The 897,352-nt window shown below is 62.1% G+C and carries 872 protein-coding genes, 16 tRNA genes and 10 pseudogenes (2 of these 898 cut by a window edge); 427 read left to right on the top strand and 471 right to left on the bottom strand.

The annotated features are described in order from the left end of the window. The 3 genes from ACZ5WT_RS18750 to ACZ5WT_RS18740 all read left to right on the top strand — a co-directional run. A protein-coding gene (locus tag ACZ5WT_RS18750; protein ID WP_464285270.1) for a peptide chain release factor 3 crosses the window boundary here: on the top strand, positions 1-1,532 show its 3' portion. 70 nt of this gene lie to the left of the window's left edge; 1,532 of the gene's 1,602 nt are visible here — the last part of the coding sequence; its start codon lies off the left edge, out of view; the stop codon is at positions 1,530-1,532. Next, a complete protein-coding gene (locus ACZ5WT_RS18745; RefSeq protein ID WP_464285269.1) occupies positions 1,529-2,707 on the top strand; it encodes a class I SAM-dependent methyltransferase in 1,179 nt (392 codons plus the stop codon). The genes ACZ5WT_RS18750 and ACZ5WT_RS18745 overlap by 4 nt, the downstream gene beginning before the upstream one ends. Positions 2,708-2,822: 115 nt before the next feature. After that, a complete protein-coding gene (locus tag ACZ5WT_RS18740) occupies positions 2,823-3,143 on the top strand; it encodes a 2Fe-2S iron-sulfur cluster-binding protein (protein WP_464285268.1) in 321 nt (106 codons plus the stop codon). Positions 3,144-3,147: 4 nt separating this feature from the next. On the opposite strand, the gene ACZ5WT_RS18735 is transcribed toward ACZ5WT_RS18740, so the two are convergent. Beyond that, entirely contained in the window at positions 3,148-3,582 is a 435-nt protein-coding gene (locus ACZ5WT_RS18735) for a hypothetical protein (protein WP_464285267.1), read from the bottom strand. A 281-nt stretch (positions 3,583-3,863) separates the two neighbouring features. Between ACZ5WT_RS18735 and cysG the strand changes: the two genes are divergently transcribed. The 6 genes from cysG to ACZ5WT_RS18705 all read left to right on the top strand — a co-directional run bounded on the left by cysG (position 3,864) and on the right by ACZ5WT_RS18705 (position 10,019). Beyond that, entirely contained in the window at positions 3,864-5,255 is a 1,392-nt protein-coding gene (gene cysG / locus ACZ5WT_RS18730; protein WP_464285266.1) for a siroheme synthase CysG, read from the top strand. Between the two features lie 4 nt (positions 5,256-5,259). Further along, positions 5,260-5,583 (top strand): DUF2849 domain-containing protein, encoded by a 324-nt coding sequence (locus ACZ5WT_RS18725; RefSeq protein ID WP_464285265.1) that lies wholly within the window; start codon positions 5,260-5,262, stop codon positions 5,581-5,583. Beyond that, the gene (locus tag ACZ5WT_RS18720) at positions 5,570-7,228 is read left to right on the top strand and encodes a nitrite/sulfite reductase (RefSeq protein ID WP_464285264.1); all 1,659 of its coding nucleotides are present in this window, start codon (positions 5,570-5,572) and stop codon (positions 7,226-7,228) included. Before ACZ5WT_RS18725 ends, ACZ5WT_RS18720 begins: the two co-directional genes overlap by 14 nt. Continuing rightward, positions 7,215-8,489 (top strand): phosphoadenylyl-sulfate reductase, encoded by a 1,275-nt coding sequence (locus ACZ5WT_RS18715; RefSeq protein ID WP_464285263.1) that lies wholly within the window; start codon positions 7,215-7,217, stop codon positions 8,487-8,489. The genes ACZ5WT_RS18720 and ACZ5WT_RS18715 overlap by 14 nt, the downstream gene beginning before the upstream one ends. Positions 8,490-8,669: 180 nt before the next feature. Continuing rightward, positions 8,670-9,695 carry an NAD(P)/FAD-dependent oxidoreductase gene (locus ACZ5WT_RS18710; RefSeq protein WP_464285262.1) on the top strand — a complete coding sequence of 342 codons (1,026 nt, stop codon included), beginning with the start codon at positions 8,670-8,672 and terminating at the stop codon, positions 9,693-9,695. A gap of 3 nt (positions 9,696-9,698) precedes the next feature. Continuing rightward, complete coding sequence (locus ACZ5WT_RS18705) at positions 9,699-10,019, top strand: 2Fe-2S iron-sulfur cluster-binding protein (protein WP_464285261.1); 321 nt, start codon at positions 9,699-9,701, stop codon at positions 10,017-10,019. Positions 10,020-10,032: 13 nt separating this feature from the next. On the opposite strand, the gene ACZ5WT_RS18700 is transcribed toward ACZ5WT_RS18705, so the two are convergent. The 5 genes from ACZ5WT_RS18700 to ACZ5WT_RS18680 form a co-directional block, all read right to left on the bottom strand. Beyond that, positions 10,033-10,497: a MarR family winged helix-turn-helix transcriptional regulator gene (locus ACZ5WT_RS18700; protein WP_464285260.1), complete on the bottom strand. Its 465-nt coding sequence runs from the start codon at positions 10,495-10,497 to the stop codon at positions 10,033-10,035. Positions 10,498-10,505: 8 nt separating this feature from the next. Beyond that, positions 10,506-11,645, bottom strand: a complete 1,140-nt coding sequence (locus tag ACZ5WT_RS18695) for an Acg family FMN-binding oxidoreductase (RefSeq protein WP_464285259.1) — start codon at positions 11,643-11,645, stop codon at positions 10,506-10,508. 75 nt (positions 11,646-11,720) lie between these two features. Further along, positions 11,721-12,293 carry an NADPH-dependent FMN reductase gene (locus ACZ5WT_RS18690; RefSeq protein ID WP_464285258.1) on the bottom strand — a complete coding sequence of 191 codons (573 nt, stop codon included), beginning with the start codon at positions 12,291-12,293 and terminating at the stop codon, positions 11,721-11,723. Positions 12,294-12,378: 85 nt separating this feature from the next. Beyond that, complete coding sequence (locus tag ACZ5WT_RS18685; protein WP_464285257.1) at positions 12,379-13,392, bottom strand: YcjF family protein; 1,014 nt, start codon at positions 13,390-13,392, stop codon at positions 12,379-12,381. Continuing rightward, a complete protein-coding gene (locus ACZ5WT_RS18680) occupies positions 13,389-14,861 on the bottom strand; it encodes a YcjX family GTP-binding protein (RefSeq protein WP_464285256.1) in 1,473 nt (490 codons plus the stop codon). Before ACZ5WT_RS18680 ends, ACZ5WT_RS18685 begins: the two co-directional genes overlap by 4 nt. A gap of 113 nt (positions 14,862-14,974) precedes the next feature. On the opposite strand from ACZ5WT_RS18680, the gene ACZ5WT_RS18675 reads away from it, so the two are divergent. Further along, positions 14,975-15,412 carry an SRPBCC family protein gene (locus ACZ5WT_RS18675; protein WP_464285255.1) on the top strand — a complete coding sequence of 146 codons (438 nt, stop codon included), beginning with the start codon at positions 14,975-14,977 and terminating at the stop codon, positions 15,410-15,412. Between the two features lie 32 nt (positions 15,413-15,444). On the opposite strand, the gene ACZ5WT_RS18670 is transcribed toward ACZ5WT_RS18675, so the two are convergent. Beyond that, complete coding sequence (locus tag ACZ5WT_RS18670; RefSeq protein ID WP_464285254.1) at positions 15,445-16,356, bottom strand: homoserine O-succinyltransferase; 912 nt, start codon at positions 16,354-16,356, stop codon at positions 15,445-15,447. 67 nt (positions 16,357-16,423) lie between these two features. Next, positions 16,424-17,290 carry an ATPase gene (locus ACZ5WT_RS18665; RefSeq protein ID WP_464285253.1) on the bottom strand — a complete coding sequence of 289 codons (867 nt, stop codon included), beginning with the start codon at positions 17,288-17,290 and terminating at the stop codon, positions 16,424-16,426. Positions 17,291-17,518: 228 nt separating this feature from the next. On the opposite strand from ACZ5WT_RS18665, the gene ACZ5WT_RS18660 reads away from it, so the two are divergent. From ACZ5WT_RS18660 to ACZ5WT_RS18650, 3 genes are all read left to right on the top strand, one after another. After that, positions 17,519-19,267: a flagellar hook protein FlgE gene (locus tag ACZ5WT_RS18660; protein WP_464285252.1), complete on the top strand. Its 1,749-nt coding sequence runs from the start codon at positions 17,519-17,521 to the stop codon at positions 19,265-19,267. A gap of 70 nt (positions 19,268-19,337) precedes the next feature. Next, on the top strand, positions 19,338-21,179 hold the full coding sequence (gene flgK / locus ACZ5WT_RS18655) for a flagellar hook-associated protein FlgK (RefSeq protein WP_464285251.1): 1,842 nt from the start codon (positions 19,338-19,340) through the stop codon (positions 21,177-21,179). A 16-nt stretch (positions 21,180-21,195) separates the two neighbouring features. Further along, a complete protein-coding gene (locus ACZ5WT_RS18650) occupies positions 21,196-23,121 on the top strand; it encodes a hypothetical protein (protein ID WP_464285250.1) in 1,926 nt (641 codons plus the stop codon). Positions 23,122-23,233: 112 nt separating this feature from the next. Here the strand turns inward: ACZ5WT_RS18650 and flaF are convergent, their stop codons facing one another. The 8 genes from flaF to ACZ5WT_RS18610 all read right to left on the bottom strand — a co-directional run bounded on the left by flaF (position 23,234) and on the right by ACZ5WT_RS18610 (position 30,888). Then, the gene (gene flaF / locus ACZ5WT_RS18645) at positions 23,234-23,599 is read right to left on the bottom strand and encodes a flagellar biosynthesis regulator FlaF (protein ID WP_464285249.1); all 366 of its coding nucleotides are present in this window, start codon (positions 23,597-23,599) and stop codon (positions 23,234-23,236) included. Beyond that, positions 23,550-23,975, bottom strand: a complete 426-nt coding sequence (gene flbT / locus ACZ5WT_RS18640; protein WP_464285248.1) for a flagellar biosynthesis repressor FlbT — start codon at positions 23,973-23,975, stop codon at positions 23,550-23,552. Before flbT ends, flaF begins: the two co-directional genes overlap by 50 nt. Before the next feature lie 119 nt (positions 23,976-24,094). Beyond that, positions 24,095-25,987: a flagellin N-terminal helical domain-containing protein gene (locus ACZ5WT_RS18635; RefSeq protein WP_464285247.1), complete on the bottom strand. Its 1,893-nt coding sequence runs from the start codon at positions 25,985-25,987 to the stop codon at positions 24,095-24,097. Between the two features lie 378 nt (positions 25,988-26,365). After that, complete coding sequence (locus ACZ5WT_RS18630) at positions 26,366-28,267, bottom strand: flagellin N-terminal helical domain-containing protein (RefSeq protein ID WP_464285246.1); 1,902 nt, start codon at positions 28,265-28,267, stop codon at positions 26,366-26,368. A 301-nt stretch (positions 28,268-28,568) separates the two neighbouring features. Next, positions 28,569-28,925, bottom strand: coding sequence for a hypothetical protein (locus ACZ5WT_RS18625; protein ID WP_464285245.1), 357 nt, complete (start codon positions 28,923-28,925; stop codon positions 28,569-28,571). A 102-nt stretch (positions 28,926-29,027) separates the two neighbouring features. Then, complete coding sequence (locus ACZ5WT_RS18620) at positions 29,028-29,495, bottom strand: flagellar protein FlgN (RefSeq protein WP_464285244.1); 468 nt, start codon at positions 29,493-29,495, stop codon at positions 29,028-29,030. Then, positions 29,492-29,809: a rod-binding protein gene (locus ACZ5WT_RS18615; RefSeq protein WP_464285243.1), complete on the bottom strand. Its 318-nt coding sequence runs from the start codon at positions 29,807-29,809 to the stop codon at positions 29,492-29,494. Before ACZ5WT_RS18615 ends, ACZ5WT_RS18620 begins: the two co-directional genes overlap by 4 nt. Next, positions 29,809-30,888 (bottom strand): flagellar basal body P-ring protein FlgI, encoded by a 1,080-nt coding sequence (locus ACZ5WT_RS18610; protein ID WP_464287249.1) that lies wholly within the window; start codon positions 30,886-30,888, stop codon positions 29,809-29,811. Before ACZ5WT_RS18610 ends, ACZ5WT_RS18615 begins: the two co-directional genes overlap by 1 nt. A 294-nt stretch (positions 30,889-31,182) precedes the next feature. Between ACZ5WT_RS18610 and ACZ5WT_RS18605 the strand changes: the two genes are divergently transcribed. The 4 genes from ACZ5WT_RS18605 to pbpC all read left to right on the top strand — a co-directional run bounded on the left by ACZ5WT_RS18605 (position 31,183) and on the right by pbpC (position 40,071). After that, entirely contained in the window at positions 31,183-31,605 is a 423-nt protein-coding gene (locus ACZ5WT_RS18605) for a flagellar assembly protein FliX (protein ID WP_464285242.1), read from the top strand. A 151-nt stretch (positions 31,606-31,756) separates the two neighbouring features. After that, positions 31,757-32,176 carry an RNA polymerase-binding protein DksA gene (gene dksA / locus ACZ5WT_RS18600; protein WP_464287248.1) on the top strand — a complete coding sequence of 140 codons (420 nt, stop codon included), beginning with the start codon at positions 31,757-31,759 and terminating at the stop codon, positions 32,174-32,176. A 164-nt stretch (positions 32,177-32,340) separates the two neighbouring features. After that, on the top strand, positions 32,341-37,836 hold the full coding sequence (locus ACZ5WT_RS18595) for an alpha-2-macroglobulin family protein (RefSeq protein ID WP_464285241.1): 5,496 nt from the start codon (positions 32,341-32,343) through the stop codon (positions 37,834-37,836). Positions 37,837-37,944: 108 nt separating this feature from the next. Then, positions 37,945-40,071, top strand: a complete 2,127-nt coding sequence (pbpC, locus tag ACZ5WT_RS18590) for a penicillin-binding protein 1C (RefSeq protein WP_464285240.1) — start codon at positions 37,945-37,947, stop codon at positions 40,069-40,071. A 49-nt stretch (positions 40,072-40,120) separates the two neighbouring features. On the opposite strand, the gene ACZ5WT_RS18585 is transcribed toward pbpC, so the two are convergent. The 5 genes and pseudogenes from ACZ5WT_RS18585 to ACZ5WT_RS18565 form a co-directional block, all read right to left on the bottom strand. Continuing rightward, complete coding sequence (locus ACZ5WT_RS18585) at positions 40,121-40,540, bottom strand: curlin (protein WP_464285239.1); 420 nt, start codon at positions 40,538-40,540, stop codon at positions 40,121-40,123. A gap of 189 nt (positions 40,541-40,729) precedes the next feature. Then, positions 40,730-41,116, bottom strand: a complete 387-nt coding sequence (gene csgH / locus ACZ5WT_RS18580) for a curli-like amyloid fiber formation chaperone CsgH (protein WP_464285238.1) — start codon at positions 41,114-41,116, stop codon at positions 40,730-40,732. A 79-nt stretch (positions 41,117-41,195) separates the two neighbouring features. Beyond that, a complete protein-coding gene (locus tag ACZ5WT_RS18575; protein WP_464285237.1) occupies positions 41,196-41,630 on the bottom strand; it encodes a curlin in 435 nt (144 codons plus the stop codon). 112 nt (positions 41,631-41,742) lie between these two features. Continuing rightward, complete coding sequence (locus ACZ5WT_RS18570) at positions 41,743-43,368, bottom strand: ABC-F family ATP-binding cassette domain-containing protein (protein ID WP_464285236.1); 1,626 nt, start codon at positions 43,366-43,368, stop codon at positions 41,743-41,745. Positions 43,369-43,744: 376 nt separating this feature from the next. Further along, a pseudogene (locus ACZ5WT_RS18565) lies at positions 43,745-45,234 on the bottom strand (carboxypeptidase M32). Between the two features lie 196 nt (positions 45,235-45,430). On the opposite strand from ACZ5WT_RS18565, the gene ACZ5WT_RS18560 reads away from it, so the two are divergent. Then, entirely contained in the window at positions 45,431-47,320 is a 1,890-nt protein-coding gene (locus ACZ5WT_RS18560) for an FUSC family protein (protein ID WP_464285235.1), read from the top strand. A gap of 35 nt (positions 47,321-47,355) precedes the next feature. Here the strand turns inward: ACZ5WT_RS18560 and ACZ5WT_RS18555 are convergent, their stop codons facing one another. Genes ACZ5WT_RS18555 through ACZ5WT_RS18545 form a run of 3 tightly spaced genes read right to left on the bottom strand, consistent with a single transcriptional unit; the run spans position 47,356 to position 50,103 of the window. Beyond that, positions 47,356-47,940 carry an alpha/beta hydrolase gene (locus ACZ5WT_RS18555; protein ID WP_464285234.1) on the bottom strand — a complete coding sequence of 195 codons (585 nt, stop codon included), beginning with the start codon at positions 47,938-47,940 and terminating at the stop codon, positions 47,356-47,358. Then, positions 47,941-48,339 carry a hypothetical protein gene (locus ACZ5WT_RS18550; protein ID WP_464285233.1) on the bottom strand — a complete coding sequence of 133 codons (399 nt, stop codon included), beginning with the start codon at positions 48,337-48,339 and terminating at the stop codon, positions 47,941-47,943. A gap of 60 nt (positions 48,340-48,399) precedes the next feature. Next, positions 48,400-50,103 (bottom strand): FAD-dependent oxidoreductase, encoded by a 1,704-nt coding sequence (locus ACZ5WT_RS18545; protein WP_464285232.1) that lies wholly within the window; start codon positions 50,101-50,103, stop codon positions 48,400-48,402. A 148-nt stretch (positions 50,104-50,251) separates the two neighbouring features. Between ACZ5WT_RS18545 and ACZ5WT_RS18540 the strand changes: the two genes are divergently transcribed. Then, complete coding sequence (locus tag ACZ5WT_RS18540) at positions 50,252-50,749, top strand: MarR family winged helix-turn-helix transcriptional regulator (RefSeq protein WP_464285231.1); 498 nt, start codon at positions 50,252-50,254, stop codon at positions 50,747-50,749. 153 nt (positions 50,750-50,902) lie between these two features. Here the strand turns inward: ACZ5WT_RS18540 and flgH are convergent, their stop codons facing one another. Genes flgH through flgF form a run of 4 tightly spaced genes read right to left on the bottom strand, consistent with a single transcriptional unit; the run spans position 50,903 to position 54,159 of the window. After that, complete coding sequence (gene flgH / locus ACZ5WT_RS18535) at positions 50,903-51,640, bottom strand: flagellar basal body L-ring protein FlgH (protein ID WP_464285230.1); 738 nt, start codon at positions 51,638-51,640, stop codon at positions 50,903-50,905. A gap of 19 nt (positions 51,641-51,659) precedes the next feature. After that, on the bottom strand, positions 51,660-52,604 hold the full coding sequence (flgA, locus tag ACZ5WT_RS18530; RefSeq protein ID WP_464285229.1) for a flagellar basal body P-ring formation chaperone FlgA: 945 nt from the start codon (positions 52,602-52,604) through the stop codon (positions 51,660-51,662). 14 nt (positions 52,605-52,618) lie between these two features. Then, the gene (gene flgG / locus ACZ5WT_RS18525) at positions 52,619-53,404 is read right to left on the bottom strand and encodes a flagellar basal-body rod protein FlgG (RefSeq protein WP_464285228.1); all 786 of its coding nucleotides are present in this window, start codon (positions 53,402-53,404) and stop codon (positions 52,619-52,621) included. Between the two features lie 14 nt (positions 53,405-53,418). Beyond that, the gene (flgF, locus tag ACZ5WT_RS18520; protein ID WP_464285227.1) at positions 53,419-54,159 is read right to left on the bottom strand and encodes a flagellar basal-body rod protein FlgF; all 741 of its coding nucleotides are present in this window, start codon (positions 54,157-54,159) and stop codon (positions 53,419-53,421) included. Between the two features lie 284 nt (positions 54,160-54,443). Between flgF and ACZ5WT_RS18515 the strand changes: the two genes are divergently transcribed. The 5 genes from ACZ5WT_RS18515 (at position 54,444) to ACZ5WT_RS18495 (ending at position 61,106) form a co-directional block, all read left to right on the top strand. After that, a complete protein-coding gene (locus ACZ5WT_RS18515; RefSeq protein ID WP_464285226.1) occupies positions 54,444-54,923 on the top strand; it encodes a flagellar basal body-associated FliL family protein in 480 nt (159 codons plus the stop codon). Further along, the gene (gene fliM / locus ACZ5WT_RS18510; protein WP_464285225.1) at positions 54,923-56,104 is read left to right on the top strand and encodes a flagellar motor switch protein FliM; all 1,182 of its coding nucleotides are present in this window, start codon (positions 54,923-54,925) and stop codon (positions 56,102-56,104) included. The genes ACZ5WT_RS18515 and fliM overlap by 1 nt, the downstream gene beginning before the upstream one ends. Next, on the top strand, positions 56,104-56,532 hold the full coding sequence (locus tag ACZ5WT_RS18505; RefSeq protein ID WP_464285224.1) for a DUF6468 domain-containing protein: 429 nt from the start codon (positions 56,104-56,106) through the stop codon (positions 56,530-56,532). Before fliM ends, ACZ5WT_RS18505 begins: the two co-directional genes overlap by 1 nt. Next, positions 56,529-57,608 carry a MotE family protein gene (locus ACZ5WT_RS18500; RefSeq protein ID WP_464285223.1) on the top strand — a complete coding sequence of 360 codons (1,080 nt, stop codon included), beginning with the start codon at positions 56,529-56,531 and terminating at the stop codon, positions 57,606-57,608. Before ACZ5WT_RS18505 ends, ACZ5WT_RS18500 begins: the two co-directional genes overlap by 4 nt. A gap of 144 nt (positions 57,609-57,752) precedes the next feature. Beyond that, entirely contained in the window at positions 57,753-61,106 is a 3,354-nt protein-coding gene (locus ACZ5WT_RS18495) for a tetratricopeptide repeat protein (protein WP_464285222.1), read from the top strand. A gap of 12 nt (positions 61,107-61,118) precedes the next feature. On the opposite strand, the gene fliP is transcribed toward ACZ5WT_RS18495, so the two are convergent. Together fliP and ACZ5WT_RS18485 are read right to left on the bottom strand one after the other, a co-directional pair. After that, positions 61,119-61,862, bottom strand: coding sequence for a flagellar type III secretion system pore protein FliP (fliP, locus tag ACZ5WT_RS18490; protein WP_464285221.1), 744 nt, complete (start codon positions 61,860-61,862; stop codon positions 61,119-61,121). A gap of 16 nt (positions 61,863-61,878) precedes the next feature. Continuing rightward, the gene (locus tag ACZ5WT_RS18485; RefSeq protein ID WP_464285220.1) at positions 61,879-62,556 is read right to left on the bottom strand and encodes a flagellar biosynthetic protein FliO; all 678 of its coding nucleotides are present in this window, start codon (positions 62,554-62,556) and stop codon (positions 61,879-61,881) included. A gap of 183 nt (positions 62,557-62,739) precedes the next feature. Here ACZ5WT_RS18485 and flgB point away from each other — a divergent pair, with 183 nt between their 5' ends. The 6 genes from flgB (at position 62,740) to flhB (ending at position 66,178) form a co-directional block, all read left to right on the top strand. After that, positions 62,740-63,144, top strand: coding sequence for a flagellar basal body rod protein FlgB (gene flgB / locus ACZ5WT_RS18480; RefSeq protein WP_464285219.1), 405 nt, complete (start codon positions 62,740-62,742; stop codon positions 63,142-63,144). A gap of 13 nt (positions 63,145-63,157) precedes the next feature. After that, positions 63,158-63,568: a flagellar basal body rod protein FlgC gene (gene flgC / locus ACZ5WT_RS18475; RefSeq protein WP_464285218.1), complete on the top strand. Its 411-nt coding sequence runs from the start codon at positions 63,158-63,160 to the stop codon at positions 63,566-63,568. A gap of 17 nt (positions 63,569-63,585) precedes the next feature. Beyond that, positions 63,586-63,921 carry a flagellar hook-basal body complex protein FliE gene (locus ACZ5WT_RS18470; protein WP_464285217.1) on the top strand — a complete coding sequence of 112 codons (336 nt, stop codon included), beginning with the start codon at positions 63,586-63,588 and terminating at the stop codon, positions 63,919-63,921. Positions 63,922-64,062: 141 nt separating this feature from the next. Beyond that, positions 64,063-64,329 (top strand): flagellar biosynthesis protein FliQ, encoded by a 267-nt coding sequence (fliQ, locus tag ACZ5WT_RS18465; RefSeq protein ID WP_464285216.1) that lies wholly within the window; start codon positions 64,063-64,065, stop codon positions 64,327-64,329. A 1-nt stretch (position 64,330) separates the two neighbouring features. Then, the gene (gene fliR, locus ACZ5WT_RS18460) at positions 64,331-65,098 is read left to right on the top strand and encodes a flagellar biosynthetic protein FliR (protein ID WP_464285215.1); all 768 of its coding nucleotides are present in this window, start codon (positions 64,331-64,333) and stop codon (positions 65,096-65,098) included. Continuing rightward, positions 65,099-66,178 (top strand): flagellar biosynthesis protein FlhB, encoded by a 1,080-nt coding sequence (flhB, locus tag ACZ5WT_RS18455; RefSeq protein ID WP_464285214.1) that lies wholly within the window; start codon positions 65,099-65,101, stop codon positions 66,176-66,178. A gap of 194 nt (positions 66,179-66,372) precedes the next feature. Here flhB and ACZ5WT_RS18450 read toward each other — a convergent pair whose 3' ends face one another. Both ACZ5WT_RS18450 and ACZ5WT_RS18445 read right to left on the bottom strand, forming a co-directional pair. After that, positions 66,373-67,347 (bottom strand): aldo/keto reductase, encoded by a 975-nt coding sequence (locus ACZ5WT_RS18450; protein ID WP_464285213.1) that lies wholly within the window; start codon positions 67,345-67,347, stop codon positions 66,373-66,375. Between the two features lie 21 nt (positions 67,348-67,368). Beyond that, positions 67,369-67,518, bottom strand: a complete 150-nt coding sequence (locus ACZ5WT_RS18445; protein WP_464285212.1) for a YjiS-like domain-containing protein — start codon at positions 67,516-67,518, stop codon at positions 67,369-67,371. 189 nt (positions 67,519-67,707) lie between these two features. Between ACZ5WT_RS18445 and ACZ5WT_RS18440 the strand changes: the two genes are divergently transcribed. The 4 genes from ACZ5WT_RS18440 (at position 67,708) to ACZ5WT_RS18425 (ending at position 72,285) form a co-directional block, all read left to right on the top strand. Then, on the top strand, positions 67,708-68,583 hold the full coding sequence (locus ACZ5WT_RS18440; RefSeq protein ID WP_464285211.1) for a LysR family transcriptional regulator: 876 nt from the start codon (positions 67,708-67,710) through the stop codon (positions 68,581-68,583). Between the two features lie 73 nt (positions 68,584-68,656). Continuing rightward, the gene (locus ACZ5WT_RS18435) at positions 68,657-69,082 is read left to right on the top strand and encodes an OsmC family peroxiredoxin (protein WP_464285210.1); all 426 of its coding nucleotides are present in this window, start codon (positions 68,657-68,659) and stop codon (positions 69,080-69,082) included. A 243-nt stretch (positions 69,083-69,325) separates the two neighbouring features. Beyond that, positions 69,326-71,893, top strand: coding sequence for a cell cycle histidine kinase CckA (gene cckA / locus ACZ5WT_RS18430; RefSeq protein WP_464285209.1), 2,568 nt, complete (start codon positions 69,326-69,328; stop codon positions 71,891-71,893). Positions 71,894-71,895: 2 nt separating this feature from the next. Further along, positions 71,896-72,285 carry a DUF2237 family protein gene (locus tag ACZ5WT_RS18425; RefSeq protein ID WP_464287247.1) on the top strand — a complete coding sequence of 130 codons (390 nt, stop codon included), beginning with the start codon at positions 71,896-71,898 and terminating at the stop codon, positions 72,283-72,285. Between the two features lie 28 nt (positions 72,286-72,313). On the opposite strand, the gene ACZ5WT_RS18420 is transcribed toward ACZ5WT_RS18425, so the two are convergent. From ACZ5WT_RS18420 to ACZ5WT_RS18410, 3 genes are read right to left on the bottom strand one after another with little or no spacing between them, the layout of a single operon-like run. Beyond that, on the bottom strand, positions 72,314-72,805 hold the full coding sequence (locus ACZ5WT_RS18420; protein ID WP_464285208.1) for an SRPBCC family protein: 492 nt from the start codon (positions 72,803-72,805) through the stop codon (positions 72,314-72,316). A 10-nt stretch (positions 72,806-72,815) separates the two neighbouring features. Continuing rightward, entirely contained in the window at positions 72,816-73,169 is a 354-nt protein-coding gene (locus ACZ5WT_RS18415) for an ArsR/SmtB family transcription factor (RefSeq protein WP_464285207.1), read from the bottom strand. A gap of 52 nt (positions 73,170-73,221) precedes the next feature. After that, on the bottom strand, positions 73,222-74,241 hold the full coding sequence (locus ACZ5WT_RS18410) for an aldo/keto reductase (protein ID WP_464285206.1): 1,020 nt from the start codon (positions 74,239-74,241) through the stop codon (positions 73,222-73,224). 238 nt (positions 74,242-74,479) lie between these two features. On the opposite strand from ACZ5WT_RS18410, the gene ACZ5WT_RS18405 reads away from it, so the two are divergent. Next, positions 74,480-75,220 carry an ATP-binding cassette domain-containing protein gene (locus ACZ5WT_RS18405; protein ID WP_464285205.1) on the top strand — a complete coding sequence of 247 codons (741 nt, stop codon included), beginning with the start codon at positions 74,480-74,482 and terminating at the stop codon, positions 75,218-75,220. Here ACZ5WT_RS18405 and ACZ5WT_RS18400 read toward each other — a convergent pair. From ACZ5WT_RS18400 to ACZ5WT_RS18375, 6 genes are all read right to left on the bottom strand, one after another. Next, a complete protein-coding gene (locus ACZ5WT_RS18400) occupies positions 75,217-76,029 on the bottom strand; it encodes an ABC transporter permease (protein WP_464285204.1) in 813 nt (270 codons plus the stop codon). The genes ACZ5WT_RS18405 and ACZ5WT_RS18400 overlap by 4 nt on opposite strands. Further along, the gene (locus tag ACZ5WT_RS18395) at positions 76,020-77,180 is read right to left on the bottom strand and encodes an ABC transporter substrate-binding protein (protein WP_464285203.1); all 1,161 of its coding nucleotides are present in this window, start codon (positions 77,178-77,180) and stop codon (positions 76,020-76,022) included. The genes ACZ5WT_RS18400 and ACZ5WT_RS18395 overlap by 10 nt, the downstream gene beginning before the upstream one ends. Then, positions 77,173-78,147, bottom strand: a complete 975-nt coding sequence (locus ACZ5WT_RS18390) for a PQQ-dependent catabolism-associated beta-propeller protein (RefSeq protein ID WP_464285202.1) — start codon at positions 78,145-78,147, stop codon at positions 77,173-77,175. The genes ACZ5WT_RS18395 and ACZ5WT_RS18390 overlap by 8 nt, the downstream gene beginning before the upstream one ends. 4 nt (positions 78,148-78,151) lie before the next feature. After that, entirely contained in the window at positions 78,152-78,589 is a 438-nt protein-coding gene (locus tag ACZ5WT_RS18385; RefSeq protein WP_464285201.1) for a cupredoxin domain-containing protein, read from the bottom strand. Positions 78,590-78,706: 117 nt separating this feature from the next. Continuing rightward, positions 78,707-79,504 carry a pentapeptide repeat-containing protein gene (locus tag ACZ5WT_RS18380; protein ID WP_464285200.1) on the bottom strand — a complete coding sequence of 266 codons (798 nt, stop codon included), beginning with the start codon at positions 79,502-79,504 and terminating at the stop codon, positions 78,707-78,709. Then, positions 79,504-80,301, bottom strand: a complete 798-nt coding sequence (locus ACZ5WT_RS18375; protein WP_464285199.1) for a hypothetical protein — start codon at positions 80,299-80,301, stop codon at positions 79,504-79,506. The genes ACZ5WT_RS18380 and ACZ5WT_RS18375 overlap by 1 nt, the downstream gene beginning before the upstream one ends. Between ACZ5WT_RS18375 and ACZ5WT_RS18370 the strand changes: the two genes are divergently transcribed. Continuing rightward, positions 80,286-80,801 (top strand): thermonuclease family protein, encoded by a 516-nt coding sequence (locus ACZ5WT_RS18370; RefSeq protein WP_464285198.1) that lies wholly within the window; start codon positions 80,286-80,288, stop codon positions 80,799-80,801. The two genes, ACZ5WT_RS18375 and ACZ5WT_RS18370, sit on opposite strands and share 16 nt — an antisense overlap. Before the next feature lie 56 nt (positions 80,802-80,857). Here the strand turns inward: ACZ5WT_RS18370 and ACZ5WT_RS18365 are convergent, their stop codons facing one another. The 6 genes from ACZ5WT_RS18365 to ACZ5WT_RS18340 all read right to left on the bottom strand — a co-directional run bounded on the left by ACZ5WT_RS18365 (position 80,858) and on the right by ACZ5WT_RS18340 (position 88,260). Further along, positions 80,858-82,660 carry a PQQ-dependent dehydrogenase, methanol/ethanol family gene (locus ACZ5WT_RS18365; protein ID WP_464285197.1) on the bottom strand — a complete coding sequence of 601 codons (1,803 nt, stop codon included), beginning with the start codon at positions 82,658-82,660 and terminating at the stop codon, positions 80,858-80,860. A 26-nt stretch (positions 82,661-82,686) separates the two neighbouring features. Further along, positions 82,687-83,292 (bottom strand): QcrA and Rieske domain-containing protein, encoded by a 606-nt coding sequence (locus tag ACZ5WT_RS18360; protein ID WP_464285196.1) that lies wholly within the window; start codon positions 83,290-83,292, stop codon positions 82,687-82,689. Between the two features lie 38 nt (positions 83,293-83,330). Then, positions 83,331-83,729, bottom strand: coding sequence for a hypothetical protein (locus ACZ5WT_RS18355; RefSeq protein WP_464285195.1), 399 nt, complete (start codon positions 83,727-83,729; stop codon positions 83,331-83,333). Between the two features lie 112 nt (positions 83,730-83,841). Next, positions 83,842-84,906 (bottom strand): FAD:protein FMN transferase, encoded by a 1,065-nt coding sequence (locus tag ACZ5WT_RS18350; RefSeq protein WP_464285194.1) that lies wholly within the window; start codon positions 84,904-84,906, stop codon positions 83,842-83,844. 14 nt (positions 84,907-84,920) lie between these two features. Beyond that, a complete protein-coding gene (locus tag ACZ5WT_RS18345) occupies positions 84,921-87,002 on the bottom strand; it encodes a 4Fe-4S binding protein (protein ID WP_464285193.1) in 2,082 nt (693 codons plus the stop codon). Positions 87,003-87,270: 268 nt separating this feature from the next. After that, on the bottom strand, positions 87,271-88,260 hold the full coding sequence (locus tag ACZ5WT_RS18340) for an SMP-30/gluconolactonase/LRE family protein (RefSeq protein ID WP_464285192.1): 990 nt from the start codon (positions 88,258-88,260) through the stop codon (positions 87,271-87,273). 403 nt (positions 88,261-88,663) lie between these two features. On the opposite strand from ACZ5WT_RS18340, the gene recA reads away from it, so the two are divergent. Together recA and alaS are read left to right on the top strand one after the other, a co-directional pair. Beyond that, positions 88,664-89,737 (top strand): recombinase RecA, encoded by a 1,074-nt coding sequence (gene recA, locus ACZ5WT_RS18335; RefSeq protein WP_464285191.1) that lies wholly within the window; start codon positions 88,664-88,666, stop codon positions 89,735-89,737. Positions 89,738-89,911: 174 nt separating this feature from the next. Beyond that, positions 89,912-92,557 (top strand): alanine--tRNA ligase, encoded by a 2,646-nt coding sequence (alaS, locus tag ACZ5WT_RS18330; RefSeq protein ID WP_464285190.1) that lies wholly within the window; start codon positions 89,912-89,914, stop codon positions 92,555-92,557. Positions 92,558-92,615: 58 nt separating this feature from the next. Here alaS and ACZ5WT_RS18325 read toward each other — a convergent pair whose 3' ends face one another. The 3 genes from ACZ5WT_RS18325 to ACZ5WT_RS18315 all read right to left on the bottom strand — a co-directional run bounded on the left by ACZ5WT_RS18325 (position 92,616) and on the right by ACZ5WT_RS18315 (position 95,585). Further along, on the bottom strand, positions 92,616-93,500 hold the full coding sequence (locus tag ACZ5WT_RS18325; protein ID WP_464285189.1) for a DMT family transporter: 885 nt from the start codon (positions 93,498-93,500) through the stop codon (positions 92,616-92,618). A gap of 87 nt (positions 93,501-93,587) precedes the next feature. Then, positions 93,588-94,520: a DMT family transporter gene (locus tag ACZ5WT_RS18320; protein WP_464285188.1), complete on the bottom strand. Its 933-nt coding sequence runs from the start codon at positions 94,518-94,520 to the stop codon at positions 93,588-93,590. Positions 94,521-94,613: 93 nt separating this feature from the next. Further along, complete coding sequence (locus tag ACZ5WT_RS18315) at positions 94,614-95,585, bottom strand: glycerophosphodiester phosphodiesterase family protein (protein ID WP_464285187.1); 972 nt, start codon at positions 95,583-95,585, stop codon at positions 94,614-94,616. Positions 95,586-95,799: 214 nt separating this feature from the next. Between ACZ5WT_RS18315 and ACZ5WT_RS18310 the strand changes: the two genes are divergently transcribed. Next, entirely contained in the window at positions 95,800-97,479 is a 1,680-nt protein-coding gene (locus tag ACZ5WT_RS18310) for a vWA domain-containing protein (protein WP_464285186.1), read from the top strand. 37 nt (positions 97,480-97,516) lie between these two features. Here the strand turns inward: ACZ5WT_RS18310 and ACZ5WT_RS18305 are convergent, their stop codons facing one another. The 5 genes from ACZ5WT_RS18305 to ACZ5WT_RS18285 all read right to left on the bottom strand — a co-directional run bounded on the left by ACZ5WT_RS18305 (position 97,517) and on the right by ACZ5WT_RS18285 (position 100,963). Then, entirely contained in the window at positions 97,517-98,245 is a 729-nt protein-coding gene (locus tag ACZ5WT_RS18305; protein WP_464285185.1) for a head GIN domain-containing protein, read from the bottom strand. 95 nt (positions 98,246-98,340) lie between these two features. After that, positions 98,341-98,748 (bottom strand): DUF6855 family protein, encoded by a 408-nt coding sequence (locus ACZ5WT_RS18300; protein ID WP_464285184.1) that lies wholly within the window; start codon positions 98,746-98,748, stop codon positions 98,341-98,343. Between the two features lie 98 nt (positions 98,749-98,846). Beyond that, entirely contained in the window at positions 98,847-100,058 is a 1,212-nt protein-coding gene (locus ACZ5WT_RS18295) for an NADP-dependent isocitrate dehydrogenase (protein WP_464285183.1), read from the bottom strand. Positions 100,059-100,191: 133 nt separating this feature from the next. After that, positions 100,192-100,527 (bottom strand): TfoX/Sxy family protein, encoded by a 336-nt coding sequence (locus tag ACZ5WT_RS18290; RefSeq protein ID WP_464285182.1) that lies wholly within the window; start codon positions 100,525-100,527, stop codon positions 100,192-100,194. Further along, positions 100,511-100,963, bottom strand: a complete 453-nt coding sequence (locus tag ACZ5WT_RS18285; protein WP_464285181.1) for a GFA family protein — start codon at positions 100,961-100,963, stop codon at positions 100,511-100,513. Before ACZ5WT_RS18285 ends, ACZ5WT_RS18290 begins: the two co-directional genes overlap by 17 nt. Positions 100,964-101,058: 95 nt before the next feature. Here ACZ5WT_RS18285 and ACZ5WT_RS18280 point away from each other — a divergent pair, with 95 nt between their 5' ends. From ACZ5WT_RS18280 to rpsD, 5 genes are all read left to right on the top strand, one after another. Then, positions 101,059-101,667: a GNAT family N-acetyltransferase gene (locus tag ACZ5WT_RS18280; protein WP_464285180.1), complete on the top strand. Its 609-nt coding sequence runs from the start codon at positions 101,059-101,061 to the stop codon at positions 101,665-101,667. A gap of 87 nt (positions 101,668-101,754) precedes the next feature. Next, entirely contained in the window at positions 101,755-102,351 is a 597-nt protein-coding gene (locus tag ACZ5WT_RS18275; RefSeq protein ID WP_464285179.1) for a GNAT family N-acetyltransferase, read from the top strand. 57 nt (positions 102,352-102,408) lie between these two features. After that, positions 102,409-103,221: an RNA methyltransferase gene (locus ACZ5WT_RS18270; RefSeq protein ID WP_464285178.1), complete on the top strand. Its 813-nt coding sequence runs from the start codon at positions 102,409-102,411 to the stop codon at positions 103,219-103,221. 86 nt (positions 103,222-103,307) lie between these two features. After that, the gene (locus ACZ5WT_RS18265; protein WP_464285177.1) at positions 103,308-104,549 is read left to right on the top strand and encodes an MFS transporter; all 1,242 of its coding nucleotides are present in this window, start codon (positions 103,308-103,310) and stop codon (positions 104,547-104,549) included. A gap of 208 nt (positions 104,550-104,757) precedes the next feature. Continuing rightward, entirely contained in the window at positions 104,758-105,375 is a 618-nt protein-coding gene (gene rpsD, locus ACZ5WT_RS18260) for a 30S ribosomal protein S4 (protein WP_464285176.1), read from the top strand. Positions 105,376-105,667: 292 nt separating this feature from the next. Here the strand turns inward: rpsD and ACZ5WT_RS18255 are convergent, their stop codons facing one another. Continuing rightward, positions 105,668-107,059: an SbmA/BacA-like family transporter gene (locus ACZ5WT_RS18255; protein WP_464285175.1), complete on the bottom strand. Its 1,392-nt coding sequence runs from the start codon at positions 107,057-107,059 to the stop codon at positions 105,668-105,670. Positions 107,060-107,262: 203 nt separating this feature from the next. Here ACZ5WT_RS18255 and ttcA point away from each other — a divergent pair, with 203 nt between their 5' ends. The 5 genes from ttcA to ACZ5WT_RS18230 all read left to right on the top strand — a co-directional run bounded on the left by ttcA (position 107,263) and on the right by ACZ5WT_RS18230 (position 110,645). Next, positions 107,263-108,108: a tRNA 2-thiocytidine(32) synthetase TtcA gene (gene ttcA / locus ACZ5WT_RS18250; RefSeq protein WP_464287246.1), complete on the top strand. Its 846-nt coding sequence runs from the start codon at positions 107,263-107,265 to the stop codon at positions 108,106-108,108. 11 nt (positions 108,109-108,119) lie between these two features. After that, positions 108,120-108,923 carry an inositol monophosphatase family protein gene (locus ACZ5WT_RS18245; RefSeq protein ID WP_464287245.1) on the top strand — a complete coding sequence of 268 codons (804 nt, stop codon included), beginning with the start codon at positions 108,120-108,122 and terminating at the stop codon, positions 108,921-108,923. A gap of 403 nt (positions 108,924-109,326) precedes the next feature. Beyond that, positions 109,327-109,641, top strand: a complete 315-nt coding sequence (locus tag ACZ5WT_RS18240; protein ID WP_464285174.1) for an ArsR/SmtB family transcription factor — start codon at positions 109,327-109,329, stop codon at positions 109,639-109,641. Next, the gene (locus ACZ5WT_RS18235; RefSeq protein WP_464285173.1) at positions 109,638-109,982 is read left to right on the top strand and encodes an SRPBCC family protein; all 345 of its coding nucleotides are present in this window, start codon (positions 109,638-109,640) and stop codon (positions 109,980-109,982) included. The genes ACZ5WT_RS18240 and ACZ5WT_RS18235 overlap by 4 nt, the downstream gene beginning before the upstream one ends. 36 nt (positions 109,983-110,018) lie before the next feature. Then, a complete protein-coding gene (locus ACZ5WT_RS18230; protein WP_464285172.1) occupies positions 110,019-110,645 on the top strand; it encodes an ATP-dependent Clp protease proteolytic subunit in 627 nt (208 codons plus the stop codon). Here the strand turns inward: ACZ5WT_RS18230 and ACZ5WT_RS18225 are convergent. The 13 genes from ACZ5WT_RS18225 to purC all read right to left on the bottom strand — a co-directional run bounded on the left by ACZ5WT_RS18225 (position 110,639) and on the right by purC (position 121,912). Beyond that, a complete protein-coding gene (locus ACZ5WT_RS18225; RefSeq protein ID WP_464285171.1) occupies positions 110,639-111,892 on the bottom strand; it encodes a multidrug effflux MFS transporter in 1,254 nt (417 codons plus the stop codon). The genes ACZ5WT_RS18230 and ACZ5WT_RS18225 overlap by 7 nt on opposite strands. 117 nt (positions 111,893-112,009) lie before the next feature. Further along, the gene (locus ACZ5WT_RS18220) at positions 112,010-113,227 is read right to left on the bottom strand and encodes an MFS transporter (protein WP_464285170.1); all 1,218 of its coding nucleotides are present in this window, start codon (positions 113,225-113,227) and stop codon (positions 112,010-112,012) included. 162 nt (positions 113,228-113,389) lie between these two features. Further along, positions 113,390-113,725, bottom strand: coding sequence for a Grx4 family monothiol glutaredoxin (gene grxD, locus ACZ5WT_RS18215; protein WP_464285169.1), 336 nt, complete (start codon positions 113,723-113,725; stop codon positions 113,390-113,392). Between the two features lie 111 nt (positions 113,726-113,836). Then, a complete protein-coding gene (locus tag ACZ5WT_RS18210; protein WP_464285168.1) occupies positions 113,837-114,466 on the bottom strand; it encodes an HAD family hydrolase in 630 nt (209 codons plus the stop codon). Next, positions 114,463-114,783 (bottom strand): DUF6665 family protein, encoded by a 321-nt coding sequence (locus tag ACZ5WT_RS18205; protein ID WP_464285167.1) that lies wholly within the window; start codon positions 114,781-114,783, stop codon positions 114,463-114,465. Before ACZ5WT_RS18205 ends, ACZ5WT_RS18210 begins: the two co-directional genes overlap by 4 nt. Positions 114,784-114,789: 6 nt before the next feature. Then, positions 114,790-115,023 (bottom strand): BolA/IbaG family iron-sulfur metabolism protein, encoded by a 234-nt coding sequence (locus ACZ5WT_RS18200; protein WP_464285166.1) that lies wholly within the window; start codon positions 115,021-115,023, stop codon positions 114,790-114,792. Positions 115,024-115,114: 91 nt separating this feature from the next. Next, a complete protein-coding gene (locus ACZ5WT_RS18195; protein WP_464285165.1) occupies positions 115,115-115,678 on the bottom strand; it encodes a hypothetical protein in 564 nt (187 codons plus the stop codon). A gap of 78 nt (positions 115,679-115,756) precedes the next feature. Beyond that, a complete protein-coding gene (purL, locus tag ACZ5WT_RS18190) occupies positions 115,757-117,991 on the bottom strand; it encodes a phosphoribosylformylglycinamidine synthase subunit PurL (RefSeq protein WP_464285164.1) in 2,235 nt (744 codons plus the stop codon). After that, positions 117,988-118,647: a Pr6Pr family membrane protein gene (locus tag ACZ5WT_RS18185; RefSeq protein WP_464285163.1), complete on the bottom strand. Its 660-nt coding sequence runs from the start codon at positions 118,645-118,647 to the stop codon at positions 117,988-117,990. Before ACZ5WT_RS18185 ends, purL begins: the two co-directional genes overlap by 4 nt. Beyond that, entirely contained in the window at positions 118,647-119,315 is a 669-nt protein-coding gene (gene purQ / locus ACZ5WT_RS18180) for a phosphoribosylformylglycinamidine synthase subunit PurQ (protein ID WP_464285162.1), read from the bottom strand. Before purQ ends, ACZ5WT_RS18185 begins: the two co-directional genes overlap by 1 nt. Before the next feature lie 114 nt (positions 119,316-119,429). Beyond that, complete coding sequence (locus tag ACZ5WT_RS18175) at positions 119,430-120,512, bottom strand: acyltransferase family protein (protein WP_464285161.1); 1,083 nt, start codon at positions 120,510-120,512, stop codon at positions 119,430-119,432. 353 nt (positions 120,513-120,865) lie between these two features. Further along, a complete protein-coding gene (gene purS / locus ACZ5WT_RS18170; RefSeq protein WP_464285160.1) occupies positions 120,866-121,111 on the bottom strand; it encodes a phosphoribosylformylglycinamidine synthase subunit PurS in 246 nt (81 codons plus the stop codon). A 36-nt stretch (positions 121,112-121,147) separates the two neighbouring features. After that, positions 121,148-121,912, bottom strand: coding sequence for a phosphoribosylaminoimidazolesuccinocarboxamide synthase (gene purC / locus ACZ5WT_RS18165; protein WP_464285159.1), 765 nt, complete (start codon positions 121,910-121,912; stop codon positions 121,148-121,150). Positions 121,913-122,130: 218 nt separating this feature from the next. On the opposite strand from purC, the gene ACZ5WT_RS18160 reads away from it, so the two are divergent. Together ACZ5WT_RS18160 and ACZ5WT_RS18155 are read left to right on the top strand one after the other, a co-directional pair. Continuing rightward, positions 122,131-122,454, top strand: coding sequence for a DUF1476 domain-containing protein (locus ACZ5WT_RS18160; protein WP_464285158.1), 324 nt, complete (start codon positions 122,131-122,133; stop codon positions 122,452-122,454). A gap of 108 nt (positions 122,455-122,562) precedes the next feature. Beyond that, positions 122,563-123,045, top strand: a complete 483-nt coding sequence (locus ACZ5WT_RS18155) for a hypothetical protein (protein ID WP_464285157.1) — start codon at positions 122,563-122,565, stop codon at positions 123,043-123,045. Positions 123,046-123,130: 85 nt separating this feature from the next. Here ACZ5WT_RS18155 and ACZ5WT_RS18150 read toward each other — a convergent pair whose 3' ends face one another. From ACZ5WT_RS18150 to rpe, 5 genes are all read right to left on the bottom strand, one after another. Next, a complete protein-coding gene (locus ACZ5WT_RS18150) occupies positions 123,131-123,463 on the bottom strand; it encodes a DUF1344 domain-containing protein (RefSeq protein ID WP_464285156.1) in 333 nt (110 codons plus the stop codon). A gap of 145 nt (positions 123,464-123,608) precedes the next feature. Further along, on the bottom strand, positions 123,609-125,096 hold the full coding sequence (locus tag ACZ5WT_RS18145; RefSeq protein ID WP_464285155.1) for an O-acetylhomoserine aminocarboxypropyltransferase/cysteine synthase family protein: 1,488 nt from the start codon (positions 125,094-125,096) through the stop codon (positions 123,609-123,611). Positions 125,097-125,233: 137 nt separating this feature from the next. Then, positions 125,234-125,788, bottom strand: a complete 555-nt coding sequence (locus tag ACZ5WT_RS18140; protein WP_464285154.1) for an RBBP9/YdeN family alpha/beta hydrolase — start codon at positions 125,786-125,788, stop codon at positions 125,234-125,236. After that, positions 125,785-127,116 (bottom strand): adenylosuccinate lyase, encoded by a 1,332-nt coding sequence (gene purB / locus ACZ5WT_RS18135; protein ID WP_464285153.1) that lies wholly within the window; start codon positions 127,114-127,116, stop codon positions 125,785-125,787. The genes ACZ5WT_RS18140 and purB overlap by 4 nt, the downstream gene beginning before the upstream one ends. Before the next feature lie 30 nt (positions 127,117-127,146). Then, complete coding sequence (gene rpe / locus ACZ5WT_RS18130; RefSeq protein WP_464285152.1) at positions 127,147-127,827, bottom strand: ribulose-phosphate 3-epimerase; 681 nt, start codon at positions 127,825-127,827, stop codon at positions 127,147-127,149. Positions 127,828-128,044: 217 nt separating this feature from the next. Here rpe and ACZ5WT_RS18125 point away from each other — a divergent pair, with 217 nt between their 5' ends. Next, a complete protein-coding gene (locus ACZ5WT_RS18125) occupies positions 128,045-129,184 on the top strand; it encodes an NAD(P)/FAD-dependent oxidoreductase (RefSeq protein WP_464285151.1) in 1,140 nt (379 codons plus the stop codon). Between the two features lie 174 nt (positions 129,185-129,358). Then, positions 129,359-130,069 carry a DNA helicase gene (locus ACZ5WT_RS18120; protein ID WP_464285150.1) on the top strand — a complete coding sequence of 237 codons (711 nt, stop codon included), beginning with the start codon at positions 129,359-129,361 and terminating at the stop codon, positions 130,067-130,069. A gap of 50 nt (positions 130,070-130,119) precedes the next feature. Here ACZ5WT_RS18120 and ACZ5WT_RS18115 read toward each other — a convergent pair whose 3' ends face one another. Next, positions 130,120-131,046, bottom strand: coding sequence for an MYG1 family protein (locus ACZ5WT_RS18115; RefSeq protein WP_464285149.1), 927 nt, complete (start codon positions 131,044-131,046; stop codon positions 130,120-130,122). 234 nt (positions 131,047-131,280) lie between these two features. Between ACZ5WT_RS18115 and ACZ5WT_RS18110 the strand changes: the two genes are divergently transcribed. Then, positions 131,281-131,979: a cytochrome c biogenesis CcdA family protein gene (locus ACZ5WT_RS18110; protein WP_464287244.1), complete on the top strand. Its 699-nt coding sequence runs from the start codon at positions 131,281-131,283 to the stop codon at positions 131,977-131,979. A 117-nt stretch (positions 131,980-132,096) separates the two neighbouring features. After that, complete coding sequence (locus ACZ5WT_RS18105; RefSeq protein ID WP_464285148.1) at positions 132,097-133,341, top strand: GNAT family N-acetyltransferase; 1,245 nt, start codon at positions 132,097-132,099, stop codon at positions 133,339-133,341. Here the strand turns inward: ACZ5WT_RS18105 and radC are convergent. Both radC and map (ACZ5WT_RS18095) read right to left on the bottom strand, forming a co-directional pair. Then, on the bottom strand, positions 133,333-134,061 hold the full coding sequence (radC, locus tag ACZ5WT_RS18100) for a RadC family protein (protein ID WP_464285147.1): 729 nt from the start codon (positions 134,059-134,061) through the stop codon (positions 133,333-133,335). The genes ACZ5WT_RS18105 and radC overlap by 9 nt on opposite strands. Beyond that, positions 134,061-134,894, bottom strand: coding sequence for a type I methionyl aminopeptidase (gene map / locus ACZ5WT_RS18095; RefSeq protein ID WP_464285146.1), 834 nt, complete (start codon positions 134,892-134,894; stop codon positions 134,061-134,063). The genes radC and map (ACZ5WT_RS18095) overlap by 1 nt, the downstream gene beginning before the upstream one ends. A 126-nt stretch (positions 134,895-135,020) precedes the next feature. Here map (ACZ5WT_RS18095) and ACZ5WT_RS18090 point away from each other — a divergent pair, with 126 nt between their 5' ends. The 4 genes from ACZ5WT_RS18090 to ACZ5WT_RS18075 all read left to right on the top strand — a co-directional run bounded on the left by ACZ5WT_RS18090 (position 135,021) and on the right by ACZ5WT_RS18075 (position 138,602). Next, positions 135,021-135,791, top strand: a complete 771-nt coding sequence (locus ACZ5WT_RS18090) for a competence/damage-inducible protein A (protein WP_464285145.1) — start codon at positions 135,021-135,023, stop codon at positions 135,789-135,791. 131 nt (positions 135,792-135,922) lie between these two features. After that, positions 135,923-136,420: a xanthine phosphoribosyltransferase gene (gene gpt, locus ACZ5WT_RS18085; protein WP_464285144.1), complete on the top strand. Its 498-nt coding sequence runs from the start codon at positions 135,923-135,925 to the stop codon at positions 136,418-136,420. A gap of 59 nt (positions 136,421-136,479) precedes the next feature. Further along, a complete protein-coding gene (locus tag ACZ5WT_RS18080; protein ID WP_464285143.1) occupies positions 136,480-137,880 on the top strand; it encodes a phage minor head protein in 1,401 nt (466 codons plus the stop codon). A 215-nt stretch (positions 137,881-138,095) separates the two neighbouring features. Further along, on the top strand, positions 138,096-138,602 hold the full coding sequence (locus tag ACZ5WT_RS18075; RefSeq protein ID WP_464285142.1) for a hypothetical protein: 507 nt from the start codon (positions 138,096-138,098) through the stop codon (positions 138,600-138,602). Positions 138,603-138,607: 5 nt separating this feature from the next. Here the strand turns inward: ACZ5WT_RS18075 and ACZ5WT_RS18070 are convergent. Next, a tRNA-Leu gene (locus ACZ5WT_RS18070) sits at positions 138,608-138,691 on the bottom strand. Positions 138,692-138,767: 76 nt separating this feature from the next. On the opposite strand from ACZ5WT_RS18070, the gene ACZ5WT_RS18065 reads away from it, so the two are divergent. After that, complete coding sequence (locus tag ACZ5WT_RS18065; RefSeq protein WP_464285141.1) at positions 138,768-139,148, top strand: RidA family protein; 381 nt, start codon at positions 138,768-138,770, stop codon at positions 139,146-139,148. Next, on the top strand, positions 139,148-139,432 hold the full coding sequence (locus ACZ5WT_RS18060; protein ID WP_464285140.1) for an ASCH domain-containing protein: 285 nt from the start codon (positions 139,148-139,150) through the stop codon (positions 139,430-139,432). Before ACZ5WT_RS18065 ends, ACZ5WT_RS18060 begins: the two co-directional genes overlap by 1 nt. A gap of 3 nt (positions 139,433-139,435) precedes the next feature. Here the strand turns inward: ACZ5WT_RS18060 and ACZ5WT_RS18055 are convergent, their stop codons facing one another. After that, positions 139,436-140,095 (bottom strand): RluA family pseudouridine synthase, encoded by a 660-nt coding sequence (locus tag ACZ5WT_RS18055; RefSeq protein WP_464285139.1) that lies wholly within the window; start codon positions 140,093-140,095, stop codon positions 139,436-139,438. A 129-nt stretch (positions 140,096-140,224) separates the two neighbouring features. On the opposite strand from ACZ5WT_RS18055, the gene ACZ5WT_RS18050 reads away from it, so the two are divergent. Then, positions 140,225-140,407, top strand: coding sequence for a CsbD family protein (locus ACZ5WT_RS18050; protein ID WP_464285138.1), 183 nt, complete (start codon positions 140,225-140,227; stop codon positions 140,405-140,407). A gap of 54 nt (positions 140,408-140,461) precedes the next feature. Here the strand turns inward: ACZ5WT_RS18050 and ACZ5WT_RS18045 are convergent, their stop codons facing one another. Continuing rightward, positions 140,462-140,989: a dihydrofolate reductase family protein gene (locus ACZ5WT_RS18045; RefSeq protein WP_464285137.1), complete on the bottom strand. Its 528-nt coding sequence runs from the start codon at positions 140,987-140,989 to the stop codon at positions 140,462-140,464. Positions 140,990-141,098: 109 nt separating this feature from the next. On the opposite strand from ACZ5WT_RS18045, the gene ACZ5WT_RS18040 reads away from it, so the two are divergent. The 4 genes from ACZ5WT_RS18040 to ACZ5WT_RS18025 are packed head-to-tail and all read left to right on the top strand — an operon-like array spanning position 141,099 to position 143,987. Further along, positions 141,099-141,635 carry a methylated-DNA--[protein]-cysteine S-methyltransferase gene (locus ACZ5WT_RS18040; protein WP_464285136.1) on the top strand — a complete coding sequence of 179 codons (537 nt, stop codon included), beginning with the start codon at positions 141,099-141,101 and terminating at the stop codon, positions 141,633-141,635. 2 nt (positions 141,636-141,637) lie between these two features. Then, positions 141,638-142,519, top strand: a complete 882-nt coding sequence (locus tag ACZ5WT_RS18035; protein ID WP_464285135.1) for a CHAD domain-containing protein — start codon at positions 141,638-141,640, stop codon at positions 142,517-142,519. Positions 142,520-142,521: 2 nt separating this feature from the next. Continuing rightward, positions 142,522-142,992, top strand: a complete 471-nt coding sequence (locus tag ACZ5WT_RS18030) for a CYTH domain-containing protein (protein WP_464285134.1) — start codon at positions 142,522-142,524, stop codon at positions 142,990-142,992. Between the two features lie 56 nt (positions 142,993-143,048). Continuing rightward, positions 143,049-143,987, top strand: coding sequence for a DMT family transporter (locus tag ACZ5WT_RS18025; protein ID WP_464285133.1), 939 nt, complete (start codon positions 143,049-143,051; stop codon positions 143,985-143,987). Here ACZ5WT_RS18025 and ACZ5WT_RS18020 read toward each other — a convergent pair. Both ACZ5WT_RS18020 and ACZ5WT_RS18015 read right to left on the bottom strand, forming a co-directional pair. Continuing rightward, complete coding sequence (locus ACZ5WT_RS18020) at positions 143,971-144,513, bottom strand: gluconokinase (RefSeq protein WP_464285132.1); 543 nt, start codon at positions 144,511-144,513, stop codon at positions 143,971-143,973. The genes ACZ5WT_RS18025 and ACZ5WT_RS18020 overlap by 17 nt on opposite strands. A gap of 9 nt (positions 144,514-144,522) precedes the next feature. After that, a complete protein-coding gene (locus ACZ5WT_RS18015; protein ID WP_464285131.1) occupies positions 144,523-145,293 on the bottom strand; it encodes an SDR family oxidoreductase in 771 nt (256 codons plus the stop codon). A 193-nt stretch (positions 145,294-145,486) separates the two neighbouring features. On the opposite strand from ACZ5WT_RS18015, the gene gndA reads away from it, so the two are divergent. After that, on the top strand, positions 145,487-146,905 hold the full coding sequence (gene gndA, locus ACZ5WT_RS18010) for an NADP-dependent phosphogluconate dehydrogenase (protein ID WP_464285130.1): 1,419 nt from the start codon (positions 145,487-145,489) through the stop codon (positions 146,903-146,905). A 195-nt stretch (positions 146,906-147,100) separates the two neighbouring features. Here gndA and ACZ5WT_RS18005 read toward each other — a convergent pair whose 3' ends face one another. The 4 genes from ACZ5WT_RS18005 to ACZ5WT_RS17990 form a co-directional block, all read right to left on the bottom strand. Continuing rightward, complete coding sequence (locus tag ACZ5WT_RS18005; protein ID WP_464285129.1) at positions 147,101-147,595, bottom strand: N-acetyltransferase family protein; 495 nt, start codon at positions 147,593-147,595, stop codon at positions 147,101-147,103. Next, complete coding sequence (locus ACZ5WT_RS18000) at positions 147,555-148,904, bottom strand: TCR/Tet family MFS transporter (RefSeq protein WP_464285128.1); 1,350 nt, start codon at positions 148,902-148,904, stop codon at positions 147,555-147,557. The genes ACZ5WT_RS18005 and ACZ5WT_RS18000 overlap by 41 nt, the downstream gene beginning before the upstream one ends. 68 nt (positions 148,905-148,972) lie before the next feature. Further along, positions 148,973-150,217: an FAD-dependent monooxygenase gene (locus ACZ5WT_RS17995; RefSeq protein ID WP_464285127.1), complete on the bottom strand. Its 1,245-nt coding sequence runs from the start codon at positions 150,215-150,217 to the stop codon at positions 148,973-148,975. A gap of 9 nt (positions 150,218-150,226) precedes the next feature. Next, complete coding sequence (locus ACZ5WT_RS17990) at positions 150,227-150,472, bottom strand: zinc-finger domain-containing protein (protein WP_464285126.1); 246 nt, start codon at positions 150,470-150,472, stop codon at positions 150,227-150,229. Between the two features lie 132 nt (positions 150,473-150,604). Here ACZ5WT_RS17990 and ACZ5WT_RS17985 point away from each other — a divergent pair, with 132 nt between their 5' ends. The 3 genes from ACZ5WT_RS17985 (at position 150,605) to ACZ5WT_RS17975 (ending at position 152,710) form a co-directional block, all read left to right on the top strand. Then, positions 150,605-151,408, top strand: coding sequence for an alpha/beta fold hydrolase (locus ACZ5WT_RS17985; RefSeq protein WP_464287243.1), 804 nt, complete (start codon positions 150,605-150,607; stop codon positions 151,406-151,408). A gap of 106 nt (positions 151,409-151,514) precedes the next feature. After that, positions 151,515-152,351: a serine O-acetyltransferase gene (cysE, locus tag ACZ5WT_RS17980; protein ID WP_464285125.1), complete on the top strand. Its 837-nt coding sequence runs from the start codon at positions 151,515-151,517 to the stop codon at positions 152,349-152,351. Positions 152,352-152,491: 140 nt separating this feature from the next. Beyond that, the gene (locus tag ACZ5WT_RS17975) at positions 152,492-152,710 is read left to right on the top strand and encodes a DUF3126 family protein (protein ID WP_464285124.1); all 219 of its coding nucleotides are present in this window, start codon (positions 152,492-152,494) and stop codon (positions 152,708-152,710) included. A 6-nt stretch (positions 152,711-152,716) separates the two neighbouring features. On the opposite strand, the gene ACZ5WT_RS17970 is transcribed toward ACZ5WT_RS17975, so the two are convergent. Next, a complete protein-coding gene (locus ACZ5WT_RS17970; protein WP_464285123.1) occupies positions 152,717-153,394 on the bottom strand; it encodes a hypothetical protein in 678 nt (225 codons plus the stop codon). 101 nt (positions 153,395-153,495) lie between these two features. Here ACZ5WT_RS17970 and ACZ5WT_RS17965 point away from each other — a divergent pair, with 101 nt between their 5' ends. Further along, positions 153,496-153,816, top strand: coding sequence for a DUF6949 family protein (locus tag ACZ5WT_RS17965; RefSeq protein ID WP_464285122.1), 321 nt, complete (start codon positions 153,496-153,498; stop codon positions 153,814-153,816). Positions 153,817-153,956: 140 nt separating this feature from the next. On the opposite strand, the gene ACZ5WT_RS17960 is transcribed toward ACZ5WT_RS17965, so the two are convergent. The 4 genes from ACZ5WT_RS17960 to ACZ5WT_RS17945 all read right to left on the bottom strand — a co-directional run bounded on the left by ACZ5WT_RS17960 (position 153,957) and on the right by ACZ5WT_RS17945 (position 156,759). Continuing rightward, positions 153,957-154,589, bottom strand: coding sequence for a transglutaminase-like cysteine peptidase (locus ACZ5WT_RS17960; RefSeq protein WP_464285121.1), 633 nt, complete (start codon positions 154,587-154,589; stop codon positions 153,957-153,959). 141 nt (positions 154,590-154,730) lie between these two features. Then, the gene (locus ACZ5WT_RS17955) at positions 154,731-155,255 is read right to left on the bottom strand and encodes a hypothetical protein (protein ID WP_464285120.1); all 525 of its coding nucleotides are present in this window, start codon (positions 155,253-155,255) and stop codon (positions 154,731-154,733) included. A gap of 90 nt (positions 155,256-155,345) precedes the next feature. Next, positions 155,346-155,978, bottom strand: coding sequence for a PilZ domain-containing protein (locus tag ACZ5WT_RS17950; protein ID WP_464285119.1), 633 nt, complete (start codon positions 155,976-155,978; stop codon positions 155,346-155,348). A 127-nt stretch (positions 155,979-156,105) separates the two neighbouring features. Beyond that, positions 156,106-156,759, bottom strand: a complete 654-nt coding sequence (locus ACZ5WT_RS17945) for a PAS domain-containing protein (protein WP_464285118.1) — start codon at positions 156,757-156,759, stop codon at positions 156,106-156,108. A 179-nt stretch (positions 156,760-156,938) separates the two neighbouring features. Here ACZ5WT_RS17945 and ACZ5WT_RS17940 point away from each other — a divergent pair, with 179 nt between their 5' ends. Continuing rightward, the gene (locus ACZ5WT_RS17940; protein ID WP_464285117.1) at positions 156,939-157,673 is read left to right on the top strand and encodes a rhomboid family intramembrane serine protease; all 735 of its coding nucleotides are present in this window, start codon (positions 156,939-156,941) and stop codon (positions 157,671-157,673) included. 29 nt (positions 157,674-157,702) lie between these two features. Here ACZ5WT_RS17940 and hisI read toward each other — a convergent pair whose 3' ends face one another. Next, a complete protein-coding gene (gene hisI / locus ACZ5WT_RS17935) occupies positions 157,703-158,149 on the bottom strand; it encodes a phosphoribosyl-AMP cyclohydrolase (protein WP_464287242.1) in 447 nt (148 codons plus the stop codon). 54 nt (positions 158,150-158,203) lie between these two features. Next, the gene (folE, locus tag ACZ5WT_RS17930; protein WP_464285116.1) at positions 158,204-158,827 is read right to left on the bottom strand and encodes a GTP cyclohydrolase I FolE; all 624 of its coding nucleotides are present in this window, start codon (positions 158,825-158,827) and stop codon (positions 158,204-158,206) included. 146 nt (positions 158,828-158,973) lie between these two features. Here folE and ACZ5WT_RS17925 point away from each other — a divergent pair, with 146 nt between their 5' ends. Together ACZ5WT_RS17925 and yidD are read left to right on the top strand one after the other, a co-directional pair. After that, positions 158,974-159,426 carry an iron-sulfur cluster assembly scaffold protein gene (locus ACZ5WT_RS17925; protein WP_464285115.1) on the top strand — a complete coding sequence of 151 codons (453 nt, stop codon included), beginning with the start codon at positions 158,974-158,976 and terminating at the stop codon, positions 159,424-159,426. Continuing rightward, the gene (gene yidD, locus ACZ5WT_RS17920; RefSeq protein ID WP_464285114.1) at positions 159,426-159,737 is read left to right on the top strand and encodes a membrane protein insertion efficiency factor YidD; all 312 of its coding nucleotides are present in this window, start codon (positions 159,426-159,428) and stop codon (positions 159,735-159,737) included. Before ACZ5WT_RS17925 ends, yidD begins: the two co-directional genes overlap by 1 nt. Before the next feature lie 2 nt (positions 159,738-159,739). On the opposite strand, the gene ACZ5WT_RS17915 is transcribed toward yidD, so the two are convergent. Beyond that, positions 159,740-160,516: a lysostaphin resistance A-like protein gene (locus ACZ5WT_RS17915; protein WP_464285113.1), complete on the bottom strand. Its 777-nt coding sequence runs from the start codon at positions 160,514-160,516 to the stop codon at positions 159,740-159,742. 174 nt (positions 160,517-160,690) lie between these two features. On the opposite strand from ACZ5WT_RS17915, the gene thrS reads away from it, so the two are divergent. The 5 genes from thrS to ACZ5WT_RS17890 all read left to right on the top strand — a co-directional run bounded on the left by thrS (position 160,691) and on the right by ACZ5WT_RS17890 (position 165,816). Then, positions 160,691-162,676, top strand: a complete 1,986-nt coding sequence (gene thrS / locus ACZ5WT_RS17910) for a threonine--tRNA ligase (RefSeq protein WP_464285112.1) — start codon at positions 160,691-160,693, stop codon at positions 162,674-162,676. Further along, a complete protein-coding gene (locus ACZ5WT_RS17905; RefSeq protein ID WP_464285111.1) occupies positions 162,676-162,906 on the top strand; it encodes a hypothetical protein in 231 nt (76 codons plus the stop codon). The genes thrS and ACZ5WT_RS17905 overlap by 1 nt, the downstream gene beginning before the upstream one ends. A gap of 126 nt (positions 162,907-163,032) precedes the next feature. Then, positions 163,033-163,464, top strand: coding sequence for an alternative ribosome rescue aminoacyl-tRNA hydrolase ArfB (arfB, locus tag ACZ5WT_RS17900; RefSeq protein WP_464285110.1), 432 nt, complete (start codon positions 163,033-163,035; stop codon positions 163,462-163,464). A gap of 49 nt (positions 163,465-163,513) precedes the next feature. Then, positions 163,514-164,818 (top strand): UDP-glucose dehydrogenase family protein, encoded by a 1,305-nt coding sequence (locus ACZ5WT_RS17895; protein WP_464285109.1) that lies wholly within the window; start codon positions 163,514-163,516, stop codon positions 164,816-164,818. Further along, positions 164,815-165,816 carry an NAD-dependent epimerase/dehydratase family protein gene (locus tag ACZ5WT_RS17890; RefSeq protein ID WP_464285108.1) on the top strand — a complete coding sequence of 334 codons (1,002 nt, stop codon included), beginning with the start codon at positions 164,815-164,817 and terminating at the stop codon, positions 165,814-165,816. The genes ACZ5WT_RS17895 and ACZ5WT_RS17890 overlap by 4 nt, the downstream gene beginning before the upstream one ends. Positions 165,817-165,850: 34 nt before the next feature. Here ACZ5WT_RS17890 and ACZ5WT_RS17885 read toward each other — a convergent pair whose 3' ends face one another. After that, on the bottom strand, positions 165,851-167,641 hold the full coding sequence (locus tag ACZ5WT_RS17885; protein ID WP_464285107.1) for a hypothetical protein: 1,791 nt from the start codon (positions 167,639-167,641) through the stop codon (positions 165,851-165,853). Between the two features lie 49 nt (positions 167,642-167,690). Next, complete coding sequence (locus tag ACZ5WT_RS17880; protein WP_464285106.1) at positions 167,691-168,689, bottom strand: hypothetical protein; 999 nt, start codon at positions 168,687-168,689, stop codon at positions 167,691-167,693. A 191-nt stretch (positions 168,690-168,880) separates the two neighbouring features. Between ACZ5WT_RS17880 and ACZ5WT_RS17875 the strand changes: the two genes are divergently transcribed. From ACZ5WT_RS17875 to ACZ5WT_RS17860, 4 genes are all read left to right on the top strand, one after another. Then, positions 168,881-169,459, top strand: coding sequence for a nitroreductase family protein (locus tag ACZ5WT_RS17875; protein WP_464285105.1), 579 nt, complete (start codon positions 168,881-168,883; stop codon positions 169,457-169,459). A gap of 91 nt (positions 169,460-169,550) precedes the next feature. Further along, positions 169,551-170,354, top strand: a complete 804-nt coding sequence (locus tag ACZ5WT_RS17870) for a transglycosylase SLT domain-containing protein (protein ID WP_464285104.1) — start codon at positions 169,551-169,553, stop codon at positions 170,352-170,354. A gap of 176 nt (positions 170,355-170,530) precedes the next feature. Beyond that, the gene (locus tag ACZ5WT_RS17865; RefSeq protein WP_464285103.1) at positions 170,531-170,689 is read left to right on the top strand and encodes a hypothetical protein; all 159 of its coding nucleotides are present in this window, start codon (positions 170,531-170,533) and stop codon (positions 170,687-170,689) included. An 86-nt stretch (positions 170,690-170,775) separates the two neighbouring features. After that, positions 170,776-171,981 carry a DUF2336 domain-containing protein gene (locus ACZ5WT_RS17860; RefSeq protein WP_464285102.1) on the top strand — a complete coding sequence of 402 codons (1,206 nt, stop codon included), beginning with the start codon at positions 170,776-170,778 and terminating at the stop codon, positions 171,979-171,981. Between the two features lie 5 nt (positions 171,982-171,986). Here the strand turns inward: ACZ5WT_RS17860 and ACZ5WT_RS17855 are convergent, their stop codons facing one another. Then, positions 171,987-172,763 carry an NAD kinase gene (locus tag ACZ5WT_RS17855; RefSeq protein WP_464285101.1) on the bottom strand — a complete coding sequence of 259 codons (777 nt, stop codon included), beginning with the start codon at positions 172,761-172,763 and terminating at the stop codon, positions 171,987-171,989. A gap of 262 nt (positions 172,764-173,025) precedes the next feature. Between ACZ5WT_RS17855 and ACZ5WT_RS17850 the strand changes: the two genes are divergently transcribed. Beyond that, the gene (locus ACZ5WT_RS17850) at positions 173,026-173,721 is read left to right on the top strand and encodes a sugar transferase (RefSeq protein ID WP_464285100.1); all 696 of its coding nucleotides are present in this window, start codon (positions 173,026-173,028) and stop codon (positions 173,719-173,721) included. A 127-nt stretch (positions 173,722-173,848) separates the two neighbouring features. Continuing rightward, entirely contained in the window at positions 173,849-175,042 is a 1,194-nt protein-coding gene (locus ACZ5WT_RS17845; RefSeq protein ID WP_464285099.1) for a hypothetical protein, read from the top strand. Between the two features lie 16 nt (positions 175,043-175,058). Here the strand turns inward: ACZ5WT_RS17845 and ACZ5WT_RS17840 are convergent, their stop codons facing one another. Together ACZ5WT_RS17840 and ACZ5WT_RS17835 are read right to left on the bottom strand one after the other, a co-directional pair. Further along, positions 175,059-176,021, bottom strand: coding sequence for a phage head spike fiber domain-containing protein (locus ACZ5WT_RS17840; RefSeq protein WP_464285098.1), 963 nt, complete (start codon positions 176,019-176,021; stop codon positions 175,059-175,061). Next, the gene (locus ACZ5WT_RS17835; RefSeq protein ID WP_464285097.1) at positions 176,021-176,284 is read right to left on the bottom strand and encodes a spike base protein, RCAP_Rcc01079 family; all 264 of its coding nucleotides are present in this window, start codon (positions 176,282-176,284) and stop codon (positions 176,021-176,023) included. The genes ACZ5WT_RS17840 and ACZ5WT_RS17835 overlap by 1 nt, the downstream gene beginning before the upstream one ends. Before the next feature lie 282 nt (positions 176,285-176,566). Here ACZ5WT_RS17835 and ACZ5WT_RS17830 point away from each other — a divergent pair, with 282 nt between their 5' ends. The 3 genes from ACZ5WT_RS17830 to ACZ5WT_RS17820 are packed head-to-tail and all read left to right on the top strand — an operon-like array spanning position 176,567 to position 179,899. After that, the gene (locus ACZ5WT_RS17830) at positions 176,567-177,520 is read left to right on the top strand and encodes an NAD-dependent epimerase/dehydratase family protein (RefSeq protein ID WP_464285096.1); all 954 of its coding nucleotides are present in this window, start codon (positions 176,567-176,569) and stop codon (positions 177,518-177,520) included. A gap of 43 nt (positions 177,521-177,563) precedes the next feature. Continuing rightward, a complete protein-coding gene (locus tag ACZ5WT_RS17825; RefSeq protein ID WP_464285095.1) occupies positions 177,564-178,802 on the top strand; it encodes a glycosyltransferase family 4 protein in 1,239 nt (412 codons plus the stop codon). Beyond that, positions 178,799-179,899 (top strand): polysaccharide pyruvyl transferase family protein, encoded by a 1,101-nt coding sequence (locus tag ACZ5WT_RS17820; RefSeq protein ID WP_464285094.1) that lies wholly within the window; start codon positions 178,799-178,801, stop codon positions 179,897-179,899. Before ACZ5WT_RS17825 ends, ACZ5WT_RS17820 begins: the two co-directional genes overlap by 4 nt. On the opposite strand, the gene ACZ5WT_RS17815 is transcribed toward ACZ5WT_RS17820, so the two are convergent. The 3 genes from ACZ5WT_RS17815 to ACZ5WT_RS17805 are packed head-to-tail and all read right to left on the bottom strand — an operon-like array spanning position 179,896 to position 184,061. After that, a complete protein-coding gene (locus ACZ5WT_RS17815; RefSeq protein WP_464285093.1) occupies positions 179,896-181,164 on the bottom strand; it encodes a lipopolysaccharide biosynthesis protein in 1,269 nt (422 codons plus the stop codon). The two genes, ACZ5WT_RS17820 and ACZ5WT_RS17815, sit on opposite strands and share 4 nt — an antisense overlap. Next, positions 181,142-182,299 carry a glycosyltransferase family 4 protein gene (locus ACZ5WT_RS17810; protein WP_464285092.1) on the bottom strand — a complete coding sequence of 386 codons (1,158 nt, stop codon included), beginning with the start codon at positions 182,297-182,299 and terminating at the stop codon, positions 181,142-181,144. Before ACZ5WT_RS17810 ends, ACZ5WT_RS17815 begins: the two co-directional genes overlap by 23 nt. 10 nt (positions 182,300-182,309) lie before the next feature. Further along, positions 182,310-184,061, bottom strand: a complete 1,752-nt coding sequence (locus ACZ5WT_RS17805; RefSeq protein ID WP_464285091.1) for a Wzz/FepE/Etk N-terminal domain-containing protein — start codon at positions 184,059-184,061, stop codon at positions 182,310-182,312. A gap of 223 nt (positions 184,062-184,284) precedes the next feature. Here ACZ5WT_RS17805 and ACZ5WT_RS17800 point away from each other — a divergent pair. Then, positions 184,285-184,360: transfer RNA gene (locus ACZ5WT_RS17800), tRNA-Thr, on the top strand. Positions 184,361-184,833: 473 nt separating this feature from the next. On the opposite strand, the gene ACZ5WT_RS17795 is transcribed toward ACZ5WT_RS17800, so the two are convergent. Together ACZ5WT_RS17795 and ACZ5WT_RS17790 are read right to left on the bottom strand one after the other, a co-directional pair. Next, positions 184,834-185,208, bottom strand: coding sequence for a Rap1a/Tai family immunity protein (locus ACZ5WT_RS17795; protein WP_464285090.1), 375 nt, complete (start codon positions 185,206-185,208; stop codon positions 184,834-184,836). Positions 185,209-185,268: 60 nt separating this feature from the next. Beyond that, a complete protein-coding gene (locus tag ACZ5WT_RS17790; protein WP_464285089.1) occupies positions 185,269-185,574 on the bottom strand; it encodes a hypothetical protein in 306 nt (101 codons plus the stop codon). Positions 185,575-185,903: 329 nt separating this feature from the next. Between ACZ5WT_RS17790 and cysD the strand changes: the two genes are divergently transcribed. Further along, the gene (cysD, locus tag ACZ5WT_RS17785; RefSeq protein ID WP_464285088.1) at positions 185,904-186,812 is read left to right on the top strand and encodes a sulfate adenylyltransferase subunit CysD; all 909 of its coding nucleotides are present in this window, start codon (positions 185,904-185,906) and stop codon (positions 186,810-186,812) included. A gap of 2 nt (positions 186,813-186,814) precedes the next feature. Further along, positions 186,815-188,701 (top strand): sulfate adenylyltransferase subunit CysN, encoded by a 1,887-nt coding sequence (cysN, locus tag ACZ5WT_RS17780; RefSeq protein ID WP_464285087.1) that lies wholly within the window; start codon positions 186,815-186,817, stop codon positions 188,699-188,701. Here cysN and ACZ5WT_RS17775 read toward each other — a convergent pair. After that, positions 188,698-190,125 carry a mannose-1-phosphate guanylyltransferase/mannose-6-phosphate isomerase gene (locus tag ACZ5WT_RS17775; protein ID WP_464285086.1) on the bottom strand — a complete coding sequence of 476 codons (1,428 nt, stop codon included), beginning with the start codon at positions 190,123-190,125 and terminating at the stop codon, positions 188,698-188,700. The genes cysN and ACZ5WT_RS17775 overlap by 4 nt on opposite strands. Positions 190,126-190,359: 234 nt before the next feature. Between ACZ5WT_RS17775 and rfbC the strand changes: the two genes are divergently transcribed. The 4 genes from rfbC to rfbA are packed head-to-tail and all read left to right on the top strand — an operon-like array spanning position 190,360 to position 193,800. Beyond that, positions 190,360-190,929, top strand: a complete 570-nt coding sequence (rfbC, locus tag ACZ5WT_RS17770; protein ID WP_464285085.1) for a dTDP-4-dehydrorhamnose 3,5-epimerase — start codon at positions 190,360-190,362, stop codon at positions 190,927-190,929. A 1-nt stretch (position 190,930) separates the two neighbouring features. Further along, a complete protein-coding gene (gene rfbB / locus ACZ5WT_RS17765) occupies positions 190,931-191,998 on the top strand; it encodes a dTDP-glucose 4,6-dehydratase (protein WP_464285084.1) in 1,068 nt (355 codons plus the stop codon). Further along, positions 191,998-192,888, top strand: a complete 891-nt coding sequence (rfbD, locus tag ACZ5WT_RS17760) for a dTDP-4-dehydrorhamnose reductase (RefSeq protein ID WP_464285083.1) — start codon at positions 191,998-192,000, stop codon at positions 192,886-192,888. Before rfbB ends, rfbD begins: the two co-directional genes overlap by 1 nt. A gap of 36 nt (positions 192,889-192,924) precedes the next feature. After that, the gene (rfbA, locus tag ACZ5WT_RS17755) at positions 192,925-193,800 is read left to right on the top strand and encodes a glucose-1-phosphate thymidylyltransferase RfbA (RefSeq protein WP_464285082.1); all 876 of its coding nucleotides are present in this window, start codon (positions 192,925-192,927) and stop codon (positions 193,798-193,800) included. Between the two features lie 4 nt (positions 193,801-193,804). On the opposite strand, the gene ACZ5WT_RS17750 is transcribed toward rfbA, so the two are convergent. Next, positions 193,805-195,019, bottom strand: a complete 1,215-nt coding sequence (locus ACZ5WT_RS17750; protein ID WP_464285081.1) for an ROK family protein — start codon at positions 195,017-195,019, stop codon at positions 193,805-193,807. Positions 195,020-195,261: 242 nt separating this feature from the next. Between ACZ5WT_RS17750 and xylF the strand changes: the two genes are divergently transcribed. The 9 genes from xylF (at position 195,262) to ACZ5WT_RS17705 (ending at position 205,415) form a co-directional block, all read left to right on the top strand. Beyond that, positions 195,262-196,305: a D-xylose ABC transporter substrate-binding protein gene (xylF, locus tag ACZ5WT_RS17745; RefSeq protein ID WP_464285080.1), complete on the top strand. Its 1,044-nt coding sequence runs from the start codon at positions 195,262-195,264 to the stop codon at positions 196,303-196,305. A 127-nt stretch (positions 196,306-196,432) separates the two neighbouring features. Next, positions 196,433-197,734, top strand: coding sequence for a sugar ABC transporter permease (locus tag ACZ5WT_RS17740; protein ID WP_464287241.1), 1,302 nt, complete (start codon positions 196,433-196,435; stop codon positions 197,732-197,734). An 11-nt stretch (positions 197,735-197,745) separates the two neighbouring features. Next, entirely contained in the window at positions 197,746-198,528 is a 783-nt protein-coding gene (locus ACZ5WT_RS17735; RefSeq protein WP_464285079.1) for an ATP-binding cassette domain-containing protein, read from the top strand. Between the two features lie 65 nt (positions 198,529-198,593). Beyond that, entirely contained in the window at positions 198,594-199,235 is a 642-nt protein-coding gene (locus ACZ5WT_RS17730; protein WP_464285078.1) for a DUF1345 domain-containing protein, read from the top strand. A 71-nt stretch (positions 199,236-199,306) separates the two neighbouring features. Then, a complete protein-coding gene (locus ACZ5WT_RS17725) occupies positions 199,307-200,434 on the top strand; it encodes an S-(hydroxymethyl)glutathione dehydrogenase/class III alcohol dehydrogenase (RefSeq protein WP_464285077.1) in 1,128 nt (375 codons plus the stop codon). Between the two features lie 28 nt (positions 200,435-200,462). Continuing rightward, on the top strand, positions 200,463-201,410 hold the full coding sequence (locus ACZ5WT_RS17720; RefSeq protein WP_464285076.1) for an alpha/beta hydrolase family protein: 948 nt from the start codon (positions 200,463-200,465) through the stop codon (positions 201,408-201,410). A gap of 5 nt (positions 201,411-201,415) precedes the next feature. Next, complete coding sequence (locus ACZ5WT_RS17715; protein ID WP_464285075.1) at positions 201,416-201,880, top strand: YaiI/YqxD family protein; 465 nt, start codon at positions 201,416-201,418, stop codon at positions 201,878-201,880. Between the two features lie 105 nt (positions 201,881-201,985). Next, on the top strand, positions 201,986-202,843 hold the full coding sequence (locus ACZ5WT_RS17710; protein WP_464285074.1) for a polysaccharide deacetylase family protein: 858 nt from the start codon (positions 201,986-201,988) through the stop codon (positions 202,841-202,843). A 220-nt stretch (positions 202,844-203,063) separates the two neighbouring features. After that, the gene (locus ACZ5WT_RS17705; RefSeq protein WP_464285073.1) at positions 203,064-205,415 is read left to right on the top strand and encodes a heavy metal translocating P-type ATPase; all 2,352 of its coding nucleotides are present in this window, start codon (positions 203,064-203,066) and stop codon (positions 205,413-205,415) included. Between the two features lie 9 nt (positions 205,416-205,424). Here ACZ5WT_RS17705 and ACZ5WT_RS17700 read toward each other — a convergent pair whose 3' ends face one another. Then, the gene (locus ACZ5WT_RS17700; protein ID WP_464285072.1) at positions 205,425-205,598 is read right to left on the bottom strand and encodes a hypothetical protein; all 174 of its coding nucleotides are present in this window, start codon (positions 205,596-205,598) and stop codon (positions 205,425-205,427) included. A gap of 376 nt (positions 205,599-205,974) precedes the next feature. Between ACZ5WT_RS17700 and ACZ5WT_RS17695 the strand changes: the two genes are divergently transcribed. Together ACZ5WT_RS17695 and ACZ5WT_RS17690 are read left to right on the top strand one after the other, a co-directional pair. Further along, on the top strand, positions 205,975-207,345 hold the full coding sequence (locus tag ACZ5WT_RS17695) for an aminotransferase-like domain-containing protein (RefSeq protein ID WP_464285071.1): 1,371 nt from the start codon (positions 205,975-205,977) through the stop codon (positions 207,343-207,345). 93 nt (positions 207,346-207,438) lie between these two features. Then, on the top strand, positions 207,439-207,837 hold the full coding sequence (locus ACZ5WT_RS17690) for a DUF983 domain-containing protein (RefSeq protein WP_464285070.1): 399 nt from the start codon (positions 207,439-207,441) through the stop codon (positions 207,835-207,837). Positions 207,838-207,922: 85 nt separating this feature from the next. Here the strand turns inward: ACZ5WT_RS17690 and ACZ5WT_RS17685 are convergent, their stop codons facing one another. The 5 genes from ACZ5WT_RS17685 to ACZ5WT_RS17665 all read right to left on the bottom strand — a co-directional run bounded on the left by ACZ5WT_RS17685 (position 207,923) and on the right by ACZ5WT_RS17665 (position 210,734). Further along, positions 207,923-208,315, bottom strand: coding sequence for a hypothetical protein (locus ACZ5WT_RS17685; protein WP_464285069.1), 393 nt, complete (start codon positions 208,313-208,315; stop codon positions 207,923-207,925). Further along, the gene (gene rlmB, locus ACZ5WT_RS17680; RefSeq protein WP_464285068.1) at positions 208,315-209,067 is read right to left on the bottom strand and encodes a 23S rRNA (guanosine(2251)-2'-O)-methyltransferase RlmB; all 753 of its coding nucleotides are present in this window, start codon (positions 209,065-209,067) and stop codon (positions 208,315-208,317) included. Before rlmB ends, ACZ5WT_RS17685 begins: the two co-directional genes overlap by 1 nt. Positions 209,068-209,161: 94 nt before the next feature. Next, positions 209,162-210,070 carry a hypothetical protein gene (locus ACZ5WT_RS17675; protein WP_464285067.1) on the bottom strand — a complete coding sequence of 303 codons (909 nt, stop codon included), beginning with the start codon at positions 210,068-210,070 and terminating at the stop codon, positions 209,162-209,164. A gap of 162 nt (positions 210,071-210,232) precedes the next feature. Continuing rightward, positions 210,233-210,433 carry a hypothetical protein gene (locus ACZ5WT_RS17670; RefSeq protein ID WP_464285066.1) on the bottom strand — a complete coding sequence of 67 codons (201 nt, stop codon included), beginning with the start codon at positions 210,431-210,433 and terminating at the stop codon, positions 210,233-210,235. Positions 210,434-210,649: 216 nt separating this feature from the next. Beyond that, positions 210,650-210,734: transfer RNA gene (locus ACZ5WT_RS17665), tRNA-Tyr, on the bottom strand. 343 nt (positions 210,735-211,077) lie between these two features. Between ACZ5WT_RS17665 and ACZ5WT_RS17660 the strand changes: the two genes are divergently transcribed. The 3 genes from ACZ5WT_RS17660 to ACZ5WT_RS17650 all read left to right on the top strand — a co-directional run bounded on the left by ACZ5WT_RS17660 (position 211,078) and on the right by ACZ5WT_RS17650 (position 216,716). Next, a tRNA-Gly gene (locus tag ACZ5WT_RS17660) sits at positions 211,078-211,151 on the top strand. Positions 211,152-211,294: 143 nt separating this feature from the next. After that, positions 211,295-212,677, top strand: coding sequence for a DUF6538 domain-containing protein (locus ACZ5WT_RS17655; RefSeq protein ID WP_464285065.1), 1,383 nt, complete (start codon positions 211,295-211,297; stop codon positions 212,675-212,677). A gap of 319 nt (positions 212,678-212,996) precedes the next feature. Next, complete coding sequence (locus tag ACZ5WT_RS17650; RefSeq protein WP_464285064.1) at positions 212,997-216,716, top strand: SIR2 family protein; 3,720 nt, start codon at positions 212,997-212,999, stop codon at positions 216,714-216,716. A gap of 220 nt (positions 216,717-216,936) precedes the next feature. On the opposite strand, the pseudogene ACZ5WT_RS17645 reads toward ACZ5WT_RS17650, so the two are convergent. After that, a pseudogene (locus ACZ5WT_RS17645) lies at positions 216,937-217,154 on the bottom strand (integrase); the annotation flags it as partial. 273 nt (positions 217,155-217,427) lie between these two features. Beyond that, positions 217,428-218,138 (bottom strand): hypothetical protein, encoded by a 711-nt coding sequence (locus ACZ5WT_RS17640; RefSeq protein ID WP_464285063.1) that lies wholly within the window; start codon positions 218,136-218,138, stop codon positions 217,428-217,430. Between the two features lie 138 nt (positions 218,139-218,276). Between ACZ5WT_RS17640 and ACZ5WT_RS17635 the strand changes: the two genes are divergently transcribed. From ACZ5WT_RS17635 to ACZ5WT_RS17625, 3 genes are read left to right on the top strand one after another with little or no spacing between them, the layout of a single operon-like run. Then, a complete protein-coding gene (locus ACZ5WT_RS17635; protein WP_464285062.1) occupies positions 218,277-218,519 on the top strand; it encodes a hypothetical protein in 243 nt (80 codons plus the stop codon). Then, complete coding sequence (locus tag ACZ5WT_RS17630) at positions 218,512-219,315, top strand: hypothetical protein (RefSeq protein ID WP_464285061.1); 804 nt, start codon at positions 218,512-218,514, stop codon at positions 219,313-219,315. Before ACZ5WT_RS17635 ends, ACZ5WT_RS17630 begins: the two co-directional genes overlap by 8 nt. After that, a complete protein-coding gene (locus ACZ5WT_RS17625; protein ID WP_464285060.1) occupies positions 219,312-220,082 on the top strand; it encodes a hypothetical protein in 771 nt (256 codons plus the stop codon). Before ACZ5WT_RS17630 ends, ACZ5WT_RS17625 begins: the two co-directional genes overlap by 4 nt. A gap of 2 nt (positions 220,083-220,084) precedes the next feature. Here the strand turns inward: ACZ5WT_RS17625 and ACZ5WT_RS17620 are convergent, their stop codons facing one another. Then, complete coding sequence (locus tag ACZ5WT_RS17620) at positions 220,085-220,492, bottom strand: hypothetical protein (protein ID WP_464285059.1); 408 nt, start codon at positions 220,490-220,492, stop codon at positions 220,085-220,087. A gap of 166 nt (positions 220,493-220,658) precedes the next feature. Between ACZ5WT_RS17620 and ACZ5WT_RS17615 the strand changes: the two genes are divergently transcribed. Together ACZ5WT_RS17615 and mobF are read left to right on the top strand one after the other, a co-directional pair. After that, positions 220,659-220,937 carry a hypothetical protein gene (locus ACZ5WT_RS17615; protein ID WP_464285058.1) on the top strand — a complete coding sequence of 93 codons (279 nt, stop codon included), beginning with the start codon at positions 220,659-220,661 and terminating at the stop codon, positions 220,935-220,937. Between the two features lie 2 nt (positions 220,938-220,939). Further along, a complete protein-coding gene (mobF, locus tag ACZ5WT_RS17610) occupies positions 220,940-223,981 on the top strand; it encodes a MobF family relaxase (RefSeq protein ID WP_464285057.1) in 3,042 nt (1,013 codons plus the stop codon). A gap of 463 nt (positions 223,982-224,444) precedes the next feature. Here mobF and ACZ5WT_RS17605 read toward each other — a convergent pair whose 3' ends face one another. The 3 genes from ACZ5WT_RS17605 to ACZ5WT_RS17595 all read right to left on the bottom strand — a co-directional run bounded on the left by ACZ5WT_RS17605 (position 224,445) and on the right by ACZ5WT_RS17595 (position 228,594). Then, positions 224,445-225,932, bottom strand: a complete 1,488-nt coding sequence (locus ACZ5WT_RS17605) for a competence protein CoiA family protein (RefSeq protein ID WP_464285056.1) — start codon at positions 225,930-225,932, stop codon at positions 224,445-224,447. Between the two features lie 36 nt (positions 225,933-225,968). Further along, on the bottom strand, positions 225,969-227,018 hold the full coding sequence (locus tag ACZ5WT_RS17600; RefSeq protein WP_464285055.1) for an AAA family ATPase: 1,050 nt from the start codon (positions 227,016-227,018) through the stop codon (positions 225,969-225,971). 826 nt (positions 227,019-227,844) lie between these two features. Next, positions 227,845-228,594, bottom strand: coding sequence for a tyrosine-type recombinase/integrase (locus ACZ5WT_RS17595; protein ID WP_464287240.1), 750 nt, complete (start codon positions 228,592-228,594; stop codon positions 227,845-227,847). Positions 228,595-228,869: 275 nt separating this feature from the next. On the opposite strand from ACZ5WT_RS17595, the pseudogene istA reads away from it, so the two are divergent. Both istA and istB read left to right on the top strand, forming a co-directional pair. Beyond that, a pseudogene (gene istA, locus ACZ5WT_RS17590) lies at positions 228,870-230,395 on the top strand (IS21 family transposase). After that, positions 230,385-231,163, top strand: a pseudogene (istB, locus tag ACZ5WT_RS17585) (IS21-like element helper ATPase IstB). The pseudogenes istA and istB overlap by 11 nt, the downstream one beginning before the upstream one ends. Positions 231,164-231,207: 44 nt before the next feature. Here the strand turns inward: istB and ACZ5WT_RS17580 are convergent. The 6 genes from ACZ5WT_RS17580 to hutI all read right to left on the bottom strand — a co-directional run bounded on the left by ACZ5WT_RS17580 (position 231,208) and on the right by hutI (position 237,897). Further along, on the bottom strand, positions 231,208-231,954 hold the full coding sequence (locus tag ACZ5WT_RS17580; RefSeq protein ID WP_464287239.1) for an MFS transporter: 747 nt from the start codon (positions 231,952-231,954) through the stop codon (positions 231,208-231,210). 80 nt (positions 231,955-232,034) lie between these two features. Continuing rightward, complete coding sequence (locus tag ACZ5WT_RS17575; protein ID WP_464285054.1) at positions 232,035-232,616, bottom strand: HutD/Ves family protein; 582 nt, start codon at positions 232,614-232,616, stop codon at positions 232,035-232,037. 58 nt (positions 232,617-232,674) lie between these two features. Beyond that, complete coding sequence (gene hutU / locus ACZ5WT_RS17570; protein ID WP_464285053.1) at positions 232,675-234,345, bottom strand: urocanate hydratase; 1,671 nt, start codon at positions 234,343-234,345, stop codon at positions 232,675-232,677. Then, complete coding sequence (gene hutG, locus ACZ5WT_RS17565; RefSeq protein WP_464285052.1) at positions 234,342-235,154, bottom strand: N-formylglutamate deformylase; 813 nt, start codon at positions 235,152-235,154, stop codon at positions 234,342-234,344. The genes hutU and hutG overlap by 4 nt, the downstream gene beginning before the upstream one ends. After that, on the bottom strand, positions 235,151-236,686 hold the full coding sequence (hutH, locus tag ACZ5WT_RS17560; protein ID WP_464285051.1) for a histidine ammonia-lyase: 1,536 nt from the start codon (positions 236,684-236,686) through the stop codon (positions 235,151-235,153). Before hutH ends, hutG begins: the two co-directional genes overlap by 4 nt. Further along, complete coding sequence (gene hutI / locus ACZ5WT_RS17555) at positions 236,683-237,897, bottom strand: imidazolonepropionase (protein WP_464285050.1); 1,215 nt, start codon at positions 237,895-237,897, stop codon at positions 236,683-236,685. Before hutI ends, hutH begins: the two co-directional genes overlap by 4 nt. A gap of 102 nt (positions 237,898-237,999) precedes the next feature. Here hutI and ACZ5WT_RS17550 point away from each other — a divergent pair, with 102 nt between their 5' ends. Then, positions 238,000-239,346, top strand: coding sequence for a formimidoylglutamate deiminase (locus tag ACZ5WT_RS17550; protein ID WP_464285049.1), 1,347 nt, complete (start codon positions 238,000-238,002; stop codon positions 239,344-239,346). Positions 239,347-239,423: 77 nt separating this feature from the next. Further along, a complete protein-coding gene (hutC, locus tag ACZ5WT_RS17545; RefSeq protein WP_464285048.1) occupies positions 239,424-240,137 on the top strand; it encodes a histidine utilization repressor in 714 nt (237 codons plus the stop codon). Positions 240,138-240,146: 9 nt separating this feature from the next. Here the strand turns inward: hutC and ACZ5WT_RS17540 are convergent, their stop codons facing one another. Next, positions 240,147-241,037, bottom strand: coding sequence for a LysR family transcriptional regulator (locus ACZ5WT_RS17540; RefSeq protein WP_464285047.1), 891 nt, complete (start codon positions 241,035-241,037; stop codon positions 240,147-240,149). Positions 241,038-241,284: 247 nt separating this feature from the next. Here ACZ5WT_RS17540 and ACZ5WT_RS17535 point away from each other — a divergent pair, with 247 nt between their 5' ends. The 7 genes from ACZ5WT_RS17535 (at position 241,285) to ACZ5WT_RS17505 (ending at position 246,587) form a co-directional block, all read left to right on the top strand. Continuing rightward, positions 241,285-241,800: a cucumopine synthase-related protein gene (locus ACZ5WT_RS17535; RefSeq protein WP_464285046.1), complete on the top strand. Its 516-nt coding sequence runs from the start codon at positions 241,285-241,287 to the stop codon at positions 241,798-241,800. A gap of 27 nt (positions 241,801-241,827) precedes the next feature. Continuing rightward, positions 241,828-242,241, top strand: coding sequence for a hypothetical protein (locus tag ACZ5WT_RS17530; RefSeq protein WP_464285045.1), 414 nt, complete (start codon positions 241,828-241,830; stop codon positions 242,239-242,241). 125 nt (positions 242,242-242,366) lie between these two features. Beyond that, positions 242,367-243,221 (top strand): ectoine/hydroxyectoine ABC transporter substrate-binding protein EhuB, encoded by an 855-nt coding sequence (gene ehuB, locus ACZ5WT_RS17525; RefSeq protein ID WP_464285044.1) that lies wholly within the window; start codon positions 242,367-242,369, stop codon positions 243,219-243,221. A 107-nt stretch (positions 243,222-243,328) separates the two neighbouring features. Beyond that, a complete protein-coding gene (locus ACZ5WT_RS17520; RefSeq protein WP_464285043.1) occupies positions 243,329-244,045 on the top strand; it encodes an amino acid ABC transporter permease in 717 nt (238 codons plus the stop codon). Next, entirely contained in the window at positions 244,042-244,740 is a 699-nt protein-coding gene (gene ehuD / locus ACZ5WT_RS17515) for an ectoine/hydroxyectoine ABC transporter permease subunit EhuD (RefSeq protein ID WP_464285042.1), read from the top strand. Before ACZ5WT_RS17520 ends, ehuD begins: the two co-directional genes overlap by 4 nt. 4 nt (positions 244,741-244,744) lie before the next feature. Continuing rightward, positions 244,745-245,524, top strand: coding sequence for an ectoine/hydroxyectoine ABC transporter ATP-binding protein EhuA (gene ehuA / locus ACZ5WT_RS17510; protein WP_464285041.1), 780 nt, complete (start codon positions 244,745-244,747; stop codon positions 245,522-245,524). A gap of 112 nt (positions 245,525-245,636) precedes the next feature. After that, positions 245,637-246,587 (top strand): DMT family transporter, encoded by a 951-nt coding sequence (locus tag ACZ5WT_RS17505; protein ID WP_464285040.1) that lies wholly within the window; start codon positions 245,637-245,639, stop codon positions 246,585-246,587. A 401-nt stretch (positions 246,588-246,988) separates the two neighbouring features. Here ACZ5WT_RS17505 and ACZ5WT_RS17500 read toward each other — a convergent pair whose 3' ends face one another. The 7 genes from ACZ5WT_RS17500 to ACZ5WT_RS17470 form a co-directional block, all read right to left on the bottom strand. After that, positions 246,989-247,276, bottom strand: a complete 288-nt coding sequence (locus tag ACZ5WT_RS17500; RefSeq protein ID WP_464285039.1) for a PRC-barrel domain-containing protein — start codon at positions 247,274-247,276, stop codon at positions 246,989-246,991. Between the two features lie 419 nt (positions 247,277-247,695). After that, positions 247,696-247,956, bottom strand: a complete 261-nt coding sequence (locus ACZ5WT_RS17495) for a hypothetical protein (protein WP_464285038.1) — start codon at positions 247,954-247,956, stop codon at positions 247,696-247,698. 136 nt (positions 247,957-248,092) lie between these two features. Further along, positions 248,093-248,461 (bottom strand): hypothetical protein, encoded by a 369-nt coding sequence (locus ACZ5WT_RS17490; RefSeq protein WP_464285037.1) that lies wholly within the window; start codon positions 248,459-248,461, stop codon positions 248,093-248,095. Positions 248,462-248,758: 297 nt separating this feature from the next. After that, positions 248,759-248,971 (bottom strand): hypothetical protein, encoded by a 213-nt coding sequence (locus tag ACZ5WT_RS17485; protein WP_464285036.1) that lies wholly within the window; start codon positions 248,969-248,971, stop codon positions 248,759-248,761. Beyond that, positions 248,968-249,126, bottom strand: a complete 159-nt coding sequence (locus tag ACZ5WT_RS17480; protein WP_464285035.1) for a hypothetical protein — start codon at positions 249,124-249,126, stop codon at positions 248,968-248,970. Before ACZ5WT_RS17480 ends, ACZ5WT_RS17485 begins: the two co-directional genes overlap by 4 nt. Positions 249,127-249,146: 20 nt before the next feature. Further along, positions 249,147-249,503, bottom strand: coding sequence for a hypothetical protein (locus ACZ5WT_RS17475; RefSeq protein ID WP_464285034.1), 357 nt, complete (start codon positions 249,501-249,503; stop codon positions 249,147-249,149). A gap of 360 nt (positions 249,504-249,863) precedes the next feature. After that, positions 249,864-250,130: a hypothetical protein gene (locus ACZ5WT_RS17470; RefSeq protein WP_464285033.1), complete on the bottom strand. Its 267-nt coding sequence runs from the start codon at positions 250,128-250,130 to the stop codon at positions 249,864-249,866. Between the two features lie 240 nt (positions 250,131-250,370). Between ACZ5WT_RS17470 and ACZ5WT_RS17465 the strand changes: the two genes are divergently transcribed. Together ACZ5WT_RS17465 and ACZ5WT_RS17460 are read left to right on the top strand one after the other, a co-directional pair. Beyond that, the gene (locus ACZ5WT_RS17465; protein ID WP_464285032.1) at positions 250,371-250,724 is read left to right on the top strand and encodes a hypothetical protein; all 354 of its coding nucleotides are present in this window, start codon (positions 250,371-250,373) and stop codon (positions 250,722-250,724) included. Beyond that, complete coding sequence (locus ACZ5WT_RS17460) at positions 250,721-250,978, top strand: hypothetical protein (protein ID WP_464285031.1); 258 nt, start codon at positions 250,721-250,723, stop codon at positions 250,976-250,978. The genes ACZ5WT_RS17465 and ACZ5WT_RS17460 overlap by 4 nt, the downstream gene beginning before the upstream one ends. 455 nt (positions 250,979-251,433) lie before the next feature. On the opposite strand, the gene ACZ5WT_RS17455 is transcribed toward ACZ5WT_RS17460, so the two are convergent. Continuing rightward, entirely contained in the window at positions 251,434-251,634 is a 201-nt protein-coding gene (locus ACZ5WT_RS17455; protein WP_464284435.1) for a hypothetical protein, read from the bottom strand. 140 nt (positions 251,635-251,774) lie between these two features. On the opposite strand from ACZ5WT_RS17455, the gene ACZ5WT_RS17450 reads away from it, so the two are divergent. Continuing rightward, positions 251,775-252,266 carry a hypothetical protein gene (locus tag ACZ5WT_RS17450; RefSeq protein WP_464285030.1) on the top strand — a complete coding sequence of 164 codons (492 nt, stop codon included), beginning with the start codon at positions 251,775-251,777 and terminating at the stop codon, positions 252,264-252,266. Between the two features lie 19 nt (positions 252,267-252,285). On the opposite strand, the gene ACZ5WT_RS17445 is transcribed toward ACZ5WT_RS17450, so the two are convergent. After that, a complete protein-coding gene (locus ACZ5WT_RS17445) occupies positions 252,286-252,801 on the bottom strand; it encodes a hypothetical protein (protein WP_464285029.1) in 516 nt (171 codons plus the stop codon). Positions 252,802-253,167: 366 nt separating this feature from the next. Between ACZ5WT_RS17445 and ACZ5WT_RS17440 the strand changes: the two genes are divergently transcribed. Continuing rightward, a complete protein-coding gene (locus tag ACZ5WT_RS17440) occupies positions 253,168-253,353 on the top strand; it encodes a DUF3008 family protein (protein ID WP_464285028.1) in 186 nt (61 codons plus the stop codon). A gap of 191 nt (positions 253,354-253,544) precedes the next feature. Here the strand turns inward: ACZ5WT_RS17440 and ACZ5WT_RS17435 are convergent, their stop codons facing one another. Beyond that, the gene (locus ACZ5WT_RS17435) at positions 253,545-253,778 is read right to left on the bottom strand and encodes a hypothetical protein (protein ID WP_464285027.1); all 234 of its coding nucleotides are present in this window, start codon (positions 253,776-253,778) and stop codon (positions 253,545-253,547) included. A gap of 882 nt (positions 253,779-254,660) precedes the next feature. On the opposite strand from ACZ5WT_RS17435, the gene ACZ5WT_RS17430 reads away from it, so the two are divergent. After that, complete coding sequence (locus ACZ5WT_RS17430) at positions 254,661-256,658, top strand: BCCT family transporter (protein WP_464287238.1); 1,998 nt, start codon at positions 254,661-254,663, stop codon at positions 256,656-256,658. 212 nt (positions 256,659-256,870) lie between these two features. Here ACZ5WT_RS17430 and ACZ5WT_RS17425 read toward each other — a convergent pair whose 3' ends face one another. The 3 genes from ACZ5WT_RS17425 to ACZ5WT_RS17415 form a co-directional block, all read right to left on the bottom strand. Continuing rightward, positions 256,871-257,098, bottom strand: coding sequence for a hypothetical protein (locus tag ACZ5WT_RS17425; protein WP_464285026.1), 228 nt, complete (start codon positions 257,096-257,098; stop codon positions 256,871-256,873). 40 nt (positions 257,099-257,138) lie between these two features. Then, entirely contained in the window at positions 257,139-257,369 is a 231-nt protein-coding gene (locus ACZ5WT_RS17420) for a hypothetical protein (RefSeq protein ID WP_464285025.1), read from the bottom strand. A 338-nt stretch (positions 257,370-257,707) separates the two neighbouring features. Then, on the bottom strand, positions 257,708-258,169 hold the full coding sequence (locus ACZ5WT_RS17415; protein ID WP_464285024.1) for a hypothetical protein: 462 nt from the start codon (positions 258,167-258,169) through the stop codon (positions 257,708-257,710). A gap of 365 nt (positions 258,170-258,534) precedes the next feature. Between ACZ5WT_RS17415 and ACZ5WT_RS17410 the strand changes: the two genes are divergently transcribed. Together ACZ5WT_RS17410 and cfa are read left to right on the top strand one after the other, a co-directional pair. After that, the gene (locus ACZ5WT_RS17410; RefSeq protein WP_464285023.1) at positions 258,535-259,515 is read left to right on the top strand and encodes a sterol desaturase family protein; all 981 of its coding nucleotides are present in this window, start codon (positions 258,535-258,537) and stop codon (positions 259,513-259,515) included. A 1,090-nt stretch (positions 259,516-260,605) separates the two neighbouring features. Beyond that, positions 260,606-261,712: a cyclopropane fatty acyl phospholipid synthase gene (gene cfa / locus ACZ5WT_RS17405; protein ID WP_464285022.1), complete on the top strand. Its 1,107-nt coding sequence runs from the start codon at positions 260,606-260,608 to the stop codon at positions 261,710-261,712. A gap of 105 nt (positions 261,713-261,817) precedes the next feature. On the opposite strand, the gene ACZ5WT_RS17400 is transcribed toward cfa, so the two are convergent. Then, on the bottom strand, positions 261,818-262,498 hold the full coding sequence (locus ACZ5WT_RS17400; RefSeq protein ID WP_464285021.1) for a DUF1236 domain-containing protein: 681 nt from the start codon (positions 262,496-262,498) through the stop codon (positions 261,818-261,820). A gap of 477 nt (positions 262,499-262,975) precedes the next feature. On the opposite strand from ACZ5WT_RS17400, the gene ACZ5WT_RS17395 reads away from it, so the two are divergent. Then, the gene (locus ACZ5WT_RS17395; protein WP_464287237.1) at positions 262,976-263,599 is read left to right on the top strand and encodes a hypothetical protein; all 624 of its coding nucleotides are present in this window, start codon (positions 262,976-262,978) and stop codon (positions 263,597-263,599) included. Positions 263,600-263,919: 320 nt separating this feature from the next. On the opposite strand, the gene ACZ5WT_RS17390 is transcribed toward ACZ5WT_RS17395, so the two are convergent. The 3 genes from ACZ5WT_RS17390 to ACZ5WT_RS17380 form a co-directional block, all read right to left on the bottom strand. Beyond that, positions 263,920-264,411, bottom strand: coding sequence for a YciE/YciF ferroxidase family protein (locus tag ACZ5WT_RS17390; protein ID WP_464285020.1), 492 nt, complete (start codon positions 264,409-264,411; stop codon positions 263,920-263,922). 134 nt (positions 264,412-264,545) lie between these two features. Next, positions 264,546-265,328 (bottom strand): mechanosensitive ion channel family protein, encoded by a 783-nt coding sequence (locus ACZ5WT_RS17385; RefSeq protein WP_464285019.1) that lies wholly within the window; start codon positions 265,326-265,328, stop codon positions 264,546-264,548. A gap of 165 nt (positions 265,329-265,493) precedes the next feature. Continuing rightward, positions 265,494-265,988, bottom strand: coding sequence for a cytochrome b (locus tag ACZ5WT_RS17380; RefSeq protein WP_464285018.1), 495 nt, complete (start codon positions 265,986-265,988; stop codon positions 265,494-265,496). A 139-nt stretch (positions 265,989-266,127) separates the two neighbouring features. On the opposite strand from ACZ5WT_RS17380, the gene coxB reads away from it, so the two are divergent. Genes coxB through ACZ5WT_RS17355 form a run of 5 tightly spaced genes read left to right on the top strand, consistent with a single transcriptional unit; the run spans position 266,128 to position 271,634 of the window. After that, on the top strand, positions 266,128-267,084 hold the full coding sequence (coxB, locus tag ACZ5WT_RS17375) for a cytochrome c oxidase subunit II (protein WP_464285017.1): 957 nt from the start codon (positions 266,128-266,130) through the stop codon (positions 267,082-267,084). Next, positions 267,081-269,570, top strand: coding sequence for a cytochrome c oxidase subunit I (gene ctaD, locus ACZ5WT_RS17370; protein ID WP_464285016.1), 2,490 nt, complete (start codon positions 267,081-267,083; stop codon positions 269,568-269,570). The genes coxB and ctaD overlap by 4 nt, the downstream gene beginning before the upstream one ends. Continuing rightward, the gene (locus ACZ5WT_RS17365) at positions 269,567-269,974 is read left to right on the top strand and encodes a hypothetical protein (RefSeq protein WP_464285015.1); all 408 of its coding nucleotides are present in this window, start codon (positions 269,567-269,569) and stop codon (positions 269,972-269,974) included. The genes ctaD and ACZ5WT_RS17365 overlap by 4 nt, the downstream gene beginning before the upstream one ends. Then, entirely contained in the window at positions 269,971-270,597 is a 627-nt protein-coding gene (locus ACZ5WT_RS17360) for a cytochrome c oxidase assembly protein (protein ID WP_464285014.1), read from the top strand. The genes ACZ5WT_RS17365 and ACZ5WT_RS17360 overlap by 4 nt, the downstream gene beginning before the upstream one ends. Continuing rightward, a complete protein-coding gene (locus ACZ5WT_RS17355; protein ID WP_464285013.1) occupies positions 270,594-271,634 on the top strand; it encodes a c-type cytochrome in 1,041 nt (346 codons plus the stop codon). Before ACZ5WT_RS17360 ends, ACZ5WT_RS17355 begins: the two co-directional genes overlap by 4 nt. 53 nt (positions 271,635-271,687) lie before the next feature. Here ACZ5WT_RS17355 and ACZ5WT_RS17350 read toward each other — a convergent pair whose 3' ends face one another. The 7 genes from ACZ5WT_RS17350 to ACZ5WT_RS17320 all read right to left on the bottom strand — a co-directional run bounded on the left by ACZ5WT_RS17350 (position 271,688) and on the right by ACZ5WT_RS17320 (position 278,896). Continuing rightward, entirely contained in the window at positions 271,688-274,111 is a 2,424-nt protein-coding gene (locus ACZ5WT_RS17350) for a membrane-bound PQQ-dependent dehydrogenase, glucose/quinate/shikimate family (protein WP_464285012.1), read from the bottom strand. Positions 274,112-274,220: 109 nt separating this feature from the next. Next, positions 274,221-274,943: a DUF421 domain-containing protein gene (locus ACZ5WT_RS17345; protein ID WP_464285011.1), complete on the bottom strand. Its 723-nt coding sequence runs from the start codon at positions 274,941-274,943 to the stop codon at positions 274,221-274,223. A gap of 245 nt (positions 274,944-275,188) precedes the next feature. Then, positions 275,189-276,283, bottom strand: a complete 1,095-nt coding sequence (locus ACZ5WT_RS17340) for a YihY/virulence factor BrkB family protein (protein ID WP_464285010.1) — start codon at positions 276,281-276,283, stop codon at positions 275,189-275,191. A gap of 48 nt (positions 276,284-276,331) precedes the next feature. After that, a complete protein-coding gene (locus ACZ5WT_RS17335) occupies positions 276,332-277,345 on the bottom strand; it encodes a DUF3618 domain-containing protein (RefSeq protein WP_464285009.1) in 1,014 nt (337 codons plus the stop codon). Next, positions 277,345-277,761: a phage holin family protein gene (locus ACZ5WT_RS17330; RefSeq protein WP_464285008.1), complete on the bottom strand. Its 417-nt coding sequence runs from the start codon at positions 277,759-277,761 to the stop codon at positions 277,345-277,347. The genes ACZ5WT_RS17335 and ACZ5WT_RS17330 overlap by 1 nt, the downstream gene beginning before the upstream one ends. Beyond that, positions 277,761-278,372, bottom strand: a complete 612-nt coding sequence (locus ACZ5WT_RS17325; protein WP_464285007.1) for a nutrient deprivation-induced protein — start codon at positions 278,370-278,372, stop codon at positions 277,761-277,763. Before ACZ5WT_RS17325 ends, ACZ5WT_RS17330 begins: the two co-directional genes overlap by 1 nt. 347 nt (positions 278,373-278,719) lie before the next feature. Next, on the bottom strand, positions 278,720-278,896 hold the full coding sequence (locus ACZ5WT_RS17320; protein ID WP_464285006.1) for a hypothetical protein: 177 nt from the start codon (positions 278,894-278,896) through the stop codon (positions 278,720-278,722). Between the two features lie 145 nt (positions 278,897-279,041). On the opposite strand from ACZ5WT_RS17320, the gene ku (ACZ5WT_RS17315) reads away from it, so the two are divergent. Further along, a complete protein-coding gene (gene ku, locus ACZ5WT_RS17315; RefSeq protein WP_464285005.1) occupies positions 279,042-279,842 on the top strand; it encodes a non-homologous end joining protein Ku in 801 nt (266 codons plus the stop codon). Positions 279,843-279,873: 31 nt separating this feature from the next. On the opposite strand, the gene ligD (ACZ5WT_RS17310) is transcribed toward ku (ACZ5WT_RS17315), so the two are convergent. Next, a complete protein-coding gene (gene ligD / locus ACZ5WT_RS17310) occupies positions 279,874-282,423 on the bottom strand; it encodes a DNA ligase D (protein ID WP_464285004.1) in 2,550 nt (849 codons plus the stop codon). A gap of 2 nt (positions 282,424-282,425) precedes the next feature. Next, positions 282,426-283,262 carry a non-homologous end joining protein Ku gene (gene ku / locus ACZ5WT_RS17305; protein WP_464285003.1) on the bottom strand — a complete coding sequence of 279 codons (837 nt, stop codon included), beginning with the start codon at positions 283,260-283,262 and terminating at the stop codon, positions 282,426-282,428. Between the two features lie 150 nt (positions 283,263-283,412). On the opposite strand from ku (ACZ5WT_RS17305), the gene ACZ5WT_RS17300 reads away from it, so the two are divergent. Then, positions 283,413-283,898, top strand: coding sequence for a hypothetical protein (locus ACZ5WT_RS17300; protein ID WP_464285002.1), 486 nt, complete (start codon positions 283,413-283,415; stop codon positions 283,896-283,898). A gap of 696 nt (positions 283,899-284,594) precedes the next feature. Further along, on the top strand, positions 284,595-285,041 hold the full coding sequence (locus tag ACZ5WT_RS17295) for a hypothetical protein (RefSeq protein ID WP_464285001.1): 447 nt from the start codon (positions 284,595-284,597) through the stop codon (positions 285,039-285,041). Between the two features lie 701 nt (positions 285,042-285,742). On the opposite strand, the gene ACZ5WT_RS17290 is transcribed toward ACZ5WT_RS17295, so the two are convergent. After that, positions 285,743-286,120, bottom strand: a complete 378-nt coding sequence (locus ACZ5WT_RS17290; protein WP_464285000.1) for a hypothetical protein — start codon at positions 286,118-286,120, stop codon at positions 285,743-285,745. Positions 286,121-286,261: 141 nt separating this feature from the next. On the opposite strand from ACZ5WT_RS17290, the gene ACZ5WT_RS17285 reads away from it, so the two are divergent. Next, on the top strand, positions 286,262-286,663 hold the full coding sequence (locus ACZ5WT_RS17285; protein ID WP_464287236.1) for a low affinity iron permease family protein: 402 nt from the start codon (positions 286,262-286,264) through the stop codon (positions 286,661-286,663). Here ACZ5WT_RS17285 and ACZ5WT_RS17280 read toward each other — a convergent pair. From ACZ5WT_RS17280 to ACZ5WT_RS17260, 5 genes and pseudogenes are all read right to left on the bottom strand, one after another. After that, positions 286,582-286,779: pseudogene (locus ACZ5WT_RS17280) on the bottom strand (LLM class F420-dependent oxidoreductase); the annotation flags it as partial. The gene ACZ5WT_RS17285 and the pseudogene ACZ5WT_RS17280 sit on opposite strands and share 82 nt — an antisense overlap. Before the next feature lie 56 nt (positions 286,780-286,835). After that, a complete protein-coding gene (treZ, locus tag ACZ5WT_RS17275; RefSeq protein WP_464284999.1) occupies positions 286,836-288,638 on the bottom strand; it encodes a malto-oligosyltrehalose trehalohydrolase in 1,803 nt (600 codons plus the stop codon). Between the two features lie 47 nt (positions 288,639-288,685). After that, positions 288,686-289,345 carry a DUF6766 family protein gene (locus ACZ5WT_RS17270; protein ID WP_464284998.1) on the bottom strand — a complete coding sequence of 220 codons (660 nt, stop codon included), beginning with the start codon at positions 289,343-289,345 and terminating at the stop codon, positions 288,686-288,688. Between the two features lie 48 nt (positions 289,346-289,393). Then, complete coding sequence (locus tag ACZ5WT_RS17265) at positions 289,394-289,885, bottom strand: YciE/YciF ferroxidase family protein (protein WP_464284997.1); 492 nt, start codon at positions 289,883-289,885, stop codon at positions 289,394-289,396. A 212-nt stretch (positions 289,886-290,097) separates the two neighbouring features. Then, positions 290,098-290,331: a hypothetical protein gene (locus tag ACZ5WT_RS17260; protein WP_464284996.1), complete on the bottom strand. Its 234-nt coding sequence runs from the start codon at positions 290,329-290,331 to the stop codon at positions 290,098-290,100. An 840-nt stretch (positions 290,332-291,171) separates the two neighbouring features. Between ACZ5WT_RS17260 and ACZ5WT_RS17255 the strand changes: the two genes are divergently transcribed. After that, a complete protein-coding gene (locus ACZ5WT_RS17255; protein WP_464284995.1) occupies positions 291,172-291,924 on the top strand; it encodes an SDR family NAD(P)-dependent oxidoreductase in 753 nt (250 codons plus the stop codon). Between the two features lie 156 nt (positions 291,925-292,080). Here the strand turns inward: ACZ5WT_RS17255 and ACZ5WT_RS17250 are convergent, their stop codons facing one another. The 7 genes from ACZ5WT_RS17250 to ACZ5WT_RS17220 all read right to left on the bottom strand — a co-directional run bounded on the left by ACZ5WT_RS17250 (position 292,081) and on the right by ACZ5WT_RS17220 (position 299,464). Then, positions 292,081-292,962: a hypothetical protein gene (locus ACZ5WT_RS17250; protein ID WP_464284994.1), complete on the bottom strand. Its 882-nt coding sequence runs from the start codon at positions 292,960-292,962 to the stop codon at positions 292,081-292,083. Between the two features lie 239 nt (positions 292,963-293,201). Beyond that, positions 293,202-294,230: a sensor histidine kinase gene (locus ACZ5WT_RS17245; RefSeq protein ID WP_464284993.1), complete on the bottom strand. Its 1,029-nt coding sequence runs from the start codon at positions 294,228-294,230 to the stop codon at positions 293,202-293,204. Between the two features lie 109 nt (positions 294,231-294,339). After that, entirely contained in the window at positions 294,340-294,543 is a 204-nt protein-coding gene (locus ACZ5WT_RS17240; RefSeq protein WP_464284446.1) for a CsbD family protein, read from the bottom strand. Positions 294,544-294,642: 99 nt separating this feature from the next. Then, positions 294,643-295,536, bottom strand: coding sequence for an SDR family oxidoreductase (locus tag ACZ5WT_RS17235; protein ID WP_464284992.1), 894 nt, complete (start codon positions 295,534-295,536; stop codon positions 294,643-294,645). A 209-nt stretch (positions 295,537-295,745) separates the two neighbouring features. Beyond that, positions 295,746-296,789 (bottom strand): glutathione synthetase, encoded by a 1,044-nt coding sequence (locus tag ACZ5WT_RS17230; RefSeq protein ID WP_464284991.1) that lies wholly within the window; start codon positions 296,787-296,789, stop codon positions 295,746-295,748. A 15-nt stretch (positions 296,790-296,804) separates the two neighbouring features. Then, positions 296,805-298,649, bottom strand: a complete 1,845-nt coding sequence (locus tag ACZ5WT_RS17225) for a flavohemoglobin expression-modulating QEGLA motif protein (RefSeq protein WP_464284990.1) — start codon at positions 298,647-298,649, stop codon at positions 296,805-296,807. After that, on the bottom strand, positions 298,646-299,464 hold the full coding sequence (locus tag ACZ5WT_RS17220) for an N-formylglutamate amidohydrolase (protein WP_464284989.1): 819 nt from the start codon (positions 299,462-299,464) through the stop codon (positions 298,646-298,648). Before ACZ5WT_RS17220 ends, ACZ5WT_RS17225 begins: the two co-directional genes overlap by 4 nt. Before the next feature lie 199 nt (positions 299,465-299,663). Here ACZ5WT_RS17220 and ACZ5WT_RS17215 point away from each other — a divergent pair, with 199 nt between their 5' ends. Continuing rightward, entirely contained in the window at positions 299,664-300,110 is a 447-nt protein-coding gene (locus ACZ5WT_RS17215; RefSeq protein WP_464284988.1) for a hypothetical protein, read from the top strand. 99 nt (positions 300,111-300,209) lie between these two features. On the opposite strand, the gene ACZ5WT_RS17210 is transcribed toward ACZ5WT_RS17215, so the two are convergent. From ACZ5WT_RS17210 to ACZ5WT_RS17185, 6 genes are read right to left on the bottom strand one after another with little or no spacing between them, the layout of a single operon-like run. Next, complete coding sequence (locus ACZ5WT_RS17210) at positions 300,210-301,427, bottom strand: MFS transporter (protein WP_464284987.1); 1,218 nt, start codon at positions 301,425-301,427, stop codon at positions 300,210-300,212. Positions 301,428-301,432: 5 nt separating this feature from the next. Continuing rightward, positions 301,433-302,143, bottom strand: a complete 711-nt coding sequence (gene arsH / locus ACZ5WT_RS17205; RefSeq protein WP_464284986.1) for an arsenical resistance protein ArsH — start codon at positions 302,141-302,143, stop codon at positions 301,433-301,435. Next, on the bottom strand, positions 302,133-302,555 hold the full coding sequence (arsC, locus tag ACZ5WT_RS17200) for an arsenate reductase (glutaredoxin) (RefSeq protein ID WP_464284985.1): 423 nt from the start codon (positions 302,553-302,555) through the stop codon (positions 302,133-302,135). The genes arsH and arsC overlap by 11 nt, the downstream gene beginning before the upstream one ends. Then, the gene (gene arsB / locus ACZ5WT_RS17195) at positions 302,552-303,613 is read right to left on the bottom strand and encodes an ACR3 family arsenite efflux transporter (protein ID WP_464287235.1); all 1,062 of its coding nucleotides are present in this window, start codon (positions 303,611-303,613) and stop codon (positions 302,552-302,554) included. The genes arsC and arsB overlap by 4 nt, the downstream gene beginning before the upstream one ends. Then, positions 303,613-304,143 carry an arsenate reductase ArsC gene (locus ACZ5WT_RS17190; RefSeq protein ID WP_464284984.1) on the bottom strand — a complete coding sequence of 177 codons (531 nt, stop codon included), beginning with the start codon at positions 304,141-304,143 and terminating at the stop codon, positions 303,613-303,615. The genes arsB and ACZ5WT_RS17190 overlap by 1 nt, the downstream gene beginning before the upstream one ends. Further along, the gene (locus tag ACZ5WT_RS17185; RefSeq protein ID WP_464284983.1) at positions 304,133-304,498 is read right to left on the bottom strand and encodes an ArsR/SmtB family transcription factor; all 366 of its coding nucleotides are present in this window, start codon (positions 304,496-304,498) and stop codon (positions 304,133-304,135) included. Before ACZ5WT_RS17185 ends, ACZ5WT_RS17190 begins: the two co-directional genes overlap by 11 nt. Before the next feature lie 41 nt (positions 304,499-304,539). Between ACZ5WT_RS17185 and ACZ5WT_RS17180 the strand changes: the two genes are divergently transcribed. Then, positions 304,540-305,055: a DUF6428 family protein gene (locus ACZ5WT_RS17180; protein ID WP_464284982.1), complete on the top strand. Its 516-nt coding sequence runs from the start codon at positions 304,540-304,542 to the stop codon at positions 305,053-305,055. Between the two features lie 614 nt (positions 305,056-305,669). On the opposite strand, the gene ACZ5WT_RS17175 is transcribed toward ACZ5WT_RS17180, so the two are convergent. Beyond that, on the bottom strand, positions 305,670-306,725 hold the full coding sequence (locus ACZ5WT_RS17175) for a LysR family transcriptional regulator (RefSeq protein WP_464284981.1): 1,056 nt from the start codon (positions 306,723-306,725) through the stop codon (positions 305,670-305,672). 206 nt (positions 306,726-306,931) lie between these two features. Between ACZ5WT_RS17175 and ACZ5WT_RS17170 the strand changes: the two genes are divergently transcribed. The 5 genes from ACZ5WT_RS17170 (at position 306,932) to ACZ5WT_RS17150 (ending at position 312,855) form a co-directional block, all read left to right on the top strand. Next, positions 306,932-307,810 (top strand): ABC transporter permease, encoded by an 879-nt coding sequence (locus ACZ5WT_RS17170; RefSeq protein ID WP_464284980.1) that lies wholly within the window; start codon positions 306,932-306,934, stop codon positions 307,808-307,810. 2 nt (positions 307,811-307,812) lie between these two features. Beyond that, positions 307,813-308,643, top strand: a complete 831-nt coding sequence (locus ACZ5WT_RS17165) for an ABC transporter ATP-binding protein (RefSeq protein ID WP_464284979.1) — start codon at positions 307,813-307,815, stop codon at positions 308,641-308,643. 120 nt (positions 308,644-308,763) lie between these two features. Next, positions 308,764-310,488 carry a DUF1800 domain-containing protein gene (locus ACZ5WT_RS17160; RefSeq protein ID WP_464284978.1) on the top strand — a complete coding sequence of 575 codons (1,725 nt, stop codon included), beginning with the start codon at positions 308,764-308,766 and terminating at the stop codon, positions 310,486-310,488. Positions 310,489-310,501: 13 nt separating this feature from the next. Beyond that, on the top strand, positions 310,502-311,749 hold the full coding sequence (locus ACZ5WT_RS17155) for a DUF1501 domain-containing protein (RefSeq protein WP_464284977.1): 1,248 nt from the start codon (positions 310,502-310,504) through the stop codon (positions 311,747-311,749). Between the two features lie 44 nt (positions 311,750-311,793). Next, positions 311,794-312,855 (top strand): ABC transporter substrate-binding protein, encoded by a 1,062-nt coding sequence (locus ACZ5WT_RS17150; RefSeq protein WP_464284976.1) that lies wholly within the window; start codon positions 311,794-311,796, stop codon positions 312,853-312,855. A gap of 196 nt (positions 312,856-313,051) precedes the next feature. Here the strand turns inward: ACZ5WT_RS17150 and ACZ5WT_RS17145 are convergent, their stop codons facing one another. Further along, on the bottom strand, positions 313,052-313,300 hold the full coding sequence (locus ACZ5WT_RS17145) for a hypothetical protein (protein WP_464284975.1): 249 nt from the start codon (positions 313,298-313,300) through the stop codon (positions 313,052-313,054). 165 nt (positions 313,301-313,465) lie between these two features. Here ACZ5WT_RS17145 and ACZ5WT_RS17140 point away from each other — a divergent pair, with 165 nt between their 5' ends. Then, positions 313,466-314,134, top strand: a complete 669-nt coding sequence (locus ACZ5WT_RS17140; protein ID WP_464284974.1) for a response regulator transcription factor — start codon at positions 313,466-313,468, stop codon at positions 314,132-314,134. Beyond that, a complete protein-coding gene (locus ACZ5WT_RS17135) occupies positions 314,131-315,507 on the top strand; it encodes a sensor histidine kinase (protein ID WP_464284973.1) in 1,377 nt (458 codons plus the stop codon). Before ACZ5WT_RS17140 ends, ACZ5WT_RS17135 begins: the two co-directional genes overlap by 4 nt. 5 nt (positions 315,508-315,512) lie before the next feature. On the opposite strand, the gene ACZ5WT_RS17130 is transcribed toward ACZ5WT_RS17135, so the two are convergent. The 6 genes from ACZ5WT_RS17130 to ACZ5WT_RS17105 all read right to left on the bottom strand — a co-directional run bounded on the left by ACZ5WT_RS17130 (position 315,513) and on the right by ACZ5WT_RS17105 (position 321,273). Further along, a complete protein-coding gene (locus tag ACZ5WT_RS17130) occupies positions 315,513-316,304 on the bottom strand; it encodes a DUF1684 domain-containing protein (RefSeq protein ID WP_464284972.1) in 792 nt (263 codons plus the stop codon). 11 nt (positions 316,305-316,315) lie between these two features. Next, positions 316,316-317,062, bottom strand: coding sequence for an ABC transporter ATP-binding protein (locus ACZ5WT_RS17125; protein ID WP_464284971.1), 747 nt, complete (start codon positions 317,060-317,062; stop codon positions 316,316-316,318). Then, positions 317,059-317,868 (bottom strand): ATP-binding cassette domain-containing protein, encoded by an 810-nt coding sequence (locus ACZ5WT_RS17120; RefSeq protein WP_464284970.1) that lies wholly within the window; start codon positions 317,866-317,868, stop codon positions 317,059-317,061. The genes ACZ5WT_RS17125 and ACZ5WT_RS17120 overlap by 4 nt, the downstream gene beginning before the upstream one ends. After that, entirely contained in the window at positions 317,865-318,716 is an 852-nt protein-coding gene (locus ACZ5WT_RS17115; protein ID WP_464284969.1) for an ABC transporter permease, read from the bottom strand. The genes ACZ5WT_RS17120 and ACZ5WT_RS17115 overlap by 4 nt, the downstream gene beginning before the upstream one ends. Beyond that, entirely contained in the window at positions 318,713-319,657 is a 945-nt protein-coding gene (locus ACZ5WT_RS17110) for an ABC transporter permease (RefSeq protein ID WP_464287234.1), read from the bottom strand. The genes ACZ5WT_RS17115 and ACZ5WT_RS17110 overlap by 4 nt, the downstream gene beginning before the upstream one ends. A 122-nt stretch (positions 319,658-319,779) precedes the next feature. After that, positions 319,780-321,273, bottom strand: coding sequence for an ABC transporter substrate-binding protein (locus ACZ5WT_RS17105; RefSeq protein ID WP_464284968.1), 1,494 nt, complete (start codon positions 321,271-321,273; stop codon positions 319,780-319,782). 312 nt (positions 321,274-321,585) lie between these two features. Here ACZ5WT_RS17105 and ACZ5WT_RS17100 point away from each other — a divergent pair, with 312 nt between their 5' ends. The 3 genes from ACZ5WT_RS17100 (at position 321,586) to ACZ5WT_RS17090 (ending at position 325,199) form a co-directional block, all read left to right on the top strand. Beyond that, positions 321,586-322,143, top strand: a complete 558-nt coding sequence (locus ACZ5WT_RS17100; RefSeq protein ID WP_464284967.1) for a DUF308 domain-containing protein — start codon at positions 321,586-321,588, stop codon at positions 322,141-322,143. 24 nt (positions 322,144-322,167) lie between these two features. After that, positions 322,168-323,691, top strand: a complete 1,524-nt coding sequence (locus ACZ5WT_RS17095; RefSeq protein ID WP_464284966.1) for an alpha/beta hydrolase — start codon at positions 322,168-322,170, stop codon at positions 323,689-323,691. A gap of 125 nt (positions 323,692-323,816) precedes the next feature. Next, complete coding sequence (locus ACZ5WT_RS17090) at positions 323,817-325,199, top strand: alpha/beta hydrolase (protein ID WP_464284965.1); 1,383 nt, start codon at positions 323,817-323,819, stop codon at positions 325,197-325,199. 6 nt (positions 325,200-325,205) lie between these two features. On the opposite strand, the gene ACZ5WT_RS17085 is transcribed toward ACZ5WT_RS17090, so the two are convergent. The 12 genes from ACZ5WT_RS17085 to ACZ5WT_RS17030 form a co-directional block, all read right to left on the bottom strand. Next, complete coding sequence (locus ACZ5WT_RS17085; RefSeq protein ID WP_464284964.1) at positions 325,206-326,117, bottom strand: ABC transporter ATP-binding protein; 912 nt, start codon at positions 326,115-326,117, stop codon at positions 325,206-325,208. Continuing rightward, a complete protein-coding gene (locus tag ACZ5WT_RS17080; protein ID WP_464284963.1) occupies positions 326,114-326,932 on the bottom strand; it encodes an ABC transporter ATP-binding protein in 819 nt (272 codons plus the stop codon). The genes ACZ5WT_RS17085 and ACZ5WT_RS17080 overlap by 4 nt, the downstream gene beginning before the upstream one ends. Continuing rightward, entirely contained in the window at positions 326,929-327,807 is an 879-nt protein-coding gene (locus ACZ5WT_RS17075) for an ABC transporter permease (RefSeq protein ID WP_464287233.1), read from the bottom strand. The genes ACZ5WT_RS17080 and ACZ5WT_RS17075 overlap by 4 nt, the downstream gene beginning before the upstream one ends. A gap of 12 nt (positions 327,808-327,819) precedes the next feature. Beyond that, entirely contained in the window at positions 327,820-328,797 is a 978-nt protein-coding gene (locus ACZ5WT_RS17070) for an ABC transporter permease (protein WP_464284962.1), read from the bottom strand. 65 nt (positions 328,798-328,862) lie between these two features. Further along, entirely contained in the window at positions 328,863-330,527 is a 1,665-nt protein-coding gene (locus ACZ5WT_RS17065; RefSeq protein WP_464284961.1) for an ABC transporter substrate-binding protein, read from the bottom strand. Between the two features lie 28 nt (positions 330,528-330,555). After that, the gene (locus ACZ5WT_RS17060; RefSeq protein ID WP_464284960.1) at positions 330,556-331,581 is read right to left on the bottom strand and encodes a glycoside hydrolase family 3 N-terminal domain-containing protein; all 1,026 of its coding nucleotides are present in this window, start codon (positions 331,579-331,581) and stop codon (positions 330,556-330,558) included. A gap of 2 nt (positions 331,582-331,583) precedes the next feature. After that, on the bottom strand, positions 331,584-332,075 hold the full coding sequence (locus tag ACZ5WT_RS17055) for a GNAT family N-acetyltransferase (protein ID WP_464284959.1): 492 nt from the start codon (positions 332,073-332,075) through the stop codon (positions 331,584-331,586). Between the two features lie 291 nt (positions 332,076-332,366). After that, positions 332,367-333,503, bottom strand: coding sequence for an ABC transporter permease (locus tag ACZ5WT_RS17050; protein WP_464284958.1), 1,137 nt, complete (start codon positions 333,501-333,503; stop codon positions 332,367-332,369). After that, positions 333,500-334,447: an ABC transporter ATP-binding protein gene (locus ACZ5WT_RS17045; RefSeq protein WP_464284957.1), complete on the bottom strand. Its 948-nt coding sequence runs from the start codon at positions 334,445-334,447 to the stop codon at positions 333,500-333,502. The genes ACZ5WT_RS17050 and ACZ5WT_RS17045 overlap by 4 nt, the downstream gene beginning before the upstream one ends. Beyond that, on the bottom strand, positions 334,444-335,391 hold the full coding sequence (locus ACZ5WT_RS17040) for an HlyD family secretion protein (protein ID WP_464284956.1): 948 nt from the start codon (positions 335,389-335,391) through the stop codon (positions 334,444-334,446). The genes ACZ5WT_RS17045 and ACZ5WT_RS17040 overlap by 4 nt, the downstream gene beginning before the upstream one ends. Continuing rightward, the gene (locus ACZ5WT_RS17035) at positions 335,388-336,029 is read right to left on the bottom strand and encodes a TetR/AcrR family transcriptional regulator (protein ID WP_464284955.1); all 642 of its coding nucleotides are present in this window, start codon (positions 336,027-336,029) and stop codon (positions 335,388-335,390) included. Before ACZ5WT_RS17035 ends, ACZ5WT_RS17040 begins: the two co-directional genes overlap by 4 nt. 108 nt (positions 336,030-336,137) lie before the next feature. Further along, positions 336,138-337,973, bottom strand: coding sequence for a polysaccharide biosynthesis protein (locus ACZ5WT_RS17030; RefSeq protein ID WP_464284954.1), 1,836 nt, complete (start codon positions 337,971-337,973; stop codon positions 336,138-336,140). Between the two features lie 241 nt (positions 337,974-338,214). On the opposite strand from ACZ5WT_RS17030, the gene ACZ5WT_RS17025 reads away from it, so the two are divergent. Further along, the gene (locus tag ACZ5WT_RS17025) at positions 338,215-338,613 is read left to right on the top strand and encodes an MAPEG family protein (protein WP_464284953.1); all 399 of its coding nucleotides are present in this window, start codon (positions 338,215-338,217) and stop codon (positions 338,611-338,613) included. Between the two features lie 56 nt (positions 338,614-338,669). Next, positions 338,670-338,745: transfer RNA gene (locus ACZ5WT_RS17020), tRNA-Trp, on the top strand. A 64-nt stretch (positions 338,746-338,809) separates the two neighbouring features. Here ACZ5WT_RS17020 and ACZ5WT_RS17015 read toward each other — a convergent pair. Then, a complete protein-coding gene (locus ACZ5WT_RS17015; protein ID WP_464284952.1) occupies positions 338,810-339,097 on the bottom strand; it encodes a hypothetical protein in 288 nt (95 codons plus the stop codon). A 174-nt stretch (positions 339,098-339,271) separates the two neighbouring features. On the opposite strand from ACZ5WT_RS17015, the gene ACZ5WT_RS17010 reads away from it, so the two are divergent. Then, entirely contained in the window at positions 339,272-340,258 is a 987-nt protein-coding gene (locus tag ACZ5WT_RS17010) for a diaminopimelate dehydrogenase (RefSeq protein ID WP_464284951.1), read from the top strand. A 70-nt stretch (positions 340,259-340,328) separates the two neighbouring features. Here ACZ5WT_RS17010 and ACZ5WT_RS17005 read toward each other — a convergent pair whose 3' ends face one another. Further along, entirely contained in the window at positions 340,329-341,333 is a 1,005-nt protein-coding gene (locus tag ACZ5WT_RS17005; RefSeq protein ID WP_464284950.1) for a DUF4238 domain-containing protein, read from the bottom strand. Positions 341,334-341,516: 183 nt separating this feature from the next. Here ACZ5WT_RS17005 and ACZ5WT_RS17000 point away from each other — a divergent pair, with 183 nt between their 5' ends. Beyond that, positions 341,517-342,647 (top strand): GGDEF domain-containing protein, encoded by a 1,131-nt coding sequence (locus tag ACZ5WT_RS17000; RefSeq protein ID WP_464284949.1) that lies wholly within the window; start codon positions 341,517-341,519, stop codon positions 342,645-342,647. On the opposite strand, the gene ACZ5WT_RS16995 is transcribed toward ACZ5WT_RS17000, so the two are convergent. Both ACZ5WT_RS16995 and ACZ5WT_RS16990 read right to left on the bottom strand, forming a co-directional pair. After that, complete coding sequence (locus ACZ5WT_RS16995; RefSeq protein ID WP_464284948.1) at positions 342,637-343,677, bottom strand: glycosyl transferase family 90; 1,041 nt, start codon at positions 343,675-343,677, stop codon at positions 342,637-342,639. The two genes, ACZ5WT_RS17000 and ACZ5WT_RS16995, sit on opposite strands and share 11 nt — an antisense overlap. A 136-nt stretch (positions 343,678-343,813) precedes the next feature. Beyond that, on the bottom strand, positions 343,814-344,095 hold the full coding sequence (locus tag ACZ5WT_RS16990) for a hypothetical protein (protein ID WP_464284947.1): 282 nt from the start codon (positions 344,093-344,095) through the stop codon (positions 343,814-343,816). Positions 344,096-344,352: 257 nt separating this feature from the next. Here ACZ5WT_RS16990 and secE point away from each other — a divergent pair, with 257 nt between their 5' ends. From secE to ACZ5WT_RS16785, 41 genes are all read left to right on the top strand, one after another. Next, positions 344,353-344,547, top strand: a complete 195-nt coding sequence (gene secE / locus ACZ5WT_RS16985) for a preprotein translocase subunit SecE (RefSeq protein ID WP_464284946.1) — start codon at positions 344,353-344,355, stop codon at positions 344,545-344,547. A 41-nt stretch (positions 344,548-344,588) separates the two neighbouring features. Further along, the gene (nusG, locus tag ACZ5WT_RS16980; RefSeq protein WP_464284945.1) at positions 344,589-345,119 is read left to right on the top strand and encodes a transcription termination/antitermination protein NusG; all 531 of its coding nucleotides are present in this window, start codon (positions 344,589-344,591) and stop codon (positions 345,117-345,119) included. Positions 345,120-345,313: 194 nt separating this feature from the next. After that, positions 345,314-345,742: a 50S ribosomal protein L11 gene (rplK, locus tag ACZ5WT_RS16975; protein ID WP_464284944.1), complete on the top strand. Its 429-nt coding sequence runs from the start codon at positions 345,314-345,316 to the stop codon at positions 345,740-345,742. Positions 345,743-345,746: 4 nt separating this feature from the next. Further along, a complete protein-coding gene (gene rplA / locus ACZ5WT_RS16970; protein ID WP_464284943.1) occupies positions 345,747-346,439 on the top strand; it encodes a 50S ribosomal protein L1 in 693 nt (230 codons plus the stop codon). Between the two features lie 308 nt (positions 346,440-346,747). Beyond that, positions 346,748-347,269 carry a 50S ribosomal protein L10 gene (rplJ, locus tag ACZ5WT_RS16965; protein WP_464284942.1) on the top strand — a complete coding sequence of 174 codons (522 nt, stop codon included), beginning with the start codon at positions 346,748-346,750 and terminating at the stop codon, positions 347,267-347,269. Positions 347,270-347,335: 66 nt separating this feature from the next. Further along, entirely contained in the window at positions 347,336-347,707 is a 372-nt protein-coding gene (rplL, locus tag ACZ5WT_RS16960; RefSeq protein ID WP_464284941.1) for a 50S ribosomal protein L7/L12, read from the top strand. 348 nt (positions 347,708-348,055) lie between these two features. After that, a complete protein-coding gene (rpoB, locus tag ACZ5WT_RS16955; RefSeq protein ID WP_464284940.1) occupies positions 348,056-352,198 on the top strand; it encodes a DNA-directed RNA polymerase subunit beta in 4,143 nt (1,380 codons plus the stop codon). A gap of 79 nt (positions 352,199-352,277) precedes the next feature. Then, the gene (gene rpoC / locus ACZ5WT_RS16950; RefSeq protein WP_464284939.1) at positions 352,278-356,462 is read left to right on the top strand and encodes a DNA-directed RNA polymerase subunit beta'; all 4,185 of its coding nucleotides are present in this window, start codon (positions 352,278-352,280) and stop codon (positions 356,460-356,462) included. A 91-nt stretch (positions 356,463-356,553) separates the two neighbouring features. Beyond that, entirely contained in the window at positions 356,554-356,997 is a 444-nt protein-coding gene (locus ACZ5WT_RS16945; RefSeq protein ID WP_464284938.1) for a YdeI/OmpD-associated family protein, read from the top strand. 563 nt (positions 356,998-357,560) lie between these two features. Beyond that, on the top strand, positions 357,561-357,932 hold the full coding sequence (rpsL, locus tag ACZ5WT_RS16940) for a 30S ribosomal protein S12 (RefSeq protein WP_035080811.1): 372 nt from the start codon (positions 357,561-357,563) through the stop codon (positions 357,930-357,932). A gap of 12 nt (positions 357,933-357,944) precedes the next feature. After that, a complete protein-coding gene (gene rpsG, locus ACZ5WT_RS16935) occupies positions 357,945-358,415 on the top strand; it encodes a 30S ribosomal protein S7 (RefSeq protein ID WP_464284937.1) in 471 nt (156 codons plus the stop codon). Positions 358,416-358,427: 12 nt separating this feature from the next. Further along, positions 358,428-360,518: an elongation factor G gene (gene fusA / locus ACZ5WT_RS16930; RefSeq protein ID WP_464284936.1), complete on the top strand. Its 2,091-nt coding sequence runs from the start codon at positions 358,428-358,430 to the stop codon at positions 360,516-360,518. A gap of 53 nt (positions 360,519-360,571) precedes the next feature. Beyond that, positions 360,572-361,762: an elongation factor Tu gene (tuf, locus tag ACZ5WT_RS16925; protein ID WP_464284935.1), complete on the top strand. Its 1,191-nt coding sequence runs from the start codon at positions 360,572-360,574 to the stop codon at positions 361,760-361,762. 68 nt (positions 361,763-361,830) lie between these two features. Further along, entirely contained in the window at positions 361,831-362,139 is a 309-nt protein-coding gene (rpsJ, locus tag ACZ5WT_RS16920; RefSeq protein WP_035102617.1) for a 30S ribosomal protein S10, read from the top strand. 83 nt (positions 362,140-362,222) lie between these two features. Then, positions 362,223-362,924 carry a 50S ribosomal protein L3 gene (rplC, locus tag ACZ5WT_RS16915; RefSeq protein ID WP_464284934.1) on the top strand — a complete coding sequence of 234 codons (702 nt, stop codon included), beginning with the start codon at positions 362,223-362,225 and terminating at the stop codon, positions 362,922-362,924. Continuing rightward, on the top strand, positions 362,925-363,545 hold the full coding sequence (rplD, locus tag ACZ5WT_RS16910; protein ID WP_464284933.1) for a 50S ribosomal protein L4: 621 nt from the start codon (positions 362,925-362,927) through the stop codon (positions 363,543-363,545). After that, the gene (locus ACZ5WT_RS16905; RefSeq protein ID WP_464284932.1) at positions 363,542-363,835 is read left to right on the top strand and encodes a 50S ribosomal protein L23; all 294 of its coding nucleotides are present in this window, start codon (positions 363,542-363,544) and stop codon (positions 363,833-363,835) included. Before rplD ends, ACZ5WT_RS16905 begins: the two co-directional genes overlap by 4 nt. Positions 363,836-363,852: 17 nt before the next feature. After that, positions 363,853-364,692 carry a 50S ribosomal protein L2 gene (gene rplB, locus ACZ5WT_RS16900; protein WP_464284931.1) on the top strand — a complete coding sequence of 280 codons (840 nt, stop codon included), beginning with the start codon at positions 363,853-363,855 and terminating at the stop codon, positions 364,690-364,692. Positions 364,693-364,695: 3 nt separating this feature from the next. Then, positions 364,696-364,974, top strand: coding sequence for a 30S ribosomal protein S19 (gene rpsS / locus ACZ5WT_RS16895; RefSeq protein ID WP_240229335.1), 279 nt, complete (start codon positions 364,696-364,698; stop codon positions 364,972-364,974). Between the two features lies 1 nt (position 364,975). Next, the gene (gene rplV / locus ACZ5WT_RS16890; protein ID WP_464284930.1) at positions 364,976-365,356 is read left to right on the top strand and encodes a 50S ribosomal protein L22; all 381 of its coding nucleotides are present in this window, start codon (positions 364,976-364,978) and stop codon (positions 365,354-365,356) included. Next, positions 365,356-366,087 (top strand): 30S ribosomal protein S3, encoded by a 732-nt coding sequence (rpsC, locus tag ACZ5WT_RS16885; RefSeq protein ID WP_464284929.1) that lies wholly within the window; start codon positions 365,356-365,358, stop codon positions 366,085-366,087. The genes rplV and rpsC overlap by 1 nt, the downstream gene beginning before the upstream one ends. A 15-nt stretch (positions 366,088-366,102) precedes the next feature. Beyond that, positions 366,103-366,516, top strand: coding sequence for a 50S ribosomal protein L16 (rplP, locus tag ACZ5WT_RS16880; protein WP_464284928.1), 414 nt, complete (start codon positions 366,103-366,105; stop codon positions 366,514-366,516). A gap of 11 nt (positions 366,517-366,527) precedes the next feature. Then, entirely contained in the window at positions 366,528-366,722 is a 195-nt protein-coding gene (rpmC, locus tag ACZ5WT_RS16875; protein WP_201653369.1) for a 50S ribosomal protein L29, read from the top strand. Positions 366,723-366,734: 12 nt separating this feature from the next. Continuing rightward, positions 366,735-366,983, top strand: a complete 249-nt coding sequence (rpsQ, locus tag ACZ5WT_RS16870) for a 30S ribosomal protein S17 (protein ID WP_464284927.1) — start codon at positions 366,735-366,737, stop codon at positions 366,981-366,983. Between the two features lie 67 nt (positions 366,984-367,050). Continuing rightward, positions 367,051-367,419: a 50S ribosomal protein L14 gene (gene rplN, locus ACZ5WT_RS16865; protein ID WP_056251235.1), complete on the top strand. Its 369-nt coding sequence runs from the start codon at positions 367,051-367,053 to the stop codon at positions 367,417-367,419. Further along, complete coding sequence (gene rplX, locus ACZ5WT_RS16860; RefSeq protein ID WP_464284926.1) at positions 367,419-367,730, top strand: 50S ribosomal protein L24; 312 nt, start codon at positions 367,419-367,421, stop codon at positions 367,728-367,730. The genes rplN and rplX overlap by 1 nt, the downstream gene beginning before the upstream one ends. Beyond that, positions 367,723-368,280, top strand: coding sequence for a 50S ribosomal protein L5 (gene rplE / locus ACZ5WT_RS16855; protein ID WP_464284925.1), 558 nt, complete (start codon positions 367,723-367,725; stop codon positions 368,278-368,280). Before rplX ends, rplE begins: the two co-directional genes overlap by 8 nt. Before the next feature lie 30 nt (positions 368,281-368,310). Continuing rightward, complete coding sequence (gene rpsN, locus ACZ5WT_RS16850; protein ID WP_464284924.1) at positions 368,311-368,616, top strand: 30S ribosomal protein S14; 306 nt, start codon at positions 368,311-368,313, stop codon at positions 368,614-368,616. Between the two features lie 12 nt (positions 368,617-368,628). Next, positions 368,629-369,027, top strand: a complete 399-nt coding sequence (gene rpsH / locus ACZ5WT_RS16845) for a 30S ribosomal protein S8 (protein WP_464284923.1) — start codon at positions 368,629-368,631, stop codon at positions 369,025-369,027. Between the two features lie 48 nt (positions 369,028-369,075). Next, complete coding sequence (rplF, locus tag ACZ5WT_RS16840; RefSeq protein WP_464284922.1) at positions 369,076-369,609, top strand: 50S ribosomal protein L6; 534 nt, start codon at positions 369,076-369,078, stop codon at positions 369,607-369,609. Between the two features lie 12 nt (positions 369,610-369,621). After that, positions 369,622-369,984: a 50S ribosomal protein L18 gene (gene rplR, locus ACZ5WT_RS16835; protein ID WP_464284921.1), complete on the top strand. Its 363-nt coding sequence runs from the start codon at positions 369,622-369,624 to the stop codon at positions 369,982-369,984. A gap of 22 nt (positions 369,985-370,006) precedes the next feature. Next, complete coding sequence (gene rpsE / locus ACZ5WT_RS16830; protein ID WP_464284920.1) at positions 370,007-370,540, top strand: 30S ribosomal protein S5; 534 nt, start codon at positions 370,007-370,009, stop codon at positions 370,538-370,540. Between the two features lie 24 nt (positions 370,541-370,564). Continuing rightward, positions 370,565-370,753: a 50S ribosomal protein L30 gene (gene rpmD / locus ACZ5WT_RS16825; protein ID WP_464284919.1), complete on the top strand. Its 189-nt coding sequence runs from the start codon at positions 370,565-370,567 to the stop codon at positions 370,751-370,753. 17 nt (positions 370,754-370,770) lie between these two features. Then, complete coding sequence (rplO, locus tag ACZ5WT_RS16820; protein WP_464284918.1) at positions 370,771-371,271, top strand: 50S ribosomal protein L15; 501 nt, start codon at positions 370,771-370,773, stop codon at positions 371,269-371,271. 133 nt (positions 371,272-371,404) lie between these two features. Then, complete coding sequence (secY, locus tag ACZ5WT_RS16815) at positions 371,405-372,745, top strand: preprotein translocase subunit SecY (protein ID WP_464284917.1); 1,341 nt, start codon at positions 371,405-371,407, stop codon at positions 372,743-372,745. Further along, positions 372,742-373,311, top strand: coding sequence for an adenylate kinase (locus ACZ5WT_RS16810; RefSeq protein ID WP_464284916.1), 570 nt, complete (start codon positions 372,742-372,744; stop codon positions 373,309-373,311). The genes secY and ACZ5WT_RS16810 overlap by 4 nt, the downstream gene beginning before the upstream one ends. A gap of 175 nt (positions 373,312-373,486) precedes the next feature. Further along, complete coding sequence (gene rpsM / locus ACZ5WT_RS16805) at positions 373,487-373,855, top strand: 30S ribosomal protein S13 (RefSeq protein ID WP_464284915.1); 369 nt, start codon at positions 373,487-373,489, stop codon at positions 373,853-373,855. Between the two features lie 78 nt (positions 373,856-373,933). Continuing rightward, entirely contained in the window at positions 373,934-374,326 is a 393-nt protein-coding gene (gene rpsK, locus ACZ5WT_RS16800) for a 30S ribosomal protein S11 (protein ID WP_464284914.1), read from the top strand. A gap of 97 nt (positions 374,327-374,423) precedes the next feature. Continuing rightward, complete coding sequence (locus ACZ5WT_RS16795) at positions 374,424-375,449, top strand: DNA-directed RNA polymerase subunit alpha (RefSeq protein WP_464287232.1); 1,026 nt, start codon at positions 374,424-374,426, stop codon at positions 375,447-375,449. A 32-nt stretch (positions 375,450-375,481) separates the two neighbouring features. After that, positions 375,482-375,898, top strand: a complete 417-nt coding sequence (gene rplQ, locus ACZ5WT_RS16790; RefSeq protein WP_464284913.1) for a 50S ribosomal protein L17 — start codon at positions 375,482-375,484, stop codon at positions 375,896-375,898. Positions 375,899-376,570: 672 nt separating this feature from the next. Continuing rightward, on the top strand, positions 376,571-377,608 hold the full coding sequence (locus ACZ5WT_RS16785; RefSeq protein ID WP_464284912.1) for an NAD-dependent epimerase/dehydratase family protein: 1,038 nt from the start codon (positions 376,571-376,573) through the stop codon (positions 377,606-377,608). Here ACZ5WT_RS16785 and ACZ5WT_RS16780 read toward each other — a convergent pair. Together ACZ5WT_RS16780 and ACZ5WT_RS16775 are read right to left on the bottom strand one after the other, a co-directional pair. After that, the gene (locus ACZ5WT_RS16780) at positions 377,605-378,141 is read right to left on the bottom strand and encodes a P-loop NTPase family protein (protein WP_464284911.1); all 537 of its coding nucleotides are present in this window, start codon (positions 378,139-378,141) and stop codon (positions 377,605-377,607) included. The genes ACZ5WT_RS16785 and ACZ5WT_RS16780 overlap by 4 nt on opposite strands. Before the next feature lie 208 nt (positions 378,142-378,349). Further along, positions 378,350-379,423, bottom strand: a complete 1,074-nt coding sequence (locus ACZ5WT_RS16775) for a type III PLP-dependent enzyme domain-containing protein (RefSeq protein ID WP_464284910.1) — start codon at positions 379,421-379,423, stop codon at positions 378,350-378,352. Positions 379,424-379,696: 273 nt separating this feature from the next. Here ACZ5WT_RS16775 and ACZ5WT_RS16770 point away from each other — a divergent pair, with 273 nt between their 5' ends. Further along, positions 379,697-381,178: a Do family serine endopeptidase gene (locus ACZ5WT_RS16770; RefSeq protein WP_464284909.1), complete on the top strand. Its 1,482-nt coding sequence runs from the start codon at positions 379,697-379,699 to the stop codon at positions 381,176-381,178. A gap of 72 nt (positions 381,179-381,250) precedes the next feature. Beyond that, positions 381,251-382,561: a replication-associated recombination protein A gene (locus ACZ5WT_RS16765; RefSeq protein ID WP_464284908.1), complete on the top strand. Its 1,311-nt coding sequence runs from the start codon at positions 381,251-381,253 to the stop codon at positions 382,559-382,561. 3 nt (positions 382,562-382,564) lie between these two features. Here ACZ5WT_RS16765 and ACZ5WT_RS16760 read toward each other — a convergent pair whose 3' ends face one another. Further along, positions 382,565-383,614, bottom strand: a complete 1,050-nt coding sequence (locus ACZ5WT_RS16760; protein ID WP_464284907.1) for a patatin-like phospholipase family protein — start codon at positions 383,612-383,614, stop codon at positions 382,565-382,567. A 154-nt stretch (positions 383,615-383,768) separates the two neighbouring features. On the opposite strand from ACZ5WT_RS16760, the gene crcB reads away from it, so the two are divergent. Genes crcB through ACZ5WT_RS16740 form a run of 4 tightly spaced genes read left to right on the top strand, consistent with a single transcriptional unit; the run spans position 383,769 to position 386,593 of the window. After that, complete coding sequence (gene crcB, locus ACZ5WT_RS16755; RefSeq protein WP_464284906.1) at positions 383,769-384,167, top strand: fluoride efflux transporter CrcB; 399 nt, start codon at positions 383,769-383,771, stop codon at positions 384,165-384,167. Then, positions 384,164-385,150: an RluA family pseudouridine synthase gene (locus tag ACZ5WT_RS16750; RefSeq protein ID WP_464284905.1), complete on the top strand. Its 987-nt coding sequence runs from the start codon at positions 384,164-384,166 to the stop codon at positions 385,148-385,150. The genes crcB and ACZ5WT_RS16750 overlap by 4 nt, the downstream gene beginning before the upstream one ends. After that, a complete protein-coding gene (locus tag ACZ5WT_RS16745) occupies positions 385,147-385,809 on the top strand; it encodes an HAD-IA family hydrolase (protein ID WP_464284904.1) in 663 nt (220 codons plus the stop codon). The genes ACZ5WT_RS16750 and ACZ5WT_RS16745 overlap by 4 nt, the downstream gene beginning before the upstream one ends. 4 nt (positions 385,810-385,813) lie before the next feature. Further along, on the top strand, positions 385,814-386,593 hold the full coding sequence (locus tag ACZ5WT_RS16740; RefSeq protein WP_464284903.1) for an ATP12 family chaperone protein: 780 nt from the start codon (positions 385,814-385,816) through the stop codon (positions 386,591-386,593). Here the strand turns inward: ACZ5WT_RS16740 and folK are convergent. From folK to ACZ5WT_RS16720, 4 genes are read right to left on the bottom strand one after another with little or no spacing between them, the layout of a single operon-like run. Continuing rightward, positions 386,590-387,024 carry a 2-amino-4-hydroxy-6-hydroxymethyldihydropteridine diphosphokinase gene (gene folK, locus ACZ5WT_RS16735; protein WP_464284902.1) on the bottom strand — a complete coding sequence of 145 codons (435 nt, stop codon included), beginning with the start codon at positions 387,022-387,024 and terminating at the stop codon, positions 386,590-386,592. The two genes, ACZ5WT_RS16740 and folK, sit on opposite strands and share 4 nt — an antisense overlap. After that, positions 387,021-387,407, bottom strand: coding sequence for a dihydroneopterin aldolase (folB, locus tag ACZ5WT_RS16730; RefSeq protein WP_464284901.1), 387 nt, complete (start codon positions 387,405-387,407; stop codon positions 387,021-387,023). Before folB ends, folK begins: the two co-directional genes overlap by 4 nt. A gap of 4 nt (positions 387,408-387,411) precedes the next feature. Then, a complete protein-coding gene (folP, locus tag ACZ5WT_RS16725; protein WP_464284900.1) occupies positions 387,412-388,314 on the bottom strand; it encodes a dihydropteroate synthase in 903 nt (300 codons plus the stop codon). 39 nt (positions 388,315-388,353) lie between these two features. Continuing rightward, entirely contained in the window at positions 388,354-390,123 is a 1,770-nt protein-coding gene (locus tag ACZ5WT_RS16720) for an SLC13 family permease (RefSeq protein ID WP_464284899.1), read from the bottom strand. Positions 390,124-390,289: 166 nt separating this feature from the next. On the opposite strand from ACZ5WT_RS16720, the gene ACZ5WT_RS16715 reads away from it, so the two are divergent. Both ACZ5WT_RS16715 and ACZ5WT_RS16710 read left to right on the top strand, forming a co-directional pair. Beyond that, positions 390,290-390,910 (top strand): LysE family translocator, encoded by a 621-nt coding sequence (locus ACZ5WT_RS16715; protein WP_464284898.1) that lies wholly within the window; start codon positions 390,290-390,292, stop codon positions 390,908-390,910. Between the two features lie 331 nt (positions 390,911-391,241). Further along, positions 391,242-392,384 (top strand): HPP family protein, encoded by a 1,143-nt coding sequence (locus tag ACZ5WT_RS16710; protein ID WP_464284897.1) that lies wholly within the window; start codon positions 391,242-391,244, stop codon positions 392,382-392,384. Positions 392,385-392,392: 8 nt separating this feature from the next. On the opposite strand, the gene cysW is transcribed toward ACZ5WT_RS16710, so the two are convergent. The 4 genes from cysW to ACZ5WT_RS16690 form a co-directional block, all read right to left on the bottom strand. Then, positions 392,393-393,208 carry a sulfate ABC transporter permease subunit CysW gene (cysW, locus tag ACZ5WT_RS16705; protein WP_464284896.1) on the bottom strand — a complete coding sequence of 272 codons (816 nt, stop codon included), beginning with the start codon at positions 393,206-393,208 and terminating at the stop codon, positions 392,393-392,395. Then, on the bottom strand, positions 393,208-394,044 hold the full coding sequence (cysT, locus tag ACZ5WT_RS16700; protein WP_464284895.1) for a sulfate ABC transporter permease subunit CysT: 837 nt from the start codon (positions 394,042-394,044) through the stop codon (positions 393,208-393,210). Before cysT ends, cysW begins: the two co-directional genes overlap by 1 nt. A 92-nt stretch (positions 394,045-394,136) precedes the next feature. Then, on the bottom strand, positions 394,137-395,135 hold the full coding sequence (gene cysP, locus ACZ5WT_RS16695) for a thiosulfate ABC transporter substrate-binding protein CysP (RefSeq protein WP_464284894.1): 999 nt from the start codon (positions 395,133-395,135) through the stop codon (positions 394,137-394,139). Between the two features lie 201 nt (positions 395,136-395,336). Then, positions 395,337-395,588: a GlsB/YeaQ/YmgE family stress response membrane protein gene (locus ACZ5WT_RS16690; protein ID WP_464284893.1), complete on the bottom strand. Its 252-nt coding sequence runs from the start codon at positions 395,586-395,588 to the stop codon at positions 395,337-395,339. 296 nt (positions 395,589-395,884) lie between these two features. Here ACZ5WT_RS16690 and ACZ5WT_RS16685 point away from each other — a divergent pair, with 296 nt between their 5' ends. Continuing rightward, positions 395,885-397,621 (top strand): putative bifunctional diguanylate cyclase/phosphodiesterase, encoded by a 1,737-nt coding sequence (locus ACZ5WT_RS16685; RefSeq protein ID WP_464284892.1) that lies wholly within the window; start codon positions 395,885-395,887, stop codon positions 397,619-397,621. Between the two features lie 92 nt (positions 397,622-397,713). Here ACZ5WT_RS16685 and rimO read toward each other — a convergent pair whose 3' ends face one another. Next, a complete protein-coding gene (gene rimO, locus ACZ5WT_RS16680) occupies positions 397,714-399,045 on the bottom strand; it encodes a 30S ribosomal protein S12 methylthiotransferase RimO (RefSeq protein ID WP_464284891.1) in 1,332 nt (443 codons plus the stop codon). A 256-nt stretch (positions 399,046-399,301) separates the two neighbouring features. On the opposite strand from rimO, the gene ACZ5WT_RS16675 reads away from it, so the two are divergent. After that, entirely contained in the window at positions 399,302-399,676 is a 375-nt protein-coding gene (locus tag ACZ5WT_RS16675) for a DoxX family protein (protein ID WP_464284890.1), read from the top strand. Positions 399,677-399,751: 75 nt separating this feature from the next. On the opposite strand, the gene ACZ5WT_RS16670 is transcribed toward ACZ5WT_RS16675, so the two are convergent. Both ACZ5WT_RS16670 and lipB read right to left on the bottom strand, forming a co-directional pair. Further along, entirely contained in the window at positions 399,752-400,300 is a 549-nt protein-coding gene (locus ACZ5WT_RS16670; protein WP_464284889.1) for a DUF4282 domain-containing protein, read from the bottom strand. Positions 400,301-400,327: 27 nt separating this feature from the next. Next, positions 400,328-401,086, bottom strand: a complete 759-nt coding sequence (gene lipB, locus ACZ5WT_RS16665; protein ID WP_464284888.1) for a lipoyl(octanoyl) transferase LipB — start codon at positions 401,084-401,086, stop codon at positions 400,328-400,330. Here lipB and ACZ5WT_RS16660 point away from each other — a divergent pair. Both ACZ5WT_RS16660 and ACZ5WT_RS16655 read left to right on the top strand, forming a co-directional pair. Beyond that, complete coding sequence (locus ACZ5WT_RS16660) at positions 401,001-401,399, top strand: FliM/FliN family flagellar motor switch protein (RefSeq protein ID WP_464284887.1); 399 nt, start codon at positions 401,001-401,003, stop codon at positions 401,397-401,399. The two genes, lipB and ACZ5WT_RS16660, sit on opposite strands and share 86 nt — an antisense overlap. A 184-nt stretch (positions 401,400-401,583) precedes the next feature. After that, positions 401,584-401,668: transfer RNA gene (locus tag ACZ5WT_RS16655), tRNA-Leu, on the top strand. Between the two features lie 61 nt (positions 401,669-401,729). On the opposite strand, the gene ACZ5WT_RS16650 is transcribed toward ACZ5WT_RS16655, so the two are convergent. After that, positions 401,730-401,879, bottom strand: coding sequence for a hypothetical protein (locus tag ACZ5WT_RS16650; protein ID WP_464284886.1), 150 nt, complete (start codon positions 401,877-401,879; stop codon positions 401,730-401,732). Positions 401,880-402,082: 203 nt separating this feature from the next. On the opposite strand from ACZ5WT_RS16650, the gene ACZ5WT_RS16645 reads away from it, so the two are divergent. Further along, complete coding sequence (locus ACZ5WT_RS16645; protein WP_464284885.1) at positions 402,083-402,217, top strand: hypothetical protein; 135 nt, start codon at positions 402,083-402,085, stop codon at positions 402,215-402,217. Positions 402,218-402,279: 62 nt separating this feature from the next. Here the strand turns inward: ACZ5WT_RS16645 and ACZ5WT_RS16640 are convergent, their stop codons facing one another. After that, the gene (locus tag ACZ5WT_RS16640) at positions 402,280-402,648 is read right to left on the bottom strand and encodes an MmcQ/YjbR family DNA-binding protein (RefSeq protein ID WP_464284884.1); all 369 of its coding nucleotides are present in this window, start codon (positions 402,646-402,648) and stop codon (positions 402,280-402,282) included. Between the two features lie 102 nt (positions 402,649-402,750). Between ACZ5WT_RS16640 and mgtE the strand changes: the two genes are divergently transcribed. The 6 genes and pseudogenes from mgtE (at position 402,751) to ACZ5WT_RS16610 (ending at position 408,108) form a co-directional block, all read left to right on the top strand. Beyond that, positions 402,751-404,166: a magnesium transporter gene (gene mgtE, locus ACZ5WT_RS16635; RefSeq protein WP_464284883.1), complete on the top strand. Its 1,416-nt coding sequence runs from the start codon at positions 402,751-402,753 to the stop codon at positions 404,164-404,166. Between the two features lie 402 nt (positions 404,167-404,568). Next, positions 404,569-405,246 carry a glutathione S-transferase N-terminal domain-containing protein gene (locus tag ACZ5WT_RS16630; RefSeq protein ID WP_464284882.1) on the top strand — a complete coding sequence of 226 codons (678 nt, stop codon included), beginning with the start codon at positions 404,569-404,571 and terminating at the stop codon, positions 405,244-405,246. After that, positions 405,243-405,668, top strand: coding sequence for a DUF1489 family protein (locus tag ACZ5WT_RS16625; RefSeq protein WP_464284881.1), 426 nt, complete (start codon positions 405,243-405,245; stop codon positions 405,666-405,668). Before ACZ5WT_RS16630 ends, ACZ5WT_RS16625 begins: the two co-directional genes overlap by 4 nt. Before the next feature lie 70 nt (positions 405,669-405,738). Then, a pseudogene (locus tag ACZ5WT_RS16620) lies at positions 405,739-406,457 on the top strand (VWA domain-containing protein). Next, on the top strand, positions 406,454-407,152 hold the full coding sequence (locus tag ACZ5WT_RS16615) for a DnaJ domain-containing protein (RefSeq protein ID WP_464284880.1): 699 nt from the start codon (positions 406,454-406,456) through the stop codon (positions 407,150-407,152). Before ACZ5WT_RS16620 ends, ACZ5WT_RS16615 begins: the two are co-directional and overlap by 4 nt. A gap of 107 nt (positions 407,153-407,259) precedes the next feature. Then, positions 407,260-408,108, top strand: coding sequence for a division plane positioning ATPase MipZ (locus ACZ5WT_RS16610; protein WP_464284879.1), 849 nt, complete (start codon positions 407,260-407,262; stop codon positions 408,106-408,108). 50 nt (positions 408,109-408,158) lie between these two features. Here the strand turns inward: ACZ5WT_RS16610 and ACZ5WT_RS16605 are convergent, their stop codons facing one another. Further along, positions 408,159-408,428 (bottom strand): hypothetical protein, encoded by a 270-nt coding sequence (locus tag ACZ5WT_RS16605; RefSeq protein ID WP_464284878.1) that lies wholly within the window; start codon positions 408,426-408,428, stop codon positions 408,159-408,161. 85 nt (positions 408,429-408,513) lie between these two features. Then, positions 408,514-410,103 (bottom strand): serine hydrolase, encoded by a 1,590-nt coding sequence (locus ACZ5WT_RS16600; protein WP_464284877.1) that lies wholly within the window; start codon positions 410,101-410,103, stop codon positions 408,514-408,516. Positions 410,104-410,640: 537 nt separating this feature from the next. On the opposite strand from ACZ5WT_RS16600, the gene clpS reads away from it, so the two are divergent. Further along, entirely contained in the window at positions 410,641-411,060 is a 420-nt protein-coding gene (gene clpS, locus ACZ5WT_RS16595) for an ATP-dependent Clp protease adapter ClpS (protein ID WP_464284876.1), read from the top strand. 9 nt (positions 411,061-411,069) lie between these two features. Further along, positions 411,070-413,409: an ATP-dependent Clp protease ATP-binding subunit ClpA gene (gene clpA, locus ACZ5WT_RS16590; protein ID WP_464284875.1), complete on the top strand. Its 2,340-nt coding sequence runs from the start codon at positions 411,070-411,072 to the stop codon at positions 413,407-413,409. A 66-nt stretch (positions 413,410-413,475) separates the two neighbouring features. Here the strand turns inward: clpA and ACZ5WT_RS16585 are convergent, their stop codons facing one another. Next, positions 413,476-414,129, bottom strand: coding sequence for a YoaK family protein (locus ACZ5WT_RS16585; RefSeq protein WP_464284874.1), 654 nt, complete (start codon positions 414,127-414,129; stop codon positions 413,476-413,478). A 281-nt stretch (positions 414,130-414,410) separates the two neighbouring features. Here ACZ5WT_RS16585 and ACZ5WT_RS16580 point away from each other — a divergent pair, with 281 nt between their 5' ends. From ACZ5WT_RS16580 to ACZ5WT_RS16510, 15 genes are all read left to right on the top strand, one after another. Further along, complete coding sequence (locus tag ACZ5WT_RS16580; RefSeq protein WP_464284873.1) at positions 414,411-414,629, top strand: DUF2798 domain-containing protein; 219 nt, start codon at positions 414,411-414,413, stop codon at positions 414,627-414,629. Between the two features lie 427 nt (positions 414,630-415,056). Further along, entirely contained in the window at positions 415,057-418,512 is a 3,456-nt protein-coding gene (gene dnaE, locus ACZ5WT_RS16575) for a DNA polymerase III subunit alpha (protein WP_464284872.1), read from the top strand. Between the two features lie 31 nt (positions 418,513-418,543). Then, positions 418,544-419,053, top strand: a complete 510-nt coding sequence (locus ACZ5WT_RS16570) for a hypothetical protein (protein ID WP_464284871.1) — start codon at positions 418,544-418,546, stop codon at positions 419,051-419,053. A 334-nt stretch (positions 419,054-419,387) separates the two neighbouring features. Then, on the top strand, positions 419,388-420,158 hold the full coding sequence (rpsB, locus tag ACZ5WT_RS16565) for a 30S ribosomal protein S2 (RefSeq protein WP_464284870.1): 771 nt from the start codon (positions 419,388-419,390) through the stop codon (positions 420,156-420,158). Positions 420,159-420,226: 68 nt separating this feature from the next. Continuing rightward, positions 420,227-421,153: a translation elongation factor Ts gene (gene tsf / locus ACZ5WT_RS16560; protein WP_464284869.1), complete on the top strand. Its 927-nt coding sequence runs from the start codon at positions 420,227-420,229 to the stop codon at positions 421,151-421,153. A gap of 204 nt (positions 421,154-421,357) precedes the next feature. Continuing rightward, positions 421,358-422,071: a UMP kinase gene (gene pyrH / locus ACZ5WT_RS16555; RefSeq protein ID WP_464284868.1), complete on the top strand. Its 714-nt coding sequence runs from the start codon at positions 421,358-421,360 to the stop codon at positions 422,069-422,071. Positions 422,072-422,094: 23 nt separating this feature from the next. Further along, positions 422,095-422,652 carry a ribosome recycling factor gene (gene frr / locus ACZ5WT_RS16550; RefSeq protein WP_464284867.1) on the top strand — a complete coding sequence of 186 codons (558 nt, stop codon included), beginning with the start codon at positions 422,095-422,097 and terminating at the stop codon, positions 422,650-422,652. Positions 422,653-422,711: 59 nt separating this feature from the next. Then, on the top strand, positions 422,712-423,443 hold the full coding sequence (locus ACZ5WT_RS16545; RefSeq protein ID WP_464287231.1) for an isoprenyl transferase: 732 nt from the start codon (positions 422,712-422,714) through the stop codon (positions 423,441-423,443). 47 nt (positions 423,444-423,490) lie between these two features. Beyond that, the gene (locus ACZ5WT_RS16540) at positions 423,491-424,300 is read left to right on the top strand and encodes a phosphatidate cytidylyltransferase (RefSeq protein WP_464284866.1); all 810 of its coding nucleotides are present in this window, start codon (positions 423,491-423,493) and stop codon (positions 424,298-424,300) included. Between the two features lie 45 nt (positions 424,301-424,345). Then, positions 424,346-425,482 (top strand): RIP metalloprotease RseP, encoded by a 1,137-nt coding sequence (rseP, locus tag ACZ5WT_RS16535; RefSeq protein ID WP_464284865.1) that lies wholly within the window; start codon positions 424,346-424,348, stop codon positions 425,480-425,482. A gap of 184 nt (positions 425,483-425,666) precedes the next feature. After that, positions 425,667-427,790 carry an outer membrane protein assembly factor BamA gene (bamA, locus tag ACZ5WT_RS16530; protein ID WP_464284864.1) on the top strand — a complete coding sequence of 708 codons (2,124 nt, stop codon included), beginning with the start codon at positions 425,667-425,669 and terminating at the stop codon, positions 427,788-427,790. A gap of 75 nt (positions 427,791-427,865) precedes the next feature. Beyond that, complete coding sequence (lpxD, locus tag ACZ5WT_RS16525; protein ID WP_464284863.1) at positions 427,866-428,894, top strand: UDP-3-O-(3-hydroxymyristoyl)glucosamine N-acyltransferase; 1,029 nt, start codon at positions 427,866-427,868, stop codon at positions 428,892-428,894. Next, the gene (fabZ, locus tag ACZ5WT_RS16520; protein ID WP_464284862.1) at positions 428,891-429,370 is read left to right on the top strand and encodes a 3-hydroxyacyl-ACP dehydratase FabZ; all 480 of its coding nucleotides are present in this window, start codon (positions 428,891-428,893) and stop codon (positions 429,368-429,370) included. Before lpxD ends, fabZ begins: the two co-directional genes overlap by 4 nt. Further along, positions 429,367-430,176 carry an acyl-ACP--UDP-N-acetylglucosamine O-acyltransferase gene (gene lpxA, locus ACZ5WT_RS16515; protein WP_464284861.1) on the top strand — a complete coding sequence of 270 codons (810 nt, stop codon included), beginning with the start codon at positions 429,367-429,369 and terminating at the stop codon, positions 430,174-430,176. The genes fabZ and lpxA overlap by 4 nt, the downstream gene beginning before the upstream one ends. Next, the gene (locus tag ACZ5WT_RS16510; RefSeq protein WP_464284860.1) at positions 430,177-431,361 is read left to right on the top strand and encodes a lipid-A-disaccharide synthase; all 1,185 of its coding nucleotides are present in this window, start codon (positions 430,177-430,179) and stop codon (positions 431,359-431,361) included. It abuts the gene before it with no gap. On the opposite strand, the gene gltA is transcribed toward ACZ5WT_RS16510, so the two are convergent. Together gltA and gltX are read right to left on the bottom strand one after the other, a co-directional pair. Further along, positions 431,337-432,626: a citrate synthase gene (gltA, locus tag ACZ5WT_RS16505; protein WP_464284859.1), complete on the bottom strand. Its 1,290-nt coding sequence runs from the start codon at positions 432,624-432,626 to the stop codon at positions 431,337-431,339. The two genes, ACZ5WT_RS16510 and gltA, sit on opposite strands and share 25 nt — an antisense overlap. Before the next feature lie 148 nt (positions 432,627-432,774). After that, positions 432,775-434,193, bottom strand: a complete 1,419-nt coding sequence (gltX, locus tag ACZ5WT_RS16500) for a glutamate--tRNA ligase (protein ID WP_464284858.1) — start codon at positions 434,191-434,193, stop codon at positions 432,775-432,777. 233 nt (positions 434,194-434,426) lie between these two features. Here gltX and ACZ5WT_RS16495 point away from each other — a divergent pair, with 233 nt between their 5' ends. After that, positions 434,427-436,403, top strand: a complete 1,977-nt coding sequence (locus ACZ5WT_RS16495; protein WP_464284857.1) for a ComEC/Rec2 family competence protein — start codon at positions 434,427-434,429, stop codon at positions 436,401-436,403. Here the strand turns inward: ACZ5WT_RS16495 and ACZ5WT_RS16490 are convergent. The 4 genes from ACZ5WT_RS16490 to ACZ5WT_RS16475 are packed head-to-tail and all read right to left on the bottom strand — an operon-like array spanning position 436,372 to position 440,767. Beyond that, a complete protein-coding gene (locus ACZ5WT_RS16490; RefSeq protein ID WP_464284856.1) occupies positions 436,372-438,333 on the bottom strand; it encodes a beta-galactosidase in 1,962 nt (653 codons plus the stop codon). The two genes, ACZ5WT_RS16495 and ACZ5WT_RS16490, sit on opposite strands and share 32 nt — an antisense overlap. Before the next feature lie 11 nt (positions 438,334-438,344). Continuing rightward, positions 438,345-439,223: an SMP-30/gluconolactonase/LRE family protein gene (locus tag ACZ5WT_RS16485; RefSeq protein ID WP_464284855.1), complete on the bottom strand. Its 879-nt coding sequence runs from the start codon at positions 439,221-439,223 to the stop codon at positions 438,345-438,347. Further along, the gene (locus tag ACZ5WT_RS16480; protein WP_464284854.1) at positions 439,220-439,831 is read right to left on the bottom strand and encodes a 2-dehydro-3-deoxy-6-phosphogalactonate aldolase; all 612 of its coding nucleotides are present in this window, start codon (positions 439,829-439,831) and stop codon (positions 439,220-439,222) included. The genes ACZ5WT_RS16485 and ACZ5WT_RS16480 overlap by 4 nt, the downstream gene beginning before the upstream one ends. Positions 439,832-439,846: 15 nt before the next feature. Beyond that, the gene (locus ACZ5WT_RS16475; RefSeq protein ID WP_464284853.1) at positions 439,847-440,767 is read right to left on the bottom strand and encodes a 2-dehydro-3-deoxygalactonokinase; all 921 of its coding nucleotides are present in this window, start codon (positions 440,765-440,767) and stop codon (positions 439,847-439,849) included. Between the two features lie 298 nt (positions 440,768-441,065). Between ACZ5WT_RS16475 and ACZ5WT_RS16470 the strand changes: the two genes are divergently transcribed. Continuing rightward, a complete protein-coding gene (locus tag ACZ5WT_RS16470) occupies positions 441,066-442,871 on the top strand; it encodes an IlvD/Edd family dehydratase (RefSeq protein ID WP_464284852.1) in 1,806 nt (601 codons plus the stop codon). A 189-nt stretch (positions 442,872-443,060) separates the two neighbouring features. On the opposite strand, the gene ACZ5WT_RS16465 is transcribed toward ACZ5WT_RS16470, so the two are convergent. The 9 genes from ACZ5WT_RS16465 to ACZ5WT_RS16425 all read right to left on the bottom strand — a co-directional run bounded on the left by ACZ5WT_RS16465 (position 443,061) and on the right by ACZ5WT_RS16425 (position 452,320). Continuing rightward, entirely contained in the window at positions 443,061-443,273 is a 213-nt protein-coding gene (locus tag ACZ5WT_RS16465; RefSeq protein ID WP_056230464.1) for a cold-shock protein, read from the bottom strand. A 612-nt stretch (positions 443,274-443,885) separates the two neighbouring features. Further along, positions 443,886-444,599 (bottom strand): transcriptional repressor LexA, encoded by a 714-nt coding sequence (lexA, locus tag ACZ5WT_RS16460; RefSeq protein ID WP_464284851.1) that lies wholly within the window; start codon positions 444,597-444,599, stop codon positions 443,886-443,888. 113 nt (positions 444,600-444,712) lie between these two features. Beyond that, complete coding sequence (locus ACZ5WT_RS16455) at positions 444,713-445,915, bottom strand: molybdopterin molybdotransferase MoeA (protein ID WP_464284850.1); 1,203 nt, start codon at positions 445,913-445,915, stop codon at positions 444,713-444,715. After that, a complete protein-coding gene (gene moaC, locus ACZ5WT_RS16450; RefSeq protein WP_464284849.1) occupies positions 445,912-446,388 on the bottom strand; it encodes a cyclic pyranopterin monophosphate synthase MoaC in 477 nt (158 codons plus the stop codon). The genes ACZ5WT_RS16455 and moaC overlap by 4 nt, the downstream gene beginning before the upstream one ends. Further along, the gene (trpC, locus tag ACZ5WT_RS16445; RefSeq protein WP_464287230.1) at positions 446,388-447,203 is read right to left on the bottom strand and encodes an indole-3-glycerol phosphate synthase TrpC; all 816 of its coding nucleotides are present in this window, start codon (positions 447,201-447,203) and stop codon (positions 446,388-446,390) included. Before trpC ends, moaC begins: the two co-directional genes overlap by 1 nt. Further along, positions 447,200-448,219, bottom strand: coding sequence for an anthranilate phosphoribosyltransferase (gene trpD / locus ACZ5WT_RS16440; protein WP_464284848.1), 1,020 nt, complete (start codon positions 448,217-448,219; stop codon positions 447,200-447,202). The genes trpC and trpD overlap by 4 nt, the downstream gene beginning before the upstream one ends. Next, complete coding sequence (locus ACZ5WT_RS16435) at positions 448,216-448,815, bottom strand: anthranilate synthase component II (RefSeq protein WP_464284847.1); 600 nt, start codon at positions 448,813-448,815, stop codon at positions 448,216-448,218. The genes trpD and ACZ5WT_RS16435 overlap by 4 nt, the downstream gene beginning before the upstream one ends. An 85-nt stretch (positions 448,816-448,900) precedes the next feature. Next, positions 448,901-450,409 (bottom strand): anthranilate synthase component I, encoded by a 1,509-nt coding sequence (gene trpE / locus ACZ5WT_RS16430; RefSeq protein WP_464284846.1) that lies wholly within the window; start codon positions 450,407-450,409, stop codon positions 448,901-448,903. Positions 450,410-450,448: 39 nt separating this feature from the next. After that, positions 450,449-452,320, bottom strand: coding sequence for a peptidylprolyl isomerase (locus ACZ5WT_RS16425; protein ID WP_464284845.1), 1,872 nt, complete (start codon positions 452,318-452,320; stop codon positions 450,449-450,451). 124 nt (positions 452,321-452,444) lie between these two features. Here ACZ5WT_RS16425 and tpiA point away from each other — a divergent pair, with 124 nt between their 5' ends. The 5 genes from tpiA (at position 452,445) to ACZ5WT_RS16400 (ending at position 457,260) form a co-directional block, all read left to right on the top strand. After that, the gene (tpiA, locus tag ACZ5WT_RS16420) at positions 452,445-453,200 is read left to right on the top strand and encodes a triose-phosphate isomerase (RefSeq protein ID WP_464284844.1); all 756 of its coding nucleotides are present in this window, start codon (positions 452,445-452,447) and stop codon (positions 453,198-453,200) included. A 110-nt stretch (positions 453,201-453,310) separates the two neighbouring features. Beyond that, entirely contained in the window at positions 453,311-453,787 is a 477-nt protein-coding gene (gene secG / locus ACZ5WT_RS16415; RefSeq protein WP_464284843.1) for a preprotein translocase subunit SecG, read from the top strand. Between the two features lie 110 nt (positions 453,788-453,897). After that, entirely contained in the window at positions 453,898-455,526 is a 1,629-nt protein-coding gene (locus ACZ5WT_RS16410; RefSeq protein ID WP_464284842.1) for a CTP synthase, read from the top strand. A gap of 134 nt (positions 455,527-455,660) precedes the next feature. Further along, entirely contained in the window at positions 455,661-455,837 is a 177-nt protein-coding gene (locus ACZ5WT_RS16405) for a DUF4169 family protein (protein WP_464284841.1), read from the top strand. A gap of 133 nt (positions 455,838-455,970) precedes the next feature. Next, the gene (locus ACZ5WT_RS16400) at positions 455,971-457,260 is read left to right on the top strand and encodes an MFS transporter (RefSeq protein WP_464284840.1); all 1,290 of its coding nucleotides are present in this window, start codon (positions 455,971-455,973) and stop codon (positions 457,258-457,260) included. A gap of 41 nt (positions 457,261-457,301) precedes the next feature. Here ACZ5WT_RS16400 and ACZ5WT_RS16395 read toward each other — a convergent pair whose 3' ends face one another. Then, positions 457,302-457,733 carry a VOC family protein gene (locus ACZ5WT_RS16395; protein WP_464284839.1) on the bottom strand — a complete coding sequence of 144 codons (432 nt, stop codon included), beginning with the start codon at positions 457,731-457,733 and terminating at the stop codon, positions 457,302-457,304. A 177-nt stretch (positions 457,734-457,910) separates the two neighbouring features. Here ACZ5WT_RS16395 and eno point away from each other — a divergent pair, with 177 nt between their 5' ends. After that, positions 457,911-459,188 (top strand): phosphopyruvate hydratase, encoded by a 1,278-nt coding sequence (gene eno / locus ACZ5WT_RS16390; protein WP_464284838.1) that lies wholly within the window; start codon positions 457,911-457,913, stop codon positions 459,186-459,188. A gap of 17 nt (positions 459,189-459,205) precedes the next feature. Further along, positions 459,206-460,168, top strand: coding sequence for an NAD(P)-dependent alcohol dehydrogenase (locus ACZ5WT_RS16385; RefSeq protein WP_464284837.1), 963 nt, complete (start codon positions 459,206-459,208; stop codon positions 460,166-460,168). A 61-nt stretch (positions 460,169-460,229) separates the two neighbouring features. Here the strand turns inward: ACZ5WT_RS16385 and ACZ5WT_RS16380 are convergent, their stop codons facing one another. Both ACZ5WT_RS16380 and ACZ5WT_RS16375 read right to left on the bottom strand, forming a co-directional pair. Continuing rightward, positions 460,230-461,705, bottom strand: coding sequence for an AMP nucleosidase (locus ACZ5WT_RS16380; protein ID WP_464284836.1), 1,476 nt, complete (start codon positions 461,703-461,705; stop codon positions 460,230-460,232). A 340-nt stretch (positions 461,706-462,045) separates the two neighbouring features. Continuing rightward, on the bottom strand, positions 462,046-462,483 hold the full coding sequence (locus ACZ5WT_RS16375) for a DUF1801 domain-containing protein (RefSeq protein ID WP_464284835.1): 438 nt from the start codon (positions 462,481-462,483) through the stop codon (positions 462,046-462,048). A gap of 91 nt (positions 462,484-462,574) precedes the next feature. Here ACZ5WT_RS16375 and folD point away from each other — a divergent pair, with 91 nt between their 5' ends. Beyond that, positions 462,575-463,477 (top strand): bifunctional methylenetetrahydrofolate dehydrogenase/methenyltetrahydrofolate cyclohydrolase FolD, encoded by a 903-nt coding sequence (gene folD, locus ACZ5WT_RS16370; RefSeq protein ID WP_464284834.1) that lies wholly within the window; start codon positions 462,575-462,577, stop codon positions 463,475-463,477. Continuing rightward, positions 463,474-464,019 carry a DUF1643 domain-containing protein gene (locus ACZ5WT_RS16365; RefSeq protein ID WP_464284833.1) on the top strand — a complete coding sequence of 182 codons (546 nt, stop codon included), beginning with the start codon at positions 463,474-463,476 and terminating at the stop codon, positions 464,017-464,019. Before folD ends, ACZ5WT_RS16365 begins: the two co-directional genes overlap by 4 nt. A gap of 141 nt (positions 464,020-464,160) precedes the next feature. Here the strand turns inward: ACZ5WT_RS16365 and ACZ5WT_RS16360 are convergent, their stop codons facing one another. Both ACZ5WT_RS16360 and metH read right to left on the bottom strand, forming a co-directional pair. Next, positions 464,161-464,472, bottom strand: a complete 312-nt coding sequence (locus ACZ5WT_RS16360; RefSeq protein ID WP_464284832.1) for a hypothetical protein — start codon at positions 464,470-464,472, stop codon at positions 464,161-464,163. Between the two features lie 103 nt (positions 464,473-464,575). After that, on the bottom strand, positions 464,576-468,328 hold the full coding sequence (gene metH / locus ACZ5WT_RS16355; RefSeq protein ID WP_464284831.1) for a methionine synthase: 3,753 nt from the start codon (positions 468,326-468,328) through the stop codon (positions 464,576-464,578). A gap of 246 nt (positions 468,329-468,574) precedes the next feature. Between metH and ACZ5WT_RS16350 the strand changes: the two genes are divergently transcribed. The 7 genes from ACZ5WT_RS16350 to ACZ5WT_RS16320 all read left to right on the top strand — a co-directional run bounded on the left by ACZ5WT_RS16350 (position 468,575) and on the right by ACZ5WT_RS16320 (position 475,989). Continuing rightward, positions 468,575-469,624 (top strand): septal ring lytic transglycosylase RlpA family protein, encoded by a 1,050-nt coding sequence (locus ACZ5WT_RS16350; protein ID WP_464284830.1) that lies wholly within the window; start codon positions 468,575-468,577, stop codon positions 469,622-469,624. Between the two features lie 42 nt (positions 469,625-469,666). Continuing rightward, entirely contained in the window at positions 469,667-470,812 is a 1,146-nt protein-coding gene (locus ACZ5WT_RS16345; RefSeq protein ID WP_464284829.1) for a D-alanyl-D-alanine carboxypeptidase family protein, read from the top strand. 251 nt (positions 470,813-471,063) lie between these two features. Then, positions 471,064-471,801: a dTMP kinase gene (tmk, locus tag ACZ5WT_RS16340; protein ID WP_464284828.1), complete on the top strand. Its 738-nt coding sequence runs from the start codon at positions 471,064-471,066 to the stop codon at positions 471,799-471,801. Continuing rightward, positions 471,798-472,826, top strand: coding sequence for an AAA family ATPase (locus tag ACZ5WT_RS16335; protein ID WP_464284827.1), 1,029 nt, complete (start codon positions 471,798-471,800; stop codon positions 472,824-472,826). The genes tmk and ACZ5WT_RS16335 overlap by 4 nt, the downstream gene beginning before the upstream one ends. Further along, a complete protein-coding gene (gene metG / locus ACZ5WT_RS16330; RefSeq protein WP_464284826.1) occupies positions 472,823-474,373 on the top strand; it encodes a methionine--tRNA ligase in 1,551 nt (516 codons plus the stop codon). The genes ACZ5WT_RS16335 and metG overlap by 4 nt, the downstream gene beginning before the upstream one ends. Continuing rightward, on the top strand, positions 474,374-475,150 hold the full coding sequence (locus ACZ5WT_RS16325; protein ID WP_464284825.1) for a TatD family hydrolase: 777 nt from the start codon (positions 474,374-474,376) through the stop codon (positions 475,148-475,150). It begins immediately after the preceding gene. A gap of 2 nt (positions 475,151-475,152) precedes the next feature. Continuing rightward, positions 475,153-475,989 carry an MBL fold metallo-hydrolase gene (locus tag ACZ5WT_RS16320; RefSeq protein WP_464284824.1) on the top strand — a complete coding sequence of 279 codons (837 nt, stop codon included), beginning with the start codon at positions 475,153-475,155 and terminating at the stop codon, positions 475,987-475,989. Positions 475,990-475,992: 3 nt separating this feature from the next. Here the strand turns inward: ACZ5WT_RS16320 and ACZ5WT_RS16315 are convergent, their stop codons facing one another. From ACZ5WT_RS16315 to ACZ5WT_RS16275, 9 genes are all read right to left on the bottom strand, one after another. After that, positions 475,993-476,994 carry a TIGR03842 family LLM class F420-dependent oxidoreductase gene (locus ACZ5WT_RS16315; protein ID WP_464284823.1) on the bottom strand — a complete coding sequence of 334 codons (1,002 nt, stop codon included), beginning with the start codon at positions 476,992-476,994 and terminating at the stop codon, positions 475,993-475,995. Between the two features lie 103 nt (positions 476,995-477,097). Then, positions 477,098-477,883 (bottom strand): ABC transporter ATP-binding protein, encoded by a 786-nt coding sequence (locus ACZ5WT_RS16310; protein WP_464284822.1) that lies wholly within the window; start codon positions 477,881-477,883, stop codon positions 477,098-477,100. Further along, a complete protein-coding gene (locus ACZ5WT_RS16305; RefSeq protein ID WP_464284821.1) occupies positions 477,880-478,893 on the bottom strand; it encodes a putative F420-0 ABC transporter permease subunit in 1,014 nt (337 codons plus the stop codon). The genes ACZ5WT_RS16310 and ACZ5WT_RS16305 overlap by 4 nt, the downstream gene beginning before the upstream one ends. Then, positions 478,890-479,837 (bottom strand): putative F420-0 ABC transporter substrate-binding protein, encoded by a 948-nt coding sequence (locus tag ACZ5WT_RS16300; protein ID WP_464284820.1) that lies wholly within the window; start codon positions 479,835-479,837, stop codon positions 478,890-478,892. The genes ACZ5WT_RS16305 and ACZ5WT_RS16300 overlap by 4 nt, the downstream gene beginning before the upstream one ends. A gap of 4 nt (positions 479,838-479,841) precedes the next feature. After that, a complete protein-coding gene (gene cofE, locus ACZ5WT_RS16295) occupies positions 479,842-480,666 on the bottom strand; it encodes a coenzyme F420-0:L-glutamate ligase (protein WP_464284819.1) in 825 nt (274 codons plus the stop codon). Positions 480,667-480,681: 15 nt separating this feature from the next. Continuing rightward, positions 480,682-481,698, bottom strand: coding sequence for a glucose-6-phosphate dehydrogenase (coenzyme-F420) (fgd, locus tag ACZ5WT_RS16290; RefSeq protein WP_464284818.1), 1,017 nt, complete (start codon positions 481,696-481,698; stop codon positions 480,682-480,684). 131 nt (positions 481,699-481,829) lie between these two features. Next, the gene (locus ACZ5WT_RS16285; RefSeq protein ID WP_464284817.1) at positions 481,830-483,848 is read right to left on the bottom strand and encodes a TRAP transporter large permease; all 2,019 of its coding nucleotides are present in this window, start codon (positions 483,846-483,848) and stop codon (positions 481,830-481,832) included. A gap of 5 nt (positions 483,849-483,853) precedes the next feature. Continuing rightward, positions 483,854-485,068: a type 2 periplasmic-binding domain-containing protein gene (locus ACZ5WT_RS16280; RefSeq protein ID WP_464284816.1), complete on the bottom strand. Its 1,215-nt coding sequence runs from the start codon at positions 485,066-485,068 to the stop codon at positions 483,854-483,856. 301 nt (positions 485,069-485,369) lie between these two features. Beyond that, complete coding sequence (locus tag ACZ5WT_RS16275) at positions 485,370-486,026, bottom strand: TetR/AcrR family transcriptional regulator (RefSeq protein WP_464284815.1); 657 nt, start codon at positions 486,024-486,026, stop codon at positions 485,370-485,372. Here ACZ5WT_RS16275 and ACZ5WT_RS16270 point away from each other — a divergent pair. The 6 genes from ACZ5WT_RS16270 (at position 486,007) to mazG (ending at position 493,327) form a co-directional block, all read left to right on the top strand. Next, positions 486,007-488,484, top strand: a complete 2,478-nt coding sequence (locus ACZ5WT_RS16270) for a CaiB/BaiF CoA-transferase family protein (protein WP_464284814.1) — start codon at positions 486,007-486,009, stop codon at positions 488,482-488,484. The two genes, ACZ5WT_RS16275 and ACZ5WT_RS16270, sit on opposite strands and share 20 nt — an antisense overlap. A gap of 15 nt (positions 488,485-488,499) precedes the next feature. After that, positions 488,500-489,300 (top strand): crotonase/enoyl-CoA hydratase family protein, encoded by an 801-nt coding sequence (locus ACZ5WT_RS16265; RefSeq protein ID WP_464284813.1) that lies wholly within the window; start codon positions 488,500-488,502, stop codon positions 489,298-489,300. 10 nt (positions 489,301-489,310) lie between these two features. After that, positions 489,311-490,813, top strand: coding sequence for an acetyl-CoA acetyltransferase (locus ACZ5WT_RS16260; protein WP_464284812.1), 1,503 nt, complete (start codon positions 489,311-489,313; stop codon positions 490,811-490,813). A 111-nt stretch (positions 490,814-490,924) separates the two neighbouring features. Next, positions 490,925-491,965 carry an MBL fold metallo-hydrolase gene (locus ACZ5WT_RS16255; protein ID WP_464284811.1) on the top strand — a complete coding sequence of 347 codons (1,041 nt, stop codon included), beginning with the start codon at positions 490,925-490,927 and terminating at the stop codon, positions 491,963-491,965. A gap of 80 nt (positions 491,966-492,045) precedes the next feature. Then, positions 492,046-492,438 carry a GFA family protein gene (locus tag ACZ5WT_RS16250; protein WP_464284810.1) on the top strand — a complete coding sequence of 131 codons (393 nt, stop codon included), beginning with the start codon at positions 492,046-492,048 and terminating at the stop codon, positions 492,436-492,438. A gap of 79 nt (positions 492,439-492,517) precedes the next feature. Next, positions 492,518-493,327, top strand: a complete 810-nt coding sequence (gene mazG, locus ACZ5WT_RS16245; protein ID WP_464284809.1) for a nucleoside triphosphate pyrophosphohydrolase — start codon at positions 492,518-492,520, stop codon at positions 493,325-493,327. On the opposite strand, the pseudogene hflX reads toward mazG, so the two are convergent. The 4 genes and pseudogenes from hflX to ACZ5WT_RS16225 all read right to left on the bottom strand — a co-directional run bounded on the left by hflX (position 493,324) and on the right by ACZ5WT_RS16225 (position 498,830). Continuing rightward, positions 493,324-494,678 (bottom strand): annotated as a pseudogene (gene hflX / locus ACZ5WT_RS16240) (GTPase HflX). The gene mazG and the pseudogene hflX overlap by 4 nt on opposite strands. 9 nt (positions 494,679-494,687) lie before the next feature. Further along, the gene (hfq, locus tag ACZ5WT_RS16235; protein ID WP_323015511.1) at positions 494,688-494,939 is read right to left on the bottom strand and encodes an RNA chaperone Hfq; all 252 of its coding nucleotides are present in this window, start codon (positions 494,937-494,939) and stop codon (positions 494,688-494,690) included. 172 nt (positions 494,940-495,111) lie between these two features. Then, positions 495,112-496,494: a nitrogen assimilation response regulator NtrX gene (gene ntrX, locus ACZ5WT_RS16230; protein WP_464284808.1), complete on the bottom strand. Its 1,383-nt coding sequence runs from the start codon at positions 496,492-496,494 to the stop codon at positions 495,112-495,114. Next, positions 496,494-498,830, bottom strand: coding sequence for a sensor histidine kinase NtrY-like (locus ACZ5WT_RS16225; RefSeq protein ID WP_464284807.1), 2,337 nt, complete (start codon positions 498,828-498,830; stop codon positions 496,494-496,496). The genes ntrX and ACZ5WT_RS16225 overlap by 1 nt, the downstream gene beginning before the upstream one ends. Positions 498,831-499,032: 202 nt before the next feature. Here ACZ5WT_RS16225 and ACZ5WT_RS16220 point away from each other — a divergent pair, with 202 nt between their 5' ends. Beyond that, positions 499,033-499,935, top strand: a complete 903-nt coding sequence (locus ACZ5WT_RS16220; protein WP_464284806.1) for a DMT family transporter — start codon at positions 499,033-499,035, stop codon at positions 499,933-499,935. On the opposite strand, the gene ntrC is transcribed toward ACZ5WT_RS16220, so the two are convergent. The 3 genes from ntrC to dusB are packed head-to-tail and all read right to left on the bottom strand — an operon-like array spanning position 499,932 to position 503,511. Beyond that, the gene (ntrC, locus tag ACZ5WT_RS16215) at positions 499,932-501,380 is read right to left on the bottom strand and encodes a nitrogen regulation protein NR(I) (RefSeq protein ID WP_464284805.1); all 1,449 of its coding nucleotides are present in this window, start codon (positions 501,378-501,380) and stop codon (positions 499,932-499,934) included. The genes ACZ5WT_RS16220 and ntrC overlap by 4 nt on opposite strands. Beyond that, positions 501,377-502,513 carry a two-component system sensor histidine kinase NtrB gene (locus tag ACZ5WT_RS16210; protein ID WP_464284804.1) on the bottom strand — a complete coding sequence of 379 codons (1,137 nt, stop codon included), beginning with the start codon at positions 502,511-502,513 and terminating at the stop codon, positions 501,377-501,379. The genes ntrC and ACZ5WT_RS16210 overlap by 4 nt, the downstream gene beginning before the upstream one ends. Then, positions 502,510-503,511 (bottom strand): tRNA dihydrouridine synthase DusB, encoded by a 1,002-nt coding sequence (gene dusB, locus ACZ5WT_RS16205; RefSeq protein ID WP_464284803.1) that lies wholly within the window; start codon positions 503,509-503,511, stop codon positions 502,510-502,512. The genes ACZ5WT_RS16210 and dusB overlap by 4 nt, the downstream gene beginning before the upstream one ends. Before the next feature lie 178 nt (positions 503,512-503,689). Between dusB and ACZ5WT_RS16200 the strand changes: the two genes are divergently transcribed. Together ACZ5WT_RS16200 and ACZ5WT_RS16195 are read left to right on the top strand one after the other, a co-directional pair. After that, positions 503,690-504,880 carry a bifunctional 2-C-methyl-D-erythritol 4-phosphate cytidylyltransferase/2-C-methyl-D-erythritol 2,4-cyclodiphosphate synthase gene (locus ACZ5WT_RS16200; RefSeq protein ID WP_464284802.1) on the top strand — a complete coding sequence of 397 codons (1,191 nt, stop codon included), beginning with the start codon at positions 503,690-503,692 and terminating at the stop codon, positions 504,878-504,880. Further along, positions 504,881-505,384 (top strand): CinA family protein, encoded by a 504-nt coding sequence (locus ACZ5WT_RS16195; protein ID WP_464284801.1) that lies wholly within the window; start codon positions 504,881-504,883, stop codon positions 505,382-505,384. It abuts the gene before it with no gap. Positions 505,385-505,402: 18 nt separating this feature from the next. Here the strand turns inward: ACZ5WT_RS16195 and ACZ5WT_RS16190 are convergent, their stop codons facing one another. The 15 genes from ACZ5WT_RS16190 to aspS form a co-directional block, all read right to left on the bottom strand. After that, positions 505,403-505,846, bottom strand: coding sequence for a type II toxin-antitoxin system RatA family toxin (locus tag ACZ5WT_RS16190; RefSeq protein ID WP_464284800.1), 444 nt, complete (start codon positions 505,844-505,846; stop codon positions 505,403-505,405). Continuing rightward, complete coding sequence (gene lipA, locus ACZ5WT_RS16185) at positions 505,846-506,799, bottom strand: lipoyl synthase (protein WP_464284799.1); 954 nt, start codon at positions 506,797-506,799, stop codon at positions 505,846-505,848. Before lipA ends, ACZ5WT_RS16190 begins: the two co-directional genes overlap by 1 nt. Before the next feature lie 28 nt (positions 506,800-506,827). Beyond that, entirely contained in the window at positions 506,828-507,085 is a 258-nt protein-coding gene (locus ACZ5WT_RS16180) for a GlsB/YeaQ/YmgE family stress response membrane protein (protein WP_464287229.1), read from the bottom strand. 108 nt (positions 507,086-507,193) lie between these two features. Continuing rightward, on the bottom strand, positions 507,194-507,451 hold the full coding sequence (locus tag ACZ5WT_RS16175; RefSeq protein ID WP_464284798.1) for a GlsB/YeaQ/YmgE family stress response membrane protein: 258 nt from the start codon (positions 507,449-507,451) through the stop codon (positions 507,194-507,196). Continuing rightward, on the bottom strand, positions 507,448-508,488 hold the full coding sequence (locus ACZ5WT_RS16170) for a Gfo/Idh/MocA family protein (protein WP_464284797.1): 1,041 nt from the start codon (positions 508,486-508,488) through the stop codon (positions 507,448-507,450). The genes ACZ5WT_RS16175 and ACZ5WT_RS16170 overlap by 4 nt, the downstream gene beginning before the upstream one ends. An 89-nt stretch (positions 508,489-508,577) precedes the next feature. Continuing rightward, positions 508,578-510,017: a dihydrolipoyl dehydrogenase gene (gene lpdA / locus ACZ5WT_RS16165; protein ID WP_464284796.1), complete on the bottom strand. Its 1,440-nt coding sequence runs from the start codon at positions 510,015-510,017 to the stop codon at positions 508,578-508,580. Positions 510,018-510,047: 30 nt separating this feature from the next. Continuing rightward, positions 510,048-510,695 carry an SGNH/GDSL hydrolase family protein gene (locus ACZ5WT_RS16160; protein ID WP_464284795.1) on the bottom strand — a complete coding sequence of 216 codons (648 nt, stop codon included), beginning with the start codon at positions 510,693-510,695 and terminating at the stop codon, positions 510,048-510,050. A gap of 12 nt (positions 510,696-510,707) precedes the next feature. Beyond that, positions 510,708-512,036, bottom strand: coding sequence for a pyruvate dehydrogenase complex dihydrolipoamide acetyltransferase (locus ACZ5WT_RS16155; RefSeq protein ID WP_464284794.1), 1,329 nt, complete (start codon positions 512,034-512,036; stop codon positions 510,708-510,710). An 11-nt stretch (positions 512,037-512,047) separates the two neighbouring features. Next, positions 512,048-513,433 carry a pyruvate dehydrogenase complex E1 component subunit beta gene (locus tag ACZ5WT_RS16150; protein WP_464284793.1) on the bottom strand — a complete coding sequence of 462 codons (1,386 nt, stop codon included), beginning with the start codon at positions 513,431-513,433 and terminating at the stop codon, positions 512,048-512,050. Between the two features lie 88 nt (positions 513,434-513,521). Continuing rightward, on the bottom strand, positions 513,522-514,529 hold the full coding sequence (pdhA, locus tag ACZ5WT_RS16145; RefSeq protein WP_464284792.1) for a pyruvate dehydrogenase (acetyl-transferring) E1 component subunit alpha: 1,008 nt from the start codon (positions 514,527-514,529) through the stop codon (positions 513,522-513,524). Positions 514,530-514,643: 114 nt separating this feature from the next. Next, positions 514,644-515,042, bottom strand: coding sequence for an FtsB family cell division protein (locus ACZ5WT_RS16140; protein ID WP_464284791.1), 399 nt, complete (start codon positions 515,040-515,042; stop codon positions 514,644-514,646). Between the two features lie 59 nt (positions 515,043-515,101). Further along, complete coding sequence (locus ACZ5WT_RS16135) at positions 515,102-516,073, bottom strand: ribose-phosphate diphosphokinase (RefSeq protein ID WP_464284790.1); 972 nt, start codon at positions 516,071-516,073, stop codon at positions 515,102-515,104. 116 nt (positions 516,074-516,189) lie between these two features. Beyond that, entirely contained in the window at positions 516,190-518,475 is a 2,286-nt protein-coding gene (locus tag ACZ5WT_RS16130; protein WP_464284789.1) for an NADP-dependent malic enzyme, read from the bottom strand. Between the two features lie 116 nt (positions 518,476-518,591). Then, positions 518,592-520,193, bottom strand: a complete 1,602-nt coding sequence (locus ACZ5WT_RS16125) for an EAL domain-containing protein (RefSeq protein ID WP_464284788.1) — start codon at positions 520,191-520,193, stop codon at positions 518,592-518,594. 166 nt (positions 520,194-520,359) lie between these two features. After that, positions 520,360-522,147, bottom strand: a complete 1,788-nt coding sequence (gene aspS / locus ACZ5WT_RS16120) for an aspartate--tRNA ligase (protein WP_464284787.1) — start codon at positions 522,145-522,147, stop codon at positions 520,360-520,362. 200 nt (positions 522,148-522,347) lie between these two features. Here aspS and rnd point away from each other — a divergent pair, with 200 nt between their 5' ends. Next, positions 522,348-523,517 (top strand): ribonuclease D, encoded by a 1,170-nt coding sequence (gene rnd / locus ACZ5WT_RS16115; protein WP_464284786.1) that lies wholly within the window; start codon positions 522,348-522,350, stop codon positions 523,515-523,517. A 21-nt stretch (positions 523,518-523,538) separates the two neighbouring features. Here the strand turns inward: rnd and ACZ5WT_RS16110 are convergent, their stop codons facing one another. From ACZ5WT_RS16110 to ACZ5WT_RS16095, 4 genes are read right to left on the bottom strand one after another with little or no spacing between them, the layout of a single operon-like run. Continuing rightward, positions 523,539-525,074 carry a Ppx/GppA phosphatase family protein gene (locus ACZ5WT_RS16110; protein WP_464284785.1) on the bottom strand — a complete coding sequence of 512 codons (1,536 nt, stop codon included), beginning with the start codon at positions 525,072-525,074 and terminating at the stop codon, positions 523,539-523,541. Continuing rightward, a complete protein-coding gene (locus ACZ5WT_RS16105; protein ID WP_464284784.1) occupies positions 525,071-527,242 on the bottom strand; it encodes an RNA degradosome polyphosphate kinase in 2,172 nt (723 codons plus the stop codon). Before ACZ5WT_RS16105 ends, ACZ5WT_RS16110 begins: the two co-directional genes overlap by 4 nt. After that, positions 527,235-527,981: a P-loop NTPase family protein gene (locus ACZ5WT_RS16100; protein ID WP_464284783.1), complete on the bottom strand. Its 747-nt coding sequence runs from the start codon at positions 527,979-527,981 to the stop codon at positions 527,235-527,237. Before ACZ5WT_RS16100 ends, ACZ5WT_RS16105 begins: the two co-directional genes overlap by 8 nt. After that, on the bottom strand, positions 527,959-529,050 hold the full coding sequence (locus ACZ5WT_RS16095) for an AI-2E family transporter (RefSeq protein ID WP_464284782.1): 1,092 nt from the start codon (positions 529,048-529,050) through the stop codon (positions 527,959-527,961). Before ACZ5WT_RS16095 ends, ACZ5WT_RS16100 begins: the two co-directional genes overlap by 23 nt. Before the next feature lie 132 nt (positions 529,051-529,182). Between ACZ5WT_RS16095 and purM the strand changes: the two genes are divergently transcribed. From purM to ACZ5WT_RS16070, 5 genes are all read left to right on the top strand, one after another. Further along, complete coding sequence (gene purM, locus ACZ5WT_RS16090) at positions 529,183-530,259, top strand: phosphoribosylformylglycinamidine cyclo-ligase (protein WP_464284781.1); 1,077 nt, start codon at positions 529,183-529,185, stop codon at positions 530,257-530,259. Then, complete coding sequence (purN, locus tag ACZ5WT_RS16085) at positions 530,256-530,843, top strand: phosphoribosylglycinamide formyltransferase (protein ID WP_464284780.1); 588 nt, start codon at positions 530,256-530,258, stop codon at positions 530,841-530,843. Before purM ends, purN begins: the two co-directional genes overlap by 4 nt. 105 nt (positions 530,844-530,948) lie before the next feature. Next, positions 530,949-531,836, top strand: a complete 888-nt coding sequence (locus ACZ5WT_RS16080) for a DMT family transporter (RefSeq protein ID WP_464284779.1) — start codon at positions 530,949-530,951, stop codon at positions 531,834-531,836. Positions 531,837-531,938: 102 nt separating this feature from the next. Further along, positions 531,939-532,145: a hypothetical protein gene (locus ACZ5WT_RS16075; protein WP_464284778.1), complete on the top strand. Its 207-nt coding sequence runs from the start codon at positions 531,939-531,941 to the stop codon at positions 532,143-532,145. A gap of 60 nt (positions 532,146-532,205) precedes the next feature. Beyond that, positions 532,206-532,787, top strand: a complete 582-nt coding sequence (locus tag ACZ5WT_RS16070; RefSeq protein WP_464284777.1) for a carboxymuconolactone decarboxylase family protein — start codon at positions 532,206-532,208, stop codon at positions 532,785-532,787. Here the strand turns inward: ACZ5WT_RS16070 and ACZ5WT_RS16065 are convergent. From ACZ5WT_RS16065 to ACZ5WT_RS16045, 5 genes are all read right to left on the bottom strand, one after another. Further along, positions 532,784-533,335, bottom strand: coding sequence for a YqhA family protein (locus ACZ5WT_RS16065; RefSeq protein WP_464284776.1), 552 nt, complete (start codon positions 533,333-533,335; stop codon positions 532,784-532,786). The two genes, ACZ5WT_RS16070 and ACZ5WT_RS16065, sit on opposite strands and share 4 nt — an antisense overlap. Beyond that, the gene (gene gatB / locus ACZ5WT_RS16060; protein ID WP_464284775.1) at positions 533,332-534,831 is read right to left on the bottom strand and encodes an Asp-tRNA(Asn)/Glu-tRNA(Gln) amidotransferase subunit GatB; all 1,500 of its coding nucleotides are present in this window, start codon (positions 534,829-534,831) and stop codon (positions 533,332-533,334) included. The genes ACZ5WT_RS16065 and gatB overlap by 4 nt, the downstream gene beginning before the upstream one ends. 13 nt (positions 534,832-534,844) lie before the next feature. Next, positions 534,845-535,168 carry a GNAT family N-acetyltransferase gene (locus ACZ5WT_RS16055; protein ID WP_464284774.1) on the bottom strand — a complete coding sequence of 108 codons (324 nt, stop codon included), beginning with the start codon at positions 535,166-535,168 and terminating at the stop codon, positions 534,845-534,847. 180 nt (positions 535,169-535,348) lie between these two features. After that, positions 535,349-535,861, bottom strand: a complete 513-nt coding sequence (locus ACZ5WT_RS16050; RefSeq protein WP_464284773.1) for an N-acetyltransferase family protein — start codon at positions 535,859-535,861, stop codon at positions 535,349-535,351. A 17-nt stretch (positions 535,862-535,878) separates the two neighbouring features. Beyond that, complete coding sequence (locus ACZ5WT_RS16045) at positions 535,879-536,190, bottom strand: chorismate mutase (protein WP_464284772.1); 312 nt, start codon at positions 536,188-536,190, stop codon at positions 535,879-535,881. A gap of 269 nt (positions 536,191-536,459) precedes the next feature. Between ACZ5WT_RS16045 and ACZ5WT_RS16040 the strand changes: the two genes are divergently transcribed. Then, positions 536,460-536,708 carry a YjhX family toxin gene (locus ACZ5WT_RS16040; protein WP_464284771.1) on the top strand — a complete coding sequence of 83 codons (249 nt, stop codon included), beginning with the start codon at positions 536,460-536,462 and terminating at the stop codon, positions 536,706-536,708. A 55-nt stretch (positions 536,709-536,763) separates the two neighbouring features. On the opposite strand, the gene ACZ5WT_RS16035 is transcribed toward ACZ5WT_RS16040, so the two are convergent. The 6 genes from ACZ5WT_RS16035 to ACZ5WT_RS16010 form a co-directional block, all read right to left on the bottom strand. Further along, complete coding sequence (locus ACZ5WT_RS16035) at positions 536,764-537,081, bottom strand: hypothetical protein (protein ID WP_464284770.1); 318 nt, start codon at positions 537,079-537,081, stop codon at positions 536,764-536,766. A gap of 120 nt (positions 537,082-537,201) precedes the next feature. After that, positions 537,202-538,686 (bottom strand): Asp-tRNA(Asn)/Glu-tRNA(Gln) amidotransferase subunit GatA, encoded by a 1,485-nt coding sequence (gene gatA / locus ACZ5WT_RS16030; protein ID WP_464284769.1) that lies wholly within the window; start codon positions 538,684-538,686, stop codon positions 537,202-537,204. After that, positions 538,679-539,137 (bottom strand): hypothetical protein, encoded by a 459-nt coding sequence (locus ACZ5WT_RS16025; RefSeq protein ID WP_464284768.1) that lies wholly within the window; start codon positions 539,135-539,137, stop codon positions 538,679-538,681. Before ACZ5WT_RS16025 ends, gatA begins: the two co-directional genes overlap by 8 nt. Beyond that, positions 539,134-539,616, bottom strand: coding sequence for a GNAT family N-acetyltransferase (locus tag ACZ5WT_RS16020; protein ID WP_464284767.1), 483 nt, complete (start codon positions 539,614-539,616; stop codon positions 539,134-539,136). Before ACZ5WT_RS16020 ends, ACZ5WT_RS16025 begins: the two co-directional genes overlap by 4 nt. A 2-nt stretch (positions 539,617-539,618) precedes the next feature. Next, on the bottom strand, positions 539,619-539,906 hold the full coding sequence (gene gatC, locus ACZ5WT_RS16015; protein WP_464284766.1) for an Asp-tRNA(Asn)/Glu-tRNA(Gln) amidotransferase subunit GatC: 288 nt from the start codon (positions 539,904-539,906) through the stop codon (positions 539,619-539,621). Between the two features lie 88 nt (positions 539,907-539,994). Continuing rightward, positions 539,995-540,528: a hypothetical protein gene (locus tag ACZ5WT_RS16010; protein WP_464284765.1), complete on the bottom strand. Its 534-nt coding sequence runs from the start codon at positions 540,526-540,528 to the stop codon at positions 539,995-539,997. Positions 540,529-540,596: 68 nt separating this feature from the next. Between ACZ5WT_RS16010 and ruvX the strand changes: the two genes are divergently transcribed. Further along, a complete protein-coding gene (gene ruvX / locus ACZ5WT_RS16005; protein ID WP_464284764.1) occupies positions 540,597-541,058 on the top strand; it encodes a Holliday junction resolvase RuvX in 462 nt (153 codons plus the stop codon). Here the strand turns inward: ruvX and ACZ5WT_RS16000 are convergent. Beyond that, on the bottom strand, positions 541,044-542,003 hold the full coding sequence (locus ACZ5WT_RS16000; RefSeq protein WP_464284763.1) for an AraC family transcriptional regulator: 960 nt from the start codon (positions 542,001-542,003) through the stop codon (positions 541,044-541,046). The two genes, ruvX and ACZ5WT_RS16000, sit on opposite strands and share 15 nt — an antisense overlap. Positions 542,004-542,140: 137 nt before the next feature. Between ACZ5WT_RS16000 and ACZ5WT_RS15995 the strand changes: the two genes are divergently transcribed. The 6 genes from ACZ5WT_RS15995 (at position 542,141) to dprA (ending at position 547,717) form a co-directional block, all read left to right on the top strand. Then, positions 542,141-542,977: an SDR family oxidoreductase gene (locus tag ACZ5WT_RS15995; RefSeq protein ID WP_464284762.1), complete on the top strand. Its 837-nt coding sequence runs from the start codon at positions 542,141-542,143 to the stop codon at positions 542,975-542,977. A 51-nt stretch (positions 542,978-543,028) separates the two neighbouring features. After that, complete coding sequence (locus ACZ5WT_RS15990; protein WP_464284761.1) at positions 543,029-543,439, top strand: DUF4345 domain-containing protein; 411 nt, start codon at positions 543,029-543,031, stop codon at positions 543,437-543,439. Between the two features lie 102 nt (positions 543,440-543,541). Next, positions 543,542-544,528: an aspartate carbamoyltransferase catalytic subunit gene (locus ACZ5WT_RS15985; RefSeq protein WP_464284760.1), complete on the top strand. Its 987-nt coding sequence runs from the start codon at positions 543,542-543,544 to the stop codon at positions 544,526-544,528. Continuing rightward, on the top strand, positions 544,525-545,817 hold the full coding sequence (gene pyrC, locus ACZ5WT_RS15980) for a dihydroorotase (RefSeq protein WP_464284759.1): 1,293 nt from the start codon (positions 544,525-544,527) through the stop codon (positions 545,815-545,817). Before ACZ5WT_RS15985 ends, pyrC begins: the two co-directional genes overlap by 4 nt. A 178-nt stretch (positions 545,818-545,995) precedes the next feature. Beyond that, on the top strand, positions 545,996-546,595 hold the full coding sequence (gene plsY / locus ACZ5WT_RS15975; RefSeq protein WP_464284758.1) for a glycerol-3-phosphate 1-O-acyltransferase PlsY: 600 nt from the start codon (positions 545,996-545,998) through the stop codon (positions 546,593-546,595). 3 nt (positions 546,596-546,598) lie between these two features. Continuing rightward, positions 546,599-547,717 (top strand): DNA-processing protein DprA, encoded by a 1,119-nt coding sequence (gene dprA, locus ACZ5WT_RS15970; protein ID WP_464284757.1) that lies wholly within the window; start codon positions 546,599-546,601, stop codon positions 547,715-547,717. On the opposite strand, the gene ACZ5WT_RS15965 is transcribed toward dprA, so the two are convergent. The 4 genes and pseudogenes from ACZ5WT_RS15965 to ACZ5WT_RS15950 form a co-directional block, all read right to left on the bottom strand. Further along, on the bottom strand, positions 547,714-548,136 hold the full coding sequence (locus tag ACZ5WT_RS15965; RefSeq protein ID WP_464284756.1) for a TadE/TadG family type IV pilus assembly protein: 423 nt from the start codon (positions 548,134-548,136) through the stop codon (positions 547,714-547,716). The genes dprA and ACZ5WT_RS15965 overlap by 4 nt on opposite strands. After that, positions 548,133-548,315, bottom strand: a complete 183-nt coding sequence (locus tag ACZ5WT_RS15960) for a hypothetical protein (protein ID WP_464287252.1) — start codon at positions 548,313-548,315, stop codon at positions 548,133-548,135. The genes ACZ5WT_RS15965 and ACZ5WT_RS15960 overlap by 4 nt, the downstream gene beginning before the upstream one ends. 260 nt (positions 548,316-548,575) lie before the next feature. Then, positions 548,576-548,680: pseudogene (locus tag ACZ5WT_RS15955) on the bottom strand (TadE/TadG family type IV pilus assembly protein); the annotation flags it as partial. Then, on the bottom strand, positions 548,677-550,707 hold the full coding sequence (locus tag ACZ5WT_RS15950; protein WP_464284755.1) for a TadE/TadG family type IV pilus assembly protein: 2,031 nt from the start codon (positions 550,705-550,707) through the stop codon (positions 548,677-548,679). The pseudogene ACZ5WT_RS15955 and the gene ACZ5WT_RS15950, both read right to left, overlap by 4 nt. A gap of 312 nt (positions 550,708-551,019) precedes the next feature. Between ACZ5WT_RS15950 and topA the strand changes: the two genes are divergently transcribed. Next, positions 551,020-553,677, top strand: coding sequence for a type I DNA topoisomerase (topA, locus tag ACZ5WT_RS15945; RefSeq protein WP_464284754.1), 2,658 nt, complete (start codon positions 551,020-551,022; stop codon positions 553,675-553,677). A 598-nt stretch (positions 553,678-554,275) separates the two neighbouring features. Here the strand turns inward: topA and ACZ5WT_RS15940 are convergent. Next, complete coding sequence (locus tag ACZ5WT_RS15940; RefSeq protein ID WP_464284753.1) at positions 554,276-555,319, bottom strand: dipeptidase; 1,044 nt, start codon at positions 555,317-555,319, stop codon at positions 554,276-554,278. A gap of 383 nt (positions 555,320-555,702) precedes the next feature. Here ACZ5WT_RS15940 and rnr point away from each other — a divergent pair, with 383 nt between their 5' ends. The 3 genes from rnr (at position 555,703) to rpmG (ending at position 558,654) form a co-directional block, all read left to right on the top strand. Next, entirely contained in the window at positions 555,703-557,982 is a 2,280-nt protein-coding gene (gene rnr / locus ACZ5WT_RS15935) for a ribonuclease R (protein WP_464284752.1), read from the top strand. Between the two features lie 4 nt (positions 557,983-557,986). Continuing rightward, positions 557,987-558,391 (top strand): DUF983 domain-containing protein, encoded by a 405-nt coding sequence (locus ACZ5WT_RS15930; protein WP_464284751.1) that lies wholly within the window; start codon positions 557,987-557,989, stop codon positions 558,389-558,391. Between the two features lie 95 nt (positions 558,392-558,486). After that, complete coding sequence (gene rpmG, locus ACZ5WT_RS15925) at positions 558,487-558,654, top strand: 50S ribosomal protein L33 (RefSeq protein WP_056233989.1); 168 nt, start codon at positions 558,487-558,489, stop codon at positions 558,652-558,654. Between the two features lie 421 nt (positions 558,655-559,075). Here the strand turns inward: rpmG and ACZ5WT_RS15920 are convergent, their stop codons facing one another. Continuing rightward, positions 559,076-560,446 (bottom strand): PleD family two-component system response regulator, encoded by a 1,371-nt coding sequence (locus ACZ5WT_RS15920; protein ID WP_464284750.1) that lies wholly within the window; start codon positions 560,444-560,446, stop codon positions 559,076-559,078. A gap of 94 nt (positions 560,447-560,540) precedes the next feature. Beyond that, positions 560,541-560,912: a response regulator gene (locus tag ACZ5WT_RS15915; RefSeq protein WP_464284749.1), complete on the bottom strand. Its 372-nt coding sequence runs from the start codon at positions 560,910-560,912 to the stop codon at positions 560,541-560,543. Positions 560,913-561,013: 101 nt separating this feature from the next. Here ACZ5WT_RS15915 and ACZ5WT_RS15910 point away from each other — a divergent pair, with 101 nt between their 5' ends. The 7 genes from ACZ5WT_RS15910 to ACZ5WT_RS15880 all read left to right on the top strand — a co-directional run bounded on the left by ACZ5WT_RS15910 (position 561,014) and on the right by ACZ5WT_RS15880 (position 566,747). Then, positions 561,014-561,292, top strand: coding sequence for a DUF3572 family protein (locus tag ACZ5WT_RS15910; RefSeq protein ID WP_464284748.1), 279 nt, complete (start codon positions 561,014-561,016; stop codon positions 561,290-561,292). Between the two features lie 3 nt (positions 561,293-561,295). Beyond that, entirely contained in the window at positions 561,296-562,618 is a 1,323-nt protein-coding gene (locus ACZ5WT_RS15905) for a DNA polymerase IV (RefSeq protein WP_464284747.1), read from the top strand. Further along, positions 562,615-563,073, top strand: a complete 459-nt coding sequence (locus ACZ5WT_RS15900; RefSeq protein ID WP_464284746.1) for a RidA family protein — start codon at positions 562,615-562,617, stop codon at positions 563,071-563,073. Before ACZ5WT_RS15905 ends, ACZ5WT_RS15900 begins: the two co-directional genes overlap by 4 nt. Before the next feature lie 57 nt (positions 563,074-563,130). Continuing rightward, positions 563,131-563,892, top strand: coding sequence for a glycerophosphodiester phosphodiesterase family protein (locus ACZ5WT_RS15895; RefSeq protein ID WP_464284745.1), 762 nt, complete (start codon positions 563,131-563,133; stop codon positions 563,890-563,892). 77 nt (positions 563,893-563,969) lie between these two features. Beyond that, positions 563,970-565,148, top strand: a complete 1,179-nt coding sequence (locus ACZ5WT_RS15890) for a GNAT family N-acetyltransferase (RefSeq protein ID WP_464284744.1) — start codon at positions 563,970-563,972, stop codon at positions 565,146-565,148. Between the two features lie 55 nt (positions 565,149-565,203). Continuing rightward, positions 565,204-566,334: a hypothetical protein gene (locus tag ACZ5WT_RS15885; RefSeq protein ID WP_464284743.1), complete on the top strand. Its 1,131-nt coding sequence runs from the start codon at positions 565,204-565,206 to the stop codon at positions 566,332-566,334. After that, positions 566,331-566,747 carry an HIT family protein gene (locus tag ACZ5WT_RS15880; protein WP_464284742.1) on the top strand — a complete coding sequence of 139 codons (417 nt, stop codon included), beginning with the start codon at positions 566,331-566,333 and terminating at the stop codon, positions 566,745-566,747. The genes ACZ5WT_RS15885 and ACZ5WT_RS15880 overlap by 4 nt, the downstream gene beginning before the upstream one ends. A 133-nt stretch (positions 566,748-566,880) precedes the next feature. Here ACZ5WT_RS15880 and ACZ5WT_RS15875 read toward each other — a convergent pair whose 3' ends face one another. The 3 genes from ACZ5WT_RS15875 to proS are packed head-to-tail and all read right to left on the bottom strand — an operon-like array spanning position 566,881 to position 570,276. Continuing rightward, entirely contained in the window at positions 566,881-567,567 is a 687-nt protein-coding gene (locus ACZ5WT_RS15875; RefSeq protein WP_464284741.1) for an ABC transporter ATP-binding protein, read from the bottom strand. Next, positions 567,560-568,930 (bottom strand): ABC transporter permease, encoded by a 1,371-nt coding sequence (locus tag ACZ5WT_RS15870; protein WP_464284740.1) that lies wholly within the window; start codon positions 568,928-568,930, stop codon positions 567,560-567,562. The genes ACZ5WT_RS15875 and ACZ5WT_RS15870 overlap by 8 nt, the downstream gene beginning before the upstream one ends. Continuing rightward, positions 568,927-570,276 carry a proline--tRNA ligase gene (gene proS, locus ACZ5WT_RS15865; protein ID WP_464284739.1) on the bottom strand — a complete coding sequence of 450 codons (1,350 nt, stop codon included), beginning with the start codon at positions 570,274-570,276 and terminating at the stop codon, positions 568,927-568,929. Before proS ends, ACZ5WT_RS15870 begins: the two co-directional genes overlap by 4 nt. A 325-nt stretch (positions 570,277-570,601) precedes the next feature. Between proS and ACZ5WT_RS15860 the strand changes: the two genes are divergently transcribed. Further along, on the top strand, positions 570,602-570,922 hold the full coding sequence (locus ACZ5WT_RS15860) for an MmcQ/YjbR family DNA-binding protein (RefSeq protein WP_464284738.1): 321 nt from the start codon (positions 570,602-570,604) through the stop codon (positions 570,920-570,922). 3 nt (positions 570,923-570,925) lie between these two features. Here ACZ5WT_RS15860 and ACZ5WT_RS15855 read toward each other — a convergent pair whose 3' ends face one another. The 28 genes from ACZ5WT_RS15855 to ACZ5WT_RS15720 form a co-directional block, all read right to left on the bottom strand. Next, complete coding sequence (locus ACZ5WT_RS15855; protein ID WP_464284737.1) at positions 570,926-571,174, bottom strand: DUF1467 family protein; 249 nt, start codon at positions 571,172-571,174, stop codon at positions 570,926-570,928. Positions 571,175-571,259: 85 nt separating this feature from the next. Next, positions 571,260-572,933 (bottom strand): ribonuclease J, encoded by a 1,674-nt coding sequence (locus ACZ5WT_RS15850; RefSeq protein WP_464284736.1) that lies wholly within the window; start codon positions 572,931-572,933, stop codon positions 571,260-571,262. A gap of 73 nt (positions 572,934-573,006) precedes the next feature. Continuing rightward, entirely contained in the window at positions 573,007-573,837 is an 831-nt protein-coding gene (locus ACZ5WT_RS15845) for a biotin--[acetyl-CoA-carboxylase] ligase (protein WP_464284735.1), read from the bottom strand. Then, complete coding sequence (nuoN, locus tag ACZ5WT_RS15840; protein ID WP_464284734.1) at positions 573,838-575,283, bottom strand: NADH-quinone oxidoreductase subunit NuoN; 1,446 nt, start codon at positions 575,281-575,283, stop codon at positions 573,838-573,840. A gap of 9 nt (positions 575,284-575,292) precedes the next feature. Further along, a complete protein-coding gene (locus tag ACZ5WT_RS15835; protein ID WP_464284733.1) occupies positions 575,293-576,861 on the bottom strand; it encodes an NADH-quinone oxidoreductase subunit M in 1,569 nt (522 codons plus the stop codon). Further along, positions 576,861-578,906, bottom strand: a complete 2,046-nt coding sequence (gene nuoL, locus ACZ5WT_RS15830; protein WP_464284732.1) for an NADH-quinone oxidoreductase subunit L — start codon at positions 578,904-578,906, stop codon at positions 576,861-576,863. The genes ACZ5WT_RS15835 and nuoL overlap by 1 nt, the downstream gene beginning before the upstream one ends. An 11-nt stretch (positions 578,907-578,917) precedes the next feature. Continuing rightward, complete coding sequence (gene nuoK / locus ACZ5WT_RS15825) at positions 578,918-579,226, bottom strand: NADH-quinone oxidoreductase subunit NuoK (protein ID WP_464287228.1); 309 nt, start codon at positions 579,224-579,226, stop codon at positions 578,918-578,920. A 15-nt stretch (positions 579,227-579,241) separates the two neighbouring features. Continuing rightward, positions 579,242-579,850 (bottom strand): NADH-quinone oxidoreductase subunit J, encoded by a 609-nt coding sequence (locus ACZ5WT_RS15820; RefSeq protein WP_464284731.1) that lies wholly within the window; start codon positions 579,848-579,850, stop codon positions 579,242-579,244. 11 nt (positions 579,851-579,861) lie between these two features. After that, positions 579,862-580,350 (bottom strand): NADH-quinone oxidoreductase subunit NuoI, encoded by a 489-nt coding sequence (gene nuoI, locus ACZ5WT_RS15815; protein ID WP_046170135.1) that lies wholly within the window; start codon positions 580,348-580,350, stop codon positions 579,862-579,864. After that, entirely contained in the window at positions 580,350-581,387 is a 1,038-nt protein-coding gene (gene nuoH, locus ACZ5WT_RS15810) for an NADH-quinone oxidoreductase subunit NuoH (protein WP_464287227.1), read from the bottom strand. The genes nuoI and nuoH overlap by 1 nt, the downstream gene beginning before the upstream one ends. A gap of 69 nt (positions 581,388-581,456) precedes the next feature. After that, positions 581,457-583,562 carry an NADH-quinone oxidoreductase subunit NuoG gene (gene nuoG / locus ACZ5WT_RS15805; RefSeq protein WP_464284730.1) on the bottom strand — a complete coding sequence of 702 codons (2,106 nt, stop codon included), beginning with the start codon at positions 583,560-583,562 and terminating at the stop codon, positions 581,457-581,459. A gap of 4 nt (positions 583,563-583,566) precedes the next feature. Beyond that, positions 583,567-584,874 (bottom strand): NADH-quinone oxidoreductase subunit NuoF, encoded by a 1,308-nt coding sequence (gene nuoF, locus ACZ5WT_RS15800; RefSeq protein WP_464284729.1) that lies wholly within the window; start codon positions 584,872-584,874, stop codon positions 583,567-583,569. A 9-nt stretch (positions 584,875-584,883) separates the two neighbouring features. Beyond that, positions 584,884-586,131: an NADH-quinone oxidoreductase subunit NuoE gene (nuoE, locus tag ACZ5WT_RS15795; RefSeq protein WP_464284728.1), complete on the bottom strand. Its 1,248-nt coding sequence runs from the start codon at positions 586,129-586,131 to the stop codon at positions 584,884-584,886. Then, positions 586,131-587,324, bottom strand: a complete 1,194-nt coding sequence (locus tag ACZ5WT_RS15790) for an NADH-quinone oxidoreductase subunit D (RefSeq protein WP_464284727.1) — start codon at positions 587,322-587,324, stop codon at positions 586,131-586,133. Before ACZ5WT_RS15790 ends, nuoE begins: the two co-directional genes overlap by 1 nt. Next, the gene (locus ACZ5WT_RS15785; RefSeq protein ID WP_464284726.1) at positions 587,321-587,932 is read right to left on the bottom strand and encodes an NADH-quinone oxidoreductase subunit C; all 612 of its coding nucleotides are present in this window, start codon (positions 587,930-587,932) and stop codon (positions 587,321-587,323) included. Before ACZ5WT_RS15785 ends, ACZ5WT_RS15790 begins: the two co-directional genes overlap by 4 nt. Before the next feature lie 9 nt (positions 587,933-587,941). After that, a complete protein-coding gene (locus ACZ5WT_RS15780) occupies positions 587,942-588,523 on the bottom strand; it encodes a NuoB/complex I 20 kDa subunit family protein (RefSeq protein WP_464284725.1) in 582 nt (193 codons plus the stop codon). After that, the gene (locus ACZ5WT_RS15775) at positions 588,514-588,879 is read right to left on the bottom strand and encodes an NADH-quinone oxidoreductase subunit A (protein ID WP_464284724.1); all 366 of its coding nucleotides are present in this window, start codon (positions 588,877-588,879) and stop codon (positions 588,514-588,516) included. Before ACZ5WT_RS15775 ends, ACZ5WT_RS15780 begins: the two co-directional genes overlap by 10 nt. A gap of 431 nt (positions 588,880-589,310) precedes the next feature. Continuing rightward, positions 589,311-589,889 (bottom strand): outer membrane protein, encoded by a 579-nt coding sequence (locus tag ACZ5WT_RS15770; RefSeq protein ID WP_464284723.1) that lies wholly within the window; start codon positions 589,887-589,889, stop codon positions 589,311-589,313. A gap of 304 nt (positions 589,890-590,193) precedes the next feature. Beyond that, entirely contained in the window at positions 590,194-590,742 is a 549-nt protein-coding gene (locus ACZ5WT_RS15765; RefSeq protein WP_464284722.1) for an outer membrane protein, read from the bottom strand. 196 nt (positions 590,743-590,938) lie between these two features. Further along, entirely contained in the window at positions 590,939-591,667 is a 729-nt protein-coding gene (gene msrA / locus ACZ5WT_RS15760; RefSeq protein WP_464284721.1) for a peptide-methionine (S)-S-oxide reductase MsrA, read from the bottom strand. A 161-nt stretch (positions 591,668-591,828) separates the two neighbouring features. Further along, a tRNA-Asp gene (locus tag ACZ5WT_RS15755) sits at positions 591,829-591,905 on the bottom strand. Between the two features lie 63 nt (positions 591,906-591,968). Further along, positions 591,969-592,045 (bottom strand) — tRNA-Asp (locus tag ACZ5WT_RS15750). A 226-nt stretch (positions 592,046-592,271) separates the two neighbouring features. Further along, positions 592,272-592,347, bottom strand: a tRNA-Val gene (locus ACZ5WT_RS15745). A 125-nt stretch (positions 592,348-592,472) separates the two neighbouring features. Further along, complete coding sequence (locus ACZ5WT_RS15740) at positions 592,473-592,745, bottom strand: HU family DNA-binding protein (protein WP_300281988.1); 273 nt, start codon at positions 592,743-592,745, stop codon at positions 592,473-592,475. Between the two features lie 206 nt (positions 592,746-592,951). Next, positions 592,952-594,151 carry a Tet(A)/Tet(B)/Tet(C) family tetracycline efflux MFS transporter gene (gene tet, locus ACZ5WT_RS15735; protein WP_464284720.1) on the bottom strand — a complete coding sequence of 400 codons (1,200 nt, stop codon included), beginning with the start codon at positions 594,149-594,151 and terminating at the stop codon, positions 592,952-592,954. A 182-nt stretch (positions 594,152-594,333) separates the two neighbouring features. Then, positions 594,334-596,766 carry an endopeptidase La gene (gene lon, locus ACZ5WT_RS15730; RefSeq protein WP_464284719.1) on the bottom strand — a complete coding sequence of 811 codons (2,433 nt, stop codon included), beginning with the start codon at positions 596,764-596,766 and terminating at the stop codon, positions 594,334-594,336. Positions 596,767-596,974: 208 nt separating this feature from the next. Beyond that, entirely contained in the window at positions 596,975-598,120 is a 1,146-nt protein-coding gene (locus tag ACZ5WT_RS15725; RefSeq protein ID WP_464284718.1) for a helix-turn-helix transcriptional regulator, read from the bottom strand. A gap of 39 nt (positions 598,121-598,159) precedes the next feature. Next, positions 598,160-598,591: an Lrp/AsnC family transcriptional regulator gene (locus ACZ5WT_RS15720; RefSeq protein WP_464284717.1), complete on the bottom strand. Its 432-nt coding sequence runs from the start codon at positions 598,589-598,591 to the stop codon at positions 598,160-598,162. 112 nt (positions 598,592-598,703) lie between these two features. Here ACZ5WT_RS15720 and rocF point away from each other — a divergent pair, with 112 nt between their 5' ends. Both rocF and ACZ5WT_RS15710 read left to right on the top strand, forming a co-directional pair. Beyond that, entirely contained in the window at positions 598,704-599,678 is a 975-nt protein-coding gene (rocF, locus tag ACZ5WT_RS15715) for an arginase (protein WP_464284716.1), read from the top strand. A gap of 19 nt (positions 599,679-599,697) precedes the next feature. Next, positions 599,698-600,741 (top strand): ornithine cyclodeaminase, encoded by a 1,044-nt coding sequence (locus tag ACZ5WT_RS15710; protein ID WP_464284715.1) that lies wholly within the window; start codon positions 599,698-599,700, stop codon positions 600,739-600,741. Here ACZ5WT_RS15710 and ACZ5WT_RS15705 read toward each other — a convergent pair. Next, entirely contained in the window at positions 600,738-601,862 is a 1,125-nt protein-coding gene (locus ACZ5WT_RS15705; protein ID WP_464284714.1) for a citrate synthase, read from the bottom strand. The genes ACZ5WT_RS15710 and ACZ5WT_RS15705 overlap by 4 nt on opposite strands. Positions 601,863-601,944: 82 nt before the next feature. On the opposite strand from ACZ5WT_RS15705, the gene ACZ5WT_RS15700 reads away from it, so the two are divergent. After that, a complete protein-coding gene (locus tag ACZ5WT_RS15700) occupies positions 601,945-603,027 on the top strand; it encodes a citrate synthase/methylcitrate synthase (protein ID WP_464284713.1) in 1,083 nt (360 codons plus the stop codon). A 49-nt stretch (positions 603,028-603,076) separates the two neighbouring features. On the opposite strand, the gene clpX is transcribed toward ACZ5WT_RS15700, so the two are convergent. The 6 genes from clpX to ACZ5WT_RS15670 form a co-directional block, all read right to left on the bottom strand. Next, entirely contained in the window at positions 603,077-604,354 is a 1,278-nt protein-coding gene (gene clpX, locus ACZ5WT_RS15695) for an ATP-dependent Clp protease ATP-binding subunit ClpX (RefSeq protein WP_464284712.1), read from the bottom strand. Positions 604,355-604,530: 176 nt separating this feature from the next. After that, positions 604,531-605,160, bottom strand: a complete 630-nt coding sequence (locus ACZ5WT_RS15690) for an ATP-dependent Clp protease proteolytic subunit (protein ID WP_464284711.1) — start codon at positions 605,158-605,160, stop codon at positions 604,531-604,533. A 242-nt stretch (positions 605,161-605,402) separates the two neighbouring features. Next, positions 605,403-605,633, bottom strand: a complete 231-nt coding sequence (locus ACZ5WT_RS15685) for a hypothetical protein (protein WP_464284710.1) — start codon at positions 605,631-605,633, stop codon at positions 605,403-605,405. Between the two features lie 119 nt (positions 605,634-605,752). Then, complete coding sequence (locus tag ACZ5WT_RS15680; RefSeq protein WP_464284709.1) at positions 605,753-607,228, bottom strand: NAD(P)H-hydrate epimerase; 1,476 nt, start codon at positions 607,226-607,228, stop codon at positions 605,753-605,755. Between the two features lie 115 nt (positions 607,229-607,343). Continuing rightward, positions 607,344-608,723, bottom strand: coding sequence for a trigger factor (tig, locus tag ACZ5WT_RS15675; protein WP_464284708.1), 1,380 nt, complete (start codon positions 608,721-608,723; stop codon positions 607,344-607,346). 44 nt (positions 608,724-608,767) lie between these two features. Then, positions 608,768-608,852 (bottom strand) — tRNA-Leu (locus tag ACZ5WT_RS15670). 348 nt (positions 608,853-609,200) lie between these two features. Between ACZ5WT_RS15670 and ACZ5WT_RS15665 the strand changes: the two genes are divergently transcribed. Then, complete coding sequence (locus tag ACZ5WT_RS15665) at positions 609,201-609,539, top strand: P-II family nitrogen regulator (RefSeq protein WP_035079039.1); 339 nt, start codon at positions 609,201-609,203, stop codon at positions 609,537-609,539. Positions 609,540-609,609: 70 nt separating this feature from the next. Beyond that, complete coding sequence (gene glnA, locus ACZ5WT_RS15660; protein WP_464284707.1) at positions 609,610-611,019, top strand: type I glutamate--ammonia ligase; 1,410 nt, start codon at positions 609,610-609,612, stop codon at positions 611,017-611,019. Between the two features lie 51 nt (positions 611,020-611,070). Here the strand turns inward: glnA and ACZ5WT_RS15655 are convergent, their stop codons facing one another. From ACZ5WT_RS15655 to ACZ5WT_RS15645, 3 genes are all read right to left on the bottom strand, one after another. Next, positions 611,071-611,718: a PilZ domain-containing protein gene (locus ACZ5WT_RS15655; protein WP_464284706.1), complete on the bottom strand. Its 648-nt coding sequence runs from the start codon at positions 611,716-611,718 to the stop codon at positions 611,071-611,073. 96 nt (positions 611,719-611,814) lie between these two features. Continuing rightward, a complete protein-coding gene (locus tag ACZ5WT_RS15650) occupies positions 611,815-613,335 on the bottom strand; it encodes an ABC-F family ATP-binding cassette domain-containing protein (RefSeq protein WP_464284705.1) in 1,521 nt (506 codons plus the stop codon). 568 nt (positions 613,336-613,903) lie between these two features. Next, on the bottom strand, positions 613,904-614,227 hold the full coding sequence (locus tag ACZ5WT_RS15645; RefSeq protein ID WP_464284704.1) for a hypothetical protein: 324 nt from the start codon (positions 614,225-614,227) through the stop codon (positions 613,904-613,906). 192 nt (positions 614,228-614,419) lie between these two features. Between ACZ5WT_RS15645 and parE the strand changes: the two genes are divergently transcribed. From parE to ACZ5WT_RS15625, 4 genes are all read left to right on the top strand, one after another. Next, positions 614,420-616,441 (top strand): DNA topoisomerase IV subunit B, encoded by a 2,022-nt coding sequence (parE, locus tag ACZ5WT_RS15640; RefSeq protein ID WP_464284703.1) that lies wholly within the window; start codon positions 614,420-614,422, stop codon positions 616,439-616,441. A 2-nt stretch (positions 616,442-616,443) separates the two neighbouring features. After that, positions 616,444-616,872, top strand: coding sequence for a GFA family protein (locus ACZ5WT_RS15635; protein ID WP_464284702.1), 429 nt, complete (start codon positions 616,444-616,446; stop codon positions 616,870-616,872). Positions 616,873-617,225: 353 nt separating this feature from the next. Beyond that, positions 617,226-618,704, top strand: a complete 1,479-nt coding sequence (locus ACZ5WT_RS15630; RefSeq protein ID WP_464284701.1) for a DEAD/DEAH box helicase — start codon at positions 617,226-617,228, stop codon at positions 618,702-618,704. 141 nt (positions 618,705-618,845) lie between these two features. Next, positions 618,846-619,916: a GGDEF domain-containing protein gene (locus ACZ5WT_RS15625; RefSeq protein ID WP_464284700.1), complete on the top strand. Its 1,071-nt coding sequence runs from the start codon at positions 618,846-618,848 to the stop codon at positions 619,914-619,916. Here the strand turns inward: ACZ5WT_RS15625 and ACZ5WT_RS15620 are convergent. The 10 genes from ACZ5WT_RS15620 to ACZ5WT_RS15575 form a co-directional block, all read right to left on the bottom strand. Continuing rightward, entirely contained in the window at positions 619,913-621,184 is a 1,272-nt protein-coding gene (locus ACZ5WT_RS15620) for a 3-phosphoshikimate 1-carboxyvinyltransferase (RefSeq protein WP_464284699.1), read from the bottom strand. The two genes, ACZ5WT_RS15625 and ACZ5WT_RS15620, sit on opposite strands and share 4 nt — an antisense overlap. Positions 621,185-621,265: 81 nt before the next feature. After that, positions 621,266-621,646 carry a HesB/IscA family protein gene (locus ACZ5WT_RS15615; RefSeq protein ID WP_464284698.1) on the bottom strand — a complete coding sequence of 127 codons (381 nt, stop codon included), beginning with the start codon at positions 621,644-621,646 and terminating at the stop codon, positions 621,266-621,268. 14 nt (positions 621,647-621,660) lie between these two features. Next, entirely contained in the window at positions 621,661-622,086 is a 426-nt protein-coding gene (locus ACZ5WT_RS15610; protein WP_464284697.1) for a VOC family protein, read from the bottom strand. Next, complete coding sequence (locus ACZ5WT_RS15605; RefSeq protein WP_464284696.1) at positions 622,083-622,460, bottom strand: SUF system Fe-S cluster assembly protein; 378 nt, start codon at positions 622,458-622,460, stop codon at positions 622,083-622,085. Before ACZ5WT_RS15605 ends, ACZ5WT_RS15610 begins: the two co-directional genes overlap by 4 nt. Positions 622,461-622,475: 15 nt before the next feature. Next, on the bottom strand, positions 622,476-623,696 hold the full coding sequence (locus ACZ5WT_RS15600) for a cysteine desulfurase (RefSeq protein ID WP_464284695.1): 1,221 nt from the start codon (positions 623,694-623,696) through the stop codon (positions 622,476-622,478). Between the two features lie 139 nt (positions 623,697-623,835). Next, positions 623,836-625,047, bottom strand: a complete 1,212-nt coding sequence (gene sufD / locus ACZ5WT_RS15595; RefSeq protein WP_464284694.1) for a Fe-S cluster assembly protein SufD — start codon at positions 625,045-625,047, stop codon at positions 623,836-623,838. 2 nt (positions 625,048-625,049) lie between these two features. Continuing rightward, the gene (gene sufC, locus ACZ5WT_RS15590) at positions 625,050-625,799 is read right to left on the bottom strand and encodes a Fe-S cluster assembly ATPase SufC (protein ID WP_464287226.1); all 750 of its coding nucleotides are present in this window, start codon (positions 625,797-625,799) and stop codon (positions 625,050-625,052) included. A 49-nt stretch (positions 625,800-625,848) separates the two neighbouring features. Continuing rightward, on the bottom strand, positions 625,849-626,349 hold the full coding sequence (locus tag ACZ5WT_RS15585) for a cupin domain-containing protein (protein ID WP_464284693.1): 501 nt from the start codon (positions 626,347-626,349) through the stop codon (positions 625,849-625,851). Beyond that, positions 626,349-627,851, bottom strand: a complete 1,503-nt coding sequence (gene sufB, locus ACZ5WT_RS15580) for a Fe-S cluster assembly protein SufB (RefSeq protein ID WP_464284692.1) — start codon at positions 627,849-627,851, stop codon at positions 626,349-626,351. The genes ACZ5WT_RS15585 and sufB overlap by 1 nt, the downstream gene beginning before the upstream one ends. Positions 627,852-627,917: 66 nt before the next feature. Further along, positions 627,918-629,048, bottom strand: a complete 1,131-nt coding sequence (locus tag ACZ5WT_RS15575) for a cysteine desulfurase family protein (RefSeq protein ID WP_464284691.1) — start codon at positions 629,046-629,048, stop codon at positions 627,918-627,920. A 285-nt stretch (positions 629,049-629,333) separates the two neighbouring features. Between ACZ5WT_RS15575 and ACZ5WT_RS15570 the strand changes: the two genes are divergently transcribed. Next, a complete protein-coding gene (locus tag ACZ5WT_RS15570) occupies positions 629,334-629,996 on the top strand; it encodes an alpha/beta hydrolase (RefSeq protein ID WP_464284690.1) in 663 nt (220 codons plus the stop codon). 133 nt (positions 629,997-630,129) lie between these two features. Continuing rightward, positions 630,130-631,374 (top strand): tyrosine--tRNA ligase, encoded by a 1,245-nt coding sequence (gene tyrS / locus ACZ5WT_RS15565; protein ID WP_464284689.1) that lies wholly within the window; start codon positions 630,130-630,132, stop codon positions 631,372-631,374. Positions 631,375-631,591: 217 nt separating this feature from the next. Here tyrS and ACZ5WT_RS15560 read toward each other — a convergent pair whose 3' ends face one another. Then, positions 631,592-635,080 (bottom strand): hypothetical protein, encoded by a 3,489-nt coding sequence (locus tag ACZ5WT_RS15560; RefSeq protein ID WP_464284688.1) that lies wholly within the window; start codon positions 635,078-635,080, stop codon positions 631,592-631,594. Positions 635,081-635,206: 126 nt separating this feature from the next. Here ACZ5WT_RS15560 and ACZ5WT_RS15555 point away from each other — a divergent pair, with 126 nt between their 5' ends. The 3 genes from ACZ5WT_RS15555 (at position 635,207) to ACZ5WT_RS15545 (ending at position 638,191) form a co-directional block, all read left to right on the top strand. Then, on the top strand, positions 635,207-635,695 hold the full coding sequence (locus ACZ5WT_RS15555; protein WP_464284687.1) for a peroxiredoxin: 489 nt from the start codon (positions 635,207-635,209) through the stop codon (positions 635,693-635,695). Positions 635,696-635,761: 66 nt separating this feature from the next. Then, positions 635,762-636,910: a M23 family metallopeptidase gene (locus ACZ5WT_RS15550; protein ID WP_464284686.1), complete on the top strand. Its 1,149-nt coding sequence runs from the start codon at positions 635,762-635,764 to the stop codon at positions 636,908-636,910. Between the two features lie 108 nt (positions 636,911-637,018). Next, on the top strand, positions 637,019-638,191 hold the full coding sequence (locus ACZ5WT_RS15545; protein ID WP_464284685.1) for a GGDEF domain-containing protein: 1,173 nt from the start codon (positions 637,019-637,021) through the stop codon (positions 638,189-638,191). A gap of 15 nt (positions 638,192-638,206) precedes the next feature. Here the strand turns inward: ACZ5WT_RS15545 and ACZ5WT_RS15540 are convergent, their stop codons facing one another. Together ACZ5WT_RS15540 and prfB are read right to left on the bottom strand one after the other, a co-directional pair. Next, positions 638,207-638,920: an outer membrane beta-barrel protein gene (locus ACZ5WT_RS15540; RefSeq protein ID WP_464284684.1), complete on the bottom strand. Its 714-nt coding sequence runs from the start codon at positions 638,918-638,920 to the stop codon at positions 638,207-638,209. 148 nt (positions 638,921-639,068) lie between these two features. After that, positions 639,069-640,191, bottom strand: a protein-coding gene (prfB, locus tag ACZ5WT_RS15535; protein ID WP_464284683.1) for a peptide chain release factor 2 whose coding sequence is annotated in 2 segments (ribosomal slippage) — positions 639,069-640,121 and positions 640,123-640,191 — 1,122 coding nt in all. Because the reading frame shifts where the segments join, the coding sequence is not laid out codon by codon here. Between the two features lie 130 nt (positions 640,192-640,321). Between prfB and ACZ5WT_RS15530 the strand changes: the two genes are divergently transcribed. Beyond that, on the top strand, positions 640,322-640,792 hold the full coding sequence (locus ACZ5WT_RS15530) for a hypothetical protein (protein ID WP_464284682.1): 471 nt from the start codon (positions 640,322-640,324) through the stop codon (positions 640,790-640,792). 20 nt (positions 640,793-640,812) lie between these two features. On the opposite strand, the gene ACZ5WT_RS15525 is transcribed toward ACZ5WT_RS15530, so the two are convergent. From ACZ5WT_RS15525 to ACZ5WT_RS15515, 3 genes are all read right to left on the bottom strand, one after another. Further along, the gene (locus ACZ5WT_RS15525) at positions 640,813-641,307 is read right to left on the bottom strand and encodes a peptide deformylase (protein ID WP_464284681.1); all 495 of its coding nucleotides are present in this window, start codon (positions 641,305-641,307) and stop codon (positions 640,813-640,815) included. Further along, a complete protein-coding gene (locus ACZ5WT_RS15520) occupies positions 641,307-643,814 on the bottom strand; it encodes a penicillin-binding protein 1A (RefSeq protein WP_464284680.1) in 2,508 nt (835 codons plus the stop codon). Before ACZ5WT_RS15520 ends, ACZ5WT_RS15525 begins: the two co-directional genes overlap by 1 nt. 188 nt (positions 643,815-644,002) lie before the next feature. Beyond that, positions 644,003-645,154, bottom strand: a complete 1,152-nt coding sequence (locus ACZ5WT_RS15515) for an N-acetylmuramoyl-L-alanine amidase (protein WP_464284679.1) — start codon at positions 645,152-645,154, stop codon at positions 644,003-644,005. A gap of 699 nt (positions 645,155-645,853) precedes the next feature. Between ACZ5WT_RS15515 and ACZ5WT_RS15510 the strand changes: the two genes are divergently transcribed. After that, positions 645,854-648,568, top strand: a complete 2,715-nt coding sequence (locus ACZ5WT_RS15510) for an Rne/Rng family ribonuclease (protein ID WP_464284678.1) — start codon at positions 645,854-645,856, stop codon at positions 648,566-648,568. A gap of 42 nt (positions 648,569-648,610) precedes the next feature. Here ACZ5WT_RS15510 and ACZ5WT_RS15505 read toward each other — a convergent pair whose 3' ends face one another. From ACZ5WT_RS15505 to ACZ5WT_RS15495, 3 genes are all read right to left on the bottom strand, one after another. Beyond that, entirely contained in the window at positions 648,611-649,270 is a 660-nt protein-coding gene (locus tag ACZ5WT_RS15505; RefSeq protein ID WP_464284677.1) for a DUF4386 domain-containing protein, read from the bottom strand. Between the two features lie 4 nt (positions 649,271-649,274). Continuing rightward, positions 649,275-649,871 carry a TetR/AcrR family transcriptional regulator gene (locus ACZ5WT_RS15500; RefSeq protein WP_464284676.1) on the bottom strand — a complete coding sequence of 199 codons (597 nt, stop codon included), beginning with the start codon at positions 649,869-649,871 and terminating at the stop codon, positions 649,275-649,277. 196 nt (positions 649,872-650,067) lie between these two features. After that, on the bottom strand, positions 650,068-651,213 hold the full coding sequence (locus ACZ5WT_RS15495; RefSeq protein ID WP_464284675.1) for a pyridoxal phosphate-dependent aminotransferase: 1,146 nt from the start codon (positions 651,211-651,213) through the stop codon (positions 650,068-650,070). Positions 651,214-651,371: 158 nt separating this feature from the next. Between ACZ5WT_RS15495 and ACZ5WT_RS15490 the strand changes: the two genes are divergently transcribed. The 5 genes from ACZ5WT_RS15490 (at position 651,372) to aat (ending at position 655,340) form a co-directional block, all read left to right on the top strand. Further along, a complete protein-coding gene (locus ACZ5WT_RS15490; protein ID WP_464284674.1) occupies positions 651,372-652,241 on the top strand; it encodes a DsbA family protein in 870 nt (289 codons plus the stop codon). Positions 652,242-652,333: 92 nt separating this feature from the next. Further along, entirely contained in the window at positions 652,334-652,771 is a 438-nt protein-coding gene (aroQ, locus tag ACZ5WT_RS15485; protein ID WP_464284673.1) for a type II 3-dehydroquinate dehydratase, read from the top strand. Positions 652,772-652,805: 34 nt separating this feature from the next. Beyond that, positions 652,806-653,294, top strand: coding sequence for an acetyl-CoA carboxylase biotin carboxyl carrier protein (gene accB / locus ACZ5WT_RS15480; protein WP_464284672.1), 489 nt, complete (start codon positions 652,806-652,808; stop codon positions 653,292-653,294). A 10-nt stretch (positions 653,295-653,304) separates the two neighbouring features. Continuing rightward, a complete protein-coding gene (accC, locus tag ACZ5WT_RS15475) occupies positions 653,305-654,651 on the top strand; it encodes an acetyl-CoA carboxylase biotin carboxylase subunit (RefSeq protein ID WP_464284671.1) in 1,347 nt (448 codons plus the stop codon). Positions 654,652-654,701: 50 nt separating this feature from the next. After that, entirely contained in the window at positions 654,702-655,340 is a 639-nt protein-coding gene (gene aat, locus ACZ5WT_RS15470; protein ID WP_464284670.1) for a leucyl/phenylalanyl-tRNA--protein transferase, read from the top strand. On the opposite strand, the gene ACZ5WT_RS15465 is transcribed toward aat, so the two are convergent. From ACZ5WT_RS15465 to ACZ5WT_RS15450, 4 genes are all read right to left on the bottom strand, one after another. After that, on the bottom strand, positions 655,324-655,818 hold the full coding sequence (locus ACZ5WT_RS15465; RefSeq protein WP_464284669.1) for a GyrI-like domain-containing protein: 495 nt from the start codon (positions 655,816-655,818) through the stop codon (positions 655,324-655,326). The genes aat and ACZ5WT_RS15465 overlap by 17 nt on opposite strands. A 24-nt stretch (positions 655,819-655,842) precedes the next feature. After that, the gene (locus tag ACZ5WT_RS15460; RefSeq protein ID WP_464284668.1) at positions 655,843-656,628 is read right to left on the bottom strand and encodes an SDR family NAD(P)-dependent oxidoreductase; all 786 of its coding nucleotides are present in this window, start codon (positions 656,626-656,628) and stop codon (positions 655,843-655,845) included. 104 nt (positions 656,629-656,732) lie between these two features. Next, a complete protein-coding gene (locus ACZ5WT_RS15455; RefSeq protein WP_464287225.1) occupies positions 656,733-657,113 on the bottom strand; it encodes a DUF2155 domain-containing protein in 381 nt (126 codons plus the stop codon). Positions 657,114-657,177: 64 nt separating this feature from the next. Continuing rightward, positions 657,178-657,576: an NADH:ubiquinone oxidoreductase subunit NDUFA12 gene (locus ACZ5WT_RS15450; protein WP_464284667.1), complete on the bottom strand. Its 399-nt coding sequence runs from the start codon at positions 657,574-657,576 to the stop codon at positions 657,178-657,180. A 126-nt stretch (positions 657,577-657,702) separates the two neighbouring features. Here ACZ5WT_RS15450 and ACZ5WT_RS15445 point away from each other — a divergent pair, with 126 nt between their 5' ends. The 8 genes from ACZ5WT_RS15445 (at position 657,703) to ACZ5WT_RS15410 (ending at position 669,078) form a co-directional block, all read left to right on the top strand. Next, the gene (locus tag ACZ5WT_RS15445) at positions 657,703-658,902 is read left to right on the top strand and encodes an MFS transporter (protein WP_464284666.1); all 1,200 of its coding nucleotides are present in this window, start codon (positions 657,703-657,705) and stop codon (positions 658,900-658,902) included. Positions 658,903-659,466: 564 nt separating this feature from the next. Beyond that, positions 659,467-663,177 (top strand): vitamin B12-dependent ribonucleotide reductase, encoded by a 3,711-nt coding sequence (locus ACZ5WT_RS15440; protein ID WP_464284665.1) that lies wholly within the window; start codon positions 659,467-659,469, stop codon positions 663,175-663,177. 232 nt (positions 663,178-663,409) lie between these two features. After that, complete coding sequence (locus ACZ5WT_RS15435; protein ID WP_464284664.1) at positions 663,410-664,366, top strand: LysR family transcriptional regulator; 957 nt, start codon at positions 663,410-663,412, stop codon at positions 664,364-664,366. Positions 664,367-664,502: 136 nt separating this feature from the next. Beyond that, positions 664,503-665,534 (top strand): extracellular solute-binding protein, encoded by a 1,032-nt coding sequence (locus ACZ5WT_RS15430; protein ID WP_464284663.1) that lies wholly within the window; start codon positions 664,503-664,505, stop codon positions 665,532-665,534. Positions 665,535-665,562: 28 nt separating this feature from the next. Next, positions 665,563-666,429: an ABC transporter permease gene (locus ACZ5WT_RS15425; RefSeq protein ID WP_464284662.1), complete on the top strand. Its 867-nt coding sequence runs from the start codon at positions 665,563-665,565 to the stop codon at positions 666,427-666,429. After that, entirely contained in the window at positions 666,426-667,217 is a 792-nt protein-coding gene (locus tag ACZ5WT_RS15420; RefSeq protein ID WP_464284661.1) for an ABC transporter permease, read from the top strand. Before ACZ5WT_RS15425 ends, ACZ5WT_RS15420 begins: the two co-directional genes overlap by 4 nt. Then, complete coding sequence (locus ACZ5WT_RS15415) at positions 667,217-668,314, top strand: ABC transporter ATP-binding protein (RefSeq protein WP_464284660.1); 1,098 nt, start codon at positions 667,217-667,219, stop codon at positions 668,312-668,314. The genes ACZ5WT_RS15420 and ACZ5WT_RS15415 overlap by 1 nt, the downstream gene beginning before the upstream one ends. Positions 668,315-668,328: 14 nt before the next feature. After that, positions 668,329-669,078, top strand: coding sequence for a 5-formyltetrahydrofolate cyclo-ligase (locus ACZ5WT_RS15410; protein WP_464284659.1), 750 nt, complete (start codon positions 668,329-668,331; stop codon positions 669,076-669,078). 101 nt (positions 669,079-669,179) lie between these two features. Here ACZ5WT_RS15410 and ACZ5WT_RS15405 read toward each other — a convergent pair whose 3' ends face one another. The 12 genes from ACZ5WT_RS15405 to ACZ5WT_RS15350 form a co-directional block, all read right to left on the bottom strand. Beyond that, positions 669,180-670,136: a MarR family winged helix-turn-helix transcriptional regulator gene (locus ACZ5WT_RS15405; RefSeq protein ID WP_464284658.1), complete on the bottom strand. Its 957-nt coding sequence runs from the start codon at positions 670,134-670,136 to the stop codon at positions 669,180-669,182. Positions 670,137-670,273: 137 nt separating this feature from the next. Beyond that, positions 670,274-670,771, bottom strand: coding sequence for a TIGR02444 family protein (locus tag ACZ5WT_RS15400; protein ID WP_464284657.1), 498 nt, complete (start codon positions 670,769-670,771; stop codon positions 670,274-670,276). 9 nt (positions 670,772-670,780) lie between these two features. Next, complete coding sequence (locus ACZ5WT_RS15395; protein WP_464284656.1) at positions 670,781-672,235, bottom strand: UbiD family decarboxylase; 1,455 nt, start codon at positions 672,233-672,235, stop codon at positions 670,781-670,783. 3 nt (positions 672,236-672,238) lie between these two features. Beyond that, positions 672,239-673,486, bottom strand: a complete 1,248-nt coding sequence (locus ACZ5WT_RS15390) for a flavin-dependent oxidoreductase (RefSeq protein ID WP_464284655.1) — start codon at positions 673,484-673,486, stop codon at positions 672,239-672,241. Between the two features lie 88 nt (positions 673,487-673,574). Beyond that, on the bottom strand, positions 673,575-674,168 hold the full coding sequence (locus tag ACZ5WT_RS15385) for a UbiX family flavin prenyltransferase (protein WP_464284654.1): 594 nt from the start codon (positions 674,166-674,168) through the stop codon (positions 673,575-673,577). Positions 674,169-674,248: 80 nt separating this feature from the next. Next, positions 674,249-675,088, bottom strand: a complete 840-nt coding sequence (locus tag ACZ5WT_RS15380) for an ABC transporter permease (protein WP_464284653.1) — start codon at positions 675,086-675,088, stop codon at positions 674,249-674,251. After that, positions 675,085-675,834 carry an ABC transporter ATP-binding protein gene (locus tag ACZ5WT_RS15375; RefSeq protein ID WP_464284652.1) on the bottom strand — a complete coding sequence of 250 codons (750 nt, stop codon included), beginning with the start codon at positions 675,832-675,834 and terminating at the stop codon, positions 675,085-675,087. Before ACZ5WT_RS15375 ends, ACZ5WT_RS15380 begins: the two co-directional genes overlap by 4 nt. An 89-nt stretch (positions 675,835-675,923) precedes the next feature. Next, positions 675,924-676,940: an ABC transporter substrate-binding protein gene (locus ACZ5WT_RS15370; protein WP_464284651.1), complete on the bottom strand. Its 1,017-nt coding sequence runs from the start codon at positions 676,938-676,940 to the stop codon at positions 675,924-675,926. A 315-nt stretch (positions 676,941-677,255) separates the two neighbouring features. After that, the gene (maiA, locus tag ACZ5WT_RS15365) at positions 677,256-677,903 is read right to left on the bottom strand and encodes a maleylacetoacetate isomerase (RefSeq protein ID WP_464284650.1); all 648 of its coding nucleotides are present in this window, start codon (positions 677,901-677,903) and stop codon (positions 677,256-677,258) included. After that, on the bottom strand, positions 677,900-678,598 hold the full coding sequence (locus ACZ5WT_RS15360) for a fumarylacetoacetate hydrolase family protein (protein WP_464284649.1): 699 nt from the start codon (positions 678,596-678,598) through the stop codon (positions 677,900-677,902). The genes maiA and ACZ5WT_RS15360 overlap by 4 nt, the downstream gene beginning before the upstream one ends. A gap of 24 nt (positions 678,599-678,622) precedes the next feature. Next, a complete protein-coding gene (locus ACZ5WT_RS15355; protein WP_464284648.1) occupies positions 678,623-679,411 on the bottom strand; it encodes a maleylpyruvate isomerase family mycothiol-dependent enzyme in 789 nt (262 codons plus the stop codon). Between the two features lie 13 nt (positions 679,412-679,424). After that, positions 679,425-680,528, bottom strand: a complete 1,104-nt coding sequence (locus ACZ5WT_RS15350) for a cupin domain-containing protein (RefSeq protein ID WP_464284647.1) — start codon at positions 680,526-680,528, stop codon at positions 679,425-679,427. A 293-nt stretch (positions 680,529-680,821) separates the two neighbouring features. On the opposite strand from ACZ5WT_RS15350, the gene ACZ5WT_RS15345 reads away from it, so the two are divergent. Together ACZ5WT_RS15345 and ACZ5WT_RS15340 are read left to right on the top strand one after the other, a co-directional pair. Continuing rightward, positions 680,822-681,877, top strand: coding sequence for an LLM class flavin-dependent oxidoreductase (locus ACZ5WT_RS15345; protein WP_464284646.1), 1,056 nt, complete (start codon positions 680,822-680,824; stop codon positions 681,875-681,877). Beyond that, positions 681,867-682,526 (top strand): NADPH-dependent F420 reductase, encoded by a 660-nt coding sequence (locus ACZ5WT_RS15340; protein ID WP_464284645.1) that lies wholly within the window; start codon positions 681,867-681,869, stop codon positions 682,524-682,526. The genes ACZ5WT_RS15345 and ACZ5WT_RS15340 overlap by 11 nt, the downstream gene beginning before the upstream one ends. A 57-nt stretch (positions 682,527-682,583) precedes the next feature. On the opposite strand, the gene ACZ5WT_RS15335 is transcribed toward ACZ5WT_RS15340, so the two are convergent. From ACZ5WT_RS15335 to ACZ5WT_RS15310, 6 genes are all read right to left on the bottom strand, one after another. After that, positions 682,584-683,048, bottom strand: a complete 465-nt coding sequence (locus ACZ5WT_RS15335; RefSeq protein WP_464284644.1) for a YybH family protein — start codon at positions 683,046-683,048, stop codon at positions 682,584-682,586. Between the two features lie 371 nt (positions 683,049-683,419). Then, positions 683,420-684,172, bottom strand: coding sequence for a F0F1 ATP synthase subunit A (locus tag ACZ5WT_RS15330; protein ID WP_464284643.1), 753 nt, complete (start codon positions 684,170-684,172; stop codon positions 683,420-683,422). Between the two features lie 26 nt (positions 684,173-684,198). Then, the gene (locus ACZ5WT_RS15325) at positions 684,199-684,375 is read right to left on the bottom strand and encodes a hypothetical protein (protein WP_464284642.1); all 177 of its coding nucleotides are present in this window, start codon (positions 684,373-684,375) and stop codon (positions 684,199-684,201) included. Positions 684,376-684,451: 76 nt separating this feature from the next. Beyond that, on the bottom strand, positions 684,452-685,534 hold the full coding sequence (locus tag ACZ5WT_RS15320) for a calcium:cation antiporter (RefSeq protein WP_464284641.1): 1,083 nt from the start codon (positions 685,532-685,534) through the stop codon (positions 684,452-684,454). Between the two features lie 253 nt (positions 685,535-685,787). After that, entirely contained in the window at positions 685,788-687,032 is a 1,245-nt protein-coding gene (locus ACZ5WT_RS15315) for a cyanate transporter (protein WP_464284640.1), read from the bottom strand. A 1-nt stretch (position 687,033) separates the two neighbouring features. Then, on the bottom strand, positions 687,034-687,522 hold the full coding sequence (locus ACZ5WT_RS15310; protein WP_464284639.1) for a nucleoside deaminase: 489 nt from the start codon (positions 687,520-687,522) through the stop codon (positions 687,034-687,036). Positions 687,523-687,682: 160 nt separating this feature from the next. On the opposite strand from ACZ5WT_RS15310, the gene ACZ5WT_RS15305 reads away from it, so the two are divergent. Then, a complete protein-coding gene (locus ACZ5WT_RS15305) occupies positions 687,683-688,549 on the top strand; it encodes a LysR family transcriptional regulator (RefSeq protein ID WP_464284638.1) in 867 nt (288 codons plus the stop codon). On the opposite strand, the gene ACZ5WT_RS15300 is transcribed toward ACZ5WT_RS15305, so the two are convergent. Then, positions 688,538-689,719, bottom strand: coding sequence for an acyltransferase family protein (locus tag ACZ5WT_RS15300; protein WP_464284637.1), 1,182 nt, complete (start codon positions 689,717-689,719; stop codon positions 688,538-688,540). The two genes, ACZ5WT_RS15305 and ACZ5WT_RS15300, sit on opposite strands and share 12 nt — an antisense overlap. A 291-nt stretch (positions 689,720-690,010) precedes the next feature. On the opposite strand from ACZ5WT_RS15300, the gene ACZ5WT_RS15295 reads away from it, so the two are divergent. The 7 genes and pseudogenes from ACZ5WT_RS15295 (at position 690,011) to ACZ5WT_RS15265 (ending at position 698,965) form a co-directional block, all read left to right on the top strand. After that, positions 690,011-690,133 carry a potassium-transporting ATPase subunit F gene (locus ACZ5WT_RS15295; protein WP_464284636.1) on the top strand — a complete coding sequence of 41 codons (123 nt, stop codon included), beginning with the start codon at positions 690,011-690,013 and terminating at the stop codon, positions 690,131-690,133. Between the two features lie 16 nt (positions 690,134-690,149). Then, entirely contained in the window at positions 690,150-691,859 is a 1,710-nt protein-coding gene (gene kdpA / locus ACZ5WT_RS15290; protein WP_464284635.1) for a potassium-transporting ATPase subunit KdpA, read from the top strand. Positions 691,860-691,870: 11 nt separating this feature from the next. Then, positions 691,871-693,924: pseudogene (gene kdpB / locus ACZ5WT_RS15285) on the top strand (potassium-transporting ATPase subunit KdpB). 11 nt (positions 693,925-693,935) lie between these two features. Further along, positions 693,936-694,520, top strand: a complete 585-nt coding sequence (gene kdpC / locus ACZ5WT_RS15280) for a potassium-transporting ATPase subunit KdpC (protein WP_464284634.1) — start codon at positions 693,936-693,938, stop codon at positions 694,518-694,520. Then, on the top strand, positions 694,504-697,170 hold the full coding sequence (locus tag ACZ5WT_RS15275; RefSeq protein ID WP_464284633.1) for a DUF4118 domain-containing protein: 2,667 nt from the start codon (positions 694,504-694,506) through the stop codon (positions 697,168-697,170). Before kdpC ends, ACZ5WT_RS15275 begins: the two co-directional genes overlap by 17 nt. Then, entirely contained in the window at positions 697,170-697,850 is a 681-nt protein-coding gene (locus ACZ5WT_RS15270; RefSeq protein WP_464284632.1) for a response regulator, read from the top strand. Before ACZ5WT_RS15275 ends, ACZ5WT_RS15270 begins: the two co-directional genes overlap by 1 nt. A 95-nt stretch (positions 697,851-697,945) precedes the next feature. Continuing rightward, a complete protein-coding gene (locus tag ACZ5WT_RS15265) occupies positions 697,946-698,965 on the top strand; it encodes a LacI family DNA-binding transcriptional regulator (RefSeq protein WP_464284631.1) in 1,020 nt (339 codons plus the stop codon). On the opposite strand, the gene ACZ5WT_RS15260 is transcribed toward ACZ5WT_RS15265, so the two are convergent. The 7 genes from ACZ5WT_RS15260 to ACZ5WT_RS15230 all read right to left on the bottom strand — a co-directional run bounded on the left by ACZ5WT_RS15260 (position 698,929) and on the right by ACZ5WT_RS15230 (position 707,405). Next, entirely contained in the window at positions 698,929-700,602 is a 1,674-nt protein-coding gene (locus ACZ5WT_RS15260) for a metallophosphoesterase family protein (protein WP_464284630.1), read from the bottom strand. The two genes, ACZ5WT_RS15265 and ACZ5WT_RS15260, sit on opposite strands and share 37 nt — an antisense overlap. A 13-nt stretch (positions 700,603-700,615) precedes the next feature. Next, positions 700,616-701,254: a dual specificity protein phosphatase family protein gene (locus tag ACZ5WT_RS15255; RefSeq protein ID WP_464284629.1), complete on the bottom strand. Its 639-nt coding sequence runs from the start codon at positions 701,252-701,254 to the stop codon at positions 700,616-700,618. Between the two features lie 55 nt (positions 701,255-701,309). Then, positions 701,310-702,152 carry an inositol monophosphatase family protein gene (locus tag ACZ5WT_RS15250; RefSeq protein WP_464284628.1) on the bottom strand — a complete coding sequence of 281 codons (843 nt, stop codon included), beginning with the start codon at positions 702,150-702,152 and terminating at the stop codon, positions 701,310-701,312. A 72-nt stretch (positions 702,153-702,224) separates the two neighbouring features. After that, positions 702,225-703,097, bottom strand: coding sequence for an inositol monophosphatase family protein (locus ACZ5WT_RS15245; RefSeq protein ID WP_464287224.1), 873 nt, complete (start codon positions 703,095-703,097; stop codon positions 702,225-702,227). A 96-nt stretch (positions 703,098-703,193) separates the two neighbouring features. Further along, on the bottom strand, positions 703,194-704,318 hold the full coding sequence (locus tag ACZ5WT_RS15240; RefSeq protein WP_464284627.1) for an ABC transporter substrate-binding protein: 1,125 nt from the start codon (positions 704,316-704,318) through the stop codon (positions 703,194-703,196). 107 nt (positions 704,319-704,425) lie between these two features. Continuing rightward, entirely contained in the window at positions 704,426-705,556 is a 1,131-nt protein-coding gene (locus ACZ5WT_RS15235) for an ABC transporter ATP-binding protein (RefSeq protein WP_464284626.1), read from the bottom strand. A 1-nt stretch (position 705,557) separates the two neighbouring features. Further along, on the bottom strand, positions 705,558-707,405 hold the full coding sequence (locus tag ACZ5WT_RS15230; protein ID WP_464284625.1) for an ABC transporter permease: 1,848 nt from the start codon (positions 707,403-707,405) through the stop codon (positions 705,558-705,560). Positions 707,406-707,871: 466 nt separating this feature from the next. On the opposite strand from ACZ5WT_RS15230, the gene ACZ5WT_RS15225 reads away from it, so the two are divergent. The 12 genes from ACZ5WT_RS15225 (at position 707,872) to ACZ5WT_RS15170 (ending at position 720,232) form a co-directional block, all read left to right on the top strand. After that, a complete protein-coding gene (locus tag ACZ5WT_RS15225; protein WP_464284624.1) occupies positions 707,872-708,840 on the top strand; it encodes an NAD-dependent epimerase/dehydratase family protein in 969 nt (322 codons plus the stop codon). Between the two features lie 56 nt (positions 708,841-708,896). Continuing rightward, positions 708,897-709,490 carry a helix-turn-helix domain-containing protein gene (locus ACZ5WT_RS15220; RefSeq protein WP_464284623.1) on the top strand — a complete coding sequence of 198 codons (594 nt, stop codon included), beginning with the start codon at positions 708,897-708,899 and terminating at the stop codon, positions 709,488-709,490. A 46-nt stretch (positions 709,491-709,536) separates the two neighbouring features. After that, positions 709,537-711,126, top strand: a complete 1,590-nt coding sequence (locus tag ACZ5WT_RS15215; protein WP_464284622.1) for an ABC transporter substrate-binding protein — start codon at positions 709,537-709,539, stop codon at positions 711,124-711,126. Positions 711,127-711,193: 67 nt separating this feature from the next. Next, a complete protein-coding gene (locus ACZ5WT_RS15210) occupies positions 711,194-712,240 on the top strand; it encodes an ABC transporter permease (protein ID WP_464284621.1) in 1,047 nt (348 codons plus the stop codon). Positions 712,241-712,245: 5 nt separating this feature from the next. Next, positions 712,246-713,124, top strand: coding sequence for an ABC transporter permease (locus tag ACZ5WT_RS15205; RefSeq protein WP_464287223.1), 879 nt, complete (start codon positions 712,246-712,248; stop codon positions 713,122-713,124). Continuing rightward, positions 713,121-713,969: an ABC transporter ATP-binding protein gene (locus tag ACZ5WT_RS15200; protein WP_464284620.1), complete on the top strand. Its 849-nt coding sequence runs from the start codon at positions 713,121-713,123 to the stop codon at positions 713,967-713,969. The genes ACZ5WT_RS15205 and ACZ5WT_RS15200 overlap by 4 nt, the downstream gene beginning before the upstream one ends. Further along, a complete protein-coding gene (locus ACZ5WT_RS15195; RefSeq protein WP_464284619.1) occupies positions 713,966-714,703 on the top strand; it encodes an ABC transporter ATP-binding protein in 738 nt (245 codons plus the stop codon). The genes ACZ5WT_RS15200 and ACZ5WT_RS15195 overlap by 4 nt, the downstream gene beginning before the upstream one ends. A 355-nt stretch (positions 714,704-715,058) precedes the next feature. Next, entirely contained in the window at positions 715,059-716,660 is a 1,602-nt protein-coding gene (locus tag ACZ5WT_RS15190; protein WP_464284618.1) for an outer membrane protein assembly factor BamB family protein, read from the top strand. A 102-nt stretch (positions 716,661-716,762) separates the two neighbouring features. Further along, positions 716,763-717,596, top strand: a complete 834-nt coding sequence (locus tag ACZ5WT_RS15185) for a substrate-binding periplasmic protein (protein WP_464284617.1) — start codon at positions 716,763-716,765, stop codon at positions 717,594-717,596. A 77-nt stretch (positions 717,597-717,673) separates the two neighbouring features. After that, positions 717,674-718,600, top strand: a complete 927-nt coding sequence (locus ACZ5WT_RS15180; protein WP_464284616.1) for an ATP-binding cassette domain-containing protein — start codon at positions 717,674-717,676, stop codon at positions 718,598-718,600. Positions 718,601-718,677: 77 nt separating this feature from the next. Further along, the gene (locus ACZ5WT_RS15175; RefSeq protein WP_464287222.1) at positions 718,678-719,436 is read left to right on the top strand and encodes an ABC transporter permease; all 759 of its coding nucleotides are present in this window, start codon (positions 718,678-718,680) and stop codon (positions 719,434-719,436) included. Between the two features lie 4 nt (positions 719,437-719,440). Then, positions 719,441-720,232: a substrate-binding periplasmic protein gene (locus ACZ5WT_RS15170; RefSeq protein WP_464284615.1), complete on the top strand. Its 792-nt coding sequence runs from the start codon at positions 719,441-719,443 to the stop codon at positions 720,230-720,232. Here the strand turns inward: ACZ5WT_RS15170 and ACZ5WT_RS15165 are convergent. From ACZ5WT_RS15165 to ACZ5WT_RS15155, 3 genes are all read right to left on the bottom strand, one after another. Continuing rightward, positions 720,229-720,840, bottom strand: coding sequence for a zinc metalloprotease (locus ACZ5WT_RS15165; RefSeq protein WP_464284614.1), 612 nt, complete (start codon positions 720,838-720,840; stop codon positions 720,229-720,231). The two genes, ACZ5WT_RS15170 and ACZ5WT_RS15165, sit on opposite strands and share 4 nt — an antisense overlap. Positions 720,841-720,877: 37 nt before the next feature. Then, positions 720,878-721,399, bottom strand: a complete 522-nt coding sequence (locus ACZ5WT_RS15160; RefSeq protein WP_464284613.1) for a c-type cytochrome — start codon at positions 721,397-721,399, stop codon at positions 720,878-720,880. 142 nt (positions 721,400-721,541) lie between these two features. After that, on the bottom strand, positions 721,542-721,892 hold the full coding sequence (locus tag ACZ5WT_RS15155) for a DUF2200 domain-containing protein (protein WP_464284612.1): 351 nt from the start codon (positions 721,890-721,892) through the stop codon (positions 721,542-721,544). A 160-nt stretch (positions 721,893-722,052) separates the two neighbouring features. On the opposite strand from ACZ5WT_RS15155, the gene ligD (ACZ5WT_RS15150) reads away from it, so the two are divergent. The 15 genes from ligD (ACZ5WT_RS15150) to ACZ5WT_RS15080 all read left to right on the top strand — a co-directional run bounded on the left by ligD (ACZ5WT_RS15150) (position 722,053) and on the right by ACZ5WT_RS15080 (position 737,605). Further along, positions 722,053-724,476, top strand: a complete 2,424-nt coding sequence (gene ligD, locus ACZ5WT_RS15150) for a DNA ligase D (RefSeq protein WP_464284611.1) — start codon at positions 722,053-722,055, stop codon at positions 724,474-724,476. 41 nt (positions 724,477-724,517) lie between these two features. Further along, on the top strand, positions 724,518-725,414 hold the full coding sequence (ku, locus tag ACZ5WT_RS15145) for a non-homologous end joining protein Ku (RefSeq protein WP_464284610.1): 897 nt from the start codon (positions 724,518-724,520) through the stop codon (positions 725,412-725,414). Positions 725,415-725,420: 6 nt separating this feature from the next. After that, positions 725,421-726,497 (top strand): tetratricopeptide repeat protein, encoded by a 1,077-nt coding sequence (locus tag ACZ5WT_RS15140; protein WP_464284609.1) that lies wholly within the window; start codon positions 725,421-725,423, stop codon positions 726,495-726,497. After that, positions 726,497-727,138, top strand: coding sequence for an alpha/beta hydrolase family protein (locus ACZ5WT_RS15135; protein WP_464284608.1), 642 nt, complete (start codon positions 726,497-726,499; stop codon positions 727,136-727,138). Before ACZ5WT_RS15140 ends, ACZ5WT_RS15135 begins: the two co-directional genes overlap by 1 nt. Continuing rightward, positions 727,135-727,908, top strand: coding sequence for an exodeoxyribonuclease III (gene xth / locus ACZ5WT_RS15130; RefSeq protein ID WP_464287221.1), 774 nt, complete (start codon positions 727,135-727,137; stop codon positions 727,906-727,908). Before ACZ5WT_RS15135 ends, xth (ACZ5WT_RS15130) begins: the two co-directional genes overlap by 4 nt. A 219-nt stretch (positions 727,909-728,127) precedes the next feature. Further along, on the top strand, positions 728,128-728,517 hold the full coding sequence (locus tag ACZ5WT_RS15125; protein WP_464284607.1) for a c-type cytochrome: 390 nt from the start codon (positions 728,128-728,130) through the stop codon (positions 728,515-728,517). Positions 728,518-728,795: 278 nt separating this feature from the next. Further along, positions 728,796-729,590, top strand: coding sequence for a cytochrome c oxidase subunit II (locus ACZ5WT_RS15120; RefSeq protein WP_464284606.1), 795 nt, complete (start codon positions 728,796-728,798; stop codon positions 729,588-729,590). Positions 729,591-729,676: 86 nt separating this feature from the next. Next, positions 729,677-731,446, top strand: coding sequence for a cytochrome c oxidase subunit I (locus tag ACZ5WT_RS15115; RefSeq protein ID WP_464284605.1), 1,770 nt, complete (start codon positions 729,677-729,679; stop codon positions 731,444-731,446). Then, the gene (locus ACZ5WT_RS15110) at positions 731,443-732,162 is read left to right on the top strand and encodes a cytochrome c oxidase subunit 3 (protein WP_464284604.1); all 720 of its coding nucleotides are present in this window, start codon (positions 731,443-731,445) and stop codon (positions 732,160-732,162) included. Before ACZ5WT_RS15115 ends, ACZ5WT_RS15110 begins: the two co-directional genes overlap by 4 nt. Next, positions 732,159-732,875 carry a heme-copper oxidase subunit III family protein gene (locus ACZ5WT_RS15105; RefSeq protein WP_464284603.1) on the top strand — a complete coding sequence of 239 codons (717 nt, stop codon included), beginning with the start codon at positions 732,159-732,161 and terminating at the stop codon, positions 732,873-732,875. Before ACZ5WT_RS15110 ends, ACZ5WT_RS15105 begins: the two co-directional genes overlap by 4 nt. 5 nt (positions 732,876-732,880) lie before the next feature. Continuing rightward, the gene (locus ACZ5WT_RS15100) at positions 732,881-733,237 is read left to right on the top strand and encodes a cytochrome C oxidase subunit IV family protein (RefSeq protein ID WP_464284602.1); all 357 of its coding nucleotides are present in this window, start codon (positions 732,881-732,883) and stop codon (positions 733,235-733,237) included. Between the two features lie 246 nt (positions 733,238-733,483). After that, positions 733,484-734,581: an ABC transporter substrate-binding protein gene (locus tag ACZ5WT_RS15095; RefSeq protein WP_464284601.1), complete on the top strand. Its 1,098-nt coding sequence runs from the start codon at positions 733,484-733,486 to the stop codon at positions 734,579-734,581. An 8-nt stretch (positions 734,582-734,589) separates the two neighbouring features. After that, on the top strand, positions 734,590-735,420 hold the full coding sequence (locus ACZ5WT_RS15090; RefSeq protein WP_464284600.1) for an ABC transporter ATP-binding protein: 831 nt from the start codon (positions 734,590-734,592) through the stop codon (positions 735,418-735,420). Further along, a complete protein-coding gene (locus ACZ5WT_RS15085; RefSeq protein ID WP_464284599.1) occupies positions 735,410-736,216 on the top strand; it encodes an ABC transporter permease in 807 nt (268 codons plus the stop codon). The genes ACZ5WT_RS15090 and ACZ5WT_RS15085 overlap by 11 nt, the downstream gene beginning before the upstream one ends. Positions 736,217-736,255: 39 nt before the next feature. Then, positions 736,256-737,605 (top strand): NtaA/DmoA family FMN-dependent monooxygenase, encoded by a 1,350-nt coding sequence (locus tag ACZ5WT_RS15080; RefSeq protein ID WP_464284598.1) that lies wholly within the window; start codon positions 736,256-736,258, stop codon positions 737,603-737,605. Between the two features lie 54 nt (positions 737,606-737,659). Here the strand turns inward: ACZ5WT_RS15080 and ACZ5WT_RS15075 are convergent, their stop codons facing one another. Beyond that, entirely contained in the window at positions 737,660-738,247 is a 588-nt protein-coding gene (locus ACZ5WT_RS15075; protein ID WP_464284597.1) for a PadR family transcriptional regulator, read from the bottom strand. 173 nt (positions 738,248-738,420) lie between these two features. Between ACZ5WT_RS15075 and ACZ5WT_RS15070 the strand changes: the two genes are divergently transcribed. After that, positions 738,421-738,864, top strand: coding sequence for a flavin reductase family protein (locus tag ACZ5WT_RS15070; RefSeq protein WP_464284596.1), 444 nt, complete (start codon positions 738,421-738,423; stop codon positions 738,862-738,864). Continuing rightward, positions 738,865-739,269 carry a riboflavin kinase gene (locus tag ACZ5WT_RS15065; protein ID WP_464284595.1) on the top strand — a complete coding sequence of 135 codons (405 nt, stop codon included), beginning with the start codon at positions 738,865-738,867 and terminating at the stop codon, positions 739,267-739,269. Here the strand turns inward: ACZ5WT_RS15065 and greA are convergent. Both greA and ACZ5WT_RS15055 read right to left on the bottom strand, forming a co-directional pair. Then, on the bottom strand, positions 739,266-739,748 hold the full coding sequence (gene greA / locus ACZ5WT_RS15060) for a transcription elongation factor GreA (protein WP_464284594.1): 483 nt from the start codon (positions 739,746-739,748) through the stop codon (positions 739,266-739,268). The two genes, ACZ5WT_RS15065 and greA, sit on opposite strands and share 4 nt — an antisense overlap. 79 nt (positions 739,749-739,827) lie before the next feature. Then, a complete protein-coding gene (locus ACZ5WT_RS15055; protein ID WP_464284593.1) occupies positions 739,828-741,159 on the bottom strand; it encodes an aminotransferase class I/II-fold pyridoxal phosphate-dependent enzyme in 1,332 nt (443 codons plus the stop codon). A gap of 128 nt (positions 741,160-741,287) precedes the next feature. Here ACZ5WT_RS15055 and ACZ5WT_RS15050 point away from each other — a divergent pair, with 128 nt between their 5' ends. The 6 genes from ACZ5WT_RS15050 (at position 741,288) to ACZ5WT_RS15025 (ending at position 749,426) form a co-directional block, all read left to right on the top strand. After that, positions 741,288-742,952 (top strand): ABC transporter family substrate-binding protein, encoded by a 1,665-nt coding sequence (locus ACZ5WT_RS15050; protein WP_464284592.1) that lies wholly within the window; start codon positions 741,288-741,290, stop codon positions 742,950-742,952. A gap of 66 nt (positions 742,953-743,018) precedes the next feature. After that, the gene (locus ACZ5WT_RS15045) at positions 743,019-744,509 is read left to right on the top strand and encodes an ABC transporter substrate-binding protein (protein ID WP_464284591.1); all 1,491 of its coding nucleotides are present in this window, start codon (positions 743,019-743,021) and stop codon (positions 744,507-744,509) included. 35 nt (positions 744,510-744,544) lie between these two features. Beyond that, positions 744,545-745,531 carry an ABC transporter permease gene (locus ACZ5WT_RS15040; protein ID WP_464284590.1) on the top strand — a complete coding sequence of 329 codons (987 nt, stop codon included), beginning with the start codon at positions 744,545-744,547 and terminating at the stop codon, positions 745,529-745,531. Next, positions 745,518-748,166, top strand: coding sequence for a dipeptide ABC transporter ATP-binding protein (locus ACZ5WT_RS15035; RefSeq protein ID WP_464284589.1), 2,649 nt, complete (start codon positions 745,518-745,520; stop codon positions 748,164-748,166). Before ACZ5WT_RS15040 ends, ACZ5WT_RS15035 begins: the two co-directional genes overlap by 14 nt. Before the next feature lie 11 nt (positions 748,167-748,177). After that, positions 748,178-748,537: a RidA family protein gene (locus ACZ5WT_RS15030; RefSeq protein ID WP_464284588.1), complete on the top strand. Its 360-nt coding sequence runs from the start codon at positions 748,178-748,180 to the stop codon at positions 748,535-748,537. A 145-nt stretch (positions 748,538-748,682) separates the two neighbouring features. Then, on the top strand, positions 748,683-749,426 hold the full coding sequence (locus ACZ5WT_RS15025) for a 2-keto-4-pentenoate hydratase (RefSeq protein ID WP_464284587.1): 744 nt from the start codon (positions 748,683-748,685) through the stop codon (positions 749,424-749,426). 36 nt (positions 749,427-749,462) lie between these two features. Here ACZ5WT_RS15025 and ACZ5WT_RS15020 read toward each other — a convergent pair whose 3' ends face one another. The 4 genes from ACZ5WT_RS15020 to ACZ5WT_RS15005 form a co-directional block, all read right to left on the bottom strand. After that, positions 749,463-750,095, bottom strand: coding sequence for an ankyrin repeat domain-containing protein (locus ACZ5WT_RS15020; RefSeq protein ID WP_464284586.1), 633 nt, complete (start codon positions 750,093-750,095; stop codon positions 749,463-749,465). A gap of 50 nt (positions 750,096-750,145) precedes the next feature. Next, positions 750,146-750,631: a GlcG/HbpS family heme-binding protein gene (locus ACZ5WT_RS15015; RefSeq protein WP_464284585.1), complete on the bottom strand. Its 486-nt coding sequence runs from the start codon at positions 750,629-750,631 to the stop codon at positions 750,146-750,148. Between the two features lie 97 nt (positions 750,632-750,728). Next, positions 750,729-751,310, bottom strand: coding sequence for a response regulator transcription factor (locus tag ACZ5WT_RS15010; protein ID WP_464284584.1), 582 nt, complete (start codon positions 751,308-751,310; stop codon positions 750,729-750,731). Beyond that, positions 751,307-752,806, bottom strand: a complete 1,500-nt coding sequence (locus ACZ5WT_RS15005; protein WP_464284583.1) for a sensor histidine kinase — start codon at positions 752,804-752,806, stop codon at positions 751,307-751,309. Before ACZ5WT_RS15005 ends, ACZ5WT_RS15010 begins: the two co-directional genes overlap by 4 nt. A 161-nt stretch (positions 752,807-752,967) precedes the next feature. Here ACZ5WT_RS15005 and ACZ5WT_RS15000 point away from each other — a divergent pair, with 161 nt between their 5' ends. After that, positions 752,968-754,188 (top strand): MFS transporter, encoded by a 1,221-nt coding sequence (locus ACZ5WT_RS15000; protein WP_464284582.1) that lies wholly within the window; start codon positions 752,968-752,970, stop codon positions 754,186-754,188. A 6-nt stretch (positions 754,189-754,194) separates the two neighbouring features. On the opposite strand, the gene ACZ5WT_RS14995 is transcribed toward ACZ5WT_RS15000, so the two are convergent. Both ACZ5WT_RS14995 and ACZ5WT_RS14990 read right to left on the bottom strand, forming a co-directional pair. Continuing rightward, positions 754,195-755,550, bottom strand: coding sequence for an MFS transporter (locus tag ACZ5WT_RS14995; RefSeq protein ID WP_464284581.1), 1,356 nt, complete (start codon positions 755,548-755,550; stop codon positions 754,195-754,197). 220 nt (positions 755,551-755,770) lie between these two features. Beyond that, complete coding sequence (locus ACZ5WT_RS14990; protein WP_464284580.1) at positions 755,771-756,070, bottom strand: hypothetical protein; 300 nt, start codon at positions 756,068-756,070, stop codon at positions 755,771-755,773. Positions 756,071-756,178: 108 nt separating this feature from the next. Between ACZ5WT_RS14990 and ACZ5WT_RS14985 the strand changes: the two genes are divergently transcribed. After that, the gene (locus tag ACZ5WT_RS14985; RefSeq protein ID WP_464284579.1) at positions 756,179-756,769 is read left to right on the top strand and encodes a 5'-methylthioadenosine/S-adenosylhomocysteine nucleosidase; all 591 of its coding nucleotides are present in this window, start codon (positions 756,179-756,181) and stop codon (positions 756,767-756,769) included. Here ACZ5WT_RS14985 and ACZ5WT_RS14980 read toward each other — a convergent pair. Next, positions 756,766-757,092: a hypothetical protein gene (locus ACZ5WT_RS14980; protein WP_464284578.1), complete on the bottom strand. Its 327-nt coding sequence runs from the start codon at positions 757,090-757,092 to the stop codon at positions 756,766-756,768. The genes ACZ5WT_RS14985 and ACZ5WT_RS14980 overlap by 4 nt on opposite strands. A gap of 304 nt (positions 757,093-757,396) precedes the next feature. Between ACZ5WT_RS14980 and ACZ5WT_RS14975 the strand changes: the two genes are divergently transcribed. The 3 genes from ACZ5WT_RS14975 to ACZ5WT_RS14965 all read left to right on the top strand — a co-directional run bounded on the left by ACZ5WT_RS14975 (position 757,397) and on the right by ACZ5WT_RS14965 (position 758,780). Further along, positions 757,397-757,615 (top strand): hypothetical protein, encoded by a 219-nt coding sequence (locus ACZ5WT_RS14975; protein ID WP_464284577.1) that lies wholly within the window; start codon positions 757,397-757,399, stop codon positions 757,613-757,615. A 92-nt stretch (positions 757,616-757,707) separates the two neighbouring features. Beyond that, positions 757,708-758,172, top strand: coding sequence for a cell wall hydrolase (locus ACZ5WT_RS14970; RefSeq protein ID WP_464284576.1), 465 nt, complete (start codon positions 757,708-757,710; stop codon positions 758,170-758,172). Positions 758,173-758,315: 143 nt separating this feature from the next. Further along, on the top strand, positions 758,316-758,780 hold the full coding sequence (locus ACZ5WT_RS14965) for a hypothetical protein (RefSeq protein WP_464284575.1): 465 nt from the start codon (positions 758,316-758,318) through the stop codon (positions 758,778-758,780). A gap of 33 nt (positions 758,781-758,813) precedes the next feature. On the opposite strand, the gene ACZ5WT_RS14960 is transcribed toward ACZ5WT_RS14965, so the two are convergent. After that, a complete protein-coding gene (locus ACZ5WT_RS14960) occupies positions 758,814-759,086 on the bottom strand; it encodes an EscU/YscU/HrcU family type III secretion system export apparatus switch protein (RefSeq protein ID WP_464284574.1) in 273 nt (90 codons plus the stop codon). After that, on the bottom strand, positions 759,083-760,027 hold the full coding sequence (gene fliK, locus ACZ5WT_RS14955) for a flagellar hook-length control protein FliK (protein ID WP_464284573.1): 945 nt from the start codon (positions 760,025-760,027) through the stop codon (positions 759,083-759,085). The genes ACZ5WT_RS14960 and fliK overlap by 4 nt, the downstream gene beginning before the upstream one ends. A gap of 393 nt (positions 760,028-760,420) precedes the next feature. Here fliK and ACZ5WT_RS14950 point away from each other — a divergent pair, with 393 nt between their 5' ends. Beyond that, a complete protein-coding gene (locus ACZ5WT_RS14950) occupies positions 760,421-760,645 on the top strand; it encodes a hypothetical protein (RefSeq protein WP_464284572.1) in 225 nt (74 codons plus the stop codon). A gap of 107 nt (positions 760,646-760,752) precedes the next feature. Here the strand turns inward: ACZ5WT_RS14950 and ACZ5WT_RS14945 are convergent, their stop codons facing one another. Continuing rightward, positions 760,753-761,496: a glycosyltransferase family 2 protein gene (locus ACZ5WT_RS14945; RefSeq protein ID WP_464284571.1), complete on the bottom strand. Its 744-nt coding sequence runs from the start codon at positions 761,494-761,496 to the stop codon at positions 760,753-760,755. 234 nt (positions 761,497-761,730) lie between these two features. On the opposite strand from ACZ5WT_RS14945, the gene ACZ5WT_RS14940 reads away from it, so the two are divergent. Both ACZ5WT_RS14940 and ACZ5WT_RS14935 read left to right on the top strand, forming a co-directional pair. Beyond that, positions 761,731-762,477 carry a FecR family protein gene (locus ACZ5WT_RS14940; protein ID WP_464284570.1) on the top strand — a complete coding sequence of 249 codons (747 nt, stop codon included), beginning with the start codon at positions 761,731-761,733 and terminating at the stop codon, positions 762,475-762,477. An 81-nt stretch (positions 762,478-762,558) separates the two neighbouring features. Then, the gene (locus tag ACZ5WT_RS14935) at positions 762,559-763,383 is read left to right on the top strand and encodes an ion channel (RefSeq protein WP_464284569.1); all 825 of its coding nucleotides are present in this window, start codon (positions 762,559-762,561) and stop codon (positions 763,381-763,383) included. Here ACZ5WT_RS14935 and ACZ5WT_RS14930 read toward each other — a convergent pair. Genes ACZ5WT_RS14930 through ACZ5WT_RS14915 form a run of 4 tightly spaced genes read right to left on the bottom strand, consistent with a single transcriptional unit; the run spans position 763,380 to position 768,365 of the window. Continuing rightward, on the bottom strand, positions 763,380-766,082 hold the full coding sequence (locus ACZ5WT_RS14930; protein ID WP_464284568.1) for an ATP-binding protein: 2,703 nt from the start codon (positions 766,080-766,082) through the stop codon (positions 763,380-763,382). The genes ACZ5WT_RS14935 and ACZ5WT_RS14930 overlap by 4 nt on opposite strands. Then, positions 766,082-766,318 carry a hypothetical protein gene (locus ACZ5WT_RS14925; RefSeq protein WP_464284567.1) on the bottom strand — a complete coding sequence of 79 codons (237 nt, stop codon included), beginning with the start codon at positions 766,316-766,318 and terminating at the stop codon, positions 766,082-766,084. Before ACZ5WT_RS14925 ends, ACZ5WT_RS14930 begins: the two co-directional genes overlap by 1 nt. Beyond that, positions 766,311-766,685 carry a response regulator transcription factor gene (locus ACZ5WT_RS14920; protein WP_464284566.1) on the bottom strand — a complete coding sequence of 125 codons (375 nt, stop codon included), beginning with the start codon at positions 766,683-766,685 and terminating at the stop codon, positions 766,311-766,313. Before ACZ5WT_RS14920 ends, ACZ5WT_RS14925 begins: the two co-directional genes overlap by 8 nt. Positions 766,686-766,742: 57 nt before the next feature. After that, positions 766,743-768,365 carry a helix-turn-helix domain-containing protein gene (locus ACZ5WT_RS14915; RefSeq protein WP_464284565.1) on the bottom strand — a complete coding sequence of 541 codons (1,623 nt, stop codon included), beginning with the start codon at positions 768,363-768,365 and terminating at the stop codon, positions 766,743-766,745. A 190-nt stretch (positions 768,366-768,555) separates the two neighbouring features. On the opposite strand from ACZ5WT_RS14915, the gene ACZ5WT_RS14910 reads away from it, so the two are divergent. From ACZ5WT_RS14910 to ACZ5WT_RS14890, 5 genes are all read left to right on the top strand, one after another. Beyond that, positions 768,556-769,914 carry a substrate-binding protein gene (locus ACZ5WT_RS14910; RefSeq protein ID WP_464284564.1) on the top strand — a complete coding sequence of 453 codons (1,359 nt, stop codon included), beginning with the start codon at positions 768,556-768,558 and terminating at the stop codon, positions 769,912-769,914. A gap of 164 nt (positions 769,915-770,078) precedes the next feature. Continuing rightward, on the top strand, positions 770,079-771,110 hold the full coding sequence (locus ACZ5WT_RS14905) for a branched-chain amino acid ABC transporter permease (RefSeq protein WP_464284563.1): 1,032 nt from the start codon (positions 770,079-770,081) through the stop codon (positions 771,108-771,110). 1 nt (position 771,111) lies between these two features. Beyond that, positions 771,112-772,260, top strand: coding sequence for a branched-chain amino acid ABC transporter permease (locus ACZ5WT_RS14900; protein ID WP_464284562.1), 1,149 nt, complete (start codon positions 771,112-771,114; stop codon positions 772,258-772,260). Positions 772,261-772,272: 12 nt separating this feature from the next. Then, positions 772,273-773,037, top strand: coding sequence for an ABC transporter ATP-binding protein (locus ACZ5WT_RS14895; RefSeq protein ID WP_464284561.1), 765 nt, complete (start codon positions 772,273-772,275; stop codon positions 773,035-773,037). A gap of 14 nt (positions 773,038-773,051) precedes the next feature. Next, complete coding sequence (locus ACZ5WT_RS14890) at positions 773,052-773,807, top strand: ABC transporter ATP-binding protein (RefSeq protein WP_464287220.1); 756 nt, start codon at positions 773,052-773,054, stop codon at positions 773,805-773,807. A 99-nt stretch (positions 773,808-773,906) separates the two neighbouring features. On the opposite strand, the gene ACZ5WT_RS14885 is transcribed toward ACZ5WT_RS14890, so the two are convergent. The 5 genes from ACZ5WT_RS14885 to ACZ5WT_RS14865 form a co-directional block, all read right to left on the bottom strand. Next, positions 773,907-774,686 (bottom strand): LamB/YcsF family protein, encoded by a 780-nt coding sequence (locus ACZ5WT_RS14885; protein WP_464284560.1) that lies wholly within the window; start codon positions 774,684-774,686, stop codon positions 773,907-773,909. Next, a complete protein-coding gene (locus ACZ5WT_RS14880; RefSeq protein WP_464284559.1) occupies positions 774,683-775,576 on the bottom strand; it encodes a 5-oxoprolinase subunit C family protein in 894 nt (297 codons plus the stop codon). Before ACZ5WT_RS14880 ends, ACZ5WT_RS14885 begins: the two co-directional genes overlap by 4 nt. Then, entirely contained in the window at positions 775,573-776,241 is a 669-nt protein-coding gene (locus ACZ5WT_RS14875; protein ID WP_464284558.1) for a 5-oxoprolinase subunit B family protein, read from the bottom strand. The genes ACZ5WT_RS14880 and ACZ5WT_RS14875 overlap by 4 nt, the downstream gene beginning before the upstream one ends. Positions 776,242-776,408: 167 nt before the next feature. Continuing rightward, positions 776,409-776,585 carry a hypothetical protein gene (locus ACZ5WT_RS14870; protein WP_464284557.1) on the bottom strand — a complete coding sequence of 59 codons (177 nt, stop codon included), beginning with the start codon at positions 776,583-776,585 and terminating at the stop codon, positions 776,409-776,411. A gap of 118 nt (positions 776,586-776,703) precedes the next feature. Beyond that, on the bottom strand, positions 776,704-776,937 hold the full coding sequence (locus tag ACZ5WT_RS14865; RefSeq protein ID WP_464284556.1) for a hypothetical protein: 234 nt from the start codon (positions 776,935-776,937) through the stop codon (positions 776,704-776,706). A 207-nt stretch (positions 776,938-777,144) separates the two neighbouring features. Between ACZ5WT_RS14865 and ACZ5WT_RS14860 the strand changes: the two genes are divergently transcribed. Continuing rightward, positions 777,145-777,912, top strand: coding sequence for a M15 family metallopeptidase (locus ACZ5WT_RS14860; protein ID WP_464284555.1), 768 nt, complete (start codon positions 777,145-777,147; stop codon positions 777,910-777,912). 15 nt (positions 777,913-777,927) lie between these two features. On the opposite strand, the gene ACZ5WT_RS14855 is transcribed toward ACZ5WT_RS14860, so the two are convergent. The 4 genes from ACZ5WT_RS14855 to ACZ5WT_RS14840 form a co-directional block, all read right to left on the bottom strand. Beyond that, positions 777,928-778,398, bottom strand: coding sequence for a DUF4262 domain-containing protein (locus ACZ5WT_RS14855; protein WP_464284554.1), 471 nt, complete (start codon positions 778,396-778,398; stop codon positions 777,928-777,930). A 66-nt stretch (positions 778,399-778,464) separates the two neighbouring features. Then, positions 778,465-778,554: transfer RNA gene (locus ACZ5WT_RS14850), tRNA-Ser, on the bottom strand. Positions 778,555-778,604: 50 nt separating this feature from the next. Further along, positions 778,605-779,576 carry a quinone oxidoreductase family protein gene (locus tag ACZ5WT_RS14845; protein WP_464284553.1) on the bottom strand — a complete coding sequence of 324 codons (972 nt, stop codon included), beginning with the start codon at positions 779,574-779,576 and terminating at the stop codon, positions 778,605-778,607. Beyond that, on the bottom strand, positions 779,573-780,445 hold the full coding sequence (locus ACZ5WT_RS14840; protein ID WP_464284552.1) for a TerC family protein: 873 nt from the start codon (positions 780,443-780,445) through the stop codon (positions 779,573-779,575). Before ACZ5WT_RS14840 ends, ACZ5WT_RS14845 begins: the two co-directional genes overlap by 4 nt. 253 nt (positions 780,446-780,698) lie before the next feature. Between ACZ5WT_RS14840 and ACZ5WT_RS14835 the strand changes: the two genes are divergently transcribed. Beyond that, positions 780,699-781,850 carry an FAD-dependent monooxygenase gene (locus ACZ5WT_RS14835; protein ID WP_464284551.1) on the top strand — a complete coding sequence of 384 codons (1,152 nt, stop codon included), beginning with the start codon at positions 780,699-780,701 and terminating at the stop codon, positions 781,848-781,850. Between the two features lie 66 nt (positions 781,851-781,916). Here the strand turns inward: ACZ5WT_RS14835 and ACZ5WT_RS14830 are convergent, their stop codons facing one another. The 3 genes from ACZ5WT_RS14830 to ACZ5WT_RS14820 form a co-directional block, all read right to left on the bottom strand. Then, a complete protein-coding gene (locus ACZ5WT_RS14830; RefSeq protein WP_464284550.1) occupies positions 781,917-782,603 on the bottom strand; it encodes an invasion associated locus B family protein in 687 nt (228 codons plus the stop codon). A gap of 145 nt (positions 782,604-782,748) precedes the next feature. Then, on the bottom strand, positions 782,749-786,234 hold the full coding sequence (mfd, locus tag ACZ5WT_RS14825; RefSeq protein ID WP_464284549.1) for a transcription-repair coupling factor: 3,486 nt from the start codon (positions 786,232-786,234) through the stop codon (positions 782,749-782,751). Then, the gene (locus ACZ5WT_RS14820; RefSeq protein ID WP_464284548.1) at positions 786,231-786,509 is read right to left on the bottom strand and encodes an FAD assembly factor SdhE; all 279 of its coding nucleotides are present in this window, start codon (positions 786,507-786,509) and stop codon (positions 786,231-786,233) included. Before ACZ5WT_RS14820 ends, mfd begins: the two co-directional genes overlap by 4 nt. Positions 786,510-786,695: 186 nt before the next feature. Here ACZ5WT_RS14820 and recG point away from each other — a divergent pair, with 186 nt between their 5' ends. Next, positions 786,696-788,804 (top strand): ATP-dependent DNA helicase RecG, encoded by a 2,109-nt coding sequence (gene recG / locus ACZ5WT_RS14815; protein WP_464284547.1) that lies wholly within the window; start codon positions 786,696-786,698, stop codon positions 788,802-788,804. An 18-nt stretch (positions 788,805-788,822) separates the two neighbouring features. On the opposite strand, the gene glmS is transcribed toward recG, so the two are convergent. Further along, positions 788,823-790,649, bottom strand: coding sequence for a glutamine--fructose-6-phosphate transaminase (isomerizing) (gene glmS / locus ACZ5WT_RS14810; protein WP_464284546.1), 1,827 nt, complete (start codon positions 790,647-790,649; stop codon positions 788,823-788,825). Position 790,650: 1 nt separating this feature from the next. Beyond that, positions 790,651-792,006 (bottom strand): bifunctional UDP-N-acetylglucosamine diphosphorylase/glucosamine-1-phosphate N-acetyltransferase GlmU, encoded by a 1,356-nt coding sequence (gene glmU / locus ACZ5WT_RS14805; RefSeq protein WP_464284545.1) that lies wholly within the window; start codon positions 792,004-792,006, stop codon positions 790,651-790,653. A 221-nt stretch (positions 792,007-792,227) separates the two neighbouring features. On the opposite strand from glmU, the gene ACZ5WT_RS14800 reads away from it, so the two are divergent. From ACZ5WT_RS14800 to ACZ5WT_RS14790, 3 genes are all read left to right on the top strand, one after another. After that, positions 792,228-792,911, top strand: a complete 684-nt coding sequence (locus ACZ5WT_RS14800; protein ID WP_464284544.1) for a hypothetical protein — start codon at positions 792,228-792,230, stop codon at positions 792,909-792,911. A gap of 72 nt (positions 792,912-792,983) precedes the next feature. Continuing rightward, a tRNA-Lys gene (locus ACZ5WT_RS14795) sits at positions 792,984-793,058 on the top strand. A gap of 146 nt (positions 793,059-793,204) precedes the next feature. Continuing rightward, on the top strand, positions 793,205-793,732 hold the full coding sequence (locus tag ACZ5WT_RS14790; RefSeq protein ID WP_464284543.1) for a hypothetical protein: 528 nt from the start codon (positions 793,205-793,207) through the stop codon (positions 793,730-793,732). Here the strand turns inward: ACZ5WT_RS14790 and map (ACZ5WT_RS14785) are convergent. From map (ACZ5WT_RS14785) to tgt, 3 genes are read right to left on the bottom strand one after another with little or no spacing between them, the layout of a single operon-like run. Continuing rightward, complete coding sequence (gene map, locus ACZ5WT_RS14785) at positions 793,729-794,487, bottom strand: type I methionyl aminopeptidase (protein WP_464284542.1); 759 nt, start codon at positions 794,485-794,487, stop codon at positions 793,729-793,731. The two genes, ACZ5WT_RS14790 and map (ACZ5WT_RS14785), sit on opposite strands and share 4 nt — an antisense overlap. A gap of 4 nt (positions 794,488-794,491) precedes the next feature. Next, complete coding sequence (gene pgi / locus ACZ5WT_RS14780) at positions 794,492-796,132, bottom strand: glucose-6-phosphate isomerase (protein ID WP_464284541.1); 1,641 nt, start codon at positions 796,130-796,132, stop codon at positions 794,492-794,494. 22 nt (positions 796,133-796,154) lie between these two features. After that, positions 796,155-797,282, bottom strand: coding sequence for a tRNA guanosine(34) transglycosylase Tgt (gene tgt, locus ACZ5WT_RS14775; RefSeq protein WP_464284540.1), 1,128 nt, complete (start codon positions 797,280-797,282; stop codon positions 796,155-796,157). A 111-nt stretch (positions 797,283-797,393) separates the two neighbouring features. Here tgt and ACZ5WT_RS14770 point away from each other — a divergent pair, with 111 nt between their 5' ends. Continuing rightward, positions 797,394-797,846 carry a hypothetical protein gene (locus ACZ5WT_RS14770; RefSeq protein ID WP_464284539.1) on the top strand — a complete coding sequence of 151 codons (453 nt, stop codon included), beginning with the start codon at positions 797,394-797,396 and terminating at the stop codon, positions 797,844-797,846. Between the two features lie 63 nt (positions 797,847-797,909). On the opposite strand, the gene queA is transcribed toward ACZ5WT_RS14770, so the two are convergent. The 10 genes from queA to ACZ5WT_RS14720 all read right to left on the bottom strand — a co-directional run bounded on the left by queA (position 797,910) and on the right by ACZ5WT_RS14720 (position 808,319). After that, positions 797,910-798,983, bottom strand: coding sequence for a tRNA preQ1(34) S-adenosylmethionine ribosyltransferase-isomerase QueA (gene queA, locus ACZ5WT_RS14765; protein WP_464284538.1), 1,074 nt, complete (start codon positions 798,981-798,983; stop codon positions 797,910-797,912). A gap of 65 nt (positions 798,984-799,048) precedes the next feature. Then, positions 799,049-799,498, bottom strand: coding sequence for a DMT family transporter (locus ACZ5WT_RS14760; RefSeq protein ID WP_464284537.1), 450 nt, complete (start codon positions 799,496-799,498; stop codon positions 799,049-799,051). A gap of 152 nt (positions 799,499-799,650) precedes the next feature. Then, complete coding sequence (locus ACZ5WT_RS14755; protein ID WP_464284536.1) at positions 799,651-800,130, bottom strand: peptidylprolyl isomerase; 480 nt, start codon at positions 800,128-800,130, stop codon at positions 799,651-799,653. Between the two features lie 125 nt (positions 800,131-800,255). Next, entirely contained in the window at positions 800,256-800,843 is a 588-nt protein-coding gene (locus tag ACZ5WT_RS14750; protein WP_464284535.1) for a peptidylprolyl isomerase, read from the bottom strand. Continuing rightward, positions 800,840-801,334, bottom strand: a complete 495-nt coding sequence (gene coaD / locus ACZ5WT_RS14745; RefSeq protein WP_464284534.1) for a pantetheine-phosphate adenylyltransferase — start codon at positions 801,332-801,334, stop codon at positions 800,840-800,842. Before coaD ends, ACZ5WT_RS14750 begins: the two co-directional genes overlap by 4 nt. A 67-nt stretch (positions 801,335-801,401) precedes the next feature. Further along, positions 801,402-802,628 (bottom strand): MFS transporter, encoded by a 1,227-nt coding sequence (locus ACZ5WT_RS14740; protein WP_464284533.1) that lies wholly within the window; start codon positions 802,626-802,628, stop codon positions 801,402-801,404. After that, a complete protein-coding gene (locus ACZ5WT_RS14735; RefSeq protein ID WP_464284532.1) occupies positions 802,625-803,245 on the bottom strand; it encodes a LysE family translocator in 621 nt (206 codons plus the stop codon). The genes ACZ5WT_RS14740 and ACZ5WT_RS14735 overlap by 4 nt, the downstream gene beginning before the upstream one ends. Before the next feature lie 268 nt (positions 803,246-803,513). Further along, on the bottom strand, positions 803,514-806,255 hold the full coding sequence (gene gyrA, locus ACZ5WT_RS14730) for a DNA gyrase subunit A (RefSeq protein ID WP_464287219.1): 2,742 nt from the start codon (positions 806,253-806,255) through the stop codon (positions 803,514-803,516). A gap of 142 nt (positions 806,256-806,397) precedes the next feature. Then, positions 806,398-807,627 (bottom strand): MFS transporter, encoded by a 1,230-nt coding sequence (locus ACZ5WT_RS14725; protein WP_464284531.1) that lies wholly within the window; start codon positions 807,625-807,627, stop codon positions 806,398-806,400. Between the two features lie 284 nt (positions 807,628-807,911). Then, the gene (locus ACZ5WT_RS14720; protein ID WP_464284530.1) at positions 807,912-808,319 is read right to left on the bottom strand and encodes a winged helix-turn-helix transcriptional regulator; all 408 of its coding nucleotides are present in this window, start codon (positions 808,317-808,319) and stop codon (positions 807,912-807,914) included. Between the two features lie 145 nt (positions 808,320-808,464). On the opposite strand from ACZ5WT_RS14720, the gene ACZ5WT_RS14715 reads away from it, so the two are divergent. The 4 genes from ACZ5WT_RS14715 (at position 808,465) to ACZ5WT_RS14700 (ending at position 814,019) form a co-directional block, all read left to right on the top strand. Continuing rightward, positions 808,465-809,346, top strand: a complete 882-nt coding sequence (locus ACZ5WT_RS14715) for an NAD(P)H-binding protein (protein ID WP_464284529.1) — start codon at positions 808,465-808,467, stop codon at positions 809,344-809,346. A gap of 150 nt (positions 809,347-809,496) precedes the next feature. Next, complete coding sequence (locus tag ACZ5WT_RS14710; RefSeq protein WP_464284528.1) at positions 809,497-811,896, top strand: efflux RND transporter permease subunit; 2,400 nt, start codon at positions 809,497-809,499, stop codon at positions 811,894-811,896. Positions 811,897-812,037: 141 nt separating this feature from the next. Continuing rightward, positions 812,038-812,562: a hypothetical protein gene (locus tag ACZ5WT_RS14705; protein WP_464284527.1), complete on the top strand. Its 525-nt coding sequence runs from the start codon at positions 812,038-812,040 to the stop codon at positions 812,560-812,562. A 236-nt stretch (positions 812,563-812,798) separates the two neighbouring features. Continuing rightward, the gene (locus ACZ5WT_RS14700; RefSeq protein WP_464284526.1) at positions 812,799-814,019 is read left to right on the top strand and encodes a diguanylate cyclase domain-containing protein; all 1,221 of its coding nucleotides are present in this window, start codon (positions 812,799-812,801) and stop codon (positions 814,017-814,019) included. On the opposite strand, the gene ACZ5WT_RS14695 is transcribed toward ACZ5WT_RS14700, so the two are convergent. Both ACZ5WT_RS14695 and ssb read right to left on the bottom strand, forming a co-directional pair. After that, complete coding sequence (locus ACZ5WT_RS14695; protein WP_464284525.1) at positions 814,020-814,550, bottom strand: dihydrofolate reductase family protein; 531 nt, start codon at positions 814,548-814,550, stop codon at positions 814,020-814,022. It lies immediately after the preceding gene. 187 nt (positions 814,551-814,737) lie between these two features. After that, complete coding sequence (gene ssb, locus ACZ5WT_RS14690) at positions 814,738-815,250, bottom strand: single-stranded DNA-binding protein (protein WP_464284524.1); 513 nt, start codon at positions 815,248-815,250, stop codon at positions 814,738-814,740. 298 nt (positions 815,251-815,548) lie between these two features. On the opposite strand from ssb, the gene ACZ5WT_RS14685 reads away from it, so the two are divergent. From ACZ5WT_RS14685 to ACZ5WT_RS14655, 7 genes are all read left to right on the top strand, one after another. Continuing rightward, positions 815,549-816,193, top strand: a complete 645-nt coding sequence (locus ACZ5WT_RS14685) for a LysE family translocator (RefSeq protein ID WP_464284523.1) — start codon at positions 815,549-815,551, stop codon at positions 816,191-816,193. Then, positions 816,180-816,410, top strand: coding sequence for a hypothetical protein (locus ACZ5WT_RS14680; RefSeq protein ID WP_464284522.1), 231 nt, complete (start codon positions 816,180-816,182; stop codon positions 816,408-816,410). Before ACZ5WT_RS14685 ends, ACZ5WT_RS14680 begins: the two co-directional genes overlap by 14 nt. After that, positions 816,410-819,304, top strand: coding sequence for an excinuclease ABC subunit UvrA (uvrA, locus tag ACZ5WT_RS14675; RefSeq protein WP_464284521.1), 2,895 nt, complete (start codon positions 816,410-816,412; stop codon positions 819,302-819,304). The genes ACZ5WT_RS14680 and uvrA overlap by 1 nt, the downstream gene beginning before the upstream one ends. Positions 819,305-819,595: 291 nt before the next feature. Then, the gene (locus tag ACZ5WT_RS14670; protein WP_464284520.1) at positions 819,596-819,850 is read left to right on the top strand and encodes a hypothetical protein; all 255 of its coding nucleotides are present in this window, start codon (positions 819,596-819,598) and stop codon (positions 819,848-819,850) included. A 198-nt stretch (positions 819,851-820,048) separates the two neighbouring features. Further along, positions 820,049-820,198 (top strand): DUF1127 domain-containing protein, encoded by a 150-nt coding sequence (locus ACZ5WT_RS14665; RefSeq protein ID WP_464284519.1) that lies wholly within the window; start codon positions 820,049-820,051, stop codon positions 820,196-820,198. Between the two features lie 168 nt (positions 820,199-820,366). Next, on the top strand, positions 820,367-821,752 hold the full coding sequence (gene trmFO, locus ACZ5WT_RS14660) for a methylenetetrahydrofolate--tRNA-(uracil(54)-C(5))-methyltransferase (FADH(2)-oxidizing) TrmFO (RefSeq protein ID WP_464284518.1): 1,386 nt from the start codon (positions 820,367-820,369) through the stop codon (positions 821,750-821,752). Further along, the gene (locus tag ACZ5WT_RS14655; RefSeq protein WP_464284517.1) at positions 821,749-822,192 is read left to right on the top strand and encodes a YiiD C-terminal domain-containing protein; all 444 of its coding nucleotides are present in this window, start codon (positions 821,749-821,751) and stop codon (positions 822,190-822,192) included. The genes trmFO and ACZ5WT_RS14655 overlap by 4 nt, the downstream gene beginning before the upstream one ends. Here ACZ5WT_RS14655 and ACZ5WT_RS14650 read toward each other — a convergent pair. The 4 genes from ACZ5WT_RS14650 to yajC form a co-directional block, all read right to left on the bottom strand. After that, complete coding sequence (locus ACZ5WT_RS14650) at positions 822,189-823,034, bottom strand: phytoene/squalene synthase family protein (protein ID WP_464284516.1); 846 nt, start codon at positions 823,032-823,034, stop codon at positions 822,189-822,191. The genes ACZ5WT_RS14655 and ACZ5WT_RS14650 overlap by 4 nt on opposite strands. After that, complete coding sequence (locus ACZ5WT_RS14645; RefSeq protein ID WP_464287218.1) at positions 823,035-823,454, bottom strand: Mth938-like domain-containing protein; 420 nt, start codon at positions 823,452-823,454, stop codon at positions 823,035-823,037. Continuing rightward, the gene (gene secD, locus ACZ5WT_RS14640) at positions 823,432-825,978 is read right to left on the bottom strand and encodes a protein translocase subunit SecD (RefSeq protein WP_464284515.1); all 2,547 of its coding nucleotides are present in this window, start codon (positions 825,976-825,978) and stop codon (positions 823,432-823,434) included. Before secD ends, ACZ5WT_RS14645 begins: the two co-directional genes overlap by 23 nt. A gap of 63 nt (positions 825,979-826,041) precedes the next feature. Continuing rightward, positions 826,042-826,392 (bottom strand): preprotein translocase subunit YajC, encoded by a 351-nt coding sequence (gene yajC, locus ACZ5WT_RS14635; RefSeq protein ID WP_464284514.1) that lies wholly within the window; start codon positions 826,390-826,392, stop codon positions 826,042-826,044. Positions 826,393-826,596: 204 nt separating this feature from the next. Between yajC and ACZ5WT_RS14630 the strand changes: the two genes are divergently transcribed. After that, positions 826,597-827,475: an ATP-binding protein gene (locus tag ACZ5WT_RS14630; RefSeq protein ID WP_464284513.1), complete on the top strand. Its 879-nt coding sequence runs from the start codon at positions 826,597-826,599 to the stop codon at positions 827,473-827,475. Between the two features lie 71 nt (positions 827,476-827,546). Here the strand turns inward: ACZ5WT_RS14630 and ACZ5WT_RS14625 are convergent, their stop codons facing one another. The 12 genes from ACZ5WT_RS14625 to ACZ5WT_RS14570 form a co-directional block, all read right to left on the bottom strand. Then, positions 827,547-828,635, bottom strand: a complete 1,089-nt coding sequence (locus ACZ5WT_RS14625) for a peptidoglycan DD-metalloendopeptidase family protein (protein WP_464284512.1) — start codon at positions 828,633-828,635, stop codon at positions 827,547-827,549. Between the two features lie 396 nt (positions 828,636-829,031). Next, positions 829,032-829,799 (bottom strand): 5'/3'-nucleotidase SurE, encoded by a 768-nt coding sequence (gene surE / locus ACZ5WT_RS14620; protein ID WP_464284511.1) that lies wholly within the window; start codon positions 829,797-829,799, stop codon positions 829,032-829,034. Continuing rightward, on the bottom strand, positions 829,799-831,328 hold the full coding sequence (gene serS / locus ACZ5WT_RS14615; protein ID WP_464284510.1) for a serine--tRNA ligase: 1,530 nt from the start codon (positions 831,326-831,328) through the stop codon (positions 829,799-829,801). The genes surE and serS overlap by 1 nt, the downstream gene beginning before the upstream one ends. 108 nt (positions 831,329-831,436) lie before the next feature. Continuing rightward, positions 831,437-832,258 (bottom strand): twin-arginine translocase subunit TatC, encoded by an 822-nt coding sequence (tatC, locus tag ACZ5WT_RS14610; RefSeq protein WP_464284509.1) that lies wholly within the window; start codon positions 832,256-832,258, stop codon positions 831,437-831,439. Then, positions 832,255-832,977 (bottom strand): Sec-independent protein translocase protein TatB, encoded by a 723-nt coding sequence (gene tatB, locus ACZ5WT_RS14605; protein WP_464284508.1) that lies wholly within the window; start codon positions 832,975-832,977, stop codon positions 832,255-832,257. Before tatB ends, tatC begins: the two co-directional genes overlap by 4 nt. 43 nt (positions 832,978-833,020) lie before the next feature. Next, positions 833,021-833,230 carry a twin-arginine translocase TatA/TatE family subunit gene (gene tatA / locus ACZ5WT_RS14600; protein ID WP_464284507.1) on the bottom strand — a complete coding sequence of 70 codons (210 nt, stop codon included), beginning with the start codon at positions 833,228-833,230 and terminating at the stop codon, positions 833,021-833,023. Positions 833,231-833,287: 57 nt separating this feature from the next. Further along, positions 833,288-834,385, bottom strand: a complete 1,098-nt coding sequence (locus tag ACZ5WT_RS14595) for an ABC transporter ATP-binding protein (protein ID WP_464284506.1) — start codon at positions 834,383-834,385, stop codon at positions 833,288-833,290. Then, a complete protein-coding gene (scpB, locus tag ACZ5WT_RS14590) occupies positions 834,378-835,028 on the bottom strand; it encodes an SMC-Scp complex subunit ScpB (RefSeq protein WP_464284505.1) in 651 nt (216 codons plus the stop codon). The genes ACZ5WT_RS14595 and scpB overlap by 8 nt, the downstream gene beginning before the upstream one ends. Then, positions 835,025-835,813: a segregation and condensation protein A gene (locus tag ACZ5WT_RS14585; RefSeq protein ID WP_464284504.1), complete on the bottom strand. Its 789-nt coding sequence runs from the start codon at positions 835,811-835,813 to the stop codon at positions 835,025-835,027. The genes scpB and ACZ5WT_RS14585 overlap by 4 nt, the downstream gene beginning before the upstream one ends. 118 nt (positions 835,814-835,931) lie before the next feature. Beyond that, a complete protein-coding gene (locus ACZ5WT_RS14580) occupies positions 835,932-838,172 on the bottom strand; it encodes an SPOR domain-containing protein (RefSeq protein WP_464284503.1) in 2,241 nt (746 codons plus the stop codon). 82 nt (positions 838,173-838,254) lie between these two features. Then, entirely contained in the window at positions 838,255-840,000 is a 1,746-nt protein-coding gene (gene argS / locus ACZ5WT_RS14575) for an arginine--tRNA ligase (RefSeq protein WP_464284502.1), read from the bottom strand. A 31-nt stretch (positions 840,001-840,031) separates the two neighbouring features. Beyond that, positions 840,032-841,225 carry a deoxyguanosinetriphosphate triphosphohydrolase gene (locus ACZ5WT_RS14570; protein WP_464284501.1) on the bottom strand — a complete coding sequence of 398 codons (1,194 nt, stop codon included), beginning with the start codon at positions 841,223-841,225 and terminating at the stop codon, positions 840,032-840,034. 82 nt (positions 841,226-841,307) lie between these two features. On the opposite strand from ACZ5WT_RS14570, the gene ACZ5WT_RS14565 reads away from it, so the two are divergent. From ACZ5WT_RS14565 to ACZ5WT_RS14550, 4 genes are read left to right on the top strand one after another with little or no spacing between them, the layout of a single operon-like run. Continuing rightward, on the top strand, positions 841,308-841,661 hold the full coding sequence (locus tag ACZ5WT_RS14565) for a HesB/IscA family protein (protein ID WP_464284500.1): 354 nt from the start codon (positions 841,308-841,310) through the stop codon (positions 841,659-841,661). A gap of 57 nt (positions 841,662-841,718) precedes the next feature. Further along, entirely contained in the window at positions 841,719-842,825 is a 1,107-nt protein-coding gene (locus tag ACZ5WT_RS14560) for a serine hydrolase domain-containing protein (protein ID WP_464284499.1), read from the top strand. A 30-nt stretch (positions 842,826-842,855) separates the two neighbouring features. Beyond that, positions 842,856-843,635: an exodeoxyribonuclease III gene (gene xth, locus ACZ5WT_RS14555; protein WP_464284498.1), complete on the top strand. Its 780-nt coding sequence runs from the start codon at positions 842,856-842,858 to the stop codon at positions 843,633-843,635. Positions 843,636-843,657: 22 nt separating this feature from the next. Next, positions 843,658-844,158, top strand: coding sequence for a DUF2165 family protein (locus ACZ5WT_RS14550; protein WP_464284497.1), 501 nt, complete (start codon positions 843,658-843,660; stop codon positions 844,156-844,158). Here ACZ5WT_RS14550 and ACZ5WT_RS14545 read toward each other — a convergent pair whose 3' ends face one another. Continuing rightward, on the bottom strand, positions 844,159-844,929 hold the full coding sequence (locus ACZ5WT_RS14545) for a tetratricopeptide repeat protein (RefSeq protein WP_464284496.1): 771 nt from the start codon (positions 844,927-844,929) through the stop codon (positions 844,159-844,161). It abuts the gene before it with no gap. Positions 844,930-845,836: 907 nt separating this feature from the next. Between ACZ5WT_RS14545 and ACZ5WT_RS14540 the strand changes: the two genes are divergently transcribed. After that, positions 845,837-847,525: an ABC transporter ATP-binding protein gene (locus ACZ5WT_RS14540; protein ID WP_464284495.1), complete on the top strand. Its 1,689-nt coding sequence runs from the start codon at positions 845,837-845,839 to the stop codon at positions 847,523-847,525. 48 nt (positions 847,526-847,573) lie between these two features. Here the strand turns inward: ACZ5WT_RS14540 and ACZ5WT_RS14535 are convergent, their stop codons facing one another. From ACZ5WT_RS14535 to ACZ5WT_RS14520, 4 genes are all read right to left on the bottom strand, one after another. Next, a complete protein-coding gene (locus ACZ5WT_RS14535) occupies positions 847,574-850,330 on the bottom strand; it encodes a valine--tRNA ligase (RefSeq protein WP_464284494.1) in 2,757 nt (918 codons plus the stop codon). 118 nt (positions 850,331-850,448) lie between these two features. Further along, positions 850,449-851,198: a PopZ family protein gene (locus ACZ5WT_RS14530; RefSeq protein WP_464284493.1), complete on the bottom strand. Its 750-nt coding sequence runs from the start codon at positions 851,196-851,198 to the stop codon at positions 850,449-850,451. A 264-nt stretch (positions 851,199-851,462) separates the two neighbouring features. Next, positions 851,463-852,842: a TolC family outer membrane protein gene (locus ACZ5WT_RS14525; RefSeq protein WP_464284492.1), complete on the bottom strand. Its 1,380-nt coding sequence runs from the start codon at positions 852,840-852,842 to the stop codon at positions 851,463-851,465. Positions 852,843-852,976: 134 nt separating this feature from the next. Next, on the bottom strand, positions 852,977-853,624 hold the full coding sequence (locus ACZ5WT_RS14520; RefSeq protein ID WP_464284491.1) for a protein-L-isoaspartate O-methyltransferase family protein: 648 nt from the start codon (positions 853,622-853,624) through the stop codon (positions 852,977-852,979). A gap of 401 nt (positions 853,625-854,025) precedes the next feature. Here ACZ5WT_RS14520 and ACZ5WT_RS14515 point away from each other — a divergent pair, with 401 nt between their 5' ends. The 7 genes from ACZ5WT_RS14515 to ureG all read left to right on the top strand — a co-directional run bounded on the left by ACZ5WT_RS14515 (position 854,026) and on the right by ureG (position 859,081). Further along, positions 854,026-854,859, top strand: coding sequence for an urease accessory protein UreD (locus ACZ5WT_RS14515; RefSeq protein WP_464284490.1), 834 nt, complete (start codon positions 854,026-854,028; stop codon positions 854,857-854,859). Between the two features lie 8 nt (positions 854,860-854,867). Continuing rightward, positions 854,868-855,170 carry an urease subunit gamma gene (locus ACZ5WT_RS14510; protein ID WP_464284489.1) on the top strand — a complete coding sequence of 101 codons (303 nt, stop codon included), beginning with the start codon at positions 854,868-854,870 and terminating at the stop codon, positions 855,168-855,170. Positions 855,171-855,174: 4 nt separating this feature from the next. Then, on the top strand, positions 855,175-855,480 hold the full coding sequence (locus tag ACZ5WT_RS14505) for an urease subunit beta (RefSeq protein ID WP_464284488.1): 306 nt from the start codon (positions 855,175-855,177) through the stop codon (positions 855,478-855,480). Positions 855,481-855,510: 30 nt separating this feature from the next. After that, a complete protein-coding gene (gene ureC / locus ACZ5WT_RS14500; protein WP_464284487.1) occupies positions 855,511-857,220 on the top strand; it encodes an urease subunit alpha in 1,710 nt (569 codons plus the stop codon). A gap of 99 nt (positions 857,221-857,319) precedes the next feature. Then, positions 857,320-857,784, top strand: a complete 465-nt coding sequence (locus ACZ5WT_RS14495; protein ID WP_464284486.1) for an urease accessory protein UreE — start codon at positions 857,320-857,322, stop codon at positions 857,782-857,784. Then, entirely contained in the window at positions 857,781-858,440 is a 660-nt protein-coding gene (locus ACZ5WT_RS14490; RefSeq protein ID WP_464284485.1) for an urease accessory protein UreF, read from the top strand. The genes ACZ5WT_RS14495 and ACZ5WT_RS14490 overlap by 4 nt, the downstream gene beginning before the upstream one ends. A gap of 26 nt (positions 858,441-858,466) precedes the next feature. Further along, positions 858,467-859,081 carry an urease accessory protein UreG gene (gene ureG, locus ACZ5WT_RS14485; protein WP_464284484.1) on the top strand — a complete coding sequence of 205 codons (615 nt, stop codon included), beginning with the start codon at positions 858,467-858,469 and terminating at the stop codon, positions 859,079-859,081. On the opposite strand, the gene ACZ5WT_RS14480 is transcribed toward ureG, so the two are convergent. From ACZ5WT_RS14480 to ACZ5WT_RS14465, 4 genes are all read right to left on the bottom strand, one after another. Next, complete coding sequence (locus ACZ5WT_RS14480) at positions 859,078-859,671, bottom strand: HupE/UreJ family protein (protein ID WP_464287217.1); 594 nt, start codon at positions 859,669-859,671, stop codon at positions 859,078-859,080. The genes ureG and ACZ5WT_RS14480 overlap by 4 nt on opposite strands. Positions 859,672-859,921: 250 nt before the next feature. Then, positions 859,922-859,995, bottom strand: a tRNA-Cys gene (locus ACZ5WT_RS14475). A 76-nt stretch (positions 859,996-860,071) separates the two neighbouring features. After that, positions 860,072-861,307 carry a sensor domain-containing diguanylate cyclase gene (locus tag ACZ5WT_RS14470; RefSeq protein ID WP_464284483.1) on the bottom strand — a complete coding sequence of 412 codons (1,236 nt, stop codon included), beginning with the start codon at positions 861,305-861,307 and terminating at the stop codon, positions 860,072-860,074. 110 nt (positions 861,308-861,417) lie between these two features. Then, the gene (locus tag ACZ5WT_RS14465; RefSeq protein ID WP_464284482.1) at positions 861,418-861,855 is read right to left on the bottom strand and encodes a MerR family transcriptional regulator; all 438 of its coding nucleotides are present in this window, start codon (positions 861,853-861,855) and stop codon (positions 861,418-861,420) included. A 67-nt stretch (positions 861,856-861,922) separates the two neighbouring features. Between ACZ5WT_RS14465 and ACZ5WT_RS14460 the strand changes: the two genes are divergently transcribed. From ACZ5WT_RS14460 to ACZ5WT_RS14415, 10 genes are all read left to right on the top strand, one after another. Continuing rightward, positions 861,923-864,088 (top strand): heavy metal translocating P-type ATPase, encoded by a 2,166-nt coding sequence (locus tag ACZ5WT_RS14460; RefSeq protein ID WP_464284481.1) that lies wholly within the window; start codon positions 861,923-861,925, stop codon positions 864,086-864,088. 148 nt (positions 864,089-864,236) lie between these two features. Then, a complete protein-coding gene (locus tag ACZ5WT_RS14455) occupies positions 864,237-865,445 on the top strand; it encodes a benzoate/H(+) symporter BenE family transporter (RefSeq protein ID WP_464284480.1) in 1,209 nt (402 codons plus the stop codon). Continuing rightward, positions 865,442-866,047 (top strand): molybdenum cofactor guanylyltransferase, encoded by a 606-nt coding sequence (mobA, locus tag ACZ5WT_RS14450; RefSeq protein WP_464284479.1) that lies wholly within the window; start codon positions 865,442-865,444, stop codon positions 866,045-866,047. The genes ACZ5WT_RS14455 and mobA overlap by 4 nt, the downstream gene beginning before the upstream one ends. A 128-nt stretch (positions 866,048-866,175) precedes the next feature. Next, positions 866,176-866,250, top strand: a tRNA-Asn gene (locus ACZ5WT_RS14445). Between the two features lie 107 nt (positions 866,251-866,357). Beyond that, a complete protein-coding gene (locus ACZ5WT_RS14440; protein ID WP_464284478.1) occupies positions 866,358-867,569 on the top strand; it encodes an MFS transporter in 1,212 nt (403 codons plus the stop codon). Positions 867,570-867,574: 5 nt separating this feature from the next. Further along, entirely contained in the window at positions 867,575-868,033 is a 459-nt protein-coding gene (locus ACZ5WT_RS14435; RefSeq protein WP_464284477.1) for an SRPBCC family protein, read from the top strand. Between the two features lie 49 nt (positions 868,034-868,082). Beyond that, entirely contained in the window at positions 868,083-869,489 is a 1,407-nt protein-coding gene (locus ACZ5WT_RS14430) for a cryptochrome/photolyase family protein (RefSeq protein WP_464284476.1), read from the top strand. Positions 869,490-869,642: 153 nt separating this feature from the next. Continuing rightward, positions 869,643-870,692: a cysteine synthase A gene (locus ACZ5WT_RS14425; RefSeq protein ID WP_464284475.1), complete on the top strand. Its 1,050-nt coding sequence runs from the start codon at positions 869,643-869,645 to the stop codon at positions 870,690-870,692. Positions 870,693-870,757: 65 nt separating this feature from the next. Further along, positions 870,758-872,209, top strand: a complete 1,452-nt coding sequence (gene cls, locus ACZ5WT_RS14420; protein WP_464284474.1) for a cardiolipin synthase — start codon at positions 870,758-870,760, stop codon at positions 872,207-872,209. Positions 872,210-872,217: 8 nt separating this feature from the next. Continuing rightward, complete coding sequence (locus ACZ5WT_RS14415) at positions 872,218-872,937, top strand: alanyl-tRNA editing protein (protein ID WP_464284473.1); 720 nt, start codon at positions 872,218-872,220, stop codon at positions 872,935-872,937. 6 nt (positions 872,938-872,943) lie between these two features. Here the strand turns inward: ACZ5WT_RS14415 and ACZ5WT_RS14410 are convergent, their stop codons facing one another. The 5 genes from ACZ5WT_RS14410 to ACZ5WT_RS14390 form a co-directional block, all read right to left on the bottom strand. After that, entirely contained in the window at positions 872,944-873,975 is a 1,032-nt protein-coding gene (locus ACZ5WT_RS14410; RefSeq protein ID WP_464284472.1) for an amino acid ABC transporter substrate-binding protein, read from the bottom strand. Between the two features lie 110 nt (positions 873,976-874,085). Beyond that, positions 874,086-874,886, bottom strand: a complete 801-nt coding sequence (locus ACZ5WT_RS14405) for an amino acid ABC transporter ATP-binding protein (protein WP_464284471.1) — start codon at positions 874,884-874,886, stop codon at positions 874,086-874,088. Between the two features lie 5 nt (positions 874,887-874,891). Further along, entirely contained in the window at positions 874,892-876,019 is a 1,128-nt protein-coding gene (locus ACZ5WT_RS14400; RefSeq protein ID WP_464284470.1) for an amino acid ABC transporter permease, read from the bottom strand. A gap of 9 nt (positions 876,020-876,028) precedes the next feature. Continuing rightward, positions 876,029-877,219 carry an amino acid ABC transporter permease gene (locus ACZ5WT_RS14395; protein ID WP_464284469.1) on the bottom strand — a complete coding sequence of 397 codons (1,191 nt, stop codon included), beginning with the start codon at positions 877,217-877,219 and terminating at the stop codon, positions 876,029-876,031. A 110-nt stretch (positions 877,220-877,329) separates the two neighbouring features. Further along, on the bottom strand, positions 877,330-878,346 hold the full coding sequence (locus tag ACZ5WT_RS14390; RefSeq protein WP_464284468.1) for an amino acid ABC transporter substrate-binding protein: 1,017 nt from the start codon (positions 878,344-878,346) through the stop codon (positions 877,330-877,332). 218 nt (positions 878,347-878,564) lie between these two features. On the opposite strand from ACZ5WT_RS14390, the gene metC reads away from it, so the two are divergent. Continuing rightward, positions 878,565-879,749 (top strand): cystathionine beta-lyase, encoded by a 1,185-nt coding sequence (metC, locus tag ACZ5WT_RS14385; protein ID WP_464284467.1) that lies wholly within the window; start codon positions 878,565-878,567, stop codon positions 879,747-879,749. On the opposite strand, the gene ACZ5WT_RS14380 is transcribed toward metC, so the two are convergent. Beyond that, positions 879,731-880,468 carry a phosphatase PAP2 family protein gene (locus ACZ5WT_RS14380; RefSeq protein ID WP_464284466.1) on the bottom strand — a complete coding sequence of 246 codons (738 nt, stop codon included), beginning with the start codon at positions 880,466-880,468 and terminating at the stop codon, positions 879,731-879,733. The genes metC and ACZ5WT_RS14380 overlap by 19 nt on opposite strands. A gap of 101 nt (positions 880,469-880,569) precedes the next feature. Here ACZ5WT_RS14380 and ACZ5WT_RS14375 point away from each other — a divergent pair. The 3 genes from ACZ5WT_RS14375 (at position 880,570) to ACZ5WT_RS14365 (ending at position 882,028) form a co-directional block, all read left to right on the top strand. After that, positions 880,570-880,646: transfer RNA gene (locus ACZ5WT_RS14375), tRNA-Pro, on the top strand. A 36-nt stretch (positions 880,647-880,682) separates the two neighbouring features. After that, complete coding sequence (locus tag ACZ5WT_RS14370; protein ID WP_464284465.1) at positions 880,683-880,988, top strand: ETC complex I subunit; 306 nt, start codon at positions 880,683-880,685, stop codon at positions 880,986-880,988. 59 nt (positions 880,989-881,047) lie between these two features. Further along, positions 881,048-882,028 (top strand): TraB/GumN family protein, encoded by a 981-nt coding sequence (locus tag ACZ5WT_RS14365; RefSeq protein ID WP_464284464.1) that lies wholly within the window; start codon positions 881,048-881,050, stop codon positions 882,026-882,028. 22 nt (positions 882,029-882,050) lie between these two features. Here the strand turns inward: ACZ5WT_RS14365 and ACZ5WT_RS14360 are convergent, their stop codons facing one another. The 10 genes from ACZ5WT_RS14360 to ACZ5WT_RS14315 all read right to left on the bottom strand — a co-directional run bounded on the left by ACZ5WT_RS14360 (position 882,051) and on the right by ACZ5WT_RS14315 (position 891,641). After that, positions 882,051-882,437 carry a tautomerase family protein gene (locus ACZ5WT_RS14360; protein ID WP_464284463.1) on the bottom strand — a complete coding sequence of 129 codons (387 nt, stop codon included), beginning with the start codon at positions 882,435-882,437 and terminating at the stop codon, positions 882,051-882,053. Between the two features lie 6 nt (positions 882,438-882,443). Then, the gene (locus ACZ5WT_RS14355; protein WP_464284462.1) at positions 882,444-883,595 is read right to left on the bottom strand and encodes a Gfo/Idh/MocA family protein; all 1,152 of its coding nucleotides are present in this window, start codon (positions 883,593-883,595) and stop codon (positions 882,444-882,446) included. Positions 883,596-883,598: 3 nt separating this feature from the next. Next, positions 883,599-884,093 (bottom strand): GyrI-like domain-containing protein, encoded by a 495-nt coding sequence (locus ACZ5WT_RS14350; protein WP_464284461.1) that lies wholly within the window; start codon positions 884,091-884,093, stop codon positions 883,599-883,601. Further along, positions 884,093-885,148 (bottom strand): sugar phosphate isomerase/epimerase family protein, encoded by a 1,056-nt coding sequence (locus ACZ5WT_RS14345; protein ID WP_464284460.1) that lies wholly within the window; start codon positions 885,146-885,148, stop codon positions 884,093-884,095. Before ACZ5WT_RS14345 ends, ACZ5WT_RS14350 begins: the two co-directional genes overlap by 1 nt. 145 nt (positions 885,149-885,293) lie before the next feature. Further along, entirely contained in the window at positions 885,294-886,433 is a 1,140-nt protein-coding gene (locus ACZ5WT_RS14340; RefSeq protein WP_464284459.1) for a Gfo/Idh/MocA family protein, read from the bottom strand. A 5-nt stretch (positions 886,434-886,438) separates the two neighbouring features. Continuing rightward, entirely contained in the window at positions 886,439-887,188 is a 750-nt protein-coding gene (locus tag ACZ5WT_RS14335) for a sugar phosphate isomerase/epimerase family protein (RefSeq protein ID WP_464284458.1), read from the bottom strand. A 167-nt stretch (positions 887,189-887,355) separates the two neighbouring features. After that, the gene (locus ACZ5WT_RS14330) at positions 887,356-888,438 is read right to left on the bottom strand and encodes an ABC transporter ATP-binding protein (protein WP_464284457.1); all 1,083 of its coding nucleotides are present in this window, start codon (positions 888,436-888,438) and stop codon (positions 887,356-887,358) included. Between the two features lie 4 nt (positions 888,439-888,442). Further along, the gene (locus ACZ5WT_RS14325; protein WP_464284456.1) at positions 888,443-889,369 is read right to left on the bottom strand and encodes a carbohydrate ABC transporter permease; all 927 of its coding nucleotides are present in this window, start codon (positions 889,367-889,369) and stop codon (positions 888,443-888,445) included. Continuing rightward, a complete protein-coding gene (locus ACZ5WT_RS14320; protein WP_464287216.1) occupies positions 889,366-890,298 on the bottom strand; it encodes a carbohydrate ABC transporter permease in 933 nt (310 codons plus the stop codon). The genes ACZ5WT_RS14325 and ACZ5WT_RS14320 overlap by 4 nt, the downstream gene beginning before the upstream one ends. Before the next feature lie 101 nt (positions 890,299-890,399). Next, on the bottom strand, positions 890,400-891,641 hold the full coding sequence (locus ACZ5WT_RS14315) for an ABC transporter substrate-binding protein (protein ID WP_464284455.1): 1,242 nt from the start codon (positions 891,639-891,641) through the stop codon (positions 890,400-890,402). A gap of 225 nt (positions 891,642-891,866) precedes the next feature. Here ACZ5WT_RS14315 and ACZ5WT_RS14310 point away from each other — a divergent pair. From ACZ5WT_RS14310 to ACZ5WT_RS14295, 4 genes and pseudogenes are all read left to right on the top strand, one after another. Then, positions 891,867-891,968, top strand: a pseudogene (locus ACZ5WT_RS14310) (LacI family DNA-binding transcriptional regulator); the annotation flags it as partial. Between the two features lie 39 nt (positions 891,969-892,007). Then, the gene (locus ACZ5WT_RS14305; RefSeq protein WP_464287215.1) at positions 892,008-892,901 is read left to right on the top strand and encodes a LacI family DNA-binding transcriptional regulator; all 894 of its coding nucleotides are present in this window, start codon (positions 892,008-892,010) and stop codon (positions 892,899-892,901) included. Between the two features lie 74 nt (positions 892,902-892,975). Continuing rightward, a tRNA-Arg gene (locus ACZ5WT_RS14300) sits at positions 892,976-893,052 on the top strand. 414 nt (positions 893,053-893,466) lie between these two features. Further along, positions 893,467-893,751, top strand: a complete 285-nt coding sequence (locus ACZ5WT_RS14295) for a hypothetical protein (protein ID WP_464284454.1) — start codon at positions 893,467-893,469, stop codon at positions 893,749-893,751. A 414-nt stretch (positions 893,752-894,165) separates the two neighbouring features. Here the strand turns inward: ACZ5WT_RS14295 and ACZ5WT_RS14290 are convergent, their stop codons facing one another. Next, positions 894,166-894,636: a hypothetical protein gene (locus ACZ5WT_RS14290; RefSeq protein WP_464284453.1), complete on the bottom strand. Its 471-nt coding sequence runs from the start codon at positions 894,634-894,636 to the stop codon at positions 894,166-894,168. Positions 894,637-894,681: 45 nt separating this feature from the next. Next, positions 894,682-894,831: a hypothetical protein gene (locus ACZ5WT_RS14285; RefSeq protein ID WP_464284452.1), complete on the bottom strand. Its 150-nt coding sequence runs from the start codon at positions 894,829-894,831 to the stop codon at positions 894,682-894,684. Between the two features lie 235 nt (positions 894,832-895,066). Here ACZ5WT_RS14285 and ACZ5WT_RS14280 point away from each other — a divergent pair, with 235 nt between their 5' ends. Further along, positions 895,067-895,699, top strand: coding sequence for a LuxR C-terminal-related transcriptional regulator (locus tag ACZ5WT_RS14280; RefSeq protein ID WP_464284451.1), 633 nt, complete (start codon positions 895,067-895,069; stop codon positions 895,697-895,699). Here the strand turns inward: ACZ5WT_RS14280 and ACZ5WT_RS14275 are convergent. After that, the gene (locus tag ACZ5WT_RS14275) at positions 895,659-895,994 is read right to left on the bottom strand and encodes a hypothetical protein (protein WP_464284450.1); all 336 of its coding nucleotides are present in this window, start codon (positions 895,992-895,994) and stop codon (positions 895,659-895,661) included. The two genes, ACZ5WT_RS14280 and ACZ5WT_RS14275, sit on opposite strands and share 41 nt — an antisense overlap. Positions 895,995-896,287: 293 nt before the next feature. Between ACZ5WT_RS14275 and ACZ5WT_RS14270 the strand changes: the two genes are divergently transcribed. Beyond that, positions 896,288-896,830 (top strand): response regulator transcription factor, encoded by a 543-nt coding sequence (locus ACZ5WT_RS14270; RefSeq protein WP_464284449.1) that lies wholly within the window; start codon positions 896,288-896,290, stop codon positions 896,828-896,830. A gap of 144 nt (positions 896,831-896,974) precedes the next feature. Here ACZ5WT_RS14270 and ACZ5WT_RS14265 read toward each other — a convergent pair whose 3' ends face one another. After that, positions 896,975-897,352 carry the end of a tyrosine-type recombinase/integrase gene (locus tag ACZ5WT_RS14265; RefSeq protein WP_464284448.1) on the bottom strand. It continues 1,059 nt past the right edge of the window, so 378 of the gene's 1,437 nt are visible here — the last part of the coding sequence; its start codon lies off the right edge, out of view — the gene reads right to left on this strand; it ends in the stop codon at positions 896,975-896,977.

The raw sequence follows: 897,352 nt of genomic DNA, 5'->3' as shown, positions 1-897,352 counted from the left end.
TTGCGATCATCTCCCACCCGGACGCCGGCAAGACCACGCTGACCGAACGTTTGCTGGCTGCGGCTGGCGCGATCCAGTCCGCTGGCCTCGTGCGCGGCAAGTCTGGTGTTCGCGCCACGCGGTCTGACTGGATGGAAATGGAACAGCAGCGCGGCATCTCCATCACGTCGTCGGTCATGACCTTCGAGTATGACGGGCTGACGCTCAACCTGCTCGATACGCCCGGCCACTCGGACTTCTCTGAAGACACCTACCGCACGCTGACCGCCGTCGACGCGGCCATCATGGTCATCGACTCGGCCAAGGGCATCGAGGCGCAGACCCTCAAGCTGTTCGAAGTCTGCCGTCTGCGCGACATTCCCATCATCACCTTTATCAACAAGGTGGACCGCGAAGGCCTCGCCCCGCTCGACCTGATCGACGAGATCCAGGGCAAGCTGGCACTCGATCTGACCCCGGTTCTCTGGCCGATCGGGCAGGGCGTGGATTTCCGCGGCTATCTCGACCTGCTCGAAAAGCGCGTGCTGAACCCGCAGGGCAAGACGATCGCTGAGTTCAATGAGATCGAAGACCTGCTCGACAACGAGGCGCTGGTCGATGATCCCACATTCATGGTTGCGCTCGAGACGCTGGAAATGGCCCGCGCCATGCTGCCGGCCTTCGATCTCAAAACCTTCCATGCCGGTCACCTGAGTCCCGTGCTGTTCGGGTCGGCGCTGAAGGGCATTTCGGTCGCCGAGCTACTGCGCACGCTGGGCGAGTGGGGGCCCGAGCCGCGCCCGCAGCCTGCCATTCCTGCGCCGATCGATCCGTCGGACAAGAAGGTCACCGGCTTCGTGTTCAAGGTGCAGGCCAATATGGACGCCAATCACCGCGACCGTATTGCCTTCGTGCGCCTGTGCTCGGGCACCTTCACGCGCGGTATGCGCCTCAAGAATGTCCGTTCCGGCAAGGACATGGCCGTGTCCAACCCGATGTTCTTCTTCGGTAACGACCGTGAACTGGCCGACCAGGCGGTTGCGGGCGATATCGTGGGCATTCCCAACCACGGCACGCTGTCGGTCGGCGATACCCTCACCGAAGGCGCCGTGATCAATGTGACCGGCATTCCCAACTTCGCGCCGGAAATTATCCGCCGCGTGCGCCTGACCGACCACATGAAGACCAAGCAGATGGCCAAGGCCCTCAGCGACCTCTCGGAAGAGGGTGTGACCCAGGTGTTCCGCCGCATGGTTGGCGCCGACTGGATCGTCGGCGTGGTGGGGCAGCTGCAGCTGGAAGTGCTGAGCTCGCGCGTCGCCAAGGAATATGGCGTGCCGATCACCTTCGAGAGCCTCAATTATGAAGTGGCCCGCTGGATCGAATGCGATGATCCCAAGGAACTCGACCGCTTTATCACGGCCCAGAAGATCAACATCGCGGAGGACCGCACAGGTGCTCCCGTCTTCCTCGCGCAGAACGCGTGGTGGGCCGATCGTGCCAAGCAGGATTTCCCCAAGATCCGCTTCCTGACGACGAAGGAACGGCATTGAGCGCCCCCGATCGGGTCGAGGAATTCCTCGCCGCCGTCAAAACCAGCTTTGCCAACGGGTCGCTGATCCGGCTGAAGCTGGGCGGTTATCACGGTGCCGAGGCTGACCTCAAACTGATCGAGATCAAGAAGATCTCGGTCAAGGGCGGGGACAAGTTCTCGTTCACCTACCGCTACAAGACGCGTGACATCATCAAGAACTTCATCCAGCCCGAAGCGCTGGCGATGCTGCGCGCAGGTCTCAAGACTGAGTTCCGCAGCGCCCAGCTCAACACCACCGAGTTCGACCTGAGCTTTGAGCGCAACGGCGACAAAATCCGTCTCAAGCGCACCGAAGTCGAGGGCCGCGAGGCGGTCTCTACCGACCACAACCGCGCCAAGAACCGCCCCCTGAGCGAGACCAACAAGCCTTACCTGCATGCCCTGGGCATTACCGGCAAGGACGGCGCCGTGCGCAACGACGCGCAGGACAAGTTCAGGCAAATCAACAAGATGGTCGAGATTTTCGCCCCGTTGATTCAGGTCATCAAGGCGGACAAGCCGCGCATCGTCGATATGGGCGCTGGCAAGGGCTATCTTGATTTTGCGCTATACGACTTTCTCGCCAATGTCGCCGGCCGCCCGGCCGAGGTGATCGGCGTCGAGATGCGCGACAAGCTGGTTGCCGATGGCAATGCCACCGCTGCCGCTTCCGGCTTTGAGGGCCTGAGCTTCGTGTCTGGCACCATTCTCGACTACGACGCCAGCGGTGCCGATGCCGTCATCGCGCTGCATGCCTGCGACACGGCTACCGACGATGCGATCTTCCGCGGCATCAATGCCGGCGCCTCGCTGATTGCGGTCGCTCCATGCTGCCACAAGCAGATCCGTCGCCAGATGGAGGCCGGCAAGGCCGAGGACAAGCTGAGCGTGCTGCTGCGCCACGGCATCTTCATGGAGCGCCAGGCGGAGATGGTGACGGACGCGCTGCGTGCCTTGCTGCTGGAGCTCAACGGCTACCGCACCAAGGTCTTCGAGTTCGTGTCGGATGCCCACACGCCCAAGAACAACCTGATCGTCGCCGAAAAGGACGGTCGCGTCGGGCGTGATCGCGAGGCCATTCTCGCGCAGATCGCCGAGACCAAGTCGATGTTCGGTATCGACAAGCACTATCTTGAAGGGTTGCTGGGGCTTTAGGGCTCCTGCAACGCCAACTACTCCCGGCAAGGTGAAGGGGTTTTCCAAGCCGTGGGTTTATAAATCTCCGCCCAGCGTCTATATCCCTTGCGAACAGCAAGTTTATCCGAGACCCATGACCAAGATCACTTTCGTCCAGCAGGACGGCGAACGCATCGAAACCGAAGGCGAAAACGGCGCGACCGTGATGGAAACCGCCATCATGAATGGCGTGCCCGGCGTTGTGGCCGAGTGCGGCGGCGCCTGCACCTGCGCGACCTGCCACGTCTATATCGATGATGCCTGGACCGAGATCGTCGGCGGGCCATCGATGATGGAAGAAGACATGCTTGATTTCGCCTTCGACGTGAAGGCCAGCAGCCGCCTCAGCTGTCAGATCAAGGTGAAGGATGCGCTGGACGGCCTCGTCGTCCACGTCCCCAGCCGCCAGGGCTGATCGCCTAGTTGCAGCGATTGTAGAGGAGGGGCCCGCTCCAGTCGGCCTCTCCCACAGCGCCCATCTCATAAAGATAGAACGCGTCGGCGCTGTGCCAGACGATGACGTAGCTGGCCCCGCCTGCGATGGGCACCCAGTGCGTGCGTTCGGCTACGGCGCTCAGCTCGATCGCCGGGTCAACCTCGCCGGCATTGGGGCCCATGTAGCGAATGTGGGTGTCGTCTGCCGCCTCGATCACGACAGGCGTCTCGCAGGGCACCAGAATAGTGGCTGCCGTCGCCGTGTAATCCTCCGGGAACCCCATCGACCACTCCCCCACGAACGGGGCCGATTTGCCGTTCTCGATGCTGTCCACGCCTGTGCGCGGAAACCCCTGCGCCATGGCGGGGGAGGCGCTGAGCGCGAGTGACAGGCAGATGATGGGCAAGGACGATCGCATGGGCAGTAGCTCAGTGTTGTGCAGGACGCTGATAGCACAGACGCCGCATCCGTCAGCCTGCATTTGACGGGTTTGGCCAAGGCACTCCGGCCCCTCGCATTGCGAGCAATTATTTCTTCGCGCAGTCGCCGCACAGATTCATTTAGCGGTTTTTCGGCATTCCCATGTGCGGCGTTCCAAGTCGGGGCTTTGCAGGGAAATAAAAAAGTTATTGAATTTCAATGGATTGCGCCGGAAGTGTGGTTTGGATTATTTTCCTCCCATTCCACGCTAGGGTTGAAATGGGTCACCTCAACACATTTCCGTTGAGCTACAAAGTACAGGGTCACCGCATCGCCATCATCGGCGGTAACGAAGAAGCCCTCAACAAGGCCCGCCTGGCAACTAAGACGACTGCTCAAGTCGTGATTATCTCCCGCCACATCGAACCGATCTTCAGCGGCCTCGCCGTTGAGCTGGTAGAGCGCGCCTTTGCGCCTGCTGACCTCGATGGTGCGGCGCTGGTTTTCGTTGCCGAGGAAGGCGCCGATGCCGAGCTGGCCAAGGCAGAAGCTCGGGCGCGCGGCATCCCGCTCAATGTGGTCGATGTCCCCGCTGAATGCGATTTCTATACGCCGTCCATCGTCGATCGCGCGCCGCTGACCATCGCCATCTCCACCGAAGGCGAAGCCCCGGTGCTGGCGCGGCTGGTGCGGGCGCGCATCGAGGCCATGCTGTCGCCCGGTCTGGGCAAGATCGCTGGTCTTGCCGGTAGCCTGCGCAAGTCGGCCGAAGCCCTCATTCATGATGGCGCCGCTCGTCGCCGCTTCTATGAAGCGCTGGTGACGTCGCCCGAAATCGAGACTGCACAGCAGCGCGGGCAGGGGCTTGCCGCTGCCGAAGACTTGCTGGCCCAGCATGCCCGTGCCGAAACCAAGGGTGTAGTTTGGCTGATCGGGGCCGGTCCGGGCTCGGAAGATCTTTTGACCCTGCGCGCCCAGCGGCTGCTGCAGGAAGCCGATGTGATCGTGCACGATCAGCTCGTTCCAACCGTCGTGGTCGATATGGGCCGACGCGATGCCGAGCGGATCGACGTGGGCAAGGCCAAGGGCCACCACAGCTTTTCGCAGGCCCAGATCAATACGCTGATCGTCCGGTTGGCCGGGCAGGGCAAGCGCGTCGCCCGCCTCAAGTCCGGCGATCCAATGATCTTCGGGCGGGCCGGTGAGGAAATCGCCGCGCTGCGCAAGGCTGGTATCGCCTATCAGGTCGTGCCCGGCGTCAGCTCGGCGCTCGCAGCTGCTGCGGATACCGCGACGCCTGTCACCTTACGCAAAGTTTCGAGCGGCTTCGTCATGGCGACGGCTCATGGCGCTGATGATGGCGACCTCACCCATTGGGCCGCGTTGGCCAAGTCGGGCCTGACGCTGGCGCTCTATATGGGCAAGTCGATTTCGGCCGATGTTGCGTCTCGCCTGATCGACCACGGTGCACCGGCAGGATTGCCCGTCGGCGTCGTGGTCAATGCCGGGCGCGCCGACAAAGCGACCTATGCGGGCACCCTTGCCGGGCTCGCAGCGGATCAGGTCGCGTTCAGCGATGGTCCGGCCATCATTTTTGTAGGCGAGGCTGTTGCGGCCGGGGATTGGGGCGATGCAGCCCAGATCGCCGCCCAGAGCTTCAAGGTAGCGTGACGACATGGAAATTCTGACAGGCAATGAGCTGGTCTCAGGCGGCACCGTCTATCTCGACGGCAGTGGCACCTGGGTCGAAGACCTGCAGGCGGCCCGCCTGTTCTCCAAGGACGAGACTGCCGAGCGCGACGCCGCGCTGGCAGCCACCAAGGCGACTGGCCGCATTCTCAGCCTCGAAATCGAGGAAGTGACGCAGGAGGGCGGGGCCATCGTGCCGAAGCGCTTGCGCGAACGTATCCGGGCGGCGGGTCCCTCCGCGCCGCTCAATCTGAACGGCAAGGTCTACGACCGCCAGCATCTGGGTGAGGACGGTCATGTATCGATATGACGAATTCGACGCGGCCTTTGTTGCGGGCCGCACCGCGCAGTTTGGTGATCAGGTAAAGCGCCGCCTTTCCGGCGAGTTGTCGGAAGACCAGTTCCGGCCGCTGCGCCTGATGAATGGGCTCTACCTGCAGCTGCATGCCTACATGCTGCGCGTCGCCGTGCCCTATGGCACGATGTCGGCCCGCCAGCTGCGCAAGCTGGCGCATATCGCGCGGACCTATGACCGTGGCTATGGCCATTTCACCACGCGCCAGAACATCCAGTTCAACTGGCCCAAGCTCAAGGATATTCCGGTGATCCTGGAAGAGCTGGCATCGGTTGAGATGCACGCTATCCAGACTTCAGGCAATTGCATTCGCAACGTCACCACCGATCAGTTCGCCGGCGCCGCTGCCGATGAGGTGATCGATCCGCGCCCGATCGCCGAGATCCTGCGCCAGTGGTCGAGCCTGCATCCCGAATTTTCCTACCTGCCGCGCAAGTTCAAGATTGCCATTACCGGCGCTCCGAATGATCGCGCTGCCATCCGCTTCCACGATATCGGCCTGCAGGCAGCGACCAACGCGGCTGGTGATATCGGCTGGGAAGTCTGGGTCGGCGGTGGCCTGGGCCGCACGCCCATCGTTGCCAAGCTGATCAACAGCTTCGTGCCCAATGAGCACCTGCTCGCCTATCTCGAGAGCATCATGCGCGTGTACAACCGCTATGGCCGCCGGGACAACAAGTACAAGGCGCGCATCAAGATCCTGGTGCATGAAGAGGGGCTTGAGACCATCAAAGGCCAGGTCGAGAACGAGTTCGCACAGGTTCGTGGCGGCGTGCTGACGCTTCCGTCCGAAGAGGTGGATCGCATCACCACCTATTTTGCGCCGCCGGAATTCGCGACGCAGACGGCTACCCGCATCGATGTGGCTTACGAGTCCATCATCGACCCGGCCTATGGCCGCTGGCTCGACCACAATATCAATTCGCACCGCCAGCCCGGCTATGCCTCGGTGACCATTTCCGTGAAGCCTGTTGGCGGCGCGCCGGGGGACGCCACCGACGCCCAGATGGATGCGGTTGCCGATCTTGCCGAGCACTATTCGTTCGACGAGCTGCGCGTCACCCACGAGCAGAACCTCGTGCTGCCCCATGTCGCCATCGCCGATCTGCGGGCCGTCTATGACGGGCTGGTCGCGGCAAAGCTGGCTGACGGCAATAATGGGCTGATCACCGACATGATCTGCTGCCCGGGCCTCGATTTCTGCGCCCTGGCCAATGCCCGCTCCATCCCGATCGCGCAGGAGATTTCGCGGAAGTTTGCGGCTCCCGAGCGTCAGGCCGAAATCGGCGATCTCAAGATCAAGATTTCCGGCTGCATCAATGCCTGTGGCCACCACCATGTGGGCCATATCGGCATTCTGGGTGTCGAGAAGAAGGGCGGCGAGCTCTATCAGATCACGCTGGGCGGCGACGCCACCGAGCAGGCCGCGGTCGGCAAGATCATCGGGCCCGGCTTCGAGGCCGAGAATGTGCCCGGCGCCATCGAGACCCTTGTCGACACCTACATTGCCCGGCGCCAGAGCGCCGAGGAGACCTTCATCGAGGCCTATCGCCGGCTGGGTGAAGCTCCGTTCAAGGAGGCCCTCTATGGCGCTGCCTAAGCTCGCACCTGCCCAGCCTGCGCATGACAAGCTGCGTGCGCTCGGCATCCTGGCGCTCAACGGCATGTTTGACGAGATGGATGCTCTCGGCGTGCTCCGTTACGCCGCCAGCGACGTGCTGCCGGGCGACCTGGCCATTGTCTCGTCCTTCGGCGCGGACTCGGCAGTGCTGCTGCATCTGGTGGCGCAGGTCGATCCGTCGATGCCGGTCTATTTCCTCGAAACCGGCAAGCACTTCCCCGAGACGCTGGACTATGTCGAGACGCTCAAGAGGAACCTCGGCCTGCTCAACGTCCATGCAATTCACCCCAGCGAAAGCGACGTGAAGCGCTTCGATCCCAATGGCGACCTGTGGGAGACCGATCCGGATTCGTGCTGCCATATTCGCAAGACGGAGCCCCTGGAGCCCGTCACCGAGGAATATGCCGGCTGGGTCACGGGGCGTAAGCGCTTCCAGACCAAGGAGCGCGGCGTTCTCCCGCATTTCGAGTTGACCAGCGACGACCGCATCAAGGTCAATCCGCTGGCCTACTTCACCGATGCCGATGTCAATGCCTACAAGGTTGCCCACGGCTTGCCCGAGCATCCGCTGTTCGCTAAGGGCTACAAGTCGATTGGCTGCGCGCCCTGCACGTCGGTGGTTGCCGAAGGTGAGGATCCGCGCGCCGGACGGTGGCGCGGTCTGAACAAGAAAGAGTGCGGCATCCATTTCGATTTCAACGGAGCGATTGCCTCGCCAATGGTTGCTGCGACCCGACATACCCTCTGGAAAGATGGCGCCTTCATTGCCGACCCGTTCCACGAATGGGCCGAAGATGGCGATGCGGCGACGGCAAGCTACAAGCATGTTCCGCTGCCGGTGTTCCTCGCCAATCGCGATGCATTCCTCGCCAATCCGCACCCGCTGGGGCTGCTGGTCTCGCCCGGTGACCGCGTCGAGGACGTGGAAGATGATCTCAAGCGTTTTGCCTCGGTCGCCATCCTGTTTCCGGCTTTCACCGACGGGCGGGGTTATTCATCCGCGCGTCTGCTGGCCGAGCGCTACCAATATGCTGGCGAAATCAGGGCCATCGGCGACGTTCTGCAGGATCAAATTCCGCTGATGCGCCGTTGCGGCGTGACCGCTTTCGTGGTCACTCATGAGCCGACCCGGCAGGCACTGATCGAAAAGCGACTGCCCGAGGTCGCCATCTTCTACCAGCCGGTCGGGACCACCGAAGTCCCCGTCGGCACTCGACCCTTCCTTCGTCGCGTATCCTGATGTAAGTGGATCGGATAAGTCAGGATATCCTTCGGGATTTCCATCCACCGCGGCGTCGCTTAAAACACCGCGTCATTCCCGCGAAAGCGGGAATCTCCCTTTGACCGGGCAGGAGCTTCCCACTGCCCAGGGGAACGACGCTGAGACCAACAAGGCCCAGGCCTGAGATTTGAGACTGAAATGAGCACTGAAATCACCACCGATGTCGTCGTTATCGGCGCGGGGCCCTGCGGGCTGTTCGCGGCGTTCGAACTCGGGCTGCTCGATCTCAAATGCCATTTCATCGACATTCTGGATCGCTCGGGCGGCCAGTGCGCCGAGCTCTATCCCGAAAAGCCGATCTACGACATTCCCGGCTTCCCGGTGATTACCGGCCAGCAGCTGACCGACAACCTGATGGCGCAGATCGCGCCGTTCTCGCCGGAATTCCACTTCAACCGCATGGTCAACACCATCGAGAAGCAGGAAGACGGTTCGTTCAAGCTCACGACCGATGCCGACGAAATCTTCCACACCAAGGTGGTGGTGATTGCTGCCGGCGGTGGTTCGTTCCAGCCCAAGCGCCCGCCGGTCGAAGGCATTGAGGCCTTTGAAAACAAGTCGGTCTTCTATTCCGTTCGCAAGATGGATGATTTCCGCGGCCAGGACGTGGTGATCGTCGGCGGTGGTGACTCCGCGCTTGATTGGACCCTCAATCTGCAGCCGATCGTCAATTCGCTGACGCTGGTTCACCGTCGCCCCGTCTTCAAGGCGGCTCCGGCCTCGGTCAACAAGATGCATGAGCTGGTCGCCGAGGGGAAAATCAACTTCCTCACCGGCCAGGTCGCACGGCTCGACGGCGAAGACGGCCAGATCAACCACGTGCACCTGACCACCGATGCAGGCGATGTCTCGCTGCCGGCCACGCGCCTGCTGCCGTTCTTCGGCCTCACCATGAAGCTGGGTCCGGTTGCCGATTGGGGCCTTGAGCTCAACGACAACACCATCGTGGTCGATACCGAGAAGTTCGAGACGTCGGTTCCGGGCATTTTCGCCATCGGCGACATCAACTGGTACCCGGGCAAGCTCAAGCTCATTCTGTCCGGCTTCCACGAAGCAGCATTGATGGCGCAGGCGGCCAAGGCCATCGTTTCGCCCGGCGAGCGTGTTGTCTTCCAGTACACCACGAGCTCCACCAAGCTGCAGAAGAAGCTGGGCGTCGCCTAAACCATGAAGATCCATGTTACCGACCAGGCCGGCGAAAACCACGAGCTCGAAGGGCTCGAGGGCTGGCGCGTCATGGAGGTCATTCGGGATTGGGGCCTCAACATCAAGGCCGAGTGTGGTGGCGCGCTGAGCTGCGCCACCTGCCATGTCTATGTGGATGAGGACTGGTTCGACGTCGTTGGGGCGCCCAATGACGAGGAAGAGGACATGCTCGACAGCGTCGGCGATGTCCGGTCCAACTCGCGCCTGTGCTGCCAGATCCTGATGAGCGATGCGCTCGATGGATTGAAGGTCACCCTGGCCCCAAGCGCGGCCAAGGAATAGCGGGCGGACAACCTCAGGTAATGCTGGGGTTGTCGCGTTCCGCATCGAGCAGAATGCGGATTTTTTCCAGCACGGGCAGCGCCGCCTGCAGCTCCTCCAGCGGCACGTTTTCGAGCACATACTGCATCGCTGGCGCCATCCGCTGAATCGCCTCGTCGCGGAAGGCCCGTCCCTCTGGCGTCAGGCGCACGAGCTTCGAGCGGCCATCCGTAGGGTGCCGCTCGATCGCCACGAAGCCGTGGCCTCCCAGCACCGCAAGCGTGTGGGTCATCGTGGCCTTGGTCACCTGAAGCGCATTGGCAATCTCAAGCGGGGTGCGGCCATCGCCGAGCCGGACCAGGTGATTGAGTACCACGAAATGGGAGGGATGCAGGCCGAGCGGCATCAGCCGCGCAAAGAGCGCGCTACTCAGTTGCGAGACAATGCCGATCTCGTTGAAAAATCCGAAGACCTGGGCTCCGGCCTGCTCTTGGTTCATGGACGTTCCTAGATAATCTTGGCGGCGAGCGGCCAGCGCGGGCTGGGTGTAACGGGGCTGGCATAGCCCAGTCTCGCCAACATTTGGACGGTCCCGCCCGAGGGCGCAAGGATTTGATGCGCCTGCGCGTAGCACTCTGCCATTTCCGGAAATTCCTGCAGCGCCTGGCTCAGGGGCTGCACGCCGATACCGGCAGCCGTTGCGGCCAGATTGACGCGCACCCAGTCGCGTCCGGCCGATATCTGGTCCTGTCTGGTGTTGGTGGCGCTTACCAGCCAGATATGGGCCATGGCGCTCTCGGTATTGGCCAGCACCACCGCCTTGCCCTGGCTGAAGATCATCGAATTTGGATCGATGGCCGCCTCGCGAGTGAATTGGCCGAGCAGCACCAGGCTGTCAAACAATGGTCCGCCAAAATCGATGCCGTCCGGGTTTGCCTCGATCTCGGATTTGCCGAGCCGCATCAGGTCGACGCTTTCCTTGTAAGTGTGCGGCGTATCCAGCTCGATGACCATGGCCCGGCTGGTGAGTTCGCGCAGCGTGGCCACGTGAACTGGATCGGCGCTGCTGGCGATGGCCATGCCATGCGCGCCCGCACCATGCAGTGTGACGAGCGTGGAGGCAGCAACGGGCCGGTTCAGGTCATAGGGTTCCTTCAGCGACCGCCGGTTGAGCACCTGGGCGAAGAGCGGGTCCGGTGAGACGGTGGCGTCGGCAACAAAGCGGGCGCGAGCTATCGGTCGCTGATCAAGGCCTGTAGAGTCCTCGCCTTCGGGGAACAGTTGCAGGTCCACGCGATAGCCATCCTGCGCCGCCGCGAGAACCAGCAATTCGAGAAAGCAGCCGAGGCCAATGGTGATCTGCCGGTTGAACGGATCGGTGTGCGGCAGCAGGCGGGTCGTGTCGACATAGAGGGTGATTTCGTCGTCGGTGGCGAGATCGACCTTCCAGGGCTGACGATTGTGCGGGTTGGGCGCCAGGATGGCGTAGGACAGAGCCTTGCGGCGGGGCTCGTCGTAGAGGCTGGTTTGCGTCCACGGCAGCAGGGCTGCATCCGGCGTGCGGGTGGCGAGAAAGGCTGTGGTAGCGGCACCGGCAGCCAGCACAATGCCGCCGCCGGTCACCAGAAGGAATTGACGTCTGTTCATCGCAAGCTCCATTTAGTTCGATGCCGTACTAAGTAGTATGGCATCGAACTAAATTCAATGGGGCCTGCGGTGCCGTTATTCGGCGGCGATCTTGGCGCCGGCGTCGCCGTGGCGTTCCACAAACGTGGCGAAGCGACGGACAAAGTTCAGCAGCAGGGTGCGGGTCTCTTCGTTGGTCACTTCGTCGTGCTCGTCGAACAGGCCGGGCGTGGACTTGAGGAAGATTTCGGGCTGACCCATGAGGATCATGTCGAGATGAACCAGGATTGAGCGGAGCTGGGTCTGGGCAGTGGCGGCACCCACGGCGCCGATGGACGTGCCGGTGACGGCGACAGGCTTGCCTTCCCAGGAGCTCTGGCCCCACGGGCGCGAACCCCATTCCAGCGCGCTCTTGATGACGCCGGTGAAGGAGCGGTTGTATTCCGGGGTAACGATCAGCACGCCATCGGCGGCTTCGATCTTGCGCTTGAGATCCAGCACAGCCTGCGGCGGGTTTGCCCACAGGTCATTATTGTAATGCGGCAGCGCGCTCAGATCGATGAAATCAAAGTCGAGCAGCGGAGCAGCAAGCTTGGCCAGGGCCTTGGCATATTTGAGGTTGATGGAAGCCGCACTCAGGCTCCCAACGATGACGGCAACGGTAGGCATAAAACGTCCAGACAGTAACAATTAGTAACTGGCGGTGATATGCGCCCCGATCTTGTTTCGCTCAACGCGACAGTTTGATGCACGATCAGGTTTTCGCGGCCTCGCTGGTCACCTTGGTCAATTCCGGAATGTAGTCACGCACCGTCGGCTGGGTCTGCGTCTCGAAGGGCAGGGGGCGGACGACGCGCATTGCGGCAATGCCGACGCGCACGGTCATCAGGCCATTTACCACGCCTTCGCCGAGACGGGCCGAGAGCTTGGCCGCCAGGCTCTGACCCACGAGCTGCTCCACGACGCCGTCCGTGAGCACCAGGCCGCCTGTGACGGCCAAATGGGTCAGGATGGCGCCAGTGAGCCTCCACGAGCCAAAAAAGCCTGGGCGGGCTCCGTAGAGGCGTGCAATGGCCCCCGAGAGGCGGAAGCTCTCGTAGACGACGAAGGCAATGTCCACCAGCGCCCGCGGCGACACTGCGGTGACCAGCGCCACCCGCCGCGCCGATGACGCGGTGAGCGCGCGTGCCTTGTCGTCAAGCGGCGCCATCAGGCTGCGTTCGGCCAGCGCGATGATCTCATGGCCATCGAACAGGTGCGGCAGGTTCTGGTTGACGGTGTCGCGGGCTCGCGCGAGGTCGGCGCGATTGGCGTATATGCCTTCAAGCTGATCGGCGACATGCTTGGCGCGGGCCTGATCATTCTCGGCGGTGGCCAGTGCCGCGTCGCGCCGCAGGGCATCGAGCACGCGCAAGCGGCGGAGCGACAGCATTTCGCGCCCGGCCAGCACCACCAGCGACAGCACAAGCAAGGCCAGCACTACAAGGCCGGCCCAGCCAAGGATTTCGTAGCGGGCAAACAGGTCGCGGATCAGCCGGTCGGCGGCCAGCGCCAGCCCGGCCGAAACCAGAATGCTCGCGGTGGTCCAGGCGAGCTTGCCGACCCATCCCATCCGGCGGGGTGGCGGGGCGATCAGGTCATCGGCAGGCGGTGCGTCGAAGCCGGGTTCGGTGACCTCTACTGCGGCAGGCTCAAAGGCGCGCGGGGCACGCGTCATCGCCATGGTCTCGGCGGGCTTGGCGGTGGGGCGCGCAACGGGTTGTTTCATGCGAGCCAGTCTCCCACTAGAAAATCGAGGGCCCGGTCAAAACGGATATGGGGCAGCACCACATCGCCATTGGCGTTCCGATCGAGGTTTTGTGGTGGCATGAAGCGCAAGAAGTTCAGCGCGACCGGTGTGCCGTCCTCGAAAAGTGAATCCGGCCGCTCCGGCAAGTCCCCGGGAAACAAAGCGATTTCGGTTTTCCCGTCATAGGTGATGCCGCCCAGCGTCTCCCCTTTCATCGGCGTGCCGATAATGGTCGCCAGTTTTTCGCCGGCCTCGACGATGCTGCCTTCGCGTGTGGCGCGAATGCCTGCCAGCGCGATCGACCGCGTCTCCGCGCCAGCAAAGCTCGCGCGCTTGCGGGCATTGGACACCAGCCGATTGAGAATGGTCTCCAGCCGGTCATGGCTGGTGTGGTGCACGTGGTCTGCCTTGGTGGCGGCAAACAGGATCCGGTCGATCTTGCGCACAAAGGGGCGCAGCAGGGGATTGGTCTCGCCCTGCCGGAAGCATGAGAGGACGGAGGTCAGCGCCGTCTCAAGATCGGCCACGGCGGTGGGTCCGGCATTGAGCGCGCGCAGCGTATCGACCAGTACGATCTGCCGGTCGAGCCGGGCGAAGTGATCGCGGAAGAACGGCCGCACCACGCGGTCCTTGTAGGCCTCGTAGCGATGCTCAAGCATGGCATAGAGGCTGCCGCTGCGCACGCGTTGCGCCGCTGGCGGAAGGGGCGCAAAGGTCAGGGCTGGGGAGCCTTCGAGGTCGCCCGGCAACAAGAAGCGCCCCGGTGGCAAGGTCGAGAGCGCACCATGCTCGCGGCTGCGGCGCAGATAGTCGGTGAAAGCCGCTGCCAGCCGTTCCGCATCAGGGTCGTTGGCATCCCTATGCGGGTCGAGGCTATCGAGCGCCTCGAGAAACGGCGTGGCCTCCTTGCCCGAGCCGGGGCGGCGCGCCCGCTCCAGCGCCTCGGCGCTCCATTCGGCGAAGCTCAGGCCCAGCAAGGGCAGGTCGAGCAGCCACTCGCCGGGGTAGTCGACGATATCGAGATTGAGGGTCGAGGGGCCGGTCATGCCCGAATACCAGTGCTTGGACTGGTATTTGATCACCACCCGCAGCTGTGAAATCCGCCGTGTGCTTTCGGGCCAGCTCGGCGCCTTGCCGGTCAGCGCTTCAAGATGCTGCTCATGGGCGAAGCGCGGAATCGTCGCGTCGGGATACTCGGCCAGCTTTGCGCCGATGAAGCGGCCCTCGGCCAGCGGCGTGAACCCGGGCAGGCGGCCCCCGGTCAAAAGATTGTGCACCAGCGCCGTGATGAAGATGGTTTTTCCTGCGCGGCTCAGCCCGGTCACGCCCAGGCGCAGCGTCGGGGTGAACGCGCCAGTCGCGGCGTCAGCCAGATTGGACAGGGCAATGCCGAACTCGTCGACAATGGTGGTCGGTGGTTGGGGCAAGCGCTGGGTCCCTCGTGACATCGCAGAAGGTAGGGACTTGATGGGGCAATGCAAGCCCATGTCTGCACGTCACAATCCGGAACGCGCACAGGCCGCCGGACGTTTCTTCCTCAGATGCCAGAGGAGATATTCCGATGCAGAAACCGATTGTTGAAGTCGACACCACCATCGCGGCCGATCCCAAGACCATCTGGGCCGCCATGACGCGCAAGCACACCGCCATGTTTGCCGGAGCCGATGTCGACACCGACTGGAAGGTGGGGCACCCCATCACCTTTTCAGGCCGGTGGAAGGGCAAGGCGTTCAAGGATCACGGCGAGATCCAGAGCCTGAAAGAAGGGCGGGAGCTCAGCTTCACCCATTGGAGCGAAATGGACGGAACGCCCGACAAGCCAGAGAACTATCACATCGTTCGTTATGTCCTGGAGCCGCATGGCCACAAGACCATGGTCAAGCTCAGCCAGACCAATATGGGCAATGCCAAGGTCGATGCATCAACGCGCCAGGAATACGAGAAGAACTGGCGCATGATGCTTGATGGGCTCAAGGACGCCGTGGAGAAGAAGCACTAAACGAAACGGGCCCCCGCGGGGGCCCGTTGTTTTTACTGGCCGACCTCGTCGATATTGTACGGCGTGGTCTGGTAGATTTCGTTGATCCAGTTCTGGAACATCAGATGCCCGTGGCTGCGCCAGCGGTTCTCCGGCGTGGCTGAGGTGTCGCCATTGGGGAACAGGTTGGCGGGCGGCGGGGTGTTGAGCCCCGCCTTCACGTCGCGCTCATACTCATCGGCCAGCGAGCGGTTGTCATATTCGAGATGGTTGAGGAAGTGCACGGCGCGGTGCTTTTTGTCACCGAGCATGCACACCCCGATCTCCGGATTGTCGATCAGGATTTCGAGATCAGGCCCGATCGTGGAGCGGTCGATGTCATTGTAGCGCGACACCGGAACCATCGGGCTGTCCGAGAAGCCGCGCAGGAATGGCGAGCGCGGATTGATCACCTGATGACGGAACACGCCAAATGCCTTCTCGGCCATGCGATAGCGCTTGGTGCCGTGGAAGTGGTTGAGCGCCGCCTGCGCACCCCAGCAGATGAACATGGTGTGGTGCACGTTAGTCTGCGTCCAATCCATGATTTCGAGCATTTCGGGCCAGTAGCGCACCTCCTCGAAGGGCAGGTTGGCTACGGGTGCGCCGGTGACGATGAAGCCGTCAAACTTCTTGGCCCGCACTTCCTCCCACGTTTTGTAGAACGTGTTCAGGTAATCCTCGGACGTGTTCTTGGACTGATGGTCGGTCACGCGCACCAGAGTCAGGTCAACCTGCAGGGGCGTTGCGCCGATCAGCCGGGCGAACTGGGTCTCGGTCCGCTCCTTGTTTGGCATCAGGTTGAGCAGGCCGATTTCGAGCGGGCGGATGTCCTGGCGCGCGGCGCGCGCCGAATCCATCACGTTAACGCCCTCGTCTTCGAGGGTCTTGCGAGCAGGCAGGTCGTCGGGAATTCGAATAGGCATATCAGCCTCTTGAGCGAGTTGGATCGAAAAGCGATTCAGGCGGGCGCGTCTCCAGGAGGAGGACGCGCTATCGCATTCGCTGTTCGATCGCGGCTGCCATCAGGTCGATAAACTCGTCGCCATCGCGAACCGTTGCCAGGTCCGAGGCTTCGACAACATAGCCGAAATTGTCCGCCAGCGCCTGGTAGCGCGGCAGGCGGTCATGCAGCAGGGCTTCGAAGCCCCAGGCGCCAAACCCGGCCGGGTCGACATCGCAGTCGCTGACGATGCCGTTGATCAGCTTGTACTCGGCCCATTTCTCGATGAGGAATTCGGGCCGGTAATACATCGGCTTGGGGCTTTTCTTGAACCGGCGCACCAGCTCATCGGCATCCTTGCCGGTGCCGCGGATGTAGAGCAGGGCGGTGGAGCCTGCCAGCGTCTTGATCACCGGGTCTTCCGGGTCGGTCGGGTCGATGACCTCGATCAGCGAGCCGCCGGTGTCAGCGATGAAGTCTTCATAGCCATAAAGGGCCTTGGCGCGCTCGATGAAGTGCGGCACGTCCTGCAACGCAGCGACTTCGGCCACGCGATGCTGCTCCTGGCGGCGCTGGTATTCGGCCAGCGGCAAGCCGCCCTTGTCCGGATTGCCGGGCGTGCCGAGATAGCTCGAAAGCGGATCGAGGTTGTCGAAGGTCAGGTTCGACGAGATGTAGATCGAATCCGAGCGCAGCAGGTCGGCCAGGAACGGCACCTTCATGGCTTCGCGCTTGAAATTGTCGACGATGTACTCGCCCATGTAGCGCGTGCCGATGCGGTAGTCGGCCGAATAGTGAAACCAGCTGCTGGCCCGCAGCATGGCGCTGAGGCGCGTCTTGCCGACGCCCGCCATGCCAAAAACTGTCACGGCCCGGCGTGGGGCTTTCACAAACTCGTCGGCACTACTGAACAGCATGGAATGTCCCGGAATTGAGCTTCTGCATTAATGCAAGCGCCCCCGCTTCACAAGCGGGCGGCAAATTCTGCCGGACGCCCGGACTCTATTGCCGGGATGTCGCCACATTTGGACGTGTCCGGACCAAATAATGCAGCAAAAACAACGGTTAGTCGAGTTGGCACTGCGCTTGCATTGATTGTGGGTGAAACGCGCCCAATGGCGCAATTGGGGCATACGGAGTATCAGATGGGCATTTATGGCGCTCTTTCCAGTGCGGTGACCGGCCTGCGGGCTCAGGCGCATGCGCTCGAAAACATTTCGGGCAATATCGCGAACTCGCAAACGACTGGCTACAAGCGGATCGAGACCGACTTTCTCGACCTGATCCCCGACGCGCCGATTTCCCGCCAGGTTCCCGGTGCCGTGCTGGCGCAGTCGCGCGGCACCAATGACGTCAAGGGTGACATCAAGACGGTCTCGAATGAGACCTTTATCGCCCTGAACTCCAATGGCTTCTTCGTTGTGGAGCCCAAGATTGGCCAGTCGGATGGCAATCCGATCTTTGGTGGCACCAACTTCTATACCCGCCGCGGCGATTTCGAGATCGACAAGGACGGCATGCTGGTCAACGGTGCCGGCTATTACCTCAAGGGTCTGCCGATCGATCCGGGCACGGGCAACGTTTCGGGTTCGGTGCCCGAGCCGATCCGCCTGTCAAATAGCTTCCTGCCCGCGCAGCAGACCAATCGCGTGAACTACCAGGCCAACTTGCCCCAGTTGCCCAAGACTTCGTCCTACAAGGCGTCGGTGTTCAATAGCGAGCTGCTGCAGGCCAAGGACTACGTTGCTGCCGGCGCCTGGTCGCCCGCATCGGTCACCGGCACGGCCGCGCTCGTCGGTACTGATCCTGCCACGGCGCTTGCCGGCCAGACCGTGACCCTGAAAATCAACGGCACCAGCACGACCTTCGAATTCTACACCACCGCGCCCTATACCGGCTCCAACCAGGGCGTCGATGCTTCGGGCAATATCGATGACGCGCTTGCCAAGCTGCAGGCGTCGATCCGCGCCAATGGCGGCCCCTCGGCTGCCAGCGCCGTCGCCAAGCTCAATGGCTCGGGCTTTGTCGAAGTGACCTTGGGCGATGATCACTACGCCCGGTTCTCGGTTGAGGCTGCGTCCGGTGGTCTCGGCCTGACGGCCGGCACCGTTTCGTCCGCGCCGGTTCGCCCAGCGGTGAACAGCATTACGGCCGATCAGGACAAGCTTTTCGTCAACAACTCGATCTCGGGCGGCGCGGTCACCGTGTTTGCTGAAAATGGCGCTCCGGCCAACGTGCAGATGCGCTGGGCCAAGGTGTCGAGCGCCGAAGCAGGTGGTGCCGATACCTGGAACCTCTTCTACATGTCCGATAGCCGCGCAACGGGCGGCGCCGAGATGTGGAAGCGCGTCAATGCCGACTTCACCTTTGGCGGTGACGGTTCGCTGCTCTCGCCCACCGACGCATCGGTGCAGCTGAACAATCTCCAGATCAACGGCGTCGCCGTCGGCGATATCGAGTTCCGCTACGATACCAACGGTCTCAGCCAGTTCGCCGACGTCAACGGCACGGCAAACGTCTCGACGCTCAACCAGAATGGTTACGGCGCCGGTGAGTTCGTCTCGGTGGCCATCAACGACAATGGCCGCGTGGTTGCCTCCTACTCCAACGGCGAACGCATCGACATGGCGCAGGTCATCACGGCCGAATTCAACGCCATCAACAAGCTGAAGCGCCTCGATGGCGGCGTGTTCTCGAGCACGTCGGAATCGGGCGAGGCGATCTTGGATCTGTCCGGCTCGGGCATCATCGGTGGGGCCCTCGAAGCCTCCAACACCGATATCTCAGACGAGTTCACCAAGCTGATCGTGACGCAGCAGGCCTATGCCGCGGGCACCCGCATCGTGAGCACCGCTGACGAGATGCTCCAGGAAGCTCTCAACATGGTCCGCTAAGCGGAGCCGGAACCTTCATGTCCGGGGCAGCACGTCCCGGACCCTTCTCTCGCTGTGAGGAGCCCCAAGAATGGGTCTGTCCACGTCTCTGACCAACGCTGTGTCCGGTCTGCGGGTCAATCAGGATGCTCTCGACATCCTGAGCCGCAACATCGCCAATTCAGGCACGCCGGGATATCACCGGCAGTCGTTGAATGTCATCGACCACAATTCGCAGAACAGCGCCTATGCCCGCACGCAGGGCGTCAATCGCGCGTTCAACGAGAGCTTGCAGACCTATTACACCCGCCAGGTGTCGGACACGGCCAATTCGGGCGTCCAGGCTGGCTATCTCAACCGCCTGCAGGGTTTCCTCGGCAAGCCCGGTGCCGCCGGCTCGCTCGATACCATGCTCGGCGGGCTCAAGAATGCCTTGCAGGGTCTTTCGACCAGCCCTGACGACTACACGACCCGCGCCCAGGCAGTTTCTGCCGCCCAGGAGATGGTCGAGACGCTCAATCGCCTCTCCAACACCATCCAGGGCATGCGGCAGGAAACCGAGGGGCAGATGGCCTCCGGTGTGAACAACCTCAACGGCATGCTGACCTCGCTGTCCGAGGTCAACAAGCGCATGCTCGATCTGGGCATGACCGATGGCGCGCGCGCGAGCCTGCTCGACCAGCGCGACCGCCTCGTCTCCTCGATCGCCGAAATGGTCGACGTGCGCGCCGACTATCGTTCGGACGGCACCGTTGCGCTGATGACCCGCTCGGGTGTCGGCCTGCTCGACAATGGCGTTTCGACCTTCAAGTTCGAGAGTGCTGGCAACCTCTCGCCCAACTCGCTGTTCAGCCCGGATGGAGACAAGACCAAGGTCGGCAAGCTGACCCTGACGACGCCGTCCGGCCTCACCATCGATCTGGTGCAGCAGGGCGTGTTGCAGGGCGGCGAACTGGGTGGCCTGGTTACCCTGCGCGACAAGACGCTGGTCGAGGCCCAGGAGCAGCTCGACGAGATCGCGGCCGGTCTGGCCCAGGCTTTCTCGACCAATGCGACCCCGGGCAGCGAAGCCACCGTTGGCGATGCCAAGGGTTTCGACATTGACCTGTCCAACATGGCGTCGGGCAACGACGTCTTGTTGAGTTATACCGAAGGCGGGGTCGAAAAGCGCGTCCGTGTGGTCAACACCACGACGCCATCCGATTATGTCGACGCGACCGGCCAGCGGGTCATCGGTATCGACATGTCGGCCGGCGCGGGCGCAGTTGCGGCAACGCTTGGCACCAAGATCCCGAGCCTTGCCATCACCGCCAACGGCCCCAATGGCCTGCGCATCCTTGATGACGGTCTGACGGACAAGGTCGATGTGAAGTCGGCCGTCGTGCGCTCGAGCTCCACGGGCCTGCAGGGCGCCGGGCTGGGCTTCAACCTGTTCGTCGATCAGGGCAACAGCGCCTTCACCAACAATCTCGACACCGATCCGCCGCAGAAGCAGGGCTTTGCCGGCCGCATCTCGATCAACACCGCCATCATCGCCGACAACCGGCTGATGGTGCAGTTCGAGCCCGGCGGCACGCTGGGTGATGCCGATCGCGCCAAATATGTGATCGATCAGCTCGACAAGATGAAATTCGTCTCCGGTGGCGACCCCGCCCTCAATACCGGTGGCCGCTTCCAGCTCAATGGCTCGCTGAGCGAAGTCGCCTCCCAGGTCGTCAGTTTCCAGGGGGCCTCCGTCAATGCCGCGCTGACCAAGCGGGATGACCGCCAGCTGACGCTCGATACCCTCATCGACCAGATGGAAGGCGAGTACGGCGTCAACGTCGACGAGGAAATGGGTCGGCTGATGGAACTGCAGAATGCCTATGCCGCCAATGCGCGCATCGTGTCGGTGGTCAAAGAACTGCTCGACACCTTGTTCAGCGCAACCTGATCGGGAGTAGCGTAATATGATCGTCAACAAGTCGATGTTCCCGCTGCAGACCGGGTTCGGCGTCATCTCCAAGATGCAGGGCAAGTTCGCCACGCTGCAGATGCAGCTTGGCACCGGCGAAAAGGCCTCCAACCTCGCCGAGATGGGCCGTGATCTGCCCATGTCCCTGTCGGTCCGCCAGCGCCTCTCCAAGATCGAGGGGTTCACGGCCAATATCGAGACCGTCAACCTGCGCCTGAGCTTTCTCGACAAGACCATGTCGCGCTTCGACAAGCTCGAAGCCGAGGCCCGCAGCTCGGCTGTGCAGGGACAATACGGCACCAATAACGTCAACATGGCGATGCTGCCGAGCCTGTCGCATGCGCGCCTCGATGAACTTGTGACGCTGCTCAATTCCGACGTGGCGGGCCGCTACCTGTTTGGCGGCTCCAACACCGATAGCGCGCCGCTTCCCGACACCAAGGCCCTGCTCGAAGGGCTTGGCGGCAAGGCCGGTTTCAAGGCCGTCGTCACGGAACGCCAGAAGGCCGACGCGGGTGCCGATGGGCTCGGCCGCCTCAAGAGCGACATTGATCCGGCCACGCCGAACACTTTCACGCTATCCGAGGATGGCGACCATCCGTTTGGCTTCAAGGTGTCCACGGTTTCCTCGTCCGGAACCGGCATTACCGTCACCACCCAGCCCCAGCCGATCCCGCAACCCATTCCCGGTGGCCCGTATCTCGGCGACCAGGTCAGCGTGACCTTCAACGATCCGCTCGCTGTCCAGGAAGGCGATACCATCACCGTCGGTCTGACCCTGCCGGATGGCACGGAAACCCAGATTGCCATGCGCGCCGTCACTGCAGCGAACGCCACGGGCTCCCCGGGCGAGTTCGTCATCGGCCTCGACGCCAACGAAACCACGACAAACTTCCAGACCGCCTTCAACGCCAAGCTTGCGAATGTCGCCGAGAGCGAACTGTCGGCGGCCTCGACCTTTGCTGCGTCGAAGAACTTCTTCAACGGCCCGGGCGAGCCGGTCCTGCGCGTCGATGGCGACCCCGCCACCGCAACTGGCCTCAAGGTGGCTACCGACGCCGATACCGTCCTCTGGTACAAGGGGCAGTCGCCCGCGGTTTCCGCGAGCAATATGGGGCGTCTGGAAATCGGGTCGGATACGGCGACCAATACCGTCACCCTCGGTCAGCAGAAGCCCGTGTCGAGCCAGCACGGTTTCAGCATTACCGGCGTCTCCGGCAACACCACCAACATAACGACGAACCTGGCCGCCGGCGCGCTCGGCGTCCAGTTCGGCGCGGCGCCTGTGGCCGGCGAAGCGGTCAAGATCACGCTCGCAGGCCCCGATGGCACCCAGCGGGAAGTGACGCTCACGGCCGTGCAGGGGCGCGCTGGCCCCGGCCAGTTCACCATCGGCGGCGATGCCGCCAGCACGGCTGCAAATTTTGCCAAGTCGCTCAATGCCTCGGTGACTGAAGCCGCCGCAGCTGCCGAAGGCAATCCGCGGCAGAGCGTCACTGCCCAGGTCGATGACTCGACCCGCGTCAGCTATGGCATGCAGGCCAATGAAAGCGGCTTCCTGCGCCTCGTGCGCACCATGGCCTCGATGTCGGTCACCAGTTACACGGACAGCCCCGAAGGCCGTCAGAAGTTCGATGCGATGGCAAACCGCCAGCAGTCGGAAATGTCGGAAGCGCACAATTCCGAGCACGGCTCCATCGAGATCCTGACCATGGAGCTGGGCGTTGCCCATGGCACGCTGCAGAGCTCCACCCAGCGCCACACGGCCTACAAGGCCCAGCTCGACAACCTCCTCAGCGACATCGAAACGGTGAGCAAGGAAGACGTCGCGATGGAACTGCTGGCCCTGCAGACGCGCCTGCAGGCCAGCTACCAGGCCACTTCGATGGTCAGCAAGCTCAGCCTCGTCAACTTCCTCTAGCGGGCGCCAGCGCCGCTCTGCGGTCGCCAGCGCCCCCCCCAGAGGCTGGCAACGCACCCAAACAAAAAGGCCCCGCAAATTGCGGGGCCTTTTCAATTTCTTGCCTTGTCGATCAGCTGCCGCGCAGGCCGGCGGCGATCTGACGGTTGAGGCGAACGAGCACTTCGAGCTTCTGCGGCCGTGGCTCCATCAGCATTTCGCGCGTCTGGTTCATCACGAACAGGCCCAGATTGGCGATGTTCTGGCGCACTTCGGTGGGCAGGGGACTGTCTTCCTTGGTCACCGAGGTCATGAAGATAGACCACAGCTTTCGGTTGAAGTTCAGTGCGGGGCTCAAGTCATCGAAACTGTTGGGCCACTCATCCCGGACTTTTTGCAGGGCGGCGGCCGACCTCATCAGGAGGGCTGACTCGCGCTCGCGCGGCGATTCAACGACTTTCGCTGTCTGCTGGTAGGCTTGAGCGCCTTGCTGATACATTGGAAAGGAGGTCCTGTTCGTACTCTATGAGCCTTTGAGAGGCCTTGAGAGCCTTATAGAGCTGCCCGGTTAATATCTCGTTGTTGATTTGGTTAACTATCTCAGCGGACGAGGGGGCAGCGGCGATGAACTCGTTGATCAGCGCGAAAAACGCATCGGCCGTCGTGGTGATATCGTCCTCGATATACATCAGCTGAACGGCCAGATAGACGCGCTTGGCAGGGGTGTTGGCCGTATCGGCGGTCAGGATGTCCTTCTCGCGCAGAATGGGTGCACGGCCATCGATAAACAGGCGGGTACGCTGGTCCGAGTTGGTGATGATGCAATTGCCCACCAGCAACTTCTCGCCAGGCTTCAGTTCGACTTTGAGCGCCATTTAAGCCCGCCTCCGCGACTCGGGGTGTATTCTCTGACGTCTAGCGCGACATAGTGGCGAAAACAATGAAGGCGGGCCTGAGCCCGCCTTTCAAGAGACTATTGTCCTGAACGCCAGGTTTACCGCAGCAGCTGCAGCACGCTCTGGTCGGCCTGGCTGGCCAGCGACAGGGAGTTCGACGACAGCTGCTGGCGCGTCTGCAGGGCCAGCAGGTTTGCCGCTTCTTCGTTCATGTCAGCCAGCGTGAGGTTGGCGGCGCCGGTCTCGAGCGTGTTGATCATGTTCTTGGTGAACGACTGGCGGTTTTCCACCAGCGACAGGTTCTGGCCGAAAGTGGAGGCCTGCGTGCGCACATGCGACAGGGCTTCCTTGACGGTGGTCAGGAACTCGTCGATGCCGGAGTCGAGGTCCAGGTCCTTGGGTGCCAGATCGAACAGGTTGAGCTTGGCAGAGTTCAGCGCCAGCTGATCCTTGGTCTGGACGTCGATCGACGACGTGCCGGTCTCGTTGAAAGTGATGGTCAGCAGGTCGCCGCGCAGCAGGTTGACGCCGTTGAACGACGCGTCATCGGAGAGCTTGTCGAGCTGATCGCGCAGTTCGTTGAACTGCTTGGTCAGGTCGGAGCGGACCGTGTTGCCGCTGACAGTCGCACCGGTGGTCGCGCCGCCGACGATCGTGCCGGCAGAGTTGACGCCATTGACCTCGAGGATCTGGGTCGACTGGTTTTCGATACGCAGCTTGCCATCGTCGTTGGACGCGCGGATGCGGTCCTTGAGGTTGGGATCGGTGTTGATCAGGCGAACCAGTTCGTCCGAGTCATAGTTGATCCCGGTGACCGTGGCGGCGCCGATCGACACGGACGAGGCGGTCAGGCCGGTCTTGTCGGAGGTGATGGTGATGGTGTTGCCCGAGGCAGCAGCGCTTGCACCGTCCAGCTTGGCGGCGATGACGGCTGCCCATTCGTCGGCGGAGTCGATGACGCTATCGCCGTTGCCGACCTTCATCACATCCTTGCGGCCGATTTCGATCTTCTGGGCTGCGCCATTGATCGACACGGTGAACGCGATGCGGGCATCCTTGTTGACGCCAACCGGCGTACCGGGCCAGTCGAGAGTGGCAGTCGCGGCCGTTGCCGGGCTGCCGCTGCCGGGCGTTGCAGTGGGGGCAGTGGCCAGGCCGAGCGTGGTGTTGGTGACCGTGGTGCCGCCGTCAGCGGCGCCGACTGTTGCGGCTGTGATCGCGACGGTCGAACCGGTGCCGCCACCGGCGGGGTTTGCCGAAGTGATGGTGATGGCGTTGCCGCTGCCGCCCACAGTTGCAGCAGAACCGAGCTCGGTGCCCAGCAGGGTGCGCAGCTTATCGGCGTTGACGTTGGTGCCGCCGCCGCCAACGCTGGCAATATCGGCCGCGTCGATGGTGATCGAGCGCGGCGTGCCATCGATGGTCACGTCGAACTGGATCGTGTCGGCGCCGGCGAGGTTGCCGGGCGTGGCGCTCGAGAGCGTGAAGGTCGAGGTGCCCTGGACCAGGGCGGACGCATCGGTGCCGGGCGTGTTGGTGCTGGCTGCATCCATGCCAAGGGCGACATTGGTCAGCGCGGTGTTCTGCAGCGGAATGTGACGCGCAGTTGCACCGACGGAGCCGCCGACGAAGCTGATATTGCCCGCGGCAGCGCCGGAGATTTCGTAGGACGAGGTCTGGAACGACTTGTCCTGGCGCGCCTGGCGCAGCACGGACTGCATCGATTCCAGCGTCTTGGTGATGGCGGTGAGGCCGTTATCGGCTGCCTGCAGCGTCTGCACGCCGTTGGCCATCGAGTCCATCAGCGAGTTGAGGTCGCCGGCGCGGGCATTGAGAGAGGAGGCCGTGAAGAAGTTGGTCGGGTTATCGAGTGCCGAGTTCACCTTGTTGCCAGTTGCCAGACGGTTCTGCGTCTTTTCCATCATGGTGGCGGTGTTCTGGAGCGAGAGCAGGTTCGACCGAACAGCTTTCGAAAGGGAGATATCGGACATTGTGCTTCCTTCACTACGATGCCGAACGGACGGCCAAGCCTCTCCTTGAGGTTGTTAATGGTTAACTCATTGAATCCTAACGGGTCGTTAACCATGAAGATTTCGTCAACCTGTGTTAACAGGCGCCTAGCAGAAGCTAAATTGTTGGCATTTAACAATTTTAACGGGTTTTTCGACCGCTCTTGGCGGTCTCGCGCTGGAACAGATTGTTAATTTGTATGGCAGCGTTTTACGGAATTGGGGGCGCGCAAGACCGCCGGTGCCAATTCGGAGCAATGAGTCGCGGGGCGAGTCGGGCAGGGCGGATTTCCGTCCTGCACTAAAAACGAAAAAGGCGGGCCTGAGCCCGCCTTTTCCTTGGTGTCTGCGTTGAACCGATTAACGGATCAGCTGGAGGACCGACTGGTCGGCCTGGCTCGCCAGCGACAGCGAGTTGGACGACAGCGACTGACGGGTCTGAAGAGCCAGCAGGTTTGCTGCTTCTTCGTTCATGTCAGCCAGGGTCAGGTTGGCACCACCGGTCTGCAGGGTGTTCACCATGTTCTTGGTGAAGTCCTGGCGGTTCTGCACGATCGACAGGTTCGAGCCGAAGGCCGACGACTGCGAACGAACGTCGTTCAGGGCAGTCTTCAGGTCGCCGAGCAGCTTGTCGATGTCGGCATCGCTGTCCAGGTCCTTGGCCGCGATATCGAAGATCGCGAGGTTGGCCGAGTTGATCTGCTCTTCACCCTTGGTCTGGATGTCGATGGACGACGTACCAGTTTCGTTGAAGGTCAGGGTCAGCTTGTCGCCGCGCAGCAGGTTGATACCGTTGAACGAAGCGTCATCGGCCGTCTTGTCGAGCTGGTCGCGCAGTTCGTTGAACTGCTTGGACAGGTCGGAACGAACGGTGTTGCCTTCGATCTTGGCCTGGCCGGCGGTCGTGCCGCCAACGATCGTGCCCTTGGAGTCAACGCCATCGACGTCGAGCTTCTGGGTCGACTGGTTTTCGATGCGCAGCTTGCCATCGTCGTTCGATGCACGGATCTTGCCGGCAAGGCCGGGATCCGAGTTGATCATCTTCACGAGTTCGTCGGAGTTGTAGTTGGTGCCGCTAACGGTGGCTGCAGACAGTGCAACCGTCGAAGCAGTGCCGGTGGTGTCCGACGTGATGGTGATCGCGTTGCCCGAGGCAGTCGCCGAAGCGCCGCCCAGCTTGCTCGACAGGATCGCGGCAAACTCGTCTGCGTCATCGATCTTGGCATTGCCGTTGCCGGCCTTGAGCACGTCTTCGCGGGTGATCTCGATCTTCTGGTCCTTGCCGTCGATCTTGGCCGTGAAGCTGATCTTGGCGTCCTTGTTCAGCTCAACTGCGCTGCCAAAGGTGAAGGACTGAGTGCCCGAGGTGCCGGGGACAACTGCACCGCCGGTAGCGGCGCCAGCCGTACCAGTGACACCTGCACCCAGGCCGAGAGTGGCGCTGGTGGCGGACGTCGTGCCTGCAGTGCCGCCAATCGTGGCTGCACCGATGGTCACGTTGGACGAGGTGCCCGTGCTGTTCGAGGTGATGGTGATTTCACCGTTGTCGGCAGCGACCGTAACGCCAGCGCCAAGCTTGGTGCCAAGTGCGGTAGCGAATGCAGTGGCCTTGTCGTTGGCAGTGGCGCCAGCAGTGGCGGTATTCCATTCTGCCTGGGTAAAGCTGACAGCGGTTGGTGCGGCACCGTCGACGGTGACGTTGAAGTCGAAGGTTGCAGCCGCATCAAGGGTGCCAGGTGCAGCGCCCATGGTGAAGCTTGCCGAGCCGCTGGTCGGGCCAGTGGTGTCAGCAGTACCAGCAGTGCCAGCAGCCGGAGCGGAGTTGAGGCCAACAGCGGTTGCGGTCAGTGCGGTGTTCTGCAGGGCAATCGACTTGGTCGTTGCGCCAACAGCGCCACCCGAGAAGCTGATCGAACCCGTGCCGCCGCCGACTTCGTACGACGTGGTCTGGAACGACTTGTCCTGACGGGCCTGGCGCAGGGTCGACTGCATCGATTCCAGGGTCTTGGTGATCGAGGTCAGGCCATTGTCAGCGGCTTCCAGGGTCTGGATGCCGTTTGCCATCGAGTCCATCAGCTGGTTCAGGTCGCCAGCGCGGCTATTCAGGCCTGCAGCGGTGAAGAAGTTGGTGGGGTTGTCGAGAGCGGAGTTCACCTTGTTGCCGGTAGCCAGACGCTCCTGCGTCTTTGCCATCATTGCCGAGGTGTTCTGGAGGGAAAGCAGGTTCGAGCGAACGGCTTTCGAGAGGGAAATATCACCCATTTGTATACTCGTCCTTTTCTAGGATTACGCAAACTAAGACACCTCATCCTGAGGCTGGGGTGATCCTCGACCGGCAGCTGATAAAGAAGCGTTAATCCCGGCCTGAATATTTGGCCCAATTGCTGCCCGCCGGTCTGGCGCAGAAACGCAAAAAGCCCCCTGAAAACGGGGGCTTACGGTCTTGCGAACTCGTAGAGATACGGTGTTTCCCGCCGCGAGGGGGGCAGTCGTTCAAGTTAATTTTGCGGACGACTATCGGCTGAAACCAAAGGTGCGGAATGCGTCACCTCGGCGCAGTTCCCTAGGCCAGCAGGTCCTTGAGGCGAGCCTCGGAATCCGGCGGAATGGGGCTGGCCCCGATACGCAGGATCAGCTGCTCCATCGTCGTGGGCACGGGCGGCAGCGCGCCGGCAATGACGGCCGCGGCAAAGCGAGCTGCCACGCCATCATAGGATGGTTCGGTGGGCGGTTCGGGCTGCGGCTGTGGCGGCCGGCGCTCACCGGCAAATTTGCGGTCCTTGCCGGTATCCGGGCTGGCGGGGGCGCCCGACGTGGCATCGGGCAGCAGCGGGCGTTCGCCGATCACGGCGCGATGGCGATGATCGCCGAGGTTCAGTCCCCCGAACGAGGTCGGCTCTATTGAGACTGGAGTGATCATGACGCTATCCCTGCATTCAGCAATGCCAGAGGCAGCGTAGTATTACGTCCTTTTTCAGGCGATTACTACGCCACACTGCAATTGATGCAAATTGTCAGGGCATCAGAGTGCCCGATTGATTGCAATTCCGCGCGCAGAGCTTGCGGGGTCTGCTGCAAGGGTCCCGGCGCGGCCATAGGTCTTTGCTTTGCTTTGCTGGCCAACGATCTTGGCCACATCTGTCAGCAGGTCTTCGGTCACCGTTCGGGCGGTTGCCAGAACGCGCAGGTTCTCCGCCATCTGCGTTGCGAGGCTCTCGTGGCCGCGGCGCAGCCGCTCCAGGGCCTCGGGTGCCGCCGCCTTCAGGCGCTCGCCCTGCCGCTGCACCGAGCGGGCAAAGGTCACGTAGTCCTGCGCCAGGCGGGTCTTTTCCGGCGTCAGCGTACCGGCCTGACGCATGTGGCCGGCGCGGAGCAGGGTGGTTTCCTGGTTCATGACGTCGACCAGCGCGGCGAGGGCGACTTCGGCCATCTGGCACAGGTCATCGGCCGGAAGGCTGTCGAGTGCGGCAAGGCGTGCGGCTGCGGTCATTTGTAGGCTCCCGGCAAGGTGTTTTGTTTGTTGGCCGCTTCCTGCAAGGCGAGCAGGTCGGGCAGGAGTTGTTCGGCGATGCCCAGCCCGCCATTCTGCGCCATGGTATTGGCGAGCATTTCGGACTGCATGGAGCGCCAGGTTTCTTCGCCGAAACCGCCGCCCATGACGCTTGCGTCCGTCTTGAGGCTGGAGAACATCTGTTTGGTGAGGGTGTTGAGAAACACGCCTTCGAATTCTTCGGCCTGCTGGCGCACCCTGGCGATCTGGGCCGGGGTGAGCGTCGAGCCGGGCCTGGCAATGGCGTCCATCATCACAGCACCTGGATTTCGGCTTGCAGGGCACCCGTGGCCTTGATGGCCTGCAGGATCGCGATCAGGTCGCGCGGCGAGATACCCAGCGCGTTGAGCCCGTCGACCAGCTGTTGCAGCGTCACCGATTCATTGACCACGGCGAGGGCGGATTCAGACACATTGGCATTGAGCGTTGTGTTGGGCTCGACGGCGGTCTGTCCCAGGCTCAGCGGATTGGGCTGAACCACGGTGGGGTTTTCGGCGATGGTCACCGTCAGGTTGGACTGCGCCACGGCAACGCTCGATACACGCACATCCTTGCCCATGACGATGATGCCGGAATTCTCGTCGATGACGATCTTGGCCACCTGGTCGGTCTCGACCATTAGTTGCTCGATATCGGTGAGCAGGTCGACAATATTGCCGTTGAAGCCGCGGGGCAGGGTGAGGCGAACGGTTGCCGGGTCTTCCGGGGTGGCCGTCGGGGCACCGATGAAGTCGTTGACGGCCAGCGCGATGCGTCGCGCCGTGGTCAGGTCGGGATTGCGCAGCGACAGGCGCAGCGAGGTCTGTGCGCCAAGGTGAAAGTCGATCTCGCGCTCGATCAGCGCGCCCGAGGAAATGCGGCCGGTGGTTGGCACACCCGAAATAACCGTGGCGGCATCGCCCTGGGCCTTGAAGCCGTTGATCAGCACCGAGCCCTGCGCAATGGCGTAGACTTCGCCGTCAGCGCCCAGCAGCGGGGTCACCAGCAGCGTACCGCCCTGCAGGCTATCGGCATCGCCGAGCGCCGAGACGGTCACGTCCATGCGCGAGCCCTGCGTGCCGAAGGCGGGCAGGTTGCCAGTCACCATCACCGCGGCAACGTTTGCCGTGCGGACATTCTCGCCGGCAGTGTTGACGCCCAGGCGTTCAAGCATCGACTGCAGCGACTGCTTGGTGAAGGGGGAGTTGTTGAGGCTGTCGCCGGTGCCGTTGAGGCCAACCACCAGGCCGTAGCCGACCAGCTGGTTGTCGCGCACGCCCTCCATGTCGACGATGTCCTTGATGCGCGCTCCGGCAGCATGGGCCTCAGCGACAGGCAGGATCACCAGGCTCATGGTGAGAGCCCCCGCGATCAGCTTGCGCAACAGTGATTTGGTCATCAGGCATCCCCGTCGTCCGGCCGTGCCATCCCCATGGCGCAGCATTCGATGGGGTTATTGCGAAAACCGTGCCAGTTTGGCGTTTTCCGGTTAGCGCATTGATTTTGCAGGGATTTATTCTCGACTTTGGTGGCTTGCTCGGGGGTGTGATGAGCTGGCGAGCAATTCTTGCCGGGCGCGTTAATGCCTTGTTAACCGATGGCGGCAGATTTTGCCCACTACCGCGATCCCAATGATGTGAGTCCTGCCTTGCGCATCGATACCACCAATCGGACATCTGGCGTCGGCCGTGGCGCGAGCGCGAACCGCTCGGGCTCCGGCGTCGACTTCGTGCCGGCTGGCGGCGCTGCTCCGGCCCGGGTCGCAGGCAATCTTCCCGCTCAGGCAGCGACGGGCCTTGATGCCCTGCTGGCCCTGCAGGGCGCTGTCGATGATCAATCCACCTCCAGGAAGAAGGCTGTGCGTCGCGGTGCATCCCTTCTCGACATGCTGGATGAGATCAAGACCGACCTGCTGATTGGCCGCGTCAGTGCCGATAGTCTCGACAGCATGGCGGCCACTTTGTCTGCCGCGCGGGAGCGTTCGCAGCCGGGTGTTGATGCACTGCTTGATGACATCGAGCTACGCGTCAGAGTGGAACTGGCAAAGTTCGGACGCTTCCCCGCCTTCTGACCTCCAAGTCATCAAAATGTTATCAATATTGCGCCACATCCCCCCGGCAGTGGTACGCGCCAATATTGAGTAGCCACTATGGGTGCTTGCTCGCACGTGCGCACGCGCATATATAGGCCGCCCTAGGGGTGCATTGGAGTTGAGTCTGCTGATGTCTTCGGTTGCAGAAGTGATTGAATACCGGCCCAGTGATGACGAGCCGTTCATGAACCCGCGCCAGCGGGAGTATTTTCGGTCAAAGCTCAACGCTTGGAAGGACGACATCCTCCGCGAGAGCCGCGAAACCCTCGAGAACCTTCAGGAAGAAAGCCAGAACCACCCGGACATGGCTGATCGCGCCAGTTCCGAGAGCGATCGCTCTCTTGAACTGCGCACCCGGGATCGCCAGCGCAAGTTGATCGCCAAGATCGATGCCGCGCTCAAGCGCATTGAAGATGGCACCTATGGCTTCTGCGAGGAAACCGGCGACCCGATCGGGATCGCCCGGTTGGACGCGCGGCCCATCGCAACGCTGAGCCTGGAAGCCCAGGAAATGCACGAGCGCCGGGAAAAGGTGTACCGGGACGAGTAAGTCCCGCCACGATCAAATTTCAGGGGTCCGCAGCAATGCGGGCCCCTTTTGGTTGTGCTGTTCAATACTGCGCAGGCGGTTTCACCCCGGTATCTGTGAACGCGGCTGTCTTTTCAGTTTCGCTTTGCCCCGATAAGGTCGCCTCCGATTTATGGAGGGACGGCATGTTGCAGGTAGCGTCGAAACTGCGTTGGCTCGGTCTGGCTGTCTTGCTTTCTCTCGGGTCTCCCGCGGCCATGGCGCAGGACCAGAAGATCACCGTGCTCGAAAATACCGATCTGCCGGGTTTCGATTACTCCATTATCCGCGACACTACCGTCGATGCCTGCAGCGCCGCCTGCTCCGACGACAACATCTGCCGGGCCTTCACCTTCAACACCAAGTCGAAGTGGTGCTTCCTCAAGGGCGATCTTGGCCCCGAGACCCAGTTCAATGGCGCGATCTCCGGCCGCGTGACCCGCTCGCCATCGCCCGCCGTGGTCGAGGCGACCCGCCAGGCCGAGCTGCCATTCCCTTCCGATTCCCTCGTCGACGCTGCTCGCCAGTTGGCCCGCGACCTGCCGCAGACCGATGCGCCGCCGCCCAAGACCAGCTATGCCGACCTCGTCGCCTCGGGTGACGAGGCCACCGCTGCCGACAATCCCGCTGGCGCCATGGTCGACTATCGCCAGGCCCTGGCGATCAATGCCAATGACGGCGCCGTATGGCAGGCGCTGGCCCAGGCCGCTCTGGCGCGCGCCGAGGCCGTCGCCGGGCAGTCCGAGGGCGACAATAGCCGCGACCTCGGCTACCTCGCCACGTCATCGGCGGTGAACGCCTTCCTCCGCTCCAGCGCCGTCGCTGATCGCGCCGATGCACTGGCTGCCCTCGCTAATGGTCTCGAATATCGCGAAATGTGGCGCGAGGCGATTGCCAGCTACCGCCTGAGCCTGTCGCTCCAGCCCAATGAGGCTGTCGCCTCCCATCTCGACGATGTGGTCGCCCAGCATGGTTTCCGCGTGGTGAGCCACGACGTTGACGCCGAAGCGGCCGCGCCGCGCATCTGCGCTGTGCTGTCCGACCCCATTTCCTCCGGCTCGACCGATCTGTCGGCTTATGTCGTGGTTGCCAACAATCCGCAGGCCTCGGTCGAAACCGAGCCTGACCAGATCTGCATCGAGGGCGTTGAACATGGCGGGCGCTATTCGATCCGCCTGCGCGCCGGCATGCCTTCGCTCGATGGCGAAGTGCTGGGCAAGGATGTGGTGCTCGATGTCTACGTGCCCGATCGCGTGCCCTTCGTGGGCTTTGCCAACAGCGCCTATGTGATGCCCGCCGGTCTCGGCGGCGGCCTGCCGATCACCTCGGTCAATGCCGATACTGCCGAAGTCATGATCTACCGGGTAGGGGACCGCTCCATCGCCACTGCCGTGCGGGATGGCATCTTCCAGCGTGGCCTGACCGAATATGACGCCGAGGACATTGCCGACCGCGTCGGCGAGCAGGTCTGGACCGGCGAGGTCGATCTGGCCCGCGGCAAGCCCAACGCCCTGACCACCACCGCCATTCCCGTCGCCGAAGCGCTCGGCGAGCTGACGGCCGGTGCCTATGTCATCACCGCCAAGATCAAGGGCGAGACCTCCGAATACTGGCAGCAGATGGCCACCCAGTGGTTCATCGTCACCGATCTGGGCCTCACCAGCGTCGCCGGCGATGATGGCGTACATGCCTTTGTGCGCGGCCTGACCGATGCGCAGCCGGTGGCTGGCGCCAAGGTCCGGCTGGTCGCCGTCAACAACGAGGTGCTGGGCGAAGCTACCACCGAGGCCGATGGCCGGGCTGTCTTTGCGCCGGGTCTGGCGCGCGGCACCGGTGGCCGGTCGCCGCAATTGCTGGTCGCCGAAACCGCCGATGGCGATTATGCCTTCCTCGACCTCTCCCGCCCCGCTTTCGATCTCACCGATCGCGGCGTCGAGGGCCGTCCGTCGCCGGGTCCGCTCGATGTGTTCGCGACCACCGAGCGTGGTGTCTACCGCCCCGGCGAGACCGTTTACCTCACCGCCATGCTGCGCGATGATCGCGCCAATGCCGTCACCGGCCTGCCGCTGACCCTCGAGGTCGAGCGCCCCGATGGTGTCGTCGCCATCAAGCAGGTGCTGAGCGATCAGGGCGCGGGCGGCTATTTCGTTGCCCTGCCGATGGTGGCCGAGGCCATGCGCGGCTCGTGGACCGCGCGCCTCTATGCCGATCCCAAGGCATCGGCCCTGTCGACCACCAGCTTCCTCGTCGAGGATTTCGAGCCCGAGCGCCTAGCGTTCGATATCAGCGCTGCCGAAGGGCCGATGGAAGCGGGTGCCGTCACCGAGGTCGATGTATCAGCCAAGTATCTCTACGGCGCCACCGCGCCGGGCCTGGCCATCGAGGCCGATGCGATTGTCCGCCCCGTGAGCACCATCAAGGGCTTCGCGGGCTATGTCTTCGGCCGCCTCGATGACACGATCGAAACCAGCCGCGAGCCGCTGGGCGTCGTCGGCACCACCGACGAGGCGGGCAATGCCGTCGCCGAGGTCACGCTGCCCGAACAGCAGGTGACGACGCGTCCCCTTGAGGCTCAACTGCTGCTGCGCCTTGTCGATACCAACGGCCGCACCATCGAGCGCAGTCTCAGCCGTCCGGTGCTGTCGAGCGGCGACCGCCTGGGCATCAAGCCGGTCTTCTCCGATCCGACCGGCCTTGCCGAGGGCAGCGCCGCATCCTTCGACATCATCGCCGTGTCGCCGGAAGGCGAACTGGTCGCCAAGTCGAGCGTCAACTGGACCATCTCGCGCGTCGAAACCACCTATCAGTGGTATCGCAGCGGCAGCACGTGGCAGTGGGAGCCCATCACCACCACCCGCAAGGTAGGCTCGGGCTCCATCGATACGCCTGAAACGGGCGCGGCAACCATCAGCGCCAATGTGGATTGGGGCCGCTACCGCGTTGAAGTGGAAAGCACGGGCCCGAACCCGACCTCGTCGAGCTACGAGTTCTATGCCGGCTACTATTATGCCGATGCCGGTTCGGACACGCCCGATACCCTGCAGGTCGCGCTCGACAAGCCGTCCTACAAGGTCGGCGATACCGCCAACCTCAAGCTCGACCCGCAATTCGCCGGCACCGCGCTGGTGATGGTGATCGATAACCGCGTCATCGCCATGCAGGCCGTCGACGTGCCCGAAGGCGGGGCCACCGTGCCGCTTGAAGTCACCGAAGAATGGGGCCCCGGCGCCTACGTCACGGCCATGCTCTATCGTCCGGCCGATGCCGCCGAAAAGCGGATGCCGGCCCGCGCGCTGGGTCTGGCCTTTGCCGATGTGGAGCCCGGTGATCGCAAGCTCGATGTCAAACTCGCAACGCCCGAGGTCACCCTGCCGCGCCAGAGCTTCACCGCCACGGTTGAGCTGGGCAATGTGGCTGCCGGCCAGACCGCCTATGTCGCCGTCGCGGCGGTCGATCTGGGCATTCTCAACCTCACCAATTTCAAGGTTCCCGATCCAGACGGCTGGTATTTCGGCCAGCGCCAGCTCGGCATGGATATCCGCGATCTCTATGGCTCGCTGATCGATCCGACCCAGGGTGTCGCCGGAGCCATGCGCTCGGGTGGTGATGGCGGGGCCTCGCGCCTCGGCACGCCGCCGCCAACCTCGGTCCTCGTCGCCCTCCATTCGGGCATTGTCGAGGTCGATGCCGATGGCAAGGCCAGCGTCACCTTCGACATGCCCGATTTCTCCGGCACCGTCCGCGTCATGGCCATGGCCTGGACCGAGACGGCGGTGGGTCATGCTTCCACCGATGTCATCGTCCGCGATCCCGTGGTCGTCACGCTCAGCCCGCCACGGTTCCTGCGCGTCGATGACGCCTCGCGGCTGCTGGTCGAGGTCAACAATCTCGGTGGCGCAGCGGGCAAGTACACGCTCGCTCTTTCCACCGGCGCCGGCATTTCAACCGATGCGGCCAGCAACGAGGTCACCCTCGGCGTTGGTGAGCGCACCTCGCTCAATCTGCCGCTCAATGGCGTCGTCATCGGCGACTGGCCGATTGCGCTCACCATAACCGCGCCCGATGGGGCAACGCAGACCAAGGAACTGCTGCTTGGCGTCCGTCCCAACAGCGCTCCGGTCACCACCAGCCGCATCCTGCCCATCAAGGCGGGTGAAAGCGTCACCGTGGGGCCAGACATCTTCGACAGCTACATGACCAATACCGGCGCGCTGACGCTCGCCATTGGTCCCATCGCGCGGCTCGACGTGCCCGGCCTGCTGCTGGCGCTCGATCGCTACCCCTATGGCTGCGCCGAGCAGGTTTCGAGCCGTGCTTTGCCGCTGCTCTACCTCAACGACGTGGCCAAGCTCATCGGCACCGCCGAGAACGAAAAGCTCAGCCAGACCGTGACCGACGCGATCGCCAACCTGCTCTCCAAGCAGAATTCGGGCGGCGGCTTCGGGCTCTGGGGGCCGTTCGATGGCGGCGACATGTGGCTCGATGGCTTTGTCACCGATTTCCTGTTGCGCGCCCGCGCTGCCGGTTACGTGGTGCCCGAGCTGGCCATGACCATGGCTCTCGACAACCTCTCCAACCAGCTGTCCTACGCCTCCGATTTCGATAACGGCGGCGAGGATATCGCCTATGCCCTCTACGATCTGGCCCGTGCGGGCCGGGCCGCCATGGGCGACCTGCGCTACTACCACGAGGCGCGCCTCGATGCATTTGGCTCGCCCCTGGCACAGGCGCAGCTTGGTGCTGCCCTGGCGCTCTATGGCGATACCAACCGGTCCAACGCGGCCTTCGCCGCGGCGGTGGAGAGCCTTTCGAAAGCCGAGAACACCCGCAACTACCGGTCCGACTACGGCACGCGCCTTCGGGACCTGGCGGGCGTTCTGGCGCTGGCTGCCGAGTTCAAGCCGCAGGGCGTCGATCTCACTGGCCTTTCCAGCCAGCTTGCCAAGCTGCGCGATCGCAAGACCTACACCTCTACCCAGGAAGACAGCTGGACCCTGCTTGCGGCCGCTGCCGTCGGCGCATCCAGCACCGATGGTTCGATCACGCTCGATGGCGAGGCCCTTACCGGCCAGGTCTACCGGCGTTACGAGCAGGCGGACTTTGCGCCCATCGAGATCGCCAATACCGGCTCCGGCGATACCGAGGCCAAGGCAACCGTCACCGGTTACCCGGTCACGCCACCGCCTGAAACCAGCAATGGCTTCACCCTGATCCGCGAATACTTCCTGCCCGATGGCACCCCCATCGATCCGCAGGCGGCTCCGCTGGCGCAGAATGATCGTCTGGTCGTGGTGCTCACCGTGCGGCCGCAGAACCTCGGTTCGGGCCAGTATCTGGTGGCCGATCCGCTGCCTGCGGGCTTCGAGATCGAGAACCCCGACCTCTCTGCCGCTGGCGGCGTGGCCGACTTCGCCTGGCTTGATCTTGATGCGCCCAATCACGTGGAATCGCGGACAGATCAATATGTTGCGGCATTCCGCTACTTCTCCGATTCCGGCACCTTCACCACCGCTTATCTGGTGCGTGCAGTCACCCCGGGCACCTTCGCGCTGCCCGGCGCCACCGTCGAAGACATGTACCGCCCCGAATTCCGCGCCAACACCGCCGCCGGCCAGATCGAGGTGACCCCAACCGGGCCGTGATCGGGACAACCTTCCGGGGCCTCGCATTTGGGAGGGCCCAAAAATCCTCTGTCGTCTCCTTCCCCGCGAGGGGCAGGGAGACGCTGAGAGGCCGACAACCAAGTGACCATGACTGACCCCGCCCACCCAAAGCCGCGCCGTTGGACCCGTTGGCTGACGCTGTCAGCCTTCGGCTTCTTCGTGCTCGCGGCCGCCGGGGCGATCCAGGTCAATTCAATGGTCATCGAAATCACCCGCAACCTGCCGCCGACGCCGGATCTGGCCACCCTGCCAGTTTCCGTCGCCGTCACCGATCGCAACGGCGCCCTCCTGCGCCCGTTCACCACCGCGGACGGCCGCTGGCGTCTGCCGGTCGAACGGGCCTCCGTTGATCCGCGCTATCTCGAAATGCTGATCGCCTATGAGGATCGCGGCTTCGCCGACCATGGCGGCATCGCCTGGACCTCCATGCTGCGCGCCGCCGGGCAGTTCGTGGGGGCAGGGGGCAATGTCGTTTCCGGCGGCTCCACCCTCACCATGCAGGTCGCCCGTCTCATCGAGGGGCAGCCGACCCGTAACCTCTGGGGCAAGCTGCGCCAGATGGTCCATGCCAGCCAGCTCGAACAGCACCTCGACAAATCCGCCATCCTCGATCTCTACCTGACGCTGGCCCCCTTTGGCGGCAATATCGAGGGCGTCCGCGCTGCGAGCCTCGCCTATTTCGGCAAGGAGCCCACCCGTCTCACCACCGCCGAGGCGGCGCTTCTGGTGGCCCTGCCGCAATCGCCGGAAGCCCGTCGTCCCGACCGCGATCCCATCGCCGCCCAGCGCAGCCGCGACATGGTGCTCGATCGTCTCGTCGCCATGGATGCCTTGCCCTTTGAGGAGGCGCTGGCGGCCAAGCGCGAACCTGTTCCCACCGCCCGCCGCGACTTCCCCATGCTGGCCGCCCACATGGCCCAGCAGGCCACCCGCCTGCAGCCCACGGCGCGCACCATCGGCCTCACCATCGACAAGCGCTTGCAGGATGCCCTGGAGCGCCTTGCCGCTGGCCGCGCCCGCCTGATCGATCAGCGCGTCTCGGTTGCCATCGTCGCCGCCGATATCAGCAGCGGCGACATTCTTGCCTCGGTTGGCTCGGCGGGCCTGCTTGCCACCGAGAGCGCCGGCTTTGTCGATATGACTACTGCCATCCGCTCGCCGGGCTCCACCCTCAAGCCGCTGATCTATGGTCTAGGCTTCGAACTCGGCCTCGCCCATCCCGAAAGCCTGATCGAGGATCGCCCCACCGCCTTCGGCGCCTATGTCCCGGTCAATTTCGATGGCTTCAGCCGCGGGACGGTCACCATCCGCGATGCGCTCACCCAGTCGCTGAACATTCCGGCAGTGGTGGTGCTCGATGCGGTCGGTCCGGCTCGTTTGGTGTCGCGCCTGCGGCGTGCCCATGCCGATCCGCGTCTGCCGGTCAACACCGCCCCCAGTCTTGCGGTCGGTCTGGGGGGCGTCGGTATCACGCTTCGCGATCTGGTTTCGGTCTATGCCGCAATCGGCAATGGCGGGGTGCCGATCAACCTGCACGATGGTAGCAAACCGCAGGAAATCCGTCAGCATGCTGACAGCATTCCGCCAGTTCTTGACCCGATTTCTGCATGGTATGTCGCCGATATCCTGGCCGACGTGCCGCCTCCGCTCAACGGTTCGCCCGGCCGCATCGCCTACAAAACCGGCACCTCCTACGGCTATCGCGACGGCTGGGCCATTGGTTTTGATGGCAAAACCGTCATCGGCGTGTGGATCGGCCGCCCCGACGGCGCCCCGGTTCCGGGCCTCTCCGGCATCGTCGGCGCCGCCCCGATTCTCTTCGAAGCCTTTGATAGAATTGGGCTTCGCAAGGCCCCGCTACCCCGCGCTCCGGCCGGCGCCATCCTGGTTTCCAACACCGAATTGCCCGCGCCGCTCCGCCGTTTCCGTCATCCCGACGATGACCTGGTGGCCCGCGTCGCCGCCCCGGAAATTGCCTTTCCGGGCGATGGCGTCGATGTCGATCTGGGGCTGGCCGCGGGAGGTACCGGCCCGCTCACCGTAAAGATCCGTAACGGCGTGCCACCATTCACTTATTTCGCCAATGGCGCTCCGTTCGGCCGTCCCGAATTTGCCCGCCAGAGCCTGTGGTCACCTGATGGTCCGGGCTACGTTACGCTCTCCGTGGTCGACGCCGAAGGCCGCGCCGATGCGGTGACGGTGTTCCTGAATTAGCCAACAAAAACGGGCCCCGAAGGACCCGCTTGATCCGGTATTGGTACGTCTAGAAACCGAAGACGGTGGTCAGGCTCGACTGGCCATTGCCGTTCTGCACGCACTGGCCATTGGTGTTCTGGCCGAACTGGAACAGGCCGCAATTGTTGTTGTTGCCGTTCTGCGAAATCGTGCCGTTATGGCCATTGCCCTCCTGCACGATCAGGCCGTGATTGCCCGAACCCATCTGGTTGAAACCGGCGGAGTTGAAGCTGCCGTTCTGGCTGGCATTGGCACCGGTCGCCGAGAGGCCCTTGAACAGCGAGAACATCTGCAGCCCCATGCCGAGCGCCTGCTGCTGGTCGGGGTCGGTCGGGGTGAAGCTGAGCGAAACCTGGCCCGCGGCCATGGCCGGAGCGCTGAGGCTCGCGACGCCGATGACGGCTGCGGTAATGGCGGCGGCGAAGGTCTTGGTGATCCTGGTGGTCATGGCGTCTCTCCCTTGGGTGGTGGTTGCGCTGGGGTGTTCCAGCCGATGACCTAAAGCTACGAGAGCCGCACTGAACCGATCTGGAGCAGGGCATTCAGAATGGGTTCAGCGGGATGGGATGGCGCGCAGGCTGGAAACAAAGAGGGCCCCGGTTGCCCGGAGCCCTCTATCCATCCTGCCGATATTGATTCAACGCAGCCCCGCAACGTCCTGTTCGCAAACGACTTTCTTGCCACCGGCCGTCACGTCGAAGTCGATCTTGTATTGCGACCCGGCATTGATCATCACCTTGCCGAGCGGAGTGGCCTCGTTGGCATTAGCGGTGAAATAGCCGCCCTGGCTGATATTGGACGAGCCGCCATGGCTCGAGCTCTGGATGGAGAAGCGGTATTCGCCGCTCACCGGAACCGGGCTCTGGATGGTGCCTTCAAGGGCCAGCATGCCGCGTTCCGTGGTGGCGGTTACACCGCATTGGGTGCCGCTGGCGCCGGAGTTGGCCATACCCGCCGTGACGGCGATGGTAGCGAGTGCAAGGCCGAGAATGATGGCCCCGCTGGGCCGCGTAAGAGTGATCATGGTGTCCTCCTCAAGTTGGGTCTGGAGGCGAGCCGGGAGAGGGCTCTCCCGGCCACTGGCGCCTCATGCGAGCGCCGGATCAGGGGCAGGCCTGGACGAAGGCGGTGACGTTGCCGGAGCCAGCCTGGGTCACGTTGGCATTGCAGCCATTGCCCACCTGCACGCCGGCGGCGACATTGCCATTGCCGTCCTGGGTGAGGATTGCCGTGTGGTTGTTGCCGAACTGGCCGACGCCGGCGGCGTTGTTCCAGCCCTTCTGCCAGGTGTCGCCGTAGTTGTTGTTGCCCTGCTGGCCGATGGCGCCGACATTGTTGCCGCCGTTCTGCTTGCCGACTGCGGTGTTCCAGTTGCCGGTCTGGTGCACGCCGAACTTGTTGTTCCAGCCAAACTGCTGGCCACCGGCGGCATTGCCGAAACCAAACTGGTTGACGAAAACGTCGTTGGACATGGCCGGGGCGGCAGAGGCAGCGATGACGACGGCGGCGACGGTGGTGATGATGAGCTTGCGGATCATTTTGGGTCTCTCTCCTGTCTTGGCTGCGCTCCCTCCGAGCGCTTCTTGCCGATGACACGAGAATTAGCCCGGTGATTTGGAACCGGGCCTGAAGCGCAAATTCAGACTCCATTCATCCCGGCGTGGCGTCTTCGCCGTCGCGCCGCGCGGCGTCTTCGCCCAGCACGATCTCCCGCTGGATTCCGATTGCGTCGAGAAAGTCCCGATCGTGGCTCACCACCAGCAGCGCCCCGTCATAGCCGCGCAACCCCGCCTCGACCTGTTCGATGGCCTGGATATCAAGATGGTTGGTCGGCTCGTCGAGAATGAGCAATTGCGGAGGGCGATTGCCACCGATCGTGCAGGCGAGGCCCGCCCGCAGCATTTCCCCGCCACTCAGCGTTCCGGCCACCTGTAGGGCCGCATCGGCGCGGAACATGAACCGCGCCAGTGCGGAGCGGCAGGTGTTTTCGTCGGCATCAGGGTTCAGCGCCCGGAAGTTGTCGCGGATGGTCAGCGCCGGGTCGAGCAGGCTCACGGTCTGGTCGAGCATGGCATGGGGAACCAGAATGCGCGCCGAGCCACTCGTAATCGGCAGGTTACCGCTCAGCAGCCGCAGCAGGGTTGTCTTGCCTGAGCCATTGGGGCCGGTAATGGCCACGCGCTCGGGGCCGGTCAGTTGCAGCGACAGGTTGTTGATGACGGGCGGAACGCCTGCGGGGCCCCCGGTCAGGCCATCGGCCTGCAGCACGGTGCGGCCGCCGGGCAGGCCGGTGGGCGTCAGCGTGACTGAGAGCGGCGTCAGGATTTCAAGTTTGGCGCGGGCAGAGCCTGCGGCATCGGCCGCTTCGCTGCGCAGGCGGTTGGCCAGCCGCGTATTGCCGCCGCTGGTGTTTTCCGAGTTCTCTTTCATGCCTCCGAGCAGGATGCGGGGGGTATCGCCGCGCGCGGCCTTGCGCTTGCCGGCGCCGTCCTTGCGGGCTTTCTTTTCGGCTACGGCCTGGATCTTGCGATCTATCTCCACCACGCGGCGTTCCGTCGTAGCCAGTTCGTGCTGGGCCGCCGCCAATTCCAGCGCCTTGCGCTCGGCATAGTGGTCCCAGTTGCCGCCATAGGTGGTAGCCCCCAGCGTGGTAAGCTCCACAATGGCGTCCATCTGGCGCAGCAGGGCGCGATCATGGCTCACCACAATGGCTGCGCCGCGCCACCCGCGCAGCAGGTCCACCACGGCTTGCCTGCCATCGGCATCGAGATTGTTGGTCGGCTCGTCGAGCAGGATGATGTCGGGCTGGGTGAGGATCAGCCGCGCCAGCGCCAGCCGCGTCCGCTGCCCGCCGCTTAGCGCGGTCAGCGGGCGGTCGAGCGCATAGGCGGGGAGGCCCACATCGCCCAGGGCAGCTTCGATGCGGCCGGGCAGGGTCCAGTCGGCTTCGCCGGCATCCTCTACCGAGCCGAGCCCCTGTTCCAGCCGGTCGAGTCGGGCAAGTTCATCGGCCACGCCGAGCTGGTCGGCAACGGTATCGTCCGTTCCCACCTGCACGGATTGCGCCAGCATGCCGATGCTGCCGGTGACGCTGACCGATCCGGCAAGCGGCGGCAATTGTCCGGCAATGATGCGGAGAAGTGAGGATTTTCCCGTGCCGTTACGGCCAATCAGGCCCGTTCGTTCGTTGCCGAAGGAGAGGTCGAGACCGGTGAAAAGCGGCTGGTTATCGGGCGTCGAATAGGAAAGCTGGTGCAGAGAAACGGAGGCAGGCATGGGTGGATTCCAGGTGAGCGATGCGGGCGAGGCAGTCGTTCATCGTGAAATCCATGTGTACCGTCCGGTCAGTGCTGCGTGTCCGGGGAAAATAGGGATGGTGGCGGGGAAGTCAAGTTTTGGGGGCTTGCCCCAGATTTATCCCACCCACAATCGCTGCCCGTGGACTTGATCCGCGGGCCAATCTCGACCCGGCACAATCGACGAGAGGCCCGCGGATCAAGTCCGCGGGCAGCGCCGGTGGTGAGGGGCGAGTCGCCCCCCACCCATGATCCCTCCCCCTTCAGTGGGAGGGTGTCGACTGAAATGTCAGAATCCGAGGGGGCGGAGAAGGCTTTGAATATGAACGGTTATTCCGCCTCGTTCACAGATTGAATCAACCCAGATAGCGCTGCTTCAAATGCGCCTTGAAGAAGTCCGCATTCAGCGGTTCGCCGGTGGCGCGGGTGATGAGGTCCGGGGTCGACCAGCGCGAGGCCTGCGACCAGATGTTGTCGCTGCGCCACTGGTTCACGCCGGTAAAGTCACCCTTGCTGATGGCGCTGCGAACGCCGGGCTGGGCCTTTTCTAGCGCCGCCCACTGCTGAGCCGCGATCATGGCGCCCAGCGTGTAGCTGGGGAAATAGCCAAAAGCGCCGCCCGGCCAGTGCACGTCCTGCATCGGGCCATCCTTGGGATCGTTGATGGTCGAGATGCCGAGATATTCGGTCATCTTGGCGTCCCAGGCTTCGGGAATCTGGCTGGCCTCGAGCTTGCCGCTGACCAGCTCCTGCTCCAGTTCGTAGCGCAGGATGACGTGGAGCGGATATGTCACTTCGTCGGCGTCGACGCGGATATAGCCGCGCTGCACGAAGTTCACTTCGTTGAGGATATCGGCGATGTCCCAGCCCGGAATGGCGTCTTCACCCAGGTGCTGGTGCACCAGCGGCAGGGCGAATTCCCAGAATTCGGGCGAGCGGGCCAGCTGCATTTCCACGAACAGGCTCTGGCTCTCATGGATGCCCATGCCGCGCGCCTTGCCCAGCGGCCAGTGGGACCATTCTTTGGGCAAGCCCTGCTCATAGAGCGCATGGCCGGTTTCGTGCAGCACGCCCATCAGCGAACTGAGGAACTCGTCGGTGCGATAGCGCGTGGTCATGCGCACGTCGGTCGGCACGCCGCCGCAGAAGGGGTGGTGCGATACGGCCAGCGAGCCATGGGTGAAGTCAAAGCCCACGGCCCGCATCGCGGCCAGGCCCAACTCACGCTGCTTCTCGATCGGGTAGGGGGCGTTGAGCGCCTTGCGCGGGCGCTTGGCCAGGCGGGCCTCCTGCGCGTCCAGCGCCTGGGGCACGAAACCCTTGAGGAAGCTCTTGAGGTCGGCAAACACAGGTCGAGGTCGGCGGTGCGGTTGCCGGGATCGTACTGGTCCATCAGCGCGTCATAGGGCGACAGCTGCAGGGCGTCGGCGCGCAACTGGGCCTCTTCGCGCACCAGTGCGACAACGCCCTCCAGCGCCGGCAGGAAGCTGTCCCAGTCGCCCTTGGCGCGCAGGTCGCGCCAAAGCTGTTCCGAGCGCATGGTGGCCGCGGTGCGGCGCTCGACGAACTCGGTCGGCAGGCAGGTGGCGTTGACATACTGGCGCTTGAACTCGGCGAGAGCCAGCTTCTGGTCTTCGTTCTCGGGCTTGGCGGCCTCGATCCAGTCGGCGATTTCAGGGGCGGTGGCTTGCGCGTGATACATGCCGGCGAGGTTCGCCATGGCTTCGGCGCGTTTCTCGCCGCCGCCCACCGCCATATGGGTGGCTTCATCGGCCCCCAGGATCGATAGCGCATGCTCCAGCGCTTCGAGTTTGCGGCCGAGATCATCGAGTTTCTGGAAGGACATGAGTGGCTCCAAGGCTGTTGGGGCAAGATGTTTCATAGCTTCGCGCATGGGGCAAGCGACACGCAAAGTGATTGGAATGGCAATTGCCGCGGCGCTAACTGTCGGCCATGCCACATTTCGATTCTGCCTGCCCATTCGAGCCTGAGCTGGCCCGCCTGGCCTCCACCCGACTCCCCGCCATGTCGAGCGCGACGCCATGAGCGCCGTGCTCTCCACCATGGAGCGCTGGGGTTTTGATACCTCCCGGCTCGCCTACGCGTTCCGCGTCGCCCTGGCGGGCTGCGTGGCGCTGGTCGTGGCGTGGCTGATCGGGCTCGAGCATCCGCAATGGGCGGCCATGACGGTGTGGGCTGCGTCGCAACCCCTTCGCGGCATGCTGATCGAGAAGAGCCTGTTCCGGGGCGCCGGAACGCTGGTGGGCAGCGTCGTCGGCGTTGTCATAGTAGCGCTGGCGCAGGGCGATCCGCTGATCCTCACGCTCAGCCTGGCGGCCTGGGTGGGGTTCTGTACCGGGGTGGGCAACTTGCTGCGGGGCTTTGTGGCCTATGGGGCGCTGCTGTGCGGCTATACCGCCTCTATGGTGGCGCTGCTTGGCACGGCCAGCCACACCAGCATTTTCGCGCTGGGTGTCGATCGTTTTGCGACGGTCATGGTCGGGGTCATCACGGCGCTGCTGGCCGGCTGGCTGTTTGCGCTGCCCTCGTCGCGCGGTGCGCTGTGGCGGGAGCATGGACAGCATGTGGCGGGAACGCTCCGGGTGCTGGCCGGCTGGTTTGCTGGGACTGTCGCCGGGCAGTTGGACGAGAAGGCCGCCTTGGCCGAGATCGCCCGGCTCGACCAGGGGCTCGATGCGCATGACGCCGGCTCGCTGCCGCAGCGCCAATATGTGCGCCGTCTGCGGGCGCTGCTGATCGCGGAGATGGATGTGCTGTTCACCGGGCCCGTTCCGACCAACGATCCCGCTGGCGCTGCCGAGGCCCTGCAGCGCGTTGCCGAGGCCATTGAGCGGGACGACGACAGGGCCCTTGCCGAGGCCGTTGACGCCGCGCGAGCCGCCGTCGCCGACCAGCCGGCGGTGCAGTCCCTGCTCGATGCGTTACTGCTCGCCAATGACCGCGATTTGCGGCAGGCCGACGCCGAAGTGGCGGTGCAGCCGCCGAGCCACCGCGACTGGATCGGCGCCCGGCACGCCGCCCTTCGTACGTTGATTACCCTCCTTGCGGTGGGCGCTGTCTGGGTCACCACGGGCTGGGTCTATGGCCCCTATATGATGCTGGGTACGGCGGTTCTGGTGTCGCTGTTCTCCACCTGGGAGAACCCGCTGCGCATCATGGTGCATGTCTTCTTTGGCCAGCTTGCGGGGGCGGTGATGTTCCTCATTGTGCGGTGGCTTGTCTGGCCATCGGCGGGCAGCGAGGCGGACCTCGTCTTCCTGATGATGCCCTTCATCCTGCTCGGGGCCTTGCCGCTGGCGCATCGCAAGACGGCCCTGGGGAGCTTCGATTTCAACCTGGTCTTTCTGCTGCTGGCGCAGCCCCATTTTCCGCTGACGGGCGATTTCCAGCATACGGTGGCTCAGGCGCTGGCGGTGGTGACGGCTCCGGTGCTGACCCTATTGGCATTCCGCCTGCTGTTCCCCACCGATGCTGCGGCGCGGGCGCGGGCTGTGATCACCATGATGCTCAACGACGTGGTTTTGCTGGCTCGGCGGCCCGACCCGCAGCTGCGGCAGCTGCAATGGAATGCCCGCTACTACCACCGCCTGCTGCGGCTCTATCGCTGGGTGGCAAGTGCCGGGGACAGGGGCAATCACGCGGTCGAAAAGGCATTGGGGCTGTTTGACGTGGCGGGCAATGTCTTTGCTTTGCACCAGCTTGAGCAGCGCCGGGATGTGCCGGAAAGCACAAGGCGTATCGGGCGGCTCGTGCTGCGCCGCATCGCCAATCTGGAAATTCCCGCCGCGCGGGATGGCCTCATCGCGCTGGCCGAGCGGCTGGATCGTGCCGCCCCCGGCGAAGGTGCGGTGTTCCAGGCAGGTGCTGTGGGATTGTCGCGGATCGGCCCGGTCGAGCAGCTGCGCAGTTAAAGCGGCCGGGCGCGACATCGGCGTCGCGCCGCAGCCTATTGGCGCAGGAAGTCGGCGATGGCCTGAGGCTGGGGCGCCGTTTCAGCGGTGGTCACCAAGGCACCGCGCTGGGTCAACGCGTCGTGAGCTGAAGCCGCATGTTCGCCGCTGAGCAGCACGGGCAGGCCGTCAAGTGCGCGGACCTCGAGTGGCATCTGGTCGATATTGGTCGGGAAGGGCGCGTCGATTGCAACGACGGCACTAACCTTGTCGGGGAAGATCAGCCCGGCGAGCATGGCGATCACGCCGCCTTCGCCCGTGCCGTAGAGGCCGATCTTGCGCTGTCCGTAGCGCTCGAAGGTCTCGTCGATCAGCAGCTCGAGCTGATAGAGCCCGTCGCCCAGGGTCGATAGTTCCGGCTTGTTGAGGGGGCCAATGTACCAGAAGTAGCCCTTGGTGATGCCGCTGCCGCCCGCTGACTGTGCGCGGGGGGATTGAACTGCGATGCGGATCGCATCGTCATCGATCACCTTTGCCAGTGCCTCAGCGTCCTGCAGGAGCAGATAGCGGTCGTGAAAAACAAGAAAAGGCGCGCCGTCTGGCGCGCCTTCCCTGCTCGTATAGAGGAAGCTTCGCGACAATTACTGCGCGACCTCGCAGGAATCGACCCATGCGGTGATCTTTTCGATCTCGGAGTCCTTGAGGCTGCCAGCAGGCGGCATCTTGGTGCCCGAGCCGCCGACGGACTCATGGGTGTTCAGCAGCTTGTGCATCACGTAGCTGAGTTCGGTGCTGCCGGGTGCAATGCGCATCATGTCGGGAGCTTCGGTGCTGGCGACGTTGACGAGCATGTCGTAGCCCGAGCCCTTCTGGAAGGACAGGCCTGCAGCCGACGAAGCATCGTTGTGGCAGGCCACGCACTTCTTGGAGACGATCGGCTCAACCTTTGCCGTGTAGGTTTCAAGGCAAGTTGCGGCGAAAGCGGCCGAGCTGCCGATGATCATGAAGGCAGCGGTCGCCGCCATACGAAGCGTGTTCATTTTCATTCCTCGAAATGACCGGGGCCGGTCGGGCCGACCCCGGAAGGTACTTAGTCTAGTTTAGGCCTGCTTGGCAGCATGCTCGCCGGCCAGATAGCCGAACGTGATGCCGAGGCCGAGGGTGCCGCCACCGCCAAGATAGCTCTTGCCCGAAGGCGAGGCCGTAGCGTTGCCCGCAGCATAGAGGCCCGGAATTGGCTTGTCATGGATATCGATGACCTGACCATTCACATCAAAGACAGGGCCGCCCTTGGTGTCGAGGGTGCCTGCACCCAGCAAAATGGCGTAATACGGGCCTTCTGCGGAGATCGGAGCCATGTAGGGGTTCTTCATACCGCGATCATATGGCACAGCATGGAAGTAGGCATCGATCGGGGCTTCGCCGCGATGGAAGTCCTCGTCCTTGCCATTTTCGGCGAAGCCGTTGTAGCGCTCGATGGTGCCCTTGAGCGACTCGACGAAGTCGTCGGCCAGCTTGTAGGTGCCCAGGCGGTCGGCCAGGGAGTCGAACTTGGCCTGAACGTTGGCGGTCAGTTCCTCAAGGGTATCGCCCTTGATGACGTGTGCAGGCAGGTCGGCGCCGACGCCGGGGATCAGCATGCCACCGAACTTGCGGCACTCTTCGTCGAAGATGAAGATCTGGTACAGGTTCGGATAGTCACCGGCCCACTGGTCATACACCTGGTGCGAGCGGGTACGCTCTGGGTACACGTACTTTTCGTCGTACATGCGCTTGCCGTTCTTGTTGACGGCGATCGAGCTGTCGCCGCCCAGGAAGAACACGCCCGAGGGAACCGACGAGAATTCCAGAACCTGGTCGAGAATGACCTGCTGGTTCCAGGCTTCGTTGAGGTTGCCCAGCTTCACGCCGATCTCAGCCGACATGTTGATCAGGTCGCCCTCGTTGGTGGGAACGGCGCAGCCGCCCATGACCGGGGTGCGCAGGAACTGGGTGCGCATATGCGGGTTGTGGGTGAAGCCGCCGGTGCCGAAGATCACGCCCTTCTTGGCGCGGATCGTCTTGGTGCCTTCAGGGCTTTCCACGGTAACGCCGACGACGCGGCCGGTCTCATCCTTGATGATCCGGGTGACGCGGTTTTCGGTGCGGATTTCCGCGCCCTTTTCTTCGACATAAGTCGACATGAAGTCGATCATGTCGGCGCCGAAGCCGGTCTTGCCTTCGTTGTTGGTCGCGACCTGGCGGCCACGGATGTCGTTATTTTCCGGCAGTTGGCCGTGATAGTCCGGCGCAGGCTTGCCGTCCCACGACAGGAAGGTGAAGACGGGCAGGGCGCCTTCGTCGTTGAGCGTGTGGAAGACGCGGGCTGCGTGATCCCAGAACGCATTGAGCTGGGCCCAATGGTGGTCCGTCATGCCCAGGGTCGGGCTCTTGTCGTTGTAGAGCTCGGGGAACGACACGCGCGCCACATAGCGCAGGTAGTCTTCCTTGTTGTCGGTGTAGCCGTGGTCGGCCATCCAGCGGTTGTTAGGAACCCACGAGCCGCCGCCGGACTTGCCGGTGGTGCCGCCGATGAAGGCTGCCTTTTCGAGCACGACGACGCTTGCGCCATTGTCGAGAGCGCCGATGGCGCCGGCCAGTGCCGCGCCGCCCGAACCGGCGACAACAACGTCAAACTCTTCGTCCCATTCCTGCGCCTGGGCGCTGGCAATGGTGGTTGCGCCGAGCGCGGTGCTCGCCGCACCAAGGCCGGCTGCCTTCATGAAACCGCGGCGTGAGACGCGGGACGTTTCGTTGCTGGACATCTATACCCTTCCTCCGGGATGGACAGCGGCGTTTTGCCGCCAGATTGTTGCCTAACATACAAGTCTGTATGCCCACATACAATCGTATGCGAGGCTTCGCTAGCGCAATTTTTGATGTAAGCAGGGGCCGAGTAGTTAAGAGGCTAGGATGACCGAGAAAACGCACAGCGAGGGTCGATCGGCTTCGGTCGGCAAGAGGGAGGCGCCCATGCGGCATGCCAACCTGCTTTACATGATGCACGAGCTGTCCAGGCTCATCAGCACCCACTTCGACCATGTGATGCATCAGCACCAGCTGACCCATGGACAGTGGTGGGCGCTGATGCACATTTCTGGACATGCGGGCGCCACCCAGACCGAGCTTGCCGCCATAATGCAGATGGGCCGCGCGTCGACGGGCAAGGTGCTGGAACGGCTTGAGGCCAAGGGCTGGATCATTCGCCGCCCCGACGAGAGCGATCATCGTGTTCGCCGCGTCTATGTCAGCGAGTCGTCCGAGCCGGTGTTCAAGATCATGCAGGAGGAGGGGGCGAAGATGTTCGACACGTTCCTCGCGGGCATCGATGACGCCGAGGAGCGCCAGATCATGGCTGGTCTGGGCAAGCTCAGGATGAATGCCGAGCGGGCCCTGGGGATCTCGCAGTAGCCACCAGAATGGGGAAGAGGCGCAGCCCGGGGAGACTGCGCCTCTTTTGAAAGCTGGTGTCCATTCTGGAGCCAGCCGGGCAGGCGCGTTCTGCAACCTGCCGGGGAGACCTGCGCCGCCATTGGGGGAATGCGACGCAGGGAAACCGGGGTGTTAGAAGGGCAGGATCGCGTCCATTGCCTGCTGGCCGTAGCGGGGCTGCTGCACGTCGGTGATCTGGCCGCGGCCGCCATAAGCGATGCGGGCTTCGGCGATCTTGGACGAGGTGATGGTGTTGTTGGCCTGGATGTCGGACGGGCGGACGATGCCGGCGACGATCAGGTCGCGGACTTCAAAGTTCACCCGCACTTCCTGACGGCCCTCGATCACCAGATTGCCGTTGGGCAGGACCTGGGTGACGACGGCAGCAACCGAAGTCGCCAGCGATTCCGAGCGGTTCACCGAGCCATTGCCGCGGTTGCTCATGCCCGAGTCGAACTCGATGGCTGCCGAGGGGTCGAAGCTGCCGCCGCTGATATTGTTGACGGCGGCGCCGAAGATCCCCCCCATGCCGGCCGAGTTGGTCGAGGAGCGGCCCGACTGGGTGGTGTTGGCGATCTTGGCGCTGTCATCGATGGTCACCATGACCGTCAGGATGTCGCCGATGCGGTGGGCGCGCTCATCCTTGAAGAAGCCCTTTGCCGAGGTGCGATACAACGAGTTGGGCTGGTAGGTGTCAGCGATGGCTTCGGGCATCGGCATGCGCACTGGCTGGTAGCCGGCGACCGTGGTGGGGTCGGAAATGGCGGTCAGCGGCGGCGCGTTGCCGACGCTGGCGAGACGATCCATCGTGTTGCAGCCAGCGAGCGTGGCGGTCAGGGTCAGCAGGGCGGCGAGCTTGAAGATGTTCATGGTACTGATCTCCTGAAACTTAGAGGCCCGCTACGGCGAGCGGATTGGCGCTGACTTCGACGGCGCCCGCAGCGATGGCGGTCGCGCTGACGACGCGCTTGGACATGAGGTTGAGCACTTGCAGCGGGCCGCCTTCGGCCGCGCCGGTGATGGCCTGGCCCTTGACGGTGAGGGTCATCGGGCCGTTGCGGAAATAGATGGTCACGACGTCGTTCTTGGACACCATGAGGGGAGCGGCAACGTCGGAGGGCTTGAGCATCATGCCCTCGCGGCTCTGGCGCACCAGGGCCTTGCCGAGCACGTCTTCGAGGCGGGCGACGCCGGTGCTCTCGACATATTTGAGGGGAACTGGGCGCATCACGATGTTGTCGCCACCGAGCACGGTACCAGCGGCCAGGGTGCCCGCGATGTGGGGAGCCTCGATCATCATCTCGATCGTGCCCGACACATCGAGGGGCTGTTCGATGCCGTCGATGGCAAAGCGCGCCGAGAAGGTGCCGGCGCCGGGGAGGTAACGCAGGTTGACGACATGGGCGGGCTGGGCGCTGGCTTCGGCATTCACCGGGCGGACGGCGCCGTTGAACATGGTGTTGATGCTCATGCCCTTGCTCAGGATGCCGCGGGCGCTCAGGTCGGCGGCGATCAGGTCGGACAGAACCTTCTCGTCAACCACCGAAGCGGCGCGGCTGACGCGGATGCCGTCGAGGCCATTGGCGTCGAACTGGGTGATGCCGATACGGGCGAGAGCCGAACGAACGTCGTTCAGCTTGACCGTGCCGGTGGTGCCGGGCAGCGGCGAGCGAAACAGGGCTTCCTCGGCAGCCAGGCCAGCTTCGTCGAACAGGTCGCCCAGCGTCACAACCGAATTGGTGACCACGGTTTCCGACTTGAGGACCGGGGTTGCGAGGGCGGCGCTGGTCAACAGTACGGTGGTGACGGCGGCGAGTGCGGTACGCAGGATCATGGTCATCGCTCCCATCAACGCAGCTGGCTGGTGGCCTGCATCATCTGGTCGGCGCCAGAGATGATGCGGGCGTTCATTTCGTAGGCGCGCTGGGCCGCGATCAGGTCGGAGATTTCGGTCACCGAGTTGACGTTGGACATTTCCAGGTAGTTCTGCAGCAGGCTGCCGGTGCCGTCCGTGTTGGGCACGTTGACCTGGGCGGGGCCGCTGGCGGCGGTTTCGATGAACATGTTGTCGCCCATCGATTCCAGGCCCGACTTGTTGACGAAGCGGGCAAGCTGGAGCTGGCCGAGCTGGGTCGGGGTGCTCTCATTGTTGAGATAGGCGCTGACCATGCCGTCGGGCGAGATCGCGATCGAGGTAGCCAGGCCCGGAATGGTGATGCCGGGCTGGATCGGGTAGCCGGCCGAGGTGACCAGCTCGCCATCGGCGGAGCGTTCCAGCGAGCCGTCGCGGGTGTAGGCGGTGCGGCCGTCGGGGAGGTTGACCATCAGGAAGCCTTCGCCGCGGATGGCGACGTCGAGCTCGCGCTCGGTGACGTTGACGGAGCCCTGGCTCATCACGCGCGGGGTGGACACGGTGCGTACGCCCGAGCCGATTTCGAGGCCGGCGGGAACCATGGTGCCCTGGTCGGAGGTCTGGGATCCGGCGCGGGTGATCTGCTGGTAGAGCAGGTCTTCGAACTCGGCACGCTGGCGCTTGTAGCCAGTGGTGCGCATGTTCGCGATGTTGTTGGAGATGACTTCGACGTTGCGTTCCTGAGCGCTCATGCCGGTCGATGCGATATACAGGGCTTTCATGGCGTGTCCTCAGGTCAGGCGTTGGTGTCGCCGAGGCGCTGGATGGCAGTGCGGCGGAGCTCGTCCTGCTTCTGCGCCAGGTTCGCGGCGGATTCGTAAGCGCGGGTGACGCGGATCATTTCCGACATCTCGGTCACGCCCGACACGTTCGACTTTTCGACGAAGCCCTGCATGGCGCGGGTATTGGTGGCGGCGACAGGCGTGCCACCGGCATACAGGTTGTTGCCTTCGCGGGTGAGCTGTTGGGGATTGGCGAATTCGACGAGGCGCAGGCGGCCCTTGGCACCGGCGCTCGAGCTGACGGCGCCGTCAGCGGCAACGAGGATGCCGGTTTCGTCGGGCCCGAACTGGATCGGGCCGCCTTCGCCGAGCACGGCGTTGCCGTTGAGGTCAACCAGCGTGCCGTTGGCGCTGAGCTGGAACGAACCGGCCTTGGTCCAGCGTTCGCCGCCCTGGGTCTGCACTGCGAAGAAGCCTTCGCCGTTGAGGCCTACGTCAAGCTCACTGCCGGTCTGCACCATGGCGCCGCCGGTCAGGTCGTGAACGGTAGCCCAGTCCTGCGTATAGGAGAGGGGCTGGTCGAGAGTGGGGAAGTCTTGGTTGCGCGCAACCGGCATCACGAATTCTTCGAACAGCAGCTGTTCGCCCTTGAAGCCGGTCGTGTTGATATTGGCCATGTTGTTGGCCACAACGTCCATCTGGCGCTGCAGCGCGATCTGCCGGCTCAGGCTGATAAGTTGCGCGTTTTCGATCATCGCTGATCCCCGGAAAGTTAACGTCCCCGAAGCTGCCGACTTCCCCAAGCCGGCGCCTCGGTATTTACTTTGCAGAAACCATGCCAAGCCGGTAAATTGAATAAAATCAAGTAGATAGAGAAATATGTGTGCTAACCTTGCCGAGGGCAATCTGCCGAGGGTGGCAAAATTTGCCCGGCAAATATTGCCGCTGAGGGGGTGATTGTAACCTTTCGTTAACCATCTCGGCCTTAGCTGGACGGACGTCCGGAATCGTCCGGAAAGCCTAGTGTTTGCAGGTTGGCATGGCCGCTGAAGCAGAAGTCGAAGACGGCGCCCCAGCCAAGAAGGGGATACCCAAGCTCTTTATCATCATCGGAGCCGCGGCTGTCGTCGTGCTACTCGGTGGGGCGGGGCTCTATGTATTCCTGTCGTCATCCACGCCGGCCAAGGAAGAGACGGCTGCCGCCGCAGCTGCGCACACCTTCATCTTCAACCTGCCGCCGATGATCGTGAACCTCAACAATGCCGAGCAGGGCGCGGCGATGATGAAGCTGGGCATCGCGCTCGAAGTCGCCAACGAAGAGATGATGCTCGAGATCCAGCCGCGCATGGCCAAGGTGATCGATTCATTCCAGGTCTATCTGCGCGAGCTGCGCAAGTCGGATCTTGAGGGCTCCGCGGGCGTCTATCGCCTCAAGGAAGAACTGCTGCGCCGCGTCAACGTCGCGATCTATCCCAGCCGCGTTGAATCCATCCTCTTCAAGGAAATCCTGGTGCAGTAATGGCTGAGCCAACCGATCAGGAAAAATTGGCGGCGAACTGGGGGCTCAACGATGTCGCTGGTGCTGCGTCTACCATCGCCGAAGAGGACATGACCGAGGAGCAGCGCAACGCCGCCGCTGCTGCCGAATGGGCTGCCATGTTGGAAGGCACCGACGCCGATGGCGATGGTGGCGTCGATCGCGTGCTCAACCAGGATGAAATCGACAGCCTGCTCGGCTTTGATGCCAGCATTGGCTCCAATGTCGAACTGACCGGCGTCCAGGCCCTCATCAACTCGGCCCTCGTCAGCTACGAGCGTCTGCCGATGCTCGAAATCGTCTTCGACCGCCTGGTGCGGCTCGCGACGACGTCGCTGCGCAATTTCACCTCCGACAACGTCGAAGTGACGATGGATTCCATCTCCTCGGTGCGGTTCGGGGACTACCTCAATTCCATCCCGCTGCCGGCCATTCTCTCGGTCATTCGCGCCGAGGAGTGGGAGAATTACGGGCTGCTCACCGTCGACTCGAGCCTCATATACTCGATGATCGACGTGCTGCTGGGTGGTCGCCGCACCGCCGGCAATATCCGCGTCGAGGGGCGGCCCTATACCACGATCGAAATGGCGCTGGCCCGCCGGATGATCGAGATCATCCTTGAGGACACGCACCGCGCCTTCGAGCCTGTGACGCAGGTCAATTTCAAGCTTGAGCGCATGGAAACCAACCCGCGCTTTGCTGCCATTTCCCGCCCAGGCAATGCTGCGATCCTGATTGAGCTGCGCATCGAAATGGATGACCGCGGTGGCAAGATCGAGATCCTGCTGCCCTACGCCACCATCGAGCCCATCCGCGAACAGCTGCTGCAGATGTTCATGGGTGAAAAGTTCGGCCGTGACCCGATCTGGGAAGGCCATCTGGCGACTGAAATCTATTCTGCCGACGTCGAGATCGAGGCCGTGCTGCATGAGCAGGATCTGCCGCTGTCTCGCGTACTGGGGCTGAAGCCCGGCGACACTATCATGTTCGATCGCACGCCCACCGAACCGGTCCGGCTGCGTTGCGGCGATGTCGAACTCACCGAGGCCATCATGGGCCATATCGGCAATCACGTATCGGTGCGGGTTACCCGCCCGCTCAACCCGCCCAAGGTCACCATGGCGGCCTTTGAAGCGATCGACGAGAAAATGGAAGGACGATGATGTTCGGCTTGCCTCTGGGGCTGTTCGTGGAAGGCGCTGTCGCCGTTCTGCTCGCGCTGACAATCGGATATTGCGTCGTGCTCAATGCGCGCCTGAAGCGCCTTCACGCCGACAAGGATGAAATGCGCAAGATGGTCGCCGACCTGGTCGGTGCCACCAATCTGGCCAATCAGGCGATCAAGGAGCTCAAGCAGACGGCCGTCGAAGCCGATCTGTCGCTCAATTCTCGCCTTGAAGAAGCCGAACGCTTCGGCATCGAGCTGGCCAAGCACGTAAATGCTGGCACCGTGCTGATGGAGCGCATCGCCAAGATCACCAGCGTGGCCCGCCACAGCCAGGCCATCGAGCCTGTCGAAGCGCCCAACAAGGTCCAGTCGGCCCTCGATCAGCTCTCGGCGCGCGTGCGCAATCGCGGAGCCGCTGCGTGACCAATATCCGCCTGCTACCGGTCGTCGTGATGGCCATTTCCGCTCTGCTGGTGCTCAAGACCCTGGGTCTGGTCACCAATGGCGGCTATGTGCTCACGGGCGTCACCTCTGCCTTCGCGGCCGGTGCAAGCTCCAGCGGTTCGGCGGGCGCCGCGCCCGAGGGCGGGGATCCGACGGTCACCCTCCCGACCGAGCCGACTTTGTCCGATACCACGCCGACCCTCTCTGACGTTTCGCCCACGCTGGGTGCCCCGGCAGCGGCTCAAGCCGCTGGCGGCCATGGCGCCCCCGCGGCAGCAGCAGACGCAGCTGCTGGCCATGGTGCTCCCGCCGAGGCCGCAGCCCCGGCTGGCGAACATGCCGCGCCCGCTGCGCCGTCCGTGGCCGGCGCGCCGTCGGTTTCGAGCACCTATTGCATCGAACCCAATGCCACCCTTACCGAGACCGGAGAGGTCGTGTTGCCGCGCGAGGGAATCGTTGCGGCCGAGCCGGCGCCGGTTCCCGAAGGCAGCTTCGCCAAGGCCATGGCCACCGACTGCCTGCCGTCCGGCGATGTCGTTCCGACCGAGCTTGGCCCCAAGGGTGAGCATGTTCCGCTGGTGCTCCCGGCCGGTGCCTCGATCACCGAGCAGCAGTTGCTGGAGCGCCTGGCATCACGCCGTGGCGAGCTCAAGCAGTTCGAGGACGACCTGGCTCTGCGCGCCTCCATTGTTGATGCCGCCGAGAAGCGCATCGAGGAAAGGGCCGCCACGCTCGAGGCGCTCGAAGCCCAGATTTCGTCGCTGGTCGATCAGCGCCAGGAAATGGAGAAGGGGCAGTTTGCCGGGATTGTCGCGATGTATGAGGCCATGCGTCCCAAGGATGCCGCCACCATCTTCAACAATCTCGACATGGAAGTGCTGCTGCGCGTCGCCAAGACCATGAGCCCGCGCAAGATGGCGCCGATCCTGGCCCAGATGTCCGCCCCCCGCGCCCAGGAACTGACCGTTCGCATGGCCGCGATTGCCGACAAGCCACCGGCCGTCGAGATGACGGCAGGTGACTTCGCGGCCCTGCCGCAGATTGTTGGTCAGTAAGGGTTTTCCGTTCGGAGTAAGGCCGCGTTAAGCCGCGGGCGCTAGGGTCGGCACGAGAGTATTGTGTAACCCATGCGTTTGCTGATCTCGGGGCTGAATGCCTCGCCAGCCGACGCGTCATGTGCGTCGGGCGGGCAGAAGCCAGTGAAGACCGCTATCAAGTCTGGTATGCGGCGCGCTAGACGGGTCGTGGGGTTCGGTGTCGCTATGGCGGTGCTGTGCCTGGCCTCGCCAGCTTTGGCGCAGGAGCAGGGCCAACTCTACGCCACCCAGGAAGATGGTTACGCCCGGCTCATCCTGAGCTTTCCCGGCCGCGATACCCTGCCGAAATACTCGATGCGCATCGAAAATGGTGTCCTTTCCATCGAGTTCGAGGAAAAGGTCGAGGTCATCCTGCCCGATGTCGGCACCACCATGCCGTCCTATCTCTCGGTTGCCCGGGTTGATCCCGATGGCATGGGTTTGCGCTTGGGCCTGCGCTCCGCGTTCAATTTCAACCGCATTGAGGCCGGCGAAAAGCTCTTCATCGACCTGATGCCGCAGACCTGGCAGGGCATGCCCCCGGCGCTGCCGCAAGACATTATCGACGAGCTGGCCGAACGCGCCCGCCTCGCGGCCATCGAGGCTGAGCGCAAGCGCAAGGCCGATGATGTGGTAGCGCTCGATCCGCAGGCCCGGGTCCGCATCGGCCGCAATCCCACCTTCATGCGCCTGCAGTTCGATTGGACTGTGCCGACCCAATCCGAATTTCTGCGCGATGGCGATAATTATCATATCGCCTTCGAGTGGCCCGTAGGTGTGGATATGCGCGAGCTTGCCGCCGATCTGCCGCCAGAAGTTGCGTCGGTGGAAAGCACGGTTACGCCCGACGGCGCGATGGTCTCGCTGAAAATGGCGGAAGGAATTGTTCCGCGCTTCTACGAAACCACCCCGCGCCAGTTCGTGCTCGATATCGACATTGCCGGCATCGGCTTGCCCAGCTTCACGCCCGAGGCTTTGGTCGATCAGCTCGACGAGGCCAAGGCCGAGCAGGCTGCCGTCAAAGCGGCATCGCTCGCATCGGCCAATGTCGAGGCGCTCTCTGCCGACAATGTCGGACGAACCATTTCGCCCTTTGTAAGCGTCCTGGGTTCTACGGTTCGCGTGGTTTTCCCGTTCGAGCAGGATACGCCAGCCGCCGTGTTCCGCCGGGGCGACACAGTCTGGATGATCTTCGACACGACCTCCGGCATCAAGCAGCCCGCCAATTCTGGTGAGTTCGATGCCTTGGCCAGCGAGTTCGCCGTGCTGCCGTCGGGCGATACGCAGGTGGTGCGCATCGAGCTGTCGCAGGATCGGCTGGCGACCCTGGGTTCGGAAGGCATGGCCTGGGTCCTGTCGCTGGGCGACATCATGCTGACGCCCACCGAGCCGATCGACCTCACCCGCCGCCGCGACGTGGAGGGCGACTTCGAGGTCGTGGCCAATGTCGAGCGTCCGGCCCGCGTACATGAGTTCCGCGATCCGATCGTGGGCGACATGCTTTCGGTCGTTACCGCCTATCCCCCGGCGCGCGGTGTCACCCGCACGCTGAATTATGTCGATTTCTCCGCGATGCGGAGCGTGCATGGCCTCGTCATCAAGGCGCATGACCCCGCGCTCAATGTTGCGCTCGACAACCAGCTGGCTGTCATTTCTACGCCAAACGGGCTCACCGTCTCGGCCGTCGATGGTCCGCGCCTAGCCGGTACCGCGATGGAAGAATCGCTGCGCGGCGGGTTCGTTGATCTGGTGCAGCTTGAAGAGAAGGACTTTGGCCAGCTCAACCGGCGCGTTGAGTTGCTGCGCGCCCAGGCGGCCGGCGGGGAGGGCAGGGAGCGTGACATCGCCCGGCTCGATCTGGCGCAGTACTACGTCGCCAACGGCTTCGCCCATGAAGCGCTGGGTGTCGTCAAGGTCATGGAGGGTGATCTCAAGGCCGAAGACCTGACGCGTAAGCTGCGCATCACCAAGGCCATCGCCTCCACCATGGCGTCACGCCCGGCGGACGCCCTCGCCATTCTCAATTCGGCGACCTCCGCGCAGGAGATCGATGCCCTGCTGTGGAGGACCATCGCGCGCGTCGACAACTACGATTTCAAGGGCGCCAGCCTCGATGCCGTCGAAGCGGCTTCAATCGTTGAAAACTACCCGCTTTGGGCGCGCAACAAATTCTACTTCGCCGCCATTCGCGCCGGCGTTGAAACCAACAACATGCCGTTGGCCGAGAACAATCTCGACCTGATCGACTTCAATACCCTCACGCCCGAGGAGGCGAGCCTCTATCACCTGCTCTCCGGGCGGGTTGATGAAGGGCGCGGCCGGATTGCCGAGGCGATCGATACCTATGGTCAGGTCATCGCCGCTGATGTTCGCCCGACCCGTGCCGAAGCGATATATCGGACCCTCCGCCTGCTCGACGAAGAGGGTAAGCTGGACCTGACCAAGGCCGCCGAGACGCTGTCTGCGGAAGCGTTGCTGTGGCGCGGCAACGCGCTGGAGGCGGATATGCAGACCATGCTCGCCAAGTTCTATTTCCGCGACGGCAGCTACCGCGAGGGTTTCGAGACCGTCCGCAACGCGGTGGCCAACTTTCCGGAGAATCCGTCGATAAATGCTCTGCGCGACGAGTCGCAGCGGGTGTTTGTCGAGCTGTTCCTCAATGGCGTGGCGGACTCGCTGCCGCCGGTCGAGGCGCTGGGCCTCTACTACGATTTCCGTCAGCTCACGCCGCCCGGCGCACGCGGCGACGAAATGATCCGCAACCTCGCCAAGCGACTGGTGCGCGTCGATCTTCTCGCCCAGGCCGCCGAACTGCTCGACTACCAGCTGGAAAATCGCCTCTCTGGCGTCGCCAAGACCCAGATTGCCGCTGATCTGGCCGTGATCTACCTGGCCGACCGCAAGCCGCAAGACGCCCTGCGCGTGCTCAATGCCACGCGTCTGCCCGCCCTGCCGGAGTCGCTGGCGCGCCAGCGCCGCCTGCTGGAAGCCCGCGCGATGATTGATGGCGGGCGCGATCAGCTGGCGCTCGACATGCTCAGCGATATGAGCGGCCGCGACGTGACCGTCCTGCGCATAGACGCGCATTGGAAGGCCCGCCGCTACGATCGGGCCAGCGAGATGCTTGAGGCACTCTATGCCAACGAGCCCGCCGGTAAGCCGCTCAGCCAGCCGGTTCGTATGGGCCTGATCAAGGCCGGTGTGGGCTTTGTGCTGGCCGGTGACCGGTTCGGCCTGTCGCGCCTGCGCGCGAAGTTCGGCGATGCCATGGTCACGACGCCGGAATGGCCGATGTTCGATCTGGTCACGGGTCAGGTTGAAGTCACCAGCCTTGAATTCAAGGCAGTGGCCGCGCAGGTCTCGGGCGTCGCGGGCATCAATGCCTTCCTCGCCTCCTATCGCGATACCTATGGCGGTGAAGGCGCTCTGGCGCCGCTCGTTGCCAGCGAACCGTCGGCGGGCCTCGCCTCGCTCTAGCGCGGGCCCCGGCTATCCGCTGACGAAACTTCGCACCAGCGAGCCTGCGACCAGGTACCAGCCGTCCACCAGCACGAAAAAGATCAGCTTGAACGGCAGTGAGATCACCACCGGCGGTAGCATCATCATGCCCATGCTCATCAGCACCGATGCAACCACCATGTCGATGACCACGAAGGGCAGGAACAGCAGGAAGCCGATTTCGAACGCCCGGCGGAGTTCGGAAATCATGAAGGCCGGAACCAGCAGCTGCAGCGGAATAGCTTCCGGATCTTCGGGCGGCGGGGCATCCGTCAGGTCGTAGAACAGCGCCAGGTCCTGCTGGCGCACATTGGCCCGCATGAATTCATGCAGCGGCGCGCTGCCCTGCTCGAAAGCCTGGGCGAATTCGATTTCCCCCGCCAGCAGGGGCGCAATGCCCTGGTCGTAGGATTGCTGCAAAGTTGGCTGCATCACGAAGACGGTGAGGAACAGAGCCAGCGACACCATCACAGAATTGGGTGGCGCCGTTTGCAGGCCGATGGCCGTGCGCAGCAGCGACAGCACCACGACGATGCGGGTGAAGCTGGTCACCATCACGAGGATGGACGGCGCCAGCGACAGCAGTGTGATGAGGCCGATGATCTGCACCGCGCGCTCGGTGACGGTCGTATCGTCGCCGAAGTCGATGGAGATATCCTGCCCGAAGGCGAGGCTTGGCGTCAGGGTCAGCAGCACCAGCGCTGCGAGCCCGGCAAAGGGTGCGAGTCGCCGCAAGCGCGACGGCGGCGCCTCAGTTCCGGGTTGCCTCGTTGTTGTCGTCGACAAGGTCGGTGCCTTCTATGTCACGCCGCGCCCTGTCCTCTTTAGCTGAGTCGGCCGCTGCCGATGCCGCAGAGGCTGAGTTTTCCGGGGAAACTGGCAATTCCTTCTCGTTTACCGGGCGAAGCAGGCCCGTATGGCGCAAGGAGAGGTGAGCTCGCTTGTTGGTGGGCTGGCCGGTTTCACGCAGATGGTCGAGCACCGTGGGCGGACCCGCCGGGCGTGGCGGCTCAACGACAGGAGCCGGAGCGGCTGGTTTCGAGGCTGCTTGAGCCGGCTTTGCGGCTGGGGCAGGGGCCGGCTTGCGGGCGGCCACCATCGGTACAGGCCGGCGGGTGGGCTGTGCCGCGGGGGCTTCCTCGACTGGAATGCCGGTCTCGATCACCAGGTCCTGCGCTCCGCCGGTCAGGATCAGGTGATCCACATTGTCGCGACGCACGATCAGCAGCTGCCGCTTGGGATCCAGCGCAAGGCTATCCACCACACTCAGGCGCCGGTTGCGGCCGCGGCCCACATTGCCCGAAGCGCGAAACAGCACCTTGAGCAGCCACAGTGCCAGGATGATTGCCACAATGACCGCGCCGAGGGCGAAAGCCGCGGTCACGAATGTACTGCCGGAACCACCGAACAGGCTGGTGATGAACTGCATATCTGCTCCAAATCAGGTCCGTCGCGAATCCGGACGGCATATATTGCCTATCACATGTCGTAAATGTGCAGAATGCGAGGCCGGATGTCCCGTTATGGGCGCTGGTTAACTCTTGATTAACCATAGCCCGGCAAGATTTGCCCATCGCGCTCTATGGAAGAGACTCGCGGGGAGGCTTGCCCAATGGGCCTTATGGATATGCCGGTTTTCTCGGCACTGACCGACAAGATGCGCTGGCATCAGACACGTCAAGGCCTGCTGGCCGAAAACGTGGCCAATGCCGAGACCCCCGGTTACCGCGGGCGCGATCTGTCGCAGTACGATTTTGCCGATCGCGTCGGGGCCTTCTCCTCGGCGGGCGTGACCACGACGGCAACCCAGCCGATGCATTTCTCGGTCTCGGGCAGCGATGGCGCGTTTGGCGCGCAGCGCATGGCCAATTTCGAGATTACCCCGGAAGGCAACGGCATAACCCTCGAAGACGAGATGATGAAGGTCACCAACAACCTGATGGATTACCAGGCCGCCACCTCGCTCTATCAGAAGTCGGTCAAGATCCTCAAAACCGCACTCGGCCGGCAGGCATAGGAGCTAGCGTAGTATGGACTTCAATTCCTCGCTTCGTATCGCCGCGACTGGCCTTCATGCCCAGACCGCCCGCATGCGCGTGATCGCCGAAAACCTGGCCAACGCGGATTCTGCGGGCAAGGCGCCGGGCGATGAGCCTTACCGCCGGCGCATTCCCACGTTTCAGGCGACCTTCGACGCCGAAGTGGGGGGCAAGATCGTGGAAGTCGGGCGCCTCGCCTATGACAACAGCGATTTCTCCTCGCGCTACGAGCCCGGCCATCCGGCAGCGGATGCCAGCGGCTATGTGCAGTATCCCAACGTCAATCCGCTGATTGAAGCGATGGACATGCGCGAGGCCCAGCGCACCTACGAGGCCAATCTCAACGTCGTAACGGTTACGCGGCAGATGCTCGGGCGCACGCTCGACATCCTGCGCGGCTAGTCGAACAGGAGTCATAAATGGCCATCAGCACCCCTTTCAACGCCGCTACTGCCGCCTATGGCAATGCCAGCCGGCTCATCAACCAGGCCGCCAAGCCGCAGACCGATCTCACCGCGCTGGCTGCTCCCACCGGCGGCAACAATTTTGCCGACATGCTGGCCCAGCAGGTGCAGGGCGTGGTCGATAGCGGTAAGACCAGCGACGCAATGGCCATCGACATGGTCAACGGCAAGGCCAATGTCGTCGACATGGTCACTGCCCTCAGCGAAACCGAAATCGCCATCGAGAGCATGGTCACCATCCGCGACCGCGTGATTTCCGCCTACGAAGAAATCATGCGCATGCCGATCTGAGGTTTCCTTCCACCACGTTAGGTCGAGGCCCCGGGCAGGGGCATCCGCCTAACCGGTGGACGCGGCAATCCCGCTTTCACACCTTGTTGCCGCAAGGAGTACACTCGCCTCAGGACGGCGATTCGTCCGGCGGAATCCAGCATGACCGGCGCAGAAGCCCTCGACATCGCCAGTGCGGGTATTTGGACCCTCATCATCGTCTCGGCGCCGATGATGATCGTGGGCCTTGTCGTTGGCGTTATCATCGCGCTGTTTCAGGCGCTGACACAGATTCAGGAACAGACGCTGGTCTTCGTTCCCAAGATCCTCGCGATCTTCGTCACAATGCTGCTGCTGCTGCCGTTTCTCGGCGCCACCATGGGCGGCTACATGAACCGCATCGTCGACATGATCATCGTGGGCGGCTGACGTGACGGTCGGGGTCGATTGGCTGCCCAATACGGCCTTCATCTATATCCTGCTGTTTTCGCGCATCGGCGCCATCCTGATGCTCATGCCCGCGCTCGGTGAGGATATGATCCCGATGCGGATGCGCCTCAGCTTCGCGCTGGCCTTCACGCTGGTGGTTTATCCGCTGCTGGCCTCCAGCATGCCGCCCATGCCGGCTAATATGATGGCAATTCTCGGTCTCGTCTTCCACGAGCTGGCCATCGGCATCATTCTGGGCGCGATCGTCCGCATCACGGTGATGGCCACCCAGGTGGCCGGCGCCATCATCGCGTTCCAGACTGGCCTTTCCGCCGCAATGGCTGCCGATCCGACGCAGGTGGGCGTGCAGGGGGCGGTGTTCGGCAGCTTTCTCAGCTTTCTGGGCATGGTGCTGATTTTTGCGACCGACCTGCACCACGTCGCACTCGCGGCCACCTATGACAGCTATGTGGTGTTCCCGCTCAATGCGCCGCTGATGTTCGATGATGCGGCCCAATTGGCCATCCGCACGGTGGCCGGAGCGTTCAGCGTAGGCATCCAGATGTCTGCTCCGTTCATTGTCTTCGGGTTGGTCTTCAACCTCGGCGCGGGCATCTTGGCTCGCCTGATGCCGGCCATGCAGGTCTATTTCGTGCTGATGCCGGCCAATATTATTCTCGGCCTGATCCTGCTCGCCCTGCTTTTGACCATGATGATGGGTTGGTATCTCACTTCGTTCGAGAACCACCTTGCGATGTGGAGGGGTTAGGTGAGCGACGCCCCCGAGCAAGACGCCAAAACAGAAGACCCCTCACAAAAGAAGCTTGAGGACGCCCATAAGAAGGGTGATGTCGCCAAGAGCCAGGAGGTCGTTACCTGGTTCATGCTGCTGGGGTCGGCGGTGATTTTCGCCATGTTGGGGCCCCCGGCCGCAGCGGGCCTGATGGGCCAGCTCAAGCTGGTCATCATGCAGGCCGATCAGTTCCAGCTGGGCGGGGCCGGCTTCGGCGCCTTCTTCAACAATCTGGCCATGGCGCTGATCGGAACGATCCTGCTGCCGTTGGTGGTGCTGTCAGCCTGTGCGGTCCTGGCCAATCTCATCCAGCACCGGCCGCTCGTCTCCACCGAGCCGATCACCCCGAAACTCTCCAAGATTTCCCCGCTGTCGGGCGCCAAGCGCCTGTTCTCGAGCGACTCGCTGGTCAATTTCGGCAAGGGCCTGCTAAAGATCTTCATCGTGGGCATCGTGGTGATCATGGTGGTCTGGCCCGAGCGGGATCGTCTCGACACCATGATGACGGCCGATCCGCTGGTCATCCTCGCCGACTTCCAGGAAATCGGTATCAAGATCTTCATCGCCGTGCTGGCGGTCGTCACGGTCATCGCCATGGCCGACTATCTCTATGTCCGCCAGAAATGGTGGAAGAAGCAGATGATGACGGTTCAGGAAACCCGCGACGAATACAAGCAGATGGAGGGCGATCCCCATATCAAGGGCAAACTGCGCCAGCTGCGCAGCGAGCGCGCCCGCCAGCGCATGATGTCGGCGGTGCCCGATGCGACGGTTATCGTCACCAACCCGACCCACTTTGCCGTTGCGCTCAAATATGATCGCAGCATGAAAGCCCCGCTCTGCGTGGCCAAGGGCGCTGACGCCATAGCCCTGCGTATTCGTGAGATCGCCAAGGAGCATGACGTTCCCATCGTCGAAAATCCCCCACTGGCGCGCGCCCTGTTTGCCTCCGTCGAGGTCGACCAGACCATTCCGGGCGAGCATTTCAAGGCCGTGGCTGAAGTCATCGGCTTCGTCATGCGCCTCAAGCAGGGCGCAGGCTGGAAGGCGCGCTAAGCCAATCCCTACCACCCACAATCGCTGCCCGCGGACTTGATCCGCGGGCCGTTTGACACTCTGCACGGGTTGATAATGGCCCACGGATCAAGTCCGTGGGCAGCGCCGGTGGGGAGTTGGGCACGAGGATGCACTTCCGCTGGGTCACCCCGGCCTTGAGCCGGGGTGACATCAAGGGTGTGAGAGATCGGGAGCTAGTCCCGCAAACCCAGCCCGTCAATCGCGGCCAGCTGCGCCGGCTCCAGCGGACCCAGCCGTTCTGCTTCCAGTGCCTGTTCCAGCTCGGCGACGTTCTTGACCCCCAGCACCAGCGTATCGACCCCCGCCATGCCCAGCGCGTAGCGATAGGCAACGATAGCGGGGTCGTCGCCCCACTGTAGGCAGAGTGCCCGGTAAGACGCGGCCCGGTCGAAATCCGACTGGTCGGGCCGCGCCTCTCCCGGCAGCCGGCGGTCAAACCCCGCCGTCAGCGCCCCCGCCTGCACCGCTCGCACGCCCATGACCCCGACGTCATTGGCCTTTGCGGTGGCGATCACATGGCGGGGGCGAGCCCGTATGCCGCTGCCATTCATGGCACCGGCGCTGTCGAGCAGATTGCTGATCGCCTGCACGGCCACGGGGCGTGGCCCCGATGACAGCACATCGATTGTCGTATCCGGCAGGTTGATGCCGGTAATGCCCCAGCCACCGATCAGGCCATCGGCCATCAACCGCTCGAAGGCGGGTACCACCGCTTCGCGGAACAGCGTCAGGCTGGTCGATCGCGTATCGCGCGGAGGTTCGGCGGCGGGATAGTCGAAGTTGTCCGGCCGGATTTCGGTGTGGAGCAGCATGATGTCGGCGCGATCCAGCATCATCGCCGCAAGGCTGATTTCGAGCGATGTCCGCAGCCGGGAATAGACTTCGTCCTCGGGCGGAGAGCCCAGGCCAAATTTGGTGGTGATGCGCACGTGCTCGGGCATCCGGCCCTTGAAAGCACGGGCGATCATGCGTTCGCAATTGGCATAGCCGGGCGCGGTGTCGATCAGGTCGATCCTCGCCTCGATGGCGCGGTGGATGGTGCCGACGGAGTCAGCGTCGGAGGCCGCGCCCCAGCCCTGGCCGATCCCGCCACCGCCCAGTGTCAGGCGGCTGACGGGGCCGAAGCGTCCAAGATTGTTCTGTTGCATGAAACTGCTCCTGCCTTCCGTTCAGTTCGCGCGATCGGACACGAAGCGTTCGATATCGCGGCGGGTAATGCCCATGTCGGCCAGCAGGCGGTCATCGAGCACGGCAAGCTTGCGGATCATGGCCCGGTCCTGCTGCCAGGAGCGGAGTCGCCGGGTGAAGCGTGTGAACACAAGAAGTCTCCTTCGTCGGAATTCGCGGCAAGGCAAAGCCAGTGCCGGCCACTGCGTGACCTGCTTTTCAAACCTGGCTGTATTTGACTTGCCGCCCGGCGCGCTACTTGCGCCGCTGAAGTCATACTTGCGCAAAAATGCCCCGCACCGCTATGCTCAGGATCGCAATGCGCTTTGCAGAAATGAAAAATGGATTTTGGTTGGGACGATCTGCGGCTGTTTCTCGATGTGGCGCGGCTGGGCGGGCTCAGTGCGGCCACGTCCACGACCGGGCTGAGTGCGGCGACGCTGGGCAGGCGTGTTACGGCGCTGGAGCGGCAGGTCGGTGAGCCGCTGTTTCACCGCTCGCAGACTGGCTATCGGCTGACCAAGGCCGGCGAAGAGCTGCTGGCCCGCGCCGAAGACGTCGAAGCGGCGATGATTTCGCTCAAGCACTGGCGGGACGGCAGCGTCGGCGAGCGGGTGGTGCGGATTTCAGCGGGTCCGTGGACCTCGTCTTTCGTCGCCAACCATATCGGCGACATCTGGCGCGCCGACGATCGCTTTGGCATCGAGCTGGTCACGGCGGGACAGAAGATCGATATCGGCCACCGCAATGCCGATCTGGGGATTCGCAACGAACGCCCCACCGAGCAGTGGCTGGTCCGCCGCCAGATTGGCAAGGCAGCCTTCGCCATCTATTCGGGCGTCAATCTGATCAATGGCATCAAGGCAGGCCTGTTCGTGGGCGTTTCGGGCGAGAATGGGCAGACCCATAGTTCTCGCTGGATTCAGGCCCATCACGGCGATCGCATCGGGGTGCGCGGCAATGATCCGATGAGCGTGCGCGAACTGGTCGCTGCCGGGGCAGGGCTGTCCGTGCTGCCCTGTTTCCTTGCCGATACCGACCCCCGCCTGATCCGTGTCGCCACGCCCATTGCCGAGCTCGAAACCGATCTCTGGCTGGTCAGCCATCACGAGGAGCGCCACGGCCTTGCCGTCCGCACCGTTTCCGAGCGCCTAGCGGACCTTATGCTGGCCCACGCGCCGCTGATGCGCGGTGAACGGCCGCTGCATGGAGTTTAGCGCGACGATTGGAACTTCTGCGCCGCCACCGCAGTTGCTAGGGTTTGCCCATAGTGCAACCTGGGAGATCACAATGAAGCGCACGGCCACCGCCAACTGGACAGGATCGCTGAAGGAAGGGTCGGGAACCCTTGATGTTCCGAGTGGCGCATTCGCGACGCTGCCCTATACCCACAAGGGGCGTTTCGTTGATGAAAGTGGCCGTTCGGGCACCAGCCCGGAGGAGCTGATCGCGGCGGCTCACTCAGCCTGCTTTGCGATGCAGCTGGGGCATTTTCTGGCCGAGAACGGTACGCCGGCGACCAATCTCAAGGTCGAAGCGGCGGTCACGCTGGTCCCCGGCACGGGCATTACCGGCAGCGCACTGACCCTCGTCGGCACAGTGCCGGGCATTGACAACGCCACGTTCCTGGAGCTGGCCGAGAAGGCCAAGATCAATTGCCCGGTGTCCAAGGCGCTCGGCGCCATCGATGTCACGCTTGAGGCAAAGCTCGCCTAAGCGTCGCTGAGAACACTCACCTGCACGGCCCGCGGAGGTGATCCGCGGGCATCTTGTCATGCCTCGCACTGCAGCCTCGCCAAAATCGCCTGGATAAGCGCGGGGTCAGGCGGCGTTTTGGCACGTCCGTGGTGCCTCCGATGTTGAAAACCGTGATCGGCTTCCCGCAGTGCCGGACCATTTGCTAGACCTTGACGCAGCGCCTGATTCGGCCAGACTCACCGGCTACGGAGCAAATTGACCATGGCAACGACGCGCCTCGGCGAGGACAACTATCCCGATCCGCTCCAGGCGGGACGCAGCAGCTCGGGATTGTGGCGCGTTGTCGTGCTCAGCGTCGTTCTGGTTGGCATCGCCGTCGCCTTCACCTTCTTCGGCAATAGCATTTCGGCTGATGTGGTGATGGCCTTTGTCGGCGTGCTGGCGGTGGTTGGCGTGTTCTGCCTGTTTGGGCTGGCAGCCGGCCTGTTCCGCTTCGCCAATGGCGAAGAGCGCCGCACGGTGTCCAATGCCGTGGTCGACAGTCTGCCCTTCGGCGCAGTGGTCTCAGATCGCGAAGGCAAGATCTCCTACGTCAACGCTCATTACGGCAGCTTCAGTGGCGCCATCAATAATGGCGTTCCCGTCGGCGTGCCGCGCCTGTTCGCCGGACAGTCCGAGGCCAGCGAGGGCATTTACCGCCTGTCGCGCGCCGCCAAGGATGGCCGCGCCGCTGTCGAGGATATCCGCATTGTCGGAGGCCTTGGCGGCTCGATTTCCGACAGCGCCAAGGTGTTCTGGTATCGCGTCGGCGTGCGCCCGCTGCCTGAGTCCGACGAGGCCAAGAAGCCGCTCGTCATTTGGTCGGTTGAAGACATCACCCGGGACCGCGACAATAACGAAAGCGCCTTCCGCGACCTGCAGCGCGCCATCGACTATCTCGACCATTCCCCGGCCGGTTTTTTCTCCGCCGACGCGCATGGCCGCATTCAGTATCTCAACTCCACCCTTGCCGATTGGCTGGGCTACGACCTCGCTGAGTTCAATTCGGGCCATTTAAGCCTGTCCGACGTGGTGCGCGGCGATGGGGCGACCTTGCTGATGCGCGGTCGCGGGGACGGCGAAATCCGTACTGAGATCATCGATATCGACCTGGTCCGCCGCAATGGCACCAGCCTGCCGGTGCGCCTGCTGCATCGCGCCGCCCGCCTTGCCGATGGCGAACTGGGCGAAACCCGTACCCTGGTGCTCGACCAATCCAGCGCTCCCGATACCGAAGAAGAGCTGCGCGCGGCCGAAGTGCGCTTCTCGCGCTTCTTCAACGACACCCCCTTCGCCATTGCGACGCTTGACGGGGAAGGGCGGATCATCCGCACCAACGCGCCGTTCGGCCGTATCTTCAAATGGTCGGGCGAAGAAAAGAGCCTTGAGCTGCAGCCGCTCAGCGAACTGATCGGCGAAGGCAGCCGCGAAAAGTTTGCGCGCGCCGTTGCCGATGCTTCCGCGCATCTCTCCGAGGTCGAGCCCGTCGATGCCTTCCTCAGCGCCGAGGGCGACCATGCCGTCCGGCTCTACCTGTCGGCCTCCGAAATGAGCTCGGGCTCGCCCGAGCAGGTCAATGTCTACGCCCTCGACATGACCGACCAGCGCAAGCTTGAGGCCCAGTTCGCCCAGAGCCAGAAGATGCAGGCCGTTGGCCAGCTCGCGGGCGGTGTGGCACACGACTTCAACAATCTGCTGACCGCTATTATCGGCTTCTCCGACCTGCTGCTGCTCAAGCACAAGCCCGGCGATCCCTCGTTCAGCGAACTCATGCAGATCAAGCAGAACGCCAATCGCGCGGCCGGCCTCACCCGCCAACTGTTGGCCTTCTCGCGCCGTCAAACCCTGCGTCCGCAGGTGCTCGAGCTGCCGTTGATCGTCGACGACCTGACTGTGCTGCTCAAGCGCATGATCGGCGAGAAGAACACGCTGGGCGTCGAGCATGGCCGCAATATCTGGCCGGTTCGCGCCGACGTGGTTCAGCTCGAACAGGTTATCATCAACCTCGTGGTCAATGCCCGCGATGCCATGCCCAATGGCGGCGCAATCACCATCCGTACCTCCAATGTCGAACGGTCCGAAGCCGAGCGCATGAACTTCGACGGCATGACGCCGGCGGACTACGTGCTGATCGACGTCGAGGACATGGGCACGGGCATGAGCCCCGAAGTCATCGCCAAGATTTTCGAGCCCTTCTTCACCACCAAGGACCTCGGCAAGGGTACCGGTCTTGGCCTCTCGACGGTCTATGGCATCGTCAAGCAGACCGAGGGCTACATTTACCCGGTCTCGACGGTCGGGGTGGGCACCACCTTCAAGATATTCCTGCCGCGCCACATTCCGGCGGTCAACGAGGCAACCACCAAGACGGCTGCCGCCGCTCCGGCGCGCGACCTCACCGGTCACGAGCGCATCCTGCTGGTGGAAGACGAAGAGAGCGTCCGCGCCTTCTCCGCTCGCGCCCTGCGCGCCACCGGCTATGAGGTGTTCGAGGCAGACGGCGGCGAAGAGGCGCTCGAAGTGCTCGAAGACCTCGACTACAAGATCGACCTGATGATCTCCGACGTCGTCATGCCCGAAATGGATGGTCCGACGCTGCTCAAACAGCTCCGCCAGACCATGCCTGATCTCAAGGTCATCTTCGTGTCCGGTTACGCCGAGGAAAGCGTTCGCCGCGACATCCAGGACGACCAGAGCGTCGAATTCCTGCCCAAGCCCTATTCGCTCGACCAGATCAATACCAAGGTCAAGGAAGTGCTGCAGATGGTGGCCAAGGGCGACGGCAATTGAACGTGCAGGGTCGCTTTGAAGGGCCAGCCGAGCTCAACGTCTTGGGCGAAGCGCTGAGCCCCTGTTCGAGCGACCCGCTGACCGGGTTCTTCCGCACCGGCTATTGCTCGGCCGGACCCGACAATGCCGCAGTGCACCTGGTGTGCATCGAGGCAACGGAAGCGTTTCTGGCTTACTCGAAATCGGTGGGCAACGACCTCTCGACCCCGATGCCGCAATTCGCCTTTCCTGGGCTCGTGGCCGGCAACCGCTGGTGTCTCGTCGCCCAGCGCTGGTGGCAGGCTCACCACGATGGCGCCGCGCCTCGCGTCTACCTCCGTTCCACCAATCAGGCCGTCCTGGGGCTTATCCCCCTTGAGGTCCTCAAGGCGTATGCGCTGGATCTAAACTAGGGTTAGTTAGCGGGGAGGCGGGTTGGCCTCATTCCGTCATCAGCTCCACCAAAACTCTGTCCAGCTTGACGAAGCCGAATTCCATGCCCTCGGCCATCGGGGTTGCCAGGGCGGCGTCGCGGGCCTGCTTGGAGGCGTAGGTGATGGTGTTGATGAGCGTCGTGCGCTGATCGATTTCGGTCAGTTCCAGCAGGCCGATGGTCTCGCCGCCCGTCCAGTCCTCATCGAACAGTTCGGCGGTGACGACGCGCGAGACCGGCTCGAATTCGCGGATCACGCCGCCCATGCCCATCACATAGCCGTCGGGGGCTTTCCATTCGTAGCGGTACTTGCCGCCCACCCGGGCATCGAACTCGCAGACCGTCATGATCCAGCCTTCTGCGCCGTTGAGCCATCGCCGGATCAGAGACGGCTGGGTGTAGCAGGCAAAGACCAGATGCCGAGGAGCGTCGAACTGCCGGGTGATGACGATCTGGGTATCGGTGGGTGTTGTCACGGTCAGCGGGCCGCCAAAGCTCATCGCGCGCTCCTCAGTTGTTCGGGCCGGCTTGGGCCTCCAGCCGCTTCAACTCGTCGAGCAGCCGGTCGAGCTGCCCGAACTGGGTCTCCCAGAACTTGCGATATTCTATCAACCAGCCCGTCGCTTCCGCCAGTGGCTTGGCTTCCAGCTTGCAGGGGCGGCGCTGCGCGTCCCGGCTGCGTGAGATCAAGCCGGCATTCTCCAGCACTTTCAGGTGCTTGGAGATGGCCGGCTGGCTCATGGCAAAGGGCTCTGCCAGCTCCATCACCGAAGCTTCGCCCTTTGCCAGGCGCGCCAGAATGGCCCGCCGCGTCGGGTCGGCAAGCGCCTGGAAGGTCGTATCGAGAGAATTTGGATCGGCCACGGAATAACTCATCAGTTCTAGAACTGGATGGTTATATCAGGTTTGCCCCGTGTCAGGCAACGCCGCCAGGAACCGGCGTGCCGGGCGCCAGCAGGCCTTTTTCCGCCAGCGTCGTCCACAAGGCGTCGGGGATATTGACCGACCACCAGTCAACGATGCCGTCGAGTTCCTCGGGCGATCGCGGCCCTGGCAAGACATTGCAGACGGCCGGGTGGGTCAGTGGGAATTGCAGCGCTGCGGCGGGCAGGGGCACATCGAATTCGCGGCAGACAGCCTCGATGGCGCTGACTCGCCGCACGATTTCCTCTGGAGCCTTGGCGTAATTGAACGTGCTGCCGCCCACCAGAATGCCGGAGTTGAACGGCCCGCCCACGACAATGGACGTGCCGCGCTGCAGGCAGGTGCTCAGGCATGGCTCAAGCGATGTCTGTTCCAGCAGGGTGTAGCGCCCGGCCAGCAGGAAGACGTCCCAGTCGCCCAGCGCCATGGCGTCCATCAGAACCGGCCACTCGTTGACGCCGAGACCGATGGCTTTCACCGTGCCGCTGTCCCGCAACTCCCGCAGGGCGCGATAGCCGCCGCTGGTCAGCTGCTGCCAATAGGGCCGGTTGCCGTCCACGCCGTGGGTGCCGGTGCCGATATCGTGGACATAGAGGATATCGATCTCGCTCATGCCCAGCCGCTGCTGGCTATCCTCGAACGACCGCATGATGCCGTCATAAGAGTAGTCGAACACTTCCTCGAAGGGCAGGGGATCGACGAATTCGGTGCCGTGCTTGTGGCCCTTGTCGACTGGCTTAAGCAGACGCCCAACCTTGGTTGATAGCAAAACCGGTTCGGCGCGCTCCCGCAACACGTCGCCCACCAGATGCTCGGAGCGGCCGATGCCATAGTGCGGGGCGGTGTCGATGTAGTTGATGCCGATATCGATGGCGTGGGCCACGGTGGCGCGCGCCTGTTCGGCGGGGACGGCCCGGAAACTCCCGGCGATTGTGGCGCCCCCCAGCCCCAGAGTGGTCATCTCAAGGTTGGTGCGCCCAACACGGCGTTTCTCGAATGCACGACCCGTCATTTGATCCCCTCCACAGGCGGAGGATAACTGACATGTTAGTTGAACTGCTTCAAGATCAATCCAACTCAGGACGCGTCTGGGACCTCTTCAAGAAAGGCGCAAAAAGAACAGGATGGGTAGGGACAAGGCCGGGACCGTCCCCTATCAATAGTTCAGTGGCGGTCCATCGCGCGATCGCGTGCATTTCCAACGCAGGCCGTCTCATCGTCACCTGCGGCAAGATCGAAAGGTCGTAGTTTTGACGCCTTCCCTGGAGTTCCGCGACGTCCGCAAGTCCTATGGCAAGACCGAGGCTTTAAAGGGCGTCAGCCTGACGGTTGGCTCCGGTGAGTTTGTGGGTCTGCTGGGTCCCAATGGTTCGGGCAAATCCACCTTGTTTCAGTTGGCCGCCGGCCTGTTCGTGCCGGATGGCGGTTCGATCTCGGCCTTTGGGCTTGGCTACCGGGAAAACGCGTCCGAAATCCTGCGCAGGCTGGGCGTGGTTTTTCAGACCCGCTCCATCGATCTGGAAATGAGCGTCGCGGCCAATCTGGAATTCCATGGGGCGCTGTTCGGTCTGTCGGGCAAGACGCTGGCAGCGCGCATCGACGAGGTGATGCAGCTGATGGAAATCGATGCGGTTGCCAGGAAGGCGGTGCGCACGCTGTCGGGCGGCAATCAGCGGCGCGTGGAAATCGCGCGGGCGCTACTCAATCGGCCGGAATTGCTGCTGATGGATGAGCCTTCGGTGGGGCTGGACCCCGAAACCCGGCGCCTGCTCAACGAGCATATCATCGGGCTACAGCGCAGCCGCAAGGTCGCTGTGCTATGGGCCACCCATCTGGTGGAGGAGGTCGCGGCAGCAGACCGGGTCGTGCTGATCGCCGGAGGATTGGTCCTGGCGACCGGGACACCGGCGGAAATCTGTGCACGGGCAGGCGTCGCGACTTTGGCCGAGGCCTATCTGGCGCTGGTGGGCAATGCGGCGATAGCGGCCTAGTCGCGCTTCTGCTTGCGGATAGCCCCGGCCTGTGGGTCATAGCCCCGCGCGGCCAGCGCAAAGGCGACAATGGTCGCGCCTGCAACGACCGCGAAATCGATCCAGCTGAACCGGCCATAGGCGGCGAACCGCATCAGCTCCACGGCATGGGTAAAGGGGTTTGCCTCGGAGAGATAATAGACTGGCTGGGCCCCGACTTCCCGCAGCTTCCACAGCGGGTATAGCGCGGATGACAGAAAGAACATCGGAAAGACAACGAAGTTCATCATGCCGGCGAAATTTTCCAGCTGACGGGTATAGACCGAGACTAGGAGGCCGATGGAGCCCAGCATCAGCCCCGACAGCAGGATGGCCGGAATGATGGTGAGGTAGCCCCAGGGCGGAAAGCCGTAGCCAAACAGCCGGGCCAGCGCGAGGAAGGCAAAGGCCTGCAGCAGCGAGAGCACGGTCGCCCCAACGATCTTGCCAAACAGCAGGTAGTTGCGCGGCAGTGGCGAGACCAGCATCACGCGCATCACACCAGCTTCCCGGTCATAGACCATGGATAGCGCCGATTGCATGCATTGGAACAGCACGACAATTCCGACCAGCCCCGGCAGGATATATTCCTGATAGGGCGTATAGGTCTGGTAGGGCGGGATGATCGAGACGCCCAGTAGATCGTGCATGCCGGTGGCAAACACGAGCAGCCACAGGGCAGGCCGGATCAGGGCCGCGAGCAGCCGTTCAGTCTGGCGCAAGAATTTTGAAATCTCGCGCCAGCTGATGGCAACAATGCCGAGCCAGAGGTGACGGGCTGTTACAGACACGCGTGTTCGGGCTCGTCGGTTCCCAGCGTATCAAGGGTATTGAGCTGATGCGCAAACCCATCAAGCGGCGGAATGGCGATAACCGCATTGTGGGTCGCCAGCATGACCGGCATGCGCATCTGGCCGTCCCATTCGCGGAAGTTCATGGTCACGCCCTTGGAGCCGTCAATGCGCAGCTTTGGGCCACGCAGATAGGCGTCGATGCCGGCCGCGTCGGTAGCACGCGACTTGGTGTAGGCGGTGGCGATGGCTTTGGCCGCAATCCACGTCGACCAGTCCTGCCCGGCCATCCGCCGCCCATCCGACAGATCTGCAAAGCGCGAATTGACCTGAGGCGCGCCATAACGCTCGAGCGACCAGTGCCACTCGGTCGCAACCAGTCCGGTCGAGCCCAGAACGGGGCGCGGCAACTGGGTCGCGAAGGGCAGGTAGCGGCCATACTCGCCATCGCTGTCGGCAAGGTAGATCACGTCATAATCCACACCGCCGGTCAGCAGCCGGGAATTGTTTTCCTCTCGGCTTTCGGGATTGGTGCTGAGCGAAAACGGCCGCTCATCAACAATGTTCAGACGGTAGCGTTCGGCCGACTGGCGGAAGCTGTCGGCGATCTGGGTGTCGCGGGGCCTATCCCCCACCAGCAGCAACACCTTGGTCCAGTTATTGCTGCGCAGATACTGCACCATTGCGTCGGCGGTCATCCGGTCCGATGCCGCCGTATGCAGCAGATTGGGATAGCAGCGGGCGCGCAACACGTCGTCCGGCGCCGTGGCGTTGACTAGCGTCACCGGCAGGTCGCGGCTTGCACTGGCCAACTGGTCAACCGTTTCGCCAGGCAGATCGAGAATGACAAATTGAGTCCCGGCTGAGGCCATGGCTTCAACCTTTGCCAGCAGCCCTTCGACGTCACCGGCTTGTTCGGCATCGAGGCGGAAGGCGTTGCCGGTCGCCTCAGCCAGCATCTGGGAATCGAGCAAGCCGAGTTCGGCACCCTTGAGCGCGTCGCCGGTGGGGTGCAGCTCGATCCGCGCATAGGCGTAGTCTTCGGAATAGCGCGGGTCATTCTCAAGCGAGAGGTAGCCAATGCTGATGTCGGCGGCCAGGGCCGTCGACACCAACAGAGAAAACCCAAGCGTCGCCAATGGCCTAATCATCAATCAACACCGTATGCGGGACGCGGCCAACCGGAATGGATTTCACGGCTTTCATCGTGGCCATATCAACGATGGTAATGTCGTCGGAGAGGCCATTGGCGACAATCGCGGTGGAGTCATCATGATTGAGGGCCACCGACCAGGCGCGCCGGCCGACAAGCACATATTCAATCACGTCCTTGGTCGCGACATCGACAATCGCGATGTGGTTGGCGCGGCCCAGGCTGACCAGCGCCTTGGTGCCGTCCTTGGTGATGTCGATGCCGACCGGGGTCACGTCTTCAAGGCGAAAGCCTGGCGGCAGATATTCCAGCACCTCTTTGACCTCGTTGGTGGCGCGGTCGATGACGTAGATCTCGCTGGAAAGCTCAGCTGAAACCCACAGTTCGGTGTCGTCTGGCGTCAGGGCGAAGCGGCGGGGGCGGGTGCCGACCAGGATGTTCTTGGTCACGGCATTGGTCGCAACGTCGACGACATGGATCATGTCCGCGACCTCCGAAGTCACGTAAACCGTGCTGTTGTCGGCGGTAGCGATAACCCCCTCGGGCTCGGCGCCGGTCGGAATGTCGGCGATTGAAATGCGGGTGGCCGCATCGATCACCTCGAGGCGCGAGTCCTCTTCGTTGGACACGTAGATGCGCGATTCATCGGGTGAAAAGGCAAACACTTCCGGGCTGGGCCCGGTCGGGATGCTGTCCACCACTTCGAGCGTGGCGATGTCGATGATGTCGATGATGTCGTCGTCGCCACACGCCACGTAGAGCAGGGTGCGCTCGGCGTTGAAATGCATGTCGCGGGGACGGCGCGAGGTCTCGATGCGCTTGATGATCTCGTAGTCAGGATTGAGAACGACCACTTCGTGGCCCTTCTCGTTTGAAACGAAGATCAGATTTGTTCCCGCCGCCTGGGCGGGAACAATCATGGCCAGGGCCATGGCGACTATCGCAAAAAGTGCCTTGAAGTTCATGACCTTACTTCACCACAAAGGTGCCGACCATGCCACGGCTCTCATAGCCGTCGGCAGAAAACTGGTACTCGCCGGGGCGGATCGGTACAAACCAGATATCGATGGTCCCTTCGTCGTCGAATTCGACGCTGTGCAGGCCATAGGGCGTGATTTCGAGGTCGTTGATGATCACCTGATTGATCCAGGAATTGCGGAACAGGCCCGGGGCGATCACGGCCAACTCTTCGCCGCCATCATGAACGATGCGCCAGCGATAGTACTTGCCGGTCTCAAGTTCGAAGCTGGTCTGCGAGAAGGTGAGGTCAGCGGAGTTGATTTCCAGATCTGGCAGGCGGGTTGCGTTCGAAGCCAGATTGCCTTCGGCCACGGCGAGTGTGGGGGCCGAAATCAGGCAGGTGAAAACTGCTGCTGCTGCGAGTGAATTCCAAACCTTCATCGTCATATGTCTCTTCCCTAAGTAATGTCTTGGCGCTGCTCGTATTGCGAAACCCAGCGCTCGTTCAATCAAATCGTGAATATCGTATATTGAATGCTGCCTTAAATCAGTCTGTCTCCAATTCTAATCATGCCAGGAGGCGTCGGGCATAAGGGCGCCACTGAAATTCGTGCCGTCAGTATTCGTATCGCGCAGATTGGCGGCAAGCAGCCGCGTTCCGCTGAGATCGGCATTGGAGAGATCGGACTTCACCAGGTCCGCGCGCAGCATGTCGGCGCCCTTGAGCGTGGCGCCGGCAAAGTTGCTGTTACGGGCGTTCACCTCCGAGAGGTCGCCCCCCTCAACGCTGCCCCCTTGCAGGTTGAATCTCTGCATCGTGACGCCGTGGAAGGTCGACCCCTTCAGATCGGCACCGGAGGCGTCTACGCCGCTCAGGCGCGCATTCTCATACTGGCTGAACGGCATTTCTGCGTTCTTGAGCGTCGCGCCGGTCATGATGGCCCGGCGGAACACCGCGCCAACGCCCGTCGCCCCATCAAGAACCACGTTTGACAGCTTGGTCCGGAAGAAAATCACCTGGTCGACGGTGGCCTTCCGCAGGTTGGAGCCGGTCAGATTGGCTTCGGTGAAATCGGTATGGGTGAGGTCAGCGCCTTCAAGGTTCACACCCTGCATGCTGGCCCGATAGAAGCCTGAGTTTGCCAAGTTCTTTCCTCTCAGGTCGAGGCCGTCAAAGACAGAGTCGGTGAAGTCACCCTCCGACAAATTGGCGCCGCTCAGGTCCGATCCGGTAAAATCGCAGGCCACGCAGCGCATCGTCTTGCCGGCCAGAAAATCCTGCAAGGGGTCGGCGCTCGCCAGAGTCGTACCCTGCAGAAGAAGCAGTGCCGCAACTGTCGCTTTCAGCCCTGGTTGCGCCATTACAGGGCTTCCTTTTCGACACGGGGAAAGGTTGCGTCCCAGGCTTCCCAGCGCGTCGAGCTTTCAAACTGGCCGGGTGCAAACTGGCCGGTGAGATCAACGCCGGTTTGCCCTGGCTTGCGGAAGGTGTGGCCTTCGACGCGCACAAATTTGCCATCGACGGATTTGGTGCAGACTTCGTCGACATAGTTGGTGCCGACCGGCGTCCGGCCGAAGCGCGGTTCGTATTTGACGCAGTCCCAGCCGTCGCTGCCATAGTGCGCATAGACGCGGAAGCGCAGCAAATAGGCGCGGGAGCGGTCCCGGGTCTCGGCGCGTGAATCGGTTACGGCGCGATAGGCCCGCGACACGCCGTCGTCGTCAAACAGCAGCGACATCACGACGGGGAAGTTGGCCACGCGCGTGCCCCCGAAGGGCTGCAGCCAAAGTTCCTCGCCATATTGGTCATGGAACAGCTGGGACAGGCGCTCGGTGCTGTTGCCGAATTCAACGACAACTTCGTGCAGCCCGTTCTCATCTGGCGCGCATTTTGCGTAGTCCACCCAACCCGATAAGGCTTGCAATGGAAGATTGCCGTTGTTGCCGCAGGCAAAGCGGTCATACCCTTCGGTGGTAATATCTGCTGCCTGCTGACCAATGCCGAGGGTGCGAAAATCGGGCGGAAAAGGATTTTCAGGCTGGGCCTGCACGGCGCTCGAGAAACTCAGCGCCAGGACGGTGGCAGCGATTGTCGACGCAAATTGAGCAAAGCGAAGTTTTTTAGGGATTGCGGAGAATACAAATGAAACGGGTCGCATGTTTGGCTTTTCTATATTCGGCGCTGGTTGGAGCCACATATGCGCAGGGGATACTCAGCGCACCGCTGAAGACGGAGGTTGGTCCCGCGGTTGCTGTGGAAGGGGACCATGTGGCTGTGAACGGTGTGGTCTTCGCTCTGTTTGGAGTTGATGCGCCTCTTCGAATTCAGTGGTGTGCCAAAGACGGCCAGAAATTCGGCTGCGGTCTGGAGGCCCTGGCGGCGCTGGAAGGGTTGATCGAGAACCAGACCGTAACCTGCGAGCAGATCCGCGATCCACACCTGCGCCGTCGCGTACTGCGTTTTGGCCGGTGCACTATTGGCGAGAAGGATCTCGCCGCTGAGATGGTTCGCCAGGGAATGGCTATGGCTTTTCCTGACCAGTCTGAGGAATACGTGCAGCTTGAGGAAGAGGCCAAGGCGAGCAAGGTTGGTTTGTGGGCCGCAGATGAATTCACGCCTCCGTGGATTTGGGAGGATACCTATCTCAACGAACGCTGACAGCTTCCCACGGTGTCAGGCAAAGGTGGGTCCCGTGGGGACCCACCTCCGATTAGTTAGTTGATCGCGAAGACGTAGAGCTGATCGGTCGGCACGAAGAACGCGGACGGCGGATAGACGCCACGATCTGCGGCAGACGGAGCAGCACCAGCCAGCACGGCAATGTACTGCTTGCCATCAACGGCGTAGCTCATCGGCGGACCAGCCAGCGAGGTACCGACGTTGAACTTCCAGACGACTTCCAGCGACTTGGCGTCGTAGGCAGTCAGGAAGCCATCCGTGCCCGAACCGAACACAAGATTGCCACCGGTTGCCAGCATGCCGTTATGGCGGCGTGGCATGGTGACCTTGCTGACGGTTTCACCGCTTACGGGGTCGATCGCGATGACCGAACCGCCGTTGAACACTTCCGGCATGACGGTGCCTTCAGGAGCAGGCAGGCGCCCGTTCCATTCACGCTGAGCCGCCACGACGTCGTATTCACCACCGGTGATGCTGGGGTTTGGTGCTTCTTCCGGCACGTAAGCCGAGCAGCCTTCAGCCGAAGTCACATACAGCAGGTTGGTACCCGGGTTGTATGCAGCAGGCTGCCAGTTCTTGCCGCCGCCGAGGGTCGGGCAGTAGATGCCCACGTCGCCAGCACGCGAACCAACGGTGCCGGCAATGTACTTCTGCAGACGGGCTGCAGGATCGTACTCGTTCGGCTTGCCGGTTTCGAGGTTGATGCCAGTGGTCCAGGAGACGTCTTCAACATACTGCTCAGCATAGCTGAGCTTGCCGTCGCCGCGGTCGAAACCATACATGAAGCCGTTACGGGCCGCACGAACCACCATCTTGCTGGTCTTGCCATCGGCACCGACGACGTCGATCAGCTGGTTGTCACCAACTTCGTCATAGTCATAGGGGTCGTTTGGCGTGAACTGATAGTGCCAGTCGATGGCGCCATCCTTGGAGTTGATCGCCACGATGCTGGACGCATAGAGGTTATCGCCAGGGCGATATTCAGCGTCGATCTGCGGCGCCGGGTTGCCGGTGCCCCAATACATCATGCCGGTCTCTGGGTCGTAGCTGCCGGTCTGCCAGATCGAGGCGCCGCCAGTCTCCCAGTCACGACCTTCCCAGGTGTCAAAGCCTGGCTCGCCAGGTCCGGGAATGAGGTGAGTCCGCCACACGGGCTCGCCGGTTTTCAGGTCCAGGGCTTCAAGCCAGCCGCGAATACCATATTCGCCGCCTGCGGGGCCGTAGACTGCGGTGTCACCCACGATCAGCGGAGCGCCGGTGAAGCTTTCGGCACGTTCCTGATCGGCGCGCTGCACCTCCCAGTTCACTTCGCCGCTTTCCTTGCTGAGCGAGAACACGCGGCCGTCCATGGTCAGGCCGATGACGTCGCCGTTCCACAGGCCGATACCGCGGTTTTCTGCACCGCAGCAGGTCGCGTCGGAGATCCACTCGCGGTCGACTTCGGGGTCGTACTTCCAGAGGATCTTGCCGACCTTGCCGTCGCGAACGTCCACCTTGTACACCACGGACCAGCCGGTCTGGACATACATGAAGCCGTCTTCAACCAGGGGCGTGCCCTCGTTGCGAGCGCTGGCATAACGGCCACCGCGCGAGGCGTTGTCAAAGGTCGTCACAAACGCGAGCGACAGGTCTTTGACGGTGTCGGCATTGATTTCCTTCAGCGGGCTGAAGCGATGGCTGTCATAGGTCCGGTGAACCATCAGCCAGTTGGCGTCTTCGGCCTCACTTCCGGCAGCGAGCAGGCGCTCGGCCGTCGTGTCGGCGGCCATCGGCGCGCCAATGGCCAAGGCCATGCTGAGCGCAATCAGGCTTGATTGCAGCAGAGAACTCCGTTTCATTCTGTAGCCTCCCAATACAAATTAAATCACATCGTCTCGTCGCCGCCGACTCGTGAGTCGAAGACAGAAGCAACCACGATCTCGCCATCAACTATTTCCAGACCAAGCTGGGGCAGTTTTCTGCTGGCCGGCCCGAATACGACGGAACCGTTGTTCTTGGGGTCGAAGTGCGAGCCGTGGCACGGGCACTCGAGATTTTTTTCTTCGCGAAGCCATCCGGTTACTTCACAGCCGGCATGGGTGCAGATCGCGGAAAAGACAAACACGCCTTCAGCTGCGGCGGTCTTGGCCTCGTCGGTCAGATCGCTGTCGTTGAACTTGATGGCAAGCAGCGTGTTCATGTAGTCGCCGTTGCGGATAACCCCGTCCGGCGACACGGCATAAGCTGTCTTGGGGCTGGTGCCTGCGCGCAGGTCCTTAACCGTCAGCCGGCGGCCATCTTCACGGATCGTGATGAAATCGCCAACCTGCGGCGCCAGCTCATCGTCAGCCTGAGCGAAAGCGGGACCGGCCATGGCAATGCCGCCAACGGCCGCCATGCCCTGCAATACGGCTCGCCGCCCGAAGCCCGCCGCCAGACGGCAGATCGGCTGGCCTTCGCCAAATTCCTTGTTGTTGTCTTTGCTGCTCACTCAACGCTCCCTTAACTCGTAACAAATGTCTCCCGCCATCACTGGCAGAGGTTCAGCTTCCCCTTCGGGCCGGCGCCATCGAGCACCTTGATATCGACGGATTTCTTGTCGTCCTGCAGCGAGATGCGCAGCGTGCCGCTCTCGGCCTCCTCGTGGCCGGCCTCACAAACGACGTTGGCGTCCCAAATCGTCTTGCCGTTCTCGGCAATCGGATCGGTCAGTCCGGTGATAGTACAGATGGCCTCGTCAACCAGCGCTTTCTCTGGTCCCAGAGCTCTAACCTTGCCATCTGGAATGGAGCGCTCGCCATTTATGACCGCGCAGCCGGCCGGTGTTCCATAGGTGCCGTCTAATTCAAGTGGCTGCGCCAACAGGGGCGACGAACACAGTGAAAACGCGACGAATGCAGTCAGAAAGCGGCGTTTGGATTTAGGCATTAAGACAATACTTCCTATTTAAACTTGGAGGTCCAAAAAGTTAGAAAAATTGATCCAAACCACGGTAGTGGGGCAAAAAAAACCGTAGATGGCAAGCAAGAACTGGGAATAGTCATACTAAAGTTCCAGCGCTGGCCGAGGCGTCGGCTTTGATCAGGGAAATGTCACGGGCCGCAGCACGAACTTCGCCACCATCTAGGCGTGTCAGCGTCGCTCTCGCGGCGGGGTAACGCGTCAGCAGGTGCGGAGCCGCAGTTTCGCCTGAAACAAAAATGGCCGTGGAAAGGGCATCGGCGATCACAGCGCGCGGCGCCACTACGCTGACGTTCAGGAGCCGCTGGGCACTGCGCCCACTGGCCGGGTCGAAGATGTGGTGCAGCTCCGAACCTGGAAATTGGTGACCGTGGCCACCTGATACCGACAGCGCCTCATTGTAGATCGCCGTGCTGCCGCTGATTTCCATGGCGTTGCGCGGATTCTTGAGGCCGATCGTCCAGGCGCCTCCCTCGGGCCGGCCGCCGATGGCGCGGGTCTCGCCCAGTTCGACCATGCTGTTGTCGAAACCTTCCTGCTGCAACAGGTCGGCGATCCGGTCGGTGATATAGCCCTGGGCAATGCCATTGAGGGTGATCGCCATGCCGGGCCTGGCGAACCGCACTTGCCGCGGGCCTATCTCCAACTGGCGGTAGTCGACCAGGGCGCGCGCCGCGTCGATGATGGCGGATGACGGCCCGGCTGGGATGTCCGACCGCTGGCGAAAATGGTCGCTATAGGCTTTCCAAAGCGGCTGCACGGTGGGATCGAATGCGCCGTTGCTCGCCTCGGCCACTTCCCGCGCCGTCTCCAGAACTGCGACGAGATCGGCTGATGGCGTGAGTAGCCGGCCGCTATGGTTGAGGCGGGAAATCTCGCTGTCATGGCGGAACAGGCTGAACACCAGTTCAAGCCGTTCGACCTCGCTGCGCATGCGGGCAATGGTTGCTCGGGCAAAGGCCGCATTGGGGTGCCACAGCGTCAGGTTGGCCGGCCCGCCCAGCGACTCACCCTGCCAGGTCTGGAATGCGGGCTGCTCGCCCAGCCGACTGAGACTCGCAACGCCGACTGGCACAGCCAGCGTCGCCGCCAGGACCTTGAGCGCCTGCCGGCGCGACAGTCTCGGCGCAGTGCTGGGTCGCATTGGGGTTGTTCCGGTCATTTGGCCACCGCATTGCGTGTGAAGACCGGGACATTCGGACGCTGATCGGTTTTGGAGCGTTCGCGCTGCTTGCGCTGCCTGGCCAGTGGCGGGCAGCGATGGTCGTCGTAATACTCCACCTGGCAGTCCAGGCACTGGAAGCACTCTGCCATGTTGATCTTGCCGGACGGCTCGATCGCGCGCACCGGGCAGCTGCGCTCGCACAACTTGCAGGGGCTACCGCATTCGGGACGACGCTTGAGCAGGGTCAGCAGATGCAGGCGGTCGAGGATCGCCAGCGCGCCGCCTAGCGGGCAGAGGAAACGGCAGAACGCCCGTTCGGTAAACAGGCCGATCGCCAGCAACACCACAGCGTAAAGCACGTAGGGCAGGGCGCGGACGAAGTGGGTGGAAATTGCGGTCTTGAACGGTTCGATGTCTGCCGCGACCGAGCCCGCTGTGGGTGCAAGAAACGCCAGACCGACAACCACGGTGAAGGACACATATTTTCCCCACCACAGCTTGTCCTGGAGCTTCGAGCTCGGGTTCCATTGCGGCAGTCGTAGCAGGCGCGCGGCCTGGGCGAGCAATTCCTGCAAGGCACCAAAGGGGCAAAGCCAGCCGCAAAACACCCCGCGTCCAATCAGCAGCAGCGAAACAGCCGTATAGATCGAGACCATCACGATCAGCGGTTCCGCCAGATAGAAGCCGATATCCAGATTCTGGAACGGGGCCTTCAGATAGTTGATCACATGCACGATGGATAATTGGGCGCCGACGGTCCAACCCAGCCAGACCAGCGTGAACACGAGGAACCCAGTACGTACCCAGCGGTGAATGCTGCGATTGCGCGACAGTGCCGACTGGAACGCTAGGATGCCGGTGAGGACAGTTAGAGCCAGTCCGAGGATGATCACTTCCGTCCGGCTTTGCTCCCATGCCTCCACCCAGGCGGGAACCGGGTCCGGTTCGGGCATCAGGATGTGCTGGGCCGGCAATTGATAATTCAGCACGGGCAGGGCGATCGTTGCGGCGCCGCCGCTGGCATCTGCAGCATGGACCAGCACTTCCACGCCCCAGGGCGCCAGCGGGTCGAAGCCGCTATCGGGCGGCAGCAGCACCATGCCGCTGACCTTGCCCAGTCGGATGCCCGCACGCATGAAATGGGACTTGTCGAATTCGAAGCTGCGGTCGCCCTGCAGGATGCGCAGCCGCTCAAGGTGAAAGCCGGTGGAACTGTTCTGGAATTTGTACCCCAGGAAATCATAGCGCCCATTCGAGGCAAGGAAGATTGCCTGCGACCCCGCGGGATAGTCGGCGAAGATCAGGTCGTGGCTGCCCCGGCCGGCGGCATTCCGGCCGATCATGGCCGGCGTGGCGAGACCGGCGCGCAGTTGCAGGTAGATCTCGTCAGGCCCCCCGCGTGGGGCAATTTCAGGGGTCATCCCGGCTGCGCCAGCCTGCTCCATCACCCGGGCAAGGTCGGCGTTGGTGATGGTCATCGATGCGATGGAGCCATCGGCCAGCAGGGCATTGTGATCCATCGGGGCAAAGCTATCGATGTCGAGCGTCGGCTGCGTGATCACCGGCCGGCCCAGCCTTGCGCTCAGCACCATGCGAGCACTGTCGCGGATGGCGTTGCGGAAGGCGCGCCCGGAGGTCGTTACCCCGGCAAGGAATTCCGGCTTGGGCCCATCGGCGGCGCCGGTCCGCGAGGACATGCCTGCGGTGGCAGTCAGAAACTTGTCCGTTAGCGCGATGAGGCGGTCGTCCTCGACAATCAGCGGCTCGCGGTGGAACAGGCTGACGGCGCTCGTCACCCGGCCATCCAGGCCGACGCCCGCAATGATGTCGAAGGGCGTGCCCGAATAGCCATGGGCGCGCACGATATCCAGCGTCGAAAAGATGTATCCGAGAAGCGTGTCGCCACTGTAGGCGGCAGCCGAGGGCGGCCCGTCGTCGACGAGCAATTCGGTTCGGTCCGCTTCGGGAAACACCCTGCTGACCACATCTGGCGTCAGCCGCTCGCTCAATGCGGGCGGATGCTCGACATATTCGTAGTCTACGGCCTGAGCCTGCGATGTGCCCAGGAGCGACACGCAGAAAACTGCCGGTAAGAAAAGTCCGGCGAGTCGGGCAATACGACCAAAAAAACTAGACAAAACAAGTCCCCCACCGCCGGAATGCGCTTCGATGGTTGATATGAGTCTATGCCAATTTGTCGCACCGGGGGAAGGCGTTCCCGGGCACATCCGTCCACTCGGCGGGATTTTGGAGGACCGGCTTGCCGATTTGACATGGAGGGCGGCCGGGCAATCCGGGCGGACTGCAGCGTCCACCCGGTCGTTCGAGCAGTGCTGGTTGCGGTCAGTCCAGCTTCAGGAAAGCCAGTCCGTTATTGTTGTTGAGCGGGATCACCAGCTGATTGGCTTCGGCGTCGTAGCACATCGAGGCAGCGCTAGGGACGCCGGTGGTGATCAGCTCGGCAGGCTGTCCGGGGACGATTTTGGAAATACCGCCCTGCGTGACGCTGCTGACATATTTAGTGCCGTCGGCCATGATCACGAGGCCGTCGCTGCCGGGCTGCGCGGCATGCTCGGTGTTGAGCAGCTTGCCGTCGGGCGAGAAGGTCAGCACGGCATCGTCGCCGATATTGACCACGACAACATTGCCCTCGCCGTCGATCCCGACGCCGTTTGGCGATGCGAGTGGGGCGCCGTCAAGGAAGATGCTCGACGTGCCGTCCGGGTTGATCTTGTAGATGCGCATCGGGTCGTTGTCCCTGCCGCCCCCGGTCTGGGACGCATAGATCGTGCCATCGTCTGCGACTTCGATATCGTTGAACCATGCGACATCAGGCACGGGAATTTCGCCTGAGGGTGCGCCGGTTGCCATGTCGAACATGCGAATGACGGCAGTCCGGGCCACGCCGTCAGCGGTGCCTCCGTCGCTGTCGGCGGCGTAGAGCGTTCCATTGATGATGTCGCTGCCGAACGGCTCGTTGAGCACCAGTCCATTGCGGTTGGCTCCAATCCAGCGCGGCGTATGCACGGAACCATCGTGGTTGATCAGTGACACGAAGGCGTCGTTGGGAAACCTGTCCTGCGGCGCGCCCCGGTTGAGGGCCACGATGAGATTGCGTTCGGCGTCGTAGGAGCAGCTTTCGGTGCTCACCAGCGCGCCGTACATTTTCACATTGTCGGAAGCCGGGGTGTAGGCGCCGTCGCGGCTGGTCACCCCCACGGGCATGCCCGCCTTGAACGGCTGGGCCTCAGCCGGCGCTGGGGCCTGCTGCGCGATGGCCGCTGTCGGGCTCAGCAAAATGACGGCACAAATGCTTAGTTTGGACAATTTCATCAAAAAACTCCCAGTCATATCTGGTGGGAGGGCCGCATGGTTGCGGCCCCTAAGGTTTCATAAGAATCTCTTTCGGCTCGAAGCGACGCGTAATCGGCACGATGTCGCACGATCGATCATTGAGCATTTGCTCCGCGCTGGCCAGTGACCGGAATGGCCAACTTGCCAAGCTGCTGGCGCAAGTCTTTGAGGACCTCGGGTACTGGGTCGCAAAAATCCAAATCGTGACGGGAATCGAATCCCGATAGTCATCTAACCAGCAGATGCGCGATTGAATGTTCTCATTTTGTCCCTTGACATGACGGGAACAAGATGAGAACAAATAGCGCACATTCAATGCATGTTCACCAGCGGCTTCGGCGCGTTGCGCAGCCTCCCAGAGCGTGGAATAAGGAGAGAATAGATGGCGAACGCGTCGCTTCGTGTAGTTGAAGGTGGATCGATGGATAAGGACAAGGCACTTGCTGCGGCGCTCAGCCAGATTGAGCGCAATTTCGGCAAGGGCTCGATCATGCGGCTCGGCGAGGCATCGTCGATCGAGGTCGAATCGATCTCTACCGGTTCGCTCGGGCTCGACATTGCCCTGGGCATTGGCGGTCTTCCCAAGGGCCGTATTGTTGAAATTTTCGGGCCTGAAAGCTCGGGCAAGACCACGCTTGCGCTTCACGTCATTGCCGAGGCCCAGAAGGCCGGCGGCATCTGCGCTTTCGTGGACGCCGAGCATGCGCTCGATCCGATCTATGCCCGCAAGCTGGGCGTCAATGTCGATGACCTGCTGATCTCCCAGCCTGATGCTGGCGAGCAGGCACTCGAAATCACCGATACCCTGGTCCGCTCCGGCGCCATCGACGTGCTGGTGGTCGATTCGGTGGCTGCGCTCACCCCGCGCGCTGAACTCGAAGGCGAAATGGGCGACGCATTGCCAGGCCTGCAGGCTCGTTTGATGAGCCAGGCCATGCGCAAGCTGACCTCGTCGATTTCCAAGTCGAAGTGCCTTGTCATCTTCATCAACCAGATCCGCATGAAGATTGGCGTGATGTATGGTTCGCCCGAGACGACGACGGGCGGTAACGCGCTCAAGTTCTACGCCTCTGTGCGCCTTGATATCCGCCGGATCGGCGCGCTCAAGGATCGCGAGGAGATCGTCGGCAACCAGACGCGCGTGAAGGTGGTCAAGAACAAGCTGGCTCCTCCGTTCCGTCAGGTCGAATTCGACATCATGTATGGCGAAGGCATTTCCAAGACCGGCGAACTGCTCGATCTGGGCGTGAAGTCGGGCATCATCGAGAAGTCGGGCGCCTGGTTCTCCTGGGATAGCCAACGACTGGGGCAGGGCCGGGAAAACTCCCGTCAGTTCCTCAAGGACAATCCGGCGATTGCCAACACCATTGAACAGGGTGTGCGGGAAAGCTCGGGCCTGCTGGGGGAAGTTCTCCTGGTTGCAGGCGGCGACGACGCCGGTGGCGAAGACGAGTAATCCACTCCTCCCATGCAGGGATTTTCTGGGGCATTGCGCAGGCGATGCCCCTTTTCTTTGCAGAAAGGCGCCAAGCCCGCTGCAATGCTGGACATTCCGGCAGGCTGCACGATAGAAAGCAGCCCGACACTGTCTGCAGCGCCCGGCGCGTTCTTCCGTGATGAAAGCCTATAGATGACCAGCGTAAACGACCTCCGTTCGAGCTTCGTCGACTACTTTGCCCGCAATGGTCATGAGGCCGTGGCGTCGAGCCCGCTGGTTCCGCGCAATGACCCGACGCTGATGTTCACCAATTCGGGCATGGTGCAGTTCAAGAACACCTTTACCGGTGTCGAAAAGCGTCCCTATTCGCGGGCCACGACGGCGCAGAAATGCGTGCGTGCCGGCGGCAAGCACAATGACCTCGATAATGTGGGCTTCACTGCGCGCCACCACACCTTCTTCGAGATGCTCGGCAATTTCTCGTTCGGCGACTATTTCAAGGACCGCGCGATCGAACTGGCCTGGAACCTGCTGACCAAGGATTGGGGCCTGCCCAAGGACAAGCTGATGGTCACCGTCTACCAGGACGATGACGAGGCGATGGAACTCTGGAAGAAGATTGCCGGCCTGTCCGAGGATCGCATCGTGCGGCTCGGCGCCAAATCTAACTTCTGGCAGATGGGCGATACCGGTCCGTGCGGCCCGTGCTCGGAAATCTTCTACGACCACGGCGAACACGTCTGGGGTGGCCCTCCGGGTTCGCCGGAAGAAGATGGCGATCGCTGGATCGAGATCTGGAACCTGGTGTTCATGCAGTATGAGCAGTATGGCGACGGATCGCGCACCGCGCTGCCGCGTCCCTCGATCGACACCGGCATGGGCCTCGAGCGCGTCGCTGCTGTTATGCAGGGTGTGCACGACAACTACGATATCGACTTGTTCAAGTCGCTGATTGGTGCTGCCGCCCAGGCAACCGGCGCCGAGATCAATGGCGAAGGCAATCGAAGCCTGCGCGTCATCGCCGATCACCTCCGCTCCATGAGCTTCCTCATTGCTGAAGGCGTGCTGCCCTCCAATGAAGGCCGTGGTTATGTGCTGCGCCGCATCATGCGCCGCGCAATGCGTCACGCGACCCTGCTCGGTTCGTCCGAGCCGGTGATCTACAAGCTTGTGCCGACGCTGGTGCGCGAGATGGGCCAGGCCTATCCCGAACTCAGCCGTGGCGAAGCCATGATCGCCGAGACCGTCCGCCTCGAAGAAGGTCGCTTCCTCAAGACTTTGGGCCGCGGCCTGCAGATTCTGGCCGACGAGACCAAGGACATGGGCGAAGGCGCTGTCCTCTCCGGCGGCACGGCGTTCAAGCTCTATGACACCTATGGTTTCCCGCTCGATCTGACTGAAGATGCGCTGCGCCTGCGCGGCATCACGGTCGATCAGCCCGGCTTCGACGCGGCCATGGCCGCCCAGAAGGCCGAAGCCCGCAAGAGCTGGTCCGGTTCTGGCGAAGCGGCCACCGACACCGTCTGGTATGGCCTTGCCGACAAAGTTGGTCCGACCGAGTTCCTCGGCTACGAAACCGAAACGGCCGAAGGTGAAGTCAAAGCCATTCTCAAGAATGGTGCTGAAGTCGCAACCCTGGCGTCCGGCGAGGAGGGCTTTGTCGTCCTCAACCAGACCCCCTTCTATGGCGAAAGCGGCGGCCAGGTTGGCGATACCGGCGTCATGACCGGCGAAGGTGTTGCGGCCAAGGTCACCGAAACGCAGAAGTTCCATGGCGTCTTTGCCCACAAGGTCACCGTCACCGAAGGAACGCTCAAGGTCGGCCAGCCGCTCACGCTGGTCGTCGATCACGAGCGCCGTTCGTCGATCCGTGCCAACCACTCGGCCACGCACCTGCTGCACGAAGCCCTACGCATCGTGCTGGGCGATCACGTTGCCCAGAAGGGGTCGCTGGTGTCTCCCGACCGCCTGCGTTTTGATTTTGTCCACACCAAGCCCATGACCGAGCAGGAAATGGTCGAAGTGGAGGACATGGCCAACGCCATCGTCCTGCAGAACACCCCGGTCGAAACGCGCCTGATGGGCGTCGAGGAAGCCAAGGAATCGGGTGCCCGCGCGCTGTTCGGCGAAAAGTATAGCGATGAAGTTCGCGTCGTTGCCATGGGCGAGCCCACCGGCAATGGCCTGGGCTGGTCGGTCGAGCTTTGCGGCGGCACCCATGTGCGCCGCACCGGCGATATTGGTCTGGTTTCGATCGTCGCTGAAAGCGCGGTTGGTGCCGGCGTGCGCCGCATCGAGGCGCTGACCGGCAAGGCTGCCCGCCATCGCGGCAACACCAATGTTGCCATCGTCAATGCAGCGGCCGGCCTGCTGCGTTCGGGCAATCATGAAGTTCTCGATCGCATCGGTGCGCTGCAGGAGAACATCAAGAAGATCGAGCGCGAGCTGACCGACGCCCGCAAGAAGCTGGCTCTGGGCGGCACCGGCGCAGGCGCCGCAGCGACCGCCGACGAAACGGTCAACGGCGTTACCTATGTCGGCCGCACCGTCGAGGGCATTCCGGCCAAGGACGTCAAGGGTCTGGTCGATACCGAAAAGAAGCGTATCGGCTCGGGCGTCGTCACCGTCGTGCTCAAGGGCGAAGACGGCAAGGGCACCGTCGCCATTGGCGTTACCGACGACCTGACCGGCCGTTATGCCGCCGGCAACCTGATCAAGCTGGCCACGGCCGCGCTTGGCGGGCAGGGCGGCGGCGGCCGTCCCGACATGGCCCAGGGTGGCGGACCGGATGGCTCCAAGGCCGACGAAGCCATCGCCGCGGTGCGCGGCGCGCTCTAAGTTAAGCCTGCAATGAATATGAAAATCCCCGCATTAGCGGGGATTTTTGATTCAGTGTCTAAAGTCCGGTGCGATAGAAGAACAGCCGCGGCTTCCAGACGATCTTCATCTTCTCGGTCAGCACATTGGCAAGGCCGGCCGCCAGCACGACGAACAGGCCGACGATGGCAAGCAGGTCGGGCATTTCGCCAAAGAAGGCCGCACCGAGCACGATTGCCCAGATCAGCTGACTATACTGCACGGGGGCAACCAGATTGGCCGGCGTTGTCTTGGTCGCCCGAATGATCAGAAGGCCGCCAACGCCACCAATCAGCCCGATCATCGCAAAGACTCCAAGCTGTTCCCAGGTCGGCCAGACGAAGCTGGGCAGCATCAGCACGAAATTGAAGCCGAGCGAATAGAGCGCCACGATGGCCACGATGCTGATCCGTCGCTCGGTTGCCGCGATATGGCGCAGGATGACCGACGTCGTGGCGCCGAAAAAGATGCTGGCAAAGGCGGCTAGGTGGCCGAGCTCAAGGCTTTTGACCCCGGGGCGAACGACCAGCAGCACGCCGAGGAAGCCAATGAACAGCAGCACCCAGCGCAGGCGCCGCACATGCTCCTTCAACACCAGAACCGACAGCGCCGTGACCACGATCGGGGTCATGAAGCCGATGGAATAGACCTCGGCAAAGGGTATGTGGGTGAAGGCATACATCACGCAGGATGTGCCGCCGATGGCGGTGAGGCAGCGCAGCTGCAGCAGCCATTTATGGCGCAGCTGGAACACCTCGCTCCAGCGCTCATGACGATTGGTCACGATGACGGGAATGACCGAGAAGATGGTGGTGAAGAACGCCATCTCGAACACCGATACGCCCGTGCCGACGGTCTTGATCAGAGCGTCGCCGACCGAAAAGCTGGCATAGGCCAGGAAGGCAAAAAAGACGCCGACCGGCATCGCAACATCCAGAAAAATGGGGAACAAGACTCGGCAATATTAGGTACCATACAAGTGCCCGGAGGCAGCGGCCATAGCCGCGGACCTCTATATTTCCGGGCCCTGCACCTCGGTAATATTGGTCGGCGGGCCCGGCCGGACCGCGCGATATTCGGCGAAGCGCCCGGCGATCCGGGTGCGTGCGCCGTCGAAAAATACGGTGATCAGGCCCGAGGCGATCACCACCGCAAGGCCGATATAGGCCAGCAGGTCCGGGTGCTCGGCGAAGAAGAAGGCCCCCAGCCCGATGGCCCAGACGATCTGCACATACTGGATCGGTGCGATCTGGCTGGCCGGGGCGTTGCGGGTCGCCGCAATCAGCAGAATGTGCCCAAGTCCAACCAGCGCCCCCGAGGCGGCCAATAGTGCCAGCTGTAGCAGCGTCGGCACCACGAAGGTCGGGATCATCAGCACCGCATTGGCGATGATCAGATAGACGGCCGGCAGCGCGATCAGGCTGACGCGCTTCTCGATCGGCGCGACGATGCGCAGCACTGTCGTGGTCGTTGCCCCGAAGAATGCGCAGCACACGGCGGCGAGATGCCCCAGCTGCAGGTCGCGGAAGCCGGGCCGCACCACCAGCATGACGCCGAGAAATCCGACCGCGAGGAGGGTCCAGCGCGTCACATCCACTCGTTCCTTGAGCACCAGCACCGACATGGCGGTGATGAATAGCGGCATCAGGAAAACCAGCGAATAGGTTTCGGCAAAGGGAATGGTGACGAAGGCGAAGGTCACCAGGATCGATGAGGCTACGCCGCTGAACGAACGCAGATGCACCAGCAGCGGATGAGTGAGTTGGAGGCTATCGCGCCACCGCTCGCCCTTGGGTTTGGCGAACAGGGCCGGAAACAGGCTGAAGACGGCAATGAAGAAGCCAATCTCAAAGACGGACAGGCTTTGCCCGAAGCCCTTGATGATGGCGTCGCCGCAAGAATAAACCGAGTAAGCGACCACCGCGTAAAACACGCCGACCGGCATGGCAAATCCAGAAATATGAGTGCTTGTAATAGATTATGCCCAGCCTAGGGCGAGAAGACACTTCCGTCGATGGATATTGTCGTTCGGCCGGATTTATTGTTTGGCCATGGCGGGGCCGATGACTTCGATCCGGTTGGTCCAGATATAGCCGTCGAACTGCGGGGGTACCTGCGCCAGCACGTCGAGCGTGTCGATACCGGCCGTGCCGGGGTCGCCGGCGCCATAGGGGCCCAGCAGGATGACCTCGCTGCCGACGCTCTGCACGCGCTCGATGAACAGGTTGGGCCAGCCCCAGACCCACGGCGCGACGTTGATGGGGAGCATGACCATCGTGTTGCGGCAGGCATCGGGCACGTAGCCGGTCCAGCCGAGCCCGACATATTGGGCAAGGCAATCGACCAGGCCCCGGCGTGACCAGACGTAAAGCCCATCGATCTGCCCGGCGGCCTGATAGGTCGGCTCGTCGCCGCCATAGGCGCCCCAGACGGCATTGCGCCATTCTGGGCGCTTATCCATCAGGGCGGCAAGCATGTCCCCCTCGCGGGCTTCGCGGCTCTTGAAATTGACCAGGAAGCGCTGCTCCGGCATCGCCGTCAGCACGTCTCCAAGTTCGGGCATCAGTCCCACGCCCTTGCCGCGCAGCGGGTAGGTCGCGCCGCCGTCAGCGGTGTAGCCATAGCCAATGTCGAGGGTGCGCAGATAGGCCATGTCGTGGCTGCGGGTTTCGCCGGTGCCCTCCGTGCGGCAATCGATGGTCCAGTCATGCATCACGGCAAACTGACCGTCGGTCGTGGGATGAACGTCGAGTTCAACGATATCGGCGCCTGCGGCGAAGGCGGCCTGCATCGAGGCAATAGTGTTCTCGAGGTAGTCGTGGGTGGGGGGATAGATCAGTTCGGCCGTGCAGGTGTCGTTCTCAAGATTGCTGCGGTCGAAGGTCTGGTGCACGCCGCGATGCGAAATCAGTGCGACTTCCGGATCGGCCGGCGCGGCGACGCGCCAGCTGGCGTTGAACACATAAATGGCCGCGATCAACACCGCCGCTGCAATCAAGATGCGCTTCATGATTCCCCCTTTGCCCGGGAGAATTCGTAGCATTTGCGATTGAAGTGAGGCAGGGGACGGCCATGCTCCCGGTTTTGCACCCGACATCCGCAGGCGGTCAATTGAAGTCTCGGTGAACGCAGCATTCATCGCCGTGTCAGCTAGCCCGTGTTGTGAATTGCGCGATGTTGGTCAGTATTGGATAGAATACTGGCTCACTTGGAGGGTGCAATTCATGCGGTTATTTCGAAATATCGTCATTAGCGCCGCTGTGGCGCTCGCTCTTGCCTTGCCATCGGCTGCCGCCGAAAGGGCCGTGATCGTGCTCGATGGCTCGGGCTCAATGTGGGCGCAGATCGAGGGAGAAGCCCGCATCACTATTGCGCGGCAAACGCTGCAGTCCGTACTGTCGACGCTGCCGGAGGATCTCGAACTTGGGCTGATGACCTATGGCCATCGCGAGAAGGGGAACTGCGGCGATATCGAAATGCTGGTCGCGCCTGCTGCCGGTACAGCCGAGGCCATCATCGCCGCTGCCAAGGGCATCAATCCCAAGGGCATGACCCCGATCTCGGACGCGGTTCGGCTGGCCGCCGATGAGCTGCAGTTCACCGAGCACAAGGCCACGGTGATCCTGATCACCGATGGACTTGAAACCTGCGAGGTCGATCCCTGCGCACTGGCATCCGACCTGGAGGCGCGCGGCATTGATTTCACCACGCATGTGCTTGGCTTCGGGCTTTCCGATGAAGAGGGGCAGCAGGTGGCGTGCCTCGCCGAGAATACCGGTGGCAAATATCTGTCGGCCAATGACGGTGCGGCGCTGGTCGATGCGCTGACCGCCACCGTCGCCGAAGTCACCCAGGCCGAACCCGAGCCCGCCCCGGAACCGGAGCCTGAACCAGTTGCAGCGTTCAACGTGCAGCCGACCGCCACCCTCTCGGAAGGCGGGCCGGATATCGTCGATGGCAAGGACAGCATCGTTTGGGAATGGCACAGGGTGGCTGCCGATGGCAGCAAGGGCGACTATGTCGGCACCGACTATTACTCGACCTTCAAGGGCAGCATTGAGCCGGGCGATTACATCATGACCGCCACGCTGGGCTATGCCAGCGCATCGCAGCCGGTCACCATCGTGGCCGATGAGGTTGCCAGGCCGCATTTCGTGCTCAATGGCGCCATTCTCAAGCTCCGTCCCCGGGCCAGCGATGGCGCCGAGATCGACGAGGATGCGACGGTCGAAATCCATCATGCCGGGGAATATGTCACCACCAATTACGGCGATACCGATCTGGTCGTGCCGGCTGGTGCCATCGAGGCCATTGTTTCGATCGGCGAGGCCACGGTGACCCGCAGCTATGATGCCAAGGCCGGCTCAACCATCGATGAGGATGTGATCGTCGGGGCAGGCCGGGCGCGCGTCGCTTCGGAATATGTGCCGGGTACGCCCGTTGAGGCTGACATTTTTATCGAGGTACTGGGCGCGCAAAAGGCACTCGATGGCTCGCGCAAATCGGTGGCCTATGCCTATGGCGGCGACGTCGCCTTCGATCTGGCCGAAGGGGACTATGTCGCGCGCTACAAGCTTGGCGGGGCCAGCGGCGAAGTGCCGTTCTCGGTCAAGACCGGCGAACTGGTGGAGGTGCCCGTGCTGATGAATGCCGGCATCCTCGCTGTCACCTCGCCGGGCGACGAATATATCGAAGTGTTCGGGGCCGCCAAAAACCTTGAGGGAAAGCGCGCGTCGTTCTTCTACGGCTACGGCCCGGACCTGCAGACCACTTTAGCCGAAGGCGACTACGTGGTGTTCACCCGCAAGGATGGCGCCACCAGTGAAACTCCGGTCACCGTCACCGCCGGGGAGCGTTCCGAGCTCAGCCTCACTGAGCCGGCCAAGGGCGGCAAGACCAAGTAGGCAGAAGGGGCGCCTCCGTGCGGGGCGCCCCTTCCATTTATTCCATCGACACGCCGCCGCCGCTGGAGCGGTTGATGTCGGTCTTGGGCGGGTTGCCGGAAACCTCGATATCGCCGCCGCTCGAGGCATTGGCCTTGAGGCTCCCGGTGGCGTGAAGCGAAATATCGCCGCCACTCGAAGCATCTGCCACGGCCGTGACGCAGACCAGCTTTTCGGCATCGACACTGGCGCCGCTCGATGCACTGGCCTCGATCGTGTCACAGGTGCCGCTCAGTTCGGCATCGGCCCCGCTTGAGGCATTGACCGAGATCTTGCCGAGCGCGCCGCTGATGACGTTGACGTCGGCGCCGCTGGACACGTCTACCGCCAGGTCTCCCGTGGGTGCGGTGATGTCGACATCGGCTCCCGCGCTGGCATTGACCGCGGTGAGGGTGGGCAGGGTGATGAGCACCGTGGCCGCATTGCCACCACCCAGTAACTGGCCGACCAGCCCGCCGCTGATGATGAATTCGAAGAAGTTGCTCTCGATGCGAGCACTCAGCGTGTCGCCCGATACCGTGACTTCAAGCTTGTCGAGAACGTCCTGATTGCGGGACTGGGCCGTCACCGAAAAGGTGTCGCCCAGGGTCACCACGGCATCGAGCCCGGTGCTGATATCGAGCTTTTCGAAGCCGGTGAGGTCGAAGCTGCGCTCCTGCGCCGCGGCCGCGCCAAGCATGGCAAGGCTGAGGGAACCGGCAAGCGCGAGTGTCTGGAAGCTACGCAAAAGTCATCTCCTCAAAATGATGATGCTGGCCCGCTCCATATTGGTGGGGTGAGCCAGCATCACAAGGTCGAGAGCGAATTTCGGCGCGCCAGCCGCTAGAGGGCGCGGGCCCGGTTGTTGCGTGGGTTGTGCTCCAGCTCCACCAGGCCCAGCGCTTCGAGCACGGGCGGCACGTAATTGCCGAAGCGCCCGCGATAGCCCTTGCGGATGCCATACCAGCCGCCGACGGGATTGTCCGGCGAGCGGGCCCACGCCTCCACCGTGCCCTCCTTGGCCGGTTTCTGTTCATCGGCATTGCCCAGTTCCATCCAGTCGCCATGGGCCTTGAGCATGGCATGGAGGTCTTCGATGCAGCGCAGGTGATAGCGCAGTTCGGTGCCGCCGGCATTGCAGACCAGCGCCGGAGGATCAGCCTCGGGAGCGCGATAGAGGGTGATGTCGGACGTGCCGGGCGGGGTCTTGAGTAGCCAGGGATCGTCCTTGGTGCCGGTGCCTTGGGGCATGCCAATTCTCCGTTTGCCCGCAGTGTGAGCCGGGCGGGAACAAAAAGAAAGGCCGGGTCACATGGACCCGGCCTCGAAATTGCTGCGTGGCGGGATGCTTACGCCATGGCCTTCTGCAGGTTCTGGTCGATCGCATCGAGGAAGCCGAGGGTCGAGAGCCACGGCTGATCGGGGCCGACGAGCAGGGACAGGTCCTTGGTCATCTTGCCTTCTTCGATGGTGTCGACGGTGACCTTTTCGAGGGTCAGCGCGAACTTGGCGAGCGCCTCGTTGTCGTCCAGCTTGGCGCGGTGAGCCAGGCCACGGGTCCAGGCGAAGATCGACGCGGTCGAGTTGGTCGAGGTTTCCTTGCCCTGCTGGTGCTGACGGTAGTGACGGGTCACCGTGCCGTGGGCGGCTTCGGCTTCCACGATCTTGCCATCGGGCGTAGCCAGAACCGAGGTCATCAGGCCGAGCGAGCCGAAGCCCTGCGCCACGATGTCGGACTGCACGTCGCCGTCGTAGTTCTTGCACGCCCAGACGTAACCGCCGGACCACTTGAGGGCCGAGGCGACCATGTCGTCGATCAGGCGGTGCTCGTACCAGATCTTGGCAGCTTCGAACTTTTCCTTGAATGCGGCCTCGTAGATCTCCTGGAAGATATCCTTGAAGCGGCCGTCATAGGCCTTGAGGATGGTGTTCTTGGTGGACAGGTACACCGGCACGCCGCGGGCGAGGCCGTAGTTGAAGCTCGAATAGGCGAAATCGCGGATCGAGTCGTCGAGGTTGTACATGGCCATCGCCACGCCGGCGCCCGGAGCCTGATAGACTTCGTGCTCGATGACCTTGCCATCTTCGCCGGTGAACTTGATCGACAGCGTGCCCTTGCCGGGGAACAGGAAGTCGGTGGCGCGATACTGGTCACCGAAAGCGTGGCGGCCGACGATGATCGGCTGGGTCCAGCCCGGCACCAGGCGCGGCACGTTCTTGCAGATGATGGGTTCACGGAAGATCACGCCGCCCAGGATGTTGCGGATGGTGCCGTTGGGCGACTTCCACATCTTCTTGAGCTTGAATTCTTCAACGCGCTGCTCATCGGGGGTGATGGTTGCGCACTTGATGCCGACGCCATGCTTCTGGATGGCATGGGCTGCGTCGATGGTGATCTGGTCGTTGGTCGCATCGCGGCTTTCAACGCTCAGGTCATAATATTCGATTGGCAGGTCGAGGTAGGGATGGATGAGCTTGTCCTTGATCGCCTGCCAGATGATCCGGGTCATTTCATCGCCATCGAGATCCACGACAGGATTGGCGACCTTGATTTTGCTCATCAGAACTTTCTCCCTGAAATCCGCTTGTCGGCCCCATGGCCACTTCGGTGTGCCTATAGCATTGGGCTGCATTTGCGCAAAGTCAGCCTCGGCATGGGCCCTTGCCGTTAGCAGCAGATGTCACGTTGCAATGCTATTTGGGCGGCAGCGTCTCGACGAATGCCAGCGCCCGGTCGATCCAGCCGAGCAGGGCTTCGTCGTCCTCCAGCATATCGCCGGTGACCTCGATGAAGCCGGCCATGGTCTTGGGGCCCATCTGCATGGGGCGGGCGCCCGGCAAGGCCAAGGTCTGCTCATGAGCCTCCTTGCCCACGCGAACGAGCAGTCCGCCATCCTTGAGAGGGCCCACCAGCATGTTGCCATTGAGCATGAAGCAGGTGCCGCCAAACATTCGCTGTTCGGTGACGACGAGGCGCGGTGCCAGAAGGGCCCGAATGCGGTCGGAGAGTTCTTCAGATGCCAGGCTCATTGGCGGCCTCCCTATAGGTGGCGTGTCGCGGCAGGTGGTCGGCGATGAGATCCCAATGGGGATGGCTGCGGGCAAAGATCAGCTGGTTGGGCGCGAACCAGTCGTTCTGACCGGCGAAGAATCCCACCATGAACAGGCGCAGGGCTGGCGCTCGTGAGCTTTGTCCAAAGATGCCGGTGCCGCATTCGGGGCAGAAGTGACGGGTGAAGGTGGCGCCTGAAGCGCTCGGCCGGTTGAACGATTTCGTCGCGCCCTGAACCCGGATGGCTTCGGCATGCACCGCCGCAACATCGCTATGGCCGGCCCCGGTGGCGCGTTGGCAGTCGAGGCACGCGCATTGCAGCATAGAAACGACTTGCCCACTGACGGACATGGTGATGGCGCCGCAGGCGCAGGTGGCGGTGAGGTCGATGGCGGGGCGGGGCGCATTGGTCATGGACCGAGGCTGGCACGCAGTTTGGGTGCGGGCAAGGCGGTCCCTTGCGTTTGCGCATCACACTCGCGAAAGTGCGGCGCCAGACGGGGGAAGGCATGCCGCTCTATCCACACTATCCATTGCGCACGGCCCGGCTGACGTTGCGCCCGTTCACCCGGGGCGATGTCGATGCGGTCTATTCCTATCGCCGCCGCGAAGATGTGGCGCGCTACCTGTTCGACGTGCCCCTGAGTCGCGAGGAATGTGCGCTGGCCGTGCAGCAGCGCGTCACCCAGGTGGCGTTCGAGGCCGAGGGCGACAAGATTATCCTGGGGGTCGAGCTGACCCAGTCGGCGACCCTGATCGGCGAGGTCTCGCTGATCTGGAGGAGCGTTGACGCGCGGCAGGCCGAGGTCGGCTGGATTTTCGACCCGCATTACCAGCGGCAGGGCTTTGCCACGGAGGCAGCCGACGCCATGCTCGACCTGGCTTTCGGCCCCGGCGATATCCACCGCGTCTCTGCCCGATGCGACGTGCGCAATGATGCGTCGTGGCGCCTGATGGAACGGCTGGGCATGCGCCGCGAGGCACATTTTCGTGAGCATGCCCTGTTCAAGAACGAGTGGGACGAGGAGTTCATCTACGCCATTTTGCAGCGGGAATGGCGGGCTATGCGAGCCTCGGTGCCACCCGGCGGCGACCAAAAACCGGACACTGATGAGTAGGATTTTCTAGGGCAGGGGCAGGAACTACCCTGAATCCGGAGGCGTTGTTGGCATGGGTCGTCACGCATGTCAGGGAGCCACGTATTCATGTCTACACCAACTCTGCCAATCGAGACCGACCGGTTGATCTTGCGCACATTCGAGCGGTGCGACGCAGAAGCCCTTTTTGCCTATCACGTCCTGCCTTCGATGCAGCGCTATGTGTTCAGCCGCGCCCGAGATCAGGCCGAGGTGGGTGAAGCCCTCAATGTCATGCGCAGCCATGTTGCCCTGCAACGTCCGGGCGATACGCTGACGCTGGCCATGATCCGCAAGGGCGACCAGACCTTGATCGGGCACGTATCCCTGCATTGGTCCGATGCGACGTCGGGGCAGGGGGAAGTCCGTTTTTGCAGCAACCCCACCTTTGCCGGGCAGGGTTATCTGCGCGAGGCCCTGAGCGCGATTTTCGATCTCGCCTTCGAGCATTTTCATATTCATCGCGTCTTCGCCCGCAGTGACGGACGCAATCACCACTCGATCAAGCTGATGCAGCAACTGGGCATGCGGCTTGAGGCGCATTACCGCGAGCACGCCCTGTTTCAGGGGGAGTGGGACGAGGAACTGCATTTCGCCATCCTCGACCGGGAATGGATGACGGCCACCAAGGTCAAGTCTTTACCCCCGCGTCATCGCGTGGCTTGAATTGCCCTCATGGGGAAAAACCGGCTATGAGCGCCTGAACTTTTTCAGTTGGGTGCCATGGCCGGAACCGACACATCTATCAAAATTGAGCTGCTGCCTTCGCCGGCGGTAATCCTGTGCGAGCCCCAGCTTGGCGAGAATATCGGCACGGCGGCGCGCGCCATGGCCAATTTCGGCCTGTGGGACCTGCGCCTTGTGCGCCCGCGCGATGGCTGGCCCAATGAGCGCGCCATCGCCGCGGCGTCGCGCGCCGATCATGTCATCGAGCGCGTCCGGGTGTTCGAGACGCTTGAAGAGGCGGTGTCCGACCTCACGCTGGTTCTCGCGACCACGGCGCGCTCTCGTGATCTCCAAAAAGAAGTAATCGGCCCCGACGAGGCTGCTGTCCGTATGGTAGCGCAGGTCCGGGCGGGTAATGGCGTCGGCCTGCTGTTCGGCCGCGAGAAGTGGGGCTTGCTCAACGAAGAAGTAGCGCTGGCCGATACCATCGTCACCCTGCCGGTCGAGCCGGCCTTCGCCTCGCTCAATATTGCCCAGGCCGTGCTGATCCTGGCCTATGAGTGGCGTCGCCAGTCGGGGCAGGCCGCGTCTCTACCTTTTGACAGCGGCCTGCGCGAGGTTGCGCCCAAGAGCGAGCTGGTTGGCCTGTTCGAGCATCTCGAAGGGGTGCTGGACCAGAGCGGCTTCTTCACCACGCCTGAAAAGCGTCCCGGCATGATCGACAACCTGCGCACGGCCCTGTCACGCGGCAATTTCTCGGCCCAGGAAATCCGCACCCTGCGCGGCGTCATTTCCTCGATCGACCGCCGCCACGAGCGCCCCAACCCCAATCGGCAGAAGAAGCAGGAAGAAACGCCAAAGGACGAGTAAGGCGCGCGCCCAATATTTGCGCTGACCGGACGGATTCCGCCGGTATCGGCTTTGACTGCGACAATCTGGCGTGTCACTCCAAGCGCATGACCACAGCAGCCGATACCGCACCGTCCCGCCTGGCCTTCACCTATGTCGGCTTTCGCTTCTTCTGGCTCACCACATTGCTGGTGAGCTTTGCCGTTCAGATCATGTCGGTGTCGATCGCCTGGCAGATCTACGACGTCACCGGCAACGTGTTTCTGCTCGGCCTTGTGGGGCTGAGCCTTTTCCTGCCAGCGCTGCTGCTGATCCTGATCACGGGCCTCACGGCTGACCGTTTCAATCGGCGTGGCATCATGGCGGTGTGTCTCTCGGTCGAACTGATTTGCGCGCTGGGTTTCTTGGCTTTCGTCAATGCCGAGGCGCATGAGGTCTGGCCGATCTTCGGTATTCTCATCGTGCTGGGCACGGCCCGCGCGTTCTGGAGCCCCGCGGCGCAGTCGCTGGCGCCCAATCTTGTGCCGCCGGAAGCGTTGTCCAACGCCATCACCGTCAACGCCTCCGCATGGCAGATGGCTTCGATCATGGGCCCGGCTGCCGGTGGCCTGCTCTATGGCATTGCCCCGGTTGTTGCCTTCGGCACGGCCGCAGTGCTGCTGGTGCTGGCAGTGGGCTGCGTACTGCTGATCCCCAAGCCCAAGCAGCGCGATTCCCACCAGGCAACGAGCCTCGAGACCATGTTCGGCGGCTTCCGCTACATCTTCTCCAACAAGGTGGTGCTGGGCGCCATCTCGCTCGACATGTTCGCCGTGCTGATGGGCGGAGCCGTGGCCCTGCTGCCGGTCTATGCCAAGGACATCCTGCATGCGGGGCCCGAAGAGCTGGGCATGCTGCGCGCCGCGCCCGGCATTGGCGCACTGCTGATGGCCATCGTGCTGACGCGCTTCCCCATCCGCGACCATGCGGGCAGATTGCTGTTCCTGTTCGTCGGACTGTTCGGTCTGTTCACGTTGATCTTCGGCCTGTCCACCACGGTCTGGATCTCCATCCCGGCGCTGGCGCTGGTGGGGGCCTCCGACATGGTGAGCGTCACGATTCGCGAAACCATCATGCAGCTCTGGACGCCCGAAGAGGTGCGCGGGCGCGTCAATGCGGTGAATTCAGTGTTTATCGGCGCGTCCAACGAACTGGGTGAATTCCGCGCCGGAACGGTCGCGCATTTCATCGGTCCGGTTGCCGCCGTGGCGGTGGGCGGTGCCGGTGCCATCATCGTTGCGGTGCTGTGGAGCCGCCTGTTCCCCGGCCTGCGCAACCAGCGCACGCTGCACCGCAAGATGGTGGACTAGCCCACTAGGTTAAATGAGCCGGGCAATCGGGTGCTAAAGTGCCCGCAGCGCTTGACTCCTGTGCCCCCCAAAGCTATCACGCGGCCACCTATTCGGGCCCATGGCCCATAGGCGCACCCGGGATTCCTAACATAATTGGGGTCTGTCGGTCATCCGCGAGGGTGGCAGAGGAGGGCGCGATCCATTCAACTTTTAAGAAGGATACGCGATGTCGAAGCGTCATTCAGCCAAGTACAAAATTGACCGCCGTCTTGGCGAAAACATCTGGGGCCGTCCGAAGTCCCCGCTCAACGCCCGTGCCTATGGCCCCGGCCAGCACGGTCAGCGCCGCAAGGGCAAGCTGTCGGACTACGGTCTGCAGCTGCGCGCCAAGCAGAAGCTCAAGGGCTACTACGGCACCATCACTGAAAAGGCGTTCAAGCGCCTCTACAACGAAGCTGCCCGCGTCAAGGGCGACACCGGCGAGAACCTGATCGGCCTGCTCGAGAGCCGTCTGGACGCGATCGTGTATCGTGCAAAGTTCGTCACCACCGTGTTTGCTGCGCGCCAGTTCGTGTCGCACGGCCACGTGCTGGTCAACGGCAAGCGCGTCAACATTCCGTCCTACCAGGTCAAGGTTGGCGACAAGGTTGAAGTGCGCGAGCGCTCCAAGCAGCTCACCGTGCTGATCGAAGCTTCGCAGCTGGCCGAGCGCGACGTTCCTGATTACGTCGAAGTCGACCACAACAAGATGACCGCGACCTTCGTGCGCGTTCCCGCTCTGTCGGACGTGCCGTACCCGGTCCAGATGGAACCGAACCTGGTCGTCGAATTCTACTCGCGTTAATCGCAGTAGGTTTCCAGAATTAGAAAGGGCCGCTCTTCGGAGCGGCCCTTTTGTTTTGCGTGTGTGCTTTGAGCAGACCGGCATCCAAGTCCGAGGCCGCCTGCAGCATCGGACTTGTCGCTTGGAGACACCGAAGTCCGACCACCCACCGCGCTGCCCTCGGACTTGATCCGAGGGCGAGACGAAGGGCCCACGGATCAAGTCCGTGTGCAGCGCAGGCGTTTGGTGTGATCTTGGATGAAGGTTCCCGCCAGACCTCTCCCCAGCGGGGAGAGGTGCGGACGAGAACCCATCACGCAGTCGCGTCGCTGACGCTGACCTTGATGGCTTCCTGCTCCTGCGGGATGTAGCTCTCGAACAGCCGCAGGCGCATATAGACCGACTGCAGCTCGACGATGGTGGTCCATGCGCGGGCGAAGAACTGGAACGAGGACGACACCTGCCCGAAGGCGATCTGCACCTGCTGGTAGACGCCCATGGTCAGCGCACCGGCCAGAATGGTCGGCGCCATGGTCAGCAGCGGCACATAGCCGACGAGGTTGAGGTAGGCGTACCGCGCCAGGTTGAAGTAGGTGTAGTGGTAGTAGAGCCGGAAGTAGTTCTTCTGCACGCCGGCAAAGAGCTCCTTGACCGTCGGCGGTTCTGCCCGCTCGGCGTGGTCTTCACCGAACACCAGTTCCTTGCGGTAGGCCGCCTCGACGCGCTGGTTGGCAAAGTTCAGCCCCGGCAGCTTGACGCCCACCACGGCCAGCAGGATCGTGCCGAAGATGGCGGCCGCCAGGGCCACCCAGACGAGGCTCCCCGGTACGTTGCCGAAGATCGGCAGCTCGGTGATGGTGCTCGACAGCCCCCACAGGATCGGCAGGAACACGACCAGCGTGATCAGCGACCCGAAGAAGGCCGTGCCCAGATCTTCCACGATGGAGGCGAAGCGCATCGTGTCTTCCTGAACGCGCTGTGCCGCGCCTTCGGTCTGACGGATCGCGGGCCAGTGCGCCATGTAGTAGAAGTTCATCGCCTTGCGCCAACGGAACACGTAGTGCGAGGTGAAGAAGGCTAGCAGCACGGCCACCAGAATGGTTGGCATCAGCACCACGAACAGCGTGAACACCTCGCCATAGAACCGGGCCGGTTCCACCGATCGCGGTTGCGTCAGCGCCAGCTGGATCATGTCGAAGAACACGCCGGACCACTCGTTGACGAAGGCTTCCACCTGCACCTGGAAGTAGATCACCAGCAGGATACAGGTCGATCCGACCACGCTCCACCAGTACCACTCGTTGCGCTTGTAGAAGTACCAGAACAGGCAAAAGGCCAGCGCGACCATCAGCACATACTGGTACAGCCAGATGCGATCGGCATTGAGGAAGTTGCCCACCGAGGATTCGGCGGCCCCGGCCGCTGCGGCCTGTTGTGACGGGCTCGCGCTTTCGGTGCTGGCCGGCGCGTTGGGGTTGGTCTGGTCGGCGCTCGCCGCCGGTTGGGCACTTGTCGGGTCATCGGCGGTGGTCGGCTGATCGGCCGGAAGCTCGGTGGCGACGATGGCCGGATGGGTGAAGCGATCAAGGCCGATCACGGCGCGGATCGGCTCGCCAACGGCGAACCAGATGATCACAGTGGCCAGCAACCAAATGGCGGCTGAACCGAAGAATAGCTTGGGTACGGGGAAGAAGGAGCGAAACACCGCGAGACTCCTGGGTGTCGAGTGGATGCAGTCATCTAACTGTCGCTTTGGGACCGAAGCAAGAAGCTGAAATTAAACCTTGGTAAGGTTGCGCCTCCCCGGTTTTCCTTCCCCTTGGCGGCAAGGAGCGCTATCAGCAACGCGACACGAAGAAAGAGAGTTTCGCCATGAGTGCGGCAATGAGTGAGGCAGTGACTGCGGTCATGGACGCGGCGGACGAGGACGTCACCGGCGCGCACCCGATCTATGCCAATGCCCCGCGCACGGTGGAGTTCAATAAGCTGCGCAAGCGCCTGATCCGCAATACGCGAGAGGCGCTGGAAAAGTTCGCCATGGTCCGTCCTGGCGAGAAGTGGCTCGTTGCCCTGTCCGGCGGTAAGGACAGCTATGGGCTGCTCGCGCTGCTGCTCGATCTCAAATGGCGTGGCCTGCTGCCGGTGGAGCTGCTGGCCTGCAATCTCGATCAGGGCCAGCCGAATTTCCCCAAGCACATCTTGCCGGAGTTCCTGACGGGTCTCGGGATCCAGCATCGCATCGAATACAAGGACACCTATTCGATCGTCACCCAGAAGCTACCGGCGGGCGCCACCTATTGCTCGCTCTGCTCGCGCTTGCGTCGCGGCAACCTCTATCGCATCGCGCGTGAGGAGGGGTGTACTGCGCTGGTCCTCGGCCATCACCGCGATGACAGCCTCGAAACCTTCTTTATGAACATGTTCCACGGCGGCAAGCTCGCTGCCATGCCGCCACGCCTGCTCAATGACGATGGCGATGTGGAAGTGCTGCGCCCGCTGATCTACTGCGCCGAGGAAGACCTGCAGCGCTTTTCCGACGCCATGGCCTTCCCGATCATCCCCTGCGACCTCTGCGGCAGCCAGGACGGGCTTGAGCGCAACGCCATGAAGGCCATGCTTACCGACATCGAAAAGCGCATGCCCGGCCGCAAGGACGTCATGATCCGCGCGCTGGGCAACGTTAACGCCAGCCACATGCTGGATACCAAATTGTTCGACTTTGCCGCCCTCAACGACAAAAGGACCGCTTCGTGACCTTCGATATCATGGACCTCGCTGCCATCCTCCGCGATGCGGCGCGCGCTGAAGCCTTGCCGCGTTTCCGCCGGCTCGATGCCTCCATGGTGCAGGCCAAGACCGAAGCCATCGATCTGGTGACTGAGGCCGACGTGGCCACCGAACAGGTCATCAAGTCCCGCATTGCGCAGTGGATGCCCCAGGCGCTGTTTGTCGGCGAGGAATCAGTCGCTGCCGATCAGGCTCTGTTGGCGCGACTCGCCGATGCTGATCTGGCGGTCGTGGTCGACCCGATCGATGGCACGGCCAATTACGCTGCCGGCCTGCCGCTCTTTGCCACCATGGCATCGGTGGTGTCGGGCGGGGAAACCGTGGCCGGCATCATCTACGACCCGATGGGCGATGACTGGGTCATGGCCGAGAAGGGCAGCGGCGCCTGGCTGCGCCGTCCCAATGGCGAAGCTGTGCGCCTCCATGCCGCCGCCGCCGTGCCGCTCAATGAAATGGTCGGGTCCGCCTCCGTCGCCTACATGCCCGCCGCCTTGCGCCCGCAGATTCTGGCCAATACCGCCAAGGTTCGGCTGATGTCGAACTACCGCTGCGCGGGCCACGAATACCGCGCCTTCGTATCCGGCCACGGCCATTTTCTCAGCTACAACAAGCTGATGCCGTGGGATCACCTCGCCGGCGTGCTGATCAGCCAGGAAGCCGGCGCCTACGCCGCCCGCCTCGATGGCTCGCCCTACCGCCCCAGCCATGTCGACGGCGGCCTGCTGGTCGCCATCAACCGCGACAGCTGGCAAGATCTGCGCCGGGAAGTGTTTACGTTCTAGCCGGCCCCCACCCACCAGCCCATTCCTCCCCCTTCAGGGGGAGGCTACGTGGGGGCTCAACGCCCCAAACTCATCCAGCTTATCCCCGCGCCAAAACTCTGTGGCACTCTCCTCCCACTACTCTGACACACAGCGGGTCGCGCGAACCGGCCGTCAGGGAGCTGTTGGGAGCGGGGGATGTTCGTAAACCCCGTGGGTCCGCGGAAGGTGAGGCAAGCCTCACCAGATAGTCCGCCCACCAGAAATCCCAGCGCATGCGGCGAGGCCTGGCCTCACCTTTTACTACTTCACGGGGCTGGGTCTCGCCGCGTGTATCGCCTGCACATCAACCGACAGGTGCAAGCCGGAGCGGTGTTTTCGCTCGCCCTTGCGATGACCCATAAGTCTGTGCTTATATGACGACATGAGCGACGTTGATATCTTCAAGGTGCTGTCCGATCCCACCCGCCGCGCGGTGCTTGAACGGCTGGCGGGAGCGGAAATGACGGCCAGCGAGTTGGGCGAGGGATTCGCCATCTCGCAGCCGGCCATGTCCCAGCACCTGGCGGTGCTCCGCGGGGCAGGGCTGGTCAGCAGCCGTCGCGAGGGCCGCCACATCAACTATCGCGTCGAGGCCGCAGGCCTCGAGCCGCTACACGCCTGGCTCGCCAGGTATCGCGCCTTCTGGCCCGATCGTGTCGAAGCCCTCAAGGACCTGCTCAAGGAGATGGATCAATGACGACACCCGAATCCGACGTCCTGGTGTTCGAATGCGCGCTCGACGCGCCGCCCGAAAAGGTCTGGCGGGCGCTCACCGTCCCCGAATATCTCGAGCGCTGGCTCAAGCCGGAACGCGATCTGGATCTGGCGGTCGTCTCGGCCGAGGAAAACCGCACGCTGACCTACCGCTGGCGCGAAGCGGGCGAAGGCACAATCCTCGGCATGGAAGATAGTCTCGTGACCTTCGAGCTGACGCCGACAGGCGAGGGCGGCACCTGGTTCCGCCTGACCCATGCGCCGCTGGCCGTCCCGGCCGCCGCCAATTCCAACCTGGCCGGTCCGGTCATGCTGGCCGCCTAGCCCCAACCCAATCTCATTGCAGAACGGAGGTCGCCGATGCGCGACATGATGCAACTCGTCCCGATGGTCGTCGAGCAAACCTCGCGTGGCGAACGATCCTTCGACATCTATTCACGGCTGCTGCGCGAGCGGATCATCTTCGTCAACGGCGAGATCGAGGACAACATGGCGGCTCTCGTCTGCGCCCAGCTGCTGTTCCTCGAGGCCGAGAACCCCAAGAAGGAAATCTCGCTCTACATCAATTCGCCCGGTGGCGTGGTGACGTCGGCCCTGGCCATGTACGACACGATGCAGTTCATCAAGGCGCCGGTTGGCACGCTCTGCATGGGCATGGCCATGTCGGCGGGGTCATTCCTGTTGATGGCGGGCGAGCCTGGTAGCCGCATCTGCCTGCCCAATGCCTCGATCATGCTCCACCAGCCCAGCGGCGGCTATCAGGGTAAGGTGACCGATATTCTGATCCATGCCGAGGAGAGCAGGCGGCTCAAGCGGTTGATGCACAACCTCTTCTCCAAGCATTGCGGTCGAAGCTACGAGGAGGTCGAGGCGGCCATGGAGCGCGACAACTTCATGTCGCCAGAGCAGGCGCGGGATTGGGGGCTGGTGGATCACGTCTACCACGATCGCGGGCAGATCGAGATTCCACCAGCCAGTGGTCAGTGACCCATTTCGACCGCTGCCTCGGCCTGGGCATATTGCTCACCCACGCCGAACAGGCGTCCGCTCTCTGCAACAAGGATGCAGATCAGCGCCAGCACGCCCATGCCGAAATAGCCCAGGGCGGTCGGCACCGTGGTGCCGTTGAACAGCTGGCCGACATAGCTGCCGATCAGCGCGCCGCCCACGGTCTGGATGAAGCCGAACACGGCCGAGGCGGTGCCGGCGACGGCGCCGAGCGGTTCCATGGAGAGCGAGTTCATGTTGGACGAGGCCCAGCCGAAGCTGAACATGATGACCGAGAGCAGGGAGAAGAACAGCCACAGCGGCAGCCAGCCGCTCAGGGCGAAGGCCAGCCAGATCCCGCTGAACACGGTGAAGGACAGCATGGCCCCATGCGAGAGCCGCCGCATGCCCAGCCGGCGCACGATGCGCGAGTTGGTGAAGGACGACACGGCCATCAGGCCAGCCATGGCTGCGAAAGCGACGGGGAAATAGACGCCGAGCTGGTAGATATCGACATAGATCTGCTGCGCCGAGCTGATGAAGCCGAACAGCGCGCCGAACAGGAACGTGCCCGCGAGCGCATAGAACAGCGCCACCCGATTGGTGAAGACGATGACGAAACCGCTGGTGATCCCGCTGAAGCTCAGCGGGCGGCGGCTGGTCATCGGCAGCGTCTCGGGCAGGCGGAAATAGGTCCACAGCCAGAAGGCGGCGGCCAGCAGGCCCATAAAGATGAAGATGGTCTGCCACGGCCCGGTCAGCAGCAGCACCTGACCGATGCCCGGCGCAATGATCGGAATGGCCATGAACACCATGAAGGTCAGCGACATGACTTCGGCCATCTCGCGGCCCGAATACCGATCGCGGACCACGGCGGTGGCGATGACGCGAACGCTGGCGGCACCGGCGCCCTGGATGAAGCGCAGCACCAGCAACAAGGCAAAGCTCGGCGCGAAGGCGGCGACAACAGCGGCGACGATGTAGACAGCAATGCCCACCAGCAGCGGCGCTCGACGGCCGAAGCGGTCGGTCAGCGGGCCAAAGGCCAGCACGGCGATGCCCATGCCGAGCATATAGGCCGTGATCACGAACTGCCGCTCGTTCTCACTGGTCACGCCAAGCGCCTCGCCCATGTAGGGCAGGGCGGGCAGCATGACGTCGATGGCCAGCGCGTTGAGGGCCATCAGCGCGGCAATAAGGGCAATGAATTCAGGGCGAGAAAGCACCCGCTTGAAGTGATCAGTCATGGGGAAATCTCGTTGGAAAGTCGACGCAGAACGGCGGCGTCGCGAAAACGTGCGCGAAACATGAACCGCGCACGCAACTTTGGCAAGCTTATATCGGCAACAGCCGATGATTGGCTGCTATGCAGCCTTAAGCGCGAATTTCGGTGCGCGGAGCTCGTTGATCGGCAGGTGTATGGCCGCCGAGGCGACGCCCAGGATGATGCCGAGATACCAGACCAGCGCATAGGACCCGGTGTGGTCATAGGCGAATCCGCCCAGCCAGATTCCCGTGAACGAGCCCAGCTGATGGCTGAAGAAGGCCACGCCATAGAGCATGCCCATATAGCGGGCACCAAAGAACAGGGTCACGAGCCCGGCCGTCAGCGGGACGGTCGAGAGCCAAAGCAGGCCCATGGCGGCGCCGAAGGCATAGGCGGTCAGTTCGCTCACCGGGAACAGCAGGAACAGCCCGATCGCGATGGCGCGCAGCAGGTAGATGCTGGCCAGCAGGATCTGCTTGGGGAAACGGCCGCCCAGCCAACCCGACAGGAGCGAACCGGCGATGTTGAACAGGCCGATGATGGCAATGGCCCAGCCGCCGCTTTCGGGCGGCAACCCGCACTCGACCAGATAGGCGGGCAGGTGGACGTTGATGAAGGCGATGTGGAAGCCACAGACGAAGAAGCCGATGACCAGCAGGCGATAGGAGCCATAACCCCAGGCCTTTGACAGCGCTTCCATGAAGGGCAAGTCGGCTTCACCCGTCGCCGTGGCCTCGGATTTGCCGCGCAGGGCAAAGCTCAGCGGCACGATCAGCAGCAGGATCGCGGCCAGCCAGATCAGGGCAGATTGCCAGCCAAAGGCGTTGATGAAGCCGACGGTGATCGGGGCAAAGACGAACTGGCCGAACGAGGACGCGGCGGTGGCGACGCCGAAGATCAGTGTGCGCTTCTCCTGCGGCACCGAGCGGCCAAACGCCACCATCACGACGCTGAACGAGGAAATGGCGATGCCGACGCCGGTGATGATGCCGGCGGTCACTGCGAGCGTCGAGGCATTGGGGGAAAGGGCCATTAGCACGACGCCCAGTGCATAGAGCAGGGCGCCGCCGGCCAGCACACGGCCGGTGCCGTAGCGGTCGGCCCAGGCGCCTGCGAAGGGCTGGGCGATGCCCCATGCCAGGTTCTGGATAGCCATGGCCATGCCCCAGCCCTCGCGGGTAAGGCCGAGATCAGCGCTCATGGGCAGGGTGAACAGGCCAAAGCCGGTCCGCACGCCATTGCCAATGGCGGCGACAAGGCACCCGGCGATGATCAGCACCAGTAGGGGTACGGCGGAGCGCATGGTTTGCGTCATGACAGGCCTTCCAAATGGGCTTCCTACCTACGACGTGGCGGCGACAAGGGAAAACAATATTGCGGAATGGTAGTCATCACGCCCGCTTATGGGATTGAGCTCCCCCGCAAACAGCAACGCCGGGCTTTGGGCCCGGCGTCTGAAACAATAGTCAGAAGTCGATCAGGCGGTCTGCTTGATCTCGATGCCGGCGTTCTGCATGTGCGTCTGCAGTTCGCCTGCCTGGAACATCTCGCGGACGATGTCAGCGCCGCCGACAAACTCGCCCTTCACGTAGAGCTGGGGGATCGTCGGCCAGTTGGTGTAGGCCTTGATGCCGTCGCGCAGCTCTTCGCTCTCGAGCACGTTGGCACTCCCATAGGTCACGCCGAGGTAGTTGAGGATCTGAACAACCTGACCCGAGAAGCCGCATTGCGGGAAGTCGGGCGAGCCCTTCATGAAGAGGAAGACGTCGTTATTCTTCACCTTTTCGTCGATGAAGGCGTTGATATCGCTCATGGGAGAAACCTTTCGTTGCCGGGGTCAAGAGCCGGTGCTGTTGCCTTTAGATATGACAGGACTTGGGCGGTGTCGAGATCACCATCGCCGGGCGCCGAAGATTGTGAAAGCCTAGGCGAGGCGCGCCGCGATCCAGGGGTGGTTGGCGCAATCGGCGACCGTATCGAACTGCACAGCTTCCCAGCCATGGCGGCGCGCGCCGTCGACTACTTTCGGCGTGTCATCGAAGAATAACGGTGGTTCCGCCTGCGGCCCGATGCGTTGTTCCACGAAATCGAAGAACCCTTTCTCCGGCTTCCGCACGCCGACGCGGGCCGAGTAAAAGATATCCTCGAACAGCTCGCCGAGCTTAAGCTGGGTCCAAAGCCAGTTTGCGCGCAGGTGCTCCTGGTTGGTGGCGATGAACAGGCGGAGATCGGAGCGCGACTTGAGTTTTCGGATGATCGCCAGCAGGTTTTCGTTGAGCACGCTGTCCCGGGTCAGCCAGTAGTGGTTGAACACAACGGGAGATCCCGAATAACCCAGGCTCGGCAGCCGGCGTTCCAGCGCGTCGATCACCGACATTTGCCCGACGACGACCTTCTTGATGAAGATGTCGAAGATGAACTCTTCGGTGAAGCGGACTGGGTCTACGCCCATGTCCTCCATCAGGGAGGTGTCCCAACGGCGAACGTGCTCGGGATTGGCGTGCATGCCATGCACCAACACGCCATCGACGTCGAAGAATACCGCGCGGGTCAACGGGCGGTCTTGGGAATTGCGCCAAGTCCGGCAAGGACTTCGCTGGGGATGTTGAGTTCTTGAATCACGTCATTGTGCCGGCGGAAGCCGATCAGTTCGCGCTGCACGAAATAGGCCCAGACCATCTGGCGGGCCTTGTCGAGTGCGGTGGGGCGATCTTCGGCGGCGGTCTGCAGAGCCGCGATGGCGGCGATGACGCGCTGCTCAGCGGCGCCGAGCGAGGAAGCCCGCTCGGCATTGATTTCGTGCTCGATGGCGGCGGTGCCGGCATCGGGTCGGACGGTGCGGATCAGCTCGAGCGAATCGCGCAGCGTCATCGCGGGCTATTCCGGGACGTTGGTCTGCAGGGCGAGTGCATGGAGGGCACCGCCCATGTCTCCCTGGAAGGCGTCATAGACGATCTTGTGCTGCTGCACGCGCGTCTTGCCACGGAACTGTTCGGAAATGACCGTTGCGGCCCAATGATCACCGTCGCCGGCAAGGTCGCGCAGCTCGATTTCGGCATCGGGCAGAGCAGCCTTGATCCGGCGTTCAATTTCGCTCGCATCCATGGGCATGGCTCTACTCCTTGGTAACACCGGCGGGGTGCCGGACATATACCATCCATATGGCACGGAGGTCGGGTGCCTTCAATATGGGCCGCTCCGATCAGGGAGCGGGAAGGGGCTGGGCGTCCTGCTTGGTCGAGAAATTGGCGATGATGAAGTCAACCAGAGGGCGGGCCCGCTCGGCCTCTGCGGTCGAGTAGATGCAATCGAGCGTATAGCCGTTGCCGCTATCCACGGTTTCGGTGTGCACGATGGTCAGCGGCACGCCCTGCGCAGAATCGGTGCTGGTCCCTTCGTAGATCAGCGCCGTGTTGCTCTGGAACTGGGTGGTGCCCTTGGGGCCAAGCACAAAGCCGGGCAGGGTCTCGCCCCAGCCCTGGGTCACGGCGGCATCATCGAGCGCGGCCAGTGCCCCTTCGGCAGTCCATGTCGTGTCATCAACGGGGACCACAGTCAGCACGCATTGCAGTGGCGCACCGGGGTGATTGATGGTCAGCGGACCACCGATTTCACCGGAGGAAACCATCACGTCGGGATAGATGAGGGTATAGGGCTGATCGGGCAGTGGCGACCCGGTCACGGTAAGCGACTGGGCGAAGGCGGTCACGGGCATGAGGCTGAAAGTGGCTGCCAGAATGTAGCCGATCGCCGGTCGAAAGTTCATCGTTTGCTCCAAAATATGACGCCGCCCTAGGGTGCCAAAGCACTCCAAAGAGCGGCGATCATAAGGCAGATCAAACGATTATGCAGCCTCGCCGTCCATATAGCTGGGGAACCAGCCTTCATGGGCAGCCTTGAGATCGGCGACAGCTACCGGACGCGCCGCGCCCAGAACCAGGTCGGTGCCACCGGTCGTGCCGATCCACGGGGCGAAAATGCCCAGCGACTCGGCTTCGGCCCAGAGCGCCGCAATCTCTTCGCCCTGCGGGTCGAGGTTGATCGCGACGAGGTAACGGCCCTGGTCTTCGCCGAAATACTGCAAAATAGGGTCGTGGCCTTCGATGTCGACAACGGTTGCGCCAATGCCCGAGGCGACAGCCATTTCGGCAAGGCCAACGCCAAGGCCGCCGTCGGAAAGGTCGTGCACGGCCGTTGCGACACCCGAGCGGATCAGCTTGCGCACGAAGTCGCCGGTGCGGCGTTCATGGGCAAGATCGACCGGCGGCGGTGCGCCATCGGCACGGCCAAACAGGTCACGCAGATAGACCGACTGGCCGAGATGGGTGCCGCGATTGGCCGGGGCACCAACGAGCAGGATCACCTGGTCGGCAGCGGCAAAGCCGATGCGTGCCATCTGGTTCCAGTCGGGCAGCAGGCCGACGCCGCCAATGGTCGGGGTCGGCAGGATGCCCTGGCCGTTGGTCTCGTTGTAAAGCGACACGTTGCCCGAAACGATCGGGAAATCCAGCGCCTTGCAGGCCTCGCCGATGCCCTTGATGGCATGCACCAGCTGGCCCATGATTTCGGGGCGTTCGGGATTGCCAAAATTGAGGTTGTCGGTCGCCGCCAGCGGCTCGGCGCCGGTCGCGGTCAGGTTGCGCCAGCATTCGGCCACGGCCTGCTTGCCGCCTTCATAGGGGTCGGCTTCGCAATAGCGCGGGGTCACGTCGGAGGTGAAGGCGAGGCCCTTTGTGGCATGGCCTTCGACGCGGATGACGCCGGCATCGCCACCGGGGCGCTGCAGCGAATTACCCTGGATCAGCGTGTCATACTGCTCATAGACCCAGCGGCGCGAGGAAACCTGGTGGCCGCCCATCAGCTTGAGCAGGGCGTCGGCCACGTCCATCTGCGGGACGTCGTCGGCGGCCAGCATCGGCAGCTTCTTGGGCTCGACCCACGGACGGTCATATTCTGGAGCTTCGTCGCCGAGATCCTTGATCGGCAGATTGGCGACTTCTTCGCCCTGCCACATCACGCGGAAGCGCAGGTCGTCAGTGGTGTGGCCAACGGTGGCGAAGTCGAGTTCCCACTTCTCAAACACGGCGCGCGCGGCGGCTTCCTTCTCGGGATGCAGCACCATGAGCATGCGCTCCTGGCTTTCGCTGAGCATCATCTCGTAGGGGGTCATGTGCTCTTCACGCACCGGCACCTTGTCGAGGTCGAGTTCGATGCCGAGGTCGCCCTTGGCGCCCATTTCGACGGCCGAACAGGTGAGGCCGGCTGCGCCCATGTCCTGGATGGCGATAACCGCGCCGGTCTGCATCAGCTCCAGGCAGGCCTCGAGCAGGCGCTTCTCGGTGAAGGGGTCGCCAACCTGCACTGTGGGGCGCTTCTCTTCGATGTCGTCGCCGAATTCGGCCGACGCCATGGTCGCACCGCCAACGCCGTCACGGCCGGTCTTGGCGCCGAGATAAACGACGGGAAGGCCAACGCCTTCGGCCTTGGAGTAGAAGATCTTGTCCGTGTCAGCAAGGCCAGCCGCGAAAGCGTTGACGAGGATATTGCCATTGTAGCGAGCGTCGAATTCGACTTCGCCGCCGACGGTCGGCACACCGAACGCATTGCCATAGCCACCAACGCCAGCGACGACGCCGTTGACCAGGTGACGGGTCTTCTCATGGTCGGGCGAACCGAAGCGCAGTGCGTTCATTGCCGCCACCGGGCGGGCGCCCATGGTGAAGACGTCGCGCAGAATGCCGCCAACGCCAGTCGCCGCGCCCTGATAGGGCTCGATGAAGCTGGGGTGGTTGTGCGATTCCATCTTGAAGACGATCGCCTGGCCGTCGCCGATATCGACCACGCCGGCATTCTCGCCGGGGCCCTGGATCACGCGGGGGCCAGTGGTCGGCAGGGTCTTCAGCCACTTCTTGGACGACTTGTACGAGCAGTGCTCGTTCCACATCGCCGAGAAAATGCCGAGCTCGGTATAGGTTGGCTGACGGCCGATCAGCGCAACGATCTTGTCGAACTCGTCGGGTTTGAGGCCGTGGTCGGCAACGAGCTGGGCGGTGATGGTGATGTTGTTCTGATAGGTCATGAGCGTACTGTCCGGGAGGGGCGGGCAAGCCATTGGTCGAGACCAATGATGATGAGGCACAGCGCGCCAAGCAGCGCTGTCATGGCAACGGCATTGAGCAGCACCTGTGGGTAGCCCAGCTCAATGGCGTTCAGAATGGGGTAGGGGTATTCTTGCACCCAGGCGCCGCGCGCCATGGCATAGACGAAATAGACCAGCGTCGGCGCCAGCATTACCGGCAGGTTGCGCCATTCCAGTTGGCCGTGACGCTGCGCCAGGCCCCACCACATCAGGTAGAGGATCGGGCAGAGGTAGTGCAGGATATTGTCGGCCAGCAGCCAGGCGCCTTCCAGCACATAGAGATGACGCAGCACGAAGAACACGAAGATGCTGACCAGCGCGATATTGGCCGCCATGAAGCCGCGCACCAGCGGGCGGCGGAACACATCCAGCCAGCCCAGGGGCAGCACTTCGGAGGCGTAGATCAGAACCAGCGTGATGTTGGTCAGGATCGTATAGAACGAAAAAAAGTGGCCGAGTGCACCAGGCATGTCGCGGCCACTATTGAGCATGTTGGGAATCGACAGGCTGAATTGCAGCACCAGTCCGACCATGCCGAATAGCAAGCCGAGCCCCAGCAACAATCGCGCTGGAGCAACTGGTGCGCGCAGGTTCATCAGGCAGCCTTGCCCAGCAGACCCGTGAACAATGCTCGGCCATCGTCGCCGCCATGGGCCGCTTCGATGAGGTTCTCGGGGTGGGGCATCAGGCCCAGCACGTTCTTCTGCTCGTTGAAGATGCCGGCGATGTCGTTGATCGAGCCGTTGGGGTTGGTGCCTTCAGCGTAGCGGAAGGCCACCTGGCCATTGCCCTCGAGGCGAGCGACGGTTTCGGCGTCGGCGAAATAGTTGCCGTCGTGGTGCGCCACCGGGCAACGGAACACCTGGCCCTGCGTGTAGCCGCGGGTGAAGTCGGTGTTAGCGTTGGTGACCTCGAGCTTGACCTCGCGGCAGACGAATTTGAGGCTCATGTTGCGCATCAGCGCGCCGGGCAGCAGGCCTGCCTCGATGAGAATCTGGAAGCCGTTACAGACGCCCAGAACCTTCACACCCTTGGCGGCGCGTTCACGGACGCGGTCCATGATCGGCGAGCGCGCGGCGATGGCGCCACAGCGAAGGTAGTCGCCGTAGGAAAAGCCACCGGGGATCACGATCAGGTCCACATCCGGCAAGTCGGCATCTTGATGCCAGACCGTCGCAGGGGCGGTGCCGGAAACCTTGGTCAGCGCCGCGATCATGTCGCGGTCGCGATTCAAACCGGGAAAGACGATGACGGCGGATTTCATCGGCTGGTCCTCGCTATGTCAGGGGTTAGCGAGGCCCTTGTGATGAGTCTTGGCGCAAAAGGCAAGGGCCGGGAGTGCATATCCCGGCCCTGTGAAGCGAATGGCTCGAAAGTGTTACTCGGCCGGGGTGCTGACCGGCTTGTTGGTGGGCTTAGCGCCTCGGTATGTGCCAGGTAGGTGGGCCCAGGCCGGGCGCTCGAACAGGAAGTGGCCAAAGCCGACGCGCTGCACGATCCAGTACAGGACGAGCGGTGAGACGATGGCGATCGCCATGGTCGCGAGGCTGAGCAGGGTAGGCTCATCAATGCCGACCTTGATCAGGATGGTGCGGGCAATGCCCATGGGCAGCACGAAGGCCACGTAGACCACCAGCGACTGGGTGCCCATCCAGCGCAGCCAGTTCATCCATGGCAGGCGCGTCAGCAGTGCGGCAATGACGCAAAGGGCGGCCGTGCCGGTGAGCGCGAGAGCGAGATGAAGGCCGGGCAGACCGGCATAGCCCATCACCGGATGGATGGGGTCCATCCTGAAGCCGCCGAGGAATACCAGCGCAGCATTGAGGATGGCCCAGATAGCCAGGCCTCCCAGCGCGACCGGGATATTGTCCAGGGCGTGTGCAGTAAGGCGGAACAGGGCCGGGGCCATGACGAACCCAGCATAGAAATACACGAAGTACTCGGCGAACTGATCGAGGAGGTAGCTGCCGGTATGGATGGGGACGATCTGCAGGATTGCCGCGACCCCAAACACCGCCCAGACCGGCGCACGCAGGTCATGCAGCAGCTTGGTGGCGGCGCTGACCACGGCCAGCATGTAGATGAACCACAGGACCCCATAGGGCTGCACGACGGCCCAGGCGAGTTGCTCCACGGCACCCACCGGGTTGGCCGAAAGCAGACCCACCTTGAACACGATGTGGATCAAGGCCCAGAGCGCGTAGAAGTAGAGGTAGTGGACCACCCGGCGGTCTGCGAAGGCGCGCCATGGACGGTCGATCACCTGCGACAGGAAAAGCCCCGAGATCAGGAAGAATTCCGGCATTCGAAACGGGGTGGCGAAAGCGATGGCCCAGTGCAGCGCGCCGACACCGCCCGTGTCTTCCCCGACGCTGGAGGCTGCATACATCATCACGACCAGAAAGATGGAAAGGCCCTTGGCCATATCCACCCATTCCACCCGTTTGGCTGATCCCGTCATCTCATGTCCCCCAAAAGTGGAGGCAGAATACCGCGAAGTTGCTTTCGCATGCGTAATGAGACCGTCACGCCAGGGGGCAATTGCAGTATTGGTAAGAATTTGACTAACCGGAGCACCGCTGCCGGGCGGTAAAAACAGAAAAGCCGCCGCGCGGATATCAATCCATCGCGGACGGCTTTGCTAATTCGTCAGGCTATTGCCGACGGTGATCGTCTTACACCGGCACCGAAGCATAGGCCGCAAAAATCAGGCCGAGGGTGGCGACGAACATAACCGAGAGAGAAATGGTTTTGAGCATGGCGGTATGGTCCTGCGCCAATGGTCGGCGCGACAATTATTATCGCCCGAAGGCGTTAATTTGAAATTTCGACGGAGTAGTTTTCGATCACGGTGTTGGCCAGCAGCTTCTCACACATGCTGTTGAGCGCAGAACGCGCCGCTTCAACGTCCGTTCCATCCAGGACCAGATCAAACACCTTGCCTTGCCGGACAGCGTTAACGCCGGCAAAGCCCAGGCTTTTCAGAGAACCTTCGATGGCCTGGCCCTGCGGATCGAGGACGCCAGCCTTGAGGGTAACGGTGACACGCGCTTTCATCAAAATACCTGGGCTTTCGAAAAGACTACTGCGAGAAAACTACTGAACCAGACGCGGACCGGTGGTCAGCGCATTGTCGGTTTCAACAAGGATGCCCAGACGCTGGGCGACTTCGCGGTAGTTCTCGATGAGGCCGCCAAGGTTCTCGCGGAAGCGATCCTTGTCCATCTTGGTGCGTGTCTTGACGTCCCACAGACGGCAGCTGTCGGGGGAGATCTCGTCAGCCAGCACGATACGCATGAGGTCGCCCTCATAGAGCCGGCCGCATTCGATCTTGAAGTCGACCAGTTGGATGCCAACACCCATGAACAGGCCGGTCAGGAAGTCGTTGACGCGGATGGCCAGGCTCATGATGTCATCGAGTTCGGCTGGAGTGGCCCAGCCGAAAGCGGTGATGTGCTCTTCGCTGACCATGGGGTCATGCAGAGCATCGTCCTTGTAGCAGAATTCGATGATCGAGCGCGGCAGCTGGGTGCCGGGTTCGAGACCGAGGCGCTTCACCAGCGAGCCGGCGGCATAATTGCGCACGATGATCTCGAGCGGGATGATCTCGACTTCCTTGATCAGCTGCTCGCGCATGTTGATGCGGCGAATGAAGTGAGTCGGAATGCCGAGGCCATTGAGCTTGGTGAACACAAACTCGGAGATGCGGTTGTTCAGAACGCCCTTGCCATCGATGATCTCGTGGCGCGCGCCGTCGCCGGCGGTCGTGTCGTCCTTGAAGTACTGAACCAGAGTGCCGGGCTCGGGACCTTCGAAAAGGATCTTGGCCTTGCCCTCGTAGATTTTACGCCGACGGTTCATGTGGAATCCGGACTTGTAGATGGAGGGAGAATTTGGCCGCTTCATGCGCCAGAACGCGGCCAAGATGCAAGCTCTTTTGCATCACGTCACCTGTGCAGGGGGCGATAGGCCCTTCGGAAGGCCGGAACGTAGGGCCGCCCGTTGATTTGACCTCCCGGACCGCCTATGTCGATTGGATAAGCTAAATAGTCGTTTTTGTACGCTACCGGGAGAATTGCATGAGCCAGTTCGAGGATCGTCAGAAGGGCCAGGAGGCGAAATACGCCTTCGACGCTGAAAAGAAGTTCAAGGCGGAAGCCCGCCGCAACAGGCTGCTCGGAATCTGGGTCGCAGAACTGCTAGGGCACACCGGCGATGCCGCAAATGCTTATGCCGCTGAAGTTGTTGCCGCAGACTTTGAGGAAGCCGGCGACGAGGACGTTTTCCGCAAAGTGTCCGGCGATCTCAGGGCCAAGGGTGTCTCGATCGGCGATGACGTGATTCGCCAAAAGATGGCCCAGCTGGTCGTGACCGCCAATGAGCAGGTTGCAGCCGAAGACTAGGAAGTTTGCTACAATTGAATACGGGGAGTTGATCGTGAGGTCGGCTCCCCTTTGTTTTGTGGGCATACAGGTTCATAGTTCTTCCCGCTGTATCGGAAGGGAAGAGAAATGCGTGGACTTGTTCGCTATTTCAGCCTGATCGTTGCGTTGTTGGGGGGACTGTTGATGGGCGGCGTTGCCTACGCCCAGGGCAATGAAACCCGCGTCATCGTTCCGGATGTTCCTGGGGGCGCTATAGTCTCGGGCTGTTATCGCAGCTCCGGGCGGATTTACGGAAAGTACCGACTGGAATTCTGCCTGCTACAGCGCGGCACCTATTCGGTGTCGGGCGGCGGGGTGCGGTGCAACGGCCGCCTCGACTGGACTGGGCGTGGCACTACGGTGAATGTTCAACTGCGCCGTACCTCGTGCGGCAATGGCGTCGCCTGGAGCGCCGACACGATGACCTGCAGGCCCAACCTCGTACTGGGCCTGCTGGCCTTGATCCTTGATCCAAACCGGCCGTTTCTCTCGAGCCTGGTCTGTGACTATCGGCCCGTCGAGGGGAGCAATGAGCGTCCGACGCGCTTCACGGTTCGTCGGATCGATTAGCTTCGCCTAGCGAAAGCGCAAAAAGACGATCAGGGGGCCGATGGCCTCCTGATCGTTGTGGGGAGACGATTTGAGATAGCCGAGACTACCCAATCGTGACCTGGGTTGCGTCGTAGTTCTTGCCGTCCATGTGCCACATAATGGTGACCTTCTCGCCCGCCTTGAGGCCGGGATCCTTGAAGCTGGTCGGCAAGACGTAGGCGATGCCGTTATCAAGCGTCAGCGTATGGTTCTTGAGGTCGAATGCCTTGACCACGCCCTTGATCGACTGGTCGGCGGGCATTGCTGCTGCGGCGGGTGCGGTGGCCGCTGGTGCCGCGGGCGTGCCAACCGGGGCCGCCATTGCGTTTTCGGCAAAGGCGGCGCCGGGTGCGACTGCCAACAGGATGATGGCTACTGGAGCCAGAATTTTGCGCATGACTTGTCTCCGTGAGACGTCGGGACTGATGCCCGTTGTTCAGGTTTTCTAGACGCGTCGGGTCGCGGCTATCAGTGCCGCCGGCGGGTTCAAACCTGCGCGGAGACATTACGAAGCTTGAGGGAATTCAACAAGTTAAGGTAATTTAATCGTCGCCGGCACAATTTCTGACGCAATCGGGGGATTGCGTTGGGTCTGTGGCAAGGTGGGCGATTTTTGGCCCAGACAAATGGGCAGGCTGTCCGCAAATCGGACGCAACGGTGGCACTTTGCCACAAAGGTGGCGCCGGCCCGCCAGGGGCCGGCGCGATGGGCGATTACTCGGCCGCCTTGGCCAGTTCGCTCGACGCCTGCAGCGCTGATCGAGGTCGGCCAGGATGTCGTCGATATGCTCGATGCCGATGGCGAGGCGCACATAGCCTGGCGTCACGCCCGCGGACAGCTGCTCCTCGGGGGAGAGCTGGGAGTGGGTGGTGGTCGCGGGGTGGATGGCGAGCGAGCGCGCATCACCGATATTGGCGGCGTGGTAGAAGAGCTTCAGCGAGTCAATGAAGCGGGCGCCGGCCTCGCGGCCATCGGCCAGCTCGAAGCCCAGCAGGGCGCCCTTGCCGCGCGTCAGATACTTGTCGGCATTGGCCTTGCGGGCGCCGGTTTGCAGCGACGGGTGGTTCACCGAGACGATTTCGGGGCGCTTGGCGAGCCAGGCGGCCACCTTCTCGGCGTTCTCGAAATGGCGATCCACGCGCAGGGCGAGGGTTTCGAGGCCCTGGATGGTGAGGAAGGCGTTGAACGGCGACAGCGCCGCGCCATGGGTGCGCAGCAGCGTGGTGCGGGCCTTGAGGATATAGGCGATCGGGCCGAGCGGCTTGGCTGCCTCAACCCAGACGGCGCCGTGATAAGCCGGGTCCGGACGATTGAGCAGGGGCTGGCGCTCCGGATAAGCGGCCCAGTCGAAATTGCCGCCATCGACGATGATGCCGCCGATCGAGGTGCCGTGGCCGCCCAGATATTTGGTTGAGGAGTAAACCACGACCGCCGCACCATGCTCGAACGGGCGAGCGGTGAGGGGAGCCGCAGTGTTGTCAACGATCAGCGGGATGCCAAATTCGCGGCCAATGGCGGCCACTTCGGCAATCGGCAGGACCGAGAGCTTGGGGTTTGGCAGGGTCTCGGCGTAGTAGGCGCGGGTCCGCTCGTCGGTGGCGCGACGGAAGTTTTCCGGGTCGGACGGATCAACGAAGCGCACTTCGATGCCGGCTTCGCGGAAGGTGTTCTTGAACAGGTTGTAGCTGCCGCCATAGAGGTCGGTCGACGCCACGATGTTGTCGCCGACGATGGCGAGGTTCTGCACGGCATAGGCCGTGGCCGTCTGGCCCGATGCAACGGCCAGCGCTGCCACGCCGCCTTCAAGGGCGGCCACGCGCTGCTCGAGCACGTCGGTCGTGGGGTTGCCGAGGCGAGTGTAGATGTTGCCGAGCTGGCGCAGTGCGAACAGGTCCGAAGCGTGTTCGCTGCTTTCGAACTGGTACGAGGTGGTCTGGTAAATCGGCACGGCGACCGAGCCAGTGGTCGGATCGGAACGCCAGCCGGCGTGCAGTCCCTGGGTTTCTGGATGCTTGGATTTAACGCTCATTGTGGCCTCCCAAAAAGCTGTTGGCGTGAAGTGTTGTAAGGGTAGGAGAGGGCGGCCTGCGGAGCGAGGCTAAATCTACCAATTACCTGGTGATTTTATGAAAGCGGTTCTTCGGAACGCGCCCTTCTTGGAACTTGCTATGGCTGGAGGCGCTGCATCAGTCGCGTGAACATCAGCAGGCCTTCGGGCCAGGGGCCATGGCCGGACGCGACATTGATGTGCCCGGCCTCGCCTGCCTGATGGAAATCCGAACCCCAGCAGGTGGCGAATTCCACGGCGCGATCGATCGACACATAGGGGTCGTTGCTCGACGCGACGAGCAGGGACGGGAAGGGCAGCGGGTCGCGCGGAATCGGGCGGAAAGCATGCGTTTCCTCCGGCGCTTCCGGGCTGAGCTCCACGTCGGTCGGTGCGACGAGGAAGGCGCCGCGGACGTTTGCCGGCAGCATCGGGGCTGCATGGGCCACCGCCGCCACGGCGAGCGAATGGGCCACGAGGACCACCGGACGTGTCGTCAGCCGGCATGCCTGATCTATGGTCGCGACCCAATCATCCAGATCCGGTTCAAACCAGTCGGCCTGCTCGACAATCGCGGCGGACGACATGCGTTCGGCCCAGCGCAACTGCCAGTGTCCGGGCTTGCAACCGCCAAGCCCGGGCAGGATCAGGATGTCGCATTCGGAAAGCTTCATGCCCCAAAGACCCGCTTGAAGATCGTGTCGACGTGCTTGAGGTGGTAGCCGTCATCGAACATGGCGTCGATTTGTGCATCGCTCAGAGTCACTTCGGGGTCGGCCTTGAGGTTCTGGGCAAACAGGCCGGCGCGATCGCCGCGATGCTCCCAGACCTTCATGGCGTTCCGCTGCACGGCTGCATAGCTGTCCTCGCGGCTGTAACCGGCCTGGGTCAGGGCGAGCAGGACGCGCTGGCTGTTGTGCAGGCCGCCGAGCAGGTCAAGATTGCGGCGCATGTTCTCAGGATAGACCACCAGCTTGTCGATTACGCCGGTGAGGCGGGCCAGCGCGAAGTCGAGGGTAACCGTGGCGTCGGGGCCGATCATGCGCTCGACCGAGGAGTGCGAGATGTCGCGCTCGTGCCAGAGAGCGACGTTTTCCAGCGCCGGGGTCACCATGCCGCGAACCAGACGAGCAAGGCCGGTCAGGTTTTCGGTCAACACGGGGTTGCGCTTGTGCGGCATAGCCGAGCTACCCTTCTGGCCCGGGGAGAAGAACTCCTCGGCTTCAAGGACTTCGGTGCGCTGCAGGTGGCGGATTTCGACGGCGACGCGCTCGATCGAGCTGGCGACAACGCCGAGGGTGGCGAAGAACATGGCGTGACGGTCGCGCGGGATCACCTGGGTCGAGACGGGCTCGATGGCGAGACCAAGCTTCTCGGCGACATATTCCTCGACCTGCGGGTCAATGTTGGCGAAGGAGCCAATGGCGCCGGAAATGGCGGCGGTGGCGATTTCCGCACGGGCCGCAACGAGGCGGGCGCGATTGCGGCTGAACTCGGCATAGGCTTCGGCCAGCTTGACGCCAAAGGTCGTCGGCTCGGCATGAATGCCGTGGCTGCGTCCGATCGTGATGGTGTCCTTGTGCTCATAGGCGCGGCGCTTGATGGCTGCGAGCAGGGCATCGACATCGGCGATCAGGAGGTCCGCGGCGCGGGCCATCTGCACCGAGAGGGTGGTGTCCAGAATGTCGGAGCTGGTCATGCCCTGGTGCACGAAGCGGGCGTCGGGGCCGACGATTTCGCTCAGGTGGGTCAGGAAGGCGATGACGTCGTGCTTGGTGGTGCGTTCGATCTCGTCGATGCGCGCAACGTCAAAGCCATAGTCGCCGGTCGCTGCCTTGCGGGCGTTCATCACATCCCAGATGTTCTGGGCGGATTCCTTGGGGACCACGCCCAGCTCGGCGAGCTTGGTGGTGGCATGCGCCTCGATTTCGAACCAGATAGCGAACCGGGTCTCGGCCGACCAGATGGAGACCATTTCGGGGCGAGAGTAACGCGGAATCATGGGCTTAAGCTTTCAGGTTCAGATTTCGATTCAGGCGAGGCGAGTGGTTGCGGCCTGCCTGATGGCAGAGATGCGGGGGGCATAGGTCGTGGCGTCATTGCCGCCGTAGACGGACGATCCGGCGACAAACACGTTGCAGCCGGCGTCAGCGATGGCGCGGGCATTGTCGGCGGTCACGCCGCCATCGACTTCAAGATCGATGTCGCGATTGCCGATCAGTGCCTTGGCCTGGCGCAGTTTGGTGAGCGCTTCGGGAATGAAGCTCTGGCCGCCAAAGCCGGGATTGACCGACATGATCAGCAGCAGGTCGATATCGCCGATGACGTGTTCCAGCGCGGAAACGGGGGTTGCTGGATTGAGGGCGACGCCAGCTTTCTTGCCCTCGGCCTTGATGGCCTGCAGCGTGCGATGCAGGTGCGGGCCGGCTTCGGCATGGACGGTGATGATGTCGGCGCCTGCCTTGGCGAAAGCGGTGATGTATGGATCCACCGGCGCGATCATCAGGTGCACGTCGAACGGCTTGGCCGTGGCCTTGCGCACCGATGCCATCACCAGCGGGCCGAAGCTGATATTGGGCACGAAGTGGCCGTCCATCACATCGACATGGATATAGTCCGCGCCCGCCGCATCGATCGCAGCGATTTCTTCGCCGAGACGCGAGAAATCTGCAGACAGGATCGAGGGGGCAATGCGGATGGGACGGGTGGACATGGAAAGGGCACCTCAGCCGCTACGGGGATGAGCGTGCTATAGGGCGGCGAGGGTGAGAGGGCAAGGGCGCGATGCGCTCGCGGGCCTTAGCCAAAGGGCGAGGATGGCGTTCTTCTCACCGCTAATCCTTTCTGTTCATGGCAGGGGGCTGGACACGGTTCGGATGCCGAAACACAGTGCGCCCGCGCAGCTACCGCCAAGCTGAAGGGTCCTTGAGATGACCGAAGGCAAACCGCGTATTCTCGTTCTTGGAGCCGGCTTCGGCGGGCTGGAATTGACCACACTCCTTTCGGAAGCCTTGGGCGACAGCATCGATGTGACGCTGATCGACAAGTCCGACGCCTTCGTCTTCGGCTTCTCCAAACTCGACATCATGTTCGGCCATCAGCCACTAGATGCAGTGCGCATGCCCTATGCCGCCTATGCCAAGCCAGGCGTGACCCTGCTGAAGCGCAGCATTGCCGCCATCGATCCTGTGGCGCGGAGCGTTACCACCGATGATGGCGTGTTTGATGCTGACTACCTGATCGTGGCGCTGGGTGCGGAATATGACTTCGATGCCACGCCCGGATTGGCGGGCAGCAACGAGTTCTATTCCCTGCGCGGTGCCGAGCAACTGCAGGCCATTCTGCCCGAATTCACCGGTGGACACGCGATCGTCGGCGTTTGCGGCGCACCATACAAATGTCCGCCGGCGCCCAGCGAATGCGCATTGATGCTGCACGACTATCTGGCCAAGCGCGGCATTCGCGAGAAGTGCCAGATATCTCTGGTGCTGCCGCTGGGTAGTCCGGTGCCACCCTCGCCGGAAACCTCTGCGGCCCTGATCGAGGCCTTTGCCGAGCGGGATATCGAGTTCATCCCGGGTCATCGCATCGCGTCGGTGGATAATGACCGCAAGGTGGCCACCCTCGACGACGACCGCGAAATGGCGTTCGATCTGTTTCTTGGGGTGCCCAAGCATCGCGTGCCGCCGGTCGTGCTCGATAGCGGGCTGGCCGAGGACGGCTGGATTCCGGTCAATCCGCGAACGCTCGAAACCCGGTTCGACAATGTCTATGCGGTAGGCGACGGCGCGGCGACCGGCACCCCCAAGGCCGGTGTTTTCGCAGAAGGCGCGGCCAAGGCAGTGGCAAGCGCGCTCATCGCCAAGATCCGCCAGTCCGGCGACGTGGTGCTCTATGACGGATTTGGCACCTGCTACATCGAGTTTGGCGCCGGCCGTATCGGCAAGGTCGAGGTGGATTTCTTCTCGGGGCCAAAGCCGACCGGCAGCTATTTTGCCCCCTCGACCGACCTGCGCCGCGACAAGGACATCTTCGGCGCGACCCGGCGCAAGCGGTGGTTCGGGCTATAGGCGCCTACACTTGTCGTTTGCCCCGACTCGGTCATAACCTCGTCGCAGGCTTGGCCCGCGCCTCCTCCCTCCAATCGGGAAGTATCTTCATACGGGGTTTCGAAAACCATCGAACCATCTGTTCGAGCGTTCGCGTAAGGAGGGATCGCGTCTCGGCTCGGAATGGAGGTTTTGATGAAGCTCTCTGCCCCAGTCTATCAGTTGAAACGTCGCGCCAAGATATTGGCGCGAAACGCGAAAATCCCGCTGCATCAAGCTTTTAATCAAGTGGCGAGCGAGGAAGGTTATGCGGGCTGGAGCCTGCTGGCCGCCAGGCTTTCCGAGCGTAGCCCTTCCCAGGCGATGCTTGATCGCCTTGAGCACGGTGACTTGCTGCTGCTTGGCTCCCGCCCCGGACAGGGCAAGACCTTGCTCGGACTGCAGCTTCTGCTTGATGCCGCCAGAACGGGACGAAGGGCCGCGTTCTTCACGCTCGAAAATAGCGAGCCGGAAGCCCGGCAGCGCATACAGGCATTGGACCCCGATAGCGGCGTCGGTGACAGGCTGGAGGTGGTGACTTCCGACGATATCAGCGCCGACTACATCATCGGTCATCTGACCGGAGCCGGGCCGGGCAGCGTCGCGATCATCGACTATCTTCAGATTCTCGATCAGCAGCGCAGCAAGCCGGCTCTGGCCGACCAGTTGCAGGCGCTGCGGGCATTCGCCCGTCGGAGCGGCGTGATGCTCGGGTTCATTTCCCAGATCGATCGGTCATTCGACCCGAGCAGCAAGCTGTTGCCTGACATCGCCGACATCCGGCTGCCCAACAGGATCGATCTGACAATCTTCTCCAGGGCCTGCTTCCTGCATAATGGCGAGGTGCGCCTGCAGCGGGTGGCCTGACCGGCTCTCGCCGCGATGCCAGTTTTGCATCGCGGCGAGAGGCCCTGTGGTTAGTTTGCAGCGGTGGCGATGGCTTCGGTTACGGCCAGTTCGGCCAGAGCGAGGGCGGCTTCGCGGGTCTTGGCGGCGGCGATGAAGCGGCCGTTATGGCAGAAGCTGGCGCCCGGAACGCCGCTGGCGGTTTCGAGGTCCTGATTGGTGAGGCCGGCCCAGGCGGCGGGCAGGTCGGCGCGCAGTTCAAAGCCTTCGTCCTCGCGGCGAATGCCGGTGAGGCACCAGTCCTTGTCGCGCGGATGCACGACAAACAGCAGGTGCTCGGCGCCAGCCTTGATGATGGCGGGGCGGAAGGGCATGCCCATCGGCAGTTCGAGAATGCGGCCTTCGCCGGCGGTTTCAATGGCCTGATGCACCATCGCTTCGGCGCGCAGCTTTGCATTGCTGCGGGCAATTCGCGCTTCGACGAAGGTGCGGGCAATGGCCATCGCGGCATGGAAGCCGCGGTTTTCAGCCTCTGGATCGGTTTCGTCGAAAACCGGCTTCAGCGTTTCGAGCAGGGCGGGAAGGGACAGGCCGCCCAGCGGGCCCGACGGGCTCAGCGCGCCGTTGTCCACCAGGTCGACCGGAAGCACGAAGCTGTTGTCGAACGAGGCGTGCACGATCTCGATGTGAGCTTCCGGCACATTGAGGGCGGCGAGGTAGTCGCGGCCATAGTGCTTCCAGATCAGGCCGAACGAGCTGTAGGGCTGGCCGTCTTCGCGCAAAGGCGCGCCACGCTGGTGGTGATCGAAAATCCGGGTATCGGCATCGTAGGCGCCGCCGACGTCGTAGACGATACGGTCGGCACCGGGCGTGATCCATTCCGGTGCGCGGCTACGCACGATGCGGGCTTCGGGGAACAGGTGGGTCAGAATGACGCTCGAAAGCAGTTCGTCGGCATGGAAGCCACCGGAATGGGTGACGAGGAATTCTGGAGTCATGCCGGGATGCGCCTTGTTGTTCGTGGGTCGTCGCTGAGGGGAGGGCTCCAGATAGCCATTGGGGCCAGGTAGCTCAACCCGTCATTTGCGCAAGGGGGGCATCGACCGAGTGCCTCACAAACCCGCGATGCGGCGGTCCGGCTCATTGCTTTGTTTCCCTGTCACGCTAAACAGGTGCCCAAACTAGGAGCGTCGGTCTTGGAATTCTCTCTGCCATTGGTGTTCGGAGCTGGGGTGTTGAGCTTTCTCTCACCCTGCGTGCTGCCACTCGTGCCGCCTTATCTCACCTATATGAGCGGTGCCAGCTTCGATCAGCTACGGGCAGAGGGCACCAGTGCGGGAACGCTGCAGCGGCGCGTCGCTTTCACGTCGATCTTCTTCATCCTGGGCTTTTCCGTGGTGTTCATCACCCTGGGGGCAACCGCGACCGCGTTCGGGCAGGCGTTCCGCCAGGCACTGCCGATCCTGACGCCGGTGGCTGGGCTCATGATCATCGCCATGGGTCTGCATTTCCTCGGCGTTTATCGCATCGGCCTGCTGGACCGGCAGGTGCGGCATCAGGGGCCGGGCATGGCCAGCGGACCGGTGGGCGGTTTCCTGCTCGGGTTGGCTTTCGCCATCGGCTGGACCCCGTGCATCGGGCCGGTGCTGGCGGCGGTACTGTCTGTAGCCGCGAGCAAGAATACCGCGATGGACGGAGCCATGCTGCTTGGCCTCTATTCATTGGGGCTGGGCGTGCCGTTCTTCCTTGCCGGTATTGCAGTGGGGCCGTTCCTGGCGTTCTTCCAGGGGTTCAAGAAGCACTTGCACACTGTTGAGCGTGTGATGGGTGGGCTGCTGGTGGTAACGGGCGTGTTGTTTCTCACCGGCAATTTCACGCGTCTGTCCTACTGGTTCCTCGAGACTTTCCCGGTGCTTGCCAACTTCGGTTGATCGGTAAGGACGGCTTAACCCTGCTGCAGAAAATGGCGCAATCAGCTCTTTGCGCGCCAAATGTTGAACTTGGATTTACTCGCATTCTGCACACTGCGCGTCTTGTGGGGGAACGCCATGCAGGCCAACGAGAGCACAGTCGCGCCACGCGCGCTTATCGCTGACAGCGCGCCCGTTCCCCTGTCCGGACGGCAGACCGGCGAGATTACGTCATTTGCTACCGACGATCTCTGCTCAGTCGAGGCCGTGTGGCGCCGTCTGCAGGCCGGGGGCATAGAATCTCCCGGACAGAGCTTTGATTTCATTCGCCAATGGGTCGAGCATCGCCAGGTTCCACGCGAGCACCAGTGCTATCTGGTTGGTCTGGTTGATGGCGAGCCGGTCGCGCTGATTGCGTTGCATCGCAAGCGCGTGCGGGGCGTGCCGGTGCTCACCTGGTTCCCCGGGGCCAATGTTGGCTGCTACGCGCCGGTTTCCAATTACGGCAGGCTTGCTGCGCTGGGGCCGAAGGGCAGAGAATTGCTGTGGCAGACCATGTTCAGTCACGCCTCGGGCGCGGACGTGGTCTATCTGCGATCCATCCCCGTGGAGGTCGGTGGCCATCATGGCCTGTTCGACGAGCTGGGCAGCACGCTCGCCGTCGAGACCGTATACCGCTCGCAATTCAACACGTGGGAAGAGTGCGACCGCCTGCAACGCTCCAAGTCGCGCCGCAAACACGATCGCCAGCAAGGCGACCGCCTGGCGGCGATGGGCGAGGTGAGTTTTGAGGAATTGCGCGAAGGCGACGATATGGAAGGGGCCATCCAGACCCTGTTCCAGCAGCGGTCGGCCCGGTTCAAGGCCATGGGTGTCCGGGACTTTTTCGTCTGGGAACGTCTGGTGGGGTTCTACCAAAATCTCGCCACGCCGGGTTCAGGCGCCGACGTGCGCCTGCATGTCCTTCGCCTCGAAGGCAAGATTGTCGCCGTGCGCTACAACGTCGTCCACAATGACCGCATGTTCTGCCTGATTTCGTCGATGAGCGACGATCCGGCCATCCAGAATGGCTCGCCGGGCAAGCAGTGCCTGATGCGCGTCATGCAGACGGTGTTCGATCAGGGCATTCGCGTATTCGACATGGGCAGCGGGTTCACTGATGAAAAGCGCCACTGGTGCAATGTCCAGACGCCGCTGCGCCAGCACTATATCGGTCTTAGCCCGAGGGGCGCGCTGATCGTTCAGGCCCACCAGACCTTCCAGAAGACGCGGGCGGCCATCAAGGCCAACCGTCAGCTGAAGGCCCTGGCGCGCGGGATGCGGTCGCTGCTGGACCGCGCCACCTCCCGCCGTACCGAGCCGTGCGGCGACAAGTCAGAGTAGTTTCAGGCCGCGCAGCGAGGCGTGGCCGGATTTTCCGATAATGATGTGATCGTGCAGCGTGATGCCAAGCGGCTTGGCGACGTCTGCAATTTCCTTGGTCATGCGCACGTCGGCCGAGGAGGGCGCAGGGTCGCCCGATGGGTGGTTGTGCACCAGGATGAGCGCGGTCGCCGACAGCTCCAGGGTGCGCTTGATCACCTCGCGCGGATAGACCGGGGTGTGGTCCACGGTGCCTGTCTGCTGCACTTCGTCGGCGATAAGCCGGTTCTTCTTGTCGAGGAAGAGAATGCGGAACTGCTCGATCGACTCGAAAGCCATCTGGCTGCGGCAATAGTCGATCAGCTGGCTCCACGAACTCAGGATCGGCTGCTCGTGATCGATGCGATCGCGGCCAAAGCGGGCGGCGACCGCCTGGATGACCTTGATATGGGCGATACTGGTGTCGCCAAGCCCCTTGATGGTCGATAGCCGCGCCTCGCTGGCATTGAAGACGGCCGAGAATGAGCCGAATTCGCGCAGCAGCGTCTTGGCCAGCGCCTTGGTGTCCTTGCGGGGAATCACCAGTTGCAGCGCCAGCTCGAGCAGCTCGTAATCTTCCAGCGCATCGCCGCCGACTTTCAGAAAGCGCTCGCGCACCCGCTGGCGGTGGCCGGCATGTGGATCATCCGCCGTGACCGGCGCTGTCATGGCTTCAGCCAATTCATTACGCCGGTCGGCCATCACGCTGCCCGTGCGGCCATGGGGTTGAACAGGCCGCCGGGGGAGAGCGTGAAGATCTCGTGCCCGGTTTCGGTGATGCCAATCGAGTGTTCGCACTGAGCGGTAAGGGTGCGGTCGCGCGTTACAGCGGTCCAGCCATCCGAGAGGATTTTCACATGCGGCCGGCCCAGATTGATCATCGGCTCAATGGTGAAGATCATGCCGGGCTTGAGCGGCACACCCGTCCCGGCGACGCCGAAGTGCAGGATATTGGGCTCGTCGTGGAACAGCTTGCCCAGCCCATGGCCTACGAAATCGCGGACGACGCTCATCCGCTCGCCCTCGGCGACGGCCTGGATGGCGGCACCGATATCGCCGGTGGTGTTGCCGGGCTTGGCGGCGGCGAGGCCTGCCTCGAGGCTTGCATAGGTGACTTCGATCAGGCGCTCGGCCTTGCGGGAGATTTCGCCCACCGGATACATGCGGCTGGAATCGCCGTGCCAGCCGTCGACGATCAGCGTCAGGTCGATATTGACGATATCGCCATCGCGCAGCGGACGCTCATCGGGAATGCCGTGGCACACCACGTGGTTGATCGATGTGCACAGCGAGTGCCGGTAGCCCTTGTAGAAAATGGTGGCAGGCACCGCGCCATTGTCGCGCGCAAACTCGTAGGCCACCCGGTCGATCGTCGAGGTGGGCACGCCAGCTTCGACATATTCGGTCAGGATATCGAGCGCCAGCGCCGTCAGTGCGCCGGCCTTGCGCATGCCCTCGAAGCCCTCGCTGCCATGCAGCGGGATGACGCCGGGAGTGCGGCGGGCTTTTGCGGGGGCTTCAACAAATGTGGTCATGCGGGACTCCAGACAATTCGCTCCAAATTAGCCGCTCGGTCGGGCGATTGGAAGGGTTGCACGATTGCTTGACGACGATATCGCGCAGGGGCATTGCTGGCAGCAACGATGCCACGGAACCCAAACATGTCTGCAGACACCATCACCGCCGGACTGCTGGTTATTGGCGACGAGATCCTCTCGGGCCGCACCAAGGACGTCAATATCGGCGCTACCGCCGAATTCTGTACTGATCTGGGTATTGAGCTCAGGGAAGTCAGGGTGGTCAGCGATGAAACCGATGACATTGTCGACGCCGTCAACGCCCTGCGGGCCCGCTACACCTATGTGTTCACCACCGGCGGTATCGGGCCGACCCACGACGACATCACTGCCGACGCGGTTGCAAAGGCGTTTGGCGTGGCTTTGCCGATCAATGCCGAGGCCCGTGCCATGCTGGAAGCGCGCTGGAAGCAGACCGGCACCGAAGTCAACGAGGCCCGGCTGCGCATGGCGCGCATTCCCGAAGGGGCGGACCTCATCGTCAATTCGGTGAGCGCGGCGCCGGGCTTCCGCATTGGCAATGTGCATGTGATGGCGGGCGTTCCGATCATCATGCGGGCGATGCTGGAAGCGATCCTGCCTACCCTTCAGACCGGCAAGAAGGTGCTGTCAGTCACCATCAAGGCTTCGGTAGGCGAGGGGACAATTGGCGGTCCGCTCGGCGAGTTGCAGGCCGAGTTTCCAGACGTGAAGATGGGCAGCTATCCCCAGATGGGCAATGACCGTGTTGCGACCGAATTGGTGCTGCGTTCCTCCGACCCGGTCCGGCTGGAAGAAGCCGCCGCCAAGGTGCGGGCCATGGTCACCGAGGCCCATCGCAGGGCCGGCGTGGCCATGCCTGACGAGGTCTACTAGGCGAATGTGACGGTCGCCGTCGCTAGCTGGGCATAATTTCAGGCAGAGATTGGCGGAGACGCCGGGTTTTGCTAAGGACGGTGCCTTCAATTCACCCCGTCGCGGGTCAGCGCCGGTGCAGGAGACTAAACTTGAGCAATTCCAACCAGAAGTCGTTTCCCGTCACCTGGGACCAGTTTCACCGCGATAGCCGGGCTCTCGCTTGGCGGCTGACCGAGCTTGGCCCGTTTGATGCGGTGGTGGCGATCACCCGCGGCGGTCTCGTTCCTGCCGCCATCGTGGCGCGCGAACTCAACATCCGCAATGTCGAGACCATTGCCGTCAAGAGCTACGACCACCAGAACAAGGGCGGCCTGCAGGTTCTCAAGGGGATCAACGAGTCGATCCTGGAACTCAACCGCACCGGCAAGAAAGTCCTGATCGTCGACGACCTCGTTGACACCGGCTCGACCGCGCGCCTGGTCCGCGACCTTCTCCCCGGCGCCCATTTCGCCACCGTCTACGCCAAGCCCAAGGGCCGCGAGATGGTCGATACCTTCATCACCGAAGTGAGCCAGGACACCTGGATCTTCTTCCCCTGGGATCTCGACGTGGCCTACGTCGCGCCGATCTCCGGCGGCACGGACTGACTTATCCCCGGGTTCGTGCATGATGCGACCATGGCTTCGAACAATGTTTGGAGCCATGGATGGGCCTGCTATCACCAGAACTCGAAGAAAAACGATTGCGCCTTGCGCGCATGGCCCAGCGACGGGCGTTTGATTGTTACCTCCGTTTTGGTCAAGTGCCCTTGGCGCTGGAGCGTCTCGCGGAAGCGACGAAGAGCGAGGCGCAGTTTCTTGAGTTCGGCTCGACGCTGTTTGGGAAGTCTCTCAGGGAAGGGCGCCCAACCACCCATTATGTATGGCGGACCGCTAGGGACGATCGGGTTCGCAGCACTCATGCCGCGTTAAGTGGCAAGATATTCTCCTGGTCTGACGGCCCCGCTCATGGGCATCCCGGAAGCGAACCGAATTGTCGCTGCTGGGCGGAGCCGTACTATGGGCATCCAAATGTGCCCGACTGGTTGCTGGAAATGGCGCGCAGTAGGCGATCCGACGCGACAGGCGCTGCCTGGAGCGTGATCGAGTCGGCAACGCGACCAGATGGCAGCATTGCCGAATCCACCGTTATATTGCGAGACGGAACACGCATTCATTCGGCACTTGCGGGGACGTCGCTGACCCACACCATTCTGTTGTCCGACGGCAGCAGGGTGGTGCTCGACAAGCTCGACAGCGTCAGGCGTGTCTTTGTTGGGGAACAATCCTCGCCGCAGCTGGAAATGACCTTCTCCGCATCAGGACCGCAGCTTTCGGCGCCCCGAATTCGAGTTGCCCAGGGCGGCGTACTCCGTCTATTGGTGCCACCAATTCCCGCCACCGGGCAAAGACGTCCCGCGCCGTCCCCGGTCCCAGACGAGTTGGTTGGTCGTACGTTGCTGGCCACCACCCCGGCGGCCACGGCAATCCTTGGGGCGCTCAGGCTGTTTAGCGCTGTCACCGCAGAGCGACCTGCTTTCGGGGTCGGCACTACCGATGTGCCCGTATTGGCATTTCGGGCGTGGAGCAACAGCGCCGACCAAGGCGCGGTGTCAGTTGAGGCTTTGACGCCCGAGCAGGTGAGCCAATGGTGTAAGCGGCTGCCCGAAGTGCAAGAGTTGACCAACGCCGCCGCTGCCGATCTGCTGCCACTACGGGAGTCACTCGGGCCATCGCTATGGGGAACAGCTGTGCACGCCCGCCTGCATAGCGCCATTCAGGGGCTTAGGCTCCGCTTTCCTATTGCCTATCACAACGTCTACCCCGAACTCTCCATTGATGCGGGAGAGGCGGATGGCAGGACCTCAAGCGGCCCAAGGTATGGGCAGCCTGGGAGCACTCGCCTTGACATACTTGAAGATGTCGGTCCCGAGTTGATATGCGTTTATGACATCAAGACCGGAAGTTCTGGGCTGACTCCCTCCCGGGTTCGCGTCATCGCGGACAGAGTTAGTTCCCGATACCCTGGAGCCAGCTTCTACATTTTGGAAGTGCGACCGTTCGAATGAGCACTGAAGCCCAAGTTGCGAAGTTGGTTCAACCGTTCTTGGATCGTCATCCGGAGTTTGTCCGAATAGGGCGCAGCTTGGTCCTACGACCAATGGGGCATATCCGGTCGGGGTTCGACATCCAGCGATCCTCAACGAAGGGCTATGTACGTCCTTCGTGGGGCGCTGGTATCAATTTTGGACCTCCGCCAAGGTTTGGTGGAGGGCTAGGCAATATGATCGATCGGGCCGCCGGCGAAGTCGATGAGCCAGGCATAGTAGCGCGATTGCTGGAGCAGCTTGAGTTGGCCAACACCTCAGTCCTGCAGCGTTTCACGTCGCTGGATGCCTTTATGGACTTGGAGTATGAGTTCGAACCCAACTTTGGGATCATGCGAATAACCAAGGTCCTGCTGCTGGCGGCGCTTGGGAGGTTACCCGAGGCAGATACGCTGTTGGCGGCCGACATCGACTATCGCGACAAGCACGCTGCTGCGTACGCGCCGCTTTACGCAAAGCTCCGTCCGGGGAGTAAGGCTTGGAAGAGACGGCAGGACGACTTAGCGTCCACATCGGCCTTTATGGGGCACCTCAGGCAGCTGCATGGTTTGATCGCCCGACGTGACCGAGTGGGGTTGGCGGCCCTGCTACATAACTGGGAAGCGCAGGGCGCCGTCGCCAGAAAGTTCGAGCCCTACTGGGCGCCAACGCCATTTCCGCTGGAGCTAGGGGTCGGCGGTTGAGCCGATGGTGCGGGCGGCGGGTATCGAACCCGCACGGCTATCGCCGAGGGATTTTAAGTCCCTTGTGTCTACCATTCCACCACGCCCGCTTGGCTCGGTGGACCGTGTTTGTCACAAGGCGGGTGACAAGACAATTGCGGGAAACGATTCTTCCAAGGAGGACCCATGATCGAACGGATCGAAACCGGTATCGCCCCATCGTCGGCGCCCATCAGTGATGCGGTCCGGGCGGGCAAGCATGTCTGGCTGGTCGCGATCGCGGAAGATCCGGTGACCGGGGACATCGTTGAAGGCGGGATCGAGGAGCAGGCGCGCCGCTGCATCGAAAACCTGCAGATCGGCGTCAAGGCGGCCGGGGGCACGCTTGCCAATCTGGTGATGGTGCAGATTTTCCTGACCGACAGCGCCGATGCCGCCGGGATGAATAAGGTTTACCGCGAATATTTCACCCAGCAGCCGTACCCTGTCCGAGCCACGGTCGTGGTCAAGGAGTTGCTGGCCAAAGGCCTGCGCATCGAAATCACGGCAACGGCGGTGCTGGACTGATGCTGCTCAAACGCGAACTGCTGGAAGAGATCAAGGCCGGCAAGATCGACCTGATTTTCCGGCGCTGGAACCGCCCCACGGTCAAGGCCGGTGGCACGCTCAAAACCAAGGTCGGGCTGCTGTCGATTCTGGCGGTCGACGATATGTCGCCCGATGACGTCACCGATGCCGAGGCGCAGCGCGCCGGGTTTGCCGATGTCGCTGATTTCCGCCGCTGGCTCGATACGATGAAGCAGGGCGAGCTGTTCCAGCGCATTGAAGTGGCCTATCTGGGCGAAGCCTGACCGCTAAAACGGATCGGGCGCCACAAAGGTCATGAACTCACCCGTCGTCGGGTGGGTCAGGCCCAGTTCGGCCGCGTGCAGTTGCAGGCGGTCCGCGGCGGCGAAGGTCTGCGCATCGGCATAAAACGCATCGCCCAGAATCACATGGCCGATTGCCTTCATGTGAACCCGCAACTGATGCGTACGTCCGGTGAGGGGGTGCAGGCGAACGCGGGTGGCATTGGCCTCGCGCTCGATCACGCTCCATTCGGTCCGCGCGTGTCGGCCATGTTCGTGGTCGACGCGCTGGCGCGGCTTGTTTTCCCAGTCGGTTGCCAGCGGAAGGTCCACGAGCCCTGAATCGGCCTCGATGATCCCGGAAACGCGGGCGACATAGGACTTGGTGGTCTTACGGTGTTCGAACTGGCTGCCGATATTGCCATGTGCGCGCTTGTTGAGGGCCAGCACCAGGACACCCGACGTATCCTTGTCGAGACGGTGGCACATGCCGGCCGTTGGCCAGGTCTGGCGGGCGCGATACTCGATGCAATCCCAGAGCGAGGGATCCTTGCCCGGCACGCTGAGCAGGCCGCTCTGCTTGTCGACCACCAGGATGTCGTCATCGACATGGAGGACATTCAGATAGGGGTCGAGCGAGGGGAAATAGTCGAGAAGTGTGGGCATTGGTCCGGGCATGACGCCCTGTAGCAGAGCGCGGACCATTTCACCAATACCGGTCGCGTGACTGTCTTGTGAAGGAACGCCTGCCGCTCTTGCCCGTTAAGCCGGTGAGACTAACGACAGGAAACTCCGATGCATAAAGATCAGATCGAAGGCGCAGGCAAGCAGGTCAAGGGTGCGGTCAAGGACGCGGTTGGCGGCCTGACCGGCAACGAAAAGCTGCAGGCTGAAGGCAAGCTCGACAAGGCCGCTGGCAAGGTTCAGCAGAAGGTTGGCGAAGCCAAAGACGCCGTTCGCGACGCGCTCAAGCGCTAGCCGAAGCGCGGTACAGAAATTGAAGGCCGCTCGTCAGGGCGGCCTTTTTTGCATTCAATCGAAGCGATAGTGCAGCCGGGCCGCCTGGGTGCCGAAAGAAGTGGCAGAAATCAGCTTGGGAGATGCCCGCAATCCGGTGGACGGGAAAAGCGGTATGCCGCCGCCGATAATCTCGGAGATGACGTAGATTTCGATCTCATCCAGCGCGCCGCGTTCCATGAAGGCCATCTGCAGCTTGCCTCCACCGACCATCCACACATCGCCATCGTCCAAGGCCCGCAATTCGGCGATGAGGGCGTCGACGTCGCTGCGCGTTTCCAGCGGGCCTTTTGGGTCTTCGATGGGGCGCGAGGTGACGACGATGACGCGTTTGTTGTTGTATTCCCAAGGATATGGGCTGCGCTCGACCCAGTCATAAGTGGCGCGCCCCATGACCACGGTTGAAACGCGGGCGATGAAATTGTGATAGTCGTGTTCACCGAGATTGAGGTCGGGTTGTTGGGTCAGCCAATCCAGATTCTCGTCGGCGGTTGCGACAAAGCCATCAAGGCTGGTGGCGATATAGCCAACGATACGGGCCATGCGAATGTTCTCCATCTGAAACTGTCGGTGCTAGAATGATGGTGCTGTCGTGACAGAGGCTGTCAGCATCGTCTTGCAGCATGCTGACAAAGTTCTGGTGGAATGCCGCATGGAAACAATGATCTTCGAGACGGCCCTGGGCAAGTTCGGCATCGGGTGGACCGAAGCTGGTATCGCCCGCGTGCAACTGCCGGGGCTTGAGACCGATGGGTTGGCCGAGCGGATCAACCGTGATGGCGCGCGGCCGGGCGAGCCGACGCGGGCCATTGAGGCCGTGATCAACCTGATCGAGGACTATGCCGATGGCGAGGCGGTCGACTTCTCAGGGGTGAAGCTGGATTTGACCGGGGTCAGCGACTTCAACCGGCGGGCCTATGCGCTGCTGATCACGATCGGCTGGGGCGAAACCTCCACTTATGGCGCCTTGGCCCGGCAACTGGGCGATGTGAACCTGTCGCGCGCCGTGGGCGCGGCCATGGGCGCCAATCCCATACCGCTGATCATTCCCTGCCACCGCGTGCTGGCCAGCGATGGCAAGCCGGGCGGCTTTTCGGCGCCGGGTGGAGCGGATTCCAAACTGCGCATGCTGGCTCTGGAAGGCGTCTCGATCGGCACGCCACCCGGGCAGATGACGTTTGGATTCTGACCATGTCTTTCAGCTTTGTCCGGCGAACGGGTGTCGGGTCGCAGGCGCGGCGCCTTGCCATGGAGCAGGTGCGGGCCGCGCTTGAGGAATGCCGGGCAGACGCCGATTTCGACAAGACGATCCACGGCCTGCGCCGTCGCTGCAAGAAGTTGCGCGGGCTGCTGCGCCTCGTCGATCTCAAGAAGGCGGATTTCGAGGCGGAAAACCGGGCGGTGCGCGATGCTGCTGACGGGCTGGCGGGCCTCCGTGACGCGGCAGTAATGGTCGAGAGCTTCAATGCTCTTGTTGCGCACGATGGTAGTCGTGAAGGGGGGCCGCAGCTCGATCCGGCGCTGATAGAGGAGGTTACCGGCACACTCGGACGGCGTGTCCACGCCATTGGTGCCGCTGAACGCCGGCGGCTGCTTGCGGATTTCGCTGCGACGCTTGCGCCTCTCTCTGAACGGGCGAAGGGGTGGCAGATCGCAGGGCACGGCTTTGCCAGCGTTGGGGCGGGGATCGAACGAACCTATCGCCGAATGCGCGAGGCCATGGAGCATGCTCGTGACACGTCGAGCGCCGAAGCGCTGCATGACTGGCGCAAGCAGACCAAGTATCATTGGCACCATATAAGCCTGCTGCGCCGGGCGGCGCCCGACGTGCTGGGCAGTCGCCGGAACCTGCTGGACCAGCTTGGCGAGTTGCTGGGCGATCATCACAACCTGCATGTGCTACAGGCGGTTGTGGGCCCTTCGCATGCTCCCCTGGACGAGGCTATTGCAGAACGGCAAGCCGAGTTGGCGGCGCGGGCGTTCGAGCTAGGGCGGCAGCTGACCGTAGAGAAGCCGGATGTATTGCGTCGGCGGTTCGAACATTTTTGGCAGTTGATGCCGGATCGGGAATAGGCATGGCTGTCGAGATTGAACGCAAATTCCTGGTGACCGGTGATGCCTGGCAGCCCCTGGTAACATCCAGTTCCCAGTTGCGGCAGGGCTATCTGTCATCCAATGCCAAGGCGACGGTTCGGGTGCGGATAAGCGACGACCAGCGTGCGGTGATTACCCTCAAGGGCGCCCTGCAAGGGATCTCGCGGCCCGAATTCGAATATGCAATTCCGCTGGCCGACGCCCGCGAATTGCTGGACATGGCGCAGCCGCATGTTGTCGAGAAACGCCGCTATCTGGTGCCGTGGGGCGAGGTGATCTGGGAGGTCGACGTCTTTGAAGGCCGTCACGCGGGCCTCGTGATGGCCGAAGTCGAACTGGCCGACGAAGCGCAACGCGTCCAGCTCCCCGATTGGGTTGGCCGCGAAGTGACCAATGACGACCGCTACGCCAATGCCAGCCTTTCGCGCAATCCGGTGACGCCGGAGCACTGATCAACGCTAGTATACTTCAGCGTGACAGCGCGGTGGAGCGGGGATATGGCTGGGACATGACCACTCCCCACGTCTCGACTCGCGGCGCCAGCCCGGCCCTTGCCCTGTGGCTTGCAACCTTCGCCCTGTTCACCATGACGGCGATGAGCGCCATCATCCACGAGGCCGCCAAGGTGGCGCCGGTGGGACAATTGGTGTTCTGGCGCAGCATCGTGGCGCTGGGGCCGATCCTGATCTACCTGTGGTTTCGGGGTGAGCTGGGCGCGTCGGTGCGGACCAAGTATCCGCACAAACACCTGATCCGCGGCATTCTCGGGTCGGGCGTGATGATCTCCAATTTCATCGCGCTGGCCTATCTCTCCGTCGGCCTGGCGCAGGCGATCAGCTATCTGACGCCGATCATGTCCATTGGCGCGGCCATGGTGTTCCTGCGGGAACGGCCCGGCGGCATTGTGATCGCGGGGGTGGCGCTCGGTCTGGTCGGCATTTTGCTAATGCTGTTTCCGGCATTGGTGAGCTCGGAAATGCGCGAGGGCACGCTGATCGGCGTGGCTGCGGGCCTGGCCATGGCGGCGACCAATGCGCTGTCCCGCGTGCAGGTGAAGGACCTGACCCGCACCGATCCTCCGGCCAGCATTGCCCTGTCCTTTGCGGTGGTGAGCACGCTCGTCGGGCTTTCGACCATGGCCTTTGGCTGGGCCGAGCTCGACAGCCAGACTTTGTGGCTGTTGATCTCGGCGGGCGTGCTGGGCGGCATGGGCCATGTGCTGATGACTGAAGCTGTGGCGCGCGCGCCGGTGTCGCTGCTCGCTGGCTACGAATATACCGGCATCATCTGGGCCTTCCTGTTCGACGTGGCCCTGCTTGGCGTCGTGCTCGACGCATGGTCGGTGGTCGGCGCACTGGTGGTCGTGGCCGCTGCGGCGCTTGCCGCCTATGGGCAGGGCAAGTTTTCGGCCAAGCCCGCCAGCGAGAAAGCTACTGCCAGCGCTTGAAGCTCTTGAGGTGGTCGAGCCCCTTGACCACCGACATGGTGAGTTTCTCGACACTGTCCGTCACTGGCAGAACCTGCGCATTCTCGGTCGCGGGATCGGGCACTTCCAGCGTCGCGAACTGGCTGTCGAGCAGGCTGGTCGGCATGTATTCATGCTTCCGCCGCGCCATGCGCTCACCGATGACTTCGCGCGTGCCATCGAGATAGACGAACAGTATGGGCTCACCGGCCTGTTCCTGCAGAAAATCCCGATAGGCGCGCTTGAGGGCCGAGCAGGCGCCCACGGATGCTCCCTTGCGATTGGCCGCCTCGTGCAGAGCTTTGGCCAAACGCTCCAGCCATGGCCAGCGGTCTTCGTCGGTCAGGGGAATGCCAGCCCGCATCTTCTCGACATTCTCCGCTGGGTGGTAGCCGTCGCCATCGAGGAAGGGCACGTGCAGCCGCCGCGCCACCGACTGGCCGATGGTCGACTTACCCGACGAGCTGACGCCCATGACGATGATGATGCGCGACGGAGTGAGGGACATTGTGCGGTCCTAGACGGTGGCCGAGAAGGCCCCGTCGACATAGAGGATGTGGCCGTTGACGAAGCGGGATGCTTCCGACGCCAGGAACACCACGGAGCCGCCGAGTTCCTCGGGGCGGGCCCAGCGACCCATCGGGGTGCGGGTTTCGATCCAGGCGTTGAACTTGTCGTCCTTGAGCAGGGCGTCGTTGAGTTCGGTGGCGAAATAGCCGGGGGCGATGCCGTTGACGTTGAGGCCGTGTTTGGCCCAATCGACCGCCATCCCGCGCGTCATGTTGGCGACGGCGGCCTTGGAGGCGGCGTAGGGGGCTATCGAGGGGCGGCTGACTGCCGCCATCAGCGAGCATATATTGATGATCTTGCCAGCCCCGCGCGAAATCATGTGCCGCGCCACCGGCTGGCTGACGTTGAACACCGACGTCACGTTGGTGGTGATGATCTGGTCAAACTTTTCGGGCGGAAAGGCCTCGAGGCTCGAGCGGAACTGCATGCCGGCATTATTGACCAGAATGTCGATCGCGCCGATCTCGTCCTCAATGTAGCTGACGGCATCGTTGATGCTGTCGCGATTGGTGACGTCGAAGGCCACGGCATTGACCGTCGCGCCAGTTGCCGCGAGGTCCTGTGCCGCGCTGCCCAACGCGACGCTGTCACGCGCGTTCAGCACAACTGAAGCGCCCGCTTCGGCGAGCGCCGTCGCCATGGCCAGCCCCAGTCCGCGGCTCGATCCGGTGATCAGGGCGCGCTTGCCGGTGAGGTCGAACTGCGTCGGAAAAGCCACGGATATCTCCACTTTGGCGGGACCCTAAGCAGACGGGGTTGCGGGCACAAGGCATTCTACCATACAAGACGCCACATTCGATCAGAATTCCCCAAATACGACTTCCGTATGAGCGGGGTTTGTGGTCAGTTCGCCGCCGAAGCCATGCGCTGCTGGCATGGATAAGACGGATAGTTCTCGGAAGGACTTTTGTATGTCGACAGCGGATATTGGCCTGATCGGGCTTGCGGTGATGGGGTCCAATCTGGCCCTCAATATCGCCGAGAAGGGTTACACTATCGCCGTGCACAATCGGTCGGCTGGGCGCATCGACGAATTCGTCGGCGAAGCCAAGGCCCAGGGCCTCGATAGCCGCACGATCGCAAAGTACGAACTGGCTGATTTCGTTCAGGCCGTGAAGCGCCCGCGCTCCATCATCATCATGGTCAAGGCCGGCCAGCCGGTCGACGACATGATCGAGCAGCTGCTGCCCCATCTGGAGCAGGGCGACGCCATCATCGAGTGCGGCAACTCGCTGTTCAGCGACACACAGCGCCGCTTTGATTACCTCACCCCCAAGGGTATCGGCTATCTCGGCGTAGGTGTTTCGGGTGGTGAAGAGGGCGCGCGCCACGGTCCGTCCATCATGGTCGGCGGCTCCAAGCAGCAGTGGCACAATGCTGAGGCCGTGCTGACCGCCATCGCCGCCAAGTTCGAAGGCGAAAGCTGTTGCGCGTATCTGGGCGAGGGCGGCGCTGGACACTTCGTCAAGACCATCCACAACGGCATTGAATATGGCGACATGCAGATGATCGCCGAAGTCTATGGCGTCATGCGCGACGGCCTGGGTATGAGCCCGTCCGAATGCGCCGACGTGTTCAAGGAGTGGAACAAGGGTCCGCTCAATTCCTACCTGATCGAAATCACCGGCCACGTGCTGGCCGCCGTCGATGGTGAGACCGGCAAGCCGCTGGTTGAACTCATCCTCGACAAGGCAGGCCAGAAGGGCACCGGCGTCTGGTCGGCCATCGTCGCCCAGCAGATGGGCGTGCCCGCGACCGCCATCGAAGGCGCCGTCGCTGCGCGTTCGCTGTCGTCGCGCAAGGAAGAACGTGTTGCCGCCGAAGCCATCTATGGCAAGCCGAACCGCGGCAAGACCGACGTGACCCTGGCCGATCTCGAAAAGGCGCTGCTTGCCGGCAAGATCGTGTCCTACGCGCAGGGCTTCGTCGTGCTGGCCAAGGCCTCGGAAGACTATGGCTGGAACCTGCCTCTCGAAACCATCGCCAAGATCTGGCGCGCTGGCTGCATCATCCGCTCGCGTTTCCTCGATCAGATGGCCAAGGCCTACTCCAAGGGCGGCAATACCAACCTGCTGGTTGTGCCTGACTTCGTTGAGCTGATGAAGGATGCCCATCCTTCGCTGCGCAAGGTGATCGCTGCGGCCGCTGTTGGCGAATTCCCGATGATCTGTCTCTCGGCGGCGCTGAGCTACTTCGACAGCTACCGCCAGGCACAGGGCACGGCGAACCTCACGCAGGGCCAGCGCGACTTCTTCGGCGCCCACGGCTTTGAGATCGTTGGCCGCGGCAAGGACCTGCACGGCACCTGGCCGAGCACGCTGGGCAAGTAAGGCCTGGTGAAATTGAGTTTGGGGGCTCCGCGAAAGCGGGGCCCTTTTTGTTTGGGGCGATGCAGTTGGAAGGCCGGTACCCCCACCTAACCTCCCCCTGGTAGGGGGAGGGATGGGTCGAGTTTGGGGGCAGGGTGGTGCGCAGCCCAATGGGTCGCTCCTCCCCTTCTTCAGGGGGACGCTAGGAGTGGATGACTACAGCGTCTTGAACATCACGTAGCTGTCCACGTAGCCGTGGACGGGGTGGTTGAAGGCCTTGGGCAGGGTGCCCACGATGTCGAAGCCCAGCGACTGCCAGAGGGCGACGGCTCGGGTATTGCTTGAGACCACGTGGTTGAACTGCATGGCGCGGAAGCCGCGTTCGGCGGCCCGCGCCAGTGAATGCAGGCACATGGTGCGGGCGACGCCTTTGCCCTGGGCGGCAGGGGAGGTCATGTAGCCGCAATTGGCGACATGGGCGCCGCCGCCCTGCTGGTTGGCCATCAGATAATACGTGCCGATGATGGCGCCATCCAGTTCGGCGATGAAGACTTCGTGGGTCGGGGCGAACCAGTAGTTCAGCACGCCAGCCGCATCGAGATCGCAGGCGATGGCATACGTCTCACCGGCGGCCAATACCGGCGCGACGATGGCCAATACGGCGGCGTGGTCAGCGTCTGTCGCGGCGCGAACCTGGACCGGTGTCGTCATCTTCATCCTCGATCGGGGGAATGCGAACCTGTCCGGGTGGCGGCATATCCGGCACGACGGGATGGTCGGCAATGGATGGGCGGTGGCGCAGCTCGAAGCGCCATGCGGCAGTGGCGAACAGGATCAGTGCGACCGTGACCGCGGCTGCCGCGGCAAGGAACGGTGCGCCCGGGAAATAGCTCGGAGAGTCCGGTGCCGTGGTGAAATACGAGAAGATCTGGGTGGCTGCCAGCGGTCCGATAATGGTGGCGAGCGAGTTGGAGGCATTTACCGCGCCCTGCAATTCGCCCTGCGCATTGTCGGGCACCTGGCGGGACAGCACGCCATTAATGGCTGGGGCGGCCAGTCCGCTGATCGCGCCAATCATGATGAAGGTATAGAGGTAGAACACCTGATCGGTGAAGGCGACGCCAGCAAATGCGCCGATGGCCGCGAGCAGGCCGAGTATGGCCACTGGCGGCTCGCCGAGGCGCTTTACAAAGGGCCCGACCAGGAAGGCCTGGCAGATGGCAAAGCCGATGCCGAAGGCCCCCAGCGCGCGCCCGATATTGGACGAGGTGAAGTTGAACACTTCGACGGTGAAGTAGCTGAACACCGTCGGCAGGGCCTGTGCGGCCAGTGAAAAGGCAAACAACACCGCCAGCAGCCACAGGACGACCGGGTATTGCCGCAGGTTGGCAATGGCGCCGAAGGGGTTGGCGCGGCGGATGTCGAACTTGCGGCGCGAATGCCTGGGCAAGCTTTCCGGCAGCACGAAAAGGCCGAACAGGAAGTTGAGGAATGCCAGGCCGGCTGCGGCATAGAAGGGCACGCGGGGGCCGAATTCGCCCAGTTCGCCGCCCACCACCGGACCGATGATGAAGCCGAGCCCAAAGGCTGCGCCGATGAGCCCGAAGCGGTGGGTGCGCTTATGAGGAGGGGTGATATCGGCCATATAGGCCGTGGCGGTCGCGACGGCGGCGCCCGCGACGCCGGCAATGATGCGTCCGACGAACAGGTACCAGACGACTGGCGCGATCGACATCATCAGGTAGTCGAAGGTCAGCCCAAGCAGCGAGCACAGCAGCACGGGCCGGCGGCCGAACCGGTCGGACAGATTGCCCAGAATGGGCGAAAAGATGAACTGCATCGAGGCGTAGACGAAGACCAGATAGCCGCCGATGACGGCGGCGTCGGCGACGCTGCCGCCGGTGAGGTCTTCGAGCAGTTCGGGGAGCACCGGAACGATGATGCCAACACCGATCATATCAAGCAGGATCGTCACCAGAATGCAGGCGAGGGTCAGGCGTGAGCGGGTCGCTGCTTGCATACTTAGGTGCTAACCTTCTGAATCTCTAAAGGGTCCCTGCGGTGCCGCAGTTGACACAGCCGGGCGTTTCAACGCAAGGCCGAAGGGCGCGACATGGTTCCCGCCTGCCGGGTAACATTCGCATCTGCGTCCGCTGGTTGAGCGTCATAGCCATAAAGCCAGGATAGCCTGCCCAGATGTCCACGGCTGCCCTGAAGGCGCATCACCAGGTTGCGGCCTATGCTAAAGGGCCATGGCATATGGAAAATCTTGCCGTTGGTGGCCGAGGTTGCGGCGACGCGGGAGACCCGGCGCTGGCGGGCGGTTTCGTATTTGCTGAATGCGGCTTCGGCGCTGGCCTCGGCGATGAGCAGTGGCGCCAGCACGGCGGCGTCCTCGATGCCCATCGCGGCGCCCTGCGCCTGGAACGGCACCATGGCGTGGGCGGCGTCACCGATGAGGCCGATATTGCCCTTGTGCCATTGCCGAGTCTCGACCGTGTAAAGCGGCCACGGCGTCCAGCTGTCGGCGGCTGCGGTGAGCAGGGCATCAATGCGCGTGCTGGTGCGGCTGGCCTTGGGCAGGAACGGCGCGGTGCCGAGGTCCTTGGTCTCCTGCGGGACTTTGGCGAACAGCGCGAGGTTGACCTGCTGGCGATGATGCAGGGGGTAGCAGACCATGTGGAAGTTCGGCCCGAACAGCACGGAGACCCGATCCAGCGCGATCTGTTTGTCAATGGAATCAAAGGGTAACAGCGTGCGCCAGGCGACGCGCTGGCCGTAGTGGCCCGGTGGTCCACCGATGAAATCCCTGCGGGTGCGGGAGTGGACGCCATCGGCGCCGATGAAGGCGTGACCACGTCCGGTGCGCGTCTGGCCGCTGGCTTCGTCGATGGTGACGGAGATGCCGCGGTCTGTGGTGGTGACATCCCAGCCGCGAACGCCGAACAGAATATCGATGTTGGCGAAGCGCCGGCAGGCCTTGTAGAGGGCCTCGGCGAGGTCGGCGCGATGCATCACGGCATAGGGGGCGCCGAAGCGCTGCTGCATGATGGCGCCGAGTTCCAGCGTCACCAGCGGGCTGGGGCGGCGGAACGGGTAGATGTCGATGCCGGTGGGCTCAAAGGCTTGAGCCTCAAGGATATTTTCGAGACCGAGGCGATCGAGAATGCGGCGGGCATTGGGGCTGATCTGCAGGCCGGCGCCGAATTCGGACAGCGTTTCGCTGCGCTCGAGCACGACGACATGCGCCCCGAACTTGGCCAGGGCAAGGGCCAGCGTCAGGCCGGCAATGCCAGCGCCTGCGATATAGAATGTTCGGCCCGTGCCGGGCATGGACTTAACTCAGGCGGCGTCGGCGGTGAAAATGGCCGAAGACGGGTTGGCGCCGCCAGCAGGCAGGCGCGAGTTGAAGACGTAATGCGTTGAGCAATAAGGACAAACGATCTCGTTGTCCTTGCCCATGTCGAGGTAGACATGGGGATGATCGAACGGGGGCAGGGCGCCGACGCACTGGAATTCCTTGGACCCGACCTCGATTTGGCGGAGGCCGTCAGTGTTATGGAAATGGGGGGTCGTGCCGTGTGCCATGCCGATAAAACCTGTTTGATTTGGCCGGACCATATGCCAAGGACGGGGTGAAGGAAAGGGCCCCGCGCCCTTTCAAAAGTCTTGCGGCATGGTGTCAGCATGCTGGAAGAATTCTTGCACTTTTCTGCAAGCATGCTGGTGGTTTTCTTCCTGCTTGCTGCCAAAGAACAGGACCCTGCCTTGCCCACGTTTCAATCCGACGGTTTGACCCTGGCTTATGAAACCGCCGGGACCGGAAAACCGGTTCTGTGCATCCACGGTTTCGCGTCGAGCGGCAAGGTGAACTGGATCGACACCGGCTGGGTCGAGACCCTCGTCGGGGCCGGGTACCAGGCCATCACGCTCGACAACCGCGGCCATGGCGCGTCGGACAAGCCGCATGACCCGGAGCGCTATTATCCGAGCGACATGGCGCGGGATGCGGTGGCACTGCTCGATCATCTGGGAATCGACCGGGCGGCGGTGCTTGGCTATTCGATGGGTGCGCGGATCGCCGCCTTCATGGCGTTTGAGGACGAGGCGCGGGTGGCCTGCGCCATTTTCGGCGGGATGGGGCTGAACCTCATCAATGGCCTCAGTGACGGCAATGACATCATTTCGGGCTTGCTGGCGCCGTCGCTGGAGGGCCTGACCCATCCGACCGCCCGGCAGTTCCGGATTTTCGCCGACCACACCAAGTCTGACCGCGAGGCGCTGGCGGCCTGCATGGAAACCTCGCGCCAGCCGATGGCGCGGGCCGATGTGCGGCGCATCAATGTGCCGGTGCTGGTAGCGGTGGGGGAGGCCGATGAAATGGCCGGGGCCCCCGGTCCACTGGCGGAACTGATCCCCAACGCCGAGGCGTTTGTGATCCCCAAGCGCGACCATATGCGGGCGACGGGCGACAAGGCGTTCAAGGCCGCGGCCCTGGAATTCCTGAGCCGGACCTACGCCTGAGAATTTTCCTGAGACAGGCAATCGTGAACCAAATGATGCGCCGGGGCTTTGTCTTGGAGCATCACATGCCTTATATCGTATTTCGTCGATGAAGCGGAGTGCAGCCATGTCCGGTAGCGTCAAACTTTCACCAGTGGTCACCTCGGTCGATCCAGTCTGGGACGCCGTACGCGCCGGTGCGCGCGAGATCGTGGCCAAGGAACCTTCGCTCGCCAACATGGCGATCTCGGCGATTCTCAATCACGACACATTCGAGCTGGCGCTGGCGCATCGCCTGGCTGCCCGGCTCGACCATGACGACGTCTCAGCCGACCTGATCCGCCAGGCTTTTGCCGAGACGCTGATCGACACGCCCGAGATCGGACAGATGGCGCGGGTCGACCTCGCGGCCACCATGGAACGCGATCCGGCCTGCCACCGGGCTATCGAGCCGCTGCTGTATTTCAAGGGCTACCAGGCCATCCAGACCCACCGCTTTGCTCATGCCATGTTCCAGGCGGGGCGCCGCGACTTTGCGCTCTACCTGCAGAGCCGGGCGAGCCAGGTGTTCCAGGTCGATATCAATCCGGCAGTGCCAATGGGGAAGGGCATCATGCTCGACCACGGTACGGGGCTGGTCATCGGCGAGACGGCGGTGGTCGGCGACAATGTGTCGATGTTGCAGAACGTTACGCTGGGCGGCACCGGGAAATCGGATCGGGATCGCCACCCCAAGATTGGCAATGGCGTGCTGATTGGGGCGGGTGCCAAGGTTCTGGGTAATATCCGCATCGGCGACTGCTCGCGGATCGGCGCGGGTTCGGTGGTGCTCAAGGAAGTGCCGCCGCGCGTGACGGTAGCCGGCGTTCCCGCCAAGGTTATCGGCGAGGCCGGCTGCGCCCAGCCGGCTCTGGTGATGGACCAGATGGTGCTTGTGCACGATGTTGCTTCGCCAACTGACTGAGGGCGCCGGAAGCCGGCAGGCCTTGGGCAGGCAACCCCACGCGGGGATTTGTCACCGCTAAAATGCCACCCTTGAGGGGTTGTGCGCGTTGTAATGGCGACTAGATTGCCGGCTCAACGCAAATCAGCAGGACACCGACAGTGAACCACCCAGAGATCATCAAACTGCAGAAGTTCCTGCAACAGAAGTTCAACAACAAGAACATCGACGTGCGCCCGCGCGCCAAGCTCAACGACTCCGTCGAGGTGTTCATCGGCGACGAGTCGATCGGGCTGATCCATGTGGACGACGAGGACGGCGACAAGTCCTACATCTTCAACATGTCGATCCTCGATATCGACCTGGATGACGTCGAGTAAGCAGGGCTACCAGGCGCCTATCGGCGCCAGCCAACGCTCTATCTCGCTATCGAACTGGCGCCACGATTGCAGGATCGTGGCGTCAAACGTATAGATCGCGGCAATGCCGCTCGGCAGGTAAACGGTCCGGACGCATTGCGCGGCACCGCTCTCCTGCACCGCTTCCAGACATTTGGCGACGAAGGGATTGGGTGACAGCGCGTCATACCAGACGCTTTCGCCCGCATATCCGCCATCCGCCCGCATTGGCTTGCCGACCAGACCCGGCACGCCCGTGAGGGTGTCGTCGGCGAACTGGTGCAGGTAGACGCTATCAAGCAGGCTGGCGCTGGTGCGGGCGCGGCTGCGGGGCACCAGGGTGACATCGATGGGAAGAGGCGCCGCGGCGTCTTCCGGCGCGAACATGATGCGCAGGTCGATCTGGCTGGTGAAGCCGTTGCGGATCTGCTCGCCATAGCGGAACCAGCTGGTGGGGATCGACAGTTCCCGGCCGGAAATCGTCTGGGTGATTGGATCGGGGTCATCGATGGCCGGAGCGGCGGGCTGCGACGCGCGGCCCATCTCGTCGAGCAGGTAGGCTGCGCCCACCGCCAGCAGCAGCACAAGCACAGCAATGCCGGCCAGATTATAGGCCAGCGAAGACGAACCGCTGCCGCGCTCGTTGAGGGTCGATTGCGAGCTCATCGCCAGGATTAACCAGTATTAGCTAGGAGAGATGACAGGCTATTGGGTGGGTAATATGCTTAATGGAGGGTTAATTTTCCCGCGCAACACGGACATCTGGCATGACCAAAGAATTGTTGCTTGCGAGTTTCATGATCGCTGTCGGGCTGTGCCTGGCCGGCGCAGGAACACACCTCTATCAATTGCTCACCCGGCAGAACGCCACGCTGCGCTATGACGGGGAGACCTATCTCAAATCCCTGGCCAATCTTGGCGTCAGCTTTGTCTGCGGCCCCTACATCATGCTGCAGCTGGGCTGGCAGCATCAGGACGATGACACGATCTCGATGGCTTCGGCGCTGGTATCGGCCGTAGTCGCCTTTGGCTGGTCGTTCATTACCGGGCTGATGTTCATGGGGATCTATGTGGCGCTGCGGTATTAGGGCCTCGGCGCAAGGTGAATTGGTTCTGACGGCAAAAAGGCCAGCTTCGGAGTGCGAAGCTGGCCTTTTTCATCAGACCCCTATCAGGGAAAGGTTCTTATCAGGGAAACCTTGGGCGGGGTCTGGAACTGGTGCCGGCGCTAGTTGATGGCGGCGGTTGCGATGACGATGTCGCGGTTGTCGAGCATGTCCACCCACTTGCCGGCATCGGCCTGGGACTGGCGCTTGATGAACTTGTAGGGGGTCTGGTTCCACAGATCGATCGTGCCGACCTGGTTGTCGAGGACGAGATCGCCGCGGTCGGTGCGGACCAGCAGCACGGCATGGCCTTCGCCGTTGGCCTGCTTGACCACCGACATCAGCAGCGCGCTGGCGGGCCAGCCGGCATTGATCAGGTCGCGGCGCTTGGCCAGCGCGTAATCTTCACAATCGCCGTAGCCATTGGGGTAGGTCCAGAATTCGGAGACCTGGTAGAGATCCTGGTCGGTGACGGGAACGATGGCCTGGTTCCAGGCGGCGTTGACGTTGACCAGCTGCTGCCACAGGCCTTCCGTCAGCTCGACAGCGGCGACAGGATTGGCGTGGGGGCGGCACTCTTCAGGGCGGCTCTGGCAGAACTCGGCGTGGCCGACCGGAATGCTGGTATTGCCGTTGGCGACCTGCACGAAAGCAACGTTGGTGGTGTCCAGAGCCTGGGCGGGAGCGATGGCAGCGGCCAGGGCCAGAAGGGCTCCCAGAAGCGCGGCTCGCAGTCCATTGTTGGTGTTCGACATAGTGTGATCTCCCTGATGGAGACCACGCTAAGGGGGGCGACTTGCCCCGGTCCGAAAACTACCACGCAGTTTTTATGCGTGTTTTATCGATTGGATTCTGGAAAAAGTAACCATGCGAGCCAAGGGCTTAGCCTGGGGTGCTCAGGAATGGATTCCGGCGAGGACCTGGGCGTAGAGCGCATCGTCCTGGGCTGGTCCCTCGCGGCACTGCTTGGAGCCGATATGGATCACAGAGACCTCGGACAGGGCTGCCGAGCGATAGGCAAAGGACGCCTCGTAGACGCTGCCTGGGGCGACGTGCCAGTTCTGATGGTGGGCGACGATATTGTTGCCGCGGCCGTCTACGGCGAGCGCGGTGACGCAAACATTGTCGTCGTCGCTCGGATCGTTGTCGGTGAGGCGCTGGGTTAGCTTGAGCGTGTCGTGGGCTAGATCTAGCGTGATGGTCATGTCGACCCACTGGTTGCGCTTCCAGTCCCACTTCTGATGGTAGGCCGGGCAATCCAGCGTAGTCTGGCTGGCGACGCATTCGGCAAGCTTGATCGTCTGCCAGGAATAGCCGTCCCAATCGCGGCGGGCGTCATCGAAGGCTCCGGCGGGTGCGCCAAAGGCAAGGAAGGTCGCTGCGAAAGTCGCCAGGGAAGAGGCGCGGAGCATGCTGGTCATGCGCCCATTATAGCGAGGGCAGTGCTTCGGCGCCATTCGTGGAGCGCGCGGCAGGTTTGCCGGCGGCGCAGCAGGTATGCTGCTGACGCGTCAGTTCATGCGCAGGTTCTGCTGGATCACCGTGATCATCTCCTGGGCGGAGGCGAACTCGACGGCGACGCCATTCTGGAAATGGCGGACGACGCGCGCGCGCATGCGGCCCAGAGTAACCGGGGTGCCCATGGCGGGGCGCACATCGAGCTCGATGGCGGCGCCGGACAGGGAAATGTCGATGATCTTGCAGTTGTAGCGGCGGCCATCGTCCAGCACGACCGTCGAGTGACGGATATCGGGCACGACGCGTTCGTGGCGCCGGTCCTCGGGCATGTTGAGGACGTCCTTGTTGGCCAGCCACGTCAGCTGGGCCGCCATCTTGTCGCGCTTGCGGGGCGAGGCGGCGATATCCATCACGAAGCCAACCTCGTCGGCCCTGAGGATGGTGCCCTCGATGCGGCCGATATGATCGACATAGGCAATGACGCGTTCGCCGACGACACCGGCAACCGGGGCCACGACCACGGCATCGCCGGGGGACATTTCGAGAATCTGGCAGGGGAATTCGCGGCGGTCAGCCAGCATGTAGCGACCGAGGACCGAGACCTTGACGCGTTGAAACTTGCTCGATTCCGCGCGGGTGCGGGACGGAGCAATGTATTGCGGGGAAGGAAGGTCGTCGCTGAGCATTCGCCGGACCAATGAAGCCTGTTTTCAGCAACAAGCTAGATGGTTTTGGTTAACGCAAAGTGTTGCCATCAGGGGTTTTGCGCAGACCAAATCCGCGCAAATTGATCGATTTCCGGCGCCAGTTTGCTTACTGACGGCCGCCGTCGATGACGGCGAGGTGGGCGTAACGGCGGGCGCTACGGCCATAAACGACGGTCGGCATGGCAGCGGGGGCCGTCGGATTGGAGAAGTTGCCTTCGTTGACGACGTTGGCCGAGACTTCGCGGATCGAATCCTCGAGCGCCACATCATCTGGCCAGATCAGGCGCAGGCCGGTGATGCGCTGTTCGATGATCGGCTGAACCCCGAGCCAGTAGGGTTCTTCCAATGCGGTCATGGCGCCGAGCAGGCGGGTGTGGGTGGATCCATTGTGACGGAGCGGCATCAGGATGGTTTCGAAGGTGACCTTGGTGTGCAGTGCGGTGCTGCCCTGGAAGGTCACCAGCGCCACGGCATGATCCTCGGTGACGGCGCGGATCAGGGTTTCCATGGCGTCGGTATCGCGCTCGTGCCACAGCGCCGAGAAGGAGCGGCCCTTCAGTTCGCGGCAATAGCTGGTGCACAGGTGCGAGCCGGCGAGACGGAAGGAAAACCGCTCGCTGTCGTCGAGTTCGAGAATGAACGTGTTGGCCAGGGCGTCGCGGATGCGCGTCGGGTCAATGTCCTTCCGGTCGGGCGCGCTGCGCGCACCACGAATGGAATTCCAGTATTCGTAGAGCGTCCTGGTGCTCGCCTTTTGCATTTTTTCTGACCTGCCAAACCCTGATCAAACGTCCCGTCGGAACGTCGACGCCGCGGATCCGACATTCGCAAATGCCGAGGGCAAAATCGCTCTTAAAGAATACTTAAGGTTAACGCGGCCGGCTCAATGTGGAAAAGAAGTGCGTAAGGTGCAGGGCGCCAGCGAGTCGGAGCGAAGTGATGAGTGAACAAGGCCAGACCCCGAGCAAGCCGCCTGTGGCGGGGCGGGAGCCGGTTTTCCTGTTGCCAGGATCGGTGACGGCGCTAATCGGGCTGCTGGTGGCGATTCACCTGGCATCAACCCTGGTGCTTAACCAGTCGGGGCAGCTGCAGCTGATTTTCTGGTTCGCGTTCCAGCCGCTGCGGATCATCGCCGCAGCCGATGACCTGTCGCTGGCGGTGCCGCTGATCTGGACGCCGTTCACCCATGCGCTGATGCATGGCGGCTGGGAGCATCTGCTGGTCAACGTGGCGTGGTTTGCGATCTTTGCCACCCCGGTTGCCCGGCGCTATGGCGCGGGGCCGATGCTGGCGATCTTCTTTGTGTCGGCTGCGGCGGGCGCGGCGCTGTTCGCGGCGACGACGCTCTATACCGGCTCATATCTGATCGGCGCATCGGGCGGGGTGGCCGGGCTCACCGGCGCGGCGTGCCGGTTCATCTTCCAGCCAGTGCTGGTGGCGACTCACCCCGATACGGGCGAGCGGATCGTGCTGGGGCGGCGGCTGGCCGGGCTGGGCGATCTGTGGCGTGACAACCGCGCGCGATTCTTCATCCTGATCTGGGTGGTGTTGAATGCCGCCGTGCCGCTGCTGCCGCTGGTCACCGGCGTCGAGATGTCGGTGGCCTGGCAGGCCCATCTTGGCGGGTTCTTCGCCGGACTGCTGATGGTCGGAATGTTCGAGCGGAAGAGCTAGGCGCGGGCGGGGAGACCCCGCCTGCGGGGTCAGTGCCCGTAGACCGCCTGGGGATCAAACAGCTTTGGCAGGCCGGTATCTTCGAGGGCTACGCCGTCTTTGGTGGTGACGGCGCGACGGTAGAAGCAGGTCTTGCGGCCGGTGTGGCAGGCCGCACCGCGACCGGTCTGGATGACCGACATGACGATGGCGTCCTGATCGCAATCGGTACGCAGTTCCACGACCTCCTGCAGTTCCCCCGAGGTCTCGCCTTTTTTCCAGATCTTGCCGCGCGAGCGCGACCAGTAGTGGGCGATTCCGGTCTGCAGGGTGAGCGAGAGGGCCTCGGCGTTCATATGCGCCAGCATCAGCACCTCATTGGTGCCGGCCTCGGTGGTGACGACCGTCACCAGCCCCGACGCGTCGAATTTCGGCGCGAAGGCGGTGCCTTCTTCGGCTTGCTCATGGGTGAGGGTGGCTGGATCGATAAAGGTCAGGGTCATGCCGCCTTTTAGCGGCAGACGCCGATTTGTTCCAGAGCTTGCCTGCGGTCAGCGCTTGCCGATGAGGGCGAAGAAGCGGTCCTGTTCCACGCGATCCTCGGCAAAGACGCCGGTGAAGCGGTGGGTGATGGTCGCTGCGCCGTGGGCACGAACGCCGCGCATGGACATGCACATGTGTTCGGCTTCGAGCAGCACGGCGACGCCGCGCGGGCCGAGATGCTCGTTGATGGCGTCGACGATCTGCGCGGTCAGGTTTTCCTGGGTCTGCAGACGCTTGGCGAAGACATCGACCAGGCGCGCCAGCTTGGAGAGGCCCACCACGCCGTCATGGGGCAGGTAGGCGATATGCGCCTTGCCGACGAAGGGCACCATGTGGTGCTCGCAATGGGAGCTGAAGGGAATATCGCGCACCAGCACGATATCGTCGTAGCCGCCCACTTCGCGGAAGGTCTTGTCGAGGACTTCGCCTGCATCCTGCTGGTAGCCGGAGAAGAATTCGCCAAAGGCGCGGGCAACGCGGGCCGGGGTCTCGATCAGGCCTTCGCGGCGCGGATCATCGCCCGCCCAGGCAATCAGGGTGCGCACGGCGGCCTCGGCCTCGTCCTGGGTCGGACGGCGCACGGGGGCAGGCTTGTCGCTGTGGCTGGTCGGCAATTTGATGGGGGCGTCCATACCGGTTCCTTTTCGCTCTCCTGCGCATTGGACGCGCTAAGCGTGGATTGGTTCCTCGAGGCCGTGCTAGTTTTATGGCGACCCGCAACTGTGCCCTTATATAAGGGAGGTGCCGGGAGCCGACAAGAAACAGAATTGTACGTCCAATGGAACTGAGCGATCTCTATTCTCAAAAGATCCTCGATCTCGCAGGCAATGCCCGCCAGCCGGGAAGGCTGGCCAATCCCGATGCCAGTTCGCGCAAGGTGAGCCGGGTTTGCGGCTCGATGATCGAGGTCGACGTCGTGGTGCGCGATGGCGTGATCGTGGAATATGGCCACGAGATTTCGGCCTGTGCGCTCGGCCAGACCTCGGCTGCCGTGGTGGCGCGCGAGATCGTCGGCACGCCGGTCGAAGAGTTCCGGCAGGTGCGGCTGCAGATGCACGATATGTTGAAGGCCGACGGCGCGCCGCCCGAGGGCAAGTGGAGCGACCTGCGCTATCTGGAGCCGGTGCGCGAATACCGGGCGCGGCACGTTTCGACGCTGCTGGTGTTTGATGCAGTGGTTGAGGCGCTGGAAAAAGCTGAATCCATGGAATCAGTTACGGCGGTTCGCTGATGGATCGAGTCGTGGATGTGTTCTGGCGGGCAGTGGACCTGCCATTCAAAAGCGTCGCGGTGCTGCTGATCACCATCTACCGCTATTCGCTGTCCATGTTCATGGGGCGGAACTGCCGCCACCTGCCAACCTGTTCGGAATATACCGGCGCGGCGATCTGGAAGTTCGGCTTCTGGCCGGGCGGCTGGATGGGCCTGGCACGCATCGTGCGCTGCCGGCCAGGCGGGACGGATGGGTTTGATCCCGTCCCCGAGGCTCTGCCGGAGGCGGCGCAGTGGTATCGCCCCTGGCGCTATGGGCGCTGGAAGTAGGTTCAGGCCAGTGCGGGTTCGGGCTGGTTCCTGACCTTCCGCAACAGGAACAGCGCATAGAGGAATGTCGGGATCTGCACGATGATCGGCACGATCAGCAGGCGTGGATCAACGGCCACCTGTTCGGTTGATGGCACGATGTTGACGATGCCCAGCAGGTTGGAGAAATCCCAAAGGGCGTGGATGAACATGGCTGGCAGGATCGAGCCGGTGCGCAGCACGATGGCGATGAACAGCAGGCCGCTCATGGCCGCGGTTATCGACTGGGCAATGGCAGCGGGCAGATCGCCTGTCGTCAGGGCATTCAGGGAATGCACCGATCCGAACAGCACCGTGGTGAGAATGATCGATGGCCACAAAGGCAAGCGGTTCAGCAGCGCCCGGAACAGCACGCCGCGAAACGCCATTTCCTCGGAGAAGCCGACGAGCAGGGTGTTGATCACCAGATAGAGGATCACCTGCGCAGGCGGCAGGCCGGTGACCAGCGTGAAGCTGAAAAAGGCGAGGATGTAGAGGAGCGGAAACCAAAGCAGCCGAATTTCGCGCGGACGCTCGGGCCACCGCAGGCCGACATCCCACCAGCGGAAGACGATGACGCAGACCGCCAGAAACAGCGACGCAATCAGCAGGTTGGGCGAGATGCCGTACATCACGCCTTCGGCGATGCTGTGATGTGCGGTGGTGGTGTCTGGTTCCCAAACGCCCCAGAATACCGTTATTCCGACCCAGATCAGCACGACGACGATGGCCAGCGGTAGTCGGTACTGGTTGGCACGCATGCGGAAGCCCCCTGGCCGCTGAATTCGGCGTACCATTTATGCCAGTGGCGCGAATGGCTGTCGATTGCCCTGTAACGCGGACGGCGTTGTGGGCTGGCATCGGCGTAAAAGCGTGCTAGACAGGCCGCCTTGCTGCGATAGTCGCAGCATCATCCCAATTTCTGGAGATCCAAAATGACGATCAAGGTGACGTTCCCCGACGGTGCAGCTCGCGACTATGCGCGTGGCACCACCGGGACCACCATCGTCGAGGGCATCTCCAAGAGCCTCGCCAAGAAGACCGTCGCCATGCGCTGGAACGGTGTTCTCAGCGATCTCTCCGATGGGCTGGAAGCCGACGGCAAGATCGAGTTCGTGACGCGCGACAGCGGTTCCAAGGATGCGCTGGAGCTGATCCGTCACGACGCCGCGCACGTGCTGGCCGAGGCCGTGCAGGAGCTGTGGCCCGAGACGCAGGTGACCATCGGTCCCGTGATCGAGAACGGCTTCTATTACGACTTCAAGCGCGACGAGCCGTTCAGCGAAGAAGACTTCCCTGCCATCGAAAAGAAGATGGCCGAGATCATCGATCGCGGTGCCGCCTTCACCAAGGAAATCTGGACGCGCGACCAGGCCAAGGAATTCTTTGCCGCGCGCGGCGAGAACTTCAAGGTCGAGCTGGTCGACGCCATTCCGGCCGACCAGTCGCTCAAGATGTACAAGCAGGGCCAGTGGATCGACCTCTGCCGTGGGCCGCATATGCGCACGGTGAAGGACGTTGGTACGGCCTTCAAGCTGACCAAGGTGGCCGGTGCCTATTGGCGCGGTGACAGCAACAATCCGGTGCTGAGCCGCATCTATGGCACTGCATTCGCCACCAAGGACGAGCTGGACGCCTATCTGCACATGGTGGAAGAGGCCGAAAAGCGCGACCACCGCAAGATCGGCCAGGAGATGGACCTCTATCACTTCCAGGCGGAAGCGCAGGGGAGCGTGTTCTGGCATCCGCGCGGCTATGTGCTCTACAACCAGATGGAGTCCTATATCCGCCGGCGTCTCAATGCCTCGGGCTATGTCGAGGTGAAGACCCCGCAGCTGATGGCGGCCAAGTTCTGGGAGCAGTCGGGCCACTGGGGCAAGTATCGCGAAAACATGTTCGTGGTGCCCGACGAAGTGCCGAACACCGAGGAAGATGGTCCGGTGCTTTCGGGCGCGGCCGACCTGATGGCGCTGAAGCCGATGAACTGCCCCGCGCACGTTCAGATCTTCAACCAGGGCATCAAATCTTACCGCGATCTGCCTCTGCGCATGGCGGAATTTGGTTGCTGCCACCGCAATGAAGCGCATGGCGCGCTTCACGGCCTGATGCGTGTGCGCCAGATGACCCAGGACGACGCGCATATCTTCTGCCGCGAAGACCAGATCCAGAGCGAAACCGAGCATTTCGTGCATCTGCTCTATTCGGTCTACGAGCACATGGGCTTCGACAATGTGGTGATCAAGCTCGCCACGCGCCCGGAAAAGTTCGGTGGTACCATCGAGCGTTGGGATGCGGCTGAAAAGGCGCTGGGCGATGCCCTGCGCGCGACCGGCTATGACTTCGAAATCGCCGAGGGCGAGGGCGCATTCTATGCACCCAAGCTGGAATTCCACCTCAAGGACGCCATCGGTCGTTCGTGGCAGGTGGGCACGCTGCAGCTCGACTACGTGCTGCCCGAACGTCTTGGCGCGACCTATATCGCCGAAGACGGCTCGCGCCAGTATGCCGTGATGCTGCACCGCGCGATCCTGGGCTCGCTCGAGCGCTTCATCGGCATGCTGATCGAAAACTATGCCGGCAAGATGCCGATGTGGCTGGCTCCGACCCAGGTCGTGGTCGCGACCATCGTTTCGGAAGCGGACGAATATGCCGAAAAGCTGGTGCGCCAGCTCAAGGCAGCCGGCATCCGCGCCGAGGTCGACACCCGCAACGAGAAGATCAACTACAAGGTGCGCGAGCACTCTGTTGGCAAGACGCCGCTGATCTTCGTGGTGGGCAAGCGCGAGGCCGACGAAGGCACCGTGTCGATCCGCCGCCTGGGCACCGAAGGGCAGAAGATCGTGCCCTATATGGATGCGCTGGTTGAACTGATGGCGGAAGCCACCCCGCCCGACCTCAAGGAAAAGGCGAAGGTGGCCTGATGCCACTGCGTCCGTCTAACCGGGAAATCAAGGCGCTCACCCATCTGGGTGAGGAGAACGCGCTTGGGCCCGGCGACTTCAAGGATATCGGCGACAAGGTTTTCGCCGGCATGCTGAAGAAGGGCTGGGTGATCGAGGCCGAGGGGCAACCGGGGAAATACCGGGCGACCATCAAGGGCCTGACCATCCACGAAGGTGAGATCATCTTCGCGGGCCGGCTGAGAAAGTAGAACCCCCACCTAACCTCCCCCTGACAGGGGGAGGGACTTGTGCGGTGGGGCGGCGAGACGGTGCCACGAACTCGATGGGTTCCTCCCCCTTTTTGAGGGGGAGGCTAGGTGGGGGTAAGTTTTGACATGCCAGACCTGATCCCCATCACCCGCACCATTGCCATCGATCCCTCGGAGATCGAGGAGACGTTCGTGCGGGGCACGGGGGCGGGTGGGCAGAACGTCAACAAGGTATCGAGCGCGGTGCAACTGCGGTTCGACCTGATGAATTCCCCCAATATTCCTGAAGGCATGAAGCGGCGCGTGGCGGCGCTGGCCGGGCGGCGGCTGACCAAGGATGGCGTGATCGTCATCGTGGCCAATTCGCACCGTGACCAGCCGATGAACCGCGCCGAGGCGCAGGCGCGGCTGGTGGCCCTGCTGCGCGAGGGCGCGGTGGCGCCGAAGTTTCGGGTAGCGACGCGGCCGACGCTGGCCTCGAAGCGCCGCCGGCTCGAAGGCAAATCCATCCGTTCCGAGGTCAAGAAGCTGCGCGGGAGCCCCCTCGACTCGCAGTGACAGGCGGCGATGTGCCCGGTATCGTGCGGGACGAATGGGGAGTGCCGCCGTGAGGATTGCCATTGCCGGTGCCGGCTATGTGGGACTGGTGACGGGCGCATGCCTCGCCGATTTCGGCCATGACGTGACCTGCATCGACAGTGATCGCGACAAGGTTGCTGCGCTGGGGCGCGGGGAAATCCATATTTATGAGCCAGGGTTGGCCGAGCTGGTCAGCAGCAATGTTGCGGCGGGGCGGCTGCGGTTTACCGCGGAGTTGGCCCCTGCGGTTGCGGGCGCGGAAGTGGTGTTCATCGCCGTGGGCACGCCGTCGCGGCGCGGGGATGGCCATGCGGACCTGAGCTTCGTGCATGAGGTGGCGCGGCAGGTGGCGGGCGCGCTGGACGGGTTCACGGTGGTGGTGACCAAATCCACCGTGCCGGTGGGGACGGGCGATGCGGTGGCGGCGATCATCGCGGAAGCCAATCCGGGGGCGGATGTGGCGGTGGTGTCGAACCCGGAATTCCTGCGCGAGGGCGCGGGAATCGAGGACTTCAAACGGCCGGACCGGATCGTGATCGGGATCGATGACGAGCGGGCACGGGCGGTGATGACCGAGGTGTACCGGCCGCTCTATCTCAACCAGGCGCCGCTGGTGTTTACCGACCGGCGCACCGCCGAAATGATCAAATATGCAGCCAATGCGTTCCTTGCGATGAAGATCACCTTCATCAACGAGGTGGCGGACCTGTGCGAGGCGACGGGTGCCGACGTGCAGCAGGTGGCGCGCGGCATGGGGCTGGATAACCGCATCGGCAGCAAGTTCCTGCATGCCGGGCCCGGCTATGGCGGGTCGTGCTTTCCCAAGGACACGCAGGCGCTGGTGCGGATCGGCCAGGACCACGGCAGCCCGATGCGGCTGGTGGAGACGACGATCGACATCAATGACGAGCGCAAGCGGGCGATGGCGCGCAAGGTGATTGCGGCCTGTGGCGGCGACGTTGCGGGCAAAACCCTCGGCGTGCTGGGGCTGACCTTCAAACCCAATACCGACGATATGCGCGAGGCGCCGTCGATCGATATCGTCGCGGGACTGCAGGCGGCGGGTGCCGCAATCGTGGCCTATGACCCCAAGGGGATGGATGCGGCGGCACAGATGCTTGAGGGCGTGCGGTTTGCCGGTTCGGCCTATGAGGTCGCCGAGGGCGCTGATGCTCTGGTGCTGATCACCGAGTGGAACGAATTCCGCTCGCTGGATCTCGACCGGATCGGGCGGGCGATGAAATCGCGAGTGCTGGTGGACCTGCGCAATGTCTATCGCCACGACGAGGTGGTGCGGCACGGCTTTGCCTATACGAGCGTGGGGCGCGGATGAGGTTTTTCGTTACCGGGACGGCGGGGTTCATCGGCTTTCACCTGGCCCGGCGGCTGCTGGCGGAGGGGCATCAGGTCACCGGCTATGACGGGGTGACGAACTATTACGATCCCGCGCTGAAGCGCGCCCGGCTGGCGCAGCTGGCGGGTTTCGAGGGCTTCACGCCAATCGAGGGAATGCTGGAAGACCTCGATCTGCTGCGTGCCAGCGTGCGGGACGCGCGGGCCGATGTGGTGGTGCATCTCGCGGCGCAGCCGGGAGTGCGCTACAGCCTTGAGCATCCGCAGAGCTATATCCAATCCAACATCGTGGGCACGGCCAACCTGCTGGAAGCGCTGCGCAACGTGCCGGTGCAGCACCTGATCTTTGCGTCGAGCAGTTCGGTCTATGCGGGCAATACCAAGTTTCCGTTTGCCGAAACTGACCGGGCAGACGGGCCCATGTCGCTCTATGCTGCGACCAAGAAATCCGGCGAAGCCATGGTGCATTCCTATGCACACCTGTTCGGCATCGCCTCGACCTGCGTGCGCTTCTTCACGGTCTATGGCCCGTGGGGACGGCCGGATATGGCGGCGATCAAGTTCGCCACGGCGATCTTCGAGGGGCGCCCAATCGACGTCTACGGCTATGGCAAGATGCGGCGCGACTTCACCTATGTCGACGACCTGGTGACGGCGCTGGTCAGCCTTGCCGACAAGGCGCCGGTGATGGGAAAGCCGCTGGCCCATGACAGCCTGTCGGCAGTGGCGCCATTCCGGGCGGTCAATATCGGGGGCGGGCGGCCGGTGGAGCTGATGGACTTCATCGGTGCCTTCGAGACGGCCATTGGGCGGAAGGCCCAGCTCAACATGCTGCCGATGCAGGCGGGGGACGTTGTGGCGACGGAGGCCGATACGCGGCTGCTACAGGCGCTGGTGGGGGCATTGCCGGAAACGCCCATCGAGGTCGGCGTTGCGCGCTTCGTTGCGTGGTTCAAGGACTACCACGGCTTCCGGTGAGGGATGGGCCGCTCGGAAGCGGCCCATTGGGACATTAGTTGGCGCTGGCGTCGATGGTGACCTTGCCGATCAGCAGGGTCGGATCTTCTTCGGCGGCCAGGAAATCGAGGAGGCCAAGGCCCGGCTGCTCCTTAGCGGTGACCTGGATCATCAGATTCTTCGCGGTGCCGTTGATGAAGGCATTGAGCGCCATGCCGACATTCCGGGCTTCAGCGGCACCGGCCAGCATGCCGACGACCGTGCCCTGGGCCAGACCGGCAAAGACCGGGCGGAGTGTGGCGGGATCGCCGCCCTGATCGGCCGCAAGGCCGGCAATCAACACGTCGGACAGGCCCAAATCGTTGACGTCGAGCTTGATCTGGCTGACGGCCAGGCCCATCGCGGCGGCAAGCGCGGAGTCCTCGTTGATATCGAACAGCGCACTGGTGGCATTGGCGATGGTGCCCGCCAGCTTGACGGTGGCCAGATCGACGCCGCTGATCGAGACTTCATCGATGGCGATGGTTTCATCTGCTTCGTTCCAGCGGGTGGCCACGCGGAAGCCTGCGTCGATGCTGGTGATGCCCATATCGATCAGGGGCTTCAGGTCCGCTTCATCGGTGGGCAGATCGGCGACGATATTGCTGGCGGTCATCTCAAGGTTGGTCGGAATGCCGTTGAGATAGGACGCAAGCGTCAGGTCGAAAGCACCGATGCTGGCCTTGATGCGCATGTCGATGTCTTCCGAGTCGGCAATGTCGATGGCGAAATTGCCGAAGGAGAAGCCGCCGAATTCAGGCATGAGGGCGCGGGCATTGTCGGTGAACCAGGCTTCATCGAGCGCGGCCGGCGCGGCTTCGACCACGGCGATGGGGCCGCTGAAGTCCATTTCCTTGATGGTCACCTTGCCGAGCCTGAAGGAGCCATCGCCTTCAACATTCACGTTGAGGCCTTCCATGACAATTTCCGGATAGATGCCGGGGCTCATGCCGCCCATGGTCATGCCAGCGATCTGGAAGGTCATGGCGCGATCGTCTTCGTCGACGCCGGAGCAGTTGATGCCGCCGAACTGGCTGGGCGTCGACTCAAAGGCGGTGAAGATGTCGGCATACATGCGCAGGGCCATGCCGAGGGTTTCGGGCGAGGGGTCTGCGTTGTCGGACTCCAGCGCGTTGGCCATGGCCATCATGTCGACCATCGAATACTTCAGCGGGCGCGCCTTGAACTCGGCGACGGTCATGGCGCCGATGGTGCATTCGATTTCGGGGCTGGTGAAGGTGCCGCCGTCAAAGGTGAAGTCGGTGTAGATGGTCTCGATCGCGGTTTTGCCCCCGGCATCGACCAAGCCATAGATGCCCAGGACCCCGGCAATGTCGAAATTGTTGGCGGACAGCATGCCGAATTCGGCGGAGGCGTCGTCGCCGGCCTGCACTTCCATGCCGCCAAGGCTGACCGAGGTCGCGTTGCCGTTGGTGACATCCTTCAGCACCAGATCGGAGAAAGTGATGGTCGCCTGCTGATCGACTCCATCCACGGTCTTGCTGGTTTCCAGCGTGATGGTGGGGATGGTGATGCTGGTTGCGGTGAGGCCAGCCAGGGCGTCGGCATTGTCGACGATCTTGCCGCTGAAAATGGCGCGCAATGTCTCGGTGTCGACGTTGGAGCCGACCGCGTCGATGCCGGGAATGTCGACGTTGAAGACGGGTCCGGACGCCTGCGTGGCGGCCGGGGTCTTGTTCTTGACCTTCTGGGCCCAGGCGCTCCCGGCGGGCAGCGCGACCGACAGCAAACAGGCGGTCGCAAGAAGTCCCAAGCGTTTCCGGGTGAGGGTCTTGAACGGCATCATGCTATCTCTCGCTTTGGCTTGCGGGTGTGTGGAGCGCTACACTAACAAGTCAATAGACGGTCGTCAGCACTTCGATTTCGCGGGCGGAACCGGCTTGTACCTGGAACTCGCGGTTGAATACTTGCGTGCCCTGCTTGGCCAGAACGAGATATTCGCCCTCGGCCAGCACGGTGGACGGGAAAGCGCCCAGCTCGGAAAAGACCGTGGCACCGTCGGAGGTCTTGACCGTCCATTCGACGTCGGCAATGGCCTCGCCACCGGCTTCGGACACCAGTTTGAAGGCGATCTGGCCGGCATGGTGATAGAGCGTGGCGTCGGTCAGCTGACCAGCCTCGACGCGCAGGTCGGCGCGGACCACGGCGTTCACCGAGCCGAAATGCGAGACGATGTGATAGGTGCCGGCATTGAGCGTCACGATATCGTTGGGGCGCAGGCCCTCGGCGACCAGCGTGCGGTCGGTTTCGGTGCCGGTGGTGAAAATGTCGAATTTCAGCAGGCCGGCCGGAATGGCGATGTCGCCGGTAACGGCCGAATTGAGACGCAGCGCGCCCGCATCGAGAATGAAGGTCTTGGCGTTGTTACCGGTGCCGACCGACAGCGGTTCGCTGGCCTGCGCGCGCCCATAGGCGACGTGAACGACGTAATCGCCGGGCGGCAGTTCGACGGTGGGGGCGCCGAGGTCGGACTTTTCGACCAGCGCCAGTTCGCCATTGGCATCGGGGACGGCATCGAAGATGCGCCAGATGAGGCCATCGGGGATGGGGGCGCCATCCGGGGTGATCTTCGCATCGAGCGTAACGGTCTGCGGGGCCGAGGTCAGGGCGGCAATGGCCTCTGTCGCCGGGGTGGCGGCAGGTGCCGTTGCGGCGGGGGCAGGGGGTGGCGCGGGGACCGGCGGGGGCAGGTCATCCGGATCAGGCCGGGGGCGCGGCATGGGCGGCATTTCTGCTACGGCTTCCTGCGCGACGACGGCGGTTGCGAGCGGCACGGAGGCAGGAGCGGCGATTGCCAGCACAAGCAGTAGGGCAAGTAGTGGTCGCAAGCGCATCTGGTCTCCGGGCAATTGGCAGCCTGGCTGGCTGAATCGATCTGGCCCTAATAGGCGGCGAATGGGGAAAAGCTGTGTCACAGACCCGGCCCAATGAAAACACCACAAAGCACGGGGCTGGGGATTATGTTGCTGGTTCTGGCGTGGATGGCTGGTTGCGGCTATTGCTCGGGCCAAACGGAGCTATGCCAATGTCTGAAAATCCCGCCCTTCGAGACCACCTGCTGACCCGTCGTTCGGTGGGCATGGCCTTTCTCAAGGAGCCAGGGCCGACGCCGGACCAGCTCCAGCAAATTCTGACAATCGGCACACGTGTGCCCGATCACGGCAAGGTGACGCCCTGGCGGCTGGTGGTGATCGCAGGCGATGCGCGCAAGCAGGCCGGTGAAAAGCTCGCCGAAATCGCTGCGCGCCATAATCCGGAGATGGACGAGGCAGGCCTTGAGGTGGAGCGGATGCGGTTTCTGCCGGCGCCGCTGACCATCGGGGTCATCTCCTCGCCCAAGGAGCATCCCAAGGTTCCCGAATTCGAGCAGCTGCTGTCGGCCGGCAATGTGGCGCTGAACCTGGTGCATGCTGCCTACGCCTTTGGCTTCGCGGCCTCGTGGGTGACGCGGTGGTATGCCTTTGACGCCGAGGCAACCGCAATGCTGGGCGCCCGCGAAGGCGAGCGGTTCGTGGGCTTCGTGCATATCGGCACGCCGACGACCGTGATCGAGGACCGGCCGCGTCCGGCGCTGGAAGATATCGTCAGTTACTGGGGCGCCTGAGGGGCCTCGGGGCGATTGCAATGGTTAACAGAGGGTTAACCATTGCGGTGCTTCTATCGCTGAACGTTGATTCTGCGGGGCCATCCATCTGATGGGCGTTACGCCAATATCGGTGCCACAAAGCCTGGCCTATGTGCTGACCTCGGCCGGGGACAGGAACGGCGTCGATTTCGACTATCTGCTGCAGACGGCGGTGCGCGAGAGCAGTCTCAATCCGCAGGCCAAGGCGCAGACCTCTTCGGCGGTGGGGCTGTTCCAGTTTCTGGAAGGCACCTGGCTGCAGGTGATGAAGGAAGAGGGGCCGCGGCTGGGCTACGGCCAGACGGCTAATGCCATCGAGCGGACGGCAGATGGCGACTATGTGGTGCGCGATCCGGCGCTGAAGGCCGAGATCCTCAAGCTGCGGGAAGATCCGCGCATCGCCTCGGACCTGGCGGCGGCGTTCACAAAATCAAATGGTGACTACCTGACCACGCGGTTCGGCCGGCGGCCCAGCGCGGGCGAGCTCTATATCGCCCACTTCCTGGGGGCGCAGGGAGCCGAGCGGATGTTCAATGCGGGGCTGCAGAACCCCGACCAGATTGCGGCCAATCTGTTTCCCAAGCAGGCGGCGGCCAACCAATCGATCTTCTATTCTGGCGGGCAGGCGCGGACCATCCGTGAGGTCTATCGGGTGCTGGTTGCCAAGCACGAAGGCGGGGGCACCAATGCACCTTTCGCCGTGCAGCAAATGGCGGGGCAGGCCGCGCCGGTAGCGCCGCCGCCACTGCCTTCGCGGTTCTCGCCCGAGAACATGTCTTTCACCGGGCTGTTCAAGAACGAGATCGAGGACACCAGCGCGGCGGGAACGGAGCCCGACGCCGCGGCGTTCTTCACGCAGCTCTATGCGCGGTAGTGCCTCAGTTGTTGTTGCGGCATTTACGGATTAGTAGCCATCACCAGCGTCGGTCGGCAGCAACACTAGTTAACATCAAAGCTGACGACACCGGGCGACGGAACATTAACGATCGAATCGTGTAATCGATATTGGGTGAACCGCTCGGAACCGGCCAACACGCCAGGGAGTTCGACATGCGCCGCACGACTGCCGTCTCGCAGACCAAAGAACTGCCGCTTCGCATTCCACGGGGCTGGGTTATTCTCGGGGCGGCGCTGGCCAGCTGGGCCGTTTTCGTCAGCTTCTGGACCGGCCTAAGCCAGGTCTTCGCGTTCGTACTCGCCGCCGTCTAACAGAGTATCGCTCGCGCCATAATTATGGTGAACCGTTCCTTAAGGCTTCCTCGCTAGGGTTGTTTCCGCGATGTGCGGAGAGCGGAATGGTTGCCTATCAGGAGTTCGTGTCCCTTTCCCGGTCGCAGGATAGCGAGGAACGAGGCAGCGCGGCGCATCTGGCGGCCCTGGCCTATCTCAACCATGTCGGTCCTGCCGATGAACAGGCTGCGCTCTATGCGGCACTGATCGGTTTTCTCGATGATCCCTCGGTGAAGGTGCGTGCGGCGCTGGCCTATGGCCTGCTGCATTCGGCTGAAGCACCGCGCCCCCTCATGCTGGCCCTGCTGCACGACAGCGCCGTCATTGCGCGGGCGGTGATGCAATATTCCCCCGTGCTGATCGATGCCGATCTGATCGGGATGATCAAATCGCTCGACCTCTCCATGCTGCTTGCGATCAGCCAGCGCACCACGCTGAGCGCTCGGCTGGGCATCGCCATCGCGGCGCGCGGGCATAACAGTGTGACGCTGCGCCTGCTGCGCCGGCACGATGTGGCGTTCGGCGACGATGTTCTGCATGAGATGACCAAGTCGCTGGGTGACATCGCCGAGATGCGCGGTGCGCTGCTTGGGCGGCCGGACCTGCCGGCGGCGAGCCGCATGCTGCTGGTGCGCAAGGTGAGCGAAATGCTGCGCGGTGCGCGGATCGTTAAAGGTGCGGTGGCCGAGGACCGGTTGGGGCGCGTTCTGCGTGACAGCTGCGATACGGCGCTGACCGCTATCGGCGAGCGCGAGGCCGTGCGGGCCAGCCAGGATTTCGTGGCTGATCTCATCGAGACCGACAACGTCAACATCCGTGTGCTGCTGCATGCGGTGGTGACCGGGCATGTGATGTTCTTTGCCGATTGCCTGGCTGAACTGGCGCAGACGCCGCGGAGCAAGGTCTTTGCCCTGCTGGAAAACGGCAGCCGGGCTTCGCTCAATGCCCTGCTGGCGCGTTGCGGGCTGGGCGAGGGCGTGCGGAACCTCTTGGCGCGGCTGGTGATGCTGGCGCGCACGACGGACCTGGCGGACGATGCCGGTGCGCGGCACTATGTGGTGACGGCGCTGACCGAAGAGCTAATCAGCGAGCATGACGGGGTTATCCCGGCGGAGCTGGAAGAGGCTTTCGCCTATCTCAGCGAGCAGAACATCCTGCTGGCCCGCCGGGCTGCTCGCGGCGTGATGGCGGCTTTTGCCACCGAGGCTGTGGCGCCGATGCTGCTGCCCGATGCTCCTGCCCACGTGCGGCTGGCACTGCCAGCCGCCTGACCTGGCTAGAAGCGGAACTGCTCGCTCAGGACGCGCTCTTCGAGGCTGGTGCCCGGATCGAACAACAGGGTCACGCCGTGGGTGCGATCTTCCTTCACCGTGACCTCAAGCACGTTGTGGAACTCGACATTGTCGGCCACCGCGCTGACTGGGCGCTTTTCGGACTCGCGGGCGACAAATTTCACCTCAGCCCGATTTGACAGGATGGCACCCCGCCAGCGGCGGGGACGGAATGGGGAAATCGGGGTGAGGGCCAGCAGCGGCGCCTCGATGGGCAGAATGGGCCCGTGTGCCGACAGGTTGTAGGCCGTCGAACCGGCCGGGGTGGCGACCAGCACGCCGTCACAGATCAGCTCTTCGAGACGAACCGCATCATCGACGATGATCTGGATCTTGGCGGCCTGATAGGTGGCGCGAAACAGCGAGACTTCGTTCAGTGCCAGAGCCGTCTGGGTTTCGCCATTGGTATCGACCACGCTCATCGACAGGGGATAGATGCGGGTCGCCTGGGCCAAGGCCAGGCGATTGGCCAGATCGTCCTCGGAAAAGCTGTTCATCATGAAGCCGACTGACCCAAAATTCATGCCGTAGACCGGAACATTGGTCTCCATGACGCGGTGAAGGGTCTGCAGCATCAGGCCGTCGCCGCCGAGGGCGACGATCACATCGGCAGCGTCGATCGGGTGATCGCCATAGCGCGCGCGGAGCCGCTCGCCTGCGGCGTCAGCTTCGGGCGTGCCGTTGGTTACAAAGCTAATGCGGTCGGTGGACGGGGTGGACAATAGAAAGTCTCCGATCGGGGTCGGGCCTGCCTACCACGCGGCGCGAGGCGGGGCCAGCCGCTGGTATGCCAGGGCTGGCGGGATGCCGGTTTCCGGCGCTGCGTTGACGGCAAGTAGAGTGGCAAATATAAAATTCGATCTAGTGCCTGAGGCGGGTGAATTGCTGTCTAGTTGACGCTTTTTTCTGCCGGGCGCCAGTGCGTGCCGTCGATACAGGGACTGCGTGCGTATGAGTGTTTTGGGTGGCCTCGAAAACGCAAATGTGCCGGCCGGCAAGACTGGCCCGGAGACCCATGGTCACGGCGGGGGACTTGGCGATCTTCTGGTGCTGCAGAGCGGGTTGCCATTGTATCTGGCTGGCGGCGTGCCGGTTTCTGCTGACGGCCTGTCTGGCCGGGAACACCTCGCCAAGCGCTCGCTGGACATCGTGCTGTCGGGAACGGCGCTGGTGGTTTTGGCCCCGTTCCTTTTCATCGTCGCGCTTGCTCTGAAAGTGACTGGCTCAGGCCCGGTATTGTTCGCGCAGAGCCGCGAGGGGCGCGGCGGCAGGTTGTTCCTGATCTACAAGTTCCGGACCATGGCGGCGGGGACGCAGACCGTAACGCGGCTTGGCCATCTGTTGCGGCGCACCAGCGTGGATGAATTGCCTCAACTGCTGAATGTGTTGCGGGGAGAAATGTCGCTCGTGGGACCGCGCCCGCATGTGCCAGGAATGCAGGCGGGCGGGATGCCCTATCGCGAGCTGGTGCCTTATTACGACAAGAGGCTGTCGCTGCTGCCGGGACTGACGGGGTGGGCGCAGGTGAATGGCTTGCGCGGCTCAGTCAGCGATGCGGCGCTGGCGCGAAGCCGGGTGGATCATGACGTCGCCTATATCCAGAATGCCTCGCTGTGGCTGGATATCAGGATCATCGGCCGCACGCTGGTGCGGGAATTCTTGCGCGGGACCGGGAGTTGATCAGCACCGAGGCGGGCAGATGTCCTTTGCGCTGATCGCGGCCGGTATCGGCCTGACGCTTTATGCGGGATTTGCGCTGTCGGGCGCCCCCGCGTCAGGGGCCCATCGTGCGTCGGCCTTGCATCCGTTGTTCCTGGCGTCGGTGTTCTGCCTCATCTATCTGTTCGACCTTCTGTATCAGAACCTGCTTGGCGTGACGGCGCTGCGCGGCGTTACCGTCAATCTCAGCAATTTCGAGATTTCGCAGGTGGTTCTGGTCCATCTGTGGGCGTTTCTGGGGTTGGTTTTGGGGGCCGTGGCTGCGTTCAGGTCCCGACGACGGATCAAAGCGGTTCGGTTTCCTGATACCTTCGCCAGTGCCGCGCTGGTTTGGTTTCTGCTGGTTAGCGGAGGGACGCTGGCCCTCTATGTCAGCAGTTTTGGACCGACGTTCGGGCTGGATGAAATCGGCGCCAACAAGGCGCTGAACGCGAGCCGCAATCCCGTGCTGGCCCAGATGTTCTGGTTGGTGGTGATGTCTGCCGCTATCTGCATCACGGTCGAAAAGGTCTCGATGGTGCGGATTGCGCTTGTGCTGGGGATCGCCGTCTTCACGGTGTTTTCGTCCGGCGTTCGCGGGCAACTGGTCGTGCTGGCCATGGCGGCGCTGTATGCCTTCTCTTTGCATGGGCTGCGTATCGGGCGGTGGGCGGCCTTGCTGGCTTTGGTGCCGCTGGCGCTGGTCTTGTCCGTGCTGCGGGTGCTGTCGCGGGGCGGGCCTTCGTTCGCCGGCGATGTACAGGCCTATATCGGGGCGCGGGGCGGGCTACTGTCGTTTCTGTTTGAAACCGACGAGATCAGCCACGCCGAGATCTTCAGCCAGTTCGTGCTCAACGAGCACCTGCCGCTGTGGCGGTTTCCGTTTCAGGGCCTGCTGGGCGTGCTGGCGGTTCCGCTGCCCAGAGACTGGTTTGCCTGGAAGCCAACCGCGCTCAGCACTGATTTCACGCGCTACTGGTCGCCGGAGATCTATGCGAACTCGCGCAGCGAGCTGGTGGTCGGCGGGTTTTCGGAGGCGGTGCTGGAGTTCGGCGTCATCTTTGCGCCGGTGCTGACGGCGCTGGTGGGATACGTGACGGTCCGGCTGTTTCTGCGCAGTATTCACGCCAGCAAGCCAAGTGCACTGTTTGCCTGCCTGGCATCAATCGGGGTGCTGTTCTTCCTGCGCAACGAGCTGTTCATCCTGGGAATTGTCGCGTGGCCGGCGTTGATTTCGGCGCTTGGCGCATTGATGCTGGCATGGGCCATCAAGGCTCTCGGCAGGCCGGCGCTGCGTGTGTAGCGCCGGCCTGCGGGTTTCAGCCCGTGATGCGGGCCGCCTCGTAGGGGCGCGCGGGCGTCCATGGGGCTGAGATCGCTTCCGTTGCCCCGCCCGTGGTGGTGACGCTGAGGCCCGTCGTGGAGGGGGCGTTGAGGGTGACGGTGTCGGCCGCGCGCGCGACGGCCGTGCCGTAGGTCGGAATAGGCGAGCTGACGAAGCTGGTCTGTTCAAGCTGGGGCAAGGACAGGCGAAGCGTGAGGTTGATGGCCTGGCCGCTCTGATACCACACCTGGATATAGGGTGAGATGACGCCTGCGGTGGGGTTGGAAATGGTGGCCGTCTGGTGAAAACGGGTGAGCGTCTGTGTGGGGCTGATCGAGGGGGAGCTCGAAAGTTCTCCTAGATACGCCCCGCCCGTCGCCCGGACTGCCACACGCAGGCGACATCCGAGCCCGGCCAGCAGGCCATCGAACGACCCGGCCGCCAAGGCGAGGAAGCAGGACAGGGTCCAGGTCTGACCATTGGCGGCAGCGACGAAATTGGACCCGACCAGATCGATGTTGATGAAGTTCTCGGCGGTTGTGGTGCCGCTGAGGCGGATATCGACGTAGGGCATGCCGTTGCTCGAACCGACCGCGGTCACCTGGCGGGTCAGCCCGTTGGAGGTCGTGGGAATGGACCAGCCGGTGGGAATGGTGCCCGGTGCGCCCGGCGCAGCGCCCACCATGGCGCTATTGTGGATGCAGTTGGTCGAAGCGGGTTCGAAGGATGCGCCAAGGTCGGAGCGGGCCAGGGAGTTGGCGGGCACACTCTGCCACTGGCCGGCGCTGTTCTGGATCATCTTGGGCGAGTTGCGGGTGACGGACAGGGCCTGGCCGCGCGAAACCGCGAGGCCCCCGCGCATGTAGCGACCGCTGGCAAAATCGGCGGCGTAGGCGGCGCCATGAGGCCACCATGCGTCCGGGCGGTGAAGATCTGTTGCGAGTTGCAGTCCGAGCATCAGAGCAGGCCCACGATGGAGGTTGCAGTGGTGCCAGTGGCCAGAAGCCGCTTGATGCGCAGGGGCAGCAGCGAGCCGGAGGCAACATTGGACAGGGTCACCGTCGCGCCCGATTGCAGCACGATGGCGAGATTGCCGGGACCGCCGACATAGATCGCGCGGGTGACGGCGGTGAGATCGGTGGTGTCGTTGGGCGTGATTGCGAAGCCGTCGCGGGCGGGGGCGGTCAGCGAATTGGCGTGCGAAGCGTAGGTGTCGGTCATGGCATGTCTCCGGGTGAAGTAATGCGACGAGCCTCGCATGCGGTGCTTCGGGCGGGGACAAGCTGAATAAGTCGTTGCGAGCAGTGAAGGATTTTCGAACAAGAACGCGACGGGTATTTATTGGCGATGCCGCAGGATGATTTGCTAGTTGCAATATTATTCGCGCGGGCTGATCCTTGTATTTGTACCAATATGGGTTCTGCGCATCTGCAATCTTGCCGGGCGTGGGAGGCGGTTGGGCGGCGCAGGTGTGGGGGCACGATGCGGGGCAGGACGGCGATAGTGCTGGGGGCAGGCGGCTTCATCGGCAGCCATCTGGTCAGACGCTTGAAATCCGAAGGATTTTGGGTGCGCGGGGTGGACCTGAAGTTCCCGGAATACGCGGCCACCGAAGCCGATGACTTCGTGATTGGTGACTTGCGGGACCAGGCGGTCTGCGACCGCGTGATCGATCGCCGGTTTGACGAAGTCTACCAGCTGGCGGCCGACATGGGCGGCGCGGAGTATATCTTCACCGGCGAGCATGACGCGGACATCATGCACAACTCCGCGACGATCAATCTCAACATTGTTGATCGGGCGCACAAGCGGAACATTGGGAGTGTGTTCTACTCGTCGTCGGCCTGCATCTACCCTGCCCACAATCAGGACGATCCGGACAATCCGAATTGCGCGGAACTTTCGGCCTATCCGGCGGCGCCGGACAGCGAATATGGCTGGGAGAAGCTGTTCTCCGAGCGCCTGTTCCTTGCCTACAACCGTAACCACGGCATGACCAATCGCGTCGCGCGGTTTCACAACATATTCGGGCCGCAGGGCACCTGGAGGGGCGGCCGGGAGAAGGCGCCAGCGGCCGTTTGCCGGAAGGTGGCGATGGCCGCCAACTCGGGCGATATCGAGATTTTTGGCGATGGTAACCAGACCCGCTCGTTCCTGTTCATCGACGAGTGCCTCGAAGGCACGGTGCGGCGGTCGCGCTCGGGCTTCGCGGGGCCCTTGAATATCGGATCGGACGAGATGGTGACGATCAACCAGCTTGTCGACCTGGTGGCCGACATTGCCGGCAAGAGCCTGCGCAAGTGTCACATTCCCGGGCCAACAGGGGTGCGCGGCAGGAATTCGGACAACCGGCTGATCGAGGAAAAGCTGCGATGGAGGCCGTCGCAACCGCTCCGCGCCGGTCTTGAGCGAACCTATGAATGGGTGGAGCAGCAGGTGCGACGAAACGCGACCTGACGGGGTTAGCGCTGGAGCAGCGGCCGCTTTGGGGGGCGGTGGCATGAAGATCATGGTGCATGATTTTTCGGGGCACGCGTTTACGGCGCAGCTGGCCCGCGCGCTGGCGGGGCGAGGGCACGAGGTGCTCTATGTGTCGTTTGGCGGGTTCCAGACGCCCAAGGGCGAGACGACCCGCCGCGACGGCGACCCGGCAACGCTCAGGGCGCTGGAACTGGTGCTGCCCGAGACCTTCGACAAGGACAACCTGTTTCGCCGCCGCCGACAGCAGGTGGCCTATGGCAAGGCGATCTCCCGAGTGGTGCGGCATGAGCGGCCGGACATCGTGCTGTCGGCCAATGCGCCGCTCGAAGTCGCGCGAGCGATCTTCAGGACCTGCCGGGCGCAGGAGACGGGTTATGTGTTCTGGGTGCAGGACATTTATTCGGAGGCGATCGGACGGATACTGGGCAAGACCAGCCGGCTGGCCGGGCGGCTGGCGGGTGCCTATTACCGCAGCATAGAGAAGGCGCTGATCCGCCACAGCGATGCGGTGGTGGTGATTGCCGACGAGTTCCGGTCGGTGTTTCGCCGGGGGCCGTGGCAGCTCGACGTGTCGCGGATCAATGTGATCGAGAACTGGGGTCTCCTGGCCGACGGACCCTTGCCGCCGCGAGACAATGCGTGGGCCAGGGCGCATATGGGCGGGGACCGCCTGCGGGTGGTCTATTCGGGCACGCTGGCCCGCAAGCATAATCCCGCCCTCCTGCTGGCGCTGGCGCGCAATCTGGATGCGGATGTCTATGTGTTCTCCGAGGGTTCGGCGCCAACCGCGCTCGCCGAGGCGGCGCGGGCCGAGGGGCTGGGCAACCTGCATGTGCGGCCCTGGGTGCCGGTGGAGCACCTGCCCAGCATGCTGGCTGGCGCTGATGTGCTGTTTGCGCTGATCGAGCCGGGCGCGGGGATCTATTCCGTGCCTTCCAAGGTGCTGAGTTATTTCGCCGCCGGGCGCGCCGTTCTGGCGGCGATCCCGGGCGAGAACCTCGCCGCGCGCAGCGTGGTGCGGGAACATGCGGGGCTGGTGTGCGAGCCCAGCGATCAGGCCGGGCTGGTGGCCAATGCGCAGCGCCTGCTGGGGGATGCGGCCCTGAGGGCACAGATGGGCGCCAACGGGCGGGCCTATGCCGAGCGGGCGTTTGAAATCGACGCTATCGCGGGGCGGTTCGAGCACCTGCTGATGCAGGCCGCGCGGCCGCGTCAGGTGGAGACGCTCTCGCAGGCGCAGGTGGAGCCAGCGTCTTGAAGGCGCTGATCATCGGGCATTATGGCGGGCGCAATTTCGGCGACGAGCTGATGCTGGTGCGGTTGCTGAGACGGCGGGATGGCAGCGCGATCCGCGTGCAAACTCCGGACGGGGTGATTTCGCCAGACCTGCGCAGGCTGGGCGTGGAGGCGGGATACAGCCGGGCGCCGGGGCAGATTCTCAAGGGGATCTGGTGGGCCGATACGGTGGTGCTCGGCGGCGGAACCATGTTCCACGATGGCTATCCCCATGACCGATATCGCGATTACTGGCGCAACCTGTTGGCGCTGGCGCTAGTCTTCGCCTTGGCGCGCCTGCTGGGACGGCATGTGTCGCTGATCGGGGTCGGTGTGGGGCCGCTTCACCGCTGGCGCACGCGGGTCTTCACCACGCTGCTCAAGGTGGCCGCTAACGATATCACGGTGCGGGACCGGCAATCGTATGACGACCTGGCCGCGCTGCCGGGCGGCGCGAGCAAGGTGAGCATCGCCGACGACCTGTCGGCTTTTGTGCCGCTACCGCCGAAAGAACCAGCGGCGCGGCGATTGCTGGGGATCAGCCTGGTGCCGCCGGCAGTGGTGCCCGGCGCCGAACAGGTGGCGGTCGAGGCTTTCTATGATGCGCTGGCCGGGAGGGTTTCCGAGGCGCTGGGGAGCGGGGCGTTCGATGGGGTCATGCTGATTTCGGCGAATGTCGGAAAGGACAGCGATCAGGCGGTGGCGCTGCAAATGCTCTGGCTGCTTGGCGCGCCGGTGGGGCGGGTGGAGCATCTCGTGTTCGCGGGCGATCCGCGGGCCTTTGCGCAGCAAATCGGCCGGTGTTCACTGGTCATAGCGGCGCGTTATCACGTGGCAGTGGCGGCACGGGTCATGGCCGTGCCGACCATCTGGCTGGCCTACCAGCGCAAGGTTGCCGATGCGGCGCAGAATAGTGGCGTGGCGGCGGCTGACCTGTTTGCTATGTCGGACCTCTGCGCCGATGACGGGCTGCGCGCGGCGTTGTTTACCAGGATGCTGGCGGCGCGGGGCGATGCGCCACCACGGCAGGAACGCGAGGTGCTCGATCCGACGGCGGCGCTGCTGGAACGGGCGGTTTAGGTGGGGCCGAGGGTCCTGAGGGCGGTTCTGGCGATGAGGATATTGTAGGCCGTTACCGCCGTGGCAGCCGTGATGGCGACGCCAATTGCCCCGAACTGCGTGCCCGCCAGATAGGCCAGTCCGAAAGCGGGGATGAGCGTCAGCCAGATGAGGCGCACCAGGTCCCAGCTGCGCGGCCCCACGCTGACGATGAGGCCGAAGGTAGAGCCTATCGCGGTGCTGGCCTGTCCCAATGAGAGGATCAGCAGCAAGGGAAAGGCGGCGAGGTATGGCGTGCCGTGGAGGCCCAGTATCAATGGACCGGCGACGCTGATGAGCAGCAGAACTGCGCCGCCATAAGCGGTCCCGAGGGACACGCCGAGCCGCAGATTCTCGCGCATATCGGGCCAATCCGCATGTGCCATGGCCCGGGCAATGGGGGCAGAGAGCGGCGGGACGATGAACCTCTGGCTGAGGGAGGCGAGCGGCGCGAGGCGGTTGGCAACGGCGTAGAGCGCGGCGGTGTCGAGGGAGAACAGCAGGCCGACGATGAAGACATCGAAGCGGTCGAGCAACTGGCCGCCGGTATTGTTTAGCATCAGCGCCAGTGACCGGCTGCGCCAGCGTCGATAGGCGCGAAGGGGCGCGCGGCCTGGCTGGTAGTTGAGTTTGTGGACCAGCATGGCCGAGGCGGTTATCTCGATGGCCAGCAGCAGGGTTGCCGCGCCGACGAGCAATGTGTCGCCAAACTGGGGCAGGGCGAGGATGGCGACGATGCAGGCCAAGGTCCAGATGACGTCGCGCGGCAGCAGGGACAGGCGGAGGTTTCCGGCCGATCGCGCGATGAATTCGCGCCAAGTGCCCAGGGCGATGCCGGGCAGCAGCCAAAGGGCGCCCTGGGCCATGGCGGCCAGATTGCCGGTGGGCGCGACATAGGCGACGGCGAACAGAGCACAGGCGATGGCTGCGGTGCCAAGCATGGTTGCGGTGGCGCTGAACCGCAGGAATATCGCCGCGAGGCGCGGGCGAGCGCCGGGCAAAATGGCCTGTGCTGCCGGGGCGGAGCCGAGTGTGGCGGGAACCGCAAGGATTTGTGCGAGGGCCAGGCTGGTGGCGAATTCGCCGAAGGCAGCACTCGACGAAAACCGCGCGGCGACGGCGAAAAAGCCGAGAAAGGCCAGCCCAAGGCGACCAACAGGGCGGAGCCGCCGATGCGCGTGAGGATGGCTGCGGGGCGGCCGCCTTGGCGGGATAGTTCCAATGTCATCGGCGCAGCGCCGCTTCATAGGCGTCGGCGTGAACGCGCGCGACCGAGGCCGCCGAGAAGGCGGTGATGAATCGCTGCCGGTGCTGCTCACCCATCTGTCGGCGCAAATCGGGCTGCGCCAGCAGGTGGCCAATGCGCTGGGCGAAGGCCGCTGCGGCGTCGCGATTGCGGGGGACCAGATAGCCGCTAACGCCGTCCTCGATCGCTTCGGAGAGCGCGCCGACATCGGTGCTGATCACCGGCAGGCCAGCGGCGCCCGCTTCGGCGACGGCGAGGGGAAGGCCTTCGGCGCGGCTGGTGAGGCAGAAGATGTCGAAGGCGCCGATGAGTTCGGGAACGCGCGTGCCGGGTTCGGCTATTGTCACGTAACCGGGGTGTTGCCGGTTCAGGTCGGCGGCGGGCGCCGCGACTGTAGCCTGATACTGCTGGCGGTAGTTGGGGTTGTCGGCGCCCAGGATCACGTAAAGGAGGTGCGGATAGAGGTGGCGGGTGCGGCGCGCCACTTCGATGAGGAGGGCATGGTCTTTTTGGGCGACCCGGTTGCCGACGGTGCCCACGACAGTTGCGGTTTCGGGCAGGCCCAGTTCGGCCCGGGCGGATGACCACAGGGATGCCGACTTGGCAAAGCGGCTGGGGTCGAGCGGGGCGTGGAATATGCGGGGGGCGACGGCAGCGTTGCCGAAGAAGCTCCGCCCCACAGCGGCGCCGTTGGTCATCACGATATCGGCGGTGTTTCGAATGATCGTGGCAGCGATGGGCCGCAGAGGCCGCGGGAGCAGATCGGAATGCAACTGCCAGACCAGCGGCAGGCCGGTTTTCCAGGCGGTCAGCGCGCCGTGATAGTGGTGTGCGCCAACGGCCTGGACGACGGCGACATCATGATCGGCGCAGAGCCGGGACAGGCCGGCAATTTCGCGGGTGAGGCCTGCCAAAGTGCTCCAATTGGCGGACCATGATCGGCGCAGGCGGGCAAGATCGCGTTGGACAACTGTCAGGCCCGGGGCCGCGAGGCGTTCGGCTATGGCATCGGCGCCTTGAGGCACCACGACGACTTGCTCCCAGCCCAGTGCGTTGAGAGGCAGAGCGATGTTCTGCGAAAAGGCGTGCAGGCCACCCCAGGTCGTTGGCGGCAATGGGACCAGCACGCGTCGCACGGGCTGCTCCTCAACTGCTTTCGGGGTAATACCGGCGGTGATGGGCAATCCCGGCATCATCCTGCTGGTTGAGGACGGCGAGAATGGTGGCGTCGCCGAGCTTTGCGGCGGCGAGGCTCTTGATGCCCTCCTGAACCTCCTGCTGGGAGGTGTGTGACCAGCGGACGAGGCAGCAAATGACATCGGCGAAGGGCGCTATGTAGAGGCCGTCCACGACCGGGCCGATCGGCGGCGTATCGAGAATGACGGTGTCGAACGACTGGCGGGCGGCCTGGATCAGGCGCTCGAAGGAGCGGCCGGCCAGGATCTGGTCGGTGGGGACGTCGCTGCGGTGGGTGCCGGTGATGACGGTGACATCGGCCATGCGATCGCGGGACATGATGGTCCCGATCGCTTCGGCACTGTCGGGCGCCGCCGTCAGAAAATCCATCAGGCCGAGCGATGGCTGCCAGCCCAGATGGCGATGGAGGCTCGGCTGGCGCAGGTCGCAATCGATGAGCAGCACGCGGTGGCCGGACAGCGCATAGGTGCGCGCCAGCGACAGGGCAAAGGTTGTCTTGCCTTCGCAAGGGACGGTCGATGTGACCATCAGAACCGCCGCATCCGTTCTGGCGCTGCCTTGTCGCTGGCTGCGCACCGATTGCTCGATGCTGGCGCGGGCGCGGCGGATCGATTCCGCGAAGGAGGAAAGCGGTGACTGCACCATGACGTCGGAAAGGCTGCCGCGGTCTGATTGCGGCCGCTCGCGTGGGATGACGGCAGCGACGGGGGTCCGGAGGACGTCCTCAACCTGCTCCTGGCTCGTGAACCCGCCGATGAGATTTTCGTAGAGGAATGCCACGGCGACGCTGGCACCCGCTGCGAGCAATCCTGCCAGGGTGAAAATCAGCGCCTGATTGGGAGACGACGGGTGTTGCGGCGGCAGGGCCGGGGAGACGATGCGGCTGTTGGCAATCTGCAAATCCGCCTGCGTGTCGAGCTCATGGGAGCGGACCAGCAGGGTTTGGTATTGGCTGCGCGCCAGGTCGGCATTTTGCTGCAGCTCATCGAGCTGGGTGTTGCGCTGTTGCGATTGGGGGACCGGCTCATCTTCGCCGGCAAAACCCTGGGAGGTGAAGCTGCTCAGGGCGTCTCGGGACGCGGCCAGGGCGTCCCGGGCCCGGACAGCGCGGGATTGGAGGGCGTTCCGGGCGGTGAGGACGCTATCGATCTTGGAGCCCAGTTGCTGGTGGATGTAGGCGTTGGCCGTTGCATTGGCGAGGTGGGCGGCCTTGGTGGGGTCCTCCGAGCGGACCTGAATTGAGATCAGGTAGGTCAGTCCGCGCCGCTGGACGGTAAGGGCGTTCCGCAGGCGCGCGAGGGCCTCGTTCAGGGCGTCACTGTCTGATGGGGATGGCGGCTCCTGCAGGTGGAGGAAGGACAGTGCGCTCGTCAAGTTCCCGGGCGAGGCGGCGAATTCTTCGTCGCCTGTGAGGTGCTCCTGCTCGATGACGCGCAGCAGGACGCTATCGGACCGAGCGAGTTCCACCTCGCTGTCGATGCGGGCACTGTCGCCTGAACTGGTGACCTGGGATTGCGGCTCGAGGAGGTTCTTGTCGCTGGGATCGACCAGGACAAGCGCCGAGCTGGTGTAGGTTGGCGTCTGCGTGAAGGCGAAGATCGCCGCGATGCCGATAATCGCGACGACTGTCCTGAGAACCAGACGAGACCGGCGGCGCAAGACGCTGATGATCCGACGAAGGTCAAAATCTGTCTCGCCCATGAATTTCCCTCAAGGCATGTAGATGAGGGTAAATCGAAATCGATTGCACTGGCAAGTGATCGAGGTTTTGTTTGGAGTTTGTTTGGTGCCGGAAAGTTGCGCCGTCAGATAAGTCCGTATTGGGCAGGATATCGCGAGGGGGCGCCGCCGCCAAGGATGTCTGGTGAAGGCGGCTTTATGCAGTTGCGGGACCGTGCGGGTGATGCTAGACGCCACCTTGTGTGCCGGTATAGCTCAGTTGGTAGAGCACCTGATTTGTAATCAGGGGGTCGCGGGTTCGAACCCTGCTGCCGGCACCATCAGAGCCCTTGGTCTGTGGGCTTCTCCGACGACCTCCTTTTGCCTCTGATTCCAGTTTGCAAATCGCGGCCTTCGACACGCTGCCGGCGGATCAGGCTGATTCAGTTCGGTTGCCAAGGTCGTTGCCGTCGGGCAATGCCCGCGCTGGCTGGGCTGTTGCTTTCGGGGGCAGTTGTTCCCTTCCCATCGGCGGGTGAGCAATGGCCTCGGTTACACGAGCGTGACCTTGGCATTGATGGTTGGGGACTCGCCTCCGCGCACATTTTTCGGAACGCGAGAGGGTTTACTGGCCGCCCCTCTCGCGCTGTCGACTAGCCGAGGTAGCCCATGAACCAGAGTATCAAAATAATCGGGATCGGAATCCCGATCAGCCAGAGCAAACCACCTTTGAACATCGATATCTCCTCACGTGGTGAGAGGGGAACGGCTCGTTGCTGCCTGAGTTCCAGGCCTCGCCTGTCGGCTGGCCCCTCTAGAACGCCGATGAAGGGCAGGGCCATGCTTCCTGCAGCGCTTCTGACACAAGGGTAAAGGCAGAAGACGCCCGCTTCGCGGGATGTTCGTCGACGAAGCGGCAAACGATGTCGCGGTACTGCGTGGTGACGGAGTTTGCCGGGGCGCAAAAGGTAAAAGGGGAGTGCCCCTTCTGCAGATAGGCCGCCATGTACTGCGCGCCATCGTAGGCGCCGATGATGTAGCTCATCGCCATTGATGGCGTGTTGCGGCACATCTCGTGCAATTTATTGCCCGAGTAGAAATAGCCGCCTTCGCCCTGATCAAAAGCCGAGGCCGGGGCACTCAGTGCCAGGGCGAAAGTTGTTAGGCAGGCGATTGTGAAAGCTCTCATTTCCCTCATCTAGCCTGCCATCGGCCGCTGCACACCCACTTTCTGGGCATCATGCCGGGGTTATTCGCAGGCGTATGGTCCTTCGGGGCGATAGGTGGTCTTGCCGGGGCCGGATGGGGCGACGGGGATGAGGTAGACCGTCAGGTCGCAGTCCTGGGTGCGGATTTGCCATTCGTGGGCGCCGTCGTCCCGCGTGCCGGTGTTGGCGATGTGGCCAATCGGGGCCTGGCGCAGGGCGTCGGCGATTTCGCTGTCGCTGAGGATCGCCGTGATCTGCTCGGCGCTGTCGTAGAACCCGGAGAGAGCCGCGAAGGCCGAGGTTGGTGTCAGTGCCAGAAGGGCGGCGGCCGCAAGGATGTGTTTCATTCGGTTCTCTGATTGATGCGGGGGAAGAGGTTTCGCCCACCCCGGGCATTCGATCTCTATCCCGCCGATTTGGCAATCGGGGCGGTGGCGAAGCGGGGCGCGGAACTATTTTTTCGCCGCCGAACCATCTCGCGCGCAATTTGAACTGCCCTCGTCAGTGGTCTCAGTTGTGCCTTATCGGCGACGTGCGCGATGGCAGACGATTATGCCCAAAGGCCTTGTGGCGCAGGGGTTTGCGCGCTTTTGAGGGTTGCTGACAAGAGGGCTAAAGCCGTACCTACAGACACCAAATTCGCCCCTGTCGGGGACATGCTGGAGTAGGGATCAGAGTGACCAAGGGTTCGCTGACGCACCTTCAAAGCCTCGAGGCCGAGAGCATCGAAATCCTCCGCGAAGTCGCCGCGAGTTTCGAACGGCCGGTGATGATGTACTCCATCGGCAAGGATTCCAGCGTGCTGCTGCATCTGGCGCGCAAAGCGTTCTATCCCAGCAAAATTCCATTCCCGCTGCTGCATGTGAACACGACCTGGAAGTTCCGGGAGATGATCGCATTTCGCGACAGCATGGCGGAAAAATACGGGTTTGATTTGATCAGCCATACCAATCCCGATGGATTGGCGGGCAATATCAATCCATTCGACCATGGCTCCTCGCGCTTCACGGATATCATGAAGACGCAGGCGCTACGGCAGGCACTCGACGCCGGCCGTTATGACGCCGCCATTGGTGGCGCCCGGCGCGACGAGGAAAAGTCGCGCGCCAAGGAGCGCATCTTTTCGCACCGCAATGCCAGCCATGCCTGGGACCCGAAGAACCAGCGGCCGGAACTGTGGCGGGTGTTCAATACCAGGCTCAATCCCGGCGAGAGCATGCGGGTGTTCCCGATCTCCAATTGGACCGAGTTGGATGTGTGGACCTACATCTATTCGGAAGGCATCGAGTTGCCATCGCTCTATTACGCCAAGCGACGCCCGGTGGTGGACCGCTCGGGAACGCTGATCATGGTCGATGACGAGCGGTTCCGGTTCAATCCGGGCGAGATGCCGCGCGAGGAATTGGTGCGGTTCCGCACCTTGGGCGACTACCCGCTGACCGGGGCAATCCGCTCCAGCGCCAGCACGCTACCCGAAATCATCATGGAAATGCAGGCCAGCCGCACATCGGAGCGGGAAGGGCGGCTGATCGACAGCGACAGTGTCGGGTCGATGGAGAAGAAAAAGCAGGAAGGGTATTTCTGACCATGAACCTGCAGTTTGCGACGCCTGATACCGATATCGACCTGTGGCTCAACCAGCAGACCGACAAGTCGATGCTGCGCTTCCTGACTTGCGGCAGCGTCGATGACGGCAAATCCACGCTGATTGGCCGGCTGCTCTACGACAGCCAGCTCATTCTCGATGACCAGTTGGCCAGCCTGAAGAAGGAGAGCCGCAACCGCACGACGGGGGATGAGGGGATCGACTTCTCGCTGCTGGTCGACGGTCTGGCCGCCGAGCGCGAGCAGGGCATCACCATCGACGTGGCCTATCGGTTCTTTTCGACCGACAAGCGCAAGTTCATCGTCGCTGACACGCCGGGCCACGAGCAGTATACCCGCAACATGGCGACGGGCGCCTCGAATGCCGACCTGGCGCTGCTGCTGATTGACGCGCGCAAAGGCATCCTCACCCAGACCCGTCGCCACAGCTTTATCCTGTCGCTGATCGGGGTGAAGCACGTGGTGCTGGTGGTCAACAAGATCGACCTTGTGGATTACGATCAGGCCGTGTTCGACAAGATCGTTGCCGAATACCGCGCCTTCGCCGAGCCGCTGGGCTTCCAGACCCTGGCGGCGGTGCCGGTTTCGGCGCTGCGAGGCGACAATATTCTCGCGCAAAGCCCACACACGCCCTGGTATGGCGGGGCGGCGCTGGTTCCCTATCTTGAGAGCATCGACGTCACCGAGGATCGCTCAGCGCAGCCGTTCCGCTTCCCTGTGCAATGGGTGAACCGGCCGAACCTCGATTTCCGCGGCTTTTCCGGCACCGTGGCATCGGGCGCGGTTGCGGTGGGGGATGACGTTCTGATCGCGTCGTCGCGCAAGCCGGCGGTGATCAAGCGGATCGTTACCATGGATGGTGACCTGCATCGCGCCGTGGCGGGCCAGGCGGTGACGCTGGTGCTGGATCGGGAGGTCGACGTTTCGCGCGGGGACGTGCTGACGCTGCCCGGTCAGACACCAGAGTATTCCAACCAGTTCCAGGCGCGCCTGGTGTGGATGAACGAGGAGTCTGCGTTTCCGGGGCGGTCATACCTGCTCAAGGTTGGCACGCAGATCGTGCCCGCCACGATCACCGACCTGAAATTCCGCACCAACGTCAATTCGCTGGAACATACGGCGGCGACCAAGATCGATCTCAATGAGGTCGCGACGGTGACCATTGCCACCGACAAGCCGATTGCCTTTGATCCCTACTCGACCAATGCGCTGACCGGCGGTTTCATTCTGGTGGATCGCCTGACCAACGCGACGCTGGGGGCCGGCACGATCGATTTCGGGCTGCGCCGGGCGCAGAATCTCACCTATCAGTCGTTTGACGTGAACCGCGAGGTGCGAGCCCAGATGAAGGGGCAGGTTCCCAGGATCGTCTGGTTCACGGGGCTCTCGGGCTCGGGCAAGTCGTCGATCGCGAACCTGCTGGAAAAGCGCCTGACTGCCGAAGGGAAGCACGCCTATATCCTCGATGGCGACAATGTTCGCCACGGGCTCAACAAGGATCTCGGGTTTACCGAAGCGGCGCGCGTCGAGAACATCCGGCGCGTGGCTGAGGTCGCCAAGCTGATGGCAGACGCGGGGCTGATCGTGCTGGTGTCGTTCATCTCGCCCTTCGAAAACGAGCGTCGTCTGGCGCGGGAGATTGCGGGCGACATCGACTTTTCTGAGATCTACGTGGATACGCCGCTGGCGGTCTGCGAGGCGCGCGATCCCAAAGGGCTCTACAAGCGGGCGCGGGCGGGCGAGATCCGGAATTTCACCGGTATCGATTCACCCTTCGAGCCGCCCACGACGCCGGAACTGGTGCTGCACGGGGCCGATGAGGCGCCCGCAGTGCTGGCCGACAAGCTGCACGACTGGCTCCAGCGCTAGACGCGGCCGAACTCATCGGCGAAGCGGACAATATCGTCCTCGCCGAGATAGGGGCCGGTCTGCACCTCGATCAATTCCAGCTCGATCCTGCCGGGATTGGCGAGGCGATGCACGCAGCCGCGGGGCAGGTAGATGGATTCATTCTCGCCAAGCATGGTGGTGACGCCATCGAGCGTTGCTTCGGCGGTGCCGCGCACGACGATCCAGTGTTCGGCCCGGTGGTGGTGCTTCTGCAGGCTGAGCCGTCTGCCGGGTTTGACGAACAGGCGCTTGACCTGGAAGCGTTCACCCGCGACGACCGAGCAATAGCCACCCCACGGCCGGTGGGTTGTGGGATGGGTTTCGGTCAAGGCGATCGTTTCGGGTCGGGCGCGCAGTGTTTTCACCATGGCGCCGACCTTTTGCGCCTCGGACAGGCGGCCGACATAGATGGCATCGCTTGAAGCGACGACCAGGATGTCATCCAGCCCCTGGACGGCGACATGGGCCTGATCGGTGACGACGAGGGAATTGCGCACGTCCATGAGCGTGACCGGCCCTTGGGTGAAGTTCTCGTCGGCGTCGCGCTTGCCGGTCTTCCAGACGGCATCCCAACTGCCCAGATCCGACCAGGGGAAGTCCACCGCGACGACGGCCGCCTTGCGAGTCTTTTCGAAGATCGCGAAGTCTACGGAGATATTGGGGGCCGCCGAGAAGGATGCCTCGTCGAGGCGGACGAAGTCGAGGTCGGCCTTGGCCGTGGCGACGGAGCGGCGCGCGGCGTAGAGCGTTGCGGGAGCAAGGTCGCCGCACTCGCCCAGAAAGCTCTCCGCCCCGATCATGAACATGCCCGAGTTCCAGAGGTAGCCGCCTTCGGCGAGCATGCGTTCGGCGTGGCCGGCGTCGGGCTTCTCAACGAAGCGCAGCACGGGCGCGGTGCCGGCGCCAATCCTGGCCTCGGAGCGGATATAGCCGAAGCCGGTTTCGGGGTGGGCGGGGGTGACGCCGAAGGTCACCAATTGGCCCGCTGCTACTGCTTCAGCGGCCGCAGCCACAGCGGTCCAATAACCGGCGTCGACCGACACTTCGTGGTCGGAGGGCAGAATGTGCAGCACGGCGCCGGGCCCGAAATGATCGCTGGCATAGGCCGCGGCGGCAGCGATTGCCATGGCGGTGTTCCGGGCGACGGGCTCAAGCAGGATTGCCGTGAGCGCCTCGTCAAGTTCGGCCGCCTGCTCGGCAGCGATGAAACGGTAGTCGGAATTGGTGACGACAATCGGGGGCGCGTAAAGCGAACGATCACTCACGCGCTCCAGGGTCTTCTGAAACAGACTGGCCTTGCCGGTCAGCGACAGGAATTGTTTGGGTCGAGCCGCGCGCGACTTTGGCCAAAGCCGCGTACCCTGACCGCCCGCGAGAATTACCGGTACGATTACTGCTGACATGCCCGATTGCCCCGATCGATTGCAATATACAAGTCATGGTTCAATTAATTGTTCAATCCGGCTTGTTTTGCTTGGTGTTCTCCTCCCTGATCTTTGCCGTGAAAGATGCCAAAGGGGTGAGCTCTTTGCGTGGGCGGGTTACAACTAGCTCTAACCACTAACTGGTACATCCAAACCGGCCTTCGTAGTCTCCGGATGCAGATCGCATCGCGTGGTCCCGGAGTTGCTACAACCATGAGGCTGGCCGAAACCAAGCTCGAAGGGGTGGTCGAAATCATCCCGTCGCGCCATGGCGATCACCGGGGGTATTTCTCCGAGACTTTCCGGAATGACTGGTTCGTGGCCAATATTGGCCGATTCAGTTTTGTGCAGGATAATCAGTCGCTAAGCCGTAGTGCTGGGGTGGTGCGGGGCCTCCATTTCCAGTCGGACCCGTTCGCTCAGGGCAAGTTGATCCGCTGCGTGACTGGGTCGATTTTCGATGTCGCTGTCGATATCCGGCGCGGCTCACCATCCTTCGGGCAATGGACCGCCATTACGCTCACGGCCGAGTCGGGAAACCAGCTCTGGGTGCCGCCGGGTTTTGCGCATGGCTTCTGCACGCTCGAGCCGGACTGCGTCGTTTCCTACAAAGTCAGCAGCTATTACGACCGCGACAGCGACAAGGGCGTGCGGTGGGATGATCCCGAAATCGGCGTCGCCTGGCCCGACCTTGCCGACCCCAGTCAGCTCTCGCCCAAGGATGCCCAGCAGCCCATGCTGCGTGAGCTGGGCGACTATTTCACATACGCGAAGGCGAGTTGAAATGCGGGTGCTGGTAACCGGCGGCGCCGGGTTCATAGGTTCTGCGCTGGTGCGCCATCTCGTGCTCGAGAAGGGCTATGAGGTTCTCACCGTCGACAAGCTCACCTATGCCGGCAACATGGATTCGCTGCGCGCCGTGAGCGGGCGGCCCGAACACCGGTTCCTCAAGGCCGACATCTGCGACCGCAGGGCGATGCAGCAGGCCTTTGCGAGCTTTCAGCCGGACAGGGTGATGCACCTGGCCGCCGAAAGCCATGTCGATCGCTCGATCACCGGATCGGAAGACTTCATCCGAACCAATGTCATGGGCACGTTCACCCTGCTCGAAGTGGCGCGGGCGTATCGTGCGGGGCTCACGGGTACCGCCTGGGAACGCTTCCGGTTCCTCCATGTCTCAACCGACGAAGTTTATGGCTCGCTGGGCGATGAGGGGCTGTTCGCCGAGACAACCGCCTACGACCCGAGTTCCCCGTATTCGGCCAGCAAGGCGGCCTCGGACCATCTGGCCAAGGCCTGGGCCCGCACCTATGACCTGCCGGTGCTGGTTTCCAATTGTTCGAACAATTACGGGCCGTACCATTTCCCCGAGAAGCTCATTCCGCTGACCATCCTCAATGCCCTCGAAGGGCGGGACCTGCCGGTCTACGGCACCGGCGAGAATGTCCGCGACTGGCTCTATGTCGAAGATCATGTGCGAGCCCTCGACCGGATCGCGGAGCGCGGGCGGGTCGGTGAGACTTACAATGTCGGCGGCCGCAACGAGCGACGCAATATCGATGTCGTCCGGAGCATTTGTGATCTCGTCGACCAGCGCCGGCCGGGCGCGGCGCCTCGGCAAAGCCTGATACGGCTGGTGGCGGATCGTCCGGGTCACGATGCGCGCTATGCGATCGATGCCAGCAAGCTGGAGACCGAACTGGGCTGGAAAGCCCGGGAGTCGTTTGAAACCGGCATCGAGAAAACCGTCGATTGGTATCTTGAGAACCAATGGTGGTGGGGGCCGCTGCGGGAGCGGTATTCGGGGGGGCGGCTGGGCGTTCTCAGCCCAACAACAGCAAGGGCGAGCTGATGCGCATCGTTGCGACGGGCAAGGCGGGGCAGGTGGTGACGGCGTTGATGGAGCGGGGGGCGGAACTGGGGGTCGAGGTCATCCCCGTCGGCCGCCCGCAATTGGATCTGGCGAGCCCCACGCCAGACTTCAGTGCGATCCGAAGGGCGCGGCCCCACGTCATCGTGTCGACGGCAGCCTATACGGCAGTCGATCAGGCCGAAGGCGACCTCGCGGCGGTGGAGGCGATCAACGCGATCGGACCTGGCCGGCTGGCCGGCGTGGCGCGGGAGCTCGGGATCCCGATCATTCATCTGTCGACCGATTACGTCTTCGATGGGGGCAAGACCGAGCCGTATCGCGAGGATGATCCGACCGGCCCGCTCGGTGTCTATGGCAAGACCAAACTGAACGGCGAAGTGGCGGTCGCGGTGGCGACGCCAAACCATGTCATCCTACGCACCGCTTGGGTCTATTCGCCCTTCGGCAGCAATTTCCTCAAGACCATGCTGCGGGTGGCAGCAGAACGCGACGAGCTTCGCGTGGTCGATGACCAGCACGGCAATCCCACTTCGGCGCTCGACGTTGCCAACGCGGTGATCGGGGTCGCCCGCAACCTTGTGGCGCGGCCGCGAGATACGAGCCTGCGCGGGGTCTTTCACATGACGGGATCAGGCGAGGCCAGCTGGGCGGATTTTGCCAGCGAGATTCTTGAAATATCGGGCCGGCTTGGTGGGCCGGCGGCGCGGGTGACGCGCATCCGCACCGCCGATTACCCGACCCCGGCGCGGCGTCCAATGAACTCGCGCCTGTCGAATGCGAAACTTCAAAGGGTGCATGGGCAGGTGTTGCCCGACTGGCGAACGTCAACCCGCATTGCGGTGGCGCGGCTGCTCAATGAGCCGTTGTGACATCGTGCCTGCGCGGTTGTGAGCGGAGCGAAGGCGATGAAGGGAATAATCCTGGCAGGTGGGAGCGGCACGCGGTTGCATCCGATCACCATGGCCGTCTCCAAGCAGCTGATGCCGGTCTATGACAAGCCGATGATCTACTATCCCCTCACCACGCTGATGCTGGCAGGGATAACCGACATCCTCATTATCACGACGCCGCAGGACAGCGAGCATTTCAAGAATCTGCTCGGGGACGGCTCAAAGTGGGGCATCTCGCTGAGCTATGCAGATCAGCCGCATCCCAATGGCCTGGCCGAGGCCTTTCGCATTGGCGCCAATTTTCTGGCCGGCGGCCCCTCGGCACTGGTGCTGGGCGACAACATCTTCTACGGCCATGGTCTGCCGGAACTGCTGCACAAGGGCGTTGGACGAACCTTCGGCGCGACGGTTTTTGCCTACCACGTCAACGATCCCGAGCGGTATGGCGTGGTGGAGTTCGACCGCGAAATGCATGCCGTCAGCATCGATGAAAAGCCGGTTCATCCCAAATCCAACTGGGCCGTCACGGGCCTCTATTTCTACGACTCACAGGTGGTGGACATTGCAGCCAATCTCACCCCGTCGGCGCGAGGGGAGCTTGAAATCACTGATGTGAACCGCACCTACCTCGAGCGCGGGCAGCTCAACGTAGAATTGATGGGGCGCGGCTATGCCTGGCTCGATACGGGGACGCCTGACAGCCTGCTGGAGGCTGCCCAGTTCGTGGCTACCATGGAAAAGCGGCAGGGGTTCAAGATTGCCTGCCCCGAAGAGGTTGCCTATCGCATGGGCTATATTGGCGAGAGCGATCTGATGCGGCTGATTGGTGGCCTCAAGAAGAGCAAGTACGGCCACTACCTGCAGTTCCTGCTCGATGGCGAGGACAAGTAGCCGGCTAGTTGACGTTGGCCATGGCAGCGATATCGAACTGGTCGATCTCGTTTAGCGTCTTCATGAGCAGGCCCTTGAAGATGAGCTCTTTTTCGTCGCGGTGAGCGATGACGCTGGGCATGCCGTTGACCCGGCAGACCAAAGCGCTGGCCAGTGCCGCGTTGATCTCGTTCTGCATCAAGTCGAAGGCGCGCGCGCCCGGTCCAACGATGAGAATATGCGATGGGTCAAAAACCGCCATCATGCGGCTGAGGCCGAAGCCGACCGCGCGGCCCGCCACGTTGAACGCGTGCGTGGCACTGCGGTCACCCATTTCGGCGCGGGTGATCAGCTGTTCGTATTCCTGGTGCGGCACGGCTGGGGCAGGGGTGGCGGTCTCGGGCACAGAATAGGCGGTGCGCAGCACGCCATAATCGGAGGCATAAGCCTCGATGCAGCCGCGCATGCCGCACCGGCAGAGCGCGCCATTCGGCAGGTGGTTCATATGCCCGAATTCGGTGGCGCCTTCATCGCCCCTGCCCAGAATCTGGCCGCGGAAGGTCATGCCCATGGCAACTGTGGAGCCAATGAAAACGGTGGCGACGCTGGCGTCGCGCAGCGCGGGATCAAGCCAGCGGGCGCCTTCGGCCAGCAGGCGTCCGCGCTTGTGAACGGTGACGGGGACCCCGAACGCCGCCGTCAGGTCATGCGCGAAGGGCTTGTTGGCCAAGTGCGCGATGGGGGACCACTGCAGATCATTGCCGTCGCGGCCAAGAATGCCCTGAACCGAGATCGCCACGCGTTTTAGGGTACTCGCTTCCGCTGGGTTGCGCTGCTGCAACTGGCGCAGACGATCGGCGAAAAACGTCGCGGGGACCGTTTCGGCAAAGGTGGTCGGGGTGACGGGTGTCTCGATGCGGTCGACCAGCACTCCACCATAATCCACCAGCGACAGGCGGGCGCGGTTGACGTCGACTTCGAACAGGGCGGCGGCGCCTGCCATGCGGTTGAAGGCGACAAGGGTTACGGGACGGCCGCGACCCGGCTTTTCGGCTTTGGCGCCAGGGGCCTGATCGGAGATGACCTGCTGGTTGATCAGATCCTGCGTGATGGTCGTGATGCTGGCGTGACTGAGCCCGGTCTCGCCGGCGAGGGCCGTACGAGACAACGGCCCCCGCATGCGCAAGGCGCCGAGTACGAGGCCGCGGTTCTGCCGACGCACGGTATCGCTATCGCCCACATTCCGCACCAAGCGGTCTACCCCTCTAAGTCCAGATAATTCCGATCAAATAACCCGTTCGGACTAACGCACCGAAGATTTATTTCGAGTTTCGAAATTGAAGTTGACTCACATCGCGCTGCTATGCCACATCTTTTTTCGAGCAGTGAAAATAATGCTCAGGGCGCTGGTGGAGGTGCCCCGCTGGGGTGGAGCCACCGGCACGAATGCGGGTGGGAGGACCCCCGCTAGGGAGGACAGATATGAACAAGTTTTTAGCGGTCTTGCTCTGCACGACCGTCATCACCGGTTCTGCCGGCGTTGCCATGGCGCAGGACGGTATCACCGTTGGCGTGAGCTGGAACAACTTCCAGGAAGAGCGCTGGAAGACTGACGAAGCCGCCATCAAGGCCGTTCTGGATGCCGCTGGCGCAAAGTACATTTCCGCTGACGCCCAGTCGTCGGCTTCCAAGCAGCTGACGGACATCGAAAGCCTGATCTCGCAGGGCGCCAAGGCGATCATCGTGCTGGCGCAGGACAGTGAAGCTGTCGGCCCCGCCGTTGCTGCGGCTGTTGCCGAAGGCATTCCGGTGGTCGGCTATGATCGCCTGATCGAAAACCCGGATGCCTTCTACCTGACCTTCGACAACAAGGAAGTCGGTCGTCTGCAGGCTTCTGCTGTCTACGCTGTGCAGCCCACAGGCAACTATGTCTTCATCAAGGGCAACTCGGCCGATCCGAACGCCGATTTCCTCTTCGAAGGCCAGATGGAAGTGCTCAAGCCCGCCATCGACAAGGGCGACATCAAGAATGTCGGCGAAGCCTACACCGACAACTGGAACCCCGAAGTCGCCCAGGCGAACATGGAACAGTTCCTGACCGCCAACGACAACAAGGTCGACGCTGTTGTTGCCTCCAATGACGGCACCGCCGGTGGCGCGATTGCGGCCCTGGCTGCGCAGGGCCTTGCCGGCTCCGTGCCGGTTTCGGGCCAGGACGGCGACCACGCCGCCCTGAACCGCATCGCACTCGGCACCCAGACCGTTTCGGTCTGGAAGGATGCTCGTGAGCTTGGCAAGAAGGCTGCCGAAGTGGCCCTTGAGCTGGCTGGCGGCACCGCGCTCGACGCCGTCACCGGCACCACCAAGTTCTCCGGTGGCCCGAAGGGCGTTGAAATGAATGCCTTCTTCATCGCTCCCGTCGCCATCACCAAGGACAACCTGAACGTCGTGATCGACGCCGGTTGGGTGACCAAGGACGTGGTGTGCCAGGGCGTTGCCGCCGGTACGGTTGCTGCGTGTAACTAAGGCCCGTTGGGTTTAGACTACGCAAGGCAGTGCCGCAGCTTGGCTGCGGCACTGTTGTTAAGGGCGCGCGCCTGGCCAGGGACGCCGCTGCCCAAGGGGGAGACAGACTTTGGCAGATCAGCAAGCCATTCCAAACAACGTGCACCCGAGTGTCTACGCGCAGAACCCTCTGCAGCGGTTCCTTTACGCCACCGAGCTCGATACCCGCCTGCTCGGCATGGTGGGGGCACTCATCATCATCTGGGTAGGATTCAACATATTCTCTGGCGGGCTGTTCCTGACGCCGCGCAACCTCTGGAACCTCTCGGTCCAGACAGCCTCGGTCGCCGTGATGGTGACGGGCATGGTCCTGGTGATCGTCACCCGCAACATTGACCTGTCGGTTGGCTCGATCCTGGGGCTGGTCGCCATGATCATGGGCGTGATGCAGACCGACATTTTGCCGGTTCGGCTCGGGCTTGGCCTTGGCCACCCGGCAATCTGGGTGCTCTCGCTGGGCGCGGGGCTGCTGATTGGCGTGGCCATTGGGGCATTGCAGGGCAGCATCATTGCGTACCTCAAGGTCCCGGCCTTTATCGTTACGCTTGGCGGCTATCTCGTGTGGCGCGGCGCGGCCTGGTGGGTCACCGCCGGGCGGACCGTTGCACCGCTTGATCCGACCTTCCAGCTGATGGGCGGCGGACCCGCCGGGGCTATCGGCGCGCTCTGGAGTTGGGTCGTGGCGGTGGTGGCCTGTGCGGCCATCCTGATTGGGCTCTATTTCGGACGGCGGCAGCGGCAGCGCTTCAACTTTCCGCTGCGCCCCGTTTGGGCTGAGGCGGCGCTCGCTGCCATCGGCTGCGGGCTGACGATTGCGGCTGTGTGGGTTGCTAATTCCTACCCCTGGCCTGTCCGCATTGCCCAGAACTACGCCGCGGCGAACAACATCCCCATTCCCGAGGGTGGACTGTTCATCGCGCATGGCATCGCCGTTCCCGTGCTTGTTGCGCTGGGCGTGGGCGTCGTCATGACCTTCATTTCCATGCGTACGCGCTTCGGTCGCTATGTGTTCGCCATGGGCGGCAATCCGGAAGCGGCCGAGCTGGCGGGTATCAACACCCGCTGGGTGACGGTAAAAATCTTCATGCTGATGGGCGCGCTCTGCGCCATCGCCGCGGCCATCTCGTCTGCCCGCCTCAATGCGGCGACCAATGCTCTGGGTACGCTCGATGAGCTCTACGTCATCGCTGCGGCCGTTATTGGCGGCACGTCGCTGGCGGGTGGTGTCGGCACCATTGCCGGTGCGCTGCTGGGTGCGCTGGTGATGCAGTCGCTGCAGTCAGGGATGGTGCTGATGGGCATGGACAGCCCGCTGCAATCCATCGTCGTCGGCATTGTTCTCGTTTTTGCGGTTTGGCTGGACACGCTCTACCGCCGCAACAAAATCTAGGAGTCCTTGTCATGCTGGACACCAGAACGCCTCTCGTCGAAATGAACGATATCTCGATTTCCTTCGGTGGCATTCGTGCTGTCGACCGGGCCACGATCGACCTTTATCCCGGTGAAGTCGTGGGCCTGCTTGGCCACAATGGCGCGGGCAAATCGACGCTCATCAAGATCCTCTCGGGCGCCTACAAGCGCGACGCCGGACAGATCCGCATCAACGGCGAGGAAGCAACGATCAACAATCCGCGCGATGCCAAGGCCTACGGCATCGAGACCATCTACCAGCAGCTGGCTGTGGCGGATAATGTCGACGCGGCCGCCAACCTGTTCCTTGGGCGCGAGATCACCACGGCCATCGGCACGCTTGACGATGCCGCCATGGAATCCAAGGCCCGCGAAGTGATGGGGCGGCTCAATCCGAACTTCCGCCGCTTCAAGGAGCCGGTCAAAGCGCTGTCCGGTGGTCAGCGCCAGTCGGTCGCCATTGCCCGGGCCATTCTGTTCAACGCCCGCATTCTGATCATGGACGAGCCGACGGCCGCCCTTGGTCCGCAGGAGACTGCGCAGGTGGGCGACCTGATCAAGCAGCTCAAGTCCGATGGAATCGGGATCTTCCTGATCAGCCACGACATCCATGACGTGTTCGATCTCGCCGACCGACTGGTCGTGATGAAGAACGGGCAGGTTGTCGGCAGCGCCCGTACCAGCGATGTGACCAAGGACGAGGTTCTTGGCATGATCATCCTGGGGAAGGTGCCGCCCGGGGCACAAGCAGGGCCGGGTGCCATCGAGGGCTGACACTCCGCGCTTGCTGTTGCCACGCCAGCAGCTATCCTTCCTCTTGGGCGGAGGGATAGCTGCGCGTGTTTCTAAAGTCTTTACGTCACCGCTCGTTCTACATCGCTGCCGGTGCGGGGGTAGCGGTCGCCCTGGCGACCTTGCTCATTTCTCCGGCACAAGCGGTGCTCTGGGGATCCATCACCTTCTTTGCCATCTATCTGGCGATGAGCCTGGCGCTGTTTCCTCGGGCCAGTGCTGACTTCCTCGACAAGCATGCCGACCTCGAAGACGCTCCGGCGGGGTTGATCTTTCTCGCCACCATTGCGGTGATCGTCAGCTCGGTTGTGTCCCTTTTCCTGCTGGTGGCATCGAAGGATGCTGGCGGGCTTGAACTGGTCGCCACTGCGGTGGCCGTGCCTCTGGGCTGGCTCACCGTCCATGCCATGGCGGCCCATCACTACGCCTACGTCTACTACGCGGACGCCAAGTCGCTGCGCGGTGGTCCGGTCAAGGACCGGGGTGGCCTGCAGTTCCCCAGCCAGGAGCGGCCGGACGGGATTAGTTTCCTCTATTTTTCCTATGTGATCGGCATGACTGCCCAGGTGGCGGACGTGAATGTGACCTCGCGTGAAATGCAAAGACTGGTGCTGATGCACGGCATTTTCTCGTTCTTTTTCAACACCGTAATTGTCGCGGCGACGGTCAATGTTGTGGTGTCGCTGTAGCCTTGGTCACATTGCCCGCTGGCGGTGGGTATGCGAGGGTCCGGCAAATTTCGTGAATCGGAGTCCTGACTATGAAAACCCGTGCCGCCGTAGCCTTCCAGGCTGGCAAGCCGCTTGAGATCGTCGAAGTTGACCTTGAGGGTCCCAAGGCCGGCGAAGTACTGATCGAAATCAAGGCGACGGGCATCTGCCACACCGACGATTTCACGCTGTCGGGTGCCGATCCCGAAGGTCTGTTCCCGGCCATTCTGGGCCATGAAGGCGCAGGCGTTGTGGTCGATGTCGGCCCCGGCGTTACCAGCCTGAAGAAGGGTGACCATGTCATTCCGCTCTACACGCCGGAATGCCGCGAGTGCTATTCCTGCCGTTCCGGCAAGACCAACCTGTGCACCGCGATCCGCTCGACCCAGGGCCAGGGCCTGATGCCCGATGGCACCAGCCGCTTCTCGTTCGAAGGCAAGCCGATCTTCCACTATATGGGCTGCTCGACCTTCTCGAACTACACCGTGCTGCCCGAGATTGCCGTCGCCAAGATCGACGCCTCGGCAGCCTTCGACAAGATTTTCTATGTCGGCTGCGGCGTCACTACCGGCATCGGCGCAGTGATCAACACCGCCAAGGTTGAGATCGGCTCAACTGCCGTGGTGTTTGGCCTCGGCGGCATCGGCCTCAACGTGATCCAGGGCCTGCGCCTCGCCGGTGCGGACATGATCATCGGCGTCGACATCAACAACGACAAGAAGGAATGGGGCGAGCGCTTCGGCATGACCCATTTCGTCAATCCCAAGGAAATCGGCGAGGACATCGTTCCGTATCTCGTCAACCTCACCAAGCGTCGTGGCGATCTGATCGGCGGGGCCGACTACACCTTCGACTGCACCGGTAACACGACGGTTATGCGTCAGGCGCTCGAATGCAGCCATCGCGGCTGGGGCAAGTCGGTCGTCATCGGCGTGGCCGGGGCAGGGCAGGAGATCTCCACCCGTCCGTTCCAGCTGGTCACCGGCCGCACCTGGATGGGCACGGCATTTGGCGGCGCCAAGGGCCGCACCGATGTGCCCAAGATCGTGGACTGGTATCTCGACGGCAAGATCGAGATCGATCCGATGATCACCCACACGCTGCGTCTCGAAGACATCAACAAGGGCTTCGACATGATGCGCAACGGCGAGAGCATCCGCAGCGTCGTCGTCTTCTAATGCGTTCCGGGCGCGTGTTGAGGGTCCAATGAACAAACTCGCAGCAGCAGCGCTCGGAACAATCGCGGCTCTGGCCGTCGGCTACTTCGGTGTCGGCGGCTGGATCACCGCAAGCATACTGGCCGACACCTTGCGGGTGGGCGCGCCGACTGCTCAAGGCAGTGGCTGGCCCGCACCGCAGGGGCCAGCGGACATCGGTTATGCCGGCGACCCGCAAGCCGCATTCGGCTACTCGTTCGAAGAAGTCTCGCTCCAAACCGATCTCGGCCCCGCCCCAGCCTGGCTAGTGCCGATGCCTGCCGCCGGGCAGCGCTGGGCGATCTTCATCCACGGCATTGGTGGTCGCCGCGAAAATGGCTACCGCTTTCTGCCGGTGCTGCATGATGCTGGCCTGCCCACACTGATGCTCAGCTACCGCAATGACGAAGGGGCGCCCAAGGACCCCAGCGGGCTCTATGCCTTCGGTCTTACCGAATGGCAGGACCTGGCGGTGGGCGTGCAATACGCTCTCGACAACGGGGCCAGCGACGTCGTGCTGGTGGCCGAGTCCATGGGTGGCGGGATCACCGGTCAGTTTCTGCGCCATTCGCCATTGGCAAGCTCCGTTGCTGCCATCGTGCTGGATGCGCCTGCGCTCAAGCTCTCGCCAATGGTCGAGGCGGCCATTGGGTCGATTGGGCTGCCATTTCCGTCTGCCCTGACCAGCCTCGGGACCTGGATTTCCGGAATGACCCTGCCGGTCAATTTCGGTAATGCCGACGTTACCGATGAGTTGGCGAGCTATGCCGGACCGTTGTTCTTGTCGCACGGCCATGGCGACCGGATCGTGCCGGTTTCTGGTAGTGACGCGCTGATAACGCGTCGCGCTGCGGTTACGGATTATCTGCGCACACAAGCAGACCACATTCTATCCTGGAAGGAAGACCCAGCGCGCTATGACGCGGCGCTGGCTGGCTTTCTTCAATCCCTGCAGTGAGACCAATGCCCGATCCCGTGATCTTTGTTGATGCCGATGCCTGCCCGGTGAAGGAAGAGGCGATGCGTGTCGCCGAACGCCTCGGGCTGGTGATTACGCTCGTCAGTAATGGCGGCGTTCGGCCGTCGCGGGACCCGATGGTGAAGGTGGTCGTCGTTGCCGCGGGGGCCGACGCTGCCGACGACTGGATCGTGGAGCAGGCGGTCGCCAACGACATCGTGCTTACCGCCGATATTCCCCTGGCAAGCCGCGCCATCGACAACGGCTGTCACGTCCTGGGCTTTACCGGCAAGCCGTTTACGCCGGCCTCGATCGGCATGGCCCTGGCCATGCGCGACCTCAAGCAGCACCTGCGCGAGACCGGCGAGATCAAGGGCTATAATCCCGGTTTTCGCCCCGCCGACCGATCGGCGTTTCTAAGCGCTCTGGACACCCTCGCCCGCAGGGCTAAATCATTGGCTGGTAAGTAGTTATTAACGGCTCGCGAGGGGATTATTAACCATAATCGCCAAAAGTGAACTCAGATTTCAATGTCCTGAGTCCACGCTGTGTCGTTTTCGCGTCTTGCAATGTCGATGGTTGTCGTTGGTGCCGCCCTGGGCGGATGCGCCAAGCCGCCAAACGACCATACCGTGCTCAAGTCTCAGTACGTTGCCTCCGCGGGGCAAGTTACCAACAGCATCCTGACCGGCTCGAAGCCCGTCGGTGCGCAGCCGATGCCGGAACGCATTTTCTCGAATGCCAAGCTCGGCGGGCGGTCCATGCCGGTCGCTTCGACGGCCGATATCATGCTGCAGCCGGGCGAAGTGATCCTGACCTTTGACGATGGTCCGCGTCCGGGCAAGACCGACCGTATCCTCGCCACTCTCGACAACTATGGCGTCAAGGCGACCTTCCTGATGCTGGGAGCCTCGGCGCAGGCGCATCCGGCCCTGGCGCAGCAGGTTGCGGCGCACGGCCATACGGTCGGTAGCCACACCTTTGATCACGTCGATCTGAATACGCTCAGCCGGCAGGCGGCGCTGGATGAGATCACGCGTGGTGAACGTGCTGTCGCGCAGGCCCTGTCGCATGGCGGGCAGGCATTGGCGCCGTTCTTCCGCTTCCCGTATCTGTCGCAAAGCGGCTTCCTGCGCACCAACTTGATGCAGGGCAACATGGTGGTTCTCGACGTCGATATCGACAGCAAGGACTACTACAAGGACACGCCCGAAGTGATCGTTGCCCGCACCATGCAGCGTCTGGACGCGCGGGGCAGTGGCATCATCCTGTTCCACGACATCCATCAGCGCACGGTCGATCTGCTGCCGATGTTCATGGCCCAGCTCAGCGCGCGCGGCTACTCGGTGGTGCGCCTCGTGCCGAAGGATACCGGCGTGTTTGGTCGTGACGTGATCACCGCTGACGTTCCCAGCAAGGGCGAGGCGCTCTAGGCGCTAGACTATCTCGAAGCACAGCAAAAGGCCCGCCGCGAACAGCATCTCGACGGGCCTTTGAGTTTTGCGGATGCGCTGGCTGGCGGCAGTCGCTGTTGGTGGCCCAGACTGCCAGAATCGACCAAATGCCACCCCGTCGCGTTTCGCTTTCGGGGGTTGACCTTACCCGCGTTGGAAGGTGCAGACTTCCTCTCTTTCGCAAGTGAGGACACCCGTCATGAGCACGAGCACAGCCGATCATCAGCACCATCATCATGGCCACGCGGCCGCTGGAGAGCATGGTGAAAAGGACCCGGTTTGCGGGATGACGGTCGATCCGGCAACGGCGAAGTTCCATGCCGATCACGACGGGAAGCGCTACTATTTCTGCTCGGCCAAATGCCACGACAAGTTTGTAGCCGATCCGCAGGCCTATCTGCGCAAGGCACCGGTGGCAGCGGCGCCGGCCGCCGCGGGCACCATCTACACCTGCCCGATGCATCCGCAGATCCGGCAGGACCGCCCCGGCAATTGCCCGATCTGCGGCATGAGCCTCGAACCCGAAATGCCCAGCGCCGAGACCGGCCCCAGCGAAGAGCTGGCCGATATGACACGCCGTTTTTGGATCGGCACGGCGCTGGCGCTGCCGGTGTTCCTCATCGAGATGGGCAGCCATATCTTTGATTTCCATGCCTTTGTGGCCCCGCAAACGCTGAACTGGATCCAGCTCGTGCTGGCCACGCCTGTCGTGTTGTGGGCTGGTTGGCCCTTCTTCACGCGCGGGGCGGCGTCCATCGTCAATCGCAGCCTCAACATGTTTACCCTGATCGCCATGGGTATTGGCGTGGCCTGGCTCTATTCCGTGGTCGCGACAGTGCTGCCCGGCATTTTTCCCGCAGACATGCGAGGCATGGGCGGTGCAGTGCCGGTGTATTTCGAGGCTGCGGCGGTGATCACTGCGCTAGCGCTGCTCGGGCAGGTGCTGGAATTGCGGGCGCGCGAAAGCACCTCGGGCGCCATCAGGGCGCTGCTCGATCTCTCGCCCAAGACCGCCCGTCGCATCAAGGCGGATGGCTCGGACGAGGAGGTGCAGGTCGACCAGATCGGGGTGGGTGATCGCCTGCGGGTGCGGCCCGGCGAAAAGGTGCCGGTCGATGGCAAGGTGCTCGAAGGGCGAAGCGCGCTCGACGAATCCATGGTGACCGGGGAATCCATGCCGGTGACCAAGGAAGCCGGTTCCAAGCTCATTGGCGGCACGATCAACCAGTCGGGCGGGTTGGTGATGGAGGCCACCCAGATTGGCCACGACACCATGCTGGCGCGCATCGTGCAGATGGTGGCAGCGGCGCAGCGCTCGCGCGCGCCGATCCAGAAGCTGGCCGATCAGGTTTCCGGCTGGTTCGTGCCGCTTGTCATCGCCATTGCAATCCTGGCGTTTGCCGCTTGGGGCGTCTGGGGGCCGGAGCCGCGACTGGCCTATGGCCTTGTCGCTGCGGTGTCGGTGCTGATCATCGCTTGTCCGTGTGCTCTCGGGCTGGCAACGCCGATGTCGATCATGGTTGGCGTGGGCAAGGGAGCAAGCCTGGGCCTGCTGATCAAGAATGCCGAAGCGCTCGAGCGGCTGGAAAAGGTCGATACGCTCGTGGTCGACAAGACCGGCACCCTGACCGAGGGTAAGCCGGCTGTGACGGCCATCGTTCCGGCCAGCGCCTATACCGAGGAGCGCCTGCTGCAGCTGGCGGGCAGCCTAGAGCGGGCCAGCGAGCATCCGCTGGGCCACGCTATTGTGGCCGAAGCCAATGCGCGCGGGCTGAAGCTCACCGATCCGCTCGATGTGGATTCGCCGGTCGGGCAGGGGCTCACCGGCAAGGTTGGCGGCGAGGCCATCTATATCGGCAGCGCCAAATACCTGGCCTCGGTCGGCATTCCTGCCGGGGAGTGGACCGCCCGTGCCGACACTGTGCGCGCTGAGGGCGCAACCGCCGTGCTGGTTGGCGTCGGCCAGCAGATTGCCGGGGTGATTGGCATTGCCGACCCCGTCCGCAAGACCACGCCCGCAGCTCTGGCCGAACTGGCAAAGCAGGGCATCAAGGTTGTGATGATGACCGGCGATAACAAGGTGACCGCCGACGCCGTGGCGCGCACGCTGGGCATTGCAGCCGTCGAGGCCGACGTGCTGCCCGAACGCAAGAGCGAGGTGGTCAACCGCCTGCGTTCGAGCGGGAGCGTCGTGGCCATGGCCGGCGATGGCGTCAACGACGCGCCCGCTCTGGCCGCCGCCGATGTGGGGATCGCCATGGGAACGGGAACCGACGTTGCGATTGAGAGCGCTGGCGTCACCCTGCTGGGTGGGGACTTGATGGGGATTGTGCGGGCGCGGGCCCTGTCGCGCGCGACCATGGGCAATATCCGCCAGAACCTGTTCTTTGCCTTCGCCTACAACGCAGCGGGCGTGCCGGTGGCGGCCGGGGTCCTCTACCCGTTCTTCGGGATCACCCTTTCTCCCGCCATCGCGGCAGCGGCCATGGCCCTGTCCTCAGTCAGCGTTATCGGCAATTCCCTGCGCCTGCGTGGTGCCAAAATCGGGTGACGGCCGCGATCAGTGCTTCGCATTACCACCGGGAGCGCTGTTGTTTTCGCCGTGTGTCTTGGCCTCGACCGGAACGAGCACGATGTCCTGCGTTGTCAATGAGCTGTAGGCCAGAGCCACGATCAGAGGGATGAACATGGCAATGGTCGCCACGATTGGCCATTCGTTGAAGGGGTAGGGCATGTCAGCTCCTTTGCGCTGCGGGAAGGTTGGTGGTGCCGGGTTCCCGCAGCGTGGAACCGAGCGCTTCAACGAGAACTCGATGTGCTCGTCGAGTGGCGTGGGGAGGGTGTCAGGCTCAGGCGCTCAAGCCCGCGCAGCCTGGCGACGCTCGGCAGTTTCGAGGGTCCTCATGGCGAACGGGAACTTCCCCTCGCTCCGTTGGACCTCAATGGAGTGGCGGTAATTCCCTTCCATCCGCAGTTTGCGAGTGGCTGCTCGAATGCGGCGTGGTAGTCGAATGTGTTGCTCATTTGATTGCCGTGGGCGATTGTCATTCTTGATGCGTACATATATCCCATATTGTATGCATACAATATCCAAGGATTGTACTGCGACAATGTGGACGCCAGCACTCGATAAGGACAGCGGTCCGCTCTATCTCGCGATCGCGGATGCGTTGGCGGCCGATATTGCGGCGGGTCGCCTCCTGCCGGGCGCCAAGCTTCCTCCGCAGCGCGCGCTGGCCCAGCAGATCGGCATTGATTTCACGACCGTCACCCGCGCCTATCAGGAGGCGGGCCGGCGGGGCCTCGTGGATGGGCGCGTGGGGCAGGGTACTTTTGTCAGGGCACCGTCGGCGGCGGAGCCAAGCCCCTCCGTGGGGCTGATCGACATGAGCATGAACCTGCCTCCGATCCCTGAAGATGATGGGATTGCCCAGCAACTGTGGGCCGGCTTCGCCAAGCTGCACGGTCCTGACGTCACTCGCCTGATGCTGCGATATCAGGAGCCAGGCGGGGCCTTGCGGGATCGCCAGGCCGGTGTGCGATGGCTGGCATCAAGAATGCCCAACGTCTCCGTGAGCCGCTTGTTGGTCGCCCCGGGAGCGCAGGGCGCCCTGACGGCGATCCTGGCCAGTCTTGCGGGCAAGGGTGAGGTCGTGCTGACCGAACCGCTAAGCTACCCGGGGCTGATCAGCCTTGCGGCCCATCTTGGCATACGCCTGGTGCCGGTCGAGATGGATGAAAGCGGACCTCTGCCGGATGCCTTGGTGCAGGCGATCGCAGCCTTTGCGCCGCGCGCATTTTACTGCATGCCGACGCTCCATAACCCGACAACTCGCTCCTGGAGTGCCGCGCGCAAGGAAGAAATCCTCGCCGTTGTGCGTGACCATGGGCTGCCGATCGTCGAAGATGACGCCTATGGCGGCTTGCTGAATACCCCGAAAACGACCCTCGCCGAGATGGGAGGCGCGACGGTCTTTCACGTGGCGAGCCTGTCGAAAACCCTGTCGCCTGCACTTCGGCTTGCTTACGTGGTTGCCCCATCGGAGGCGGCAGCCATGCGGCTGGCCGGGGCACTGCGCGGCACGACTGCCATGGCGTCGCCGCTGACCGCTTCCCTCGCCACGGATTGGGTCGAGAGCGGGTTGGCGTTCGAGTTCCTGCACGCTTTGCGGGCAGAGGTTCGCAGCCGGCAGGAGATAGCCCGCTCGCTGCTCGCGGCACAGGCCGTGACGACGGATCCGGAGGGTTTCCACTCCTGGATCTCCCTTCCGGAAAGCTGGTCGAGAGGCGAGTTCATTGCCCGTCTCCGGACCATGGGCGTTTCCGCGGTGTCCAGTGATGCCTTCGCTGTCGGAAATGCCCCCGAAGCCGTGCGCCTCAGTCTCGGCGGTCCGATAACCCGCGCTGATCTGAGCCGCAGCTTGAGTGTGGTTTCATCGCTGCTGTCAAACACCCCGGCGATGAGCTCGCTGGTGGTGTAATGGCATCCATGCAATGCCAGAAAGTGCGTTGCAATGAATGCATGCAATCTCTATATCCCGGTGCGAAGGAACCTCGGGCACTGGAGTTTTGATATGGTTGCGAAGACGGAGCGCAGTGTAATGGCCGCCCTCTGGAGAGGGACGGCCTGCAAGTGCCCGCGATGCGGCAAGGGCAAGATGTTCGGCCGGTGGCTGAAAGTCGCTGATAAATGCGATCATTGCGGCGAGGTTCTGGGGCACGCGCGGGCCGACGACTTTCCGCCTTACATCTCGATCACGATCGTGGGGCACATCATCGTCGCGGTGATCATGCATCTTGAGATGACGCAGCCGCTTTCGCCGATGACCTACATGATCACCGCCGTGCCGGCCTCAATCCTCATGACGTTGCTGGTCATGCAGCCTGTGAAGGGCTTCGTGGTCGGACTTCAGTGGGCCATGGGCATGTACGGCTTCGCACCAGACGCCGAACCCAGAGCAGATTCGCTGTAAGGCTCACAGCCAGAAGTAACCCCGAGCGAGTGCTCGGGGTTGTTGATATGTGCCGTGACCAGTGCCGCCGCGGCTCCAAAACGCGTCAGTCGTCTTCGTCTTCTTCCACGTCGGTCAGATAGACCGAGACCTCGATGTCGATGCCGCAGGCGGCAATGGCGGCTGCAACGTGGGCGGGCAGGCGGGCCGACATGGCCTCGCCATGCTCGGGATAGTCAAAGGCCAGGTCGAGAACGGCCTTGCCGATGCGGCGGTCTTCCAGCATCGCCGAGATAGCCGCGCCAGAGCGGTCTGCCAGCTCGAGAAGCGCACGAACGGGGTTATCGACGGAGACGTCGACCTGTGCATACGAACTGCCCTCAGCGTCCTCAGGCTCGAAGCGGCTGCTCAGCTGCTTGAGGGCGGTATCCAACTCCAGCTGACCGATGGTCACGCCCGAAAGGCGCAGGGCAATGGCGAAGGGGGAGAACTGGCTCATCAGGGGCGTCCGGCGGTGGCAGCAAACAGCGCGATGGCGGCTGCGTTGGAAACGTTCAGCGATTTGATCGGGCCCGGCATGTCGAGCTTGACCATCTCGTCGCAGAGTTCGCGGGTGCGCTGGCGCAGACCCTTGCCCTCGGCACCCATGACGATTGCCAGGGGCTGATCGCTGGTGCGCGGCTTGAGCTGATGTTCTGATTCAGAATCAAACCCGAGCACTAACATGCCGCGCTGCTTGAGCTTTTCGAGCGCGTCGCCAAGATTGCGAACCTCGATCATCGGTACGAGGTCGAGCGCGCCGGAGGCCGATTTGGCCATCACGCCGGTCTCGCGCGGCGAGTGCCGCGCCGTGGTGATCACTGCGTCGGCGCCAAAGGCACAGGCCGTGCGCAGGATGGCACCCACATTGTGCGGATCGGTAATCTGGTCGAGCACAACCACAAGCTTCAGCGGCTTGATGTCGTCGAGGCCAAAGCGGCTGACAGGATCGACTTCAAGGGCCGTACCCTGGTGCACGGCATCTTCGCCGAGCAGCCGGTCCAGCTCCTTGGGTGTGGTTTCCTTGACGGGAACCTTGCCGATCTCGCCGGTCTCCTTGAGGCGGTTCAACGCGTTGGGCGTCGCCAGCAGCACCTTCTTGATGCGGTTGGGATTATCCAGCGCGGCGCGCACCGTGTGCAGGCCATAAAGATAGACCGGACCGGTATCGGGATCGTATTTCGGCTTGGGCGGAAATTTGTTGTAGCTCATGGCCGACGCGTATCGCCTTTAGGCCTCGCCAGCAAGCGCCTAGCCAGCGGATGGCCCCTGCAAAACTGCGTTTTCTGACGCCAATCAGCACGCGTCACAGCAATCGCCGGTCATGTTCCAGTTTCAGGGTTTCGGGCAGGTCGCGGACATAGCGATCATATTCCCGCTGCAGGTAAGACCTGTAGTTCGCCGCGTCCTCAAACGCATCGGCGTAGGCGAACAGCAGCAGCGTCTTGAGCAGGCTCGATACGGTCTCGCGCCGGGCAAAGGTGGCTCCGTCTGCGCTGACAAATGTCTCGCGATCGCGCGAGCAGAACAGCAGCCATTGCGGGAGCGATTTCGAGGCGGCGTTGTCGAGGTCCTCGGGCCGCAGCACGGGTTGCCGATAGTCGATCGGAAGCTTGTAGACGACGACGGGAGGCTTGCCGGCGGCTTCGCTCAGTTTCTTGGCGGCCGACTGGAAGCGGACGAGCTTGGCCTTGGCAGCGCGGTTATCGCTGGTCATGTCGGCCTCCACCTCGGTTATCACATGCTGCCATGGCGTGCCGGTAGCGTCGCACTCCTGCAGCATCCGCCCAAGCAGCATAAGCGCGGCCCGGTTGATATCGGCTGGATCGATCGTCTCGCGATCGATGACGATGTAGCCCAGGAAAATCGTGGCCGTGCTGGCATAATAGTAGGCGTAGAGATAGCCCTTGACCGCTCGTTCGTGCTTGAGCGCCAGCACCACGAACTTGTACTGGCGGTCGCCCTTCAGGCGCCGGCTTTTGCTGGTCGCGACCCAGTTTCGAATTTGCTCGATGTCGTCAGCCACGTCGCGGCTGAAGTGATTGATCTGCATTTCCCAGACGGAAACCAGATCTGGGTCATCGGGGTCCACTATGGCCCGCACATGCAATCGATCGGCGTGCCGTTTATACATGTCGAGCGCGAAGGGAATTACCGCCAGCGCCCCCGCAACGCTGCCAATGCCAACTATGACGACCCAGATCTCGTTCAGCATTGCTCTCACGACCTCTGTTCAGGGCGGAGATTGTTATAGTCGAACACAGAAGGGGCTTCGATAGCTCGTCTGTTGTAGGATTGGTCGGGGTTTGCGGCGGCAAAGAAAATGCCCCGCGCGGTAGCCGCCGGGGCATTGTCCTGGATTGCGGTGATGCGGCTCTTACTTGGCGAGCAGGGCGCCAGCGGCAGCGCCGCCTGCACCGCCGACGATCGCGCCGCCATAGCCGGCCACTGCGCCGCCGATCAGTGCGCCGCCTGCGCCACCGATGGCCGCGCCGCTAACAGTGCGCTGGGTGGTGGTGCATGCGGTCAGGGAGAGCGCGCTGATGACGACGAGCGCTACGGGTGCGAGTTTGTTCATGACAGTCCTCTGAGTTGGGCGCTTCATGCGCGCGAATCCTGGCAAATATCGCCCACTTCGGCGGGCTTTTTTGTGTCCGCTGCCACAATCACTACCAGAAGGGGCATTGTGCGCTGGTTCGGTGCGAGCAATCGCGCATGCAAAATCGGTACGCCACAAGTGGCGCCTGCCGAACCTTCGGAGATGTTTGGGAATCTTGTGACCCGGGGAGGGCGATGGTGGAGGGGACTGGATTCGAACCAGTGTACGCTAAGCGGTCAGATTTACAGTCTGATGGATTTAACCACTCTCCCACCCCTCCACTAATCGTCGCTTGGGTAGGAAACGAAACGCCGAAGCGCGTCGTCCGGGCGGTTTATGGTGGTCTGGCCCGATTGTGTCAACACCCTGACAGCGTTTGCCCGAAAGAAATAACAGCCACGGTTCGGCATCAGCGCACTTAGCCCCTTTGCCGCCTGCGTTTTTGGGGCGTTCGGGCCAATTATGCGCGTATCTTTGGGAGTTTAGCGGATTGGTCCCAGCCTGTGGAAATCATCCCGCCGGTGACCGACTCGCGGGGCTGGCACCGACAGATGGGCGAATGGCGGGAAAATGGCCGGACGATCTTGCGTTGAACGGCCATCCTGGATTATCAGGCGGGTAGCGCGGGTATAGCTCAGTGGTAGAGCAGCAGCCTTCCAAGCTGAATATGCGGGTTCGATTCCCGCTACCCGCTCCATTTTCCCAAAGCCCCTATTAACTACAAGCTTGAAAACGCTATGTTTTCCGCTTTATGCGCGCTCTATTGGCCCTCGCACCCCAGAAACTGTGCTACAAAATGCGCCACAAAGTGCGATACATGCGTACGGGGTGGGGTAGAAAATGGGTAGGCTAGATGATCTCGACCGCTATCTGAAACGTCGGGGACATAGCTGGGTTTATTACCGGCGCGTGCCCACAGCCTTGGCGGCTCTCGACTCGCGATCGCCCTTCATTCGACACGCTCTCGGCACCCGCGACCTAGCGATTGCGCGCCGAGCTCGCGATGTTCTCGCTGCGGCCGACGATGAGCTTTGGGCTTCGCTAACACTCAATGAAAATGTCGATCGGTCCCGGAGCCGCTATGCGGCAGCTCTCATACGGGTCAAGGCGATGGGTTTCGGATATTCCTCAGCAGAGGATTTGGGGCGCTCCGCCACCTGGGACGAACTCTCCAGCCGGCTGGAGGCGATTATGCCCGCCTCGACCCCACGAGAGGTGGAGCAAGCCGTTCTGGGTACTGTGCCTCAACCGCAGGACCGGTTCGACGACGCGCTCAAAACCTATATTGAAGGTCCCGGCAAGCTCGTTCTGGCCAACAAGAGCCCCAACCAACTTCGGCTGTGGAAGAACATCCCCAAGCGAGCCATTCGGCGTTTTGTCGAAGTTGTCGGGGACAAACCCCTTGCCACGATAACCCGTGAGGATGCCGTACGCTTCTACCGGTTCTGGTTGAATCGGATCATGCCGGACGACGATGCCGAGCCAATGCATCCCAGTTCTGCCAATCGCGAGATCGGCGAACTGCGCAAACTGTACCGAGAGTATTTCTCCTTCGAGCACAACGACAAGGAGCGGCTGAACCCGTTTCTGGCCTTGGGCTTTCCCGAAGATGGTTCGGACCCGCGGCCGCCATTTGCCATCTCTTGGATCGAGCAGAAGTTCCTGACCGCAGGGCCACTGGCCGGGCTTAACTCGGAAGCCCGGGGCGTCCTGCTCGCGATGATCGAAACGGGGTGCCGCCCGTCCGAAATCTGCAATCTCACGCCCAACGCCATCATCCTGGACGCCGAAGTGCCACACATTTCGGTTCGCAACCGGCGGGCCAACGACAGGAAGAATCCGGAAGTGAAGGAATTCGGTCCGCACGAGGTCAAGAGCGCGGCGTCGGTCCGGACCATTCCACTGGTTGGCGTTGCATTAAAGGTGTTCGAGCGCTTCCCCGAGGGATTTCCCCGTTACATGGACAAGACCGGTACGGCATCCCAGACGATCAACTCCTACCTAGAGGAAAACGCTCTGCTGCCCACCCAAGAGCACACCCTGTACGGCCTGCGTCATACGTTCGAGGACCGCATGAAGCGGGCAAACATCGACTATGAAGTCCGTATGGGTCTGTTCGGACATACGGTGTCGAGGCCCAGCTATGGCTCCGGGGGCGGACTTCCGTGGCAGCGCGACTTGCTGCACGCTATGGCATTGCGGTTCGATGAGGGAGTTGTCTAGTTCGACCGCCTTCTATGGGGCCGGTTGCCGAAGGTCTGCTTCTGGATCTTCCGGTCGGAAAAGCGGACATGCAGCGATTGGCGACCTTGGGCCCGCAAGCCGCCGGACGGCAAAGCGCCCCATTCCCGCCGTTCAAACTGGTTTTCAGGTCCCCAGGACTGGCGTCAGATCGGACAGCCGCAGATGACTGACTTCCGGCCGTAAGCTGTTTCGCAGGTCTTGCCGGGAGCACCGGCGGCCTTGCTTCATCTCGATCGGCGCGTTCTGGTATCAGTCGTCCACACGCGATTGGGCATTGCGACCATCAGGAGAAAGCTTCGTGAAATTCACTGAGAACGGCCCCGATATTCCTGATGACCTCCTGGTGGCTCGGGACGAAGGAAGAGTGCTGTTCTTCTGCGGTGCGGGGGTGTCCCTCGCTTTTGCCGGTCTTTCGGATTTTCTAAACTTGGCTGGGGACGTGATAGATGACCTGGGCTCATTGACGGGAAGCCCGGCTCGGCGCCTCCACGCCGCCGCCAACACAAAGCTCCCCTCCGGAGAGAAGCCATTTGTCCCGGTCGATCGCATGTTCACCTTGCTCGATCTGGAGTTCGACCCGCAGGATGTGCGCGACTCGGTGGCGCGGGTACTGAAGCCGCAGAACAATGTGGAGCTGCATGGCCACAAGGCGCTCATCGACCTATCCCGTGGATCAGATGGCCGTCCCAGACTGGTCACCACGAACTTTGACCGACTGTTCGAAGCGTGCGATCCTGCGCTGACGAGCTGGGGGCCTGACAATCTGCCGGTTCCTGAGCGACCGGCTGACTTCGAGGGCATCATCCACATCCACGGACGTGTGGACGAAGACTATGACGCGATGTCCGAACCTGTCGTCCTTTCCAGCAGCGAGTTCGGCAGGGCCTATCTCTCGGATGGATGGGCCACGCATTACATCCGGCGCCTAATGGACCGGTTCACGATCGTCTTCGTCGGGTATTCCGCAGACGACCCTCCGGTCCAGTACCTCCTCGAGGCCCTTCGCGAGGAGCAATCGCCCGTCGAGAACATTTATGCCTTCCAGCACGGCGACGAGCAGCACGCGAACGAGCAGTGGCTGCAGAAAGGCGTCGTGCCGGTGGCGTTCGGCAACGACTACGCCAATCTCTGGGATACGCTCATAGCGTGGTCAGAGCGGGCCGCCGATCCGGATGCTTGGTTCCAGCGCACGGTCGTGGAAGCCAGCGCCGGCCCATCAATAAGTTCGCCTATCTTCAGGGGGCGCATCGCGCACCTGGCCTCGACCCTGGTCGGGATGAACAAGGTGATCGCCAGCGATCCTCCCATGCCTTCCACTTGGCTGTACGTGCTCGACCCGCAAGTTCGCTACCTCGACCCGGCGCCGGTCAAACGACGAGACCCGACCAGCGATGAGTTCGACCCGTTCCAACATCTCGGCCTTGATCGCGACGAGGCGCCTCCACCCGTGGATCCGGACGATCATTTCGAGCGGCGGAAGGTTCCGTCTGGCGCGTGGACCGCGTTCGAACCGACCGCGCGCGACGTGAAATCGGCAACCGCCAAGGATATCGGAAGCATCTTCGGCGAATCGTTGCCGCTTCCGCGCACATGGAGGCTGATGCTGTTCATCGTGCGGCGGATGGGCGAGGCGCCTACTCTCTGGTGGGCGGCCGGCCTGCAATCGGCGCATCCGCAGTTGATCCAGCAACTGGAGCATGAGATTCGGTATCGTCTAGGGGATAGCGGCAGCGTGCTGCTTCCATACTGGCGGTACCTTATCACTCAATGGCGCAGGCCCCCGGTGGAGGCGACACAAGCGGCGATCGAAATAGCTCACAGAGCTGCAGGTGGCTGGACTGCTTCATTGGTCCGCGAGGCGATTGAATTCGTCAGACCCAGGGTCAAGGTCGAAAGAATGTTCCGCGTTGCCCCGCCAATGACGGTCGATGCCGACCCGACCGAGTTCATGAACTTGGACGTCGAGTACCCGGATCTCCATCAGGACTTCAAGTTCGACGATGCCCACCTGCCATTGGCGGTGTCGTTGTGGCGTAGCCTTCTGGTCGAAGCCGAGCAGCTAGAGACCGATATTGGTGCATGGCTCAGCATCGACAGCACGCGTCCCGATGATGGCGAGCGTTTGGGCGGCGGATACGGTCTGACGGGGCCGGTCGTCAAGTTCACCCATCTGGTCGAAGCCTTGGAGGCCGCGAATCCCGCCGCTGCTGCCCAGGAGGTCCAAGCCTGGAATGGGCAGGATGGCCTCGTCTTCGAACGTCTTCGGATATGGGCGGCCGGTCGCCCGTTGCTCATGACGATCGATCAAGCCCAAGCTTTGTTCACGGGCATGGGCGACGAGACCTTCTGGTCCTACCGCCATGAACGGGACCTCCTGTTCGCGATCCGGGATCGCTGGGCCGAACTGCCCGATGCCGGGCGGCGGGAGATCGAAGCGAGGATACTGAGATCGCCGATCCCCTATCTGGCCGACCATGCGCCGACAGAGGCGGGGGAGCGAGCCGCGGTTCACAGGTTGAACGCAATCCATTGGTTCACCCGACAGGGCATCACATTCGGCTTCGACGTCGGGAAGGAGCGGGCCCGGTTGCTCGAAGCCGCTCCATCGTGGCAGGAGCGATGGGCCGATCACACAGCTCAACCACAAGTAGGGAAGGTCCGGTCGATAGCGACCGACGCCGATCCAGCAAGCATTCTCGACGTCCCTGTTAATATGCTGCTGCCCATCGAGGTGCCGGAGGAAGGCTTCCGGGACTTCAAAGAGCACGACCCGTTCGCAGGCTACGCCCTGGAAAGGCCGGCGCATTCGGTCCTAGCGCTCCACAGTGCGATGCGGCGCGGCGTCGAGACGGCCTGGCACTATTGGTCGACGTTCTTGAGGACGACCGCCAAGCAGAAGACCTCGGCACGGCTCGATACGGTGGTGGTGAGATTGGTCGGTAGTCTTCCATCGGACGCCATCGCAAAGCTCTGGTATCCACTTGTGGAATGGTTGACCGAGCGCGGCCCGAGGTTCGAGAACGGCGAGGGCGGCGAGTTCGACGCGATATGGGATCTCGTTGTTGCCGCTGCCGCCCTGCATCCCACCGGTTACAAGCAGAAGCCTGGTCGCGACTGGTCCTTCGAGTCCTTGAATTCCGTGATCGGAAGGCTGGTGCTCGCACTGCTTGAACTGCCGCTCCCTGATGGCAGCCACGCTGTACCTGCGGCGTGGATCGAACGGTTGGACAAGGTCTTGGCCTTGCCAGGCGACCACGCCCGACATGCCCTTCACCTGGTCGCTCAGCGAACTCCATGGTTCCAGTTCCATGAGCCCGCGTGGACCGATGACCGTGTCTTGGTCAAAGCAATCGTAGATGGTCCGGATGCCGATGCATTCTGGTCCGGCTTTGCCAGGATGAGCAGGGTGCCTCCTCCGGATCTCGTTGCCCAGCTCAAGGCTCCGATGCTCGCCCGAGTGGGGCGTGGCGGCAGGGAAGAGAGCAACCTGATCGGCTACCTCTTGAGCGCGTGGGCATCCGAGGGGCCCCCGCAGATCGTGTCCGACGCCGAACTGCGCGATGCACTGGTGCTCGGTGGGGACGATGTGCGTCGCACGATGCTTCGTTTCGTGAGCGATTGGGCCGAGGACAACGATCGATGGCGGGCGCTCGTTGTGCCCTTCATCACCAAGGTGTGGCCCAAGCAGCGGACCTTGAGGAAGCCTCAGATGTCGTCAGCGCTCATTCGCTTCGCGTCGGCTTCGCCACAGCAATTGGCGGCAGTGTTGCAAACCGTGATGCCGAGCCTGGTGCCTTTGTCGATCGGGCACAACCTGCATCTCAAGTGCGAGGTCGCCGACCTCGATGCTCCGGGCATCGCGACATTGGTTACCGCGCTGCAAAGGCTATTGCCCTCGGAGCGCGGGGACTGGCCGTATGAGGGCAAGAGGCTGGTGGACGCCATTGTCGCCACCGGCGCCGCCCAGGGCCCCGAGTTGGACGAGTTGTCCCGACGCGCGGCCGAACGCGACTTTTGACGACAGCTTTCAGGAAAGAGCGGTGCTCCGAACGGCAGGAGTGGGGCGCGGGTCGGATGGTCGGTTGCCGACCCCGTTCCAGTCTTTAGCACCTAAGACTGGCGATGACAGCTTCTGGCAAAGCGGTCACCTCCCCCCAGCGCCCGTAGCTAGGGCGTGTGGGCGTCCGCTTCCAAACGAGGAGCGCCTCTCATCCCTGCGCAGGCCTGGCCGTTAACGGCAGGGTGCCGATCTTGATTTTCACCAGATCGCAACCCTGGAGTTTGCTGTCGATCGCGAGCTCGAAAAGCGCCCAGTCTCGCATCCGTCCTTCCCGGTCGAGACAGAAGCGGATCGACCAGATCTGTCGTACTTTCAGCGCTCGCTTGGCGCCGACTTGCCGGCCGGCATTCCAGGCAGGTCTCCTGCAGCGGCAGGATCGTACTGTGAGATACCCATTACATTTCTCCTATGGCCAAAGCGGCCGCCAGGAAAACGATTGTGCTAGGGTCGAAGATGGCCGGCGCCGACCCCATTGCGGTCGTTATCGCTCAGAGGCGACAGCCCTGAGAGCAGAAGTTGCCGATTGCTCATGTTTGACCATTTCGCGAATTTTGACCGCTTTTCAAAATGATCGAGAGAGATCGTTCGGGAAAATTGCACAGCCGTGCCTACCCCTCCTGCGGGCAGGTTTGTGCATGGGGCGCCAGCCCGCCAAGTTCCGGTCTGAGATCATCGAACGCGACTAAACGGAATGTAGTCTGGACTTGTGTGAGTGGATAATGTTGTCAGGCGGGTCAGTTCTGCTGGATCCTCAAATTGCGGGTCTATTGACGCCAACAGGGCGAGCATTTCTGGAATGCTCACGTAGTTTTTTGCGGCTTCCTCCAGCCTTCCAATTTCCGGGTACTTATTTCGATTTCGAATTAGAAAATCCTTGGATTTGTCCTGGCAGAACCTACTGTTGTCCATAATCATACGGTCAACAATATTCGGATCCTGCCCATTAATTCTTTTTGAAGTTAGGCATTCTTCCAATATAATTCCCTGTCTTTCGGTTTTAACTTGAATTGATAGCAACTGAATTACATGCCGATCATTCATAGCGGCAATCGCAGAAGCAACATATGGATTGCACCGAAAGAATTCATCTATATCAAAGACCAGAATGGCCAGAGAGCCTGAGCCAATTGTGGCAATAATGTTCCGAAGGATTGGACGTAGAAGTCGGTTTTTTTCTCGAAAGACGGTAATCTGCCCCGTCCGGCCCCGGTGCAAATATTGGGATTTATCCCCTTTGTAACTCTCAGAAAAATCCAGTCTCGGCGGAGAGAAACGATCAAGTGCCGAGGCGACCGCTTGAAGGGCGTTCAGCTCTCTATCTGCCCGTTCCAGGACTTCTGGTGCGAGGTAGTAACAGACTAGCGGGGCGTAAGTGCCCATTTGATACTCCTATGCGGATCGTGCGACGATCGCTCCAATTTGCTTAAAAAACTTGCCATTTAGCCGGCGGGTGCCCTGATTTTTCCGAGTTATCAATCACTAGCCTCCTCGACGTTCGCAATCGTCGAAGAGTTTGGGATGCGCCCACCACGGCCGAAGGCCCGTTCCGTCCAGCAATGCGAGATCTATCTCGACCGCCTGACCGCCGTGATGCGGCGGGCGGGCGCGGTCGAGGCCCGCAAGCTGTTGCCTCTCGTGGTGCGCCTCAAGTCTGAGCTCGCGGCCGCCGAGGCCGAAGAAGCCCTGTTGCGGGAACTGCTTGGGCCCTCAGCCGACCTCTTCCTCGATGAACTCAAGGAAATGGAGCCCGAACATGACTGAAAAGACCCACGTCAACATCGCACCTGAGAGCGTGAGCAAAAGCGTGACCATGCTGGTGAGCCAGAAAGGCGGATGCGGCAAGTCCTTCAAAACGCGTTGTCTGGCCCAGGTTGGGCGTTTCTGGGGTCACGAGGTCGCCGTGTTTGACGGCGACGCCCAGATTGGCACCACGCACCGGGCGCTGGGGGCGCGGGACGCCGCCGGCAAGCTACTGGCCGAGCAGGATCCCCTGGTTGGCGCGGGCCGATATAGCCTTCGCCTGGACGGTCAACGCGAGGAACTGCTCAACACTCTGGCGACCGGCGCCGCCACGATTGTGCACGACTTGCCTGGCGGCGCGCTGCTGGACATGGCCAAAGTTGTCGATGGTGGCAGCGACGGGCGGTTTGACACCATGCTCTCGACGGTGGCCGCGTACGGCTACCGCTTGACCCTCCTGCATCTGGTCACGCCCGAAATCTCCACGATGCACAGTCTGGGCCAATACCTGCGGGCTTTTGGCGGCGAGGCTCGGCATGTGGCGGTGCTCAATCGCGCGTTTGGAGCAGATGATGACGACTTCGCGGTCTGGTTCAGCAGTCGTACCCGCAAGGATCTGCTGGGGCTTGGTGGGCGCGAAATGAACCTGCCCGCGCTCAAGCCCAGCGTGTTGGCCAAGCTCGACGGTCTGCATTTGCCGATCACCGTGAATGTGCCGCACGCCAAGCTCACCGTGGCCGAGGGCGGCAATCTGCTGGCCTTCCGCAAAGCGTACGAGGCCGAGCTGAACACCATTGCGGATTGGATCTTTCCATGAAGGCCCGCAGCAACCGCCCCGTTCTCGACCGGGCCTGCGATGCCCTCCGCATTCCTGAGGAGCGCCGGCAAAAGCTGCGGATCGCGTCGGCGGCCATGGGGCTCAACGAGGACGACCCCACCCATGTCTACCTCACCGTTGGGGAAGTCGTGACCATGGCCCTGGCGGCGCACCGGGACTTCATGACGACGACGCCCGCTCAACTGCGTGCGGCAACCGCCAGCGCGATCGCAACGATCGAGACGCGACTTGGTGCCACGATCAGCAGCGCCGCGACGCAAACCGGCGATCAGGTTGCCACGACCGTTGCGGCCGCGATGACGAGCTTTGTGCAGCGAGAACGTCGGCGCTCCTGGCTGCTATTGGCTGCCGGGTTCTGCATTGTGGCGCTGCTGTCTGTCGGTCTCGGCTGGGCCCTGGCCGACCGTGATCATCTTAGCGCGTCGGTGTTCTGGTCCAACCTGGTGGCCCGTGGACAGGCGGATGAGTGGCAGCGGATCATCGAGTTGAACGGCAGCTTCCCCAACGCGTACGCGACCTGCGCTGCCGATAGCGCTCGCGTGCATGCGCAAGATGGTGGCCTGGTCTGCCGGACGGCGGTTTGGCTCAAGTCGCCCACGGTCGCGGGCCTTCCCCCGTTGCAGCAGGTCTTGCGCAATCCCGCGCTGATGCTGGGCCCCTCGGTTTACCTGGTGATCGGGGCGCTGGGCTGCCTGCTCGGCGGCGCATCAACTGCCCTCATGTTCTGGTGGTGGGCGCGGCGATGATGTCAGATATTGCTTTCGTCAGGCTCGTCGGTCAGCCAGGTCGCCATAGCGGATGGCTTGTTGGACGGATCTGGGCTCGCAGGCGCGGCGGCAGGGCTTACTGTGGGTCGACGAACGCTGGCCTTGCCTTGCGATGCCGTCACCGCCTGGCGCACCTGCGTGGACGGGACAGCGGACTTGCGGCGCAGCCGACCCACATAGAGGCGCAGGGTGTTCTCGGCGATCTCAACGTCGACCTGCTGCAGCGCCTCAGCAATCCGGCCGAAGCTATGCCCGCGCTCGCGCAGTTTTTCAATCAGCGCAAGATGTTTGGCGACCTGGTCCAGCAGGCTCGGCTCGGCATCGGGTGGGGTCTGCAGCAAGGCCTCCAGAGCGGCGGCAACCTTATCTGTCTCGGATTTCTTCTTCATATCGGAAGGCGCTCGTCTGAGTATCAAGAGGATATCAATATCGTATCCAAGGCGACACGTCGCCTGTTCTTTCACACACTACGCACCTGCGGTGCTGCCAGGACAACCAGAGGGCAGATTAAGTCGTTGGCTTGCTTGATGAATGTTGTGCCAGCGGGAGGTGGTCATGGCTAAGTCGCCCCCGCGCGTCAGTCTCAATCCTCATGTGCACCAGCTGGTTGAAGCTGCCGGCAAGGTGGCGGGCTTGAGCAACCAGGACGTTATCGAGCTGGCGTTGCGCCAGTTGATCCTCGGGCAGGATGCCCATGGCCTGTTGCGGGACATCGCCGTCCACAGCACGACGCAGCTGGTTGAGGTGGCTGCCAAGATCGACGCGATCGCCGACTTCCTGGCAGACCGCTACGCCCTCGACCGGGCCAATGCTGAACGTGAGCAGGAGCGCTAGTCATGTTCTCCTGTGTTGCGGCCCGCTCGGTGGACTACTATCTCGCTGACACCACCAGTGATCGCCTTGAGTACTATTGGGGTGGCAAGCAGGGCGTCTGGTGGGCGCCCACCGGGACAAGTGCTGCAGCCCAGGCCCGATTTGCGGGCTGCGACGATGGATCGCCCATCGACAACGCGCTGTTCGTCCGGCTGGCCTCGGGGCAGCTTCCGGATGGCACAGCTGTTGCCCATAGTGGTTCTGGCGCTCGCATGCCCGGTTATGATTGCCATTTTGCGCCGCCAAAATCGGTGTCGCTGATCTTTGCGTTTTCTGACGCGGCGATCCGCCAGCGGATCGTTGACGTGCATATCCAGGCGGTCCGCCGTGCGCTGCAGTTCCTGTTCGATTGGAACCTCATCGGCGCGCGGCGCGGGGGCGCGGGCAAGGACCGCGAGCAGGCGGCAGCGCTGGTCGCCGCCATCTTCACCGAGTTCACCTCCCGAGAAGACGACCCCCAGCTACATTCGCACGCCGTCATTCCCAACCTGGCAGTGCGCAGCGACGGCACCATTGGCGCGATCGATAATTTCCGCGTCACCATTTTTCAGCATCTGGTGGGCGCCATCTACCAGGCCCATCTCGCCTTTGGACTGCGCAGGATGGGTTTCGCCTTGGAGAAGCAGGGGCGGGCGTTCGAAATCCGCGGCGTCCCGCAAATGTTGATCAAGGCCTTTTCCAAGCGCCGCAACACCATCGAGCGCGTGGCCAAGACGTTGGGTATTGATCCCTCGCGTAATCGCGCGGCGGCCGACATGATTGCGCTCGACACCCGACCGGCGAAAGCAGCCGAACGCCTCCCCGAACAGATCGAGGCCCGGTGGTGGGCCCAGCTCCGTGCCGCCGGGTTTGACGGTGACATCACCGCGCCTGGTCGCGCCGACCCCGAACAGGCCGATGCCTCCCCAGCGGCCCTGGTGGACCTGGCGCTTGCCGAAGCCTTTGAGACCGACGCTGTCTTAAGCAAGGCCAAGCTGTTCTCCGGCGTCGCCGAGTCGCTGATCGGTCACTGCGATGCCGACGACGTCGAGCAGCAGCTGCTGCAGATAGCGCCCGGTGAACTGGTGCCGCTGGCCGAAAACAGCGCGACCGCGAATACCCAGTTCTCCACGCGCACCATCATCGCGCTGGAACAGGACCTGCTGCGGCTCGCCCGGACGGGGCGAGGGTTCCGCAAATTCGTGCCCGACCAGACGATCGAAGCTGCAATCGCAGCACACCCGAGCCTGTCCCCGGAGCAGCAGGACGCCGTCCGTCACGCCCTCAACGCCGATCAAATCGCCATCACCGAGGGCAGTGCCGGGACCGGCAAATCCTACAAACTCTCCGTGGTGGCCGAAGCCAGCCGGGCCGCCGGGCTCGACGTCTGGGCGCTCGGCCCGTCCTGGTCGGCGGCCCAGGTCCTGGCTGCGGACACCCAAACGCCAGACGAGCGAAAACGCGCCCTCAGCGGCTTCCTGAACGACGTGGAAGCCGGCCGGATCCATCTGCCAGCCCGGACGGTGGTGCTGCTGGATGAGGCTGGCATGGTGGGGACGCGGGATCTGCAGCGGCTTGCGTCCGTTGTGCAGCAGGCCGGCTGCAAGCTGGTGCTGAGTGGCGACACCATGCAGCTCACCCCTGTGTCGGCCGGGGCCCCGATGCGCCTGCTGGCCAGGGTGCTCGGGACCTCGCGGATGGCCCAGATCAGGCGCCAAAAGCTGGCCTGGAGTCGCGCGGCCAGTATGGAATTCGCCAAGGGACGGACCGACACGGCCCTCAATATCTACCACACCCGCGGTCACATCGACTGGGTGTCGGGGCGAGCGGCGACCCTAACTGCCCTGGCGGACCGCTATGTTGCTGACCTGCAAGCCGATCGGGCGGCCATCCCACAAGGGCCATTGCCAACCTGCCTGGCCATCGCCAGCCGCAATGCCGACGTCGCCGATCTCAATCTTGAAATTCGTGCCCGGCTGCAGCACGCCGGCTTCATTGGTAGCGAGGAAATCGAGCTGGAGGTCGCGCTGCGTGCCAAGAGCCGGACCAAGAAAAGGCAAGCCGGCAGGATGCGGTTGGCCGTGGGCGACCGCTTGGTGTTTGGCGAGACCGTCAACCTGGGGGAACGCATTATCCGCAACGCCGATGTCGCCAAGGTCGTGGCCATCGCCGTCGGCCCGCCGCCCCGGCTAACGCTGCAGTTTGAAGCCGATGGCATCCAGATCACGCGAAGTCTCGGGGACCTCGTTGGCTTTCGGGCAGAGCAGGAAGCCCGGCTGCCCTTGATCCGCCATGCGTATGCCGGCACCGTGCACTTCTCGCAGGGACAGACTGTCGACCGCGCTTATGTGGCGAGTGTCCACGCCATGTCGCGCGAGGCGATGTACGTCGCCATGACCCGACATCGGCACGGCGCGCAGCTGTTCGTGGACACGAGTCGGTTCAAGGTGGCCAGCCCTGCGGGTCTGCCGATGGCGTTGATGGGGCTGCTGAACGGCCAGCAAAGGCACGCCACCAAAACCGCAGCGCAATTGGCGGCCAGGCGTCAAGCCTTCTTCGAGGAGAGTTTGCGGCCCGACAGTAAGGTCAATGCCTCTGACTTCGTGGCCGACCTCGACGCCCTACTTGACGCCCAGCCGCTGACGGTTGAACGCCCGCGCTCCCGTTATGAGGCGCTCAAAGCTGCCGCGCGGCGCCGGATGACCCTGCGAGAGCAGGCCGGATTGGGTGAGGCGGCTCACTTTGAGCCGACGGTGAGCGGAACGCCGAACTGGCTGCATCACCTGACCCGGCTTCCAAAGGCCGTGGTCGCGCAACACTTGGGTCATTGGCAGGCGATCGCTGCCCGCCTTCGCGCCGGCCTTGCTGCCGCACTGTCCCCCCTTAGGGCGCACGGTGCCACGCTTGTGCTGCGCAACCGGCTGCCAGCGAACCGGCCGCATGACGTGGAGGGCGCGGCTCCTGACCTCACCAATCCCGCATCTGATCTGACGGCGCCGGAGCCTGGACCGGGTCCGTTCCCCTAGGCGATCGTCCAGCACCAAGGTCGCCAATATGGATTGGTGTCCCTTTTTGGCGGGTCGCGTGGGGTCCAGCCACCTTACCCTTTCTCAAATGCCACTTTCTTCGTCCATCGCCGCTAATGCTGGGCGATGGGAAAATGAATGCGTTCGTTTTCGCTGCCGCGAACATTGGAGAATGGGGCCCGCCGGTGGCTTTGACTCCGGAACAGGCCGCTGACGCCTGCGGCGAGACCCCAGTCCAATGGGACTGGGGTGGGAAAGGATGGGCGGCCCGCTCCGGCGTCAACCCCGTGCTCGGTTGTCCGAACTGGTGGTTCAAGTTGGACCGCTTCCTTCTTTCTTTCTCCAGTCATCGATAGCGGCCTTGGCCGCTTGGCGGACGCTTACCCCGAGGCCCATTGGCCGAGCGGAGTAAGCGGCTGCCGCTGTGCCCGGACCTCGGATGGTCCGGGCACAGCTCTCTTGGTTAGCGCAGGTGGCGGCGGGTGACCGGGGAGTGCGCCAGCAGGCGGAAGCCGAGCCAGGGGTAGAGCAGCACCAGTAAGTCGCGGTGATGGTGCATCAGATGCAGCGACGTGCGCTTCTGGCGCAACTGGGCCAACCGGGCTTCGACCGCCGGTGTCTGCGCGTCCTGGCCCACGGCCAGCAGCTCGGCGCCCAGCGTCAGTAGCGAGACCCAGCCGCGCGCCTTGGGATGTGCCAGCAGCGCGAGGGTGCGCTGTTCGAGCGCGCGCGCGGTCGTGGTCCGCTGCGGCCCGGTGGCTTGGTGGCAGGCCTCGGCCTGCGCCAGCCAGGCGAAGGCCAGACCTAGGCCGTCGCTGGTGGCCTGCGTGTAACTCGGTGCCTGAACCTGAGCGGCCATTTCGGCGTAGGCGCCGCGCACCGTCTGCAGATCAGGGCCCTGTGCCGCGGCAAGGCGGAGCCGTTCGCGCAGGCGGCCGAAAGTGGCCTTGGCCTGTGCTCGCAAAGTGGCGCGGTAGTGCGCCTCGCCGGCCAACTGGCGCTGCGCCGGCACCTGCATGATGGCAGACACGTCGACACTCTGGCGTACCCAGACATTGTCGAGCCGCATCTGTGGGCGCAGCCGCGGCTGCAGGCCCAGTTCGAGCAGTTGTAGCTGCCCACTGCGCAGGCTGGCCGCGACGCTGGCGTCGTTGATGGCAAAGATCCGCCCGCCCGCCGCCAGGTGGATGTCCCCGAAGGCCAGCCGGCCCAGCCGTTCGGTGCTGTCGCCATCGGTCAGCACCACATGCTGGATATTGTGCGCAGCGTAGAAGCGCTCGCGCCGCAGGATGGTGGCGAGCGGCAGCGCGGCGAGCTGGACGTCGAAGGCAACGGTGCGCCCGTTCAGCACCGCCGAGACGTCGGGCTGGCAGCGCCCGTCGTCCGCCCGGATCTGCCTCTCGACCCGCACGTCGGAGAAGCGCGCGTCGCGCCGGAGGCAGTCGGCCAGTTGCGCTTTGCGGCGCCGATGGAGTTCCCCCTCCTGCAGGCCGTTGTACTGCACGGCGCCGATCGAGCGGATGCTCGGCGCCGTGCGCCAGTCGCAGCGTGGTGCCCCCTTGCGAGGGACGTGGGCAAAATGCGCGCCCCGCCCATCCCGCGGCACGCCCGGTGAATGGTGCAGACGGACCGGTTCGTTGCAACATGCGCAGACAAAGCGCGGGTCGCCGGCCGTGTCCGCGGCTGTCGTTAAGCGCCGTAGCGCGGTCAAACCGGCCATCGCGAGCGGGTCAAGCACCTCCGCGACCGGGCGGACCTGCTGCTCCAGCGGCAGTGTCAGGTCACGCACGGCCCTTACAGTCCGACGTTCCTGGTCCAGGAGGGCGCCAGCAGCGATGCCACTGTTTACAGAGTCATGCTTGTGCTGCCGGCGTGCAGCGAGACGAGCGGTGAACTGGGCACCGGGCCGGGTGGCGTTGCTCAGGGGCAGGCTGGTGGGGGCGGTCTGCATCGGGGTGGGTTCCATGTTGGGGTGTTGCCAATCGGGTCAGTTGAGGAGGGGGCGCGCCGCGGCGGCTGCCGCGGCGTCGAGCAGTTTGTGCAGCTTGCGCAGGCTGGTGATCTTGCCGACGCGCACCGCTTTGATCAGGGTGGCAACCAGCTCAGGTTCGAGACCGCGGTGGTCGATCTCACGCGCGGCGATCTGTTCGATCTCTCCAGGCGTTGGTGGCGGCAGGCGAATGACCTGGCAGCGATCGAGCAACGGCTGGGACAGTTTTTCGATGTCGTTCACCAGGATCACCCAGTTGATGAAGCTCATGTCGATGGTGAGCTGAGTGAAGTGATCGAGATGAGCCGCCGCGCTGCGCTTCTCGAGCAGGCCAACCAGAGCTTCCGACGGCTGCGGACCGGCATTGCGGCCGTAATCCCTAAGCTTGTCGAGCTCATCCAGCACCACCACCGGATTGGCCACATTCTCGCGGGCGATCGCTTCCATAATCTCGCTGGACCGCGACGTGCTCCAGGCCGCGTCCAGGCCCAGGATCGGGGCCAGATTGCTCATCGAGGCACAGTCGAGATAGAGCATGGGCACGCCGCTCAGTTGGGCAAGCTGGTGCACCAGCCGGGTCTTGCCCGCTCCGGGTGCCGACTGGATGACGATGGGCCGGAACTGCATCCAGCGCGTGCCACGCCGGATATGCGCCATAGCGCTGCTGCGGATGGCCTGAATGGCCGGCCCAAAGTTGGGTGCGTCGGCGAACAGGGCAGCAGCCAGTTCGTCGACTGCGTGCAGGGAGGACGGGCCGGTGAGCGACTTGGGTAGGCCCAGACTGTCGATCAGGCGATTGACCGCATGACGGTCGCGCCGGTCATCGGCACCGCGTCGGCTGGCGTGTTCGGCGCGGTCGACAGGCGGCGCGATGCGCACAAAGGTATCATCCCACTTCTTGAGGGCAATGCAGCGGGGTTTGCCGAGCGTGCAGCGGTCGCGGGCTTCGACAACGAAGTCGCTGCGCATGAGGTCATCGAAGGTCTCGTCGCTCTCGTCGTCGTCAAAGGCCGGCGGCTCGGGCTGCTTTTTGAAGTTTTTTGGCATTTATGAAGAATCCTGGGCGAGCGCTCCCGTGGCGCGCGCGGCGCACAGCAGGGCTCGGGGAATGGAATCGACCGGGAAACGGCGCGCTGAGCAGGCAGCTCAGGGGCAACGCGTCAGCGGATCGGGGAAGGGCAGGGCGCTAGCGCGCAGGTCCTACCAGGCAGGCGTCGCAACAAACGGCGACGCCAGACCAGCCAGTGATCCCGATGGATCCAGAAAGTTCGGGGAAGGTGTTGCAGCGAATCCAATCGCGGCCATAGAAGTGATCAGCCATGGGGCCTCTCCTGTTGTCGCAGGATGATGGCCACTTGGTCAGGCTGTCAGTCCGGTTGGCGCCGGGCTGGCAGCCGCCTTGATTAGCAGCCAAAGATTCCGGGAAGGAATCCTGCGCTCAGCCTGACAGCTGCTTTGAAAAAGTCACGCTCTATATGAGCGCATGGTTAACGGACATCTTATGCCAACTGAAGGTGGGCGGCGGCAGTTACTCAGCCCCATCTTGCCGAGTCTAAGCACGGAGAGGCGCCGCCGCTCTGCGCACTCGATTGTGGCCTGCGCAGAACACCCTCCAGTTCCTTCCAGAGTCAGCTTTGGGGGCGGAAGGGGACTGGCGGCTTTTAGCGAAATGCCGTCGATAGCGGACTAGCCACGTTCGGCATTACGGACTGAGATTTTTGCCTTAGTCCGTGGGCGGGCATTCGTTCTCGGTCTGGAGCTCCTGATTTGTAATCAGGGGGGCGCGGCTTCGAACCCTGCTGCCGGCACCATCAGAACCCTTGGCCTCTGGGCGTCCCCGGCGGTTTTTCGCCTCTTGTCGAACCGGTCTGGTTTACAGTTTTCGCGTTGGTTTACAGTTTTGTTCCGGCGACGTTATTTTTGCCCCTGATTCTAGCTTGCGAATAACGGCTTCCGATCCACTTGCCAGGTAGTGCTGACGGATCACGCGCTCGCATGGTTTGTGACCGCTAGCTTCGGCTATTTCCTTGATCGTCGCGCCAGCCCTGTGGGCTAGGGTGATGCAGATCCCCCGAAAGTCATGGAACGTGACGTCGGAGATGTCTGCGTCCTTCACCGCTGTCGACCACGAGGCCTTGAAACCGCTTTTCCAAGGCGCGCCCCGTTCCGTGGCCAGGATCGTCACCGGCTCGGGTCGGCGCACCTTTGGATCGGGATGTTTTGCGAGGGCCCGCTGTTCGGCCCGCGTTTGGTCCAGAAGCAGCCTGAGCTCCTCAGCGACCAGAATCTTGACCCGCTTGCCCTGCTTTCCGCGCCCAGCTTTACCTTGTTGCAGCCGGATGTATTGTCCGTCGTAGGCCGACAAGGTCAGCTTGAGCAGGTCGCCCTGCCGCTGGCCCGTCCATCTGGCGAGGATCATGGCGCGAACTAGGTGCTCGGGCGCAGATCTCGCGAAGGCCTCCATCTGATCGTCCGTCCAGATGATGTCGCGGCGGGTTCCTTCCGAAAGCCTACCCAGTGCATCAAGCGGATTTCTGGTGATCAGCTCTTCGTCTTTGGCGAAGTTCAGGAGCTTGTTGAACAGACATCGTGATGTCGGCCGTGAAGAGGCCGCTGGCCGCATCAAGGGCGTTACCGAACCGCAGGAGGCGGCGGCCGCCAAGTACCGACTGCTGCATGATCGTGCCCAAATTGGTGGCGCGCGGGCAATCGACCATACGGCGGTAAAGGTCGACACCTCCGGGCAGGCGGATGTTTGCATCGCCGAAATCGGCGATGATACCGGGATGTTGAATGTCATCGAGATCTGACCCTCTAGGGGCAGAAGTTTTCACTGAGAATTGACCCATGTTTTGATCCTCCCCTGGCTGTTGGTCGGGGGATTCAGGAGTGATTGACATGGCGTTATTGAGCGTAATCCGGCGCTGGCATTTCCGTGAGGGGATACCGATCCGGGAGATTGAGCGGCGCACGGGATTGTCGCGCAACACCATCCGCAAGTATCTGCGGTCCGACACCGTGGAGCCCAAGTTCAAGGTGCCGGCACGGCCCAGCAAGCTGGACGCGTTTGCCCAGAAGCTCTCCGACTGGCTGCGCGTGGAAGCGGTAAATCGCGCAAGCAGCGACGCACGGCCAAGCAGATGCATGCCGATCTTGTGGTTCTGGGCTATGAGGGCTCGTATGAGCGTGTCGCGGCGTTTGTGCGTGCCTGGAAGACCGGGCGGCAGCAGGAGCAACAAACCAGCGGCCGTGGCACCTTCGTGCCCCTGGTGTTCGGGCCGGGCGAGGCTTTCCAGTTCGACTGGAGCGAGGACTGGGCTATTCTGGGCGGCGAGCGCACCAAGCTGCAGGTGGCCCATACCAAGCTGTCGTATAGCCGGGCCTTCATCGTGCGGGCCTATCTGCTGCAGACCCATGAGATGCTGTTCGACGCGATGACTCAGGCGTTCCGGGTTCTGGGCGGCGTGCCCCGTCGCGGCATCTTCGACAACATGAAGACCGCGGTCGACCGGATCGGCTCGGGCAAGGCCCGCCAGATCAATGCCAGGTTCGCGGCCATGGCCAGCCATTACCTGTTCGAGCCCGAGTTCTGCAATCCCGCCTCGGGCTGGGAAAAGGGCCAGGTGGAAAAGAACGTGCAGGATGCACGCCGGCGCCTGTGGCAGCCACTGCCCAGGTTCCCTGACCTTGATGCCCTGAACGCCTGGCTCGAAGAGCAGTGCATCGCCCAATGGAGCCAGATCGTGCATGGCGGCCTTCCGGGAAGCGTCGCCGATGTGCATGCCGGCGAGATCGGGAGCCTGATGGCACTGGGGCGGCCCTTTGATGGCTTTGTTGAACAGACCAAGCGCGTCTCCCCGACGTGCCTGGTTCACTTCGATCGCAATCGCTACAGCGTGCCGGCCTCGTTCGCCAACCGGCCGGTCAGCCTGCGGATTTACCCCGAACGGATCGTGCTGGTGGCCGAGGGTCAGGTTCTGTGTGAGCATGCACGCATTATCGAGCGGTCCCATCACCAGCCTGGACGCACGGTCTATGACTGGCGGCACTATCTGGCGGTGATCCAGCGCAAGCCCGGCGCCCTGCGTAATGGCGCCCCGTTCGTTGATCTGCCTGAGGCGTTCCGTCGCCTGCAGGGCTACCTGCTCAAGCATCCAGGCGGCGACCGGGAAATGGTCGAGATCTTGGCGCTGGTGCTGCATCAGGACGAGCAGGCAGTCCTCAGGGCTGTCGAAGCCTCCCTCGAAGCAGGCGTTCCGACCAAAACACACATCCTCAACCTTCTGCACCGTCTAGTCGATGGTAAGGCCAGCCAGGTGGCTGCCATTGATGCGCCGCAGGCCCTGGTCTTGCGCCAGGAGCCCAAAGCCAACGTGGCTCGCTATGACACGCTGCGCGGCAAGGATGTTCGCCATGCGTCATGACCCTGCCAGTGCCGCCGTTATGGTGATGCTTCGCAGCCTCAAGATGCATGGTATGGCCCAGGCTGTGGGCGAGTTGCTCGAACAGGGTGCACCTGCCTTCGATACCGCCGTGCCGATCCTGTCCCAGCTGCTCAAAGCCGAGCTCGCCGAGCGGGAGGTCCGGTCCATTGCTATCAGCTCAAGGCTGCCCGCTTCCCCGCCTATAAAGATCTATCCGGCTTCGACTTTGCGTCAAGCGAGATCAATGAGGCCATGGTCCAGCAGCTTTACCGTGGCGCGTTCATCGAGGGTGCCGACAATGTGGTGCTGATCGGTGGCCCGGGCACCGGCAAAACCCATATCGCTACTGCGCTCGGCATCCAGGCGGTGCAGCATCACCACAAGAAGGTCCGCTTCTTTGCCACCGTCGATCTGGTCAATGCGCTCGAGCAGGAAAAGGCCTTCAACAAAGCCGGCCAGTTGGCCGAGCGCCTGCTGCGCCTCGATCTGATCATCCTCGACGAACTGGGCTATCTGCCGTTCAGCCCATCAGGCGGGGCCCTGCTGTTCCATCTGCTCAGCAAGCTCTACGAGCAGACCAGCGTCGTCATCACCACCAACCTCAGCTTCAGCGAATGGGCCGGTGTGTTCGGCGACGCCAAGATGACCACGGCGCTGCTCGATCGGCTCACCCATCACTGCCATATCCTGGAGACTGGCAACGACAGCTTCCGCTTCAGGGCCAGCGCAGCAGCACCCAAAACACGGAAGGAAAAACCCGCCCCTTGACCGTTCTCGCCTCGCGGGAAACTATCGTCCAACCGGGTCAGTTCTCAATGACAATCCCGGGTCAGTTCCTGGCGACAATCAACAGCGCAGGACAGCACGAACCCCCATAGCAGCCAGAGAACCTTCCGCTTGGGTGCGATAAGAGCAGCCAGACCAGCCATCAGCATCCCCAGACCGGACAAGGCTTCGATGACGGCGACATCGGTGGCCCCGCCGGCAAAGTGATTGCGCACCAGAAGCGGCATCAAAGTGAACGTCGGCATGACCACAAGCATGACCGCGCCGTACAACATGTAGATATGGCGCAGACCTTCCCTCGACCAAACCGTTTGCACGCCCTCAACGAATTCCTGCCAGACGGAAGTCTTGCTGCCGAGCGACTTGCGCATTTGCGGGATAGGGAAAATGGGCAGGGGTACAATTCCGAGCACCGCGGTGACCACATCGATCGCCAGAGCAAGGCCAATTGGCATGATGCTGATCGCAAGCGCACCAATGGGGGCCGCGGTGACCGTCATCAAGCCATAAAGTGACTGGTTGAGACCCGTAGCACGGGGCACGAAGCTCTCCGGAACAAGCATGGATGTGCTGGCAGCCGCTGCCGGGTGCTGGAACGCCTGCATGGCACTGCGGATCGACATCATGACGTACAGGTGCCAGATTTCGACTCTTTCAGTCAGAAACAGTGTGATGAGGATCAGCATGCAGCTGGCGCTGATCAGGTCAGTCTTAATCATGATCAGCCGGCGGATGTAGCGGTCGGCAAATGTGCCGCCAAGAGGACCGAGCAGCGCCTGGGGTAGCAGGGCCGCCAGACCGGCAGTTGCCAGGGCTGATACGCTGCAAGTTCGGACCTGGCCAGATTTTAGGCTTAGTCAGGAGCTTTCTTGGAAATCCCAATGTAGTATATTATTGCAGGGCCAGATGAACCAGCGAGTATGGTGACTTTCGGAATTTCACTTATACTGTCTAGCGCGGATAGGGAAAAATACTTCCCTTCAATATATACGTCGATCGGAGTGATCGCTACGATCGTGGCTAATTCATCAGTGCATTCAATTGTTGTCTTATTTAGAAAGTCAAAACGCGTAACGACGTGTTGAAAGCTTTCTCTCCTCGTCATCACATTGAGGTCCAACGTCGGGCCGTCTACCACATCCGAAAAGATTGCTTCTTCGCCGCGAAAGCGGAACGGAGCGCTGTCCCGGCTCAGTGGCATGTCGGCATGGCCAGAGCGGCGCAGAATGATGCCATTGCCGCGAACCACGACGATTGTCCGGTCAACGCCGTCAAAGAAGGAAAAGTCACCCGGCCGAGACACCGTTGCCACGGTAATTCGCCATGCGAAATTGACGCTGTCATCATGCGGGGCGTGGCAGGCAAGCTCTCGGGTAAGGCCCCCGCCATTCTTCCACATGACCGGTTCGACGTCGTCGAAACGAACAATATTCATGGTCGCCAGAACCCTTGCGAATGGCGGATCTCCCACGGGGAGACCCGCCCGTTTCAGATCAGTCCAGAATGCCCGGCAGATCCAGACCCTGCTGGCGTGCCCAGTCGGTGGCGATATCGTAGCCGGCATCGGCATGGCGCATCACGCCCGTGGCCGGGTCGTTCCACAGCACGCGCTCCAGCCGCCGTGCGGCATCCTGTGTGCCATCGGCCACCACCACCATGCCCGAGTGCTGGGAAAAGCCCATGCCAACGCCACCACCGTGATGCAGCGAAACCCATGTGGCACCCGAAGCCGTGTTGAGCAGGGCGTTGAGCAAGGGCCAGTCGGAAACGGCGTCGGAGCCATCCTTCAACGCCTCAGTCTCGCGATTGGGCGAGGCTACCGACCCCGAGTCCAGATGATCGCGGCCGATGACGATGGGGGCTTTAAGCTCACCGGATGCCACCATTTCGTTGAACATCAGACCGGCGCGATGGCGGTCGCCCAGGCCGATCCAGCAGATCCGGGCCGGAAGGCCCTGGAAGGCAATGCGCTCCCGAGCCATGTCGAGCCAGCGATGCAGATGCTCATTCTCGGGGAAGAGCTTCTTCATTGCCGCGTCGGTCTTGTAGATATCCTCCGGATCGCCCGACAGGGCGGCCCAGCGGAACGGTCCGACACCGCGACAGAACAGCGGACGGATATAGGCCGGGACGAATCCGGGGAAAGCAAAGGCGTTCTCAAGCCCCTCGTCCTTGGCGACCTGTCGGATGTTGTTGCCGTAGTCGAGGGTGGGGATGCCGGCTTCGTGGAAGGCGACCATGGCTTCGACATGCTCCCGCATGGAGGCGCGAGCGGCCTTTTCCACGGCCTTGGGATCGCTTTCGCGCTTTTCCCGCCATTCGGCCATGCTCCAGCCCTTCGGCAGATAACCGTTGATGGGGTCGTGGGCAGATGTCTGGTCGGTGACGATATCGGGGCGAATGCCGCGACGCACCATCTCAGGCAGAATATCGGCCGTATTGCCGAGCAGGCCCACCGACTTGGCTTCGCCAGCTGCCGTCCACTTCGCAATCAAAGCCAGAGCCTCGTCAAGCGTCTCGGCTTTCTCATCGAGGTAACGCGTCCGCAGGCGGAAATCGATGGAGTCGGGGTTGCATTCGACGGCGAGGCAGCAGGCACCGGCCATCACGGCAGCCAGAGGCTGCGCGCCACCCATGCCGCCAAGGCCGCCGGTCAGAACCCACTTGCCCTTGAGGCTGCCTTCATAATGCTGGCGACCCGCCTCGACGAAGGTTTCGTAGGTACCCTGGACGATGCCCTGGGTGCCGATATAGATCCAGGAGCCGGCAGTCATCTGGCCATACATGGCCAGGCCCTTCTTATCGAGTTCGTTGAAATGGTCCCAGGTGGCCCAATGGGGCACGAGGTTGGAATTGGCGATCAGGACGCGCGGCGCGTCTGCATGGGTGCGGAATACGCCAACCGGCTTGCCCGATTGCACCAGCAGGGTCTGATCCGACTCGAGCTTTTCCAGAGCGGCAACGATGCGGTCAAAGTCCTGCCAGGTCCGGGCGGCGCGGCCGATCCCGCCATAGACCACCAGCTCATTCGGGTTTTCGGCAACCTCGGGATCGAGATTGTTCATCAGCATGCGCAGCGGGGCTTCGGTCAGCCAGCTCTTGGCGCGCAGTTCGGTGCCGTGGGGTGAACGGACCACGCGGGTATTGTGACGAGGATCGGTCATGATTGTTCCTTCACGAGGGTATGGGCGAGGGATTCGATACGCTTGAGCATTGCGCCGAGGTGGGGCCGCAGCCGCTCCGCCTTAGCCGAAGACAGTTCGAACGGCTGCTCCTCGCGGATGAGATGGGTGTCCTGGGCCAGTTCCAGCTGGATGGCATGCACGCCATTCTTGGGACGGCCATAATGACGGGTTGTCCAGCCGCCGCGGAAGCGACCGTTGAGGACCGATGTGTAATCCGATGCGGCCTCCGCCACGTCGATGGCTGCCCGCTCGATGGACGCTGCGCAGCTGGTGCTGCCCACAGTGCCGATGTTGAAGTCTGGTAGCTTGCCTTCAAACAAGAACGGTATGAGCGAACGGATGGAATGGCAGTCGAAGACGATTGCCATGCCATGTATCGATCTGACGCGCTCCACCTCCGCTGCAAAGGCCGTGTGGTAGGGCATGTGAAAGCGCAAGCGTCGCCGGTTGATCTCGTCTGCGTCGGGGACCATTCCGGGATTCCAGATCGCATTGCCGTCGAAATCGGTTTCCGGGACGAGGCTGGTCGTGTTCTGTCCGGGATAGAGGCTGACGTCCGCGGGATCGCGATTGGCATCAATGACATAGCGGTGAAACAGAGCGCGTATGGTCGATGCGCCGGGCAAAAGCCCGGCGTAAAGTTCATGAATGTGCCAATCGGTATCGGTCAGGGCCTGACCCGTGCCGTTGAGTGCAGCCCATATGTCGGTTGGCACATCGGTACCGGTGTGGGGGAAACCCAGAATCACCGGCGAGGTCCCCGAATGAAGTTCGAAAACTTCGGTCATGCGCGCAGGCCCGGCAGCACGCCAGGCCTGATCGCCCCCGTCAGCGTGCCATTGGCAACAAGGCTGATGGCCGCTTCCAGTTCAGGCGCCATGTAGCGATCGACTTCCAGCTCCGGCACGACGTTTCGCAGTGCCGCGCGAGCCTTGAGCAATTCGGTACCGGTCCGCAGCGGCCCGCGCAGGTCGACGCCCTGAACGGAGGTAAGGGCCTCGATGCCGATGATGCCGTAGAGATTGTCCGTCATCTGCAGCAGGCGACGCGCACCGTGGCAGGCCATCGACACGTGGTCCTCCTGGTTCGCCGAAGTCGGGGTCGAATCCACCGACGCCGGATGCGACATCTGCTTGTTTTCGCTCATCAGCGCGGCCGAAGTCACCTCGGCAATCATGAGGCCCGAGTTGAGGCCCGGCTTCTTGGCAAGGAAGGCGGGGAGGCCGTAAGAGAGAGCCGGATCAACCAGCAGCGCGATGCGACGCTGGGAGATCGCGCCAAGTTCGCAGACGGCCAGCGCGATCTGATCTGCGGCAAAGGCCACAGGCTCGGCATGGAAGTTGCCGCCTGAAACGACGGAGCCATCATCGAGGACCAGCGGATTGTCGGTCACTGCATTGGCCTCGATCACCAGGGTGTTTGCGGCGGACCGGAGGAGGTCGAGACATGCGCCGTCAACTTGAGGTTGGCAGCGGATGCAATAGGGGTCCTGCACGCGTTCATCGCCTTCAATGTGGCTCTCGCGGATCTCCGAGCCCTGGAGCAGGGTGCGAAGAGCGCTTGCGGCATCGATCTGACCCTGATGGCCACGCAAGGTATGGATGTCGGGATGGAAGGGGGTCGACGAGCCCATGGCCGCGTCTGTGGACAGGGCGCCGGTCACCAGCGCGGCCTGTGCTGCGCGATGCGCACGGAAGAGGCCGGCCAGCGCGAGCGCGGTCGAGGTCTGCGTACCGTTGATCAGAGCCAGACCTTCCTTGGCTGCCAGCACGACCGGCTCGAGGCCAGCCCGCAGGAGAGCCTGGCCACCCTCGAGCTTTTCGCCCTGAAAATAGGCCTCCCCTTCGCCCATCATCACCGCCGCCAAATGGGCGAGCGGCGCCAGATCGCCCGATGCGCCAACAGATCCCTTCTCGGGGATGACCGGAATGACGCCCTGGACAAGCATGTCCTCGATGAGCCTGATGATCTCGAAGCGGACGCCCGATGCGCCGCGGCCCATGGAAATGAGCTTGAGCGACATGATCAGCCGCACGACGTTCTCGGGAAGAGGCGCGCCGACGCCGCAGCAATGGGACAGGATGAGGTTGCGCTGCAGGGTGGCAACGTCTTCCACGGCGATCTTGATCGAGGCAAGCTTGCCGAAGCCTGTATTGACCCCATAGACAGGTTCTGTGCCGGCCGCGATCGCTGCGATCCGGGCGGCACCGCGGCGGACGGCGTCATAGGCGTCGGGATTGAGCACAGCCGGCTCACCCGTCCAATAGATGGTTGCGAGAGTGTCGAGGGAGACCTCGCCGGGAGTGAGGGTGAGCGTCATAGATTGATACCTCTGTGGATACGTGTGTGAAGGGGATTGAAGCCGATCCGATAGACGAGTTCGGCGGGCAATTCGCAGTTCCAGACGGAGAAGTCCGCCGACTTGCCGATCTGCAGCGTTCCGGTCTCGTGCTGGAGACCGAGGGCCGTGGCAGCATGTCGCGTGACGCCTGCAAGGCATTCGTCAACGGTGAGCCCGAAGAGCGTGGCCGCCATGTTCATGGTCAGCAGCAGCGAGGTCAGCGGAGACGTGCCGGGATTGCAATCGGTGGCGACCGCCATGGGAACAGTATGACGCCGAAGGGCGTCCACGTCCGGTTTCCTCGTTTCGCGGATGGCATAGAAGGCGCCGGGCAGAAGTACGGCTACGGTACCGCTGGCAGACATGGCCTGCGCATCGTCGTCGGTGATGTATTCGAGATGATCGGCAGACAATGCGCCATATCTGGCCGCCAGCTGTGTGCCACCGAGCCAGCTCAGCTGCTCGGCATGCAATCTGACCGGCAGACCAAGGCCTCTTGCTGCATCAAAAACGCGCGCCAACTGTTCCGGTGAAAAGGCAATCGTCTCGCAGAAGCCATCGACGGCATCGACAAGGCGTTCGGCATGGGCGAGGCGCAGGCCGGGCAGAACAATCTCATCGATATAGGCGTCACCCCTGCCTTTATAGGCCTCGGGCAGGGCATGAGCGGCCAAGTAGCTTGTCGAAACCCTTATGGGCCGGACCTGCTCGAGCGCCCGCGCGGCTCGCAGCATGTTGAGTTCCGCCTCGATCGTGAGGCCATATCCCGACTTTATCTCGATGGTGCAGATGCCCTCTGCCAAAAGCGTGTCGAGTCTCGGCAGGGCCTGCGCCACAAGCATGTCAACCGAGAGCGCCCGCGTTGCGCTGACCGTTGAAATGATGCCGCCGCCGGCCTGGGCTATCTCGAGATAGGTGGCTCCGTTGAGACGCATCTCAAACTCGCGGGCACGATTGCCACCATGGACCAGGTGGGTATGGCAATCGATCAGGCCGGGGGTGACGAGCCGGTCGCCAAGGTCAATGATCTCGGTATTCGAGGCAATGTCGGGGAGGCCGGCCGAAGGGCCGACATAGGTAATGCGGCCACCGCTGGTCAGCAGCGCGCCGTCGTCGATGAGCGGCTGTCCCATGACCATGGTCGCCAGGCGACAGTTTCGCCAAAGAACCGATCCAGCTTGCGCAGGCATTGCATCACCGCCTCTGTTTGAGTATTAACATGTATAGACATAAAAAATGCACTGGCAAGTGGATTTCCATCAACCCCTGTGCTTTTGACCGGGAGCTCCTCCATGACCACGCTATACGCATCAGCCGCCCTATTGCCGGAAGGTGTTGCGCGCGACGTTCGGATTGAAGTCGAAAACGGCCAGATATCCTCGATATCGACAGGCGAAAACGCTCAGCCTTCCGATGAGCGGCACACCATGCTGCTACCGGGCGTGGCCAATCTGCACAGCCATGCCTTCCAGCGCGCCATGGCGGGCCTCGCGGAGCGCCGCGGTTCGGACAATGACAGTTTCTGGAGCTGGCGCACGACCATGTACAAGCTGGCGCTCTCGATGACGCCCGACGACGTGGAAGCGGTAGCCGCGCAGCTTTACGTGGAAATGTTGGAGGGCGGCTTCACGCGTGTTGGCGAGTTCCACTACCTCCATCACGACAAGGACGGTTCCCCCTATGCCAATGTTGCCGAAATGGCGGAACGCATCGTCGCTGCCAGCCTCGACGCAGGCATTGGACTTACCCTTCTGCCGGTCTTTTATGCCCATGCAGGGTTTGGCCCCAAGCCACCGTCAGAGGGTCAGCGTCGTTTCATCAACGACATCGATCGGTTCGAGAAGCTGCTGTCGGCAAGCCGTGCCGCCACGAGGCAGGTAAAGGGTGGACGCATCGGCGTTGCACCGCACAGTCTCAGAGCTGCCACCCTTTCGGAGATTCGCCAGATCGTCGCGCTGCCGCATGACGGGCCAACTCACATCCATGTGGCCGAACAGGTGCTTGAGGTGGAAGACTGCCTCGCGGCGACCGGGGCGCGACCTGTCGAACTGCTGCTGGCAAACATCGATGTCACCAGCAATTGGTGCCTGATCCATGCGACCCATCTCAACGACTCCGAAGTCGCCGCGATGGCCACAAGGGGCGCGGTGGCGGGCCTTTGCCCGATCACCGAGGCAAATTTGGGGGATGGTATTTTCCGCGCCGTCGAGTTCACGGCAGCGGGGGGGCGATATGGCGTGGGGAGCGACTCCAACATCCAGATCTCTCTCGCCGACGAGCTGAGGCAGCTGGAATACAGCCAGCGCTATGTAACTCGGGGTCGAAATGTCTTTGCCAGGCCCAATGGCTCCACAGCGGAGGCTTTGATCCTGGGAGCGGCTTCGGGCGGTGCGCATGCACTTGGGGGGGATGGCATGATCACTGCTGGCGCCCCAGCGGACCTGGTCTCGCTTGACGTCGCCTCGGCGCCATATCTTGCCCTGGAAAACATTCTGGATTCATTCGTGTTCGGTTCAGGCGTGCGCATCCGGGACGTTTGGGTCGGTGGCTGCAAGGTGGTTGAAGGTGGCCGGCACCGGAATGGCGATGCGATACGCAAGCGCTTTAACAAGGTCATGGGCCGACTAGTGTCGACGTAAGAATGGCTGTATCTGTGGCGCATCCATTGATTGCGGGTGCGTGCCCAAAGGTGACAAGAATCGAAGAGGGCAGGCGTATGGTCGACGCTCCGACCCTCCACCAAAAGATCGTCAGCGACATCCAGCACAAGATCGTTTCCGGCGAATGGCCGGTTGGCGAGCGCATTCCCTATGAGATTGATCTCGCCAGCCATTATGGCGTCTCGCGGATGACTGTGAACAAGGTTCTCACCCAACTGGCGCGTGACGGCCTGATCGAGCGGACAAAGAAGAAGGGCAGCTTTGTCCGCCAACCTCAGACGCAGGCAGCTGTCCTCGAGATCGGCGACATCCGCCGCGAGGTCATATCGCTCGATCTGGAATATAATTTCCGGATATTACAGACAACCAGCCGCAAGGCTACGGCGAATGACATCAAGCTGATCGATACGGAAAAAGGTCAACCGCTTCTGGATATCGCCTGTGTTCACACGGCGGACGGCAGGCCCTTCTGCCTTGAACGACGCCTCATCGACCTGCGTACAGTGCCCGACGCCAGAGAGGCAGATTTCGTGTCCGTGCCTCCCTCGCAATGGCTGTTGAGTCGTGTGCCATGGACGTCCGCCGAGCATCGGATTCATGCCGGCAGTGCAGCGCCTCTCGTCGCGACGGCGCTGGGAATAGCAGAAGGTACGAGCTGCCTGATCATTGAACGACGAACCTGGGCGTCCTCGGCGCCCGTGACCTATGTCGAGTTAACCTATCCGGGCGACCGCCATACGCTGGTCGCCACATTCAGGCCCTCTCAGTAGGGGCTTGCGTCAGGCCTCCCTGCTCAGAGCAATTGCAAGGGTGAAGAATGCCTTGGCTGGCTGGGACAGCTCATCATAGGGGCGGCTGAGCAGGCCGATCGGGCTAACCGCATTGCTGTCATCTATCCTGACAAATGCGGGCGACGGATCGACGTGGAGCTTGCTTCCCATTTCAGCCAGTATGCTGACACCCACACCCAAGCCGACCAGCCGGCAGGCCGTGGCATACTCGGTGCCAGAGCAGATGATGTTTGGTTGAAACGACTGGTTCCTGCATAGCTGAAGAACCAGATTGTGAAACGGCTCACTGCGATTGCTGATCAGGATGAATGACTCATCTGCTAGTTGCCGCAGCTTTATCGAGTCCTGGTTCGCAAGCGGATGATTGGGTGGCAGGGCCGCCAGGAGGGATTCGTCCCGCAGTATGGTGATTGAAAGCTTGGTCTGGTCGTGTGGCAGTCGGATCAATGCCACATCGATCTCGTGCCGCTCGGCTGCCTCGAGCAGGCGGGGCGTGCGGTGTTCGAAGATCTGAAGATCGATATTCGGGTACAGGTTGCGATACTCAGCAATGAGCAGTGGCAGCAGATGGTAGGCAAGCGCTCCGGATGCGCCTACCCGCAGAATACCCTTTTCAAGTCCGGTTCGGGCCCGAATTTCCTTCGCGGCGTCTTCCATTTGAACGACGATGCTGCGCGCGCGAGGAAGAAAAGCCTCGCCCAAGTCGGTCAGCCGGACAGACCGACTGCTTCGCTGAAACAGCTCACCGCCAAGTTCGGCCTCTAGCTGCCGGATCTGATGGGACAATGGTGGCTGCGAAAGATGCAAAGATTTGGCAGCCACAGTGAAGCTGAGGTGCTCTGCGACCGCCAGAAAATAACGCAGCTGAAACAATTCCATACCGAAAACTCCCCGGCTTCAAAGTGGAACGCCGAAGCGGCGTAACGCTCTACGTTCAAAGGAAATTGGTGGCCAAACTAGTGCCTCCAAAACAGGCAGCGTGCTCGCCTGATTGATATCTTATCGCTATAGATAGCAGTCATCAAAAGTCTTGGACAATAGGTTGGGGGAGGCCGTAGCTTTTTTTACAGAAATATGTCGGACGCGGACGTGTCGACAGTTCTGTAAATAAAAGGAGACGGCCGAAATGAATTGGGCTGATGTTAAAAATAATATCGATCAGGAAGTTAAAAGCATCTGGTCTGTAGAGAGCGATGATATCACCCGTCTGCGTATGGGTATCTGCCATATGGAGGCAGGCTCATTCGGTCAATACTTCTCAACGCTGGTTTTTGCGCTCACATACACCTTGGCTCTCGGCGAACATGTTGTGTATGGCCTCGTCAAGGGCGCCGACAACGAGAAAGTCTCGCTTGAGGCCCTGAAGGAGCTCACCAAGGAACACTTCGTGGTTGGCTTTCGCGCCCCGATGTTCGTCGGCTACGTCCTTGCTCCCAAGGCGGAGAGCTTTGCAGAGGACATCATCGCCGCACTGGACAGCGTGACGACGCGCGAAGAGTTCAAGGCGCTTCTTGGTAGCTACTTTACCTACCAGAACATCCTCCACTGGTGGCTCCACGTTTACTTCCCGTGGTCGCTCGGCGCGGTGTTTGAGCAGGTCGATACAGATCGTGTCGCCAAGATGCAGCAGCTCCTCAAGTAAGACGAAATTCCTATAAGGCAGAGTTTAATGACCAAGCACCTCCTCATCGAGTGGAAAGAATTCAACTGCAAGGCGCGGATCGAACTGCTGTGGGACCAGGCCCCCATTCTTTGCCAGGCCGTGGTGGACACGCTGCCGCTGCGCTCGATTAGCTGGCACTCCGTGATTTCGGGCGACAACATCGGGTTCGCACTGCCCGTGGTCTGCACGACTTTCGAAAACCCGCAGCCCCGTACCCGCGGTCAAATGTACATCTACGCGAATGGCCAACTGGGCATCGTCCCCTATGGCGGCTTCTCCGAGCCCGGCGATGTGAATACCTGGGGTAAGATCAGCGACGAAGATATGGAAGATGTCGAGAAGGCAGGTCGCGCCGTGGCCGAGCTTTTCCGCAAGGGACCGGGCCGTCCGGTATTCGCCGACATCAGCGTGGTGCAGTAGCACTCAGACAAGAGCTTCCGCACCCAGGAGGGAACGCGTAGAGACTGGCATATTCAGTCTCGGAAACGTGTCTGGGTGCGGATGTATAGACGAGTTTAACGTCACAACCGTGGAAGGGAACGACGATGAATACCGCATACAAACTGCTTGCCGGGACGGCTTTAAGCGCATTGGTGGCCTCGAGCGCCGGTGCCGCGGAGACACTTGACCGCCTCAATGAGGGCGGAACGCTCTACGTGGGCTTTGCCAACGAAGCCCCTTACGCCTATCGCAGCCCTACGGGCGATATCCAGGGCGTCGTCTATGATGTCGGCCAGGAAATTTTCAGCCGCATTGGTGTGCAGGAATTCGACGGCGTTATCGTTCGCTTCGGTTCCCTCATTCCCGGCCTGACCGCCAATCGGTTCGACGTGGTCGCTGCCGGCATGGCAGTGCGCCCGGATCGCTGCTCGGAAGTCGCTTTCTCCGAGCCCGATATGATGTTTGGCGATACGCTTGTGGTCCCTCCGGGCAATCCCAAGGAAATCCACAGCTTCGAAGACGTCATCTCGTCTGGTGCCCGTATTGCCGTGCTGCAGGGTGGCGCAGCAGCTAAGACGGTTCGCGCCGTTGGCGTGCCCGAAGAACAGATCGTCGAATTTCCCGACTTCGCTGAAACGGTTGGTGCCCTGACGTCGGGTCGTGTCGACGCCACCATGATGACCGTGACCACTGCGGCGCGCATCATCAACGAGACCGGCGGGACCAACTTCCAGGTTGCCGATCCTTTCGAGACCGCAGTCGTCGACGGGAAGCCGGTCGTCCACTTCTCCGCTTTCGGCTTCCGTAAGGAAGATGCTCACCTGGTGGAAGTCTTCAATGCCGAATTCCTGAAGTTCCGGGGCTCGCCCGAGCATATTGCCATTCTCGAGAAGTATGGTCTGTCTGCCGCCCAGCTCCCGTCCGCGGACGTGACGACCGCAAGCCTCTGCGGTTCGTAGTCGACAAGTGCACGCGGGCGTCGGCATGACCTGTGCCGGCGCCCGCGGACAGCACTTGCGCCTGGCAAGCCGGGCGATCTATGACTCCCTTTTCGAAGGCCACCGCTGTGATCGACTTCCTGACGTCCATTTACACCTTGCTTCAGACGTGGGGTATCCTGCTGCTCCGGGGCACACTCGAGACGTGTCGGCTGTTCGCCATGACGCTCGTCCTGGAGCTGGTGGTTGCCTTGACCATGGGCCTTGCAAGGCTCTCAAGTTTCACGCCCATCCGGGTCGCTGCCAACATATTCGTCGAGACATTTCGTGGGGTTTCGACCTATGTCACGCTTTTCTGGCTGTATTTCGCGCTTCCCATCGTTGGCTTCACATTGGGAGCCACGGAGGCCGCCGTTTTTGCCCTGGCCCTGGTTCACGGTGCTTACGCGTCGGAATATGTGCGCAGCACGATCCGCGCCATTCCCAAAGGCCAAACGGATGCTGCCGTTGCGCTCAACATGAGCAAATTTCAGCGCATGCGCTATGTCATCTTCCCACAGGCGCTGGTTGCAATGATGCCGCTCTTCGGCAATGACGCCATCATGCTGCTCAAAGCGACCTCCCTGGCCTCGCTGATTGCCGTGCATGATCTCACGGAGGCCGGCATTTCCATCAATGTGGCGACCTATTCGGTCAACGCCTTTTCGGTGTTCACCATCCTGCTCATCATCTACTTCCTCCTGTCCCAGATTGTGACCTTCATCATGCGCCGGATCGAGCGGCGGGTCGGCTACTGGAAAAGTCCTGACCGTATTTCCCGTGTGAAGGGGGTGGTGTCGCAATGACCTATTGGCTCGACCTCATCAGCACTGAATATTTCGACTTCAACGTCGTCGCGGAACTGCTGCCGCTGCTGCTGCGCGGCGCGACGATCACCGTTGGCGTCACGCTGGCTGGATGGATCTGCGCGGTTCTCGTCGGATTTCCGCTCCTTCTGCTCAGACGGTCGGCACTTGCACCTGTACGATGGCTTGCAGGCGGGGCAATCGACTTCGTTCGCTCCACTCCCATCCTGGTGCAGATCTACTTCTATTTCTATGTCCTGCCTAATGTCGGCATCCGTTTGGAACCCGTCACCACAGGCATTCTGGCGCTCACCATCCACTATGGCTGCTACATGTCCGAGGCCTATCGATCGGCTCTGAATTCGATTCACCAGGGCCAGTGGGACGCGATTACAGCATTGGGTTTCGGCAAGCTCGATACCTACCGCCACGTGATCCTTCCGCAGATGGCGCCCCCAATGATCCCTGCCTTGGGCAACTTTCTCATCCTGATGTTCAAGGACTCTCCTCTTCTCGCCTCGATCGGCGTTGCCGAAATGATGTTCTATGCGACGGGCTACAGCATGGACAATTTCCGTTACCTCGAACCCATCACCATCGTTGGCGTGATTTTCCTTATCCTGAGCCTCGTGTCTGCCGCGGCAATCCGCACACTCGAAGCCAAAGTCGGCCACAAGTGGCTAGGAAGGTTCTGATCGAATGAGCACGACCAAGAACAATATCATCTCTCTTCGCGCGGTGACCAAGCAGTACAATAAACTTAAGGTCCTTCAGGATCTTTCGTTCAATGTTGCGCGCAACGAACACGTCACCCTGATCGGACCCAGCGGCTCTGGAAAGTCGACCATCTTACGGGTGCTGATGACGCTTGAGGACATTCAGGCCGGTGATGTCATTGTCGACGGCGATTTTCTCTGGCGGCAGGAAGGCGGCAAAGCCATTCAGCCGGCCGATGCGGACGTCAGCCGCATCCGGCAAAAGGTTGGCATGGTGTTCCAGAGTTTCAACCTCTTCCCCCACATGACCGCACTCCGCAATATCGCGGAAGCGCCCATGCGTGTGCTGAAACTATCCAAGGATGAGGCCTACGAAAGAGCGCACGAGCTTCTCAAGCTCGTGGGACTTTCTCATCGAGAAGACCACTATCCAATTCAGCTGTCCGGTGGACAGCAGCAGCGTGTTGCCATTGCCCGGGCCCTGGCAATGCAACCGAACATTCTGCTGTTCGACGAGGTGACGTCCGCGCTCGATCCGGAAACGGTTGGTGAAGTGCTCAATGTGATCCGTCACCTGGCCAAAGAGTTCGATTTCACAATTCTGTTCGTGACCCATCAAATGGGCTTTGCCCGAGAGATATCGAACCGCGTGTGTTTCCTCGAGGGTGGCCGGATCATCGAGCAGGGAAGTCCCAGCGAGATTTTCGACAATCCCAAGGAGCCACGTACGCAGGCGTTCCTGCGAGCCGTCTTGGAATCCTGAATCTGCTTCCTGCCGCAGCGGGACAGCCTTCAGACCCTGTTCCAGGGGTCGGCCCGCAGGGGAAAAGAGCGATGTCGGAAGGTCGGATTCCTTGTCGGTCAGGACCATGAACATGGCTTCGGCAGGTGGGATCACCGACCGCCGCATGATTGCCGGGATTTCCTGCGGCGTCGGAGCCGGCGCAGTGTGGGGGCTTGTCTTCGTTGCTCCGGAAATGGTTTACGGCTTTTCCCCGCTGGAGCTGGCAGTCGGTCGATACCTGGCCTATGGCTTCATATCTGTTGCCCTGCTTGCATCGCGGTGGCGGCCGCTTACCGCCGGATTAAGCCGGCGGGACTGGCTCATGCTGGCTTTTCTGGCGCTGACCGGAAACAGCCTCTACTATCTGCTACTGTCAGCGGCGGTTCAGACGGGCGGCATTGCCATTACCGCTTTGATAATGGGTTTTCTGCCCGTCGCGGTAACGATCATCGGTAGCCGTGAAACACATGCGGTGACGCTAAAGGCGCTGATTCCATCGCTGTTGCTCTGTTTGGCTGGGGCTGGTGCGATCGGTCTTCATGCAATTGACGCGTCGGTCGAGAGCACGACAACCCATCTAATGGGCCTACTGTGCGCCATTGCCGCACTGGTGACGTGGACAGTTTACGCTGTTCTCAATGCCCGAGCGCTGACTAGGCTTTCAAAGGTATCGCCATATGATTGGAGCCTTTTGGTGGGTGTCGTCGCCGGCGCCCAGGCAATGCTCATGGTGCCAGCTGTCGCGATACATTCGCCCCAGCACAGTGTCGAACAGTGGCTGCAGTTCGGCCTGGTCTCCATCGGTGTGGCTCTTCTGGCTTCAGTCATCGGCAATGGTCTGTGGAACAAGATGAGCCGACTTCTACCGATGACGATGGGCGGCCAAATGATCCTGTTCGAAACCCTTTTCGCCTTGCTGTATAGTTTCGTTTGGGAGAGCCGTTTGCCGGACTGGCTGGAGGTGATTGCTTTCCTCCTCGTTGCAGGCAGCGTGATTTCGTGCATCGGAGCGCATCGACGACACCAAGCAGGCTTAGCGTGAACTGGCCTGGCGCCCCGGTGCGGGGGGGCATGGAAGACATGTGCCAGCCGTACCTGCTGTACCACGGTCGCCATGCTGCTTTAAGGCTCAAGGTGCTGTTCGAAGATGCAGGGGAGTATTCAAGGCCCGCGGTCGTTCGGATGCGGATGACGAGCGGGGCAACTCACCCCAAAGTTTCCGTATGTTGGCGCAGTGCGTCAGATCAAGGCTCGCTTCGGCGAGCCTTTTCTATTTCAGACATTCGATCCCTCATCTGCCGAATGGCCCGTTGGGGCCGGCGCTGGCCTAGGCAAGTGGCGAGGTCGCCAGGTTGAGACGGCGGATCCCAAAGGGCTGCAATCGACACTGGGATAAAACGCAGCGCTAGGTAAAAAGCCCCGGCACAATGCCGGGCCTTTAATTTAGTCTTCGTGTTCAGGCATCTTTTCGAGTTGGTCCTTGGTCCACGTCGTCGTGGCGTGCACGTCGCCGTTTTCGTCCCGCATGAACTGCAGGTCGGCGAGAGGAACGGCGACTGGCTTGGCACCGATACCAAGGAAGCCGCCGACATCGACAATCACCGTCGAGCTCCCATGAACATGGTCTACCTTGCCGACCTTATGATCGTCAGCACCATAGATAGTCGCGCCTTCAAGGGTACCGGGCGTCAGCTCGCTAGATGATAGGCGAACGTGATTTGTGTGGTCCATGTGTTCCTCCTGTTGGTGGGAACTTAACCAATCGCTCAGAGAGCGGATCGTTCCTCTCGTTTTGCGAAGAGCATGGCCGGGGAACAGAGGAACGACATCAATGGGCGGCCCACCTGTGCCAATCGCCCATGGAGCCGCGACTAGGTCTACTCAGCGGCTAGGGCTTGTCCGATGCCAGGGAATGACATGTTCAGGAGAGGGTTGAAGTCCTTCGGGGTCAGAACAATTACTGCGGCTATTGCCAATAGGGCCAGCTTTCCCGCTTTGATCCGTCTGCGTTTTTCCCGAATAGTCAGCATGTCTCAACTCCAGGGCACATGGGGAGAACGACCGAGAACCGATTGTGTTCCTAAGGTTTCGGAACCGTGGTTGCCAAACGTTATCGACGGCTGCAGCCAATAGGAGTGAGGGGAGATGCCTCAGATAGCCCGGCGAAAGAACCGCTGGGCCTTCATCTCGCCGGTGTCTTCCAACTCATACGAAACACAGTATTTGCACTCCTGGTCCGGAGCTAGTGGCGTCACCTCTATGACGCGGACAGGTAGCTTGCGCGCATTGAAGTGCGCGGCAGCAAGTGCAGCTATCTCAGCCGGGGCAAGGTGCTTGCACTGGTCGAGGAACGACTTGTCGCGAAGCAGATCGTGGATCGAATGTTTAAGACGGTCTAGAGCGTGCTTCATTCGGCACCTCCATTGCGACTAGTTTGAGTATGGTTGCCGCAATTGCATGCTCAATCAAGGTTGCGCAGTAGAACAAACCTACTGCGAGGAACAGTGTCGTGCGGCCTGGTTGGAATAACGTGCTGTTGCAGCGACCTTAGGCGGACTGGGCCGCGTAAAAGCCGATAAAAAGCCCCAACGCTCCAGTCATGAAGCAAATGAGCCCACCCAGAACCGTCGCAATGGAAACGTGCATCCACCAATAGGATCGGTCCAGCATTGCGTCGGCATCATCACGCTCAAATACTAGCACGCACTGGGCAGCCAAGTGGCCGGCGAACCAGGCAGCAGCCGCCAATGAAACCCCAAGGATCCAAAGAACACCGGCTAGCAGGACAGGCCCGGCAATAGAGGACAATGCTGTGAGCTGGGTTATTAGAGCGACCACTGCGCCACCGTTGAGCAACGCCACGGATTTGATCCCGGTTTTCGCGTAGTCCTGCGAAATGTTCTTGTAGGCTGTCATTGCCCCCCCAAAAAACCGAACAGGCAGAGACTTAAAGCGGGAATGTGACCACCTGCCAATAGCTCGGATCTCGCGGGGAGGAATTGTGATTGGCGACAAATTCTGGTGCCCTACGAGCCAAGACCGCCGAGCGGGGCTACGGCAGCAAATGGCAAAGTGCCCGTAAGGCCTTCCTCGCACGGCTAGGCAACCAGTACTGTGTGAAGTGCCAGGCGCGCGGCTTGCTCAACCCGACCATGCGAATGGACGGGACGCCACAGGCCAACCCGCGCCGCGTCGGGCTACGCGTTGACCACATCATCCCCCATAAAGGCGATCAGTACCTGTTCTGGGATCGAGCCAACTGGGCAGCCGCTGTGCGCCGATGACCACGACATCACCAAGCAGCGTGACGAGCACGGGCGAGAAGAGCAGGGGAACGACATCAACGGGCGCCCGACTTATCAGGGTGTCATCGTCGCGTACCTCGATTTTCTTCCTCGGCATTTGCCCGCCTTCCTGCACTTTCACACAGAATAGATCATCTTCGGTTCCGAGTAGGGCTCTTCCCACTGGCGAACGGCGGTGCTCAGTCCAATAGCGGTCGCGAAGCTCAAAGCGATTACGGTCACCACCAGGAGCACAAACACCGCAATGCGGATCGCCTGGGCTGTTCGTCCGGTCATGCCGCCGGCCTCACGCTGGACTATGACAAAAAGCCCCGCACGAATGCGGGGCGGAGTAACCGATGTCGAAGGTGATAGCGCCCCAGCGGGTTCGCTAAGCATTGAACGCCGTGGTGCGGGTCGGGTTCCACCACCCAACATGCGCGATCAACGGGGGTGAGCGCTTGAAACAGCATATACCCGTCGCGTCTCAGCAATTTTTCAAGCGCCATTGATGATCCGCCAACCAGATCATCATCGGTGGAGGTGGTGAGAAGGTATTTCCAATCCGCGGCGCGCAGGTGCGGCGGCACAGTCGACTTTGGGACGTCCGGCAGCAACAGCAGGCTTGCCTTCGAGTCGTTGGCCGCCCTCAAAATGAAGACATGGACTATCACTTGGCTGCTCCCGACTGGGTGCAGATGACGGCTAGAGGAGTGAACCGTCAGAACCGCCTCTAGCCATCTGTGCTTGCCGCACTGACCAAGACGGCCGGAAACCTCCACCTTGGCTACACTCAACGGGGCGGCCACGCTTTTGTTCCGGTTCGTACGCCCTGCTACCTAAGGCACAAGCAGCGTCCACAACGCCCACGAGATCACCGAAACAAAGGCAAATGAGGCCAGCGCCAATCCCAGGAAGCTCAATGCGCGCGACAGCTACTCGCCGGCATTATCGCCCCCAACCGCTGCGAAAAAAGCCCTGCACGAATGCAGGGCGGAGTGACTACATCGAAGGTCATAGCGCCGCAGCAGGCGCTACACCAAGCGAACGCGCTTAACGGGCTTTTGTTCCTGAGAAGACTGATACCCCCTCAGGCTATCTGCTAACCGGCCCTGCCGTTCGAGCATCCCGATCAGCACGGCTTTTACCGTCTGCTCAACCGGGGCGCGACCATGTGGCAGTCGCAGGTTCTTGCCGTTGATGTTGGCGTGGATGACGCCGTTTTCGATGAAGTAGGTTGCCTTGTGCTCTTCGCCCTCATGCGTGACGGTAACTTCGAGGACGACATTCTCGGTAAACATGGGACCGCTCCATCAGCCGCTTCCTCCGTGTATCGGGGAAGGAACACGTAGAATGATTGCGCAGGAAACGCCCGGAAAACAGCAAGGGTAGAGATGCCCGCGGGGCACGGCTTGGACCGGTCCGACCGGAGCGTACGCCCCTCCCAGACGAGAGTCGATCGAATTAACCAGACCGTTCGGCGGGCCTTACCCCTCCCGCTTTCGCCGGGGGTCACGACCACCCATAACAAGAGGCTCAACATGAACGCAGCGTTCTTCAACGCCGTGCGCTCGTCGCTGTTCGGCGGCAAGCTGGCTCAGGCTCAGGTGACAGGCATCAACGCCATCCTCGACGCCTGGGCCCGCTATGTCGACGGCAATCTCCAGCGGCTGGCCTATGTGTTGGCCACGCCCTTAGTCGAGACAGGCGGGCGCTACGAGGCCATCTACGAGCAGGGTTCGAAGTCGAATTTCGACAAATACGAGCCCGGCACCAAGATCGGCAAGCGGCTGGGCAACTCGCACCGCGGCGACGGCTACCGCTATCGGGGCCGGGGGCTGGTGCAGATCACCGGTCGGGCGAACTATGCGCGCGTTGGGCGGGAGTTCCAATGACCGATCCTATTCAGACCCTTTTCGGCATCAAAGTCTCGACCCAGCTTGCCTCCATCATTATGGCAGTGCTGGCGGTACTGGCCACCGATGCGATCGTGTCGAACCTCAGTCTGCCAGGGGACTGGTCTCATGCCATCGCCGGCGTCCTCGGCATCTCTGGCCGTAACCTCGTGATCTGGGTCAGCCTGGTCAGCAAGGATCCGCTGGCCCTCTGGGACCGGCTGCGGGGAAAGGGGGCTAATACGAGGTCGTGAGCGCGGCCGTCATCACAAGGAAACAAAAAGCCCCGGTGACGAACCGGGGCTAGAGTACGGCATGGGCCGAAGGGCAGGCGGCCCACTGACTTTAATTTGTCGATAAACGCTGATCGGGGATTCTGGTTCCAGCAAAAAGCCCGCCGGTTAGGGCGGGCTTCGCTTCTTAGGCGATGTCGCTACGCTGGTTTCTTCCGAGACAGCCGATCCGATGCGATAGCGCGTCCGATTACCGTTGCGCTTGAGCTGGTGGCGGCGTGGCATTGAACAAAGCCATGGCTGTTTTCATCCTCCATGCGCTCGACCGCCAAGGCGGTTTGCGTCAAGTGCCAGAACGTTCTGGCAACTTGTCATTCCACAGTCGCCCTTATCCCGCTAGCCTTGTGCCTCCAGACCTCGGCATTCATTGAAGCGGGAAGGGACTGCGTTCCATTAGCGCGGTCCAAGTAGGCCGATCAGCGTGGCTTTTTCGGCGAGCGCACCACCTTATTTCCGTCGTTCAGGTAAGTATTGGGCCCTATGTCCGGCCCCTTGCGCGGCTTGACCCCACCGGGGCTCGGAATCTTGTCATAGTCTTCCTCAGTGGCAGGATGCGGGTCGAAGACGTCATTCTCGGTCGAAGTGCCTTCGCCTGTCGGCAAGCCATCTCGAGACATCGTAGCCTCCATGAACAAGACAGTGCGTCGAGGTCAATGCGCGGCAAAGCTCATGGTTGCTGTTGGTGATGCCGATCACAATTCGCAACCATCAACACGTGAGCCCGTTTCTCAACCGCTTTTAGAAACGGAGAAGAAACATGAAGAACGCCCTCGTAATTACGGCCGCTGCAGCTTTTCTGACCTCGGTCATGGTTCCTACCTTTGCTCAGGATGCAGGTGCGGGTGCCGGCGCTGGTGTCACGGTTGAGGCCCCCGCCGTGGGTGCCAAAGTTGGCGCCGACGTACAGGCTAATGCCAATGCCGGCGGCGTAGCCGACCAGACTTATGGCTCGGTGGTATCGTCTGTCGCAGGCTCTGCAGACGTGGATCTGTCCACCGTGGCCGAGGACGCCAATATCACCATCGTGCTGCTGTCGTCGTTGCAGGGCAATGCCGCCACCGAAGCTGCAGCACTCGACGAGGCGCTGACAGCTAACGCGGAAGCAGTGACCAAGCTGCATACCAATATCGCTGCCAATGCAGCCATCAAGGCGAAGCTGGAGGCCGATGGCCATACCGCGGACGATGTGGTCGCCGTGAAGAGCAATGCCGACGGGTCGGTTATCGTGTATGTAGACGACCGCGCCTAACTCAATTATGGGCTCAGATCTAACGATCTGGGCCCTCTCTGTGAAGAGCTGCAGCATTGGTTTCGGTTGGTTCGTGCGCCTGGCGTTTTCGTCGCCAAGATTTAAGCGCGTAGCCTCCGGAATTCAGGCGCTCGATCCCGAACATATTGCCCGCTCTCCAGAGCATTGTGCTTAGAACCACCTCGGGATTTGTTCCTCTGAGCGTGATTCCGTCGTTGCAGAGGCGCTGAAACAGTTCCCGGCGAGACATGGGTCTGCCCCCAGCCTTCAGGTAATCCCTGACTTCCTGCGCTATCACTTCTTTCTTGGGATTTCCCGTCGCGCGCCTGACAGGCTCATACGGTACTGCGCCGCCTTCTGGCTCATCGCCCATGATCTGCGCCACTGAAAGCAGTAGTTCATCGATATGGGCCAGCATGTTCTTGGCCTCTGCCAGACTGGCCTCTAACGACGCCACTCGAGACATAATGGCTGCATGCTGCTCTTCGAGGCTGAGCCTTTGCTTAATTGCTCGCAGCTCAAAATCAGCAGACACAGTATAACCTCTCGCGGTTGAAGGCGGGGAGCGGGAGGGCAATTGATGGGGGTCGCTGGCCCTCCCTAGGCCCAGGTGTATGGACGAGCTCCAAGCCTGGGGTCCATTGGGCCTAGCAAACCGGGTGATGAGTATTCCCCAATTGCGTTATAATCTTACACCACCCCCTGCTCATTTGGGGAAAGCCAGCATCCACCGCCTTAACCGGTGGCGGCTAGCGCGCCTCGACCGGTCAACGGCCGAGATATTTTTTTAGGTTTCCGGCCGCTTCATCGCGCCCATGTCGCGGTGCCTCTGGTAGGGCCCGAACCTTCCCGTTTTATCCGCGTTGTTCTCGCAGGTGAAATGAAGATTGGGAGATGAGCTATGCCCGCGAAATCCGCAGCACAACAAAAAGCCGCCGGCGCTGCATTATCAGCCAAGCGGGGAGATACGCCCAAACGAGATCTCAAGGGGGCGTCAAAATCGATGATGTCGATGAGCGAAGAAGAACTGGAAAAACTGGCTTCGACGAAACGCAAAGGCAAACCCGAGCATGTTGCTAAGCACTAACTCCGTAGCTTGACGCCAACTTGGCAGGAGACGGTTCCAGGGATGCTCATGAGTGCTTCGGGCGGTCACAGGGTCGGCCGGAGACAAAGCCCCAAGTGGTGGCCGCCAGAGAGCGGGGCACCGCTGGTCGCAGCGCCCCGCCCGTAGCGCTGTCCAGCAGGCGCCACGGCGTCCCTAACGTTGATTTCGCGTCAGCGGTTCCAGCGTGTGAATATGGGGCTATCGTCGCGCCTTCCCGCCATTTCCAGAATGCGCGCCTCCAACAAAGCGCGGGTCTGATCATATGGATTGGTGGTACACGCGGTCGCGACTGCCTGCCCGGCAACGCACGCATATAGTACCCCGTGCTCAACGAAATAGACCGCCGAATAGACCTGCCCCTCTCTTTCGATGGCGACGGTATCAACCTTGCTTTCGTTCAGCATTGGTTCCTCCAATAATGCTGTTCAAAATCCAACGATGATGTACTTCACCGATCGTACGTTTCGATTTTTCGGCGGCCGGAGGACCTATCTCCCGTGGGGCTCCTCACCGGTACCGAAAAGGTCCCGGCCCGCGAGCCGGGACAGTTTGGACACGATTAGAGCCAACATCAGAAGGCTCTAAGGATGTCGGACGTTCCGAGTAACGTTGAAAGACTGGATCGGTTCCCGGGCAAAGTTGGGACGGTTGGGCGCGGACCGTTCGAGCTTTCTCCGGCGTTCAAATGGCTTGGGAAACCTGGGGAAAGTCTATCCGCGGTGGTCGGGAACGCCGACGTACTATTGGGAAATGCCAAAGTCCTGGTTCTGGGTTGCGGTCGGGCCCCGGTGAGCGGCATCGCCCAATCGAACTGCTCAGGGTTGGCGCGGAATCGAAGCTGACGCTCGTCTCGGCCCACGTCAGCTTTGGAAAACCGACTGTCCTTGCTGAATGACTGGCAACTGCTGCTTTGCATCGGCCACCCAGTGTCCTGACTTTCCCTCGATCACACTGCCAATGAGCATCATTCTGGTCGCATGAAATTGCCGCACTACGGACAGCGGCCAATCTTGGTTCGACCGTCCTGCCGGTGCTGCTGTGGGGCTGCCAACAGGACGAGGCCGTGTTCGTCGCCTGATCAAGAGCTCGGCGCCTTGCCCGTCCTGTTCCCACCCCAACAGGTCGGGCAGATTACGACCTCGTTCCAGAAAATAGGCCGCTTGAAATCTAACGAGAAGCGAATGCACTCCGTTGGTCTGTTTGACCCAGACGGAACCTTGTTGATGCCAGTGTTCTTGTTATGGAGCTGGCCGCGCGCTTGGCCAGCAGTCAGAGGCCTGGCGACCATGGTAATCAAACCCTTCGTCATCAATCGACCAGTTTTCTTCGGATCGCTGGGGATCATTGCCATATTTTTGGCGATCGGAATTGTCGTCCCGTCGCAGGCCGGCGAGATTTTCGGAAGCCTGCAGTCTAGCATTCTGACCAACTTCGGCTGGTTTTACCTGCTCGCTGTTGGCATCGTGCTTGCAGCCATGCTGCTGATCTGCCTCAGCCGCTTCGGCAATCTCAAGCTCGGGCCGGATGACTCGGTGCCTGACTTCAGCTTCGTGTCGTGGATTGCGATGTTGTTTGCCGCCGGCATGGGTATCGGCCTGATGTTTTACGGCGTAGGCGAGCCCATGACCCACTACATGGCGCCGCCGACGGCCGAACCGCGCTCCATTGCGGCTGTGCGCGAGGCCATGTCGGTAACGTTCCTCCATTGGGGTGTACACGCCTGGGCGATCTATGCCGTTGTGGGCCTTTCGCTGGCCTACTTCGGCTACCGCTATAACCTGCCGCTGACTATCCGCTCCGGCCTCTATCCTCTTCTCAAAGAACGCATCAACGGTCCCATCGGCCATGTCGTCGACATCTTCGCGATTGTCGGCACCATATTCGGGCTGGCAACGTCGATGGGCGTGGGCGTCAACCAGATCAATTCCGGATTGAATTTCTTGTTCGGATGGCCGGTCTCACCATCCGTGCAACTGATGATTATCGCCGCAGTGACCGGCATGGCGACCCTGTCGGTCGTCAGCGGACTGGATAAAGGCGTGCGAATTCTCTCTGAGATCAACCTGCTCGTTGCGATCTGCCTGATGCTGTTCGTCCTGCTGGCCGGACCTACTGCAGACCTGTTCCGCGATTTCGTCCAGAACCTGGGGCTCTACCTGGACAGTTTCGTTCTGCGAACCTTCAATATCTACGCCTATGAGCCGACGCCCTGGATCGACGCCTGGACTTTGTTCTATTGGGCATGGTGGATCTCCTGGTCCCCCTTTGTCGGCATGTTCATCGCCCGCATCTCCCGGGGCCGCACCGTTCGCCAGTTCATCACGGCGGTTCTGTTCATCCCCGCAGGATTCACCTTCATCTGGATGACGGTCTTCGGCAACACCGCCATTTCCATCGATGCGGGAGTAGCGGGGGGCGCCCTGGGCGCGGCCATTGCCAACGACCTCTCCGTCGGGCTGTTCGAGTTCTTCACCTATCTGCCGTTCCCGACGGTAACCTCGACGCTTGCCGTCATCCTGGTGGCAATCTTTTTCGTTACGTCGGCCGATTCCGGTTCACTCGTGGTGGACGCAATAGCGGCCGGTGGCGACACTGAAACCACTATTCTGCAGCGTGTATTCTGGTGCGCCATTTCCGGAGCGGTCGCTGCCGTCCTGCTGCTCGCGGGCGGGGTAGGGGCATTGCAATCGGTCACCATTGCGAGTGCGTTGCCCTTCGCGGTCGTTATCCTTGCCCTACTATGGTCGCTCGTCACCGGCATGCGCGCAGATGTCGCCCAGCAGCAGGCACACCACGCCGTGGCCAGCGCCGTTCCGGCGCAGCCCGCCGCCGGCGTCACCTGGCAACGCCGGTTGGGCCTGATGCTGTGGGCGCCGCGCAAGCCGGAGGTTCAGCGTTTTATCGACACGCAGGTTCAATCCGCTCTCAAGCAGGTCGCCGATGAACTGACGACAAGGGGGCGGCCGACCAACGTCGACGCCGGAGAAAATGGAGCGGTGGTGCTGCGATCTCCGGCCGAGGGTATGCGCGACTTTGTCTACGGCGTCTCCCTTGCCAGCCATCCGGTGGCGGTATTGTCGCCAATGGCTACCGGCAAACCCGAAATGCGATACGAGGCGCGCACCTATTTCTCCAGCGGCAGCCGCGGCTACGATATCATGGGCATGGACCGCGACCAGATCATCGCCGACGTCCTGGTGCAATTCGAGCGATACCTGGCGCTTGTGATGTCGCCGGAAGTCCAACTGCTTCATGGTGCGCCCGAGCACCCAAGCGGTGGATAGAACGTACTTGCGCCTCCCGGGCTCCGACCTGGACTGACCGCTTCATGGTGCAGGTGTTAGCGCCTTACGTCATAGAGCGCCTTACGTCATAGAGGCGCGGACCGCAGATATTCGCCAGATCATGGGTAGCTTGCTGGGGCGCGAAGCCTCCTGTCTAGCCCGGGTCTTAACCTAAGCCACCCGACAATACTTTCACCCGGCCGCAATCGCGGTCAGTGAGAATTTAGCGCCCGCAATAACACGTACCCATCGCGCCTTAGCAATTCTTCAAGTGCCGAACCTGCTCCTCCGATAAGTTCGTCATCGGCGGATGTGGTCAGAATGTACTTCCAGTCTGCAGCTCGCAGGTGCGACGGTACGGTCGACTTTGGGGCGTCGGGCAGCACCAGCAGGCTCGCCTGAGAGTCGTTGACCGCTTTAAGAATGAAGATCTGGACCATCAATAGCTGCTCCCCGGGGTGGGTGCAGACCGTTCGGGCTCTACGGGATCTGATAGCCCTGCAGGCCATCCGCCAAGCGGCCTTGCCGCTCCAGCATCCCGATCAGCACGGCTTTTACCGTCTGCTCAACCGGGGCACGGCCATGCGGCAGGCGCAGATTCTTGCCGTTGATGTTGGCGTGGATGACGCCGTTTTCGATGAAGTAAGCCGCCTTGTGCTCTTCGCCTTCATAGGTGACGGCAACTTCTTGGACGACGTTTTCGGTAAACATGAAAAGCTCCATGCGTAGAACCTCTTCCTCCGGGTATCGGGGAAGGACACCTATGTGATTGCGCAGGGAACGCCCAGAAAACAGCGCCCGCAGGGCAACAGCTTGGTCCGGTCGGAGAGAATGCTACGCCCTTGTCCGACGATAGTCGAACGAATTAACCGGAGTTATGGTGCCACGCTCACCGACCCGGGTTTCTTTTGTCGGTGGACGAGGTCAATAGAGCGCGGTGATGACGTGGTGGCGCTGGACGTGATCTTTCAGATGTGAAATGGGCCGCGAGGGCGACAATGTGTTAGGGGCACATCTTGGGCGGCGTCGCATTTCACAAATCTGCGCAGCTATTGCTCACGGTCATCGACGTACAGGCGCCAGGTGCCATCGGCATTTTGGCCGATCGCAATGGCATTCTCGGCCGAAAGGCCGCTTTCCTCCAGTTTGGCCGACACAACTTCATTGCCGGCTACTGCCGCACGAAGCGCGGCAATTGCTGCCTGATGGTCAGTGATGGCCGCGTCCACTGCTGCTCCATCGTGATTGACATCGCCATCCAGGGAGCTAAGCAGGACAAGAGTCAGGCCTTCTGAAGGCAACGTGGAAATTTCGTCTCCCGCAGCCATCTGGCCTATGGCATCAATGATAGTGCCGTAGTTCTCGATAATTTCTCCACCCTTGTTGGCGGATGCGCCTGGGGGCGTTGCTGGCGCTTCGACTGGCTGCGCAGTTGGCTGTTGCGCCAATACTGAATTTGCAGAAACAATCGCCAGTGCGCTGGCAATTCCAAGGGCTGCGATTTTCCTCACGATGCTTCCTCTCAGCTTGAATGGCGTTCAAAGACTGCGACAACGAATCTTCGCATGTTGGGCGCTGCGCGGGTGGGGTAGGGGCTCGGCTGCCAGTTCGTTGGCCGATATGGGAAACCGGAAAAACCACATCGTTCCCCATGCCACCGCGTCCGGTTGACGCGCGCAGCGCCTCGATTGGTCAACGGCAGTGGCCTTGTTGGGGTTCCGTCCGATTTGGGGCAGCCAGGTAAAGCTTGGTAGGCCCGCCCTCGTAGACGACGCACTCGGGAATACATCAAAGTGACGTCCAATCCCCCTGGGAGTATTCTGGCAACCGCACGTCAACGGGATTACGCTGAGGCCGCTCTTTTTGGAGACGCGCCATGGATTTGGTCGGAGTTGGGCTGCAGAAGCTGGGAGGCTTTTTCTACAATACCTACTACCTGAACGGCGCGGCAATGGCAGTTACCTTCGCCATTTCTATCGGACTGGTTCTGGCGGTATTCGCCGTTGAGCTGGCCTATGTTGGATACGGTCAGTCGGGGTTCCGCCGAGTCTTCTTCGAGCGCAGCAAGTCCACCGTCACCGACATTGTCTATTTCGTGCTGCAAGCGACGGGCTTGATCACCCTGTTCGCCGCGCTTGCTTCTTTCGGTTTGTCTTATGCGGTCACAAAGACCGCCGAAAATGCCAACCATTTGGGACTTGGCCAGAAGATGCCGGGCTGGGCCCACGTCTTATCGTACCTGGTGCTCGCAGATTTCCTAAGCTATTGGCAGCACCGCTTGATGCACCGGTTTCCTGTATTGTGGCGGTTACACGAGTTTCACCACGCCGCCGAGGAGTTCAACGCGCTGACATCGGCGCGAGAGCATCCGCTGGAGAAGGCGATAAACATGATCGTCATGGTCGTCCCAGCACTCTTGATCGGGCTGCCAACCGCCGAGTTTGCAGTGGTGACGATAGCCTTTGGCACCATTGGCCTAGTGAAGCACAGTGCCATTCCCTGGCACGGTTGGTTTGGCAAATATGTAATCCAGTCCCCTCGCGACCATTTTATCCATCACTCACGACGGCCCGAACATCACAACCAGAATTTTGCCAACTATTTCCCCGTTTGGGACCATTTGTTTGGCACCTACTACGATGGTGACACTGAAGGCGCGGCCCTCGGTTTGGACCGAGATTACTTCAATCAGACCGATCCATTCACGGAGACCATCGCCACAGAAATCCGGTTCTTTCAGCGCGCGGGCCAAGATGCCGAGGTCGGTTTAGCGCGCGCCAAGCGCGGCATACATCTTCTCGACGGCAAACCTGCCGCACCGGGGCCTTCGGGTGCCAGCGGGGATGACCGCACTTAACCCACCAATTGTCTTGCCAGGGCGAGTTTTGACCCCGGTATGTGTAAGCCGGGGCCAAAATGCTGCTGGTTGGCACGACAGGGTGAAGTGGGAGGGCGGTTGGATGGGGCCCGCTGCCCTCCCTAGGCTTTGGTGCACGATGCGCCTAAGCTTCGGAGGATTAGTCCACGCTTCCTGATCAAAGGGTATTCCCCTATTGCGCTATGACCTTACATCGCTGCCGTTCTATGAGGCGTCATATCAGGTTGAGTGATGAGACGTGTGCTCCGGAACACACAAAAAAGCCCCGCATAGAGCGGGGCCAGTGTCCGATGCTAAAAACGAAGCGCTCAAGGGGCGCCACAAAGTGTTCCAACGATGCTCCCGGCCGACAAGTTCCAGGTGGCTCTCTACCGTCGAAGCGGGGTGAGCTGGCAGAATGGGAGCCTGCTCAAGCCTTATGGCCAGCCTGGGCGATAAGGCCGCCTTCACTCAAATCGGAGCAAACGTTGGGACCTATGCTTTGGTCGAGCTGCTCTTTGAGGAAGAGCACAGTCGGCCAGAGGGCATGGTGTCCTCTGGCTAGATTTACTCGGCGGTTGCGGTGGCCATTAGCGGTTCTTATGGCTTTGTTGGCCAGCCTTCCCATGTTGCTCGTGTGTGCCGCCACGCTGACCCGCGTCCTTCTCGTCCCTGTTCTGATTAGACTCGTTGCCAGTCACGCCTTGAGCGTTTTTGTGGCTCTGCTGACCAGCCTTATGCTGCTCAGGAGAGTCGCCACGATTTGTGCCCGTGTTCGGCATGATCCTATCCTTTCGGTGCGGAGATGCGACTTGCTCGTCACAATGAACCAACGGGGGATCCGGTTAGCTGTTCCGTCACGATCAAACATGCGTCGATCACAAAGGCTCTATCGGTGACACATGACTTCCCGCCCCAAAAGGTGCCCGCAAAGGGAGCGGGGCAAAGCGCCCGACGCTCAAACCCAGCGTTAGGGAAGTGCTATGACTTAGACCGTTTGCCTTAGAGCGCGCGGGGCTGCGCCGACCGTAAAATCGGCTGAAATTCCACGTGCTCGTGCGCGATGCGCGCTTGGCTAGGACTTGATCCTGTGAATGACAAATCGGCAGTCATCGCCGTGCTTGCTGAAGCCGGCATCGTAGTGAATGGCCCCGAGCCTTGGGATATGCAGGTGCATAATGACCGGCTGTGGCACCGATTTCTGGCTGAAGGTACGCTGGGTTTGGGTGAGGCCTACATGGATGGTTGGTGGGATTGCGAAGACCTGGCTGAGTTCTTCAACCGCGCCATCTCCAAAACGGTGGACAGGAACTTCCGCCCGTCGCTGAACCTAATCTGGCAAACGCTACAGGCGCGCCTGATCAACATGCAGACGATTTCCCGATCCCGGCGGGTGGCCGCTATGCACTATAGCGAAACGGACGCCTATCGGGCCTCACTGGACGATCGAATGACGGGGTCTTGCGGCTACTGGCAAAGCGGCGTTTCCAACATCAATCAGGCCCAGGAAGCCAAGCTCGACATGGTATGCCGCAAAATCGGGGTCAAGCCGGGCCAGTCGGTTTGGGACATCGGTTGCGGCTGGGGGGCGTACATGGGATTTGCCGCCGAAAGATATGCCGCGAAGTGCATCGGTGTGACCATTTCACCCGACCAAGCCGCATATGGACGCGAGCGCTACGCCGGTCTTTCCGTCGAGTTCCAGGTGAAAGACTACCGCGAATTCATCGGTAAGGTGGACCACGTCGTGTCGATGGGCATGTTTGAGCATGTCGGCAACAAGAACTATCGATCTTTCTTTGAGGCCGCCCACCGCGCTATCGCGGACGACGGCCTATTTATGTTGCACACCGTGGGTTCAGCGAACAGCATGTCGACGATTGACCCTTGGTTGGAAAAATACATTTTCCCCGGTGGCGTCATTCCCTCAATGGCGCAAATCGGCGCTGCCATTGAGGGACTTTTTGTCCCTATAGACGTGCACAACATTGGCCCGCACTATGACAAGACTCTTGTCGCATGGTCGCAGAATTTTGCTGCGAAATGGCCGCGCACTAAACAGAGCGAGCGCTTCTACCGAATGTGGCAATACTACCTGCTATGCTGCGCTGGAGGATTTCGCGCGCGGGCCCTACAGGTCTGGCAGTTTGTTTTTTCGTCCAGAGGTGTTCCAGACGGGTATGTAACACAGCGCTAAAAGCTCATTTCAAATCGAGCCAATGAACCGCGGCAGGCACCGGAGACGGCCCTGAGGGGGGCGCGGGCAACTGTGCCGGCGGTCATGCCACCGGCACAGAAGATATTAACGGACGATGTAGACGATCTGGCGGTTTGTGGGGTCCACAAGCACCGGCTGGCCGTTAATATAGACGTATTCGTAGTTGTAATCGGGGATTGCGTGCAGGGTTACCGTGTCCGGAATTCCGGCCCCGATGACGACTTCGCCGTCGAGATAGACTGGGTCCAGAGGGTTCGCCATGACGTAGGTTCGGGCGACTTCGGGCGGGTCAATGATAACTCCGGCGGTGGCGCCGCCAGTTGCGCCAACTGCGCCTCCGATGGCGGCTCCCAAGGGACCAGCAATCAATGCTCCCACCACGGCGCCGGTCGTCGCTCCGGCAACGGCGCCACCGGCAAGACCACCACTGGACTCGTACGTGACCGTGGAAAGGCCCACTTCTGGATAGCGGTCGGTGAGAACCACCGTCTGGCCTGAAAGGTCGGCCGTCAGATAATCGGAATAAGACCAGCCGGTGACGCCGTCATAGGTTACGCGACACCATTTGCTGTTCTGCAGGCAACCGTCCACCGCGGCGCTGTCCCCAGCAGCGATAAACCCGACGGACGGATACTGGGGCCCTGGGCCCGAACGAATGTTGAGTTCGGCAGTCGCGGTTGCAGAGGTGGTCTGAGCGACAGCGGTACCTGCAAAAGCGGTGCCCGCAAGTGCTGCGACAGTCGCTAGCGCGATGATTCTATTCATCGTGATCTCCTGTTGTGCCACGTGTTTTGTGCGAAGCAATTCAGTTTATCTGTTCGGGTACTTCCCGAGATCGCATTTACCAAACCGCGATAGGAGCGAAATCGTTCCTCGCATGTGCTGACGTCGGAGTGGGTAAGGCCTGTCTGCTTATCGTGTCGTACCCGATCCCTTCGGTCGTCTGGCTCAAGCGATGAAGGTAGGGCGAGACACAGTTAGGGGTTGGATCTGTGCCTCGCCCGCAACGCCAGGTCCGGCGGCGCCACGGCATCATTAACGCCCCGTTCTGCCTCCGGTTCCTTTGCACCGCAGGCGGAGCCGGCACACGCAAACGAGCGCTGCAAACAGTCGCGGAACCGGCGGATTCACCCTTGTGGCTTTTGTGTGTAACCCCGCTGGCGAAGGGCGATCGCTGTGAACCTATGCCAAGTTTCGGTGAACAACGTTGAAGCTGCCCGAGAACGAACCCATCTGATGCCCATGTCGCACCCAACACAGAAATCAGGGCAGGACTTGGTTCGGCAGTGGATGGTTCCGGGCGAAGCCACATTGGGATCGTCGGTCCGGGCCAGGGGTATTTTTCTTGAATTACGCTCGAAGCTGCCTTTTGGCATTAGGCGACACTTCGAAATGGAGACCGGGGTACTCACCCTAAGGGTGGCTGCAGACTTCGCCTCCGAATTCAATGCCGCAGTGACGGCAATAAGCGAATGCTTGGTGGGCATTCAAAATCTCCCGGTCATTCCGAGAGAACTCGAGGACATTCTGGCCATCACCACAACCGAACGTCACCGATGGCTCAAAGACGGCCGTTTGACTAGCGCCGGAACACGGACCGTAAAGTTGCGAGGACGGGCTCGGAAGGTGACCTTCCACGTTTTTGATCCGCTTGAGGTTGAAGACTTGTTGAACGGCGAACTGATTGCGACCTGGCGGGAAACGGACGCACAGACGGCCGCTGAAAATCGACGACGTGCAGCATGGAACAGGAGATTGAGCCGCACGCAAAAAGCCAGCGGCGAGACGCACGCCGTTTCCGATACCACTGCAGCACCAAATCTGGTTGGTTGGGAAGAGTTCGAGCGCAATGGCCCGCTTCGCTGAAAGCTGGGCTAGATTCATTCCCATTCTACGGTAGCTTCATTCGACGCGAGCGCGCCAAACGGTATGCGTTCGCATGTCGGCATCGCGAACAATCACCTCGCCGTCTGCTTGATTATTGGCCTTGGCTGCAGAAATCGCGGCTCCCCGCGAAGAGTAGGGCCCAGTCACCTGACCCAAGTGACTAAACTGCCATATGGACGCCAGTTGAGAGACGACGTAGTGCCCGCTCGCCACAGAAGGTCCTCCTCAAATGTATCCCGCTCGCAGATGACCGTGTCGCCCGATGGGAAGCGTTGGCGCGCATAGCGCGCCAACGATCATTATGCAGCTTTTTCGTTCAAAGACGTTGTGGCCAGGCGGCTCAATGCTTCGTCTGTGGCAACTTCTTCTTGAAGAGTCGCGTCGAACAATCTCACCGCTTCGGTCATTCCAAGCTGGGCGGCCCACGTTTTGAGATTACCGTAACGGGCGATTTCATAGTGCTCGACGGCCTGCGCAGAAGATGCCAAGCCAGCGTCCAGAGCAGCAGTGCCCTTGAAGTCTTCGATGATTGATTTGCCTTCCTCGATGATGCCGAGGATTGCGTCGCAGGTCTTGCCGCGGGGAGACTTTCCCATTAACTCGAAGACTTGCTCAAGTCGTACGACATGCCCTTCGGTCTCTTCGAGATGTTTCTCAAAGCCCGCCTTGAGATCCGGTGACGTTGCGGCCGCAGCCATCTTCGGCAGCGTTTTTACGATCTGCCGCTCCGCATAATAGATGTCTTTCAGCGTGTCCAAAAACAGGTCATCCAGGGTTTTTTCGGTGGCCATTGTTATCTCCAGTTCTTGATCATGACGCTGGCTGCAAAACGGAGGGCGTTCGACGCTGGTTCCCAGTTGTTGATCGCTGCAACTCTCTGACTAGCGTCGACGCCCTGGTACCGTCGCGTTCGGCCTGGGTACCGTCACGCACCGACGAAGCCATTAGCGTGATCGAGGGTTTCCTTCAGCCGTTCCTGCAAGAGGGAGCGAGCGCGCCACCAGTCGCGGCTGGCAACCGGAATGCGGGCCGCTAGAGTCACGGTGGTATCAGCCAAGGCATCAACGAGGATCTCTGGCCTGGTGTCCGGCGTGGAAAACTCGGTCTTCAGAGACTCCTCGACCGTCGAGCGAACCGTCGTGAGATTCGCAGATCGAGGAACGGTGAACTTGATTTCGACCACGCGCGAGCGTTCGCGGCTGTAGTTGAGAATCTTGACGTTGGACAACTTGGAGTTGGGCGCGAAGATGAAGATGCCGTCGATAGTGCGCAACTGCGTCGCGAAGAGTCCTACTTCAACTACGGTCCCGGCAATACCGTCGGCGTCGATATAGTCGCCCGCGTTGAAGGGGCGAAGGAAGACCAACATGATGCCAGCGGCGATGTTGGATAGTGTCCCTTGCAATGCCAAGGCTATGGCCAGGCCCGCGGCACCCAACACGGCCAATATCGATGCTGTTTCAACACCGAACTGACCGAGGACCACAATAATCGTCACGAACAGAATAGCGTACCGGAGCACTTGGCCCACGAGCGGCGCGATCGTCACGTCTTGCCTTAGTCGCTGCGAGAGCAGAGTGATCGCGTAACCGGACACCAGCTTGGCGATGAACCAGCCGCCCACCAGCACCACCACCGCGATGATTAGCGACCAAAGATTGGTAATGATCCAAGCAGTCGAAATCCCGAGAAATGCGTCGTTGATCAAATACCCGCTCCAAAATCTGCTGTTTGGCAAATCCCTCAATCGCTCAATGGTTGCTGAGGGCGGGAAGGAAAGTTGTCTGCGCGCACAGGCGGCGATTGAGGATCAGACACGCTTTTAGACACGCCAGCTCCAATTGGCTTCGCGGGTTGTCTACGGCATTGTTCGCTAGTCGCCGGTCGCGCCAAGCATGCGCTTTAGGGTGTCGTTGCGGAAGACGAAGTGCTCTGCCAGGGCGCCGAGGATGTGAAGGCCGATGGCCGGGACGAGGATAAGTCGGCCGAGCTCATGCAGTTGCGCTGCCAGTTCGATGCCCGCGAACCAGGCGACGGCGCCGGTCAGCGGCATGAGGAAGATGAAGCCGTAGAGCAGGATATGCACCGCTTGACCGAGCCAGTTGAGGATTGCGGGTGTGTCGGCATACGGCGCCGGAGCGCCTCGAACGAGACGGATGGCGAGGCGTACCACAGCCAGCAAAAGCACGGTTGACCCTACGGAAATATGGAGAAGCGCTACGCCCATCTCGCCAATGGGCTCTCCATCCAAACGATCCGAAAAGGCATGCTGGATCGACTGGTTGACGAAGAGCTGGAAGATGACCAGCGCGGCTATGGTCCAGTGCAGGATGATCTGGATAGTTGAGTAGTTTCTGGGCTGGGGCATGGCCTATCCGGTGCGGGGATAAGTCAGGAACTCTTTGGCGGGACAGTGCGTTCCCTGATGGCATCTCATTGTGCGGGGGCGGATGAGACCGCAAGTTTCTTCCAGATTTTCATCAAGAAAGCGGGCTTTTTCTGCCTGCATGCGTGCGCTTTTCTTGCTGTTTTCTTGCGTTTTTCTTGCTGCGTGCCAGCCAGAACAGAGTGCCCTGCATCCTGCCGGCGAAGACGCCACCGAACTGGCAAACTTGTTCTGGTTCATGACCATCGGCGGTGCTGCGGTCTGGTGCGTCATCATGGGGGCAGCTCTTTATGCGGTGGTCGGGAAAAAGCGACCGCGCAGCGAACGCTTCGCCGACAGGTTTGTCTTTTTCGGCGGCGGGGCCTTTCCTACCGTTGGGCTTGCCGCGCTGCTGGTGTTTGGCTTGGGGCTGCTGCCGAGTTGGACAGAGCGCGATCCTCCCGATCTCAGAATTCATGTCGCTGCCGAGCAGTTTTGGTGGCGTCTAGCCTATGAAGCGGACGGCGGAGTACGCGTCGCGACGGCTAACGAGGTTCATCTGCCGGTTGGCGCCACGGTCGAGTTCGTGCTGACCACGACCGATGTGATCCATTCATTCTGGATACCTTCACTGGGCGGCAAGATGGACGCCATTCCCGGTCGCACCAATCTTCTGCGGCTGACCCCGACCAAAGCAGGGATCTATCGTGGGGCGTGCGCCGAGTTCTGCGGGCCTTCTCATGCGCTGATGGCCTTTCCCGTAGTGGTGCACGAGGCGGCCGAATTCGAGACCTGGCTCGAGGCGCAACAGCAACCGGCGGCCCAGGCGGCTGGCGCCGAGGCATTTCTCGGCGCGGGTTGCGGCGCCTGTCACGTGGTGCGTGGCGTCAGCGAGGCAGGCTCGGTTGGCCCCGATCTCACTCATTTTGCCAGTCGCCGCAGTATCGGCGCGGACACACTGGCGTTGACCGAGGCCAATCTGGCGGACTGGCTGGTGGCGCCAAGTCACATCAAGCCCGGTGTCCGAATGCCCTCATTCGCTACGCTGGGCGACGCAGAACGCGCTGCCATCGTGGACTTTTTGCTGGAGCTCAAATGACTGACAAGGCCGCTGAGGAAAAACGACTGGCCAAGGTCTGGGCGCGACCGAGCGGCTGGCGCTACTTCTCCGACGTGAACAACTCGGTGATCGGCGTCTGGTACATAGCGACGGCATTCGCCTTCATGCTGTTTGCCGGCGGGCTGGCCCTGATCATGCGGACCCAATTGGCTGTCCCGGATAATGGCCTCGTTCCTGCCGAATCCTATAATCAGATGTTCACCCTGCATGGCACGGTGATGATGTTCCTGTTCGCCGTACCGATCTTCGAGGCGGTGGCGATCCTGATCCTCCCTGCAATGCTGGGCGCTCGCGATCTGCCATTCCCGCGCCTTTCCGCCTTCGGCTTCTGGTGCTTCCTCATCGGCGGCGTGTTCGTGTGTGGCTCGATCTTCTTCAATGCGGCGCCTGATGCCGGCTGGTTCATGTATCCGCCTCTCTCGACCGAGCAGTCGGGGATCGGCGCCGATATCTGGCTGCTGGGCCTCTCCTTCATCGAGGTGGCCTCCATCGCTGCGGCAGTAGAGTTGATCGTCGGCGTGCTGAAGTGCCGGGCGCCAGGCATGCATATCAACCTGACGCCCCTTTACGGCTGGTACGTGCTGATTGTCGGCGCGATGATCCTGTTTGCTTTCCCGCCGCTCATCGCTGGCGACTTCCTGTTCGAAATGGAGCGTGCCTTCGACTGGCCGTTCTTCGATGTGACGCGGGGAGGGGACCCGCTGCTGTGGCAGCACCTGTTCTGGATCTTCGGACATCCGGAGGTGTACATCATCTTCCTGCCGGCAATTGCGCTGCTGGCAATGATCGTGCCGACGTTTTCGCAACGACCGATTGCGGGCTACTCCTGGATCGTCCTCTCGGCCATTGGTACCGGCTTTCTGAGCTTCGGGCTCTGGGTGCATCACATGTTCACCACCGGTCTGCCCTCGATTTCCCTGGGCTTTTTCTCGGCGGCGTCGGAGGCCGTGGCCATTCCGACCGGGATCCAACTCTTCGTTTTCATAGCGACCGTGATGCTGGGCAAGGTGGTCCGCTCCGTGCCCATGCTGTTCTGCCTGGGCGCCTTGGCATCGTTCATTGTCGGCGGACTGACCGGCGTGATGATCGGAGTAGCGCCGTTCGATTTTCAGGTGCACGACACCTATTTCATCGTTGCCCACCTGCACTATACCCTCATCGGCGGCATGCTTTTTCCGGTGATGGCGGGCGTGCAGTACTACTATCCCTTCGCCACCGGGAAGTCCCTGTCGCGACGCCTGGGCATCTGGTCGTTCTGGCTGAGCTTCATCGGCTTCAACGTGACGTTCCTGCCCATGCACCTGACTGGCCTGCTGGGCATGCCTCGCCGGGTCTTTACCTATGGCGCCGAGCGGGGGTGGGACACGCTCAACATGATCTCCACCATCGGGGCGTTCATTTTCGCCGCAGGGTTCCTGCTGTTCGTCTGGGATTGCGTGCGCTCCAAGAAAAAGCAGCCGGATGCGCCCCGCAATGTGTGGAATGCCGGCACCCTGGAATGGGTTGGCAGGGTGCCGACCGATGATTGGGGACTGCGTTCGATCCCGCATATCAACAGTCGCTATCCGCTTTGGGACGACCCGAACCTTCTCAAGACGATTGACGGGGGACGCGGGTATCTTGCCGACGCCAGGGAGGGGCGGCGCGAGACGATGGTGACTTCGGTTCTCGACGCGGAGCCAGTGCAGGTGCTGCGGGTGGGCACACCGACATGGCTGCCTGCGCTGGCGGCGGCCCGACTGGGCGGGGTGTTTGTGCTTTCCACGTGGAAGCTCTGGTGGCTGGTGCTGGCCAGCGGCATTTTCTTCCTCGCGGTGGTGCTCTACTGGCTCTGGACGGGGACCGGAGAAATCCCGGAAAAACAGACCAAGGATATTGGCGACGGCCGCCGCGTGCCGCTCTATGTGGCGGGGCCAAAATCCACCGGGTGGTGGGCCATGTTCATCACCATGACAGGCGACCTCACGGCGTTTCTCGCTGTGCTCTTCGGCTATTTCTTTTTCTGGACCATTCACCCCAATTTCCCGCCGATCGGCATCGAGGGACCGGGATGGCAGTGGCCAGTGGTTGCGGCCGGACTGACGGTTCTGACCTGGGCCGTGACACTGGCGGCACGAGTGAGCAATGCCGCCGGGCGCGTTGTACTGGCCCGTTGGCTGCTGGGCGCCGGGTTGGCGGGAGCCGGCCTGACCGGCCTTGCACTCATGGCCGGTCCCTGGACGACGGGGCTCGATCCCACCTCCCATTCCTATCCCGCCATTGTCTGGGGGCTCGTGGTCTGGGTGGTTATCCATCTCATGGCGGGCATGATCATGCAGGCCTATGCACTTGCTCGATCGATCTTCGGCAAGCTGACGTCAGGCCACGACGCGGAGCTGTGGAACGTGACCCTTTACTGGCACTTCGCGGGCTTCTGCGCGTTGCTTACTGCATTGGTCATCGGAGGCTTCCCGCTGCTGCAATGAGTCCAAAACGCGCCAATAATGAAGTGGAACGCGAAACAGGCCACGGCACCGATCTGTGGCGTGTGATCGCTGCGCCAATCGTCTGGGCGGTGCACTTCCTGTTTTGCTACGTCTATGCGGCCGTGTTTTGCGCGAAGGCAGGGCGGGACGCTCCGCTGGAGCACCCGATGGCGGTCGTCATCATCATGACGGTTGTGGCATTGGCCATGATCGGCCTTTTAACCCATCAAATCTGGCAGGTGCGGGCCCGCAGCCTGACCGACAATGACTTTGAATTCGAGCACAACACGCCAGAGGAACGGCACCGCTTTCTCAGCCATGTGACGCTGATGCTCTGCATCCTGTCGGCCGTTGCGGTGCTCTACGTCACCATCCCCATGCTTTATCTCTCGACTTGCCGATGATCGATCGCCCTTTGACCATAGCGGGACTTGCCATTCTGCTTCTGGCCTGGGCAGGGCCGTTGCCCGGCATGGTGGCTGATGGTTTCGCAGCCCACATGACCCTGCATATGACGGTGGTGGGCATGGGGGTGCCGCTGCTGGCGGGCGGCATCGGCGCCTATGTGGCGCGGCGAAACTGGCTGCGCTCGCAGATCGCGTTGCCGATCGCGGTGAGCATACTCGACCTTGTTGTGGTCTGGGGCTGGCATGCACCTGCCTTGCACCACGCATCACGAACCCACCCATGGGCCTTGGTGGCCGAGCAAGCGAGCTTTGCGATCGTCTCATTGCTAGTGTGGCTGGTGGCCCTTTCCAGCACCAGCGCCACGCGCCAAAGCGCAGCACTGGCAGGGGCCATGGCGCTGTTCTTCACCTCCATGCACATGACCTTGCTGGGCGCGCTGATCGGGCTGGCGCCTCGCCCAATATATGGCGATCACCTGCAACACGCTGGGTACGTACTGTCGGCGCTGGTCGATCAGCAATTGGGTGGCGTCATCATGCTGGCAATTGGCGGCGTCATCTACCTCGCGGGTGGGCTAATCCTGATGGCGCGCGTGCTGCAGCGGCGGGGGGCGACATGACCAAGCTCAAGCCTTACCTGGTCGGCGCCTGTCTTGGTATTCTCGGCCTCGGTTTCGTCCCGCTGAGCGGGCTGATCCCCAGCTCGGCAGAGCCGGGGCAGCCGCCCGTGCTTGACTGGTATTTCAACCTGGCCGCGCAGCAGGGCATAACCCTATGGTCACTGGGGGTCGAAGTACCCGCGCTCGACGAACCTGGCATGGCGCAGCGGGGTGCCGGGCACTACGAGATGGTTTGCGCCGATTGTCATGGCAGTCCTGAGGCGCCCGCACAACAATTCGCAGAAAATCTCAGCCCGCCGCCACCCGAACTGGTGGACCGTATGGGGCAGTGGCATCCTGAAGCCCGCGTTTTCGCCACGGTAAAACACGGCATTGGCCGCACGGCTATGCCCGGATGGCCCACGCAAATGCGCGACGACGAGGTCTGGGACATGGTGGCGTTCCTCCAGACGCTGCCTGACCTTGATCGAGGGGGCTATGCCGAGTTGGTCGGGGATGCGAGCGCTAATGGTTGCGCGCGCTGCCATGGCGCAGACGGCGAAGGGCTCGTGCCGGGGACGCCGAGGCTCGATATCCAGACGCCGGTCTATATCGAGACAGCGCTGAGGGCGTTCCGGGACGGGACGCGGCAGAGCGGCACCATGATGGCCGCGGCGCGCAGGCTATCGGATGAAGATATTGCGGAACTGGCCGAGCATTATGGTCGTGGCGTCACCGTGCAAGCGCATGCGGGGAATGTCGACGTCGCAGAAATCGCCCGGGCCGGCATTCCTGAGCGGGATGTGCCCGCCTGTGAATCCTGTCACGGCACTACTGCCCGACCGGGCTTTCCACGCCTTGAGGGCCAGGACGCCGACTATCTGCTGAACCAGCTCGAGCTGTTCAAGTTGTTGGGCAGCGAGCGCGGCGGCCCGGACGCCCACATCATGGCCGAGGTTGTTCGCGGGCTGGAGCCCGAGCAGATCCTCGAATTGGCGGAGTGGTATGGGCGTGGAAAGGTAACCCGCAAGTCACGGGTTTTGCCGTTGCATCCGTGAGTGAGACGGGGTGGCACCACCTCCCGGCAAGGGAGGTGGTGGGACTGGGCGCCTCATTCCGCCGGCAGCGCGTAGGCAATAACGGCGTCGCTGATCGGGGTTTCCATAAAGTGGTGACCGCCGGGGGCGATGACCACAAACTGGCGACCATCGGCCTCGTAGACGATCGGATTGGCCTGGCCGCCGCCAGGCAATGCGTCACTCCACACCGTCTCGCCAGTTTCGATGTCGATGGCGTGGATCAGGTCGTCGGTGGTCGCGGCGATGAAGACCAGCCCGCCCGCGGTGATGACAGGACCACCATTGTTGGGGGTGCCGATGTCGAAAGGCAGCATGGAGGGGATGCCGAAGGGGCCGTTCTTTCGGGCCGTTCCGAAAGGGCGATCCCATACGGTCTCTCCGGTCGCCAGATCGATGGCGCGGATTCCGCCATAAGGGGGCTGTTTGCACAACAGGCCCGTCAAAGGTACGCGCCAGCCGGCATTGACCTGGATAGCGAAAGGCGCGCCGACTTGCGGTCCGGCTTCGCCCAACGGTGACTCTCCACCCGCACTAGCTTCATATATGGGCGTCAGGCCCGCAGCATCGGCCTCCTCGCGCGGAATTAGGCGGTTGTGATTGGGCATGTTGTTGTAGTTGGCAATGAGCAGCCCGCGTTCGGTGTCGATGGCGATGCTGCCCCAATCGTTGCCGCCATTATAGCCCGGGTACTGGATCCAGTGCTGACCTGAGGTCGGCGGGGTATACATGCCTTCGTAGTGGCTGCGCCGGAACTCGATGCGGCACCAGAGCTGGTCGAGCGGCGTCATTCCCCACATGTCGGCTTCTGTCAGGGCAGGGAAGGCCAGTGTGTGATACGCGGAATAGGGCTGGGTTGGCGACAGATATTCCGGTTCCACACCGCCTTGTGGCACTGGGCGCTCCTCGACGGCAAACAGGGATTCCCCCGTCGCCCGGTCGAGGACGTAGATGTCCCCCTGTTTGGAGGCCAACACCACAGCGGCGCGGGAGCCCTCGGGCGTGGGGAAATCGATCAGTGTGGGCTGGCTGCCCAGGTCGTAGTCCCAGACGTCGTTGTGGACGGTTTGGAAGTGCCAGATGTCGTTACCGGTGGTGACATCTACAGCGACCAGCGCGGTGGCATACTGGTTCTCAAGTTCGCTGCGGTTGGAGCCGTAATAGTCGACCGACGAATTGCCAAGTGGCAAATAGACTAGACCGAGCTCTTCATCTCCGGCGGCGGTGGTCCACATATTGGGCGTGCCGCGCGTATAGACTTCGCCCTCGACAGGCTTGCCGCGATTGTTCGGGTTGCCGAGGTCCCAGGCCCAGGCAAATTCGCCAGTGACGGCATCGAACCCGCGGACCACGCCGGAGGGCGCGTCTTCGGCCTGACCGTCCTTGACCTGGGCACCGACGACTGCGATGCCGCGAACGATGGTGGGAGCGGAGGTTATCGAGTACCAGCCTGGCGCTGTGTCGCCGATGCCTTCTTCAAGGAAAACCTGCCCGCCTTCGCCAAAGTCTGAGCAGAGCTGACCGGTGCGTGCGTCGACCGCCAGCAAGCGCGCGTCCAGCGTGGCCCATAGAATGCGACTGGCGCAAGCCGCTTCGCTTGGCGCGTCGGGCACGTCATAATAGGCAACGCCGCGGCAAGTGGCGCCATAAGGGATGGCATCCGCAGAGACCTGAGGGTCGAAGCGCCATTCCTCTCCGCCAGTAACCGCGTCAATGGACAGCACAATGCCCATGCCGGTGCACATATAAAGGTCATCCCCAATCTTCACGGGCGTGTTCTCGGGCGAGTATTTGCCTTCCGACGCTTCATTCGGCATGTCGCCGGTGTTGAATTCCCAGACACGTTCAAGATGACCGACATTTTCGCGTGTAATCTGTTCAAGCGGGGAGTAGCGCGCGGCCGCATAAGTGCCACCATACGCCGGCCAGTCGGATCCAACGTTTGGACGTGCCATGGCCGGTCGAGGCGTTTGCGCCGGGTCGAGCGTCTCTGACGGACTGACGCTTTCCTGCGCCAGCGGGTGCGATTCTTGGATGAAAGTGAGCGCCATAGCGGCTGCACCAACACCCGCCACGCCGATGGACATCACAACCACGGCGTTCCGCCCGCCGGCGAGGCGTCCGCGCAAAGCCGGAACGGCGATTAGCACCAGGATCAGAATAACGGTGGGTGCGACCAGTCGCGGGACCTGCGCCCAGCCATCGAAGCCTCGTTCCCAGAGAGCCCACGCTACTGTTCCCGTAAACGTGAGCAGGTACGCCCAGACGGCCAAAATGGATTGGCGAAACAGGAACCATGCGGAGACCAGGAGGCCGGCACCGGCGAATGCGTAGTACCAGGAGCCGCCCAGAGTTATCAGCCACAATCCTCCGACGAAGATTGGCAAGCCAAACAACATCATGATCGCAGCCAATGCCCACACGGCCCAAGACGCCACCCCGTTTTCTCTCTCCGCCATACTGCTCTCCTCCACAAAGTCTGTGGGTTCGGAACGGGACGAGAGGACAAGGGGTTCCCATATGCGGGAGCGAGTTCAATAGCTGGACCAAGCCTGGTGGATGATACTGCTATTGCGTGCTGGCATTGGAATCCCTTGCAGTGGTGGCCGCCCAGGTCCACTCGTCATGGCCGCAACTGCTGCACGCTCCCAGTTTCACCGATCGTGACCGGCTGGCATTGCCGCAACGCCGACACACCAGAGGCCCGCCTCCGACGGGCCAAGTGTCTTTGATCCTCTCCGGTGCTTCAATATCCCAAGGAGGGACTATGGGCAGGCCCGGCCTTGGTTTTGGAGAGCGAAAGACGGTGAGGACCCCATCGGTTTCGATAAAGGCGCTACTAACCTGACCTAGGTGTTCGATGCCGTGTTCGCGCAACTGCTGAAACAGTTCGTTCCTGCTTAGATTATCGCTGTTCAGAAAGGCGGCGGTAATTGTGCCGGCGTGTACAGCTTCGTCGGGAACACCATCAATAACCCGCTCGGCCCGCTTGTTCCTCGCGATCAACATATCCAGGCCCTTGTTGACCACGACCACCACGGTGATCACCAAAAGGGCGTGCACCAACGGCACGTCAGGATAGAACATGGCGTCACCCACCGCCGAGCCGAGGGCGATCACCAGAAGAAACTCCACTGTCGACAGCTGACCAATTGTTCGGCTGCCAAGCCATCGCATCAGCCCCAGGGTATAAGCGTAGACGACCAGCGTTCTAAATACGATTTCCAAGAGAAAGATCGGCGGCTGATCGCCGAAGATCATTCTTTGCAGGTGCGTGAGAACATCGCTCAATTCAGCCTCCAGCCAGAGGGAAATGAACGGAACTCCATCAGAAGTGTTCCGGGACTGAGTAGCAATTTGCCAGCGCGTGGTGGCCCCATCTGCCGGTTGGGGCTTGCAGCACAAAGGAACCTCCGCGCCGCGCTCTGGCACTAGTATCGTTCGTGCTGCAGCCGCCGCAGAAAATTCGGACTCGATGTGGTTCAAAGCGCCCCTGATTTCGGGCGACGGCGTCCGCATTGCTGCGCCAGGCCGGCCTACTTCCTCTTGCGAGTCGCCAAGATCAGGGCAGCGGCTGCGGGAAGGGCGATCAGCAGAGACCCAAATGAAACTGTGCCGTTGTGTGTCGGCTTTGTTTCTACGCCGTCACGATCTGGAGGCCACACACGACCGACGGTGTCGGCCATGGTCGCTCCCCGTGTTCCGAGAGGTTTGGCTGCGCCTGTGGTCGAGTCCACAGCAGTTTGGTGCTCTATCTCCGAATTGAGTTCCGCACCTGCTATTGTGATCGTTGCGGATATCCAGAGCCAAACCATAAGCCCTATCACGGCGCCGAGTGATCCATAGGTTGCATTATCATCGGCAAAGTTGGTCACGTACCAAGAGAAGAGTATGGACGTCCCGCCTAACGCTAGGACGCTCAACACGGCGCCGGGCGTGACCCAGCGCCATTTAGCCTGCTCGCGGCAGGGACCCCAGCGATAAAGCGCTGCGACGCCCAAGGTTAACATGAGCAACATGGCTCCATCGGCGGCTATTCGGATCATCCATTCGTAGCCTTCCCCGATCGCAAGCAGTGATAGAACTGCGGGGAGGATGACGACCACGGTCGTTACCAGAAGTGCGGCTAGCGAACCACCCACGGTGAATAGCAGAGCCAGGCCGTTCAACATCAGGAAGGACCGGCGTTCCTTCTCGTGGTAGGCTATGTTCATAGCCTCGAACATAGCTTTAACGCCGGCGCTGGCACTCCAGATCGCAACGGACAGCGAGATCACGAGGGCGATCCCAAGTGCTCCGTCGCTTTGCGAGGTGAGGCGGGTCAGCTGATCTCGAAGGATGTCGAGCACTCCGGGCGGCACTATGCCCGCCAGAAGGTCGACATGGCGGACGACGCTTACAGGATCGTTGAAAAGGCCATAAACCGAGACAAAAGCGCTCAAGGTCGGGACCAGAGACATCAGGAGATAAAAGGTCGTGCCAGCCGCGGTGAGCAGAATTCGATCTTCATTGATCGCCCGGTAAAGTCGCCAAAGAATGTCTTTCCAGCCCGCTAAGGGTATCGCCGCGGGCTTGTCTGCCTCGCGACCTCGACCGCGTTGCGAGGCATATTGCCTGTCGGTCTGATCCATTTGAATCTCCGAAAGCGAACGGGGAGGCGGTTAGCCTCCCCGTTTGTTTTAGCTCCGGTGGTCTTGCGCTTCAGTCGGGTCAGTCTGGTTCCCGCCGCTCCATCCATCCTTCGTTTCTTGGTAGAGCTCGCCGACTTTCTCAGTCGCTTTTTCGTAAACGTCCGCAGCGGTTTCTTTGCCACGATCGTAGACATCCGAAGCAAGCTCGCTGGCTTTGCTCTTAACGGAATCGGCGACATCGCCCATTAGGGCGTCTTCCTGAGGCGTATGAGGAAGCGCCGAGCCCAGGGCTGCACCCAAAGCGAATGCCAACGCCCCGCCAACCAGTGGCTGGTCCTTGAACTGATGCAGGATGGTTTGGTTCAAAGTGTCGACTTGGGATCGAACTCCTCCGGCACCTTCTTGGGTCCCGGAACGGATGGCGCTGGCCTGGGAAGTGGCTGCATCGCGAAGGTCGCCAAGCGTCTCCCGCGCCTTCTGCCAGGTATGTGAAGCCCAGCCTGAGGCTTCTTCGATAAGGTTGCCGGCCTCATCTCGGAAACTCTCGATACGTTCGCCCGTCGCGCTGGTGAAACCCTTGAACCGTGCGCCAGTTTCGTCGACGAAATGCCCCGCTCGTCGACCGCTTGCGTCGGTCAGAGCTTTGAATGTTCTTCCCGCGTCGTCGGCAAATTCTGTGATGCCGCGCCCCTGTGCGTCATAGGCGTGGGAGCGCCTGTGGAGGCTGACGCCACTGATGCTTGTCACGGGGAGATCCCCATAGTCGTCATCGCGGTTTCGCCCCCAGTCCCGATCAGAGGCGGGCTCCTGTGGTTTGGCCATTAGCCAGGCCAGACTGACACCAAGAAGTGCAACCGGAAGGGGATTGGCAGTAACCTGCCGCTGCAGCGTTGACACGAACTCCCCTCCGCCGCCCTTGGTATAGGCAAGCAACTCATCGACCAGTTGACCGGGGGATAGTTTGGCCTGGATTTCGTCGATGGTGGATTCGACCTTGTCGCGATGCATATCGACCTCGCGCTGCAACTCAGCGGCGCTCTTGTGTTCGCTATCGTTTGCCATCAAAGCCTCTCCTTAACAACGTTCGCGTCACGACCCAGGGAAGCCGCGGTACGATTCATGTTCAGGTTGCTCGCCTTGAGCGCGCTCAAGCCCTTCGACAACGTCACCCAGCCGGCAAGACCGACGACGACGGTAACCGCAAAGGCCGCCAAGGCGTTCGCGAGGGTTGGGTTCATTCCCCCGCTGACCATCCATGCGGCAAGCAAGGATACGATCGCGGCGAGCAGAACGCCGAGTGCCCCTAAAAGAAGAACGCCTCCGATTGCGATTGATCCGGCCGCGCCGCTTACCTCGGACACCTTCTCGGAAGCTTCAGTTTTCGCCAGTTCGATTTCTTTACGGAAGAGATTTGACAAGTCACCGACAAGCCCACCGATCAGTTCCGGGAGAGGTCGCCCTTCATTTGTCTGAGACATCACATCCCTCCTGCCGGTTCACCCTGGCCGCTATCGCCTTTGAACGGTTCGGATTTCGCGTTTTGCGCTCGCGATTGCTGTGATGCGCCGGTCTGCCCTTGCGTTTTGTGTCGATGGCTGGATGCCAGGGCAAAGCGACTTGCCGCAAACCCGGCGAGGGCCGCCATGCCCAAGAAGGCCACTGGCTGGGTGCGTCCAAAGTCCTGCGCGGCGGCAAGGAGATCATCGACATCCCGGGACTCTATCTGCTTCCCGAAGTTTGAAAGTCCGTTCGCCAAATCCCGGGCATAGCGACCAACATTTTGCTGGTCAGTTCCCTCGAGTTCGCTCGCAACTTTGGAGAGCGCGTCAGCAACTCCCTTCATCTGGCTAGCAGCCAGATCCTTCTGGGTCCCGGCAAATGACTTTGCATTTTCAGTGGATTCGCCAATCTTTTCCTGCGCCTGATGGCCCAATTCCCGAACGTTGGAAGCTGCCTGTTCGCTTATGGCGTCCAAGTCCTCCTTGGCACGAGAAATCCCTTCGTTGAGTTCGCGGTTTGCCAAGTCTCGCAAATCTGGCGTGGGATTTTTAGGCGTCCCTTCCAGCTCGTTCCGGTCCTCGGTGCTCATCGCAGTTTCTCCAATGTGTATCTTTTCGCACAATGGTGTGCCGCTATAGTGGTTCCGAGAAATGGGTACGGAGACGATCACTTCCTCGGCGACGTGCCAGGCGTCGACTGAGCGGGACTCGGGGTGAAGTGCTGCCCGCAGCATGCCACCAAAGCAAGGCGCTGCTCTCGACCTGCGTTACTTCCATGGTTGGCGCTACCCGCCATGCGTACTCCGAGAGCTAGAGGAAGCTTCGCGGGATTACGCCAGACTTATCGGGAGTGAGTTGTGGCACGAGGGCGTGGGGCGTTTCATCTGACGCCGATTGGGCGGGATCCGCGTCACCCAGGTCTCCATATTTCCCGACCTTAGGTGTTTTCAGGGTGATCTCGGTCTTCGCCTTGCTTGTTCTCGCTGGTTACCGGCGTGCGCTTTTGGCTGCGAATAAAACCGTATGCGATGGCTGTCACAAATACGATGACGCCCACCAACAGCACCAACCCAACAACCAGCACGACCATCCAAAAAGCAGGACCGTTGCTCATGTCAGTTTTCCTTTTTCTTCCTAACGGCGGACGCTGAGCATCGTTGCGCATACGACCTCTTGGATTGCCGTGGCACGCAGGAACAAAACGTTGCGCCTTCCGTTGTTTTTGCAGGTTTGGAGGCAGGTTTGGAGATTGTATAAACATGGCGCCGCGGCCGTTCTGGAGAGGTTATCTGAAACTGTCCCTCGTCACTTGCCCGGTTCAAATGACACCCGCGACGTCAGACGCCCAGAAAGTCCGATTTCACACGCTCAACGCCAAAACGGGCAATCGTGTTGTCAGCCAATATGTGGATGCGGTCACCGCGAAGCCTGTCGACGAAGACGACGAGGTGAAAGGGTATCAAAGAGGCACAGACGACTTTGTGATACTCGAGGATGAAGAGGTCGAGGCCGTAGCCCTAGAAAGCACGCGGACGATCGATATCGAGAGGTTTGTCGCGCGCGATAGCATCGAGTGGATTTGGTACGAGAAACCGCATTATCTGACTCCCAACGATCCCGTCGGGGAGGAAGCATTTTCCGTCATCAGGGACGCAATGACGTCTACCGATACAGTTGGTATCTCGCGGCTGGTCATGTATCGGCGGGAACGCGCGGTTATGCTGGAACCTCGAGGAAAGGGAATTGTCCTGTGGACGCTCCGCTTTGGCGACGAGGTGCGCAGTGAGAAAGACTATTTCGGTCGGTTTAAGAACGACAAGACTGACCCCCAGCTAATGAAGGTGGTCAATAAACTCATTGCCGATCGCACGGCGCCTTGGGATCCCAAGATGCTCAATGATCCAGTTCAAGATAGGCTGCTCGACATCATTTCTGCCAAGAAGAAGGGCAAAAAGCGCGTTGCTAGAGCCAAGCCTTCGGCGCCCAACAGCAATGTCATCGACATCCGGGAGGCACTTCGAAAGAGTATTGGCTCCGAAGACAAGCGGAAACCGAAATAGCTGGCGTCGGTCTTCATTGCCTGAGCCGCTCCTAACTAAGCTTGCGCTTGTTCTTGGGCGCAGGAACCAGCGGCTGAGCTGCGGCCCGAAAGTTCTCCCAAGGGTCGGACACCAGGGCGGCGAGCCGTGTGGGGGTGTTTTCGACCGTGAAATAATCCGGACCGACGCTGGTACTTAGTTCCTCCCACGCCAGAGGCATCGAGACAGCTGCCCCCGGTCGAGCGCGTGTCGAGTAGGGGGCTACGGCAGTCATCCCCCTTTGATTCCGCAAGTAATCAACCAAGATTTTGCCTCGGCGCTTCGACTTGGTAATAGTCGAAACATATTGGTCAGGACTGTCGGCGGCCATACTATCCGCCATCGCTTTGGTGAATGCCTTGACGGTAGGCCAATCCGCCTTGGGCTGCAGGGGCGCCACCACATGAAGTCCTTTGCCGCCAGAGGTTTTGACGAAAGCGCTCAGCCCTGCTTGAGTAAGCCGCTGCCGGACTTCTTCTGCTGCGAGGATGATTGCCTCCCACGTCACACCCTCACCGGGATCGAGGTCCATGGTTATGATATCGGGCCGCTCCCAGTCCTCTATCGTTGATCCCCAAGGATGAATCTCCAAGGCGGCAGACTGCACGAGGCCGATCAGCCCATCTAGATCATTGATCGAAATCAGAGGCTCTTGTTCCTTGTCCTTTGGGTCGGTCACCAGAACAATATGCTTGTTGAGGCCCTTCCAAGCGTGCTTTTGGAAGAACATCGGGCCATTAATGCCGCTCGGGCATCGCAGCAGTGCCAACGGCCGACCAACTATGTGCGGCGCGATAAGGCGCCAAACCTCAGTGTAATAGTCTGCGAGCCCTTCCTTCGTAACACCTTGGTCTGGCCAGTAGATCCGGTCGGGGTGTGTCAGTGCAACCGTGCGCCGCTGTGGTTTTGGCCCCGAGGTTTTGCCCTTTGGAGTTTCTCGCACCACCTCGCTCCCAACTTTGTCCTCCCGCAGCCCTCGATAAGAGGCATGGCGTAAATGCCCATCCGCCGTCCACGCCCGGAACTCAACTTCAGCCACCAGCTCGGGACTAACATACTGGACATGTCGCCCTTCTTCTGCGGTCAGTTTGCGGGCGAACGGACTGGTGGGGATGCGCATGCGATCGAGCTGTTTGAACAGTTCTTCGGCCACAGTAATTGAAAAGCCGGTGCCGACGCGCCCGACATGCTCAAGCTTTCCGTCGTCGTATATCCCCAATACCAGGGAGCCGATGGCCGTGTGGGAGATCGATGAGGGCACAAAGCCAGCGACGACGAATTCCTGCCGTGCCGAGCATTTCGATTTGATCCACGCCTTACCTCTTCCCGACCGATACGGCGCATCGCGCAATTTCGAAATGACCCCCTCTAGGCTCAGTCGACAGGCGTGACGCAGAACGAGCCCTCCATTCTCTTCGAAATGGCTGCTGTAGCGGATAAGCCCCCTTTGATCGCCGACCACTTGTTCCAGGAGCAACTTGCGCTCGATCAGCGGCAAGGCGCGCAGGTCATAGCCGTTGAGATGAAGCAGATCGAAAACGTAGTATACGAATCTGTCCGAACGTCCGACGCTGAGGTCGGCCTGGAGGGCAGAAAAATCTGACGCGCCCGAGCCATTCTCGACGACCAGTTCACCATCAATCAGCGCGGCGTCCACTGCTAAGCCCCGTAATGCTGCCAACACCTCATTGCCGAACCTGTCCGTCCAGTCGAGACCGCTCCGGGTGAGGAGCTTGACGCCGTCGGCGTCAAGGCGCGTTTGCAGCCTATATCCATCGAACTTGATCTCATGAATCCAGTCATCGCCAGCCGGCGGCTCCTTCATCAGAGTGGCAAGCGAGGGTTCGATGAACTCTGGCAGCTGCGCCTTTTTTGCGCCCTTGATAGAGGCAGGGTCGAGACCCTGTATGGCTTTCAACTGGGGAGAAGCGAGGGACTTTGTGGGCTTTTGGACCGAGGACTTGGCGCTCGTTCGGGATTTTGTTGACCGCCCCTGAGACGCGGAGACTTCGCTCAGTTCGCGTCCGGTTTTGACCGACTCTGGACGTTCCTTGAGAATATCGATGTCGCTGGGCGTGCGCGCGGCCTCATCATCGCTTTTGATAAGCAGCCAATTTTCGCGTTTTTCGGATGGCTTTCCGTGCATCTTCACCAAATGCCAGCGCCCCGATAGCTTTTCTCCAATTAGATCAAACTCAAGGTGGCCCTTGGCAAATCCCGCCTCTGCGTCACCGGCAGGCTTCCATGTCCCCCGGTCCCACACGATCACCGTACCGCCCCCATATTGGCCTTTGGGGATTGTCCCTTCGAAGTCGTTATAGTCGAGGGGATGATCCTCAACGTGGACGGCCAAACGCTTTTCACCGGGAACGAGACTGGGCCCCTTCGTCACTGCCCAGCTCTTCATCACACCGTCCATCTCAAGCCTGAGATCGTAGTGCAGACGGGTGGCGGCATGTTTTTGAATGACGAAGGCGTTGCCGGTTTTCCGGGCCTTCCGGCCTTTCGGTTCGGGAGTCGCGCCAAAGTTGCGCTTCCGGCGGTAGGTGTCGAGAGTTCCCATAACTAACTCGCCTTACGATGGGCGGGAGCAGCCTTCGCTTTCGTCTTGTTGCGGCGGGTTTTGGCAGAAGCGCCAGCACTTTCACGAAGTGCGGCCATCAAATCTATCACCTTGGCCTGGGGAATCTTCTTCGAGTTTTCGATCTTGCGGCCTTCGAGCTTCGCTTCCACGACATCTGCAAGGGCCGTTTCGTACCGATCTTCGAATGTACTGGGATCGAATTTGCCTCGTTTGGTCTTGATGATGTGTTCGGCCAGCTCCAACATCTCGCTCTCGATCGTTATGTCGGGAACGCTGTTGAAAGCATCTTGTGCTGACCTGACCTCATAGTCGAAGTTGAGTGTTGTCGCGATTAGCCCTTGCCCATGGGCACGGATCAATACCGTACGAACCCGGCGGAACAGCACCGTCTGAGCTAGGGCGGCAACCTGCTTTCGCCGCATTCCCTCGCGGATCTGGTCAAAAGCCTCTTGGGCATCGGCATCGGCGGGGGCGAGATAGTAGGGTTTGTCGAGATAGACATCATCGATCTCGTTGCAGCCTATGAAGGTGGACACCGCCAGAGTTTTGTCGCTGTCAGGAACTGCAGAGGCGACTTCTTCGGGGTCGAGCATCACATACTCGCCCGATTCAACTTCATAACCTTTGACCTGTTCTTCCCGACCAACCTGCTTGCCGGTGTCGACGTCAACAAATTGGCGGTGGACCCGATGGCCCGTAGCTCGGTTGAGCGTGTGAAAAGCGATGCGGTCTGAAGTGGAAGTGGCGGTGAAAAGAGACACCGGGCACGAAATCTCCGCGATCTTCAAAAAACCCTTCCAACTTGCCCTGGGCGCCAAAACTGTTCTCCTGCGCGTGATGAGCAAGAAACGAGATAGTCGGAGGCTTTGTTCCCCCCAAACAGTCGGCCTGGCTCGATCACAATTCGCAACCATCAAGATTGGAGCTCGTTCTTCTGGCGCTTTGAGACACAAATCGGAGAAGAGACAATGAAGAACACACTGAAGCTTACGGCCGTTGCTGCTCTGCTGACCTCAATGGTGGCCCCGGCCTTTGCGCAGGATGCTGGTGCCGCTGCCGGCGCGGGCGTTACGGTTCAGACACCTGCAGCGGGCGCGAAGGTCGGCGCAGACGTCAAGGCCAATGCTGGCGGCATGTCCGATCAGACCTATGGCTCGGTGGTGTCGTCGATCGCAGGCTCTGCGGACGTCGATCTGTCCACCGTGGCGGAGGATGCCAATATTACTATCGTGCTGCTGTCGTCGCTCCAGGGCAATGCCGCAACGGAGGCGGCGGCACTTGATGAGGCGCTAAGCGCCAACGCGGACGCAGTAACCAAGTTGCATACCAACATAGCTGCTAATGCAGCTATCAAGACGAAGCTTGAGGCCGATGGTCACACCGCAGACGACGTTGTTGCCGTAAAGAGCAATGCAGACGGATCGGTAACCGTATACGTCGACGACCGCGCCTAACCTAATCATGGGCCCAGATCGGCGAGATCTGGGCCCCTCCGTGGTCGGGGCGCGCGGCGTCGTTGCGAGCGCGACAGTGTTCGTAGTCCAAGCTGGATGGCCTAAAGCAGCACTAGCAATGTGCGAGGTTAGCCTGCTAGGGGCGTGATTAGGCAACCGCTCTAGAGGCTGAGGGTGCACGTCGTTCTTAGGAAACTCATATGCAGTTCTCCATTTTGACGGAAGCCAACGCGGGCTTCGTCCAGCTGGTTGCTAATCGGACTGATTGTGATCAATGCGACCGCGGCATGCCTGATAGCGAAGTGACGGGGAGCGCCAAGCGATCGTGTAATGTGAATGTCGAGCGGCTGTTCTCTTTTTGTTCGCGGTGCTAGGAGTCGTCTCCTCTCACGAGGTGGATGGAAATGGCGACCCTTACGACAGAACAGAAACGCCGCGATCCGGCGCGGCAACTGACCGAACGTGAAGCCTGGGACCTGTGGCAGGCCGGTTTCCGGTTCTCAATCTTCGACCCAACGACGGACACATATGTGATCTCGCCAGCCGCCCAGGTGGCTAGCTCTCGTGCGTGCCGGGCAGGGCATTAGGCCCTTAACCCAAATGCCTTTTGAGACCTTGTCGCAAAGAGGCGGGCAGGTTCAACGTTTCCGCTGTGAGTTCTGTCGGCGGCATGGGGCCTATCGCGCTGACCGACTGATGGCCATCGTCGGTGACGTGACTCTCGCAGACGCGATGACCAAGCTGGCCCTCAGTGTCGGCTGTCCGCGCGCGCTCAATCCCCCGAACATCAGCTCGATCAACTACAACTTGGAACGCTGCCAGATCCGCGTCGACATACCGCCACCCAAAATCCCACCGACGATCGGCCGGGCGATGCATGAGCACTGGCGCGGCTACATCAGCTGCGCGCGGCACCATCAGGGTCTCAAGCGGGCCAAGCCTTGCGGTGTCGAGAGGGAACTTGACCTGGCGACGCTGGTCGCGGCGTTGGGCTATGACTTCGAGATCGAGCGGTTGAGCAGCAAGCTATCGGCGCCGTGCTGCGGTAGTCGCATGTTCGAGCTGCGCTGGTATCGACCAGCAATCGAGAGCTCCGATGCGGGAGCAAGCGGTGCTCCAGAGCGTCTACGTCACAATAGCTAGGCCAACTCTCGCGCCAATCGAGTTATGGTGTGTCAGCACGGAGCACGCCGGTGAGAACTTTCGCAGTGATTGCCGCCGCCTTGATCTGTGTCGGCACGACCGCTGCCAGTGGACAGCAGGACAGCTGGGGACAGGAAGTGAAATCCTGCAATCAGTCCGACTGCTACCCCGGCGGCACGCCTCGCGGAGCATACGTCCGCGGATAGGCACAAGATGCGGATGGGCCTGGATATGCTGCCGAGATCCATGCGCTAGCCAATCCCGGCAAAGCCGAGCCCAAGTGTAAAAAGTTCCAATAGTTGCCATGCAGCGTGCAACAAAAAGAGCCCCGCGAGGTGCGGGGCTAGTTGATCGGTGTTCAAACGATGTAGCGCTAGGGAACGCCACACCGCCGTAAACTCGACAGCCTGCCGAGTAGTTCCAAGGACGCCAAAACGTCTGTGTTAACTATGACCGCCGCGCATCTCCTTCGGGCCGGTGGGCCTGAAACAGTGGCGAAAAGGAGTAGAGGCGGACCAGGGTGAGGGCCTCGCTGCCTTGAAAATAAACCTTGGCGCGTAGCAGGGGGGCCTGGCCCGAGCGCACAAGGCGCTCGCCCAGAACGAGCTCGGCGGCCTCTTCGGGAGTTCGGGCAACAATTGTCGTCTTCTTTCCCTCACGCCTGCAGTCAACCACTTGATACGTTGTGCTCATCTCTAGTCCTATGCGTCTCGCTCAGCCTCGCCAGCAGAGGCTAAGGCATAGCTCTCATCGGCGGTGAGTTTCTGCTCTTGAGGGGGAGGGGGGCGCGCCGCGTCAGGGCTAGCCTGGCCATAGCCGAGCATCTGCATCTGCGCGCGCCAATCGTTCATCAACCCGCCAATTTCGTCGGGCGGGAGGATTCTCTGGCTACCAACCAGCAATATCCAAGGCTCGCGATCGAACTGAGCCGAGCGTTGCCGCTCTACAGCGTCAAACGCGTCCAGCGCACAGTAAAAATAATCATTGGCACCTGGGCGCGCTCGATCGGCGAAGTCGGAGGGGTAGGCCTGACCGGAGGTCGGGAGCCATAGCAGCGCTGCTTCGGAGTTCCAGTTCATTTCGGCACCGTTATTGACTGCTCGCCGACGCACCGTCAGCGGGAGGCGTTGCCGCCAAAGCAGGGTTAATGCTCTAGTCTGGAATGGCTGGGCGGTGCCTAGCGTTCCATAGGCGCATTGAGTGAACGCCAAAAACGCGGCATGCGAGCCACGACTTGCGAGCAACTCTTCCCCGAAGTCAGGGATTTAGTGGAAGCGACTTTTGCAGCGAGTACGGCCATGGCCGAACATATGGTCTTCGTGAAGTTCTCTAACGCCGTTTCTCATGCAGCGGGCCGGCCTTTGGCCTTCGCTCTGGCGTGCGGAGGCATTGTCGTGTGGGCGGTCACTGGGCCGATTTTCGGCTTCTCAGAGACCTGGCAATTGGTGGTGAACACGGGGACCACCATAATTACGTTTCTCATGGTCTTCGTGCTCCAAAACTCTCAAAATAGGGACAGTGCGGCCGTACAGGCAAAACTCGACGAGCTCGTCGCATGCATTGCTGCGCCCAACCAGGACCATGCGAAACCGGACTGCCCTTGCCGCTCACTCCATGGATGAAAATGATCAGAAGACTTGAGGGCCTGGAAACCGGCCTGCTGGGCGCGCACGACCAGGTCGAGGAGCTCGCTGGGCGGGAACTGTTCGTGCGAGGCGTGATATCCAATCAAAGTCATGAGCTTGGCTCCCAGTCACCAGTTTGGGCACGGGCCGGAGCAGCTCAGCCTACAAGTCATGGCCCCACCTCGACCGTCCAAAGTACGGTCCAGGGGCCAAGGCGCCCATCATCGAGAAAACCCTGTAGATGGATCTTGCGGCCAATGACGGACGCAAGGCCGGTGTGGGCGTTATCATCGAGATTGGCATACACCCTGAGGACGCTTTCATCCGCCAGAGTCCAGCTTATTAGGACCGCTTTCGGCGAAAGGACTTCGTAGCTTGAGGCAAACCCCTCAAGCCCGCTCAACCGGGGAATAATCTCCGTCCGTCGAATGTCGATTAGCGTGCGATAGTGCAGCATCCATCGAGAGTGGGGCTCTTTGGCCCTGAGGTCCCAGTCGAGCTTCCCCGAGCGGAATGTTGCCAGACTGGTCGGGTCCACCGTTTCGCTGATGTTCGGCTTGGTCTGATCCTCGTGCTCCGGAGCGCTTTTCAACTGCTCCTTGCGGCCCTGCCGTGTTGACTCCCGCTGTTCAGGAGGGGCGTCGGAGAAAAACGGAAACGGCACGGTGCTGGCCCACTCTTCGCCCATGAAGAGCATTGGTACCTGTGGCGACAGCAGGACAATGGCGGTGAGCGCCAGGACCGCGTCCTTGCTCGCCAAACCGGTGATGCGATCGCCCTTGATCCGGTTGCCCACCTGGTCGTGGTTCTGCATGTAAATGACGAATGAGGTCGCCGGCAGTCCGACGCTGGGCTCCCCGCGTGTCATGCCTTCGTGCGGCTTGAACTCGCCCTGATAAGCAAATCCCTCCGCCAGGGCGCGCCCCAATCTGTCGGTCCGTGCTTCGAAATCATCGAAGTCCGCGTAATACCCTGTGTTCTCGCCGGTAGCGGCGGCGTGCAGCAGGTGGTGGACATCGTCATTCCACTGGGAAGTGTAATGCACGGGTTCCGCAGTGCTGCCGCGGCGTAACCAGACTTCCTGATTGTCGGAATTCTCGACGATCAGGTGGGTGTGCCGATGAGGCCGCGCGGACCGAATACGTGCAGCGAGCAGCTCGAGGATATGGGTGTTGCTGTCATCCGCGATTGAGTGGACAGCGTCAAACCGAAGCCCATCCAGGTTGAATTCGATGATCCAGTAGAGCGCATTCTCGACAACGAATTCCCTGACGCCGGCTGACCCTTCGCCATCATAATTGATAGCGTCTCCCCAAGGGCTCTCATGTCGCTTGGTGAAAATCGGTGCGATCGCGGGGAGGAAGTTCCCGTAGGGGCCGAAGTGGTTGTAGACGACGTCGAGAAAGACCATCAAAGACCTGCTGTGTGCGGCGTCGATGAAGGCTTTTAGATCCTCTGGCCTTCCGTAGCTCGCGTCGGGGGCGAACCACATTGCGCCATCGTAGCCCCAATTGAACTTCCCGTAGAAGTCCGCCACGGGCATGAGCTGGATGGCCGTTACGCCAAGCGCCACCAAATGATCGAGTTTGGAAATTGCTGCTCGAAACGTTCCTTCCTTGGTGAACGTACCAAGGTGAACTTCGTAGATGATCGCCTCTTCCCAAGGGCGGCCGTTCCAGTCGATGTCTGCCCAAGAGTACTGGGAAGGGTCAATGACCTCGCTGAAACCGAACAGATCATCAGGCTGATAGCGTGAAGCAGGATCCGCGATGGTCGTGCCATCGGGGAGAACATATTGGTAGAGAGCGCCCGCCTTTACACCTTCGACGTCGAGCCGGTGCCAGCCGTCGCCGACGGTCGCGAGATCGAGGTGGTTCCTGCGTCCCTTCAGCTTCAAGCGCACAGACTTGCATTTTGGTGCCCAGATTTTGAACCGAGTTCCCCGCTCTTGCACCTCGGCGCCAAACCTCATCTTGTGACTACGAGCAGTGACCTTCCGCAGATGATGCATATGCATGACTAGTGACCGGTCTTAGAGTGAGGATCGGCTACCGCCTTGGACTCGGGTGAGCCGCGGTGGCGCAGGAAGATCGTGAGCACCACCAAGACCGCAGTGGACAGAAACTCAGACTGCCAGTTCTGAAAGGACTCAAACCACAGTTGCGCATCGGCGAGATACTCGATCGCGGTCTGCGTCGGCTCGCCATGCTGCAGCGCGTCTTGATTGGATGTAGCGACACTCGCCAGCCAGTGTAGCACAAAGGAGGCGATGAACAGCGCCATCAGGGCGATGCCGAGCGAGTATGAATACACCGCCGACCAGATGCCGCCGGCCTTTACGGGCCAGGGAGCGTGCTTCTTGATTTTTCGCTTGGCAGCACTGGCGTCTTCGGGATTTGGCTTGTCGGGGTCCTTTGACTCAGAGGATCCGCGCTGAAAAAGCAACGCGGTCATCATCACATAGGCCGACATCTGGAGAAACTCGCTCTCCCAGTTTTCAAACAGCGCCGACTGAAATGGGGCGCTGAAGAAATACTCGAGCAGGCCGACTTCCGGCGCTGAATGGCGGGCCAGCTCAGCGTTGTGATCAAGCCAGCCGGCTCCCAGCATGCCGCCAAAGCATAGGAGAAACAGCCCTAGCAGTGACAGGGTCAGACCGTTGTCGCGAAGAAATCGCATAACTGCCTCCTGCAGGCCCCGGACCAAGAGGTCCGGGGGACAGTTGGTTCAGGCTGCCTCGGCGTTCACGGCCGTCTCGGCCACTTGGGACAGCTTTTGATCCGTCGCGAGTTCTTCCTGCAGGGTGGCATCGAACAGAGCCGCGGCCTCAGGATAGCCAAGCTGGTTTGCCCAGGTTTTCAACGTGCCATAGCGCGCAATTTCATAGTGCTCGACCGCCTGCGCCGCGGAAACCAAACCGGCATCCAGGGCATCGGTGCCCTTAAAGTCTTCCATGATCGACTTGCCTTCGTCGATAATGCCCAGGATCGCCTCGCAGGTCTTGCCGCGCGGGTTCTTGCCCAACATCGTGAACACTTTTTCGAGGCGATCCACATGGTCTTCCGTTTCGACGAGATGCTGTTCGAAAGCGGCCTGGAGATCAGGCGATGTGGCGGCCTTCATCATCTTGGGTAGCGCTTTGAGGATTTGCCGCTCGGCGAAATAGATGTCCTTCACGGTGTCCAGAAACAGGTCATCAAGAGTTTTGGCTTCGGCCATTTTTGTCTCCTCTGGGTTGGGACGCTGAACGGGCAACGACCTGAACCGAGGGAAGTTCCTCGGTTTGGCGGGAAGACGGACCCGCGAAATGGCGCGGCCGATGCGATCGACATGTGAGATGGAACGATAGGGCCAAACGGGCATTGTCGCCTGATCGTGAGGTAACTGACGCTACCCATGACAGCCCCGGTGGAAACACCGGGGCCTTGTGTTTAGCCCTCTGAACTGGGGTTGCCGATATGTGCGGGACCGTTCAAATCGCGTTCGATCTCGATTTGCAGAAGGCTTCGTATGGCTTCTTCTGAAGGATCGGGCCCAGCGGGAAACCGAATTGGGCGCTCGTTCACGATCGCGTGGACCATGCCATATTCGATGTAGTAGCTGCCTTCGTAGAGGCACTCGTTGACAGCAAATTCAATGCTCCTGACAACGTGTTCCTGGTGCATTTTAGTCGTCCGCTCGATGTGCTCACCCCCCCGTGGGTGGCTTCGCTAGAGTTGAGGCCATGTGCGGCCCGGGCGATGCGCCGGCCAGGCAGCAAGGGAATCTTTGATAACTGCCGTGGCGCGGGAGTAATCTATTTGAGCAAGGACGAGTTTCAAGCGCAGATCAGCCCCCATGTTGGGACCGCGCGACAACATCTGGGAACTGGGTTATCCGTTGCGCAATAAGGCTCGCTGCGGCGCAATCCCGTCGCCAGCCTCTGTATCACCGCTATGGCCAAATCCTGACGACTGTCAGGGTATCCGGCGATCAAAGCGCTGGGCCTTCAATACACCGGTCTCTTCCAGCTCATAAGAAACGCAGTATCTGCACTCCTGGTCCGAAGCTAGTGGAGTCACTTCAATGACGCGGACCGGTAGCTTGTGTGCTCTAAATCGTCCCGCAATCAAATCGGCAATCTCTGCAGGCTCAAGTTGCCTGCATTGATCTATCAACGACTTGTCGCGAAGCAGGTCATGGATTGTGCGTTTGAGACGGTCGAGGGCGTGCTTCATTTTGCACCGGATGACAGTCAAGAAGGATACTTCAATCGTAAATTAGTCCTTCCATCAAGCCGCAGCCGCGCAAACCAGATCTTGCCCGGAAATGGTGGAATCATCTCCCTCAAGGGCGCACAATAGGGACCTGCCGGACGGTTTCGAGGCGATGGCGACGCTTGTTGCATTTGGCTCATCCCCTAGTTGGGGGAGGCATCCAGAGTTTTAGGCGGATGCGGGAGGCGGGTAAGGCCCGGGCCGCTGGCAGCGTACCGCAGTTGGCACACATCATCGCAGGAGGGTCTTATGCCTTTTAACGGCAGGGTTGTGTTGGTTACGGGCGGTGGTTCGGGCATTGGCAAAGCCATTGCCAAAGAGCTAGCGAAATTGGGGGCCAGCGTTGTCATTGCTGACATTAGCCGCGTATCAGCAGATGGGGTTGTCGCCGAGATTAACGCTGCCGGCGGGACTGCGGCCGCGATTGAAATGGACAGCGCGCTACCAGAGGACAACGAGGCGGCCGTTGACTTCGCCGTAAAGACCTTCGGTAAGCTCAATTACGCCGTCAACAACGCAGGCATCGGTGGCAAAGCCGCCCCTACCGGTGAGGTTGACGTCGTAGAGTGGCAACGCGTGATTGATATCAATCTCAATGGCGTTCTGTATGGGATGCGGTACCAAATCCCCGCCATGCTTCGGGCCGGGGCAGCGGAAAGCGCCATTGTAAACATGGCTTCGATTCATGGCGCCGTGGCCGCGATAAATAACGGCGCTTACACGGCCGCCAAGCACGGGGTCGTTGGAATAACGAAGAATGCTGCTGCCGAGTACGGGCCCCAAGGATTGCGCATCAACAGCGTTGGTCCGGCCTATATCGATACGCCTCTGCTGGCAAATCTGTCGGAGGAAATCCGAACTGCACTTATTGCCCGCCACCCGCTCGGGCGGCTTGGAAAGGCTGAAGAAGTCGCAACCCTCGTACGTTTCCTTCTGTCCGAAGATGCGTCCTTCATGACAGGAGGCTACTATTTGGTGGATGGCGGATATACGGCGATTTAGCCTACTTTCTGCACGGCTATCTAACAGAAAAGGCGGGGATGACCCCGCCTTCGATCCTTCCTAACGAAGGAAGAAAATGATGATGATGATAAGCCAGATTGGTACGCCCAAGAGCCAAAGGCCGATGCCACGCAACATGGTGTTTCCTTTCCTGTGTTAGAAGCGACGGAACACGCCGACAAATTCCGTGTTGCTGTCACGGTGATTGCCGCCCTTTTGGGCTGCCCAGAAGGCTCCGATCGCCGATACCAGTAGCGATGCCGCAACCAGGAAAGCTGCGATGATGGCGGTGTTGCGCGCGATGCGAGCGGCCTCTAGCGCCTTTTGGCGGGCTTGCTCCACGCTGGCGACGACCTGATCGACGCGGGCCTGAGCTTCTTCGGGGGTTAGGCCGGTGTTGGCCGAAACGACACTCGCAAGGTACGTCCGGTCCTCAGGCGCCATCGCGCCGTCGGTGAGCGCCATTTGGGTGAAGATGCGGCCGGCTTCGTCGCGCGCAGCTCCAGCATCGGTCGGCTGATTGGACCGGAACAAGGTATCCACGAAATAGGCATTAGGGTCGACGGCATCTTCGGCGACATTGGATGCCACATTCGCTACCGTAGACGTTGCTGCGCCCACTGCGTTCGCCGCTGCCTCAATACCGCTCAGCGCGATCATGGCACCCAGCAGCGCTGCGCCAGCCCATACCAGAAGCCCGTGAGCACCGTCGCGCAGGTCGCTTTCGTCTTCCGTGGCATCGAAATAGCGACGGCGAAGGCGACCGGTCAGATAGCCGCCGGCCATGAAGCTGGAAACTTGAACCCAGAGGAACCAGGTAGCGGCCGCAATGCCAACGAAGATAGGGTTGGCGTCTGTGCCATAGCCAAAATCAAGAAAATTGAGGCCGACTGCCGAGCCGAAGCTGATCAGCACCAGCGATATTGCCGAAGCCAGCACAATGCCGGCGATGATTGCGGGCCAATCGACGTAGGAGTTATCGTCCCTCGATCGCACTGGTTCCACAGCAGCCACCAGGGGCGGGCTATCTATTGTCATGAATTTGCTCCGAACTGGTTGGTGGGAAAGGGCTCAGTGCAGCCCAATGAACGACAACACGGCCATCACGATGACGACCAGGCCAACAAGGTAAATAATGGAGTTCATGGCATCCTCTCCGGGAGTGTTGATGAACACTCAACCGCATGAAGGGCCGATTGGTTGCCCCTAGAGGTGTCGATAACGCATGATTGTGGGGCAGAGGGCCGGAATGTTTAATACAGGCGACGACGGCCTAGTTATAGCGGAGACACGAACTCGGCTTCGGCTCTTTCAGGAGGGCACTTGCGTTCAATAGCGCTCATCGGCGCGATTAGTGTCCAGCACACCCCTTCTTCGCGAACTATACTCGCATGTCCGGACACCGCGGAGGGGGCGATCTTCTCAAGCACTACCGTTCCGAACCCTCGGCGCGGGGTGGGATCTGCCTCCTTTGGCGGGCTGACGATGTCGGGGGCCTCCCGCCAGCGGAGTTCGAAGTCGCTTCCAACGACCCTCCAGTCGACGGAGATAGTGCCGTCATCCCGCGATAAGGCCCCATATTTCATGGCGTTCGTGGTCAGCTCGTGAAGGGCCATGCCCAGGTATTGAACCGCCATTGGTTGCAAGGAGATAGCTGGCCCCGAGAGACTAACTCTGTCCTCGCTGCCGAAGATGCTGACGTGATCCAGCACGAGTTCGAACAGGTTTGCGCCCTTCCAATCGCCCTTCACCAGCAGGTCTTGAGAGCGTGACAGCGCCATAATGCGCTCTCGAAGTTGGGCCACGAATTCCTGGACTGACTGTTCGCCACGGTTCTCTGTTTCCCGAACCATTGAGAGGATGACCGCGAATTGGTTCTTTACGCGATGATTGACCTCGCGCATGAGACCGTGGACGCGGGCCTCGGCCTCCTTCACTTCTGTGATATCGCGGGCGATCTTAGACACCCCGACAATATTGTCTTGCCGATCGCGGATCGGAGAAATCGTCAGAGATACAGGAAAGAGTTGTCCACTCTTCCGGCGACGAATTGTTTCAAAATGGTCGACAACTTCGCCGGCTCGAATGCGGGCGAGAATTTCCGCTTCCTCGTATCGACGATCGACTGGGATGAGCATCAGGATCGATTGACCGATGGCCTCTTGCGGGGTGTACCCAAATACGCGCGTGGCGCTCTCGTTCCAGGTAACAATGGTACCGGTGAGGTCCTTGCTGATGATAGCGTCATGCGAGTGGCGTACGATCGCAGCAAGGTGCATTTCGGCGTCGATTGTCGAGCTTGTCACTGCGGTAACCCTTCGTGAAATCGGCCGAATACCACGGCAGCCATCGCCAAAAAGGCGCCCGTCGCATCGACGAGCGCCCGCATATTGTCAGAGCTGCCAAATATAGGCGCTACCAAGACTGACGATTGTACCAGTCGTCAATGTCCTTTTTGACCTCGTCCTTGGCACGGCCATAGCGTTCCTGGATTTTTCCCTCCAATTGCTCGCGATTGCCGTTGATCTGCGCGAGATCATCATCGGTAAGCTTGCCCCATTGTTCTTTGATCTTGCCGGACATCTGCTTCCAGCTTCCCTCAATGCGATTCCAATCCATAGGACATCTCCTTGTTTCTAAGGGAAGCAACGTGGGCGCCTGACTGAAGTTCCAACAACACCTTCACTCCGAGCACCGTCAGTCCGAGCGTTGAGCAGTCTAAACGACGCCTTGTCCGCCTGTGGCGCCGAACACTTCGCCTGTCAGGTAGCTCCCTTCCTGTGACGCGAGCAGCACATAGATTGGGGCAATCTCGACGGGCTGTCCTGGGCGCCCGAAGGTGCTGTTCTGGCCAAAATTCTGCACCTTTTCCTGCGTCTGGCCCCCAGAGGGCTGCAGCACCGTCCAAAATGGCCCCGGCGCAACAACGTTCGCCCTGATGCCCTTCTGGATCAGTTGGTCGGCCAGGGCCTTGGTGTAGGCAACGATACCCGCCTTGGTGGTTGCGTAATCCAGCAGGTGAGCCGAGGGCTCGAAGGCCTGGATCGAGGCTGTCGTGATAACGGCGGCGCCGGGAGGCAGGTGGGGAACGGCAGCTTGCACCGTCCAGTGTAGGGCGTACAGGTTCGTTTTCAGCGTCTGATCAAAGTCTTCGGAAGAGACCTCAGCCACGGAGGGCCGGGTCTTCTGTCGCGCCGCATTGAGTACCAGCACATCCAGACCATCAAAGGCTTTGACGGTGCGATCAATCATTTCCCGGCACCAGGATTCATCGGTGACATCGCCAGGCAAAGCCAAGGCGCGCACGCCAGCCGCCTTAATCAGCTCGATGACCTCCTTGGCGTCACGTTCCTCCTCCGGCAGATACCCGATAGCGACATCGGCACCTTCCCTGGCAAAGGCGATGGCCGCCGCCCGCCCGATTCCGGAGTCGCCCCCGGTGATTAGGGCTTTTCGCCCGGCCAGTTTGCCGCAGCCGACATAGCTAGACTCGCCATGGTCGGGCGCCGGCTCCATCTTGGCCACGATGCCAGGGCCCGACTGCGGCTGTTTCGGGAAGGGGGGCGCCGGGTATTGGTAACGGGGGTCCTGCATTTTCAAACGGTCTGACATCGCGCTTCCTTTCCATGGCTTCGTGGAGGTCAATGGCCTACCTGCGCGATGCGTTCCGATCGGGATGCGGATGGTCGCCCGTCACGGCGAGATCCAGCCAAGCTCGGGCATGCTCGGCCACCCGATCGCCCGTGGCTAAGCCGATCGGATGCCATTTCCCTTGAGCTTGCTGGGCCGGTCAAAATGTCTCGGAAGTCCCTGGCGGCCGGCTACAATACCGCAAGTTCTCGATTGGACACGGCCTGACCATAGGCAGCTTTGATGGAGGCCTTGTTTTCAATTGCCAGGATGACCGAGTGAGCGAAGTCGGTCTCGTACATTTGCGAAAGGTTGTTTAAGCCACCGGGTGTGAAGACATTAATCTCGAGCAGCTTTTCGCCGACGATGTCGAGCCCCACCAGGAACATGCCGTCCTGCAATAACTTCGGGCGAACCGTCTCTGCGATCTCGAGCATGATATCGCTAACCGCAATCTTCTCCGCGCTGCCGCCTGCATGAATATTTGATCGGATTTCGCCCTTGGCGGGTGCGCGCCTGAATGCAGCGAACTTGCCATGCCGCTGCAAGGGAATGCCGTTCATCAGGAAAAAACGCACGTCACCTTCCGCTGCCTCGGGCATGAACCCTTGAGCGATCAGATAGCCTTCCTCGCTGACGGCCTCGAAAATCTGGTTCAGGTTCGCCTCCTTTGGAGATGCAATTTTGAACACATTCTTCCCGCCGGATCCTTGAAGTGGCTTGAGGATGACGCCTTGGGGCTGGTCCTCAATGAACGCGCGGATTTCTTCAATGCTCTTGGAGATCAGTGTCTCCGGACGGACCGACGCTGGAAACTCCTGGAAGTAGAGTTTGTTCATGGCGCGCGCCAACCCGTCAGGATCGTTGAGGACAATAACGCCGCGCTCGGCAGCCATTCGTCCAAATATGGCGCCGACATGCGCGGCCCAGGGACGCTCAGTGGCGTCTTCGGAGGGGTCGTTGCGGAGCATCAAGACGTCGATTTCACTAACGTCCAAGGTTGTGACCGAGGTCTTTGACTGCAAGTCCCGGAACAGGGTCTCCGCCTTCTTGTAGTTGGAGGAGGGCAGGGTGAGGGCTCGTATCACCAGACTGTCATCCGGTCGCAGCACAAAATCCGCCGGCGTCAGGTAGCAGATTTCATGCCCGCGATTGAGGGCCGCCAAGGCCAGGTGGGTTGTTGAATAGTTGGCGGTCTCGCCTTCGAGGGAATTTACGAAAAACGCTATGCGCATAGTATCTCCTGAACGCTAAATCATCTCGATGGGCGACATGCCCGCAGTGGCCGCCTCAAGCCGTGCTTGCGCGCCGTCGTGAGACAGGAAAGCAGGTGTAATTTGCGCGGCATGCAGCAAGCCGCGTGCACTCAATTCCTGCATGACAGCAAAGTGGTTGGTAGCGATCTTCCCCATCCAGAATGGCTCAAGCTGACCACCGGTGCGCAGATGCTCGAGAACCTCCAGGAGGCCACGCAGATAGACAGCATCCTTGGCCAACCCGCCTCCGCGATAGAGGCGCAAGACAAGGTTGAATGCCGAGGTGGCCGACAGGCCAAAGCTGGTCACGAGCCGATAGCAATCGACGAAGCTGGCGCCCGTCAGCATCGCAGCGCACCCCTCAACGCGGGCCGCCAGCAGCCGCAGGCGGGTCTCCGTCATCCCTCCCACCAGGTATTCGGCAAGTACCGCCAGCCCTTCCTGAACTCCCTCGTAGCCCGCCAAGCCCGTTCGGAATAGGCGAAGTCCTTGGGCCGATCCGTTGAAATAGGTCAGCAAGTGCACACCGATCTCGTGGCTCAGCAGAGCGTCAACTCGCATTTTGGCCATTGTGGTGCTGCGGGCTATGAGCAGTTTATCGCCGGAGACCAGCAGGCCAGAAGGCAGATCGTCGCGAAGCTCTACCGTTGGCGAAAAGCTCCCGTTTTCCGCTGCGTATCTGCTGATCATCGCAGTGGCGCGGCGCTGCAGGTAGGCGCTGTCGGCGCCTTCGTCCTGCATCTGGCGTGAGCGCCTGGGCTTGGTTGAACTTAGTATCGATCGCGCCGCATCGCGAAGTCGGTCTTCAACCGGACCATAGAGTGCGCGTCCAAGCTCGATGAATCGTGGTGTCTCGCGGGCACCAAGCAGCGATAACTGCAAGTCCAATTCCTGTTGCTTCTCGCGATATAGCGCGGTCAGCACGGGATCTTCGAAGTGGTCCAGTTTGATCGCATGCAACGAGCGCTTCGCTTCGCTGATGTCCACGCTCAATGGCCGGTAAAGCAGTTTGGGCTCGCGCTCGAATCCTGAGTTCTCGAACGATTCCCAGGCCGCGGCGGCGTTTATGGGCGTGACCGCAAGCAGGACATCAAATGATCGTGCCACTTCATCGATCGCACGATCTGCGCGTTCAACGACGTCGATAAAGGCCTTTCGTCCCAAGGCCCGGTGGCTGGATATTGCAAGGCTTTTGGTAGTGCCGACAAAGGAACCAATCGCTTGCAAACCTGCATCGACAATGTTGGCGACGAGGCTTTCGAGCAATTGCGGGTAGACGCCTTTGGATTCCGGTACTTGATAGATCGGCGCGAAGCGGGTTGTTACCCAGGCGATTTTCGGCATCATCCGCGCCAAGATCGCCGCAGGGTCTTCGCGGCCATCCAGACGCCTCACTTTTGGTAGCCTGAATTCTGCTGGTGCGTTTTCCACTGCAGCAGCAAACTTCACCCCAGCGGACATTGCGCCGACATCGGTGGACGTTGAAATGGTAAGGTCAAACTCGGGCAGTGAGGCGGCGTTAGCGGCAATGTGGTCGGGGGGCAGTTCTGCCATATCCACCACAATGAAGGCACCGAAGCGCTTCGTCATTACTTCGGCGATCAGTTCAATAACGGCTTTCGCCCGCGCCCTGCTGCGCACCAGCAGATAGGACGAATTTGCGGTGACGGCATTGCGTGCCGCTCTTTGCCGCGCTGCCCCCATATGCACGACCAGGAACGGCAGGGCACGATCGATGTGCAGGCGTTCGCCGCGACCAAAGTCCCGCCGGATCGGTTCGCCTGCTTCCAATGCCGATGCAAACTGGGCGATCAGAGCCGCATCATCGATGCGGGTCATCCGCGAGCCTTGAGGCAGTCGAGGAGGACCGGCAAGGAGTTTGACAGAGCGTGACGCAGACTATTGATTTTTGCCTCGTAGCCTTCGCCAGTCCATTCGTCCATGAAGACCTTCTTGAACTCGATAGCTATGGCGCACCCGGTATCGGGGAAGTTCTCGTGCACGAACCTCGTCTGCTCCCCGCGCCCCTCGAATGCGACGTTTTCCTGGACGTCGATGCTGCGTCCTTCGAACTCGAAACTGCGCAAGCTCTGCATGAACGGGTCGAGCACGTCGCTCCATCGCGCCCGGTCCATTGATATCGTCCCGATATTGATCGTGGGGGCCTCGCACTGTGGCGATGGATCCGCGTCGGCCCCTTTGCGCCGGTGGTTGTAACTATGCACATCCAGCAGCACGAAATGTCCGAAGTCGCCCTCAAGGTCGCTCAGAATGTTCGCGAGCAGCGCGTAGTAGCGATCGTGAAAGTCCAGGGATGTGCCCATCTGTTCGTCCGACAGCGACTGCCGCCAAACGGACAGGCCCCAGGAATCCTCAGGCTTGCGGTAGATCGCAGCAGCACGCGCCCTGTTGAGATCCACTTCGAACCGTGAACGATGAACGATGATGCGATTGGGAACGTCGGCGATGAAATGCTCGGTGAAGGGGTCTTCTTCCCTTAGGCGGTCCGCATCGCTCAATGCCATGGCTGAAGCGAGGTCCGGCCTGACAAGAGTGCCATTGTGGATCGCGGAGCCAATTAACGGACTAAGAGCGCGGTGAACGGACCACATGCTCGCTTCGTCAAGCTTGGGCGCCTCGGGTTCTGACAGCAAATCGGCCTCATGCGTTGGTTACCGGCACTGCCGCTAAGCAGTGACTGGTCAACGTCGCCCCACGCCGGTGGTTCCAGATATGCCTTTCGCGCCCGAGAAAAACGGCGTCCTGGGCTCCGCACCGGCGCGATGACGCGGGCAAAACTTCGATGACTCTGAAGGGGTCAACCTCCAGATTGTGGCTTGGGGTGGACCCTCGATGCTTGTATCTCGCGCCCAGGGGATTGCACACGTCACTGCCCTGGCGATGGCCGTGGCGCGGCTGCGTCCCAAGTCTCTCAGCAATGCGGTGGACCCAGGTTGGGTGCCGACGCGCATGGGCGGCAGCAGTGCGCCGGACGATCCGGACGCCGGCGCCGAAACGCAGGCAGCGCTGGCCATCGGCGCCGCCGGCCTCGATGGATATTCCGGGGAGTACCTCCATCACATGGCCGTTCGTGATCCGGCTTCAGGCAAGCGTAATCCCGATGTGCAGGAGCGCTTGCTAAGGCTGTGCCAAGAGTGTCGGGCCTCTCGCTGTAAGCCGAAGTCACCTATGCCCGGTCCGGCCATTGTTGCCGACCGTCGGCAATCCACCTCAAATGCGCCGTTTCGTGCACAAACTGTGACGTACGCTTTCGGGAAGCTGGCAGCGCTTGTTGAATGACCGCAATGGGGCGCGTTGTTGCCAGACCGCTGCCGACCCCGTTTCAGACATTCGGAAAGGCAGGCTATCTCCACGAAAGCGGACGGTCGCTTTATGCCATCATTGTCGACGCCTTGATGTAGCCGCAGCCGCCCAGAACGTCAGCACCATCAACACGGCGAGTGCGACCACGGCGGCCATGGTCGTGGCATAGCTGCCAGTGGCCGACCATAGTGCCGCTGCCGCCAATGGAGACAGCGCTCGACTTATCGTCATCGGCACGACCAAGGCACCGTTGATGGCGCCATAGGCCTCCTTTGAAATCATCTCGGGGATGGCGATACCGCGAACAATCGTCATGATGCCGTTGGCCGCACCATAGACCAGGGCCGCAATGGCGACGAATGCGAACTCAGCAGGTGCCCAGGCAAACAGGCCCATGGCGATGGGGAAGCCCAGAACCACCAAGGAGCCGATACGCCTGGCCGATGCTTCCTTGCCGAAGGCCATGATGAAAATGCGCCCGGCAACCTGCGCTGGCCCGATGATCGTCATGGCCGCCACGACGGTATATTCGTTGAAGCCGCGCTCAAGCATGATGGGGTAGAAATGCAGCAGCAGCATCGAGAAGCTGGCGGTATAGGCGGTGAAGCTGGCGGCCAGGAACCAGAATACCGGGTTGCGAAGCGCATCGCCCAAGTGGGATCGCGATTTCGCTTCCGGCACGGGCGCATGGCGCTGGGCATCTTGGGCGGGGTCGATGACGCCGAAGTAGAGCGTGGCGCATAACATGATGTTCACGGCCGCCAGCACTTCCAGCGTTCCCCGCCATCCAAATAAGTCGAGCAGGACCTGGACGACCGGAACGAAGACCGTGGACGCGAAGCCGCCCCATAATGTGAGCGCGGTGATACCGTTCCTGGCGTGGCTGGGGCCCGCGCGACGGGCGACAACGGCGAAGGCCGGTTCGTAGAGGGTGGCAGCTTGCAGGGCACCAACACCGGCAGAGCCGATATAGAACAGCACGATATTGTCGGTAACGGCCCACAGCACCAAAAGCAGGCCTGCCAGGACCGACGCGCCGGCCATCACCTGTCGCCCATTGCCCGTGTCGATCGCTTTCCCGATCGGGATCGCCAGCGTGGCCGACAGCAGCGCTCCCAGCGTGGCCGAACCATAGATCAGGGTCTTGTCCCAGCCCAGATCGGCCTCCATGGCGGTGGCGATGAGCGGGAAGGAATAGTAGAGCGAACCCCAGCTCGCGATCTGGGCAACGCCCAGGCCCGTGATGAACCAGGATTTCCCCGAAACGGGCACAAGTGCGGCAATATCGGCCATGAGGGTTAAATCGACCGAAGGCCGACCCTTTCTTCGAGCTTGGCTGCCGCTTCTTTGCGCTCGCTGTAGCGGGAGGTGAGGTAGTTGGAAACGCCACGATTGATGAGCGTGAACTTCACCAGCTCTTCCATGACATCAACAACCCTATCGGAGAACGATGACGGCTTCATGCGGCCAGCCTCATCGAACTCCTGATAGGCCTTGGCCACGCTCGACTGGTTGGGGATCGTGACCATCCTCATCCAGCGACCCAGAATCCTCATCTGGTTGACCGCGTTGAATGACTGCGAGCCGCCCGACACCTGCATGAGGGCGAGCGTACGGCCTTGGGTCGGCCTGACGGCGCCGTCCGGCAGCGGGATCCAATCGATCTGGGCCTTCATCACCGCGCTCATGGCCCCGTGCCTTTCCGGGCTCGTCCATACCTGACCCTCGGACCAGAGCATTGCTTCGCGAAGCTCCTGCACCTTGGGATGGTCATCCGGCGCATCGTTCGGCAGCGGCAAACCGTTGGCATGGAACAGCCGAACCTCGGCGCCGAATGCCTCAAGCAGGTGCTGGCCTTCGACAGTGAGAAAACGGCTGTACGACCTTTCTCGCAGCGACCCATATAGCATGAGGATGCGCGGCTTGTGGTCAATCGCTGGCGATATGAGCTGGGAAACGTCGGGAACCTGGAAAGCGGCAGGCACAAGGTTCGGTAGATCAGACAACACGCTTCCCTTCAGCGTCGATGATGACTTCGCCGTCTTCCTTTGTGAACGGGCCTATGTCGGGGTTCTCCAGAATATCGAGCACAACCTCCGAAGGCCGGCATAGGCGCGTGCCCAGAGGCGTTATGACAAAAGGTCGATTGAGAAGGATCGGATGCTCGCCAATGGCATCGAGCAGGTCATCGTCGGTCTTGGCAGGGTCGGCCAAGCCGAGTGCTTCGAACGGTGTGTCCTTCTTGCGAACGGCTTCACGCACGGTCAGGCCAGCATCGGAGATCATCCTCACGACGGTTTGCCGGTCTGGCGGAGTTTTCAGGTATTCGATCACGGTCGGCTGGCCCCCCGATTGTCTGATCATGGCAAGCGTATTGCGCGACGTGCCGCATTCGGGATTGTGGTAGATGGTGACGGTCATGAGGCTGCTCTTGTCTCTGTGTTATTTTTCACGGTAGCGCCGCGTTCATACCAGCCCTTGGACCGGTTCACGATCCAGACCACCGAGAGCATGACCGGCACTTCCACCAGCACGCCGACGACGGTCGCCAAGGCGGCACCGGAATTGAAACCGAACAGGGCAATGGCCGCAGCGACGGCCAGTTCGAAGAAGTTGGATGCGCCGATCAATGCGGACGGGCCGGCAACACAATGCTGTTCGCCGGTGGCGCGGTTCAGGAGATAGGCGAGGCCCGAGTTGAAATAGACCTGGATCAAGATGGGCACGGCCAGGAGCAGGATGATGGTCGGCTGGGCAACGATCTGCTCACCCTGGAAGCCGAAGAGCATCACCAGCGTCAGGAGCAGAGCCGCAATCGAGATCGGCTGCAGGATGGCCAGCGCTCGGTTCATTCGATCGACGCCGCCGCTGGCCAGCAACCACCTGCGATAGAATTGAGCGGCGATGACGGGCACGACAATGTAGAGGCCGACCGACAGCAGCAGCGTATCCCACGGCACTGTGATGGCCGATAGACCGAGGAGCAGGCCGACGATGGGGGCGAAGGCGACAACCATGATGGCGTCGTTGAGTGCGACTTGGCTCAGGGTGAAATGCGGCTCGCCTTTGACCAGGTTCGACCAGACGAACACCATTGCCGTGCACGGCGCCGCAGCGAGGATGATGAGGCCGGCGATGTAGCTGTCGATCTGTATTTCCGGCAGCAGTGGACGAAACAGAAATCCGATGAAGAGCCAGCCCAGCAGCACCATGGAGAAGGGCTTGATGGCCCAGTTGATAAAAACGGTGACGCCGATACCACGCCAGTACGCGCCGACCTGGCGCAAGCTCAAGAAGTCGATCCGAACCAGCATGGGGATGATCATGAGCCAGATCAGTACCGCCATGGGAATGTTGACTTGAGCATACTCAACGGCACCGAGGCCTTGGAAGAAGCCTGGAAAGAGCTGACCGGCGGCGATGCCCACGACAATACAGATGGCGACCCACAGGGTCAGGTAGCGTTCGAAGACGGTCATCATGCGGCGCCCTTGCTGGTGCGGGTCGTTCCGTCCATGGCGCCGATCCCCTGGAGCTTCGAGGTCAGCGACATCCGATCGATCGAGGCGAGCGGCAAGCTCATGAAGGCCGCAATGCGATTCCGCAGGTACTTGAGGGCGTCGTCAAATGCGGCCTCCTGCCGGAAATCGGGGCCGGTGACGGCAGCGGGGTCTTCGATACCCCAGTGTGCGGTCATCGGCTGGCCCGGCCAGACAGGGCACGCCTCGCCAGCGGCGTTGTCGCAGACGGTGAAGACGAAATCCATCTGGGGAGCGTCGGCGGTAGCGAACTCGTCCCAGGGCTTGGAGCGCAGGCCTTCCGTGGCGATGCCAGCCCGGCGTAGGGTCTGGAGAGTGAGAGGATGCACCTGACCCTTGGGTGTCGAGCCTGCAGAAAAGGCGTGGAACCGACCCTCGCCAATGTGGTTCATCAGGGCTTCGCCCAGGATTGAGCGGGCCGAATTGCCGGTGCAGAGGAAAAGAACATTGTAGATCCGATCAGCAGACACATGCGGTCTCCCTTGCGGTTGAGCATGCGGCAGCCGCTGCGGCGGCAGGTGCACAGATTTCGGGGTGGCCCGAGCAGCAGTCCCGCATCAGGAATTCGACCAGGCCGGCCAGCGTGTCGTAGCTGGCGCTGTAGATGATCGAGCGGGACTCGCGGCGGGATTCGATCAGTCCTGATCGCTCCAGGTGCGCCAGGTGAAACGATGCGCCCGACGAGGATGCGCCAACAGCCTCACCGACTGCGCCGGCCGACAGACCGTCAGGACCGGCCTGCACCAGGACACGAACCATTCGCAGGCGCGTTTCCTGCGATAGGGCGGCGAACGCATCGAGGGCTTGCGGTTCTTCAAGTTTCATTTCAATATCTCAACGATTGTTGAATCATTGGGTAGCTGAACATGAACGCCCATGCAACCGCCTATGTCGAAGTCGATAGCACTCTGGCCGAGGTTCTGGGTCGCCTAGACGGCCATGATGACCGAGTCCTTTCCATTGTGTACGAGGGTCGCGCCGTTCAGACTGGATTCCACGTGACTGAGGTAAAGGCCGGATCGTTTGTCACGCTCGATTGCGGTGGGAACTCCGACAGCTGGTCGGAGACCGTGCTCCAGGTGGAAGACATTCCGGGATCGGACGGAAAGGCCCAGATGACGACGGGGAAATTCCGCTCGATCCTAGGCCTGGTTGACCAAAAGGTGTCGCTGGACCATGGCGCCCGCCTCACCATCGAAATCGGTCGGCCAGGCGAGGCAATGCGGGTCTATGACATTGCCGAGGTAAGCATCACCGACCAAGCGGCGATACTGGTGCTCGGCATTCGACAGGCCATATGCAAGCCACGTCACCGCGCGGAGCAGGCGACACGGGCAGCGGCATGCTGCGGATCGCAGCCGAAGGCGTCGGCCTGTTGTTAGGTCTGCTTTTGCAGATAGTTTGACTGGTAGCGGTCAGTCCGCTTTCCACCACCCCAAACTGGTCACCTAAACGGGTCGATGGCAATGGCAGCTTTAGGAAGTCGCCGAGGCGACTTGAACGTCTGGAATGGGGCGCAATGCGAACCTCTATCAAACTGCCCCTTGTGCCAACTCTCCCCAAGGGCCCAGGGCCCAGGGCCCAGGGATTAGAGCATCGAAATGGTGGACTAGGCGGAACAAACTCAAGGTCCGCGCCCTCCCATCACCGAATGCCGGTGGGGACGCCGTCTATCGCACGCAACCCACCATCACCAGCGCCACGCCGACCACGCAAGGGCGCTCGGCCACATGCGGGCGGCCAAGCGCGGCGCTGGCCGAAGGAGGAACTGCTTGATGCACTGGACCTGCTGGCGAGAGGCGACCGTCGTCGAAATGATCGCCAGCGTTCTGTGCTACAAATAGCGCTACAACCTGTGATACATTCGCTGCGCTACTCGGCACAACGTATTGAAATTAAATTCACTACCTTTCTTGTTTGATTCCCGCTACCCGCTCCATCTTCCCAAATATTCAGACCGATCGCCCGCGCGCTTCCGCGATGCGTTTTGGCGTCGCTAGAAATCGGCTGGTGCGTCGATGGCTAGAAATGGCGGGGTTTCGAGCAAGCCGGGCACGACGTGGCTGGCAGAAACTTCCTGCAGCAGGTCGAGCAGGGTCGCGTAAGGATCCTGCCGGCGATATTGCGACGGGATCATCGCGACGATCCGGCGGGGCGGGGCCTGAACCCGATAGAGCCTGACGCCGCCGGCCGCACCATTGGTCCCCATGGTCGCCAGGGCGGGGGCCATGCACACGCCAGATCCGGCACGAACCAGGCCAATAGCGGTCTCGAAGCTGCGGCACTGCGCGACAACGCGGTGCTGGGGCAGCATCCGGTCATACCAGTCCGACACGCGATTGGCCTGCTGGCTGCCGAAGATGAACTGGATCGACTGATTGAGAATCGTCCAGCTCGCCGGGTCAAGCTCACGCTGCGGGTCAACGACCCCATCGAGCTCCAGCGACTGCGGCACGACCAGAACATAGGGATCGTCGAGCAGGGGGACCTGTACGAAGCCCACGCTGGCCTGCGCCACCGAATTGGCCGCCACCAGGCCGAGATTGATTCGACGGCCATAAAGCAGGTCGAGAATCTCGGTCGGAGAACTTTCCTGAATGTCGAAATCCAGTTCGGGGAATCGAGTCTGCATGCGGCCCACAGCCGCCGGAAGCAGTCCGCGCATCACGGAATTGATGCCTGCCAGCCGCATGGTCAGCCGCTGCCCGCCGCTGAATTGGGCCAGTCCATCTTCGAGTTCGCGGATGGAGCGCAGGACGTGTTCGACCCTGGGCAGCAGGTAGGTGCCGGCCTCGGTCAGCTCCATTTCGTTGGAGCGGCGGTGGAACAGCCGCGTGCCGACATTGGCCTCCAGCTTGCCCAGTTGCTGGGACAGGGATGGCTGCGCAAGGCCGAGTTGTTTGGCCGCTTTCGTAAGGGTTTCCGACCGGGCAACAGCCCAGAAAACGCGCAACTGATGCAGCGTGAGGTCGTCGGCCTTTTGCCGCTTGCGGGTCGCTTGCGGCAGGCTGGTCGCCGGGCCTTTTCGCGCCCCGGAGCGGTTATCGTCCATGAAGATCTAGTTCCCCTGTTCGAAGCGCATCTGGGGCGCTGTCGACGCCCAAAGTCTACTTGAAGCCGGTCGCCTTGGAAGAAAAAATGTTTGCCATGCCCGGTTTGGCGGATACTCACTATGCGCGACGCAGCCGGGGAAGGGCGGGCAACCCCGGATCGCAGCAGTCGCAATCGCCCATGTTTGAAGCCGGAAGGAAACCGCTCATGACCGAGTTGGCGCCGCCGCCAGGTCGCAACGAACAGGCCACTGTTGCCCGTTCCGCGTCGACAGTTTCGTCGGTTGCGACGCTGGCCGCAAAGGCCAAAACGCGGCGCAGGCGTGAGCGCAGCGTGGTGCTCGGGACGCAGATCGGCATCGCCATCCTGCTGCTGTTCGGCATGTATCTGCTCAACGCGACGGCCGGCAATCTGACCATGCCGCACCCTTTCGACGTGCTCGATGAGAGCATCAAAATGTGGACGGACGGCACAATGCTGCGGGCGCTGGGCGAGTCGCTGACTGTGCTGGGCCTGGGCTTCCTGCTCTCGGCAACCACCGGCATTGCCTTCGGCATTCTGCTCGGCGGCTTCCGGTTCATGGGCCGCGTGCTCGATCCCTTCGTCAATGCGATGAACTCAACCCCCGGGGCAGCCTTCATTCCGCTGATCATCGTCTGGTTCGGCCTCTACACCGAGGCCAAGGTGGTGGTGGTGTGGAATGCGGCGCTCTTCCCCATCCTCATCAACACCGCGGCGGGTATTGCCAATGCCAACAAGGACCTGGTCGAAATGGGCCGCGCCTTTGGCGCCAATCGGGCCACGCTGTTCTGGAATGTCATGGTGCCTGACGCGCTGCCGTCCATTCTGAGCGGACTGCGCATCGGGGCGGCGATCAGCACAGTGGGCACTGTCATCGCCGAGCTGACCATGGCGCAATCGGGTCTCGGTGGCCTGCTGATCGCGGCCGGCAACCGGTTCCAGATGGACCGCTACTTCGCCGTCGTCATCGTGCTCATGGCGCTGGGCACGCTCATTACCGCATTGCTGCGCTACGCAGAAAACCGCATCGGCCGCTGGCGGCTGTCACTCTCGGACGGTCGCTGATCATGGATACGACGCCTCAACCCCTGATTTCGCTGCGCAACATTGGCAAGTCCTTCAAGGATGGCCGGGTCCGCGCGCTCGAGGATATTTCCTTCGATGTGCGCCCGGGTGAGTTCATCAGCCTGGTCGGCCCAAGTGGCTGCGGCAAAACCACATTGCTGCGGCTCATCAACGGCCTGATCCCGGTCGATGAAGGCTCGGTGCAGGTGATGGGAGCCGCGCCCCAGCCAGGCCCGGATCTGGCCATGGTCTTCCAGTCCGCGCGGCTGCTGCCCTGGCGAACGGTTGCCGGGAACATCGAGTTCGTGCTGGCCCTGCGCGGGCTGGATCGCAAGGAACAGTCTGAGCGGGCATTGGCCCTGCTGGGGGCCGTCGGTCTGCGTGATTTCGCCGATGCCTTTCCCCATGAGCTCTCGGGCGGCATGCAGCAGCGCGTCGGCCTGGCCCGCGCGCTGGCGGTTGAGCCGAAGGTTCTGCTCATGGACGAGCCGTTCGCTGCTCTCGACGCCATGACGCGCGAGGTGCTGCGGCGGGAACTGCTGCAGATGTGGTCGCGCCGCCGCATGGCCATCGTCTTCGTCACGCACGATATCGACGAAGCCATCCTGCTCTCGCAGCGCATCGTGCTGCTGCGTCCGCGCCCCGGTCGCGTTGACGAAATCGTCGATGTCGAACTGCCCGAACCGCGCTGGCAGAACGACCCGCGCACGCTACCCGCCTTTGCGGCGATGCGGGATCACCTGTGGTCGCGCATCCATGACATGGTGCGCGATGGGGCCGAGCTTGAGGAACTGGCCGGTGCGTTCCCGAAGGAGGAAGCGGCGACCCCATAGGATTTTCCTATGGCACTGATAGGTGCCCAGACGGCCTGAGCAACTGGCTTTGGCCGGACTGCTATCCTAGCATTTCCATACGAGGCGCCGCAGGGGATCGGCGCTGCAAGGTATGGTTGTATGCAGGGTCCACGCGCTGAGAACTTGTCGCCGCTACAGCGCGCCGACTGGAATTATGAACGGGCGGCTCATCTGCTGGAGCGCGCCGGGTTTGGCGGCACACCAGCGGAGATCGAGCGGCTCACGGCCATGGGGACAGAGCAGGCTGTCGCCTCGCTGGTGGACTATGTCGGTGTCGATCACAGCCATCTCAGCCCCTTTGAGGAATCCGGGTTTTGGGATCCCTCCCTCAAGGATTTCCCCGTCAGCCGGCCCGCCGCGACCTCTCAGGCCGAGCGCGCCGGGGAAGCAATGGGCGTTCGGGTCAAGCCGGACGGCGCGCGACCGCTGCAACCCGTAACCAATCGCTTCTTCTTCTGGCTGCGGGCCAGCGTTCTCGAAACCAGGCGACTGGCCTTTTGGTGGGCCGACCGCATGGTTCGCACCACCCGCCCGCTGGAAGAGAAGATGACGCTGTTCTGGCATGGTCACTTCGCGACTAGCGAAGAAAAGCTGCGCGACTATCGCAAGATCATGCTGCAGCTCGAAACGCTGCGTGCTGGAGCCACCGGCAACTTTGGTGACCTGCTGGTCGCCGTGGCCAAGGACCCGGCCATGCTGGTGTTTCTTGATGCTGCCCAGAATGTGAAGGGCGCCCCGAACGAGAATTTCGGCCGCGAGGTCATGGAACTCTTCACAATGGGGGTCGGCAATTACAGCGAAGACGACATTCGCGAGGCCGCCCGCGCCTTTACCGGCTGGGGCAATGATGACCTAACCTTTGTTGTCGATCCCACCCTGCACGATGGCGGCACCAAGACCTTCCTGGGCCGCACCGGCAATTTCACCGGCGAGGACATTCTACGCATCATCCTCGAACAGCCCCAGACCGCTGTTTACATCGCCACCAAGCTCTATCGCTTCTTCGTTCGCGAAGAGGTGTCGCCCGATTTCGCCATCCAGCTCGGCGCACTGCTGCGCGACGGTGGCTACGAGATCGCGCCCTTCCTCACCACGGTGTTCCTGTCCGAGGATTTCTACAGCGAGCCATCGCTGGGCAGCCATATCAAGTCGCCGACCGAACTGCTCGTGTCCACCTATCGCAAGCTTGGCCTGGCCGCGCTGCCGGGCATCCCTGATCCCCACACCGTCAGCAAGACGCTCGGGCAGGTGCTGCTCTATCCGCCGACCGTTGCCGGCTGGGGGCAGGGGCGATCGTGGATTACGCCGGGGTTGCTGTTTGAACGCGGCAATTTCGCCCGTGAGGTTATGTTCCCAAACATCATCGACTTCAGGGACCCCAACCACGATCCAGGCGGCGAAGTCCGGCGCGTCAACCGCAACATCATTGCGGGCATGGAGATCACGGCGGCAACGCTGGAAGAGGGCGCTGCGCCCAGCACCGCCGAAGGCATCCAGGAGAGCTTCAACACCCGCTACGCCAGCCTCTCTGGCTATCAGGAAGCCCTGCGCAAGCTGAAGCCGACGCTGCGGGCCGCCGCCCAGTTCAGCCTGTCCGACATTGTCACCGATGCAGGCGCGCAAACCACGGACCAGGCGGTGGATGCGCTGCTGCGGCAGTTCCTCCGCGTCCCCGTGACGCCGCCGGCACGCGAAGCCTTGATTGCGACACTCGATGAGCAGCTCGGCACCAGCCAGCTGGCCGAGGCGCAGACCTACATGGAGCACGCGCTCCGGCTCGTCGCTCACCTCATCATGAGCTCCCCCCAGTACCAACTCGCCTGATCGGAGAAAGCAAATGGCCAAAAAGACCAGGCTCAGTGGCACCGAGCGCGAGGGACTGCTGCAATCGGGTTTCGGCAGCATGGTGCTGGGTGGTGCCGGTGGCATCAGCACGTCGCCGGTCTGGTCCAAAGTGGCCGGGACCCAGGCCGATATCAACGACCGCATTCTGGTCATCGTTGAGCTTTCCGGCGGCAATGACGGGCTCAACACCGTCATTCCCTATGCCGACGACGCTTATTATTCGGCGCGCCCCAATCTTGGGATCCGGAAGGACAAGCTCCTGCGCATCGACGACCATTTCGGTTTCCAGAAGACGATGACCGGCTTTGAGCGGCTCTACAAGGACGGGCTGATGGGCGTGGTGCATGGGGTGGGTTATGACCAGCCCTCGTTCTCCCATTTCTCCTCGATGGCTTTCTGGCAGACCGGGGCGCCCAATAGCGGTGAAGCCTATGGCTGGCTGGGCCGCATGGCTGACGCCATCGATCCACTGGGCCACACGACCAATTTCCTCGTCAATATCGACGACCACCAGTCGTTGGCCGTGCGCTCGATGAATCACGTGCCGCTGGTGTTCGACAATCCGAACAACTTCACCCGGCGCATGTTCGAAGAGCAGAAGGCCGCCTTCAACGCCATCGACGGCCGCGGCAATGGCAGCTCCAATCCGGCGCTGGATTTCATGTTCGATATCGCGGCCAGCGCCAACTCGGCCGAGCAATTGGTTCGTGACGCCTGGAACGACTACGAATCGCCAATCGACTATGGGCTGGCGCCCTTTGGTCTGGAGAAGGTTGCCGCGCTGGTCGCGGCCGATTTCCCGACCAAGGTCTACTACGTTCCCTATCGCAACAACGCCTTCGACACCCACGTCTATCAGGGCGACCTGCACTCCCGGCTCTGGTCCTACACGTCCGACCACATCTCCGCTTTCGTGCGCGATATGGAGCGGCTGGGCCGTGCCGACGACGTCGTGGTCATGGTGTTCAGCGAGTTCGGGCGCCGCGTGGCCGAAAACACCAGCCTCGGCACCGATCACGGCACCGCCGGCCCGGCCTTCGTCATCGGTAAACCGGTGAGCGGAGGCCAGTATGGCGGCATTCCCAGCCTGACCGATCTCGACGACGGCAACCTCAAATACACCACCGATTACCGCCGCATCTATTCGACGCTGATCAACGGCTGGATGGGCCACGAGCAGCCCTCGGCCATTCTGCGCGACGAATTCAAATCCCTCCCCATCTTCGGGCGCCCTGCCTGACCCTGCCTTTCAATACAGCGGACGCCGTCCGCAGGAGATTTTGCATGACAATCAAGATGAAATGGCTGGCGCGTGCTGTTGGCACCGCGTTGAGCGCCGCAGCGATCAGCCTGATAGGCGTTGGCAGCGCCATGAGCCAACCAACCGACATGCTGGAAATCAAGCTCGCTCTCGGCGTGATCGACGCGAACTTCAATCCAACCAATGCGTCGGTCTTCAAGCTGGCCGAGTCACTTGGCTACTACGAAAAGCATGGTGTCAAAGTCACCATCGTGGCGCTCGATGGGACGCCCCAGGCCGTCGCCGCTCTCAACTCCGGCGCGGTCGATGTGGCCGATATCACCATGGACGCCGCCATTCGCCTGCGTGCCGACAATGGCCTGCCGGTTCGGGGCATCGTTGGTGTTTCGATGGGCGGCAATTTCCTCATCGCCGCCAAGGATGAGATCGAGACCATGGAGGACCTGAAGGGCAAGGCCTACGCCATCGCCGACAATGGCAGCCTCGACCACCAGCTGACGCGCGTGGTGCTGCGCAGCTTCGGCATGGAAGACACCGATCCCAATTTCGTGGCCATCGGCGCGCCCGATGTTCGCGTGCAGGCGCTCGCCGCCGGCCGGGTCGACGCGACCACTGTGTCGTTCGGCACCTATATGTCGATTGTCGACGTGCCCGGCGTACACGTGCTGCTCGACTCGGACGAGTTCTCGAGCCGGGGCCCGGCGCTCTCCAAGTTCGTCGCCACGCTCGATACGACGATCGAGGCAAAGCGCGAGGCGCTGCAGCGCTTTACCGATGCCCTGATCGATACCTCGCGCGCCATGGCTGCTGATCCGCAGCGCTGGATCGATGAGGCAGTGGCGGCGCGGCCTGATCTGACCCCCGACAATATCAAGATGACATCGTCGCTGATCGCCAACCGCTGGTGCGTCTATGGCTGCATGAATGCGGGTCAGCTGGAGAAGTCGGTCGACTTCGTTTACGGCAACCCTGATTTTGCTGAAGTGAAGGTCGTGGGCCTGGAGGACGTCGTCGATCTCAGCTTCACCGAGAAGGCTTACGAGACGCTGGGCGCCTATGACGGGGCGATGCTGGACGCACGCTAGTCCCAAAAGCTTATGCCGGACGTGCCGGTTGTAGGATTCTTTTCAGCCTGTTTTGGCAGTCCAATGCGGGCAGGCCTTGGTCCGCCGAGGCTTAGGGAGGGCTGACGAGCCCCCAATGCAACGCGCCCTCCCGCCCGATGGTATTGGCGCAAACGAAAAGCTGCAGGTCACCAGGGCCTGCAGCTTTTTGGTAGGCTTAGCGGACCGGCTGCAGGGTGTCCTTGTCGAACAGCTGCATGGTCGTGTGGCCGTTTGCATCGACAACCCAACCGCGGATGTAGGTGCTCCACTCTTCCAGATCGCTCACGTTGTAGCCGCTGTGGCGCAGGGCCGATTCAACGGCATTGGTGTCGCGACCGTGAACGGAATCGTTTGCCATTGCGACGGTTGGCAATGCGGCGAGGCCAACGATTGCGACCAGTGCTGCGGAGGTAATGGCTTTCATGGAGAGTTCCTTTCTTTTGAACGCCCCTCGTTTGACCCTCCCAGGTTGTGCCAACATTGCGGAGATGGACTTCGACCGGCATTCGGGCGGGAACCTGCGTTGCGCTGCGTGCAATGCAGCGGCAACCTTGGGCTGTATAGTGGGCGGTGATCGAAAGGACACCTGATGCGTATTTTGCTGGTCGAGGACGAGATGGACATGGCCCGTGCGCTGACCGCGGCCCTGAGCCGGCACGACATTATCGTCGATCACGCGTCGACGCTGGCGATGGCCGAGGAGGCCGCGATGGGCGGTCTGCATGATGCCGTGCTGCTCGATCGGAAGCTCCCCGACGGCGATGGCCTGTCCCTCATTCCCATCCTGCGCCAGCAACGCGCGGGTCTGCCGATCATCGTTCTTTCGGCGCTGGGCACGCCCGATCATCGCGTCACGGGTCTCGATACCGGGGCCGACGATTATCTGGCCAAGCCGTTCCTGACCGATGAATTGCTGGCCCGCCTTCGCGCCGTCATGCGCCGACCGGCCCAGATCGGCGAGACGATTGCCAATGTTGGTAAGCTCAGCTTCAACCTCACGGATCGATCGGCCCAGGTCGATGGCGAACCGCTGGACTTGACGCGGCGGGAGCTGCTCGCCCTGGAAATCCTGATGCGACGCTGCGGGCGCACCGTGTCCCGCACAGCCCTCGAAGAGGCGATGTACGGCTTCGATGACGAAATCGCGTCCAATACTCTCGATGCCCACATTTCTCGCCTGCGCCGCAAGCTGGCCGGTGCCGGGGTAGAGATTCACGGCATTCGCGGCTTGGGTTATCTGCTCAAGGCGGTGTCATGAGCATTCGCAGACGGTCGCTACGCAGCACGCTGACTCGCAGCATGATCGTCATGCAAGCGGTCGTGCTCACCTCATTCGCCTTCGTTGCCGCCATTCCGATCATTCATCTGCTGGGCAGCGGTCAGATGCTCGACGACAGGGTCGTGGGTGACCTCGTCAGTTCCATCGTCCGTAACCAGGCCGGTGATCTGGAACTGCACCCCAACAAGCGCATCGAGGCCCTGTCGAGCGAATACCCATTCTTTTGGGCCTTTGTCACCGACGCCGACGGTAACTCGGCCAGTCTTGGCAGGCTTCCAGACGTTCTGGTTTTTGCCGCACCCAATCTGTCTCGCATCAACGCGGCCAATATCGCCGACATCGGCAATCCCGACGCGCCGGCCGCCATCGTGCGTACCCATGACAGCAAGGTCGGCAAGCTGTGGGTGATGACGGGCGGTGGGCCGAGCTTTGGACCGCAGCAGCTCTTCATCGCTTTTTCGAACCCATTCTTCGTTGGCCTGCTGCTCTTTCTGTCGCTGACATCGCTTCTGGTCATTCCGTTCATCCTTCGTCACCAGTTCCGGGGTGTCGAGGAGGTCGCTAAAGTGGCCGACACCATCGACGTAGATCAGCGTGGCGTGCGGCTGTCCGCCAGCAGCGTTCCCAGCGAGTTGCATGGCCTGGTGAACGCAATCAACCAGGCGTTGCAGCGGCTCGACGAGGGCGCTGAACGTCAGCATCGTTTCATGGCCGACGCGGCGCATGAGTTGCGCACTCCGATCGCCATCCTGCAGACCCGGCTGGAATTGCTTCCCGAGAACGAGGACAAGCACCGGCTGCTACTGGACGTCGCTCGCCTGGGCAGCATGGCCAACCAGCTGCTGGATCTCCAGCGCATGGACCTGTCCCCACAACCCTTCGAGCGGCTGGATCTGGTGAAAGTGGTGTCACAGGTGGCGGCCGATCTTGCGCCGCTCGCCATTGCGGCAGGCGACGAAATATCGTTCGAGTCCGACGCCGAGAGCGTTTTTGTTATGGGCGACAGCGGTGCGTTATCGCGCGCCGTCACAAATCTCATTCAAAACGCCATTGCACATGGCGGGCGTGGCGTGAGCATCGCAGTGAGCGTGCAGCATGACGGCAGCTTCAGGGTCACCGACACCGGCCCGGGCATTGGCCCCGGTGACCAGTCCGAGATCTTCGAGCCGTTCCATCGGGTCACGCCCTTGCAGCACGGCGCCGGGCTGGGCCTGAACCTCGTCCGCGATATCGTTCGCAGGCACCATGGCCGGGTATCGGTCAATAACGCGGTCGAGGGCGGGGCGGAGTTTGAAGTCTGCCTGCCGCTGGCCGCCCCCGCCGCGGCGGGAGCGAAATCTGTCGCTACTTGAATCGATTAGTGGCTGTTCTTAAGGCGCTTCTCACCGGCTTCAATGCGGATGGGCAGCACGTTTTCTGTCGGCGGCAACGGGCACACGGCATGCTCGGTGAAGGCGCAAGGCGGGTTGATGGCCTTGTTGAAGTCCAGCACCACGGTCTTGTCCGTCACGTCCTCGCCAAACACAAAGCGCGACGCGGGATAGGTGCTGTCGCGCGAGGTCAGGTCGCGGATGACGAATTGCGGCGCGGTCGCGGTACCGTGCGTGGCATAGAGCTCGTACTGCTGGCCGTCATGGTTGAACACAGCCTTGTGGGTCGCTTCCACGTCTGTCGGGATCGACTTGCTGGTATCGACGGTCATGCCCTTGGGCGCTTCCAATGACACCCATTCGGCCACCTTGCGCCAGTCGGGGCGGGTGGGGAAGTATTCGAGGTCTTCCAGTTCGTTAGGCGCGGTCGATGCCGTGTCGCGGATGCGCAGGGCATTCTCGCCGTTGAGAGTGGTGACTTCCAGCAGCAGGTTGCCGACCGTGAAGCGGGGCGGATGATATTTGTCGAGCTTGAGGACCTGCGGCGCGCCGCCATCGGCCGGCGTGAACGTTACATTGCCCTCGGCATCCTGCGTGAATGAACCGACATGGTCGGGGCCGGCAGAAATCACCAGATCATTGTCGGCTGCGGTGCCGACGGTCACCGTACCGGTCTCCAGCCAGAACCGGCCGATGATGTTGAGCCAGCCTTCGGGCGCCTTGAGGTTGGCGACGCGCTTGGCTTTCCAGGCATCGAGATTGGCTTCGTAATCGGACATGATCGGCTCCTTCAGGCAGGCATGCGCGGCACGCTGGCAAGCAGCCGCTGAGTGTAGGGGTGTTGGGGGCTAGCAAGAATGTCGGCAGTCTTGCCCTGTTCGACAATACGGCCCCGCTCAAGAATGACGATGCGTTCGCAGAGCGCCGCGACAACGCCCAGGTCATGAGATACCAGAACCAGCGTCATCGTCTGGCTGAGGCTCTTGAGCAGCTCGACGATGCGGATGCGCGTCGATAGGTCCAGCGCGCTGACGGCCTCATCGGCCAGCAGCAGGCTCGGCCCAGAAACAATGGCGCGGGCAATGGCGATGCGCTGGCGCTGACCGCCCGAAAATTCATGCGGATAGCGGTCGGCTACCGAGGCATCGAGCCCGACAGAAACTAGGGCATCGGCCACCATTTTGCGATGGTCGCCCGCAATCTTGAGCGAACGCAGTGGTTCGGCCACGATGGCGAATACGCTCTGGCGCGGATCGAGCGAGGAATAGGGGTCCTGAAACACCACCTGCACCTGCCGCCGATAGGTCCGCATGAAGGCGCTGTTTCGCGGATCGAGCGTTTCGCCCTTGAAGGTGATGCTGCCCGCGGAAGGGCGGGTCAGGCCAAGCAGCAGCCGGAGCAGGGTCGTTTTGCCCGAACCGGACTCCCCGACCAGCCCGATGCTGTCGCCCGGTGCAATGTCGAGCGATGCGCCATGCAACACGGTCTGAGTGCGGGAATAGCCGAAGCTGGCATTCTCAACGGAAAGCAGGCTCATTTGGCGCCTCCCAGAGCGGCGTCAAAGGCATGCGCGGCCGAGACGAGGGATTTGGTGTAATCGTGCTGGGGACGCGAGAAGACTTCGGCTACAGCCCCGACCTCAACGATCTCGCCCTGCCTCAGCACCACGACGCGATCGACAATGGTCGCGACAACCGGCAGGTCGTGGCTGATGAACAGCAGCGCCATATTGCGCTCGCGAACCAGCCGGTCGAGCAGCGCCAGGATTTCGGCCTGAGTGGTCACGTCGAGTGCGGTCGTGGGTTCGTCGGCGATAAGGAGGTCGGGATGGCAGGCAAGGGCCATGGCGATAGCCACGCGTTGGCGCTGGCCGCCGGATATTTCATGTGGATAGGCGCGGGCGATGCGCTCCGGATCGGGCAGGGCAACGTCCTGCATCAGGGCCAGAACGGCCTGGTGCACGGCCTCGCGCGAGAGGGTCTGGCCATTCCGCGCCGCCCGGCGTTTCACCGGTTCGGCGATCTGGCGGTCGATGCGCATCAGTGGGTCCAGCGCCGTGAGTGGCTCCTGAAACACAAAGGCGGCCACGCGGCCGCGCAGGGTGTTCAGCAGGCTCTCCGGGGCGCCGATCACCTGCCGTCCGCCGAGAACGACCGATCCACCTGCCGCAATGCCTGAAGCAAGAAGGCCGGTTGCCGCCATGGCGGTGAGCGATTTGCCCGAGCCGGACTCCCCGATCAGCCCGACGCGCTCGCCGGGCGCGATGGTCAGGTCGATCCCTTTGACGAGTTGGATATCGGGCGTGCCGATGGTGAGGTTCTTGATATCAAGCAAAGCGGTCATCGTGCGCGCCTCGTCGGGTCGATGGTGTCGCGCAGGCCGTCAGCCAGCAGGTTGATGCCGATAACGAGCGAAACCAGCGCAATGCCGGGCGCTATGGCGCCGATCGGCGCCGTGAATACGGTGCCTTGAGCCTCCTGCAGCAGTCGTCCCCACGAGGCGTTGGGCGGCGGTGCCCCCAGCCCGAGATAGGAGAGGGACGCTTCCGCGATTACCGCGAGGCCGAATTGCAGGGCGAAGCTGACCGAAAGCGTCGGCCAGATATTGGGCAGCACGTGTGTGAAGACGATGCCCAGCCACGACGTGCCCGACGTGCGGGCGGCGGTGATGTAGTCCATCAGCAGCACGCGCTTGGCTAGAATGCGCGTGAGGCGCGCCACAATGGCGGACAGCGCAATGCCCAGCGCGATGATAGCCGAACCCAGCGTCGCCGTTTCGCTGGCTGCGACCACCAGCATGGCGATCAGCAGCGTCGGGAAAGCGATGAGAATGTCGAGCGCGGCGGCAAGGACGTCATCGAGGAACTTGGTGGCAAACGCCGCCAGCAGGCCCAGCGTCACGCCGATTACCGCGCCGATGGCAACGGCGCCGATGCCGACGATCAGCGCGATGCGCGAGCCGATCATGATCTGGGTGAGGAAATCGCGGCCGAGCCGGTCGGTGCCGACCCAGTGCGCGAGAGACGGGGCCTCGAGCCGCCCGCCGGTCATGGCGGATGGATCATAGGGCGTCCAGACGAGTGTCAGCAGGCCGATGACGACATGCAGCGCGACGAGGATCAGGCCTACCCACAGGGTCACGGATTTCCAGTTGCGACGGCGGGCGGGGGCGATTTGGTCAACGGCGGTCATTTGGCGGCTCCCCGATCACGCAGTCGCGGATCGATGACGCGCTGCACCAGATCGGCGGCGAAGCCGATGAGCAGAACCAGCAGGGTGGAGATAAACAGCACGCCCTGCACATTGGGATAGTCGCGCTGCTGGATGGCGAGCAGCAGCATCGAACCGAGACCGGGCAGGCTGAACACCTTCTCGATCACCACTGCACCCAGGAACGTGCTGGCCAGTTCAATGCCCAGAATGGAAATCACCGGCACCGCGCCATTGCGCAGGCCATGTCGGATCAGCGCTTCAGGGAAGGACGAGCCCAGTGCGCGGGCCGTGCGGAGATAGTCGCTGCCCAGCACTTCGAGCGTCGCCGCGCGCACATAGCGCAGCATGGATGCCGACATGACCAGCGCAATCGTCAGCACGGGCAGCACCATAGCCGTCGCGGCCTCGCCGAAATTGGCCCACCCCTTGAGTGGAAATCCGCCCGAGGGCAGCCAGCGCAGGTTGATGGCGAAGAGCGTGACCAGCAGGATGCCGACCCAGAACACCGGAATGGCGATGCCCAGCTGGGAAACCACCGAAATGGCCGCGCCATACCATTTGTTGGAGCGGACGGCGGCGATGATCCCCAGAGGGATCGCGATGATCAGGGCGGCGATGAAGCCCAGGAAGGTCAGGGGCAGGGTAACCGACAGGCGGTTGCCGATTTCCCCAACAACCGATGCCTTGCTGACAAAGGACGTTCCCAGATCGAAGCGCGCCAGGTTTCCGATGAAGGCGGCGAACTGGACATAGAGCGGCTGGTCCGACCCCACCTGCGCGCGCGCAGCGGCGATCTGGGCTTCGGTCGCGCCAACGCCGAGCAAGGCATTGGCGGGATCGCCGGGCAATAGGCGGAGCAGGATAAACAGCACGATGGCCGCTATCAGCAGGGAGAATAGCAGAATGACCAACCGGCGCAGGGTATAGGCGAGAATGGGTCGGATCTTTCGATTTGGGGACTGGGAATGAACCTAGCCCAATGAGAAGGGCCGGACAAACTATGTGTCCGGCCCCCGTGTTTTAGCCAGTCTTGCGCCAGCTGCTAGTTCGCTTTTTTGATGCCGTAGGCAAAAAACTGCGAATTGAGGCCATTGACCGGATATCCGGTGACATTGGCGGCCGAAACCACGATCTGCGGATAGAGGTAGAGCCAGTTGCTGGCGGCATCCTCGGCGATGATCTTGTTGGCTTCGGTCAGCTTGGCGGTCTGCTCGTCAACCGAGTTGGCGGCTTCTGCGTCAGCGATCAGCTTGACGACGTCCGGGTTGTTGTAGCCCCAGTAGAAGTCAGGGTTGCCGTAGAACACGATATCGCGGTGATTGACGTGCTCCTGCAGCGTCGCCTCGAAATTATGCTCCTGGTAGACCTTGGTGTACCACTCGTTGGCCGTGATGATGTTGATATTGGCGGTCACGCCGACCTTGGCGAACTCGCTCTGCAGGAACTGGGCAACCAGCGGATGCGGATCGTAGTCCGGGGTGTCGATGGTGAAGGTGAAGCCATCGGGGTAACCGGCTTCGGCCAGCAGCGCCTTGGCGCTTTCCGGGTCATAGGCGTCCACACCGGTCAGGTCGACATACCATGGGTCGGTCGGCGGCACGAACGAGCCGATCAGCGTGCCATAGTCACCCCAGATGGAGTTCAGCAGCTTTGCCTTGTCGACGGCGCGGGCCAGGGCCTTGCGCACCTTGACGTTGTCGAAGGGGGCGGCGCGGTCGTTGTAGGCCAGGATTTCCTTGGTCGTCGAAGCGCCTTCGGTGACCGTGTAGGACGGGTTGCCGGTGAACTGGGCCAGCGAATCCGGGCTCTGCACCGAGGTGATCACGTCCACCGCATTGGTCAGCAGCGCGTTGTTGAGCGCGGTTGCGTCGGTGAAATACGTGTAGATCACCTCGCCGTTGGTGGGCTTTTCACCCCAATAGCCATCATAGCGGGCCAGGGCGAGGGCCGAACCGCGGCGCCATTCTTCGAGCGTATAGGGGCCGGTGCCGTCTTCGGTGGCCGTGATATCGGCCGCGGCGTCGTTGACGATCCAGACATAGCTCAGGTTGTAGGGCAGCGAGATTGAGCGTGCCGACAGGGTGATGACAACAGTCTTGTCATCGGGCGTCTCGATCGAAGTGATCGTCGAGAGGCTGCGCTTGCGCGAACTCTTGGAGGTTTCGGCGGTGACGCGCTCGATCGAGTACTTTACGTCGGCTGCGGTCAGCGGTTCACCCGAGTGGAAGGTCACGCCGTCCTTGAGGGTGAAGGTATAGGTCAGGCCATCTTCGCTGACGGAATAGTCGGCGGAGAGGGCGGGCTCGACGGTGCCGGCATCTGTCAGCTGAAACAGGGCTTCATAGACGTTGCCGTTGAAGGCCTCGTTGATGCCCTGGCCGGCGCCGGCCGTGTTGTCGAGGTTCTGCGGCTCATAGAGCGAGCCGATGCGAATCGTGGCGTCAGGATTGTAGTCCTGCGCGAAAGCGGCGGGCGTGACGGCGACGCTGGCCAGAAGAGCGGCAACCAACAGGTTGCGGGGCGAAACGATAGACATGGGGTAGTCCTGTCAGGTTGTCGGGAGCGGCAGCTTCTACCGTCTCCTCTTGAAAGGAAAGTACCCCCTCGCTCGAGAAAACCCTACTAGATCAATAGACTATAAGTTTTATCTACCCCAGCTCCACCGAAACGCTTTGCCCGCCCGAGGCACCTGCTGGGAAAGAGATTTCTGGGGCCGCTCCGTGACTTGGCGGAGCATGATGAAACCGCATCCTGCTGTTGGAATCGGAGCAATGGACCGCTGGTCAATCTCCATTGGCAATCAGCAGTGCCGGGCCTACAGTAATCCGACATGGACGGGGAGATGACGATGACACGCTTTGCTGCATCGATGGCTCTACTGCGCGGTGGCCTGTTGTTGGCCGCTGGATTGGCGGCCCTGTTTGCCCCAGTACCCGTATTGACCGTCCTGGTCCTGCTCGGGGGCGGCCTGCTGGTTGCCGATGGCGTGTTGGGCCTGGCTTCCCTGGACTATTCTGGCAAACACGGTTGGCCATTCTGGCTCGCCATCATCCGCAGCGTCCTGGTCATCGTGCTCGGGCTGGCGATCCTGTTCAGCCCATCTCTGGCAACCGTCTTCACCCTTTCGGTGTTGACCGTGGTGTTGGGGATGCAGGCCGTCGTTATCGGGTTGATCGAGGTCATCCTCACGGTGCGTGATCGCCACGCCTATCCATCAATCTGGCCGGTCCTGCTGGCAGCAATTCTGTACATCGCCTTCGGTGTGTTGCTGATCGTGGTGCCGTTCGGCGCCGCTACCGTGTTGACCCAGCTGGGCGGCGGGCTTGTCGTGGTCTTCGCGCTCGCGCATCTGACCACCACCTGGCAGGCCATTCGCGCGCTCGGCGTCATTCAACCGCTCCGCTAACCTCACACCTCACAGGAGTTGCCCGTGACAGTGACTGGCACACCGCGTGCGCCTCGCCGGGCGCTCTGGGCGATTGTCGGAGGTCTTGTCTTTACTTTGGTCGCCCTGGTGGCGGCGCCGCTTGCTCGTATCCAGTTCAGTTCCGTCCTCGACAATGATGCCGGCAACGCCACCTGGCTTACCTACGCGGGCGGCGTGTTCCTCACCGCCACTGTTCTATGGTGGCTGCTGATCATTCGTCCGCAAAGGATCACCCCGATGCGGGGCGCGGTCACTGGCGTGCTGGTGGCGCTGTTCAGTTATCCGGTCGTGCTGTTGCTCGCCGAGATTTTCCAGCGGGACTGGGAAGCGCTGATCAATGTCGCCACATTGGCCGGTCGCCTGCTCAATCTGTTGCTTATCAGCGGACTGACCTTCCTGACGACCGGCCTGGCTGCCACGCTCACAATGGCGGTGACGGGTGCACTGATCGGCTGGATGACGCCGCGGTTCGATCCCAGTTTGGCGGTGGCGTCGGAGGCCCGCAAGGGTGGAGGGCTGCTGCGCCGAATCTTCCGGATCCTCGGCGGCTTGGCCGTGACCATCGTGGTTCTGCTGCTGGGTGGCTTCATCTGGCTGAGCGTGCTGCCATTTAGAACCGATGGCATCACCAATGCCCCCGTAACGCCGCCAGCCAAGACCTATGAGGCGGCGCTTGCGGCGTTCGCTTCGGTCGAAGCGGCAGAGGCGGAACTGCCGCTCAACCCGCGCTGCCACTCCCAGATGCTCTCGCATGGCCAGAAAACGGCGCGCGTGGTGATCTATTTCCACGGTCTCACCACATGCCCGGCGCAGGCCGACACACTCGCGCCGCAGCTGTTTGCACTCGGCTACAATGTCTACGTGCCAAGGCTGCCCGGCCATGGCGAGGCCGATCCGCTGACCCTCGCGCTGGCGTCGCTGAAGGCCGAGGAACTGGTGGCTACGGCAGATTCGGCCATCGCTCTGGCGCATGGTCTGGGTGACGATGTGGTGGTCTCGGGCCTTTCTGCCGGCGGCACGCTCGCGGCATGGGTGGCGCAAAATCGGGGAGACGTGGCCAATACGGTCGTCATCTCGCCGTTTCTCGCGCCCTATTCGGTGCCACCGTGGGCCAACCACGCGGCGACCAATCTGCTGCTGATGCTGCCAAACATCATGATGTGGTGGGATGCCTCCCATCCCGAGAGTTCGCCCGAGATGAGCTACGCCTATCCGCGCTTCGCGACCCGCGCGCTGGCCGAAGTCATGCGGCTGGGCGGCATCGTCCAGGCAGAGGCAAATCGCACCGCGCCAGCGGCGGGAGACATCGGCATGCTGCTCAATGCGGGTGATACGACCATCAGCGAAGCACTCAACTATGATTTGCTGACAGCCTGGTCAGCCCGTCGGCAAGATGTGGCCCTGCAGGTGCTTCCGGTCGACCTGGGCGTGGGGCACGACATCATCGACCCCAACCAGGCCGACGCCAATATTGCGGGCGTCTATCCCGTCCTGATCGACATGATCGCCGGGCCGGACGGGCCATGATCGGCCGTCCCGATCCTGCTCCAAAGCCAATCGTGCGACGACGCTGGATCGTCGTTGCTGGCCTGGGATTCGCGCTCACCGCGCTTGTTGTCGCGCCTTTGCTTGGTCTGGACGTGAGTGGGGACTTGACCAACACCACCGGCCGCGTCACCTGGCCTGTTCTGCTAATCGGCGTGTTCGCCGCCGGGTGTGCGTTCTGGTGGTTGCTGGTGGCCCTGCCACGACGGCTGTCTGCCTGGCGTGGTGCGGTGGCGGGCGTATTGACCGCCTTCTTCTCCTATCCACTGGTGCTGACGCTCGCCGACGTAATCCACCGTGACTGGACGAATACCGCCAGCTGGCCGTCCTTGGCGGAGCGGGTCGACAGCCTCTCTGTCGTCACTGTGCTGACGCTGATGACCTCGGGCTTTGCCTCCACGCTTATCCTCGCTGTAGTTGGAGCGCTGATGGCCAAGCTGTTGTTCGGGCGACCGCCCGAAGGCTGGGTCTGGCAACCACTGGGGCTGGTGCAGAAGCTGGCGGTGGCCCTTGCCGTCGTCATTGTCGTCGGGTTGGTCGGCTCGTTCGTCTGGCTGTCCAGCATGTCGCTCGATCTGGAAGAGCTGGCGCAGCGGGTTCCGGCCAGCACGCCCGCCAAGACTTACGACGAGGCGATTGCCGCCTATGGGGCCATCCAGGCCGCCGAAGCCGATCTCCCCTTGTTCGATCACTGCCGAACGACCCTGCTGACTCACGGCAACAAGACTGCCCGGGTGGTGGTCTATTTCCACGGCTTCACAAGTTGTCCGGCGCAGGGAGCGGCTCTGGCCGCCCAGCTGTTTGCGGCGGGCGCCAATGTCCTGATGCCACGCATGGTGGGGCACGGTGCGTCCGATCCCATCGCCGCCGACATGACCGAGCTCACGGCCGCGCATCTCGTGGAATTGGCCGGTGGTTCCATCGACATGGCGCGGGGCCTTGGCGACGAAGTGCTGGTGGTCGGGCTGTCGGCCGGCGGTACGGTGGCGGCCTGGGCGGCGCAGGAGCGGGCCGATGTTGCCTACGCCTTGCCGGTTTCGCCGTTCTTTGGACCCTATCTGGTCGCGACCTGGGCCAATCGGGCGGCGATCAACCTCACGCTGATGCTGCCCGACGTGACCTTGTGGTGGAATCCGCTGGAGAATATCGACCCGGCATCACCCGGTTTCGGCCTCGCGCGGCCGACCACCCATGCCCTCGCCGAAATCATGGTACTGGGCGAGCTGGTGCAGGCCATTGCCCGCACCACCCCGCCAAAGGCGGGGCGCATTGACATGCTGCTCAACGACGCCGACGTGCTGGTCAACAATAGCCTGAGCGAGCAGGTCGTGTCGCTCTGGCGTGGTCACGGCAAAACCGTCGGCGTGGCCACGCTGCCGTTTTCGGCCCACCTGCCGCACGACGTGATCAATCCGGAAGAGCACGGCAGCGACATCGACCTGGTCTATTCAACAATCGACGACCTGGTGAACAGTGCCGCGCCAAACTAGTGGCCGCTACGCAGGCATCGGGCGGATGAAGTGGTTCTGCGAGACCTGCTGGATTTCGGGTTGGGGCAGGGCCGATTGGCGGCGGATGGTCTCGATGCTGTTGAGCTCGTCATCGAAGCGCGCTTCGGAGAAGCGGCGATCCGGGTCCGGCACAGCCGAGAGCAGCAGGCGCGTATAGGGGTGCTGCGGATTGTCGAGCACGCTTTCCATATCGCCCCACTCAACGATCTGCCCGGCATACATCACCATGATGTCCTCGGCGACGTAGCGCGCCGTGGCAATGTCGTGGGTGATGTAGAGCAGGGCCAGGCCCAGTTGGGCCTTCATGTCGTTGAGCAGGTTAAGAATGCCCAGTCGTACCGACACGTCGAGCATCGAGGTCGGCTCGTCGGCAACGATCACCTGCGGATTGACCGCAAGCGCGCGGGCAATGCTGATGCGCTGGCGCTGGCCGCCCGAAAGCTCGTGCGGGAACTTGCCCATCACGATGGACGGATCGAGCTTCACCCGCTGCAGCAATTCCTCGACCGCCGCCTTGCGCTCCGCAGCACCCAGATTGCGCTGGTGCAGCCGAAGCGGCCGCTCGAGATGATAGCGGATGGTGTGGGCGGGGTTGAGCGAAGAGAAGGGGTCCTGGAACACCATCTGGACCGACGAGCGATAGGCCTTGATGGCCCGCGCATCGTCCTTGCCCAGCGGCGAACCGCGGAACAGCAGCTGCCCCTCGTCGGGCATGTATTCGCGCATGATCAGGCGCGCCGCCGTCGTCTTGCCCGAGCCGGATTCGCCCACCAGGGCGAGCGTGCGGCCGGAATGCAGCGCAAACGACACCGAGCGCGCGGCATAGACCGGCTTCTCGGCGCTGCCAAAGACCTTGGAGACATTGTCGAGGGCGAGAATGGGTGACGCCTGGTTCACGATGCTACCTCACCGGTAATCTGGGTGCCATGCAGGCGGGGCATCGAGGCCCACAGACGGCGGGTATAGTCGTGCTGGGGCGCACGATAGATGGTCTGCGCGTCGTTGACTTCCACCAGCTCGCCCTGAAGCATAATGCCAATGCGATCACTGACTTGCACCATCAGGCTCAGGTCGTGCGTAATGAACAGCACCGAAAAGCCCAGCTGCTTTCGCAGCACGTCGATGCGCTGCAGGATTTCGCGCTGCACCACCACGTCGAGCGCGGTCGTCGGTTCATCCATGATCAGCAGCTTGGGGTTGAGCGCCAGGCAGATGGCGATGACGATGCGCTGGCGCATGCCGCCCGAGCACTGGTGCGGATAGGCCGAGAGGCGGTCCGGCGAAATGTCGACCAGCTTGAGCAGTTCGGCGGCCCGCTCGCGCGCGGCAGCGCGGGATATGCCGGTGTGGGTGCGCAGCACGTCGTAGAACTGGTCTTCGATGGTCAGCACCGGGTTGAGCGAGTTCATGGCGCTCTGGAACACCATGGCGACCTCGCGCCAGCGGAACTTGCGCAGCTCGTCGTCGTCCAGCGTCAGCACGTCGCGGCCGTCCACCAGGATCTGGCTTCCCTTGCGGATCAGGGCAGGGGGACGATGCAGGCGACTCACGGCGAAGGCGATCGTGCTCTTGCCGCAGCCGGACTCGCCGGCAAGGCCAAACAACTCGCCCGGCGCGATATCGAAGCTCACATTCTTGACCGCGTGGAAGTCCTTTTCGGAGCCCACATAGTCGATGTTGAGATTGCGGATGGAGAGAACGGGATTGGTCACAGCTTGCCCTCCCCAACGCGCACGAGGCCAACCCAGCGGGCAAGCATGCCCCCGGTGCGCAGGCGCGGATTGGCGATTTCGTCGATCGCGAAGTTGATCAGTGCGAGGCCCAGGCCCAGGAAGGCCAGTGCAAAGCACGGCGACAGCAGGTCCCACCACGCGCCAACCGAGAGCGCGGAGGCGTTCTGGGCGTTGTAGAGCATGATGCCCCAGGAAACGGTGTTGGGATCGCCCAGGCCAAGGAATTCCAGCGTCGCCTCTGCGATCACCGCGAAGATCACGCTGCCGATGAAGTTGATGCCGACGATGGAGATCAGGTTCGGGAAAATCTCGAAGGCCATGATGCGCCAGCTGGGTTCACCCAGCATTTCGGCCGATTTCACATAGTCGCGCTGGCGGATGGACAGCGTCTCCGAACGGGTGACGCGCACGCCCCACGCCCAGGAGGTGAGCCCCAGGATCACCGCGATCACCAGTGGCGTCGCCTGGCCGATAAAGGCGGCGAGCACCAGCAGCAGCGGCAGGTTCGGGATGACCAGGACCATGTTGGTGAAGAAGTTGATGACTTCGTCGACCACGCCGCCCTTGTAGCCGGCAATGATGCCCAGCACGGTGCCGATCAGGGTGATGATCAGCCCGGCGCCGAACCCGACGGCCAGCGAAACGCGGGCGCCGTGGACGAGACGCGAGAACACGTCATGCCCCAGCCGGGTCGTGCCCAGCCAATGTTCGGGTGAGGGCGGCTGGTGCGGCCGGCCCACGCGCTTGATGGGGCTGTACTCGGTCAGCATCGGCGCGAAGATCGCCACCAGGATGATGATGAGCAGGATCGCCAGGCCGATCACGGCCTTCTTGTTATGCAGCAGTTGGCGCAGCAACTTCATGGATCAAGCCTTCTTGAGGCGCGGATCGAGCAAGACATAGCTCAGGTCGACCACGAAATTGGAAACGAGCATCGCGGCGGTCATGATGAGCAGCTGCCCCTGGATGACCGGATAGTCGCGAGCGAGGATCGCCTGATAAAGCGTGTTGCCCAGGCCGGGATAGTTGAACACCACTTCGATGATCAGCGAACCCGACAGGACCGTGCCGATGGCGATGGCAAGGCTTGAGACCGTTGGCAGCAGCGCGTTGCGCGCGGCATACCACAGCATCACATTGCTGTCTGACAGGCCCTTGGCGCGGCCCATGACGATGTAGTCCTCGCCCAGCAGGTTGATCATGTTGTTGCGCATGGTCACGGCAAAGCCGCCGGTCTGGATGAAGACCAGTGTCAGGAAGGGCAGGGTGCCGTGATAGATCACGCTGGAAATGTAGGTCCAGTTGAAGGCCGGATCGAGCATGGGGTTGGCGGCGTAACCGTTCGGGAACCAGCCCAGCGTGTAGCCGAACACGAACAGCATGATCAGCGAGACGACGACGCCGGGCACTGAACTGGAGAAGATGGCCAGCAGCGACACCACGGAGTCGAACAGCGTGCCGCGGCGCCATGCGGCCATCACGCCGAGGAACGTGCCGAGCACGAAGCTGGTCAGCGTGGCAATACCGACAAGGCCGAGGGTCCAGACCAGCGCGCGGCCGAGCAGGTCGGTAACGGGCAGCGGGAAGTACTTGATCGAGCGGCCGAGATCGCCGGTGAACACGCTCTTGAGATAGGAGAGATACTGCTCCCCGATCGGCGCATCGATAAAGCCGAAGGTCAGCTTGAGCGCATTCAGGTTTTCAAGCGACAGCTCGGAGCCGGCGCTGGCAAACATGATCTGGATCGGGTCACCCGGCATCACGCGGGGCAGGAAGAAGTTGATGGTCGCGGCAGCGATGAACGCCGCCAGGTAGAACGCCAGTCGCCGCAGCAAAAAGGCCATGGTGATGTGTTCCTTCCAAATTGGGGGAGGCGCGCCGTAGCGCGCCTCCGGAAACGTTCAGGCGCTTACTTTGCGACGGGATCGAGATCCAGCAGCTGGAGCAGGCGTGCAGGGTTGGCGTTCGAGCTGACCGGCGAGAACTTCGGATCGTCAGCATTGGCCCAACCGGTGAAGCGGCTGGTGTTGTACTGGAAGAACGAAGGGCTGTTGTAGACAGGGATGACGGGCATGGCTTCAGCCACGATCATCTGGGCCTTGTCCATCAGTGCCTTCTGCTCTGCCGGGTCCTTGACCTGCGTGTACTGGCCAAGCAGCTCCATGATCTCTGCATTTTCCCAATGCGGAGCGGTGAAGCGGCTCTTGCCGAAATCGCCCGGATTGAACGAGCGGATGTAGGGGAAGTACGGGTTGGCCGCCGACGCCAGGGCGTTCAGCGTCATCGAGTACTCACCGGCGATCAGGCCCGAGGTCCACACGGCGGCTTCAGGCGTGCTCATCTTCACGTTGAGGCCGGCTTCGGTCAGCGATTCCATGGAGATCTGGACCGCGTCGATCCAGTCGGTCCAACCATTCGGAACCATGATGTCGATGGCGATCGGCGTGCCATCGGGGTTGTCGCGGAAGCCGTCGCCGTCAGCGTCGACATAGCCGGCCTCGTCGAGCTGGGCCATGCCTGCTTCGAGGTCGAACTGGCCGTACTTGCCGAACTGGGTTGCCACTTCAGGGTTGGCGAAGGACTTGTAGAGTTCGCCAAGCATGGAGGGGTCGCCGTTGACCAGCGGATAGCCGTAGCCGGCGATGTCAACGATGGTCTGGCGGTCGATCAGCATGCTGACCGCGCGACGGAAGTTGACGTCGGTGAAGGCCTTGCGGTTGTTTTCGTCCGGGGTCACCTGGCTGAGCTGGAACGAGACCAGGCTCGAAGGGGTAAACCAGTACTTGTGGTGTTCCGGGTCCTTGGCGACGAAGGTGTTGTCGATGTCAGGAATGAAGCTGGTTGCCCAGTCCAGGGTGCCATCGGCGAGTGCTGCGAGCACCTGCGGGTTGTCGGCGAGCTGCGGCAGGCGCAGGCAGTCGACCTTGAGGTTCTCGGCATCCCAGTAGTTGGGGTTGCGGCACTGCTCATACACCTGCGGCGTGAAGCGCGAGATTTCGGTCATCGGGCCGGAGGCGACCGGGTTCTCGTTGGCGAAGGTCACTGGATCGGCAATGTCGGCCCAGATATGTTCTGGCACGATCGGCATGCCGACGATGGTGTTGGCGATCAGCGAGTTGGCTTCGTTCAGGTTGAAGCGAACGGTGCGATCGTCGACCTTTTCCACCGAAGCGAGCTGGGCGGAAACCGAGATGAAGTCGAGCGCCGGGAACTTCTTGATGTAGTCATAGGTGAAGATGACGTCGTCAGCCGTCAGGGCTTCGCCATCCGACCACTTCAGGCCGTCACGCAGTGTGAAGGTGATCGACTTGAGGTCGTCTGCCAGCTCGAAGCTTTCCGCCAGGCGGAAGATCGGCTCGTTGCTCTTGAGGCGGTTGAAGACGACCAGCGGCTCATACATGAAGTCGAGCGTGGTGGCGCGTGCCGAGGTCTGACCAAAGGGGTTGAAGTTGCGAACCCAGGTGGTGGTCTGTTCAGAGCTCACCGTCAGCACGTTCTGATCCTGGGCGATGGCGGGAGCCGCCATTGCCAGCACTGCGGCCGAAGCGGCCAAGATTAGCGAAGATCTAAGCATTACATTCCTCCTCTGCATTGACCCGGCTTCACGCCAGGCCGTTTTCACTGAAAATCCGTTCAACTTCCGCGTGGAGTGCTTGCACGTCCACGCGATTGTTGCCGAGCCTGGATTGGGCCCGAGCAATTCTCTCCAGGCTGGCGTCGCTCAGGGGGCGCGCTGCCTTCGCGGCGGCCTGGCTGGCCGCCAGATCACCCTGGCTGTGCAGGGCAATGTCGTAACCGGCGTCGAGCGTGGCAGCGACCCGTTCGGGCCAGGTGCCGCTCAGTGCCTCCATGGTGAGGCAGTCGGTGATGATCACGCCGTCGTAATTCAGCTCGTTGCGGATGAAATCGCACACGACCGGCGACACCGAAGCGGGCAGCTTCGGGTCGATCTGGGTGAAGATCAGGTGCGCGACCATGGCCCAGGGTGTGTCCTTGAGCGCCACGAACGGGCGGAAATCGGTCGAACGCATGTCCTCGACGCTGGCATCGACAACCGGCAGGTCAAAGTGCGGGTCAACCGATACGCGGCCATAGCCGGGGATGTGCTTCATGATCGGCATCTGGCCGACTTCCAGCATGGCGTCGATCACGACCTTGCCCATGATGGTGACCAGTTCCGGATCATCGCCGAAAGCGCGCAGGCCGATCACGTCATGGGTGCCCTTGCGGGCGAGGTCAACGACCGGCGTCGTGCCGCTGCCGATGCCCAGGTCACCCATCATGGTGCCCATGGCCAGGCTCGACAGGCGCATGGCGTGCTTGCCCAGTTCGAGGTCTTTGCGCGCCAGCTCGCCGAAGCTGCCGAGGCTGCGGAACTTAGGCCAGTTGCCATTGTCCAGCCGCTGCACGCGGCCGCCTTCCTGGTCGATATAGACAGGCGCATCCTCGCGGCCCACGGCCTCGCGGAACTGGGCGACCATGCGCTTGATCTGAGCATCATTGTCGAGGTTGCGCTTGAACAGGAACAGGCCAAACGGATTGGTTTCGCGGAAAAACGCGATCTCGTCGGCCGAAAGCTCGTAGCCCGGCATGCCAACAAAGAGGGCGAGTGGCGTCGAAGAAGACATAGTCAGTTTCCAGTGTCCGGTTTCGGCTTGATGCGCAGCAGGCCCTGGTAGATGTCTTCCTTGTCGGACGGGATGGGCATGGCGCCCGCCGCATTGACATAGAAGTCCACCGGGCCGGCCGAGCCGATGATCGCATAGGCATAGCCCTGGGCCTTCATGGCCATCAGGGTATGGTAGAAGAGCGCCAGGCCGATGCGCTTGCCGCGCTGGGTCTCGGAAACGCCTGTTGGGCCGAAGAAGCCGCGTGCGGTCGCGTTGTGGCACGCAAAGCCAACCAGTTCGCCATCGACAGTGGCGATGAGACACCCCGGTGGCTGATGCGCCATGGCGGAGGTGACTTCGCTGACCCAGTATTCGCTGAAATGGGTGCGCACCCAGTCCTTGATGATGTGCTGCTCCGGGGGCAGGGCGACGCGAATGGTGGCGCCCACGTCCTGCACCCGCTCACGTAGTTCATCCATGCGGCGGCTATAGAGATTGACCAGCAAATCCATGGCTAGCGCACAGCCCGTACGGTGTGCGCTGCCGGGTTGATCCGCGACGTTTTCTCGATGCGGGCGTCAGAGACGATCCGCTCCTGCTCTGCCGACATGGTGCCATAAGCCATAGTGCTACGCCCTAAATCTGTCGGGATGCTAGAAGTGAATATTCCAGGTGTCAACGAGACATGGAATATTGTATTCCGCCGTTCGGTTTTTCCACTGGTTGCACCACAGGGCTGTTCGGGCCGCGAAACCGCTGCGGCCTCGCGACCGGCTGTAACCGCCGGAAATCTAAGGGAAACGCTAGTCCAGCGTCTGCCGGTAGCGCAGCATGGCGACGATCGAGATCACCACAAGGATCACCGTCAGGGGCAGCAACTCGCTCCCGACATCGCCGATTCCAGCCCCCTTCAGCATCACCTTGCGCACCAGTTCGATGAAGTGCGTGGCGGGGACCGCGGTGCCGATCGCCTGGGCCCAGCCGGGCATGCCGGCAAACGGGAACATGAAGCCCGACAGCAGCACTGACGGCAGGATGGTGAAGAACGACAGCTGCATGGCCTGCATCTGGTTGCGCGCCAGCGTCGAGATCAGGAATCCGAGCGCCAGGTTGTCGAGAATGAACAGGTTAAACCCGATGAAGAAGGCGCCGACCGAACCCTCGAAGGGCACATGGAAAATCGCGTTGGCCGCGATCACGAACACCGTCGTCTGAACGTAGCCCACCAGCACATAGGGTAGGATCTTGCCCAGCATCACCTCGGGCGGGCGCACCGGCGTCGAGATCAGCATTTCCATCGTGCCGCGCTCGCGTTCCTTGACGATGGCCACTGCGGTGATCATCACCATGGTCATCGACAGGATGATGGCCAGTAGCCCCGGCACGATATTGGTCGAGGTCCGGCCTTCGGGATTGTACTCGCGATGCACGATCACCGAAAACGGGGCAGGGGTTCCGGCCAGCCCCGCCAGCGGGCCGGTGAGCACCTCGGCCATGGCGCCGGCGATGATGCCGTTCATGGCGCTCATCGCGCCGCCCACTGCAGAGGGGTCCGACGCGTCCGCCGAAATCAGGATACTTGGTTGCAGCCCTCGGACCACGTCGCGCTCGAAACCATCGGGGATCACCACCACGAAATTGGCCGTGCCGCGCCGCAAGGCCGCTTCGCCGGCGCTCACGCCCTCGACAGTCCCGCGGAAGTCGAAATAGTCCGACACTTCCATGCCGCTGATGATGGCCCGCACCAGCGGTCCGTCATCGCCCATTTCCACCAGCGTGGGCAGATGCCGCGGATCGGCGTTGATGGCGAAGCCGAACAGCATCAGCTGCACGATCGGCAGTCCGATCATCATCGCGAAGGTGACGCGGTCGCGCCGCATCTGGATGAATTCCTTGAGCAGCACCGCCAGGAACCGCGATAGCGAAAACACCCGGTTCATGCCGCCACCGGCTTGTCTCCGGCGAAATTGTCCCGCGCGCCGGTCATCAGATAGATGAACGCCTCTTCCAGCCCCGCTGGCTGCAGGCTCCATTGGTGGCCGCCTTCCGCCTCCAGCTGCCGCACGCTGCTTTCGAGCGCTGTGGCGTCGGTGCCCGAGACATGGAGCACCGAACCGAAACGCGCCACTTGCAACACGCCCGGCATGCCCGCCAGCCGCTTCTCCAGCGCGCCCAGCTCCGGCCCGGCGACGCGCCAGGTGGTCAGGCCGACCATGGTGGGGATTTGCGCTGCCGGGCCATCGATCAGCTTCTTGCCATAGGCGATATAGGCAATGAAATCGCACTGCACCGCCTCGTCCATATAGTGGGTTGATACCAGCACGGTGACGCCGGATTCGCTCAGTCGGCGGATTTCGTCCCAGAAATCGCGCCGCGCCTTGGGGTCGACGCCCGCCGTGGGTTCATCAAGCAGCAGCAGTTTGGGGTCGTGTATCAGGCAAGCCGCCAGCGCCAGCCGCTGCTTCCAGCCACCGGAGAGAGTTCCGGCCAGTTGCTTGGCCCGGTTGGCGAGCCCGAGGTCGGCCAGCGCCTGCGCCACGCGCGCCTTGCGATTTCGCACCCCATACATCCGCGCCACGAAGTCGAGATTCTCCGCAATCGACAGGTCCTCGTAGAGCGAGAACTTCTGCGTCATGTAGCCGACCTGCTCCTTGATGCGATCGGCCTGTCTCAGCACATCGAAGCTGAGGCACTGGCCCTGTCCCGCATCGGGTGTCAGCAGGCCGCACAGCATGCGGATAGTCGTGGTCTTGCCTGAGCCGTTGGGACCCAGAAAGCCGTAGATCGCGCCCTTTGGCACGGTGATGTCGAAATCGTCTACCACCTTGCGGCCGTCATAGACCTTGGTCAGCCCGGTGACCGCGATGACAGCATCGTCGCTCATGGCAGGACCGTTACGGTCACCGGTTGTCCGGGCATCAGCGTTCCCGGCGCGTCCAGCACGGCGTCGGCCCGGAACACCAGCCGTTCCCGCTCCTCGCGTGAATAGATCACCGGCGGGGTAGTCTGGGGCTGGCTGGCTATCGTGCTGATCCGCCCGCGCATGCCCTCGGCGCAGCTGTCGCAGGAAACGCGGACCTCCTGGCCCACCGCGATGTTCGCCCGGTCCGTTTCGCCGACATAGAACCGCGCCTTGATCTCTCCGTCCGGGCGGATAGACAGCACAGGCGTGCCCGCCGCCACCATTTCGCCGACGCGGAAGAACACATCGTCCACCACGCCGGCCACCGGTGCCTTCACGGTGCGGTCGTCCATATCAAGCCGCGCCCGTTCGGCATCGGCGACGGCCGCATTGAGGTTTGCCTCGGCCGCGACCTGCTGGGCGTCGCGGGCGGGCAGTTCGGCCACCGCAACCTGCGCGTTGAGCTGGTTCACCTGGGCCTGCGCGCTGGCGAGGGCCGCGCGATCCTGTTCCAGCCGCGCCTGCGTGGCTGACCCCGCGTCAAACAGCTTCTGGCTGCGGGCGAAGGTTGATTGCGCCAGCGCCAGGTCCGCCTCCGCCTTGCTCAGATTGGCGCGGATCACGTCCACTTCCTGGCTTCGGCTACCGGTCACCAGATTGTCCAGCGTGGCGCGCGCCGCTTCCACCCGCGCTTCGGCCGCGCGCAGCAGCGCTGCCTGCTGGGCGCTGCGCAGCACATAGAGTGTCTCGTCCTTTTCGACCCGCTCGCCGGTCGCGACCGCAATGGTGTCCAGCGTGCCGCCGGTTGTTGGTGCGGCATAGATGTAGTCGGCCTCGAGATAGCCGGTGAAGCCGTCACTCGTGCCCGCGCCGAACGAAAACAGCCCCATCACAGCCGCAAAAATGCCGGTCAGCCACTCGTTCATCGACCTGCCTCCGGATGCGCACTCAGCCCGTCAAACAGAATGGAGAGATGGTTTTCCACCAGCCGGTCGAGGGCCAGCCCGTCCTTGGGCTGGATGGCGAAGACCTCCGCCAGCATCAGGTGCAGCACGACGGGCCCAACGATGGAGCGCACCGTCAGTTCCGCATCGAGCTTCCTCAGATATCCCTGGTCCATGCCGCGCTGCAGCAGCGCGGTTACCGCAGGAATGGCCTCGTTCAGCACCTGTCTTTTATAGATCTCGACAAGCTGTGGCGCCTGCAGTGCTTCGCGCAGGATCAGCTTGGGAATGCCCACGCGCCGCGGGTCGTGCATTTGCGTGATCAGCTGGGTAATGATGGCCTTGAGCAGGACGCGCGGATCGCCCTCGAAATGTTCGAGCTGATCGAAGGCCATCGCCGCGATGGGCGTGATGGCCCGTTTGACGATCCCTTCGAGCAGGGCGTCTTTGGACGGGAAGTAGAGGTAGATCGCGCCCTTGGAGAGGCCGGCGCGGGTGGCAACATCTTCCACCTTGGTGGCCGCGAAGCCTCTTTCCAGAAATAGCTCCAGCGCTGCGTCCAGAACCTCGTCTGGCCGCGCTTCCGCGCGCCGTTTGAACTTGGGAGTTCCGCTGCTCATCGCTGCACCTGTTCAGTTATTAATAACTGACCGGTCAGTTAGATACAAGTCGCAAATGCGCGAGCGAAAGGGCGGGGCGGGTAGTCGGCCGCCCCTGCCTTCCAATCGTCAGTGGTGCGGGGCGCCCGCCAGGTCGGTCTTGATGACGAGGTCGAACAGGATGGCGCGGGCCGCTGCTTCGTTCTCGTTGGCAAGGGCAACCTTCAGCTCTTCAAGGGCCGCGGTAATGCCGGTATCGCCCGCGGTGGGCGCGGCACGCAGGATCTTGCTGTGCCGGGTCCGCTGCGCCGTGGCCTCGTCATAGAACAGCTCTTCGTACATCTTCTCGCCCGGGCGCTTGCCGGTCGCGATGATCTCGATGTCGCCCTCGGGGTTGTCTTCTGACTTGATGCTGAGGCCGGCCAACCGGATCATGTTCTCGGCGAGGTCGGAGATCAGCATGGGGTCGCCCATGTCGAGCAGGAACACGTCGCCGCCCTCGGACAGTGAGCCGGCCTGCACAATCAATTCGGCCGCTTCCTGGATCGACATGAAATACCGGGTCATGCCGGGGTCGGTCAGGGTCAGCGGGCCGCCATGGGCGATCTGTTCCTTGAACAGGGGAACCACCGAGCCGTTCGAACCCAGCACATTGCCAAAGCGCACCGCCGAGAAGCGCTGCCCGGTCCCGGCATTGGCTGCGGTCAGGGCCTTGTCGCGCACGATCAGCTCCGCCCAGCGCTTGGTGGCGCCCATCACATTGGTGGGGCGAACCGCCTTGTCGGTCGAGATCAGCACGAAGCTCTGCACACCGGCCTCAAAGGCGGTGTCGACAACGGTCTTGGTGCCGAACACGTTGTTCTGAATGCCTTCAAGCGCGTTGGCTTCCACCAGCGGCACGTGCTTGTGCGCGGCGGCATGGAACACCACCTGCACGCCGTGGTCGACAATGGCGTGCTTGACGCGCTTGGCATCGGTCACCGAACCGAGCACCGGAATGACCGTTGCGTCCTTGTTGCCGGTCAGTTCCTTGTCGATCTTGTAGAGCGCAAACTCATTGGCCTCGAACAGCACCAGGCGCTGTGGGCTCCACTGGGAGATCTTGCGGCACAGTTCCGAGCCGATCGAACCCCCGGCGCCCGTCACCATGACGGTGCGGCCCACGATCATGTCGCGGATGAGGTCGATATCGGGCGGCACCGACGAGCGGCCCAGCAGGTCATCGATGTCGATTTCGCGAATCTGGCTGACCAGGAACTTGCCCGTCACAAGGTCGGTTATTCCCGGCAGGGACTGCACCTTGACGCCATGGCCGCTGACGCTGCCGATAATGTCCTTGCGGCGCGCTGCCGAGGCGGACGGAATGGAGAGGATGACCTGCTTGACCCCAAAGTCGCGGATCAGCGACGGCAGGTGGGCAGGCGGATAGACCCGCAGCCCGGCAACTTCACGGCGGTGCAGGGCGGTATCGTCATCCACAAAGCCCACGATGAAGTGGCTGGCGCGCAGCGACATGGCTAGTTCGGTACCCGCGCGGCCGGCGCCATAGATCGCCACGGCGGGGCGCTTCAGCATCAGCGAGCTTGAACGGGGCCAGAACAGCCACTTGGCGCCAAACCGGCTGCCGATAATGGTGATCGAGAGCAGCGCCCAGTAGATGATCGGTACGGAGCGGGGGACGACGCCGCGGCCGGTCATTTCCGAAAGGAACGCCACGAGCACCCAGAGCACCACCGCCAGGGTCGTCGCCTGCATCATGGTCCACAACGCACGCTCGGGCAGATAGCGCACCACCGCGCGATAAAGCCCCATGCGGATGAACACCGGCACCGCAACCACCGGCGCACTGAGGATCACCAGCCAGGAATCAAGCGAGTTCGGCAGGGCCCAGCGGTCCAGCCGCAGCGAAAAGCTTGCCCACAGGGTCAGGCTGATCACCAGAATGTCAAACGTCACGAGGATCATGCGCTTTCGCTGGCGGGGGAGGGCGAGGATGCGCGATCGGAGAGTTTGAAGCATGATTTGGGGTCGAAGCCAGCTTGTGGTGGTCTAGCCGCGTCCCACGGAATCAGGCGGCTGGTCAATAGCTCAGCGCAGCATTGGCTGCCCTGGGCCCACAAAGCTGCCTCGCGAATCTGGGGCGATTTTGCGAGGATCCTCCAGTCGTCCCGGTAAATCGAGCGGGATCGACGGATATTGGGAGGATATGTCTTTGCTTTTGTTTATATTTCTCGTGCTGTTGCTGGTGCTTGTTCAGGTTTTTCTGCCCGGCCGCTATTTGACGGAACAGGTTGGACCCGAATTGCAGGTGGGGCCGCGCGATGATCTGCCCGAGCCGACGCGGGAACTGGCGCGCTCGCGCCGCGCCTTGGCGAATCTGCAGGAAACACTGCCGGTTTTCCTCACGCTCGCCATTCTCTCGATCATGCTGGGTGAGCAGGGCTGGATTTCGCTCGTCGGCGCTGCCCTTTATCTGGCCGGGCGCATCGGACACGTGATCTGCTATATGCGCGGACTTTCCCCATGGCGTTCCGTGTGTTTTCTCGTTGCGCTGGTGGGATGTCTGGTCGTTGCGGTGCCGCTCGTACCGCATATCTGGAGTTAAGGCACAATCAGGTCTTGCGAAACGCGGACAATGCCATTAGAGAACGCTTCGCCTGAAGGGGTTTAGCTCAGTTGGTAGAGCATCGGTCTCCAAAACCGAGGGTCGTGGGTTCGAGTCCCCCAGCCCCTGCCAGGCATCTCATTGAAATTGTTGGTATTCATTTGCCTTGGACTCATGCCTGAGCCCGAGGCGAAGCCTATTGCTCGGGCGCATCCACCAGGATTCGCGCCCGCGGCACGCCGACCAGGCCCGGCGCATTGGCCGGGGTCGACCAGACCCTGGTTTCGAGGAATTCGCGAAACGCCTCGGCCTGTTCCGTGCTCGGGAAATCGAGCTGCAGCACCACGTATCGGGAATCATCGTGCGGCTGGTGGATGCGGTGGGCGGTGACGCCTCCTTGGGCGCGCCTCTCGGCGAACCGGTCGAAGGCCGCCTTCCAGGTGGCGAAGTCGGTGATGGCGTGTTCGATATGCAGCGTTGCCATGGTGCTCTCCATTCGAAGTGCCCCGCCCATGCAAGGTTACGCCCGGCCCCGGAGGCGGGCAAGCATGGCTTGCCGAGCGGGCAGAGTCTGCCTTAGGAGCAGTTAGCTCCTCACCGAACCGCGCGCTGGTCCATCCGGGTCGCCCGTTCGCTCCAATAAAAAGGCAAACTCACCATGGCCGACCAGATTCGGATCGCCATTGCCGGTCACGGCAATCTCGGGCGCGGCGTTGAAGCCGCCATCAGCAAGAATGCCGACATGCGGCTGGTGGGGATTTTCACCCGCCGTGCGCCCGACCAGATCACGCCGATGGATGCGGCGACGCCCGTCCATGGCATCGATGCGCTGCCCGGCTTTGCCGGTGATGTCGACGTCCTCATCCTGTGCGGCGGTTCCAAGTCGGACCTGCCGGAGCAGGGGCCTGCTTTTGCGGCGCTGTTCAATACGGTCGACAGCTTCGATACCCACGCCCGCATTCCCGAATATTTCGCCACCGTCGATGCGCCCGCGCGCGCGGCCAACAAGACTGCGCTGATTTCGGCTGGGTGGGATCCCGGCATGTTCTCCATCAATCGCGTGATGGGCGAGGCCCTGCTGCCCGATGGCGTCACATACACGTTCTGGGGCGATGGCCTGAGCCAGGGCCATTCCGATGCAATCCGGCGCGTGCCGGGCGTGGCCGATGGCGTGCAGTATACGCGCCCCGTGCAGGCGGCCGTTGACCGCGTCCGCAGCGCGACGCGGCCCCAGTTGACGACGCGCGAGAAGCATACCCGCGAGTGCTTTGTCGTGCTCGAAGCCGGCGCCGATGCCGAGGCGGTGAAGCAGGCCATCACCACCATGCCGCACTATTTCGATGAGTATGACACCACGGTCAATTTCATTACCGCCGACGAACTCCGGCGCAACCACAAGGCGATGCCACATGGTGGCTTCGTCATCCGCAGCGGCAATACCTCCGCCGCCAATGCCCAGGTCGTCGAGTACAGCCTCAAGCTCGACAGCAATCCCGAATTCACCGCCAGCGTCCTGGTGGCCTATGCCAGGGCCGTCCACCGCCTCCACGCCGCCGGCCAATACGGCGCCAAGACGGTCTTCGACGTCCCCCCCGGGATGCTCTCCGCCAAGAGCCCCGAACAACTCCGCGCCGAACAGCTCTAGTTCCGGCCAGAAAAGCAAAAGCCCGCCCGGTATTACCGAGGCGGGCTTTTGCTGGTGAAGGGATCGAGTTTTAGGCTGTGTGAGGGGGAGACGACCGGTCTTCCCTTGCTCTTTGTCGCGCGATAACATCGACCATCACGCGCGGGACCGGGGTCTTCCCAAATCGGTTGCTGACGAAACGCAACTGCTGGTCGTCGACTCCATAAACATACCGAGCGGCAGACTCGACCGTTAGTTTATTGACCTCTCTGGCAAGGATTGAGGGCTTTCGAGACAGAAGTTCATTGATAACGTCGGGGTCGATCGACGCAACAAAAAGCCTCCTCGGCCCGATCGGCAAAGCTATATGAGTGCCCGGACGCTCCAGTCCATTTGTGCGAATAACAGGTCTGTCTGAAGTTAGGAGCGGGTGGCAGTGTTCGGGGAAGTTGAACACGCGCCAAGTCATCTTATTGATGTGCGATCCCACATTCGCATTGTCGATCAGGTCGAAATACATCTCGAACATGTGCTGCTCGATGACTGACAGAGGCATCGCTGCGCTGAAGTCGAGATAGGTTTCAGGTTCGCCCTGTTTTCGTCGTGCCTGATACTCAGCTTCGATCGTGGGATCAGATTTGTAAAAGAGGTCGAAATACAGTTGCCTAAATAGTGCGACGTCTTCAGGAAGTCGCACCAACAAGGACAGTATGAACCTCGTCCACGCCGATCTAAGGGGCTCGGTCCACGCCGCCCGGTTCCCATATTTTTCCATGAGAACCAGCGCATCATTTGCCTCACTGTCCACAGGCTGGAAGAACATAGTCTCCACCTGTTGGGCAAGCTCCGGACGGAAACCTCTCATCTCATACACGCGATGCAGAAACCCGGTAGCACTGGGCGCCCGTCGCACCGCTGCAATTTTGCCAGGGATCGGATTCATGTACTGACACAATCGGCCGTCCGAGCCTGCCCAGCGCTTTAGGTAAAAGACGGGAATGTAATGGTGCTTGGTCGGCGGGTTTGGCGGAACGGTCACGGCGCTGGCCATCAACTGAAATATGAAAGGCGGCGGAATCGAATAGGCGAGCTGCATCCGCTGTCGCGTTGTTGCAGAATTCTCTTGAATTGGCGGTGGGGAGCAAAGCCGTCGCTTGGCCCACTTAACTTCATCCCGCGCTAACCCTACGCTCACTGGCATCGCCAAGTATAGATAAAGCATTAGCATTTCTGGCCTACCACGCTGCCCAGGCGGATTGTGCGCGAGGGGATCAGCATCATGGCGCTGATAGTGGGAAGCACCTTTTTGCTGTTTGGCGCGCTGTTCTGCGTCATCGGTTATCAGATGAAGTCTGTCGCCTACCTGCGCTTCTTCGGCAGGGGCTTTCTGCTGGCTGCCTTTGGCTTTGGTGTGCAGAAGCTCTTCCTGCCGCCTGACATCAACATGAATTCCCTGCTGGCGACCGCGGTCTATGCCGCTGCGGCGATGCAGTTCGCCGAGGGGTCTTTGAACCGCTCGGGCCAGAGTTTTGGCCAGATGTGGCGGGGCGTGTTCTTTTTCGGCCTGATGGCGATCACGGGCTATTATCTCTATGCCGATCCGGATCTGCTGGCGCGCACCTACTCGCTGAGCTTCGCCTTTGGCGGCATTCTGCTGGTTGCCGCCTGGAAGCTGTTCTGGCTCGATGGCAAGCGCCTCTCCGACAAGGTGCTGATCGTTACCCTGATCGTGGTTGGCCTGCACTTCTTCCCGCGCGTCTTGATGACCGCCGCCAGTTTTTCCAGTGAGACGCTCGGCGAGATCGGCTTGAGTACGTTCTGGCGGGTGCTCGAAGTGTCGCTCGCCCTGATGGCCATTCTGGGCGCTACCGCCACGCTGTTGGTCGCCGGGCTCGATATTTTCGAGGCGCTGCGTTTCGAGCGCGACACCGATTATCTTACGGGCCTGTGGAACCGGCGCGGGCTTGAGGAGCAGGTCCGCTCGGCCAGGGAACTGAGGGGCCATGTCTTGCTGGTTGATATCGACCACTTCAAGCAGGTGAATGACACTTGGGGGCATCCGCGTGGCGACGAGGTGCTGCGGGCGGTTGCCGGTGTGCTTCGGGCCTCGGTGCGGAGCGAAACGATCATCGCGCGCATCGGTGGCGAGGAGTTCGTGCTGGTCATACCCGGTAGTCTCAGCGACGCCGAGGCTTGCGCCGAGCGGGTCCGTCAGGCCGTGCTGGCCGCCGACGTGCTTGGCGAGCGCAATGATCTGCATGTCTCCGTCAGCATTGGTGTTGCGCCCCTGCGGCGGGATCTTTCGCCGGCTTTGCGCGGGGCAGACCTTGCGCTTTATGCCGCCAAGCGCGCCGGGCGAAACACCGTTCGGCTGGCCTCCGGTCAGGATTATCTGCCGATCACGAACTGACCAGGCGTAACCTTTGGGTTGCCGGTTTTGCGGCCACGCCCTGCCAGTGCAGACTGATCAGCTCTGCCCCGTTTTGCGTTTCCGATTTCAACGTCATGGTGCGCACCAGCGCCTGCCCGGCGCGGGCAATGGCCGCGGCCTGCCGGTCATGGCTGCGCACCCAGTCGATCCGCTCCCGGAGATCACTCATGTCGGCTGAAACCGGCACATAGTGCTCCCATGGCACGAGCCGGTCGTACCACCACTGGCGATAGTCATCGGCACTGGCCACCTTGAGCACGCAGCATCCGAAATGCATGCGCACGACCAGGTTCGACCACGCATTGGTCCAGCCATCGATGTCGATCGCGTATTTGTCGCCAAGCCAGTCGCGCTCGGGGCGCATTGTTCCGGTAATGCCCAGCGGCGCGAAGGCGCTGAGCGGAATCGTTTGGCCATTGCCGGCGGTCAGCCTGGCATCGGTTCCTGCGACCCCATCGAGCAGCATGCATAGCCGCGCCCGCTGGATCACCCGGGGATTGTGCGCGTCGGCGGCCACAAGCGGGTGAATGCCATGCCCATTCGCGCCGCCCCGCCAGGTGATGGTCGCGCTGCGGTCACTCCAGGCAACGGCCTCTTTTTCTGCCAGACGCCGTTCGGCGGCGAAGCCATCGCGCAGGATGAAGTAGCGGTCGGGCAGGGCGATGATCCTAGGATCGCGCGAGGAGGGCGCAAAGCGCGCCGCGCTGGGGTTGTCTCCGTCATTGCAGGCCACGGTGATGGCGCCCACCGTCTCGGGGCTGTGTAGCAGCAGGTAGAGATAAGCCGTCACGTTCTCTCGCTGCTGAAACGCGATCTCGGCGGCATCCTCGGGCAGGCCCAGATGGATCCGTCCGTGGCGGCGCTCCAGCGTTACGTCATAGGCGAAGGGCGTTGGTGTGGCGGGGCAGGATGCGAACCGCGCGGTCTGGCCGAGTCGTCCGAGCGAGCGACGCAGTTGATGGCCGAGAAACACGGTAAGTAGGCGGCGGCTGAGAGAGACGGTCGTCATCTAGGGCTCGCGGTGGACGGCTCGCTGCGAACCCGGGATGAGAAGTCAGGGAGACAGGAGTGCCTTAGCGCAGATTCTTCCGCTGAGGCCATGGCTCAGGCGGCGACTCGCCAACTCCGACAGTGAGAATCGAGGTCTATTCGGCGGCGATAGAGTGCTTGGCCGTGTGGCGGGCCTTGAGTCGGTTCAGCTGGTGGGCGGCGTGGCCGAGCAGGGCGGTCCGCACTTCACTGGCATAGGCCGAGCCGACATCGGCTTTCACTTTGAGGTCGAGCGGGTATCGGGAGACATTACCCATGAAGCGCTCTTCGATGAGCACACGCACCACGCCCGTTACGCGACCGCGAATTGTCTTGTGAGGCCCGTAATAACGGACTTCGCAGCCCTTGATCTCAAAGCTCGCATCGCCGAAATACATCTAACAGCCTCCCGCTGCCGCTTTTTCGTCGCATTTCGATCAAACGGCATTGCCGTGGGGAGAGCAAGATGGATTCGACTAAATCTTTACAGATCGTTAACAAATGCCGGTGCGGCGCGAGTCGCTTCACGGTGCATCAAACTGGGGTCAGCCTGTTGCATTTGGCTGAGAGTTTCTCTAGATAGCCTCATTCCAGCCGTGCGGGACTCCTGCGCGGCCTTTGGTTTTGCACCAAAACCCAAAGAGTAGATTCGCTTATGGCCCGTACGAACCCGATTCAGTTCCTGCAACAAGTCCGGCAGGAAACCGCCAAGGTCACTTGGCCGGGACGCAACGAAGTCCTGATCTCGACGATCATGGTCCTCGTGCTGGTAGTTCTGGCGAGCCTGTTCTTCCTGCTGGCGGACCAGGTTATCTCCTGGATCGTCGGTCTGTTGCTTTCGATCCGCTAAGGCGGGCTACGAACACCAAATTCTAGGAGCGGCGACGCTTTATGGCCAAGCGCTGGTACATCGTTCAGGCTTACAGCAATTTCGAGCGCAAGGTGGCGGATGATATCCGTCTCAAGGTTGCGCAGAAGAAGCTTGAGCATCTGTTTGAGGACGTGATCGTTCCGACCGAGAAGGTCGTCGAGGTCCGTCGCGGCCGCAAGGTTGATGCTGAGCGCAAGTTCTTCCCGGGCTATGTTCTGGTGAAGATGGACATGACCGACGAGGCGTTTCATCTGATCAAGAATACCCCCAAGGTCACCGGGTTCCTCGGTTCGGACAATCGGCCTATGCCGATCTCCGAGAAGGAAGCTCAGTCGATCCTGCAGCAGGTGCAGGAAGGCGTCGAGCATCCCAAGCCGTCGGTCTCGTTCGAAGTGGGCGAAAACGTCCGCGTGTCGGATGGTCCCTTCGCCAGCTTCAACGGCGTGGTGGAGGAAGTCGACGAAGAGCGCGCCCGCCTCAAGGTGGAAGTGTCGATCTTCGGTCGTCCTACCCCGGTGGAACTCGAATACGGTCAGGTCGAAAAGGTCTGATCGGCAAAGTTTCCGGTCTAACCGGAAATCTGCCAGAAATCTGGCAGAAAACCGCAAGCATGCTGGAAGAAATCTGGCAGCTTTCTTGCGGAAATCTGTGGAAGAGGGCGGCTGCTGCCAAGCGGCCGGACACAGCCTCGGACCACAGCGTCAAACGGTCCGCATGACAGCGGGCGAACATAGATAGGACGATTATGGCAAAGAAAATCGTTGGCTACGTAAAGCTGCAGGTGCCGGCTGGCTCCGCAACGCCGTCCCCGCCGATCGGGCCGGCTCTCGGTCAGCGCGGCCTGAACATCATGGAATTCTGCAAGGCATTCAACGCTGCCACGCAGGAACTGGAAAAGGGTTCGCCCATTCCGGTCGTGATCACCGCCTATGCCGACAAGAGCTTCACCTTCGAGATGAAGTCTCCGCCGGTCACCTACTTCATCAAGAAGGCCGTCAACCTGAAGTCGGGCAGCAAGCTGCCGGGCAAGGAATCGGCTGGCACCATCACGATGGCTCAGCTGCGTGATATCGCCGCCAAGAAGATGAAGGATCTCAACGCCGACAATATCGACGCTGCTGTGTCGATGATCGCCGGCTCTGCCCGTTCCATGGGCATTCAGGTCGAGGGCTGATTGAATGGCACACGCTGGTAAGAAGATCACCAAGGCCCGTGAGGGCATCGATCGCAACAAGCTGTACAAGCTTGAAGAGGCCGTGAAGATGGTCAAGGCTCGCGCCTCGGCCAAGTTCGACGAGACCCTCGAAATCGCGATCAACCTCGGCGTCGATCCCCGCCACGCAGACCAGATGGTCCGCGGCGTGGTGAACCTGCCCAACGGCACCGGCAAGACCGTGCGCGTTGCAGTGTTCGCCAAGGATGCCAAGGCAGACGAAGCCCGCAAGGCTGGTGCTGACATCGTTGGCGCAGAAGACCTGATGGAGCAGATCCTGGGCGGCAAGATCGATTTCGATCGTTGCATTGCTACCCCGGACATGATGCCGCTGGTCGGTCGCCTGGGTAAGATCCTGGGCCCGCGCAACCTGATGCCGAACCCCAAGGTTGGCACGGTTACTCCCGACGTCGCCGGCGCCGTCAAGGCTGCCAAGGGTGGCGCTGTTGAGTACCGCGTCGAAAAGGCCGGTATCCTGCACGCTGGCGTTGGCAAGGTCTCTTTCTCGGAAGAAGCCCTGCTGCAGAACATCAAGGCATTCACCGATGCCGTTCTGAAGTCCAAGCCGTCGGGCGCCAAGGGCACCTACGTCAAGAAGGTCGCCGTTTCCTCGACCATGGGCCCTGGCGTCCACGTCGAGCCGTCTTCGGCCCTCTAAGAAATTCCGGGTGGCTTCGGCCACCCGGATAGCTTCCCGCAAGGGGAGTTAAGTCCTGTCCGAGACTGCCGGTGCCAGCCGATTTGGGTTGGCTTAATGTCGCAAGACGCCAGCATAGATAGGGTGAAGACCAAAGTTTTCCTGCCCGATAGGGCAGGGTGATCGCGGTTCGAACCAGGCCAGTTGCCCTTTGGGCAGCACGGTTGACAGGCATGTAACCGTTGCTCCTCTCCTCCTTCGGGAGATCGGAGGGCAGCAATTGGCAATGGCCCGGCTGACTTTCGCCGGGCTCAATGTGGAGACTAGCAGTGGAAAGAGCGGAAAAGCGTGAGCTTGTCGCATCGCTTCAGTCAGCCCTGTCGGGCGCTGGATCGATCGTACTTGCGCAGAATACCGGTCTGACCGTGGCTCACCTGGAGTCGCTTCGCCGTGAGGTGAAGGGTGCCGGTGGGTTCGTCAAGATCGCTAAAAACCGTCTTGCCAAGCTTGCTCTTAAAGAAACCGACAATGCGGACATGTCGGCCCTGCTTACTGGGCCGATCGTCATCGCTTATGCGGCCGACCCCATGACTGCGCCGAAGATTGCGGCAAAGTTTGCTGAAAAGAACGCGAAGTACGTCGTTCTTGGTGGCGCAATGGGCAAGACCGCACTTGACGCTGATAACGTCAAGGCGCTGGCGACCATGCCTTCGCTCAACGAACTGCGCGCAACGCTCGCCGGGATGCTCAAGCAGCCCGCAACGCGTATCGCTTCGGTCATCGTTGCGCCGGCTGGTGGCATCGCTCGCGTGTTGGCCGCTCATGCGGAAAAGAGCAACGAAGCAGCGTAACCCCATAGGTCCCCTCGGGGATCAATTCTGGTTTGAACTGAACACCTAAAAAGAGAGATTTATCAAATGGCTGATCTCGCCAAGATCGTAGACGACCTGTCTGCCCTGACCGTTCTGGAAGCTTCCGAGCTGTCGAAGATGCTCGAAGAAAAGTGGGGCGTTTCCGCCGCTGCTCCGGTTGCTGTTGCTGCCGCTGCTGGCGCTCCGGCCGCTGCCGCTGAAGAAAAGACCGAATTTGACGTGATCCTCGCCTCGTTCGGCGACAACAAGATCAACGTCATCAAGGAAGTCCGCGCCATCACCGGTCTGGGCCTGGGCGAAGCCAAGGCACTCGTCGAAGCCGCTCCGAAGGCAATCAAGGAAGGCGTCTCGAAGGCTGAAGCCGAAGACGTCAAGAAGAAGCTGGAAGAAGCTGGCGCCAAGGTCGAACTCAAGTAGTTCAACTTTTGCCTTGAAATTGGCGGAATGGCGCATTATGTGCCATTCCGCTTCTCTCGTTTAATCGAGACGATTCGCCGGACCGATTGGATGGGATCCTGGCGGCAATTTGCGGAATATATGACGATTTTGATGTCTGAGGCACGCTGACGTCTACGGAACCTCATGGTTTTTGACCATGGGGGTTTAGGCGTTTCTGGCCCATCTTCCCTTGGCTCGGGGAGATTTCAGACATCACTGAGCCTGACTGAATGCCCACACCAAGGGCACATATCCCGAAATCCGACGGCTGATTGTCGGGTTTTTGGAGATGTGCCTCCGAGACAATCGCTAGACAAAGGAGCCCTTATGGCTACCACGTTCAACGGCCGCCGCAAGGTTCGCAAGTCCTTCGGATCCATTCGCGAAGTCACGGAGATGCCCAACCTGATCGAGGTCCAGAAGGCCTCCTATGATCAGTTCCTCCTCGTTGACGAGCCCAAGGGTGGCCGTCCCGATGAAGGGCTTCAATCCGTTTTCCGTTCGGTTTTCCCGATCACGGACTTCTCAAACACGGCATCTCTCGAGTTCGTGAAGTACGAATTCGAACAGCCCAAGTACGACATCGACGAGTGCCGTGCGCGCGACATCACGTTCGCTGCCCCGCTCAAGGTGACGCTGCGGCTGATCGTGTTTGAAGTGGACGAAGAAACCGGCGCCAAGTCCGTCAAGGACATCAAGGAGCAGGACGTCTACATGGGCGACATGCCCTTCATGACGTCGAACGGTACCTTCATCGTCAACGGCACCGAGCGCGTTATAGTTTCGCAGATGCACCGCTCGCCGGGCGTGTTCTTCGATCACGACAAGGGCAAGACCCACTCGTCTGGCAAGCTGCTGTTCGCCGGCCGTATCATTCCGTATCGTGGCTCGTGGCTCGACATCGAGTTCGACGCCAAGGACGTGGTGTTCGCCCGTATCGACCGTCGCCGCAAGATTCCGGTGACTTCGCTGCTCAAGGCTCTCGGTATGGACACCGAAGAGATCCTGGCGACCTACTACAACACGATCTCCTACGAAAAGACCGCGACCGGCTGGCAGAAGCCCTATGACGCGGAGAAGATGAAGAATGCCAAGCCTTCGCAGGACCTGATCGACGCCAAGACCGGCGACGTCGTCCACGAAGGCGGCAAGAAGCTGTCCGCTCGCCAGGCCAAGAAGCTGGCCGAGAACGGCCTGACGCACCTGCTGGCGACCGATGAAGACCTTCTGGGCATGTATGTCGCGGAAGACCTCATCAACATGCAGACTGGTGAAGTCTACATGGAAGCCGGCGACGAGCTGGACGAGAAGTCGCTGGCCCGCATGGTCGAGCTGGGCTTTGACGAGTTGCCGATCCTGGACATCGATCACGTTTCCATCGGCGGCTACATCCGCAACACGCTCGCCGTGGACAAGAACGAGTCGCGTGAAGACGCGCTGTTCGACATCTATCGCGTGATGCGTCCTGGCGAACCGCCGACCGTCGACACTGCCGAAGCCATGTTCCAGTCGCTGTTCTTCGACAGCGAGCGCTATGACCTGTCCGCCGTTGGCCGCGTCAAGATGAACATGCGTCTCGAGCTCGACGCTCCCGACACCATGCGCACCCTGCGCAAGGAAGACATCGTCGAAGTCGTCCGCACGCTGGTCGACCTGCGCGATGGCCGTGGCGAAATCGACGACATCGACAACCTCGGCAACCGTCGCGTTCGCTCGGTTGGCGAACTCATGGAAAACTCCTATCGCCTTGGCCTGCTCCGCATGGAACGCGCCATCAAGGAGCGCATGAGCTCGGTCGAAATCGACACCGTGATGCCGCAGGACCTGATCAACGCAAAGCCGGCTGCTGCCGCTGTGCGTGAATTCTTCGGTTCGTCGCAGCTGTCCCAGTTCATGGACCAGACCAACCCGCTGTCCGAAATCACCCACAAGCGTCGCCTGTCGGCGCTTGGGCCTGGTGGTCTGACCCGTGAGCGCGCTGGCTTCGAAGTCCGCGACGTTCACCCGACCCACTACGGCCGTATCTGCCCGATTGAGACCCCTGAAGGTCCGAATATCGGTCTGATCAACTCGCTCTCGACCTTTGCCCGCGTCAATAAGTACGGCTTCATCGAGACCCCGTACCGCAAGATCGTTGACGGCAAGCTGACCGACGAAGTGGTCTATCTCTCCGCCATGGAAGAGGCCAAGCACTACGTCGCACAGGCCAACGTTCAGTTCACCAAGGACGGCGAACTGCAGGACGACCTGGTCGTGGCCCGTCACGCTGGTGACAACGGCCTGACGCCGAAGGAAAACGTCGACCTGATGGACGTTTCCCCCAAGCAGATGGTGTCGGTTGCTGCCTCGCTGATCCCGTTCCTCGAAAACGACGACGCCAACCGTGCTCTGATGGGCTCGAACATGCAGCGTCAGGCTGTGCCGCTGCTGCGCGCCCATGCGCCGTTCGTCGGTACCGGCATGGAAGCTGTCGTGGCTCGTGACTCGGGCGCTGCCATCGTGGCAAAGCGCAAGGGCATCGTTGACCAGGTGGACGCGACCCGTATCGTTATTCGCGCAACGGAAGAAACCGATGCGTCGAAGTCGGGCGTCGACATCTACAACCTGATGAAGTTCCAGCGTTCGAACCAGTCGACCTGCATCAACCAGCGCCCGCTGGTGGTGGTTGGTGACCATGTGAACGCCGGCGACATCATCGCTGACGGCCCGTCGACCGAACTCGGTGATCTGGCCCTGGGCCGCAACGTGCTCGTCGCGTTCATGCCCTGGAACGGCTACAACTTCGAAGACTCCATCCTGCTCAGCGAAAAGATCGCCATGCAGGACGTTTTCACCTCGATCCACATCGAGGAATATGAAGTGATGGCCCGCGACACCAAGCTTGGGCCTGAGGAAATCACCCGCGACATTCCGAACGTTTCGGAAGAAGCGCTGAAGAACCTCGACGAAGCCGGTATCGTCCACATCGGTGCCGAAGTGGCGCCGGGCGACATCCTTGTCGGCAAGATCACCCCCAAGGGTGAATCGCCGATGACCCCGGAAGAAAAGCTCCTCCGCGCCATCTTCGGCGAGAAGGCTTCTGACGTTCGTGACACCTCCCTGCGCGTGCCGCCGGGCGATGCTGGTACTGTTGTTGAAGTGCGGGTATTCAACCGCCACGGCATCGACAAGGACGAGCGCGCCATGGCCATCGAGCGCGAGGAAATCGAACGCCTCGCCAAGGACCGTGACGACGAACAGTCGATCCTCGACCGTAACGTCTACGCGCGTCTCAAGGAGATGCTGTTCGGCAAGGCTGCGACTGCAGGCCCCAAGGGGTATGTTGTCGGCACCAAGCTCAACGACCAGATGTTCGAGGCTCAGCCCCGTTCGAAGTGGTGGCAGTTCGCGGTCGAAGACGACAAGGTCATGACCGAGATGGAAGCTCTTCATGCGCAGTATGAAGAGAGCCGCCGCCTGCTCGAGCAGCGCTTCATCGACAAGGTCGACAAGCTCCAGCGCGGTGACGAACTGCCTCCGGGCGTGATGAAGATGGTCAAGGTCTTCATCGCAACCAAGCGCAAGATCCAGCCGGGCGACAAGATGGCCGGCCGTCACGGTAACAAGGGCGTTGTTTCGCGCATCGTTCCTGTCGAAGACATGCCGTACCTGGAAGATGGTACGTCGGTTGATATCGTGCTGAACCCGCTTGGCGTGCCGTCACGCATGAACGTGGGCCAGATCCTCGAAACTCACCTGGGCTGGGCTTGCGCCGGCATGGGCAAGAAGATCGACGACATGGTTCGCGCCTATCAGCGCAATGGCGATCTGAAGCCGCTGCGTCTTGAAGTTCAGGACCTGTTTGCCGGTGATGAATCCATCACCGACCTCGACGACGACGGCCTGGTGCGTCTCGGTGAACACCTCTCCAAGGGTGTTTCGATCGCGACCCCGGTGTTCGACGGCGCCAAGGAAGCCGACATCGTGGAGATGTTGGAGCGGGCAGGGCTCAAGGGCTCGGGTCAGTCGACCGTCTTCGACGGCCGTTCGGGTGAGCAGTTCGACCGTCAGGTGACGGTTGGCTACATCTACATGCTCAAGCTCGACCACCTGGTGGACAACAAGATCCACGCGCGCTCGATTGGTCCTTACTCGCTGGTCACCCAGCAGCCGCTCGGCGGCAAGGCTCAGTTCGGCGGTCAGCGCTTCGGCGAGATGGAAGTGTGGGCTCTCGAAGCCTATGGCGCGGCTTATACGCTCCAGGAAATGCTTACCATCAAGTCGGACGACGTTGCGGGTCGTACCAAGGTCTACGAAGCCATCGTTCGCGGCGACGACACGTTCGAAGCGGGCATCCCCGAGAGCTTCAACGTTCTGGTCAAGGAAATCCGTTCGCTCGGTCTCAATGTCGAACTCGACATGCGCGACCTGGAGAACGACTCCGAAAAGGCCGAAGCGGAGCTCGCGCCTCCTCAGGAAGCGGCGGAATAATCCGGCGCCTCCACCCCCATTCACCTTCCGTTCGGGTCAGCGGTTACGCCGCGGCCTGGGCGGATAGAGGAGAGAATTGATGAACCATCATTCCCACGTCATGGACCCGTTCAACCCGGCCGTCCCGGTGCAGACTTTCGATCAGATGAAGATCTCGATCGCGTCGCCTGAGAAAATCCTGAGCTGGTCCTACGGCGAGATCAAGAAGCCCGAGACCATCAACTACCGTACGTTCAAGCCTGAGCGTGACGGCCTGTTCTGCGCGCGCATCTTTGGCCCCGTAAAGGACTACGAGTGCCTGTGCGGCAAGTACAAGCGCATGAAGTTCAAGGGCGTCATCTGCGAGAAGTGCGGCGTCGAAGTTACCCTGAGCCGCGTTCGCCGCGAGCGCATGGGTCACATCGAGCTGGCTGCTCCGGTTGCCCACATCTGGTTCCTGAAGTCGCTTCCGTCCCGTATCGCGCTGCTGCTCGATATGACGCTGAAGGACATCGAGCGCATCCTTTACTTCGAAAACTACGTCGTTCTCGATCCGGGCCTGACCCCCTTCACCCAGCACGAACTGCTGACTGAAGAGCAGTTCCTCGACGCCCAGGACGAGTATGGTGCCGACAGCTTCACCGCCAAGATTGGCGCCGAAGCGATCCGCGACATCCTGCTTGCCCTCGACCTCGAGAAGATCGCGGCCGACCTGCGCGTTGAAATCGCCGAGTCGACCACGGAGCTGAAGCCGAAGAAGCTGGCCAAGCGCCTGAAGATCGTCGAGCAGTTCATCGTTTCGGGCAACAAGCCCGAATGGATGATCATGACCGTCATTCCGGTCATTCCGCCCGAGCTGCGCCCGCTGGTGCCGCTGGATGGTGGCCGCTTTGCGACGTCTGATCTGAACGACCTCTATCGTCGCGTGATCAACCGCAACAACCGCCTGAAGCGCCTGATCGAACTGCGTGCTCCGGACATCATCATCCGCAACGAAAAGCGCATGCTGCAGGAAGCTGTGGACGCGCTGTTCGACAACGGCCGCCGTGGCCGTACCATCACCGGTGCCAACAAGCGTCCGCTGAAGTCGCTGTCCGATATGCTCAAGGGCAAGCAGGGCCGCTTCCGTCAGAACCTGCTCGGCAAGCGCGTCGACTATTCGGGCCGTTCGGTCATCACCGTGGGTCCGAACCTCAAGCTGCACCAGTGCGGTCTTCCCAAGAAGATGGCGCTCGAGCTGTTCAAGCCGTTCATCTACTCGCGCCTTGAAGCCAAGGGGTTCAGCTCGACTGTGAAGCAGGCCAAGAAGCTGGTCGAGAAGGAAAAGCCCGAGGTTTGGGATATCCTGGACGAAGTGATCCGCGAGCACCCGGTTTTGCTGAACCGCGCTCCGACGCTGCACCGTCTCGGCATCCAGGCTTTCGAGCCCATGCTGATCGAAGGCAAGGCAATCCGTCTGCATCCGCTCGTCTGCTCGGCTTTCAACGCCGACTTCGACGGTGACCAGATGGCCGTGCACGTCCCGCTGTCGCTCGAAGCGCAGCTGGAAGCACGCGTGCTGATGATGTCGACCAACAACATTCTGCACCCTGCAAACGGCCAGCCGATCATCGTGCCGTCGCAGGACATCGTTCTGGGTCTCTACTACCTGTCGCTGATGAATGACGGCGAGCCGGGTGAAGGCATGGCGTTCAGCTCGATCGCCGAGCTCGAACACGCGCTCGACAACAAGATCGTCACGCTGCACACCAAGATCAAAGGCCGCGTCGTCAGCTTCGACGAAAATGGCAAGGAAACCACGGAGATCGTGGATACCACGCCTGGCCGCATGCTGATTGGTCAGATCCTGCCCAAGAGCCCGGCTGTGCCGTACTCGACGGCAAACCAGCTGATGACCAAGAAGATGATCTCCAAGATGATCGACACCGTGTATCGCGGTTGCGGCCAGAAGGAGACGGTCATTTTCTGTGACCGCGTCATGCAGCTTGGTTTCAAGAACGCGTGCGACGCCGGCATTTCGTTCGGCAAGGACGACATGGTTATCCCTGCGTCCAAGTACACGATCGTGGAAGCAGCCCGTAAGCAGGTCGAAGAGTTCGAACAGCAGTACAATGACGGCCTGATCACTCAGGGCGAAAAGTACAACAAGGTGGTCGACGCCTGGGCCAAGTGCGGTGACAAGGTCGCCGAAGAGATGATGGACGCGATCCGCAAGGTGCAGATCGACGAGGAGACCGGTCGTCAGAAGCCGATCAACTCCGTCTACATGATGAGCCACTCGGGCGCCCGCGGTTCGCCGGCCCAGATGAAGCAGCTTGCCGGTATGCGCGGCCTGATGGCTCGTCCGGACGGTTCGATCATCGAGACCCCGATCACGGCTAACTTCAAGGAAGGCCTCAACGTTCTCGAGTACTTCAACTCCACCCACGGTGCCCGTAAGGGTCTGGCGGATACGGCGTTGAAGACCGCTAACTCGGGTTACCTCACTCGCCGTCTCGTGGACGTGGCGCAGGACGCGATCATCGTGTCGACCGACTGCGGCACCGAGCGTGGCCTAACTATGGAACCGATCGTTGATGCCGGCCAGATCGTGGCCTCCATCGGCCAGCGCGTTCTGGGCCGCACGGCTGCCGACGACATCTTCCATCCGCTGACCGGCGACATGATTGCCGCCAAGGGTACGCTGCTGGAAGAAAAGCACGTCGACATCATCGAAGAGGCACGGATCCAGTCGATCCGTATCCGTTCGCCGCTGACCTGCGACATGCGTCAGGGCACCTGCGCGGCCTGCTATGGTCGTGACCTTGCTCGCGGTACCCCCGTGAACATGGGTGAAGCTGTCGGCGTTATCGCCGCTCAGTCGATCGGTGAACCCGGTACCCAGCTCACCATGCGCACGTTCCACATCGGTGGCACGGCACAGGTGGTCGACAGCTCGTTCCTCGAGTCCGGCGCTGAAGGCAAGATCACCATCCGCAACCCGAACGTCGTTCAGGTTGAGGGCGGCAAGCTCGTCGTCATGGCCCGTAACGTGTCGCTCGCCATCCTGGATAGCGAAGGCAAGGAACGCGCCACCCACAAGGTGACCTACGGCTCCAAGCTGCTCGTCAAGGAAGGCGATCAGGTTCGTCGTGGCCAGCGCCTGGCTGAATGGGACCCCTACACTCGTCCGGTGCTGGCCGAAGTCGAGGGCGAGGTCGTGTTCGAAGATCTGGTCGACGGTGCTTCCGTTGCAGAAAACACCGACGAAGCAACCGGCTTCACCAAGCGCGTGGTTATCGACTGGCGCACCAACCAGCGTGGCGAGGGCCTCAAGCCCGCAATGGCCATTGCTCGTGGCGGTGTGATCCAGAAGGTGGACCGTGGTGGCGACGCTCGTTACCTGCTCTCGGTCGACGCGGTTATCGCCGTCGAGCCGGGTGAGAAGGTTTCGCCGGGTGACGTGCTTGCACGTATCCCGCTGGAAAGCGCCAAGACCAAGGACATCACCGGCGGTCTGCCGCGCGTTGCCGAACTGTTCGAAGCTCGTCGTCCGAAGGACCACGCCATCATCGCAGAGATCGATGGCACCATCCGCTTCGGCCGCGACTACAAGAACAAGCGTCGCGTGATCATCGAGCCGCATGAAGAGGGTGCAGATCCGGTCGAGTACCTGATCCCGAAGGGCAAGCCCTTCCACCTGCAGGAAGGTGACGCTATCGAAAAGGGTGAATACATCCTCGACGGTAACCCGGCGCCGCATGACATTCTGGCAATCAAGGGCGTGGAAGAGCTTGCTCGTTACCTCGTCAATGAAATCCAGGAGGTCTATCGCCTGCAGGGCGTGCTGATCAACGACAAGCACATCGAGGTGATCGTTCGCCAGATGCTGCAGAAGGTCGAGATCGTGGATCCAGGTGATACCGGCCTGCTCAAGGACGAGCAGCTCGACAAGCTGGACTTCGACGAGCTCAACGACGCCCTGATCGCTGAAGGCCGCAAGCCCGCAACGGCTAACCCGGTGCTGCTCGGCATCACCAAGGCGTCGCTGCAGACCCGTTCGTTCGTGTCGGCCGCTTCGTTCCAGGAAACCACCCGCGTCCTCACGGAAGCTGCGGTTTCCGGCAAGGCCGACCTGCTCGAAGGCCTCAAGGAAAACGTCATCGTCGGCCGCCTTATCCCGGCCGGTACCGGTGCCGGTATCTCCTCGGCCAAGATGATCGCGTCCAAGCGCGACGATCTCATCCTTGATGAGCGCCGTCGTCAGGCTTCGACCGTGCAGATCGCGGCTCCTGCAGCCGAGTAATCGATCTCAGTATTGAGAATGGGGAAGGGGCCTTCGGGCCCCTTTTCTTTTGGCGGTGTCTTCAGTCATTGTGCTGTCGAGGAGAGCCGCGATGAAATTTGCGTCGACCATTCTGCAGACGGGCAACAATACCGGCATCGAAGTGCCGGCCGAGATTGTCGAGGGATTGGGTGGTGGCAAGAAGCCGGCCGTCAATGTGACGATCGGCAGTTTCAGTTACCGATCTTCCATTGCCGTGATGGGCGGCAAGTACCTCATTCCGCTGAGTGCTGAACGCCGGCAGGTGTCCGGTCTTAAAGGCGGGCAGGGGGTCGAGGTCGAACTCACGCTCGACGCGACACCGCGTGAAGTCGAAGTTCCGGCCGATCTTGAAAGTGCTCTGGCAGATGAGCCTGGCGCGCGGGCGTTCTTCGAGACGCTCTCTTATAGCAACAAGCTCAAACACGTATTGTCGATCACCGGCGCCAAGACGGCGGAGACTCGGCAGCGCCGGATTGAGAAGGCGCTGGAGGTCCTAAGGGCAGGGAAGAAGTAACCACGATTCTCCCAAACCCTTGAGAATCAGGGGTTTTCGGGATGCAGGGCTGGTTTGCGAAAAGTCATGCCCCGTGAAAAGCTGCTGGAGCGCTGAGCTCGGCGCCTTAACTTCTCCTTGCTTAGCTGTAGGATCCAAACATAATTTGTTAATGTTTGGAATATGTTAGCCAGTTGGGTGAATGTGAAGCCTCTGTTGGGTGCCAGGACAGCCCGGTTTCCAAGTCATTCCTGCAGGTGCTTGGCAAGATCACACCTAGGTCCGACGCGGCTTTTTCACGAAAGAATCCTTGACGCACAGGGCCATCGGTTCTAAACAGCGCCTACCTAAGCGGTCGGTCGTGAATGTCACACCGGGTACCTGCCATCTTGTGCGGGCATCCAGGACACTCAAACACACTGTCGGGTAACTAGAAGAAGCAAATCCTTGTGCGCATGACTGCCCTTAAAAGTGGGTGGTCCGCTGCAATTAGGGCGCCGCCGTACCTGAAAGGGTTCGGATGAGCGCCATTTTGGTTTGCTCTCGCTAGACCGCAATGAATTTTGGACGATGGAAAGAGCGAAATGCCCACCATTAATCAGCTGATCCGCAAGCCACGCGCCAGCAAGCCAAAGCGGAACAAGGTTCCGGCAATGGAAGCGAACCCGCAGAAGCGCGGCGTTTGTTCACGTGTTTATACGACGACCCCGAAGAAGCCGAACTCGGCTCTGCGTAAGGTTGCGAAGGTTCGCCTGACCAACCAGCGCGAAGTGATTTCGTACATCCCGGGCGAAGGCCACAACCTGCAGGAACACTCCGTGGTTCTGATCCGTGGCGGCCGCGTGCGCGACCTGCCGGGCGTTCGCTACCACGTCCTCCGCGGTGTTCTCGACACGCAGAGCGTGAAGGACCGCAAGCAGCGCCGGTCCAAGTACGGCGCGAAGCGTCCGAAGTAAGGAGTTAGAGATATGTCCCGTCGCCACCGCGCAGAAAAGCGTGACGTTATTCCGGACGCAAAGTTCGGCGATCTCGTCCTTACCAAGTTCATGAATTCCCTGATGAGGGACGGCAAGAAGTCGGCTGCCGAAAGCATCGTTTACGGTGCCTTCGAAATCGTCGAAGCCAAGGTCAAGCAGGACCCCATCACCGTGTTCCACACTGCCCTGGACAATATCCGTCCGGCGGTTGAAGTGCGTTCGCGTCGCGTTGGCGGTGCTACGTACCAGGTTCCGGTCGAAGTCCGTGCTGACCGTCAGCAGGCCCTCGCCATCCGTTGGCTGATTGAAAGCGCCCGTAAGCGCGGCGAGAACACCATGCGTGAGCGCCTCTCGGGCGAACTCATGGATGCTCTCAATGGCCGTGGTCAGGCCGTCAAGAAGCGCGAAGACACGCACCGTATGGCCGATGCCAACCGTGCATTCTCGCACTACCGCTGGTAGTAGGAGCTTAGTATGACCCGTCAGCACCCGATCGATCACTACCGTAACTTCGGCATCATGGCTCACATTGATGCTGGCAAGACGACCACGACCGAACGCATCCTGTACTACACCGGCAAGAACCACAAAATGGGCGAGACGCACGATGGTGCCTCGACCATGGACTGGATGGAGCAGGAGCAGGAACGCGGCATCACGATCAGCTCCGCAGCGACCACGACCTTCTGGAAGGGCCGCGACGGCACGCAGTTCCGCTTCAACATCATCGACACCCCCGGCCACGTGGACTTCACCATTGAAGTTGAACGCTCGCTGCGCGTGCTCGACGGTGCTGTTGCTCTGCTCGACGCCAACGCCGGTGTTGAGCCCCAGACGGAAACCGTCTGGCGCCAGGCTGACAAGTACCATGTTCCCCGTCTTATCTTCGTCAACAAGATGGACAAGGTCGGTGCTGACTTCTATCGCTGCTTGGACATGATTGGCTCCCGCCTGGGCGCCAAGGCCGTTGCCGTGCAGCTGCCGATCGGTGCTGAGACCGAGTTCAAGGGCGTCGTCGATCTGATCGAAATGAACGCCCTGATCTGGCACAACGAAGAACTGGGCGCTGCCTGGGACGTCGTTGAGATCCCGGACGACCTCAAGGCCAAGGCCGCTGAGTACCGCGAGAAGATGATCGAAGCCGCCGTCGAGCTCGACGACGATGCGATGGAAGCGTACCTGAACGGCGACCTGCCGAACAACGACACCATCCGCCGTCTGCTGCGCCGTGGCGTCATCGACACCAAGTTCTTCCTCGTCTACGCAGGCTCCGCGTTCAAGAACAAGGGCGTCCAGCCCATGCTCGACGGCGTTGTTGAGTTCCTGCCGTCGCCGGCTGATATTCCTGCTATCCAGGGTATCGATGCGCGCACCGAGCAGCCGATCGAGCGTCATGCTGACGACAACGAGCCGCTCTCGATGCTGGCATTCAAGGTTGCCAACGACCCGCACATGGGCTCGCTGACCTTCGCCCGCATCTACTCGGGCAAGCTCGAGCAGGGCACGATGGTTGAGAACACCGTCAAGGAAAAGCGCGAGCGTATCGGTCGCCTGTTCCAGATGCACTCGAACAGCCGCGAGCAGATCACGGAAGCCTATGCTGGCGACATCGTCGCTATCGTTGGCCTCAAGGACACCACCACGGGTGACACGCTTTGCGCGACCAACTCGCAGGTTATCCTTGAGCGTATGGTCTTCCCAGAGCCGGTTATCGACATCTCGGTTGAACCCAAGTCCAAGGCCGACCAGGAAAAGATGGGCCTCGCCCTGAACCGCCTGGCTGCTGAAGACCCGTCCTTCCGCGTCAAGACCGACGAAGAATCCGGCCAGACCATCATCTCGGGCATGGGCGAACTTCACCTCGACATCCTCGTCGACCGCATGCGTCGCGAGTTCAAGGTCGAAGCAAACATCGGTCAGCCTCAGGTGGCTTACCGTGAGACGATCACCAAGAAGGCCGATGTGGACTATACCCACAAGAAGCAGTCGGGTGGTTCGGGTCAGTTTGCTCGCGTCAAGCTCACCGTTGAGCCGGGCGAAGTTGGCAAGGGCCTCGAGTTCGTCAACGCGGTCGTCGGCGGTTCGGTGCCGAAGGAATACATTCCTGGCGTCGAAAAGGGCGTGAAGTCGGTTATGCCGGCTGGCCCGCTGATCGGGTTCCCGATCGTCGACGTTAAGGTGACGTTGACCGAAGGCGCGTATCACGACGTTGACTCCTCGGTCCTCGCGTTCGAAATCGCCGGTCGTGCTGGCTTCAATGAAGCTCTGCGCAAGGCGGCTCCGAAGATCCTCGAGCCGATCATGAAGGTTGAAGTTGTCACGCCAGAAGACTACATGGGCGATGTCATCGGCGACCTGAATTCCCGGCGCGGTCAGATCCACGGCACTGAGAGCCGTGGCGTCCTCCAGGTCGTGAATGCCTACGTCCCGCTCGCGAACATGTTCGGGTACGTGAACTCCCTGCGCTCGATGAGCCAGGGGCGTGCACAGTACACGATGTCGTTCGACCACTACGAGCAGGTCCCGCAGGCAGTCGCCGACGAAGTCCAGGCCAAGTACGCCTAAGTCAAAACGCATAAGCAAGTTGGCCTTTGGCCTAACGAATACGGAGAAAAACGATGGGCAAGGAAAAGTTTTCCCGCAGCAAGCCTCACTGCAACATCGGTACCATTGGTCACGTTGACCACGGTAAGACCTCGCTGACCGCAGCGATCACCAAGGTGCTGGCCGAGACCGGTGGCGCAGCGTTCCGCGATTACTCGCAGATCGACAACGCGCCTGAAGAAAAGGCACGCGGCATCACCATCAACACCTCGCACGTCGAGTACGAGACGGCTAACCGTCACTACGCACACGTCGACTGCCCGGGCCACGCTGACTATGTGAAGAACATGATCACCGGCGCTGCCCAGATGGACGGCGCGATCCTAGTCGTGTCCGCTGCTGACGGCCCGATGCCCCAGACCCGTGAGCACATCCTGCTCGCTCGTCAGGTTGGCGTTCCGGCGCTGGTCGTGTTCCTGAACAAGTGCGACATGGTCGACGATCCGGAACTGCTCGAACTCGTTGAGCTCGAAGTCCGTGAACTGCTGTCCTCGTACGAGTTCCCCGGCGACGACATCCCGGTGATCCGTGGTTCGGCTCTTGCTGCTCTGGAAGATTCCAACAAGGAACTCGGCCACGACGCAGTGCTGAAGCTGATGGCTGCCGTTGACGAATTCATCCCGCAGCCAGAACGTCCGGTTGACCTGCCGTTCCTGCTGCCGATCGAAGACGTGTTCTCGATCTCGGGTCGTGGTACCGTGGTGACCGGTCGCGTTGAGCGCGGCATCATCAAGGTTGGCGAAGAAGTCGAAATCGTCGGCATCAAGGCAACCCAGAAGACCACCGTTACCGGCGTCGAAATGTTCCGCAAGCTGCTCGACTCGGGCCAGGCTGGCGACAACGTTGGTGCCCTGATCCGTGGTATCGACCGCACTCAGGTTGAGCGCGGCCAGGTTCTCTGCAAGCCCGGTTCTGTGACCCCGCACACCGACTTCACCGCTGAAGTCTATATCCTGACCAAGGAAGAAGGCGGCCGCCACACTCCGTTCTTCGGCAACTACCGTCCCCAGTTCTACTTCCGTACCACGGACGTGACGGGCATCGTGACGCTGCCGGAAGGCACCGAGATGGTGATGCCGGGCGACAACCTGAACATCAACGTTCAGCTGATCGTTCCGATCGCCATGGAAGAGAAGCTCCGCTTCGCTATCCGTGAAGGTGGCCGTACCGTTGGTTCGGGCGTCGTCGCCACGATCCTGAAGTAAGCCTTTAGTGATATTCGCGGCGCGCGGATAAACGCGCGCCGCGAACCATTTTCGTCAGGATTTACAAGATGAACGGTCAGAATATTCGCATCCGCCTTAAGGCGTTTGACCATCGCGTTCTTGACGCTTCCACGCGTGAGATCGTTTCGACGGCCAAGCGTACGGGCGCTCAGGTTCGCGGCCCAATTCCGCTTCCCACGCGAATCGACAAATTTACCGTGAACCGGTCGCCGCATATTGATAAGAAGGCGCGCGAGCAGTTCGAGATTCGGACCCACAAGCGTCTTCTGGACATCGTGGACCCGACTCCCCAGACGGTTGACGCACTGATGAAGCTCGATCTCGCCGCCGGCGTCGACGTCGAAATCAAGCTCTAAAAAAACAAGTTTCCGCGCGTACCGCAAAAAGGGTCCTCTGAAACCATGACCCGGTACAGCGCCAAATGAAAAGGTAATAACCGATGCGTTCTGGATTGATCGCACAGAAGCTGGGCATGACCCGCATTTTCACCGAGGACGGCTCGCACGTTCCGGTGACCGTGCTGGAGCTGCAGAACTGCCAGGTGGTGGGCCAGCGGACCGCTGAAAAGGACGGCTACGTCGCACTGCAGCTTGGCGCAGGCCAGGCCAAGGTGAAGAACACGACCAAGGCTGAGCGCGGCCAGTTCGCCGTCGCCAAGGTCGAGCCGAAGCGCCACGTCGCGGAATTCCGCGTCGATGAAGCCAACCTCATCGAGGTCGGCGCGCAGCTTCAGGCTGACCACTTCGTCGAAGGCCAGCTGGTTGACGTGACCGGCACCTCGATCGGTAAGGGCTTCGCCGGCGGTATGAAGCGCTGGAATTTCGGTGGTCTGCGTGCATCGCACGGCGTGTCGGTTTCGCATCGCTCGATCGGTTCGACCGGTCAGCGCCAGGATCCAGGCAAGACCTTCAAGGGCAAGAAGATGCCGGGCCACATGGGTGATCGTCGTATCACCACGCAGAACGTCAAGGTCGTCAAGACCGACGTGGAGCGTGGCCTGATCATGATCCAGGGTTCGGTTCCGGGTGCCAAGGGCGCGTGGATCATGATCAAGGACGCGGTGAAGAAGCCGGCCCCGCAGGGCGCTGCTTTCCCGGGCTCGTTCAAGGCCGCCGCAGATGTCGCGGGGGAAGGTAACTAAATGGAACTCAAGGTCACAACCCTCGACGGCAAGGCCGCTGGTAGCATCCAGCTCGCTGACGACGTCTTCGGTCTGGAAGTCCGCCAGGACATCCTGCACCGCATGGTTCGCTACCAGCAGCTCAAGGCTATGGCTGGCACGCACGACGTCAAGAATCGTTCGGAAGGCGTCCGCACCGGCAAGAAGTTCGTCAAGCAGAAGGGCGGCGGCGGTGCTCGTCACGGCGATCGCAAGGCTCCGCAGTTCCGTGGCGGCGGCCGTGCGTTCGGTCCGACCCCGCGCAGCCATGCTATCGACCTTCCCAAGAAGGTCCGCGCCCTGGCGCTGAAGCATGCCCTGTCGGCCAAGGCCAAGGCTGGTTCGCTGATCGTTGTCGACAGCGTTTCCCAGAAGGAAGCCAAGACCGCAGCTCTGCGTACCACCTTCGGCAAGCTCGAGTGGGCTAACGCTCTGATCATCGACGGCGCTGTTGTCGACCAGAACTTCGCTCTGGCCGCCCGCAACATTCCGCACATCGACGTGCTGCCGGTGCAGGGGATCAACGTTGTTTCGATCCTGAAGCGCGACAAGCTCGTCCTGACCAAGGCAGCGCTTGAAGCGCTGGAAGCGAGGTTCGCATGAACAAGCTCAGCGCTTACGACATCGTTCGTAACCCCGTCGTGACTGAAAAGTCGACGATGGCTTCGGAGCACAACCAGGTCGTTTTCGACGTGGCTATCGATGCCAGCAAGACCGAGATCAAGGCCGCCGTTGAGCAGCTGTTCTCCGTCAAGGTGAAGGCAGTGAACACCCTCGTCCGCAAGGGCAAGGTGAAGCGCTTCCGCGGCAAGATTGGTGTCCGCAATGACGTCAAGAAGGCAGTTGTTACCCTCGTCGACGGCCAGTCGATCGATATTTCGACCGGCCTCTAAGGGATAGAGACAGAAAAATGGCTCTTAAAACATACAATCCCACCTCCGAAGGCCGTCGTCAGCTCGTGACGACCGATCGTTCGGAACTCTGGAAGGGCAAGCCGGTCAAGATGCTGACCGAAGGCCTCTCCAAGTCTGGTGGTCGTAACAATCGCGGTCGTATCACCGTGTTCCATCGCGGCGGCGGTCACAAGCGGACCTACCGTCTGGTCGACTTCAAGCGCGTCAAGTTTGACGTGGTTGGTACCATCGAGCGCCTGGAATACGATCCCAACCGTACGGCTTGGATCGCCCTGGTGAAGTACGAAGACGGCGAGCTCGCCTATATCGTGGCTCCCCAGCGTCTGGCTGCCGGCGACAAGATCATCTCCTCGATGAACACTGTCGACGTGAAGCCCGGCAATGCGATGCCGCTGGAGCGTATGCCGGTCGGTACGATCGTGCACAACATCGAGCTGAAGCCCCGCAAGGGCGGCCAGGTCGCCCGTTCGGCTGGTGCTTATGCCCAGTACGTCGGTCGTGACCAGGGCTGGGCGATCCTTCGCCTGAACTCGGGTGAGCAGCGTCGCGTGCATGGCTCGTGCCTTGCAACCGTCGGCGCCGTGTCGAACCAGGATCACTCCAACACTTCGCTCGGCAAGGCCGGTCGTAGCCGTTGGCTGGGTCGCAAGCCCGTCAACCGCGGCGTGACCATGAACCCGATCGATCACCCGCATGGTGGTGGTGAAGGCCGTACCTCTGGTGGTCGTCACCCGGTTACCCCCTGGGGTAAGCCGACCAAGGGCAAGAAGACCCGCAGCAATAAGGCAACGGACCAGTTTATCGTTCGCAGCCGTCACGTGAAGAAGGGCAGGTAAGCCATGACCCGTTCAATCTGGAAGGGGCCGTTTGTCGACGGCTACATGCTCAAGAAGGCCGAGAAGGCCCTCGCGTCCGGCCGCAACGACGTGGTCAAGATCTGGAGCCGCCGTTCGACCATCCTGCCGCAGTTCGTGGGTATCACCTTCGGCGTGCACAATGGCCAGAAGCACGTTCCGGTCAGCGTCACCGAAGACATGATCGGTCACAAGTTCGGCGAATTCGCACCGACCCGTACGTACTACGGTCATGCGGCCGACAAGAAGGCCAAGAGGAAGTAAGATGGGCAAGCCAAAAACCCAGCGCGCACTTGCGGACAACGAGGCTAAGGCCGTCCTCCGCATGCTGCGCATCAGCCCTCAGAAGCTCAACCTTCTGGCCCAGCTGATCCGTGGCAAGAAGGTCGAGAAGGCTCTGGCCGAACTCGAATTCAGCCACAAGCGTATCTCTGGCCAGGTGAAGAAGGTGCTCGAGAGCGCCATCGCCAACGCCGAAAACAACCACGGCCTCGACACCGACGCTCTCGTCGTTGCTGAAGCATTTGTTGGTAATTCGCTGGTAATGAAGCGTTTCACCGCTCGTGGCCGTGGACGTTCGTCGCGGATCGAGAAGCCATTCGCGCATCTGACGATCATCGTCCGGCAAGTTGAGGAGGCCGCATAATGGGCCAGAAGATCAATCCAATCGGGTTCCGCCTCGGCATTAACCGGACGTGGGATAGCCGTTGGTACGCCAACAAGGGTGAGTACGGTTCGCTGCTTCAGGAAGACCTGAAGATCCGCACCATGCTGCTCGAAGACCTCAAGGCCGCTGCGGTTTCGAAGATCGTTATCGAGCGTCCGCACCGCAAGTGCCGCGTGTCGATCCACACTGCTCGTCCGGGCATCGTGATCGGCAAGAAGGGCGCAGACATCGATAAGATCCGCGCCAAGGTGAAGAAGTTCACCGACAGCGAAGTGCACATCAACATCGTTGAAGTGCGCAAGCCGGAAACCGATGCGACTCTGGTTGCCCAGGGCATTGCCCAGCAGCTGGAACGCCGTGTGGCATTCCGTCGCGCCATGAAGCGCGCCGTGCAGACCGCGATCCGTATGGGCGCTGGTGGCATCCGCGTGAACGTTGGCGGTCGCCTCGGTGGTGCCGACATCGCTCGTACCGAATGGTACCGCGAAGGTCGCGTTCCGCTGCACACGCTCCGTGCTGACATCGACTACGGTACTGCTGAAGCCGAAACCACTTACGGCATCATCGGTATCAAGGTCTGGGTGTTCAAGGGCGAAGTGCTTGAGCATGATCCCACCGCGCATGAGCGCCGCGCTACCGAAGGTAACGATGGCGGCCAGCGTAGTGAGCGTGAACCGCGCCGTGAGCGCGGCGACCGCGAACGCGCATAAGAAGGTTAGTTCATTATGCTGCAACCTAAGAAGACCAAGTTCCGCAAGGCTCACAAGGGCCGCATCCATGGCGCTGCCAAGGGCGGTACCGACCTGGCTTTCGGCCAGTACGCCTTGAAGGCAACCGAACCCGAGCGCGTTACTGCTCGCCAGATCGAAGCGGCTCGCCGCGCGATCACCCGCGAAATGAAGCGCCAGGGCCGTGTGTGGATCCGCATTTTCCCGGATCTGCCGGTTTCCAAGAAGCCGACCGAAGTTCGTATGGGTAAGGGCAAGGGTTCTGTTGAATTCTGGGCCGCTCGTGTAAAGCCAGGTCGTATTGTTTTCGAGATCGACGGCGTCCCCGAGGACGTCGCCAAGGAAGCTCTGCGTCTCGGCGCAATGAAGCTCCCGATCATGACGCGGGTTGTTACCCGCATTGCCGACTAAGGACGATGAGCATGAAAGCCAGTGATGTGCGGAGCAAGACCGCAGACGAACTGAAGGACCAGCTCGTCGACCTGAAGAAAGAACAGTTCAATCTGCGTTTCCAGCGTGCTACCCAGCAGCTGGAAAAGCCCGCCCAGGTGAAGAAGGTCCGCCGCGACATCGCGCGGATCAAGACGATCCTCGGCGAAAAGAACGCAGCGAAGTAAGGAGCCGCGACCATGCCAAAGCGCGTATTGCAGGGGACTGTTGTCTCCGACGCCAATGATAAGACGGTCGTGGTGCGCGTCGAGCGCCGCTTCACGCATCCGGTGATGAAGAAGACGGTTCGCCGTTCCAAGAAGTACCACGCTCATGACGAGGCCAACGTGGCCAAGATCGGCCAGGTGGTGTGGATCGAGGAATGCGCACCGATTTCGAAGAACAAGCGCTGGACGCTGGTTCAAGAAGCTTCTGCGCCATCCGCGTAAGAGAATTTAGTATTAGGTCGGCGAACCGGATGACGGTCAAGCCGGTTCAACAAGAAGGCATCCAGTCATGATTCAGATGCAATCAAATCTCGACGTCGCGGATAACTCCGGCGCGCGTCGCGTCATGTGCATCAAGGTGCTGGGCGGCTCGCATCGCAAGTACGCTTCGATTGGCGACATCATCGTCGTTTCAGTCAAAGACGCTATCCCGCGCGGCCGCGTTAAGAAGGGTCAGGTTATGAAGGCCGTAGTGGTTCGCACCGCTTACGACATTCGCCGTCCCGATGGCACCGTCATCCGTTTCGACAAAAACGCCGCGGTTCTGATCAACAATCAGAAAGAACCAATCGGCACTCGTATCTTCGGGCCGGTTCCGCGCGAGCTTCGCGCCAAGAACCACATGAAGATCATCTCGCTCGCCCCAGAGGTGCTGTAATGGCCGCCAAAATCAAGAAGGGCGACAAGGTCGTCGTCCTGGCAGGCAAGGACAAGGGCAAGACCGGTCTGGTCCTGTCAGTCATTCCGACCGAAACCAAGGCTCTCGTGCAGGGTATCAACCTTGTGCGCCGTCACACCAAGCAGACCGCGTCGACCGATGCCGGCATCTTCACCAAGGAAGCGCCGATTCACCTGTCGAACCTCGCGATCGCCGACAAGGATGGTAAGCCCACCCGCGTCGGTTTCCAGATCAAGGACGGCGTGAAGACGCGCGTCGCCAAGTCGACCGGAGATTCGATCGATGGCTGAGACAGCTTACGTTCCGCGCCTTCGTACTGAATACGAAGAAAACATCCGCAAGGTTCTCCAGGAGCAGTTCTCCTACAAGAACGTCATGCAGATGCCCAAGCTCGACAAGATCGTGCTGAACATGGGCGTTGGCGAAGCTGTCGCCGACACCAAGAAGGTGAAGCTGGCTGCGGCCGAGATGGAAAAGATCGCTGGCCAGAAGCCCGTGATCACCTACGCTCGCAAGTCGATCGCTGGTTTCAAGGTCCGTGAAGATATGCCGCTTGGCGTCAAGGTCACGCTGCGCAAGACGCGCATGTATGAATTCCTTGATCGTCTGGTGAACATCGCGCTTCCGCGTGTTCGTGACTTCCGTGGGCTGAACCCGAACTCCTTTGATGGTCGTGGCAACTATGCCATGGGTATCAAGGAACACATCATTTTCCCCGAAATCAACTATGATCAGATCGATCAGGTTTGGGGCATGGACATCGTGATCACCACGACTGCCCAGACCGATGATGAAGCGCGTGCGCTGCTCAAGGCATTCAACTTCCCCTTCCGCCAGTAAGCGGACAGGGAAGGGACAGAGGATCAGGATATGGCAAAGACCAGCTCCATCGTTAAGAACAACAAGCGTGCCGCGCTGGCCAAGCAGTTTGCTGCCAAGCGTGCCGCCCTCAAGGCGCAGACCAAGGATCAGTCGATCCCGGCCGATCAGCGCTTTGCTGCCCAGCTTAAGCTGGCCGAGCTGCCGCGCAACTCCGCAAAGGTGCGCGTCCGCAATCGCTGTGAAGTCTCGGGTCGTCCCCGTGGCTTCTATCGCAAGCTGAAGCTGAGCCGTATCGCTCTGCGTCAGCTTGGCAACCTGGGCCAGATCCCGGGTCTCGTGAAGTCGAGCTGGTAAGGAGAACCGAGAATGAGCTTTTCCGATCCAATCGGCGATATGCTGACCCGCATCCGCAACGCCCAGCAGCGTCGCAAGAATTCCGTTGTCACGCCGGCTTCGACCCTTCGTGGTCGTGTGCTGGACGTTCTCCAGTCCGAGGGTTTCATCCGCGGCTATTCGGAGACGAAGTTTGAGAACGGCGCTTCCGAGTACGAAATCGAACTGAAGTACTCGGACAATGAAGGTGTTATCCGCACGATCGAGCGCGTTTCGCGTCCCGGCCGCCGCGTTTACGCTTCGGTTAAGAATATCCCTCAGGTTGCCAACGGACTCGGCGTGTCGATTCTCAGCACCCCCAAGGGTGTGATGGCCGACCACGAAGCCAAGGCTGCCAATGTTGGTGGCGAGGTACTCTGCCGCGTGTTCTAAGGCTTTGCCTTAGAATTCGCGGTAAGACGATTACTCAAGGATTTTAGAATGTCACGTACTGGCAAGAAACCGGTTGCACCGGTGAGCGGCGTTACGGTCACGATCAATGGTCGTACCGTGTCCGCTAAGGGCCCGAAGGGCGAGCTGAGCATCGACTTGATGGATGTCATCAATGTCGCGCAGACCGACGAAGGCCTGGTGGTTTCGCCCACCAATGATAGCAAGTTCGCACGCGCTGCCTGGGGTACCACCCGCGCGCTTCTGCAGAACATCGTCACCGGCGTTTCGGCTGGCTTCGAGAAGAAGCTGTCCATTCAGGGCGTTGGTTACCGCGCTGCTCTGCAGGGCAAGGATGTCAAGCTGCAGCTTGGTTTCAGCCACGAAGTGATCTACCAAGCACCCTCGGGTATCACGCTCGCTGTCCCGGCTCCGACGGAAATCGTCGTCTCCGGTATCGACAAGCAGCAGGTTGGCCAGGTTGCGGCAGATATTCGCGCGTACCGTAAGCCAGAGCCCTACAAGGGCAAGGGCGTTCGCTATGCTGGCGAGTTCGTCTTCCGCAAAGAAGGCAAGAAGAAGTAAGGAGCGCCTGCAATGGCTATCAGTGCAAAAGGTGCGGAACGCCGCAAGGCTCGTGTCCGCAAGGCGCTCAAGGCTCGTGCCTTCGGTCGTCCGCGTCTGTCGGTTTTCCGTTCGGACAAAAATATCTACGCCCAGATCATCGACGACGCGACCGGCCGTACGCTTGCCGCCGCTTCGACGCTCGACAAGGACGTCAAGGCCTCGGTCAAGAACGGCGCTACCGCCGATGCCGCTGCAGCGATTGGCAAGCTGATCGCAGAGCGCGGTGCCAAGGCTGGCGTTGCTGAAGTTATCTTCGATCGTGGTGCCTACATCTATCATGGCCGTGTGAAGGCCCTTGCAGACGCTGCCCGTGAGGGCGGTCTGCAGTTCTAGAACACGGCGAGGAAAGAGAATTATGAGCAGAGACGTTCAAGAGCGCGAAAGCGAATTCGTCGATCGCCTGGTCCACATCAACCGCGTGGCCAAAGTGGTCAAGGGCGGCCGTCGCTTCGGTTTTGCTGCGCTGGTCGTTGTTGGCGACCAGAAGGGTCGCGTTGGTTTCGGTCACGGTAAGGCCCGTGAAGTTCCAGAAGCAATCCGCAAGGCAACCGAGCAGGCCAAGCGCCAGATGATCCGCGTGCCGCTGCGCGACGCGCGCACGCTGCACCACGACGTGCAGGGTCGCCATGGCGCCGGCAAGGTCATCCTCCGTGCAGCCGTGCCGGGTACCGGTATCATCGCCGGTGGTCCGATGCGCGCCGTGTTCGAAACGCTTGGCATCAACGATATCGTTGCCAAGTCGCAGGGCACTGCAAACCCATACAACATGGTGCGGGCAACCTTTGATGCGCTGAAGCGCGTCGATAGCCCTCGCTCTGTTGCCTCCCGTCGTGGTCTCAAGGTTTCGGAACTCCAGGCTCGCCGCGGCGAATCTGCGGTCGAAGCTTGATCGCGCTAGGTCAGGAGAAAAACCATGGCTGAGAAGAAGACCATTATCGTTGAGCAGTACGGTTCGCCGATCCGCCGCGACAAGGTGCAGCGCGCGACCCTCATCGGTCTCGGGCTTAACAAGATGAACAAGCAGCGTGAGCTGATCGATACGCCCGAAGTTCGTGGCATGATCAACAAGCTTCCGCATCTCGTCCGCGTCGTCGGCGAGTAAGAGGGAAGGTCTGATCAATGACCCGTTTGAATGAACTTCGGGACAATCCCGGCGCAAACAAGGTCCGCGTTCGTATCGGTCGCGGTATCGGTTCGGGCAAGGGCAAGACCGGTGGACGTGGTGGCAAGGGCCAGACTGCACGCTCGGGCGTTGCAATCAACGGCTTCGAAGGCGGCCAGATGCCCCTTCACATGCGTATGCCAAAGCGTGGCTTCAATGCACTCAATCCAGGCAACTGGAACGAGGTCCGCATCGATCGCCTCCAGGCATACATCGACGCCGGCAAGCTCGACCCCAAGGCTGTGATCGACGCAGCTGCGCTTATCGCAGCTCGCGTGATCCGTCGCCCCAAGGACGGTGTGCGTCTGATCGGCGCTGAAGGCTTCACCGCCAAGAAGGTGACCTTCAACGTTGACTACGCAACCAAGGGCGCTCTGGCAGCCATTGAAGCTGCTGGTGGCAAGGTTGATCTCATCCCGGCCAAGCAGCCGTGGAAGAAGACCCCATACGCCGGCTAATCTAGTCAGCATTGCGCACCCGGCCGACCGTCGGTCGGGTGCGCTTTTTTGGTTTGTTGCGTTAGGGACGTAGATGCATATGCTCCCGAAGCGCTCCGAGCGCACCTGGCCTTGAAGCCATAGGGAGCGATACATGGCGTCCGCAGCCGAACAGCTGGCACGTAATCTTAATCTTTCGACCTTTTCCAAGGCGAAGGCTCTGCAGCAGCGCATCTGGTTCACACTGGGCGCGCTGCTCGTCTATCGTCTGGGCACGTTCATTCCGGTCCCCGGCATCGACCCTGATGCGTTCCGTGCGACCTTTGAGCAAAGCCAGCAGGGCATCATTGGCATGTTCAACATGTTCGCCGGCGGTGCCGTCGAACGTATGGCGATCTTTGCCCTGAACCTGATTCCCTACATCACCGCGTCGATCGTGGTGCAGGTGGTTTCGACCGCTTCGCCGCGCCTTGAAGCGATGAAGAAGGAAGGTGGCGAAGCTGGCCGTCGCAAGATGAACCAGTACACCCGCTATCTGGCCGTGGTGTTCTGCGCCGTACAGGCTTACGGCATTGCCGTCGGTCTTGAGGCAAGCCAGGGCGTTGTGCTCAATCCTGGTTGGTTCTTCCGTATTTCCACGGTGATCACCCTTGTTGGCGGCACCATGTTCCTGATGTGGCTCGGTGAGCAGATCACGGCCCGTGGCGTTGGCAACGGTATTTCGCTGATCATTTTCGCCGGCATCGTGGCAAACCTGCCCACGACCATCGCGCAGACCCTCGAGCTGAGCCGTACTGGCGCAATCCCGGGTATCGCTGGTCTTGGCATGCTTGTCCTGGCACTGGTGGTTATCGCTGTCATCGTGTTCTTCGAACGCGCCCAGCGCCGCCTGCTGATCCAGTATCCAAAGCGCCAGGTCGGCAACAAGATGTTCCAGGGCGACAGCTCGCATCTGCCGCTCAAGCTGAATACGTCGGGTGTTATCCCGGTGATCTTCGGCTCGTCGCTGCTGCTCCTGCCGGCAACCATTGCGTCCTTTGCGGCGCAGGGTAATGCGCCGCAGTGGCTGCAGGTGATTACGGCACTGCTGGGTCGCGGTCAGCCGCTTTACCTGGCGCTGTTTGCCTTCTTCATCATCTTCTTCGCCTTCTTCTATACGGCGATCGTGTTCAATCCGACGGAAACGGCGGACAACCTCAAGCGCTCCGGCGGCTTCATTCCTGGCATTCGTCCGGGTGAGCGTACGGCCCAGCACATCGACTACGTGCTGACCCGTATCACGGTGCTCGGTGCGCTTTACCTCACGGTCGTGGCCCTGATCCCGGAAGTGCTGTTCAGTCAGCTCGCCATCAGCCAGTTCATCGGCGGCACGTCGCTGCTGATCATGGTGACGGTGACGCTGGACACGGTTAGCCAGATCCAGAGCCATCTGATCGCTCAGCAATATGAGGGGCTCGTCAAGAAGTCCCGTCTCGGTGGAGGCAAGCGTCGATGAGACTGATTCTTCTTGGACCGCCGGGGGCGGGGAAGGGCACTCAGGCCAAGATTCTTTTGGAAGCTTACGGTATCCCGCAGCTTTCCACTGGTGATATCCTTCGGTCTGCCATTGCCGCCAAGACACCGTTGGGGTTAGAGGCCAAGGCGATCGTTGATCGCGGGGATTTGGTTTCCGACGATATCGTGAATGGCATTGTTTCTGAGCGTCTCGACGCTGAAGATTGCAAGCCAGGCTTCATCCTCGATGGCTTCCCGCGCACCATTGCGCAGGCCGAAGCTCTCGACCAGATGCTGATCAATAAGGGCGTCCAGCTCGACGCCGTTATCGAGATCAAGGCTGATGCCGATGAACTGGTGCGCCGGGTTATCCAGCGCGCCAAGGAATCGGGCGGGGCCCGTGCTGATGACAATGAGGAAGTGCTGCGCAAGCGCCTCGGCGTCTATCAGGATCAGACCGCGCCGCTGGTTGCCTACTATGCCAAGGGTGGTCTGCTGAAGACCGTCAACGGCATGGAGCCGGTCGACCAGGTGAGTGCTGCCATCAAGGCTGCTCTCACACACTGATTACTGGTTCGGTTTCGCAGTTGACTCTGCGATACCGAATCCTTAAAGAACCGCGTCAGTCTCATGGATTATTGGGCTGGATTCGGTTCTCCAACTAGTTGGGGGTCGAAGTCCGGTCCCTTGTTGTTTAAGGGCGCCAGCCGTGATGGTTCGCGCTGAATGAAGGAGAGCAGACGTGGCTCGTATTGCTGGCGTCAATATCCCGACGAATAAGCGCGTGGTTATCGCGCTTCAGTATATCCACGGGATCGGCGACAAGTTCGCTGAGGATATCTGCACTAAGGTTGGCATTCCTGCTGAGCGCCGTGTGAACGAACTCACCGACGCGGAAGTCATCCAGATCCGTGAGACCATCGACCGCGACTACGTCGTGGAAGGTGATCTTCGCCGCAGCGTTGCAATGAACATCAAGCGTTTGATGGACCTGGGCAACTACCGCGGTCTGCGTCACCGTCGTGGCCTGCCGGTCCGCGGTCAGCGCACCCACACCAACGCACGTACCCGCAAGGGCCCTGCGAAGCCGATCGCCGGCAAGAAGAAGTAAGAACCCGCTTCGGGTTCTTCGATGTAGCTGCCGGGGCATGTTGCTAACGGCAGCGCTGATATCGTCTAGAGGAATTAAATGGCAAAAGCTGAAGTCGCGCGTATCCGTCGCAAGGAGCGCAAGAATATCACGTCGGGTGTGGCCCACGTGAATGCATCGTTCAACAACACCATGATCACCATCGCTGACATGCAGGGCAACACGATCTCGTGGTCCTCGTCGGGCGTGATGGGCTTCAAGGGCTCGCGCAAGTCGACCCCTTATGCTGCTCAGGTTGCTGCTGAAGACGCCGCCAAGAAGGCGCAGGAACACGGCATGAAGACCCTTGAGGTCGAAGTTCGTGGCCCCGGTTCGGGCCGTGAATCGGCTCTCCGCGCTCTGCAGGCTGCTGGCTTCAACGTTACCTCGATCCGTGACGTTACCTCGATCCCGCACAACGGTTGCCGCCCGCGCAAGCGGCGCCGCGTCTAATCTAGACCGATTGAAGAGCTCCCGGCCGCCACTAGCCGGGAGTCTTATTGCGTTTGCGGCGGAGCGGCTCGGGCTGGGGCCGCGATTTTGAAAGGACATAACCGTGACGATCCAGAGGAACTGGCAAGAACTGATCAAGCCGACCAAGCTGGAGATTGTTTCGGGCAGCGACAACGCGCGCGTGGCTTCGGTGGTTGCCGAGCCGCTTGAGCGCGGTTACGGGCTTACCCTGGGTAATGCTCTCCGTCGCGTGCTGCTGTCGTCGCTTCAGGGCGCGGCAGTTACAGCAATCCAGATTGACGGCATCCTGCACGAATTCTCGTCGCTCCCGGGCGTGCGCGAAGACATCACGGACCTGGTTCTCAACGTGAAGGAAATCGCGTTGAAGATGGGTGGCGAGGGTCCGAAGCGCCTTGCTCTGTCGCGTCAGGGTCCGGGTGCTGTCACCGCCGGTGATATCAAGGTCACCGGCGATATCGAAGTGCTGAACCCCGAGCTGGTTATCTGCCATCTCGACGACGGCGCCGAGATCAACATCGAATTCACCGTCGACACCGGCAAGGGCTACGTTCCTGCTGACAAGAATCGTCCGGAAGATGCCCCGATTGGCTACATTCCGGTCGACTCGCTGTTTTCGCCGGTGCGTCGCGTCAGCTACAAGGTCGATGCCACCCGTGCGGGTGAAAGCCTCGACAAGGACAAGCTGACCCTGCAGGTGGAAACCAACGGCGCGGTCTCGCCGGAAGATGCTGTGGCTTACGCTGCGCGCATTCTCCAGGACCAGCTGTCGGTGTTCGTGAACTTTGAAGAGCCCAGCAAGGAAAAGGCACAGGATGCCGTTCCGGAACTGGCATTCAATCCGGCCCTGCTCAAGAAGGTCGACGAGCTCGAACTCTCGGTTCGCTCGGCCAACTGCCTCAAGAACGACAACATCGTTTATATCGGCGACCTGATCCAGAAGACGGAAGCCGAGATGCTGCGGACGCCGAACTTCGGCCGCAAGTCGCTCAATGAAATCAAGGAAGTCCTGGCACAAATGGGGCTTCATCTCGGAATGGACGTTGCCAACTGGCCACCCGAGAACATCGATGACCTCGCCAAGCGCTACGAAGATCACTACTGATCCCGCGCTGCCAAGATTTTTAGGAGACTCCCATGCGCCACGGTAATTCAGGTCGCAAATTCAGCCGGACTGCTAGCCACCGCAAGGCCATGTTCGCAAATATGTCCGCCGCGCTGATCAAGCACGAGCAGATCGTCACCACGCTTCCCAAGGCCAAGGACCTGCGTCCGATCGTCGAGAAGCTGATCACCCTTGGCAAGCGCGGCGACCTGCACGCCCGCCGCCAGGCGATCGCCCAGATCCGCGACGAAGGTCAGGTGGCAAAGCTGTTTGCCGTGCTTGGCCCGCGCTACAAGGAACGTCAGGGCGGCTACATCCGCATCTTGAAGGCTGGCTTCCGTTATGGCGACAACGCCCCGATGGCCGTCATCGAGTTCGTTGATCGCGACGTCAACGCCAAGGGCCTCGACAGCGGCCCGGTTCAGGGCGACGAAAGCGAAGCCGCGTAAGCTTCTATTTCGGTACAAGATTGAGGGCGGCCGCGAAATTCGCGGTCGCCCTTTTTCATTGTTCGTTCAAGCGTGCGAATTAGTCTGGGTGTGGGGGCGGCGGACGATGTGGCGGATGGACGATGAGAATGCAGAGGGGCGGCACACACTGGTCGTCGTCATCGGCTTTTGTCTGCTGCTTGGGGCGGCGTTCATTTTTTACCTCGGAACGGGCAGGGAGCAGTGGTTGCCTGCCAAAGCTCGAGTTCAAACAGTCGAAGTCCGCTGTGAGATGCATGACTCGGGGAGGTACCGTAGACCGACGCAGCGGGTGATTATCGGATGCGATCAGGTTGAGCGCTTTCGCTCCGATAACGCTGGGCGGGGGTGGTATCTTAGTCGGAAATACAGTGGGGAGGTTCTTGTTACCCGCGGAGGCGAAAGTGTCGTTGTTGACATGGAACTGGGAAGGGTAGGGAGTCCGCCTCGGGTTGGCGACTATTTCGATCTTGTTCAGGATCCAATTTCGCCAGGATCGGTCAGTTTCCCTGACCGCAGCTTGAGCGAGAAGATGACGGCAGGGAGCCTTGCTGGCTTGGGAGTCTTCGTTCTGGCATTGGCTTTCTTCTGGATTTAGGCAGCCGGGGTTTTGTCGACTGCTGCGCTCGCGGCGGTCTGCTTGGGAGCAGCGAGATGCGTTCGGGTCTGGTGTTGGTTACCGGTGCGAATGGATTTGTCGGAAAGTGGATCGTGGTGGAGCTGTTGCGCGCCGGGTTCAGCGTCCGCGGTACAGTCCGGTCCGAAAGCAGGGCAGAGGCCGTTCGGGCGGCCGTGCAGTCGCAGCTCGGTGATGATCCTCTCCTCAGGCTTAGTTTCATCCGCGCCGATCTGATGCGCGATCCGCACTGGGCGGAGGCGATGGTCGGTGTGGATGCCGTGATGCATGTGGCGGCCCAGATTGTCGCCGAGGAGCCCAAGGATCCGAAGGTCGTGCTGGGGCCCGCGATTGAGGGCACCGAGCGCGTCCTGCGCTTTGCGGTGATCGCCGGGGTCAAGCGGGTCATCCTGACTTCGTCAATCGCTACAGTCGGATATGGTCACGGCCACTCGCGCGGCAAGCGGACCTATACCGAGGCCGACCACACCAATCTTGATGCCATGAAATTTGCCTGGGCCTATTGCATCGCCAAGACCAAGGCGGAGCGGATTGCCTGGGCCTATGCGCGATCGGAAGGCCTGCGCCTCACCACCATCCATCCTGGTGCCATACTGGGCCCTGCACTCGATGAAGATGCCGGCGTGTCCCTGCAGATGGTTTCGGGCCTGCTGGATGGAACGACGCCGGCCATGCCTTCGAATGGGTTTTCGGTGATCGACGTGCGCGATGTGGCCGCGATGCATGTGGCAGCGCTGCAGGCGCCCGAGGCCGAGGGACAGCGTTATCTGGCCACGGTGGGTTATCTGCCGTTTCCCGAAGTGGCCAACATCCTGCGGCGGGCCTATCCGCAGCGGGCGATTACCAGCAAGCACGTGCCGGACTGGCTTATCAAGATCCTCGCCCGGTTCGGTGGACCGACCCGCCAGATCATCAACGATATCGGCAATGAGAAGCACTTTGACGGCAGCAAGGGGCAGGGCCTGCTCGGGCGGCCTTATATCTCGGCCGAGGACGCTGTGCTCAGCGCGGCCGAGAGTGTCATTCGGCTGGGCCTGCTGAACAAGGGCGCCTAGCGGGTGAGGCCCCATCGGACGTAGAGCGCACCCAGTTCCCTTCCATTGTGGGTAAACTGGCAGGGCAGGCCGCTTTGCCCGGCCCATTGCCGGGTTTCTTCGGTCTTGTTCCGGGTCTTCCAGAGCCAACTCAGCATTTCGATATTAATGCCGTCCCGGTTGCCGCTCAGGCCACCGACGCGGTCTTTCTGGAAAGTCGATCGCCACAGATAGCGCCCAAGGCGGACAGGGAGCGTGTCGTCGAGCACGATGATGCCGGTAGCGCGTTGCAGGCGCTGGGGCATCCAGCGCGAGTAGCTGCCATCGATCACCCAGGTATCGGCGAGAATGGCCTGGTCGTGCAGGGCGCCGAATTCCTCATCGGGGCGCTGCACCCACATCGTATCGGGTAGATGGCGAAGCTGGTCCAGGTAGACGGCCGGGATATCAAGCCGCCGGCTCAGCGCCAAAGCGAGGGTGGATTTGCCGGAATTGGTGGGGCCGAGCACGATGATGCGCTGGCCCAGCGCCTCGAGGGGTAGAATCGTGTGCATTTCAGTTCCGATATGTTTGGGGATCGGGGTGGAAAAGCGATGTTGAGAAGAAAATCCCCGCCGAAGCGGGGATCAATGCGTTTGCGTGGTAGGGGCGCCGATTACTCGGGCTGCTGGTCCTTGCCGGTATAGGCTTCTTCAACCCAGAACTGGTCGCGGCGGTCGAAGCCATTGAACGGGGTCAGCGAGGCCTGGGTGTAGGCACCCATCAGGCCGAATTCGATCCAGTCGTCTTCATCGATATCCGACGGCAGGGTGAACACCTGGGGCAGCACGTCGTAGCTGTCGCAAGTCGGCCCCAGATGGTGAACTCGGAGAACTGCGCATCGTTGTCGTGCACGCGGGCGCCGCGCCAGACGCGAACCGGCGGGGTGAAGTGCATGAACTTCACTTCCATCAGGCTGCCATAGGCGCCGTCGTTGACATAAACCGACTGGCCGCCGCGCTGGTGCTTGACGCGCAGCAGCAACGAGGTGGACGAGGTCACCAGCGCGCGGCCGGGCTCGATGATGAGCTCGGGCTTGCGCTTTTCGCCAAAGTGGTCGTTCACGGCAGTTGCGATGGTCTCGAAGTAATAGTCCATCGGCGGCGCTTCGCTGGTCGGGTAGGGGGCCGGGTAGCCACCGCCGATGTTGAGGCGCTTGAGTTCGATGCCGGCCTCTTCAACGATGCGCGCAGCTGCCGCGATGTGGCGCTCATAGGCGTAAGCGTCTTCGCACTGGCTGCCGACGTGGAAGCACAGGCTGGGCGTGTAGCCCATCTGGTCGACCATGGTCGCGATTTCGGCCGCTCCCTGTTCCATCACGCCGAACTTGATGCCGAAGTCATAGGACTTCAGCGCCTTGCCGGCCTTGAAGCGAGTGGTCACTTCCACGTCGCGGCTGGGCGACACCACGGCAGCGAGCTGGTCGAGCTGCTGGGGATGGTCGATGGTGAAGCTACGCACGCCGAACTCTTCATAAGCGCGAGCGATTTCGCGCTTGTTCTTGATCGGGTTGTTGTAGTGCATCACGGCGCCGGGCGCGTAATCGCGCACCAGTTCCATCTCGGTATTGGATGCCACGTCGAATGCCTTGAGGCCTTCCTTGTGGAGCTGGGCGATGATGTGCGGCGAGGGGTTGCACTTGACCGCATAGGTCAGCAGCCCATCAAAGCCCTTCTTGAAGACCTTTGTGGCCTTGTGAAGCTCACGCTCAGAGAACAGAAAAGCCGGAAAATCCGGGGCTTCCGCCGCGATCAGTGCGGAGGTGTTCGGGTAAACGTGTTTCGGCTCGGTGGTCATTGACGACTGGCCTTTCAGGGCTAGAAATGCGGGTAAAACAAGCGCTGCATATAGGACCGAGTGCCCCCTGGCGCAAATGATTATTTGACCTCTAAGTGTAACGGCCTGACGACGCCCGTTTCCTCCCGGAAACTGTAGCATTTTAGACTATTTGACCGCGTATTCGAGTGGGGACAATGGCACGCGGTTTTGGCCAGAACTTGTTCCCTATCGCCATGGTGGCGACAGAATCCGGGTGCTGATATCTCTGGGTCCTTGCGCGGAGGCTTTTCGATGTCGCCACGGTCACTCATCATTGCAGGTTTGACCCTAGTTGTTCTGGCCATTGGCGGCACGGTGGCCCTGGCGCCGTGGCGCGGGCCAATGGTGGCGCAGCCCGAACCCGTGACGCAGCCCCAGCCCGCGGCGCAGGCCCCCGCCGAGGCGCGACAGGTTCCGGAGACCAGCGGGCAGGTCAAGCTGAGCTTTGCCCCGGTGGTCAGCGCGGTCGCGCCCTCGGTGGTCAATGTCTATGCCACGCGCATCGAGCAGGCGACGTCGCCTTTTGCCAATGACCCATTCTTCTCGCGCTTCTTCGGCAATGGCCAGTTCAGCGGCCGCCCGCGCGAGTCACAGTCGCTGGGGTCGGGGGTGATCGTCGATGCGAGCGGAGTCATCCTCACCAATCGCCACGTGATCGAGGGCGCGACGGATGTGCGCATCGCCATCGCGGATGGCCGTGAGTTTCCCGTTGATGTCGTCGTCGAGGATGCGCAGACCGATCTGGCCGTGCTGCGCATTCGCGATCCCGGCAACGCCACGTTCCAGGCGATCACCTTCGCCGATTCCGATGCATTGCTGGTTGGCGACCTGGTACTGGCCATCGGCAACCCGTTTGGCGTGGGCCAGACCGTCACCAGCGGCATCGTCTCGGCTCTGGCCCGCACGGGTGTTGAATCGGCGGACTACGAGTTCTTCATCCAGACTGACGCGGCGATCAATCCGGGCAATTCGGGTGGCGCGCTGGTTGATCTGGATGGACACCTGGTGGGCATCAATACCGCGATTTTCTCCCAAACTGGCGGTTCGGTGGGGATTGGCTTCGCCATTCCGGCCAACATGGCCCGTATTGTGGCTGATGCCGGCATCAAGGGCGGGCCGATTGTGCGCCCATGGTTTGGCGCCAAGCTGCAAGCTGTGACTCCTGATATCGCGGCAGGGCTGGGCATGGCGGCCCCGCATGGCGCGCTGGTTTCCGAAGTTGCGCCCAATGGCCCCGCAGCCCGGGCCGGTTTCATACCCGGGGACGTTGTGATGTCGGTCGATGGCGTCGCGGTCGATGACCCCAGCGCCTTCAATTTCCGCCTCGCCACCAAGCCGATCGGACAAACCACGGCACTGGTGCGACTGCGCGCCGGAGCGAGCGAGACGGTTCAGTTCACCGTCGAAGCTGCACCGCAACCGGCGGCCGACATGCTGGCGACGATCTCGGGCAATTCCCGCTTCGCCGGAACCAGCGTTCGCCAGATTGATGCCGCACTGGCAGAGGCCAAGGGGCTGCCCTATGACGCCAAGGGCGTCATCGTGACGGCCGTGGCGACGGGCTCTGCCGCCGAGCAGATGGGCCTGCAGGTCGATGACATCATTTTGGCCCTCAACGATCAGACCATGGATACCGCGCGCAAGTTTGCCGATACGGCCAGCCAGCGCCTGCAGACCTGGCAGATCATCCTGCAGCGAGACGGGCGGGTGAGCAGGAGCATTGTCGGTGGGTAAGTCGTCCCCGGGATGGCGTTGAGGCCCTCAGCGGGGCTGTTTGAGCGGCTGGCAATGGGCTAGAACCCTGCCATGTCCGATCTTTTTGCCGCTCCGCCATCTGATACCGACCGCGCCCGGCCATTGGCCGACCAGCTGCGTCCCCAATCGCTCGACGATGTGATCGGGCAGACCCATCTGCTGGGGCCAGACGGCACGCTGCGCCGCATGATCGCCAGCGGGCGGCTGGGCTCGCTGATCCTCTGGGGCCCGCCCGGCACGGGCAAGACCACCGTGGCGCGGCTGCTGGCCGACCAGATCGGCTATACATTCGAGCAGATCTCAGCCGTCTTCTCCGGCGTTGCCGATCTCAAGAAGGTCTTCGAGAAGGCACGTTTCGAGCGCCTGTCGGGCCACAAGACCCTATTGTTCGTCGACGAGATCCATCGCTTCAACCGCGCCCAGCAGGATGGCTTCCTGCCGGTGATGGAAGACGGCACGGTGGTCCTGGTCGGCGCAACGACCGAGAACCCGTCCTTCGAGCTCAATGCGGCATTGCTCTCGCGCAGCCAGGTCCTGCGCTTCGAGTCCCTGGTGCCCGAAGACCTCGAAAAGTTGGTGCAGCGCGCCGAGGCGCTCACGGGCGCGGCACTGCCGCTTGATGCCGAGGCGCGGCAGACCCTGCTCACCCTCGCCGACGGCGACGGGCGGGCCCTGCTGGGGCTTGTGGAGGAAGTTCTGGCCTCAGCCAAGGAGGGTGAAGTCCTCGACGCTGCGACCTTGCTCACCGTCGTCCAACGCCGTGCGCCGATCTACGACAAGGCTCAGGACGGCCACTACAACCTGATCTCGGCGCTGCACAAGACCATCCGGGGTTCGGACCCAGATGCGGCGCTCTACTATTTCGCGCGCATGCTCGACGCCGGAGAAGATCCGCTCTTCCTGGCGCGGCGGCTGATCCGCATGGCTTCGGAGGATATCGGTCTCGCCGACCCGCAGGCGCTGCCTCTGGCGATCGCGGGGCGCGACGCTTACCAGATGCTTGGGTCGCCCGAGGGCGAGCTGTCGCTGGCGCAGGTGGTGGTCTATCTGGCGCTGGCGCCCAAGTCGAACGCTGTCTACACGGCCTACAAGAGCGCGATGAGCCTGGCGAAATCCACCGGCTCGCCGATGCCGCCCATGGTCATTCTCAATGCGCCCACCAAGCTCATGAAGGGCTCGGGTTACGGCGACGGCTATATCTACGACCACGACACGCCCGAGGCTTTTTCGGGGCAGGAATATTTCCCTGAAAAGCTGGGTCGACAGAAATTCTATGAACCCGTCGAGCGGGGTTTCGAGCGGGACCTGCGGAAGCGCATCGACTATTTCGAGCGCCTCCGGGCCGCAAAGCGTGAGCAGTAGGCGCTAGAGCGCCTTCTGCCACCGGTTCGTCTGAGAACCCATATCGTAGCCAAACTTGAACAGCATCGCGAGCCATTCACGATCACCGAGCAGGCTTTCGGCCTCGGGGAATTCAGCCGGAATTGCCGTCAGGTGGAAGGCAATGCCGCTGCGCTTGGCCTGGCTTGCGAGCTGGTCGAGGTTGGCGCGGCCGAGATACTTCAGCAGCGTCGGAACTGCGCGCTCCAGCAGGTTGAGGCTGGCAAGCTTGGTCACGGTCGATGGAGTTGGCTCCACCACGCCGTTGAAGATCACGTAGAGCTTCTGGATGCCGGTGCCGCCCTTGTAGACGCCGGGCATCAGCAGAACCTGCTGGGTCACGCCGCCATCGACATGCAGCTCGTTGAATTCCTGGCCCTGTGCCTGAACGTCGAGCAGGATGGGCGGGAAAACGCCCGGCACCGCGGTAGAGGCTAGGATGACCTGGTGAACCAGCTCCAGCTTGTTGGGGATATTGCTGATCGCAATGGCGCCAATGTCCCAGATCACGGGGCGCTGGGCGTCGAGGTTGGTGGTGCCGATGTAGAGACGGCGACCCTTGCGATGGGCCGCACCCACTTCGTCCAGCACCTGCTGGTCAACCAGCTGGCGGATCGCGGTCAAGATCAGCTTGTTATCCAGAACGGACGGCGCGCCAAACAGTGCGGAAAGGAAATCGACCCGCAGGTTGGCCTGCTGGGTAATCGTCAGGAATGCGGACTTGAGGCGCTCATCATAGCGCGGGCCGAGGAAGGCCAGGGGAGCCATCATGGCGCCGACGCTGATTCCGGTGACCACTTCAAATTCCGGGCGCGTGCCCTTCTCAGACCAACCGACGAGGAAGCCGGCACCGTAGGCGCCGTTGATGCCGCCGCCCGAAAGGGTGAGGTAGTCGACAAGGCCGTCGCCGCCAGGCTTGACGGTGGAGTGGGTCGCAACGAATTTAGGATCGTCGCCCCAGTAGCGGATGGTCTGGTCCGCAGCGATCGTCGCAGCAGCGGTCAATTGAGGGGGCAGTGCCTTGCGCGGCAACATACTGCTGGCGCATGCTGCGAGCGTCACCGCCGCGAGTACTACAGCGCCAACACGCACCAAATTCCGGACCACCACCAGCTCACCCCCACAGAATCGACCCCGACCCATGCAGATACAGACAAATTGCTGTGATTGTAAAATATGAGTCTTCGAATTGGTTGATCTGATGCAAATGCGGGCGTTGTTGTTGGTCGGCTTGGGCGGTGGCATCGGTGCTGTTGCGCGCTTCACCTTGGGCAGTCTTATCGGTCATTATTGGCCGACGTCCTTCCCGCTCGCCACGCTGGTGATCAACATCATCGGGTCGATTGCGATGGGGGTGTTCATTGGGCTTTTGGCCAAGTTCCTGCCGCCGTGGCAGGAGGCGGCGCGCCTGTTTGTCGCCGTGGGGGTGCTCGGCGGTTTCACCACCTTTTCGGCATTTTCTCTCGAAACAGTCCTGATGCTGGAGCGTGGTGAGCTGTTGGCGGCGGGGGGCTATGTGCTGTTGTCGGTTGTGGTTTGCGTAATTGGGCTTTATCTCGGGCTTTTGGTGATCCGAGGTGTGGCATGAGTGGCGTACAACAGCGGCAGGTAAGTGGCGATGAAGACGGGATGCGTCTGGATCGCTGGTTTGCCAATCATTTCCCTCAGTTGGGGTTTGGCCGCCTGCAGAAACTCATCCGCAATGGTGAGGTAAAGGTCGACAAGGCAAAGGTATCGACGAATACCCGCCTGTCGCCGGGCCAGACCGTGCGTATTCCGCCGATGGACGATCCCGACACGCCCAAGCCCGTGAAGGTGAACAGCGGCGACGCCGAGTTCATCCGTGGTCTGATCCTCTATGAGGACGACGACATTTACGTGCTCAACAAGCCGCATGGCCTCGCCGTGCAGGGCGGTAGCGGCACGAAGCGCCATCTCGATGGCATGCTGAAGAGCCTGCCCAACAAGAAGGGCGAGCCCCCGCGGCTGGTGCACCGGCTGGACCGCGACACCTCGGGCTGCATTGTCGTGGCCAAGACCCACGCGGCCGCCAGCCATTTCGGTACTGTGTTCCGCTCGCGTTCTGCCCGCAAGATTTATTGGGCCATCGTTGCCGGCAATCCGCATCCCCGCCAGGGCGAAATCTCCTGTTTCCTCGCCAAGCAGTCGACCACCGATGGCGAACAGATGGTTGTCGTCAAGAACGGCACGCCGGGTTCGCAGCACTCGCAGAGCTATTACTCGACCACCGATACCGCCAGCCGGCGCTTTGCCTGGGTCACGCTGAAGCCGGTGACCGGCCGTACGCACCAGCTGCGTGTCCACATGGCCCAGCTCGGCACCCCGATCATTGGGGATCCGCGCTATTTCAACATCGAGAACTGGCAGGGTGCGCCGGGTCTCGCCGAGGGCTTGCATCTGCATGCGCGGCGCATTGCGCTGCCACTTCGCAATGGCAAGCGCCTTGATATCTCCGCTCCGCTGCCGCCCCATATGCGCCAGAGCTTTGATGCACTGGGCTTTGATCCTGATCGCTACGACGTCAGCGGGGATCCGGAGGACGGGAATTGAAGCTTGTCGTCTTCGATATGGACGGTACGCTGATCGATACCCAGGCGCTGATTGCCGATCACATGGCTGCGACCTTTGCCGGTTTGGGCCTCGCCGTTCCAGGTCCGGCGGAATCACGCCGCGTCATCGGACTGTCGCTGCCGGTCGCCATGGCGCGGCTGGCGCAGACGGACGATGCCGTGCTGATCGATCAATTGGTCAATGATTACAAGGCGCAATACCGTGCCGCTCTGGTCACGGATGCGGGCCGGGAAGGCCTCTATCCCGGCGCCAAGGATGCGCTGGTGGTATTGCGGGCCCAGCCCGACGTGATCCTCGGTATCGCGACCGGCAAGGGCCTCAATGGCGTGCATCGCATTCTGGCGCTGCACGGCCTGACGGACTATTTTACGACCCTGCAGACGCCCGATCACAACCCCTCCAAGCCCCATCCAGGCATGCTGGAGACGGCGATGCGCGAGACCGGGGCAACCCCGGCCGAGACGGTGATGATCGGCGATACGACGTTTGACATCGATATGGGCGTTGCCGCGGGGTGCAAGACCATCGGGGTAACGTGGGGCTACCATGAACCGCGCGAGCTGATCGCTGCGGGGGCCAACACCATGATCGACCGCTACGACCAGCTCGGCGCTGCGGTTCGACAACTTCTGGACTAGAAACATGCGCGACCAGCTCGAAGACATTCAGAAGCATATCGACGACGGCTATGGCCGTGCCCAGCATCTCAACAAGGTTGAGCTGCCCAAGCGGTTCTATAAGGATGTCGGTGTGTCGCCCGTCGATGGCGGGTTCGTGGTGACGCTGGACGGCCGCCAGGTGCGGACGCCCGGCAAGAAGATCCCCGTCGTCGTGCCGGCTGCGGCCATCGCGACGGCCATGGCCGAGGAGTGGGCGGCGCAGGGCACGCATATCGATCCATCGACTATGCCTATGGTGCGCCTCATTAATTCCGGCATCGAGAGCGGCGAGGAGACCATTCCGGCGTTCCGCGACGAGATCGTCAAGTTCGCGAGTGGCGACCTGATGCTCTATCGGGCCGAGACGCCGCAGGAACTGGTCTCCGAGCAGGAGCTGCAGTGGGACAAGGCGCTGACAACGCTGGCGCGGCATTTCGGCGTGGCGTTCCAGCCGACGATCGGCATCATTCATCAGGCGCAGCCCAAGGCGACGCTGGACCGGTTGGCGGAGTCGCTGGTCAATGAAGGACTGCTGACCCTGACCGCCCTGGTGTCGATCACCGGCCTCAGCGGCTCGGGTTTGCTGGCGGTTGGCCTTTGGAATCAGCTGTTTACGCCCGAGCAGGTGTGGAAGGCGGCCCATGTGGACGAGGACTTCCAGATTTCCCAGTGGGGCGAGGACGAGGAAGCGGCGGAGCGCCGCGCCAAGCGCCGTGTCGAATTCGACACGGCCGTTGCAGCGCTGGATGCGCTACGGGCCTAAGCCCGGCTTTTGACCCATTCGGCAACCTCGGGGGCGACCTCCCCGAGGGGCCCGAGGACGAATTCTCGTTCATGGGCAAAGGGATGCGGCAGATTTAGGCGCGGGGACCTGATCTCGACGCGGTCGTAGGCGATGATGTCGATATCGATCACCCGCGGCCCCCAGACTTCCTCGCGCACGCGCCCCATATCCAGCTCGATCCCTAACAGAACATCGAGCAATTCCAGTGGCTTGAGCGAGGTTTCTACCTCGATGGCCATGTTGGCGAAGTCGGGCTGATCGGTCTTGCCCCAGGCCTTGGTTGTTATCACCTGGGACTGTTTGGTGATGGCGATATGCTCGTGGGAATCGATGCGGCGCAGCGCATCGGCGAGCTGCGCGCTGGGGTCGCCGATATTGGCGCCGAGACTAAGCCAAGCCTTTGAAATCATGATGGGTTCCGCTGGCGGTGGAGCTCGATTGCCGCTTCGCCGCGCACCATGGCAATGGGGGCCTCGGGCTTGCGGAGGCGGATGATAACCCACGTAACGCTTTGAAAGGTCTCGAAGATTCCGTCGACGATGTTCTGCGCGACGGCTTCGAGCAGCTTCATGCGCTTGCCTTCAAAGCCCGCTTTGACCACGTCATAGATATCCGCGTAGGAAATGCCGGTGCTCAGGCGGTCCGTGGCGGCCGGCTGGGTGAGGTCGACGCCCAGTTCGATATCGATAAAGAAACGCTGACCGAGCTTGGCTTCCTCGGCATAGACGCCGTGATAGCCATAAAACCCCAGATCTTTCAGGATGATACGGTCGCCGGTGAATGGCTCGGACATCTTGTTACCTCAGTTCGTTGGGCGGACCATACAAGGTCGCCTGCGCCACGCGAAGGGCGTCGCGATTAGCACGCACGTCGTGGACGCGGAAGATATGCCCGCCATTGATATAGCCCAGCACGGTGGTAGCGATGGTGCCGGCCAGCCGTTCCTCGGGATTGTTGCCGAGGAGCTTGCCGATCATCGATTTGCGCGAGGTGCCGACAAGCACAGGAAAACCGGAAGAAAATGCGGGTTTTTCTTGCAGCATGCTGACAGATTTCTTGCTGTTGGCTGGAAGAATGCTGCCGATTTTCTGCAGGATTTCGTAGTTCTCGCTGAGCGATTTTCCGAAACCGAAGCCGGGATCGAGAATGAGCCGATCGGCACCCAGGCCGGCGGCCGTCGCCAGCTCGATTGTCCGCCCGAAATAGCCGTTCATCGAGTCGAGCATGGGGACGGTCGTATCGCGATCGCTCTCCCAATGCATGGCGATGACGGGTGCATCGTGCAGGGCGGCGACCTCGGCCATTTCGGGGGCGCCCTGCAGGCCGTGCACGTCGTTGATGATGTGGGCGCCAACCTGGATCGCCTGATCGGCGACGAGGGGCTTGTAGGTGTCGACCGAAATCGGCGCGGTAATGCCATCGGCGATCATCGCCTCGATCACCGGCAGGACGCGATCGAGCTCCTCCTGGACGCCGACCGGCTGGGAGCCGGGGCGGGTGCTTTCGCCACCGATGTCGATGATGTCAGCGCCTTCGGCCAGCATGAAGCGGGCATGGGCCACAGCCGACTCGATGCGGTTGTGCTGGCCGCCATCGGAAAAACTGTCCGGGGTGACATTGAGGATGCCCATGACGAGCGGCGTCTGACCGAGAACCAGTGGCGCACGGCCGCGCAAGGGAATGATGTGACTGGTGTGCATGGAGGCACCGTTTGCTGATGAGTGTCCGCAGTAGCAGGCTCAGATGGGCCAGACCAGCATCAGCATGGGTACCGCGACGATGATGACCAAAATCGATAGCGGCGCCCCCAGCCGCCAATAGTCGCTGAAGCGATAGCCGCCCGGTCCCATGACCAGTGTATTGCACTGATGGCCGATGGGGGTGAGGAAATCGCTGCCCGCGCCGATGGCCACCGCTATGAGGAACGCCTCGGGCGCGTATCCCAAATCGGTGGCGAAAGTCGCCGCGATCGGGGCCATGACCAGCACGGTTGCGGCATTGTTGAGGAAGGGCGTCACAGCCATGGCGGTGACCAGAATCAGGGTCAGTGCGGCCCAGCTTGGCAGGGTGCTTGCGGTGCCCGAAAGCCAGCTGGCGATGAGGTCGGTGCCGCCGGTGGTGCGTAGGCTTTCGCTGACGGGAATGAGGCAGGCCAGCATGATGAGGATGGGTGCATCGATGTGGCCATAGACCTCGCGCAGCGGGATGGCGCGGAACAGGACCATGGCGACCGCGGCGGCGAAAAAGGCCGGCGCCACGGGCACCAGGCCAAAGGCAGTGGCCGCCATTGCCACCAGCAGGATTGTGAGCGGCAGCCACACATTGCGGAAACTGCCCAGGCGCAGCCCGCGCTCGACCAGCGGCAGACAATCCCACTCGCGCAGCAGTTCGGGCAGGCGCTTGATGTGGCCGCGCAGCAGGATGACGTCGCCACTCTGGAACTTGATCTGGCCGAGCCGCTCGGTGAAGCGCTGGTCGCGGCGGCTGATCGCCATCAGGTTAAGGCCGGTGCGGTCGAACAGGGTGAGTTCCTGCGCGCTGGCGCCGATGAGGCCTGACGCATCGCCGATGATTGCCTCGATGGTGCCGGTATCGGCGGCATCCTTGGTGGCGGCGCCGCGACGTTCGTTGAAGGAGAGGTTGCCCTGCGCCACCATGCGGTCGAGCGCTTCGGGTTCGCCCTCGATGAGCAGGATATCGCCGGCGCGCAGCTTGGCGTCGGGCAGGGGCGTGCGGCGGACTCCCGAGGCACTGACGATGCGGGTGACCATGGCGCGCCGTCCGGCCGCAACATGCAGATCTGCGATGGTGGTGCCGATGGCCGGGCTATCCTCGCGAACATGGGCCTCGGTCGTGTAGTTCTTGATCTCGATGGCGCTATCCATGCCGGTATCGTGGCGCTTGCGCTCGGGCAGCAGGCGATAGCACAGCACGAGGAACGCAATGCCCACCAGCGAGAGCGCCGCGCCCACCGGGGTGTAATCGAACATGGTGAAAGCGGTGCCGGTCAGCTCTTCACGCATGCGCGACACGATGATGTTGGGCGAGGTGCCGATCTGGGTCATCAGGCCGCCGAGCAGCGAGCCGAACGACATGGGCATCAGGAACATCGACGGCGACACGTTGGACCGGCGCGCCATCTGGAAGGCGATGGGAATCATGATCGCCAGCGCGCCGATATTCTTGACGAAGGCCGAGAGCACGGTGACCACTGCTACCAGCAGGAGGAGCTGGGCGCGTGGCGTGCTGATATTGGGCGCGAAGCGCCGGACGGCGACTTCCATGATTCCCGATCGCGACACGGCGGCGCTCACTACCAGCGCGCTGGCAACGATGATGACGATATCGTCGGAGAAGCCCGTGAAGGCCATGCTTGGGGTGACAACACCCAGCGCCATGGCCGCCAGAAGGGCGCAGACTGCTATGATATCATACCGCCAGCGCCCCCAGACAAAGGCGACCATCATGGCGCCAAGAACTGCAAAGGCCAGGAACTGGGGTGTGGTCATCAGGCAAGGCACTCCACCGCATGAGGGACTCTGGTACGTCAAAACGGCCTGTCGGCCAAACGGTTACGGGCATTTTTGGGAAATTTGATTCATTTGCCGGGTGCTTGCTGCGGAGGCAGGAGCGAGGCAAAGTCGCCAAAATCCGCTTTGCGCGAGGCCTAAAGACATGTTGCCGCTGCTGCCTGGAACCGCGCTGTCGTTCCTTCTGGCCTGCGTCATCATCGAGCTGACGCCGGGGCCCAACATGACCTATCTGGCGATGGTTTCGGCGAGCGAAGGGCGCAAGGTGGGCTTTGCCACGGTGGCCGGCGTGGCGCTGGGGCTGTCGATCATCGGGGTGATCGCGGCGCTGGGGGTAACCGAACTGATTCAAGCCTCGCCGCCGCTCTATGAAGGGTTGCGCTGGGGCGGGGTGATCTTCCTGCTCTATCTGGCCTGGGATGGCTGGCGCTCGGCGGGCGAGCCGGAAGAGCAGACCCCGGGCGGGCTGGGGCGCTACTTCACCCGTGGGCTGGTGACCAATATCCTCAATCCCAAGGCGGGCGTGTTCTATGTGGCGGTGCTGCCTACGTTCATTTCCGCCGACCTGCCCATTGCCCCACAGGCGCTGACGCTGACCGCCATCTATGTGGGGGTGGCGACGGTGATCCACGCGATGATCGTGGTGCTGGCGGGTACTCTGGAGCCGCTGCTCAACAATACCAGCTATGAGCGCACCTTCCGGCGGGCGCTTTCGGCACTGCTGGCGCTGGTGGCGGTGTGGTTCGCGTTTACGACGCGGCGGTAGGGGGCGGTGGCATATTGGAACGCCTCGTGGTTCGAGGCGCCAAGTGGCGCACCTCACCATGAGGCTACTGTGTACGTCCAGGCCATCTTCCCACCGATGCTGCCCACGGACTTGATCCGTGGGCCTCTTGCCGTGCGCGTGGCGGTGGAGAGTGGCCCGCGGATCAAGTCCGCGGGCAGCGCTGGTGGGTGGGGAGGGTTGGAGAGGGGCGGTGTGGGGGACAGGTGCTTCGACCCCCGCGCAAGGAATTTTCCCTGGCGGGCTTACCTTCGGAATATCGCATGCGTGCTGGCGGTTGGCGGATGGGGAGCGCCCTGATACATCCCCGGCAATGTCTCGACTTATCCCCTTCATCAAGCGGTTTGTGCCCGGCCTGGCTCCTGTCAGCTGGGGCGAGCGGCTGCGGGCGTCCATAGGGGCGCTGATCGGCATTCTAGTGACTGGAGCGGTGCTCGGGCTGGCGCTGGGGCCGGGGGGCGGGGTGCCGATGCTGCTGGCGCCGATGGGGGCTTCGGCGGTGCTGCTGTTTGCCGTGCCGACAAGTCCGCTGGCGCAGCCGTGGTCGATCATCGGCGGCAATACGATTGCGGCGCTTATCGGAGTGACCTTTGCCCGCTATGTCGGCGACCCTGTATTGGCGGCGGGGCTGGCGGTGAGCGTGGCGATTGCTTTGATGATGGCGCTGCGCTGCCTGCATCCGCCCAGCGGCGCGATCGCGCTGACGGCGGTGCTGGGTGGGCCCTCGATCCAGGCGGCCGGTTATGGTTTCGTCATCTGGCCGGTACTGGTCAATTCGCTGCTGCTGCTGGCGGCGGCGCTGCTGTTCAACAATCTCACCGGGCGGCGCTATCCGCACCTCGCGCCCGTACCCGGCAACCCGCACAAGACGGCCGATCCGCTGCCCTCGGGACGGCTTGGCGTGACGCAGGACGATATTTCGGCGGTGCTGGCGCAATATGACATCGTGATGCCGGTGGCGACCGATGATCTCGAAGCCATCCTGCACCGGGCGGAACGGCGCGCCTATGACCGGCGTTCGGGCGGGGTGACCTGCGCCGATATCATGAGCCGCGACGTGCAGGCGGTGGGGCCCAAGACGAGCTTGCGCGAGGCGCTGCGGCACCTGCGGGAGCATCACATCAAGGCGCTGCCCGTGGTGGATCTCGACAACCGGGTTATCGGCATCCTGACCCAGACCGACCTGCTCGACAAAGCCGATTGGGGCGTGCCGGAGGCGGGGTGGCGGATGCCGTCACTGCGCAGCCAGCTCAAGGGGCGGGTGGAAGACGTGATGAGTGCGCCGGTAACCGCCGCATTACCCGAAACCCACATCGCCCAGATCGTGCCGCTGATGGCCGATGCGGGGCTGCATCACCTGCCGGTGGTTGATGCCGATGGCAAGCTGGTGGGCATGCTGACCCAATCGGACGTGATGGCCGCAATGTTCGCGGTGTCGCAGGACGCGGCGGCCTAGGGTAGCGCTTAACGCCAGCCCCTGGCTTCGAGGCCGGATTTCAGGACCAGGGTGAGGACGGCCATCAGGGCCAGCGTCGAGGCGGCGGCGAAGGCGCCGGTGACGTTGAAGTCGTTGAACAGCTGGCTGATCTGGAGGGGCAGGGTGTTGGTCTGGCCGCGGATGGACCCCGAGACCACGGAAACCGCGCCGAACTCGCCCATCACGCGCGCATTGGTGAGAATGGCACCATAAATGATGGCCCAGCGGATATTGGGCAGGGTGACGTGCCAGAACATCTGCCAGCCGCTAGCGCCGAGCGAGAGTGCGGCTTCCTCATCCTCGGTACCCTGCTGCTGCATCAGGGGAATCAATTCGCGGGCGACGAAGGGCGCGGTGACGAAAAGGCTCACCAGCACGATGGCAGTGACGGTGAACATCAGCTGGATATTGGCGCCGGCGAGCAGCGGGCCCAGCAGACCCTGTCCGCCATAGAGGAAGAGATAGACCACGCCGGCGACGATGGGGCTGACGGCGGCGGGCAGCTCGATCAGGGTGATCAGCACGTTGCGGCCGCGGAAGCGGAAGCGCGTCACCAGCCAGGCGATGCAGACGCCGATGACGATATTGATGGGGACCACGATAACGGCCGTGAGCACGGTCAGGCCGATGGAGTGGAGCGTGTTGGGCTCGAGGATATTGGCAAAATAGACGCCGAGACCTTCGCGCAGGGCGAAAGCGAAGATCAGCGCCAGCGGCACGACAAGCATCAGGGCCGCGAGCACGAAAGTGAGGGCGATCAATGCGATTTCGCCCGATGAGCGGGTGTGGGCTTTGGTGCTCATCAGCGGCTCCGATCGGCGTAGCGCACCTGCCAGGCCTGCAGGGCGTTGGTGGCGAGGAGCGTAAGGAAGGCGGCGAGCAGCAGCACGAAGGCCAATGCGGCTGCGCCTTGGTAGTTGTATTCGTCCAGGCGGATGAAGATCAGCAGCGAGACGATCTCGGTCTGGCCGGGCAGGTTGCCGGCGATGAAGACCACGGCGCCGAACTCGCCCAGCGACCGCGCGAAGGACAGCACGCATCCGGCCATGAAGGCGGGCAGGATGGTGGGCCAGATCACGCGGGCAAAAGTTTGCCAGCGGGTTGCGCCCAGGGTCCGGGCGGCTTCCTCGAGATCGACCTGGATTTCCTCGAGCACCGGCTGGACCGTGCGCACCACGAAGGGGATCGAGGTGAAGGTCATGGCAACGATGATGCCGATCTGGGTGTAGTTGACCTTGATGCCGTTGGGTTCAAGGAACTGGCCATACCAGCCGGTCTTGGAGAAGAGGGTCACCAGAACGAGGCCCGCCACGGCGGTGGGCAGGGCGAAGGGGAGGTCGACCAGCGCATCGAGCAGGCGCTTTCCCGGGAAGCTGTAGCGGGTCAGCACCCAGGCGAGCAGCAGGCCAAAGGCGCCGTTGAAGACGGTGGCGGCCAAAGCCGAGCTGAAGGTGATGCGATAGGCCGCCTGTGCGCGATTGGACGAGACGATGCGCCAGAATTCTTCCCAGCCCATCCCGCCGACTTTGAGGAGCATGGCGAACAGGGGCAGGGCGATGATAATGGTCAGATAGAGCATGGAGACGCCAAGCGTCAGCCCGAATCCGGGCAACAGGTGCTTGCTGCGTCGCGATGTCATCGTGTTCCCTTATGTGAATTTGGCGTGGTACGGGGCCACGCCGGTATTGGCCCTCCCCACGTATGGGGAGGGAGGCAGGTCGGGGCGGGTGGTTACTGGTTGAGGAAGACCCGGTCGAGCAGGCCGCCGTCGGCGAAGTGCTCGGTGGTGACCTTGGCCCAGCCGCCATAGACGTCTTCAACGGTCACGAGGCGCACGGGCGGGAAATCGGCGGCGTGGGCGGCGGCGACGCCTTCGTCATGGACGCGGTTGAAGTTGGTGGCGAGGATTTCCTGGCCTTCGGGCGAATAGAGGTAGTTCAGGTAATCGGTCGCGATCTGCTGGCTGCCGCGGGCATCGGCGACCTTGTCGACCACCGCGACGGGGAATTCGGCCAGCAGGCTGATCGAGGGAACGACGGCGTCATACTTGTCGGTGCCAAGCTGCTTGCGGATGCCCTGCACTTCGGCTTCGAAGGTGATCAGCACGTCGCCCAGCTCGCGCTCGGTGAAGGCGGTGGTGGCGCCGCGGCCGCCGGTTTCGAAGACGGGGACGTTGGAGAAGACCTTGGTCAGGTAGGCTTCGACCTGAGCTTCGTCGCCAGCAAAGGCTTCGTTAGCCCAGGCGCGGGCGGCCAGGTAGGTGTAGCGGGCGTTGCCCGAGGTCTTGGGGTTCGGGAAGATCACAGCGACGTCGTCGCGCGAGAGATCGGCCCAATCCTTGATGCCCTTGGGATTGCCGGCGCGCACGAGGAAGGCGGGCAGCGAATAGTAGGGCGAGGCGTTGTTGGGGAATTCTTCCTTCCAGTTGGCCGAGACGAAACCTTCGTCGGCCAGCTTCTGCACGTCGGTGACCTGGTTGAAGGTCACGAGATCGGCCTGCAGGCCTTCGAGAATGGCGCGGGCCTGAGCGGAGGAGCCGGCATGGGACTGGTTGACGGTGATGGTCGCGCCCGAGCTTGCGGCATAGGCGGGAACGAAGTCGGCGTTCACGGCCTCAAACAGCTCGCGGCCAATGTCGTAGGAGACGTTGAGGATGTCGGTGGGCTGGGCGAAAGCCGGTGCAGTGCCGAGGGCGAGAACGGCTACCGCGGTGGAGAAGAACTTGTTCATGCGACGCTGCTTCCAACGATTGAGAGTGACGTTGGCAGCGGTGATGGAACGGCCCTGATTGGGTCGTAAAGGGCTAAATGCTTGTATCGGATGACTAATTCTAGCCGGTAACTGGAGCGGCAATGCTATTGCGCAAACTCGTCCCGCGGCGCGATTTCGTTTCGGAGTGGCCGACCGCCAGCGGCGACCGGCCCGTGGTGACTAACGCGCTACGGCGCGCGCAATACCGATGATGATGCAGGCGCCGACAAAGCCGGCGATCAGGTATCCGAGCCAGCCGGCAAAAGAAATGCCGAGCACGCCAAGCAACAGGCTGGCGAGCACCGCACCCACGATGCCGAGGATAATGTTCATGAGAAGTCCGGTATTGCTCTTCATGAACTGATTTGCCAGCCAGCCTGCAACACCGCCAATGATGATTGCAGCCAACCAGCCTACGCCATCAATTCCCATGTGTTCTCCTCCTCAATGGGACTCACAACACGGTTGAGCGTGGCACAGGCACCAGAGAATACAAGGGTTTCGCGCGTGGCGTCGCATGGGGGCCGCTAGCGCAGTCTCGCGGGGCCGCAGGACTGCGCGACATTTTCGCGCGGTGCCCGCAAATCGCCGATTCAAGGTGCAAAGCCGGCCCGCTGGTTGGGGCAAATTAATAGTTGGACCCAATAGGTTAGATTGGCCCCTCGCCCAAGGCGGGAGAGGCACGCCGGCCAGAATGGCCGGGGACGTCCGATTGATAGGTCGAAAGCATGCAGAATACCTCCGTCATTCCATTTTCGAGCGAAATGGAATTCGTCCGCTATGCGCTGGACAGCGCAGCCATCGTGGCGATGACCGACGTGCGAGGGGAGATCACCTTCGTAAACAGCAAATTCTGCGAGATCAGCGGCTATAGCCGCGAGGAGCTGGTGGGCGGAAACCACCGCATGCTGCATTCCGGCATGCATGACAAAGCCTTCTTCCGTGAGATGTATCGCACCATCGCCAATGGCGCAGTGTGGCACGGTGAAATTTGTAACCGACGCAAGAACGGCTCGCTGTATTGGGTGGATACTACGATCGTTCCCCATGTCGGCAAGCGCGGCAAGGTCGATAGCTACACCGCCATCCGCTTTGACATTACCGCCCGGCGCGAGGCCGAGCAAAAGCTGCGCCAGGTGGTCAATGTCGACGCACTGACGGGTATTCCCAACCGGCGGCGCTTTCAGGAATACCTCGACGAGGCGCTGCAGGAGGCCGCCGAGATGAACGAGGCCGTCTATCTCGCGCTGGTGGACCTTGATGCGTTCAAGGAAATCAACGACTCGTTCGGGCACGATGTGGGCGACCGGCTGCTGCGCATCGCCAGCGAGCGGCTCAGCGCCCTTGCAGGGCACGGCATTTTCGTGGCTCGCCTTGGTGGCGACGAGTTCGGTATCGTGCTGACGGGGAAGGAACCGGCCGAGGCGCTTACGCTGGTCAATGACGCGCTCAGTGTGTTGCGCGAGCCGGCCCTTCTGGGCGGTGTCACCCGCAGGTGCACGGCGAGCATTGGCGTGGCCGCTTCGCCGCAGAATGCCGAGACGGTGGAAGAGCTGTTCAAGAACGCCGACCTTGCCCTCTACCGGGCCAAGAAACTGGGGCGCGACCAGGCGAGCTTTTTCGTGCAGCGCCTGCGCGATGTGGCGGACCGGCGGAGCGAACTGGTGCAGGCGATCGAGGACGGGCTCGATCTGGGTCAGTTCCTGCTGCATTACCAGCCGGTGGTTCCCGTTGTTCCGGGCGGGCAGGTGTCGCTCGAGGGGCTGCTGCGGTGGCAGCATCCCGAAAAGGGGCTGCTTACGCCGGGTAGCTTCCTCTCAGACCTCAATGACCCTGGGCTGATGGCCGTTCTGGGCATGCTGGTGCTGGAGACGGCCATGGATGACATGCAGACCATCATCGCGCGGGGCATTCCGGTCAGCCGCATCGCCATCAATGTGACCAATGCCGATTTCCGGTCTGACCAGTTCATCGACCGGTTCTTCGAACTGATCGCGCGCACCGGCATATCGCCCAGCCGATTCTGCGTGGAAGTGACCGAGGGCGTGTTCCTGGGTCGCGACTTTGCCGATATCGAGCGGCGGATCAGCCGGCTGCATGGGGCGGGGGTGGAAGTGGCGCTCGACGATTTCGGAACGGGCTTCGCCAGCCTCTCGCACCTGCGGCGCATGCCGATCGACCGGATCAAGATCGACCGGACTTTCATCGCCAACCTGACCGACAATTCGGATGACCTGGCGATCGTGCGCGGAACTATCGATATCGCCCACGGCATGGGCAAGCTGGTGACGGCTGAGGGGGTGGAGACGCGCGAGCAGTGCGAGATGCTGCGCTCGCTCGGCTGCGATTCCATGCAGGGGTGGTATTTTGCGCGGGCTCAGTCGCTCGACCGATTGCCCTATGTGCTGGAAAACCTGCCATCGCCGCTCGACGAGGAGCAGCGGGTAAAGTTCGCGGCGGGGTAGCGCCCGAGCGGGTAGGGATGGGAATGTGCAAAAGGCGCCGCTGGAGAAGCGGCGCCTTTTGAATTGAGTCCGGAAGCTTGGGTAAGCCGTTGTTAGTTCACGGCTTTGACGGGTTCTGCGAACAGGTCGTATTCGTCGCTATCGGTGACAGTGACGTCGATCATGTCGCCCGGCTTGATGCCGGTGGCGTTGTCGATGATGACCTGGCCGTCGATCTCCGGCGCATCCCACTTGGAACGGGCGATGGCGCGGTTGGCCTCGGGCTGAACGTCGTCGACGATCACCTGGATGGTGCGGCCGACCTTCTTGGCAAGCTGGCCGGCAGAAACATTCTGCGCGACTTCCATCAGCTGTTCCCAGCGTTCCTGCGCGACCTCGTCGGGCACAATGCCGTCGAGCTCATTTGCAGGCGCGCCCGTGACGGGCTCGTATTTGAAGCAGCCGGCGCGATCGATTTCGGCTTCCTCGATGAAGTCGAGCATCATCTCGAAATCTTCTTCGGTTTCGCCCGGGAAGCCGACGATGAAGTTGGAACGCACAGTCAAATCAGGGACTTGGCGCTTCCAGTCGAGAATTCGATTCAGCGTCTTTTCCTGGTGGGCCGGGCGGCGCATGGCCTTGAGCACCTTGGGAGAGGCGTGCTGGAACGGAATATCGAGATAAGGCAGCACCAGACCGTCGGCCATCAGTTCCATGATCGCGTCGACATGGGGATAGGGGTAGACGTAGTGCAGGCGGACCCAGGCGCCGAGCTGGCCCAGTTCCTTGGCGAGGTCATAGAACTTCGCCTTGACCGGACGGCCACGGTAATTGGATTCGGCATACTTGATGTCGACGCCATAGGCGCTGGTGTCCTGCGAGATGACCAGCAGTTCCTTGACGCCCGAACGGATCAGGCCTTCGGCTTCGCCCAGGATGCCGGCAGCCGGACGCGAGGCGAGGTCGCCGCGAATCTGCGGGATGATGCAGAAGGAGCAGCGATTGTTGCAGCCTTCGGAAATCTTCAGATACGCGTAGTGCCGCGGGGTCAGCTTGAGGCCGGTCTCGGGGACCAGGTCGACAAACTTGTTGGGCACGGGCGGCAGATGCTCATGCACCGCGCTGACCACGTTCTCGTATTGGTGCGGGCCGGAAATGGCGAGCACCGAAGGGTGAGTCTTGCGGATGAGTTCTTCCTCGACGCCGAGGCAACCCGTAACGATCACGCGACCGTTCTCGTTGAGGGCTTCGCCAATGGCTTCCAGCGATTCCTGCTTGGCGGAATCAAGGAAACCGCAGGTATTTACGAGCACGATGTCGGCGCCGGCATAGTCGCGGCTGAACGAGTAACCCTGCGAGCGCAGGGTCGACATGATGCGCTCGCTATCGACGAGGGCTTTTGGGCAGCCGAGGCTGACGAGGCCAATTTTTGGCGCTTGGCTCATGTGAGCGAGAGTTCCGATGTGGGAAATGATTGCGGGCGTCATACAGAATAATTGACGGTTACGCAATGTGACTGCCTCCCGCAGGGCGCGGGGCAGGCCTGCCGATGATGACGCACTGCCGGTTGCCCAATCGGCAGTTTTAGCGAACAGTGCGTCCGCGCCGGGAACAGTTCTGTCTGTCATGGGAATGCTTTAGGTGGGTTTCCTCCAAGGCGCTCCGTCGGCGTGCCGCAATACCGTATTCACGAGCACACATATGTTTGACCGTCTCTCTTCCTATACCCCGCACGCCCTTGGCATTTTGCGCATCGTCACCGCCTGGCTGTTCATCGCCCATGGCACGCAGAAGCTGTTCGGCTTCCCCGTCGCAGCGCAGGGCCCGACCGAAGGCCTGATGCTGGTTGCCGGCATTCTCGAACTGGTGGGCGGCCTGCTTATCCTGGTCGGTTTCGCCACGCGCCCCGTCGCCTTCATCCTCTGCGGCATGATGGCCGTCGCCTATTGGATCGGCCATGCGCCGATGGGTGTCTGGCCGGTCGGCAATTTCGGCGACGCTGCCGTGCTGTTCTGCTTCATCTTCGGTTACATCGTGTTCGCCGGCCCCGGTGCCTGGGCCTTCGACAAGAAGTAAGCCGCTGGCAGATTGAATCGAAAAGGCCGCCGAACATGTTGTTCCGGCGGCCTTTTTTGATTCTGTGTCCTGGCGTCAGGCCTTGGGTGGCGGGGTCCGCTTGGCGGTGCGGCGGGGCTTGAAGACTTCGCCAGAAGCGGTGGCCGGGCTGCGGGTGGTCTCGGTGGCAGCGACTGGCGCTGCGGGCGTTACCGGCGGCACATAGGGGGCGGGTTCAGTAGCCGGGGTGATGTATTCATCGGCCTCGGCATAGTCGATGTCCTCGCCTTCCTCGGCGAGGTCGCGGATGGCGTCGCGCACTTCATCGAGCAGGGAAGCCGAATAGCGCGAGCGGTTGACCGTTTCCCCGCTGGCCTCATGGGCCTTGAACCACACCAGCAGCGCTTCGCTGCCGATACGCAGGCCGACAAAGGCGAGCAGGCCGAATACGGCGATCTCCAGCAGGCCCCACAGGCCATTGCCGAAGCCAAAGCCGAAGCTCCAGAACAGATGGCTGACGGCCCAGAGCAGGATAGCGGCGAGCCCCAGCGCGTAGAGGATCGGCACCAGCTTGGGCGAGAGGATCGCATCGAGCCGGAACAGGGTCTGGCGGGTGAACAGGCGTTTTAGGTCGTCCAGCGTCATCTCGTCCTCCGGGGCGCGATTCTAGTGCTACGCAACTTGGCTATGGGAAATGCCGCTGACAAGACTTTGCTCGTCAGCAGTAATGGTGGGGCCGAACTGGCGCTCGAACATGGTCCGCAGCACGCTATCGACTTCCGGCATCGACACCAGCTGGCCCAGATCTTCAAAGCTGGTGACGCCCTGATCGGTGATGCCGCAGGGAACGATGCCGTCATAGTGGCCCAGGTCGGGCATGATGTTCAGCGAGATGCCATGGAAGGTCACCCATTTGGAGACGCGAACCCCGATGGCGGCGATCTTGTCTTCGCTGAGCACGCCCTTGTCCGGGCGCTTGACCCAGACGCCGATGCGGCCCTCGCGGCGTTCGCCGGTGATGTTGTGCGCGGCAAGGGTGTCGATGACCCAGGATTCGAGGCCCTTCACCAGGCAGCGGATATCGCGCCCGCGCTGAGTGAGGTCGAGCATGACATAGGCCACCCGCTGGCCTGGGCCATGATAGGTGTATTGCCCGCCGCGGCCGGCGTCATAGACCGGGAAACGGTCGGAAAGCAGGTCTTCGGGCAAGGCGGAGGTGCCGGCGGTGTAGAGCGGGGGATGCTCAAGCAGCCAGATGGCTTCCTCGGCGGTGCCGGCGGCAATGGCAGACGCGCGGTTACGCATCGCATCGAGCGCCAGGGGGTAGGGCACGGAATCAGGCGAAATGATCCATTGGACCGGCCTGCCATCAGGGCGTGCCAGTTTGTTACGACTTTCGCAGATTGGTTCGCCTGTTGTTAACACTTCCATAACCATGCCTGCCGGAGAGTTGGCGTATCAGATTGAGCGGCTGCGCCTTCGCGCGCCTGAGCGGGTTCCGTACTTACTTATGAGCACACTAGACAATATTGAAGTGAACATCACCGTCGAGCTGGGCGCGACTGTGATGCCGATTCATCACCTGCTGCGCATGGGACGCGGCGCGGTGATCGAATTGGACGCCACCGAGAACGATCCGCTCAACATTTATGCGAACAATACGCTGATTGCGCATGGAGAGGTGAGCGTTGAGGACGGCCATCTGCGGGTGCAGGTCACCGAAAAGATCTTCCGGCGGGGCTAAGCCACACTAATTTTGCATGTCTCCTCGCCGGGAGACGCCCGGATTTCGGCACTTCCGTGGGGATAGAGAGAAAGCTCTCCACAGGCTCATTTCGAAATTTCGATTTAAGCGCTTGAGGTTGGCAAATTCCTTTGCTAAATCCCCACTCGCTTCGCCCAACCAGGGTGAGGCTCTACCAAAGTGTGCGGTCGTGGCGGAATTGGTAGACGCGCAGCGTTGAGGTCGCTGTGTCGCAAGACGTGGAAGTTCGAGTCTTCTCGACCGCACCATTCATCTTCGGATGAGATACGAAATAGGCCGCCCTTCGGGGCGGCCTTTTTGTTTTCCGGATCAGTTTGCAGGCGGGGGCGTGACCGGGGTGGTGGCGGGTGCCGAATCTGCCGGAGGCGCCGTGTCGTTGGCGGGAGGCGTATCGCTGCCGCAGGCGGCCAGGATTAGGGCGACAAGGACGGCCAGGGGCGCGAGAAGTCTTCGTGACATGGGATCTCCTTGGGTTTGGACCCGTTGATTGATCTGCCCTCACAGACCCGTGAGCAAAATCCTCCAATGGGGCGAAGTTGCGGCTGGTGGCCCCAAGGGGGGGGGGCAGATGGCCTCCGGACACCGTGAAGACAGCCATATTGAGTCGCGTGCCCGCCAGGCGCATCATCGGAGCAGCTAGGAACCCCACCTGGGAGTTTACGATGCACGATGGCACCCACGCCCCATTGACCGGCAACAGGCCGGTGGGGGCCCGGCAGAAGCCACGCAGCGGGCTTGTTGCCGGAATGGCCGTGCTGCTCTGGGCGCTGGTTTCGGCGATGTGGGCCGAGATCTAGCGCGAGGCTAGGCGTTTCAAGTGAGATGCCCGCCTGCGGGAGCGGCGGCGTTGTGCGCTTGGCTAGTCGCCTGAAATCGGGGTGGCGCGCATGTCGGCCAGCTTCCTTGGTGCCTTGAAGCGCCAGGAATCCTCCAGCCGCAGTGACAGTTCTTCATCCGAGATCGCGTCGAGACGGACCAGCACGGCCGGATAGCCGACATAGTGGTCGGTCTCGAAATAGATGTGGGGCGAGATTTCCATCAGCAGGGCTTTCTGCTCGTGCGGGCAGAGCAGAACGAGGGTGGCTTCGTCGAGGAGCCGGGCGAAGGTGCGGTCGCGAACCTTCAGCGATGGCGTGCCGTAGCTGGTGTTGCGATCCAGCTCGGGCAGGGAGCGGGAATGCGCCAGTTTTTCGATGCGGGTGAAAACCTGGTCGAGATCGATGGACATTTCGGTACCCCCTCAATTTCGTATTTCTTGGTCTGGCGCATCCGAATTCGATTGTTTACAGCTTGGGCCGCCCCCGAAACCCCGGACACACAAGGGCCCCCAATGAGCACAGATCCCGAGATCGCGCCCGGCCAAGAGGCCGGGATTGACCCCAATGCGTTCCGCGACAGCGAAGACCGGATCAGTCCGCTCTGGCTTGAACGCCTTCGCGCCTATTTGGCTGCGAGTCGGGACGACGATGTTGCAACGGTCATGGAGCCGCTGCACGCGTCTGACGTGGGTGACGTGCTCGAATCCCTCGATGCCGACGAGCGCCTGCACCTGGTGCGGCTGCTGGGCGACCGATTCGACTATTCGGCGCTGACCGAAGTCGACGAGTCGGTTCGCGTCGAGCTGATGGACGAATTGCCGAACGCGGAAATCGCGCGCGGCGTTAGCGGCCTCGACAACGACGACGCCGTCACCATTCTGGAAGACCTCGAGCAGCACGACCGCGACGAAGTTCTGGCCAAGCTGCCGACCTTCGAGCGGCTCAGCCTCAAGCGAAGCCTGGATTTCCCCGAAGATTCCGCCGGAAGGCGGATGCAGACCGATTTCATCGCCATTCCGCCCTTCTGGACGGTCGGCCAGACCATCGACTACCTGCGCACCGAACCCGACCTGCCGGATGAATTCTACCAGATCTACGTGGTGGACGCGTCCTATCAGGTGCTGGGCACCATTCCGCTCGACAAGTTCCTGCGGGCGCAGCGCTCGATGTCGATCGAAACGCTGATGAACACCAATTTCGTGCTGGTGGACGCCGCGGAAGACCAGGAAGAAGCGGCGCGCGACTTCGAGCGCTACGACTTGGTGGAAGTGGGCGTTATCGACGAGAGCAAGCGACTGGTCGGCGTGCTCACCATCGACGACATCGTGGACGTGATCCATGAGGAAGCCGACGAGGACATCAAGCTGCTGGCCGGCGTGGGCGACGAGGATATTTCGGACTCCACCTTCGATACCGTGCGCAGCCGTGTGCCGTGGCTGGTGATCAACCTGTTTGCCGCGGTGGGCGTGTCGCTGGTCATCGGGCTGTTCGATGCGACCATCGAGCAGATGGTGGCGCTGGCCGTGCTGATGCCGATCGTCGCCTCGATGGGCGGCAATGCCGGTACGCAGACCATGACCGTTACCGTGCGCGCCATTGCGATGCGTGAACTGGACGGGCGGCGGTTGCGCCGGCTGGTGACACGCGAAATGGTGGTGGGCCTGGCCAACGGCATCATTTTCGCTTTCCTGATCGGGATAGTGACCTGGCTGCGCTTCAATGACCTGCAGCTCGGCATCGTGATTGCGCTGGCGATGATCACCAACCTGATCGTGGCTGGCACGGCAGGCATCCTGATCCCGGTGATGCTCGACAAGTTCAAGGCCGACCCGGCGATTGCCTCGGCGGTGTTCGTGACGACGATCACCGATATCGTGGGGTTCTTCGCGTTCCTGGGTATTGCGGGGTTGTGGTTCGGGTTGTTCTGAGGGGCGGAGCATGCTGGCTGCTCCTGCCATTCGAGCGTAGCTCTCATGGCCTCCCTGCCTAAAATCGCTCCACCGGAGCGATTTTCCCTGTGGGACGGCAGGGAGTGTTGTATCTTCGCCGCTTGCCAACCATTTAATGGCTGGTTAACGCTTTGATACCGGGTGCTGCGCGCGCAACGCCAAAGGCATCCGGCGTGAACGGCTGACAAGGAGCGATCATGCGAAGTCAACCGAAGGCCAACATTTGGCGAGCGGCGACCTGGACACTGGTCTGCCTGCTGGCAATGGGACTGGTTTTCTCCGTCGTTGCAGGCGTCTAGGCGCTAGAGTTCTTCACAGACAGCAATTAGAGAAGGGCGCCCCGGCCACTAGGGCGCCCTTTGTCTTTCCCGGGAGACTGCGTTGAAACTTCTGATCGGTAATCGCAACTATTCGACCTGGTCCATGCGGCCATGGCTGGTGCTGAAGCACTTTGACATCGCATTCGAGGATGAGGTTCTGCTGCTATCGGGTGAAGGCTGGCGCGAAGCGCTGGAACAGCGTTCGCCGACGGGCAAGGTGCCGGTTTTGATCGATGGCGAGCTGGTGGTCCCCGAAACCATCGCCATTATCGAATATCTGGCCGACAAGCATCCCGACAAGGCGATCTGGCCGCAGGAACTGGGCCAGCGCGCCCGGGCGCGGGCGGCTTCGGCCGAAATGCACTCGGCATTCGGCGCCCTGCGCTCCAATGCCCCGATGAACCTGCGGGCGTCGCATCCCGGCAAGGTCAGCGTCGACGCCGTAGCGCGCGACCTGCATCGGCTGGAGACCATCTGGGGCGAGCTGCTGGGCCGTTCCGGCGGGCCATTCCTGTTTGGCGCATTCACTGCCGCCGACGCGATGTTCGCGCCTGTGGCGACCCGTATCCGCACCTATGCGCTGCCGGTGTCAGACGTGGCGATGGGATATATTGAAGCCATCTACAGCCTTCCCGCGTTTCAGGAATGGCTGGCGCTGGCGCTGCGCGAGCCGTGGATCGTCGATGACGACGAGATTGATGTGATGCAGGGGCGGGTAAAGCCCGGGACACTGGTATGATCCATATGGTCAAGCTCTGCGTCGGGGTGTCGAGCCTCGCCGAGCTGGAGAGCTATCGCAACGAACGCGCCCATTGGTGGGGTGCCGATTACGGCGAAGACGTGCATGTGCACCGCACCCGCATGATGCCCAAGCGTGGCGACGAGATGGAAGGCAAGGCCTCGATCTACTGGGTCATCGCCGGGCAGATCGTGGCACGGCAGCCGATCATCCGGCTGGCGCGCTATACCAATGCCGAGGGGATCGACTATTGCGACATCATCATGTCGCCCGACATGGTGCGCACCGTGCCCTATCCCAAGCGCCCGTTCCAGGGCTGGCGCTACCTGCGTCCCGAGGATGCGCCGCCTGATCTCGGGGCCAATGAAAATGCCGACTCCCTGGCTTTGGCGGCAGACCTGGCCAAACTCGGGCTGATCTAACAAAATCACGTCTGCAGGCCATGGTCAGAGCGGGCTTGCGGGCGGGCTCGCCGGGTCACATATTGGTCCCATGGCTGACAAACCACCGAGCGTCCCACCGAAGAATCCCGCGGCGCGGCAAGGCGCCGTGAGCGGTGATGTTGCTGCCTTCGTCAAGAAGGTCGGCACCATGGCCCGGCCGAATGCGGCCGAGGACGGTCGGCTGCTGTTTGCGCTCGATGCCACCATGAGCCGCCAGCCCACCTGGGACCTGGCGTGTCGCTGCAGGCCGAGATGTTCAAGGCCATTCCCAAGGAAAGCGCGCTGCAGGTGCAGCTGCTGTATTTCCGTGGCTTTGGCGAGTGCAAGGCATCCAAGTGGATGAGCAATGCCGATAGCCTGGCCAGGGTGATGTCGGGTATCGACTGCCGGGGCGGCAATACGCAGATTGCCAAGGTTTTCGCGCATGCGCGGGCAGAACAGGCGAAGCGGCGGGTCAATGCCGTGGTCTATGTGGGGGACGCCATAGAAGAGAATGTGGATGACCTGGCCGAACGGGCCGGGCAGCTCGGTTTGCTGGGATGCCCGATGTTCGTGTTCCAGGAGGGGCGCGATGGCCGTGTCGAGGCGGCGTTCCGCGATTTTGCGCGGCTGACCAAGGGCGCCTACGCCCGGTTCGACGCGTCGGCACCGCAGGAGCTGGCGGCACTGCTCAAGGCGGTGGCGGCCTATGCCAGTGGCGGCAAGGACCTGCTCAAGCTGCAAGGCAGCGGGCAGGCGCAGGCTCTGCTCGCCCAGTTGCCGCGATGACCTATTTCTTCATTGGCGGTGTGGTGCTGCTGGCGGGGCTGGCGGCCTATCAATATCTGAGCAAGCTGCCGCGTGGACGGATGATGCGTGGCCTGCGCTGGATCGTTGGCGGCGCGGCGGCGCTGATCGCCGTGCTGATGCTGCTGGCGCGGCGCATCGATATCGCCATCTTCATCGGTGCGATGGCCTTCACGGTGCTGCGCACGGGGCGGCTGGGGCCATTCAGCTTCGAGGCCAAGGAACGCGACGAGGGCAATGTGTCCCGCGTCAAAAGTCTCTATTTCGCGATGGAGCTTGATCACGATACCGGCGCGGTGACGGGCAGGGTGCTGGGCGGGCAGTTTTCGGGCGCGGACCTGATGGATCTGGGTGAAGCCGAGACAAGGCTGCTGATCGCCGAGGTCGAGGGCGATTCGGACAGTCTGAGCCTGCTCGAGAGCTGGCTGGATGCCAATCGGGCGGGGTGGCGCGAGTATTTTGCAGAGACAGCTGGGGAGAACTCTTCTCATGCAGAAGCCAAGTCGGACCCCATGGCGGAGGCCTATGACGTGCTGGGGCTGAAGCCGGGCGCCAGTGACGAGGAAATCCGCGCGGCGCATCGCGAGCTCATGAAGGCGGTTCACCCGGATCATGGCGGTTCGAGCTATCTCGCGTCCAAAATCAATGAGGCTCGCGATCGCCTGTTGCGTGGCTAGGCAGTGTGCCGGGGTGAGGCGGTCATCGCTTTGAAATTAACGCCCCATTAACCATGGTCGCTGTTGGTAGCACCCAGAGTGATGCTTTGATTTGAGTTAGGGCGACCATGGCGCGATGCGGTGCGCATGTGATTGTGGTGGGTAACGAGAAGGGCGGGTCGGGCAAATCGACCACTGCCTTTCATCTGGCCGTCTATCTGCTCTATGCGGGCCACAAGGTGGCCACCATCGACGTGGACAGCCGCCAGCAGACGCTGACCCACTATGTGCGCAATCGGCGTAGCCATTGCCGCGAGACCGGCCGCGATCTGCCGAACCCGCTGCACTATCACCTGCCATCGGCATGGGGCGACTCCGTGAAGGAGAACCATCAGGCCGAGTTCGACGTGTTCCGCCGCGCGGTGGGGGAGGTCGAGGACAAGGTCGACTTCCTGATCATCGATACGCCGGGCTTCGACACCAATCTGACGCGCCTCGCCCATTCTTTGGCCGATACGCTGGTGACCCCGGTCAATGACAGCCTGATCGATATCAACGTGCTGGCGCGGACGGACCCGGAAACGGGCCAGCCGATCGAAACCAGCCACTATGCCCGGCTGGTTCAGCGCGCCCGCTCCGAGCGGATGTCGCTCGATGGCGAGAGCATCGACTGGGTGCTGGTGCGCAACCGCATCTCGATGCTGGCCTCGCGAAATTCGCGGCAGGTGCTCACGACGCTGGAGAGCATCGCCACGCGCTTTGGTTGCCGCATGGCCGATGGCATCGCCGAACGCGTCATTTTCCGTTCGCTATTCGCGTCGGGCATGACGGTGTTTGATCCACTGGAAGAAGATGGCGGGTCCGAGAGCGTTTCGGTGTCCCATGTCAGCGCGCGCCAAGAATATCGCAACCTGGTCTCTGCGTTGAATTTGCCGCTGCCTGAGCGGCTGCCGGAAGCAGTTCTGCTCTCGGCCTAGGCGTTATTGCCGGGCTGGGCCCGGCAATTCATCACATTCGACACGGTTGCTCAGCGCTTGCCGAAGCTCATGCGGATGGCGCGCGCGCCACCGGGGGCAAACACGTCGATATCGATACTGACTGGCTCCTGCACCATGCGGCGGGTGCGCGACGACAGGGCCAGAACGACGCCCAGCAGGTCGCCGACGCCGCGCTTGCGCGGCAGCATGCGCTGAGTGATGCCCGCCAGGGCACGGTTGCGTACAGCCATATCCTCGGAGGCTAGGCTCGAGCGGCCGATGAAATTGGCCAGTTCCGACAGGGCAGTATTCTCGCTCATTGGGCTACTCCAAACACAGGCGCCAATTTGCTGGGAGTGCCGGGGCAGGGTGCTCCGGCGCGTTGTTCGTTCGATCGGCTTGCGATCAGCTCTGCATCGCCAGGCAATTCAGGTTCTGCTGCTTGAGCTGGTTGCACATTGCCGTCGCATCATCACGGCCACCGAAACCGACAAAGCGGGCGCGGAAGAAGGTCTGACCGTTCTTTTCGAAGCGCTCCACATAGGAGCGGAAGTCGCCGAGGTTGCCGACCTTGCCGGCAGCATCGGAAAGCATGGCACGGGCGCTGTCTTCCGAAGGGCCGGCGCCGATCTGCACCACCCAGCCGCCGGGGACGGCTTCGGCGGTCTGAACGCTGCCCGAGGTCAGCAGGTCGACAGGCTGGCTGGCATTGTTGCCCTGAGCCGGGGGCTCATAGCCAAGCGGAGCGGAGGGCACGGTCTGGCCGAGGGCGGCCGGCGGCGCGCCGAGGTTGTAGCTTTCGCTCAGCCATGCGCCGATAATGTCCTGGCTCGGATAGGCGGGCTGTGGCGCCTGGCTTGGCGCTGCGAGAATGTTGGCGGCCTGAACGGCGGGCTGCAGGCCCAGATCGGCCGGCGCACTGGCCGGAACCGGCGCAACGGATGCCACAACCACTTCGGGCATCGGCTGGATCGCGGCTGGCTGGGGCTGGGCACCGTTGGCGGCGACTAGCTGGGCCAAGCGGAAGCCGGGCACCGGCATCGGCATGACGAAGACCGGCTGGGTCGGCTGGGCAACGGCAACCTGCACGTTGGCGCTGCCCTGGCGGCCCGGAACCGGGATCATGGCGGTCTGCAGATAATTGCCCTGGCGGCCCTTGGGCAGGTAGTTGGCGACGAGCTGACGGACCTTCTCGTCACGCGCACCGGCGGTGTTGAAGCCGAAGGCGACGATGACGATGTGGCGGTTGTCCTTGCGGGCGGCGGTCAGCAGGTTGGAACCGGCAGCATTGATGTAGCCGGTCTTGATGCCGTCGACGGCGCCCATGTAGCCGAGCACGCGGTTGTGGTTGCCGTAGGTCTTCTTGCCGTAGCTGAAGCTGCGGGTCTGGAAGAACTCGTAGTAATCCGGGAAATGCTGATAGACGGCGATGCCCAGGATGGCCTGGTCGCGTGCCGTGGTCAGCTGGCCGCCATCGGGCAGGCCCGAAGCGTTGCGGTAGGTAGTGTTGCGCATGCCAAGGGCACGGGCGGTTGCGGTCATGCGCTCGGCGAACTTGGTCTCGGAGCCTGAGATGTGCTCGGCGATGACGCGGGCCATGTCGTTGGCCGACAGGGTCACCAGCGACTTGATGGCGTCTTCGACCGTAATGGTCGCACCAGCGCGCAGGCCGAGCTTGGTCGGCACGGCCGCAGCAGCATGCTTGGAGACGGTCATCTTGGTGGAAAGCTTGAGGTTGCCGGCGCTCAGCTCCTGAAACAGGACATAGAGCGTCATCACCTTTGCGACGGAAGCGGGGTAGCGCTTGCTGTCGGCGGCCTCTTCGTAGAGCACCTTGCCCGACTTGGCGTCGACCACGATGCCTGCATATTTGCGTAGGTTTTCAATGGCCTGCGCTGGCGCAATTGTGGGCGCGCTGACCGCGAAGACGACGAGGACTGCGGCAACGGCGCGAGCAAACGCAACGCGCCATGGGGATTTCGCCTGGGAAGCCACCCGGTACTCCAACTTTACTCTCGGGCGCTTCTGCACCCGTACGCAACTACACACACTTGCTGGATGTCCCGCGGGTGCCCCCAAGGCGCCGGCTATCCATCGTCGCGGGGCAGATTATTCCCTCGCCGTTACCATTCCGTAAAATGCGAACGATTTTGGCGGAGGTGTGGAAAGGCGGTCACGGGGTGGGGTGATGGGTGTGATTCTTGGGAGGCCGGTCACCGCGCGTCGTCCCGTCGCCGCCACATCGCGCGAGCGCGAGATCAAGGGGTGTCCAGGCGGAAAAAAGAGGAGCTGATCAGCGGGCATCATGAAGCCCTTCCGGAATTGGCCTGCGGCAGGGTGCATTAGCTCCACTCGCGCGACCTCGTGGTTCGACAGTCTCACTATGAGTTCTCTTGGGTGCGCGGCGGATATTTGGCCCCATTCCCTCCATCACGAATTCGGCACATCATGCCCCTTAACAAGGCGCGGACTTTGCCTACATAATGGTCCTCACCATGCTGCTTCGTTTCCTTTGCGACAGATGACTTTGCCATGACTATGAATGACCTCCTCCCAATTGATGCAGGGGCACCGGGCGCGATGCGACCGGGGCAGTGGCCTGCCTTTGCCGGACCCAAGGAGGACGATCCCGGCAAGGGTGGAGACGGCAAGGGCGGCACCGAAACCGGGACGATCACCAAGACGCGTCCCAAAACCAAGCGCCCGAACCTGTACCGGGTGCTGCTGCTAAACGACGACTACACGCCGATGGAATTCGTCGTTCTGGTCCTGCAGGACGTCTTCAACAAGTCGCATGAAGAAGCCATGCAGATCATGCTGCACGTTCACCAAAAGGGGGTGGGTGACTGCGGCGTATATCCATACGAAGTGGCCGAGACCAAGGTCACCCGGGTCATGGATACGGCACGCAAAAATCAGCATCCGCTGCAATGCGTGATGGAAAAGCAATAGGAACATCATATGCCCTCATTTTCACGCGGACTTGAAAAGGCTCTGCATCAGGCGATGAACCTGGCGCGTGAGCGCAATCACGAGTTCGCTACGCTCGAGCACCTTCTGCTGGCCCTGACCGACGACCGCGAGACGATCGCCGTACTGACCGGCTGCGATGTCGATATCGACGCGCTGAAAAGCGATCTCGAAGACTTCATCAATGAAGAGCTTGACAGCCTCATTGTGGCCAATGGCCAGGATGCCCGCCCCACGGCGGCGTTCCAGCGCGTTATTCAGCGCGCGGTGATCCATGTCCAATCATCCGGTCGCGAAGAGGTTACCGGTGCCAATGTGCTCGTGGCCATTTTTGCCGAGCGCGAGAGCCATGCGGCCTACTTCCTCGAACAGCAGGACATGAGCCGGCTGGATGCTGTGAACTTCATCAGTCACGGGATCACCAAGTCGGGTCCCAGCGAGGAGCGCAAGGTGCGCGGTGCCGACGACGGGGAAAGCCACAGCGAAGGCGGGGCCGAGGCCAAGAAGAGCTCGGCGCTGGCCGATTTCTGCATCAACCTCAACGAGAGGGCCCGCCTGGGCAAGATCGATCCCCTGATCGGCCGCGATGCTGAGCTGCGCCGCACCATCCAGATCCTGTGCCGCCGTTCCAAGAACAACCCGCTCTATGTGGGTGACGCGGGCGTCGGCAAGACGGCCATCGCGGAAGGTCTCGCACGCAAGATCGTCGAAGGCGAAGTGCCCGAAGTGCTCAAGGAAGCGGTGATCTACTCGCTCGACATGGGCTCGCTGCTGGCTGGCACGCGCTATCGCGGTGACTTCGAAGAACGCCTGAAAGCCGTGATGAAGGAGCTTGAGAAGCTCCCGAACTCGGTGCTGTTCATCGACGAAATCCACACCATGATCGGTGCTGGCGCTACGTCCGGCGGTGCGCTTGATGCCTCGAACCTGCTCAAGCCAGCTCTGGCTTCGGGTGCGATCCGCTGCATCGGCTCGACCACCTACAAGGAATATCGCCAGTTCTTCGAGAAGGACCGCGCCTTGGTGCGCCGGTTCCAGAAGATCGATGTCAACGAGCCGTCCGTGCCCGATGCCATCGAGATCGTGAAGGGCCTGCGCCCCTATTTCGAAGAGTTCCACAAGATCAAGTACACCGACGATGCCCTCAAGGCAGCGGTGGAGCTGAGCGCGCGGTATATCAGTGACCGCAAGCTGCCCGACAAGGCGATCGACGTGCTCGACGAGACGGGGGCCAGCCAGATGCTGGTGACCGAGGACAAGCGCAAGAAGGTGATCGACGTCGAGGATATCGAAGCCACCATCGCCACGATTGCGCGCATTCCGCCGAAATCGGTGTCGAAGTCGGATGCTGAACTGCTGGGCAGCCTCGAGCAGAGCCTCAAGACGGTGGTGTTCGGTCAGGATGCGGCCATTACGGCGCTGTCGTCGGCGATCAAGCTGGCGCGTGCCGGCCTGCGTGAACCGGAAAAGCCGATCGGCTCCTACCTGTTCACCGGCCCGACCGGCGTCGGCAAGACGGAAGTCGCCAAGCAGCTCGCCGATACGCTCGGCGTGGAACTGCTGCGGTTCGACATGTCCGAGTATATGGAGCGGCACACCGTGTCGCGCCTGATCGGTGCCCCCCCGGGCTATGTCGGGTTTGACCAGGGCGGCCTGCTCACCGATGGCGTGGATCAGCATCCGCATTGCGTGGTGCTGCTCGACGAAATCGAAAAGGCCCATCCGGACCTCTATAACATCCTGTTGCAGGTGATGGACCACGGCAAGCTGACCGACCACAACGGCAAGTCGGTGGACTTCCGCAACGTCATCCTGATCATGACCTCGAACGCCGGGGCCATGGATCTTGCCAAGAGCCCGATCGGGTTTGGCCGCAAGCGTGAGCAGGGCGACGACGAAGAGGCGATCAACCGCATCTTCACGCCGGAATTCCGCAACCGTCTCGACGCGATCATCTCCTTCGCGCCGTTGCCGCGCGAGGTTGTCCGCCGCGTCGTCGAGAAGTTCGTGCTGCAGCTCGAAGGCCAGCTGGCCGAGCGCGGTGTCACGATCGTGCTGCAGCCGGAGGCCGCCGACTGGCTGGCCGAACGCGGCTATGATGAGCGCATGGGCGCGCGCCCGCTTGGTCGCGTGATCCAGGAACACATCAAGAAGCCGCTGGCTGACCAGGTGCTGTTCGGCGAGCTGGTCAATGGCGGCACGGTGACCGTGGCTGTCGTTGGCGAAGGCCAGGATGCCAAGCTTGAGCTGATCGCGGTTCCCCCGCGGCCGGCCAAGCCGAAGGCGCTGCCCAAGCCGAAGAAGCCCAAGGCAACAGCCGACAAGAGCTAAGCGAAAGGCCGGGAGTGATCCCGGCCTTTTCGTTTGGGGGCTTCAACGGCCCCGATGCCTGTCGCGCTAGTCGAGGACCTTGGCCGGGCTGCGGGCGACAAAGGCTCCGAGGAAGAAGAGATAGAGCAGGGCCGGGATGATCAGTGCGTTGACGCCGAACCGGTCGTAGCAGAGCCCGCCGATCAGGGCGCCGAGCATCAGTGAGGCCCAGACCAGCAGGTGTTGAGCCCAGCGCCAGGGCGGCGCTGCCCGGCGGAACGCCTTGGCGAGATCCTGCGCGGCGCCAAACAGGGCGCCAGTGACAAAGGTGGTGCCGAGGCGAACCGAGCCGATCGACAACAGTATGGCATTCTGCGCGCCCGCCCCAGCGGCGAGGCTCAGCATGAATACTGCCGGCGGCAGGCCAAGGTAGGCCAGCACCAGGGTCAGGCCGAAACATAGAGTGACCAGAGCAGTGGTCGCGGCGGCGCCCCAGCGATAGCCGGCCACCAGTGACACCCAAGTTCCCACAACGCCGCCAATAAAGAACAGGCCCACCAGCGATCCGGCGTGGATGGCAAGGCTCCACGCGCCGCTGGCCAGTGCCGCGCCCATCTGCGTGGTGTTGCCGCTCATGAATGAAATGTAGCTGCCGCCCAGTTCGATAAAGCCAACGACGTCAGCGAAGCCGGCTGCGGCGGTGAGGAGCAATCCGAGGCTGAGATGAGGGGCAGGGGTCATGGCGAGGTCCGTAGGAGTCGCCGGACCTTGGCAAGCGGTTTGTGTGTTTGCAACCCGGGCATGGCGCCGTTTTTCGACATGCACCTTGTCGCATTGTGCGGGGCGCGCCGCGCGTTTAGCTTCATCCTGCCGAAAAGAAGCAGCCGGTTGGTATCCCGGCCCCGCAGCAAGCGGGATTCGTCGCGCCTTCGCGTCCCATCGGCACCAGCCTTTTGTTTTTGCAGAGGATGGTGCTGACGCGAGATACCCTCCGTCACGCCGTCCGTGATGGAGCTTTCCCTTTGCTACCCAAGAAAACTACCTTCATCGCCCAGGTCCTCATCACCTTCATGATGGCGCTGTGCATGTCCGGCACGATGGGTTTCATATCCGCCGGACCCGACTTCCTGGCTCATTGGCCGCAATCGTTCATCATCGCCTGGCCGATCGCCTTCCTGTTTACCCAGGTGGTGACCCCGCTGGCGTTCAAGATTGCACTCAAGGTCGCGCCGCCGCACTGACGGCATTTGCCTGGAACGGCAATTCTGGAAGGGCCGGGCTTGCGCAGTCCGGCCCTTCAGTGCGTTTGGAACTGTCCAGATTTGGGGCGGGTGAGAGCCCCGGTTTTTCGCCGTTCCCCGGTGAATCGGTTAGCGTCCCGCTAATAAATCCTAACGACTTGCTAACCAGTCGGGCCAATCCCCGTTGTTCCCATAGGTCACAAACTGGACAAGAACAAACGCTGAACGTATAAGAACATTATAGCAACACGGGAGATTCAGATGCTCACTTTCATCCAGGACTTCGCCGCAATCGTCGCGCTGGGCGCCTTCACCGTCGGGTCGCTGACTTGGATGGATGTGCTGGCCCGACTCGTGTGACCCTGCCTGTGGATTGCGGTCCGGAAGCGGTATGATCTCTGCTCCGGGCCGGTCATAAAGGTCCATCATGAGCGGTCCCGGCTTTATCCATCTTCACGTCCATTCTGCGTTCTCCCTTCTCGAAGGGGCGATCCAGCTTGAAACCATTCTCAAGCTCGCAAAGGAGGACAATCAGCCGGCGCTGGGACTTGCCGACACGAGTAACCTGTTCGGGGCACTCGAATTTTCTGAAAAGGCGAGCAAGAAGGGCATCCAGCCGCTGATCGGCGTGGAACTGCCTATCGACTTTGCCGCCACCGAAGAGCGCATCAGCGAGCGCGGGCACGTGGCCTGGGCCGGCAAATCCAGTGTCGTGCTGATGGCGCAGAACGAGGTCGGGTTCGCCAACCTGTCACAAGTGGTGTCACGGGCCTATCTGGAAGGCGAGGGCGGTGCCGCCCGCGCGCAGCTCGACTGGCTGACCCGCGAAAGGCTTGAGGGCCTGATCTGCCTGAGTGGTGGTCCGGAAGGGGCCATCGACATGCCCTTCGCGCAGGGGCAGGACAACAACGCCCTCCGGCGTCTCGACCGGCTGGCCGAACTGTTCGGCGAGCGCTTCTATATCGAGATCCAGCGCCATGGGCGCCCGCAGGAAATTGCGGTTGAGCCGCGCCTGATCGATTATGCCTATCGCAAGGGCATTCCGCTGGTTGCCACCAACGAGCCCTATTTCAAATCCGCCAAGGAATATGAGGCGCATGACGCGCTGCTGGCCATTGCCGGCAGCACCGTGCTTGCCCAGACCGAGCGGCGCAAGCTCAACAACCAGTACTACTTCAAGACGCGCGCCGAGATGGTGGAGCTGTTCTCCGACCTGCCGGAGGCGCTTGAATCCACCATCGAGATTGCGCAGCGCTGCAGCTACCGTCCGCGTACGCGTGGCCCCATCCTGCCCAAGTTTGCCGCTGCGTCCGACGTGAGCGAAGACGCGGCCGTTGCGGCGGAAGCGGCAGCGCTCCGCAAGATGGCCGAGGACGGGCTGGACCTCCGTCTGGCCGCCAATGGCGTTGCGCCGGGCAAGACCGAGCAGGAATATCGCGACCGCCTCGACTTCGAGCTCAAAATCATTGAGAGCATGAAGTTCCCCGGCTATTTCCTTATCGTGGCAGACTTTATCCGCTGGGGTAAGGCGCAGGGCATTCCGATTGGGCCCGGCCGTGGTTCGGGTGCCGGGTCGCTGGTGGCGTGGGTGACCACGATTACCGACCTCGATCCGCTGCGCTACAACCTGCTGTTCGAACGCTTCCTCAACCCGGAACGCGTGTCGATGCCCGACTTTGACATCGACTTCTGTCAGGACCGCCGTGAAGAGGTGATCCAGTATGTGCAGAACAAGTATGGCTCCGAGCAGGTGGCGCAGATCATCACGTTCGGAACGCTGCAGGCGCGCGCCGTGCTGCGCGACGTCGGTCGCGTGCTGCAGATGCCGTATGGGCAGGTAGACCGTATCTGTAAGCTGGTGCCGGCCAACCCAGCAGATCCATGGTCGATCGAGCGCACCATGAACGAGGTGCCCCAGTTCAAGCAGATGGCCGACGAGGACGAGACCGTCAGCCAGCTCGTCGAGATTTCGAAGTCGCTGGAAGGGCTGTTCCGCCACGCTTCGACCCACGCCGCCGGTATCGTGATTGGCGACCGGCCGCTGCAGGAGCTCATTCCGCTCTATCGCGATCCTCGCTCCGACATGCCGGTGACGCAATACAACCTGAAATGGGTTGAGCCGGCGGGCCTGGTGAAGTTCGACTTCCTTGGCCTCAAAACGCTGACGACCATCCAGTATGCCGTCAACATGGTGCGGAACCGCGGCATCGAGATCGACATCGATACGATCCCGATCGACGACGCGGACACCTACAAGCTCTACGCTCAGGGCGACACCTACGGCATCTTCCAGTTTGAAAGCGCGGGCATGCGCCGCGCCCTGATGGATCTCAAGCCGGACCGTATCGAAGACCTGATCGCAATGAACGCGCTCTATCGGCCTGGTCCGATGGACAATATTCCAAGCTTCATTGACCGCAAGCATGGGCGCGAGCCGGTGGAATATCCCCACCCCGCGCTGAGCGCGGTGCTCGACGAAACCTACGGCATCATCGTCTACCAGGAGCAGGTGATGCAGATCGCCCAGCTGCTCTCGGGCTATTCGCTGGGCGAAGCCGACATGCTGCGCCGCGCCATGGGCAAGAAGATCAAGGCGGAAATGGATGCCCAGCGCATCCGCTTCCGCGATGGCGCCGGGCCGATGGGCGTGAAGGAAAAGCTCGCAGACTCGATCTTCGACCTGCTGGCCAAGTTCGCCAACTACGGCTTCAACAAGAGCCACGCGGCCGCCTATGCCTGGGTGTCGTATCAGACGGCCTATCTCAAGAAGCACTATCCGCACGAGTTCTACGCCGCGTCGATGACCCTCGACATGGCGCAGACCGACAAGCTGTCGGATTTCCGTCGCGAGGCCGGCAAGAAGGGCATCGAGGTCGTGCCGCCTTGCGTCAACCGCTCCGAGGTCGTGTTCTCGGTGAAGGACGACAAAATCCATTACGGCCTCTCGGCTGTGAAGGGCGTGGGCCGGTCGATGGCGGAACATATCGTTGAGGTTCGCGGCGATAAGCCATTCCAGGATCTGGGGGATTTCGCGCGGCGTGTTGACCCCAAGGTTCTGTCCAAGCGTACGCTGGAAACGCTGGTCAATGCCGGTGCCTTTGATGAGCTGGTGCCGCGCCGTGAGCAGGCCTTTGCCGCTATCGAGGCGGTGATGAGCATGGCCCAGTCGTTGACGGCCGAGCGCAATGAAGGCCAGTGGAACATGTTCGACGCGGGCGAGCCCGAGCCGATCCGCCTGACGCCCGGTGTTCCTGCCTGGACGAGCGCCGAGCGCGCGGATCGCGAGCTTGCGGCCATCGGGTTCCATCTCTCCGCCCATCCACTCGATGCCTATACCGACCTGTTCGAAAAGCTGCGCGTGCAGCGCTGGGCCGATTTCGAGCGGGCGGTGAAAGACGGGGCATCGGCGGGGCGTCTGGCCGGCACGATCAGCGGGCGGCAGGACCGGCGGACCAAGAAGGGTACGCCGATGATGATCCTGACGCTGTCGGATCAGACCGGGACGTTCGAAATGATCGGCTTCTCCGAGCAGATCAACGAATTCGGCGCCTTGCTGCAGCCGGGCCGGTCCGTGGTATTGCAGGTGGGGGCCGAAGAGCGGGCGGAAGGCGTGAGCCTGCGCCTGCTGTCGGCCAAGCCGCTCGACGGCATCGAAGATACCATCCAGCGGCAGCTGACGATTTTTGCGGGCGACGTAAAGGCGCTGCCGTCCATTAGCGCTCAGCTGAAGCGCGGGGGGGAAGGCTCGGTCAATTTCATCGTCATACGCGATGGTGGCGCGCGCGAATACGAGATCGAACTGCAGGGCACCTACCGGATCACCGCCGAAGTGGCCGGTGGAATCAAGGCACTAGAAGGGGTGACTGACGTCCGGTTAGACTGAACGCTGTCCATGTGGACAGGGAGGGTCGAAATTGTCCGAACAGCAAATCCAGTGGAAGCGTATTGGCGGCAGCTTCGCCGTGATGGCGGGCTGCGCATTTATTCTCTTCGTTCTCGCCGCAATACTGAATTTTCTGGCCTCGGCGGTGGGGCTTTCGTCATCAGCGCGGATGACCGAGATCATCACCTCGCTGAGCAGTTCCTCGGTGCTGCAGGCCATCATGGCGATCTGGTTGTTCACCGCTGCCCTGGCCATTCTGGCGCCGAGACTGCTGGGTGTGCTGTCGATCGCAACGGCGCTGCTGTTTGATGTCGGCTATGGCGTGTTGGGTGCGCTGACCGGGTTTGGCTTGGCCATCGGCATTTTTGGCGGCAACTGGTACGTGCTGATGTGGGCTGTCATCTACAGCGTCGTCGTCGCTGCCGGGTATTTCGTCGCGAAGCGCTGGCTGCTGAGTGATGTGCAGTCGATGGGGCAAGCCCGTTGGATCGTCGCGGCAGTACTCATTGTAGCGGCGCCGATACTGCTGCTCTGGCTGTAGGGCAGGGTCTGGCTAACCCCGGTTGCCACGACTTCGTCCTTTGATAGGGTCAGGATGAGGTCTACTGGGCCCAGTCGGTGCGGCAGTGGTCTGGGGTCGCGGATCTTGTCCACGGGTGACAGTGTCGGATAGGGGCGACTTTGCCCCTGTTTCCTGGTCTGGCGGGCCTTGCGTTTGGGCGCGCCTTGCCCTATATCGCCCGTGCGCTTGACTGCGAGTCAGCGCGATTTCACACACGAAGCAGGCGGATCGAGCAATCGAAAGCCATCCGGTGGCGGGAGACCGTCGCAATGCTTTGTGGAGGCATCAACCGGTAAACTAAGGAGCAGCCATCATGGCACTGCCCGATTTCTCTATGCGTCAACTGCTCGAAGCAGGCGTCCACTTCGGCCACCAGAAGCACCGCTGGAACCCAAAGATGGAGCGCCACATTTTCGGCGTTCGCAACGACATCCACATTCTCGACCTGAGCCAGACCGTTCCGGCCCTGAGCCGCGCCCTGCAGCTGATCAGCGACACCGTTGCTGAAGGTGGCCGCGTGCTGTTCGTCGGCACCAAGCGCCAGGCCGCTCCACTGGTTGCCGAGGCTGCCAAGCAGTCGGCTCAGTACTACGTGAACTCCCGCTGGCTCGGCGGCACGCTGACCAACTGGCAGACCATCTCGAACTCGATCTCGCGCCTGCGTGAACTCGAGTCGATGAGCGAAGACGACCTCGCCCTGCGCACCAAGAAAGAGCGCCTGATGATGTCCCGTGAGCAGGAGCGTCTTGAGCGCGACCTCGGCGGCATCAAGGACATGGGCAACCTGCCGTCGCTGCTGTTCGTCATCGACACCAACAAGGAAGCGAACGCGATCAAGGAAGCCCGTCGTCTGGGTATTCCGGTCATCGCTATCGTCGACACCAACTGCGATCCGGACACCGTCGACTACGCCATCCCCGGCAACGACGACGCCAGCCGCGCTCTCGAGCTGTATTGCTCGCTGGTTTCCAAGGCTGCCATCGACGGCATCGGCCGTTCGTCGTCCGCACTCGGTGCTGACCTGGGCGCGTCTGAGCGCGCTCCGGCTGAAGACCTGCCGACCGACGAAGCAACCGCCAACTAAGCGCAAGCTAGTTCGTTCTGATTTGAAATCATGCGGCCCCTTGAATGGGGCCGCCAAGAGGTGAACCCATGGAAATCACTGCTGCAATGGTCAAGCAGCTCCGCGACTCGACTGGCGTCGGGATGATGGACTGCAAGAAGGCACTGGCCGAAACCAATGGCGACATGGAAGCTGCGGTCGACTGGCTGCGCACCCGTGGCCTCGCCAAGGCTGCCAAGAAGGCCGATCGCGTTGCTGCTGAAGGTCTCGTCGGTGTTGCAACCGCCGGTACCAAGGCATCGGTTGTTGAAGTGAACTCGGAAACCGACTTCGTTGCTCGCAACGAACAGTTCCAGGGCATTGTTGGCAACATTGCCAAGCTGGCACTCGACGCCGAAGGCGACGTGGTCAAGCTCGGCGAAATGCCGTTCCCTGGTTCTGGCCACTCGGTTTCTGCAGAGCTGACCGAAGCTATCGCCAAGATCGGCGAAAACATGAACCTGCGCCGCACCGAGACCATTTCGGTCACCGACGGCGTGGTGGAAAGCTACGTGCATAACGCCGTCAAGTCCGGCCTGGGCAAGATGGGCATCCTGGTGGCTCTCGAGTCGACCGGTGACAAGGCTGCGCTGTCGGCTCTCGGCAAGCAGCTCGCCATGCACATTGCAGCGACCAACCCACTGTCGATCGATCCGGAAGACCTGGATCAGGCCGTGGTTGCCCGCGAGCGCGCCATCATCCTCGAGCAGGTGAAGGAATCGGGTAAGCCCGCCGACATCGCCGAGAAGATGGTCGATGGCCGCATGCGCAAGTACTTCGAAGAAGTCACGCTGCTCGCGCAGACTTTCGTGATCGACGGCGAGACCAAGGTCCGTGATGCGATCAAGAATGCCGAGAAGGATGTTGGCGCTCCGATCAAGCTGACCCGCTTCGTGCGTTATGCACTGGGCGAGGGCATCGAGAAGGCCGAGACCGACTTCGCCGCTGAAGTCGCCGCTACTGCCGGCGTGAAGTAAGCGCTAAACGTGATTGCGGATGGGCCCATGGGCCCGTCCGCCGCTCTCCCTGCGGTCTTCTTTTTGCCGGGATCGAGCGCAAAACCCATCCATAACGTCGTTTCCATTGGCGCCACGCCTTCTTTTGAGGGCGGATTTGCCATAGGGTCTGCCGGGTGTCGCCGGATTCGCGACCCCGCAATTTATTCAAAGAGGGGTTTGCCGATGGCGCCTGCCTATTCACGCATTCTCCTCAAGGTTTCGGGTGAGGCGCTGGCGGGGGATAATTCCTTCGGCATCGAGCCTCCCTTCCTGCAGGCCGTTGCCAAGCAGATCGCCGACGTGGCCATGAGCGGTGTGGAGATTGCCATCGTCGTGGGCGGCGGTAATATTTTCCGCGGCATGACCGGCGCGGTTGATGGCACTGACCGCGTGACCGCCGATATGATGGGCATGCTGGGCACCATGATCAACGCCCTCGCTCTCAGCAACGCAATTTCGCGCCAGGGCGTCAAGAGCAAGCCATACAGCGCCGTTTCCATGCCATCGGTTGCCGACACGTTCACCGCTCGCGACGCCAAGCTGGCGCTTGAGGACGGCTATGTCGTGGTTTGCGGCGGCGGCATCGGCAATCCGTTTTTCACCACCGACACGGCATCGACGCTGCGCGCTATCGAGCTCGAATGCGACGTCGTGCTCAAGGGCACAAAGGTCGATGGCGTCTACTCGGCAGATCCGATGCAGCATCCCGATGCCACCCGTTATGACGTCGTCAGTTATGACGAAGTCATCGGCAAGAACCTGCGTGTAATGGATACGGCAGCATTTGCCCTTGCCCGCGACAACAGCATGCCGATAATCGTATATGCGCTTGACGATGCGGAAGGCCTTGCCGGCGTCTTGGCGGGAACCGCCCGCTCCACCCGCGTCGGCAATTAGTTATAGCCTAGAAGGACAAGACAATGGCTGGTTACAACCTCGCAGATCTCAAGACCCGGATGCAGAAGTCCATCGCCTCGCTGCGCGATGAACTTGCTGGTCTTCGGACCGGTCGCGCAAGTGCCAGCTTGCTTGAGCCAGTGACCGTCGACGCCTATGGTTCGCGCATGCCGCTGAGCCAGCTGGCAACGGTGACCGTGCCGGAGCCGCGCATGCTGAGCGTGCAGGTTTGGGATCGTCAGATGGCCAACGCCGTCGAAAAGGCAATTCGTGACAGCGGCCTGGGTCTCAACCCGATGGGGGAGGGGCAGGTGATCCGTGTTCCGCTGCCCGAGCTCAATGAAGAGCGTCGCCGTGATCTGACCAAGGTTGCCCACAATTATGCCGAAGCGGCCCGCGTGGCTGTTCGTCATATTCGTCGTGACGGCATGGATCTGCTCAAGAAGGCTGAAAAAGACAGCGAGATGAGCCAGGACGATGCACGCGTGCAGTCTGACCTGGTGCAGAAGGCCACCGACGCAGCCGTGGCCGAGATCGATCAGGTCGTCGCTGCCAAAGAAGCGGAAATCATGCAGGTCTAAGCCTGCTGCGCTGCGCCAGGAGGGCGTAGATGTCCATGGATTCAGTCACATCCGTCGGTATTGCGCAGCGTCCGCGCCTGCGCATTCCGACGCATCTCGGCGTGATCATGGACGGGAATGGCCGCTGGGCGAAAGCCCGCGGCAAACTCCGCACCGAAGGTCACATCGAGGGCGTGAAATCGCTTCGCGGTCTGGTCGAGCACTGCATTACCTATGGTGTGGGCTATCTGACCGTGTTCAGCTTCTCGTCTGAGAACTGGACGCGGCCGAAGGAAGAGATTTCCTTTATCTTCAATCTGCTGCGCCGGTTTGTTGCGTCGGACCTTCAAAGGCTGATCCGCAATAACGTCCAGGTGCGGATCATCGGGAACCGGGAAGGGTTGGAGCCCAGCCTGGTTCGCCTGATTGAAGACGCCGAGGCCAAGACGGCGGAGAATACTGGGCTGGTTCTGGTCGTTGCGTTCAATTATGGCGCAAAGGCCGAGATCGCCGAGGCGACCCGCCGGATTGCCCGCGAGGTTGCGGCCGGCCGGCTTTCGCCCGATGATATTACCGAGGAAACCATTGCCGGGGCGCTCTATACGGCGGGTATCCCTGATCCAGATTTGATCATCCGCACCAGCGGTGAACAACGCATTTCTAATTTTCTGCTCTGGCAAGCGGCTTATGCCGAGTTCGTCTTTGTCGACGAATATTGGCCTGACTTTGATGAAAACTCATTCATCAAGGTGCTCGAGACCTATTCGCTGCGCGACAGGCGTTTTGGCGGAATCGAGGCAGCGCAATCTTGAACAATCCGGGCGTCCCCCCGTCTGAACCTGCCCCAAATCGTCGCCGCATGTGGTCCGATCTCGGCCCCCGTCTCGCATCGGCCGTGGTGCTGATCGCCCTGACTGCGACGGCGCTCTATATTGGCGGCGTTGTATTCAGCGCGGTTGTCGGCGCGGTTTTTGCCGGCGCCTATCGTGAGTGGGAAACCATGGTCACGCGGGCGCCGCTGACCCCCGGCGGCATGACGCTGATCGGGCTCGTGGCGCTGTCTGGTCTGGTTTATCCGGTGTTCGGCCCCTTCGGCACGATCGCGGTGATTGCCGTGGCCTGCGTGCTGGCTGTGGGTATTCGCGGCGAGGCTGCTCCCTGGCGGGTCATCGGGCTGGTTATCTATGGCTCGATCATCATCGCCGCCCTGGCAATGCGCGGCGATACGATCGAGGGCGTCTGGGCCGGGGTTTATCTCGGTACCGTTGTCTGGATGACTGACTCTGCTGCCTTCTTCACCGGCCGCCAGATCGGCGGCGAGAAGCTCGCTCCAGCGATTTCGCCGTCCAAGACCTGGTCGGGCGCGCTTGGGGGGTTGGCGCTGGGCACGGGGGCAGGGCTGCTGGTCTGGGTCATCGTGACGGATTCGCCGTGGTGGATCGGCCTGATCCTGTCGGCAACGATCAGCATTCTGGGCCAGCTTGGCGATCTCAGCGAAAGCGCGATCAAGCGCCATTTCCGTATCAAGGATAGCGGCGACATCATTCCCGGGCATGGTGGGTTGATGGATCGGCTCGACAGCCTCACATTTGGCGTGTTGCTGGTGCTGCTGGTCGGTGCGCTCCACGCGGGCTACGGCTCGGTGGCCGAGGGCCTGCTCTACTGGTAGCGCCGCAGGCGCATTCGGTTTGCGCTGGCCCAAGCAAGGAAGACCATGTTCGACTTCATCTATTGGCTATTGTCCTATGTCGTGCCGTTCCTGGCGGTCATCACGGTCATCGTGTTCGTGCATGAGATGGGGCACTACCTGGTAGCCCGGTGGAATGGCGTGGCCATCCAGACCTTCTCGGTCGGGTTCGGCAGGGAACTTATTGGCTGGGACGACAAGAACGGTACGCGCTGGCGCATCTCGGCAATTCCGCTCGGCGGCTATGTGCGTTTCGTGGGGGATATGAATGCCGCCAGTGTTCCTGATCAGGAAGCGCTGGCGAGTGTCGATCCGGAGCTGGCGCCCAAGCTGTTCGCCAACAAGAATGTCTGGCAGCGCATTGCTGTCGTGGTGGCCGGGCCGGTCGCCAATGTGATCCTGACCTTTCTTATCCTCTACGCGCTGCTGCTGGGTTATGGCCGCTACACCATCCCGCCGGTTGTCGGTGAGGTGATTGCCGGTTCGGTTGCGGAGGCTGCCGGCCTTGAGCCCGGCGACGTGATCGTGTCGGTGGATGGCTATGCTGTTCGTGGATTCGAGGACTTCCAGCGTCTCGTTGCCACCAGCCCGGCGCGTCCGGTTACCATCGATCTCGAGCGCGGCACTGCCAGCAAAACCATCGTGCTGGTGCCTGAGGTTGTCGAAGTCGATGACCGCTTCGGCAATACGCAGAAGATTGGCAGAATCGGCGTCAGCCGCAGTGTCGAGCAGACTGATGTGACGCTCTATCGGCCTGGTCCGGTCGAGGCGATCGGGATGACGGTTGAGGAAATCCGCTTCATCATCCAGCGCACTGCGGCTTTTCTCGGCGACTTTTTCGTCGGGCGAGGGGACGTTGAGCAGCTCGGCGGGCCGGTGAAAGTCGCCAAGGTTTCCGGGGAAGTCGCCACTTTGGGGATCGTGGCGCTGATCAATCTGATGGCGCTGTTGTCGCTGAATATCGGGATATTCAACCTTTTGCCGGTGCCCATGCTCGACGGCGGGCATCTTCTGTATTATCTGGTTGAGGCCGTCAGGGGGCGACCGCTCAGCATGAAGGTGCAGGAAATAGGGTTCCGGTTCGGATTCGCCCTGGTTCTCGCGCTCATGGTGTTCACGCTCTTTAACGACACCCTGTTCGCATACTTGAGAAGTCTCGGCTAACCCTTGGTTAACCTTGGTTCGCAAGGTGTTGCAGGAATACAAGCGCACCAATCATTTGCTAACCGCGTCGAGGCTTCCGCCTTGTCCTTGGTTAAAAAGACGGTAAAACGGTGCAATGGAGTTAGCTTGGGGGAGCGCTGTGCATGGCGATTCTCCGGGCCTGGTCGCAGAAGGCAATAACAATATGATCCAATCCACCAAGCTGATGCGCAGCGCTTTCCTAGCGCTTGCCATACTGGGTGCAGCGCCGATCGCCGTACCCAGCATTCCGCTTCTTGGCGTTGCGACTGCTCAGGCCCAGGAGCAACTGGTCGGCTCCGTCCTGTTCGAGGGCAATCGCCGCTTCTCCGATGCCCAGCTGCTCGCCATGGTCGATGTGTCGGCTTCCGGCATCTACAGCCAGCGTCGCGTAGCTGCGGATATCGAGAGCATCCGTCAGGCTTATGATCGCGACGGGTTCCTTTCGGTTGCAGTGACCGCCCGCACCGAGCCGACCGCTGATGGTCGTGTTCGCGTCATTTTCAATGTCAATGAAGGCAATCGCGCGGGCATCGCTGCGATCAACTTCACGGGCAACAATTCCATCGGTGCTGGTAACCTGAAGGGCACGCTGCTCACCAAGGAAACCGGTATCCTGAGCTGGCTGTTCAAGGATGACGGTTATGACGAGCGCAAGCTCGCCGTCGATCGTGAGCGCCTGCGTCTGTACTACGCCAATCGTGGTTATCCCGATGCGCAGGTGACTTCGGTCGGCGAATATGACGCCACCAAGAATGCATACTTCATCAACTTCACGATCAATGAAGGCCAGAAGTACAAGTTCTCGGACGTCGGTATCGAAACCAGCATCAACGGTCTTAACACCGATGCGCTGCGCGGCACGGTGCAGACTGGCAAGGGCGGTAACTACTCGGTCTCCGATCTGCAGAAGACCATCGAGGACATGGCCTACGAAGCTGCTTCGCAGGGCTACTCCTTCGCTGATGTCCGTGCTCGCCTCGATCGCGATGTTGCCAATGGCACGTTCAAGGTCACCTATCTGGTGGACGAGGGTGCACGCGTCTATGTCGAGCGCATCAACATCACCGGCAACACCAAGACCCGTGACTTCGTGATCCGTCGTGAGCTGGAGTTCGCTGAAGGCGACCCCTTCAACCGTGCGTTGATGGTTCGTGGCCGTGAAAAGATCCAGGCTCTGGGCTTCTTCTCGGGCATCGACGTCACCACCGGTCCTGGCTCGTCTGCAGACAAGGTTGTCATCAACATTGCTGTGACCGAATCCTCGACGGGTGAATACGGCGCGACCGCCGGCTACTCGACCCAGGATGGTATCCTTGGTGAAGTGTCGCTGACGGAACGCAACTTCCTTGGTCGGGGCCAGTACCTCCGCGCTGCCATCGGTGCATCGCAGGCCGGCCGTACCTTCGACTTCTCGTTCACTGAGCCTCGCTTCATGGGTCTCAATGTTTCGACCGGCGTCGACGTGTACCACCGCATCAGCGAAGAAACCGCTGCGAGCTTCTACGGTTCGGAATCCACTGGTGGCCAGCTCCGTGCAGGCATCCCGCTGACCCGCGACCTGTCGGCGACTGTGTTTGCCGGCATGGAACGCAAGGTCATCAAGGATACTGACGCGCCGCTCTCGACCATCGTTGCCAACGGTAATGAGTTCTACAAGGGCTTCGTCGGCTACAGCCTGACCTACAACACGCTCGACAATGCCAAGAAGCCGACTGAAGGCCTGATCGCAACGTTCAGCCAGCAGTACATCGGTTGGGACCATAGCCTGATCAAGAGCGAAGGCCGTGCGCGCTACTTCGTGCCAGTGATCGACGACAGTGGCATTGTTGCCAGCGTTCGTGGCACGGCTGGTATCGTGAACGACATGAGCGGCAACGGCGTCCACTCCGTGGAGTCCTTCACTCCTGGCACGCAGCTGATCCGTGGCTTCGAAGGCCGTGGCCTTGGCCCGCGCCTCACCACCGGCGAATATCTCGGTGCCGTGGCCTATGCCGGTGTGTCTGCTGAACTGCAGTTCCCGATCCCGGGCATTCCGGAAAGCTACGGCCTGTCGGGTGCTGTGTGGGCAGATGCTGCTTGGGTTGATGGCGTGAACACGCCGCGCCTGGCTGCTGGCAACGTGGTTGACCCGAACAGCGTCGACGTTCCGTGGCGTACGTCGATCGGTGCCTCCCTGATCTGGGAAAGCCCGTTTGGTCCGCTGCGTGGCGACTTCGCCCACGTGCTGAACAAGTCGACCTCGGATCGTACCCAGGTCTTCCAGCTGACCATGTCGACCTTGTTCTAGCCAATCCGGCGTGAGACAGTTCATTGAGCCGCGGGGCGGTAGCGCCGCGGCTCAATTCTTTTTAAGTGGCACCTTATGGTCGATACCCGTTTTCATCGCTTCGCTGGTCCCTTCTCGGTCGGAGCTATTCTGACTGCCCTTGGCCGCAGCGACATGCTGGCGGGCCTGCCAAATCCTGACCTTTCAATCGAAGGGGCGACCGAGCTCTCCCTCGCCGATGGTAGTGAGTTGGCCCTGGCCGCCCACACCAACTATTCCGAGCAGCTGAGCAAAACGGCTGCGGGTGCGGTGATTGTTCTGCCTTCGCTGGTCGATCTTGTCCCCGAAGGGTGCATGGCCATCGTTAGCGATCGTCCGCACCATCTGTTTGCTGAAATTCTTGATCACCTCTATCCGTCCAGCACCCGCGCGATTATCGCCGCCGGTCGCGGCGATCTGGGTGATCCGCTGATCGAGCAAGACGTGCTGATCGGACCAAATGTCGTTATCGGGGCAGGGGTCGAGATTGGCCGCGGCACGGTCATCGGCGCCAATACGGTCATTGGGGCAGGGGTCACCATTGGGCGTAACAGCACCATTGCCGCCAACTGCACCATCGATTGCGCGCATATCGGCAATGACGTCGTCATTCACTCCGGTGTGCGTATTGGCACCGAAGGGTTTGGCTGGCTCGACTTCGGTCGGTCCAATCGCAAGGTTCCCCAACTCGGCCGTGTGTTGATCCAGGATCGCGTCGAGGTCGGTGCCAATAGCACGATCGATCGCGGCGCGTTGGGCGACACCATGATCGGCGACGGAACCAAGATCGATAACCTCGTGCAGATCGGCCATAACTGCAAGATTGGCCGAAATTGCCTGATTGCAGCAATGAGTGGCCTCTCCGGCTCGACTATTGTCGAGGACGGGGTTCTGCTGGGTGGTGGTGTCGGCACGTCCGGTCACCTGACCATCGGGGCGGGTTCGGTGGTGCATGGCCGCGCGGCTGTGACCAAGGACTGGCCCGCGGGCAGTAAACTTGCCGGTGCGCCGGCGCAGGATATAAGAGATTTCTGGCGAGAACTCGCCACGATGCGGAAACTTTCCAAGGGGGAAAAGCGGGCATGACCGATAGCGTAACAGCGAGCACCGAGCTCACGGCAATGAACATTGCCGAGATTCTGAAAAGCCTGCCGCACCGCTATCCGTTCTTGATGATCGACAAGATCATCAAGATTGACGGCGACCAGACGGCTGTTGGCATCAAGAATGTCACCTTCAACGAGCCGATCTTTCAGGGGCACTTCCCGGAGAACCCGATTTTCCCGGGCGTTCTGATCATTGAGGCCATGGCTCAAACCGCCGGCGCCATCGTGATCAAGCACGACTCCGCCGGCAATGATCGCAAGAATGTCGTGCTCATGCTGGGCGTCGACAAGGCGAAGTTCCGCAAGCCTGCCGGCCCGGGCGACACCATCGAGTTCCACATCGCCAAGATCCAGCGTCGTCGCAATGTCGGCCGCTACGAAGCCAAGGCTATCGTTGACGGCGCCATCATTGCCGAAGCTGAAATCACTGCGATGATCATCGAGGCTACTTCGTGAGCCACGCCACCATCCACCCCACGGCAATCGTCGGCTCAGGCGCCCGCCTGGGCAAGGGCGTCAAGATTGGGCCGTACTGCATTGTCGGCGACAATGTCGTGCTCCATGACGATGTCGAGCTGGTCTCGCATGTGTCCATCGACGGCAATACCGAGGTGGGTGCTGGCACGCAGATTTTTCCGTTCGCTTCCGTCGGGCACCGCCCGCAGGATCTGAAGTATCACGGTGAGCAATCGCGCCTGGAGATCGGTGAGCGCTGCGTTATTCGCGAGTCGGTCACCATCAATCCGGGTACGGAAGGTGGCGGCATGCTGACCAAGATCGGCAATGATTGCCTGATCATGGCCAGTGCCCACGTGGCGCATGATGCTATCATCGGCAACAATGTCATCATGGCCAACTATGTCGGCGTGGCCGGGCACGTTCATGTCGGCGACAACGTGATCTTCGGCGGCACTTGCGTGATCCACCAGTTCACCCGGATTGGCGCGCATGCCTTTATCGGTGCCCAGTCCATGGTTGATGGCGACGTCATTCCCTATGGCATGGCCGTCGGCAATCGTGCGGCTCTGACCGGTCTCAACCTGGTTGGCCTTAAGCGCCGCAAGTTCGATCGAGAAGCTATTCACCGCCTTCGCGCAGCCTACCGCATGATCTTCGCCAGCGAAGGCACACTGCGCGAGCGCGTCGAGGATGCGGCCGAGCTGTTCAAGGGCGATCAGTTGGTGCAGGACGTCGTTGCCTTCATCGCTGCCGCTTCGGATCGTCCGATCCTGCTGCCGCGCAACGGCCACGACGCCGAATAAATGAGCGCGCCAACGGGGGGAGCCGAACCCGAGGGCATGGCCGAACGCCTCAAGCTGTTCATCCTGGCGGGCGAACCGTCAGGTGATCGTATTGCCGCCGATCTGGTGGCCCGGCTCAAGCAGCGTGTGCCGCTCGCCTTTATCGGGGTGGGCGGCCATGAGCTCGAAGCGCAGGGGTTGCGCTCGATATTCCCAATGCACGACCTTGCCGTCATGGGCATCAGCGATGTGCTGATGCGCCTGCCGCTGCTGCTGTGGCGCATCGAGCAGACGGCCAGGGTAATTCGCAAGGCCAATCCCGATATCGTCGTGCTCGTCGACGCGCAGGATTTTTCCAAGTTGCTGGCGAAGCGCCTCAAGCAGTTGGGATTCCGGGGGCGCACCATTCTCTATGTGGCGCCCTCCGTGTGGGCCCGGGCGCCGCAGCGGGCGGCCAAGCTCAAGCCACTGTTTGATGAAGTGCTGGCGGTCTTGCCGTTTGAGCCCGCGGTGATGCAGCGCCTCGGCGGCCCGCCGACCAGCTATGTCGGCCACCCCGCTTTGGGTGAGCGGCTGACGCGCAATGCCGTGGAGCGTGGGCCTTTGATCCTGCTGCCGGGCAGTCGCGATGGTGAGTTGCGCCGCCACCTGCCGCTTTTCCGGCAGATTGCCGAGGGGCTCGTCGATCATCCATCGGTCGATGGGATCGTGATCCCGACCTTGCCTGCGCTCGCTGAACGTTTGACGCGCGAAGTGTCGTCATGGCGAGTGCCGGTGCGCGTGGTTTCCGATCGGGCAGCGCGGGCCGAACTCTATCAGCAATCCGTCCTGGCGCTGGCTGTATCGGGGACCGTGACGCTCGAGTTGGCTCTGGCGCAGGTGCCGATGGTGGTGAGCTATGTGCTCGACAGTCACCAAAGCCGCGCCTATGCCAAGCTTGGCAGTCCTGCCGTGTCGCTGCCTAACATCATCCTGGATCGAGCCGCAATTCCGGAACTCGTGCAGTCGTCACCGGATGCGGCGGCGCTTGGGGCGGCAGTTATTGCCCTGCTGGACAACAAAAAAGCCCGCCAGGACCAGATTGGTGCCTTTGGCGAGCTTTCGGAACTGATGCAGAATGGGGAGGTCGACTTCCCCCGGCAGGACCCGGCAGACCGGGTCCTTGCGCATTGGGCTAGAGATCAGCGGCTGCTGAGCGGTTCGTAGTCGCGAGCGACCGAGCCGTTGTAGAGCTGGCGCGGACGGCCGATCTTCTTCTGCGGATCGGCAATCATTTCCTTCCACTGCGAGATCCAGCCGACGGTGCGCGCAACGGCGAACAGCACGGTGAACATCGAGCGCGGGAAGCCGATCGCATCGAGGATGACGCCCGAGTAGAAGTCCACGTTCGGGTAGAGCTTGCGCTCAACGAAGTATGGGTCTTCCAGCGCGATCTTTTCGAGTTCGCGGGCAACCTGCAGGGTTGGGTTGTTTTCTACGCCGAGAATGTCGAGCACTTCGCGAGCAGTTTCCTGCATCACCTTGGCGCGCGGATCGTAATTCTTGTAGACGCGGTGACCAAAGCCCATCAGGCGGAACGGGTCGGACTTGTCCTTGGCGCGGGCGATGAACTCGGGAATGCGGTCAACGGTGCCGATTTCCTTGAGCATGTTGAGCGCGGCTTCGTTGGCACCGCCATGAGCTGGACCCCAGAGGCAGGCAACGCCGGCGGCGATGCAGGCGAACGGGTTCGCGTCGGACGAACCGGACAGGCGCACGGTCGAGGTCGAGGCGTTCTGCTCGTGGTCGGCATGCAGCGTGAAGATCAAGTCCATGGCGCGGGCGATGCGCGGGTCGACCTTGTACTGTTCGGCGGGCACCGAGAAGCACATGTGCAGGAAGTTCGACGCGTAATCGAGATCGTTGCGCGGATAGACGAAGGGCTGGCCGACCGAATACTTGTAGGCCATAGCTGCTATCGTCGGCATCTTGGCGATCATGCGGATCGAGGCGATCTCGCGCTGCTCGGGATCGTTGATGTCGGTTGAGTCGTGGTAGAAGGCGGCCATAGCGCCAACGACGCCGGTCATGACGGCCATCGGGTGGGCGTCGCGGCGGAAGCCACGGTAGAAATAGTGCATCTGCTCATGCACCATGGTGTGGCGGGTTACCACTTCCTCGAATTCAGCCATCTTGGCCTTGTTGGGAAGCTCGCCGTAGAGCAGCAGGTAGCAGACTTCGAGATAGTTGCTCTTGGCTGCCAGCTGCTCGATGGGGTAGCCGCGATAGAGCAGTTCGCCCTTGTCGCCGTCGATATAGGTGATCGCGCTGTCGCACGCTGCAGTCGAGGTGAAGCCCGGGTCGTAAGTGAACATACCGGTCTTGGCATACAGAGATCGGATGTCGATTACATCCGGCCCCACGGTTCCAGAAAGCACAGGAAATTCGTGGGTCTGGTCCCCGATGACGAGTTTGGCGACTTGCTCGGTCATTTAGCTCTCCTCGAAGGCTCGCTTTTCAGACCACCAACCGGTCTGAAAAGGGCCGTAAACTGGGCAGTTTTAGCTGCGTGCGAACGGTATCAGGTTTTGCCTTTGCGCCGCAATAAAAGGGTAAGCAAGGCTTACCCTCCTATTAGCACTAGACAGCGTCGATTTGGTCCTCTAGTCGCGCCATGCTTTCGTCCCGGCCGATCAGCACCATCACTTCGAAGATGCCCGGAGACACGGTGCGTCCGGTCAATGCGGCCCGCAGGGGCTGGGCCAGCTTGCCCAACTTGAGTCCCTTGGCTTCGGCCAGGGCGCGCATGGCAGCGTCGATGGCCGGTACCGACCAGTCATTGAGGCCGCGCAGGGCCTCGGCCATATCCTTCAGCACAGCCCGCGTATCTGTGGTCAGCAAGGCGCTGGCCGCGGCATCGATGGCTAGTGGGCGCGTTGCATAGATGAACTGGGCTAGGTCGATCAGCTCCAGCACCGTCTTGGCGCGCGGCTGCAATTCGGGCAGGGCGCTGAGCACTGTTGCCTTGTTGGCGATCAGGCCGTCCACGTCGACCTGGCGGCCGACTTCGGCAGCGGTCGCAACCATCACGTCGTAGAGGTAAGCCGGATCGGATTCGCGGATGTAGTGGCCGTTGATGTTCTCGAGCTTGACGAAGTCGAAGCGCGCCGCGCCCTTGTTGAGGGCATCGAGGCTGAACCACTCAACCATCTGTTCCGTCGAGAAAATCTCATCGTCGCCATGGCTCCAGCCGAGGCGGGCGAGGTAGTTGCGCAGGGCCGCGGGCAGATAGCCCATCTGACGATAGGCCTCGACGCCAAGGGCGCCGTGGCGCTTGGAGAGCTTGGCGCCATCGGGGCCGTGGATCAGCGGGATGTGGGCCATCTCCGGCACGGTCCAGCCCATCGCATTGTAGATGATGATCTGACGCGCAGCATTTGTCAGGTGGTCGTCGCCACGGATGATGTGGGTGACGCCCATGTCGTGGTCGTCGACTACAACGGCGTGCATATAGGTCGGGGTGCCGTCCGAACGCAGGATGATGAAGTCGTCGAGGTTCTCGGTCTTGAACACGACTTTGCCCTGCACATGGTCGTCGACCACGATCTCGCCGGTCAGCGGGGCCTTGATGCGCACCACGGGCGCGACGTCGGCTGGCGCCTCGCTGGGGTCGCGGTCCCGCCAGTAGCCGTTGTAGCGCGGGGGCTTGCCGGCGGCGCGGGCATCTTCGCGCATCTGGTCGAGTTCGGCGGGCGAGCAATAGCAATAATAGGCGTGGCCCATTTTCACTAGCTCGTGCGCGACTTCGGCATGGCGGTCGGCGCGGCCGAACTGGCTGATCGGCTCGCCTTCCCAATTGAGTCCGAGCCATTTGAGGCCATCGATCAGTGCGACGACAGCAGCTTCGGTGGAGCGTTCGCGATCGGTGTCTTCGATACGCAGCAGCATCTTGCCGCCCTGGTTCTGGGCGAACGCCCAGCTGAACAGAGCCGTGCGGGCGCCACCGATATGCAGGTAGCCGGTGGGAGATGGGGCGAAACGAGTAACGACCTGGGACATGTGACCGGAATGCTTGGAGAGTGTGTGGGCCGTGTGTAGCATAGAGGGGCACGAGCGCAAGGGCAGGGGCAATGTGGGGCGCGGGGGCCGAAACACGCGAGCGTGAAGCATGGCTGGTGCTCGTGCCAAGGCGCAGCGGTCTGCCGACGCGTCAGGCGCCACGAGAGCGCCTTCTGCGCCCAGTTTGGGGCGATTTCGGGATAGAAAAAGCCTGCCGCGAGCGGCGGCTGTTTGTGCAGCTGCCCTTTGCCATGATTGCCGGTCTCATCAGCTATGCAACCTTGCCGGGCGAGCCTTCTATCTGGGCGCTTGGCGTCGTGGCGGCCCTGCTGGCGCTGTGCGTCGTACGCATGTGGCGCTCGCCGGCCTTGCCGCTGCTGAGCCTCTTGGTCGCCGGGTGGGTGGGGTTCTGCCTGCTGCCGCTGCACGGCTCCTGGTTTGGCACGACCATGCTGAGCCGCCCGGCCTATGGGCAGTATGAAGCGCACGTGGACGAAATACTCTCCGCGACGGCCGAGGGGCAGCGGGTTGTTGTGTCGGGGCTTGTTCCAGTGGCGGGCGATCGCCCGGTGCATATCGTGCGCGCAAGGCTTGTCGTGCCGCCCGAGCCGCCATTGGGGCCGGGTGACGTGATCCGGGCAAAGGTGCGGCTGGCGCCGGTGCCCGGGCCGGTGCTGCCCGGGGCGTTTGACGGGCAGTTCCACGCCTATTTCGCTGGGATCGGCGCCTATGGCGCAGTGACCAGTGATTTCGCCCGGGTGGCGCTGGGGGATGAGCTTGACGCCACGCGCATGATTGAAGGGCTGCGCATGGGCATCGGTGCTCGCATCGATGCTGTGCTGGATGGGCCCTCGGCGGCCATCGGCCGGGCCATGGTGGTGGGCGATCAGAGCGCCATCGATGATGAGACCCGCGAGGTGATGGCTGCGTCGGGGCTGGCGCATATCTACTCCATCTCGGGGTTGCACCTCTCGATCGTCGCGGGCGGAACGTTCTTCCTGCTGCGCTGGTTGCTCGCTGCGATTCCGGCCACCGCCAGCCGCTGGCCGGTGAAGAAGATCGCTGCCGTTGGGGGCATAGTCGCTGCGGCCGGATATCTGCTGCTGGCGGGCGGCATCAACAACGTTCCGGCGCTGCGCTCGACGCTGATGCTGGGGCTGATCTTTGGCGCCGTTCTGGCCGGCCGCCGTGCCCTCACCATGCGCAACGTGGCCATCGCCGCCATCGCGATTATCCTGATCGATCCCGCCAGCGTGTTCCGCGCCAGCTTCCAGCTGTCGTTTGCGGCCGTGGTGGCGCTGATCGGGGTTTATGAAATGCCGCGCCTTGGCGCCCCGGAGGATCGCAACTGGGGACAGCGGGTGTGGGGAACCGTCTGGGCGACAGCGTCGACCAGTTTCATCGCCGGGACGGCGACGCTCCTGTTCTCGGCCTATCACTTTCAGCAGACGGCACCGCTTGGCGTGATCGGCAATGTGCTGGTGCTTCCGGTCGTCAGCCTCATCATCATGCCTTTTGCCGTGCTGTCCGTGCTGGCCATGCCTTTCGGGATCGAGGGGCCGGCCGTTGGGATAATGGGTTGGGGAATTGACCTGATGGTTGGTGGCGCTGACCTAGTGGCAGGCTGGAGCGAGGGCTTGACCGGCAACCCATTGCTGACCGGTTGGGCGCTGGTCATTGGCCTGGCGGCGCTGGCGTGGTTTGCCTTTCTCAATTCCTGGTGGCGCATGCTCGGCCCGGCCGTCGCTGTGCCGTTGATCCTTCTGGCCGGGCTCGACCAGCGTCCTGATCTGTTGATCGCCGATTCAACTCAGGCCGTGGCGATGCGGACGGCTACCGGTATGGGATTGGTTACGGGTCGCCCGGGGAGCTTTGCCGTAGATGTGTGGAGCCAGCATTATCAGGAGCCGATCGCGGGCATGGCCGAGGGCGTTCGCTGCGACAGCCTCGGTTGCATTGCCTCGACCGACGATTATTCGGTGGCCGTCGTGCGCAGCCGCGCCGCGTTTGCGGAGGATTGCGGGCAGCATGATTTGCTCATCGCCCGTATGCGTGTTCCGGCGACGTGTCTTGGCGGGATGGTGATCGATACCGGCGCGTTGTCTGCCGGTGGGGTTCACTGGTTGAGATGGAATAGCGGGGCGGAACGCTTTGACGTGCGCACCGCTATTCCGAACCTCACGCGCCCTTGGCGAGTTTCGCCACAGTGACCCCGGCGGGGGGCATGTCGGCTCCGCCGAGCACGTAGCCGGCTTCATCCTTGGCCAGAGTGATGGTAGCCGGGCCTGCGCCGTAGTTCACATAGATGCGGAAGCCACCGCGGGTGCGGCACCGAACGCCAGTGGGCAGGCTCAGCGTGGGCAGATTGGCCGCGGCGATCAGATAGTCCGCCACCCGTTGCACCAGCGCCTTGCTGCCGCTTGCGCCCAGATAGGCAAGCTTGCCCTGCGACACGAGCACGGGCCAGCCCTCGTCATCTTCGATGACCACATCGGCCTTGGTCTCGATGCGCTCACGCCAGTGTCGCACAGTGCCACCGCCGCCGCGCACTTCGACCTCGATTGATGGGTCGATGCTATCGACGCGCATCACTTTCACGTCGAGCAGATTGGCCGGCAGATCGGGCGCCAGGCTGGTGGGGATCGAGAAGTTCCGCGTCTTCGAGCCAGATCTCGGCCCGATCAGCAATTGGCCCTCGAACTCGGTCATGGCAGTGCGCAGGTCATCGTTCCAGGCAAACAGGGCCGGGATGGCCACGATGCCGTAGCCGGCAAAGCTCTTCGTGCTTGGTGGCAGGATGTCGATGTCGATGCCGTGCTTGCGGAAGGCCGCGTAGAGCCCGCGAACGTGCGCCCCGTGACTGAAGCCCTTGGCCTGCGGCTGGACCTCCCAGGCCCATTCGCTCTGATAGTCATAGACAATGGCGACCCGGCCCTTGCCCGCCGCGCCTGTTATGCCGGTGCTGGCGAGTTCCTCGGCCACCTGCATGGCCTCGTGATAGGCGGGCGCTGGTTCGCTATCGGGACGAAGCAGGCCGGCGTGCATCTGCTCCTGCGCAAACGGCGCCTGCCGCCAGCGGAAATAGGAGACCACTTCGGCGCCGTGGGCAAATGCCTCCCAGGCCCAGAGGCGGGCCATGCCGGGCAGTGGATCTGGATTGAAACTGCCCCAGTTCACCGGCCCCGGCTGCTGCTCCATTACCCACCAGCGGCCATGGCCGACGGCGCGATAGAGATCGTGGTGAAACGCCTGGGAATCTGGTTCGCCCTGGCGCAAGTAGAGGCGCTTGACCTCGGCAGGCTCATCGCCGACGGCGAGGTGCCCAAGCGGATAGGCATCCCAGCTAGCCACATCAAGCGTCTTGGCCACGTCGTAGTGGTCGAACTCGGAATAGCGCGCCATGAAATTGTGGATCACCGGCAAGTCAGGGCGCTTGGCCTTGAGGATGTCGTACTGAACCTTGTTAAACGCGGCGACTTGGTCGGAAGCGTAGCGCCGGAAGTCGAGGTCGTGCGCCGGTGCGGCCTCGCAGACCAGCAGGTTGGGCAGTTCGACCTGGTCGAAGCGATTGTATTCCATGGACCAGAAGACGTTGCCCCAGGCCGTGTTGAGCGCGTCAACGGTGCCGTATTTGTCGGCCAGCCATTGCCGGAAGCCCGCTTCGGCTGCCGGGGAGTAGGAATAGGTCGTGCCGTGGCAACCATATTCGTTGTCCGTCTGCCAGGCGCCCAGCGCCGGGTGGTCACCGACGGCATCAGCCAGCAGCCGCGTGATGCGGGCGGATTCCTCGCGATAGGGCAAATAGGAGAAGTCGTAGTGCCGGCGCGAGCCGAACCCCTTGCGCCGACCGGCTGCGTCCACCGCCAGCATCTCGGGATGCTTGTCGACCATCCAGCGCGGCGGCGTGGCTGTGGGTGTACCGAACACCACTTTCAGGCCATGGCGGCCAAGCACATCCATCGCCCGGATGATCCAGTCGAAGGTGAGGTTGCCGGGCGTCGGCTCAAGCCGCGACCAGGCAAACTCCCCGATGCGCACCCACTTGATGCCAACCTCCGCCATGCGGGCGGCGTCGCGATCCCAAAGGTCTTCGGACCAGTGTTCCGGATAGTAACAAACGCCCAGCGCTGGGGAGGTCATGGCTCAAGCTCTCAAAGTGTGATGGTTGCCTCGGGCAGGCCGGCAACGTCGACGTCGATGGCAAACACGCCACCTGCCACCTTTTCGGCCGCCAGTTGATCTGAACTCAGGCCCTTGCTGGCGGTGGTGATGAACAGCGTCTTAAGCTCCGGGCCGCCAAAGGCCGGGCAGGTCACCTGGCTCACAGGGACTTCGATGATCCGGTCGATCGAGCCATCGGGCGCGTGGCGCACCACGCAGGAGCCGCCCCAGCGGGCGTTCCACAGGTAGCCTTCGCTATCCACCACGGCGCCGTCCGGGTAGCCGCGGTGGCCGGTGACGTCGGCAAACAGGGTCCAGTCGTCGGTCGGCAGGCCCGTTTCCGGATCGGTCGGGCACTGCATGATCTTCATGGTCGGCGTGTCGGTCCAATAGGCGATGCGGCCATCGGGAGAGAAGCAGGTGGCATTGGGAATGCGCGCCGCCGACTTCAGCGTCGTCAATTGGCCCGCCCGATAGTGATAGAGTGCGCCGACGGGGCCTTCAGCTTCGCCCTTGGCCATCGTGCCAATCCAGAACGCGCCCGACGGATGGACCCGGCCATCATTACTGCGCGTTTCGGCCTTGTCGGATTCGATGTCCTCAAGCGGGGCGATGCCGCCGGTGGAAATCTGGAAACCCTTCAGTCCGAACTCGGTGGCCAGCACCAGCGTGTCCTCATCGAGGATAGCGGCGGCGGTGACAATCTCGTTGAACATCCACTGGTTGGTGATCTCGCCTGCGGCGGTGGCCGAGGTCAGGATCTGTTCGTTGATGTCAAAGAAGAACAGCTCCTGCCGTCCCGGGTGCCAGATCGGGCCTTCGCCGAGCGCGCACTGGCTGTCGATGAGCAGCTTGGCTGTATCCGTCATTTGGCGAGACCCGCGTCATAGGCCGCGACGGCCGCAGCAGCTCGCTCGGCCACCTGCTCGACAGTCATGCCGGGCTTGTAGATGTAAGTTCCCAGCCCAAAGCCCGCGCAACCGGCGGCAAAGTACTCGCCGAAGTTGTCGGGATTGGCGCCGCCTACGGCATAAACCGGCACGGCAGGCGGCAACACGGCCTTCATCGCCTTGATGCCCTTGGGGCCCAGCACCTCGGCCGGGAAGAACTTCAGCCCGCTCGCTCCCGCCCTTATGGCGCGGAAGGCGTCGGTAGGCGTGAATACGCCGGGATAGGACTGCAGGCCGAGGCGCACGGTCTCTGCGATCACCTCGTCATTGGCGTCGGGCGAGACGATGAAGCTGCCGCCGGCCTTGGCGACGGCGTTGACGTCTTCGGTGCTGAGCACGGTGCCGGCGCCGATAGCGGCCTTGCTGCTCAGTGCCTTGGATGCCTGCGCAATGCTGGTCAGGGCATTGGGGGAGTTGAGCGGCACTTCGATCATGGTGATCCCGGCGGCGATCAGTGCTTCACAGACCCCGACGGTTTCAGCAGGCGTGATGCCGCGCAGAATGGCGATGATGTGGCGATGGTTCATGAACATGAACTCCGATTAGGCGGCAAAACTGCGCGCAGCCTTGAGGCCAGCAACGACGATTTCGGTGGCGTTCTGGGGTTCGCCCTTGGCGCCGATCATCTCCAGCACCTGCGCATAGAGTGCGCAAAGCGCTGACGAACCAATCAGGGGCACGGGTTGATCGCCGATCAGGTGGCGATTGCTGCCAATCTCGGTGCCGATCAGCAAGCCTGAGAGGTAGCCGGCGCACCAATCAGGCTTGCGGGCCGAAAGGAGCGAGGAGGCGCGCACCTGGAACAGGGTGCCGAGCAGTCGCTCAGGATGCTCCAGCCCCGCCGCGGCGCCGGTGGCAAAACCCTTTTCGCGGCCCGGACCATCGAGGTCGCCATCGAGGGAGTGGCGCAACACGGAATGGGCGCGCAGCACCTCGAACATTTCTCCAGTCATGGCGGTGGAGAAGCTCTCGATGCGCGTGCCGCTCAGTTGCGCCCATTTGGAGTGGGTTCCCGGCATGCAGACGACGCCGGAATAACCGGGCCGCAAGGCGGCCAGACCGAGCAACTGGGTTTCCTCGCCCCGCATGACGTTGTCGGCGCCACCCTTCTGGCAAACGCCGGGGAGGATGGAGGCCCTGATGGCCTGGTTCGGCATTTGTGGATGAACGGCGCCATCGAGCAGGCCGCGCAGGTCGGTCGGCGCTTCGAGATAGGGGGCCTCCATCCAGCCCTGGCGGGCACCGGCCATGCCGCAGATCAGCACATCGAGTTCGCCGCTACGCCCGGCAGTGACACCGTCGACGACCTCGGCAAGCGCGGCCGGGAATTCCGCCTGCGCCAGCTTGCCCATGCCCTTTGGCGAAGATTTTTCGAATGTCACCGATCCGTCGGCACCGATGCCCCAGGCCCGGAGGTTCGACGTTCCCCAGTCCACGGCAACCCAGTCAGTATGTTCCGTCACGCGTATTCCTCGCCGCATAGTCCGTTCGCAACGAACCGTACTGACCGCATGTGTTTTCAGCCAGTGCGATTCTTCGTCCCGGGCAGGGCCTCAGGACACCGCGAAAGTGCCTCGCGGTCACCTCGTTTGGTAAGATTTTCAGCGCGTTATGACATATCCGCTGCTCTTAATTTTCGCCATATCTCAATTGTATGATTTTTTACTGGAATCGTGTTCTCTCCGGCCTAAGCCATGGTAGAACGGCATCCAAATGCAATGCGGACGCGTAACGCGGCTGCGACCAATGAGGACAAACGAAATGACTGCAGGAAACGGCGAGGCGCCCAAGAAACTGCGTTCCCGCGCCTGGTTCGATAATCCCGACAATCCAGACATGACGGCGCTCTATCTCGAGCGTTACATGAACTTTGGCGTGTCGCGCGAAGAGCTGCAGTCCAACAAGCCGATCATCGGCATCGCGCAGACGGGCTCCGATCTCAGCCCGTGCAACCGCCACCACATCGTGCTGGCCGAGCGCGTGCGCGAGGGCATTCGCGAGGCGGGTGGCATTGCCATCGAGTTTCCCGTTCACCCGATCCAGGAAACCGGCAAGCGCCCGACTGCGGGGCTCGACCGGAACCTGGCCTATCTCGGCCTGGTGGAAGTGCTTTATGGCTATCCGCTGGATGGCGTGGTGCTGACGATCGGTTGCGACAAGACCACGCCTGCCATGCTGATGGGCGCGGCAACGGTCAATATCCCCGCCATCGCGCTGTCGGTCGGGCCGATGCTCAATGGCTGGCACAAGGGCGAGCGCACCGGGTCCGGCACGATTATCTGGAAGGCCCGTCAGATGATGGCCGCCGGCGAGATCGACTATGCCCAGTTCATCGAGCTGGTGGCGTCGTCTGCGCCCTCGACCGGGTTTTGCAATACCATGGGTACGGCAACGACCATGAACTCGCTGGCCGAAGCGCTGGGCATGCAGCTGCCGGGTTCGGCGGCCATCCCTGCGCCTTACCGCGATCGCCAGGAAATGGCCTATCGCACCGGCAAGCGGATTGTCGACATGGTGCATGAGGACCTCAAGCCGTCCGACATCCTGACCAAGGACAACTTCATCAACGCGATCACGGTCAATTCCGCCATTGGCGGCTCGACCAATGCGCCGATCCATATCAACGCCATCGCGCGTCACATCGGTGTCGACCTCGATATCGATGAATGGCAGGAGCACGGCCACAAGGTGCCGCTGCTGGTCAACCTGCAGCCGGCCGGTGAGTATCTCGGCGAAGACTACTATCATGCCGGCGGCGTGCCCGCGGTGGTCAACGAGCTGATGGGGCAGGGCCTGATCCGCGAGAATGCGCCCACCGTCAACGGCAAGTCGATGGGTGAAAACTGCCGCAACACTGTCATCCAGGATGACCGGGTGATCCGGCACTTCGACAATCCGCTCAAGGCCGAGGCAGGGTTCCTCGTGCTGCGTGGCAATCTGTTCGACAACGCCATCATGAAGACATCGGTGATTTCCAGCGAGTTCCGCGACCGCTACCTCAAGGACCCGGTACATCCGGGCATGTTCGAAGGCAAGGCGGTGGTGTTCGATGGTCCTGAGGACTATCACCACCGGATCGACGACCCTTCGCTGGAGATCGATGAGCACACACTGCTGTTCATGCGCGGCGCCGGGCCAATTGGTTATCCGGGGGCCGCGGAAGTGGTGAACATGCGGCCGCCTGCCTATCTCATCAAGAAGGGCATCAGCTCGCTGGCTTGCATCGGCGATGGCCGGCAGTCGGGCACCTCGGGTTCACCGTCCATTCTCAACGCCTCGCCCGAGGCGGCGGCGGGCGGCAATCTCGCCATCCTCAAGACCGGGGACCGGGTGCGCATCGACCTCAACAAGGGCCAGGCAAATATCCTGATCAGCGATGAAGAGATCGCGCAGCGCCGTGTCGCGCTTGAGGCTGCTGGCGGGTACAAATACCCCAAGCACCAGACGCCATGGCAGGAAATCCAGCGCGGGCTCGTCACCCAGCTCGGCGAGGGCGCGATCCTGCGGCCCGCCGAGAAGTACCAGCGCATCGCCCAGACAGAAGGTCTTCCGCGCGACAACCACTAGTCGCCTGGCAGCTTAGTTCCCGCATAACAGAGGCCCGCTTACGTGCGGGCCTTTTTGTTTGTGCGGCGTCGCCGCTTCGCGGGAACAACGCGAGCGACACGCCAAAACAAAAAAAACCACCGCGCCAGAAGCACGGTGGTCTCTCGCGAGCAGCACCGAAGCGCGCTCGCTGCATACAGCCTGATGCTACTAGAGCAGGGTCAGGTTGGTTGCCGATTCCTTGCCGTCACGGCCGGTCTCGAGCTCGTAGGTCACCTTGTCGTTCTCGTAGAGGCCCTGGAGGCCCGAACGCTGAACGGCGGAGATGTGGACGAAGGCATCCTTGCCGCCGTTTTCGGGCGAGATGAAGCCGAAGCCCTTGGTGGTGTTGAAGAACTTAACGGTGCCGGTGATCAGGGCCATAGTAGTTTCCTTTTGCTCGTAGCATCAGCGAACGAGCCAGTTTCTCGGTGGCAACATGCCAATGAGAGGTAACGTTCGCATGATAGAGAAGGAAGCCAAGGTCCGGCGTACCGGCATCAGCAGCCGACTTAGGCTGAAAACGTATGCCGCTTTATTGCACGGAACGCCGTCGACCGCAAGGTCTCGCGCAGACCTGGGCAGGAGAACAAATTGCTGGCGCAAGTAAATTCGGCGATGTGATTGTTTCGCGCTGGTCTGCGGCGAGAACCCACGAAACGGTAGTGGACACAGTTGAAATCGCCGAAGCGACCCCAAACAACGCTGCCTGAAGGTTGAGCGCCGTAGACCACCGCCGGTGGACGGCCGCGAGTGCTTCAAGCGAACGCCTAATTCTGGCTGGATTGGCGATCGCAGTTTCGCGGTGGTGTCATTTCAGTGACCGAGCATGGCCTCTTGCCCAGCCAGAGCCACTCGACGGCCCGGGTAACTGATCAGCCATGCGGAGGAAACGCCAAAGCCTCGTTCCGTCCTAAAACGGTCGAGGCTTCACGGCATTACCAGCTGAAAGAGGTGGCGGACGAGCAGCAGCTCAACCGCGAGATCAAAAGCGGCTCAGTATTTGCGCAGCAGGCCGACGAGACGGCCCTGCACCTTGACGCGGTCGGGCGGGAAGATCCGGGTTTCGTAGGCCGGGTTTGCGGCTTCAAGTGCCACAGTATTACCCTTGCGGCGCAGGCGCTTAAGGGTGGCTTCTTCATCGTCTACAAGAGCAACGATAATCTCGCCGGTGCTGGCTGCGTCCTGCTTCTTGATGAGCACGGTGTCACCGTCAAAGATCCCGGCCTCGATCATCGAGTCGCCACGCACTTCGAGTGCATAGTGCTCGCCTGCACCCAGCATTTCGGGTGGAACCATGATGGTGTGGGAGTGGTTCTGAATGGCTTCAATGGGCGTACCGGCAGCGATGCGGCCCATGACCGGGATCGACACCGGCCGGGCATAATCTTCGGCGGCGGTGACGCGCGAGGGGGGCGTCGCGACCTTGCCCAGGTTCCCTTCGATGACCGATGGCTCGAACCGGGCGCGGCGGCCTCCGAGCGAGGGGTTCATGGAGTCGGGCAGCTTGACCACTTCAAGCGCGCGCGCCCTGTTGGGCAGGCGGCGGATGAAGCCGCGCTCTTCCAGCGCTGTGATCAACCGGTGGATGCCCGATTTCGACGCAAGATCGAGCGCGTCTTTCATTTCATCGAAGGACGGCGGAATCCCGCTTTCTTTCATCCTTTCATGGATGAACATCAGCAGCTCGTGTTGTTTGCGCGTGAGCATGGGCCCCTCGATGAGAGAATCGGAACATAGACAGAACGACTATACGTGTTCCAGTTATGTTCCGCAATATCCCACGAAAATGAAGTATTCGCGCTGCGACTTCGAGCTGGGCGTCAGAAGTCGTCGATCGGCATGGCCTCAACGATGGTGCCGGCGGGCTGGCCGGGATCGTTCTCAGGCTGGATGATTAGCATGTCGGCCGCGGCGAGCGAGGACGTGTGGCCGCTGTCGGTCTGGCTGATGGGCTCCAGCACCGGGCCCGTCGTCGTGTGAACGAGGCGGGCGCGCATGAAGTGGCGCCGCGCAGTATTCGGTGGCGTGGCAGACGCCAGGGGCAGGTGCCAGCGCGTCGGTTCGGCATAACCGAGCCACTTTCGCAGGGCCGGGCGGATGAACACCAGCGCCGTCACCATAGCCGAGACCGGGTTGCCGGGCAGTCCGAAGATCAGCGTCTTGCCGCGCATGCCGAACATCAGCGGTTTTCCGGGGCGCATGTTGATGCGCCAGAAGTCGAGGGTAACGCCCAGTTCGAGCAGGATTTCCTGCACGATATCGTGGTCCCCGACGCTGGCGCCGCCTGTGGTGACCAGAATGTCGGGTTCGCCGGCGAAGATCTCGACGAGCTTGCTTCGTAGCGCCGAGCGGTCGTCGCGGGCGATGCCATGGTCAGAAACCGTTTCGGCGTAGGGCGCCAGCAGGGGCGCCAGCCCAAAGCTGTTGGAGGCCACGATCTGGTCGGGACCAAGCTCGGCGCCGGGCAGAACTAGCTCATCGCCAGTCGCCAGCAGGGCGATGCGTGGACGTTTCGCGACGCTCAGTTCACCCATATTGGCCGCTGCGGCGACGGCGAGGTGCATGGGGCCGAGGCGTGCGCCGGGTGCCACCAGAGGCTGACCGGTGGCAAAGTCGTTGCCGCGCGGACGCACACTGTGGCCGCGGCGGGCAGGGACGGTGAAGCGGACCATGGAGCCGTTCACGACGGCCTCTTCCTGCATGATGACGGTGTCTGCGCCCTCGGGCACCGGCGCGCCGGTGAAGATACGCACGGCCTCGCCCGGGCCCACAGTCCCCGCAAAGCCCGCTCCGGCCTGCGAGGTGCCGATAACAGACAGGTTGTGGCCGTCCACGATATCGGCGGCGCGGAGGGCGTAGCCGTCCATGGCGCTTGCGTTGAACGGGGGCTGGTCGTGCGTGGCAATGATCGGGGCGAACAGCACCCGGCCGGCTGCCTCCTGCAGCGGCACGGTTTCGCCCTGCGGCGCGGGCACGCGTTTGAGGATGGCGGCAATGGCGTCGTCGACAGGAAGCAGGCTCATGTCCGGGTGAAATCGCCTGATTTGCCGCCGGATTTCTCCAGCACGCAGATGTCGGTCACGGTCATGGCCCGGTCGATCGCCTTGGCCATATCAAAGAGCGTCAGCGCCGATGTGGATGCCGCCAGCAGCGCTTCCATTTCAACGCCGGTCTGGCCAGTGGTCTCGGCCGTGGCGTGGATGAGGATGGCATTTTCGCCATCCTGCGCAATCTCGACGCTCACCTTGGTCAGCGGAATTGGGTGGCAGAGCGGAATAAGATCCGAGGTCTTCTTGGCGGCCATGATGCCGGCAACCCGCGCCACGGCAAGCGCGTCGCCTTTTTTGAGGCCGCCGGCCATGATGGTGGCGACGGTCTCGGGGAGGGCGACGATGCGGGCCTGGGCCACGGCGCGGCGGCGCGTTACCGCCTTGTCGCCAATATCGACGATATGGGCCTCGCCCCTGGAATTGAGGTGCGTAAGGCCCCCGGTCATCAGAGTGCCGCCTGCGGCGCACCCATCAGCAGCGCGCGGGTTGCCGCCACCACGTCATGCTGGCGCATCAGGCTTTCGCCGACGAGGAATGTGCCAATGCCGGACTCGCGATCAAGCTTCAGGACGTCATCATGGGTCGAGATGCCGCTTTCGCTGACCAGAAGCGTGCCCTTGGGAACGCCGGCAGCCAGGTTGACCGAGGTCTGCAGCGTCGTTTCGAACGTGCGCAGGTTGCGATTGTTGATGCCGATGAACTTGGCGTCGAGCCCGAGCGCACGATCAAGCTCGAGCTGGTCGTGCACTTCCACTAGGGCGTCCATGCCCCATTCGTGGGCGGCATCGAGCAGATAACGCGCCGCGTCGTCATCGACGGCTGCCAGGATGATCAGGATGCAGTCGGCGCCCCAGGCGCGGGCCTCGGCGACCTGATAGGTTTCGAACAGGAAGTCCTTGCGCAGCACCGGCAACTGAGTGGCGGCGCGTGCCTCGATCAAATAGCTCGGCGAGCCCTGAAAGCTCGGGCGGTCGGTCAGCACGGAGAGGCAGGCAGCGCCGGCGGTTTCGTAGCTGCGGGCGATTTCGGCCGGGTTGAAGTCCGGGCGGATCAGCCCCTTGGAGGGGCTGGCCTTTTTGACTTCGGCGATCAGGGCATAGTGCCCTTGCGTGCGCTTGGCCTCGATCGCCCTAATGAAACCGCGCGGCGCGGGCTGGTCATGGGCCTCAGCCACCACCTCGGCCCACGGGCGCATGGCCTTTGCGGCGGCGATTTCCTCGCGCTTGTAGGATTCGATCTGCTTGAGGATATCGGTCATTATTCTCGTCCGTTCGATACCGCCACGAGGCGGGCGAGTGTTGCTTTGGATTTGCCGCTGTCGATGAGGCCGGCGGCCATGGCGATGCCGTCCTCGATTGTGGCAACCTTGTCGGCGACAAGCAGGGCGGCGCCCGCATTGAGCACCACGGTGTCGCGATAGGCGCTGGGCTCACCGTCGAGCAGCGCGTGGATGGCGGCGGCGTTTTCTGCCGGCTCTCCGCCGAGCAGGTCCTTAGGATCGGTCAAGCGCAGGCCGACCTGTTCGGGATGCAGTTCGAAGCTGCGCAGGTCACCGCCAGCGATCTGCGCCACGAAATTGGGACCGGACGTCGAAAGCTCGTCCAGGCCCTCGCTCGAATGCACCACCCACGCCTTGATGGCGCGGTTGGCGAGCAGTGCTGCTGCGACCGGTTCCACCCATTGTGGGGAATAGACCCCAAGCAGATAGCGGCGAACGCCCGCAGGATTTGATTGCGGTCCAAGCAGGTTGAACAGGGTGCGCACACCGAGTTCGGCGCGTGCCGGGCCCACATGGCGCATGGCCGGGTGATGGCTGGGCGCAAACATGAAGCCGATGCCGGCCAGCGAAATGGTGCGGGCGATTTCCTGCGGGGTCAGGTCGAGCTTGACGCCCAGCGCTTCGAGAGCCTGCGACGAGCCGGACTTGGACGACAGGGCCTTGTTGCCATGCTTGGCCACCGGCACGCCACCCGAGGCAACGACCAGAGCGGTTGCCGTGGAGATATTAAGGCTGCCGACGCCATCACCACCGGTACCGACGATATCGACGGCGTTTTCAGGCGCTTCAACGGTAATCATCTGCTCGCGCATGATCGACACGGCGGCGGCGATTTCGCCAACGCTCTCGCCTTTGACGCGCATCCCCATCAGGAAGGCGCCGATCTGGCTGGCAGTAGCCTCGCCGGACATGATGATGCGCATGACGCTGCGCATTTCCTCACCGGTGAGGTCCTTGCCGTCGGCGATCTTGTGGAGGGCTTGCTTGATATCCATCACGCGGCTCGCTTCTGGTTGAAGTCGCGGGCCAGGTTGAGGAAGTTCTGCAGCAGCGCATGGCCGTTTTCCGAGGCGATGCTCTCGGGATGGAACTGCACGCCGTGGATCGGCAGCGACACGTGCTGCATGCCCATGATCAGGCCATCATCGGTGGTTGCCGTCACTTCGAGCGCGTCGGGAAGGTTTTCCTGCCGCACAATCAGCGAGTGATAGCGCGTCGCCTCAAAGTCGTTGTTGAGGCCGCGGAACACACCCTTGCCGGTATGGTGGATCTTGCTGGTCTTGCCATGCACCAGATGCGGTGCGCGGATCACTTCGCCGCCCAAGGCCTGTCCGATGGCCTGATGGCCGAGGCACACGCCAAGGATCGGGATTTCGCCTTTGAAGCGCTCGATCAGCGCGAGGCAGATGCCGGCCTCGTTAGGCGTGCAGGGGCCCGGCGACAGCACGATGGCTTCGGGCGCCATGGCGGCGATTTCATCGAGCGTGATCTTGTCATTGCGGCGCACGGTGATGTCCGCGCCAAGTTCGCCCAGGAAGTGGACGAGGTTGTAGGTGAAGCTGTCGTAGTTATCGATGACGAGGGTGCGGGTCATTTTCTGTTTCCAACGCGCAAAGTAGGACTAGTGGTTCGGTTTCAGAACCAGCCCCGCCATCGATGTTGAAACAATACCTGCGCCATCATTGCCCGATCCTCGCCTCGCCAGCATAGCGTAGCGCTTCCTCGGCCGCGCTGAAAAGGGCGCGAGCCTTGTTTTCGCATTCCATCTGCTCGAGTTCGGGTTGGCTGTCTGCGACGATGCCGGCACCGGACTGCACGTAAAGCTTGCCGTCCTTCAGGATGGCGGTGCGCAGCACGATGCAGGTATCCATCGTGCCGTCGGCCCCGAAGTAGCCGACGCAGCCGCCATAGATGCCGCGACGCGACTTCTCCAGTTCGTCGATGATTTCCATCGCCCGCACCTTTGGCGCGCCCGAGACTGTGCCCGCAGGGAAACCGGCCGACAGCGCGTCGACGAAATCATGGATGGGATCCAGCTCGCCCACCACATTCGAGACGATGTGCATGACGTGCGAATAGTATTCGAGGAAGAACTTGTCGGTCACCTTGACCGTGCCGGTCTTGGCGACGCGGCCGACGTCGTTGCGGCCCAGGTCGAGCAGCATCAGGTGTTCTGCGAGTTCCTTCGGGTCAGCCAGCAGTTCGGCGGCCAGTTCCTGGTCCCGGGTCGGGGTAGAGCCACGCTTGCGAGTGCCCGCGATGGGGCGGATGGTGACTTCGCCATCCTGCACGCGCACCAGGATTTCCGGGCTCGATCCGGCAACGGCGAAGTCGCCGAAATCGAGGAAATACATGTAGGGGCTGGGATTGGTCCGGCGCAGCGCGCGGTAGAGCGCGGTCGGCGGCAGATCGAAGTCGGCTTCAAAGCGCTGGCTCAGCACGACCTGGAAAATGTCCCCGGCCGTGATGTATTCCTGGGCCTTGGCGACCATCGCGAAATACTCGTCGCGGCTGGTGTTGCTCTTGACCGAGATAGCTTCGAGATCGGGCAGGGCGGGCGTCGCCGGCATCGCCCGGCCAAGGCGGCCGATGGCGTCATCGATGCGGGCTTCTGCGGCTTCATAGGCCTGCTTGGCCGAAACGCCGTCGCGAACATAGACCGGCGCCGTCAGGTAGAGCTCATCCTTGAGCGTATCGAAGATCGCCAGAAGCGACGGGCGGATCAGCGTCGCCTCGGGCAGCTTTAGGTCGTCCGGATTGCTGTCGGGCAGCACTTCCATATAGCGGACCATCTCGTAGCCGAGAAAGCCATAGATGCCGGCCGACTGTGGCGGCAGGCCTTCGGGAACCTCGATCTGGCTGTCAGCAACCAGCTTTCGCAGGGCATCGAGCGGCAGGTCAGGGAGGGGCTCGAAGGCGGAGTCGCTGACGTGGGCCGAGCGGTTGATCGAAGCGGTCCCCGCCTCGACCTTCAGAATCACGTCGGGTTGGCTGCCGATGATCGAATAGCGGCCACGCGTCGTGCCATCCTGGACGGACTCCAGCAGGAAGGTGTTCTTCCGGTCCTCGGCCAGCTTGAGGTAGGTGCCGATCGGCGTCTCGAGGTCCGCAACGATGCGACGCCAGACAATCTGCGACTTTCCAGCATCATATTGATCTTGGAAGCGCTGATAGAAGCCGTCGGCCATCGTTGAGTGTCCAGTTCTTGGGGGTGGGCCGGCCTGTGGTTACAGGCCGGTATTGAGTTCGAGCGTTTGCTGAAGAGCCTGCTGGTTGATCCGCAGGCCTGCATCGTCGCGCACGGCGGTTACGAAGTCGCCATAGAGGCCGATACGGGCCTCATTCTCAAGGCTGTCATTGGCCTGGGCTTCGAGCGGGCCTTCGGCAGGGGTAACGTCAACCACCTGGAAGACCACGAATTCGCCCGACTGGCTGACAGCCGAACCGCTGTGGGTGTCGCCGCCGGCAAACACTGCCGAAGCGACTGCGGCGTCGATGCTGCCGTCTTCAGCGCCAAACCGGGTGAAGGGCGCGCTGATCTGCGGGAAGACATTGTAGGAGGCCGCGACGTCAGCCACTGCTTCGCCGTCCTTCAGGCGCTTCACGGCGACTGCCTGTGCAGCGAGAATTGCGTTGTTGGTGCGCTCGGCGGTCAGGGCTTCGGCAACGGCATCGCGGACTTCGTCCAGCTTCTGGTCGCGAGCGGGCTCGATAGCCTTGAGGTCAAACCACAGGTTGCCATTGCCAGCGAGCTGGATGGCCGGCGTCAGTCCGCCTTCGGTCGCCTTGAAGATGGCCTGGGTCACGCGCGGGCGGTCATCGTTCGACAGGTTGGGGATAACCGACAGCTCGGCGCCAGTCGAAGTGACGTCGGCTTCGTAGAGGTCGAGCTTGAAACGATCGGCGATCTCGGTCAGCGGGCGGAAAGCCGCGCGCAGTTCTTCGATCTGGTCCTGGATATCGGCCAGTTCGTTGCGCGCCTGGCCCAGCTTCAGGGTTTCGGCGATCTGGTCGCGAACATCGGCCAGAGGCGGCACGCCACCGGCTTCGATGGCGGAAACGTGCACGGCACGCTTGCCGGCAACACCGTCGATGATGGCAAAGCCGTCTGCCGGCAGGCCAAAGGCCGTCGTGGCAAGCGTGCTGTCATTGATGTCGGCCTGGGCCAGGGTGCCAAGCTGCGTCGGGGTGAGGCCAGCTTCGGCGACCAGCGCGTCAAACGTGGCGCCGGCGACACGACCTGCTTCGAAGGCGGTGACCTGGTCGGCGTTCAGCACCACCTGCTGGATGGTGCGGCGCTCGGCCCGGGTCATGCTTTCCTTGGTGCGCTCATATTCGGCGGCAATGGCTGCATCGTCGACGGTCTTGGTAGCTGCCAGGTCGGCAGCCGACAGGCGGAGCATCTGCACCTTGCGGGTTTCCACGGTGCGGAACTCGGACTGGTGCTCGGTCAGATAGGCGGCCAGCTCGGCTTCCGTCGGTGCGGCAGGCGTTTCGATATTGGTTTCGCTCAGCACGAAGTAGTCGATCGTGCGCTGATCGGCGACATAGCGGTTGATCAGGTGCGAGGCGGTCTCTGGCAACTTGGTGTCACCAAACAGGCTCAGGATCAGCTGCTGGCGGCGCGATGCGTCGGCCTGACCTTCGAAATATTCGGCTTCGGTCATGCCGCTCATCTGCAGCACTTGGCTGAAGCTTGCGGGATTGAAGGTGCCGACGGCGTTCTGGAACGACGGATCTTCGCGCAGCATCTCGGCGAGCTTCTGCTCCGAAACGCCCAGGCCAAAGTCGGTCGCCATCTTGTCGAGTGCAGCGTCCTGCGCCAGGTTCTGCAGCACCATGGTCGGGATGCCCAGATTGATGGCCTGCTCGGCGGTCGGCATCGAACCGATCTGCTGGGCGACCTGATTCAGCTGGTTCTGATAGGCCCGCACGAACTGGCGGGCATTGATTTCCTCATTGCCCACGCGCGCTACGGTATTGCTACCCAAATCGGTTATGACGTTATTGATGCCGAAACCTGCAACGCCGACCAGGAGGAAGGCGCCCATGACCTTGCCGGGCCAGGATTTTGCAAAAACACGCAAACTATCGAGCATCTGAGACGTTCCATTGGGTAACACCAGGCTTTACCGCAGCAGCAGGTGGGCACTAGTAATCCATTTTGACAGTCGGGGTTAGGGCAAAGCCAGCCCCGGTGCAAGAGGCATGCAGGAGCAAAGAGTGACAACGACATTATCGCCGCTGATCGCAGGGAACTGGAAAATGAACGGCCTGCGGGCCTCGCTGGATGAACTGGCGGCCCTGGCTGGCATGCTCACAGCAGGCGAAGCTCCACGCGCCGTTGTCGTCATCTGCCCGCCCGCAACCATCCTTGCAGCCGTTGCGCGCCAAGGGGCTAGCAGCGGTATTCTCGCCGGTGGGCAGGATTGCCACGCCGCTGCCTCGGGTGCCCATACCGGCGATATCTCTGCGCCCATGCTCGCCGATGCCGGCGCCCAATTCGTGATCGTGGGCCATTCGGAACGTCGCGCTTCCTATGGCGAGACTGACGCAATTGTGCGCGCCAAGGCCGAAGCCGCCATCGGGGCAGGGCTCACGCCGATCATCTGCGTCGGCGAAATCGAATCCGAGCGTGACGCAGGTAAAGCCGAGTCGGTTGTGGCTACCCAGCTCGCGGAGTCGATTCCCGAAGCCGCCGGCCAGCATGAGATTGTCGTGGCCTATGAGCCCGTCTGGGCCATCGGCACCGGCCGCACGCCGAGCAATGACGATATTGCCCAGATGCACAATTCCATCCGCGCCCAGTTGGTCGAGCGTTTCGGCGATACCGGCGCTGCCGTGCGTATTCTCTATGGTGGTTCGCTGAAGCCGCAGAATGCCCGCGAAATTCTGGCCATTGAAAACGTCAATGGGGGCCTTGTTGGCGGCGCTAGCCTCTTGGCAAAAGACTTCGCGACCATTATCTCGGCGGTATAGCGGCGTGATACGCCCGAGGTTGGTCGGAAAATCCGCCCGGCCTCTGGCCTTTGCGCTTTTAGGCGTGTATGACGCGCCCATCTTTTGACAGACCAATAGACTGAGACACAATGGCAAACGTCCTGATTGTGGCCTATTTGCTGATCGTTCTGGCGCTGATCGCAGTTATCCTGCTGCAGCGTTCTGAGGGCGGCGCACTGGGCATTGGCGGTGGTGGCGGCGGTGGTTTCATGACCGCACGCGGTTCGGCCAACCTGCTGACCCGTACCACGGCGATTCTGGCGACCCTGTTTTTTGCCACGGCAATTGGTCTGACCGTTCTTTCGGAACTCGATCGCGGCACCTCGGGCATTCTCGAGCGCGCCAGCTCGACCACTGAAGGCGAAGCGCCCACGAGCGTTCTTGATGCTCTCAATGCGCTGCAGCCCTCGGCTCCTGCATCCGATCTTCCGGTTCCGGTCACCGATGCTGCCCCGGCAGCTGGTACCGCGGCACCCGCAGCTAACGCTGCTACGCCCGACGCCACAACCGACCTGCCGGTCCCCGGTGCCCCTACTGAGGCACCGGCCGCTCCGGCGACCAACTGACCGCCGTAAGGCGAACCAAAGAGGGGGATGGAAACATCCCCTTCTTCTTTTTGTGTAGAGCTGCATGCGCGCTCTACGAATCGACGTTGATGTGATTAAGGTGAGCGCCCATGGCTCGGTACGTATTCATCACCGGAGGCGTGGTCTCCTCATTGGGTAAAGGTCTTGCATCGGCGGCGCTCGGCGCTGTTCTGCAAGCGCGCGGCTACAAGGTCCGCCTGAGGAAACTCGACCCCTATCTCAACATTGATCCGGGCACGATGTCGCCCACCCAGCACGGCGAAGTGTTCGTGACCGATGACGGCGCGGAGACCGACCTGGATCTGGGGCACTATGAGCGCTTCACGGGCCGTGCAGCGAACAAGCGCGACAACATCACGACCGGCCGCATCTATTCCGACATTCTGGCGCGCGAGCGCCGTGGCGAATATCTTGGTGCCACCGTGCAGGTCATTCCGCACGTCACCGACGCCATCAAGAATTTCGTTCTCGAAGGCAATGAAGACTTCGACTTCGTGCTCGTCGAAATCGGCGGCACGGTCGGCGACATCGAAGGCCTGCCGTATTTCGAGGCAATCCGTCAGCTGGGCAACGATCTGCCGCGCAATCACGCATGCTACCTGCACCTGACGCTGATGCCCTATATCCCCTCGGCCGGTGAGCTCAAGACCAAGCCGACCCAGCATTCCGTCAAGGAGTTGCGCTCCATCGGCATCGCGCCCGACGTTCTGCTGGTGCGCTGTGACCGCCCGATCCCCGATGGGGAAAAGAAGAAGCTCTCCCTGTTCTGCAACGTGCGCGAAAGCGCCGTCATCCAGGGTCTGGACGTCGCCTCCATCTATGATGTGCCTCTGGCCTATCATAACGAAGGACTCGACCGCGAAGTGCTTGCTGCCTTTGGCATCACCGATGCGCCGGCCCCCAAGCTCGAAGCCTGGAAGGAAGTTTCGGCTCGCTTCCATAACCCCGAAGGCGAAGTGAACATCGCCATCGTGGGCAAGTATACCGGCCTCAAGGACGCCTATAAGTCCCTGTCGGAAGCCCTGATCCACGGCGGCATCGCCAACAAGGTCAAGGTCAACCTGCAGTGGATCGATTCCGAGGTTTTCGAGCGCGACGATCCGGCGCCGTATCTCGAGCACGTTCATGGCATTATCGTTCCCGGCGGGTTCGGCGAGCGTGGCGCGCAGGGCAAGATCGAAGCTGCCCGCTTTGCCCGTACCAAGGATGTGCCGTATTTCGGCATCTGCTTCGGTATGCAGATGGCCTGCGTCGAAGCTGCGCGCAACACGGCCGGCATCAAGAATGCCTCGTCGACCGAGTTCGGTCCGACCAAGGAGCCGGTCGTCGGCGTCATGACCGAATGGGTCAAGGGCAACGAGACCGAGAAGCGCGGTGCTGAAGGCGATCTTGGCGGCACGATGCGCCTTGGCGCCTATCCTGCCCAGCTCACCCGCGGTTCGCGCGTTGCCGACATCTATGGCTCCACCCGGATTTCCGAGCGCCATCGTCACCGCTATGAAGTGAACATGGAATACCGCAAGCTGCTCGAAAAGAACGGCCTGCTGTTCTCCGGCGTTTCGCCCGATGGCAAGCTGCCCGAGATCGTTGAGCGCACCGACCATCCGTGGTTCATCGGCGTGCAGTTCCATCCGGAACTGAAGTCCAAGCCGTTCGAGCCGCATCCCCTGTTCGCCAGCTTCATCGCTGCAGCGATGGATCAGAGCCGCCTGGTCTGATGCAATTCGCGACGAAGCGCCTCGCGCTTCGTCGCCACTTCTGCGATCCCGGCGCAGTATCCGGGGACCCAACTCGGTCTGTCGCCTGACGCCGCCACGCGCTATACTGGCCACTCCGCAGAGAGTTCGCGTCCATGGCCGAGATCATCAACCTCAAGAACGTCCGCAAGCAGAAAGCCCGCGCCGAGAAGGAGGTGCAGGCTCAGCAGAATCGTGTGCTGTTCGGCCGGACCAAGGCGGAGAAGCTCAAGCAGTCTGCGGAGAAGGCCTTGGCTGAAAAAGCCATCGACGGCCACAAACGTGAAGACTAGCAAACGCGTTAGGGGTTGTGGTGAACCGTACTCTGCAGTACGCCAAATTCCATATCGTTGACCGACGGCGCGAAATTCTAGGGGTGGAGGCGCGTCACGGTTACGGCCCTGTGACCTACACCCCGGACTTCCAATGACCACCGCTACAGACTCGCCTCCGGTGCCTGCCGCTGGCAATTCTGCCCGCCGCATTCTTGCTGCGAGCATGATCGGCACCACGATCGAGTTTTTCGATTTCTACATTTATGCAACGGCAGCGGTTATCGTGTTCCCGCAGCTGTTCTTCCCGGCGGGCGACGAGGCTTCGGCCCTCCTGCAATCGCTGGCGACCTTCGCCATTGCCTTCTTTGCTCGTCCCATCGGCGCGGCCTTCTTCGGTCACTTCGGCGATAAGATCGGCCGCAAGGCCACGCTGGTTGCCGCTTTGCTCACCATGGGTATTTCCACCGTGATGATCGGCGTGCTGCCGACCTATGCGCAGATCGGCGTTGTTGCGCCGTTGCTGCTGGCGCTGTGCCGGCTGGGGCAGGGCCTGGGTCTGGGCGGTGAATGGGGCGGCGCCGTGCTGCTCGCCACCGAAAATGCCCCGGAGGGCAAGCGCGCCTGGTACGGCATGTTCCCGCAGCTCGGTGCTCCGGTCGGGTTCTTCTTCGCCACCACGATCTTCCTCGTGCTCGCGCATTTCATGGGCGAAGAGGCCTTCATGGCCTGGGGATGGCGCGTTCCGTTCCTTGCCAGCGCCGCGCTGGTGATTTTCGGCCTGTTCATTCGTCTCAAGATCACCGAGACGCCTGAATTCTCCAAGGCCATCGAAAAGTCCGAGCGGGTTGAAGTGCCGTTCCTCGATGTCTTCAAGCACCACAAGCTTAGCTTGCTGCTCGGCACCATGGCGGCACTGGCGACCTTTGTGCTGTTCTACATCATGACGGTGTTCTCGCTCAGCTGGGGCACCAGCGGCCTCGGCTATTCGCGCGAGGAATTCCTCATCCTGCAGATGGTCGGCGTTGTGTTCTTCGGCCTGTTTATCCCGCTTTCGGCGGTCCTGGCTGACCGTTTCGGCATGCGGCAGGTGATGGTCGGCGTTTCGATCGGCATCGCGATTTTCGGCCTGCTGCTCGGGCCGCTGTTCGGCTCGGGCAGTGTCTGGGGCGTGCTGGGCTTCCTGTGCATCGGCTTTGCACTGATGGGCATGACCTATGGCCCGCTGGGCACCGCACTGGCTGCGCCGTTCCCCACGGCCGTGCGCTACACCGGCGCGTCGCTGACCTTCAACCTTGGTGGCATCTTCGGCGCATCGCTCGCGCCCTATATCGCAACCTGGCTGGCCAGCACCTACGGCCTTCACACGGTCGGCTACTACATGATCGTCGCGGCCGTGGTCACCCTGCTGGCCTTCGGCCTCATCCGCCAGTCGTCCGACTGATCCCGAGATCAAAGGGCCGCGCACACTGCGCGGCCCTTTTTCTACCAGTTCACCGCGCAGACCGATCCGCGTGGCCCGAACTGCAGGCTGTCCGAGGTGTATTCGAATATCTCGAGCTTCACCCCATTGGGGTCAGCGGTCCAGGCTTGCCAGGTGCCGTCGACGCCGAGCTTTTTGTCGGTGATGGCAACACCCTGCGCGCGGACATGGGCGATCAGTTCATCAAGCACCTCGGTTTCAAGGCAGATGTGGTTGATCTGATTGGTCTCGGCAAAGCTTGAATCGGCTTTTCGGAACACTTCCACAAAGGTCCGGGCCCCGAAATCGAGGTAATATCCGATCCGTTCATCGCCGCGCTTGAAGTCGAAGGCGGTCGGGATGCCAAGCACCTCGCGATAGAAGGTCTCGGTCGCGTCGAGGTCGTGTGCGAATATGCAGGTATGGGCGACCTGCTTGATGAATTGCCGCGTCATGGTTCCTCCCAGAAAATCAGCGCCAACTGACGATATCGCGTCGGGCCGGCAATGGCGAACTGCCTGCTGCCGCGGGCGCACAGGTTCTTTTTTTGTGCAGCCCTCTTTTACTTGTCACAAGGCGCGTCTAGGAGTGGCTCAAGTTACGACAGAACCCAGTTGAGAAGGGCTTATTCGATGTCTTCAATCATCCACGTCACCGGTCGCCAGATTTATGACAGCCGCGGCAATCCCACGGTCGAGGTCGATGTGGTGCTGGACGACGGCAGCTTTGGCCGCGCTGCGGTTCCCTCGGGCGCGTCGACTGGCGCGCACGAGGCTGTTGAGCTGCGCGATGGCGGCCAGAAGTATTCCGGCAAGGGCGTGACTCAGGCCGTCGAGAACGTCAACACCGCCATCTTCGACGAAATTCAGGGCATGGATGCGCTCGACCAGCTCGGCGTCGATCAGGCCATGATCGACCTCGATGGCACTCCGAACAAGTCGCGCCTCGGCGCCAACGCCATCCTCGGCGTGTCGCTCGCTGTGGCCAAGGCCGCTGCCGAGTCGAGCGAACTGCCGTTCTACCGCTATATCGGCGGCCCAAACGCCCATGTCCTGCCCGTGCCGATGATGAACATCATCAATGGCGGCGAGCATGCCGACAACCCGATCGACATGCAGGAATTCATGATCCTGCCCGCTGGCGCCGAGAACCTGGCTGATGCCGTTCGCATCGGCTCGGAAATCTTCCACACCCTCAAGAAGGGTCTGTCGGCAGAAGGCTACAACACTTCGGTGGGTGACGAAGGCGGCTTTGCGCCGAACCTGAAGTCGGCTGACGAAGCGCTTGGCTTCATCATGCGTTCGATCGAAAAGGCCGGCTACAAGCCCGGCGAAGACATCTTCCTCGGCCTCGATTGTGCTGCCACCGAATACTACAAGGGCGGCAAGTACGAGATGGTTGGCGAAGGCAAGTCGCTCTCGTCCGAAGAAAACGTGCGCTTCCTGGCCGACCTGGCCGCCCGCTACCCCATCATCACCATCGAAGACGGCATGGGCGAAGACGACTGGGAAGGCTGGAAGGCCCTGACCGACGCCATCGGCGACAAGGTTCAGCTGGTCGGCGACGATCTGTTCGTCACCAACACTCAGCGTCTCGTTTCGGGCATCAAGATGGGCGTCGCCAACTCGATCCTCGTCAAGGTCAACCAGATCGGTTCCCTCTCCGAGACGCTGAACGCCGTCGATACCGCCCACCGCGCTGGCTACACCTCGGTGATGTCGCACCGCTCGGGTGAAACCGAAGACTCCACCATTGCCGACCTCGCCGTTGCGCTGAACTGCGGTCAGATCAAGACCGGCTCGCTGAGCCGCTCGGATCGCCTGGCCAAGTACAACCAGCTCATTCGCATCGAGGAGCAGCTGGGCTCGTCGGCCAAGTATGCCGGCTATTCTGTGGTCAAGGGTCGCTAGGACCGGGAGAAACTACGATGCGGGCTCTTGTTTATGACAAATACGGCCCGCCAGAAACGCTGCGGCTGGAGCAGGTGCCCCAGCCGCGTCCCGCTCCCGGTGAGGTTCTGGTGCGCGTTCACGCCACCTCCCTGAACTCCTGGGACTGGGACCTGATGATTGGCAATGTCATGGGCCGGATAACCGCGCCCTTCGGGCCGCCTCACAAAACCCTTGGTGCTGATATCTCCGGAACCGTCGAAGCCGTTGGCGACGGCGTGACCGAGTTCGCGCCGGGCGATGCCGTGTTCGGCGATCTGTCCGAAGGCCATTGGGGCGGGCTCGCCGAATACACCACTGCCAAGGCCAGCGCCCTGGCGCGCATGCCCCAGGGGCTGAATTGGCTTGATGCTGCTGCCCTACCACAGGCGGGCTGTCTCGCCCTCCAGGCCTTCCGCAAGCGCCCCCAGCTCGGTCCGGGCGAGCGCGTCCTGATCAATGGAGCAGGGGGCGGCGTCGGCACTTTTGCCGTCCAGCTCGCCAAGGCCGTCGGGGCCCATGTCACCGCCGTGGATCGCGCCGAAAAGCGCGACGCGCTTCTGGCCCTGGGCGCCGATGATTTCATCGACTACCGCCGCACCGATTTCACCGTTGGTCCCGCCCGCTACGATCTCATCGTGGATGTTGTCGCCAACCGCCTGGTGGGTGCATTCGCGCGAACCCTCAACGATGGCGGCAATCTGGTCGTTATTGGCGGCACCGTCGGCAGCCTGCTCCAGGTTGCGGCCCTTGGTCCCTTGGTTGGACGCAAACGGGGCCTGCGCCTCGAAGTGCTGGTCTATCGCGCATCGGCCCAAGACAGCGCCGAACTCGCCGCAAGGTGCCTCGCTGGCGAATTCCGCCCCATCATCGACGGTCCCTATCCGCTCGAGCAAGGCCCCACCGCCCTCCGCCGCCTCGGCGATGGCCTCGTTATCGGCAAAGCCGTCGTTACGCTGTAAGCGCAGTGGCGTTCCATTATGCGGGCCACCCACAGGGTGACCCGCGAGTTGGAAGAATCCCTTACTGGAACGCCGTCTCCGCAAAACTGCGCAGCTTGCGCGAATGCAGCCGCTCGGCAGGCTGATCCCGCAAAATCTCCATCGCCCGCAGGCCAATCTGCAAGTGCCGGTTCACCTGCGTGCGATAGAAGTCCGATGCCATGCCGGGGAGCTTCAGCTCGCCGTGCAGCGGCTTGTCGGACACGCAAAGCAGCGTCCCATAGGGAACGCGGAAGCGGAAGCCGTTGGCGGCAATCGTCGCGCTTTCCATATCCAGTGCCACAGCACGCGACTGGCTGAGTTGCCGTACGATTTCGGTCTGGTCGCGGAGTTCCCAGTTGCGGTTGTCGAAGGTCGCAACCGTGCCGGTGCGCATGATCTTCTTGGTTTCGACGCCCTCGGTCTGGGTGATTTCCTCCACCGCCTGTTCCAGCGCCACCTGCACTTCGGCGAGTGCCGGCACGGGGACGGTCAGCGGCAGGTCGGCATCCAGCACGTGATCCTCGCGCACATAGGCGTGGGCCAGCACATAGTCGCCAAGTTCCTGCGAATTGCGCAGGCCAGCGCAGTGGCCGAGCATGATCCAGGCATGCGGACGCAGCACGGCGATATGGTCGGTGATCGTCTTGGCGTTGGCCGGGCCGACGCCGATGTTGACCATGGTGATGCCACGGCCGTTAGGAGCCGTCAGGTGATAGGCCGGCATTTGCGGCGCACGCACCGGGGCCGTTCCGGCCACCGTGCCGCCTCGCAGGGCATTGTCGGTCACCACGTTTCCCGGCTCGATGAAGCTGGTGTAGTGCCCGTGGCCCTCGCGCATATACTCCTTGGCGACACGGCAAAACTCGTCGATGTAGAACGCGTAGTTGGTGAAAATCACGAAGTTCTGGAAGTGCGTCGCGTCGGTGCCGGTGTAGTGGCTGAGCCGGAACAGCGAATAGTCGACGCGTGGTGCCGTGAAGGCTGAAAGCGGGTAGGGTCCGCCCTTGGGCGGCACGAAGGTGCCGTTGGCGATTTCGTCGTCGGTATTGGCGAGGTCCGGCGCGTCGAACACGTCGCGCAGCGGAATGCCCAGCTTGTTCAGCGCCTCGCCGTCGATGCGGTCGCTGGGGTTCACGGCAAAATGCAGCGGAATGGGGGTGTCGGATTCGCCGACGTCGATTGTGCCGCCGTGATTGTGCAAGATAACCTTGAACTGCTCCTGGAAGTATCCCTTGAACAGGTCCGGCGCCGTCACCGTGGTGCGGTAGATGCCTGGCGTATGCAGATAGCCATAGGGCAGGGTGCTCTCATGTCGCGAATAGCTTGTGGAGCGCACTTCGACCTGCGGATAGCAGGCACGCACGCGGCCACTCGGCACGATGCCATTGGCTAGCGCCGCCAGATGCTCGCGGATGAAACCGCAATTGCGGTGATAGATTTCCGCGATATGGGCCCACGCGGCCTCCGGGTCGGTGAAGGACTGCTTTTCAAGTCGTGGCGGGCTGATCGTGGTCATGTTTCTCTTTCATTGCGCAGGCTCCGGATTGAGCTTGCCGACTGGCGGAATCGCGCAGCGATCTGAACGCTGCACTAGCATCATCAAATGACAGCTTCCCGATGTGTCAGCAACACTGGCACGGGACTGCCTTCAGTTTCACATCGTAGTGATGAGTACTTTTCTTGCCGCATTTAGACACCATCTTGAGCGTCAGTTCACTGGCACGGCAAGCGACCCATGCAATCCGGTGAGCGAGGAGTGTTGCGTCGGCCGCTTGTCCCCCAAGCCCTCAACAGCGCGGCAGATAGGCATTCCACGGGCTGCGATGGTAGAGATACCGTTGCAGCCCCTTTTGTTTTCAGCCCTGCTCCGGATAGGCCTCCCGCAGCGTCTTGACCGATAGCGCCGCGAGTTCCCGCAGCACGTTCAGGTCGATATCGCTGAGCCGCTTCACATAAAGGCACGCCTTGCCCATGCGGTGCCTGCCCAGCCGCGCCAGCAGGGCATCGCGCTGCTCGATATGGTCGGGCAGGTAAGTTCCCATCAGGTAGATGCTGAACTCGGCCTTGCGCGGGGCGAATCCCGTCAGAAAGGCGTCGCCTTGGTGGCCCGAGTCATATTTGTAGTGGTAGCGCCCAAAGCCGATCATGGTGCCCCACAACACGGGCGGCTCGCCGCTCACCTCCTGCATCATTTCGATCAGCGTTTGGCTGTCCGCGCGTTTGATGGGATCGGGCACCTGGGCCAGGAACTCGGCGATGTCGCCGGTGCCGGCCTTGGTCTTCTGCTCGTACATGTCTGTTCCGCTGCTTTATTCTCGCCAAAAGCGTAGACGAAAGGGGCGGTGTTTTCTATTGCTGGCCCGCGTGTTCCATATGGAGGTTGCCATGACTGCCAGCATCATCGACGGCAAGAGCTATGCCGAGGGCCTGCGCGGCCGCATCGCCGAACATGTGGAGCGCCTGAAGAAGGATCACGCCATCACACCGGGTCTGGCGGTGGTCATCGTCGGCCATGATCCTGCGAGCCAGGTCTATGTGTCGAGCAAGGCCAAGCAGACTGCTGAGGTCGGCATGGCTTCGTTCAAATACGAATTGCCGGAAGATGCCAGCGAAGCCGAGCTTCTGGAGCTCATCAAGCGCCTGAACGAAGACAGCGAAGTGCATGGCATTCTTGTGCAATTGCCGGTTCCTGACCACATCGACAGCGTCAAGGTGATCCAGGCGATTTCGCCCGCGAAGGACGTCGACTGCTTCACTCCCGCCAATGTCGGCAAGGTGCAGATCGGGCTGCCCGGCCCGGTGTCCTGCACGCCGCTCGGCTGCCTGATGCTGCTGCGCGATCAGCTGGGCTCGCTCGCCGGGCTCAACGCCGTGATCATCGGCCGCTCCAATCTGGTCGGCAAGCCGATGATGCAGCTGCTGCTGCGCGAGAATTGCACCGTTACCGTTGCCCATTCCAAGACCAAGGATCTGGCCTCCGTCGTGCGGGGCGCCGATATCGTGGTTGCCGCCGTCGGCCGTCCCGAAATGATCAAGGGTGATTGGATCAAACCGGGCGCCACGGTGATCGATGTTGGCATCAACCGCATTCCCGCGCCCGAAAAAGGCGAAGGCAAGACGCGGCTGGTTGGCGATGTGGCCTTTGCCGAAGCCAAGGAAGTCGCTGGTGCCATCACGCCCGTCCCGGGCGGTGTCGGGCCGATGACCATTGCTTGCCTGCTGGCCAATACCATCACCACCGCCTCGCTGATCCATGGCCTCGTGCCGCCGAGTGACCTGACGGCATGAGTGTTGCCGCGCACGATCCGGGCGGCAAAGTGCGTCTGGCGCTGATGCCGGGCGTCAATGGCGACGCCCGTTTCAGCGACTGCGGCCGCTACCGGCAGCTGATGCGGCGCTGGGTGGGCGATGGCTTCCCCCAGCGCTACGTGCTGTTCATCGGCATGAATCCCAGCACGGCCGACGCCACGGCCAACGACCCCACTTGCGCCCGTGAGTGGACCTTTGCCAATCGCGAGGGCTATTCGGGCATGGTGAAGGCCAATGTCGGCGACTACCGCGCCACGGATCCCAAGATGCTGCTGGTCCCCGGCGTCGTAGCCGTGTCCGAGCAGAACCTGCCCACCATCCGCGCCGCCGCCGCCGCTGCCTCACTGGTCATCATGTGCCACGGCAAGCTCAACAAGGCGCTCGCTCCGGCGGGCAAGGCGCTGGTCGAGGCGCTGACGGCCGATGACATACCGCTCTGGTGCTTCGGCACCAACGCCGACGGCTCCCCCAAACACCCGCTCTACCTGCGCTCCGATACACCACTGGTGCGGTTCGCTTAGGCTCCAATCCCGCAAAATACGCTGCGCTGCCCTCGGACTAAATCCGAGGGCCATAGGCCGCTTCCGCCGAGGCGTAATAGGCCCTCGGATCAAGTCCGAGGGCAGCATTGTGGGTGTTGATCAGTGTGGGCGACGAGGCGTCTACCCCACCAACACAAAAGTCCGCGCCACGGTGTGGTCGCGCAGCGCCTGCGCCGGCAATCGACCCTGAAGCGCAGCAATCACTTCGCCGGTATCCGGCAACGCACGGGCATCCACCACCACGCGCTTGAACGGCGGCCGCAGGCCCTGTTTTGCCCCTTCGAGCAGATCAAACAGCAGCGCCCGCACGTCCATCCGCGTCGAACAGGCGACGCAGTGCGTGCCATCGGCATGGCCATGCCCGGTATTGGCGGGCAGGCGGAGCAGGGCGGTATCACTATCCAGCGCCAGAAGCTGACCTGGGTCGGTCACGAGGGTCACCGGTATTTGTTCAAGGCGAGACATTTGGGGCTACCCCCTCCTAGCCTCCCCCTGAGGGGGAGGAACAGATCGAGTTTGGGCGAGGCTGGAACCCTTATTCCGCCGCCACGATGGCGGGGCCCGGAATGTAGTTCAGGATCGGCCCGAGCCAGCGCTCGACTTCGGCCACCGGCATACCCTTGCGCTGGGCATAGTCGGCCACCTGGTCGCGCTCCACCTTTGCCACGCCGAAATAATACGACTCCGGATGGCTGAAATAGAGCCCCGAAACCGACGAGCCCGGCCACATGGCGTAGCTTTCCGTCAGCGTCACGCCGGCATTCTTTTCGGCGTCCAGCAGGCGGAACAGCGTGGTCTTTTCGGTGTGGTCCGGCTGGGCGGGATAGCCGGGCGCCGGGCGGATGCCGCGATAGGGTTCGCCGGCCAGCTCGTCGGGCGCAAAGGTCTCTTCGGCGCCGTAGCCCCAATATTCCTTGCGCACCCGCTCGTGCATCGCTTCGGCAAAAGCCTCGGCGAAGCGGTCGGCCAGGGCCTTCACAAGAATAGACGAATAGTCGTCATTGGCGCGCTCGAAGCGGTCGGCAATAGCCACTTCCTCGATGCCCGCCGTCACGACGAAGCCGCCGATATAGTCCGGCGTGCCCTCGGGCGCCACGAAGTCGGCCAGCGCCATGTGGGGCTTGCCATCCCGCTTGCTGAGCTGCTGGCGCAGCGTGAACAGGGTTGCCAGTTCGTCGGCGCGGCCTTCGTTCTCATAGAGGCGGATGTCGTCCCCCACGGCGTTGGCTGGCCAGAAGCCGACAACGGCGCGCGGCTGGAACCACTTTTCCTCGATGATCTGCTTGAGCATGCGCTGGGCATCGTCAAACAGCTGCCGCGCAGCTTCGCCCTGCCGCTCATCCTGCAGAATGGCGGGGTAGCGGCCCTTGAGCTCCCAGGTCTGGAAGAACGGCGTCCAGTCGATATATTTCGCCAGCGTTTCGAGGTCGAAGTCATCGATCACCCGCGTGCCGAGGAAGGCCGGCTTGGGCGGCGCATAGCCGGACCAGTCGGGTTTGAAGGCGTTTTCGCGAGCCCTGGCGATCGGCACGCGCTGCTTTTCGCTCTCGGCGCGTTCATGCGCGGCAGCGGCCTTGGCATATTCCTTGCGGATATCTTCGATGAAGCTGACCTTGCTGTCCTGCGACAGCAGGCTGCCCACCACGCCCACCGCGCGGCTGGCGTCGTTAACGTGCACGGCCTGGCCCGCATGGTAGCGCGGGTGGATTTTCACCGCAGTGTGGACGCGGCTGGTGGTGGCGCCACCGATCAGCAGCGGAATGTCGAACCCTTCGCGCTCCATTTCGGCCGCCACATGAACCATCTCGTCAAGCGACGGGGTGATCAGGCCAGACAGGCCGATAATGTCGACATTCTGCTCCCTGGCGGTCTGCAGGATCTTGGCAGCAGGCACCATCACGCCGAGATCGATGATCTCGTAATTGTTGCAGCTCAGCACGACGCCCACGATGTTCTTGCCGATATCGTGCACGTCGCCCTTCACCGTTGCCATCAGCACCTTGCCGGCGCTCTGGCGGCCGGTAGCGTCGCCATCGGCATTCTTTTCGGCTTCCATATAGGGCAGCAGCAGCGCCACCGCCTGCTTCATCACGCGGGCCGATTTCACCACCTGTGGCAGGAACATCTTGCCCGAGCCGAACAGGTCGCCAACGATGCCCATCCCGGCCATTAGCGGACCTTCGATCACGTGCAGCGGGCGCGGCAGCTTCTGGCGCGCTTCCTCGGTGTCGGCGTCGATATATTCGGTGATGCCGTTGACCAGAGCGTGGGCGATGCGCTCCTCGACGGTGCCTTCGCGCCAGCTCAGGTCCTTGGCCGCGGCTTCCTTGCCCGCCGTGCCGCGATAGCGCTCGGCCAGTTCGAGCAGCCGGTCGGTAGCGTCGGGGCGACGGTTGAGGATCACGTCCTCACACGCATCGCGCAGTTCGGGCTCGATTGAGTCATACACGGCCAGCTGGCCGGCATTGACGATGCCCATGTCCATGCCCTGCTGGATGGCATAGTACAGGAACACGGCATGCATCGCCTCGCGCACCGGCTCGTTGCCGCGGAACGAGAAGCTGAGGTTTGAGATACCGCCCGAAATATGCACGTGGGGCAGGGTCTTGATGATGTCCCGCGTCGCTTCGATGAAATCGACGCCATAGTTGTTGTGCTCCTCGATGCCGGTGGCAACCGCGAACACGTTGGGATCGAAGATGATGTCTTCGGGCGGGAAACCGACCTTCTCGGTCAGCAGCTTGTAGGCGCGGGTGCAGATTTCCACCTTGCGCTCGCGGGTGTCTGCCTGGCCGGTCTCGTCGAACGCCATCACCACGACGGCGGCGCCATAGGCGCGCACCAGACGAGCGTGATGCAGGAAGGCCTCTTCACCTTCCTTCATCGAGATCGAATTGACCAGCGCCTTGCCCTGCACGCATTTCAGGCCCGCCTCGATCACGTCCCACTTGGACGAGTCGATCATCAGCGGCACCTTGGCGATGTCGGGTTCGGCGGCCAGCAGGTTGAGGAAGTCGATCATCACCTGCTTGGAGTCGATCAGGCCCTCGTCCATGTTGATGTCGATGACCTGGGCGCCATTGGCGACCTGATCACGCGCCACATCAAGCGCGGCGGTATAGTCGCCGGCCGTGATCAGCTTGCGGAAGCGGGCCGAGCCGGTAACGTTGGTGCGCTCGCCGATGTTGACGAAGGGAATGTCCTTGGTCAGCGTGAACGGCTCGAGGCCGGAAAGGCGCAGCAACCGCGGCACTTCGGGAATGGCGCGCGGCTTGTGCTTGGCAACGGCCTGGGCGATGGCCCGGATATGGTCCGGCGTCGAACCGCAGCAACCGCCCACGATGTTGACATAGCCCGAGGCAGCGAAGTCCTCGATCTGCTCGGCCATGAATTCGGGCGTTTCGTCATACTGGCCAAACGCGTTGGGCAGGCCGGCATTGGGATAGGCGCAAATCAGCGTGTCGGCGTGGTCCGACAGCTCGCCAAGATTCGCGCGCATGGCATTGGCGCCCAGCGCACAGTTGAGTCCGATGGTCAGCGGATTGGCGTGACGCACCGAATACCAGAAGGCGGTGGGCGTCTGCCCGGACAGGGTGCGCCCGGACAGGTCGGTAATGGTGCCCGAAATCATGATCGGCACGTCGATGCCACGCTCGTCGAACAGCTGGCGGGCGGCGAACAGGCCGGCCTTGGTGTTGAGCGTGTCGGTGATGGTCTCGAACAGCAGCAGGTCAGCACCAGCGTCGATCAGGCCGCGAATGGCTTCGCTATAGGCGTCGCGCAGCTGGTCGAACGTGATCGAGCGGAAACCCGGGCTGGTGACGTCGGTCGACATGGACGAGGTCTTGGTGGTCGGCCCGATGGCGCCGGCAACAAAGCGGCGGCGGCCGTCTTCGGCCTCGGCACGCTTGGCGGCCCGCCGGGCAACCAGCACGCCCTGGTAGTTGATGTCGTAGACAGCTTCCTCGCAGGCATAGTCCGCCTGCGCCACCGAAGTGGCCGAGAAGGTGTTGGTTTCGACGATATCGGCCCCAGCCATGAAGTACTGGTAGTGAATATCCTCGATCATCTGGGGTTCGGTGATGACCAGAAGGTCGTTGTTGCCCTTGAGCGGCAGCTTCCAGTCCCGGAAGCGTTCGCCCCGGAAGTTTTCTTCGGTGAGGGAGAGGCGCTGGATCATGGTGCCCATTGCGCCGTCCAGAATCAGGATGCGGTCACGCGCAGCCTTGGTCATCGCCGTGCGGACCTCGTTCCAGTCGGGAATGTGGGCGTCTTCATGCTGGCTCATCGCCATCACCTCAGTTCATCGATATGCGTCAGTGACATAAAGATATCTTTATATCCGCACTTACGCAAGGTCAGGATTGCTGTCGCATCATTTCCGGCGATGCTTCTCACATATGCGTCAAAAGCGACAGCGGGCGGTAACAGTCTGTTGTCCTTAACCTCCTCTAAACCAGAAAAATGTTCCTTGCGGGCACGAGTGGCCGTCTCGCGTTACAATCGGCGCTCGCAGTGTAGAACAGCGTAGAGTTTGAGTATTTTGACGACGCCCGCCTGGCACAAAGCCATCCGTTATGTCGCCCTCGCGACCCTGATTGCCCCGATGATCGCTGCCTGTGCCAGCGGTGGAACGGGGGCAACGGTCAAGCGCGCTGCCTTTACCTCGTCAGAATACGGCGTCGGCGTTTCGCCGCGTGTCAGCCGCAGCGCTAATCCGCCCAAGGGCGGTGGCCGCTATCAGGTCGGCAAGCCCTATACCGTGCGCGGCAAGGTCTATACCCCTGCCGAGCAGCCCGATTACGTCGCCTCCGGCGGTGCCTCCTGGTATGGCTCCGATTTCCACGGTCGCCGCACCGCCAATGGCGAAATCTTCTCGGCCAATGCCATCACCGGCGCGCATCCGACGCTGCCGCTGCCATCCTACGTCCGCGTGACCAACGCCGAAAATGGCCGTTCGGTCATCGTGCGCGTCAACGATCGTGGCCCCTACATGCCCGGCCGCATCATGGACCTATCGCATCGTGCCGCTGAAATGCTGGGCTATGTGAACAAGGGCCACACCGAAATCACTGCCGAATATGTCGGTCCGGCGCCGCTCGAAGGCGACGATACCCGCATGCTGGTCGCCAGCTACAACGGCCCGGCAATCAATTCCGGCGGCACCCAGTTCGCCTATGCCGACAACACCAATTCGCTGGCCGATATCGCCGGCAATTTCTTCGGCGGCCTCTTCTCCTACGCTGATACCACGCCCCAGCAGCAGGATGCTGCCATCGGCTCTGCCCATGCCGCGGTTAACGCCATGGCGACCCAGACGCCCGATCTCAACGATTGGGTGCAATCGGTCGATGCCGATGAGCGCAACGTCAAGATGGCGCTGGGCGTCTTTGCCGATCAGGACAACGCCATCGCTCTGGCCGAGCGCTTCGCCGTTCTGGGCGCAGTGTCCGAAGAGCAGGTGACTGCAAATGGCCGTCCGGCGACCCGCCTGACGCTGACCTATCTCAAGCCGGGTGTCGCCCGTTCCGATGCGACTGCTCTGGCCCGCGAACTTGGACTTGGAGACATAGTTCTCTATTAGTGGGTGACGGAGACAATCCGGCGCTCAAAGGATAGGGCAAACGTGAGACGGATCTGGGCGATTTTGACGGTGGTGCTGGCGGTAACCGCGCCGGCATTTGGGCAGGCGCAGTTCGACACCAAGGCGAAGTTCGCCATCCTGATGGACGAGCAGTCCGGCACGGTCATCTTCCAGAAAGACGCCGATCTGCCCATGGAGCCGGCCAGCATGGCCAAGCTCATGACCATCGCCGTGGTGTTCAACGAGGTCCGCGACGGCCGCGTGCACATGTCCGATGAGTTCTTCGTTTCCGAACATGCATGGCGCACGGGTGGCGCACGCTCCGGGGGCTCCACCATGTTCGCCGAACTCAATTCCAAGATTTCCGTCGAAAATCTCGTCCGCTCGGTGATCATCCAGTCGGGCAATGACGCGGCCATCGTGCTTGCCGAAGGCATTGCCGGTTCGGAAAGCAGCTTCGCCGCGATGATGAACGAACTGGGCGAGGAAATCGGGCTCGACGGCTCGCACTTCACCAATCCCACCGGCCTGCCGGACCCTGACATGTATGTGACGGCGCGCGATCTGGCCGATCTCGGGCGCTACCTCATCCGCGAATTCCCTGAATACTACCACTACTTCTCCGAGCCGGAGATGGAGTGGAACGGCATCAAGCAGCCGAACCGCAATTCGCTGGTCGAGCTGGGTATCGGCGTGGATGGTCTCAAGACCGGGCATACGGAAGCTGCCGGTTACGGGTCGGTGATTTCGACCAATGAAGGCGGCCGCCGTCTGGTCGCCGTGCTGCATGGCCTCACCTCAATGGCGCAGCGCACCGAAGAGGGCCGCAAGCTCATCACCTGGGGCGCACGCGCCTTCGAACGCGTCGCTGCCTACGCCGATGGCGCGGTGGTGGCCTATGCAAATGTCTATGGCGGCACCAGCCCCAGCGTCGGCCTGGTCGGGGAGGGCGAAGTGGCTCTCTATCTGCCGCGCGGTTCGCGCAAGTGCCTCAGCGCCTCGGTGGTCTATACCGGTCCGCTAATGCCTCCGGTCACCCAGGGCGACAAGATCGCAGAACTGCGCGTGTTCTGTGACGACCAGCTCGTCCAGGTCGCCCCGCTCTACGCCGCCGAATCCGTCGGCCAGGGCGACATCGTCCGCAAAGCCACCGACGCCCTCAAGCAGCTGGCGTTGGGCTGGCTGTAGGCTTCCTCCAGGTCCATCAGTCAGGAATCTCTCCCCCCTGTGGGAGGGAAGCGAGATAGGATTTAGCGTCGCTAAATCCGTCATCGAGCAGGGTGGGGGTATCTCTCCACGAGTCCGATGCTCGCGACACACCCACCCCTTATTCCCCCCACGAGGGGGAGACTGAGTTCTCTAAGTCAAAGCTGATCCAAAGCCCTCCTTACTTGACGAGCGCGCCTCAGTTGCATAGCCCTCGGGTCTGCCCCGAGGTGATGACGGGAGGACGTGATCTGATCGAAGCAATTGAGCCCGAAGACATGCTGCAACAGGCACCAACTCCTAAAGCCAATCGCGCCCGGTTCATCACGTTTGAGGGTGGCGAGGGCGTGGGCAAATCCACCCAGGTCAAACGCCTGCTGCACAATCTGCAGCAGCACTCGATCGAGGCTGTTCGCACCCGCGAACCCGGTGGCACGCCCAAGGCCGAGGCCATCCGCTCCTTCATCCTGCAAGGGCGCTCGGAAAGCTGGGGTCCCGGTGCCGAGGCCGTGTTGTTCGCCGCCGCCCGCTACGATCACGTCACCCAGTTGATCGCGCCCAACCTGCGCAATGGCATCTGGGTGCTGTCCGATCGCTTCCACGATTCCACCCGCGCTTACCAAGGCCTGACCGGTGGCGTGGATGAGAAGCTGATTGCTGGCCTTGAATCCCTCGCGCTCAACGGCAACACGCCCGACCTCACCATCGTGCTCGATATGGATCCCGAAGCCGCCTTCAAGCGCGTCGCCGAGCGCGCCGTCGAGGATGGCCTGGCGCTGACGGGCGATCGCTTCGAGAAGGAAGAGATCGACTGGCACAAGCGCCTGCGCGATGGGTTCCTCGCCATTGCGCGTGACAATCCCGACCGCTGCGTTGTCATCTCCGCGGCTCAGTCCGAGGATGCGCTGGAAGCCGCGATCTGGGAGGCTGTGTGCCAGCGCTTCCCTGAAGTGCTGGGAGCACCGGCTTGAGCGATCCAGACGGAATTGCCGATGTCGCGCCGCCCGAGCGCCGCCAGCGCGCCCGTGGCCACGATGGTCCGCGCGCTGCAATTCTCAATCAGCTCGCCATTCGCCGCCTGCCGGGCGCCATCCTGCTGCATGGACCCCAGGGCATCGGCAAGGCGACCTTTGCCTTCGAGCTGGCTGCTGCCATCCTGACGGCTACTGGCGATGAGGAAGGCCATCGCGTCGAGGAACAGATCGCGGCCATGTCGCATCCGAACCTCTTCCTGCTGCGCCGCCGGCCAAAGGACGCCAAGGGTTTTTACACCGTCATCCGCGTCGAGGATGTGCGCGACCTGCGCGACAGCCTGCATCACACGCGGGGCAGGGCGGGCTTTCGCGTCGCCATCATCGATAGCATCGACGATTGCAATCCATCGGCCGCCAACGCGCTGCTCAAGACGCTCGAGGAACCGCCCGCCGACACCATCTTCCTGCTGATCTCGCACCGGCCGGGTCAGTTGCTCCCCACGATCAAATCGCGCTGCCACAACCTGGCGCTCCGCCCGGTCGGCCCTGACGATGTTCGGGCCGTTCTGGTCGAGCATGATCCCTCGCTGGGGCAGGCCGAGCTTGACCGGGCAGTCGCGCTGGCCGGGGGGCGCCCGCGCCGGGCGTTCGAGACCCTGGCGCTGGAGGCGGACTCCGCCTTGAGCGCCCTGCAACAGTTTCTGGCCAATCCAGGCGCCCACGGCTCAGCCGTCGCGATCCGTCTCGCCGAAGTGTTGGGTGCCGATACGCAAAGTGCCGAACTCAGCTTTGCGCGCGAGATGCTCGACGACTGGATGGCAGACGAAGCCCGCAACGCCGCCATGCAGCCGGGTAACCGCATCCGCCTTGCCTCGGCCACTGAGCTATGGGACAAGGCACACACCCTCTTCGCGGAGGCCGACAGCATCAATCTGGATATGAAACAGACGCTCGTCGCCATTTTTGACGCGATCAGGAAGCATGTTCTGACAACCGCCTCCGTTCCTGCCGAGCACCAATGACCTCTAAGCCGTTTTACGTCACCACTGCGATCTCCTACCCCAATGGCGCGCCGCACATCGGCCACGCCTACGAGATGATCGCGACCGACGCCATCGCCCGCTTCAAGCGGCTGGAAGGCCGGGAAGTCTACTTCCTCACCGGTACGGACGAGCACGGCATCAAGATGGTGCAGACCGCCGCCGCGCAGGGTATCACGCCGCGCGAACTGGCTGACCGCAACTCAGCAGAATTCAAGCGTTTGGCTGCGCTTCTTGAAGTGTCGAATGATGATTTCATTCGCACCACTGAAGAGCGCCACCACAAGTCGAGCCAGGCCATCTGGAAGACCATGGCCGAGAACAACAACGGCGACATTTTCCAGTCGACCTACAAGGGTTGGTACTCGGTTCGTGACGAAGCCTATTTCGACGAAGAAGAGCTGACCGAAAAGGACGGCAAGCGCTTTGGCCCGACCGGTGCCGAAGTCACTTGGGTTGAAGAGCCGACCTATTTCTTCCGCCTCTCGGCCTATCAGGAAAAGCTGCTGGCGCTCTACGAGTCCAATCCCGATTTCATCGCTCCCAAGGAGCGCCGCAACGAGATCATCTCGTTCGTGAAGAGCGGCCTGCAGGATATCTCGATCTCGCGCACCACCTTCGACTGGGGCATTCCGGTTCCCGGCGCCGATGGTCACGTCATGTATGTGTGGGTCGACGCGCTGACCAACTACATCACCGGCGTCGGCTACCCCGATGAGAACAGCGAGCTGTTCAAGAAGTTCTGGCCGGCGGACCTGCACGTCATCGGCAAGGACATCATCCGTTTCCACGCCGTCTACTGGCCCGCTTTCCTGATGAGCGCGAACCTTGCGGTGCAGCACCGCGTCTTCGCCCACGGTTTCATCACCGTCGACGGCCAGAAGATGAGCAAGTCGCTGGGCAACGTCATCGACCCATTCGAGATGGTCGAAGAGTATGGCGCCGATGCCATGCGTTACTTCTTCCTGCGCGAAGTGTCCTTCGGTCAGGACGGCGACTACAGCCGCGAAAAGTTTGCCAACCGCATCAATGCCGATCTCGCCAACAACCTGGGCAACCTCGCCCAGCGCTCGCTGTCGATGATCAACAAGAACTGCGATGCCAAGGTCCCGACTCCCGGTGCCTACACCGAAGCGGACGAGGCTCTGATTGCCGAAGTCGGCGAGGCCATCGAAGCGGCGCAGAAGGCCATGGATGAGCAGCTGGTCCACGAAGCGACCGGCGCGCTGATCGCTGCCCTCAGCTCGGCCAATAACTACTTTGCCGCGCAGGAACCCTGGGCGCTGAAAAAGACCGATCCGGAGCGCATGGCCACCGTACTCTACGTTACGGCCGATACGGTTCGCCGTCTGACCATTCCGATGCAGGCTTTCGTTCCTGCCTCGGCGGCGCGTTTGCTCGACCAGCTCGGTGTGCCGCAAGAAAATCGCATGATTTCTGACAGCAAAGTGTCAGCATGCTTGAAGCCGGGGCTTGAACTTCCGGTGCCGCAGGGCGTGTTCGCCCGCATCGAGCGCAAGGCCGAATAGATGCTGATCGACAGCCATTGCCACCTCGATTTCGAGGCCCTGGCCAACGATATCGACGGCGTGCTGGCGCGCGCCGCCGCTGCTGGCGTCACCGGAATGGTGACGATATCCACACATGTGGACAAGTTTTCCACATACGCTGCGATTGCGGAACGTTTTGAGAACGTTTGGTGCTCGGTGGGGACGCATCCCCACCACGCCGATCAGGAATTGCATATACAAACGGATGATCTTGTCCGGCTAAGTGCCCATCCCCGTTGCGTTGCTATCGGTGAAGCGGGTCTCGACTACTTCTACGACAACGCCCCGCGCGAGGCCCAGGCGACCGGTTTGCGCCGCCACATTGCGGCCGCCCGGATCACCGGTCTTCCACTGGTTATCCACAGCCGCGCTGCTGATGAGGACATGGCCGCCATCCTCGAAGAGGAAATCGCGCTGGGGGCATTCCCCTTCGTTCTGCATTGCTTCACCGCAGGTCAGGATCTGGCCCGCCGTGCTCTCGCATTGGGCGGATACATCTCGTTTTCGGGCATTATCACCTTCAAGAATGCTGAAGAAATTCGTGAAGTCGCCAAATTCGTGCCGGCCGACCGCTATCTCGTTGAAACTGATGCACCTTATCTGGCGCCGATCCCGCATCGCGGGCAACCGAACGAACCCAGCTTTGTGCGCCACACCGCCGAGAAACTGGCCGAAACCCGGGGCATTTCGCTCGAGCAACTCGGCCAGGAAACCACCGCTAACTTCGCCCGGCTCTTCGCGAAAACCGGTCTCTGATCATGCCGGCGGCCCAACGGATCATCGCGACCATCCTGGGCTGCGGCTCCTCGGGCGGCGTTCCCCGCATCGGCAACAGCTGGGGCGCCTGCGATCCCGCTGAACCGCGCAATCGGCGGCTGCGATGTTCCCTTTTGCTGGAAGGGTTTAGCGAGGGGAGTGACACCCCAACCCGCATCGTCATCGACACCGGATGCGACCTCCGCGAGCAGCTTCTGGCGGCCAATGTCGATCGCGTAGACGCGGTTCTGTATACCCACGCGCATGCCGACCACACCCACGGCATCGACGATCTGCGGGTTCTGGCATTGCACAATCGCCGCCGGGTCGATGTGTATTTCGACGCGGTGACGGGTGCCAGACTATTGGAATCATTCGGTTATTGCTTCGTCTCACCGGCAGGCAGTGACTATCCGCCGATCCTCAATGCCCATGAGATCGCCGTTGATGACGTGCTGACGGTCGACGGCCCGGGTGGCTCGATCACCGTCACGGCCTTCGAGCAGACGCATGGCAACATCTCGTCGCTGGGCTATCGCATTGGCAATACTGCATATTCCTGCGACCTGTCGGACCTGCCAGAGGCCTCTCTGCCAGCATTAGAGGGCCTCGATCTCTGGATCATCGACGCATTGCGGCCGACGCCCCATCCGAGCCATCTCAGCCTGCCCGAAACCCTTGGCTGGATTGAGAAAATGGCCCCGCGTCAGGCCGTGCTGACCAACATGCATATCGATCTCGATTACGCCCGCACCGACGCAGAAACGCCGGCGCATGTGACGCCGGCGTTTGATGGGATGCGGATCGATGTGACCAGCGGAACGATCCTGAACCGCTGAGGCCTACCGGAACGCCGGAATGACGTGTCGCCCGTAGTTGGCGATGATCTCTTCTTCGTCGCCGCTATCCAGGTAGATGTTGAACTGTGTCACGCCCGCTTCCTTGAGGGCATGCATCTTGGCGATGTGGTCCTCCGGCTCGCCGAGGACGCAGAAGTTCTCAACCACGTCCGGCGTGATGAAATCGAGGAACGGGTTATCCGACTGGCCGTGCTTGGAATAGTCGTAGCCCCGGCGCTTCTCGATGTAGCTGGTGAGGCTCTTGGGGATCTGGTCGTTGTCGGCGCCGTATTTCTCAACGATATCAGCGACATGGTTGCCGACCATTGCGGGGAACCACTTGGTCGCCTCGATGGCGCGGGCCTTGTCGCCGAAATAGGCGGGAGCAGCGGCCATTGAGCGGAAGTTTGACATGTCGCGGCCAGCAGCCTTGCCGGCGTCGATGCACTGGTCGGTGAACCACTTGCAGAGGCCGGGATCGGCGAGCTGGAGGACGACGCCGTCCGCATGTTCGCCGGCCGTCTTCAGTGCCAGTGGGCCATAGGCGGCGATCCAGCTGGGCATTTCGTGGCCAACGGCCCAGGGGAATTTCACCGGGGCAGGGATCTCGCCATAGGAAACCTCTTCGCCGCGCACCATGGCCTGCGTCTTGGAGATGAATTCGGCAACGCGGGCCAGCGTCGCTGGCTTCTTGCCCATGACGCGCATTGAGCTGTCGCCACGGCCCACGGCCAGATCGAAGCGGCCACCGCTCTGCTTGGAGAGCGAGCCGAAAATGGAGGCGGCCACGGACCAATCGCGCACGTCCGGATTGGTGACCAGCGGGCCGAAGCGCATGTCCTTGGTGTGTTCCATGCACATGGCAATAGCGGCGTAACAATCGCGCCAGAGAATGTGCGAGTCGTAAAACCAGCAGTAGCTGAACCCGGCATATTCGGCAGCGCGCACCAAATAGCGGGCGCGATCGGCCTCAATAAAGCCCTTGAAGGTAATGCCGAATTCCATGTGCGCCTCCCACGTCCATCGATTTGGAAATTTGACCGTTCGATCAAATTTTTGAGTTGCTACCGCGTGATTGTCAATCGCAATCCGCGCGTCTTGTATCGATTTACTCCGGCACGTCGTATGCGATCATCGGGCGGCCAGTGCGCGGGTGGTGAACCAGCGTTGCATCGACACCGTAGACCTGCCGAAGGAGGCCCGGAGTGAGCACCTCTGCTGGCGTTCCCGAGGCAACCAGCCGACCGTGATGCAGGACGACGAGGGCATCGCAGAAGGCCGCTGCCAGGTTGAGGTCGTGCAGGGCCAGAAGCACTGTCGCCCCGGCGCGAGCCCGCCGGCGCAGCAGGTCGAGGGTCGCCAGTTGTGCGTGGACATCCAGATGGTTGGTCGGCTCATCCAGAACCAGCAGGCGGGGGTTCTGGGCCAGTGCGCGGGCGATGTGCAGGCGCTGCTGCTCACCCCCCGATAGGGTGTGGTAGAGGCGATTGGCGAAGGCCAGCATGTCGACTTCGGTTAGTGCCGCGTCGACCAGCGCGTTGTCTTCGCTCGATGCGGCCGACTGCCAGACCGACTGGAACGGAATTCGTCCCAGCATCACGACTTCCCGAGCCGTAAGCCGCGCGTCGGTGCCGCCGGTTTGTTCAACGAATGCAGTGCATCGCGCCCGGGTGCGGCGGGGCATGGCGAGCAGGTCGCCGTCGTCAAATGAGACATTGCCGCTGGACAGCGGTGTCAGGCCGAGGGCAGCACGCATCAGGGTGGATTTGCCAGCGCCGTTCGGGCCGATCAGGGCGGTTACCTTGCCCTCGTCAGCGGTCAGGTTGACGCTCTCGAGAATTGATTGGGCGCCAAGGTGAACGCTGGCACCGGTTATGGTCAGCGTGCGGCTCATGTGATGCGCCTGTAGCGGAGCAGCACCAGGAGGAAGATCGGCGCGCCGAGCATGGCCGTGATGATGCCCACCGGCAGTTCGCGAGGCGCAAACAGTGTCCGGGCCGCCGTGTCGGTCCACACCATGAAGATGGCGCCCACCAGCATGGCGACGGGCAGGAGCAGGCGATGGCGTGAGCCAGTCACCAGCCGGGCAACATGGGGAATGATGAGGCCGACAAAGCCGATAGCACCGCCAATCGACACCAAAATGCCCGTGAGCAGTGCCGTGCCGCCAAGCAGCAGCCAGCGCAGCTGGGCGACGTCTACCCCGAGCGCCGCTGCGGCCGTGTCGCCGAAGGCAAAGGCATCGAGCGCGCGGCCGGACAGCAGAACCGGCAGGCCGGCGATGGCCAGGGCGCCCAGGACGAGCAGCGCGTCGGACCAGACGACGCCGCTGAGCGAGCCCATCAGCCAGCCAAGGATTTCGCGATAGGAGTCGCCGGTTGCCGACCAGAAGATCAGAAATGACGTGCCAGCGGCCGCGAGGGCCGAGACGGAAATGCCCGCGAGGATTGCCCGTGTGGGCGTTGCGCCGCCAAGCAGTTGGGTAACCAGCAGGGTCAGCCCCATTGCGAGGCCGGCTCCAAGGAAGGCCCCTAGCGACATCAGCAGGCTCGCTCCCAGCAGCAGGAAGGCAACGGCCCCAAGGGATGCGCCAGAAGAGAGGCCCAATAGGTATGGGTCGGCGAGCGGATTGCGGGTGAGGGCCTGCATGACCGCGCCGCAAAGGGCCAGACCCGCTCCGATGGCGGCGGCGGCGAGCACGCGCGGCAGGCGAAGCTCCCAGATGATGGCATCGCGCAGGCGTCCGGTCGGACTCTCGGCCAAGAGGCCCAGGTGATGGGCGATGGTCTGCCAGACTTCGACCGGGGCAATGTCGGCCGGGCCAAGGGTCACTGCCAATATGATGCTGACCGCGAGAAGCGCCAGCAGGCCAAGGCTCAACGTTGCCAGGCCTGCTTGGTTCACGGCGTGAAACCGAGCCCTGCGAGTTGTGCCGCCATGTCGACGGTGGCGCTCACGTTGCGGACACCGGCTTCGGCGGCGGGGAAGGGAATGATGAGGTAGCGCTTGTTGATCACGGCATCGAGGCGGCTGGTGATCGGGTTTTCAGCGAGCAGGGTCTGCTTTTGGGCCGCCGAATTGCGCGCAGCGTCAACCAGCACAATGACGTCGGGGTTGGCATCCACTATGGCTTCCCAGCTGGCCGATACCCAGCCATCGTCCACGTCGCCCATGATGTTCTTGAGGCCCAGCGCCTCAAGCATCATCTGCGGCGCGTTGTTGCCGGCCCCGACATAGGGCTCCTTGGTGCCCGAGGAGTACCAGAGGGCGGTGAGGCCGCGCGTATCGGGTTTGACCGTGGATAGTGCAGCGCGCTGCCCGGCGATCAGGGCATTGGCGCTGTCGGTGGCGTCGAACATGGCGCCAACCTGGGCGATTTCGTCAAACACCGCATCAAATGTCAGCTTGGGTGGCCTCACCGAACGGCAGGCCGGAGGCGAAACGTAGCTGGCGACGCCAAGGTTGGTCAGGATGCCGCGCTCGCCTGCGCCATCGGCGGAGAAATTGCTCTCCCAGCCGCCATAGACGAGATCGGGCTCGGTCGCGAGGACGACTTCCTGCGAGGGCAGCTTTTCCGCGAGGACGGGCAGGGCAAGGGACTGTGCCGTCCAAGGCTCGGGCGCGGGACCGTCCTGAAAGCTGACGCCGACAATCCGGTCGCCAAGGCCGAGGGCCAACAACATTTCGCTGCTGGTGGAGCGAATGGTCACGACGCGCTGCGGCGCCGCTGGCAGGGTGACCGAGACACCGCAATTGTCGAGGGTGAACGGGTAGGCCGTCTGCGCGAACGCGGCGCCGGAAGACGCCAGGACAAGTGCAGCGGCGAATAGGGAGGGCAGGGTGCGCATGGGGTCAGTCCTGTTTGACGCGTTTGTCCTGGAGGGTCTTCTGGTCGCGCATTTCGGCCATGGCGGCATCGTAGCCCAGCCGATAGGCCTCGGCCGAGCCGAAGCGGAACATGTCGTCGTCCACCGAGCGCACGAGGGTATGTGCGCCCGGCGCGTCGACTGCCGTCACCAGGCGGCCGAGGCCGCGCACGATGGCGACAGGGATGCCGCTGGCCTTGCCTTTGACCAGATCCGCGGCGCCAGCGATTTCGTCGGCCAGCACGGTGATCGTGACCTGGAGTGGGCGGCCATTGGCATCGACGCCGCCACGCAGATCGTCGGTGACGATCATCCCGGCAGCCCCGATCGCCACATCGGTTTGCCCGACGCGCCAGGGGCGGCCAAAGGTGTCAGTAATGATGACGCCCAGCGAAAGGCCATAGTGCTGACGCAAGGCCGAGCACAGCTCGCGTGCCGAACGATCAGGGTCATCCGGGAGGCGCAGGGCTAGGCCATCGGGAACGTTGGATGTGTCGATGCCGGCGGCGGCCATGATGAGGCCATGGCGGGTTTCGACGATCTGGGTGACGCCGCCGGGATGCACGCGCTCGGCGACAACCCGCACGGTGTCCTCGGCAATTGCCTTGTCGCGATCCGCCACCGGCACCTGCCGGCCCTCTGCCTTGGAGACGATCTTGCTGGTGACGACGAGAATGTCGCCATCCTGCAGCGCTGCTTCCGGGTCGCCGGACGCCGAGGCCTCAATGGCGCCTGCGATGAGGGCGGCCAGATCGTCGCCCGCACCAACCTCCGGCAATCCTGAAACGCCCCAGACTGTGTAACGTGGCATCGTCATCGTCTTGGCCTAACTCGCTGGGCTGTTCGGCGTCAGTGCGCGTAGCCGCGGGAGGATCTCCTTGGCATAGAGCGCGATGAACCGGCTCTGGTCTTCGCCCGGCGCATGGAAGACCAGATGGTCGAAACCATAGTCCATATAGGTCTTGATTGCGGCGACGTGTTCGTCGGGATCGCTGGAGACGATCCAGCGCTTGGCAATCCTCTCGATTGGGAGCTGCGCGGCAAGACGCTCCATTTCGGCGGGGTCTTCGATCGAGTGTTTCTCTTCGGCCGTCAGCGAGAGCGCAGCCCAGCCGCGCGTGTCGTTGAGCGCGCGTTCATGGTCGGGGTCAAAGGAAACCTTCACCTCGATCATGCGCTCGAATGGCTGGCCGGCGCGGTCGGATTCGACGCGTCCGGCGGCGACGTTGGGCAGAAGGGTATCGACATAGAGCTCAGCGCCCTTGCCCGATGTGCAGATGAAGCCGTCGCCCGCGCGGCCAGCGTATTTCGCATTCAGTGGACCAGCGCCCGCGAGATAGATGGGGACCATCTTTTCCGGCCGGTCGTAGATGGTCGCGTTCTGGGTGCGATAGTATTCGCCCTCGAAGGTGACGCGATCCTCACTCCAGAGCTGGCGGATGAGTTTGACGGCCTCGCGCAGGCGGGCGGACCGTTCCTTGAGTTCGGGCCAGACCATGCCGGTCGAGGGCACTTCGTTGAGTGACTCGCCGGTGCCGACACCGAGAATGACCCGCTCGGGAAACATAGCGCCCAGCGTACCGAAGGCGTGGGCAACGACGGATGGATGCAGTCGGAAAGTGGGCGTCAGGACCGACGTGCCGACCACGAGTTTTTGGGTACGGGCCAGCGCGGCAGCCATCCAGGATGGCGCAAAGGGCGCGTGGCCGTCCGTGTGTTTCCAGGGCTGGAAGTGATCACTGATGAAGGCGGTTTCGAAGCCCGCCTCTTCCGCCTCGATGGCGAATTGAAGCAGCTTGTTCGGCGCGAATTGCTCCGCCGAAGCCTTGTAACCGAACCGCATAGTGACCTCCCCAGATCTCCACCTCGAATGATACTTTTGACCAAGTGGTCAAAAATGTCCACTGCTTTTCGGTGAGGTTTTGCGGGAGCGTTTCCGGCAAGAAAAAGGGGCGCCGGAGCGCCCCTTTTTGCCTATCGCCCGGACATGGAGTCCGGCAGCCACGTAGCCACTTCCGGGAAGAAAATTAGCAGCAACGCGACGAGGATGGCGATGGGCATGAACCCGGCGACTGCCATGAACACGTCACCGAGACTCACCTTCTCACCCAGGCTGACCGATTTCTCCTGCATCAGATTGTGGATGATGAAGGAGAGGATGCCGACCGGCGGGGTGAGGATGCCGAGTTCGCCCATGAAGACAGCGAAGACGCCGAACCACAGCAGGGAGATCTGCATTTCGTGGAGGATGGGGATCAGCAGGGGCACGGTCAGCAGCAGGATCGGCAGCGGATCCATGAACATGCCGAGGATCAGGTAGGCCACCATCACGATGAGCAGGAACTGTACGCGGTCGAAGCCCGCATTGCTGATCCACGCAGCGAAGCCGTCGGCAAGGCCAGACAGGGTCAGCATGCTCGACAGGATTTCGGCGCCGATGATCAGCAGGAAGATGCTGCCGGTGACGATGACGGTTTCCATGCTGGCTTCGAGAATGGCCTTGCCGGCCTTCTTGCCCATCAGTAACAGCGTGACGAGAACGGCGCCACAGGCACCAGCTGACCCGGCCTCAGTGGCTGTGAGGACGCCGGAATACATGCCGCCCAGGACAATGCCGATCAGGACGGGCAGGGGCCAAACGGCGGCCATGGAGGCCCAGCGCTCGGACCAGCTCGTTTGAGGACCGGTATCGACTTGAGCGGCGTTCTTGCCGCGGCCGACAACGCTCGGCATCACCAATGCCAGCACGACCATGGCAATGCTGAAGACTACAGCGACCATCAGGCCTGGCAGAATCCCCGCCATCAGCTGGGGGCCGATTGGAACTTCAGCAATACCAGCATAGATTATCAGGAAGGTGCTGGGTGGGATCAGCTGACCGGGCAGACCCGAAACCATCACGGAACCGATGGCCAGACGCTTGTCGTACCCCGCCTTGAGCATTTCGGGCACGCCGATGCGGGTCAGCGCGTAGGTGGTGGCGATGGTCGAACCGCTCACTGCTGCGAGGCCGGTGCCAGCGATATTGGTGCTGACGGCCAGACCGCCCGGCAGCCAGCTCAACCATTGGCGGGCTGCAACATAGATGCGAGTGGTGAGGCCGGACTTCCAAAGCAGCAATCCCATGAAGACGAACATCGGGAGCACGGAGTAGGTCCACTGGGCCACGGCTTCATAGGGCTCGGCTTCCAGCATGGTGTAGACGGCGCGCGGCCGCACCGCATAGATGCCCAGCAGGCCGGGAATGGCCAATGCAAAGGCCACCGGCACCTTGAGGAACAACAGGGTGAGCATGGCGACCAGGGCAGCGGACGCGATGGCCTGCCGCGAGTCGAGGGTGAACATCAGCCAGCAGGATCCGCCCAGAAGCGCCAGGATGATGCCGCGCACGATCCAGTCGCGGACCGCATTGGGGTGTTCGATCTTTGTCGGCGGCGGAAGCGCCTCTTCGTCCTCAGCGCCGCCATGAAACGCCTGGGGCTGGCCGTTCAGAACCCGCCAGGCTGAGTATGCGAGCATGCCGCAGATCGCTGCGAAGGCTATAGGCGCGGCAAAGGTGGCGGGCCAGACGATCAGGCTCTGCGAACCGGTGATCACGCGCCTATTGATCGAAAAGCTGTGCGTCGCTTCCTCGAGGGTGAAGAAGGCGAAGAGACCGCAGACGGCAACGCATAGCAGGAGGCCACCAATGACAACTTCACGTTGCACGCGAAGCGGCAGCTGATCGAAGACGATATTGGCCGATATATGCCGATCAAAATACTGCGCCAGGATAAAGCCCGAGAACGCGATCACGGGCATGTACCAGGCGGCGACGATTTCGTTGGTACCGCGCACGGGCGCGTTGAAGCCATAGCGCATCAACACGTTGAGCAGGACATGGCTCATGAGGAGGACGATGGCCGCCGCGGAAAGGAACTGGATAGCGGACAGGCCGAGAGTGCGCAGGTTGCCGATGGCAACCTGCGGGGAGACGGTGTCAGAAGCGCTCATCCCCGTTACTCCGGACGGTATTGCAGCATGGTCTCTTGGTAGAGACGGTCAATGTAGGGCGTGAGGTCGATGGCGGCATCATCATACCAAGTGCCGAAGTTTGGCCAGCCTGGGTCCATGGCGGTGTAACCCAGTTCTTCGACGATGCCGTCCCACTTGGTGGAGGCGGCAAGCAGGGTATCCACCACCGCATTGCCGTCGTCGAAATAGGGGCTTTGGCGCAGGTCGTTCAACAGCTCGTCGTTGACGGAAGCGAGTTGATCATTTGCAGCCTCATCCATCACCTCAACTTTGCCGCCGCTGCTTGCCGCAATCTGCAGGCCTTCCTGCGCGCCGAGGTAGAGCGTTCGGATGCTGGCATCGATGTAGACCTTCTGGAGGTCGTAGAGGAGCTGGCGGGCTTCGAGCGGGATCTCTTCCCAGAATACCTGGTCGAAGGCGACGTTGGTCGCGGTCAGTGCGAAATTATGGTCGCGAACCGTAGTGTGGTACGGCGCGACGGGAATAATGCCGGCGACAACGGCCGTGCTCAGATTGGTCAGGGCGCAATCGATGATGCCCCGCTGCAGGCCCTCGAACATTTCGCTGTAGGGGAGCGAGACGTTGGCTGCGCCGATGCCTTCGATCTGGCGCGCATGCATTACGCCGCCGGTGCGGGTCTGAACGCCTTTCAGATCGGCCAAAGTGCTGCGGGGCTCGCGGCAGAAAAGACCGCTTGGGTTGACTCCGCTGACGACGAAGCCGGGTTCGACGCCATAGTCGCGCTGCTCTTCCCAGGCACGCTCGTTCGCATTGCCGGTTTCGAGCATCATGCCCCAGCTTTGCAGCACGCCGGCGAAAGGCAGGGCGTTGGATGCGAAGGTCAGATCGACCAGCGCGGCGCTGGTTGGCAGATTGGACGGATCATACTGGGCGATTACGCCGCCATAGGTGATGCGGCCATCGGCAATCGCGGGGGCCGTGTTGCCCTGCATGATCGCGGAGCCGTAGACGATCTTGACCGTGATCTTGCCGCCCGACCATTCCTCAACAGCGGCAGCATAGCGTTCTGTGGGCAGGCTGTTGGCATTGCCGGGCGAGGACACCGACTGCATGACCATCTCGACGGGGTCCATGTCCGCAAGGGCCGCGATGAAGTCTTCCTTCGGCGCTCCGTAGGGCACGCCTTGTGCCATAGCCGGGGCGGCCGCGACGAGCAGCGCACCCAATGATACGGCCACGATCGAAACGTAAGAAGTACGACGAGTTGAACTCGTAAGATGCCGAGCGCGCATAGACACGACCCTCCCTTGGCATGTCTGGATTATTGGAGCATGCCGCGTCGTTGGACCGTGCCCGTTCAGGGTCTTTATTTCGCTCGGCCCCCCCTCCCAAGGGAAGCCAAATCGCTGGTCTGCATTACAGACGGCATGCGTCCATAATATGCGCGTTCGACTGCCGCGCAAGGGGGCAGTCGGGTTCCCTGAACGAAAATCTGATGCTCAGGAATAATCAGGTAGAAAAATCAGAACGTTATGCCGCTCATTCGACTTTGGTCTGCGGCGAACTGTCTCCTCGGGGCGCCGTGAGAGCGCGCATCATGAACTCAACCAGATCCTCGATGAACTGCCTGGCTTCGGGTTGATCATGGTTCATCGGCTGCATTTCGATCCGTGCAACCCGGGACGTGATGGTGCCCATCAGCATGTTGACCAACAGGTCGACATTCTCGTCCGGCGATAGCCCGCCTCGATCGACCCAACGCTCCAGAATCGAACGGATGGCCTGAGTCGTCCTGCTGGCAAACGGTGTTGCCATCTTGCGGAACTCTTCGTCGCGCCGCCCATCAACCTGCATGTGCAGGACGATATTTGAGGTCGTGTAGCGCCACATGGCGAATTCGGCGACCGCCAGAATATCCCCCTTGAGGGAGCCCGTATCGATGGCGGAAAGCGCCGACCAGCGGGTTTCAAAGGTCGCGACCAGCAGTTCTTCGCGCGTCGGCCAACGGCTGTAGAGGGCAGCTTTTCCCACGCCGGCGAGCTTGGAAATCTGCTCGAAGTTGAACCCGCTCCATCCGGCATCGGAATAAAGTTTTATGGCGGCCTCATAAACCTTTGATTCCAAAAGAGGGTCTTTGGGCCTTCCCCTCCCGGAAGCAGGGCGTTTTGCGACAGGCTTGGCAACGGGCTCTTGCATCGACTCTCGTTTGACGTATTTTGGACGGGCATCGTCCGTTAATAGGTGCTTGGTTTATCCATATGCTAGGAAGGGAGGCCCTGCAATGAATACGACCCTGGATCGGCCATTGTCAGGCAATTACGTGCTTGATTTTGTTCCGGGTCCGTTCGCAGCGATCGGGAGGACGCTAGCAGAACTTGGCGCAGAAGTAGTGCGAATCGAACCGCTTGGCGGACAGGTAGATCGCCCTCTCGCTGGAAATCGTTCTGAAGTCATCGAATTCACGGCGTTGAATGCCGGTAAGCGCAGCACAGTTATCGATCGCGATAATCCAGCCGATATTGCCAAGCTGGCGGGAATGATTGATCGAGCGAGCCTGGTGCTGCTTGACGCGTCGCCCAAGGCTGCGTTTCCGCTTTCGCCCAGCGAGCTGCGCAGGGATCGACCAGACCTCGTGGTGATGTCGGTTTCCGATTTCGGCGTTGGCAACTCATTCTCATCCTGGTCGGCGACTGACCCTATCTTTTTGGCCCTCTCCAGCGAATTGGCCCGATCGGGCCTGACGGGGAGGGCGCCTTTGGTTCCACCCGCCCAGATTGGCTTGGGTGCGTCGGCGTCTCAGGGCGCCTATGTGGCATCGCTGGCGCTGTTCCATGCGGTCCGGACGGGGCAGGGCGGGCATCTGGACTATTCGGCGCTCGACGGCGCCAGTCAGGCGCTGGACCCGGGATATGGCATTGGTGGTAGTGCCGCATCGGGCACCCGGCCCAGCGACTTGCCACGGTCTCGCCCGCCGCGCGGTGTGTTTTACCCCATCCTCAAGTGCAAGGATGGCCATGTGCGCATCTGCGTGCTGTCGCCGCGACAGTGGCAGTCGATGTTTGCCTGGATGGGAAGTCCCGCCGAGTTCGCGGACCCGAAATACAACAAACTGCACGAACGGTTTGGCTCAACGACGCTTAATCCGGCGATCGAGGCCTTCTTCCTGACCAAGACCCGCGCCGAGCTGGAACTTGAGGGCGAGCAAAATGGCGTGCCGATCGGGGCGTTGCTGACGCTGGAAGAAACTCTGCAAACCGACCAGATCGCTGCCCGGCAGGCCATCATCGAAACGACAACGCCAGACGGTGGCTCGGTGCATCTGCCGAACGGCGTGATGGTGATTGACGGCCACCGCGTCGGGCCGAAGGCAGGGGCGCCTGCGCTTGGTGAATATGCAGGGACCGTCGGAGGAGGAAAGAAGCAAGCGGCCGCGGACCATGCTTCAGATGCCCGTCCTCTGGCAGGTATCAAAGTGCTCGATATGGGAGTCATCGTGGTGGGCGCGGACCAGGGGCGACTGTTGGCCGACCAGGGTGCCGACGTCATCAAGGTGGAGGCCCGCGCTTTTCCCGATGGCTCGCGTCAGTCCATGTCGGGCGAGGCCATTTCGATCAGCTTCGCCGTTGGTCACCGCAATAAGCGGGGCCTGGGCGTTAATCTGAAACATCCCGAAGGCCGCGCGCTGTTTCTGAAACTGGCCGAGCAGGCCGACATCATCCTCTCCAACTTCAAGCCGGGCACGCTCGACAAGCTCGGTCTCGGCTACGATCAGATTAGCGCCATCAATCCTGGCGTGGTGATGGTAGACAGCTCGGCGTTCGGCCCCACGGGGCCGTGGAGCGGTCGAATGGGCTATGGCCCGCTTGTGCGCGCCAATGCCGGGCTCACCGACAAGTGGCGCTATCAGGACGATCCCGAGAGCTTTTCGGACTCGGTGACGATCTATCCGGACCACACGGCCGCCCGCTTTGGGGTGATCGGCGCGCTGTCGCTGCTGAACCGCAGACTGCGTACGGGGCGGGGTGGCACGGTCTCGATCGCGCAATCCGAAATCATGCTGGGTCACATGGCCATCGATATTGCCAAGCTCAAGGCTGGCATCAGCGACGCTCCGCCCGATGCCCCCTGGGGGCTGTATCCCTGCAAGGGGGATGACGAGTGGTGCGCTGTTACCGTGCGTAACGATGCCGATTGGCAGGCACTGTGCCAGGTCATGGGGGCCGCGGATCTTGCGCTCGATCCGCAGCTGCAAACTGCGGACGGGCGGCGTGAGCAGGCGGCTCGCATCGAAGGGTGGGTGAAGGCCTGGCTGGCCGACAGGACGCCGCGCGATGCCATGCATCTGCTGCAGAAGGCGGGCATTCCGGCTGGGATGATGATGCGCGTCGCTGACCTTCCGGAGTGGGACTACTTCCGCCAGCGCCGGTTCTTCCGCAGCGAAATCCACCCGCATATCGGGGCGGAAATGCTGGCGGAGAATGCTCCGGTGCAGTCGACGCATTTGCCCGATCCGCCGGTTCGCGCAGCGCCCCTCGTTGGCGAGCACACGGAAGAAGTCGTCGCCGACTGGCTCGGGCTGGACGCTGAGCAAATTAGTCGTCTCGTCGCGGATGAAATCTTGGAAACGCCCCTGCAAAGCCAGGCTGCGGAATAATTGGGAGGACGAATAATGCAGCACGCCAACACGGCAGTTCTGGTTGAAAAGCGCGGCCACGTCATGATTGTGACGATGAACCGGCCGGAAGCCCGCAACGCGGTCAACGTCCATACCCATTTGGGGATTGGTTTGGCCCTCGAAGATGCAGAGGCCGATCCGGAGATCCGGGTCGTGATCCTGACTGGGGCAGGGGACAAGGCATTTTGCGCCGGGGCCGACCTCGTGGCGGTGTCGCGTGGGGAAAGCCTGCAGCCGGACGATCCGGCACAGGCCGCCTGGGGCTTTGCCGGCTTTGTCTCGCATCCCATTTCCAAGCCAATCATTGCGGCAGTGAATGGCTTCGCCCTCGGTGGCGGCACGGAAATCTCGCTGGCCGCAGACCTGGTGGTTGCGGCCGACACGGCCTTCTTCGGCCTGCCGGAGGTCAAGCGAGGGATTATCGCCGGTGCCGGCGGAGCGTTCCGCATTATCCAGCAACTGCCGCGCAAGATCGGCATGGAAATGCTGCTGACCGGGGAGCGCATCAGCGCTGAGCGCGCCTATGAACTGGGTTTGGTCAACAAGGTGGTGTCCTTCGACCAGCTGATGGAAGCGGCACTGGAGCTGGCCGCGCGCATTGTCGTCAATGCGCCGCTTTCGGTGCAGGCCTCGAAGCGTATCGCCATGGCCATCGATGATGGGCGCATGGCTGCCGACGACGCGCATTGGGGACGGACGATCCGCGAGATCGGGCCATTGATGACATCGGAAGATGCCAAGGAAGGTCCGCTCGCCTTTGCACAAAAACGCGAACCGGTCTGGAAGGCGCGATAGGGAGAGAGCCATGAGCATGGATGCAGAACGAATTGCAGTCATCGTCGGGGTTGGCGAATTTTCCGACCGGCCCGAGAATCCTGACCTCGGTCTCGACTCTCGCGGGTTGATGAAAAAGGCGCTGGAGGCGGCCGATACCGACGCCGGCGGTGGTTGGCTTGGCGACATCGAGTCCCTCGCTACTGTGGACCAGATCTCCTGGCCGCAACTCGGCGAGATCGCACCGGCACTGGCCGCCAGCATTGGCGCCAAGCCCAAACTGCTCTCCACGACCGAGCAGGCCAATGGCGATAGCCCTGTGCTGCTGTTGAATGAGGCGGCAAACCTGATCGGGGCCGGGACGGTCAAGGTGGCGGCCGTGGTCGGCGGCGAGGCCCTGCGCACCGCCGCTCACTTTGCCAAGAAGGCGGCTGCAGAAGGGCGCCCCCAGTTCAGCACGGTTGCCGACATGTCGGCCTCGATGAGCCCGCCATATCGCCGTCGCTATGGGCTCAACGGCCCGGTCGATGTCTATCCGCTCTATGAAAACGCAGGACGCGCTGCCTATGGGCAGACTCTCGCCGAAGGCCAAGCGGAGTCCGGTGCGATCTGGTCGCGCTTTGCCGCGGTGGCCAAGGATACGGATGGCGCTTGGCTGCGGAAGGGCGCAACATCAGAGGAAATCCAGACGCCGTCGCCCAGCAATCGGCCAATCTCGCACCCGTATAACAAGCTTATGGTTGCCAACAGTTCGGTCAACCAAGGCGCCGGCTATATCGTCACCAGCCTCGCTGAAGCGCGCCGGCGCGGTGTCGACGAGAGCAGGCTGATCTATATCGGCCTTGGCGCCGCTGCGCATGAGGATCACGAGCCGCTTTATCGTGACCGCTATGACCGTTCACCGTCGATGATCGTTTCGATCTCCAAGACCATGGAGCTCAATGGCCTGACCAACGCCGATCTGGATCACGTGGAGCTCTATAGCTGCTTCCCATGCGTTCCGAAGATGGCGCGGCGCGTGCTCGATTGGCCGCTCGACAAGCCGGCCACAGTTTTTGGCGGGCTGACCTTCGGCGGTGGGCCAATCGGCAATTACATGGCTCACGCCGTGGTCAATATGGTCAAGTTGCTGCGCCAGGGCGGCACCTATGGCCTACTTTTCGCCAATGGCGGCTTTGCCACGCACAATCACTCGATTGTGCTGTCAAACAAGCCCATGGATCACGCCCGGTTTCCGCAGGACTTCAACTATCAGGCGGTGGCCGATCAGGCGCGGGAGGAAATGCCGCGGATCGACGAGAGCTATGAGGGGATCGCGACTATCGAGACGTTCACCGTTCTCTATGATCGCGAGGGCAGGGCGCGTCACGGCGTTATTGTCGCTCGCACACCCGATGGTGCCCGGACTTTGGCCAAGGTGCCCGCCGAAGATGAAGCCGGTATCGCTTTCCTGACCGATGGCAATGCCGAGCCTGTCAACAGTCATGGGCGTATTGCCAGGGCCGATGGCGGTGACCATATCTGGCATCGCTGAGTGAATTTCGGCGTTGCATCGGCGGTCTGACTGTACCAAACCAGCCGGACAAAATTTCAGACCGGCCGCGTCTCAAAAGCGCGGCCGGCGTTGCACATTCCAGAGACCAGCATGAACCAGCAGATTGAAGCAGATTCTCGGCAGCCTTTGGGACGCGGGCCCGAGCGAGGCGAGGTCGTGCCGGTCAATCCTGACGTTTTGTGGTTTCGTCTGGTGTCGGCCGGCGCGCCGATGGGCGGCGTCAACGTTTGGGCGCTGCGGGACGGGCAGGGTTGGGCAATGGTCGATACGGGCTTCGCTGATACGGATACTGCCGAGCAATGGGATGCGATCCTTGCTCAGCTCGATGGACCGATAACGCGGATCATCTGCACGCATTTCCATCCCGATCATGTGGGTCAAGTCGGCAATTTGCTGTCGCGCCAGGGCGTTCCTCTGTGGATGACCGCTGTTGAATGGGATCGGGCGCAGCGAATGGCTGCGCTGCGCGATGCTGCGAGCACTGCGGCCTATGCTGAGCATTTGCGCAAGTGCGGTCTTGAGCCTGCTTGGCTGGAGCAACTGGTTGGCGCGTCAAATCGGCCAATGACGACGGGGTTGCCATCACGCTGTAACATTCTCAGTGAGGGCGACGAACTTGAACTCGGCGGTGGCATTTGGCGGGTACAGCTTGGTGCCGGGCATTCTCCGGCGCCGGCGATCCTGGTGAACGAGCGCGACAGGCTCATGATTGTTGGTGATCAGCTGCTGATGCGGATCACGCCGCACATCGGGATCGAAGAAACCGACGTCCACGGCGATCCGCTGGGCCGATATTTCGACTATCTGGCTGATGCCGCGGAAATCGCTTCTGACATGCTGGCGTTGCCCGGTCATGGTCCAGCATTCGTTGCGGCTGGTCAACGGGCCGCTGAGATTGCCGAGCATCACCGCGAGCAGCTTGACGTTCTCCACGAGGCGCTTGTCGGACCCACGCTGGTCATCGACGCGATCGAAACATTGTTCGGACGACCACTCAAAGGCATCAGCCTCATCCTTGGGCTCACCGAAGCCCACGCACACCTGCAGCGGCTGGTGGTTGAAGGTCGTGCGAAACTGGAGCTGGATACTGACGGCCGGTTTCTGTTCGTCGCTAATCTGATAGTTCCATAATATATATTATGCGAATAAAGGATAGGCGCTGACAACCACCGCCCTGTGCGCCAGACTGGGCTTGGCCCAGGAGATGTCGCATGGTTGAGTTCACTGGTGGATGTTTGTGCGGTGATGTTCGGCTGGTGGCCTTGGGCCTGCCCCTTCGTGTTGGCATCTGTCACTGCCTCGATTGCCGCAAACACCATGGAGCTCTTTTCTACGCCGCTGCCGTGTTCCCACGGGATGCGGTGACGATTGTCGGCAGCACTGGCGTGTACGCTGGGCGCCACTTTTGTCCACGATGCGGCTCGTCGGTTTTTGCGCGTACCGGCGCCGAAATTGAGGTTCATCTTGGAACTCTTGATGAGCCTGGCCAGCTGGTGCCCACATACGAGAGCTGGACCGTTCGCCGCGAACCGTGGCTGCCGGCATTTCCGGTCGCACATCGATATGCGCGCAATCGAGATGACACGAGCGCATTTGAGGATTAGTCGGTGCTGATGAAGCCGACCTGCGGCCCGCACCTGCTAAGCTCTGCAACACCACGATTCCCAGTCAATGAGACGCATTATGAAGCCATCCCGCGATATCTCCCGCCTGATCGAAATCATGGCCGCGCTTCGCGATCCGGATGGCGGCTGCCCCTGGGATCTGGAACAAGATTTCGCCAGCATCAGGCACTACACGATCGAGGAAGCCTATGAAGTGGCTGACGCGATCGAGCGAGGGGATTTTGGCGATCTGCGTGAGGAACTGGGCGATCTGCTGCTGCAGCCGATCTATCACGCGCAGATGGCCAGCGAAGCCGGTCACTTCGACATCGGTGACGTGATTTTCGGCGTGACCGAGAAGCTCATTCGGCGCCATCCCCACGTATTTGGTGACGATGAGGCCGGTAGCGCAGCATCGAGCGAGCGCCGCTGGGAGGCCATCAAGGCCGAGGAGCGCAGCGCCAAGGCTGCTCGCAAGGGCGAGGTGACGCCCTCGCTCCTTGACGACGTCCCCAATGTGCTCCCTGCCCTTGCGCGGGCCGGGAAACTGACCAAGCGCGCCGCCAAGGTCGGCTTCGACTGGCCCGATTTCGATGCGGTGAAGGCCAAGGTCGAAGAAGAACTAACAGAGGTTGCCGAAGCTCGGGCCTCTGGCGATCAGGCGGCCGTGCATGAGGAAATCGGCGATCTGCTGTTCGCCGTGGCCAACCTGGCGCGCCATTCAGGCGTCGATGCCGAAGCGGCCTTGCGTGACGCAAATTACAAGTTTACCCGGCGCTTCCACCATGTGGAGGCCCGTTGCCGCGAAGACGGCATCGAGCCCAAGGAAGCGGGCCTTGAAAGGCTCGATGGCTACTGGAACGAGATCCGCGCCGCGGACAAGGCTTAGGCGTCAGAGCTTTCGATACGTCCGTTGAATCGCTCCAGGAACTCCGTCTTGTGACGGGGTTCTACGCGGACGACAAAGCCCGAACCAAGTTCGGTTGGCTCGTCGCGCGAGATAATCTCGGAATGCGCATGCAGCCAGCCGATATCCGAACCGGCCGAATGAGGCACGTGAACGTGGTAAGTCCGGCTCTTCTCGCCGATGGCCTTTTCGATGGCCAGCTTGACTTCATTCAGGCCCGATCCCGTCAGCGCCGAAGCCGGCACAACGGCTGAGACCTTGCCGACAGGCACGATGCCGACCAGGGCATCCTCAGGCAAGAGATCCACCTTGTTCCACACCTCGATGATCGGCGTGGTTTCGGTGGAAACGCCTAGCTCGGCTAGCACGTTGAGCACGTCCTGAGCCTGCGCGGCATGATCGGGGTTGGCGATGTCGCGGGCATGCAGGATGACGTCGGCGTCGAGCACTTCCTCGAGCGTCGCGCGGAACGCGGCGACCAGGTCGGTGGGGAGATCGGCGACGAAACCCACGGTGTCGCTGAGGATGACTTCGCGACCGTGCGGCAGTTCGAGCTTGCGAACCGTGGTGTCCAGGGTTGCGAACAGGAGGTCCTTGCGAACACCCCTGCCCCAGTCAAGGCATTGAACAGGCTGGATTTTCCGGCGTTGGTGTAACCGACGAGCGCCACGATGGGCGTGCCCTGGCGCTTCTGGCGCTGTTGGGCGCGGGTCTTCTTGACCTTTTCCAGGCGATCTTCGAGCAGCACGATGCGGTCGGCGATCTGGCGCCGGTCGCTTTCGATCTGGGTTTCGCCCGGACCACCCATGAAGCCTGAGCCACCGCTGCCGCGCTGGCGCTCCAGGTGGGTCCAGGAGCGCACGAGGCGCCCTTTCTGGTAGTTGAGGTGGGCCAGCTCGACCTGTAGCACACCTTCTCGGGTGGCGGCGCGTTCGCCGAAGATCTCGAGGATCAGCGCTGTCCGATCCAACACCTTGGTGCCGGTCTCTTTTTCGAGGTTGCGCTGCTGGATTGCCGTGAGTGAGGCATCGACGAGCAACAGGTCGATCTTGTCGCTTTTGACGCGTGCCGCCAGCGCTTCGGTATGGCCGCCTCCGACAAAGGTGGCGGGTTTGACTTCGCGTACCTTGACGATCTCGGAGAACACGATTTCGAGGCCGATTGCGCCCGCTAGCCCTTCGAATTCTGACTTGCGCGCTTCGATCGAGTGCAGAGACGCGTGGCCGCGAACATCGGGCACGACCAGGCCCGCCCTGGTGGTCTGGGCGCGTCGGTCAATAAACGCCTGCGGGCCGCCCTTCTGGACGGCCTCCTCGTCGTCAAAATCGGTCATTGCAGCTCGTTAATCGCTATCGTTGTTCTGCTCAGGGTCGAACAGCTGGATCGGCGCGCCTGGCATGATCGTCGAGATGGCATGCTTATAGACCAGTTGCGATTGCGCATCGCGGCGCAGCAACAGGCAGAAATTGTCGAACCAGGTGATGACGCCCTGCAGCTTTACGCCGTTCACGAGAAAGATCGTTACAGGGACCTTCTGCTTGCGAACGTGATTGAGGAAGGAATCCTGGAGATTTTGTTGCTTTTCGCTGGGCATTCGGGCCTCTTTTCGCGGCTTTTGTTATCGCTGTTGTCGTTGCTACGCTTGCTCGGATGGCACCAGAACTGCCGCGTCGTCCCCGCCATCCTCAGATCAACACATTGCCCATCACTATGGCACAGAACGTTTTTGATGCCTACCGCACCAGCCGGGTGGCAGGCTACTTAATTCACAACCCCAGTGACTTGATCTTTCGGTGCAGTGCGCTGCGCTCCATCCCGACAAATTCCGCGGTCTTGGAGATATTGCCGCCAAAGCGCTCGATCTGCGCCAGCAGGTACTGGCGTTCGAACACTTCGCGGGCATCGCGCAGAGGCAGGCTCATGAGATGGGCCGAAGCGTCGGTATCACCGACCGTGGGCAGGACCTCACCAATGTCCGACGGCAGCATGGCGGCGGTAATGACACCGTCCTCGGGTTGCTGATCCTTCATCAGGATCAACAGGCGCTCGATCGAGTTGCGCAGCTGGCGGGCATTACCCGGCCATTCTTGGGCCTGCAACACCGCCATGGCGTCGTCGCCCACGGTGAGACGCTGCAGGTTATGCATGCGCGCGACCTGCTCGATGAACGTTGCCACCAGCGGCGGCACGTCTTCGCGACGCTCCTTGAGCGGGGTCAGCGGCAGTGGCACGATGGAAAGGCGATGGAACAGGTCGGACCGGAATTCACCCGTTTCGATCTGTGCTGCGACGTTCTGCGAGCTCGACGAAATGATGCGCACGTCAATGGGGACGGCCTGCGTGCCGCCAACGCGGTTGAAGCGGTTTTCGACCAGGGTGCGCAGCAAGGCAGCCTGCGTTTGCGCCGGCAGCGACGTGACCTCGGAGAGATAGAGCGTGCCGCCGTGGGCCTTTTCCAGCGCGCCGACCTCGACCTTGAGGATGCCCGACTTTTCGCGAGCCTCACGGCCGAACAGTACCACCGGCACTTCCTCGGGGGCATAGAGGGAGGCGTTGATCTCGATGAATGGGGAATCCGCGCGCGGGCTGCGATGGTGGATCATGCGGGCCACGAGGCCCTTCCCCGCGCCCGACGGCCCCGAGATAAAGATGCGCGAATTGGTCGGCGCGGACTTTTCAATGGTGGCGCGAACCTGCTGCAGAGCAGGCGAAGTGCCCATCATGTCGGCGCTCTTGGTGGCAGATCGCTCCTTGAGCTCGGCAACCTCGTTTCGCAGCCGCGTGGCTTCCATCGCACGCTGGGTGATGTGCAGCAGCCGGTCAATCTTGAACGGCTTTTCGATATAGTCGTAAGCGCCGCGGCGAATGGCCGAAACGGCGGTTTCCACGTTGCCGTGGCCCGAGATCATCACCACCGGCATATCGGGGTGCTGGCTCTGGAAAACGTCGAGCAGCTGCAGCCCGTCGAGACGCGACCCCTGCATCCAGATGTCGAGAAACACCAGGCTTGGCCGGCGCCTTGCGATTTCGTTTAGCCCGCTGTCGGCGTCGTGGGCCTGCCGGGCCTCGAAGCCCTCGTCTTCCAGAATGCCCGCAATCAGGTCGCGGATATCGTCTTCGTCGTCAATAATGAGGATGTCGAGTGCCATTACTTATGAACCACCGCAGCGATGAGCGGTTCCTCCTGTTGGGCGGACGCGGGCTCCGACTGGGTCGAAGGATCCGCCGCTGAAGATTTGCTTGGGGACTGCAGGGGCAGCGTGAATGTCACGCAGGCGCCGACCCGGCCTTCTGGATCCGGTTCCGCGTCGATCAGTTCCACTATGCCACCATGCTGTTCGATGATTTTGGCGACGATTGCGAGGCCGAGGCCAGTGCCCTTCTCGCGCGTCGTCATATAGGGTTCGAGGAGACGCTGGCGATTGTCCTTCGGCCAGCCCTTGCCGTTGTCGGAAATGGCGACCCGGGCGTGGTTGCCTTCGATCTGGGCCTCCACAGTGATCGTGGGGTGCCAATCGCCGGACATATCAATGGATTCAAACGCTTCTACGGCGTTCTTGATTAGGTTGGTCAGCGACTGGGCGATCAAGCGGTTATCGAACCACGCATAGATCGCCTCGTCGGGCAGTATGGTGTTGATGGTGATCTGCGGCAGGCGCACGCTCTCCAGGAAAACCGCCTGGCGGATGGTATCCGTGAGGTCGGCCATTTCGGGTGCGGCTTCAGGCATGCGTGCAAAGGCCGAGAATTCGTCGACCATTCGACCGATATCGCCCACCTGCCGGACGATGGTGTTAATGCACTTGTCGAATATCTCGCGGTCATCCTCGAGCTTGCTGCCATAGCGGCGGCGCAGCCGCTCGGCGGAGAGCTGGATCGGCGTGAGCGGGTTCTTGATCTCATGGGCGATACGGCGCGCCACGTCCGCCCAGGCACTGGTGCGCTGCGCAGACTCGAGTTCGGTGATGTCGTCGAAAGTCAGCACATAGCCCTTGGATTCGGTGATCGAGCCTTCACGCGTCAGCTGCACCTGATAGGTGCGCCGGTCGGTTTCGTTGCCGAGCTGGATCTGGTCACGTACCTGTCCGCGCCGTGCCGAGCGGGCGCGCTCAAGCGTCGGGGCTAGTTGCGGCATAACCTTTTCGATGGGCTCGCCCATCAGGTCGATTTCGCGACGGTTGAGCATCTCGCAGGCGCGCGCATTGACCAGCGTTACGGCGCCAAACGGATCAAGCCCGATAATGCCGGCCGATACGCCTTCCACCACTGCCTCGGTAAACTGGCGGCGCTTTTCATTCATTTCGTTTGCCGCCAGCAGTGCCAGCCGCTGGCTCTTGAGCTGCTCTGTCATACGGTTGAAGCCGTTTGACAGGTCGCGCAGGTCACCGCTTCCGTCTCGCACAGGAACCTGCACGTCGAGGTCACCCCGGCTGACGCGGTTCGACGCGATCATCAGGTTTCGAATGGGATCGACGAAGCGATTGGCCAGCGCGATACCGATCCATAGCGCGGCCAGCAGCAGCACCACCGCCAGGCCGACATACATGATGGTGAAGGTGATCTGGAACACCAGGCGGTTGGACGCGTACTGGCGGTATTCGGTGATGTTCTCGTCGGTGAGCTGCATGTACTCCAGCACCTCGGCCTCAACCGGGCGCGCGACGAACAAGTACGTGTCGTCATAGCCGCGCAGCTTGATCACTGAGCCGACGAGGTTGACGCGCCCCGGCGCGATGGCGGCGGGAATGCCCTCGACCAGTCCTTCGGTGATGCCGTCTGGTAGGCGTGGATAGGCCCCCTGCACCGCAATTTGTGCGCGCATCAGGGTTTCGCCGGTGGAGGTGACAAGCGAGGTGAAAGGCAGCGACCGCGTGACGGCAAGCGCCGTCAGGATGCGCTGGAACCGCTCCTTGTCCTCCACATAGGTATTGTGCGCCTGCTCCAGCTCTGTCGCGACCCAGATAACGTCGTCGCGCAGCACCTGGGCGTGCTCGAGCATGTAGGACCGTGCGACGAGGCGCGAGCTTTCCACCATGGCGCGCGTGCGCTCGGAGAACCACTGGTCCAGGCCCTGGTTGAGGGAGATGGTGGCAACTACAGCCACCAGCGCGGCTGGAATGGCGGCGACGAGTGCGAACATCGTCACCATGCGGATCTGCATCGCCGCGCCCGCCTGCCCCTGAACCCGCGCCTGAATCAGCAGCACAGCCTCGGTGACGATCAGCGCGATAACCAGCAGAACCAGAACGCCGGTGGCGATCCAGATGATGGTCCAAACGGTGGTCGAGGGTTCGATATTGGTCGTGCCTGAGAGGATCAGGAACGAAAGCGACGACATCAGCACTGACGCGAAGACGACGACGAAACCGAGCACGCGCAGCGGAAAATTGCCACGCGCAGTCGCAAACAGCGAACGTGCCGGTTTGGCATTGTCGCTGACACCACCGCGTGGTGGCATCTCACCGCTAGCCGCTACTTCACTCATTGATGCCGAAAGGCACTCCATCTCCGCCGCGCAGACAGAGTCTGGCCCAATTCGCCGGACCCTTCAAGACAATTGTTGCCAAAATGTGACACCGCGTGCCTGAGACCCCGAAAGCCCCCTGTTTTGGGCACTTTGCCTCACTAGACAACCGCAATGACACCGGGCACACACATCGTATCGCACACCCTCCCAGAGCCCCACAGTGTCCGCCCCAGCACCCGCACGCGTTGAAGCCGCCAGTCTTACTGGCATGGCCCTGGGCATTGGCGCCTATACGCTGTTTTCCGTGCATGATGCGATGATCAAGGGCGTGATCACCGCCCTGCCCGCACCGCAGATTCTGTTCGTGCGCGGGATTGTCATCGTGGTGCTTTGCCTGGCCATCGGCCGTAGGAGTCTGGTGGTCGATCTGTGGCGGTCCAAGAATCGCACAATGATCTTCGGCCGTGGTTTGATGACGCTGGCCGCCTGGGTCATGTACTACAGCTCGGGCCGCGAGCTGCAACTCGCGGAAATGACGACCCTCTACTATGTAGCGCCAATCCTGACGACGGTGCTGGCGGTGATCTTCCTCAAGGAACAGCTGACGTTGGCCCGCGTCGGAGGCGCCTCCATCGGATTTTTCGGCATTGTCGTGGCTGCCAATCCCAGCGGCTTCAGCTTCACCTGGCCGGTCATCATGGTGCTTGGAGCCGCATTGTTCTGGGCCGTGGCGATGATCCTCATGCGAACCATCTCCAAGAGCGATCGCACGCTGGTTCAGGTCTTCGCGCAGAACCTGATTCACGTCACCATCATGGGCGCGATTGCGCTGCCGCTTTGGCAAGGTATGGGCATCTGGGAAATCACGCTCTGCGTGGCCGCTGGGCTGATTGGCGGCCTTGCCCAGTTCATCCTGGTCGAGGCAGCGCGGGAAGTCCCCGCAAGCGTGCTGGGTACCGTGGAGTACGGCGCTCTGATCTGGAGCTTTGTGTTCGGTTACCTGTTCTGGGCCGAGATTCCGGCGACCAACGTCTATGCCGGCGCCCTTCTCGTGGTTGCCGCGGGTTTGACGCTCGCCTTCAGCGAGCATCGCAATCGTCGCGAGATCGTCGATACGCCCTAGCCGTGGCGGCGACTGTGCTTGACGATCTCGATGCTGTGGGTGCGGATCTTCTTGCGCAGCGTATTGCGATTTAGCCCAAGCAAATCAGCGGCCTTGATCTGGTTGCCACCGCAGGCATTGAGCGCCATGGCGATCAGTGGTGCCTCGACCTTGTCGATGACACGCTGATAGAGCCCCGCCGGTGGCAGGTTCGGCTCATATTCACGCAGCAGCTGCCCGACATGGGTTTCGACCGACATGGCCACGTCCATCGGCGCGGCGGTGCCCGGCGTCGAAGGGCGGTCGGCGATGTTGAGCTCGTTCTGCACGATCTCGGCCGAAATGGATTCGTCGGCATAGAGAGCCGACAGGCGGCGGACCAGGTTCTCCAGTTCGCGCACGTTGCCCGGCCAGGAATAGTTCTGCATCAGCTTGATGGCCTCGGGCGAGATCGACTTGATCGGCTCGCCATCGCGCTGGGCTTCCTTGAGGAAGTGCGCTGCCAGATCGCCCACGTCATCAATGCGCTCGCGCAGTGGCGGCAGGCGCAGCGGCACCACGTTGAGGCGGTAGTACAGATCCTCGCGGAACAGCCCCTGCCGGATCATCTGGCTGAGGTCGCGGTGCGTGGCCGCGACGATACGGACGTTGGTCTTGATGGACGAGCGGCCGCCGACCATCGTGTATTCGCCTTCCTGCAGCACGCGCAGCAGCCGGGTCTGGGCATCCATCGGCATGTCGCCGATTTCGTCGAGGAACAGAGTGCCGCCTTCGGCCTGCTCGAAGCGGCCCGACGAACGGGTGTTCGCGCCGGTGAACGCGCCCTTCTCATGGCCGAACAGTTCGGCCTCGATCAGGTCGCGGGGGATAGCAGCCATGTTGATGGCGACGAATGGGCCATTACGGCGCTTGCCGAAGTCGTGGAGAGCCCGGGCGACCAACTCCTTGCCCGTGCCGCTCTCGCCGGTAATTGTCACCGTCAGGTCGGTCTGCATCAGGCGCGCCAGGGCGCGGTAGATGTCCTGCATGGCGGTCGAGCGACCAACCAGCGGCATGGTCTCACCTGGCTCTTCGGTCCGTCGATCGCCAGTGGCGGGCTTTTTCGCGTCGGCCAGCGCGCGCGCCACCACCGAGAGCACCTCGGTGATGTCGAACGGCTTGGGCAGGTATTCGTAGGCGCCCACTTCGGAGGCGCGAATGGCCGTCATGAACGTGTTCTGCGCCGACATCACGATCATCGGCAGCTCCGGGCGGAGCTTCTTGATCTTGGGCATTACCTCGAAGGCATTGCCATCCGGCATGGCCACGTCGGTGATCAACACGTCACCCTCGCCCCGGGTAATCCAGTTCCACATGGTGGAGATATTGCCGGTAGGACGGACTTCGTAGCCAGCGCGGGTGAGTGCCTGGTTGAGCACCATGCGGATGGCGGCGTCGTCGTCGGCGAGCAGGACTACATGGCTCATGCCAGTTCCTCTTCAATTGGTGACAGGAATGCCCCGCTCGCAACGGGTAGCAATATTCTGAACCGGGTACGGCCCGGGCGGCTTTCGCAATCGATCACCCCGCCATGGTCACCCACGATCTTGGCGACCAGCGCCAGGCCGAGACCAGAGCCATTGGTCTTTGTGGTGACGAAGGGATCGAACAGAAACGGTAGGATGTCCGGTGGGACGCCTGGACCGTTGTCCTCGATGATAATCTCGAGCGGCAGCGAGATGCGCTCATTGATGCCGGTGACGCTGACGCGGATCCCAGGGCGGAATGCCGTCGAAAAACGGATTTCCGGCTTCTGCGTGCGTTCAAGCGCTTCGGAGGCGTTCTTCACCAGGTTCAGGAATATCTGTATCAACTGGTCGCGATTGCCGAAGACGGGTGGCAGCGACGGATCGTATTCTTCGAAAAAGGCGATGCCGCGCGCCACGCCATTGCGCGCCAGCAGCTTCACCCGGTCCAGAACGACGTGAATGTTGATCGGTTCGCGCTCCATCGGGCGCTCGTCGCCGAACACTTCCACGCGGTCCATCAAGCCAACGATTCGATCGGTTTCCTCGCGGATCAGCCGGGCGAGCGGCACTTCATCGAGGCTCACGGTCTGCTCAAGCAGTTGGGCGGCGCCGCGGATGCCCGACAGCGGGTTCTTGATCTCGTGCGCCAGCATCGACGCAAGGCCAGTTACCGAGCGCGCCGCGCCACGCGAGACCATCTGCCGGTCGATCTTGTCGGCCATGGTGCGTTCCTGGATGAGCAGGGCCACCCGGCCGTCATTGTCGGATAGCGGGCTCGCGAAGACGTCGGCGACGCGCTCTTCGCCGAACCGGGACGAGCCCACTCGCACGCGATACTCGGTCATTGGCGCACGGCGCAGCGCGACGGTTTCCACCAAGGCGATGATCGGCGATCCGAAAGCGATCAGGTCATCGAGACTCTGCCGGGTCAGCACGCTCGACGAGGCACCAAAAAACGCCTCGGCAGCATAATTGACGAACGTGATCTGGCGCTCGTCGCCACAGATCAGGATGGGCTGCGGAAGTGCCTGCAGCACGGCCGTGGACTGCAAGTCAGTTTCGTCCTGGGGTGAGGCTTCCAAAGCACTCATGCTGCGGCCCTCTGCTCGCCGGAGAAAATGATGCCGATCTGACGCAGGACGTCCGCTGGCTCTTCATTATTGAGGAAGTCATTGCGCGCTGGTCTTTCCAGGGTGATCCCGGCAGCGCCGAGATACCAGTCGAGGTGCTTGCGCGCGGCACGCAGGCCCACCGCAGTGCCGTACTCGACCAACATATCCTCATAGTGCTCGGCAACCAGTGCGGCGAGTTCCGTACCTTTCGGGGCCTCCGGAGCTGGGTGGTTGGCCAGCCCTGCCCCAATCTGGGCCACCGTCCATGGCTGCCCCTGGGCGCCGCGGCCAAGCATGACCGCCGCTGCGCCCGATTGGGCCAGCGCTTCGCGAGCGGTATCGAGATTGATGATATCGCCATTGACTACGACCGGCACGTCAACGGCCTCCACGACAGCGCGCACCAGTTCCCAACGGGCAGTGCCCTTGTAGAACTGCTGCCGCGTGCGGCCATGGATGGTGATCATCTGCGCGCCGGCATTGACAGCGCGAAGGGCCATGTCCGGGGCGTTGAGGCTGTCCTCGTCCCATCCCAGCCGCATCTTGACGGTTACCGGCAGCGGCGTCGCCGATACCACGGCGTCGATCAACGTCATGGCATGATCGGGCACCCGCATGAGTGCGGATCCGGCATAGCCGTTCGTCACGCGCTTTGCAGGGCAGCCAAAATTGATATCGATGATGTCGGCGCCGGCGTCGTGGGCAATCTTGGCGCCACGGGTCATCCACTCGGCTTCGCAGCCTGCCAATTGTACCATGTGCGGCAGGGAGTTGGGCTTGCCCAGCTTTCGCGCCATGTCCTGGTTGCCAACCGCAAGAGCATTGCTCGCGATCATTTCGGACACGACCATACCCGCGCCATAACGCTCGGCCAGTTTGCGGAACGGGCGGTCGGTGATTCCGGCCATCGGCGCGAGGAAAGCCCGATTGCGAACCTCGTGGCCGCCGATGCTCAAGTTACAGGCATCTTCAGACACGATTTGCCCCAGAAATGGTCACATCAAAACTACTGCCTGCACAATAATCAAAATGTCCGGCGGCGCAACACCTTAAATGGTGTGTATGACAGGACGTCTGCCCTGCACTTGCCGCATGTCACCACGGACGCTAGACCTCTGGGACAGTCCGCTTTTTCGTACCGAGTTCCCGTCGTCCATGCGTCAGAAAACCATCGCCGTTATCATAGTCGCCGCTGGACGAGGCGAGCGCGCCAGCGCAGATGGTTCCACTGATCCAAAGCAGTATCGTCCAGTCGCCGGGACAGCGGTTCTCGCCCGAACAATCCGGGCATTTCTGGACATTCCATATGTAACCTCAGCGCTACCGGTGCTGCATGCCGATCATGCCGAACGCTATGCGGCGCTGGGGCTTTCAGATGTCCGGCTGCAAGCTCCCGTGAACGGTGGAGCGACGCGTCAGGCGTCGGTTCTTGAGGGCCTCAAGGCTCTGGCGCCGCAACGCCCCGATATTGTGCTGATCCATGATGCCGCACGGCCCTTTGCGACGCCCGAGCTGGTTGGCAGGGTGGTTGCGGCGCTGGAGCAGTTCGAAGGCGCCCTGCCCGTTCTGCCTGTTACCGACACCATCAAACGGTCGCTCGACGGACGGCAGGTCGCTACCACCGAAGATCGTAATCAGCTCTTTGCCGCGCAGACGCCGCAGGGTTTCCGTTTTGGGCAGATTTTTTCGGCCCATATGCGTGCGCCGACCACCAAGCGGCAGTTTACCGACGATTCTGAGATCGCCGAATGGGCCGGCCTGCGCGTTGCCATGGTGCAGGGCGACCGCGACAATTTCAAAATCACGCATCCTGAAGACTTTGCGCTCGCTGAGCGCCTTATTGCCGGAGACTACGCCATGGAAACCCGTATCGGGACTGGTTACGACGTCCACGAGTTTGAGCCTGGTGATGCCGTCTGGCTCTGCGGCGTGCGAATTCCCCACCACGCCAAGCTCAAGGGGCATTCCGATGCCGACGTTGGCCTGCATGCGCTGACCGACGCGATTCTGGGCGCGATCGGTGAAGGCGACATTGGACACCACTTCCCGCCATCTGACATGCAGTGGCGCGGCGCCGCCTCCACGGTCTTCCTCAAGCATGCCGGAGAGCTGGTGGCGCGCGCCAAGGGGCGTATCGTCAATCTCGACGTGACAATGGTCTGCGAAGCGCCGAAGATCGGTCCGCACGTGCCGGCGATGCGCCAAATCATCGCGGAGACGTTGGGGATCTCGGTGTCTCGCGTGGCCATCAAGGCGACGACCAACGAGACGCTTGGTTTTATTGGGCGAGAGGAAGGAATGGTTGCTATGGCCAGCGCAAGTGTAGAACTTCCGAGGGTCGACTGAATGGCGCCAAAGGCAGCAGTCGATCCGGGTAAGCGGATCATCGATATCCTTACCGAACGCAACCAGACCATTGTAACGGCAGAAAGCTGCACCGGCGGCATGATCGCTTCGGCGCTTACCGACATTCCCGGCGCGTCGGCTGCGGTCTATGGGGGCTATGTCACCTACGCGAACACCGCCAAGTCCCGCATGATCCATGTGCAGGCACGGTTGATCCGTGACTATGGGGCGGTGTCCAATCAGGTTGCCCGTGCCATGGCGGATGGCGCCCGCAACACCGCGCGCGCCGACTATGCCGTTGGGGTCACCGGGATTGCCGGCCCGGACGGCGGGTCAGAGAAGAAGCCTGTGGGGCTGGTCTACATCGCCGTTTCGTCAGAGCTGGCGACCGTGGTCATTGAGCACCGGTTTGGCGATCTGGGCCGCGACGAAGTGCGCAAGGCCAGTGTCAGGGCGGCGCTCGATCTATTGCTTCAGGTGCTGACCAGCGACGAAGAGCAGTAGGCACTCCGGCCCCTGCTCCTAGTCGCCGTAGCGCCGATCTGCTTCGTCGGCGAAAGCCCGGATGATCTCTTCCTGCTTGGCGGCAAACGCTGGCTCAGCGACCGCTGCTATGAAGGGGTTGGAGATCTTGAAGTCGATCTCAAACCGCACCCGCGTGCCCATGCCCTCAGGCTCGAATGTCCAGACGCTGTCGAGATAGGCAAACGGCCCATCCACGGCCTTGGCTTTGATGGTCAGTGCCTCCCGGTCCAGCGTCACCCTGCTGGTATAGGCCTGCGTGATCGGGCCAAAGAACAGTGTCATCTTAACCAGGCGAATATCGGCGTCGCCGGCGACGGGGTCCTTGGAGACCTCCATTGCCTTGCAGTTGGGAATGAAGCGCGGATAGTCGCCCATGTCGGCGACGATGTCATACATGCGCTGCGGCAGGTGCGGCACATGCCGCTCGAAGTAGCGTTTCATCAATGACCAAGCTTTGCCATGCGGGCGGCCTTGAGAGCCGCGAAGTCTTCCCCGGCATGGTGAGACGAGCGGGTCAGCGGGCTGGAGGAGACCAGCGAGAAACCCTTGGCGGTGGCCACCGTGGCGAACGACTTGAACTCTTCCGGCGTCACAAAGCGCTGTAGTGGATAGTGCTTCTTGGTCGGCTGCAGGTACTGCCCGATGGTCAGGAAGTCGACATCGGCCGAACGGAGATCGTCCATCAGCTGGAGCACTTCGTTCCGCTCTTCACCCAGGCCGACCATGATGCCCGACTTGGTGAACATAGTGGGGTCGAGTTCCTTGACCTTCTGCAGCAGGCGGATGGAGTGGAAGTAGCGCGCACCCGGGCGAACCTTGAGATACTTCGAGGGCACGGTTTCGAGGTTGTGGTTAAAGACGTCAGGCTTGGCAGCCACGACGATCTCCAGCGCGCCTTCCTTGCGCAGGAAGTCAGGCGTCAGGATTTCGATGGTCGTGCGCGGGTTTCGCGTGCGGATCGCCAAGATTACGTCAGCAAAGTGCTGTGCGCCACCGTCGGCCAGGTCGTCACGGTCAACCGAGGTGATCACGACGTGTTCGAGGCCGAGCTTCTGGACGGCGCTGGCGACCTTTTCCGGCTCGGTGGGGTCAAGCGGGCCAGGCATGCCCGTGCGCACGTTGCAGAAGGCGCAGGCGCGCGTGCAGATCTCACCCATGATCATCATGGTGGCGTGCTTCTTGGACCAGCATTCCCCGATATTGGGGCAGCCGGCCTCCTCACACACCGTCACAAGCCCATGCTCGCGCACGATCTGCTGGGTTTCCTTGTAGACCGGCGAGCCCGGCGCCTTGACGCGGATCCAGTCCGGCTTGCGCAGCACCACGCTATCGGGCCGGTTGGCCTTTTCGGGGTGGCGTGGTTTCAACGCGGAATTGTCGATCAGAGTGACCAAGGGATATCCTGACTTTTGGGTGCGATCGCTAGGCGATCAGTCGTGCAATGATCACGACGAGTATTGCGCCGACCGTTGAGGTCACGATCTGGCGGCCCAGATCATTGCGGATACCGAGATCGATCCGCAGCGCCTTAAACAGATACCCTCCCACGAACGATCCGATAACCCCGCTCACGAGGTATGTGATCAGTCCGCCCCCTCCGACAACGAGACTGGCGAGAAAGCCCGCCAGGATGCCGATGCCGAGGAACACCAGAATTGCACGACTATTGTTATTTTCCATGGTGAAGCCCCCGCCCGCCGTCTGTCGTTTTGGTGGTGCCATAATTTGCCCTCTCACAGCCTGCGCGAGATATCGCCTCTCGCGGCTCCAGCTTCAAGGTTCCTGCCCTTATCGCGCAATCACCCGTGCCAGGGCAATCACGACGATAGCGCCAATGGTGGCGGTGATGATCTGGCTGATGAGCGCGTTCTCGATGGGGAGCGTCAACCCGGCGGACGAGAGCAGCCATCCCCCCACGAAAGAGCCGATGACGCCAACGACGAGATTGCGCAGCAGGCCGCCGCCACCCAGCACCAGGCCGGCAAGCCATCCTGCGACCAGTCCGATGGCAAGGAAGATCAGCAGTTCTGTGGTTCCGACGCTCATTGCAATACCTCCGCGATTTCGACCCATTCGCCTTTGCGTTCAGCCGACAGTATTGTGGCTTGGACCAGTGCGAGTGAGTGAAGGTTGTCTTCTCCCGAGCTGAAACGTGCCGGGATGGTGCCCGTCTCGATCACCTTTGCCGCCGCGGCAAGCGTGCCGACACGGTCAGTATGTTCGATGAGGGGAAGGTCGTAGGGCTCGGGCTCGCCGTCCAGCGGCAGCAGCGTGACCTTGTCGGGGCCCGCCTTGCCCATGAAGTGGTCGCGCGAGCTCCAGTGGATTTGCCCTTCCGAGCAATCCATCACCCATTCGCCCGACCAAGGAGTAACCGGGCCGCTACTCATCCAGCTGCCGCGATAGGAAACGATGGTGCCCTGTTCGAACTCCAGCGTCGCCACACCGATCGGGTTATGGCCAAACGGGCTCGCTGGCGAATTCCAGGTGCGGCATGACACACGCTTGGGATTATCGTTCAGCACCATGCGCATGAGATCGAAATGGTGGATCGACATGTCGGCCAGCAGCGGATCGGGCATGTCCCAGTAGCGGTAGCCCTGCGTGGGGGCGTGGCGGCGGAAGTCGATGGAGACCAGGTTGACCGGTCCGAACTTCTGCGCTCCGACCAGTTCGGCTGCCACGATCGGCGCCGGCTGGAAGCGGTAGTTCTGGCTGACCATCAGCACCCGGCCATGCTCGCGCGCTAGCGCCACCAGTTCCTTGGCCTGTGCGATGGTCGAGGCGAATGGCTTCTCCACGATAACGCTCAGGCCCAGCTCAAGACAGCGCTTCACCACCGGATGGTGCGCCTCGGTCCGCAGCGTGCAGATAGCGAGTTGCGGTTCCGAGGCCTTCACTGCCTCCTCAAGGCTCAGGAAGCACAGGCTTTCCGCGATCCCCAGCTCGGTCTGCGCCCGTTGGAGCGCGTCCGGGTTGGAGTCCACATAGCCAACCATCTCGACGTTGTGAACTTTGGGGATAACGTCCTTGGTCCAGCTGAATCCCCAGTGTCCTAGACCGATCTGGATCGCCTTGACCATGTGGATAACTCCTTGCTGGGTGAGCAGGTACGACCTGTCTCGACGCCACTCCCGCTGTCGCGGGAACGACGCCGTAGTTGGGGAGACCCCTAGATGTTCAGCGCCCGGCCATATGCGTCCAGCACGCTTTCCTTCATGCTTTCGCTCAGGGTCGGATGCGGGAAGATGGTGTGGATCAGCTCTTCCTCGGTGGTTTCGAGGTTCATGGCGATCACGAAGCCCTGGATCAGTTCGGTCACCTCGGCGCCAACCATGTGGGCACCGAGCAGTTCACCGGTCTTGGCGTCAAAGATGGTCTTGACCAGCCCGTCGGGCTCGCCCAGTGCAATGGCCTTGCCGTTGCCGACGAACGGGAAACGGCCGACCTTGATCTCGCGACCGGCTTCCTTGGCCTTGGCTTCGGTCAGGCCGACACTGGCCACCTGCGGTTCGCAATAGGTGCAACCCGGCACCTTGGACTTGTCGAGGCCATGCACCTTCATCCCGGCGATCTTTTCGACGGTGATGACGGCCTCATGCTCGGCCTTGTGCGCCAGCATCGGCGGACCTGCTACGTCGCCAATGGCCCAGATGCCGTCGACATTGGTCTTGCCATAGCCGTCGATGACGATAGCGCCGCGTTCCGTCTTCACGCCGACGGTCTCGAGGCCGAGACCCTCGATGTTGCACATCACGCCCACGGCCGAAATCAGCTTCTCGCCTGAGATCTGCTGCTTGGAACCGTCCTTGAGTTCGACGTGTGCGGTAACCCCGTCCTTACCCTTCTCGACCTTGGCCACCTTGGCGTCGGTCAGGATCTTGATGCCGCGCTTTTCGAGGCGCTTGCGGGCAAGGCCGGCGATCTCGGCGTCTTCCACCGGCATAATCTGCGGCAGCAGTTCGATGATGGTCACCTCAGCGCCCATCGAGCGATAGAACGAGGCAAACTCGACGCCGATCGCGCCCGAGCCCATCACCACCAGCGACTTGGGCATGGTGGCCGGCTTCATCGCCTCGAAGTAGGTCCAGATCTTGTCGCCATCGGGCTCGATGCCCGGCAGCACACGCGGGCGCGCGCCGGTGGCGATGATGATGTTCTTGGCCTTGTAAGTGCCCTCGCCCAGCGCATTCTTGGGCACTGGTCCCTGCGGCTGTACGATAGCCTTCTTGGTCGGCGCGACCTTGACTTCGCCCGGCTTGGTGATGACGGCCTCGCCCCAGATGATGTCGACCTTGTTCTTCTTCATCAGGAACTGGACGCCATTGTTCATCTGGGCAGCGATTGCGCGCGAACGCTTCACCACGCCATCAATGTCGACGCCGAACTTCTCGACCGTCAGGCCGTAGTCCTTGGCGTGGCTCATGTGGCCGTAGATTTCTGCCGAGCGCAGCAGTGCCTTGGTGGGAATGCAGCCCCAGTTGGAGCAGATGCCAGCCATATGCTCGCGCTCGATGATGCCCACCTTCATGCCGAGCTGCGCACCGCGGATGGCAGCAACATAGCCGCCGGGGCCGGCGCCGATAACGAGAAGGTCGTATTGGTCAGCCATTTGGGCCTCCAGAATAGTCGAGTGGTCGGGCTAGATGCCCAGCATGGATTTGACGACCGGGATCAGTCCCGTGCCAATGGCGCGGGTATTGGCGGGGTCGAGATGAACCCCGTCGAGCGGGTCGGCATGGGCGACGCTGGCAGCGTCGAAGAACTCGGCGCCATATTCAGCGGCGCGGGTTCGGTAATAGCCTGCCATGGCTTTTGACTCGGCGATGGCCGCCTCGCCGCCAAAATGGATACCCATTTCGGCATGCTTGGTCGGCACCAGATGCGGTGGGCTGACAATCAGCAACTGGGGCATGACGTCGCCGGGCAGCACGAAATGCCCACGCACCACCTGCATCAGCTTGCGAATGCCGTAGGACGCGGTCAGCGCGCGACCGTGGATCGCTGGCTTCAGGTCATTGGACCCGAGCATGATGATGACGATGTCGAGCGGCTTGTGCGTGTCGAGCAGCACGGGAAGAATACGCGCACCGTTTCGGTCAGATGAAGCCGAGCCATCGTCGAAGGCGGTGGTGCGACCACCCAATCCCTCGGCGATCACCCGCACATTGTCGCCCAAGCCTTGTTCCAGCACGGACGGCCAGCGGTTCTCATAGGCATGCCGCAGCCCGTCGGGCCGCGGGTTTGCACCGTAAGTCAGGCTGTCGCCGTAAGCGAGGATGGTCTTCATGCGCCCTGCCCCTTAGGCCAGCATCATCACCGGGTTTTCGATCAGGCCCTTGAACACACCGAGCACTTCGGCGCCGAGAGCGCCATCGACCGCACGGTGGTCGCAGCTCAAAGTCACCGTCATGAAGTTGGCGATCTTGACCTGCCCGGCTTCCGCATAGACGCGCTCTTCGCCAACACCAACGGCCAGGATCGTGCCATGCGGTGGGTTGATCACGGCCTGGAAGTTCTTGATGCCGAACATGCCCAGGTTGGACACGGAAGACGCGCCGCCCTGATACTCATGCGGAGCCAGCTTCTTGGACTTGGCGCGACCGGCCAGATCCTTGACCTCTTCGGAGATTTCGCGAAGCGTCTTGGTATCGCAGGACTTGACCACCGGGGTGAACAGGCCACCCGGCACCGCCACTGCAACCGCAACGTCGCTGCGCTTGTGGTAGAGGATCGAGTCACCGGCCCAGGTGGCGTTGGCCATCGGCACGCGCTGCAACGCGACAGCCCAGGCCTTCATCACGAAGTCATTGACCGAAAGCTTGAACGCGGGCTTTCCGTCCTTGGACTTGGGAGCCGAGCTGTTGATCTGTTCGCGCGCCGCAAGCAGCGCGTCGATCTTGCAATCGAGCGTCAGGTAGAAGTGCGGAACGGTCTGCTTGCTCTCGGTGAGGCGCGCAGCCACGACCTTGCGCATGCCGTCATTGGGCACGAGCTCGTAGGAGCCTTCTGGATACAGTGCCAGAACCTGCGCCTTGGTCATGCCGGTCGGTGCGGCACCGCCAGCAGCTGGCGCTGCAGCGGCGGCTGCGGCCTTGAGCGGAGCCTTGCCCGACTTGGCTGCTTCCACGTCCGACTTGACGACGCGGCCCTTCGGACCCGAACCGGAAATGGCGGAAACGTCGATCCCGGCTTCCTTGGCCAGGCGACGGGCTAGCGGCGAGGCGAACACCTTGCCGCCTTCGGCCTTTGCCGGAGCAGCGGCAGGCTTCGGTGCTGGTGCAGCGGCCTGTGGCGCTTGCGCCGCGGCAGCGGCCTTCGGTGCCTCTGCCTTTGGAGCATCCGCGGCCGGAGCGGGCTTTGGCGCGGCAGCTGCGCCGAGGCTTTCGCCTTCCTGCAGCAGCACGGCGATCACGGCGTTGACCTTCACGCCTTCGGTGCCTTCGGCAACCATGATCTTGCCGATCTTGCCTTCGTCGACGGCCTCGACTTCCATCGTGGCCTTGTCGGTTTCGATTTCGGCGATCACGTCACCGGAAGAGACGCTGTCGCCTTCCTTGACGTGCCACTTGGCGAGCTTGCCCTCTTCCATCGTCGGAGAAAGCGCCGGCATGGTGATATCAATTGGCATCCCGGTTCTCCTTACGAGCGGTACGTGACGGCATTCACCGCCGCGATCACTTCATCGACGTTCGGCAGTGCCAGCTTTTCGAGGTTGGCGGCATAAGGCATCGGCACGTCCTTGCCGGTGACGCGCATCACCGGGGCGTCGAGATAGTCGAATGCCTGCTCCATGACGCGAGCCGAAAGCTCGGCGCCGATGCCGCCCTGCGGCCAGCCTTCTTCAACCGTCACGAGTCGGCCGGTCTTCTTGACCGACTCGATCACCGTGTCGCTGTCGAGCGGGCGCAGCGTGCGCAGGTCGATCAGTTCCACGTCGACCCCAGCGGCGACCAGCTTTTCGGTGGCCTGGGTAGCGTAGCGCATGCCCATCGAGAACGAGACGATGGTCACGTCTGCACCCTTGCGGGCGATACGCGCCTTGCCGATCGGCAGCACGAAATCGTCGACCTTGGGCACGAGGCCAGTCGAACCATAGAGAATTTCGTTCTCGAGGAAGATGACCGGGTTCGGCGAGCGAATGGCGGCCTTGAGCAGGCCCTTGGCGTCGGCGGCGCTATAGGGCGCGATGACTGTGAGGCCAGGAACGTGGCTATACCAGGCCGAATAGTCCTGGCTGTGCTGGGCGCCAACGCGCGCGGCTGCACCATTGGGGCCGCGGAAAACCATTGGTGCGGTAACCTGACCGCCCGACATATAGAGCTGCTTGGCGGCCGAGTTGATGATCTGGTCGATTGCCTGCATGGCAAAGTTCCAGGTCATGAATTCGACGATTGGCTTGAGGCCGGCAAAGGCAGCGCCGACTGCGAGACCGGCAAAGCCATGCTCGGTGATCGGGGTGTCGATGATGCGCTCGGGCCCGAATTCCTGCAGCAGGTTCTGGGTGATCTTGTAGGCGCCCTGATACTCGGCGACTTCCTCGCCCATGACGAAGACGTCCTTGTCGCGGCGCAGTTCCTCGGCCATGGCCTCGTTCAGCGCCTGGCGCACGGTCATTTCGACCATTTCGACACCCGCCGGCAGATCCGGATCTTCCTGGGCTTCGAACTTCGGCGCGGCGGGCACAGTTGCCGGAGCTGCGGGAGCTGGCGCGGGCGCCTCAGTCTCGACCATGCTTGGTGTAGCTTCTGCGGCCGAAGCTGCAGCCGGAGCAGCGGATGCGGTTTCACCTTCGGCCAGAACCAGGGCGATGGGGGTATTCACCTTCACGCCTTCGGTGCCTTCGGCCACCAGCAGTTCCTTGACGACGCCTTCGTCAACCGACTCGACTTCCATGGTCGCTTTGTCGGTTTCGATTTCGGCGAGGACGTCACCGGACTTCACGGTGTCGCCAACCTTGACCAGCCACTTGGCGAGCTTGCCTTCTTCCATGGTGGGCGACAGCGCAGGCATCAGGATTTGAGGCATATGTGCTCTCCAGCAATAAGACGCCGGGCGTAGTCGCCACACGGCGGGCAGATAGATGAATGTTCAGCGCGCTAGCGCCTGACTGAGGTCAGGCGCTGATGGTGATGTCGGTCCAGAGCTCGGATGCATCGGGTTCCGGATCGTTGGTGGCAAAGTCAGCCGCCTCGGTCACGATCGCACGGATCTCGTTTTCCAGAGCCTTGAGGCTTTCCTCGGTGGCAGCACCGGATTCCAGCAGACGAGCCTTCACCTGCTCGATCGGATCGCGCTCTTGACGATACTTCGTCACTTCATCCTTGGTGCGGTACTTGGCCGGGTCGGACATGGAGTGACCGCGGTAGCGGTAGGTCAGCATTTCGAGGATGAACGGGCCCTTGCCCGAACGGGCATGCTCGATGGCACGCTTGGCGGCATCATAGACCATGCGGACGTCCATGCCGTCGACCTGCTCGCCCGGGATATCGAACGAAGCGCCGCGCTGCGAGAAGTCCGTCGTCGCCGACGAGCGCTCGATCGAGGTGCCCATGGCGTATTTGTTGTTTTCGATGATGAATACGACCGGCAGCTTCCACAGCTTGGCCATATTGAAGCTCTCGTAGACCTGGCCCTGGTTGGCCGCGCCATCGCCGAAATAGGCAATGCTGACGGAACCGTCGCCCTTGTACTTGGCGGCAAAACCAAGACCGGTGCCGAGCGATGCCTGTGCCCCCACGATGCCGTTGCCACCGTAGAACTTGTGTTCGTTGGAGAACATGTGCATCGAGCCGCCCTTGCCTTTCGACAAGCCGCCCTGACGCCCGGTGAGTTCAGCCATCACACCCTTGGGGTCGAGGCCCATGACGAGCATGTGACCATGGTCGCGGTAGCCGGTGATCTGGGAGTCCTTGCCCTTCTCGCTGGCCATGGTGATGCCGGTCACAACCGCTTCCTGGCCAATATAGAGGTGGCAGAAGCCGCCGATCAGGCCCATGCCATACATCTGGCCGGCCTTTTCTTCGAAGCGCCGGATCAACAGCATCTCGCGATAGGCTTCGAGTTCCTGGTCCTGGGTGAATTCAGGTACGTTGGCCTTGGTGGCCACAGCCTTACGCGCCATAGAGAACGCTCCGCATAGAAATGGAATTCTGGCTGGCCTGATCTGGCCATAGTCGCGCAATATAAGGCAAGCAATGCGCGAAACGCAATGCGCTGCGATCACTTAAAACTGAAGCTAGAGCGTTGAATCTGCTTCGATAAGTCGCGTTAACTCATCTGTGGCTAATTGCTCGAATTTACCGGAAAGTGGTTTACCGCTATGCGGATCAACCATGACCAGAATGTCGTCTGCGTGAGCCATATTCAGCATCGCGCGCGCCCGTTCTGTAACAATGTCCGGATCCAGGCGGCGTGAATCCATCAGCGTTGCGCGGTGACGATAGGAATCGACCTCGGCCTGCAGCGCGGATGATTTTGCCTTGAGCTGATCGATGTCGAGCAGGATCTGGGTGCGGTTCTCGATGCCGAACTGCCCGCCGATGGCGGAGAAGCCGAGATAGCCCTGAAAGCCCAAAAGAGCCACGGTCATTGCGAGCGGACGCCAGAATGGTGGTCGTTTGAGGCGGGTGGGCATGGGCAAACCGAAATTGAACGGGCCCAATATGGATGACAAGGACTTAACGTGGGGTTTCGCTATTCCGCTGCAACGCGATCGGCGGCCGCCGTTTCGTGAAATAGCGCGCTGACCGATTCCCCGCTGTTGATCCGGCGCATGGCCTCGGCCAGTGCGGGGGCGATCGACAGCACCGTCAGCTTGTCGTTGCCGGGCCCTGCCCCGATGGGCAGCGTATCGGTGCAGACGATCTCGTTCAGGCCAGCCTCGGCGCAGAGCCTCTCCAGCGCCGAGCCGGCAAAGATGCCGTGCGTGCAGGCGATGCGTATGGATCGGACATTGCTAGCGCGCAGGTGCGCCAGCAGTTCGATCATCGAACCGCCGCTCGCGATTTCGTCGTCGAGTACTATGACGTCACGGTCTTGCACATCGCCGATGATTGCCGAGATGCGAACCTCGGTGTCGCTGATGCGCTCCTTGGCGCCGGCGGCCACGGGCGTGCCGAGGCGACGTGCAAATGCGGCTGCTGTCTTGGCGTTGCCGAGATCAGGCGAAACCACCACCGCATTGCTGAGATCATAGCGCCGGAAATAGGCGGCCAGTTCGCCAAGCGCGTGGAGGTGGTCGACGGGTACGCTGAAAAAGCCATGCACCTGCGGGGAATGCAGCGTCATGGTCAGCACGCGATCCGCACCTGCAGTCTTGAGCAGGTCGGCCACGAGCCGGCCGCCGATGGATATGCGCGGCGCGTCCTTTTTGTCAGAGCGGGCATAGGAATAGTGCGGGATGACAGCGGTAATCCGGGCAGCCGAGGCGCCGCGGGCTGCGTCGAGCATCAGCAGCAGCTCCACCAGATGATCCTGCACTGGCGCGCTCAGCGTCTGGATCAGAAACACATCCTGCTCGCGGCAGTTGGCTTGCAGGTGGACTTCGATGCAGTCGTTGGAAAAGCGCTTCACCAGCGTGGGGTGCAGCGGCACGCCAAGCCTGTCGCAAATGTCCCGGGCAAGTTGCGGATGAGCGCTTCCACCAAATACGGCGATCTGGTTCATCGGATCTATCCTGGCTCTTGGGACTGGTTACGCCATCTACCGCAACGGCCCGGTTGTCGCAAGTTTCCGGTCACGTGGCAGCGGCGAAGGTTGCCCTCCACCGCAGCCATTTTGTGTCAGGTTTCGCTGCCGATAGCCTCGGTCGCCGCGATAGCCGCCATGTTGACGATTCCACGGCTGGTGGTGGACGGCGCCAGAATGTGGGCCGGCGAACGTGGCCCCATCAGGATCGGCCCCACCGAGAGCGCGTTGTTCATTTCCTTGAGCAGCGTCAGGGAAAGGTTGGCAGCGTCTAGGTTCGGGAAGATCAGCAGGTTGGCTTCGCCACGCAGCACGCTGTCAGGAACATAGCGATCGCGCAGTTCCTGATTGAGCGCCAGATCGCCCTGCATCTCGCCTTCAACGATCATGTCGGGGGCGATAGCCTTTAGCTTCTGATAGGCCTCGCGCATCTTGTAAGCGCTGTCGCCGTCACGCGAACCGAAGTTCGAATAGCTCAGCAGAGCCACCTTGGCCTCGATGTTGAAGCGCTTGAGGTGGTTGCGGGCCTGCAGTGCGATGCCGACGATCTCGTCGGGCGTCGGGTCCTGGTTCACATAGGTGTCGGCCAGGAAAAACGCGCCCCGCGGCATGATCAGCATGGAGAGGGCAGAGACGTCCGCCACCCCATCCTGCAGGCCGATGACCGAGCGGATGTCGCGCACGTGCTTGATGAAGCGACCCTGCAGGCCGCAGATCAGGGCATCGGCCTCGCCGCGTTTCACAGCAAGGGCACCAATCACGGTCGTGTTGGTGCGCACCACCTGACGGGCAGTATCCGGCGTCACGCCGCTGCGGCCCACCAGCGAATGGAACAGGCTCACATAGTCGCGATAGCGCGGATCGTCCTCGGGGTTGATGATCTCGAAGTCCTTGGCAGGATCGAGGCTCAGCCCGAAGCGTTCGATGCGCGACTCGATGACCGAGGGGCGGCCGATCAGGATCGGGCGGCCAATCCGTTCTTCGAGCAGCACCTGGGTGGCGCGCAGCACGCGCTCGTCTTCGCCATCAGCAAAGGCGATGCGCTTGTTCTTGCCCTGCGCACGCTCGATCATCGGCTTCATCACGAGGCCCGAGCGGAACACAAAGCGGTTCAGGCGGTCGTGGTAGGCCGTCCAGTCGGTGATCGGGTTCTTGGCAACACCGGTGTCCATTGCGGCCTTGGCCACGGCCGGCGCGATGCGCAGGATCAGACGCTGGTCGAACGGGTTCGGGATGATGTGGTCCTGACCGAATACGGTCGGGGTGCCCGATGGTGATGCTTCAAGGCTCGGCTCGTGCGCCAGCTTGGCGATGGCGCGAACTGCCGCGATCTTCATTTCTTCGTTGATCGTGGTGGCGCCTACGTCGAGCGCACCGCGGAAAATGAAGGGGAAGCACAGGACGTTGTTGACCTGGTTGGGGAAGTCCGACCGGCCCGTGCAGACCATGGCGTCCGGCCGCGTTTCCTTGGCCAGGTCGGGCATGATTTCCGGGTATGGATTAGCCAGTGCCAGAACCAGCGGCATCGGTGCCATCTTCAGCAGCATTTCGGGCGTGAGCGCACCGGCAGCCGAAAGGCCCAGGAACACGTCGGCGCCCTCGATCACCTCGGCAAGGGTCGTGGCGTCGCTGGTGCGGCGGAACTGGCCGCGCCACTTGTCGTTCACGTCGTTGCGCTTGTGGGTAACCAGACCATCCTTGTCGGCGACCCAGATGTTCTCATGCTTGGCGCCGAGCGCGACGAGTACGTTCAGGCAGGCGATTGCCGCTGCCCCTGCCCCGGATGCACAGATCTTGACGTCTTCGATGCGCTTGCCCTTGAGCTCAAGCCCATTGAGCACAGCGGCCCCGACGATGATGGCCGTGCCATGCTGGTCGTCGTGGAACACCGGAATCGGCATGCGCTCGCGTAGCGCTTCCTCGATTTCGAAGCAGTCCGGCGCGCGGATGTCTTCAAGGTTGATGCCACCGAAGGTCGGCCAGAGCGGGGTAACCGCTTCGATGAATTTCTTGGGGTCGAGTTCGTCGATTTCGAGATCGAACACGTCGATCCCTGCGAACTTTTTGAACAGGACCGCTTTGCCTTCCATCACCGGCTTGCTGGCGAGTGCGCCGATATTGCCCAGGCCCAACACCGCGGTGCCGTTGGAAATGACGGCCACCAGGTTCTGGCGCGAAGTGTACCGGGAAACTGCGTCCGGATTCTCCGCGATCTCTTCGCACGGCGCCGCAACGCCGGGCGAATAGGCCAGCGCCAGGTCGCGCTGGTTGCCCAGCGGCTTTGTCGCCTGAATCTCAAGCTTGCCGGGCTTGGGGAACTCGTGGAAGTGGAGCGCTGCCTCGCGCAGTGCTTTCCGTTGCTCGTTGACGTCGGTCGTCACGCAAATCCTCCTTTGCCCAACTGCTGATCGCGGTTGGTCTACCCTAGAGCAAGCGTAGGTGCCACCAAACTGTGGCGTTGAAAAGTGGAGTTCACGCCCGCTCTAACTAAAGTTGATCAAGCGGCATTGGCCTTGAGGTCGGCAACGCGGCTCCGAGGGCTCCGCTTGTCGTGCAAAGCGATCGCCAGCTGGCGGAATGCATCGACCTTCAGAGCCGGAGCAAAGATGAAGCCCTGTGCCTGAATGACACCGCGAGCGCGCAGATAAAGCGCCTGTTCTTCGGTTTCCACGCCTTCAGCGACGATCTCGCAATCGAGGTCCTTGGCCATGGTAATCAGGCCATCAAGCACGGCGACCTGCGTCGTGGTGGGTTTGACCATGTCGACGAAAATCCGGTCGATCTTGATGACGTCGACGCCCAACGTGCCGATATAGGCCAGGTTGGAATGGCCGGTGCCGGCATCGTCCAGGGCAAGCTTCGAGCCCAAGGCATGCAGGCCCGCGATGACGCTGTTGGCGATGGTCGAATTGGCCAGCGGATGGCGCTCGGTAATCTCGAACACCAGCTGGCGGTAGCTGATCGGGGAATTGCCGAAAATGGCCTGCACGTCCTCGACGATGCCGGTGTCGCGGAAATGCCCTTCGAACAGGTTGATGGAGATCTTGAGGTCCGGCATGAGCTGGCTGAGATCACCCAGGTCGTATTTCACCTGCTGCATAAGTGAAAGTGTCATCGGAATGGCAAGGCCCGTGACCTCGGCATAGTCGATAAACGCGCCGGGCTGCACCACCTGCCCGTTCTTCTTCTCCCAGCGGCACAGCACTTCGCATCCCATCAACTCGCCGGTGCGCAGGTTGATGACCGGCTGGTAGTAGGGCTTGATCTCACCGCGCGAAATGGCGCGCTCGAGGTCGAAGGCCGGTACGCGCGAGCGCCGCACATAGCCCAGCGATAGGATCAGCAGGCTTGCGCTGATAAGGCAGGCAAAAATCGTGAAACCAACATCAAGGTCGCGATAGTTGGCGCGCGCCATGGCGAAGGGCACCGCGAACTCGACCTTGAGCGGCATTTCGCCGGCAAAGGCCTGCTCATAAATAAATTCCGTGCTGGTCTGGCGGTTATCAAAACCGGAGTCTTCGCCAACCGTCAGGATGGGCGTGCCGTTGGTGAGCAATACACGCAGCATCGCGGCGCTGGGAAGCGCCCGCGCCAGACCGGCTTCGGTCTGTCCCAGCAGCGGCACAAACGTCGATACACGCCGCGACTGGCCAAACGACTGGGTGATCTTGAGGGCTGGCATGGCCAGGTCGCCCAGCTTCACGACGGTAATCGTCTCGGTGTGCCCTGGTATGGGCAAGCTCTCCGACAGCGGCGAATAGCTCACCGTACGGCCAAACGCGTCGCAATACTGCACGTTGTCGGCGTTCTCGACCAACACCTGCTTCATATTGAGACTGGTCTCGATCTCGCGCTGCACATTGCCGATGAAGGTGGGCGTGCAGAGCGACGGGCTCTCGGTCAGAATGCGCCGCAGCGATGCGATAGCGTCGCTCACGCCGATTTCGATCTGTGAGGTGACCGCGTTAACATACTGGGCGGTATTGGCTTTTTCGCGAACGCGAACATAGCTGTCGAGCACATAATCCACGGCGACGATCGGGGTGAATGCGAGCAACGCACCCATGAGCGTCAGGATATGTGAGTATCTGGATTTCAAGTCGCGAATCCGAAGGTACAGGTCGGTCTACCACCGGTAGCAAGTAGGCTTTAACGCATCGTTAAGGCTGGTTAATCGCTGGAAACCATGTTGTGGAGCCCTGCCCGCGCAAACAAAAGCGGCCCCCGTTTCCGGGAGCCGCCATGTTCGCGCCAGATGGGCGATCTTATTGAACGTTGAGGCGGATGCTCAGTTCGCGCAACTGCTTGGCATCGGCGGGGCTCGGTGCGCCCATCAGCAGGTCTTCGGCCTGCTGGTTCATCGGGAACGCCGTGATTTCGCGCAGGTTCTGCACGCCGCACAGCAGCATCACGATACGGTCGACACCGAATGCCGCGCCACCATGCGGAGGCGCACCGTACTGGAACGCGCGGTAAAGGCCGCCGAACTGCTCTTCGACTTCATCACGGCTCTTGCCGGTCAGTTCGAACGCCTTGACCATGGTTTCGGGCAGCTGGTTACGGATCGACCCGGAGGCGATTTCGTAGCCGTTGCAGACGGCGTCATACTGATACGCCTTGATGGTCAGTGGGTCCTGGCTGTTCAGCGCGTCAATGCCACCCTGCGGCATCGAGAACGGGTTGTGGGCAAAGTCCACGCGCTTTTCTTCTTCGCTCCACTCGTAGAACGGGAAGTCGACGATCCAGCACAGTGCGAACTGTTCGGTGTCGACTAGGCCGAGATCGGTGCCGGCCTTGGTGCGGGCTTCGCCAGCGAACTTGTAGAACTTGTTCGGATGGCCGCAGACGAAGAACACGGCGTCGCCGTCGTCCAGACCCAGCTGGGCCTTGAGGGCGGCAGTGCGATCTTCACCAATGTTCTTGGCGATCGGGCCGGAGCCCTGCCCGTCCTTGAAGAAGATGTAGCCGAGGCCCGGCTGGCCTTCGCCCTGTGCCCAGGCGTTCATGCGGTCGCAGAATGCGCGGCCGATCGGTTCGGCGCCAGCCTTGTTCTTGGCCGGGATGGCCCAGACTTGGACCTTGTCGTCGGCTTCGATCTGGTTCGCGAAAACCTTGAAGCCCGAACCAGCAAAGTGCTCGGTCACGGCCTGCATCTCGATCGGGTTGCGCAGGTCGGGCTTGTCCGAGCCATACTTGCGGATCGCCGTGTCATAGGGAATGCGCGGCCATTCCTTGGTGACGCGCTTGCCATCGGCGAATTCCTCGAAGATCGAGGTGATGACGGGCGTTACCGTGTTCCAGATGTCTTCCTGCGTGACGAAGCTCATTTCCAGGTCGAGCTGGTAGAACTCGCCCGGCAGGCGGTCGGCGCGCGGGTCTTCGTCGCGGAAGCAAGGTGCGATCTGGAAGTAGCGGTCGAAACCGGCAACCATCAGCAGCTGCTTGTACTGCTGGGGCGCCTGCGGCAGCGCGAAGAACTTGCCGGGGTGGATACGGCTGGGCACGAGGAAGTCGCGCGCGCCTTCGGGCGACGATGCCGTCAGGATCGGGGTCGAGTATTCGGCAAAGCCGGCCTGGGTCATGCCGCTGCGCATGGCCGAGATCACCTTGGTGCGGCGCACGATGTTGGCATGCAGCTTCTCGCGGCGCAGGTCGAGGAAGCGATAGCGCAGGCGCACGTCTTCCGGGTATTCCTGATCGCCAAACACCGGCAGCGGCAGCTCCTTGGCGGCCGAGAGGACTTCGATCTCGCGGATGAACACTTCGATCGTGCCGGTTGGCAGGTTCGGGTTCACTGCAGCGGCGTCGCGAAGCTTTACTTCACCGTCGATGCGCAACACCCACTCGGACCGCACCTTTTCGGCGTCGGCGAAGGCGGGAGAATCAGGATCAATAACGGCCTGGGTCAGGCCGTAATGGTCGCGCAGATCGATGAACAGCAGGCCGCCGTGGTCACGGATACGATGTACCCAGCCGCTGAGGCGCACGGTCTGTCCCGCGTCCTTGGCGGTCAGGGCTCCGCAAGTGTGCGAGCGGTAGCGATGTGTGGTCATGTCGGAACTCTGCAAAAAAGGCCGGAATCTTGGGCGGGAAAAGCGCATGCGGGCCCCCGATTGTCAAGTTGAACAGGGCTTGGGGAACCATCTTGGTCGCGCTTGCGCTAACCCAGCGCTCATAGTGGGCAAATGCGGTATGGAGTGGGCCTGCTGCACCTGCTAGGAAGAATATTGACGATTTTGAGACGGACGCCGGCATGGACCTCATAGTTTCCACCGATTTGCTCGACGCATTCTGTGCGCGCGCAGCCAAGTTTGATTTTGTGACAGTGGATACCGAGTTCCTGCGCGAAACCACCTATTGGCCAAAGCTTTGCCTGATACAGGCAGCTACAGACGACGAAGCGGTGCTCATCGACCCGCTCGCGCCAGACCTCGATTTGTCATCGTTCTTCGAGCTTTTGGCCAACCCGAACGTCACCAAGGTTTTCCATGCCGCCCGGCAGGATATCGAGATTTTCGTCAAGCTGACCGGCAAAGTCCCGGTCAATATTTTCGACACCCAGGTCGCCGCAAGCGTCTGTGGTTTCGGCGACAGCGTTTCCTACGACAACCTCGTGCGCTCCATCACCAATGTCGAGCTCGACAAGTCGTCGCGCTTCACCGATTGGGCCGCCCGCCCCTTGTCGGAAAAGCAGCGTCTCTACGCCCTCGCCGACGTGACTCACCTGCGCGACATCTACCGCGAACTGCGCAAGCAGGTTGACGCGACCAAGCGCTGGGATTGGGTGGAGGATGAGCTGGGCGTGCTGCGCAGCATCGATACCTATGTCGTTCAGCCCGAGCAGGCGTGGGAACGCCTGAAGATGAAGATCAATCGCCCGCGCGACCTAGCCGCGCTCAAGAAGCTGGCCGCCTGGCGTGAAAAGCGCGCGCAGGATACCGACCAGCCGCGCAGCCGCGTCCTTAAGGACGACGTTCTCTATGAACTGGCAATGCAGCGCCCGCTGACTCCCGATGCCTTCGAGAAGCTCAGGGCCGTTCCGCGCGGCTTTGGCCGGAGTTCGGCCGCTGCCGAAATCATGGTCCTGCTCAAGGAAGTCGAAGCGCTCACCAAGGCTGAGCTGCCGACAATGCCGGAGCGCTATCGCGGTCCTTCACCAAAGGGTGCGGTCGGCGATTTGATCCGGGTCCTGCTCAAGTCTGTGGCCGAGCAGCATGGCGTCGCCGCGCGCATTCTGGCGACCTCGGACGACATCGACGCCTTGGTGCTCGACGACGATGCTGACGTCCCTGCCCTCAAAGGCTGGCGCCGTAAGCTCTTTGGCGAAAAGGCGCTTGATATCAAGCACGGCCGCGTAGGCCTTGTGGCGACGCGCAAAGGCGTTGTCGAGATCGCGGTGAAGGATACCGTCCCGGCCGAATAGAGATCTATTCGGCCCTAGGGCCTATTCGACCCTTACGGCCGAATTCTCATACCCAGCCACTGTCGCAAACTGTCCCAGACGGCCTTGCAGATGCTCGCCATCGAGGAAAGCAAGGTCTTCGGGCAGGATCAGTGAAAGAATGCTGCCGGAGACGGCCAGGCGCACGCGCGGCAGGATGCCCGGCATTGCCGCTGTCATTGGATAGGCCACCCGGAACAGCGCGCCCAACAGCCGCGCCTGGAACGTCATTTCGGGCGTTCCCAGCGCCACGAGCGAGGCTGCGGCCTTGCTCTTGAGCCCGTCATAGCGCACCGCCATGACCTGGGCGAGATAGGCGCGGCCGGGATGGTCCACCCCACTGAGCGAGCTGTAGGCCACCGCCTCAACGCTTTGCGGCGCGCGATAGTCGGGATGGGAGCGCCAGGCGATATCGGCGAGCAGGCACGCAACCGTGCGAATACGGGTCTGCGTAGCCGTCTCGACCCGGCCGGAAACGGCAAGAAACTGGTTCGTGAACTCGATGAGGTCGTCGGCATGCGAGGGCGAGCGCGACCGCAAGACCGATAGTTCCTCTGCACCCTGGATCAGGGGATCGATCGCCTGCTCTCGCTTGTCGAGCATGCCGTAGAGGTAGCCTTCGCGCACACCAAGCGCCGAAAACACCACATTGGCAAACCGTCCCGCCTTGAGCACTTCGCTGAGTGCGGCGGCGCCGAATGGCACGAGGTCGCGCCGGGACGAGCTGACATGGTTTGAACCGGGATAGCTCTTGAGCGATTTGGCGCCAACGATGGCATCGCAAAACGCAATCATGTCCTCGGCCGGGACGATATAGTGCTGCACCATGCGCAGCGGATAGCTGGTGACCTGCTGGTGCAGTTTGGCGAGCGAACGCCAGGTGCCACCGATGGCGGCGAAGTCCTTGCCCGGCTCGAGTCTCGGCAGCGCCGACTGCTGCAGCTGCTCACGAACGATTTGCGCGGCGGCAGGTGCCGAGCCTGCGCTGTCGTCCTGCAGGCGAATAACGCCCAGCTCAAAAGATTCTTCGCCGGTATTGCCGCCGTCGACAATGCTGGAAAGCTCCAGGCTACCGCCGCCAAGGTCGCCGACCATGCCGGCGAAACCGGGCATGCCGGCCGCGGCGCCCAGGGCAGCATAGTGTGCCTCCTGCTCGCCGCTGAGCACGTTCACCTTGGTTTCCATCAGCGCTTCGACGGCGTCGACGAAATCCTGCCGGTTGGCGGCTTCACGCACGGCCGAGGTAGCCAGCACGTAGACCTTGCCCACCCGCATCATACGCGCAACCAGTGCGAAGCGCTTGATGGCGTTGAGGGCCTGCTTGACGTTGGCATCCGCCAGCCGTCCGGTCTGTCCGACGCCGCGCCCGAGGGCGCAGGCCGACTTTTCGTTGTAGAGTGGCGTCAGCGCCCTGGCGTGGCGCTCATAGACCACGAGGCGCACCGAGTTGGACCCGATATCGAGTACAGCCACCGGCTTGGCACCTTTGATGCGGCCCTGCGCGGTGGGATCGGCGTCAACGCCCCAGAATTGGTTCAAGCGATACCCTCGTCACCTTCGACGCCACCGGCGCTGCCACGGCCGGACAGCGACGGGTTGGTCATGAAGTAATCATGCGCATTGAACGGCTCTTCGCCATCGGCAGCGCGAATTCGGTGCGAACTGCCATCTGGCAGGACTTCCCAGCTCTGCTGGTTGTCCCGCAGATAGGCAACGAGAATCCGATCCAGGATCTGCTTATGCACGGTCCTGTTGAGGATCGGGACCATAACTTCCACGCGCCCGTCCAGGTTCCGGCCCATCAGGTCTGCCGATGAAATATAGACCTTGGCGCGCGGTCCGGGCATGGGTTCGCCATTGCCGAAGCAGTAGATGCGGCTGTGCTCAAGGAAGCGGCCGACCACCGATTTGACCCGGATATTGTCCGAGAAACCCGGAATGCCGGGACGCAGGCAGCATATCCCACGCACAATGAGATCCACCTTCACGCCGGCTTGGCTCGCATCATAGAGCGCGTCGATTACCTGCGGATCGACCAGCGAGTTCATCTTCAGCAGGATGCTGGCGGGCTGGCCAGCGCGCGCAAATTCGCCTTCCCGCGCAATGTCCCCGATCAGCCTTTCGCGTAGATTGACCGGCGATACGGCGATGGTTTCTAGCTCGGTCGGCCTTGCATAGCCGGTGATGAAGTTGAACACGCGGGCCACGTCCCGGGTGATCGCCGGGTCGATGGTGAAGTAGCTGAGGTCGGTGTAGATCTTGGCGGTGATCGGGTGGTAGTTGCCCGTGCCGATATGGCAGTAGCTGACCAGCTTGCCCTTTTCGCGGCGCACCACCTGGCTCAGCTTGGCGTGGGTCTTCAGTTCGATGAAGCCGAACACCACCTGCGCCCCTGCCCGCTCCAGGTCGCGCGCCCAGCGGATATTGGCTTCTTCGTCGAAGCGCGCCTTCAGTTCAACGAGACACGTCACCGACTTGCCGGATTCCGCGGCCAGCACCAGCGCCTTGATGATCGGGCTGTCTGCCGACGTACGATAGAGCGTCTGCTTGATGGCCACGACGTCGGGATCGCGCGCGGCCTGCATCAGGAACTGTGCCACCACGTCGAAGCTTTCGAACGGATGGTGAACCAGGATGTCCTTGGCGCGGATCGCCGCGAAACTGTCGCCGTTATAGTCGCGAATGCGCTCGGGGAAGCGCGCGTGATAGGGCGTGAACTTGAGGTCGGGCCGGTCGATGTCGCAGATCTTGCGGGCATCGGCGAGGCCGAGGAAACCGTGCACCTCAAAGACTTCCGCTTCGCGGATGCCGAGCTGCTCGCCGATCTGGCGCTTGAGGGCGCGCGGCATCGAGCTTTCGATTTCCAGCCGGATCACCTGCCCGCGGCGGCGCTGGCGCAGGGCGGATTCGAATTCCACCACGAGATCGGCGGCTTCGTCGTCGATTTCGATTTCGCTGTCGCGGATGATGCGGAAAGCGCCTGATCCGACAACGGTATGGCCGGGAAACATCTTGTGGAAGAACAGCTTCACCAGTGTGTCGATGGTCACGACTTCGCTGCGGCCTTCCATAACAAGGCTGGCCGGAAGGTTGATGAACCGGTCGAGATTGCCGGGGATGCGCACCAGCGCGGTCAGCGGCATGTCATCGTCCGGGCGCTTGAGCTCGAAAGCCAGCGCCAGACCCAGATTCGGGATGAACGGGAATGGGTGGGCCGGGTCGACGGCAATCGGCGTCAGCACCGGGAAGATTTCCTCCCGGAACAGCTTCTGCAGATAGTTCACCTGGTCGTCGGTGAGATCGCCTGCCTCGTGGATCACCACGTTCTGGGCAAACAGCTCTTCACGCAGGTTCTGCCAGTGATCCTGCTGCTCGAGTTGCAGGTGCTGGGCGAGCGTGGCGATCTCTTCCATCTGCTCGATGGGAGAAAGCCCGTCGGCGCTCAGCTTGGTCATCCCGGCGCGCACCTGCCCCTTCAGGCCGGCAACGCGCACCATATAGAACTCGTCGAGATTGTTGGCGGAGATCGAAACGAAGCGCAGCCGTTCGAGCAGCGGATGGTGCTCGTTGCCAGCTTCCTCGAGCACGCGCATGTTGAACTGCAGCCAGCTCACCTCACGGTTGACGAAGCGCGCAGGGCTTTTGCGCAGCGCCTCGATATCGGGAACCGGAGCGTCGGTTTCAGCGAACTCGCTCATCTCATTCATCGTCTTCAGCTTCCCAATTCTGTTCGTCGCCCACGTCGCCGCGCGCTGCCCGACGGCGGTCGAGCGCATCGGCAGCAATGCTGCGGGTTATCGCCGTGCCCTTGGCCAGCGCCTGCCGGTCCATCAGGTCCGCAAGAATCACGACTTCCTCGGTAGAGCGCTCCATGCGCGCCACCAGATAGGCGATGATCCTGGGATCGACATTGATTTGGCGATCCCCGAACAGTTTCACGAACATCTGTGACAATTGGATGTCGTCAGTGAGCTCAAGCGTGAAGGCAGTGGCGCGGCGAACCCGCGAGCGCACATCATCGGTCGCCAGCGGCCAGTTCGCAACGTCTTCCCGCGCGGTCAACAGAATTGGTCTTTGCTCGCGCATCGATTGGTTGAGCAGGTGAAACAGCCCCGCCTCATCATAGGCCAGCCGGTCGACATCCTCGACAACCACCGGCGTAGTGCCGCCTTCTGTAGCAAGCGCTTCCAGATCATCGATGCCCGCATATCGAGCACCGCTCCGATCAGCGAAAATGCTGGCGAGGTGCGACTTTCCCGATTTGCTGGGGCCCACCAGCAATGTCACCGGATCGGGCCAGGCCGGGAAGGAGACGATGCGGCCATAGGCGAGCTGGTTACCCTCGCCCACCATGAAGTCAGCCTCGCCCTGCGCCGCCGTATGGCCCAGTTCGAGCGTCAGCTGGCCGGTGGTTGCGTCGTGGTCAGGGCGTGCTGGTTGTGTCATCGGGGCCACCATTCGTCCCGAGATAGAGGGAACTCGCCTTGTACTTGCGGACGCCGTATCTCACCAGCACGCCGACGATTGCCGCCAGCGGCACGGCGAGCAGCAGGCCGACAAAGCCGAACAGCGCGCCAAACGCCACCAGCGCAAACATCAGCCAAACCGGGTTGATGTTGATCGCGTTGCCGACCAGCTTTGGATACAGCACGTTGCCCTCGACGAATTGCCAGACGAGGAAGATACCGGCCACCAGCGCGACCATCCAGCCATTGGGCCAGAACTGCACGATGGCAATGCCGACCGACAGACCGAATCCAACCGTCGCGCCGACATAGGGAATGAAGCTCAGCAGGCCCGCAATCACGCCAACCGCAAGGCCAAAGTTGAGGCCGACCAGGCTCAACGCGGCAGCATAATAGGCCGCGTCGATCAGCAACACGCCGCCCTGCCCGCGGATAACGCCGGCCATCGAGCTGTCGATGTCCTTGAGGATGCCGAGAATTTCGTCTTTCTGCCCGCGCGGCAAAAGGTTGTGGAGGCCATGCACCATGCTGTCCCAGTCGAGCAGCAGGTAGAAAGCCACGACGGGCGTGAACAGCAGGAAGCCGAACACGGTCAGCAGGGTCATGCTCGAATTGAGCAGTTCGCCGGTGATGACGCCGGCAAATCCGACCATCTGGCCGAGCATGTCGGCAACCTGGCGCTCGAGCTGCGCGGTGCGTTCAGGGCCAAGCCACTGGTTCAGCTCGGGAGCCCAGCGCCGTGCAAGTCCTTGCAAATCGGCGGCATAGCCCGGCAGGCGCTGGATCAGCCCGGCCACCTGCTGCACCACCAACGGTACGAACATCACGAACACGCCGATGACGATGGCGATGACGCAGGTCAGCACCAATGCAGTTGCCCAGCCGCGCTTGAAGTGCCAGCGCTGAAGCTGGTTGACCAGCGGGTTGAGAAGGTAGGCCAGCGCGGCGCCAACCACGAAGGGCAGCAGGATGCCGCGGAAGATCCACAGCATCAGCACCAGCACGGCGAGGAACCCGACCCAGATCTGTACTTGATTTCGTAGCGTCATGGTGCCGAGCGGCCCTTGCGTCGGTGTGGTGGAGGAGCTATCAGGCCGTCTAACTTCCGGCTCCGGAATTGGCAACCGCCTAGGCTTTCCGGTAACGGCTTTGCGCACGCTTTCCCCACACGGTCGAGGCCAATGTCTGATCCCCAAAACCTGACATCAAACGGTCTGTCATACAAGCAGGCGGGCGTTGATATCGACGCCGGTAACGCATTGGTCGAGGCCATCAAACCGGCCGTGCGCTCGACGCGCCGCCCCGGTGCCGATGGCGAAATCGGCGGCTTCGGTGGTCTGTTCGACCTCAAGGCAGCTGGTTTCATCGATCCGGTGCTGGTCGCCGCCAATGATGGCGTGGGCACCAAGCTCAAGATTGCCATCGATACGGACAACCACTCCACCATCGGGCAGGACCTGGTGGCGATGTGCGTCAACGACCTTGTTGTCCAGGGCGCCGAGCCGCTGTTCTTCCTCGACTACTTTGCCACCGGCAAGCTCGATGTGGCCCAGGGAACGGCTATCGTTTCCGGCATTGCCGAAGGCTGCCGGATCGCTGGTTGCGCGCTGATCGGCGGCGAAACCGCTGAAATGCCGGGCATGTATCACGGCAAGGACTATGACCTTGCTGGCTTTGCCGTTGGCGCCGCCGAGCGCGGCTCGCTCTTGCCTCGCGCTGACATTGCCGAAGGCGATACGCTGATCGCCATCGCCTCCTCGGGCGTCCACTCCAATGGCTATTCGCTGGTTCGCAAGATTGTCGAGCTGTCGGGCGTGGCCTGGACTGCCGATGCGCCCTTTGCCCCGGGCCAGACCCTTGCCGAAGCACTGCTGACGCCGACCCGCATCTATGTGAAGCCCTTGCTGGCTGCCCTCAACGCCGGTCTTGGCATCAAGGCCCTCGCCCACATCACCGGCGGCGGCTTCATCGACAATATCCCGCGCGTCCTGCCTGACCACCTGGCGGCTCACGTCGACCTCGGCGCGGTGAACGTGCCCAAGGTCTTCGGCTGGCTCGCGAGCGTCGGCGGCATCGAAGAGCGCGAATTGCTGCGCACCTTCAACTGCGGCGTCGGCATGCTGGTCGCCGTGACCCCGGAGGACGCGGAAAAGCTGGTCGATCATCTCAACGCATCGGGCGAAATCGCCTCGATCGTCGGCAAGCTGACGGCACGCACCGGCGAATCCGTGACCTTTGACGGCAAGCTGGCCCTATGACCCGCAAGCGCGTCGGCATCCTGATTTCGGGCCGCGGCTCGAATATGTCAGCATTGATCGATGCCGCGCGCGCGCCTGACTATCCGGCGGAAATCGTCGGCGTACTATCGAACCGGGCGGCTGCGCCCGGTCTTGCGGTGGCTGCCGCCGAAGGCATCGCCACCGCCTCGCTCGCCCAGAGCAAGTTCCCTTCGCGGGATATGTTCGAAGACACCATGACCCAGGTGCTCGAGAGCTGGGAGGTGGATTATGTCTGCCTCGCCGGTTTTATGCGCATCCTCGGCGATGACTTCGTCAACCACTGGGCCGGCCGGATGATCAACATCCACCCCTCGCTGCTCCCGCTCTACAAGGGCCTCGATACCCACCAGCGGGCGCTGGCCGATGGCGCAACGGTCCATGGCTGCACCGTCCATTTCGTGACGCCCGGCCTCGATGAGGGCGCGCCCATCCTCCAGGCCGAAGTGCCGGTCCTTCCGGGCGACGATGCCGAAACGCTCGCGGCCCGCGTGCTGGTCGAAGAGCATCGGATCTACCCCGAGGCCCTTCGCCTCCTCGCGACGGGGAAAGTCAGCGCCAGCTGATTCATGCGGGCCTCGCCCATCAATTGAATTGATTACGACATCGTCAAAATCGGTTCGACCTTGGCATGGCCGAGGCGTATTTTCCGCCGGCAAAAGGGGAATCGTATGTCGTTGCGTGATTGGTTCTGGATCATTTTTCTTGGCGCGATCTGGGGATGTTCCTTCATCTTCAACGCAGTGCTGATCCGCGAGATTGGTCCCCTGTGGGTCACCTCGCTGCGCGTCGGCATTGGCGCTCTGGGCTGCTGGATTGCCATGGCCGTTCTGCGCAAGGCTGTCCCGCGTGATCCGGTCCTGTGGGCCAAGCTCGGCCTGCTCGGCATTCTGGCCTATGCCATGCCGTTTGCCCTGTTCCCCTTGGCGCAGGCCAATCTGGCCAGCGGCGTTGCTGCCATCATAAATGCCCTGACGCCGATCATGACCGTGATCGTCTCCCACTTCTGGGCCGGTGGCGAGCGCGCCACCCGGGTCAAGAGCATGGGCGTCGCTGTCGGCTTTGCTGGCGCCGCCATTCTCGCTTCCCCCGCGTTGGCGGGTGGGCAGTCCCAGCTTTGGGCGATTGGTGCGTGCCTGTTGGCAACGCTCTGCTACGCGCTCTCGCTCAATATCACCCGCAGCTTCAAGGCAGTCGAGCCGACCGCGCTGGCCGCCATTGCTCTGACTGGCGCGGCCGTTGCCTCTATTCCCGTGGCCTTCTTGGTCGAAGGCGCACCGGTTATCGAGCGGCCGGAGACCTGGGCTGCGGCGCTGGCGATCGGCTTCATCTCCACAGCCTTCACCTTCCAGGTGATGTACCGCATCTTACCCCGTGTGGGCGCTACCAATTTCGCCACCACGACCTTCATCGCACCGGTCTCGGCAATCATCCTTGGCGTGACCGTCCTGCACGAGACCGTGCTGCCGATCCAGATTCTGGGCATGGTGGTGATCTTCGCCGGTCTGCTGCTGATCGATGGCCGTATCGGCAAGCTCTGGCAGAGGACGACTGCCTGATTTGAGGGATCTGCAAATGGAACGGCGCGCGCTGGCGGGCCGTTCTGGTCTTTGAGATGCGCTGCTCCCGAATGGGCTGCGGCGCGCCTCGAAGGAGCACCCATGAACCAGCCTCGTCCCGATATCGATCCGCGCCCGATCCCTGAAGTCGTGCCCAATCCCGACCCCGCGCCGCCCCGGCCCGATGGTCCCATAACGCCCTATCCCGAAGAACTTCCCGACGATCCGCAGCCGGTTGAAGACCCGACACCCGGTCAGCCCATGCCGGACCCCGATCCAGGTTACGACCAGCCGCCCACACGGGCCTGACGTCAAATTGCCGTTCGCTGTGGCTCGCGCTAGGCTGCGTCACCAATCGGGAGCGCGCTCATGTTCTTGAAAACGGTTGACCCTGCTGAAGCCACCGGGGATGTAGCTGAAATCTACGCCAAGGAAACGGCCTCCATCGGCTTTGTCATGGAGGCGACGCGGTGCTGGACCACCCGGCCCGAAGTCCTGCCCCTCTATGAAGCCTTTACCGAGGGCGTGAAGGCCAATTTCTCGCTGGGTCTGCGCGGTTGGCGCCTGATCACCTTCATCGCTGCCAAGCAGGTCCCCTCGACCTATTGCAGCCATGTCTATGCGCGTTCGCTCGCCCGCGACCTCGGCAGGGCGCAGGTGCTGGCCATCCAGCGCGATTTCCGCAATGCCGGGCTCGGTGCAAAGGACGTGGCGATGCTCGCCTATGCCGAGCAGGTGGCGCGCGATGCGTCCAAAGTCACCCAAGGCGATATTGATGCACTGCGCGGGCTCGGCTTCAGCGATGTCGAAATCTCCGACATCGCCTTGTGTGCCTCGATGCGCGCTTTCATGAGCCGCTTCTTCGACGCCACCGGCGCGTCGCCCGAGCCGCTGTTCCTCGATGAGAACGAGGAATTCCGAACGGCAATGACGGTCGGCAAACCGATCTAGTGGTTGTCGATCTTGCTGAGGAAATAGGTCAGCGCCACGATCACCATGGCCGATGCGGCACCCAGATAGAGGATGTCGATGCCGCCGCTGGTGGTCACTGCCCGGCCGAGGAAATAGACCGAGAGCACAGTCACGGCCACGCCGACCAGCTTGGACTTGAGATCGTCCAGCGTCCGGATCTTCAGCCAGTCTGGCAGTTCCAGGTCCTGGTGGAAGTAGAGCTGATAGAGCCCCAGCGACACCACCTGCACCACCGTTGCCAGCAGGAACAGGTCGACCAGCTCGATGGCGTGCAGCAGCGCTTCGTCGTGGGTCAGCCTGTGATCCACCGAAAAGAACAGCCCATCCACGAAGTGCCAGGTTTCGAAGGCGCCGTAGATCATCAGTGCGAGGGCGGCGATCATGGTCGCCACCACCGGCACGATCATGACGCCGCTCACCAGGCGGCCGACGAGACGCACCGGCCATGGCGACTTGTGGTCGGCAAAGGCCGACCCGACCGAGGTCGGCCGGGTACCCTTTTCGGTTGCGTCTACCGGTTCGCTCATTCGATGCCGAGCTTCTGCTTCATCAGGTCGTTGAGGGCCTGCGGGTTGGCCTTGCCGCCCGAAGCCTTCATGGCCTGGCCGACGAACCAGCCGATCATGGTCGGCTTGGCCAGAACCTTGGCAACCTGATCTGGGTTGGCTGCGATGATCTCGTCGACGATCGCCTCGATCGCGCCCATGTCGGTCACCTGCTTTAGGCCGCGGCGCTCGACGATATCGGCCGGCTCGCCTTCGGGCTCCTCGGCGATGACGATCTGCAGAAGATCCTTGGCGCCCTTAGACGAAATCGTACCGGCAGCCACCAGGTCGACGATACCGGCGATCTGCGATGGCTTGAGGTGGGTTTCCCAAACGGCCAGGCCCTGGCTGTTGGCGAAGGCGGCAACGTCGGCGTTCAGCATGTTGGCCACGGCCTTGCCGTCGCGCTTGGTGCCGCCATAGTTGACCACGGATTCGAAGTAGTCGGCCGTTTCACGGTCGAGCGTCAGCACCATGGCGTCATAAGCCGTCACGCCGAAGTCAGCCACAAAGCGGGCCTTCTTCTCGTCCGGCAGTTCCGGCAGGTGCTGGGCAAGCGAGGCGACGAAGGCATCGTCGAATTCCAGCGGCAGCAGGTCGGGATCGGGGAAATAGCGGTAGTCGTGCGCTTCTTCCTTCGAGCGCATCGAGCGCGTTTCGCCGGTCTTGGGATCGTATAGACGGGTTTCCTGGTCGATCTTGCCGCCGTCTTCCAGAATGTCGATCTGGCGGCGTGCCTCGTATTCGATCGCCTGGCCGGCGAAGCGGATCGAGTTGACGTTCTTGATTTCGCAGCGCGTACCGAATTCACCACCGGGGCGACGGACCGATACGTTCACGTCGGCGCGCATGGAGCCCTGCTCCATGTTGCCGTCACAGGTGCCCAGGTAGCGCAGGATGGTGCGCAGCTTGCTGAGATATTCCTTGGCTTCTTCGGACGAGCGCAGGTCGGGCTTGCTGACGATTTCCATCAGCGCCACGCCGGAGCGGTTGAGGTCGACGAAGCTCATGCTCGGATGCTGGTCGTGGATCGACTTGCCTGCGTCCTGCTCGAGGTGCAGGCGCTCGATGCCGATCTCGATCTGCCCGTCGGGCATGTCGAGATAGACCAGGCCCTCACCCACGATGGGGTCCTTGAACTGCGAGATCTGATAACCCTGCGGAAGATCGGGGTAGAAGTAGTTCTTCCGGTCAAACACGCTGCGGTTGTTGATCTTGGCCTTCAGGCCCAGCCCAGTGCGGACGGCCTGGCGCACGCATTCCTCGTTGATGGTGGGCAGCATGCCGGGCATGGCCGCATCGACGAAGGACACGTTGGAATTGGGCGGGTTGCCGAACTCGGTCGATGAGCCGGAGAACAGCTTGCTCTCGCTGGTCACCTGCGCATGCACTTCCATGCCGATGATGACTTCCCAGTCACCGGTCGAGCCTTTGATGAAGCTCTTGGGGTTGGGCGTGCGCGTATCGATGAGGGTCAATTGTTCGTCCTGTTTACGTCTGCCTTGGTAGCCCGAGCCGCTTGCTCAGACGCAATTTGTCCAACGCATAGTTCAAGCTTGGCGAGTGTTTCATGCCTCGCCAGATTATAGAATACCCCTGCCGCACATAGAACCGGACCGCGCCGTCGTTTCCGGCATAGGTTTCCAGTTCGGCGTGAGCAAAACCTGCATTGGCGATAGCGATTTCCAGCGCGTCTAGCAAGGCCGCGCCGACGCCCTTGCCCTGCGAGTGTGGCGAGACCCACAAGTCAGATATCACGTGATCATGGTCCTCGCGCGCGCCCCAGCCCGCGAAGGCGCCATCCAGTTCCGCCATGATGATGGCGTCACTGCGCTCCCGACAGAAGGTGACGAATTCGGCCCTGAGCGCAATGCGATCCGCCCGCCCGGCATCGTCGATGCCAAACGCGCTCTGTTCCCAGGCATCAAAGCCGATTGCGCCCAGGCGCTCCGCATCGCTCGGGCGAGGCTGTCGCAGTACGAGGTTGGCCAGCGTTCAGTCCTCGTCTTCGATGACGCCGTAGAAGGGCTGCAGGCGCTTTTCCAGGTGCACGCTCATGAAAGGCTCATGTGCAGCGCGCCCGTCTGGCCGCATCGCGAGAATGCGATAGCCCTGCCGCTCGTAGAAACGGACCGCCCGCACATTGTCGGCCGGGGTTTCCAGCTGCACCCGTTCGGCACCCTCGAGTTCGAGAATGCTCTCCATGCGCCGCAGCAGCATCGAGCCCAGGCCATGGCCCTGCAATTCGGGCATCACGAAGAGATAAGGGATATAGGCCCGCCGCGCCGCCCGCGAGCACCAGGCGACGACCACGCCGTCCACCTCGGCCACGATAATGCGCGACAGGGTTTCGGCGACGGCATGGGCCAGCCGCCGCTGTTCGGTTTCCTTGAGGCCAGGCTGGGCGGAAAGCAGCGGGAAAATCCCGGTTTCCCAGGCGCGATAGGCGATATCGGCCAGTCGTCGGGCATCAGCGGTTTCGGCCTTGCGAATGCTAATCCCAGCCATGGTAGCCTCCCGGCGTCCTATCCGCGGCGGCGCGCGGCGATGATGCCCTTCTCGTAGTTGATGTTCCAGTCGATCAGGGTCCGCCATATAAGTTCGGCCTGATCTTCATCGAGATCAAGAGCCAAACTACGGGTGCGGACCTTCTCGATAACCGACTCGATGCGCACGGGATCGCGCGCTTCATGCGGGTCCGTCTTGATCTCGGCCATGCGCGTTACATACTGATGCCGCTCGGCAAAAAGGTTCAGCAGCGCGCTGTCGATGCGGTCGATTTCGGCGCGCACGTCGTCCTTGGAGTTGCATTCGGCAGGCAATTTGGTTGCGGTCACTTCACGTTCCAGTCGATTTTGCTGTTGCTGGTTTGCACTGCACATCGGCAAATTTCAATGTTTGCGTCGTCAAAACTGGCATATCGGCCGTGGCGCGGCTATCAAGTCGGCATGTCTAGCCAGTTTGAGATTGTCTGAGACCCCGTCCAATCGGGACGGGGCAGAATAAACCAACCGGCTGCTGAGCGTGATGCCAGCAGTGGGTAACGTTTGTTCGCGGCTATGCGGTCGTTTTCCGCCGCCGCCCTATGGCAAATCCAAACACTGCAATGAATATATCTCGACATGAACGGCGCGTGCTGAACGTGCTGGCATTGGGTGGGCGCATCACGCTCATCCGCGACGACGATGGCAAAACCCTCGATATTGAGTGTTTCACCCGCGAAGGCTGGGTGATGACCGACTGCACTTTTGACATGTTCAAGCGGCTGCGCGCCAAGAAGGCCATCGCCTCGGTCCGCAGCGGCCCCTATCGCATTTCCCGACTTGGCCTCGAAATGCTGCGGGTCGGCACCTAGAAACGGCAAAGGCCGGGCACATGGCCCGGCCTTTCCAAAATTGTATTCGCTTGCCTTAGTGGCGCGTCACGTCGCTCAGGGCTGCAGCAATGTGCTCCCACTCCGCGCTGACGCTGGCCGTGGCGCGGCGCTTGCCGGCGCGGCGATACCAATAGTCGGCATTGCCCATGTCGGCCTCGATCCAGTGCATGAGCGCATGCACCCAGTCGAATGCCTGCACGCCTTCCATGGCCTGCACGATGACGTGTGCCTGTTCCCATTCGGGACCGACGCGCATGCCACCCTTCTTGAGCCACCAAAGCGCTTGCAATGGCTTGCTCATATCCTTGGGCGGCTCGGACCAGTCGAGCGTGGTGAAAATGTCAGCGGCCATCGGCGAAACCCCTGTTGGCCTGGACGCCGCTCGCGGCGGCGTCACTACCAGTTTTAGTTTGTGCATGGCCGCCAAGTAATGCGGATCGACGCGACGATCAAGTGTCGCTGTCCAATCCCGTTACCACCAGGCCTTGGGCGCAAAGTCGCCGCCGGCGTTTTTCTCGATGACGCGGGCCGCCGCGAACAGTGTTTCCTCGTCGAACGGCTTGCCGATCAGTTGGAGGCCCAGGGGCAGCCCCTGCCCGTCCTTGCCGGCCGGAACAGCGATGCCCGGCAGGCCCGCCATGTTCACGGTCACGGTGAAGACGTCGTTGAGATACATTGCCACCGGATCGGCCGCGAGAGCCTCGTCACCGATGCCGAAGGCTGCCGACGGGGTCGCCGGAGTCAGGATGGCGTCGACACCGGCATGGAAGGCGTCTTCGAAGTCCTTCTTGATCAGCGTGCGGACCTTCTGCGCCTTGACGTAGTAGGCATCGAAATAGCCGGCCGACAGCACATAGGTGCCGATCATGATGCGGCGCTTCACTTCACGGCCAAACCCGGCAGCGCGGGTCTGCTCGTACATGTCGGTGATGTCCTTGCCCGAAACGCGCAGGCCATACTTGACCCCGTCATAGCGGGCCAGGTTCGACGAGGCTTCGGCTGGAGCCACGATGTAATAGGCGGGCAGCGCGTATTTGGTGTGCGGCAGCGAGATGTCCTTCACCGTCGCGCCTTCGGCCTTGAGCCATTCCAGGCCCTGGCTCCAAAGCTTTTCAATTTCGGCGGGCATGCCGTCCATGCGGTATTCGCGCGGAACGCCGATGGTGAGTCCCCTCACGCCGCGTTCGACGGCGGCGGCAAAGTCAGGCACGGCCAGATCAACGCTGGTCGAGTCCTTGGCGTCGAAGCCCGACATCGAGGTCATCATCATCGCGGCGTCTTCAACCGTGCGGGCAATCGGGCCTGCCTGGTCGAGCGAGGAGGCGAAGGCCACCGTGCCCCAGCGCGAGCAACGGCCATAGGTTGGCTTGATGCCGACCGTGCCGGTGAATGCTGCCGGCTGGCGGATCGAGCCGCCGGTGTCGGTTGCGGTCGCGCCGGCGCAGAGCCAGGCCGAAACGGCAGAAGCCGAGCCACCCGAAGAACCACCGGGCACCAGCTGGGCATTGCTGCCTTCGGCGCGGAATGGGCTGACGACGGGGCCGTAATAGCTGGTCTCGTTGGACGAACCCATGGCGAACTCGTCCATGTTGAGCTTGCCCAGCATGACGGCGCCATCGCGCCACAGATTGGCGGTCACGGTCGATTCGTATTCCGGCTTGAAGCCGTCGAGAATGTGGCTGGCGGCCTGGGTGTGAACGCCCTTGGTGGCGAACAGGTCCTTGATGCCCAGAGGAATGCCCTCGAGCGACCCGCCCTCACCCTTGATCAGCTTGGCGTCGCTGGCCTTGGCCATGTCGAGCGCCTGCTCGGGCGTCACCGCCACATAGGCATTGAGGCTGGGATTGGCAGCTTCAATGGCCTTGAGATAGGCACCGGTCAGCTCGGTCGCGGTAAAGCTCTTTGCCTTGAGGCCCTTGCGGGCGTCGGCGAGGCTGAGTTTGGTCAGGTCAGTCAAAGGGAATCTCGCTCAGATTATCGCAGCGGTGGTAGATGGTGGCGGCGGACGCCCCTTCCCCCTCGCTGCTGTCAAAGACGCCGGCCATTTCGAGCGCGTTCATATGCGCGGAAACGACCTGAATGGTGTTCTCGTCATAGGGGGCGATGGCGAAACTGTCGGGGTAGAGTTCCCCCGGGTGTTCGCAGATCGCCGAAACGAATGAAAAATTGCTGTTGGGACGGGTCTTTACGTCGAAGAAGTTGCAGTGAAACTCCATCGACTGGATGCCGCCGTCGAAGGTCAGGCTCAGGAAGTCCATGTCGAGCCATGCGTCCACGCCCTTTTTCTCGATGGCCGAACAGGCCGCCGGATCGGTGACGTAGAGCTTGGTGCGGTCAAGCTGGAATTCCTGCGCGCCGATGGTCTGCACGCTGGCTGCCAGCACGATCGCTGCGACGAACATCCTCATGCCGAGGCCTCCTGGCGCAGCGGCATTTCGAAGAAAGCCGACCATTCGCTGTCAGGATAGTCCAGAAACGGTCCACGCGTAACAAAGCCGCTACGGGTGTAGAGCCGGTGGGCTGCGGCCATGCCGTCGCCGGTGCCGGTTTCCAGCATCAGCTGGGTCAGCCCCTTCTGCCGGCCAAGCCCGACAATGGCATCAAGCAGGGCCGAACCGATCCGCTTGCCGCGCACTTCCGGGTCGGTGAACATGCGTTTCACTTCGCCCAGGTCGGCCGAATGCACCTTGAGTGCGCCGATGCCGATTGCCTTGCCCGCTTCGTCACGCGCCACGAATACCGTCGTGTCGTCGCCCGCCATCTGTTCCGCGGTCATCTTGAACTGGAATTCAGGCGGGGACAGCGGCTGCAGGTGTGCATTGAGCGCGGCGACGAGCACGCGCACATCGTCCTGCAACGGCGTTTCGATGGCGACGGTTACCGCCATGGCTACTCGACCACCTTGGGGACCATGAAGAAGTTGTCTTCGCTCAGCGGGGCGTTGCTGACGATCTTTTCGGCATAGCCGCCGTCCGAGATCACGTCGTCGCGGCGGCGCAGGGTCATCGGGGTCACCGAGGTCATCGGTTCCACACCCTCGACATTGACTTCGCTCAGCTGCTCGACAAAGCCCAGGATGGCATTGAGCTCGTCCTGATAGGCAGCGACCTCGTTCTCTTCGATGCGGATACGCGCCAGGCGCCCGATGCGCTTTACGGTTGCGGCGTCGACAGACATGGGGAAACTCCAACAAACTACGGCTCGATCCGGCCGTTATTAGCAATGGCGCGGCACAAAAGACAATGAAAATGGCTGCAGGCGCCGATCAGGCCTCCAGCGCCAGCCCCGCCTCTAGCGCCACCAGCCCGGTTCCGTCCAGCTTGTCGCGCAGCGGGCCGATTGCCGCGTCGATTGCGGCTTCAGTTCCCGCCAGCGCCAAGAGGCGCGGCGAACGGTCTTCCAGCACCGCCTGTGCCGCCGTCACGATCGCCTTGGCATCCCCGAAAATCGTCACCACCGCCGCCTCAGCCCACCGTCCAAGCGCAGGTTTCGGCCCGGCCACCAGCAAGAGCGGCACCTCGCCCACGGCATCGACCAGGATGGCGCCCTCACCCGCCGACCAGACCTCCACCGGTGGCAGGTCATCGCTTTCATCGAGCAGGCGCTGCGGCTTGCGCGGCTTCCACTGCCCGCCATCGACACGCTCCAGCGCCCCGCCAAAGCCGTCCACCACCAGGTCAGCCCCCGAAACCAGCTCCGTCCGGTCGATCCCATCTGGCGCTCCCTCCGGATCCACCACCAGAATCGCCCCGCCAATATGAACGCGGATCGTCGTCCCGCCGAACCAGGTGAGTTTCATATCCGCTTTCCCTCGCCAAACCGGGCCGCACCCTATAGGACGGCACTCATGTGGCAAGAGAGCCTTTCATGACCGACGAATTCGCAAATCCGCTCGAATCAATCCCCGCTACGGGCCGGATCCTTGGGCTTGATCTGGGCACCAAGACGATTGGCGTCGCGGTCAGTGATGGCATGCGCTATTCGGCCAGCCCGCTGGAAACCATCAAACGCACCAAGTTCACGCAGGACGCCAATCGCCTCGATGAGCTGATCGCCCAGAACAATATCGTGGCCATCATCCTGGGCCTGCCGCTCAATATGGATGGCTCAGAAGGCCCGCGCGTGCAGTCGACCCGCGCTTTCGCCCGCAGCCTGGCCCAGCGCATCACCCTGCCGATTGCCTTCTGGGATGAGCGCCTATCGACCAGCGCGGTGACCCGCATGATGATCGAGGCTGACCTGCGGCGGGACCGCCGCGCGGAGGTCGTCGACAAGCTCGCGGCCAGCTACATCCTGCAGGGCGCGCTCGATCGCCTACGCAACAGCTGATCGCCGCACGCTGCCCGGTGGCACGCCGAAAAACTGCTTGAAGGCCCGCCCGAACGCGGCCTCCGATTGATATCCCGCCCGGTTCGCCACCACGCCCACCGGGTCGCGGGTTTCCAGCAATTGCGCCCGCGCCAGTTGCAGCCGCCACTGCGCCAGATACTGCGCCGCCGGCTGGCCGACCATTTCCGTGAACCGGGCCGAAAAGGCCGAGCGCGACATGCCCGCTTCGCTGGCGAGCTCGGCTAGTGGCCACTCCTGCTGCGGCCGCCGGTGGATCAGCGCCAGACTTCGTCCGATCTGCGGGTCGCGCAGAGCGGCGAGCCAGCCCAGATTGGCCTCAGGCGCGGTGTCGAGCCAGGCGCGGATGGCCTGGATCACCAGAATATCGGCAAGCCTCGTCATCACCGTCTCGCCGCCGGGCCGCATCGCGCTGGCTTCGCGCGCGATCAGGCTCAGCGTGCTGTGCAGCCAGGCCCCCGAATCTGCATCCCACGCATCTACCCGCAGCACGGGCGGCAGCAGCGAAACCAGGCGCTTGGCCGCTACGCTGTCAAACTGCACGACGCCGGAGGTGGCCCTGGTGATGGCCCCGCCCCCGCCATGGTGCATGATTTCGTAGCGCTCGCCGACCCTTTCGACCGGAATGTCGAACAGCGGCACCGAGGCGGCATCGGGCTCGCTCAGTAGGCGATAGCTGGCGCCATGCGGTAGCAGCACCATGCTGCCCTGTTGTACCAGGAGTGGCGGATCGTCGCCCATCAGCAGCCAGCCATGTCCGGACGTGACGATGACAAACATCATCGAGTCGACCAGTTCGGGCATGTCGAGGCCCCACGGCGCAGTCATCTCGGCCCGGCAATAGAGGGTGCCGGTGAGCCGCAGCATATGCAGCACCTCCCCGAGTGGATCGGACAGCGGCGCAGGCTGAAAGTGAAGGTCGTTCATGCCTCAGCTTTAGACCGCTCTGTATCTTTCGTCCACATTCTTGGATGTTCTGCATAGTTTTTCGGAAAAACCGTGATTGATAGTCCAGTGGCGCCGAACCACCTTCCCAGCTGTACTAAACAGACGGAACCCCGGATATGACCAACACCGCCTCCATCCTCGTCATCGGCGCCACCGGTAAGGTGGGCAGCCGTGTGCTCGCCAAGCTCAATGCCAGCGGCCATTCGGCCCGTGGCGTGTCCCGCCAATCCACGCCTGCCTTCGACTGGACCGACGAGTCCGGTTGGCCTGCGGCTCTGGCCGGAGCCGAAACGGCCTTTGTCACCTTCGTGCCCGACCTCGCCGCCGATGGCGCGCCGGAGGCCATCCAGCGCTTCACCCAGGCTGCCGCCGCGGCAGGCATCAAGCGCCTCGTCCTCCTGTCGGGGCGCGGCGAAACCAATGCCATTCGCAGCGAGAATGTGCTGTTGGCCGCAGGCGCTGAAAATACCGTGATCCGCGCTAGCTGGTTCAACCAGAATTTCAGCGAGGGGCATTTGTTGACCTCGGTTCTGGGCGGCTTTGTCGCCCTGCCCGCGCAGGATCGTCTCGAACCCTTTATCGATGTCGACGACATTGCCGATGTTGCAGTGGCCGCCCTCACCCAGCCGGGCCATGGCGGCGAGCTCTACGAGGTCACCGGCCCGCGTCTTATGACCTTCGCCGACGCCGCCGCCGAGATCAGCGCCGCCTCCGGTCGTCCGATTGGCTACGTTCACCTGCCGCTCGATGATTTCCACGCCGCCCTCGTGCCCGAAGTCGGCACCGACATGGCCGATCTCCTGCGCAAGCTCTGCGCCGAAGTCTTCGATGGCCGCAACGAGCACCTGGCCGATGGCGTGCAGCGGGCGCTAGGCCGCCAGCCGCGCGATTTCAGCGACTTTGCCCGCGAAATCGCGGCCACCGGCATCTGGTCGGCGACGGAAGCGGCCTGATCCCCAATCGCGCGTCCGGCCTTCCGGACGCGCCCACATGGAAGATGCGTCATGAACTCTTTGCTCATCCGGGGCTTCCTCGCCCTGTCTGGCCTCATCGCCGCGGCGCTGGGAGCCCTGATTCTGCTCGTGCCGGTCCCCTTCTATGCGGGGTACGGCATTGATCCCGCCGGTCAGATCAACCTGCTCAACGAGTTGCGCTCGCACGGCCTGTCGCTCGTCGTCATCGGCGGCTTCATCACTGCTGGTGCCATCCTGCCCTGGCTCACCACGTCCGCTCTGGCGGTGTCGGCCGCCTTCTATCTCAGCTACGGCCTGTCGCGCCTCGTCAGCCTCGTGCTCGATGGCTCCCCCGGCCAGGGACTCCTCGCCAGCATGGTTTTCGAGCTGGCGGTGGGATCAGTGGCACTTCTGCTTTACCTGCGCACACCGCGGGTGAAGTTGGCCCCTGCGACGATTTGATAGCCACGGCCGGGCCACCCGGCCGTTGATTTTCCCGCCTTGGGGCTTGCTCCCTCCGGCCCCCTCCGCTAGACCGCAGAAAATCTCAGTGGAACGGAGCGCATGGCCCAAGTTCGCGCCAGCAACACCTCTACGCCCGCCGGCTCGTCCGGCGATTTCCCCCCATTCAACCAGCGCCATCTGATTTCGATTGCTGATCTTCAGCAGCACGAGATCATCGATCTGCTCGATCGGGCGGAGCGCATGGTTCCGGTGTCGCGACAGGAGCGGAAGTCTCATCCGACGCTCACCGGCAAGACCCAGATCAACCTGTTCTTTGAATCTTCGACCCGAACTCAGGGTTCGTTCGAGATTGCCGGCAAGCGCCTTGGAGCGCTGGTCATGAACATGTCGGTCAAGACCAGCTCTGTGTCGAAGGGCGAAACCCTGATTGATACGGCCGCCACGCTCAATGCCATGCGCCCCGACGTCATCGTGGTACGCCACTCGGCGGCGGGCGCGGTGGAACTGCTCAGCCAGAAGGTTGGCTGCTCGGTGATCAATGCCGGTGATGGTGCCCATGAGCACCCCACCCAGGCCCTGCTCGATGCGCTGACCATCCGCCGCCACAAGGGCCGCATTTCCGGCCTTACCGTTGCGATCTGCGGCGATATCGCCAATTCGCGCGTAGTGCGGTCCAATCTGCTGCTGCTTGGCGCGCTGAATGTGCGCACCCGCGTCATTGCCCCGCGCAATCTGCTGCCCGCCGGCATCGAGCATCTCGCCACCGAGGTCTATACCGACATGCGCGAGGGCCTTAAGGGCGCCGACGTCGTGATGATGCTGCGCCTGCAGCACGAGCGCGCCACCGGCAAGATGATCCCCTCGGTCCGCGAATACTACCATTTCTATGGTCTCGACGCCGAAAAGCTCAGCTACGCCAAGCCCGACGCGATCGTCATGCATCCCGGCCCGATGAACCGTGGTGTCGAGATCGATCCGGCCATTGCCGATGGTCCGGCCTCGGTCATCACCGATCAGGTCGAAATGGGCGTGGCCGTTCGCATGGCTGTGCTGGATGCCCTGCTGCCGGCGAGGAACGAGCAATGATCCGCCCCCTGCTGATTGAAAATGCCCGCATCGTCGATCCCGCTTCGGGCACCGATGCACCCGGCGCTGTTCTGGTCGAAGATGGCCTGATTGCCGATATTGCCTTTGGCGCGCCCGTTGGCGTTCCCGAAGGCGCCGAAGTGGTCAATGCCGGGGGCTTCGTGCTCGCGCCGGGCCTCATCGACATGCGGGTCTTTACCGGCGAACCCGGCAAGGAATATCGCGAAACCCTGCAATCGGCCGGCGAAGCCGCGGCCGCCGGTGGCATTACCAGCTTCGTCATGATGCCCGATACCACGCCCGTCGTGGATGATGGTGCGCTGGTCGATTTCCTCATTCGCCGCGCCAAGGCCACCAGCAAGGTCAATGTGCTGCCTGCCGGTGCGCTCACCAAGGGTCTGGCCGGTCAGGAAATCACCGAATACGGCCTGCTCAAGGAAGCCGGCGCGGTCTGCCTCACCGATGGCCGCAATTCGCTGCAGTCCACCGCCATGCTCCGCACGGTGATGAGTTATGCCGCAAATTACGACCTCACCGTCGTACATCACCTGTCCGATCACAGCCTCACCGGCAGTGGCGTGATGAACGAGGGCCTGTTCGCGACCGTCCTTGGCCTCAAGGGCATTCCGCGTGAAGCCGAGACCATCCCGTTGGCACGCGATCTGCAATTGGCAGCGCTGACTGGCGTCAAGTACCACGCAGCACAAATTTCCTGCGCGGCCTCGGTCGAACTGATGGCGGCCGCCAAGAAGCGCAACAAATCGGTTACCGCTGGCGTCTCGATCAACAATCTGGCGCTCAACGAAAACGACATTGGCCGCTATCGCACCTATTTCAAGCTTTCGACGCCACTGCGCTCGGAAGATGACCGTCAGGCGGTGATCGAGGGGCTGCGCAACGGCACCATCGACACCATCCATTCCGATCACGATCCGCAGGATACCGAGGTCAAGCGCCAGCCCTTCGCCGAGGCCTCCGATGGTGCAATCGGGCTCGAAACCCTGCTGGCCGCTGCGCTGCGCCTGGTGCATTCGGGCGACGTGGACCTGCTCACCGTGCTCCGCGCCATGACCAGCCGCCCCGCCGAAATTCTCGGCCTTGCCGCTGGCCGCATTGCCAAGGGCGCCCCGGCCGATCTGATCCTGTTCGATCTCGAATATCCCTGGCAGGTCAGCGAAAAGGGCCTCCGCTCCCGCTCGCGCAACACCAGCTTCGAAGGCGCCCGCCTCGCCGGCAAGGTCATGCGCACCATCGTCGGGGGCGAAACCGTCTTCACGCACGAAGACTAGTCTTCAACGTGGCACTCACGGTCCCGGCCCCCGGACTTGTTCCGGGGGCTTTTCTTTGCCTGTGCCGGCTGGCTCCGGCGGCTTCTCGCAATCTCCCCCTGCATTCCGGCCGCGCCCTCTTGTCGGAACGGCAGCGCTGGGGATACTTCTTGCCGCAAGACTTGAGGGGAACCCGCCGATGACCGTCCAACTGATCTACGCTGCCGTTCTTGGTTATCTCTGCGGGTCGGTACCCTTCGGGCTGCTGCTGACCCGCGCGGCCGGTATGGGCGACATCCGCAATATTGGCTCGGGTAACATCGGCGCTACCAATGTGCTGCGCACCGGCAACAAGGGCTTGGCTGCCGGCACGCTGGTGCTTGACGCGGCAAAGGCCGCCCTGCCGGTTCTGGTGGCCCGCTACTATTGGGGCGAGGATGCCGCCATGATTGCCGCCGTTGGCGCGTTCCTGGGTCATTGCTTCCCGGTCTGGCTTGGCTTCAAGGGCGGCAAGGGCGTCGCCGTGATGATCGGCGCATTGCTGGCGCTGGCCTGGCCAGTCGGGGTCATCTTCTGCGCCGTCTGGCTGCTGATAGCGCTGACCCAGAAATACTCCTCGCTTGCCGCGCTCACCGCTGCCGCCACCGCGCCCATCTTTGCCTATGTCGTGGTCAATGAGTGGCTGGCCGGCACGGTTGCCCTGCTGGCCATCCTGCTGTTCTTCCAGCACCGCAGCAATATCGGACGGCTCTGGAAGGGCACCGAGCCCAAGATCGGCTCCGAGAAGAAGGCGCAATAGTCGGTGGCGCCTCTATCGGGTGCCGCTCTCAACGACTCGCAACGCATTGCCTGGCTTCGCCTGCTGCGCACCGACAATGTCGGTCCGGCCACGTTCCGCCAGTTGATCAATCGCTTCGGTTCAGCCGACGCTGCCCTCGACGCCCTGCCCGGTCTGCTCAAGCGCACCGGCAAGCCCGCCCGCATCGTTGGGCGCGCCGAAGCCGAAGACGAAATCGCTGGGCTGGCGCGCTATGGCGCCCGCCTCGTCGCCAGCGGCGAACCCGGCTATCCCACCCTCCTCCACCACATCCCCGCCGCACCGCCTCTGGTGAGCCTCGCCACCGGCCCTGACCTCGATTGGCAGCGCACGGTTGGCGTGGTCGGCGCGCGCAACGCATCGGCCGCCGGTATCAAGATGACGCGCATGCTGGCGGGAGATCTTGGCGAGCGCGGCTATACCGTGGTGTCCGGCCTGGCCCGCGGCATCGACACTGCCGCCCACCGGGCCACCATAGCCACCGGCACCATCGCCGTACTGGCCGGCGGGTTCGACCAGATCTATCCGGCTGAGAATATCCCGCTCGCGCATGACATTCTCGACAATGGCGGGGCCTTGCTCACCGAGATGCCGCTGGGCTGGGAACCGCGTGCCCGCGACTTCCCGAGGCGTAACCGGCTGGTTTCGGGTCTGTCGCTCGGCATCGTGGTCGTGGAGGCCGCCAAACGCAGCGGCTCGCTGATCACGGCCCGCCTGGCGCTGGAGCAGAACCGCGACGTCTTTGCCGTTCCCGGATCCCCGCTCGATCCCCGCGCCGAGGGCGGCAATGCGCTGATCCAGCAGGGCGCCAAGCTGATCACCTGCGCCGCCGACATCATCGAAACCCTCGATACCGCCGATCCCTCGCGCAGCGCCCTGTTTGACCGCGATTGGGAGCCCGACCTGATCACCGACCTGCCCCCGCCCAGCGACGACGACCGCTCGCGCCTGCTGTCGATGCTGAACGGCACCCCGGTGGAAGTCGACGAACTGGTCCGCCAGTCCGGCCTCTCGGCGTCCGCCATGCAGATGCTGCTGTTGGAGCTCGATCTGGCCGGCACTATCGAATGGTCGAGCGGCCAGCTGGTCGCCCTGCGCTACTAGACCTGCCGCGCGAAGCAGGAATGGCTGGTGAAATTGAGTAGCTGGTCGATCGGGAAAATCGACTCGAAATTAGCCTCAAGCTCCACATAGGCAAAGCCGTCGAGGCCGTTGCAGGTTGTGTTGTCCCTGACCACGATGGGTTCGCGCAGCTTCACGCCGAGGCCTCTGGCCTGGTTGAGCACGAAGCCCTCGGTTACCTTGAGTGAGTAGTCTCCCTTTGCATCGGCGCATTCCTGCTGCACCACCGCCACGCAACGCGCTGCCGATGTCGTGACGTCGAGCAGCACCTGCCGCGTCCAGAGCCCGCGGCTGAATTCCACCACGCCGAACAGCAGCAGCAGGAACGGCCCGGCCAGCAGCGCGAATTCGACGGCGCTGGCGCCCCGTTTGTTGCGGAGCAGTCGGCGAAAAACGGTCATTCGATGCGGCCTATGGTTTGCAGGTGCAGATTGCCGTTCTCGGTCAGGCCGTAGCCTCCGAAGATCGGCGCATGCGGCTTGCTGATCTTGAGGAAGACGAACTTCCCGCTGCCACCGCCACCCGGGCACGGCTTGCCGCAGGCCATAACATCGTTCCACTTGACGCTCGAGGCATCCATGGTCGGGCAGTAGCACGAGGCGGCCAGAGCCGCGTTGCCGCTGTCCTGTCCTTTTGCCCCGGCATATGTGCGCCATGGTTGACGTCAACCGTCACCCCCACGTCGCTGCCCAGCCGCGACACCAGGATGCGCTCCACGTTCTGAGCGAGTTCCCTCGCCTTGGCGCTGTCGAGCGGCTGTCCATGACCCATGGCATAGGTCATGGCCGATTGCGCCGCGTCCTCGATCCGCATCTTGTCCTGAACCAACGCACCGATGTCCACGGCCGCAGTCACCAGCAACAGGAAGATCGGAGCGATCAGCGCAAATTCAACGGCCGAAAGCCCGTCCTGCCTGTGCCAAAGCTTGCGGATCGACACCCTCATTGCACCAGCACCACGCGCTTGCGCTTGCCGCCGGTGCCCTCGCCCAGGCAATCGGAGGCTGCCGACGCCCCGCCTGACAGTTCAATCCGCGATCCCACCAGTTGCAGGCAGGTGTCGCCACCGCCGCCCAGGCCAGCGCCGCCGGTCATCACGATGGGGCCGGTCGGGAAATAGAAGGCGCCCGAGATTTGGGCATTGCCCGCGCCTTCGGTCAGCTTCGCACCATCGGTGCGGCCGCTGGTGGGGCCGACCACGGCAAGGCCCTTGGTTGCGCCGGTGGTCGGCGCCTTGAACACCACGTTATTGTAGCCGGCTGCGATGCAGAATGACTGGTTGGCGCAGCTGCCGCTTTTGAGTGCTGACTTGCCCGAGACGACGACGGTCACGTCGATTGCCTTCACACTGACGGTTGATCCGCCGCATGTTGCCGAGCCACCGCCATTATTGCCGAGCAGGAATACCCCATCGACGGTATAGACGCCTGCGCCCAGCACCACCGCGCCCGAGGCCAGAAATGAGCCGCCGATATCGTGGTTGGGAGCCGCGCTGACGATGAAGCAACTGCCGCCACCGCCGCCGTTGATGGTTCCCTTGACGCGGAAACTGCTCTTGGGCGGCGTGCTGTTGTCATCGGGGCCGTTGGCATCGGCCATGATGGTCGTCGAACCGCCCGCTAGGTTGATGGCATTGCCGTCGGCCGGTGCTCCAAGATCGAAGCGGTTGGTGTTGCCGCTGCCCAGCGTCATGCTCGACCCGTCGCCCGTGTAAAATCCAGCGCTGAACTCAAAGATGCTGGGGCCGCCGAATGTGAGCTTGCTACCGCCACCGACGCAGACGCTATGCCGTCCGGCATTCCAGGCGCAGTTAGCTGCCAAAGGACCGACCTGAAATCGTCCCTTGCCAAAGCTGGCCGTCGCCCCACCGGTGACTTCGATCCCCTGGGCAACCACGTAGTTTCCGTCGGGGAACGTCATCCCGGCCCCTTCTGCGACACGAATCCTGCCGCCGAACGAATAGGTCCGGCCGCCCGACGAGCCGGTGTCGAACTGCACCTTGATACTGCCGCCAACGGTGATCGATCCGATATGCACCGTGCTGCTCGAGCACGAGACGGAATATTGCGGCGCCGTGCCGCCCAGGGTGCACCCGATGGCGGCCACTTGCTGGGTAGTTGCTGTCTTGTCGTAGCTGAAGGTCACCGACGGTGCCGCAGGTGATCCTGTCGGGGCGCTAGGCGCCTGCATTCCGGCGACGAGATCGAGCCGGCCCGATGCGCTGATGACAGTTGGATTGTCCTTCAGCGGGTCCTCGGTCCTGGCCTTCTCGATCTTGCCCGCGCCGCCATCGGGGCTGCGAATGCTGTTGCAACCCTGGCTGGGAGGCTGGGTGTCATAGTAGATCGTCTGCGCCGTGATCGAGGTGCCGCAGGGCACCGCTATCGTGGCGTTAGAGGCCACCGAGCAGTTCTTCGCACTCAGGCTGGTGCCGCCGGACAGGATGATGCCGGATTGACTGCCGTCGAGCGCGAGGACGCAGGCCGGTTGCCCCTCCGCCCCGATGGCTGCGAACGATTCCGCGCCGACCAGCACTTCCGAATTCGCGCCGAGAATGGTGCCCAGCACGATGGTGTTCGTCGTTGCGATGCGCACATGCACCGCTTCCCCGTCGCCGCGCGGCGCGGGGACCAGGGCCACGCGCACATTGGCAGGATCGATCCCGTTGATCCGTGCCGCCGACAGCGCGCTGCTCCGCATCGCCTCTTCGGATTTGCCTTTGGAGTATTCGAGTGCGCCGCTGAAGGCCGCTATATCTGCGACGCGCTGGTTGGTCCCGCGCGACAGCAAGGCCGCCCCATATTCCACCGAAAGCGCCGTGAACCCCACCAGAACGGGCATGAGCAAGGCGGTGATCACGGCAAAGTTGCCCGATTCCGAGCGCGCAAACCGCTGGGTCAGGCTCGCTTCCGCGCAGGCCGGGTTGCAGGCAGCATTCTGACGCTGCGCTGGGTCGCTGTGGAACCAGTGCATCTGGGACTCCCGGGCATGCTCGATTGAACTCGGGGCTCCTTAAACAAGGCATAATCCTATCAGGGGGTTAAGCCTGAAGCATAAGTCGACGATCCGCGTCAGATTTTAGGTCTGTGCCCAGCGGAATGGCACGCCCTGTTGCCACCCCATTTTCGTTGGCGCCCGGTCGGTGCTAAGGAACACGCCAATAGGCAGCAGGATATGGAGCGTGCTCCAGCGGCTGAAGAGCCCGGTGGCGACTGCTGGTTGACACCGGTTCGCCACTTCACCATGTTGCGCCACTTCTCTCAAAGCGTTGCGGAACGGTATTCCATGAAGGTCGTCATTGTTGAAAGTCCGAATAAAATCAAGACGATCAGCAAGTATCTGGGCGCCGATTACGAGGTGCTTGCCAGCTTCGGACACGTGCGCGATTTGCCCGCCAAGGATGGTTCCGTCCGTCCGGACGAGGACTTCGCCATGTCGTGGGAGGTGGATGCCAAGTCCAGCAAGCGCCTTTCTGACATTGCCCGTGCCGTCAAAGGCGCTGATGAACTGATCCTGGCAACCGACCCTGACCGCGAGGGTGAGGCCATTTCCTGGCACGTTCTGGACGTGCTCCGCCAGAAGAAGGCCATCAAGAAGGACCTGCCGGTTCGCCGCGTCGTGTTCAACTCGATCACCAAGGACGCGATCCTTGAGGCGATGGCCAAGTCCCGCCAGATCGATATGCCGCTGGTCGACGCCTATCTGGCCCGCCGCGCACTCGACTATCTCGTGGGATTCACCCTGTCGCCGATCCTCTGGCGCAAACTGCCGGGCTCGCGTTCGGCCGGCCGCGTGCAGTCGGTCACCCTGCGCCTCGTTGCCGACCGCGAAGCCGAGATCGAAAAGTTCAAGGCCGACGAATACTGGTCCGTCGAGGCCAAGCTCGCCCAGTCGGGCAAGAGCTTCCTGGCGCGCCTGTTCTCGGTCGATGGCAAGAAGACCGACAAGCTCGATATCAAGACCGGCGAGAATGCCGCCGAGCTCAAGAAGCTGATCGAAGCTGGTCAGTTCAACGTGTCGTCGGTGGAAAAGAAGCCGACCAAGCGCAACCCCTATGCGCCCTTCACCACCTCGTCGCTGCAGCAGGATGCGTCGTCGCGTCTGGGCCTGTCGCCGTCGCGCACCATGCAGATCGCCCAGCGTCTCTACGAAGACGGTCTGATCACCTATATGCGTACCGACGCCGTGCAGATGGCCCCCGAGGGCATCTCGATGGCCCGTTCGGTGATCGGCAAGTATTTCGGCGAGGAATATCTCCCCGAAAAGCCCCGTATCTACCAGACCAAGGCCAAGAACGCCCAGGAGGCGCACGAGGCGATCCGCCCCACCGATATGTTCAAGCGCCCCGAGCAGCTGAGCATCGATGCTGACCAGGCCAAGCTTTATGGTCTCATCTGGCGCCGCACGCTCGCCTCGCAGATGAAGTCCGCCGAGATCGACCGCACCACCGTCGATATCGCTGTCAATGTACCCGGCCGCGCCGTCGAGCTGCGCGCGGTGGGGTCGGTGGTCTCGTTCCCTGGCTTCCTCAAGCTCTGGGGCGTTGAGGCAAAATCGGACGAAGAGACGGAAGACGAAGACAGCCGCGAGCTGCCGCCGCTGGCCGTTGGCGACAAGCCGACGCTGGAAGCTGTCGAGATCGAGCAGCACTTCACCCAGCCGCCCAGCCGCTACACCGAGGCGAGCCTGATCAAGAAGATGGAAGAGCTCGGCATCGGCCGTCCCTCGACCTATGCCGCCACCGTCACCACGCTTGTCGACCGCGACTATGTCCGCCTCGAAGGCAAGGCGCTGCATCCTGAGGATCGCGGCCGCATCGTCACGGCCTTCCTCGAGAGCTTCTTCACCCGCTATGTGGAATACGGCTTCACCGCTGGCCTCGAAGAGCAGCTCGACCAGATTTCGGCCGGCGACCTCGACTACAAGCAGGTGCTGCGTGATTTCTGGGAAGACTTCACCGCTGCCACCGACGAGATCAAGGACCTGCGCGTCTCCGAGGTGCTCGATGCCCTCAACGAAGTACTGGCCAGCCGCATCTTCCCGCCCAAGGAAGATGGCTCCGATCCCCGCAAGTGCCCAACCTGCGGCACCGGCCAGCTCTCGCTCAAGCTCGGCAAGTTCGGCGCCTTCATCGGCTGCTCGAACTATCCCGATTGCAAGCACACCATGCAGCTCTCGGACGCGGCCAATGGCCAGTCCTCCGAAGCCGCAGCCGGTGATGGCGTTCTCGGCACTGATCCGGAATCCGGCGAGGATGTGCTGCTCAAGACCGGCCGTTTCGGCCCCTATGTGCAGCTCGGCGACGGCGAAGAGCCCAAGCGCGCTTCGCTGCCCAAGGGCTATGAGGCAGGCAGCCTGACGCTCGAACAGGCGCTCAAGCTGCTCTCCCTGCCCCGCGAAGTCGGCCTCCATCCAGAAACCGGCCTGCCGATTTCGGCCGGTATCGGCCGCTATGGCCCGTTCATCCTGCATGATGGCAAGTATGCCAACCTGCCGGATGTCGAGGAGGTCTTCACCGTCGGCATCAACCGCGCCGTCGATCTGATCGCCCAGAAGGCCGCTGGCGGCTTCAAGCGCGGCGCTGCCGTGGCTGCCATCCAGACCTTCGAGCACGAAGCTGGTCCGATCACTGTTCGCGCCGGCCGCTATGGCCCCTATGTCAATCAGGGCAAGATCAACGCTACCATTCCCAAGGACGTAAAGCCCGAGGAAGTGACGCTTGATCAGGCCGTGGCCTGGATCGCTGCACGCGCAGAAGCCACCGGCACCAAGGTGAAGAAGGCTCCGGCCAAGAAAGCGGCCGCCAAGAAGGCCCCAGCCAAGAAGACCGCCGCTGCTGCCGCCGAAGGCGAGGAAAAGCCCAAGAAGGCCCCCGCCAAGAAAGCCGCTCCCAAGAAGGCGGCGGCCAAGAAGGTCGTTTCGGACGAAGACGTCCCCTTCTAGCGCCCTCTGTCAAAGCAAGGTCATTCCCGCGAAAGCGGGAATTTCCATTTTCTGCCACCCGAAAACAAAAAGCCCCGGCGGTGATGCCGGGGCAAGTTGGTCAGAAAGTCGGGGCGAGCGCCTGGCTGTTCAGCGCTCAAGCCCCAGCGGTGCCGTCGTTTCCGGCAGACACCGCCTGCCCATCATGGCCATATGCTGGCACAAAGCGATGGGCGTTTGGTCGCAGCGCTAGAAGCGCTGGCGAGCCGGTGGTGCATAGGCTTGAGGTTCCACGCCTTTCTCGCCATCAGAGGTCGCGAACAGATGTTCTGGTACGCGGCGTGGCGATGTATAGCTTGCCATGCACCATGGGCAACGAACGGCGGCGCGTGGCCGGGGTCCAGCACATGACTGACAGAGCCTAAGGGCGGGCATGAATAACCTCCTGGCTTCGCGCTCAAGATGGCGGAAGCTGCATATCTGATGAAAAAAGGGATGAGCTTTTGGCTCACCCCTAACATGGACATAAATTTAGACTTTTCAATGGCTTGTTTGGCAGGGTTAACGTAAACGTCTGCTCCCTTGGTAGGGCTTGCCCAAACCCCGTCGAATTCCGACGTTAGCCGATGCTCCGCTCGATCACGGACAGCCAGTTGCCAAGGGCGATCTTGCCCACCAGTTCCTCGCCATACCCCTTGTCGAGCAGCGCCTGCAGCAGCTTGGGCACCCCGGTTACGTCGGCAATCCCCGCCGGAACCTGCGCCCCATCGAAATCCGATCCCAGCGCCACGCCGTCCTCGCCCAGCGCCTCCACCAGCGCATCGACATGCCTCACCATCAGTTCGATTTCGGTATTGGCGATGAACTGCCCGTCGGGCCGCAGGAAGCCGGTGGCGAAGTTCAGCCCGACCACACCTTTGCTCTCGGCAATCGCCGCCAGCTGCCAGTCCACCAGGTTCCGCGCATGCGGGCAGATGGCATGCACATTGGAGTGTGTTGCCACCAGCGGCGCATCGCTGATCGCGGCGACGTCGCGGAACCCGGCCGCGTTGAGATGGGACAGGTCGATCATCACGCCGAGCCGGTTGCAGTTCCGCACCAGCTCCTTGCCTGCTTCGCTCAGGCCTGGCCCGATATCTGGATCAGCGTTGTGGCGGAACGGCACCCCGGTCCCGAACGCATTGGCGCGGCTCCACACGATGCCCACGGAGCGCAGTCCGGCGGCATAGAGCACGTCCAGAGACTGGAAGTTGGTATCGATGGCCTCGGCCCCCTCGATGTGGAAGATCGCCGCCAGCGTGCCCTCGGCGATGGCCCCGCGCACCTCGCTAGCCGAGCGACACACCGCCAGCGCGCCTGCCCGCTCCAGCCGCAACAGGATGGAGGCCATGCCATTGGTGGAAACCAGCGCGTCGGCCAACGCCAGTTCAGGCGGCAGGTTGGGATCGAGCCCGCTCGGTCCGCCGCTCACCGTCGCCAGGTTGCTCTTCAGCGGCGGCGGGAACATCGCGAAAAACCCGCCCACCATGCTGCTGGCCTTGGCGCGCGGCAGGTCGATATGCCCATCGCTGCTCCCCTCGATGAACAACCGCTCCTTGTCACCCGCCGCCTCCAGCAGCCGCAGCAGCGTGTCATTGTGGCCGTCGAAAAAAGGAATGGTCATCCGGGAATCGCCTTCTGTGTGTCCGCCGATACCATCATGAAGCCCCGCCCGACGCGAGCCACAGAGGCGGGCAGCGGATGTGCCCTGCATGGCTTCCCACCCACCGGGTCATTCCGGCGCAGGCCGGAATCCATGCGGTGCGCCATCCCGGAGCTGGTAGTTGCGGGAGACCACGGATCTGGATCCCGGCCTGCGCCGGTATGACCCCGCGCTGTTGCCGCCGTTGTGGCCGGCACCACTCCCACCCACCGGGATGACCCCGAGTGTTTGGAGGCCTCCGTCAAAATCCCGCAACGTCATCACGGCCCCGCCCCCACCACCCCGCATTTGGCAAACCGGCCGCCATCCCCTACATATCCACCCAACTCCAACGAAATTCTCTTATGGCCAAAAGCACAAAACCAAGAAACACATCCGGCCCCAAGCGCGCCGTGGCGTCGCGCGCGTCCGAACTTCCCACCCGCGAGCAGCTTCTCGAAGCCCTTGCGCAGCAGTCCGACATCAAGGGCAAGCGCGACCTCGCCAAGGTCTTCGGCATTCGCGGCGACATGCGCCGCCCGTTCAAGGCCATGCTGGCCGAGCTGGAAGGCGAAGGCGTTATCACGCGCACCCGCAAGGCGTTGCGCCGCACCGCTGCCCTGCCCCATGTGACCGTTCTCGACATTCCGTCCGATGCCGATCCCGACAATCTGCACGCCTATCCGGCACAGTGGAATGACGAGGAAGGCGAAAAGCCCCGCGTCCATGTCCTTGGCGGCCGCGACGCGCGCGTCGTGCCGGCGCCCGGCGATCGCATTCTCGCCCGCATCGATGCAGGCCTGGAAGAACTGCCGGTCTACACCGCCAAGGCGATGAAGATCCTCGACAAGCCCCGCCGCGGCCAGATTGGCATCGTGCGCATGGACGAGGATGGCGCACGCCTGATCCCGGTCGATCGCAAGCAGAAGGAAATGCGCATCCCACTCGGCGACCTGCTCGACGCGCGGGATGGCGACCTGGTCGAGGTCGAGGTCAAGCTCTCGGGCCGCCTGATGATCCCGCGCGCCAAGGTGACTGCGGTGATCGGCAATCCGACGTCCGAGGGCGCCCTCAGCCTCATCGCGATCCACAATCTCGACATTCCCTACCGGTTCCCTGCTGCCGTCATTCGCGAGGCCGAACAGGCGCAGGAAGCGACCCTCAAGGGCCGCGAGGACTGGCGCGACCTGCCGTTGATCACCATCGACCCGGCCGACGCCAAGGATCATGACGACGCGGTCTATGCCGCGCCCGACGACGATCCGGCCAATCCAGGCGGCCATGTCGTCTATGTGGCGATCGCCGACGTCGCGGCCTATGTCCAGCCGGGCACCGCGCTTGATCGCGAAGCCTATCTGCGCGGCAACTCCGTCTACTTCCCCGATCGCGTCGTGCCGATGCTGCCCGAGCGCATCTCCAATGATCTGTGCTCGCTCAAGCAGGGTGTGCCACGCGCATCGCTGGCCGTGCGCATGGTCATGGGGTCGGATGGCCGCAAGCGCAGCCACAGCTTCCACCGGGTGCTGATGCGTTCGGCCGCCAAGCTCAGCTACCAGCAGGCGCAGGCCGCCATTGATGGTCAGCCTGACGACACCACCGGCCCGATCCTCGAACCTATCCTGAAGCCCCTCTGGGCCGCCTACGAGGCCATGTCGCGGGCGCGCGACCAGCGGGCCCCGCTCGATCTCGATCTGCCCGAGCGCAAGATCGTCCTCGACGACAAGGGACAGGTGAAGGATATCCGCATTCCCGAGCGGCTCGATGCGCATCGCCTCATTGAGGAGATGATGATCGCGGCCAACGTTGCGGCGGCCGAAACGCTGGAGCAGAAGCGTTCGCCCCTGCTCTATCGCGTGCACGACGAGCCATCGTCGGAAAAGCTCCAGGCCCTGCGCGACTTCCTCGGCTCGCTCGATATCTCGGTCAAGAAGTCCGATTCTGTCCGCGCTGCCGACTTCAACGGCATTCTTGGCCAGGCCCGCCGTGCGGGCAATGTCGAGCAGGTCAGCGAAATGGTGCTGCGCAGTCAGGCCCAGGCCGAATACGCCGCCGAGAATTACGGGCATTTCGGTCTCAATCTCGACCGCTATGCACACTTCACCTCGCCGATCCGGCGTTATGCCGACCTCATCGTGCACCGCGCCATCGTTTCGGCCATGGGATTCGGCAATGACGGCCTGAGCGAGAACGAGGGTCTGCGACTCGCTGGCATCGCCCAGCACATCTCCTCGACCGAGCGGCGCGCGATGCTCGCCGAGCGCGAAACTTCCGATCGCCTCCTGGCCCAGTTCCTGGCCGCCAAGATCGGGGCGCAGTTCGAGGCGCGAGTCTCGGGCGTCACCCGCTCCGGCCTCTTCGTCCGCCTGCTCGAAACCGGCGCCGATGGCTTCATCCCGGCCTCCACCCTGGGGCAGGACTATTATCGCTATGTCGAAGACCAGCAGGCGATGATTGGCGAGCGCACCGGCGAGAAGTTTGGCCTTGGCGACAGGGTCACCGTCCGGCTGGTCGAAGCGGCTCCTGTGGCCGGCGCCCTGCGCTTTGAACTGCTCTCGCAGGGAACACGCGGCAATCCGTCATCTGGCCGTCGCAATGGCAAGAGGCCATCAAGGTCCTTCGGACCCAAAGGCCGGAAAAAAAGGTAAGCCAATGGACGCGAAGACTGTCGCCAACAGCAGTGTTGAAACCCGTAGCGTAGGCCAGGCCATGTGGCGCGGCACGCTGTGCAAGTGCCCGCATTGCGGCAAGGGCAAGATGTTCCGTGCCTATCTCAAGGTGGCGGACAATTGCGACGTGTGTGGCGAGCAGCTCAACCTGCACCGCGCCGACGACTTCCCGCCCTATATCGCCATCACCATCGTCGGCCACATCCTGGTTGCGATCATGATGCATATGGACATGACCTATCACGTCAATCCGCTGACCTATTTCTACACGATGGTGCCGCTGGCCATCATCATGCCGCTGGCGATTCTGCCCTCCGTTAAGGGCTCCATCGTTGGTCTGCAGTGGGCTAATCGCATGTATGGGTTCGGCACTGGTCAGATCGACTAAGCCGGACTTGACAATCTGCGGCAAATCCGTAGGTTGCGCCCAAATTCGAAGCGCCGCCATTTTGCGGCGCGGTATTGTTTGTCGAGGACACCTCAATGGCTAAAGCCGCTTCCGTCAAGATCAAGCTCGTGTCCACGGCTGATACTGGCTACTACTACGTCACCAAGAAGAACGCCCGCACCCAGACCGAGAAGCTCTCGTACAACAAGTACGATCCGGTTGTGCGCAAGCACGTCGAGTTCAAGGAAGCCAAGATCAAGTAATCTGGCACCTGCTCGCAAGAGAATCGAAAAACCCCGCATCTTTGATGCGGGGTTTTTTGTTGCCGTTCCGGTGGGCGCTGCCAGGTGTCAGAAAACCGCAAGAAAAGTGTCAGCATGCTGCAAGAAATCTGCAGTTTATCTGGCGGCAATGCTGGAAGAAAAAGAGTGGCTGGTCCGGAGCGGCATGTCGAAGAGGCCACTCTGTCCGCTACCGGACCAACCCCCTACGGGAACTCAGGAGTTGCGGCGGACCTGAGTGAAAGCCGTAGGGAACCCGCAGCGTCTGCCCATCTGCGGGCGCTCGCTGTGTTGAATTCAACCTACGCACTCACCCGTAAAACTCAAGGATTTACAGCGGCTTCCGGCTGGTAAAGCTTTGTTAATTATAACAGATAACCCTAACGCATCCAATTGCGCTGAATTATGCGGCGTCGAAAACCACACGGTTCCGGCCCTGGCGCTTGGCCCGATACAGCGCCACGTCGGCCCGCTTGATCATCGTCTCGGGCGTATCGAGCGCGCTCTCGTTGAGCGAAACGCCTACTGACACGGTGATCGACAGAGGCCGGCCGGAAGGGACCTCGAAATAGCGCTCCGAAATCGACTGCCGCACCCGCTCGGCGACCATTTCGGCCTGGCGATAATCGGTGTCGGGCATTAGCACGACGAACTCCTCGCCGCCGAATCTGCAAGCAAGATCAATCCCTCGGATGTTTCGGCGGAGGCGTCCTGCGAACTCGCGCAGCACTGCATCGCCAATATCGTGGCCGTGGGTATCGTTGACCGACTTGAAGTGGTCGATGTCCAGAATCATCAGCGCCATGTCACGGCTCTGGGCCTGCGCCTTGCTCAGCATCACACCCAGGTGGCGGTCGAAATAGCGGCGGTTGTAGAGCCCGGTCATGTCGTCGGTGACGGCCATGGCCATGGTATTGTTGACACTTTCGCGCAGTTCCATCGCATAGCGATGGCGGCGAATCTGGGTGCGCACCCGCGCCGAGAGCTCGTTCCGCTCGACGGGCCGGCTGATATAGTCGTTGACGCCCAGGTCGAGCGCCCGCACCACTCGTGGCTTGTCGGTCTCGTCGGCCATCAGGATGATCGGCATGGTGCGCGAATGATCGAGCGTGCGCAGCTGCGAGCAGATCCGGAGCGGGTCGAAGTCGCTGAGCGACATCGACACCAGCGCCAATTCGTATTGCGCCCCAGTGACTTGGAAAACGGCGTCGGCCGGCTGCGTGAGGATGTCGACGCGATGTTCGGGGGTCAGGTAGCCCTTGATCCTCTCGGCATGGCGCTGGTCGGTGTCGACTATCAGGATGGATCCGCCAGCTGTGCTGATCTTGTCCATGGCGCGCACGGCGTCTTCGATGGCGATCTGCTGGCCAGTCATGGCCCGGTCGCGCAGCTCGTCGGTCAAAGACTTGAGTCGCACCAGGCTTTTGACGCGCGCCATCAGCTGCACGTCATCGACCGGTTTGGTCAGGAAGTCATCGGCGCCGACGTCCAGGCCCTTCACGCGGTCGGAGGGCTGGTCGAGGGCGGTGACCATCAGAACAGGGACGTGCTGGGTGCGCGTCGAGGCTTTTAGCCGCCGGCACACCTCGAAGCCGTCCATGCCGGGCATCATGACGTCGAGCAGTACGATGTCGACGTCGGAATTCTTGCAGATTTCAAGGGCTTCTGGGCCAGATGAGGCCGTGATGACTTCATAGTATTCGGCAGTCAGGCGTGCTTCCAGCAAGCGAACATTGGTCGGAATATCATCGACGATCAATACACGTGCAGTCACAGTGAGCCCCAAACACCGGTGCGCCCGCCGAGAGCATTCTGCTCCGACGTCGAACGTGCCCGTCCGCAGCGCTTCTCAGGCTGGCGCTGTTTGATCAGGCGGGGCCAATATATCGTGCAATAGTTTCCAGAAAGTGAGGCACCGAAATCGGTTTGCTGATGTAACCCTCACATCCGCCTTGCAGAATTCGCTCTTCATCGCCCTTCATGGCGAAAGCGGTGACTGCGATAATCGGGATGTGGGCCAGTTCATCATCGTCCTTGAGCCACTTGGTGACGACAAGGCCCGAGACCTCCGGCAGCTGGATATCCATAAGGATCAGGTCGGGGTGATGGGCGCGCGCAAGGTCGAGCGCCTCCATACCGTTGCGGGTCTGGATGACGGCATAGCCTCGCGATTCCAGTAGATCGTTGAAGAGCTTCATATTCAGCTCATTGTCTTCAACGATCATCACAGTCTTGGGCATCGCACCATCCTTGCACCGCTATGGTGCTGGCAGCGCTTCGCTTCGCCGCCGTGTTCAGCTACCATTGAAACACTTACAAATCACCAAATGAGGCTCCGGCAGTGCCGCGTATCGAGATCGCCGACCCATCCGTTGCCTCGCTTGCCGACGCCTGCCTTGGCTACCTGGCGGAAAACCCGGAAGAGCTGCTCGCCTTCATGCAGTTTGCCGGGCTTGACCCCGATTCCCTGCGCCGTTCGGTGGGCTCCACCGGCCTGCAGCAGGGCCTCATCGACTATGTTGCCTCAAACGAACCGATTCTGCTCGCTTTGTGTGCAAATGCGGGCCTTTCGCCCGAACAGTTCATGCGCGTCTGGCATCGGCTCAATCCGTCGGGGTGAACTTTGGCGCTCGATTGGCTCTGTCGCGACTGCCTGGTGCATGGCTCTGGGGTACAGGCGCCCCGCCGCTGCCCTGGCTGCGGCTCGCCACGCCTGCGCAGCCATGAGGAGCTGTTCAGACTCGACATTGCCCATGTGGACTGCGACGCCTTCTACGCCTCGGTGGAGAAGCGCGACGACCCCAGCCTGCGCGACAAGCCCCTGATCATCGGTGGCGGCGTGCGCGGAGTGGTGTCCACTTGCTGCTACATCGCCCGCCAATCAGGCGTCCGGTCGGCCATGCCGATGTTCAAGGCGAAGGAGCTTTGCCCCGACGCGGTGATCATAAAGCCGAACATGGCCAAGTATGTCGAGGTGAGCCGCCAGATTCGGGCCCATATGGATGCCCTGACGCCGTTGGTCGAGCCGCTGTCGATCGATGAGGCGTTCCTCGACCTGTCGGGCACCCAGACGCTACACAAGGCTCCCCCTGCCCTGGTGCTGGCGCGCTTCGCCCGGATCGTGGAATCGGAAATCGGGGTCAGCATCTCGGTGGGTCTGAGCCACAACAAGTTCCTCGCCAAGGTCGCTTCCGATCTCGACAAGCCGCGAGGCTTCGCAGTGATCGGGGCTGCGGAAACGCTGTCGTTCCTCGCGCCTAAGCCGATCAGCCTGATCTATGGGGTTGGCAAGGTGCTGGCGGAGACCCTGCGAAAGGATGGCCTGGTCACGATCGGTCAGCTGCAGCAGGAAGAGCCTGAGCGGCTGATGCGGCGCTATGGCGAAACCGGTGCCCGCTTGGCGCGGCTTGCGCGCGGTGAAGATGCCCGGCGGATTTCGACCGATGGCGAAATGAAAACCATCTCGTCGGAAACCACGTTCAACACAGATATCAGTGGCTTGGATAGTCTTTCTACTGAACTGCTCAAGGTGACCGAGCGCCTGTCGGAGCGGCTCAAGGCCAAGAATGTGGTTGGCGACACGGTGACGCTGAAACTCAAATCGGCTGGTTTCCGCTTGCGCACGCGCGCTCGGCATCTGATGATCCCCACGCAGTTGGCCAACGTGATCTATGAAACGGGCCTGACGTTGCTTCAACGCGAAGTCGATGGCACCGCTTTCCGGCTGATCGGAATCGGCGTTTCGGGTATCGATACTGCCGATGGCAGTGATCCGGCCGATTTGCTGGAGCCAGCCGTTGCCCGCAAGGCGGCCGCCGAACGGGCGATGGACCGCGTACGAAACCGTTTTGGCCGTGAGGCCGTGGTACGCGGCAAGCTCTATACCAAGCCGGCCCCCGCGCCGGCAGAACCTGACGACGACAAGAACCAAGGCAAGACCAGATGACCAGCCCGATCGAAAAGCTCCGTGAACTCGGCTATGAGCTGCCCCCCGCCAAGGCACCCGTTGCCAATTACGTTCCCGTCGCCCGCACCGGGAACATCATCTATGTGTCCGGCCAGATTTCGAGCGACGAATCCGGGGTTACCACCGGCCTGCTCGGCGACACGATGAATGTGGTTCAGGGCGGCAACGCCGCCGAGCTGGCCGCGGTCAATATCCTCGCCCAGATCGTGCACAATGCCGGCGTGCCGCTGGAAGACATCAAGCGCATCCTCAAGATCACTGTGCTGGTCGCCTCGACCCCCGAGTTCTTCGAGCAGCACCTGGTTGCCAATGGCGCATCGAACCTGCTGGTTGGCGTACTGGGCGATAAGGGCAAGCATGCCCGCGCGGCCTTTGGCGTCACGGCCCTGCCCTTCGGAGCTGCCGTGGAAATCGAAGCTGTGGTCGAGGTTTAGCCGTTACACGATCGTCACGTTAGAGTGCGATTGAGGAAACCCAACCAAGAGGCCCAAATGACCCAAGCACTGTTTCCGAACCCTGTTGCCCATCGCGGCCTGCACGACAGGTCCAAGGGCGTCATCGAAAACAGTGCTTCCGCATTCGAGGCCGCCATTGCTGGCGGCTTCGCCATCGAATGCGACGTGCAGCTGACCAGTGATGGCGTGCCCGTCATTTTCCACGACGACGACATGAAGCGCCTGCTGGGCGTCGATGGCGCCGTTGCGGATTGTCCGGTGGCCGACATTACCCAGCGCGTGCTGCTGGTCAGCGCTGCCGGCGACCGGCCACAGAGGTTCTCGGAGTTTCTGACCCAGATCGCCGGGCGGGCTCTGCTGCAGATCGAGCTCAAGACGCAGCGCGACGTTGTTGGCACCCAGTTGTTGGCGCGCAGCGTGGCCGAGGGACTCAGGGACTATGATGGTCCCGTCACCATCGAATCGTTCGATCCCAACCTGCTGGTGGCCATTGGTCAGTTCGGGTTTACCGGTCCGCGCGGGATCATCACCTACAGCTATGACCGCCCTGATTGGGATTCGGGGATTCCCGAGGAGCAGAAATACACTTTGCGCCATCTGCTGCACTGGCATGAGACGCAGTTTGATTTCATCTCCTGCGACAAGGATTCGCTGCAGTTGCCGGCCGTTGTGTTCTGGCGCGCGCTGGGCAAGCCAGTGACGGCCTGGACCATTCGATCGCAGGCCGAGGCCGATGTCGCAGCGGCATTTTCAGACCAGGTGGTCTTTGAGGGCTACGCACCCAAAACTGCGCGATAGGCCGACGCAGCAACCTTACAATCCCGGGCGATCCGTCCTATTTCTAGGGCGACCTGTTGACCCGCCCGGGATCCGTTTTGGCCGACCAATCTTCCATCCGCGCGACGATCCATCCGAGCACTGCGAGCATTCCTGCCGCGGTGTGGAATGGCCTTGTGCCATCGATCGATGGGCGCCCTGACAATCCCTTCCTCGATCATGCGTTTTTTCTCGCGCTCGAGGAATCGGGCTGCGCGACGGCGCGCACTGGATGGCAGCCGCAACATATTCTGCTCAGCGACGGCGATGGCCGGCCGCTGGGTCTGATGCCGCTGTTCCTCAAGTCTCATTCCATGGGCGAATATGTGTTCGACCATGGCTGGGCCGACGCGCTTGAACGCGCCGGCGGCAGCTACTACCCCAAACTGCAATGTTCGGTGCCATTCACGCCGGCGACAGCGCCCAAGCTGCTAGTGCCCTCCGGTGACGCCGCAATCAAGGCTGCACTGCTGTCGACGGCACAGCAGCTTGCCGTGGAGCGCCAGGCATCGTCGGTCCACGCCACTTTCGTTCCAGAGGCAGAGGCGGATGCCATTGCCGGGGATGGCTGGCTCAAGCGGGTCGATACCCAGTTTCACTGGCACAATGAGGGCTTTGGCTCGTTCGACGAGTTCCTTGAAACCCTGTCGTCGCGCAAACGCAAGACCATCCGTCGCGAACGCCGGGATGCCCTGGCCGATGGCTTGACCGTGAAGTGGCTGAGCGGGTCGGACCTCACAGAAGCGCACTGGGACGCGTTCTTCGAATTCTACGAGGATACCGGCGCGCGCAAATGGGGACGGCCCTACCTCAACCGTGAGTTCTTCTCGCGGCTCAACGCCACCATGGCCAACCAGATCGTGCTGATGCTCGCCTATGATGGTCCCACGCCCATTGCCGGGGCCATCAACTTCGTGGGCAAGGACCGGATCTACGGCCGGAACTGGGGCTGCACCCGCGACGTGCCGTTCCTGCATTTCGAGCTCTGCTACTACCAGGCCATCGACTACGCCATTGCCCACAAGCTGGCTGTGGTGGAGGCAGGCGCACAGGGCGAGCACAAGCTGGCGCGTGGCTATGCCCCCGCGACCACCTATTCTGTGCACTGGATTGCTCATCCGGGCCTGCGTGAGGCCGTGGCCGATTACCTGGAGCGTGAGCGCGTTTCCGTCGAGCGTAGCCAGGAAATGCTTGGCCACTACACGCCGTTCCGAAAGGGCGTGCGGACCGACCTCTAGCAGCGTGGCGCTATCGCCTCTTTCGCCCTGACCGCTTCGGCCTTATGAAGGTCTGATGATCTTGGATATTGTCATATTTATTCTTCAGGCCGGGCTGGCTTTCGTTGTTTCAACGGCCCTGTTCGATGCGCTCCACTGGATCCTCCACAAGTGGGAGAAGTCGCGGTTTGCGCTGCTGCGCAAGTTCTCTTCGTGGCACTGGGTGCACCACAAGTTTCTCGGCCTCGATATGCAGATCAACCCGGCCTATGCCCGGGCCAATATCTGGTTTCATATCCTGCCCGAATACCTGACCTCGATGCTCGGAACGGTGCTGTTCCTGTTCGTGTTCCCCTGGCAGCCGATCGCGGCTGTGGCTGTGGTGCGCACCATCATGCTGGTCATGACGCTGCGCGAGGAAGGGCTCGACTACAACCACATGTCGATGGATCGGGTCGGCGGGCAGCAAGGCCTACTTTGGGTCGACAACAACTACCACGCCATGCACCACGTCTATCCGCACAACTTCTTTTCGTCGTTCGCCAACGTGTTCGACATGATCGTGGGCACCAGCTGCCAGATCGAGGGGCGGCGGTTCCTGGTGACCGGCGCCAGTGGTGCGTTTGGTTCGGCCATGGTCAAGAAGCTCACCGCGCTGGGCGGGATCGTCGAGACGGCGAAGTTCGGGACTGATTTCAGCGCCGGCAAGCTCGATGGCGTGCGCGAGAAGCTGGAGCGGGCCGACGTGCTGGTTCTGTCGCACGGCGCCAAGTCCGAGGACTGCTGGAACGCCAACAATATCACCTTTCAGGAATTGACCGAGCTGTTCACGGAGATCGGCAAGACCCGCCTGGCCCCGCCGGAAGTATGGGCGCTGGGGTCAGAAGTGGAGTTCCATGGCGATATGGGCATGGATGAGCTTCGGGACTATTCGGCGTCGAAGCGGGCCTTTGCGCTGCGGGCGCGCGACTATTACCGGTCGGACGCCCTGATTTACCGGCACATCGTGCCATCGTCGTTTACCTCGGCCATGGGCAAGGGCCCGATGAGCGCCGAGACCGCGGTCAATATTGCGATGTTCTTCATCCGGCGTGGTTTCCGCTATGTGCCGGTTACCCTGACCGGCCTGGCTGTGCTCAACTACTTCCGTTTCCGATTCTTCCAGAGGGCCAGCCGGACGTTTCTCAGCCGGCGGAGTGAACCATGACCTACGATCCGTCCAACATTTTCGGCAAGATCCTGCGGGGCGAGATCCCAGCGCACAAGGTGTACGAAGACGACGTTGCGTTGGTCATGATGGACATCTTTCCGCAGTCGCGCGGGCATACTCTGGTGATCCCCAAGGCGCCTTCGCGCAATCTACTGGATGCCGATCCGTCAGCGCTGGCCACCGTCATTCCGCTGGTTCAGACCGTTGCCAAGGCGGTCAAGGCGGCCACAGGCGCCGATGGAATTCGACTGGCCCAGTTCAACGAGGCTCCAGCCGGGCAGACGGTGTTCCACCTGCACTTCCATATCATCCCGGTTTACGAGGGTGTGGCATTGGGCGCGCATGGCGCTGGCAAGGCCGACGACGCCGACCTGGCGTCTCTTGCCAAGGAAATTGCCGCCGCGCTGTAGTCGGCGCTAGTGATGCGGCCGCCCTGCCCTTAGGGTTACCACGGCCAGAATAGCCATCACGCCAACAATCATGAGCAAGGTCATTGCGGTTCTCCCTTCACAGGGAGAACTCACCGACGGCGTTCTGGTTCGATCACAAGGTGTGATCGACCACCAGTCCACCCTTGAGGGTCACGATACGATCTGCGCGGCGCGCCAGGTCGTGGTTGTGCGTGGCAAAGAGCGCAGCCGCGCCTTCATTCTTGATCAGGTCTGCCAGGGCCGCGAAGACGATATCGCTGGTCTCGGGGTCGAGATTGCCCGTGGGTTCGTCGGCGAGGATCACCTTGGGGTGGTTAGCGGCGGCGCGGGCAATGGCGATGCGCTGCTGCTCGCCACCAGACAGCTCGGCTGGACGATGGCCGGCGCGTGGCGCCACGCCAAGCAGATCGAGCAGTTCCATCGAGCGCTTGTCGGCCTCGGCCTGTCCCTTGCCCGCGATCAACTGTGGCATGCTGACGTTTTCGAGCGCCGAGAACTCGGGCAGCAGGTGGTGGAACTGGTAGACATAGCCCACCGTCGAGCGGCGGAGCTGCGTACGGCCGCGATCCCCCAGTTTGCTGGTCTTGATGCCAACAATCTCGATTTCGCCGCCCTGCACGCCTTCCAGCAGGCCTGCGAGGTGCAACAGGGTCGACTTGCCTGCACCCGAAGGCGCGACGAGGGCAACCAGCTCACCGCTGTTCACGGTCAGGTTAGCGGCTTCGAGAACGCGGACGAGTTTGTCGCCCTGCCCGTAGTGGCGATGCACATCCGTCAGGATCAGGTGTGGCTTACTCATAGCGCAGGGCCTCCACCGGGTCGTATTGCGCGGCGCGCCACGCGGGATAGAGGGTCGCCAGGAAGCTGAGGCCGAGGGCCAGTGCCACCACCACCGTCACTTCCACCGGGTCGGTCTTCGAGGGCAGCGAGGACAGGAAGAAAACTTCGGGCGGGAAGATTGCCACGCCCAGCGTGTTTGACACGAAGGCGCGCAGTGTTTCCGCATTGGCCGCCACGATCAGCCCCAGGACGAGCCCGGTCAGCGTGCCGATTACGCCGATGCTGGTTCCGGTAATGGAGAAGATGCGCATGATCGAGCCACGCGTCGCACCCATGGTGCGGAGTACGGCAATATCCGAGCTCTTGTCCTTCACCAGCATGATGAGGCTGGAGATGATGTTGAACGCGGCGACCAGGATGATCATCGAGAGAATGGTGAACATCACAACTCGCTCAACCTGGAGGGCCGAGAAGAAGGTTTCGTTGCGCTGCTGCCAGTCGGTCAAGACCAGTGGTCGGGTATTGGGATTGGACTGCAGACGCTCGCGCATCGTGACGATGTCGTCTGGGTTGTGGATGAAGATTTCGACCGCCGAGGCGCGGTCGACGCGCTGATAGGCGGCATCGATCTCTTCGTCGCTGGCCAGAGGGTCCAGCGGCCCCATACCCGGCTTGAGAACCTCTTCGTACATCTTGAAGAAGTCCTGCGCCGGCTCGAGCGGCATATACATGAAGAAGCTGTCGAACTCGACCATGCCGAGATCGAAGATCACGTTGACCGGGTAGGAACGGATCTGTGGAGTCGTGCCAAACGGCGTCATGGCGCCATTGGGATTGATGATCTGCACCTGGTCGCCCAGGGTAACGCCCAAGGTCTGGGCCAGCCGGTAACCGATGGCGATGCCCTTGCTGGTGTCCCACTGGTCCCAGCCGCCAAGATCGACGGCGTTGTAGAGCAACTTGAGCTTGCGGATGTTCTCTTCGTCCATGCCACGAACGGTGACGCCCGTGGAATTGCCATTGCCGGAAGCCAAAACCTGGCCTTCAACAAAATAGACGGCAAAGTCGACGCCTTCGACCTCCTCAAGGGCGGCAACTGCCTCCTTGTAGTCGGTGAACTGGCGTTCGATGGGATAGGCCGTGAAGTGACCGTTGAGACCCAGGATCTTGGTCAGCAGTTCCGCGCGGAACCCGTTCATCACTGACATGACGACGATGAGGGTAGCCACGCCGATGGCGACGCCAACCATGGTTAGGCTGGCGATCACCGAAATGAACGCTTCCTTGCGGCGAGCGCGCAGGTATCGCCCCGCGATCATCCATTCGAAGCGCGAAAAAGCGCGCGTGCCCTTGTTAAGCAGAGGCGGCGCCGTATCGGTCAAATGTCGTTCTTTCGCTGGGGTTCGATGAGAGCCTTGAGGCGCGCAACGGCGTCGGCGATGGGCAGGGTTTCACGCTCGCCGCTCTGGCGGTGCTTGATTTCTGCTTCGCCAGCCTTGAGGCCGCGCGGTCCCAGGATGATTTGGTAGGGAATGCCGATCAGGTCAGCGGTCGTGAACTTGGCCCCTGCCCCCTGGTCGCGGTCGTCATAGAGCATGTCGAGGCCAGCGGCATTCAGCTCGGCATAGAGCTTGTCGCATGCAGCGTCGCATTCGGCGTCGCCGGCCTTAAGGTTGATCAGCACGGCTTCGAAGGGCGCAACACTGACGGGCCAGACAATGCCGGCTTCGTCGTGGAAAGCTTCGATCAGTGCGGGCACGAGGCGCGTCGGGCCAATGCCATACGAGCCCATGTGCACAGTGATTTCCTTGCCGTCCGGCCCGGTGACGCTTGCCTTCATGGGTTCGGAATACTTGGTGCCGAAGTAGAAAATATGGCCAACTTCGATACCGCGTGCCGAAACGCGATTTTCTTCGGGAACTTCGGCCTCGAACTCGGCCATGTCGACCATGTCCTCGGTCGCCGCATAGTGCGACGTCCAGTCATTGAAGACCGGCTTGAGGTCGCCGCGGAAGTCGATATCGGCGGGCGGGATGGGCTTGTCGAGCAGGCGCTTATCGCAGAACACGGCGCTTTCGCCGGTTTCTGCCAGCACGATCCATTCATGGCTCAGGTCGCCGCCGATGGGGCCGGTGTCGGCGCGCATCGGGATGGCGGTGAGACCCATGCGGGCATAGGTGCGCAGATAAGCCACGAACATGCGTTCGTAGGCCTTCACGGCGTCTTCCTTGTTGAGGTCGAACGAATAGGCGTCCTTCATCAGGAATTCACGGCTGCGCATGGTGCCGAAGCGAGGGCGCACCTCGTCACGGAACTTCCACTGGATGTGGTAGAGGTTCAGCGGCAGGTCCTTGTAGGACTTCACATAGGTGCGGAAAATGTCGGTGACCATTTCCTCATTGGTCGGGCCATAGAGGAATTCGCGCTCGTGGCGGTCTTCGATGCGGAGCATCTCCTTGCCATAGGCGTCGTAGCGGCCGCTTTCGCGCCACAGGTCAGCAGACTGGATGGTCGGCATCAGCAGTTGCACCGCGCCAGAGCGGTTCTGCTCTTCCTCGATGATTTTCTGGACCTTCATCAGCACCTTGTAGCCGAGCGGCAACCAGGAATAGAGGCCGGAAGCCTGCTGCTTGATCATGCCGGCACGCAGCATCAGGCGGTGCGAAACGATCTCGGCTTCCTTGGGGACGTCGCGGAGCACTGGCAAAAAGTAGCGAGACAGGCGCATGTGAACTCCCGGAAACGGCCGTCGACTCAAGGTTTTTCTTGATGCCCACTCAAATCCTACTCGTCCAGTTGATGCAAGCATGGAAGGTATGCAGAATCTGCGTGACATCACGAATTCTTGTTGTTAGGGTCCCTCACAATAAAACAAAGGCGGTTGAAACCGCTGGACGTCGACAACGTCAAGGGAGGAGCGTTGGCAGCCGCTTAAGTAGCGCGCCTAAGACCAGCGTATTGTCGAACAAACTCAATTCAGCGGGGCCAAGTGCCCCGCTTTTTTGATTCAAGCGGTCAAAGCAATTCACCTGGAACTACTGCGAGGTCTCGTCATGGCTAGTGCGGCAGACTTGAGGACTATTGCTCTGGCCCTGCCCGGCACCACCGAAGCTCCCCATTTCGACAGGGCCGCATTCAGGGTCGACAGGATCTATGTGACGCTGGCGGCAGATGGCCGCACGGCCAATTTCAAGTTCACGCCCGATGAGCAGGAATTCAAATGCCAGCTGGCGCCCGAGGTCTTTGCGCCGATCAGCAATGCCTGGGGGCGACAGGGATGGACCACAGCCGAGCTCAGCGCAGCCAGCGAGGATGACCTGCGGGCGGCGCTGGAAATGGCTTATGCCCACGCCGTGGGCACGGCGAGGCGCTAGGGTTTAGCGGTTCCAGTAGTGGTGGAGAGTCTCGTTGGAGAGGCCCCACAGCAGCAGAGCCGTGGCCACAGCGGCAACCGCGGTTGCCAGCAGGATCTTCTTGCCAAGGCGCGGCGCTACTGGGGCGCCCGGGTCGGTGCCGGCCACCACTTCACCGGCTTCGGACTGGCTGCGATTGCCGATCGGCAATACGGCTACGAAGCTCAGCCACCAAACGACGAAAAAGACGGCAACGATCGAGCCGATTTGCATGGTGGTTCCTCGCGGTGAAGTTCGTCTCTACATACGCCGAGCGGCATCCCCGCGATAGCGGGAATGCCGGTTCCAATTGCCGCAGTCAGACGCGGTGTACGAATACAGACACGTTGGGCTTGCGGCCCCAGTAGGCGTTGACCTCGTTGCGGATCGCCTTGAACAGGGCCGAATTGAGCGCCTCGGTATCGCTGCGGCGCTTGGGCGGCATCGACTTGAGGACGCCGCTGATGGTGTGCTCCACCAGATCGCCGAGTGATTCATCTTCAGTCTCGGGAAGCCCTTCGATGAAGAGATCGGGGCCGGACACCACCTGCCCGCTGCCATTGACGCAGAGGCTGACGACGACGTGACCGCCAAACGACAGGCGGCGGCGGCCTTTGACGCCGGATTCTTCGGGCGTGCAGAGCACGAGGCCATCGAGATAGAGTTCGCCGGTCCGCACTTCGGCCGGAAACACCTGCGGTTCGGGGAACAGGCGCACCATGTCGCCGTTGCGGGCTTCAAGCACGTTGGCAATGCCGGCATCGCGGCCAAGCTGGGCATGGGCCTGCAGGTGCATGGACTCGCCGTGCACGGGAATGAGCATGTCTGGCTTCACATAGTCGTACAGCTTGCGCAGCTCGTCGCGACGAGGATGGCCGGAAACGTGAACCAGACCTTCCTTCTGCGTGATGATTTCGACGCCCTTATCGATCAGGCGGTTCTGGATCTCGATCACCGCACGTTCGTTGCCCGGGATGGCCCAGGACGAGAAGATCATGCGGTCGCCGGCATTAAGGTCGATCACCGGGTGATCGCCGCGTGCGATGCGCGCGATAGCGGCGCGGGCTTCGCCCTGGCTGCCGGTGCAGATCAGCACGATCTTGTTGCGAGCAATGCTCTTGTAGGCATCCTGGTCCAGCAATGGCGGCAGGCCCTCGAGCATGCCAAGTTCCTTGGCAATGCCCATGATGCGGTGTAGCGACCGACCGGACATCACGACCTGGCGGCCGGCCTTTGCGGCGGCCTGCACGATCGAGACGACGCGGCCAACGTTGGACGCGAAAGTGGTCACAGCCACGCGGTGTGGCGCTTCCGCGATCAGCGCTGCCAGCGTCGCCGAAACGTCGGCTTCGCTCGGGCTCTCGCCGTCCTTCATCGCATTGGTTGAATCGCAGACCAGCGCAAGCGGGGTCGAGCGATCGGCGCCAATCTGCTGCAGGCGGGCGATATCGGTCGGCGGATTGGCGACGGGAGTGGGATCGAGCTTCCAGTCGCCGGTGTGCAGCACGCGCGCGGCCGGGGTCGAAATCAGCAGCGCATTGGCTTCCGGGATCGAGTGGGCGACGTTGATGGCCTCGATGGTGAACGGGCCGACGTCGAAGGCCTTGCCGGGGCGCATTATGGTGATGTCGACATTCTCGACAATGCCATCCCCTGCCCGCTTTGCGGCCAGCATGGCAGCGGTGAACTGCGTGGCGTAGACGGGCTTCTCAAAGCCCGGCCACAGGTCCAGCACCGCGCCGTAGTGGTCTTCGTGGCTGTGGGTGAGGATCAGGGCGAGAACGTCATCAGCGCGTTCCTCGAGGAATTCGGGATTGGCCATGATGAGTTCGATGCCCGGCAGGTCTGGCCCGCCGAACGTCACGCCGCAATCCACCACGATCCACTTGCGCGAGCGTTCCGGCCCAAAGCCATACGCGCCCATATTCATGCCGATCTCGCCAACGCCGCCGAGCGGTACGAATACGAGTTCATCCCTTTGGTTTTTAGCCATGGGTCAGTTCAGTCCTTTCGAGCGCAACGCCGGAGCGAACTTTGGTCGCCGGTCGCCTGCGCATTGATTGTGGTCAGCTTCGGGCGCTGGCCGTTGCCCCAAAATGTACGTCGCCCGCTGTAACCGCGATGCGACGGTTGTCGTCGGCGCGGACGATCAATCGCCCGGCGTCGTCGATAGTTTCAAAAATTCCGCGCAGCACTTCGCCGTTCTGGTTGACGGCGACAGGCGCTCCGATGCCCGCGGCCGAAGCCCGCCACCGTTGCAGCACGTTGCTGATGCCCTGGCCATCATTCCACAGGCCGAACGTATCGACCCACGCATCGCTCAACGCTTCAAACACGTCTTCAGCAGAACGACTCACGCCCAGATCCGAAAGACTTGTGGCGGGATAGGGCAAACCGGAGGGCGCGGCCAGTGTGTTGACGCCAAATCCAATGGCGACTGCATGCCTGCCATCCGAAATCTTGGTCGCCTCGAGCAGGATACCGGCGAGCTTGGCACCGTCGGCAAGCACGTCATTGGGCCATTTTAGCGCGATACGGCCGCTTCCATCGATCGCGTCAGCGCCGTCGATGCCGACCTTGACCAGCCCATGCGGCAAAATAGCAGACAGGGCCGAATTGAGTGCGACACCGGCCACGAAGCCCAGCGTTGCCGCCAAGGTGGGGTCGCTCTCTGGAACTATCAAGAGTGTGGCCGCGAGGTTGCCGTGCGGGCTTACCCATTGACGGCCGCGCCGCCCCCTGCCCGCCGTTTGTTGGCGGGCCGCAAACCAGATGCCACCGGGATCGCCGGCGGCAGCAGCTTCGGTGGCCTCGATATTGGTCGAACCAATACTGTCGTAGCCGCGCAGCCGGTAACCGGCCGCGCGCGCCTTGGGCCCGAGTGTAAAGTCCGTCACCTAGAACAGGCTTCCGGCGGCGGCATGGGCGAAATTCGCCAAGGGAGCGCCGACCGTGAAGTAGTAGGTGACAATCAGGAAGCCGCTGACACCCATGATGATGTTGAGCTCGGCCGGGACCGTCTCGAAATCACGCACGGGTTCATCGAAGTACATCACCTTGATGATGCGCAGGTAGTAGAAGGCGCTGACGGCCGAGGCCAGAACGCCGATCACTGCCAGCACGTAGAGCTGTGCATCGATGGCCGCGAGGAAGGCGTGCCACTTTGCAAAGAAGCCAGCCAGCGGAGGCATGCCTATGAGCGAGAACATGATGATGGCCATGATAGCCGCCACAAATGGCCGCTTCTGTGCAGCACCAGCCATATCCTGGATGTTCTCGACGTAACCGGCATCGGTGCGCAGGGCGAGGATGCACGCGAACAGGCCAACCGTCATGGCGACATAGATCGCCATATAGATCGCGACGCCTTCAACGCCGACCTGCGTACCCGACGACAGACCCACAAGGGCAAAGCCCACGTGACCGATCGACGAATAGGCGATCAGTCGCTTGATCGACTTCTGGCCGATAGCGGCGAAAGCCGCGAGGACCATGGAGGCGATCGACAGGAAGATCACGATCTGCTGCCAGTCCGTGCTGATGCCCTGGAAGGTATCGATGACCAGGCGGATCATCAGCGACATGGCGGCGACTTTGGGGGCCGTGGCGAAGAAAGCGGTGACCGGGGTCGGAGCGCCTTCATAAACGTCGGGCGTCCACATGTGGAACGGCACGGCCGAGATCTTGAATGCGACGCCGGCGAGCAGGAACACCAGGCCGAAGATCAGGCCGATAGAGCGGCCTTCGATCGCGATGACCTGCACGATTTCCTGCAGGTTGGTATGGCCAGTGAAGCCGTAGAGCAGCGACGCGCCATAGAGCAGCATGCCCGAGGACAGCGCACCTAGCACGAAATACTTCAGGCCCGCTTCGGTGGAACGTGCATCGTCGCGCTTGATGGCTGCGAGCACGTAGAGCGAGAGCGACTGCAGTTCGAGGCCGATATAGAGGCTCATGAGGTCGTTGGCCGACACCATCAGCATCATGCCCAGCGTGGCAAGCAGCACCAGGATGGCATATTCGAACTTGTGCGTGCCGTTCTCCTCGGCGCGCGGCAGGGCGAGCATGATCGAGAAGGCCGAACCGCCAAGCACCAGCACCTTCATGAAGCGGGCAAAGCCGTCGCCCACGAAGAGGCCGTTGAAGATCACGCCCTCGGCAGGCGCGAACAGGATGATTGCACCAGCGGCCATCAACAACAGCACAGCGCCATAAGAAACGGCTAGGGACCGCTCTTTGTTGATCACCACACCGACCATCAACAGCACCGTCGCGCCTATCGCCAGAAGCATTTCCGGGTAGGCCGGAGCGAGGCTCGCGAAATCCAAAACGTCTGAGTTCACGGGACTCTCCTAGTGGGCAGCCGGCGCAGCGGCCGGAGCCGCAGCAGCAACCGGATCGGCATGGACAAGCGGCGCCTGGGCGGTCGCTTGTGCCACGGCCGGGTCGAGTCCGACCGCCGTGGCGTAGTGGGCTACGAGGTTGTCGACGGCAGCCGCCGTCGTATCGAGGATGGGCGCAGGATAGAAGCCGAACACGATGGTCAGCACGATCAGCGGATAGAGGATGACCTTCTCGCGCAGGTTGAGGTCAAGGATGCCCTTGAGGCTTTCCTTGGTCAGTGCGCCGAAAATCACCCGACGGTAGGCCCAGAGGGCATAGCCGGCAGAGAGGATCACGCCGAAGGCAGCGCCAAACGCGACCCAGGTGTTGACCTGGAAAATGCCGATCATGGTCAGGAATTCGCCGACGAAGCCCGAAGTACCCGGCAGGCCGACATTGGCCATGGTGAACACCATGAAGGCGAAGGCGTAGCGCGGCATGCGCTCGACCAGACCGCCATAGGCCGCGATTTCGCGGGTGTGCATGCGGTCATAGATGACGCCCACGCAGAGGAACAGCGCGCCGGACACAATGCCGTGCGAGATCATCTGGAACATGGCGCCCTGGATGCCCAGCGAGTTGCCGGCAAAGATACCCATGGTCACGAAACCCATATGGGCAACGGACGAATAGGCGATCAGCTTCTTGATGTCGGTCTGCACCAGCGCGACTAGCGAGGTCACGATGATGGCGGCGACGGAGAGGAAGAAGATGATGTTGGCAAACTGAACCGAGGCATCCGGGAACATCGGCAGGCTGAAGCGCAGGAAGCCATAGCCGCCGAGCTTCAACAGGATGGCGGCCAGGATGACCGAGCCGGCCGTTGGGGCCTGAACGTGCGCTTCTGGCAGCCAGCGATGGAACGGCCACATCGGCATCTTCACAGCCAGCGAGGCGAAGAACGCCCACCAGAGCCAGACCTGCCAGGATTCCGGGAAATCATGGGTCAGCAGGCGCATGATGTCCGTGGTCCCGGCGTTCCAATACATGGCCATGATGGCCAGCAGCATCAGCACCGAGCCGACAAACGTATAGAAGAAGAACTTGTAGCTGGCCTGGATGCGGGCCGAGCCGCCCCAGATGCCGATGATGAGGAACATCGGCAGCAGCGTGCCTTCGAAGAAGACATAGAACATGGCCAGATCGAGCGTGGTGAACACGCCGATCATGAGCGTTTCCAGGATCAGGAATACGATCATGTATTCCTTCACGCGGTTGTCGATTTCCCAGCTCGCAAGGATGGCGAAGGGCATCAGAAGCGCGGTCAGCACGACGAACAGCACAGAGATGCCATCGACGCCGACGCGGTAGCCGATCGTGTCTCCGATCCAGGCGTAGTTTACGACGAACTGGAAGCCTGGATTGGAGGGGTCAAAGCTCTGCCACATGGCAAGCGAGAGCCCGAACACCACGAGGGTCACGATCAGCGTCATCCAGCGGATGGCGTTGAGCGAGGTCCGGGGCGTGAACAGCAGCACCGCTGCACCTACGAGAGGCAGCCAGGTGAGGACTGTGAGGATGGTATTGGAGAAGTTCATCAGATCAGTCCCCCGGCCGCGATGGCCCAGGTCAGCAGAGCCGCGATGCCGATCAGCATGGCGAATGCATAGTGGTAGACGTAGCCGGACTGGAGCTTGGTGACCCAGGCGGTCACACTCTGAACCCGGCGGCCCAGACCTTCGGTGATCTTGTAGTCGATCAGCCAGTCATCGAAGCCCTTCCAGAAGGCACGGCCGATCCACAATGCGGGCCGGACGAAAATGGCATCGTACAGTTCGTCGAAGTACCACTTGTTCAGCAGGAACTTGTAGAGGCCCGGATTTGCCGCAGCCAGACGACCCGGCACCTCGGGGCGACGGATATACATGTAGTATGCCGCAGCGAAGCCAAGGATCATCGAGACGGCGGCGCTCCACTTGACCCAGGTCGGGACGTGGTGGGCGGCTTCGATGATCTCATGATCGACGACAATCGAGCCGGCAAAGAAGTGCTCGATATGCGTCACGTCGTGGAAGAACATCGAATAGAACACCGCGCCGGCCAGAACCGCACCTACGGCAAGCACATAGAGAGGGATCTGCATGACAGCAGGCGCTTCGTGTGCGTTGTCATAGGCCGAGCCATGGTGGTGATCGTCGTGAGCCGCATGGTCATCGTGACCGTACGCCGCAGGGCGCGGTGCCCCGTGGAAGGTCAGGTGGATCAGGCGCCACGAGTAGAAGCTCGTGAACAGCGCAGCCACAACCAGCAGCCAGAAGGCAAACATGCCGGTATTGCCGCCGACCGCGTAGGCAGCTTCGATGATCGAGTCCTTGGAGAAGAAGCCTGCAAAGCCCAGGAATTCCGAACCCGGAATACCCACGCCGGTCAGCGCGAGCGTGCCGATCAGCATCATCGCGTAGGTAATCGGAATCTTCTTGCGAAGCCCGCCCATGTTACGCATGTCCTGCTCGTGGTGCATCGCATGGATGACCGCGCCGGCTCCCAGGAACAGCAGAGCCTTGAAGAAGGCGTGCGTGAACAGGTGGAACACACCGGCCGAATAGGCCCCTGCCCCCAGAGCCACGAACATGTAGCCGAGCTGCGAGCAGGTCGAGTAGGCGATCACGCGTTTGATGTCGTTCTGCACTAGGCCAACAGTTGCCGCGAAGAACGCGGTGATGGCGCCGATGACGATGACGACGGTCAGAGCGACTGGTGAGGTTTCAAACAGCGGCGAAAGACGCGCAACCATAAACACACCGGCCGTCACCATGGTGGCGGCATGGATGAGAGCCGACACGGGGGTCGGGCCTTCCATGGCGTCCGGCAGCCAAGTGTGCAGCAGGAACTGGGCCGACTTGCCCATCGCGCCCATGAACAGCAGCAGGCAGACGACGGTCATCGCGTCGACATCCCATGCGAGGAACCGCATGACCGGCAGGCCTTCGGTTGCGAACGCCCCGGCGGCAGCGAAGGCGCCGTCGAAGGTCACATTGCCCAGAACCATGAAGGCGCCGAAAATGCCGAGGATGAAGCCGAAGTCACCGACGCGGTTGACGACGAACGCCTTCATCGCCGCAGCATTTGCGGAGGGCTTGGTGTACCAGAAGCCGATTAACAGGTAGGACGCGAGCCCCACGCCTTCCCAGCCGAAGAACATCTGCAGGAAGTTGTCGGCCGTCACCAGCATCAGCATGGCGAAGGTGAAGAGCGAGAGATAGGCGAAGAACCGGTTGCGATGCGGATCGTCGGCCATGTAGCCGATCGAGTAGACGTGAACCAGGCTCGAGACCGTGTTGACCACGACCAGCATGATGGCGGTCAGCGTATCGACGCGCAGCACCCAGCGCAGGTCCAGGTCGCCGACCTGGATCCAGCGCATGACTTCGACCTTGAGCACAGCGGTGTGCCCATCAACGAGCTCAGCGCCCATCAGTCCGCCGCCAAAGGCGACGGGCAGAAACACGACCCAGCTCAGCACCGCCGAGACCAGCAGAAGGCCGGTGGTGATGATTTCACTGGTCCGATGACCGATGGTCCGGCCGAGCAACCCCGCGATCAGCGCGCCGACGAGGGGCAGGAAAACAATCGCTTGAATCATAGCGGTGGTTCTTAGCCCTTCATCATGTTGACGTCTTCAACCGCGATGGAGCCGCGGTTGCGGTAGAAAATGACCATAATGGCCAGGCCGATCGCCGACTCTGCGGCAGCCACAGTGAGGATCAGCAGCGCAAAAATCTGACCCTGAAGGTCTTGAAGCTGCGCTGAGAACGCCACCATGTTGAGGTTCACCGCGAGCAGGATCAGTTCCACCGACATCAGGATGACGATGACGTTCTTGCGGTTGATGAAAATGCCGAACACGCCGAGCGTGAACAGGATTGCTGCTACGGTCAGGTAGTGACCGAGCCCGATACCCAAGCCCATGAATGCCTCCTACAACCCTTGACCGCTTTTGACTTTGACGACTTCCAGCGTTTCGGACGGACGACGCGCGACCTGATCCACTGGGTTCTGACGCTTGACATTGCTCTTGTGACGCAGCGTCAGCACGATGGCGCCGATCATGGCGACCAGCAGCACAGCCGCGGCACCCTGGAACAGCAGCACATAGCGCGTGTAGAGCACCTGCCCGATGGCGCGCATGTTATCGACCGTGCCATCGATCGGCACGCCCGAGGCGCCCGCAATCTCAGGCGAGATAACAAAGCTACCGGCCAGCAGCAGCAGTTCGAGCAGCAGCACGATGCCGACGATGGCGCCGACGGGCGCATACTGCAGGAAGCCCTGCTTCATCGAGGCAAAGTCAACGTCCAGCATCATGACGACGAACAGGAACAGCACCGCTACCGCGCCGACATAGACGACGATCAGCAGCAGCGCGAGGAACTCGGCGCCCGCCAGCATGAACAAGCCTGCCGCGTTGAAGAAGGCCAGGATCAGGAACAGCACGGCGTGAACCGGGTTCCTGGAGGAGATCACCATCACGGCCGCCAGGATGGCTACCGCCGCGAACAGGTAGAAGAAGAATAGTGGAAGGGTCATGCTCTTCCCTCTCAGCGATACGGCGCGTCGGCGCTGAGGTTGGCGGCGATTTCACGCTCCCAACGGTCGCCGTTGGCGAGGAGCTTTTCCTTGGAGAAGTAGAGCTCTTCACGCGTTTCGGTTGCAAATTCGAAGTTCGGGCCTTCGACGATGGCGTCCACCGGGCAGGCTTCCTGGCAGAAGCCGCAATAGATGCACTTCACCATGTCGATGTCATAGCGAACGGTGCGGCGGGTGCCGTCGTTCTGGCGCGGGCCAGCTTCGATGGTGATCGCCTGCGCCGGGCAGATGGCTTCACACAGCTTGCACGCGATGCAGCGTTCTTCCCCGTTGGGATAGCGACGCAGGGCATGCTCACCACGGAAGCGCGGGCTCACGTGACCCTTTTCGAAGGGATAGTTGATGGTTGGCTTCGGCGAGAAGAAGTAGCGCATGGTCAGGAAGAAGGCTTTCACCAGCTCCGTCAGCAGCAGCGTGTTTACGAACTGGGCGGCGCGCATCAAGCCATCCCTCCATGCCAGCCCCAGCCAGTCAGCTGAAGCACGAAAGCAACAATAACAACCATCAGCAGCGACAGCGGCAGGAACACCTTCCAGCCGATACGCATCAGCTGGTCGTAGCGGTAACGCGGCACGATGGCCTTCGCCATGGCGAACATGAAGAACACCAGGCTGAGCTTGATGACGAACCACACGACGCCCGGAATCCAGGTGAACGGCGGCAGGTCGATCGGGCTGGCCCAGCCACCCAGGAACAGGATGGTGGTCATGGCGCACATCAGCAGGATCGAGATGTACTCGCCCAGCATGAACAGCATGTAGGGCGTTGCCGAATACTCGGTCATGAAACCGGCCACGAGTTCGGATTCACCTTCCACCAGGTCGAATGGCGGGCGGTTGGTCTCAGCCAGGGCCGAGATGTAGAACACGATGAACATCGGGAACAGCGGCAGCCAGAACCAGTTCAGGAAGGCCAGCTGCGGGACACCCAGCATGTGGGCGAGGCCCATTTCCTGCTGTGCATGCACAATGTCGGTGAGGTTCAGCGAACCCACGCAGAGCAGCACGGTGATGATCACGAGGCCAATGGAGACTTCGTAGGACACCATCTGAGCTGCCGAACGAAGCGCGCCCAGGAATGGGTACTTCGAGTTCGATGCCCAACCGCCGATGATGACGCCATAGACGCCCAGCGACGAGATGGCGAGCAGATAGAGAATGCCCAGATTGATGTCGGCGATGGCAAGGCCCTCGCCCACCGGCACGATGGCCCAGCCGGCCAGGGCCAGCGTTGCCGTCAGCAGCGGAGCCAGCAGGAACAGCACCTTGTCGGCACCACCGGGAATGACCGGCTCCTTGAGGGCGAATTTGAGCAGGTCGGCGAAGCTCTGCAGCAGGCCGAAGGGACCCACGACGTTGGGACCACGGCGAATTTGCACGGCGGCCCAGATCTTGCGGTCAGCCAGCAGGATGAAAGCGGTGAAGACCAGCAGCGCCACCAGCAAAAGCAGCGCCTTGTAGATCATCCCGACATGCATACCCCAGCCCAGAACCGGGATGCCGAGCAGGTAATCCAGCGCGGAGAGAATAAAGTCCATTGTACTCCCCTACTCCGCTGCCTGCCGCAAACCGGCGGCAGTGGCGGCGCATTCGCCCATCACGGCCGAGGCACGGGCAATCGGATTGCTCATATAGAAATCGGACACGGCCGGGCCGAATGGCGCGGTCTTGGTCTTGATCGCGGCCTTGGCCAGCTTGGCGATGTCGGCGGCACTGCCCGGGGCAATGGCGTCGACGCGTGCCAGATGCGGGAATTCCGCGTAGATGGCGGCGCGCAGCTGGGCCAGCGAGTTGAAGGGCAACGGCTTGCCGACGGCGCCCGACAGGGCACGAATGATCGCCCAGTCTTCCTTGGCATCGCCAGGCGGGAACACAGCGCGGTTGGTGACCTGCACCCGGCCCTCGGTGTTCACATAGGTGCCCGACTTTTCTGTGTAGGTTGCGGCAGGCAGAATGACATCGGCTCGGTGCGCACCGGTGTCGCCATGGCTACCGACGTAGACCACGAACGCCTTGCCCATCGCGGCGGTGTCGTACTCGTCGGCGCCGAGCAGGAACAGGACGTCCAGTTCGCCCTTGCCGGCCAGAGCGATCTGGTCGGCGGAGCAGACGCCGCCGTCATGTGGCACGAAACCAATGTCGAGCCCGCCGACGCGGCTGGCAGCATTGTGCAGCAGCGCAAAGCCGTTCCAGCCTTCGGCGACGTTCTGACCGGAGGTTGCCAGCTTGGATGCCAGGGCGATCACGTCGCGGCCGACCTGCTTGCCCAGCGAGGCATGCGAGACAGCGCTTTCGCCGACAATAATCAGCGGGCGTTCTGCCTTGGCGAGTACTTCGGCGAATGCGCCCTTGCCCGCTGCCAATTCGGCAAGCGTTTCAAAGCCTTCACCGAGATAGGTGTGGTCATAGGTCAGGTCTGCGCGTTCGCCAATGGTGGCGATCGGCAGGTTCTTGGCGCGCCATGCCTTGCGGATACGGGCGTTCAGAACAGATGCTTCCCGGCGCGGGTTGGCCCCGATGATCAGGACGGCGTCAGCCTGTTCGATCCCGGCAATGGTCGGGTTGAAGATGTAGGCCGAGCGCGGCATGGAGGGATCGATGCCCGACATGGCCGGACGAACGTCGGTCATGCCCGAGCCGATCGACGCCAGCAGCGCCTTGAGGGCGAACATTTCTTCGACAGCGGCCAGGTCGCCGGCAATGGCGCCGACCTTGTTACCGGCCTTCTTGAGGCGCGCAGCAACGGCGGCGAGTGCTTCTTCCCATGTGGTCGCCTGGAGCTTGCCGCCCTTGCGAACATAGGGACGATCGAGACGCTGGCTCTTAAGCCCGTCCCAGATGAAGCGGGTCTTGTCGGAGATCCACTCTTCGTTGATCGCTTCATTGATGCGCGGCAGGATACGCATGACTTCTCGGCCACGGCTATCGACGCGGATGTTGGAGCCGACAGCGTCCATCACGTCGATGGATTCGGTCTTCACCAGTTCCCATGGACGCGCATTGAAGGCGTAGGGCTTGCTGGTCAGCGCGCCGACTGGGCACAGATCGATGACGTTGCCCTGCAGCTCGCTGGTCAGCGCCTTTTCGAGATAGGTGGTGATCTCGGCGTCTTCGCCACGACCCAGCAGACCCATTTCGGCAATGCCGGCGACTTCTGTGGTGAAACGAACGCAGCGCGTGCAGTGAATGCAGCGGTTCATCGAGGTCTTGACCAGCGGGCCAATGTACTTGTCCTCGACGGCGCGCTTGTTCTCCGCAAAGCGGTTCTTGTCCACGCCATAGGCCATGGCCTGATCCTGCAGGTCACATTCGCCGCCCTGATCGCAGATCGGGCAATCCAGTGGGTGGTTGATAAGCAGGAATTCCATCACGCCTTCGCGGGCCTTCTTGACCATCGGCGTGTTGGTAAACATTTCAGGCGGCTCGCCATTCGGGCCGGGCCGCAGGTCCTTGACCGACATGGCGCAGCTCGCCTGCGGCTTGGGCGGACCGCCCTTCACTTCGACGAGACACATGCGGCAGTTGCCGGCGACCGACAGGCGCTCGTGGTAGCAGAAGCGCGGGATTTCGGCCCCGGCTGCTTCAGCGGCCTGCATCAGCGTGTAGTAGTCTGGAACTTCGACGAGCTGGCCGTCGACTTTGATGGTGGCCATTACCCTACTCCGCAGCGATCGACGGCACGGCGCCGTCGCTGGTGGACGACCAGGTGTACTGGTCAATGCGTTCTTCGATAACGTGACGGAAGTTGCGGATCAGGCCCTGGATCGGCCACGCAGCGGCGTCGCCGAGCGCACAGATGGTGTGCCCTTCGATCTGCTTGGTCACTTCGAACAGCATGTCGATCTCGCGCTTCTGGGCGCGGCCTTCGACCATGCGTTCCATCACGCGCATCATCCAGCCCGTGCCTTCACGGCATGGCGTGCACTGGCCGCAGCTTTCGTGCTTGTAGAAAGCCGAGAGGCGCCAGATGGCCTTTATGATGTCGGTCTGCTTGTCCATCACGATGATGGCAGCGGTTCCCAGCGACGACCCCACTTCGCGCAGGCCGTCGAAATCCACGATGGCGTTCTGGATCTTCTCGCCGGGTACGCAGGGCACCGAGGCGCCACCGGGGATCACAGCGAGCAGGTTGTCCCAGCCGCCACGAATGCCGCCGCAGTGCTTTTCGATGATGTCCTTGAAGCTCTCGCCCATGGCTTCTTCGAAGGTCGCGGGCTTGTTCACGTGACCCGAAACGCACATCAGCTTGGTGCCGGTGTTGTTGGCACGGCCGATCGAGGCAAACCAGGCGCCGGAACGGCGCAGGATTTCTGGCACGACGGCGATCGACTCAACGTTGTTCACGGTGGTCGGATTGCCATAGACGCCCATGCCTGCCGGGAACGGCGGCTTGAGGCGTGGCTGGCCCTTCTTGCCTTCCAGCGACTCCATCAGCGCGGTTTCTTCGCCGCAGATGTAAGCACCGGCGCCGTGATGGACGATGATGTCCAGGTCCCAGCCGTGGATATTGTCCTTACCGATCAGCTTGGCCTCGTAGGCCTGCTCAACGGCAGCTTCGAGACGCTGGCGTTCGCGGATGAATTCGCCACGGACATAGATGAACGCCAGGTGCGCATCCATGGCGCGGGCCGCCAGCAGGCAACCCTCGACCAGATGGTGCGGGTCATGGCGCAGGATATCGCGGTCCTTGCAGGTACCCGGCTCGGACTCGTCGGCGTTGACCAGCAAGTAGTGCGGACGGCCGTCGTTGACCTTGGGCATGAAGGTCCACTTCAGCGCGGTCGGGAAGCCTGCACCGCCACGGCCACGCAGGCCCGAGGCCTTGACCTCGTTGGTGATCCAGTCACGACCGGCGTCGATGAACTCCTTGGTCCCCACCCAGGCGCCGCGCGAACGCGCGCCCTCAAGGGTCCAGTCGCCCTGGCCGTAGAGATTGGTGAAAATGCGGTCTTTATCAGCGAGCATCGTTCACTCCTACCGCGGCTTCTTGCCGAAGACGCGGACATATTCAGCTTCGCCACCCTTGGCGAGTGCGGCGGCCTGGTCGAGCCAGTTGTCGCGGGCCACACGGCCCTTGAAACTCAGCGTGTCCTCGACCTTGGCGATGTCGTCTGCCGTGAAGGCGGCGACTTGGCTCCACTTGGTGATGCCGAGGGCATTGAGGCGCCCTTCGAGCACCGGACCAACCCCGGAGATCAGCTTGAGATCGTCGGGCGCGCCTGCCGGAGCTGCGAACAGTGGCGCAGCAACGGTGGGAGCGGCTTCCGCCGGCTTGCTATTGGAGGCGATGATGGTGCGGGACTTCTTGCCCGGCGCCTTGCCGCCATCCACCTTGCCGGCGTCTGATTCGGCGCCGGTCGCGTCCTCACGCATCGCCTTGTTCGGCTCGCCATTGGCATTCGCCGAAACCGCTGCAGCCTTGCGCTCGAACTCTGCCTTTGCCTCGGAAACCTTGGCGGCCTTGGGCGTGCCCTTGAGCGCGGGAGCGGATTCTTCGCTCACATCCTTGGGCTTGGCCGCCGTTGTGGGCGCCTGGGGTGCAGCGGCGGGAGCGGCCGCCGGAGCTGCGTCTGGCAGAGCGGGTGGCACGAACTTGGCGCGCTTCGCCGACGGGGCATCGAGCAGCGTCGTGCGACCGCCTTCGGCAGACGATGTCAGGCGATCATTCTGCGGGCCCGGCTTGATGGTTTCGCCCTTGCCGGCCTGGAACGCGTCGATTATCTCGCCAAGCCGCTCGGCGGTGAGGTCTTCAAACGTGTCGTGGAAGATCGAGACCATCGGGGCGTTGACGCAGGCGCCAGCGCATTCGACTTCTTCCCAGCTCAGCGTTCCGTCCTCGTTGAGGTGGTGTGCGTCGTGGTGGATCTTGCTCTTGCAAACCTCGATCAGCGCCTCGGCGCCACGCAGCATGCAGGGAGTTGTACCGCAGACCTGTACGTGGGCACGGGTGCCCACCGGTTGCAGCTGGAACTGGGTGTAGAAGGTCGCCACTTCCAGCACGCGGATATAGGCCATGCCGAGCATGTCGGCGATGGACTCGATCGTGGCGCGGCTGATCCAGCCGTCCTGATCCTGGGCGCGCATAAGCAGCGGAATGACAGCAGATTGCTGGCGGCCGGCCGGGTAAAGCCCGATCTTCCACTCCGCCCATTTGGCGTTTTCAGCAGTGAAGGCGAAGGAAGCCGGCTGGACCGACTCATCCGCAAGGCGACGCGCAACCATCAGCGATCAACCTCTCCGAACACGATATCGAGCGAGCCGAGGATGGCCGAGACGTCGGCCAGCATGTGGCCGCGGCACAGGAAATCCATGGCCGACAAATGCGCAAAACCCGGAGCACGGATCTTGCAACGATACGGCTTGTTGGTGCCGTCACTGACTAGGTAGACGCCGAACTCGCCCTTGGGCGCCTCAACGGCGGCGTAAACTTCGCCGGCGGGCACCTTGTAGCCTTCGGTGTAGAGCTTGAAGTGATGGATCAGTGCTTCCATCGACTTCTTCATTTCGCCGCGCTTGGGCGGAACGACCTTGCCGTCGAGCGAGGACACGGGCCCCTTCCCTTCCGGCGCGTTCAGCTTCTCGATGCACTGCTTTATGATCTTGGTCGACTGACGCATCTCTTCCATACGGATGAGATAGCGGTCGAAGCAGTCGCCGTTCTTGCCGATCGGGACGTCGAAGTCCATTTCGGCGTAGCACTCATAGGGCTGGCTCTTGCGCAGGTCCCAGGCAGCGCCCGAACCGCGCACCATCACGCCCGAAAAGCCCCAGTTCCAGGCGTCTTCCAGCTTCACCACGCCGATGTCGACGTTGCGCTGCTTGAAGATGCGGTTCTCGGTCAGGAGCTTATCAATATCAGCGAGCGCCTTGGGGAAGGTCTCGCAGAAGGTTTCGATGTCATCAATCAGCGCCTGCGGCAGGTCCTGATGGACACCGCCGGGGCGGAAATAGGCAGCGTGCATACGGGCGCCCGAAGCGCGTTCGTAGAACACCATCAGCTTTTCGCGCTGCTCGAAGCCCCACAGTGGCGGGGTCAAGGCGCCTACGTCCATGGCCTGAGTGGTCACGTTCATCAGGTGCGCCAGAAGACGGCCGATTTCCGAGTACAGCACGCGGATCAGCTGGCCACGACGGGGCACTTCAAGACCAAGCAGCTTTTCGACGGCCAGGGCAAAAGCGTGCTCCTGGTTCATCGGGGCCACGTAGTCGAGGCGATCGAAATAGGGCACGGCCTGAAGGTACGTCTTGGACTCAATCAGCTTTTCGGTGCCGCGATGCAGCAGGCCGATATGGGGATCGACGCGCTCGACGACTTCGCCGTCGAGTTCCAGGATCAGGCGCAGAACGCCGTGGGCCGACGGATGGACCGGCCCGAAATTGATGGTGAAGTTTCTGACTTCGGCTTCAACGGTCATTGCTTGGCCTTCTCGTCACCGGGCAGCACGTAATCGGTGCCTTCCCAGGGCGACAGATAGTCGAACGAACGGTATTCCTGCATGAGCTTGACCGGCTCATAGACCACGCGCTTGCGCTCATCGTCGTAGCGCACTTCCACAAAACCGGTGGTCGGGAAGTCCTTGCGCAGGGGATGGCCGTCAAAGCCGTAGTCGGTGAGAATGCGGCGCAGGTCGTTGTGGCCCGAGAACAAGACGCCGTAGAGATCGTAGGCCTCACGTTCGAACCAGTCGGCACCGCGGAACACGCCAGTGATGCTGGGAACGGGCGTCTCGTCGTCTGCCGTCACCTTCACCCGGATGCGATGATTAAGGTAGGGGCTCATGAAATGATAGACGACGTCAAAGCGCTCGTCGCGACCCGGATAGTCGGCGCCGCAGATATCGACAAAGCTGATGAAGCGGCAGCGCGAGTCATCGCGGAGGAACGTGGCGACGGCCACGATCTGGTCTCTTTCCACCGTCAGGGTGAGCTCCCCGAAGGCAAACTCCTGGGACAGTACTGCGGAGCCCAACGAACTTGCGATATGTTCGCCAAGGACCAGCAGCGGGTTAACTACTTCATCCATACTGGTGACCTAGCGTTCGATGGTGCCGGTGCGGCGGATTTTCTTCTGCAGCAGCAAGATGCCGTAGAGAAGTGCTTCTGCGGTAGGAGGGCAGCCGGGCACGTAGACGTCCACCGGCAGCACACGATCGCAACCCCGCACGACCGAATAGGAATAGTGATAGTAGCCGCCGCCGTTGGCGCAGCTGCCCATGGAGATGACATAGCGGGGCTCTGGCATCTGGTCGTAGACCTTGCGCAGGGCCGGAGCCATCTTGTTGGTCAGGGTACCGGCGACGATCAGTACGTCAGACTGGCGCGGCGAGGCGCGCGGCGCGGTGCCGAAGCGCTCAATGTCGTAGCGCGGCATCGACATCTGCATCATTTCGACGGCGCAGCACGCCAAGCCGGTCTGCATCCACATCAGCGAGCCAGTACGGGCCCAAGTGACGAGCTGAGAGACCGTCGAGACCAGGAAGCCCTTGTCGGCAAGCTCATCCGTCACGTCGGTGAAGAAAGGGTCATTGGCGCCGACAGGCTTGTTCGTGCGCGGGTCGATAACGCCAGTAGGACGCGGCGCAACCAGCGTACCGTTGGGTTCACTCAATCCCATTCCAGGGCCCCCTTACGCCATTCGTAGATAAAGCCGACGGTCAACACCGCGAGGAAGATCATCATCGACCAGAAGCCGAACCAGCCGACATCGCGGAAGGCCACGGCCCACGGAAAGAGGAACGCGACTTCCAGGTCGAAGATGATGAAGAGAATCGACACGAGGTAGAACCGAACGTCGAATTTCATGCGCGCGTCATCGAAGGCGTCAAAGCCGGCTTCGAAAGCAGACACCTTTTCAGGGTCAGGGTTTTTTACGGCAACAATGAATGGAACGACCAGAAGAGCGAGGCCGATCACGCCTGCAAGAGCGATGAAAATTACGATCGGCAAATAGTCGCTGAGCAAATCAGTCATGCGGCAGCCTGCTTTTTTATCCGGTCAAGAAACCGGGCAGCGAGAGTTCCACGAGCAATTGGGGCAAGCGAACCAACGCGACAGTTGATGGCTTGGGCTTAGCCCTTTGGCTAATACGTTTCAAGGGAAAGAAAATATGAGCAAAACAATCATGTATCGGATTGGAGATGCCCGCAACACTCGGTGATGCTTGAGGATTGTTTCTGCAGATCAGCAGCGAGAATGTGCGTGGTTGGCGCGCGAAAGGCCGCCCAAATCGGCATGGTCGTGATCGTATTCTGGGGTGGCACCGACTCGGTCGGCTGCGAAAGCCCAGGGGGTAGAAAGTGCCATAAACCAAAACGGCGAACCGGGTGACCGGTTCGCCGAATTGGGTTTGCAAGACGCTAGGTCAGGAGGGCTGCAGAAGCAGCCCTGCCCGATTGCAAATCTTAGAAGTGGTAGAACACGCCGACGGTTGCCTTGGCGCCTTCGAAGAAGGAGTCAGCTGCACCGTCGAAGTCGCCCTGGCCAACGAGTTCACCGCGAACGGTGATCGCGTCGGTCACTGCGAGTTCAACACCGCCACCGAGCTGGTACACGCCCTGGTTGAAGCCAGTGCGGTTGTTGGTGCCGAGACCACCGATTGCGTAGACGAGAACCGAGTCGGTCACGACAGCACCAGCACGCAGGTTAGCGAAGAATTCGCCGGTGCTGAAGGAGTTGTTCCAGAGGTAGTCGCCGGTGACTTCAGCGCCGATCAGGAAAGGATCGACGGGGATGAAGTTCACGCCGACAGCGGCGCCGAGAACACCCGAGGTGGTGTTGACGGGGGTGCCGGCATAGGTGCTGACGTCGGAGCCGGTGAACTGGCCGCCGACGCGAACGCCTGCGTACAGGCCTTCCCAGTTGAAACCAGCAGCTTCATAGATCGGCTGCGGGGTGGTCGGGATGATGAGGTCGGCGGCCTGAGCACCACCAACGAGCAGCGCGGCAGCAGCCACACCGAGGGTAAGCGAACGTACAAACATATCTTGCACTCCCATAGAGTTAACCGTAGTCGACCGATAGATGCCTCAGCATAACGCGCGTGACAACCCCGCGGTCGCCCAAATTGGGCAATGGGGATAAAATTCGATGACCATTTGCGGGTAGTGTTGCGCCAATGTCGCGCATTTGGCCCAATTTGATACAAATTGCAGCTTTCGGGCCCGTATATGGGGCGTCGAGGTGACGCAATCTGGGCGAGCGTGAGTCGCTCGTCAAGAGACTCATGCCAAGCTGCCGCAAAATTGGGAACGTCCGCAGGGGGGACCGGATGAGTCTCGCTGCAGGTCAGAAGTGGAAGTTGGCGCCGATCGTGAACTGATCCTTGGCATTGCCGCCGTCGATCGGGAAGCCGTGCAGGTATTGGGCTTCGACGGAGACATTGTCTGTGATCGCCAACTCGACGCCACCGCCCAGCAACGCATCGCGCTCATCTGGCGGGCCAAGATCGATTCCGTAGCCGCCTGCTGCGTAGACCAGCACATCGTCGGTGATGACCAAGCCGGCGCGCCCGAGAATTTGGCCGTAGCTTGTGTCCCCTACTGCGCCTCCGGTGAGCCCGTGCACGGCCACTTCCGCTCCGACCAGGTAAAAGTCGAACTGGGCATTCACGCCAACCTGAATTCCGAGACCGTATTCGGAGTCGGCGGCGGCGCTGCTCTGCGCTGCGCCGTACACGCCGGCATAAAAGCCAGCCCAATCGAAGCCCGGATCCTGATAAAGCGGAACTTCCACGGGGGTGCTGGTGCCGATCGTGATCATATCGGCCGCCGACGCGGTGCCCATGGAAATCGCAGGCGTGAGGGCTGCAAGGGCAGCTTTCGTAAGCAGGTGCATCGCTGTCCTCCTGGCTAGGCGTCGGGACTGACGGAACGCGGCCAAACGATGCCGGTTCCGCGGGGTATGCGAGTCTTGCTGTGCGGTTGCGAGGAAATCACCGCCCTCTCAATCGTTGACGCTTATGTCGGCCAAATCTGGTCCAGCGGGCGGCAAAAGTGGGGCATGCGCCCGGTGTTGCTGGTCCTCTGCGGAATCACAGTGTGCCGACCAGCACTGGGTCCGCGCGATACTCCGTCGGAAACACTGATTTGAGAGCCTCGATCTTGGGCAGGTCGTTGACCACAATGTAGGGCCAGGTTGGATTGAGCGTCAGGAAATCCTGGTGGTACTGCTCGGCGGGATAGAAGGCTTTCAGCGGCTCGATGGTGGTGACGATGGGCCCGCTGAAAAGCCCGGTCGAATCAAGCTGCGCGATGTAGCTGCGCGCCGCCGACGCTTGGGCGTCGTTCACCGGGAAAATGGTGGATCGATACTGGGTGCCGTGGTCAGGGCCCTGGAAGTTGAGCTGGGTGGGATTGTGCGCCACTGAGAAGTAGATCTGCATCAACTCATCGTAGCTGACCACGGACGGGTCGTAGGTCACCTCCACTGCTTCGGCGTGTCCGGTTGTGCCACTGGTGGTCTGATCGTAGGTCGCCGTGCTTGCTGCGCCGCCGGAGTATCCGGAGACGGCCCGCGTCACGCCTTTGACATGCTGGAAGACCCCCTGCACTCCCCAGAAGCATCCGCCGGCAAAGACCGCAGTGGCCGAAGTGCCCGATTCCGCCAGGCTGGCCGAGGGAGGTGGAATCACCACCGGGGCTTCCTGCGCAGCCGGTTGCCGCCACAGCCCCAGCGCAAGGGCCGGGATGAGAAGCAGTGACGCAAAGGCGACTCGCCAAGGTGAGAATCTGGTTTGGGCAACTGCGTGGGAGCGGGACATGGTGGACCCCTGGTTCGCTGACTGATTTCAGTTCACCACATATATGCGCTGCCACGGCATATAGATCACAGCGTTCACGCCAAAATGAAGCGGATGCACAGCGCTGTCCTGAGGGCAAGTCTATGTGAAGGGGAGGTAATATGCGCAACCCTGAGAAAGGGTGGCGCGAGAGACGGGGCTCGAACCCGCGACCTCCGGCGTGACAGGCCGGCGCTCTAACCAACTGAGCTACTCCCGCAGCGCTTGCGAACAAACCTTGCGGCTGTTCGTAATCGTATTCTGCGGCACACTTCGTGAGAAGTGGCGCGAGAGACGGGGCTCGAACCCGCGACCTCCGGCGTGACAGGCCGGCGCTCTAACCAACTGAGCTACTCCCGCAGCGCTTGCGAACAAGTCGTTCGCGCAACGTGGTGTCCGTTTACCGAGCACCCTTATCGAAGTCAAGCGAGCGAAATGTTCCCGACGACATTTTCATGAAAAACCCTCGAGGCTGTGGAAAATGGTGCGTGGGGACAAATGTTTACGCGCAAAAAGCCCACCGCGGTGGTGAGCCGGATAACGCTTGATATTTAAGGCTTGGGGAAACCTGCCCTCGGCAGGAAAATGGTGGGCGATGACGGACTCGAACCGCCGACATCCTCGGTGTAAACGAGGCGCTCTACCAACTGAGCTAATCGCCCTCCGGGGCAATGCCCGTTGAGGTGGCCCCTGATAGGGCCGAACTCCGCCAGCGTCAACAGCGGAAATAAATCGGCCCCGGCGCAATGCGCTCGGGGCCAATCAGTTTGCCGATCCAGGAACGATCTTAGTTGATCGCGTCCTTCAGGCCCTTGCCGGGCTTGAACTTGGCCTGGTTGGAGGCCGGGATCTGGATTTCTGCGCCAGTAGCCGGGTTGCGGCCGGTCGATGCCTTGCGCTGCGAAACGGCAAAGGTGCCGAAACCGACGAGGCGGACTTCTTCACCAGCCTTCAGGGAGCCGGTAATGGCTTCGAACACTGCGTCAACCGCTTCAGCGGCCTGTGCCTTGGTGATCGTCGCTTTGTCGGCGACGACGCCAACCAGATCGTTCTTGTTCATTGCGTTTCCTCACAGTGGATTGCCCGCCCTCGCTGGCGAACCTAAATCACGGCAACCCTTGGTCGATTCTATTAGAAAAGCAAGGATTTCCGGGGCTTTTGCGAGGCCGGACGGTGCAGTGACGTTAATGGACCGGAAAAAACGACCCCGCAAGACCGGATTGAAATATTTGCCCGGTTTTCGGGGCTTTTCTGGCTGTTTGTGCACTATTTGCCGACACTTTCGGGGATCGGGGCGCTCCGCCTGATTCCCAGCATCAAGGGCAGCGCCAGCAGGTAAACTGCTATCGCGATCAGCCAGATCATGCCCGGCCAGGTGTCGCGAATCTCGTAGTAGATGAAGCTGAAAAAGAGTGGCCCGAACACCGCCGCCAGACTGACCAGGCTCGCCAGAACGCCCTGCAATTGGCCTTGCCGATCGGCCCCAACCTGCCGGGTCGTTAGGGATTGCAGCGCCGGCATGCCGATGCCTCCCAACGCGAAAACCGGCGCCATCGCGAACAGAATCCAACCCTGAGTTGCAAAGGCCAGAGTGAGCATGGCCCCGGTTTCAAACGCCATGCCGACCACAAGAGCCCATCGCTCGCCGAGCTTTGCTACTGCAGGACCTGTTAGAAAAGCCTGCGCCAGGGCATGGAACACGCCAAAAGCGCCCAGCGACAGGCCGATCGTCATGCCGTTCCACTGAAAGGCGTCCTCACTGAAAATCGCCCAGGTGGTTCCGTAGACCGTGCCTACGAAGTTGAGGATGACGAATATTCCCATCAAGGGAATCAGCGACTTGAAGCTCAAGGCCCATTTGAGCGGTGCAAACGGGTTGAGGGTGTCGAGAGTGAACCTGGTGCCTGGCGCGCCAAGACGCGATTCGGGCAGAACGAACAGCGCCAGCGCGAAGTTGATGCCGTTGAGTATCGCCGCCACAATAAATGGCGCGCGCACCCAGTAGTCGCCCAGAATTCCGCCGAGTACCGGCCCGATGATAAAACCGATTCCGAACATGGCGTGGAAATAGCCGAAGCGCTTGGCGCGCTGTTCCTCGGTGGAAATATCGGTGATGTAGGCCGTTGCCACCGCCATATTGGCGCTGGTGATGCCGGCGATGGCTCGTCCGAGCACCAGCAGCCAGAGCTCGGGAGCAAATGCCATCACCAAGTAGTCGATCGCCGCGCCAGCCAACGAAACGAGCAGGATGGGCCGGCGTCCGAATCGATCGCTGAGTACGCCCAGAATTGGTGAGAACAGGAACTGGCAGGCCGAATAGAGCGCCAGCATGATTCCCAGGAGAGTCGCGACTTCGCTGGTGTGTCCGACCTCGCGCAGCAGCGCGGGTAAAATCGGAAAGATGAGACCGATTCCAACGGCATCCAGCATGACGGCGGCGAGAATTACGACGAGGGCCTTGTTCACTCGATGCTCCTGCGGGTGCGCCACCTCTGGGAATCGGGAGGTAGGGTGTTCACGGGAGCGTTACAACCCCGCCGGTGGCCCTTGTCGGGGATGGTGCTGACATGCCTCGTCAGGAGTGTCGGCCTTTTGGTCAAAAAAAACGGCGCCCCGAGGGACGCCGTTTTCTTATTCATGTTCCCGCCTTAGTGCGGAAGGCCGGCGGTTGCATCATCGCCCGTGTCGACTGTCGTGGAGACAGCCGGCGTGGGTTCGTCGAAGTTCCACTCGATCGGCTCGGGCTTGCGAACAAGCGCCCGCTCGATGACCTGGTCCATCCGGCTCACCGGCACGATTTCCATGCCTTCCTTGACGATGTCCGGGATCTCGGCGAGGTCGCGGACATTTTCTTCAGGGATCAGCACGGTCTTGATGCCACCGCGGAGGGCTGCAAGCAGCTTCTCCTTGAGCCCGCCGATGGGCAGCACCCTGCCCCGCAGCGTGATTTCGCCGGTCATGGCGACGTCGTTGCGCACCGGAATTCCCGTCATCACCGAAACGATCGCCGTTGCCAGACCGATACCGGCCGATGGGCCATCCTTGGGAGTGGCCCCTTCAGGCAGGTGGACGTGGATATCGCGCGTGTCGAACATCGGCGGCTTGATGCCGAAATCGATCGAACGCGAGCGCACGTAAGCGGTCGCCGCAGTCAGCGATTCCTTCATCACTTCCTTGATGTTGCCGGTAACGGTCATACGACCCTTGCCCGGCGTCATCACGCCTTCGATAGTCAGCAGCTCGCCGCCGACTGACGTCCAGGCGAGGCCGGTCACCAGACCAACCTGCGATTCCGCTTCGATCTCGCCGTGCTTGTAAATATCGGCGCCGAGATACTTGGTGAGCTTCTCTTCGTCGATCACGACGGTTTTGACCTTGGTCTTGACGATCTCGGTCACAGCCTTGCGCATCAGCTTGCTGATTTCGCGCTTAAGGTTACGCACGCCCGCTTCACGGGTGTAACGCTGGATCAAGGCCGTCAGCATCTCGTCGGACAGTTCGAACTCGCCATGGGCGAGGCCGTTTTCCTTGAGCGCTTCCGGAATCAGGTGCTGCTTGGCGATCGCGTGCTTCTCCTGCTCGGTGTAGCCGGACAGGCGAATGATCTCCATGCGGTCCATCAGCGGGCCGGGAATGTTGAGCGTGTTCGAGGTGGTCACGAACATCACGTCGCTCAGGTCATAGTCGACCTCGAGATAGTGGTCGGCAAAGGTGTGGTTCTGCTCGGGATCGAGCACTTCGAGAAGTGCCGAGCTCGGATCGCCACGGAAGTCCTGACCCATCTTGTCGATCTCATCGAGCAGGAAGAGCGGATTGGACTTGCCAACCTTCTTGAGCGACTGGATGACCTTGCCGGGCATGGAGCCGATATAGGTCCGGCGGTGACCGCGGATTTCAGCCTCGTCGCGAACGCCGCCGAGCGCCATGCGCACGAACTCACGACCGGTCGCCTTGGCAATCGACTTGCCAAGCGAGGTCTTGCCGACACCCGGAGGACCGACGAGGCAGAGGATCGGCCCCTTGAGGGTGCCGGTGCGGCCCTGCACTGCCAGATATTCAAGGATGCGTTCCTTGACCTTCTCGAGGCCATAGTGATCCTCGTCCAGTACCTTCTCGGCCAGGGCCAGGTCGCGCTTGACCTTGCTCTTCTTGCCCCAGGGCAGGCCCAGAAGCGTATCGAGATAGTTACGGACGACCGTGGCTTCAGCCGACATCGGGCTCATGGCCTTGAGCTTCTTCAGCTCGGCCTCGGCCTTCAGCTTGGCTTCCTTCGAAAGGCGGGTCTTGGCGATGCGCTCCTCGATCTCTGCGATCTCGTTGCTGCCTTCTTCGCCGTCGCCCAGCTCCTTCTGGATCGCCTTCATCTGCTCGTTGAGGTAGTACTCGCGCTGGGTCTTCTCCATCTGGCGCTTGACGCGCGAGCGGATGCGCTTCTCAACCTGCAGAACACCGATCTCGCCTTCCATCAGGCCAAGGATCTTCTGGAAGCGCTCGGCAACCGATACGGTCGAGAGCAGGTCTTCCTTTTCGTTGATCTTGATGACCAGGTGGCTGGCAATGGTGTCAGCGAGCTTGGAATTGTTTTCGATCTGGCCAACGGCGGCCACGACCTCGGCCGAAATCTTCTTGTTGAGCTTTACATAGCTCTCGAACTCGGTTGCAGCCGAGCGCGCCAGCGCCTCGATTTCAGTCGCGTCTTCCTCGGGCTCGGGCAGGATGGATGCCTCGGCCTCAAAGTACTCTTCAGTCTGCAGGTAGCGATCGATCGTGGCGCGATTCAGCCCCTCGACCAGCACCTTTACGGTGCCGTCCGGCAGCTTGAGCAACTGCAGCACCGTGGCGATGGTGCCGGTCTCATAAATCTGGTCGGGCGCCGGATCATCGTCCTGCGCGTTTTTCTGGGTGACGACGAGGATGTGCTTGTCGTCGCGCATGACTTCTTCAAGCGCCTTGACCGATTTCTCACGGCCAACGAACAGCGGCACGATCATGCCGGGGAAAACGACGATATCACGCAGAGGGAGAACTGGGTAAACCCGGTCCCGGCTGAAGTCGCCAGTAGCGGGGGTGACGTCCGTCATCTCGTATCCTTTCCGGGGCGCGCGGAGAAAGGGAGATGGTAGCGCGCCCGTTGTAGACAGCTCCAAGTCCGAAGGCTGGGCTGATTCCGGTTAATAAATAGGTCCGCCCGCCAGCATCGCAAGTCAAGCTTGGCCGAATTGTCACTCTATTCCCATCAACGCACAGGAGATATGCGGAAAGACATGGGAACACCGTTGTGCCCTGCATTCAGCCGTCTGGGTTGGTTATCTGCTGGTGCCGTTCGACGATCCGCACGAGTTCGACCTGCCGACGGGTGCCAGTCTTGCTGAGCGCCGCCTTGAGCTGGTCGCGCACCGTATGCAGCGAGGTGCCCCTGTGGTCGGCTATTTCGCGCAGGGTCAATCCCGTACCGAGGCCAAGTGCCACTTCCGCCTCGCTGGACGTAAGGCCAAACCGCCTGCGCAGTGCCTGGGCGCGGTCGGCCTTTGCCTCATCGCGGGAGAGCGTAACCAGCATCAGCGGTCCGTCACTCAGCCCTGGTGGACCGATAGTGAGGTCCCTGCCCTCGATATTGGCCAGACGTAGGTTCCAAAGGTGCCCATCGCAATCCCGGAATTGCATGGCGCTGGCGAGCGGCGAATGGAGCTTGCCCATACCCGCCACTGCGAGCGCAAAGGCGTGATCTATGTCGGCATCGTCAAACGCCAACCGGCCGCTGGGGCCGTGCCCAAGCACGCTGCCGCCCTCCACCAGCGACTGGGCCGGCCTATTGGCATAAATCACCCGGCGCTGCGCATCGACCGCGAAGACGGCGCTGGTTTCGGTGGTGCCGAGCCGTTCCGCCGCAACCTTGGCGACGCTGCCGGCAAAGACTACCCGGGCAATTGCCAGGGCATGCTGCATATGCGGCGACAAGAGCGTCAGCGTGCGCAGCCACCCCTGTTCGTTGTCTGCGTGCCGTTTTGCAATATTGCCGCCCAGAACGAAGAACCGGCCATTTTCGTTGGCGAGAACGACGCCGCCGCCGGCTCTGAGATCCCCCTGCGGGCGCAGCCAGTCGTTGTAGAATTCCGTCTTCATCAGGTCCTGCTCAGACAGGGTCTCAGCAGTAGTGACTGTCTGGCCGACGGCGGCGCGTGCCAGTCCGGGTGCCCAGGGATTTTGTGCGCTGTAGTAGTTCACATACGACGGTAGATAGGCTGGATCGTACCCGTGCTGCAGCGGCGGCAACGAGAATCTGGTCGCAATGTCATAGCCATAGAGATGGGTGTTCACGCACTGCGTGTGCGACGAGAGCCGGGTCAGGAACTCCTGCCAGCGCGAAGAATCCAGCGCCGTCGAAAACAGTATCGACGTCAGGTCGCTGAATTGTTTTAGGCCTAGCTGGTTCATTTCCCCTCCGGGAACCATCTGGCATCGCGATGCGCGCGATTACCCTACCGTCCGGCGGGCTTTTAACAAGATGCTTGTGTCTGTCGAGGCGATACCGTCGATTTGGCGGATCTGCCGCAACAGGTCGTCGAAGGCCTCCACATTGGGCGCTTCGAGTTCTGCGACCATGTCCCAGCGCCCATTGGTGTTGTGCAGTTGCCGGACCTCGGGAATTCCTAGCAGGCGCTTCATGACGCTGGCCTCGTGCTTGCCATCCACCTCCACCATGGTGATGGCCCTGATGCCCTGGCTGGGCGCGGAAGCCATGACCAGCGTAAACCCGGCAATGACCCCGCCTTCGACCAGCCGATCGATGCGGGCCTTGGCCGTGGCCCGCGACACCTTGAGGTCGATGGCGAGCTTGGCCACCGGTGTGCGGGCATTGGCGCGGAGCAAAGCGATCAGGCGATGGTCGAGGTCATCAAGAGTCATTTTGTGCACTCGCGGTTGTCAAAGTGAGCAGTCTGCTGCACAAATCTATCACAATTCTGGCTTTTCGCTCATCCTTGTCGTCGCCAAACTGGATCTCAAATGGAGGATCCAGATGGACCAGACTGCGGCGCGTGAGATTGATCTGTACGGCATTCCCAGCGACGCGGGCGCGTCTTGCCGGGGTAGCGGTATGGGCCCTGAAGCGCTGCGCGTTGCTGGCCTGTCGGAAACTTTGGCGGCCCTTGGTCACGGAGTCAGCGATCAGGGCGACATCACTGCCGGACCGCGGCTGAGTGGCGGCATTCCCTGGCGCCTGTCGCACGAGCGCAAGGCCGAGGTGATCGCCACGGCGCATAAAAGCAGCGACAGTGCCCTTGCGTCGCTGCGGGCCCACCGGCTGCCCGTCTTCATGGGTGGCGATCACAGCCTCTCAATGGGTTCGATTTCCGGTGTTGCGCGCCACTGCGCCACGAATGGCAAGCCGCTCTTCGTGCTCTGGATCGACGCTCATGGCGATTTCAACACGCCCGCCACCTCGGAAACCGGCAATATCCACGGCATGCCGCTGGCCCTGCTCTGTGGCGAACCCGACTTTGGTCCCGAGTATGACGGCGACTGGCGCGGGAGGATCGACCCACGGCACGTGACCATTTTCGGCGCCCGCTCCATTGACCGCCCCGAGCGGCAATTGCTGGAGGAGCGCGGCGTGGATGTCGTCGATATGCGCCGGATCGATGAGAGCGGTGTGGTGGCAGTGATGCGGCAGGTACTCGCCCGGGTCGAGGCCGTCGGCGGGCATCTGCATGTCAGCCTCGACGTGGATGTTCTCGACCCATCCATCGCCCCTGGAGCCGGCACCCTTGTGGCTGGCGGACTGAATTTCCGCGAGGCTCATCTCGTCATGGAGATGATCCACGACAGTGGCCTGATGGGCTCGCTCGATATCGTGGAGCTCAACCCGTATCTCGACCACGCCGGAATGAGCGCACGGTTGCTGGTGGATCTCGTCGCGAGCCTGTTCGGCCGCCAGATCATGCCGCGCCATGCGGCGGGCATTGAAATCAAAGACGCCATGAGCGGCGCGTGAAGCAACCTGGGGAGGAAACATGACCCAATTCATCGGCGTGAACGACATGCGGGCGCTGGTGCAGAACACCGGCATTGTCGAGTTCCTCACCCGGTTGGCCGGATACATCCGGTCCGACTTTGCGCGCTGGCCCGACTTCGAGAAGTCCGCGCGCGTTGCCAGCCACTCGAAGGTCGGCGTGATTGAGTTGATGCCGACTTCCGATGGCGAACTCTACAGCTTCAAGTACGTCAACGGGCATCCGAGCAACCCCAGGATGGGTAAGCTCACCGTTACGGCATTCGGCGTGCTGGCTGACGTGGCGACGGGCTACCCCCTGCTGATCAGCGAAATGACCTTGCTGACTGCCCTGCGCACCGCTGCTACCTCCGCCTTCGCCGCAAGCGTTCTGGCGCGGCGGAACAGCCGGGTCATGGCTCTCATTGGCGCGGGTGCTCAATCGGAGTTCCAGGCGCTCGCTTTCCAGGCTTTGGTGGGGATCAGCGAGATCCGCGTCTATGATCCTGATCCGCGCGCCGTCGACAAGTTCATGACCAATGCGGCCGGATTTGGCCTTACGCTCGTGCCCTCACCCTGCGTCGCAGCAGCGGTGAATGGTGCTGACGTCGTTACGGTTTGCACCGCCGTCAAAGGCAAGGTTTCGGTCATCGACAGGGCGATGCTGAGCCCCGGCACCCATATCAATGCTATCGGCGGCGATTGCCCGGGCAAAACGGAGCTCGACGCGGATATTCTCGATGTCGGGAAATATGTCGTCGAGTTTGCCCCGCAGAGTCGCGTAGAGGGCGAAATCCAGCAGGCGCCCCTGAATTATCCAGTAGCGGAACTTTGGGAAGTCCTAGCCGGAATCAAGGATGGCCGTACGAGCGATGCGGATATCACGGTCTTTGATTCCGTCGGATTCGCCATCGAAGACTTCTCCGCTCTCCGGTTGGTCCATGACCTGGTTGGTCGCGGGGGCCCTGCCCTCGACCTAGTGCCCGAGCTCGCAGACCCAAAGAACCTCTACGGCGAACTCATCGGGTGGATAGGTGCTGCGAGCAGGCTTGTCGAAGTTGCCTAGCTTGCGCCCATATAGTGCGCACGCGGCCGGATGAGGTGTCCCTGGCTGACCTGCTCAAGGGCATGGGCCAGCCAACCGACGCTGCGTGCGAGTGCGAACAGCGTCAGCGGCGCGTCCTCCGGCAGGCCATATGCTGCCGTCATGGCCGACAGCGCGAAGTCGATATTGGCCTTGTCTCCAGTGATTTCCTCAGCCGCCTCCTGCAACTCACGATAGTGCGCTGGCGACGTGAACCGCGCCAATAGAGCGGCCGCCCGCGCATCGCCTTCGGGATAGAGTTGGTGCCCGAACGCAGGTACGGGCACGCCCTGCCCCAGCCGCGCCATGATGGCGGCTTCGGCACCTCGGGTCTCTGCTTCAGCTGCCAACGCCTGCGCCGCGACCGCCGCGCCGCCGTGTAGTGGCCCGGTGAGTGCCGCCAGACCCGCGAGAACCGCTGCGGACAGCGATGCTCCCGTCGATGTTGCAACACGCGCGGCGAAGGTCGAGGCATTCAGTTCGTGATCGGCCAGCAGCACAAGCGCCCATCGGATTGCCTCTGCCGCCTCTGGTCGACCCCAGTGTGCGGCGACACGCACATGTAACGGCGCAGTTGCCGATGTGGCGCCAAAGAGCCCATTCGCAACGGTCGCGTGGACGGCCGAAGCCTCCCTGCCCAGCGCGGTTTGTGAACGCCCCAGGCTGGGAGGATCGGTTGGGACGCGCTCCGCCAGGGCCAGAAACAGGTCGCGCATCGAGCCCCCGGCCAATGTGGTTACAGGGGCGGGGGTGTAGGCGTTGACCTGCCAGAGAAGGGCAGCCGTATCCTCAAGGCTCGCCGCCTTGGCCCACTCGGTCGCCTTGCGGCCCCGATACAGCAGATGCCCGTCTTCCACCGTCGAGATGCTGGTGGGCATCACCGGCTCGCCCCAGCGCATGGCGCCAGCGGCGACGGCTTCCTGTTTCCGCCGCCCGGCCGCGCGCTGTGCGAGCCGCCTGACATCATCGGCGCGATAGAGGCTTCGCCGGCTATCCGCCGGATCTGGTTTGGCCTTGATGCGGCCCCGGCTGACATTGGCGTAGAGCGTCTGGGGTTGCGTGCCCAACAGCGTCAGCGCTTCGGCGGAGGTGAGCCATTCCATCTGACATTGATCCAATAGGTCAAGATTGACGTCAACGTACTCTATCCCATTTCTGGATCACAACACAAAGCAGGAGAACCAAATGAAAAGTGGTCTTGAAGATGTGGTCGCGGCCGAAACCGTTTTGTCCGACGTTGACGGCACGAATGGCCGCCTGATCATCCGGGGCGCTTCGCTGGACGATCTGGTCGCCGGTAGCCGCTATGAGGATGTTCTGGCGCGACTGCTCGATGGCTTCTTCGACGACCTCAAGGACCTGCCCGCCGCGCTCGGTGCTGCGCGTGCTGCCGTGTTCCCGCACCTTGCTTCGGTCGATGATGCGCTCCTCGCCTTGACGCCGGTTGAAGCGATGCGCGCTCTGTTGGCGCGGCTGGAAGACGGTGACGGTCTTGATGTCGCTCTGCGCTTGGTCGCCGCCCCGGCGGTGTTCACCGCTGGTCTTCTTCGCCTGCGCCAGGGCCTGGCGCCGATCGCACCCGATGCCGCGCTCAGCCATGCTGCGGATACTTTGGCCATGACTCTGAGCACGACGCCCAGCGCGCAACAGGTCGCTGCGCTCGATCGCTATCTTGTCACGGTGTCTGACCATGGACTCAACGCGTCGACCTTTGCAGCTCGTGTGGTTGCCTCGACGCAGACAGGCCTGACGTCCTCCGTTCTGGCCGCCCTCAGCGCCCTCAAGGGGCCACTCCACGGCGGCGCACCCGGGCCGGTGCTCGACATGCTTGATGCGGTGGGGCAGCCGGCCAATGCCGAGACCTGGCTGGAGGACGCCCTAGCCAGAGGTGATCGGCTTATGGGCTTTGGTCATCGGGTCTATCGGGTGCGTGACCCCCGCGCGGATGCGCTCAAGGGTGCCGTGCGTTTGCTGGCGGCCGGCGGTGCCATTGACCCTGCCCGCCTTGCGCTGGCCGAAGGCGTCGAGGCTGCGGCGCTGGAGCTGCTCAAACACAAGAAGCCTGATCGGGCGCTTGAGACCAACGTGGAGTTCTACACTGCGCTTCTGCTGGAAGCCCTCGGCTTCCCACGCGAGTCGTTCACCTGCGTCTTCGCCATGGGCCGCGTCGGTGGCTGGATTGCCCATGCGCGCGAACAGGTGATGACGGGTCGTCTCATCCGCCCGTTGTCGGTCTATGTCGGACCGCGCCCGCAGGCAGCCGCCTAAACAAAAATGCCGGGCATCTAGACCGGCATTTTCAATTATCGAGAAGCGACTAGGCGCCTACAGGCACTTCGTCCTTCTTGCGCTCGGAGTAGATGTAGAGCGGACGCACGTCCTTGCCCCGCACCACTTCCTCGCTGATCACCACTTCTTCCACGCCCTCGAGCGAAGGCAGGTCGTACATGGTGTCGAGCAGGATCGCTTCCATGATGGAGCGAAGGCCGCGGGCGCCGGTCTTGCGTTCGATGGCCTTCTCGGCGATCGCCTTGAGGGCGTCTTCGTGGAAGGTCAGCTCAACCTCTTCCATCTGGAACAGGCGCTGGTACTGGCGCACCAGGGCGTTCTTCGGAGCGGTCAGGATTTCGATCAGCGCTGCGATATCGAGGTCTTCGAGCGTTGCCAGAACTGGCAGACGGCCGATGAACTCGGGGATCAGGCCGAAGCGCACCAGGTCTTCCGGAGCGACGTCAGCCAGGATCTGCCCGACGCGACGGTCGTTGGGGTCCTTGACGGTGGCACCAAAGCCGATACCCGAACCTTCGCCGCGTGCGGAGATGATCTTCTCAAGGCCAGCAAACGCGCCGCCGCAGATGAACAGGATATTGGTCGTGTCCACCTGCAGGAATTCCTGCTGCGGATGCTTGCGGCCGCCCTGGGGCGGAACGGAAGCCACGGTGCCTTCCATGATCTTGAGCAGGGCCTGCTGCACGCCCTCGCCGGATACATCGCGAGTTATCGACGGATTGTCCGACTTGCGGCTGATCTTGTCGACTTCGTCGATATAGACGATGCCGCGCTGGGCCTTTTCCACGTTGTAGTCGGCAGCCTGGAGGAGCTTGAGAATGATATTCTCTACATCCTCACCGACATAGCCGGCCTCGGTCAGTGTGGTGGCGTCGGCCATGGTGAACGGCACGTCGAGAATACGGGCCAGCGTCTGAGCCAGCAGCGTCTTGCCCGAACCGGTCGGGCCAATCAGCAGGATGTTCGACTTAGAAAGCTCGATGTCCTGATTCTTGGCCGAGTGATGCAGGCGCTTGTAGTGATTGTGGACGGCCACGGAGAGCACGCGCTTGGCGCGGAACTGGCCGATGACGTAGTCGTCGAGCACCTTGCAGATTTCTGCGGGTGTCGGCACGCCATCGGAGGACTTGACCATGGAGGTCTTGTTCTCTTCGCGGATGATGTCCATGCACAGCTCGACGCATTCATCACAGATGAACACGGTCGGACCGGCGATCAGCTTGCGAACCTCATGCTGGGATTTCCCGCAGAACGAGCAGTAAAGCGTGTTCTTTGAGGATTCGCCGTTCGTTGTCTCTTTGGACATCCTGTCACTCCTGAGGAGGCTGAGCGCCTCCGGATCAAGCGTTATCTGAGACGGTAACGCTCAAGGCATAAACAAAGTCTAAGCCGAACCGATCCTAAAGATCGATCCGGCCACGTGCAATTGCGTCTGGATCACAGTCCACGGCGCATCGACAATCTGCTTAACGCAGGACCCAATCAGGCCTGCGCCTCTGGCACAGCGCGCTTGTCCCAGACATTGTCGATCAGACCAAAGGTCTTGGCCTCTTCGGCCGAGAGGAAATTGTCACGCTCGAGAGCGCGTTCGATTTCCTCGTAGGTGCGGCCGGTGTGCTTTTCATAGATCTGATTAAGACGGCGCTTCAAACCTTCGACTTCCTTGGCATGAATCAGGATGTCGGTAACCTGACCCTGGAAGCCGCCGGAAGGCTGGTGAACCATGACCCGCGAGTTCGGCAGAGCCGTGCGCATGCCCGGTTCGCCCGATGCGAGCAGCAGTGAACCCATGGAAGCCGCCTGCCCCATCACCATCGTGCCAACGGGTGCACGGATGAACTGCATCGTGTCGTAAATCGACAGACCAGCCGTCACCACGCCGCCAGGGGAGTTGATGTAGAGCGAAATTTCCTTCTTCGGGTTTTCCGATTCGAGGAACAGCAGCTGTGCCACGATGAGCGAGGCCATATTGTCCTCGACCACACCGGTCACGAAAATGATGCGCTCACGCAGCAGGCGCGAGTAGATATCGAAAGCGCGTTCGCCCCGATTGGACTGCTCGACCACCATGGGAACGAGCGTGTTCATGTAAACTTCGTGCGGATCCCGCATGTGATGTCCCCTTTGCTGAGCCGTGTCGCGGACTGGCCAGCCTTCTTGGAGTGAAACACGATCCCTTCCCGAACTCGGACATCGGGGGTCCGGGGATCATGCCAAAATTTCGAATCAACGCGACGGTCGATTGCAGACTATGCAGCCTTAATGGCCGGTAAAGGCAGAGATAGGCGGCATTGGGGCCAGCTTCAATAGCAGTTCGGCAGCAAGGTGAATGCCACCCCGATTGCGGACAGGTCTCAGGACGTGAAGCTGACCGCGACACCCTTTTTCTTGAAGTAGGACTGCATGATCTTGCGGCCCTGGCGATTGGACTGGGCGAGCTTGGAAGGCTCGAACACGGCCTCCTTGGCGCCTTCGCGGGTCATCGCTGCCTTAAGGGCCGCGATGTGGGCGTCGAGGTCTTCGTTGTCGTTCTTGATCGAGCTGTAGATGTTCTCGATAGCTTGGTTCAGGGTCAGGTCGCTCACGGCATGGCTCCTAGAAATTGTTGGCTCCTGAACTAGCGATTTTTTCGGCGGGAGCAAGGCATCTTGCCCGTTTGCGTCGTTCGTGCCGGGCCATAAGCGTGATTTTCGCTGATCAGGGATCACAAACTCGCCAGCACGCCCGGCACAAGTAGAGGCAGGTCTTCGCTGATCAGCCCGGGGCCGCCAAAGCGGTTCGCGGCCTCAGCATGCAGCCACACGCCTGCACAGCTGGCTTCCCAGCCCTCCATGCCCTGCGCCAGCAGGCCCGAGATCATCCCCGCCAACACGTCGCCAGATCCCGCCGTGCCCAGCCATGCCGGTGCATTTGCATTGATCGCGGCCCGCCCGTCCGGTGCAGCGATGACAGTGTCGCTGCCCTTGAGCACCACGATCGCGCCGGCATAGGCAGCTGCCGCTCGGGTGCGCTCCAGTTTGCCGCCGGGCACATCGCCAAACAGTCGCGCGAACTCCCCTTCGTGCGGCGTCAGGACCACCGGGCGCTCGGGATTGGCCTTGATGGCCTCAAAAAGCGTTGCCTCATCGCCGGCAAAGCTGGTGATGGCATCGGCATCCAGCACAGTCGCTTGACCCGATTGCAGGATGGCCAGAACACTGTCCCGCGTTTCCGCACCAACGCCCGCTGCCGGGCCTATGGTAACCGCCGTGATACGCTTGTCCTCAAGCAACTCCACTAGGTCGTCTGTGTCGTCTGTCGGCTTGAGCATGATCGAGGTGACGTGGGCCGCGTGCACCATCAAAGCCTCTTCGGATCCGGCGAGGGACACTAGGCCCGCTCCGATTCGGAATGCCCCCATGGCCGCGAGGCGGGCGGCACCGGTCTGCAAAGGCCCTCCTGACACCACGACACAGTGCCCGCGATGAAACTTGTTGCCCTCATTGCTGGCCACCGGCAGCGACCATAGTCCTGGGGTGTTCTGCCAGGCGGTCGATGCGATCGTCTCGAGCACACTTTCCGGCATGCCGATATCGGCCAGCACGACTTCACCGCACCGGTCCCGGCCCGGCTGCAGCAGGTGGCCCGGCTTGAGCCGGAAGAAGGTGACCGTCATCTCTGCAATAATGGCGGTGCCGCGGGGCGCGCCCGTCGCGCCGTCTATGCCGCTGGGCATGTCGATGGCCACCACCGGCCGGGCGCAGGCGTTCACCGCATTTATGATTTCGGCAAACTCACCTTCTACGTCACGATCCAGCCCCGCCCCAAGCAGCGCGTCGATGATCAGGTCGGCGCTTTCCAGATCCTTTGCAGTCGGCCGCTCGACGCGTCCGGTCCATTGTTCGGCAGCCATGGCGGCGTCGCCCTTCAGGGTCTCGCGGTCGCCGATCAGCCGAAGCTGCACGGGCCAGCCCTTCTGCTTAAGCAGCCGCGCGACCACAAAGCCGTCTCCGCCATTGTTGCCGGGGCCGCACAGCACGAGAACGGATCGCTGGTAGTAGTGCTCGATGATCGCCTCTGCGACCGCCTTGCCGGCGGCCTCCATCAGGCGGAAGGGCTTGATCCCGCTCAACAGCGCCAGTTTGTCTGCCTCCGCCATCTGCTGGGGCGTGAGCAGCGTATCCACGGGCGAGTTCGTCATCGAGCGGGTCCTGTCAGTTGCAATGCGACTGCAGCCAGATTGGTGCAGGTGGATCATTCCACAAACAAAAAGCCGCCCATTTCTGGGCGGCTTCTGTATTTCTCCTCAGGGCACCTTAGTGGTGGTGCTCTTCCGGAACTTCATCTTCGTCGGCCTGGATCAGCTTGCCGAGCTCTTCGCGGGTCATCTTCTTTTCAGAGATTTCGCCCTTTTCGGCAACGAAATCGACGACCTTGTTCTCGAACACGGGTGCGCGCAGACCGGCAAGAGCCTGGGGGTTCTTGCGGTAGTAGTCGTAAACCTGCTGTTCCTGGCCCGGGAAGCGACGGACTTCAGCGATAAGCGCCTGCTGGTGCTCTTCTTCGGTCACGTTCACGTCGTTCTGGTTGCCGATTTCGGCGACCACGAGACCCAGGCGCACGCGGCGCTCGGCGATCTTCTTGTACTGCTCGCGAGCGGCTTCTTCGGTGGTGCCTTCGTCTTCGAAGGAACGGCCGTGGCTCTGAACTTCATGCTGGACGCGCTGCCAGATGGTGTTGAACTCGGCGTCGACCAGCTGTGCCGGCACGTCGAACTTGTGGCCATCGTCGAGTGCGTCAAGGATCTGGCGCTTCACGTGCTGGCGGCTCATGGAGGCAAGGGCTGCTTCCATCTGAGTCTTCACGGCATCGCGCAGGGCCTGAACGTTCTCAACGCCAAGGCGCTGAGCGAATTCGTCATCCAGCTCGCCCTGGTTCGGGCCATCGACATGCAGGATGGTCACGTCGAACTGGGCCTTCTTACCGGCCAGTTCTTCAGCCTGGTAATCCTTGGGGAACGTGACTTCGATTTCGCGAGTCTCGCCCTTCTTCATCCCGATCAGCTGCTCTTCGAAGCCGGGGATGAATTCGCCCGAGCCAACGGTCAGGTGACCATGGTCCGAGGAACCGCCGTCGAAGGGCTTGCCGTCGATCTTGCCGACGAACGACAGACCCAGACGGTCGCCATTCTCGACGACGCCTTCGTCGCCCTTGTCGGTGTAGCCGCGGTTCTGGGAGAACACGCGCTTCACTTCGGCGTCGAGCTCTTCATCGGTGATGTCGACCACCGGCTTGACCAGCTTCACGCCGTCCAGCTTCATCAGCTCGACCGGGGGCAGAACTTCATATTCCACCACGAACGACAGGTCGGCCTTGCCATCCAGCACTTCGTTGATGACGGCCTGATCTTCGGGCAGGTCAACCTTGGGCTGTGCGGCAGCGCGTTCCTTGCGCTCGTCCAGTGTGTCGGAGACGGTCGCGTTGATCGCGTCGGTCATCACTTCGGACATGGCCGAACGGCCGAACTGCTTACGGATGTAAGACAGTGGCACCTTGCCGGGACGGAAGCCCTTGATGTTGGCCTGACCCTTGAGCTCTTCGAGCTTGGCGTCGAGGCGCGTGTTGAGGGTAGCGGCCGGAATGACGACGTTCAGCTTGCGCTTCAGGCCTTCATTGAGGGTTTCGGTAACCTGCATTCGGTTTGTGTCCCGTATTCATTGATCTCAGGGCCAAGTCCATGTGGTGCGGGCGAGAGGGGTCGAACCTCCACGCCTTGCGGCGCTGGAACCTAAATCCAGTGCGTCTGCCAGTTCCGCCACGCCCGCTAAAGGACCCGTTGGCCGGGTTGGGGTTGCATCTATATGAAGACGTAAAGCCAGTCAAAGCCTTGCTTGGCAATTTGCCTGTAATGCTGGGCGTAACGGCGCCCTGCCCCTTATTTCAGCGGCAAGTCGTTTCGTTAGCCGTGCGGCATGGCGGCAATGGACGAGTGCACAAGATTTGTGCATGTTGGCGCTGTTTTAGCCAACCCTGGCTTTCTGCCCGCCTTGGAGTGCCTCAGCTACTCCGGTTAAGCCTTTTATTTAATTGGCTTTTTCTCCTGTCTGGCAGCGTGGCACAGGCCGTGCATACGGGTTGGCGGTATCCGCCGAATGCGGCACGTGGAGGCTCAAATGAAGAAAATCGAGGCTATCGTAAAGCCGTTCAAGCTCGACGAGGTCAAGGAAGCGCTGCAGGAAGTTGGTCTGCAGGGCATTACTGTGACAGAGGCCAAGGGTTTCGGGCGCCAGAAGGGTCATACCGAGCTTTATCGCGGTGCAGAATACGTCGTCGACTTCCTGCCCAAGGTGAAGGTCGAGGTCGTTTGCCCTGACGAGCTGGCCGAAAAGGCCATCGAAGCCATTCGCAATGCCGCGCAAACGGGCCGCATCGGCGACGGGAAGATTTTTGTCTACTCGATCGAACAGGCCATTCGCATTCGTACCGGAGAATTCGGCGACGACGCGCTCTAGGGGCCTCCACCCTAGACGCAGCCCGCCGTAGACACACAACAAGCATTCCGACCTAGACAGGGGAAACCAAATGACCACCGGAAGCGACATCATCCAGAAGCTCAAGGATGAGAACATCAAGTACCTTGACCTGCGCTTCACCGACCTGCGCGGCAAGCTGCAGCACGTCACCATGGATGTAAGCGTCGTTGATATCGACATGTTCGAAGAAGGCGTGATGTTCGATGGCTCCTCGATTGCTGGCTGGAAGGCCATCAACGAGTCCGACATGGTTCTGATGCCCGATCCGGAATCGGCTTATGTCGATCCGTTCTTCTCGGCCGCCACGCTCGCGCTCAACTGCGACATTCTCGAGCCGGCCACCTACCAGCCGTACAACCGCGATCCCCGCTCGATCGCCAAGAAGGCCGAAGCGCTCGTCAAGTCGACCGGCGTTGGCGACACAGTCGTGTTTGGCCCGGAACCCGAATTCTTCATCTTCGACGACGTGAAGTATTCCAACACTCCGTTCAAGGTTGGCTTCGAGGTCGATCACCCCGAACTGCCGTCCAACAACGACACGGCTTACGAAGGCGGCAATAACGGCCACCATATCGGCCTCAAGAAGGGCTACTTCCCGGTCCCGCCCGTTGATAGCGCCCAGGATATCCGCGGCGAGATGCTCGAAGCCATGGGCTCGATGGGCGTCATCATCGAAAAGCACCACCACGAAGTGGCGTCCGCCCAGCATGAACTTGGCATCAAGTTCAAGACCATGATCAAGTCGGCCGACGACGTGCTTATCTACAAATATGCCGTGCAGCAGGTCGCCAATGCCTATGGCAAGACCGCAACCTTCCTGCCCAAGCCAATCTATGGCGACAACGGCTCGGGCATGCACTGCCACATGTCGATCTGGCGCGACGGCAAGCCGCTGTTCGCTGGTGACCAGTATGCCGGCCTCAGCCAGGACGCGCTGTATTACATCGGCGGCGTGATCAAGCACGCCAAGGCCATCAACGCCTTCACCAACCCGACCACCAACAGCTACAAGCGCCTGGTGCCCGGTTTCGAAGCTCCGGTCCTGCTGGCCTACTCGGCTCGCAACCGTTCGGCCTCCTGCCGTATCCCGTTCGGCCAGTCTCCGAAGTCCAAGCGCGTGGAAGTGCGCTTCCCCGATCCGCTGGCAAACCCCTACCTCGCCTACACCGCCCTCCTGATGGCCGGCCTCGACGGCATCAAGAACAAGATCCACCCCGGCGATCCGATGGACAAGGATCTGTACGAATTGCCGAAGGAAGAGCTCAAGGAAATCCCGACCGTGTCGGGCTCCCTGCGCGAAGCGCTCGAACAGCTCGACAAGGACCGAGATTTCCTCAAGGTCGGCGGCGTCATGGATGACGATTTCATCGACGCTTACATCGAGCTGAAGATGGTTGAAGTGATCCGTATCGACCAGACCCCGCACCCGGTCGAATATGAAATGTACTACTCGGCCTAAGGGTCGCAGGAATTGAAAAGGGCCCCGCGCGGGGCCCTTTTTGTGTCTAGGCTACTGCTGATCCGGCGTTGTGAGCAGTGTCTCCAGTTGCTCATATTCCCGCGGCTCCGCGAATTTGAGTGCAAATCCGACTTCGAGACGCCGCACGACATAGCCCACCATTTTGCCGACGATCATCGGCGTGCCCAGGTCGGGGCTCAGTTCGGCCGAGACTGCGACGCCGGATGCCGATACGTCGATGACGAAGCCTGGAATGCGCCGTCCGTCCCGCAGGGTGAGTATCGTGCGTGGATCGCGCGGGGCGAACCGCTTGTGAGTGCGTTTGTCCGGTGCCTGCTTGGTGGCGCGCCGGCGCTGCCAGACGATCTTGCCGATCAAGGCGTTCCGTTCTGCCTCTGACAGGACCAGGTCCATGGCAAAACCGTCAGTCACCTTGTGCCCGACTGTCCCATGCAGGATCCCAAAAGGTTCGAAGTGGGCGGTGATCTTTTCACCGGGCGCGCCGACGACTGGGCCGATCAAAACGGCAACGCTGGTCGAGATCGAGCAGAGCCGGCACGCATAGACAGCGGGTTTGCCATCGGCACCAGCGCGGCGTCCAGAGAGCACATATCGCCCCTGTACCGCGCCGATAAAGCGTACGTCGTTCAATCCAGATTGTGCAGAAGGCGAACCATCGCCAACAGTCTCCAGAGTCATCGGGAACCCCCAAATATCTGCGATAAAACAAATACTAGGTAGAATCCCTTAAGAACTTCTCGCCGGGGGTGAGCAATTCGGCCCCGGCACAGATGATTACGACGGCTCCCGTGCCATCTCCGCAAAATGGCTTTCAGGGTCGTCGACTTCTACGAGTTTTCGATTCTCGATCAGCAGGAATCGGCTTCCTAATCCGCGCACGAAACTGCGGTCATGCGACACCAGGATGCAGGTTGCGCCGTGCTCCAGGATCTCCTGTTCCAGTCGCTCCTGTCCGGCGATGTCGACGTGGTTGGTGGGTTCGTCGAGCAGGTAGAAGTTGGGTTCCTGCAGTCGAGTTGCCAATAGTCCCAGCCGGGCTCGTTGCCCGAAGGAAAGCTCGGCGATCGGGCGCTCCTGTTTCTCGACAGCAAACCCCGCTCCGGCGAGCAGGCTCTTGCTGCGCTGGTCGCCTTGGTCAAATCGGCCCGTAATATAGCCCAGCGGTGAGTCCCGCGTCGGCAGGAACGACATGGCCTGATCGATGTGACCCGGCACGGTTTGTGGTGCCACGCGGATCCCCGCCGCAGCTGTCCCGGTCATCGCCCGGTGGATGAGCCCGATAAGCTGCGACTTGCCCGCGCCGTTGCGGCCGAGAATGACCACCCGGTCACCCTGGAAAATATGCAGCTTTTCAATGCGGAAGAGTTTTTCGCCTGTCGGCGTCGTCACATCGACCTTCTCGATGCTCAGCATGACGCGGGAGTGAGCGCCGCTATTGCCCAGCCGGATGTCCCCGCTGCGCTCCTTGTGCAGCGACATTACGGTGTTCTCGATCTTCTCGGCCCGCTCCCGCAGATATTTGGACTTCACCGTCAGCAGATCGCTGCCTGAGTTGATCCCGATATTGGTGAGCTTGGCCGCCTGTTTGCGCAGCCGGCTGACCTCTTTGAGATCCTTTTCTCGCTTGGCCTCGGCTGCTTCATCTGCTTCCGCCAGCGTTACGCGCGCCTTGCTATAGGGCATGGCGAAGAAGTGGGAGGTGTCGGGGCGCAAGAATAGCGTGCGGTTCGTGGTGGCGTCGAGGAACTGCCGATCATGGCTGGCAATCACCACCGGGATGTTGCGGGCCGCCTGGTTGATCCAGTTTTCGAGTTGGTAGAGCTTGCCCAGGTCGAGATGGTTGGTTGGCTCGTCGAGCAGCAGCGCGTCTGGCTGCAGCACCCAGCAGCGGGCAATCAGTGCGATGCGTTGCCAGCCACCACTCAATTCCGTCAGTTTGCGGTTACGCATCGCCGCGGGCGTCTCGAACTCGTCGAGCACGACATCGACCTTCCAGCTATCGGCATCGCGATCGGCCACAGGCAGGGCCTCGAGTACAGCTTCATAGAGCGTAAGGCCAAGACTGGCGGCGGGCATGTCCTGCTCGACATAGCCCACGGTCAGGCCGCGCGAGCGGACGATGTCGCCTGAGGTCAGTTCGCCCTGCCCGGCCATTGCGCGCAGCAGGGTTGTCTTGCCGCGGCCGTTCCCGGCGACGAGGCCAACGCGGTCACCGTCGCCGATGACGAAGTTCAGATTGGAAAACAGGGTGTCGGTGGCCACGAGGCCGACATTACGGAGGCTGATGGAGCCCATTTCTTGTCTCGTTTGGTGTGGCGGCCTCTCAGGCGCGCCGATGCCGTCAGATTGCGGTCAGGGACCGCCACGAAGGGCAAACCAGAATGGGAGACAGGAAATTATGTCCGTACCAGTACCGGTCAGCCCTGCAGCTTGAGCCACAGGGCGTAAACAGGGCCGCGAGAGCGGTGCTCGAACATGGTGGTCATCGCGCCCTCCCTCGGTTGGTATCTGGCGTGAGGCGATGAATAACGCGTAACGCCGCCAAAATCAATTGGCGGCGGTTACACCAGATAAAACAGGGCTGTAACGATGGCGACAACCCCAGAACGCGGGGCAGTAAGCTTGGCCAGCCGGTACGCAAAACTAGAAAACCCGGCTTGCGGCCAAACATTGAAGGCGAGCGAACCGGCAGAGACCGGATACGCAGTACTATGATCCCGGTCGGCTCGCATACGGCAACTCCAGACAAAAACCGTATGTCCGTTGTTCTACCAGCGGGCCTTTAAGAAAGTGCTCCCGAGAAGCAAACAGATCGTAAACTCGCCGCCCAATCTTGGGACGGCATTTGTCTCATCTGTTGGGATCAGTTGGCCCGGCGTAGCTGGCGGCCACTTTCGATCCGGCCCTTGCAATAGTTGAAATCGAGCAGGTAGACCCAGCCGTCTCGGGTGGCGCGCACTTCGATATGCTTGTCGTTGGGCACGTTCAGATAGATATTGGTGAAGCCCTCGGCGGCCACGGCCTGGCGGATCTGATAGTTGGTCATGCAAGTGATGCGTTCGGGAAAGAAGTCCGATCGCTCATCGCCAAAGAACATGCCGAACTTGAACGATTGGGCCATGGTTGGCGTGGCAACGCCCGTGCACAGCAACAGGGCAGTCAACGCGGTAGCGATAACTCTGGTCATGGCGGCCTCCAGGCAAGTTTCAATCCGCTAATATGGGCGTTCGGGCTTGAATGCGGTCAGAACCGCCCGTTCATTTGCCATTCAGCTTTGTGGAGAAAGAGCCGCATGGCAACCGGTTCCGGGCCGGGTACACTGCGGCTCGGTTATGCTAAAACGCGGAATCGCCTGATTCGGGCGCAAAACGGATGTGGCATGTCGCAAGCAGAAGACCTTTTCGGCGGCGGGGATGAACCCGAGCGCCCGCGCCCCCAGCCGGAGGCGCCCAAGCCGGCACCCAAGGCTGATACTGTGCCTGGGTCCTACTCGGCTTCCGATATTGAAGTGCTCGAAGGGCTGGAGCCGGTCCGGCGCCGCCCGGGCATGTATATTGGCGGCACCGACTCCAACGCGTTGCACCACCTCTTCGCCGAAGTCATCGATAACTCGATGGACGAGGCGATCGCTGGCCACGCCAACCGCATTGAAGTGCATCTGGGGGCCGACGGTTACATTACTGTCACCGATAACGGTCGCGGTATTCCCGTCGAAAACCATCCCAAATATCCCGGCCGTTCGACGCTCGAGATCGTGCATACGGTTCTGCACGCCGGCGGCAAGTTTGACTCCAAGGCCTACGAAACATCTGGCGGCCTCCATGGTGTCGGCGTGTCTGTCGTTAATGCCCTGTCAGACGAAATGGTGGTTGAGGTTGCGCGCGAGCAGCAGCTGCATCGCCTGCGTTTCTCGCGCGGCAAGCCGCAGGGCGAGATCGAGCATTTGGGCCGGGTAAACAATCGCCGCGGCACAACCACGCGTTTCCATCCGGATCCGCAGATTTTTGGCGATCACGCGCACTTCTCCGCCGCGCGCCTGTTCCGGATGACGCGCGCCAAGGCCTATCTGTTTGCCGGTGTCGAACTGCGTTGGAGCTGCGACGAGAGCCTCGCCAATGCCGATGCGCCGGCCAAGGCCGTGTTCCACTATCCCGATGGTCTGCGCGATTTCATGAACGCTCGCATCGAAGGCGAAACGCGCATCGTGGACGACATCTTTTCGGGCAGTCTCGGCAAGCCGGGCACCCATGGCGCCGTCGAATGGGCAATCGCCTGGACGCTCGGCGACGGTGGCGTTTCCTCCTACTGTAATACCGTGCCGACGCCCGATGGCGGCACCCATGAGGCCGGCCTGCGCAGCGCCCTGCTCCGCGGCCTCAAGAATTATGCCGAGTTGACCAAAAACAAGGCCGCCGCCACGCTGACGGCCGAAGACGTATTTGCCCATTGCAGCGCCATGCTGTCGGTCTTTGTTCGCGAGCCCGAATTCGTCGGCCAGACCAAGGACAAGCTTGCGTCCGGTGAAGCGACGCGCATCGTCGATACGGCCCTGCGCGACGCCTTTGACCACTGGCTGGGCTCCTCGCCGAACCAGGCGGGCAAGCTGCTGGATTGGGCGATCGAGCGCGCCGAAGAGCGTCTGCGCCGACGCAAGGAAAAAGAAATCGACCGGGCCAGCGCCACGCGCAAGCTGCGCCTGCCCGGCAAGCTCGCCGACTGCTCGCAGACTGCGGCGCAGGGAGCGGAGCTGTTCATCGTGGAAGGGGACTCGGCTGGTGGCAGTGCCAAGCAGGCGCGCAACCGTACCAGCCAGGCAGTGCTGCCGCTCCGCGGCAAGATCCTCAACGTTGCCGGTGCCAGCCGCGAGAAAATGGCTGCCAGCCAGCTGATCTCCGACCTCATCCAGGCACTGGGCTGCGGCACGCGTGACCGCTACCGCGAGGATGACCTGCGCTACGACAAGATCATCATCATGACCGATGCTGACGTCGACGGCGCGCACATCGCGACACTGCTGATGACCTTCTTCTTCCAGGAGATGCCCAAGCTCATCGATGGCGGCCACCTCTATCTGGCCCTGCCCCCGCTCTATCGCATCACGCAGGGCGCCAAGACGCTCTATGCGCGCGACGACGAGCACAAGAACGAGCTGATGGCGACCGAGTTCACCGGCAAGGCCAAGGTCGACATCACCCGGTTCAAGGGTCTGGGTGAAATGCCGTTTGCGCATCTGCGCGAAACGACCATGTCGCCGAAGTCGCGCACGCTGCTGCAGGTCAAGATCCGCGATGATCTCGACGCTACGCGCATTAGTGTCGATCGTCTGATGGGCACTAAGCCCGAGGCGCGCTTCGATTTCATTCAAGAAAATGCCGCCTTCGTTCTCGATCTGGATGTCTAGCCATGGCCCTCGACCTCGACGTCACTGAACTTGATGGCGCCTGCCACTGCGGTACGGTCACCTTCAAGGTCACCCTGGCCGATGGCCTGCGCACCGCGCGGCGCTGCAATTGCAGTTATTGCCGGATGCGCGGGGCGGTCGCCGTGTCGGCGGCTGTGGACGGGGTGACGATCCTCACCGGAGCGGAGACGCTGAGCGTCTATTCGTACAACACCAAGGTCGCGCAGCACTATTTCTGCTCCAAATGCGGCATCTACACCCACCACCGGCGCCGCTCCGACGCCAGCGGCTTCGGCGTCAATGCGGCAACTCTGGCCGGAGTAAGTCCGTTCGATTTCCTTGAGTTGAACGTCAATGATGGCATTGCCCATCCCAGTGATGGCAACCCGCCGCGCGTTGCCGGCGTCCTGCGCTACACGCCAAACGACTAGCCCCAGTCCTTTCCAAGATGGTGGCCGAAGGCCACCATCACGGTTGTTTGCGGCGGATCGATTAAGACTAACCTGCTCAATACCGTTGACAGACAAGGGCTTTGCGCTATGGTCCGCGCCGCTGGAGCATTTTCTGGTTTGACGGTCTTGTCATCGACAACGTTCGCCATCGCCGAAATTGCCCAGGGCCACTCCGTCGATTATTGCAGTTTCTGCATCCGTCCGGTGGCCACCCAGTTGTGGACGCGTCGCGTACGGTACTACCCGCCCACCGCTGAAGACCCCGGCGCACCGTTCGAATGTCTCGGACTGGACTTGGCCCCGGGCCACAATCCTGAGTGGAAATACCGAATTTGAGCGAAGATTTTTCCGGGCTTGGCCTGTCCACCAAAGTAACTGATGCAGTTACGGCCGCCGGCTACAGCAAGCCGACCGAAATCCAGGCGCAGGCAATCCCCCATGTCCTTCAGAAGAAGGACATTATCGGCATCGCCCAGACGGGTACCGGCAAGACGGCATCATTCGTGCTGCCCATGCTGACGCTGCTGGAAAACGGCCGCGCCCGCGCCCGCATGCCTCGTACACTCATTCTCGAGCCGACGCGCGAACTCGCAGCGCAGGTCAGCGAGAACTTCGAGAAGTACGGCAAGAACCACCGTCTCTCCATGGCGCTGATCATCGGCGGCGTGAGCTTTGAAGACCAGAACAAGAAGCTTGATCGTGGCGTTGATGTCCTGATCGCTACGCCTGGCCGCCTGCTCGATCAAATCGACCGCGGCAAGATCATGCTGAACGGCGTCGAGATCCTGGTGATCGACGAGGCCGACCGCATGCTGGACATGGGCTTCATCGATGACATCGAGAAGATCTGTGGCCGTCTGCCGCCCCGTCGCCAGACCATGCTGTTCTCGGCAACGATGGACGGCCAGATCGAAAAGCTGACCAAGAAGTTCCTCAAGGACCCGGTGCATGTGCAGGTTTCCCGCACCGCATCGACCGCCGAAACCATCGACCAGAAGCTGGTCAAGGTCTCGTCCAAGCCCGATGAGAAGCGCGCCGAATTGCGCGAGCGCATTCGTGCAGCCGAAGGCCTCACCAACGCGATCATCTTCTGCAATCGCAAGCGCGATGTGGCCACTCTGGCGCGCTCGCTTGAGCGCCACGGCTTCTCGGCTGGCGGGCTCCATGGCGACATGGACCAGAAGAGCCGCATGGAAACGCTCGACGCCTTCAAGAACAACCGTCTGACCCTGCTAGTCGCCAGTGACGTTGCCGCCCGCGGCCTCGACATTCCGGCCGTGAGCCATGTCTTCAACTTCGACGTGCCTGTGCACGCTGAAGACTATGTGCACCGCATTGGCCGTACCGGTCGCGCGGGTCGCTCGGGCGTTGCCTACACCTTCGTTTCGCCGGCGGACACCAAGCATCTCGATGCCATCCTGAAGCTCATTCAGAAGCCGATCGACTGGCTCGAAACTGCCCCGTCGCGTGCGTCTGCCCCTGCAGCAGCCGAAGGCGAAGCGCGCCCTGCCCGTCCGGCCCGTTCGCGTCGCGGCGGTCCGCGCACCCGTCCCGCGGCAGAGACTGCCGAGGCCGCTCCGGTCGCGACTGCTGATGTCGCTGCAGCGCCCTCACCAGCCAAGGCTGCCGAGCCGAAAGCCGAGCCCGCCGCCCGCGAAACCGCCGAAAAGCGTCCCACGCGTTCGCGCAGCCGCCAGCGTCCTGCCGCAGAGCAGAACGAATCGGAAGCCGCACCGAGCACGTCACCCTTCGGCAATGACGGCCCAATCCCGGCCTTCCTGCTTCGCTCGACCCGACTTCCGAGCGAATAAAGTCAAAATAACAGCAACATACGGCGTTTTACTGGGCCGCATCGTTGTATTAATTGACACCACGGCGTTAACCACTGCAAATGAGGCGATCCATGCAGCAACACATGGATCGTTTCAGCGTCAGCACGCCCGGGGGAAGCCGTGTCCGAGCAGGAATTCAATCGCGCGTTGGGATATGCCAACTCCGCATTTGACCTGTTGAAGCGCAGTGGTATTCCGCCCTACCCCCAGTTTTACGAGCTGCTCTACACCTACTCCACCGGGGTCAATCCGACGCTGAACAGCCGGATCAATGCCATTTTCCGCAATGGCGAAACCCCGACGGCTTCGCTTGCCGAAGTCCTCTACAACGAGTTCCTGAAGTCGGACGTGAACGACCGCATGACCAATGTGTCGGTGCGGATGCATGCGCGCATTGAGGCCGTGCATGAGGCCATCGACAGCGCAATGACCACGGCCAATGCCTATTCAGGCTCCTTGCAATCAGCCAGCGGCGACCTGCAACGCGGCATTTCGGCGGAAGCGATGAAGGCCCTAGCCGATCGTCTGCTGAGCGAAACCCGCCGTATGCAGGAAACCAATCACGCGCTGGAACAGAAGCTGGCCGCATCGCGCGACGATATCGCCTCGTTGCAGCGCGACCTCGACGATGTGCGCCGGGAGTCGATGCTCGACCCGCTCACCAAAATTGCCAACCGCAAGAGCTTCGACGAAGGGATCGACGCGGCCATCGCCGAGGCGAGCCTGAGCCACGACCCGCTCAGCCTGATGATCATCGACATCGATCACTTCAAGAGCTTCAACGACACCTATGGCCACCAGACCGGCGACCAGGTCCTCCGGCTCGTTGCGATGACGTTGAAGTCGAACATCAAGGGCAAGGACCTTGCGGCCCGTTATGGTGGCGAAGAATTCGTCGCCATTCTGCCATCCACCGATATCGAAGGTGCGGTGATCGCGGCGGAGAATATTCGCCGCGCCATTCAGGCCAAGGAACTGCTCAAGCGGTCGACTAACGAGAAGCTGGGCCGCATCACCGCTTCGTTCGGCGTTGCCGCCTATCGCCCGATGGATACCGCTGCCTCGCTGATCGAGCGCGCCGACAGGTGCCTCTATGCGGCCAAGCATGCCGGCCGCAATCGCGTGGTCAGCGAGATCGAGCTGGCGGCGATGGATACGCCGCCCAAGCCACGGAAGGCTTCGGCCGCCTAGGCGGTCGGCTGCAACTCCACCCCAAGTCCCTTCAGCATGTCCCAATAGGCCGGATAGGTCTTGCCCGTGCATGCCGGATCCAGAATGGTAATGCCCTCGAGCTTGAGGCCCGCCAGCGCAAAGCTCATGGCAATGCGGTGATCGTGATAGGTCTCGATGCGTGCCGCGCCGCCAGTGATCTTCTCGGCCAGCTTGGGGTCGGATGCCACCACGAGGTCGTCGCCTTCTTCGGTTCCCAGGCCCGGCAGGATGCGGTTGAGTTCGTTGGCGACGGCGCGGATGCGGTCGGTTTCCTTGACGCGCAGGTTGGCGATGCCGACGAAGCGCACGGGATGATTGTTGAATGCCGCGATCACGGCCAGCGTCGGCACGGCGTCCTGCATCTGCGAGCCATCGATGACGGCCGGCATGTTCGGGAATTGCGCGATTACAGCCTGCGCAGCGGCGTCGGGCTGGGTAAAGGCATCCGAGGCAACCCCGAGGTCGATTGAGCCGCCAGTGAGCGCCTCTGCGCCCCACAGATAGGTTGCGGCCGACGCATCCGGCTCGATCAGCAGGTCGGCGGCCTTGTAGCCGGTGGGCTGTACCAGCCAGGTGCCGGCGTCGAGCTGGTCAACCGTAGCGCCAAAGCTACGCATCGCGGCCAGCGTCAGGTCGACATAACCGCGGGCGCCAATGTCCTTGCCGGTCAGCGCGATCTCGATCGGCCCGTCGCCAAGCGGGGCCGCCATGAGCAGCGCCGACACATACTGGCTGGAGAGCCCGGCGTCGATTTCCACGCGTCCATGGCCAAAGTTGCCCTTGCCGCGAACCGTAACCGGTGGGCAACTGGTGGGGCTGGTGGCATCGATGCCCAGCGAGCGCAGCGCATCCACCAGCGGCCCGATCGGGCGCACGCGCATCTCATCGTCGCCGTCGACAATGACCTCGCCCTCTGCCGTAGCCACGGCCGCCGTCAGGAAACGCGTGGCCGTGCCGGCATTGCCGAGGAAGAGCGGGCCATCCGGGCGCTGCAGGCGGCCGGTGCTGGTCACCACAAAGCTTGTGGCATCGGGTTCATCGACGGTGACGCCCATCTGGCGTAAGGCAGCCGCCATCAGCACAGTGTCCTTGCTCTTGAGAGCGCCACTGAGCCGGCTGGTGCCATTGGCAAGCGCTGCCAGCAGCAGCGCCCGATTGGTGATGGATTTGGAGCCCGGCGGCGACACGCGCCCAACGAGAGGACGGTTGGGCGGAACAATTGTGAAGGCCGCAGGCAGGGCAGTCATTGCAGTACTCACGAGCAGGGGCAGAACTATCCCCTGCCCTTAGGACAATTGGCCGTGCGGCGCAATTGTCCTGCCCGCAGCTCAGCCGGCGGCGCGTGCCTCGGCAATGGCGCGGAGATCGGCTGCCTGGAGCTGAACGCTCTCACCGCACCCGCAAGCCCCGGTCTGATTGGGGTTCTTGAAGGTAAAACCGGCGCTCATCTTGGTTTCTTCGAAATCCATGACGGTACCGAGCAGATACATCGTCGCCTTGGGATCGATCCAGACGTCGACGCCCTTGTCGGTAACGTGGTCGTAGCCGGCCGGCGGCTCGCTTACATAGTCCATGGTGTAGGCAACACCGGCGCAACCGGCATTCTTGATGCCCACGCGCAGGCCGATGACCGGCTTGTCGGAGTCTTCTATGATCTCGTTGATGCGCTCAGCGGCGGCATCGGAAAGCGACATGATCTTGAAGGCCATGCGACGATATCCTTCTAGTAGTTCGGCCACACACCCGGGGTGATCAGCTCAACCAGCAGGCGGTCCGGATCGCGGAAGTAGATGCTCCGGCCGCCCTGCGGCCAGTTCACTTCGCTCTCAATGGTAATATCTAAGCCTTTGAGGAAGGTTTTCCAATCCTCAACGCTGTCGGCGGGTATGCCGAAGGCGAAATGCTGTTCGCCCGCGCCATCATGCGGCGGAATGAACCCGCCCCCGAGTGGAATGGGGTTTGGTGTGCCACCCCGACGGAACAGGATCAGCACCTGCCCCGGACTGACCGCGAGCGGCTGTATCCGCTCATCCCCACCAATCGGTCCGAAGCCGAACACCGAGACATAGAAGTCGCGGCTGCGGACGACGTCGGACACGTAGAGGCAGGTTTCGACCAGTCCATTGAGGGCCGGCCGGGTAGCGGTCACCACCAGTTCAGCGCCACCTGCGCTTCCTCGCTCATGCGCGAGGCGTCCCACGGGGGATCGAACACCATGTTGACCTTCACGTCCTGGATGCCTTCAACAGCACGCGCCGCATTCTCAACCCAACCGGGCATTTCGCCTGCGACGGGGCAGCCGGGCGCGGTCAGGGTCATGTCGATGACCAGGTTCCGGTCGTCGTCCAGATCAACCTTGTAGATCAGGCCGAGCTCATAGATGTCGACCGGGATTTCCGGGTCATAGACGGTCTTGAGCGCCCCGATCAGATCGCTGGTGATGCGCCCTACCTCTGCTTCGGGCAGTTCGCCTGAAACATTGGGGGTGATGCGGGCGGCGGCGTTTTCGGCTTCGTCAGTCATTGTGGTCCTCGCGGTCTACGCGAAAAATTTCTGGGCGCGCTCAATGCCGTCCACTAACGCATCCACGTCGTCCTTGCCGTTATATAGGGCGAGGCTAGCGCGGCAGGTAGAGGTAACACCGAAACGTATAAGCAGCGGCATGGCGCAATGGGTGCCGGCGCGTACGGCGATGCCGTAGCGATCGAGAATGGTTGCAACGTCGTGGGCATGAGCGCCCTCGACCTCGAACGAGAAGATCCCGCCCTTGCCCGGCGCCGTACCGATCAGGCGGAGCGAGTTGATCCGACTCAGCCGTTCATGGGCATAGGCGGTAACATCCGCCTCGTGCGCCGCAATGGCGTCACGGCCCAGGGTCTCCATGTAGGTCAGAGCCGCGCCCAGACCGATCGCCTGCACGATCGGCGGCGTGCCTGCTTCGAAGCGATGCGGCGGTTCGTTATAGGTCACGCCATCCATGGTCACGGTGTCGATCATCTCGCCGCCGCCCTGATAGGGCTGCATTTCGGCCAGCAGGTCGTGTTTGCCATAGAGCACGCCGATCCCGGTGGGACCGTAGAGCTTGTGGCCGGTCATGACGTAGAAGTCGGCGTCGAGATCCCGCACGTCGACAGTCTCGTGCACGGCGCCCTGGCTGCCATCGATCAGCACAGGAATACCCCGCGCATGGGCAATCTCGATGATTTGCTTGATTGGCGTCACCGTGCCCAGGACGTTGGACATATGGGTAACCGAAACCATACGGGTCCGGTCGGTCAGTGCCGCGGCAAATGCGTCAATGTCGAAGCTGCCGTCGTCGCGCACGTCGACCCAACGGATCACCGCACCCTTGCGCTCCCGGTGGAAGTGCCACGGCACGATGTTGGAGTGGTGCTCCATGATCGTGGTGACGATTTCGTCGCCTTCGGCAATGCGCGGCCCGGCGAACGACTGCGCCACGAGGTTGATGGCCTCGGTCGCGGATTTGGTGAAGATGATCTCTTCAGCCCGCTCGGCGTTGAGGAACTTGCGCGCCGCCTCGCGGCCGCCCTCATAGGCTTCCGTCGCACGGTTCGCCAGCGTGTGCAGGCCCCGGTGGACGTTGGCATATTCGTGGCGGAACGCGTAGTCCATGCGGTCCAGCACCTGCACCGGCTTCTGGGCCGATGCACCGCTGTCGAGATAGACCAGCCGCTGCCCGTGAATAACCTCGGACAGGATCGGAAAATCAGCGCGGATTTTGTCGAGATCGAAGGTCATGGCGTCCTACTATTCGCCCTCGTGGTTCGAGGGTCGCTGCGCTCCCACCTCACCATGAGGGCTGGCGTCGTGCAGCTTGAGAAGTCCTCATGGTGAGCTGCGCGCTCTTCGCGAGCCTCGAACCACGAGGACTTCGGGTTCACTTCCCGGCGAGCAGCCAGCCGTCGATGATGCCATGCAGAGCTTCTGCGAGGGCTTCGTCTTCGATCGGGTCGACAAGTTCCTCGAGGAAGCCGCGGACCAGCATGGTCTCGGCCTCTTCCTTCGGAATGCCACGGCTCATCAGGTAGAACATGCTGTCTTCGTCGAGCTTGCCGCAGGTCGAGCCATGGCCGCAGACGACGTCGTCGGCATAGATCTCGAGCTCGGGCTTGCTGAGGATTTCAGCCTCGTCCGACAGCATCAGGCCCTGGTGCATGAACTTGGCGTCGGTCTTCTGCGCATCGCGCGCCACGACGAGCTTGCCCTGCACCACTGCCTTGCCACGGCCACGCGCAATCGACTTGAACAGCGGCTGCGAATTGGTCTGCGGCACGGCGTGCAGCGCTTCCATGGTGATGTCGGCATGCTGCCCGTCGGACACCAGGTTGAGCCCGGTGATGTCGCCGTGGGCACCGGCGCCTTCATAGCGCGGGTAGACCTGAGTGCGGGCTAGGCCAGCACCGGCATGGATAACCAGGGTACGCAGCTTGGCGCCTTCAGCCAGGTGATACTCGTTGCTGGCAAAGTGCGTTGCCGAACGCGACGACAGGTCGACGGTGACGTGCGTCACGACGGCATTCTTGCCCACTGCCAGGTAGGTGGCGTGGTTGCCAACGTGAGCAGCGTCCGAACCCGAGAAGGTCTCGAGGATGACTGCCGAAGCATTGTCAGCCACGAAAATCTTGAGCGAGTCCGCCACATGGGCAGCGGCGCCTTCTGTGCGGCGATCGATCTGGATCACCGGGTCGACGCTGCCTTCGAGCGTCAGGGTCAGGCTCTCCCTGGCAAAGGCGCCATTGAGGTGAACCAGCACGTCGTCACGCGTGGACAATGCGCCGCCTTCGGCCTTGCCGACGATCACGCCGGCCGGTGCCGTCGTTGCCGACTGCACGATGCCATTGGCGATCATCAACTGATAGGCGCCGGGCACGCGCAGCGCCGGAGCGCTGGCTTCATTGGCCGCGGTTGCCAGAGGCGGGATCGCCTTCAGCAGCATCTTGAGGTCGGTATAGTGATAGCTCTCGACGCGGCGCGTCGGCAGGCCGACAACGGTCACGCGCTCGGCGGTCGCATCGGCGCCGACGCTCTTGAGCTGCTCGATCAGGGTGTTCTCGGCTGCTCCGAGCCGGACGGGGACAGGAAACGACATGCTTAGGCCGCCTGACCGTCGAAGTCTGCGTAGCCCTTGGCTTCGAGCTGCAGCGCCAGGTCCTTGTCGCCGCTCTCAACGATCTTGCCGTCGGAGAACACATGAACCACGTCGGGGACGATGTGGTTCAGCAGGCGCTGATAGTGGGTGATGACCAGCATCGAGCGGCCAGCCGAACGCAGCGCATTGACGCCCTTCGAGACCACTTGCAGCGCGTCGATATCGAGGCCGGAGTCGGTTTCGTCGAGGATGCACATCTTGGGCTGGAGCAGCGCCATCTGCAGCACTTCGGCGCGCTTCTTCTCACCGCCGGAGAAACCGACATTGAGCGGGCGCTTGAGCATTTCGGTGTCGATGTTGAGGTCGGCACCTGCGGCCTTCACGGCGCGCATGAAGTCGGGCGTGGTCATTTCGCCTTCGCCGCGTGCCTTGCGCTGGGCATTCATGGCCGCCTTGAGGAAGGTCATGGTGGCGACGCCCGGGATTTCGATCGGGTACTGGAAGGCCAGGAACAGGCCAGCGGCGGCGCGTTCGAAGGGCTCCATCTCGAGCAGGTTCTCGCCGTCGAGCAGTACTTCGCCTTCGGTGATCTCGTAGTCTTCCTTGCCGGCCAGCACATAGCTCAGTGTCGACTTACCCGAGCCGTTGCGGCCCATCACGGCGTGGACTTCGCCCGCCGGAATGACAAGGTTCACGCCCTTGAGGATTTCGCGATCTTCGATGCGCGCGTGCAGGTTGCGGATTTCAAGAATTGGGGTGGTCATGGCTTACTCTCCAAAAGGGGGGACGGTTGCGGCGCTCTCAAGCGCCTGGCTCGCCGTCCCAATAGTCGAGATGGTTCTGGCCTTCGCGGCCGCAGTGGCGGATGCGGCTACCGTCGGGAAGGCGACTGGTAACCTGGAACTTGCCGGAATCGGGGTATTCGCAGACCTCGATATCGGAATTGTTGGCGACGCCGAGATATTTCAGCGTGACGGTGCCTGTGTTGAGGATCTGGTGGGCCGTATCCCGCCCGCCGGCCGGAGCGCCCAGGACGTCTCCCGCCTTGAACGGCAGACGCTGGTCGCCGAACCGGTAGGTGCCTTCGCCCTCAAGAATGACGAACAGCTCGTCTTCCTTGTGATGGCTATGGAACGGGCAGCTCGACTTGCCTGCTGGCACTTCGTTGTAGCTGATGCCGAGCCCTTTCAGGCCCAGCAGCTTGCCAAACGAAACGTCTGCAGACTTGTAGAGCGTCCCCTGCTCCATCTGGTCGAGCGCAAGCGCCGCCAGCGTCACTACGGGGTTCGACTTCTGCTCCATCAGCCCACGCTGCCTTCGAGGCTGATCGAGATCAGCTTCTGCGTCTCGACCATGAATTCCATGGGCAGGTGCTGCAGCACGTCGCGCACGAAACCGTTGACGATCAGCGCCACAGCTTCTTCCTCGTTGAGGCCGCGCTGCTGGCAATAGAACATCTGGTCGTCCGAGATCTTGGATGTCGTCGCCTCGTGCTCGAACACGGCGGTGCCGTTGCGGCTCTCGATGTAAGGCACGGTGTGGGCACCGCACTTGTCGCCGATGAGCAGGCTGTCGCACTGGGTGAAGTTACGGGCATTCTTGGCCTTGGCATGCGCCGAGACCTGGCCGCGATAGGTATTGTCAGAGAAGCCGGCCGCGATACCCTTGGCGATGATGCGGCTGGAGGTGTTCTTGCCCAGGTGCAGCATCTTGGTGCCGCTGTCGACCTGCTGGTAGCCGTTCGAGATCGCGATCGAGTAGAACTCGCCGCGCGAACCGTCACCGCGCAGGATGCAGCTCGGGTACTTCCAGGTGATGGCCGAACCGGTTTCCACCTGGGTCCAGCTGATCTTGGAGTTGTCGCCGCGGCAGTCGCCACGCTTGGTGACGAAGTTGTAGATGCCGCCCTTGCCGTCCTTGTCGCCCGGATACCAGTTCTGGACCGTCGAGTACTTGATCTCGGCGTTTTCGAGCGCGATCAGCTCGACGACTGCGGCGTGCAGCTGGTTTTCGTCGCGCATCGGGGCCGTGCAGCCCTCGAGGTAGCTCACATACGAGTCAGCTTCGGCGATGATGAGCGTGCGCTCGAACTGGCCGGTCTTCTTCTCGTTGATGCGGAAATAGGTGCTCAGCTCCATAGGGCAGCGAACGCCCTTGGGGATGTAGACGAACGAACCGTCGGTGAAGACGGCCGAGTTCAGCGTCGCATAGTAGTTGTCCGTCACCGGCACGACCGAAGCCAGGTACTTCTGCACCAGCTCGGGATATTCACGGATCGCTTCCGAAATCGAGCAGAAGATGATGCCGACCTTGGACAATTCCTCGCGGAACGTGGTGACCACGGACACCGAGTCCATCACGGCGTCGACGGCAACTTTCGGGCGTTCGACGCCGGCCAGGATTTCCTGTTCCTGCAGCGGAATGCCGAGCTTTTCATACATGCGCAGCAGTTCGGGATCGACTTCGTCGAGGCTGGTCGGGCCCGGCGTCGATTTCGGTGCGGCGTAGTAATACATGTCCTGCAGGTCGATCTGCGGATAATGCACCTTGGCCCAGGTGGGCTCGGTCATGGTCAGCCAGCGGCGGTAAGCCTCGAGGCGCCAATCGAGCATCCACTGCGGCTCGTTCTTCTTGGCCGAGATGAAGCGGACGATGTCTTCGCTCAGGCCCTTTGGGGCCTTGTCGGTCTCGATATTGGTCTCAAAGCCATACTTGTACTTGTCGACGTCGAGCGCCAGCACCGAGTCCACGGTAGCGCGGTCGATGTTCTCTTTGAGCGTCGGGATATCGTCGTAGTCCGCCATGTTGGCTTCTCCTTATTACCCATTGGCGATTCAAGGTCGCCACGAGCCGTCTAAAACTATTGCGGTCTAGGCCGCTTGCCCCTGCCGCGCCCGGTGGCGCTCAAGGATTGATTGGTAACCGGCGACAAACGCATCGACGTCGTCGCTGGTGGAATTCCAGCCCAGGCTGATCCGCAGGGCGCATTCGGCCAGTTCGTCCGAAACGCCCATGGCGGCGAGCACATGGCTTGGGCCGACCTTGCCCGATGAGCAGGCCGAACCCGATGAAACCGAGAGGCCCAACAGGTCGAGGCCCATCATTGCCGTCGCATTCTTGATCCCGGGCACTGCGAAATTGACCACATTGCCAAGGCGATTGCCGCCAAACACCACGGCCTCTTTGGGCAGGCCCGCTTCCAGGCGCGCGATCAGACTCGGCACACTGGCAGACAAATAGTGCGCTTCGATGGCAGAGGCAGCAGCGCCAAAGGCCGCAATCAGCGCCGCGGCTTCCGTACCGCCACGGCGCCCCTGCTCCTGCCCGCCGCCGGGGATGAGCCGCACCGTGTCGGCATGCGACTTGACCAGCAGCGCGCCGATGCCAGCCGGAGCGCCGATCTTGTGGCCGCTCACAGCCATCATATCGGGTGCAGAGGCCGCGAAATCCAGCGGCAGCTTGCCGAAGGCCTGAACCGCATCGACGAACAGCGTGTGCCGGGTCGGGCCGACCAGCGCATTGATCGGCCCCATGGGCTGGACCACGCCGGTTTCATTATTCACCCAATGCACCGCAACCAGCAGGTTGCCCTGGGCTTCCGCGATCACCTGGGACAGTTGATCCAGATCAATGCTGCCGTCGGCCAACAATCCGATAGTGATCACAGGCAGCCCGGTGGCCTCTGCGGCCTTGGATACTGCCGCGTGTTCACCTGCGCTGATCACGATGGCATTGGCGCCAAAGGCCGAGGAGCCGGCGACGATGGCCTGGGTGATGGCCTCGGTTGCCGAGCCGGTGAACACGACCTGCTTGCGCTCGGCGCCCGCCAGGGTCGCCACCTGCGCACGGGCGCTATCGATGAGGTTCCGCAATGCACGGCCATGGCCGTGCACCGATGAAGCATTGCCCACCAGATCAAGGGCAGCAATGAGCGCCGCCCGCGCCTCTGGTAAGAGCGGGGACGCGGCGTTGTGATCAAGATAGATCGCCCGTCTCGTCATCGATTTCCCGTGTCGCGCATGCGCGCTCGTCATACCATCCATGCTCGAGACGGGGCGGCATAACGCCCGTGTCACCAAACACTTCTTGAATTTTGCCGCCCATCTTTATTACAAGGGGCGCACATATTGGCCTCAGGGGCCTGAAAACCGAGTTTCGAACCATTCTAAACTAGATTTTCCGCCCCTGTTTTAGGGAGCGGAGTGCGCTTAGTCAAGCTGCAACGCCGCCACACGGACCTTCCCAACCACACGAACAGAGCCGAAACGGCCGGAAGAAAAGAGACCATGCCAGAAGTGATTTTCAACGGACCCGAGGGTCGTCTGGAAGGCCGCTACCAGCCGGGCAAAGAGCCCAACGCCCCCATCGCGATCGTGTTGCATCCGCACCCCCAGTTTGGCGGGACGATGAACAACCAGATCGTCTACAACCTCTTTTACATGTTCGCTGAGCGCGGCTTCGCCGTGCTGCGTTTCAACTCGCGCGGCGTCGGCCGCAGCCAGGGCATGTTCGATCACGGCATCGGCGAGCTTTCGGACGCCGCCGCGGCCCTTGATTGGCTGCAGGTGATCAATCGCGAATCGCGCGGCTGCTGGATCGCCGGCTTCTCGTTCGGCGCCTGGATCGGCATGCAGCTGCTGATGCGCCGTCCCGAAGTCGAGGGCTTCATTTCGGTGGCTCCGCCGGAAAACCTCTATGACTTCTCGTTCCTGGCCCCCTGCCCGTCTTCCGGCCTGATCATTCATGGCGACAAGGACCGCGTGGCCCCGCCCGCATCGGTGCAGAAGCTGGTCGACAAGCTCAAGACCCAGAAGGGCATCACCATCGAGCAGCAGATTGTCGAGGGTGCAAACCACTTCTTCGAAGGCAAGATCGACGAACTCACCACCCGCTCGGCTGACTATCTCGACCGTCGTCGGGCGGAGATCGCAGCCGGCGGCGGGCGTTAAGTTAGAGCGCATTCACTGCGATCAGCACCATCCCATTGGGTCACCCCAACCACGCTGTCATTCCCGCTTTCGCGGGGATGACGCAGTGGCGGCGCGGTGACCGAAACAAATCGACTGACCCGGATCGCACCCGATGACCAAGTTCAAATCCGAATTCCTGCGCACGCTTCATGAGCGCGGCTTCATCCACCAGACCTCCGACGACGCGGGTCTGGACAATCTCTTCGCCACCGAAACGGTCACCGCCTATATCGGCTTCGACCCCACGGCGTCTTCGCTCCATGTCGGCAGCCTGATTCAGATCATGATGCTGCACTGGCTGGAGAAGACCGGCCATCGCGCGGTTGCCCTCATGGGCGGCGGCACGGGCATGGTCGGCGACCCGTCCTTCAAGGACGAGGCCCGCAAGCTGATGACGCCGGACACCATCCAGTCCAACATCGACGGCATCAAGAAGGTATTCTCGAACTACCTGACTTTCGGCGACGCGCCGAAGGACTCGCTGATGCTGAACAACGCTGAGTGGCTCCTGCCCCTCAACTACCTCGAATTCCTGCGCGATGTGGGCCAGCATTTCTCGATCAACCGCATGCTGAGCTTCGACTCGGTCAAGCAGCGCCTCGATCGCGAGCAGTCGTTGAGCTTCCTTGAGTTCAACTACATGATCCTGCAGGCCTACGACTTCGTGGAGCTCAACAAGCGCTACGGTGTGCGTCTGCAGATGGGCGGTTCGGACCAGTGGGGCAATATCGTCAACGGTATCGACCTCGGTCATCGCCTTGGCACGCCCCAGCTCTACGCGCTCACCTCGCCGCTGCTGACCACGTCGTCGGGCGCGAAGATGGGCAAGTCGCTCAATGGCGCGATCTGGCTCAATGCCGATCTGCTGTCGGCCTACGATTTCTGGCAGTACTGGCGTAACACCGAAGACGCCGACGTCGAGCGCTTCCTCAAGCTCTACACGACGCTCCCGCTCGATGAAGTTGCCGCGATTGCCAACGGCGACATCAACGAGGCCAAGAAGCGCCTCGCCACCGAAGTCACCGCGATGATCCGCGGCCGCGCTGCGGCCGAAGAAGCTGCAGAGACGGCTCGCGCCACCTTTGAGACCGGCGCGATCGATCTCTCGTTGCCGACCGCCACTGTCGCTCAGGCCGACCTCGATGCCGGCATCGGCATTCTGGCTGCGCTGGTCACCGCCGGCCTCGCTGCCTCAAATGGCGAAGCCCGCCGCCACGTCCAGTCCGGCGCCGTGCGCGTCAACGACGTTGTGGTTGAAGACGACAAGCTGACCGTCGCCCCCGATGCCATCCTGGCCGAGGGCGTCATCAAGCTCTCCGTCGGCAAAAAGCGCCACGCGCTGATCAAGCCGGTCTAAGACCTGCCAAACGAATACAGATCCCCGCGAAAGCGGGGATTTTCTTTTGGGCCCACGGTTTCATACTGCACGCGGTCTCCCCCGATCGCCTCCACCCACCGACGCTGCCCGCGGACCTGATCCGCGGGCCTCTCTCAACACGGCACAAGCGTAAGAGGGCCCCCCGGATCAAGTCCGGGGGCAGCGTCACTCTTTGTTGGACCGATAGATTTCCGACTTACTGCGCCGGCGGCAATTCCTTGGCTCTGAACTCGAACAGCTCGCGGAACGCGCCCGGCACCAGGGCCGACAGCGGGTTGATCCGGAACTGCGGGTTGTCCAGCGGACCCTGCACGGCAAACGTCACGCCGACCAGCCCTTCACCCTCGCGCCCGCCCAGGAGCGGCCCCAGGATCGGGATTTGCTGGAACGCGTTGTTGAGGCCGAACAGCGGCACATAGGTGCCGGTAAGGTCGTAGCGGCGCTGGTCCGTATAGATGAAGCCGCGCATCGTGCCGCCGACCGTGTCACCGGTGAGCATAGCCTTTGTGACCTCCACCCGGTCCTTGCGCCGTTGGAATTCCACTTCGGCCACATCGAAATCCAGACGGTTTTGCCGTGAGATCGCCGCCCGCGAGTCCGAGTGATTGCCCAGCACTTGCGCCACATTGGCTTCATCAACGATGGCGAAATCGCGCATCACCAGCTGCCCGGCCTCCGCGTCGATGGCCCGATCGGTGGTCAGCACCAGGTTGCCCGAGCCACCGGCGAGTTGCGAATAGACGCCCAGCAACCGCAAGATGGTCCCGGCATCGTTGAAGGCAATCGAAGTCGTCCTGCCGTTCGGCGCCGGATTGGTTGTCACCGAGAGCCCGTTGCCGTCGCCGAACTGCGCCGTGACATTGGCGCGCCGCATGTCGCTGCCGCGCAGCAGCAGGTCGACATCGAGGTTGAATGCCGTCGTCGCATAATAGCCGAGCGCGCGGTCTAGCTTCACCGCTAGCGAAATGGTCTGGTTGAACTGGGTTGACTGCACGCCACCAGCTCCTTCACCCAGGCTGAAGAACTGGCTCAGCATGGGCTTGAGATCCAGCTGGCGGCCATTGATCCGCACCGCATAGCCGCCTTCGATTGGCGTCAGGGCTAGCTGCGCGTTGTCCCCCGGGCTCAAGGCGAACTGGCTGAAATTCGCCGATTGCAGGCCCTTGGTCCCGTGATAGGCGATATCGCCGATGGCGCGCACTGTCCCAAAAGACAGGTCGATATCCTTCAGTTCCGTCACGTCGCCCATGGGCTTGATCGTGGCGCCTAGCGTGCCCGATGCGCCGGCGGCCTTGCTGATGCCGATATCGGCGATGGTCAGGCCGGCGTCCTTTAGGTCCACCGCCATCTGCAGCGAACCATCCTGCAGCGGTTGTGCCACGAAGCGCACCTTGCCGGAGAGGAATTCGGACGCGTCAAAGCCCATCTTCGCCAGATCGGCGACCCCGATGGTTGATGCGAGCTTGAAGGTCGGGTCGGTGGTCGGCGTACCGGCTACCTCGATCTCGGCGGGAACGCCGTCGATCTCGGCGGTGCCGCCCAGCTGATAGCTTTCCTGCGACGCGCTGAAGGCAAGCTGGCCATTGCCGATCCGGCGGTCCTGAATGGGCTGGCTGCTGGCGAAATTGGCCACGGTGCCGTTGACCACATAGTCGACCTGCATCTCGCGGCCCGTAGCCTCGTCCGGTAGGCCGATCGTCGCCACCAGCCCAAGGTCGACAGCGCCGGTGATGGTCGCAAGATCGATGGGCAGCCCGGCATTTTTGAGCATGTCGGGGCTTTGTTCGTTGGCCAGTGCGAGCAATGCCGGGATCGGCGCCGCGACGTCGCCCGAGATTTCAATGATGTTCCCCGACGGATCGGAATTGTCCATCACCAGCGCCGGATTGCGCACGCGCACTTCGCCCTTAGCCGTCGCAAGCTTGCCGCCGCCGGCCGAGATGATCACGTTGGCGTCGTCCACCTGCAGTCGCGTGTCTCCCTCGATGGCGATGGGGGCCATCTCGGCGGTCGGCTTTACCGCCACGCCGGTACCGATCATGTCGATCTGCATGCCACCCTTGGGAATGGGCTTGTCCTCGCCTTCGAGTCCCAGCGTGCCGACGGGGAAATGGAAGTCCATGCGGGCATTGGCGACCGTGCCCTCGGTGACATTGGCAACGAACCAGTCGCGGCTCTCGCCACCCATCACATAGGGCCACAGCCGCTTCAGATCGTCGGCGCTGACGCCCTGTCCGGCCACCGTCATGTCGATGCCCAGCCCCGCCTGCAGCATGTCGACGCGGCCTTTGGTCTCCACGATGGCGTCGTCCTTGCGCGCCACCAGCCGGTCGATGCCCAGCGCACCATAGAGCGGGGCCGACCAGCCGAAGAACTCGACGCTGTCGAACGGCTTTTCCGGCGCGGCCATGTCATTGGGGTGGATCACCACGTCCCGAGCTTTCAGCGATATGCCCAGCGTCGGTCCGAACGTCTTGTCGAGCCCCATCGCAAATACGGCCGACACATAGGCCGAGCTCTGCCCGATCTGCAGCGCCGCCTCCTCCAGCACGAACTGCCCGGCTTCGGGAACCCAGGAGACGTTCATGATCGAGCTGGCGATCGGGAAATAGGCGTCGGCTATGCGCAGGTCGAGGCCGGTCAGGTCGATCTTGAACCGGCCGTCGGCCAGTTTGCCGCCCGCGGGGTCAAAGTTGACGTCGATCGATAGCGCCCCCGCGCCCCGCATCGCCGCCAGGCTCGTCGAGTCGTCGATGAACGGCAGCACGGCGGCAAAGTCGATATTGGTGACGTCGGCCTCAAGTCGTGAGCTGCCATCGTCGTTCACAGTGCGCGAGATATCGCCAGTCATCCGGCGGCCACCCAGCGTTGCCGAAAAGATGCCGGTCGTCGTGCGGCGATCCGGCGTCGGCCCGATCTCGAAATTGATCGACTCAAAGCGCCGGAACAGCCCGTAGACCGAGTCGCTCATGTCCACGATACCGTCGCGCACGACCAGCTTGGAGAAGCGGCCCAGCGCCGCCTGCTCGACGATGTCGGCTACGCCCTGCTCGCTGGCCTCAAGGTTGTAGATCAGCCAGTCATTGTCCGAGCGCATGGCGAGCGGCTGATCGGTGCCCGCGACTTCGATGCCGCCGGTCGAAATCCCGACCGTTGGAAATGCATCGGCCCCTTCCTGCACACGCAGGATGGGCGCGCCGCCATCATCGGGCTTTTCCAGCAATTCAAAGCTGGTGAGGCGCGGCCCATAAAGGTCCTGCACCATCTGGATATGCGGGCGTACGATCGTAATCGTCGCGCCCGGCTGCCCAAACACCGCGCGGGCCGGCGAGAACCCGACTTCGAGGGCCTCCATGCGCACCACGGCGCCCGACTTGCTGTCGGTCAGGGAAACTGGCGCGAACTGGATCACCGGCCACACGCCGTTTTCCAGCGCCAGTGCCATTTCGCCGAGTTCGAGCGTTGCGGTTGCCGGCATGGCAGATTGGACCAGCGCTCGCGCCGCGCCGCCACCGAATGGCAGGCGGATCGGGGTAACCAGCAAAACCAGATAGATCAGCAGCAGGATGACGCACGGAATTCCAAGCAGCCAAACAGCGAGCTTCGCCGCATGCCGTCCGGCGGGACGCTTACGTGTTTGTGACGCCGAAACTGGGATGTCTGCTTGTATGGTTGACGCGTTCACTTGCTTCCAGAACAAGGCTTTGCCGATGTCTGCTGGCACCTCAAGAATCAACCGCAGATTGCGGTCTCTTGCCCAATGATACCGGCTGCAATATGGCACTTACACCCACATTCGGAGCGTTCCCCAATGCCGGATCTGCGCGAGGGCGAGTTAGCCCCAGACTTCACGCTGCCACTTGATGATGGCACGTCTTTCAAACTCTCTGCCGAGCGTGGGCATCCCGTGGTGCTTTACTTCTATCCCGAAGACGATTCGGGCGGCTGTGTGAACGAGAACCAGGAGTTCTCCGAGCGCGCCGCAGACTTCGCCCGGCTCGGCGCGCGCCTCGTCGGCATCTCCCCCGACACCATCGAAAGCCACATCAAGTTCCGCAATAAATACGCCCTCCAGGTGCCGCTAGCGGCAGATCCGGAGCGCGTGGCGATCGAGGCATTCGGGCTGTGGAAGCTCAAGAAGCTTTATGGTCGGGAGTTCATGGGCCTCATCCGCACCTCCTTCATCATCGATGCCGAAGGCCGGGTGGCGCGTATCATCCGGGCGACCCGCATTGTCGGCCACGCCCAGAAAATGCTCGAAGCTCTTGAGGCGCATGTGGGCGCCGCCAGCGCGAAATAGCCTTTGTTAACCATGCCGCGCCATACTGCACTAACCATGTTGGTTTGGGTCGTGGGGGTAACTTGAGTGGGCAATCAGGCTGGTTTCGGTCGGTCCGATAACGGGCTGCATGCGTCTCGCAAACCCGCGCGCCACGGCATTCATCCCGCGCTGTTCTACGGCATGTTCGCCGTCCTGCTGGGCGGCAATGCCCTTTTGGGCACCGCTCTCCTGTTCTCGCCAGACATTGCCCGCCTGCTCAATGGCCAGACCGATCAGGTCATGGAAGCCTATCAGGACCGGATCGCGCAGCTCCGCATCGAGGTCGATCGCCTTCATTCGCGCAGCTATGCGCAGGCCGGCGACATCAACCTGCAGCTGCAGGAGCTGGCCCAGCAGCAGGAAGTGCTTCTGGAGCAGCATCAGCTCGTTCGCGTCCTGGTCGACAAGGCCGACGCCCTTGGCATTGAAGCCGCATCCCTGCCCGCCAGCACGGACACTGCCTCCCTCGCGCCGCTGACGCCATCGGGCAATCCCGACATCTCGGCCACGGCCTCTGCCGTCGCGCAGATGATGGATGAAACCCAATTCGCCATGACGTCCATTGCCGAAACAGCAGTGGCGCGCACCGACAGCATCGTTGCCGAACTGTCCGGCCTGGGCATCCGGGTCGAGCTGCCTGCCGCACTCGATGGCGTGGGCGGCCCCCTGCTTGCCGCCGTCGATGGCGCCGACCAGTCCCCGATGATCAGCGATGCCAATGCCGTCATGTCGGCCTTGGTCCGCTATCAGGTGGCCCGCGACAGCATCGACGTCGCGCCGATTCACATGCCGATATCGGGCACCTTTCGCCAGAGCTCGGGGTTCGGCAACCGCACCGACCCATTCTCGGGCGGCCGCGCCTTTCACTCCGGGCTCGATTTCGCTGCCAGCACCGGTACTGCCGTGCTCAGCGCCGGCAAGGGTGTTGTCAGCTTCGTGGGCACCAAGTCGGGCTATGGCAAAGTCGTCGAAGTCACCCATGCCAATGGCCTCGTCACCCGTTATGCCCATCTCTCGGGCTTTCTGAGTGAGGAAGGCCAGCGCGTTGGCACCGGTACCCCGATTGCCAAGGTTGGCTCCACCGGCCGGTCCACCGGCCCGCACTTGCACTTCGAAGTCCACAAGGCCGGCGACGCCGTCAATCCCAGGTCCTACCTCGAAACCGGCAAGCGCCTGCTCTCGATACTGCGCTAGTCGCAATTGACGGCCATTTGGCCGCACCCCGTTACTTCAAGTTCACCAATCGGCTTCACCGCACTTTAGTCCCCCCAATGTATCGCAGGGGCAAATGTGGGTGAACCGATGCCAAATCTCGATTTCCTGACGCTCTACATCGTCATATTCCTGAATTCGCTGACGGTCTGCGTGGTTTGGGCGGCGTTTGCCGTGCGCTATCGCCCCAATCCGCCCGCACTCTACTGGCTGTTCGGCATGGCGCTGACCTTGGTTGGCGGCGCCGTTCTTGCCCTCCAGGGCAATGAAGGCTCGTTGATCCCGGCCATCGTCGGCAACACCATCATCATCTTTGGCTTCGTGCAGTTCTGGATCGGCCTGCGCCGGTTCCAGGGACAGACGGGCGGGCAGCGTATCGCCATCGGCCTTGCCGTGGTGGCCGCCTGTGTCATGGTCGCCTTCCACGATTTCGATCGCGGTCGCGCCATGGTCTATGCCGCTGGCCAGTCAACGGCGATGGGCCTCTGCATCGTCCAGATCCTGCGGCATCGCCAGCCGGGCATCGGCGCGGTCATCGCCGCCGGGGCCTTCGGTATCGCCGTGATTGGGCAGCTCATCGTCATCGCCAGCAATGCCGGCGTGCTGGCTGGGGCCATGGAGTACCCAGTCTATTACACCCTGGCCTCCTACGCCTTGCTGTGCACAGTTTTCAGTGGTGCGGTCTGGAATCTGGGCTTTGCCATGATGACCATCGACCGGCTGCAAAGCACGCTATCAAAGCTGTCGGAAACCGATCCCCTGACCGGCGTGGCCAATCGCCGTGGGCTGCAGCACGTCCTGGAGCGGGTTCAGGGCAAGGGCTCCCGCGTACCCTACTCTATCGCGTTGTTCGACCTGGATGACTTCAAGCCGCTCAACGACACCTATGGGCATCCCGTGGGCGACCAGGCCCTGGCGCATCTCGGGCAGACACTGGCCTCGGAGGTCCGCCCCATCGACTTCGTTGCCCGCCTCGGCGGCGACGAATTCTGCGTCCTTCTCGCCGATACCGCCCTCGATGAAGCGTTGGCGATCACCGAACGGCTGCGGACAACGATTGCCAGTCGTGCCTGGTACGCGGGCGAAAATCGCATTGCGCTATCGGTCAGTGTGGGCGTTTCTTCATCGTCCACTACAAGCGAAACCGATGTCCTGTCGGAGGCAGACAAGGCACTCTACCGGGACAAGGCGTTGAAGAAGGCCCGCAAGGTCGCAGCCGTTGCATCGACGGGCATCGAGATGCACCGTAAGTCCCGCGCGTAGTCCGCTCTTGGCGCGCTAGAACCTGGCCTTCAGCGAAGCGGTTACCGCCGCGCCCCAGACGTCGCTCAGGCGATAGGGATTAATCACTTGGCGCCCCAGGCCAACGTACTCGCGGGCGCTACCGGTTTCGAACCCACCAAGATATGAGATGGATGCGTTCAGCCCAATCGCAACCTGCGGTGCAATTTGTTGCTCAATGCCGACCGATGCCCGCACAGCCGGGCTAACCGTCGTTTGGCCGTCGAGTGTGGCGTAGTGGCCAAAGACTAGGCTTTTCTCGTCTGCATTACTCAGGGAATTGACCGAGATGCCTGCCCCGGCACCGATCGTGAAATTCGTCGAGTCAGCCAGCGCGTGGGAGTAGGCGAAGTTGCCGAGAAAAATGTTCGACGTGGCGTTCGTCTTGAAGTGAGCCCGCGGGACGAACGGGAAATCGGCCTGCCAGGTCACGTCGCCGGAAACATGATCATAGCTTACAAAAGCCGACCACTGCGAATTCAGCCTGTAGCCAAGGTGCCCGCCAATGGCGAAGGCTTCGGAAAATCGAACGCCCGACACGACGCCGTTCCGGCTTTCACCGCCGTCTGTCGTGCGCGAGCCTCCGGAACGAAAAACGCCACCAGCATCCACGCCGGCGAAAAAGCCTGTGGCGTCGATCTGGTCTTGTGCGCTTGTCGGCGCGGCAAGCCCGAGCGATGCGACTGCGGCCGCAAGACAGACTAAGCGCATGGAATCCCCCCGGAATACAGTAGGCAGCTAGCCTAACTCGCGTTGCGGGTGCCTGCCATGACTTTCCGGGACATTTGCTTGACTGGGCGTTCCAATATTCACGGCGCCATCCCCACATTCGGGAGCGGCGCCGTGATTGTCTTTGGGTTTAGTCTGCCGTCACGTCGGTCGCGACGCCAACGCGCTGGGCCAGCGCGGCTTCCATGAACTCGTCGAGATCGCCGTCCAGCACCAGAGCAGGTTGGCCGCTTTCGACGCTGGTCCGCAGATCCTTGACCATCTGGTAGGGCTGCAGCACGTAAGAACGGATCTGGTGGCCCCAACCGATATCGGTCTTGCTGGCCGCCTGGGCATTCGCCGCTTCTTCGCGCTTCTGCAGTTCGGCCTCATAGAGGCGCGACTTCAGCATGGCCATGGCCGTTGCACGGTTCTTGTGCTGGCTACGCTCCTGCTGGCACGCCACGATGATCCCGGAAGGAATGTGGGTGATGCGGATGGCCGAGTCCGTCGTGTTGACGTGCTGACCGCCCGCGCCAGACGAACGATAGGTATCCACCTTGAGGTCGGCTTCGCGGATCTCGATGTCGATCGAGTCATCGACCACCGGGTAGACCCAGACGCTCGAAAAGCTCGTGTGGCGACGCGCAGCCGAGTCATAGGGGCTGATGCGAACGAGGCGATGCACGCCGCTTTCGGTCTTCAGCCACCCATAGGCATTGTGCCCCTTGACCAGAATGGTCGCGGACTTGATGCCGGCTTCTTCGCCGTCGTGCATTTCGAGCACTTCGACTTTCATCTTCCGGCGCTCGGCCCAGCGGGTATACATGCGCAGCAGGATGTTGGCCCAGTCCTGGCTTTCGGTGCCGCCGGCGCCTGAGTGGATTTCCACATAGCAGTCGTTGGCATCAACTTCGCCCGACAGCAGCGTCTCGATCTGGCGACGGCGCGCCGTCTGCTTGAGTTCGATCAGCGCGTTTTCGGCGTCCTTGATGATCTCGGCATCGCCTTCGGCCTCACCCATTTCGATGAGTTCGACATTGTCGCGGATGCCAGCCTCGAGCTGGCGCACGGACTTGACGGCCACGTCGAGTTCGTCCCGCTCGCGCATTTTGGCGCGCGCCTGCTCGGGGTTGTTCCAGAAGTCGGGGGATTCAGTCTCGGCGTTCAGCGCGTCGAGGCGCAGCTCTGCAGTATCCCAGTCAAAGATGCCTCCTCAGCAGGGTCAGAACCTGCTCGATTTCGGCGACGGTCTTTTCAATTTCCGCACGCATTGGATAGTTCCTTAAATAACCGGTCCCGTTTAGCGGAGCCCGTTCGCTGGATCAACCCGCACTCCGTTCGAGCTAATTGAGCATCCCCGGATAGCGGAATATCGTCCGGCCTCCTGTTGAGGAGGTGAAAGTGACCAAAAAACTTATCGCCGTCGCATTATCGCTGCTGGCCACCGGTTCCGTTGCAAGCGCCCAGGATGTCTCGATCGAAAAAGGCGACAGGATCGCCAAGATCGGCGGTTGTCATGACTGCCATTCGCCCGGCTACGAAATGGAAGGTGTGCTGGATCCTGCCACCACGCTGATGGGGAGCCCCGTTGGCTTCCAGGGCCCGTGGGGAACCACCTACCCCGCCAATCTGCGCCTGCTGGCCTCCAAAAATACCGAGGATTCCTTCGTCGAATATATGAAGACCCTCAAGACCAGGCCGCCCATGCCGTGGTTCAACGTCCACGTGCTGGATGATTCCGAGCTGCGCTCGCTCTACCAATACATCGTGTCGCTCGGCGCTCCTGGCGATCCCGTTCCGGCCTTCGTGCCGCCGGGTGAGACGCCCAAGACACCCTATATCGTCATGGTTCCGGTCATGCCCGCTGGCTAGCGCAGCCCAAACGGCTGTGCCTACCGCTGCGATTTCGCAAACTTGCGCAGGGCGGTGTCTCGCTTGATCCGCGAGACCCGCTCAAGAAAGAAAACGCCGTTCATCTGGTCGATTTCGTGCTGCATCACGCGCGCAACGAACCCGGTGAAGCGTTCGGTCTGCCGGGCTCCCGTTGCATCGTCAAAGGCAATTTCGGCCCAAACGGCCCGCGCTACCGGTGCTTCAATGCCCGGCATCGAAACGGAGCCTTCCGCGCCGACCGCCGTTTCGTCTGCAAGGGCCACGACTTCGGGATTAAAGAGAACGCGATAGTCCCGCAGCGCCGGGTCGTTGGCCACGCTCACCACCACCAGCGGCTCCAGCTGCCCCAAATGCACTGCGGCCAGTCCATAGGCGCTGACTTCGCTCGCCGCTGCCAACAATGCTTCGCCGGCCGCAATCATGGTTGCATCAACCGGTCGTGGCGGCGCCGCCTGGCGCAGCAGGGCATGGGGATGAATGATGAAATCGGGCACTAGAACATCCCGCCACGGCCGGCATTGGGATCCACCCACTGCCCCGACCTTGGGTCGTAGACCGGCTGGTTCGACGGCGGCGGCTGATCCGGCTGCGTGGCAAAGCCCGAATACTGCTGCTGCATGAGCTGCTGGCGCTGGATGGCGTCATAGGCATTCACGTCGACGCCGATCACCGACGTCATCTGGTTCGGGCCGGTGCCCGGCTTGAACGCTTCCTCGATGCCGGCTTCGCCCTCGAATGCCTTCACGCCCGAATTGGGGTTGATCCAGGCCGTCGTCATGCCGGCAGGCACCTTGAACTGGGTGGCCGGTTTCCCCTCAAGCGCCTTGGCCATGAAGTTGGTGAAGATCGGAACGGCGAAGCTGCCGCCGGTGACCGAATTGCCCATCGAACGCGGGCGGTCATAGCCGACATAGACGCCAACGGCGAGTTCAGGCGTGAAGCCGACGAACCAGGCGTCCTTGTAATCGTTGGTCGTGCCGGTCTTGCCTGCAACAGGGCGCCCGAGCGCCCTGGCGGCAGTGCCGGTGCCGCGCTGCACCACGCCTTCCATCATCGAGGTGATCTGGTAGGCGGTCATGGGGTCGAGCACCTGCTCGCGGTTGTCGACGATCACTGGTTCGCCCTGCCCGCGCCAGTCGGTTGCCTCGCAACCCTGGCACAGCCGCTGGTCATGCCGGTAGACGGTCGCGCCATAGCGGTCCTGGATACGGTCGATCAGTGTCGGCACGATCTTGCGGCCGCCATTGGCAATGGTTGCGTAAGCCGCCGTCATGCGCATGTCTGTGGTTTCACCGGCGCCCAGCGACATGGCCAGCACCGGCTGCATCGTGTCGTAGACGCCGAACATCTTGGCATATTCGGCCACAAGCGGCATGCCGATATCCTTGGCCAGCCGCACGGTCATCACGTTACGGCTGCGCTCGATGCCGCGACGCAAGGTCTGCGGGCCATAGAATTCCTGCGCGTAGTTCTCCGGCCGCCAGATCGAGCCGTCGGAATTGCGGATTTCGACCGGGGCATCCAGCACCACCGATGCAGGCGTGTAGCCATTGTCCAGCGCCGCCGCATAGACGATCGGCTTGAACGACGAACCCGGCTGGCGCAGTGCCTGCGTTGCGCGGTTGAACTCGCTTGCCGAGTAGGAGAAGCCGCCAACCATGGCCAGAACGCGCCCGGTGCGCGGGTCCATCGCCACCAGCGCACCCTCGATTTCGGGCACCTGTTCCAGAGTATAGGTGCCCACCTTGCCGGCAACCGGCGAGACGTAGACCACGTCACCGACCTTAAGGATGCTCTGCAAGGGCTTGGAAACCCACTTGATTTCGGGACCAGCCAGCGTGCCGACCAGGCGTTCCTCGCCCACGCCGCCACCGGCCACCGAGTCCGGGCGCAGGCCGATCGTGGCTTCGTTAGTGCCCATTTCGAGCACCACGGCCAGCTGCCATTCCGGCACGTCGCTCAGCGGGATCACCTTCGCGACGTCGACGCCCCAGTCTTCGCCGATCTCGATGCTGGCTACGGGTTCGCGGAAACCCCTGCTGTGATCGTAGGAAATCAGCCCATCCATCAGCGCGCGGCGGGCATATTCCTGCAGCTTGGGCTCAAGCGAGGTGCGCACCGAGAGGCCGCCGCCATAAAGCTGGTCTTCGCCATAGAGCTTGGCCAGCTCGCGCCGCACTTCTTCGGTGAAATATTCAGCCGAATAGAGCTGGCTGCCACCCGAGCGTGGGAACACGTTCAGTGGCTCGCCCTTGGCTTCCGTTGCCTCGTCCTGCGTCACGTAGCCGTTCTCGACCATGCGATCGATGACCCAGTTGCGGCGGTCGATAGCGGCCTGAGGACGGCGGAACGGGTGATAGTTATTCGGGCCTTTGGGCAGCGCTGCGATATAGGCCGCTTCACTCAGCGTCAGTTCGTAGAGCGCCTTGTCGAAATAGTTCAGCGCCGCCGCCGCCACACCATAGGAGTTCAGGCCGAGGAAAATCTCGTTGAGATAGAGCTCGAGAATCCGGTCCTTGGAGAAGGTGGATTCGATGCGGATCGCCAGGAGCGCTTCCTGGATCTTGCGGTCCCAGGTCTGCTCGGAGGTCAGCAGGAAGTTCTTGGCGACCTGCTGAGTGATCGAGGAGCCGCCGCCCTGGATGGAGTTGTTGCCATCCATGCGCGCGAGAACGTTGTCGCGTAGCGCGCGGAAAATACCGTCGATGGCGATGCCGCCATGCGAATAGAAGTCTTTGTCTTCTGCCGACAGGAAGGCATGCAGCAGCAGCGGCGGCACGGTTTCGATCGGCTGGAACAGCCGGCGCTCACGTGCGAACTCGGCCAGCAGAGTGCCATCAGCCGCGTGGACGCGGGTGGTCACCGGCGGCTGGTAGTCCTTGAGCACGGTATAGTCGGGCAGCTCGGCGGCGACAGTGGTGAGATAAACCGCGGCAACGCCGACGCCTGCCAGTGCGACAAACATCCCAAAGCCAAACAGCCAGCCGAGCAATCGAAACATACAGTCATATTCTCCGAGGGGCGACCAATCCGGCCCGCGCCTGCCTCAACCTGCCCCGGCGCAGACGGTCGGAAACACTCAGATCAGCGCAGAATCATAGCAGACCCCGCCCCGAAAGTGGATCAAAAGCGATCAATTCCGTGGGGACAGCCCGTCGCTAACTGCCCTCGCGTGGTCGATTTATCACATTACTCTTCGGGGACGAGGCTATCGAAATAACTCGAAATGCCGCGGGCCAGCGCGTCGGCCGTGCGGTCCTGCCACTCGCTGCGGCGCAGGTTGGCCATGTCGTCGGCATTCGAGAGGAACCCGAGTTCCACCAGCACCGATGGCACGTCGGGCGATTGCAGCACGAAAAAGTCGGCCTGGCGCACGGGGAATTTCCGCAGCTCCACGCTGGGCTCCATCTGGTGCACAATGGCCTGCGCCGCCATGAAAGACTGGTGCCGCATCTCGCGTCGCATCAGGTCGAGCAGGATGTCCACCACGGCCGGCGCCATCTGCGGCATGGTGAAACCCGCAATCACGTCGGCCTTGTTCTCATTCTCGGCCAGCACCTTGTCGAGCACGTCAGTGGCGTTCTCGTCGCGGGTATAGACGCTGGCGCCGCGGATTTCGGGCTGCTGGAAGCTGTCGGCGTGGATGGAGATGAAGAGGTCTGCCTTGTTGCTGCGGGCCAGCGCCACGCGCTCCTCGAGCCGGAGATAGTTGTCACTCTCGCGGGTCAGCGCCACGTCGAACCGCCCCGAGCCCACCAGCAGCTCCTGCAGCTTCAGCGAGAAGGCCAGCACGATGTCCTTTTCCCGGATGCCGTTGGCTGCCTCTGCGCCGCTGTCGATGCCGCCATGGCCCGGATCAATGATCACCAGCGGCCGCGTCGCGATCGGCAGTTCCGATCCACCGGCGGGCGTCGACTCCGCCGCGGCCGGCGCCTGGCTGCCCGAAGCGGCGAGGTCACGCGCGACATTGGCGGCAAACTCATCGGCAGTTGCGGGAATGATGTCGACGACGAGCCGCGCTGGCTGCCCCTCGAACGGATCGAGGATATATGCCTGCTGCACCTGCGCCGGTGCAGAGAGGGTCAGCGTGGTCCGCACCCGGTCGCCGGCTGCCTGCTCCATCACATATTCGGAGACAACGCCCTCGCCCGATGGCACTCCGCTCGGCTCGGGCACCGAGAAGGTCGCCGCGCGCACGTCGATCGCCAGGCGATCCGGCCCGCTGAGCGAGACCAGTGCGAATTCGGTGCGTCCCGCCAGGTCGATGATCAGCCGCGCCCGCTCCGGTGTCGCCGAGACGCGCACATCCATCACATTGGGCAGGCCAATAGAAGCGGCCACGGGCGCCGGGGTTTCCTGGGCCATTGTAAGACCAAAGGATGATAATCCGGCGAACACTGCGATGGCGAGGAGACGAACAGATTTCAACAAGCGCAGACCGGCCCCAATTCTTGCCCGCGCCGTCTGACACCCGGATCGGGCGATTCTGCGGCGCGAGCGCTCTTATGCGACGATTTTTGGAGCGGGCCAATAAAGCCCATGTGAATTGAGTTGCGAGCGCACATTTTGACTTTCCTGTTGCCAATCGGTCGCAACATCCCTACACGCTAGACGTGAGGCGCATGCTTCTTCGCGGAACCTTTTGCGTTGCCACCTGGGCAACGAGAGCGGCGCGGGAAGTGGCCAGCATCGGGAACGAAGAGAACTCCCGATTTCTGGTTCAGAAGCGGCAAATCCTGCGCTTCACTCGAATTTCGGTCCCACCGGACCGGACGGTTGCCATTCATCCATCTCCGGATGCCGGCAGCCCAATAGGAAGAGGTCATATGGCCCGCAGGCGGATAGAACGCGACGCGATCGACTTTTACGATTGCCGTTTTGTCACGCCGCATCTTCTGGCCATGACCACTCATACCGGCGCGTTCAAGGCAGAGCTTCTGCGCGCCATACCCCCCAAACCATTCGCCTCGCACAGCGCCACAGCAAGGATGCCGGGTTACCGGCGCCCTCTTGTCGGCGCGCGAGCGCGCGGAGTCCAAAATGGCTACCAAGAGAATGCTGGTGGATGCCATCCACCCGGAAGAAACACGGATCGTCGTCACATCGGGTAACAGGCTCGATGAATTCGACTTCGAATCGGCGACCCGTCGCCAGTTGCGCGGCAACATCTATCTCGCCAAGGTAACGCGCGTTGAGCCGTCCCTTCAGGCGGCGTTTGTTGAATATGGCGGCAATCGCCACGGCTTTCTCGCGTTCAGCGAAATCCACCCCGATTATTACCAGATCCCGGTTGCCGATCGCGAAGCCCTGCTGCGCGACGAAGAGCATGATGATGACAATCATGACGACAACCACGACGAGGCCGAAACCGAGATCTCCCTCCCCGAGGGCGTGACCGAGCCGGATGCGGAAACCGATCCGCAGGAAACCGACGACGCCAGCCACATCGAACAGGCACCGGCCAATTCCGAGCCCGTCGAGTCGATTGGTGGCGCGGATGCGCTTGAGGAAGTGCCGGAGCGTCGGCGCCAGAGCCCGAACCGCCGTCACTACAAGATCCAGGAAGTGATCAAGCGCCGTCAGGTGATGCTGGTTCAGGTGGTCAAGGAAGAGCGCGGCAACAAGGGCGCAGCTCTCACCACCTACCTGTCGCTGGCTGGTCGCTATTCCGTGCTGATGCCGAACACCGCTCGTGGCGGCGGCATCTCGCGCAAGATCACCAATGCTGCTGACCGCAAGCGCCTCAAGGAAATCACGTCGGATCTCGAAGTGCCCCAGGGCATGGGCGTCATCCTGCGCACGGCCGGTGCTTCGCGCACCAAGGCCGAGGTCAAGCGCGACTTCGAATATCTGATGCGCCTTTGGGAGAGCGTGCGTTCGCTCACCCTCAAGAGCCAGGCGCCGTGCCTGGTCTATGAAGAAGGCTCTCTGATCAAGCGGACCATCCGCGATCTCTACAACAAGGAGATCGATGAAGTCTTCGTGGCAGGCGACAACGCCTATCGCGAGGCCAAGGACTTCATGAAGATGATCATGCCGTCCCACGCCAAGAACGTGAAGCCGTACACCGAAGATCAGCCGCTGTTCAGCAAGTACAACATCGAGTCTCAGCTCGATCAGATGTTCTCGCCGACGGTCACCCTGCCCTCCGGCGGCTATATCGTCATCAACCCGACCGAAGCCCTGGTTTCGATCGACGTGAACTCGGGCCGTTCCACCAAGGAACACAATATCGAAGACACCGCTCTCCAGACCAATCTGGAAGCGGCCGAGGAAGTCTCGCGCCAGCTCCGCCTGCGCGACCTGGCTGGCCTCATCGTCATCGACTTCATCGACATGATGGAGAACCGGTCCAACCGTGCAGTCGAGCGCAAGCTCAAGGATTGCCTGAAGGACGATCGCGCCCGCATCCAGGTTGGCCGCATCAGCCACTTCGGCCTGATGGAAATGAGCCGCCAGCGCATCCGCTTCGGCGTTGTCGAAAGCTCGACCCACAAGTGCCCGATCTGCGACGGCACCGGTCTCGTGCGCTCCACCGAGTCGCTGGCGCTGATGATCATGCGTCACATCGAAGATCACGTCCTGCGCCGCCAGGGCCAGTCGATCAACGTGCGCGTGCCGGTCGAGGTCGCACTCTATATCCTCAACTTCAAGCGCGAGACCCTTACCGCGCTCGAAATCCGCAATCAGCTGTCGATCACCATCACGGCTGACAGCAAGATGACCGGCAGCCAGTTCACCATCGAAAAGGGCGAGACCCGCGTCATCGCCTATTCGGAAGTTGAACGCGCCACCGAGCATGTCCGTGTCGACAGCGCCGTCATCGACGATGAAGTCGAAGAGGATGTCGCCGAGGAAACCGAAGACGAGGAAGCCGAAGAGCGTCCCGCTGCCGAGGCATCGGAAGGCGAAGGTGGCCGCCGCCGTCGTCGCCGCCGCCGTCGCGGCGGTGATCGTGGTGATGACAATGGTCAGCGCCAGCCGCACCGTGCTGCCCAGGAAGCCAGCGTCGAAGGCGAAGCCGGCGACGATGAGTCCGAAGGCGACGAAGACGAGGATGCGCCCCGCTCCGCGGGCGAGGCGACTTCGGATGAAGAGCCCCGCAAGCGTCGCCGCCGCGGCCGTCGTGGTGGCCGTCGCAACCGCCGCGATGGCGAGGAGAACGGTGAACGCGCTCCCGCTCAGGCCGGTGAGGCCGATGCAGCTGCAACCGACGCCGTGTCGGGCGATGCCGAAGAGGCTCCGGCTCCCGTCGTTGCCGCAGAAGCAGCTGAGCCAGTCGTCGCCGCGGTGACCGAAGCTGCCGCTGAAGCGGCACCAGCCGAAGTCGCAGCCGAGCCGGTCGTGGCCGAGAAGCCCAAGCGTGCGCCCCGCGCCCGCAAGAAGGCGACCGAGACGGCCGAAGCGGCTCCCGCTGAAGCAGTCGTGGCTACGGAAGAGGCTCCGGCTGCCGCCGATGCCGAGGAAAAGCCGAAGCGCAAGCCACGTGCCCGCAAGCCCAAGGCTGAAGCCGTTGAGGCCGCGCCTGCTGATGCTGTCGTCGAGGCTGCTGCCCCGGCAGAAGCACCGGCTGCTGCGGAGCCCGCTGCGCCGGAAGCTGAAAAGCCCAAGCGCGCACCTCGCGCCCGCAAGGAGCTGCCTGCCGAGGGAGTCGTTGTCTCCTCGAGCGCTCCGAAGGAAGAAGCCGATGGCGAGCCCACCGACCCGCCGAAGAAGAAGGCCGGTTGGTGGCAGCGCCGCCTCGGTCTCGGCTAGAAACAATAAAGGCGGCCTCCGGGCCGCCTTTTCTTTTGCGCGTCAGGCTGTCCGCTCGCGCAGCACAACCACGCCGAGCACCACCAGCCATATCGCCCAGCCGGTATAGGCAATCGCATTGATTGCTCCGGCCATGGCAAACCCGAACGGCTCGGTCATGCCGACCGCGATGCCGATTGCCAACGCGATACCGATGATCGCCACGGGCCGGTATTGTCCCCATAGCGCGGCGGCGACCGAGATGGTCCAGAGCGCGGTGAAGAGATAGCCGAAGTGCTCCCCGATCCCTGCGCCCGCATAGAGGTGGAACGCGTTGAACACCGCCTCCGTCGTGCCCACGTCGCCGTGAGACGCCGCCAGCGCCGGCACCAGCACTACCCAGCGCAGCAGGCCCAGTCCCTGCACCAGTCCGGCAAGGATACCGAAGGTCGCAGCGAAAGCGGCCGCCGTCTGGTTGTGCGGCCATAGCCACAGCCCGCTCAGCACGCCCACCGGAATGAAGGCGAGTGCCGAGAGCATGAAGATGTACCAGGTGGCCAGCAGCCCGGCCCCGCCTGCCCTGAATCCGGCCAGGATATCGGCCGCCGGCTCCCGCAGCACATCTGGATAATTGAAGGTCATCTGAAGGGCGGTGAATGCGCCCATGAACACCACGGGCACGGCGATCATCACCAGCCCGGTCGAACGTTGTAGCGCCGTCATGGCTCTAGCTCCTGAGATAGGGTTTGAGCACCCGCCGGAACAGCGCGATGCCTTGATCGAGTCTGTCTTTGGTCAAGTCCTGCCCGCCCGCTTCGATAAAGGGCAGCCAGTAGTCACCGATGATCCAGAGCAGCTGCGCCAGCTCCTCGGCATCGGCCTCCGAGGCCGGTTTGTGGATCACCCCGGCACCGGCGAAATAGTCCAGCAGTCCACGGAAGTTCGCGAACCCGGCCTCCCGCGTTGCACGGTATGCATCGCGAAACTGCTCATCGCGCTGCAACAGCATCGGCAGGTCGCGGTAGATAAAACGATACTGCCACAGGGCATCGAAGTTCCCCGCCAGCATCGCTTCGAGGTCAGTCAGGTTCGGCGCGCGGTCGGCTGGCAGGGCATAGACAGTCGCCCAGCGGTCGATCAGCTGCATCAGCAGATGCCGCACGATCTCTTCGCGATCCTTGAAGTGATAATAGAGGTTGCCGGGACTGCGCCCCGCGGCTTCGGCAATCTGGTTTGTCGTGACGTCGGCGCTGCCGCGTTCGTTAAACAGGGCGAGCGCCACCTCCAGCAGCTGGGCCTTCGCCCCAATCTTCTTTTCGCTCACCGCGGCCTCGTTCTAGAGTATTTGCTCCAAATCGCTTCTACGCCTGCGCCCCGCTCCGCGCCAGCGGATTCTAGAGTAATAACTCCAATTGGCTAGGCCAGGGGAAACGAGACACGAAAAAGGCGGCCGGTGGGCCGCCTCGCATTCGCACGCATCTTTCAAGAAATCTGCAAGAAAACTGTCAGCATGCTGCACGTCACTGCAGGAACTTCTGCATCCGTTCGAGCGCCATTTCGATCGTCTCGCGCTTGCCGGCATAGGAGAACCGCACATAGCCCTGGCCGTTCACGCGGTCGAAGTCGATGCCCGGCGTCGAGGCCACGCCGGCCTCCTGCAGCAGGTTTTCGCAGAAGGTCAGCGAGTCGTTGGAAAACTTGCTGATTCCGGCATAGGCGTAGAAAGCGCCATCGGCCGGGTTGCCGATATCGAAACCCAAAGCATGAAGACCATCGTCTAACAGGCTGCGATTGATGGCATAACCAGCCTTCTGTTCTTCCGAATAGTCGCGCTCCCCAAGGGCTACCGTTGCCGCGATCTGGCTCAGGGTTGGGGCCGAAATGAAGAGGTTCTGCTGCAGGATCTCGGCGCGACGCATGAGATGCTCCGGCATCACCATCCAGCCGATGCGCCAACCGGTCATGCAGTAGTATTTGGAGAAGCTGTTGATGACGATGGCGTCGCGCGTCATTTCAAGCGCGCTGACCGACTGTCCGCGGTAGTCGAGGCCGTGATAGATTTCGTCAGAAATAAGCTGGATTTCTAGTCGTTTGCAGGTTGCGATGATGTCGGCCAGCCCTGCCCGGTCGACCGCCGCCCCGGTGGGGTTTGCCGGGCTTGCAAACAGCAGGCCTTCGAACGGCTGGCGGCGGTATGCTGCCTCGATATTGGCACCCGTCAGCAGCCAGCCATTGGCCGCCGTCACGGGGATTTCTTCGATCGAAAAACCCAGTCCCAGCAAGGTGTTAACATAGGCCGGATAGCCTGGGCGGGTGATTGCGATCCGCGCTCCCGGCTTGAAGGCGGTATGAAATGCGAGAATGAAACCGGATGACGAACCCATGGTGCAGAGCATCAATTCGGGGTCCACATTCACCCCATGCTGGGCCTCATAATAGCCCGCCAGCCCGTCCCGCAACTCCGCCAGCCCCTTGGCATTGGTATACCCCTGCGCCTGCGGCAATGCCCGGGTCACCGCCTCGATCACCTTGGGTGCCGGAGGCGAGCCGGGTTCGCCCACTTCCAGGTGGCAAACACTCCGGCCGGTGGCCTCTATAGCCTTGGCGCGCTTGAGAATTTCCATGGCATGAAACGGCATCAAGCCATCGGCAGGCAGGTCAGACATGGGCACTTCCTATGGTTTCAGGCTCCGGCCTAGCCCGTTCAAGCCCCGCTCTCAACAACAATTGATGACCCCGCGAACCCCAAATTCACTCCCGGGTGCCAATCTGCCGGCACGTCTGCTAGAAGCGGTCCAGTTATTTTACGTCGGAGCTTTGGTTCATGTCGCGCGTCACAATCGCCCTCGTCGCCCTGGTGGGTATCACGGCTGGGGCCCTCGGCTATTCGGTGCTCAACAAGCCAACTCCGCAGACAGACACCGTGGCCGTCCAGGCGCTGATTGACGAAGCGATTGCCAAGTATGACAGCACGCGCACCGTGCAAGCCACTGCTGCTCCTCAAGAAGTTGCCGCCGTCGATCCGACCGTGATCAACCAGATGATCGAATCCTACCTGATGGGCGACCCAAAGATCCTGCAGCGCATGTCGGTCGCTCTCGACACGACTCTTCAGGCCGAACAGCGCGACAAGGCGACGACCGCCATCGCTTCGATGCAGGACGCCATCTTCAACGACCCCGATCAGGTGGTGCTCGGCAATCCGGATGGCGACGTGACGCTGGTCGAGTTTTTCGACTACAATTGCGGCTACTGCCGCTCGTCCCTGCCCGACCTGGCGACGCTGCTGGCGGAAGATCCTAACTTGCGCGTAGTGCTCAAAGAATTCCCCATCCTGTCCAATGAATCGATCGACGCCGCCCGCATTGCGGTGCTCGTTGGCAAGTCCGATGTCGACTACTGGACCTTCCACGAAACCCTGTTCACCAGCCGTAACAAGGTCGACAAGCAGGTGGCCCTCGCCGCCGCCGCCGATCTTGGCCTGAGCCCGGTCGCGCTGGAGCTCGACATGGGCACCGAGCCGGTCTCCCGGGCCATTCAGACCTCCTACGAGATTGCCCAAGCCCTCGGCATTAGCGGCACCCCCGCCTACATTATCGGTAACGAGGTGATTGCCGGTGCCGTTGGCGCCGATCAGCTCCGTGCGCGAATCGCCAATATGCGGGCCTGCGGCGCGACGGAATGCGGCGGATAAGTCGCCTGTTTGCCGTGGCTTTTGCGTTTTCAGTGCAATTCGTATAACCGGGCTTGCGGCGGCCGGAAGGGCCGGTGCAAAAGGCAAAGACTATGGCAAAGCGCGTTCTCGTCCTCAACGGCCCGAACCTCAACCTGCTCGGCACCCGCGAGCCTGATATCTATGGGGCTCACACCCTCAAGGACGTCGAGGCCCTGTGCCGGCAGACGGGCGAGGAATTCGGTCTCAACATCGATTTCCGTCAGTCCAACCACGAAGGCGAGCTGGTGACCTGGATCCAAGACGCCCGCAAAACCGCCGATGCCATTCTCATCAATCCGGCTGCTTATTCCCACACGTCGCTGGCTATCCATGACGCGCTCAAGGCCGTTGGCCTGCCTGTTGCCGAGGTTCATCTCAGCAATATCCATCAGCGCGAGGCTTTCCGTCACCACTCCTTCGTTTCCGCCGTGGCTTTCGGCGTCATTTGCGGGTTTGGCGTCACCGGGTATAGGATGGCGCTGATAGCGCTCGCCGAGAAACTCAAATAACGATCAACGCGTAACACGCGGGAGACCGACAAGAATGACCAAGTCATCGCAAGACGATCAGGACCTGATCCGAGCCATTGCCGAGCTGCTCAACAAGGAAAATCTCGCCGAAATCGAGATCGAGAAGGAAGACTTCCGAGTCCGCGTGACGCGCTCTTACGCCAATGAGGCGCCGACCTATGCAGCCCCGCCGCCGCAGTATTATGCGCCGCAGGCTCCTGCCCCGATGGCTCCGGTCGGTTCCGTTCCTGCTGCAGCTCCCGCTGCCGTTGAAGACCTTGCCTCCAACCCCGGCACCCTGACCTCGCCAATGGTCGGCACCGCCTATCGTTCGCCTGAACCCGGCAAGCCTTCGTTTGTCGAGGTCGGCGCCAAGGTTACCGAAGGTCAGACCGTTCTGATCATCGAAGCCATGAAGACGATGAACCAGATTCCGGCGCACCGCTCGGGCACCATTACGCGCATCCTCGTGCAGGACGCACAGCCGGTGGAATACGGCGAGCCGCTCGTCGTCATCGAGTAAGGGGGACTTCATGTTCCAGAAGGTCCTCATCGCCAATCGCGGCGAAATTGCCCTGCGCATCCTGCGCGCCTGCAAAGAACTCGGCATTCAGACTGTCGCGGTCCACTCGACCGCTGACGCCAATGCCATGCATGTGCGCCTCGCCGATGAGAGCGTCTGCATTGGTCCGAACGCGGCCAAGGACAGCTATCTCAACATCCCGTCGATCCTTGCTGCCTGCGAGATCACGGGCGCTGATGCGGTCCATCCGGGCTATGGCTTCCTCTCGGAAAACGCCCGTTTCGCCAAGATTCTCGAAGAGCACAAGGTGACCTTCATCGGTCCCTCCGCGCATCACATCGAGATCATGGGCGACAAGATCACGGCCAAGAAGACCGCCGTCGAACTCGGCATTCCAGTGGTTCCCGGCTCCATTGGCGCCGTGGAGACGGAGCAGCAGGCGATCAAGAACGCCAAGGAAATCGGCTACCCGGTGCTGATCAAGGCAACCGCTGGTGGTGGTGGCCGCGGCATGAAGGTCGCCAAGACTGAATCCGAACTGCTCGTCGCCTGGTCGACCGCGCGGTCCGAGGCCAAGGCTGCTTTCGGCAATGACTCGGTCTACATGGAAAAGTACCTGGGCAAGCCGCGCCATATCGAGGTGCAGGTGCTCGGTGACGGCCAGGGCAATGCCGTGCATCTGGGCGTGCGCGACTGCTCGCTGCAGCGTCGTCACCAGAAGGTCTGGGAAGAAGCTGGCGGTCCGACTATCAAGCCGGAAGAGCGCGACAAGATCGGCGAGATCTGCGCCGCGGCCATGCGCAAGCTCAAGTACTCGGGCGCCGGGACCATCGAGTTCCTGTACGAGAACGGCGAGTTCTACTTCATCGAGATGAATACCCGCCTGCAGGTGGAGCATCCGGTGACCGAGCGCATCACCGGCATCGACATCGTCTATGAGCAGATCCGTGTTGCCTCGGGCGAAAAGCTGTCGCTGACCCAGGACAAGGTGCAGTTCTATGGCCACGCCATCGAAGTGCGCATCAATGCCGAAGACCCGCAGACCTTTGCGCCCTCGCCGGGCACGATCACCTTCTACCACCCCGCCGGTGGCGTGGGCGTTCGCGTCGATTCCGCCGTCTACCAGGGCTACAAAATCCCGCCCTACTATGACTCGCTGATCGGCAAGCTGATCGTTTACGGCCGTACCCGCGAAGAGTGCCTGCAGCGTTTGCGCCGCGCCATCGATGAGTTCGTCATTGACGGCATCAAGACGACGCTGCCGTTGTTCCAGCGCCTGATCCGCGAGCCGGATGTGCTGGCCGGAAATTACGACATTCACTGGCTTGAAAAGTATCTGGCCGAGAACAAGGTTTAAGACATCCAAGGGGCGCTCTGCGCCCCTTTCCCTTTTGGCCGAATGCGCACATGTCCAAGCCCAGCCCCTTCGAAGTCGAAATCACCCCCGAGCTGATCGTGCGGGCCTATTGCGCCGGCATCTTTCCCATGTCCGAGGATGCCGAGGATGAGGACGTGTTCTGGGTGAGCCCGGAAATGCGCGGGATCATCCCGCTGGATGGCTTTCGCCTGTCGACCAGCCTCTCCAAGGCCATCCGCAAATCGGGGTTCGACGTTCGCGTCGATTCCGATTTCGATGCGATCATCCACGGATGCGCGACAGAGGGTCAGGACCGCGAATCCACCTGGATCAACGGCACCATTCGCCACGTCTATGGCCAGCTGTTTGAGCGCGGTGTGGCGCATACCGTCGAGGTCTGGGACGGTGATGAGCTGGTTGGCGGGCTCTATGGGCTCGCCATCGGCGGGGCTTTCTTTGGCGAATCCATGTTTCACCGCAGAACCAATGCCAGCAAGATGGCCATGGCGCACCTGGTCGAGCGGCTGAACGCGGGCGGCTTCGTGCTGCTGGACACGCAATTCCTCACGCCGCACCTGGCGTCGCTGGGTGGCGTTGAAATCCCGCGCGAACAGTATGAGGAGCGCCTGGCGGAGGCCCTGCTGGTTCGGGGTGACTGGTACGCCTGGGACGCTACTCGGCCAGCCTGAACGTTACCTCCGTCACCGGTTGCCCCGACGGATCGACGCCCGGATCGGTGTGGTAGATTTCGAGGCAGGTGACCTCGGTTTCGCCGCCATTGCCCTTGGTCTCGGCGAGGGTGCGACCTTGCTCGTGCACCCAGTCTCGCAGGGCCATGTTGGCCTCGTGGAGTTCCATATAGGGACCGGTGTGGGTGAGTGTCGCGTAAGTGCCGCCCGGGAGGGTTCCCGTCACCACATTGGCTGAGGGCGCCAGGACGGCTTGCGTCGGGAAACCGGCATGCATGACCATTCGGCCGCCGCCGAGATGTTGCACGTAGTTGAAGAACGGCGCTCCTACGGGCGCACTGTTCTGCGTCTTGAGCCAGTCGGCCACCTTGTCGATCAGCGGTGGAGCATACTTGCCGATTTCCGGCTGGTTCACGGTCAGCGCGATGGCTGCGTAGGGTTGATCAGGACGGGTAACAATCTTCGGATCGGTCTGCATTCGCATTCTCCTCGTTTGTCGTCGTTAGTCTACCTGGGCGCCACCGGTGGCGTTGGCCATGGTCGCCGTCATGCCGGCTGCCAGATCACTCGCGAGCAGCACGGCGGCGTCGGCAACCTGTGCCAGCGCGGTTACCTTTCGCAGCGGCGTATCCCTGGCGAAGTCGCGGTGCACATCATCAAAACTGATGCCCAGTTCGTTGGCGCGCAGTTGCCACGCCTCGCGCACGCCGGGCGCATCGGGAGATCCCGGCGAGCGCACCCAGCAGACGCGTACGCCGGCCGGGCCATTCTCGACAGCGAGCTGGCGCAGATAGTGCTCCACGGCCGCGCAGGCGATGCCGAAGCCGCCGACATGGGCAAAGGCCTCCCGCGCCGCATTCGCTGTGATCCCGACGATAACGCCGCGGCCATTGGTCGACATATGCTGGGCGAGTGCTGTTCCGGTATGAAACCAGGTGGTGAGAGCCGTATTGACCGGCAATAGCACGCGATCGAGGGGCATCTCGGTGAGCAGCTGCCCTTGTGTATCGCCCCATGCAATCGCGTTGAACATGATGTCGACAGGACCTGCCGCGTCTGCGATTTCGCCCAGATGCGCCTCGACTGCCACTTTGTCGGTGGCATCGACCGGCGCGACCTCCGCCTGCCCTCCTGCGCCGCGGATATCGGTGGCGACAGCCTCGAGACCTTTGCGGTCGCGTGCTGCGAGGAAGACGCGCGCGCCGTGACTGGCGAAGGACTTTGCGACGGCCCCACCTACCGCGCCACTGGCGCCATAGACGATGGCGGTCTTGTTGGTGAGCAGCATTGTATCCCTCCCCGAGAGCCAAAGCGCAGAGGCAAGTCAGCCACTGAGCCGGTCAAACGTCAAGGACGGGCGGAAATGGCCGGGGCCGACATCACTGCGGAAGTTTAGCGATCTTGCGGAAGAGGAACGTCGGTGCTGGTTTTGCACTCGATCAGCCACACGTCATAAATCGCGTGGTCGACGGCGTTCAGCGCCGGGCTATCGGCAAACATCCAGCCGGTGAAAATGCGCTTGGATACGCCGGTGAGGCTGCGTTGGTCGACTTCGAGGAAGGCCGACACGCGTTGCGTTTCGGTTACCGGACGGCTGTAGCAGGCGCGCGGGGTGATCTCGAGGGCACCGAACAGCACGGTCTCGTCGATGTAGACGTCGAACTTGGTGATGCGCCCCGTGATCTTGTCGAGACCGGCGAAGGTAGCCACCGGATTGGCGACGGGCTGGGCCAGCGCAGGAGCAGACAGGCCAAAGAGTGCCAGCCCCAGCATGGGGACCAGCGACTTTGCCAATTTCAGAAGGGTTGAGGGCCGAGGGCGCAAGGCGCCGCGTACCTTATTCAGGCGACCAGGCGTCGTAGTCACCGGTCACGCGCGGGCGCTCGCCCTTATTGAGAAGGCTTCCATCGGGGCGATAAGCGGCGGCAGTGCCGGTCAGGTTGGGCTCATGGGGCTTTTCCCAGGCGCGCGGTGCATACTTTTCCTGGCTCGGAACGACGTCGGTGCGGTGATGCATCCAGCCATGCCAGCCGGGAGGAATGCTCGATGCGTCGGCGGCGCCGGCATAGGTCACGTAGCGACGATCAGCCTTGCGGTCCTGATAGTAGCGGTTGCCGAACTCGTCGGTGCCGACCAGATCGCCAAAGCGCTTGATCCAGAGGCGCGTGCCCCAGGTATTACCGCTCCACCAGGAGAAGATTTCAGTCAGGAACTGCGTGATACCGGATTTGGCCAATTGTCGATTCCGCCGTCGAGATATGCGAGTTTGCCCGGGTGTATCATGGGTGACTGGTCCAGCCTAGACTGAATTGCCAAGTCTGCTGCCGATGACCGGGTGGTATCAGTAGCCGGAGTTGCGTTCATGCCTCAGCCGTCCACCGGGCTCCGCCGCTTCCTTGGCCGGTATTACGCCTATCTCTTCCTGTTCGATTTCATCCTCTGCTACGCGGTCTACACCGCGCTCTTTGAGCTCGAGGGGCTTTCGGCCGCGCAGATCGGCGCGCTGCTGGCGTTCTGGTCGGCCTCGGCGATTGTCCTGGAACTGCCATCGGGTGCCCTCTCCGACCGGTTTGATCGCCGGTGGCTGCTCGTAGCGGCGCCGCTGGCCAAGATGCTGACCTTTGTCTGCTGGGGCGTGGCCGATGGGAATGTGTGGCTCTACGGGCTCGGCTTCCTGTGCTGGAGCGCTGGGCAATCTCTGTTGTCGGGCACTGGTGAGGCACTGGTCTACGAACGGCTCGAGGCCGAGGGGCGCAGCGACGACTATGACCGGGTCAACGGCCGGGTGACGTCTGCCGAGTCGCTCGGGATCGGTGCGGGCGTGCTGCTCGGTGGCTTTGTTGCGGCGTCCGGAGGAATGGACGTCACCGTCTGGCTCTCCCTGCCGCCGCTGGGCGCCTGCGCATTGATTGCCCTTACGCTGCAGGATACCCGGCGTGAGGCGGATGACCAGACTGTTGAGGAGCAACCCGGTTATCTCGAGAACTTTCGCATTGCGTTGAGCGAATTCCGCGCCCTGCCCGATCTGCGTTTAGTGATGCTCTATATTGCGGTCGGTCTGATCCTGTTCGAAGTGCTCGAAGAGTTTGACCAGCTTTACTATCTCGCCGTGGGCCTACCGATCTGGCTGTTCGGGGTTATGGGCGCCACTACGCTTGCTGCGTTTGCCTGTGCCAGCCTCATGGCGCATCGGATGGCGCGGCACCTTGCCCTTGCCTGGCTGTTGCCGCTCATCGGCGGTTGCCTGCTGGTTGTGGCGTCTCTGGCCAACCATCCGGTCTATGTGTTGATGCTCGAACTGGCCTATCTGGTCGTCGTGCCAGCGACAGTTCTCTCCGAGGCCCGCTTTCAGCGGCTGATGGCCGGACGTAGCCGCGCCACAACGACGTCGGCTCTTGCGGTTGCGCAGAATATCGCCGGCGTACTAGCAACATTGAGCTTTGGGTTACTCGCTGATCAGGCCGGGATCCTGCCCGCCTATGGCTGGGCCGGGCTCGCCATGGTGCCGATAGCGCTATGGGTATGGCTGGCACAGCGCCGTGGTGTGCGGGCGCTCGACTGACACCAGCAATAGTGTCCAACTGCGCACGCCGCAATTTGACCAAAATTTCTGCGCTTGACACCGAATCCCTGAGCCGATTCTCGCAACTGCCAGCTTGGTAAATGCCGCGCTAACAAGCGGCTCCGCGCGACGATCAGCTAGGATTCCCGCGCCTTTAGCCGGGAGTCTTGGCACCTTCTGCCAACTGCCGCAGGCGGTCAGGTGCCGCCTGAATTGGGCGGGGCAAACGCCGCAAATGCCTTGAAGTTTGTCCCCGTAATCCACACATTCCCCCTACTAGTGGTTGTCGCCGGAGTCACTCTACCCACTAGACCTTGTGATTTCTGTCGTTGACGCGAGCATTGAATCGGAGGAGTGTTTCCCACGGCCCGGCACACACTGTGTGATGGGTAAGACTCGGACAGGAGCGCGGGCATAAGACCGGCGCCACGTCCAGGCTAAGGCAAGATTTTTCGAGCCCGCTTCTCCGGACTCGGTTGGTAAAGCGTCAACACAGATTTGGGTTAGAAGCCGGTTTCGGCTCGCGGACAAACTCGTGTCCGCTAATTGGGGAATACGACGACTATGCGCATTGAACGCCGGTTCACGACCGCCAATCAAGACCGTTACGGCTCCATCGAATTCCGCTCGGCGACCAGCGAAATTCGCAATCCTGACGGCTCGGTTGTCTTCAAGCTGGAAAACATCGCGATCCCCTCCACCTGGAGCCAGGTGGCGGCCGATATCATCGCGCAGAAGTATTTCCGCAAGGCCGGTGTCGCCAAGGCGCTGAAGAAGGTTGAAGAGAACGACGTTCCTTCCTGGCTCTGGCGCTCGGTTCCCGATGACTCCGCGCTGGCGAAGCTGCCCGAGGCAGAGCGCTTCGGTTCGGAAATGGACTCGCGCCAGGTGTTCGATCGTCTGGCCGGTACCTGGACCTATTGGGGCTGGAAGGGCGGCTACTTCGACTCCGAGGAAGACGCACGCACCTTCTTTGATGAACTCGCCTACATGCTCGCCACGCAGCGCGTTGCCCCCAATAGCCCGCAGTGGTTCAACACAGGCCTGCACTGGGCCTATGGCATCGACGGTCCTGGCCAGGGCCATTTCTATGTCGACCCATTCACCCACAAGCTGGTGAGCTCGAAGAGCTCCTATGAGCACCCGCAGCCCCATGCCTGCTTCATCCAGTCGGTCAATGACGACCTGGTGAACGAGAATGGCATCATGGACCTCTGGGTCCGCGAGGCGCGCCTGTTCAAGTACGGCTCGGGCACGGGCACCAACTTTTCGGCCCTGCGCGGCTCGGGCGAAAAGCTCTCGGGCGGCGGCAAGTCGAGCGGCCTCATGAGCTTCCTCAAGATCGGCGATCGCGCAGCTGGCGCCATCAAGTCCGGTGGCACCACGCGTCGCGCGGCCAAGATGGTCGTGCTCGATATCGATCACCCCGACGTCGAAGAATACATCAACTGGAAGGTCAAGGAGGAGCAGAAGGTTGCTGCCCTCGTGACCGGCTCCAAGGTTGTGTCCAAGCACCTCAAGTCCATCATGAAGGCCGCCGTGAACTGCGAAGGTTCGGGCGACGATTGCTTCGACGTGGCCAAGAACCCTGCCCTCAAACGCGAAGTGCGCGCGGCCAAGAAGGCACTGGTTCCCGAGAACTACATCTACCGTGTCATCCAGTTCGCCAAGCAGGGCTACACGGACATCGACTTCCCGGTTTACGACACCGACTGGGATAGCGAGGCCTACCTGACTGTCTCCGGCCAGAACTCGAACAACTCGGTCCGCGTGACCGACGACTTCCTGCGCGCCGTCGAGAACGACAGCGCCTGGGACCTCAAGGCCCGCCAGACCGGCAAGACCACCAAGACCCTCCAGGCGCGCGATCTCTGGGAACAGATCGGTTACGCGGCCTGGGCTTCGGCTGACCCCGGCATTCAGTATCACACCACCATCAACGACTGGCACACCAGCCCGGCAGCAGGTCCGATCAACGCATCGAACCCCTGCTCCGAATACATGTTCCTCGATGACACCGCCTGCAACCTGGCATCGGTGAACCTGCTGCCCTATCGCAACCAGGATGGCACCTTCAACACGGCCGCCTACGAGCACACCGTCCGTCTCTGGACCATCGTGCTTGAAGTGTCGGTGATGATGGCGCAGTTCCCGTCCAAGGCGATTGCAGAACGCTCGTTCGAATACCGCACGCTTGGCATCGGCTACGCCAATATCGGCGGCCTGCTGATGACGTCGGGCATTCCCTACGACTCGGCTGAAGGCCGGGCCATTGCTGGTGCCATCACGGCAATCCTGACCGGTGTTTCCTATGCAACCTCGGCCGAAATGGCCAAGGAATTGGGCCCCTTCAAGGATTACAAGCGCAACTCCAAGCACATGCTGCGCGTCATTCGCAACCACCGCAATGCTGCCTATGGCAACACCGAGGGCTATGAAGGCCTCTCGATCAATCCGGTGCCGCTCGATCACGCCAATATCAGCGATGCTGCCCTGTCCGACCGCGCTCGCGCGGCCTGGGACAATGCGCTCGCACTCGGTGAAGAGCACGGCTACCGTAACGCGCAGGTTTCCGTTATCGCCCCGACCGGCACGATCGGACTGGTGATGGACTGCGACACCACCGGCATCGAGCCCGACTTCGCCCTGGTGAAGTTCAAGAAGCTCGCAGGTGGCGGCTACTTCAAGATCATCAACCGCGCCGTGCCGCCGGCCCTGCGTACGCTCGGCTATTCCGAGTCGCAGATTGCCGAGATGGAGGCCTATGCTGTCGGCCATGGCAATCTGAACCAGGCTCCTGGCATCAACCCCTCGACGCTGCGCGCCAAGGGCTTCACGGACGACAAGATCGAAGCGCTCAATGGCGGCATGGCCTCGGCCTTCGACATCAAGTTTGTGTTCAACCAGTGGACGCTGGGCGCTGACTTCCTGAAGTCGCTAGGCGTCACCGATGAGCAGCTCAACGATTTCTCGTTCGACCTGCTTGGCTTCCTGGGCTTCGCCAAGAAGGACATCGAGGCCGCCAATCTGCACGTTGTGGGCGCCATGACGCTGGAAGGTGCTCCGCATCTCAAGGCCGAGCACCTGCCGGTGTTCGATTGCGCTACCCCGTGCGGCAAGATTGGCAAGCGCTATCTGTCGGTTGAATCGCACATCCTGATGATGGCTGCTGCCCAGCCCTTCATCTCCGGCGCGATCTCCAAGACCATCAACATGCCGAACGACGCTACCGTCGAAGACGCCAAGGAAGCCTATATACTGTCCTGGCGCCTGGCGTTGAAGGCCAACGCCCTCTATCGCGACGGCTCCAAGCTGTCCCAGCCGCTGAACTCTTCGGTTCTGGCTGCTGCCGACGAAAGCGAAGACGAAGACGTGGTCGAAAACCTCGTCTCGATGAACGTCGACGCACGTGTGCCTGTCATTGCGGAGAAGATCGTCGAGCGCGTCGTTGAGACGGTTGTTCGCGAGCGCGAAAAGATGCCGGATCGTCGCAAGGGCTACACCCAGAAGGCGGTTATTGGCGGCCACAAGGTCTATGTTCACACCGGCGAATATGCCGACGGGCGCCTTGGCGAGATCTTCATCGACATGCACAAGGAAGGCGCCGCCTTCCGCGCAATGATGAACAACTTCGCCATCGCGATCTCGATCGGCTTGCAGTATGGCGTGCCGCTGGACGAATTCGTGGAGGCTTTCACCTTCACGCGCTTCGAACCTGCCGGCATGGTCATGGGCAACGATCGCATCAAGAACGCCACGTCGATTCTCGACTACGTGTTCCGTGAACTGGCCGTGTCCTATCTCGACCGTGACGACCTCGCACACGTCAATCCAGACAGCCCGACTTCGCTCGGCAAGGGCGTTGCCGAAGAGCAGCGGCCCGCATCCAGCGGCCCTGCCCCGGTGCCCGCCGAGCGCTTTGTCTCCCGCGGCATGACCCGCGGCCGCGTTGCCAACAAGAACCTGATGATCGTCTCCGGCGACACGCAGGCGGCAAATCCGGTTCAGGCCATGCAGACCTCTACGGTTACCGCGCTTCGGTCGGCGACCGCCCTGAAGGTGGACACGCAACTGTCTCCTTCCGCCTTCGCCCCGGCCGAGCTCAGCCCAATCCCGAGCCCGCCGCCGAGCAAGGACGCCGGCCTGCTGCGCGCCGAAGCACAGATGAAGGGCTATACCGGCGACCAGTGCACCGAGTGCCACAACTTCACCATGGTGCGTAACGGCACCTGCCTGAAGTGCGACACCTGCGGCACGACGACTGGCTGCAGCTAAGAGCTGGCGCTCTGCTCTCTCAGAGCTATCCACGAAGAAAAACCCCGGGAAACCGGGGTTTTTAGTTTTTGGAAAACGCGTGCCCGTGTCGCGCATTGCCGGCCACATGCGGCAACGCGGAAATGTCGCAATCAGAACCTGTCTGGTAGATGTTTCCGATGGGGCTCGTGGCAGACGCTGCGGCCGCTGAAGCAGATAACGTCCGGCGAATGACAGGTGGTCGGTAGGGATGATGAGTAACCGTTCCAATTTCTTCGGTCTAAGCCTGCGCGACCTGGACATACTGCGTAGCCTGCTGAGTGAGCGCAGTGTTTCGCGGGTGGCTACGCAGCTTGGTCAGAGCCAGCCGTCGGTCAGCGCCATATTGCGCCGACTGCGCGATATATTTGGAGATCCGCTCCTGGTACGCTCGGGGCAGAAGATGGTCCTCACCGACAAGGGGATGCTGGTCTCGAGTCAGGTCGAAGAACTCATGAATCGCTTCGGCGAATTGCTGGAGTCGGACGAGACATTTGATCCAGCCACGTCCGAGCGGACCATTCGCATCGCCGCCGCGACGTCCTTCGAGTTTTTTCTCGTGCCGCATCTCATCGCTGAGCTGCATCGAGTCGCGCCCAGGTGCAGGCTGGAACTCTTCGTGCCCACCCTGCAGAGCGGCGTTGAAACCGAGCGAGAAACCGGCGGCCTCGACGCAATTGTCGGCAATTGGCCGGTGCCTCCTCCTCATCTCAAGCATATGCCCCTGGCTAGCGCCAAGCTGGCTTGCCTGGTTTGCGCGTCGCACCCGATCCCGGCGGGAACGCAATTGACGCTCGAGGAGTACCTCCGGCTCGGGCACATTTCTCCCTCGTCCCCGAACGACCTGTCCATCAGCCCGATTGACGGCATGCTGGCGCGGCTGGGGCATGAGCGGCGTGTCGTTGTTTCCGTGCCGGACTATTCCATCATTCCCCAGCTTCTGCCGGGAACGCACCACGCCTTCACCGTCGGCCGGCGCTATGCGGAGCACATCACCGAGAATGGGAAACTGAAGATTCTGCAGATGCCCGAAGAGCTCGGCGTAATGGCGTTTTATCTGCTCTGGCACGAGCGATCCCAGGCCAGCCGCTATCATCGTTGGCTGCGCGACACCATCCGGCGCCTAGTCCGGGAAGCCGATGTTCTGGCGGTCCCAATTCAGGGGTCATAAGCATTCCGTTATGACTCATATATTGGATAGGCAACTTTTCCTGTCCGGGTGCCCTGCCTAGTCTGACTCTAACGTGTCTTTGCGAGTGGGGCACGGGATCAGCGTTATTTTACCAACCACAACACAGCAGGGAATCATGAAACGCATCGCTTGTTACGCGGCCTTGACCGCAGTGAGCCTTTTCCCGTGCCTGCCAGCTTTTGCGCAGGACTACTCGGGTCGCACTCTCGTTGTCGGCACCTGGGGTGGCGATATCGAACGTCTCCTCAAGGAACATGTTGCCGGCCCGCTCGAAGCCAAGACCGGTGCCAAGGTCGAGTTCCTTCTCGGTGGCAGCGGCGACCGCCTCTCCAAGATGGTGGCCGAGCGCAACAACCCCACCATGGATGTCACCTTCCAGAACATCTATGAAGCCCCCTCTGCCCTCAAAGAGGGTCTCGTCGTTGCCCCCGACGCCGCGCTGGTTCCCGCCGCTGCCGACGTCTGGGCGGGCATGAACGATGGTTGCTATGCCATGAGCCTGGTTGGCCTCGGCATTGCCTACAGCAAGGCCGTGTTCCCGGAAGCGCCAGAATGGGCCGACCTGTGGAATCCGGAACTCAAGGGCAAGATGGCCTATGCCCCCTATCCGAGCTCGGAAGGTGACGGCATGCTCGCCGTGGCCGCCCGTATCGCCGGTGTGGACGAGTCCAATCCTGATGCCGCTTTTGCCAAGTTGGCCGAGCTGGGCGCGCCCATGCTCACCTACAGCAGCCTGGATGAAGTCCTGACCCTAATGGATGCCGGCGAAATTGCGGCTGCTCCGATGATTTCGGGCTATGTGATTTCCAATCTCGAGAACTACGAAGGCATCGGCTTCGTGTTCCCCAAGGATCCTGGTCCGGTGCTCGTGCGTGACATGGTCTGCCAGGTCGCCAACAGCCCAGAGCCGGAACTGGCCCAGATGTTCATCGATCTGGCGCTCGGCGTTGAAACCCAGACCGCCTATGCCCAGCAGCTGAACTTCGGCCCGACCAATTCCAAGGTCGTTCTGTCCGATGAAGAAGCTGTCCGCGTGATCAACACGCCTGAGGAAGTCGAAAGCCTGCTCCAGCTCGATTGGGATTATGTCATTGCACAGCGCTCTGACTGGACCGACCGCTGGAACAAGCAAATCCTCGGCCAGTAGTCACTCCGCCTAGATTCAGGACTTTCCATTGAACCAGACACCGGACATCTCCCCGACCACCACGACGCTTCTTATCGCGCCGGCGGCAGTCCTGATGTTCGGTGTCTTCGTGCTGCCGTTCATGTTCCTGGTGGTGCTGAGCTTTTGGAGCCAGGTGCCCGGCTCGCTCAGTATCGACACCGGTTTCACTATCGCGAACTACATCCGCATCTTCACCGACAGCTACTATCTCGGCGGCCTGTGGACGACACTTTGGCTGAGTGGTTTTGTTACCCTCGTATGCCTGCTCCTTGCCCTGCCGCTGGCGCGCTGGATTGTGCTGCATGCCGGGCGGGCCAAAGGCCTTCTCATCGGCATTTCCATCCTTCCGCTTATCTGTGGTGCCCTGCTGCCAACCCTCGGTCTCGTCAATCTTCTGAGCCCGCTGGGTTTCATCAATGGCGCGCTGAAATCCATGGGTCTCATCCAGTCGAGCCTTCCGCTACTCGGCAATATTACCGGCGTCACCATTGGCCTCGTCCAGGCTTTCCTGCCGCTGATGGTGCTGCCCCTCATCAACACGATTGAACGTATTCCGCACGACTATGAGAAGGCCGCCATGTCCCTCGGTGCGTCGCCTCTCGTGGTCTGGCGGCGAGTGCTGCTGCCCTTGATGCTCCCGGGCATCGTGGCCGGCAGCCTCCTCGTTTTCTGCGCTGCGCTGACAGCTTTCGTCACGCCGCAGATCCTCGGCCAGGGCAAAGTGGTCACCTTTGCCTCGCTCGCCTATCAGCAGGCCGCCATGGTGCTCGACTGGCCCTTCGCCTCAGCCTTGGGCATGGTCATGCTGCTGTTTCTTGCCATTGCCGGTTTTGTCGGCGCCTTGATCTCCCGTCGACTTGCGAGGGCCTCATGACAACTCGCTTCGGCAAGGGCCTGATGCTTGCGGGCGTTGTGGCCATCCTGCTATTTCTTCTGGCACCGATCCTGGTGCTGATCTTCTCGGCCTTCGATGGCGGGAACGTCTTCCGCTTTCCGCCGCGTTCCTATTCGTTGCGCTGGTTCGACGAGGCACTGAACCATCCCGAATACCGCAGCAGCCTGTGGATCAGCACAGTGCTCGGTATCATCTCGACCGCTATCGCAGTTGGCCTGTCCAGCCTCGCGGCCTTTGGCCTCGTGCGTGGCAAGCCATCCTATCGCCTCGGGATGGAAGTCCTGCTGCTGGCGCCGCTCACTTTGCCGCTCGTCGTCTGGGCTATCGCGCTATTGTCGATCTATGCCCAGCTCGGCATGAACGGCACCCTGCCCGGCCTGATCCTTGCCCACGTGACCATCACCATGCCGTTCGCTGCGCGGATCATGATTGCAACCTTCGACGAAATCGACCCCCGGCTCGAAGCGGCGGCCAAGAGCCTTGGCGCCTCGCCCTGGCATGTCGTTCGCCGCATCACGCTGCCCCTCGCGATGCCTGGCTTGCTGTCCAGCACGGCTATCGCCTTCCTCGTCTCCTTCAACGATGTCGTGGTGACCACACTGATCGCCGGAGCGGGATGGATCACCTTCCCCGTTCGCACCTTCTCGCGGCTCCGCACCGAGGGAATCGACCCGACAACCATCGCCATTGCCGCAATGATCGTCGCCTTCACAATCCTGGTGATCGTCCTCGGACAGCGCCTCTTTCAGCTATCAAGGCGGTTCTGATGACCGGATCTCCCTACCTTCGCATCCGTTCTGTCAAGAAGAGCTACAAGGGCGCCGTTGCGCTGCATGACATCGACCTCGACGTCGAAAAGGGCGCTTTTGTTTCCCTGCTTGGTCCCAGCGGCTGCGGAAAGTCGACCCTGTTGCAAATTGTCGCCGGGCTGCTTGAGGCCGATGGCGGCAAAGTTGAACTTGGCGGCGAAGACATCACCAACCTTCCGCCGTGGCGGCGCAATATCGGCCTAGTCTTCCAGAATTACGCGCTCTTTCCGCACCTCAGCATTCGCCAGAATGTCCGATTCGGCCTCGACATGCTGGGTATGGACCGTGCCGAGGCCGAAAAGCGCGTCGACGAATCCCTCGCCATGGTCGGCCTCGATCCTGCACTGAGCCGCAAGCCGGGTGAACTTTCGGGTGGCCAGCAACAGCGCGTCGCTATCGCGCGGGCCATCGCGATCCGGCCGCGGCTGCTTCTGCTCGACGAGCCCCTGTCCAATCTCGATGCAGTGCTTCGCCACAAGGTGCGTCTTGAGCTGCGTGAACTGCACGACCGGACCGGCATCACCACGATCATGGTCACGCACGATCAGGCCGAGGCCCTCGCCACTTCAGACCAGATTGCTGTCATGAACAGTGGCCGCATTCTGCAGTATGAGGCGCCCGAGGCGCTCTATCGTGAGCCGGCTACGTCCTTTATCGCCGGCTTTGTCGGCAGCCCACCGGCCAATCTGGTCCCGCTCAGCGCACGTGATGACGACAGCTGGATCCTCGCCAATGGTCAAGTCTGGAAACCTGTCGCCAGCCTCGCGCCGAAGGCCGCTGGTGTAAAAGTGGGCACTGCCTGCCTCATGGCGCTGCGTCCGGAAACCCTCGTGATCGGCGCGTCCGGTGAAGGCGGTCTCCCCGGCCGCGTTGCCGCCATTGAATTCGTCGGCGGCGATCGGCTCGTCCATGTGGAAGCGGGCGGCACCAAGCTCACCGTCCGGACGTCTGCCGAGCAGGCAATCGCCGGTCCCGAAATTCTGCTTTTCCCGCCGCTGGAGGCCCCTCTCCTGTTCGACGCGAATAGCGGCATGCGGCTCAAATCCGCTTTCTAACGATGGAGATGGTGATGACCGATCGTGGTCGCTGGGCGGGTCGCAACCCTGCCAAAGACGAGTTGCGCAACGCCATCTGGGATCAGCTTGTCGCCGACGGGGTCGCTATTGGCCCGACGCGCAGCCACATCCCTAATTTTACAGGCGCGGACAACGCTGCCTGGCACATGACCCAGATACCCGCCTGGAAGACGGCGAAGGCAGTCAAGGTCAACCCCGACTCAGCCCAGTATTCACTGCGCCTGCGCGCACTTTATGAAGGCAAGACCCTTTACTGCCCGGTCCCGGAGCTGGTGCAGAGCGCGCCCTATGTCCGCATCGACCCAGTTGTGCTCCAGGAAAAGGGCATTACCTTCGAGCTTGCCGCCAGCCATCAGGGCTATATGCACCATGGCGAGCGCATCGAATTCACCGACATCCCGGAACTCGACTTCTGCGTGTTCGGCACGGTTGCCGCGACGCGCCAGGGTGCCAGGACTGGCAAGGGCGGCGGCTTCGCCGACCTTGAGGCCGGTGTCCTCAACGAACTCGGTCGCATCCGGCCGGACACCCCACTTGTTACCAGCGTTCATTCCACCCAGGTCGTGCCCGACGGCGACATCGTCATGATGAATTTCGACTGCTGGATGGACTATGTTGCGACCGAAGGCGAACTGATCACCACCGGCAGCACCCATGCCCGACCGAAGGGCATCTCCTGGGACCACGTCCAGCCCGACCAGTTCGAATCCATCCCTTTCCTGCGCCAGCTGCAGCCCAAATAGAAGCTGTCGTCGGCGACGGTCTACTGGAACGAATTGGAAAAGGCCCGCAACAGCGGGCCTTTTTTTTGATCACATCGTGATGGCATATTGAGCAACCAGCTTCAGGCGGCGCCTTCGAATGCGGCGACGATGGTGTCGAGGCTTGTGTGAAGCAGTTTCGATTCCGCCTCACTCAGGTTCTGGATCAGGTGCTGGCGCGCGTTCTCAGCGAAGGGCATGAGGTCGTTGAGCAAAGTCACACCGGCCGGCGTGAGGTTCAGCACACGGCGGCGGCGGTCAGCGATATCGACGCGGCGCACAATCAGTCCGCGCGCTTCGAGCAAGTCTACCACCATGGCATTGGTAGAGCGATCAAAACGCGCCAGCCGTGCCACCGTGACCTGATCGATACTGGGCCGTTGAAGCAGCACGAACATCATACCGAACTGGGTCGGCGTAATGTCGAAGGCACGCACTTCTTCCACGAACAACGCGGATGAAATCTGATGCGCGCGGCGGATGAGGAAACCGGGTCGGCGATAGAGTTCTCGCAGCGCCTCGGCCATTGCCGGTTCGACCGGCTGCGTAGCTGTTGCCACGATGCGCTCAAGCACGTCCAGGAACGGTTCGCGGTCATCGGCAGGCAATGGCTCCAGGAGACGACCAATTGCCAACGAAACGGGCCCCTGCGCGCTTTCGTAAAGCTGACGGCCGCTTTCGGTGATCATCAAGACGCGGCGGCGGCGGTCGGTCTTGTGCATGGTCCGCTCGACCAAGCCGCGCTGTTCCAGCAGACCGAGCACGAGGCCGGTGGTGGAGCGATCAAGCCCGACAAGGTTCGCTAGCGTGATCTGGTCGAGGCCTTCGATGCGGGCCAACGTATGCAGCACGCCATACTGGCTGGTGGTGATTCCTAAGTCGCAGGTTGCTTCGGCGAACACGGCGACGGCCGTTTGATGCGCACGGCGGATCTTGAAGCCGGGGCGACCATAAAGCCCTTCAAGCGAGGCGGTACCGCCATCGCGCGAGGCTTGGCTGGCGTTGAGGTCGGTCGCGGCGATCTCGCCAAGTGCTGTCACAGGCAACTCCCGGATAGTCTTGCTCAGGTCATTTTTATCAAACGGTCCAAAGGCTTCGGCCGATGGACGAGACGCAGAATAGCAAACATCCGACGTCTGCCGAACACTTTGTCCGTACGGTCCGTGCTGTCAATGCGTTATCGCGCGAAAAGGGTTACGGCCTGAGCCAAGCGCGGCATGACAAGCGTTTCGCATTCATAGAGCACGGCGACCTGCGCCAGTGTCTGCAACACCCGATCACGGGGCTCCAGGTCGGATTGTTTCGGCAATGCCGTCGTCGCATAGGCCGCCGCCAGCTGCTGGATTTCCAAGCGTTCCGCCTGCAACTCTGTGGCCAGTACCGCCTTGCGCAGCACTGAAACGTCGGAGTCAGCGTCCAGAGCTTTGAGCGCATTCCGCACGGCCCGGATTTGCCGCACGACGGTCTGGCGCCAGTCCTTTACGGCGTCATCCCAGGAAACCAGCGCCTCTTGCGTCGGCACAAAACCCTGCGCTGCCGCGTAGACGGCGGTGAGCAAGACGCAAACATCGACACCGTGGCTGTTCTGTGCGTCGATGCATTCAGCAGCAACGCCCTCGACGCCATAGACGTCGAGGGCGAACTGCCACAACAGATCAAAGTCGTGACTGGGCAAACGCGCTCCTTAGCCGAGCTGGCTCTTGAACTTCTCCGCCACGGCTTCACGCAGTGCGTCAGTGGCGCGGGCCACGGGTGGGAAGGTGTTCGCGGCCATGCGTTCGAACGGCCGGCAAGCATCGATCAGGCCGCGCGAGTTGGTCCCGCTCCGCTCCTCTAGAATGGGATCGAGGGGACCGGACCAGGCCCGGCGGATGAACTCGATATCCTCGGCCGGATCGCAGCGCGTACTGATCGCCCAGAGAACGTCGAACGTGTTGGTCGGATCGACGTCCTCGTCAACCACCACCACGAACCGCCCCATATAGGACGCCGACTGGCAGCTTGCCGCCAGATGCAGGGCCTGCCTGGCGTGGCCGGGATAACGCTGCTTGAGCGAAACGACGTTGAACATCCGGGCTCCACCGGCTTCGTGGCACCAAACACCCTTCACGCCCGACAGGCCGGCACGCTCGATTTCGTCCCAGATCATGCCCGACTTGGTCACGCACTTGGAGAAGCTGAAATCGGACGGCGGCTGCATCGGAGACGCCATCGTCATGATGGGATTGTTGCGGTGATAGATGCGCTCAATGCGCACAACCGGCTGCGGGCTGGCATGGCTTGCGTAGTAGCCGGTGAATTCGCCGAACGGTCCCTCGATGCGGGTGTCGCCCGGCATCATCACGCCTTCAATGACGATCTCGGCATGTGCAGGCATTGGCAGGCCGTGCACTTCGCTTTTCACCACCTCGAACGGCAGACCGCGATGGCCGCCCGCATAGTCGTATTCGGACAGGCCGTAGGGCAGCTCATTGCCGGATGCCAGGAACAGGAGCGGATCGTGGCCAACGCAGATCAGCACTGGGCATGGCTCGCCCTTGCTGAAGTGCTTATCACGGATCTGCCGGCCTTGCTTGCCCGGCGAAATCCATAGGCCCAACGACTTGGCATCGTGCACCATCGAGCGATAGGTGCCGATATTGATCCAGTCGTCCTCGGGATCGCGCATGATCACAAGGTCATCGGTGCCGACATAGCGGCCACCGTCCAGCTCATGCAGCTTGGGGACCGGGAACTTCAGAATGTCGATGTCGTCGCCGCGCATCACGTTCTCGTAGATCGGCGCGTCCTTCGGCTCGACGAACACGGGCGGCAGAGGCTCGTGGGTTTTCATCCGGTCGCGATAGCACTGGACGATATCGATGGGCTTCTTGGACAGCGGGAAACCAAGGGTCACGGCCAGGCGCTGGCTGGAATTGGTCAGCCCCGAAACGCAACGGAAGCCCGGATAGCCGGGAATGTCATCAAACAGGATCGCTGGCGGGTTCTCCTGCTCGCCATGATAGATGATCTCGGCCAGGGTACCCATTTCGAGGTCCCAGCTGGCGCCGCGCACGGTCTTGAGCTCGCCGATTTCCTCGATTTTCTCAAGAAACTCGCGCAAATCCTTGTAGGGCTTGGGTCTATTGGTGTTGGTCATTGGTTATCCTTTCACCCCGTTCAGACGTTCGCGGTCATAACCGGCGACCTTCTTGTAGTTATTCGACAGCGCAGAGAGTTCGTTGGCGCCGATGACGTCCTCGATGCGATCGAACGGCTTGTCGCCGGTCCGATCGAATACTTCCTTCAAAATGATATCGGGCGGTGTCGTGCGATTGGTCAGCACGACCTTGGAGGTGGCCGGCAGCCGATCGGCCTCGTAGGCCTTGAGTGCGTCCTGCGGGTTGGCGTTCTGCAGCAGCGCGTCGCCAAGGGCATCGCCGTCGAGAATGGCCTGACCTGCGCCATTGGAACCGCGCGGATACATCGGGTGGGCGGCGTCGCCCAGCAATGTCACCCTGCCCTGGGTCCAGAACGGCAGCGGGTCCTGGTCGACCATCGGGAATTCCATCACCTTGGTGGTCGAACGAAGCAGCGCCGGCACGTCGAGCCAGTCGAACTTCATATCCTCAAAGGCCCACATGAAGTCATCAAACGAGCCTTCTTTGTTCCAGTCCCGCTTGGCCTTGTACTTCGACGTCTCGATTTCGGCCACCCAGTTGATGAGCTGGTTGCCCTCGCCATCGACATTGTTACGCATCGGATAGACCACCAGCTTGCCCGTGGACAGCCAGCCGATGCGGGTCATGTTGGCGCCATTGAGGAACGGCTTGTGCACCGCGGAACCGCGCCACATGTTAACTCCGGAATAGACTGGATCGCCCTCGTTCGGGTGCAGCGTCTTGCGCACGACGGAATGCAGGCCATCCGCCGCGATGAGAATGTCGGCGCGCACGCTTGGCAGTTCGGTATCCGCCACGGTATCGCGGAAATGCACGGTGACGCCGTCCGCATCCTGCTCAAAGCCGACGCAGCGATGAGCCAGGTGGAGCTTCTCGTCCCCTGCCAGCGCTGTGAACCGGCTCAAAAGAGGCTGGTGCAGGTCGCCGCGGTGAACGGAGAATTGCGGCAGGTCGTAGCCTGCACGCAGGCCGGCAGGCTCAGAATAAATGTGCTGGCCGAAGCGGTTGAAGAACGTGGATTCATAGGTTTCGACACTGCGCGAGGCGATCTCGTCCAGCACGCCGATCTGCTGCATTACCTTCCCGGCATGCGGCAACAAATTGATGCCAAGGCCAATCGGCTCGAGCCGCGGCGCGGAGTCGTAGACGTCAGGAAAGACGCCTCCGACTGCCAGCTTACAGGCAAGTGTCATGCCTCCAATGCCGCCGCCAACGATGACTATCTTCATAGAACTACTCCTAACGGACGCCGAAAGCTTCATCAGACGTCGTCCTATTTAAGCCGACACTTCCCCTTAGGCGTGGGTCGGGCTTCTTTCAGATTAAGGTGGAAACGGGCCGCGAGGATTCCAGGCCAGTCCAGCGCTTGGCCTTGCCCGTATCGAGACCGAACAGGTCGAGTGCGCGACTGACCGTGTGGTCGACCATTTCTTCGAGAGATTTTGGATGGGTGTAGAAGGCCGGTACAGGCGGCATCACGATGCCTCCCATTTCACTGACGGCCAGCATGTTTTTGAGGTGAGTGTTGGTCAGCGGGGACTCGCGGGCCAGGAGCACCAGCCGGCGCCGCTCCTTGAGAACCACTTCGGCGGAACGCGTAAGCAGAGACGAGGTCACCCCCGTGGCAATCTCGGCCAGGCTGCGCATCGAGCACGGCGCCACGATCATGCCCATGGTCTGGAACGACCCGGAAGCACAGGCAGCGCCAATGTTGCCCGGAGCATGCACGACATCGGCCATCGCCTTGACCGCCGAAGCTGAAATGCCCAGCTCCTGCTCAATGGTGAGCACGCCGCTTTTGGAGATGACCAGATGTGTCTCAACATCCAGCTCGCGCAGCATTTCGAGGCAGCGCACGCCATAGATCGCGCCCGAAGCACCTGAAATGCCAACTACCAAACGTGCCTTCATCAGAGCTCCAACCCTTCTTTTCCAATTCACCGCGGCAGATACACCCGCCGCAGCAGCGCTTTTCAATAACGAGCGAGTTCCTACGAGTCGCCGGTGGTGGCGTGGTTCCAGGGCGCAATGCTGCGCTCCAGCCGGCCGACCAGCCAGGTCAGGCCCGTGGCGATGATCGACAGCACCAGCACTGCCGCAAACATGCGATCTGGCTGGAAGGTGCCGCCTGACTCGACGATGATGCCGCCAATGCCGGTGAGCGCGGTGAAGAACTCAGCGATGACTATACCGATAACCGCCTTGCCTATGCCGATACGCAGGCCCGTCATGATCGATGGGATTACGGACGGCAGAACGATCTGGGTCAGAATGCGCGTCGGCGAGGCGTTGAAGGCGGTGCCAACCTCGATCAGGCTGCGCGGCACATTCTGCACGCCGTTCCAGGTGTTGATGATGATGGCGAACACAGTCATGACCGCAACCATCACTGCCTTGACCACAAAGCCCAGGCCGAACCACAGCATGAAGACGGGCACCAGTGCGATCATCGGCATGGCATAGCCAACGATAACCAGCCAGCCCAGGGCGGCCTCGACATAGCGGAAGCGCCCGATCAGCAGCCCCAGTGGAACGCCGACGGCCACTGCACCAAGGAAGCCAAGCAGGAAGGGCTGTGACGAAGCCAACAGAGCTTTGCCCATGGTGCCGTCGTTGATCATGTTGATCAGCGCCGTCACCACCTTGGAGGGCGGAGCCACAAGGATCGGATTAGCCTGGCGGGCGAAGATCTCCCACAGCACCAAAAGGAAGATGACCGTGGCAATCGTCACAGAATAGTCGCGCCAGGTCTTGCCGGTCCTCTGGGTCTTCTTGAGCACTGCGGCCAGCTTGGGCTCGGCAGCAACCGGATTGCTGAGGGTGGTGGTCATCGCTGCTCGTCCCCGGTTTCCTTGGCGTGGATAAGCTTCCACAATTCCTGCCGACGCTCGACCAACTGGGCCGAGCCACGCAGCTCGTCAAGCGACAGGCTCCGGTCCATGCCGGTAACCAGAATGCTCTGCATGCGACCTGGATTGGGCAGCATGGCGATGATGCGGTCAGCCAGCAGCACCGATTCATCCAGGTCATGGCTGACGATGATGATCGTCTTGCCAGTCCGCGCCTGGATATCGAGCAGCTCCTGCTGCATCACTTCGCGGGTCTGTGCGTCGAGCGCAGAAAAGGGCTCGTCCATCAGCAGAACCTGCGGGTCGATGGCCAGCGCACGTGCCAGGCCGACGCGCTGCTTCATGCCACCAGACAACTCGTGCGGATGGCGATCCATCGCATGACCAAGGCCAACGAGTTCCAGCGCATTCTGGGCAATGTCGATCCGCTCGGCCTTTGGTACGCCACGCGACTCCAGGCCAAACATCACGTTGCCGAGCGCCGTGCGCCAGGGCAGCAATTCAGCATGCTGGAAGACAATGCCGCGATCTAGGCCGCAGCCCGTTATGACCTTGCCACCCACCTTGACGGTGCCCGAGGATGCCTGCTCGAGGCCCATAATGATCCGCAGCAGCGTCGTCTTTCCGCAACCGCTGCGGCCGGTTAGTGCGATGATCTCGCCAGTGTTGACCGTGAAAGACACGTCGCGCAGCGCCTGCACCTGGCGTGCCGGGTGAGCAAAGAACACCTTGTTGACATGCTCAACTTCTACCGCGGCACTATTCCCAGGCCGGGGAGGATGGCCCCCGACTTTGTCGGGGGCCAGTTCCGTTGCGATCATTCCACCCCTCCGTAGTAGGTCGAGTTCACCTTGCCGACGCGGGCAAGAGCTTCCTGCAGGAAGGTGTCGTCGACCAGGGAGTCGACATCAACAGGCGCGGTCGAAATGCCCAGAGTCTTCTGCAGTTCTGCCAGGTACTTCATCTGCTTGACGGGAATTTCGCCGTTGAGCGCCAGATAGCCGCCATTGGTGAACTCGTCATAGGTTGCCAAGATGGACGGATCGCTCGGAGCGAGTCCACCACCGACGGTCTTGGCGGAAAGCGCATGTGCTTCAGCAGGGTTCTCGAAGGCGTAGCGGATGCCCTCGATCAGGCCAGCCAGAAGGCCAACGGTGCCCTTGCCATTCTCGCTCTGCAGGAACGCATTCGTCGTGATCAGAGCGTAGCGCGGATAGTCCGGGATCACATCCTTGGCCATGGCCAGGACCTGGACGCCATCGCCCTTGGCGCGGGCCATGTAATCGCTGGGCGAGCTTGCAGCATCAACGACGCCATTGACCACGGCAAGATAGCGCTCGGGGCTGCCGCCCGAGTTTGCGAAAGTCACGGCGCTGGGATCGACACCCACTGCAATCATCATGGCCTTCACCACGACAGCCGGCAGCGCGGTTGGTGCCGAAATGCCGACAGTCGCACCTGCGAGTTGGGTCAGGTCGGTGAACTTGGAATTGGCATAAAGCGTGTAGTTCAAGCCGGGCATGGTCGAGCCGACAAACTTGATATCGGCGCCCTTGGAGGCAACCAGCAAGGCTTCGCTGGGGTTGGCCTGGACCACGTCAACTTCGCCGGCGATGAAGGCCGGAAACGCCTGAGCGGCGCTCTTGAAGGTGACGACTTCGACATTGACGCCCTGCGCGGCCCAGAATTCCTTTTCCTGCGCCATCAGCAGGAAACCGGAGTCGAATCCGGGCTCATAAATGCCGTAGCGGACGGTTGGAACGTCCTGTGCAGAAACGAGTGTTGGCGCGCCGAGAACGAGCATGGCCCCAACGGCCGTAAGAACTGCCTTCATGTTGTACTCCCTATATTCTTGAATTCGCTTGTTTATCTCGAAGTTGCTCGTTGCAGTTCTCGCAGGAAGCCCTGCGTATGCACCTTGAGAAACGACATCTAAACGATGGTGCGGATGAGGTCGCCTGCCCTATTCAAAGCGGCAGGACTTATGAAAACACGCGTTCGCGGCGTAGTCCTCGTGCCGACGATAGTCATTGGTTACTCCTCCCAATCGCTACCGTATCGAACGCATCAAAATATAGACCGACGTCTGATCGTATGTCAACTGATCAATGTCGTAGGCTGTGGCTGATGCCCAACCCGCGACGCTGGATCAGATGTCTGCGTCGGGCTGCCGGGCCGGATGCGCGTCAGCGAAGACAGGCAAGGACTCGCAAGCCTCGCGCACGGCACGCAGCCGAGGCATGCCGGCGAGATCGACACCAAAGCGATCTGCCGAGTAGAGCTGCGGAATGAGGCAGATATCGGCAAGACCTGGCGTCGTCCCGAAGGCAAAGTCCCCCTTGAGCGGCGCGCGGGCCAGGAGAGCCTCGCAGGCCTGCAGGCCATCACCGATCCAGCGTTGGCACCATGCATCGGCCGCCGCCTGATCCTGCTTCAGCTCGGTCTTCAGATAGTCGAGCACCCGCAGATTGGCCAGTGGATGAATGTCGCAAGCCATGACTTGAGCAAAGGCCCGCACATGGGCCCGCTCCAGGGCGTCGGCGGGAAGCAAGGCAGGCTCAGGATGAACTTCATCCAGCCACTCGATGATCGCCAGGGACTGCGTCAACTGCGTGTCATCCACCTCCAGGGTCGGTACCAACCCCTGAGGATTGACCGCACGGTAGGCGGCAGTCTTTTGCTTGCCGCCATCCTTGCGCAAATGCACCGGGGTCAGCTGAGGCTCGATCCCCTTGATATTGAAGGCGATCCGGCAGCGATAGGCTGCCGAACTCCGGAAATAACCGTGGAAGATCATTCCGCAGCACCGATTGTCAGCTGCACGGATGGCAGGCCATCGACGCCGCCGGTGATCTTGTCACCAGCCACAACCGCGCCGACGCCGGCCGGAGTGCCGGTATAGATGAGGTCGCCCGGCACAAGGTGATAGAAATGGGACAGGTGCGATACCAGTTCGGGCACCGACCAGACCAGTTCGCTCAACTTGGAATCCTGCTTCGCGGCGCCGTCGACATCCAGCCAGATGCGCTGCTCGCCGATGGCACCAAACTCTTCCTTGCGAACGATCTCGGACAGGATCGCGGACTGCTCGAAATCCTTGCCCAGGTCCCATGGGCGCTGCTTGGCACGAGCCTGCAGCTGAAGGTCACGACGGGTCATGTCGAGGCCGGTTGCATAGCCATAGATCACAGATTCCGCGTCAGCCTCGGAGATCTTGAACGCTGGTGCGCCAATGGCGACCACGAACTCCATCTCGTAGTGATAGTTTTCAGTGCCAGGCGGATAGGCAATTGTAGCGCCCGAAGGCACCAGCGCCGAGTTGGACTTCAGGAAATAGAACGGCGCCTCGCGATCGACTTCGACGCCCATCTCCTTGGCGTGCTCGGCATAATTGCGGCCAACGCAGAAAATACGGGTGACTGGAAAGAGAGCCTCAACGCCACGAACACGTGCGGTCGGCCAGCCCGGAACGGGGAAAAGAACTTGTGTCATATGATCCTAGTTTGGTTGGAGCGCTCAGGCGGCTCGAGATAATTGGGCCAGCGCTCGGGCTGGAAGCTCGGGTAGCGAGCCCTGTGAAACTGTCAGGCGACGAGATCCCTTGCCGGTCAGCCAGCGCACCAAATCGGCCATGGAGCCGCTGACGGTAGCGACTGCCCCGCTGCCGATGACCATCGCAGAGCCGCGGTCGGTAGGCTCAAGGGTTACATGAGGCGCGCTCGCGTCCCCGGCCAGTTCACTCGCCAGGGCATCGAGCAGGTCCGGCGGAAAATCAAGGAATGAGCCGCCATTGTCCAGATCGACGGCGTGCAGCCAAACGGCGGCACTGCGTAGCCAGGGCGTTTGCGCAATCGGCACAGTGCGACCACCAAGCGAAATGGACTTTTGCCAGTCTGCGTCGCTCAGGTCGCGCCACTCGACATTCAGATGCACTTCGGCGTGTTCGAACAGATTGCGCAGAGCACGGGCTGGCAGGGTATCGCCGTGCTCGATCTGGACCTGCCAATCATCATCGGTGGCTTCCTGAGGCGCAACGCCTGTCCGCGCGGCTTCCACGGCCAGCGCCAGCATGCGTGCCTGATAACCAATACTGGCCACGACATGGCGACGTAGCAGTCCCGGCTGAAGGGCCGGCGCATCCAGGTCGGCGTCATTTAGCTCATTGAGTTTGCGCGCGAAATAGGCGGTACCACGCCGCGCCCAGCTCAACTCCTTTGCCGGAGCCGAGGGCGCGTCGTAGCGTGCGCCCTGCCCCAGCCGCTCGCGCAACGCCTGATGCGCTGCCTGCTCGGAAATCGAGGCCATCGACTTGCCCGGCCTAGCGGCCAGTCTCCTCAATATGGGTGCGGTCGAAGTGGAGCCGTTCCATGATCGGGGCATCCGAGAAGCGGAACAGGTCGAACTGCGTCTCAGCATGCAGCGACCACGCAACCCAGGACGGAATGACAAACAGGTCGCCCTTGTCGAGCTGGTGTTCAACGCCGTTCAGTACGACCCCGCCCTTGCCTTCGAAAACCTGGAACACGCTGGAGCCGACTTCACGGCGCGCGGGTGTTGCCGTGCCGGCACGCAGCCGGTGGAACTCGGCACGAATGGTTGGCATCACGTCGCCGCCGGTCGTGGGATTGGTATATCGGATCGCCGCATGGCCCTGGCCAACCGTTGCCGGCTGCCCCTCATCCTCAAGCAGCAATTGCTCGGCCAGTGCCCGGTCGGTGAATTCCCAGCGATAGGCCATCAGCGGCGAGCTCACCGTCTGCTGCAGACCGGACAGAGGCCGCAGACCCGGATGTGCCCAGAGCCGTTCGCCGCGCGAGAAGTTCGGCGTCGCATAATCCGTTACGCGCTCGGAGCCAAACTCGAAAAAGCCGACATCGTTCTGGTGCGAGAACGGAATGTCGAGGCCGTCCAGCCAGGCCATCGGCTTGTCAGTCAGGTTGTGATGGCCGTGGAAGTTCCAGCCCGGCGTCAGCAGAAAGTCGCCCCGGCTCATGCGGACGGGATCGCCGTTGACCACGGTCCAGACGCCCTCGCCTTCAACGACGAAGCGGAAGGCGTTCTGAGAATGACGGTGCTCGGGTGCGGTTTCCTTCGGCCCAAGATACTGGATAGCCGCCCACAGAGTGGCGCTGATGTAAGGCAGTCCACCCAGACCCGGATTGCCCAGCCCGATGGCACGACGTTCACCGCCACGGCCCACCGGCACCAGATCCCCCGAGCGCTGCGCCAATGGATAGAGGGTGGACCACTTCCACACATGGGGCACAGCCTTCGGTGCAGGCTGCTTCGGCATCAGGTCGCCGAGCTGGGTCCAGAGCGGCATCAAGTGCTCGCTGGCGAAGTCCCGATAGAGCTGCGCCAATGCAGCTTCGTCCTCACCACTGATCGGAGCCAGATTGCTCGGAGGCACGACGGTGTCCATGAATTCTCTCCTCTAAAGCGCGGAACTCGCCTTATAGGACGTATACTGATCATCAGACGTCGTGTCAATTTAGGCCCAAGGCAGTGAGCCGACGTTTGACGGTGGAATTTGCGGGCGAAAGCCCCTCGCGCGCCGGGCAAATGGAACCTCACATCCAACCCGCAACGACACGTGCCCATGCAGGAGGCACCTGACCCGAGGCACAAATTTGTTCCCTCTTGTGACGGCCGAATTGGTTCCGATATTAGCGCAAGTTCCGATTGGGTACTAAAGGCGTGTGAGGCACGACGACGATGGAACTTGGTGTTTATAGTTTTGGTGATGTGCAGAAGGACCCCGAGACCGGGGCGCTCGGCTCAACTGCCGAAGCCATGCGCAATTTGCTGGAAGCCATTCAGCTGGCCGATCAGGTCGGGCTGGACTATTTCGGCATTGGCGAACATCACACTCGCGAAATGCCGGCCTCGGCCGCCAGCGTCGTGCTGGGCGCCGCGGCGTCGACGACGAAGAATATCAAGCTGGGCAGTGCCGTCACCGTGCTGAGCACGGATGACCCGGTACGGGTCTATCAGCAGTTCGCCACGGTCGATGCGCTGTCGAACGGTCGCGCAGAAATCACTGCCGGTCGCGGTTCCTCGGTCGAATCCTTCCCCCTCTTCGGCCATAGCCTCAATGACTATGACGCGCTCTATGCCGAAAAGCTGGAACTGCTGCTGCAACTCAACGAGAGCGAGTCTATCACCTGGCAGGGCAAGTTCCGGCCGGCGCTGAACGACGCCCTCGTGGTGCCGCGCCCAGAAGGCGGGCAACTGCCGATCTGGCTGGCCACGGGCGGCAATCCGCAATCGTCGGTGCGCGCGGGCCTGCTGGGCCTGCCGATTTCCTACGCCATCATTGGTGGGCAGGCCGACCGCTTTGCACCGCTGGCCGATCTTTATCGCCGCGCCGCCACCCAGGCCGGCAAGCAGGACAAGATCAAGGTGTCGGTGGCAAGCCCCGGCTATATCGGCCACGATTCCGCTGATGCCAAGGATTTCTTCTGGACGCATTGGCATGCGGTCATGGAGCAATTGGGCAAAATCCGCGGTTTCACGCCGCCGCCGCGCTGGTCATATGACCAGGAAACCCGCGGCGCTGGCGCCCTGTTCGCGGGTGGCCCCGAAGAGATCGCCGAGCGCATCGTAAACTTGCACAAGACACTGGGGCATTCGCGTCAGTTCTTCCAGATGGACGTGGGGCAGATGCCGCAAAAGGCCTTCCTGCGTTCGATCGAACTGCTGGGCACCAAGGTCAAGCCGCTCGTGGATGCGGAACTGGCCAAGAGCAAGGAGACCGTCGATGTCGCCTAAACCTCAAGTGATCGGCATTCTCGGCGCCGGTCGGGTGGGCACGGCCCTCGCCCGCTTGGCGATCGCAGCCGGTTACGATGTGCGGATCGCGACCTCACGGTCGCCCGAGGAGATTGCGCTGCTGGTCGAAATCATCACCCCCGGCGCCACGCCTGGTGCAGCGGCTGACGTGATTGCGGCCAGCGACATCGTCGTCCTGGCCTTGCCGTTGTCGAAGTACCGGGCATTGGTACCCGAGCAACTGGCCTGCAAGGTTGTCATTGATCCGATGAACTATTGGGCGCCGACCGATGGCGTGATGCCCGAATTCGAAACCGAGCAGTCGAGCAGCGAAATCGTGCAGGCCTACCTGCCGAAGGCGCGTCTGGTGCGCAGCTTCAATCACATGGGCTACCACGAAATCGAGCAGGAGGCTCGTCCGACGGGCGATGCTTCGCGTCGCGCTCTGGCTATTGCAGGCAACGATGCGGAAGCACGGCGGAGTGTCGCAGAGTTCATCGATCGCCTCGGCTATGACAGCGTCGATGCTGGCGATTTGGCCTCCAGCCGCAAGTTCGGCACGGGTACGGCCATTTTCGGTGGTGGTTTTACGGCCAACGAGTTGGCCGAGCGACTTAACCGCGAGATGGAGACGGCCTCCGAGACCTAGCCAAAAATGGCGCCATTCACTCTGTGAGGTGGTAACGAGACCCCAGCTGTTACCTGATCAATCACGATAGCTGACGGAGCGGAATGTTCCGTCAGCTTCGACCAGGTTGGTCTCCATGTGCGGGACGATGTCCGTGTTCTGCGCCGAAGCGCAGCTCCAGCCGTTTTCGCCCTTGTGTACGACAAACGACAAGATGGTGTGGCGAACAGCGGGTTTCTGGCCCTCTACCTGTCCCGTCTGCCCCTCAAGGCGCACTCGACCGTACACCACGGCGATATTGTCAGCCAGTTTCTTCACCTTCACCTGCACCAGCCGCAGTGTTGCCGCGCCGAAGATGTGCTCAAAGCCGTAGGCGTGCGCCTTTCGAATTGCCGGGCGATCATGCCACCAAAGCCCTGTGACATTGACGAATTCCGCATCCTCGTCGAACAGCGAAGCCAGCTTGTCTGCATCGCGTTGCGCAAAAGCTTCGACGAAAACCTTGGCTATGTCCTCCGGTTCGTCGAGCGCGCTGTATTGCATTGCCATCTCCGGCTTGGTGAAGACCGCAATCTTACTGCGTGCAGGTTCGAATGACAGTCTGCTTTCGGCCCGGGTTCACCTCAACCCGAGCCAAAAGCCTAGCGCCTCAGGAGGACCTGCCACCCGCAGAGAGCAGAAGCGCGGGAACATAGAGCGACACGTGCGTCGTGGGCCAGTGGATGTAAAACCCAATGTGATCCGTCGTGACGCTTGCTAGGATCGCATCGGTGAATGACGCGAGTTCAGACCTGTCGCTGGCAGCAAAGGCGAATGTCCCGCCTCCCTTAAGCTTGATGGAGATCAGTCCGCTGGTCACGTCGTAGCGCACAGCAGCTGCACGCGGCTCGGGGAAAGTCGGAAACGTACTCATCCTAATGAGAGGGGTGAATTGCATCGTTGAGATACATGCACGTCAGCATGGTGAAGACATAGGCCTGGATTGCGGACATCAGCAGTTCCAGGGCCACGATGCCGACAGCCATGGCGAGCGGTGCGATGGCGCCGACAATGCCAAGCGGGCCCAGCCCACTCAGGTCAACGACGAAACCGGAGAAGACTTTCAAGGTGATATGGCCAGCGAGCATCACCGCAAACAGTCGGACCGAGTGGCTGATCGGGCGTGAAAAGTACGAGACGACTTCGATCGGAACGATGATCGGCGCTAGGTATCCAGGGATGCCGCTGGGCATGAACAGCTTGAAGAACTTCAGGCCGTGCCGCCAGAGGCCGTAAAGTGTCACCACGGCAAACACCAGGAGTGCGAGCGCGGCGGTGACAATGATCTGTGCTGTCACGGTGAAGGCATAGGGAAACATGCCAATCATGTTGGCAACGAGGATGAAGCTGAAGAGCGAGAACACGAGGGGGAAGAAACGCATGCCCTCCTTGCCGATGCTGGAAATCACCAAATTTTCGATGTTCTGGTAGAGCAGCTCAGCAACCAGCTGCACCCTGCCCGGCACCAGACGCCGCTTCCGGCTCCCCAAAATCATGAAGCCCGATACCAGCGCGACCGTCAGCACCATGTAGGCTGAGGCATTGGTGAAGCTCAGGTCTTGCCCCGCAATCGCCGGCAGCGGGAACACGGGAGTGACGATGAACTGGTGGATAGGATCAGTTGCCATGAAGAAATCCGGATAGGTTGGAGAGGTTATTTGTGCAGCCGCCTGGCGATCAGGCCAACCGCCAGGCCGAAGGCCGATGGAAGAATGCTGCTGACGACGGAAGCTGCCGTGCCGGTCGTCCGGCCGGACGAGATCAGAATATCAGCCGCCAGGTAGCCGATGAGGCATCCAAGCAGAACAAGCATGTTGACGGGGTTTGTCACCGGGCGGCCTCCGTTAAGGGGTCGTCCCCGAGCGAGCCCTAAAACCGGCAGGTCGTCCTGCCGGCGGGCGTTCAGATCAGGCTGTGAAAAGCAAAATACCGAAGGCGGCAAATAGCGTCAGGTGTAGAGTTCCGTGGAGGGACGAGGCCCGCTTGCCCATGAAGGTCAGCGCGGTCAGGCCGAGGGTCATCAACAGGAGCACAGTGTCGGTCGGGCTGATGCCCATCACCACGGTTTTGTTCGTGATCAGGCCGATCACCAGCACAGCCGGGATGGTGAGTCCAACGGTCGATACGAAGGCCCCCAGGCACAGGTTGATGGCACGCTGGAGCTGGTTAGCCAGCGCCGCATTGACGGCTGTGATGGATTCCGGCGTGAAGACGATGATGGCGATTAATACACCACCCAGCGCCACCGGAGCGCCGACCGAAGCAATCCCGAAATCGATGACCAATGCCAAATCATGTGCCAGCAGCACGATGGGCAGCATCAGTGCGACCAGCAGGACGGACCGGATGACGATGGCGCTCTTGTCCACCGGCTCCTTTGCGTTGCCGGAGGCATCTTGCGTGTCGGCAGCAACAGGTACCCTCATGTGGCCGACATCCGGCTGAATGAAGAAGCGCCTGTGCCCGCGCGTCTGCATGAGCAAAAACACGGCATAGAGGACGATTGTCAGTGTCGCGAATGCGATAGACTGCACTGGCCAGAAGGTGCCGTCCCCGGTGCTGAGCGTGTTGGGCAGGACCAGCCCGATACCGGCCAGCAAAAGGGTTATCGCCACATAGGCCAGCGCGCCCTGCGCGTTGTATTCCTGCTCGCCAAAGCGGCTGCCGCCCAGGATGAGGCAAATGCCCATGACCAGGTTCATGATGATCATCATGACAGCAAAAATCGAATCTCGACCAATGGTCGGATTTTCGCCGGGGCCGAGCAGGATGGCGACGATCAGAATGACTTCGATCATCACAATAGACAAAGTCAGGATCAGCGTGCCGTAGGGCTCGCCAAGCCGATGGGCCAGATAGTCGGCCTCGTGCACCACCCCGAAGGCGGCGAGCAGGATGGTCGCAAAGATGACCACAAAGCAGACGACGGCAACAATTGGATCAATTGGGTCGTGCAGCCAGCCTGGACCGCCGATAATGAAGGCGATCACCACGCCCCAGGCAACAAGCAGCTTGAGGATGGTGCTATTGGGAATGTGTTCGCGGATTGAGGACACGGTTCTTACCTTATTGGGGCCGTCCCCAGTCGAAAGAACCGCTGCAGTGGGTCGTCCCCTGAAGCGAACGGCTTGATGCCGTAGGCCAACCCATAGTCGAGCGGATGCTCCCTGTCCAGTCAGCCAAGTAAACCCCGCCAGCCGGCCCTTGCGAGGCCAATAGTGACAGGACAGACGCCTAGACTGCTCAGGTCTCAGCAGCCTCGGCAGTACCGGTTCTTTCGGCAGGACGCGTGCTGGCCATCCTCCCCATCGCGCGCCCGTAACTTGCCGGTGAAACTTGATAGTACAGGATCACGACGATTGCGACACAGACCAGGTGAAGCAGCCAACCAGCCGCGAAGCCCCCGGTCAGGTCGTGAAGGACGGCGATAATCCACGGGGGTAACGCCGCGAGCAGAAAGCCCCCGCCCTGCATAAGCGCAGATAGTGCGCCGGCCTCAGCCGGATCGGGCAAATGGTCGAGCGCCACGGTCATGGTCAGGGCGAAACAGCCCCCTAGTCCCGCCCCAAGGATTGCCACCCCCACCAGCGGAGCGACTTCCGGCCGCGTCGCCAGGGCGGCGAAACCAATTGCCTGCATGGCAAGCGTCAACCACACCCAGGGACGGCGATCCTCCCGCCTACGCGCCAGCACAGGCAATAGCAGTGCTGCGCCGGCCTGGGCGACGGCCATAACCGCCAGCAGACCGCCGCTTTGCGCGGCCGTCCAGCCCAGATCTTGATAGTACGGCGCAAGCCAGGCCACTGCGGTCGAATATCCGCCATTCACAAGGCCGAAACATGCCATGAGCAGCCAGGTTCGTGGCCGCCTGAGAAAGGCGCCGGCCAGGTTTGCACCTTCCCCGTCTTTGGCGTCGCGAGGAAGACCACGCGCCACCAGCAAAAGCGCCAACACGGCGGGCACGGCCATCCAGGCGAGGCCGGCGTGCCAGTCGCGCATCGCGCTGGCGACCAGCGGAGAAAGTTGCGCCCCAAGGGCACCACCACCCATCAGCATCGCGGAATAGAGGCCCATCACCATGCCAACATGAGCTGGATAGTGGCGCTTGATGACTCCGGGGAACATAGCCTGCACTACGGCAGCCCCGAGCCCGAGCAATGCCGCTGTGGCCACCATCTGCCAGCCGTTCGTCACGAACAAACGCAGCAAAGAAGCCACAGCCAGAATGGCCAGCGCGGAGATGATTGACCGCCGAGTGCCAAGGCGCGCCTGCAACAGTGGTGCGCCAAAAGCGAGCAGACCCATCAGGAACATCGGCACCAGCGTCAACAGCGCGATGCCTTGCAGTCCAAGTCCGGTCTGCGCGGAGATGTCGGCGGCCAACGGGCCAATACCCGTGATAAAGGGCCGAAGATTGAGCCCCACCAGCACGATGGCCGCAAGCAGCAGCAGGCGATCCCAGGCAGTGGTAGAGCCTTGGTTCATCATCCTACTTCCGCGATTTCGAGGCGTCCGCCCACTGTTCATAGAGGTGGTGGCCGGAACTGTGTGTCAGGGGTACGTGGACGATTTGCATTGTCTGTTCGGAAAACGAACGCTGCAAGTCGGCATAGATATCGGCCGTCGACAGGTTGAACGGCGCCCCGTCCTTGTTGGAATAGGCATAGGAAATCGAACCAACTCCGGCCAGCCGCATCGCCGCCATGCACATCGGGCACGGATGACCACTGGCATAGATGGCACTGCCCTTCAGCGATTGCGGGCCATGGGCGCGCGCAGCGGCACGGATAGCCAGAAGTTCGGCATGATCGGTGACGTCCTTGCTGAGGTGCATCTGGTTGACGGCAGTGGCAATCACTTCGCCATTGAGTACGACCACGGCGCCAAAGGGTCGGCCGCCCGCTTGGATATTCCCACGCGCAAGCTCAACGGCTTGGCTCAGGAAACGCTCTGCGTCGAGCAGATCTGCACTATTCATGAGAATCTCCAGGAATTCATCGGCGGCGGTTGTTGCGATGGCGGCCGCTCTCCGCCCGGTTGGCCACCCTGCCAAAATAGGGATCCACGCAGGCATTTAAAAATTAAATGTCATGATGCATTGTATTGACAATCATAATGCAGACCATAGTTGCTGGCACATGCTCGATCCAAGACTGCTTCGTGCCTTTGTCGCGATCGTCGATGCTGGCAGCTTCACGCTTGCCTCCGAACGTCTTCACATGACGCAATCCACGATCAGCCAGCAGCTCGCGCGGCTCGAGGAAAGCGTGGGATCTGCCCTGATCGATCGCTCCGCCCGTCCAGTCGTACCAACGGCCGCAGGCGAGCGACTGCTGGGCTACGCGCGCAGATTGCTTGCCCTGCAGCAGGAAGCTGAAGCGGCGCTCGGCGACCCCGCAGGAACCATATCCATCCGCATCGGCCTGCCCGAGGACATCGTCGATGCTGCGATGGCCAGAATATTCAGTGACTTTGCACGCCGCCATCGCGAAATCCGGCTGGATGTCACCGCCGGGTTGAGCCGCGAACTCGCGAGACGTTTCAGGGGCGGTGAGCTGGACATCGCCGTCGTCAAGGAAAGTGAACCGGGGCTCGACTGCAGGGCGGCCTACCCTGAACCCCTGTCGTGGTTCCAAAGCATCGACGCAGCGGCAGACTGGCCAGCCGATCCGGTGCCACTAGTTGCGTTTCAGCCGGGCGGTCTCTACCGCGAAACGATGTTCGAGCGCATCGAACGCGAAGAGCGCCGCTGGTATGTCGCCTTCGCAGCAAGCAGTCTCCACAACGTGCTGATCGCGGTCGAGGCCGGACTGGGGCTGTCCCTTCTGCCTGTCAGCGCCGCGAAGGAATATCGCGTAAAGCCCTACGCCCCCTTTGGCATGGAAGCTGCGCTAAACCTCGCCCTCTATTCATGGGAGGCCACCGGTCCCGTTTCGGAGCTGGTGAGTTCCATGCAGGCGGTCCTCGCTACAAGAACTGCCAACCACAGGAGTTCAGTTTCCTGAGGACGCCCCTCGCCTCGACTGAACCGGCTCGCCAGTCTTTCGGGCAAAGCCCTGCGCGAAATCCGACCAGTTTCTGACGCGCAGGAACGGCCGCTCGAACAGCAGAAAGAAGACAAAGGAGGCCACGACAGCCAGCGGAGTGCCAACTGCCAGCATGACCCAGAATGCTGTGCCTCCAGTCCATCCGTTCGGCTGAATGAGAAGACTGCTCACCAAGGACAAGATCGGGGCATGCACGAGATAAAGGCTGAAGGCAAACTCACCCAAGGCGACGATGGGCGCCCAACTCAGGGCACCGCGCAGTGCGCGGAAATTGCCCGAGGCGACGGCTAAAAAGGCACCCATGACAGCCAGGCCAAAAATAATGTCGACCGAGAAGTAGTTGGCAACAATGGCCGGCGAGTCGATGACCGGAATACCCACGGCAAGGCCGACGGTGATCGCCAGGGACAGAAGCGCCGCGTAATACGCAAATCGCGGGTGGCGAAAGTAAACGGCGGCCACCATCCCGAATACGAACAATAACAGGAACTGCGGCGTAAACCGGTCGAACAGGGCTACGAACCCGACGTGCTGAGCCAGCAGGTTTTGCGAGATGACCAGCAGTGCGGTGAGCGCCACGGTCGGCATGGCGCCAAACCTGCGAAAACCCCACAAGAGCAGGGGAAACAGGAAATAGATGTGCCATTCCACGGCGATGGACCAGAAAACACCGTTCGGAGGCACATTGGCGAATGTGTCCTGCAGCAGGAGCGCGTGAATGATGATGTCTCGCACCTGAAGCGGCTGCCCGCTGGGCGTAGTAATCAGGCCTGACAGGACCAATACCGAGGCGAGCGCCAGGGCGAACCAATAGGGTGGAACGATGCGCCAGAAGCGGCGCACCAGAAAAGCCCAATCGCCGTTTTTCGTCTTGAGCCCATTGTTGGTCAGGCTGATCGTGAGGGAAAAGCCCGAAATGACGATGAAGGCTGCAACGGCCAGGTGACCGTAAAGCAACCAGCCCACGAACCACGGCCCGTTGCTGGCCGGAAACCCGCCATAGGTGGTGAGGTAAACGTGGTGCAACACGACGTAGAAGGCCGCGATCCCGCGAGCTCCGTCCAACCAATGAAGCCGGTCGACGTTCTGGGCGGTTTTCACCGGATGCTGCGGAAGACTGGCGGACACCAGCAAGCCCCCGATACTTGTCGAAAAGCAGCCTGCAATACCGGCAAAGTAGTAGGTGCCGAGGAATGCCGCAGCAAGTCGCTCTGAAGAGCTAGAACCTACCCGATTAGCGCGTTTCGGCTGACAGCGAAGCCCCAACTTCATGCTCTGCCTATGAAATCCTTATGAGCGCGTAGCGGCTTCCGCATGGAAGCTTGATGCGATCAGGGCGCAATTGAAGGGCCTCAAACACGAGGCTTGTCATGCTCGACCTTGCATTCATCGCTCTTGGTGCCGGGACGTTGATCGCGCTTGCGATCTACGCCGCCGCGCTCAATCGGCTGTGAGCCCGCTATGCTCATCATTGCTTTCATCATCGCGCTCGCGCTGGCCGTCTACCTTCTGGTGACGCTGCTGGCGCCCGAGCGCTTCTGACGTCCGGGAGACGATCATGTCGCTCATAGGCTGGCTGCAGATCGGCGTCGTGCTGATCGCAGTACTTTTGCTCGCCAAACCGCTTGGCCTTTACATGGCTCGCGTGTTTACCGGCGAGCGCACTCCCTTGTCACCACTGCTGGGGCCGGTTGAACGCGGGTTCTTCGCGCTGGCCGGCGTGCGCCCGGACAAGGAAAAGGGCTGGCTCAGCTACACGATGGCTGTGCTGTCCTTCAGCGTCGCAGGGTTCGTGTTCCTCTATGCGCTGTTGCGCCTGCAGAACTACTTTCCGCTCAATCCGCAGGGTTTCGGTGCGGTGCCGCCTGACCTGGCATTCAACACCGCCGCAAGCTTTGTTACCAACACCAACTGGCAGAGCTATGGTGGCGAGACCACTCTGAGCCATCTCAGCCAGATGCTGGGACTAACGGTGCAGAATTTCGTGTCGGCCGCTACCGGCATTGCTGTGGCTATCGCGCTGACACGGGCGTTTGTGCGTTCGGGGGCCGGCGAACTCGGCAACTTCTGGGTCGATCTGACCCGCGCCACGCTCTACGTCCTGCTGCCGCTCGCGGTCACCGTTGCCCTGGCCTTTGCGGCGCTGGGCCTGCCGCAATCTCTCGATGCCAACTTCGTGGCAACCACGCTCGAAGGCGCGCAGCAGACCATTGCCATAGGTCCGGTCGCAAGCCAGGAGGCCATCAAACAGCTGGGCACCAATGGTGGCGGCTTCTTCAACGTCAATGCCGCCCATCCCTTCGAAAACCCCAGCGCTTTCTCGAACTACCTCAATATCATTGCCATGCTCTCGGTCTCGTCCGCGCTGGTTTATGCCTTTGGCCAGATGGTCGGCAACCGTCGTCAGGGTTGGGCCCTGCTTTCCGTAACAGTGGTCATGCTGGTGATCGGCGTGAGCGCTATCTATTGGGCCGAGAGTTTCGGAAACCCGCTGCTGCATGCCGCAGGCGTCGATCCGTCGCTGGGTAACATGGAAGGCAAGGAAGTCCGCTTTGGGCAAGCCATGGCAGCTCTCTATGCTGCCGCCACCACCGGGCTCTCCAATGGCGGCGTTAACGCCATGCACAGCTCGCTGACCCCGCTCGGTGGCATGGTGCCGATGTTCCTGATGCAACTGGGCGAGGTGTTGCCGGGGGGCGTGGGCTCCGGGCTCTACGGTCTGCTGGTCTTCTCGATCCTTGCTGTCTTCGTTGCCGGCCTCATGGTCGGGCGGACCCCCGAGCTGCTGGGGAAGAAGATCGAGGCTCGCGAGATGAAATACGCCATGCTGGCGCTACTCATCCTGCCGATGACTATCCTGGGCTTTACCGCAGTCTCGGCCGTTGCCGATTTCGGTACCAGTTCAATCCTCACAGGTGGCCCCCACGGATTAAGCGAAATTCTCTACGCCTACACTTCGGCTGCCGCCAATAACGGCTCCGCCTTTGGCGGGCTGACCGCCAACACCCCCTGGTACAACACCACATTGGGCATCGCTATGATGCTGGGCCGTTTCGCCTACCTTGTGCCGGTGCTGGCCATCGCTGGAGCTCTCGTCAAGAAGCCCCGCGTCGAACCTTCGGCCGGCACTTTCCCCACCGATAGACCGCTGTTTGTTGGCCTGTTGATCGGCATCATCCTCATCATTGGGGGGCTGCAGTTCTTCCCCGCATTGGCTCTTGGCCCCATCGTCGAGCACTTCCTGATGCTCGCCGGGCAGAGCTTCTAAGGACCACTTTCATGTCCAGTAAAGTCCAGACCACTTCCATCCTGAACCCCGCCATCCTGCTTCCGGCTTTGCGCGATGCCGTGACCAAACTTGATCCGCGCCAACTGGTCCGCAATCCGGTGATCTTCGTCACAGAAATCGTCGCGGTCATGGTCACGGTGCTCTTCGCCGCGGACCTTCTGACCGGCAACGCAGCCACGTTCTCGGGTCAAATCGCCCTCTGGCTATGGTTCACGGTTCTGTTCGCCACTTTTGCCGAGGCCGTCGCCGAAGGGCGTGGCAAGGCGCAGGCGGAGAGCCTCAAGCGCGGCAAAACCCATCTCTTCGCTAAGAAGCTGTTGTCTCCCGATGACACTCGGAACCAGGCTTGCGAGGTCATCCCCGCTACAGATCTCAAGATCGGCGATATCGTTCTGGTTGAAGCAGGCGACCTGATTCCCGGCGACGGCGAGGTGGTAGAGGGCGTCGCATCAGTCAACGAAAGTGCCATTACGGGAGAATCCGCACCCGTGATCCGGGAGGCCGGCGGGGACCGCTCGGCCGTGACTGGCGGCACGCAGGTAATCTCCGACTGGCTCAAGGTGCGCATCACCACCAAGCCAGGCGAGACCTTTGTCGATCGCATGATCGCCCTGATCGAAGGCGCCAAGCGCCAGAAAACGCCCAATGAAATTGCCCTCTCCATCCTGCTGAGCGGGCTGTCTCTGGTCTTTCTTGTCGCTGTCGTGACGCTTTATGGTCTGGCCGCGTATTCAGGAACGGACCTGTCGGTGACAGTGCTCGCGGCCCTCCTGGTAACGTTGATCCCCACCACTATCGGCGGCCTGCTCTCGGCCATCGGCATTGCGGGCATGGATCGGCTGATCCGTTTCAACGTCATCGCCACGTCGGGCCGCGCCGTCGAGGCCGCTGGCGATGTCGATACGCTGCTGCTCGACAAGACCGGCACCATCACCTTCGGCAATCGCATGGCGGCAGAATTCCTGCCGGTAGCGGGCGTCAGCGAAAAAGACCTGGCCGAAGCCGTTCTGCTGGCGAGTCTCTCCGATGAAACTGCTGAAGGACGGTCCATCGTGGCCCTCGCCCGTGAAGAGTACCGGGTCATCGAGCCGGCCCTGCTGCCGTGGCCACCACCTTCATTCCCTTCTCGGCCCAGACGAGGCTCTCAGGTGTCGACGTCGAAGGGCGCCGCATCCGCAAGGGAGCCGTCGATGCTGTTCTGCGTTTCGTCGGGCTCGAGAAAGCGCAGGCAGGTGCAGAGTTCAACAAAGCAGTGGAATCCATCGCCCGTTCGGGCGGGACCCCGCTCGCTGTGGCGGAAGCTGATCGCCTGCTCGGCGTTATCCACCTCAAGGACGTGGTAAAGCCCGGCATTAAGGAGCGTTTCGCCGCCCTTCGCGCCATGGGCATCCGTACCGTGATGGTTACCGGTGACAACCCGATTACCGCGGCCGCTATCGCCTCGGAGGCTGGTGTTGACGACTTTCTCGCCGAGGCAACGCCCGAGCAAAAGCTCGACTACATCCGCAAGGAACAGGTCGGCGGTCGCCTGATCGCCATGTGTGGCGACGGCACAAATGACGCGCCTGCCCTGGCCCAGGCCGATGTCGGCGTTGCCATGCAGTCGGGCACGCAGGCCGCGCGCGAAGCAGGCAACATGGTGGACCTGGATTCCAGCCCCACCAAGCTCATCGAGATCGTCGAAATCGGCAAGCAGATCCTGATGACGCGCGGGTCGCTCACCACCTTCTCGATCGCCAATGACGTTGCGAAGTATTTCGCGATCATACCGGCGCTGTTCCTGGTGACTTACCCCGAGCTTGGTGCCCTCAACATCATGGGACTGACCTCGCCGCAGTCAGCGATCCTGTCCGCAGTGATCTTCAACGCCCTGATCATTGTGGCGCTGATCCCTCTGGCGTTGCGCGGGGTGAAATACCGACCGGTGGGCGCCGCAACTCTGCTGTCCCGTAACTTGCTCATCTATGGCCTCGGCGGGCTCGTCGCCCCCTTCATCGGCATCAAGCTGGTGGATATGGCCGTCACCGCCCTCGGCATCATCTAGGAGGCCAAACCATGTTCAATCAAATACGCCCCGCCATCGTGCTCACCCTGCTCCTGTCGGGTATTACCGGCCTTGCCTATCCCCTCGCGATCACCGGCGTGGCCCAGGCCGCGTTTCCTGAACAGGCCAATGGCAGCCGCATCGAGAACGAGGGATTGGTGATCGGCTCAGCCCTGATCGGGCAGAGCTTCACCCAGCCGGGTTACTTCTGGCCCCGGCCCTCCGCCACAGGTCCTGAAGCGTATAACGCTGCTGGCTCCAGCGGCTCCAATATTGGCCCTACCGGCAAGCCGCTGATCGAGCGGGTCGATGCCGCGGTTCAGGCGCTCGGCGGCGGGCTGGTGCCTGCCGACGCAGTGACGACGTCGGCATCGGGGTTGGACCCTCACATCAGCCCCGCCAACTCGGCGCGCCAAACGGCCCGTGTTGCCGAGGCGCGGGGTGTGTCGGCGAATGACGTCACCGCCGTCGTTGCCGGTGTGACGGAAGGCCCTCTCTTGGGTATATTCGGCGAGCCGCGCGTCAACGTGCTTCGCCTCAATCTGGCGCTGGATGCGGCATTGCCGTCCAAGGAGCAAGATGGCTCGCCCGACTGAGATCTCACGGCCTGATCCCGCAGCCCTGCTGGCGCTTGCCGCCAGCGAGGGGCGGGGCAAGCTCACGGTCTTCCTCGGCGCTGCGCCAGGCGTCGGCAAGACCTATGCCATGCTGGAGCGCGCCCGGGCGCAGCGGGCCAGCGGCGTCGACGTGGTGATTGGACTGGTGGAAACCCACGACCGCACTGACACCGCCGCGCTCATGGAGGGCATTGAGACGCTCCCCCGGCGCGGAAAGGACGGCCAATACGGCGAATTTGACCTTGATGCAGCGTTGGCCCGTCGCCCGACGCTGCTCATCGTCGATGAGCTCGCCCACACCAACGCCGAGGGCTCCCGGCACCCAAAGCGCTATCAGGACATCGCCGAACTGCTGGGAGCTGGAATCGATGTCTGGACCGCGCTCAATGTGCAGCACCTGGAAAGCCTCTCCGACCTCGTGACGCGGATCGCCGGCGTTCCCGTGCGCGGGACCGTGCCTGATATCGTGCTCAAGACCGCAAACGAGGTCATCCTTGTTGACCTGCCTCCGGCGGAACTGATCGCCCGGCTGCGGGCCGGCAAGGTCTATCTGCCCGACAACGCCCAGCGGGCGCTGGACGGCTTTTTCAAGCCATCGACCCTGACGGCTTTGCGCGAATTGGCCCTGCGCCGTGCTGCCGACCGGGTGGACGACCAGGTCGTCGACTTTTTGCGCCAGAGCGCCGCAGAAGGCGGCCCCTGGGCAACCGGAGAGCGGCTGCTCGTCTGCGTCGGCCCCGACGAAACTGCTGAGGCCGTGGTGCGCGCAGCAGGGCGGCTGGCCTCCGGCCTCAACGCGCGCTGGCTGGTATTATCTCTGACCCGACAGGGTGGCCCCCTGCCCGACCCGGCCGTGGCAGAGCGTCTCGAGGCAACCCTGCGGCTTGCTGAGCGGATCGGCGCCGAAACACGTCGTGAGGAGAGCAGCGATTTCGTCGACACCATTCTGCGCACCGCTCGGCGTGAGCATGCCACCCAGATCGTCATAGGGCGCTCCCGGCCAGGTTTTTGGCGACGCCGCTCGCTGCCTGATGCCGTTCTGCGCGAGGCCGGCGACATCGGCGTGCACGTCGTGCCAGTTGCACCGGGAAAAGCAAAGCGATCCCGCCGGGCACCAACCCTGCCCGATTGGGCACTCATGCTGGGCCTCCCCGTAATTGCCGTGGGGGCCACGACAGCGCTCGGCATGGGGCTCAATGCGCTGGTTGCGCTACAAAACCTCTCGATGCTGTATCTGGCGGCAGTGTTGCTGTCGGCGGTGATTGCTGGCCGTGGTTCTGCGGTGTTGGCGGCGGTCCTGTCCTTTGCTGCGTACAACTTTTTCTTCATCGCCCCGGTGGGCACGCTGACTGTCGCCCAGCCGCAGGAAGTGCTGTCGCTGGTGATCTTCCTGGCAGTGGCGCTCTCGGCCGGTCAGTTGGCAGCTCGTCTGCGCCAACAGGCAACTCTGTCGCGGCAGCAGGCCCGACAGGCGCAGGCGTTGCTGGGCTTTTCGCGCAAACTCTCGGCCACCTATGGGGAAGACAACGTGGTCGATGCCGTGGCTAGCCATCTCCAGACGAGCCTGGCGCGCCCAGCTATCGTGTTGATGCCGCAAGGCGAAGGAGAGTTGGCGCCGGTAGCGGCCTGGCCGCCCGATCAGGCGCTGGATGCAACCGCCATGGCTGCGGCGCGCTGGGCCTTCGACAAGCGGGAGCCTGCGGGTTTCCTTACTGGGACCTTGCCGCAGGTCCGGTACCTGTTCCGGCCGATTGTCTCGGCGCAACGCCTGCTGGGTGTGGCCGGGCTACTCATGGGGCCGCGCGACGTGCCCCTCGGGGCCGATGAAGAGCGCACTTGGCTCGCCTTGCTCGATCAGGCCGCCATCGCGCTGGACCGGGCGCGATTGACCCGGGAAAGCGCTCAGGCATCACTCGCCATCGAAGGCGAAAAACTTCAGGCGGCACTGCTGTCGTCACTTTCCCATGACCTCCGCACCCCCCTCGCGTCGATCACTGGTGCGGTCACCAGCCTGCGTCAGCTCGGTGACAAAATGCCTGCGTCCAGCCGCGACGACCTGCTGATTTCAATCGAGGAAGAATCCGACCGGCTCAATCGCTTCGTCGGCAACCTCTTTGACATGACCCGGATTGAGGCCGGCCTGACCAAGGCCAAACGTGAACCAATCGTCCTGGAGCCAGTAGTTTCTGCGAGCGTGGCGCGGGCCCGGCGGGTGCACCCAGACCTGGCAGTCGACGTCAGCCTCGCAGAAGACCTGCCATCGGCGCTGGGAGACTCTCTGCTGCTTGAACAGGTGCTGTTCAATCTGCTCGACAACGCGCAGAAGTATGGCGGTGGCGCGCCCGTGGCGATCTATGCGAAGGCGGACGGCAACGAAGTGACTATCTCCATCACCGACCAGGGGAAAGGCATTGCGGAGGACGATCTGGAACGGGTCTTTGACAAGTTCTATCGCCGCGCAAAGGGCGATGGCCGTCCGGCCGGCACCGGGCTTGGCCTGTCTATTGCGCGGGGTCTGATGACCGCCATGGGCGGGACGATCAAGGCGATCAGCCCTGCCCTGCGCAAGCGCGGCACCCGCATGACCATTCGCCTCGCCAAGGCTCCACAGGCAGAGACCCAAAATTGATGCAGCTGCGTATTCTGGTTGTAGACGACGAGCCGCAAATCCAGCGTTTCCTGAAACCCGCGCTCACCGCCGCGGGTTTCGACGTGGAAACGGCAGCGACCGCCGCCGAGGCCAAACGCCTTGCTGCGACACGGGCGCCCAGTCTGGTCATTCTCGATCTCGGCCTGCCAGATGCCGACGGTAAATCGGTGATCGAAACAATCCGCGCGTTTTCGCAGGTGCCGATTATCGTGCTTTCGGCCCGCGACCAGGAAATCGAGAAAATCGCGGCGCTCGACCTTGGCGCGAATGACTATGTCGAAAAGCCTTTTGGAATTGGCGAGCTTCTGGCGCGTATTCGTGTCGCCCTGCGGCAAGGCGAGGTCACGCACTCCCTCGCATCACCCCAGAAATTCGGCGGAATCGTACTCGACGTCGCTCATCGCCGGGTGACAGTTGATGGCCACCCTGTCCATCTGACGCCCAAGGAGTTCGACCTTTTCGAGCTACTTGCTGCGAATGCAAACAAAGTGGTGACGCACCGCCAGGCCCTGACGCAGGTCTGGGGCCCCGCTCATCGTGATGACGTCCAATATCTCCGCGTCGTCATCGCCCAGCTTCGCGCCAAACTGGAAACCGACCCAAAAGCCCCAGCGCGCCTCCTGAGTGAACCGGGAGTGGGTTACCGCCTCGTGGAGTAGCCGCTGCCTGCAATGCACAGCTGTGCAAAGGCCTGTGGCGTGCTATCAGGTGGGGCACCCACCGTCTTTGAGGGCGCGACCAAGATGGATCTACGATGACCGAGACGATCAAACGCAACCCGTCCTTTGTCAGCGCCCAGAAGGTCGCGCAGCGGGCCGGCGTTTCGCGGTCGGCCGTGTCGCGAACCTTTACCGACGGGGCCAGCGTGTCGGAGGAAACCCGGCGCAAGGTGATGCAGGCAGCCGACGAACTGGGCTATCACGTCAACCATCTGGCGCGCGGTCTGATCAATCACCGCAGCAACATCATCTGCATCGTGGCGGCCGATATGGCGGCGCCGTGGCAATCGCGCATGCTGGAGGTGGTATCGCGCCGTCTGCAGGACGACGACAAGGTGACCATGGTCATCAACACTTCCGGCAACAATGCCAGCGTTGCGCGCGCACTGGGGCAGACGATCAACTATCGCGCTGATGCTACCGTGGTCCTGTCGGGCACCCCCGCCGCTTCGCTGATCGACACCTGTATTGCCAACGGTCAGCACGTCATCCTGATCAACCGCGACGACCACCCGGATGGCCCCGACAATCTGCGGATGGACTATGCGGCCGCCGCTCAGGAAGCGTTCTTCATGCTGCAGCGCGCCGGTTGCGAGCGCATGGCCGTCATCTCTTCGCAGTCGGAAACGCCGAGTATCAGGGGTCGTGAACAGGCCTTTGCCGACGTTGCAGGAGCCGCGGGGGTGGAGGTGATCGTTACCCGCGCGGGGGCCACGCTGTATCAGACCGGCGTCGAGGCAGCTCGCCAACTATTTGCCCGCGCCGACCCGCCCGACGGCGCCTTCTGTGTCACCGACCTGCTCGCCTGCGGGTTCATGGACTCGGCGCGGCACGAATTTGGGGTGAGTGTTCCCGACGATCTTTGCGTCGTGGGGCACGACGATATCGAACAAGCGGGATGGCAGTCATACAATCTGACGACGTTCCGCCAGCCGCTTGAGCAGATTGCAGAGGAGATTTGCCTGCTCCTGTCCAGGCAAAGCAGGTCGCTTCACCCCGAAGTGCTGACCTTTCAGCCTCAGCCCATCTGGCGCAAATCGGTTCGTCCCCGCTGATCGAGCTCGACGTTATCGCGCAGTTCAATGCGGAAACTGGTCGACGGCAGCCGCGTCAGGTAGCACCCCAGGATTGCGAGCAGTGTCGCGATCTTGCCCTGCAGGCTCGTCGGTGGCCAATCGCTGCGAGCATAAGCAGCAATCAAAGCGCGATACTCGGTAAGTCGCGGGTGAGGAATGTCGGTCAGCGCAAGATCGGCGCCCGTGCGGATCGCGTACCAATCAACCACCACGTCCAGCAATGTAGCTCGCCCGCGCGCGACCTCTGCGGGCGCGAAAGTAGTGTCGACAGGTTCAGCCTCCGCCAGATCGCGCAACTGCGATAGTGACAGCAACGGCACCAGTCGCGCGAGATCCTCTGGCCACTCCTTCGGGAGGTAGCGTTGCAGCACCAATGCCCGCAGATGTGCATCGATGAAGTCACCATGCGAGCCTGCGTGGATCAGGGCATCTGCATTAATGCCCGCGCGTTCAACTTCTGCCGCGTAGCCACCAAACGCCACGTCGTATCCGCGTGCGCGCTGGATCGTCACCATCTCAACCTGCAATCCGTCAGGTTCGATCTCGACCAGTTTGTATCCCGGCGGATAAGCAACCAGCGATGGCACAGCCACATTGATGATGCTCCCCGTCGCATCCTGGTAGTTAGCGGTATTGTTGATGTGCCAATGGCCGCTGAAATGCGCCTCGATACCGGCAGCAGCCAGCGCCGCAGCAACCGACGGATCAGGCATGCGGCGGACAAAGCTTGTGCCCCCAAGCAGCCTGCACTCGTCCTCACTGCTTCCGTTGAGCGGATCGACAACGGGATAGTGCGAGAAGGCGATCAACCGCTTGCCCAGTTGCTGCGCCCGCCTGGCGACGTCGGCAGCCCAGGTGAGCAGGTGCGGCTTGTCGGTCAGAACCGCGTTCCAGCCAATATCGGTACAATCGCGGAAGGCGGGCGCCCCCGCCTCAACCGCCGTTCTGTCGTTGGGGCGATAAACATTCGCGTCGAGCGAGAGCAACCACAGCCCATCGACTGGCTCGACCAGATAGGATGCATCCAGCATCGTCTCGACGGTGCCACCATCGGGCGAACGCGCCTGATAGCTTCGGGAGCTCCAATCCGGACTGGTCCCGAACGGGCTCTCCCAATATAGGTCGTCCTGACCGGGCAGATAGCCAAGATCGCGCATCATCGGCATCACGTCGGGATAGCCGGGGCAATACATGTCCGCTGAGATCACATCTGCGCCGCTGGCCGGATTGCTCGACACAGTGCGGCTCGCACCATCGGCCAACAGGAAGCGCTTCTCGTGGTGACGACCGGCCATCGCGAAAAGGTCGTGATTACCCGGTGTCGCGTAGAAGCGCAGTCCCTTGGCGCGGTATTCGTCGAGCAGCGCGTTGACGGCGCGCCAGTTGAACAGCTGCCCGTCATCAGTCAGGTCGCCCGCGATCACCACCAGGGTGATCCCACGGGCAACGAGATCATTGAGTGCGGCGCTGAATGCCGGGCCGCTCTCATTAAAAATACGCGTTGATTCAGCCGTGTCGATTAGCGTTCGCAGTGCTCGGGCGCGACCGCCCTCGCCCGCAGGATCAAAATCGACGTCGTGAAAATGCGGATCGGCGAGGACGGCAATGCGAACCATGGTGTGTGCCCGATCAGCCGTTGGAAGCCAGACGTTTGCCAGCCGGCGCTTGGGCGCCACCGATCTGGTCAATCCAGTCCGACGCCTTGCGGGCAGCGGCAACCAGCATAGGCTTGGGGGCCTCATGCCATTCATCCGGCCGCAATTCACGGCGGTTGCGCACGTGATTGAGCGCCGCATCCAGCGTCGGAAATTCCTCCGGCACGAGCTCGTGCAATAGCAGACTGGTCAACACCACAGACCGGCTGCGCCCGCCGCGGCAATTGATCAATACGTTGCCGCGCTCGCGCAACGGATAGGAGGCGCGTTCGGGCAGCACCTGCTCGAGCGCACCGCGCAGCAGGTAATAGCCAGCCAGCATCATCGTCTCGGGATTGCCGTCACCATCAACGAGTCCGATCTTGTAGTAGCGGATCTCCGCTGGACCATAAGCAGCCTTCCCCTCTTCGGCCGGCAAAGTCGGCGTCGCAATGTAGTTGAGATCGAGGTTGACCGCGCAATTGACCACGGTGGTAATGCCCAATTCGCGGAGAAGCGTGAGGTCGCGCGCACCCTCCATGCCACCAACGAAGATGTCGACCCCATAGGGCTGGAGGTTCTCATAGATCGGGCTGATCTTGGGCCGGTCATAGTGACGCACAGGCTTTTCCACTGGTCTACCTTCCGTAAATCAAAGAGGACCGGGGCCGTGGCCCCAGCAATGGTCGTCAGACAGCCTCGGCCAGAGCCTTGGCGGGGGCTGCAATTTCAATTCCAGTGGCCCGGCTCATCAGGTCGCCAATCCCTGGCGCTGCCGCCAGAACGCTGCCACCGGTGGCAAGTCCATCCCGGTCGAGGAAGGGCCCGACAACACCGCCGGCTTCCTCGACAAGCAACAAGCCAGCCAGGCAATCCCAGGGGTGCATGTGAAGTTCGGCATAGGCATCGCTGCGCCCCTCAGCCACGTAGGCGAGCCCAAGCGCACCGGACGCGCCGCGGCGTACATTGGCTCCCCTCTCCAGCAACTCCGTCAGGGTCGCCAGGTAGTGTTCCATCGGTACACGGTTGGACCAGCCAAGTTCGACGCAGGCGGCGTTGTAATCCTTCGTATCGGCGACGCGAATGGGTAGGCCGTCCTTCTCAGCGCCCCGCCCACGGCGTGCGAAGTAGAACTCGTTGATGCTGGGATTGTAGATCGCGCCCAGCTCAATCTGCCCGTTGGAAACGAAGGCGATCGAGATGCAGTAATGCGGGATCTGGCGCGCGAAATTGGCAGTGCCGTCAATGGGATCGACCACCCAGACATCGGTGCCGATAACCCCGCCGGTCTCTTCCCCCAGAAAGGCGTCGCCGGGAAATGCCGCAGCAATGCGGGCCTTCAGATGCTGTTCAACGGCGCCGTCGGTTTCCGTAAGAAAGTCCTGGGGCCCCTTCATGCCGATCTGCGCGCCATCGCGTCGGGTATAGCCTGCGACAGCAATCTTGCCCGCGCTGAGGGCCATGTCGCGGCAGAGCGCCTCGCGCGCATCCAGACCGGCCTGGTCAATAGGCTCTGCCAGCCGAGTAGTCATAGTCACGCTCCAAAATTCACTAGCGGGGTTTTGCACAGCTGTGCATCTTAAGACGGCTGACGGGCGCAATCATCATTGCCGGAGTGCCCGATTGCGGTGCGCATCGATCGCCTCGGCAACCGCGTTCAGCGTGGGGTAATGGCCGCCCTCTCCCGTCGCGACATAGCCCGGGCAGAAGAAATCAGCGGCATCGCTCGGCACCTTGCCCAAGTTCAGTGGGCGATAGGTGCCACCCGCCTGCCGGACGATCAGGATCGCGGCCGCAACGTCCCAGGGGTTGACGCCGAACCCTGCCGCCGCATCGGTCCAGCCGGCGGCGACGTGCGCAAGGCTCAGGGCCGCACTGCCTGGGCGACGCAGGGTCGAGAAGGTTTCTACCAGCAGGCCGAAATGCGCCAGCGCCTCGGCCTTGCCGTCCAGACGGAAATCGCGGGCCACCGGATAGCCAGTAATCAACGTCGCCTTCGCTTCTTCAACGGCCGCCGATGAGCGTATCGGAGTGCCGTTCAACCAAGCGCCGGAGCTATCGGCCGAGAACATGTTGTCAGCAACGGGATCGTAGATGACACCCGCGACAATCTCTCCATCGATCACCGCGCCGATCGAAACGCACCAGAATGCAATGCCGCGGGCGAAGTTGGCCGTGCCATCGATTGGATCCACGTACCAGCACACGGGTCCATTGCCGACACTGCCGCCCTCCTCTCCCATAAAGGTGGAGTCGGGTACACGCTGGAAGATGAAGTCCCGGATGGTCTGTTCGCTCTGCTTGTCATGCACGGTCACCAGATCGTGCAGGTCCACCTTGTAGTCGACATCCATCACCGAACGAAAAGCGGCCAACAGAGGCGCGCGCACCGCCCGGGCGGCTTCTTCGGCAGTACCGCGAAGAGCCGATGACCGGGCATGATCGATTATGGGCGCGAGACGTGGAGCAGAAGTCATGAGGTCCAGTACCAACTGAATAAAGTGCCCCTGCGCGCGTGCTGTGGAGTAACCAGCGCGCAGGGGACGATCGGCCGGCCATCGCCGGCTCGAATGCTAGCGCGTGTAGTTCAGGCGCCAAAGGTCCTGCCAATCCTGGCGGGTATCCCAGTCCTCAAGGCCGGTGGCGGTATTGTAGGGCAGCAGGTTCGCCAGCTCGGCACCGACACCCGATGGCTCGTCGGCGGGCAGGGCCACATCCGAGTTGGTCGACATCTTGCCGTCGGTAGACTGGGGCGCGATGCCTTCCTCAGTCATGAGATAGTGCACGAACAGCTTGGAGGCGTTCGGGCTGGTGGTGCCAGAGGCGATCAGGCCGATACCCGGATAGAGCCAGCCAACGGTCGGCGCCATGCCGGAGCAAAGGCCAAGCTTGTAGCCGCTGTCGGTATTGTCGCGATATTTGGCCGAGCTCAACAGGCCCATGAAGCCTTCCTTTTGCCCGGGCGCGCCCACAGCGTCCGATGCGCCCTGATCAGCGTCGGTCAGTAGCGGGCCGTTGGCCGCGAGCGCTTTGACCCAGGCCGCGGTTGCTGTTTCGGTGCTGGTGTCGAGGTCCTTGCCATATTGCGCCTTGTAGGCGGCGGCCATTCCCTCATCGCCATGCAGCGCCATCTGGTTGAACCAGTCGGTGTAAGACGACTTGCCCAGGGGATCCTGCATTGCCACCTTACCGCGCCATTCAGGCTCGGTCAGCTGCCAGATATTTGTGACCGGGCAAGTATCGTAGAGCTCGGTATTGTAGGTCCACACGCTGGCGCTGGTGATGACCTGCAACGGATCCTGCGCGGCGAGGTTGATCTTGTCTGCCAGATCAGGCGGCACCCAGCTGGCAGCAAAGCCCTGCGGGATGATCTGCGCGATGGCGGCCGGCGCATCGTGCACTACGAAGACGTCACCCTGCACGTTGTTGGCCTGGGCCTCGCGTATCATCATTTCCAGCTGCGCCGCGGCCTTGACCTTGGTGCCGGTGGCCGTCACTCCATACTTGGCGGTGAAGGAATCGGCCATCTCGACGATCTTGCCGGTGGTGTCATAGACGTTGATCGGTTCTTCGGCCTTGGCCGCCTCGATCAGCGCATTCAGATCGAACGCTTCCTGGCCAACAGCCGGAGCCGCCAGTGCCAGCACGGTGGTGCCGGTGAGCAGCAGCCTGGCCCAGGATCCCATATAGTCTCGCATCGACTTCTCCTCCCAATGATTGTGGCCTGCGCCCTCCCCGGGCGCCGGTATACGACCGACCGTCCTCCACGGCCGGTATGCGAAGGGGCGAGCCGCCCCTCCGAAACTCAGCACCTGCGGACGCGCAGCACCGCATCCGAACCGTCGAGCCGTTTGCCCGACGTGTCGAACACATGCAGCGCCTTGGGCTTGACCCAGAGGTTGACCTTCGCGCCGACGCTGATCTCAGGCAGCTCGTCGGTAGTCAGGAACACCTTGTCGCCCGCATTGCGCAGCTCAAGGATCCAGTTCCCGCCAGTAGGCAGGATGCCAGTTACCTCCATCGGCGCGGTGAAGGCCGTTTCTGGCACTTCGGAGACATCGCTGGTCCAGCGAATCGTCTCCGGGCGAATACCCACCGAACCCGGAACGCCCAGAGTCGGGAACTTTTCCAGCAGGAACCGCCCCACGCTATCCGCCAGTGCCGATCGGCCCTTGCCTTCCATGGTCAGGATGTTGATCGGCGGATTGCCGACAAATTCCGCGACGAAGCGGTTGGCCGGCCGGTCATAGATTTCGTCGGGCGTACCCATCTGCTGCAGCGTGCCTTCGCTCATCACGCCGATTGTGGTGGCCAGCGTCATGGCCTCCCACTGGTCATGGGTCACAAAGACAATCGTGGTCTTGAATTCGGCGTGGATGCGCTTGAGTTCGGCGCGCATTTCCAGTCGCAGCCGGGCATCAAGGTTGGACAGCGGCTCATCGAGCAGCAGGACGCCCGGATTGACCGCCAGCATGCGGGCCAGGGCCACGCGCTGCTGCTGGCCGCCCGACAGCTGGCTCGGGAACCGGTCGCGATACTTCTCGATATCCAGCGCCTTCATCACCTTGGTGACGCGCTCTTCGCGCTCGGCCTTGGGCACCTTGCGCAGCCGCAGACCAAAATCGGTATTACGTTCAATGGTCAGGTGCGGCCAGAGCGCGTAGCTCTGGAATACCAGCCCCATCTCACGCTTTTCCGGCGGGACGAACACGCCATTGACCACCGAGTCCACCACCCGGTCGCCGATGCGGATTTCACCGTCGGAGAGGTTTTCCAGCCCGGCGATCATCCGCAGCGTCGTGGTCTTGCCGCAGCCTGAAGGCCCCAGCAGGCACATGAACTCGCCATCACCGATCTCGAGGTCCAGTTCGCTGACCGCATTGGCAGAGTTGCCGCCATAGTTCTTTTGCGCGTTGCGAAGATTGATTGTGGGCATGCTAGCCACCTAGTCCTTCTGCAAGATTGGTCTTGGTCAGCTTCTGGGCTGCCAGCGTTCCGAAATAGGCCAGTCCGGCGACGATCAGCACCACGGCATTGGCCGCCTGGGTGTAGTGGTAATCGACGAGGCGCAATGAGTAGGTGGTGAGCACATCGGTGCTGGGCACCGCCAGGATGACGAACAGGCTGAGCCCCTTGATTCCAGAGATGAAGGGCAGCAACACCCCCGTCACCAGCGAACCCTTCTGGATTGGGATCACTACGGTCATCATACGGCGCAGCCAGCCGGCACCGGCTATCTGGGCCGCCTCTTCCGGCTCCTTGCCCAGCTGCATCATCGCCGAAATACCGGCCCGCGAGGCGTAAGGCATCTGGTCGGCGATCAGGGCCAGGATCAGGATGAACACCGTGCCATACAGCGCCGGGATCGGCCCGCGCTGCACTGCGAACAGCGACAGATAGGCTGCGGCAAATGCAATGCCGGGAACCAGATACGGCAGGAAGGTGATCTGCCGCAGGAAGATGGAGAGTGGCCGCACGGGTGTCCGCACCACGACATAGCCAACCAGCAGGCCCAGCACGCCCGAAGTCAGCGAGGCCAACCCGACGATCCAAAGGGTGTTCCACGCCGCATTCCACAGGTCCGGCGTCAGCAGGATGCCCGTGCGCAGGGCAACGGTGTCCAGATTAGTGCCGATCCAGTAGTCCAGCGTGAAGTTTGAAAAGTTGAACTGACCGGGCACTTTCATCAGGGTCGACAGCGCCAGCGTCAGGATCGGCAAGCCGACGCTGAGCAGGAAGACCAGGCCAGCAAAACCAGATGCAAGCAGCTTGTACTTGCCCAGGTTGGTCAGCCGGTTCATCGAACCCTTCGAGCCGATGGTGACGAAGCGCCGAGCTTCCTTGACGAGGTACGCGTCGATCAGCAGCGAGATCAAGCCAATCAGCATGATCGAGCCAGCAACCACTGCCGCCACACCGGTCTGGCGCGAGGCAATATTGCGGTAGAGCGAGGTGGCCAGCACGTCGAACTTGACTGGCAGACCCAGCACATAGGCCACGCCGAATTCACCGAGGCATTTGGCGAAGATCAGGACGATGGCCGAGATCAGCGCCGGACGCATCAGCGGCAGGATGATCTGCCACGCCACCTGGCGTGGTTTGGCACCAAGAATGCGCGCAGAATCTTCCAGTTGGGAGTCAAAGCGGCGGAGCGCGCTGCCGAACAGAAGGATGATGAAGGGCGTGTAGTGTAGCGCCAGGATGATGGTGATCGGCACCTGGCCATAGGCCAGCCAATCGGGCGGGATCAGCCCCATGCCCTCGAACCAGCCCGGCTGCCCGCCGACGGTGCGGTTCTTGAACAGCGTTGTCCAGGCCAGCGCGAAGGTCCACGCTGGCAGCATGTAAGGAACGATCAGCGCGGTAGCGAACCAGCGTCGCCCAAGCAGATTGGTCCGGCTGACCAGCCAGGCCAGAATGCTACCAATTACGACCGATATGCAGATCGCCCCGGCCGAAACCGACAGCGTGTTGAACAGCGGCTGCCAGAACAGGTCGGAGGAAATCGGCGACAGGAAAGTGCGGTTCAGATAGTAGAGCGTGAGCTGCCCCATATCCATGCCGATGCGGCGCTCGTCGCCAAACTGCACCCTGCCCGCATCCATCAGCATCGAAATAATCGGCACGAGGATCAGGTAGGTGAACAGCAGCGCCGTCAGGATGCCGACCAACGTGGTTGGTTCGCGCAGCGAAACCTTGAAGCCATAGCGCAGGCGCTGTCCGGCCGTTGGCGCGGTTAGCCCCTCGCTGGAAGCCAGAATAGTGCGCACGTCACTCAGGCTCATTCCAACCCTCGCGCGCTGTCCGGCGACCGGGTATGACTGGGTGAGCAATGCCACCTGCGAGGTAGGTGCGACGACGTCATGAGACTTCCTCCACCGTTCTGCCTGCCCTGTTCCCGGGCTTTGACATCAACAGATTTCACCACGCCGTCAGGCCTATCGTTCAGAACAGAATTTCATGTCTAAACAGCGATGATCTGGAACACATGTTCTAACCGCAACCGCGACATGTCAACAGCAGATGCGATTTTCTTGCACAGCTGTGCAGTGGCTCGAAATCCCTGTATTTAAGCCACTTCGCCACTACGTGCATTGAATCATGGATGATCACTGCACGGCTGTGCATGTCATTTCAACCCAAGAGCGAGGTCACGTCGATCTGTTGGGCTCAAGCCAACCGGCGCGATAAGGTGCGAGCAGAATCACCGGGGCACAAATAGCCCCTGCCCCAAACGAGCTGGATGTTTAGATGACCGTAGCGATTGTTTCCGGAAGCGGATTTCTCGGGCGCAATGTCGCGCTCCGCCTTCTGGCCCGTGGCGAGCGGGCCCTGGTCATCCACCGTGGCAATGAAGCAGCCAATTTGCCAGACAGCGTTCTCATCGAACATGCCGACCGCACCGATGAGGAGCGTCTGGTTACGCTGTTTCGAGCTCACGACGTAACGGCTGTAGTCGACATCTACGCGCTCAGCCTCGGCAACACCCAGGCGGTGATCAATGCCGCGCAGCGCGTCGGCGCGCGCTATGTGCTAACCAGTTCAGTTGACGTCTACTCCAATTATGAAGGGCTGCTGCGCAAGGCCAGCCCGGCCATCGTGCCAACGCCTTCTACCGAGCAGACCCCGCTGCGCGCCATGCGCTATCCCTATCGCGGCAATTCGAGGCGCCCGCAGGGCGTCAGTGAGGACCTGTTCGACAACTACGACAAGCTCGTCATCGAGGAAGCCCTCGCCGCGGCTGATATCGATGCGGTCGTCATTCGCCCCCCGATGATCTTCGGCACCGCAGACAAACAGCGCCGCTTCGGTTGGGTAGCAGACAATCTCCCGGTCGAAGGCGCGGACTTCGCGCTGGACGAGCGCGCCTATGGCTGGCTCAATTCTTACGCCTATGTCGAAGATGTCGCAGAAGCGTTCGTCCTGGCTGCGCTGCTGCCGCAGGCAAGCGGCAAGACGTACAATGTCAGCCAGAACTTTGTTCGCACCTCGGCCGAGTGGGTCGAGCGCCTGTTGCCTCTGATGGGCTCAACCAGCCGCGTCATCGCAGCCCCTGCGGGCCAGGGCGTCTGGGCCGATCGAGCCGACGCGATGGACCTGCGATATCCACTGACGCTGGATTCGTCCCTGATCCGCAAGGAGCTGGGCTATGCCGAGCTTGTGGATGAAACCGAAGCTCTGGAGAAAACCATCGCCTCATATCGTCTTAGGGCCGATTGACCACGGAAATGCGTTCTGTTTAGTGTGACTAAACAGAACGACCGTGGGGAGACGGGGTGGTCAATCAATCCAGCACATCAAGTCTTGGCATGCGCCTGCGGACGCGCCGCCGGGAACTTGGCCGCACGATGCAGGAATTGGCTACCGCCAGCGGCTTGACCGTCGGCTTCATTTCCCAAATCGAGCGGGACATTTCCCGCCCCTCGCTAGCGTCCCTTTATGCCGTGGCGCGCGCGCTCGAAACCAGCGTTGACCAGTTCCTTTCCGAGGCGCCGACACGTCAGCGCCAGAAGGCCAGTCATTCGACCAACCGCGCCAAGTTCTCGCTGGGGCAGACCGAGCCCGTCTACGAGTTTCTGGAGCCCGGTTTTGCCGATGCTTCGCTCAACGCCTGCATCACCCACGTTCCCCCCGGCTTCGCGTCGGAGACGATGCGGCACGAGGGCGAGGACTTCGTCTATCTGATTGCGGGGACGATGCTCTACGAGGTCGACGGGGTCGAGTATGCGCTCAGTGCCGGCGACACGCTGCACTTTGCGTCCCACCTCCCCCACAAATCCCGCAATCCCGGAACCGATGTCGCGATCGAGCTCTGGGTCGGCACCATGCGTCTGTTCTCTGAGCCGACGGAACCGCCGAAAAATTCATAGAGCCTGCGCAATGCGCAGTGAACAAATCACGTGAGGAGCCCCACCGATGAACTTGACTAAGACTTTGACAGCAGCGCTGCTGAGCATGACCATGCTCACAAGTGTCAGCTTTGCTGCCACCCCAGCCAATACGCTGGTGATTGCCGACGCGATCGACGACGTGATCACGCTGGACCCCGGCGAAGTCGGCGAAGTTGGTGGCATCATGGCCGCCAAGCAGATTTACCAGCCGCTGGTGACCTTCGACGTAGCCGACCCGACCAAGATCTTCGGCGTCCTCGCCGAAAGCTGGACCGTGTCGGAAGACGGCAAGACCTTCACCTTCAAGATGAACCCCAATGCCAAGTTTGCATCGGGCAATGCCGTCACCGCGCATGACGCGGAATTCTCGCTTCGCCGCGTTGTGCAGATGGCGTCGCGCTCGGCATTCCTTCTGACGCAGTTCGGCTTCAGCGCTGAAAACGTCGAAGAGCGCATCAAGGCGACTGACGACGCAACGCTGGTGTTCGAAATTGCCGAACCCTACGCAGAGTCCTTCGTGCTCTATGCGCTGTCCTCCCACATTGGCGGCATCATCGACAGCAAGCTCGTTCAGGAGCATGAAGTCGACGGCGATCGTGGCAATGGTTGGCTCAAGCAGGCCAACTCGGCAGGTTCGGGTCCGTTCGTGCTGACCACCTGGGCGCCCAAGCAGTCGATCCTGCTCTCGCGCAACGAGAATTTCTGGCAGGATAAGCCGGCGATGGAACGCGTATTCTTCCAGCATGTGCCGGAAAGCGCTGCACAGCGCCTGCTGCTGGAAAAGGGCGACATCGACATCGCCAACAAGCTCGGCCCCGATGACCACGCTTCGATCTCGGCCAATGCCGAAGTCAAGACGCAGGACGGCAGCTCGGGCGTGATCTACTACATGGGTCTGAACGTCCGCAACGAAGCGCTGGCCAAGCCGGACTTCGTCAAGGCGATGAAATACCTCGTGGACTATGACGGCATTGCTCAGACCATCGGCCAGGGCACGATCGACGTCCACCAGACGCTGGTGCCGGAAGGTTTCCTCGGCAGCATCGACCACAACCCCTACTCGCTCGACATCGAGAAGGCCAAGGAACTGATCGCTTCGAGCGGCGTCACCACGCCAGTTACGCTCGACACCGTGGTCTGGAACGTTCCGCCCTACACCGACTTCGCCCAGGCGGCTCAGGCCACGATGGCCCAGGCCGGCGTAAACCTGAACCTTCTGGTCGTTGACGGTCAGCAGTGGCTGGAACGCTACCGCTCGTCCGATCTGGACATCTGGGTTGGCCTGTGGGGCCCGGACTATCCGGATCCGCACTCCAACGCGAAGGCTTTCGCGGTCAATTCTGAAGATGCCCCGGACGGCTCGTCGAGCCTTGCGGACCGTTTCGGCTGGGATGCTGGCGAGCTGTCGCCGCGCGCCATGGCCGCCCTGCGCGAGAACGACACCGCCCTGCGCAAGTCGATGTACGAAGAGATCCAGATCGAACACACCGACACGTCGCCCTTCCTCTACATGTTCCAGGAAGTCCGTCGCGTTGCGGTTCGCTCCAATGTCGAAGGTCTCGTTCTTGGCCTGACCATGTCCGACGACCGGTACTGGAACGTCACCAAGGACTAAGCCAGCCTTCATGGTGCGGCGGCCCCCGGTCGCCGCACCTTTTCTCAAGACATGCCAGGACCAAGCGTTGGCCGCCACGACTCCTCAGAACATCCAGCGACTTGGGCAATTTGCGTCCGGCCTGGTCACGATCGCCATCACCCTGCTTGGCCTGGTCGCGCTGACCTTCTTTATAGGTCGCGTCATTCCCATCGATCCCGTGCTGTCCATCGTCGGCGAAAAGGCGACGCAGGAAGCCTATGACAAGGTGTTCTACGAGCTTGGGCTCGACAAACCCCTCTGGGAGCAGTTCACGACCTACACGATGAAGCTGCTTCAGGGCGATTTCGGCACCTCGTTCACCACGACGCGCCCGGTGCTCTCCGACCTCCTGAGCTTCTTCCCCGCAACGCTGGAACTGGCGACACTGGGATTGATCATCGGGGTATTTCTGGGCGTGCCTGCAGGCGTTGCCTCGGCATACTGGCATGACAAGTGGCCCGACCACCTAATCCGCATCATTGGACTTGTCGGATATTCCGTCCCGATCTTCTGGCTGGGCCTCGTTGGCCTCTACATTTTCTACTACAAGCTCAGCTGGGTAGCTGGACCCGGGCAGATCGACGTTTTCTATGTCGGCATCGTCAAGCCGATTACCAATTCCATTCTGATCGACAGCGTCCTGCGCGGCGAGTGGACCGTGTTCTGGAACGCCGTCAGCCACATTATCCTCCCGGTCTGCCTGATCGGCTATTTCAGCCTGGCCTATATTTCCCGCATGACCCGCTCGCTGATGCTGGATCAGCTGAAGCAGGAATATGTGCTGACCGCACGGCTCAAGGGCGCAAGCGAACTCGAAGTCGTGCTTGGTCATGCCTTGCGCAACGCTGCCATCCCACTCGTCACCATCATCGCCTTGTCCTATGGCGGCCTTCTGGAAGGCTCGGTGCTGATCGAGACCGTGTTCGGGTGGCCAGGCATTGGCAACTACATCGCCTCTTCACTGTTTCGCGGCGACATCAATGCCGTGCTTGGCGGTACGTTCCTCGTCGGTGCCATTTTCATTCTGCTCAATCAACTTTCGGACGTGCTCTACGCGACGCTCGATCCGCGCACGCGGGAGGCACGCCGATGACCACGATGGATCAGGTCGGTAGCGCAGGCAGTGCGCGCTGGAAGCAGGTCGTCAGTTTCAGCCGGAGGTTTGCTCGCAATCCCCTCGGGATGTTCGGACTGTTCATCCTGCTCGTCCTGCTGTTTTGCGCCGCTTTTGCGCAGTGGATCACGCCCTACGATCCGTATCTGCCCAATCTCACCGCGCGGCTGACGGCCCCTGGCCCGGAATTCTGGCTGGGTTCTGACGAACTTGGCCGTGACGTGCTGAGCCGCGTCATCTACGGATCGCGGCTCACCCTGCTCATCGTCGGGCTCGTCATTGTCACCTCTGCTCCGATCGGCCTTCTGATTGGCGTCGTCGCCGGCACCTATGGCGGTTGGCTTGATGCGCTGTTCATGCGGGTGACCGACGTATTCCTGGCCGTGCCCAAGCTACTGCTGGCGCTGGCCTTCGTCGCGGCGCTAGGGCCGGGCATCGTCAATGCGGCGATCGCCATCACGCTGACTGCCTGGCCGCCCTATGCCCGCATGGCCCGCGCCGAGGCCCTCGCCGTCCGCAACAGCGACTATGTCAACGCCGTGCGGCTGGCAGGCGCATCGGAGCTTCACATCATCTTCTTCCACATCATCCCGATGTGCATGTCCTCGGTGATCGTGCGCATGACGCTGGATATGGCGGGCATCATCCTGACCGCCGCTGGCCTTGGTTTCATCGGCCTGGGTGCGCAGCCGCCCCTGCCCGAGTGGGGTGCGATGATATCCACCGGCCGCAAGTTCATCTTCGACCAGTGGTGGGTAGCGACCGTTCCCGGCTTTGCGATCTTCATCGTTTCGCTTGGTTTCAACCTGCTCGGCGACGCCATCCGCGACCTGCTCGACCCGCATCTGAAGGCACGGTCATGACCCGGCCCCTCGTCGAAATCGAAAATCTCCGCATCGCCTTTCCCACCGAAGACGGCGAATACCATCAGGCCGTGCGCGGCGTTTCCTTCAGCCTGGGGCGCGAAAAGCTCGGCATCGTAGGCGAGAGCGGCTCGGGCAAAAGCCTGTCGGGTCGCGCCTTGCTCGGCGTCTTGCCCGACTATGCGCGCATGCAGGCGGATGTGATGCGGTTCGACGGCATCGACCTGCTCAAGGCATCGCGCGGTGAACGCCGCAAGCTGCGTGGCGGCCGTCTCGGCATGGTATTGCAGGACCCCAAATTCTCGCTCAACCCGGTCATGCCGGTGGGTCAGCAGGTGGTTGAGGCGGTGCGTATCGGCGACCGCAAGATGAGCTACGCAGACGCTCGGAAAGCAACCATCGACATCCTCGAGAGCCTCCACATCCGCCAGCCCGAACTGGTTTTCGACCGTTATCCGCATGAGCTTTCCGGCGGCATGGGGCAGCGCATCATGATTGCCATGATGGTGGTGCGCGAACCGGATCTGCTGATCGCCGACGAACCCACCTCGGCCCTCGACGTAACCGTCCAACTCCAGGTGCTCTCAATCCTTGATGAACTGGTCACCCGTCGGCAAATGGGCCTGATCTTTATCAGCCACGACCTGCAACTGGTCAGCCGCTTCTGCGACCGCATCATCGTGATGTATGCGGGTCAGATCGTCGAAACCCTTAAGGCAAGCGAGCTGCACTCGGCCAAGCACGAATACACGCGCGGGCTGTTGGCGTGCCTGCCAACCATTGATGGACCTCTGGAGCCCTTGCCGACTCTACAACGCCAGTCATCCTGGAGGCAGGCGCTATGAGCGACCCAATCCTCAGCGTCGAAAACCTGTCGGTGCGCTTCGGCGCGTCCACGGCCGTCGACAATGCGAGCTTTGCCGTGCAGCGCGGCGAGAGCTTTGGCCTGGTGGGCGAAAGCGGCTCCGGCAAATCAACAATTCTGCGGACCATCATGGGCCTGAACCCGGATTGGTCTGGCAAGATCACCCTCGATGGTGCCCCTGCCCCCGGCCGGTCACGGCGCGACTTTGCCCAGCGCGCGCAGATGGTGTTCCAGGATCCCTATGCCTCGCTCCATCCCCGCCACCTGATTGGCAGGGCGATCGCCGAGCCAATGCGCATCCACGGCCTGCCGAATGCCGAAGGCCGTACGATGGAACTGCTGGAGCTGATTGGCCTGGGCCGCGCCTTTGCCTACCGCTACCCCCACGAATTGTCCGGCGGCCAGCGGCAGCGCGTAGCCATTGCACGGGCCCTGGCGCTATCGCCAAAGGTCCTGCTGCTTGACGAGCCGACATCGGCACTGGACGTGTCCATCCAGGCGGAGATCCTCAATCTGCTCAATTCGCTGCGGACTGAGCTGGGACTGACCTTCGTGATCGTCAGTCACAACCTCGCGGTGGTCTCCTACATGTGCGACCGCTTCATGGTCATGCAGAACGCCAAATACGTTGAGACGGTCACCCGCCAGCAGTTGCTGGACCGCGACCTGCAGCAGAATTATACGCGCGAATTCGTAGCCGCCAGCGCCCTCTGAAGGCCCGCTCGTAACCCATTGCACCCTTTGGTCTTGTCCACCCAGGCGCCGCCCGACAGCGGCGCCTGGGTGGCCGTGGCGTGAGTTAAGTACGCCTAAAGTCTAAGTACGACACCTTAGAATGTGTGTCACCTTGTCGCACCTCTTGGCTTGCAGCTGCCCCTTTGGAGCTGGCCAAATTTATCAGAAGTGGCGGACCAAGCCGAGCGTTAAGGATATTGAACAGAGGAGGCATCTTATGAATGCTCGTCGGAGACTGAACGCGGTCATTGCGATCGCTACTTCGATGCTTGCGGTACAAGCTGCGGTAGCACAAGAAAACCCGATCGACGCAATTACGCCGGTTACCAACGATATGTTGCTTAATCCGCCCGACGGCGACTGGTTGATGTGGCGCCGCACCTACGATGGCTGGGGATACAGCCCGCTCGAAGAGATCAACAAGGAAAACGTCGGCAAACTGGAACTGGCCTGGTCCTGGGGCATGAGCCCCGGCCGCACCCAGGAAACACCGCTGGTGCATGACGGTGTCCTGTTTCTGCAAAACGCCGACCATCGCATTCAGGCGCTCAACGCTGCCACTGGCGACCTGATCTGGGAATATCAGTACGAACTGCCCGATGACGTAAATCCGGGCGGCGAGCGCTCCAAGGCCATCTTCGGCAACAACCTCTATATCGCAACGCGCGACGCCCACATCATCGCGCTCGATGTCAAGACCGGCAAGCTGGTCTGGGACCAGCAAGTCGCCGACTACAACAAGGGCTTTGCCTATTCGAGCGGTCCGCTCGTTGCCAACGGCGTCGTCATCCAGGGCATGACCAGCTGCAGCAATGCGCAGCCCGGCGGGTGCTTCTTCACCGGCCACGACACCGAAACCGGCAAGGAACTCTGGCGGGTCAACACCATCGCCCGTGGCGACACACCCGAAGGCAACAGCTGGAACGGTCTGCCGCTCGAAAGCCGCTACGGCGCTTCGGCCTGGATCACCGGCTCCTACGATCCCGAGCAGAACCTGATCTTCGCCGGCGTGGGCCAGCCCTATCCGTGGAACGTCGAGATCGCGGGGCTGACCCCTCCCAGCTCGGACCCCAAATTCACCAACGAGGCGCTCTACACCAACTCCACTCTCGCCATCGACCCCACCAGCGGCGACCTGAAGTGGTACCACCAGTACCTCCCCACTGACTCGCTCGACCTCGACTATGTTTATGAGCGCATGCTCATCGACAACATGCTGGTGACCACCGGCAAGCTCGGCATCATCGAGGCTATCGACCGGACCGACGGCAAGTGGCTGTGGGCCAAGGAAACCGTGCCGCAGAACGTCGTTCTTTCGATCGACCAGACAACCGGCAAGAAGGAAATCAATCCGGAAGTCATTCCGGTGATTGGCGAAACCACCTTCAACTGCCCGGCCGACCCAGGCGGGCGCGCATGGCAGGCCACGTCCTACAGCCCCAAGACCGGGGCAATCTATCTGCCAACCGTCGAGTTCTGCTCCAACACCACGGTCAACCCGCTCGATCCCGGCCAGATCTATACCGGCGGCGGCCTGCAGACTTACTCTCGTGTTCCCAACCCCGACAGCGACGGCAATATCGGCCAGGTGCGCGCCATCAAGCTCTCTGACAAGTCGGAGATGTGGCAGTACCGGCAGTATGCACCTGTCACCACCTCCACCCTGCCGACCGCTGGTGGTGTTGTGTTCGTCGGTACCCTCGACCGCAAGCTCATCGCCTTTGACGATGAAACCGGTGATGTCCTTTGGGAAAGCGGCAAGCTGAGCAACTCGCTCGAGTCCTTCCCGATCACCTACGAGGCCAACGGCAAGCAGTATGTGGCCGTGGTGGCGAACTTCGGCAACGGCCTCGGCCGCCTGCAGTCGCTGACCCCGGACGTGAAACTGCCACCGAATAACCCCGTGGCGCTCTACGTCTTCGCCCTGCCCGAATAACGGCCGGAGCCTTCTCAAATCGCCCGGGCGGCAGGTCCCCTGTACCGCCCGGGCGCGTTTTCCAGAGGTCCGAACGTGCCGGTTTTGTTTGCGTTTTTCCGAGTGACTGCCGTCCTGCTTACGTTGGCGGCGCCAGCAACCGTAGCAAGCGCAATTTCCGCGCTGGCCCAGGAGGCTGAGTTCAACGACGTCCCCTACGCTGATGGCCAGTGGCAGATCGGTCGCCGCCTTGATGAATCCCAATTGCGCTACTGTGTCGACAAACGCGACACCGACTGGGAAGTGGCCGGAGCCGTCGCCGACGCCATCGCCTCGGGGCTGCTGCTCGAACCCCAACGCTATGTGGTGGAGAGCAACATTGTCCTCGAGGATCTCACCAAGATCTATGCGCGGATGCTGGAGCACTGCGATGTCTATATGGGCTTCAAGCTGATCCCGGAGGGCTACGCCAACTGGGTCTCTCTGACCCGCGCCTACTATGAAACCGACTATGTCTTCGTCACCGCCGATGCCGACCTGCAGCGTCTGGCGGACCTCCCACCCGATGGTGCCATCGGTGCAGCTATTGGCACGACGGCCCATATCCGTCTGGTTTCCTACCTGAAGGCCCTGCCGGCCGGGCAACGCTGGACCACCTTTCCCTACGGTTCCAACGAACTCGCCCTGGAGTCTCTGCTCAACGGTTCCGTCGATATTGCGCTGGTCTGGGCACCCAACCTCTGGGCCAAGCAGCGGGACGACGCGGCCTATGCAGGCCTCCATGTCATCGACCCATCTCCGCTGCCGCCTACCAAGCTCAGCGTCGGCGCCATCGTGCTCGCCAACCAAACCTTCCTGCGCAATGCCATCGACGAGGCGATTTCGGCGCTAAGCGCCGACGGGACGTTCACGAAGATCTACGAGAGCTTCGCTTTTCCGGCCACAGTTGTTCCCTGATGCCAGATCAGCCCGCGTCTGTTTCCCCCTCGCCCGCTATCCGTGTCGACGCCGTTTCCAAGCGCTACGGGCGCACCTTGGCGCTCGATGGCGTCAGCTTTGATGTGCGCGACAAGGAGCTGTTCGCCCTGTTGGGCCCGAACGGCGCCGGGAAGACCACGCTGCTGCACATCCTGTCCACCATTCTGCGACCCGACAGCGGCGTAGCCATGGTCGGAGGCTTCGACGTGGCGCGGCAGCCGCTCGCCGCGCGCGAGCGCCTCGGCATCGTCTTCCAGGAACCCAGCCTCGACGATCGCCTGACCGTGCAGGAAAACCTTGACCTGCACGCCCTGGTGTTTGGTGTTCCACGATGGTTGGCCCGGCAGCGCATTGAGGAAATGCTGGAGCTGGTCGAACTCACGGAATGGGCAAAAAGGCCCGCCAAAACCCTGTCATCGGGCATGAAGCGGCGGCTGGAGATCGCCAGGGCCCTGATCCACGATTCCGAGATCCTGTTGTTGGACGAGCCCACCGTCGGGCTCGACGCGCAGACCCGCGAACGCATCTGGTCTTACATTCGACGGCTTCGCGTCGAGCGCGACATCACGGTTTTGGTGACCACCCATTACATTGAAGAGGTCGAAGGCTGCGACCGCGTTTGCATTGTCGACGGCGGAAAGGTGCTGGCCCTCGATACGCCCGATGCCCTCAAGCACGCACATGGCCAGACGCTGGTGCGCGTGACGCCCGCCAATGAGGGCGTCCGCGAGGCCCTGAGCACCCGCTTTGCCGACAGGCTAACCGGAAAGCAGGATGGCGAGATTACCCTTGTCAGCGACGAGGCGTTCATCGCGGACATGCTGGCCGAGTTCGGCACACAGATCACGGCGCTCAAGGTCGAGGCGCCGAGCCTGGCGTCGGTCTTTCTGTCCCTTACCGGGCGCGATTTGCGCGACCGGGCGGCGGGCGCGCGCGAACAAACCCTTTCCTTCGGACGGCGCGGGGGAGAACACACCAGATGAGCGAAGGTCGGAAAATGCGTCGGCGTTCTCCCCTCATGGTGCAACTCGGGGGTCTCTATGGACTGTGGTTGAGGGAAGTGAAGCGCGCCTTCCGAGATCGTGGCCAGCTCATCGGCGGGGTCAGCCGGCCGATCCTCTGGGTGCTGATCCTGGGCATTGGTCTGAACCCCTACTTCCGGGGCGAGGCCTATGGCGAAGTCACCTTCGTCGTCCCCTTCACCTACCTGCAGTTCATTTTTCCTGCGGTGATCGCGCTCAACATCATGTTCACGTCGGTGCAGTCTGCCGTTTCGGTGATCTGGGATCGTGAATTCGGCTACCTCCGCGAGGTGCTGGTATCGCCCCTCACACGAGCAACGGTGCTGCTGGGCAAGATTCTGGGTGGCACAACCGTGGCCGTGCTGCATGGCTCTCTGGTGCTTATCCTCGCCCGCTTCGCCGACGTATCGCTGTCCTTCGCCGACGTTCTCAAAGCCCTCGGGCTGATGGTGCTGCTGGCATTTGCGCTTACCTCGCTGGGCGTGGTCATCGCCAACCGCATCCGCAGTTTCGAAGGGTTCGGCATTTTCTCGAACGCCGTGATCCTGCCGCTTTACTTCACCTCCAGCTCGATCTTTCCGCTCGACCCGGCCCTGAGCAAGGCGCAGACGCGCGTCGTTTATCCCGACTGGCTGGTGACAATTGTTGAATACAATCCCCTCACCTATGCAGTAGACGCCCTGCGCGGCGTGCTGATCAACTACAACCAGTTTCCGCCCTGGACCGGCATTACGGTGATGGTCGTTGCCGGCGTCGTGCTGTTCAGCATCGCTCTCTACGATTTCCGCCGGGCATGACGCCGTGATTTCGTCCGACACCATTCGCCATGGCCTGAGCGTCGCCGCTGTTGTGGCACTGCTGGTCGGACTGAGCCTGCTGCCGCCCGACACTTCCCTTCGAGAGGTGGAGGCCACAGCCACGCTCAAGGCCTGCGTGCCGCCCCTCTACCCACCTCTGGTTACCGGCGATCCGGAGAAGCCCGGCATCGATATCGAACTGCTGCGCGCTGTTGCCGAGCGCATGGGTGTGTCTCTGCTGATCAGCGAAAACCGCGCGATGGGCCGCGATTTTAACCCGCGCAACTGGAACCTCAACCGCGCCCAATGCCAGGTGATTGCAGGCGGTGTCGTGGACTCAGTGCAAACCCGGTCCTTCCTCGAAACAGGGCCGGCTTACGCAGAAACCGGCTGGGCTGTGGTGTCGCCGACCCCGCTCGCCTCGATTGAAGGCCGCACCATTGGCACGCTCGCACTCGTTTCGGGCCTAGATCGCATCGGATTGGCAAGTTGGCTTCGCGCGCAGAACGTAACGGCGCGCGTTGTCCCCAGCCCCGAGGCGCTCGTTGCCGGGATTGCCGATAAGACGTTTGATGCCGGAATTACCGAGGCCATGCTGGCCTCCAGGCTCGCCGAAGAGAATGGTTGGACAGTGGCCTGGGCGCCGCCACCGCTTGGTCGGTACAATCTGGTATTCGGGCTCTGGAAGGGCGACATCACGCTCAAACGCGCCATCGAGGCGGCATTCGCCGATCTGTCCGCTGACGGCACGCTTGCCGCCATTCTCGATCGCTACAGCGCCGCGCCGATCGATTAACCCGCCCCCAGCACCAGCGGCGCCACGATGGCATAGGCCGGAGCCAGCACCATCCGCGTTAGCCCCGCCACGGAAACCAGCAGCAGCCCAACGCCGATCCACAGTCCCACCCCGGACGGCAGCCGGATTCCCGCTGCTTCAAGCAGATACCCGCCCACCAGCGGCGGCACCGGCAGTAGGGTGAACAGGGACATCCAAACGCACAAGGGCGCAGCGGCGCGGAGAAAGGCCGCGGTCGTCAGACCGGCAGTGTATGGCAGCAGCGTCAGCGCAGGGATAACCAACTGCAGGCACAGGTAGCCAAGCACCAGCAACACGACACTTCCCGATAGGGCGATGAGAACCAGGCCCCATCGCCCGAACCGCAGTTGCGCAGCCTCAACCGCAAACGGCTTGCTCCACCCGAAGCCCGACAACACCAGCGACACGAGCCCGATCAGGTCCACATGCACCAGCGTCAGCAGTGTCAACCGACCATCATCGCGCGGGCCCCTGTCGCCCAGCAGCACGGCAACTGCCGCGACCGTCGCGCCCTGCACCGTGGCGATGATCAGCCCCGCAAGAAGCCGAAACAGGACCAGCTGGACGGTCAGCTCCGAGCCGATCACGCCGGACTCGGAGAACCGTTGGCGGCTTTTACAGCCATCATTTTTCGATGGTCAGCTCGTAGAGCGCGTCCGAGCTGGCTGGCAGCGGCGCGCCGGCAGAGAAGCCGTTCCGCTTGAGGATATAGGCCATCAGATCGGCATAGGTGCTCTCGGAGAAGCGGCCCGGCGAGTCCGGCGGCATCGTCGCGCTCATCACATCGAACAGCACGCCGGCGGGTGCACCGCTGGCATACTTCCCCTCAAAGCTCAGGCCGCGCAGCGGCGGTCCGCCGAGCAACCCGCCCCGCAGGTCATCGCCGTGGCATTCCACGCAATATTTCTTGAAATTCGTTTCGCCGCGATCGGCCTGGTCAGTTGCGTAAGAAACCGGCTTTGCGGCCGCTGCGGCTGCAGCTTGGGCAACCAGGATACGGGCTTCGACGTGCTGCACGACGGCAGCCGGATTGCTCGCCGGGGCCTCAACCCCATTGGCGATCCCCGTCACAGTCAGAAGCGCCACGCTCACCGAGGCAATCCCGGCAGCGCCACCAAACATCCGCATCGCACGTTTCTTGCTCATTGAAACCCTCCTCATCGGACGGCAATAGCGCGGAAAAAACGAAGTGCCGTCAGTTTCTGCAATGCACTAACGAAGCCGACCCAAGCGCTCATTGCAACAGGTTTGTGCCGAGAAGTCTCAACGACCGCCAGATCGCCCGCAGCTACTTGCGCAGGATCTTCTCCATCGCCTTTCCCTTGGCGAGCTCGTCGATCAGCTTATCCATGTAGCGGATTTCGCGCATGGTGGGTTCTTCGATGTTCTCCACGCGCACACCGCAGATCACGCCGGTGATCAGCGATCGCGCAGGGTTGAGCTGCGGCGCCTGGGCGAAGAAATCCTCAAGGGTGGTGGGGCCCGCCATGACCGCATCCAGCGATGACTGGTCATGCCCGGTCAACCAGCGCAGGACCTCATCCACCTCAGCTTTGGTGCGCCCCTTCTTCTCCGCCTTGGCGATGTAGAGCGGATAGACGCTCCCGACGCTGATTGAGTAGATTCTGTGCCTGGTCATCTGTCCTCTTTCGCGCGGCGCCCTCCGTCTATGTCGTCGCACGCGACGGATAAAAATCCAACCTTTGCGCTGCCACCTGCCGTCATTGACGGAGGTTGCACAATGTTTCGTCCCGGTTGCACAATGCTTCAACGGCCCGTTGGCCGGGGAGCCGACTTGCGTGGACAAGCTTCAGGCCTACCATAACAAGCGCGATTTCGCGACCACCTCGGAACCAGAGGGTGCGTCCGGCGATGGCAGCGGGCGCTTCGTGGTTCACAAGCATTCCGCCACGGCCGACCATTATGACCTGCGGCTCGAACTCAACGGGGTCCTCAAGAGTTGGGCCGTGCCAAAGGGCCCTTCCCTCAATCCCGCAGACAAGCGCTTTGCCGCCGCGACCGAGGATCACCCCATCGAGTATCTCGATTTCGAAGGGGTCATTCCTGCCGGGGAATATGGCGGCGGCCCGATGATCGTCTGGGACACCGGCACCTGGGCCCCGATGGGTGATCCGGTCAACGATCTCGCCAAAGGCGCGTTCAAGTTCCGGCTGGTGGGCGAAAAGCTCCGCGGCGGCTGGATGCTCACTCGCCTCAAGGGCAAGCCCGAGGACGCCGGGCGTGAAGGCTGGTTGCTGTTCAAGGAACGCGACACTGCGATGGACACCGAGCGCGACATTCTCGCCGAACGTCCGGAAAGCGTAAAGTCCGGGTTGCGCATCGAAGAACTGCTTGAGACGCCAGCACCCGCGAAAAAGCCGGTGCGCCCGCAGCCTGGCAGGCTTGCAGGAGCAATCAAGGCGCCCATGCCGCATGGCATCCAGATGCAACTCGCCACGCCTGCGGCCACGCCACCCGACAAGGGCGATTGGCTTCACGAAATCAAGTTCGATGGCTATCGCACCCTGGCTTATGTGAAGGACAAGTCCGCCCAACTGATCACGCGAGGCGGGCTCGATTGGACCAAGCGATATGGCGATCTGCCTGCCGCTTTCGCCGCACTGGACTGCAAGGAAGCCGTGATCGACGGCGAGATTGTCGTGCTGGATGCCAAGGGGGTCAGCAATTTTGGCAAGTTGCAGGACGCCCTGGCGAACGGAGCGCAGAACAAGCTGGTCTTCTATGCCTTCGACCTGCTGCACCTCGACGGCTGGGATCTGCGCGCCGTTCCCCTCATCAAGCGAAAGGCGATGCTGGCACAGGTCCTCGCCGGCCATATTGGTAGCCGCACGGCCATCCAGTTCAGTGACCACGTCGAGGGCGATGGCCGTCCGCTCTACCAGAGTGCATCCGAACATGAGCTGGAGGGCATCGTTTCCAAGCGCGCCAGCGGCGTCCATATCGACGGGCGCTCATCCAGCTGGCTCAAGATCAAGGCGCTCAAGGTGGGAGATTTCACCATCGCCGGCTACAGCGTCAGCCCCGAGAATGGCGGCATCGGCGCGCTGGCGATGGCCGAATGGGTGGGCGATGACCTGGTCTATCGCGGCAAGGTCGGGTCCGGCATCGATGCGGCCACGATGCGAGCTCTGGTCAAGCGGCTCGAGGCGCTGCGGATTGACGATCCCCTCCCCGGCGCGCCCAAGGAAATCATACCGATCAAGCCAACGCTGGCGGCGCGCGTGCAGTATGCCGCGATCACCAGCGACGGCATGTTGCGCCACGCTGTCTTCAAGGGGCTTCGGGAGGCTGAGTTGACCACCAAACTGGTAACCCCACGCAAACGCCTCATCACCGACGCCGACCTCGCAGGCATCTGGGTCACCAACCCGACGCGGCGCCTGTTCGGCAAATCAGGCCCGACCAAGCTCGAGATCGCGGTCTACTATGCGGCCGTGGGCGACTACATGCTGCCGCATCTGTTCAATCGCCCCGTGTCGCTGTTCCGCTGCCCGACGGCGAAGCCCGAAGGGTGCTTTTTTCAGCGCCACCCCTTCACCGGCATGCCCAGCACCCTGCGCAGCTTCACCACCGAGAACTCCGAGGGCGAGAAGCAAACCTATATCGCGGTCGAAGACACCAAGGGCTATCTGGCCTTGGCGCAGTTCGGGGTCGTCGAATTTCACGCCTGGGGCACCCACCAGCGCCACCTCGACAAGCCCGACCGCGTCATCTTCGATCTCGACCCCGGCGAAGGCGTTGTATGGCGCGATGTGGTGAATGCGGCTGTCCACCTGCGCGGCGAACTGGAAGCCATGGGGCTCGTGCCCTTCGTCAAGACTTCCGGCGGCAAGGGCGTTCATATCGTGGTGCCGACCACCCAGAAGCTCGGCTGGAAACAGGCGCATGCCGCCTGCGCCGCTATCGCCACCAAGCTGGCCGCAACGAGCCCCGATACCTTTGTTACGACGATGGGCGCGCAGAACCGCAAGGGCCGGATATTCATCGACTATCACCGCAATGCCCGCAGCGCGACAGCAGTGGCAGCCTATTCGCTCAGGGCCCGCCCTCACCTTCCTGTGTCGACGCCAGTTGATTGGCGCGATCTAGAAGCCATCGACTCTCCATCGGACCTGAATTATTCTTCCATTCCCGGATTGTTAACCACAACCGGCGACCCATGGGCCGATATTAACGAGTCCGAACGGGACCTCGCGCCATGATTTCTTCAGACGATGTTGTAGTTCCTGCGTAGGAGGCCGCCTTGGCGCCCAGAGCGAGTTGGAAGGGTCAACTGAGGCTGAGCCTCGTCAGTTGTCAGGTGAAACTATTCCCCGCAACATCCGCATCGGAGCGGATTACTTTCAATCAGCTACACAAGGACACCCACAACCGCATCAATATGAAGGCGGTCGACCCCGAACTGGGCATGGTGGAGCGGTCCGATCTGGTGCGCGGCTACGAGTACGAGCCCAAGCAATACATCATCATCGATGACGCTGACATTGACGCCGTGCGGATCGAGTCCAACCACACGATGAACATCGAGGCCTTTGTCGACGCCAGCGAAGTCGACGTTCTCTACCAGGACTCGCCCTACTATCTCGCTCCCGACGGAGCCATGGCGGAAGAGACCTTTGTAGTCCTGCGCGAAGCGCTGCGGAAGAGCGGCAAGGTCGCCATTGCCCGCCTGGTGCTGACCAGCCGCGAACGGGTGATCACCATCGGTGCCCGAGACAATGGCATGTTCGTGACAACCCTGCGCAATCCGAACGAAGTGCGTGGCAGTGCTGAATATTTTGACAATATCCCGATCGGCAAGCCCGATCCGGAAATGCTCGATCTGGCGCAAAAGCTGATCGAGCAGAAGGTCACGACCTTCAATCCCAAGAACTACGAAGACCGCTATGAGCAGGCCCTGATGGCCATGATCCGCGAGAAGCTCAAGGGCCATCAGCCGATCGTCGCCGCAGCGCCGGAACGTGGCAATGTCATCAACCTGATGGATGCCCTCAAGGCCAGCCTTGGCGAGGCCAAGCCGGCAGCGAAGAGCAAGGCCAAAGCTCCCGCCAAGGAAGCGCCCGCGAAGGTGTCACTCAAGGCAGCCCTTGAGGCCAGCAAGGCCACGGCCCCCAAGGCGGCGCCCAAGAAAAAGGCTTAACAACGGATGGCTTCGGGCGGTGAAAGCTATGGCGTCATCGGGGCGCTTCGGGCCTTCCCGCTCCGCCTCGCCGCCCGTCAGGTTGCCCATCACGGCGGCCGCCTGCACCGCAACATCACCCGAGGCACGACGACCATCGTCTTGGGCCGCACCCTGCTGTCACGCCAGAGCGAGGCCGAGATCGAGCAGCGGGTGACCGCGGCGCGGGCCAGCGGCGCGGCGCTCCTGAGCGAGAACGGCTTCCTTCGGGCGCTCGGCACGATCCCAAAAACGCCGCCGGCCAATATCAGCCGCCAGTCGATCCTGGACCAATCCGGGCTCGACGGATCGATTTTCGACCTCCTGGCCCTGTTCGACGCGTTTGAGCACCACGCCGAGCCCTATTCCTTTCGCGACGTCATCCTGGCGCGCAAGTATGCGGGCCTCGTTGCCACCGGCGCCAGCTGGGGGGCGATTGCGCGATCTGTGCATCAGATCGGGCCTGTCGGGTCACTGACTGCGCTGACGCTGCATTCCGGGGCCGACAAGATATTGACCCGGGATGCGCATTCGCTTGCGGAGTTGGATGGCCAGCGCCTGCTGCCATTGCCCGAGGCGGACGACCCTGCCGAGGACTATTTTGGGCTGGCCGAAAATGCCGAAGCCGCCGGACTTATTGCAGAGGCCGCAAGGCTTTACGAGCACTGCTCGGCGATTGACCCCAGCGATGCCATGGCCGCGTTCAACCTCGGCAACTGCCTGCGCGAACTCGGTGACGACCATGGGGCGACCATGGCCTACATGACCGCCCTCAAGCGCGATCCACTGTTCGTGGAGGCCTGGTTCAACCACGGCGGCACCCTGCGCGACATGGGAAAGAACGACGCCGCGCGCTTTCACCTGGAACGCGCGGCCCAGATCGACCCGACTTACGCGGATGCCATCTACAATCTGGGGGCCCTGGAATATGAGGCCGGTGACCTGCCTCGGGCGCGGCATTGGTGGGCGCGATATCTTGAGCTCGATGACACGTCCGACTGGGCGCGCCGGGCCCGGGCTGGTATCCGTCTGGCCGATCAGGTTAGTCACAGGACCGCCGGCTGATGCCTACCAACTTTCTTTTCGACGGCCCCGAGGATGCACGCGTGACCATCCTGCTGGCGCATGGCGCGGGTGCACCGATGGACTCGGCGTCCATGAACGCAACCACCAAGGCATTGGTGGAACAGGGTTTTCGCGTTGCGCGGTTCGAGTTCGGCTATATGGCGTCGCGCCGCACCGAGGCGGGACGCAAGCCCCCGCCCCGCGCTGACAAGGTGATGCCGGAGTATCTGGCGGCAGTCGATGACCTCGCGGCCAACGGTCCGCTTGTTATCGGCGGAAAGTCCATGGGCGGCCGGGTTGCGAGCATGGTGGCGGACAACCTGTTTGCTGCCGGACGCATTAAAGGCCTGCTCTGCCTGGGGTATCCGTTCCATCCGCCGGCCAAGCCGGACCAGTTGCGAACGCAGCATCTGATCGATCTCAAGACCCCGACGCTGATCTGCCAGGGCACGCGGGATGAGTTTGGTTTGCCTGAAGAAATAAGGGGTTACGGGCTTTCACCGGCGATTGATCTGCTGTTTCTCGAAGATGGCGACCACGATCTCAAACCGCGCAAGGCGATCTCCGGCTTCAGCACGGCGGACCATCTCAAGACGGTGGCGACTGGGGTCGAGGCATGGGTTCGGCGCATCGCGCCGTGAAAATCGCGAGCTACAACATCAACGGCATCAACCGGCGGCTGCCGAACCTGATGGATTGGCTGGCCGACGCGGCGCCAGATGTTGTTTGTTTGCAGGAACTTAAGGCCAACGAGCGGCAATTTCCCGCGACCGCCTTGGCCGATGCCGGATATGGCGCGGTATGGGTTGGCGAGGCGAACTGGAACGGCGTCGCGATCCTGGCCAAGGGGGCGGAACCGGTGCTGACCCGGACGGCTTTGCCTGGGTCGGAAGACGACCGCCAGGCGCGGTATATTGAGGCGGCGGTGAATGGCGTGTTGGTGGCGTCGCTCTATGCGCCAAACGGAAATCCTCAACCGGGCCCGAAGTTTAGCTACAAACTCAGCTGGAACGAGCGGCTGATTTTGCATGCGGCGGAGCTGTTTGAAACGGGGCTGCCGGTGGTGCTGGCGGGGGACTTCAATATCGTGCCGGAGCCGCGCGATATTTATGAAACCACGTCGTATCGCGACAATGCGCTGGTGCAGCCGGAGAGCCGTGCGCAGTTCAAAACACTGCTCGATCAGGGCTGGACCGACGCCATTCGCGCGATCTATCCGGATGAAATTGTCTATACATTCTGGGACTATATGCGAAATCGCTGGACCAGAAATGCAGGTTTGCGGCTCGACCATATCCTGCTCAGCCCCGACCTAGCGAAGCGCCTCCAAGCGGGCGGCGTGGACAAGGATGTGCGCGGCCGGGAGGGCGCCAGCGACCATGCCCCGGTGTGGATAGAGTTACAGGAATAGCAACAAGAAACCTGCAGCCCTGCTGAATGTAGTGGGATGAGCCGATAGCTCGAAAGGGCCAGTGGCCGGGGCGAAGCAAGGTCCGATAGATTGTCGTGAACAAGCATGCGCATGCAGCAAGCTTGCGGATTTCTTGCGGTTTTCTGGCATTTCGAAAAAGCCATGGAACCATTTCGATCGCCACCAGTTACGGCACCCAAATTGGAAGGAGGTATTCAAATGGATTTACGCAGTCTTGCAATCCTGGCCGGCCTATCCCTGATGACCGTCGGCGCCAGCCATGCCCAGGGAACGGGTGACGCGGCGGCGGGTGAAAAAGTGTTCAACCGATGCGCCGGCTGCCATGCCGTCGCCGAGGGTGGTGGCAAGAAAGCGGGACCCGTGCTGTTCGGGGTGGTCGGACGGCCGATCGGGTCGCATCCCGACTTCCAGTATTCGGCGGCACTGACCAAGGCCAAGGACGATGGACTGACCTGGACCCCCGAGAACCTGTCGAAGTGGCTCACCTCCCCCAAGGACTTCCTTCCGGGTAACCGGATGGGCTTTCCGGGGCTGAAGGATCAGGCCGACATCGACAATGTCATCGCCTATCTCTCGACGTTGAAGTAGATCCACCCAAACCGGCAATCGGCCGCTGCGACATTTCATTGACAACGCAGTCGCCCGATGACAGCCTCAAGTTAAGTGAGCCGCCCGCTAGCAAGCGCGGCTCATTGTCTTGCGTCGAATATGATCGTGCATTGAGTTCATCGCCTAGTGATGCTCGGAGCGTGGCATGGGAACGACCGCAGAACGACCTGACATCAGCTCTCGACGACCAGGGTGCTCCTGTGCCGGTGCCCCCAACTTGTGCCTGACTATCCCCTTCGGCGGGACGTGAGGGCGCGATGGCCATTGCAATCGTTCTGGTCCTGATCGTTGCCGGGTCGATCATCTTCCACTTCATGAGCCCCTGGTGGTTTTCGCCGCTGGCGTCGAACTGGGGCTATATCGACGACACGACGGTGCTGACGTTCTGGATCACCGGCGTGGTGTTTGCGGCGGTGCTGCTGTTCGTTGCCTATTGCCTGTTCCGCTTCCGGCACCGGGAGGGGCAGAAGGCGGCCTATGAACCGGAGAACCGGCGGCTCGAAAGCTGGCTGACGGCCATCACAGCCGGCGGGGTGATCGCGCTGCTGACGCCGGGCCTGTTCGTCTGGGCACAATTTGTCGAAGTGCCGGGAGACTCCTCGGATATCGAGGTCATCGGCCAGCAATGGCAGTGGAGTTTCCGTCTGCCCGGCGCGGATGGAAAGCTCGGCGCGGCCGACAACCGGCTGGTGAGCTTCGACAATACGCTGGGCGTGAACCCCGATGACCCGGCCGGGCAGGATGACCTGGTGGTCGAAGGGGGCGAACTGATGGTCCCGATCGACAAGCCGGTGCGGTTCCTGCTGCGATCAATCGATGTGCTGCATGATTTCTACGTGCCGCAGTTCCGGGCGAAAATGGACATGATCCCGGGCTCGGTCACCTATTACTGGATCACCCCCACCAAGGCCGGAACCTACGAAATCCTGTGCGCGGAACTGTGCGGCACGGGCCATTCCTATATGCGCGGTTCGGTGACGGTGGCAACGCAGGCGGACTACGACACGTGGCTGGCGTCGCAATCGACGGTCGCCCAGCTGGCTTCCCAGTAGCGGAGTTCTGGGGAGCGGAAAGCGGGATTGAGGGAGAGGCCGCAGCAAGACGGCCAGCGTCAAATGGGAGCCTGAGGAGGCATGGCATGACCGACATTCCCCATGAGGCGAGCGCAACGGTGCCGCCCGCCGAAATCGAGGAAATGGAACTCGTTCACCCGCACAGCTGGTGGACGAAGTATGTCTTCTCGCAGGACGCCAAGGTCATCGCGGTGCAGTATTCGGTGACGGCGCTGACCATCGGGGCAGTTGCGCTGGTGCTGTCCTGGCTCATCCGGCTGCAGCTCGGTTTTCCGGGCGTCGTCGATTTCATCGACGTGGAGCGCTACTACCAGATCATCACCATGCACGGCATGATCATGGTGGTCTATCTGCTGACCGCGCTGTTTCTGGGCGGGTTCGGCAACTACCTCATTCCGCTGATGGTGGGCGCGCGGGACATGGTGTTCCCCTATGCCAACATGCTCAGCTACTGGATGTACCTGCTGGCCGTGCTGGTGCTGGTCTCGAGCTTTTTCGTGCCGGGCGGACCGACCGGGGCCGGCTGGACGCTCTATCCGCCGCAGGCGATCCTGTCGAATACGCCCGGGCAGCAATGGGGCATCATGCTGATGCTGGTGTCGCTGATCCTGTTCATCATCGGCTTCACCATGGGCGGGCTCAACTACACGGTGACGGTGCTGCAGGCCCGCACGCGCGGCATGACGCTGATGCGCCTGCCCCTCACAATCTGGGGCATATTCGTCGCCACCATCATGGCGCTGCTGGCGTTTCCCGCGCTGTTCGTGGCCTCGGTGATGATGCTGTTCGACAAGTATCTGGGCACCAGCTTCTTCATGCCGACGCTGATCGAGATGGGCGAGCAGCTGAGCTATGGCGGAGGCAGCCCGATCCTGTTCCAACACCTGTTCTGGTTCTTCGGACACCCGGAAGTGTACATCGTCGCCCTGCCCGCCTTCGGGATCGTGTCGGACCTGATCAGTACGCATGCCCGGCGCAATATCTTCGGCTACCGCATGATGGTGTGGGCCATTGTCGGCATCGGCGCACTGAGCTTCCTCGTGTGGGCGCACCACATGTATGTGAGCGGCATGAACCCCTATTTCGGGTTCTTCTTCGCGACGACGACGCTGATCATCGCGGTGCCGACCGCCATCAAGGTCTATAACTGGGTGCTGACCCTGTGGCGGGGTGACATCCATTTCACGCCACCCATGCTGTTTGCGCTGGGCTTCATCGTCACCTTCGTCAATGGCGGGCTGTCTGGGCTGTTCCTGGGCAATGTGGTGGTCGACGTGCCGCTATCGGACACGATGTTCGTGGTGGCGCATTTCCACATGGTGATGGGCGTGGCGCCGATCCTCGTGATCTTTGGCGCGATCTATCACTGGTATCCCAAGGTTACCGGGCGGATGCTGAATGACGGGCTGGCCAAGTTCCATTTCTGGGTAACGTTCCTCGGCGCCTACCTGATCTTCTTCCCGATGCATTATCTGGGCCTGATGGGCGTGCCGCGACGCTATTTCGAGTCCTTTGACCTTGGGATCCTTCCCGAGTCTGCCCATGCGCTGAACGCCTTCATCTCGATCATGGCGTTCACCGTCGGCTTCGCGCAGATCGTCTTCGTGTTCAACCTGATCTGGAGCCGCAAGCACGGCAAGGAAGCCGGGGGCAATCCGTGGCGCGCCACGACGCTGGAATGGCAGACCCCGGAAACCCCGCCCACCCATGGCAACTGGGGCGACAAGCAGCCGGTGGTCTATCGGTGGGCCTATGACTACAGCGTTCCCGGCGCGCCGGAAGATTTCATTCCCCAGAACGTGCCGGGCAACCTGACGCGGGGAGACCCGTCATGAGCGCGATGCTGGGATTTCTTGCGGTGTTGACGCTGATTGCCGGGTGGTGGCTGTCGCGCCACGGCATCTTCGCCAAGCCCTGGCTGCAGGTGGACGAGAGCGGCGGCGCGGTGGAGGCCCCGCCCCCATCGCATTCGCCGGAGCAAGTGGGCCTCGGCGTGTTCCTCGCCGTCGTCAGCTCGCTGTTTGCGCTGCTGATCACGGGGTATCTGCTGCGCGCGGAAATGGTCGACTGGCGGGCGATGGAGCTGCCCTGGATCGTCTGGCCGAATACGCTGACGCTGATCGCCACCAGCATTGCGCTGGAATGGGCGCTGGGCGCCGCCAGCCGCGGCGCGACGCGGGGTGCCCGGGTGGGCGTGCTCGTCGCCATCGGCGGCGGATTCCTGTTCATCGTCGGCCAACTGGCGGCGTGGCGAATGCTGACCGCGAGCGGCAATTTCGTCAATTCGGGGCCGGCGGACAGCTTTTTCTACCTCATGACGGCGGCGCATGGCCTGCACATCATCGGTGGGATGGTCGCGCTGGCGCGGACATTTGAGCGGATTCAACGCGACGAGCGGCCCGAGCGCATCCGGGCCAGCATCGAGCTTTCCGCGACCTACTGGCTGTTCATGCTGTTTGTGTGGGCGGTGCTGCTGGCCGTGCTGTCGGGCTCGGCCGCCGAGTTCCTGGCCTTTTGCGGCCAGATGCTGTCGCAAGGGGGCCTATCATGAGCGCGCCTGCCGAACCGCATGAAGGCCCGGCCCGGCCTGAGGGCTGGAAGGGGATCGTCGCCGACTGGTCCTCGGACCAGCGCTCGTTCAAGACCGCCTCCTGGGGCAAGGTGATGATGTGGGTGTTCCTGCTCAGCGACACCTTCATCTTCGGCTGCTTCCTGCTCAGCTACATGACCGCCCGCATGTCGACCACCGTGCCTTGGCCCAATGCCAGCGAGGTGTTCTCGCTCGAAATCGGCGGGCAGCACATGCCGCTGCTGCTGATCGCCATCATGACATTCGTGCTGATCACCTCGAGCGGCACCATGGCGCTGGCGGTGAACTTCGCCTATCGGCGCGACCGAGCCAAGACCGTGCTACTGATGTTGCTGACGGCGGGGTTCGGGCTGATGTTCGTGAGCATGCAGGCCTTCGAATGGAGCAAGCTGATCGCCGAGGGTGTGCGCCCCTGGGGCAACCCGTGGGGTGCGCCACAGTTTGGCGCTAGCTTCTTCATGATCACCGGGTTTCACGGCACCCATGTGAGCATCGGCGTGATCTTCCTGCTCATCGTGGCGTTCAAGGTGTGGCGGGGCGACCTTGAAAACGGGCGTCCGGGTTTCCTCACCGGGCGCAAGGGCCGCTATGAAATGGTCGAAATCATGGGCCTTTATTGGCACTTCGTCGACCTCGTGTGGGTGTTCATATTCGCCTTGTTCTACCTGTGGTGAGCCAGATGAACCATTCAGTCACGCATGTCCCGGTGGCGGTCATTCCGCAGGAAACGCAGCAGCACCCGATACGGCTGTATCTGGTGGTGTGGTTCTGGCTGTTCGTGCTCAGCATCGGCTCCTACATGGTGGATATCCTGCAGTTTCAGGGCTTCCTGCGCTGGGGGCTGATCCTGGCTCTGATGGCGCTCAAGGCCGGGCTGATCATCTCGATCTTCATGCATATGCGCTGGGAACGGCTGGCGCTGAGCTATGCGATCCTGGTGCCGCCGGTGATCATCCTGGTGTTCGTAGCCATGATGGCGCTTGAGGCCACCTATACCCACCTCACCCGCGTTTCCTTCCTCAGCGGCGGCCCCTGACCCGCCGACTCATCGGTCCGAAACTGGCTGTTCAGAACTTTGGTTCAGGTGGACCGAAGGCTGCTTTATCGTCATTCATCAACAGGCAAAGGCGGTGCGGAATCGAGGCATCGCCGGGCCGAATGCGTGCCCATACAACCGGTTATCCCGCCTCGCCTCCCCGAAAAACAAAAAGTTTGCATAGTCAATTTTGATCATGTTTACTGATCAGCGTCCCGTTGGAGGGGACGTTGTAGGGAGGAATCTTTGATTCATAGTCCAATTTTGACTGGGCGCGGTTACGGCCGCCTGCTCGCCGGTTGCGCGATCGCTGCCCTCGCCTTCGCGAATGTGTCGGTGCAGACTGTAGCGGCCGCCGAGAACGTGCTGATCAGCGACGCAGAATGCGAACGCAACAAGGCCGCCGGCACGATCACCTATATTTCCGGGTACGGATATTCGGCCAGCGCGGGCCAGCTCGACGTTTTCCTCGCCAAGGAAATGGGCTTCTTCGATGCCATGTGCCTGACGGTGGATATCAATGCCGCCGGTGGTAACGGGCAACTGCTGGTCTCATCGGGCCAGGCACAGTTCACCGCGCTGGGTTCGGCTTCGGACGTGATGCTGGCGGCCGCCAACAGCCGCAACCTCACCGCCGTCGCCACCTATGGCAGCACCTCGCCATTCTCGATCTTCGCCAATGAAGCGGTGAAGACGCTGAAGGATCTCGAGGGCCGCAAGCTCGGCTACTTCATCAACATCACCCCGATCGCCCTGGCGATGCTTGATGCCGCTGGCGTCGACGTGTCCGAGGTCGAGCTGATCAAGATGACCAACTACGACCCCACGGTCGTAACGCGCGGCCAGGTCGACGCCATTGTCGGCTATGCCTCGAACCAGCCGCAGACGCTCAAGGCCATGGGCCTGCCGTTCAGCGAATTCCTGCCCGAGAATTACGGCCTGCAGGGCACCTACAACGTGATGGAAGTGAACACCGAGTTCCTGACCAAGCACCGCGAGGCCGCCGCCGACTTCATGCGCGCCAGCCTCAAGGCGCTGGAAGTGTGCCTTGCCGACGAGAAGACCTGCGTCGACATGATCAGCAAGCTGGCCGAGGACAACAACCAGGGTTCGGCATTCCCCCGCGAACAGCAGGGCCGCACCTGGGGCGTGGAATCCAACTGGGTCCGCAACAGCATCTACGGCGCGCCTGGCATCCAGACGCACGAAGAGTGGCAGGGTGAGTACGAGATGGTCCAGACTTTCGGTGGCCTGAAGAACCCGCCGCCGCTGGAATCCATGATGGATGTCGACCTTGTCGCCTCGCTCTACAAGGACGGCAAGCTGATCTGGCCGGAGAAGTGAGCCAGTTTATGTCAGTCTCCAGCTCCGCCAACGCGAAAGCCGCGCACCCCGACGATGTCGGGGTGCAGGTGAGCAATGTAACCAAGAGCTTCGGCACCGATGAAGCGCGGACCACCGTGCTCAACGGGGTGACGCTGTCGATCCGCAAGGGCGAATTCGTCTCGCTGATCGGACCCAGCGGCTGTGGCAAATCCACTCTGCTCAAGGTGGTCGCCGGGCTCTCCGAAGCCGACAGCGGCAGCGTGACCATCAAGGGAAAGTCGGTGCGGGAAGCATCGAAGGACAAGGCCATTGGCCTGGTTCCCCAGTCACCGGCCCTGCTGCCGTGGCGGACCATTCTCGAAAACGTCACCCTGCCGATCAAGATCAACCCCAATGCCAATGCGGGCCGCTCGCTGCGCGACCCCAAGGAAATCCTCGAGAGCTTCGGGCTCGGGCACGCCATTCACAAATATCCGGCCCAGCTTTCGGGCGGGATGCAGCAGCGCGCCGCGATTGCCCGCGCATTCGTGTTCGACCCCGAAATCCTGCTCATGGACGAGCCCTTCTCGGCGCTCGACGAAATGAACCGCGACCAGCAGCGCATGGGCCTGCTCGACTTCTGGCAATCCAACCGGAAATCGGTGCTGTTCGTCACCCACTCGGTGCCCGAAGCCATCATGCTGTCGGACCGCATCGTGGTCATGGCGGCCCATCCCGGCCGCATCTCCGAGATCATCGACGTCAACCTGCCGCGCCCGCGCAGCGAAGACATGTATGCCAGCGACGCCTTCCGCGATCTCGAAGGCACGGTTCGCTCGTCTCTGCGCAAGGTGATGGAGGCCGCCCGTGCCAAGTAAGTTCGCAACCTCAAAGGGCCAGCCGATCAGCCTGGCCTCCGCCCTGTTCAACTGGGGCCCGCCGGCAGTCACCTTCATCATCGTGGCCGTGCTCTGGCAGGTCGTGGCGCTGAACAATCCCTATGTGCTCCCGACCCTGGACGCCATCGGCAACAGCCTGGCCAGCGACCCCAAGATGTATTGGTCCAACATGCTGGTGACCGCACAGGAAGTCGCCATCGGCGCAGGTGCGGGCATTCTGTTCGGCTTCCTGCTGGCCGTCGCCATGGCGGAACTGCCGATCATCGAAAAGGCCGTCATGCCACTCATCGTGGTGGTGATGGTGACGCCTGTGGTGGCTATCGCGCCAGCACTCGTCGTCGCCTTCGGCTTCGGCATGATGCCCAAGTATATCGTGACGGCGCTCGTGGTGTTCTTCCCTATGCTGGTCAACTCGCTGGCCGGGCTGCGCGACGTGGACCAGAAGGCACTGGACGTGTTCAAGACGCTGCATGCTAGCCGTTGGGAAATCTTCCGCGATCTCCGTCTGCCGGGCTGCATGCCCTTCGTGTTCGCCGGCCTGCGCATTGCGATGCCACTGGCCGTCGTGGGTGCAGCGGTTGCCGAATTCGTGGCTGCCGGTCAGCAGGCGGGCCTGGGCTCGCTGGTGACCATCGCCGCCGCACAGGCAAACCTGCCCGTCACCTGGGCCAGCATCGCCCTCCTCTGCCTTCTCGGCGTGTTTCTCGTGTCCGTCCTCGCCGTGCTGCGTAAGCGCTTCCTGTGGTGGAGCGACGAAGATCTGGTCGGGCGCTAGGCGCCCCACCCCTTTCCGAGTTTTACGAAAGAAATTGCTATGAAGAAGCTGCGTTTCGGGCTGTTTGAAAACGCCCAGACCAATGACTCCGGCACGGCCACGTGGCGCCATCCGGACAGCGAACGTCACATGTACGACACGCTCGACTACTGGGTGAAGGTCGCCAAGATCTGCGAAGACGCCAAGCTCGACTTCCTGTTCCTGGCCGATGCCTGGGGCTGGGCCGACGTGAAGGGCAAGCGCCCCGACATCTGCACCACCGAAGGGCTCGACCTGCCCCGCCTCGACCCGGCCATCGTTGGCGCCGCCATCGCGGCCTCGACCGAAAAGCTCGGCATCGTGATGACCGGCTCGACCCTGCTCGAGGCGCCGTATGCATTTGCACGCCGTATGCAGACGCTCGATCACATCTCCAAGGGCCGCATTGGCTGGAACGTGGTGACGACCGGTACGGCCGAAACCGCCGTCGCGGCCTTCGGCGTGCCGATGGTGGCCCATGACGAACGCTACAACATGGCCGACGACTTCATGGAGCTTTGCTACAAGCTGTTTGAAGGCGCCTGGGAGCGCGGTGCGCTGGAACGCGACAAGGCGGGCCGCTACGCCGACCCGGCCAAGGTGCACCGCATCTCGCATGAAGGGCCCTACTTCCGCTCGAATGGCTATGGCAACGCCTCGTATTCGCCGCAGGGCACCCCGGTGCTGTTCCAGGCCGGCTCGTCGCAGCGCGGCACCCAGTTCGGCGGCAAGCACGGCGAATGCATCTTCCTCGGTGGCGGCTCAATCGAGAAGCTGGCCGGTCAGGTGAAGGCGCTGCGCGCCGAGGCCGTCGCCAATGGCCGCGACCCCAACTCCATCAAGATCATGAGCGCCGTTTCGGCCGTGCTCGGCGCGACGGAAGAGGAAGCCAAGCGCAAGTATCAGGAAATCCTCGACGCGCAGACGCCGGAAGTGGCGGTTGCGTCCTATGCCTGGTTCACCGGGCTCGACCTTTCCTCGTATGACGCCGCCACCAAGATGAGCGACCTGCACACCGAGCTGTCGCAGACGCAGATCGCCCGCTTTGGCGACAAGACCGTCGGGGACGTGCTGAAGGACTGGCATGCCCATGGCGTGCGCACCCTGCCCTTCGTCGGCACGGCCGAGAAGTTCGCGGACATGATGTGCGCGATGGCCGACGGCGCCGATCTCGACGGGTTCCTGTTCACGCCGGTGATCCAGCCGACCTCGACCATCGACTTCGTCGAGCAGGTCATGCCGATCCTGCGGGCCCGCGGCGTGGCGGCTTCGGACTATGAGGGTGACACGCTGCGCGAGCGCCTGGTTGGCACGCCTAGCCCGATCCTCGGCGACGACCATCCGGGCGCGGCCTATCGCAAGCTGGCCTGATCCACTTCCGGTGAGGCCGGCGACACGCCGCCGGCCTCACTGAAATATCGTTCTCTAGCCTGTAGTTACGGCCGTTTCTTCACCCGCGAACACATAATGACCTTCACAGATGCGGTCATAGATATCGCGAGCCCACTGCTGCTCTGCCTTGAGGCGGAGCGAGGAGAGCTCGAAGATTTCGCGCACATAGGCGGGTGTGGTGGTGGAACGGGCGACATCCTCGATGTCGAAGCCATTGCTGGTAATCTTGGCGTCGATCTCGGCGATGCGGAACTTGAGGGCCGCAATGATCTCGGCGCGGCTAAGCAGGAACATGAACGAGGTCAGGGCCATGACCGGCTTGGTATCGAACGGCTCGACGACCCAAAGGGTCTGGCGCAGGAGGCGCATCAGTTCGACATCGCCCAGCGGGGTCATCCGGTAGACGGTGCGCTCGGGGCGCTTCCCTGCCGCCTCGGTGCCGCTCTCCTCGATGTAACCATCCTGCTTGAGCGACTTGAGGGCGTTGTAGATCGAACCGGGCTGAATGTTGGCCCATTCATCGACGTGCCAAGTCATAAGTTCGCGCCGCAGGAAATAACCGTGCACCGGCTGGAACTGGCGCACGGCACCAAGGACCACCAGACGCGTAATGTTCGACATGCTCGCTCCTCGCGATTGAAGGGAGACCCGCTGGAACCAGCTTGTCTCCAAATACCAAATTAGATAGCTTCGTTTCAAATAATCAAAATTGACTAATGTCGGAGGAATAGGTGGCTGAAGCTTTGCAAGCAAGTGATGTTCACCCAACAATGGTACTGCGGAAGGCGTTCTCCATGTTCCCCACCGGCGTCGTCGCCGTGTGCGCCATGGATGGTGACACGCCGATCGGCATGGCCGTGAACTCCTTCAGCTCCGTATCGCTCGAACCTGCACTGGTTTCCGTCTGCGTGGCGCACACGTCCTCGACGTGGCCGCGCCTGATGAAATCGGCCAACATCGGGCTGAGCGTGCTCGGTGCGGGCCAGGAGGGCCTCTCACGCAAGCTATCGGCGCGCACAGGGGACCGGTTCGAGGGCGTGGAGTGGAAATCGACCCAGGGCGGCGCGCTGTTCATCGAAGGCGCTACGCTGTGGCTCGATTGCCGGGTCAATGACCGCCTGCAGGGTGGCGACCACGAAATCATCCTGTTCGAGGTGCTGGAGAGCCACCTGTTTCCCCAGGTGGCGCCGCTGGTGTTTCATCAGAGCAAGTATCTGGGCCTGGCCGACGCAACCTGAATGCTCGACCTCACACGATATGCGAGCTATCGCGGACTCGTCGTACATGGCGACAAGCGCGGCCGGCTGCTGGGGTTTCCGACGGCCAATGTCTCGATGCCAGCCGGGAGCCAACTGCCTCCGGATGGGGTTTACTGCACCATCGCGCAGTTTCCGCACTCGGGCGCGATCTTTGGCGCCACGGCCAGCGTGGGCATGAACCCCACCTTTGACGACGTCAATGACACGCGCATCGAGGCCTATATCCACGACCTCGACGAGACGCTCTACGGGCTGACCGTGGTGCTCTATCTCGTGCAGCAGCTGCGCGGCATGCAACGGTTTGCGACGGTGGACGAGCTGATCGCGCAGACGCATCGTGACGTGGCGGAGTCCCGCCGCGTGCTGGCGGGGCTGGGGATTTAGGCGATCCCGGTGATTTCGAGCTCGCGGCCGGCGACGGTAACGGTGTCGCCGACTTCCTTGCCCATCAGCATGCGCGCGACCGGCGAGACGTAGGATATCGAGCCGGATTTGGGATCGGCTTCGTCTTCGCCAACGATGCGGTATTGCTGGGTGCGGCCATCGTCGCGGCTGAAGGAGACCGTGCTGCCGAAGGCCACGGTTTCGGTGGAGTCCGGAGGCGGCAGGACCTGCGCGGTCCGCAGGCGTTCGGTGAAGTAGCGGAAGTCGCGCAGCGGGCCGGCTGACTGGCGCCGGCGCTCGTTGATGTCCTCGATGGCGCTGGCGGCCTCGAAGGCCACGCGGGCCTCTTCCAGCTGGGCGCGCAGGGCTGCAAGGCCGGCCTCGGTCACGTAGTTCGGCTCAGGCGAAATCTCGCGGTCGGGCAGCAGGGTTTCCGACGCAGTTTCAGCACTGTCTTCCTTGGTGAAAGCAACACTCACAACCAAACTCCATTGGGGCCCCGGGAAAGGCGCTGTCTCGCATGCGCCACCCAAAGGGGCAAGCCGGCCCCTGCCCGGCTCAGCAGGCAGCCTCCGCGAGCTTGCGGGCGATGTCCTCGTAGCCATCGTCGAGCAAGGTGCTGTTGATCAGCACGTGGTGAAGGGTCCGCGGACCGACGGCAAAATATCGCCCCGGATGAACAACGATGCCATGCAGGCCCATATGGGTGGTCGCGACATGTTCGTCCAGCACCGGGAGCCAGATCGATGGGCCGCGGGTTTCTGGCAGGTCGAAGCCGACGGCGCGGAGAGCGCCGAGCATGTTCCGGTGACGTCCCAAGGCTCGCGCAACGTAGCGGTCGAGATGCTGGCGCGCGGTCGAGTCGGTGAGCTGAAACGCCAGCGCATCCTGGAAGACCCGGCTGACCCAGCGCGAGGAAAAAGTGAGGGGTTGCCACATGCGATCGATGACGTCGGGGCTGCCGCCAGCCACGCCGACACGAAGTCCAGAACCAAAGAAATAGTTGTACGAATGAATTCTGACTGTTCGCTCAGGAAACAGCGTACCGAGTGAGCATCCATTTGTTTCGTGCATGAGCGACGTCTGCGACAGCTCTATTATCGGAATACTGGAACCCGCAAGCAACTTGCCCGCCTGCTCCACCCACATCGGGCTGACGGAATGGCCGGAGGGAGACTGGCCAATTGGCTGGTAGATCATCGCGGACGGACGCTGCGAAAGCGCCCATTTCAGCTGGGACAGATCAGGGCCACCGGGGCCGTAGTTGACCGGAATCGGTACGGCCCCAATGGACTCGACAATGTCGAGAACACGCGAGACGCCGGGGCTTTCGACGATAATTCGATCGCCGGGACGGGAGACGCCCTTGAGGGCGAGTTCGACCGCATCGACGCCGCCATGGGTGGCTAGAAAACTCTCAGTCTTGAACGGCCAGTTGGGCCGAACCGCGTCGCGCAGGGCGTCGGTTATGAGGAACGGGTATGGGTCATGCAGGATGGGATTCTGGCAGGCGGCATGCAGCGCCGGTTCGAGCGGCGGCAGTATTTTGATGTCCGGAGTAAGATTACCCAAGTTGATCTGAATATTCTGCGACGCGCGGATCATGTGATCGAAACGGGTGGCGCGCGGCGCCTGGGCGGGCCCCAGAACAAAGGTGCCGCCACGGCGACGGGTCTCGAAAACCTGCCAGCGGACCAGTTCTCCCCAGGCAAGGGCCACGCTGGCCGCACTCATACGAAGGGATGATGCCACGACACGAACCGTCGGCATTTTGCGCCCCGCCGGGATGTCGCCCTGTGCCACTAACTCCATGATAACCCGAGCGAGTCCGCGCGACGTAAGAGCCGGAACGCGGGATCTTATTAAATGCAGCAGTTCCGTGTCATTCATGACAGTTCCGATATGTTTATGAACATAAGTCAATTGACCAGAACAATTACTGCGACCTAGCCTCGATGCCAAGGCCCCCGATGTTGGGATGAGAATAATCATCGGCCGGGCCGCGAAAGGGATAATCTATGACCACAGGTTTCTTGCGCCGCACCACTGCCCTGGCCACGCTCGTTGCCATGGCAGGTACTGCCTTCCCAGCCATTGCTGCTGACGTAACTCCCGTGAAGGACGGTGGCGAACTCGTCTTCACCGTTTCGAGCGCTCCGCCGAACTGGAACCCCGTGACCGCCAAGGGCGACCTGACCGGCAACCGCCAGCTGCAGTGGCCGATCTACCCGCATCCGTTCCTGACCACCACCGACGCAGAAGTGGTGCTGAACGAGGCGCTGCTGGTTTCGGCCGGTATCGTGCAGCAGGACCCGATGGTCGTGGAATATGTCATTCGCGACGAAGCCGTGTGGTCGGACGGTACGCCGATCTCGGCTGCCGACTTCATCTACACCCAGCAGGTGCAGGACCCCAAGGCTTGCGGCGAATGCCTGCCCGCCTTCACGCAGGGCTATGAACTGGTGACGGAGACCTGGGCCAGCGAAAACGGCAAGACCGTCCGCTTCACCCTCAGCGAACCCTTCGGCCTCTGGAAGACGCTGTTCCCCTACATCCTGCCGGCCCACATTGCCTCGACCTATGGCGACCTGAAGACCTCGTTCAACGAAGGCCTGACCGTCAACGTGCCGCAGTTCTCGGGTGGCCCCTACCAGGTTGAAAGCTACCAGGACGGCGTGGTGCTGACCCTTGCCAAGAACCCGAACTGGTATGGCGAACCGGCAAAGCTGGACAAGGTCCACTTCCGCTTCATCGCCTCGGTCAGCGAGCAGGTGACGGCACTGCAGAATGGTGAAGTGGGCGCACTCTATGGTGCCGCTTCGCTCGATACTGTCGAGCACGTGCAGCAGCTCGACAGCGTGAGCCTCGAGCTCGGCCCGACCCTCACCTACTTCCACTTCAGCCTCAAGGCATCGGGCGATGCCATGGAAGACGTGGTTCTGCGCCAGGCCATCACCCGCGCACTCGACAGCTCCGACATGACGCGCCGTACCCTCGGCCAATATGTCGAAGGCGCCGAGGCCATGACCAGCGGTGCCTATATTCCGGGCCAGGCTGCGGGCGGCGAAATTGCCTATCGTGACAATACCGGCAAGACCGGCGTTGGCTCGGGCGACGTGGAAGGCTCGATCGCGCTGCTCGAAGGCGCAGGGTACAAGATCGTCGACGGCGCCCTGCACAAGCCTGATGGCACGCCCGTGCGTTCGCTCGAGATCCTGACCTACAGCATCGACCCGATCCGCATGCAGCTCGCCGAACTGGCACAGGCCCAGCTGGCAAAGCTCGGCATCACCACGTTCATCGACGCTGCCGACCGTGCCCGCTACAGCCCTGAATCGCAGGCCGGCAACTTCGACATCTTCGTCACCGGCACCGCACTCGACCTGGGCGCGCTCTCGCTGGCCCAGTGGTACGCCACCAACGGCGCACGCAACTACTACGGCTATTCCTCAGAGATCGTCGACGATCTCGTGGCCAAGGTTTCGGTGTCGCTGGATGACGCCGAAGTCGTGGAGCTGACCAACCAGCTCGACGTGGCGCTGCTGGAAGACGGCATGGTCGTGCCGCTGTTCCCCGTGTTCAACATGGCCGTGTTCAACGACCAGTACGCCAACATCTTCGTGAACCCGTCCAAGTACGGCACCACGATGAATATCGAACAATGGGGCGTCCGCGCCGAGTAATCGACGCGCCCCATGGGAGGCGGTCCCCCACCGCCTCCCGCTGTCTGACTCTCTCCCGAGGAAATCATGAGTATCGATTTTGTCGTCGTGACACCGCACGACGCTATCCATTTCAACGACGTCTATCGCAACTACACGGCAAGCGCCGGGTACCTGGTCTGCAACAACATCTACAACCGCGTTGTGCTGACCGAATGGTACAACTTCAACGGCTCCTACCCCGATCTCGCCACGCACTGGGAAATGCTGGACGGCGCACGCCGCTGGCGCTTCCACGTCAACAAGGCAGCCCGTTGGCAGGACGGCCAGCCGCTCAACGCACACGACATCGTCTACACCCACACCTATGTGAAGAAGATGGGCTATTCCGGCGCCCCCTTCCTGCACAACGTGGACCATATCGTTGCCGTCGATGATTACACGGTCGACTACTACCTGAGCTCGCCGAACGCCGGTTTCCTCGTTCAGCTCGGCAATTTCATCTTCTGCCACATCGTGCCGCGCCACCTCTATGAAGGCACCGATTGGGACACCAATCCGCACAACCTCAAGCCGGTTGGCTCGGGTCCGTTCCGCCTCGTGGAATGGGAAAAGGGCAACCAGATCATCCTCGAGAAGGTGAAGGATCACTGGGGTCCGCAGCCCGAGATCGATCGCCTGATCCTCAAGATCCAGCCTGATCGCGACGAATGCGTGCGGATGGTCACCCGTGGCGAAGCAGACTTCTTCCCGCAGGACACGCTGACCTATGACCGCCTGCACCTGATCGAAGGCGCCGATGTCGAACTGATGCGCGGCCGTGGCCCGGGCATGGCCCTGCTTGACTTCAACCACAAGAACCCGCTCTGGGCCGACCAGCGCCGCCGCGACGCCGTCGCCATGGCCGTGAACCGCGCCGACATCGCCAAGATCGCCGATCCCGGCGCGAGCGAAGCGTGGGACCACTACCTGTTGGGCAATGTGGAATGGGCATTCAACCCCGAAGCCAAGGCCCCCGCACATGACGTGGCGCGCGCCAACGAACTGCTCGACGAGAGCGGCCTGACCCGCGGCGCCGATGGCGTGCGCGCAAACCTGCGCCTGTTCTACCTCGACAGCTTCCATGGCCATAAGGCCCTGACGCAGATCGTCGTCAACAACCTCGACGCCGTCGGCATCAAGGTTGAGTTTGCCGGGCTCAGCGCCGTGGAATGGGGCGAGCGCGTCCGCAAGGAAGGCGCATTCGACATGATCATCGTGGGTGGCAGCATGTCGCCCGATCCCGAGATCACCGCGCAGAAGTACTCGACGGGCGGCCTCAACAACGTTGGCGGCCACGCAAACCCAGACGTCGACGCGGCCTACAAGGCTGCACGCGAGGCCCTGACCCGCGAAGAACGTGGCGCGCACTACCGGCACCTGCAGGAAGTGTGGGCACGTGACACGCAGTGGGTTCCCCTGCTGTGGTACGGCACCTACTACGCTCGTACGAAGCGGTTCTTCGGGTATTCCGACCAGCTGGAATACTCGGTTCCGTGGTGGCACTGGGGCCGTATCCGCCCCGTCGACCAGAAGTAATGCTTGCGCCCGCCTTGCGCCCAGGAGAATGCTGAATGGGAAATCTGATTTTAAGACGCCTGATCAACAGTATCGGCATCCTGATCGTTTCCACCTTCGTGGTTTTCGTACTTGTGGCGCTGGCGGGCGACCCGCTCTTTGAGCTGCGCGAGCAGCAGCCTGCCGTCCCAGATCACGTCATCGCCGCCGAAGAGGCGCGCCTCGGGCTCGATCAGCCCGTGGTGATGCGATACCTGAACTGGGTCGGCGGGCTGACCCGCGGGGATTTCGGCCCGTCGGTCAAATCCAACCAGAATATCGGGGCAGAGCTCATGCCCCGCGTTTCGGTGACGTTGCGCCTGGTGAGCGTTGCCATTGGCATCGCCGCGCTGCTGGCGCTGATTGCCGGCACGCTGGCCGCGCTCTATCGCAATCGCGTCGCCGACCACATCATTTCGACCTCGGCTTTCGTGCTGATCGCCCTGCCCTCATTCTGGCTGGCCGTTGTGCTCAAGCAGATGGGCATCTTCGTCAACAAGAGCAGCGGCAGCCGCGTGTTCTTTACCGTGGGCGACGTGTCCGTTCCTGCGCCCAGCGAGTTCCTGCCGCTGATGGCCGACATGGCCGGGCACCTCATCTTGCCGACCATTGCGCTCACCATGATCCACTATGCCAGCTGGAGCCGTTATCAGCGCACGGCGGTGGTGGAGGCCCTGTCGAGCGATCACGTGCGGTTCGCCGTGCTGCGCGGCCTGTCGCGCGGCCGCATCATCCGCTCCCATGTGGTGCGCCCTTCCCTCATTCCCATCGTCACGGTGATCGCACTCGACCTGCCGGCGCTGTTCTCCGGCGCGGTGATCACCGAGACGGTCTTCCAGTGGCGCGGCATGGGCGGGTTCCTGCTCGAATCCATCGCCAACCGGGACGCCAATGCCGTCATGGCCTGGCTCCTGATCGCGGCCTTCGCGGTCATCCTGTTCAACCTGATTGCGGACATCCTCTACGCCGTCATCGACCCGAGAGTGCGCTATGGCGATGCTTGAAACCTCGATCCCTGCTGCTGACGACCAGCCGATCTCCCGCCTCACCATGGCGCGCCGCCGCTTCGTGGCCAATCCGCTGGCGGTGATGGGACTGACCGTGCTGTCGGTGCTGGTGCTGATCGCCATTTTCGGGCCGATGGTCTGGATCTATGGGCCGACCGAAATCACGCCGGACCTGTCGGAAGCTCCCTCGTGGGGGCACCCTATGGGCACCGATACGCTGGGCCGCGACATGCTGGCCCTGGCCATGCGCGGCATGCAGCAATCGCTGATGATCGCCGGGTCGGTGGCGCTGATCGCCAGCATCCTCGGCACCATCATGGGTATCGTGGCCGGCTATTATGGCGGCAAGGTCGACGCGACCATCATGCGCCTTGTCGACCTGGTGCTGACCATTCCAACGATCGCGCTGGCGGCATTCCTGGGCAACAGCCTGTCGCAGGCCGGCGTCTCCTGGCTGGGGCTGTCGCTGGTTCTCGGGGCCCTGTTCTGGACCTCGGTGGCGCGGCTGGTGCGCGGCGTCTCGCTCAACTTGCGCGAAATGCCCTATATCAAGGCCGCCAAGGTCATGGGTGCGGGCAAGCTGCGCATCATGCTGCAGCATATGGTGCCGAACGTCGCCGACCACATCATCGTCGCAACCGCGCTGTTGGTGGGTGTCGCCATCCTGTCTGAAACCGGGCTGTCGTTCCTCGGGTTCGGCGTGCGTCCGCCCGATACCTCGCTCGGCCTGCTGATCGCCAATGCGCAGAGCGCCGTGCTGACCCGTCCATGGATGTTCTATGGCCCCGGCGCGATCATCATTCTCATCGTGCTGTCGATCAACTATGTCGGCGAAGGCCTGCGCGACGCGTTTAACCCCAAGGCAAGCCCGTCCAATCCGCTCAACGCGACGCATGCGATCTACATTCCCGATGCGTCGCTGCCGCCGCCGGATGCCGACCATCTGGTCAGCATCGACAATTTCAGTGTGCACTTTGCCAAGGCGGAGCGTCCGGCGGTGTCCGGGGTCAATCTCCACATCAAGCGCGGCGAGGTTCTGGGGCTTGTGGGTGAATCGGGCAGCGGCAAGTCGCTGACCTCGCTGGCGATTGCGGGGCTGCTGCCAATCGGCGCCATCCGCACCGGCCGCGTCGCCTTTGACGGCAAGGATACCGGCGGGCTCGATTTCGAGGCCTGGCGCGCCTATCGCGGCCGCCGCATCGCCACGATCCTGCAGGACCCCTCGACCAGCCTCAACCCGGTGCTGACCATCGGCGCGCAGTTCGAAGAGTCGTTCCGCCTGTCGGGCAAGCTCGACAAGCAGGAAGCGCGCGAGCGGGCCGTGGAACTGCTGACGCTGATGGCCATCCGCGACCCCAAGAGCCGTCTCGACCAGTATCCGCACCAGATGTCCGGTGGTATCCGCCAGCGCATCGTCATCGCCATGGCGATGATCCACGACCCCGACCTGATCATCGCCGACGAGCCGACGACCGCCCTCGACGTGACCGTGCAGGCGCAGGTGCTGGACGCATTGCGGATCGCGCGGGAGCGCACCAATGCGGCGATGCTGTTCATTACGCACGACCTGGCGCTGGTCGCCGGTATCGCGGACCGCGTTGCGGTGATGCGCGAGGGTCGCGTGGTGGAAGAGAATGACGTGTTCACGATCTTCAACGCGCCGCAGGATCCCTATACCCAGCGCCTGCTGAGCCTTGCGCCGCGCCTGACGGCCGATGCCGTGGTCGGGTCGGGTGCTCCCGCCCTGCTCGCGTCGGGAGAGCCGCTGCTCAGCGTCAAGGACCTGTCGCGCCACTTCCTGAAGCCGCGCACCAAGCTGCTGACGGAAGACGAACGGGTGATCCACGCGCTGTGCGGGGTGAACTTCGATCTCGCGCCCGGGGAAACGCTTGGCATCGTGGGCGAGTCCGGCTCGGGCAAGACCACGCTGCTGTCGACCATTCTGGGGCTCTATCGCCCGACGACTGGCCAGGTGGTGTTCGAAGGGGTGGACCTTGCCTCGGCAAGCCCGGCAAAGCGCCTCGCGGCAAGCCAGCGCATGTCGGTGGTTTTCCAGGACCCCTACACCTCGCTCGACCCCCGCATGACCGTGCGCGAAATCCTCGAGGAGCCGGCCCATATCCATGGCCAGGGTGCGATCGCCCGCGCCCGTGCCTTGCAGGTGCTCGACCGGGTGAAGCTGCCGAAGTCGACCATCGACCGCTTCCCGCATGAGTTCTCGGGCGGCCAGCGGCAGCGCATCGCCATCGCGCGAGCCCTGATGCTTGATCCGCGCCTGGTGGTGCTCGACGAACCGGTCTCGGCGCTCGACGTATCGATCCAGCAGGACATCATCGACCTGCTGGGTGAACTGCGGCGCGATTCACAGGTGGCCTATCTGCTGGTAGCGCATGACCTCGCGGTGGTGGCCGAACTCAGCCATCGCATCGGCGTGATGTATGGCGGGCAGATGGTGGAACTGGGCGAAACGGCCCAGGTTATCGGCAAGCCGGCGCATCGCTATACGCAGACGCTGCTCGATGCGGTGCCGATCCCCGATCCCAAGCTTGAGCGCCAGCGCCTTGCCAATGGCCGCGCTCCGGCCTGGCCCGGCCCTGGCGAAAAGCTGGCCGCCTGCACAATTTCTCACTGAAAGGACTAGTAATGACCATCCAGCGCCTTCGCGTCGGCAAGCGCATGAGCGGCATCGTGATCAACGGCCGCAACGTGCATATGTCGGGCATGACTGCCGCCAACCATGTCGGCCGCACCGTTGCCCAGCAGACCACGGACATCCTTGCCCGCATCGAAGACCTGCTCGCAGAAGCCGGCACCGACAAGCGCCACCTGGTGCAGGTCAACATCTGGCTGAGCGATATCGCGACCTTCGACGAGATGAACAGCGTGTGGGACAATTGGGTCCCCGAAGGCTGTGCCCCGGTCCGCGCAACAGTCGAGGCTCGCCTCGCCCTGCCCGAGATCAAGGTTGAAATTCAGGTTCTGGCTGCACTGCCGGACGCCTGACCAGCGTGGCCGGGGTGCGCCCAAGCCCCCGGCCATCACTTTTCGAGTTATCCCATATCCTACCTTGCATCGGGACGACGGGACGTTCATTTGGTGGCATGCTGACCGCAACCGATTTGATATCGGCACCATTCTGGACCCCAACATGCCTCACTCACTGACCACACTGCTGCTCGCACAACGGCAAGCCGGCACCCAACTGACCGATCTGCCTGCGGACCTGGTGCCGCAGGACCTCGCCACGGCCTATGCCATCCAGGACGAAACCGTCGCGGCCCTTGGCCCGATCGGCGCGTGGAAGGTTTCGCCAATGCCCGAAACCGGCACGCCCTTCTGCTCACCCATTCCAGCCTTCAGCGTGCATCAGAGCGGCAGCGACCTGCGTCGTGCCGACTATGCCGATTTCGGCATCGAGGTCGAAGTGGCCGTGACGCTGGCCCGGGACCTGCCCGCTCGGGAGACGGACTACACGCCGGCCGACCTTCGGGGCGCTATCGCCAGCGTGCATGTGGCGCTTGAACTGCTGGCGTCGCGTTATGCCGACCGCAGCAAGGTGCCCCAGCTGGTCAATTTTGCCGACCTGCAGAGCAATGGCTGCGTTGTGCTCGGGCCGAGAGTCGACCCCACCACCCTGCCCGAATTCGGCAACCAGGAACTGAACCTGTATCTGGACGACGCACTGGCCGAGACCAAGCCGGGCGGCGCAACCACCGAAAACGTGCTGGCCGCGCTGGCGTGGCTGGCCAACCATGTGGTCGGCCGCGGGCTGATGCTGAAGGCGGGTGATGTCATCATCACCGGCGCGCGCATCGGGCCGGTTCCATTCGCGGGCAAGGTTGCGCGCGCGGAGGCTCCCTGCCTCGGCGTCGTCTCCGCAACGTTCAGCTGATTGAATTGCCATGCCGCCCCAAGGGCGGCATGGCGCTTACTTTGCTTCGAGCATTGCCGCGATTTCGGCGAAGCCACGGGCACGCGCATGATCCAGCGAGGTCCTGCCCTCGAAATCGGGGATCGTGCGATCCGCACCGGCATCGAGCAGCGTTTTGACGATGCGCTGAGCCACTGGCCCGCCATCGGTGAGGAGGACCGCCTCAAGCAGCGCGGTCCAGCCCAGATCATTGATATGATCGATATCCACCCCGGCTGCGATCAGCAGCTCCACGGCTTCGGGATGGCCCTTTTCAGCTGCGGGGATCAGCGCCGTGCCGCCAAAACGGTTGGTGCTCGCCAGATCGGCGCCATTGGCGAGGATGAGGCGGAGGATTTCGACACGGCCGTGAGCCCCGGCGACCAGATAGGGGCTATCCTTGATGTTATCCTTGGCGTTGACGTCCGCACCGGCCGCTATCAGCAGGCGGGCTGCTTCGAAGTCGTCGTTCCAGACCGCCACCAGCAGCGGCGTTTGACCGCTGTCGTTGCGCTCCTCGACTGCATCGCCTGAAGCCAGGGCCTGTTCCAATGCGGGATGGTTCCTAGCCTCGACTGCCGCAAGCACCGAGGCCTGCGCATTGCCGCTCATCGTCATGATCAACATTCCTGCAATAATGAACTTTCGCATGTCGCCTCCGCGGTGAATGCCCGCGCGCCTGAGGCGCGCGGGGCTGGCAATTACTTCAGGCGGTCGGCCTGGGCGTCCAGTGCAGCAACGGCACAGGCTTCGTCGAGGTGACCACCGGGAGCGCCGCCGACACCGATGGCGCCGATGGTGGCATCGCCCGCCTTGACCGGCACGCCGCCGGCCAGAACCAGGAAGCCGGGAATATCAACGAGGCCGGCTGCGCCCGGGTTTTCCTGAACAGTCTTGGCCATGCCGCTGGTGGGGTTGCGCGAGGCTGCCGAAGTATAGGCCTTGGCGGTCGCGGCGTCAGCAGTGTGGGCGCCTGCGTTTTCAGCGCGGACCAGGGCGAGCAGGATGCCCGAGCGGTCGGTGACGGCGGCAGCGACATTGTAGCCATCGGCGGCACAGGCCTCGACGGCACCCTGTGCCAGGTCGAGCGCCAGCTGGGTGCCCAGGCTCGGCAGGGCAACCTGATCGGCTGCGAAGGAAGGAACAGCCAGAAGGGCCAATGCAGCAGCTAGAACGACATTTTTCATCGGAGACCTCGTCTATAGAGCGGTTGTTACGACGAGGAAGGTATGGGGCGGGCGCCCGCTGCGAAATTGGCAGGCCAACCGAAGACACTCGGTAGGATTACGGATGGGTCATCAGCCATAGGCGGGTCTGCTCGGCCACGGAGGGCGTGCCGAGCTTGGCCGCGATGCTGGCACGGTGGCTGTCGACGGTGCGCACGGAGACATCGAGCGCCGTCGCGATCTCCTTGCTACCGAGGCCCCTGGCGACCATCTCCAGCACCTCGGCTTCGCGGTTGGTGAGCTGGGCAAGCGACGCTTCCGCCTCGGTGCGGACGAGCTGCTGTTCGAGCTGCAACTCACAGGCGGCAATCGCCTCCATCAGCACATGCTCGTCGACGGGCTTGACCAGGAAGTCGGTAACGCCCGCGCGAAAAGCCCGGCGGCAGGCCTCCACGTCGCCATGGCCGGTGATCATGATGGCGGGCCAGGAAATGCCCTTGGCGGCGAGCTGAGCCATCAGCTGCAGGCCGCTAGTGGTCGGCATACGCAGATCCAGGATGAGGATGCCGGGCTTGTCGCGATCCATATGCGCCAGCAGGTGCGCCGCATCAGGGAAAGCCCGTACGGTCTTGCCATAGGTCGAGAGCAGCAGGGTCAGCGCCTCGCGCACGGCGGCGTCGTCGTCAACGAGATAGATCATTGCGAGGCCTCGCATGGCAGGAGGATCGTGAAAACGGCGCCGCCCTGATTGGTAACGTGGATGCTACCATCCATATTCTCGATCAGCCGCGCGCAAAGCGGCAGGCCGAGGCCCATGCCATCGGGCCGGGTGGTGAAGAAGGGCTCGAAGACACGGGGCAGCTCGTCCGCAGGAATGCCGGGGCCGTTGTCGGCAACGGTGATTTCCGCCTTGCCATCGACACATGCGCCGCGGACCGTGATGACGGGGTGCGGGTGACCAGCCAGAGCCTCGGCGGCGTTCCGCAGGAGATTATGGATCACCTGCTGGAAGGCGATGACGTCGATGCGCACGGTTCCTGTGCCCGGTTCAACGTGGCTATCCAGGCGGATGCCGCGACGGGTCAGGTCTGGTTCGGCAAGGCGAAGCGCGTCGGCCAGGGCCTGGTCGAGCGGCATGCGCTCCATGCGGGGCGCGTCGCCGGCGATATAGGCGCGTATCCGGCCCAGGATGTCGCCTGCCCGCTTGGCCTCGCGGACGTTGGCCTCTAGGGCCTGATCAAGCACGTCGGGCAGGTTCATGGTCGCGGCACGCCGGGCGGCCTGGCTTTGGCTGAGCAAGGCGGCAACCGGCTGGGCCAATTCGTGGGCAATGCCCGAGGCCATTTCGCCCAGCGCATTGACGCGTCCGGCATGGGCCAAGCGCGCTTCCTGCTCGAGAAGGCTTGTCCGCCGCTCCTGCTCGCGTCGGGCAAGGACCGCGCCGCGGTATTGCGCGATGAGCCAGATGGCGACGCCGAGTGCCGCCAGCAGCGGCAACAGGACCAGTGGCGGCAACAGTTCCAGCAGGGAAAAATGACGGCTCACCTCCAGCCGGAGGGGCTGGCTGGGGCTGTTGATCGCGAGGGACTGGGTTGCGCTGAGGATGCCGCCGCCCTGCCCGGCGCGATCCAGCAGCAGATCTCCATCGAGCCACAGCTGGTAGCCATAGTCGGGCGGCAGGAGATCCTCGGCGATCAGACCGCCGGCATCGATCTCCATGCGAAGGAAAATGCCCGGCTCGACGAGTTTGTAGAGGTCGTAGCGGCCCTCGCTGGGCTTGCCGCGAATGGCCGTGCTGCCGGGCGTGGCCAGATCCGGCAGGTCCGCAGCAGGCCGCGTTGGGCGGGATTGGGCGCCGGATGGATCGCCAAAGCTGGTGACCACGGCCTGATCGCCGGAAACGCGCAGGGTCTCGATGGCGGTGATGCGCGGATAGAAGGTGATCAGCGCCTCGGCCAGGCCCTGCACGCTGTGGGAGGGTTCCTCGTCCAGCCGGACGACGGCAGCGATAGCGGTCAGATGCGCATCGTGCTGGGCCAGTTTTTCTGCCAGTCGCGTTTCGGCCTCGGCGAGGCGGCGGGACAAATCATCGACACCGGCGCGGTAGGCAAAGCCGCCTACCAGCGCGACGCACAGCAGCGCCGCGACCAGCCATGCCGCCAGCAACTTGGATCGGGAGAGGTAATCAGATTTCACAGGAGCCATTGGCCGTGGGTGGGTCGTGGTGAGGCGTAACCTCTGTCAGTCGGCGCGCGGGGTCAATCTTCTCATGGCAGCGAATAAAATGCGGCGGTCATGTCGATCTTGGGGCCGCCTGTTCGTCAGTGCTACAATTGCAGCGCCTGGGAGGGCTTGAGATGGAGAGACGATACGGGTGGGTTATCGTAGCGGCGGGGGCATTGATCACCTGCGTCGCATTCGGTGCGATGTTTGCGCTGCCGGTTTACCTGCAGCCAATAGCTGACGACACGGGGTGGACGCGCGCAGGGATTTCCGGCGCGATGACGGTTGGGTTCATCGTAATGGGCGTCGCCGGGTTTGGCTGGGGAACGCTCAGCGACCGGATCGGCGCGCGGCCTGTAGTGCTGACCGCGGCGATGCTGATGGGGCTCGGGCTGTTGGTGGCCAGCCGGGCGACCGATCTGCTGGTGTTCCAGATTTCGTATGGCGGCCTCGTGGGCGCGGCCGGTGGGGCATTCTTTGCGCCTCTGATGGCGACGACGCTGGCGTGGTTCGACAAGCACCGCAGCCTTGCGGTGTCGCTGGTTTCAATTGGCGCGGGCGTCGCGCCGATGATCGTGACGCCGCTGGCCAGCGTGCTGATCGGGCAGTTCGGCTGGCGCAGCGCCATGCTGGTGATCGCGGTGGGCGCATGGGCGATCATTGTTCCGGCGAGCTTCCTCATCCGGCGTCCGCCGGCGCAGTTTGCGGATGCAGCACCTGAACAGGCGAGCGCTGCGCCAGCGCCGCGATCGTCGGTGGGCGCGGTGATGCGGACGCCGCAGTTTATCGTGCTTGCCGGTGTGTTCTTCCTGTGCTGCGCGGCCCATTCCGGGCCGATCTTCCACACGGTGAGCTATGCCATGCTGTGTGGCGCGACGCCGCTTGCTGCTGCGAGCATCTATAGCGTGGAGGGCGTGGCCGGATTGTTCGGGCGGCTGCTGTTCGGCGTGCTGGCAGACCGGGTGGGCGTCAAGCGCGTCATTATCGGCGGGCTCGTGCTGCAGGCGGTAGGCATCTACACCTACATTTACGTCACGCAGCTGACCGAGTTCTACATGCTCGCCATGGTGCTGGGACTGGCCTATGGCGGGGTGATGCCGCTCTATGCGGTGCTGGCGCGCGACTATTTCGACGCCAAAGTGATGGGCACTGTGCTGGGCGGTATCACGATGACGTCGAGCATCGGCATGGCCTTCGGGCCGGTGGGCGGCGGCTGGATCTTCGATACGTTTGGCGACTACCACTGGCTCTATGTCAGCTCCGCCGCCATCGGACTTGCCGCTGCGGCCGTAGCGCTGACCTTTCCGCGGCCATCCACCCCGGCACAGGGCCGGGGCGAATTGCAGCCCGCGTAAGCAGCCTCAGGCGGGGCTCACCTGTGGAGCCCCGTCAATGTCGTCGTCATCGCTGCCCTTGGTGTAGACGGCCGATAGCTGGCGATAGTAGCGCGAATTGAAGGCCAGGATGGTCACAAGCAGGCCGAGTATGCCGGCCACGGTGAAGACCAGCGCAATACCGCGGGCCGGCCCCGTGCCGAACCAGCCGCCAATCGTTGCCGCGCCTGCCCCATCCGTCATAAACGGGATGAAGACGAACTGGGTCAGTGGCCCAATCAGGAAAGCCGTCAGCGGGGATGCGGACTGCTCAACCGACTGAGCAAAGCCGAACACCCGGCCCTGCCGCTCCAGCGGAACCACCTTTTGCAGCGTGGTGTGCTCGGCCGCTTCGGCATAGGGCCCCAGCAGCATCCAGACGAAACACCCGCCGGCCAGCAGCCAGAACGAAGGCTGGATGGTGAAGACGCAGCACACCGACCATGTGATGGCATTGACCATGAGCAGGGTCTTGAGAGGATTGCGGCCGAGGCCGGTCCGGGCAATCACGATGCCGCTGATGATGAAGGCGACCGACAGCACGCCGAAGGTCAGGCCCCAGACCTGCACCGAAACCAGCGACAGTCCGTAGGCATCGAGCAGCGCCATGAAGATGCCGCCCAGGAAATTGTTGAAGGTGGCGAAGAAGATCAACGCGAAGAGGCCCGGGACCCCGGCAATGACCCGGATGGTGCCCGCGATATCCACCTTTTTAGGCAGAGCAGGCTCGCCGGGAGCTGCGGCGTTGGCGGCAGGGCTTTCGTCGAACTTCACCATCCACATATGCAGCAATACGAGCAAAGAACTGGCCAGCGCGAGGACGAGCACCACCAGCATGCCGCCGAAGGCCACGAGGAAACCGCTGATAACCGACGTGGTCAGGAAGCCAATGCCGCCCACCATGCCGACGAGGCCATTGGCCTTGTCGCGCCGGTCCTCGGGAATGAGGATAGTGACGATGGTCGGCAGCGCGATGCCACGGATATTGCCGGCGATCACGCCGAGCATGACCAGCAGCACAAAGCCCCAGAGGTAGGGTCCATAGGGGTTGGTGAAGGCACCCTCGGGCTCGGCCAGCAGCATGAAAAGCGCCAGCAGGTAGAAGAACAACGACACCGCGCTCGACCCCATCATGGCCAGGCGCTTTGGATTGTGATCGACGATGCTGCCGAACCAGAAGCCGAAGGCGGCCGTGAATACGAGGTAGAGACCGGCGATCATGCCGGTGGCAAACACCGACTGCGTCTCGATAAATATCCAGAATGTTATCGCGAACCAGACGGTATAGTTGGTGATATTGGCAACCAGATTGTTACCCAATATCTGATAGAAAATTCTGGTCATGGTGTTCCCTCGAGTGTGTTCACTTGGGCGAACGGCAGGGGTTTACCCAACCTGAACCAACCACAGTCTGATGCCAATTCTTGTCAGCAAGAGGTCGGAGCCGCCGGCGGCCCGGCTAGGACGCGGCAGGTTGGGAGAAACCGACAAGGCGCGGGGATTATTTCTCGCGAAGACGGGAGACCGCCTGCGGAGCGCGCAGGCGCCCGCCGGAACGTTCGCGTTACCGGTCGGGCGCCTGGGGCCAGTAGATGTCGCTGTCGAAATCGGCCGGAATGGGCGACAGGCGGGAAATCGCCGCGGCGGCGAAAGCGACCTGCAGGGCGTAGTGACTGACATGCTCGGGCATGGGCGCGCCGCTGATCGACTCGCGGCGGCGCCACTCATCGATGTGGCAGGATCGCAGGCGGCGGCGGGCTTCGGCTTCAACGTCCTCTACATAGACGTAGACCGCGCCAGAAGGAGAGCCGAGCCCGAGCGGCTCCGTCCATTCCCTGCCACCATCGATCATGCCGATACGCACTTTGGTCCCCTGAAGTCAGCGTGAATTTCTTAAGATTACCGCTTTCTCATTACCGAACCGGAAACGATTGGGCTTGGCAAGCAGGCGGGCCATGCTAGTCATGCAGGCATGTCCATCCTCTATGTCATGGCCGCTGAGGCCGAATATGGTCCGCACCTGCGAGCCCGAATTGCCCCACTTATGACCGGCATCGGCCCGGTGGAAGCCGCGATCGCGGTGACCAGAGCCCTCACCGAAGCGGCGCTTGCAGGCACCCTGCCCGACCTGGTGGTTTCGCTGGGATCTGCGGGGTCGCAGCGGCTGGAGCAATGCGGGGTGTATCAGGCCACCAGCGTTGGCTATCGCGACATGGACGCCTCGGCCCTTGGCTTCCCCAAAGGGCAAACGCCCCTGCTCGACCTGCCGGCGGTGTTGCCGCTGGAAACAGTTCCCGGCATCGCTACGGCGCGGCTATCGACCGGAGCCAATGTGGTTTCGGGCGCGGCCTATGACGGGATCGACGCCGACATGGTGGATATGGAGACATTTGCGGTGCTGCGGGCCTGCCAGGTGTTTGGCGTGCCGCTATTGGCGCTGCGCTGCATTTCCGATGGCGCCGAGGAACTAGGCCATGTCGGCGACTGGACGCGCTACCTGCACATCATCGACGAGAAGCTGGCGCACGCTGTCGATCTGATCGAGGCGAACCGGGCGGCCTAGTTACCCTTGGATTTCTTGTCGCGGCGGGCGCGACTCCAGGTGCTCCATTTGCGGGTGCCGCGCAGAATGGCCAGATTGACCGGGCCCTGCAGGAACACCAGATCGAGCGCAAGCAACAGCAGGCCGAGGGGCAGCATCCATATGCCCAGGACCGGCAGGAAGCTGAAGATGCCGCCGAGGATCAGCAGGATGGCCAGCGGTATGCGGACCAGTCGTGCACCTGGCCGCCGGATGCTCACCAGCATGCGCGCCGCAAACCCGGGAATGCGTCGCTCCAGTTTGTCGAACAGGCGATTCAGGCGGGCGTGGCTTTTGCTGGCCATATAGACTGTTCCCTACAAGTGGATGGCATTTCTGTGCATCTGGGGCTGCAATTGCAACCAGCCAAGTGCCGCGGGGTCACATTTTTTTCGAGACCACTGCCAAATCTGGCGCCGATGGCAATCGGAACCTACGGGCCCAACACGAGTTGATCCACCATATCAACCAATCGCCCGGAGCGTCACTATGGCTACTGCCGCAAAACGAACTCTGAAGTCCGTGGAAGATGTAACCGAAAACGCATCCGACGCACTATTCGAAAAACTTGCGTCTCTTCGCAAGGAGTTAGCCGCTGTTTCGGAGGCCGTGAGCGAATATAGCGGGCACAGCATTGAAGACGTGCAGCACAATGCGACCGCCCTCGCCCGCCAGGTGCGCCACCAGGGCGCCGTGGTCGCCAAGCAGGTCAGCCGGCAGGCTAGCGTGGCGGGAAAAGCGGTGCAGGAAAATCCGGTTCCGGTGATCGTGGTTCTCGGGACGATCGCCCTGCTTTCGGCGCTGCTTTTCACGCGCGACTGGCGCTAGGGTTTCATTAACCCTTCCAGTCAGACCTTCCTTAAGCCTGATGGGGCATTTTCGGTTGTACTTGCACAAATGCAACAGACCGGAGATGCCCCATGGCGCTTCCTAGCAAAGCCCTATTGCGTTTCGCCGCCCTGGCGGTTGCCACCACCAGTCTGGGCGGGTGCAGCTTTCTCGGCCTGAATTTCGGCATGGCGCAGCTCAGCGAAAAAGAGTGCCTGATGCGAGCCATGTACTTCGAATCCAACCGCTCGAGCTCGGAAGGCATGCTTGCCGTTGGCACGGTGGTGATGAATCGCCTCAACGACTCGCGCTACCCCAAATCGGTGTGTGGCGTGGTGGGGCAGAAGAACCAGTTTGCGCAGGGCGTGCTGACCAAGAAGATGACCGACAGTGGGGCGGTTCTCGCTTCGCAGATGGCGGACCAGGTGTTGCGCGGGGCGCGGCATCCGGGCGTGCAGAATGCCCAGCACTTCCACACGGCGGGCCTGCGCTTCCCCTACAACAACATGCATTACGTGCTCGAGGCCGGCGGCAACGAGTTCTACGAAAAGTACTAGGGTCTGGCGCGTCAGCCGGCGAGATTTGGTGGCAATTTGAAGTGCCCCAAAAATGCCACCATCCGAACAAACTTATTCCTGAAGTGGTCGTGTAACGAGTCCGTGATCGACGCTAACTCGGCGTCACTAAAGGACAATTACCGATGAACGCAAAGTTCCTGCTGCCGCTCGCCGCTGTTTCCGTACTCGCCCTCGCCGCCTGCAGCGACCCCAAGGCTCCGGAGGCCCCCGCAGCGACCACCGAGACCTCGGCTCCTGCCGTGCCAGCCACCGAAGTTGCGCCTCCGGCCGCTCTGGAAACCCCGAGCACCACGCCTCCCGCAACCGAAGTTGCACCGCCAGCCGCTGATGTGACCCCTGCTGCTCCGGCCGCTGCCGCACCGGCTGCTCCGGCTGCCGCCGCCCCGGCGATCACGCCAGAACAGGCGATGCAGGCTGTCCAAGCCCAGGCCGCGGCCATGACTCCCGAGCAGAAGACCGAAACCATCGCGGCTGCCCGCAAGACCGCAGAGGATGCTGCCAAGGCCCAGGGCATGACTGCCGAGCAGATCAAGCAGGCAGGCGATCTCGCCGAGGCTGCCACCAAGCAGATGCTGGGCGTTCAGTAATTCGCCTTTGCCCGCGCGCCACTGGTGCGCGGGCTACTTCTTCTTGCCGGCGTGCAGGACATAGCCGATGACGATGGCCACGGCCTCGTAGAGTTCGATGGGAATGGTGTCGTCGAGTTCGACGCCGCTCAGTGCTTCGGCCAGCACCGGATTGGCCTCGATCACCACGTCATTCTCGCGGGCCAGCTCGACAATGCGGTCGGCCAGCAGCCCCCGTCCCTTGGCGACGACACGCGGCGCCTCGCGCCTGCCCCGCTCATATTGCAGTGCAACCGCCAGCGACCGCGTTTTCGGCTCCTCGCTCATGTGCGCGCATCCACAAAATGGCCCGATGGCGGTGCAGGCGGAACCGGCGCGCCCTGACGGACGATCACCGCGCCAGGCTTGAGCCCAGCATCGGCCAGGGCCTCGCGCAGCGCGACAGCCTCACCCTCCAGCGCGGCCGTCGTGGCGGGTTCGCTGGCCCAGAGCATCACACCGGTAGTGCCGGCCCGAAGCGAAACCTGTGCGCCGACTTCCCCCATTTCGGGCAGGTTCAGCGCGAAGCGCATCTGCCAGCCACGCTCACCCGGCGTTTCGCTCTCGCCTTCCGGATCGCGGTGGATGTGGAATTGCATCAGCGTTTGCTGCGTGCCGATCATCACCGGCAGATCCATGCTCCAGTCGCCCGTCTTGGCGACGGGATCGGGCAGCGAGGCATGCTGGTGGAGCCGGACACGCGCCAGGGCGGAATCGGTTCGCTCCAGCAGTTGCCGGCCGATTTCCTCAGGGGCAGCGGCGGGATCGAGAGGCGGCGCATCATTGACGCGCCCGCGAGGCATGCTGCCGCGCAGGGGCGGAGGAATCTGGACAACGGGCGCAACGGCGGCCTGCTGACCGAGCCAGGTCGACAGGGTTTGCCGCAGCGCGAGCAAGGCCGACTTCATATCGGCCTGCGGCAGGGGCAACTGGCCCTTGGCGAGGGTCGCCTCCTGAAACACGCCCGAACCGCGCAGGGCAGATTGCAGGACTGTGCCATCAAAACGGGGGCTATCGATGGCGACGCGCCCGGCCAGAACCTGCTGGGCCGCGCGTGCCACCGGTTCGGGCACGGCGACCTTGCCCGCAATGCTGGTCAACGCTGCCGTGAGGCCAGTAACCGGCCCCTGCCGCGGCACCGACGCCTGCACCATGGCGGCGAGAGCGGCTTGCGGTGTCGTTGCGGGTGGAGTTGCGGGTTGCGATGTCGGCGCGGGGATAGGTGCCACCGGTGCCGCGTTTTGTGGAGCGACGTTGGGTGACGCGCCAGCGGGCGGCAGTGGCATGCCGGGGGCGGACACAGTTCCGGGCGCGCTTGATGCCGGTGGAGGATAAGGAATGGCCTGGCGGGCCTGGGTTGTGGCTTGCACGGCTACCGGCGGTGCGGCCGCCACTTGTGGCGCGGGGGCCGGAGCGGCGGTCGGCGGGGACGCAACTGGCGCAGGGGGTATGCCTGTCGGGGGCATAGCGGCTGCGGGAGCGCTTGGCATTGGTGGAGGCGCCGGGTTGCCCGGTTGGGGTAGTGGGCGCTGAACGGACGTGGCCGCGGGTGGCGCCGGTAGCGGAGCGGGATTGGTTGGCGTTGGCGTCGATGGTGCCGACGGTTGCAGAGCGAGGCGCAATTGGGTGCCACTGCCCTGCACTTCGAATTTGACCGTCGCCCCGGCCTGCAACAGCGTGGGCAGCAGCAGGTTCAGCATCTGGCCGCGAATTTCGACCTGGGTGCCGCCATTGGGAGCGGCGCCGATCACCTTGCCTTCAACGACCTGCCCCGCCTGCAGGGCCAGCGCCTGCAAGGCGCCGGACCGCGCAGCGGCTACGAGCTGGGGGAATTGAGTGGGAATTGACATGCCACACAGGCCCTCGGCCGCGTCAGGCGGCAACCCATACTAGCGTAGCCAACAGCATTCGGTGATTCTTGGCCGAAGGGGAATGCTGGATTCCCCGTCAGATTTCAGTCGGGACGGACGTCGGTATATTCCTTGGTCGCCGGCTTGCCGCGGAAAGTGACCCAGAAGAAGTTCAGCGTATACATGCCGGCGGTGCGGAAAACGCCTTCCTTTTCAAGGCGACGACCCGAGGTCTTCATCTTGAGCTTGAAGGTCCACTTGACGCCGCCGACCTTGGAGAGGCGAACTGCAACGTCGGTGTCTTCGCCGAAGAACTCGATCGAGCGATCATAGCCGCCGACCTGTTCCCAGGCCGCGCGCTTGAACACGAAATTGCCGCCTTGCACCACCGAGCCAACCCGCAGGATGAAGCGGTTGAGCACGTAGATCAGGTAGGTCAGGCCGTAGAACATGTTCACGAGGAACCGGCTCCAGGCGCTCATGTCGTAATAGACATAAGGGCCGCTGAGGCAGACCAGCTTGGGATCGCGGTTGAATTCGGCGAATACGGTATCGAGCCAACCGACGGGAACGATGGTGTCGCTATCGATATTGGCAATGAGGTCGAAGCCTTCGCTTGCAGCGAAGCCAGCGTCGCGGGCGTTCACGAGACCCTTCTTGGGCTCATCGACCACGCGCACGGTTGGAAAGCTGCGGGCAATTTCACCGGTCCGGTCGGTCGAGGCATTGTTGACCACGATGATCTCGGCGTCGGCACCGGAGCGCGCGACTTCTGCCACCACCGATTCCAGGCATTTGCCGATCAAAGCCTCTTCGTTATAGGCGGGAATAACGAATGCCAGTCTCATTGCTGTCTCTCTGGGCAGGGGCGGCTTGCCGCAATGGGCTGCAGATACCGTGTCAACGGGCCTACCGCAACAGATTGCGGCGGTTTTCCCATAGTGGGTGCCGAGCCAAGTCGTCGGGGATCATTAGAGTGCGCCCGAAGTCTGTATGCAATGGGCGGCTTGAATATTGAGCGGAGGCTGTAAATACTGTCATTCATCCGGCGTTCAGTGGCATTTTGTGACAAGCAGGCCATGATGAAACAGCAACTCTTTTCCTGCCTTCTCGCACTTTTTCTGTCTGCTTCGGCAACAGGAGCATTCGCTGCAGCTGAAGGAAAAGCTGTTGGGGTCAATCCCGACGCCGCCGCCCGCGCGGGCTCCGGGGATCGGACGCTGGTGGTGGGCGCAGATGTTTCGATTGGCGAGACCATCGTCACGGGCAATACCGGACAGGTTCAGATCATCTTTTCCGACAATACGAGGCTGGTCGTGGGGCCGCGCAGCTCGCTGCTGATTGAGACCTACATGCTGGCCAGCGCCAATACGGCGAGCAAGCTGACCATCAACGCGCTCAGCGGCTCGTTCCGGTTTATCAGCGGCAACAGTCCCAAATCGGCCTATTCGATCACGACGCCGACCGCCTCGATTGCGGTGCGCGGCACCGAGTTCGACATACTGGCGATGCGCGGCGGAACGCGGGTCATGCTCTATTCGGGCGCGCTGCAACTGTGCAACGCCGCCGGCGACTGCAAGCAGCTGACCGAAAGCTGCCAGATCGGCGTGGCGTCCAATCATGAGGCCGGGCTCTACTTGCGGAACGATCCGGCGCGCGCTCCCCTCAGCCAGGATTTTCGCTACGCCGATTTCCAGGGCGGATTGCTGGCAGATTTCTGGGTGAGTTCCCCAAAATCCTGCGTGGAGCAGGCGGCGCCACAGCCTTCGGGCCAGAGTTCGGAGCCCACCGGAGCGCCCCAAACCAATCGCTCGCAACTCAAGAACTGATGGCGGCGCTGGACGGCGCCCGGCTATCTTGATTGTATGCCCCCGGCGGCCCTGACGACCGCGTGGAGCTTTGAGCGGACTGTGGGAATCGACGCCGTAGACAATAAGCCGGCGGAACAGCCTGCCCCCGAAAGCTGGTTTCAACGGCTGCGTTCCAAGTTGCGGCTGCTCTATCACAGCCAGTCTCCCAAGGCGCAGCGGTTCCAATCGTGGGTGCTTATCGTCGATCTGGCCATCATCGCCTTCTTCATCGCCACGCCCCTGCTGCGCGAAGAACATTGGTTCCTATGGGTCGATTATTCGATCGCAGCACTGCTGGCGTTCGATCTGATCGCCCGTGCGCTCGCTTCGACCGATGTGTTGCGCTGGGCGCGGCAGCCGCCGGTGATCCTCGACATGTTCATTCTGGCGACGCTGCTGGCGCCGACATGGCTGTTCAATCTCGGCTTTCTGCGGATTCTGCGACTGTGGACCATGACGCGATCCAACGCGTTCTGGCGACCGCTGCGCAGGCGCGGGCTTGGGCTTTATCAGCCCTCGGTGCAGGCCGTCATCAACCTGCTGGTGTTCCTGTTCGTGGTGACGGGCTTTGTCTACACGGCCTTCGCCAAGCGCGGCGAGAGCGCCATCGAGGGCTATGTCGACGCGCTGTACTTCACCGTCACGACGGTGACTACGACGGGGTTCGGCGACATCACACTGCCGGGCACGTGGGGCAAGCTGACGTCCATCGTCATCATGTTCGTCGGTATTTCGCTGTTCGTGCGGCTGGCGCAATCCATCTTCCGGCCGGCCAAGGTGAACTTCCCCTGCCCGCAATGCGGGCTGCAGCGGCACGAGCCCGATGCCGTGCACTGCAAGGCCTGCGGGCACTTGCTCAACATTCCCGATCAGGGACTGGATTAGCGGATCACGGCCAGCCGGATGCGGAAGCAGGCGCCGGGCAAAGGCCCCTGGACCAGATCAAGCGAGCCATTCATGCGCGCAACGATCTGCCGGGAAATGGCGAGGCCAAGCCCCGCACCACCCTGATCGGCCACACCGCCTGGCCCGCGCCAGAACTTCTCGAAGATCAGTTTGCGCTCGCGCTTAGCGATGCCCGGGCCGTTGTCGGCGATCTCGACGACATAGCCGCCGGCGCGCACCGTGGATGACACACGCATCACCGGCTCGGCGGCGTCGTTGTACTTCACCGCGTTGGAGATCAGGTTGATGAAGACCTGGCAAAGCCGGTCCGCGTCACCCTCCACCATTGTGGGGCGGGCCCGATCGCCCAGGACTACCTTCATACCCCGCTGTCGCAGCAGCGCCTCGCAAACCGCCAAAGCCCGATCAAGAGCGGCCTCGGCATTGATCGGCACATTGTCCCAGGCCCGCTCACCGCGTTCGAGGGCGGACAGATCGAGAATTTCGTCCAGCAGCTTGGTCAGCCGCAGGCTTTCCTGATGGATGGTCGAGACGAAGTGGTGCCTCTGGCGCTCGTCGATCACGTCGGCATCGTCGAGCAGGATTTCGGAGAATGAGCGGATCGAGGTCATGGGGGTGCGCACCTCATGGCTCACCTGGCTCAGGAACTCGTCCTTCTGGCTATCGAGCTCGCGCAGCTGCGCGTTTGCGTCCTCCAGTTGCTTGGCGGTGGAGCGCAGCTCGGCAGAAGTTTTCTCCAGCTGCTGGGAATATTCGATGGCCTGCTGGGTCTCGTCGGCCATCTGCATCATTTCTTCGAGCGAGACGTTGCTGCCGGAGACCACCTTGGACAGCATCACGTGCGCCGATGCGGCGCCGATGGAGCCGGCGAGTTCGCGCTCCAGCCGGCCGATGAATTCGGGCGATGGCTCCAGCATGTCGGGGTCCACGCCACTCTCGCGCGCCTCCTGCTCAAACAGGGCGGCGGCACGCCGGTCGCCCAGCACGCGCTCGGCGACGAAGAACAGGTCGTTGGCCGTGGCGGAGCCCAGCACGAAATTGCCCCGCGTCACCTGCCCGCGCTTGAATACGTCGACGAATATGCTGGCCTGGATGCGTTCGAGGGCCGACTGATTGGTTAGTAGCGACCCGACAGTCAGGATCACCACATTGGCGGTGAGGCTCCAGAAGGCGGCATGGGCCAGCGGATCAAGACCATTGAGGCCAAACATGGCTTCGGGACGCAGCCAGGAAATGCCCCACGGCCCCTCGGCAAGCAGCATCGCCACCTGCGGCGACACCGATTCAAACGACGGCAGGAAGCTGCACCAAACCCAGAACACGAAGCCGGCGGCGATGGCCGCGGTTGCCGCCTTGAGGGTTGCCTCGCGCCAGAACAGCGCCGCAATTACCGATGGGAAGAGCTGGGCAATGGCGGTGAAGGAGATGAGGCCGATCGGCGCCAGTGCGTCGGAATCCCGGGTGAAGAAGAAGTAGAAAAAGCCCAGCGAAAGGATGAGCACAATGGAAAAGCGCCGGGCGTTGAGCAGGAGATTGGTCACCCCCTGCCCGTCGCCGCTGCGGCCCGAGGTGAAGCGCAGGATCAGCGGCATGACGATGTGATTGGAGACCATGATCGAGAGCGCGATCGACTCCAGGATGATCATCGACGTGGCGGAGGAAAACCCGCCAATGAAGGCGAATAGCGCCAGCCCGTCCTGCCCGAAGGCCAGTGGCAGGGTGAGTCCGAACATGTCGGGATTGGAGCCCGGGGGCATCTTGGTCAGGCCGAAAAACGCGATCGGCAGGATGAAGATGCTCATGAGCATCATGTAAGCCGGGAAGGCCCAGCTGGCGACGCGCAGGTGGTTCTCGTTGGAGTTTTCGACCACGGTCACCTGGAACTGGCGCGGCAGGCAGACGATTGCCGCGATGGACAGGCCCAGTGTCGTCAGCCAGCGGCTATCGAAGGTGTCATGCGCATCCACCGATACGCCAATGGCTGCGGCGTCGCTGAAAATCTTCTCGAACCCGCCGCCGACATAGACGACGAAAATGCCGACCGCGAGCAGCGCCGTCAGTTTGACGATGGCCTCGAAGGCGATGGCGGCGACGACGCCGTGGTGCTGTTCCTTGGCGTCGACGTGGCGCGTTCCGAACAGGATGGTGAAGACCGCCATGCCGGCCGCGATGCCAAAGGCCAGTCCGACGTCGTCAATGCCCTTGAGGCTCCCCTGCCCAAAATCGGACGAACCGGCCACGGCCTGGATCGAGGAGGTCACGGCCTTCAGCTGCAGCGCGATATAGGGCGCGATGCCAACGACGGCGATGCAGGTGATGAGCACTGCAAGCCGGTTGGACTTGCCGAAGCGAGACGACAGCAAGTCGGCGACCGAGGTGATGCGCTGATGATGGCTGATGCGAACAAGACGTCTCAGCAGGAACCACCAGCCCACGAAAACAAGAGTGGGGCCGAGATAGATGGTCAGAAACTCAAGCCCGCTGCGCGCGGCATTGCCAACGGCGCCATAGAAGGTCCAGCTGGTGCAGTAGACCGAGATGGACAGCGTGTAGACGGCCGGGGAATGCAGGATCGATTTCTTGCTGGTGCGGGCGCGGCGGTCGCCGACATAGGCCAACACGAATAGCAGGACCACATAGGCAACGGCGGTCGCGATGACGAAATCGGCGGATAGCATCAGCGCTCTCCCTCGCCATCGTCGTCATCCAGCTTTTGCGGTGGCATGGCGTGGGCAAGCAGCGCGGTGCCGATGATCAGCAACACCCAAAGGGCAAACAGATACAGCACGATCTGAGGCACACCAAAGTGGGTGATCGGGTGGTCGAACAAGTAGGCCAGCGGCGGCAGCATCAGCAGTGCTCCAAACACTGTCAGCAGCAGCGCGCCACCGGCAAGCTTGCGCGGGTCACCCATCTTCGCCCAACAATTGCCGGACCGCCCCGACGACCTCGGCATTGGCATAAGGCTTGGTGATGAACCGATCAGCGCCGAACTCCTCGGCGATGCGCCGGTCCTGCTGCTGGCCTTTGGCGGTCAGGATCAGCACCGGCAGTTCGCGCATATCCAGATCAGCACGGATTTGCTTGAGCACTTCGAAGCCGCTGCGCTTGGGCAGCATGACATCGAGAACCAGCACGCGCGGACGCAGCCGGCGAATGGCCTCAAGCACAGCATCGCCCTCGGCGACGGAGCCAATGGTCCATCCCGCGCGCTTCAGGATGAAGTCGAGCGATTCAAGAATGCTCGGTTCATCCTCCGCAATGAGTACGTCGATTGCCAATTTCCCCCCTTTGGCACTCGCGGTCTCCCCTCCGCAAGTTCATGCACTTAAGCGTAATCACGGCGCATCGCCAAGGCCCAATTCCATCGGCAGCAATGGCGAGCGGCCTGATGAGGCGCCCTCACCCGGCGCCACGGCTGCTTCCTGGCGGCTCGAACAGTCGCGCCGCGTGCAAAGCCGGCAGCTCGGCCCGACGGGTATATCAGCAGAGACGTCGCTGAGGTCGAGGCCGGCACCGTAAATGATCCTGTCGGCATGCAGCACGTCGCAGGCCAGCATGACCGACGACAGAACGGGCTGTTCACGGAAGGAGCCGGGACGGCGTTGCACGGTGCGCGCCACGAACAGGTATCGCGAGCCATCGGAGAAGCGCACCACCTGCCGCACCATGTTGTCCGGGGAGCGGAAGGCGCCATAGATCGCCCAGAGCGAACAGGCGTGGCCACTATTGGGCAGTAGCAGGCCAGGCAAGGGAAAGTGCTTGGTCAGGCGCCCCGCGGGGTCGGAGCGCAGGAAGCCGAAGGGGATGCCCTCAGCGCCCGGACGACGCAGCGTTACGAGGCGATGAGCCACCTGCTCGAAGCTGGCATGATAGATGTGGCGGAGCTGATCGACGTCATAGGCGCAGGCTTCTGCATCGGCGAGCGTCCGGGCATAGGGGAACACGATGGCCCCGGCCAGATAGGAGCCAACGGCGCGCGCGGCCAGTCGCCGGGCGGTCGGAGTCGAGAGTACGGCGCTTTCCAACGTACCGGTGATAACATCGGGCGCGGCGAGCTCGGCATAGAGCCGCGTTAGCTGGAACTGCCTGGTGGCGAGCGTCGTGGCACCGTGGAACCACATGCTGCGGCGAGTGGGATCAAACCGGTACTGGCCGGGAAAATCCGTGATATCCGGGGCTCCGCCAATGACCAGGCTCACGCCGAACTGGCGCTGCAGCAGGTCCGTCAGCGTTGCGACGCCGAAAGGTCCTGCGCGATCGATTTCCTCGCGGAGCGAATCCGCGACGGTTTCCAGCTCGGGAAAGTGGTTTTGGCGGTCGATGATGAGGTCATCGATCTCACGGGCGGGGGAGACGCTGCTGCGTGCCCTGCTCGAGGTATCGAATTGCCCGATCAGGCTGCGCGCCACGTCCGACAGAGCCCGCGCGTCGCGGCCGATCGCGGCCAGGAACCTCTGGCGCTCAGCCTCATCAAGATCGCCGACCTCCTCCAGAATTTCCGCGCGCGAGCGAACGGCGGTAATGCCGGAGAGAATCTGGTGCAGCAGTTGCGACAGCAATGGGTCCGAACGCAGCCGGTCTGCATAGGCGTCGGCGCTGGCGGTGGCGCCAGCATAGGCGCGGTGCAGACGGGCGAGCGCCGCGGCGCTGGCCGGATATTGGGCCACCAGTTCACGCCGCTCGTCGGGGCGAAACGGCAGCGACTCGAGCATAGGATCGGCGAAGGCTTCTTCGAGATCCTGCAGCAGCTTTTGCTCGGTCCGCCCGGCCAGTTCATCAATGTCGATATCGAGCTGGACGGCCACGCGGTTCAGCAATGCGCCGCCAATGTCGCGTTTGTTGTTCTCGATGAGGTTCAGATAGCTGGGCGATATGCCAACAAGTCGAGCCAGCGCAGCCTGAGAAATCTTGAGCGACTTCCGCCTGTTACTGATGCGAAATCCGATCGGCGCGCGCATGTCGAACCCCTCAGCAAACCGCCGCATGTCAATGAATTGACTGCATTGCAGCACGTTCAGGACAATAATTTACAGAATATCTCTGCAATTACAATGACCTATTGCTGTCATTTTCCTCCGGTGGAACTATCCGCAATGCGGTGAGCTGCTGGCTATGTATCGGTCGCCCCGCGCCAAAAGGAGGAAATCAATGACACTTTTGAAGCGTGGCTTGTCTCGCCGCAGGGTCCTTCAGACCGGTATGGCCGGCATCATCGGCACCGGCGTTGCGCCCCTCATTTTCACCAAGGGCGCCTGGGCACAGGACTTCTGCAACAACCCCACTGGCGACACCGTTACGTTCGGGCTCAACCTGCCCCTCACCGGCGCCTATGCCGAAGAAGGTGCCGACGAACAGAAGGCCTATGAACTGGCCATCAAGCACATCAACGGCGAAGGCGACGGCGGCCTCATCAACGTGCTGACCCCCACTGCCCTCAAGGGCAACGGCATACTGGGCAAAAAGGTCACCTTCGTGTCCTCGGACAGCCAGACCAAGTCGGACGTGGCGCGCGCTGGCGCAACCCGCATGATCGAGCGCGATGGCGCCATCATGATCACCGGCGGTTCGTCGTCGGGCGAAGCCATTGCCGTGCAGGGTCTCTGCCAGGAAATGGGCGTCATTTTCATGGCGGGCCTCACGCATTCCAACGACACGACTGGCAAGGACAAGCGCCGTTACGGCTTCCGCCACTTCTTCAACGCGTACCAGTCCGGTATCGGTCTTGCACCTGTGCTCGGCCAAGAATACGGCATGGACCGCCGCGCCTACCACCTGACGGCCGACTACACCTGGGGCTGGACCCAGGAAGAGTCGATCAAGAACGCCACCGAAGCGCTGGGCTGGGATACGGTCGCAGCGGTTCGCACGCCGCTGGGCTCCACGGACTACTCGCAGTACCTGACGCCGATCCTCAACTCCGGCGCCGACGTGCTGATCCTCAACCACTATGGCCTCGACATGGTGAACTCGCTGACGCAGGCCGTGCAGTTCGGCATGCGTGACCGTCAGGCCAACGGCAAGGACTTCCAGATCGTCACGCCGCTCATTTCGGAACTGATGGCCAAGGGCGCCGGCGAAAACGTCAAAGGCATCTACGGCACCTCGAACTGGCACTGGAACCTGCAGGATCCGGGCACCGTGGCCTTCACCAAGTCGTTCGGCGCTGCCTATGGCTCTCCGCCGTCGCAGGCAGCTCACACTGCCTACGTGCAGGCGCTGCTCTACGCGGACGCCGTGGAACGCGCTGGCACCTTCTATCCGCCCGAAGTCATCAAGGCCCTGGAAGGCCACGAGTTCGACGGCATGGGCAATGGCGCCACGCTCTACCGTGCCGAAGACCACCAGTGCATCAAGAACGTCCTCGTTGTGCAGGGCAATGAAAGCCCGACCAGCGAATATGACGTGCTCAATGTCGTGCAGGAAATCTCCCGAGACAAGGTTGCCTACGACCCGGCGATCTTCGGCGGCGATCTCGGGCCGGCAGAACCGGTTCCGCTCTGCGCCTGATTGCGCGGTCGCCCCGGAATCCGGGGCGACCCTCCTCACAGTAGACCTCATCCTGAGCCTGTCGAAGGACGAGGGCATGCCCATGCGACCTGTCGTGCCACGTTTCGTGGTTCGACAGGCTCACCATGAGGCTACTGGCTGGCCAGGCTCGCTAGGAGCACACAATGTTTGAAGTCATCTTTCTGCAATTCCTCAACGGGCTCGACAAAGGCGCTGCCTATGCGCTGATCGCGCTAGGCCTGACGCTGGTATTCGGCACCCTTGGGGTGGTCAATTTCGCGCATGGCGCGCTGTTCATGCTCGGCGCGTTCTGCGCTGTCTTGTTCCGGCAGCTGCTGACGCTCGAGACTGTCACCATCGACCCGACCAAACTCTCCCCCTGGGGAGCGCCGCTCGAAGTGCGCGAACCTCTGGTGCAGGCCTGGTTCGGCGATTTCGGCGCAGTTCTTGTGAACTATTCGGTCCCGTTCAGCATCATCGTCACCATTCCCATCATGCTACTGGTGGGCATCGCGCTGGAGCGCGGCATTATCAAGCACTTCTACAAACGCCCGCATGCCGAGCAAATCCTTGTGACTTTCGGACTCGCGATTGTCGCGCAGGAAGTGATCAAGGCCTTCTTCGGGCCCAACCCCATTCCCCAACCCATGCCAACCGACCTGCGCGGCGCAGCCGATATCGGCGCGTTCCTGGGCATGCAGGCCAACGTGATCACCTACCCGATCTGGCGCCTGATCTACTTCGTCTTCTCGGCTGTTATCATCGGTGGCGTGTTTGCCTTCCTTCAGTTCACCACCTTCGGCATGGTGGTTCGCGCCGGCATGGCCGACCGTGAAACCGTTGGACTGTTGGGTATCAACATCGACCGGCGCTTCACCATCATGTTCGGCCTCGCCGCAGTCGTGGCTGGTCTGGCCGGCGTCATGTACACGCCCCTGTTGCCGCCGAACTATCACATCGGCATGGACTTCCTGGTGCTGAGCTTCGTGGTGGTCGTGGTGGGCGGCATGGGCTCGCTGCCAGGCGCTGTGGCCGCAGGCTTCCTGCTTGGCATCCTCCAGTCCTTCGCGTCGATGACGCAGGTGAAAGCCATTTTTCCCGGCATCGACCAGATCATCATCTACCTCGTCGCCGTCGTCATTCTACTCGTATTGCCGCGTGGCCTGTTTGGTCGCCGTGGTGTGATGGAGACCTGAAATGGGTGCCATGTCCCGCAACGACCTCATGCTGTTTCTCGGCTTCACCGCAGTGGTGCTGGCCATGCCAATCTGGCTGCACCCGTTCGGTGCAGCCTATCCGGACCTGCTGCAGCGCTTCATGATCTTCGGCATCTTTGCCGTGGGCTTCAACATCCTGTTCGGCCTGACCGGCTATCTCAGCTTCGGCCATGCTGCCTTCTTCGGCGTCGGCTCTTATGCGGCAGTGTGGTCGTTCAAACTGCTGAGCCTCGACGTGATTCCGGCCATGGTGTTCGCCATTGTGATCTCGGGCCTTTTCGCCCTGTTCATCGGCTTCGTCAGCCTTCGCCGCTCGGGCATCTACTTCTCGATCCTGACACTCGCTTTCGCGCAGATGAGCTACAACCTCGCCTATTCGGTGCTGACACCCATCACCAATGGTGAAACCGGGCTTCAGCTCACCCTCAACGATCCGCGCTACCTGGATACGATGACGGGGCAGACCTTTGTTGGTCAGCCCGTGCCGACCGTGCTCGGGCAATCGCTCGGCGGTTTCACCGGCTTCTACTTCTGCGCCTTCTTCCTGATCCTGGCTTTCTTTATTGCCCAGCGCATCACGGGCTCTCCATTCGGCATGATGCTCAAGGGCATCAAGTCGAACCAAACGCGCATGAACTACACCGGCTTCAACACCAAGCCGTATACCCTCGCCGCCTTTGTCATTTCGGGCATGTACGCTGGCCTGGCCGGAGCGCTGCTCGCGGTGACCGATCCCCTCGCCGGCGCCGAGCGCATGCAGTGGACCGCCTCGGGTGAAGTCGTGCTGATGACCATCCTGGGTGGTGCCGGCACGCTGGTCGGTCCGGTGATCGGCGCCTGGCTGATCAAGTATTTCGAGAACATCTTCTCGGCGATCAACGACAACATCCTGCGCAGCTTCTGGGGCTTCCTGCCCGACGGCGTCGACAGCGTCTTCGTGACGGTCTCCAGCAAGTTCGTCGGCGAAGGCTGGTTCCTCACGTTGGGCCTGCTGTTCGTGCTGATCGTGGTGTTCCTGCCCGGTGGAATCATGGAGGGCGTGCGCCGCCTAGTTGGCATGTTCAACCGGTCGCGCAAGTCGCCCGACAAGCCCGCCAAAGCCGCCCCCCAACCGCAACCCGCCGAATAGGACGCGAGAGCCATGAGCACATCCAATGTCGTCCTGCATGTTGCCGACGTCCACAAGCGCTTCGGGGGCCTGCATGCCCTGGCCGATATCGACCTGCAGGTCGAAGAAGGTCAGACCCACGCCATCATCGGCCCCAACGGGGCCGGAAAATCCACCCTGCTCAACGTCATCATCGGCAAGCTCGAACCGACCAGCGGCCAGGTGGTGTTTGACGGTGCCATTCTGACGGGGCGCAAGCCCTATCAGATCAACCAGCTCGGTATTGCCCGTGTGTTCCAGACGCCGGAGATCTTCGCCGATCTCAGCGTGCTGCATAATGTGATGATCCCTGCCCTCGCCAAGCGTGACGGCGCGTTCAAGCTCAACATGATGCGTTCGCTCGAAAGCGAAACGGCTATCCGGCAGGAAGCCGAGCACATGCTTGAGGACGTCGGGATGCATAGCAGCCGCCAGATGACGGCCGGAAGCCTGAGCCGAGGCGACAAGCGCCGGATGGAACTGGCCATGTGCCTGATCCAGCATCCGCGCCTGCTGCTGCTGGACGAGCCAACCGCCGGCATGAGCCGCCACGACACCAACACCACGATCGAATTGCTGCAGAAGATCAAGAAACGCGGCATGACCAAGGTGATCATCGAGCACGATATGCATGTCGTGTTCTCGCTGGCCGACAAGATTTCGGTGTTGGCGCAGGGCCGCATCATCGCCGACGGCACGCCTGATCAGGTGCGCGGCAATCCCAAGGTGCAGGAAGCCTATCTCGGAGGGGCGCATTGATGAGCGCAATTGCCATGGAAACCCAGATCATCAGCAACAGCCAGGCAGCATCGGTCGAAACCACCCGCCCCTTCTTCTCGGTACGCGACGTTCACGCCTATTACGGCGAGAGCTACATCGTGCAGGGCGTCTCGCTCGACGTCCGGCAAGGCGAAATTCTGGCCCTGCTCGGCCGCAACGGCGCAGGCAAGACCTCAACCCTGCGCACTATCGCCCGGACAGATGATCCGCAGATGCGACAGGGCGAAATCTGGCTGGATGGCAAACCCATCCACCAGATGAAGTCCTATGAAGCGGCTCGCGCTGGCATTCAGCTGGTGCCTGAAGACCGGCGCATCATTTCCGGCCTGACCGTCGAGGAGAATATCACCCTCGCCAAGGTCGCGCCCGGCAATGGCTGGAGCCTCGAGCAGATCTACCAGAGCTTCCCGCGGCTGGCCGAACGACGCAAGCAGTTGGGCGTGACCCTCTCGGGCGGCGAACAGCAGATGCTGGCTATCGCCCGCGCCCTAGCGCGCGATCTCAAGCTGCTCCTGCTGGATGAGCCCTACGAGGGTCTTGCACCCGTGATCGTGCACGAGATCGAGCGCATTCTCCATTCGATCAAGCCGCTGGGCATTACCACGATCATCGTCGAGCAGAACGCGGTGGCGGCCCTGAAGCTAGCCGACCGCGCCGTCATCCTGGACACCGGCGAAGTCGCTTTCTCCGGCACCGCCAAGGAGGTTCTCGACAACACCGAACTTCGCCACGAGTACCTGGCTATCTGAGTACTGGCGATCCAAGTTACCCTGGGCCTTTCGGCCAAAGGCATTCCGCCGATCTCACCTCTCCCTATCGAGTGGCCCAGGGTAAGATTATGGAGGGGATCACGGCCCGACTTCGGGGCCGATCTCCTCCACTTCCGGCTCATTGGGAGCGATGGTGATCCCCTCGGCTTCCAGCGCGTCCCGCACTTCGCGGGCAAGATCGACCGCGCCCGGCGTATCTCCATGCAGGCAGATGGACCGCGCGGACGACTTCAATACCGTTCCATCGATAGCAACAATTTCACCGCTCTTGGCCAGACGCAGGCAGCGCTCGACGACAGCGTCGGCACTATGAATGACCGCCCCCTCCTCGCTACGCGGCACGAGCAGGCCGGTGGGCGTGTAGGCCCGGTCGGCATAGGCCTCGCGGATCAGCGGCAGGCCGACAGCCTTTGCCGCGCGGACCTGCTGGCTGTTGTCGAGAGCCAGCACCGCCATCCGCTGGTTCATCGCCTGGATGGTCGCGAAGATGCCGACGGCAAAGGCCAGCTCTTCGGCGGTTTGATTGGCCAATGCCCCGTGTAGCTTCACATAGGAAAGCGGCACGCCCACTTCGTCGGCAATGAAGCGCACCAGAAAGAGCTGGCTACGGATCTGCCCGAGCAGTTGTTCGAGCGGCATGACCACGCGAAAGCGACCAAACCGTTTGGGGTCGGCGTAGCCGGGATGAGCTCCCGCTCGCACGCCACGCGCCTTGCAGACCTTTAGGATACGCCGGATGGTCGCCGCGTCGCCCGCATGGCCGCCACATGCTATCGAGGCGCTCGAGACAATTTCGAGCAGATCATCATCGGCCCCCATACCTTCTCCAAGGTCGGCATTGAGGTCGATTACGGTCATTTCCGGCTCCGCAGCAATTGGTGGGCATGTTCCACAGTCACGGATGCAAACGCAACGGGGGCACCGGGCCGCATCTGCGCAAATCGGTCAAGGTCGGCCGATATGACGGTGGCGATGCGCGGATAGCCGCCGGTCGGCTGGTGGTCGCGCATCAGGACGATGGGCGTGCCATCGCCCAGGATCTGGATATCGCCGGGCACGATGGCGTCGGACACCAGCGAGAGGATTGCGCTATCGGCAAACACGCCCTGGCTATCCTCCAGCCGAACTCCCATGCGATCGAGCCGTCGCGAGATGATGAAAGACCCATCGAGGAACCGCTGCCGCGTCGTGGGTGAGAAGAGATCAGCGTGAAGTCCCCAGACCACCCGGACGAGACCATCGGATGGGGCGTCTTGCCTTGGTGGCTTGTAGCCCATCCCGGACGCCGGGGACAACGCGAACCGGTCACCGGCCCGCAGGACCCGCCCATCCAGCCCACCGAGACCGGCTCGGCTGCTGGTCGAGATACTGCCCATGACCGGCCTTGCCAGAACATCGCCATCAAAGCGAAGGTATCCATAATTGCCGGATTTACCGGGCGTGACGGCCAGGGTGTCCCCAGCCTCAAGCGCAACCGCGCCGGGCCACTCGACCGGGTTACCGTTGTGCCGCACGGTGAACTGGCCGCCCGCGAAGCCGACACGGCTTTGACCGGCGGACTGCCGGATTTCGATGCCGGTGGTGAACTCAATACCGCCCTTACCGCTGCCCGCCAGTGCACCCGCCAGAGCGTAGGCCGCACGATCCATCGGCCCCGAAGCACTAATGCCGTGGCGCAGAATGCCGAAACGCCCGTCGTCCTGGATGCTTGTCAGCGGCCCTGCCCGCAGAATAGTCAGTTCCCTCACGTCGCAACCTCGAAGACGACGCGGTCGCCCGCAGATAGCCGCGTTGGGGGATCGCGGTCGGTGTCGAAATTACTGAAACTCGTGCGCCCGATCACATGCCAACCCGTCGGCATCTCGGTCGAGGTGATCGCGGTCTGGCCAGCCGCAAACAGCACGCTGCCTGCCGGCACGGATGGCCGAACCGTCGGCCGACGCGGGAGGACAAGCGCCTTCGGGTGCAAGCCACAATAGACAAAGCCCGGCGCAAAACCGGTGGCCAGAACACGAATGGGGCTTTTGTTGTGCTGGGCGATGAAGTCGCCGACCGTGAGGTTGAGCGCCTCCGCAACCTCGTTCAGGTCCGGTCCATCAAAGGTGACTGGAACATGCCAGTGCTTCGCTTCTGTCATCGCGCGCGTGGGCTTGCCAAGGCGAAGGCGAAGTTCTCCGGCAATCACGGAGGGGTCGGCGTGAAATGGGTCATAGCGCAGCAGGACCGACACGAGGTTCGGCATGACCTCGGCAACGCCGGCAATCGGGGCATCGCGGAGCGTGTCCGAGAGCGCTATCGCAGCGCGGTTGGCGCTATCGGTTAGGGTTGTACCGAAACGCACCAGAATTGAACTGTCGCCAAGCGGCAGTATCGTGGGCGTGGGGTAGCTTTCGGGCTTAGGTGAGCCTGCCATGACGCAGCCTCCTCGGCGGGGACATGGCATGTCCTGTCGGACCCGCCCGGATCAGTCAACCCGGTCCATAGGCGCAGGAACTCTGCCTCGCCTGGAAGACCGTTCGTGGGTGCCGTTCTCCCTTGGGAAAACGGCCGGGCTTGACTTGCCGGGACGGGATTACCCGATCAGTTCGGATCCTTGCCGTCCTGTTCCACCACGGCATCGAAAAGTTCTCGGGTCTGCCCGACGCCAATCGCCTCGATGGCGACCGCGGCAATGGCAGCGAAGAGCTCTGCGATTTCCTGGGGATCGGTGATTTCGGCGTCGTCGTCTTCGGCGTCGGCGTTGATCAGAGTGAACACAATAGAGCACCTCCAAGTTAGCCAATGAGATGAGTGTGCGGCGATTCCTGTTACGGAATAAATAATGGAATCCGGTGCAGCCCCAATTTGGGGCAATTGCCAGGAATGGCAGCGCGCCTTACGCTTCCCCCGCCTCGAGATTATCGAGATAAGATTCGATGTCTTCGAGCGTCGCCGAGAAGGGCTTGGGCTCATTTCCGAAGATCACTTTGTAGTCTTCGTCCCGGATGGCATGGCCGCCAGGGTGACCATGCACCTTCATCTTCTCGTCAGTCAGGATTGTCAGCCCATGCCGGGCTGCAGTCCGCTTCATGCGGCGCATGCGCGACGCATCAAATTCCTTCCGGCTCACTGGTATCCCCTGCGTGAGTAACCGCAGAGAAGGCGTGGCCGCGCCAACCTTCCCCTGCCAAACGAATGGCGTACCTACCCCAATCCTCGCCCGGAAGCAAAACCGCAATTCCCAAACGCGCCTGGCTGCCCGGTTGCGTTGCCCCGTTCGGCGAGCAATTATGCGGTAGCTCATTGATCCAATTCACATAATACCGCGAAGGCCCGCATGACCATGAGATCGCTCCGCCGGCTCGCCGTTCACGCGGCTACCTTGGTAATGGTGGTTCCGACTGTTGCCGACGAGCTGCCGGAGGGCTTTGTCCGGCTCAGCGCTCTCGCGCCGCGGATCGAGCAGGACATTCGCTATCACGGCGAACACAACTTCGTCGGCCGTACGATCGCTGGCTACGAGGCCGGTGAGTGCATTCTCTCCCGGCAGGCGGCCGAGGCGCTGTTGGGCGTTGAACAGGCGTTGAATGCCGATGGCCTCAGCCTCAAGGTTTATGACTGCTATCGCCCTGCCCGCGCCGTCGCCATGTTCGCGAACTGGGCCGAGGATTTTGACGATCTCGATATGCAGGCCGAGTTCTACCCGCGAGTCGCGAAATCCGACCTGTTTGACCTTGGCTACATTGCGCATCGTTCCGGCCACAGCCGCGGCAGCACCGTGGACCTAGCCATCCGCCGCCTCGACGAGGCTCCTGCCGTGCGGTGGAGCAAGGTCGATCCGCTCAGCGACTGCGTCTTACCCGAGGGACAACGCTTCGCCGATGGAATCCTCGACTTCGGCACGGGCTATGATTGCTTCGATGTCCGCGCCCATCACAGCGCCAGTGGGATCGCCCCGGACGCCGCCGCCAATCGCGAGAACCTTGCCACTCTGATGGAGAGCCACGGCTTCAAGCGCTATGCCGAGGAATGGTGGCACTACACGCTCGTCAATGAGCCCTTCCCCGACACCTATTTCGATTTCCCGGTCACAGCGGGAAAGTGATCTGCCGCAGGTAGCTCAGTTTCGCAGAGACCGAATCCGCTGCGCTTGCGCGGTCATGGAATCGCAGCCGGGCTCATAGGGCATCTTTCCAGTCGCATCCGGCCAGCACACCTGAAGGATTGGCGTTTGGACTAGATTTTGCCGCATATTGTAGAGCTTGGTTGGCGTCATGACGCGCTCAAGAAGGTCGCTCCGCGAAGCGTCGCGCACCCCAATTTCGAGATTTGTCAGAACGCCGGGGAACTTGCTCTTCGAGGGGAACGGCCAGTTGGCCTTAACCACCTCAAAGGCGGCGTTGATGGTCTTGGCAGCCAACTCGGGGCGCAGGCCATACAGGATCAGGTCTGGCAGGCCTTGCTTGGCTCCACCGACAGAAAAAGCCACGGGCTCGACGCCCTTGCTTCCGTCCGCAACGATGACGGCCAGCCCGGTGCGTTCAACAACCTCTACCGCACTCCGGTATTGGTCCTCGACCTGCTGCAGCAAAGCTCTCTGATCCACGCTTCTATCCCCTATTTCGGGCTTTCAACTACAAAGGCCTGGAGCGAAGGATGGCGGGTAGGGAGGGATTCGAACCCCCGGAACGCTTTCACGTTCGCCGGTTTTCAAGACCGGAGCAATCAACCGCTCTGCCACCTACCCGTTGGGTGAGCGTTTAGCGACAGAGCGGCGGGCTGTCCAGCCACCTCTTGCTATGGCAGCAACACAACCGATCCGGTGGTCTCGCGTCCTTCAAGAGCCCGATGCGCGTCGGCGGCCTGATCCAGCGGATAGGTGCGGCCGATATCGACTTTCACCGCGCCAGTCTTGACCGCGTCAAAGAGACGGCTGGATGCTTCCAGCAGGGTCTTGCGATCGGTAAAATAGTGTCCGCTGGTGGGCCGGGTCACGTAGAGTGAGCCCTTGCGTGACAGGACGGTAAGATCGGGAATCGAGACGACGCCCGAAGCATTGCCGAAGCTGACCAGCAGCCCTCTTGGCCGCAGACAGTCGAGCGACTTCTCGAACGTTGCCTTGCCCACGCCATCGTAGACGACGTCGACGCCGCGGCCATTGGTCAGCTCGCGCGTGCGGACCGCAAATTCCTCGGTGCGGTAATTGATAACGTGATCGCAGCCATTCGCCCTGGCCAGCGCGAGCTTTTCGTCGCTCCCCGCCGTGCCAATCACCGTGGCGCCGAGGGCCTTCGCCCACTGTGTCGCAATTTGGCCCGTGCCACCCGCCGCCGCGTGCCAGAGGATGGTTTCGCCCTTTACCACCTGCCAGGTCATGAAGAGCAGGTAGTAGGCCGTCAGCCCCTTGAGCATGATGGCCGCCGCCGTGACATCATCAATGGCGTCAGGAATGGGCACCAGCTTCTGCGCATCGACAATGCGCTCGGCGGCATAGGCGCCGATTTGCCCCTGATAGGCCACGCGATCACCGACCTTGAACTCGGTGATCCCGTCGCCGAGGGCAGTAACTACCCCTGCCCCTTCATTACCGGCGACGAAGGGCGTGCGGACCGGATAGAGGCCCGAACGCTGATAGGTATCAATGAAGTTGAGACCGATCGCCGTATGCCGAAGCGCCACCTCGCCCGGGCCGGGACTGGCCAACGGCCAATCCTCAAGCGTGAGCGCCTCTGGGCCACCCGTCTGGTGGACGACGACCGCCCGCGTCATTTGGTGGCCTTTGGCTTGCGCGGCGCCGACTTCGGCCGCGACTGGGCGCGCGCCGTTGGCGTGGCCTTGGCTCCGGGTTTCTTCGCGACCTCAGCGCCAGCATGGCTTGCTGCGGACGCTACGTGGCCAACGGTGCCGCGGGCCGCTGCGGCAGCCTTCTTGCGGCGTTCTGAAGCGATGATGTTGATCGCCTCGACCAGAACCGAGAACCCCATGGCGGCGTAGATGTAGCCCTTGGGGATGTGGAAGCCGAGACCATCGGCGACCAGCGACACGCCGATCAGCAGCAGGAAGGCCAGAGCCAGCATCTTGGTGGTCGGGTGGTCCGATACGAATTTGGCAACCGGGCCCGACGCCACGAACATTACGCCGACGGCGACGATAACGGCAGCAATCATAACCTCGACGTCGTCGGCCATGCCAACGGCGGTGACGATCGAGTCGATCGAGAAGACCATGTCGATGACGATGATCTGCGCAATGATGGCGGCGAAGGTGGCAGTTGCCTTGCTTGCGATGCTGGATTCATGCGGCTCTTCGATGGCCGCATGCATCTCGTGGGTTGCCTTGTAGACAAGGAACACACCGCCCGCGATGAGGATGATATCCTTCCAGGACAGATCAAGGCCGAAGGCCGAGAAAGCCGGTTGGGTCAGGCTGATAATCCAGCTGATGACCAAAAGCAGAAGAATGCGGAAGATCAGTGCGAGCGCCAGACCGAGCTTGCGAGCCTGGTCGGCCTGCTCCTTGGGCAGCCTGGAAACCAGAACTGAAATGAAGACGATGTTGTCGATACCAAGCACGATCTCCATGACCGTAAGTGTACCGAAGGCAATCCAGGCATTGGGATCGGCTAACAGCTCGAGCATCCCAGTCTCCATTCCAAATAATGTGGTGCAGTATCTAAGCAGACCTTTGCGCGGTGGGAAATCTGCGCAGCAGAGTTTTCTCCAGCCAAACACGGGCGGCACAAAGCCGCTGTACGGCTGCTGGCCTCGCCGGGAGCGCCGGTGATACGCTTAGGCCCAATTCGACTGCGAGAAAAACCATGGAATCACTTCCCCCGCTGATCGCCCAGTCCACCGGCACTCTCGCGACCAACCTGCCTACGGTGTCTGCACGATGAACGCTCACGATGCGGACGCCATTGTGGTTGGAGGCGGGCTTGCGGGTTCGGCTGCCGCCATCGCCGTAGCCAAGGCGGGGCTCAATACGATCCACCTGTCGCCATCCGGCCCGCCTGATCGGCGCACCTCCGCCCTCATGATGCCCAGCGTTGATTATCTCCGCAGCGCCGGACTGATCGATGAGCCGGCCGCGCTGGGCCACGCCCTCACCCAGATACGCATCATTGACGCGACCAATCGGTTGATCCGTGCACCCGAAACGCTGTTCGATGCGCGCGAGATCGACCTGCCCGCCTTTGGGTGGAATTTCGCCAATGCGCGCCTTCTGGAGCGGTTTCAGACCGTGGCGGCGGGTCTGCCGAACCTTCAAACCCGTAGCGCCAGCGTTACCGGCCTGACCGGAAACACCCTAACGCTCAGTGATGGCGGCAGCCTCAGCGCGCCGCTGATTGTCGGGGCCGATGGCAAGAAGTCGCTGATCCGCACCGAGGCCGGATTGCGCTCACATGAGACCGAGTTTGCGCAGTCGGCGCTGGTCTGCGATCTCGACCTGGGACGCCCCATCGGCGGGGCTTCGATCGAGTTTCACTATCCCAAGGGCCCGTTCACCCTGGTTCCCGCAGGTGGCACGCGAGCAAACCTGGTCTGGATCGACGATCGGGACGTCCTGCTGGCGGCCAAGGAGGGCGGGCCCGAGCAGCTCATCGCCATGTTCCGCGAGAAGTCACAGCGCCTGTTCGGCACGATCAGCATGGCCAGCCCCGCCTTCGTGTTTCCACTCAGCACGCTGAGCGTCGACAGCGCCGGGACTGACGGTGTGGTGCTGGTGGGCGAAGCCGCCCATGCCTTTCCGCCTATCGGAGCACAGGGACTCAACCTTGGGCTGCGCGACGTTGCTGACCTGGCGGCTGCTCTTGAAGCGAGCGACCGGCAGACGTCCGATTGGGCCATTGATGTCAGCAGGGATTACGCCAAGCGTCGCAGCAGCGATCTCGCGCGTACGGGTGGCGTCGTCGATACGCTGTTCCGCTCGTTGCTCGCCGATATGATCCCCGCCCAGGCGCTCCGCGCCGGCGGACTGTGGGCCCTCAAGCTGGCGCCATTCCTGCGGCGGCAGGCATTTGCCGTGGGCATGGGCCAGCGCTGACGCCGGCATCCAGACACAAAAAAGGGCGCGGTAAACGCGCCCTTTTCGATTCTGATTGTCGCTATCTTACTGAGCAGCGGGTGCCGGCGTAGCGGCAGCCGAGCCATCAAGCTGCTTGCGCAGTTCTTCGGCGCGATCCTGAAGGACCTGCTCAAGAGCGTTCTCGCCCGAGGTTTCCTTGCGGAATTCGTCGAAGGTCAGCGCGGCATCGCCATCATAGGCGGCAGTGAAGCCAGCCAGCGTAATTTCGATGGTCAGGTCCTGATTCTGGCGGTTCTTGGCAGTCAGCTTGAGCGTGCTGCCCTTCTTGAGCGAATTCACATACTGCTCGTTGATGACGAGCTGGGTGGCGCACGACGTCGGGTCGCACAGCATGTAGGGAACACGGACCGGCTTTGCGCCGTCGATCTGCCAGGTCAGGCCGAACGGGAGGAGCACGCCGAGCGGAACGGCGGCAACAGCCAGCAGGCGGCTTTCCTGACCCGGATCGTCACGCAGCAGGAACGAACCAAGGAACTGCCCATTGGCCAGAACGACCTGGCGCATGATGCAAGCCTGCTGCCCATCGGGAAGCGGATCGCAAACCTTGAGCCAGTTCTGCTGGGGCGCACCGGCAGCGGTGACCGGAGCAGCAGGGGCTGCAGCAGCTGGCGCTTCTGCGGCAGGTGCGGCGTCCTGAGCGAAGGCCGTGAACGGGGACAGCATGAGCGCAGCCACCGCAAGACCGGCGACGAGGGGTTTCCTGAAGTTCATAGAATTTCCTTGGCTTCTTTGGCGGTCCCGGTGACTTCTTGCCACCTTGAGAATTGAACAGCCCTTCAAGTGCTGAAATCGGGCAATAACATGACGCATATCCCTTGCCAAAGGATTATGGCGGGACAGGGTTGATGCACATGTCTCAACCGGCATTTTCTGCCAGTTTTGCCAGGCGTGACAGTATTGCGGCGGCACCCTTGAGGCGATCGTTGGGGGTGGGCCAATTGCGCGCGAACACAAGTTTCTGATCGGGCTTGATGCGAACCTGGCTTGCCGGGTCGCTCACCATCTTGACCAGACCAACCGGATTCGGGAACTCATTATTGCGAAGGGTGATGACCGCGCCCTTGGGACCGGCATCTACCTTTTCGACATTGGCCTGGCGGCAAAGCGCCTTCACCAGGATTACCTTGAGCAGGGATTCCACCTCTTCCGGCAGTGGGCCGAAACGGTCGATCAGCTCGGCACCAGCGGCGTCAATATCCCGGATATCGGTCAGATCGCCCAGGCGACGATAGAGCTGCATGCGCAGCTGCAGGTCGGGCACATAGTGCTCGGGGATCATCACCGGCATGCCCAGCGAGATCTGCGGGCTCCACTCGTTCTTGTCCTCGTAGTCGCTGTCGCCATTCTTGAGGTTGGCCACGGCTTCTTCGAGCATAGACTGATAGAGCTCGTATCCGACTTCGCGGATGTGGCCCGACTGCTCGTCGCCGAGCAGGTTCCCTGCCCCGCGGATGTCGAGATCGTGACTGGCCAGCTGGAAGCCGGCACCAAGGCTCTCGAGCGACTGCAGCACGCCGAGGCGGCGTTCGGCCGTGTCGGTCAATTTTTTGTCAGCTGGCACCGTGAACAGCGCGTAGGCACGCGCCTTGGCCCGGCCGATGCGGCCACGGATCTGATAGAGCTGCGCCAGACCGAAGTTGTCGGCCCGATGCACGACGAGCGTATTGGCGTTCGGAATATCGAGCCCGGACTCCACGATGGTGGTGGCGACCAGCACGTCGAACTTGTTGTCGTAGAAGGCGTTCATGATGTCGTCGAGTTCACCCGGCGCCATCTGGCCATTGGCCACCACATAGGAAACCTCCGGCACCTGCGTCTTGAGGAACTCGGCGATGTCATGCTGGTCGCGAATGCGCGGCACGACATAGAAGCTCTGGCCGCCACGATATTTTTCGCGCAGCAGCGCCTCGCGGATCGACAGCGCGTCGAATGGCGAGATGAAGGTGCGGATGGCGAGACGGTCGACCGGCGGTGTCGCCAGCAGGCTGAGATCGCGAACGCCGGTCAGCGCCAATTGCAGCGTGCGCGGAATCGGCGTCGCGGTCAGCGTCAGCACATGGACGTTGGCCTTGAGCTCCTTGAGGCGCTCCTTGTGACCAACGCCGAAGTGCTGCTCTTCGTCGATGATGAGCAGACCGAGGTCCTTGAACTTGATGGTCTTGCTCAACAGGGCATGGGTGCCGACCACGATATCGACCTGCCCTTCGGCGAGGCCTTCCTTGGTTGCCTTGAGTTCAGCCGCGCTCACCATGCGCGAAGCATGACGCACCTGGACCGGCAGGCCCTTGAAGCGCTCAGAGAACGTCTTGAAGTGCTGGCGAGCCAGCAGGGTCGTCGGGACCACGACTGCAACCTGCTTGCCGCTGAGGGCGACGGCGAACGCCGCGCGAAGGGCCACTTCGGTCTTGCCGAAGCCCACGTCGCCACAGACCAGCCGGTCCATGACGCGGCCCGAGGTCACGTCATCGAACACCGCCTCGATGGCGGCCATCTGGTCTTCGGTTTCCTCATAGGGGAACCGCGCCGCGAATTCGTCATAGGCGCCGGGATTGATCTCGACCACATCCGCCTTGGTGAGCAGGCGCGCCGCGGCGATCTTGATGAGCTGCTCCGCCATTTCGCGGATGCGCTTCTTGAGCTTGCCCTTCTTGGCCTGCCAGGCAACGCCGCCAAGCTTGTCGAGCGTCACATTGCCGTCGTCCGAGCCGTAGCGGGTCAGCAGCTCGATGTTCTCGACCGGCAGGTAGAGCTTGGTATCGCCACCATATTCGAGCTCGACGCATTCATGGGGCGCCCCGCCCGCCTGAATGACCTTGAGGCCCAGGAACCGGCCGATACCATGATCGACATGGACCACCAGATCGCCGGCACTAAGGCTGGCGGCCTCGGTGAGTGCGTCGCTGGCCTTCTTCTTGCGCTGCGGCCGCAGGATGCGCTCGCCCAGGATGTCCTGTTCGGACAGGACCAGCAGGTCCTTGGTCTCGAAGCCAGTTTCGAGGGGCAGCACCACCAGCGACGTCGTCGCCGCGCTTGTGGTCTCGGCGTCGCGCCAGTTCTCGGCGAGGCGCGGGTTGGTCAGGCCATGATCCTTGAGGACCTGCGCCATGCGATCGCGCGTTCCGGTACTCCAGCAGGCGACAATGGCCCGCCGTCCGTTGCGACGCTCCTCAAGCAGGCGATCAACGACCGCCTGAAACAGATTGGTATCCGTAGCCAGACGTTCGGCAGCGAAGCTGGGGGCAATATGTCCGCCAATGTCGTCGCTCGCCTTGGTGCCGGGCAGCATGAATTGGCTAAGCTGGATCGTCGACGCGCCCGCCAGAGCATAGGGATGGCCATCGACGGCGTAGAGCAGTTCCGGCTTGATCGGCTTGTAGGGCGCCCCGCCCCCAGCAACCACCGGCGCCAGCCGTGCGGTTTCACGCGCTTCGTAATAGTCGCGGATCTGCGCGGCGCGGTCGGCGAACGCTTCCGCTGCCTGCTCATCGAAGACGAAGGGGGCATCGCCGACATAGTCAGCGAGCGAGTCCAGATGCTCGTAGAAGAATGGCAGCCAGTGTTCCGTGCCTGAATAGCGGGAGCCGCCGCTCACCGTCGCATAGAGCGGATCATCGACGGTGTTGCCGCCAAAGGCTGCCGTATAGTTCTGCCGGAAGCGGCGGATGGTCTGCTCGTTCAGCACGACCTCGCTCATCGGCGTCAGGTCGATGCGCTTCAGCGTGCCGGTGCTGCGCTGGCTATCGGGATCGAATGTGCGGATGGATTCGAGCTGGCTGCCAAAGAAATCGAAACGCAGCGGCGCGTCGGCACTGGCGGGGAACAGATCCACCAGCCCGCCGCGCACCGCAAACTCGCCGCTTTCGCGCACCGTCGGAACGCGCAGATAGCCGTTGTTCGCGGCCCAGCCGATCAGCTTTTCGCTATCAACGATGCGGCCGGAGACCGCCGAGAACGACATGGTCTCCACCACGTCCCGTGGCGGCAACTTCTGGATCAGCGCATTGACGGCGGTCAATACGATGGCGCCTTTGGCACCACTGGTCAGCGCCGCCAGCGTGTTCATGCGGGCGGCAATGGTCACGTTATTGGGTGAAACGCGGTCGTAAGGCAGGCTGTCCCAAGCGGGCAGCGTCAGAATGGTGTGGCCCGGCAGCATGGCGCCGAGAATCTCGGCCATGCGCTGCATACGTCGGCCGTCGCGCGCGACAAAGACCAGGCTTGCGGCATCGTCTGGCGCTGCTTCGATGCGCTGTTGCACCAGGCGCGCCAGCACCATCGGCTGCATGCCGTCAGGAACGTTGGCGAGCGTACGGGTTGGGCGCGGGGTCGATTGGTCGTTCATTTGGCCAATCGCGCTTCGTGGGCGGCGATCACTTCAGCCAAAAAAACCAGGTCCACATGGTCCGGCGGGGTCGCCTGCCCCAGAATCCAGGTCAGCAGCGGTGGGTCTTCTTCATTCATCAGGGCCTCCAGCCGGTCGAGCTGCTGCTCGTCCATCTGGTCTGCACGCTCGTCCGCGAAGGGCCCCAAAACCAGGTCCATTTCGCGGGTCCCGCGATGCCACGCCCGATACCGCAACTTCTTGCGGCGCATAGAAATGTCTTCACCGGCAGTCATTTGACGCGCCATGATCCTGATTTTGTTCCCGATTTGGACACTCTCTTACGCGTATTCCTCGAAGTTGTCAGCCCTTTGCTCGGCCGCTCATCGAGCAAAGGCCGGACGGCCCTGTGGATGGGGACGGATGGGAAGACATCCTGCCCACCCCTGTGCCATTTTCGTCGCCAAGGAGTTCATCGAATCGTGTCCCGCCCAGAATCCCTGTCGCCGCTGTTTCGCTCGCTGCACTCCATCAAGGGTGTCGGCGACAAATTGGCTGCTTTGCTGACCCGGTTCTTCGGGGCGCCCGAGGGGCAGGAGGCGATAGCCCTCGACATCCTGATGCATATGCCGTCGGGCGTGGTGGACCGGCGCCGGCAGGTCGGCATTGCCGAAGCCTACCTCAACCAGATCGTGACGCTGAAGCTTCATATCGACAGGCACCAGCCGCCGCCGCGCGGCAAGCTGCATGTGCCCCATCGCGTCTTCGCCCATGACGACACCGGCGATGTGCAACTGGTGTTCTTTCGCGCCCAGGGCGGTTGGGTCGAAAAGGCGTTGCCTGTCGGAGAGGAACGCTTTGTCTCCGGCAAGATCGATTTCTTCAATGGCGAGAAGCAAATCACCCATCCCGACTACATCGTGGAGCCAGACAAGTTCGCCACTCTGCCGCTGGTCGAGCCGGTCTATCCGCTCACGGCGGGTCTGAGCTCCAAGGCGCTGGCCAAGCTGGTCCGGCAGGTCGTTGAAAGCGTGCCGGAGCTGCCCGAGTGGATCGCGCCCGAGGTCATGGCAGAACGCAAGTGGCCCGACTTCCGCACCGCGATGACGTCGGTGCACCTCCCCGCGTCCCCCGCCGAGGCCGAGCTTTGGGCCCCTGCCCGCATGCGCCTGGCTTATGACGAGTACCTTGCCGCACAGGTGACCCTGCAGTTGGTTCGCTCAACCATGGTGGCCGATCGCGGAATTGCGCGCACCTTTACGGGCGAAATCACGGCGCGCGTAACCAAGGCGCTACCGTTCCAGCTCACCACCGGCCAACAACAGGCCGTGGACGAAATCCGGGCCGATCTCGCCTCGCCGGACCGCATGTCGCGCCTGTTGCAGGGTGATGTGGGCGCCGGCAAGACCGTAGTTGCCCTGATGGCCATGGCAGCCATGGCCGAAAGCGGCGCGCAATCGGCCATCATGGCACCCACTGAAATTCTCGCCGCCCAGCACTACAAGACCCTCAAACCTCTCTGCGACGCAGCAGGGTTGGGCTGCGAGCTGCTGACCGGCAAGATGCCTGCTGCCGAACGGCGCGCCAAGCTGGCGGGCATCGCCAGTGGGCACACCACCGTCGTTGTCGGCACGCACGCCCTGTTCCAGTCGGGCGTCGAGTTTCACAATCTCGGCCTGACCGTCGTCGATGAGCAGCATCGTTTCGGTGTCCACCAACGCCTAGCCCTCTCTGACAAGGGCCGCCACACCGACCTCCTGGTGATGACCGCGACGCCCATTCCGCGCACGTTGGTGCTCACCCACTTTGGCGACATGGCTGTCAGCATCCTGCGCGAGAAGCCACGCGGTCGGCAGCCAATCGACACGGCCGTCATTTCTATCAACGAGTATGCCCGGGTGGTTGGCCGGCTTCAGGCGAGGCTCAACGAAGGCGCACAGGCCTTTTGGGTATGCCCGCTGGTAGAGGAAAGTGAACACCTTGAGGTCATGGCGGCCGAGGATCGCTTCGCCGAACTGCACAAGGTGTTTGGCGACCAGGTTGCGCTGGTGCATGGGCGCATGAGCGCGGCTGCCAAGCAGGAGGTAATGCAGCGCTTTTCCTGCAACGAGGTCAAGCTGCTGGTCGCCACCACCGTCATCGAAGTCGGCGTCGACGTGCCCAATGCCTCGATTATGATCATCGAGCATGCCGAGCGGTTCGGCCTTGCCCAGCTCCACCAGTTGCGCGGTCGCGTCGGGCGTGGCTCGACACGCTCGGCCTGCCTGCTGCTCTACAAGGATCCGCTGAGCGAAACTGCCAGGGCGCGCCTCGACACCATCAAATCCACCGAAGACGGCTTTGAAATTGCCGAGCGGGACCTCGAGTTGCGCGGCCAGGGCGACGTGCTCGGTACCCGCCAGTCGGGCATGCCGGGCTATCGCCTCGCCGTACCGGATGTGCATCGCCACCTGCTCGACTTCGCGCATGATGACGCCAAGGCCCTGATGACCCGTAACCCGACCCTGACGGGACCGGACGGCGAGGCCGCCCGCACCCTGCTGTATGTGTTCAGGAAGGACCTCGCGATCCCGCTGATCCGGGCTGGATAGCCAAGCGCCTGAGCGTCGTTATTCGACCGTCACCGACTTTGCCAGGTTGCGCGGCTGATCGACGTCCGTGCCCATGAACACGGCCGTGTGGTAGGCCAGTAGCTGCACGGGGATGCAGGCCAGGATCGGTGCGACAAAGCTGGATACGCCGGGAATGACGATGATATCGGCCACGCCATGCCCAACCGTCTCAGCGCCCTGCGCGTCCGTGATGAGGATGATCTTGCCGCCGCGGGCTGCCACTTCCTGCATATTGCTCAGGGTCTTGTCGACGAGCTCATCGGACGGCGCGACCACGATTACCGGCATGTCTTCGTCGACAAGGGCGATAGGGCCATGCTTGAGCTCACCCGCCGCATAACCTTCTGCATGGATGTAACTGATTTCCTTGAGCTTCAGCGCGCCTTCCATGGCGATCGGGAACATCGGCCCGCGCCCGAGATAGAGCACATCCTTGGCCTTGGAGAGACGCTTGGCGATGTCCATGATCTGGGTCTCAGCCGCGAGCGCCTGCGAAACGGCCATCGGCAGGCTGATCAGCGCACGAACGAACTCGGCCTCTTCCGCCTCGCTCACCACGCCGCGCGCGCGGCCGGCGGCTAGTGCCAGACTTGCCAGCGCGGTCAGTTGTGCGGTTAGAGCCTTTGTCGACGCGACGCCGATTTCCGGGCCACAGAGGATCGGAAAAACCACGGCGGATTCGCGCGCAATCGTGGATTCAAGCGTGTTGACCAGCGAGGCGACGTGCTGGCCCTGGCTGGCGCAGTAGCGCAAAGCGGCCAGCGTATCGGCGGTCTCGCCCGACTGGGAAATGAACAGCGATAGCCCGCCCTTTTCAAGCGGCGGCTCGCGATAGCGGAACTCGGATGCCACGTCGATATCGACCGGCAAACGCGCGTAGCGCTCGAACCAGTATTTTGCCACGGCGCCTGCCAGATAGGCTGTGCCGCAGGCACTGATCGTTACTCGGCTCAGCTCTGCGAAATCGAAGGGCAGCGCCTCGCGGATCGCCACCTTCTCGGCGCCCATATCCACATAATGGCTCAGGGTGTGCGAGATGGTTTCGGGCTGCTCATAGATTTCCTTCGCCATGAAATGGCGATGATTGCCCTTGTCGACCAGCAGCGCCGAGGCCTGCGAAATCTGCTGCTCGCGCTGCACTATGGCGTCCTTGCCATCGCGGATCGTGACGCCGGCTGGTGTAATGACAGCCCAGTCGCCGTCTTCAAGATAGGTCAGGCGTGAGGTAAATGGGGCCAGCGCCATGGCGTCGGAGCCCAGATACATCTCAGTGGCGCCATAGCCAATCGCCAGCGGCGCGCCGTGCCGGGCGGCAATAAGCAGCCCCTCCTCGCCCTTGAACAAAAAGGCCAGCGCAAAGGCACCCTTCAGCTTCTTCAGCGTGCGGGCCACGGCCAGCTCGGGGTCTGCGCCGTTGGCAAGTTCGCGTGTGACCCACAGCGCAACCGATTCCGTGTCGGTCTGTGTCTTGGGAAGGTAACCGTCCCCTGCGAGATCGGCCAACAGCTCGCGGAAATTCTCAATGATGCCGTTGTGCACGATGGCAACGCGGTCAGTAGCGTGCGGATGGGCATTCTGCTCGGTCGGCGCACCATGGGTTGCCCAGCGGGTGTGACCAATGCCGATACGGCCGCCAAGCGGTTCGAAGCTGAGTTTCTGAGCCAGATTACCCAGCTTCCCCTCTGCCCGGCGGCGGGCAATAGCGCCACCCTCGAGCGTCGCGACTCCGGCACTGTCGTAGCCCCGATACTCCAGGCGCCTCAGCGCATCAACGAGGCGAATGGCGACCGGTTCGGTCCCCACGATACCGACAATGCCGCACATGCTAGTTGCCCTTTTTTGCCTGCTTCTTCGCTGCTGCGTCGGCAAAGATCTGCTTTGCGCGGCCCGGCTTGACGATCTGACGCGCCCGGCCGAGCGCCAATGCGTCGGCCTCGACATCCTCGGTAATCACGCTGCCACTGGCCACGAGTGCTCCGGCGCCCACCGTAACTGGCGCTACGAGCGAAGAGTTGGAGCCGATGAATGCGCCCTCACCGATGATGGTCTGATGCTTGTTGTAGCCATCATAGTTCACCGTGATGACGCCTGCACCGATATTCACGTCCGCTCCGACAGTTGCGTCGCCGATATAGGTCAGGTGGCTCACCTTGGCGCCCTTGCCGATGGTCGCTTTCTTGATCTCGACGAAATTACCCACCTTGGCGCCTTCGGCGAGGTCCGCTTCCGGGCGCAGCCGCGCGAAGGGGCCGACGCTGGCCCGCGGGCCCACATGGGCACCTTCGATGTGGCTGAAGGCGTGGATCACCGCGCCTTCCTCGATCTTTACGCCCGGTCCGAACACCACATTGGGTTCGATGACCACATCGCGGGCAATTTCAGTGTCATAGGAGAACCAAACGCTCTTGGGATCCTTGAGCGTAACACCCGCTTTCATGAAGTCTTCGCGCCTCACGTCCTGGAACAGGCCCTCTGCCCGCGCCAACTGGCTGCGATCATTAACGCCCATGACGTCGATTTCAGGTGCAAGGCCGTATCCGACTTTCTTGCCGGCAGCATTTGCCAGGCTCACCAAGTCCGTCAGATAGTATTCGCCCTGCGCGTTATTGGTCTCTACTTTGTCGATCAAGTCGCGAAACACTTCAGCGCGGAACGCCAAAATGCAGGCGTTGCACAGGCGAATGCGGCGCTCGTCCTCGGTTGCGTCCTTGTGTTCGCGAATGGCCAGCAGCGTATCGCCATCAGTGATGAAGCGACCGTAGCCGGAGGGATCCTTGGGCTCAAAGCCCAGAATCGCTACGTCCAGCCCGGCATCGAGCCTATCGAGCACCGCGCGGAAATTGACGCCACGCAGCAGTGGATGGTCCCCATACACCACGGCGACATAGCCCTTGGCCTTCTCGAACAGCGGACGCGCCATCGATGCGGCGTGCGCAGTGCCCCGCGCCACGGTCTGCTCAAAATGGGTCACTTCGGGGTGCAGTGCTGTCACCGCCTTGCGGATCGCATCATGCTGCGGCCCGGTGATCAGGGCAATCTCGGTGGATCCGGCCTCGCGAGCGGCGCGGGCCACGTGCCCGATGATCGGCATGCCTCCAACCGGGTGCAGGACCTTGGGCGTTGCAGAGCGCATCCGCGTCCCCTCGCCCGCCGCAAGAATAATCGACAGCAGTTCAGTCATGAGAATGTCTCCGACGCATTCTTTCGCCCCGCATTTTTACGACATTATGACATGCGACCAATGGCGAACCGACAATCACAACGTGATAGTTATTTGGCGTCGCGTTTGATTCGACTGCGCACGCGGGGACACGCGCATTGGCTAAAGCATCGGAGCAATTTCGGCAATCAGACGTTACGACATGGGGCATAGTCGCTCTCGTGCTCGGAGCGATTGCCGTCATGTCCGCGAACATCTCTGCGCTCATCCCCCAACACGTGCTTGCGGGCCTGCACAAGACGCGCCTCGAGGGCGCATCGCTGCAGAACCTGCGCGATCAGGTGGCAACGCTCAGCTCGGAAACTCAACGCCTCAGGAACGAGAACAGCGTGCTTGCCGCGCGGTTCCTGCTCGATGAACAATACGGCAAGGAAATCAGCCGCCGGGTCGGCGCGCTTGAGGTGACCCTGCCGAAGCTCATCGAAGTGCTGCCCGACGATGCGCAGATCGACCGGTCCAACCTCACGGCGGCCATCGGCGACAGCCCGGTCACGTTTGATACCGAGGGCGGCTCGGTGAAGGTCCGTCAAATCCCGATGGCCGGCGCCCTGCCCGTCAGCGCGCAACCCCTGCCGGCCCCCATCCCAGAAACTGTGCCTGAGGCAGTAGCCTTCGGTGTGGCGGTTGGTCCTTCGATCCCGCTCGATGAGGCGCCCGCCACCTGGGAAGATCTCACGTTGAAACTCGGGCCGCTGCTCTTCGGGATGGCGCCCCTGCTGGCCGACGAATCTGGCAGCGACGCCAAGCGCATCATCGTCGGGCCTATCGACATGATGTCCGAGGCGACGGCTCTCTGTGCCCGCCTGGAACGGGTTTCAGTACCCTGCGCGCCGATGCCATTCACAGGAGCCCCACTGGCCTATTGAAAAACGTGGCGTTTGCGGTTGACAGTGAAGTCAACCTAGCTATGTTCCGCCGCGACGCCAAAGCGTCAGAGTGTGCCGGTAGCTCAGTGGTAGAGCATTCGACTTTTAATCGAATGGTCGAGGGTTCGAACCCCTCCCGGCATACCACTTTTCTTTCAAGCGACATCGACGATCCCTCCGCCCGGAGCCAGCTGGTCCGGCAAGAATTTTCTTGAACCGTCACACCGTCCCGACCTATCCGTTACCCAACGGCCGCCTCCGGCCAGTCCATCCCCACATGAACGGTTGCGCGCGTGTCTCGAGATATCACTGATTTGCTCAAGGTGCTGGCGGCGACGGCATTAGTCTTCGCACTGAGCACCGTCGTGATGCTCTATGTGATCTACCTGTTTGCCCAGTACGGCGCCAACCTGCCGATGGTCGGCTCGCTGCCGCTGAACGCACCGCCCGAACTGGTGCCTATGCTGGCCGATGGGCGCCTGTTCTCGACGCTTGCGGCAGTTCATGTCACCGCGACAGGACTGGCCCTGCTGATCTCCAGCAATACCATCGACATGGCCCTGCTCATCGCCTCCAAGGCTGTGACGGTAGTTATCACCGCCCTGCTCGGCTTTGTCGGCGGGCACATGATCTATCTGCAGCTGACCGAGAAGACGGCGCCGTCCCTGTCACCGCTGACTCCGGCGTTCATCGCGCTAGGCGCATTCTTGGTGCTGTCGAGCATTCTCAGCGCGCCCAATCTGCGGAGCCTGGGCAATCTGCGCTTCGTCGTCGGGCTGGCGATGATCGTCATGGGCCCGATGCTGATGGTCTGGCTCTAGGGTTCGCCCAGCGTCACGACGATGGCCCCGCGGGGCGTCGCCACCACGGTGTGCTCGTACTGCACGCAAGGCGCGCTCGGCGTGGCGACCAGCGTCCATTCATCATCATCAGATTTCTGGTCGGCCATCCTGCCGCCCAGCGACAGGAAAGGCTCGATGGTGAACACCAGCCCGTCAGTCATGCGGCGGCGTTCGCCCTTGTCTGGCCAGGTCGAAATCTCACCGGGCTCGTCATGCAGGCTGTCGCCTACCCCGTGGCTGGCGAGATTGCGGATCAGCGTGTAGCCGCCCTTCTTGGCAAACTTGCCGATGGCGTCGCCAATATCAGCGAGCGGCGCACCAGCCTTGACCGCACGAATGCCGGCCCACATCGCCTTCTTGCCATCACGGCAGAGCGCTTCGAGCTTGGCATGACCGGGCGGCAGCAGGAACGACGCGCCGCAGTCCGCAAAGACGCCGTTTTTCTCGGCGGAGACGTCGATATTCACTAGGTCGCCAGCCTTGATCACCCGGTCACCGGGAATGCCGTGGGCGATTTCCTCGTTGACTGAGATGCAGGTGGCGCCTGGAAAATTGTAGGTCAGCTCGGGCGCCGATTGGGCGCCGTGCGCTGCCAGCAGGCGCCGGCCGAGTTCGTCGAGCTCAAGCGTGGTGATGCCGGGGCGCAAAGCCTGCGCCATGGCATCACGTACGAGACCACAGATCTGGCCGATTTCCTTGAGCGCGACGAGCTGCTCATCCGTCTTGATGATCAAGCACTTAGCCTTTGTTGGCGAGGTAGTAGGCCAGCAGGCCCTGGGTGGAGCTGTCGTGCCCTTCCCCGGTCTGCTTGCCCTCGACCTTTGGCAGCAAGGCCTTGGCAAGCTGCTTGCCCAGCTCCACACCCCACTGGTCGTAGGAATTTACATTCCAGATCACGCCCTGCGTAAACACCTTGTGCTCATAGAGCGCCACAAGCGACCCAAGAGTCTCGGGGGTCAGCTGCTCATAGAAGAGCGTGTTCGACGGACGATTGCCCGGGAACACCTTATGCGGGGTCAGAGCCTTGATGTGATCCTTGGACAGGCCCTGGGCCTTCAGTTCGCCAATGACCTCTTCTTCGGTCTTGCCCAGCATCAGCGCTTCGGACTGTGCCAGCACGTTGGCGACGAGCTTGTCGTGATGCGGCGGCAAGTTTTCGTGCGGACGGGCCGCGATCAGGAAGTCGCAGGGAATGACGTCGGTACCCTGATGGATCAGCTGGTAGAACGCGTGCTGTCCATTGGTGCCCGGCTCGCCCCAGACGATGGGGCCGGTCGACCAGCCCACAGGCTTGCCCGCCAGCGTCACCGACTTGCCGTTCGATTCCATATCCTGCTGCTGCAGATAGGCAGCAAAGCGGCTCATGCGCTGGTCGTAGGGCAGCACGGCATGGGTCGAGAAACCCCAGACGTTGCGATACCACACGCCAAGCAGCGCCATGATGACCGGCAGGTTCTGCTCAAGCGGGGCCGACAGGAAGTGCCGGTCCATGGCGTCAGCGCCAGCAAGGAACTTGGCGAAATTGTCGTAGCCGACAGCCAGAGCGATCGGCAGGCCGATGGCCGACCAGACCGAGTAGCGTCCGCCAACCCAGTCCCAGAAACCGAAGATACGGTCTTCGCGGATGCCGAACTTGGCGCAGGCCTCGATATTGGTCGAAACCGCGGCGAAGTGGTTTGGCACAGCGACCTCACCCAACGCATCCGCCAGCCACTTGCGGGCCGAATTGGCGTTGGTCATGGTCTCGTCGGTGGTGAAGGTCTTCGACGCCACGATGAACAGTGTCTTCTTGGGGTCGAGACGCTTGAGAACGTCGTGGATATGCGCGCCATCGACGTTGCTGACGTAGTGGGCGCGCAGATCAGCGCGCGTATAGGGCTCGAGAGCCAGCGTCACCATGGCCGGCCCAAGGTCGGAACCGCCGATGCCGATGTTGACGACGTCGGTAAACTGTTCGCCGCCGTGGCCCCGAATGGTGCCGTTGCGCACGTCATTGGTATAGGCCTCGATGGCCTTCAGCACGCCACGGACCTCCGGCATCACATCCTTGCCGTCCACCGGCACTGGGTGTTCGCCCTGATAGCGCAGCGCCATATGCATCACAGCGCGGTCTTCGGTGATGTTGATGTGCTCGCCTTCGCACATCTGGTCGCGGCGCTCCTCAACACCGGCCGCACGGGCCAGGTCGAACAGGGCAGCCATCACCTCTTCGTCGATGCGGTTCTTGGAATAGTCGAGCAGCACGCCGGCGCCCGTCGCCGAATAGCGACGGAAGCGGTTCGGATCGATCGCGAACTGCACGCGCATGGGCTGCTCGGCAAGCCGCTTACGGTGTTTGTCGAGGCTAGAGAAGCTAGCTTTGCGTCCAGATTTCGCCATTGCGATGAACCCTTCCTGATCGTCAGATAACCGGCAGATCGCCAGCGGCCCAGGCCGCCCGCGTTTCCGCCGCGAAGTCGTTGAACCGGCCGCCTTCGATAGCGGCCCGGCACCCCTGCACCAGCTCTTGATAATAGGCCAGGTTGATCTGGGAAAGGATCATCGCGCCCAAAATCTCTTCTGTCTTAACGAGATGGTGCAGATAGGCGCGGCTCCAACGGCGGCAATTGGGATTGGGCGAAGCCTCGTCGATCGGCCTGTGATCATCCCTATGCCGGGCATTCTTCAGGTTGATGACGCCAAAGCGCGTGTAGACGTGCCCATGCCGGCCGGCACGCGTGGGGTGGACGCAATCGAACATGTCGATGCCGCGCCCAACGGCGCCCAGAATGTCATCGGGCTTGCCGACACCCATCAGGTAGCGTGGGCGGTCTTCCGGCAGTTCGGGGGTGATGTTCTCAAGCACGCGGAACATCACTTCCTGCGGCTCACCCACTGCAAGACCGCCAACAGCATAGCCATCAAAGCCGATGGACTTGAGCCCCTGCGCCGAGCGCGACCGCAGTTCGGCGTCGTCACCGCCTTGCACGATGCCGAACAGCGCACGATTGGACTGGTTGTTGAACGCCACTTTCGAGCGGTCGGCCCAGCGGAGCGACAGCTCCATCGCACGTTCCATTTCCTTGCGCTCGGCGGGCAACTTCAGGCACTCGTCGAGCTGCATGATGATGTCGCTATCGAGCAGCGTCTGGATTTCGATCGAACGCTCGGGGGTCAGCTCATAGGCCGAACCATCAATATGCGATTTGAAGGTCACGCCGTGTTCGTTGAGCTTTCGCAGCTTGGCCAGCGACATCACCTGGAAGCCGCCGCTATCGGTCAGGATGGGACGCTGCCAATCCATGAACTCGTGCAACCCGCCCTGCGCCGCCACCCGCTCTGCACCGGGGCGCAGCATCAAGTGATAGGTATTGCCCAAGAGGATATCGGCGCCGGTTTCGCGCACCTGCTCGGGATACATGGCCTTGACGGTGCCGGCGGTACCCACGGGCATAAAGGCCGGCGTCTGGATATCGCCACGAGGCGTGTCGATACGGCCGCGCCGCGCCATGCCGTCGGTGGCGGAAAGGGTAAAGGTGACTTGTTTCATGGTGCCGGGTTGTAGCCGGTCACGGCATCCCGGACAACTGGCAGCAGCGACCGAATTCCGCCATGTTCCCCGGCACTGTTGGATTCGCAATTGCTTGAGGGAAACACATTGATGCGTAAGGCTATTCTTCTGCTGCCGCTGTTCTTGGCAATCACCGCGCCCACGCTGGCGCAGGAGGCACAGGGCCCGCTCGGCGACCGCGCCGGCTTTTACATGGGCTCTGGCGAGGGCGAACTCGAAGCAGAATTCACCCACCTGCAGGGCGATGTCTACGCCGTGTCTCTCCAGACCCTGGTTCCCATCAGCGATGCCGGTGGCGGTTGCGGCGGCGGCATTGATGGCGAAATGATCATGACCGAGACCGGCGGCAACTTCTTCGTCGAAAACGAGGACTACGACCCCAAGCTCGGTGACAATCCAGTCAATGCCCGCGTTTGCGAGATCGGCATCACCTTCGCCGACGATGGCACGCTAGTGCTCGAAGAACGCAGCGGCTGCATGTACTATCACGGTGCGTCATGCTCCTTCACCGGGGAGCTGACCCACGAAGCTGCAGGGATCTAAGTCCCGACGCTCCCTGTCTCTGGGGCATCCTGGCCCAGAGACAGGCTTGCGCGCGGCCTATTCCTAGTCGTCCGGATGCGCCGCACGCAGCAGCAGCGATGAATCGCCGTAGGAGTAGAACCGGTAACCTTCCTGTATCGCATGGGCATAGGCCTGCTTCATAACGTCCATGCCGGCAAAGGCGCTGACGAGCATGAAGAGCGTCGATTTGGGCAGGTGGAAATTGGTCATCAGAACGTCGACGGTGCGGAACTGGAATCCGGGCGTGATGAAAATGTCGGTGTCGCCGACGAATGGCTGCAGCGTGCCGGTGGCGCGCGACGCCGTTTCCAGCAGGCGCAGGCTGGTCGTTCCAACCGCAACCACGCGGCCGCCCGCAGCCTTTTTCGCGAGAATGCGCTCAACCGTTGCCGCGTCGAGTTCGCCCCACTCCGAGTGCATCACGTGGTCGTCGGTGTCTTCTGCCTTCATCGGCAGGAAGGTCCCTGCCCCCACATGCAGCGTGACCCGTTCGATGGTCACACCCATGTCGCTGAGCTTTTGCAGCAGCGCCTCGGTGAAATGCAGACCCGCCGTCGGGGCGGCCACTGCACCATCTTCAGCCGCATAGACGGTCTGGTAGTCGATCTTGTCGCGCTCTTCGAGACCGCGCTTGGCGCCGATATAGGGCGGCAACGGCATGGCGCCGTGAGATTTGATCGCTTCGTCGAGCTGGGCACCACCTAGTTCGAATTCCAGCGTGATTTCGCCGGTCTCGCCCTTGCCCGCCACACGTGCCTTGATCGGGTCGGCTTCCCCGTTCCCCAGTTCAAGCTCATCCAGCAGGGCCAGGCGCTTGGCCGGCCGCGCAAAGGCCCTCCAGGTATGGCTATCCACCCGCTTGTGCAGGTTGAACGAAACCGTCGCCCGATTTTCCCCGCGGATACGGGTTCCGCGCAACTCGGCGGGCAAAACGCGCGTGTCATTGACGACAAGCACGTCGCCTGCACGCAACAGCGTCAGCAGGTCAGGAATATACCGGTCAAACAGGCCCTCAACTGGGTCAACCAGCAGCAGTCGCGCGGAATCGCGCGGCTCGGCCGGATGCAGGGCAATGAGGTTTTCGGGAAGGTCGAAGTCGAAATCGGATACGCGCATGAAGTCTGCCTAGCACGGCTCACCGTCGGGTGAAACGCGTTTGCGCAGAGGTTTGATCGCGATTGCTAAAGCAGCCGGATCATCAACGCCCCGATCACCAGCAGGACCGCCCCTGCTACGCGACCCATCGAAATCTCGCGCACCGCGGTACCCAGAAAACCGATCCGGTCGAGCGTCAGTCCCGCAATCAGCTGGCCGGAGATTGCGAGCGCCATCACCGCCGCCGTTCCGATCATCGGCGTCAGCACGATTGTCGATGTTACGAAAACGGCACCCAGCAGGCCGCCGGTGACGAATAGCCAGGGCGCTGGCGCCGTGAAATTGATGGCAACGCCGGTGCTCGCCGAAATGGCGAAACTAACCACCCAGAGCGCGATCGCCCCCGCAAGGAAGGACATGGCAGCCGCGGCGAACGGCATGCCGAGAGCTCGTCCAAGCTGAGCATTGATTGGCGCCTGCGTGGCAATGCATGCCCCGGCAATAATGCCGAGCAATGCCCAAAGCACGGTGTCCATCGCGCGCACTCCGCTCGTCTCCGCTCAATCCGATGAGCAAGGATAGGCAGAGTCGTTCGCAATCCGCGATGAAAAACTTGAGTGCAGTGGCCTGAGCTGGCCGTCAAAACAGTTGCGGCGCTGGTTTGATCCAGCGCCGCATCAGAGACTAATTAAGCAGCGATATCAGCTGCGACTTTGACCGACAGCATCTTGTCCGGATTGATGACCGGCTCGCCGCGCTTGATCTTGTCGACGTTTTCCATGCCTTCGATCACATTGCCCCAAACAGTGTACTGCTTGTTCAGGAACGGCGCGTCGGTGAAGCAGATAAAGAACTGCGAGTTAGCCGAATCCGGGTTCTGGGCGCGGGCCATCGAGGCGGTGCCACGAACGTGCGGCTCAGCGTTGAATTCCTGCTTCAGGTCCGGGTACTTCGAACCGCCGGTGCCGCGACCCTGCGGGCAGCCGGTCTGGGCCATGAAGCCTTCGATCACACGATGGAACACGATGCCGTCGTAGAAGCCTTCACGAGCCAGCTTCTTGATGTGGGCGACGTGGTTCGGAGCCAGATCCGGGCGCATCGCGATGACGACCGTGCCCTGGCTGGTTTCGATGACAAGGGTGTTTTCGGGATCGGCGTAGTCGGCCATGGTTTGAGCTTTCTCGTTGGAAATTGTGGCCCGCATGTAAGGCCTAAGTGCCGCCGGTGCAAGCGCTAGCCCCCACGGCGAGACGCGCGCACTTCGCGAGCCTCTAACCGCGGGGGCATGTCCGCTTACTTGTACTCGATCTTGGCGGCGATGATCTTGTCGGGGTTGGCAACGGCGCCGTTGTTCGACTGCGAGCCCTTTTCCAGCCCATCGACAAATTCCATGCCCGAGATCACCTTGCCGAACACGGTGTACTGGCCGTCGAGGAAGCTGGCATCGGCGGTGGTGATGAAGAACTGCGAGTTGAACGAGTTCGGATCCTGCGAGCGGGCCGCGCCGAGCACGCCGCGCTGGAAGCTCTCGGAATTAAATTCGGCGACCACGTCGGGCTGGTCCGAACCGCCCATGCCGGCGCGCGACAGGTCAAAGCCGGGCGCATCGCTCTTGCCGAACTCCACGTCCCCGGTCTGGGCCATAAAGCCCTCGATCACGCGATGGAACACCACGCCATCATACGCACCGGCCTCGGTCAGCGCGACCACGCGCTCGACATGCTTGGGCGCCAGGGCGGGCAGCAGCTCGATATCCACGTCGCCGCCCTTGATAGTCAGGATCAGGTGCGGATTGCCGGACTGTGCCATGGCGGGAGCGGCGCTGAGCGCAACGGCGCCGATAACGAGAGCGCCAAACAGGCGGCGGGTAATGGTGGTCATTTGCTGTTGAGAGCCTTGAGAACGATTTGAGGAACGAAGGCGGAAATATCCCCACCCATTTCAGCGATTTGGCGCACCAATGTGGCCGAGATATGCCGAACCGGCGGGCTTGAGGGCAGGAATACTGTCTGCAGGTCGGGCGCCATCTGGGCGTTCATGCCGACCATCTGCATTTCATAATTGTAGTCAGTCGTATCGCGCAGGCCGCGAATGATCAGCTTGGCGCCATGCTCACGCGCGGCGTTGACCATCAGCCCCGAGAAATCGACGATACGGAACTCGGTATCGGTACGTTTGCCGACGGGCCCGAGCACCTGCTCGAGAATGGCGAACCGGTCCTGATGGGCAAAGAGCGGATTTTTCTTGGTGGCGCTGATACCAACTGCCACCACCAGTGTGTCGACCAGCTTGCACGCGCGCTCGATGACATCGAGATGGCCGTTGGTCAGTGGATCGAACGAGCCGGGATAGAACCCAACCAGCTTGCTCATGACACCCTCCCCATTGTTGTTGCTAGGGTTTTGTCATGCGATCAGGGTCATGGCAAGGCGGCGATGTTCAGCTGACCTTGCCACCCCGCAACGCCAGCATGAGCCCGCCCGCAAGTCCCAGCGTGGTCAGCAGAATGCCCCCGCAAAGGAACGCTGCGCCGGTCCCATGGGTAGCCGCGATGGCGCTGCCGATGAATGGAGCAGAGAGCATCACCGCCGTAATCACCGCCTCCCCGGCGGCAAACACGCGGGCAATCCGGTCGGGCGGCGTTTCAGTCTGCACAATGGTGCGATAGGGCACGAGCATGAAGGCGAATGTACCCCCCATCAAAGCCAGGATCAGGAAGTATGGGATGGCTGGCAGGTCGTAACCCTGGATTGCAGCCAGCGCGACGAGGATGGTGACGACGCCCGAAATAACCGCCGAAGCGACCATACTCACCACTGGGTGACTGGCCGCAATCCTGCCGGCAACCAGCGCGCCGATAAGCCCTCCCCCGCCCGATGCGGCGATACCGAAGCCGAACGCCGTTGCCCCGAGGCCGAAGTCTTCGGCCAGCAGCGCAATGAGTGCGTCGTAGAGAAATACTGCAAAGAAGGCCACGGCGGAGAATACCAGCGCCGTGAGCAGCAGGCGGCTGCGGCCGAATTCGGCGGCACCTGCCAACAATTCGGTGCGGAAGTCGGCAGCTTCGCTTGGCGGCTTGGTGGGCAAGGCGATGCCGAACACCAGTGCCGCCGCCACTAGCGACAGCACAGCGTTAAGACCGAACACGCCTTGCGCCGGCATAACAGCCAGCAGCAGGCCGCCCAGCGCGGGTCCAGCGATCTTGGACGTCTGGTTGATCGCCTGGTGCAAGCCATTGGCACTAGAGAGCAATTCGGGCGGGGTCGAGGTCTGAATGGCAGCCTGCCGCGCCGGCGTGAAAGCGGAGTCGATGCTTGCGCGGACAAAGACGATTGCCAGCACGATGGCTGTATCTGGCGCGAACATCAGCGCCAGGGTGGCCAGCCCGCGGCCCAAATTGCTCAGCACCAAAATGCGAGCCAACGGCGCGCGATCCACCACCACGGCTAGCATCGGCCCGATAATCACATAGGGCAGCGTCAGGCAGAAGGCGAATAGGGCCAGCACGAACGGCCCCTCTCCCCAGGCAAACACCAGCAGCGCGATGATGGCGGCATAGTCTAGCCAATCGGCGAAATCGGCTGGCACCGATGCCAGCGCCAAACGGCGCGGCACCGGCAGGGCCAGCAGCGCGCCGTAGCCGGGTGGTTTGGCGATGAAATTCACGCGCGTTTCTGCACGGCCAGCCACACCGCGCCCGCCATCAGGAGCAGGCCCGAAGCGCGAGACACCATGCGCACCCGCGCGGCACTGAGCAGCCCACGGGCCCGACCAGCAACAATCGCATAAATGGCGTCGGTGGAACCGGCCACGAGCATGAAGAACATGCCCAGCACCATCACTTGCGGAAAAGTCGGTTGGGTGACGTCAACAAACTGCGGCAGGAAAGCTCCAAGGAATATCAAAGCCTTTGGATTGGAGAGGATTACAAGAAAACCCTCAACCGCCACGCGAAAGCGCGAGCGCTCGGTATCGACCTGTCCCTCGCCTAGGTCGCCGGTGGACCGCCACATCTTCCAGCCCAGCCAGACGAGGTAGGCGGCACCGATCAGCTTAAGCCAGTCGAAGGCCCAGCCCATAAAGGCTACCAATGCCTGCATGCCCAGCGCCACGACAAGCGTCATGACGAAGAACCCCGCTTGCGTGCCTGCCACAATCGCCAATCCAGCTCCGGTGCCACGCGCCAGCGAATTGGCAACGATCACGGTCACGGTCGGGCCAGGCACAATGGCCAGCAGGAAGCAGGCGCCCAGATAGGGCAGCAAGGTCGCAAGTTCAAACATGATGACGACTCCTCAAGATCGCCAGCAAGCCACGTCGGCGCAGGATTTGGCAAGAGCGATCGCCGAGCGAGCCAAGCGGCGTCGCCCAGGGTACATTTCTTCCCAACAGCCGGTACTGCCCGCGGACTTGATCCGCGGGCCACTCACAACCCGGGTCGCTGACAAAGGCCCGCGGGCAGCGCTGGTGGGGATCTAGAGCCATCGCCTCTGTGGTCTCTGCCCTGCCCGCGCAGCAAAAACTAAAGGGGCCCCGAAGGGCCCCTTTTCACTATTCTTCCGTCGGCGCTTCTGGCGCGTCAGGCTCTGGCGCTTCGGGAGCACCACCTTCGCCGTTTGCAGTCGGCGGAGCCTCCACTTCGTCCTCATCGGGCTCGCTAATGTGTTCCACCGACATCACCTTCTCGCCTTCGGCAGTATCGAACACGATGACGCCCTGGCTGCCGCGGCTGACGATGCGGATCGGCTTGTCGCCGCCCACCGGCAGACGGATGGTCTGGCCACCGTCGGTGATCAGCATGATCTGGTCTTCGTCGGCGACCGGGAAGCTGGAAACCAGATGCCCGTTGCGCTTGTTGACCGCCATGGCGACGATGCCCTTACCGCCACGGCCGGTGATCCGGTATTCGTGGCTGGAGGTGCGCTTGCCATAGCCATTTTCGGAGATGGTGAGGATGAACTGCTCGATGGCGCTCATCTCGGCATAGCGTTCCTGCGGCAGTTCGCCGGCGACGACATCGCCCTCGTCCGAACCGTTTTCTTCTTCCGCACCCTCGCCACGCACCGCACGGCTCATCTTGAGGTAGGCCGCACGCTCTTCCGCCGAAGCGTCGGAGTGGTTGATCACGGCCATCGAGATCACGGTGTCGCCTTCGGCCAGCTGGATGCCGCGCACGCCCATGGAGTCACGGCCCTTGAACAGGCGAACGTCGTCGGTGCGGAAGCGGATGGCCTGTCCCAGCGCCGTGGTCAGCAGCACGTCGTCATTGACTGAGGCCGTCGACACGCCGACGATCTGGTCGCCCTCGTCGAGCTTCATGGCAATCTTGCCGTTCTGGCGCACTTCGACGAAGTCGGCCAGCGAGTTGCGGCGAACCGTGCCGCGCGTCGTAGCGAACATGATGTCGAGATTACCCCAGCTCGTCTCGTCTTCGGGCAGCGGCATGATGGTGGTCAGCCGTTCGCCCTGCTCAAGCGGCAGGATATTGATCAGTGCCTTGCCACGGGCATTGGCGGCCGCCAGCGGCAGGCGCCACACCTTGAGCTTGTAGGCAATGCCGCGGTCGGTGAAGAACAGCACCGGCGTATGCGTATTGGCGACGAACAGGCGCGACACGAAATCTTCGTCGCGTGTGGCCATGCCCGCGCGGCCCTTGCCACCGCGGTTCTGCGCCCGATAGGTCGAGAGCGGCACGCGCTTGATGTAGCCTTCATGCGACACGGTAACGACCATGTCTTCGCGGGCGATCAGATCTTCGTCGTCGAATTCGCCGAGGCTGTCGGTGATTTCGGTGCGGCGCGGCTTACCGAACTGCTCCTTGATCTCGACAAGTTCGGTGCGGATGATCTCGACCACGCGCTCGCGGCTACGCAAAATATCGAGGTAATCCGCGATATCGGCGCCAAGGCCGTTCAGCTCGTCGCCGATTTCGTCGCGGCCAAGCGCCGTGAGGCGTGCCAGACGCAGTTCAAGGATGGCACGCGCCTGCTCTTCCGAAAGGTTGAACGTACCGTCTTCATTCATGCGGTGGCGTGGATCGTCGATCAGCTTGATCAGCGGCGCAACGTCTTCGGCCGGCCAACGGCGGGTCATCAACTGCTCGCGCGCCGTCGCCGGATCGGGCGCTGTGCGGATCACGTGGATGACTTCATCAATGTTGGCGACGGCCACGGCCAGACCAACCAGGATATGGGCGCGATCCCGAGCCTTGTTCAGCAGGAAGCGGGCGCGGCGCGTAACCACTTCATGACGGAAGTTGATGAAGGCCGTGAGGATCTCATGGGCATTCATCAGCTGCGGCTTGCCGCCGTTGAGCGCCACGAAGTTGCAGCCAAACGAGCTTTGCAGCTGCGTGTAGCGATAGAGCTGGTTCAGCACCACGTCAGGCAGTGCGTCGCGCTTGATCTCGATGACCACACGCATGCCTTCGCGCGAGGATTCGTCGCGCAGGTCGCCAATGCCCTCGATGCGCTTTTCGCGCACCAGTTCGGCGATCTTCTCGACCAGGACGGCCTTGTTTACCTGATAGGGCAGCTCGGTGATGATGATGGCTTCGCGGTCCTTGCGAACCTCTTCGATCGCCACGCGGCCACGCACCATGATCGAGCCGCGGCCGGTTTCATAGGCAGCCCGAATGCCAGCGCGACCCAGAATGATACCGCCAGTCGGGAAGTCTGGTCCCGGCATGACCTGCATGAGCTCTTCGGTCGTGGCATAGGGATTGTCGAGCAGCAGCAGCGCTGCGTCGATGGTCTCCGACAAGCTGTGCGTTGGGATATTGGTCGCCATGCCGACGGCGATACCGCTCCCGCCGTTGACCAGCATGTTGGGGAAGCGCGCAGGCATGACGGTCGGCTCGCGCTCCGAGCCGTCATAGTTGTCGCGGAAATCCACCGTATCCTTGTCGAGGTCGTCGAGCAGGGAATTGGTGATCCTCTGCATGCGAACTTCGGTGTAACGCATCGCGGCGGGCATATCGCCGTCGACCGAACCGAAGTTCCCCTGACCTTCCGCGAGCAGTTCGCCCATCGAGAAGTCCTGGGCCATGCGCACCAAGGCCATATAGACCGCGCTGTCGCCGTGGGGGTGGTACTTACCAATCACGTCACCCACGACACGGGCCGACTTACGGAACGGCTTATTGTACTCGTAGCCGTTTTCGCTCATCGAGAACAGGATGCGGCGGTGAACGGGCTTCAGCCCGTCGCGCACGTCCGGCAGCGCTCGGCTCACGATAACGCTCATCGCGTAATCGAGGTAGCTTTTGCGCATCTCGTCGGTGATTGAGATCATCGCAATGTCGGATGGCGGCGGTGCGCCGGTTCCGTTCTGAGGCGTATCGGTCACTGGGGTGATTCTTGTTTGTTCGAACTACCCAAATATGTACCCGATTTCGCGGAAAATTGCGAATTTCCCTCGGCACAAGCTGTGGAGATCAGACTGGGACCACGGCCCGACGATTCATCTGCCGGAAGCTAGGCACGGAGAGTGGAACGACCGTGGCAACGAAGTAGAGCAATGCCGTGACCCCGAACGCCACTGCGATCCCTGCCCCGTCCACCAGCAGACCCGCATAGAGCCCGCCAAACGGAATGAGCGACCAGGTGAGTGCGCCTACCAGCGCGATGACCCGCCCCACCATGGGAGCTGGAATGCGCTCGAAGAGAATGGCCCCGACGATGGGATTGATAAACCCGGCAGCAAATCCGCCCATCAGCAGCACCACGACGATCCCGGGCAGCGGCAGGTTGATGGCATAGATCCCCATGGCCAGGGGACCGGCGCAGAAGAAGCCCACGGTATAAAGCAGCAGCCGTGGCAGGCGGGCGCCATACACCGCCGCGACTGCCGCGCCGAGGATTGCCGAACCAGAAAAGCAGGCCAGCAGGATACCGACCCAGGACACGTCCAGCCCTGCCGTATGCACCCAAACCGGCAGTAGCACCATAGAATAGGCCTGATCGAACAAGTTGGTGACGGCGATCATGATCACCAGCCCCATCAGCACTGCATCCTTGCGCAACACCTGCCAGCCCGCCACCAGTTCGGCCCCGTAACTGCTCCCGGTGGCTTTCTCGAGGGGTGCGGGGACATGCCTTCCGGCAACTCCAAGCCCCAGCACCACCGCCGAAAGCAGGAATGCGAGCGCGTTGACCACCAATGCGCCACCCGACCCAAGCAGCGCGATGAGTGCGCCGGCGCTGGCCGCCCCCAATGTGCCAGCCAGCCGCTCGCTGGCGCCAACCACGCCGGTCACGCGCTCCAGCGGCACTTGTGCCAAGCTGGCAACGGTCGGCACCAATGCCTGCTTGGCAGCATCGGACGGCGCACGCAGCACGCCGATCAGCGCCACGCAGGGCAGCAACACCCAGATAGACAGCATACCCGCCCAATACAGAAGGGGCACGAGCGCCACGGCGATGGTCGAAAGCACATCGCACCAGACGGCGATGCGCCTCGCGCCGATCCGATCGATCAGCGGGCCACCCAGTGCTTTGGCCAGCACATAGGGCAGCATTTCAGCAAATCCCGCGAGGCCGGTGAGCACGGGGCTCCCAGTGGTTGTCAACACCAGCCACGGAATGGCGATGGCAGAGAACCGGGTGCCGGTAGTGGAGAGCACCGTTGCAATGGACAGAGCAACAAATGGACGCGGAATGCTCACGACTGGCCTTTAGTAAGTTCTCGGCGCAGCATGGCTGTCGCTCCACAAACGCCGCAGCACACTATGCCCCGAAAGCTACTTTGCAAGTGCATCACTGCAACAGCACAACCGGATGTTTGCGCTGCCGCAAACCTTGCCTTGCAATACTCACAACTCTCTTGTTGCCGACCGGCCCGGGGGAGAACAGGATGATCAAACCAGGGCATACCCAGCCCGGGCTCACCCTGCCCTATGGCTTATCAGCGCGCATCAACTATGCGACCCTGACCATTCTGGAATCTGAGTCAGTTAGCAGGCTGGTCGAACTCGACCCGGGCAGCGTCGATCTGCGGGTGATTTTCGCTCGCCCAGTGTATCAGCTGCCCAAACGGCACGATGATCGATGCGCCGAGCGGCGTCAGCCGATACTCCACCGACGGAGGCTTCGTGTCGAACACGCGGCGTGCCACCATGCCGTCTCGCTGCAGATCGCGCAGCGTCTGGGTCAGCATTTTCTGGGAAATGTCGGGCACTTCGCGTCGCAGCTGATTGAACCGCTTTGGTCCACTCGCCAGCGTCATCACCAGCAGCATGCTCCACTTGTCGCTGATCTTGTCCAGCACACCACGCACCGGGCAGTCGGCCGACGGACCAGCCGGCTGGCTGTTCCAGCGCTCGACATAGAGCGATGCTTCGTCGGTCAGGTTTCGCATGGCGGTTACTCCGGGGTGACGTTGTGCGCTGAAAGTGCCTCCTTTCGCCCGCTCTCGAAGGCCATTATCTAGCACTCTCCATTCGATACTTACTCTCCCACAGATCGCACATCAAGGGAGGGCAGATCATACAAGGAGAGTTGAGATGACACAGTTCAAGGACCAGGCACTGCTGGTAACCGGCGCGTCGGGCAATTTCGGCCGTCTCGCCGTCGAGGCCCTGCTGGAGCGCGGCGCAACCAACATCATTGCCGGCACCCGCAAGCCCGAGCAACTGGCCGATCTGTCGGACCGGGGCGTCAGCGTCCGCCGCGTCGACTTCGATGACCCGGCCAGCCTTTCGACTGGTTTTGCGGGCGTCGACCGTGTGCTGATCATCAGCACTGATGGCATTGGCAAGCGTGTCGCACAGCAGACCGCCGCCATCGAGGCCGCCAAGGCCGCTGGCGTCAGGCACATCGTCTATACCTCCGCTCCCGCGGCCCGGCCGAATGCCGATGCCGGGCTTGCCGGCGAACACTTCTGGACCGAGGTCGCCATCGCTCAGAGCGGCGTCGACTTCACCATCCTGCGCAACCACATGTATGCCGAAAACAACCTGGCGGACGCGGCGGATGTCATCGCCTCCGGCCAGCTGTTCGGGCTCATCGGAGATGGCGGCACGGCCTATGTTACCCGTGCGGATGCTGCCCGCACGGCAGCTGGGGCCCTCCTGACGGCCACCGGCAAGACCATCGAGGACGTCAGTGGCCCTGCCCCGGTCACCAATGCCGATCGCGCCGCACTTTACGCCGAACTCAGCGGCAAGCCGGTCAGCAGCATCGCCATAACCGCGCCCGAATTGCAGGCAGGCATGGTCGCAGCAGGCCTGCCTGAGGGCTTCGCCCAGGCTTTGGTCGCCTTCCAGACTGATGCGGTTCTGGGCTTTCATGGTGTCGTGACCGACACTGTAGAGCGCCTCTCGGGGCGCAAGCCGCAGTCCCTCGCAGAGTTCCTTGGCGACCATCGCGCCGCCCTCGTCGCCTGATCCCTTGCGAGTCGCCGCCTTCTAGCGGGCTTCGCATCAGGAAAATCTTGCCTTTCCCATCAATTCTCCGGCGGTGCTTAGCTTTACGCTGCCGGAGGAAACCCGTACCAATTGCGCCAATTTGTCGCGGCGTTAAGGAGTCGGGTCCCAGTGTCAGTTGGTTCGATCTTTGCTCGCCTCTGGGCACGCTTCGCCTACGACCGTTCCATCGGCTTCGGCCTCGAATATATCGGCCTGACCACCCTGCGCCATCCGCGCGCTGTTGCCATTGCGGTGCTGGTCTTCTCAATCCTGGCGTTTTCGCAGATCCCCAAGGCCAATGTTGATGGCGACCTGCTTCGTGTTTACGCCCATTCGGGCGAGCACTACGACGCCTATGCCCAGCTCTCCGAGACCTTCGGCACCTTCGAGAACGACATCTACGTGATGGTCTCGTCGCCGCGTCTGACCGAGCCCGAAACGCTCGAACGCGTGCGCGAGCTGGCCTTTGACCTAGAGCTCAACGAGTTCGCCGTCGGCACCATGTCGCCGTTCACCCTGCGCAAGCCCGATGGCTTTGGCGGCTCGGTGCCAGCTGTGCCCGAGGGCATGCAGCATTTTGCCGAGGTGGCCATGGCCCTCAGCGATCTGCAGCAGAACGACCCGATGATGCGCAATCTCATCACGCCCGAGCTGGATGGCGTCGTGCTGATCATGTTCCCCAATCAGGAGCTGACCAAGGGCGACGGCACCAAGCGCATGATCGAAAGCCTGCGCGAGACAATCGCCTATTATCAGGACGAGAATATCTCCATCGAGCTGACCGGCCCGCCGATCTGGACCACCGAGATGCTCAATGCGGCGGTCGATGATCAGGTCAAGTTCACCGTCTGGGGTTTCGGGCTGGGCGCTATCATTGCGCTGCTGGCCCTGCGGTCCCTGCCCGGCGCGCTGCTGGTGGCGGCCACGCCTTTCCTTGCGGTGATGTGGACCATGGGGATCGTGCTGCTGTTTTTTGGCTCGTTCTCCTTCCTCACCATCATCGTCACCACGCTGGTTCTGGTCATCAGCTTTGCGGAGTCGATGTTCTTCATCTTCAACTGGCTGGCCTATTGGCGCGATGGCATGGAGCCCAACAAGGCCGTGGACGCCACCGTCAAGCTGGTTGGCCCCGCTGCTGCCCTCACCATGCTGACGACGCTGGTGAGCTTTGCCTCGCTTGCGCTGACACCTGGCCAGGGCATTCGCGAATTCTCCATCGCCGGCGCAATCGGCACCTTCCTGCTGTTTGTCTGCCTGATGACCTTCATGCCGCTCATGCTGAAGGCCGCGATCCGGATTGGGTTCAAGGCACCTAAGCGGAGCAGCCTCGTGCTCACCGCGCCGCTGCCGCTGGCCTGGTTCCTCGCCAGCCGCTTCGGCCGCCAGCTATCGATCCTGGCGATTGCCGTCACCATCCTGCTGTTCGTGCCCTACGCACTCATCAAGCCTCATTTCTCTTTCGAGGACTTTGTGGCCAAGGACTCCACGGCGCTGACTGCCGCTGCCGACATCGACGATGGGGTCGGCGGCGTCGCCCCGCTCTATATTCGCGTGCCGCTGGCCGACAACGACCCCGATGTGTCCCCGCGCGACTTCGAGACCATTCGCAAGGTCCATGAAATCCTTGAGAACCACATCGGCCAGAACAAGGTGGTCTCGGCCGCTGCGCTGACCAACTATACCGAGAGCGGCTTTACCCGGGAGGAGGTTTTCGACGCTGTCGGCCCCTTCATGCGCAAGCGCTTCGTTACCGATGATGGCAGCCAGGCGCTGGTCACCGGCTTCATGCCGACCATCATCGATTCCGAAGACCTCAAGCTTCTCGTCGACAATGTCACCGCCGAGATGCGGGCTGCCGGGATCGAGGACGCCGAGATCGGCGGCTTCCGCATCCTGACCACTTTCGCCACCGACCAGATCGTCGCTGGACTGCAGCTCGACCTCACCCTGTCGGTGCTGGTCAATATCGGGCTGATCGGCTTTGCCTTCCAATCCTTCCGGGTGGCAATGGCCTCGGCCATTCCAAACCTCTTTCCGGTCCTGGGGACCATTGCTTGGCTCTACCTCACCGGACAGGGCCTGCAGCTGACTACCGTGATCGCGCTGACCATCGCCTTTGGCATCGCTGTTGACGACACCGTGCATTTCCTCTCGCACTATCTGCATGCGCGGCGCGAGGAAGGCCGGCCGCATCTCGACGCGGTCAAGCACACCCTCGATCGCATCGGCGGCGCCATCGTCGCCACCACCATCATCTTGTGCTCGGGCGTGGTGATCGTCACCTTCTCCGAACTGCCGCAGGTGGCCCTGTTCGGCACGCTGTTCGTGTCGACGCTCGCCTTTGCGGTGATCGGCGATCTGTTCATCCTGCCGGCCCTGCTGGCGGCGGGTGGGAAATTCTTCCACCCACTCGGCAAGATCCGGGTGCGCACGGCCGATCATGAGGCCACGCCCGACGATCCAACTGGGGACACTATCACAGGTGAAGGCGGCACTGAGGGCGGCCAGGTTCAGCCCAATGCCACCTGATTTCGACTGCTTGCGGCCTTCTTCGGCACCCGCTTACATGGATGGGTCTGATTCTGCCGTGAGCCCCCGTCTGCCGGAGGTTTTGGCGGGAATGGGTTTCAGATCTGCCGGGGGGCAGGGATTTACTGGAGGCATAGTGCAATGACCAAATTCGGACCCCTGCGCGCCGCGGCGTTTGCAGGTCTGCTCGCTGTGGCCGGGCCCGCAGTTACGCCCGTCGTCGCCGCACCGGCCGATGTCGCCCTGCTCAAATCCTATCTCGGAGACTGGCGCGGTCGCGGTGTGCTGATCGGCGCCAATACCGAGACGGTCGTCTGCCGCATGTCGCTGACCCAGGGCAATCAGGACAAGGTGAACTATAACGGCCGCTGCACCCTTGCGGGTACTCAGCTCTCGGTGGCCGGCACCATGGCCTATGTCGAGGCCAACAAGCGCTTCGAGGCCGCCATGTCCTCCAATGCCACCTTCACCGGCGTGGCCGTGGGCCAAAAGCGCGGCAGCAACCTGATCTTCAACCTGCGCGAGCGTGAAAAGGACGAGAAGGGCAAGGATCTCAACATCACCGCCCAGATCACCCTGTCCAACGACGCCATCAAGGTGACGTTTGAAGTCGTTTACGTCGAAAATGGCGACAGCCTGCGCGCCGAAGTGCCGTTCTCGCGCTGACCGGACAACGGGTGGCCAACGGCCGCCCGATTTCATACAAGACCCGTTACTGAGACTAGGAAGTCTTAACCCGCGCCGCGCTATCGTTCCTCCATTATTCAGGAATGATTATATTGCCCAGCAGTGCCTTGCCCCCGTCCGCGACTTCCCACCCCGAAGCAACTCCGTCGGCCATGGAGGCAATCGGCGCTCGCCTCGTGCGTTTGTGCGAGCTTCTTGGGATAGCGGGCGCCCAGTTGACCGGGTACGGCGAAGACCGCAGCGTGCTCGCCTCCACGGGCGAAGCGCCGGAGATTTTGGCCACGCTTGAGCGGCAGGCATTTGCTGGTCTCGACGCACTGGTTCTGGCCGATAGTGGACGTGATGGCGCGCAATTCTATGTGGGGCTGCGGTTCGAAACGGCGCACGGCGACGCCCTTCTTAGCCTCTTCGACCCCCGTCCGCGCAGCCCCTTGATGGCCGAGCAGGTCCTGGGCCTTGCCCGCGATGTCACCGCGCAGGCGATCATCGCGCAGCAGCGCCGACAGATCGAAGGCCAAGCCGATACCATTGCCAGTCATGCGTCTATGGAGCAGCAGCGCCTTGGTCTGTTCGAGCGCGCCTCACGCACCGCCAAGATCGGCGTCTGGCAGTATGACCTCGTCAAGTCCACGTTGACCTGGACCAACGGAGTTTACGACCTGTTCGAGATCCCGCGCGGCACCCCGCTGACCCGCGATATGACGGTCCAACACTATACCGACATATCCCGTAAGGAGATGGAGGAGGCACGCGCCAAGGCCATCGCCAATTGCTCGGACTTTTCTCTCGACGCCGAGATCGTTACTGCCAAGGGCAACCGTCGCTGGATGCGCCTTACCGGCGCGGTTGAGAGCCGTGAGGGTGTAGCCGTCGCCATTTTCGGAATGAAGCAGGACATCACCGAAGAAAAGTTGATGGCGAACCACAACCGCTATCTGGCCGAATTCGACGTCATGACCGGGCTCGCCAACCGCGCCAAGTTTCAGGCCCGGCTAGCCGAGGTCGACGCGGCCGGTGGCGGCATTGGCGCCATGCTTCTGGTCGACCTCGATGGCTTCAAGCAGATCAACGACACCTATGGTCACGCCCGTGGCGATGAGTGCATTCGTCAGGCAGCCATTCGCCTGCGCGATTGTTGTGTTGGCGCCGATCTGGTGGCGCGCATAGGCGGCGACGAGTTTGCCGTCCTGGCGGGCCCCAAGATGGACCGCCTCGAAGTTGAAGATATGGCCAGCGACATCGTGGCCGCCCTGCGGCGGCCGTTCGTCCGTGCCGGGGAGACCATGGCCATGGGTGCCTCTGTTGGCATTGCCATGGCCACCGGAGCTTCAACGTCCGACTTGTTCCGGCAGGCCGACACGGCCCTCTATGCCGCCAAGGCCGCGGGGCGCGGCACTAGCCGCACCTTCGGCGTCCCGGTGCGCCGTACGGGCTGATCAGGCTGGCTCGTAACTGAGCCCGATGACGTCACCGTCGTATCGCTCGGTGCCGGTCAGCCGCAGGGGCGGCCGCGGACCCGAAAAGTAGGAAACCCCTTCCCCGAGCACGACCGGGTGCAGGTAAATCCGGTACTCATCGATCAGACCCAGTTCGGTCAGGCGGCCCGCCAGCTTTGGCCCGCCGACCTCGACCTCACCATCCACCTCGGCCTTGAGCCTGCGGATTCCATCTTCGTCGCGGATCAGCGTGGCGTTTGGGCCGACAGTTTCCAGCGTGCGTGAGACTACCCATTTTGGGTTGTTGCGCCACGCCGCCGCGAAGTCGTGCTTGTCGTCATCCCAATCGGGCTGATCCTCGTCCCAGTAGCTCATCAACTCGTAGAGCCGGCGTCCGTAGAGGCTTCCGGCGAGGCCTCGCGTCTGCTTGGTGAACTGGCGAAACAGCATTTGGCTTGGTTCGAACGGAAAGCGATCGTGATCAACAAAACCGTCCAGGGACTGGTTCATTCCAAAGAAGAATCTAGCCATGCGTGTGCTCCCATTGACTGGATGCGGTCGAATGCCTGCCTTCATTATCGTCAGACAGTCGTAGCAGCCAACGCGCAGCGGAAACCACCCCAAAAGTGAAGCAGCGACCAAAAGCAAAATGGGCCGCCAGAGCGACCCATTTCGTATCTTGTAACAAGGCTTCCAACGGCAGTACTGCCGCCGATCCTTAGAACGGGATGTCGTCGTCCATCCCGCCGGGCTCGAAGGCCGGGGCATTGGCCTGCGGGCGACGCGCGCCGCCGCCAGCCGGGGCGCCCCGGAAGCCGCCATCATTCCCGCCATAGCCACCGTCATTACCGCCGCCACGCGATGCGCCTTCGCCTTCACCGCGGCCGTCAAGCAGGGTCAGGTTCGAGTTAAAGCCCTGCAGCACGATCTCGGTGGAATACTTGTCCTGGCCGGACTGGTCCTGCCACTTGCGGGTCTGCAGTTGGCCTTCGATATAGACCTTGCTGCCCTTGCGCAGGTAGCTCTCGGCCACGCGGGTCAGGCCTTCCGAGAAAATCACCACGCGGTGCCACTCGGTCTTTTCGCGGCGCTCGCCGGTATTGCGGTCCTTCCAGGTCTCGGAAGTCGCGATCGACAGGTTCACCACCTTGCCGCCGCTGGGCAGGTTCCGCACTTCGGGATCTGCCCCGAGATTGCCCACCAGAATGACCTTGTTCACGCTGCCAGCCATGGCAAAATTCCTTTTCAATTCAGTCCCGGACCTCTGTGGTCACGAAACCCTCACTTACCGTGTGCACCACCCCGGCACCCCAGGCATGGGCGCTCGGTCGGTCGCGTAGAGCACGGCAGCATATCGCTTCCCTGTGGCGAAAGCGCGCCAGAACCAGCGCTTCTCAACAGTCTTCCGCGCACCTGCGCCAACACTTGTTCCTGTTATGTTCCGCTAATATCCACTTGTCAAGCGAGCGTTGCTGACACTCCCTGTCAGCAGCCCTGCCCCAAGGCAGACGGGCTAACGGGGTACTATCGTGGACTATGCACAGGCGCTGTGGATCTATCTCATTCTGCTGTTCGGCATCATCGTCGTGCCGGGCATGGACATGTTCTTTGTCCTCGCCAATGCGCTGACGCGGGGCCGGCGCGCCGGCTTTGCCGCCGTGGGCGGCATCATGGTGGGCGGCGCCGTGCACACGCTGTTCGGTGCGCTGGCCGTGGGCGCCCTCACCCAGCTGCCATCGGGCCTGTTCCGCGGCATGATCTTAGTCGGCGCTGCCTATATGGGCTGGATCGGCTATACCCTTTTGCGCAGCACGATCACCGTCGACGACATCGGCCAGGCCACCACCCGCTCCGATTGGGTGGCGTTCAGGCAGGGTCTGGTCACCTGCTTGCTCAATCCCAAGGCTTATCTGTTTGTGCTGGCGGTCTATCCGCAATTCATGCGTCCCGAATACGGTCCAATCTGGTCGCAGGCGCTGATCATGGGCGCCATGACGGTTTCGATGCAATTCGTCATCTATGGCGCGCTGGCTTTGGCCGCCGGACAAGGTCGCGCCGCATTGGTGGGGCAGCCTGAAGGCACGATCTGGATCGGACGCGGTGCCGGGGCATTGTTTGTCGCCGCCGCCCTGTTCACCGCCTGGCATGGAATGACCCAGCATGTCGGCCCTTGACCGAATCTTGTTTGTTCCTTTTATGTTCTGGATGTATGCTGCCACGGCAGGCAAATCCCGAAACACCGCGGTTACCGCTGCATTGGTCACCACTGCGTGCAGATTGCTTGCAGCCGGGCGCCGCGACGCCTATTTGTCTGGTCTTCCCGACCGAAGCCTGTTTGTTGACTTTGCTGCCGCGCTGCCAAATGGCGCCCTGAGCCATGGACTGAAATAATGACGCCCAAACCCAGCCAGAACCGTGAGATCATCGTCCGCGGCGCCCGTGAGCACAATCTGAAGGGCATCGACCTCAAACTGCCGCGCGATAGCCTCATCGTGATGACGGGCCTTTCGGGCTCGGGCAAGTCTTCGCTCGCCTTCGATACCATCTATGCCGAAGGCCAGCGCCGTTACGTGGAATCCCTGTCGGCCTATGCCCGCCAATTCCTCGAAATGATGCAGAAGCCCGATGTGGAGCATATCGAGGGCCTCAGCCCTGCTATTTCCATCGAGCAGAAGACCACCTCGCGCAATCCGCGCTCGACGGTGGGCACTGTCACCGAAATCTACGACTACCTGCGCCTGCTCTATGCGCGCGTCGGCGTGCCCTATTCGCCGGCCACCGGCCTGCCCATTGAAAGCCAGACCGTCAGCCAGATGGTCGACAAGGTGCTCGAACTCCCCGAAGGCACCCGCGTCTACCTGCTCGCGCCGATCGCCCGGGGCCGCAAGGGCGAGTTCAAGAAGGAACTGGCCGAACTGATGCGCAAGGGGTTCCAGCGCATCAAGATCGATGGCGAGTATCACGAAATCGAAGACGCTCCGGCGCTGGACAAGAAGTTCAAGCACGACCTGGAAGTGGTGGTGGACCGGCTCGTTGTCGGCCCCGATATTTCCGGCCGCCTCGCCGAGAGCTTCGAGACTGCGCTGAAGCTGGCCGACGGCATTGCGCTGGTCGAATTTGCCGACGAGAAGAACGAGGATGGCACGCCGCGTGTCATCACCATGTCCGAGAAGTTCGCCTGCCCGGTTTCCGGCTTCACCATTGCCGAAATCGAGCCGCGCCTGTTCTCGTTCAACAACCCGTTCGGCGCCTGCCCTGTCTGCGATGGCCTGGGCACCGAGCAGAAGATCGACCCCGATCAGATCGTGCCGGATGCAACCCTGTCCATCCGCGACGGCGCCATCCTGCCCTGGAGCAAGACCAGCGCACCCTACTACCTGCAGACCCTGCAGGCTGTGGTGAAGCACTATGGTGCCTCCACCGGCACCGCCTGGAACGAGCTGCCCTTCGACGTGCAGCACGCCGTGCTCTATGGCACGGACAAAACGCCGATCAATTTCGTCTATGACGACGGCCTGCGCCAATACAAGACCACCAAGCCCTTCGAGGGCGTCATCGGCAACCTTGAGCGTCGCTACAAGGAAACCGAAAGCGCCGGCATGCGCGAAGAAATCGAAAAATACATGTCGGCCAAGCCCTGCGTGTCCTGTGGTGGCTATCGCCTCAAGCCGGAGTCCCTCGCGGTCAAGATTGATGGCCTCCATGTCGGCCAGGTCACCGAGAAGTCGATCCGCAAGGCCGCCGAATGGTTCGAGGCGCTGCCCGAAAAGTTCACGCCCAACCAGAAGCTGATCGGCGAGCGCATCCTCAAGGAAATCCGCGAACGCCTGAACTTCCTCATCGATGTGGGCCTCGACTATCTCACCATGGCGCGCAATTCCGGCACGCTGTCGGGTGGCGAGAGCCAGCGTATCCGACTTGCCAGCCAGATTGGTTCGGGCCTGACCGGCGTGCTTTATGTGTTGGACGAGCCGTCTATTGGCCTGCACCAGCGCGACAATGCGCGCCTGCTCGAGACGCTGCAGCGCCTGCGCGACATCGGCAATACCGTCATCGTGGTCGAGCACGACGAGGACGCCATCCTCACCGCTGACTATGTGGTCGATATTGGCCCGGGCGCCGGCGTGCATGGCGGCCATATCGTCGCCGAGGGCACCCCGCAGGATATCCTCAATCACCCTGACTCCCTCACCGGCCAGTATCTGTCCGGCCGCATGGGCATTCCCATCCCGACCGATCGTCGCGAAGGCAAGAAGGGCAAAGTGCTCAGCGTCAAGGGCGCGACCGGCAACAACCTCAAGAACGTCTCGGTCGATGTGCCGCTCGGCATGTTCGTCGCCATCACCGGCGTGTCCGGCGGCGGCAAGTCGACCCTGATGATCGACACCATGTATCAGGCCATCGCTCGCCGCCTGAATGGTGCGCGCGTGGTCCCTGCCCCGCACGAAAGCCTGACCGGCCTCGAATTCCTCGACAAGGTCATCGATATCGACCAGTCGCCGATCGGGCGCACGCCGCGTTCCAACCCGGCCACCTATACGGGAGCTTTCGCGCCCCTGCGCGAGTGGTTCGCCAGCCTGCCTGAATCCAAGCAGCGCGGCTATGGCCCGGGCCGCTTCAGCTTCAACGTCAAGGGCGGCCGCTGCGAGAAATGCGAGGGCGATGGCGTTCTCAAGATCGAGATGCACTTCCTGCCCGACGTCTATGTCACCTGCGACGTCTGCAAGGGTAAGCGCTACAATCGCGAAACGCTTGAGGTCCAATTCAAGGGCAAGTCGATCTCCGACGTCCTCGACATGACCATCGATGAGGCCGTCGACTTCTTCTCGGCCGTTCCCACCATTCGCGACAAGTTCGTCACCCTGCAGCGGGTGGGGCTGGGCTATGTGAAGGTCGGCCAGCCGGCCAATACCCTGTCCGGCGGTGAAGCCCAGCGCGTCAAGCTCTCCAAGGAGCTCTCCAAGCGCGCCACTGGCCGCACGCTCTACATGCTCGACGAGCCGACCACCGGCCTGCACTTCCACGACGTGGCCAAGCTGCTCGACGTGCTGCATCAGCTTGTCGAAGGCGGCAACTCGGTCATCGTCATCGAGCACAATCTCGAAGTCATCAAGACCGCCGACTGGGTCATCGACCTAGGCCCCGAAGGCGGCGACGGCGGCGGCGAGATCGTGGCCGTCGGCACGCCCGAAGACGTCGCCCAAAGCCCCCGCTCCTACACAGGCAAGTTCCTAAAAGAAGTCATGGAACGCCGCCCCCACGTCGCCACACGCGCCGCGGAATAATCGCCGTCAAACTACCGACGCCTCCCCCACCCACGATGTCTTCCCGGCCCAGCGCCGGGATCCATCCTGAGATGTCGCCCCGAGGCGTCGAATGTGGGTGTGAGAGCCCCATATCCTGGTTAGCCCCCCACGCCTCAGAGACCTCATGGTGAGGTGCGAGCTCTTCGCGAGCCTCGCCCTCCGAGATCGCGCGAGTGGAATTTGCCACGTCCGCCCCTTCGAGACGCCCAAGCTGACCGCAGGTCAAACTGCCTCACCAGCACGCCTGCGCGACAATATTGCGAACTTGCCATGCGGCTGGCGCATAATGTCGTTGACGCATACGGCATGGCGAGAGACCTCAAATCGTCCCATCTTGCTAGTGTTGCCAACATACCGATGGGGAATACGTCGATGTTTGTGCGTGCTGTCTGGCGCCTCAGGCGCCTGATCGACATCAAGCAGACGTTGCGGGAAATGGACGTTCCCTCGACGCGTGATGCCGATCTGCTGGGCCTTAGCGGCCCCGACTTTTCCAAAATGACACGATCACTCTTTGATCGCTGAGCCATATTCGAGGCCAATTCCACCGATGGCCGCCGGGTCGACACCCGGCGGCCATCCTTTTGCCTCACACCTTAACCAGACCTGAATCGCGACGGTTAAAGCCCTGCACCAGACGCATGACCCATTTGACCAATCTCCCACTGCTCATCTGGCGGGCACTGCCCTAGATATAGCCTCGTAAACGAAAGGAGACTTCAAATGGACATTCGCAAGACTTTCAAAAAGTGGGCCGCTTACCAGCAGACCGTCCGTGAGCTTGCCGCTCTCGACAACCGTCAGCTCAACGACCTGGGCATTTCGCGTACCGACATCAATCGGATTGCTCGCGACCATGCCAGCCAGCTCTAAGATTTACAGAAAAGACGACATCGTCGAAGTAGATCGAACGGCCGCTTCTCTCTGAGACGCGGCCGTTAGCTTTTTCAGGCCCACGCGGCCCGCAGAATTGGAGCGAGTTTGGCGCTCCGAAGGCACGTGCCAGTTGCACCGACCGGCCCCAATTGCTAATTCCCAAACATGTCCACATCAGATCCCATTCACATCATTGGCGGCGGTCTCGCCGGCTCCGAGGCCGCATGGCAGGCAGCTCAGGCTGGCGCCAAAGTCGTCATTCACGAAATGCGTCCGGTGCGCGGCACCGACGCGCATAGCACCGACAGTTTTGCCGAACTGGTTTGCTCCAACAGCTTCCGTTCGGACGACCACGAGCAGAACGCCGTCGGCCTGCTACACGAAGAAATGCGGCGCTGCGACTCCATCATCATGCGCGCCGCAGACGCCCATAAGCTGCCTGCCGGCGGCGCACTTGCCGTCGACCGGCATGGTTTTTCGGCAGCGGTAACCGCGGCGATCGAGAGCCATCCCAATATCACCATTTCCCGCGAGGAAGTGGCGGGCTGGCCACCCGGCGAATGGGACAACGTGATCATCGCCACCGGTCCCCTCACCTCCCCGGCACTCGCCGCAGCGATCCTTGAAAGGACCGGCGAAGACTCGCTGGCCTTCTTCGATGCCATCGCACCCATCGTGCACTACGACTCCATCGACATGGACATCGTCTGGGCCCAGTCGCGCTACGACAAGGTCGGTCCGGGAGGCAACGGCCGCGACTACCTCAACTGCCCGATGGACAAGGATCAGTACTTTGCCTTCGTCGAGGCCCTGAAGACAGCACCGCTGCATGAATTCAAGGACTGGGAAAAGGTCCCTTATTTCGACGGCTGCCTGCCCATCGAGGTCATGGCCGAACGTGGCGTCGAAACCCTGCGCCACGGCCCGATGAAGCCGGTTGGCCTGACCAATCCGCGCAACCCCACCGTCAAGCCCTACGCCATCGTCCAGCTCCGCCAGGACAACGCGCTGGGCACGCTGTGGAACATGGTCGGCTTCCAGACCAAGATGCGCTACGGCATCCAGGCCGAAATCTTCCGCATGATCCCCGGCCTCGAAGACGCACAGTTCGCGCGTCTCGGCGGTCTGCATCGCAACACGTTCATCAACTCCCCCAAGGTGCTTCAGGCCGACCTCAAGCTCAAGGCCGACCCGCGCATTCGCTTTGCCGGCCAGGTCACGGGCGTGGAAGGTTATGTCGAAAGCGCCGCCTGCGGACTGATCACCGGCCGCATGGCCGCGGCTGAAAAGCGGGGCGAAACCCTTGCGGTGCCGCCTGTCACCACAGCCCTTGGGGCACTAGTCGCCCACATCACTGGCGGCCACCTCGAAGCCGAAGCCTATAGCGGAGCCCGCAGCTTCCAGCCGATGAACATCAACTTCGGCCTCTTCCCCGAAGTCACGATCACCAAGCCGGAAGGCGTTGGTCGCTGGCGCGGTACCGAAAAGACCATTGCCAAGCGCAAGGCCATCACGTCTCGCGCTCTTGAGGATCTCAAGGCCTGGGCATGACCGAAGCGGAGTTGGAAACCTACCTGCACGACAACATCCCCCTCACCCGGGCGATGGCGGTGCGGGTGGTTTCCATTGCTCCGGACAAGGTCGTGCTTGGCGCTCCGCTGGCGCCGAATATCAATGTCCATGACACGGTGTTCGGCGGCAGCGCCTCGACCCTCGCGACCATCACTGCCTGGTCGCTGGTCTATACGCGATTGCTGGCCGCCGGCCGCACCTGCGATCTGGTCATTCAGCGCAGCACCATGGAATTCATCAAGCCGATCCGCGGTGACTTCACCGCCGTCGCAGTCATGAGTGACGGACCAGAATGGGCGGATTTCCTGCACATGCTGGATCGCAAGGGCCGCGCCCGCATCACGGTAGAAGCGACGCTGGATTTCGCTGATGCACGGGCCGGTCTGTTCCGCGGCGATTTCGTCGCCCTGCGAAGCTAGCGGTTCCGCAGGCTCCACCACATCAAGCGCGTGATTTTGCGCCAGTCGGCGACATCAGGCGCCGGAGCGAATAGTCCTGCGGATTTCCGGTTCAGCAGCTGCAGCTCCGCCCTGAGCAGGGCCACGCTGGCAAAAGCGGGCTTTAGATGTCCGGGCAGTGCTGCAATAGCCACCTCGGCCTTAGCGAGGTGATCGGTAGCGAGGTCCCCCACCTGCCCCAAGGCAGCCGCAAGGCCTTCGCTCTCCACACCCGAAAAAATCTCGCGCTCACGAACGCCGTTGGCCTCGAAGATCGTCCAGGGCAGTACGATGCGTCCCTGTGAGGACACATAACCGAAGGCCCGCAGGTGCCCGATCATGGCATGGGCCACGCCGAGATGCCCGGCAGCATCGCCGGTCTCGACCGTCTCGCCGCCATTGAGGATCATCGCCGCCAGTTGATAGAGCGTCGAAACGGTCTCGCCGGCATAGCCCTCGAAGCTCTCGAGGTCAGGCATCGGATCGTCATAGAGATCGAACCGGCGCGCCGCGATCAGGCGCAGAAAAGTGCCTGCAGGCAGGTTGTAGCGCGCCATCGTGTCGAGCAGCGCATCGGCGACCGGGTTCTGCCGGACGGCTCCGTGGCCGTGCCCCTCAAGCGCATCGGCCCACCATTGCAGCCGGATTTCTCCCGGCGCGGGATCGGAGACGCGCTCACGGATGGATGCCACATCGGCATTGAATGCGTAGAGAGCGATCACCGCGTCACGCGGCTCACCATTGAGCACCAACGTCGCCAGGTAGCGGTCGCGGTCGCCCGTTCGCAGGGCCTCGGCCGCGTGGACAAAGCTGGCAGCAGTCATCTAGCGAACCTTGTCGACGGCGATCAGGGCTGCCGCTACCGCGCGTTCCTCGGCCAGCAACACGTTGTATGTCCGGATGGCGCTGCCGGTGTTGACCGCCTCAACGATTACCTTCCGCTCGCGCAGGGCCTCGCGCAGTTCGCGCGGAATGGCGGCAATATCAGGACCAACCCCGATCAGCAGCACATCAATGTCGTCTGCCACGGCTAGAACGGGGGCCAGGGTTTCCAGGGTGATGTCGCCGATGGCGGCGACATCCCAGGCAAACATGCCACTGGGCAGGCACAGCAGCGAGCCTCGATGCGACATGCCGGCAAAGCGGAAGCCGCCATTGCCATAAGCATCGATGCCCGTCTGCTGCGGATAGTGTGGCGTCTCGCTCACTTCACATCCCGCCCTAGACGGATGCGCCGTCCGCAGTCTTGGCGGGTGGCGTGGTTTCCTCGGCCTTCGACTTGAGGCCGAAGTTGATGAGAATTGGTCCGTTGATGATGATCGACGAGTACATGCCCACCAGCGAGCCGAACGTCATGGCGATGGTGAAGCTGCGAATAACTTCGCCACCGAACAGAACCAGCGGGATCAGCGCCAGGAACACCGTGAACTGCGTCAGCGACGTACGCACGATGGTCTGGTTGATCGAGAGATCGATCAGCTCGGGCAGCGGCATCTTGCGATGCTTGCGCAGGTTTTCACGCACGCGGTCGGACACCACCACCGTTTCGTTCAGTGACAGGCCCACCAATGTGAGCACCGCCGCGATCGATGTCAGGTTGAACTCCAGCCCTGTTATTGAGAACAGGCCGATGGTCATGATGATGTCGTGGGTCGTCGTGGTGACGGCCGCCATGGCGAACTGCCACTCGAAGCGGAACCAGATGTAGATCAGGATCGAAGCGAGCGCGACGATAACGGCAATCGTGCCCTTCCACGCCAGTTCGCCCGACACGGTGCCACTGACCGCCTCTGTGCTGCGTATGGTGTAGTTCTCCGTAGCCAGGGCATCTCGAACCTTGGCGACGGCAACCTGGTCGGCGTCCTGGCCGCCCTCCTGAGCCTGAACGCGAACCAGCACGTCCTCGGGCGTACCGAAGCCCTGAACCTGCACCTCGCCCAGGCCGAGCCCGTCGAGCAGTTCACGGACCTGCCCCACATCGGCCGGGCCGTCTTCATGCTGGATTACGATGGCGGTGCCACCGACAAAGTCGATGCCGAGGTTGAAGCCCTTGAAATAGGCCGAACCAATCGAGACCAGGCTCGCCACGATCGAGAAGACGATCACATAGCGCGAGATCTTCATGAACGGGATCTTGGTGCCATCCGGAATGAACCGGAAATGCTGGATCTTGAGCACCTTCGGACGGACGCGGCTGAACCACAGCTGCACCTGATAGGACGTCACAGTATAGGAGGTGAACAGCGAGGTCAGGATACCGAGCGCCAGGGTAACGGCGAAGCCCTGCACCGGGCCGGAGCCCAGGAAGTAGAGCACGATAGCCGCGATCAGCTGGGTCAGGTGCGAGTCGATGATGGTGCCCCAAGCACGCTCAAAGCCGGCATTGATGGCCTGAATCGGCGTCTTGCCTGCGCGCTGCTCCTCTCGCATGCGCTCGTAGATCAGCACGTTGGCGTCCACGGCCATACCGATCGTCAGCACGATACCGGCAATACCCGGTAGGGTCAGCGTGGCTCCCAGCATGGAGAGCGCGCCGAAGATCAAGATGATGTTGAGCACCAGCGAGACGTTGGCGAACACACCCCACACGCCGTATGCGGCGATCATGAAAGCGATGACGAGAACGCTGGCCACGATACCGGCGGTGAGGCCGTGGCGGATCGAGTCCGCACCGAGGCTGGCGTCAACAGTGCGTTCTTCCACGACGTCGAGCGACGCGGGAAGAGCACCCGCGCGCAGCAGAACGGCAAGGTCGTTGGCCGAGGCCGTGGTGAAGTTACCGCTGATCTGTCCCGAGCCGCCGGTGATCGGCTGCTGGATGACCGGGGCGGTGATGACGGTGTTGTCGAGAACGATGGCGAAACGCTGGCCCACATTGGCCGCGGTGATCTGGCCGAAGGTGATGGCGCCGCGCGTATCGAACTTGAAGCTCACAACGGGAATGTTGCGCTGGGGGTCGTAGCTGGGCTGAGCGTCGACAAGCGACTCGCCGCCGAGGGCCACGTCTTCATACAGCAGCTCTTCGGTACCATCCTGGCTCGGCAGGATCATGGTGCCGGCAGGCAGGCCCTGGGCACGCGCCTGCGCGGCGTTCATGCCCGGATAGACCATGTGGAAGGTCAGGCGCGCCGTGCGCGAAATGATGTCCTTGAGACGCTCGGAATCGCCAAAGCCCGGAACCTGAACCAGAACACGGTTGGTACCCTGCCGCTGAATCGAGGGCTCGGTGGTGCCGAGTTCGTCGACGCGCTTGCGGATAACTTCGATGGACTGGGCCACCAGCGCCGACATGCGCTCATTGATGCCTTCCTGCGTCAGGGTAACGGTCAGCTTGCCATCGGGCGTTTCGCCAAAGGCCAGCTCGTTCACGCCACCGACGGACAGGACGGAGTTACTGATGGTGTTCTGCAGCGCCTGAATGGCGGTGCGCGCTGCTTCCTTCTGGGTCGGGTCCGTCAGCTCGATCGTCAGCGAATGTGTCGCCGGATCGGTGGTGATCAGGTTGCCGATGCCGTTCTGGTTGGCCAGCGTATTACGGACGTCGCGTCGCAGCGACTGCAGGCGCTCGGAAATGATGCCATCTTCGTTGACCTGCAGCAGCAGGTGCGAACCGCCCTGCAAGTCGAGGCCCAGCACCACCGTCTGGCGAGGCAGGAAGCCCGGCCAGTTTTCCCGGACATTGTCGGGAAGGAAACTGGGTATGGCGAACAGCACCCCCAGAACGGCGACTATGGCGATGATGGCGGTGCGGAGCGGAGACAACTGCATGAAGGACGTCCTGAAAGCAGAAAACCGGAGCCCTTAGGCTCCGGTGAGGATTGGCAGCCCCAATTAGGCGGGCTTGTTGTCGTTGACCGGCTCAGCTTTGCTGCGCACGTCGGCAATCATGCCACGAACCAGCTTGACCTTCACGCCCTGGGCAATCTCGACTTCGAGATCTTCGCCATCGACGGCCTTGGTCACCTTGCCGATGATGCCACCGGTCGTGACGACGGTGTCACCGCGACGGATGGCCGCCAGCATGGCCTGCTGTGCCTTGAGTCGCTTCTGCTGGGGGCGGAAAATCAGGAACCAGAAGATCACCACAAGCAGCAGAATCGGCATCAGCTGGATGAAGATGTCACCGATACCGCCAACTGGAGCGGCGCCGGCGGCCTGGGCATAAGCGGGCGTTACGAACATAAAGCGAGTTTCCTATCGTTTCTTCTTGGTTTGTGAGGGCATGCGCCAAGTTCCAGCACCGCTAACGAAGCCACTGGACGCATATGGGGCTCGCTGCACTTGCGCCCCGGTCAAAATCGGCGGGACTATACATTTGCGCCCGGTCGATTGCAAAGCCAAACCGGGCGCCGCAAACTGCCGCGACGATGACAGGGACGAACCGTTTTGAAGACCAAAGACCAGCTGGCCGAGATAGCCGCCTCCTTGAGCCAAATTGCAAGCGCTCTCAATGCCTTGGCGCCCGCTAACAATGATGATCAGCCAGCGCTCGGCGCGGCTGACGCCTATCACTGGGATGGTGATGCCGGAGTGTTGATGGCCGTGCCTCGGGTTAGCCGGGTTCCGCTGGCCATGCTGAAGGGTATCGACGCCGTTCAGGACATCCTTTTGCGCAACACTGAACAGTTCGCGCGCGGCCACGGCGCCAACAACGCGCTGCTCTGGGGCGCGCGCGGCATGGGCAAGAGCTCGCTGGTCAAGGCCATCCATGGCGACATTGCCCAGCGCAGGGACGAGGGCTTCGACCGGCTGGTGCTGATCGAGATCGCGCGGGAGGACCTCGAGACCCTCCCTGCCCTGATGCGACGGATCGGCGGCGAAGACGCGCGCTTCATCGTCTTCTGCGACGACCTCAGCTTCGACAATGGCGAGACCAGTTACAAATCGCTGAAGACCATTCTCGATGGCGGCCTCGAAGGCCGTCCCGAAAACGTGCTGTTCTACGCCACATCGAACCGCCGCCACCTGATGCCGCGCGACATGATTGAGAACGAACGCTCGACTGCGATCAATCCAGGCGAAGCAGTGGAAGAAAAAGTCTCGCTCTCCGACCGCTTCGGCCTCTGGCTTGGCTTCCACAATTGCGACCAGCCGACATTCCTCACCATGGTCCGCAGCTATGCCGACCACTACGAGCTCGATCTCGATGACGAGACCCTGCGTGCTCGCGCCATCGAATGGGCCGCCACCCGCGGCGCCCGTTCCGGCCGCGTCGCCATCCAGCTGGTCCGCACCCTGGCTGGCGAACAGGGCAAGCCGATCTAAAACCCCATCGCGAATCCCAAAAAGCAAAACCCCCGCTTTCGCGGGGGTTCTTGTTTGGATCAGTGTCAGGCTCAGCTGGCCAGCAGCGGCATCGGATCGACGGGCGTTGCGCCCTTGCGCAGTTCGAAGTGCAGCTGCGGCTTGGTGACCGACCCGGTCTGGCCGGCGGCGCCGATGCTGTCACCGCGGTTGACCACGGCACCCTTGGAGACGCTCATGGACTTCAGGTGCGCATAGGCCGACACGTAGCCATTGGGGTGACGGATCAGCACGAGGTTGCCGTAGCCCTCAACGCCCGAGCCGACATAGATGACCGTGCCGTTTTCGGCGGCTTTGACGGCAGTGCCTTCCGGCACTTCGATATTGATGCCGGTGCCCTTGGACGAGGCAAAGTCCACCAGAACCCGGCCGCTGGCGGGCCAGCGGAACTTGTCGTTACCCGACATAGCCGGCTCTGCGGCAGGCGGGATAGCGGCCACCTGGGCCGGCGCGGGAGCAGCCTGCGGTGCTGCAGGCGCTGGCGTCGCGGCCTGAAGAGTGCTCGGAGCGGCCTGCGGCAGAGTCTGCTGACCCGGCGTGGGCGCGGCCATGGGAGCAGCGCTGGCAACCTGGGTCGGCGCCTTGGTGGCAAGCAGATCGGCACGGCCTGGAATGATGACCTTCTGGCCAACAACGATCTTGTCGGGGGAGGACAGGTTGTTCGCCTGCACGATAGCCTGGGTGGTCACTTCATAGCGACGCGCGATCGTGTAGAGCGACTCGCCACCGGCGATCGTGTGGGTAAAGGCATTGCCAGCGGCGGCTGCGGCGGGAGCCGGCGTCGCGGCAGGTGCTACCGCGGCGAGCGCGGGAACGGAATTGTTGGTCGGCAGGCTGCCAAGAGCAGCAGGGGACGGCATGGCGGGGGCCGAGGCGAAAGCGGGCTGTGCTTGCATGGCGGGCAGGGATCCCTGGGAAGACTGGTTACTCAGTACAGGAAGGTCTTGGGACTGGACGGACGGCGCGGTATTGGCCACGACGGGCGCCATAGGCTGGTTCCAGGCAGGCTGTGCCTGCTGGTTCCATGCCGGCTGCGCCATGCCGCCACCACCAACATTGGCGGGCGGCAAGAACTGGCTTTCGGCCACCAAAGTCTGCGGCGCACCGAGGGAGGCGGGCATGGGCTGGCTGTAGCTTGCAGGAGCGCTCTGCCCTACCGAGGCAGTCGTAACAGGGTCGCCGAAAGCCCGGCTACCAAGACTGGAACACCCAGACAGTGCGACGGCGGCCACAAGACCGGCCAATGCAACAGCCCCTTTGGGCGCCCGACGGGATACGCGGATACTCATCAGCTTACTCGTACACAGCTACTCAACACAGGATTGAAGTTAGGCCGGTAAGGTAAAGACGAGTTTAAAGCCGATGCGATTTGAGCCAAATCGCGGGGGTGAGATTCTGGATTGGGTAAGGTTAAGAGCACCGGGACGGGTACGCCCTCCCCGGGCTCTGTGCCACGGCCTCGCAGTACAAGCCTCGCGATTAGTTCGCGCCTCGAACCCCGAGGGCGTCCCCCATGCCTAAAGCGACAGCGTACCCTTCATCCGCTCGATCACGTCCGAATCCGCCTGCTGCAACCGCATCGGCGTGACGGTCACGAAACCATCGCGGCGCATCACTTCGAAATCCGAGCTGCGATCGAGGGGCATCGGCGTTTCGGGAATCGCGATGAAGAACTTGCCTTCATTGTCGCTGGGATAATAGCTGAACGGCGAGCGCGAGAAGCGCTGATGCGGCACTACGGCGATTCCCTTGGTGGTGTCGGGATCGCAGAACGGGAAGTTGACGTTATAATAGTGCTCCCGCCCCCTGGCGGCGGCGATCACCGAGCGAGCGACGGCCGCGCCGTGCCGAATCGAGTTGGCCCAGTCAACTTCGCGGCCATTCTCATAATTGATGCCCTGGCTCATGGCGATGCCGATGGCGCCGTGAAGGGCCCCTTCCCGCGCACCGGCAGCCGTGCCCGAGCAGTTGATGATGTCACCGAGATTCTGCCCGGCATTCACGCCGGACAGAACGACGTCGGCCGGCTTGTCGCCGAGCAGATGCGTCATGCCCGCCACGACGCAGTCGGCGGGTGAACCACCGACCACGGCGAAGGTGCGCTCGTCGCGGCGGTCGAAATGCAGTTCCCGGCCAAGGGTAAAGCGGTGCCCTGCCCCCGACTGGTTACCATCGGGCGCCACGATCCACACGTCATCGCTCAGCATCCGGGCAATGTCGGCCATGATGGCGATGCCGGGGGCATCGACACCATCGTCATTGGTGATGAGGATGCGCAGGCCCATCAGCGGCCGCCGATCGACGTCAGGCCGCCCATGTAGCGCTGCAGCACTTCAGGAATGGCAATGGAGCCGTCTTCCTGCTGGTAGTTTTCCATGACCGCAATCAGACAGCGCCCAACCGCCGTGCCCGACCCGTTGAGGGTATGCACGAAGCGCGGCGCCTGCTTTTCGCCGGCGGGGCGATAGCGGGCGTCCATGCGGCGGGCCTGGAAATCACCGCACACCGATACCGACGAGATTTCGCGATAGGTGTCCTGGCCCGGCAGCCACACTTCGAGGTCATAGGTCTTCTTGGCACCAAAGCCGATATCGCCGGTGCAGAGATTCATCACGCGGTAGTGCAGGCCAAGGCGCTGCAGCACGGTTTCGGCGCAGGCAAGCATACGCTCATGCTCATCCACCGACGTTTCCGGCGTGGTGATCGACACCATTTCGACCTTGTTGAACTGATGCTGGCGCAGCATGCCGCGCGTATCGCGACCAGCCGAACCGGCTTCCGAACGGAAGCAGGGCGTCAGCGCGGTCAAACGCATCGGCAACTCTTCCTCAGAGAGGATTGATTCCCGGACCAAGTTAGTGAGCGGAACCTCTGCAGTGGGGATGAGCGCCAGGCGAGTGTCCTGAGCAACGTGTGGCAGCAACTCAGATACACGACGCTGTATCTCACCACCCTTTTTCAAATAACGGTTCCAAAGCAATTTGAAATTTGGATGGGTCTGAAACGGATCCATTTCCGGAACCCGACGCAAGAATTCCCATTCCTCGTCAGTCGCATCGAACCGAAGCTGTTCTTCGATCGTCTTTCTTTCCGCTTCTGATATTCTTAGCGAGGTGAAGAACAGGTCTTCTTCGAACTTGGGCAGCTGGTTGGTGCCAAACAGAGCATCGTCCTTCACCAGCAGCGGCGGCTGAACTTCGGTATAGCCATGTTCGCCAGTGTGCAGGTCCAGCATGAACTGGCCGAGGGCACGCTCGAGGCGAGCCACCTGCCCTTTCAGCACCACAAAGCGGCTGCCCGACAGTTTGGCGGCCGTTTCAAAATCCATCTGCCCCATGGCTTCGCCGATTTCGAAATGCTCCTTGGGCGCAAACGACAGGTTGGGCTTGGGCGCGCGCGACGCCGCCGCTACTGCAGGCGAACCGTTGCGGCCGAAATACTCCACATTGCCGGATTCGTCCGTGCCATCGGGCACGTCTTCAAATACCAGGTTGGGGATCACGGCCAGCGCATTGCGCAGCTCGGCTTCCACGGCGCGCTCGTCAGCTTCGCCCTGCGGAATGAACTCCTTGAGCGTGGCCACTTCAGCCATCAGCTCCTGTGCCTTGGCCTCGTCCTTCTGAGCCTTGGCCTGGCCGATCTGCTTGGACAGCGCGTTGCGCTTTTCCTGGGCGTCGTTCAGCCGGGTGATGATGTCGCGACGCCGGTCGTCGATGGCGAGCAGATCGGAGGACCGGACCGAAACTCCCTTGCGCCGCGAAACGGCAGCGTCGAAAGCTTCAGCGTTGGCTCTGATCCACTTGATATCGAACATCGGTGCTACGGGACATTGCCCGCCTCTCTGGTGGTCCTGCCGAACGGCGCAAGGCCGCATACGACCTCCGGCTCGGCAGATGCACCATGAGGTCAGCTCAGATCGGGGCTACTCGGAGAGTTCCGCGGCACGGGCGGCCTCGGCCGCTGCCCGCTTCTTATCTATCCGGCGAACCGACAAGATGGCCAGTTCGTAGAGCAGGTAGATGGGCACGGCAAGACCGATCTGGGAGATCGGATCGGGCGGCGTGATGAACGCGGCAAAGATCAGGATGCCGACGATGGCGTAGCGGCGGCCCTTCTTGAGCATATCCTCGTGCACCAGATCGATCTGGGCGAGGAGCGTCAGGATAACCGGCAGCTGGAAGCTGATGCCGAATGCCAGGATCAGCGTCATCGCCAAACCAAGATATTCCGACACGCGGGTCAGCATCTTGATCTCGTCCGTCTGCATGCCGGCAAAGAAGCCCAGAGCCATCGGCAGGATGACGAAATAGACCATCAGCGCGCCGAGCACGAAGAAGATCGGCGTGGCAATCAGGTAGGGAATGAACGCGTGGCGCTCGTGCTTGTAGAGACCCGGCGCCACGAACATGTAGATCTGCGACGCAATGAACGGGAAGCCCAGGAACAAGGCGCCAAACAGCGCGATGTTCAACTGAGTGAAGAAGAATTCCTGCGGCGCCGTATAGATCAGCTCCAGGTCGCCCGGGTTGGCGTAGACGCTGCGATAGGGAACCAGCAGCAGGTCGAATATCTGACCGGCGAAAATGAAACAGCCCATCATCAGGACCACGACCGCAACTGCGGAGTAGATCAGCCGCTTGCGCAGCTCGATCAGGTGCTCCATCAGCGGCGCCTCGCTGCCCGCGAGTTCGTCGTCAGTCTCTTTGGTCTTGTCTTCGATCTGCTTGGTCTCGGCCATGGTCATTCATCCCCGGCCTTGACTGGAGCAGCTTTCGGCTTGGCAGGCGCACGCTTCTTCGGCGCCGGCTTGGCTTCAGCGGGAGTGGTTTCTGCAGTCTTTGCAGCAGGTGCCTTTGCAGTGGGAGCCTTGGCAGGCTTGCTTGCTGCCGGCTTTTTCGCTGCTGGCTTCTTTGCCGGAGCTTCGGCTGCAATTGGCGGCAGTTCGGTGGTGACGACCGGGCGCGTTGGAGCGGCCTGGGCCTTCACCGGCGCTTTCTTGCGCGGGGCCTTCGGCGCCTCGACAGTTGCTGCCGCCTTGGCCCCTGCGGGCTCTGCAGCCTTTACGGTCGGCTTAAAGCCATACTCGGCGGCCGCTTCGTTGGCGGTCTTGGCCGGAGTCATACCGGCCGCAGCCCGGATTTCGTCCACAACGCTCTCAGCGTGGGGGTCTGCCGGCTTGATGATTCCGCTGGGCTTTGGGCCCGTCGGCGTCATCGCGTTGAACTCCTTGCGGATTTCGTCGCTGGTCTTCTTGAGGGGAGCGGTGATCGAATTGCGCAGGTTGCGCACTTCATCAAGACCGGTGGTCTTGTTGATCTCGCGCTGGAACTCGTTGCCCATCCGTCGGATCTGACCGGCAATCTTGCCGATCTTCCCCATGACAACGGGCAAGTCCTTTGGCCCGATGACGATCAGCGCAACCACGCCAATCACCAGCATCTCTGTCCAGCCCAAGCCGAGCATAGTCTATTCCCTCACAGCAAAGGCAGGGTCGAGGCAGACGTCCTTAGACGTCTTTCTTCTCGGTCTCGCGAGCAGCGGCGTCAGCGGTGGTGGTCACCTGCTCTACCGGCTTGTCGTCGTCGCGCATGCCCTTCTGGAAGGCTTTGATGCCCGAGGCAACTTCACCCATCATACCGGAAATCTTGCCGCGCCCGAACAGCAGGATGACGACGACGGCGACGACGAGAATGCCCCAAATTCCTGGCGCGTGCATATTGGTCTCCTAGAAAGTCAGTACGCGTTACACGCGAAAGATAGGTCAGAAATAGGTTCAAACGCGAGCAAACACAAGAACGTGTTCCCGGTTCAACGTTACGAATACATCTTGTCCAACGATCATCGACATATTCGATGGCTGGCGCAAGGCGAGTGGACTGTCGAGGCCTGCAACTATCACCTCGCAGATATCGATGCCAATGGCATCGCGCTTGCCGATGATGCGTCCCGGCGTGCCTGGCCCCTCGCTGGCCATAGCCACCCCACCCGCCGGCCGGATGGCAATCGTCACGGCCGTTCCATCAGCATGGCCGGGCGTTTCGACCCGCCCCAAAGGCGTATCGGCACTGCCGTTCGAAACAATACTGTCGATCTCGCTGAGCGGCGAGAAGAACCGGGCAGCGTTGAGGTCCACCGGCTCGCGATAGATTTCCGAGGCTGTGCCGATCTGGGCGATCCGCCCATGCCGCAGCAGTGCCACCCGGTCCCCCAGCACCATGGCCTCCTCCGGGTCATGGGTCACGATGAGGCTGGTCACATGCGTCTCGCGCAGCACGGCGAGCGTTTCGTTGCGCACCGTTTCGCGCAGCCGCGCATCGAGGCTCGAAAAGGGTTCATCGAGCAGCAGAACACCTGGCCGCGGCGCCACGCTGCGGGCCAGCGCCAGGCGCTGTTGCTGCCCGCCTGACAGACGATGTGGGTAATCGGCGGCCCGATCTTCCAGCCCCACTCGGCGCAGCGCGGCGCGGGCCTGGGCGTCGGCAGCACTCCGACTCAATTTGCTCAGCCCGAACAACACGTTCTGCAGAACCGTGAGATGGGGAAACAGTGCGAAGTCTTGGAACATCAGGCCAATGCCACGCCGGTCGGGCGGCAGCGTCTTGCCCGGCGCCGAAACAGTTTCCCCGTTGATGCGCAGCGCCCCGCCGTGAACCGGCTGGATGCCCGCAGCCACGCGCAGCGCGGTGGACTTGCCCGAGCCCGAGTCGCCGAGCAGACAAACGATCTCGCCCGGCCGCAGCGTCAGGCTGAAGCGGTCCAGCACCACCCTGCCCCCAAGCTGCACCTCGACAGCATCGAATTCCAGATTCGCCGCAAAGCTAACACCGGTGGTGCCGCGCGCGCCCCAGCCGGCCTGGCCAGTATCAGGCATTGTCGTCGTCCCCACCGAGGTCATCAGGATCCAGCGGGTCTTCGTCGTCGCGCAGGGTTCCGTCAAAGGGCAGCGGGATCTGCATATTGGGCGGCAAGCGGCCCGACAGCAGACCCGAACCCTTGAGCTCATCGAGCCCCGGCAGGTCGCTCAGCGTCTCAAGCCCGAAATGGTCGAGAAAAGCCTCGGTGGTTCCATAGGTCACCGGGCGGCCGGGCGTCCGGCGCCGGCCACGCATGCGGATCCACCCGGCTTCCATCAGCAGGTCTATAGTCCCCTTGCCGGTGGCCACACCGCGCACTTCCTCGATTTCGGCACGCGTTGCCGGCTGGTGATAGGCAATGATCGACAGGGTTTCGAGCGAAGCGCGCGAAAGCGGCCGCGTCTCCTGCTGCTCCCGGCGCAGCAGAAAGCCCAGGTCTTCAGCGGTACGGAATGCCCATTTGTCGCCTCGTCGCACCAGGTTGACGCCGCGCGGTGCGTAGCGCTCCTGCAGCGTCAGCAGCAGTTTGCGGACATCTGCACCCTCGCCCAGATAGGGCAGGAAACTGTTGGCATCCAGCGGCTCGCTGGAGGCGAACAACAGCGCTTCGAGCACACGCAGATTGCGCTCCAGCACCTGGCTGTCACCGTCCCTGCTCACGGCGTTTCCACCTTGTGGCGGCGCATGAACAACGGCCCAAAGGTCTCGGTCTGGCGCAGGTCGATCTGGCCGAGCCGAACCAGCTCAAGGCTGGAAGCAAAGCTCGAGGCGCGCACGGTGGCGCGCTCGCTCGGCGTGGCCAGATAATCGGCCAGGTAACTATCCATGGCGATCCATTCAAAACTCTCGCCAATCAACCGCTGCAGAATATCCCGCGCCTCCTTCAGCGACCACACCGTGCGTTGCAGCGGCGTATATTCGGCAACGACACCGCGCTCGCGCTGGCTGGAATAGGCCTTGAGCAGGTCATAGTAAGTGGCTTCCCAAAGGGATGTCCGGGCGATCTCGATCGGCTCGGGCATACCGCGCGCATAAACCTGGAAGCCCAGCCGTGGCCGGTTCATCAGCTGGCTGGCGGCCTTGCGCATCGCTTCGAGGCGCTTGAGCCGGAATTGCAGCATGGCGGCCAGCATTTCACCGGACGGCTCGTCGTCAGATGGCGCCTGGGGCACCATGAGGCGGCTCTTGAGATAGGCCAGCCAGGCGGCCATCACCAGATAGTCGGCGGCAACTTCGATACGCTTCTCGCGCACGGTCTCAATGAAGGCGAGATACTGCTCAGCCAGCGCCAGCACGGAAATGGCGGCAAGGTCGACTTTCTGGCGGCGCGCGAGATCGAGCAGCAGGTCCAATGGACCTTCGTAGCCGTTGACATCAACATACATGACATCTTCGGACGCCGGCGGAACGGGCGTATCAAACCAGTCGGTCTGGGCAGTCGTCATGAATTGGGAGCCGCGCTGCTGAAACGAGCATCATCCTTGGCCGCTGGGCCGGGTAGCGTCAAGCGCCCAGCCCTCCTGCGGCGGCGATGTTCACCGGTGCCTGCCCCGCAGGGCTGGATTACATGATCACGCAGTCGCCGCCGGCATTCTTGACGTTGTTGCAGATCGTGTTGGCTTCCTGCCGCGAATTGGCCGGCACGCGGACGCGGTAATAGATGCCGCGCTCGCCAAGATCGACGCGCTGCACTTCCATATTGGCGCCGCCAAACAGTGGACCGAAGCGCGCGACCATGTTCTGGGCCGAGCGGCGGGCTTCTTCCTCGGTGCGCTGCGAAGCAAGCTGCACATAGGCGGGCGCATTGTTCGGCAGGGCATCAACCTCGACCGGCGCCGCAACAGGTGCGGTAACCGCCGGCGCGGGTGCGGCCAGAGCCGAATTGGTCGGCGGCGGCGGCAGCAGGTTACCACCGGCCGGCGCGTTGCTGACGGCGTTGATCGGCGAAGTCGGTGCTGCGACTGTCGGCAGGTTAGCCGGACGCTGCAGCGGAACCGGCGCAGTCTTGCCGGTAACCGGGTTACCCGCCAGATCAACCACCGGAACAGTCGAGCCCGGGGTCACCGGAACGACAGTTGGGGCGGCAGGTTCAGCGGGCGCAGGCGTGGCGGCGGGCGTTTCCGCCACAGGCGGAGCGGCAGCAATGAGTTCGGACACGGCATCGGCGGCACCCGGAACTTCGGGCACGGTCGGACGCGCGACGGGCAGAATGGTGCTGCCCGCAACGCTGTCGTCGCCGCTGACAATCGTGCCATCGGGACGGACGGTCACCGTGCGCACCTTGCGGTTGGCCAGGCCTTCTTCGCTCAGCGCTGAGGTCGGCGGAACCTGAATGACTTCGTTGACGTCGGCCTGGTCGCGCGACACCAGCTGCTCTTCGGCACCCGGCACGACACCATCGATCTCGTTGAACACGACGGACTGCGACGGCGCTTCAGTCTGCGCCTCGGGCACTTCCTTGATCGGGCTCTGGTCTGCGGTCAGCAGCGGCGCCGGACCGGATTCGCCACCCTGCCCCAGCATCCAGTATATGCCGAAGCCAGCGGCCGCCAGCAGCGTGATCGCGACGGCAGGACCAGCAATAGCACGCGAGATGCCCGGAGCGCGCGGCAATTTGGGACGGCGCGACGCCACCGGCGTCGGCATTTCATCGTCGGTTTCGGGCGCATCGACCCAACCAACATGGGCGCCCGTCGCCTGGGCCGCAGCCATAATGGCTTCATCCGCACCCGAAAGGCCACGCGCCGATGGCGGTGCGGCCGGAACGGGCTGCGCCGGAATGGTCGGCGTTGCCAGCGACCGCAAAGCCGGGCTCGGCGCCGGGCGCGGCTCAACGGCTGGTGCCGGAGGCGTATCCAGCTCGACCCGCATGGCGCGGCCGATCAGGCTTTCAATGTCATCAATGGGATCGCTGCCAACGCCATCATCTGGCTCGGCAACAGGCTCCGGTTCCTTCCGCGTCATGGGGCGGAGAAAAGCGTCGGCGGGATTGGGGCGCGGTGCAACCGGCTCTGGCGCCGGCGGCATCACAGGCTCGTCCACGACGGGCGCAACCTCGGCCTCGGGGCGGCCGGAGCCGAGCCCGAACACGGGCGGAAAGCCAAAGCGATCACCCTCGGCCTTCGCCGCTGGCGTCTCGACCGGCTGCGAGCTGGCAGGCGCAGCAAAACTTGGATCAACCCGCTGCGGCGTTGCAGGGGCAGCCGGAGGAACAGCCCATTCGGCCTTGGGTTCCGCCCGAAGATCGGGAGCCGGACGCGTCACAACCGGAACCGCTGGAATTTCTATGCGGGCAACCGGCGGTTCGGTGCGAGCGACTGGCGGCTCAGAGCGGGCCACAGGCGGCTCAGCACGCGGTGCGGGTGCCGGATTGGGTTCGCCGGTCAGTTCGGCGGCGATGAGGTCGGCAATGCTGTCATGGCTCATCGGAACCACGGTCTCGGACGATACCGCAGGCATCGGAGACATCGCGCCAGCTTCACGCTTGGGCGACTGTAGCTCAAAATCGAAATCGAACGGCTCTGGGGCCACTTCGGCCTTCGGCTCGGGAATGCGCGGCGGCACCGTTGCAACCGGTGGCTGCTGCGGCGCGGGGGCTGCCGGGCGCGGAGCCTGGCGCTCCGCTTCAAAGCGCGGCGCGGGATTGACCGGCGGCGTGTTGTCGCCACCGGGGATACGCACGGGCGTTGCAGGCGCAGCTGGACGATCGCCCTGTGCATCCTGAGCCATCAGCTTGGCGAGCTCGGCGATCAGGTCGTCTGCGGGGTCATTTTGTCCGGCCATCGGCTGCGGTCTCGCTGTCATTCAAGCAGCGCCCTCTTGATTGTGACTGCGGCGCTCCAATCCGGAGCATTCTGCCGCGAGTCATCACAGTATTACGCCCGAATTATGAAAGCTCCTCGGGGGCGGAGACGCCCAGAATTGCTAGTGCGTTGACGATAATCTGCCGCACGGCATCAACCAGCGCGAGTCGGGCCAAAGTCAGCTTTGGATCGTCAGTATTAACAAAACGTAACTGAGCGTCATCCTTGCCCTTTGCCCAGAAGCCGTGAAGGGCTGCTGCGAGCTCATGCACATAAAACGCAATCCGGTGCGGTTCGTGGGCGATTGCCGCCGCCGTGACGGTGCGCGGCCACGCTGCCAGCACCCGCACAAGATCAAGCTCGGCAGGCGTTACGATGCGTTCGATTTCGGCCGCTGCCAGTGCTGCCGGCGAGACGTCGAGACCCGGCAAGTCGCGGGCTGCGGTCTTGAAGATCGAGTAGGTCCGGGCATGGGCGTACTGCACATAAAATACCGGATTGTCCTTGGTCTGTTCCTTGACCAGGGCAAAGTCGAAATCCATCGACGCGTCATTGCGGCGATACATCAGCATGAAGCGGGTGGCGTCGGCCCCCACTTCATCGACCACGTCGGCCAGCGTCACCAGGTCACCCGAGCGCTTGCTCATCTTGAACGGCTCGCCGTTCTTGAGCAGGCGCACCAGCTGGCAGATCCGCACGTCCATGTCGGCCGCATTCAACGACACTGCCTTGGTGGCCGCCTGCAGGCGCTTGACGTAGCCCGAGTGATCGGCGCCCAGCACGTTGATCATGTGCTTGAAGCCGCGCAGGAACTTGTTGCGGTGATAGGCAATGTCGGCCGCGAAATAGGTGTATGAGCCGTCCGACTTGATCAGCGCGCGATCGGTGTCGTCGCCGAAATCGGTGGCGCGGAACAGGGTCTGCTCGCGATCTTCCCAATCCTCGGGCGTCTTGCCCTTGGGGGCATCGAGGCGCCCTTCATAGATCATGCCCTTTTCGCGCAGCCAGTTGAGCGTCTGCTCGATATCGCCGCCCGGACCATGCAGCGTGCGCTCCGAGAAGAACACGTCGTGGTGGATGCCCAGCTTGGCCAGGTCCTGCTTGATGAGGTCCATCATCGCCGCCATCACGCGTTCGCGCACCAGCACCAGCGCTTCGTCTTCCGGCATGTCCAGCAGCGAAGTGCCGAATTCTTCCTTCAGCGCCTGCCCGACCGGGACCAGATAGTCGCCCGGATAGAAACCGGACGGAATCTCGATGGTCTCGCCAAGAGCCTCGCGATAGCGCAGCATGGCCGAACGGGTCAGCGTGATGATCTGGCTGCCAGCGTCGTTGATGTAATATTCCCGCGTCACCTCATAGCCCGAATAGGACATGAGCGAGGCCAGCGTGTCGCCGAACACGGCGCCGCGCGTATGGCCCACATGCATAGGGCCGGTGGGGTTGGCCGAGACGAACTCGATATTGACCGGCTCACCCTGCCCCAGTGCCGAGCGGCCATAGTCGGCGCCCAGCTCGGCGATCGAGCGCAGCACCTGGTGCCACACCGGCGCGTCGAGACGGAAGTTGATGAAGCCGGGACCGGCCACTTCGACCGAGGTCACATCGGCGTCATGCTTGAAATGCTCGACCAGCGCTGTCGCGATCTCGCGCGGATTCTTGCCCAGCGGCTTGGCGACGATCATCGCCGCATTGGTGCTGAGGTCGCCATGGGAGGGATCGCGCGGGGGCTCCACGACGATTCGCGCCAGCAGGTCGGCCCCGACTTCTGGGAACAGAACCTGCATGGCATTGCCGATGCGTGCGGAAAAGAGCGCGAAAACGTCCATGGTACACCTGAATAGGAAGGTGTCGCCGGGGTTAACGGAATTCCGGTCGAGCGTCAAACAATCGGGCATATTCATCGAGAGCGTAAGGGTCGGTCATGCCCGCGATGAAGTCGGCCACGATCCGCGCCAACCCGGCATCCGTCGCCGCGCCGGCTGCCATCGTGCCCCAGCGCCCGGGCATGTCGCGCCCCGCCATGTAGCGCTCGAACAAGTGCTGAACCACCATCTCGCTCTGCCGCACCGGCCCCATCACCGACTCGTGACGATAGACCCGTGCAAAGAGGAACGCCTTGAGCCCGCGCTCACCCTCGGTCGTCTCCGGCGAGAACGTCACCAGCGTCCGCCCGGCCCGGCGCACGGCTTCCGCCGACTCTACCCCAGAGGCCGCGATATTGGCCGAGGTCGTTGCGATCACGTCCTCGATCGTGCGGGTAATCAGCCGCCGCTGAACCTCATGCGCCTGCCGGTTGGGCGCCACGTCGGGATATCGCTCCAGCACTTCCCGCACGATCGGACCGGCCAGCGGCACGTCGGCGAGGTCTTCGAGCACAATCAGCCCGGCCCGCAGCGCATCGTCGATATCGTGCGCATTATAGGCCACGTCGTCGGCAATCGCCGCGATCTGCGCCTCCAGCGAGGCGTAGCTGGAAATCCGCAGGTCTGCGACCGCCGGCAGGTCATCCAGCCCCGCGGGAAGCCCTTCCTTGGTGTACTTGCCGTGCGGCGAACCGTCCGCATTGGTGAGCGGCCCGTTATGCTTGAGAATGCCTTCGAGGGTTTCCCACGTGAGATTCAGCCCGTCATGCTCGGCATAGCGGTTCTCGAGCCGCGTCACCACGCGCATGGCCTGGATATTGTGGTCGAACCCACCATAGGGCTCCATGCATAGGTGCAGCGCCCTCTCCCCGGCATGGCCGAATGGCGTGTGCCCCAGATCGTGCGAGAGCGCCACGGCCTCCGCCAGGTCCTCGTCCAGCCGCAGCGCCCGCGCCATCGAGCGCGCCATCTGGCTGACTTCCAGCGTATGGGTCAGGCGGTTGCGGAAGTGGTTGCCGTCATGATGCAGGAACACCTGCGTCTTGTGCTGCAAGCGCCGGAAGGCCGTCGAGTGGATGATGCGGTCACGATCGCGCTGGAATTCCGAGCGGGTCGGGCTTGGCCCCGTGCCATAAAGGCGCCCCAGGGAGAGTTCAGGTTTCGAGGCGTAGGGAGCTGTATCGCTCATCGTTGATGACAAGGCCCTTTTCAATCCGGACGAGAGTTACTATTTTAGCCTGACCGTTATGACATTACGGCGTGGAACCACTATGACCGCAACCGATCTTGCCCCCTCAACCAGCGTCGTATTGACCGATCGCGCCTCCAAGCGCGTGTCGCGCATTCTCTCCAAGGAGCCGGAAGGCACGGTGTTGCGCATTTCGGTGGCAGGCGGCGGGTGCTCGGGATTCCAGTATGAATACAATCTCGTACAGGAAAAACCAACGAGCGACGACATCGTTCTGGGCAAGGACGGCGCCGTGGTTCTGATCGATTCCATGAGCGTGGAATTCATGGGCGGCGCCGAGATCGACTATGTCGACGACCTGATCGGCCAGTCCTTCCAGATCCGCAATCCCAACGCCATCGCCTCCTGCGGCTGCGGAACGAGCTTCGCAGTCTAGCAACACCGTTGCTGAATCACGGCCGACTTCGCATAGTCCCCCGCAAGGGGAGCAAGCATGTCAAAGTCGGTCGACCGCGTCATCGATGACGCCATTGCCAATAAGTCCATCGTCGGAACCGAGGTGATTGCTGCCAAAGGCAGCAAGATCATCTATCGCCGCGCCGCCGGATATTTCGACCGCGAGGCTGGCATTGCCATGCCGGAGAACGCCATCTATCGCCTGGCCTCGGTCACCAAGCCCATCGTCGCCACCACGGCCCTGGCCATGGCCGACAAGGACCTGCTCAAGTTCAGCGACCGGGTTGACCACTACCTGCCCTATTTCCGGCCCCGCCTGAGCGATGGCAGCGTCGCCGCGATCACCATCGCCCACCTCCTCACCCATACGGCAGGGCTGAGCTACGGCTATCCCGGCGATAGCGTCATCACCACGGGCATGAAGGACACCAATCTCGACCACGAACAGAACCTGACCCGCATCGCCGCCCAGCCCCTGCTGTTTGCGCCGGGCACGGGGTGGAATTACTCGGTGGCAACGGACGTTCTCGGCGCGGTACTCGCGGCCATCCATGGCGGTACGCTTGGGGAGGCGGCAGCGACTCACGTCACCGCCCCTCTGGGGATGAAAGACACAGGCTTCAGCGTTTCGGACCCAGCGCGCCTCGCCCCTCCCTATGCGGATGGCGCGCCCGCACCCCTGCGGATGGGCGACCATCAGGACGTCATCAATGAAGACGGCGACACGATTTCCTTTTCCCCCGTGCGTCTCTGGAACCCCAGGGCCTTCCAGTCGGGCGGCGCTGGCATGGTGGGCACGGCAACTGACATCCTGACGCTGCTGGAAACCCTGCGCACGGGCGGCGGCGGAATCGTTTCCCCAGCAACCGTCGCGGCGGCCATGAGCAACCAGATCGGAGACCTGCCCCGCGACGAAGCAGGCCTGCGCTTTGGCTATTTGGGCGCCGTGGTGGCAGATCCCCATGCGGCAGAAACGCCCGAGGCCCCGGGCAGCGTCAACTGGGGTGGGGTTTATGGCCATTCGTGGCTGGTGGACCCCGCCAACGAACTGGTAATGGTCTCGATGAGCAACACGGCGCTCGAAGGCTGCCTTGGGGTCTATCCGCGCAATGTGCGGAACGCCCTTTATGCAGATTTCGTGTAGCGGAGCGTTGCGGCACTGACGGAGACGGCGATGCGCATAGCGACCTGGAACATCAACGGCATCAAGGCCCGACTCGAACTGCTGCTGACCTGGCTGGCCCAGGAAAAGCCGGATGTCGTCGTGCTGCAGGAGATCAAGTCGGTCGATGGGGCCTTCCCGCGCGCCGAGATCGAGGCGCTGGGCTACAATGTGGAAACCCACGGCCAGAAGAGCTGGAACGGCGTCGCCATCCTCTCGCTGCTACCCTTCGATGAAGTCACCCGTGGCCTGCCCGGCGACGACACCGACGAACAGGCGCGGCTGATCGAGGGCGTGTTCTCCGTCGAGAGCGGCGTGGTGCGCGTTTGCGGCATCTACCTGCCCAATGGTAACCCCGTCGATACCGAAAAATTTCCCTATAAGCTCAACTGGATGCGCCGTTTGGAGGCGTTTGTTGAAGCACGGCTGGAGCTTGAGGAACCCTTCGTCCTGCTGGGTGACTTCAACCTCATCCCGGCGCCGATCGATGCGCACGATCCCGATGCTTGGTGGGGCGACGCGCTCTATCGGCCGGAAAGCCTCGAGCGGTGGCGCACGCTGTGCAATCTCGGCCTCACCGATGCGTTGCGCGCCACGACCGACGAAGCCGCCTATACGTTCTGGGATTTTCAGGCCGGTGCATGGCGCCGCAATGCCGGCATCCGCATTGACCACCTGATGCTCTCGCCCCAGGCCGCTGACCGGCTCGAAGACGTCACCGTCCACAAGGACGTGCGCGGTTGGGACAAGCCCAGCGATCATGTGCCGGTAGAGGGCCGCTTCACCTTCTAGCAGCGCTGGCCAAGGAGGAGCCATGTACATCACCCGACTGAGCAAGACAGCCTTCGTCGCCGCAATTGCCCTGTTCGCCACGCTCGTGGCTTTTGGAAATCTCACCGACTACGGCAGCAATCTTGCCTTCGTCCAACATGTGCTGCTGATGGACACGATTTTTCCCGATGCGAGCATCGGCTACCGTGCCATCGCCAACCCTGCCCTGCACCACGCCTTTTACATCGCGATCATTGCTGCCGAGACAGTGGTTGCCGTGCTCTGCTGGGTGGGTGCGTTCAATATGCTGAGCAATCTCAAGGCACCGGCCCGAACCTTCAATCGCTCCAAGCAATGGGCGATTGGTGGTCTGGCGGCCGGGTTCATCACCTGGCAGGTCGCGTTCATGTCAGTGGGTGGAGAGTGGTTCGGCATGTGGATGTCGAGCACATGGAACGGAATCGAATCGGCGTTCCGCTTTCACATCACCATCATTGCCGTTCTGATCTTCGTCGTGCTGCCGGATGGCGACCTCGACGACTGATCAGAAACCGGCGAATTGCGGAACGATGCTGGCAGCGAGAGCGAAGGCCTCGGTCTGCAGTTCAGGCGTCGAAGCAGCGGTAGCCTGATGCAGCAAGTCACTGATCCAGGCTGCGTCGCCAGTATTGGCACAGAGATCGTTGGCGATTGCCAGCCACATCAAGCCCTCAACGGGCTGGGCCTCGATGCCGGCAATGCCGTGGAACAGCAGCTCGCCGAGCCTGGCCTGCGCCGGGCAATGCCCCTTGCGGGCCGCCAGTGAGAACCAGCGGGCGCTCTGCAATGGGTTCACACCCATTTCGTCCTTGTTCATATACAGCAGGCCAACCCGATACTGGGCGTCGGCGTCACCGAAATAGCTGGCTGCGTGCAGCAGCAGGGCATGGGAGCGGTCGGCGTCGGCGGGAATGCCTGCGTCAGGCAGGCCTTCCTTGTAATAGTCGCCAACCTTCACGAAGGACTGGGCGACAATGTCGGCCTCGACGCCCTTGGGAGCGGCGTCGGCGTGCTGGTTGGCGATCTGGGCAAAGTAGCCGAAGGCCTTCACCGGGTCGCGATCCACGCCTTCGCCATTTTCATACATCGTGCCTAGCTGCCACATGGCCATGGGCTGGCCGGCTTCCGCGGCATCTTCAAGCGCGGCCACCAGATCGTCGCCGGATACACCGCCCCCTGCCCCATCGAGCATGTTGGCGAGGTTCAGCGCCGCGTCAGCCGCGGTTTGTGCGTGCACGGGCAGAACCGAAGCCGAAAGGGCCAGGACTGCTGCCATTGTGACGGAAATCAGGGAGTGTTCCCTTGCAGTTCCCATCATACTCCTTTTGTCCGCGCGCTGGCGGACGAACCTGTTGTTACGACCCCTGGCAATCCAGAGGCCGCAGTCGCCAGCCAGCAAAGCCGGCCGCGCCATTTTGATCCTGTCGTCCAGTGTGCTTCACGCGCCGAGGCGGGGGAAGCGGACGTTAAGATTTGGGTAAACTCTGTTTGTGACCGCATTCAGCCAGCCCCATCACAAAATCGGAATTGAAGCCGGGTCTGGTGAACAAAAGGTCTCCAGACTGTCCGGGATATGATCCAGACACCGAGGCAGTCGCGAACGTCGTTCCTCCCAATGCTCTCCGGCAACAAGCGCCACGCAATATGCGCACCTGTGCCGATTGTTGGTCGTCTCAGCATGTTCGGGGACACGACGCGCAAAGGCCCGACCGAAGTCGCGCCATCCGCAGGTCATCCGCCCCCAGATGCCAATCCACTCTCGTGTAGGATGAGATTGTGGCGACAAACATCGCCAAATGGTTGCCGTTTGCCACAATGAAATTGAATCATGGGGGCTGTTGCGGAATCGTCACACGAATGTCGCAGGCCGCCGCTGCTGGCGTTTGCCGATTGCCTGAAAGAGGTGTCGCTCGCATACTTGGCGCCTCACCTCGTTCGGGAGACCAAGATGAAAACCACCATGTCCAAGCTGAAAAACATCCGAATTCAACGGGACATGATTGTTCATGCATCTGCATCCTTCCAGCGAGGCAAAGCACGCCCGCAAACGCCGTAGCTTTACCCGCCCCAAACCTGCCCTTCATATCGACCAGCCAGGAGTCGCGGCTGGCCGAAGCTTGCCGCCTGACCATAAGTGGTCGCGCTTCCGCAAGTTTGTCTCCTACTACCGCCCGCACATTGGCATGTTGGCGGCCGATCTGGCTTGCGCTGCCCTCGTGGCTGCCACGGCCATCGCCCTGCCCCTCTGCGCCAGCTTCATCACCTCGCGCCTGACTGACCTCGGCAACGCGCCAGACGTGTTGATGCAGATCTATGTCATGGGCGGCATTATGCTGGCCGTGTTCGTGGTCCAGGCGCTGGCGACCTATTTCGTGGACTATCAGGGCCACGTCATGGGCGCCCGGATCGAAGCCGAGGTTCGCCGTGAGCTGTTCGAGCACTGCCAGAAGCTCTCGTTCGGCTTCTATGACCGGCAGCGCGTCGGCCAGTTGATGAGTCGCATCAGTCACGACTCGCTCTGGCTGGGCGAGCTGTTCCACCACGGCCCCGAGGATATCGCTATCGGTGTCCTCAAATTCGCCGGCGCGCTGACGGTTCTCGCCCTCATCGATCCCGTGATTGCGCTGGCTGTGGTGCTCCTGGTGCCATTCGCCGTGCTCTATGCGGTACGCTACAACCGGAAGATGAGCGTCGCCCTCAAATCCAGCAAAGAGGGCATCGCCAGCGTCAACGAGCGCGTCGAGGATGCCTTGGGCGGCATCCGGGTAGTGCAGTCCTTCGCCAACGAGGCCGAGGAACTGCGCCGCTTCGAGGTCGAGAACCAGCGCTTCTTCGAGAGCCGCCGCGACGGCTATCGCAGCGAGGCCATGCTGTGGAGCGGCATGGAGGCCTTCGCCCAACTGGTCACCATCGTGGTGATCATCTTCGGCGCTATCCGCATCGTCACCGCTGGCCTGTCGGTGGGCGACCTGCTCACCTTCCTGCTCTGCGTGGCCGTGCTGGTGGATCCTGTCCGGCGGCTCGATAACTTCATCCGGCTTTGGCAGGAGGGCTACACCGGCTTCGTCCGTGCCATGGAGCTGCTCGAAATCGAGCCCGACATTGCCGACCGCCCCGGCGCCACCGACCTCGACGAGGTCGTCGGCGCCGTCAGCTTCCGCGATGTGCACTTCCGCTACGAGGGCGACGGTACACCAGTCCTCAAAGGCCTCTCGCTCGATATCGCCCCAGGCGAGTTCGTGGCCTTGGTCGGCCCATCCGGCGTCGGCAAGAGCACGCTCTGCAGCATCGTTCCACGCTTCTACGACGTGGATCGCGGGGCGGTGACCATCGATGGCCGCGACGTGCGGGACGTCACCCTCGCCTCGCTCCGCCGCAGCGTCGGGGTGGTGCAGCAGGACGTTTACCTGTTCAGCGGCACCGTCGCCGAAAACCTGCGTTATGGCCGGCCGGAGGCGAGCGAAGCCGAGGTCATCGCCGCCGCAAAGGCGGCCAACGCGCATGATTTCATCCTGGCGCTGCCGGAAGGCTATGACACCGATATCGGCCAGCGCGGGGTGAAATTGTCGGGCGGCCAGAAGCAACGGCTTACCATTGCCCGGGCCTTCCTCAAGAACCCAGCCATCCTGATCTTTGACGAGGCCACCAGCGCCCTCGACAATGACAGCGAACGGGCGGTGCAGCAGGCCCTGCTCGGGCTGGCCAAGGGCCGCACCACCATCGTGATCGCCCACCGTCTGTCGACGGTCCGGCATGCCGACCGGATCGTGGTGCTGACGCGCGACGGGATTGCCGAAGACGGCACCCACGATGCGCTGATGGCGGCGGACGGGGTCTATGCAGGCCTGCATCGCGTGCAAGCTAGCATCTGACCGGCAAACCAAAAGAAAAGGCCCGGCATCTTGCCGGGCCTTGCATTCTTAGCTCAGGCGCTTGAGCGCCTCGGAGATGTGGGTGCGGCGCTCTGCAGCCGCCTCGCGACGGGCCTTCTGCTCTTCGATCACCTCTTCGGGCGCCTTGGCGACGAACTGCTCGTTGCCGAGCTTCTTGTCGATCTGGCTGATTTCGGCATCGAGCTTGCCGACTTCCTTCTGCAGGCGCGCCTTCTCGACCGCGAGGTCGATCACGCCGGCCAGGGGCAGCGCCCAGGTGGCTTCGCCCACGACGAACTGTGCGGATTCACCGGGCACCGTGGCCTGCGGCGAGATTTCCTCGAGGCGCGCCAGGCGGGTGATCAGCGACGTGCCGGCAACCAGGCGACGGAGCGTGGTTTCCCCTGCCCCGACGACGACGATCGGCAGCTTGGCGCTGGCCGGAACGTTCATCTCGCTGCGCACCGAACGGACATTGGTGATCACATCGATCAGCCAGGTCAGCTCGGCGTCGGCTTCCGGGTCCTCAAGACCAGCCAGATCAGGCCACTGGCCCAGGATCAGCATCGTTTCGCGAGCCGGACCGAACTTGCCGGTTTCCGCCCACAGCTCTTCAGTGATGAAGGGCATGAAGGGGTGCAGGATGGCCAGGATCTGGTCGAGCGCCCAGGCGGCGGTTGCACGGGTTTCGGCCTTGGCGGCCTCGTCCTCGCCCATGAAAACGGGCTTGGCGAATTCCACATACCAGTCGCAGAACGTGCCCCAGACGAAGTCATAGGCAGCGTTGGCAGCTTCGTTGAACTTGTAGTCCACGATGCCCTGCGTCACGGCGGCAGCGCCGCGCGCAGTGGCGCCAACGATCCAGCGGTTCAGCGGGAGCTTGTTGGCCTTGGGATCATACCCCTCGACGCGGCGGCACTCGTTCATCTCGAGGAAGCGCGAGGCGTTCCAGAGCTTGGTGACGAAGTTGCGATAGCCTTCCACGCGCTGCAGCGACAGCTTGATGTCGCGGCCCTGCGCGGCCATTGCGGCCAGCGTGAAGCGGGTGGCGTCGGCGCCATACTGATCGATGAGCTGCAGCGGGTCGATGACGTTGCCCTTGGTCTTGCTCATCTTCTGGCCCTTTTCGTCGCGGACCAGCGCATGCATGTAGACCGTGTGGAACGGCTCTTCATCCAGGAATTCAAGACCCATCATCATCATCCTGGCAACCCAGAAGAAAATGATGTCGAAGCCGGTGACAAGAACGTCGGTCGGATAGTAGCGGCGCAGCTCTGCCGTCTCATCGGGCCAGCCCAGGGTCGAGAACGGCCACAGGGCCGACGAGAACCAGGTGTCGAGCACGTCAGGGTCGCGGCGCAGTTCGACGGTCTTGCCATAATGCGCATCGGCCAGGGCCTGCGCCTCGGCTTCGCTATAGGCAACGAAAGCCTCGTTGTCCGGGCCATACCATGCCGGGATCTGGTGACCCCACCACAGCTGGCGCGAAATGCACCACGGCTTGATGTTCTCGAGCCAGACGAAATAGGTGTTTTCGTACTGCTGGGGCACGAACTTGGTGCGGCCTTCGCGCACGGCGGCAAGCGCCGGCTGCGCCAGGATGTCGGCCTTGACCCACCACTGGTCGGTCAGGAAGGGCTCGATGACGACGAGCTTGGACTTCTCGTCATGCGGCACCATGATCTTCTTGTCCTCGATGTGATCGAGACCGCGAAGCGGGTTCTCTTCGGCCAGGGCCGTCAGGTCGGCGACGATGGCCTTGCGCGCGGCAAAGCGATCCAGGCCGCGATAGGCGGTCGGAACGAAATCGGCGTCGATGATTTCACCACGGGTGGTGAAGACGTTGATCTGCTCGAGGTTGTTGCGAACGCCGACTTCAAAGTCGTTGAAGTCATGCGCAGGCGTGATCTTCACGGCGCCGGTGCCCAGTGCGGGATCGGCATATTCGTCCGCAACCACGGGGATGCGACGGCCAACCAGCGGCAGTTCGACAAATTTGCCGACCAGCGAAGCATAGCGTTCGTCTTCGGGATGCACGGCAATGCCGCTATCGCCGAGCATGGTTTCGGGGCGCGTCGTGGCCACGATGATGTAGTCGCGGGTTTCGTGGCCCGTGACGTTGCCCTCTTCGTCCAGAAGCGGGAACTGATAGGTCACGCCATCAGCCAGCGGATAACGCAGGTGCCACATGTGGCCCTTGATCTCGATATTCTCGACTTCGAGGTCAGAAATCGCAGTCTCAAGGCCCGGATGCCAGTTCACGAGGCGCTTGGCGCGATAGATCAGGCCGCGCTGATGCAGCTCGACGAACACCTTGGTGACGGCGCGAACCATCTGATCGTTCGCAGCGCCCTGCTCACCCATGGTGAAGCGCTCACGCGAAAAATCGGCCGAAGCGCCGAGGCGCTTGAGCTGGTTCATGATGGTGCCGCCGCTTTCGGCCTTCCAGTCCCAGATGCGCTCGACGAACTTCTCGCGGCCCATCTCGCGACGGCCCGGCTCCTGCCGCTCCATCAGCTGGCGCTCGACGATCATCTGCGTGGCGATGCCGGCATGGTCGGTGCCGGGCTGCCAGAGCACGTCCTTTTTCAGCATGCGGTTGAAGCGGACCAGGATGTCCTGGACCGTATTGTTTAGCGCGTGCCCGATATGGAGCGAACCCGTCACGTTGGGCGGCGGAATGACGATGGTAAAGGTTTCCGCACCCGGCGCGGCGCCTGCACCGGCGGCAAAGGCATTTGCCTTCAGCCAGTCGGCGTAGATGCGGCCTTCGACGGTGCCGGGCTCGTAGGTTTTTTCAAGCATAACGTCACTCGCAACAGCAGCGACCCGCCAGGTTGGACATGGCGGGTCGAACAAAATGGTTGGCAGACTTCAATCAAATGCGGGATGCGTGGTCAACTGTAACCACGCATCAAGGCGATCACTCTACGCCGCGCGAAATGCGGGTGATTTCCTTTTCCACCATGCGCTCGACAACGGCCGGCAGGTTTTCGTCCAGCCATTCCTTGAGCATGGGGCGCAGCATGTCGCGCATCAGCGACTCGATGGTGGCGCCGGGCGTGCCCAGGCCGAGGCCATTGAGACGGGTGATCGAGCTGCGCACAGCAGCTTCGGTCGCCGGCCCGATGAGCTGGTTGGTCAAATCGGTCGTCAGGTTCGGATCGGGCAAGGGAGCGGCCTGCGACACGGCGACTGCCGGGCGCTCTTCGGCCTGCGGGGCCTCGATCGGGGCAGCAGCGCGCGGAGCGGGCTCTGGCTCCGGCTCAACGACAGGCTCGGGTTCACGCATCACCATCGGTGCCGGATCGAAAGACGGAAGCTCTTCTTCCTCTTCAACGGGCTCGGCCGGTGCAAACGCGATATCGTCGACCTCTACCAGCTGCGGCGCGCCCATCGGCGCATCCGCTTCGGTGTCGGCAAGAATGGAATCAAAGCTGAAACCGCCCGGCGCGTCATCATCCCGGCCGCCAACGATCTGGGCCGAGGAGAGTGCCAGCGGCTCGATATCATCGAGCATGTCATTGAGGTCGCGGTCGATGCTGTCGGCCAGCGAATTGACGGGCGCGGCCTGCATCGGCGGGGGCGCCGCCTGGATGGAAGGCCGACGCGGCGCTCCCGCGGCATCGTCGTCCGCGATAATCTGCCGGATGGAGGAAAGGATCTCGTCCATGGACGGTTCTTTGGGTGCCGGCTTGTTCATAAGTGCCTCTTACTCGGTGCGCGCCCGAACCAGTACAGCATCCGCCAATGCGACCGACCTGATTCGTCAACAACACCTTAACCCCGGAGCGGGAGATAAGGAATCATCGACGAGGACCACAGATGGGTCTTCCACTAAAACTTGTGGCCGCGACGAGCGCGGCCACCAAGGCATGATTCTGATGGGGTTTGGTGCAGGCGGCCGGAGCAGCCCTGCCCGCACTGATTCCGAGGATTAGTCGGCGACGGTGCGCAGTTCCTGCCAGACGTCATCGACGGCCTGGTTGTACCGCACGGCCGACTTCACCTGAACCGAAAGGCCCAGATCGGTCGCGGTCAGGCGGCCCATGGCCGACAGCAGCGAGAAAGTGGCGATCACCTTGTTGCTCGAGGCGTTGATCAACCCTTCGCGTGCGGTGGTCAGTTCGGCCTGCGCGTTGAGCACGTCCAGCGTGGTGCGGGTGCCCAGGTCGCGTTCCTGGATGACGCCATCGAGAACGGTACGACCGGCGGTAACGGCGGCGTTGGCGGCGGTGATGCCGGCTTCGGCGCTCTGGATACCGGCCCAGGCCGAAATCACGGCTTCGCGGATCTTGTCATAAGCCGACATCGCGTCGACCTCGGACTTGATCTGCTCGATATTGGCCTTGCGGACGTTGGCGCCGATCGCGCCACCGGCATAGAGCGGCACGCTGATCGAGAAGCCCAGCTTGCCGCTGATGCCCTGCGAGCCGCCGATATTGCTGTAGCCGGTGCCGACCGAACCCGACACCGATGCCGATGGGCCGAACGCGGCTTCGGCGGCATCGCTGCCGGCCTGGGCTGCGCGGATGGCAGCCTTCGACAACAGGATAGCCGGGTGACCGACTTCCGCCTCGGACATTGCTGCCTGCAGGGTGCGCGGAATCAGGCGGCCATAATTGTGCGAAGCATCAAGGCTTTGTGGGGCAACGCCAACGTAACGCTGGAAGGTCGCCTGGCTGATTTCGAGGGCACTCACCGCAGCGCGGTAGGAAGCATCGCCCTGTGCGAGACGGGCCTGGGCCTGGGCGACGTCGATGCGGGTACCCTCGCCTACATCGAGGCGGTCCTGCGCGGACTGCAACTGAGCCTGGAAGAAAGTCAGGTTTTCCTGGCGCACTGACACCAGTTGGCGGCCGCTCAGCACGGACATATAGGCCTGAACCACAGCCAGGAGCACGTTCTGCTCGGTATTGCGGATCTGGTACTCGGCAGCTTCAGCACCGGCGCGGGCAGCTTCGACCTGCGCCTCGGTCTTGTAGTTGTCGAAAATGGTCTGATCGTAGGAAATGCCGGCGGTATAGAGCTGGCTGTCGGCGAAAGCGCCGGTCGGGTTGCCTGCGCTCACCTGGCCAGCTGACCAGCTATAGGTGCCGCCGACTGCTGCGCCGATGCGGGGGCGCTTGCCGGCCTGGGCCAGCGCGACGTTTTCAGCGGAGGATTTTGCGCTCAACAGCGCCGACTGCAGGTCTGGTGCGTGATCGTAAGCGATCGTCAGCGCCTGAGTGATCGATTGCGCCTGTGCACCACCGACTGTGCCGGCGGCGAGCGCAAGCGCCAGTGCACTAGCGACCAACTTCACGCGAAAACCCATTACCGCCTCCAAGAACTCAGGAATATTATGCGCTGCGCTTGGGGGACACAACCAGCCGCAGCACTCAAAACAGAAACCTACATGCGATTAGGCGCTCAAGTGACTCGTGGGCAACACGTTGAGCGACAATAGCATCAGAACACAAATTCTTCGTTATTTTCCGCCGGGAACAGCGGCGGCAGCACGGCATTGAACTCTGCCCGCGCCGAAACCTCCCCAGCAGACTTCACCATCACATTGGCGACGCCCACTCCACCGGTTTGAACCAGCGTGACCAGGCGCCCGCCATCGGCCAGCGCCGACAGATAATTGTGCGGCACGCTATCGAGCGAACCTTGCATGAAGATTACGTCGAAGTGCTGCCGGTCGATCTCACCGATATCGGCCGAAACTACCGTCGCATTGGCAACATCCAGCGCCGCGAGGTTGGCATTGGCGGTTTCCGCCAGCGCGGCGTCGCGCTCCAACCCGATCACCGAGGCCGCAAGGCCCGCGATCACAGCTGTGGAATAGCCAGTACCGGCGCCGACATCGAGCACCACATCATTGCTTGTGATTTCAGCGAGTTGCAGCAGTTTGCCGAGAATTGCCGGCGGCGCCATGAAGCGCCCGGCGCTCAACCACTGCACATCATCGACATAGGCCATGTCGCGGCGGGCGGCGGGAACGAAGATTTCGCGGGGAACCGTGAGCATCCGGGCCAGCACGCGCGCATCAAACACGCCGCTGGTGCGCAGCTGGCTTTCGACCATGTTGGCTCTGGCGCGCTCGAAATCGATCATGGAATCCATCTTGCTGCCGACACTCATATGCCGGACGTGAATACTCTCGCCCACGCAGCCGTGCAACCCGGCACAGCTGCGCCCGTGCATTCAGCCGGGGACAGTCGCCCACCCCACCGCGCGCGAGAGACATATGGGTCCAATGCGACAGCACGGCAACGGGCGCGCGCCATAGAAAGCGCGATTCGCCGGATTTTGGCACTCCCCGCATTATTGCCTATTTTTTGCATCCAAATCGGCCTCGCCGACCAGAAAATGAGCACCCGGTTTCCACCCCCGAATGCACGCTTCGCGCCTTGCTTCAAAAACCGAGGACACTCAGCCCCTTAGCGCAGCGCTGGGGGCTGGCACGGCCTTTGCATTTTCCTTCGTTAGAGCCCGCCGCCACCTGATGGTCTGACGTGAACCACGCCCTCGCTATCGCCGCCCACCAGCCCGTCATGCAGCGCGCCCGCGGCGTGGGCCGCATTGCGACCAAGTTGCGCGACGGCGCCAGCGTCCTCGATACGCTCTATCAAGACGGTTGCGCGAAGATCCGCCTGCCCCACACCCACAGCAATACCCTTGAGGCGGTGCTGATCAACACCGCAGGCGGGCTGACCGGCGGCGATCACATGCAGTGGCAGGCTCAGGCCGCTCCCGGCGGCATGATGGTGCTGACCACCCAGGCTTGCGAGCGCATCTACCGTTCGACCGGCGACGTCGCGCGGATCGAGACCCGCCTTGAGGTCGGCGCCAATGCGCATCTCGATTGGCTGCCGCAGGAAACCATCCTGTTTGACGCCAGCAAGCTGGACCGCCGCATCGATATCGATTTGGCCGAAGGCGCCACCCTCACCGCCATCGAATCCGTCCTCCTGGGCCGCGACGCCATGGGCGAAACCGCCGCCAACGCCTGGCTCCGCGACAACTGGCGCGTCCGCCGCAATGGCCGCCTGATCCATGCCGAGGCCACCCTGCTCAGCGGAACTGGTCCTGAGCGCGAAGCCCTGTCCTTGCTCGACGGCGCCCGCGCCTTCGCCACCATCGTTCATATCGGACCCAAGGCCACCGCGCACCTCGATACCATACGGGCCCTGATGCCCGGCGATGGGCAAATCGCCGCCAGCGCCATCGGCGAGCGGCTGGTCATCCGCGCCCTAGCCGGTTCCGGAATCGCGCTCCGCCGCATGATCGTTCCCATTCTCGCCGAACTTGCCGGGGCCGGACACCTGCCCCGCCTCTGGCATCTCTGAGGAAAACCATGAACCTGACGCCGCGCGAAAAAGACAAATTGCTGATTTCCATGGCGGCGATGGTTGCGCGCCGGCGGCTGGAGCGTGGGGTGAAGCTCAATCATCCCGAAGCCATCGCGCTGATCACCGATTTCGTCGTCGAAGGCGCGCGCGATGGCCGCCCGGTCGCCGAGCTGATGGAGGCCGGAGCCCATGTCCTCACCCGCGACCAGGTGATGGAGGGAATCGCCGAAATGATCGCCGATATCCAGGTCGAAGCCACCTTCCCCGACGGCACCAAGCTGGTGACCGTCCACCAACCCATCCGGTGACCCCATGATACCAGGCGAAGTCATCACTCAGCCGGGCGACATCGAACTGAATTCCGGCGCGTCCCAGATCACCATCGAGGTCGCCAATACCGGCGACCGGCCCATCCAGGTCGGCTCGCACTACCATTTCTACGAAACCAATGCGGGCCTCCGCTTCGATCGGGAAGCGGCGCGCGGCATGCGGCTGGATATCGCCGCGGGCACCGCCATCCGGTTCGAGCCCGGACAGGCCCGCGAGGTCCGGCTGGTGCCGCTGGGCGGCGCGCGGATCGTCTACGGCTTTCACCAGAAAATCATGGGCGCACTCTGAGCGCATCCCAACAGGCAGACGGAGCCAGCCATGCCCGCTCGTATATCCCGCGCCACCTATGCCGATATGTACGGCCCCACCACCGGCGACCGCGTCCGCCTGGCCGATACCGAGCTGTTCATCGAGGTCGAGAACGACTTCACCACCTATGGCGAGGAGGTCAAGTTCGGCGGCGGCAAGGTCATTCGCGATGGCATGGGCCAGAGCCAGAAGACCCGCGCCGAGGGTGCCGCCGATACCGTCATCACCAATGCGCTGATTGTCGATCACAGTGGCATCTACAAAGCCGATATCGGCCTAAAGGACGGCCGCATCGACGCCATAGGCAAGGCCGGCAATCCCGATACCCAGCCCGGCGTCACCATCATCATCGGCCCCTCGACCGAGATTATCGCCAGCGAGGGCCTCATCATTACGGCCGGGGCGATGGACGCCCACATTCACTTCATCTGCCCCCAGCAGATCGAGGAAGCCCTGATGAGCGGCGTCACCACCATGCTCGGTGGCGGCAGCGGCCCCGCCCACGGCACCCTGGCCACCACCTGCACCGGCGCCTGGCATATCCAGCGCATGATCGAGAGTTTTGATGCCTTCCCCATGAACCTGGCGCTGGCTGGCAAGGGCAATGCCTCACTCCCTGCCCCGCTGGAAGAAATGATCCTCGCTGGCGCCTCCTGTCTCAAGCTGCATGAGGATTGGGGCACCACCCCCGCTACCATCGACAATTGCCTGAGTGTCGCCGACGCCTTTGACGTGCAGGTGATGATCCACACCGATACGCTCAATGAGAGCGGCTTCGTCGAGGACACCATCGCCGCCTTCAAGGGCCGCACCATCCACGCCTTCCACACCGAAGGCGCCGGTGGCGGCCATGCCCCCGATATCCTGCGCGTCGCGGGCCTGCCCAATGTCATCCCGTCTTCGACCAATCCAACCCGGCCCTACACGGTCAATACCATCGCCGAGCATCTCGACATGCTGATGGTCTGCCACCACCTGTCGCCGTCCATCCCCGAAGACGTCGCCTTTGCCGAAAGCCGCATCCGCAAGGAAACCATCGCCGCCGAGGATATCCTGCACGACATGGGCGCGCTCTCGATCATCTCGTCCGACAGCCAGGCCATGGGCCGCGTCGGCGAAGTGCTGATCCGCACCTGGCAGACGGCCGACAAGATGAAGAAGCAGCGCGGGCGCCTGTCCACCGAGACCGGCGACAACGACAATGCGCGCGTGAAGCGCTACATCGCCAAATACACCATCAATCCGGCCATAGCTCACGGAATGAGCCAGCACATCGGCTCCGTCGAAGTCGGCAAGCGCGCCGACCTCGTCATGTGGAGCCCCGCCTTTTTCGGCGTGAAGCCCGAAATGGTGCTGCTCGGTGGTTCCATCGCCGCCGCGCCGATGGGCGATCCCAACGCCTCCATCCCGACGCCCCAGCCGATGCACTTCCGCCCGATGTTCGCTGCCTATGGGAAGCTCCGCACCAATTCCTCGGTGACCTTCATTTCGCAGGCCGCCTATGACGATGGCCTGCGCGGCAAGCTCGGCGTCGACAAGCAGTTGCTGCCGGTCACCAATACCCGCAGCGGCATCGGCAAGGCGGCGATGATCCACAATTCGGCAACGCCCGAGATCAAGGTCGATCCGGAAACCTATGAGGTTCACGCCGACGGCGAATTGCTGACCTGTGAGCCCGCCACCGTCCTCCCGATGGCCCAGCGCTACTTCCTCTTTTAGTCCGTTTGAACGTGCCCCACGCAGCTCACCCCACCCTCGATGTCACCCCGGCCTTGAGCCGGGGCCCATCTTGAGATCTATCCCCACAAGGACCAGCCCATGTTGCGCGCCATCACCCACCTTCCCGCCGGCCATGCTCAGGGCACCGCCTTTGACAGCGTCGTACTCGACCACGATCAGCGCCGCCTGCGCCGCAAGCTCCTCACGCTCGTGGGCGGCGGAGACGTCATGGTGGATTTCCCCCAGACCATCACCCTCGATCACCTCGGCGCCTTGCAGCTTGATGACGGGCGGCTAGTGGAAGTCGTCGCCGCGCCGGAACTGCTTTATGAGGTGCGCGGGCGCGATACCGCCCATCTGGTGCGCCTCGCATGGCACATCGGCAATCGGCACACCTCAGCTCAGCTCGAAGCCGACCGCCTTCTCATCAAGCGCGATCACGTTCTCCGCCCCATGCTCGAAGGGCTGGGCGGGCGCGTCACCGAAGTCCGCGAGCCTTTCTTTGCCGAGCACGGCGCCTATCACAGCCACGCCGATAACGGCCATGTCCTGTTGGCGCGATGACCTCAACCCGCGACCTCCAAAAGCTCCTGACCTGGCTATCACCCGCCTTTCCGGTGGGCGCCTTTGCCTGGTCGGCCGGCCTGGAGGCCGCTATCGTCGCCGGCACGGTGCATGATCGTACCAGCGCCCAGCAGTGGATCGGCGGCAACCTGACCCATGGCGGCATGCGCACCGACGCAATCCTCCTGGCCCAGGCCCATCGCGCCGCCAATCACAGCCCGGCCCTGCGCGACCTTGCCGATCTGTGCTTGGCCCTGTCGCCGGCGCGCGAACGCCATGACGAGACCATCGGCATGGGCGAGGCCTTTCTGGCGGCGGTCCAGGCCTGGCCGGCCGACTACGCCCTACTGCCACGCCCCTGCCCTTATCCCATCGCCGTCGGCGCCATCGCGTCTGTCCATGGCATTGCGCTGGAGCCAACGCTGTCGGCCTTCCTCACCTCTGTGGTTCATGGGCAAGTCTCGGTGGCGGTTCGGCTGGTGCCAATCGGCCAGAGCGACGGCCTCGCAATCATGGCCACGCTGGAAAGCGCCATTGCCGCCACCGCTAACCAAAGCCTCTGCGCTGGTCTCGATGCCATCGGCTCCGCCGCCTACGCGACCGACATCGCGCAAATGTCCCACGAAACCCTATCCACCCGGATATTCCGGTCATGAGAAAACACATCACCTCGAGGTAACCAATGAAGTCACCCAATGGCCCCCTGCGCATCGGCATTGGCGGCCCGGTCGGTTCGGGCAAGACCACACTTTGCGAAATGCTGCTCAAGGCCATGCGCGAGCGCTACTCCATGGCCGTAGTCACCAACGACATCTACACCAAGGAAGACGCGCTGATCCTGGCCCGCGCCCAGGCCATCTCCGAAGACCGCATCGTCGGGGTGGAAACCGGCGGTTGCCCGCATACGGCCATCCGCGAGGATGCCTCGCTGAACCTGGCAGCCATTGCCGATCTCAACCGCAGCTTTCCCGATCTCGATATCATCCTGATCGAAAGCGGTGGCGACAACCTCGCCGCCACCTTCTCACCCGACCTGGCGGATTTGACGATCTATGTCATCTCGGTGGCGCAGGGCGAAAAAATCCCCCGCAAGGGTGGTCCCGCCATCAGCCGCTCAGACCTGCTGGTCATTACCCATACCGACCTGGCCCCCTATGTCGAGGCCAGTCTCGACGTCATGGAAAGCGACACACAGAAGGTCCGCGAAGGCCGCCCCTATGTGTTCACCGACCTGCTCCGGCGCGAAAGTCTCGATCAGATCATCGCCTTCATCGAGCGATCAGGCGGATTGAACTAGAGCACCCCGGCCAAGATGCCGATGCCCGCGAGCGCCACCAGCCCGCCAGCCGCTCGCGATACCATCGCGCCATAGCGTTTGCTGGCCGCGCCCAGTCCATGGCCCAGCCCGATCCCGGCGGCATGTAGCAGTGCGGTCGCCACAACGAATCCACCGCCATAGCTCAGGCCATCGGCAAGAACCGGCATCTCGGCCCCATGGGCGTAACCGTGGAAAATCGCGAACAGGCCCACCAGCCCCATCGCCGCCGCCACCGGCGCCTTGATATTGAGCGCCGCCACCGCGCCCAACACCACGACCGACAGCGCGATCCCAAGTTCCACAAACGGCACCGCCACCCCGGCCGCACCAAGCGCCCCGCCCAGCACCATCACGGAGATGAAAGTCGCCGGGACCAGCCACAGCGCCCTGCCGCCAAGTTGGAAGGCCAGTAGCCCCACCATCACCATGGCCAGCACATGATCGAGCCCCGACCAGGGGTGGAGGAACCCATAGGTAAAGCCACCGCCCGCGACTTCGGTATGGGCAAAGGCGGCGGTGGGCATCGCTGCAATGGCCAGTGCCATCGCGGAGAGTTTCGCAAGCTTGATGGTCATGGCCACATCCCCATTCTCACACGCAACAGGCAGAATTCTGCCGCAGCACGAGGCATAGAGTCAAATTGCCCAATCGTTAGTCACGGCGCTCAAGCCACAGGCGGCAAATCGCAAGAAATCCGCCAGCATGCTGCAAGCCGCTGCTGAATAAGCAGCAGGCCAAATTCGTCGAAAAAGGGAGAGCGCCCATAGCTTTAGCGCACCACCGCAGTGGTCACCATATTCAGCAAATCTTGGGAGTGATTGGAGGCCTCGTCCGGAATTGAACCGGAGTACGCGGATTTGCAATCCGCTGCGTAACCACTCCGCCACGAGGCCTCACGAGCGGTTTACTAAGCCAGACCAACCGCTTGCGCAAGACCCCAAGATGCCATTCCCAAATTGATCCCCGAAATCAGCCAAACGCAGCCTCGATGGAGCTATCGGTCCGTTTCGACAAGGTGCAGGAGTAAGTTTCGGCAGTCCCCTTCAGCAGAAGGTCAAATCGCTCGGGCACGATTGCCGGCAGGGACAGTGCGATTTCAGCGCCGTTATCCCAGAGGCTGCGAACCGTGCAATCGTAAGCGGAGCGGCCGCCATCGAAGATAATCTGCCCGGCCTTCAGGACGCGGCGGCGGTTCAGCTTCTCCGGCTCGCTGGAAACCGAAGCACTGCAAACCCGGTCCCGGCCGGTCCGCTTGGCCTGATAAAGGGCCTGATCAGCACGGTTCAGGAAGGTCTCGATATCGTCGGAGGGGCCCAGTGTCGCGACGCCAAACGAGGCCGCCACCGCGATCGGCGGATTGCTGCCGGGGAAACGAAGATCCTTGACGAGGCGCCGCAGTTTTTCGGCAACGTTGACGGCCGTCGCCAACTCGGTCTGCGGCAAGAGGATCGCGAACTCCTCCCCGCCGACACGGCCGATACTGTCGTTCTGGCGCAGCGCTGTCCTGATCGCCCCGGTAACGCCAGCGAGGACCTGGTCGCCCGCCGCATGCCCGTAGGTGTCATTCACCCGCTTGAAGTGGTCAATATCAAACGCAATGCAGCTCAAAGGGATAGAGTGCCGCTTCGCCATGGACAGCTGCTTGGCGACTTCGTCCTTGAAGGCGCGACGGCTGCTGGCACCTGTAAGAACGTCGGTCGCCGCCTCGTGGCGCAGTTCCAGCTCGCGCATGACCAGGGCTGCCAGGTGCACGAGAATCGCGGTTTCCCGCTCGCCGAAGTCGCGCACCTTCTTGTCGATGGCACAGATCGTGCCGATGACCAGGCCGTCGCAATTGATGATCGGCGCCCCCGCATAGAACCGGATACGCGGTCCGTCGACCACATGCGGATTCTCAAAGAAGCGGGCGTCCTTGGTGGCGTCTGGGACAACGACCGGACGGCCAAGGCCCAGAGTATAGCGGCAGAAGGTACCGTCGAGGGACGCCTCGGACGTCGGGAGGCCGAACACCGCCTTATACCATTGGCGGTGTGCATCGATCATCGACACGATGCCGATCTCGACGTCAAAGATCAGCCTGATGAGGTCGGCGATACGGTCGAAGCCCAGCTCTGCGGGGGTGTCCAAGATATCGAGGTCTTGCAACGCCATCAAACGATCAGGGTCGGAGCCAACCTCGTTCCAGTTGGCTGAATTCGTCCGCATGCGAAGTCCTTACAAAGCGCAGCTTATCGGTGTGTGCCGCCCGCCAAGAGCACAAATGTCTGAAAACCATAGGTGATTTGGCCAGTCGGGGAAAGGCTGTGTCCAGCGCTCTACAGCGCCGCTTCATGCTGGTGGTGCTTGCACTTGCCATGGTCCGCCAGAATGTCGATGACCTTGCAGGTCTCGACACGCCCATGACTGCAGCCTTCCACCATGCGTTCGAGCTCGGCCTGTAGCGCGGTCAGGCTGGTGATCTTGTCCTTCACTTCCGCCAGACGCGCCTTGGCGATGAAGTCGGCCTCGGCACAGGACTGGTCCGGCCTATCCTGCAACTGCAGCAGGGTACGAATCTGGTCGATCTCGAATCCCAGCTCCCGCGAATGCCGGATGAAGCTGAGCCGCTCGATATCGGACTGATCATAGGCGCGGCGGCCACCTTCTGTGCGTGGTGGCGCAACGAGCAGGTCGATCTGCTCATAGTAGCGGATTGTCGGCACCTTGACGCCGCTTGCCTCCGAAACCCTGCCGATCGCGATACCGTTGCTCATTTCATGCTTGCTCCTATAGCCACTAGAGGATGTACGCCGACTTTGTGAATTGCAAGGAGTTGGCGAAATGGATGCTGCGATCGGTACGACGCGCTTTCGCGTCGAGGGTATGGATTGCGCAGCCTGTGCATCCAAGGTCGATACCGCTGCCCGGCGCGTGCCCGGCGTGGAGGACGTCTCCGTCTCGGTGATGAATGGCACGCTGACGGTCAAGCACGCGGCCGGCGTCGACCTGGAGGACATTGCAACCAGGGTCGGCAACCTCGGCTATCCCACCCGCCCCCTCCGTGCTCTGGAGGCGGATCCATCCTCGCCCACGGCCTCCGAAGCGGCCCACAGCCACGACCATCACGATCACAACGAAAGCCTCCCATGGTGGCGGACCCGGAAGGCCCTGCTGACCCTAGCCTGCGGCGTGGCCTTGCTGGCTGCCATGCTGATCGGCTGGGTACAGCCCGAGATCGGGCACTGGTCGTTCATCGTGGCGCTTCTGGTGGGACTGGTGCCGATCGGCAGGCGCGCTGTGGCTGGAGCCCTGGCGGGCTCACCGTTCTCGATCGAAACGCTGATGTCGATTGCCGCCATCGGCGCGGTCTTCATCGGAGCGACCGAGGAAGCGGCAACCGTTGTGTTACTGTTTCTGGTGGGCGAACTGCTTGAAGGCGTTGCGGCCAGCCGCGCCCGCGCCAGCATCAAGGGCCTCGCCGATCTGGTGCCCAAGACGGCGCTACTGGTCGAAGGCGACAGCGTCAAGGAAGTGCCTGCGGCCAGTCTGGCGCTCGGCGCGACGGTCATGGTTCGGCCCGGCGACCGCATTCCCGCCGATGGCCTGATTGTCGAGGGCAACAGCGCCATCGACGAGGCGCCGGTGACCGGCGAAAGCGCACCCAAGTCCAAGGGCGCAGGCGACACCGTGTTTGCCGGCACCATCAACACCGATGCGGTCATCACGATCAAGGTGACGGCCAAGGCCGCGGACAACACCATTGCGCGCGTGATTGCCCTCGTCGAGGAAGCCCAGGAGAGCAAGGCGCCAACCGAGCGCTTCATCGACAGGTTTTCCAAGGTCTATACGCCTGCGGTGCTGGTGGTGGGCATCCTCGTGGCCGTGGTTCCTCCCCTTCTGTTCGCTCAGGCCTGGGATGAATGGATTTATAAGGGATTGGCCATCCTGCTCATCGGCTGCCCCTGCGCGCTGGTGATATCGACCCCGGCCGCCATTGCTGCCGCCCTATCCGCAGGTGCCCGTCGTGGCCTGCTGCTCAAGGGCGGCGCGGTGCTCGAGCAGCTGCGCACTATAACCATGGTGGCGATGGACAAGACCGGCACGCTCACCGAGGGCAAGCCGAAGGTCACCGACATCATCGGCATCAGCCGTTCCGAGAGCAACGTGTTGTCGATGGCCGCTGCGCTGGAGACGGGTTCGAGCCATCCCCTCGCCCTCGCGATTTTGGCGCGTGCGAAGGCTGACAAGGCGCCAGTCCCACCGGCCTTCAACATGAAAGCCGTGCCCGGCAAGGGCGTAATGGGTAGCGTGGGCGGAGATCAGATCTTCCTGGCCTCGCTGACCGCCGCAATGGAGAAAGCCAGTATCTCCAGCGATTTGCAGGCCCAGATTGACGCCTTCAATGACGCGGGCAAGACCGTCTCGGTGCTGCTGGTCAACGATGCCGTTGCGGGCGTTTTCGCCATCCGCGACGAGCCGCGGCCAGACGCGAAGGCGGGTATCGATGCCCTGAAGCATGCAGGAATCGGCACGGTCATGCTGACCGGCGACAACCAGAGAACCGCTGCGGCTATCGGCGCCGCGCTCGGCATGGAGGTGCGTGCCGAGCTGCTGCCCGAAGACAAGCAGCGCATCGTCCGCGAGCTGCAGGCGTCGGGAAAGATGGTGGCGAAGGTTGGCGACGGCATCAACGACGCTCCTGCCCTTGCCGCCGCAGACATCGGCATCGCCATGGGCGGTGGCACCGACGTCGCGCTGGAGACCGCCGACGCAGCCGTTCTGCACGGTCGTGTCAGCGACATCGCCGACATGATCGGACTGTCCAAGGCGACGATGGCCAATATCGGCCAGAACATCACCATCGCCCTGGGACTGAAGGCCGTGTTCCTCGTCACGACCGTGCTCGGCGTCACGGGCCTTTGGCCGGCGATTCTGGCTGACACCGGCGCCACCGTGCTCGTGACACTGAACGCCATGCGCCTGCTGGGCTGGCGCGGGGCAAACTGATTTCGCACTGTTTTCGGCCGCCAGACTGCAAGGCGGCCGGAGGCCCCCCTTGTTACCCTTTTTCTTCCCTGCCCTGACCTCGCTCTGGCGAATATGGCTTCACCGACGCAGCCACCCTGCATAGGCTGGGAGAAAAATGCGTGGGGGAATGGCAGTGAGTGATGCAACTATCGGCAGTCGGCGCGACTACCTGCAGCCGATCATGGCCGGGGCGCTGGCCGCTGCGGTGGGCTATGCGAGCACGTTCACACTTGTCCTTGCGGCGCTGACGGCAACAGGCGCCTCCCCGCAGCAGGCGGGATCGGGGCTGATGTCGCTCTGCATCGCCATGGGTTTTCTCAACATCGTTGTGAGCGCGCGGGTCAAATTGCCGGTGAGCTTCGCGTGGTCGACGCCGGGCGTTGCCTTCATCCTGACCGTCGGCGAACCGGTCGGTGGCTTCCCCGCCGTGGCGGGAGCATTCCTTGTGGCTGCCGTCCTCATCATCCTGACTGGGCTGATCAAGCCCCTCGCCCGGCTGATCTCTGCCATTCCGGCGACCATCGCCAATGCGATGCTGGCTGGCATGCTGCTAACCCTTTGCCTGGCACCGATTACCGCCGTTGCGGAAGTACCGGCGCTGGCGCTGCCGATTCTGCTCGCCTGGGTGATCGGGCTTCGATTCGCCAAGCGATATGCCGTGCCGATCGCGGTGGTGGTGACAGGCATCATACTCGCGACGACCACGCAGCTGCCGCCGGGTGCGCTGGACGGAAGCTGGCCAAGCCTCGTCCCTGTAATGCCGGAATTCACGCTCGACGCGATCGTTCGTATCGGGCTGCCGCTTTATGTCGTGACCATGGCGTCGCAGAACTTGCCGGGCCTGGCCGTGATGCAATCGAACGGCTACCGAATCCCGGCGGGGCCGCAATTCGTCATTTCCGGCATTGCCAGCGTGGGAACTGCGTTCTTCGGCGGCCACAGCTGCAATCTGGCGGCCCTGACGGCAGCGATCTGCGCGGGCCCGGAGGCCCATCCCGACAAGGACAAGCGCTGGCCGGCCCCAATCGCAGCGGGCACTGTCTACCTGCTGCTGGCACCTGCTGCGAGCCTGGCGGCGGCCTTCATCGCCGCGTCGCCCCCGATTCTGATCCAGGCCGTGGCCGGGCTGGCGCTGCTATCGAGCCTCGCATCGGCGCTCACGGGCGCATTGGCCGTGGAGGATACCCGCCTCCCCGCAGTGCTGACCTTTGTCACGACGGCGTCGGGAATCACTATTGTCGGCGTCGGCGCGCCCTTCTGGGGGCTCGTGGCGGGAATTGGCATGATGGCGCTGGTGCGCTTTGGCAGCCGGCCCAGCGAACTGCTCGGCAAATGAGTCTGCCCCACGCCATCATCATTGCCGGTGGCCGGGGCGAACGGCTGGGTGGCCTGCGCAAGGCCGATCTTCGAATCGGCGGGAGGCGACTCATTGATCGGGTTGCCGATTCCCTTGGGCCAATTGCCGGTCCATTGCTGATTTCCGTGGGGCCGCGTGACGATGGCCGGGGCACCCGAGCCGATTCCACGAGGGTTACAGACCTCTCAGAATCACACGAGGGGCCGTTGGCGGGCCTCGCTGCGGGGGTATTTGCCCTGCAGAATCATGGAATCAGCGGGGGATTGCTGGTCTCGGTGGCGGTGGACACGCCATTTTTGCCCGCCGACTTCATTTCGAGGCTGCAAAATGGCCTCGGCCAGGCCCCTGCGGCATTTGCGACATGGGGGGACGGATTTTATCCGCCCAACGCGATTTGGCGCATCGAGGCACTTGCTGACCTGCCCAACCAGATCCGCCGTGGCACGGCCGCAAAGAGCCTAAAGGCCCTGCAGCAAGGCCTTGGCGCGCGGGCTGTGAGCTGGGATGGCCCTGCTAACCCCTTCGCCAACATCAATACCTTGACCGATATCGTCCAGCTGGGCGCCCGCGCTCGCGATTGATAACCCGGTGCCCAAGTTTTTCCACACGATGGCAAAATGGGCTTGGCAAAACAAAACGGGCAGGCTACATGGACGTCGCTGTCGCAAGACGGCACCGCCCCTCGCAAGAGCGGCAAACGAATAGGTGTTCCGCGGTAGCTCAGCGGTAGAGCAATCGGCTGTTAACCGATTGGTCGTAGGTTCGAATCCTACCCGCGGAGCCATTCGTTTTTAGCGCTAAGGCGCATTTCTCCTCCCCAGTACCGACTAGTGTTGCGCGCCTCCCGGCGTCGGGGTACGGAGCTTATCTCTCAATCACTGGATTGCCCAAATGAACGCCGTCGACAGCAAGGCCGCTCCGGCCGTGCGCACTTCGCACAACATCATTCTGGCCGTCAGTTCGTCGCACCTGTTCAACGATCTGATTCAGTTCCTGCTGCCGGCGCTCTATCCCCTGCTCAAGGTCAATTACGAGCTGGACTATTTCCAGATCGGGCTGCTGACGCTGGCCCAGCAAATCACCGCCTGCGTGCTGCAGCCCGTGATGGGTCTTTATGGCGACGTGAAGCCCAAGCCCTACCTGCTGGCCTTGTCGATGATCATCGTGGCAGGGGGGGTGCTCCTGCTGGCAACGGCTAACAGCTTCCCGCTGCTGCTGGTGGCCGCCACCGTGCTGGGCATTGGCTCGGCCCTGTTCCACCCGGAAGCATCGCGCGTATCGCGCCTCGCATCGGGCGGTCGGCTTGGCTATGCGCAATCGGCGTTCCAGGTCGGCGGCAATGCCGGCACAGCGATCGGGCCGATTGCTGCCGCGTTCATCGTTCTGCCGCTCGGGCAGGCCAGCACTGTTTGGTTTGGCCTCGTTGCCGTGCTCGGCATCATGGTGCTGAGCTATGTCGGCCGCTGGTACGCCGCCCATCAGCGCGACATGGCCGCCGCGCCAAAGGTTGCGCTGGTTAAGCCGAACATCACGCGCAACCGTCTAATCTTGGCCTTCGCGGTGATTGGCGCGCTGCTGTTCAGCAAGTACGTCTATATCGAGGTGTTCAAGAGCTATTACACCTTCTACCTGATCGAGAAGTTCGGGCTTTCGGTGCAGGATGCGCAGTTCAATTTGTTCCTGTTCCTCGGCGCCATTGCCGTGGGCACGTTCTTCGGCGGCCCGGTGGGTGATCGTTTCGGCCGCCTGACTGTTATCTGGTGCTCGATCGTGGGCGCCCTGCCCTTCACTCTGCTGATTCCATTTGCAGACTTGCCGGGCACGATTGCCCTCAGCATCGCTGTGGGCCTTGTGCTGTCCTCAGCCTTCTCGGCCATCGTGGTCTATGCACAGGAACTGGTGCCGGGCAAAGTCGGCATGGTCTCGGGCTTCGTGTTCGGATTTGCCTTCGGCATTGGCGCCATCGGCGCGGCCGTGCTGGGCGCAGTGGCCGACCAGATCGGCATGGTGCAGGTTTTTGCGATGTGCGCGTTCTTGCCGATCCTGGGCTTCCTCACCATCTTCCTGCCCAAGACGGCAGAACTTTATAGCAAGAAGAAGTAGCGACCATGAGCAATGACATGGATGTCGATGGCGAAGGCCAGATCACGCTCACGCGCACCATTGATGCGCATATCGATGACGTGTTCTCCGCCTGGACCGATCCTGCGCTGATCGAACAGTGGCAGGCCGACGAGGCCGAACTGGATGCCTTTGAGGGTGGGGAATACAAGTTCACCACTTTTGGCGATGACGAAGACCCGGAAGACCACGTGGTCAGCGGGGAAATCCTGCAATTCGTCGAGAACGAGAAGATCGTCATGTCGTGGGTGCATCGCGACAGCGACGAAGAGGATGCCGAGGAGCTGATCTTCGTGCTTGAGGTGGCGTTCAAGCGCCTCAATGCGGACCAGACCAGCGTCACCATTACTGAACGGGGCCTCGCCCATACCGATCCGGAATCACGCATCTTCTCGATCGAGGCCTGGAGCGCGGCGCTCGAGCACCTCGCCGAAGTGATGGAATAAGACTGATCCGAGTTACCCTCCCGGGCGTATCGCCCGGGGAGACCTGAATATGGCATCAACTAGTATCGTCTGGCTGCGCAACGACCTGCGCATCGCCGACAATCCGGCGCTGTCTGCCGCCGTTGCTGCGGCAGACACCACGATAGCCCTCTACATCCACGAGACGGACACAAGCCTCCGCGCGCCCGGCGCGGCAGTGCGCTGGTGGCTGCACAACAGCCTCAGTGGCCTCGGCGCGGCGTTGGCGGCCCATGGCATCCGGCTCATTGTACTCCAGGGCAAGGCCATCGACCTGCTGCCTGACCTGCTCCGGGAACTTGGCGCAACCTCGGTCTTCTGGAACCGGCGCTATGCCCATGGCGAGCGGGACGTCGACGCGGCGATGAAGCAGTGCATCCGGCAGGAGGGCATCACCGCGACATCATTCCCAGGCAACGTACTGATTGAGCCGTGGGATATCGCGACGGGACAGGGCAAGCCCTATTCGGTGTTCACGCCGTTCTGGAAGACGCTGCGCTGGACTGACATAGCGCGCCCCATTGGCCCGCCCGAACGCCGCACCCCACTGGAACCCGAGGGCTTCGACACCGACTACAAGGCCCCGGCATGGAGCCACAAGCTGGCGGAGCATTGGAGCATCGGGGAAACGGCAGCCCAGCAGGCGCTGACGGCGTTTCTTGACGAGCGGCTGTCGGTTTATCGCGACGGGCGCGATTTTCCGGCGCGCGAATCCACCTCCCGGCTCTCTCCATATCTGCGCTTCGGCGAGATCAGCGCCCGGCAAGTGTGGCACGCGGCGCAGTCTCTGTCCCATGCCGAGCCGGAGCTGCAGGAGGCAGTGGACAAATTCCTGTCGGAGCTGGCGTGGCGGGACTTCAGCTATCACCAACTCTATCACCGCGCCGACATCGCTGCGGTGCCCATGAGCCCCAAATACAGTGCCATGAGCTGGCGCGACGCGCCCGAGCAGCTGGTCGCCTGGCAACAGGGCCACACCGGCCTGCCGATCATCGATGCTGGAATGCGCGAGCTTTGGGCGACCGGCACCATGCATAACCGCGTGCGCATGCTGACGGCGTCCCTGCTGACCAAGAACCTGATGATCGACTGGCGGGTGGGTGAACGCTGGTTTTGGGATTGCCTCGTGGATGCCGACATGGCGAGCAATCCGGCGAGCTGGCAGTGGGTCGCGGGATGCGGGCTGGATGCTGCGCCCTACTTCCGCATCTTCAACCCCGTCACGCAGGGGGAACGATTCGACGCGGACGGCGACTATGTCCGGCGCTGGGTGCCGGAACTGGCGGGGCTACCGGCGTCGTGGATTCACAAGCCCGCAGACGCGCCGCGCGACGTACTCGCCTCGGCCGGCGTGGAAATTGGGACCAATTACCCAGCACCGATCGTGGACCTCAAGAGTAGCCGGGTCCGGGCGCTCGAGGCAGCGGCACAGCTGTAGGTGGAATGAAATTGCGCGCACCCGGAGCGAACGCACTGCCGTTGCGCCGCGCATGACCGATACGAAAAGCCATGCCGTTAGAACCTGTTAAGGCTTGCGGCCCGCAGGTGGGGCCCCTAGCTTAGGGTTTCCCTTCCCGTGACAGTTCGGTCCATGTCCAAGCACGAAGATCTCATCTCCGCCATCGGCAACACGCCGCTGATCCGCCTCAACCGCGTTTCGGCGCTGACGGGTTGCGAAATGTGGGGCAAGGCCGAGTTCCTCAATCCTGGCCAGTCGGTCAAGGACCGGGCGGCTTTGTTCATCATTCACGACGCGGTAAGATCGGGCAAGTTGAAGCCCGGTGGCACCATCGTTGAGGGGACGGCAGGCAATACAGGCATCGGGCTGACACTGGTGGCCAATTCGCTGGGCTTCAAATCGGTGATCGTGATCCCCAAGACGCAGAGCCAGGAAAAGAAGGACGCCCTGCGCCTCTATGGCGCCGAGCTGATCGAAGTGCCGGCCAAGCCCTACAAGAACCCGAACAACTACATCAAGATTTCCGGGCGGCTGGCCGAAAAGCTCAATCGCGAGCTTCCGAACGGGGCCATCTGGGCCAACCAGTTCGACAACGTGTCCAACAAGCGCGCCCATGTCGAAACCACCGGCCCCGAAATCTGGCATCAAACCAATGGCCGTATCGATGGCTTTATCTGCGCCGTGGGCTCAGGCGGCACGCTTGCGGGCGTAGCCGAGGCGCTGCGCGCCCGCAGCTCTGACGTCAAGATCGGCCTGGCCGATCCAGAAGGCGCGGCGCTCTACAACTATTACGCCCATGGCGAGCTGAAATCGTCCGGCAACTCGATTACCGAGGGCATCGGCCAGGGGCGCATCACGGCCAACCTGGAAGGGCTCAAAATCGACAACCCCTACCAGATCTCCGACGCCGAGGCCCTGCCCTACATTTTCGACCTGCTCGAACATGAGGGCCTGTGCCTTGGCGGCTCAAGCGCGATCAACATCGCTGGCGCCGTCCGGATGGCGCGCGACCTGGGGCCGGGCAAGACCATCGTCACGGTGCTGTGCGACTACGGCAACCGCTATGCCAGCAAGATCTTCAACCCGACCTTCCTGCACAATCAGGGGCTGCCTGTGCCATCCTGGATGGAAGGCCGCACGCCGATCGACATTTCAAGCGTGATCGAACCCGATCCGGCCTGAACACGCCAGCATTGTCCAATCGTGACAGACTGATAGAGTAGCGCCCGAACTCGTTTGGGGGCGCCGTGTACAGTATCGAATCGATGCTCAGGCTGATCATCTCCGATCTGCACATTTTTGCGGCCATCACGGCGGCGGTCTATCTGCTCGCTTTCATCTGCGCGGTACGGGAAATCATGAATTCCCGCACCTCGCAGGGCTCCATCGCCTGGATTTTGGCGCTGGGACTGCTGCCCATTCCCACGGCATTTCTCTACCTGATCTTTGGCTGGAAGGCCTTTGACGACTACGCCACCGACCGCATCCGCAACGGACGCGCGGCGCGTCCGCTCCGTGCCAAGGACCTCGCGTTGATAGACCGGGAAACCAGCCACAAATGGCCGGTGCAGACCAAGGTTTCCGAAGTTCCTTTTCTCAATGGCAATGAGGTGGAGCTTCTGGTGGACGGACGCGCGACCTTCGATTCCATCTTCGAAGGCATCGCCCAGGCAAAATCCTATCTGCTGGTTCAGTTTTACATCGTGCGTGATGACGCGCTGGGCAAGGAGCTCGCCGAGCGCCTGATCGAGCGGGCCAATGCCGGCGTACAGGTTTATCTGCTCTATGACGATATCGGCAGCAGCGGCATGCCCAAGCGCTTTCGCGCTGAGCTGCGCCAGGCCGGCATCAAGGTCGCCGGATTCAACCAGCGCCACAAATTCCTGCGAGTCTATGGTCCCACCCGGATCAACTATCGCAACCACCGCAAGATCGTGGTGGCCGACGGCGAACACGCCTGGGTCGGCGGGCACAATGTGGGCGTGGAATATCTGGGTGAGGACCCGAAGTTCGGGCGCTGGCGCGACACCCATGTGCGCGTATCCGGGCCTGCGGCCCTCGGCTGCGCCCTGCTGTTCCGCGAAGACTGGGAATGGGCCACGGGCGAGGTACTGCCCGCTACGCCGCCCGAGACCGTGGAGACGCCGGGTGACCAATCGGTGCTCGTCATGGGCAGCGGTCCGGCCGACAAGCTGGAAGAATGCGCCATTGCCTTCACCGACATCATCGGGCGCGCGCGAGAACGCATCTGGATCGTCAGCCCCTATTTCGTCCCGGACACCGATATCCGCACGGCGCTATTCGCGGCCAAGCTGCGCGGCGTGGATGTGCGGATCATGCTGCCGAACGAGCCCGACCATAAGCTGGTCTGGCTGGCGAGCATCGCCCATGCCGATGCGATGATCGAGCATGGCATTTCGATTCACCGCTACACGGACGGCTTCCTGCACCAGAAGGTGGTGCTTATGGACGACCAGATCGCCTCGATCGGCAGCGTCAACTTCGACAACCGCTCCTTCGCCATCAATTTCGAAATCACCTTGTGGTTTGCCGACCAGGATACCATCAACAAGGTCGAGACCATGCTGCTCGAAGACTTCGAATTGTGCCGCGAGGTGGCCATTGATGAGGTCAAAGGGCGCTCCCTGCTCCTCCGCTTCGCTACCCAGGCCGCGCGCCTGCTCTCCCCTGTGCTTTGAGTTTCCTGATGACCGAATTCCTCTTCCGCGCCGACAGCTACCTGCAATCCACCCCAGCCACCGTGGTTGCGGTGACCGAAGACGGCGGAGTCGTGCTGGACCAGACTGTTTTCTATGCAGCATCGGGCGGGCAGCCTGGCGACAGCGGGCGCATCGTGCGGACCTCGGATCAGGCGGCGTCAGCCATTGCCACCGCGGTGCATCCAGAGGGTGACAAGACCCGAATTGTGCATGTGCCACAGGATGGTGTGTCTGGCCTGGCGGTTGGCGACGAAGTGCTGGTCGAAATCGACTGGGATCGCCGCTACCGGCTGATGCGCATGCACACCGCGCTGCACCTACTCTCCGTCGTCCTGCCGTTTCCGGTCACGGGCGGTTCGATCGGCGAGGACAAGGGGCGGCTGGATTTCGACATGCCCGACGTGCCGGAGGATCTGGCGGCGCTGGGCGAAGCGCTCAACGGCCTCGTCGCCGGCAATCAGGCGGTGACGGATGAGTGGATCAGCGATGCCGAAATGGCTGAAAATCCCGACCTGATCAAGACCATGAACGTCAAACCGCCTATGGGACAAGGACGCGTGCGGCTGATCCGTATCGGCGACATCGACCTGCAGCCCTGCGGCGGTACGCATGTGCGAAATACCAGCGAAATCGGCCCGCTGGTGCTTGGCAAGATCGAGAAAAAAGGCAAACAAAACAGGCGCGTAAGCCTGTTGTTTGCCAGCTAGATTCCGCTAGCGGACGGGCGGCGCGTAGAGCAGGCCACCATTCGCCCAAAGGCCATTCTGCCCCCTGAGCAGGGCCGCACCTGTCTGCGGCCCGAAGTGGCGATCATAGAGTTCGCCATAGTTGCCCACCGCCCGGATAACATCGGCCATGAAGGTCCGCGACAATCCCAGGGGCGTGCCGAAATCACCATCCACCCCGAGCATGCGCCGCACGGCCGGGGTCCGGGCAGCCATCAGAGAGTCGATATTGAGCGAGGTGATGCCCACCTCCTCCGCGTTGACCAGCGTGAACAGGGTCCAGCGCACGATGTTGAACCACTGCTGGTCACCTTCGCGGACGACCGGCCCGAGCGATTCCTTCGAAATGCGCTCCGGCAAGATGCGGTGCGCCGATGGATCTGGCAGCGCGCGGCGGATGGCCTGCAACTGCCGTCCTGAGGCCGACACAGCCTGGCAAAGCCCGGCCTGATAGGCCACGTTCAGATCGCCGACGTCTTCGTAGGGCACTTCGGTGTAGCTGGCCTGGTTGGCGAAGAAGAACTCCTGAAGCCGCTCAAGCTCTTCGCCGCCGTCGATCACGCAAACGCTGATCTGGTCGAGCTCGAAGGCCGATACCACGCCCATCGACTGCGGAACGAGGAAGGCCTGGCCATCGAAGAAGGCCGTACCCACATAGCTGGCGCCATAGAGCGTATCGCGCCGCTCGGTCCAGGGACCATTGCGCGTGAGCACGTCGACCATGCCCGTCTGGAGCGCGGCAAAGCGGGCCTCGCCCCGTAGGGCGCGGAACTCGATCTTCTCGGGGTCGCCGAACACGGCAGCAGCAACGCCGCGGCACAAATCGACGTCAAAACCCGACCAGCGTCCCTGTGCATCTTGCTGGGCGAAGCCCGGTAGCGCGCTGGTGGCCCCACAAATCAGGAAGCCGCGTTCGCGCACTGTTTCCAGCGTCTGGGCGCTGGCAGAGGTCGACGCGAGCGTGACCACGCAGGCAAAGCCTGCCGCCAGTGACAGCAATCGCTTGAAAAAACTGTTCAATCTCGGGCTTCCCTGCCTGCTGTCGGTATATTGGCAGGCGGCAATGCGGGGTCAAGCCAAGGGTGGGATTGCCCTGTGCATTGTGACAGGGCAATCCGCAATTTGCTTGGTTAGTGCAGGATCTGGCTGAGGAAGAGCTTGGTGCGTTCGTGCCGTGGATTGGAGAAGAATGCCTCCGGCTCGTTCTGCTCGATGATCTGCCCCTGATCCATGAAGATGACGCGATTGGCCACCTGGCGGGCAAAGCCCATTTCGTGGGTCACGCAGATCATGGTCATGCCCTCTTCGGCAAGGCTGATCATCACCTCGAGCACTTCCTTGACCATTTCCGGGTCAAGCGCCGAGGTGGGTTCGTCGAACAACATGATCTTGGGCTGCATGCAGAGCGAGCGGGCGATCGCCACGCGCTGTTGCTGCCCGCCCGACAACTGGCCGGGGAACTTATTGGCCTGCTCGGGGATCTTCACCCGCTCCAGATAATGCATGGCGGCGTCCTCGGCTTCGGCCTTGGGCACGCCCCGCACCCAGATCGGCGCCAGCGTCAGGTTCTGCAGGATTGTCAGATGGGGGAACAGGTTAAAGTGCTGGAACACCATTCCAACCTCGCGCCGCACCTCGTCGATGCGCTTGAGATCGGCCGTCAGCTCAACACCGTTGACGATGATCTTGCCTTCCTGGTGCTCCTCCAGCCGGTTGATGCAGCGGATTAGCGTCGACTTGCCGGACCCGGAGGGGCCCGCAATGACGATACGCTCGCCCTCCATCACCTTGAGGTTGATGTCCCGCAGCACATGGAAATCGGCGTACCACTTGTGCATGCCGATCACATCGATCGCCACGTTGGTCTTCGAGACCGTCATGCGCGGCGGCCGGGGCGCCTGGTCTGGGGTAGTTTCGGAGATTTGCGACATGAGAACTACCTCTTGTAACCAGTGTTGAGACGACGCTCCATGTACATGGAATAGCGCGACATGCCGAAGCAGAAGACCCAGAATACCATGGCGGCGAATAGATATCCGGTGGTTGGGGTGTGCGCCGACTGCCACTCGAGAGCGGTGTCATTCTTGGTTTTGACCGCTTCGAGCAGGTCCTTCATGCCCACGATGTAGACGAGCGACGTGTCTTTGAAGAGCGAAATGAAGTTATTCACGATCCCTGGGATCACGTGCTTGAGCGCCTGGGGCAGAATGATGAAATACATCCGCTGCCAATAGCCGAGGCCGAGCGATGCGCCAGCCTCGTATTGCCCACGCGGAATGGCCTGAAGACCCCCGCGCACCACCTCTGCCAGGTAGGCAGAGGTGAACAACGTAACACCCACCAGCGCCCGCAGCAGTTTGTCGACCGTCATGCCCTGAGGCATGAACAGCGGCAGCATGATCGAGGCCATGAACAGGATGGTGATCAGCGGAACGGCGCGTACCAGTTCGATGAAGGCGATACACAGCGTCTTGATCACCGGCATTTTCGACTGGCGCCCGAGGGCAAGTATGATGCCGATGGGGAAGGACAGCGTGATACCCACCACCGAAATGATGAGGGTTATCAGCAGGCCGCCCCATTTCTCCGTCGGGATTGGCATAAGCCCGAAGACGCCACCGGCGAGCAGGTAGTAGCTGACAACCGGATAGACGACGAGAAACAGGATCGCGTTGATCCTCTTATATGGCACCTTTGGCATCAGCAGCGGCACGAAGAGCAGCGCACCCAGCGCAAAGACGATGTTGGGGCGCCATTGCTGGGGGATGTCGTAGAAGCCGTAGATGAAAAACTCCATTTCGGCCGAGATATAGGCCCAGCACGCGCCCGCATTCTCCATGCGGCACTCTTCGACGGTTCCATTGGGACCGACGGCGTGGCCGATGAAGAAATTGTAGAGCGGCGGGATCACCCACAGCAGGAAGAGCACACCGAGCCCGGTCAGCACGGTATCCAGAGGCGAGGCGAACAGGTTCTTCTGGGCCCAGGCCACTGCCCCCGTCGTGCGACGGGGTGCAGGTTTCGGGGGAACCAGGTCGGAGCGAACAAATCCAATATCGGTCATTATCGGCTCCTATCGCTCAACCAGACTGACGCGGGCATTGTACCAGTTCATTATCGCCGAGGTCAGCAGCGAGAAGGTCAGATAGACCAGCATGACCAGCGCGATACACTCGATGGCGCGTCCCGTCTGGTTTAGGGACGTTCCTGCGAAAACGTTGACCAACTCGGGATAGCCGATGGCCGCGCCAAGCGAAGAGTTCTTGGTGAGGTTGAGGTACTGGCTGGTCAGCGGCGGTACGATGACCCGCATGGCCTGGGGAACAATGACGAGACGCAGCCGGTCGCCTTCCTTCAGACCCAGCGACTGCGCCGCTTCGGTCTGCCCCTTGTTCACTGCGACAATGCCACCGCGAACCGTTTCGGCGATGAAGGCGGCTGTATAGATGGTCAGCCCGAACGCCAGAGCGAGAAACTCTGGCGGGAGCTGCACGCCACCGCGGAAATTGAAGCGTTCCAGTGCCGGCACTTCGAAAGCCACGCTGGCGCCACTGATGATGAACACCAGGGTGGGCAGAGCAATCAGGATCGCGACAGAGGACAGAAACACCGGGAACCGCAGACCCGTGGTTTCGAGCCGTATGCGAGCCCAGCGTCGAAGAGCGATGACGGCGACGATGGCCAGCGCAACCCCGATCCAGACGAAGCCGAATTGTGCATCGGGGATGGGCTTGGGAACGAAGATGCCGCGCTGGTTGATGAAGGAGTCGAAAGGCAGCTCATAGGATGCGCGGACAGCCGGCATCGACTTCAGCACCGCGAAGTACCAGAAGAATAGCTGGAGCAGCAGCGGGATGTTGCGGATGATCTCGACATAGACCGTTGCGAGGCTCGAGACGATGAAATTGCTGCTCAACCGGGCAATACCGATGGTGAAGCCCAAGATGGTCGCGAGCACAATGCCGATGAACGCGACCAGCAGAGTGTTGGTAATGCCGACCAGGAATGCTTCCCAGTAGATGGAGGCCCTGGACCAGGGGATCAGCGAGAAGCTGATATCAAACCCGGCGGTCTTCCAGAGAAAATCGAAACCAGTCGTCTTGTTCTGTGCCGCAAGGTTCGCGGCCGTATTGCCTACGATCCAGATGACAAACGTGGCCAATAGCGCAGCGACAGCGACCTGGTAGATGATCCCTCGAATTACGGGATCGTTATAGAAAGATACCTTGGGGGCGTCGGCGGGCCCCGTTTCAAGTGTGGTCATGAGTCAGATGTCCTCATACCGCCGGGGCGGCTTTCCACGAGCCACCCGCAGGATGGCCAGCATGGAACAAAAAGGCCCGGCGCTCCAGTGGGGCGCCGGGCCATGTTCACCTAGCGGATCGGCGGGGCGTATTGGATGCCGCCGTCTTTCCAGAGCGCGTTCAGGCCGCGCGCCAGCCCGATGGGGGTTGAGGGCCCGACGTTGCGCTCGTAGGTCTCGGCATAGTTACCGACCAGTTTGACGATCTGGTATGCCCAATCCTTGGACACGCCGAGGGGAGTACCGAAATCGCCCTCAACGCCCAAAAGGCGCTTGATTGCCGGGTTGTCGGAGCCAAGCATCTCATCGACGTTGGCAGAGGACACGCCGAGCTCTTCGGCTTCGAGCAGCGCGAAATAGGTCCAGCGGGCCAGGTTGAACCAGGCAGTGTCGCCAGCGCGAACGACCGGGCCCAGCGGCTCCTTGGAGATCACTTCGGGCAGGATGATATGGTCATCCGGCACTGCGAACTTGGAACGTTCGGCAGCCAGGGCCGAGGAGTCCGTGGTGTAGACGTCGCAACGGCCGTCTTCATAAGCCTTCACCACTTCGTCCTGGTCGACGAACACGACGGTGTTGAAGACCATGTTGTTGGCGGCAAAGTAGTCGGCGGCGTTCAGTTCGGTCGTGGTGCCCGATTCAATGCAGACTGCGGCGTCGCTGAGATCGAGAGCCGAGGCAATGCCGTCGGCCTTGCGAACCATGAAGCCCTGACCGTCATAGAACATGGTGCCAACGAAGCTGATGCCAAGCTGGGTGTCGCGGCTCATGGTCCAGGTCGTGGTACGCGAGAGCACGTCGATTTCACCGGAGGACAGCGCGGTGAAGCGCTCCTGGCTGGTCAGCGAGGTGTAGCGCACTGCATCGGCATTGTTGAAGATGGCGGCAGCCATCGCGCGACAGAAGTCGACTTCAATACCAGTCCAGACGTTGTTGGAGTCGGGTGCGGAGAATCCGGGAACACCCCCGGTCACGCCGCACTGCACGTATCCCTTTGCCTTTACGTCATCGAGAATAGCTGCTTGCGCTGCGGTCGCGCCGAGGCCGAGTGAGGCGGCAAGCGCGATCGTTACGAGCGTTTTTTGCATTGTTTTGCCTTTTGTTTCCTGACCTATATCCCGGGATTATCGGAGTACCCCATCGCCCCGGCGGCACCCGCCGCCTATCGTGGCAGTTTTGATGCTGTTAAGCATGCAACCGTCAATTTTACCCTTCGTCAAGGGATGATGCTGGCATGAGACAGTAAAGCTGTCGTTTTATTAGACACATCTAGCCCACTGAACTGATAATGAGCACTGAGCCTATTATGACTGACAATAAAAGCGGCAATTCCGACGCCCTATCAGTGGAAACCGTGCTGACCCATCATGGGCGCAATCCGGACGATCAGTTCGGATTCGTCAACACCCCGGTCTATCGCGGCTCAACTGTGCTGTTCAAAACGCTGGCGGATATCGAAGCCCAGCAGCAGCGCTTTCTATATGGCCGCGCCGGCAACCCCACGACCGAGGGCGTTGAGTCAGTGATCACTCAGCTGGAGGGTGCCTATCGCACACGCCTGCTGCCATCGGGCCTCTCCGCCATCACGGTTGCCCTGCTCGGCTGTGTGCAGGCCGGCGACGACGTTCTGATGACGGACAGCGCCTATGAGCCGAGCCGGGCCTTTGCCGATGGCTTCCTTGCCCGCATGGGGGTGACCACGCGCTACTATGATCCGCGCATCGGCGCCGGCATTGCTGACCTCATGCGGCCGAATACTCGCGCCGTGCTGGCCGAAAGCCCGGGCTCGCTGACCTTCGAAGTGCAGGATATTCCGGCAATCGCCAAGGCCGCCCACGCCAATGGCGCCCGCCTGATCGTCGACAACAGCTGGGCCAGCCCACTCTATATGCAGCCGCTGAAACTTGGAGCCGATATCGTTGTGCATTCCGGCACCAAGATGTTCGTCGGGCACTCTGATGCCTTTGCCGGCACGATCTCGACAACGGAGGAAGCGTGGGCCGGCGTTGAGCGAACCCGGCGCGAACTCGGTTTCTTCACCTCGGGCGATGAAGCCTTCATGGTGGCGCGTGGCCTGCGGACGCTGGCCATCCGCATGAAGGAGCATCAGCAACGGGCGCTTGAGATTGCCCAGTGGCTGGAAACGCAGGAGGTGGTGCAGGTGCTTCACCCCGCCCTGCCGAGCCATCCGGATCACGCGCTGTGGAAGCGCGACTTCAGCGGATCAGGCAGCCTGTTTGGCGTGCTGCTGGCCCCTGCCCCACGGGCCTCGGTCGCGGCTTTTCTCGATGAGATGTCGCTGTTCAGCATGGGCTATTCATGGGGTGGCTATGAAAGCTTGTGCCTGCCGGTGAAGCTCACCAAGAACCGCACCGCCAAACCGTGGACGGCAGAAGGCAATCTGTTCCGCCTGCATATTGGCCTTGAAGGCGTCGAGGACCTGAAGGCTGACCTGGCAGCGGCGATTGCTCGCTATGCCCGCGCGCGCTGAAGTGCGCTCCTGATCGCAACGAGAGGCCGACGGACGATGTGCCCGTCGGCACGCTGCTCGAACAAAACGCCACGGCGCGCGAAGATGTTACGCACCAGGTATGCGCCGAGCATGCCGACGACGAGGCCAGCGAAGACGTCCGTGGGGTAATGCATGCCCACCGGCACCCGCGAAATGCCAACGACCACACCGATCGCCAGGAAATACGGGAAAAGTCGCGGCCACAGGAAGCCGACGACGAAGGCCAACGCAATCGCCGTGGTGGTGTGGCCCGAGGGGAAGCTCTGGAAATTCCAGTCATTGAAGACGTGTTGGAACGAAAAGGCCCCATGGGCTTCAAATTCTACGGGGCGGCTACGACCAATTAGACGCTTGAGCAGATTGGAGATCAGGCCCGGCGCACCCACTCCAAGAAAGATGAAGCCTGACAGCGTCGCCAGTTCCCGGGATACCGACCTCACCTGCCCGGAGAGCACGAAGCCCGCCAGTAGTGACACAAGCAGAATCGCAAGGCTGGGAATCAGCACCCAGTCCGACAGACCGTAGTCGGTTATCGCGAAAAACGGGGCTCGCCATGCATCGGGCCAGGCAATCGCGGTGCGAGATGCCCAGACGTCGATCTGCGAAAGCAGCGCCACTCCCAACACGACACCGAAACAAAAAAGCGGCCAACGGCGGCTATCCAGGCCAAGCGGCCATTTCTTGGTAAGATCGATCATGCCGCTTTTGTGCCTGTCCACATCCTTCTGCGTCAATAGCAGCACTAAGTGCATAGGCCACTTGCCCTTTGCATTCGAACAGTCTAACGGAATGGCTGTCTCGGAGTGTAGCTCAGCCTGGTAGAGCACCGGTTTTGGGAACCGGGGGTCCAAAGTTCGAATCTTTGTACTCCGACCATCATTTTGCGTTAGCGTATCGTGTAGAGGACTTTGCATGACCGCCCGTATCTATCGCCCGGCCCGCAACGCCATGCAGTCGGGTAACGGCAAGTCCAAGCAGTGGGTGCTGGTTCACGAAATGGCCGCACCGCGCGAAATAGATCCACTGATGGGCTACACGACCTCGACGGATACCCGGCAGCAGGTTCGCCTCAGCTTCGACACCCTCGAATTGGCAGAAGCTTACGCGCAGAAGAACGGCATCGCCTATTCGGTGCAGCCTGCGCATGACCCTATTCCCAAGCGTGTCAGCTACCCGGATAATTTCAAATCCGATCGCAAGACGCCCTGGACCCACTAGGTCAAACCTCTCCCAGAGATTCTGATATGCGCCGCAAGTGATTGTGGCGCATTTGTTTTTTGGCCTTCCACGACAAAGCCGTTCCGATCCCCGGGGCTGCTTACGCCCTTCTGCTCGCGTATTTGGCAGCGTATGATGTCCACATCGACGAGGTCCGCCATAGGGGAGCGCCCATGAAGTTGTCAGCCCGAAAGCTCCTGCCTGCCGTTGCCCTGCTTGGTCTGTCAGTGCCCGCGCATGCGGCACCTGCCCTGTGGGAGGTTCGAGATGGCGACAGTAGCATCTGGCTGTTTGGCTCCTTCCACATCGTGCAGCATGGCACCGAATGGCGCACTCCCCTATTCGACGACATCTTGACCGAATCTGACCAGGTCGTGTTCGAGACCGACATTCGCCCAGCCGCTGTTGCCCAGATGACTGCGGAGGCCTTCGTGCGCGGGATCTACACCGACGGCACCATGCTGACCGACATTCTCGATGATGAGCTGGCAAACGAGTTGCGCCTGCATGCCGCAAGCTACGCGCTGCCGCCCGGCATGCTCATGGCCATGCGTCCATGGATGGCCACCAACACGATCAGCGTGGCCGCCCTGGCGGATGCAGGATTCAGTGAGCAAGGTGTCGAGTTCACACTGCAGCCCGAACTGGATGCATCGCGGATTGGCTTCCTGGAAACCGGCGAACAGCAGCTGGACGTTCTGGCCGGTGCGCCGGAAGACGAGCAAATCGCGATGCTGCGAGCCACGCTAGATCAACTCGACGACCTGCCCAAGCTGATGGACAAGATGATGATGAGCTGGACGTCGGGTACGCCTGAACATCTGGCCAAGATGTTCCTCATGGAAATGGGGGGCTTCGAAGAAGCCTTCATGGATCGCCTGATCTACGACCGGAATCACAACTGGATTCCGCCGCTCAAGACCATGCTGGCGAACAACGAGAAGAACATAGTCATTGTCGGCGCCGCGCATCTGGTTGGCGCCAACAGCGTTGTCGACCTGCTGGAGCAGGCCGGATACGCGGTGAAACGGATACAGTGACCGGGTTGCCGGCCACTCTTTCCTAGACGTCAACCTTGAAACCCAGGTCAATTTCGCTGGCTGGCAGGCCGCGTAGCCCCCAATTGTGGCGGTCGACCTCGATCAACACCACCTTGATGTCTACGGGATCAAGGCCGAATGGCGCCAGGCGCGTTGCCAAGGCCGCGTAGAGCCGGCGCTTGGCTTCGATAGTTCGCCCGGCGAACAGGGTGATCTCGATGTTTGTGTGCCGAGGACTGCCGCCGGCATGCTTGAGCATGTCGGCGGGGTCGTACTGAGTGAGGCGAATATCCCGATCGTTCTCCGGGATCAGGATGCCCTCCATCAAGGCCTGCTGGATTGCATCGAGGAAATCGGCCCGGCGGTCGCCAAGCCAACCGCTGGCGGTTTCAACGCGTGTGGAAGGCATTGACGATCAGACCTCGCTCAACCGGGTCCACTTGCCGTCGTTGTGGCTGGACTGGACCGAGGCGGTGATGAACTGCATGCCCTCGACGCCGTCGGTCAAAGTGGGCAAAAGGCCCTCATAAGCAGCGCCCTCACCGCGGATCACGGCGGCGAACTGGCTGTAGAGTGTTGCAAAAGCTTCCAGATACCCCTCGGGGTGACCGGACGGGATGCGAACATTCATCGTCGAGGCCGCATTGCCCGAGATGGCGCCGCCGCGCGTCAGCAGCTGCTTTGGCTTGCCGAATTCGGTGAACCACATGTAGTTGGGATTGTCCTGGCGCCATTCGATACCGGCCTTTTCGCCGTAGACGCGCAGCTGCAGGCCATTCTCGCACCCCACAGCCACCTGGCTGGCCCAAAGCATGCCCTTTGCGCCGCCTTCGAAGCGCAGCATGATGTGGACGTTGTCATCCAGCTGGCGGCCCGGCACGAAACTGGAGAGATCTGCCGACACCGCCTCTGTCTTTAGGCCGGTGACGAAGCGGGCTAGGTTGTAGGCGTGGGTGCCGATATCACCGATGGCGCCACCTGCCCCGGAGCGCGCCGGATCGGTACGCCAGGAGGCCTGCTTGTTGTCGGCGTCGGCTTCAACGGCCAGCCAATCCTGCGGATATTCGACCTGTACGACGCGGATCTTGCCCAGCGCGCCGGACTCCACGAGCTCACGCGCCTGACGCATCAAGGGGTAGCCAGTGTAGTTGTGCGTCAGCAGAAACCGGGCACCATTTTTGGGCTTGATGGCAGCAAGCTGGCGCGCATCTGCCAGCGTGCTGGTAATTGGCTTGTCACAAATGACGTGAATGCCGGCTTCGAGGAATGCCTTGGCCGGGCCGTAGTGCATATGGTTTGGCGTGACGATCGAAACGGCCTGGATGCCGTCGGGACGGGCGGCCTCGGCGCGGGCCATTTCCTCGTAGGAGTTGTAGATGCGGTCATCGGCCAAGCCGAGATTGCGGCCGGATTCCAATGCCACGTCGGGACGCGACGACAAGGCGCCCGCCACCAGGTCATAATCGCCGTCGATGCGGGCCGCGACGCGGTGTACGTAGCCGATAAAGGCCCCAGTGCCGCCGCCAACCATGCCAAGGCGAATCCGCTTTGCGCCATTCTCAGCCATGTTTCAGTCTTTCGTGTTTTCTGCAGTCTCCGGCGCGGCGATCGGATCGATGCCAACGTAGAGATCGTGGTGTGTGATTGATCCATCGGCCTGATAGCCGAAATCGAGCTTGAAAATGCCCGCCGCCAAGCCCTGCTCCTCGGCGTCATCGTAGATCGCCTGGAAACTGGAGGCGATGGCCTTCAGCGATCCGGTGTGGAGGAGGTGCCGATAAGTGTTGGCGGGAATGTGTAGCAGCGACATGCCCGCAGGCGCCTTGCGACATCCGGAAACGACCTGACCAACAAACTCGCGGTAAATGCCATCCTCCATGGCGAGGCTGACCCCGACATGGCTGCCAACCGACCGCGACGCGTCGGCAATGGCATCGCTCTCGGCAAACAGGCGCCGCCAGGCTTCTGGCACGACTTTGGGCAGGTCTTGCCAGCCTCCCGAAACCGGGAGGCCGACAATGGTAAGCGCGTCCAGCGATACGGTTTGGATCGCCGGATCAGCCATCAGTCCAGACCCAGGATCTTGCGGTTGGCGGCAAGATCGGTGCCGGCGGAAGCGAAGTCGTCGAAGGCGTGTTCGGTGACGCGAATGATGTGGTTCTTGATGAACTCAGCACCTTCACGAGCCCCATCTTCGGGGTGCTTGATGGCACATTCCCATTCGAGCACGGCCCAGCCCGCGAAGTCGTACTGCGCCATCTTGGAGAAGATGGAGGCGAAATCGACCTGACCATCGCCGAGCGAACGGAAGCGCCCTGCCCGGTTGATCCAGCTCTGGTAGCCCGAATACACGCCCTGGCGGCCGGTTGGATTGAACTCGGCATCCTTGACGTGGAACATCTTGATACGCTCGTGGTAGATGTCGATGTAGTCGAGATAGTCGAGCTGCTGCAGCACAAAGTGGCTGGGATCGTAGAGCAGATTGGCGCGCGGATGGTTGTTTACGCGCTCGAGGAACATCTCGTAGGTCACGCCGTCGTGCAGGTCTTCGCCCGGATGAATCTCGTAGCAGACGTCCACGCCGTTTTCGTCGAACACATTGAGGATCGGCGTCCAACGACGGGCCAGTTCGTCAAAGGCTTCTTCGACAAGGCCTGCGGGGCGCTGCGGAAACGGGTAGAGGAATGGCCAGGCCAGCGCACCCGAGAAGGTTGCGTGCTCGGTAAGGCCCAGATTCTTCGAGGCCTTCGCGGCCCAGTGCAACTGCTGAACTGCCCATTCCTGGCGAGCCTTCGGATTGCCATGGACGGAAGCTGGCGCAAAACCATCCAGCATCGTGTCATAGACCGGGTGCGCAGCGACCAGTTGGCCCTGCAGGTGCGTCGACAGTTCGGTGATTGCCAAGCCGTGCTCGGCGGCCGTGCCGGCCAGTTCGTCAGCGTAGGTCTTGGACGTCGCTGCCTTTTCGAGGTCGATCAGGCTGCCGACCCAGGTCGGGATCTGCACGCCCTTGTAGCCGTAGTTTGCGGCCCAGCCGCAGATCGCGTCGAAGGAATTGAACGGGGCAGCGTCACCAGCGAACTGCGCCAGAAATATTGCGGGCCCCTTGATGGTACGCATGTCGTTTCTCCTCTATAGGCGCTTGGCGCCTCGTTATTTTGTTCCGACTATTTGCAAAAACAGGCGGCGGTTGACCGCCGCCTGCGCAGAACATTTGCATGACTGTTGACTGGCCTGCCCTGGCTGTCAACGCAGTCAGGAATGACTACTTCAACAGGGACGCCGCTTCGGCCGGAGTCAGGGCCTTTGGCCGCTCGCAGGTGGTCGACAGGGTCAGAACCTGGCCGCTTTCGCCCGCCTTGAGCAGGCTGGTCATGACATCCACAGCATGCAGCGCGACATCGAGGCCGCAACGGGCCGTGTAGCCGCCATCGATCGAAGCGATCATGTCGGCAAGACCAGCCGTACGGTAGTTGGCGCGCGGGTTTGCGGATTCGAGATCCTGATTGGCCTTGCCGAAGGGGTGATCCCACGGCGTCACCGGCGAACGTTCACCGGCAACATTGGCCGTAACCAGGTCGCCGCCGAAGAAGTTCGGATCGGGCACGAAGATCGACCCATCAGTGCCATAGAGCTCGATATTGTGGTGGCCGTGCGCCGCCACGTCCCAACTCGCCCCGATGGTGATGATGGCCCCGGAGACGAACTCCAGCACGCCGTGAATGGTGGTAGGGGTGCCGACCCGAACGAAAGTACCCTTGTATGCGCCCTCGGCCGTCACTTCGCGCTCGGTGCGAGCCATGTTGGTGAAGGCCGACAGGCGCTTCACCGGCCCGAGCAGATGGATCAGCTCGGTGACATAGTATGGGCCCAGGTCAAGGATCGGGCCAGCGCCGGGCTGGAAGAAGAAGTCCGGATTGGGGTGCCAATGCTCCATGCCGCGGCTCATGACGTGCGTGGTGCCGCTCATGATCTTGCCGAGCTTGCCGCTATCGATGATGTCGCGCGCCTGCTGATGGGCACCACCCAGGAAGGTATCGGGAGCCGAACCGACCTTGAGGTGGCGATCATCGGCGGCCTTTTTGAGGGCCATGCCCTCTTCCAGCGACAGCACAAAGGGCTTTTCGGAATAGGCGTGCTTACCGGCCGAAATAATATCCATCGACACCGAATAGTGGGTCGCCGGGATCGTCAGGTTCACAATGACGTCGAGCTCGCTGTTCTTGAGCAGCTCGTCAGGGGTCTGAGCACGAACACCGAATTCCTCGGCACGTTTCTGTGCGGCGGCGGGGATGATGTCGGCAACAGCACGAACCTCGAGCCCCTTGAACAGAGGCGCGAGGCGGAGATAGGCGCTCGAAATATTGCCGGCACCCATGATGCCGACGCCAAAAGTCTTGGCCATTTCAGTTACTTCCACTTCTTGGCGGTAGCGATGGAGCGCGATGCAAAGCGCTCTGCATCCGCAGGCTTGTCGTGTTCGGCGACGAAATACTGGGCCTTGGTCTTGGCCTGGACGGTGCCGATCAGGTTGTCCCAGCCGAGGACGCCGTGGCCGACATCGGCCCAGCCGTCTTCATCCAGGTTCTGGCCTGCCGAGGCGATATCCTTGACGTGGACCGCGGTGATGCGATTGCCATAGCGCTCGAACCACTTGACCGGATCGGCCTTGCCACGAACCACCCAGGCGACGTCGCATTCCCATTCGATATCGGGCGCGGTCTCAAGGACGATTTCCATCGGCGTGCGGCCCGAGGTGGTCGGCACGAATTCGAAGTCGTGGTTGTGCCAACCAAAGCCGTAGCCTTCCTTGGTGTAGCTCTCGCCGGCCTTGGCTAGCATCTCAGCCAGTTCGAGCCACTTGGACTCGTCTTCGCTGCGCCCTTCCGGCCCGATGTGGGGGCAATAGATCTTCTTCATGCCGAGCGTTTCGGCCGTCTTGAGGGTGGTGGACACGTCCGCCACCTGCGCCGGGCCGAAATGGCCTGTCGGCATGGTCAAGCCGTTGTTCTTAAGGTTGGCAGCAAGGCCGGCGGCGTCTTCATAAAGCCCGCCATATCCTTCAACCTGCGTGTAGCCCAGCTTTCCGAGCTTGCCGAGAAACTCCGGCAAAGAGGGGTAGTTGCGTGCACTATAGAGCTGGAATGACAATACGGTCATCAGGGCCTCTTATACGTTGGAGCGCGCCTTTTGGCGTCGCCTGCATGTTGGGTAGCGCTGTTCAGGGGAGCTGTCGCGCCAGTGAGTTAGGCCAATCACCGCAATAGTAATATTGGCCATTTTCGCTGAGGCGGGGCGCCTGTGGGCGCCGCCGCCGAAGTGAGGTCTCAGAGACGATTGGTCGTTTCGGAGCTGAAGAACGAGCCGCGTGCCGGATCAAAGCCAATGACCAGTTTCTGGCCAGGCACCAGATGAACGTCGCTGGCAGCGCGGAAGGTGACTGACTTCCCAGCAATGGTCGTCCAGGCGAGCGTGTCTGAACCCATCGGCTCGACAATCTCGATTTCCACCTCGGCCTTGAACGGCAACCGCGCGGCATCGTCGCCGAGCAGAATGTGTTCAGGACGAACACCCAGCACCGCCTTTGTGGTGCCGGCGGGGGCCGCCGTGAACTCGTAATTGCCGACCGGGATAACCGTGCCATCTTCGGCCGTGAAGCTCGATCCGTTCAAGGTGCCGTCGATGAAGTTCATCGAGGGCGAACCGATGAAGCCGGCGACGTAGAGATTGACCGGCTTGTTGTAAATGGTGTGCGGATCGGCCAGTTGCTGGATCACGCCATTCTTCATGATGGCGATGCGATCAGCGAGCGTCAGGGCCTCGATCTGGTCGTGGGTGACGTAGATCATGGTGTTCTTGAGCCGCTGGTGCAGGCGCTTGATCTCGACGCGCAGGTCCGAACGGAGCTTGGCATCGAGATTGGACAGCGGCTCGTCGAACAGGAACACGTCCACGTCGCGCACCAGGGCGCGGCCGATGGCGACGCGTTGGCGCTGGCCGCCCGACAGGTTGGCAGGCTTGCGGTTCAGCAAGGGCTGGATCTGCAGGATTTCGGCAGCACGCGCCACGCGCTGGTCGACCTCTTCCTTCTTCATGCCGGCAACGCGCAGGCCGAAGGAGAGATTCCGTTCCACAGTCATCTGCGGATAGAGCGCATAGGACTGGAATACCATGCCGATGCCGCGGTCCTTGGGCTCTTCCCAGGTGACGTTCTTGCCATTGATGAAGATCTGGCCGGCAGACACGTCAAGCAGGCCCGCGATGCAATTGAGCAGAGTGGACTTGCCGCAGCCCGAGGGTCCGAGCAGGACGATGAACTCGCCCTGCGCGATATCGAGATTGAGCGTCTCTAGGACCTTTACGCTGCCGAAGCTGAGCGAGAGATCGCGGATGGATACGCTGTGTTGCATGAGATTATCCCTTCACGGCGCCGGCGGCGACGCCGCGAACGAACAGCTTACCGGACACGAAATAGATGATGAGCGGCACAAGCCCGGTCAGAATGGTGGCGGCCATGTTGACGTTGTATTCCGGGCTGCCCTGCGCCGAGTTGACGATGTTGTTGAGCTGCACGGTCATCGGGTAGTTCTGGTTGCCGGCAAAGACGACGCCGAACAGGAAGTCGTTCCAGATGCCGGTGATCTGCAGGATCAGCGCCACCACGAAGATCGGCAGCGACATGGGCAGCATGATCTCGAAGAAGATGCGCCAGAACCCTGCCCCATCGACACGTGCAGCCTTGAACAGTTCCTGCGGCAGCGAGGCAAAGTAGTTGCGGAACAGCAGGGTCAGGATTGGCATGCCGAAGATGGTGTGGACCAGGATGACGGCCCAGAGGCTACCGAAGATGCCCATTTCGCGCGTCAGCATCACCAGCGGATAGAGCATCACCTGATAGGGGATGAACGAACCAAAGATGAGGACGGCGAAGAAGAAGTCGGCACCCTTGAAGCGCCAGTTGACCAGCGCATAGCCGTTCACTGCGGCGATAAAGATCGAAACGATCGTGCTGGGCACGGTGATCTTGACCGAATTCCAGAAGCCCGGTGCCAGGCCTTCGCAATTGAGGCCGGTACATGCGCTGCTCCAGGCCTTCACCCATGCGTCGAAATTCGGGGCAACGGGCAAGGCGAAGATGTTGCCGAAGCGGATCTCAGGCATCGTCTTGAACGACGTGATGATCATCACATAGAGCGGGAACAGGAAGTAGATCGAGAAGAAGACCAGCACCGAATAGAGCATGATCTTGCGCGGGGTGAAAAACGGCTTGGGCCGGGGGCCGCTGGGGCCGTCGGTCGCCGCGGCCACAGCGGGGCCAGTCATAGTTGCGGTCTGGCTCATGAGCGGCGCCCCTTTCCGCCAAATTCAAGATAGGCCCACGGAATGACGATGATCAGCACGGTGAGCAGCATCATGGTCGACGCGGCCAGGCCCTGCCCGATATTGCCGGCGCCAAACATGTAGGTGATGACGTATTTTGCCGGCACTTCCGAGGAGATGCCCGGGCCGCCGTCGGTCAGCGCCACGACAAGGTCGTAGAGACGCACGATGCCGGAACCGATGAGCACCACGGCGGTGACGAACACGCCGCGCATCATGGGAAGAACAATGGAGAGATAGGTGCGCCATGTCGGGATGCCGTCGATGCGAGCGGCCTTCCAGATTTCGTCGTCGACGCTGCGCAGACCTGCCAGCAGCAACACCATGGTAAACCCGACGCCCTGCCAGAGGCCGGCGATCAGGATTGCGAACAGCACCATCTTGGAGTTGTTCAGCCAGTCGAAAGTGAAGCTGGTCCAGCCCATATTGCGCAGGGTGCCCTGCAGGCCCAGCGTTGGGTTCATGATCCACTGCCAGACCAGGCCGGTCACGATGAATGACAAGGCGAATGGATAGAGCATGATGGTGCGGAAGGCGCTTTCGAAGCGGATCTTCTGGTCCATCAGCACGGCGAGAATGAAGCCGATGCCGAGCGTGAACACCAACGAGAACACGCCGTAGACCATCAGGTTGGTGACCGAGATGTTCCAGCGCGCTGTCTTGAACAGGCGCTCATACTGATCGAAGCCAACGAAGGTGTTGCTCGGCAGCAGGCGTGAAGCGGTGAAGGAATAATATACTGTCCAGATCGTGCAGCCGATGAACACGACCAGCACGGTGGCGATCATGGGGCCAGCTGCAATCTTGGCGGCCAGGTTTTTGACGAAAATATTGTGCAGAGTGCGGCCCAAACCGGCGGGGCGAGCACTGCTCTGCTCTTGGACTACGATGTCCGCCATAGATCTCTCTCCAGAGTGAGCGGCCGGCTTGAATAATCAAGGCCGGCCGCTGCTTGTCAGGCGAGACCGATTACATCGGCACCTGGCCGATATTAGTCGGCCTGTTCGATGATCTGAGCATAGCGCTCAATGTAGTCATCGACGGTGATCGAGTCGTCATCGAGGAACTCGATGCTCAGGTCCTGCATCTGCTGCTGGGTGTCGCTGGAGAGCGCGAAGTCACCGGAAGGCAGCAGGCCGTTGTCCAACAGGACCAGGGCCTTCTTCATGCAGGCATTGGCACCGCTCAGGTCGACGTCGGTACGGATCGGCATCGAGCCCTTCTTCAGGTTGAAGGCGAGCTGGGCTTCAGGCGAGATCAGCAGCTTTGCGAGATCCGTCTGAGCCTGGATCACTGCCTCGTCGGTGCCAGCAGGCAGGACGGGGAAGTAGAAGGCGTCGCCGCCGCCGGTCAGCTGGTCACCCAGGCCGAGAGCAGGCAGACATTCGTAGTCGACGCCGGGGACGCCGCCAGCGACCTGCAGGTCACCCTGCAGCCAGTCGCCGTGGATATTGCCAGCTGCTTCGCCGGACAGGAGCTGGTTGCCCACGTCTCCGAACGAAGGAACCATCATCTCGGGCGAGACCACCTTGCGGAGGGCGTCGAGAGCTTCGGCAACCTTGCGGAATTCCGGACCACGGACAGCGGATGCGTCCTTGTCGCGGTTGACGGCGAGCACGAGATCGCTGCCACCGATGCCGGACATCAGAACGCCCGGGACGCCGGAGATCGGCCAACCGGTAGCCAGACCGAACGGCAGGATGCCTGCAGCCTGCAGGGCCGGCCAGCTGGCGACATACTCGTTCCAGTCCTTCGGAACGGGCTGGCCAATCTTTTCGTAGGCCTTGGTCGAAAGCCACAGCCAATCCCACGAGTGGATGTTGACCGGGAAGCAGTAGATCTTGCCGTCATAGGTGCAAGGCTCGAGCAGCGAAGCGTCGACGTAGAAGTCCTTGATGCCCATTTCGTCGGCAATCGGGGTCAGGTCGCGCATCAGGCCAGCCTTGATGAGCTCCTCAGCATCGCGGCCGGTGTTCATCTGGGTTGCGCCCATCGGGTCGCCACCGATGATGCGGCCAATGATGACGGGGTTGGCACCGGTGCCGGAGCCTGCCAGGGCGCTGTCGACCCACTTGTTGCCGGTTTGCTCTTCGAAGACGCGGGCAAACTCGGCGACGGCAGCAGCTTCACCGGCCGAAGTCCACCAGTGCGTGACTTCCAGATCAGCGGCCATGACGGCGGTGGTGCCGAGCAAAGCAGTTGCCATAGCGGCAACCACTGCAAATTTATTCATAGTTGTCCTCCCAACGATCACTTGGAGCGATGCGCTCCCGCGAGCAGCCAGCCGCTAGGTTGTTTTCTCCTGAAACATCCCGAGCTGGCGGCGTGTAATCGATTGCATTTTTAGTGTCTCGAAATCTCTGCAATCGATTGCATTACTCTCATACACGTCTTGCGTGCCTGTCAAGATCGATTTAGACAGATTGCCAAGTTGACAGCCGGAGGGGTGTTGTCACGCATGTCTCTGGTCAAAAAAACGCCGACAATTCAAGATGTTGCGCATTATGCGCGCGTATCGACGGCCACTGTAAGCCGCGCTCTTTCGAGCCCGGAACGGGTCAGCGAGAGCAGTCGCGCAAGAATTTCTGAAGCAGTGCGCGTGACAGGCTACACACCCAACCAATCAGCCCGCTCGCTGCGTCAAAAAACGGCCCGAACTATCCTTGTCGCTCTGCCCGATATTCGCAATCCGTTCTTCTCGACCATCCTCGATGCGGTCGAGAGGGAGGCGGCCAGACGCGGCTATGGCGTACTGATCGTGAACCGCTTTGCCGCCGAAGAATCCGGCCGGCAGATGCGCGACTACTTTCTCTCAAATCGCGTTGACGGCCTGCTGCTGTTTGACGGGTCCGTGGACCTCAAGCAGTTGATGCTGCTGAAGGATGGTGAAACGCCCGTCCCGCTTATCGTGGCCTGCGAAGAAATCCCCAAGGCCCCCTTCCACACGGTCAAGACGGACAACGCATACGCCGCTGAGCAAGCCACGCGCCATCTCATCGAACTGGGTCACACTAGAATCGGCCACATCCGGGGCCCTGTGGGCAATGTGCTCACCGGCGAACGTGAGTCGGGGTTCGTTCGAGCGATGCAGGCGGCGGGGCTGCCGGTTCGCCCCGAATGGATGTTTGCGGGGGCCTTCGAAATGGAGGCTGGGCACATCGCCGCCGGCCGGTTTGCCGGTCTGGCTGATCGCCCCACGGCAATCTTCGCCGCCAACGATGAGTGCGCGATCGGGCTACTCTCGGGTTTGCGCCAGTTCGGCATTGAATGCCCGCGCGATATTTCGGTTGTTGGCTTCGACGACCTGGCCGTTTCGGCCCATATCTGGCCCCCCCTCACCACGATGCGCCAACCGCGAGATGCCCTAGGCCGCATCGCCGCCGGCGCGCTGATCGACGTTATCGAGGGTGACCGGCACATCACCGTGCCGATGCATATGGTGCTCAGCTCGGAGTTGATCATTCGCGGAAGCACCGCCCGCCCCCATTCTTAGTGCGCAGACTGTTGGGCATCCGCTCAAAAGGCATTCCCTTTGCGCGCAAATGCTTTAAATGGGGCGCTTGAGCTGGTCCCGTAGCTCAGCTGGATAGAGCAGCAGCCTTCTAAGCTGTTGGTCGCAGGTTCGAGTCCTGCCGGGATCGCCATAAACTCCACATTTCCCAGCAATTTCAATGGCCTTGCCCCTCACCGGCGCAAATCTCGGGCCCTTGATTCCATTGGCAGATTTGGCGCGGCCCCCGCACCTTTCTGCCCTGTTCCGGGTAGGAGATAGACGATGGCAGTTCGACTGGAAGTGACAAAAGTGCTCTCGGCCGCAGCAGAGGGACGAAGCGATTTCATGCGGCAAACGGCGTTCATAGCCGACCGCATCCATCGTGGTGGCTACACAGGAACCGTTGCAACAATCCTGCGCCATTTGAAGGGGGCCGCGGCATCGGGGCTGCTACAGCGCTCAGAGTTTGCAGCAGGCGGATATGGCTACACATGGTGCCTGACTGACGATGGGTGCAATTTCTTGGCCGATACCCTTCCGTCCCCTTCCCGATAGGAAGAGACAGATGAGCGAGGCTGACTGCGAACTGTTGTCTGAAGCCCTTGACCTCTGCGTCCGCGCGAGAAAGCTGGATGCCCAGGACCGAGCCAACGCCGCTGTCTCCGCGTCGGCGGATCCTGACGCCATGCGCGATCTGCTGCCAAGGCTTGCCGCTAGACACAATGAGCGCTTCCCTGGCCAGCCTATGGAAAGCCGCTCGGCCACCATTCCTTTATGGGTGCAGGATCAATATGAGCGCGACCTTGCAGACTGGGAGCGTCGCGCCCGCCAACATTTGATGAAGTCCTGACCATGCGCCGCCTCTCTGACCACCAGCACCACATCCTCGCGGTCGTGAACAAGCACGGCCGAATCTGCATCGGACTCCCGGTGGATGCGGAATGGGCGCCGATTGCTTCCGAGCTGAGACAGTTGGCCAAGTGGCGATTCCTGATCGAGGACGCCACCGACGACGGCCCAGCGTATGAGCTGGCACCGGCAGGACGCGCATTGATAGGGCGGTGACGAAACCGCCGACCTCGGCTACCGTCACAGAATGAGAGTTCCTTCGATCAACACAGCCCGAGACAAGGAGATCGCGCGTCTCCGCCGGCTGCTGGCCCACTTCGAAGCAATACCCCCGCATCAACGAGAGAACGAGTTCGCCGATGTCCGAGCGCAATCGGTGCGTGTGATGCTCAAGGATCTCGGGGCCGACCCGCAATCATAGCCACCTACCCCGCTTCCTACGCGCCCATGGGTTCGGAGGGCCGATGAGCACACCGCCGGTTTTCTCCGCCAGCTTCTCAGCCCTCGCTTGAGCCTTGCGGAACTCCCGAGATTCCGAGGCGATCTCCTCGTTGCTTTTGATCCCCAAGCGCTTCCGCTCAGCGACGAAGGCCCGATACCGCTCGAGCGACTCTTCAAGGCTCATTGGAGGCTGGTGGTTGTGGCCGCCTTGCCCTCCGTTCAATCCCGGCGTGTCAGACGACAACACAAGCCGGATATCTGCCGAACGCCGGCCGCACTTCTCGCAGACGAAGCGCTGGAGGAAAGCCGTACGGTTGGCAACCACGTCGAAGTCGACGCCGAAATACTGGATGAGCTGATCGATGTTTGGCGTCCAGCTATGGTGGCACGCCGGACCGCCGTTGGGCTTGCAGTAGAAGATCAGCCCCTCACCGCTTGCCTTCATTTCTCCGAGCGTAGACACAGATGCAGGTTCCGCCGCCGATCATGTTTACTTCTTGATCGCGTGCTGCACAGCCAGCGCCTCGCGTACGATAGAAGGCGCAAACCCCGTCAGCTTGACGATATCCTCGGCGTCCAGACCCGTGGCCTTCAAGCGACGGATTTGGACGGCGCGCGGCACCTTGATTTCGATTCCCATTTCACACCTCCAGAATGAGAACGAACTAGGAACATTGGCCCGGAAGAGTCAATTCACGTGATGGAGTACGTAGGGCGCCCTCCCCTTCGAACTGAGGCATAAAATGTCGCCCTGAACTCTTCATGCAGAATGGGGCTGGCAACAAACATGTCAAATGCAGTATGAATTTCTGATCAAACGGTAAAATATTCGAATCGACGCATAGCCTTAGCGGGCCACACAGGAGTGTAACCGCATGACGCGAGTGGCGAATTGGACACCCGACCGACTGTTATTTCGTGATCTGGTAGAGACTTCGCCTCTACTGGCGTGGATCACGGAAGCCGATGGGTACTGCATTTACTTGAGCAGCACTTGGTATGAAGTCACAGGGACCCCGCCACGAGAAGGAGAGGGCTACGGTTGGCTGAACGCTGTGCACGACGATGACAGAGCGCGCGTTGGTAGCGTTTTCTTCACAGCCGTACAAAGCCACAGTCCGTATGGGGTCAGCTATCGCCTACTGAAAAAGGATGGCTCGTTTGTTCTAACCTGGGCACACGGCGTGCCTCGTTTCGAAAGCGGGTCGTTTCAAGGCTATATCGGCGTGACAACAACGATTGATCAGTATGCCGAGAAGATAGAGAGTCGCCCGCCTGCTGCGCACGTCCCAGTGCTCACGCAGCGCGAACGCGAGGTGCTCACCCTAATTGCCACCGGCCGCACGTCGGAAGCTGTTGCCGCTCAACTTGGTATAACTACGAAAACCGTCAACGTGCACGCTCAAAACGCCGTCACGAAACTCGGCGCCTCCAACCGAGTCAGCGCGATCGTTCGGGCCTACAAGCTCAATGAGATTCAAATCTTCCCCGAAGAGGCACCACTGTAGCGCTCAGCAAGGGCCGCTCCACGAGGCTGCCCCATTCGCGCATCCAGACGTCGCGATCGCCGGTCAAAGTGAGCTGAGCGTGGGCCGAAGTCGCCACGAGCACACCGTAGCTGAGAGCAAATGGCAGACGCATGAATTCGTCAGCCGGCCTTAGCGACAGGCCCTGCCCCTCGAGGTCGTGCAGCACCCAATCTGGCGCACTGACGATGCCGCCACGCAGTCCATCTTGCCACATCATTTCGATGACAACATCGGCGGGGCGATGGTGCGGTGAGTAATAAAAACTACCAATCATGCCGGCCGCCTCGTGCTTCGAGCACGATAATAAGGCACAGCAACCACCTCAACGCAACCGGTTGCCTGCAGCATTGCCTAGGCAATATTGCCAATACGCCGCGAAAACAGCCTCCACCGTCGATAATACTACGGCATTCAGCCAATAGCCGACGGGATGACCGTACGTCATCCTCCGCAAGCGTTAGTTCAAATGGGGGGCGCCGTTCGATGTCAAACCATAGCACTTCCACCCGCGACCGACTGATCTACATTGTCGATGCGGACGCAGACACCTGCGAGAGAATATCCGTCATGTTCCGCCTTGAAGGCTTCAGTACGGCTTATTTTACCGATGAGCGACAGCTCCTGAGCGCCTTGGGGCGAGCGCCGCCCGATATCGTCCTCATGAGTGTGGAAGCCGACAATAGCCGTGGCCTGAGTGTGCTATCCCATCTCAAGCGCTTTCACGGTGCACTACCGGTATTCTCGATGGTAGGAAGGGGCAGTGTCGAGGCAGCGGTGCAGGCCATGAAATACGGCGCTTGGGATGTGGTCACCAAACCCTTAGACAGTGTCAGGTTGCTCGGCCTGGTTTTGGGTACTCCGCGAAACCGGTCTCCCACTCAAAGCCCGAACTCAGTCGCTCACGACGTGGAAATCACAGGATTCCCGGCGCTCACTGCAAGGGAGCGCGAGGTAATGAACTTGATCGTCAACGGAGAAAGCAGCAAATCAGCTGCTCTGGTACTAGGCATTTCCTTCCGGACAGTAGACGTTCACCGCCAACGGGTGATGTCGAAAGTCGGGGCGGAAAACACCGCGGACCTAATTCGGATTGCGCTGACAAGTCGATAAGGCAATGGCAGGCCGTCTGCACGTTGGCGGCCTTTCTCGTCTCATATCGGTGATTAAGCTCCCCAACTTCAGTGGAAAAGCGCGGAGCCGCAATGTGCCCCATTCCATGTGCCAGGCGTGATCAGCAAGTAGATGCCTCCGAGACTAACTACGGCGTGGGCTCAGCAATCTAGTCGGCTCAAGGGAGCGAGCGGGGTCCCAGACATCGGAAATCTTGGCATACTCTCGCCAAGCTCCGCCGTGTAGACTGGCTCGCCAGTCTCTCAACTCGTCGGCTCGCTCGCGGGCCGCCTCATCGTTCTCTGGACTTACTGGGGTAAATCGCTGCCGCACCTCAGATTCGCGAATTTGGGGAGCCAGATGGCCATAGGTACGAAGAACTGTCGTCGGATCGGCATGACCCAGTTGGGCTGCGACAGCGTAGACCGTAGCTCCGGCCTGAACCAACTGGCTCGCATATGTGTGGCGAAGCCCGTGAAACGAGAATTCATCCGGTAAGTCGGCGGCACGCACCGCATTCTT

It is taken from the genome of Devosia sp. T2-14 (assembly GCF_055397495.1).
The sequence above is the reverse complement of the archived record's forward strand: the minus strand, read 5'-3'. Positions and strand labels throughout refer to the sequence as shown.

Excerpts from the sequence above, each read along its gene's own strand:
- rplO (WP_464284918.1), top strand. The coding sequence starts at position 370,771 with ATGACCCGTTTGAATGAACTTCGGGACAATCCCGGCGCAAACAAGGTC.
- mobF (WP_464285057.1), top strand. The coding sequence starts at position 220,940 with ATGTTCTCCTGTGTTGCGGCCCGCTCGGTGGACTACTATCTCGCTGAC.
- ACZ5WT_RS17030 (WP_464284954.1), bottom strand. The coding sequence starts at position 337,973 with ATGATCCTCGTGACGTTTGACATTCTGGTGATCAGCCTGACCCTGTGG.
- ACZ5WT_RS15545 (WP_464284685.1), top strand. The coding sequence starts at position 637,019 with ATGCCAAATCTCGATTTCCTGACGCTCTACATCGTCATATTCCTGAAT.
- ACZ5WT_RS17965 (WP_464285122.1), top strand. The coding sequence starts at position 153,496 with ATGACCAAAGAATTGTTGCTTGCGAGTTTCATGATCGCTGTCGGGCTG.
- recA (WP_464285191.1), top strand. The coding sequence starts at position 88,664 with ATGGCGAACGCGTCGCTTCGTGTAGTTGAAGGTGGATCGATGGATAAG.
- yajC (WP_464284514.1), bottom strand. The coding sequence starts at position 826,392 with ATGTTCGTAACGCCCGCTTATGCCCAGGCCGCCGGCGCCGCTCCAGTT.
- rimO (WP_464284891.1), bottom strand. The coding sequence starts at position 399,045 with ATGAGCCAAGCGCCAAAAATTGGCCTCGTCAGCCTCGGCTGCCCAAAA.
- metC (WP_464284467.1), top strand. The coding sequence starts at position 878,565 with ATGACTGACAATAAAAGCGGCAATTCCGACGCCCTATCAGTGGAAACC.
- ACZ5WT_RS15260 (WP_464284630.1), bottom strand. The coding sequence starts at position 700,602 with ATGGTTCGCATTGCCGTCCTCGCCGATCCGCATTTTCACGACGTCGAT.
- ACZ5WT_RS15895 (WP_464284745.1), top strand. The coding sequence starts at position 563,131 with ATGACCCAAGCACTGTTTCCGAACCCTGTTGCCCATCGCGGCCTGCAC.
- ACZ5WT_RS17985 (WP_464287243.1), top strand. The coding sequence starts at position 150,605 with ATGCTGGTGGTTTTCTTCCTGCTTGCTGCCAAAGAACAGGACCCTGCC.
- ACZ5WT_RS14570 (WP_464284501.1), bottom strand. The coding sequence starts at position 841,225 with ATGAGCGATACAGCTCCCTACGCCTCGAAACCTGAACTCTCCCTGGGG.
- ACZ5WT_RS14915 (WP_464284565.1), bottom strand. The coding sequence starts at position 768,365 with ATGCGCGCGCCGATCGGATTTCGCATCAGTAACAGGCGGAAGTCGCTC.
- ACZ5WT_RS15010 (WP_464284584.1), bottom strand. The coding sequence starts at position 751,310 with ATGATCTATCTCGTTGACGACGACGCCGCCGTGCGCGAGGCGCTGACC.
- rplL (WP_464284941.1), top strand. The coding sequence starts at position 347,336 with ATGGCTGATCTCGCCAAGATCGTAGACGACCTGTCTGCCCTGACCGTT.
- ACZ5WT_RS18690 (WP_464285258.1), bottom strand. The coding sequence starts at position 12,293 with ATGCCTACCGTTGCCGTCATCGTTGGGAGCCTGAGTGCGGCTTCCATC.
- ACZ5WT_RS14670 (WP_464284520.1), top strand. The coding sequence starts at position 819,596 with ATGCGGCTGGCGCATAATGTCGTTGACGCATACGGCATGGCGAGAGAC.
- ACZ5WT_RS14970 (WP_464284576.1), top strand. The coding sequence starts at position 757,708 with ATGGCGCTTCCTAGCAAAGCCCTATTGCGTTTCGCCGCCCTGGCGGTT.
- ACZ5WT_RS15265 (WP_464284631.1), top strand. The coding sequence starts at position 697,946 with ATGACCGAGACGATCAAACGCAACCCGTCCTTTGTCAGCGCCCAGAAG.
- ACZ5WT_RS18715 (WP_464285263.1), top strand. The coding sequence starts at position 7,215 with ATGGCGCTGCCTAAGCTCGCACCTGCCCAGCCTGCGCATGACAAGCTG.
- ACZ5WT_RS17015 (WP_464284952.1), bottom strand. The coding sequence starts at position 339,097 with ATGGCAACGCTGCATATCGAACACGCCATCACCGACTTCGCCACCTGG.
- ACZ5WT_RS17700 (WP_464285072.1), bottom strand. The coding sequence starts at position 205,598 with ATGCCCTACCCCTTCAACGAATGGCCAATCGTGGCGACCATTGCCATG.
- ACZ5WT_RS17915 (WP_464285113.1), bottom strand. The coding sequence starts at position 160,516 with ATGCGTGCCAACCAGTACCGACTACCGCTGGCCATCGTCGTCGTGCTG.
- ACZ5WT_RS17320 (WP_464285006.1), bottom strand. The coding sequence starts at position 278,896 with ATGAGCAACGGTCCTGCTTTTTGGATGGTCGTGCTGGTTGTTGGGTTG.
- lpdA (WP_464284796.1), bottom strand. The coding sequence starts at position 510,017 with ATGGCTGACCAATACGACCTTCTCGTTATCGGCGCCGGCCCCGGCGGC.
- ACZ5WT_RS14505 (WP_464284488.1), top strand. The coding sequence starts at position 855,175 with ATGATACCAGGCGAAGTCATCACTCAGCCGGGCGACATCGAACTGAAT.
- ACZ5WT_RS14335 (WP_464284458.1), bottom strand. The coding sequence starts at position 887,188 with ATGACCGTATTGTCATTCCAGCTCTATAGTGCACGCAACTACCCCTCT.
- ACZ5WT_RS15385 (WP_464284654.1), bottom strand. The coding sequence starts at position 674,168 with ATGAAGGCACGTTTGGTAGTTGGCATTTCAGGTGCTTCGGGCGCGATC.
- ACZ5WT_RS18090 (WP_464285145.1), top strand. The coding sequence starts at position 135,021 with ATGTCTGCAGACACCATCACCGCCGGACTGCTGGTTATTGGCGACGAG.
- ACZ5WT_RS16670 (WP_464284889.1), bottom strand. The coding sequence starts at position 400,300 with ATGACGCTGGACGACCTAAAACGCCTGTTCACCCGCCAGACCCTGTTC.
- argS (WP_464284502.1), bottom strand. The coding sequence starts at position 840,000 with ATGGACGTTTTCGCGCTCTTTTCCGCACGCATCGGCAATGCCATGCAG.
- ACZ5WT_RS15965 (WP_464284756.1), bottom strand. The coding sequence starts at position 548,136 with ATGACCGTTTTTCGCCGACTGCTCCGCAACAAACGGGGCGCCAGCGCC.
- ACZ5WT_RS15665 (WP_035079039.1), top strand. The coding sequence starts at position 609,201 with ATGAAGAAAATCGAGGCTATCGTAAAGCCGTTCAAGCTCGACGAGGTC.
- ACZ5WT_RS17035 (WP_464284955.1), bottom strand. The coding sequence starts at position 336,029 with ATGAGCAGCGGAACTCCCAAGTTCAAACGGCGCGCGGAAGCGCGGCCA.
- ACZ5WT_RS17535 (WP_464285046.1), top strand. The coding sequence starts at position 241,285 with ATGAATTGGGCTGATGTTAAAAATAATATCGATCAGGAAGTTAAAAGC.
- lexA (WP_464284851.1), bottom strand. The coding sequence starts at position 444,599 with ATGCTCACGCGCAAACAACACGAGCTGCTGATGTTCATCCATGAAAGG.
- ACZ5WT_RS18545 (WP_464285232.1), bottom strand. The coding sequence starts at position 50,103 with ATGTCCAGCAACGAAACGTCCCGCGTCTCACGCCGCGGTTTCATGAAG.
- ACZ5WT_RS14455 (WP_464284480.1), top strand. The coding sequence starts at position 864,237 with ATGGCAGTGAGTGATGCAACTATCGGCAGTCGGCGCGACTACCTGCAG.
- ACZ5WT_RS18685 (WP_464285257.1), bottom strand. The coding sequence starts at position 13,392 with ATGAAACAACCCGTTGCGCGCCCCACCGCCAAGCCCGCCGAGACCATG.
- ACZ5WT_RS16660 (WP_464284887.1), top strand. The coding sequence starts at position 401,001 with ATGATCCATTGGACCGGCCTGCCATCAGGGCGTGCCAGTTTGTTACGA.
- aspS (WP_464284787.1), bottom strand. The coding sequence starts at position 522,147 with ATGACCACACATCGCTACCGCTCGCACACTTGCGGAGCCCTGACCGCC.
- ACZ5WT_RS18570 (WP_464285236.1), bottom strand. The coding sequence starts at position 43,368 with ATGCCTGCCTCCGTTTCTCTGCACCAGCTTTCCTATTCGACGCCCGAT.
- ACZ5WT_RS15600 (WP_464284695.1), bottom strand. The coding sequence starts at position 623,696 with ATGACCTTCGATCTCGACAAAATCCGCGCTGATTTTCCGATCCTGTCC.
- ACZ5WT_RS14860 (WP_464284555.1), top strand. The coding sequence starts at position 777,145 with ATGACCATGAGATCGCTCCGCCGGCTCGCCGTTCACGCGGCTACCTTG.
- ACZ5WT_RS17595 (WP_464287240.1), bottom strand. The coding sequence starts at position 228,594 with ATGCGGCCAGCGGCCTCTTCACGGCCGACATCACGATGTCTGTTCAAC.
- ACZ5WT_RS17285 (WP_464287236.1), top strand. The coding sequence starts at position 286,262 with ATGCGAGCCACGACTTGCGAGCAACTCTTCCCCGAAGTCAGGGATTTA.
- ACZ5WT_RS15785 (WP_464284726.1), bottom strand. The coding sequence starts at position 587,932 with ATGGATGAAGTAGTTAACCCGCTGCTGGTCCTTGGCGAACATATCGCA.
- ACZ5WT_RS18140 (WP_464285154.1), bottom strand. The coding sequence starts at position 125,788 with ATGAAGCTTTCCGAATGCGACATCCTGATCCTGCCCGGGCTTGGCGGT.
- ACZ5WT_RS16050 (WP_464284773.1), bottom strand. The coding sequence starts at position 535,861 with ATGGCTGGGATTAGCATTCGCAAGGCCGAAACCGCTGATGCCCGACGA.
- ACZ5WT_RS15415 (WP_464284660.1), top strand. The coding sequence starts at position 667,217 with ATGACCGGATCTCCCTACCTTCGCATCCGTTCTGTCAAGAAGAGCTAC.
- rpsQ (WP_464284927.1), top strand. The coding sequence starts at position 366,735 with ATGCCAAAGCGCGTATTGCAGGGGACTGTTGTCTCCGACGCCAATGAT.
- ACZ5WT_RS17960 (WP_464285121.1), bottom strand. The coding sequence starts at position 154,589 with ATGTCGAACACCAACAATGGACTGCGAGCCGCGCTTCTGGGAGCCCTT.
- ACZ5WT_RS14360 (WP_464284463.1), bottom strand. The coding sequence starts at position 882,437 with ATGCCTTCCACACGCGTTGAAACCGCCAGCGGTTGGCTTGGCGACCGC.
- ACZ5WT_RS16010 (WP_464284765.1), bottom strand. The coding sequence starts at position 540,528 with ATGAAACTCACCTGGTTCGGCGGGACGACGATCCGCGTTCATATTGGC.
- ACZ5WT_RS14800 (WP_464284544.1), top strand. The coding sequence starts at position 792,228 with ATGTCCGCGAACATCTCTGCGCTCATCCCCCAACACGTGCTTGCGGGC.
- ACZ5WT_RS17180 (WP_464284982.1), top strand. The coding sequence starts at position 304,540 with ATGAACGCCCATGCAACCGCCTATGTCGAAGTCGATAGCACTCTGGCC.
- ACZ5WT_RS17890 (WP_464285108.1), top strand. The coding sequence starts at position 164,815 with ATGAGGTTTTTCGTTACCGGGACGGCGGGGTTCATCGGCTTTCACCTG.
- ACZ5WT_RS15020 (WP_464284586.1), bottom strand. The coding sequence starts at position 750,095 with ATGCGAAAGTTCATTATTGCAGGAATGTTGATCATGACGATGAGCGGC.
- hutC (WP_464285048.1), top strand. The coding sequence starts at position 239,424 with ATGGTCGACGCTCCGACCCTCCACCAAAAGATCGTCAGCGACATCCAG.
- ACZ5WT_RS15575 (WP_464284691.1), bottom strand. The coding sequence starts at position 629,048 with ATGACGAGACGGGCGATCTATCTTGATCACAACGCCGCGTCCCCGCTC.
- ACZ5WT_RS15250 (WP_464284628.1), bottom strand. The coding sequence starts at position 702,152 with ATGACTACTCGGCTGGCAGAGCCTATTGACCAGGCCGGTCTGGATGCG.
- ACZ5WT_RS15140 (WP_464284609.1), top strand. The coding sequence starts at position 725,421 with ATGGCTTCGGGCGGTGAAAGCTATGGCGTCATCGGGGCGCTTCGGGCC.
- ACZ5WT_RS14430 (WP_464284476.1), top strand. The coding sequence starts at position 868,083 with ATGGCATCAACTAGTATCGTCTGGCTGCGCAACGACCTGCGCATCGCC.
- ACZ5WT_RS14400 (WP_464284470.1), bottom strand. The coding sequence starts at position 876,019 with ATGACCGATATTGGATTTGTTCGCTCCGACCTGGTTCCCCCGAAACCT.
- ACZ5WT_RS15740 (WP_300281988.1), bottom strand. The coding sequence starts at position 592,745 with ATGAACAAGAACGATCTGGTTGGCGTCGTCGCCGACAAAGCGACGATC.
- tmk (WP_464284828.1), top strand. The coding sequence starts at position 471,064 with ATGACGGGAGGACGTGATCTGATCGAAGCAATTGAGCCCGAAGACATG.
- ACZ5WT_RS14415 (WP_464284473.1), top strand. The coding sequence starts at position 872,218 with ATGACCGAATTCCTCTTCCGCGCCGACAGCTACCTGCAATCCACCCCA.
- ACZ5WT_RS15875 (WP_464284741.1), bottom strand. The coding sequence starts at position 567,567 with ATGAGTAAGCCACACCTGATCCTGACGGATGTGCATCGCCACTACGGG.
- ACZ5WT_RS15100 (WP_464284602.1), top strand. The coding sequence starts at position 732,881 with ATGAACCATTCAGTCACGCATGTCCCGGTGGCGGTCATTCCGCAGGAA.
- ACZ5WT_RS17945 (WP_464285118.1), bottom strand. The coding sequence starts at position 156,759 with ATGCAAAAGGCGAGCACCAGGACGCTCTACGAATACTGGAATTCCATT.
- rplD (WP_464284933.1), top strand. The coding sequence starts at position 362,925 with ATGGAACTCAAGGTCACAACCCTCGACGGCAAGGCCGCTGGTAGCATC.
- ACZ5WT_RS17950 (WP_464285119.1), bottom strand. The coding sequence starts at position 155,978 with ATGCTCAGCGACGACCTTCCTTCCCCGCAATACATTGCTCCGTCCCGC.
- ACZ5WT_RS15190 (WP_464284618.1), top strand. The coding sequence starts at position 715,059 with ATGTTGCTTAATCCGCCCGACGGCGACTGGTTGATGTGGCGCCGCACC.
- ACZ5WT_RS18155 (WP_464285157.1), top strand. The coding sequence starts at position 122,563 with ATGCGTGGACTTGTTCGCTATTTCAGCCTGATCGTTGCGTTGTTGGGG.
- ACZ5WT_RS16150 (WP_464284793.1), bottom strand. The coding sequence starts at position 513,433 with ATGCCTCAAATCCTGATGCCTGCGCTGTCGCCCACCATGGAAGAAGGC.
- ACZ5WT_RS16395 (WP_464284839.1), bottom strand. The coding sequence starts at position 457,733 with ATGACGCGGCAATTCATCAAGCAGGTCGCCCATACCTGCATATTCGCA.
- ACZ5WT_RS18280 (WP_464285180.1), top strand. The coding sequence starts at position 101,059 with ATGCCGCTCTATCCACACTATCCATTGCGCACGGCCCGGCTGACGTTG.
- ACZ5WT_RS17420 (WP_464285025.1), bottom strand. The coding sequence starts at position 257,369 with ATGTTTACCGAAAACGTCGTCCAAGAAGTTGCCGTCACCTATGAAGGC.
- ACZ5WT_RS18200 (WP_464285166.1), bottom strand. The coding sequence starts at position 115,023 with ATGCCCATGGATGCGAGCGAAATTGAACGCCGGATCAAGGCTGCTCTG.
- ACZ5WT_RS17825 (WP_464285095.1), top strand. The coding sequence starts at position 177,564 with ATGAAGATCATGGTGCATGATTTTTCGGGGCACGCGTTTACGGCGCAG.
- ACZ5WT_RS18320 (WP_464285188.1), bottom strand. The coding sequence starts at position 94,520 with ATGCCGGTCGGCGTGTTTTACGCGGTGGTCGCTTACTCGGTTTATTCT.
- thrS (WP_464285112.1), top strand. The coding sequence starts at position 160,691 with ATGACGATCAAGGTGACGTTCCCCGACGGTGCAGCTCGCGACTATGCG.
- mfd (WP_464284549.1), bottom strand. The coding sequence starts at position 786,234 with ATGAACGACCAATCGACCCCGCGCCCAACCCGTACGCTCGCCAACGTT.
- ACZ5WT_RS14380 (WP_464284466.1), bottom strand. The coding sequence starts at position 880,468 with ATGATCGATCTTACCAAGAAATGGCCGCTTGGCCTGGATAGCCGCCGT.
- ACZ5WT_RS15110 (WP_464284604.1), top strand. The coding sequence starts at position 731,443 with ATGAGCGCGATGCTGGGATTTCTTGCGGTGTTGACGCTGATTGCCGGG.
- ACZ5WT_RS15275 (WP_464284633.1), top strand. The coding sequence starts at position 694,504 with ATGGCTCGCCCGACTGAGATCTCACGGCCTGATCCCGCAGCCCTGCTG.
- ACZ5WT_RS16455 (WP_464284850.1), bottom strand. The coding sequence starts at position 445,915 with ATGAGCCTGCTTCCTGTCGACGACGCCATTGCCGCCATCCTCAAACGC.
- flaF (WP_464285249.1), bottom strand. The coding sequence starts at position 23,599 with ATGTATCAGCAAGGCGCTCAAGCCTACCAGCAGACAGCGAAAGTCGTT.
- ACZ5WT_RS16710 (WP_464284897.1), top strand. The coding sequence starts at position 391,242 with ATGTCTCGACTTATCCCCTTCATCAAGCGGTTTGTGCCCGGCCTGGCT.
- ACZ5WT_RS14705 (WP_464284527.1), top strand. The coding sequence starts at position 812,038 with ATGACCAAATTCGGACCCCTGCGCGCCGCGGCGTTTGCAGGTCTGCTC.
- ACZ5WT_RS17835 (WP_464285097.1), bottom strand. The coding sequence starts at position 176,284 with ATGACCGACACCTACGCTTCGCACGCCAATTCGCTGACCGCCCCCGCC.
- ACZ5WT_RS17990 (WP_464285126.1), bottom strand. The coding sequence starts at position 150,472 with ATGGCACACGGCACGACCCCCCATTTCCATAACACTGACGGCCTCCGC.
- yidD (WP_464285114.1), top strand. The coding sequence starts at position 159,426 with ATGGATCGAGTCGTGGATGTGTTCTGGCGGGCAGTGGACCTGCCATTC.
- moaC (WP_464284849.1), bottom strand. The coding sequence starts at position 446,388 with ATGACCGGGGGCCTTACGCACCTCAATTCCAGGGGCGAGGCCCATATC.
- ACZ5WT_RS17295 (WP_464285001.1), top strand. The coding sequence starts at position 284,595 with ATGGCCATCGTCGGTGACGTGACTCTCGCAGACGCGATGACCAAGCTG.
- ACZ5WT_RS17060 (WP_464284960.1), bottom strand. The coding sequence starts at position 331,581 with ATGTCTTCTTCGACGCCACTCGCCCTCTTTGTTGGCATGCCGGGCTAC.
- ACZ5WT_RS14680 (WP_464284522.1), top strand. The coding sequence starts at position 816,180 with ATGTCGGCCCTTGACCGAATCTTGTTTGTTCCTTTTATGTTCTGGATG.
- ACZ5WT_RS17865 (WP_464285103.1), top strand. The coding sequence starts at position 170,531 with ATGCGCCGCACGACTGCCGTCTCGCAGACCAAAGAACTGCCGCTTCGC.
- rplE (WP_464284925.1), top strand. The coding sequence starts at position 367,723 with ATGGCTGAGACAGCTTACGTTCCGCGCCTTCGTACTGAATACGAAGAA.
- ACZ5WT_RS15370 (WP_464284651.1), bottom strand. The coding sequence starts at position 676,940 with ATGAAGGCAGTTCTTACGGCCGTTGGGGCCATGCTCGTTCTCGGCGCG.
- ACZ5WT_RS16180 (WP_464287229.1), bottom strand. The coding sequence starts at position 507,085 with ATGGAAAATAACAATAGTCGTGCAATTCTGGTGTTCCTCGGCATCGGC.
- ACZ5WT_RS14830 (WP_464284550.1), bottom strand. The coding sequence starts at position 782,603 with ATGAACTTCAGGAAACCCCTCGTCGCCGGTCTTGCGGTGGCTGCGCTC.
- ACZ5WT_RS17905 (WP_464285111.1), top strand. The coding sequence starts at position 162,676 with ATGCCACTGCGTCCGTCTAACCGGGAAATCAAGGCGCTCACCCATCTG.
- ACZ5WT_RS18150 (WP_464285156.1), bottom strand. The coding sequence starts at position 123,463 with ATGCGCAAAATTCTGGCTCCAGTAGCCATCATCCTGTTGGCAGTCGCA.
- ACZ5WT_RS16905 (WP_464284932.1), top strand. The coding sequence starts at position 363,542 with ATGAACAAGCTCAGCGCTTACGACATCGTTCGTAACCCCGTCGTGACT.
- flgB (WP_464285219.1), top strand. The coding sequence starts at position 62,740 with ATGGGCCTTATGGATATGCCGGTTTTCTCGGCACTGACCGACAAGATG.
- ACZ5WT_RS14695 (WP_464284525.1), bottom strand. The coding sequence starts at position 814,550 with ATGGCTAGATTCTTCTTTGGAATGAACCAGTCCCTGGACGGTTTTGTT.
- rpsH (WP_464284923.1), top strand. The coding sequence starts at position 368,629 with ATGAGCTTTTCCGATCCAATCGGCGATATGCTGACCCGCATCCGCAAC.
- queA (WP_464284538.1), bottom strand. The coding sequence starts at position 798,983 with ATGCGCGTATCCGATTTCGACTTCGACCTTCCCGAAAACCTCATTGCC.
- ACZ5WT_RS14315 (WP_464284455.1), bottom strand. The coding sequence starts at position 891,641 with ATGAATAAATTTGCAGTGGTTGCCGCTATGGCAACTGCTTTGCTCGGC.
- ACZ5WT_RS16065 (WP_464284776.1), bottom strand. The coding sequence starts at position 533,335 with ATGAGCGAACCGGTAGACGCAACCGAAAAGGGTACCCGGCCGACCTCG.
- ACZ5WT_RS15915 (WP_464284749.1), bottom strand. The coding sequence starts at position 560,912 with ATGCCCAAGACTGTGATGATCGTTGAAGACAATGAGCTGAATATGAAG.
- ACZ5WT_RS16480 (WP_464284854.1), bottom strand. The coding sequence starts at position 439,831 with ATGAACCATCGCCACATCATCGCCATTCTGCGCGGCATCACGCCTGCT.
- ACZ5WT_RS17240 (WP_464284446.1), bottom strand. The coding sequence starts at position 294,543 with ATGGATTGGAATCGCATTGAGGGAAGCTGGAAGCAGATGTCCGGCAAG.
- ACZ5WT_RS17380 (WP_464285018.1), bottom strand. The coding sequence starts at position 265,988 with ATGCCCCAGCCCAGAAACTACTCAACTATCCAGATCATCCTGCACTGG.
- ACZ5WT_RS15340 (WP_464284645.1), top strand. The coding sequence starts at position 681,867 with ATGTCGCCTAAACCTCAAGTGATCGGCATTCTCGGCGCCGGTCGGGTG.
- plsY (WP_464284758.1), top strand. The coding sequence starts at position 545,996 with ATGACCGTCCAACTGATCTACGCTGCCGTTCTTGGTTATCTCTGCGGG.
- ACZ5WT_RS16300 (WP_464284820.1), bottom strand. The coding sequence starts at position 479,837 with ATGCGCACCCTGCCCTCCCTATTCGCCGCTGCACTTGTCCTGGCGTCT.
- hutU (WP_464285053.1), bottom strand. The coding sequence starts at position 234,345 with ATGACCGATCCTCGTCACAATACCCGCGTGGTCCGTTCACCCCACGGC.
- ACZ5WT_RS16995 (WP_464284948.1), bottom strand. The coding sequence starts at position 343,677 with ATGACGACCGTCTCTCTCAGCCGCCGCCTACTTACCGTGTTTCTCGGC.
- ACZ5WT_RS14395 (WP_464284469.1), bottom strand. The coding sequence starts at position 877,219 with ATGACCACACTTGAAACGGGGCCCGCCGACGCCCCCAAGGTATCTTTC.
- ACZ5WT_RS14940 (WP_464284570.1), top strand. The coding sequence starts at position 761,731 with ATGAAACAGCAACTCTTTTCCTGCCTTCTCGCACTTTTTCTGTCTGCT.
- flgC (WP_464285218.1), top strand. The coding sequence starts at position 63,158 with ATGGACTTCAATTCCTCGCTTCGTATCGCCGCGACTGGCCTTCATGCC.
- trpE (WP_464284846.1), bottom strand. The coding sequence starts at position 450,409 with ATGGCCGACGGCTTCTATCAGCGCTTCCAAGATCAATATGATGCTGGA.
- ACZ5WT_RS18310 (WP_464285186.1), top strand. The coding sequence starts at position 95,800 with ATGCGGTTATTTCGAAATATCGTCATTAGCGCCGCTGTGGCGCTCGCT.
- ACZ5WT_RS15460 (WP_464284668.1), bottom strand. The coding sequence starts at position 656,628 with ATGCTGCTCACCAACAAGACCGCCATCGTCTATGGCGCCAGTGGCGCG.
- ACZ5WT_RS17300 (WP_464285002.1), top strand. The coding sequence starts at position 283,413 with ATGAAGAACACACTGAAGCTTACGGCCGTTGCTGCTCTGCTGACCTCA.
- ACZ5WT_RS17360 (WP_464285014.1), top strand. The coding sequence starts at position 269,971 with ATGATCGATCGCCCTTTGACCATAGCGGGACTTGCCATTCTGCTTCTG.
- ACZ5WT_RS18420 (WP_464285208.1), bottom strand. The coding sequence starts at position 72,805 with ATGAGCTTTGGCGGCCCGCTGACCGTGACAACACCCACCGATACCCAG.
- ACZ5WT_RS17395 (WP_464287237.1), top strand. The coding sequence starts at position 262,976 with ATGTCGCACCCAACACAGAAATCAGGGCAGGACTTGGTTCGGCAGTGG.
- ACZ5WT_RS16405 (WP_464284841.1), top strand. The coding sequence starts at position 455,661 with ATGGCCGAGATCATCAACCTCAAGAACGTCCGCAAGCAGAAAGCCCGC.
- ACZ5WT_RS17135 (WP_464284973.1), top strand. The coding sequence starts at position 314,131 with ATGAGCATTCGCAGACGGTCGCTACGCAGCACGCTGACTCGCAGCATG.
- ACZ5WT_RS17010 (WP_464284951.1), top strand. The coding sequence starts at position 339,272 with ATGGCCGACCAGATTCGGATCGCCATTGCCGGTCACGGCAATCTCGGG.
- ehuA (WP_464285041.1), top strand. The coding sequence starts at position 244,745 with ATGAGCACGACCAAGAACAATATCATCTCTCTTCGCGCGGTGACCAAG.
- flgF (WP_464285227.1), bottom strand. The coding sequence starts at position 54,159 with ATGATCGAAAACGCGCAACTTATCAGCCTGAGCCGGCAGATCGCGCTG.
- ACZ5WT_RS18675 (WP_464285255.1), top strand. The coding sequence starts at position 14,975 with ATGCAGAAACCGATTGTTGAAGTCGACACCACCATCGCGGCCGATCCC.
- nuoE (WP_464284728.1), bottom strand. The coding sequence starts at position 586,131 with ATGGTTGCGCGTCGCCTTGCGGATGAGTCGGTCCAGCCGGCTTCCTTC.
- ctaD (WP_464285016.1), top strand. The coding sequence starts at position 267,081 with ATGACTGACAAGGCCGCTGAGGAAAAACGACTGGCCAAGGTCTGGGCG.
- ACZ5WT_RS17840 (WP_464285098.1), bottom strand. The coding sequence starts at position 176,021 with ATGCTCGGACTGCAACTCGCAACAGATCTTCACCGCCCGGACGCATGG.
- ACZ5WT_RS14735 (WP_464284532.1), bottom strand. The coding sequence starts at position 803,245 with ATGTTTGAACTTGCGACCTTGCTGCCCTATCTGGGCGCCTGCTTCCTG.
- ACZ5WT_RS18040 (WP_464285136.1), top strand. The coding sequence starts at position 141,099 with ATGGAAACAATGATCTTCGAGACGGCCCTGGGCAAGTTCGGCATCGGG.
- ACZ5WT_RS18740 (WP_464285268.1), top strand. The coding sequence starts at position 2,823 with ATGACCAAGATCACTTTCGTCCAGCAGGACGGCGAACGCATCGAAACC.
- folE (WP_464285116.1), bottom strand. The coding sequence starts at position 158,827 with ATGGACGCCCCCATCAAATTGCCGACCAGCCACAGCGACAAGCCTGCC.
- purB (WP_464285153.1), bottom strand. The coding sequence starts at position 127,116 with ATGATTCCGCGTTACTCTCGCCCCGAAATGGTCTCCATCTGGTCGGCC.
- ACZ5WT_RS18625 (WP_464285245.1), bottom strand. The coding sequence starts at position 28,925 with ATGATCACTCCAGTCTCAATAGAGCCGACCTCGTTCGGGGGACTGAAC.
- mobA (WP_464284479.1), top strand. The coding sequence starts at position 865,442 with ATGAGTCTGCCCCACGCCATCATCATTGCCGGTGGCCGGGGCGAACGG.
- ACZ5WT_RS18020 (WP_464285132.1), bottom strand. The coding sequence starts at position 144,513 with ATGTCCCTCACTCCGTCGCGCATCATCATCGTCATGGGCGTCAGCTCG.
- csgH (WP_464285238.1), bottom strand. The coding sequence starts at position 41,116 with ATGATCACTCTTACGCGGCCCAGCGGGGCCATCATTCTCGGCCTTGCA.
- rpsD (WP_464285176.1), top strand. The coding sequence starts at position 104,758 with ATGTCGAAGCGTCATTCAGCCAAGTACAAAATTGACCGCCGTCTTGGC.
- ACZ5WT_RS16585 (WP_464284874.1), bottom strand. The coding sequence starts at position 414,129 with ATGACCCCTGCCCCTCATCTCAGCCTCGGATTGCTCCTCACCGCCGCA.
- ACZ5WT_RS14325 (WP_464284456.1), bottom strand. The coding sequence starts at position 889,369 with ATGAGCCAGACCGCAACTATGACTGGCCCCGCTGTGGCCGCGGCGACC.
- tig (WP_464284708.1), bottom strand. The coding sequence starts at position 608,723 with ATGCAGGTTACCGAAACCCTCAATGAAGGCCTGAAGCGCAAGCTGAAC.
- ACZ5WT_RS18055 (WP_464285139.1), bottom strand. The coding sequence starts at position 140,095 with ATGCCCACACTTCTCGACTATTTCCCCTCGCTCGACCCCTATCTGAAT.
- rplR (WP_464284921.1), top strand. The coding sequence starts at position 369,622 with ATGGCTATCAGTGCAAAAGGTGCGGAACGCCGCAAGGCTCGTGTCCGC.
- rfbB (WP_464285084.1), top strand. The coding sequence starts at position 190,931 with ATGCGGGTGCTGGTAACCGGCGGCGCCGGGTTCATAGGTTCTGCGCTG.
- ACZ5WT_RS15770 (WP_464284723.1), bottom strand. The coding sequence starts at position 589,889 with ATGTTTGTACGTTCGCTTACCCTCGGTGTGGCTGCTGCCGCGCTGCTC.
- ACZ5WT_RS14465 (WP_464284482.1), bottom strand. The coding sequence starts at position 861,855 with ATGAGCAACGGTATCGCGATCGGCAGGGTTTCGGAGGCAAGCGGCGTC.
- ACZ5WT_RS17065 (WP_464284961.1), bottom strand. The coding sequence starts at position 330,527 with ATGCTTAGATCTTCGCTAATCTTGGCCGCTTCGGCCGCAGTGCTGGCA.
- grxD (WP_464285169.1), bottom strand. The coding sequence starts at position 113,725 with ATGAGCGATATCAACGCCTTCATCGACGAAAAGGTGAAGAATAACGAC.
- ACZ5WT_RS18005 (WP_464285129.1), bottom strand. The coding sequence starts at position 147,595 with ATGACGACACCGGTCCAGGTTCGCGCCGCGACAGACGCTGACCACGCC.
- ACZ5WT_RS16195 (WP_464284801.1), top strand. The coding sequence starts at position 504,881 with ATGGCGCCAAAGGCAGCAGTCGATCCGGGTAAGCGGATCATCGATATC.
- ACZ5WT_RS18410 (WP_464285206.1), bottom strand. The coding sequence starts at position 74,241 with ATGACGGGTCGTGCATTCGAGAAACGCCGTGTTGGGCGCACCAACCTT.
- ACZ5WT_RS16140 (WP_464284791.1), bottom strand. The coding sequence starts at position 515,042 with ATGCCCACCCGCCTCAAACGACCACCATTCTGGCGTCCGCTCGCAATG.
- ACZ5WT_RS18380 (WP_464285200.1), bottom strand. The coding sequence starts at position 79,504 with ATGGCGCAACCAGGGCTGAAAGCGACAGTTGCGGCACTGCTTCTTCTG.
- ACZ5WT_RS17330 (WP_464285008.1), bottom strand. The coding sequence starts at position 277,761 with ATGTCTCAGACAAATGAAGGGCGACCTCTCCCGGAACTGATCGGTGGG.
- mgtE (WP_464284883.1), top strand. The coding sequence starts at position 402,751 with ATGAGCACAGATCCCGAGATCGCGCCCGGCCAAGAGGCCGGGATTGAC.
- rseP (WP_464284865.1), top strand. The coding sequence starts at position 424,346 with ATGTTCGACTTCATCTATTGGCTATTGTCCTATGTCGTGCCGTTCCTG.
- ACZ5WT_RS18125 (WP_464285151.1), top strand. The coding sequence starts at position 128,045 with ATGACCGAAGGCAAACCGCGTATTCTCGTTCTTGGAGCCGGCTTCGGC.
- ACZ5WT_RS18175 (WP_464285161.1), bottom strand. The coding sequence starts at position 120,512 with ATGACGGGATCAGCCAAACGGGTGGAATGGGTGGATATGGCCAAGGGC.
- ACZ5WT_RS16410 (WP_464284842.1), top strand. The coding sequence starts at position 453,898 with ATGGCTCGGTACGTATTCATCACCGGAGGCGTGGTCTCCTCATTGGGT.
- ACZ5WT_RS18550 (WP_464285233.1), bottom strand. The coding sequence starts at position 48,339 with ATGAACACGCTTCGTATGGCGGCGACCGCTGCCTTCATGATCATCGGC.
- ACZ5WT_RS17970 (WP_464285123.1), bottom strand. The coding sequence starts at position 153,394 with ATGAGCTCGCAATCGACCCTCAACGAGCGCGGCAGCGGTTCGTCTTCG.
- ACZ5WT_RS14350 (WP_464284461.1), bottom strand. The coding sequence starts at position 884,093 with ATGGCTGATCCGGCGATCCAAACCGTATCGCTGGACGCGCTTACCATT.
- ACZ5WT_RS14910 (WP_464284564.1), top strand. The coding sequence starts at position 768,556 with ATGACACTTTTGAAGCGTGGCTTGTCTCGCCGCAGGGTCCTTCAGACC.
- ehuD (WP_464285042.1), top strand. The coding sequence starts at position 244,042 with ATGACCTATTGGCTCGACCTCATCAGCACTGAATATTTCGACTTCAAC.
- ACZ5WT_RS18230 (WP_464285172.1), top strand. The coding sequence starts at position 110,019 with ATGCGCGACATGATGCAACTCGTCCCGATGGTCGTCGAGCAAACCTCG.
- parE (WP_464284703.1), top strand. The coding sequence starts at position 614,420 with ATGTCGCAAGCAGAAGACCTTTTCGGCGGCGGGGATGAACCCGAGCGC.
- ACZ5WT_RS16810 (WP_464284916.1), top strand. The coding sequence starts at position 372,742 with ATGAGACTGATTCTTCTTGGACCGCCGGGGGCGGGGAAGGGCACTCAG.
- rfbA (WP_464285082.1), top strand. The coding sequence starts at position 192,925 with ATGAAGGGAATAATCCTGGCAGGTGGGAGCGGCACGCGGTTGCATCCG.
- ACZ5WT_RS16255 (WP_464284811.1), top strand. The coding sequence starts at position 490,925 with ATGAACCAGCAGATTGAAGCAGATTCTCGGCAGCCTTTGGGACGCGGG.
- ACZ5WT_RS14330 (WP_464284457.1), bottom strand. The coding sequence starts at position 888,438 with ATGCAACACAGCGTATCCATCCGCGATCTCTCGCTCAGCTTCGGCAGC.
- ACZ5WT_RS18390 (WP_464285202.1), bottom strand. The coding sequence starts at position 78,147 with ATGAACTTCAAGGCACTTTTTGCGATAGTCGCCATGGCCCTGGCCATG.
- ACZ5WT_RS18270 (WP_464285178.1), top strand. The coding sequence starts at position 102,409 with ATGGCCGGAACCGACACATCTATCAAAATTGAGCTGCTGCCTTCGCCG.
- ACZ5WT_RS17250 (WP_464284994.1), bottom strand. The coding sequence starts at position 292,962 with ATGACAATAGATAGCCCGCCCCTGGTGGCTGCTGTGGAACCAGTGCGA.
- ACZ5WT_RS18370 (WP_464285198.1), top strand. The coding sequence starts at position 80,286 with ATGAAACGGGTCGCATGTTTGGCTTTTCTATATTCGGCGCTGGTTGGA.
- ACZ5WT_RS16380 (WP_464284836.1), bottom strand. The coding sequence starts at position 461,705 with ATGACCACGATCAGCCCGCCACGACTTGAAAAGCAGTCCTTCACCGAC.
- folD (WP_464284834.1), top strand. The coding sequence starts at position 462,575 with ATGACTGCCAGCATCATCGACGGCAAGAGCTATGCCGAGGGCCTGCGC.
- rplA (WP_464284943.1), top strand. The coding sequence starts at position 345,747 with ATGGCACACGCTGGTAAGAAGATCACCAAGGCCCGTGAGGGCATCGAT.
- ACZ5WT_RS18205 (WP_464285167.1), bottom strand. The coding sequence starts at position 114,783 with ATGACGCTGCGCGATTCGCTCGAGCTGATCCGCACCGTCCGACCCGAT.
- ACZ5WT_RS17100 (WP_464284967.1), top strand. The coding sequence starts at position 321,586 with ATGACACGCTTTGCTGCATCGATGGCTCTACTGCGCGGTGGCCTGTTG.
- ACZ5WT_RS18105 (WP_464285148.1), top strand. The coding sequence starts at position 132,097 with ATGCAGGCCAACGAGAGCACAGTCGCGCCACGCGCGCTTATCGCTGAC.
- rpe (WP_464285152.1), bottom strand. The coding sequence starts at position 127,827 with ATGTCCACCCGTCCCATCCGCATTGCCCCCTCGATCCTGTCTGCAGAT.
- ACZ5WT_RS17400 (WP_464285021.1), bottom strand. The coding sequence starts at position 262,498 with ATGAATAGAATCATCGCGCTAGCGACTGTCGCAGCACTTGCGGGCACC.
- tatA (WP_464284507.1), bottom strand. The coding sequence starts at position 833,230 with ATGCACGCGCCAGGAATTTGGGGCATTCTCGTCGTCGCCGTCGTCGTC.
- ACZ5WT_RS15900 (WP_464284746.1), top strand. The coding sequence starts at position 562,615 with ATGACCAGCCCGATCGAAAAGCTCCGTGAACTCGGCTATGAGCTGCCC.
- ACZ5WT_RS15045 (WP_464284591.1), top strand. The coding sequence starts at position 743,019 with ATGAGTATCGATTTTGTCGTCGTGACACCGCACGACGCTATCCATTTC.
- rplC (WP_464284934.1), top strand. The coding sequence starts at position 362,223 with ATGCGTTCTGGATTGATCGCACAGAAGCTGGGCATGACCCGCATTTTC.
- ACZ5WT_RS14885 (WP_464284560.1), bottom strand. The coding sequence starts at position 774,686 with ATGACCGTAATCGACCTCAATGCCGACCTTGGAGAAGGTATGGGGGCC.
- ACZ5WT_RS15885 (WP_464284743.1), top strand. The coding sequence starts at position 565,204 with ATGATCTTGGATATTGTCATATTTATTCTTCAGGCCGGGCTGGCTTTC.
- hutH (WP_464285051.1), bottom strand. The coding sequence starts at position 236,686 with ATGACGCTCACCCTCACTCCCGGCGAGGTCTCCCTCGACACTCTCGCA.
- ACZ5WT_RS14770 (WP_464284539.1), top strand. The coding sequence starts at position 797,394 with ATGCGTAAGGCTATTCTTCTGCTGCCGCTGTTCTTGGCAATCACCGCG.
- ACZ5WT_RS15350 (WP_464284647.1), bottom strand. The coding sequence starts at position 680,528 with ATGGACACCGTCGTGCCTCCGAGCAATCTGGCTCCGATCAGTGGTGAG.
- ACZ5WT_RS16055 (WP_464284774.1), bottom strand. The coding sequence starts at position 535,168 with ATGGCGGAACTGGATGGCGCCTTCGCGGGCTGGGGCGCGCGCGAGGAC.
- ACZ5WT_RS18325 (WP_464285189.1), bottom strand. The coding sequence starts at position 93,500 with ATGCCGGTCGGCGTCTTTTTTGCCTTCCTGGCCTATGCCAGCTTTTCG.
- ACZ5WT_RS17045 (WP_464284957.1), bottom strand. The coding sequence starts at position 334,447 with ATGAGCGACGATGCTGTCATCGCGGTCACCGGGCTGACCAAGGTCTAT.
- ACZ5WT_RS18050 (WP_464285138.1), top strand. The coding sequence starts at position 140,225 with ATGCATAAAGATCAGATCGAAGGCGCAGGCAAGCAGGTCAAGGGTGCG.
- ACZ5WT_RS17480 (WP_464285035.1), bottom strand. The coding sequence starts at position 249,126 with ATGACCGGACGAACAGCCCAGGCGATCCGCATTGCGGTGTTTGTGCTC.
- ACZ5WT_RS15225 (WP_464284624.1), top strand. The coding sequence starts at position 707,872 with ATGACCGTAGCGATTGTTTCCGGAAGCGGATTTCTCGGGCGCAATGTC.
- ACZ5WT_RS17055 (WP_464284959.1), bottom strand. The coding sequence starts at position 332,075 with ATGGATTTGCTGGTCAATCTCTATAGCCGCCGCATGGATGAACTACGT.
- rocF (WP_464284716.1), top strand. The coding sequence starts at position 598,704 with ATGGACCAGACTGCGGCGCGTGAGATTGATCTGTACGGCATTCCCAGC.
- ACZ5WT_RS14965 (WP_464284575.1), top strand. The coding sequence starts at position 758,316 with ATGAACGCAAAGTTCCTGCTGCCGCTCGCCGCTGTTTCCGTACTCGCC.
- ACZ5WT_RS15310 (WP_464284639.1), bottom strand. The coding sequence starts at position 687,522 with ATGAATAGTGCAGATCTGCTCGACGCAGAGCGTTTCCTGAGCCAAGCC.
- ACZ5WT_RS17410 (WP_464285023.1), top strand. The coding sequence starts at position 258,535 with ATGGATTTGGTCGGAGTTGGGCTGCAGAAGCTGGGAGGCTTTTTCTAC.
- gndA (WP_464285130.1), top strand. The coding sequence starts at position 145,487 with ATGTCGACAGCGGATATTGGCCTGATCGGGCTTGCGGTGATGGGGTCC.
- ACZ5WT_RS17575 (WP_464285054.1), bottom strand. The coding sequence starts at position 232,616 with ATGAATATTGTTCGTTTCGACGACGTCGAACCGGTCATGTGGAAGAAT.
- ACZ5WT_RS14650 (WP_464284516.1), bottom strand. The coding sequence starts at position 823,034 with ATGACTGCTGCCAGCTTTGTCCACGCGGCCGAGGCCCTGCGAACGGGC.
- ACZ5WT_RS17050 (WP_464284958.1), bottom strand. The coding sequence starts at position 333,503 with ATGAACCGGGTGTTTTCGCTATCGCGGTTCCTGGCGGTGCTGCTCAAG.
- purL (WP_464285164.1), bottom strand. The coding sequence starts at position 117,991 with ATGACCTATCAGAACAACATCACCATCACCGCCCAGCTCGTTGCCGAC.
- ACZ5WT_RS16465 (WP_056230464.1), bottom strand. The coding sequence starts at position 443,273 with ATGGCCCTGATCACCGGCACCGTTAAGTTCTTCAACACCACCAAGGGC.
- ACZ5WT_RS17715 (WP_464285075.1), top strand. The coding sequence starts at position 201,416 with ATGCCCGATCCCGTGATCTTTGTTGATGCCGATGCCTGCCCGGTGAAG.
- ACZ5WT_RS17805 (WP_464285091.1), bottom strand. The coding sequence starts at position 184,061 with ATGGGCGAGACAGATTTTGACCTTCGTCGGATCATCAGCGTCTTGCGC.
- ACZ5WT_RS18615 (WP_464285243.1), bottom strand. The coding sequence starts at position 29,809 with ATGATGGACGCCATTGCCAGGCCCGGCTCGACGCTCACCCCGGCCCAG.
- nusG (WP_464284945.1), top strand. The coding sequence starts at position 344,589 with ATGGCCAAGCGCTGGTACATCGTTCAGGCTTACAGCAATTTCGAGCGC.
- ACZ5WT_RS17470 (WP_464285033.1), bottom strand. The coding sequence starts at position 250,130 with ATGTTTACCGAGAATGTCGTCCTCGAAGTTACCGTCACGCATGAGGGC.
- ACZ5WT_RS18560 (WP_464285235.1), top strand. The coding sequence starts at position 45,431 with ATGAGCGCCGTGCTCTCCACCATGGAGCGCTGGGGTTTTGATACCTCC.
- arsC (WP_464284985.1), bottom strand. The coding sequence starts at position 302,555 with ATGACCGTCACCATCTACCACAATCCCGAATGCGGCACGTCGCGCAAT.
- ACZ5WT_RS15540 (WP_464284684.1), bottom strand. The coding sequence starts at position 638,920 with ATGCGCTTAGTCTGTCTTGCGGCCGCAGTCGCATCGCTCGGGCTTGCC.
- ACZ5WT_RS18290 (WP_464285182.1), bottom strand. The coding sequence starts at position 100,527 with ATGAGCCTGGCATCTGAAGAACTCTCCGACCGCATTCGGGCCCTTCTG.
- ACZ5WT_RS17140 (WP_464284974.1), top strand. The coding sequence starts at position 313,466 with ATGCGTATTTTGCTGGTCGAGGACGAGATGGACATGGCCCGTGCGCTG.
- gatC (WP_464284766.1), bottom strand. The coding sequence starts at position 539,906 with ATGTCTGTCGACGCCGCAACCGTAAAGCGCATCGGGCGCCTGGCGCGT.
- ACZ5WT_RS16210 (WP_464284804.1), bottom strand. The coding sequence starts at position 502,513 with ATGAGTGCTTTGGAAGCCTCACCCCAGGACGAAACTGACTTGCAGTCC.
- ACZ5WT_RS17440 (WP_464285028.1), top strand. The coding sequence starts at position 253,168 with ATGCCCGCGAAATCCGCAGCACAACAAAAAGCCGCCGGCGCTGCATTA.
- ACZ5WT_RS17335 (WP_464285009.1), bottom strand. The coding sequence starts at position 277,345 with ATGGCAAACGATAGCGAACACAAGAGCGCCGCTGAGTTGCAGCGCGAG.
- ACZ5WT_RS17735 (WP_464285079.1), top strand. The coding sequence starts at position 197,746 with ATGCTGGACACCAGAACGCCTCTCGTCGAAATGAACGATATCTCGATT.
- ACZ5WT_RS14835 (WP_464284551.1), top strand. The coding sequence starts at position 780,699 with ATGAACGCTCACGATGCGGACGCCATTGTGGTTGGAGGCGGGCTTGCG.
- ACZ5WT_RS16605 (WP_464284878.1), bottom strand. The coding sequence starts at position 408,428 with ATGAGCGAGAATACTGCCCTGTCGGAACTGGCCAATTTCATCGGCCGC.
- ACZ5WT_RS17630 (WP_464285061.1), top strand. The coding sequence starts at position 218,512 with ATGACTGAAAAGACCCACGTCAACATCGCACCTGAGAGCGTGAGCAAA.
- glmU (WP_464284545.1), bottom strand. The coding sequence starts at position 792,006 with ATGACTGAACTGCTGTCGATTATTCTTGCGGCGGGCGAGGGGACGCGG.
- ACZ5WT_RS15390 (WP_464284655.1), bottom strand. The coding sequence starts at position 673,486 with ATGAAGATAGTCATCGTTGGCGGCGGCATTGGAGGCATGACACTTGCC.
- nuoH (WP_464287227.1), bottom strand. The coding sequence starts at position 581,387 with ATGCATGTCGGGATGATCTACAAGGCGCTGCTTTTGCTGGTGGCGCTG.
- ACZ5WT_RS15065 (WP_464284595.1), top strand. The coding sequence starts at position 738,865 with ATGCTCGACCTCACACGATATGCGAGCTATCGCGGACTCGTCGTACAT.
- ACZ5WT_RS15725 (WP_464284718.1), bottom strand. The coding sequence starts at position 598,120 with ATGAACCAGCTAGGCCTAAAACAATTCAGCGACCTGACGTCGATACTG.
- frr (WP_464284867.1), top strand. The coding sequence starts at position 422,095 with ATGGCTGGTTACAACCTCGCAGATCTCAAGACCCGGATGCAGAAGTCC.
- ACZ5WT_RS15505 (WP_464284677.1), bottom strand. The coding sequence starts at position 649,270 with ATGACGGCGCTACAACGTTCGACCGGGCTGGTGATGATCGCCGTGCCC.
- ACZ5WT_RS16400 (WP_464284840.1), top strand. The coding sequence starts at position 455,971 with ATGACCACCGCTACAGACTCGCCTCCGGTGCCTGCCGCTGGCAATTCT.
- ACZ5WT_RS18700 (WP_464285260.1), bottom strand. The coding sequence starts at position 10,497 with ATGAACCAAGAGCAGGCCGGAGCCCAGGTCTTCGGATTTTTCAACGAG.
- ACZ5WT_RS15240 (WP_464284627.1), bottom strand. The coding sequence starts at position 704,318 with ATGCGAGACTATATGGGATCCTGGGCCAGGCTGCTGCTCACCGGCACC.
- ACZ5WT_RS17150 (WP_464284976.1), top strand. The coding sequence starts at position 311,794 with ATGACAATCAAGATGAAATGGCTGGCGCGTGCTGTTGGCACCGCGTTG.
- ACZ5WT_RS17620 (WP_464285059.1), bottom strand. The coding sequence starts at position 220,492 with ATGAAGAAGAAATCCGAGACAGATAAGGTTGCCGCCGCTCTGGAGGCC.
- ACZ5WT_RS18680 (WP_464285256.1), bottom strand. The coding sequence starts at position 14,861 with ATGTCACGAGGGACCCAGCGCTTGCCCCAACCACCGACCACCATTGTC.
- rnd (WP_464284786.1), top strand. The coding sequence starts at position 522,348 with ATGGACCTCATAGTTTCCACCGATTTGCTCGACGCATTCTGTGCGCGC.
- ACZ5WT_RS15305 (WP_464284638.1), top strand. The coding sequence starts at position 687,683 with ATGCTCGATCCAAGACTGCTTCGTGCCTTTGTCGCGATCGTCGATGCT.
- ACZ5WT_RS17230 (WP_464284991.1), bottom strand. The coding sequence starts at position 296,789 with ATGCGCATAGCGTTTTTCGTAAATTCCCTCGAAGGCGAGACCGCCAAC.
- ACZ5WT_RS14560 (WP_464284499.1), top strand. The coding sequence starts at position 841,719 with ATGTCAAAGTCGGTCGACCGCGTCATCGATGACGCCATTGCCAATAAG.
- ACZ5WT_RS14840 (WP_464284552.1), bottom strand. The coding sequence starts at position 780,445 with ATGCTCGAGCTGTTAGCCGATCCCAATGCCTGGATTGCCTTCGGTACA.
- ACZ5WT_RS16990 (WP_464284947.1), bottom strand. The coding sequence starts at position 344,095 with ATGTATTTCGGCGATGCGAGCTTTGAGATCAAGGGCTGCGAAGTCCGT.
- ACZ5WT_RS16325 (WP_464284825.1), top strand. The coding sequence starts at position 474,374 with ATGCTGATCGACAGCCATTGCCACCTCGATTTCGAGGCCCTGGCCAAC.
- ACZ5WT_RS16765 (WP_464284908.1), top strand. The coding sequence starts at position 381,251 with ATGTCCGATCTTTTTGCCGCTCCGCCATCTGATACCGACCGCGCCCGG.
- ACZ5WT_RS18695 (WP_464285259.1), bottom strand. The coding sequence starts at position 11,645 with ATGAACAGACGTCAATTCCTTCTGGTGACCGGCGGCGGCATTGTGCTG.
- ACZ5WT_RS15205 (WP_464287223.1), top strand. The coding sequence starts at position 712,246 with ATGGATCAGGTCGGTAGCGCAGGCAGTGCGCGCTGGAAGCAGGTCGTC.
- ACZ5WT_RS17185 (WP_464284983.1), bottom strand. The coding sequence starts at position 304,498 with ATGAAACTTGAAGAACCGCAAGCCCTCGATGCGTTCGCCGCCCTATCG.
- map (WP_464285146.1), bottom strand. The coding sequence starts at position 134,894 with ATGACCACATTTGTTGAAGCCCCCGCAAAAGCCCGCCGCACTCCCGGC.
- rpmG (WP_056233989.1), top strand. The coding sequence starts at position 558,487 with ATGGCTAAAGCCGCTTCCGTCAAGATCAAGCTCGTGTCCACGGCTGAT.
- ACZ5WT_RS14290 (WP_464284453.1), bottom strand. The coding sequence starts at position 894,636 with ATGAAGGCAAGCGGTGAGGGGCTGATCTTCTACTGCAAGCCCAACGGC.
- ACZ5WT_RS14540 (WP_464284495.1), top strand. The coding sequence starts at position 845,837 with ATGTTGGCGGCCGATCTGGCTTGCGCTGCCCTCGTGGCTGCCACGGCC.
- ACZ5WT_RS18160 (WP_464285158.1), top strand. The coding sequence starts at position 122,131 with ATGAGCCAGTTCGAGGATCGTCAGAAGGGCCAGGAGGCGAAATACGCC.
- alaS (WP_464285190.1), top strand. The coding sequence starts at position 89,912 with ATGACCAGCGTAAACGACCTCCGTTCGAGCTTCGTCGACTACTTTGCC.
- ACZ5WT_RS16945 (WP_464284938.1), top strand. The coding sequence starts at position 356,554 with ATGAAATTTGCGTCGACCATTCTGCAGACGGGCAACAATACCGGCATC.
- ACZ5WT_RS17125 (WP_464284971.1), bottom strand. The coding sequence starts at position 317,062 with ATGAGCCTGCTTTCCGTTGAGAATGCCAGCTTCGGCTATTCCCGCACT.
- gltX (WP_464284858.1), bottom strand. The coding sequence starts at position 434,193 with ATGTCCCAGGTCGTTACTCGTTTCGCCCCATCTCCCACCGGCTACCTG.
- ACZ5WT_RS14530 (WP_464284493.1), bottom strand. The coding sequence starts at position 851,198 with ATGGACGAGATCCTTTCCTCCATCCGGCAGATTATCGCGGACGACGAT.
- ACZ5WT_RS15620 (WP_464284699.1), bottom strand. The coding sequence starts at position 621,184 with ATGACTGCCCTGCCTGCGGCCTTCACAATTGTTCCGCCCAACCGTCCT.
- ACZ5WT_RS16645 (WP_464284885.1), top strand. The coding sequence starts at position 402,083 with ATGCACGATGGCACCCACGCCCCATTGACCGGCAACAGGCCGGTGGGG.
- ACZ5WT_RS17115 (WP_464284969.1), bottom strand. The coding sequence starts at position 318,716 with ATGACCGCCGTTGACCAAATCGCCCCCGCCCGCCGTCGCAACTGGAAA.
- ureC (WP_464284487.1), top strand. The coding sequence starts at position 855,511 with ATGCCCGCTCGTATATCCCGCGCCACCTATGCCGATATGTACGGCCCC.
- ACZ5WT_RS17540 (WP_464285047.1), bottom strand. The coding sequence starts at position 241,037 with ATGGAATTGTTTCAGCTGCGTTATTTTCTGGCGGTCGCAGAGCACCTC.
- xylF (WP_464285080.1), top strand. The coding sequence starts at position 195,262 with ATGAACAAGTTTTTAGCGGTCTTGCTCTGCACGACCGTCATCACCGGT.
- maiA (WP_464284650.1), bottom strand. The coding sequence starts at position 677,903 with ATGATCTTCCACGGTTATTTCCGGAGTTCGGCAGCCTATCGCTGCCGG.
- folK (WP_464284902.1), bottom strand. The coding sequence starts at position 387,024 with ATGATTTCAAAGGCTTGGCTTAGTCTCGGCGCCAATATCGGCGACCCC.
- ACZ5WT_RS17025 (WP_464284953.1), top strand. The coding sequence starts at position 338,215 with ATGTCTTTGCTTTTGTTTATATTTCTCGTGCTGTTGCTGGTGCTTGTT.
- treZ (WP_464284999.1), bottom strand. The coding sequence starts at position 288,638 with ATGAGGTTTGGCGCCGAGGTGCAAGAGCGGGGAACTCGGTTCAAAATC.
- rpmD (WP_464284919.1), top strand. The coding sequence starts at position 370,565 with ATGGCTGAGAAGAAGACCATTATCGTTGAGCAGTACGGTTCGCCGATC.
- ACZ5WT_RS16785 (WP_464284912.1), top strand. The coding sequence starts at position 376,571 with ATGCGTTCGGGTCTGGTGTTGGTTACCGGTGCGAATGGATTTGTCGGA.
- ACZ5WT_RS15985 (WP_464284760.1), top strand. The coding sequence starts at position 543,542 with ATGGCCCAAGTTCGCGCCAGCAACACCTCTACGCCCGCCGGCTCGTCC.
- fgd (WP_464284818.1), bottom strand. The coding sequence starts at position 481,698 with ATGCGGTTCGGTTACAAGGCTTCGGCGGAGCAATTCGCGCCGAACAAG.
- ACZ5WT_RS15120 (WP_464284606.1), top strand. The coding sequence starts at position 728,796 with ATGGCCATTGCAATCGTTCTGGTCCTGATCGTTGCCGGGTCGATCATC.
- ACZ5WT_RS16260 (WP_464284812.1), top strand. The coding sequence starts at position 489,311 with ATGAGCATGGATGCAGAACGAATTGCAGTCATCGTCGGGGTTGGCGAA.
- ACZ5WT_RS15360 (WP_464284649.1), bottom strand. The coding sequence starts at position 678,598 with ATGACACAAGTTCTTTTCCCCGTTCCGGGCTGGCCGACCGCACGTGTT.
- ACZ5WT_RS18725 (WP_464285265.1), top strand. The coding sequence starts at position 5,260 with ATGGAAATTCTGACAGGCAATGAGCTGGTCTCAGGCGGCACCGTCTAT.
- ACZ5WT_RS18630 (WP_464285246.1), bottom strand. The coding sequence starts at position 28,267 with ATGGGTGATATTTCCCTCTCGAAAGCCGTTCGCTCGAACCTGCTTTCC.
- ACZ5WT_RS15445 (WP_464284666.1), top strand. The coding sequence starts at position 657,703 with ATGCCTCAGCCGTCCACCGGGCTCCGCCGCTTCCTTGGCCGGTATTAC.
- ACZ5WT_RS15960 (WP_464287252.1), bottom strand. The coding sequence starts at position 548,315 with ATGGATGCCTCGAGCGTCAAGTGGAACGATGTTATGGCCTGCGGCAAG.
- ACZ5WT_RS14390 (WP_464284468.1), bottom strand. The coding sequence starts at position 878,346 with ATGCAAAAAACGCTCGTAACGATCGCGCTTGCCGCCTCACTCGGCCTC.
- ACZ5WT_RS17130 (WP_464284972.1), bottom strand. The coding sequence starts at position 316,304 with ATGTCCGATTACGAAGCCAATCTCGATGCCTGGAAAGCCAAGCGCGTC.
- rpsJ (WP_035102617.1), top strand. The coding sequence starts at position 361,831 with ATGAACGGTCAGAATATTCGCATCCGCCTTAAGGCGTTTGACCATCGC.
- ACZ5WT_RS16770 (WP_464284909.1), top strand. The coding sequence starts at position 379,697 with ATGTCGCCACGGTCACTCATCATTGCAGGTTTGACCCTAGTTGTTCTG.
- ACZ5WT_RS16640 (WP_464284884.1), bottom strand. The coding sequence starts at position 402,648 with ATGTCCATCGATCTCGACCAGGTTTTCACCCGCATCGAAAAACTGGCG.
- ACZ5WT_RS18720 (WP_464285264.1), top strand. The coding sequence starts at position 5,570 with ATGTATCGATATGACGAATTCGACGCGGCCTTTGTTGCGGGCCGCACC.
- ntrC (WP_464284805.1), bottom strand. The coding sequence starts at position 501,380 with ATGAGCCATGTAGTCCTGCTCGCCGACGACGACGCCGCCATCCGCATG.
- ACZ5WT_RS15990 (WP_464284761.1), top strand. The coding sequence starts at position 543,029 with ATGAACTCTTTGCTCATCCGGGGCTTCCTCGCCCTGTCTGGCCTCATC.
- ACZ5WT_RS16715 (WP_464284898.1), top strand. The coding sequence starts at position 390,290 with ATGTTGCCGCTGCTGCCTGGAACCGCGCTGTCGTTCCTTCTGGCCTGC.
- ACZ5WT_RS14270 (WP_464284449.1), top strand. The coding sequence starts at position 896,288 with ATGTTCCGCCTTGAAGGCTTCAGTACGGCTTATTTTACCGATGAGCGA.
- rfbD (WP_464285083.1), top strand. The coding sequence starts at position 191,998 with ATGCGCATCGTTGCGACGGGCAAGGCGGGGCAGGTGGTGACGGCGTTG.
- ACZ5WT_RS16425 (WP_464284845.1), bottom strand. The coding sequence starts at position 452,320 with ATGCTCGATAGTTTGCGTGTTTTTGCAAAATCCTGGCCCGGCAAGGTC.
- folB (WP_464284901.1), bottom strand. The coding sequence starts at position 387,407 with ATGTCCGAGCCATTCACCGGCGACCGTATCATCCTGAAAGATCTGGGG.
- ACZ5WT_RS15090 (WP_464284600.1), top strand. The coding sequence starts at position 734,590 with ATGTCAGTCTCCAGCTCCGCCAACGCGAAAGCCGCGCACCCCGACGAT.
- ACZ5WT_RS15570 (WP_464284690.1), top strand. The coding sequence starts at position 629,334 with ATGCCAGAAGTGATTTTCAACGGACCCGAGGGTCGTCTGGAAGGCCGC.
- ACZ5WT_RS17105 (WP_464284968.1), bottom strand. The coding sequence starts at position 321,273 with ATGTCTATCGTTTCGCCCCGCAACCTGTTGGTTGCCGCTCTTCTGGCC.
- ACZ5WT_RS18300 (WP_464285184.1), bottom strand. The coding sequence starts at position 98,748 with ATGCCCCAAGGCACCGGCACCAAGGACGATCCCTGGCTACTCAAGACC.
- ACZ5WT_RS16000 (WP_464284763.1), bottom strand. The coding sequence starts at position 542,003 with ATGAACGACCTTCACTTTCAGCCTGCGCCGCTGTCCGATCCACTCGGG.
- ACZ5WT_RS14755 (WP_464284536.1), bottom strand. The coding sequence starts at position 800,130 with ATGGCCGACTACGCCGATCCCGAAAACACCCTTGTCATCGAAACCAGC.
- ACZ5WT_RS15025 (WP_464284587.1), top strand. The coding sequence starts at position 748,683 with ATGCCTCACTCACTGACCACACTGCTGCTCGCACAACGGCAAGCCGGC.
- ACZ5WT_RS17670 (WP_464285066.1), bottom strand. The coding sequence starts at position 210,433 with ATGAACAAACTCGCACCCGTAGCGCTCGTCGTCATCAGCGCGCTCTCC.
- ACZ5WT_RS15050 (WP_464284592.1), top strand. The coding sequence starts at position 741,288 with ATGACCACAGGTTTCTTGCGCCGCACCACTGCCCTGGCCACGCTCGTT.
- lon (WP_464284719.1), bottom strand. The coding sequence starts at position 596,766 with ATGACGGACGTCACCCCCGCTACTGGCGACTTCAGCCGGGACCGGGTT.
- kdpA (WP_464284635.1), top strand. The coding sequence starts at position 690,150 with ATGTCGCTCATAGGCTGGCTGCAGATCGGCGTCGTGCTGATCGCAGTA.
- ACZ5WT_RS18145 (WP_464285155.1), bottom strand. The coding sequence starts at position 125,096 with ATGAGCGTTAAATCCAAGCATCCAGAAACCCAGGGACTGCACGCCGGC.
- ACZ5WT_RS17550 (WP_464285049.1), top strand. The coding sequence starts at position 238,000 with ATGACCACGCTATACGCATCAGCCGCCCTATTGCCGGAAGGTGTTGCG.
- ACZ5WT_RS15395 (WP_464284656.1), bottom strand. The coding sequence starts at position 672,235 with ATGACCAACACCAATAGACCCAAGCCCTACAAGGATTTGCGCGAGTTT.
- ACZ5WT_RS15720 (WP_464284717.1), bottom strand. The coding sequence starts at position 598,591 with ATGACTCTTGATGACCTCGACCATCGCCTGATCGCTTTGCTCCGCGCC.
- ACZ5WT_RS15035 (WP_464284589.1), top strand. The coding sequence starts at position 745,518 with ATGGCGATGCTTGAAACCTCGATCCCTGCTGCTGACGACCAGCCGATC.
- ACZ5WT_RS14820 (WP_464284548.1), bottom strand. The coding sequence starts at position 786,509 with ATGACTGCCGGTGAAGACATTTCTATGCGCCGCAAGAAGTTGCGGTAT.
- hutI (WP_464285050.1), bottom strand. The coding sequence starts at position 237,897 with ATGCCTGCGCAAGCTGGATCGGTTCTTTGGCGAAACTGTCGCCTGGCG.
- ACZ5WT_RS17795 (WP_464285090.1), bottom strand. The coding sequence starts at position 185,208 with ATGAGAGCTTTCACAATCGCCTGCCTAACAACTTTCGCCCTGGCACTG.
- flgK (WP_464285251.1), top strand. The coding sequence starts at position 19,338 with ATGGGTCTGTCCACGTCTCTGACCAACGCTGTGTCCGGTCTGCGGGTC.
- aroQ (WP_464284673.1), top strand. The coding sequence starts at position 652,334 with ATGGCAAAGCGCGTTCTCGTCCTCAACGGCCCGAACCTCAACCTGCTC.
- ACZ5WT_RS17495 (WP_464285038.1), bottom strand. The coding sequence starts at position 247,956 with ATGAAGCACGCTCTAGACCGTCTTAAACATTCGATCCACGATCTGCTT.
- ACZ5WT_RS16080 (WP_464284779.1), top strand. The coding sequence starts at position 530,949 with ATGTCGTTGCGTGATTGGTTCTGGATCATTTTTCTTGGCGCGATCTGG.
- purC (WP_464285159.1), bottom strand. The coding sequence starts at position 121,912 with ATGAACCGTCGGCGTAAAATCTACGAGGGCAAGGCCAAGATCCTTTTC.
- ACZ5WT_RS17450 (WP_464285030.1), top strand. The coding sequence starts at position 251,775 with ATGAAGAACGCCCTCGTAATTACGGCCGCTGCAGCTTTTCTGACCTCG.
- ACZ5WT_RS18620 (WP_464285244.1), bottom strand. The coding sequence starts at position 29,495 with ATGACCGCAGCCGCACGCCTTGCCGCACTCGACAGCCTTCCGGCCGAT.
- ACZ5WT_RS18120 (WP_464285150.1), top strand. The coding sequence starts at position 129,359 with ATGAAGCTCTCTGCCCCAGTCTATCAGTTGAAACGTCGCGCCAAGATA.
- ACZ5WT_RS17790 (WP_464285089.1), bottom strand. The coding sequence starts at position 185,574 with ATGAAACACATCCTTGCGGCCGCCGCCCTTCTGGCACTGACACCAACC.
- ACZ5WT_RS15655 (WP_464284706.1), bottom strand. The coding sequence starts at position 611,718 with ATGACTCTGGAGACTGTTGGCGATGGTTCGCCTTCTGCACAATCTGGA.
- ACZ5WT_RS14355 (WP_464284462.1), bottom strand. The coding sequence starts at position 883,595 with ATGGCTGAGAATGGCGCAAAGCGGATTCGCCTTGGCATGGTTGGCGGC.
- pgi (WP_464284541.1), bottom strand. The coding sequence starts at position 796,132 with ATGGCGAAATCTGGACGCAAAGCTAGCTTCTCTAGCCTCGACAAACAC.
- rplP (WP_464284928.1), top strand. The coding sequence starts at position 366,103 with ATGCTGCAACCTAAGAAGACCAAGTTCCGCAAGGCTCACAAGGGCCGC.
- ACZ5WT_RS17505 (WP_464285040.1), top strand. The coding sequence starts at position 245,637 with ATGGCTTCGGCAGGTGGGATCACCGACCGCCGCATGATTGCCGGGATT.
- cysT (WP_464284895.1), bottom strand. The coding sequence starts at position 394,044 with ATGACATCGCGACGCAGCAAGCACCTGTTGCCCGGATTCGGGCTGACG.
- ACZ5WT_RS18710 (WP_464285262.1), top strand. The coding sequence starts at position 8,670 with ATGAGCACTGAAATCACCACCGATGTCGTCGTTATCGGCGCGGGGCCC.
- ACZ5WT_RS16740 (WP_464284903.1), top strand. The coding sequence starts at position 385,814 with ATGCGCGACCAGCTCGAAGACATTCAGAAGCATATCGACGACGGCTAT.
- ACZ5WT_RS18365 (WP_464285197.1), bottom strand. The coding sequence starts at position 82,660 with ATGAAACGGAGTTCTCTGCTGCAATCAAGCCTGATTGCGCTCAGCATG.
- ACZ5WT_RS18515 (WP_464285226.1), top strand. The coding sequence starts at position 54,444 with ATGGCCGCTGAAGCAGAAGTCGAAGACGGCGCCCCAGCCAAGAAGGGG.
- rpmC (WP_201653369.1), top strand. The coding sequence starts at position 366,528 with ATGAAAGCCAGTGATGTGCGGAGCAAGACCGCAGACGAACTGAAGGAC.
- rplB (WP_464284931.1), top strand. The coding sequence starts at position 363,853 with ATGGCTCTTAAAACATACAATCCCACCTCCGAAGGCCGTCGTCAGCTC.
- ACZ5WT_RS14750 (WP_464284535.1), bottom strand. The coding sequence starts at position 800,843 with ATGACCACCATTACCCGCCGCCTGTTTGGCGCTCTCGTTATCGGCGCC.
- ACZ5WT_RS14370 (WP_464284465.1), top strand. The coding sequence starts at position 880,683 with ATGACCGCCCGTATCTATCGCCCGGCCCGCAACGCCATGCAGTCGGGT.
- rplQ (WP_464284913.1), top strand. The coding sequence starts at position 375,482 with ATGCGCCACGGTAATTCAGGTCGCAAATTCAGCCGGACTGCTAGCCAC.
- rplN (WP_056251235.1), top strand. The coding sequence starts at position 367,051 with ATGATTCAGATGCAATCAAATCTCGACGTCGCGGATAACTCCGGCGCG.
- proS (WP_464284739.1), bottom strand. The coding sequence starts at position 570,276 with ATGCGCCTGTCTCGCTACTTTTTGCCAGTGCTCCGCGACGTCCCCAAG.
- cysN (WP_464285087.1), top strand. The coding sequence starts at position 186,815 with ATGAACCTGCAGTTTGCGACGCCTGATACCGATATCGACCTGTGGCTC.
- ACZ5WT_RS17170 (WP_464284980.1), top strand. The coding sequence starts at position 306,932 with ATGACCGAGTTGGCGCCGCCGCCAGGTCGCAACGAACAGGCCACTGTT.
- ACZ5WT_RS15115 (WP_464284605.1), top strand. The coding sequence starts at position 729,677 with ATGACCGACATTCCCCATGAGGCGAGCGCAACGGTGCCGCCCGCCGAA.
- ACZ5WT_RS15245 (WP_464287224.1), bottom strand. The coding sequence starts at position 703,097 with ATGACTTCTGCTCCACGTCTCGCGCCCATAATCGATCATGCCCGGTCA.
- ACZ5WT_RS17425 (WP_464285026.1), bottom strand. The coding sequence starts at position 257,098 with ATGGTCCAGATCTTCATTCTTAAAGCGGTCAACGACTCTCAGGCGAGC.
- arsB (WP_464287235.1), bottom strand. The coding sequence starts at position 303,613 with ATGACCGTCTTCGAACGCTACCTGACCCTGTGGGTCGCCATCTGTATT.
- ACZ5WT_RS16650 (WP_464284886.1), bottom strand. The coding sequence starts at position 401,879 with ATGTCACGAAGACTTCTCGCGCCCCTGGCCGTCCTTGTCGCCCTAATC.
- ACZ5WT_RS16100 (WP_464284783.1), bottom strand. The coding sequence starts at position 527,981 with ATGACACAACCAGCACGCCCTGACCACGACGCAACCACCGGCCAGCTG.
- accC (WP_464284671.1), top strand. The coding sequence starts at position 653,305 with ATGTTCCAGAAGGTCCTCATCGCCAATCGCGGCGAAATTGCCCTGCGC.
- rlmB (WP_464285068.1), bottom strand. The coding sequence starts at position 209,067 with ATGAGCTACAACAAATTTCCGCCCAAGCCGAAATACGATCCCGATACC.
- ACZ5WT_RS14585 (WP_464284504.1), bottom strand. The coding sequence starts at position 835,813 with ATGACGACTGCCCAGACCGACTGGTTTGATACGCCCGTTCCGCCGGCG.
- ruvX (WP_464284764.1), top strand. The coding sequence starts at position 540,597 with ATGACCGACGAATTCGCAAATCCGCTCGAATCAATCCCCGCTACGGGC.
- ACZ5WT_RS18610 (WP_464287249.1), bottom strand. The coding sequence starts at position 30,888 with ATGAGCCTGGTGATCCTGCCTGTCGCTGAGGCCCATGCTGCCGGAGCG.
- ACZ5WT_RS14510 (WP_464284489.1), top strand. The coding sequence starts at position 854,868 with ATGAACCTGACGCCGCGCGAAAAAGACAAATTGCTGATTTCCATGGCG.
- ACZ5WT_RS17210 (WP_464284987.1), bottom strand. The coding sequence starts at position 301,427 with ATGGCCGATATTGCCGCACTTGTGCCCGTTTCGGGGAAATCCTGGTTC.
- ACZ5WT_RS14875 (WP_464284558.1), bottom strand. The coding sequence starts at position 776,241 with ATGGCAGGCTCACCTAAGCCCGAAAGCTACCCCACGCCCACGATACTG.
- ACZ5WT_RS15105 (WP_464284603.1), top strand. The coding sequence starts at position 732,159 with ATGAGCGCGCCTGCCGAACCGCATGAAGGCCCGGCCCGGCCTGAGGGC.
- ACZ5WT_RS15835 (WP_464284733.1), bottom strand. The coding sequence starts at position 576,861 with ATGAACTTCTCCAATACCATCCTCACAGTCCTCACCTGGCTGCCTCTC.
- ACZ5WT_RS15215 (WP_464284622.1), top strand. The coding sequence starts at position 709,537 with ATGAACTTGACTAAGACTTTGACAGCAGCGCTGCTGAGCATGACCATG.
- ACZ5WT_RS14925 (WP_464284567.1), bottom strand. The coding sequence starts at position 766,318 with ATGGGTGACCCGCGCAAGCTTGCCGGTGGCGCGCTGCTGCTGACAGTG.
- ACZ5WT_RS16035 (WP_464284770.1), bottom strand. The coding sequence starts at position 537,081 with ATGGCCGCTGACATTTTCACCACGCTCGACTGGTCCGAGCCGCCCAAG.
- ACZ5WT_RS16675 (WP_464284890.1), top strand. The coding sequence starts at position 399,302 with ATGTTTGACCGTCTCTCTTCCTATACCCCGCACGCCCTTGGCATTTTG.
- ACZ5WT_RS17120 (WP_464284970.1), bottom strand. The coding sequence starts at position 317,868 with ATGACCGCTTTGCTTGATATCAAGAACCTCACCATCGGCACGCCCGAT.
- ACZ5WT_RS17145 (WP_464284975.1), bottom strand. The coding sequence starts at position 313,300 with ATGAAAGCCATTACCTCCGCAGCACTGGTCGCAATCGTTGGCCTCGCC.
- nuoL (WP_464284732.1), bottom strand. The coding sequence starts at position 578,906 with ATGATTCAAGCGATTGTTTTCCTGCCCCTCGTCGGCGCGCTGATCGCG.
- ACZ5WT_RS15850 (WP_464284736.1), bottom strand. The coding sequence starts at position 572,933 with ATGGCTAAAAACCAAAGGGATGAACTCGTATTCGTACCGCTCGGCGGC.
- ACZ5WT_RS15650 (WP_464284705.1), bottom strand. The coding sequence starts at position 613,335 with ATGGGCTCCATCAGCCTCCGTAATGTCGGCCTCGTGGCCACCGACACC.
- rpsK (WP_464284914.1), top strand. The coding sequence starts at position 373,934 with ATGGCAAAAGCTGAAGTCGCGCGTATCCGTCGCAAGGAGCGCAAGAAT.
- ACZ5WT_RS15880 (WP_464284742.1), top strand. The coding sequence starts at position 566,331 with ATGACCTACGATCCGTCCAACATTTTCGGCAAGATCCTGCGGGGCGAG.
- ACZ5WT_RS18470 (WP_464285217.1), top strand. The coding sequence starts at position 63,586 with ATGGCCATCAGCACCCCTTTCAACGCCGCTACTGCCGCCTATGGCAAT.
- ACZ5WT_RS18575 (WP_464285237.1), bottom strand. The coding sequence starts at position 41,630 with ATGATCCGCAAGCTCATCATCACCACCGTCGCCGCCGTCGTCATCGCT.
- secY (WP_464284917.1), top strand. The coding sequence starts at position 371,405 with ATGGCGTCCGCAGCCGAACAGCTGGCACGTAATCTTAATCTTTCGACC.
- ACZ5WT_RS18195 (WP_464285165.1), bottom strand. The coding sequence starts at position 115,678 with ATGAACTTTCGACCGGCGATCGGCTACATTCTGGCAGCCACTTTCAGC.
- ACZ5WT_RS15775 (WP_464284724.1), bottom strand. The coding sequence starts at position 588,879 with ATGACTGATTTGCTCAGCGACTATTTGCCGATCGTAATTTTCATCGCT.
- ACZ5WT_RS14890 (WP_464287220.1), top strand. The coding sequence starts at position 773,052 with ATGGAAACCCAGATCATCAGCAACAGCCAGGCAGCATCGGTCGAAACC.
- ACZ5WT_RS17365 (WP_464285015.1), top strand. The coding sequence starts at position 269,567 with ATGAGTCCAAAACGCGCCAATAATGAAGTGGAACGCGAAACAGGCCAC.
- dnaE (WP_464284872.1), top strand. The coding sequence starts at position 415,057 with ATGAGCGGTCCCGGCTTTATCCATCTTCACGTCCATTCTGCGTTCTCC.
- ACZ5WT_RS17355 (WP_464285013.1), top strand. The coding sequence starts at position 270,594 with ATGACCAAGCTCAAGCCTTACCTGGTCGGCGCCTGTCTTGGTATTCTC.
- ACZ5WT_RS18185 (WP_464285163.1), bottom strand. The coding sequence starts at position 118,647 with ATGAACCTGCGCGCACCAGTTGCTCCAGCGCGATTGTTGCTGGGGCTC.
- ACZ5WT_RS15855 (WP_464284737.1), bottom strand. The coding sequence starts at position 571,174 with ATGCAAATCGGCTCGATCGTTGCCGTCTTTTTCGTCGTTTGGTGGCTG.
- ACZ5WT_RS16175 (WP_464284798.1), bottom strand. The coding sequence starts at position 507,451 with ATGAGCGTCGGAACCACAGAACTGCTGATCTTCCTTGCCATCGGACTG.
- cofE (WP_464284819.1), bottom strand. The coding sequence starts at position 480,666 with ATGCCACGTTACACAGTCTGGGGCGTTTCAGGATTGCCGGAGGTTGGT.
- ACZ5WT_RS15155 (WP_464284612.1), bottom strand. The coding sequence starts at position 721,892 with ATGACCAGGCACAGAATCTACTCAATCAGCGTCGGGAGCGTCTATCCG.
- ACZ5WT_RS14345 (WP_464284460.1), bottom strand. The coding sequence starts at position 885,148 with ATGCGTACCATCAAGGGGCCCGCAATATTTCTGGCGCAGTTCGCTGGT.
- clpS (WP_464284876.1), top strand. The coding sequence starts at position 410,641 with ATGACTATGAATGACCTCCTCCCAATTGATGCAGGGGCACCGGGCGCG.
- ACZ5WT_RS16760 (WP_464284907.1), bottom strand. The coding sequence starts at position 383,614 with ATGTTGCCGCGCAAGGCACTGCCCCCTCAATTGACCGCTGCTGCGACG.
- ACZ5WT_RS14845 (WP_464284553.1), bottom strand. The coding sequence starts at position 779,576 with ATGACGCGGGCGGTCGTCGTCCACCAGACGGGTGGCCCAGAGGCGCTC.
- ACZ5WT_RS15615 (WP_464284698.1), bottom strand. The coding sequence starts at position 621,646 with ATGGCCTTCAAGATCATGTCGCTTTCCGATGCCGCCGCTGAGCGCATC.
- dksA (WP_464287248.1), top strand. The coding sequence starts at position 31,757 with ATGTCTTCGGTTGCAGAAGTGATTGAATACCGGCCCAGTGATGACGAG.
- ACZ5WT_RS17675 (WP_464285067.1), bottom strand. The coding sequence starts at position 210,070 with ATGCTGAACGAGATCTGGGTCGTCATAGTTGGCATTGGCAGCGTTGCG.
- ACZ5WT_RS16160 (WP_464284795.1), bottom strand. The coding sequence starts at position 510,695 with ATGAAGACCATCCTCGCTTACGGCGACAGCCTGACTTACGGTGCAAAC.
- ACZ5WT_RS16365 (WP_464284833.1), top strand. The coding sequence starts at position 463,474 with ATGAGTGTTGCCGCGCACGATCCGGGCGGCAAAGTGCGTCTGGCGCTG.
- fliM (WP_464285225.1), top strand. The coding sequence starts at position 54,923 with ATGGCTGAGCCAACCGATCAGGAAAAATTGGCGGCGAACTGGGGGCTC.
- ACZ5WT_RS17720 (WP_464285076.1), top strand. The coding sequence starts at position 200,463 with ATGAACAAACTCGCAGCAGCAGCGCTCGGAACAATCGCGGCTCTGGCC.
- ACZ5WT_RS14520 (WP_464284491.1), bottom strand. The coding sequence starts at position 853,624 with ATGATCGATTTCGAGCGCGCCAGAGCCAACATGGTCGAAAGCCAGCTG.
- eno (WP_464284838.1), top strand. The coding sequence starts at position 457,911 with ATGTCTTCAATCATCCACGTCACCGGTCGCCAGATTTATGACAGCCGC.
- ACZ5WT_RS17000 (WP_464284949.1), top strand. The coding sequence starts at position 341,517 with ATGGCGCTGATAGTGGGAAGCACCTTTTTGCTGTTTGGCGCGCTGTTC.
- ACZ5WT_RS16250 (WP_464284810.1), top strand. The coding sequence starts at position 492,046 with ATGGTTGAGTTCACTGGTGGATGTTTGTGCGGTGATGTTCGGCTGGTG.
- ACZ5WT_RS17685 (WP_464285069.1), bottom strand. The coding sequence starts at position 208,315 with ATGAGCCAGTTCTCCCCCTTCGCCATTGCCCTGCGCCTTTCGGGCGTG.
- gltA (WP_464284859.1), bottom strand. The coding sequence starts at position 432,626 with ATGACCGAGCAAGTCGCCAAACTCGTCATCGGGGACCAGACCCACGAA.
- ACZ5WT_RS15820 (WP_464284731.1), bottom strand. The coding sequence starts at position 579,850 with ATGACCCTTCCACTATTCTTCTTCTACCTGTTCGCGGCGGTAGCCATC.
- ACZ5WT_RS17155 (WP_464284977.1), top strand. The coding sequence starts at position 310,502 with ATGGCCAAAAAGACCAGGCTCAGTGGCACCGAGCGCGAGGGACTGCTG.
- ACZ5WT_RS15135 (WP_464284608.1), top strand. The coding sequence starts at position 726,497 with ATGCCTACCAACTTTCTTTTCGACGGCCCCGAGGATGCACGCGTGACC.
- fliQ (WP_464285216.1), top strand. The coding sequence starts at position 64,063 with ATGACCGGCGCAGAAGCCCTCGACATCGCCAGTGCGGGTATTTGGACC.
- ACZ5WT_RS16285 (WP_464284817.1), bottom strand. The coding sequence starts at position 483,848 with ATGAGCGCTTCTGACACCGTCTCCCCGCAGGTTGCCATCGGCAACCTG.
- ACZ5WT_RS16275 (WP_464284815.1), bottom strand. The coding sequence starts at position 486,026 with ATGCAAGAGCCCGTTGCCAAGCCTGTCGCAAAACGCCCTGCTTCCGGG.
- cysP (WP_464284894.1), bottom strand. The coding sequence starts at position 395,135 with ATGAACAAGTTCTTCTCCACCGCGGTAGCCGTTCTCGCCCTCGGCACT.
- pbpC (WP_464285240.1), top strand. The coding sequence starts at position 37,945 with ATGACTGACCCCGCCCACCCAAAGCCGCGCCGTTGGACCCGTTGGCTG.
- ACZ5WT_RS16385 (WP_464284837.1), top strand. The coding sequence starts at position 459,206 with ATGCGGGCTCTTGTTTATGACAAATACGGCCCGCCAGAAACGCTGCGG.
- accB (WP_464284672.1), top strand. The coding sequence starts at position 652,806 with ATGACCAAGTCATCGCAAGACGATCAGGACCTGATCCGAGCCATTGCC.
- ACZ5WT_RS18375 (WP_464285199.1), bottom strand. The coding sequence starts at position 80,301 with ATGCGACCCGTTTCATTTGTATTCTCCGCAATCCCTAAAAAACTTCGC.
- clpX (WP_464284712.1), bottom strand. The coding sequence starts at position 604,354 with ATGTCCAAAGAGACAACGAACGGCGAATCCTCAAAGAACACGCTTTAC.
- ACZ5WT_RS15345 (WP_464284646.1), top strand. The coding sequence starts at position 680,822 with ATGGAACTTGGTGTTTATAGTTTTGGTGATGTGCAGAAGGACCCCGAG.
- ACZ5WT_RS18635 (WP_464285247.1), bottom strand. The coding sequence starts at position 25,987 with ATGTCCGATATCTCCCTTTCGAAAGCTGTTCGGTCGAACCTGCTCTCG.
- glmS (WP_464284546.1), bottom strand. The coding sequence starts at position 790,649 with ATGTGCGGCATTGTCGGTATCGTGGGGACCGAACCGGTCGCCATTCGC.
- ACZ5WT_RS18355 (WP_464285195.1), bottom strand. The coding sequence starts at position 83,729 with ATGCCTAAATCCAAACGCCGCTTTCTGACTGCATTCGTCGCGTTTTCA.
- rpsB (WP_464284870.1), top strand. The coding sequence starts at position 419,388 with ATGGCACTGCCCGATTTCTCTATGCGTCAACTGCTCGAAGCAGGCGTC.
- ACZ5WT_RS14595 (WP_464284506.1), bottom strand. The coding sequence starts at position 834,385 with ATGCCTGATACTGGCCAGGCCGGCTGGGGCGCGCGCGGCACCACCGGT.
- coaD (WP_464284534.1), bottom strand. The coding sequence starts at position 801,334 with ATGAGCAAGCTGGTTGGGTTCTATCCCGGCTCGTTCGATCCACTGACC.
- ACZ5WT_RS16225 (WP_464284807.1), bottom strand. The coding sequence starts at position 498,830 with ATGAGTGAAGTAGCGGCTAGCGGTGAGATGCCACCACGCGGTGGTGTC.
- hfq (WP_323015511.1), bottom strand. The coding sequence starts at position 494,939 with ATGCCCAGCGAAAAGCAACAAAATCTCCAGGATTCCTTCCTCAATCAC.
- ACZ5WT_RS14895 (WP_464284561.1), top strand. The coding sequence starts at position 772,273 with ATGAGCACATCCAATGTCGTCCTGCATGTTGCCGACGTCCACAAGCGC.
- rpsN (WP_464284924.1), top strand. The coding sequence starts at position 368,311 with ATGGCAAAGACCAGCTCCATCGTTAAGAACAACAAGCGTGCCGCGCTG.
- pyrH (WP_464284868.1), top strand. The coding sequence starts at position 421,358 with ATGGCGCCTGCCTATTCACGCATTCTCCTCAAGGTTTCGGGTGAGGCG.
- ACZ5WT_RS16625 (WP_464284881.1), top strand. The coding sequence starts at position 405,243 with ATGATCCATATGGTCAAGCTCTGCGTCGGGGTGTCGAGCCTCGCCGAG.
- ACZ5WT_RS15520 (WP_464284680.1), bottom strand. The coding sequence starts at position 643,814 with ATGTTTCGATTGCTCGGCTGGCTGTTTGGCTTTGGGATGTTTGTCGCA.
- ACZ5WT_RS17390 (WP_464285020.1), bottom strand. The coding sequence starts at position 264,411 with ATGGCCACCGAAAAAACCCTGGATGACCTGTTTTTGGACACGCTGAAA.
- flgG (WP_464285228.1), bottom strand. The coding sequence starts at position 53,404 with ATGAAAGCCCTGTATATCGCATCGACCGGCATGAGCGCTCAGGAACGC.
- ACZ5WT_RS16025 (WP_464284768.1), bottom strand. The coding sequence starts at position 539,137 with ATGAGGATGTTCGTCGCAGCGATCGTGCTGGCAGCCAGCGTGCAGACC.
- ACZ5WT_RS17655 (WP_464285065.1), top strand. The coding sequence starts at position 211,295 with ATGGGTAGGCTAGATGATCTCGACCGCTATCTGAAACGTCGGGGACAT.
- ACZ5WT_RS16775 (WP_464284910.1), bottom strand. The coding sequence starts at position 379,423 with ATGACCACCGAGCCGAAACACGTTTACCCGAACACCTCCGCACTGATC.
- nuoF (WP_464284729.1), bottom strand. The coding sequence starts at position 584,874 with ATGCTCGCTGATAAAGACCGCATTTTCACCAATCTCTACGGCCAGGGC.
- ACZ5WT_RS17815 (WP_464285093.1), bottom strand. The coding sequence starts at position 181,164 with ATGAAGCGGCGCTGCGCCGATGACATTGGAACTATCCCGCCAAGGCGG.
- rplF (WP_464284922.1), top strand. The coding sequence starts at position 369,076 with ATGTCACGTACTGGCAAGAAACCGGTTGCACCGGTGAGCGGCGTTACG.
- tuf (WP_464284935.1), top strand. The coding sequence starts at position 360,572 with ATGGGCAAGGAAAAGTTTTCCCGCAGCAAGCCTCACTGCAACATCGGT.
- folP (WP_464284900.1), bottom strand. The coding sequence starts at position 388,314 with ATGCACACCAGTCACATCATTCCCTTGCGCGGCCGTGCGCCACTGGTT.
- ACZ5WT_RS17775 (WP_464285086.1), bottom strand. The coding sequence starts at position 190,125 with ATGTCAGCAGTAATCGTACCGGTAATTCTCGCGGGCGGTCAGGGTACG.
- ACZ5WT_RS18245 (WP_464287245.1), top strand. The coding sequence starts at position 108,120 with ATGGACCTCGCTGCCATCCTCCGCGATGCGGCGCGCGCTGAAGCCTTG.
- ACZ5WT_RS18385 (WP_464285201.1), bottom strand. The coding sequence starts at position 78,589 with ATGACGATGAAGGTTTGGAATTCACTCGCAGCAGCAGCAGTTTTCACC.
- ACZ5WT_RS14625 (WP_464284512.1), bottom strand. The coding sequence starts at position 828,635 with ATGCCCGCCTCCCTCGGTGCGCCGCAGACTTTGGTGGCCGAAAGCCAG.
- cysG (WP_464285266.1), top strand. The coding sequence starts at position 3,864 with ATGGGTCACCTCAACACATTTCCGTTGAGCTACAAAGTACAGGGTCAC.
- ACZ5WT_RS14340 (WP_464284459.1), bottom strand. The coding sequence starts at position 886,433 with ATGGCCAAGACTTTTGGCGTCGGCATCATGGGTGCCGGCAATATTTCG.
- glnA (WP_464284707.1), top strand. The coding sequence starts at position 609,610 with ATGACCACCGGAAGCGACATCATCCAGAAGCTCAAGGATGAGAACATC.
- ACZ5WT_RS18035 (WP_464285135.1), top strand. The coding sequence starts at position 141,638 with ATGTCTTTCAGCTTTGTCCGGCGAACGGGTGTCGGGTCGCAGGCGCGG.
- ACZ5WT_RS18235 (WP_464285173.1), top strand. The coding sequence starts at position 109,638 with ATGACGACACCCGAATCCGACGTCCTGGTGTTCGAATGCGCGCTCGAC.
- ACZ5WT_RS14715 (WP_464284529.1), top strand. The coding sequence starts at position 808,465 with ATGACACAGTTCAAGGACCAGGCACTGCTGGTAACCGGCGCGTCGGGC.
- ACZ5WT_RS17725 (WP_464285077.1), top strand. The coding sequence starts at position 199,307 with ATGAAAACCCGTGCCGCCGTAGCCTTCCAGGCTGGCAAGCCGCTTGAG.
- ACZ5WT_RS17955 (WP_464285120.1), bottom strand. The coding sequence starts at position 155,255 with ATGACCAGCATGCTCCGCGCCTCTTCCCTGGCGACTTTCGCAGCGACC.
- ACZ5WT_RS15070 (WP_464284596.1), top strand. The coding sequence starts at position 738,421 with ATGTTCCCCACCGGCGTCGTCGCCGTGTGCGCCATGGATGGTGACACG.
- tyrS (WP_464284689.1), top strand. The coding sequence starts at position 630,130 with ATGACCAAGTTCAAATCCGAATTCCTGCGCACGCTTCATGAGCGCGGC.
- ACZ5WT_RS16435 (WP_464284847.1), bottom strand. The coding sequence starts at position 448,815 with ATGACCCGCACCCTCGTCATCGATAACTACGACAGCTTCACCTACAAC.
- ACZ5WT_RS17325 (WP_464285007.1), bottom strand. The coding sequence starts at position 278,372 with ATGAGCACCGAGGACCGGAACGAGCTGGAAGGGACGCCTAAAAATCCC.
- clpA (WP_464284875.1), top strand. The coding sequence starts at position 411,070 with ATGCCCTCATTTTCACGCGGACTTGAAAAGGCTCTGCATCAGGCGATG.
- nuoG (WP_464284730.1), bottom strand. The coding sequence starts at position 583,562 with ATGGCCACCATCAAAGTCGACGGCCAGCTCGTCGAAGTTCCAGACTAC.
- ACZ5WT_RS15015 (WP_464284585.1), bottom strand. The coding sequence starts at position 750,631 with ATGAAAAATGTCGTTCTAGCTGCTGCATTGGCCCTTCTGGCTGTTCCT.
- ACZ5WT_RS16485 (WP_464284855.1), bottom strand. The coding sequence starts at position 439,223 with ATGACGGATACAGCCAAGCTGCTCATCGACAGCCAGTGCGCGCTCGGC.
- gyrA (WP_464287219.1), bottom strand. The coding sequence starts at position 806,255 with ATGATCTCAATCACCGACGAGATGCGCAAAAGCTACCTCGATTACGCG.
- ACZ5WT_RS15080 (WP_464284598.1), top strand. The coding sequence starts at position 736,256 with ATGAAGAAGCTGCGTTTCGGGCTGTTTGAAAACGCCCAGACCAATGAC.
- rfbC (WP_464285085.1), top strand. The coding sequence starts at position 190,360 with ATGAGGCTGGCCGAAACCAAGCTCGAAGGGGTGGTCGAAATCATCCCG.
- ACZ5WT_RS17270 (WP_464284998.1), bottom strand. The coding sequence starts at position 289,345 with ATGCGATTTCTTCGCGACAACGGTCTGACCCTGTCACTGCTAGGGCTG.
- xth (WP_464284498.1), top strand. The coding sequence starts at position 842,856 with ATGCGCATAGCGACCTGGAACATCAACGGCATCAAGGCCCGACTCGAA.
- ACZ5WT_RS18585 (WP_464285239.1), bottom strand. The coding sequence starts at position 40,540 with ATGACCACCAGGATCACCAAGACCTTCGCCGCCGCCATTACCGCAGCC.
- flgA (WP_464285229.1), bottom strand. The coding sequence starts at position 52,604 with ATGATCCTGCGTACCGCACTCGCCGCCGTCACCACCGTACTGTTGACC.
- purQ (WP_464285162.1), bottom strand. The coding sequence starts at position 119,315 with ATGAAATCCGCCGTCATCGTCTTTCCCGGTTTGAATCGCGACCGCGAC.
- purM (WP_464284781.1), top strand. The coding sequence starts at position 529,183 with ATGTCTGATCCCCAAAACCTGACATCAAACGGTCTGTCATACAAGCAG.
- ligD (WP_464285004.1), bottom strand. The coding sequence starts at position 282,423 with ATGGGAACTCTCGACACCTACCGCCGGAAGCGCAACTTTGGCGCGACT.
- ACZ5WT_RS17455 (WP_464284435.1), bottom strand. The coding sequence starts at position 251,634 with ATGTCTCGAGATGGCTTGCCGACAGGCGAAGGCACTTCGACCGAGAAT.
- ACZ5WT_RS17430 (WP_464287238.1), top strand. The coding sequence starts at position 254,661 with ATGGTAATCAAACCCTTCGTCATCAATCGACCAGTTTTCTTCGGATCG.
- bamA (WP_464284864.1), top strand. The coding sequence starts at position 425,667 with ATGATCCAATCCACCAAGCTGATGCGCAGCGCTTTCCTAGCGCTTGCC.
- tsf (WP_464284869.1), top strand. The coding sequence starts at position 420,227 with ATGGAAATCACTGCTGCAATGGTCAAGCAGCTCCGCGACTCGACTGGC.
- ACZ5WT_RS15055 (WP_464284593.1), bottom strand. The coding sequence starts at position 741,159 with ATGAATGACACGGAACTGCTGCATTTAATAAGATCCCGCGTTCCGGCT.
- ACZ5WT_RS15335 (WP_464284644.1), bottom strand. The coding sequence starts at position 683,048 with ATGCAATACAGCGCGCTCGACGAACCGGAGGACATAGCCAAGGTTTTC.
- ACZ5WT_RS16310 (WP_464284822.1), bottom strand. The coding sequence starts at position 477,883 with ATGAGCCGCACGCTGACCATAACCGGTGCCAGCGTTCACCTTGGCGCC.
- uvrA (WP_464284521.1), top strand. The coding sequence starts at position 816,410 with ATGACGCCCAAACCCAGCCAGAACCGTGAGATCATCGTCCGCGGCGCC.
- ACZ5WT_RS15495 (WP_464284675.1), bottom strand. The coding sequence starts at position 651,213 with ATGTCTGACCTGCCTGCCGATGGCTTGATGCCGTTTCATGCCATGGAA.
- hutG (WP_464285052.1), bottom strand. The coding sequence starts at position 235,154 with ATGACCGAAGTTTTCGAACTTCATTCGGGGACCTCGCCGGTGATTCTG.
- ACZ5WT_RS16780 (WP_464284911.1), bottom strand. The coding sequence starts at position 378,141 with ATGCACACGATTCTACCCCTCGAGGCGCTGGGCCAGCGCATCATCGTG.
- ACZ5WT_RS15040 (WP_464284590.1), top strand. The coding sequence starts at position 744,545 with ATGGGAAATCTGATTTTAAGACGCCTGATCAACAGTATCGGCATCCTG.
- ACZ5WT_RS17260 (WP_464284996.1), bottom strand. The coding sequence starts at position 290,331 with ATGCACCAGGAACACGTTGTCAGGAGCATTGAATTTGCTGTCAACGAG.
- ACZ5WT_RS17635 (WP_464285062.1), top strand. The coding sequence starts at position 218,277 with ATGCGCCCACCACGGCCGAAGGCCCGTTCCGTCCAGCAATGCGAGATC.
- ACZ5WT_RS18595 (WP_464285241.1), top strand. The coding sequence starts at position 32,341 with ATGTTGCAGGTAGCGTCGAAACTGCGTTGGCTCGGTCTGGCTGTCTTG.
- ACZ5WT_RS18670 (WP_464285254.1), bottom strand. The coding sequence starts at position 16,356 with ATGCCTATTCGAATTCCCGACGACCTGCCTGCTCGCAAGACCCTCGAA.
- ku (WP_464285005.1), top strand. The coding sequence starts at position 279,042 with ATGGCGCCGCGGCCGTTCTGGAGAGGTTATCTGAAACTGTCCCTCGTC.
- fusA (WP_464284936.1), top strand. The coding sequence starts at position 358,428 with ATGACCCGTCAGCACCCGATCGATCACTACCGTAACTTCGGCATCATG.
- kdpC (WP_464284634.1), top strand. The coding sequence starts at position 693,936 with ATGTTCAATCAAATACGCCCCGCCATCGTGCTCACCCTGCTCCTGTCG.
- rpsL (WP_035080811.1), top strand. The coding sequence starts at position 357,561 with ATGCCCACCATTAATCAGCTGATCCGCAAGCCACGCGCCAGCAAGCCA.
- cckA (WP_464285209.1), top strand. The coding sequence starts at position 69,326 with ATGGCAACGACGCGCCTCGGCGAGGACAACTATCCCGATCCGCTCCAG.
- ACZ5WT_RS18395 (WP_464285203.1), bottom strand. The coding sequence starts at position 77,180 with ATGATTAGGCCATTGGCGACGCTTGGGTTTTCTCTGTTGGTGTCGACG.
- ACZ5WT_RS16155 (WP_464284794.1), bottom strand. The coding sequence starts at position 512,036 with ATGCCAATTGATATCACCATGCCGGCGCTTTCTCCGACGATGGAAGAG.
- ACZ5WT_RS15270 (WP_464284632.1), top strand. The coding sequence starts at position 697,170 with ATGCAGCTGCGTATTCTGGTTGTAGACGACGAGCCGCAAATCCAGCGT.
- sufD (WP_464284694.1), bottom strand. The coding sequence starts at position 625,047 with ATGTCGTTTCCTGTCCCCGTCCGGCTCGGAGCAGCCGAGAACACCCTG.
- ACZ5WT_RS14295 (WP_464284454.1), top strand. The coding sequence starts at position 893,467 with ATGAGCGAGGCTGACTGCGAACTGTTGTCTGAAGCCCTTGACCTCTGC.
- tatB (WP_464284508.1), bottom strand. The coding sequence starts at position 832,977 with ATGCTCGGCTTGGGCTGGACAGAGATGCTGGTGATTGGCGTGGTTGCG.
- ACZ5WT_RS14760 (WP_464284537.1), bottom strand. The coding sequence starts at position 799,498 with ATGGACACCGTGCTTTGGGCATTGCTCGGCATTATTGCCGGGGCATGC.
- ACZ5WT_RS17070 (WP_464284962.1), bottom strand. The coding sequence starts at position 328,797 with ATGGCCTTTTTGCTGCGGCGACTGGCGTTCTACCTGGCGGCGTTCATC.
- radC (WP_464285147.1), bottom strand. The coding sequence starts at position 134,061 with ATGGCCGACCGGCGTAATGAATTGGCTGAAGCCATGACAGCGCCGGTC.
- ACZ5WT_RS18115 (WP_464285149.1), bottom strand. The coding sequence starts at position 131,046 with ATGACTCCAGAATTCCTCGTCACCCATTCCGGTGGCTTCCATGCCGAC.
- flgH (WP_464285230.1), bottom strand. The coding sequence starts at position 51,640 with ATGAACATCTTCAAGCTCGCCGCCCTGCTGACCCTGACCGCCACGCTC.
- ACZ5WT_RS14425 (WP_464284475.1), top strand. The coding sequence starts at position 869,643 with ATGTCCAAGCACGAAGATCTCATCTCCGCCATCGGCAACACGCCGCTG.
- rpsE (WP_464284920.1), top strand. The coding sequence starts at position 370,007 with ATGAGCAGAGACGTTCAAGAGCGCGAAAGCGAATTCGTCGATCGCCTG.
- ACZ5WT_RS18485 (WP_464285220.1), bottom strand. The coding sequence starts at position 62,556 with ATGCAGTTCATCACCAGCCTGTTCGGTGGTTCCGGCAGTACATTCGTG.
- ACZ5WT_RS18315 (WP_464285187.1), bottom strand. The coding sequence starts at position 95,585 with ATGAAGCGCATCTTGATTGCAGCGGCGGTGTTGATCGCGGCCATTTAT.
- ACZ5WT_RS14945 (WP_464284571.1), bottom strand. The coding sequence starts at position 761,496 with ATGAGACTGGCATTCGTTATTCCCGCCTATAACGAAGAGGCTTTGATC.
- ACZ5WT_RS17530 (WP_464285045.1), top strand. The coding sequence starts at position 241,828 with ATGACCAAGCACCTCCTCATCGAGTGGAAAGAATTCAACTGCAAGGCG.
- ACZ5WT_RS14435 (WP_464284477.1), top strand. The coding sequence starts at position 867,575 with ATGAGCAATGACATGGATGTCGATGGCGAAGGCCAGATCACGCTCACG.
- ACZ5WT_RS18295 (WP_464285183.1), bottom strand. The coding sequence starts at position 100,058 with ATGAGCAAAATCAAGGTCGCCAATCCTGTCGTGGATCTCGATGGCGAT.
- ACZ5WT_RS18065 (WP_464285141.1), top strand. The coding sequence starts at position 138,768 with ATGATCGAACGGATCGAAACCGGTATCGCCCCATCGTCGGCGCCCATC.
- ACZ5WT_RS18075 (WP_464285142.1), top strand. The coding sequence starts at position 138,096 with ATGATCGATCGGGCCGCCGGCGAAGTCGATGAGCCAGGCATAGTAGCG.
- ACZ5WT_RS15030 (WP_464284588.1), top strand. The coding sequence starts at position 748,178 with ATGACCATCCAGCGCCTTCGCGTCGGCAAGCGCATGAGCGGCATCGTG.
- ACZ5WT_RS17290 (WP_464285000.1), bottom strand. The coding sequence starts at position 286,120 with ATGAACTGGAACTCCGAAGCAGCGCTGCTATGGCTCCCGACCTCCGGT.
- ACZ5WT_RS15315 (WP_464284640.1), bottom strand. The coding sequence starts at position 687,032 with ATGATGAACCAAGGCTCTACCACTGCCTGGGATCGCCTGCTGCTGCTT.
- ACZ5WT_RS17995 (WP_464285127.1), bottom strand. The coding sequence starts at position 150,217 with ATGCCCGGCACGGGCCGAACATTCTATATCGCAGGCGCTGGCATTGCC.
- ACZ5WT_RS16720 (WP_464284899.1), bottom strand. The coding sequence starts at position 390,123 with ATGACCACACCCCAGTTCCTGGCCTTTGCAGTTCTTGGCGCCATGATG.
- ACZ5WT_RS14550 (WP_464284497.1), top strand. The coding sequence starts at position 843,658 with ATGTACATCACCCGACTGAGCAAGACAGCCTTCGTCGCCGCAATTGCC.
- rplV (WP_464284930.1), top strand. The coding sequence starts at position 364,976 with ATGGGCAAGCCAAAAACCCAGCGCGCACTTGCGGACAACGAGGCTAAG.
- ACZ5WT_RS18240 (WP_464285174.1), top strand. The coding sequence starts at position 109,327 with ATGAGCGACGTTGATATCTTCAAGGTGCTGTCCGATCCCACCCGCCGC.
- ACZ5WT_RS15790 (WP_464284727.1), bottom strand. The coding sequence starts at position 587,324 with ATGACCGTTGAAGCCGAAGTCAGAAACTTCACCATCAATTTCGGGCCG.
- ACZ5WT_RS14960 (WP_464284574.1), bottom strand. The coding sequence starts at position 759,086 with ATGAGCGAGGAGCCGAAAACGCGGTCGCTGGCGGTTGCACTGCAATAT.
- ACZ5WT_RS15950 (WP_464284755.1), bottom strand. The coding sequence starts at position 550,707 with ATGCACTGGTTCCACAGCGACCCAGCGCAGCGTCAGAATGCTGCCTGC.
- trmFO (WP_464284518.1), top strand. The coding sequence starts at position 820,367 with ATGTCCACATCAGATCCCATTCACATCATTGGCGGCGGTCTCGCCGGC.
- ACZ5WT_RS15705 (WP_464284714.1), bottom strand. The coding sequence starts at position 601,862 with ATGGAATGGCTCACCTCCGCCGAAGCGCTGACGCTGTTGGGCACGCAA.
- ACZ5WT_RS18060 (WP_464285140.1), top strand. The coding sequence starts at position 139,148 with ATGCTGCTCAAACGCGAACTGCTGGAAGAGATCAAGGCCGGCAAGATC.
- ACZ5WT_RS15160 (WP_464284613.1), bottom strand. The coding sequence starts at position 721,399 with ATGAGCAAGAAACGTGCGATGCGGATGTTTGGTGGCGCTGCCGGGATT.
- ACZ5WT_RS17005 (WP_464284950.1), bottom strand. The coding sequence starts at position 341,333 with ATGCAGCTCGCCTATTCGATTCCGCCGCCTTTCATATTTCAGTTGATG.
- ACZ5WT_RS16320 (WP_464284824.1), top strand. The coding sequence starts at position 475,153 with ATGCCGGCGGCCCAACGGATCATCGCGACCATCCTGGGCTGCGGCTCC.
- ACZ5WT_RS17605 (WP_464285056.1), bottom strand. The coding sequence starts at position 225,932 with ATGCAGACCGCCCCCACCAGCCTGCCCCTGAGCAACGCCACCCGGCCC.
- ACZ5WT_RS14405 (WP_464284471.1), bottom strand. The coding sequence starts at position 874,886 with ATGTCGCAAATCTCCGAAACTACCCCAGACCAGGCGCCCCGGCCGCCG.
- ACZ5WT_RS18340 (WP_464285192.1), bottom strand. The coding sequence starts at position 88,260 with ATGAAATTGTCCAAACTAAGCATTTGTGCCGTCATTTTGCTGAGCCCG.
- metG (WP_464284826.1), top strand. The coding sequence starts at position 472,823 with ATGACCTCTAAGCCGTTTTACGTCACCACTGCGATCTCCTACCCCAAT.
- ACZ5WT_RS15455 (WP_464287225.1), bottom strand. The coding sequence starts at position 657,113 with ATGCTGGGGCTGGCACTCTTTGGCCTGTCTGCTCCTGCGCTGGCCCAG.
- ACZ5WT_RS15435 (WP_464284664.1), top strand. The coding sequence starts at position 663,410 with ATGAGTAACCGTTCCAATTTCTTCGGTCTAAGCCTGCGCGACCTGGAC.
- ACZ5WT_RS14980 (WP_464284578.1), bottom strand. The coding sequence starts at position 757,092 with ATGGCCAGCAAAAGCCACGCCCGCCTGAATCGCCTGTTCGACAAACTG.
- ACZ5WT_RS15430 (WP_464284663.1), top strand. The coding sequence starts at position 664,503 with ATGAAACGCATCGCTTGTTACGCGGCCTTGACCGCAGTGAGCCTTTTC.
- ACZ5WT_RS18505 (WP_464285224.1), top strand. The coding sequence starts at position 56,104 with ATGTTCGGCTTGCCTCTGGGGCTGTTCGTGGAAGGCGCTGTCGCCGTT.
- fabZ (WP_464284862.1), top strand. The coding sequence starts at position 428,891 with ATGACCGATAGCGTAACAGCGAGCACCGAGCTCACGGCAATGAACATT.
- ACZ5WT_RS14490 (WP_464284485.1), top strand. The coding sequence starts at position 857,781 with ATGACCTCAACCCGCGACCTCCAAAAGCTCCTGACCTGGCTATCACCC.
- ACZ5WT_RS16190 (WP_464284800.1), bottom strand. The coding sequence starts at position 505,846 with ATGAAACGCTACTTCGAGCGGCATGTGCCGCACCTGCCGCAGCGCATG.
- ACZ5WT_RS15645 (WP_464284704.1), bottom strand. The coding sequence starts at position 614,227 with ATGACCAGAGTTATCGCTACCGCGTTGACTGCCCTGTTGCTGTGCACG.
- ACZ5WT_RS16750 (WP_464284905.1), top strand. The coding sequence starts at position 384,164 with ATGAGTGGCGTACAACAGCGGCAGGTAAGTGGCGATGAAGACGGGATG.
- ACZ5WT_RS14460 (WP_464284481.1), top strand. The coding sequence starts at position 861,923 with ATGGATGCTGCGATCGGTACGACGCGCTTTCGCGTCGAGGGTATGGAT.
- ACZ5WT_RS15355 (WP_464284648.1), bottom strand. The coding sequence starts at position 679,411 with ATGGCCTCGATTTCCGAGCAGGCAGCGCATCAGGCGTTGCGCGAGCGG.
- ACZ5WT_RS17350 (WP_464285012.1), bottom strand. The coding sequence starts at position 274,111 with ATGGCGGAGAGAGAAAACGGGGTGGCGTCTTGGGCCGTGTGGGCATTG.
- sufB (WP_464284692.1), bottom strand. The coding sequence starts at position 627,851 with ATGGCGGACTACGACGATATCCCGACGCTCAAAGAGAACATCGACCGC.
- ACZ5WT_RS15440 (WP_464284665.1), top strand. The coding sequence starts at position 659,467 with ATGCGCATTGAACGCCGGTTCACGACCGCCAATCAAGACCGTTACGGC.
- ACZ5WT_RS18225 (WP_464285171.1), bottom strand. The coding sequence starts at position 111,892 with ATGACTGATCACTTCAAGCGGGTGCTTTCTCGCCCTGAATTCATTGCC.
- ACZ5WT_RS15510 (WP_464284678.1), top strand. The coding sequence starts at position 645,854 with ATGGCTACCAAGAGAATGCTGGTGGATGCCATCCACCCGGAAGAAACA.
- surE (WP_464284511.1), bottom strand. The coding sequence starts at position 829,799 with ATGGGCCTGCGCATCCTCATCACCAATGACGATGGTGTCGATGCCCCC.
- purN (WP_464284780.1), top strand. The coding sequence starts at position 530,256 with ATGACCCGCAAGCGCGTCGGCATCCTGATTTCGGGCCGCGGCTCGAAT.
- ACZ5WT_RS16685 (WP_464284892.1), top strand. The coding sequence starts at position 395,885 with ATGCAGAATACCTCCGTCATTCCATTTTCGAGCGAAATGGAATTCGTC.
- rplK (WP_464284944.1), top strand. The coding sequence starts at position 345,314 with ATGGCAAAGAAAATCGTTGGCTACGTAAAGCTGCAGGTGCCGGCTGGC.
- ACZ5WT_RS15075 (WP_464284597.1), bottom strand. The coding sequence starts at position 738,247 with ATGTCGAACATTACGCGTCTGGTGGTCCTTGGTGCCGTGCGCCAGTTC.
- ACZ5WT_RS16170 (WP_464284797.1), bottom strand. The coding sequence starts at position 508,488 with ATGGTCAAGGCGATCCAGATCGGTCTAGGACACTGGGGATTCAGCTGG.
- ACZ5WT_RS15125 (WP_464284607.1), top strand. The coding sequence starts at position 728,128 with ATGGATTTACGCAGTCTTGCAATCCTGGCCGGCCTATCCCTGATGACC.
- cysW (WP_464284896.1), bottom strand. The coding sequence starts at position 393,208 with ATGAGCACCAAAGCCCACACCCGCTCATCGGGCGAAATCGCATTGATC.
- ACZ5WT_RS17625 (WP_464285060.1), top strand. The coding sequence starts at position 219,312 with ATGAAGGCCCGCAGCAACCGCCCCGTTCTCGACCGGGCCTGCGATGCC.
- pdhA (WP_464284792.1), bottom strand. The coding sequence starts at position 514,529 with ATGGCGCGTAAGGCTGTGGCCACCAAGGCCAACGTACCTGAATTCACC.
- ACZ5WT_RS15555 (WP_464284687.1), top strand. The coding sequence starts at position 635,207 with ATGCCGGATCTGCGCGAGGGCGAGTTAGCCCCAGACTTCACGCTGCCA.
- ACZ5WT_RS16200 (WP_464284802.1), top strand. The coding sequence starts at position 503,690 with ATGCGTCAGAAAACCATCGCCGTTATCATAGTCGCCGCTGGACGAGGC.
- ACZ5WT_RS16315 (WP_464284823.1), bottom strand. The coding sequence starts at position 476,994 with ATGGAATTCGGCATTACCTTCAAGGGCTTTATTGAGGCCGATCGCGCC.
- ACZ5WT_RS17690 (WP_464285070.1), top strand. The coding sequence starts at position 207,439 with ATGGTTGCGAAGACGGAGCGCAGTGTAATGGCCGCCCTCTGGAGAGGG.
- ehuB (WP_464285044.1), top strand. The coding sequence starts at position 242,367 with ATGAATACCGCATACAAACTGCTTGCCGGGACGGCTTTAAGCGCATTG.
- ACZ5WT_RS16690 (WP_464284893.1), bottom strand. The coding sequence starts at position 395,588 with ATGGGAATTGATGGCGTAGGCTGGTTGGCTGCAATCATCATTGGCGGT.
- ACZ5WT_RS17615 (WP_464285058.1), top strand. The coding sequence starts at position 220,659 with ATGGCTAAGTCGCCCCCGCGCGTCAGTCTCAATCCTCATGTGCACCAG.
- ACZ5WT_RS17880 (WP_464285106.1), bottom strand. The coding sequence starts at position 168,689 with ATGCGCTTGCGACCACTACTTGCCCTACTGCTTGTGCTGGCAATCGCC.
- ACZ5WT_RS14995 (WP_464284581.1), bottom strand. The coding sequence starts at position 755,550 with ATGACCAGAATTTTCTATCAGATATTGGGTAACAATCTGGTTGCCAAT.
- ACZ5WT_RS15585 (WP_464284693.1), bottom strand. The coding sequence starts at position 626,349 with ATGGAGCAGAAGTCGAACCCCGTAGTGACGCTGGCGGCGCTTGCGCTC.
- ACZ5WT_RS17710 (WP_464285074.1), top strand. The coding sequence starts at position 201,986 with ATGGTTGTCGTTGGTGCCGCCCTGGGCGGATGCGCCAAGCCGCCAAAC.
- ACZ5WT_RS16540 (WP_464284866.1), top strand. The coding sequence starts at position 423,491 with ATGTGGTCCGATCTCGGCCCCCGTCTCGCATCGGCCGTGGTGCTGATC.
- ACZ5WT_RS17460 (WP_464285031.1), top strand. The coding sequence starts at position 250,721 with ATGACCGATCCTATTCAGACCCTTTTCGGCATCAAAGTCTCGACCCAG.
- ACZ5WT_RS14930 (WP_464284568.1), bottom strand. The coding sequence starts at position 766,082 with ATGCTATCCGCCGATTTCGTCATCGCGACCGCCGTTGCCTATGTGGTC.
- ACZ5WT_RS15490 (WP_464284674.1), top strand. The coding sequence starts at position 651,372 with ATGTCGCGCGTCACAATCGCCCTCGTCGCCCTGGTGGGTATCACGGCT.
- ACZ5WT_RS17870 (WP_464285104.1), top strand. The coding sequence starts at position 169,551 with ATGGGCGTTACGCCAATATCGGTGCCACAAAGCCTGGCCTATGTGCTG.
- ACZ5WT_RS14470 (WP_464284483.1), bottom strand. The coding sequence starts at position 861,307 with ATGCGGACGAATTCAGCCAACTGGAACGAGGTTGGCTCCGACCCTGAT.
- ACZ5WT_RS14275 (WP_464284450.1), bottom strand. The coding sequence starts at position 895,994 with ATGATTGGTAGTTTTTATTACTCACCGCACCATCGCCCCGCCGATGTT.
- ACZ5WT_RS15995 (WP_464284762.1), top strand. The coding sequence starts at position 542,141 with ATGACCAACACCGCCTCCATCCTCGTCATCGGCGCCACCGGTAAGGTG.
- ACZ5WT_RS15780 (WP_464284725.1), bottom strand. The coding sequence starts at position 588,523 with ATGGGATTGAGTGAACCCAACGGTACGCTGGTTGCGCCGCGTCCTACT.
- secD (WP_464284515.1), bottom strand. The coding sequence starts at position 825,978 with ATGCAGTTGTCTCCGCTCCGCACCGCCATCATCGCCATAGTCGCCGTT.
- ACZ5WT_RS18000 (WP_464285128.1), bottom strand. The coding sequence starts at position 148,904 with ATGCAAGCAGCGACCCGCTCACGCCTGACCCTCGCCTGCATTCTGGTG.
- ACZ5WT_RS17435 (WP_464285027.1), bottom strand. The coding sequence starts at position 253,778 with ATGCTGAACGAAAGCAAGGTTGATACCGTCGCCATCGAAAGAGAGGGG.
- tatC (WP_464284509.1), bottom strand. The coding sequence starts at position 832,258 with ATGACCATGGCCGAGACCAAGCAGATCGAAGACAAGACCAAAGAGACT.
- ACZ5WT_RS18435 (WP_464285210.1), top strand. The coding sequence starts at position 68,657 with ATGAAGCGCACGGCCACCGCCAACTGGACAGGATCGCTGAAGGAAGGG.
- rpoC (WP_464284939.1), top strand. The coding sequence starts at position 352,278 with ATGAACCATCATTCCCACGTCATGGACCCGTTCAACCCGGCCGTCCCG.
- ACZ5WT_RS15700 (WP_464284713.1), top strand. The coding sequence starts at position 601,945 with ATGAAAAGTGGTCTTGAAGATGTGGTCGCGGCCGAAACCGTTTTGTCC.
- serS (WP_464284510.1), bottom strand. The coding sequence starts at position 831,328 with ATGTTCGATATCAAGTGGATCAGAGCCAACGCTGAAGCTTTCGACGCT.
- ACZ5WT_RS15195 (WP_464284619.1), top strand. The coding sequence starts at position 713,966 with ATGAGCGACCCAATCCTCAGCGTCGAAAACCTGTCGGTGCGCTTCGGC.
- ACZ5WT_RS16020 (WP_464284767.1), bottom strand. The coding sequence starts at position 539,616 with ATGGCGGTAACCGTCGCCATCGAAACGCCGTTGCAGGACGATGTGCGC.
- ACZ5WT_RS17885 (WP_464285107.1), bottom strand. The coding sequence starts at position 167,641 with ATGATGCCGTTCAAGACCCTCACCCGGAAACGCTTGGGACTTCTTGCG.
- nuoI (WP_046170135.1), bottom strand. The coding sequence starts at position 580,350 with ATGCGCGCCGCCCAGTTCGTAAACACGCTGCTGCTGACGGAGCTGGTG.
- ACZ5WT_RS15200 (WP_464284620.1), top strand. The coding sequence starts at position 713,121 with ATGACCCGGCCCCTCGTCGAAATCGAAAATCTCCGCATCGCCTTTCCC.
- ACZ5WT_RS18735 (WP_464285267.1), bottom strand. The coding sequence starts at position 3,582 with ATGCGATCGTCCTTGCCCATCATCTGCCTGTCACTCGCGCTCAGCGCC.
- ACZ5WT_RS14580 (WP_464284503.1), bottom strand. The coding sequence starts at position 838,172 with ATGACAGCGAGACCGCAGCCGATGGCCGGACAAAATGACCCCGCAGAC.
- ACZ5WT_RS14545 (WP_464284496.1), bottom strand. The coding sequence starts at position 844,929 with ATGGCAGCAGTCCTGGCCCTTTCGGCTTCGGTTCTGCCCGTGCACGCA.
- ACZ5WT_RS18285 (WP_464285181.1), bottom strand. The coding sequence starts at position 100,963 with ATGACCAATGCGCCCCGCCCCGCCATCGACCTCACCGCCACCTGCGCC.
- coxB (WP_464285017.1), top strand. The coding sequence starts at position 266,128 with ATGCGTGCGCTTTTCTTGCTGTTTTCTTGCGTTTTTCTTGCTGCGTGC.
- ACZ5WT_RS17340 (WP_464285010.1), bottom strand. The coding sequence starts at position 276,283 with ATGGATCAGACCGACAGGCAATATGCCTCGCAACGCGGTCGAGGTCGC.
- ACZ5WT_RS17875 (WP_464285105.1), top strand. The coding sequence starts at position 168,881 with ATGTCTGAAAATCCCGCCCTTCGAGACCACCTGCTGACCCGTCGTTCG.
- ACZ5WT_RS14655 (WP_464284517.1), top strand. The coding sequence starts at position 821,749 with ATGACCGAAGCGGAGTTGGAAACCTACCTGCACGACAACATCCCCCTC.
- ACZ5WT_RS18025 (WP_464285133.1), top strand. The coding sequence starts at position 143,049 with ATGACCACTCCCCACGTCTCGACTCGCGGCGCCAGCCCGGCCCTTGCC.
- ttcA (WP_464287246.1), top strand. The coding sequence starts at position 107,263 with ATGGACGCGGCGGACGAGGACGTCACCGGCGCGCACCCGATCTATGCC.
- ACZ5WT_RS18705 (WP_464285261.1), top strand. The coding sequence starts at position 9,699 with ATGAAGATCCATGTTACCGACCAGGCCGGCGAAAACCACGAGCTCGAA.
- ACZ5WT_RS18045 (WP_464285137.1), bottom strand. The coding sequence starts at position 140,989 with ATGGCCCGTATCGTTGGCTATATCGCCACCAGCCTTGATGGCTTTGTC.
- ACZ5WT_RS17695 (WP_464285071.1), top strand. The coding sequence starts at position 205,975 with ATGTGGACGCCAGCACTCGATAAGGACAGCGGTCCGCTCTATCTCGCG.
- ureG (WP_464284484.1), top strand. The coding sequence starts at position 858,467 with ATGAAGTCACCCAATGGCCCCCTGCGCATCGGCATTGGCGGCCCGGTC.
- ACZ5WT_RS16615 (WP_464284880.1), top strand. The coding sequence starts at position 406,454 with ATGACCTATTTCTTCATTGGCGGTGTGGTGCTGCTGGCGGGGCTGGCG.
- ACZ5WT_RS15000 (WP_464284582.1), top strand. The coding sequence starts at position 752,968 with ATGGAGAGACGATACGGGTGGGTTATCGTAGCGGCGGGGGCATTGATC.
- topA (WP_464284754.1), top strand. The coding sequence starts at position 551,020 with ATGAAGGTCGTCATTGTTGAAAGTCCGAATAAAATCAAGACGATCAGC.
- ACZ5WT_RS14900 (WP_464284562.1), top strand. The coding sequence starts at position 771,112 with ATGGGTGCCATGTCCCGCAACGACCTCATGCTGTTTCTCGGCTTCACC.
- mazG (WP_464284809.1), top strand. The coding sequence starts at position 492,518 with ATGAAGCCATCCCGCGATATCTCCCGCCTGATCGAAATCATGGCCGCG.
- ACZ5WT_RS17705 (WP_464285073.1), top strand. The coding sequence starts at position 203,064 with ATGAGCACGAGCACAGCCGATCATCAGCACCATCATCATGGCCACGCG.
- ACZ5WT_RS17160 (WP_464284978.1), top strand. The coding sequence starts at position 308,764 with ATGCAGGGTCCACGCGCTGAGAACTTGTCGCCGCTACAGCGCGCCGAC.
- rpoB (WP_464284940.1), top strand. The coding sequence starts at position 348,056 with ATGGCTACCACGTTCAACGGCCGCCGCAAGGTTCGCAAGTCCTTCGGA.
- ACZ5WT_RS17600 (WP_464285055.1), bottom strand. The coding sequence starts at position 227,018 with ATGCCAAAAAACTTCAAAAAGCAGCCCGAGCCGCCGGCCTTTGACGAC.
- ACZ5WT_RS16375 (WP_464284835.1), bottom strand. The coding sequence starts at position 462,483 with ATGTACGAGCAGAAGACCAAGGCCGGCACCGGCGACATCGCCGAGTTC.
- ACZ5WT_RS14665 (WP_464284519.1), top strand. The coding sequence starts at position 820,049 with ATGGACATTCGCAAGACTTTCAAAAAGTGGGCCGCTTACCAGCAGACC.
- ACZ5WT_RS17640 (WP_464285063.1), bottom strand. The coding sequence starts at position 218,138 with ATGGGCACTTACGCCCCGCTAGTCTGTTACTACCTCGCACCAGAAGTC.
- ACZ5WT_RS17225 (WP_464284990.1), bottom strand. The coding sequence starts at position 298,649 with ATGACCCGCATCGATGATGCGGCTCTGATCGCCCAGTTTGCATCGGCA.
- ACZ5WT_RS17235 (WP_464284992.1), bottom strand. The coding sequence starts at position 295,536 with ATGTCAGACCGTTTGAAAATGCAGGACCCCCGTTACCAATACCCGGCG.
- ACZ5WT_RS17175 (WP_464284981.1), bottom strand. The coding sequence starts at position 306,725 with ATGGACGATAACCGCTCCGGGGCGCGAAAAGGCCCGGCGACCAGCCTG.
- ACZ5WT_RS14905 (WP_464284563.1), top strand. The coding sequence starts at position 770,079 with ATGTTTGAAGTCATCTTTCTGCAATTCCTCAACGGGCTCGACAAAGGC.
- ACZ5WT_RS17490 (WP_464285037.1), bottom strand. The coding sequence starts at position 248,461 with ATGACAGCCTACAAGAACATTTCGCAGGACTACGCGAAAACCGGGATC.
- ACZ5WT_RS18665 (WP_464285253.1), bottom strand. The coding sequence starts at position 17,290 with ATGCTGTTCAGTAGTGCCGACGAGTTTGTGAAAGCCCCACGCCGGGCC.
- ACZ5WT_RS16040 (WP_464284771.1), top strand. The coding sequence starts at position 536,460 with ATGAATATATCTCGACATGAACGGCGCGTGCTGAACGTGCTGGCATTG.
- ACZ5WT_RS18275 (WP_464285179.1), top strand. The coding sequence starts at position 101,755 with ATGTCTACACCAACTCTGCCAATCGAGACCGACCGGTTGATCTTGCGC.
- ntrX (WP_464284808.1), bottom strand. The coding sequence starts at position 496,494 with ATGGCACTCGACATCCTCATTATTGACGACGAAGACGATATCCGCGAC.
- ACZ5WT_RS14285 (WP_464284452.1), bottom strand. The coding sequence starts at position 894,831 with ATGGGAATCGAAATCAAGGTGCCGCGCGCCGTCCAAATCCGTCGCTTG.
- ACZ5WT_RS15410 (WP_464284659.1), top strand. The coding sequence starts at position 668,329 with ATGACCGATCGTGGTCGCTGGGCGGGTCGCAACCCTGCCAAAGACGAG.
- msrA (WP_464284721.1), bottom strand. The coding sequence starts at position 591,667 with ATGTCCCGCTCCCACGCAGTTGCCCAAACCAGATTCTCACCTTGGCGA.
- ACZ5WT_RS14495 (WP_464284486.1), top strand. The coding sequence starts at position 857,320 with ATGTTGCGCGCCATCACCCACCTTCCCGCCGGCCATGCTCAGGGCACC.
- ACZ5WT_RS15605 (WP_464284696.1), bottom strand. The coding sequence starts at position 622,460 with ATGACTGACGAAGCCGAAAACGCCGCCGCCCGCATCACCCCCAATGTT.
- ACZ5WT_RS17465 (WP_464285032.1), top strand. The coding sequence starts at position 250,371 with ATGAACGCAGCGTTCTTCAACGCCGTGCGCTCGTCGCTGTTCGGCGGC.
- ACZ5WT_RS18450 (WP_464285213.1), bottom strand. The coding sequence starts at position 67,347 with ATGCAACAGAACAATCTTGGACGCTTCGGCCCCGTCAGCCGCCTGACA.
- ACZ5WT_RS15380 (WP_464284653.1), bottom strand. The coding sequence starts at position 675,088 with ATGACCACCACCCTCAGCAATCCGGTTGCTGCCGAGCCCAAGCTGGCC.
- ACZ5WT_RS18350 (WP_464285194.1), bottom strand. The coding sequence starts at position 84,906 with ATGCGACCCAGCACTGCGCCGAGACTGTCGCGCCGGCAGGCGCTCAAG.
- rpsG (WP_464284937.1), top strand. The coding sequence starts at position 357,945 with ATGTCCCGTCGCCACCGCGCAGAAAAGCGTGACGTTATTCCGGACGCA.
- secG (WP_464284843.1), top strand. The coding sequence starts at position 453,311 with ATGGCAAACGTCCTGATTGTGGCCTATTTGCTGATCGTTCTGGCGCTG.
- ACZ5WT_RS15680 (WP_464284709.1), bottom strand. The coding sequence starts at position 607,228 with ATGACGAACTCGCCCGTGGATACGCTGCTCACGCCCCAGCAGATGGCG.
- pyrC (WP_464284759.1), top strand. The coding sequence starts at position 544,525 with ATGATCCGCCCCCTGCTGATTGAAAATGCCCGCATCGTCGATCCCGCT.
- ACZ5WT_RS17860 (WP_464285102.1), top strand. The coding sequence starts at position 170,776 with ATGGTTGCCTATCAGGAGTTCGTGTCCCTTTCCCGGTCGCAGGATAGC.
- ACZ5WT_RS16470 (WP_464284852.1), top strand. The coding sequence starts at position 441,066 with ATGACTGCAGGAAACGGCGAGGCGCCCAAGAAACTGCGTTCCCGCGCC.
- ACZ5WT_RS17215 (WP_464284988.1), top strand. The coding sequence starts at position 299,664 with ATGCTTGTATCTCGCGCCCAGGGGATTGCACACGTCACTGCCCTGGCG.
- ACZ5WT_RS15635 (WP_464284702.1), top strand. The coding sequence starts at position 616,444 with ATGGCCCTCGACCTCGACGTCACTGAACTTGATGGCGCCTGCCACTGC.
- ACZ5WT_RS15765 (WP_464284722.1), bottom strand. The coding sequence starts at position 590,742 with ATGCACCTGCTTACGAAAGCTGCCCTTGCAGCCCTCACGCCTGCGATT.
- rpsS (WP_240229335.1), top strand. The coding sequence starts at position 364,696 with ATGACCCGTTCAATCTGGAAGGGGCCGTTTGTCGACGGCTACATGCTC.
- ACZ5WT_RS17925 (WP_464285115.1), top strand. The coding sequence starts at position 158,974 with ATGGAACTGAGCGATCTCTATTCTCAAAAGATCCTCGATCTCGCAGGC.
- secE (WP_464284946.1), top strand. The coding sequence starts at position 344,353 with ATGGCCCGTACGAACCCGATTCAGTTCCTGCAACAAGTCCGGCAGGAA.
- rnr (WP_464284752.1), top strand. The coding sequence starts at position 555,703 with ATGGCCAAAAGCACAAAACCAAGAAACACATCCGGCCCCAAGCGCGCC.
- ACZ5WT_RS15690 (WP_464284711.1), bottom strand. The coding sequence starts at position 605,160 with ATGCGGGATCCGCACGAAGTTTACATGAACACGCTCGTTCCCATGGTG.
- ACZ5WT_RS14565 (WP_464284500.1), top strand. The coding sequence starts at position 841,308 with ATGACCGCAACCGATCTTGCCCCCTCAACCAGCGTCGTATTGACCGAT.
- lipB (WP_464284888.1), bottom strand. The coding sequence starts at position 401,086 with ATGGAAGTGTTAACAACAGGCGAACCAATCTGCGAAAGTCGTAACAAA.
- ACZ5WT_RS17255 (WP_464284995.1), top strand. The coding sequence starts at position 291,172 with ATGCCTTTTAACGGCAGGGTTGTGTTGGTTACGGGCGGTGGTTCGGGC.
- ACZ5WT_RS17265 (WP_464284997.1), bottom strand. The coding sequence starts at position 289,885 with ATGGCCGAAGCCAAAACTCTTGATGACCTGTTTCTGGACACCGTGAAG.
- ACZ5WT_RS15235 (WP_464284626.1), bottom strand. The coding sequence starts at position 705,556 with ATGCCCACAATCAATCTTCGCAACGCGCAAAAGAACTATGGCGGCAAC.
- ACZ5WT_RS15230 (WP_464284625.1), bottom strand. The coding sequence starts at position 707,405 with ATGAGCCTGAGTGACGTGCGCACTATTCTGGCTTCCAGCGAGGGGCTA.
- ACZ5WT_RS15330 (WP_464284643.1), bottom strand. The coding sequence starts at position 684,172 with ATGGCAACTGATCCTATCCACCAGTTCATCGTCACTCCCGTGTTCCCG.
- ACZ5WT_RS17940 (WP_464285117.1), top strand. The coding sequence starts at position 156,939 with ATGAGTGAACAAGGCCAGACCCCGAGCAAGCCGCCTGTGGCGGGGCGG.
- ACZ5WT_RS18080 (WP_464285143.1), top strand. The coding sequence starts at position 136,480 with ATGGGCCTGCTATCACCAGAACTCGAAGAAAAACGATTGCGCCTTGCG.
- ACZ5WT_RS16265 (WP_464284813.1), top strand. The coding sequence starts at position 488,500 with ATGCAGCACGCCAACACGGCAGTTCTGGTTGAAAAGCGCGGCCACGTC.
- ACZ5WT_RS14535 (WP_464284494.1), bottom strand. The coding sequence starts at position 850,330 with ATGCTTGAAAAAACCTACGAGCCCGGCACCGTCGAAGGCCGCATCTAC.
- ACZ5WT_RS17500 (WP_464285039.1), bottom strand. The coding sequence starts at position 247,276 with ATGGACCACACAAATCACGTTCGCCTATCATCTAGCGAGCTGACGCCC.
- ACZ5WT_RS18220 (WP_464285170.1), bottom strand. The coding sequence starts at position 113,227 with ATGACGCAAACCATGCGCTCCGCCGTACCCCTACTGGTGCTGATCATC.
- ssb (WP_464284524.1), bottom strand. The coding sequence starts at position 815,250 with ATGGCTGGCAGCGTGAACAAGGTCATTCTGGTGGGCAATCTCGGGGCA.
- flbT (WP_464285248.1), bottom strand. The coding sequence starts at position 23,975 with ATGGCGCTCAAAGTCGAACTGAAGCCTGGCGAGAAGTTGCTGGTGGGC.
- ACZ5WT_RS14280 (WP_464284451.1), top strand. The coding sequence starts at position 895,067 with ATGACGCGAGTGGCGAATTGGACACCCGACCGACTGTTATTTCGTGAT.
- ACZ5WT_RS15710 (WP_464284715.1), top strand. The coding sequence starts at position 599,698 with ATGACCCAATTCATCGGCGTGAACGACATGCGGGCGCTGGTGCAGAAC.
- rpsC (WP_464284929.1), top strand. The coding sequence starts at position 365,356 with ATGGGCCAGAAGATCAATCCAATCGGGTTCCGCCTCGGCATTAACCGG.
- ACZ5WT_RS15465 (WP_464284669.1), bottom strand. The coding sequence starts at position 655,818 with ATGCAGACCGATCCGAAGATTGTTACCCGTCCTGATCAACCCTACGCA.
- cysE (WP_464285125.1), top strand. The coding sequence starts at position 151,515 with ATGTCCGGTAGCGTCAAACTTTCACCAGTGGTCACCTCGGTCGATCCA.
- lpxD (WP_464284863.1), top strand. The coding sequence starts at position 427,866 with ATGGTCGATACCCGTTTTCATCGCTTCGCTGGTCCCTTCTCGGTCGGA.
- ACZ5WT_RS17040 (WP_464284956.1), bottom strand. The coding sequence starts at position 335,391 with ATGAACGAGTGGCTGACCGGCATTTTTGCGGCTGTGATGGGGCTGTTT.
- ACZ5WT_RS18650 (WP_464285250.1), top strand. The coding sequence starts at position 21,196 with ATGATCGTCAACAAGTCGATGTTCCCGCTGCAGACCGGGTTCGGCGTC.
- ACZ5WT_RS16075 (WP_464284778.1), top strand. The coding sequence starts at position 531,939 with ATGAACCAGCCTCGTCCCGATATCGATCCGCGCCCGATCCCTGAAGTC.
- ACZ5WT_RS16105 (WP_464284784.1), bottom strand. The coding sequence starts at position 527,242 with ATGAATGAGATGAGCGAGTTCGCTGAAACCGACGCTCCGGTTCCCGAT.
- ACZ5WT_RS16610 (WP_464284879.1), top strand. The coding sequence starts at position 407,260 with ATGGCGCGATGCGGTGCGCATGTGATTGTGGTGGGTAACGAGAAGGGC.
- ACZ5WT_RS16490 (WP_464284856.1), bottom strand. The coding sequence starts at position 438,333 with ATGACCTCCCCAGCGCTGGGCGTTTGTTACTATCCGGAACACTGGTCC.
- rplX (WP_464284926.1), top strand. The coding sequence starts at position 367,419 with ATGGCCGCCAAAATCAAGAAGGGCGACAAGGTCGTCGTCCTGGCAGGC.
- ACZ5WT_RS14985 (WP_464284579.1), top strand. The coding sequence starts at position 756,179 with ATGTCCATCCTCTATGTCATGGCCGCTGAGGCCGAATATGGTCCGCAC.
- ACZ5WT_RS15860 (WP_464284738.1), top strand. The coding sequence starts at position 570,602 with ATGGCTAGTGCGGCAGACTTGAGGACTATTGCTCTGGCCCTGCCCGGC.
- metH (WP_464284831.1), bottom strand. The coding sequence starts at position 468,328 with ATGAGCCAGCATGAAGACGCCCACATTCCCGACTGGAACGAGGTCCGC.
- arfB (WP_464285110.1), top strand. The coding sequence starts at position 163,033 with ATGCCAGACCTGATCCCCATCACCCGCACCATTGCCATCGATCCCTCG.
- ACZ5WT_RS18660 (WP_464285252.1), top strand. The coding sequence starts at position 17,519 with ATGGGCATTTATGGCGCTCTTTCCAGTGCGGTGACCGGCCTGCGGGCT.
- ACZ5WT_RS14525 (WP_464284492.1), bottom strand. The coding sequence starts at position 852,842 with ATGGGTTTTCGCGTGAAGTTGGTCGCTAGTGCACTGGCGCTTGCGCTC.
- ACZ5WT_RS18440 (WP_464285211.1), top strand. The coding sequence starts at position 67,708 with ATGGATTTTGGTTGGGACGATCTGCGGCTGTTTCTCGATGTGGCGCGG.
- ACZ5WT_RS15940 (WP_464284753.1), bottom strand. The coding sequence starts at position 555,319 with ATGACCATTCCTTTTTTCGACGGCCACAATGACACGCTGCTGCGGCTG.
- tgt (WP_464284540.1), bottom strand. The coding sequence starts at position 797,282 with ATGAAACAAGTCACCTTTACCCTTTCCGCCACCGACGGCATGGCGCGG.
- ACZ5WT_RS14440 (WP_464284478.1), top strand. The coding sequence starts at position 866,358 with ATGAACGCCGTCGACAGCAAGGCCGCTCCGGCCGTGCGCACTTCGCAC.
- ACZ5WT_RS14720 (WP_464284530.1), bottom strand. The coding sequence starts at position 808,319 with ATGCGAAACCTGACCGACGAAGCATCGCTCTATGTCGAGCGCTGGAAC.
- ACZ5WT_RS15420 (WP_464284661.1), top strand. The coding sequence starts at position 666,426 with ATGACAACTCGCTTCGGCAAGGGCCTGATGCTTGCGGGCGTTGTGGCC.
- ACZ5WT_RS17165 (WP_464284979.1), top strand. The coding sequence starts at position 307,813 with ATGGATACGACGCCTCAACCCCTGATTTCGCTGCGCAACATTGGCAAG.
- ACZ5WT_RS16070 (WP_464284777.1), top strand. The coding sequence starts at position 532,206 with ATGTTCTTGAAAACGGTTGACCCTGCTGAAGCCACCGGGGATGTAGCT.
- ACZ5WT_RS16095 (WP_464284782.1), bottom strand. The coding sequence starts at position 529,050 with ATGACGCTACGAAATCAAGTACAGATCTGGGTCGGGTTCCTCGCCGTG.
- ACZ5WT_RS16135 (WP_464284790.1), bottom strand. The coding sequence starts at position 516,073 with ATGAACCAGATCGCCGTATTTGGTGGAAGCGCTCATCCGCAACTTGCC.
- aat (WP_464284670.1), top strand. The coding sequence starts at position 654,702 with ATGTCCAAGCCCAGCCCCTTCGAAGTCGAAATCACCCCCGAGCTGATC.
- ACZ5WT_RS18540 (WP_464285231.1), top strand. The coding sequence starts at position 50,252 with ATGACCGAGAAAACGCACAGCGAGGGTCGATCGGCTTCGGTCGGCAAG.
- ACZ5WT_RS15930 (WP_464284751.1), top strand. The coding sequence starts at position 557,987 with ATGGACGCGAAGACTGTCGCCAACAGCAGTGTTGAAACCCGTAGCGTA.
- ACZ5WT_RS18265 (WP_464285177.1), top strand. The coding sequence starts at position 103,308 with ATGACCACAGCAGCCGATACCGCACCGTCCCGCCTGGCCTTCACCTAT.
- ACZ5WT_RS16510 (WP_464284860.1), top strand. The coding sequence starts at position 430,177 with ATGAGCGCGCCAACGGGGGGAGCCGAACCCGAGGGCATGGCCGAACGC.
- ACZ5WT_RS18030 (WP_464285134.1), top strand. The coding sequence starts at position 142,522 with ATGGCTGTCGAGATTGAACGCAAATTCCTGGTGACCGGTGATGCCTGG.